868 protein-coding genes, 11 tRNA genes, 2 other RNA genes, 10 pseudogenes and 2 other annotated features (2 of these 893 only partly in view) are annotated in these 905,849 nt (G+C 58.0%); of the genes and pseudogenes, 399 read left to right on the top strand and 492 right to left on the bottom strand.

Annotated features, from left to right (window positions below; translation table 11 throughout):
* The 3 genes in view from ACMGGW_RS10250 to ACMGGW_RS10240 are tightly spaced (at most 42 nt apart) and all read left to right on the top strand, a layout consistent with a single transcriptional unit that may run on beyond the window.
* On the top strand, nt 1-179 hold the 3' portion of the coding sequence (locus tag ACMGGW_RS10250; protein WP_016927848.1) for a hypothetical protein. The gene continues 82 nt to the left of window position 1, outside the view; the window shows 179 of its 261 coding nt (coding positions 83-261); its start codon lies off the left edge, out of view; it ends in the stop codon at nt 177-179.
* Between the two features lie 24 nt (nt 180-203).
* Entirely contained in the window at nt 204-371 is a 168-nt protein-coding gene (locus ACMGGW_RS10245; RefSeq protein ID WP_016927849.1) for a hypothetical protein, read from the top strand.
* A 42-nt stretch (nt 372-413) separates the two neighbouring features.
* Entirely contained in the window at nt 414-701 is a 288-nt protein-coding gene (locus ACMGGW_RS10240; RefSeq protein ID WP_025302730.1) for a hypothetical protein, read from the top strand.
* A 186-nt stretch (nt 702-887) separates the two neighbouring features.
* On the opposite strand, the gene ACMGGW_RS10235 is transcribed toward ACMGGW_RS10240, so the two are convergent.
* The 3 genes from ACMGGW_RS10235 to ACMGGW_RS10225 all read right to left on the bottom strand — a co-directional run bounded on the left by ACMGGW_RS10235 (nt 888) and on the right by ACMGGW_RS10225 (nt 5,618).
* On the bottom strand, nt 888-2,987 hold the full coding sequence (locus tag ACMGGW_RS10235) for a peptidase domain-containing ABC transporter (RefSeq protein WP_016927850.1): 2,100 nt from the start codon (nt 2,985-2,987) through the stop codon (nt 888-890).
* A complete protein-coding gene (locus ACMGGW_RS10230; protein WP_049295529.1) occupies nt 2,980-4,266 on the bottom strand; it encodes an HlyD family secretion protein in 1,287 nt (428 codons plus the stop codon). Before ACMGGW_RS10230 ends, ACMGGW_RS10235 begins: the two co-directional genes overlap by 8 nt.
* 437 nt (nt 4,267-4,703) lie before the next feature.
* Nucleotides 4,704-5,618 carry a LysR family transcriptional regulator gene (locus tag ACMGGW_RS10225; RefSeq protein WP_025302729.1) on the bottom strand — a complete coding sequence of 305 codons (915 nt, stop codon included), beginning with the start codon at nt 5,616-5,618 and terminating at the stop codon, nt 4,704-4,706.
* Between the two features lie 103 nt (nt 5,619-5,721).
* On the opposite strand from ACMGGW_RS10225, the gene ACMGGW_RS10220 reads away from it, so the two are divergent.
* Entirely contained in the window at nt 5,722-6,888 is a 1,167-nt protein-coding gene (locus tag ACMGGW_RS10220; RefSeq protein WP_197831968.1) for an MFS transporter, read from the top strand.
* Here the strand turns inward: ACMGGW_RS10220 and guaD are convergent.
* Nucleotides 6,870-8,186, bottom strand: coding sequence for a guanine deaminase (gene guaD / locus ACMGGW_RS10215; RefSeq protein ID WP_197831967.1), 1,317 nt, complete (start codon nt 8,184-8,186; stop codon nt 6,870-6,872). The two genes, ACMGGW_RS10220 and guaD, sit on opposite strands and share 19 nt — an antisense overlap.
* 187 nt (nt 8,187-8,373) lie before the next feature.
* Here guaD and ACMGGW_RS10210 point away from each other — a divergent pair, with 187 nt between their 5' ends.
* From ACMGGW_RS10210 to ydfG, 6 genes are all read left to right on the top strand, one after another.
* The gene (locus tag ACMGGW_RS10210) at nt 8,374-8,556 is read left to right on the top strand and encodes a hypothetical protein (protein WP_127146125.1); all 183 of its coding nucleotides are present in this window, start codon (nt 8,374-8,376) and stop codon (nt 8,554-8,556) included.
* 58 nt (nt 8,557-8,614) lie between these two features.
* Nucleotides 8,615-9,139, top strand: a complete 525-nt coding sequence (gene fecI / locus ACMGGW_RS10205; protein ID WP_197831966.1) for a ferric citrate uptake sigma factor FecI — start codon at nt 8,615-8,617, stop codon at nt 9,137-9,139.
* Nucleotides 9,136-10,092: a ferric citrate uptake sigma factor regulator FecR gene (gene fecR / locus ACMGGW_RS10200; protein ID WP_060447217.1), complete on the top strand. Its 957-nt coding sequence runs from the start codon at nt 9,136-9,138 to the stop codon at nt 10,090-10,092. The genes fecI and fecR overlap by 4 nt, the downstream gene beginning before the upstream one ends.
* 115 nt (nt 10,093-10,207) lie before the next feature.
* Nucleotides 10,208-12,559, top strand: coding sequence for a TonB-dependent Fe(3+) dicitrate receptor FecA (fecA, locus tag ACMGGW_RS10195; RefSeq protein ID WP_197831965.1), 2,352 nt, complete (start codon nt 10,208-10,210; stop codon nt 12,557-12,559).
* A gap of 199 nt (nt 12,560-12,758) precedes the next feature.
* The gene (locus ACMGGW_RS10190; protein ID WP_025302723.1) at nt 12,759-13,280 is read left to right on the top strand and encodes a GNAT family N-acetyltransferase; all 522 of its coding nucleotides are present in this window, start codon (nt 12,759-12,761) and stop codon (nt 13,278-13,280) included.
* Nucleotides 13,281-13,405: 125 nt separating this feature from the next.
* Entirely contained in the window at nt 13,406-14,155 is a 750-nt protein-coding gene (gene ydfG / locus ACMGGW_RS10185; protein WP_025302722.1) for a bifunctional NADP-dependent 3-hydroxy acid dehydrogenase/3-hydroxypropionate dehydrogenase YdfG, read from the top strand.
* A 36-nt stretch (nt 14,156-14,191) separates the two neighbouring features.
* Here the strand turns inward: ydfG and ACMGGW_RS10180 are convergent, their stop codons facing one another.
* The gene (locus ACMGGW_RS10180) at nt 14,192-14,518 is read right to left on the bottom strand and encodes a YnfA family protein (protein WP_025302721.1); all 327 of its coding nucleotides are present in this window, start codon (nt 14,516-14,518) and stop codon (nt 14,192-14,194) included.
* 148 nt (nt 14,519-14,666) lie between these two features.
* Between ACMGGW_RS10180 and ACMGGW_RS10175 the strand changes: the two genes are divergently transcribed.
* The gene (locus ACMGGW_RS10175; RefSeq protein ID WP_019455910.1) at nt 14,667-15,035 is read left to right on the top strand and encodes a DUF1283 family protein; all 369 of its coding nucleotides are present in this window, start codon (nt 14,667-14,669) and stop codon (nt 15,033-15,035) included.
* A gap of 89 nt (nt 15,036-15,124) precedes the next feature.
* A complete protein-coding gene (locus ACMGGW_RS10170) occupies nt 15,125-15,424 on the top strand; it encodes a DUF1161 domain-containing protein (protein ID WP_060447219.1) in 300 nt (99 codons plus the stop codon).
* A 50-nt stretch (nt 15,425-15,474) separates the two neighbouring features.
* Here the strand turns inward: ACMGGW_RS10170 and ACMGGW_RS10165 are convergent, their stop codons facing one another.
* A complete protein-coding gene (locus ACMGGW_RS10165) occupies nt 15,475-16,962 on the bottom strand; it encodes an MFS transporter (protein WP_197831964.1) in 1,488 nt (495 codons plus the stop codon).
* 509 nt (nt 16,963-17,471) lie between these two features.
* Between ACMGGW_RS10165 and ACMGGW_RS10160 the strand changes: the two genes are divergently transcribed.
* From ACMGGW_RS10160 to clcB, 5 genes are all read left to right on the top strand, one after another.
* Nucleotides 17,472-18,188: an ABC transporter permease gene (locus tag ACMGGW_RS10160; protein ID WP_043143261.1), complete on the top strand. Its 717-nt coding sequence runs from the start codon at nt 17,472-17,474 to the stop codon at nt 18,186-18,188.
* A 64-nt stretch (nt 18,189-18,252) separates the two neighbouring features.
* Nucleotides 18,253-19,110 carry a glycine betaine ABC transporter substrate-binding protein gene (locus ACMGGW_RS10155; protein WP_173888958.1) on the top strand — a complete coding sequence of 286 codons (858 nt, stop codon included), beginning with the start codon at nt 18,253-18,255 and terminating at the stop codon, nt 19,108-19,110.
* 8 nt (nt 19,111-19,118) lie between these two features.
* Nucleotides 19,119-19,769: an osmoprotectant ABC transporter permease OsmW gene (gene osmW, locus ACMGGW_RS10150; RefSeq protein ID WP_015377782.1), complete on the top strand. Its 651-nt coding sequence runs from the start codon at nt 19,119-19,121 to the stop codon at nt 19,767-19,769.
* The gene (gene osmV / locus ACMGGW_RS10145) at nt 19,766-20,905 is read left to right on the top strand and encodes an osmoprotectant ABC transporter ATP-binding protein OsmV (protein WP_016927861.1); all 1,140 of its coding nucleotides are present in this window, start codon (nt 19,766-19,768) and stop codon (nt 20,903-20,905) included. Before osmW ends, osmV begins: the two co-directional genes overlap by 4 nt.
* A 125-nt stretch (nt 20,906-21,030) precedes the next feature.
* On the top strand, nt 21,031-22,332 hold the full coding sequence (gene clcB, locus ACMGGW_RS10140; RefSeq protein WP_025302717.1) for a voltage-gated ClC-type chloride channel ClcB: 1,302 nt from the start codon (nt 21,031-21,033) through the stop codon (nt 22,330-22,332).
* On the opposite strand, the gene ACMGGW_RS10135 is transcribed toward clcB, so the two are convergent.
* The gene (locus tag ACMGGW_RS10135; protein ID WP_043143268.1) at nt 22,329-22,721 is read right to left on the bottom strand and encodes a helix-turn-helix domain-containing protein; all 393 of its coding nucleotides are present in this window, start codon (nt 22,719-22,721) and stop codon (nt 22,329-22,331) included. The genes clcB and ACMGGW_RS10135 overlap by 4 nt on opposite strands.
* A 69-nt stretch (nt 22,722-22,790) precedes the next feature.
* Here ACMGGW_RS10135 and ACMGGW_RS10130 point away from each other — a divergent pair, with 69 nt between their 5' ends.
* Nucleotides 22,791-23,285 carry a DUF2938 family protein gene (locus tag ACMGGW_RS10130; RefSeq protein ID WP_141997966.1) on the top strand — a complete coding sequence of 165 codons (495 nt, stop codon included), beginning with the start codon at nt 22,791-22,793 and terminating at the stop codon, nt 23,283-23,285.
* A 5-nt stretch (nt 23,286-23,290) separates the two neighbouring features.
* Here ACMGGW_RS10130 and bioD read toward each other — a convergent pair whose 3' ends face one another.
* The 3 genes from bioD to ACMGGW_RS10115 all read right to left on the bottom strand — a co-directional run bounded on the left by bioD (nt 23,291) and on the right by ACMGGW_RS10115 (nt 26,368).
* On the bottom strand, nt 23,291-23,956 hold the full coding sequence (bioD, locus tag ACMGGW_RS10125; RefSeq protein ID WP_025302714.1) for a dethiobiotin synthase: 666 nt from the start codon (nt 23,954-23,956) through the stop codon (nt 23,291-23,293).
* Nucleotides 23,957-24,100: 144 nt separating this feature from the next.
* The gene (gene mlc, locus ACMGGW_RS10120; RefSeq protein WP_197831963.1) at nt 24,101-25,318 is read right to left on the bottom strand and encodes an ROK family transcriptional regulator; all 1,218 of its coding nucleotides are present in this window, start codon (nt 25,316-25,318) and stop codon (nt 24,101-24,103) included.
* A gap of 159 nt (nt 25,319-25,477) precedes the next feature.
* Nucleotides 25,478-26,368, bottom strand: coding sequence for a LysR substrate-binding domain-containing protein (locus ACMGGW_RS10115; RefSeq protein ID WP_049203481.1), 891 nt, complete (start codon nt 26,366-26,368; stop codon nt 25,478-25,480).
* A gap of 147 nt (nt 26,369-26,515) precedes the next feature.
* On the opposite strand from ACMGGW_RS10115, the gene ACMGGW_RS10110 reads away from it, so the two are divergent.
* Nucleotides 26,516-27,784, top strand: a complete 1,269-nt coding sequence (locus tag ACMGGW_RS10110; protein ID WP_192974108.1) for an MFS transporter — start codon at nt 26,516-26,518, stop codon at nt 27,782-27,784.
* A gap of 51 nt (nt 27,785-27,835) precedes the next feature.
* Here ACMGGW_RS10110 and ACMGGW_RS10105 read toward each other — a convergent pair whose 3' ends face one another.
* Together ACMGGW_RS10105 and ACMGGW_RS10100 are read right to left on the bottom strand one after the other, a co-directional pair.
* On the bottom strand, nt 27,836-29,122 hold the full coding sequence (locus tag ACMGGW_RS10105; protein ID WP_197764858.1) for a glycoside hydrolase family 10 protein: 1,287 nt from the start codon (nt 29,120-29,122) through the stop codon (nt 27,836-27,838).
* Between the two features lie 126 nt (nt 29,123-29,248).
* Nucleotides 29,249-31,045 carry a glycoside hydrolase family 3 N-terminal domain-containing protein gene (locus tag ACMGGW_RS10100; RefSeq protein ID WP_197831962.1) on the bottom strand — a complete coding sequence of 599 codons (1,797 nt, stop codon included), beginning with the start codon at nt 31,043-31,045 and terminating at the stop codon, nt 29,249-29,251.
* Between the two features lie 366 nt (nt 31,046-31,411).
* Here ACMGGW_RS10100 and tus point away from each other — a divergent pair, with 366 nt between their 5' ends.
* A complete protein-coding gene (gene tus / locus ACMGGW_RS10095; protein ID WP_197831961.1) occupies nt 31,412-32,350 on the top strand; it encodes a DNA replication terminus site-binding protein in 939 nt (312 codons plus the stop codon).
* Here tus and ACMGGW_RS10090 read toward each other — a convergent pair.
* The 3 genes from ACMGGW_RS10090 to ACMGGW_RS10080 form a co-directional block, all read right to left on the bottom strand.
* Nucleotides 32,340-32,708 carry a VOC family protein gene (locus tag ACMGGW_RS10090; protein WP_025302707.1) on the bottom strand — a complete coding sequence of 123 codons (369 nt, stop codon included), beginning with the start codon at nt 32,706-32,708 and terminating at the stop codon, nt 32,340-32,342. The genes tus and ACMGGW_RS10090 overlap by 11 nt on opposite strands.
* Nucleotides 32,709-32,798: 90 nt before the next feature.
* A complete protein-coding gene (locus ACMGGW_RS10085; RefSeq protein ID WP_025302706.1) occupies nt 32,799-33,488 on the bottom strand; it encodes a helix-turn-helix transcriptional regulator in 690 nt (229 codons plus the stop codon).
* Between the two features lies 1 nt (nt 33,489).
* Complete coding sequence (locus ACMGGW_RS10080; RefSeq protein ID WP_197831960.1) at nt 33,490-34,380, bottom strand: LysR family transcriptional regulator; 891 nt, start codon at nt 34,378-34,380, stop codon at nt 33,490-33,492.
* Nucleotides 34,381-34,483: 103 nt separating this feature from the next.
* On the opposite strand from ACMGGW_RS10080, the gene ACMGGW_RS10075 reads away from it, so the two are divergent.
* Nucleotides 34,484-35,149, top strand: a complete 666-nt coding sequence (locus tag ACMGGW_RS10075; RefSeq protein WP_197831959.1) for a redoxin domain-containing protein — start codon at nt 34,484-34,486, stop codon at nt 35,147-35,149.
* A gap of 49 nt (nt 35,150-35,198) precedes the next feature.
* On the opposite strand, the gene fumC is transcribed toward ACMGGW_RS10075, so the two are convergent.
* Together fumC and ACMGGW_RS10065 are read right to left on the bottom strand one after the other, a co-directional pair.
* Nucleotides 35,199-36,596, bottom strand: coding sequence for a class II fumarate hydratase (gene fumC, locus ACMGGW_RS10070; protein ID WP_049203492.1), 1,398 nt, complete (start codon nt 36,594-36,596; stop codon nt 35,199-35,201).
* Between the two features lie 230 nt (nt 36,597-36,826).
* Nucleotides 36,827-37,159 (bottom strand): hypothetical protein, encoded by a 333-nt coding sequence (locus tag ACMGGW_RS10065; protein WP_060447227.1) that lies wholly within the window; start codon nt 37,157-37,159, stop codon nt 36,827-36,829.
* 476 nt (nt 37,160-37,635) lie between these two features.
* On the opposite strand from ACMGGW_RS10065, the gene manA reads away from it, so the two are divergent.
* Together manA and ACMGGW_RS10055 are read left to right on the top strand one after the other, a co-directional pair.
* Nucleotides 37,636-38,814: a mannose-6-phosphate isomerase gene (gene manA / locus ACMGGW_RS10060; RefSeq protein ID WP_025302701.1), complete on the top strand. Its 1,179-nt coding sequence runs from the start codon at nt 37,636-37,638 to the stop codon at nt 38,812-38,814.
* Between the two features lie 140 nt (nt 38,815-38,954).
* Nucleotides 38,955-40,487, top strand: a complete 1,533-nt coding sequence (locus ACMGGW_RS10055; protein ID WP_025302700.1) for a YdgA family protein — start codon at nt 38,955-38,957, stop codon at nt 40,485-40,487.
* Between the two features lie 44 nt (nt 40,488-40,531).
* Here ACMGGW_RS10055 and ACMGGW_RS10050 read toward each other — a convergent pair whose 3' ends face one another.
* Nucleotides 40,532-41,695, bottom strand: a complete 1,164-nt coding sequence (locus tag ACMGGW_RS10050; protein WP_049208133.1) for a serine hydrolase domain-containing protein — start codon at nt 41,693-41,695, stop codon at nt 40,532-40,534.
* A 102-nt stretch (nt 41,696-41,797) separates the two neighbouring features.
* Between ACMGGW_RS10050 and ACMGGW_RS10045 the strand changes: the two genes are divergently transcribed.
* Complete coding sequence (locus ACMGGW_RS10045) at nt 41,798-42,703, top strand: LysR substrate-binding domain-containing protein (RefSeq protein WP_197831958.1); 906 nt, start codon at nt 41,798-41,800, stop codon at nt 42,701-42,703.
* Nucleotides 42,704-42,733: 30 nt separating this feature from the next.
* Here the strand turns inward: ACMGGW_RS10045 and blaSRT are convergent, their stop codons facing one another.
* Entirely contained in the window at nt 42,734-43,870 is a 1,137-nt protein-coding gene (gene blaSRT / locus ACMGGW_RS10040; RefSeq protein WP_197831957.1) for an SRT/SST family class C beta-lactamase, read from the bottom strand.
* A 206-nt stretch (nt 43,871-44,076) separates the two neighbouring features.
* On the opposite strand from blaSRT, the gene ACMGGW_RS10035 reads away from it, so the two are divergent.
* A complete protein-coding gene (locus ACMGGW_RS10035; protein WP_049295503.1) occupies nt 44,077-44,958 on the top strand; it encodes a LysR family transcriptional regulator in 882 nt (293 codons plus the stop codon).
* On the opposite strand, the gene ACMGGW_RS10030 is transcribed toward ACMGGW_RS10035, so the two are convergent.
* Nucleotides 44,955-45,986, bottom strand: a complete 1,032-nt coding sequence (locus tag ACMGGW_RS10030) for a Mal regulon transcriptional regulator MalI (protein WP_049203497.1) — start codon at nt 45,984-45,986, stop codon at nt 44,955-44,957. The two genes, ACMGGW_RS10035 and ACMGGW_RS10030, sit on opposite strands and share 4 nt — an antisense overlap.
* A gap of 223 nt (nt 45,987-46,209) precedes the next feature.
* On the opposite strand from ACMGGW_RS10030, the gene malX reads away from it, so the two are divergent.
* A complete protein-coding gene (gene malX, locus ACMGGW_RS10025; protein ID WP_025302694.1) occupies nt 46,210-47,829 on the top strand; it encodes a maltose/glucose-specific PTS transporter subunit IIBC in 1,620 nt (539 codons plus the stop codon).
* Nucleotides 47,822-49,003, top strand: coding sequence for a MalY/PatB family protein (locus ACMGGW_RS10020; protein ID WP_025302693.1), 1,182 nt, complete (start codon nt 47,822-47,824; stop codon nt 49,001-49,003). Before malX ends, ACMGGW_RS10020 begins: the two co-directional genes overlap by 8 nt.
* A gap of 32 nt (nt 49,004-49,035) precedes the next feature.
* Here the strand turns inward: ACMGGW_RS10020 and ACMGGW_RS10015 are convergent, their stop codons facing one another.
* Both ACMGGW_RS10015 and ACMGGW_RS10010 read right to left on the bottom strand, forming a co-directional pair.
* Nucleotides 49,036-49,404 carry a hypothetical protein gene (locus ACMGGW_RS10015; RefSeq protein ID WP_033640470.1) on the bottom strand — a complete coding sequence of 123 codons (369 nt, stop codon included), beginning with the start codon at nt 49,402-49,404 and terminating at the stop codon, nt 49,036-49,038.
* Nucleotides 49,401-49,997, bottom strand: a complete 597-nt coding sequence (locus tag ACMGGW_RS10010; protein ID WP_025302691.1) for an NUDIX domain-containing protein — start codon at nt 49,995-49,997, stop codon at nt 49,401-49,403. Before ACMGGW_RS10010 ends, ACMGGW_RS10015 begins: the two co-directional genes overlap by 4 nt.
* 97 nt (nt 49,998-50,094) lie before the next feature.
* Between ACMGGW_RS10010 and ACMGGW_RS10005 the strand changes: the two genes are divergently transcribed.
* From ACMGGW_RS10005 to ACMGGW_RS09995, 3 genes are all read left to right on the top strand, one after another.
* On the top strand, nt 50,095-50,850 hold the full coding sequence (locus ACMGGW_RS10005) for a DeoR/GlpR family DNA-binding transcription regulator (protein ID WP_025302690.1): 756 nt from the start codon (nt 50,095-50,097) through the stop codon (nt 50,848-50,850).
* A 135-nt stretch (nt 50,851-50,985) separates the two neighbouring features.
* Nucleotides 50,986-51,984, top strand: a complete 999-nt coding sequence (add, locus tag ACMGGW_RS10000) for an adenosine deaminase (RefSeq protein WP_016927887.1) — start codon at nt 50,986-50,988, stop codon at nt 51,982-51,984.
* Nucleotides 51,985-52,094: 110 nt separating this feature from the next.
* Nucleotides 52,095-52,640 (top strand): AAA family ATPase, encoded by a 546-nt coding sequence (locus ACMGGW_RS09995; RefSeq protein ID WP_197831956.1) that lies wholly within the window; start codon nt 52,095-52,097, stop codon nt 52,638-52,640.
* Nucleotides 52,641-52,651: 11 nt separating this feature from the next.
* Here the strand turns inward: ACMGGW_RS09995 and ACMGGW_RS09990 are convergent, their stop codons facing one another.
* The gene (locus tag ACMGGW_RS09990; RefSeq protein WP_197831955.1) at nt 52,652-53,656 is read right to left on the bottom strand and encodes a bile acid:sodium symporter; all 1,005 of its coding nucleotides are present in this window, start codon (nt 53,654-53,656) and stop codon (nt 52,652-52,654) included.
* 73 nt (nt 53,657-53,729) lie between these two features.
* Nucleotides 53,730-54,770, bottom strand: coding sequence for an oxidoreductase (locus ACMGGW_RS09985; RefSeq protein WP_197831954.1), 1,041 nt, complete (start codon nt 54,768-54,770; stop codon nt 53,730-53,732).
* Nucleotides 54,771-54,992: 222 nt separating this feature from the next.
* Here ACMGGW_RS09985 and ACMGGW_RS09980 point away from each other — a divergent pair, with 222 nt between their 5' ends.
* The 4 genes from ACMGGW_RS09980 to rsxC all read left to right on the top strand — a co-directional run bounded on the left by ACMGGW_RS09980 (nt 54,993) and on the right by rsxC (nt 59,123).
* Nucleotides 54,993-55,433, top strand: coding sequence for a DUF2569 domain-containing protein (locus tag ACMGGW_RS09980; protein ID WP_089180846.1), 441 nt, complete (start codon nt 54,993-54,995; stop codon nt 55,431-55,433).
* A 135-nt stretch (nt 55,434-55,568) separates the two neighbouring features.
* Entirely contained in the window at nt 55,569-56,150 is a 582-nt protein-coding gene (rsxA, locus tag ACMGGW_RS09975; RefSeq protein ID WP_004938443.1) for an electron transport complex subunit RsxA, read from the top strand.
* A complete protein-coding gene (gene rsxB, locus ACMGGW_RS09970) occupies nt 56,150-56,722 on the top strand; it encodes an electron transport complex subunit RsxB (protein WP_004938428.1) in 573 nt (190 codons plus the stop codon). Before rsxA ends, rsxB begins: the two co-directional genes overlap by 1 nt.
* Nucleotides 56,715-59,123 (top strand): electron transport complex subunit RsxC, encoded by a 2,409-nt coding sequence (rsxC, locus tag ACMGGW_RS09965; RefSeq protein WP_197833442.1) that lies wholly within the window; start codon nt 56,715-56,717, stop codon nt 59,121-59,123. The genes rsxB and rsxC overlap by 8 nt, the downstream gene beginning before the upstream one ends.
* 33 nt (nt 59,124-59,156) lie before the next feature.
* On the opposite strand, the gene ACMGGW_RS09960 is transcribed toward rsxC, so the two are convergent.
* A complete protein-coding gene (locus ACMGGW_RS09960) occupies nt 59,157-60,050 on the bottom strand; it encodes a helix-turn-helix domain-containing protein (protein WP_049204303.1) in 894 nt (297 codons plus the stop codon).
* Nucleotides 60,051-60,415: 365 nt separating this feature from the next.
* Between ACMGGW_RS09960 and rsxD the strand changes: the two genes are divergently transcribed.
* The 5 genes from rsxD to dtpA all read left to right on the top strand — a co-directional run bounded on the left by rsxD (nt 60,416) and on the right by dtpA (nt 65,595).
* Nucleotides 60,416-61,501 carry an electron transport complex subunit RsxD gene (gene rsxD / locus ACMGGW_RS09955; RefSeq protein ID WP_420279398.1) on the top strand — a complete coding sequence of 362 codons (1,086 nt, stop codon included), beginning with the start codon at nt 60,416-60,418 and terminating at the stop codon, nt 61,499-61,501.
* 9 nt (nt 61,502-61,510) lie between these two features.
* Nucleotides 61,511-62,140 (top strand): electron transport complex subunit RsxG, encoded by a 630-nt coding sequence (rsxG, locus tag ACMGGW_RS09950; protein WP_025302683.1) that lies wholly within the window; start codon nt 61,511-61,513, stop codon nt 62,138-62,140.
* Nucleotides 62,137-62,835, top strand: a complete 699-nt coding sequence (locus ACMGGW_RS09945; protein WP_060432973.1) for an electron transport complex subunit E — start codon at nt 62,137-62,139, stop codon at nt 62,833-62,835. The genes rsxG and ACMGGW_RS09945 overlap by 4 nt, the downstream gene beginning before the upstream one ends.
* Nucleotides 62,835-63,476 (top strand): endonuclease III, encoded by a 642-nt coding sequence (gene nth / locus ACMGGW_RS09940; RefSeq protein ID WP_019455952.1) that lies wholly within the window; start codon nt 62,835-62,837, stop codon nt 63,474-63,476. Before ACMGGW_RS09945 ends, nth begins: the two co-directional genes overlap by 1 nt.
* A gap of 604 nt (nt 63,477-64,080) precedes the next feature.
* Nucleotides 64,081-65,595: a dipeptide/tripeptide permease DtpA gene (gene dtpA / locus ACMGGW_RS09935; RefSeq protein ID WP_025302681.1), complete on the top strand. Its 1,515-nt coding sequence runs from the start codon at nt 64,081-64,083 to the stop codon at nt 65,593-65,595.
* Nucleotides 65,596-65,671: 76 nt separating this feature from the next.
* Here dtpA and ACMGGW_RS09930 read toward each other — a convergent pair whose 3' ends face one another.
* Entirely contained in the window at nt 65,672-67,765 is a 2,094-nt protein-coding gene (locus ACMGGW_RS09930; RefSeq protein ID WP_197831951.1) for a prolyl oligopeptidase family serine peptidase, read from the bottom strand.
* Nucleotides 67,766-67,959: 194 nt separating this feature from the next.
* The gene (locus ACMGGW_RS09925; RefSeq protein WP_025302679.1) at nt 67,960-68,523 is read right to left on the bottom strand and encodes a helix-turn-helix domain-containing protein; all 564 of its coding nucleotides are present in this window, start codon (nt 68,521-68,523) and stop codon (nt 67,960-67,962) included.
* A gap of 115 nt (nt 68,524-68,638) precedes the next feature.
* Between ACMGGW_RS09925 and ACMGGW_RS09920 the strand changes: the two genes are divergently transcribed.
* A complete protein-coding gene (locus ACMGGW_RS09920; protein WP_025302678.1) occupies nt 68,639-69,826 on the top strand; it encodes a benzoate/H(+) symporter BenE family transporter in 1,188 nt (395 codons plus the stop codon).
* A 100-nt stretch (nt 69,827-69,926) separates the two neighbouring features.
* Nucleotides 69,927-70,430, top strand: a complete 504-nt coding sequence (locus ACMGGW_RS09915) for a cupin domain-containing protein (RefSeq protein WP_197831949.1) — start codon at nt 69,927-69,929, stop codon at nt 70,428-70,430.
* On the opposite strand, the gene ACMGGW_RS09910 is transcribed toward ACMGGW_RS09915, so the two are convergent.
* Entirely contained in the window at nt 70,395-71,249 is an 855-nt protein-coding gene (locus ACMGGW_RS09910; protein ID WP_025302676.1) for an aminoglycoside phosphotransferase family protein, read from the bottom strand. The genes ACMGGW_RS09915 and ACMGGW_RS09910 overlap by 36 nt on opposite strands.
* Before the next feature lie 182 nt (nt 71,250-71,431).
* Between ACMGGW_RS09910 and ACMGGW_RS09905 the strand changes: the two genes are divergently transcribed.
* Nucleotides 71,432-71,812: a RidA family protein gene (locus ACMGGW_RS09905; protein WP_025302675.1), complete on the top strand. Its 381-nt coding sequence runs from the start codon at nt 71,432-71,434 to the stop codon at nt 71,810-71,812.
* 712 nt (nt 71,813-72,524) lie between these two features.
* Here the strand turns inward: ACMGGW_RS09905 and ACMGGW_RS09900 are convergent.
* Nucleotides 72,525-72,905, bottom strand: a complete 381-nt coding sequence (locus ACMGGW_RS09900) for a nuclear transport factor 2 family protein (RefSeq protein ID WP_025302674.1) — start codon at nt 72,903-72,905, stop codon at nt 72,525-72,527.
* 276 nt (nt 72,906-73,181) lie between these two features.
* Between ACMGGW_RS09900 and ACMGGW_RS09895 the strand changes: the two genes are divergently transcribed.
* A complete protein-coding gene (locus tag ACMGGW_RS09895) occupies nt 73,182-73,451 on the top strand; it encodes a hypothetical protein (protein ID WP_004938382.1) in 270 nt (89 codons plus the stop codon).
* On the opposite strand, the gene ACMGGW_RS09890 is transcribed toward ACMGGW_RS09895, so the two are convergent.
* Nucleotides 73,448-73,840, bottom strand: a complete 393-nt coding sequence (locus ACMGGW_RS09890) for a nuclear transport factor 2 family protein (RefSeq protein ID WP_004938379.1) — start codon at nt 73,838-73,840, stop codon at nt 73,448-73,450. The genes ACMGGW_RS09895 and ACMGGW_RS09890 overlap by 4 nt on opposite strands.
* Nucleotides 73,841-74,042: 202 nt before the next feature.
* Between ACMGGW_RS09890 and ACMGGW_RS09885 the strand changes: the two genes are divergently transcribed.
* From ACMGGW_RS09885 to gstA (ACMGGW_RS09870), 4 genes are all read left to right on the top strand, one after another.
* Nucleotides 74,043-74,738, top strand: coding sequence for an HD domain-containing protein (locus ACMGGW_RS09885; protein ID WP_049204298.1), 696 nt, complete (start codon nt 74,043-74,045; stop codon nt 74,736-74,738).
* 95 nt (nt 74,739-74,833) lie between these two features.
* Nucleotides 74,834-75,097, top strand: a complete 264-nt coding sequence (locus ACMGGW_RS09880; protein WP_004938373.1) for a DUF3811 domain-containing protein — start codon at nt 74,834-74,836, stop codon at nt 75,095-75,097.
* Between the two features lie 360 nt (nt 75,098-75,457).
* Nucleotides 75,458-76,342: a 4-hydroxy-tetrahydrodipicolinate synthase gene (gene dapA / locus ACMGGW_RS09875; protein WP_025302672.1), complete on the top strand. Its 885-nt coding sequence runs from the start codon at nt 75,458-75,460 to the stop codon at nt 76,340-76,342.
* 92 nt (nt 76,343-76,434) lie between these two features.
* Nucleotides 76,435-77,040, top strand: coding sequence for a glutathione transferase GstA (gstA, locus tag ACMGGW_RS09870; protein ID WP_025302671.1), 606 nt, complete (start codon nt 76,435-76,437; stop codon nt 77,038-77,040).
* 39 nt (nt 77,041-77,079) lie between these two features.
* On the opposite strand, the gene pdxY is transcribed toward gstA (ACMGGW_RS09870), so the two are convergent.
* The 5 genes from pdxY to anmK all read right to left on the bottom strand — a co-directional run bounded on the left by pdxY (nt 77,080) and on the right by anmK (nt 81,649).
* Nucleotides 77,080-77,940 carry a pyridoxal kinase PdxY gene (gene pdxY / locus ACMGGW_RS09865; protein WP_043141216.1) on the bottom strand — a complete coding sequence of 287 codons (861 nt, stop codon included), beginning with the start codon at nt 77,938-77,940 and terminating at the stop codon, nt 77,080-77,082.
* A gap of 84 nt (nt 77,941-78,024) precedes the next feature.
* Entirely contained in the window at nt 78,025-79,299 is a 1,275-nt protein-coding gene (tyrS, locus tag ACMGGW_RS09860) for a tyrosine--tRNA ligase (protein ID WP_043141190.1), read from the bottom strand.
* Between the two features lie 138 nt (nt 79,300-79,437).
* Entirely contained in the window at nt 79,438-80,091 is a 654-nt protein-coding gene (gene pdxH, locus ACMGGW_RS09855; protein WP_025302668.1) for a pyridoxamine 5'-phosphate oxidase, read from the bottom strand.
* An 88-nt stretch (nt 80,092-80,179) separates the two neighbouring features.
* On the bottom strand, nt 80,180-80,482 hold the full coding sequence (locus ACMGGW_RS09850) for an MliC family protein (RefSeq protein WP_043141183.1): 303 nt from the start codon (nt 80,480-80,482) through the stop codon (nt 80,180-80,182).
* Nucleotides 80,483-80,527: 45 nt separating this feature from the next.
* Nucleotides 80,528-81,649, bottom strand: coding sequence for an anhydro-N-acetylmuramic acid kinase (gene anmK, locus ACMGGW_RS09845; RefSeq protein ID WP_025302667.1), 1,122 nt, complete (start codon nt 81,647-81,649; stop codon nt 80,528-80,530).
* Nucleotides 81,650-82,000: 351 nt separating this feature from the next.
* Between anmK and ACMGGW_RS09840 the strand changes: the two genes are divergently transcribed.
* Complete coding sequence (locus tag ACMGGW_RS09840; RefSeq protein ID WP_025159710.1) at nt 82,001-82,465, top strand: glycine zipper 2TM domain-containing protein; 465 nt, start codon at nt 82,001-82,003, stop codon at nt 82,463-82,465.
* A gap of 92 nt (nt 82,466-82,557) precedes the next feature.
* Here the strand turns inward: ACMGGW_RS09840 and slyA are convergent, their stop codons facing one another.
* Nucleotides 82,558-82,989: a transcriptional regulator SlyA gene (slyA, locus tag ACMGGW_RS09835; RefSeq protein WP_004931301.1), complete on the bottom strand. Its 432-nt coding sequence runs from the start codon at nt 82,987-82,989 to the stop codon at nt 82,558-82,560.
* 180 nt (nt 82,990-83,169) lie between these two features.
* Between slyA and ACMGGW_RS09830 the strand changes: the two genes are divergently transcribed.
* Genes ACMGGW_RS09830 through ACMGGW_RS09820 form a run of 3 tightly spaced genes read left to right on the top strand, consistent with a single transcriptional unit; the run spans nt 83,170 to nt 86,307 of the window.
* Nucleotides 83,170-83,406 (top strand): DUF1656 domain-containing protein, encoded by a 237-nt coding sequence (locus ACMGGW_RS09830; protein ID WP_004931303.1) that lies wholly within the window; start codon nt 83,170-83,172, stop codon nt 83,404-83,406.
* A 3-nt stretch (nt 83,407-83,409) separates the two neighbouring features.
* Nucleotides 83,410-84,273: an HlyD family secretion protein gene (locus ACMGGW_RS09825; protein ID WP_004931305.1), complete on the top strand. Its 864-nt coding sequence runs from the start codon at nt 83,410-83,412 to the stop codon at nt 84,271-84,273.
* Between the two features lie 3 nt (nt 84,274-84,276).
* Nucleotides 84,277-86,307, top strand: coding sequence for an FUSC family protein (locus tag ACMGGW_RS09820; protein ID WP_167324271.1), 2,031 nt, complete (start codon nt 84,277-84,279; stop codon nt 86,305-86,307).
* Here the strand turns inward: ACMGGW_RS09820 and sodC are convergent, their stop codons facing one another.
* Nucleotides 86,308-86,829, bottom strand: coding sequence for a superoxide dismutase family protein (sodC, locus tag ACMGGW_RS09815; RefSeq protein WP_025302665.1), 522 nt, complete (start codon nt 86,827-86,829; stop codon nt 86,308-86,310).
* Between the two features lie 241 nt (nt 86,830-87,070).
* Between sodC and ACMGGW_RS09810 the strand changes: the two genes are divergently transcribed.
* Nucleotides 87,071-88,915, top strand: coding sequence for a polyurethanase (locus ACMGGW_RS09810; RefSeq protein WP_060447238.1), 1,845 nt, complete (start codon nt 87,071-87,073; stop codon nt 88,913-88,915).
* A 61-nt stretch (nt 88,916-88,976) separates the two neighbouring features.
* Here ACMGGW_RS09810 and ACMGGW_RS09805 read toward each other — a convergent pair whose 3' ends face one another.
* The 3 genes from ACMGGW_RS09805 to ACMGGW_RS09795 form a co-directional block, all read right to left on the bottom strand.
* Nucleotides 88,977-89,873 (bottom strand): aldo/keto reductase, encoded by an 897-nt coding sequence (locus tag ACMGGW_RS09805; RefSeq protein WP_025302663.1) that lies wholly within the window; start codon nt 89,871-89,873, stop codon nt 88,977-88,979.
* 99 nt (nt 89,874-89,972) lie between these two features.
* Complete coding sequence (locus tag ACMGGW_RS09800) at nt 89,973-90,212, bottom strand: DUF1289 domain-containing protein (RefSeq protein WP_015377731.1); 240 nt, start codon at nt 90,210-90,212, stop codon at nt 89,973-89,975.
* Between the two features lie 23 nt (nt 90,213-90,235).
* The gene (locus ACMGGW_RS09795) at nt 90,236-91,165 is read right to left on the bottom strand and encodes a LysR substrate-binding domain-containing protein (RefSeq protein ID WP_025302662.1); all 930 of its coding nucleotides are present in this window, start codon (nt 91,163-91,165) and stop codon (nt 90,236-90,238) included.
* Between the two features lie 139 nt (nt 91,166-91,304).
* Here ACMGGW_RS09795 and ACMGGW_RS09790 point away from each other — a divergent pair, with 139 nt between their 5' ends.
* The 6 genes from ACMGGW_RS09790 (at nt 91,305) to rnt (ending at nt 97,144) form a co-directional block, all read left to right on the top strand.
* Nucleotides 91,305-91,946, top strand: a complete 642-nt coding sequence (locus ACMGGW_RS09790; protein WP_043141164.1) for an NAD(P)-dependent oxidoreductase — start codon at nt 91,305-91,307, stop codon at nt 91,944-91,946.
* A 139-nt stretch (nt 91,947-92,085) separates the two neighbouring features.
* A complete protein-coding gene (gene eptA, locus ACMGGW_RS09785) occupies nt 92,086-93,723 on the top strand; it encodes a phosphoethanolamine transferase EptA (RefSeq protein WP_025302660.1) in 1,638 nt (545 codons plus the stop codon).
* A gap of 102 nt (nt 93,724-93,825) precedes the next feature.
* Nucleotides 93,826-94,446 carry a TetR/AcrR family transcriptional regulator gene (locus ACMGGW_RS09780; RefSeq protein WP_025302659.1) on the top strand — a complete coding sequence of 207 codons (621 nt, stop codon included), beginning with the start codon at nt 93,826-93,828 and terminating at the stop codon, nt 94,444-94,446.
* Nucleotides 94,447-94,533: 87 nt separating this feature from the next.
* Nucleotides 94,534-95,637: an N-ethylmaleimide reductase gene (locus ACMGGW_RS09775; protein ID WP_197831947.1), complete on the top strand. Its 1,104-nt coding sequence runs from the start codon at nt 94,534-94,536 to the stop codon at nt 95,635-95,637.
* A gap of 336 nt (nt 95,638-95,973) precedes the next feature.
* A complete protein-coding gene (gene gloA, locus ACMGGW_RS09770; protein WP_004931325.1) occupies nt 95,974-96,381 on the top strand; it encodes a lactoylglutathione lyase in 408 nt (135 codons plus the stop codon).
* Between the two features lie 79 nt (nt 96,382-96,460).
* Nucleotides 96,461-97,144 (top strand): ribonuclease T, encoded by a 684-nt coding sequence (rnt, locus tag ACMGGW_RS09765; protein ID WP_049295485.1) that lies wholly within the window; start codon nt 96,461-96,463, stop codon nt 97,142-97,144.
* A 68-nt stretch (nt 97,145-97,212) separates the two neighbouring features.
* On the opposite strand, the gene ACMGGW_RS09760 is transcribed toward rnt, so the two are convergent.
* Nucleotides 97,213-97,560 (bottom strand): Grx4 family monothiol glutaredoxin, encoded by a 348-nt coding sequence (locus ACMGGW_RS09760; protein ID WP_004931329.1) that lies wholly within the window; start codon nt 97,558-97,560, stop codon nt 97,213-97,215.
* A gap of 416 nt (nt 97,561-97,976) precedes the next feature.
* On the opposite strand from ACMGGW_RS09760, the gene ACMGGW_RS09755 reads away from it, so the two are divergent.
* Together ACMGGW_RS09755 and sodB are read left to right on the top strand one after the other, a co-directional pair.
* Nucleotides 97,977-98,795, top strand: coding sequence for a C40 family peptidase (locus tag ACMGGW_RS09755; RefSeq protein WP_043141154.1), 819 nt, complete (start codon nt 97,977-97,979; stop codon nt 98,793-98,795).
* Between the two features lie 198 nt (nt 98,796-98,993).
* Nucleotides 98,994-99,572, top strand: coding sequence for a superoxide dismutase [Fe] (sodB, locus tag ACMGGW_RS09750; RefSeq protein ID WP_004931333.1), 579 nt, complete (start codon nt 98,994-98,996; stop codon nt 99,570-99,572).
* 61 nt (nt 99,573-99,633) lie between these two features.
* On the opposite strand, the gene ACMGGW_RS09745 is transcribed toward sodB, so the two are convergent.
* On the bottom strand, nt 99,634-99,723 hold the full coding sequence (locus tag ACMGGW_RS09745; protein ID WP_019455989.1) for a YnhF family membrane protein: 90 nt from the start codon (nt 99,721-99,723) through the stop codon (nt 99,634-99,636).
* A gap of 324 nt (nt 99,724-100,047) precedes the next feature.
* Here ACMGGW_RS09745 and purR point away from each other — a divergent pair, with 324 nt between their 5' ends.
* Nucleotides 100,048-101,073: an HTH-type transcriptional repressor PurR gene (gene purR / locus ACMGGW_RS09740; protein WP_025302656.1), complete on the top strand. Its 1,026-nt coding sequence runs from the start codon at nt 100,048-100,050 to the stop codon at nt 101,071-101,073.
* Here purR and punR read toward each other — a convergent pair.
* Complete coding sequence (gene punR / locus ACMGGW_RS09735; RefSeq protein WP_025302655.1) at nt 101,070-102,014, bottom strand: DNA-binding transcriptional activator PunR; 945 nt, start codon at nt 102,012-102,014, stop codon at nt 101,070-101,072. The genes purR and punR overlap by 4 nt on opposite strands.
* 123 nt (nt 102,015-102,137) lie before the next feature.
* Here punR and punC point away from each other — a divergent pair, with 123 nt between their 5' ends.
* Entirely contained in the window at nt 102,138-103,349 is a 1,212-nt protein-coding gene (punC, locus tag ACMGGW_RS09730) for a purine nucleoside transporter PunC (protein WP_049204292.1), read from the top strand.
* A gap of 343 nt (nt 103,350-103,692) precedes the next feature.
* Nucleotides 103,693-104,844 carry a cyclopropane fatty acyl phospholipid synthase gene (cfa, locus tag ACMGGW_RS09725; protein WP_043141148.1) on the top strand — a complete coding sequence of 384 codons (1,152 nt, stop codon included), beginning with the start codon at nt 103,693-103,695 and terminating at the stop codon, nt 104,842-104,844.
* Nucleotides 104,845-104,917: 73 nt separating this feature from the next.
* On the opposite strand, the gene ACMGGW_RS09720 is transcribed toward cfa, so the two are convergent.
* Nucleotides 104,918-105,211, bottom strand: a complete 294-nt coding sequence (locus ACMGGW_RS09720) for an I78 family peptidase inhibitor (protein WP_049207088.1) — start codon at nt 105,209-105,211, stop codon at nt 104,918-104,920.
* A 54-nt stretch (nt 105,212-105,265) separates the two neighbouring features.
* A complete protein-coding gene (locus ACMGGW_RS09715) occupies nt 105,266-105,916 on the bottom strand; it encodes a riboflavin synthase subunit alpha (protein ID WP_197831946.1) in 651 nt (216 codons plus the stop codon).
* Nucleotides 105,917-106,155: 239 nt separating this feature from the next.
* On the opposite strand from ACMGGW_RS09715, the gene ACMGGW_RS09710 reads away from it, so the two are divergent.
* From ACMGGW_RS09710 to ACMGGW_RS09680, 7 genes are all read left to right on the top strand, one after another.
* Nucleotides 106,156-107,532, top strand: a complete 1,377-nt coding sequence (locus tag ACMGGW_RS09710; protein WP_025302651.1) for an MATE family efflux transporter — start codon at nt 106,156-106,158, stop codon at nt 107,530-107,532.
* A 181-nt stretch (nt 107,533-107,713) separates the two neighbouring features.
* Nucleotides 107,714-107,790: transfer RNA gene (locus ACMGGW_RS09705), tRNA-Val, on the top strand.
* Between the two features lie 20 nt (nt 107,791-107,810).
* A tRNA-Val gene (locus ACMGGW_RS09700) sits at nt 107,811-107,887 on the top strand.
* 20 nt (nt 107,888-107,907) lie between these two features.
* A tRNA-Val gene (locus ACMGGW_RS09695) sits at nt 107,908-107,984 on the top strand.
* 121 nt (nt 107,985-108,105) lie between these two features.
* Nucleotides 108,106-108,411, top strand: coding sequence for a cupin domain-containing protein (locus ACMGGW_RS09690; RefSeq protein ID WP_169541218.1), 306 nt, complete (start codon nt 108,106-108,108; stop codon nt 108,409-108,411).
* Between the two features lie 393 nt (nt 108,412-108,804).
* Complete coding sequence (pykF, locus tag ACMGGW_RS09685) at nt 108,805-110,217, top strand: pyruvate kinase PykF (RefSeq protein ID WP_025302649.1); 1,413 nt, start codon at nt 108,805-108,807, stop codon at nt 110,215-110,217.
* 308 nt (nt 110,218-110,525) lie between these two features.
* Entirely contained in the window at nt 110,526-110,762 is a 237-nt protein-coding gene (locus ACMGGW_RS09680) for a major outer membrane lipoprotein (protein WP_004931354.1), read from the top strand.
* A 140-nt stretch (nt 110,763-110,902) separates the two neighbouring features.
* Here ACMGGW_RS09680 and ACMGGW_RS09675 read toward each other — a convergent pair whose 3' ends face one another.
* The 7 genes from ACMGGW_RS09675 to sufA form a co-directional block, all read right to left on the bottom strand.
* Nucleotides 110,903-111,916: a L,D-transpeptidase family protein gene (locus ACMGGW_RS09675; RefSeq protein WP_025302648.1), complete on the bottom strand. Its 1,014-nt coding sequence runs from the start codon at nt 111,914-111,916 to the stop codon at nt 110,903-110,905.
* Between the two features lie 296 nt (nt 111,917-112,212).
* Nucleotides 112,213-112,629 (bottom strand): cysteine desulfuration protein SufE, encoded by a 417-nt coding sequence (gene sufE, locus ACMGGW_RS09670; RefSeq protein WP_025302647.1) that lies wholly within the window; start codon nt 112,627-112,629, stop codon nt 112,213-112,215.
* Nucleotides 112,630-112,665: 36 nt separating this feature from the next.
* Nucleotides 112,666-113,892: a cysteine desulfurase SufS gene (gene sufS, locus ACMGGW_RS09665; RefSeq protein WP_164062547.1), complete on the bottom strand. Its 1,227-nt coding sequence runs from the start codon at nt 113,890-113,892 to the stop codon at nt 112,666-112,668.
* A complete protein-coding gene (sufD, locus tag ACMGGW_RS09660; RefSeq protein ID WP_049205156.1) occupies nt 113,889-115,175 on the bottom strand; it encodes a Fe-S cluster assembly protein SufD in 1,287 nt (428 codons plus the stop codon). The genes sufS and sufD overlap by 4 nt, the downstream gene beginning before the upstream one ends.
* Entirely contained in the window at nt 115,150-115,896 is a 747-nt protein-coding gene (gene sufC, locus ACMGGW_RS09655) for a Fe-S cluster assembly ATPase SufC (RefSeq protein ID WP_197831945.1), read from the bottom strand. Before sufC ends, sufD begins: the two co-directional genes overlap by 26 nt.
* Nucleotides 115,897-115,939: 43 nt before the next feature.
* Nucleotides 115,940-117,436 carry a Fe-S cluster assembly protein SufB gene (sufB, locus tag ACMGGW_RS09650; RefSeq protein ID WP_197831944.1) on the bottom strand — a complete coding sequence of 499 codons (1,497 nt, stop codon included), beginning with the start codon at nt 117,434-117,436 and terminating at the stop codon, nt 115,940-115,942.
* Between the two features lie 14 nt (nt 117,437-117,450).
* Complete coding sequence (gene sufA, locus ACMGGW_RS09645) at nt 117,451-117,822, bottom strand: Fe-S cluster assembly scaffold SufA (RefSeq protein ID WP_004931368.1); 372 nt, start codon at nt 117,820-117,822, stop codon at nt 117,451-117,453.
* A gap of 526 nt (nt 117,823-118,348) precedes the next feature.
* On the opposite strand from sufA, the gene ACMGGW_RS09640 reads away from it, so the two are divergent.
* On the top strand, nt 118,349-118,753 hold the full coding sequence (locus tag ACMGGW_RS09640; RefSeq protein ID WP_004931369.1) for a hypothetical protein: 405 nt from the start codon (nt 118,349-118,351) through the stop codon (nt 118,751-118,753).
* Between the two features lie 45 nt (nt 118,754-118,798).
* Here ACMGGW_RS09640 and menI read toward each other — a convergent pair whose 3' ends face one another.
* Entirely contained in the window at nt 118,799-119,215 is a 417-nt protein-coding gene (menI, locus tag ACMGGW_RS09635; RefSeq protein ID WP_016927938.1) for a 1,4-dihydroxy-2-naphthoyl-CoA hydrolase, read from the bottom strand.
* The gene (locus tag ACMGGW_RS09630; RefSeq protein WP_049205158.1) at nt 119,212-122,268 is read right to left on the bottom strand and encodes an FAD-binding and (Fe-S)-binding domain-containing protein; all 3,057 of its coding nucleotides are present in this window, start codon (nt 122,266-122,268) and stop codon (nt 119,212-119,214) included. The genes menI and ACMGGW_RS09630 overlap by 4 nt, the downstream gene beginning before the upstream one ends.
* A 245-nt stretch (nt 122,269-122,513) precedes the next feature.
* Here ACMGGW_RS09630 and ydiK point away from each other — a divergent pair, with 245 nt between their 5' ends.
* Together ydiK and rprA are read left to right on the top strand one after the other, a co-directional pair.
* Nucleotides 122,514-123,614, top strand: a complete 1,101-nt coding sequence (gene ydiK / locus ACMGGW_RS09625) for an AI-2E family transporter YdiK (RefSeq protein ID WP_025302642.1) — start codon at nt 122,514-122,516, stop codon at nt 123,612-123,614.
* 256 nt (nt 123,615-123,870) lie between these two features.
* Nucleotides 123,871-123,982, top strand: an RNA gene (rprA, locus tag ACMGGW_RS09620) — antisense sRNA RprA.
* Nucleotides 123,983-124,091: 109 nt separating this feature from the next.
* Here the strand turns inward: rprA and ppsA are convergent.
* Nucleotides 124,092-126,470 (bottom strand): phosphoenolpyruvate synthase, encoded by a 2,379-nt coding sequence (gene ppsA, locus ACMGGW_RS09615; protein ID WP_043141130.1) that lies wholly within the window; start codon nt 126,468-126,470, stop codon nt 124,092-124,094.
* 459 nt (nt 126,471-126,929) lie between these two features.
* Here ppsA and ppsR point away from each other — a divergent pair, with 459 nt between their 5' ends.
* The 9 genes from ppsR to ACMGGW_RS09570 all read left to right on the top strand — a co-directional run bounded on the left by ppsR (nt 126,930) and on the right by ACMGGW_RS09570 (nt 135,830).
* On the top strand, nt 126,930-127,790 hold the full coding sequence (gene ppsR, locus ACMGGW_RS09610; RefSeq protein WP_161781785.1) for a pyruvate, water dikinase regulatory protein: 861 nt from the start codon (nt 126,930-126,932) through the stop codon (nt 127,788-127,790).
* Between the two features lie 197 nt (nt 127,791-127,987).
* Nucleotides 127,988-129,034: a 3-deoxy-7-phosphoheptulonate synthase gene (locus tag ACMGGW_RS09605; RefSeq protein ID WP_004931381.1), complete on the top strand. Its 1,047-nt coding sequence runs from the start codon at nt 127,988-127,990 to the stop codon at nt 129,032-129,034.
* Nucleotides 129,035-129,140: 106 nt separating this feature from the next.
* Nucleotides 129,141-129,626, top strand: a complete 486-nt coding sequence (locus ACMGGW_RS09600) for a glutathione peroxidase (protein WP_025302639.1) — start codon at nt 129,141-129,143, stop codon at nt 129,624-129,626.
* A 171-nt stretch (nt 129,627-129,797) separates the two neighbouring features.
* Complete coding sequence (hemP, locus tag ACMGGW_RS09595) at nt 129,798-129,980, top strand: hemin uptake protein HemP (RefSeq protein WP_043141213.1); 183 nt, start codon at nt 129,798-129,800, stop codon at nt 129,978-129,980.
* 94 nt (nt 129,981-130,074) lie between these two features.
* On the top strand, nt 130,075-132,117 hold the full coding sequence (locus ACMGGW_RS09590; protein WP_197833444.1) for a TonB-dependent hemoglobin/transferrin/lactoferrin family receptor: 2,043 nt from the start codon (nt 130,075-130,077) through the stop codon (nt 132,115-132,117).
* A gap of 66 nt (nt 132,118-132,183) precedes the next feature.
* A complete protein-coding gene (locus tag ACMGGW_RS09585; RefSeq protein ID WP_025302636.1) occupies nt 132,184-133,221 on the top strand; it encodes a hemin-degrading factor in 1,038 nt (345 codons plus the stop codon).
* Complete coding sequence (locus ACMGGW_RS09580) at nt 133,218-134,048, top strand: heme/hemin ABC transporter substrate-binding protein (RefSeq protein WP_049205164.1); 831 nt, start codon at nt 133,218-133,220, stop codon at nt 134,046-134,048. Before ACMGGW_RS09585 ends, ACMGGW_RS09580 begins: the two co-directional genes overlap by 4 nt.
* Complete coding sequence (locus tag ACMGGW_RS09575; RefSeq protein WP_089180832.1) at nt 134,048-135,052, top strand: FecCD family ABC transporter permease; 1,005 nt, start codon at nt 134,048-134,050, stop codon at nt 135,050-135,052. The genes ACMGGW_RS09580 and ACMGGW_RS09575 overlap by 1 nt, the downstream gene beginning before the upstream one ends.
* Nucleotides 135,045-135,830 carry a heme ABC transporter ATP-binding protein gene (locus ACMGGW_RS09570; protein WP_025302633.1) on the top strand — a complete coding sequence of 262 codons (786 nt, stop codon included), beginning with the start codon at nt 135,045-135,047 and terminating at the stop codon, nt 135,828-135,830. The genes ACMGGW_RS09575 and ACMGGW_RS09570 overlap by 8 nt, the downstream gene beginning before the upstream one ends.
* An 813-nt stretch (nt 135,831-136,643) precedes the next feature.
* Here the strand turns inward: ACMGGW_RS09570 and ACMGGW_RS09565 are convergent.
* The 25 genes from ACMGGW_RS09565 to ACMGGW_RS09445 form a co-directional block, all read right to left on the bottom strand.
* Nucleotides 136,644-138,086, bottom strand: coding sequence for a protein adenylyltransferase SelO (locus ACMGGW_RS09565; RefSeq protein ID WP_060432953.1), 1,443 nt, complete (start codon nt 138,084-138,086; stop codon nt 136,644-136,646).
* Nucleotides 138,087-138,343: 257 nt separating this feature from the next.
* Complete coding sequence (locus ACMGGW_RS09560; RefSeq protein WP_025302631.1) at nt 138,344-139,075, bottom strand: EAL domain-containing protein; 732 nt, start codon at nt 139,073-139,075, stop codon at nt 138,344-138,346.
* 511 nt (nt 139,076-139,586) lie between these two features.
* Nucleotides 139,587-140,600, bottom strand: a complete 1,014-nt coding sequence (locus ACMGGW_RS09555) for a lipoate--protein ligase A (RefSeq protein ID WP_043143387.1) — start codon at nt 140,598-140,600, stop codon at nt 139,587-139,589.
* A gap of 59 nt (nt 140,601-140,659) precedes the next feature.
* Nucleotides 140,660-141,124, bottom strand: a complete 465-nt coding sequence (locus ACMGGW_RS09550) for an NlpC/P60 family protein (protein WP_016927954.1) — start codon at nt 141,122-141,124, stop codon at nt 140,660-140,662.
* A gap of 176 nt (nt 141,125-141,300) precedes the next feature.
* Complete coding sequence (gene arnF, locus ACMGGW_RS09545; RefSeq protein ID WP_049205166.1) at nt 141,301-141,693, bottom strand: 4-amino-4-deoxy-L-arabinose-phosphoundecaprenol flippase subunit ArnF; 393 nt, start codon at nt 141,691-141,693, stop codon at nt 141,301-141,303.
* Nucleotides 141,690-142,034, bottom strand: a complete 345-nt coding sequence (arnE, locus tag ACMGGW_RS09540; RefSeq protein ID WP_025302628.1) for a 4-amino-4-deoxy-L-arabinose-phosphoundecaprenol flippase subunit ArnE — start codon at nt 142,032-142,034, stop codon at nt 141,690-141,692. The genes arnF and arnE overlap by 4 nt, the downstream gene beginning before the upstream one ends.
* Entirely contained in the window at nt 142,031-143,695 is a 1,665-nt protein-coding gene (arnT, locus tag ACMGGW_RS09535) for a lipid IV(A) 4-amino-4-deoxy-L-arabinosyltransferase (protein WP_025302627.1), read from the bottom strand. Before arnT ends, arnE begins: the two co-directional genes overlap by 4 nt.
* Complete coding sequence (gene arnD / locus ACMGGW_RS09530) at nt 143,692-144,597, bottom strand: 4-deoxy-4-formamido-L-arabinose-phosphoundecaprenol deformylase (protein WP_043143382.1); 906 nt, start codon at nt 144,595-144,597, stop codon at nt 143,692-143,694. The genes arnT and arnD overlap by 4 nt, the downstream gene beginning before the upstream one ends.
* Nucleotides 144,594-146,576 carry a bifunctional UDP-4-amino-4-deoxy-L-arabinose formyltransferase/UDP-glucuronic acid oxidase ArnA gene (arnA, locus tag ACMGGW_RS09525; RefSeq protein WP_049210229.1) on the bottom strand — a complete coding sequence of 661 codons (1,983 nt, stop codon included), beginning with the start codon at nt 146,574-146,576 and terminating at the stop codon, nt 144,594-144,596. The genes arnD and arnA overlap by 4 nt, the downstream gene beginning before the upstream one ends.
* A complete protein-coding gene (gene arnC / locus ACMGGW_RS09520; RefSeq protein ID WP_025302624.1) occupies nt 146,576-147,556 on the bottom strand; it encodes an undecaprenyl-phosphate 4-deoxy-4-formamido-L-arabinose transferase in 981 nt (326 codons plus the stop codon). The genes arnA and arnC overlap by 1 nt, the downstream gene beginning before the upstream one ends.
* A complete protein-coding gene (gene arnB, locus ACMGGW_RS09515; protein ID WP_025302623.1) occupies nt 147,543-148,697 on the bottom strand; it encodes a UDP-4-amino-4-deoxy-L-arabinose aminotransferase in 1,155 nt (384 codons plus the stop codon). Before arnB ends, arnC begins: the two co-directional genes overlap by 14 nt.
* Nucleotides 148,698-149,094: 397 nt before the next feature.
* Nucleotides 149,095-149,850, bottom strand: coding sequence for a vitamin B12 ABC transporter ATP-binding protein BtuD (gene btuD, locus ACMGGW_RS09510; RefSeq protein WP_167324268.1), 756 nt, complete (start codon nt 149,848-149,850; stop codon nt 149,095-149,097).
* A gap of 5 nt (nt 149,851-149,855) precedes the next feature.
* Nucleotides 149,856-150,407 carry a glutathione peroxidase gene (locus ACMGGW_RS09505; RefSeq protein WP_025302621.1) on the bottom strand — a complete coding sequence of 184 codons (552 nt, stop codon included), beginning with the start codon at nt 150,405-150,407 and terminating at the stop codon, nt 149,856-149,858.
* Nucleotides 150,408-150,452: 45 nt separating this feature from the next.
* On the bottom strand, nt 150,453-151,460 hold the full coding sequence (gene btuC / locus ACMGGW_RS09500) for a vitamin B12 ABC transporter permease BtuC (RefSeq protein ID WP_197833445.1): 1,008 nt from the start codon (nt 151,458-151,460) through the stop codon (nt 150,453-150,455).
* A gap of 179 nt (nt 151,461-151,639) precedes the next feature.
* On the bottom strand, nt 151,640-152,056 hold the full coding sequence (locus ACMGGW_RS09495; protein WP_169540718.1) for a DUF2502 domain-containing protein: 417 nt from the start codon (nt 152,054-152,056) through the stop codon (nt 151,640-151,642).
* A gap of 551 nt (nt 152,057-152,607) precedes the next feature.
* Entirely contained in the window at nt 152,608-152,904 is a 297-nt protein-coding gene (gene ihfA / locus ACMGGW_RS09490) for an integration host factor subunit alpha (protein ID WP_004931414.1), read from the bottom strand.
* 4 nt (nt 152,905-152,908) lie between these two features.
* Nucleotides 152,909-155,296, bottom strand: coding sequence for a phenylalanine--tRNA ligase subunit beta (gene pheT, locus ACMGGW_RS09485; RefSeq protein WP_197831941.1), 2,388 nt, complete (start codon nt 155,294-155,296; stop codon nt 152,909-152,911).
* Nucleotides 155,297-155,310: 14 nt separating this feature from the next.
* A complete protein-coding gene (pheS, locus tag ACMGGW_RS09480; protein WP_043143373.1) occupies nt 155,311-156,294 on the bottom strand; it encodes a phenylalanine--tRNA ligase subunit alpha in 984 nt (327 codons plus the stop codon).
* A 187-nt stretch (nt 156,295-156,481) separates the two neighbouring features.
* Nucleotides 156,482-156,604 (bottom strand) — a sequence feature (Phe leader region).
* Entirely contained in the window at nt 156,556-156,600 is a 45-nt protein-coding gene (gene pheM, locus ACMGGW_RS09475; RefSeq protein ID WP_121626058.1) for a pheST operon leader peptide PheM, read from the bottom strand. Its footprint overlaps the feature before it by 45 nt.
* A gap of 113 nt (nt 156,605-156,717) precedes the next feature.
* A complete protein-coding gene (rplT, locus tag ACMGGW_RS09470; RefSeq protein WP_004931417.1) occupies nt 156,718-157,074 on the bottom strand; it encodes a 50S ribosomal protein L20 in 357 nt (118 codons plus the stop codon).
* Between the two features lie 43 nt (nt 157,075-157,117).
* Nucleotides 157,118-157,315 (bottom strand): 50S ribosomal protein L35, encoded by a 198-nt coding sequence (gene rpmI, locus ACMGGW_RS09465; RefSeq protein WP_004931418.1) that lies wholly within the window; start codon nt 157,313-157,315, stop codon nt 157,118-157,120.
* A gap of 98 nt (nt 157,316-157,413) precedes the next feature.
* A complete protein-coding gene (infC, locus tag ACMGGW_RS09460; RefSeq protein WP_048233542.1) occupies nt 157,414-157,965 on the bottom strand; it encodes a translation initiation factor IF-3 in 552 nt (183 codons plus the stop codon).
* Nucleotides 157,966-157,968: 3 nt separating this feature from the next.
* On the bottom strand, nt 157,969-159,897 hold the full coding sequence (thrS, locus tag ACMGGW_RS09455; protein WP_025159696.1) for a threonine--tRNA ligase: 1,929 nt from the start codon (nt 159,895-159,897) through the stop codon (nt 157,969-157,971).
* 218 nt (nt 159,898-160,115) lie between these two features.
* A complete protein-coding gene (locus tag ACMGGW_RS09450) occupies nt 160,116-160,739 on the bottom strand; it encodes a hypothetical protein (RefSeq protein ID WP_197831940.1) in 624 nt (207 codons plus the stop codon).
* Nucleotides 160,740-160,979: 240 nt separating this feature from the next.
* Entirely contained in the window at nt 160,980-162,029 is a 1,050-nt protein-coding gene (locus ACMGGW_RS09445) for a YrzE family protein (RefSeq protein ID WP_025302615.1), read from the bottom strand.
* A gap of 223 nt (nt 162,030-162,252) precedes the next feature.
* Here ACMGGW_RS09445 and ACMGGW_RS09440 point away from each other — a divergent pair, with 223 nt between their 5' ends.
* Nucleotides 162,253-162,480 (top strand): hypothetical protein, encoded by a 228-nt coding sequence (locus ACMGGW_RS09440; RefSeq protein WP_025302614.1) that lies wholly within the window; start codon nt 162,253-162,255, stop codon nt 162,478-162,480.
* 107 nt (nt 162,481-162,587) lie between these two features.
* A complete protein-coding gene (locus ACMGGW_RS09435) occupies nt 162,588-163,274 on the top strand; it encodes a MarC family NAAT transporter (RefSeq protein WP_025302613.1) in 687 nt (228 codons plus the stop codon).
* 36 nt (nt 163,275-163,310) lie between these two features.
* On the opposite strand, the gene ACMGGW_RS09430 is transcribed toward ACMGGW_RS09435, so the two are convergent.
* From ACMGGW_RS09430 to ACMGGW_RS09405, 6 genes are all read right to left on the bottom strand, one after another.
* Nucleotides 163,311-164,444, bottom strand: a complete 1,134-nt coding sequence (locus tag ACMGGW_RS09430; protein ID WP_060447251.1) for an ABC transporter substrate-binding protein — start codon at nt 164,442-164,444, stop codon at nt 163,311-163,313.
* Nucleotides 164,445-164,594: 150 nt separating this feature from the next.
* Complete coding sequence (locus ACMGGW_RS09425) at nt 164,595-165,878, bottom strand: serine/threonine protein kinase (RefSeq protein ID WP_043143391.1); 1,284 nt, start codon at nt 165,876-165,878, stop codon at nt 164,595-164,597.
* A gap of 257 nt (nt 165,879-166,135) precedes the next feature.
* Nucleotides 166,136-167,473: a c-type cytochrome gene (locus ACMGGW_RS09420; protein ID WP_147880685.1), complete on the bottom strand. Its 1,338-nt coding sequence runs from the start codon at nt 167,471-167,473 to the stop codon at nt 166,136-166,138.
* A 12-nt stretch (nt 167,474-167,485) separates the two neighbouring features.
* Nucleotides 167,486-169,267: a GMC family oxidoreductase gene (locus ACMGGW_RS09415; RefSeq protein ID WP_193402484.1), complete on the bottom strand. Its 1,782-nt coding sequence runs from the start codon at nt 169,265-169,267 to the stop codon at nt 167,486-167,488.
* A 2-nt stretch (nt 169,268-169,269) separates the two neighbouring features.
* Nucleotides 169,270-169,995, bottom strand: a complete 726-nt coding sequence (locus tag ACMGGW_RS09410) for a gluconate 2-dehydrogenase subunit 3 family protein (protein ID WP_025302608.1) — start codon at nt 169,993-169,995, stop codon at nt 169,270-169,272.
* Nucleotides 169,996-170,302: 307 nt separating this feature from the next.
* The gene (locus ACMGGW_RS09405; protein WP_025302607.1) at nt 170,303-170,968 is read right to left on the bottom strand and encodes a transglycosylase SLT domain-containing protein; all 666 of its coding nucleotides are present in this window, start codon (nt 170,966-170,968) and stop codon (nt 170,303-170,305) included.
* Nucleotides 170,969-171,077: 109 nt separating this feature from the next.
* Between ACMGGW_RS09405 and ghoS the strand changes: the two genes are divergently transcribed.
* The 6 genes from ghoS to ACMGGW_RS09375 all read left to right on the top strand — a co-directional run bounded on the left by ghoS (nt 171,078) and on the right by ACMGGW_RS09375 (nt 176,161).
* Entirely contained in the window at nt 171,078-171,377 is a 300-nt protein-coding gene (gene ghoS / locus ACMGGW_RS09400; RefSeq protein WP_025302606.1) for a type V toxin-antitoxin system endoribonuclease antitoxin GhoS, read from the top strand.
* Nucleotides 171,378-171,508: 131 nt separating this feature from the next.
* Nucleotides 171,509-172,453, top strand: coding sequence for a metal ABC transporter substrate-binding protein (locus ACMGGW_RS09395; protein WP_025302605.1), 945 nt, complete (start codon nt 171,509-171,511; stop codon nt 172,451-172,453).
* Nucleotides 172,450-173,340, top strand: coding sequence for a manganese/iron ABC transporter ATP-binding protein (locus ACMGGW_RS09390; protein WP_043143367.1), 891 nt, complete (start codon nt 172,450-172,452; stop codon nt 173,338-173,340). Before ACMGGW_RS09395 ends, ACMGGW_RS09390 begins: the two co-directional genes overlap by 4 nt.
* Complete coding sequence (gene yfeC / locus ACMGGW_RS09385; protein ID WP_015377686.1) at nt 173,340-174,200, top strand: iron/manganese ABC transporter permease subunit YfeC; 861 nt, start codon at nt 173,340-173,342, stop codon at nt 174,198-174,200. The genes ACMGGW_RS09390 and yfeC overlap by 1 nt, the downstream gene beginning before the upstream one ends.
* Nucleotides 174,200-175,054 carry a metal ABC transporter permease gene (locus ACMGGW_RS09380; protein ID WP_025302603.1) on the top strand — a complete coding sequence of 285 codons (855 nt, stop codon included), beginning with the start codon at nt 174,200-174,202 and terminating at the stop codon, nt 175,052-175,054. The genes yfeC and ACMGGW_RS09380 overlap by 1 nt, the downstream gene beginning before the upstream one ends.
* A gap of 237 nt (nt 175,055-175,291) precedes the next feature.
* Entirely contained in the window at nt 175,292-176,161 is an 870-nt protein-coding gene (locus tag ACMGGW_RS09375) for a fructosamine kinase family protein (protein ID WP_049295465.1), read from the top strand.
* 35 nt (nt 176,162-176,196) lie between these two features.
* On the opposite strand, the gene ACMGGW_RS09370 is transcribed toward ACMGGW_RS09375, so the two are convergent.
* Complete coding sequence (locus ACMGGW_RS09370; protein ID WP_167324266.1) at nt 176,197-176,757, bottom strand: YniB family protein; 561 nt, start codon at nt 176,755-176,757, stop codon at nt 176,197-176,199.
* Nucleotides 176,758-176,942: 185 nt separating this feature from the next.
* Here ACMGGW_RS09370 and ACMGGW_RS09365 point away from each other — a divergent pair, with 185 nt between their 5' ends.
* The 4 genes from ACMGGW_RS09365 (at nt 176,943) to ACMGGW_RS09350 (ending at nt 181,500) form a co-directional block, all read left to right on the top strand.
* Nucleotides 176,943-178,223 (top strand): HdeD family acid-resistance protein, encoded by a 1,281-nt coding sequence (locus ACMGGW_RS09365; protein WP_025302600.1) that lies wholly within the window; start codon nt 176,943-176,945, stop codon nt 178,221-178,223.
* Nucleotides 178,224-178,287: 64 nt separating this feature from the next.
* Nucleotides 178,288-178,953, top strand: coding sequence for a hexitol phosphatase HxpB (hxpB, locus tag ACMGGW_RS09360; protein WP_141969181.1), 666 nt, complete (start codon nt 178,288-178,290; stop codon nt 178,951-178,953).
* A gap of 425 nt (nt 178,954-179,378) precedes the next feature.
* Complete coding sequence (locus ACMGGW_RS09355) at nt 179,379-179,927, top strand: metal-dependent hydrolase (protein ID WP_004931456.1); 549 nt, start codon at nt 179,379-179,381, stop codon at nt 179,925-179,927.
* 181 nt (nt 179,928-180,108) lie between these two features.
* Nucleotides 180,109-181,500 (top strand): cation:dicarboxylate symporter family transporter, encoded by a 1,392-nt coding sequence (locus ACMGGW_RS09350; RefSeq protein WP_197831939.1) that lies wholly within the window; start codon nt 180,109-180,111, stop codon nt 181,498-181,500.
* A gap of 63 nt (nt 181,501-181,563) precedes the next feature.
* Here ACMGGW_RS09350 and phnX read toward each other — a convergent pair whose 3' ends face one another.
* Together phnX and phnW are read right to left on the bottom strand one after the other, a co-directional pair.
* The gene (gene phnX / locus ACMGGW_RS09345; protein WP_197831938.1) at nt 181,564-182,373 is read right to left on the bottom strand and encodes a phosphonoacetaldehyde hydrolase; all 810 of its coding nucleotides are present in this window, start codon (nt 182,371-182,373) and stop codon (nt 181,564-181,566) included.
* 9 nt (nt 182,374-182,382) lie between these two features.
* Nucleotides 182,383-183,486 (bottom strand): 2-aminoethylphosphonate--pyruvate transaminase, encoded by a 1,104-nt coding sequence (phnW, locus tag ACMGGW_RS09340; protein ID WP_197781813.1) that lies wholly within the window; start codon nt 183,484-183,486, stop codon nt 182,383-182,385.
* 155 nt (nt 183,487-183,641) lie between these two features.
* On the opposite strand from phnW, the gene phnR reads away from it, so the two are divergent.
* The 5 genes from phnR (at nt 183,642) to ACMGGW_RS09315 (ending at nt 188,350) form a co-directional block, all read left to right on the top strand.
* On the top strand, nt 183,642-184,361 hold the full coding sequence (gene phnR / locus ACMGGW_RS09335) for a phosphonate utilization transcriptional regulator PhnR (RefSeq protein ID WP_420279384.1): 720 nt from the start codon (nt 183,642-183,644) through the stop codon (nt 184,359-184,361).
* A 174-nt stretch (nt 184,362-184,535) separates the two neighbouring features.
* A complete protein-coding gene (locus ACMGGW_RS09330; protein ID WP_197790305.1) occupies nt 184,536-185,546 on the top strand; it encodes a 2-aminoethylphosphonate ABC transporter substrate-binding protein in 1,011 nt (336 codons plus the stop codon).
* Between the two features lie 8 nt (nt 185,547-185,554).
* Nucleotides 185,555-186,679 carry a 2-aminoethylphosphonate ABC transport system ATP-binding subunit PhnT gene (gene phnT / locus ACMGGW_RS09325; RefSeq protein ID WP_240275440.1) on the top strand — a complete coding sequence of 375 codons (1,125 nt, stop codon included), beginning with the start codon at nt 185,555-185,557 and terminating at the stop codon, nt 186,677-186,679.
* 1 nt (nt 186,680) lies between these two features.
* A complete protein-coding gene (gene phnU, locus ACMGGW_RS09320; RefSeq protein WP_049295462.1) occupies nt 186,681-187,544 on the top strand; it encodes a 2-aminoethylphosphonate ABC transporter permease subunit in 864 nt (287 codons plus the stop codon).
* 2 nt (nt 187,545-187,546) lie between these two features.
* Nucleotides 187,547-188,350, top strand: coding sequence for an ABC transporter permease (locus ACMGGW_RS09315; protein ID WP_025302592.1), 804 nt, complete (start codon nt 187,547-187,549; stop codon nt 188,348-188,350).
* A gap of 46 nt (nt 188,351-188,396) precedes the next feature.
* Here ACMGGW_RS09315 and kdgR read toward each other — a convergent pair whose 3' ends face one another.
* Nucleotides 188,397-189,188 (bottom strand): DNA-binding transcriptional regulator KdgR, encoded by a 792-nt coding sequence (kdgR, locus tag ACMGGW_RS09310; protein WP_025302591.1) that lies wholly within the window; start codon nt 189,186-189,188, stop codon nt 188,397-188,399.
* A gap of 231 nt (nt 189,189-189,419) precedes the next feature.
* On the opposite strand from kdgR, the gene ACMGGW_RS09305 reads away from it, so the two are divergent.
* Entirely contained in the window at nt 189,420-190,814 is a 1,395-nt protein-coding gene (locus ACMGGW_RS09305; RefSeq protein ID WP_197831936.1) for an MFS transporter, read from the top strand.
* 114 nt (nt 190,815-190,928) lie between these two features.
* On the opposite strand, the gene ACMGGW_RS09300 is transcribed toward ACMGGW_RS09305, so the two are convergent.
* From ACMGGW_RS09300 to ACMGGW_RS09185, 24 genes are all read right to left on the bottom strand, one after another.
* Nucleotides 190,929-191,636 carry a hypothetical protein gene (locus ACMGGW_RS09300; RefSeq protein ID WP_197831935.1) on the bottom strand — a complete coding sequence of 236 codons (708 nt, stop codon included), beginning with the start codon at nt 191,634-191,636 and terminating at the stop codon, nt 190,929-190,931.
* A 336-nt stretch (nt 191,637-191,972) separates the two neighbouring features.
* Nucleotides 191,973-192,857 (bottom strand): protease HtpX, encoded by an 885-nt coding sequence (gene htpX / locus ACMGGW_RS09295; RefSeq protein ID WP_016927998.1) that lies wholly within the window; start codon nt 192,855-192,857, stop codon nt 191,973-191,975.
* Between the two features lie 1,320 nt (nt 192,858-194,177).
* Nucleotides 194,178-195,851 (bottom strand): hypothetical protein, encoded by a 1,674-nt coding sequence (locus ACMGGW_RS09290; protein ID WP_420279383.1) that lies wholly within the window; start codon nt 195,849-195,851, stop codon nt 194,178-194,180.
* The gene (locus ACMGGW_RS09285; protein ID WP_115115959.1) at nt 195,848-196,399 is read right to left on the bottom strand and encodes a hypothetical protein; all 552 of its coding nucleotides are present in this window, start codon (nt 196,397-196,399) and stop codon (nt 195,848-195,850) included. The genes ACMGGW_RS09290 and ACMGGW_RS09285 overlap by 4 nt, the downstream gene beginning before the upstream one ends.
* Nucleotides 196,396-197,100 (bottom strand): hypothetical protein, encoded by a 705-nt coding sequence (locus ACMGGW_RS09280; RefSeq protein WP_420279382.1) that lies wholly within the window; start codon nt 197,098-197,100, stop codon nt 196,396-196,398. Before ACMGGW_RS09280 ends, ACMGGW_RS09285 begins: the two co-directional genes overlap by 4 nt.
* Before the next feature lies 1 nt (nt 197,101).
* Nucleotides 197,102-198,874, bottom strand: a complete 1,773-nt coding sequence (locus ACMGGW_RS09275; RefSeq protein ID WP_420279380.1) for a phage tail protein — start codon at nt 198,872-198,874, stop codon at nt 197,102-197,104.
* 10 nt (nt 198,875-198,884) lie between these two features.
* Complete coding sequence (locus ACMGGW_RS09270) at nt 198,885-199,460, bottom strand: hypothetical protein (RefSeq protein WP_420279379.1); 576 nt, start codon at nt 199,458-199,460, stop codon at nt 198,885-198,887.
* Nucleotides 199,461-199,468: 8 nt separating this feature from the next.
* Complete coding sequence (locus ACMGGW_RS09265; RefSeq protein WP_420279377.1) at nt 199,469-200,719, bottom strand: hypothetical protein; 1,251 nt, start codon at nt 200,717-200,719, stop codon at nt 199,469-199,471.
* A complete protein-coding gene (locus tag ACMGGW_RS09260; protein ID WP_420279375.1) occupies nt 200,712-201,896 on the bottom strand; it encodes a baseplate J/gp47 family protein in 1,185 nt (394 codons plus the stop codon). The genes ACMGGW_RS09265 and ACMGGW_RS09260 overlap by 8 nt, the downstream gene beginning before the upstream one ends.
* Nucleotides 201,880-202,233: a DUF2590 family protein gene (locus tag ACMGGW_RS09255; RefSeq protein ID WP_420279373.1), complete on the bottom strand. Its 354-nt coding sequence runs from the start codon at nt 202,231-202,233 to the stop codon at nt 201,880-201,882. Before ACMGGW_RS09255 ends, ACMGGW_RS09260 begins: the two co-directional genes overlap by 17 nt.
* Entirely contained in the window at nt 202,230-204,314 is a 2,085-nt protein-coding gene (locus ACMGGW_RS09250; protein ID WP_420279371.1) for a phage tail tape measure protein, read from the bottom strand. Before ACMGGW_RS09250 ends, ACMGGW_RS09255 begins: the two co-directional genes overlap by 4 nt.
* Before the next feature lie 5 nt (nt 204,315-204,319).
* Nucleotides 204,320-204,499, bottom strand: a complete 180-nt coding sequence (locus ACMGGW_RS09245; RefSeq protein ID WP_181817230.1) for a DUF6890 family protein — start codon at nt 204,497-204,499, stop codon at nt 204,320-204,322.
* Nucleotides 204,500-204,540: 41 nt separating this feature from the next.
* On the bottom strand, nt 204,541-204,816 hold the full coding sequence (locus tag ACMGGW_RS09240) for a putative phage tail assembly chaperone (protein WP_265261522.1): 276 nt from the start codon (nt 204,814-204,816) through the stop codon (nt 204,541-204,543).
* Between the two features lie 101 nt (nt 204,817-204,917).
* On the bottom strand, nt 204,918-205,295 hold the full coding sequence (locus ACMGGW_RS09235) for a hypothetical protein (RefSeq protein ID WP_420279369.1): 378 nt from the start codon (nt 205,293-205,295) through the stop codon (nt 204,918-204,920).
* Nucleotides 205,295-205,633: a M15 family metallopeptidase gene (locus ACMGGW_RS09230; RefSeq protein WP_313795310.1), complete on the bottom strand. Its 339-nt coding sequence runs from the start codon at nt 205,631-205,633 to the stop codon at nt 205,295-205,297. Before ACMGGW_RS09230 ends, ACMGGW_RS09235 begins: the two co-directional genes overlap by 1 nt.
* Nucleotides 205,630-205,923: a holin gene (locus ACMGGW_RS09225; RefSeq protein ID WP_420279368.1), complete on the bottom strand. Its 294-nt coding sequence runs from the start codon at nt 205,921-205,923 to the stop codon at nt 205,630-205,632. Before ACMGGW_RS09225 ends, ACMGGW_RS09230 begins: the two co-directional genes overlap by 4 nt.
* 3 nt (nt 205,924-205,926) lie before the next feature.
* Nucleotides 205,927-206,382: a phage protein gene (locus ACMGGW_RS09220; RefSeq protein ID WP_156865581.1), complete on the bottom strand. Its 456-nt coding sequence runs from the start codon at nt 206,380-206,382 to the stop codon at nt 205,927-205,929.
* A gap of 2 nt (nt 206,383-206,384) precedes the next feature.
* Complete coding sequence (locus ACMGGW_RS09215; protein WP_420279367.1) at nt 206,385-207,548, bottom strand: DUF2586 domain-containing protein; 1,164 nt, start codon at nt 207,546-207,548, stop codon at nt 206,385-206,387.
* On the bottom strand, nt 207,548-208,255 hold the full coding sequence (locus tag ACMGGW_RS09210; RefSeq protein ID WP_420279366.1) for a phage virion morphogenesis protein: 708 nt from the start codon (nt 208,253-208,255) through the stop codon (nt 207,548-207,550). The genes ACMGGW_RS09215 and ACMGGW_RS09210 overlap by 1 nt, the downstream gene beginning before the upstream one ends.
* Complete coding sequence (locus tag ACMGGW_RS09205; RefSeq protein ID WP_420279365.1) at nt 208,242-208,748, bottom strand: phage tail protein; 507 nt, start codon at nt 208,746-208,748, stop codon at nt 208,242-208,244. The genes ACMGGW_RS09210 and ACMGGW_RS09205 overlap by 14 nt, the downstream gene beginning before the upstream one ends.
* On the bottom strand, nt 208,745-209,218 hold the full coding sequence (locus ACMGGW_RS09200; protein WP_115115973.1) for a head completion/stabilization protein: 474 nt from the start codon (nt 209,216-209,218) through the stop codon (nt 208,745-208,747). Before ACMGGW_RS09200 ends, ACMGGW_RS09205 begins: the two co-directional genes overlap by 4 nt.
* A 102-nt stretch (nt 209,219-209,320) precedes the next feature.
* Entirely contained in the window at nt 209,321-210,025 is a 705-nt protein-coding gene (gene gpM, locus ACMGGW_RS09195; RefSeq protein ID WP_156865578.1) for a phage terminase small subunit, read from the bottom strand.
* Between the two features lie 3 nt (nt 210,026-210,028).
* On the bottom strand, nt 210,029-211,042 hold the full coding sequence (locus ACMGGW_RS09190; protein ID WP_420279363.1) for a phage major capsid protein, P2 family: 1,014 nt from the start codon (nt 211,040-211,042) through the stop codon (nt 210,029-210,031).
* A 34-nt stretch (nt 211,043-211,076) separates the two neighbouring features.
* Nucleotides 211,077-212,150 carry a GPO family capsid scaffolding protein gene (locus ACMGGW_RS09185; RefSeq protein WP_420279361.1) on the bottom strand — a complete coding sequence of 358 codons (1,074 nt, stop codon included), beginning with the start codon at nt 212,148-212,150 and terminating at the stop codon, nt 211,077-211,079.
* A gap of 169 nt (nt 212,151-212,319) precedes the next feature.
* Here ACMGGW_RS09185 and ACMGGW_RS09180 point away from each other — a divergent pair, with 169 nt between their 5' ends.
* The 3 genes from ACMGGW_RS09180 to ACMGGW_RS09170 are packed head-to-tail and all read left to right on the top strand — an operon-like array spanning nt 212,320 to nt 215,512.
* Nucleotides 212,320-214,128 (top strand): terminase large subunit domain-containing protein, encoded by a 1,809-nt coding sequence (locus tag ACMGGW_RS09180; RefSeq protein WP_420279359.1) that lies wholly within the window; start codon nt 212,320-212,322, stop codon nt 214,126-214,128.
* Nucleotides 214,125-215,189, top strand: a complete 1,065-nt coding sequence (locus ACMGGW_RS09175; protein WP_420279357.1) for a phage portal protein — start codon at nt 214,125-214,127, stop codon at nt 215,187-215,189. Before ACMGGW_RS09180 ends, ACMGGW_RS09175 begins: the two co-directional genes overlap by 4 nt.
* Nucleotides 215,186-215,512 carry an ogr/Delta-like zinc finger family protein gene (locus ACMGGW_RS09170; protein ID WP_420279355.1) on the top strand — a complete coding sequence of 109 codons (327 nt, stop codon included), beginning with the start codon at nt 215,186-215,188 and terminating at the stop codon, nt 215,510-215,512. The genes ACMGGW_RS09175 and ACMGGW_RS09170 overlap by 4 nt, the downstream gene beginning before the upstream one ends.
* Nucleotides 215,513-215,609: 97 nt before the next feature.
* Here the strand turns inward: ACMGGW_RS09170 and ACMGGW_RS09165 are convergent, their stop codons facing one another.
* The 6 genes from ACMGGW_RS09165 to ACMGGW_RS09140 form a co-directional block, all read right to left on the bottom strand.
* Nucleotides 215,610-217,868 carry a replication endonuclease gene (locus ACMGGW_RS09165; protein ID WP_420279353.1) on the bottom strand — a complete coding sequence of 753 codons (2,259 nt, stop codon included), beginning with the start codon at nt 217,866-217,868 and terminating at the stop codon, nt 215,610-215,612.
* On the bottom strand, nt 217,865-218,914 hold the full coding sequence (locus tag ACMGGW_RS09160; RefSeq protein ID WP_420279351.1) for a phosphoadenosine phosphosulfate reductase family protein: 1,050 nt from the start codon (nt 218,912-218,914) through the stop codon (nt 217,865-217,867). Before ACMGGW_RS09160 ends, ACMGGW_RS09165 begins: the two co-directional genes overlap by 4 nt.
* Nucleotides 218,908-219,555, bottom strand: coding sequence for a hypothetical protein (locus tag ACMGGW_RS09155; protein WP_420279350.1), 648 nt, complete (start codon nt 219,553-219,555; stop codon nt 218,908-218,910). The genes ACMGGW_RS09160 and ACMGGW_RS09155 overlap by 7 nt, the downstream gene beginning before the upstream one ends.
* A 2-nt stretch (nt 219,556-219,557) precedes the next feature.
* Nucleotides 219,558-219,860, bottom strand: a complete 303-nt coding sequence (locus ACMGGW_RS09150; protein WP_420279348.1) for a hypothetical protein — start codon at nt 219,858-219,860, stop codon at nt 219,558-219,560.
* Nucleotides 219,857-220,078: a hypothetical protein gene (locus ACMGGW_RS09145; protein ID WP_420279347.1), complete on the bottom strand. Its 222-nt coding sequence runs from the start codon at nt 220,076-220,078 to the stop codon at nt 219,857-219,859. Before ACMGGW_RS09145 ends, ACMGGW_RS09150 begins: the two co-directional genes overlap by 4 nt.
* A gap of 73 nt (nt 220,079-220,151) precedes the next feature.
* Entirely contained in the window at nt 220,152-220,484 is a 333-nt protein-coding gene (locus ACMGGW_RS09140) for a DUF5347 family protein (protein WP_115115984.1), read from the bottom strand.
* Nucleotides 220,485-220,599: 115 nt separating this feature from the next.
* On the opposite strand from ACMGGW_RS09140, the gene ACMGGW_RS09135 reads away from it, so the two are divergent.
* Nucleotides 220,600-221,163 (top strand): ECs1072 family phage-associated protein, encoded by a 564-nt coding sequence (locus tag ACMGGW_RS09135; RefSeq protein ID WP_420279344.1) that lies wholly within the window; start codon nt 220,600-220,602, stop codon nt 221,161-221,163.
* A gap of 491 nt (nt 221,164-221,654) precedes the next feature.
* Here the strand turns inward: ACMGGW_RS09135 and ACMGGW_RS09130 are convergent, their stop codons facing one another.
* The 4 genes from ACMGGW_RS09130 to ACMGGW_RS09115 are packed head-to-tail and all read right to left on the bottom strand — an operon-like array spanning nt 221,655 to nt 222,607.
* Nucleotides 221,655-221,876, bottom strand: coding sequence for a phage filamentation protein Fil family protein (locus ACMGGW_RS09130; protein ID WP_115115986.1), 222 nt, complete (start codon nt 221,874-221,876; stop codon nt 221,655-221,657).
* On the bottom strand, nt 221,873-222,127 hold the full coding sequence (locus ACMGGW_RS09125; RefSeq protein WP_261238081.1) for a hypothetical protein: 255 nt from the start codon (nt 222,125-222,127) through the stop codon (nt 221,873-221,875). The genes ACMGGW_RS09130 and ACMGGW_RS09125 overlap by 4 nt, the downstream gene beginning before the upstream one ends.
* On the bottom strand, nt 222,124-222,336 hold the full coding sequence (locus ACMGGW_RS09120) for a hypothetical protein (protein ID WP_420279342.1): 213 nt from the start codon (nt 222,334-222,336) through the stop codon (nt 222,124-222,126). Before ACMGGW_RS09120 ends, ACMGGW_RS09125 begins: the two co-directional genes overlap by 4 nt.
* Nucleotides 222,337-222,346: 10 nt before the next feature.
* Nucleotides 222,347-222,607, bottom strand: a complete 261-nt coding sequence (locus ACMGGW_RS09115; protein WP_075686616.1) for a hypothetical protein — start codon at nt 222,605-222,607, stop codon at nt 222,347-222,349.
* A 98-nt stretch (nt 222,608-222,705) separates the two neighbouring features.
* On the opposite strand from ACMGGW_RS09115, the gene ACMGGW_RS09110 reads away from it, so the two are divergent.
* The 4 genes from ACMGGW_RS09110 (at nt 222,706) to ACMGGW_RS09095 (ending at nt 224,953) form a co-directional block, all read left to right on the top strand.
* Nucleotides 222,706-223,005 (top strand): helix-turn-helix domain-containing protein, encoded by a 300-nt coding sequence (locus ACMGGW_RS09110; protein WP_420279340.1) that lies wholly within the window; start codon nt 222,706-222,708, stop codon nt 223,003-223,005.
* 239 nt (nt 223,006-223,244) lie between these two features.
* Entirely contained in the window at nt 223,245-223,580 is a 336-nt protein-coding gene (locus tag ACMGGW_RS09105) for a hypothetical protein (RefSeq protein WP_420279338.1), read from the top strand.
* A 23-nt stretch (nt 223,581-223,603) separates the two neighbouring features.
* Nucleotides 223,604-224,581, top strand: coding sequence for a phage integrase (locus ACMGGW_RS09100; RefSeq protein ID WP_420279336.1), 978 nt, complete (start codon nt 223,604-223,606; stop codon nt 224,579-224,581).
* A 9-nt stretch (nt 224,582-224,590) separates the two neighbouring features.
* A complete protein-coding gene (locus ACMGGW_RS09095; RefSeq protein WP_313795295.1) occupies nt 224,591-224,953 on the top strand; it encodes a hypothetical protein in 363 nt (120 codons plus the stop codon).
* A 77-nt stretch (nt 224,954-225,030) separates the two neighbouring features.
* Here ACMGGW_RS09095 and ACMGGW_RS09090 read toward each other — a convergent pair whose 3' ends face one another.
* The 4 genes from ACMGGW_RS09090 to ACMGGW_RS09075 form a co-directional block, all read right to left on the bottom strand.
* Nucleotides 225,031-225,660 (bottom strand): hypothetical protein, encoded by a 630-nt coding sequence (locus ACMGGW_RS09090; RefSeq protein WP_313795294.1) that lies wholly within the window; start codon nt 225,658-225,660, stop codon nt 225,031-225,033.
* Between the two features lie 314 nt (nt 225,661-225,974).
* Entirely contained in the window at nt 225,975-228,023 is a 2,049-nt protein-coding gene (gene prc, locus ACMGGW_RS09085) for a carboxy terminal-processing peptidase (RefSeq protein ID WP_016927999.1), read from the bottom strand.
* A 19-nt stretch (nt 228,024-228,042) separates the two neighbouring features.
* Nucleotides 228,043-228,753, bottom strand: a complete 711-nt coding sequence (gene proQ, locus ACMGGW_RS09080; RefSeq protein ID WP_004931497.1) for an RNA chaperone ProQ — start codon at nt 228,751-228,753, stop codon at nt 228,043-228,045.
* A 96-nt stretch (nt 228,754-228,849) separates the two neighbouring features.
* Nucleotides 228,850-229,347 carry a GAF domain-containing protein gene (locus ACMGGW_RS09075; RefSeq protein ID WP_025302587.1) on the bottom strand — a complete coding sequence of 166 codons (498 nt, stop codon included), beginning with the start codon at nt 229,345-229,347 and terminating at the stop codon, nt 228,850-228,852.
* 255 nt (nt 229,348-229,602) lie between these two features.
* Here ACMGGW_RS09075 and yebS point away from each other — a divergent pair, with 255 nt between their 5' ends.
* From yebS to ACMGGW_RS09025, 10 genes are all read left to right on the top strand, one after another.
* Nucleotides 229,603-230,850: a membrane integrity lipid transport subunit YebS gene (yebS, locus tag ACMGGW_RS09070; protein ID WP_025302586.1), complete on the top strand. Its 1,248-nt coding sequence runs from the start codon at nt 229,603-229,605 to the stop codon at nt 230,848-230,850.
* Nucleotides 230,819-233,449 (top strand): PqiB family protein, encoded by a 2,631-nt coding sequence (locus tag ACMGGW_RS09065; RefSeq protein WP_025302585.1) that lies wholly within the window; start codon nt 230,819-230,821, stop codon nt 233,447-233,449. The genes yebS and ACMGGW_RS09065 overlap by 32 nt, the downstream gene beginning before the upstream one ends.
* Before the next feature lie 102 nt (nt 233,450-233,551).
* Nucleotides 233,552-234,988: a 16S rRNA (cytosine(1407)-C(5))-methyltransferase RsmF gene (rsmF, locus tag ACMGGW_RS09060; RefSeq protein WP_167324262.1), complete on the top strand. Its 1,437-nt coding sequence runs from the start codon at nt 233,552-233,554 to the stop codon at nt 234,986-234,988.
* A 276-nt stretch (nt 234,989-235,264) separates the two neighbouring features.
* Complete coding sequence (locus ACMGGW_RS09055; RefSeq protein ID WP_016928005.1) at nt 235,265-235,804, top strand: spore coat U domain-containing protein; 540 nt, start codon at nt 235,265-235,267, stop codon at nt 235,802-235,804.
* 2 nt (nt 235,805-235,806) lie between these two features.
* Entirely contained in the window at nt 235,807-236,310 is a 504-nt protein-coding gene (locus ACMGGW_RS09050) for a spore coat U domain-containing protein (RefSeq protein WP_025302583.1), read from the top strand.
* On the top strand, nt 236,310-236,864 hold the full coding sequence (locus ACMGGW_RS09045) for a spore coat U domain-containing protein (RefSeq protein ID WP_016928007.1): 555 nt from the start codon (nt 236,310-236,312) through the stop codon (nt 236,862-236,864). The genes ACMGGW_RS09050 and ACMGGW_RS09045 overlap by 1 nt, the downstream gene beginning before the upstream one ends.
* Before the next feature lie 24 nt (nt 236,865-236,888).
* Complete coding sequence (locus ACMGGW_RS09040; protein ID WP_025302581.1) at nt 236,889-237,653, top strand: molecular chaperone; 765 nt, start codon at nt 236,889-236,891, stop codon at nt 237,651-237,653.
* A gap of 67 nt (nt 237,654-237,720) precedes the next feature.
* The gene (locus ACMGGW_RS09035) at nt 237,721-240,141 is read left to right on the top strand and encodes a fimbria/pilus outer membrane usher protein (RefSeq protein WP_227255594.1); all 2,421 of its coding nucleotides are present in this window, start codon (nt 237,721-237,723) and stop codon (nt 240,139-240,141) included.
* A gap of 20 nt (nt 240,142-240,161) precedes the next feature.
* Nucleotides 240,162-241,094 (top strand): spore coat U domain-containing protein, encoded by a 933-nt coding sequence (locus tag ACMGGW_RS09030; RefSeq protein WP_025302579.1) that lies wholly within the window; start codon nt 240,162-240,164, stop codon nt 241,092-241,094.
* A 135-nt stretch (nt 241,095-241,229) separates the two neighbouring features.
* The gene (locus ACMGGW_RS09025) at nt 241,230-241,469 is read left to right on the top strand and encodes a DUF1480 family protein (RefSeq protein ID WP_025302578.1); all 240 of its coding nucleotides are present in this window, start codon (nt 241,230-241,232) and stop codon (nt 241,467-241,469) included.
* A gap of 55 nt (nt 241,470-241,524) precedes the next feature.
* On the opposite strand, the gene ACMGGW_RS09020 is transcribed toward ACMGGW_RS09025, so the two are convergent.
* Both ACMGGW_RS09020 and ACMGGW_RS09015 read right to left on the bottom strand, forming a co-directional pair.
* Complete coding sequence (locus ACMGGW_RS09020) at nt 241,525-242,124, bottom strand: C39 family peptidase (protein WP_025302577.1); 600 nt, start codon at nt 242,122-242,124, stop codon at nt 241,525-241,527.
* 4 nt (nt 242,125-242,128) lie between these two features.
* Nucleotides 242,129-242,521, bottom strand: coding sequence for an ASCH domain-containing protein (locus ACMGGW_RS09015; protein WP_049295454.1), 393 nt, complete (start codon nt 242,519-242,521; stop codon nt 242,129-242,131).
* Between the two features lie 338 nt (nt 242,522-242,859).
* Between ACMGGW_RS09015 and yniD the strand changes: the two genes are divergently transcribed.
* Nucleotides 242,860-242,952, top strand: a complete 93-nt coding sequence (gene yniD, locus ACMGGW_RS09010; protein WP_016928013.1) for a small membrane protein YniD — start codon at nt 242,860-242,862, stop codon at nt 242,950-242,952.
* A 38-nt stretch (nt 242,953-242,990) separates the two neighbouring features.
* Here the strand turns inward: yniD and ACMGGW_RS09005 are convergent, their stop codons facing one another.
* The gene (locus ACMGGW_RS09005; RefSeq protein WP_162838012.1) at nt 242,991-243,143 is read right to left on the bottom strand and encodes a hypothetical protein; all 153 of its coding nucleotides are present in this window, start codon (nt 243,141-243,143) and stop codon (nt 242,991-242,993) included.
* A 159-nt stretch (nt 243,144-243,302) separates the two neighbouring features.
* Here ACMGGW_RS09005 and ACMGGW_RS09000 point away from each other — a divergent pair, with 159 nt between their 5' ends.
* Entirely contained in the window at nt 243,303-243,512 is a 210-nt protein-coding gene (locus tag ACMGGW_RS09000; protein ID WP_004931526.1) for a hypothetical protein, read from the top strand.
* Between the two features lie 146 nt (nt 243,513-243,658).
* Here ACMGGW_RS09000 and ACMGGW_RS08995 read toward each other — a convergent pair whose 3' ends face one another.
* Both ACMGGW_RS08995 and ACMGGW_RS08990 read right to left on the bottom strand, forming a co-directional pair.
* Nucleotides 243,659-245,077, bottom strand: coding sequence for a serralysin family metalloprotease (locus ACMGGW_RS08995; protein WP_025302576.1), 1,419 nt, complete (start codon nt 245,075-245,077; stop codon nt 243,659-243,661).
* Nucleotides 245,078-245,409: 332 nt separating this feature from the next.
* On the bottom strand, nt 245,410-246,753 hold the full coding sequence (locus tag ACMGGW_RS08990; RefSeq protein ID WP_016928018.1) for a 2-hydroxycarboxylate transporter family protein: 1,344 nt from the start codon (nt 246,751-246,753) through the stop codon (nt 245,410-245,412).
* A gap of 431 nt (nt 246,754-247,184) precedes the next feature.
* Here ACMGGW_RS08990 and pckA point away from each other — a divergent pair, with 431 nt between their 5' ends.
* Nucleotides 247,185-248,804: a phosphoenolpyruvate carboxykinase (ATP) gene (gene pckA, locus ACMGGW_RS08985; protein WP_197833446.1), complete on the top strand. Its 1,620-nt coding sequence runs from the start codon at nt 247,185-247,187 to the stop codon at nt 248,802-248,804.
* Nucleotides 248,805-248,860: 56 nt separating this feature from the next.
* Here pckA and ACMGGW_RS08980 read toward each other — a convergent pair whose 3' ends face one another.
* A complete protein-coding gene (locus tag ACMGGW_RS08980) occupies nt 248,861-249,505 on the bottom strand; it encodes a TetR/AcrR family transcriptional regulator (protein WP_049204082.1) in 645 nt (214 codons plus the stop codon).
* 93 nt (nt 249,506-249,598) lie between these two features.
* Here ACMGGW_RS08980 and ACMGGW_RS08975 point away from each other — a divergent pair, with 93 nt between their 5' ends.
* The 5 genes from ACMGGW_RS08975 to ACMGGW_RS08955 all read left to right on the top strand — a co-directional run bounded on the left by ACMGGW_RS08975 (nt 249,599) and on the right by ACMGGW_RS08955 (nt 255,028).
* A complete protein-coding gene (locus ACMGGW_RS08975) occupies nt 249,599-250,297 on the top strand; it encodes a DAPG hydrolase family protein (RefSeq protein ID WP_149570172.1) in 699 nt (232 codons plus the stop codon).
* Between the two features lie 82 nt (nt 250,298-250,379).
* Nucleotides 250,380-250,766: a GFA family protein gene (locus ACMGGW_RS08970; RefSeq protein ID WP_025302571.1), complete on the top strand. Its 387-nt coding sequence runs from the start codon at nt 250,380-250,382 to the stop codon at nt 250,764-250,766.
* Nucleotides 250,767-250,856: 90 nt separating this feature from the next.
* Complete coding sequence (locus ACMGGW_RS08965) at nt 250,857-252,161, top strand: MFS transporter (RefSeq protein ID WP_197831931.1); 1,305 nt, start codon at nt 250,857-250,859, stop codon at nt 252,159-252,161.
* A 168-nt stretch (nt 252,162-252,329) separates the two neighbouring features.
* A complete protein-coding gene (locus ACMGGW_RS08960; protein WP_197831930.1) occupies nt 252,330-253,589 on the top strand; it encodes an oligosaccharide MFS transporter in 1,260 nt (419 codons plus the stop codon).
* Nucleotides 253,586-255,028: a sucrose-6-phosphate hydrolase gene (locus ACMGGW_RS08955; RefSeq protein ID WP_197831929.1), complete on the top strand. Its 1,443-nt coding sequence runs from the start codon at nt 253,586-253,588 to the stop codon at nt 255,026-255,028. The genes ACMGGW_RS08960 and ACMGGW_RS08955 overlap by 4 nt, the downstream gene beginning before the upstream one ends.
* Before the next feature lie 41 nt (nt 255,029-255,069).
* Here the strand turns inward: ACMGGW_RS08955 and ACMGGW_RS08950 are convergent, their stop codons facing one another.
* The 3 genes from ACMGGW_RS08950 to ACMGGW_RS08940 all read right to left on the bottom strand — a co-directional run bounded on the left by ACMGGW_RS08950 (nt 255,070) and on the right by ACMGGW_RS08940 (nt 258,068).
* Nucleotides 255,070-256,071, bottom strand: coding sequence for a substrate-binding domain-containing protein (locus ACMGGW_RS08950; RefSeq protein WP_197831928.1), 1,002 nt, complete (start codon nt 256,069-256,071; stop codon nt 255,070-255,072).
* 69 nt (nt 256,072-256,140) lie between these two features.
* Complete coding sequence (locus ACMGGW_RS08945) at nt 256,141-256,698, bottom strand: HutD family protein (RefSeq protein ID WP_197770143.1); 558 nt, start codon at nt 256,696-256,698, stop codon at nt 256,141-256,143.
* Complete coding sequence (locus tag ACMGGW_RS08940; protein ID WP_025302565.1) at nt 256,698-258,068, bottom strand: formimidoylglutamate deiminase; 1,371 nt, start codon at nt 258,066-258,068, stop codon at nt 256,698-256,700. Before ACMGGW_RS08940 ends, ACMGGW_RS08945 begins: the two co-directional genes overlap by 1 nt.
* A 180-nt stretch (nt 258,069-258,248) precedes the next feature.
* On the opposite strand from ACMGGW_RS08940, the gene hutC reads away from it, so the two are divergent.
* From hutC to ACMGGW_RS08920, 4 genes are all read left to right on the top strand, one after another.
* Entirely contained in the window at nt 258,249-259,004 is a 756-nt protein-coding gene (hutC, locus tag ACMGGW_RS08935) for a histidine utilization repressor (protein WP_049204077.1), read from the top strand.
* Between the two features lie 157 nt (nt 259,005-259,161).
* Nucleotides 259,162-260,385 carry an imidazolonepropionase gene (gene hutI / locus ACMGGW_RS08930; protein ID WP_151428455.1) on the top strand — a complete coding sequence of 408 codons (1,224 nt, stop codon included), beginning with the start codon at nt 259,162-259,164 and terminating at the stop codon, nt 260,383-260,385.
* Nucleotides 260,382-261,185, top strand: coding sequence for an N-formylglutamate deformylase (gene hutG, locus ACMGGW_RS08925; RefSeq protein ID WP_025302562.1), 804 nt, complete (start codon nt 260,382-260,384; stop codon nt 261,183-261,185). The genes hutI and hutG overlap by 4 nt, the downstream gene beginning before the upstream one ends.
* A 245-nt stretch (nt 261,186-261,430) precedes the next feature.
* Nucleotides 261,431-262,966: a serine hydrolase domain-containing protein gene (locus tag ACMGGW_RS08920; RefSeq protein ID WP_060432924.1), complete on the top strand. Its 1,536-nt coding sequence runs from the start codon at nt 261,431-261,433 to the stop codon at nt 262,964-262,966.
* Between the two features lie 3 nt (nt 262,967-262,969).
* Here ACMGGW_RS08920 and ACMGGW_RS08915 read toward each other — a convergent pair whose 3' ends face one another.
* A complete protein-coding gene (locus ACMGGW_RS08915) occupies nt 262,970-263,500 on the bottom strand; it encodes a chorismate mutase (RefSeq protein WP_049204074.1) in 531 nt (176 codons plus the stop codon).
* A 115-nt stretch (nt 263,501-263,615) separates the two neighbouring features.
* A complete protein-coding gene (locus ACMGGW_RS08910) occupies nt 263,616-264,101 on the bottom strand; it encodes an anti-virulence regulator CigR family protein (RefSeq protein ID WP_025302560.1) in 486 nt (161 codons plus the stop codon).
* A 442-nt stretch (nt 264,102-264,543) separates the two neighbouring features.
* Here ACMGGW_RS08910 and ACMGGW_RS08905 point away from each other — a divergent pair, with 442 nt between their 5' ends.
* Nucleotides 264,544-264,723, top strand: a complete 180-nt coding sequence (locus tag ACMGGW_RS08905) for a hypothetical protein (RefSeq protein WP_025160261.1) — start codon at nt 264,544-264,546, stop codon at nt 264,721-264,723.
* A 52-nt stretch (nt 264,724-264,775) separates the two neighbouring features.
* Here ACMGGW_RS08905 and ACMGGW_RS08900 read toward each other — a convergent pair whose 3' ends face one another.
* A complete protein-coding gene (locus tag ACMGGW_RS08900; RefSeq protein WP_004941293.1) occupies nt 264,776-265,657 on the bottom strand; it encodes a nucleoside-specific channel-forming protein Tsx in 882 nt (293 codons plus the stop codon).
* Nucleotides 265,658-266,013: 356 nt separating this feature from the next.
* On the bottom strand, nt 266,014-266,655 hold the full coding sequence (locus ACMGGW_RS08895) for an HD domain-containing protein (protein WP_197831927.1): 642 nt from the start codon (nt 266,653-266,655) through the stop codon (nt 266,014-266,016).
* 115 nt (nt 266,656-266,770) lie between these two features.
* On the opposite strand from ACMGGW_RS08895, the gene ACMGGW_RS08890 reads away from it, so the two are divergent.
* Nucleotides 266,771-267,751, top strand: a complete 981-nt coding sequence (locus tag ACMGGW_RS08890) for a GlxA family transcriptional regulator (protein ID WP_089180817.1) — start codon at nt 266,771-266,773, stop codon at nt 267,749-267,751.
* A gap of 2 nt (nt 267,752-267,753) precedes the next feature.
* Here ACMGGW_RS08890 and ACMGGW_RS08885 read toward each other — a convergent pair whose 3' ends face one another.
* From ACMGGW_RS08885 to ACMGGW_RS08870, 4 genes are all read right to left on the bottom strand, one after another.
* Nucleotides 267,754-268,026: a hypothetical protein gene (locus ACMGGW_RS08885; protein WP_025302556.1), complete on the bottom strand. Its 273-nt coding sequence runs from the start codon at nt 268,024-268,026 to the stop codon at nt 267,754-267,756.
* A 73-nt stretch (nt 268,027-268,099) separates the two neighbouring features.
* Nucleotides 268,100-268,993, bottom strand: a complete 894-nt coding sequence (gene yddG / locus ACMGGW_RS08880) for an aromatic amino acid DMT transporter YddG (RefSeq protein WP_025302555.1) — start codon at nt 268,991-268,993, stop codon at nt 268,100-268,102.
* 91 nt (nt 268,994-269,084) lie between these two features.
* The gene (locus tag ACMGGW_RS08875) at nt 269,085-270,455 is read right to left on the bottom strand and encodes an APC family permease (RefSeq protein WP_025302554.1); all 1,371 of its coding nucleotides are present in this window, start codon (nt 270,453-270,455) and stop codon (nt 269,085-269,087) included.
* Nucleotides 270,456-270,763: 308 nt separating this feature from the next.
* Nucleotides 270,764-272,182, bottom strand: a complete 1,419-nt coding sequence (locus ACMGGW_RS08870; RefSeq protein WP_025302553.1) for a glutamine synthetase family protein — start codon at nt 272,180-272,182, stop codon at nt 270,764-270,766.
* Nucleotides 272,183-272,401: 219 nt separating this feature from the next.
* Between ACMGGW_RS08870 and puuD the strand changes: the two genes are divergently transcribed.
* From puuD to ACMGGW_RS08850, 4 genes are read left to right on the top strand one after another with little or no spacing between them, the layout of a single operon-like run.
* A complete protein-coding gene (gene puuD, locus ACMGGW_RS08865; protein ID WP_420279328.1) occupies nt 272,402-273,163 on the top strand; it encodes a gamma-glutamyl-gamma-aminobutyrate hydrolase in 762 nt (253 codons plus the stop codon).
* Nucleotides 273,160-273,717: an HTH-type transcriptional regulator PuuR gene (gene puuR, locus ACMGGW_RS08860; RefSeq protein WP_016928041.1), complete on the top strand. Its 558-nt coding sequence runs from the start codon at nt 273,160-273,162 to the stop codon at nt 273,715-273,717. Before puuD ends, puuR begins: the two co-directional genes overlap by 4 nt.
* Nucleotides 273,718-273,732: 15 nt before the next feature.
* Entirely contained in the window at nt 273,733-275,229 is a 1,497-nt protein-coding gene (puuC, locus tag ACMGGW_RS08855) for an aldehyde dehydrogenase PuuC (protein ID WP_148123359.1), read from the top strand.
* 11 nt (nt 275,230-275,240) lie between these two features.
* Nucleotides 275,241-276,521: an NAD(P)/FAD-dependent oxidoreductase gene (locus ACMGGW_RS08850; RefSeq protein WP_025302550.1), complete on the top strand. Its 1,281-nt coding sequence runs from the start codon at nt 275,241-275,243 to the stop codon at nt 276,519-276,521.
* Nucleotides 276,522-276,565: 44 nt separating this feature from the next.
* Here ACMGGW_RS08850 and ACMGGW_RS08845 read toward each other — a convergent pair whose 3' ends face one another.
* Together ACMGGW_RS08845 and ACMGGW_RS08840 are read right to left on the bottom strand one after the other, a co-directional pair.
* Nucleotides 276,566-277,321, bottom strand: coding sequence for an SDR family NAD(P)-dependent oxidoreductase (locus ACMGGW_RS08845; protein WP_016928044.1), 756 nt, complete (start codon nt 277,319-277,321; stop codon nt 276,566-276,568).
* Between the two features lie 315 nt (nt 277,322-277,636).
* Nucleotides 277,637-278,065: a universal stress protein gene (locus ACMGGW_RS08840; protein WP_025302548.1), complete on the bottom strand. Its 429-nt coding sequence runs from the start codon at nt 278,063-278,065 to the stop codon at nt 277,637-277,639.
* Nucleotides 278,066-278,318: 253 nt separating this feature from the next.
* Here ACMGGW_RS08840 and ACMGGW_RS08835 point away from each other — a divergent pair, with 253 nt between their 5' ends.
* Nucleotides 278,319-278,996, top strand: a complete 678-nt coding sequence (locus ACMGGW_RS08835; RefSeq protein WP_016928046.1) for an isochorismatase family protein — start codon at nt 278,319-278,321, stop codon at nt 278,994-278,996.
* A 213-nt stretch (nt 278,997-279,209) separates the two neighbouring features.
* On the opposite strand, the pseudogene ACMGGW_RS08830 reads toward ACMGGW_RS08835, so the two are convergent.
* A pseudogene (locus ACMGGW_RS08830) lies at nt 279,210-279,287 on the bottom strand.
* A 114-nt stretch (nt 279,288-279,401) separates the two neighbouring features.
* The gene (gene cspE, locus ACMGGW_RS08825) at nt 279,402-279,614 is read right to left on the bottom strand and encodes an RNA chaperone/antiterminator CspA (protein ID WP_025302547.1); all 213 of its coding nucleotides are present in this window, start codon (nt 279,612-279,614) and stop codon (nt 279,402-279,404) included.
* A gap of 376 nt (nt 279,615-279,990) precedes the next feature.
* Between cspE (ACMGGW_RS08825) and ACMGGW_RS08820 the strand changes: the two genes are divergently transcribed.
* Nucleotides 279,991-280,614: a LysE family translocator gene (locus ACMGGW_RS08820; protein WP_049295435.1), complete on the top strand. Its 624-nt coding sequence runs from the start codon at nt 279,991-279,993 to the stop codon at nt 280,612-280,614.
* Here ACMGGW_RS08820 and ACMGGW_RS08815 read toward each other — a convergent pair.
* From ACMGGW_RS08815 to ACMGGW_RS08805, 3 genes are all read right to left on the bottom strand, one after another.
* Nucleotides 280,604-281,248, bottom strand: a complete 645-nt coding sequence (locus ACMGGW_RS08815) for a Qnr family pentapeptide repeat protein (RefSeq protein ID WP_025302545.1) — start codon at nt 281,246-281,248, stop codon at nt 280,604-280,606. The genes ACMGGW_RS08820 and ACMGGW_RS08815 overlap by 11 nt on opposite strands.
* Before the next feature lie 75 nt (nt 281,249-281,323).
* Nucleotides 281,324-282,397, bottom strand: coding sequence for an SMP-30/gluconolactonase/LRE family protein (locus ACMGGW_RS08810; protein ID WP_060447693.1), 1,074 nt, complete (start codon nt 282,395-282,397; stop codon nt 281,324-281,326).
* A 152-nt stretch (nt 282,398-282,549) separates the two neighbouring features.
* Nucleotides 282,550-282,759: a hypothetical protein gene (locus ACMGGW_RS08805; protein WP_004941260.1), complete on the bottom strand. Its 210-nt coding sequence runs from the start codon at nt 282,757-282,759 to the stop codon at nt 282,550-282,552.
* Between the two features lie 141 nt (nt 282,760-282,900).
* Between ACMGGW_RS08805 and ACMGGW_RS08800 the strand changes: the two genes are divergently transcribed.
* The gene (locus ACMGGW_RS08800) at nt 282,901-283,251 is read left to right on the top strand and encodes a GFA family protein (RefSeq protein WP_197831924.1); all 351 of its coding nucleotides are present in this window, start codon (nt 282,901-282,903) and stop codon (nt 283,249-283,251) included.
* A 13-nt stretch (nt 283,252-283,264) separates the two neighbouring features.
* On the opposite strand, the gene ACMGGW_RS08795 is transcribed toward ACMGGW_RS08800, so the two are convergent.
* The 5 genes from ACMGGW_RS08795 to ACMGGW_RS08775 all read right to left on the bottom strand — a co-directional run bounded on the left by ACMGGW_RS08795 (nt 283,265) and on the right by ACMGGW_RS08775 (nt 287,639).
* Nucleotides 283,265-284,437, bottom strand: a complete 1,173-nt coding sequence (locus ACMGGW_RS08795) for a Gfo/Idh/MocA family protein (protein WP_049204205.1) — start codon at nt 284,435-284,437, stop codon at nt 283,265-283,267.
* A gap of 14 nt (nt 284,438-284,451) precedes the next feature.
* A complete protein-coding gene (locus tag ACMGGW_RS08790; RefSeq protein WP_099817339.1) occupies nt 284,452-285,375 on the bottom strand; it encodes a TIM barrel protein in 924 nt (307 codons plus the stop codon).
* Between the two features lie 186 nt (nt 285,376-285,561).
* Nucleotides 285,562-286,593, bottom strand: a complete 1,032-nt coding sequence (locus tag ACMGGW_RS08785; RefSeq protein ID WP_038629231.1) for a LacI family DNA-binding transcriptional regulator — start codon at nt 286,591-286,593, stop codon at nt 285,562-285,564.
* A gap of 72 nt (nt 286,594-286,665) precedes the next feature.
* Nucleotides 286,666-287,082, bottom strand: coding sequence for a DUF2000 domain-containing protein (locus tag ACMGGW_RS08780; protein ID WP_004941246.1), 417 nt, complete (start codon nt 287,080-287,082; stop codon nt 286,666-286,668).
* Nucleotides 287,083-287,180: 98 nt separating this feature from the next.
* On the bottom strand, nt 287,181-287,639 hold the full coding sequence (locus tag ACMGGW_RS08775; protein WP_043141449.1) for a hypothetical protein: 459 nt from the start codon (nt 287,637-287,639) through the stop codon (nt 287,181-287,183).
* A 232-nt stretch (nt 287,640-287,871) separates the two neighbouring features.
* Between ACMGGW_RS08775 and ACMGGW_RS08770 the strand changes: the two genes are divergently transcribed.
* A complete protein-coding gene (locus tag ACMGGW_RS08770) occupies nt 287,872-289,083 on the top strand; it encodes an MFS transporter (RefSeq protein WP_197831923.1) in 1,212 nt (403 codons plus the stop codon).
* Between the two features lie 64 nt (nt 289,084-289,147).
* On the opposite strand, the gene ACMGGW_RS08765 is transcribed toward ACMGGW_RS08770, so the two are convergent.
* Nucleotides 289,148-289,285: a hypothetical protein gene (locus tag ACMGGW_RS08765; protein WP_162837928.1), complete on the bottom strand. Its 138-nt coding sequence runs from the start codon at nt 289,283-289,285 to the stop codon at nt 289,148-289,150.
* 294 nt (nt 289,286-289,579) lie between these two features.
* On the opposite strand from ACMGGW_RS08765, the gene ACMGGW_RS08760 reads away from it, so the two are divergent.
* Entirely contained in the window at nt 289,580-290,698 is a 1,119-nt protein-coding gene (locus ACMGGW_RS08760) for an AI-2E family transporter (protein WP_025302537.1), read from the top strand.
* A gap of 92 nt (nt 290,699-290,790) precedes the next feature.
* Nucleotides 290,791-291,003 carry a hypothetical protein gene (locus tag ACMGGW_RS08755; protein ID WP_049295434.1) on the top strand — a complete coding sequence of 71 codons (213 nt, stop codon included), beginning with the start codon at nt 290,791-290,793 and terminating at the stop codon, nt 291,001-291,003.
* Here ACMGGW_RS08755 and ACMGGW_RS08750 read toward each other — a convergent pair.
* Nucleotides 291,000-291,419: a GNAT family N-acetyltransferase gene (locus tag ACMGGW_RS08750; RefSeq protein ID WP_197764828.1), complete on the bottom strand. Its 420-nt coding sequence runs from the start codon at nt 291,417-291,419 to the stop codon at nt 291,000-291,002. The two genes, ACMGGW_RS08755 and ACMGGW_RS08750, sit on opposite strands and share 4 nt — an antisense overlap.
* A gap of 146 nt (nt 291,420-291,565) precedes the next feature.
* Between ACMGGW_RS08750 and ACMGGW_RS08745 the strand changes: the two genes are divergently transcribed.
* Nucleotides 291,566-291,856: a hypothetical protein gene (locus tag ACMGGW_RS08745; protein WP_025302534.1), complete on the top strand. Its 291-nt coding sequence runs from the start codon at nt 291,566-291,568 to the stop codon at nt 291,854-291,856.
* Between the two features lie 168 nt (nt 291,857-292,024).
* Nucleotides 292,025-292,561, top strand: coding sequence for a GNAT family N-acetyltransferase (locus tag ACMGGW_RS08740; protein WP_043141464.1), 537 nt, complete (start codon nt 292,025-292,027; stop codon nt 292,559-292,561).
* A gap of 116 nt (nt 292,562-292,677) precedes the next feature.
* Here the strand turns inward: ACMGGW_RS08740 and tolA are convergent, their stop codons facing one another.
* Nucleotides 292,678-293,118 carry a cell envelope integrity protein TolA gene (gene tolA, locus ACMGGW_RS08735; protein WP_197831922.1) on the bottom strand — a complete coding sequence of 147 codons (441 nt, stop codon included), beginning with the start codon at nt 293,116-293,118 and terminating at the stop codon, nt 292,678-292,680.
* A 346-nt stretch (nt 293,119-293,464) separates the two neighbouring features.
* On the opposite strand from tolA, the gene ACMGGW_RS08730 reads away from it, so the two are divergent.
* The 3 genes from ACMGGW_RS08730 to uspF all read left to right on the top strand — a co-directional run bounded on the left by ACMGGW_RS08730 (nt 293,465) and on the right by uspF (nt 294,606).
* Entirely contained in the window at nt 293,465-293,698 is a 234-nt protein-coding gene (locus tag ACMGGW_RS08730; protein ID WP_019454814.1) for a YgdI/YgdR family lipoprotein, read from the top strand.
* A 12-nt stretch (nt 293,699-293,710) separates the two neighbouring features.
* The gene (locus tag ACMGGW_RS08725) at nt 293,711-293,938 is read left to right on the top strand and encodes a YgdI/YgdR family lipoprotein (RefSeq protein WP_025302531.1); all 228 of its coding nucleotides are present in this window, start codon (nt 293,711-293,713) and stop codon (nt 293,936-293,938) included.
* A gap of 218 nt (nt 293,939-294,156) precedes the next feature.
* Nucleotides 294,157-294,606, top strand: coding sequence for a universal stress protein UspF (gene uspF / locus ACMGGW_RS08720; protein WP_025302530.1), 450 nt, complete (start codon nt 294,157-294,159; stop codon nt 294,604-294,606).
* A 345-nt stretch (nt 294,607-294,951) separates the two neighbouring features.
* Here the strand turns inward: uspF and ACMGGW_RS08715 are convergent, their stop codons facing one another.
* From ACMGGW_RS08715 to ACMGGW_RS08640, 16 genes and pseudogenes are all read right to left on the bottom strand, one after another.
* Complete coding sequence (locus ACMGGW_RS08715) at nt 294,952-295,851, bottom strand: HNH endonuclease (protein WP_025302529.1); 900 nt, start codon at nt 295,849-295,851, stop codon at nt 294,952-294,954.
* 210 nt (nt 295,852-296,061) lie between these two features.
* Nucleotides 296,062-296,223, bottom strand: a pseudogene (locus ACMGGW_RS08710) (isocitrate/isopropylmalate family dehydrogenase); the annotation flags it as partial.
* A gap of 340 nt (nt 296,224-296,563) precedes the next feature.
* Nucleotides 296,564-297,313 (bottom strand): hypothetical protein, encoded by a 750-nt coding sequence (locus tag ACMGGW_RS08705; protein WP_420279324.1) that lies wholly within the window; start codon nt 297,311-297,313, stop codon nt 296,564-296,566.
* A gap of 213 nt (nt 297,314-297,526) precedes the next feature.
* Nucleotides 297,527-297,844: pseudogene (locus ACMGGW_RS08700) on the bottom strand (DUF4113 domain-containing protein); the annotation flags it as partial.
* On the bottom strand, nt 297,763-299,952 hold the full coding sequence (locus ACMGGW_RS08695; RefSeq protein WP_197832651.1) for a host specificity factor TipJ family phage tail protein: 2,190 nt from the start codon (nt 299,950-299,952) through the stop codon (nt 297,763-297,765). The gene ACMGGW_RS08695 and the pseudogene ACMGGW_RS08700, both read right to left, overlap by 82 nt.
* The gene (locus ACMGGW_RS08690) at nt 299,900-300,331 is read right to left on the bottom strand and encodes an NlpC/P60 family protein (RefSeq protein WP_414483406.1); all 432 of its coding nucleotides are present in this window, start codon (nt 300,329-300,331) and stop codon (nt 299,900-299,902) included. Before ACMGGW_RS08690 ends, ACMGGW_RS08695 begins: the two co-directional genes overlap by 53 nt.
* The gene (locus tag ACMGGW_RS08685) at nt 300,324-300,479 is read right to left on the bottom strand and encodes a hypothetical protein (RefSeq protein WP_414483407.1); all 156 of its coding nucleotides are present in this window, start codon (nt 300,477-300,479) and stop codon (nt 300,324-300,326) included. The genes ACMGGW_RS08690 and ACMGGW_RS08685 overlap by 8 nt, the downstream gene beginning before the upstream one ends.
* Before the next feature lie 72 nt (nt 300,480-300,551).
* Nucleotides 300,552-300,794: a hypothetical protein gene (locus ACMGGW_RS08680; RefSeq protein WP_414483408.1), complete on the bottom strand. Its 243-nt coding sequence runs from the start codon at nt 300,792-300,794 to the stop codon at nt 300,552-300,554.
* Entirely contained in the window at nt 300,795-301,262 is a 468-nt protein-coding gene (locus ACMGGW_RS08675; RefSeq protein ID WP_063990957.1) for a hypothetical protein, read from the bottom strand.
* A 43-nt stretch (nt 301,263-301,305) separates the two neighbouring features.
* The gene (locus ACMGGW_RS08670) at nt 301,306-301,824 is read right to left on the bottom strand and encodes a hypothetical protein (protein WP_197832650.1); all 519 of its coding nucleotides are present in this window, start codon (nt 301,822-301,824) and stop codon (nt 301,306-301,308) included.
* Between the two features lie 57 nt (nt 301,825-301,881).
* Nucleotides 301,882-302,691, bottom strand: a pseudogene (locus ACMGGW_RS08665) (tail protein (tape measure)); the annotation flags it as partial.
* A 1,176-nt stretch (nt 302,692-303,867) separates the two neighbouring features.
* Nucleotides 303,868-304,143 carry an Rz1-like lysis system protein LysC gene (gene lysC, locus ACMGGW_RS08660; RefSeq protein ID WP_420279322.1) on the bottom strand — a complete coding sequence of 92 codons (276 nt, stop codon included), beginning with the start codon at nt 304,141-304,143 and terminating at the stop codon, nt 303,868-303,870.
* On the bottom strand, nt 304,034-304,414 hold the full coding sequence (locus ACMGGW_RS08655) for a hypothetical protein (RefSeq protein ID WP_414483409.1): 381 nt from the start codon (nt 304,412-304,414) through the stop codon (nt 304,034-304,036). The genes lysC and ACMGGW_RS08655 overlap by 110 nt, the downstream gene beginning before the upstream one ends.
* Nucleotides 304,411-304,851, bottom strand: coding sequence for a lysozyme (locus tag ACMGGW_RS08650; protein ID WP_414483410.1), 441 nt, complete (start codon nt 304,849-304,851; stop codon nt 304,411-304,413). The genes ACMGGW_RS08655 and ACMGGW_RS08650 overlap by 4 nt, the downstream gene beginning before the upstream one ends.
* Nucleotides 304,838-305,185, bottom strand: a complete 348-nt coding sequence (locus ACMGGW_RS08645) for a phage holin, lambda family (protein WP_414483411.1) — start codon at nt 305,183-305,185, stop codon at nt 304,838-304,840. The genes ACMGGW_RS08650 and ACMGGW_RS08645 overlap by 14 nt, the downstream gene beginning before the upstream one ends.
* Before the next feature lie 90 nt (nt 305,186-305,275).
* Complete coding sequence (locus tag ACMGGW_RS08640) at nt 305,276-305,707, bottom strand: hypothetical protein (protein ID WP_414483412.1); 432 nt, start codon at nt 305,705-305,707, stop codon at nt 305,276-305,278.
* 381 nt (nt 305,708-306,088) lie between these two features.
* Here ACMGGW_RS08640 and ACMGGW_RS08635 point away from each other — a divergent pair, with 381 nt between their 5' ends.
* Nucleotides 306,089-307,099 (top strand): hypothetical protein, encoded by a 1,011-nt coding sequence (locus ACMGGW_RS08635; protein ID WP_414483413.1) that lies wholly within the window; start codon nt 306,089-306,091, stop codon nt 307,097-307,099.
* A gap of 14 nt (nt 307,100-307,113) precedes the next feature.
* Here the strand turns inward: ACMGGW_RS08635 and ACMGGW_RS08630 are convergent, their stop codons facing one another.
* Nucleotides 307,114-307,476 (bottom strand): antiterminator Q family protein, encoded by a 363-nt coding sequence (locus ACMGGW_RS08630; protein WP_414483414.1) that lies wholly within the window; start codon nt 307,474-307,476, stop codon nt 307,114-307,116.
* Nucleotides 307,473-307,667, bottom strand: a complete 195-nt coding sequence (locus ACMGGW_RS08625) for a hypothetical protein (RefSeq protein WP_414483415.1) — start codon at nt 307,665-307,667, stop codon at nt 307,473-307,475. Before ACMGGW_RS08625 ends, ACMGGW_RS08630 begins: the two co-directional genes overlap by 4 nt.
* A 3-nt stretch (nt 307,668-307,670) precedes the next feature.
* Between ACMGGW_RS08625 and ACMGGW_RS08620 the strand changes: the two are divergent.
* From ACMGGW_RS08620 to ACMGGW_RS08605, 4 genes and pseudogenes are all read left to right on the top strand, one after another.
* Nucleotides 307,671-308,219: pseudogene (locus ACMGGW_RS08620) on the top strand (chromosome partitioning protein ParB); the annotation flags it as partial.
* Nucleotides 308,203-308,700 (top strand): hypothetical protein, encoded by a 498-nt coding sequence (locus ACMGGW_RS08615; protein ID WP_414483416.1) that lies wholly within the window; start codon nt 308,203-308,205, stop codon nt 308,698-308,700. The pseudogene ACMGGW_RS08620 and the gene ACMGGW_RS08615, both read left to right, overlap by 17 nt.
* Nucleotides 308,701-308,882: 182 nt before the next feature.
* Entirely contained in the window at nt 308,883-309,128 is a 246-nt protein-coding gene (locus tag ACMGGW_RS08610) for an excisionase (RefSeq protein ID WP_017892513.1), read from the top strand.
* On the top strand, nt 309,109-310,236 hold the full coding sequence (locus ACMGGW_RS08605; RefSeq protein WP_414483417.1) for a site-specific integrase: 1,128 nt from the start codon (nt 309,109-309,111) through the stop codon (nt 310,234-310,236). Before ACMGGW_RS08610 ends, ACMGGW_RS08605 begins: the two co-directional genes overlap by 20 nt.
* Before the next feature lie 247 nt (nt 310,237-310,483).
* Here the strand turns inward: ACMGGW_RS08605 and ACMGGW_RS08600 are convergent, their stop codons facing one another.
* The 3 genes from ACMGGW_RS08600 to icd form a co-directional block, all read right to left on the bottom strand.
* The gene (locus tag ACMGGW_RS08600) at nt 310,484-311,887 is read right to left on the bottom strand and encodes a HEPN domain-containing protein (protein WP_197832655.1); all 1,404 of its coding nucleotides are present in this window, start codon (nt 311,885-311,887) and stop codon (nt 310,484-310,486) included.
* Nucleotides 311,888-312,083: 196 nt separating this feature from the next.
* Nucleotides 312,084-312,980 (bottom strand): HNH endonuclease, encoded by an 897-nt coding sequence (locus tag ACMGGW_RS08595; protein ID WP_197832654.1) that lies wholly within the window; start codon nt 312,978-312,980, stop codon nt 312,084-312,086.
* A 210-nt stretch (nt 312,981-313,190) separates the two neighbouring features.
* On the bottom strand, nt 313,191-314,444 hold the full coding sequence (icd, locus tag ACMGGW_RS08590) for an NADP-dependent isocitrate dehydrogenase (protein WP_015377612.1): 1,254 nt from the start codon (nt 314,442-314,444) through the stop codon (nt 313,191-313,193).
* A 131-nt stretch (nt 314,445-314,575) separates the two neighbouring features.
* On the opposite strand from icd, the gene rluE reads away from it, so the two are divergent.
* The 4 genes from rluE (at nt 314,576) to mnmA (ending at nt 317,226) form a co-directional block, all read left to right on the top strand.
* Nucleotides 314,576-315,202 carry a 23S rRNA pseudouridine(2457) synthase RluE gene (gene rluE, locus ACMGGW_RS08585; protein ID WP_025302528.1) on the top strand — a complete coding sequence of 209 codons (627 nt, stop codon included), beginning with the start codon at nt 314,576-314,578 and terminating at the stop codon, nt 315,200-315,202.
* Between the two features lie 22 nt (nt 315,203-315,224).
* Nucleotides 315,225-315,563 (top strand): lysozyme inhibitor LprI family protein, encoded by a 339-nt coding sequence (locus ACMGGW_RS08580; protein ID WP_025302527.1) that lies wholly within the window; start codon nt 315,225-315,227, stop codon nt 315,561-315,563.
* 9 nt (nt 315,564-315,572) lie between these two features.
* Nucleotides 315,573-316,019 carry an NUDIX hydrolase gene (locus tag ACMGGW_RS08575; RefSeq protein ID WP_025302526.1) on the top strand — a complete coding sequence of 149 codons (447 nt, stop codon included), beginning with the start codon at nt 315,573-315,575 and terminating at the stop codon, nt 316,017-316,019.
* A gap of 106 nt (nt 316,020-316,125) precedes the next feature.
* On the top strand, nt 316,126-317,226 hold the full coding sequence (gene mnmA / locus ACMGGW_RS08570; RefSeq protein ID WP_025302525.1) for a tRNA 2-thiouridine(34) synthase MnmA: 1,101 nt from the start codon (nt 316,126-316,128) through the stop codon (nt 317,224-317,226).
* A 49-nt stretch (nt 317,227-317,275) separates the two neighbouring features.
* Here mnmA and kup read toward each other — a convergent pair whose 3' ends face one another.
* Nucleotides 317,276-319,144, bottom strand: coding sequence for a low affinity potassium transporter Kup (gene kup, locus ACMGGW_RS08565; RefSeq protein ID WP_025302524.1), 1,869 nt, complete (start codon nt 319,142-319,144; stop codon nt 317,276-317,278).
* A 331-nt stretch (nt 319,145-319,475) separates the two neighbouring features.
* Here kup and hflD point away from each other — a divergent pair, with 331 nt between their 5' ends.
* Entirely contained in the window at nt 319,476-320,102 is a 627-nt protein-coding gene (gene hflD, locus ACMGGW_RS08560) for a high frequency lysogenization protein HflD (protein ID WP_025302523.1), read from the top strand.
* Between the two features lie 22 nt (nt 320,103-320,124).
* Entirely contained in the window at nt 320,125-321,495 is a 1,371-nt protein-coding gene (purB, locus tag ACMGGW_RS08555; RefSeq protein WP_033652066.1) for an adenylosuccinate lyase, read from the top strand.
* Nucleotides 321,496-321,543: 48 nt separating this feature from the next.
* On the opposite strand, the gene ACMGGW_RS08550 is transcribed toward purB, so the two are convergent.
* The 3 genes from ACMGGW_RS08550 to ACMGGW_RS08540 form a co-directional block, all read right to left on the bottom strand.
* A complete protein-coding gene (locus ACMGGW_RS08550; protein WP_025302521.1) occupies nt 321,544-322,248 on the bottom strand; it encodes a GNAT family N-acetyltransferase in 705 nt (234 codons plus the stop codon).
* A 15-nt stretch (nt 322,249-322,263) separates the two neighbouring features.
* Nucleotides 322,264-322,716, bottom strand: a complete 453-nt coding sequence (locus tag ACMGGW_RS08545; protein WP_043141490.1) for a GNAT family N-acetyltransferase — start codon at nt 322,714-322,716, stop codon at nt 322,264-322,266.
* A gap of 115 nt (nt 322,717-322,831) precedes the next feature.
* A complete protein-coding gene (locus ACMGGW_RS08540) occupies nt 322,832-324,346 on the bottom strand; it encodes a PLP-dependent aminotransferase family protein (protein WP_043141493.1) in 1,515 nt (504 codons plus the stop codon).
* Between the two features lie 138 nt (nt 324,347-324,484).
* Between ACMGGW_RS08540 and ACMGGW_RS08535 the strand changes: the two genes are divergently transcribed.
* Nucleotides 324,485-325,249 (top strand): GntR family transcriptional regulator, encoded by a 765-nt coding sequence (locus ACMGGW_RS08535; RefSeq protein ID WP_197770056.1) that lies wholly within the window; start codon nt 324,485-324,487, stop codon nt 325,247-325,249.
* 4 nt (nt 325,250-325,253) lie between these two features.
* Here the strand turns inward: ACMGGW_RS08535 and ACMGGW_RS08530 are convergent, their stop codons facing one another.
* Nucleotides 325,254-326,273: an ADP-ribosylglycohydrolase family protein gene (locus tag ACMGGW_RS08530; RefSeq protein ID WP_025302514.1), complete on the bottom strand. Its 1,020-nt coding sequence runs from the start codon at nt 326,271-326,273 to the stop codon at nt 325,254-325,256.
* 378 nt (nt 326,274-326,651) lie between these two features.
* Between ACMGGW_RS08530 and phoP the strand changes: the two genes are divergently transcribed.
* The 3 genes from phoP to ACMGGW_RS08515 all read left to right on the top strand — a co-directional run bounded on the left by phoP (nt 326,652) and on the right by ACMGGW_RS08515 (nt 329,992).
* Nucleotides 326,652-327,323, top strand: a complete 672-nt coding sequence (gene phoP, locus ACMGGW_RS08525; RefSeq protein ID WP_025302513.1) for a two-component system response regulator PhoP — start codon at nt 326,652-326,654, stop codon at nt 327,321-327,323.
* A 5-nt stretch (nt 327,324-327,328) separates the two neighbouring features.
* Nucleotides 327,329-328,786, top strand: coding sequence for a two-component system sensor histidine kinase PhoQ (gene phoQ / locus ACMGGW_RS08520; RefSeq protein ID WP_025160271.1), 1,458 nt, complete (start codon nt 327,329-327,331; stop codon nt 328,784-328,786).
* A gap of 84 nt (nt 328,787-328,870) precedes the next feature.
* The gene (locus ACMGGW_RS08515; protein WP_004941161.1) at nt 328,871-329,992 is read left to right on the top strand and encodes a cupin domain-containing protein; all 1,122 of its coding nucleotides are present in this window, start codon (nt 328,871-328,873) and stop codon (nt 329,990-329,992) included.
* 41 nt (nt 329,993-330,033) lie between these two features.
* On the opposite strand, the gene ACMGGW_RS08510 is transcribed toward ACMGGW_RS08515, so the two are convergent.
* Together ACMGGW_RS08510 and pepT are read right to left on the bottom strand one after the other, a co-directional pair.
* Nucleotides 330,034-331,122 carry a malate/lactate/ureidoglycolate dehydrogenase gene (locus tag ACMGGW_RS08510; RefSeq protein WP_197832161.1) on the bottom strand — a complete coding sequence of 363 codons (1,089 nt, stop codon included), beginning with the start codon at nt 331,120-331,122 and terminating at the stop codon, nt 330,034-330,036.
* A 90-nt stretch (nt 331,123-331,212) separates the two neighbouring features.
* Complete coding sequence (gene pepT / locus ACMGGW_RS08505) at nt 331,213-332,442, bottom strand: peptidase T (RefSeq protein WP_004941154.1); 1,230 nt, start codon at nt 332,440-332,442, stop codon at nt 331,213-331,215.
* Nucleotides 332,443-332,499: 57 nt separating this feature from the next.
* Here pepT and ACMGGW_RS08500 point away from each other — a divergent pair, with 57 nt between their 5' ends.
* The 6 genes from ACMGGW_RS08500 (at nt 332,500) to ACMGGW_RS08475 (ending at nt 338,723) form a co-directional block, all read left to right on the top strand.
* On the top strand, nt 332,500-332,772 hold the full coding sequence (locus ACMGGW_RS08500) for a hypothetical protein (RefSeq protein ID WP_141997848.1): 273 nt from the start codon (nt 332,500-332,502) through the stop codon (nt 332,770-332,772).
* Between the two features lie 25 nt (nt 332,773-332,797).
* Complete coding sequence (gene potA / locus ACMGGW_RS08495) at nt 332,798-333,913, top strand: spermidine/putrescine ABC transporter ATP-binding protein PotA (protein ID WP_089195790.1); 1,116 nt, start codon at nt 332,798-332,800, stop codon at nt 333,911-333,913.
* A complete protein-coding gene (potB, locus tag ACMGGW_RS08490) occupies nt 333,897-334,757 on the top strand; it encodes a spermidine/putrescine ABC transporter permease PotB (protein WP_025302510.1) in 861 nt (286 codons plus the stop codon). Before potA ends, potB begins: the two co-directional genes overlap by 17 nt.
* Nucleotides 334,754-335,536 (top strand): spermidine/putrescine ABC transporter permease PotC, encoded by a 783-nt coding sequence (gene potC / locus ACMGGW_RS08485; protein WP_025302509.1) that lies wholly within the window; start codon nt 334,754-334,756, stop codon nt 335,534-335,536. The genes potB and potC overlap by 4 nt, the downstream gene beginning before the upstream one ends.
* 217 nt (nt 335,537-335,753) lie before the next feature.
* Entirely contained in the window at nt 335,754-337,313 is a 1,560-nt protein-coding gene (locus tag ACMGGW_RS08480; RefSeq protein ID WP_025302508.1) for a PTS transporter subunit EIIC, read from the top strand.
* A 24-nt stretch (nt 337,314-337,337) separates the two neighbouring features.
* Nucleotides 337,338-338,723 carry a glycoside hydrolase gene (locus tag ACMGGW_RS08475; RefSeq protein ID WP_197819009.1) on the top strand — a complete coding sequence of 462 codons (1,386 nt, stop codon included), beginning with the start codon at nt 337,338-337,340 and terminating at the stop codon, nt 338,721-338,723.
* A gap of 17 nt (nt 338,724-338,740) precedes the next feature.
* On the opposite strand, the gene ACMGGW_RS08470 is transcribed toward ACMGGW_RS08475, so the two are convergent.
* A complete protein-coding gene (locus ACMGGW_RS08470; RefSeq protein WP_025302506.1) occupies nt 338,741-339,451 on the bottom strand; it encodes a MurR/RpiR family transcriptional regulator in 711 nt (236 codons plus the stop codon).
* Nucleotides 339,452-339,687: 236 nt separating this feature from the next.
* On the opposite strand from ACMGGW_RS08470, the gene potD reads away from it, so the two are divergent.
* Nucleotides 339,688-340,731 (top strand): spermidine/putrescine ABC transporter substrate-binding protein PotD, encoded by a 1,044-nt coding sequence (potD, locus tag ACMGGW_RS08465; protein WP_197832162.1) that lies wholly within the window; start codon nt 339,688-339,690, stop codon nt 340,729-340,731.
* 48 nt (nt 340,732-340,779) lie between these two features.
* Here potD and cobB read toward each other — a convergent pair whose 3' ends face one another.
* The 5 genes from cobB to lolC form a co-directional block, all read right to left on the bottom strand.
* Nucleotides 340,780-341,616 carry a Sir2 family NAD+-dependent deacetylase gene (cobB, locus tag ACMGGW_RS08460; RefSeq protein ID WP_016928086.1) on the bottom strand — a complete coding sequence of 279 codons (837 nt, stop codon included), beginning with the start codon at nt 341,614-341,616 and terminating at the stop codon, nt 340,780-340,782.
* Between the two features lie 91 nt (nt 341,617-341,707).
* Nucleotides 341,708-342,625 (bottom strand): N-acetylglucosamine kinase, encoded by a 918-nt coding sequence (gene nagK, locus ACMGGW_RS08455; RefSeq protein WP_197832163.1) that lies wholly within the window; start codon nt 342,623-342,625, stop codon nt 341,708-341,710.
* A gap of 53 nt (nt 342,626-342,678) precedes the next feature.
* Nucleotides 342,679-343,926, bottom strand: coding sequence for a lipoprotein-releasing ABC transporter permease subunit LolE (lolE, locus tag ACMGGW_RS08450; protein WP_025302503.1), 1,248 nt, complete (start codon nt 343,924-343,926; stop codon nt 342,679-342,681).
* A complete protein-coding gene (gene lolD, locus ACMGGW_RS08445) occupies nt 343,926-344,630 on the bottom strand; it encodes a lipoprotein-releasing ABC transporter ATP-binding protein LolD (RefSeq protein WP_004941120.1) in 705 nt (234 codons plus the stop codon). Before lolD ends, lolE begins: the two co-directional genes overlap by 1 nt.
* A complete protein-coding gene (gene lolC, locus ACMGGW_RS08440; protein WP_004941116.1) occupies nt 344,623-345,825 on the bottom strand; it encodes a lipoprotein-releasing ABC transporter permease subunit LolC in 1,203 nt (400 codons plus the stop codon). The genes lolD and lolC overlap by 8 nt, the downstream gene beginning before the upstream one ends.
* A gap of 38 nt (nt 345,826-345,863) precedes the next feature.
* On the opposite strand from lolC, the gene ACMGGW_RS08435 reads away from it, so the two are divergent.
* Nucleotides 345,864-346,124, top strand: coding sequence for a hypothetical protein (locus ACMGGW_RS08435; RefSeq protein WP_016928090.1), 261 nt, complete (start codon nt 345,864-345,866; stop codon nt 346,122-346,124).
* Nucleotides 346,125-346,134: 10 nt separating this feature from the next.
* Nucleotides 346,135-349,608 (top strand): transcription-repair coupling factor, encoded by a 3,474-nt coding sequence (gene mfd, locus ACMGGW_RS08430; protein WP_197832164.1) that lies wholly within the window; start codon nt 346,135-346,137, stop codon nt 349,606-349,608.
* Nucleotides 349,609-349,640: 32 nt separating this feature from the next.
* On the opposite strand, the gene ACMGGW_RS08425 is transcribed toward mfd, so the two are convergent.
* A complete protein-coding gene (locus ACMGGW_RS08425) occupies nt 349,641-350,741 on the bottom strand; it encodes a GGDEF domain-containing protein (protein ID WP_167324246.1) in 1,101 nt (366 codons plus the stop codon).
* A 198-nt stretch (nt 350,742-350,939) separates the two neighbouring features.
* Here ACMGGW_RS08425 and ACMGGW_RS08420 point away from each other — a divergent pair, with 198 nt between their 5' ends.
* Nucleotides 350,940-351,425 carry a heme-degrading domain-containing protein gene (locus ACMGGW_RS08420; RefSeq protein ID WP_141969348.1) on the top strand — a complete coding sequence of 162 codons (486 nt, stop codon included), beginning with the start codon at nt 350,940-350,942 and terminating at the stop codon, nt 351,423-351,425.
* 232 nt (nt 351,426-351,657) lie between these two features.
* Entirely contained in the window at nt 351,658-353,346 is a 1,689-nt protein-coding gene (dauA, locus tag ACMGGW_RS08415; RefSeq protein ID WP_197832165.1) for a C4-dicarboxylic acid transporter DauA, read from the top strand.
* Nucleotides 353,347-353,393: 47 nt separating this feature from the next.
* Here the strand turns inward: dauA and kdsA are convergent, their stop codons facing one another.
* The 6 genes from kdsA to hemA (ACMGGW_RS08385) are packed head-to-tail and all read right to left on the bottom strand — an operon-like array spanning nt 353,394 to nt 358,768.
* Complete coding sequence (gene kdsA, locus ACMGGW_RS08410; protein WP_141997833.1) at nt 353,394-354,248, bottom strand: 3-deoxy-8-phosphooctulonate synthase; 855 nt, start codon at nt 354,246-354,248, stop codon at nt 353,394-353,396.
* Nucleotides 354,249-354,306: 58 nt separating this feature from the next.
* On the bottom strand, nt 354,307-355,116 hold the full coding sequence (sirB1, locus tag ACMGGW_RS08405) for an invasion regulator SirB1 (RefSeq protein ID WP_197826551.1): 810 nt from the start codon (nt 355,114-355,116) through the stop codon (nt 354,307-354,309).
* Complete coding sequence (locus ACMGGW_RS08400; RefSeq protein WP_170310367.1) at nt 355,113-355,514, bottom strand: SirB2 family protein; 402 nt, start codon at nt 355,512-355,514, stop codon at nt 355,113-355,115. Before ACMGGW_RS08400 ends, sirB1 begins: the two co-directional genes overlap by 4 nt.
* Before the next feature lie 41 nt (nt 355,515-355,555).
* Nucleotides 355,556-356,389: a peptide chain release factor N(5)-glutamine methyltransferase gene (gene prmC, locus ACMGGW_RS08395; RefSeq protein ID WP_025302495.1), complete on the bottom strand. Its 834-nt coding sequence runs from the start codon at nt 356,387-356,389 to the stop codon at nt 355,556-355,558.
* Complete coding sequence (gene prfA, locus ACMGGW_RS08390) at nt 356,389-357,474, bottom strand: peptide chain release factor 1 (RefSeq protein ID WP_016928099.1); 1,086 nt, start codon at nt 357,472-357,474, stop codon at nt 356,389-356,391. Before prfA ends, prmC begins: the two co-directional genes overlap by 1 nt.
* Before the next feature lie 31 nt (nt 357,475-357,505).
* Nucleotides 357,506-358,768, bottom strand: coding sequence for a glutamyl-tRNA reductase (gene hemA / locus ACMGGW_RS08385; protein WP_025302494.1), 1,263 nt, complete (start codon nt 358,766-358,768; stop codon nt 357,506-357,508).
* Nucleotides 358,769-359,235: 467 nt separating this feature from the next.
* On the opposite strand from hemA (ACMGGW_RS08385), the gene lolB reads away from it, so the two are divergent.
* The 3 genes from lolB (at nt 359,236) to prs (ending at nt 361,844) form a co-directional block, all read left to right on the top strand.
* Nucleotides 359,236-359,859 (top strand): lipoprotein insertase outer membrane protein LolB, encoded by a 624-nt coding sequence (gene lolB / locus ACMGGW_RS08380; RefSeq protein WP_025302493.1) that lies wholly within the window; start codon nt 359,236-359,238, stop codon nt 359,857-359,859.
* Nucleotides 359,856-360,722 (top strand): 4-(cytidine 5'-diphospho)-2-C-methyl-D-erythritol kinase, encoded by an 867-nt coding sequence (ispE, locus tag ACMGGW_RS08375; RefSeq protein ID WP_049207164.1) that lies wholly within the window; start codon nt 359,856-359,858, stop codon nt 360,720-360,722. Before lolB ends, ispE begins: the two co-directional genes overlap by 4 nt.
* 174 nt (nt 360,723-360,896) lie before the next feature.
* Nucleotides 360,897-361,844, top strand: coding sequence for a ribose-phosphate diphosphokinase (gene prs, locus ACMGGW_RS08370; protein WP_004941061.1), 948 nt, complete (start codon nt 360,897-360,899; stop codon nt 361,842-361,844).
* A gap of 185 nt (nt 361,845-362,029) precedes the next feature.
* Here the strand turns inward: prs and ychH are convergent, their stop codons facing one another.
* On the bottom strand, nt 362,030-362,308 hold the full coding sequence (gene ychH, locus ACMGGW_RS08365; protein ID WP_025302491.1) for a stress-induced protein YchH: 279 nt from the start codon (nt 362,306-362,308) through the stop codon (nt 362,030-362,032).
* A 301-nt stretch (nt 362,309-362,609) separates the two neighbouring features.
* On the opposite strand from ychH, the gene pth reads away from it, so the two are divergent.
* Nucleotides 362,610-363,200, top strand: coding sequence for an aminoacyl-tRNA hydrolase (gene pth / locus ACMGGW_RS08360; protein ID WP_004941053.1), 591 nt, complete (start codon nt 362,610-362,612; stop codon nt 363,198-363,200).
* Between the two features lie 37 nt (nt 363,201-363,237).
* Here the strand turns inward: pth and ACMGGW_RS08355 are convergent, their stop codons facing one another.
* Nucleotides 363,238-364,767 (bottom strand): SulP family inorganic anion transporter, encoded by a 1,530-nt coding sequence (locus ACMGGW_RS08355; RefSeq protein ID WP_025302490.1) that lies wholly within the window; start codon nt 364,765-364,767, stop codon nt 363,238-363,240.
* 334 nt (nt 364,768-365,101) lie between these two features.
* Between ACMGGW_RS08355 and ychF the strand changes: the two genes are divergently transcribed.
* The 4 genes from ychF (at nt 365,102) to ACMGGW_RS08335 (ending at nt 372,498) form a co-directional block, all read left to right on the top strand.
* Nucleotides 365,102-366,193, top strand: a complete 1,092-nt coding sequence (ychF, locus tag ACMGGW_RS08350; protein WP_089191566.1) for a redox-regulated ATPase YchF — start codon at nt 365,102-365,104, stop codon at nt 366,191-366,193.
* Nucleotides 366,194-366,492: 299 nt separating this feature from the next.
* Nucleotides 366,493-367,077: a TetR/AcrR family transcriptional regulator gene (locus ACMGGW_RS08345; protein WP_025302488.1), complete on the top strand. Its 585-nt coding sequence runs from the start codon at nt 366,493-366,495 to the stop codon at nt 367,075-367,077.
* Nucleotides 367,078-367,994: 917 nt separating this feature from the next.
* Entirely contained in the window at nt 367,995-369,161 is a 1,167-nt protein-coding gene (locus ACMGGW_RS08340) for an efflux RND transporter periplasmic adaptor subunit (protein WP_237651454.1), read from the top strand.
* Nucleotides 369,162-369,171: 10 nt separating this feature from the next.
* Nucleotides 369,172-372,498, top strand: a complete 3,327-nt coding sequence (locus ACMGGW_RS08335; protein ID WP_197832166.1) for an efflux RND transporter permease subunit — start codon at nt 369,172-369,174, stop codon at nt 372,496-372,498.
* 54 nt (nt 372,499-372,552) lie between these two features.
* Here the strand turns inward: ACMGGW_RS08335 and ACMGGW_RS08330 are convergent, their stop codons facing one another.
* The gene (locus ACMGGW_RS08330; protein ID WP_197826548.1) at nt 372,553-372,981 is read right to left on the bottom strand and encodes a tautomerase family protein; all 429 of its coding nucleotides are present in this window, start codon (nt 372,979-372,981) and stop codon (nt 372,553-372,555) included.
* A gap of 155 nt (nt 372,982-373,136) precedes the next feature.
* Here ACMGGW_RS08330 and ACMGGW_RS08325 point away from each other — a divergent pair, with 155 nt between their 5' ends.
* The gene (locus ACMGGW_RS08325) at nt 373,137-373,631 is read left to right on the top strand and encodes a winged helix-turn-helix transcriptional regulator (RefSeq protein ID WP_049295414.1); all 495 of its coding nucleotides are present in this window, start codon (nt 373,137-373,139) and stop codon (nt 373,629-373,631) included.
* Between the two features lie 7 nt (nt 373,632-373,638).
* Here the strand turns inward: ACMGGW_RS08325 and ACMGGW_RS08320 are convergent, their stop codons facing one another.
* Complete coding sequence (locus ACMGGW_RS08320) at nt 373,639-374,319, bottom strand: helix-turn-helix domain-containing protein (protein WP_236689678.1); 681 nt, start codon at nt 374,317-374,319, stop codon at nt 373,639-373,641.
* A gap of 375 nt (nt 374,320-374,694) precedes the next feature.
* On the opposite strand from ACMGGW_RS08320, the gene ACMGGW_RS08315 reads away from it, so the two are divergent.
* From ACMGGW_RS08315 to ACMGGW_RS08290, 6 genes are read left to right on the top strand one after another with little or no spacing between them, the layout of a single operon-like run.
* A complete protein-coding gene (locus ACMGGW_RS08315) occupies nt 374,695-375,228 on the top strand; it encodes a fimbrial protein (protein WP_025302482.1) in 534 nt (177 codons plus the stop codon).
* 59 nt (nt 375,229-375,287) lie between these two features.
* Nucleotides 375,288-376,040: a molecular chaperone gene (locus tag ACMGGW_RS08310; protein ID WP_420279314.1), complete on the top strand. Its 753-nt coding sequence runs from the start codon at nt 375,288-375,290 to the stop codon at nt 376,038-376,040.
* Between the two features lie 20 nt (nt 376,041-376,060).
* Nucleotides 376,061-378,592, top strand: a complete 2,532-nt coding sequence (locus ACMGGW_RS08305) for a fimbria/pilus outer membrane usher protein (protein ID WP_025302480.1) — start codon at nt 376,061-376,063, stop codon at nt 378,590-378,592.
* 27 nt (nt 378,593-378,619) lie between these two features.
* A complete protein-coding gene (locus ACMGGW_RS08300; RefSeq protein ID WP_099817297.1) occupies nt 378,620-379,960 on the top strand; it encodes a fimbrial protein in 1,341 nt (446 codons plus the stop codon).
* Nucleotides 379,960-380,709 (top strand): molecular chaperone, encoded by a 750-nt coding sequence (locus tag ACMGGW_RS08295; protein WP_197832167.1) that lies wholly within the window; start codon nt 379,960-379,962, stop codon nt 380,707-380,709. Before ACMGGW_RS08300 ends, ACMGGW_RS08295 begins: the two co-directional genes overlap by 1 nt.
* A 45-nt stretch (nt 380,710-380,754) precedes the next feature.
* Entirely contained in the window at nt 380,755-381,627 is an 873-nt protein-coding gene (locus tag ACMGGW_RS08290; protein ID WP_049209204.1) for a hypothetical protein, read from the top strand.
* A 140-nt stretch (nt 381,628-381,767) separates the two neighbouring features.
* On the opposite strand, the gene hutU is transcribed toward ACMGGW_RS08290, so the two are convergent.
* The 8 genes from hutU to ACMGGW_RS08250 all read right to left on the bottom strand — a co-directional run bounded on the left by hutU (nt 381,768) and on the right by ACMGGW_RS08250 (nt 390,217).
* Complete coding sequence (gene hutU / locus ACMGGW_RS08285; RefSeq protein WP_147823380.1) at nt 381,768-383,462, bottom strand: urocanate hydratase; 1,695 nt, start codon at nt 383,460-383,462, stop codon at nt 381,768-381,770.
* A gap of 79 nt (nt 383,463-383,541) precedes the next feature.
* Nucleotides 383,542-384,078, bottom strand: a complete 537-nt coding sequence (locus ACMGGW_RS08280) for a UbiD family decarboxylase domain-containing protein (RefSeq protein ID WP_197832168.1) — start codon at nt 384,076-384,078, stop codon at nt 383,542-383,544.
* Entirely contained in the window at nt 384,048-384,953 is a 906-nt protein-coding gene (locus ACMGGW_RS08275) for a UbiD family decarboxylase domain-containing protein (protein WP_197832169.1), read from the bottom strand. The genes ACMGGW_RS08280 and ACMGGW_RS08275 overlap by 31 nt, the downstream gene beginning before the upstream one ends.
* 12 nt (nt 384,954-384,965) lie before the next feature.
* Nucleotides 384,966-386,198, bottom strand: a complete 1,233-nt coding sequence (locus ACMGGW_RS08270) for an MFS transporter (protein ID WP_049204159.1) — start codon at nt 386,196-386,198, stop codon at nt 384,966-384,968.
* Nucleotides 386,199-386,215: 17 nt separating this feature from the next.
* Nucleotides 386,216-387,436, bottom strand: a complete 1,221-nt coding sequence (locus ACMGGW_RS08265; protein WP_141997795.1) for a hypothetical protein — start codon at nt 387,434-387,436, stop codon at nt 386,216-386,218.
* Nucleotides 387,396-388,484 (bottom strand): anthranilate phosphoribosyltransferase, encoded by a 1,089-nt coding sequence (gene trpD / locus ACMGGW_RS08260; protein ID WP_197832170.1) that lies wholly within the window; start codon nt 388,482-388,484, stop codon nt 387,396-387,398. The genes ACMGGW_RS08265 and trpD overlap by 41 nt, the downstream gene beginning before the upstream one ends.
* Nucleotides 388,481-389,095, bottom strand: a complete 615-nt coding sequence (locus tag ACMGGW_RS08255; protein ID WP_046686883.1) for a cysteine hydrolase family protein — start codon at nt 389,093-389,095, stop codon at nt 388,481-388,483. The genes trpD and ACMGGW_RS08255 overlap by 4 nt, the downstream gene beginning before the upstream one ends.
* Before the next feature lie 45 nt (nt 389,096-389,140).
* On the bottom strand, nt 389,141-390,217 hold the full coding sequence (locus ACMGGW_RS08250) for an LLM class flavin-dependent oxidoreductase (RefSeq protein ID WP_072271514.1): 1,077 nt from the start codon (nt 390,215-390,217) through the stop codon (nt 389,141-389,143).
* A 621-nt stretch (nt 390,218-390,838) separates the two neighbouring features.
* On the opposite strand from ACMGGW_RS08250, the gene ACMGGW_RS08245 reads away from it, so the two are divergent.
* The gene (locus tag ACMGGW_RS08245; protein ID WP_046686881.1) at nt 390,839-391,255 is read left to right on the top strand and encodes a hypothetical protein; all 417 of its coding nucleotides are present in this window, start codon (nt 390,839-390,841) and stop codon (nt 391,253-391,255) included.
* Between the two features lie 43 nt (nt 391,256-391,298).
* Here the strand turns inward: ACMGGW_RS08245 and ACMGGW_RS08240 are convergent, their stop codons facing one another.
* The 7 genes from ACMGGW_RS08240 to ebgR all read right to left on the bottom strand — a co-directional run bounded on the left by ACMGGW_RS08240 (nt 391,299) and on the right by ebgR (nt 398,930).
* A complete protein-coding gene (locus ACMGGW_RS08240; RefSeq protein WP_060447302.1) occupies nt 391,299-391,892 on the bottom strand; it encodes an ATP-dependent Clp protease proteolytic subunit in 594 nt (197 codons plus the stop codon).
* A 45-nt stretch (nt 391,893-391,937) separates the two neighbouring features.
* A complete protein-coding gene (locus tag ACMGGW_RS08235) occupies nt 391,938-392,267 on the bottom strand; it encodes an SRPBCC family protein (protein ID WP_025302474.1) in 330 nt (109 codons plus the stop codon).
* Entirely contained in the window at nt 392,264-392,578 is a 315-nt protein-coding gene (locus tag ACMGGW_RS08230) for an ArsR/SmtB family transcription factor (protein WP_025302473.1), read from the bottom strand. The genes ACMGGW_RS08235 and ACMGGW_RS08230 overlap by 4 nt, the downstream gene beginning before the upstream one ends.
* 104 nt (nt 392,579-392,682) lie before the next feature.
* Entirely contained in the window at nt 392,683-394,185 is a 1,503-nt protein-coding gene (locus ACMGGW_RS08225) for an amino acid permease (RefSeq protein ID WP_049204167.1), read from the bottom strand.
* A gap of 58 nt (nt 394,186-394,243) precedes the next feature.
* The gene (locus ACMGGW_RS08220; protein ID WP_043141575.1) at nt 394,244-394,696 is read right to left on the bottom strand and encodes a beta-galactosidase subunit beta; all 453 of its coding nucleotides are present in this window, start codon (nt 394,694-394,696) and stop codon (nt 394,244-394,246) included.
* Nucleotides 394,693-397,782, bottom strand: coding sequence for a beta-galactosidase subunit alpha (gene ebgA / locus ACMGGW_RS08215; protein WP_164100191.1), 3,090 nt, complete (start codon nt 397,780-397,782; stop codon nt 394,693-394,695). The genes ACMGGW_RS08220 and ebgA overlap by 4 nt, the downstream gene beginning before the upstream one ends.
* A 167-nt stretch (nt 397,783-397,949) precedes the next feature.
* Nucleotides 397,950-398,930: a transcriptional regulator EbgR gene (ebgR, locus tag ACMGGW_RS08210; RefSeq protein ID WP_089195774.1), complete on the bottom strand. Its 981-nt coding sequence runs from the start codon at nt 398,928-398,930 to the stop codon at nt 397,950-397,952.
* A gap of 337 nt (nt 398,931-399,267) precedes the next feature.
* Here ebgR and ygjJ point away from each other — a divergent pair, with 337 nt between their 5' ends.
* Together ygjJ and ygjK are read left to right on the top strand one after the other, a co-directional pair.
* Complete coding sequence (ygjJ, locus tag ACMGGW_RS08205; RefSeq protein ID WP_127146187.1) at nt 399,268-400,338, top strand: protein YgjJ; 1,071 nt, start codon at nt 399,268-399,270, stop codon at nt 400,336-400,338.
* A gap of 17 nt (nt 400,339-400,355) precedes the next feature.
* On the top strand, nt 400,356-402,719 hold the full coding sequence (gene ygjK, locus ACMGGW_RS08200) for an alpha-glucosidase (protein WP_127146188.1): 2,364 nt from the start codon (nt 400,356-400,358) through the stop codon (nt 402,717-402,719).
* 43 nt (nt 402,720-402,762) lie between these two features.
* On the opposite strand, the gene ACMGGW_RS08195 is transcribed toward ygjK, so the two are convergent.
* Both ACMGGW_RS08195 and ACMGGW_RS08190 read right to left on the bottom strand, forming a co-directional pair.
* Nucleotides 402,763-403,188, bottom strand: a complete 426-nt coding sequence (locus ACMGGW_RS08195) for a universal stress protein (protein WP_025302472.1) — start codon at nt 403,186-403,188, stop codon at nt 402,763-402,765.
* A 146-nt stretch (nt 403,189-403,334) separates the two neighbouring features.
* Nucleotides 403,335-403,853 (bottom strand): hypothetical protein, encoded by a 519-nt coding sequence (locus ACMGGW_RS08190; protein ID WP_025302471.1) that lies wholly within the window; start codon nt 403,851-403,853, stop codon nt 403,335-403,337.
* A 236-nt stretch (nt 403,854-404,089) separates the two neighbouring features.
* Between ACMGGW_RS08190 and metQ the strand changes: the two genes are divergently transcribed.
* Nucleotides 404,090-404,905, top strand: coding sequence for a methionine ABC transporter substrate-binding lipoprotein MetQ (metQ, locus tag ACMGGW_RS08185; protein WP_043141591.1), 816 nt, complete (start codon nt 404,090-404,092; stop codon nt 404,903-404,905).
* Between the two features lie 46 nt (nt 404,906-404,951).
* On the opposite strand, the gene ACMGGW_RS08180 is transcribed toward metQ, so the two are convergent.
* From ACMGGW_RS08180 to ACMGGW_RS08160, 5 genes are all read right to left on the bottom strand, one after another.
* Nucleotides 404,952-405,716 (bottom strand): SDR family oxidoreductase, encoded by a 765-nt coding sequence (locus ACMGGW_RS08180; RefSeq protein WP_197832171.1) that lies wholly within the window; start codon nt 405,714-405,716, stop codon nt 404,952-404,954.
* A gap of 139 nt (nt 405,717-405,855) precedes the next feature.
* Nucleotides 405,856-406,776 carry a sugar ABC transporter substrate-binding protein gene (locus ACMGGW_RS08175; RefSeq protein ID WP_025302468.1) on the bottom strand — a complete coding sequence of 307 codons (921 nt, stop codon included), beginning with the start codon at nt 406,774-406,776 and terminating at the stop codon, nt 405,856-405,858.
* Nucleotides 406,777-406,841: 65 nt separating this feature from the next.
* Nucleotides 406,842-407,882 carry an ABC transporter permease gene (locus ACMGGW_RS08170; RefSeq protein ID WP_049204184.1) on the bottom strand — a complete coding sequence of 347 codons (1,041 nt, stop codon included), beginning with the start codon at nt 407,880-407,882 and terminating at the stop codon, nt 406,842-406,844.
* Nucleotides 407,883-407,897: 15 nt separating this feature from the next.
* On the bottom strand, nt 407,898-409,382 hold the full coding sequence (locus ACMGGW_RS08165; protein WP_025302466.1) for a sugar ABC transporter ATP-binding protein: 1,485 nt from the start codon (nt 409,380-409,382) through the stop codon (nt 407,898-407,900).
* A 75-nt stretch (nt 409,383-409,457) separates the two neighbouring features.
* Nucleotides 409,458-410,387, bottom strand: coding sequence for a sugar ABC transporter substrate-binding protein (locus ACMGGW_RS08160; RefSeq protein ID WP_025302465.1), 930 nt, complete (start codon nt 410,385-410,387; stop codon nt 409,458-409,460).
* Between the two features lie 484 nt (nt 410,388-410,871).
* Between ACMGGW_RS08160 and ACMGGW_RS08155 the strand changes: the two genes are divergently transcribed.
* The 3 genes from ACMGGW_RS08155 to dcuR all read left to right on the top strand — a co-directional run bounded on the left by ACMGGW_RS08155 (nt 410,872) and on the right by dcuR (nt 414,165).
* The gene (locus ACMGGW_RS08155) at nt 410,872-411,714 is read left to right on the top strand and encodes a class I fructose-bisphosphate aldolase (protein WP_049209431.1); all 843 of its coding nucleotides are present in this window, start codon (nt 410,872-410,874) and stop codon (nt 411,712-411,714) included.
* A 125-nt stretch (nt 411,715-411,839) separates the two neighbouring features.
* Nucleotides 411,840-413,453, top strand: coding sequence for a DcuS/MalK family sensor histidine kinase (locus ACMGGW_RS08150; RefSeq protein ID WP_197832172.1), 1,614 nt, complete (start codon nt 411,840-411,842; stop codon nt 413,451-413,453).
* Complete coding sequence (gene dcuR / locus ACMGGW_RS08145; protein ID WP_004940959.1) at nt 413,446-414,165, top strand: two-component system response regulator DcuR; 720 nt, start codon at nt 413,446-413,448, stop codon at nt 414,163-414,165. Before ACMGGW_RS08150 ends, dcuR begins: the two co-directional genes overlap by 8 nt.
* Nucleotides 414,166-414,202: 37 nt before the next feature.
* Here dcuR and ACMGGW_RS08140 read toward each other — a convergent pair whose 3' ends face one another.
* The 7 genes from ACMGGW_RS08140 to fabV all read right to left on the bottom strand — a co-directional run bounded on the left by ACMGGW_RS08140 (nt 414,203) and on the right by fabV (nt 418,139).
* On the bottom strand, nt 414,203-414,538 hold the full coding sequence (locus ACMGGW_RS08140) for a hypothetical protein (protein ID WP_025302462.1): 336 nt from the start codon (nt 414,536-414,538) through the stop codon (nt 414,203-414,205).
* 33 nt (nt 414,539-414,571) lie between these two features.
* Complete coding sequence (locus ACMGGW_RS08135) at nt 414,572-414,997, bottom strand: hypothetical protein (RefSeq protein WP_151428428.1); 426 nt, start codon at nt 414,995-414,997, stop codon at nt 414,572-414,574.
* A 61-nt stretch (nt 414,998-415,058) separates the two neighbouring features.
* The gene (locus ACMGGW_RS08130; RefSeq protein WP_049204177.1) at nt 415,059-415,358 is read right to left on the bottom strand and encodes a hypothetical protein; all 300 of its coding nucleotides are present in this window, start codon (nt 415,356-415,358) and stop codon (nt 415,059-415,061) included.
* A 170-nt stretch (nt 415,359-415,528) separates the two neighbouring features.
* A complete protein-coding gene (locus ACMGGW_RS08125) occupies nt 415,529-415,768 on the bottom strand; it encodes a hypothetical protein (RefSeq protein WP_197770032.1) in 240 nt (79 codons plus the stop codon).
* Between the two features lie 227 nt (nt 415,769-415,995).
* A complete protein-coding gene (locus ACMGGW_RS08120) occupies nt 415,996-416,211 on the bottom strand; it encodes a helix-turn-helix domain-containing protein (RefSeq protein WP_049295399.1) in 216 nt (71 codons plus the stop codon).
* Nucleotides 416,212-416,218: 7 nt separating this feature from the next.
* A complete protein-coding gene (locus ACMGGW_RS08115) occupies nt 416,219-416,782 on the bottom strand; it encodes a DUF2975 domain-containing protein (RefSeq protein WP_025302458.1) in 564 nt (187 codons plus the stop codon).
* Nucleotides 416,783-416,939: 157 nt separating this feature from the next.
* Nucleotides 416,940-418,139 (bottom strand): enoyl-ACP reductase FabV, encoded by a 1,200-nt coding sequence (fabV, locus tag ACMGGW_RS08110; RefSeq protein WP_025302456.1) that lies wholly within the window; start codon nt 418,137-418,139, stop codon nt 416,940-416,942.
* Nucleotides 418,140-418,424: 285 nt separating this feature from the next.
* Between fabV and ACMGGW_RS08105 the strand changes: the two genes are divergently transcribed.
* Nucleotides 418,425-418,727, top strand: a complete 303-nt coding sequence (locus ACMGGW_RS08105) for a hypothetical protein (RefSeq protein ID WP_016928136.1) — start codon at nt 418,425-418,427, stop codon at nt 418,725-418,727.
* A 50-nt stretch (nt 418,728-418,777) separates the two neighbouring features.
* Here the strand turns inward: ACMGGW_RS08105 and ACMGGW_RS08100 are convergent, their stop codons facing one another.
* The 4 genes from ACMGGW_RS08100 to ACMGGW_RS08085 form a co-directional block, all read right to left on the bottom strand.
* Entirely contained in the window at nt 418,778-419,128 is a 351-nt protein-coding gene (locus ACMGGW_RS08100; protein ID WP_025302454.1) for a DUF4377 domain-containing protein, read from the bottom strand.
* A gap of 135 nt (nt 419,129-419,263) precedes the next feature.
* Nucleotides 419,264-419,671, bottom strand: a complete 408-nt coding sequence (locus tag ACMGGW_RS08095) for a hypothetical protein (RefSeq protein WP_197832173.1) — start codon at nt 419,669-419,671, stop codon at nt 419,264-419,266.
* A gap of 366 nt (nt 419,672-420,037) precedes the next feature.
* The gene (locus ACMGGW_RS08090; RefSeq protein WP_197832174.1) at nt 420,038-421,270 is read right to left on the bottom strand and encodes a hypothetical protein; all 1,233 of its coding nucleotides are present in this window, start codon (nt 421,268-421,270) and stop codon (nt 420,038-420,040) included.
* 677 nt (nt 421,271-421,947) lie between these two features.
* Nucleotides 421,948-423,006, bottom strand: a complete 1,059-nt coding sequence (locus ACMGGW_RS08085; protein ID WP_197832175.1) for an acyltransferase family protein — start codon at nt 423,004-423,006, stop codon at nt 421,948-421,950.
* A 77-nt stretch (nt 423,007-423,083) separates the two neighbouring features.
* Between ACMGGW_RS08085 and ACMGGW_RS08080 the strand changes: the two are divergent.
* Nucleotides 423,084-423,275, top strand: a pseudogene (locus tag ACMGGW_RS08080) (tyrosine-type recombinase/integrase); the annotation flags it as partial.
* Between the two features lie 351 nt (nt 423,276-423,626).
* Here the strand turns inward: ACMGGW_RS08080 and ACMGGW_RS08075 are convergent.
* From ACMGGW_RS08075 to ftnA, 4 genes are all read right to left on the bottom strand, one after another.
* On the bottom strand, nt 423,627-423,968 hold the full coding sequence (locus ACMGGW_RS08075; protein WP_025302452.1) for a YebY family protein: 342 nt from the start codon (nt 423,966-423,968) through the stop codon (nt 423,627-423,629).
* Nucleotides 423,969-424,037: 69 nt separating this feature from the next.
* Complete coding sequence (copD, locus tag ACMGGW_RS08070; protein WP_025302451.1) at nt 424,038-424,919, bottom strand: copper homeostasis membrane protein CopD; 882 nt, start codon at nt 424,917-424,919, stop codon at nt 424,038-424,040.
* 2 nt (nt 424,920-424,921) lie between these two features.
* The gene (yobA, locus tag ACMGGW_RS08065; RefSeq protein WP_025302450.1) at nt 424,922-425,305 is read right to left on the bottom strand and encodes a CopC domain-containing protein YobA; all 384 of its coding nucleotides are present in this window, start codon (nt 425,303-425,305) and stop codon (nt 424,922-424,924) included.
* 324 nt (nt 425,306-425,629) lie between these two features.
* Nucleotides 425,630-426,148 carry a non-heme ferritin gene (ftnA, locus tag ACMGGW_RS08060; RefSeq protein ID WP_025302449.1) on the bottom strand — a complete coding sequence of 173 codons (519 nt, stop codon included), beginning with the start codon at nt 426,146-426,148 and terminating at the stop codon, nt 425,630-425,632.
* Between the two features lie 345 nt (nt 426,149-426,493).
* On the opposite strand from ftnA, the gene ACMGGW_RS08055 reads away from it, so the two are divergent.
* A complete protein-coding gene (locus ACMGGW_RS08055; protein WP_025302448.1) occupies nt 426,494-426,724 on the top strand; it encodes a DNA polymerase III subunit theta in 231 nt (76 codons plus the stop codon).
* Nucleotides 426,725-426,754: 30 nt separating this feature from the next.
* Here the strand turns inward: ACMGGW_RS08055 and pip are convergent, their stop codons facing one another.
* Together pip and ACMGGW_RS08045 are read right to left on the bottom strand one after the other, a co-directional pair.
* On the bottom strand, nt 426,755-427,708 hold the full coding sequence (pip, locus tag ACMGGW_RS08050; protein WP_025302447.1) for a prolyl aminopeptidase: 954 nt from the start codon (nt 427,706-427,708) through the stop codon (nt 426,755-426,757).
* 156 nt (nt 427,709-427,864) lie between these two features.
* On the bottom strand, nt 427,865-428,260 hold the full coding sequence (locus tag ACMGGW_RS08045; protein ID WP_049203470.1) for a RidA family protein: 396 nt from the start codon (nt 428,258-428,260) through the stop codon (nt 427,865-427,867).
* Between the two features lie 148 nt (nt 428,261-428,408).
* Here ACMGGW_RS08045 and ACMGGW_RS08040 point away from each other — a divergent pair, with 148 nt between their 5' ends.
* Nucleotides 428,409-429,305, top strand: coding sequence for a LysR family transcriptional regulator (locus ACMGGW_RS08040; RefSeq protein ID WP_043141627.1), 897 nt, complete (start codon nt 428,409-428,411; stop codon nt 429,303-429,305).
* 4 nt (nt 429,306-429,309) lie between these two features.
* Here ACMGGW_RS08040 and dksA read toward each other — a convergent pair whose 3' ends face one another.
* Nucleotides 429,310-429,735 (bottom strand): RNA polymerase-binding protein DksA, encoded by a 426-nt coding sequence (gene dksA / locus ACMGGW_RS08035; RefSeq protein WP_043141630.1) that lies wholly within the window; start codon nt 429,733-429,735, stop codon nt 429,310-429,312.
* A gap of 369 nt (nt 429,736-430,104) precedes the next feature.
* Here dksA and ACMGGW_RS08030 point away from each other — a divergent pair, with 369 nt between their 5' ends.
* Nucleotides 430,105-430,851: a carbon-nitrogen hydrolase family protein gene (locus tag ACMGGW_RS08030; protein ID WP_049209422.1), complete on the top strand. Its 747-nt coding sequence runs from the start codon at nt 430,105-430,107 to the stop codon at nt 430,849-430,851.
* Nucleotides 430,852-430,877: 26 nt separating this feature from the next.
* On the top strand, nt 430,878-431,546 hold the full coding sequence (gene exoX / locus ACMGGW_RS08025; protein WP_004928833.1) for an exodeoxyribonuclease X: 669 nt from the start codon (nt 430,878-430,880) through the stop codon (nt 431,544-431,546).
* Nucleotides 431,547-431,581: 35 nt separating this feature from the next.
* Here the strand turns inward: exoX and ACMGGW_RS08020 are convergent, their stop codons facing one another.
* From ACMGGW_RS08020 to ACMGGW_RS07995, 6 genes are all read right to left on the bottom strand, one after another.
* Nucleotides 431,582-433,615 carry a S9 family peptidase gene (locus ACMGGW_RS08020; RefSeq protein ID WP_049209421.1) on the bottom strand — a complete coding sequence of 678 codons (2,034 nt, stop codon included), beginning with the start codon at nt 433,613-433,615 and terminating at the stop codon, nt 431,582-431,584.
* A 68-nt stretch (nt 433,616-433,683) separates the two neighbouring features.
* Nucleotides 433,684-434,337: a tellurite resistance TerB family protein gene (locus ACMGGW_RS08015; protein ID WP_089196517.1), complete on the bottom strand. Its 654-nt coding sequence runs from the start codon at nt 434,335-434,337 to the stop codon at nt 433,684-433,686.
* A gap of 158 nt (nt 434,338-434,495) precedes the next feature.
* Nucleotides 434,496-435,074 (bottom strand): molecular chaperone TorD family protein, encoded by a 579-nt coding sequence (locus ACMGGW_RS08010; protein ID WP_197832176.1) that lies wholly within the window; start codon nt 435,072-435,074, stop codon nt 434,496-434,498.
* Nucleotides 435,075-435,116: 42 nt separating this feature from the next.
* Nucleotides 435,117-435,854 carry a phosphatase gene (locus ACMGGW_RS08005; protein ID WP_025302439.1) on the bottom strand — a complete coding sequence of 246 codons (738 nt, stop codon included), beginning with the start codon at nt 435,852-435,854 and terminating at the stop codon, nt 435,117-435,119.
* 90 nt (nt 435,855-435,944) lie between these two features.
* Nucleotides 435,945-436,886 (bottom strand): glyoxylate/hydroxypyruvate reductase GhrA, encoded by a 942-nt coding sequence (gene ghrA, locus ACMGGW_RS08000; RefSeq protein ID WP_043141640.1) that lies wholly within the window; start codon nt 436,884-436,886, stop codon nt 435,945-435,947.
* A 126-nt stretch (nt 436,887-437,012) separates the two neighbouring features.
* Complete coding sequence (locus ACMGGW_RS07995) at nt 437,013-438,479, bottom strand: peptide MFS transporter (RefSeq protein ID WP_025302437.1); 1,467 nt, start codon at nt 438,477-438,479, stop codon at nt 437,013-437,015.
* A 447-nt stretch (nt 438,480-438,926) separates the two neighbouring features.
* Between ACMGGW_RS07995 and ACMGGW_RS07990 the strand changes: the two genes are divergently transcribed.
* From ACMGGW_RS07990 to ACMGGW_RS07975, 4 genes are all read left to right on the top strand, one after another.
* A tRNA-Ser gene (locus tag ACMGGW_RS07990) sits at nt 438,927-439,016 on the top strand.
* Nucleotides 439,017-439,304: 288 nt separating this feature from the next.
* A tRNA-Ser gene (locus ACMGGW_RS07985) sits at nt 439,305-439,394 on the top strand.
* 46 nt (nt 439,395-439,440) lie between these two features.
* Nucleotides 439,441-439,560: non-coding RNA, RtT sRNA (locus ACMGGW_RS07980), on the top strand.
* A gap of 194 nt (nt 439,561-439,754) precedes the next feature.
* Nucleotides 439,755-440,396 carry a DUF2971 domain-containing protein gene (locus ACMGGW_RS07975; protein ID WP_071826111.1) on the top strand — a complete coding sequence of 214 codons (642 nt, stop codon included), beginning with the start codon at nt 439,755-439,757 and terminating at the stop codon, nt 440,394-440,396.
* A gap of 164 nt (nt 440,397-440,560) precedes the next feature.
* Here the strand turns inward: ACMGGW_RS07975 and ACMGGW_RS07970 are convergent, their stop codons facing one another.
* Nucleotides 440,561-440,917, bottom strand: coding sequence for a helix-turn-helix domain-containing protein (locus tag ACMGGW_RS07970; protein ID WP_025302436.1), 357 nt, complete (start codon nt 440,915-440,917; stop codon nt 440,561-440,563).
* Nucleotides 440,918-441,216: 299 nt separating this feature from the next.
* Here ACMGGW_RS07970 and sdeA point away from each other — a divergent pair, with 299 nt between their 5' ends.
* Together sdeA and sdeB are read left to right on the top strand one after the other, a co-directional pair.
* On the top strand, nt 441,217-442,404 hold the full coding sequence (gene sdeA / locus ACMGGW_RS07965) for a multidrug efflux RND transporter periplasmic adaptor subunit SdeA (protein WP_043141656.1): 1,188 nt from the start codon (nt 441,217-441,219) through the stop codon (nt 442,402-442,404).
* Between the two features lie 24 nt (nt 442,405-442,428).
* Nucleotides 442,429-445,572: a multidrug efflux RND transporter permease subunit SdeB gene (gene sdeB, locus ACMGGW_RS07960; RefSeq protein WP_043141659.1), complete on the top strand. Its 3,144-nt coding sequence runs from the start codon at nt 442,429-442,431 to the stop codon at nt 445,570-445,572.
* A gap of 64 nt (nt 445,573-445,636) precedes the next feature.
* On the opposite strand, the gene ACMGGW_RS07955 is transcribed toward sdeB, so the two are convergent.
* From ACMGGW_RS07955 to hinT, 9 genes are all read right to left on the bottom strand, one after another.
* Nucleotides 445,637-446,116: an RrF2 family transcriptional regulator gene (locus ACMGGW_RS07955; RefSeq protein WP_025302433.1), complete on the bottom strand. Its 480-nt coding sequence runs from the start codon at nt 446,114-446,116 to the stop codon at nt 445,637-445,639.
* Nucleotides 446,117-446,380: 264 nt separating this feature from the next.
* Nucleotides 446,381-446,917: a glycine zipper 2TM domain-containing protein gene (locus ACMGGW_RS07950; protein ID WP_167325016.1), complete on the bottom strand. Its 537-nt coding sequence runs from the start codon at nt 446,915-446,917 to the stop codon at nt 446,381-446,383.
* Between the two features lie 357 nt (nt 446,918-447,274).
* Nucleotides 447,275-448,579 carry an NAD(P)/FAD-dependent oxidoreductase gene (locus ACMGGW_RS07945; RefSeq protein ID WP_004928794.1) on the bottom strand — a complete coding sequence of 435 codons (1,305 nt, stop codon included), beginning with the start codon at nt 448,577-448,579 and terminating at the stop codon, nt 447,275-447,277.
* Nucleotides 448,580-448,911: 332 nt separating this feature from the next.
* Nucleotides 448,912-449,454 (bottom strand): alpha/beta hydrolase YcfP, encoded by a 543-nt coding sequence (gene ycfP, locus ACMGGW_RS07940; RefSeq protein WP_015377468.1) that lies wholly within the window; start codon nt 449,452-449,454, stop codon nt 448,912-448,914.
* Between the two features lie 79 nt (nt 449,455-449,533).
* Entirely contained in the window at nt 449,534-450,553 is a 1,020-nt protein-coding gene (gene nagZ / locus ACMGGW_RS07935) for a beta-N-acetylhexosaminidase (protein WP_197832177.1), read from the bottom strand.
* 38 nt (nt 450,554-450,591) lie between these two features.
* Entirely contained in the window at nt 450,592-451,458 is an 867-nt protein-coding gene (gene thiK, locus ACMGGW_RS07930) for a thiamine kinase (protein ID WP_043141671.1), read from the bottom strand.
* Nucleotides 451,439-452,029 carry a penicillin-binding protein activator LpoB gene (gene lpoB / locus ACMGGW_RS07925; protein ID WP_197832178.1) on the bottom strand — a complete coding sequence of 197 codons (591 nt, stop codon included), beginning with the start codon at nt 452,027-452,029 and terminating at the stop codon, nt 451,439-451,441. Before lpoB ends, thiK begins: the two co-directional genes overlap by 20 nt.
* Nucleotides 452,030-452,055: 26 nt before the next feature.
* The gene (locus ACMGGW_RS07920) at nt 452,056-452,445 is read right to left on the bottom strand and encodes a YcfL family protein (protein WP_025302428.1); all 390 of its coding nucleotides are present in this window, start codon (nt 452,443-452,445) and stop codon (nt 452,056-452,058) included.
* An 11-nt stretch (nt 452,446-452,456) separates the two neighbouring features.
* Nucleotides 452,457-452,807 (bottom strand): purine nucleoside phosphoramidase, encoded by a 351-nt coding sequence (gene hinT / locus ACMGGW_RS07915; RefSeq protein ID WP_004928776.1) that lies wholly within the window; start codon nt 452,805-452,807, stop codon nt 452,457-452,459.
* Nucleotides 452,808-453,028: 221 nt separating this feature from the next.
* Between hinT and ACMGGW_RS07910 the strand changes: the two genes are divergently transcribed.
* Nucleotides 453,029-453,934 (top strand): transporter substrate-binding domain-containing protein, encoded by a 906-nt coding sequence (locus ACMGGW_RS07910; protein WP_025302427.1) that lies wholly within the window; start codon nt 453,029-453,031, stop codon nt 453,932-453,934.
* Here the strand turns inward: ACMGGW_RS07910 and ACMGGW_RS07905 are convergent.
* Nucleotides 453,931-454,308, bottom strand: a complete 378-nt coding sequence (locus tag ACMGGW_RS07905; protein WP_197832179.1) for a winged helix-turn-helix transcriptional regulator — start codon at nt 454,306-454,308, stop codon at nt 453,931-453,933. The genes ACMGGW_RS07910 and ACMGGW_RS07905 overlap by 4 nt on opposite strands.
* A 99-nt stretch (nt 454,309-454,407) precedes the next feature.
* Here ACMGGW_RS07905 and ACMGGW_RS07900 point away from each other — a divergent pair, with 99 nt between their 5' ends.
* Entirely contained in the window at nt 454,408-455,157 is a 750-nt protein-coding gene (locus tag ACMGGW_RS07900; protein WP_127146653.1) for an SDR family oxidoreductase, read from the top strand.
* Between the two features lie 51 nt (nt 455,158-455,208).
* On the opposite strand, the gene ACMGGW_RS07895 is transcribed toward ACMGGW_RS07900, so the two are convergent.
* Complete coding sequence (locus tag ACMGGW_RS07895) at nt 455,209-455,727, bottom strand: YybH family protein (protein ID WP_060447386.1); 519 nt, start codon at nt 455,725-455,727, stop codon at nt 455,209-455,211.
* Nucleotides 455,728-455,885: 158 nt separating this feature from the next.
* Between ACMGGW_RS07895 and ACMGGW_RS07890 the strand changes: the two genes are divergently transcribed.
* Nucleotides 455,886-456,809 (top strand): LysR family transcriptional regulator, encoded by a 924-nt coding sequence (locus tag ACMGGW_RS07890; protein ID WP_025302423.1) that lies wholly within the window; start codon nt 455,886-455,888, stop codon nt 456,807-456,809.
* Here ACMGGW_RS07890 and ACMGGW_RS07885 read toward each other — a convergent pair.
* Nucleotides 456,801-458,105: an Nramp family divalent metal transporter gene (locus ACMGGW_RS07885; protein WP_033642695.1), complete on the bottom strand. Its 1,305-nt coding sequence runs from the start codon at nt 458,103-458,105 to the stop codon at nt 456,801-456,803. The genes ACMGGW_RS07890 and ACMGGW_RS07885 overlap by 9 nt on opposite strands.
* 230 nt (nt 458,106-458,335) lie before the next feature.
* On the opposite strand from ACMGGW_RS07885, the gene mntR reads away from it, so the two are divergent.
* Both mntR and ACMGGW_RS07875 read left to right on the top strand, forming a co-directional pair.
* Nucleotides 458,336-458,806 carry a manganese-binding transcriptional regulator MntR gene (gene mntR / locus ACMGGW_RS07880; protein ID WP_025302421.1) on the top strand — a complete coding sequence of 157 codons (471 nt, stop codon included), beginning with the start codon at nt 458,336-458,338 and terminating at the stop codon, nt 458,804-458,806.
* A 14-nt stretch (nt 458,807-458,820) separates the two neighbouring features.
* Nucleotides 458,821-459,186: a DUF4180 domain-containing protein gene (locus ACMGGW_RS07875; protein WP_089180771.1), complete on the top strand. Its 366-nt coding sequence runs from the start codon at nt 458,821-458,823 to the stop codon at nt 459,184-459,186.
* A gap of 56 nt (nt 459,187-459,242) precedes the next feature.
* Here ACMGGW_RS07875 and ptsG read toward each other — a convergent pair whose 3' ends face one another.
* The 14 genes from ptsG to yceD form a co-directional block, all read right to left on the bottom strand.
* Complete coding sequence (gene ptsG, locus ACMGGW_RS07870) at nt 459,243-460,676, bottom strand: PTS glucose transporter subunit IIBC (RefSeq protein WP_141997763.1); 1,434 nt, start codon at nt 460,674-460,676, stop codon at nt 459,243-459,245.
* A 343-nt stretch (nt 460,677-461,019) separates the two neighbouring features.
* A complete protein-coding gene (locus tag ACMGGW_RS07865) occupies nt 461,020-461,796 on the bottom strand; it encodes a metal-dependent hydrolase (protein WP_025302417.1) in 777 nt (258 codons plus the stop codon).
* 19 nt (nt 461,797-461,815) lie between these two features.
* Nucleotides 461,816-462,823 carry a DNA polymerase III subunit delta' gene (holB, locus tag ACMGGW_RS07860; protein WP_025302416.1) on the bottom strand — a complete coding sequence of 336 codons (1,008 nt, stop codon included), beginning with the start codon at nt 462,821-462,823 and terminating at the stop codon, nt 461,816-461,818.
* A complete protein-coding gene (gene tmk / locus ACMGGW_RS07855; RefSeq protein ID WP_025302415.1) occupies nt 462,823-463,461 on the bottom strand; it encodes a dTMP kinase in 639 nt (212 codons plus the stop codon). Before tmk ends, holB begins: the two co-directional genes overlap by 1 nt.
* Complete coding sequence (gene mltG / locus ACMGGW_RS07850; protein WP_025302414.1) at nt 463,451-464,476, bottom strand: endolytic transglycosylase MltG; 1,026 nt, start codon at nt 464,474-464,476, stop codon at nt 463,451-463,453. Before mltG ends, tmk begins: the two co-directional genes overlap by 11 nt.
* Nucleotides 464,477-464,489: 13 nt before the next feature.
* Complete coding sequence (pabC, locus tag ACMGGW_RS07845; protein ID WP_025302413.1) at nt 464,490-465,287, bottom strand: aminodeoxychorismate lyase; 798 nt, start codon at nt 465,285-465,287, stop codon at nt 464,490-464,492.
* Between the two features lie 145 nt (nt 465,288-465,432).
* Complete coding sequence (gene fabF / locus ACMGGW_RS07840) at nt 465,433-466,674, bottom strand: beta-ketoacyl-ACP synthase II (protein WP_025302412.1); 1,242 nt, start codon at nt 466,672-466,674, stop codon at nt 465,433-465,435.
* Nucleotides 466,675-466,756: 82 nt separating this feature from the next.
* A complete protein-coding gene (gene acpP, locus ACMGGW_RS07835) occupies nt 466,757-466,993 on the bottom strand; it encodes an acyl carrier protein (RefSeq protein WP_004719003.1) in 237 nt (78 codons plus the stop codon).
* A 154-nt stretch (nt 466,994-467,147) separates the two neighbouring features.
* Nucleotides 467,148-467,882, bottom strand: a complete 735-nt coding sequence (fabG, locus tag ACMGGW_RS07830; RefSeq protein ID WP_016928193.1) for a 3-oxoacyl-ACP reductase FabG — start codon at nt 467,880-467,882, stop codon at nt 467,148-467,150.
* Between the two features lie 11 nt (nt 467,883-467,893).
* Nucleotides 467,894-468,823, bottom strand: coding sequence for an ACP S-malonyltransferase (gene fabD / locus ACMGGW_RS07825; RefSeq protein WP_197832180.1), 930 nt, complete (start codon nt 468,821-468,823; stop codon nt 467,894-467,896).
* A gap of 18 nt (nt 468,824-468,841) precedes the next feature.
* Nucleotides 468,842-469,795, bottom strand: coding sequence for a beta-ketoacyl-ACP synthase III (locus ACMGGW_RS07820; RefSeq protein WP_043141705.1), 954 nt, complete (start codon nt 469,793-469,795; stop codon nt 468,842-468,844).
* A gap of 6 nt (nt 469,796-469,801) precedes the next feature.
* Nucleotides 469,802-470,836, bottom strand: coding sequence for a phosphate acyltransferase PlsX (gene plsX / locus ACMGGW_RS07815; protein WP_197832181.1), 1,035 nt, complete (start codon nt 470,834-470,836; stop codon nt 469,802-469,804).
* An 11-nt stretch (nt 470,837-470,847) separates the two neighbouring features.
* Entirely contained in the window at nt 470,848-471,015 is a 168-nt protein-coding gene (gene rpmF, locus ACMGGW_RS07810) for a 50S ribosomal protein L32 (protein ID WP_004927778.1), read from the bottom strand.
* 16 nt (nt 471,016-471,031) lie between these two features.
* Complete coding sequence (gene yceD / locus ACMGGW_RS07805; protein ID WP_004927780.1) at nt 471,032-471,553, bottom strand: 23S rRNA accumulation protein YceD; 522 nt, start codon at nt 471,551-471,553, stop codon at nt 471,032-471,034.
* 141 nt (nt 471,554-471,694) lie between these two features.
* Here yceD and ACMGGW_RS07800 point away from each other — a divergent pair, with 141 nt between their 5' ends.
* Complete coding sequence (locus tag ACMGGW_RS07800; RefSeq protein WP_050505169.1) at nt 471,695-472,276, top strand: Maf family protein; 582 nt, start codon at nt 471,695-471,697, stop codon at nt 472,274-472,276.
* 6 nt (nt 472,277-472,282) lie between these two features.
* On the opposite strand, the gene rluC is transcribed toward ACMGGW_RS07800, so the two are convergent.
* The gene (rluC, locus tag ACMGGW_RS07795; RefSeq protein ID WP_043141713.1) at nt 472,283-473,242 is read right to left on the bottom strand and encodes a 23S rRNA pseudouridine(955/2504/2580) synthase RluC; all 960 of its coding nucleotides are present in this window, start codon (nt 473,240-473,242) and stop codon (nt 472,283-472,285) included.
* A gap of 552 nt (nt 473,243-473,794) precedes the next feature.
* Between rluC and rne the strand changes: the two genes are divergently transcribed.
* Nucleotides 473,795-477,175, top strand: a complete 3,381-nt coding sequence (gene rne, locus ACMGGW_RS07790; protein ID WP_049295374.1) for a ribonuclease E — start codon at nt 473,795-473,797, stop codon at nt 477,173-477,175.
* A 60-nt stretch (nt 477,176-477,235) separates the two neighbouring features.
* Here rne and ACMGGW_RS07785 read toward each other — a convergent pair whose 3' ends face one another.
* Nucleotides 477,236-477,523: a putative quinol monooxygenase gene (locus ACMGGW_RS07785; RefSeq protein ID WP_025302406.1), complete on the bottom strand. Its 288-nt coding sequence runs from the start codon at nt 477,521-477,523 to the stop codon at nt 477,236-477,238.
* A 213-nt stretch (nt 477,524-477,736) separates the two neighbouring features.
* On the opposite strand from ACMGGW_RS07785, the gene pyrC reads away from it, so the two are divergent.
* The 8 genes from pyrC (at nt 477,737) to ACMGGW_RS07745 (ending at nt 483,309) form a co-directional block, all read left to right on the top strand.
* The gene (gene pyrC / locus ACMGGW_RS07780; RefSeq protein WP_043141719.1) at nt 477,737-478,783 is read left to right on the top strand and encodes a dihydroorotase; all 1,047 of its coding nucleotides are present in this window, start codon (nt 477,737-477,739) and stop codon (nt 478,781-478,783) included.
* A 75-nt stretch (nt 478,784-478,858) separates the two neighbouring features.
* Complete coding sequence (dinI, locus tag ACMGGW_RS07775) at nt 478,859-479,098, top strand: DNA damage-inducible protein I (RefSeq protein WP_043141722.1); 240 nt, start codon at nt 478,859-478,861, stop codon at nt 479,096-479,098.
* Nucleotides 479,099-479,228: 130 nt separating this feature from the next.
* On the top strand, nt 479,229-479,507 hold the full coding sequence (locus ACMGGW_RS07770; protein WP_004927809.1) for a hypothetical protein: 279 nt from the start codon (nt 479,229-479,231) through the stop codon (nt 479,505-479,507).
* 201 nt (nt 479,508-479,708) lie between these two features.
* The gene (gene bssS / locus ACMGGW_RS07765) at nt 479,709-479,963 is read left to right on the top strand and encodes a biofilm formation regulator BssS (RefSeq protein WP_004927812.1); all 255 of its coding nucleotides are present in this window, start codon (nt 479,709-479,711) and stop codon (nt 479,961-479,963) included.
* A gap of 140 nt (nt 479,964-480,103) precedes the next feature.
* Complete coding sequence (gene solA / locus ACMGGW_RS07760) at nt 480,104-481,219, top strand: N-methyl-L-tryptophan oxidase (protein ID WP_049208444.1); 1,116 nt, start codon at nt 480,104-480,106, stop codon at nt 481,217-481,219.
* Nucleotides 481,220-481,435: 216 nt separating this feature from the next.
* Nucleotides 481,436-482,062, top strand: a complete 627-nt coding sequence (locus tag ACMGGW_RS07755) for a LuxR C-terminal-related transcriptional regulator (protein ID WP_025302402.1) — start codon at nt 481,436-481,438, stop codon at nt 482,060-482,062.
* 122 nt (nt 482,063-482,184) lie between these two features.
* Nucleotides 482,185-482,301 (top strand): DUF2770 family protein, encoded by a 117-nt coding sequence (locus ACMGGW_RS07750; protein WP_004927822.1) that lies wholly within the window; start codon nt 482,185-482,187, stop codon nt 482,299-482,301.
* 75 nt (nt 482,302-482,376) lie between these two features.
* Nucleotides 482,377-483,309 (top strand): zinc-dependent alcohol dehydrogenase family protein, encoded by a 933-nt coding sequence (locus ACMGGW_RS07745; RefSeq protein ID WP_420279305.1) that lies wholly within the window; start codon nt 482,377-482,379, stop codon nt 483,307-483,309.
* On the opposite strand, the gene ACMGGW_RS07740 is transcribed toward ACMGGW_RS07745, so the two are convergent.
* The gene (locus tag ACMGGW_RS07740; RefSeq protein WP_197758958.1) at nt 483,257-484,315 is read right to left on the bottom strand and encodes an AI-2E family transporter; all 1,059 of its coding nucleotides are present in this window, start codon (nt 484,313-484,315) and stop codon (nt 483,257-483,259) included. The genes ACMGGW_RS07745 and ACMGGW_RS07740 overlap by 53 nt on opposite strands.
* A 442-nt stretch (nt 484,316-484,757) precedes the next feature.
* Between ACMGGW_RS07740 and ACMGGW_RS07735 the strand changes: the two genes are divergently transcribed.
* Together ACMGGW_RS07735 and ACMGGW_RS07730 are read left to right on the top strand one after the other, a co-directional pair.
* Entirely contained in the window at nt 484,758-485,312 is a 555-nt protein-coding gene (locus tag ACMGGW_RS07735; RefSeq protein ID WP_004927830.1) for a cytochrome b, read from the top strand.
* 23 nt (nt 485,313-485,335) lie between these two features.
* Entirely contained in the window at nt 485,336-485,914 is a 579-nt protein-coding gene (locus tag ACMGGW_RS07730; protein WP_016928208.1) for a YceI family protein, read from the top strand.
* A gap of 47 nt (nt 485,915-485,961) precedes the next feature.
* Here ACMGGW_RS07730 and ACMGGW_RS07725 read toward each other — a convergent pair whose 3' ends face one another.
* Nucleotides 485,962-487,029: a rhodanese-related sulfurtransferase gene (locus tag ACMGGW_RS07725; RefSeq protein WP_025302399.1), complete on the bottom strand. Its 1,068-nt coding sequence runs from the start codon at nt 487,027-487,029 to the stop codon at nt 485,962-485,964.
* A gap of 119 nt (nt 487,030-487,148) precedes the next feature.
* The gene (locus ACMGGW_RS07720) at nt 487,149-487,304 is read right to left on the bottom strand and encodes a histidine kinase (RefSeq protein WP_225735595.1); all 156 of its coding nucleotides are present in this window, start codon (nt 487,302-487,304) and stop codon (nt 487,149-487,151) included.
* Between the two features lie 264 nt (nt 487,305-487,568).
* On the opposite strand from ACMGGW_RS07720, the gene ACMGGW_RS07715 reads away from it, so the two are divergent.
* The 4 genes from ACMGGW_RS07715 to ACMGGW_RS07700 all read left to right on the top strand — a co-directional run bounded on the left by ACMGGW_RS07715 (nt 487,569) and on the right by ACMGGW_RS07700 (nt 492,342).
* A complete protein-coding gene (locus ACMGGW_RS07715; protein ID WP_025302397.1) occupies nt 487,569-488,489 on the top strand; it encodes a Kdo(2)-lipid IV(A) acyltransferase in 921 nt (306 codons plus the stop codon).
* A 101-nt stretch (nt 488,490-488,590) separates the two neighbouring features.
* A complete protein-coding gene (locus ACMGGW_RS07710) occupies nt 488,591-488,875 on the top strand; it encodes a YciI family protein (RefSeq protein ID WP_047026300.1) in 285 nt (94 codons plus the stop codon).
* Between the two features lie 199 nt (nt 488,876-489,074).
* Nucleotides 489,075-490,313 (top strand): multidrug efflux MFS transporter MdtG, encoded by a 1,239-nt coding sequence (mdtG, locus tag ACMGGW_RS07705; RefSeq protein ID WP_025302395.1) that lies wholly within the window; start codon nt 489,075-489,077, stop codon nt 490,311-490,313.
* Between the two features lie 475 nt (nt 490,314-490,788).
* Nucleotides 490,789-492,342, top strand: a complete 1,554-nt coding sequence (locus tag ACMGGW_RS07700) for a peptide MFS transporter (protein ID WP_043141745.1) — start codon at nt 490,789-490,791, stop codon at nt 492,340-492,342.
* Nucleotides 492,343-492,391: 49 nt separating this feature from the next.
* Here the strand turns inward: ACMGGW_RS07700 and ACMGGW_RS07695 are convergent, their stop codons facing one another.
* From ACMGGW_RS07695 to ACMGGW_RS07680, 4 genes are read right to left on the bottom strand one after another with little or no spacing between them, the layout of a single operon-like run.
* Nucleotides 492,392-492,790: a VOC family protein gene (locus tag ACMGGW_RS07695; RefSeq protein ID WP_025302393.1), complete on the bottom strand. Its 399-nt coding sequence runs from the start codon at nt 492,788-492,790 to the stop codon at nt 492,392-492,394.
* On the bottom strand, nt 492,781-493,209 hold the full coding sequence (locus tag ACMGGW_RS07690; protein WP_197832183.1) for a YeeE/YedE family protein: 429 nt from the start codon (nt 493,207-493,209) through the stop codon (nt 492,781-492,783). Before ACMGGW_RS07690 ends, ACMGGW_RS07695 begins: the two co-directional genes overlap by 10 nt.
* Before the next feature lie 2 nt (nt 493,210-493,211).
* Nucleotides 493,212-493,646: a YeeE/YedE family protein gene (locus ACMGGW_RS07685; RefSeq protein WP_043141752.1), complete on the bottom strand. Its 435-nt coding sequence runs from the start codon at nt 493,644-493,646 to the stop codon at nt 493,212-493,214.
* On the bottom strand, nt 493,636-493,953 hold the full coding sequence (locus tag ACMGGW_RS07680) for an ArsR/SmtB family transcription factor (RefSeq protein ID WP_033638023.1): 318 nt from the start codon (nt 493,951-493,953) through the stop codon (nt 493,636-493,638). The genes ACMGGW_RS07685 and ACMGGW_RS07680 overlap by 11 nt, the downstream gene beginning before the upstream one ends.
* 136 nt (nt 493,954-494,089) lie before the next feature.
* Here ACMGGW_RS07680 and ACMGGW_RS07675 point away from each other — a divergent pair, with 136 nt between their 5' ends.
* A complete protein-coding gene (locus tag ACMGGW_RS07675) occupies nt 494,090-494,890 on the top strand; it encodes a helix-turn-helix domain-containing protein (protein WP_197832184.1) in 801 nt (266 codons plus the stop codon).
* Here the strand turns inward: ACMGGW_RS07675 and leuA are convergent.
* Complete coding sequence (gene leuA, locus ACMGGW_RS07670) at nt 494,841-496,529, bottom strand: 2-isopropylmalate synthase (RefSeq protein WP_197832185.1); 1,689 nt, start codon at nt 496,527-496,529, stop codon at nt 494,841-494,843. The two genes, ACMGGW_RS07675 and leuA, sit on opposite strands and share 50 nt — an antisense overlap.
* A gap of 210 nt (nt 496,530-496,739) precedes the next feature.
* Between leuA and ACMGGW_RS07665 the strand changes: the two genes are divergently transcribed.
* Together ACMGGW_RS07665 and ACMGGW_RS07660 are read left to right on the top strand one after the other, a co-directional pair.
* Nucleotides 496,740-497,117: a MysB family protein gene (locus ACMGGW_RS07665; RefSeq protein WP_043141761.1), complete on the top strand. Its 378-nt coding sequence runs from the start codon at nt 496,740-496,742 to the stop codon at nt 497,115-497,117.
* 33 nt (nt 497,118-497,150) lie between these two features.
* Nucleotides 497,151-497,696: a GNAT family N-acetyltransferase gene (locus tag ACMGGW_RS07660; RefSeq protein WP_025302387.1), complete on the top strand. Its 546-nt coding sequence runs from the start codon at nt 497,151-497,153 to the stop codon at nt 497,694-497,696.
* A 6-nt stretch (nt 497,697-497,702) separates the two neighbouring features.
* Here the strand turns inward: ACMGGW_RS07660 and ACMGGW_RS07655 are convergent, their stop codons facing one another.
* The 3 genes from ACMGGW_RS07655 to mdoG form a co-directional block, all read right to left on the bottom strand.
* Nucleotides 497,703-497,900, bottom strand: coding sequence for a YceK/YidQ family lipoprotein (locus ACMGGW_RS07655; protein ID WP_049205154.1), 198 nt, complete (start codon nt 497,898-497,900; stop codon nt 497,703-497,705).
* Between the two features lie 212 nt (nt 497,901-498,112).
* Nucleotides 498,113-500,671: a glucans biosynthesis glucosyltransferase MdoH gene (gene mdoH / locus ACMGGW_RS07650; RefSeq protein ID WP_025302385.1), complete on the bottom strand. Its 2,559-nt coding sequence runs from the start codon at nt 500,669-500,671 to the stop codon at nt 498,113-498,115.
* Nucleotides 500,664-502,232 (bottom strand): glucans biosynthesis protein MdoG, encoded by a 1,569-nt coding sequence (gene mdoG, locus ACMGGW_RS07645; RefSeq protein ID WP_025302384.1) that lies wholly within the window; start codon nt 502,230-502,232, stop codon nt 500,664-500,666. Before mdoG ends, mdoH begins: the two co-directional genes overlap by 8 nt.
* Before the next feature lie 259 nt (nt 502,233-502,491).
* Between mdoG and mdoC the strand changes: the two genes are divergently transcribed.
* From mdoC to ACMGGW_RS07625, 4 genes are all read left to right on the top strand, one after another.
* Nucleotides 502,492-503,622, top strand: a complete 1,131-nt coding sequence (gene mdoC, locus ACMGGW_RS07640) for a glucans biosynthesis protein MdoC (RefSeq protein WP_043141764.1) — start codon at nt 502,492-502,494, stop codon at nt 503,620-503,622.
* Between the two features lie 303 nt (nt 503,623-503,925).
* Nucleotides 503,926-504,150 (top strand): hypothetical protein, encoded by a 225-nt coding sequence (locus ACMGGW_RS07635; protein ID WP_197832187.1) that lies wholly within the window; start codon nt 503,926-503,928, stop codon nt 504,148-504,150.
* Nucleotides 504,151-504,431: 281 nt separating this feature from the next.
* Nucleotides 504,432-506,153, top strand: coding sequence for a potassium/proton antiporter (locus ACMGGW_RS07630; RefSeq protein WP_015377414.1), 1,722 nt, complete (start codon nt 504,432-504,434; stop codon nt 506,151-506,153).
* Nucleotides 506,154-506,401: 248 nt separating this feature from the next.
* Nucleotides 506,402-506,530, top strand: a complete 129-nt coding sequence (locus ACMGGW_RS07625; RefSeq protein ID WP_016928228.1) for a hypothetical protein — start codon at nt 506,402-506,404, stop codon at nt 506,528-506,530.
* A gap of 62 nt (nt 506,531-506,592) precedes the next feature.
* Here the strand turns inward: ACMGGW_RS07625 and ACMGGW_RS07620 are convergent, their stop codons facing one another.
* The 5 genes from ACMGGW_RS07620 to cho form a co-directional block, all read right to left on the bottom strand.
* Complete coding sequence (locus ACMGGW_RS07620) at nt 506,593-506,724, bottom strand: hypothetical protein (RefSeq protein ID WP_256376330.1); 132 nt, start codon at nt 506,722-506,724, stop codon at nt 506,593-506,595.
* Between the two features lie 69 nt (nt 506,725-506,793).
* Complete coding sequence (locus ACMGGW_RS07615; RefSeq protein WP_043141770.1) at nt 506,794-507,297, bottom strand: YlaC family protein; 504 nt, start codon at nt 507,295-507,297, stop codon at nt 506,794-506,796.
* 132 nt (nt 507,298-507,429) lie between these two features.
* Nucleotides 507,430-507,720 carry a sigma-S stabilization anti-adapter protein IraP gene (locus tag ACMGGW_RS07610; protein WP_420279299.1) on the bottom strand — a complete coding sequence of 97 codons (291 nt, stop codon included), beginning with the start codon at nt 507,718-507,720 and terminating at the stop codon, nt 507,430-507,432.
* Nucleotides 507,721-507,904: 184 nt separating this feature from the next.
* Nucleotides 507,905-508,001 (bottom strand) — tRNA-OTHER (locus ACMGGW_RS07605).
* Nucleotides 508,002-508,113: 112 nt separating this feature from the next.
* A complete protein-coding gene (cho, locus tag ACMGGW_RS07600) occupies nt 508,114-508,962 on the bottom strand; it encodes an excinuclease Cho (RefSeq protein WP_049208464.1) in 849 nt (282 codons plus the stop codon).
* A 216-nt stretch (nt 508,963-509,178) separates the two neighbouring features.
* Here cho and ACMGGW_RS07595 point away from each other — a divergent pair, with 216 nt between their 5' ends.
* The 8 genes from ACMGGW_RS07595 to ACMGGW_RS07560 all read left to right on the top strand — a co-directional run bounded on the left by ACMGGW_RS07595 (nt 509,179) and on the right by ACMGGW_RS07560 (nt 519,041).
* Nucleotides 509,179-510,384: an efflux RND transporter periplasmic adaptor subunit gene (locus ACMGGW_RS07595; protein ID WP_080271250.1), complete on the top strand. Its 1,206-nt coding sequence runs from the start codon at nt 509,179-509,181 to the stop codon at nt 510,382-510,384.
* Nucleotides 510,381-512,318, top strand: coding sequence for a MacB family efflux pump subunit (locus ACMGGW_RS07590; RefSeq protein ID WP_043141772.1), 1,938 nt, complete (start codon nt 510,381-510,383; stop codon nt 512,316-512,318). Before ACMGGW_RS07595 ends, ACMGGW_RS07590 begins: the two co-directional genes overlap by 4 nt.
* A gap of 3 nt (nt 512,319-512,321) precedes the next feature.
* Entirely contained in the window at nt 512,322-513,689 is a 1,368-nt protein-coding gene (locus ACMGGW_RS07585) for a TolC family protein (RefSeq protein WP_038629170.1), read from the top strand.
* A 414-nt stretch (nt 513,690-514,103) separates the two neighbouring features.
* Nucleotides 514,104-515,606, top strand: a complete 1,503-nt coding sequence (gene proP / locus ACMGGW_RS07580; RefSeq protein WP_025302375.1) for a glycine betaine/L-proline transporter ProP — start codon at nt 514,104-514,106, stop codon at nt 515,604-515,606.
* A 99-nt stretch (nt 515,607-515,705) separates the two neighbouring features.
* Nucleotides 515,706-516,632 carry a LysR family transcriptional regulator gene (locus ACMGGW_RS07575; RefSeq protein WP_025302374.1) on the top strand — a complete coding sequence of 309 codons (927 nt, stop codon included), beginning with the start codon at nt 515,706-515,708 and terminating at the stop codon, nt 516,630-516,632.
* Nucleotides 516,633-516,742: 110 nt separating this feature from the next.
* Nucleotides 516,743-518,371 carry a GMC family oxidoreductase gene (locus tag ACMGGW_RS07570; protein WP_197770806.1) on the top strand — a complete coding sequence of 543 codons (1,629 nt, stop codon included), beginning with the start codon at nt 516,743-516,745 and terminating at the stop codon, nt 518,369-518,371.
* 169 nt (nt 518,372-518,540) lie between these two features.
* Nucleotides 518,541-518,669, top strand: coding sequence for a hypothetical protein (locus ACMGGW_RS07565; RefSeq protein ID WP_256376329.1), 129 nt, complete (start codon nt 518,541-518,543; stop codon nt 518,667-518,669).
* 102 nt (nt 518,670-518,771) lie between these two features.
* Nucleotides 518,772-519,041 carry a hypothetical protein gene (locus ACMGGW_RS07560; RefSeq protein ID WP_025302371.1) on the top strand — a complete coding sequence of 90 codons (270 nt, stop codon included), beginning with the start codon at nt 518,772-518,774 and terminating at the stop codon, nt 519,039-519,041.
* 67 nt (nt 519,042-519,108) lie between these two features.
* On the opposite strand, the gene ACMGGW_RS07555 is transcribed toward ACMGGW_RS07560, so the two are convergent.
* From ACMGGW_RS07555 to ACMGGW_RS07545, 3 genes are all read right to left on the bottom strand, one after another.
* Nucleotides 519,109-519,660: a hypothetical protein gene (locus ACMGGW_RS07555; protein WP_025302370.1), complete on the bottom strand. Its 552-nt coding sequence runs from the start codon at nt 519,658-519,660 to the stop codon at nt 519,109-519,111.
* Complete coding sequence (locus tag ACMGGW_RS07550) at nt 519,626-519,907, bottom strand: hypothetical protein (protein ID WP_025302369.1); 282 nt, start codon at nt 519,905-519,907, stop codon at nt 519,626-519,628. The genes ACMGGW_RS07555 and ACMGGW_RS07550 overlap by 35 nt, the downstream gene beginning before the upstream one ends.
* A gap of 140 nt (nt 519,908-520,047) precedes the next feature.
* Nucleotides 520,048-520,500, bottom strand: a complete 453-nt coding sequence (locus tag ACMGGW_RS07545) for a PaaI family thioesterase (RefSeq protein WP_025302368.1) — start codon at nt 520,498-520,500, stop codon at nt 520,048-520,050.
* 237 nt (nt 520,501-520,737) lie between these two features.
* Here ACMGGW_RS07545 and ACMGGW_RS07540 point away from each other — a divergent pair, with 237 nt between their 5' ends.
* Nucleotides 520,738-522,078 (top strand): anaerobic C4-dicarboxylate transporter, encoded by a 1,341-nt coding sequence (locus tag ACMGGW_RS07540; RefSeq protein WP_141997742.1) that lies wholly within the window; start codon nt 520,738-520,740, stop codon nt 522,076-522,078.
* 176 nt (nt 522,079-522,254) lie between these two features.
* Here the strand turns inward: ACMGGW_RS07540 and ACMGGW_RS07535 are convergent.
* The 3 genes from ACMGGW_RS07535 to ACMGGW_RS07525 form a co-directional block, all read right to left on the bottom strand.
* Nucleotides 522,255-522,340 (bottom strand) — tRNA-Leu (locus ACMGGW_RS07535).
* 10 nt (nt 522,341-522,350) lie between these two features.
* A tRNA-Cys gene (locus tag ACMGGW_RS07530) sits at nt 522,351-522,424 on the bottom strand.
* Between the two features lie 886 nt (nt 522,425-523,310).
* The gene (locus tag ACMGGW_RS07525; RefSeq protein WP_225735594.1) at nt 523,311-524,717 is read right to left on the bottom strand and encodes a PLP-dependent aminotransferase family protein; all 1,407 of its coding nucleotides are present in this window, start codon (nt 524,715-524,717) and stop codon (nt 523,311-523,313) included.
* 449 nt (nt 524,718-525,166) lie between these two features.
* Between ACMGGW_RS07525 and ACMGGW_RS07520 the strand changes: the two genes are divergently transcribed.
* The 3 genes from ACMGGW_RS07520 to ACMGGW_RS07510 are packed head-to-tail and all read left to right on the top strand — an operon-like array spanning nt 525,167 to nt 527,755.
* Entirely contained in the window at nt 525,167-526,156 is a 990-nt protein-coding gene (locus ACMGGW_RS07520) for a TauD/TfdA family dioxygenase (RefSeq protein WP_197770807.1), read from the top strand.
* Between the two features lie 24 nt (nt 526,157-526,180).
* Nucleotides 526,181-526,966 carry a sulfite exporter TauE/SafE family protein gene (locus ACMGGW_RS07515; RefSeq protein ID WP_197770808.1) on the top strand — a complete coding sequence of 262 codons (786 nt, stop codon included), beginning with the start codon at nt 526,181-526,183 and terminating at the stop codon, nt 526,964-526,966.
* A 36-nt stretch (nt 526,967-527,002) separates the two neighbouring features.
* Nucleotides 527,003-527,755: an SDR family NAD(P)-dependent oxidoreductase gene (locus ACMGGW_RS07510; RefSeq protein WP_197832188.1), complete on the top strand. Its 753-nt coding sequence runs from the start codon at nt 527,003-527,005 to the stop codon at nt 527,753-527,755.
* 618 nt (nt 527,756-528,373) lie between these two features.
* On the opposite strand, the pseudogene ACMGGW_RS07505 reads toward ACMGGW_RS07510, so the two are convergent.
* The 5 genes and pseudogenes from ACMGGW_RS07505 to uvrY all read right to left on the bottom strand — a co-directional run bounded on the left by ACMGGW_RS07505 (nt 528,374) and on the right by uvrY (nt 532,277).
* Nucleotides 528,374-528,732, bottom strand: a pseudogene (locus ACMGGW_RS07505) (Arm DNA-binding domain-containing protein).
* Nucleotides 528,733-528,968: 236 nt separating this feature from the next.
* A tRNA-Gly gene (locus ACMGGW_RS07500) sits at nt 528,969-529,044 on the bottom strand.
* Nucleotides 529,045-529,188: 144 nt separating this feature from the next.
* Nucleotides 529,189-529,737, bottom strand: coding sequence for a CDP-diacylglycerol--glycerol-3-phosphate 3-phosphatidyltransferase (gene pgsA, locus ACMGGW_RS07495; protein ID WP_004927937.1), 549 nt, complete (start codon nt 529,735-529,737; stop codon nt 529,189-529,191).
* 58 nt (nt 529,738-529,795) lie between these two features.
* Nucleotides 529,796-531,628, bottom strand: a complete 1,833-nt coding sequence (gene uvrC / locus ACMGGW_RS07490; RefSeq protein WP_025302361.1) for an excinuclease ABC subunit UvrC — start codon at nt 531,626-531,628, stop codon at nt 529,796-529,798.
* On the bottom strand, nt 531,621-532,277 hold the full coding sequence (gene uvrY, locus ACMGGW_RS07485) for a UvrY/SirA/GacA family response regulator transcription factor (RefSeq protein ID WP_004927947.1): 657 nt from the start codon (nt 532,275-532,277) through the stop codon (nt 531,621-531,623). Before uvrY ends, uvrC begins: the two co-directional genes overlap by 8 nt.
* A 702-nt stretch (nt 532,278-532,979) precedes the next feature.
* Between uvrY and ACMGGW_RS07480 the strand changes: the two genes are divergently transcribed.
* Entirely contained in the window at nt 532,980-533,204 is a 225-nt protein-coding gene (locus ACMGGW_RS07480; protein WP_004927950.1) for a DUF2594 family protein, read from the top strand.
* A gap of 121 nt (nt 533,205-533,325) precedes the next feature.
* Nucleotides 533,326-533,667 carry a GlpM family protein gene (locus tag ACMGGW_RS07475; RefSeq protein WP_025302360.1) on the top strand — a complete coding sequence of 114 codons (342 nt, stop codon included), beginning with the start codon at nt 533,326-533,328 and terminating at the stop codon, nt 533,665-533,667.
* A gap of 17 nt (nt 533,668-533,684) precedes the next feature.
* Here the strand turns inward: ACMGGW_RS07475 and ACMGGW_RS07470 are convergent, their stop codons facing one another.
* Complete coding sequence (locus ACMGGW_RS07470; protein WP_025302359.1) at nt 533,685-534,116, bottom strand: hypothetical protein; 432 nt, start codon at nt 534,114-534,116, stop codon at nt 533,685-533,687.
* 2 nt (nt 534,117-534,118) lie between these two features.
* Here ACMGGW_RS07470 and ACMGGW_RS07465 point away from each other — a divergent pair, with 2 nt between their 5' ends.
* Together ACMGGW_RS07465 and ACMGGW_RS07460 are read left to right on the top strand one after the other, a co-directional pair.
* Nucleotides 534,119-534,388, top strand: coding sequence for a hypothetical protein (locus ACMGGW_RS07465; RefSeq protein WP_161800801.1), 270 nt, complete (start codon nt 534,119-534,121; stop codon nt 534,386-534,388).
* 755 nt (nt 534,389-535,143) lie between these two features.
* Entirely contained in the window at nt 535,144-535,503 is a 360-nt protein-coding gene (locus ACMGGW_RS07460) for a hypothetical protein (RefSeq protein WP_025302358.1), read from the top strand.
* Nucleotides 535,504-535,543: 40 nt separating this feature from the next.
* Here ACMGGW_RS07460 and ACMGGW_RS07455 read toward each other — a convergent pair whose 3' ends face one another.
* From ACMGGW_RS07455 to ACMGGW_RS07440, 4 genes are read right to left on the bottom strand one after another with little or no spacing between them, the layout of a single operon-like run.
* The gene (locus tag ACMGGW_RS07455) at nt 535,544-536,812 is read right to left on the bottom strand and encodes an NAD(P)/FAD-dependent oxidoreductase (protein ID WP_025302357.1); all 1,269 of its coding nucleotides are present in this window, start codon (nt 536,810-536,812) and stop codon (nt 535,544-535,546) included.
* Complete coding sequence (locus ACMGGW_RS07450; RefSeq protein ID WP_025302356.1) at nt 536,805-537,065, bottom strand: (2Fe-2S)-binding protein; 261 nt, start codon at nt 537,063-537,065, stop codon at nt 536,805-536,807. The genes ACMGGW_RS07455 and ACMGGW_RS07450 overlap by 8 nt, the downstream gene beginning before the upstream one ends.
* The gene (locus ACMGGW_RS07445) at nt 537,062-538,186 is read right to left on the bottom strand and encodes an NAD(P)/FAD-dependent oxidoreductase (RefSeq protein WP_025302355.1); all 1,125 of its coding nucleotides are present in this window, start codon (nt 538,184-538,186) and stop codon (nt 537,062-537,064) included. Before ACMGGW_RS07445 ends, ACMGGW_RS07450 begins: the two co-directional genes overlap by 4 nt.
* Complete coding sequence (locus ACMGGW_RS07440; RefSeq protein WP_025302354.1) at nt 538,186-539,133, bottom strand: 4-hydroxyproline epimerase; 948 nt, start codon at nt 539,131-539,133, stop codon at nt 538,186-538,188. Before ACMGGW_RS07440 ends, ACMGGW_RS07445 begins: the two co-directional genes overlap by 1 nt.
* Nucleotides 539,134-539,522: 389 nt before the next feature.
* Between ACMGGW_RS07440 and ACMGGW_RS07435 the strand changes: the two genes are divergently transcribed.
* A complete protein-coding gene (locus ACMGGW_RS07435) occupies nt 539,523-540,377 on the top strand; it encodes an AraC family transcriptional regulator (protein ID WP_025302353.1) in 855 nt (284 codons plus the stop codon).
* Nucleotides 540,378-540,386: 9 nt separating this feature from the next.
* Here ACMGGW_RS07435 and ACMGGW_RS07430 read toward each other — a convergent pair whose 3' ends face one another.
* The gene (locus ACMGGW_RS07430; RefSeq protein ID WP_153266251.1) at nt 540,387-540,557 is read right to left on the bottom strand and encodes a hypothetical protein; all 171 of its coding nucleotides are present in this window, start codon (nt 540,555-540,557) and stop codon (nt 540,387-540,389) included.
* A 29-nt stretch (nt 540,558-540,586) separates the two neighbouring features.
* On the opposite strand from ACMGGW_RS07430, the gene ACMGGW_RS07425 reads away from it, so the two are divergent.
* Genes ACMGGW_RS07425 through ACMGGW_RS07410 form a run of 4 tightly spaced genes read left to right on the top strand, consistent with a single transcriptional unit; the run spans nt 540,587 to nt 545,821 of the window.
* Nucleotides 540,587-541,507: a dihydrodipicolinate synthase family protein gene (locus ACMGGW_RS07425; protein ID WP_197833453.1), complete on the top strand. Its 921-nt coding sequence runs from the start codon at nt 540,587-540,589 to the stop codon at nt 541,505-541,507.
* Nucleotides 541,508-541,561: 54 nt separating this feature from the next.
* Nucleotides 541,562-543,178 (top strand): aldehyde dehydrogenase (NADP(+)), encoded by a 1,617-nt coding sequence (locus tag ACMGGW_RS07420; RefSeq protein WP_197832220.1) that lies wholly within the window; start codon nt 541,562-541,564, stop codon nt 543,176-543,178.
* 44 nt (nt 543,179-543,222) lie between these two features.
* Nucleotides 543,223-544,788, top strand: coding sequence for an APC family permease (locus tag ACMGGW_RS07415; protein ID WP_167324997.1), 1,566 nt, complete (start codon nt 543,223-543,225; stop codon nt 544,786-544,788).
* 19 nt (nt 544,789-544,807) lie between these two features.
* A complete protein-coding gene (locus tag ACMGGW_RS07410) occupies nt 544,808-545,821 on the top strand; it encodes an Ldh family oxidoreductase (protein ID WP_060432849.1) in 1,014 nt (337 codons plus the stop codon).
* Nucleotides 545,822-545,866: 45 nt separating this feature from the next.
* Here ACMGGW_RS07410 and ACMGGW_RS07405 read toward each other — a convergent pair whose 3' ends face one another.
* From ACMGGW_RS07405 to ACMGGW_RS07395, 3 genes are all read right to left on the bottom strand, one after another.
* Complete coding sequence (locus tag ACMGGW_RS07405; RefSeq protein ID WP_197832190.1) at nt 545,867-546,547, bottom strand: hypothetical protein; 681 nt, start codon at nt 546,545-546,547, stop codon at nt 545,867-545,869.
* A 177-nt stretch (nt 546,548-546,724) separates the two neighbouring features.
* A complete protein-coding gene (locus tag ACMGGW_RS07400) occupies nt 546,725-547,153 on the bottom strand; it encodes a universal stress protein (RefSeq protein ID WP_025302347.1) in 429 nt (142 codons plus the stop codon).
* A 180-nt stretch (nt 547,154-547,333) separates the two neighbouring features.
* The gene (locus ACMGGW_RS07395; RefSeq protein ID WP_025302346.1) at nt 547,334-548,050 is read right to left on the bottom strand and encodes a LuxR family transcriptional regulator; all 717 of its coding nucleotides are present in this window, start codon (nt 548,048-548,050) and stop codon (nt 547,334-547,336) included.
* Between the two features lie 334 nt (nt 548,051-548,384).
* Between ACMGGW_RS07395 and ACMGGW_RS07390 the strand changes: the two genes are divergently transcribed.
* The 7 genes from ACMGGW_RS07390 (at nt 548,385) to ACMGGW_RS07360 (ending at nt 555,477) form a co-directional block, all read left to right on the top strand.
* Nucleotides 548,385-549,914, top strand: a complete 1,530-nt coding sequence (locus ACMGGW_RS07390) for a 3-hydroxyacyl-CoA dehydrogenase NAD-binding domain-containing protein (RefSeq protein ID WP_197832191.1) — start codon at nt 548,385-548,387, stop codon at nt 549,912-549,914.
* Nucleotides 549,915-549,923: 9 nt separating this feature from the next.
* Entirely contained in the window at nt 549,924-551,135 is a 1,212-nt protein-coding gene (locus ACMGGW_RS07385; RefSeq protein ID WP_043141853.1) for an acetyl-CoA C-acyltransferase, read from the top strand.
* Nucleotides 551,136-551,150: 15 nt separating this feature from the next.
* A complete protein-coding gene (hemA, locus tag ACMGGW_RS07380; RefSeq protein ID WP_025302343.1) occupies nt 551,151-552,362 on the top strand; it encodes a 5-aminolevulinate synthase in 1,212 nt (403 codons plus the stop codon).
* Nucleotides 552,359-553,531: an MFS transporter gene (locus ACMGGW_RS07375; RefSeq protein WP_164100184.1), complete on the top strand. Its 1,173-nt coding sequence runs from the start codon at nt 552,359-552,361 to the stop codon at nt 553,529-553,531. Before hemA (ACMGGW_RS07380) ends, ACMGGW_RS07375 begins: the two co-directional genes overlap by 4 nt.
* Nucleotides 553,524-554,243: an enoyl-CoA hydratase-related protein gene (locus ACMGGW_RS07370; RefSeq protein WP_025302341.1), complete on the top strand. Its 720-nt coding sequence runs from the start codon at nt 553,524-553,526 to the stop codon at nt 554,241-554,243. Before ACMGGW_RS07375 ends, ACMGGW_RS07370 begins: the two co-directional genes overlap by 8 nt.
* Nucleotides 554,244-554,366: 123 nt before the next feature.
* Nucleotides 554,367-554,933 carry a GNAT family N-acetyltransferase gene (locus ACMGGW_RS07365; protein WP_043141821.1) on the top strand — a complete coding sequence of 189 codons (567 nt, stop codon included), beginning with the start codon at nt 554,367-554,369 and terminating at the stop codon, nt 554,931-554,933.
* Nucleotides 554,917-555,477, top strand: coding sequence for a hypothetical protein (locus tag ACMGGW_RS07360; protein WP_099817378.1), 561 nt, complete (start codon nt 554,917-554,919; stop codon nt 555,475-555,477). The genes ACMGGW_RS07365 and ACMGGW_RS07360 overlap by 17 nt, the downstream gene beginning before the upstream one ends.
* A gap of 111 nt (nt 555,478-555,588) precedes the next feature.
* Here the strand turns inward: ACMGGW_RS07360 and ACMGGW_RS07355 are convergent, their stop codons facing one another.
* A complete protein-coding gene (locus tag ACMGGW_RS07355) occupies nt 555,589-555,891 on the bottom strand; it encodes a putative quinol monooxygenase (protein WP_049204287.1) in 303 nt (100 codons plus the stop codon).
* A 384-nt stretch (nt 555,892-556,275) separates the two neighbouring features.
* Here ACMGGW_RS07355 and ACMGGW_RS07350 point away from each other — a divergent pair, with 384 nt between their 5' ends.
* Nucleotides 556,276-557,589: an MFS transporter gene (locus ACMGGW_RS07350; protein WP_025302337.1), complete on the top strand. Its 1,314-nt coding sequence runs from the start codon at nt 556,276-556,278 to the stop codon at nt 557,587-557,589.
* 74 nt (nt 557,590-557,663) lie between these two features.
* Entirely contained in the window at nt 557,664-558,167 is a 504-nt protein-coding gene (locus ACMGGW_RS07345) for a DedA family protein (RefSeq protein WP_049295357.1), read from the top strand.
* 220 nt (nt 558,168-558,387) lie between these two features.
* Here the strand turns inward: ACMGGW_RS07345 and ACMGGW_RS07340 are convergent.
* Nucleotides 558,388-558,463 (bottom strand) — tRNA-Lys (locus tag ACMGGW_RS07340).
* Nucleotides 558,464-558,812: 349 nt separating this feature from the next.
* Here ACMGGW_RS07340 and cycA point away from each other — a divergent pair.
* The gene (gene cycA / locus ACMGGW_RS07335) at nt 558,813-560,213 is read left to right on the top strand and encodes a D-serine/D-alanine/glycine transporter (protein WP_043141829.1); all 1,401 of its coding nucleotides are present in this window, start codon (nt 558,813-558,815) and stop codon (nt 560,211-560,213) included.
* Between the two features lie 48 nt (nt 560,214-560,261).
* On the opposite strand, the gene ACMGGW_RS07330 is transcribed toward cycA, so the two are convergent.
* Entirely contained in the window at nt 560,262-561,185 is a 924-nt protein-coding gene (locus ACMGGW_RS07330; protein ID WP_142590566.1) for a DMT family transporter, read from the bottom strand.
* Nucleotides 561,186-561,252: 67 nt separating this feature from the next.
* On the opposite strand from ACMGGW_RS07330, the gene ACMGGW_RS07325 reads away from it, so the two are divergent.
* Nucleotides 561,253-561,828: a helix-turn-helix domain-containing protein gene (locus ACMGGW_RS07325; RefSeq protein WP_197832192.1), complete on the top strand. Its 576-nt coding sequence runs from the start codon at nt 561,253-561,255 to the stop codon at nt 561,826-561,828.
* A 128-nt stretch (nt 561,829-561,956) separates the two neighbouring features.
* Complete coding sequence (locus ACMGGW_RS07320; protein ID WP_049204273.1) at nt 561,957-562,424, top strand: helix-turn-helix domain-containing protein; 468 nt, start codon at nt 561,957-561,959, stop codon at nt 562,422-562,424.
* Here ACMGGW_RS07320 and ACMGGW_RS07315 read toward each other — a convergent pair.
* Nucleotides 562,408-563,331 carry a LysR family transcriptional regulator gene (locus ACMGGW_RS07315; protein ID WP_197832193.1) on the bottom strand — a complete coding sequence of 308 codons (924 nt, stop codon included), beginning with the start codon at nt 563,329-563,331 and terminating at the stop codon, nt 562,408-562,410. The two genes, ACMGGW_RS07320 and ACMGGW_RS07315, sit on opposite strands and share 17 nt — an antisense overlap.
* Nucleotides 563,332-563,399: 68 nt before the next feature.
* Here ACMGGW_RS07315 and ACMGGW_RS07310 point away from each other — a divergent pair, with 68 nt between their 5' ends.
* From ACMGGW_RS07310 to ACMGGW_RS07295, 4 genes are all read left to right on the top strand, one after another.
* Nucleotides 563,400-564,017 (top strand): LysE family translocator, encoded by a 618-nt coding sequence (locus ACMGGW_RS07310; protein ID WP_197832194.1) that lies wholly within the window; start codon nt 563,400-563,402, stop codon nt 564,015-564,017.
* Nucleotides 564,018-564,095: 78 nt separating this feature from the next.
* On the top strand, nt 564,096-564,695 hold the full coding sequence (gene wrbA / locus ACMGGW_RS07305; RefSeq protein WP_025302329.1) for an NAD(P)H:quinone oxidoreductase: 600 nt from the start codon (nt 564,096-564,098) through the stop codon (nt 564,693-564,695).
* 236 nt (nt 564,696-564,931) lie between these two features.
* Nucleotides 564,932-565,246: a hypothetical protein gene (locus ACMGGW_RS07300; protein ID WP_016928271.1), complete on the top strand. Its 315-nt coding sequence runs from the start codon at nt 564,932-564,934 to the stop codon at nt 565,244-565,246.
* 191 nt (nt 565,247-565,437) lie between these two features.
* Nucleotides 565,438-566,238 (top strand): DNA/RNA non-specific endonuclease, encoded by an 801-nt coding sequence (locus ACMGGW_RS07295; protein ID WP_015377376.1) that lies wholly within the window; start codon nt 565,438-565,440, stop codon nt 566,236-566,238.
* Nucleotides 566,239-566,287: 49 nt separating this feature from the next.
* Here ACMGGW_RS07295 and ACMGGW_RS07290 read toward each other — a convergent pair whose 3' ends face one another.
* Together ACMGGW_RS07290 and ACMGGW_RS07285 are read right to left on the bottom strand one after the other, a co-directional pair.
* Nucleotides 566,288-569,368, bottom strand: coding sequence for a MexW/MexI family multidrug efflux RND transporter permease subunit (locus ACMGGW_RS07290; protein ID WP_049295354.1), 3,081 nt, complete (start codon nt 569,366-569,368; stop codon nt 566,288-566,290).
* Nucleotides 569,369-569,378: 10 nt separating this feature from the next.
* Nucleotides 569,379-570,464: an efflux RND transporter periplasmic adaptor subunit gene (locus ACMGGW_RS07285; RefSeq protein ID WP_197832195.1), complete on the bottom strand. Its 1,086-nt coding sequence runs from the start codon at nt 570,462-570,464 to the stop codon at nt 569,379-569,381.
* Between the two features lie 145 nt (nt 570,465-570,609).
* Here ACMGGW_RS07285 and soxR point away from each other — a divergent pair, with 145 nt between their 5' ends.
* Nucleotides 570,610-571,083, top strand: coding sequence for a redox-sensitive transcriptional activator SoxR (gene soxR / locus ACMGGW_RS07280; RefSeq protein WP_025302326.1), 474 nt, complete (start codon nt 570,610-570,612; stop codon nt 571,081-571,083).
* Between the two features lie 47 nt (nt 571,084-571,130).
* Here the strand turns inward: soxR and ACMGGW_RS07275 are convergent, their stop codons facing one another.
* The 8 genes from ACMGGW_RS07275 to ACMGGW_RS07240 all read right to left on the bottom strand — a co-directional run bounded on the left by ACMGGW_RS07275 (nt 571,131) and on the right by ACMGGW_RS07240 (nt 578,681).
* A complete protein-coding gene (locus ACMGGW_RS07275) occupies nt 571,131-571,646 on the bottom strand; it encodes a response regulator transcription factor (RefSeq protein ID WP_197538605.1) in 516 nt (171 codons plus the stop codon).
* A gap of 91 nt (nt 571,647-571,737) precedes the next feature.
* On the bottom strand, nt 571,738-572,262 hold the full coding sequence (locus ACMGGW_RS07270; RefSeq protein WP_025302324.1) for a hypothetical protein: 525 nt from the start codon (nt 572,260-572,262) through the stop codon (nt 571,738-571,740).
* A gap of 136 nt (nt 572,263-572,398) precedes the next feature.
* Entirely contained in the window at nt 572,399-573,463 is a 1,065-nt protein-coding gene (locus tag ACMGGW_RS07265; RefSeq protein WP_025302323.1) for a fimbrial protein, read from the bottom strand.
* A gap of 14 nt (nt 573,464-573,477) precedes the next feature.
* Entirely contained in the window at nt 573,478-575,973 is a 2,496-nt protein-coding gene (locus ACMGGW_RS07260; protein WP_049295352.1) for a fimbria/pilus outer membrane usher protein, read from the bottom strand.
* A gap of 14 nt (nt 575,974-575,987) precedes the next feature.
* Nucleotides 575,988-576,683 carry a molecular chaperone gene (locus ACMGGW_RS07255; RefSeq protein WP_025302321.1) on the bottom strand — a complete coding sequence of 232 codons (696 nt, stop codon included), beginning with the start codon at nt 576,681-576,683 and terminating at the stop codon, nt 575,988-575,990.
* A gap of 54 nt (nt 576,684-576,737) precedes the next feature.
* Nucleotides 576,738-577,334, bottom strand: a complete 597-nt coding sequence (locus ACMGGW_RS07250) for a fimbrial protein (RefSeq protein WP_369825806.1) — start codon at nt 577,332-577,334, stop codon at nt 576,738-576,740.
* An 818-nt stretch (nt 577,335-578,152) separates the two neighbouring features.
* Entirely contained in the window at nt 578,153-578,365 is a 213-nt protein-coding gene (locus ACMGGW_RS07245; protein ID WP_025302319.1) for a hypothetical protein, read from the bottom strand.
* A 228-nt stretch (nt 578,366-578,593) separates the two neighbouring features.
* A tRNA-Ser gene (locus tag ACMGGW_RS07240) sits at nt 578,594-578,681 on the bottom strand.
* Between the two features lie 228 nt (nt 578,682-578,909).
* Between ACMGGW_RS07240 and yccA the strand changes: the two genes are divergently transcribed.
* The gene (gene yccA, locus ACMGGW_RS07235) at nt 578,910-579,569 is read left to right on the top strand and encodes an FtsH protease modulator YccA (protein ID WP_004928091.1); all 660 of its coding nucleotides are present in this window, start codon (nt 578,910-578,912) and stop codon (nt 579,567-579,569) included.
* Between the two features lie 111 nt (nt 579,570-579,680).
* A complete protein-coding gene (tusE, locus tag ACMGGW_RS07230) occupies nt 579,681-580,010 on the top strand; it encodes a sulfurtransferase TusE (protein WP_004928095.1) in 330 nt (109 codons plus the stop codon).
* A gap of 25 nt (nt 580,011-580,035) precedes the next feature.
* On the opposite strand, the gene yccX is transcribed toward tusE, so the two are convergent.
* The gene (gene yccX / locus ACMGGW_RS07225) at nt 580,036-580,314 is read right to left on the bottom strand and encodes an acylphosphatase (RefSeq protein WP_060432835.1); all 279 of its coding nucleotides are present in this window, start codon (nt 580,312-580,314) and stop codon (nt 580,036-580,038) included.
* 93 nt (nt 580,315-580,407) lie between these two features.
* Here yccX and rlmI point away from each other — a divergent pair, with 93 nt between their 5' ends.
* Both rlmI and hspQ read left to right on the top strand, forming a co-directional pair.
* On the top strand, nt 580,408-581,598 hold the full coding sequence (gene rlmI, locus ACMGGW_RS07220; RefSeq protein ID WP_197832197.1) for a 23S rRNA (cytosine(1962)-C(5))-methyltransferase RlmI: 1,191 nt from the start codon (nt 580,408-580,410) through the stop codon (nt 581,596-581,598).
* A gap of 60 nt (nt 581,599-581,658) precedes the next feature.
* The gene (gene hspQ / locus ACMGGW_RS07215; RefSeq protein ID WP_004928104.1) at nt 581,659-581,976 is read left to right on the top strand and encodes a heat shock protein HspQ; all 318 of its coding nucleotides are present in this window, start codon (nt 581,659-581,661) and stop codon (nt 581,974-581,976) included.
* Between the two features lie 60 nt (nt 581,977-582,036).
* Here hspQ and ACMGGW_RS07210 read toward each other — a convergent pair whose 3' ends face one another.
* Nucleotides 582,037-582,450, bottom strand: coding sequence for a CoA-binding protein (locus ACMGGW_RS07210; protein ID WP_025302316.1), 414 nt, complete (start codon nt 582,448-582,450; stop codon nt 582,037-582,039).
* 256 nt (nt 582,451-582,706) lie between these two features.
* On the opposite strand from ACMGGW_RS07210, the gene ACMGGW_RS07205 reads away from it, so the two are divergent.
* The gene (locus ACMGGW_RS07205) at nt 582,707-583,372 is read left to right on the top strand and encodes a DUF2057 family protein (RefSeq protein ID WP_025302315.1); all 666 of its coding nucleotides are present in this window, start codon (nt 582,707-582,709) and stop codon (nt 583,370-583,372) included.
* Nucleotides 583,373-583,495: 123 nt separating this feature from the next.
* Entirely contained in the window at nt 583,496-583,954 is a 459-nt protein-coding gene (locus ACMGGW_RS07200; protein ID WP_016928284.1) for a methylglyoxal synthase, read from the top strand.
* 33 nt (nt 583,955-583,987) lie between these two features.
* Here the strand turns inward: ACMGGW_RS07200 and helD are convergent, their stop codons facing one another.
* Nucleotides 583,988-586,042, bottom strand: coding sequence for a DNA helicase IV (helD, locus tag ACMGGW_RS07195; RefSeq protein WP_099817385.1), 2,055 nt, complete (start codon nt 586,040-586,042; stop codon nt 583,988-583,990).
* Nucleotides 586,043-586,208: 166 nt separating this feature from the next.
* Here helD and ACMGGW_RS07190 point away from each other — a divergent pair, with 166 nt between their 5' ends.
* On the top strand, nt 586,209-586,661 hold the full coding sequence (locus ACMGGW_RS07190) for a YccF domain-containing protein (protein ID WP_049204263.1): 453 nt from the start codon (nt 586,209-586,211) through the stop codon (nt 586,659-586,661).
* Nucleotides 586,662-586,687: 26 nt separating this feature from the next.
* Complete coding sequence (gene yccS, locus ACMGGW_RS07185; protein WP_197832198.1) at nt 586,688-588,823, top strand: YccS family putative transporter; 2,136 nt, start codon at nt 586,688-586,690, stop codon at nt 588,821-588,823.
* 4 nt (nt 588,824-588,827) lie between these two features.
* On the opposite strand, the gene ACMGGW_RS07180 is transcribed toward yccS, so the two are convergent.
* The gene (locus ACMGGW_RS07180; protein ID WP_025302311.1) at nt 588,828-589,484 is read right to left on the bottom strand and encodes a TfoX/Sxy family DNA transformation protein; all 657 of its coding nucleotides are present in this window, start codon (nt 589,482-589,484) and stop codon (nt 588,828-588,830) included.
* A 229-nt stretch (nt 589,485-589,713) separates the two neighbouring features.
* Here ACMGGW_RS07180 and sulA point away from each other — a divergent pair, with 229 nt between their 5' ends.
* Nucleotides 589,714-590,220 (top strand): SOS-induced cell division inhibitor SulA, encoded by a 507-nt coding sequence (sulA, locus tag ACMGGW_RS07175; RefSeq protein ID WP_025302310.1) that lies wholly within the window; start codon nt 589,714-589,716, stop codon nt 590,218-590,220.
* A 356-nt stretch (nt 590,221-590,576) separates the two neighbouring features.
* Nucleotides 590,577-591,653, top strand: a complete 1,077-nt coding sequence (ompA, locus tag ACMGGW_RS07170; protein WP_049296036.1) for a porin OmpA — start codon at nt 590,577-590,579, stop codon at nt 591,651-591,653.
* 105 nt (nt 591,654-591,758) lie between these two features.
* Here the strand turns inward: ompA and matP are convergent, their stop codons facing one another.
* The gene (gene matP, locus ACMGGW_RS07165) at nt 591,759-592,217 is read right to left on the bottom strand and encodes a macrodomain Ter protein MatP (protein WP_004928138.1); all 459 of its coding nucleotides are present in this window, start codon (nt 592,215-592,217) and stop codon (nt 591,759-591,761) included.
* Between the two features lie 210 nt (nt 592,218-592,427).
* On the opposite strand from matP, the gene ACMGGW_RS07160 reads away from it, so the two are divergent.
* From ACMGGW_RS07160 to fabF (ACMGGW_RS07145), 4 genes are all read left to right on the top strand, one after another.
* Entirely contained in the window at nt 592,428-594,176 is a 1,749-nt protein-coding gene (locus tag ACMGGW_RS07160; protein WP_162495999.1) for an AAA family ATPase, read from the top strand.
* Nucleotides 594,177-594,244: 68 nt separating this feature from the next.
* A complete protein-coding gene (gene fabA, locus ACMGGW_RS07155) occupies nt 594,245-594,763 on the top strand; it encodes a bifunctional 3-hydroxydecanoyl-ACP dehydratase/trans-2-decenoyl-ACP isomerase (protein ID WP_004928144.1) in 519 nt (172 codons plus the stop codon).
* Between the two features lie 400 nt (nt 594,764-595,163).
* Nucleotides 595,164-595,691, top strand: coding sequence for a winged helix-turn-helix transcriptional regulator (locus ACMGGW_RS07150; RefSeq protein WP_025302308.1), 528 nt, complete (start codon nt 595,164-595,166; stop codon nt 595,689-595,691).
* The gene (gene fabF / locus ACMGGW_RS07145) at nt 595,688-596,965 is read left to right on the top strand and encodes a beta-ketoacyl-ACP synthase II (protein ID WP_025302307.1); all 1,278 of its coding nucleotides are present in this window, start codon (nt 595,688-595,690) and stop codon (nt 596,963-596,965) included. The genes ACMGGW_RS07150 and fabF (ACMGGW_RS07145) overlap by 4 nt, the downstream gene beginning before the upstream one ends.
* Before the next feature lie 64 nt (nt 596,966-597,029).
* Here the strand turns inward: fabF (ACMGGW_RS07145) and rmf are convergent, their stop codons facing one another.
* The 6 genes from rmf to rlmKL form a co-directional block, all read right to left on the bottom strand.
* Complete coding sequence (gene rmf / locus ACMGGW_RS07140; RefSeq protein WP_004928150.1) at nt 597,030-597,200, bottom strand: ribosome modulation factor; 171 nt, start codon at nt 597,198-597,200, stop codon at nt 597,030-597,032.
* 270 nt (nt 597,201-597,470) lie between these two features.
* Nucleotides 597,471-598,031 carry a membrane integrity-associated transporter subunit PqiC gene (gene pqiC / locus ACMGGW_RS07135; protein WP_043137613.1) on the bottom strand — a complete coding sequence of 187 codons (561 nt, stop codon included), beginning with the start codon at nt 598,029-598,031 and terminating at the stop codon, nt 597,471-597,473.
* The gene (pqiB, locus tag ACMGGW_RS07130) at nt 598,028-599,674 is read right to left on the bottom strand and encodes an intermembrane transport protein PqiB (RefSeq protein ID WP_025302305.1); all 1,647 of its coding nucleotides are present in this window, start codon (nt 599,672-599,674) and stop codon (nt 598,028-598,030) included. Before pqiB ends, pqiC begins: the two co-directional genes overlap by 4 nt.
* Complete coding sequence (gene pqiA / locus ACMGGW_RS07125) at nt 599,661-600,974, bottom strand: membrane integrity-associated transporter subunit PqiA (protein ID WP_420279538.1); 1,314 nt, start codon at nt 600,972-600,974, stop codon at nt 599,661-599,663. Before pqiA ends, pqiB begins: the two co-directional genes overlap by 14 nt.
* A 76-nt stretch (nt 600,975-601,050) precedes the next feature.
* Nucleotides 601,051-602,955 (bottom strand): ABC transporter ATP-binding protein, encoded by a 1,905-nt coding sequence (locus ACMGGW_RS07120; protein WP_164062673.1) that lies wholly within the window; start codon nt 602,953-602,955, stop codon nt 601,051-601,053.
* A gap of 5 nt (nt 602,956-602,960) precedes the next feature.
* Entirely contained in the window at nt 602,961-605,087 is a 2,127-nt protein-coding gene (rlmKL, locus tag ACMGGW_RS07115; protein ID WP_025302302.1) for a bifunctional 23S rRNA (guanine(2069)-N(7))-methyltransferase RlmK/23S rRNA (guanine(2445)-N(2))-methyltransferase RlmL, read from the bottom strand.
* A gap of 103 nt (nt 605,088-605,190) precedes the next feature.
* Between rlmKL and ACMGGW_RS07110 the strand changes: the two genes are divergently transcribed.
* The gene (locus ACMGGW_RS07110; RefSeq protein WP_016928298.1) at nt 605,191-606,294 is read left to right on the top strand and encodes a YcbX family protein; all 1,104 of its coding nucleotides are present in this window, start codon (nt 605,191-605,193) and stop codon (nt 606,292-606,294) included.
* 6 nt (nt 606,295-606,300) lie between these two features.
* Here the strand turns inward: ACMGGW_RS07110 and ACMGGW_RS07105 are convergent, their stop codons facing one another.
* Together ACMGGW_RS07105 and pyrD are read right to left on the bottom strand one after the other, a co-directional pair.
* A complete protein-coding gene (locus ACMGGW_RS07105; protein ID WP_004928171.1) occupies nt 606,301-606,849 on the bottom strand; it encodes a cell division protein ZapC in 549 nt (182 codons plus the stop codon).
* A 176-nt stretch (nt 606,850-607,025) separates the two neighbouring features.
* Entirely contained in the window at nt 607,026-608,036 is a 1,011-nt protein-coding gene (gene pyrD, locus ACMGGW_RS07100; RefSeq protein ID WP_019454516.1) for a quinone-dependent dihydroorotate dehydrogenase, read from the bottom strand.
* A 258-nt stretch (nt 608,037-608,294) separates the two neighbouring features.
* Between pyrD and ssuE the strand changes: the two genes are divergently transcribed.
* The 5 genes from ssuE to ssuB are packed head-to-tail and all read left to right on the top strand — an operon-like array spanning nt 608,295 to nt 612,607.
* The gene (gene ssuE / locus ACMGGW_RS07095) at nt 608,295-608,873 is read left to right on the top strand and encodes an NADPH-dependent FMN reductase (RefSeq protein ID WP_043137622.1); all 579 of its coding nucleotides are present in this window, start codon (nt 608,295-608,297) and stop codon (nt 608,871-608,873) included.
* 24 nt (nt 608,874-608,897) lie between these two features.
* Nucleotides 608,898-609,863, top strand: coding sequence for a sulfonate ABC transporter substrate-binding protein (locus ACMGGW_RS07090; RefSeq protein WP_049295343.1), 966 nt, complete (start codon nt 608,898-608,900; stop codon nt 609,861-609,863).
* A 19-nt stretch (nt 609,864-609,882) separates the two neighbouring features.
* The gene (gene ssuD / locus ACMGGW_RS07085; RefSeq protein WP_025302298.1) at nt 609,883-611,031 is read left to right on the top strand and encodes an FMNH2-dependent alkanesulfonate monooxygenase; all 1,149 of its coding nucleotides are present in this window, start codon (nt 609,883-609,885) and stop codon (nt 611,029-611,031) included.
* A gap of 11 nt (nt 611,032-611,042) precedes the next feature.
* Nucleotides 611,043-611,837, top strand: coding sequence for an aliphatic sulfonate ABC transporter permease SsuC (gene ssuC, locus ACMGGW_RS07080; RefSeq protein ID WP_033650683.1), 795 nt, complete (start codon nt 611,043-611,045; stop codon nt 611,835-611,837).
* Nucleotides 611,834-612,607 (top strand): aliphatic sulfonates ABC transporter ATP-binding protein, encoded by a 774-nt coding sequence (gene ssuB, locus ACMGGW_RS07075; RefSeq protein WP_025302296.1) that lies wholly within the window; start codon nt 611,834-611,836, stop codon nt 612,605-612,607. The genes ssuC and ssuB overlap by 4 nt, the downstream gene beginning before the upstream one ends.
* A gap of 52 nt (nt 612,608-612,659) precedes the next feature.
* Here ssuB and pepN read toward each other — a convergent pair whose 3' ends face one another.
* Nucleotides 612,660-615,278 carry an aminopeptidase N gene (gene pepN, locus ACMGGW_RS07070; RefSeq protein ID WP_025302295.1) on the bottom strand — a complete coding sequence of 873 codons (2,619 nt, stop codon included), beginning with the start codon at nt 615,276-615,278 and terminating at the stop codon, nt 612,660-612,662.
* A 337-nt stretch (nt 615,279-615,615) separates the two neighbouring features.
* Between pepN and ACMGGW_RS07065 the strand changes: the two genes are divergently transcribed.
* From ACMGGW_RS07065 to ACMGGW_RS07045, 5 genes are all read left to right on the top strand, one after another.
* Complete coding sequence (locus tag ACMGGW_RS07065) at nt 615,616-617,316, top strand: diguanylate cyclase (protein ID WP_197832200.1); 1,701 nt, start codon at nt 615,616-615,618, stop codon at nt 617,314-617,316.
* A gap of 255 nt (nt 617,317-617,571) precedes the next feature.
* Complete coding sequence (gene pncB / locus ACMGGW_RS07060; RefSeq protein ID WP_043137639.1) at nt 617,572-618,777, top strand: nicotinate phosphoribosyltransferase; 1,206 nt, start codon at nt 617,572-617,574, stop codon at nt 618,775-618,777.
* A 213-nt stretch (nt 618,778-618,990) separates the two neighbouring features.
* Nucleotides 618,991-620,391 (top strand): asparagine--tRNA ligase, encoded by a 1,401-nt coding sequence (asnS, locus tag ACMGGW_RS07055; protein WP_004928205.1) that lies wholly within the window; start codon nt 618,991-618,993, stop codon nt 620,389-620,391.
* Nucleotides 620,392-620,692: 301 nt separating this feature from the next.
* Nucleotides 620,693-621,820 carry a porin OmpC gene (gene ompC, locus ACMGGW_RS07050; protein WP_025302292.1) on the top strand — a complete coding sequence of 376 codons (1,128 nt, stop codon included), beginning with the start codon at nt 620,693-620,695 and terminating at the stop codon, nt 621,818-621,820.
* A gap of 244 nt (nt 621,821-622,064) precedes the next feature.
* Nucleotides 622,065-623,255, top strand: a complete 1,191-nt coding sequence (locus ACMGGW_RS07045; protein ID WP_049204255.1) for an amino acid aminotransferase — start codon at nt 622,065-622,067, stop codon at nt 623,253-623,255.
* 77 nt (nt 623,256-623,332) lie between these two features.
* Here the strand turns inward: ACMGGW_RS07045 and ACMGGW_RS07040 are convergent, their stop codons facing one another.
* From ACMGGW_RS07040 to cmoM, 7 genes are all read right to left on the bottom strand, one after another.
* The gene (locus ACMGGW_RS07040) at nt 623,333-623,980 is read right to left on the bottom strand and encodes an MBL fold metallo-hydrolase (RefSeq protein WP_025302290.1); all 648 of its coding nucleotides are present in this window, start codon (nt 623,978-623,980) and stop codon (nt 623,333-623,335) included.
* A gap of 64 nt (nt 623,981-624,044) precedes the next feature.
* Nucleotides 624,045-624,593, bottom strand: coding sequence for a YcbK family protein (locus ACMGGW_RS07035; protein ID WP_025302289.1), 549 nt, complete (start codon nt 624,591-624,593; stop codon nt 624,045-624,047).
* Between the two features lie 180 nt (nt 624,594-624,773).
* A complete protein-coding gene (ldtD, locus tag ACMGGW_RS07030) occupies nt 624,774-626,582 on the bottom strand; it encodes a L,D-transpeptidase (RefSeq protein WP_025302288.1) in 1,809 nt (602 codons plus the stop codon).
* A 220-nt stretch (nt 626,583-626,802) separates the two neighbouring features.
* The gene (gene mukB / locus ACMGGW_RS07025) at nt 626,803-631,251 is read right to left on the bottom strand and encodes a chromosome partition protein MukB (RefSeq protein ID WP_025302287.1); all 4,449 of its coding nucleotides are present in this window, start codon (nt 631,249-631,251) and stop codon (nt 626,803-626,805) included.
* Nucleotides 631,248-631,976: a chromosome partition protein MukE gene (mukE, locus tag ACMGGW_RS07020; protein ID WP_004928226.1), complete on the bottom strand. Its 729-nt coding sequence runs from the start codon at nt 631,974-631,976 to the stop codon at nt 631,248-631,250. Before mukE ends, mukB begins: the two co-directional genes overlap by 4 nt.
* Nucleotides 631,957-633,279 (bottom strand): chromosome partition protein MukF, encoded by a 1,323-nt coding sequence (gene mukF, locus ACMGGW_RS07015; RefSeq protein ID WP_004928228.1) that lies wholly within the window; start codon nt 633,277-633,279, stop codon nt 631,957-631,959. Before mukF ends, mukE begins: the two co-directional genes overlap by 20 nt.
* A complete protein-coding gene (gene cmoM / locus ACMGGW_RS07010) occupies nt 633,276-634,061 on the bottom strand; it encodes a tRNA uridine 5-oxyacetic acid(34) methyltransferase CmoM (RefSeq protein ID WP_025302286.1) in 786 nt (261 codons plus the stop codon). The genes mukF and cmoM overlap by 4 nt, the downstream gene beginning before the upstream one ends.
* 151 nt (nt 634,062-634,212) lie before the next feature.
* On the opposite strand from cmoM, the gene elyC reads away from it, so the two are divergent.
* Entirely contained in the window at nt 634,213-634,986 is a 774-nt protein-coding gene (gene elyC / locus ACMGGW_RS07005) for an envelope biogenesis factor ElyC (RefSeq protein ID WP_025302285.1), read from the top strand.
* 7 nt (nt 634,987-634,993) lie between these two features.
* Here elyC and ACMGGW_RS07000 read toward each other — a convergent pair whose 3' ends face one another.
* The 6 genes from ACMGGW_RS07000 to cspE (ACMGGW_RS06975) all read right to left on the bottom strand — a co-directional run bounded on the left by ACMGGW_RS07000 (nt 634,994) and on the right by cspE (ACMGGW_RS06975) (nt 639,259).
* Nucleotides 634,994-635,890, bottom strand: coding sequence for a YcbJ family phosphotransferase (locus ACMGGW_RS07000; protein WP_025302284.1), 897 nt, complete (start codon nt 635,888-635,890; stop codon nt 634,994-634,996).
* 150 nt (nt 635,891-636,040) lie between these two features.
* Complete coding sequence (gene kdsB, locus ACMGGW_RS06995) at nt 636,041-636,790, bottom strand: 3-deoxy-manno-octulosonate cytidylyltransferase (RefSeq protein ID WP_025302283.1); 750 nt, start codon at nt 636,788-636,790, stop codon at nt 636,041-636,043.
* Nucleotides 636,787-636,969, bottom strand: coding sequence for a Trm112 family protein (locus ACMGGW_RS06990; RefSeq protein WP_004928237.1), 183 nt, complete (start codon nt 636,967-636,969; stop codon nt 636,787-636,789). Before ACMGGW_RS06990 ends, kdsB (ACMGGW_RS06995) begins: the two co-directional genes overlap by 4 nt.
* Nucleotides 636,970-637,265: 296 nt before the next feature.
* Nucleotides 637,266-638,492 (bottom strand): winged helix-turn-helix domain-containing protein, encoded by a 1,227-nt coding sequence (locus ACMGGW_RS06985; RefSeq protein WP_025302282.1) that lies wholly within the window; start codon nt 638,490-638,492, stop codon nt 637,266-637,268.
* Nucleotides 638,493-638,605: 113 nt separating this feature from the next.
* A complete protein-coding gene (locus ACMGGW_RS06980) occupies nt 638,606-638,827 on the bottom strand; it encodes a cold-shock protein (RefSeq protein WP_004928241.1) in 222 nt (73 codons plus the stop codon).
* 222 nt (nt 638,828-639,049) lie between these two features.
* Nucleotides 639,050-639,259, bottom strand: a complete 210-nt coding sequence (gene cspE, locus ACMGGW_RS06975; RefSeq protein ID WP_004928244.1) for a cold shock domain-containing protein — start codon at nt 639,257-639,259, stop codon at nt 639,050-639,052.
* Between the two features lie 525 nt (nt 639,260-639,784).
* On the opposite strand from cspE (ACMGGW_RS06975), the gene ACMGGW_RS06970 reads away from it, so the two are divergent.
* A complete protein-coding gene (locus ACMGGW_RS06970) occupies nt 639,785-641,191 on the top strand; it encodes a VOC family protein (RefSeq protein ID WP_089180741.1) in 1,407 nt (468 codons plus the stop codon).
* A 2-nt stretch (nt 641,192-641,193) separates the two neighbouring features.
* Here the strand turns inward: ACMGGW_RS06970 and lpxK are convergent, their stop codons facing one another.
* The 9 genes from lpxK to ansB form a co-directional block, all read right to left on the bottom strand.
* Nucleotides 641,194-642,174 carry a tetraacyldisaccharide 4'-kinase gene (gene lpxK / locus ACMGGW_RS06965; protein WP_089180740.1) on the bottom strand — a complete coding sequence of 327 codons (981 nt, stop codon included), beginning with the start codon at nt 642,172-642,174 and terminating at the stop codon, nt 641,194-641,196.
* On the bottom strand, nt 642,174-643,922 hold the full coding sequence (gene msbA / locus ACMGGW_RS06960; RefSeq protein ID WP_025302279.1) for a lipid A ABC transporter ATP-binding protein/permease MsbA: 1,749 nt from the start codon (nt 643,920-643,922) through the stop codon (nt 642,174-642,176). The genes lpxK and msbA overlap by 1 nt, the downstream gene beginning before the upstream one ends.
* 35 nt (nt 643,923-643,957) lie before the next feature.
* A complete protein-coding gene (locus ACMGGW_RS06955) occupies nt 643,958-646,222 on the bottom strand; it encodes a ComEC family protein (RefSeq protein ID WP_169540419.1) in 2,265 nt (754 codons plus the stop codon).
* A gap of 282 nt (nt 646,223-646,504) precedes the next feature.
* Nucleotides 646,505-646,789, bottom strand: a complete 285-nt coding sequence (gene ihfB, locus ACMGGW_RS06950; RefSeq protein WP_004928264.1) for an integration host factor subunit beta — start codon at nt 646,787-646,789, stop codon at nt 646,505-646,507.
* Nucleotides 646,790-646,851: 62 nt separating this feature from the next.
* A complete protein-coding gene (gene rpsA / locus ACMGGW_RS06945; protein ID WP_004928267.1) occupies nt 646,852-648,525 on the bottom strand; it encodes a 30S ribosomal protein S1 in 1,674 nt (557 codons plus the stop codon).
* A 184-nt stretch (nt 648,526-648,709) separates the two neighbouring features.
* On the bottom strand, nt 648,710-649,399 hold the full coding sequence (cmk, locus tag ACMGGW_RS06940; RefSeq protein WP_004928270.1) for a (d)CMP kinase: 690 nt from the start codon (nt 649,397-649,399) through the stop codon (nt 648,710-648,712).
* A 262-nt stretch (nt 649,400-649,661) separates the two neighbouring features.
* Nucleotides 649,662-650,948 carry a 3-phosphoshikimate 1-carboxyvinyltransferase gene (gene aroA / locus ACMGGW_RS06935; protein WP_197832201.1) on the bottom strand — a complete coding sequence of 429 codons (1,287 nt, stop codon included), beginning with the start codon at nt 650,946-650,948 and terminating at the stop codon, nt 649,662-649,664.
* Between the two features lie 114 nt (nt 650,949-651,062).
* The gene (gene serC / locus ACMGGW_RS06930; RefSeq protein WP_033633446.1) at nt 651,063-652,148 is read right to left on the bottom strand and encodes a 3-phosphoserine/phosphohydroxythreonine transaminase; all 1,086 of its coding nucleotides are present in this window, start codon (nt 652,146-652,148) and stop codon (nt 651,063-651,065) included.
* A 302-nt stretch (nt 652,149-652,450) separates the two neighbouring features.
* Nucleotides 652,451-653,497: an L-asparaginase 2 gene (gene ansB, locus ACMGGW_RS06925; protein ID WP_043137688.1), complete on the bottom strand. Its 1,047-nt coding sequence runs from the start codon at nt 653,495-653,497 to the stop codon at nt 652,451-652,453.
* Between the two features lie 148 nt (nt 653,498-653,645).
* Between ansB and ycaO the strand changes: the two genes are divergently transcribed.
* The 4 genes from ycaO (at nt 653,646) to pflA (ending at nt 660,088) form a co-directional block, all read left to right on the top strand.
* Nucleotides 653,646-655,409, top strand: a complete 1,764-nt coding sequence (ycaO, locus tag ACMGGW_RS06920; RefSeq protein WP_197832202.1) for a 30S ribosomal protein S12 methylthiotransferase accessory factor YcaO — start codon at nt 653,646-653,648, stop codon at nt 655,407-655,409.
* A 460-nt stretch (nt 655,410-655,869) separates the two neighbouring features.
* Nucleotides 655,870-656,730 (top strand): formate transporter FocA, encoded by an 861-nt coding sequence (gene focA / locus ACMGGW_RS06915; protein WP_019454548.1) that lies wholly within the window; start codon nt 655,870-655,872, stop codon nt 656,728-656,730.
* A 54-nt stretch (nt 656,731-656,784) separates the two neighbouring features.
* On the top strand, nt 656,785-659,067 hold the full coding sequence (gene pflB / locus ACMGGW_RS06910) for a formate C-acetyltransferase (RefSeq protein WP_025302272.1): 2,283 nt from the start codon (nt 656,785-656,787) through the stop codon (nt 659,065-659,067).
* 280 nt (nt 659,068-659,347) lie between these two features.
* Nucleotides 659,348-660,088, top strand: coding sequence for a pyruvate formate lyase 1-activating protein (gene pflA / locus ACMGGW_RS06905; RefSeq protein ID WP_016928325.1), 741 nt, complete (start codon nt 659,348-659,350; stop codon nt 660,086-660,088).
* Between the two features lie 49 nt (nt 660,089-660,137).
* Here the strand turns inward: pflA and ACMGGW_RS06900 are convergent, their stop codons facing one another.
* Nucleotides 660,138-661,289, bottom strand: a complete 1,152-nt coding sequence (locus ACMGGW_RS06900) for an MFS transporter (protein WP_033637849.1) — start codon at nt 661,287-661,289, stop codon at nt 660,138-660,140.
* 163 nt (nt 661,290-661,452) lie between these two features.
* Between ACMGGW_RS06900 and ACMGGW_RS06895 the strand changes: the two genes are divergently transcribed.
* Nucleotides 661,453-661,818: a DUF1801 domain-containing protein gene (locus tag ACMGGW_RS06895; RefSeq protein WP_197832203.1), complete on the top strand. Its 366-nt coding sequence runs from the start codon at nt 661,453-661,455 to the stop codon at nt 661,816-661,818.
* Nucleotides 661,819-661,869: 51 nt separating this feature from the next.
* On the opposite strand, the gene serS is transcribed toward ACMGGW_RS06895, so the two are convergent.
* The 5 genes from serS to lrp form a co-directional block, all read right to left on the bottom strand.
* On the bottom strand, nt 661,870-663,162 hold the full coding sequence (serS, locus tag ACMGGW_RS06890) for a serine--tRNA ligase (RefSeq protein ID WP_197770825.1): 1,293 nt from the start codon (nt 663,160-663,162) through the stop codon (nt 661,870-661,872).
* 109 nt (nt 663,163-663,271) lie between these two features.
* Entirely contained in the window at nt 663,272-664,558 is a 1,287-nt protein-coding gene (locus tag ACMGGW_RS06885; RefSeq protein ID WP_049204286.1) for a replication-associated recombination protein A, read from the bottom strand.
* A 67-nt stretch (nt 664,559-664,625) separates the two neighbouring features.
* Nucleotides 664,626-665,237 (bottom strand): outer membrane lipoprotein chaperone LolA, encoded by a 612-nt coding sequence (lolA, locus tag ACMGGW_RS06880; protein ID WP_015377319.1) that lies wholly within the window; start codon nt 665,235-665,237, stop codon nt 664,626-664,628.
* Nucleotides 665,238-665,434: 197 nt separating this feature from the next.
* A complete protein-coding gene (locus tag ACMGGW_RS06875) occupies nt 665,435-669,094 on the bottom strand; it encodes a DNA translocase FtsK 4TM domain-containing protein (RefSeq protein WP_197832204.1) in 3,660 nt (1,219 codons plus the stop codon).
* Nucleotides 669,095-669,214: 120 nt separating this feature from the next.
* Complete coding sequence (lrp, locus tag ACMGGW_RS06870) at nt 669,215-669,709, bottom strand: leucine-responsive transcriptional regulator Lrp (protein ID WP_004928318.1); 495 nt, start codon at nt 669,707-669,709, stop codon at nt 669,215-669,217.
* A 654-nt stretch (nt 669,710-670,363) separates the two neighbouring features.
* Between lrp and trxB the strand changes: the two genes are divergently transcribed.
* From trxB to infA, 7 genes and pseudogenes are all read left to right on the top strand, one after another.
* Complete coding sequence (trxB, locus tag ACMGGW_RS06865) at nt 670,364-671,335, top strand: thioredoxin-disulfide reductase (RefSeq protein WP_049204246.1); 972 nt, start codon at nt 670,364-670,366, stop codon at nt 671,333-671,335.
* A 74-nt stretch (nt 671,336-671,409) separates the two neighbouring features.
* Complete coding sequence (locus tag ACMGGW_RS06860) at nt 671,410-672,297, top strand: LysR family transcriptional regulator (protein WP_025302266.1); 888 nt, start codon at nt 671,410-671,412, stop codon at nt 672,295-672,297.
* Between the two features lie 93 nt (nt 672,298-672,390).
* Entirely contained in the window at nt 672,391-673,008 is a 618-nt protein-coding gene (gene gstA, locus ACMGGW_RS06855; protein WP_049204244.1) for a glutathione transferase GstA, read from the top strand.
* Nucleotides 673,009-673,183: 175 nt separating this feature from the next.
* Nucleotides 673,184-674,950: a heme ABC transporter permease/ATP-binding protein CydD gene (gene cydD / locus ACMGGW_RS06850; RefSeq protein WP_060447477.1), complete on the top strand. Its 1,767-nt coding sequence runs from the start codon at nt 673,184-673,186 to the stop codon at nt 674,948-674,950.
* A 2-nt stretch (nt 674,951-674,952) separates the two neighbouring features.
* The gene (gene cydC, locus ACMGGW_RS06845) at nt 674,953-676,692 is read left to right on the top strand and encodes a heme ABC transporter ATP-binding protein/permease CydC (RefSeq protein ID WP_197832205.1); all 1,740 of its coding nucleotides are present in this window, start codon (nt 674,953-674,955) and stop codon (nt 676,690-676,692) included.
* A gap of 29 nt (nt 676,693-676,721) precedes the next feature.
* Nucleotides 676,722-677,446 (top strand): annotated as a pseudogene (aat, locus tag ACMGGW_RS06840) (leucyl/phenylalanyl-tRNA--protein transferase).
* Nucleotides 677,447-677,551: 105 nt separating this feature from the next.
* Complete coding sequence (infA, locus tag ACMGGW_RS06835) at nt 677,552-677,770, top strand: translation initiation factor IF-1 (protein ID WP_002211347.1); 219 nt, start codon at nt 677,552-677,554, stop codon at nt 677,768-677,770.
* 205 nt (nt 677,771-677,975) lie between these two features.
* Here infA and clpA read toward each other — a convergent pair whose 3' ends face one another.
* Complete coding sequence (gene clpA / locus ACMGGW_RS06830; protein ID WP_025302261.1) at nt 677,976-680,255, bottom strand: ATP-dependent Clp protease ATP-binding subunit ClpA; 2,280 nt, start codon at nt 680,253-680,255, stop codon at nt 677,976-677,978.
* 27 nt (nt 680,256-680,282) lie between these two features.
* The gene (clpS, locus tag ACMGGW_RS06825; protein ID WP_004928347.1) at nt 680,283-680,603 is read right to left on the bottom strand and encodes an ATP-dependent Clp protease adapter ClpS; all 321 of its coding nucleotides are present in this window, start codon (nt 680,601-680,603) and stop codon (nt 680,283-680,285) included.
* 355 nt (nt 680,604-680,958) lie between these two features.
* Here clpS and cspD point away from each other — a divergent pair, with 355 nt between their 5' ends.
* Nucleotides 680,959-681,180 carry a cold shock-like protein CspD gene (gene cspD, locus ACMGGW_RS06820; protein WP_004928349.1) on the top strand — a complete coding sequence of 74 codons (222 nt, stop codon included), beginning with the start codon at nt 680,959-680,961 and terminating at the stop codon, nt 681,178-681,180.
* An 87-nt stretch (nt 681,181-681,267) separates the two neighbouring features.
* Here the strand turns inward: cspD and macB are convergent, their stop codons facing one another.
* A complete protein-coding gene (gene macB / locus ACMGGW_RS06815) occupies nt 681,268-683,214 on the bottom strand; it encodes a macrolide ABC transporter ATP-binding protein/permease MacB (RefSeq protein WP_049204241.1) in 1,947 nt (648 codons plus the stop codon).
* Nucleotides 683,214-684,323, bottom strand: a complete 1,110-nt coding sequence (gene macA / locus ACMGGW_RS06810; RefSeq protein ID WP_141997704.1) for a macrolide transporter subunit MacA — start codon at nt 684,321-684,323, stop codon at nt 683,214-683,216. Before macA ends, macB begins: the two co-directional genes overlap by 1 nt.
* 183 nt (nt 684,324-684,506) lie before the next feature.
* Between macA and ACMGGW_RS06805 the strand changes: the two genes are divergently transcribed.
* Nucleotides 684,507-685,484 carry an acyltransferase family protein gene (locus tag ACMGGW_RS06805; protein ID WP_197832206.1) on the top strand — a complete coding sequence of 326 codons (978 nt, stop codon included), beginning with the start codon at nt 684,507-684,509 and terminating at the stop codon, nt 685,482-685,484.
* Nucleotides 685,485-685,714: 230 nt separating this feature from the next.
* The gene (locus tag ACMGGW_RS06800) at nt 685,715-686,668 is read left to right on the top strand and encodes a DUF535 family protein (protein WP_197832207.1); all 954 of its coding nucleotides are present in this window, start codon (nt 685,715-685,717) and stop codon (nt 686,666-686,668) included.
* 14 nt (nt 686,669-686,682) lie between these two features.
* Here the strand turns inward: ACMGGW_RS06800 and ACMGGW_RS06795 are convergent, their stop codons facing one another.
* A complete protein-coding gene (locus ACMGGW_RS06795; protein ID WP_025302257.1) occupies nt 686,683-688,341 on the bottom strand; it encodes an ATP-dependent endonuclease in 1,659 nt (552 codons plus the stop codon).
* 187 nt (nt 688,342-688,528) lie between these two features.
* Here ACMGGW_RS06795 and ACMGGW_RS06790 point away from each other — a divergent pair, with 187 nt between their 5' ends.
* The 5 genes from ACMGGW_RS06790 (at nt 688,529) to ltaE (ending at nt 695,328) form a co-directional block, all read left to right on the top strand.
* Nucleotides 688,529-689,425, top strand: a complete 897-nt coding sequence (locus tag ACMGGW_RS06790; RefSeq protein ID WP_197832208.1) for a LysO family transporter — start codon at nt 688,529-688,531, stop codon at nt 689,423-689,425.
* A gap of 180 nt (nt 689,426-689,605) precedes the next feature.
* A complete protein-coding gene (hcp, locus tag ACMGGW_RS06785) occupies nt 689,606-691,255 on the top strand; it encodes a hydroxylamine reductase (protein WP_197832209.1) in 1,650 nt (549 codons plus the stop codon).
* Between the two features lie 56 nt (nt 691,256-691,311).
* Nucleotides 691,312-692,313 (top strand): NADH oxidoreductase, encoded by a 1,002-nt coding sequence (gene hcr / locus ACMGGW_RS06780; protein ID WP_197832210.1) that lies wholly within the window; start codon nt 691,312-691,314, stop codon nt 692,311-692,313.
* Nucleotides 692,314-692,512: 199 nt separating this feature from the next.
* Nucleotides 692,513-694,234 carry a ubiquinone-dependent pyruvate dehydrogenase gene (gene poxB / locus ACMGGW_RS06775; protein ID WP_025302253.1) on the top strand — a complete coding sequence of 574 codons (1,722 nt, stop codon included), beginning with the start codon at nt 692,513-692,515 and terminating at the stop codon, nt 694,232-694,234.
* A gap of 77 nt (nt 694,235-694,311) precedes the next feature.
* Nucleotides 694,312-695,328, top strand: coding sequence for a low-specificity L-threonine aldolase (ltaE, locus tag ACMGGW_RS06770; RefSeq protein WP_043137739.1), 1,017 nt, complete (start codon nt 694,312-694,314; stop codon nt 695,326-695,328).
* Nucleotides 695,329-695,357: 29 nt separating this feature from the next.
* On the opposite strand, the gene ACMGGW_RS06765 is transcribed toward ltaE, so the two are convergent.
* Both ACMGGW_RS06765 and ACMGGW_RS06760 read right to left on the bottom strand, forming a co-directional pair.
* Nucleotides 695,358-696,053, bottom strand: a complete 696-nt coding sequence (locus tag ACMGGW_RS06765; RefSeq protein ID WP_025302251.1) for an N-acetylmannosamine-6-phosphate 2-epimerase — start codon at nt 696,051-696,053, stop codon at nt 695,358-695,360.
* Nucleotides 696,050-697,606: a PTS transporter subunit EIIC gene (locus tag ACMGGW_RS06760; RefSeq protein WP_043137742.1), complete on the bottom strand. Its 1,557-nt coding sequence runs from the start codon at nt 697,604-697,606 to the stop codon at nt 696,050-696,052. The genes ACMGGW_RS06765 and ACMGGW_RS06760 overlap by 4 nt, the downstream gene beginning before the upstream one ends.
* Before the next feature lie 167 nt (nt 697,607-697,773).
* Between ACMGGW_RS06760 and ACMGGW_RS06755 the strand changes: the two genes are divergently transcribed.
* Nucleotides 697,774-698,601 carry a MurR/RpiR family transcriptional regulator gene (locus ACMGGW_RS06755; protein ID WP_025302249.1) on the top strand — a complete coding sequence of 276 codons (828 nt, stop codon included), beginning with the start codon at nt 697,774-697,776 and terminating at the stop codon, nt 698,599-698,601.
* On the opposite strand, the gene ACMGGW_RS06750 is transcribed toward ACMGGW_RS06755, so the two are convergent.
* Nucleotides 698,602-698,949: a DUF1294 domain-containing protein gene (locus ACMGGW_RS06750; RefSeq protein WP_197832211.1), complete on the bottom strand. Its 348-nt coding sequence runs from the start codon at nt 698,947-698,949 to the stop codon at nt 698,602-698,604.
* A 150-nt stretch (nt 698,950-699,099) separates the two neighbouring features.
* Here ACMGGW_RS06750 and ACMGGW_RS06745 point away from each other — a divergent pair, with 150 nt between their 5' ends.
* Both ACMGGW_RS06745 and ACMGGW_RS06740 read left to right on the top strand, forming a co-directional pair.
* Nucleotides 699,100-700,539 (top strand): DUF2867 domain-containing protein, encoded by a 1,440-nt coding sequence (locus ACMGGW_RS06745; RefSeq protein WP_197832212.1) that lies wholly within the window; start codon nt 699,100-699,102, stop codon nt 700,537-700,539.
* Nucleotides 700,540-700,697: 158 nt separating this feature from the next.
* Nucleotides 700,698-701,708 carry an NAD-dependent epimerase/dehydratase family protein gene (locus ACMGGW_RS06740; protein ID WP_004928393.1) on the top strand — a complete coding sequence of 337 codons (1,011 nt, stop codon included), beginning with the start codon at nt 700,698-700,700 and terminating at the stop codon, nt 701,706-701,708.
* On the opposite strand, the gene ACMGGW_RS06735 is transcribed toward ACMGGW_RS06740, so the two are convergent.
* Complete coding sequence (locus ACMGGW_RS06735; RefSeq protein ID WP_197832213.1) at nt 701,709-702,545, bottom strand: N-acetylmuramoyl-L-alanine amidase; 837 nt, start codon at nt 702,543-702,545, stop codon at nt 701,709-701,711.
* A 185-nt stretch (nt 702,546-702,730) separates the two neighbouring features.
* Between ACMGGW_RS06735 and ACMGGW_RS06730 the strand changes: the two genes are divergently transcribed.
* Complete coding sequence (locus ACMGGW_RS06730) at nt 702,731-704,191, top strand: DUF3300 domain-containing protein (RefSeq protein WP_197832214.1); 1,461 nt, start codon at nt 702,731-702,733, stop codon at nt 704,189-704,191.
* A gap of 49 nt (nt 704,192-704,240) precedes the next feature.
* Here ACMGGW_RS06730 and ACMGGW_RS06725 read toward each other — a convergent pair whose 3' ends face one another.
* Complete coding sequence (locus ACMGGW_RS06725) at nt 704,241-704,564, bottom strand: heavy metal-binding domain-containing protein (RefSeq protein WP_004928400.1); 324 nt, start codon at nt 704,562-704,564, stop codon at nt 704,241-704,243.
* A gap of 159 nt (nt 704,565-704,723) precedes the next feature.
* Between ACMGGW_RS06725 and ACMGGW_RS06720 the strand changes: the two genes are divergently transcribed.
* From ACMGGW_RS06720 to artJ (ACMGGW_RS06695), 6 genes are all read left to right on the top strand, one after another.
* Nucleotides 704,724-705,266, top strand: a complete 543-nt coding sequence (locus ACMGGW_RS06720) for a lipoprotein (RefSeq protein WP_043137760.1) — start codon at nt 704,724-704,726, stop codon at nt 705,264-705,266.
* A gap of 264 nt (nt 705,267-705,530) precedes the next feature.
* Nucleotides 705,531-706,259 (top strand): arginine ABC transporter ATP-binding protein ArtP, encoded by a 729-nt coding sequence (artP, locus tag ACMGGW_RS06715; protein ID WP_142590589.1) that lies wholly within the window; start codon nt 705,531-705,533, stop codon nt 706,257-706,259.
* A gap of 32 nt (nt 706,260-706,291) precedes the next feature.
* Nucleotides 706,292-707,023 (top strand): arginine ABC transporter substrate-binding protein, encoded by a 732-nt coding sequence (artJ, locus tag ACMGGW_RS06710; RefSeq protein ID WP_049205963.1) that lies wholly within the window; start codon nt 706,292-706,294, stop codon nt 707,021-707,023.
* 9 nt (nt 707,024-707,032) lie between these two features.
* Nucleotides 707,033-707,749 (top strand): arginine ABC transporter permease ArtQ, encoded by a 717-nt coding sequence (artQ, locus tag ACMGGW_RS06705; RefSeq protein ID WP_197832215.1) that lies wholly within the window; start codon nt 707,033-707,035, stop codon nt 707,747-707,749.
* The gene (gene artM / locus ACMGGW_RS06700) at nt 707,749-708,417 is read left to right on the top strand and encodes an arginine ABC transporter permease ArtM (protein WP_033637817.1); all 669 of its coding nucleotides are present in this window, start codon (nt 707,749-707,751) and stop codon (nt 708,415-708,417) included. Before artQ ends, artM begins: the two co-directional genes overlap by 1 nt.
* Before the next feature lie 199 nt (nt 708,418-708,616).
* Nucleotides 708,617-709,351 (top strand): arginine ABC transporter substrate-binding protein, encoded by a 735-nt coding sequence (gene artJ / locus ACMGGW_RS06695; RefSeq protein ID WP_015377297.1) that lies wholly within the window; start codon nt 708,617-708,619, stop codon nt 709,349-709,351.
* Between the two features lie 32 nt (nt 709,352-709,383).
* On the opposite strand, the gene rlmC is transcribed toward artJ (ACMGGW_RS06695), so the two are convergent.
* The 9 genes from rlmC to ACMGGW_RS06650 all read right to left on the bottom strand — a co-directional run bounded on the left by rlmC (nt 709,384) and on the right by ACMGGW_RS06650 (nt 717,656).
* Nucleotides 709,384-710,514 carry a 23S rRNA (uracil(747)-C(5))-methyltransferase RlmC gene (rlmC, locus tag ACMGGW_RS06690; protein WP_049207976.1) on the bottom strand — a complete coding sequence of 377 codons (1,131 nt, stop codon included), beginning with the start codon at nt 710,512-710,514 and terminating at the stop codon, nt 709,384-709,386.
* A 69-nt stretch (nt 710,515-710,583) separates the two neighbouring features.
* Nucleotides 710,584-711,063, bottom strand: coding sequence for a YbjO family protein (locus tag ACMGGW_RS06685; protein ID WP_049205956.1), 480 nt, complete (start codon nt 711,061-711,063; stop codon nt 710,584-710,586).
* Between the two features lie 104 nt (nt 711,064-711,167).
* A complete protein-coding gene (gene potI / locus ACMGGW_RS06680; protein ID WP_151428723.1) occupies nt 711,168-712,013 on the bottom strand; it encodes a putrescine ABC transporter permease PotI in 846 nt (281 codons plus the stop codon).
* Nucleotides 712,010-712,972: a putrescine ABC transporter permease PotH gene (gene potH / locus ACMGGW_RS06675; RefSeq protein ID WP_038629107.1), complete on the bottom strand. Its 963-nt coding sequence runs from the start codon at nt 712,970-712,972 to the stop codon at nt 712,010-712,012. Before potH ends, potI begins: the two co-directional genes overlap by 4 nt.
* A gap of 24 nt (nt 712,973-712,996) precedes the next feature.
* Entirely contained in the window at nt 712,997-714,130 is a 1,134-nt protein-coding gene (gene potG / locus ACMGGW_RS06670; protein ID WP_197832216.1) for a putrescine ABC transporter ATP-binding subunit PotG, read from the bottom strand.
* A 122-nt stretch (nt 714,131-714,252) separates the two neighbouring features.
* On the bottom strand, nt 714,253-715,362 hold the full coding sequence (gene potF / locus ACMGGW_RS06665) for a spermidine/putrescine ABC transporter substrate-binding protein PotF (protein WP_025302235.1): 1,110 nt from the start codon (nt 715,360-715,362) through the stop codon (nt 714,253-714,255).
* Nucleotides 715,363-715,768: 406 nt separating this feature from the next.
* Nucleotides 715,769-716,248, bottom strand: a complete 480-nt coding sequence (locus tag ACMGGW_RS06660; protein ID WP_004938666.1) for a YbjN domain-containing protein — start codon at nt 716,246-716,248, stop codon at nt 715,769-715,771.
* Nucleotides 716,249-716,384: 136 nt separating this feature from the next.
* The gene (gene rimK, locus ACMGGW_RS06655) at nt 716,385-717,287 is read right to left on the bottom strand and encodes a 30S ribosomal protein S6--L-glutamate ligase (RefSeq protein ID WP_049295322.1); all 903 of its coding nucleotides are present in this window, start codon (nt 717,285-717,287) and stop codon (nt 716,385-716,387) included.
* A gap of 54 nt (nt 717,288-717,341) precedes the next feature.
* The gene (locus ACMGGW_RS06650) at nt 717,342-717,656 is read right to left on the bottom strand and encodes a YbjC family protein (RefSeq protein WP_025302233.1); all 315 of its coding nucleotides are present in this window, start codon (nt 717,654-717,656) and stop codon (nt 717,342-717,344) included.
* A 230-nt stretch (nt 717,657-717,886) separates the two neighbouring features.
* Here ACMGGW_RS06650 and ACMGGW_RS06645 point away from each other — a divergent pair, with 230 nt between their 5' ends.
* Nucleotides 717,887-718,150: a GrxA family glutaredoxin gene (locus tag ACMGGW_RS06645; RefSeq protein WP_004938676.1), complete on the top strand. Its 264-nt coding sequence runs from the start codon at nt 717,887-717,889 to the stop codon at nt 718,148-718,150.
* Between the two features lie 39 nt (nt 718,151-718,189).
* Here ACMGGW_RS06645 and ACMGGW_RS06640 read toward each other — a convergent pair whose 3' ends face one another.
* Nucleotides 718,190-718,579, bottom strand: coding sequence for an inner membrane protein YbjM (locus ACMGGW_RS06640; RefSeq protein WP_025302232.1), 390 nt, complete (start codon nt 718,577-718,579; stop codon nt 718,190-718,192).
* A gap of 294 nt (nt 718,580-718,873) precedes the next feature.
* Between ACMGGW_RS06640 and ACMGGW_RS06635 the strand changes: the two genes are divergently transcribed.
* Nucleotides 718,874-720,562 (top strand): aspartate:alanine antiporter, encoded by a 1,689-nt coding sequence (locus tag ACMGGW_RS06635; protein WP_025302231.1) that lies wholly within the window; start codon nt 718,874-718,876, stop codon nt 720,560-720,562.
* 476 nt (nt 720,563-721,038) lie between these two features.
* On the opposite strand, the gene ACMGGW_RS06630 is transcribed toward ACMGGW_RS06635, so the two are convergent.
* From ACMGGW_RS06630 to eco, 4 genes are all read right to left on the bottom strand, one after another.
* Nucleotides 721,039-721,782, bottom strand: a complete 744-nt coding sequence (locus tag ACMGGW_RS06630) for an ankyrin repeat domain-containing protein (protein ID WP_197832217.1) — start codon at nt 721,780-721,782, stop codon at nt 721,039-721,041.
* An 89-nt stretch (nt 721,783-721,871) separates the two neighbouring features.
* Nucleotides 721,872-722,645, bottom strand: a complete 774-nt coding sequence (locus ACMGGW_RS06625) for an ankyrin repeat domain-containing protein (RefSeq protein WP_025302229.1) — start codon at nt 722,643-722,645, stop codon at nt 721,872-721,874.
* Nucleotides 722,642-724,123 (bottom strand): phospholipase, encoded by a 1,482-nt coding sequence (locus ACMGGW_RS06620; RefSeq protein WP_089195709.1) that lies wholly within the window; start codon nt 724,121-724,123, stop codon nt 722,642-722,644. The genes ACMGGW_RS06625 and ACMGGW_RS06620 overlap by 4 nt, the downstream gene beginning before the upstream one ends.
* Before the next feature lie 402 nt (nt 724,124-724,525).
* Nucleotides 724,526-725,038 (bottom strand): serine protease inhibitor ecotin, encoded by a 513-nt coding sequence (gene eco / locus ACMGGW_RS06615; RefSeq protein ID WP_033642514.1) that lies wholly within the window; start codon nt 725,036-725,038, stop codon nt 724,526-724,528.
* Nucleotides 725,039-725,329: 291 nt separating this feature from the next.
* On the opposite strand from eco, the gene ACMGGW_RS06610 reads away from it, so the two are divergent.
* Together ACMGGW_RS06610 and ybjG are read left to right on the top strand one after the other, a co-directional pair.
* The gene (locus tag ACMGGW_RS06610) at nt 725,330-726,064 is read left to right on the top strand and encodes a phosphatase PAP2 family protein (protein ID WP_025302226.1); all 735 of its coding nucleotides are present in this window, start codon (nt 725,330-725,332) and stop codon (nt 726,062-726,064) included.
* Between the two features lie 5 nt (nt 726,065-726,069).
* Nucleotides 726,070-726,675, top strand: coding sequence for an undecaprenyl-diphosphate phosphatase (gene ybjG / locus ACMGGW_RS06605; RefSeq protein ID WP_025302225.1), 606 nt, complete (start codon nt 726,070-726,072; stop codon nt 726,673-726,675).
* 36 nt (nt 726,676-726,711) lie between these two features.
* Here the strand turns inward: ybjG and ACMGGW_RS06600 are convergent, their stop codons facing one another.
* A complete protein-coding gene (locus tag ACMGGW_RS06600) occupies nt 726,712-727,548 on the bottom strand; it encodes a hypothetical protein (protein WP_049295313.1) in 837 nt (278 codons plus the stop codon).
* Between the two features lie 213 nt (nt 727,549-727,761).
* Here ACMGGW_RS06600 and deoC point away from each other — a divergent pair, with 213 nt between their 5' ends.
* From deoC to ACMGGW_RS06580, 4 genes are all read left to right on the top strand, one after another.
* The gene (deoC, locus tag ACMGGW_RS06595) at nt 727,762-728,442 is read left to right on the top strand and encodes a deoxyribose-phosphate aldolase (RefSeq protein WP_089195707.1); all 681 of its coding nucleotides are present in this window, start codon (nt 727,762-727,764) and stop codon (nt 728,440-728,442) included.
* A gap of 152 nt (nt 728,443-728,594) precedes the next feature.
* Nucleotides 728,595-729,359: a DNA-binding transcriptional repressor DeoR gene (gene deoR, locus ACMGGW_RS06590; RefSeq protein WP_025302222.1), complete on the top strand. Its 765-nt coding sequence runs from the start codon at nt 728,595-728,597 to the stop codon at nt 729,357-729,359.
* A 979-nt stretch (nt 729,360-730,338) separates the two neighbouring features.
* On the top strand, nt 730,339-731,637 hold the full coding sequence (locus ACMGGW_RS06585; protein ID WP_004938697.1) for an HAAAP family serine/threonine permease: 1,299 nt from the start codon (nt 730,339-730,341) through the stop codon (nt 731,635-731,637).
* 93 nt (nt 731,638-731,730) lie between these two features.
* Nucleotides 731,731-733,098, top strand: a complete 1,368-nt coding sequence (locus ACMGGW_RS06580; RefSeq protein ID WP_025302221.1) for an L-serine ammonia-lyase — start codon at nt 731,731-731,733, stop codon at nt 733,096-733,098.
* Between the two features lie 54 nt (nt 733,099-733,152).
* Here ACMGGW_RS06580 and ACMGGW_RS06575 read toward each other — a convergent pair whose 3' ends face one another.
* The 9 genes from ACMGGW_RS06575 to ACMGGW_RS06535 form a co-directional block, all read right to left on the bottom strand.
* On the bottom strand, nt 733,153-733,818 hold the full coding sequence (locus ACMGGW_RS06575) for a response regulator transcription factor (protein ID WP_049295312.1): 666 nt from the start codon (nt 733,816-733,818) through the stop codon (nt 733,153-733,155).
* Nucleotides 733,815-735,203 carry an FKBP-type peptidyl-prolyl cis-trans isomerase N-terminal domain-containing protein gene (locus tag ACMGGW_RS06570; RefSeq protein WP_167324968.1) on the bottom strand — a complete coding sequence of 463 codons (1,389 nt, stop codon included), beginning with the start codon at nt 735,201-735,203 and terminating at the stop codon, nt 733,815-733,817. Before ACMGGW_RS06570 ends, ACMGGW_RS06575 begins: the two co-directional genes overlap by 4 nt.
* Nucleotides 735,200-735,622, bottom strand: coding sequence for a hypothetical protein (locus ACMGGW_RS06565; protein WP_049205925.1), 423 nt, complete (start codon nt 735,620-735,622; stop codon nt 735,200-735,202). Before ACMGGW_RS06565 ends, ACMGGW_RS06570 begins: the two co-directional genes overlap by 4 nt.
* Before the next feature lie 24 nt (nt 735,623-735,646).
* Nucleotides 735,647-736,201 (bottom strand): fimbrial protein, encoded by a 555-nt coding sequence (locus ACMGGW_RS06560; RefSeq protein WP_060447510.1) that lies wholly within the window; start codon nt 736,199-736,201, stop codon nt 735,647-735,649.
* Nucleotides 736,202-736,251: 50 nt separating this feature from the next.
* A complete protein-coding gene (locus ACMGGW_RS06555; protein WP_038629099.1) occupies nt 736,252-736,890 on the bottom strand; it encodes a fimbrial protein in 639 nt (212 codons plus the stop codon).
* 71 nt (nt 736,891-736,961) lie between these two features.
* Nucleotides 736,962-737,726 carry a fimbria/pilus periplasmic chaperone gene (locus ACMGGW_RS06550; RefSeq protein ID WP_127146384.1) on the bottom strand — a complete coding sequence of 255 codons (765 nt, stop codon included), beginning with the start codon at nt 737,724-737,726 and terminating at the stop codon, nt 736,962-736,964.
* An 81-nt stretch (nt 737,727-737,807) separates the two neighbouring features.
* Nucleotides 737,808-740,342 carry an outer membrane usher protein gene (locus ACMGGW_RS06545; RefSeq protein ID WP_080271247.1) on the bottom strand — a complete coding sequence of 845 codons (2,535 nt, stop codon included), beginning with the start codon at nt 740,340-740,342 and terminating at the stop codon, nt 737,808-737,810.
* A gap of 47 nt (nt 740,343-740,389) precedes the next feature.
* Nucleotides 740,390-740,926 carry a fimbrial protein gene (locus ACMGGW_RS06540; protein WP_025302213.1) on the bottom strand — a complete coding sequence of 179 codons (537 nt, stop codon included), beginning with the start codon at nt 740,924-740,926 and terminating at the stop codon, nt 740,390-740,392.
* 78 nt (nt 740,927-741,004) lie between these two features.
* Nucleotides 741,005-741,526 carry a fimbrial protein gene (locus ACMGGW_RS06535; protein ID WP_025302212.1) on the bottom strand — a complete coding sequence of 174 codons (522 nt, stop codon included), beginning with the start codon at nt 741,524-741,526 and terminating at the stop codon, nt 741,005-741,007.
* Nucleotides 741,527-742,191: 665 nt separating this feature from the next.
* On the opposite strand from ACMGGW_RS06535, the gene ACMGGW_RS06530 reads away from it, so the two are divergent.
* From ACMGGW_RS06530 to ACMGGW_RS06520, 3 genes are all read left to right on the top strand, one after another.
* Nucleotides 742,192-742,524, top strand: coding sequence for a hypothetical protein (locus ACMGGW_RS06530; protein ID WP_025302211.1), 333 nt, complete (start codon nt 742,192-742,194; stop codon nt 742,522-742,524).
* A gap of 232 nt (nt 742,525-742,756) precedes the next feature.
* Nucleotides 742,757-743,575 carry a fimbrial protein gene (locus tag ACMGGW_RS06525; protein WP_038630232.1) on the top strand — a complete coding sequence of 273 codons (819 nt, stop codon included), beginning with the start codon at nt 742,757-742,759 and terminating at the stop codon, nt 743,573-743,575.
* A gap of 19 nt (nt 743,576-743,594) precedes the next feature.
* Nucleotides 743,595-744,086 carry a fimbrial protein gene (locus ACMGGW_RS06520; RefSeq protein WP_225735588.1) on the top strand — a complete coding sequence of 164 codons (492 nt, stop codon included), beginning with the start codon at nt 743,595-743,597 and terminating at the stop codon, nt 744,084-744,086.
* A 97-nt stretch (nt 744,087-744,183) separates the two neighbouring features.
* On the opposite strand, the gene ACMGGW_RS06515 is transcribed toward ACMGGW_RS06520, so the two are convergent.
* Nucleotides 744,184-745,389 (bottom strand): serine hydrolase, encoded by a 1,206-nt coding sequence (locus tag ACMGGW_RS06515; protein WP_025302208.1) that lies wholly within the window; start codon nt 745,387-745,389, stop codon nt 744,184-744,186.
* A gap of 466 nt (nt 745,390-745,855) precedes the next feature.
* On the opposite strand from ACMGGW_RS06515, the gene ACMGGW_RS06510 reads away from it, so the two are divergent.
* Both ACMGGW_RS06510 and ACMGGW_RS06505 read left to right on the top strand, forming a co-directional pair.
* Nucleotides 745,856-747,223: a pyridoxal-phosphate dependent enzyme gene (locus ACMGGW_RS06510; RefSeq protein WP_197832630.1), complete on the top strand. Its 1,368-nt coding sequence runs from the start codon at nt 745,856-745,858 to the stop codon at nt 747,221-747,223.
* Between the two features lie 12 nt (nt 747,224-747,235).
* Nucleotides 747,236-748,381 carry an aminotransferase class I/II-fold pyridoxal phosphate-dependent enzyme gene (locus ACMGGW_RS06505; protein WP_197832629.1) on the top strand — a complete coding sequence of 382 codons (1,146 nt, stop codon included), beginning with the start codon at nt 747,236-747,238 and terminating at the stop codon, nt 748,379-748,381.
* Nucleotides 748,382-748,440: 59 nt separating this feature from the next.
* Here ACMGGW_RS06505 and ACMGGW_RS06500 read toward each other — a convergent pair whose 3' ends face one another.
* A complete protein-coding gene (locus ACMGGW_RS06500; RefSeq protein WP_197832632.1) occupies nt 748,441-749,463 on the bottom strand; it encodes an isopenicillin N synthase family oxygenase in 1,023 nt (340 codons plus the stop codon).
* Nucleotides 749,408-749,644, bottom strand: a complete 237-nt coding sequence (locus tag ACMGGW_RS06495; RefSeq protein ID WP_072008235.1) for a hypothetical protein — start codon at nt 749,642-749,644, stop codon at nt 749,408-749,410. Before ACMGGW_RS06495 ends, ACMGGW_RS06500 begins: the two co-directional genes overlap by 56 nt.
* 107 nt (nt 749,645-749,751) lie before the next feature.
* Between ACMGGW_RS06495 and ACMGGW_RS06490 the strand changes: the two genes are divergently transcribed.
* Nucleotides 749,752-750,408 (top strand): HAD family hydrolase, encoded by a 657-nt coding sequence (locus ACMGGW_RS06490; RefSeq protein ID WP_025302204.1) that lies wholly within the window; start codon nt 749,752-749,754, stop codon nt 750,406-750,408.
* 89 nt (nt 750,409-750,497) lie between these two features.
* On the top strand, nt 750,498-751,118 hold the full coding sequence (locus ACMGGW_RS06485; RefSeq protein ID WP_025302203.1) for a glutathione S-transferase family protein: 621 nt from the start codon (nt 750,498-750,500) through the stop codon (nt 751,116-751,118).
* 13 nt (nt 751,119-751,131) lie between these two features.
* Here ACMGGW_RS06485 and ACMGGW_RS06480 read toward each other — a convergent pair whose 3' ends face one another.
* Nucleotides 751,132-752,232, bottom strand: coding sequence for a PQQ-dependent sugar dehydrogenase (locus ACMGGW_RS06480; protein WP_049207932.1), 1,101 nt, complete (start codon nt 752,230-752,232; stop codon nt 751,132-751,134).
* Between the two features lie 130 nt (nt 752,233-752,362).
* Here ACMGGW_RS06480 and ACMGGW_RS06475 point away from each other — a divergent pair, with 130 nt between their 5' ends.
* The gene (locus tag ACMGGW_RS06475) at nt 752,363-752,782 is read left to right on the top strand and encodes a GNAT family N-acetyltransferase (RefSeq protein ID WP_025302201.1); all 420 of its coding nucleotides are present in this window, start codon (nt 752,363-752,365) and stop codon (nt 752,780-752,782) included.
* Between the two features lie 11 nt (nt 752,783-752,793).
* A complete protein-coding gene (locus ACMGGW_RS06470) occupies nt 752,794-753,777 on the top strand; it encodes a magnesium and cobalt transport protein CorA (protein ID WP_043137840.1) in 984 nt (327 codons plus the stop codon).
* A 74-nt stretch (nt 753,778-753,851) separates the two neighbouring features.
* Here ACMGGW_RS06470 and ACMGGW_RS06465 read toward each other — a convergent pair whose 3' ends face one another.
* From ACMGGW_RS06465 to speB, 4 genes are all read right to left on the bottom strand, one after another.
* Complete coding sequence (locus ACMGGW_RS06465; RefSeq protein ID WP_049295308.1) at nt 753,852-754,664, bottom strand: nitrilase-related carbon-nitrogen hydrolase; 813 nt, start codon at nt 754,662-754,664, stop codon at nt 753,852-753,854.
* Nucleotides 754,661-756,088 (bottom strand): cytosine permease, encoded by a 1,428-nt coding sequence (locus ACMGGW_RS06460; protein WP_197832628.1) that lies wholly within the window; start codon nt 756,086-756,088, stop codon nt 754,661-754,663. Before ACMGGW_RS06460 ends, ACMGGW_RS06465 begins: the two co-directional genes overlap by 4 nt.
* A 16-nt stretch (nt 756,089-756,104) precedes the next feature.
* Nucleotides 756,105-757,490: a sodium:solute symporter gene (locus ACMGGW_RS06455; RefSeq protein WP_142590602.1), complete on the bottom strand. Its 1,386-nt coding sequence runs from the start codon at nt 757,488-757,490 to the stop codon at nt 756,105-756,107.
* 77 nt (nt 757,491-757,567) lie between these two features.
* On the bottom strand, nt 757,568-758,500 hold the full coding sequence (speB, locus tag ACMGGW_RS06450) for an agmatinase (protein WP_049207921.1): 933 nt from the start codon (nt 758,498-758,500) through the stop codon (nt 757,568-757,570).
* A 249-nt stretch (nt 758,501-758,749) separates the two neighbouring features.
* Between speB and ACMGGW_RS06445 the strand changes: the two genes are divergently transcribed.
* On the top strand, nt 758,750-759,655 hold the full coding sequence (locus ACMGGW_RS06445; protein ID WP_025302195.1) for a LysR family transcriptional regulator: 906 nt from the start codon (nt 758,750-758,752) through the stop codon (nt 759,653-759,655).
* Here the strand turns inward: ACMGGW_RS06445 and ACMGGW_RS06440 are convergent.
* Complete coding sequence (locus ACMGGW_RS06440) at nt 759,646-760,836, bottom strand: MFS transporter (RefSeq protein WP_197832627.1); 1,191 nt, start codon at nt 760,834-760,836, stop codon at nt 759,646-759,648. The two genes, ACMGGW_RS06445 and ACMGGW_RS06440, sit on opposite strands and share 10 nt — an antisense overlap.
* 137 nt (nt 760,837-760,973) lie before the next feature.
* Here ACMGGW_RS06440 and ACMGGW_RS06435 point away from each other — a divergent pair, with 137 nt between their 5' ends.
* A complete protein-coding gene (locus ACMGGW_RS06435) occupies nt 760,974-761,858 on the top strand; it encodes a LysR family transcriptional regulator (RefSeq protein ID WP_043137856.1) in 885 nt (294 codons plus the stop codon).
* A gap of 15 nt (nt 761,859-761,873) precedes the next feature.
* Here ACMGGW_RS06435 and ACMGGW_RS06430 read toward each other — a convergent pair whose 3' ends face one another.
* Nucleotides 761,874-762,698, bottom strand: coding sequence for an SDR family oxidoreductase (locus tag ACMGGW_RS06430; RefSeq protein WP_043137858.1), 825 nt, complete (start codon nt 762,696-762,698; stop codon nt 761,874-761,876).
* Between the two features lie 229 nt (nt 762,699-762,927).
* On the opposite strand from ACMGGW_RS06430, the gene hisL reads away from it, so the two are divergent.
* The 9 genes from hisL (at nt 762,928) to hisIE (ending at nt 770,208) form a co-directional block, all read left to right on the top strand.
* Nucleotides 762,928-762,975, top strand: coding sequence for a his operon leader peptide (hisL, locus tag ACMGGW_RS06425; RefSeq protein ID WP_100396937.1), 48 nt, complete (start codon nt 762,928-762,930; stop codon nt 762,973-762,975).
* Nucleotides 762,951-763,077: a sequence feature (His leader region), on the top strand. Its footprint overlaps the gene before it by 25 nt.
* Nucleotides 763,078-763,148: 71 nt before the next feature.
* Nucleotides 763,149-764,048, top strand: a complete 900-nt coding sequence (gene hisG / locus ACMGGW_RS06420) for an ATP phosphoribosyltransferase (protein ID WP_015377256.1) — start codon at nt 763,149-763,151, stop codon at nt 764,046-764,048.
* A gap of 4 nt (nt 764,049-764,052) precedes the next feature.
* A complete protein-coding gene (gene hisD, locus ACMGGW_RS06415) occupies nt 764,053-765,360 on the top strand; it encodes a histidinol dehydrogenase (protein WP_025302191.1) in 1,308 nt (435 codons plus the stop codon).
* Nucleotides 765,357-766,445: a histidinol-phosphate transaminase gene (gene hisC / locus ACMGGW_RS06410; RefSeq protein WP_197826267.1), complete on the top strand. Its 1,089-nt coding sequence runs from the start codon at nt 765,357-765,359 to the stop codon at nt 766,443-766,445. The genes hisD and hisC overlap by 4 nt, the downstream gene beginning before the upstream one ends.
* Complete coding sequence (gene hisB / locus ACMGGW_RS06405) at nt 766,442-767,509, top strand: bifunctional histidinol-phosphatase/imidazoleglycerol-phosphate dehydratase HisB (protein WP_015377254.1); 1,068 nt, start codon at nt 766,442-766,444, stop codon at nt 767,507-767,509. Before hisC ends, hisB begins: the two co-directional genes overlap by 4 nt.
* Nucleotides 767,509-768,099, top strand: a complete 591-nt coding sequence (gene hisH, locus ACMGGW_RS06400; protein ID WP_021504315.1) for an imidazole glycerol phosphate synthase subunit HisH — start codon at nt 767,509-767,511, stop codon at nt 768,097-768,099. Before hisB ends, hisH begins: the two co-directional genes overlap by 1 nt.
* A 5-nt stretch (nt 768,100-768,104) precedes the next feature.
* The gene (gene hisA, locus ACMGGW_RS06395; RefSeq protein ID WP_025302188.1) at nt 768,105-768,842 is read left to right on the top strand and encodes a 1-(5-phosphoribosyl)-5-[(5-phosphoribosylamino)methylideneamino]imidazole-4-carboxamide isomerase; all 738 of its coding nucleotides are present in this window, start codon (nt 768,105-768,107) and stop codon (nt 768,840-768,842) included.
* Nucleotides 768,824-769,600 carry an imidazole glycerol phosphate synthase subunit HisF gene (gene hisF / locus ACMGGW_RS06390; RefSeq protein WP_089195696.1) on the top strand — a complete coding sequence of 259 codons (777 nt, stop codon included), beginning with the start codon at nt 768,824-768,826 and terminating at the stop codon, nt 769,598-769,600. Before hisA ends, hisF begins: the two co-directional genes overlap by 19 nt.
* Nucleotides 769,594-770,208, top strand: a complete 615-nt coding sequence (hisIE, locus tag ACMGGW_RS06385) for a bifunctional phosphoribosyl-AMP cyclohydrolase/phosphoribosyl-ATP diphosphatase HisIE (RefSeq protein ID WP_072627992.1) — start codon at nt 769,594-769,596, stop codon at nt 770,206-770,208. Before hisF ends, hisIE begins: the two co-directional genes overlap by 7 nt.
* Nucleotides 770,209-770,239: 31 nt before the next feature.
* Here hisIE and ACMGGW_RS06380 read toward each other — a convergent pair whose 3' ends face one another.
* Both ACMGGW_RS06380 and ACMGGW_RS06375 read right to left on the bottom strand, forming a co-directional pair.
* Entirely contained in the window at nt 770,240-771,613 is a 1,374-nt protein-coding gene (locus ACMGGW_RS06380) for a phosphomannomutase/phosphoglucomutase (protein ID WP_049207911.1), read from the bottom strand.
* Nucleotides 771,614-771,773: 160 nt separating this feature from the next.
* Complete coding sequence (locus ACMGGW_RS06375) at nt 771,774-772,853, bottom strand: mannose-1-phosphate guanylyltransferase/mannose-6-phosphate isomerase (protein WP_075201350.1); 1,080 nt, start codon at nt 772,851-772,853, stop codon at nt 771,774-771,776.
* Between the two features lie 625 nt (nt 772,854-773,478).
* Here ACMGGW_RS06375 and ACMGGW_RS06370 point away from each other — a divergent pair.
* Nucleotides 773,479-774,702 (top strand): annotated as a pseudogene (locus ACMGGW_RS06370) (ISL3 family transposase).
* Between the two features lie 47 nt (nt 774,703-774,749).
* Here the strand turns inward: ACMGGW_RS06370 and gndA are convergent.
* The 8 genes from gndA to galE form a co-directional block, all read right to left on the bottom strand.
* Nucleotides 774,750-776,156, bottom strand: coding sequence for an NADP-dependent phosphogluconate dehydrogenase (gndA, locus tag ACMGGW_RS06365; protein WP_025302186.1), 1,407 nt, complete (start codon nt 776,154-776,156; stop codon nt 774,750-774,752).
* Nucleotides 776,157-776,377: 221 nt separating this feature from the next.
* Nucleotides 776,378-779,752, bottom strand: coding sequence for a GT99 family glycosyltransferase N-terminal domain-containing protein (locus ACMGGW_RS06360; protein WP_197832626.1), 3,375 nt, complete (start codon nt 779,750-779,752; stop codon nt 776,378-776,380).
* A gap of 8 nt (nt 779,753-779,760) precedes the next feature.
* Nucleotides 779,761-781,077, bottom strand: coding sequence for an ABC transporter ATP-binding protein (locus tag ACMGGW_RS06355; RefSeq protein ID WP_420279269.1), 1,317 nt, complete (start codon nt 781,075-781,077; stop codon nt 779,761-779,763).
* Nucleotides 781,067-781,900: an ABC transporter permease gene (locus ACMGGW_RS06350; RefSeq protein WP_049205867.1), complete on the bottom strand. Its 834-nt coding sequence runs from the start codon at nt 781,898-781,900 to the stop codon at nt 781,067-781,069. The genes ACMGGW_RS06355 and ACMGGW_RS06350 overlap by 11 nt, the downstream gene beginning before the upstream one ends.
* A gap of 121 nt (nt 781,901-782,021) precedes the next feature.
* Nucleotides 782,022-782,864 carry a glycosyltransferase gene (locus ACMGGW_RS06345; RefSeq protein ID WP_072269816.1) on the bottom strand — a complete coding sequence of 281 codons (843 nt, stop codon included), beginning with the start codon at nt 782,862-782,864 and terminating at the stop codon, nt 782,022-782,024.
* A gap of 166 nt (nt 782,865-783,030) precedes the next feature.
* Complete coding sequence (gene rfbD / locus ACMGGW_RS06340; RefSeq protein WP_049205861.1) at nt 783,031-783,891, bottom strand: dTDP-4-dehydrorhamnose reductase; 861 nt, start codon at nt 783,889-783,891, stop codon at nt 783,031-783,033.
* A complete protein-coding gene (gene rfbC, locus ACMGGW_RS06335; RefSeq protein WP_141969905.1) occupies nt 783,891-784,424 on the bottom strand; it encodes a dTDP-4-dehydrorhamnose 3,5-epimerase in 534 nt (177 codons plus the stop codon). The genes rfbD and rfbC overlap by 1 nt, the downstream gene beginning before the upstream one ends.
* A gap of 371 nt (nt 784,425-784,795) precedes the next feature.
* The gene (galE, locus tag ACMGGW_RS06330) at nt 784,796-785,815 is read right to left on the bottom strand and encodes a UDP-glucose 4-epimerase GalE (protein WP_049205858.1); all 1,020 of its coding nucleotides are present in this window, start codon (nt 785,813-785,815) and stop codon (nt 784,796-784,798) included.
* 495 nt (nt 785,816-786,310) lie between these two features.
* On the opposite strand from galE, the pseudogene ACMGGW_RS06325 reads away from it, so the two are divergent.
* A pseudogene (locus ACMGGW_RS06325) lies at nt 786,311-787,427 on the top strand (IS3 family transposase).
* 20 nt (nt 787,428-787,447) lie between these two features.
* On the opposite strand, the gene ACMGGW_RS06320 reads toward ACMGGW_RS06325, so the two are convergent.
* From ACMGGW_RS06320 to galU, 24 genes are all read right to left on the bottom strand, one after another.
* Entirely contained in the window at nt 787,448-788,824 is a 1,377-nt protein-coding gene (locus tag ACMGGW_RS06320) for a TolC family outer membrane protein (protein WP_025302177.1), read from the bottom strand.
* A 2-nt stretch (nt 788,825-788,826) separates the two neighbouring features.
* A complete protein-coding gene (locus ACMGGW_RS06315; RefSeq protein WP_025302176.1) occupies nt 788,827-790,158 on the bottom strand; it encodes an HlyD family type I secretion periplasmic adaptor subunit in 1,332 nt (443 codons plus the stop codon).
* Between the two features lie 52 nt (nt 790,159-790,210).
* Nucleotides 790,211-791,983: a type I secretion system permease/ATPase gene (locus tag ACMGGW_RS06310; protein WP_025302175.1), complete on the bottom strand. Its 1,773-nt coding sequence runs from the start codon at nt 791,981-791,983 to the stop codon at nt 790,211-790,213.
* 390 nt (nt 791,984-792,373) lie between these two features.
* Nucleotides 792,374-795,382: a DUF4214 domain-containing protein gene (locus ACMGGW_RS06305; RefSeq protein ID WP_197832370.1), complete on the bottom strand. Its 3,009-nt coding sequence runs from the start codon at nt 795,380-795,382 to the stop codon at nt 792,374-792,376.
* A gap of 806 nt (nt 795,383-796,188) precedes the next feature.
* Nucleotides 796,189-797,622 carry an undecaprenyl-phosphate galactose phosphotransferase WbaP gene (gene wbaP / locus ACMGGW_RS06300; protein ID WP_141997649.1) on the bottom strand — a complete coding sequence of 478 codons (1,434 nt, stop codon included), beginning with the start codon at nt 797,620-797,622 and terminating at the stop codon, nt 796,189-796,191.
* Nucleotides 797,623-797,695: 73 nt separating this feature from the next.
* Complete coding sequence (locus ACMGGW_RS06295) at nt 797,696-798,853, bottom strand: glycosyltransferase (RefSeq protein ID WP_197832369.1); 1,158 nt, start codon at nt 798,851-798,853, stop codon at nt 797,696-797,698.
* Nucleotides 798,854-798,928: 75 nt separating this feature from the next.
* Nucleotides 798,929-799,990 (bottom strand): glycosyltransferase, encoded by a 1,062-nt coding sequence (locus tag ACMGGW_RS06290; RefSeq protein ID WP_197832368.1) that lies wholly within the window; start codon nt 799,988-799,990, stop codon nt 798,929-798,931.
* Complete coding sequence (locus ACMGGW_RS06285; protein ID WP_197832367.1) at nt 799,987-800,925, bottom strand: ATP-grasp fold amidoligase family protein; 939 nt, start codon at nt 800,923-800,925, stop codon at nt 799,987-799,989. The genes ACMGGW_RS06290 and ACMGGW_RS06285 overlap by 4 nt, the downstream gene beginning before the upstream one ends.
* Nucleotides 800,918-802,384: a hypothetical protein gene (locus tag ACMGGW_RS06280; protein ID WP_197832366.1), complete on the bottom strand. Its 1,467-nt coding sequence runs from the start codon at nt 802,382-802,384 to the stop codon at nt 800,918-800,920. Before ACMGGW_RS06280 ends, ACMGGW_RS06285 begins: the two co-directional genes overlap by 8 nt.
* Nucleotides 802,359-803,516: a glycosyltransferase family 4 protein gene (locus tag ACMGGW_RS06275; protein WP_141997639.1), complete on the bottom strand. Its 1,158-nt coding sequence runs from the start codon at nt 803,514-803,516 to the stop codon at nt 802,359-802,361. Before ACMGGW_RS06275 ends, ACMGGW_RS06280 begins: the two co-directional genes overlap by 26 nt.
* A gap of 19 nt (nt 803,517-803,535) precedes the next feature.
* The gene (locus ACMGGW_RS06270) at nt 803,536-804,783 is read right to left on the bottom strand and encodes an oligosaccharide flippase family protein (protein ID WP_197832365.1); all 1,248 of its coding nucleotides are present in this window, start codon (nt 804,781-804,783) and stop codon (nt 803,536-803,538) included.
* A 120-nt stretch (nt 804,784-804,903) separates the two neighbouring features.
* Entirely contained in the window at nt 804,904-806,439 is a 1,536-nt protein-coding gene (locus ACMGGW_RS06265; protein WP_141997635.1) for a hypothetical protein, read from the bottom strand.
* 77 nt (nt 806,440-806,516) lie between these two features.
* Nucleotides 806,517-807,833: an oligosaccharide flippase family protein gene (locus tag ACMGGW_RS06260; RefSeq protein ID WP_141997633.1), complete on the bottom strand. Its 1,317-nt coding sequence runs from the start codon at nt 807,831-807,833 to the stop codon at nt 806,517-806,519.
* A gap of 26 nt (nt 807,834-807,859) precedes the next feature.
* On the bottom strand, nt 807,860-808,789 hold the full coding sequence (locus ACMGGW_RS06255; protein WP_197832364.1) for a KpsF/GutQ family sugar-phosphate isomerase: 930 nt from the start codon (nt 808,787-808,789) through the stop codon (nt 807,860-807,862).
* Complete coding sequence (gene kdsB / locus ACMGGW_RS06250; protein ID WP_141997629.1) at nt 808,776-809,549, bottom strand: 3-deoxy-manno-octulosonate cytidylyltransferase; 774 nt, start codon at nt 809,547-809,549, stop codon at nt 808,776-808,778. The genes ACMGGW_RS06255 and kdsB (ACMGGW_RS06250) overlap by 14 nt, the downstream gene beginning before the upstream one ends.
* A 112-nt stretch (nt 809,550-809,661) precedes the next feature.
* On the bottom strand, nt 809,662-810,753 hold the full coding sequence (locus ACMGGW_RS06245; protein WP_197832363.1) for a glycosyltransferase: 1,092 nt from the start codon (nt 810,751-810,753) through the stop codon (nt 809,662-809,664).
* Entirely contained in the window at nt 810,750-811,292 is a 543-nt protein-coding gene (locus ACMGGW_RS06240; RefSeq protein ID WP_197832362.1) for an acyltransferase, read from the bottom strand. Before ACMGGW_RS06240 ends, ACMGGW_RS06245 begins: the two co-directional genes overlap by 4 nt.
* Nucleotides 811,285-812,487, bottom strand: a complete 1,203-nt coding sequence (locus tag ACMGGW_RS06235) for a hypothetical protein (protein WP_197832361.1) — start codon at nt 812,485-812,487, stop codon at nt 811,285-811,287. Before ACMGGW_RS06235 ends, ACMGGW_RS06240 begins: the two co-directional genes overlap by 8 nt.
* Nucleotides 812,474-813,622: a hypothetical protein gene (locus ACMGGW_RS06230; protein ID WP_197832360.1), complete on the bottom strand. Its 1,149-nt coding sequence runs from the start codon at nt 813,620-813,622 to the stop codon at nt 812,474-812,476. Before ACMGGW_RS06230 ends, ACMGGW_RS06235 begins: the two co-directional genes overlap by 14 nt.
* A 141-nt stretch (nt 813,623-813,763) precedes the next feature.
* The gene (gene wzc, locus ACMGGW_RS06225) at nt 813,764-815,932 is read right to left on the bottom strand and encodes a tyrosine-protein kinase Wzc (RefSeq protein ID WP_141997621.1); all 2,169 of its coding nucleotides are present in this window, start codon (nt 815,930-815,932) and stop codon (nt 813,764-813,766) included.
* Between the two features lie 16 nt (nt 815,933-815,948).
* Complete coding sequence (locus ACMGGW_RS06220) at nt 815,949-816,383, bottom strand: protein tyrosine phosphatase (protein ID WP_141997619.1); 435 nt, start codon at nt 816,381-816,383, stop codon at nt 815,949-815,951.
* 3 nt (nt 816,384-816,386) lie between these two features.
* Entirely contained in the window at nt 816,387-817,523 is a 1,137-nt protein-coding gene (locus ACMGGW_RS06215) for a polysaccharide export protein (RefSeq protein WP_141997617.1), read from the bottom strand.
* A gap of 295 nt (nt 817,524-817,818) precedes the next feature.
* Nucleotides 817,819-818,712: a sugar phosphate nucleotidyltransferase gene (locus tag ACMGGW_RS06210; RefSeq protein WP_141997616.1), complete on the bottom strand. Its 894-nt coding sequence runs from the start codon at nt 818,710-818,712 to the stop codon at nt 817,819-817,821.
* Between the two features lie 53 nt (nt 818,713-818,765).
* A complete protein-coding gene (gene galU, locus ACMGGW_RS06205; RefSeq protein ID WP_049205978.1) occupies nt 818,766-819,662 on the bottom strand; it encodes a UTP--glucose-1-phosphate uridylyltransferase GalU in 897 nt (298 codons plus the stop codon).
* A 610-nt stretch (nt 819,663-820,272) separates the two neighbouring features.
* Between galU and ACMGGW_RS06200 the strand changes: the two genes are divergently transcribed.
* Nucleotides 820,273-821,856, top strand: a complete 1,584-nt coding sequence (locus ACMGGW_RS06200) for a TerC family protein (protein ID WP_025302162.1) — start codon at nt 820,273-820,275, stop codon at nt 821,854-821,856.
* 31 nt (nt 821,857-821,887) lie between these two features.
* Here ACMGGW_RS06200 and dcuC read toward each other — a convergent pair whose 3' ends face one another.
* The 4 genes from dcuC to udk form a co-directional block, all read right to left on the bottom strand.
* Entirely contained in the window at nt 821,888-823,240 is a 1,353-nt protein-coding gene (gene dcuC / locus ACMGGW_RS06195; RefSeq protein ID WP_025302161.1) for an anaerobic C4-dicarboxylate transporter DcuC, read from the bottom strand.
* A gap of 172 nt (nt 823,241-823,412) precedes the next feature.
* A complete protein-coding gene (asmA, locus tag ACMGGW_RS06190; protein WP_193403083.1) occupies nt 823,413-825,245 on the bottom strand; it encodes an outer membrane assembly protein AsmA in 1,833 nt (610 codons plus the stop codon).
* Between the two features lie 44 nt (nt 825,246-825,289).
* A complete protein-coding gene (gene dcd, locus ACMGGW_RS06185; protein ID WP_019454407.1) occupies nt 825,290-825,871 on the bottom strand; it encodes a dCTP deaminase in 582 nt (193 codons plus the stop codon).
* Between the two features lie 125 nt (nt 825,872-825,996).
* Nucleotides 825,997-826,638 (bottom strand): uridine kinase, encoded by a 642-nt coding sequence (udk, locus tag ACMGGW_RS06180; RefSeq protein WP_004938922.1) that lies wholly within the window; start codon nt 826,636-826,638, stop codon nt 825,997-825,999.
* 232 nt (nt 826,639-826,870) lie between these two features.
* Between udk and ACMGGW_RS06175 the strand changes: the two genes are divergently transcribed.
* On the top strand, nt 826,871-827,500 hold the full coding sequence (locus tag ACMGGW_RS06175; RefSeq protein WP_060447533.1) for a phosphatase PAP2 family protein: 630 nt from the start codon (nt 826,871-826,873) through the stop codon (nt 827,498-827,500).
* Between the two features lie 45 nt (nt 827,501-827,545).
* Here the strand turns inward: ACMGGW_RS06175 and apbC are convergent, their stop codons facing one another.
* Nucleotides 827,546-828,658 (bottom strand): iron-sulfur cluster carrier protein ApbC, encoded by a 1,113-nt coding sequence (gene apbC, locus ACMGGW_RS06170; protein ID WP_043142439.1) that lies wholly within the window; start codon nt 828,656-828,658, stop codon nt 827,546-827,548.
* Between the two features lie 159 nt (nt 828,659-828,817).
* On the opposite strand from apbC, the gene metG reads away from it, so the two are divergent.
* From metG to sanA, 8 genes are all read left to right on the top strand, one after another.
* Nucleotides 828,818-830,845 (top strand): methionine--tRNA ligase, encoded by a 2,028-nt coding sequence (gene metG / locus ACMGGW_RS06165; protein ID WP_025302157.1) that lies wholly within the window; start codon nt 828,818-828,820, stop codon nt 830,843-830,845.
* 221 nt (nt 830,846-831,066) lie between these two features.
* Nucleotides 831,067-832,134: a sugar ABC transporter substrate-binding protein gene (locus tag ACMGGW_RS06160; RefSeq protein ID WP_049205821.1), complete on the top strand. Its 1,068-nt coding sequence runs from the start codon at nt 831,067-831,069 to the stop codon at nt 832,132-832,134.
* A gap of 131 nt (nt 832,135-832,265) precedes the next feature.
* Nucleotides 832,266-833,477, top strand: a complete 1,212-nt coding sequence (locus ACMGGW_RS06155; protein ID WP_049205818.1) for an MFS transporter — start codon at nt 832,266-832,268, stop codon at nt 833,475-833,477.
* Between the two features lie 138 nt (nt 833,478-833,615).
* Entirely contained in the window at nt 833,616-834,023 is a 408-nt protein-coding gene (locus ACMGGW_RS06150) for a CidA/LrgA family protein (protein WP_025302154.1), read from the top strand.
* Complete coding sequence (locus tag ACMGGW_RS06145; RefSeq protein WP_197832359.1) at nt 834,020-834,715, top strand: CidB/LrgB family autolysis modulator; 696 nt, start codon at nt 834,020-834,022, stop codon at nt 834,713-834,715. The genes ACMGGW_RS06150 and ACMGGW_RS06145 overlap by 4 nt, the downstream gene beginning before the upstream one ends.
* Before the next feature lie 137 nt (nt 834,716-834,852).
* Nucleotides 834,853-835,737 carry a cytidine deaminase gene (gene cdd / locus ACMGGW_RS06140; protein ID WP_025302152.1) on the top strand — a complete coding sequence of 295 codons (885 nt, stop codon included), beginning with the start codon at nt 834,853-834,855 and terminating at the stop codon, nt 835,735-835,737.
* 221 nt (nt 835,738-835,958) lie between these two features.
* Nucleotides 835,959-837,656, top strand: coding sequence for an NAD-dependent malic enzyme (locus ACMGGW_RS06135; protein ID WP_025302151.1), 1,698 nt, complete (start codon nt 835,959-835,961; stop codon nt 837,654-837,656).
* Nucleotides 837,657-837,825: 169 nt separating this feature from the next.
* Nucleotides 837,826-838,569: an outer membrane permeability protein SanA gene (gene sanA / locus ACMGGW_RS06130; RefSeq protein ID WP_004938948.1), complete on the top strand. Its 744-nt coding sequence runs from the start codon at nt 837,826-837,828 to the stop codon at nt 838,567-838,569.
* Nucleotides 838,570-838,695: 126 nt separating this feature from the next.
* On the opposite strand, the gene ACMGGW_RS06125 is transcribed toward sanA, so the two are convergent.
* The 8 genes from ACMGGW_RS06125 to ACMGGW_RS06090 all read right to left on the bottom strand — a co-directional run bounded on the left by ACMGGW_RS06125 (nt 838,696) and on the right by ACMGGW_RS06090 (nt 847,693).
* A complete protein-coding gene (locus ACMGGW_RS06125; protein ID WP_043142430.1) occupies nt 838,696-839,088 on the bottom strand; it encodes a tautomerase family protein in 393 nt (130 codons plus the stop codon).
* Between the two features lie 235 nt (nt 839,089-839,323).
* Entirely contained in the window at nt 839,324-840,334 is a 1,011-nt protein-coding gene (gene mglC / locus ACMGGW_RS06120; protein ID WP_004938953.1) for a galactose/methyl galactoside ABC transporter permease MglC, read from the bottom strand.
* 11 nt (nt 840,335-840,345) lie between these two features.
* Entirely contained in the window at nt 840,346-841,854 is a 1,509-nt protein-coding gene (gene mglA / locus ACMGGW_RS06115; RefSeq protein ID WP_004938959.1) for a galactose/methyl galactoside ABC transporter ATP-binding protein MglA, read from the bottom strand.
* A gap of 99 nt (nt 841,855-841,953) precedes the next feature.
* Nucleotides 841,954-842,946, bottom strand: a complete 993-nt coding sequence (gene mglB / locus ACMGGW_RS06110) for a galactose/glucose ABC transporter substrate-binding protein MglB (RefSeq protein ID WP_025302149.1) — start codon at nt 842,944-842,946, stop codon at nt 841,954-841,956.
* A gap of 264 nt (nt 842,947-843,210) precedes the next feature.
* On the bottom strand, nt 843,211-844,248 hold the full coding sequence (gene galS / locus ACMGGW_RS06105) for an HTH-type transcriptional regulator GalS (protein ID WP_025302148.1): 1,038 nt from the start codon (nt 844,246-844,248) through the stop codon (nt 843,211-843,213).
* A gap of 126 nt (nt 844,249-844,374) precedes the next feature.
* Nucleotides 844,375-845,547: a DUF418 domain-containing protein YeiB gene (gene yeiB, locus ACMGGW_RS06100; protein WP_420279258.1), complete on the bottom strand. Its 1,173-nt coding sequence runs from the start codon at nt 845,545-845,547 to the stop codon at nt 844,375-844,377.
* 79 nt (nt 845,548-845,626) lie between these two features.
* A complete protein-coding gene (gene folE / locus ACMGGW_RS06095; protein ID WP_004938969.1) occupies nt 845,627-846,292 on the bottom strand; it encodes a GTP cyclohydrolase I FolE in 666 nt (221 codons plus the stop codon).
* A 243-nt stretch (nt 846,293-846,535) separates the two neighbouring features.
* Nucleotides 846,536-847,693, bottom strand: a complete 1,158-nt coding sequence (locus ACMGGW_RS06090; protein WP_043142422.1) for a YbfB/YjiJ family MFS transporter — start codon at nt 847,691-847,693, stop codon at nt 846,536-846,538.
* Between the two features lie 105 nt (nt 847,694-847,798).
* Between ACMGGW_RS06090 and ptrR the strand changes: the two genes are divergently transcribed.
* From ptrR to fghA, 3 genes are read left to right on the top strand one after another with little or no spacing between them, the layout of a single operon-like run.
* Complete coding sequence (gene ptrR / locus ACMGGW_RS06085; protein WP_049295274.1) at nt 847,799-848,719, top strand: putrescine utilization regulator PtrR; 921 nt, start codon at nt 847,799-847,801, stop codon at nt 848,717-848,719.
* 29 nt (nt 848,720-848,748) lie between these two features.
* Entirely contained in the window at nt 848,749-849,873 is a 1,125-nt protein-coding gene (locus ACMGGW_RS06080) for an S-(hydroxymethyl)glutathione dehydrogenase/class III alcohol dehydrogenase (protein ID WP_016928454.1), read from the top strand.
* A 14-nt stretch (nt 849,874-849,887) separates the two neighbouring features.
* Nucleotides 849,888-850,730 carry an S-formylglutathione hydrolase gene (fghA, locus tag ACMGGW_RS06075; RefSeq protein WP_015377214.1) on the top strand — a complete coding sequence of 281 codons (843 nt, stop codon included), beginning with the start codon at nt 849,888-849,890 and terminating at the stop codon, nt 850,728-850,730.
* 39 nt (nt 850,731-850,769) lie between these two features.
* Here fghA and ACMGGW_RS06070 read toward each other — a convergent pair whose 3' ends face one another.
* The 8 genes from ACMGGW_RS06070 to ACMGGW_RS06035 all read right to left on the bottom strand — a co-directional run bounded on the left by ACMGGW_RS06070 (nt 850,770) and on the right by ACMGGW_RS06035 (nt 858,599).
* Nucleotides 850,770-851,078, bottom strand: coding sequence for a CcdB family protein (locus ACMGGW_RS06070; RefSeq protein WP_025302144.1), 309 nt, complete (start codon nt 851,076-851,078; stop codon nt 850,770-850,772).
* Nucleotides 851,079-851,080: 2 nt separating this feature from the next.
* Complete coding sequence (locus tag ACMGGW_RS06065; RefSeq protein WP_079449478.1) at nt 851,081-851,323, bottom strand: type II toxin-antitoxin system CcdA family antitoxin; 243 nt, start codon at nt 851,321-851,323, stop codon at nt 851,081-851,083.
* A gap of 81 nt (nt 851,324-851,404) precedes the next feature.
* Nucleotides 851,405-852,313 carry a glutathione ABC transporter permease GsiD gene (gene gsiD, locus ACMGGW_RS06060; protein WP_169540348.1) on the bottom strand — a complete coding sequence of 303 codons (909 nt, stop codon included), beginning with the start codon at nt 852,311-852,313 and terminating at the stop codon, nt 851,405-851,407.
* A 9-nt stretch (nt 852,314-852,322) separates the two neighbouring features.
* The gene (gene gsiC, locus ACMGGW_RS06055; RefSeq protein WP_025302141.1) at nt 852,323-853,243 is read right to left on the bottom strand and encodes a glutathione ABC transporter permease GsiC; all 921 of its coding nucleotides are present in this window, start codon (nt 853,241-853,243) and stop codon (nt 852,323-852,325) included.
* A 51-nt stretch (nt 853,244-853,294) separates the two neighbouring features.
* The gene (gene gsiB / locus ACMGGW_RS06050) at nt 853,295-854,830 is read right to left on the bottom strand and encodes a glutathione ABC transporter substrate-binding protein GsiB (RefSeq protein WP_025302140.1); all 1,536 of its coding nucleotides are present in this window, start codon (nt 854,828-854,830) and stop codon (nt 853,295-853,297) included.
* A gap of 23 nt (nt 854,831-854,853) precedes the next feature.
* Nucleotides 854,854-856,728: a dipeptide ABC transporter ATP-binding protein gene (locus ACMGGW_RS06045; RefSeq protein WP_197832357.1), complete on the bottom strand. Its 1,875-nt coding sequence runs from the start codon at nt 856,726-856,728 to the stop codon at nt 854,854-854,856.
* 19 nt (nt 856,729-856,747) lie between these two features.
* Nucleotides 856,748-857,704: an isoaspartyl peptidase/L-asparaginase gene (locus ACMGGW_RS06040; RefSeq protein WP_197832356.1), complete on the bottom strand. Its 957-nt coding sequence runs from the start codon at nt 857,702-857,704 to the stop codon at nt 856,748-856,750.
* Nucleotides 857,705-858,062: 358 nt separating this feature from the next.
* Entirely contained in the window at nt 858,063-858,599 is a 537-nt protein-coding gene (locus ACMGGW_RS06035; RefSeq protein WP_038629078.1) for a DUF924 family protein, read from the bottom strand.
* 157 nt (nt 858,600-858,756) lie between these two features.
* Between ACMGGW_RS06035 and moeA the strand changes: the two genes are divergently transcribed.
* Together moeA and moeB are read left to right on the top strand one after the other, a co-directional pair.
* Entirely contained in the window at nt 858,757-859,995 is a 1,239-nt protein-coding gene (gene moeA / locus ACMGGW_RS06030; RefSeq protein ID WP_197832355.1) for a molybdopterin molybdotransferase MoeA, read from the top strand.
* Between the two features lie 2 nt (nt 859,996-859,997).
* Nucleotides 859,998-860,753: a molybdopterin-synthase adenylyltransferase MoeB gene (gene moeB / locus ACMGGW_RS06025; protein WP_049205798.1), complete on the top strand. Its 756-nt coding sequence runs from the start codon at nt 859,998-860,000 to the stop codon at nt 860,751-860,753.
* Between the two features lie 51 nt (nt 860,754-860,804).
* On the opposite strand, the gene ACMGGW_RS06020 is transcribed toward moeB, so the two are convergent.
* Nucleotides 860,805-862,397, bottom strand: a complete 1,593-nt coding sequence (locus ACMGGW_RS06020) for an ABC-F family ATPase (RefSeq protein ID WP_049276117.1) — start codon at nt 862,395-862,397, stop codon at nt 860,805-860,807.
* Nucleotides 862,398-862,578: 181 nt separating this feature from the next.
* Between ACMGGW_RS06020 and ACMGGW_RS06015 the strand changes: the two genes are divergently transcribed.
* Entirely contained in the window at nt 862,579-862,731 is a 153-nt protein-coding gene (locus ACMGGW_RS06015) for a hypothetical protein (protein ID WP_193389588.1), read from the top strand.
* Nucleotides 862,732-862,814: 83 nt separating this feature from the next.
* Here ACMGGW_RS06015 and ACMGGW_RS06010 read toward each other — a convergent pair whose 3' ends face one another.
* Nucleotides 862,815-865,151 (bottom strand): tetratricopeptide repeat protein, encoded by a 2,337-nt coding sequence (locus ACMGGW_RS06010; RefSeq protein ID WP_049203535.1) that lies wholly within the window; start codon nt 865,149-865,151, stop codon nt 862,815-862,817.
* 404 nt (nt 865,152-865,555) lie between these two features.
* Nucleotides 865,556-866,467: a prolyl oligopeptidase family serine peptidase gene (locus ACMGGW_RS06005; protein WP_197832354.1), complete on the bottom strand. Its 912-nt coding sequence runs from the start codon at nt 866,465-866,467 to the stop codon at nt 865,556-865,558.
* Nucleotides 866,468-866,558: 91 nt separating this feature from the next.
* Here ACMGGW_RS06005 and ACMGGW_RS06000 point away from each other — a divergent pair, with 91 nt between their 5' ends.
* On the top strand, nt 866,559-866,990 hold the full coding sequence (locus tag ACMGGW_RS06000) for a hypothetical protein (RefSeq protein ID WP_043143410.1): 432 nt from the start codon (nt 866,559-866,561) through the stop codon (nt 866,988-866,990).
* On the opposite strand, the gene cynR is transcribed toward ACMGGW_RS06000, so the two are convergent.
* The gene (gene cynR / locus ACMGGW_RS05995; protein WP_043143408.1) at nt 866,914-867,864 is read right to left on the bottom strand and encodes a transcriptional regulator CynR; all 951 of its coding nucleotides are present in this window, start codon (nt 867,862-867,864) and stop codon (nt 866,914-866,916) included. The two genes, ACMGGW_RS06000 and cynR, sit on opposite strands and share 77 nt — an antisense overlap.
* 114 nt (nt 867,865-867,978) lie before the next feature.
* On the opposite strand from cynR, the gene ACMGGW_RS05990 reads away from it, so the two are divergent.
* From ACMGGW_RS05990 to ACMGGW_RS05975, 4 genes are all read left to right on the top strand, one after another.
* Nucleotides 867,979-868,632 carry a carbonic anhydrase gene (locus ACMGGW_RS05990; RefSeq protein WP_049203432.1) on the top strand — a complete coding sequence of 218 codons (654 nt, stop codon included), beginning with the start codon at nt 867,979-867,981 and terminating at the stop codon, nt 868,630-868,632.
* Between the two features lie 19 nt (nt 868,633-868,651).
* Entirely contained in the window at nt 868,652-869,122 is a 471-nt protein-coding gene (gene cynS, locus ACMGGW_RS05985) for a cyanase (RefSeq protein ID WP_025302127.1), read from the top strand.
* 233 nt (nt 869,123-869,355) lie between these two features.
* Nucleotides 869,356-869,613 carry a YjhX family toxin gene (locus tag ACMGGW_RS05980; RefSeq protein ID WP_004939031.1) on the top strand — a complete coding sequence of 86 codons (258 nt, stop codon included), beginning with the start codon at nt 869,356-869,358 and terminating at the stop codon, nt 869,611-869,613.
* 62 nt (nt 869,614-869,675) lie between these two features.
* A complete protein-coding gene (locus ACMGGW_RS05975; RefSeq protein WP_127146402.1) occupies nt 869,676-870,182 on the top strand; it encodes a GNAT family N-acetyltransferase in 507 nt (168 codons plus the stop codon).
* A gap of 32 nt (nt 870,183-870,214) precedes the next feature.
* Here ACMGGW_RS05975 and ACMGGW_RS05970 read toward each other — a convergent pair whose 3' ends face one another.
* Both ACMGGW_RS05970 and ACMGGW_RS05965 read right to left on the bottom strand, forming a co-directional pair.
* On the bottom strand, nt 870,215-870,712 hold the full coding sequence (locus ACMGGW_RS05970; protein WP_049295266.1) for an AAA family ATPase: 498 nt from the start codon (nt 870,710-870,712) through the stop codon (nt 870,215-870,217).
* Between the two features lie 168 nt (nt 870,713-870,880).
* Nucleotides 870,881-871,777 (bottom strand): LysR family transcriptional regulator, encoded by an 897-nt coding sequence (locus tag ACMGGW_RS05965; protein ID WP_025302124.1) that lies wholly within the window; start codon nt 871,775-871,777, stop codon nt 870,881-870,883.
* A 132-nt stretch (nt 871,778-871,909) separates the two neighbouring features.
* On the opposite strand from ACMGGW_RS05965, the gene ACMGGW_RS05960 reads away from it, so the two are divergent.
* Nucleotides 871,910-872,641, top strand: coding sequence for an isochorismatase family protein (locus ACMGGW_RS05960; RefSeq protein WP_025302123.1), 732 nt, complete (start codon nt 871,910-871,912; stop codon nt 872,639-872,641).
* Between the two features lie 32 nt (nt 872,642-872,673).
* Here the strand turns inward: ACMGGW_RS05960 and ACMGGW_RS05955 are convergent, their stop codons facing one another.
* Nucleotides 872,674-873,021, bottom strand: a complete 348-nt coding sequence (locus ACMGGW_RS05955; protein WP_025302122.1) for an antibiotic biosynthesis monooxygenase family protein — start codon at nt 873,019-873,021, stop codon at nt 872,674-872,676.
* Between the two features lie 174 nt (nt 873,022-873,195).
* Here ACMGGW_RS05955 and ACMGGW_RS05950 point away from each other — a divergent pair, with 174 nt between their 5' ends.
* From ACMGGW_RS05950 to ACMGGW_RS05930, 5 genes are all read left to right on the top strand, one after another.
* Entirely contained in the window at nt 873,196-873,879 is a 684-nt protein-coding gene (locus tag ACMGGW_RS05950; protein WP_049208883.1) for an ArsR/SmtB family transcription factor, read from the top strand.
* 74 nt (nt 873,880-873,953) lie between these two features.
* The gene (locus ACMGGW_RS05945; RefSeq protein ID WP_025302120.1) at nt 873,954-874,661 is read left to right on the top strand and encodes a glutathione S-transferase N-terminal domain-containing protein; all 708 of its coding nucleotides are present in this window, start codon (nt 873,954-873,956) and stop codon (nt 874,659-874,661) included.
* 130 nt (nt 874,662-874,791) lie between these two features.
* On the top strand, nt 874,792-876,219 hold the full coding sequence (gene phoA / locus ACMGGW_RS05940) for an alkaline phosphatase (protein WP_049295264.1): 1,428 nt from the start codon (nt 874,792-874,794) through the stop codon (nt 876,217-876,219).
* A gap of 461 nt (nt 876,220-876,680) precedes the next feature.
* Complete coding sequence (gene mqo / locus ACMGGW_RS05935; protein ID WP_025302118.1) at nt 876,681-878,261, top strand: malate dehydrogenase (quinone); 1,581 nt, start codon at nt 876,681-876,683, stop codon at nt 878,259-878,261.
* Nucleotides 878,262-878,466: 205 nt separating this feature from the next.
* Nucleotides 878,467-878,925: a helix-turn-helix domain-containing protein gene (locus tag ACMGGW_RS05930; protein ID WP_025302117.1), complete on the top strand. Its 459-nt coding sequence runs from the start codon at nt 878,467-878,469 to the stop codon at nt 878,923-878,925.
* Nucleotides 878,926-878,983: 58 nt separating this feature from the next.
* On the opposite strand, the gene ACMGGW_RS05925 is transcribed toward ACMGGW_RS05930, so the two are convergent.
* The 4 genes from ACMGGW_RS05925 to ACMGGW_RS05910 form a co-directional block, all read right to left on the bottom strand.
* Nucleotides 878,984-880,021, bottom strand: a complete 1,038-nt coding sequence (locus ACMGGW_RS05925) for a fimbrial protein (RefSeq protein ID WP_025302116.1) — start codon at nt 880,019-880,021, stop codon at nt 878,984-878,986.
* Nucleotides 880,018-882,579 (bottom strand): fimbria/pilus outer membrane usher protein, encoded by a 2,562-nt coding sequence (locus ACMGGW_RS05920; RefSeq protein WP_025302115.1) that lies wholly within the window; start codon nt 882,577-882,579, stop codon nt 880,018-880,020. The genes ACMGGW_RS05925 and ACMGGW_RS05920 overlap by 4 nt, the downstream gene beginning before the upstream one ends.
* A gap of 75 nt (nt 882,580-882,654) precedes the next feature.
* Nucleotides 882,655-883,383 carry a molecular chaperone gene (locus tag ACMGGW_RS05915; RefSeq protein ID WP_025302114.1) on the bottom strand — a complete coding sequence of 243 codons (729 nt, stop codon included), beginning with the start codon at nt 883,381-883,383 and terminating at the stop codon, nt 882,655-882,657.
* An 81-nt stretch (nt 883,384-883,464) separates the two neighbouring features.
* Nucleotides 883,465-884,022 carry a fimbrial protein gene (locus ACMGGW_RS05910; RefSeq protein ID WP_041034152.1) on the bottom strand — a complete coding sequence of 186 codons (558 nt, stop codon included), beginning with the start codon at nt 884,020-884,022 and terminating at the stop codon, nt 883,465-883,467.
* A 472-nt stretch (nt 884,023-884,494) separates the two neighbouring features.
* Here ACMGGW_RS05910 and ACMGGW_RS05905 point away from each other — a divergent pair, with 472 nt between their 5' ends.
* The 3 genes from ACMGGW_RS05905 to ACMGGW_RS05895 all read left to right on the top strand — a co-directional run bounded on the left by ACMGGW_RS05905 (nt 884,495) and on the right by ACMGGW_RS05895 (nt 887,634).
* The gene (locus ACMGGW_RS05905) at nt 884,495-885,211 is read left to right on the top strand and encodes an EAL domain-containing protein (RefSeq protein ID WP_016928483.1); all 717 of its coding nucleotides are present in this window, start codon (nt 884,495-884,497) and stop codon (nt 885,209-885,211) included.
* 21 nt (nt 885,212-885,232) lie between these two features.
* On the top strand, nt 885,233-885,823 hold the full coding sequence (locus ACMGGW_RS05900; protein ID WP_004939094.1) for a LuxR family transcriptional regulator: 591 nt from the start codon (nt 885,233-885,235) through the stop codon (nt 885,821-885,823).
* 185 nt (nt 885,824-886,008) lie between these two features.
* Nucleotides 886,009-887,634 (top strand): FMN-binding glutamate synthase family protein, encoded by a 1,626-nt coding sequence (locus ACMGGW_RS05895; RefSeq protein ID WP_099816784.1) that lies wholly within the window; start codon nt 886,009-886,011, stop codon nt 887,632-887,634.
* Between the two features lie 109 nt (nt 887,635-887,743).
* Here ACMGGW_RS05895 and betA read toward each other — a convergent pair whose 3' ends face one another.
* From betA to betI, 3 genes are all read right to left on the bottom strand, one after another.
* Complete coding sequence (gene betA / locus ACMGGW_RS05890) at nt 887,744-889,411, bottom strand: choline dehydrogenase (RefSeq protein WP_099816783.1); 1,668 nt, start codon at nt 889,409-889,411, stop codon at nt 887,744-887,746.
* Nucleotides 889,412-889,545: 134 nt separating this feature from the next.
* On the bottom strand, nt 889,546-891,018 hold the full coding sequence (gene betB / locus ACMGGW_RS05885; protein WP_049203421.1) for a betaine-aldehyde dehydrogenase: 1,473 nt from the start codon (nt 891,016-891,018) through the stop codon (nt 889,546-889,548).
* A gap of 14 nt (nt 891,019-891,032) precedes the next feature.
* Entirely contained in the window at nt 891,033-891,635 is a 603-nt protein-coding gene (gene betI / locus ACMGGW_RS05880) for a transcriptional regulator BetI (protein WP_025302109.1), read from the bottom strand.
* Between the two features lie 400 nt (nt 891,636-892,035).
* Between betI and ACMGGW_RS05875 the strand changes: the two genes are divergently transcribed.
* Nucleotides 892,036-894,075 carry a choline transporter gene (locus ACMGGW_RS05875; protein WP_004939112.1) on the top strand — a complete coding sequence of 680 codons (2,040 nt, stop codon included), beginning with the start codon at nt 892,036-892,038 and terminating at the stop codon, nt 894,073-894,075.
* 44 nt (nt 894,076-894,119) lie between these two features.
* Here ACMGGW_RS05875 and ACMGGW_RS05870 read toward each other — a convergent pair whose 3' ends face one another.
* From ACMGGW_RS05870 to ACMGGW_RS05855, 4 genes are all read right to left on the bottom strand, one after another.
* Complete coding sequence (locus tag ACMGGW_RS05870) at nt 894,120-894,590, bottom strand: YkgB family protein (protein WP_004939115.1); 471 nt, start codon at nt 894,588-894,590, stop codon at nt 894,120-894,122.
* Between the two features lie 64 nt (nt 894,591-894,654).
* On the bottom strand, nt 894,655-894,945 hold the full coding sequence (locus ACMGGW_RS05865; RefSeq protein WP_049295260.1) for a pentapeptide MXKDX repeat protein: 291 nt from the start codon (nt 894,943-894,945) through the stop codon (nt 894,655-894,657).
* Nucleotides 894,946-895,004: 59 nt separating this feature from the next.
* Nucleotides 895,005-895,781 (bottom strand): molybdopterin-dependent oxidoreductase, encoded by a 777-nt coding sequence (locus ACMGGW_RS05860; RefSeq protein WP_049208887.1) that lies wholly within the window; start codon nt 895,779-895,781, stop codon nt 895,005-895,007.
* A gap of 10 nt (nt 895,782-895,791) precedes the next feature.
* The gene (locus tag ACMGGW_RS05855; protein ID WP_049208888.1) at nt 895,792-896,403 is read right to left on the bottom strand and encodes a cytochrome b/b6 domain-containing protein; all 612 of its coding nucleotides are present in this window, start codon (nt 896,401-896,403) and stop codon (nt 895,792-895,794) included.
* A 150-nt stretch (nt 896,404-896,553) separates the two neighbouring features.
* On the opposite strand from ACMGGW_RS05855, the gene ACMGGW_RS05850 reads away from it, so the two are divergent.
* Together ACMGGW_RS05850 and ACMGGW_RS05845 are read left to right on the top strand one after the other, a co-directional pair.
* Nucleotides 896,554-897,267, top strand: coding sequence for a response regulator transcription factor (locus ACMGGW_RS05850; protein ID WP_043137136.1), 714 nt, complete (start codon nt 896,554-896,556; stop codon nt 897,265-897,267).
* Nucleotides 897,268-897,270: 3 nt separating this feature from the next.
* A complete protein-coding gene (locus tag ACMGGW_RS05845) occupies nt 897,271-898,737 on the top strand; it encodes a sensor histidine kinase (RefSeq protein ID WP_049203413.1) in 1,467 nt (488 codons plus the stop codon).
* A 13-nt stretch (nt 898,738-898,750) separates the two neighbouring features.
* Here ACMGGW_RS05845 and ACMGGW_RS05840 read toward each other — a convergent pair whose 3' ends face one another.
* The gene (locus ACMGGW_RS05840) at nt 898,751-900,169 is read right to left on the bottom strand and encodes a heavy metal sensor histidine kinase (RefSeq protein ID WP_197832353.1); all 1,419 of its coding nucleotides are present in this window, start codon (nt 900,167-900,169) and stop codon (nt 898,751-898,753) included.
* Nucleotides 900,166-900,837 (bottom strand): heavy metal response regulator transcription factor, encoded by a 672-nt coding sequence (locus tag ACMGGW_RS05835; RefSeq protein ID WP_021504273.1) that lies wholly within the window; start codon nt 900,835-900,837, stop codon nt 900,166-900,168. Before ACMGGW_RS05835 ends, ACMGGW_RS05840 begins: the two co-directional genes overlap by 4 nt.
* Before the next feature lie 140 nt (nt 900,838-900,977).
* Between ACMGGW_RS05835 and ACMGGW_RS05830 the strand changes: the two genes are divergently transcribed.
* From ACMGGW_RS05830 to ACMGGW_RS05815, 4 genes are all read left to right on the top strand, one after another.
* On the top strand, nt 900,978-901,604 hold the full coding sequence (locus tag ACMGGW_RS05830) for a hypothetical protein (protein WP_025302101.1): 627 nt from the start codon (nt 900,978-900,980) through the stop codon (nt 901,602-901,604).
* A 13-nt stretch (nt 901,605-901,617) separates the two neighbouring features.
* Nucleotides 901,618-902,223 carry a cytochrome b/b6 domain-containing protein gene (locus ACMGGW_RS05825; protein ID WP_025302100.1) on the top strand — a complete coding sequence of 202 codons (606 nt, stop codon included), beginning with the start codon at nt 901,618-901,620 and terminating at the stop codon, nt 902,221-902,223.
* Nucleotides 902,216-902,983 (top strand): molybdopterin-dependent oxidoreductase, encoded by a 768-nt coding sequence (locus ACMGGW_RS05820; RefSeq protein ID WP_025302099.1) that lies wholly within the window; start codon nt 902,216-902,218, stop codon nt 902,981-902,983. Before ACMGGW_RS05825 ends, ACMGGW_RS05820 begins: the two co-directional genes overlap by 8 nt.
* A 287-nt stretch (nt 902,984-903,270) precedes the next feature.
* A complete protein-coding gene (locus ACMGGW_RS05815; RefSeq protein ID WP_154219752.1) occupies nt 903,271-903,465 on the top strand; it encodes a hypothetical protein in 195 nt (64 codons plus the stop codon).
* 13 nt (nt 903,466-903,478) lie between these two features.
* Here the strand turns inward: ACMGGW_RS05815 and ygbI are convergent, their stop codons facing one another.
* Nucleotides 903,479-904,249: a DNA-binding transcriptional repressor YgbI gene (gene ygbI, locus ACMGGW_RS05810; RefSeq protein WP_197832352.1), complete on the bottom strand. Its 771-nt coding sequence runs from the start codon at nt 904,247-904,249 to the stop codon at nt 903,479-903,481.
* Between the two features lie 283 nt (nt 904,250-904,532).
* Between ygbI and ltnD the strand changes: the two genes are divergently transcribed.
* Both ltnD and otnK read left to right on the top strand, forming a co-directional pair.
* On the top strand, nt 904,533-905,447 hold the full coding sequence (gene ltnD / locus ACMGGW_RS05805; RefSeq protein ID WP_025302097.1) for an L-threonate dehydrogenase: 915 nt from the start codon (nt 904,533-904,535) through the stop codon (nt 905,445-905,447).
* Nucleotides 905,447-905,849, top strand: partial view of a 3-oxo-tetronate kinase gene (gene otnK, locus ACMGGW_RS05800; protein WP_025302096.1) — the start only. The gene runs 857 nt beyond the window's last position; only the first 403 of its 1,260 coding nucleotides appear in the window; it begins with the start codon at nt 905,447-905,449; the stop codon falls past the right edge of the window. Before ltnD ends, otnK begins: the two co-directional genes overlap by 1 nt.

Below are 905,849 nucleotides of genomic sequence, written 5' to 3'. Positions count from 1 at the left end.
CGGCCGGCGCGGTTGGTGGCGCGATGACCGGCGCCATGGCTGGCGGTGTCGGTGCCGGCCCAGGCGCTGTTGCCGGTGCCGTTATCGGTGGTGCCGCCTATACCGCAGGCAAAATGGTGGAATCCATGTTGGGTGGCAATAAACAAACATCGACGAACAATCCTGCCGACAGTAACTAATACAGGAAGATTCGTGTTCATCATATGAAAAAGTCACTTATTGTATTGTTCGCCATTTTAATTGGGCTTGTTGCTGGCACGATTGCGGATTATTTCACCCTCAATCGCTTCTTGAAATACGCCCTTATCGCCGTTGCCGTTATCGGCACGCATAAATTGCTCAATAGCGATCGCGGGCAACGCTCGGCATGATAAACGTGGCTTATTTGAAAATTTAATGATTAAGGAGCAAATATGCGCAATCTTACCTCTGAAGAATGTTCAATCATTTCCGGTGCAGGAGATCGCAGCGGTACATTGACGGTTTCCGCGGAAACGGTCGGCGCAGCGATCGGCGGTGGCATCGGCTCTATCGGTGGCGTGGCGGGCGGCGTTGTCGGCACCATTGTCGGTGGTGCTGTCGGTAACTATGTCACCGGCGATCGTGCCCCCGGCTCTGTTGGCCCATCAGGCATTCCCTGGGGCGGGAGCAACGGCGGCGGTACCATGTGGGGGAACAACAACAATACCGATTCGAACTGATCGGGGCCCTGCAAGCCACACGGCTGACCTCCCCGGTTAACGTTGGCTTCAGCGCCTAAAGCGTCATTTCATGCCAGGGTTATCGTTATGATAACCCTTTTTGTCATGGGCCCACCACAGGGTGAGCAGCGCGGTTGGCGTAGCGAAAATGTCGAGATGAAGAAGCCAGGTGAAGCGAAGCTGACGTTACCCGAGTTGAATGACTCTATCCGCAGAGGCAATCGTCGATGGACGGTGCGCAATAATCACGCGGGTAATGTTCAGTTGTGAAATAGCGCGGTTAATATGTGTTTCATTATCGAGATCCAGGTGGCTGGTCGCTTCGTCCATAAACAGAATGCTGGGGCGACGATAGAGCGCACGGGCTATCAATAAACGCTGTTTCTGTCCGCCAGAAAGGCTTCCCCCCAATTCGCCGATCAATGTTTCGTAGCCCATCGGCATGTTTTGAATATCATCATGCATATTGCAACGCCGTGCGCACGCCTCGATACGTTTCAGATCCATTTCGGCGTCAAATCCTGAAATATTTTCAGCGATAGATCCCGCCAGCAGCTTGTCATCTTGCAGCACGCAAGCGATACATTGGCGATAATTATTAACGCCAATGTTGCTGATATCCATACCATCGACCAGCACGGCCCCTTCATCCGGCGACAGCAACCCACACATTAACTTCATCAATGTGGTTTTACCCACGCCGGAGGGGCCGACAATCGCCACGCTTTCTCCCGCGGCAATGCTGAGATTCAAATCCGTGATAATGGGTTTCGCCAAACGATCATACTGGTAGCGCAGATTCCGCACCTGAAGCTCTGCGGCGTTGCCTTTTGTGAAGAGCTGACGCGCGGGCATTTGCGGTTCCGGTGACGAAAGCACAATGTCCGCCACCCTTTCATTGTGCAAGCTTAACATTCGCAGCTGAAGCATCATGTCGATCAAGCTGCTGGCACGCTCCGAGAACTGCCCACGGTAGGCGTTAAACGCGATAAACATGCCGATCGTCATTTGATTGTCTATGACCAATGCCGCGCCGAGCCAAAGGATGATCACCTGATCGCAGGTGGCAATAAACGCCCCCAAACCGCCAAACATCATGTTTAACTTGGTCAGCTTGATACCCGCATTGATCGTTTCTACGTTTAGATTCAGCCAATACTGTGAACGGGTTTCAGATAACCCCAACGCCTTTAACGTACTGATGCTATATAACGTCTCCATGAAATGAGACCCGGCCCGCGCGCCCTTCACCAACTGCTCTTCCGACAGCTGCCGATAATGTTGATAAGTCGACAACCTGAGAATGACGTATATCGCCGTAAAGCCGAGCACCACCCAAACTAACCAGCCGCCATAGAGCAGCATCATGACAAATACCCCGACAGACATGATGCCATCAATAATGCTGCTGACGATGCTGGTAGTGAAAGTCGCTCTTATCGTATCCAATGAGCCGAAACGGGATTGAATATCACCCAACTTGCGCTTCTCAAAGAAGGAAAGCGGCAATTTCATCAGATGATCAAACACTCCCGCCTTCCATTGCACGTCTATCAACGCGCCCATGACGATAGAGATCCACGAGCGCAACATGGATACGCCGGTGCGGAATAAAATAAAGAACAGCAATCCTATACATATCAGCGCTAAAAGATCATGATCGCCGGCCAAAATCACATGGTCCATGACCAACTGCGTACCAACGGGCAACAGCAGATTAACCGCTTCAATCACGATCGACAGACAGAAGATCTTTAGCAAGGCTCCCTTAAGGCCGCGCACATTGCTCATCAGCTTACGAAAGCGCAATCTGCTTTGCTGTTTGATCGGCTGAAATTCACTGTCTGGCCATAGCTCAAGCGCTACGCCGGTAAAATGCCGCGACAGTTCATGCAACTCCAGCACTTTACGGCCAAAGGCAGGATCATGGATCACCGCCCGCCCTCGGCTGACACTGACAAGCACCACGAAATGCTTCATGTCCCAATGCAGAATACAGGGCATTTTCAACGCTTTAAGCTCATCGATATTCAGCGATAACGCTCTGGATTGCAGCTTGAGGGCGCTCGCGATGTCAATCAACGCGGAGAGCGTCGCCCCGCGTGAAGAAAAGCCGTAGCGGCTGCGCAGATTAAACAGATCGATTTGCAAACCATGGTAATGGCATACCATCGCTAAACTGGCCAGCCCGCATTCCGAGGCTTCAGTTTGCAGGATCTGCGGCACTTTGCGGCGCAGCGACAAATTGAGTTTGCCCTTTAGCGCGTCTAAATAAGATTCAGTCATTGATTGGCCCCATCAGGCTGTTTTTCATATCGTAGAAAGGTGAGAACATCCATTGATATAGAGGCCTTTCTTCCAGAAACAGCGTGGATTGAGCCCGCATGCCGTTAGTGAGCTGCAACGCTTTGCCCTGGTAACTGACATGCGTTTTATCCAGGGAAACGGTCACCTTGTAAAAAGATGCCGTTTGCGCGCTGGGTTGATGCACGGGAGAACTGCTGTAAGTTGACATTTCTTGAATGGAGGCCGGTACATAAGCGATGCTTTCTATTCTGCCGGGAAACTGACCGAACTTCTCATAAGGGAAAGCGTCATAGCGAATGTTAATGCCGTCCCCCGCTGAAACATAAGGCACACTGGTGTTCGGCAACCATAAAACTAGCTGATAAATCGCGCCGTTACGTGGAATAATCTGTACCAAGCTGTCACCGCTATTGACCATCTGACCCGGCGTAACGCTGAGAGACTCAATGCGGCCATCGCTTGGGGCGTTCACGATCAATGCGCCGCTGGCATCGGCTTCCGCTAACTGCCGTTGCAAATCATTGCGCTGAAACTGGTACTGCGAAATTTGGTTATCAAAATCTGCCGCGCGCGTAACGATGTCACTTTCCAAATTCGTAATTTGCAACGACTCCTGAATGTGTTGACTATGCAAGTTTTGGAACAGACTTTGTTGTTGATAAAATGAATAGGTTTGCCCGCTAAGCTGATCTTTGGTAATCAGACCGCGTTGCTGATATTCCTTATAGGAACGCATGTTGTCCTGAGCAAATGCCACCCCCTCTCGTGCATTATCCAACAGCTGTTTGGACTGCATATGCGCCAATTCATACTGTTTTTTTTGCGCGCGTAGATTTTCCAGCGTCATACGCTTGTTGTCTTGCAACTTAAGAATGATGCTGTCGACATGTTTTAACTGGTTTTCAAGCGCCAGGCGCGTATTGGCGCTCACTTTCCCGTTATCCGTCACTCGGCTGACATCAATCTGATAAAGACGCTGGCCTTTTTTAACCACATCCCCCACTTCGACGAAGCGTTCTGAGATAAAACCCTGTTGGGGCGCAAACACGTTGACTGAGCGGGGGAAGGTGGTGATTTCACCATAAACATTAATGCGGCGTGTATAATGACTGAATATAAGAAAAGAGAGGAAAACAAGAATAAATAAAAACGATAAAAGACCAAAGCACCAGGCAGGCAAGCCGTTTATCAATAAAGCCTTACCCGCCCATTTCGCCCGCTGATGATCCGTGGCTTCCTGTCGAAACAAATCACGCATGACATCCCTTTCCAGAAATAAAATTCAAGCCAGCCTTGGCTCGTAAAATGCGGAAGCATATCGAAAAACAGCAGCAGAGATTAAAACAGATCTGTTGTTTTTAATTAGCGATATCGTAAAGATAATTATTCTCATTATGATATCGGGCGTTCCGAATAAATGCAATGTTTTTTACGCACTTACCCAGCCACATAGCCGTATATCACTATGCATATCAATAAAAAACCAATAAAGAGCCTCCTAATCAAATAACTCTATTCATTCTATCTCTCGCCATATGTAATAGGCAGCGGCGTGACCGCCGGATCGAGCAGCAATGTGGATAAACGCATCAAATCGAAACGCCTCCATGTCCACGGAATAAGGTCTCGGGGAATGGCTCCCTCTGAGTCACCTCCTAGCTTAGGGCAGTTGGCAGTTTGAGCAAAAACAAGTGATTAGACGTGAGCCGCCTCGCCGACCTGCTGTATCAGAAAGGTCAGCAGCGCGCGCGTTTTGGCCGGCAGATAGCGGCGACCGGGGTAAACGGCATACAGCTGCAGCGGCGCCGGCGGCAGTGCCAGCGGCACCTCAACCAAACGGCCATCGGCCAGAAACGGCCGGCAGCCGAGCTCGGAGAGCATGGCGAACCCCACGCCGGCCAAGGCCGCCTTCAGCGCCATCTCCCCGCTATTGACGCGATAGCGCGCATTGACCGGGACGGTAACGAAGGTTCCGTCCGGGCGGACGAACTGCCACGGCATGCCCTTCAGCGCATCCACCGTGCTGATGCAGGGCAATTGCGTGAATTGTTCAATCTCCGACAACGGCGACCACTGCGCCAGCAACGCCGGAGCGGCCACCACGATGCAGGGGAAAGACGCCAGCGGCTGCGCGACATAGTCGCTGTCGTCCAGCATGCCCCGGCTGATCATCACCGCCAGATCGACATCGTCGAGCAGCGACGTCATACCCGCCAGGTTAGTCACGCAGCTGATTTCGATCTGCGGATGCTGCAGGGCGAACGCCGCCAGCGGCTCGCCCAACAGGTATGGCCCCACTTCATTGGGCACGCACAGGCGCAGCGGCCCACGCAGCTGTTGCTGCCGTTCGCTGAGGGTTTGCGCGGTGTGTTCCAGCGACGCCAGCAGCGGCTGGGTGCGTTCATGCAACAGTTGGCCGTTCGGCGTCAGCCGCATCGAGCGAGTGCTGCGTTCGAGCAATCGCTGCTCGAGCTGGCGCTCCAGCTGAGAGATATAGCGGCTGACGTTGGAGGTCGGCATCGCCAGCGCCCGCGCCGCCCCGACGAAGCTGCCTTGCTCCACCACCGCCACGAAGATGCGTAACAGGTTTAAATCCAATTTATCGCGCATGATTATCCCTGATTTGATAACAAACCATGCCATTTCTACCATCTAATCCCGATCAACGCCAAGCGCTACACTGCCGGCCTGACTCTGCAACCGATAGATGCTTATGACACCCACGAGAAAGCTGACGGCGATAGCGCTGGTCATCGCCTTTATTCAGTTCACCAACGCACTGGAATACATGGTATTCAACCCGATATTCCTCTACATGGCCGCCGACTTTTCCGTGCCCGTCAGTTACGCCGGCTATGTCAGCGCGGCCTATACGCTGGCGGCGGTGATTTCCGGCATCGGCGCATTTTTCTGGATCGGCGGCGTTGAGAAGCAGCGCTTTCTGATGCTCAATGTCACGCTACTGGGCGTGACCACCTTATTGATCGCCACAACCCAGCAGTTTTACTGGCTGTTAGCGCTGCGGCTGCTGGCCGGGCTGTTGGGCGGCACCACGATGGGCGTCGGGATCGGCTTGCTGCTCAACGCCGCGCCGGCCGCGCTGCACGGCAGAATGCTGGCGACGGTGATCGCGTCTTTTTCGCTGGTGAGCATTGTCGGCATGCCGGGCATGCTGTACCTGTGCGAAGTGGCAAGCTGGCACGTTGCGCTGGCGGCTATCGGCGGGCTGTGTCTGCTGGCGGCGGTGTTGGTGGCGCTGTTCGTTCCCAGGGATGCGCCGCAGCCACAGGCTGCCGCGCCCGTCACGCTCGATCGCCGGTTGTTGCTGTTCGCCGCCGCCGCCGGCCTGACGCAGTTCAGCCCAATGCTGCTGATCCCGGTGCTGGCGCCGCTGCTCACCCAGCGGTTACAGGTGGTAGACGCGCATTTGTCCTGGCTATTTTTCATCGGCGGCGTGGCCGGTTATCTGGCGACCGTGCTGGCAGGCCGCTGGCTGCAACGCTTTGGTGCCGTGACGCTGACGGTGGGCGCCACGCTGTTGCTGCTGGGCAGCCTGTGGCTGGTGGCGCGCGGTGGCGATCGCGGTGAACTGTTCATGGTCGCGTTTCTCGCGGCGGCCTATGCGCGGCTGGTGGCGATCTCTTCCCTGAGCATGCGCTGGCCGGACAATCGGCAACGCGCCGCCTTCGGCGTACTGCAAACCGCCCTGATACACCTGAGCGCCACGGTGGCCTTCTTGCTCTCCTCCACGCTGCTGAGCGGCGGCCTCACCCCGCTCAGTTTGCAACGTCTGTTATGGCTGTGCGCGCTGAGTGCCGTCGCCGTCGCACCGCTCAGCGTTTGGCTGCAGGCGCGGCTGTGTCAGCGCGACGCCTCATAAACCACCTTACCATTCACATAGGTGCGATAAATGTTGCGATCGTCTCCCAGGGTCATCAGCACGAACCCTTGCTCCGCAGACGTGGCGCTGTTGGCGTAGCGCAACTGCTGCAGCGGCGTGACCGCCGGATCGAGCACCACGAAATCCGCCTCTTTGCCGACGTTGAAGTTGCCGATTTTGTCGTCCAGCGACAGCGCGCGGGCACCGCCCAGGGTGGCATGATAGAACGCTTCTACGGCGGCGAGCCGGTAATGCTGCAGTTGGCCGACCTTGTACGCCTCACCCAGCGTGCGTAGCATATTGAAGGTGGTGCCGGCCCCTACGTCGGTGCCGATACCGAGCTTCACCCGCTTGCGCCAGGCCTGCTGCAGGTCAAACAGCCCGCTGCCGAGAAACAGGTTGGAGGTGGGGCAAAAGGCGATTGCCGAGCGGGTCTCGCACAGGCAGTCCCACTCCTGCTCCTCCAGGTGCAGGCAGTGGGCGAACACGCTTTTACCGCCGGTCATGCCGTAGCGATGGTAAACGTCCAGATAGCTTTGGTTCTGCGGGAACAGCGATTTTACCCAGGCCACTTCCTGCGGATTCTCGCTCAGGTGCGTCTGCAGCCAAACGTCGGGGAATTCTTCGCGCAGCCGCTGCACCTGCGCCAGCAACGCCGGCGTACTGGTGGGCGCAAAGCGCGGCGTAATGGCGTAACCGAGGCGGCCTTTGCCGTGCCAGCGTTCGATCAGTTCACGCGTTTGGCGGTAACTCTGCTCCGGCGTTTCCAGCAGCGCCTCCGGCGCATGGCGATCCATCATCACCTTACCGGCGATCAGGCGCATGTTCAGCGCTGCCGCCTGGCTGAACAGCGTATCGACCGACTGCGGATGCACGGTGCCGAACACCAGCGCGGTGGTGGTGCCGTTGCTCAACAACTCCCGCAGAAAGAAGGCCGACATCGCATCGGCGTGCTGCTCGCAGCCGTAACGGCTTTCGGTCGGGAAGGTGTAATTGTTTAACCAGTCCAGCAGTTGATCGCCATAGGCGCCAATCATTTCGGTTTGCGGATAGTGGATATGGGTATCGATAAACCCCGGTACGATCGGTTTGTCGCGATACTCCGTGACCGCGAAGCCCGGTGGCAGCAGCGCCTCGCCCTGCTGCCAGCTGCCGAACCAGACGATGACGCCGTCGTTCAGCAGCAGCAAACCGTCGGGAACATGCCGCAGGCGTTCCTCGAGCTGTTGCGGCGCCTCCACACAGGCGGCGATATCAAAAAAATTGCCACGAATAGCCGTGGTGAATTGCAGTGCCATTATTTTCTTCCTTGTGACGGCCGGCCAAGCCCACCCGCGTAATAACTTGCGATGATGAAACAAGGCCTTTTTTACCCAAACATAAAGACCGGATTAAGCATAGCAAGCCGTGTGCCAACAGGCGGTCATAAAATATATTTTTATTTAAAAACAGATTGATACTAATTCAACCAAAGAAAACCAACCGATGAAAAAGAATAAAACGCGTGGCGGTCTTCAACGGCAGACGAATAGCAACCGTTTGCTTGCCGAAATAACACCGCGCCGCTGCACCTTTATTGGGCAAGCGGATAATTTCGCGGCCGTGACGTTTATTCCAACACGATGCAAAGCGGTCTGGCCCATTCCGCAGGCCACCCGACAAACTTGAAACGATAACCATTCTCAATTATCATCCGCGCATCTTTTTGACCAGCAATGCGAAAACCATGTCCGCCACCGCTTCCGCCCCGCACACCGCGCTGTCGCGCCTTTACGCCACCCATCATGCCTGGTTGCAGGGATGGTTGCGCAGGCGGCTGGGCTGCGCGTTCGACGCGGACGATGTGGTGCAGGACACCTTCATGCGCCTGCTGAAAAGCGACGCCGCGGCGACCCTGCGCGAGCCGAAAGATTTTCTGGTCACCGTCGCCAAGCGGGTGATGGTCGATCTGTTCCGCCGCAGAACGCTGGAACGCGCCTATCTGGAGATGCTGGTGCTGATCCCGGAAGGCTACGCCCCGTCGCCGGAGCAGCGCCAGAGCCTGCTGGAAAGCCTGCAGCAGATCGACGCCATGCTCGATGGCCTGGGGCCGAAGGTAAAACAGGCCTTTCTGTTGTCGCAGCTCGACGGTCTGGGCTATGCGGACATCGCCGCGCGCCTCGGCGTGTCGGTCAGTTCGGTTAAAAAATACATGGCCAAAGCCACCGAGCATTGCCTGCTGTTCAGCCTCGAAAACGACATTTATTCATGAGCAACGCCATCACCCCCGAGCAGCGCCAGGCGCTGAAAATGGCCGCACACTGGTATGCCCTGCTGTGCGATGAGCACGTCACCGAACGCCAGCGCCAACAATGGCAAGCCTGGCACCAGCAGCATGACGATCACCGCTGGGCCTGGCAGCGCGTCGAAGCGCTGCAGAGTCAGTTGCAGGGCGTGCCGGGCAAGTTCAGCTACCGTGCGCTCGATCGCGCCGACCGCCAGTCGGCGATCGATCGCCGCACCCTGCTGAAGAGTCTGCTGTTGCTGCTCGGCGTGGGCGGCGGCGGATTCTTCTACCAGTCGCCGCTCGGCCGGGAGCTGCGCGCCGACTACCGCACCGCTACCGGCGAAATCAAACCCATTGTGTTAAGCGACGGCACCCAGCTGGTGTTGAACACCGCCAGCGCGGTAGACGTGCATTACGACGATCGCCAACGGTTGATCCGCTTGCACGCCGGAGAAATCAGCCTGGTGACCGGACGCGATCCCCGGCCGCTGTGGGTACAAAGCCCGCAGGGGGCGATGCGCGCGCTCGGCACCCGTTTTTTGGTGCGCGAGAGCGACGGCGAAACTCGCCTGGCGGTGCTGGAACACGCGGTCGAGGCGCAGCTGGCGCAAGACGCGCAACAAAAGCGCCGGGTGAACGCCGGAGAACAGATCAGCTTCAGCACCACGGCCTTCAGCGACAAACAACCGGCCACGACGGAGGACGGCTGGCTGCGCGGCGTGTTGAGCGTCAGCCAGTGGCGGCTGGACCGGGTGATCGCCGAACTGGCGCGCTACCGGCGCGGCCACCTGAGCTGCGATCCGGCCGTCGCCGGCCTGCGCGTCAGCGGCAGTTTCCCGCTCAACGATACCGATCGCGCCCTCGCCCTGCTCAGCCAGACCCTGCCGGTGCGCCTGCAGAGCTTTACCCGCTATTGGCTGCAAATCGTCCCTGCCTGAATCTTTTTAAATAAAAATGATAAAAAATCGCATTCTTGATTGTCCCTTTTGCTTCGCTCATCCGACTCCCAGGAAAACACTGCAGCAATAAATAAAAAATGATTCAGGAGAAGGTATGAACAACGCTTGGGGAAAGGTCGCTCCGGCTTCGCTTTGGGGAAAACGGGCCACGCCGCTGGCCGTGGCCATTGGCTTGGTCTTCGCTGCACCGCAGATGGCGAGCGCCGCCAGCGCCGCTGCCGCCTATCACATTCCGGCCGGTGAGCTGGACGGCGCGCTGAACGCGTTCGCCGCGCGCGCCGGCATCGCGCTCTCGGTGGACGGCACGCTGACCGCCGGTAAACGTTCGCCGGGCCTGAGCGGCAGCTACGGCGTCGATGACGGCCTGAACGCCCTGCTGGCGGGCAGCGGCCTGCAGGCTAAAGCGCTCGGCAACAACGGTTACACGCTGGCCAAACTGCCGCAGCCACAGAAGGAAGAGGACATCACCGTGGTCGGCGACTGGTTGGCGGAAGGCCGCCAGATCGACGTGTTCGAACATCCCGGTGCACGCGACGTAGTACGCCGAGAAGACTTCGTCAAAACCGGCACCACCACCGTGCGCGAAGCGTTGAACCGAGTGCCGGGCGTAGTGGCGCCGGAGAACAACGGCACCGGCAGCCATGACATGGCGCTGAACTTCGGCATTCGCGGCCTCAATCCGCGCCTCGCCAGCCGCTCCACCGTGCTGATGGACGGCATCCCAGTGCCCTTCGCCCCTTACGGCCAGCCGCAGCTGTCGCTGGCGCCGATCTCGCTCGGCAATATGGACGCGATTGACGTGGTGCGCGGCGGCGGTGCGGTGCGCTACGGGCCGCAGAGCGTCGGCGGCGTGGTTAACTTCGTCACCCGCGCCATCCCGAAAACCTTCGGCATGGAGGCCGGCATGCAGGGGCAGCTCAGCCCGACCTCGCGCCAGGATCACCCGAAAGGCACCGGCAACCTGATGATCGGCGGCACCGCCGACAACGGCTTCGGCGCGGCGCTGCTCTACTCCGGCACCCGCGGCAGCGACTGGCGCGAGCACAGCGCGACCAAGATTGACGACGTGATGCTGAAAAGCCGCTACGCCCCGAACGAGGTGCACACCTTCAACAGCCTGCTGCAATACTACGAAGGCGAAGCGGACATGCCGGGCGGCCTGAGCCGGGCGGACTACAACGCCAACCCATTCCAGTCGACGCGCCCGTTCGACAAGTTCTGGGGCCGCCGCCAGTTGGCCAACTTCGGCTATCAGTATCAGCCGGATCAACAGCATAAGTTCGACGTGCAGAGCTTCTACACCTATACCCTGCGCAGCGGCTATCTGGATCAGGGTAAAAACCTGACGCTGTCGCCGCGCGAATACTGGGTACGCGGCGTGGAACCGCGCTACAGCCAGAGTTTCCGCTGGGGCGATTCGGCGCATGAGGTCGGCGTCGGCTACCGCTACGTCAGCGAATCCACCCACGAGCTACGCTACACCAGCAAGGCCAGCACCGGCAGGCTGCCGTCCACCGCCAGCCCGTACGATCGCGACACCCAGTCCGGCACCGAGGCGCACGCCTTCTATATCGACGATCGCATCGACATCGGCGACTGGACTATCACGCCGGGCATGCGCTACGAGTACATCAAGTCGTATCAGAACAACTACATCAAGAACAACCGCCTCGACGTTAGCTATAACGCGCCGCTGCCGGCGTTGAACGTGATGTATCACCTGAACGAATACTGGAACCTGTACGCCAACACCGAAGGCTCCTTCGGCACCGTGCAATACAGCCAGATGGGCAAAGCGGTCGACAGCGGCAAGATTGAACCGGAGAAGGCGCGCACCTGGGAGCTGGGCACCCGCTACGCCGGCGATGCGCTGACCGGCGAGATCGGGCTGTTCCTGATCAACTTCAACAACCAGTACGACTCCAACCAGGTGACCGACAGCGTGACCGCGCGCGGCAAAACCCGCCACGCCGGGCTGGAAGGCAGCCTGCGTTACGATCTGTCGCAGCTGACGCCGAAACTGGACGACCTGACCGCCTACGCCAGCTACGCCTACGTCAACGCCACCATCCGCGAAGACGGCGGCTACAAGGGCAACCAGGTGCCGTTCTCGCCGAAGCATAAAGGCACGCTGGGGCTGGACTACACGCCGGGCAACTGGGCGTTTAATCTTAACGGCGAGTTCCAGTCCAGCCAGTTCGCCGACAACGCCAACACCGTGGCGGAAAGCGCCGACGGCAGCACCGGCCGCATTCCCGGCTATATGCTGTGGGGCGTGCGCGCCGCCTATGATTTCGGCCCGGAAATGGCCGGTCTGAATCTGGGCGTCGGGGTGAAAAACCTGTTCAACCACGAGTATTTCACCCGCGCCTATGACGACAACAACAAAGGTCTGTACATCGGCCAGCCGCGCACGATCTATCTGCAAGGTTCGGTGAAGTTCTGATCTTCAGCGGCGGGTGCGGTTAACCGTGCCCGCCGCCTTTCCCATCAACGTGACGATGTCACATAAAACCGCTCCTCCGCGCCGCCGCAACGGCGAAAAATAAGTCGCTTCTGACGCCAATACGCGTAGTATCGACGATCCGCCCCGATTTATGGGCGCGGATTTTTTGCCGTTCTGGCCTGAAAATCGAGGGAATAAGATGAATCATAATGACCTTTCTCAGTGCCGCGTGGACACCGACCGTTTGTTGATTGCCCCCTTTACCGCAGCAGACGCCGACGATGTTTACCAGGCGATCACCCCCACTCTGACGCGCTTTATGACCTTTGAGCCGGAAGCGTCACCGGAAGATTTCGCCAACGTCTGGCAAGGCTGGCTGCCGCTGATGCGCGAAGGCGAAGAAGTGATCTTCGTCGCCCGCCGGCGCGAAGACCGAGAGTTCGTCGGCGTCGGCGGCGCACACAACCTGCGCAGCCACACCCCGGAGCTGGGCATCTGGGTCAAAGAGAGCCTGCATGGCCAGGGTTACGGCCGCGAAATCGTTGAGAGCATCGCGCGTTGGGTCAGCGAACGCTTTCAGCCGCAGCACCTTATCTACCCGGTGGCCGAACAGAATACCGCCAGCCGCCGCCTCGTCGAGTCGCTGGGCGGCGTGCTGGCCGGCCGTTGCGAACGCGTCAAGTATGACGCCGTAGTGTACCACTTACCGCCTCAGCGCTAATCAGCATCGGGCCGCCGGCCCGGTGTGACCTTTTTTGCTTTCCGCCGTGATAACCGCTGCCACTGCCTGCGGGTTTGTGCTAATGATAGAGGCATGTAGGGTAAAAACAGTTGAGGAACAGCAACATGATTATTTTTGTTACCGGCGCCACCTCCGGTTTCGGCGAAGCCATTGCGCGCCGTTTTATCCGTGAAGGCCACCAGGTGATCGCCGCCGGGCGCCGCCTTGAGCGTCTCGAAGAGCTGCAGGACGAATTAGGGCAAGCGCTGCACATCGTGCGGCTCGACGTGCGCAACCGCGCCGCCATTCAACAGGCGATCGAAGCACTGCCGGCCGAGCTGCGTCAGATCGACGTGCTGGTGAACAACGCTGGGCTGGCGCTGGGGCTGGAGCCGGCGCACAAGGCCAACGCCGATGACTGGGAAACCATGATTGACACCAACGCCAAAGGGCTGGTGAACATGACGCGCGCGCTGCTGCCGGCCATGGTCGAACGCAACGTCGGCCATGTGATCAACATCGGCTCCACCGCCGCCAACTGGCCTTACGCCGGCGGCAACGTGTACGGCGCCACCAAGGCGTTCGTCAAACAGTTCAGCCTGGGCCTGCGTGCCGATCTGCACGGCACGCGCATCCGCGTGACCGATATCGAGCCGGGCCTGGTGGGCGGCACCGAGTTTTCCAACGTGCGCTTCAAGGGCGATGACGGCAAGGTCAATAAAACCTACGAAGGCGCCGATGCGCTGACGCCGGAAGACATCGCCGAGTCGGTGTTCTGGGTCGCCACGTTGCCGGCGCGCGTCAACATCAACACGCTGGAAATGATGCCGGTCAGCCAGTCCTTCGCCGGGCTGAACATCCACCGCGGCGCCTGATCCCTGGCGGCGGGAGGCGACTCCCGCCCTGTTTCCTCAGGCCGCGCGCCAGCCGGAAACGATGATCAGCATGCCCACCAGCGCCACCCCGGCGCCCACCCAGTCCAGCGCAGACAGCTTCACCCCATCCACCACCCGCAGCCACAGCAGCGCCGTCGCCACATACACGCCGCCATAGGCCGCGTAGACTCGCCCGCTGGCCGCCGGATGCAGTGTCAACAGCCAGACAAACAGCATCAGGCTTAATGCCGCCGGCAGCAGCAGCCAGGCGCTGCCCTGCTTCTTGAGCCACAGGTAAGGCAGGAAACAGCCGATAATTTCGGCGAGCGCAGTGGCGAAAAACAACAGCGTGGTTTTTAACATCGGTCGCAGTTTTCTCTCGATAAAGTAAACGAATCGGCGCTTGGCTGGTGAATTCCAGGAACGCAGTGGTATATTTGTCACCACGCCTGCGGGCGAGGTAACGCCAGTGCCGCCATCATCAGGCGCACTCACTCATAAGGATGAAACGATGAAAACATTTTCGACCCAACGACTGCTGCGCGGGATGCTGCCGGTCGCCATGCTGGCCGTTATGGGCGCCTGGCAGGCGCCGGCGCTGGCCGCCACCTGCACTCAGGGCAGCACCTGCGTCACCGTCGATGGCAAAGGCAGCGGCGCGATGAGCACCGAAGAAGCGCGCCAGAGCAAAGAGCAGTGGAATGATACCAAAACCCTGCGCCACAAGGTTAACACTCGCGTCGAGAAAGAGTTCGACAAGGCCGATCGCGCCGCGGATGACGAAGACCGTTGCAACGACAGCAACAACGTCAACGCCTACTGGGAACCGGACACCCGTAAATGCCTGGATCGCCAGACCGGCCGTCGGATTAATCCTTAATCCGCCTGCGGCGGGCGGGCAAGCGTGAAACCCGGTCGCCGTTGCTGCTATCCTGTTACAGGAAGTCCATTGTCTAAAAGGATGACGTGATGAAAAAAACGCTGATATTAACCGCTGTGTTGCTGGCCGGCGCCCCGCTGGCGGCACTGGCCTCCTGCGAAAGCGTGAAAGCGGACATTTCGCAAAAAATCGTCAATAACGGCGTACCGGAGTCCGGCTTCAAACTGGAGATCGTGCCCAACGATCAGGCCGATCAAGCGGGTGGCCAGGTGGTCGGCCACTGCGAAAACGACACCCAGAAGATCGTCTATACCCGCCTGAACAACGGCGACGATCGCGGTGACGCGGCGCAGACCGGCTCCAGCCAGGATACCTCCAACACGCAGTAAGCCACACCGGCTATCCCGGGCGCTCTGCAGCAGCGCCCTTTCCTTCTCCCTTACGCCTGCTCCGCCTCTTCTTCTTCGCCCTGCGGCCGACAACGCGCCGGGATCAGCATCGCCGCCGCCAGCGCCAGCAACGACACCAACGCCGACACCAGAAATACCCAATGCAGCGAAGCCGCCACCTGCTGGGTCAAGTGCGCCAGCGCCTCGCTCCCCATGCTCTGGCGCACCGCCGGTTCCATCAGACGCTGCACCGGATCGTCAATCTCCGGCAAACGCCACTGCAGGTTGAGATTCAGCGTCGCGCCCAGAATAGCGGTGCCGATGGCCGAGCCCACCATGCGGGTAAACACCGTACAGGCGGTGGCGATGCCGCGAATGCTGTAATGCGCCGCGTTCTGCACCGAAACCAGAAACGTGGTGTTGCACAACCCCATACCGGCGCCGACCATAAACGCCGCCACCCGGCCCCACAGCAGGCCGCCCGCCGGCTGCAACAGCAGCAATATCAGGCCGCCCGCCACCAACAGCAGCGCCCCCAGCAGCGCCGTGGCGCGATACGAGGTCATCAGCATCAAACGGCCGCTCAGCGTGCTGGCCAGCGGCCAACCGATCGACATCAGGGCCAGCGTGGTGCCCGCCTCCAGCGGCGAGCCGCCCATCACGCCCTGAATGAAGGTGGGCAGGAAAGCGCTGATGCCCATCATCGCCGCACCGATCACCAGCCCGCCGATGTTGCCGGCGACGATCACCCGGCTTTGCCACAGCGCCAGCGGGAACAACGGTTCGACCGCACGCCGCTCCTGGCGGACAAGCAGCGCCAGCGACGCCGCCGCCAGCGCAAACAGCGGCGCCACCCACCATCCCAGACTTTCCATCTGCAACAGCGCCAATAGCAGCGCCGAAACGAACAGCGTCAGCCAGGCGGTGCCCGCCAGATCCAGCGCGTGCCGCCGCAGCTGCTGATGTGCCGGCAGATAGCGCCAGAGGAAGAACATCGCCAGCAAGCCGATCGGCAGGTTAACCCAGAACACCAGCGCCCACGGCAGATGCTGGACGATAAACGCCCCCAACAGTGGGCCGATGATCGCCGACACGCCCCATACGCTCGACAGGTAGCCCATCACCTTCGGCCGCTCGGTGGCGCTGTAGATGTCGCCGATGATGGTGGACGCGATCGGCATGATGGCGCCGGCGCCCAACCCCTGCAACAGACGAAAGCCGATCAGCCAATACATGTCGGGGGCGAAGCCGCACAGCACCGATCCCAGCAGGAACAGCGTGGCGCCGAAGAAGAACACCCGCTTGCGGCCGTAGAGATCCGCCAGCCGCCCGTAGATGGGGATGGTGATCGCCTGCGCCAGCAAATAGACCGCGAATACCCACCCCAGCAGCGAGAAGCCGCCGAGGTCACCGATAATGGTGGGCATGGCGGTGGCGACGATGGTGGCTTCGATCGCCGACATGAACATCGCCAGCATACAGGCGATCAGAATCAGCGGCCGGTGGGCGATGGGTGCGGGTGAAACGTTATTTGTCATGGCGTTATGCAGCTTTCCTGGCGTTTTTATTTTCTCTGAGTATATCAGCAAGCGCCTGCGCCGAGTCTATCCGCCCTCACATCCTGTCTTTGCCGGCGGCGAATCGCACCATTTGGACTCATTGTTACGGCGTAACGTTATGCGGCGGATTTTTTTCACTTTCCATGCATCCCAGCGCTGACGCGGGCTGAGGCGCAGATCGGCGTAAACTCAATCACCTGATTTTGTTCATAAAACTTGGCACGACCAACGACAGGGTGCTATACCTTCCCTAGCCGACGCCTTTGGGCTTCGTGCTTTCTCGGGTTTAAATATCAGTATCTTATGCTGATTAACTCACGTATTGAGCCTACGTTCAGCACGCTGTGCCGAACGCACCCTTCGCTCAATGTCGCTAACCTCATGCGAAACGCCCGTTTTGTACCGCCACGCCCGCCGGGCCGTGGGTAACAATCAGAGCGGAATGCGCCGTCTCGTCGGCCGCTCCGCGCAACGGAGGACGCAACATCATGCACAAGTCAGCGCCATACCGGCGCCTGCTCCTCGGGAGCCTGCTGTTTATCGCCGTCATCGCGCTGCTGGTTTACGGCATCGGTTGGGACACCCTCAAGTCGCGCCGGGAAGATTTGATCTACCTCGGCCAGCAACACATGTTCCTGGTGGCCTGCTCCATGCTGCTGTCGCTGCTGGTCGGCATTCCCAGCGGCATCCTGCTGAGCCGCCCCTTTGCCCGCCGCTGGGCGGAACACGTGATGCAGATCTTCAACGTCGGCAACACCCTGCCGCCGCTGGCGGTGCTGGCGCTGGCGATGGTAATCATCGGCATCGGCGATCGGCCGGCGGTAGTGGCACTGTTCCTCGCCTCGCTGCTGCCCATCGTGCGCAATACCTATGCCGGCCTGCGTTCGGTGCCGCCGGCGCTGGTCGAGGCCGCCAACGGTATTGGCATGACCGCCGGGCAGCGACTGCGGCAGGTTGAACTCCCTAACGCGCTACCGGTGATCTTCGCCGGGGTGCGCATCGCGATGGCGATTAACGTCGGCACCGCGCCGCTGGCGTTTTTGATCGGTGCCAGCAGCTACGGCGAGCTGATCTTCCCCGGCATCTACCTGAACGACTTCCCGACGCTGATCCTCGGCGCCGCCGCCACCGCGCTGATCGCCCTGCTGCTCGATCTGGCGCTGGCCGGTCTCGGCCGCCGGCTCAGCCCGCACACCGCATCCTGATGGGAGAAACGCGATGACTCGATGGTTACAACGACTCCGCCACGCGCTGCTGCTCTCCTTGCTGATGACCGGCGCGGCCGCCTGGGCCGCCCCGCTGACGCTGGCGAGCAAGAACTTTACCGAACAGCGCATTCTGTCGGCAATCACCGTGCAATACCTGCGGGCCAAAGGTTTTCAGGTCGAACCCAAGACCAATCTGGCCACGGTGATCACCCGCAACGCGATGATCAACAAACAGATCGACATGACCTGGGAATACACCGGCACCTCGCTGATCATCTTTAACCACATCAATAAGCGCATGTCGCCGCAGGAAACCTACGACACGGTGAAAAAGCTCGACGCCAAACTCGGGCTGGTTTGGCTGCAGCCGGCGGACATGAACAACACCTACGCCTTCGCCATGCAGCGACAGCGCGCGGAAAAAGAGCAGATCCGAACGATGTCGCAGCTGGTGGCCAAAGTGGAGCAGGTGCGTAAAACCGACCCTAAACACAACTGGCTGCTGGGGCTGGATCTGGAGTTCGCCGGCCGCTCGGACGGCCTGAAGCCGATGCAGGCCCTGTACGACATGCCGCTCGATCGCCCGCAAATCCGCCAGATGGACCCCGGCCTGGTCTACAACGCCATTCGCGACGGCTTCGTCGACGCCGGGCTGGTGTACACCACCGACGGTCGGGTGAAAGGGTTCGATCTGCAGGTGCTGGAAGACGACAAAGGCTATTTCCCGAGTTATGCGGTCACGCCGGTGGTGCGCGCCGACGTGTTGCAAAACACGCCGGGGCTGGAAGCGGCGCTGAACACGCTGTCGAAACAGTTCAATAACCAGGTCATCACCGAGCTTAACGCCAAGGTAGATATCGACTACCAGACGCCGCAACAGGTCGCCGACGCGTTCCTCAAGCAGCGCGGCCTGATTTAGGAGACATGATGAATACCTTACTTTACGCCTGGCAAAACTGGGCCTATATCGCCGGATTGACGCTGGAACACCTGCTGCTGGTCGGCGTCGCCGTCGGCCTGGCGATCCTGATCGGCGTGCCGCTCGGCGTGCTGATTGTCCGCCACAAATGGTTGGCGACGCCGGTGCTGAGCCTGGCCACGCTGGTGCTGACCGTGCCCTCCATCGCCCTGTTCGGGCTGATGATCCCGCTGTTTTCCTTAATCGGCCACGGCATTGGCTACGTACCGGCGATCACCGCGGTGTTCCTCTACTCGCTGCTGCCGATCGTGCGCAATACCCACACCGCGCTCGACAACCTGCCCGGCGGGCTGCGCGAAGCCGGCCGCGGCATCGGCATGACGTTCTGGCAACGCCTGCGCTGGGTAGAGATCCCGGTGGCACTGCCGGTGATTTTCGGCGGCATTCGCACCGCCGTGGTGATGAATATCGGCGTGATGGCGATAGCCGCAGTGATCGGCGCCGGCGGCCTTGGCCTGCTGCTGCTCAACGGCATCAGCAGCAGCGACATCCGCCAGTTGATTACCGGCGCCGTGATGATCAGCCTGCTGGCGATCGTCCTCGATTGGTTATTGCACCGCTTGCAAATTGCGCTAACGCCCAAGGGGATCCGTTCATGATTAAATTGGAAAATCTGACCAAACAGTTCATGCAGAAGAACGGCACACCGTTCAACGCCGTCGACAACATCAATCTGGACGTGCCGGAAGGCGAAATCTGCGTGCTGCTCGGCCCTTCCGGCTGCGGCAAAACCACCACGCTGAAGATGATCAACCGCCTGATCGAACCCACCGGCGGCACCATTCTGATCAACGGCGAGGACACCAGCGCGCTGGATACGGTCAGCCTGCGCCGCAAAATCGGCTACGTCATCCAGCAGATCGGTCTGTTCCCCAACATGACCATCGAGGAGAACATCACCGTAGTGCCGCGCATGCTGGGTTGGGACAAAAAACGCTGCCACGATCGCGCCGAGGAGCTGATGAGCATGGTGGCGCTGGATCCCAAGCGCTTTTTGCACCGCTACCCGAAAGAGATGTCCGGCGGGCAGCAACAGCGCATCGGCGTGATCCGCGCGCTGGCCGCCGATCCGCCGGTGCTGCTGATGGATGAGCCCTTCGGCGCGGTAGACCCGATCAACCGCGAAACCATCCAGAACGAGTTTCTCGACATGCAGCGCCAGCTGAAAAAGACCGTGATGCTGGTCAGCCACGACATCGACGAAGCGCTGAAGCTCGGCGATCGCATCGCGGTGTTCCGTCAGGGCAAAATCGTGCAGAACGCCAGCGCCGATGAGCTGCTGGCGCGCCCGGCGAACGACTTCGTCGCGTCCTTTGTCGGCCAGGATCGCACGCTGAAGCGCCTGCTGTTGGTGCAGGCCGGCGACGTGGCCGATCAACAGGAAACGGTGACGGTGCGCCGGGAGACGCCGCTAGTGGAGGCGTTCGGTCTGATGGACGATATCGACGCCCGCTCGGTGACAGTGGTGGATGCCGACGGCAAACCGTTGGGATACGTCAAACGCCGTGAGGCACGCGGCGCGCCCGGGGTCTGCGCCGACAGCCTGCACCGTTTCCGCGTCACCGCCCGTGCGGAGGAGAACCTGCGCGTGGTGCTGTCGAAACTGTACGAGCACAACACCTCCTGGATGCCGATCGTCGATGAAGACGGCCGCTACAGCGGCGAAATCTCGCAGGATTATATCGCCGACTACCTCAGCTCCGGCCGCACGCGCCGGGTGTTGACGCCGCAATAACCCCCGCCGGGGCGCTCGCCGCCCCGCCTATGCCGCAGTTTGCTAAAGATTCACTGGTCATCGGCCGGAGCGCCAAGCACAATGCGCTGATGACCCTTTGATTTTTCTCACGACGCCGCCCACGCATGAAAAGATTGGTCCACCTGCACCACTATCGCGCCCTGCTGCGCAGCCTGCTTATCGCCGTGTTTATCGGCGTCGCCGCCGCCCTGGCGGTGTGGCTGTTCCACCGTTCGATGATTGGCCTCGAGTGGCTGCTGCTCGGCAATGCCGACGGCAGCCTGGTGGCCGCCGCCGCCGCGCTGCCCGGCTGGCGACGCGCGCTGACGCCCGCGCTGGGCGGTCTGGCGGCGGGCCTACTGCTGTATATTCACCAGCGCTACCGCCACCAGCGTCCGGCGGCGCCCACCGACTATATGGAAGCGATTGAGACCGGCAACGGCAAGCTGGATACCGGCGCCAGTCTGGTGAAGTGTCTGGCGTCGCTGCTGGTGGTGTCGAGCGGCAGCGCCATCGGCCGCGAAGGCGCGATGATCCTGCTGGCGGCGCTGGTGGGCTCGTTGTTTGCCCAGCGCTTTACGCACGAGAAAGAATGGAAACTGTGGGTGGCCTGCGCTGCCGCCGCCGGGATGGCCAGCGCCTATCATGCGCCGCTGGCGGGCAGCCTGTTTATCGCCGAGATCCTGTTCGGCACCCTGATGCTGGCCTCGCTCGGCCCGGTGGTGATCGCCGCAGTGAGCGCCCTGCTGATGACCAACCTGCTCAACGGCGGCCAGGCGCCGCTCTACCTGGTGACGCCGCTATCCGCCCCTCTGCCGACACAATACCTGCTGATGGCGCTGGTCGGCGTGGTGGCCGGCGCCGGCGGGCCGCTGTTTTTATGGCTGATGACCGCCACCGGCCGCGCGTTCCGATCGCTGCGGTTGAAGCCGCCGTTGCAGCTGGCGTTGGGCGGCCTGATCGTCGGGCTGCTTTCGCTGCTGTTCCCACAGGTGTGGGGCAACGGTTACAGCGTGGTACAGGCGCTGCTGATTGCGCCACCGGGGGTGTTGCTGCTGGGGGCGATCCTGGTATGTAAACTGTTGGCAATCCTTGCCAGCAGCGGGTCGGGCGCACCCGGCGGGGTCTTCACCCCGACGCTGTTCGTCGGCGCCGCGCTCGGCTCGATCATCGGTCAGCTGTTTGGCCTGTGGCCGGGCATGGATGCGGCGGTGCCGCTGCTGCTGGCGCTGACCGGCATGGCTACCCTGCTGGCCGCCACCACCCATGCGCCGATCATGGCGGCGCTGATGGTGTTTGAAATGACCGGCGAATACGCGCTGCTGCCCGGCATTCTGCTGGCCTGCGTGATCGCCACCACCGTGTCGCGCGGCCTGCGACCGGTGTCGGTGTACCACACGGCGCCGCCGCCCAAACGCGAGGCTTAGAACTCACCCTGCTGCAATATTTTCCTGAACTGCGGGCACTGCAGGTGCTCGGGTTCAGGACAATCGACCATGTGCCGCAGCCCGTCGCGCACCTGCATCAGGCGCTGGATATGGCGATCAAGCTCATCCGCCCGCGCCGCCAGCAGCCCGCGATCGATCGCGATTTGGCCCCGTTCGTCAAACAAGGCACTCATCTCATCCAACGTAAAGCCGGCCAGGCGCGCGAGCGCAATCAGCCGCAGTTGATCGAGCACCCCGGCGGCGTATTGACGGCGCAAACCGTGGCGGCCTATCGACGCAATCAGCCCCTTTTTCTCGTAATGCCGCAGCGCAGAAGGCGCGACTCCGCTCAGGCGCGCCACCGCGCCGATATCCAGTTCTTTTGCCATTGACTTGAAGCCGACTTTAAGTTGCACACTGTGCGCACATTATCACGTCACTGAGTTAAGGACACCCGTATGACCCCCGATATGTTAGTGCGCATCCTGTTAACCGGCGCCGGCGCCACCCTCTGCATGGATTTGTGGGCGTTGCTGCTGAAGCGGCGCTTCGGCATCCCTTCCCTCGATTACGCGCTGGTGGGCCGCTGGTTTCTCGGCATGTTCGACGGCCGCTGGTTTCACGCCACCATCGTCACGGCGCCGCCGCGCCGGGGTGAGAGAAAAATCGGCTGGATACTGCACTACGCCATCGGCTTGGCGTTCGCCTTTATCCCGCTCGGTTTGGCGGGCATCGAGTGGTATGCGGCGCCGGAACCGCGCATCGCGCTGTTGAGCGGCTGGCTGAGCCTGGCGGCGCCGTTTCTGGTGATGCAGCCCGCGCTGGGCTTTGGCGTGGCGGCGGCGAAAACCGCCAATCCGCGCAGAGCGCGGCTCCTCAGCCTGCTCACCCACACGGTGTATGGGCTGGGCCTGTTGATCGCCGCCCGATTGTTGGCGACGTTCTGTGCCTGAATGGGCTACAGCAACGTGGAAATATCGAGGTAGTGCGCCAGTTCGCGCTGCTCCGCGCGCGGCAGATACGGAATTTCACCCAGCAGCGGCGCGGAAATGCGCTGCTGCAGCGCCGTGATGGTTTCGGCGTAGTGCGCCAACCCCGGATTGATGCGGTTGGCCACCCAGCCCAGCAGCGGCAGGCCGTCGTTGATGATCGACTGCGCGGTCAGCAGCGCGTGGCTGACGCAGCCCAGCTTGATGCCCACCACCAGCACCACCGGCAGTTGCTCCTGCACCACCCATTCGGCGTACGGCCGCAGATCGTTCATCAGCACGCGCCAGCCGCCGCTGCCCTCCACCACCACCGTATCGGCTTTGGCGGACAGATCCCGCAGGCCGCTGCTCATCAGGCCATAGTTGATATCCTCGGTCGCATGCGCGTGAAACACCTCATCCAGACAAGTGATGGGGTTGATCTCCTCGTAGGACAGCGGCAAGGTTGAAGATGCCTGCAACACCAAAGCGTCTTTATTGCGGATGCCCTCGCTGGTTTCCTGGCAGCGCGCGGCGATCGGCTTGTAGCCGGCCACTGAACGGCCTTCGGCGGCCAGAGCCTGCATCAACCCGCGGGAAACCACGGTTTTACCGACGTCGGTATCCGTGCCTGTCACAAATAAACGCTTCAACATGAATAAAATGCCCCAGAATGCCCCGTTAACAATGTGTCGCCGCATCGGCGGCGAAGAAGTCTTTCGGAAAAATTCTAGGGGATGCTGCCACGTAGGGGCTTGAGGTAGCTCAATCTTTTGCGGGATTAATAAGAAGTTCTGATGTTAGCCTTGCAGCAATTGCACCAGCAGCGAACCGTTGTACAGCGCCTCTTTCACCAGCGCGGCGCCGGGCATGGTGCCCTTATTGAAGAACTGCGTGGATTCGACCTTGACCTGCTCGCTGTAGGCCGGCAGCGCCTGCTGGCGAATGCAGGACGCGATGGCCGGGTGCAGGATCTCCGCCGCGCGGTTGAGCGGCGAGCCCACCAGGATCTTCTCCGGATTGAACAGGTTGACCATGATCGCCAGAATGCGCCCCACGCTGTGGCCGACGCCGAGAATGATGTCCCGCGCCAGCTGATCGCCCGCCAGCGCGGCGTCGCACAGCGATTCAACGGTCAGCGGCGCGCCGTGCAGGCTGGAGCTCATCGAACCGTTCAGCCGCTGCTGGGCGATCTCCAGGATGTTCTCGATGCTGGCTACGGTTTCAAGGCAGCCGTGGTTGCCGCAATAGCAGCGTTTGCCGTACGGATCGACCTGGGTGTGGCCGATCTCCACCACGCTGTGGCTGCCGGCGTGCAGCACGTGGCCGCCGGTGATCACCCCGGCGCCGACGTTGTGGTCGATCACCACCTGAATCACGTTCTGGCTGCCGCGCGAGGCGCCATACAGCGCCTCGGCCATGGTCCAGGCGCTGATATCATGCTGCAAGTAAACCGGCAGGCCGGTGCGGGTTTCCAGCGCCGGGCCGAGCGGCATCTCCAGCACGTCGTAAAACGGCATGCGGTGCACCACGCCGGACTGCACGTCGATCATGCCCGGCAGCGTGATGGCGATCGCCGTCAGCCGCTCCAGCTTGCTTTGGTGGCGGATAAAGAATTGGTCGACTTCGGTCAGGATGCGTTTCAGCAGCGGTTCAGGGTGTTCGGCCGCCAGCGGCAGCAACTCTTCCACCACCAGTTTGCTGCTGAGATCGCGCAGCGCCAGCGTGATGCTGCCGCGGCTGATACGGGCGGAAAGGTAATGCCAAGCCTCGGTGTCCAGCACCAGCCCCACCGCCGGGCGGCCCCGGCTGCCGATTTCCTGGTACTCGGTTTCCTTGACCAGATGGGCTTCCAGCAGTTCGCGCACGATCTTGGTGATGCTGGCGGGCGCCAGCTGTGCGCGTTTTGACAGTTCGATACGCGAAATCGGGCCCAGTTGATCGATTAGCCGATAAACCGCCCCCGCATTGGTCTGCTTGATTTGATCGATATGCCCAGGCTGCCCAACCGCAATCACAAACCGGCTCCTACTATTTTTCGCGCTTCTAAATAAAGACTAGGGGTTATGGTGGGGCTTTTGTCATACAGCGTCAACTATTTGATTCGTTATGTGATTTGCTGCACAAATTCCTCGCAATTTCAGCGTGAATTGATTTTTATTTGCCCAACCTCAACGTCATTTCAGCATCAACGCCATCAGCGCCTGCGCCGCAGCGGTCAGCGGCCGGCGGCGGTGATGAACCAGCCAAACTTCGGTGGTGGCGTCCGGCTCCGCCAGCGGCAAATAGCGCACGCCGTCCACCCGCACTCGGGCGAATGACGCTGGCAAAATCGACACCCCCAACCCGGCGGAGACCAGCCCGATGATGGTCATCGCTTCCCCCACTTCCTGGGTGATATAGGGAGTAATGCCGGCCTTGCCGAGCAGCAGCAGAATTTCGTCATACAGCGCGGTGCCCACTTCGCGCGAGAAGAACACGAACGGCTCCTGCGCCAGGTGTTGAAAACGCAGCGCGCCGCCGGGCGTTTCCGCCAGCGGATGCCCCTCCGGCACCACCGCCACCAGCGGTTCGCGCAGCAACAGCTGATAGTGCAGCGCTTCCGGCAGCCGCGTGTTGCGCATCACCCCCAGATCCAGCTCACCGTTCAGCAGCGGTTCGATCTGCTGTTTGGTGTTGATTTCGCGCATTTTGATATGCACCTGCGGGGACTGCTGACGAAAGGTGCGCAGGCTGCGCGCCACCACGCCGATAAAGGGCGCGGAAGAGGTAAAGCCGATGGTCATTTCCCCCAGTTCGCCACGATCCAGACGCGCCGCCTTTTCCGCCGCGCGCCCGACCTGATCGAGCACCTGGTAGGCTTCTTTGAGGAACATTTCCCCGGCCTGGGTCAAACTGACGTTGCGGTTGTTGCGCGCCAGCAGCCGCGCGCCGACCATCTCTTCCAGCGCCTGGATTTGCTGGCTGAGCGGTGGCTGGGAGATCCGCAACCGCTCGGCGGCACGGCCAAAATGCAGCTCTTCCGCCACGGCAATAAAGTAACGCAGGTGTCTCAGCTCGATATTCATATTTAAAACGTCTTAATTTGAATTATTAATATATTAGACAAAAAATTCGCCACTCCCTATCATTTTGTTATCTGCAAAGTGTCTGTTTATCTCCCCGAAGTTCGGTAAGGAAACGCTGTGACAACCCCTGTGCGTTCTGCGGCCGTGATGCCGTCGACGCTGGCCGCCAACGATGACGCGGCCGCTGCGCCAAACGTAAAACGCTCCACCCTCAACAACAAACTCCCCTATATCGAACGCGGCACGCCGCAGTTTATGCGCGTAACGCTGGCGCTGTTTTCCGCCGGGCTGGCAACCTTCGCGCTGCTCTACTGCGTGCAGCCGATCCTGCCGGTGCTGTCGCAAGACTTCGGCGTATCGCCGGCGGAAAGCAGCCTGTCGCTTTCGGTCTCTACCGGCCTGCTGGCGATCGGCCTGATGTTCACCGGGCCGCTGTCAGACGCCATCGGCCGTAAATCGGTGATGGTGGTAGCGCTGCTGCTGGCGGCGGTCTGCACGCTGATCTGCGCCTTTATGACCAGTTGGCACGGCATTTTGCTGATGCGAGCGCTGATCGGCCTGTCGCTGAGCGGCGTGGCGGCGGTCGGCATGACCTATCTCAGCGAAGAGATCCATCCCAGCTTCGTCGCCTTCTCTATGGGGCTGTACATCAGCGGCAACTCGATCGGCGGCATGAGCGGCCGCCTGGTGACCGGGGTATTGACCGACTTCTTCTCCTGGCGCGTATCGCTCGGGGTCATCGGCCTGTTCGCCCTCGCCGCCGCCTGCATGTTCTGGCGTATCCTGCCTGCCTCGCGGCATTTTCGCGCCAGCTCGCTGCGCCCGCGCACCCTGCTGATCAACTTCAAGCTGCATTGGCACGATAAGGGCCTGCCGCTGCTGTTCGCGGAAGGTTTCCTGCTGATGGGCAGCTTCGTCACCCTGTTCAACTATATCGGCTATCGCCTGCTGGCGGATCCTTACCACCTGAGCCAGGCGATTGTCGGCCTGCTGTCGGTGGTGTACCTCACCGGTTCCTACAGCTCGCCCAAGGCCGGCGCGCTCACCTCGCGCTTCGGACGTGGCCCGGTGCTGCTGGCGTCAATCGTGATTATGCTGATCGGGATCCTGATTACCGCGCTGCCGCAGGTGCCGGCGATCTTTATCGGCATGATGCTGTTCACCGCCGGTTTCTTCGCCGCCCACTCGGTGGCCAGCAGCTGGATTGGCCGCCGTGCGCGCCGCGCCAAAGGCCAGGCGTCGTCGCTGTATCTGTTCTGCTATTACGTCGGCTCCAGCGTGGCCGGCACCCTCGGCGGCGTGTTCTGGCACAGCTTCGGCTGGAATGGCGTAGCGGCGTTTATCAGCCTGATGCTGTTGCTGGCGCTGCTGGTGGTGCATTACCTGAAACGCCTGCCGGAAGCCGCTCGTCTTTGAAAAGAAAAAGCCGCGGCGATTTGCCGCGGCTCGTCCTGCCAGTGCCTGTGATTATTGACCGGTTTTCCAGCGGGTGCGCAGGTACTCCACGGCCTTATCCGTTTGCGGCTCGGTCAGATAGCGTTGCCGGAACAGGATGGTTCCCCCCATCCCCGGCAGGCTCTCGTTGAGATCCAACTGCCTTTTCAGCTCGGGAACGCCGCCATCGACGGTCCAGGCCGGCTCGCTGGCCGATGGCGTGCCCACTTTATACAGCGCCACCCCGGCATAGAGCCGAACCGGCGTGCCTTTCACCACCTCGGCCCACCAGTTGGCCAGCACGTCGTAGCGGACAATTTCACGATCAAAAGGCCAATACAGCTGTGGTGCGATATAGTCGAGCAGCCCCAGTTTTACCCACTGGCGCGTATCGGCATAGGCCGTATCGTACGATGGCGCCCCTGCCCGCGTCGCCGAGCCGGCAGGATCGTCCGCTTTGTTTCGCCATACGCCCGCCGGGCTGACGCCAAACGCAACCGCGGGTTTCAACGCTTTGACGGTGGCTGAAACCTGTTTTATCAATTGCAGCGTGTTGTCCCTGCGCCAGGCGGCTTTGTCTGCAAACCCTTTGCCGTAGGCGCGATACGTCTTCCCATCATCCAGCGGCGATTGCGGCGTTTCGTAATAGAAATAATCGTCAAATTGAATGCCATCGACATCATAGTTTTTGACTATTTCAGCCACCACGCCAGTGATCCAGTTGCGCACGTCGGGTAAGCCAGGATCGAGCACGAAGCGGTCGTTGGCCGTGCGGATCCAGTTAGGATGCAGCGCATAGACGCTGGCCGGTGGGGACTGCAACGTCTGATTAAGTGCATCAATCGTTTGCTGTCGGGTATTCATGGAAACCCGATAAGGGTTCAGCCAGGCATGCACTTTGATGCCGCGCCGGTGCGCCTCTTGCAGCATAAAGGCCAGCGGATCATAACCCGGATCCTGGCCCACGGTGCCGGTCAAGACCTCAGACCAAGGCAAGATCTCAGAACGCCACAGGGCCGTTCCGTCCGGTTTAACCTGAAAATACACCGTGTTAATCCCGGTTTTCACCATGTCGTCCAGCGCATCCGTCAGCCCCTGCTGCTGCAGGCGCACCCGCTCTTGCGCCGTTTCCGCTTTCAGGGAGGCCGCCGGCGGCCAGTCCAAGCCAATGACCGTGGCCAGCCAGATGCCTCGCATCGGTGTAACCGGCGGTGTCGGCTGTGCAGGTTTCTCCGGTTCGGGGGGCTTGGCGCATCCGCTCACGCCCAGCATGGCGGCCATCAACAGCCATCCGCCTAGTTTTGTTGCGCCTGTCGGCATAAATATTCTCCTTCCGTGAGTGACGGTTATCCCATGTCGTTTCGTGCAGAGCAAGAAACCGCCCGCTTTCTCAACGCGAGCAAGCTGCCGGCGTCGCCCTTTCTGACGACGCCGGTACTTGTCCCATTACCAGCTCAGCCCGGTCCCGCGAGGGAATGCGATCTTGCCCGTGTTGGTCTTCACATCGTAGTCATGCCAGGTGTTGACCGGCAGTTTTCCGTGCGGTGTGATTTTTCCCGTCAGCACCTGTGCCAGAGATATCATCGAGGGACCGCGCCACACGCCGCTGTCATACCCGTAGTAAGAATAGGTGGCGACGGCCGCCTCCACGTCTGCGGCATAGTTCACGATATCGTAAGGTGCGCGCAGTGAGAGGTGAACGCGCTTTTTCCCCTGTTCGGCGGCGTATTTCAACCAGCCCGGATAAGGGCTGCTGTCATTACTCGCTCCGGTTGCGGAGGTAATGACCCCATCCTGTTCAGCAGGCGTAAAGCGGGTCGAAAGCGTGCCGAGCAGGAACACGTCGCAATCGGCAATATGCGCCCTGACCTGAGCATCGCTCAGTTCCGTTTCCTTCGCGGCAACGACGTTCTGGTAGCCTTCCTGTGCCATCACGTTAGCGATGCCTTTGGCCTGCTCACCCCACGGGGTCAGGATAAAATAGCACAGCGCTTTGTCTTTCAACGGCAGCAGGCTGTGACGGTTGATAACCACGGTAATGGAGCGATCGGCAATGCGCTTTTCCAGCTTGTGTGCTGAGGACGAAACGCTGCTGGAACAAGAGGCTTCGCGATGCCCCATCAGGTGATGGCGTAATTTGAGGCGCAAAATGCGCTCGACCGAGGCATCGATATCAGCCTCGCTGAGATGCCCCGTTTTCACCCTTTCCGCAAGATAACGAATCAGGTCCGGCAGCAGGTTAGCCTGGGCCGGCGAAGCGATGCTGACAGGCATCAGGGCGATATCCACCCCGGCGGCAAAGACGTTTTCAGCCGCCCCCTGTTGGGTGAAGTGCTCAGCAATCGCGCCCATATCCAGCGCGTCTGAAATCGTTACGCCGGCATACCCCAACTCATTGCGCAGAATCTGTGTCTGAATTTCATGCGACATGGTGGCCGGCACCGTGATTTTTTCGCCGCTGCGGGTAGCGATCTGGCGGTTGTCCAGAGCCGGATACTGAATATGCGCGGTCATGACCATGTCCGGCGCCACGCAGCGATCGATAGCTTGCTTATAAGGGGCGATATCGATGGCAAAAGCCTCTTCCCGCGTGCGATCGACGCGCGGCAAACCGGTATGCGAGTCGGTGGAGGTGCTGCCATGGCCAGGGAAGTGTTTGTAAGCGGTGATCAGCCCTTGCTGCCTCATCCCCGCCACTATTTTCTCGGCCAGGCGGGACACGGTGTTCTTATCATCGCTGAAGGCGCGAACGTTAATCACCGGGTTGAACGGGTTGGTGTTGACGTCCACGACCGGGGCAAAGTTGGTATTGATATGCAACGCGCGCATATCCTGGGCCATCAGCTTGCCCTGTTCAACGGCGAGCTGTTTATCCGCACCGCCCTCAATCGCCGCCGCCAGCGCCATATTGCCGGGGAATGAGGCATAGTCGCCGCGCGGCAGCCGGAAAACGTTACCGCCCTCGTTGTCCGTGCCGATAAACAGGCGAATGCCGGCGTGCGTTTTCATCGCGGCATACCAAGCCGTCAACGTTTTGATCTGCTGCTTGTCTTTCAGATTATTGGCGAACAGGATCACCCCGCCCACGTGGTTATCGGCGATCAGCTTGCCAATGGCTTCATCGGGAACGGTCATATCCTGATTGCTGCTACCGTTCCGATCCCAGTAGCGAAAATCCAGCATGATTTTTTGCCCGATCTTCTCTTCCAGCGTCATGTTTTTGACTTTCTGTTTAATATCCACAGTAAACCTCCTGTTAAAGCACCCGTTAATGACAGAAGAAAAGATAACCCCAAGGGCTCATAGCGTCCTGCCATTCTGTTTGTTCCAGCGATTGGACAACGGCAAACGAGAAATGGACTAAACAAAAAATAAACGAGCGGGAAAAAATTCATCCATGAATCAAAACCATAAGAAGACCAGGTTTATTTTCGACAATCACGCTTACCCGCATGTGCGGCAGACGAGCGAGAGAATTCCCCCTGCTACCCGCCCTATTTCCCCCTGGTAAGCCGGGCGGGCAGTTAAGCTGAGTATTTCCCCATCGCCGATGTTGCCCCCAGCCTACTACTCTCCTATAGTATGTTGTAACTAAAATAGGAGCGTACGATGAGCAGATACGATGTGATTGGCCGAATGAATGCCTGCTTTGTCGAGCTAGAGCAGGCGCTGGGCGCATTGCAGCAGCAGATCACCCCGCTGCGCTTGCTGGCAGCGCGAGTGTTCAGCCTGCCGGAGGTTGAAAAAGGCCAGGAACATCAGGCTATCTCGCATATCGCGGTCGAACAGCATGTGGGACAAGCGGCGCGCGATCTGGCGCTGGAGCATTATCAGCGGCTGTTCATCCACCATAACCGGGAGAATGTCAGCAGCAAGGCCGCCGTGCGGCTGCCCGGCGTTATCTGTCTGGCGGTGGAGCAACCGGAGTATCAGGCGCTGCAGGCGCAGCTGGCGCTGATCAACCGCCTGAAGGGCGAACTGGAGCAGATTATCACCGTCGATTCCGGTCTGGCGCCGGAGCAGCGTTTCGAGTTCGTACACACCCATCTGCACGGGCTGATTACCCTCAGCGCCTACCGCACCCTCACCGCCCTGACCAACCCCGACTCGGTGCACTTCGGCTGGGCCAACAAGCACATCATCAAAAACGTCAAGCGGGACGACATCCTGGCGCAGCTGGAGAAAAGCCTGAAAGCCGGCCGCGCGGTGCCGCCGCACAGCCGTGAACAGTGGGCCGCCCTGGTCAGCCGCGAAATAGACGATGTCAGCCGTCTGCCGCAGCACGCGACGCTGAAAATCAAGCGGCCGGTCAAAGTACAACCTATCGCCCGCGTGTGGTATCAGCAGCAGCAAAAGCAGGTGCAGCACCCCTGCCCGCTGCCGCTGATCGCCCTGTGTCAGGTAGAGAGCGGCGCCGCAGTGCCGAAGATTGGCGAGCTGCTCAACTACGACGTCGACGCGGTGAAACACCGTTACAAACCCGACGCCCGACCGCTGCGGCTGCTGGTGCCGCGCTTGCACCTGTATGCCGATGACGCTACTCGCTGAGGGCATATACTCGCAGGCGATGGCCGTCCGGATCCCGCGCGACGAAGGTGTAACCGAATTCCATCTCGGTCGGCGTTTGCTCGATAGGCAGCCCGAGTTCGCGCCACTGGTTATAGCGCGCTTCGACCTCATGCGGATCCTGGCACAAGAAGCCCAGCTCACCGCCGCCGCCGGTCAACGTGGCAGCGGGTTTTACCCCCTGTTTGGCCCACATCCCCAGCTTGAAGCCGTTGTTGAGCACAAACAGGGCGAAGCCGGGAGAAAGCTCTACCGGCGCCTGTCCCAGTAAACGTTGATAAAAGGCGGCACTGTTCAGCGGATTGTCGACGTAAAGCAGGGTCATGCTGGGAAGGGTCATCGGTCTGTCCTCTGGATGATGGGAACCGGCCGGTTCCCGATAGGCACAGACTAAGGCGCGCGACTGACAGTTTATGGCAGCAGCGTGCCGCTATTGCTCCGCAATGCCCTCGCTGAGGCGCCACTCTTTCAGCAGCCGCCGCCGTCCGCGCGGATAGCGCGGTTCCAACGGCGTGGCGGCCTGGATGCGATCGAGGCGAAAATGACGAAAGGCCTGGCGCAACTCGCACCAGGCGACCAACATCTGGAACTGGTCGAAAAAACCCAGTGCAAAGGGCCACAGCAGGCGTTCGCTGCGCTGCCCCGCCAGGTCAAGATAGTCGATATGCAGCTTGCGCTCGCGGCGGATGGTGTCACGGATCAGCACCCGCAGCTCATCCGCCACCGGCGGCGCCTGAACCGGCGCTATCAACAGCGTGTTGGCCTCAAGCTCCTCCCGCAGTGCCGGCGGCAGCACGTCGGCGATCTTGGCCAGCGCCTGGCCCGCCGCACTCGCCAGCTGACTGTCGCCGTGGCGGCTGACCCAGCGCATCCCCAGCACCAGTGCTTCTGTCTCCGCCTGCGAGAACATCAGCGGCGGTAGCATGAAGCCGGGGCGCAGCACATAACCGACGCCCGCCTCGCCGGCGATCTCCGCCCCCTGCTGCTGCAGCGTGGCGATATCGCGGTACAGCGTGCGCATGCTGATGCCCAGCGTCTGCGCCAGCGCATGGCCCGCTACAGGATAACGGTGGCTACGCAACAGCTGCATCAGATCGAGTAAACGTTGTGCGCGCGACATATCACGGCTCCCTGCATAACGCGATTTGGACAAAATCGGCAAAGGCCCGTGCCTTGGCCGAAACGAAATGGCCGCCGGGGAACACCGCCCACAGCGCCAGCGGCGGCAGTTGCCAGTCCGCTAAGGCCGCAATCGCCGCCCCGCTTTGCAGCTCGTTGCGAAACATGCCTTCGCTGGCGACGGTAGCACCGAAGTCCGCCATCACCAGCTCGCGCACGCACTCCGCCGCGTTGACCCGCATGCGCCCTGGCAGCCGCAGCATGCGCTGTTCCTCTCCACGGCTGAAGCGCCACTGCTCGCCGCCGCCACGGTGATGGTAAATCACCATCTCATGCTGCAACAGATCTTCCGGCCGCTGCGGCATACCGGCAGCGGCAAAATAGCCGGGCGTGCCGATCACGCATTGCTTTACCTCACCCAGCTTGCGGGCGGTAAAGCCGGAATCCTCCAATTCGCCAATACACAGGGCAATATCGATGCCCTCTTCAATCAGCGACAAATTGCCGTCATCCAGCAGCAGATCGACGTTCAACCGCGGATTGGCGCGCATAAACGCCGTCAAATCAGGCAAGGGAACGATGCGGGCGAACACCGCCGCCGAAGCGACCCGAAGCCGGCCGCTCAGGGTCTCGCCAGCGCTCTGCACCAGCGCTTCGGTCTCCGCCAGCTCGTTAAGGATACGTCGGGTGCGTTGATACAGCTGCTGTCCCGCATCCGTCGGCTGCAGGCCGTGGGTCGAGCGCAGCATCAGGCGCGTGCCGAGCTGCTGTTCCAGCCGCGCCACCGCTTTTGAGACTGCCGGCTGCCCCACGTGCAGCCGCCGCGCTGCCGCGGTAAAGGAACCGCTCTCGTAAACGCAGGCATAGGTTTCGTAATCGGCAAATTTACCCATGACATTCCTTGATGGAATAACGGTTAGCATTTATTGCAGTCTACACGCGCCATTTAGGAATGGGCAAGATGAGCGCTCCCCCTCATTCCCATCAGGAGAACGCATGACACTGCAAGACAAACTCGATGCCTTCAAAGTGGCATTCGAAACCGACCAACTGCCGTTCAAACTCGCGGCGCAAGATCACGCGCTGATGCGTGAGGCGATCCAGGCGCAGATCGCGTCGGGCATTACCGAACGCGCGCTGACGGCCGGCGACGCCGCGCCCGGCTTTACCCTACCGGACAGCGAAAACCGGCCATGCTCTTCCGCGGCGCTGTTGGCGAAGGGCCCACTGGTCATCAGTTTCTATCGCGGGGTCTGGTGCCCTTACTGTACGCTCGATCTGCAGGCGCTGCAGGCCGCACTCCCCGCCATCACGCATCACGGCGCGCAGCTCGTGGCCATTTCACCGCAGAGCGCGGTGCATAACCGCCAGGCCGCGCGCGATCACGATCTCACCTTTCCGCTACTCAGCGATGCAGGCAACCGCCTGGCGGCTCAATTCGGCCTGCGTTACCGCCTGCCGGACGCGCTGCTCGCCCTCTATCAACAGCGGCTCGGCCTCGATCTGGCGCAGTTCAACCAGGATGACAGCTGGACGCTGCCGCTGCCGGCGCGGTTCGTCATTACTCCCGATGGCCGTATTGCCTATGCCGAAGCGCACGCCGATTACACCCGGCGGCCGGAGCCGCAGGCGCTGTTGTCGGTGCTGGAAGGATTGGCCTGATAAAGACGGGGCGCAAACGCGCCCCGTTAAGAGATGGTGATGAACGCGGTTACTTCTGCATGCTGCCGACCATCGCCTCCGGGCGTACCCATTCATCGAACTGCGCTTCGGTCAGATAGCCGAGCTTCAGCGCCGCGGCTTTCAGCGTCAGCCCTTCCTTGTGCGCTTTCTTGGCGATTTCCGCCGCTTTGTCATAACCGATATGGGTGTTGAGCGCCGTCACCAGCATCAGCGATTCATTCAGCAACTGGGTAATGCGATCGCGGTTCGGTTCGATGCCCACCGCGCAGTGCTCGTTGAAGCCCTGCATACCGTCGGCCAGCAGGCGGATCGACTGCAGGTAGTTGTGGATCACCATCGGGCGGAACACGTTCAGCTCGAAGTTGCCGGAAGCCCCGCCGATGTTCACCGCCACGTCGTTGCCCAGCACCTGCGCGCACAGCATGGTCATCGCCTCACACTGGGTCGGGTTGACTTTGCCCGGCATGATGGAGCTGCCCGGCTCGTTCTCCGGGATCGAGATCTCGCCGATGCCGCAGCGCGGGCCAGACGCCAGCCAGCGCACGTCGTTGGCGATCTTCATCAGCGAAGCCGCCAGCCCTTTCAGCGCGCCATGCCCTTGCACCAGCGCATCGCAGGTCGCCAGCGCTTCGAACTTGTTCGGCGCGGTGACGAACGGCTGATGGGTCAATTCCGCCAGCGCTTTAGCGACGCGCACCGCGTACTCCGGATGGGTATTCAGGCCGGTGCCGACCGCCGTGCCGCCCAGCGCCAGCTCGGCGATGTGCGGAATACTGCCCTCGATGTGTTTCAGATTGTGCGCCAGCATCGCCGCCCAGCCAGAGATTTCCTGCCCCAGGGTCAGCGGCGTGGCGTCCTGCAGGTGGGTGCGGCCGATTTTAACGATGTCGCGGTAGGCTTCGGCCTTGTCGCTCAGCGTCTTGTGCAGCACTTTCAGCTCGGGGATCAGGTGCTCGCGCAGCGCAATCACCGCCGCCACGTGCATCGCGGTGGGAAACACGTCGTTGGAGCTCTGGCTTTTATTGACGTCGTCGTTCGGATGCACCTTGCGCTCTTCACCGCGCACGCCGCCCAGTAGCTCGCTAGCGCGATTGGCCAACACTTCGTTCATGTTCATGTTGGTCTGGGTACCGGAGCCGGTTTGCCAGATGGACAGCGGGAACTGGTCAGCATGACGATCCGCCAGCACTTCGTCGGCGGCGTTGATGATGGCGGCACCCCGCTCGGCCGGCAGCAGCCCCAGATCCACGTTCACCTGCGCGGCGGCGCGCTTGGTCAACGCCAGCGCGTGGATCAGCGCGGTCGGCATCTTTTCGGAGGAAATACGGAAATGTGCCAACGAACGCTGGGTTTGCGCGCCCCACAGCTTGTCGGCCGCGACTTCGATGGGGCCCATAGAGTCTTTTTCGATACGAACGCCTGCCATCATGATCTCCTTAGCATAATTCCTAAAATTGTAGGGTTAGGCCGACGCGCTACCCCCCGTCGGCATGCACTCCCAGTATAGTGACATAATAACTATTCGCATTAAGAGAGTTATCTCACAGCACGTTTCATCTCTTTTACCCATCAATGACGCGGTTATTTTCCGCCGGTTAACCCGCGCCGAAATAAATGGCCGGAAATGAGTCCGGAGAATAAAAGTGTGGGTAGCCATTAACGCGGATGACGCGAATTAAAATTATTGATGCGTTGCGCCTGTAAATGATTGAGCTCATCGATACGTTGTTGCTGCAGATGATTGATCTCGTCATAGGTGTCCTGCCGTTCATTATGCCGATACGCCCCGGTCGCCACCGCGCCGGCGGTAAGTGCCAGCGGGTGCGCCACGGGTGCGATCGCGGTGGGAACCGCTACCGGCGCGGGTGCAACGACGATCGGTGCCGGCGCGATCACCACGGCGCGCGGAGCCGCGTAGGGATAGGCGACAATCACCGCCGCCTGAGCTGCGCCGGTGCAAAAGCCCAACAACAACAACAGTTTTTTCATGCAACAGACCTCTTGTTTCGTTAAATCGACTCGTTGGCCGTTACGGTAAAGGGGTCTGACGCGCCGGTTTAAGCTCGGCGTGTGATCGCCCGGCGCAGCGCGAAAATAATAATAAGGGAATGGCTCAGACGGTAAAAAATAAATTCAGCCGACATAGTTTGACATGTTGAAGAATAAATAATGACGCAGGATAAGCGGGCTATCGGCAATAACCCATTCTCCCAAAGAATAATCTTGCGACGGATTTTCTGGGCCGCGTTGAGACCTGCGCACCAATTGAGACGCCGATCGTTATCACGCTATACTTTGGCCCCGTTGCCGGGCGCGACGTTATCCGGCGATGTTTTGATCGCGCCCATGATTTTTCCTGCCGACGCGAGGGTATGATGGTCGTCGGCATAGATTGAGTTAACCGTATAAAATCAGAAGGTTAATTGCCAATAGTGCGGCAATGACGTAGAAGGACGTTTATCGACATGCAAAAAATGACCAACGCGGTACAGAATTACGCTTGGGGCAGCCACGACGCGCTGACCCGTCTTTACGGCATCGCCAACCCGGATAATCAGCCGATGGCCGAACTGTGGATGGGCGCCCATCCCAAGAGCCCTTCCCGCGTGCCGGGCGCCGACGGTGAACTGCGTTCGCTACGCGATCTGATCGACGAAGACCAGCCAAAACAGCTGGGCGCCAACGTCGCCAGCCGTTTTGGCGAGTTGCCGTTCCTGTTTAAAGTGCTGTGCGCCGATCAGCCGCTGTCGATCCAGGTCCACCCGAGCAAAGCGGCGGCCGAGGTCGGCTTCGCGAAAGAGAACGCCGCCGGCATCCCGCTGAGCGCCGCCGAACGCAACTACAAAGATCCCAATCACAAGCCCGAGCTGGTGTTCGCGCTGACGCCGTTCCTAGCGATGAACGGTTTTCGTGAATTGGCCGATATCGTTTCCCTGCTGCAACCTATCGCCGGCGCGCACCACGATATCGCCGCCTTCCTGCAGCAGCCGGACACCGCCCATCTGTCTACCCTGTTCGCCAGCCTGTTGACGATGAGCGGCGAGCAGAAGTCGCTGGCACTCGGCGTGCTGAAAGCCGCGCTCAACAACCAGCAGGGTGAACCCTGGGATACCGTGCGGTTTATCGCCGGTTTCTATCCGGACGACAGCGGCCTGTTCTCACCGCTGCTGCTGAACGTGGTGCAGCTCGCGCCGGGCGAAGCGATGTTCCTGTATGCCGAAACGCCGCACGCCTACCTGAAAGGCGTGGCGCTGGAAGTGATGGCCAACTCGGATAACGTGCTGCGTGCCGGCCTGACGCCGAAATTTATCGACGTGCCCGAGCTGCTGGCCAACCTGCAGTTTCGCCCGCAGCCGGCTTCCGGCCTGCTGACCCAACCGGAGCGGCGCGGCAACGAGCTGTTCTTCCCGATCCCGGTGGAAGATTTCGCCTTCTCACTGCACGATTTGACCGCCGCGCCGCAGGCGCTGGCACAGCGGAGCGCGGCTATCGTGTTCTGCGTCAGCGGCGAAGCGACGCTGGAAAAATCCGGGCAGCGCCTGACGCTCAAACCGGGTGAATCCTGCTTTATCGGCGCCTTCGAATCCCCGGTCAACGTCAGCGGCAGCGGCCGCATCGCCCGGGTTTATAACCAACTGGCCTAACCGTTGATAAATTTCAGCAAATTGCTTGCTGAAAGCGAGAGCTGCCCCCACAATTGAACGCCTGCGGGCGTTTTTTGGCGGCCCCTATTTGCCCCTCCCACGCAACGGAGGGTGATAAGAAAAAAGGATGAAACAGAGCTATGAAAAAATCGTTAGTCGCTGTCAGCGTCATTGTCGTTCTTGGCGCAGCATGGACCGGGGCATCCTGGTACACCGGGAAACAGATCGAGCAGCACATGGGCGAAGTCGTCGACAACGCCAACGGCCAACTGAAAGCCTACCTGCCGAAAGCCGGCGTCAAGCTGAGCTATGAAAATTACCAGCGCGGCCTGTTCAGCAGTAAAGTGCGTTATGTGCTGCGTTCCGACGGCACGGATACCAGTGAAAACGCGGCGCTGAAAGCCGGTGAAGAAGTGGCGTTCCTGGAAACCATCGATCACGGTCCGTTCCCGTTCGCGCAGCTGAAAAAATTCAACCTGCTGCCGAGCATGGCGTCGGTGCATACCGAGCTGGAAAACACCCCGGCGGTGAAAGGCCTGTTTGAAACCACCAAAGGCAAATCGCTGTTTACCGCCGATTCGCGCATCTCGTACAGCGGCGATACCGCGTCCACCATCGACTTTATCCCACTGGACTACCAGAAGGATAAATCTTCGTTGAAATTCAGCGGCGCCACCATTGACGCCGACGTGTCCCGCGATCTGAAAAAATTCGCGCTGGACGCCAATAGCGACACTATCGTGTTCGCCAGCCCGAACGAATTCGGCCAAAACGAGCAGATCACCTTCCAGGGCTTCAACTTGAAAGGCAACAGCAACGAAAGCAAGTTCGGCGTGAAGCTCGGCGATCAGACGATGACCCTGAAACAGTTCAAACTGACGATCGACGGTAAAGACACCGTAGCGTTGGACGGTTTCAATCTGGTGAGCAAGTTCGGCGAGCAAGGCAGCAGCAACATCGGCGGCCAGATCGATTACACCATGGACGCGCTCAAGGTGCAGGGCAACGACTTCGGCGCCGGTAAACTGACGCTGAAAATCGACAACGTCGACGGCAAGGCGCTGAAAGACTTCTCCGACAGCTACAACCGCCAAACCATGGCGCTGCTGCAGCAGGGCGAGAACCTGGATCCGGACGTCTACGAACAGCAGACCTCCGAGATGCTGCAAAAGAACCTGCCGATGCTGCTGAAAGGCAACCCAAGCCTCAGCATCGCCCCGCTGAGCTGGAAAAACAGCAAGGGTGAGAGCCTCTTCACGCTGGATCTGGCGATGACCGATCCGAGCAAGGCCGCCTCCCCGGCACAGTCGCCGGATCAAGTGATCGCTCAGGCGGTTAAAAAGCTGGATCTCAGCCTGACCATTCCGGAAGCGATGGCCACCGAAGTGACCGCGAAGACCGCTCTGTTGCAGGGTTACAATGAGGAAGACGCGCAGAAACTGGCGCAGCAGCAAGTGCAGGGCCTGGCGGCCATGGGCCAGATGTTCAAGCTGACCACCCAGAAAGACGGCGTGATCGCGAGCAAGTTCCACTACGCTGACAATCAGGTTGACCTGAACGGCAACAAGATGTCGCTGCAGGAGTTCATCGGCCAGTTCGCCATGCTGGGCGCCCCGGCGGAAGACGCTGAACCGGCGCAGGAAGCGGAACCCGCTCCGGCACCGGCGCAGTAATCGCCTGAAAGCCTGACAAGGGCCCCCTGCGGGGCCCTTTTTATTTACCCCTGCAGCGCCGCATACACCGCATCGCGGATCTGCTGCGGATAGCGGCCGCACATGCCCTCAAACGCGGTGTTGGTCAGTATCACCACGCTCAGCTGCGCCTGTGGATCAAAGAACCAGCTGTGGCCATAAACGCCGCCCCAGGTCAGCGTGCCGACATGCTGCGGCGTCTGCGCCGCTTCTGCGTCCACCAGCAGCGCGCCGCCGAAACCAAATCCCCAGCCCGGCCCTTGCGTTTGCGCCTGCGCCCCCACATGCGGACTGCGCAGCAACGCCACCGTGTCCGGCTGCAAGATGCCCTGCCCACCGCTGCGCAACGCTTCCACCAGCTGCAGCACATCGTCGGCATCGCCGACCATGCCCGCGCCGCCGGAAGGATAAGCCTCCGCGTTAAGCGCCCGCGCGGGTGAAAACAGCACCTCGCCCCCCGCCATCTCCTCCGGCAGCGCCACCCGCAGGCCTTCATGCATGCGCTGCGGCCCTTGCGGCGTATTGTAATACGGCGTCGCCAGATTCGCGGCGTCCGTCGTATAAAACGCGGTATTGCCGAGCCCCAGCGGCCGCGCCACCCATTCGACAAACAGCTGCGGCAGCGGCATGCCCGTCACCCGCTCCAACACCGCGCCAAGCACGTCGATAGCCAGCGAATAATTGAAGCGCTCTCCCGGTTGCGACAGCAACGGTGCCTGCGCCAACAGCCGCAGGTTTTGCTCCAGCGTCAGCGTCGACAGCTCCACGCCGTCCTGGATCCCCAACTGATGGTAAACGCCTGCCGGCGGTTGGTTCAGCCGATAGTCCAGCCCGGCGGTATGACTCAGCAAATGACGGATCTTGATCGTCGGGCGCCGGCCATCCGCCAGCGCCGGGGTAAACCACGGCAGCCAGTCGCTGACCGCATCGTCCAGGCTCAGCTTGCCCCGTTCAATCAGGCGCAGCGCCGCCAGCGTGGTATAGGGTTTGGAAACCGACGACAGCCGAAACTGCGTTTCTCGCCGCATCGGCCGCCGCGCTTCGCGATCGGCATAACCGGCCGCGCCGGCGTAACAAATCTCGCCCTGCCGCGCCACCAGCACCACGCTGCCCACGATGCGCCCTTCGGCCATCGCCTGTTGATCGATCGCCGCGATCCGTTCTGTTAACGCCCGTTGTGTTGCCGACATGATTTTTATCTCGCTGAGGGAAAGTAAAACCAGTCTAAAACGTTCGTCATAAATTAAAATAAGGCATAATTTAATGAATCATTAAGCACAGGTTATTAATAGATGAGTTCACTCCTGCAACTGCTGCCCTATTTCGAAGCCGTCGCACGCCTGGGCAACTTTACCCGCGCAGCCAACCAACTGGGCGTCACGCCGCCGGCGGTGTCACAAAACATTCAGGCGCTGGAGAATCAGCTGGGGGTGCGCTTATTTCACCGCACCAGCCGCTCGGTGCGCCTCAGCGAAGAGGGCCGGTTGTTCTATCAGAAGGTCTCGCCGGCCATGAGCCAGATCGACGTGGCGGCAGACGACGTGCGCACCCTGGGCGCACAGCCGGCGGGCCTGCTGCGCATCACGCTGCCGCAACTGGCCGCTTCGCTGCTGGTGATGCCGCACCTGGCGGAATTTCAACGGCGCTATCCCGAAGTACAGCTTGAGCTGTTTACCGAAGACCGCTTTTCCGATCTGGTGCTGGGCAGTTTCGATGCCGGCATTCGCATGCACGCGATGCTGCAAAAGGACATGATCGCCGTGCCAATCGACAACGGCCAGCGCCGGGTGCTGGTCGCCTCGCCCGACTATCTGACGCGCTGCGGCGTACCGGCCACGCCGGACGATCTGCCAGCTCACCACTGCCTGCGCTACCGCTTTCCCGGCAGCGGAAAAATGGAGCCCTGGTATTTCAGCCTGGGCGACGATGAACGCGCGCTGGACGTCAGCGGCAGTTTGATCTTTAACGAGGATCGGTTGATCAAGGATGCGGCATTGGCGGGCCTGGGTATCGCACAGCGTTTTCAGGGCACGGTGGTGCAAGAACTGGCGCAGGGGCAACTGGTGGAAGTGCTGCCGGAGTATGCCAGCGAGGCATCGGGATTTTTCATCTACTTTCCCGCCGGCAGGCATCTGCCGCTCAAGCTGCGCGCCTTTATCGATTTCATGCGCGAGCGGCGAGATCGACAGCACCGGTAACAGGGGCGCCCCGACGGCGCCCCCCCACGATCAGCGCTTATCCAGCGCTTGCACGATGCGGTAAGCCGCCTCGACGCGATCGTCATTCGGGAACCACTTGTTGGCCAACATCACCACGGCGATATTCTTCGCCGGGATAAACACCGCGTAGGTGGAGAAACCGCCGGTAGAGCCGGTTTTGTTATACCAGCCGGCGCGCAATTCCGGCTGCGGCGGCGTGATGGCGGTGGCCGGCGTGCCGTTCATGATCATCCCGGCGTTGTTGCCTTCGATCAAACGCGACAGCTTCACCGGATACGGGTAGCTCTCCCACATCAGATCCTGCGTGAACGCGCCCGCCTTGTAATAACCGACGTGCGTCGCGGCCAGCGCCTCGCGCCACGGCTGCGCCACCTTTACCTGCTGCAGGTTGGCGTCCAGATAGCGAATCAGATCGCGGGCGTTGGACTTGATGCCGTAAGACTCGGCGTCCAGCGGGCCGGGATTGACCCGCACCGGCTTATCGTCTTTGTTGTAACCCTGAGCATAGTTGGCCATCTGCGCCGCCGGCACCTGAACGTAGGTGTGGCTCATGCCCAACGCCGGCAGCATCCCCTGTTCCATCGCCTGGATAAACGGCTGGTCGAGGCTCTTGGCGGCGATCATGCCCAGCATGCCGATGCCGAGGTTGGAATAGACGCGGTAGCTGCCCGCCGGGTGTTTCGGCTGCCAGGCCCGGTAGTACGCCATCAGTTGGGCGTTGTCGGTTACGTCATCCGGCACGAACAGCGGCAAACCGGAGGTATGCGTCGCCAGATTCAGCAGGCTGACGCCGTCGAAGGCGCTGCCGCGCAGCTCGGGCAGGTAGCGGCTGGCCGGGTCTTTAAACGACAGTTTGCCCTGCTGCTGCGCATAGACCGCCAGCGTCGCGGTGAAGGTTTTGCTCAGCGAGCCCACTTCGAACAGCGTCTGCTCGGTGATCGGTTTGCCGGTCTGCTTCGAGGCAACGCCATACGGGTAAATCTGCTGTTTGCCGTCGACCGACACGGCGATCGCCATGCCCGGCACGCCATATTTTTTCATCAGCGGCTGAATAACGGCGTCGATATCCTGCTGCTGCGCGGCGTGCGCGGTCGGCAGGATCAGTGCGGCGATCAGCGCGGCCGCCAGGCGGTTCATTTTCGTCATGATAGAAGCTCTTAGGTTGCAGGGCATCGGCCGCGGCCAAAAGTTTTTGTTGGCGTTATACACGGCGCTTTCCCTGATTGATGATGTCATTCCTTTACGGCTGCCGCGACGCTCTCAGCAGCCGCGCCAAATATCGGATTTTGCCGCCGGGTTGACAAGCGATAATAATTTCAGCCAGCATAAAGAAAAACTTATGGCTATCGACAATGCGCAATCGACTTCCCCTCAACGCCCTGCGGGCGTTCGAATCCTCCGCCCGCCACCTGAACTTCACCCGCGCCGGCCTGGAGCTGCGGGTGACCCAGGCCGCCATCAGCCAGCAGGTACGCATGCTGGAAGAACAGCTGGGCATCCAGCTGTTCCGCCGCCTGCCGCGCGGGCTCGATTTGACCGAAGAGGGTCAGGCGCTGCTGCCGGTGTTGAGCGACGCCTTCGACAGCATTGAGGCGGTGCTGCAGCAGTTCGAAGGCGGGCATTTCCACGAGGTGCTGACGGTGGCGGTGGTCGGCACCTTCGCCGTCGGCTGGCTGATGCCGAGGCTGGCGGCGTTCCGCACGGCGCACCCGTTTATCGATCTGCGGGTGCTAACCCACAACAATCTGGTCAATCTGTCGGCCGACGGTATGGATTTCGCCATCCGCTTCGGCGAAGGCCTCTGGCCCGCCACCTGCAATATTAAGCTGTTCGACGCGCCGCTGACGGTGCTCTGCCCGCCGACGGTCGCCGCGCGCCTGAGCACGCCGCAGGATCTGCAGCACGAGCAGCTGATGCGCACCTACCGCAAGGATGAATGGGAGCGCTGGTTCACGGCGGCGCAGGTGACGCCGTGGCGGATCAACGGCCCGGTGTTCGACTCGTCAAGGCTGATGGTGGAAGGCGCGATCCAGTGCGATGGCGTGGCGCTGGCGCCGGTCAGCATGTTCCGCCGCGAACTGGCCGCCGGCGCGCTGCAAAGGCCGTTTGCCGCCGAGGCCGCGCTCGGCGCCTATTGGCTGACCCATTTGAAGTCGCGGGATCTGACGCCGGCGATGAAAACCTTTATCGGTTGGATCCGCCGGGAGGCGGAAGAGGAGCAGCGGCGGGACTAGGCGGAGCCGCGCCGGATCAGCGTCGGCGGCAGAATGACGTTCTGCGCCGGCAGGTCGGCGTCACCGATACGCTGCAGCAGGCGCGCAGCGGCGCTGCACCCCACTTCCCGCGCCGAGCTGGAGACGAAGGTCAGCGGCGGTTCGGTCAGCTCGGCCTCCGGCACGTCGCCGAAACCGATCAGCGCTACCTGCCGGCCGTAGTAGGCGTCGACCCCGTCCGAGCCGATGCTGCGGCCGCTGCGCGTCAGGCCAAAATAGGCGCCGAGCGCGACCGACGCCTTGTGGCAAACGATGGCGGTAATGTTCGGGTAGTGGCGCAGCAGCTGTTCCGCCGCTTCCGCCGCCTCACGCTGCCGGCAATCACACTCGACGATCCATTCGCTGCGAAACGGCAGACCGTACTGTACCAGCGTGGCGCAAAATCCGCCCAGCCGCTCGGCGCGCGTCAATGAGTCGCTCTGGCCGCCGAGGTAAGCAATTTGGCTGTGGCCGCGTTTGATCAAAAATTCGGTGGCCAGCTTGGCGGCCTGCATATTGTCCGGCCGCACCACGTCCACGCCCTCGAGACCGCTGGAGCGCGCCACGCACACCAGCGGCACGCCCTGCTCGGCCGCCTTTTCCTTCAGGCCCGCCGCCGCGCGGATGCCGCCCGCCAGCACGATGCCGTCAACGCCCTGCGCCAGCAGCGCGTCAAACGCCCGCTGCAAGCCTTGGCCATCGCGCCCGCTCTGGGTTAAAAACAGCAGCTTGTCGTGCGCCTCCAGCGCCTCGCTCAGCCCGGCGGTCATTTCGGCATAGAAGGGTTCGCAGATGTCGCGCAGAATAAGGCCAATCACTCCGGACTCCGCGCCGCGCAGCGTCGCCGCCTGGCGATTGCGCACATAACCTAGCTGCTCTATCGCCTGATTGACCTTCTCGACGGTGGTCGGCGAAATGCGCCCCTTGCCGCTCAACACCAGGGAAACCGTGGTGACCGACACGCCCGCCTGCTGCGCCACATCGGTGATGGTGATTTTTTTGATGCTCATAGTCTCTGCGAACCCGTTCCTGGGCAACCCGCGCCGTAATGATCAAGGGTATACCGAATCCGTTAGCTCAGTAAAACGTTTTACTGCCTGCCGCATTGTCGCCAAAAACCGGGCGGCAGATTTGTGATTGGCGGCGCATTTTTGCTAGGTAAAACGTTTTATCTTCTTTTTACCTAATCAGAAGTCCCCTTTTTGCTCGTCTTTTCGCCAGGAGAAGTCGGTTATGTCAGCAGCCAACAAACCCAAAATCACCCTCTGGGAGTTCTTCCAGAGCCTGGGCAAAACCTTCATGTTGCCCGTCGCCTTGCTCTCTTTCTGCGGCATCATGCTGGGGATCGGCAGCTCGCTGAGCAGCCGCGACGTGATCACCCTGATGCCGTTTATCGGCCACCCGATCTTCCAGCTGATCTTTACCTGGATGAGCAAGGTAGGCTCCTTCGCCTTCAGCTTCCTGCCGGTGATGTTCGCCATCGCCATTCCGCTGGGCATGGCGCGTGAGAACAAGGGCGTCGCCGCCTTCTCCGGCTTCGTCGGCTTCGCCGTGCTGAATCTGGGCACCAACTTCTACCTGACCGCCGCCGGCGTGCTGCCCACCAGCGATCCGCTGGTGCTGAAAGCCAACAATATCCAGAACATCCTCGGCATTCAGTCGATCGATACCGGCATCCTCGGCGCGGTGATCGTCGGCATCATCGTCTATCGCCTGCATGAACGCTTCCACACCATCCGCCTGCCGGACGCACTGGCGTTCTTCGGCGGCACGCGCTTCGTGCCGATCGTCACCACCGTGGTGCTGGGCCTGTGCGGCCTGGTGATCCCGCTGATCTGGCCGTGGTTCGCCGCCGGCATCACCGGGCTGGGCTGGGTGATCAACAGCGCCGGCGCCTTTGGCCCGATGCTGTTCGGCACCGGCGAACGCTTGCTGCTGCCGTTCGGCCTGCAGCACATTCTGGTGGCGCTAATCCGCTTTACCGAGGCGGGCGGTACCATGGAGGTGTGCGGCCACAGCGTCAGCGGTGCCCTGACCATCTTCCAGGCGCAGCTCTCCTGCCCAACCACCACCGGCTTCGCCGAGAGCGCCACCCGCTTCCTGTCGCAGGGTAAAATGCCGGCGTTTCTCGGCGGCCTGCCGGGCGCGGCGCTGGCGATGTACCACTGCGCCAAGCCGGAGAACCGTCATAAAATCAAAGGGCTGTTGATTTCCGGCGTGGTGGCCTGCGTGGTTGGTGGCACCACCGAGCCGATCGAGTTCCTGTTCCTGTTCGTCGCGCCGTTCCTGTATCTAATCCACGCGCTGCTCACCGGGTTGGGCTTTACCGTGATGGCGCTGCTGGGCGTGACCATCGGCAACACCGACGGCAACATCATCGACTTCGTGGTGTTCGGCATTCTGCACGGCACCGCCACCAAGTGGTATCTGGTGCCGGTGGTGGCCGCCGTCTGGTTCGTCGGCTATTACGCCATTTTCCGCTTCGCCATCCAGCGTTTTAACATCAAAACGCCGGGCCGTGAGAGCGACAGCGCCGTCAGTCAAAGCGCGCCGAGCGGCGCGGTGGGCAAATCCGGCTACAACGTGCCGGCGATTCTGGCGGCGCTCGGCGGCCCGGGCAACATTATCACGCTGGACAACTGCATCACCCGCCTGCGCCTGTCGGTCAACGACATGAGTCAGGTGGACGACGCGGCGCTGAAGGCCCACCGCGCCATCGGCGTGGTGCATCTCAACGACCATAATCTGCAGGTGGTGATCGGTCCGCAGGTGCAATCGGTGAAGGATGAATTAGACTCACTGATAGCCACGGCGCAACCTGCCGCGGCGCTGCAGGGAGCCACCCATGTTTGATTTCTCCACCCCGATCGACCGCCACGGCACCTGGTGCACCCAGTGGGACTATATCGCCGATCGTTTCGGCAGCGACGACCTGCTGCCGTTCACCATCTCCGATATGGATTTCGCCACCGCGCCGTGCATTCTCGAGGCGTTGCAGCAACGCCTGCAGCACGGCGTGCTGGGCTACAGCCGCTGGCAGCATGAGGATTTTCTCGGCGCGCTGCGCCACTGGTATCAGCAACGCTTCAACACCGCTATCGACACCGCAACGGCGGTGTACGGCCCTTCCGTTATCTACATGGCGGCGCAGCTGATCCGCCAATGGTCCATACCGGGCGACTATGTGGTGACCCATACCCCGGCCTACGATGCCTTCTATAAGGTGATCCTCGCCAACCAGCGCCAGCTGCTGGCCTGCCCGCTGCACAAGGCCGGCGACGACTGGCGCTGCGACATGGCGCATCTCGAAGCGTTGCTGGCGCGGCCGCAAACCAAGATCCTGCTGCTGTGCAGCCCGCATAACCCCACCGGCAAAGTGTGGCGCCGCGACGAGCTGCAGCAGATGGCCGAACTGTGCGAGCGCCATGACGTGCGCGTGATCAGCGATGAAATCCACATGGACATGGTCTGGGGTGAACACCGCCATACGCCGTGGAGCCAGGTGGCGAGCGGCGCCTGGGCCTTGCTGACCTCCGGCTCCAAGAGTTTCAACATTCCGGCGCTAACCGGCGCCTACGGCTTTATCAGCGACGACGCCAGCCGCGAAGCCTATTTCCAGCAGCTCAAAGCCCGCGATGGCCTCTCCTCGCCGGCGGTGCTGGCGGTGGCGGCGCACGTGGCCGCCTACCGCCACGGCGAACCCTGGCTGGACGCCCTGCGCGACTACCTGCAGGATAATCTGACCTACGTCGCCGAGCGGCTGGAGCAGGCGTTTCCCGCGCTGGGCTGGCGCCCGCCGCAGGCCACCTACCTGGCCTGGATCGATCTGCGGCCGCTGGCCGTGGACGATCGGGCGCTGCAGCAGGTGCTGATCGAGCGTGAAAAGGTGGCGATCATGCCGGGCTTTACCTACGGCGAGGAAGGCCGCGGGTTCCTGCGTCTCAACGTCGGCTGCCCGCGCAGCAAGCTGGAGGCCGGCATGGACAAGCTGATCGCCGGATTGAGGTTGGTGCTGGACGAGCAATAACGCGAGGGGGCGAGCCTCTGCCCGCCCCGACGTTACGCCTGAACAGACGGGATCTCCTCCAGATGACGATAAACCGTCAATCCCCACTCGTTGGCCAGCCGCACGTCGTTATCGGCCCCCGCAGACGCCCCTTCGATGCGATACACCGCCTGACACTGTGCAATCAGCCGATGCGCCACCGGGTAAAGAAACGCCTCGCTCACCGCATCGCCAACCTGAGTGGAACCTGCCGCCGCCGCCAAAGGCAGCGCCAGCCACTCGCCGATCACCGGCACGTGCCCCCGCTGGTAAACCGCCAGCGCGGCCTGTTCCAGGCGCGCCAGATTGGCGGCGATACGCTGCGGATCGCCATCGGTGCCGCTGCGATAAGGGCCGGCAATCAAGATTTGTTGTGCTTTCATCGTTCTTCCTCCAACGTCCGGTTCAAGGCGACAAACTGCAGCAACATGATGGTCTTGGCGTCAACGATCGTGCCCTGGCGAATCGCCTGCAGGGCTTGCGCCAGCGGCAGCTCGAGCACCTCCAGATCTTCCCCCTCCGCCGCCAACCCGCCGCCCTCGTTGATGCGGTCGCCCGCCTGATATTCGCCGACGAAAAAGTGCAGCTTCTCGGTGACCGAGCCTGGGCTCATATAGGCTTCGAATACTTTCTCCACGCTCTGCACGAAATAGCCGGTTTCCTCTTCCGCTTCGGCGCGGATGCGTGCCTCCGGCGACGCGTTGTCCAGCAACCCGGCGGCAGCCTCAATCAACATGCCGTCATGGCCGTTGACGAAGGCCGGAAAGCGGAACTGGCGCGTCAGGATCACCGTTTGCGCCTGCCGGTTGAACAGCAAAATGACCGCGCCATCACCGCGATCGTAGGTCTCGCGACTTTGCCGCTGCCAGACGCCGTCGCGCCGCAGAAAATCAAAGGTGGTTTTTTTCAGCAGGTACCAGTCATCGGACAACACCCGGGTTTCGACAATGCGAACCCTGTCTTTAGTGGCTATCATCGGTTTACTCCGCCAGAGGAAGGAAATTGATACTATCGTGCAGTTTCGTGTATGATCAAGATATTTCGTGCAAACCAAATTTGAGAGGAAAATGGCCATGTTGACCAGCCAGCGCAAGAAAATCATCCTGGAAAAACTGGCTCAGGACGGCCAGGTGTTAGCCAAGCAGCTCAGCGAAATGTTCGGGCTGTCGGAAGATACGGTCCGGCGCGATCTGCGCGAATTGGACGCCGAAGGGTTGCTACAGCGGGTGCATGGCGGCGCCCTGCCGGTTTCTTCCGCCATTGCCAGCTTTGCCGAACGCAATCAGTTGGAATCCGGCGCCAAACGCGCGATCGCCAAAGCGGCAGCGGCGCTGATCGCCCCCGGCCAGGTAGTGATTATCGACGGAGGCACCACCTCTGCAGAGCTGGTCAGGCAACTGCCGGCCAACCTCAACGCTACCATCGTCACCCACAGCCCCAGCGTCGCCGTGGGCCTGGTCGATCACCCCACGGTCGAGGTGATTCTGATCGGTGGCCGGCTGTACAAGCATTCGATCGTCAGCGTCGGCGCCGCCGCGGTGGAAGCGATGTCGCATATTCGCGCCGATCTCTATTTTATGGGCGTGACCGGCGTACACCCCACTGCGGGGCTGAGCACCGGCGATCTGGAGGAGGCTTACATCAAACGCGCGCTGGCGGCCCGCGCGGCGGAAACCGTGGTGCTGGCTTCCGCCGCCAAGCTTAACGCCGCCTCGCAGTATGCGATCGGCGATATTACGCTGGCGCACACCATCATCGTTGAGCGGGCTACCGATGACGCGCTGATCGCGCCGTTGCAGCAGGCGGGCGTCAGCGTGTTGAAAGCCTGATTCACGACGATAATGCGATATATCTCGCATTATTTGTGATTCACGTCACTTTTTTATGCAACGCGATGGCAAGTTTCATCCATTTGTTTTTATACTGTTCTGCACTTTACCTACGATAATTAGCGAGTGCCCAGCATGATCGATCCCCGCCTACCGCTTACCGACATTCACCGCCATCTCGACGGCAACATCCGCGCGCAGACCATTCTCGACCTCGGTCGCCAGTTCAATCTCGCCCTGCCGGCCAATGATTTGGAGAGCCTGCGCCCGCACGTGCAGATCACCCATGCCGAACCGGACCTGGTCAGCTTCCTGCAGAAACTGGACTGGGGCGTGGCGGTGCTGGGCGATCTGGACGCCTGCCGCCGGGTGGCTTACGAAAACGTCGAGGACGCCGCCAACGCCGGCCTGCACTACGCCGAGCTGCGTTTTTCCCCTTACTACATGGCGATGAAGCATCAGCTGCCGGTCGCCGGCGTGGTGGAAGCGGTGATCGACGGGATCCGCTCGGGCTGCCGCGATCGCGACATCGACATTCGCCTGATCGGCATCATGAGCCGCACCTTCGGCGAGGCTGCCTGTCTGCAAGAGCTGGAAGGATTGCTGGCGCACCGCGACGGCATTACCGCGCTGGACTTGGCGGGCGATGAGCTGGGCTTCCCCGGTAGCCTGTTCCTCAGCCACTTCAACCGCGCGCGCGACGCCGGCCTGCGCATCACCGTGCACGCGGGCGAAGCCGCCGGCCCGGAAAGCATCTGGCAGGCGATCCGCGAGCTGGGTGCCGAACGTATCGGCCACGGGGTGAAAGCGGTCGAAGATCCAGCGCTGATGGACTTCCTGGCGGAACACGGCATCGGCATCGAGTCCTGCCTGACCTCCAACATCCAGACCAGCACCGTGCCGTCGCTGGCGCAGCATCCGCTGGCCACTTTCCTGCGCCACGGCGTGCTGGCGTCGATCAACACCGACGATCCGGCGGTTCAGGGCATCGAGATCGAGCATGAATACCGCGTCGCCGCGCCGCAGGCCGGGCTGACGCCGGAAGAAATCCGCACCGCTCAGGAAAATGGCCTGAAGCTGGCTTTCCTCAGCGAACAGGAAAAACAGGCACTGCGCGCCAAAGTGCAGGGCTAAATCTCCCAAGGCGCCAAACGGCGCCTTCTTCTCATCCCCCGTTTTCTTCCGCCTGCTCGTCTTTATCGCTGTTTTCACCCCATCACTCTGTGGCAAGAGAGGAATTCCGTATGTCTGACAAACTACGCCGCATCGTGCTGACCGGCGGCCCGGGTTCGGGCAAAAGCACGCTCATCGACGTTCTTCATCACCGTGGTTACCCGCACTCCTTGGAGGCGGGCCGGGCGATTATTCAGCATCAGGTGAATATGGGGGGTAATGCGCTACCGTGGGGCGATCGTCAGGCTTTCGCCGAGCGGATGCTCGATTGGGAACTGCATTCATGGCGCGAAGCGACGGGTGCAACATGTTGGTTCTTCGATCGCGGCCTGCCGGATATCGCCGGTTACCTGACGCTGTGCGGATTATCGATCCCCGCCCCCTTAACGGCGGCGATCGACGCCTTTCGCTATGCCGATACGGTGTTCATCACCCCACCGTGGCGAGCGATTTATGCGCAGGACAGCGAGAGGAAACAGTCTTTCGCCGAAGCCGAGCAGACCTATCGGGCGATGGTGGCCATCTATCGCCGTTATGGCTATCGGCTGCAAGCGCTGCCGCGCGTTTCACCCGATGAGCGCGCCGACTTTCTGCTCGACGCGCTGAGCCACCGTTAGCGGCCTGCGGCCTATTTGGCCACCAGCGCCTCCGCCTCGGCCCGCTGTCTAGCGGTTTTACGCGCATAGCGCTGCGCCAGCACCGCGCACACCATCAGTTGAACCTGGTGGAAAATCATCAGCGGCAGCACCATGGCGCCCACCGCCGCGGCCGGGAACAGCACGTTGGCCATCGGGATGCCGTTCGCCAGGCTCTTTTTCGAGCCGCAGAAGACGATGGTGATCTCATCGGCGGTGTTGAAGCCCAGCCAGCGCGCCGCATAGGTGTTGATCACCAGCACCACCGTCAGCAGCACCAGCGACATCACCAGGATGGTCAGCAGCGACCAACCGTCGATACGGTGCCAAATCCCTTCCACCACCGCCGCGCTGAATGCGGTATACACCACCAGCAGGATCGATGAACGGTCGGTCAGGTTGATCAACTTGCGATGGCGATCGACCCACTTGCCGATCAATGGCCGCGCCAGGTGACCGACCACAAATGGCACCATCAATTGCAGAATGATCGAACCGATGGCGTGCAGCACGTCGGTATTGCCGCCCTGGGTATGCATCAACGCCCCCACCAGCAGCGGCGACAGGAACACGCCGAGAATGCTCGACGCCGAGGCGCTGCAAATCGCCGCCGCCACGTTACCGCCTGCCGCCGACGTAAAGGCAATGGCCGACTGCACCGTGGCCGGCAGCGCGCACAGATAGAGGAAGCCGAGATAGACCGTCGGCGTCATGATGCCCGGCACCAGCAGGTTCATCGCCAGCCCGAGCAGTGGGAACAGCGCAAAGGTACTGAGGAACACCAGCAGATGCAGCTTCCAGTGACTCATGCCAGCGATGATCGCCTCGCGCGACAGCTTGGCGCCGTGCATAAAGAACAGCAGCGCGATGGCGGCGGTAGTCAGGTGTTCAAAGAAGGTTTTCCAGATGCCTTCGCAGGGGAACAGCGAGGCGACGATCACCACCAAAATCAGAACCAGCAAAAATTTATCAATGCGCAAACGCTGCAACCAGGACATGAAACGGATTTCCTTGCACGTAGAGTCGTAAAAAGGCCCGACGTTGCGCCGGGCCACAGAGAAGTGGGCAGGATCAGAGCACCGGCAGCGCCTGCTGCAGCCGGGCCGATTCCAGCCCCAGTTCGATCAATGCCATCACCGCGATGGCGTCGGCGGCCGGCACCGGATTTTCGCCTATGCCGGCAATCGCGTCGCGCACCGCCGCGTAATAAGCCGGGTAGTTGCCGGGAATATTGAGCAGCGGCTGTTCCGCCAGCAGATCGCCGCGTGACAGCGTCACCACACCCTCGCGCATGTCATAGCCCCAGTCGGCCTGCGGCAAGCGTTCGCCGGCCTTCAGCCGGTCTTCCTGCGGATCCAGGCCGTATTTGACATAGCTGCCGCGAGTGCCGTGCACCACATAGCGCGGGCTCTCCGCCGCCGCCAGCATGCTGGCGTGCAGCACCACACGGCGATCGCCATAGCTCAGCAGCGCGTTGAAATAGTCCACCGCCTGCGCCCCCGGCCGCAGCTCACCCAGATCGACAAACAGCCGCTCGGGTTTGCCGAAGAGTTGCAGCGCCTGATCGAGCAGATGCGGCCCCAAATCGAACCAGATGCCGCTGCCGACGCCGCCCTGTTCGCGCCAGCGCTGACGCACCTGTGGCCGATAACGATCGAAGTGCGACTCGAAGTACACCACCTCGCCCAGCGAACCGTCGTTTAACAGCGCTTTAAGGGTGAGGAAATCGCTGTCCCAGCGGCGGTTGTGGAACACCGACAGCAGTAAACCGCTCTGCTGCGCCTGCTGTTGCAGCGCCTGCGCCTGTGACAATGTCACGGTAAACGGTTTATCCACCACCACGTGCTTGCCGGCGGCCAGCGCCTGCTGCGCCAGCGGGAAATGGGTATCGTTGGGGGTAGGAATTACGATCAGATCGAGGGCCGGATCGGCGAACAGCGCCTGCGCATCGCCCACCACCGCCATCGATGGCCAGTCGGCGTGCACTTTGCCGGCATCGCTGCTGGAGACGGCGGCCAGCTCCAGCCCCGGCGTACCGGCAATCAGCGGCGCATGAAAGGTTTTGCCGGCGTAGCCGTAACCGACCAACCCGACACGAATTTTCTCAGCCATGGGATTTCCTCTTGCTGGCTCACGACAGACCCTTTCGATTTGACACCATGCGGCCGGATGGAACAAGAAGTAAATGAGATGTTAATTCTAAGCGGGGCCGGCGTAGCCAAACGTGCGGCCCGGCGTCGCGATGCCGAGCTATCCGGTTGATAGAGATGACGAAGCCAATATTACCCGCTAAGCTATGCCGCCTGTGATCCCCGTTTCAATCAGGAAGCCTTTATGTCTCAAGCTGAATACACTCGTATCGGCGGTTGGTTGCTGGCCCCGTTGGCCTATCTGATCGTCACCCTGCTCAGCGCCAGCCTGATGCTGCTCCTGTACGCCATGGCGATCTTCATGCCCGAGTCGCGCGACTATCTGTTGACCAACGCCCAGGCATTTACCCTGCAGTGGTATTTTTCGGTGCTGACCACGCTCTTGATGTGGTGCTTCACCCTGTGGCTGGTGTTTTTGTTTTGCCAGCGCTCGCAGCGCTTCCCCAAGCTGTTCTTGTTATGGCTGCTGATCACGGTAATTCTGGCGGTGAAAGCCTTCGCCTTTGCGCCGGTGCCGGATGAAGTGGCGGTGCGCAGCCTCGGCTGGCCGCTGCTGATGGCGGCGCTGCTGGTGCCTTACATCAAGCGTTCGCAGCGGGTCAAAGGGACCTTTACCGAACGTTAAAGGGAGTTGCAGCACGTTTTATTGGGTGATTTGTGTAAATTTTCGCCAAAAAAGGCAATACCCCTGCGATTCATATGTTGTCGTCCGGCCGCCGATTCCCGATAATAGGCGGCTTTTATTTTTTTAGGCATCGCAATGACCGAATACCTGCTCCTGTTTGTCGGCACCGTACTGGTGAACAACTTCGTTCTGGTGAAGTTTCTTGGCCTGTGCCCGTTCCTCGGCGTTTCCAAGAAGCTGGAAAGCGCCATCGGCATGGGAATGGCCACCACCTTCGTCATGACGCTGGCTTCCGTCAGCGCCTGGGTGATCAACACCTTTATTCTGGTTCCGCTGGATCTGGTGTATCTGCGCACGCTCTCCTTCATTCTGGTGATCGCCGTGGTCGTGCAGTTCACCGAGATGGTGGTGCGCAAAACCAGCCCGGCGCTCTACCGCCTGCTGGGCATATTCCTGCCGTTGATCACCACCAACTGTGCGGTGCTGGGCGTAGCGTTGCTCAACGTCAACCTCGGCTATAACTTCCTGCAGTCCGCCGTTTACGGCTTCAGCGCCGCCGCCGGTTTCTCGCTGGTCATGGTGCTGTTCGCCGCCATTCGTGAACGTCTGGCGGTCGCCGACGTCCCGGCGCCGTTCCGCGGCTCCTCAATCGCGCTGATCACCGCCGGGCTGATGTCGCTGGCCTTTATGGGCTTTACCGGGCTGGTGAAATTCTAATGACTGCGTTGTGGATAGCTATCGCGGCTTTAAGCGCGCTCGGGCTGCTGTTCGGACTGGTGCTGGGCTACGCCGCGCGCCGTTTTGAGGTGGAAGAGGATCCGGTCGCCGAGCAGGTCGACGCGATCCTGCCGCAGAGCCAGTGCGGGCAGTGCGGCTACCCCGGCTGTCGCCCCTATGCCGAGGCGGTGGCCAACGGCGAGATGATCAACAAATGCGCGCCGGGCGGCGAACAGGTGATGCTGAAACTGGCGGAGCTGCTCAACGTAGAGCCGCAGCCGCTGGGCAGCGAAGCCGCCGCCGAGCCGGAGCGTAAAGTGGCCTATATCGACGAGGCCAACTGCATCGGCTGCACCAAGTGCATTCAGGCCTGCCCGGTGGACGCCATCGTCGGCGCCACCCGCGCCATGCACACCGTCATCACCGACCTCTGTACCGGCTGCGATCTGTGCGTCGCCCCTTGCCCTACCGACTGTATTGAAATGAGACCGGTCGCCACCACCACCGCCAACTGGAAGTGGGACATGAAGACGATCCCGGTGCAAGTGATCCACGTGGAGCAACATGCTTAATCTGTTCGCCGCCTTTAAAAAAGACCGGATCTGGGATTTCGACGGCGGGATCCATCCACCGGAAATGAAAACGCAGTCCAGCGGTGCGCCGCTGCGTGTCGCGCCCCTGCCCAAGACCTTTATCATTCCGCTGCAGCAGCATTTGGGGCCGGAAGGCGAGCTGTGCGTCAGCGCCGGCGATCGGGTGTTGAAAGGCCAACCGCTGACCGTCGGCCGCGGCCGCACCGTGCCTGTGCATGCCCCGACCTCGGGCACCGTCAGCGCCATTACCCCGCACATCACCGCTCACCCGTCCGGGCTGACGGAGCTGTGCGTGATTATCGAGGCAGACGGGGAAGACCGCTGGTGCGAGCGCGATCCGGTGGCGGACTATCGCCAATCGCCCGCCACGGAACTGATTCAACGTATTCATCAGGCCGGCATCGCCGGCCTGGGCGGCGCCGGTTTCCCGACCGCCAGCAAGCTGCAAGGCGGCATGAGCGGCGTGGAAACGCTGATCCTCAACGCCGCCGAGTGCGAGCCTTACATCACCGCCGACGACCGCCTGATGCAGGAACATGCCGATCAGATCATTGAAGGCACACAGATCCTGCAACACATTCTGCAGCCCAAGGTCACGCTGATCGGCATCGAAGACAACAAGCCGGAGGCAATCGCGGCGCTGAAACTGGCGTTGCGCGGCCAGTCCAGCATTGCGCTGCGCGTCATCCCGACCAAATACCCGTCCGGCGGCGCCAAGCAGCTGACCAAAATTTTGACCGGCAAGGAAGTGCCGCACGGCAAGCACTCCTCCGCTATCGGCGTATTGATGCAAAACGTCGGCACCGCCTTCGCCATCAAGCGAGCGATCGTCGACGGCGAACCGCTGATTGAGCGCGTAGTGACCCTGACCGGCGAGGCGATCGAGCGCCCCGGCAACCTGTGGGCGCGCATTGGCACGCCGGTGCAGCACCTGCTTGACTTCACCGGTTTCCGCCCGCAGGCGCAGCAGATGGTGGTCATGGGCGGCCCACTGATGGGCTTCACCCTGCCCGCGCTGAACGTGCCGATCGTCAAGATCAGCAACTGCATTCTGGCGCCGACGGTCGATGAAATGACGCCGCAGGAACCGGAGCAGTCCTGCATCCGCTGCGGCCTGTGCGTAGACGCTTGCCCTGCCGGGCTGCTGCCGCAACAGCTGTACTGGTTCAGCCGCGGGCAGGAGCACGACAAAGCGCGCAACCATAACCTGTTCGACTGCATCGAATGCGGCGCCTGCGCGTTCGTCTGCCCCAGCAACATTCCGCTGGTGCAGTACTACCGGCAGGAAAAGGCCGAAATCAAGGCTATCGATCTGGAGGCGGCGCGCACCGCCGAGGCCAAGGCCCGTTTCGAAGCCAAACAGGCCCGTCTGGAGCGCGAGAAACTGGCGCGCGAAGAGCGACATAAAAAGGCCGCCGTGAAACTGACCGACGACGATCAGGGCGCGGTGCAGGCCGCGCTGGCGCGCGTACGCAGCAAGAATGCCGAAGCGGCGGTTACGCCGGTCGACGGCCAGCAGCCGGACAACAGCGAGATGATCGCTGCCCGCGAAGCACGTAAAGCGCAGGCGCGCGAACGACGTGCCCAGCTGGCTGCCGAGGTGGAAACGAAAGCACCGCCGGCGGCCACCGGCGATGACGCGCGTAAAGCCGCCGTGGCCGCGGCGCTGGCCCGCGTGAAAGCGCGTAAAGAAGCGCCGGCCGCAACAGAGGACGATCCGCGGAAAGCGGCCGTTGCTGCCGCCTTGGCGCGCGTGAAGGCCAAAAAAGCGGAGCAACAATCTGACGCCCCTGCAGCGGCGGAACCGGCTCCGGCAACCGCCGAGGAAGATCCGCGCAAGGCCGCGGTGGCAGCGGCTATCGCCCGCGCCAAAGCCAAAAAAGCCGCGCAGCAGGCCGATGCCCCTGCAGCGGCGGAACCGGCTCCGGCTGCCGCCGAGGAAGACCCGCGCAAAGCAGCGGTTGCCGCGGCACTGGCACGTGTAAAAGCCAAGAAAGCCGCGCAACAGGCGGATGCTCCTGCAGCGGCGGAACCGGCTCCGGCAATCGCCGAGGAAGATCCGCGCAAGGCCGCGGTGGCAGCGGCTATCGCCCGCGCCAAAGCCAAAAAAGCCGCGCAGCAGGCCGATGCCCCTGCAGCGGCGGAACCGGCTCCGGCTGCCGTCGAGGAAGACCCGCGCAAAGCAGCGGTTGCCGCGGCACTGGCACGTGTAAAAGCCAAGAAAGCCGCGCAGCAGGCGGATGCTCCTGCAGCGGCGGAACCGACGCCGGTTGCCGCCGAGGAAGATCCGCGCAAAGCGGCGGTCGCGGCGGCTATCGCCCGCGCCAAAGCAAAAAAAACCGCCAGGGAATCGCTGGCGGCGGAAACGGAAGACAAATGATGACAGCGGCGCCTGGCCGAGGCCGGGCGCCGTTTAATCGATAGAAATCAGGTAGGTGTAATCCACTTCAATCTGGCGCAGTTTGGATTCCGGATTCCACTCTTTGGTTTGAATGATCTCCATTTCCATACTGCCGCGCACTTCATCCTTCAGCCCCGGCATCACATGCGAAATCAGGTAGCCGAAAAACTGCAAACACTCTTTCGCCGTCCCCTTATGGTTGATGGAGATAAACTCGCGGCCCGGCAGATGGAAGGTGTCGATCTGATGGTTGGAAAGAATATCCTTTTTGTGTTCAGGGTCGACCGCCATCACCAACGTGGATGAAAGCTCGTCGCCCTCCCCGGCATGGGGGGAATAAATGCTGTAAATTCGCCGACAGTCGACGTGCAACCCCTTGAAGAAGTCATTGAAAATCTCGTCCTTCATCGCCATGCAGGAAGAATATTCCAGCGCCTGTTCGGAGGCGAAATCCAGCCGGCGCGTGAAGCCGACCAGCTGCATGTCGGGCAGCGTCAACCGCTTCACTTCCGGATAATAACCGGCACCGTAGCTGGCTTCGAAGTTAAAGCGCGGCATCAGGTTTTTCACGTCCCAGTGCGCCATCGAGCGGTAGCGATTAGGCGTGGTGCCGAAGCGCTGCTTGAACATGCGGGTGAAGGTTTGCTGTGAATCGAAGCCCAGCTCATCGGAGATGTCGATGATGGAGCGGCGAGTAATGCGCAGCGCCACCGCGGCGCGCGTCAGGATGCGCGAACGGATATAGGTGGCGAGTTGAATGCCGGTAATACGCTTGAATTTACGCTGCAGATGCCACTTGGAATAGCCCGAAATACGCGCGACTTCATCCAGGTTTGGCCGTTTCTCCAGATGTATCTCCACCCACTCAATTAGCTCTTCAATAAAAAAAATGTCTTCATTTGTCATTATTATGGATTCACTGACTCAATAATGTTCGCGATAGTAACCTACACGGATTATGTGAAAGTTGTTATTTTGTGCGGAAATCTGGAGAAAAATGATATCTCATTCAGACGCTTACCCCATTTCCTGCGGTCGATGGCGGTACAAGTTCCACTGACAATTCCTCACGTTAGCCCATTTACCGACCAAAAAAAAATCAAATCGCGCCGTCCCGATCGCCAGATGTGCGGAAAGCCGAATACCCCTATCATTAAGGCGTATTACCCTCGCATCGAATCAGGTAGAATGCTCGGCTATCATTTTTGCCGCGCCCGCAATATGGCGCATCGAAACTGCCGCAGGCGCGGCGCAGAAGGTATCGTTACTCTATGAAGTTCAGGCCGGTATCACCCACAGCCGCCAAAGGCTTACACATCGCCAGCTCGCCTTTCACCCACAACCAGCAAAGCACCAGCCGCATCATGCTGTGGGTGATGTTGGCGTGCATTCCCGGCATCGCGGCGCAGATTTGGTTTTTCGGCTACGGCGTGCTGATCCAGGTGGCGCTGGCGGCGATCGTCGCGCTGGCCGCGGAAGGCGCGATCCTCAGGCTGCGCAAGCTGCCGGTGCGCAGCCGACTGGCGGATAACTCCGCCCTGCTGACCGCGCTGCTGCTCGGCATCAGCCTGCCGCCGCTCGCGCCGTGGTGGATGATCGTCATCGGCACCTTCTTCGCCATCGTTATCGCCAAACAGCTGTATGGCGGCCTTGGGCAAAACCCGTTCAACCCGGCGATGGTCGGTTACGTGGTGCTGCTGATCTCCTTCCCGGTGCAGATGACCAGCTGGCTGCCGCCGGATGAGCTGCGCGCCACTGCGCTGTCGCTCCACGACACGCTGCTGACCATTTTCAGTGGCCATACCTCGCAAGGCGCGACGCTGCACGAACTGCAGATAGGCGTGGACGGCATCAGCCAGGCCACGCCGCTCGACGGCTTCAAAACCGGCCTGCGCAGCGGCCACAGCGTGGAACAGGTGTTGCAGCAGCCGCTGTTCGGCGGCGCCCTGGCCGGCATCGGCTGGCAGTGGGTCAACCTCGGCTTCCTGGCCGGCGGCCTGTTTATGCTGGCGCGCCGCCTGATCCACTGGCAGATCCCGTTCAGCATGTTGGCCGCCATCGCCTTCTGTTCCGGCCTGGCCTGGTGGATCGATCCGGCGCATCAGGCTTCGCCGCTGATCCACCTGTTCTCCGGCGCCAGCATGCTGGGCGCGTTCTTTATCGCCACCGATCCGGTCAGCGCCTCGACCACGCCGAAGGGCCGTTTGATCTACGGCGCGCTGATCGGCGTGCTGGTGTGGCTGATCCGCGTCTATGGCGGATACCCTGACGGCGTGGCCTTCGCCGTGCTGCTCGCCAACATCACCGTCCCGTTAATCGACCACTACACGCAGCCGCGCGTGTACGGCCATCGCTAAGGAGCCGCCATGCTGAATTCCATGAGAAAGCACGGCACCACGCTGGCGGTGTTTGCGGCGGTCACCACCGGCCTGACCGCCGTGGTCTACGCCCTGACGAAAACCACCATCGCCCATCAGGCGGCGCTGCAGCAAAAAGCGCTGCTCGATCAGGTGGTGCCACCGGAAAACTACGACAACATCATGCAGAACGAATGCTTCCTGGTCAGCGATCCGGCGCTGGGCGACGGCGCGCCGCACCGTTTGTACCTGGCGCGCAAAAACGGGCAGCCGACCGCCGCCGCGCTGGAAACCACCGCGCCGGACGGCTACTCCGGCGCTATCAAACTGCTGGTCGGCGCCGATTTCAACGGCACGGTGCTCGGCACCCGGGTGATTGAACACCACGAAACCCCGGGGCTGGGTGACAAAATTGAACTGCGCATTTCCGACTGGATTTCTTTCTTCAGCGGCAAGAAAATCGAAGGCCCGGACGATAAGCGCTGGGCGGTGAAGAAAGACGGCGGTATGTTCGACCAGTTCACCGGCGCGACCATCACCCCGCGTGCGGTGGTCAATGCGGTGCGCCGCACGGCGTTGTATATGGAAACGCTGCCGCCTAAACTTGAAAGCTTACCTGCGTGTGGAGCCAGCGAATGAGTGAAGCCAAAGAATTGATCGTCCAGGGGTTGTGGAAAAACAACTCCGCCCTGGTGCAGTTGCTGGGCATGTGTCCGTTGCTGGCGGTGACCTCCACCGTCACCAACGCGCTGGGCCTGGGGCTGGCCACCACGCTGGTGCTGACGCTGACCAACGCCTCCATCTCCGCGGTGCGCCGCTGGGTGCCGAGCGAGGTGCGTATTCCTATCTACGTGATGATCATCGCCGCGGTGGTGAGCATCGTGCAGATGCTGATCAACGCCTATGCCTTCGGCCTGTATCAGTCGCTCGGCATCTTTATTCCATTGATCGTGACCAACTGCATCGTGGTGGGCCGCGCCGAAGCGGTGGCCGCCAAGAAGCCGGTCGGCCTCTCGGCGCTGGACGGCATGGCCATCGGCCTCGGTGCCACTGGCGTGATGGTGACGCTGGGCTCGATGCGCGAACTGTTGGGCAACGGCACGCTGTTCGACGGCGCCGATCAGCTGCTGGGCGGCTGGGCCAAGTCGCTGCGCATCGAAGTGGTGCATTTCGACAGCCCGTTCCTGCTGGCGATGCTGCCGCCGGGTGCCTTTATCGGCCTGGGGCTGCTGCTGGCGGTCAAATATCTGATCGACGAAAAAATGAAGGCGCGCAAAGCCCGCGCCGTGGCGGTGGAACCGCTGCTGGGACAAGGACGTGCTGAGAAGGCCTGATGAACAAGCAGAAGCGACTGGAAATTCTGACCCGGCTGCGCGACAACAACCCGCATCCGACCACCGAGCTGGTGTACACCACGCCGTTTGAGCTGCTGATTGCGGTGCTGCTGTCTGCACAGGCCACCGACGTGAGCGTCAACAAGGCGACCGCCAAGCTTTATCCAGTCGCCAACACCCCTGCCGCCATGCTGGCGCTGGGGGTTGATGGCGTCAAGGAGTACATCAAGACCATCGGCCTGTTCAACAGCAAGGCCGAAAACGTGATCAAAACCTGCCGCATGCTGCTGGAGCTGCACGGTGGCGAAGTGCCGGAGGATCGCGCCGCGCTGGAAGCGCTGCCGGGCGTCGGACGCAAGACCGCCAACGTGGTGCTCAATACCGCTTTCGGCTGGGCGACCATCGCCGTGGACACCCACATCTTCCGGGTGTGCAACCGCACCCACTTCGCGCCGGGCAAGAACGTCGATCAGGTGGAAGAGAAGCTGTTGAAGGTCGTGCCCGCCGAATTCAAGGTCGATTGCCACCACTGGCTGATCCTGCATGGGCGCTACACCTGCATCGCGCGTAAACCGCGCTGCGGTTCCTGCATTATCGAAGACCTGTGCGAGTATAAAGAAAAGGTTTATCCGGAATCCTGAGCCTGTTGGGTGCGGCAAACCGCACCCGTCGCTTCATCTCTCCCCGCCAGCGCCTCTTTTTTATCGGAAATGTGATATCGCGCAGCAGTAACCCCGGTGTTATCGCGGTTTTCAGTGAAAAACTCAGTGCCGTGTTATTTTCAAGCGAAAAATTAGTCGAAAATTGCGGTGAACGTCACGCTTTCAGGATCACAAGGCGTTCACAAATGCCAGCCCCGTTTTCTTAAATTTCTATAATTTTACAAAATGCGTCATATGCACAACATTCCAATGGATTAATAACCACACATACACTGATGCGCTAAAAAATAGCAATTCAGCAGAATATATCCCTGTTTAAAATCCGTATAGCTTTTAATCAAAACAAAAAATCGGCAAATCATTAAAACCCGAAAGTTAATACTGCATAACATTTGCAACATCGCAGCATAATCCTGCGAGCGTTAAATGTAACCGAATATGACAAACTGCTTGCCACGTTGACAAAGATAGTGAACATTAACCGCCGTCCCCATCCTATAACAACGCAAAAGGATGCCGTTCCGCATCAACTTTTGTACTTTCCCGTCCTCCAAAGACGGGCTGCGAAAAAACAGAGGTACCAGTGTCAACAGCAAACAACCAACACCCGGAGAGCGTTAGCCTTAACGCGTTCAAACAACCGAAAGCGTTCTATCTGATCTTCTCGATCGAACTGTGGGAGCGTTTCGGCTATTACGGCCTGCAGGGCATCATGGCGGTTTATCTGGTCAAGATGCTCGGCATGAGCGAAGCCGACTCCATCACCCTGTTCTCTTCCTTCAGCGCCCTGGTATACGGCTTCGTCGCCATCGGCGGCTGGCTGGGCGACAAGGTGCTGGGTGCCAAACGCGTGATCGTGCTCGGCGCACTGGTGCTGGCCGCCGGTTACGCCATGGTGGCCTACTCCGGCCACGACATCTTCTGGGTCTACATGGGTATGGCGACCATCGCCGTGGGCAGCGGCCTGTTCAAGGCTAACCCGTCCTCCCTGCTGTCCACCTGCTATGAGAAAGACGATCCGCGTCTCGACGGCGCCTTCACCATGTACTACATGTCGGTGAACATCGGTTCCTTCTTCTCCATGCTGGCCACCCCGTGGCTGGCAGCGAAATACGGCTGGAGCGTGGCGTTCTCCCTGAGCGTGGTCGGCATGCTGATCACCCTGGTCAACTTTATGATGTGCCACAAGTGGGTGAAGGAAAACGGCTCCAAGCCTGACTTCAAGCCGCTGCATCTGCCGAAACTGCTGATGGTGCTGGTCGGCATCGTGGCGTTGATCGCCGTGTCCAGCTGGCTGCTGCACAACCAGGTGATCGCGCGCTGGGCGCTGGCCCTCGTTTCCGCCGGCATCGTGCTGGTGTTCGCCAAGGAAACCTTCGCCCTGCACGGCGCCGCACGCCGTAAGATGATCGTCGCCTTCCTGTTGATGCTGGAAGCGGTGGTGTTCTTCGTGCTGTACAGCCAAATGCCAACCTCACTGAACTTCTTCGCCATCCACAACGTGGAACACAGCATCTTCGGCATCGCCTTCGAGCCTGAGCAGTATCAGGCGCTGAACCCATTCTGGATCATGCTCGCCAGCCCGATTCTGGCCGCGCTGTATAACAAAATGGGCGATCGCCTGCCGATGCCGCACAAGTTCGCTTTCGGTATGATCCTGTGCTCCTGCGCCTTCCTGGTGCTGCCATGGGGCGCCAGCTTCGCCAACGAACAGGGCATTGTGTCGGTCAACTGGCTGATCCTGAGCTACGCGCTGCAGAGCATCGGTGAGCTGATGATTTCCGGCCTGGGTCTGGCGATGGTGGCACAGCTGGTGCCGCAGCGTCTGATGGGCTTCATCATGGGTTCCTGGTTCCTGACCACCGCCGCCGCCGCGCTGATCGCCGGTAAGGTTGCCGGTCTGACCGCCGTCCCAAGCGACATCAACGACGCGCACGCTTCGCTGGCCATCTACAGCCATGTGTTTATGCAAATCGGCATCGTCACCGCCGTCATTGCTATCCTGATGATGCTGACCGCGCCGAAACTGTACCGCATGACGCTGGATACCACCGAAGACGCCAATCAGAAAGCGCAGGAAGCCACCGCGGCTCACTGATCGTCGGTAGATTGGGCGTAAATAAAAACACCGAGGTTAACGCCCCGGTGTTTTTTTATGCCCGCAATAAACGGGTTTACGCTAATTTGGGTTTATCGCTCAGGTTGGCCCACATGAATTCGCTTACCAGTGCGCTGTGGAATGCCGCCTGTTGCTTGTCGGCGGCGGCGCTGTGCCCGCCTTCGGTATTTTCATAGAAATAAGCCTGCTGATATCCCATCGCCTGCATGCGCGCCGCCATTTTGCGCGCGTGGGCCGGGTTGACCCGATCGTCGCTGGTCGCGGTATAGAACAACACCGGCGGATAGGCCGTCTGCGTCTGAATGTTGTGGTACGGCGAGAAGGTCTTGATGTAGGCCCACTCCTCCGGCTTGCTCGGGTCACCGTATTCGGCGATCCACGACGCGCCGGCAGAAAGCTGCGTATAGCGCTGCATGTCCAGCAGCGGCACTTCGCAAACGATGCAGCCGAACAGCTGCGGATACAACGTCAGCATATTGCCCACTAACAGGCCGCCGTTGCTGCCGCCGCGCGCGCCCAGATGCGGTGCCGAGGTCACCTTGCGTGCGATGAGATCTTCGGCCACGGCGGCGAAATCCTCGTAGGCGCGATGGCGGTTCTGCTTGAGCGCCGCCTGATGCCAGGCCGGGCCGTATTCGCCGCCGCCGCGGATGTTGGCCACCACGTATACCCCACCGCGTTCCAGCCAGGCCGGCGCCTTGCCGCCGAGATAGCCCGGCAGCAGCGGCACTTCAAACCCGCCGTAGCCATACAGCAGCGTCGGCGTGCTGCCGTCCGGTTTGAGATCTTTGGCGGCAATCTGGAAATACGGCACGCGGGTGCCGTCCTTGGAACGCGCAAAATGCTGGCTCACTTGGTAGCCTGACGCGTCAAAATCCTGCGGCGCCTGTTTCAGCAGCGTCGCCTCACCGCCATCGAGGTTGCCCATATACAGCGAGGTCGGTTGCAGGAATCCGCTGACCGTCAGGAAATAGGCGTTGCTCTCTTCGTCGATGCCGCCGGCGGAAAGGGTGCTGATGGCGCCGGGGTTGCCCAGCGGACGACGTTGCCAGCTGCCGCCCTGCGGCGTCAGCACTTCCAGACGGTTGACCACGTTATCCATGATACTGAGGATCAGATGATCGCGGGTGCCGCTGTAGCCGCTCAGCGCCTGCTCCGCCGTTGGGGTAAACAGCAGTTGCAGCTCGCGCTTACCCGCCAGATAGTCATCGAAGTTGGCCGCCAGCAGCGCGCCGGACGGATAGCGCTTGCCGCCCACCTCCCAGTCGCTGCTCGGTTTGATCAGCAGCCATTCCCGATGCGTATCCAGCTCGGCGTCGGCCGGAATATCGATTTTTTTCTGCCGGCCGTCCTGCATCAGCAAGAAATAGTCGCGGCGGTAGAAGTCCAGGCTGCGGCCGACGAAATCGCGCTCAAAACCCGGCGTGCGGTCGTGATAGGCGAAGACCGCCATGTCCTCGGGCTGCGCTTCGTACAGCGTTTCGGCGGCGCTCAGCGGCGTGCCGCGCCGCCAGCGCTTGGCGATGCGCGCGTAGCCGGACTGGGTCATCGAGCCGGGGCCGAAATCGGTGGCGATGAACAGCGTATCCCGATCGACCCAGGAGACCCGACTTTTCGCCACCGGTACATTAAAACCGTCTTTGACGAAGCGTTTGGCCACCAGATCGAATTCGCGGATCTCGGTGGCGTCACCGCCGTCCGGCGACAGCTGCATCAGGCAATAGCGGTATTCCGGCGCCAGCGGCTGCGAGCCCTGATAGATCCAATCCTTGCCCTCCGCTTTGCCCAACGCATCGATATCCAGCACCGTCTCCCAGGCCGGTTTGGCCTTGCGGTACTCGTCCAGCGTGGTGCGCCGCAGCAGGCCGCGCGGGTTGGCCCGATCCTGCCAGAAGTTGTAATAGTACTCGCCGCGTTTGCTCACCCACGGGATTTGGGTGTCTTTATTAAGGATATCCAGGACTTCGCGCTCAATGCGCTGAAAGTCTTCACCCTGGCCGAAACGCGCCACGGTGCGCTGATTTTCCTGCTGCACCCATTGCAGCGCTTTTTTACCCTGCAGCTCCTCCAGCCACAGGAAGTCATCGCCGGCGGCCGCGCCGCCCTCCGCCGCCATCGCCAGGCGGATACTGTTAGGTAATGAAGTCATCGCGAATACGGCTCCTGCGGTTTGCGCACTGAGTTTAATGAACTGACGTCGATTGGTGACCGGCAAAATCAAGCTCCTTTTGAGTCGGCTGCAACGCCGCCCCGTCATGGGCGACAGCCTGTGAAATAAGAGTCATTTTCAACAAGGTAGGCGTTTGGCGGCGCGGAGTCAAAGCCCGCGGGCACCGCGTTGAGTCAGGATTGAGGATAGTGGATCAGATCGTGGATGCGCACCGTTTGTGAACTGGCGTTGCGGTAGGCGTGCGGCCGATCGGCCTGAAAGCGCATCGCTTCGCCGGCCGCCAGGCTGTGCCATTCGCCGTCGATCGCCAATTCTAGTCGGCCGCTGATCACGATCACATGCTCGATCACGCCCGGCTCATGGGGCGACGATTCGCTGAGCGCGCCCGGTGCGAGATCGATGACGAACATATCGAAACCCAGCTGGCGGTCGTAGGGAAACAGCGGCACCACGCGCATATCAGCATTGTCCTGATCGTACACCGGCAGTTCACCGTAGCGGTGCAGCGTCGCCTGTTGCTGAGCGGGCGACGCCTCAAGAAAGGCGGAGAACGCCACGTTGAAGCCGGTGGCGATCTTCCACAGCGTCGCCACCGTCGGGCTGGATTCACCGCGTTCAATCTGCCCGAGCATCGCTTTGCTGACGCCGGTGTATTCCGCCGCCTGCGTCAGGCTCCAGCCGCGCTGTGTGCGCAGCGTGCGAAGGGTGTGCGCCAAATGGCCGGCAAGTTCCTGCATCCTGTTCTCCTCTGCGTATCGTGCCCGATTATACCCGCTTGTGCGCTATAGCGCACGGTGCTATGCTGATTTCTTGTCGTGCGTTATAACGCACAATTACCGATTGGAGCTCCTCATGCGCCCAGCCCTCTCCCTGCGCCATCTGACCCTGCCCGCCATCATGGCCGGCTTTGTCGCCGTTCTGGTGGGTTACACCAGCTCTGCCGCGATCATTTTCCAGGCCGCCGCCGCCGCAGGCGCCACGCCGGCGCAGATCGGCGGCTGGCTGAGCGCACTGGGGATCGCGATGGGTGTCACCTCGCTCGGGCTCTCGCTTTACTACCGCACCCCGATCCTCACCGCCTGGTCGACGCCCGGCGCGGCGCTGCTGGTCACCAGCCTGCCCGGCACGCCGATCAACGAGGCGATCGGCGTGTTTATCTTCGCTTCCGGTCTGATCCTGCTGTGCGGCGTCACCGGGCTGTTCGCCCGCCTGATGGACTACATCCCGCAGGCGATTTCTGCGGCGATGCTGGCGGGGATCTTGCTGCGTTTCGGGCTGGACGCCTTCGCTTCGCTGCAGCTCAATTTCCCCCTCAGCGCCGGCATGGGGCTGGCCTATCTGCTCAGCCGCCGTTATCAACCGCGCTACGCCATCGTGCTGACGCTGGCGGTTGGGCTGGCGATCGCCGCGCTGCAGGGCAATATCCAGCTGACGCAGCAAGCGCCGGCGTTCGCCATGCCGGAATTTATCGCGCCGCATTTCAATTGGCCGACGCTGCTCGGCATCGGCGTGCCCTTCTTCGTGGTCACCATGGCTTCGCAAAACGCCCCCGGCATCGCCACGTTGCAGGCGGCGGGCTACCGCGTCCCCACCTCACCGCTGATCGCCTGGACGGCGCTGACCGCACTGCTGCTGGCGCCGTTCGGCGGCTTCTCGGTGTGCATCGCCGCCATTACCGCCGCCATCTGCATGGGGCCGGACGTGCATCCCGATCCGCAGCGGCGCTATATGGGCGCGGTGGCCGCCGGCGGCTTCTACCTGCTGGCCGGGTTGTTCGGCGGCGCCATCGGCCTGCTGTTCAGCGCGTTGCCGGTCGCCTTGATCCACACCATTGCCGGGCTGGCGTTGCTCGGCACCATCGGCGGCAGCCTGCAACGTGCGCTGCATGATGAAAAACAGCGCGACGCGGCGCTGATCGCCTTCCTCATCACCGCCTCCGGCGTCACGCTGCTCGGCATCGGTTCGGCCTTCTGGGGCATTGTCGGCGGCGCTATCGCCCATCTGCTGCTGTCGCTGCCGCGGCGAGCCTCCGAGGCGTAACGGGCGGTCTACATTGACAAGCGGCGCCGTGGCACCTTCACTTTCTCTGTCGTCTGAATGTCAATCCACCTAATAAGTGACGCTGTCACCAAGGAAGCTTATGACCGAGAAAGCCGCGCTGTTGGCCCAGCGCCTGATACGCAATGTCAAACAGGTAGAGATGAAGCATGACCGGCGGCCGCCGCTGTATGACAGCGTCGGCGCTCGCCTCGGCACCGGCACCGCCGCCGACAAGCTGGGCGCTTCTTTCGATTGTGTGGCGCCGGGCATGCGCTCCTGCCCCTACCATTTTCACTACGCTCAGGAGGAAATGTTCATCATTTTGGAAGGCAGCGGTACGCTGCGCGTGGCCGGAGAAATGCTGCCGATCGTCAGCGGGGATGTCATTTTCATTCCGCCTGGCCCGGAATACCCGCACCAGATCATCAACACCTCCGATGCGCCGCTGAAGTACCTGTCCGTCAGCACGCGCGAACAGCCGGAAGTGGTGATGTATCCGGACTCAGGCAAATACCAGGCGATGGCGCGCGGCAATAACGGCGAACAGGTGCGTTATCTGCAACGCCCTTCAGCCTCGCTCGATTACTGGCAGGATGAACCCTGAATCGCCGGCCGGCAACGGGAGATCCAACGCGCGCGCCGCCAGCTCGGCCACGCGGAAGTCGATATCCGCCGCCTGCCCGTCTTCCATAAACCAGGCGGCGGAGAGCCCCGCCCAGGCCAGGATCCATTGCAGCAAGCGCCGGCGTTCCAGCCCGGCCAAGCGACAGACCTGTTCCACGCGCCGCTGGAAAATGGCCGGGTCGGTGGCGATGCCGTAGTTGGGATTACAGAAGATATTGGCGTAATCGAAGCCCCGTTCGCCGTACAAACGCTTGGGATCGATCGCCAGCCAGCCGCGTTCGCCGAAGTCCAGCACGTTGTCATGGTGGATATCACCGTGCAGCACGCTTTCATCTCGCGGGCTACTCAGCAATTCCGCCGCCGTCGTGGCGCTGAGACGCAGCATGCCGCCGTGCGCCTGCGCCGCCGGCCACAGCGAGCTGAACCACTCTTGCAACGGGATCAATTCGGGCAGCGGTGCCGCGCGCGGCGCATGCAAGGCGGCGATCGCCCGGCACAGGATCGCCGTGGCCTGCTCATCGTCGCCGTCACGCACCAGCTGCGCCAACGAGCTTTCGCCCTGTGCGCGCTCCAGCAGAATGCCGTCTTCGTGCCACGCCAACACCTGCGCGGCGCCTTCCCCGCGCCACCAGCACATCAGCTGGCCGCCGAAGCGCTCCTCCTGCTCGCGGGCGATCTTCAGCATGGCGGCCTCGCCCCGGTAACGCACCGGCATCAGCAGGCTGCTGTGGGTTTCGAAGGCTTTACCGTCCTGTTCCAGTTGCCAGCGTTGCAGGTAGGGAGTAAAAAGCGGGTTCATCGTCTCATGCGTCCTTGTGGCCGATCTGCGCCGCACTGTCACATTCGGGTGAGAGACGACGTATAAAATAAAGAGGGATGATACGCTCATATATCATCGGTGTGCGGCGTCTGGCCGCCGTTTCCTCAGTATCCTAACCAAGTTTGTCGCTTTTATTAACCGGTCTTGCGCGGGGTTTGATCATGACATCATTAAAACGCACGAATTATCCGCAGTTGCCTACGCCGGGCGGCCCCTATGTGCATGCGGTGCGCCACGGCGATCGCCTGTATGTGTCGGGCTTGACGGCCTTCGCCACCGACGCGCAAGGCTTGAACGCGCCGGAACAGACGCAGGAGATCCTCGAGCAATTGGCGACCATCGCCGCCAGCGAAGGCGTGAATCTCAAGGCCTTGATTAAAATCAGCGTGTTCCTGACCGACATCGCCGATCTGGCGGGCGTGCGCCCGGTGCTGTTTGACTATTTCGACGGCGCGCTGCCGGCCTGTTCACTGATGGCGGTCAGCGCGTTGTTCTCACCGCAGGTGTGCGTAGAGATAGAGGCGGTGATGGCGTTGCAATAAGGCGCGGCTAGAGCACAATGCTGATTCAGTTAAGCGTTTTTCTGCAGGCGTTCGTGACATTTTCGGTCGATAAAAGTGAGATGCCTCATGTGGCTCACTCACCTCGACCGAGCCAGGGGCCGAAGGCGCGGCCCCTGGCAACCCGCGCCTTTGCCCTATCAGACGGTTGGCTTTGCCAACTGCCCTCTCTCCGCCATAGCACATTGAGGCCGGTTGCGACAGGCGTCCCTGCCTGTCTCACCTGAAACCGCCGTCCATGGCGGTTTCTCCTAATGCGCTATGCCTGCGTTCGGCGTCTTCAAGGGCGCCCAACACCGCGCTCATCTCCAACTTCTCTGCCATAACCTCATCAGCGGCAGATTTCCCGGTAGCTGCCAGCTCGGGTGTTGACCTTTAACGCGCATCACCGGCTGCCGAGCAAGGCGGCGTTGTCAGGGGCAACCGGCCAGGGAAGGCCGGTTGAGGCGAGACTAACAGGGACGTTTGTCGCAGCCGACCCGCCCGACAATGCAGACACGGCGAGGGTATCCGCGCAGCGGACAGGCGGTGTTAAGCAAAGGCGCGGGTGTAGGGGCCGCGCCATCGGCCCCTACAATTGCCGTTCATGTTGGCCACAAAGAAATGCGGAACATTGACGGCAATTCCCCTGCACAGAACGCCCAGAGGCTGGATAAGAAAAATGCCACTCAGGCTTAAGTGAGCGGCATTGCGGCTAGAGCGCGCCTTCATCCGGCATGCAGGGGCCGATCTTGAACCAGGCTTTGGCGATCTGCCCCTGTTCCACTTCGTAAATGGCGATGACATCCATTTTGCCGCGCCCCTGCGGGAAGTTGCGCGTCACCACTTCCTGATCGACCACCATATTCCCCACCGCCATGCGTTTTATCCGTTCGCCATACAGACTCGGCTCCTGGAAACGCACAAGATGCCGTTCACGGATCGCCGCCTTGCCGCTGGCCAGCAGCGTGTCGGGATGCTCGTAATACTGCGCGTCGTCCGCCCAGCAGGCCATAAAGGCCTCGATGTCGCGGGCGTTATAGGCGTCAAGCTGTTGTTGAACCACATCCTGCGGGCGTGCCGTTTTATCGTTCATCACATCCTCCTGCCGAAGTTAACCGCCGCATACGTCGAACCCATCACGTTAACCGCCCAGTGCTGCAGCTTGATGACACGGCGAGTTTTGAATAAAAAACCAAAAATAGCGAATAAATAACCTATCACGCCCGATGGGTAATTCAAGCGCCCGCGCATAAATTTTCTGCGCCGCGCCAGGGGCGATGAAAACCGCATAACGCCACGCGTTAATTTTTGCGGCGGTTAGGGAAATTCTGCTAATTTAGCGTGAACAGCCTGATGATAACGAAATGCTATGCAGCAAAAACCGGTGTTGGACGAAGCCAGACAGTTAAAACGACTCAACGCCGCCACGCGGCGCCAATCCCATATGTACAAATGGATCGCGCTGATTGCGGCGCTAGATGCGCTGTTGGTGTTTTGGTATGACCGGGATATGCGCAACGTCACCTTCTCGGGAGCGGTTGCGCTGGTGTGCGGCTATTTGTGGATCCGCGATCGCAACAAGGCCCGGGGTTACCGGCGCGAGTTCGACCGCAAATTCGGCAAGCGCAGCGGCGATTAAGGCTGCATTGCTTCCAGCACTTTAGCGCTGTCGACGATCTGCACGAACTTCACGATTTTTCCGGCGCGAAGCGTATAAATATGCGCAAAGGAGGCGCTGAAGGATTTGCCGGTGGCCCGGTAAGTGCCGTGATAAAAACCCTGAGCGATCACGTTGTCGCCGGCATCGTAAAAGTGATCGACGTCGGCGCGGTAACCTTGCCATTCGCTGCCCAGGCGCTGATGCACGTTCTTGATGATGTTCTCCGGGCCGATATAGGTACCGGCGTAAGGGAAACCCGCGGCTTCGGTCCACTCTGCATCGGGGGCCAGCGCCGCCAGCAGATTGCGGCCGTTTTCTTCGGAGCTGCCTTCATAGGTTGCGCGCACTATTTCAAGAGGGGTTGGCATGTCTCTTCTCCAAATGGCTGATGAGGATATTCCGGCCATCCCCGCGGACACAGGCTCTCACCAAGCGGAGACGGCGGAATGCGGCTATTCTAGGTTGCTTGTTTCGCTGCAAAAACCGCAGTTATGACAATAGTGGGTTGCACTTTAGTAAACAATAACCATTTTTCTGTCATTTTCCCGGCATCCGACACGGCTATGCTGATTGACCGATTTTCCCCAACAGGAGCTGAACGTGTCTTTACCCTCGCTGACGCAAGAGTTGTTACAACCGTTTTCCCCCTACCAAACGCTGGCGCAAACGCTGTTGCCGCTCACCCTCGAGTCGGACGACGGTTCGCATGACGTGGCGCACCTGCATCGAGTCTGGAAGAACTGCCGCCACATCAGCAAGCTGGAAGGCGGCGACCGGCGCATTCTCTGCGCGGCGGTGCTGCTGCATGACGCCGTGGCGGTGGAAAAAAACTCGCCGCAGCGCCATCTGGCCTCGCGCATGGCGGCGGAGCAAGCCACGCTGACGCTGACCCGGCTGGAATGGGCGCCGGCGGACATCGCGGCGGTAGCCCACGCCATTGAAGCGCACAGTTTTTCCGCTGGCATCCCCCCGCAAACGCTGGAGGCAAAGATCCTGCAGGACGCCGATCGTCTCGACGCCATTGGCCTGATTGGCGTGGCGCGCTGCTTCTATATCGGCGGCCGCATGCGCAGTGCGCTGTATGACGCCGCCGACCCGCGGGCCGAACATCGCCAATACGACGACAAACGTTTCAGCCTGGATCACTTCGAAACCAAGCTGTTCAAACTGCAAGACGGCTTCCAGACTGCCGCCGGGCGGCACATGGCCGAGCTTCGTACCGAACGCATGCGGCGTTTTGTCGATGATCTGCTGGAAGAGGTGTAATGCCGGCCTACGGGGCATTTTCGTTATGCCCATAACATTTTCGGTCACATAACACCGTTAAACTGAAAGCCAACTTCACCGAACGGGCGGCACAGATGAAAAAGTTGACGTTGAAAGAGATGACGGAAAGCGAGCAACGGGAAGTCAAAACCGAGCTGGACAAAGCGCGTAAAAGCCACGGCCGGCCGCTGACCAACGCCGAACAGCACAAGGTCAAGGATGAAGTGGTGGCGCGCATCATGGCCGCCAGAGCAAAGCTCGCTAAGGCAGAGCGTGCAGAACGCAAAGCCAACCGCTACCGGCCAAGCGGCGACACCTTCAGTTGGTCTGCCACTATCGGCTCCCGCCCGCCGCGCTGAGCCAGTCAAACCCTCCCCGCCGCGGCGGGGATTTTATTTATTAGCCAAACTCATCCCTGCTGATGAATCATGAATAACAATGTTATCAATCTGTTGTAAATTGACAGCCTGATGAAGAATATTCATTATCACCCCACTTCCCCTTTTCACGAGACTGCCATGGCCTACCCACGCAACGCTGATATTCTGATGACACCTGCGTTGTCCGTTGGCGGTTTGGCGGCGGTTAAATCGAAGAAACAGACGCTCATTTGACCGGGGCGAGCTGTCCCGTCAGATGAGCTGACTGGATGGCCTGCAACGCCCCGCCTTCAATTTTCTCATCTGGCTTCTCTGTCGGTCACACAGAAGGAATATTTTATGGCCTCATTTTCGGGTATTTGGGTGGCGATGGTTACCCCTTTCAATCAAGATGCCGTCGATCTGCCGGCGGTTAAACGCCTGGCGCGGCACCTGCTCGACGCCGGCATCGACGGCCTGGTGGTCTGCGGCTCTACCGGTGAAGCCGCCGCGCTGAGCAAGGAAGAACAGCTGGCGGTGCTCGACGCCGTGCTGGAGGTGGCGCCCGCCCATCAGGTGGTGATGGGCCTTTCCGGCAATAACATGGCCGCCACGCTGCAGATGCAGCAGGCCATTCAGCTGCGCGACATCGCCGGCGTGCTGATCCCGGCGCCTTACTACATCCGCCCTTCGCAATGCGGCCTGATCGACTATTTCACCCAGTTGGCCGACGCCTCCACCGTGCCGGTGATCCTGTACAACATTCCGCAGCGCACCGGCATCGCCATGGAGCTGGCCACGCTGCGCCGGCTCGCACGTCACCCGCGCATCACCGCCATCAAGGACTGCGGCGGCAACCCTGACGCTACCATGGCGCTGATCGCCGACGGCGAAATCGATGTGATGACCGGGGAGGACAATCTGATCCTCACCACGCTGTGCCTCGGCGGCACCGGTGCCATTTCCGCCGCCGCGCATGTTCACCCGGAACGTTTCGTCCAGCTGGTACAGCAAGTCGCCACCGGCGATCTGGCCGCTGCGCGCAGCAACTTCTATGAGCTGCTGCCGATGATCCACCAGATGTTCAGCTTCCCGAATCCGGCGCCGGTCAAGACGGTACTGGCCCAACAGGGGCTGATCGCCAATGAGTTACGTTCGCCCATGCAGGTGGCGCCGCAGGCGCTGCAACAGCAGATCGCCGCAACGCTGGCGCAGTTGCAGACAGCCGAGGCGCTCATCGGTTAAATTTGTAAGCTAAGCCGCTGTAATTTTGGCGCTATGGGACTACGATGAGAGGTTAAGCATGCCCGTCATTCGTCATCAACAAGGAGCTTCCGATGAAACTGTTCTATAAAGCCGGCGCCTGTTCGCTGTCCCCGCATATCGTGCTGCGCGAGGCAGGGCTGGATTTTACGGCGGAGAAGGTCGATCTGGCGCAGAAGAAAACCGAGAGCGGCGCCGATTACCTCGCCATCAATCCCAAGGGACAGGTCCCGGCGCTGCTGCTGGACGATGGCAGCCTGCTGACCGAAGGCGTGGCGATCGTACAATACCTGGCGGACCGCGTGCCTGACCGCAACCTGATCCCGGCGGCGGGCACCCTGTCGCGCTACCACGCGATCGAATGGCTGAACTACATCGCCACCGAACTGCACAAAGGGTTCAGCCCGCTGTTCAACCCGAAGACGCCCGAGGAATACAAAACCATCGCGCGCGCCAGGCTGGAGCAGCAGTTCAGCTATCTGGATTCGGTGCTGGCGAAGCAGCACTTCCTGTTGGGGAGCCGTTTCAGCGTGGCTGACGCCTACCTGTTCACCGTGCTGCGCTGGGCATTCGCCCTGCAGTTTGACGTGCGCAAGCACGCCCATCTGGCGGCCTGGTTCGATCGCGTTGCGGCGCGCCCGGCGGTAGATGCGGCGCTGAACGCCGAAGGATTGAAGTAAACACTCGGCCCCGGTGGCTATCGCCGGGGCCCGTTGCACTTACAGTTTTACCGCTTTGAATTCGCTGCGCGGCTGCACGATCCGATCCTGCGCCGCCACTACCTGCAGCTCGTATTCCCCCATCTCCTGAGTCGTCAGCATCACCTCATACACGGCGGCGGTCACGTGCTCCAGCGCTTTATCCAGCGCCTCGCCCTTCAGCAGATCCACCAGCAGCAGACCGCTGGTCAAATCGCCGACGCCGACCGGCTGACGCGCGCCGAAGTCCACCAGCGGCCGGCTGATGTGCCAGGCCTCGTCCGCTGTCACCAGCAGCATTTCGAAACAGTCGGCGTGATAGCCGGCGCGGGCCAGGTGCTTGACCAGCACCAGCCGCGGCCCTTTGGCGATCAGCACGCGGGCGGCCTGCACCGCATCGGCCACGTTGGCGACGGCCATCTGGCTCAGCATTTCCAGCTCCAGCAGGTTCGGAGCCACCATGTCGCTGCACGGCAACGCCTGGCGGCAGTGAAACTCGGCCACGCCCGGCGCCACGATGCAGCCTTTTTCCGGATGCCCCATCACCGGATCGCAAAAATACCAGGCGTTCGGGTTCGCCTGCTTAACCTGACGCACGATCTCCAGAATATGGTCACCCTGCTCCGGCGAACCGATATAACCGCTCAGCACCGCATCACAGCGCTTCAGTTGATCGATATTGGCGATACCCTGCGCGATCTCAGTCAGGTGGCTGGCCGGCATGACGCAGCCGGTCCACTGGCCGTATTGCGTATGGTTGGAGAACTGCACCGTGTTCAGCGGCCAGACGTTGACGCCCATGCGGCGCATCGGAAACTCAGCCGCACTGTTGCCGGCGTGACCAAACACCACGTGCGACTGGATAGAAAGAATGTTTTTCATCGACAGAACTCGTTCGGAATACGGCAGCCGGGCGGCTGCGCAAAAATAAAGGGGCCGCCAGGGCCCCTTACCGTCATTATTCGCTTACTGCCAATCCACCAGGCAGTAGTGTTTCTTGCCGCGACGCAGCAGCGTGTAGCGGCCGAACAGACGATCTGAATCGCTGAAGCGGTATTCGGCATCGGACTGTTTCTCACCGTTGATGGTCACCGCGTTGGAGCCGATCATGGTGCGCGCCTGGCCGCGTGACGGCACCAGTTCGGCATTCACCAACGCCTGCTGCAGATCGGCGTCGCCATCCAGTTTGATGGTCGGCATACCGTCCTGCGCCAGCTGGGCGAAGTCCGCTTCGGTCATGTCGTGCAGCGCACCGGAGAACAGGCTCTGGGTGATGCGCTTGGCGGCCGCCAGGCCTTCCGCACCGTGCACCATGCCGGTCACTTCCTCCGCCAGCACGTACTGGGCGCGCGGCGCCTTGCCGCTGTTTTTGTCTTCTTCTTCCAGCGCGTTGATGTCTTCCAGGCTCATGAAGGTGAAGAATTTCAGGAAGCGGTAAACGTCGGCGTCGGCGGTGTTGATCCAGAACTGGTAGAACTTGTACGGGCTGGTTTTTTCCGGCGCCAGCCAGACCGCGCCGCCTTCGGTTTTACCGAACTTGGTGCCGTCTGCTTTGGTGATCAACGGCACGGTCAGGCCGAACACCTGCTTCTGGTGCTGACGACGCGTTAGATCGATACCCGAGGTGATGTTGCCCCACTGGTCGGAACCACCGATCTGCAGCTCCACCTGGTGGCGGTTGTACAGCTCGGAGAAATCGTAGCCCTGCAGCAGGTTATAGGAGAACTCGGTGAAGGAGATGCCGGAGTCGTCGCGATTCAGGCGCTGCTTGACCGCTTCCTTGTTGATCATCTGGTTGACGGAGAAGTGCTTGCCGATGTCACGCAGGAAGGTCAGCACGTTCATGCCGCCGAACCAGTCGTAGTTGTTGGCCGCGATGGCGCTGTTGCTGCCGCAGTCGAAATCGAGGAATGGGGAAACCTGTTTGCGGATCTTCTCGACCCACTCGTTCACCGTATCGGTGGTGTTCAGCTTGCGCTCCGCCGCTTTGAAGCTCGGATCGCCGATGAGGCCAGTGGCGCCGCCCACCAACGCTACCGGCTTGTGGCCGGCCAGTTGGAAGCGCTTCAGGCACAACAGAGGAACCAGATGGCCCAAATGCAAGCTGTCAGCGGTCGGATCGAAACCGCAATACAGTGCAATTGGCCCTTGCGCCAGTCGCTCCGCTAACGCTTCCTCATCCGTAACCTGGGCAACGAGGCCCCGCTCTTGCAGTTGTTTAATCAAGTTGCTGCTTGCCATCAATGACTCCATGTATAAACGAATGCACCTTTGCCGGTACACGGCCTTTCGCCCAGTGGCGAAATAAAAATTCAGGGTAGCGCATAGAATAAAGCGCCGGCGGCGTCAGCACCAGCGCTTAGAGGGGATTTTACGTCTTCAAGGTGCCAGTCGGTCAATTTTCCAGTCATTCCCGTCCCGCTGATACAGGAAACGGTCATGCAGGCGATGGGCGCCGCCTTGCCAGAACTCGACGGAGTCAAATTTCACGCGGAATCCGCCCCAGAAACTCGGCAACGGCACTTCGCCCTGCTGGAACTTTTGCTTCAACTCGAGGAATTTGCTTTCCAGCACGCCGCGCGCGGAAATGCGCGACGACTGCTGCGACACCCAGGCGCCGATCTGGCTGTCCTTCGGCCGGCTGTTGAAGTACTTCAGCACGTCGAGGGTCGACAGGCGCTCCACCTGCCCCAGGAAAATCACCTGACGGTCGAGCATGTGCCAGGGGAACAGCAGGCTGATATGCGGGTTTTGCGCCAGCTGCTGTGCCTTGCGGCTGCCGAGGTTGGTGTAGAACACCAGCCCCTGCTCATCGAAATGCTTGAGCAGCACGATGCGCTGATACGGCTGGCCGTGTTCGTCGACGGTGGCGACGCACATGGCGGTAGGATCGGCCAGGCGCGCGTCGCAGGCCTGTTTCAACCAGCGCTCGAACAGTTCGAGCGGGTTGGCGGTCAGATCGTTGCGGCGCAGGCCGCCTCGGGTATATTCACGGCGCAGGTCCGCAACATCAAACTCATTCTTTTCAATCATCTGGTTTATCGACCAACTGAAAAAATCCGTCGTTACATTCTGCGCCTGCGGCGTCAGGAACTCAATCGCTCCGACGCCGCCGTGACCGTCACTCCGTCAACACGCAGTCGCTCATGACTACCTTGCCGTTGCGCTCAAGATAGGCGTTACGATCTTTCGACCAAAAAGTGTATTTACCGTCGCTGTATTTGGCACCGGTCAGCGCCAGCACCTGCTTAAGATGCAGTTGCTCGCCGTCCATCAGCAGGCTGACTTCGCTCGCCTTGCCGTCGAGCCCCACCGTCAGCGGCGTAGTGCCGCACTGGTAGTGCATCGTCTGGCTGCTCTGCGGCAGGATGTAGCTGCAGCCGGACAACGCCAGCGCGCCGGCGACGAAAATGACTTTTTTCATGCTGTTGCTCCTTAGAGAAATCCTTCACAGGTTATCCTAACAGAGCTAACGGCCCCTCAACGGCAAAACCGGATAAATCCCACCCAGCACCGTTTCACGGCTGGCGCCGGTGACCGAAGGCAGGTTGCCGGCCTGGCCGGACAGCGTGCGAAACGCCAGCCAGGCAAAGGCCAGCGCCTCCATGTCGTCTCCGCTGACGCCGCAATCGTCGGTCAGCCCGACCTCCGTGCCCGGCAACAGCGCCGACAGGCGCGCCATCAGCAGCGTGTTGCGCGCTCCGCCACCGCAGACCAGCAGGCGCTCGCACCCGCCGGCCAGTTGTACCTGTTCGCTGATGCTGACGGCGGTCAGCTCTGTCAGCGTGGCCTGCACGTCGACCGGCGCGATCGCCGGCAATCCGGCCAGCTGCCGCTCCAGCCAGGCGATATTGAAATACTCGCGGCCGGTGCTTTTCGGCGCCGGTAGCGCAAAGTAAGGATCCGCCAGCATTTGCTGCAACAGCGGCAAGCAGACTCGCCCCTGCATCGCCCAGCCGCCGTCCTGATCGTAAGGTTGCGCGCGGTGACGCCAGACCCAGGCATCCATCAGCATATTGCCCGGCCCGGTATCGAAACCGCGCACCGGCGCACCGGGCAACAGCAGAGAAAGGTTGGCAATGCCGCCGACGTTCAGCACCATACGCCGCTCGACGGGATGCCCCAGCAGCGCCTGATGAAACGCAGGCACCAGCGGCGCGCCCTGCCCGCCGTAGGCCATATCGCGCCGGCGGAAATCGCCGACGGTGGTGATATTGGTCAGCGCGGCGATGCGGTTGTTGTCGCCGAGCTGCATCGAGAAACGCGCGTCGCCTTCCGGTTCGTGCCACACCGTCTGGCCGTGGCAACCGATGGCGGTGATCTGCTCGGCGTCGATGCCGGTTTGCTTCAGCAGGCCAAGCACCGCCTCGCCAAACAGCGTGCCCAGCTGTGCGTCCAATCGGCCGACGGCGGCCAGCGTGGTCTGCTGCCCCTGGCACATCCCCAGGATCTCTTTTTTCAGCGCGATCGGCATCGGATGGCTATAGCTGGCCTGCTGCGCCACCATGCGATCGTCGATCGCGGCCAATACCACATCGATTCCGTCCAGACTGGTGCCGGACATGACGCCTATATAGCGGCCTGACTTCATAGCAACATCCTCTAACCCGCGCGGTAAGCAAATTTTATCCTGACAAATAAACCAGAATTGCCGGATTAACGCCATGAATTATGATGCTTTTTTTACACGCCGTGAGCCAGGTGCGCCGCGGTGGCACATTTCATGTGTTAAACCGTGCGTTAACCGGCAACGGAATGTCGGTGAGGCTGTCATAAAGGTAAACCGCGGTTTATTATTGGTTGAACAGAGAAAAGTTAAGCTGCGTGCAGCGATGAGGCATGGCGCTGTATCAACTTTCAGCCATACTTTGTCTATCATTTTCACTGAATCTTGCCTGGTGAGCATTGCCAGGTTATGGACTACTACCATCAGGAGTTTTATATGATCAAGCGTCTTCTCGTCGTTGCCGTCGCCGCCGTTACGTTGGCTGGGTGTGCCAATGAATCCATGTCCGGCGATGTCTACTCGTCCTCGCAGGCCAAACAGGTGCAGAACGTCACCTACGGGACGCTGGTTTCCGTGCGTCCGGTGAAAATTCAGGGCGGGGAAGGTTCCAACGCCTTGGGGATGATCGGCGGCGCAGTGATTGGCGGGCTGTTGGGTAACACCGTTGGCGGCGGTACCGGTCGTACGCTGGCTACCGCGGCGGGCGCTATCGCCGGCGGCGCAGCGGGCAACAGCATCGGTGAAGTGGCCGGTCGTACCTCAGGCTACGAGCTGGAAATCAAAACCGACCAGAAAGAGAACATCGTCGTGGTGCAGAAAGCGGGCGACACCAAGTTCAGCCCGGGCCAGCGCGTGCGCATGGCGCGCATGGGCGACACCATCACCGTCTCTCCGCTGTAAGTCAGCCGGCGGCACACGGCAAACCGGAGGCAATCGCCTCCGGTTTTATTTCTGATGCTGTGAAACTGTAATCGTAGAAAATAAGAATATTATTATTTGTTCTGCAGTTCGGTGATATTTTGTTCTAACTTGCCAATCAGCCCTACCAACAGATGCACTTCGTCGGCGGTAATGCCGCTTAAAATCTCACTGCGCGTAGACGTGATCACACTATCGACTTCTCTGATGATCGGATCGGCCGCTTCGGTCAACTTGATGCGCTTCGCGCGACGATCGTTGGCACAGGTGTGACGCGTGATAAGCCCCTTCTCCTCCAGTTGGTCCAGCGTGCGAACCAGTGACGGTTGCTCGATACCGATCGCCTTGGCCAGCTGGATTTGCGACTGCTCCGGCGGCAAGCGATTGATATTGTGCAACGTAACCCAATGCGTTTGGGTCAGCTCCAACGGCTTGAGCCGGTGATCGATGAGCGCTCGCCAAACACGAACCAATCGTGCTAAATCTGAACCTAATGTTGACTCCACTTACCCCTCCTTATAATTAGCATGCTAACATTACCTCCCAGAGCTTAGACTATTTTGGGTAACTCACATTAAAAACACAAATGTATATAATGTATATTGTGGAAATAACCACTATTTTTAGCCGCTATTGTTTAATCGTTATGCAAATATTCAACATATTCACCCTTAGGGATTGTTAATGTGAATACATCATGGTTACACACCTCATCCCCCTTACCCGATTTGGTCCTGGGGGCATCGCTTTATTTTCCACCTATATTTAAAGCTTTTTTACTAGGACTGGTCTTATGGCTGCTGATTCATCAGCTGCTGAGAGACTGGATGTATTCCGGTGAAATCTGGCATCCCATGTTGATGGACCTGTCCATTTTCGTTCTGACCGTCAGCGGTTCCTTATGGATTTTAGCGAGTTGGTAACCCATGCAGCATAAAACATTAAAATACTTCTCTACGGTGATCGTCTGCGCCATTGCCGTCTGCGCCGGTTGGTGGCTCTGGAATTATTATATGCAATCCCCATGGACCCGTGACGGAAAAGTGCGCGCAGAACTCGTCAATATCACCCCTGAAGTCTCTGGAAGATTAGAGAAAATAAGCGCGAATGACAATCAGTTCGTACCTGCGGGAAGTCTGATTTTTACCCTCGACCCGGTGCCCTACCAGATTGCGCTGGACAATGCCGAGGCCGCGGTGGCAAAAGCGCAATCCGATCTGGCCAAAGCGGACCATGAGGCTGCCCGCCGCCGCGGTTTACCGCGTAACGTTATTTCCGCTGAAGACTTGGACGAGTCCAATTTAGCCGCTCAGGCAATGAAGGCCGCCTATAAAGCGGCCCTGGCCAACCTGGAACAGGCCAAATGGAATTTGAGCAAAACCAAAATTTATGCGCCAACCGACGGTTATATCACCAACCTGCAGGCACGCGTCGGAAACTACGCCAACGCCGGCACGCCCCTGGTGGCGTTGGTGGATGTGCATTCGTTTTATGTGCTCGGATATTTCGAAGAAACCAAGCTGAAGCATATAAAAGAAGGCAATAAAGCGGACATCGTTTTATATAACGGCAACACGCCGCTGCAGGGGGAAGTAGAGAGCATCGGACGCGCCATTTACGATCAGAGCGTCGACAGCAGCAACGATCTATTAATGGACGTTAAGCCCAATGTTCCTTGGGTACGTTTGGCCCAGCGTGTGCCGGTGCGGATAAAATTGCTCAACGTGCCCGCCGATTTGACGCTGGTCGCCGGTACCACCTGCACCATTTCGATTCATCAGCGGAACTAAAGTGTGAACCTGCCTTTTCTGGAGTGGAGCCGTACCCCCTGGGGTAAGGCGACCGGCGGCCAATGGCGCTATGCGCTGCGCAACTCGCTGGCGATGTGTCTGGCGTTGTGGGTGGCGTTCGTGCTCGAGCTCGACGAACCCTATTGGGCGCTCACCTCCGCCGCGGTGGTGAGTTTCCCCACCATCGGCGGCGTGATCAGCAAAAGCATCGGCCGCATCTTCGGCAGCCTGGTGGGCGCCGCCGCCTCGGTAGCGATCGCCGGCCACTGCCTGAACGATCCCTGGCTGTTTACGCTGTTCATCGCCGCCTGGATCGGGCTGTGCACCTACGTCTCGAATCATTACCAAAACAACGTCTCTTACGCCTTCGCGCTGGCGGGCTATACCGCCGCCATCATCGCCTTCGGTACGGTCAACGTCACCGATACCCAGCAGATATTCGATATCGCTCAGGCGCGGGTTTGCGAAGTGATCACCGGTATTCTGTGCGGCGGGTTGATGATGATGATCCTGCCCAGCACCTCCGACGGCGAAGCCTTGCTGACCTCGCTGCGGCGCATGCAGCTACGCCTGCTGGAGCACGCCGCCATGCTGTGGCAGCCGAAGGTCACCGCGCAGATGCGCACCTCGCACGAGGGGGTCATCGGCCAGATCCTGACCATGAACCTGCTGCGCATTCAGGCATTCTGGAGCCACTACCGGCTGCGGCGGCAAAATAACCTGCTCAACTATCTGCTGCACCAGCAGCTGCGCATTACCAGCGTCATTTCCAGCCTGCGCCGCATGCTGCTGAACTGGCCGGATCGCCCTGCTAATCTGATGCCGGTGCTGACACAGCTGCTGGACGAGCTGCGCGATCCCGCCACCGATAAATATCGCTTGGCGCGTCTGCTCCAGCAGATCGCCCCGCAAGATGCGACGGACTACCGCCATCGCGCCTTCTGGCTGCGGTTGCGCGATTTCTGTTGGCTTTACCTGCGCTGCAACCGCTGGCTGCTGCGGTTGGAAAGCGCCACGGCGGTCAGCGATCTCCAGCCGCCGCACGTCACCTCACTGGCGCGCCACACCGACAGCTACGAAGCCGCCTATAACGGCCTGCGCACCTTTTTATGCATCGTGATCGGCTGCGCCTACTGGATCAACACGCAGTGGGACGCCGGCAGCGCGGCGCTAACGCTCACCGCCATCAGCTGCGTGCTCTACTCCTCCACGCCTTCGCCGATCAACAGCGTCAGCACCTTGCTCAAGGCGGTGCTGCTGCTCTCGGTCGCCTGCTTCGTGGTGAAATTCGGTTTGATGATCCAGATTGACGACTTCTGGGTGTTCTGCGCCTTCCTGTTCCCTATTCTGGTGACCATGCAAATGCTCAAGCTGCAGAATCCGCCTTATGCCGCGCTCTGGGGGCAGCTGATCGTCTTCATGGGCTCGTTTCTGACCGTCAGCAACCCGCCGAGCTATGACTACCAGTCCTTTATCAATGACAACATCGGTAAAATCGTCGGTGTATTGCTGGCCGGGTTGGCGTTTCAGATCCTACGCCCCAGTTCGGACAAGCGAAAGAGCCGCCGTATTATCCGCGCGCTGCGGCGCGATTTTATCGATCAGTTGAGCAAAAAGCCGCAGCAGAGCGAAAGCCAGTTCGAATCGCTGATCTACCATCGCATCAGCCAACTCAATCAGAGTCAGGATCAGGAGGCCCGCACCTGGCTGCTGCGCTGGGGCGTGGTGCTGCTCAACTGCAGCCATATCGTCTGGCAGCTGCGCGACTGGCAGACCCGTTCCGATCCGCTGTCGGCGGTGCGCAACGTCTGTATCCACTGCCTGCGCGGCATTATGACGGAGAAAGGCGTGCAGCACAGTTCGCTGGACGCCACGCTGCAGGAGCTGCTGCGCATGAGCAACGCGTTGGCGCACCACCCGGAACAGGCGGCGCGCGATCTGGCCGGCCTGATCTGGCGGCTCTACTGCTCACTGCAGCAATTGCAACAGGCGATGGGGCAGCCCGCCGCCGCACCGGCCGTTAGCGGCGGATGATCACTTGACCACGCCGCAGGCGAAGCGTTCGCCGCCGCCGCCGAGCGGCTGTGGATGATCCGAATGGTTATCGCCGCCGGCGTGCACCATCAGCGCCTTGCCCTCTATTTCGCTGATTTTTTTCAGCCGCGGTGCCAGCACCGGGTAGTTTGCCATGCCGTCGGCGGTCACATAGATGGCCGGCAGATCGCCCAGGTGCCCGTCGGCGTACGGCCCGAGGTGTTTCCCGGTCTTTTGCGGGTCGAAATGTCCGCCGGCCGCCAGCGCCGCCACCGCTTTACCTTCCTTCATGCCCGGCTCGCAGCTGCCTTTTTCATGCACGTGGAAACCGTGTACTCCGGCCGGCAACGCTTTCAGGCTCGGCGTGAACAGTAAGCCATACGGCGTTTCGCTGATGACTACCTTGCCGATATCCTGACCGATACCCTGCCCGGTCACCAGATGCATCTCAACGTCAGCTGTCGCCGCCTGAGCCGCGCCACACGCCATCAAGCCGAGCGCCGCATACCAATAACGTTTCATCAATCAGTCTCCTTAATGACTACATCGAGCTATCAGTATAGGAGAGCCTGCGTCGGCACTGTTAACCAACGCACAATCTCGCTAATTTGATTCGCAGGCCTAATATTTAGCACTAATAATAATTCTACCGATGTTGGTCCTCTGACCAGCTGTCGTTCGGCTAACGTTGTTTCCCTGTTTCCACCGCCGACGCATGAGAGTTCACTCCCCGGCCAGGCGGCATACTTCATAAGGAACTGATATGGGCATCTTTAGCTATAAGGATCTGGACGAAAATGCGTCGAAGGCGCTGTTTTCCGACGCCTTGGCCATCTCTACCTACGCTTACCATAATATCGATAACGGCTTCGATGAAGGCTATCACCAGACCGGTTTCGGCCTCGGTCTGCCGCTGACGCTGGTCACTGCGCTGATCGGCAGTACCCAGTCGCAGGGTGGCCTGCCTGGCCTCCCTTGGAACCCCGACTCCGAACAGGCCGCGCAGGAGGCGGTAAACAATGCCGGCTGGTCGGTGATCAGCGCCGCGCAGCTCGGTTACGCCGGCAAAACCGATGCGCGCGGCACCTACTACGGCGAGACAGCCGGTTACACCACCGCGCAGGCCGAAGTACTGGGCAAATATGACAGCGAAGGCAATCTCACCGCCATTGGCATCTCATTTCGCGGCACCAGCGGCCCGCGCGAGTCGTTGATCGGCGATACCATCGGCGATGTGATTAACGATCTGCTGGCCGGGTTCGGGCCGAAAGGCTATGCCGACGGCTATACGCTGAAGGCCTTCGGCAATTTGCTGGGCGACGTGGCGAAATTCGCTAAGGCCCACGGGCTGAGCGGTGAAGACGTGGTGGTCAGCGGCCACAGCCTCGGCGGGCTGGCGGTCAATAGCATGGCGGCGCAGAGCGACGCCAACTGGGGCGGCTTCTACGCGCAGTCCAACTATGTCGCCTTCGCCTCGCCGACCCAGTACGAAGCCGGCGGTAAGGTGATCAACATCGGCTACGAGAACGACCCGGTGTTCCGCGCGCTCGACGGCACCTCACTGACCCTGCCGTCACTGGGCGTACACGATGCGCCGCACGCCTCCGCCACCAACAATATCGTCAACTTCAACGACCACTACGCGTCGGACGCCTGGAACCTGCTGCCGTTTTCCATTCTCAACATTCCGACCTGGCTGTCGCACCTGCCGTTCTTTTATCAGGACGGCCTGATGCGGGTGCTGAACTCCGAGTTTTATTCGCTGACCGACAAGGACTCGACCATCATCGTCTCCAACCTGTCGAACGTGACGCGCGGCAATACCTGGGTGGAAGACCTGAACCGCAACGCGGAAACGCACAGCGGACCGACGTTTATCATCGGCAGCGACGGCAATGATTTGATCAAGGGCGGCAAAGGCAACGACTATCTCGAGGGCCGCGACGGCGACGATATCTTCCGCGACGCCGGCGGCTATAACCTGATCGCCGGCGGCAAAGGCCACAATATCTTCGATACCCAGCAGGCGTTGAAAAACACCGAGATCGCCTACGACGGCAACACGCTTTACCTGCGCGATGCCAAGGGCGGCATTACGCTGGCGGACGACATCAGCACCCTGCGCAGCAAAGAAACCTCCTGGCTGATTTTCAGCAAAGAGGTGGATCACCAGGTGACAGCGGCCGGATTGAAATCGGATGCGGGCCTCAAAGCCTATGCCGCCACTACCACCGGCGGCGACGGCGATGATGTCCTGCAGGCTCGCGGCCACGACGCCTGGCTGTTCGGCAACGCCGGCAACGACACGCTGATCGGCCACGCCGGCGGCAACCTGACCTTCGTCGGCGGCAGCGGCAATGACATCCTGAAGGGCGTCGGCAACGGAAATACCTTCCTGTTCAGCGGGGATTTTGGCCGCGACCAGCTGTATGGCTTCAACGCCACCGATAAACTGGTGTTTATCGGTACCGAAGGCGCCAGCGGGAATATTCGCGACTACGCCACGCAGCAAAACGACGATCTGGTGCTGGCCTTCGGGCACAGCCAGGTCACGCTGATCGGCGTCTCGCTCGATCACTTCAATACCGATCAGGTGGTGTTGGCCTAAGGATCGGCATAAAAAAAAGCCGGGCGCTTTCGCCGCCCGGCTTTTCTCTTTCTGCTCCGCCTTAGGGCACGTCATACCCCAGCGCCGCCTTGCGAATGCGGAACCACTGCTGGCGGTTCAACACCAGTTTCTGCGCCTTCAGCGCCGAGCGCACCCGCTCAATCTTGCCGGAGCCGATAATCGGCAGCGGCGAAGACGGCAGGCGCATCACCCAGGCGTACACCACCTGCTCGATGGTCTCGGCGCCGATCTCTTGCGCCACCCGCTGCAGCTCGTCGCGCAGCGGCTGGAACTCAGCATCGTTGAACAAGCGGCCGCCGCCCAGGCAGGACCAGGCCATCGGCTTGATGCGCAGCTGCTGGCACTGGTCGAGCGTGCCGTCCAGGATCGCCGGTTGGTGAATCGGCGAGATCTCCACCTGATTGGTGACCAGCGAGAACGGCAGGCGCGACTGCAGCAGTTGGAACTGCGCAGGCGTAAAGTTGGAGACGCCAAAATGGCGCACCTTGCCGCTTTTGTGCAGCGCGACAAAGGCTTCGGCCACGTCGTCAGCGTCCATCAACGGATCCGGGCGGTGGATCAGCAACAGGTCCAGGTAGTCGGTATGCAGATGGCGCAGCGACTGTTCCGCGCTCTGTACGATATGATCGCGGTCGGTGATGTAGTGGCCGATCGGGTTGCCGGGCTTGGCGGTGGTGGCGATGCCGCACTTGGTCACCAATTCCAGCGACTGGCGCAGCGCCGGCTTCAGGCGCAGCGCATCGCCGAACGCCTGTTCGCAGGCATAGCCACCGTAGATATCGGCGTGATCGGCGGTGGTGACGCCCAGTTCGACATGCTGTTCGATGAACGTCAGCAGCTGCTGCGGCGACATGCCCCACTCCATCAACCGCCAGTAACCGCAAATCATACGGGAAAATTCAGGCCCCTGCGGCGCGAGACGAATACGTTCTACCATTGCGAAAACCTCATGACATTAGTTGTCAGTCAGCATACACAAGCCGGTGAGGCACAGGGAAGCGGTAAGCCACACGAACGTGCGGCAGATCAGGAAAGGTTAAAACAGCGACGGCTGCTCCGGCAGCGGCTCGTCGGGCGCTTTATTGGCACGCTGCAGCCGCAGGAAGCGTTGACGGCACAGGCGCAGCACCTCGCGCTTTTGCGCGTCGCTCATGTTCATCCAGCCGAAACGCTCCTCGCGGCTGCGTAGGCAGCCACGGCAGAATCCGCGATCGTCAGCCTGGCAAATGCCGCGACACGGGCTGGGAATGTCGAAAAACTCAAGCTGCTGCGCCACGGGGCTCCTCCTGCGTTCTCTTGCTAATTGAAGACGCCATCGCCGCCGCTGGCAAGTCCCTTTTCGCCATTGCGGCGAAAATAGTCGCGCAAATAGCGCAGCGCCTGGCGGCTTTTCTCCGGCATAGTGCGTTCGAGCGTCAGCGCGTTCAGCCGCAGCGGCGCCGGCCGCCACTCCGGCAACAGCAGCAACAGCTCGCCGCGCTGCAGCTCATCGCCAATTTCATACAGCGGCTGAACGGAAATGCCCAGCCCGGCACGGGTAAAGGCGCGCATTACGTTCATGCTCTCACTGACGATCTGCCCTTCCGCCAGCCGCAGCTTAACCTGCTGGCCGGACTGATGCAGCAAGTCCAGATGGGCCCCGCTGTAGCCGCTGGAGATCCAGCGGTGCTGCACCAAATCCTGCGGTTTTTCCGGCACCCCATGCTGGCTGAGATAACGCGGCGCGGCGCACAGCACCATCGGCCACGCCGTCAGCGGATGCGCGATCATATTGGCGTCCGCCAGTTGACGGTTGGCCCGCAGCGCGATGTCGACCCGCTGTTCTATCATGTCGACGATGCGATCGTCCGCCAGCACCCGCAGCGTCAGCTTGGGGTGCGCCTGCAGCAGCGGCGACAATGCTTCCGCCAACGAACGGCCGCCGATGCCGACCGGGGTGGCGATGCGCAGCTCGCCCACCAGCGTATCCCGCAGCTCCGCCAGCCGCTGCTCCGCCTGCTTCGCCTGTTGCAGCATCGCCTCGCAGCCGGGATAGAACGCGGCTCCCGCCTCGGTCAGCGCCAGACGGCGGGTGGAACGATGCAGCAATGGCACCCCGAGCGCCTTCTCCAGCGAGCGCATATGCTGACTGACCGCCGAAGGCGTCATGCCCAGACGCCGCGCCGCGCCGGCCAGAGATCCCTCCGCCACCACGGTGGCGAATACCGCCATTCGATTGAGTTTATCCACGATTATGAAGTTTTACTTAATCAAGAAAGCATGAATATGGCACTAATCACGGCTATTGTTAAGGACTAGAGTAGACACCACGCAGCAGGCACATCGGCCTGCCTTACGATACTGAACCTATCCCCGAAGGAGCATACAGATGAAAGTAGCCATTATTGGAGCAACCGGTTTTGTTGGCCGCCGCGTGGTAGATGAAGCGCTGGCTCGCGGTATTCAGGTAACGGCAATCGCCCGCCAGAAAAAAGATTTGCCGGAGCACGCCAATCTGACCATCGCACTGGGCGACGTCGCCGACACCGCCTGGCTGGCGGGGCAGTTGCACGGTCAGGATGCGGTGATCAGCGCCTACAATCCCGGCTGGGGCGAAGACAACCTGTATGAGAAGACTACGAGCGGGGCCCAGCAGATCCTTACCGCTGTCGGGCAGGCAGGCGTCAAGCGCCTGTTGGTGGTGGGCGGCGCAGGCAGCCTGGAAGTGGCGCCGGGCGTTGAACTGGTGGATACGCCGCAGTTCCCGGAAAATATCCGCCCCGGCGCGCAGGCGGTGCGCGATCTGCGCAATAAACTGCGCAACGAATCAGCACTCGACTGGACCTATCTCTCGCCGGCCGCCCTGCTGGAGCCGGGCAAACGCACCGGCCAGTTCCGCCTCGGCACCACGCAACTGCTGATGAACGGCGACGCGCCGGCCAGCATTTCGGTGGAAGATCTGGCGGTCGCTATCGTTGATGAGATTGAAAAACCTCAGTTTATTCGCGCGCAATTCACCGCCGCCTACTAAACTGCCCCACCGCCAGGCCATAAGGCCTGGCGGTTTTCACGTATTCTCCGTCGCCAGTATTCTGAATTTCTAAGGTTTTCTTAAGTTTCATCCGGTAGATTTCACGACATTATCTACTTTCAGGATCCCGACATTGGCAATGTGGTTACGTCAACGCTTACAGTGCAACAGCCTCGGTTTTACCCTCGCCACCGCCCTGTTCTTCACTCTATTTCAAAACGCGTTATTCCTGCATCGCGCCTGGTCGTATATCACCTTCGATAGCGTCCACAGCGTGATTTTCGCGGCGAGCATGCCGGTGGTGATCTTCTGTGCGCTGAATATTATCTTCAGCGTGTTGACCGTGCCCTACCTGCGTAAGCCGTTGATCATCTTTTTCTTGCTCGGCAGCGCCGCAGCCAACTATTTCATGTTCAGCTATGGTGTGGTGATCGACGGCAACATGATGCAAAACGCCTTCGAAACCAACCCGCAGGAGGCGACCGCGCTGCTGACGCCGCGCATGGGATTGTGGCTGGCGCTGCTCGGCATTCTGCCGGCGGTAGCGGTCTGCTTCACCCAAATTCGCCAGACTCGCCCCTGGTGGTACATGGTCGGGCTGCGCGCCGCTAACGTCATGCTGTCGTTGGTGGTGATCCTGATCGTCGCCGCGCTGTTCTACAAAGACTACGCTTCGCTGATCCGCAACAATAAAAGCGTGGTGAAGATGTTGACGCCTTCCAACTTCGTGGCCGGCACCATCAAGTTTACCGAACAGCGTTACTTCACCCGCAATCTGCCGCTGGTCAAGATCGGTGAAGACGCGCGTAAAGGGCCGCTGATCGCCAAGCAGACCAAGAAAACGCTGGTGATCCTGGTGGTGGGCGAAACCGCCCGCGCCGAAAACTTCTCCCTCGGAGGTTACGGGCGCGAAACCAACCCGCGCCTGAAGCAGGACGACGTGGTCTACTTCAAGAACGCCAGTTCCTGCGGCACCGAAACGGCGATCTCCGTCCCCTGCATGTTCTCCAACATGCCCCGCAAGGAGTACGACGCGACTCAGGCAACGCATCAAGAAGGCATGCTCGACGTGCTGGCGCATGCCGGCGTCAATGTGCTGTGGCGCGATAATGACGGCGGCTGCAAAGGTGCCTGTGACCGGGTGCCGCACGTGGACATGACCAAGCTGAAACTGCCGCAGGACTGTGACGGTGAGGTTTGCATGGACAACGTGCTGCTGTACAAGCTGAACGACTATATCAATAGTCTGAATGACGACGGCGTGATCGTGCTGCACCAGATGGGCAGCCACGGCCCGGCTTACTACCGCCGCAGCACACCAGAATTCCAGACGTTTTCGCCAACCTGCAACAGCAATCAGATCCAGGATTGCAGCCATGAACAGCTGGTGAACACCTACGACAACTCAATCCTGTATACCGACGCAATGCTCGATGCCACCATCAAGCTGCTGCGGCAGTATGACGATCGGTTCAATACCGCACTGGTCTATTTATCCGATCACGGCGAATCGCTGGGGGAAAACGGCATGTATCTGCACGGCACGCCTTATGTCTTCGCGCCGAGTCAGCAAACGCACGTGCCTTTCCTGATGTGGATGTCTGCCGACTATCAGCGCAATTTCGGCATTGATCGCCAGTGCCTGAACACGCTGGCGGAAAAGGACGACGTGTCGCAGGACAACCTGTTCCACACCCTGTTGGGCATGCTGAACGTACAGACCCGCGAATATCAATCCCAGTTGGATATCCTGCAGCGTTGCCGCAACGCGGCGTAGCGCTTAACTTCCGCGTGCCGCTGGGGCACAATAGTTTGCAGACAACCGGCGTTTTGTGCGCCGGTTTTTTTATTCCCATTGACCTAGACCAATCGGTCTATTATGCTCGGCGCCATGATGACCAAATCAACGCATTGCAACGTGGATACACGTGAACATCTGCTCGCCACCGGCGAAACCCTCAGCCTGCGCCTGGGCTTTACCGGCATGGGGCTGAGCGAACTGCTGGCTACCGCGGGCGTGCCGAAAGGCTCGTTCTACCACTATTTTCGCTCGAAGGAAGCCTTCGGCGAAGCGATGCTGCAACGCTATTTCACGCATTATGACGCACAGATGCAGGCGCTGTTTGCCGACAGACGCGGCGATGCCCGCCACCAGCTGCTCGGCTATTACGCCCAGGCTATCAGCTATCACTGCCGCAGCGAATGCCATAACGCCTGCCTGGCGGTGAAGCTTTCGGCCGAGGTGAGCGATCTGTCGGAACCGATGCGCCATGCGCTGGAAACGGGCACCGCTCGCGTGATCGGCCACTTGCAGGAGGCCATCGAGCGCGGTATCGCAGAGGGCTCGCTGTCGGTGGCCATGAGCCCCGCGGCGACCGCAGAAACGCTGTATTCACTGTGGCTCGGCGCCTCGTTGCGCGCCAAGATCCGTCACTCGCTGGCGCCGTTAACCAGCGCGCTGGAAAGCATCGAGTTGCTGCTGCGCCCGCCGCAGCCGTAACACCACCGTCTTTTTTCGTGAAAATGCAGTTCGTGTTTTTTTATCGCCCATGACTAGACGACCGGTCTATTAAATACAGGATGCACTATGAAGACTGAAAAATTGCTCTCTCCGCTGAAGGTTGGCGCCGTCACCCTGCCCAACCGCGTGTTTATGGCTCCGCTGACGCGTCTGCGCAGCATCGAACCGGGCGATATTCCTACGCCACTGATGGCGGAATATTATGCGCAGCGCGCCAGCGCCGGCCTGATCGTGACCGAAGCGACGCAGATCTCCTTCCAGGCGAAAGGCTACGCCGGTGCGCCAGGCCTGCATACCCCGGAACAGATCGCCGCGTGGAAACACATCACGCAGGCGGTACACGACAAAAACGGCCACATCGCCGTACAGTTGTGGCATGTAGGCCGCATCTCCCACGCCAGCCTGCAGCCGGGCGGGCAAGCGCCGGTCGCGCCTTCGGCCATCAACGCCGACACCCGCACCACCGTGCGTGATGAAACCGGCGCCTGGGTACGCGTACCGACCTCTACGCCGCGCGCGCTGGAAACCAGCGAGATCCCGGGCATCGTTAACGATTTCCGCCAGGCGGCCGCCAACGCGCGTGACGCCGGCTTCGACTTCATCGAACTGCATGCGGCCCACGGCTATCTGCTGCACCAGTTCATGTCACCGGCTTCCAACCAACGTACCGATCAATACGGTGGCAGCATTGAGAACCGCACCCGCCTGACGCTGGAAGTGGTCGATGCCACCATTGCCGAATGGGGTTCCGAGCACATCGGTATTCGTATCTCTCCGCTGGGGCCGTTCAATGGGCTGGACAACGGTGAAGATCAGGAAGAAGCGGCGCTGTATTTGGTGGAAGAGCTGAATAAGCGCAACATCGCTTACCTGCACATCTCCGAACCGGACTGGGCCGGTGGCAAGCCGTATTCCGACGCCTTCCGCGACTCGGTGCGCGCCCACTTTAAAGGGGTGATCGTCGGCGCTGGCGCCTACACCGCCGAAAAAGCCGAAGCGTTAATCGAAAAAGGCTTCATCGACGCGGTGGCCTTCGGCCGCAGCTATATCGCCAACCCGGATCTGGTCGAGCGTTTCCGTCAGCACGCCCCGCTGAACGAACCTAAGCCAGAAACCTTCTACGGCGGCGGTGCCGAAGGCTATACCGACTATCCGTTTCTGGCGAAGTAACCCGTCCTGACCCCAACGGCCACGCAATCGCATGGCCGTTTTTTTATGCGTCGCGCGCAAAAAGGCCCGCACAAGGCGGGCCGGGGTTCCCTGGTGTTGTTTATGCTGCAGTTCAATTTCTACACGGTTATGTGGGGAATTGATAATTGATTGTGCAGATCAATTACTTCGTATCGATCGGTAAGCTCGATCAATATTTAAACACCACCGCTCCAAACCCGACAGGTGACATTGTCACTCATTCGTCACATTGAATTCCCTTGTAGGACAAGGCTATACTCGCTTGTGCTTCAATCCACCCGCCGTCTGCCACGGCACAGTCAATTCAGAGGAATTATGCGCTTACTCCATACCATGATCCGCGTCGGTGACCTGCAACGTGCCATCGACTTTTACACCAAGGTATTAGGCATGCGTCTGCTGCGCACCAGCGAAAACCCGGAGTACAAATACTCCCTGGCTTTCGTCGGCTATACGGAAGAGAGCGAAGGCGCGGTTATCGAACTGACCTATAACTGGGGCACCGACAGCTACGACATGGGCACCGCCTTCGGTCACCTGGCGTTGGGTGTAGACGACGTTGCCGCCACCTGCGACAGCATCCGTCGCGCAGGCGGCAAGGTCACCCGCGAAGCCGGCCCGGTGAAAGGCGGCACCACGGTGATCGCCTTCGTCGAAGATCCGGACGGCTACAAAATTGAGCTGATCGAAAACAAACACGCCGGTCAGGGCCTCGGCCATTAAGCCCCCCCTTCAGGGCGCGCTGGCGCCCTGCTGATTCTCCGCGCGATAGCGCCTGCAACCGGGCGCAAAATTTGCCATAATGCGCGCTGCATTCGATGAAGATAAGAAACTGATGGCCGAAAAAAGTGATCTTAACGCCCTGAGTGGTCGTTTTCGTGGGTTTTATCCCGTAGTAATAGATGTTGAAACCGCCGGCTTCAACGCCAATACCGATGCGTTGCTGGAGATCGCCGCCGTGACGCTGAAAATGGATGAAGATGGCTGGCTGCAGCAGGACGAGACTCTGCACTTCCACGTGGAGCCTTTCGAGGGCGCCAACCTGCAGCCGGAAGCGCTGGCGTTTAACGGCATCGACCCGCACAACCCGTTGCGCGGCGCGGTCAGCGAATACGACGCGCTGCACGCCATTTTCAAAGCGGTGCGCAAAGGGCTCAAGGAGCGCGGGTGCAACCGGGCCATTATCGTGGCGCACAACGCCAACTTCGATCACAGCTTCCTGATGGCCGCGGCCGAACGTGCCGGCCTGAAGCGCAATCCGTTCCATCCGTTCGCCACCTTCGACACCGCTGCGCTGAGCGGCCTAGTGCTGGGCCAAACGGTGTTGGCGAAAGCCTGCATCGCCGCCGGTATGCCGTTCGACAGCAGCCAGGCGCACTCTGCGCTGTACGACACCGAGCAAACCGCCCTGCTGTTTTGCGAGCTGGTTAACCGCTGGAAACGTCTCGGCGGCTGGCCGCTGCCCGCCGGCGATCTCGCTGAATAAGCCCAACAAAAAAGGCGGCCCAGTTTGCACTGGCGCCGCCCGTTACGCGATAACCACAAGCCTGTCGATTAAGACTGCTGGTCTTCCTGCGCTTTATACTTTTCTGCCGTTTCTTTGATCAGCTGCTGCAGTTCGCCGCGCTGATACATTTCGATGATGATATCGCAACCGCCGACCAGCTCACCGTCTACCCACAGCTGCGGGAACGTCGGCCAGTTGGCGTATTTTGGCAATTCGGCGCGGATGTCCGGGTTTTGCAGAATATCCACGTAGGCGAAACGCTCGCCGCAGGCGGACAGCGCTTGCACTGCCTGCGCGGAGAAGCCACAACTCGGCAGCTTTGGCGAACCTTTCATGTACAGCAGAATCGGGTTTTCAGCGATCTGGTGCTGAATTTTTTCAAGTGTCGTCGTCATTTATTGCTTCCTCAAGCCACATTTCATGGCTACAACATGCATCACGCGGGCTATTGTAGCGGCTGGAACAGTCGCAAGAAAACGCCATCTTTTGCAAGGATATTCGCCCGCCGCCGATCGCGTTTCACCGGCCACGTCATTCCGGTCAAAACATACGTTGAGAATAACATTTTTAATCCGACCATTTCACTAATATATTGCGCCGCGATGACGGCGCGACTTAATTACATCCGCCACCGCCGACTGGCGCTTTTTTATACACCAACAGGCTGATTTTGAAACAAAAAAAATGTCATTAACGTTTTCTCACAATATGGATTATTATTTATGAGTTCTTCGCTGTTTTATATGGCGAAATTCGGGAATACTGTAACTCTTTCGATATCCGCTTCGGGGCCAAGGTTGGTGACGTCGACATGCGTTTAATTCTTACGCTCTTTGCGCTGCTGTTTACGCAGCTCTTCTTCAATTTGGCGCACGCTGCGCCACAGGCGCGTGTTGCCGCCGAGCAGCGTAAAAGCCATGCTAATGAAGCGCGGCCCGATGACCGCAGAAAAAAGAAAGCGGACAAAGCCGCTAAAAAAGCCAAAGTGACGGCCCCCGCGAAAAAAACCAAGACCGCCAAGGCGAAAAGCGAGAAAAGCGCGAAAAAGATCGCCAGCGCAAAACCCAAGGCCAAAGCGCAGAAAACTGCCAAGATTAAAGTCACCCCGCCGAAGAAGGGCTATAAAAAAGGCTATGGTCGCCACCGCGAAGCCGGTATGGCCACCGCTAAACTGGTGCGTGACGAGAAGCCGTTAAAACTTAGCCCGGCGCACAAAAAACGCTACCAACACGCCAAGCAGACCGCGATGGCCAAGCTGATGGATCAGATGGGCAAGCCTTATCGCTGGGGCGGCAGTTCGCCGCGCACCGGCTTCGACTGCAGCGGCCTTATCTATTACGCCTATAAAGACGTGGTGAAAATCAAAATGCCGCGCACCGCCAACGAGATGTATCACCTGCGCGACGCGGCGCCGATCAAGAAAAGCGAACTGGAAAGCGGCGATCTGGTGTTCTTCCGCATCAACAACCGCGGCGTGGCGGACCATGTTGGCGTCTACCTCGGCAACGGCAAATTCATCCAGTCACCGCGCACCGGTGAAGAGATCCGCATCAGCCAGCTCGACAACGACTATTGGCAGAACCACTACATCGGCGCACGCCGCGTAGTAACGCCGAAAACTATCCGTTAATTCCCTGCTCTGTGCGGTTGCGGCCCCGGTCGCAACCGCCTGCTCAAGCTATCGCCCATCGCACCTCCCCACGCGCATTTCTCGCTTTTCTTCCTGTTTTTTATGATGAAAATTGTTAAGATTGAATGACCACAATAAAAAACGGCCCATATGACTCTCGCCCGGCGAGAGGCGAATGGCGCTGTAAAGGAGGAAGCAATGTCGTTTGAATTACCTGCATTACCGTATGAGAAAAACGCGCTCGAGCCGCACATCTCCGCCGAGACCCTGGAATACCACTACGGCAAGCACCACAACACCTACGTGGTTAACCTGAACAACCTGGTGAAAGGCAGCGAGTTCGAGGGCAAATCGCTCGAAGAGATCATCAAGACCTCTAACGGCGGCGTCTTCAACAACGCCGCGCAGGTGTGGAACCACACCTTCTACTGGCACTGCCTGTCACCACAGGGCGGCGGTGAACCGCAGGGCGAACTGGCGGCAGCGATCGTCAAATCCTTCGGCTCTTTCGCTGCGTTCAAAGAGCAGTTCACCGATGCCGCAGTGAAAAACTTCGGTGCCGGCTGGACCTGGCTGGTGAAAAAACCGGACGGCGCGCTGGCGATCGTCAACACCTCCAACGCGGCCACCCCGCTGACCGGTGAAGACAAACCGCTGCTGACCGTTGACGTGTGGGAACATGCGTATTACATCGATTACCGCAATGCGCGTCCAAAATACCTGGAAAACTTCTGGGCGTTGGTCAACTGGACCTTCGCAGCGGAAAACCTGGCGTAAGCGCAGGTTCTGAGGTGATGAGGCGCAGCCTGGCTGCGCCTTTTTTATAACCGGGGGTAAATCAGTTCAACGCGGCAACGAAGCTGAAAGCGATAATGACCGCCAGCGCGCAGACGGTAGTGAACAGCGACATCTTCAATTCGGTATCCATGACAACTCCTTTAAAATGGGCTTTCCTAAGGATAAAAGGCGCACAATTAGTACGTCAAATCATTTTCCCACAGTTCGCCGATAAAATCTTGTTATCATTTCCCGGTTTATAATCTCGATTACCTCTTCCACTTTTGTTCAATATGCGACAAAATTCGCAGTTCACAACTGCGTACCGGCATTCATGCCCCTCCTGATTAAGCGCTGAAGACTTCAACACACTAAAAACTCAGTTTTCGCTTCTCTGGAGAAGGATCTACGTAGGCAAACGATTAACATCACACTTACATGCTGTAAACATGTGAGTTCAGGAGTCATTCCTTACATGGCAACGATTAAAGATGTGGCCAAACGCGCGGGCGTTTCCACCACCACCGTTTCGCACGTCATCAATAAGACTCGTTTCGTCGCCGAAGAGACCAAAGCGGCCGTGTGGGCCGCCATTAAAGAGCTGCACTACTCGCCGAGCGCCGTGGCGCGCAGCCTGAAAGTCAATCACACCAAGTCGATCGGCCTGCTGGCCACCTCGAGCGAAGCCCCCTACTTTGCCGAAGTGATCGAGGCGGTGGAAAACAGCTGCTACAGCAAAGGCTACACCCTGATCCTGTGCAACTCGCACAATAATCTCGACAAGCAGCGCGCCTACCTGGCGATGCTGGCGCAAAAGCGCGTCGACGGCCTGCTGGTCATGTGCTCCGAGTATCCGGATCAGCTGCTGGGCATGCTGGAAGACTACCGTAACATCCCGATGGTGGTGATGGACTGGGGCGCCGCGCGCGGCGACTTCACCGATACCATCATCGATAACGCGTTCGAAGGCGGCTATCTGGCCGGCCGTTACCTGATCGAGCGCGGCCACCGCGATATCGGCGCCATTCCCGGCCAACTGTCACGCAACACCGGCGGTGGCCGTCACCAGGGCTTTATGAAGGCGCTACAGGAAGCGAATATCGACATTCGCGAAGAGTGGATCGTCCAGGGTGACTTCGAGCCGGAGTCCGGCTATAAGGCGATGCACCAAATCCTGTCGCAAAAACAGCGACCGACCGCGGTATTCTGCGGCGGTGATATCATGGCGATGGGGGCCATCTGCGCCGCCGACGAGCTGGGCCTGCGCGTGCCGCAGGATATTTCCGTGATCGGCTACGACAATGTGCGCAACGCCCGCTACTTCACCCCGGCGCTGACCACCATTCACCAGCCGAAAGAGCGCCTGGGCGAAATGGCCTTCACCATGCTGCTAGATCGCATCATCAGCAAGCGCGAAGAGTCGCAGGTGATCGAAGTGCATCCGAAGCTGATCGAACGCCGCTCGGTCGCCGACGGCCCGTTCATCGACTACCGCCGCTAATCCCCCGCGCCGGAAGCCTGCGCAGCTTCCGGCTCCACCTCACTCAGCCACTCCTGATTCAACGTCTCTCCATCACCCAGATACGCCAGCAGCCAGCTCATCGCCGGTGACGGTTTATCCTGCTGCCAGGTCAGGCAGCACGGGCTGGCGGGAAACGGCTGCTGCAGCTGCAACGCCTTCAACTCACCGCGCTGCACCCGCGGCAGCGCCAGATGCGCCGGCATCATACCGACGCACAGCCCGGCGCACAGACAGTCGAACGCCGAGGTCCAGTCCGGCACCACCAGCCGCCGCTGGTTATCCAGCGTCCAAGTGACACGCTTGGGCAGATTGCGCGAAGTGTCCTCCAGACAAAGCGCAGGGTACGGCCTAAGCCGATCGTCATTCAACGCCCCTGCCAATTGCGCCAGCGGGTGCTGCGGGCTGACCACGCACAGCCAGTTCATATCCCCCATGTCGCGAAAGGCGAAGCCGCCGCCGACCGGCACCGCGCGGGTGGCGCCAATCGCCATATCCGCCCTGCCGTCCACCAACGCATCCCACACGCCGTTAAACACCTCGGGTTGCAACATCAGTTCAACGTCGGGGAAATGGCGGTAGAAATCCAGCACCAGTTGGCGGCTGCGCTGCGGTTTGACGATGATGTCCACGGCGATATTCAGCTGACCGCGCCACCCGTTAGCCACCTGCTGACAATGGCGGCGTGTGTCGAGCATTTTTTTGATAACAGCTCGCGCATCCTTGATAAATAACGCGCCGGCCGGTGTCAGCTCCACATCACGGTGACGCCGCTCAAACAGCGGCACCGCCAGCCATTGTTCCAACTGCCGCACGGTGTAGCTCACCGCCGACGGCACCCGGTGCAGCTCCTGCGCCGCCGCGCTGAAACTGCCGGTGCGCGCCACCGCGTCAACCACTTCAAGAGAATATTCAGACCACATCGCTTTGCCTTCAATTTTTTTAACAGCACTTTGCAAATATTACCGTTTCACAAGCAGAGATCCAGCCGGATACACTGGCCGGCGCTAAAAACCTGCGACACTAAAATATTAACGAGAAATACCATGCGAAACTCCTTTGGTTTTATGTTCTATCTCGCCGGCCTGAGCATGCTGGGTTATCTGGCGACCGATATGTACCTGCCCGCCTTTGGCGCCATGCGGGAGGAACTGCAAATATCCGCCGGCGCGGTCAGCGCCAGCCTGAGCATATTTCTGGCCGGCTTCGCCTTCGCGCAGCTGCTGTGGGGGCCGCTCTCCGACCGGCTGGGCCGCAAACCGGTATTATTGATTGGCCTGACGCTGTTCGCGTTCGGCTGCCTGGGCATGCTGTGGGTGGAAAATGCCGTGCAGCTCTGGATACTGCGCTTTATTCAGGCCGTCGGCGTCTGTTCCGCCGCCGCCATCTGGCAAGCGCTGGTGGTCGACCGCTATCGCGAAGGCCAGGCCAATCGCGTATTCGCCACCATCATGCCGCTGGTCGCGCTGTCGCCGGCGCTGGCGCCGCTGCTTGGCGCCTGGCTGCTTAACCACGCCAGCTGGCGTGCGATCTTCGCCGTGTTGCTGGCTATCACCGCCCTGCTGCTGCTGCCGACGTTGCTGCTCAAAGATCGCGCCAAAACTCAACCCGCCGCCGATGCGCCAAAAAGCAGCGTCAGTTTTTGGCAATTATTGAAATCCCCGGTGTTCAGCGGCAACGTCGCCATGTACGCCGCCTGCTCGGCCGGCTTCTTTGCCTGGTTGACCGGCTCGCCGTTCATCCTTGGTGATATGGGCTATGGCCCGAGCGACATTGGTCTGAGCTATGTGCCGCAGACGCTGGCTTTCCTGCTGGGGGGCTATGGCTGCCGCGCCGCGCTCAAACGCATCAATGGCAAAACCCTGCTGCCGTGGCTGCTGGTAGCTTATGGTGTCAGCATGGTGGCGCTGTATCTGGTGGCGACCGTAACCACTCCGACGCTCACCACGCTGCTGATCCCGTTCTGCGTGATGGCGCTGGTCAACGGCGCGGGCTACCCGATCATGGTGGCGAATGCGCTGATGCCGTTCCCGGAAAGCAGCGGCAAAGCCGCCGCGCTGCAAAATACGCTGCAGTTGGGGCTGTGTTTTGTGGCGAGCATGCTGGTGTCGGCGTTTATTGCCCAGCCGCTGCTGGCGACGGTGACGGTGATGGTGTCTACGGTGATCCTCGCCGCGCTGGGCTATTTCCTCCAGCGGGGAAAAGCGGGCGATGCGCAGCAAAAGGCGCAGCGGAAACATGCTAACTCAGCGTCATAATTGCCAAGCTTAATAATCACTTAAAGAATATGCGCGCCGAGTGCGATTTACAGTTGAGTCAACGCCTCGGCACGCCTATACTCAAAAACAACTTTATAAAGTAACACCTTATAATCTCTATATCTCAATTAGCTCTTGTGTACGCGTCTTGCGTCACACTCTTTTTTAAAGAGGCGTTTATCCTGCGCCATTTGCGTCGGGTCGTTTCTTTAAATTTCCTCTGTTCATAGTCGGATATCAGACGCCGCGGGCTTATTTCCCGTCGGTATACGTATGCACCCGCAGAAATTGTCTAAGCTGTTTCCTAACGGGTCATCAGTCAGAAGAAGGTGATGGAGAAGCTATGAGTTCATCGTGTATAGAAGATCTGAGCATCCAGGATAACCAGTGGTATCGCATCGCGCACGAAATGCTCGGTCTGGCCGGTATCGAAATCAATGGATCGCGCCCTTTCGATATTCAGGTTAAAAATCCCGAATTCTTTAAACGCGTTTTGCAACAAGGGTCACTGGGCCTCGGCGAAAGTTATATGGACGGTTGGTGGGAGTGCGAACGGCTGGATATATTCTTCCAGCGCGTGGTCAGCGCCGGGCTGGAGAAGAAACTTCCCCACCACCTGAAAGATACCCTGCGGATCGCCGCCGCGCGCCTGACCAACCTGCAATCGAAAAAGCGCGCCTGGATCGTCGGCAAAGAACATTACGATCTCGGCAACGATCTGTTTACCCTGATGCTCGATCCTTACATGCAGTATTCCTGTGGCTATTGGAAAGACGCCACCACGCTGGAGGAAGCGCAGGAAGCGAAGCTGCGGATGATCTGCGAAAAACTGCAGCTGCAGCCAGGCATGCGCTTACTGGACATCGGCTGCGGCTGGGGCGGCCTCTCCGCCTATGCGGCGAAGCATTACGGCGTGTCGGTGGTCGGCGTGACCATTTCCGCCGAACAACAGAAGCTGGCCCAGGCTCGCTGCGCCGGGCTGGATGTGCAGATCCTGCTGCAGGATTATCGCGATCTTCATCAGCAGTTTGATCGCATTGTCTCGGTCGGCATGTTCGAGCACGTCGGGCCGAAAAACTACCGCACCTATTTCAATGTGGTAGAGCGCAATTTAGCGCCGCACGGCCTGTTCCTGCTGCACACCATCGGTTCCAACAAAACCGACATGAACGTCGATCCGTGGATCAACAAATATATCTTCCCGAACGGCTGCCTGCCTTCAGTGAGCCATATCGCCGAAGCCAGCGAAGGCCATTTCGTGATGGAAGACTGGCACAACATCGGCGCCGACTACGATCGCACGCTGATGGCCTGGTTCGAGCGCTTCAAACAGGCGTGGCCGCAGCTTGCCCCGCGCTACTCCGAACGCTTCGAGCGGATGTTCAGCTATTACCTGAACGCCTGCGCCGGCGCGTTCCGGGCGCGCGATCTGCAACTGTGGCAGGTGGTATTCAGCCCGAAAGGCGTTGAAGGCGGCATCCGCGTCGCCCGCTAAGCCACTTGCCCGACAAAAAAGGCCCCGGTAGTCACATCGCCGGGGCCTTTTTTGCTCGTTCGAAGCGTACGGCTTAGCCGCAGTAAACGCGGATGATTTTATCGTCGCTGTCGCCAAGGAAGTTCAGGCGGCGCAGGTTGAAATCCATGGTGACGGCAGAGTTGTACGGAATGGCTCGCACCTTGGCGTCGATCCGTACGCCTTCCAGCGAGCTCATCGGTTTGCCGACGAAGTTTTGATACTGTGATGCGCCACAGGTATCGTCCGCATCGGCCATTTGCGCGCCCGCGCCCTGCTCAGGCGAACTGCTGCAGGCGCTCAGCGCCAGCAACGCGGTTAACAACAACGTTTTCCCATAAAACTTCACGCGTTTCTCCTCTCTGCTTATGATTCGATTCCGGCGGCAACGCCCGAATCGCTGTCAGTCTTTGTGCGCCGGCGCCACCGCCGCCGCCAGCGTCGCTTCCCGGTTGGCCAGCACGCGCTCGACGGTGTCCACCACCGCCTGCGTTTGCGGATCGATCTCGATGTTCACCTTGTCGCCGAGGCGTTTTTTACCCAGCGTGGTGCGCTCCAGCGTTTCCGGGATCAGGTGCACGCAGAAACGGTTATTCACCACTTCGCCGATGGTCAGGCTAATGCCGTCGATGCCGATGAAACCTTTGTGCAGCACATATTTCATCAATTCCGCATCCGGCATGCGCAGCCATACCTGGCGGTTATTTTCCGAGGTATAAATCTTGGCCACCTCCGCCGTGCAGATAATATGGCCGGACATCAAATGGCCGCCAATTTCATCATTGAACTTCGCCGCGCGCTCGATATTGACGATGTCGCCCAGCGCCAGATCGCCGAGGTTGGTCAGGCGCAACGTTTCTTTGATCAAATCGAAGCTGACGCGGTTGCCTTCCACCGCGGTGACGGTCAGGCAGCAGCCGTTATGGGCCACCGACGCGCCCAGCTCCAGCCCCGGCAGCAGCTCGGTAGGCATTTCGATCACGTGGGTGCGGAAATTGGGTTTCTCATCAATGGCGACCAGCGGCGCGGTGCCTTGTACGATACCGGTGAACATATGTGCCTCTTCTTGCTAAATAGGTTAAAACGCTACCGGCAGTTTGCCCCAGTTGGCGCTGAAAACCAAATCCGCGACGGTAAAAAAGGAATGGCTGCGCATTTAATAACTATTTATCTGCGGCGTTTGCTTAACGACGCCGAGCAGGTACAATCTTTTTGACAAAATTCCGCTATTTTAATTGTTGTCCTCTCGCGGCAGCCCTCCCTCCCACATATATAAATAGAAAAGGTGTATGCGTGCAGAAGTACTTAATTGAAGCGCGTAGTTTATTGGCTCTCGCTATCCCGGTCATTATCGCGCAAATATCGCAAACCGCTATGGGCGTGGTGGATACCATCATGGCCGGCGCTTACAGTGCCACCGACATGGCGGCGGTGGCGGTCGGCACCTCAATCTGGCTGCCGGCCATCCTGTTCGGCCACGGTCTGCTGCTGGCGTTGACCCCGGTTATCGCTCAGCTCAACGGTGCCGGCCGCCGCGATCGTATCGGCCATCAGGTGCGCCAGGGTTTTTGGCTGGCCTCCGGCGTCTCCGTACTGCTGATCGTCGTGCTGTATAACTGCAAGTTCGTCATCGACATGATGCACAACATCGATCCGCAGCTGGCGGATAAAGCCGTCGGCTACCTGCACGCCATCATGTGGGGGGCGCCGGGCTACCTGTTCTTCCAGGTGATGCGCAACCAGTGCGAGGGGTTGTCTAAAACCAAGCCCGGCATGGTGATCGGCTTCCTCGGCCTGCTGGTGAATATCCCGATCAACTACATCTTCATCTACGGCAAGTTCGGCATGCCGGAACTCGGCGGCGTCGGCTGCGGCGTCGCCACCGGCAGCGTCTACTGGATCATGTTCCTGATGATGCGCTGGTACGTGAAGCGCGCGCCGTCGCAGCGTGACATCAAACGCCAGGCCGGCGATCTCGGCGGCCCGGACTGGACGGCGCTGAAGCGCCTGATCGGCATCGGCATGCCGGTGGCGCTGGCGCTGTTCTTCGAAGTTACGCTGTTCGCCGTGGTGGCGTTGCTGGTTTCGCCGCTCGGGATCGTCGCGGTCGCCGGCCACCAGATCGCGCTTAACTTCAGCGCGCTGATGTTCGTGCTGCCGCTGTCGCTGGGCGTCGGCGCCACCATCCGCGTCGGTTATCGTCTGGGGGAAGGCTCGGTCGAAGGCGCGCGCGTCGCCGCCTATTCCGCCATCGGCGTCGGCATCACCATGGCCGTCTGCACCGCGCTGTTTACCGCCACCTTGCGCGAACCGATCGCCCTGCTGTACAACGACAGCCCGGCGGTGGTGGCTATGGCCTCGCAGCTGATGCTGTTGGCGGCGCTGTACCAAATTTCGGACTCGATCCAGGTGATCGGCAGCGGCGTGCTACGTGGTTATAAAGACACCCGAGCGATCTTCTTCATCACCTTTATCGCTTATTGGGTATTGGGCCTGCCGAGCGGCTATCTGCTGGCGTTAACCGACGTGGTGGTGCCGGCAATGGGGCCAAGCGGCTTCTGGATCGGCTTTATCATTGGCCTGACCTTCGCCGCCATCATGATGGCGCTGCGTATGCGCTGGCTGCAGAAACAGCCGACCGCCGTCATCCTGCAGCGATCCACGCGCTGAATCCGCTCCCGGCCGGTTTCATCCCCGGCCGGGCTGCGGTTTGCGGAAAAAAACGCCGGACTGCGCACAACCTCAGCAATCGCGTGAAATACCGAATAAAATTGCGCTTTTCCCCTTGCCAGCGCGCAGGTAGCTCGTTAATATTCGTCCCCGCTGTCAGCCATGACAGACAGGAAAAGATGCGTCCGTAGCTCAGTTGGTTAGAGCACCACCTTGACATGGTGGGGGTCGGTGGTTCGAGTCCACTCGGACGCACCAAATTCCAGAAGCAGTACAGTGCGTCCGTAGCTCAGTTGGTTAGAGCACCACCTTGACATGGTGGGGGTCGGTGGTTCGAGTCCACTCGGACGCACCAAATTCCAGAAGCAGTGCAGTGCGTCCGTAGCTCAGTTGGTTAGAGCACCACCTTGACATGGTGGGGGTCGGTGGTTCGAGTCCACTCGGACGCACCATATTGCTGATTTATCTCTCCCCCTATCGCGTTATACTTCCCGTTGTTTCGTCTCTGCTCGACCGCTCGATTTCTCATGTCGATTGCGCCGAACTACCGCCATCCACCATCAGGAACGCCACATGACCACCTTCACCGCCAAAACCGCCTTTTTACCGCTCGACAATGGCCTTGCCCGCCGTGAAGGGGTGATGAGCGACGGTTCGCCGGCGGCGGAAGTGCGTTTCGAGGCCGGCGCCTTTGGCCAACTGCAAAAGTCCCCGCATGCGCTGCAAACCCGGGTGATATCGGGTGAATTCGAGTTCACCCTCGGCGGCGATACGCGGATAGTACGGGCCGGCGAGAGCCTGATCCTGCCGGCCAACGTCGCCAGCGGCTGCTTCTGCCTGAGCGCCGGCGTGCTGCTGGAAATCCCGCAAACGCGCTAAGCCGTATTTACAGCAAGGTTATTTGCGCAACAAGCTGTACGCAACGCGTTGCATTTGCGCCACATTTGCCCCCGTTTTGACATATCCGCCACACCGCTGCGGTTTTTTATTTTGTTTCCCGCCGCTTAGCCTTTATAATGCGCAACGTCTATCAGTTGAATGGTTTCAGCCCTTGATCTGCGAAAACGCAATAACAACACGATTTCATCTCACCCCGTTGCGCAGCATCTCCGCGCCCCCGCGCGGGCTGAATTTTTCCGCCCCACTTCAACTGTCGTCACCTATCCTTAACTATGTTTTTCACCACCAGGCACGGCTCAAATTCCCTATCGGCGTAAATAGCGCCGGTCAAATTCGTTTTTTTATCCATCACAACTTGTAGAAAACTCCGCCATGAAAAAGACCAAAATTGTTTGTACCATCGGTCCAAAAACCGAATCGGAAGAAATGCTGACCAACCTGCTCAATGCGGGCATGAACGTGATGCGTCTCAACTTCTCTCACGGCGACTATGAAGAGCACGGCAACCGCATCAAGAACATGCGCGCCGTGATGGCGAAAACCGGTATCAACGCCGGCATCCTGCTGGATACCAAAGGCCCGGAAATTCGCACCATGAAATTGGAAGGCGGTAAAGACGCCTCGCTGGTCGCCGGCCAAACCTTCACCTTCACCACCGACCAGAGTGTGATCGGCAACAGCGATCGCGTAGCGGTCACCTACGCCGGCTTCGCCGCCGACCTGAAGATCGGTAACACCGTGCTGGTTGACGACGGCCTGATCGGCATGGAAGTCACCAACGTGACCGAGAACGAAGTCGTTTGTAAGGTGCTGAACAACGGCGATCTGGGCGAGAACAAAGGCGTCAACCTGCCGGGCGTGTCCATCCAGCTGCCTGCGCTGGCCGAAAAAGACAAACGCGACCTGATCTTCGGCTGCGAGCAAGGCGTCGACTTCGTGGCGGCGTCCTTCATCCGTAAACGTTCCGACGTGCTGGAGATCCGCGAGCACCTGAAAGCGCACGGCGGCGAGCAGATCCAGATCATCTCCAAGATCGAGAACCAGGAAGGCCTGAACAACTTCGACGAAATCCTCGAAGCATCCGACGGCATCATGGTTGCCCGCGGCGATCTGGGCGTGGAGATCCCGGTCGAAGAAGTGATCTTCGCCCAGAAGATGATGATCGAAAAATGCAACCGTGCGCGTAAAGTGGTGATCACCGCCACCCAGATGCTCGATTCCATGATCAAAAACCCGCGCCCTACCCGTGCGGAAGCCGGCGACGTTGCCAACGCCATCCTGGACGGCACCGATGCTGTCATGCTGTCCGGCGAGAGCGCCAAGGGCAAATATCCGCTGGAAGCGGTCAACATCATGGCGACCATCTGCGAGCGCACCGATCGCGTGATGCCAAGCCGCATCGACTCCCTGAACGATCGCCGCAAGCTGCGCATCACCGAAGCGGTGTGCCGTGGCGCGGTTGAAACCGCCGAGAAACTGGACGCGCCGCTGATCGTCGTCGCCACCAGCGGCGGCAAGTCAGCGAAATCCGTGCGTAAATACTTCCCGAACGCGGTGATCCTGGCGCTGACCACCAATGAGACTACCGCGCATCAGCTGGTGCTGAGCAAAGGCGTCATCCCGCAGATGGTCAAGGAAATCGCTTCTACCGACGACTTCTACCGCATCGGTAAAGAAGCCGCGCTGGCCAGCGGCCTGGCGCAAAAAGGCGACGTCGTGGTGATGGTTTCCGGCGCGCTGGTGCCGAGCGGCACCACCAACACTGCCTCGGTACACGTGCTGTAATATAAAACGTGACATAATTGCCTTGATCAAAACGCCGCTTTGCGGCGTTTTTTTTATCAGCAGTAACCTATTTTTCTCAAAACGCAACCGCGGACCGCTCATTATTTAGCTAATAAAGAATCGGAGTAGTCCCATGGAAGCCGGCTGTTTTCCCTCGTTTTTTTAACTAATTTGTAAAACCAGATGCAAGTTTGAGCGAACGATCAAAATAAAGCACCTCAACACTAAAAAATTATTCTCTTTCGAAAAAAGTTTGTGTAATACTTGTAACGCTACATGGAGATTAACTCAATCTAGAGGGTGTTATAATGAATCGTACTAAACTGGTACTGGGCGCGGTAATCCTGGGTTCCACTCTGCTGGCTGGCTGCTCTAGCAACGCTAAAATCGATCAACTGTCTTCTGACGTTCAGACTCTGAACGCTAAAGTTGATCAGCTGAGCAACGACGTGAACGCAATGCGTTCTGACGTTCAAGCTGCTAAAGACGACGCAGCACGCGCTAACCAGCGTCTGGACAACCAAGCTCACGCTTACAAAAAGTAAGATAGCTTTGGTTATTGAAAACGGCGCACATTGTGCGCCGTTTTTTTTCGCCTGTATCCTGGACTGATTTTTCCTGCATAGCGGGCAAAAAAAGAGGTTCAGCACGCTGAACCCCTCTTCGACCGCTCAATCTTGCAAACTTAGTTCACCGAACTGATTGGCGCTGCCTTGAATGGGCTCTTATTCGCCGCAGGCGCCGCTGCAGGCGTTAAACTCACCTCAGACGGACTCTCCCCTACGTTGACCAGCACCGGCATGCCAGAACGGCGTACAACCGCGCTATCGAACACGGCGCGATCGGTCTGACCATCCGCAGCAAAGGCTTTCTCCGCTTTAGACAACGCGATCGGCATGGTCTGCGGATCGTCGCTTTCTACCCGCGACAGCGGCTGGTGCACTTCCACATAGCGTTTGCCGTCCGGCTCAACCGAAATCTTCACCGGATCGTTGATCACCTGCACCCGTGTACCACGCGGCACCTGATTGAACAGCGCTTCGATGTCCGTCGGACGCAGGCGAATGCAGCCGGAGCTGACACGCATGCCGATACCGAAGTTGGCGTTGGTGCCGTGGATCAGGTATTCACCGCGCCCCATCGCCAGACGCAGGGCGAACAGCCCCATCGGGTTCTCAGGCCCGGCCGGCACCACTGCAGGCAGCGTCACGCCCTGGGACTGATAGCGCTTGCGGATGTTGGCGGTGGGCGTCCAGGTCGGGTTAGGGATCTTCTGGCTGATGGAGGTCACTTCCAGCGGCGTGTGCATCCCGGTCTGGCCGATGCCGATCGGATAGACGATCACTTTGTTCTCGCCTTTCGGGTAGTAGTAAAGACGCAGCTCGGCCAGATTGACGATAATCCCTTCACGCTTAGTGTCAGGCAGCAGCATTTGGGTCGGAATGGTCAGCACCGTGCCTGGCTTGGGCAGGAACGGGTCGGTGCCAGGGTTGGCTTCCAGCATGCCCAGCAGGCCAATCTTGTAGTCGGCGGCGATCGCCTCCAGCGGACGGCCGTCGTTTGGTACGGTATAAGTGGTGTTTTCACCGATCAGACGGCTGTCTGGCGGCGGCAGCGGGTACTCGGTCGCACTGGCGGCCTGCGTGCCGGCCAGTACGGTGGCGAAGACCATGCCCATTAAACTCAACGCACGTTTCATTATCATCCCTATATTTTTTATGACGGTTCGCCCCCAAGGCTAACGAGCGCCCGACGGTGGGTAAATCAGACAATACCTGATTAATACTAGCAACGCTGGCATCAAAGGCAATAAGTTCTCTAAAAATCAACACGTTATAACGTAATCACCATCGTTGATTGTCAACGAAACGTCAATAGGTAAGCTGCTGAAATATCACTGAATTGGGGGATGGTTCCTGGGGAAAACAACGGATTGTAAAGACTCATTGACAAAGCGAATATATCAATGAGCCTTGAGGAGAAAGGCGTTAAGGATCAGGCCAGCTGCGCCGCTTTACTGCGAATGGCACGGATCATCGCCTCCAGCCCCTGCGAGCGTGAAGGCGTCAGATGTTGGCTGAGCGCCAGTTCGCCGAAAAACGGCCGCACATCGAGATCGACGATCTGTTGTGGCGTTAATTGACGATAAAGAATAAACACCACCGCCAGCAGCCCTTTGACGATCGCCGCATCGCTGTCGCCGTGAAACTCGACCTGCCCCTGCTCATCGAGACGCATCACGATCCACACCTGGCTCTGACAGCCGGAAATCAGGTTGCCGGCCTGCCGCTCGGCCTCGTCCAGCGGCGGCAACTTGGCGCCAAGTTCAATCACGTACAGGTATTTCTCCTCCCAGTTCAGACAGCGGGAGAAATTACGCACCAATTTATCTTTGTCCGGCAAATTCGCCATGGGGATCCTTTTGTACCGCCGGGGACGCGCCCCGGCCTAACCTAATAGCTGATGAATGCGTTGCAGCCCGGCCACCAGCCGGTCCACCTCTTCGCGGGTATTATATAACGCCAGCGAAGCGCGGCACATGCTCGGCACCTGATAAAACGCCATCAGTGGCATGGCGCAGTGATGGCCGGTGCGAATGGCGATGCCATACTGATCGAGGAAGCTGCCGACGTCATAGGCGTGGTGTTCTCCCAAATTAAAGGCGATCACCCCGGCCCGATGTGCCGGACCATAGATTTTCAGCGTCGGCACCTGCGTGAGCGCCTCGAGCGCGTAGTGCATCAGCGACTGTTCATAATCGTGGATCGCATTCAGACCCAGGGCTTCGACGTAATCGAACGCCGCCCCCAGCCCCATGATGCCGGCGGTGTTCGGCGAACCCGCCTCGAAGCGCCACGGCGGATCGGCGAAGGTGGTGCCCGCCGTCAGGCTGACCTGGCGGATCATCGAGCCGCCCCCTTCCCACGGTGGCATCTGCTGCAGCAGCGCCTGGCGGCCATACAGCATGCCGATACCGGAAGGGCCGTACAGCTTGTGGCCGGAAAACACGTAAAAATCGCAGTCTAGCGCCTGGACATCGACGCGCTGGTGCATCACCGCCTGCGCGCCGTCCACCAGCACCGTCAGATCCGGCGCCAGGCCTCTGGCGCGGGCGATGATGTCGCGCACCGGGTTGACGGTGCCCAGCACATTGGAGACCTCGGTCAGCGCCAGCAGTTTGCAGGACGCGTCGACCAGCTCCGGCAACCGCGCCAAATCCAGCGTGCCGTCGGGCTGCAGCGGCCAAACCCGCAGCTGCAACCCACGCTCCTGCGCCAGCATCTGCCAGGGCACGATGTTGGCGTGGTGTTCCATCTCGGTGATGAGAATCGCATCGCCCGGCTGCAGCAGGTGGCGGCCAAAGCTGTTGGCCACCAGGTTGATGCCTTCGGTGGTGCCCTTGACGAACACCATCTCTTCCGCCGAGGCGGCGTTGATAAAGCGCGCCGCCTGTTCCCGCACCGCTTCCATCTGCTGAGTCGCCTCAGCGCTCAAGGTGTGAATGCCGCGATGCACCGCGGCATAGCCGTGGCGATAGAAATCCAGCTCGCGGTCGATCACCACCTGCGGTTTCTGCGCGCTGGCGGCGCTGTCGAGATAGGCCAGCGGTTGGCCGTTCACCTCACGCGCCAGCAGCGGGAAATCGCCGCGCACGCGTTCAATCGGATAACTCATGCAGCCTCCCCCGGCAGGCGCTGGGCGATGCGTGCCAGCACCCGCTCCCGGATGATGTCGTTGGCGATGCCTTCGGTCAGCTCAGCGGCGAAGGCGAAGATGATCATCTGCTGTGCCGCGTGCTTGTCGATACCGCGCGACTGCAGATAAAACAGCTGTTCTTCATCGATACGCCCCACGGTGGCGCCGTGGCTGCACTTGACGTCGTCAGCGTAGATCTCCAGCTGCGGCTTGGTGTCCACTTCCGCCACCTTACCCAACAGCAGGTTATGGTTGGTCATCTGGCCGTCGGTTTTAATCGCGTGCTTGGCCACTTTGATCATGCCGTTAAACACCGCCTTGCCGCGATCGCTGACCACGGTTTTATGCAGCTGGCGGCTTTCGCAATAGCCCTTGTTGTGCTCCAGATAGGTACGGGTATCGCAGATCTCTTTACCCACCGGCAGCACCAGGCTGTTGATCACCAGGTTCGCGCCTTCGCCGTTCAGCTGCGCGCTGGTGTTATGCCGCGTCAAGCCGGCGCCCAGCAGGAAGCTGTCGCTTTTCACCCGCGCGTCGCGGCCAATGACCAAATCGTTATGGGCAAAGTGGTAGCTTGGCTGGCTCTCAAACGCCAGCTTGCAATGCAACAGTCCGGCGTTGTCCGCCACGTTGGCGGTCAGGCGTGCGCCGGTGAAGTGCGCGGCCTCGCCCAGGCTGACGTAGTGTTCGATCACTTCCGCCTCGGCCCCGCGCCCAATATCCAAATGATGGCGGTGATGCACGGTGTTCACTTCCCCGCTGGCGCCGCGTCCGCTGCTGATATGCAGCAGGTACAGCGGACGAGCCGGGGCCTTGCCGGCCGGCAGGCGAATCAGGCTGGTTTCCTGCGCCAGGCTTTCGGTCAGGTGCAGGAAAATTTCCGGTTGGATCGCCTCCGGCAGCGCCTGTGGCGTGCCGTAGGCGGTCAACTCGAACTGGTAATCACCCAGATCGTCATCGCTCAGCGCGGCGCTGTAGCGGCCGTCGATAAACACCAGCCGGCAGGCATCGATGCCGAGCGCCAGCGCCTCGAGCTGCTCTGCGCTCACCAATGCGGGCTGCGGCTCGAGGAACTGCTGCTCCAGCAGGCTCTCCAGCGGCGTGTATTTCCAGTTTTCATGCTTGCGCGTCGGCCAGCCGAGGCGCAGCGCCTGCTGCCAGTGCGCCAGCGCATGCGGCGAACGCTCGCCACCGCGGCCTTCGAACAGGCGATACAGCTGCTGCAGCGCGTTTGAATTACTGTTGGTCGGTAAGCCAGCCATAGCCCTGCTCCTCCAACTGTTTTACCAGCGAGAAATCGCCGGATTTGACGATGCGCCCCTGGGACAGCACGTGTACGTAATCCGGCTGGATGTAGTCCAGAATGCGCTGGTAGTGGGTGACGATGATAAAGGCGCGCTTGCCGTCCCGCAGCGAATTGACGCCGTTGGCGACGATCTTGAGCGCATCAATGTCCAGACCGGAGTCGGTTTCATCGAGAATGCACAGATCCGGCTCCAGCGCCGCCATCTGCAGAATGTCGTTGCGCTTTTTCTCACCGCCGGAAAAGCCGACGTTGACCGAACGGGTCAGCAGGTCGGCCGGCATGTCCAGCAGCGCGATTTTCTCTTCGATGAAATCGGCGAAGTCAAAGCGATCCAGCGGCTCCTGCTCGCGGTATTTGCGCACCGCGTTGACCGAGGTCTGCAGGAAGAAGTGGTTGCTGACGCCGGGGATCGCCACCGGGTACTGGAAGGCCAGAAACACGCCCTCGCCGGCGCGGTCTTCCGGATCAAGCTCCAGCAGATCCTTGCCCTTGAAGGTGACTTCCCCTTCGGTCACTTCGTACTCTTCACGCCCGGCCAGCGTGGCGGACAGCGTGCTCTTGCCCGAGCCGTTCGGCCCCATGATGGCATGCACTTCGCCCGGTTTGATCTCCAGATCCAATCCCTTGAGGATCTCGTTGCCTTCCACGCTGACTTTCAAATTCTTGATGCTTAACATGCTGTGTCCTCAGATAGCGCCGACGGCGCTAAAAATGCGGCGATTAACCCACGCTGTGTTCCAGGCTGATGGCCAGAAGTTTCTGCGCCTCGACGGCGAACTCCAGCGGCAGCTCGGAGAAAACGTCCTTGCAGAAACCGTTGACGATCATCGAAATGGCGTCATCCTCGCTGATGCCGCGCTGCAGGCAGTAGAACAGCTGGTCGTCGCCGATCTTCGAGGTGGTGGCTTCGTGCTCCAGCTGAGCGCTGTTGTTGCGCGCTTCAACGTAAGGGAACGTGTGGGCACCGCTGTCCGGCCCGATCAGCATCGAGTCGCACTGGGTAAAGTTACGGGCGTTTTCCGCCCCCGGCAGGATTTTCACCAGGCCGCGATAGGTGTTCTCGCTGTGGCCGGCGGAAATGCCTTTGGCGATGATGGTCGACTTGGTGTTTTTGCCGATGTGGATCATCTTGGTGCCGGTGTCCGCCTGCTGATGGCCGCTGGTCAGCGCCACCGAGAAGAATTCGCCGATCGAGTTGTCGCCCTGCAGGATCACGCTCGGGTATTTCCAGGTGATGGCCGAGCCGGTTTCCGACTGGGTCCAGGACATTTTCGAGCCGGCGCCTTCGCACAGCGCGCGCTTGGTGACGAAGTTGAGGATACCGCCCTTGCTCTCACCGCCGGAGAACCAGTTCTGCACCGTCGAGTATTTCACTTCGGCGTCTTTATGCAGGATCACTTCCACCACCGCCGCGTGCAGCTGATAGCTGTCGCGCATCGGGGCAGAACAGCCTTCGATATAGCTGACATAGCTGCCTTCGTCGGCGATCAGGATGGTGCGCTCGAACTGGCCGGTTTTGGCGGCGTTGATACGGAAATAGGTCGACAGCTCCATCGGGCAGCGCACGCCTTTCGGCACATAGACGAAGGTGCCGTCAGAGGCCACCGCGGCGTTCAGCGCAGCGAAGAAGTTATCGTTGGACGGCACTACGCGCCCCAGGTACTGACGCACCAGATCCGGGTATTCCTGAATCGCTTCGCCGAACGAGCAGAAGATCACCCCGCTCTCCGCCAGTTTTTCACGGTAAGTGGTAGCGACCGATACTGAGTCAAAGATGGCGTCCACCGCCACTTCGCTGCCCTCGCGCACCGGCACGCCGAGCTGATTGAACGCCAGCTCCACTTCGCTGGTCAGGTAATCTTTTTCCGTCGCCGCGCCCGGTTGCTGCTCGGCGCCGGGTTGCGAACCGCAGGCATCGTCGCAGCTGCCGCAGGACGGCGCCGAATAGTAACTGTAGTCCTGGTAGTTAAGGCGTTCGTAATTGGCCTTCAGCCAGTGCGGCTCTTCCATCTGCAGCCAGGCGCGGTAGGCCTCGAGGCGGAATTCCAGCATCCACTCGGGTTCGTTGCGCTTGGCCGAGATGGCGCGAACCACCTCTTCGTTGATGCCTTTGGCCAACTCATCGGTTGCCAGCTGGGTGAAGAAACCTTCTTTGTAGCGACCTTCGCTGACCCAAGCCTGCACTTCATTAGGCATTTCTACATTGCTTCGTGTCATGTTGATTGCATCGCTCAAACGCCAAAGCTCTCGCCGCACCCGCAGGCATGCTGAGCTTTAGGGTTGTTGAATTTGAATATCTGATTCAGCCCTTCGCGGACGTAATCTACCGTGGTGCCATCGATGAACGGCATGGCCTTCAGCGGCACATAGAGTTTGGCACCGTCGCGCTCAAACAGCAGATCGTCATCGGCGGGTTCGCGGGTCAGATCCAGCACATAGGCAAAGCCGGCGCAGCCGGATTGTTTCACCCCTAGCTGCAGCCCTTTCACCTGCGGATCCTGCTGCATCAGTTTCGTTATTTGTCGTACGGCGCTGTCGCTGAGCGAAATGCCTTGCCAGACATTTTCATCCAGAGAAAAGGTGCCGACATTTTCCGTTTGCATAGGGTCTACCTCACACTCGTGTTTGGCCACAGCCAATCTGGGTTGCTTATATGTTAGTGATAACGATTATCACTTCAACCGTTTGTTTTGCGGGGGTATCCACCGCGAGCGCGGTTTTTCGCTGCGGCGTGCGGCAAGCCAGCGGGACATTCGTGGTGGCTTGCGGCATCTGGCGGCAAGGTGTGCATGCTATCCCTATGAATTTGTTCTTTATCCTGCATCACCGTACCGCACTCCCCGGTGGCCCGTCAGCGTTACAGTGCCGCGGTACACTGCCGATCTAAACATTCATAGAAAATACCTATTTCTGCATTCTGTCTGTCGTAAATGTGCGTTTATCGGCATTTCGTGGCGCGGCACCAGCGCGCGCCCCTCAGGTTAAAGTTTAGTCGCTCAGGATTAAATTGGGTCGTCGGCGGCCTTTTACACCCCCACGATGAAAAAACGCCGCGCCGGGGATTGATCGGCAACGCGGCAATTTATATGATAATGATTATCATTCAATTTGAATTTGAGCGCGAAGCCAATGACTCTTTCGATCAACGCATGGTTGCTGGGCAAGATTGATGACTACAAATTCAGCGTGCGCGACGCTACGGTGGACTTTTATATGGCCGAAGCGGCGCTGCGGCGCCCGGAATGCAATATCGACCACCTGAAGCGGTACAACAGCGTCAGCCTCACCATGGCCAATCTGTGCCTGGAGAACGGCGATGACGACAGCTACCTGCACGCGCTCAGCAAACTGCATAATCGGCTGATCGTCGAGATCAACAATCCGCAGCGCTGCCAGCTGTTTCGGGTGCAAAGCTACCACTTCGCCCGCCACACGCTGACGCTGATCTGCCAAAAATATGCAATGGAAGGCACCTGGGAGAAGGCGAACGCGTTTCAGAAGGACTTCGTCAAACGCGTACCGTTTCAGCTGTAAAGCGAAAGGCTCCGCAGGCCGGCAGCCTGCGGAAACCGGCGGGGATCAGTCGATGACCGCCGTGGTCAGACGCGAGGTGCAGCACAGCCGATCGCGCGCGTCGAAGATCTCGATTTGCCACACCTGATGGCGACGGCCGACGTGCAGTGCGCGACATACCCCGCGCACCTGGCCATCGAACACCGCGCGCAGGTGGTTGGCGTTGATCTCCAGCCCCACCACTTTCTGCTCGCCCTCACTGCACAGGTAACCGGCCATCGATCCCATCGATTCCGCCAGCACCACCGACGCCCCGCCGTGCAACAGCCCGAACGGCTGGCGGGTACGGCCATCGACCGGCATGGTGGCCTCGAGGAAATCCTCACCCAATTGGGTAAACTCGATGCCCACATGGCTGACCATGCAGCCGTCGCCGGCGCGGTTCAGCTGCTCCAGCGATGTTTCACGTTTCCACAATTTCACTCAATCATCTCCAGAAGTGCCTGTAATGGGTGGCGCACGCCATTGCCCTCGATGCGTTTCACCTGACTGCGGCAGGAATAACCGGTCGCCAGGCAGCGCTGCCGCGGCAAACGCTGTAGCGTCGGGTGCCATGATAGCTCATAAATGCCGAGCGAGTTTTGCAGGTTCTTAGCTTCATGGCCGTAAGTCCCCGCCATGCCGCAGCAGCCGACGCTGACATTCTCCAGTTTGGCGCCGAAACGGGCGAAGATCGCCGCCCACTGTTGGCCGCTGGCCGGCAGCGCGGTGGTTTCGGTGCAGTGACCGAACAGATACCAGGGCTCGCCGGTCGCCGGCTGTTCGGCGCGATCCGCGATCCGCTGCTGCAACCATTCATGCACCAGCTGCACCTGGAAATCGCCGCGCTCGGCGCCGAGGATCTCGCGGTATTCGTCGCGATAGCACAGCACCAGCGCCGGATCGACACCCACCAGCGGCATGCCGAGCTGCGCCACGCGGTTGAGGAAATCGGCGGTTTTGCGCGCGGTGCGGGCGAACCGCGTCAGGAAGCCCTTCACATGCTGCGCCTTGCCGTTCGGCGAGAACGGCAGCAGCACCGGTTTATAGCCGAGCTTTTCCACCAGCCGAACGAAATCCGCCACCACTTTGGCGTCGTAATAGCTGGTGAACGGATCCTGAACAATCAGCACGTGTTCTTCGCGTTGCTCGGCGTTCAACCCTTCCAACTGTTCCAGCGTCAGCGTGGTCGCGCGGTGGCCGGACAGCTGCTGACGCAGCGTCGGGCTGGACAACAGCGGCAGATCGACCATGCCGACGGCGTTGCGGCTCATCTCCCGCAGCCACGGCTGGCGGAAGAAGAAGTTGAACACCTTCGGCGCGCGGGCCATCAACGGGGTATAGCTCTCCACGCCGGCGACCATGTAGTCGCTCACCGGGCGCAGGTAGCGGGTATGGTAAAGCTGCAGGAAGCGCGAACGGAACCCCGGCACGTCAATTTTGATCGGGCACTGGGTGGAACAGGCCTTGCAGGCCAGACAGCCGGACATCGCCTCTTTCACTTCGTGCGAAAAGTCGTACTCCCCCTTGCCGGCATGCCAGCTGTTGCGGGTCTTTTCGATCAGGCCACGCAAGCTGAGGCGCTGCTGCGGCAGCTGTTTCTCCAGCGCCAACGGATCGACGCCCTGCTCGGCCAACAGACGCAGCCACTCGCGCACCAGCGTCGCCCGCCCTTTCGGCGAATGGATGCGGTTGCCGCTGATCTTCATCGACGGGCACATCGGGCTGCGCACGTCGAAGTTGAAGCACAGACCGTTGCCGTTACACTCCAGCGCGCCGCGGAACGAGGTGCGCACCTCGACCGGGATCTGACGATCGAAGGTGCCGCGTTTGACCGCGTCTACCTCCATCATCGGTGCATCTACCGCCAGTGGCGAACAGATCTTGCCCGGGTTCAAACGGTTATCCGGATCAAACGCCGCCTTGATGCGGCGTAGCTCTTCATACAGCGTTTCCCCGAAGAACTCAGGGCTGTACTCGGCACGGAAGCCCTTGCCGTGCTCCCCCCACAACAGACCGCCGTATTTGGCGGTCAGCGCCACCACCCGATCGGAGATCTGCTTCATCAGCACTTCCTGCTGCGGGTCGCACATGTCGAGCGCCGGGCGCACGTGCAACACCCCGGCGTCGACGTGGCCGAACATGCCGTAGCTCAGGTTGTGGTCGTCAAGCAGTTGACGGAATTCGACGATATAGTCCGCCAGGTGTTGCGGCGGCACACAGGTATCCTCGGCAAACGGAATCGGCTTGGCGCGCCCCTTGGCGTTGCCCAGCAGCCCGACCGCCTTCTTGCGCATGTTGTAAATGCGCTCGATGCCAGCCAGATCGCCGCAGATCTGGTACCCGATCACGCCGCCCTGCCGCTGCGCGATCAGTTCATCCAGCCGTTGGCACAGAGCCTCCATCTGGCCGTCGATCAGCGCCCGATCGTCGCCGGCGAACTCGACGATGTTCAGCCCGAGCATTTCTTTATCCGGCACGTCGGCGATCAGTTCGTTCACCGAGTGCCAAACAATGTCTTCACGCGCCAGATTCAGCACCTTGGAATCGATGGTTTCCACCGACAGCGCCTTGGCCTCGACCATAAAGGGCGCATTGCGCAGCGCCGAGTCGAAGGAGTCGTACTTCACGTTGACCAGGCGGCGCACTTTCGGCAGCGGCGTGATATCCAGCCGCGCCTCGGTGATAAACGCCAGCGTGCCTTCGGCGCCGGTCAGGATGCGCGTCAGATCGAAGGTTTGCAGATCGTCGCTCAGCACGTGGCGCAGATCGTAACCGGTGAGGAAGCGGTTGAGCTTGGGAAATTTCTCCAGGATCAATGCGCGCTGCTCACGGCAGCGATTGAGCACCGTGCGGTAGATGCGCCCTTCCGCGGTCTCTTCCAGAGCAATCGTTTCCGCCAGCGCCGTCGGCATGGCGCGGGTATCGATCATCTCGCCGCCCAGCAGCACCGCCCGCAGGCCCAACACGTGATCGGAGGTTTTGCCGTATACCAGCGAACCTTGGCCGGAGGCGTCGGTGTTGATCATGCCGCCCAGCGTGGCGCGGTTGCTGGTGGACAGTTCCGGCGAGAAGAAGTAGCCGAACGGCCGCAGGTATTGATTTAGCTGATCCTTGATCACGCCGGCTTCGACTTTCACCCAGCCTTGTTCGACGTTGATCTCCAGAATGCGGTTCATATGGCGCGACATATCGACCACGATGCCGGTATTGAGCGACTGGCCGTTGGTGCCAGTGCCGCCGCCGCGCGGGCTGAAGGTCAGCGTATTGAATCGCTCTTCCCCGGCCAGACGCGCAATCAGCGCCACGTCAGCGGTGGAACGGGGGAACACCACCGCATCGGGCAACAGCTGATAGATACTGTTGTCGGTGGCCATCGTCAGGCGGTCGGCGTAGCTGGTGGCGGTATCGCCGTTGAATCCGTTTTGCTTCAGTGCTTCCAAAAAGTCGAGCACCCGTTGAACGAGGCCGGGCGCCTGAGAAATCTGTGGGATCATTCGCTTTTTTGACCCTGTCCGTCTATTTTTTATGCGCTGATGTACGCTGAATCGGGCCTTTAATTCAGACCCACCCTATTTTTTAGTGACACTAAAAACTAACATACTCGTTTAGTGAAGGCATTCACATTATTACCGCCCTGCGAGCGCCGCCACAGGCGGCCGCCCGGCGGCGATAAACCGACCGACAGGCACCCCGATTCGCCGGTGCCAGGGATTTAATTGACCAGGATGAGAAGCCACTGATGCCACTCCCGCAATCGCGTTACGACTTACCGCGAATTATTTTCGGCGTGCTGTTTATCGCCATCATGATCGTTGCCTGTTTTTGGGTGATCCAACCGTTTATTCTCGGCTTCGCCTGGGCGGGCATGGTGGTAATCGCCACCTGGCCGTTGCTGCTCAAACTGCAAAAGCTGCTGTGGGGCCGTCGCTCGCTGGCGGTGTTGGTCATGACCCTGCTGCTGATCCTGCTGTTCATTCTGCCGATTTCCCTGCTGATCAGCAGCGTGGTGGATAACAGCGCGCCGCTGATCGCCTGGGCCAGTTCACCCGGCAAGCTGCACATTCCCGATCTCGCCTGGCTGCAGTCCGTGCCGATGATCGGCGACAGGCTCTATACCAGCTACCACACATTGGTTAACGCCGGCGGCGCTGCGCTGCTGGCGAAGGTTCAGCCGTACTTCGGTCAAACCGCCACCTGGTTCGTGGCGCAGGCGGCGCATATCGGCCGTCTGCTGCTGCACTGCGCGCTGATGCTGCTGTTCAGCGCCTTGTTGTATGCGCGCGGCGAGCAGGTGGCGCTGGGTATCCGTCACTTTGCGGTACGCCTCGGTTCCAAACGCGGTGATGCGGCGGTGCTACTGGGCGGCCAGGCGATCCGCGCCGTCGCGCTGGGCGTGGTGGTGACGGCGTTGGTGCAGTCGGTGCTGGGCGGCATCGGTCTGGCGGTGAGCGGCATACCAGCCGCCACCCTGCTGACGATGCTGATCTTTATCTGCTGCGTGGCACAATTGGGGCCGCTGTTGGTGCTGGTGCCGGCCATCATCTGGCTGTACTGGCACGGCGACACCACCTGGGGCACCGTACTGCTGGTCTGGAGCTGCGTGGTAGCCACGCTGGATAACGTGCTGCGCCCGGTGCTGATCCGCATGGGCGCCGACCTGCCGCTGCTGCTGATCCTGTCCGGCGTTATCGGCGGTTTGCTGGCCTTCGGTATGATTGGCCTGTTCATCGGCCCGGTGGTATTGGCGGTATCTTATCGCCTGCTGACCGCCTGGATGGATGAAGCGCCAGAGCCGACCACCGCGCCGGAGCAAGTCATCGAAGATCTGGAAAAACGCTAATCCCCCCCTTCCGCCCGCATCGTCGGGCGGAACATTTCACTCAGGTCATTATTCCTACCTCATTCGAGTAATATCTCCGCCAAATATAATGCCGCCCTATATTGATTACGGTACAGCGAATGAAAGGTGCAATGTAAATCCCTGTTTGTTGCAAGCGGCAAAAAGAGATAACTCCCACAAATAAAATGTGATGGCGCTATCGATTAAGATGATTCTTAATGACTAGTCGTGTTCAAAAATCTAGTATTATGGCCATCTATTGCTTCAAATCACTGATTTTAAAGCAACCTTTCTGAACAATGTAATGCCATACATGTGAATTGCTGTGTGTAGTCTTTGCCCATCTCCTACGGTGGGCTTTTTTTTATTCTTTTTTCGTCGAATTGATTATTTTACGCGCCGTTATTTACATTCGGAAATAAAAAGGCCGCAGCGTTAACTGCGGCCCGGCGTTAACGCCTCAGCGAGGCCGAGACATTATTTCTTTTTCGACAAATTGATCCAGGTCTGCACCACGGTGTCTGGGTTGAGCGACAGGCTGTCGATGCCCTGCTCCATCAGCCACTCGGCGAAGTCTTCATGGTCAGACGGGCCCTGGCCGCAGATGCCGACGTATTTGCCGTGGCGTTTGGCCGCCTGAATCGCCATCGACAGCAGCGCTTTCACCGCCTCGTTGCGCTCGTCGAACAGTTCCGACACCACGCCGGAGTCACGATCCAGCCCCAGCGCCAGCTGGGTCATGTCGTTGGAACCGATAGAGAAGCCGTCGAAGTGCTCGAGGAACTGATCCGCCAACAGCGCATTGGACGGGATCTCGCACATCATGATCACTTTCAGCCCGTTTTCACCGCGCTTCAGCCCCTGACGCGCCAGCTCCGCCACCACCGCTTCCGCCTGGGCCACGGTGCGCACGAACGGCACCATGATTTCGACGTTGGTCAGCCCCATTTCGTTACGCACGCGTTTCACCGCCTCGCACTCCAGCGCGAAGCAATCGCGGAAGCTGTCGGCCACGTAACGGCCGGCGCCGCGGAAGCCCAGCATCGGGTTCTCTTCGTGCGGTTCATACTTATCGCCGCCCACCAGGTTGGCGTACTCGTTGGATTTGAAGTCGGACAGGCGCACGATCACACGCTTCGGCCAGAAGGCGGCACCCAGCGTCGCGATCCCTTCTGTCAGGCGGCCAACGTAGAACTCGACCGGGTGGTCGTAACCCTGCATTAACGCGCGAATTTCGTTTTGCAGCGCCGGCGTCTGCTGATCGAACTCCAGCAGCGCGCGCGGGTGCACACCGATCATGCGGTTGATGATAAATTCCAGCCGCGCCAGGCCCACGCCTTCATTTGGCAAACGCGCAAAGTCGAAAGCGCGATCCGGGTTGCCGACGTTCATCATGATCTTCAGCGGCAGATCCGGCAGCTCGGTCACTTCGGAGCTCTGCACGCTGAAATCCAGCATGTCGCTGTAAACGAAGCCGGTGTCGCCTTCCGCACAGGAAACGGTGACTTTCTGGCCGTCTTTCAGCACATCGGTGGCGTGGCCGCAGCCTACCACCGCCGGGATGCCCAACTCACGGGCGATGATCGCCGCGTGACAGGTGCGCCCGCCGCGGTTGGTGACGATCGCGGCGGCCTTCTTCATGATCGGCTCCCAGTCCGGGTCGGTCATGTCGGTCACCAGCACGTCGCCCGGCAGGATGCGATCCATTTCGCTGATGTCGTGGATCACTTTCACCGGACCGGCGCCGATGCGATGACCGATGGCGCGGCCTTCCACCAGCACCGGGCTAGTGCCATTCAGCTGGTAGCGCTCCATGGTTTGTTCGTTGGAGCGAACGGTTTCCGGACGCGCCTGCACGATCAGCAGCTTGCCGGAATGGCCGTCTTTCGCCCATTCGATATCCATCGGGCGGCCGTAATGTTTTTCGATCAGGATCGCCTGCTGCGCCAGCGCCTGCACTTCGTCATCCGTCAGCGAGAAACGGCTGCGCTGCGCTTCAGGCACGTCTTCGATGCGCACCTGTTTGCCGTGATCCTGCGACGGTGCGTACACCATGCGGATCTTTTTCGAGCCCAGGTTGCGGCGCACGATCGCCGGCTTGCCTTTTTGCAGCGTCGGTTTGTGCACGTAGAACTCATCCGGGTTCACCGCGCCCTGCACCACCATTTCACCCAGACCGAAGGCGGAGGTGATGAACACCACCTGATCAAAGCCGGACTCGGTATCGATGGTGAACATCACGCCCGAGGAGGCCAGATCCGAGCGCACCATGCGCTGTACGCCCGCCGACAGCGCCACGCCGCGGTGGTCATAGCCCTGGTGCACGCGATAAGAGATAGCGCGGTCGTTGAACAGCGAGGCGAACACGTGCTTGATCGCCACCATTACGGCGTCGATGCCCTGCACGTTGAGGAAGGTTTCCTGCTGGCCGGCGAAGGACGCGTCCGGCATGTCTTCCGCCGTGGCGGAGGAGCGCACCGCAAAGGAGGCTTCCGGTTCGCCGTCGGCGAGCTGTTGGTAAGCCTGATGAATTTCACGCTCGAACTCGGCGTGGAACGGCGTGTCGATCACCCATTGGCGGATCTGGGCGCCGGCCTTGGCCAGTTGGGCAACGTCGTCAACGTCGGTCTGATCCAGTAGCTGATAGATGCGCTGGTTAACACCGCTTTGTTCGAGGAAATCGTTAAACGCCTGTGCGGTGGTGGCAAAACCGTTCGGCACGGCCACGCCCAAATCGGAAAGATTGGTGATCATTTCACCGAGGGAGGCGTTTTTGCCGCCGACACGGTCAACGTCGTGCATGCCAAGCTGGTTGTACCAAAGCACATTACGCAAGTCTGGGCCATTGTTGGACATCGAGACAATCCTTATTGCTATCAGTAGGGTAAAGACGGATTTAATTCGCTTGCTTTACGGCGCCGCTAACACGGAGCCGAATCAGACTAGCACACTGATCTGAGGAAAATGGAAAGGTGAATCGATCAACCCACTGAAGAAAGTGGTTTTTAAGAGAATGTCCTAACCGGCTGATTTGGCAGGGAACCGTTCCCAATCGCACGAAAAGCTTAGTTCTCAACAAATTACGTTCTTTTTAAACTTCTGTTTTAATGACCGCGCAAACGCTACCGTTTTTGGTGAAAATAACGGCAAATTTACGTTTCGGGTCGAAAAACCTCGTTGCGCCACAATTTTTACCGCCGGCAAAACGCGCTTTTCTTCACGCGCCGGCGCAAAGCGCTTTACCGTCCCGCCGTCACAATTTTTTCCCTCCCCCCTTTACCGACGGATCGTCCGCGGCCCATGATATTGACAGTGATGACAGCAGGAACACCGTTTTCAGGTAAGGAGCCTCGGGTGGAAAGAAGCGTTTTTTATATTTCGGATGGTACGGCGATCACCGCCGAAGTGTTGGGGCACGCGGTGCTGTCGCAGTTTCCGGTCACGGCGACCACCTTTACCCTACCGTTCGTCGAAACCGAGGCGCGCGCGCGCGCAGTTCGCCAGCAAATCGATGATATTTATAATCAAACCGGCGTGCGGCCACTGGTGTTTTACTCCATCATCTCGCCGGAAGTGCGCGATGTGATCGTGCAGAGCCAGGGCTTCTGCCAGGATATCGTGCAGGCGCTGGTCGGCCCGCTGCAGGGCGAGCTGGAAGTGGAACCGACGCCGGTGCCGAACCGCACCCACGGCCTGACCGCCAGCAACCTCGGCAAGTACGACGCGCGCATTGCCGCCATCGACTATACCCTGGCGCATGACGACGGCATTTCGCTGCGCAACCTCGATCAGGCGCAGGTGATCCTGCTCGGCGTGTCGCGCTGCGGCAAAACCCCCACCAGCCTTTATCTGGCGATGCAGTTCGGCATTCGCGCCGCCAACTATCCGTTTATCGCCGACGATATGGATAATTTGCACCTGCCGGCCTCGCTGAAACCGTTTCAGCATAAATTATTCGGCCTGACCATCGATCCGGAACGCCTGGCGGCGATCCGTGAAGAGCGGCGTGAAAACAGCCGTTACGCTTCATTACGCCAGTGCCGCATGGAGATCGCCGAGGTCGAGGCGCTGTTCCGCAAAAATCAGATCCGCTACCTCAATACCACCAATTATTCTGTCGAAGAGATTTCCACCAAAATCCTCGACATCCTCGGTATGAGTCGCCGCATGTTCTGATCATTTTCTCGCGGGGCCGCCGTGCCCCGCCGCCTGCCGTTTATTTCAACAGCAGCTGATTTTTTTGTGCTTTTTTTCGCGGTTTTGATCAACAGAACACAATCTCTACGGTTGAATTCAGCGCTTTTTGCGTTATTGTGATCGCCATCACTTCCCGGCACTCCTGCCGCAGAGAAGAACAGTTTCCAGGGAACAACATGCACAAAACAGATGAACTGCGGACCGCGCGCATCGACAGCCTCGTCACGCCGCAAGCGTTGGCAGACAAGCTGCCGATCTCGGCGGCCGTCGCCGACAACGTGACAGCGTCACGAAAACGCATTGAAAAAATCCTCACCGGTGAAGACCGCCGCCTGCTGGTGGTGATCGGCCCCTGCTCCATCCACGATCTCGACGCCGCCGTCGATTACGCTGGCCGGTTAAACGCCCTGCGCGAACGCTACCAGGATCGTCTGGAAATCGTGATGCGTACCTACTTCGAAAAACCGCGTACCGTCGTCGGCTGGAAAGGCCTGATCTCCGATCCGGCGCTGGACGGCACCTTCCAGGTCAACCGCGGCATCGAAATGGCGCGCCGCCTGCTGCTGGAAGTGAACCAGCTCGGCCTGCCGACCGCCACCGAATTCCTGGACATGGTCGTCGGCCAATACATCGCCGATCTGATCAGCTGGGGCGCCATCGGTGCGCGCACCACCGAAAGCCAGATCCACCGTGAAATGGCCTCGGCGCTCTCCTGCCCGGTCGGCTTCAAAAACGGCACCGACGGCAACACCCGCATCGCCATCGACGCCATTCGCGCGGCGCGCGCCGGGCACATGTTCCTGTCGCCGGACAAACATGGCCAGATGACCATTTACCAGACCAGCGGCAACCCGTACGGCCACATCATCATGCGCGGCGGAAAAACGCCGAACTACCACGCCAGCGACATCGCCGCCGCCTGTGACAGCCTGCGCGAGTTCGATCTGCCTGAACACCTGGTGATCGACTTCAGCCACGGCAACTGCCAGAAAATGCACCGTCGCCAGCTGGAAGTGGCCGACAACGTCTGCCAGCAGATCCGCGCCGGCTCCGCCGCCATCACCGGCGTGATGGCGGAAAGCTTCCTGGTGGAAGGCACGCAGAAAATCGTCGCCGGCCAGCCGCTGACCTATGGCCAGTCGATCACCGATCCTTGCCTGAGCTGGTCCGACAGCGAGCAGCTGCTGGCGATGCTGGCGGATGCGGTTGATAGCCGTTTCTAACCCAGTAGAGGCCGGGGCCACGCCCCCGGCTTTATTCCTTCTGCCCCACTCATCTATACTGATTGCAACGCTTTAGCGCCCGCCGAAACGCACTGGGAGCCCCGGCATGATTCACTCTCTGTTATCCATCCCCTGCGTCACGCTGCAGGGCGAGCAAAAAACGCTGGGCGATTTCCCGGCGCGCGCTTACCTGGTGGTCAACACCGCCAGCAAGTGCGGCTTCACCCCGCAATACCGTGGGCTGGAAAATTTGTGGCAATACTATCGCGAACGCGGCCTGGTGGTGCTCGGCTTCCCCTGCAACCAGTTTGGTTCTCAGGAGCCGGGCAGTCCGCTGGAGATCGCCAACTTTTGCAGCCTCAACTACGGCGTCAGTTTCCCGCTGTTCAGCAAGATAGACGTTAACGGTCCCGGCGCGCACCCGCTGTTCAATGAGCTGAAACGCCTGGCACCCGGCATTCTGGGCAGCCGCCGCATCAAGTGGAATTTCACCAAATTCCTGCTCACCGCCGACGGCCAGCGTATCACGCGCTTTGCGCCGATCACTAAGCCCGAGCGTTTGTTTGACCGCATCGAAACCCTGCTGAAATAACGCCCCTTTTTTACGGGCCGAGTGCGCTCGGCCCGCCGCCGGATGTCCGTTCGACAAAAAGGTTCCATCGGTAAGAAAATTTTCCTTGATGTAACCTTTCCTTCACATGATAATGATTCTCAGTTTGATATTAATTACCATTTAATGGTCTGTTTTATAAGCACAATGATGATGGATACTGCCAACACGCCTACCCCCGCCGCCGCGGCCCCGACCGAGCACAGCGCAAACGCGCCGCCCAGCTACGACAGCGCACAGCTGCTCGGCACCGACGGCATCGCGTTCATTACCCATCAGGGCCAGCGCTATCAGCTGCGGCAAACCAAAGCCGGGAAATTGATCCTGACCAAATAACCATAGAACCCTCAAACGCCAGCCACCCCGATCGGTTGATCCAGGCAGCCAGCAAATCTATTGATATGTTTTATTACATACGGAGAGTTGCACCATGCCTCTGACATTTTCCACCCGGCTGCGTTTTTCCGCTTTGAGTCTGGCGATTGCCTGCGCTCTGCCTACGGTGGCCTTGGCACAAAACACCAGCACAACATCCTCTTCCAACGCGGCGCCGGCTAAAAAAGCCAAAGCCGCCGACGAGACCATGACGGTGGTCGCCACCGGTAACCAACGCAGCAGCTTTGAAGCGCCGATGATGGTCACGGTCATCGAAGGCAACTCGCCAGAAAGCCAGACCGCCACCTCGGCCGCCGATATGCTGCGCCGCGTGCCGGGCATCACCGTGAACGGCACCGGGCGCAGCAACGGTCAGGACGTAACGATGCGCGGCTACGGCAAAAACGGCGTGCTGACGCTGGTCGACGGCATCCGCCAGGGGACCGATACCGGCCACATCGGCGGCACCTTCCTCGATCCGGCGCTGGTCAAGCGCATTGAAATCGTGCGCGGTCCCTCTGCGTTGCTGTATGGCAGCGGCGCGCTGGGCGGCGTCATCGCCTACGAGACCGTCGATGCCGCCGATCTGCTGCTGCCGGGCCACGATACCGGGTTCCGCGTCTACGGCACCGCCGGCAGCGGCGATCACAGCCTGGGCATGGGCGCCAGCGCCTACGGCAAGACCGATAACCTCGACGGTTTGCTGTCGTTCGGTACCCGCGACGTCGGTAATCTGCGTCAGGGCAACGGCTTCGATGCGCCTAACGACGAAACCATCAGCAACGTGCTGGCAAAAGGCACCTGGAAAATCGACGACAATCAGTCATTGAGCGGCGATCTGCGCTACTACAACAACAGCGCCCAGGAGCCGAAAAACCCGCAGACGCCGGGCAGCTCGAGCGGCAACCCGATGACCAACCGCTCCACCCTCCAGCGTGATGCCGCTCTGAGCTATAAGCTCAAGCCGGTCGGCCAGGATTGGCTGGACGCCACCGCGAAACTGTACACCTCGGAAGTCAAAATCAATGCGCACAACGCCGGTGCGACCGACGAATTCCGCAAGCAGACCACCAACGGCGGCAAGCTGGAAAACCGCACACGTCTGTTCGCCGACAGCTTTGCGTCACACCTGCTGACCTACGGCTCCGAAGTGTATGAACAGAAACAGCAGCCGGGCGGCGCCACTACCAGTTTCCCGCAGGCCAAGATCAACTTCGCCTCCGGCTGGCTGCAGGATGAAATCACGCTGCGCGACATTCCGATCACCGTGCTGGCCGGCACGCGCTACGACGATTACAAAGGCAGCAGCCAGGGCCACGAAGACGTCAAGGCCGACAAATGGTCGTCCCGCGGGGCCCTGAGCTACTCGCCGACCGACTGGCTGATGCTGTTCGGCTCCTATTCCCAGGCCTTCCGCGCCCCGACCATGGGCGAGATGTACAACGATTCGCGTCACTTCCCCGGCAACTATTGGGTGCCTAATCCGAATCTGCGGCCGGAAACCACCAGCACCACCGAAGCCGGTTTCGGCTTGCGCTTCGACGATCTGCTGCTGGCGGATGACAGCCTGCAATTCAAGGCCAGTTACTTCGATACCGACGCCAAAGACTACATCTTCATGTATGTCACTCGCACGCAGACCGCCTCAGCGAATATCTCTCGCGCCAAGATTTGGGGTTGGGACACCTCGCTGAACTACCAGACCAAGTGGTTTAACTGGGATCTGGCTTACAACCGCACACGCGGCAAGGACAAGTCTCGCAATGGCGAATTGAACGCGAAAAGCGGCGATTGGCTGGCCGACATCAGCCCGGATACCGTCACCAGTTCGCTGGACGTGCCGCTGGGCGAAACCGGTTTGTCCGCCGGCTGGGTCACCACCTTCGCCGAACGCGCCACCCGTGTCCAAACGGGGACGCCGGAACAAGGCGGCTATGGCGTCAACGACTTCTATCTGAGCTACAAGGGCCGCGATCGGCTGCAGGGCGTAACCACCACCGTGGTGCTGGGCAACGCCTTCGACAAAGAATATTACTCGCCGCAGGGCGTCCCGCAGGATGGCCGCAACGCCAAACTGCTGGTCAGCTACCAGTGGTAATCATTTGACTATCTGGCGGACAACCCGGTTGTCCGCCGTTCGCATTACAGCGCAGGAGAATCCCGCATGAGCAACACCCTATACGAACGCTACCAACAGGCTAAAATCGACCACCCCGGCAAATACGCCCGCGATCTGGCGGCGATCCTTGGCGTCAGCGAAGCGGAGCTGACGCACGCCCGCGTCGGCCACGACACTCGCCGCCTGCAGGCCGACGCGCGCACCCTGCTGACCGAGCTTGAGCAGGTCGGCGTCACCAAGTCCATCACCCGCAACAGCTATGCGGTGCATGAGCAGATGGGCCGCTACCGCAACCAGCACCTCAACGGCCACGCCGGGCTGATCCTCAACCCGCGCGAGCTGGATCTGCGCCTGTTCCTCAACCACTGGACCAGCGTTTTCGCTATGAGCGAAACCAACAAGCGCGGCGTGCGCCATAGCATCCAGTTCTTCGACCAACAGGGCGATGCGCTGCACAAGGTCTACACCACCGAAGAGACCGATCTGCCGGCCTGGATGGCGCTGGTGGAGCGCCACCTGAGCGAAGAAAACCCGGCGCTGGCGCTGCAACCCGCCGAGGTGAGCACCGCGGATGAAACGACGCAGGATCATGCCAAAATCGACGGTGAATGGCGCGCGATGACCGACGTTCATCAGTTCTTCCAGCTGCTGAGCCGCAATAAGCTCACGCGCCAGCAGGCCTTCCGCGCCGTCGGCGACGATCTGGCCTATCAGGTAGACAACAGCGCGCTCTCGCAGCTGCTGCAAGCGGCGCAGCAGCAGCAAAACGAGATCATGATCTTCGTCGGCAACCGCGGTTGCGTGCAGATCTTCACCGGCCAGATCGAACGTTTGATGCCGCAGGAAGGCTGGATCAACGTGTTCAACCGCCGTTTCACGCTGCACCTGATTGAAGGCGCCATCGCCGAAAGCTGGATCACCCGCAAACCGACCAAGGACGGCATCGTCACCAGCCTGGAGCTGTTCGCCGCCGACGGCACGCAGATCGCGCAGCTGTATGGCCAGCGTACCGAAGGCCAGCCGGAACAAACCCAGTGGCGCGAGCAGGTTGCCGCGCTCGCCGCCAAGGACATCGCCGCATGAAATCTTCCTTGATCCGCCGCCTGACGCTGATGATGACGCTGGCGCTGCCGCTCACCGCCGCGGCGGCGCAGCGCATCGTCTCGATCGGCGGCGACGTGACGGAAATCGCCTTCGCACTCGGCGCCGGCGACGACGTGATCGCCCGTGACAGCACCAGCTTGCACCCGGCGGCGGTGAAAAAGCTGCCGGACGTCGGCTACATGCGCCAGCTGAATGCCGAAGGCATTTTGGCGCTGAAACCGACGCTGGTGCTGACGACCGAGCTGGCGCAGCCGGCGCTGGTGCTCAAACAGTTGGCGGACAGCGGCGTCAACGTGGTCAGCGTGCCGGGTGACACCACCCTGCAGGCGGTGCCGCAGAAAATCGCTACGATCGCCGCCGCGTTGCAACGCGTTGAGCAAGGCAAACAGCTGAGCGAGCGCTATCAACAGCAGCTGGCGGCGGTCGATACCTCTCCGCTGCCGGTCAAGGTGCTGTTCGTGATGAGCCACGGCGGCATTACGCCGATGGCTGCCGGGCAACACACCGCCGCCGACGCGGTGATCGCCGCCGCCGGACTGAAAAACGCCATGCAGGGCTTTGACCGCTACCGTCCGCTGTCGCAGGAAGGCGTCATCGCCAGCGCGCCGGATCTGTTGCTGGTCACCACCGACGGCGTGCGCACCCTCGGCGGCGAACAGCAGCTGTGGACGCTGCCGGGCCTGGCGTTGACGCCGGCGGGTAAGCAGCGCCGCGTACTGATCGTCGATGACATGGCGCTGCTGGGCTTCGGTCTGGAAACGCCGGCGGCGCTGGCCAAACTGCGCCACGCGGCGGAGCAAAAGTAATGCGCAGTCGCACCTCGCCTCAGTTGGCCATCATCGGCCTGCTGGTGCTGCTGACGTTGCTGGCGCTGGTCGCCGCCAACCTGGGCGCGCTGACGCTGTCGTTTCGCACCCTGTGGCGCGAACCCTTCAGCGACGCCGCCTGGCACATCTGGCTGAACATTCGTCTGCCGCGCGTGCTGCTGGCAGTAGTGATCGGCTGCGCATTGGCAGTGTCCGGCGCGGTGATGCAGGGGCTGTTCCGCAACCCGCTGGCGGATCCGAGCCTTCTGGGCATCAGCAGCGGCGGCGCGCTGTTTGTCGCCCTGTTCATCGTGATGCCGCTGGCGTTGCCGGTGACGATCGCGCTATACGGCCATATGCTGGCGGCGTTCCTCGGCAGCCTGCTGGTATCGCTTTTGATCTACGGCATCAGCCGCAGCGGGCACGGCAATCTGTCGCGGCTGCTGCTGGCGGGCATCGCCATCAACGCCCTGTGCATGGCGGCCATCGGCGTGCTCTCCTACATCAGCAGCGATCAACAGCTGCGCCAGTTCTCGCTGTGGATGATGGGCAGCCTCAGCCAGTCGCAGTGGCCGACGCTGGCCGTTTCCGCCTCGCTGATCCTGCCTACGGCGCTGCTGACGCTGTTGCAGGCGCGCCGGCTGAATCTGTTGCAGCTGGGGGACGAAGAGGCCCACTACCTCGGGGTGAACGTCCAGCGCGCCAAGCTGCAGCTGCTGTTGCTGAGCGCCCTGCTGATCGGCGCGGCGGTAGCGATGAGCGGCGTGATCGGCTTCGTCGGTCTGGTGGTGCCACATCTGGTGCGCATGCGCCTTGGCGGCGATCACCGCTGGCTACTGCCCTGCTCCGCGCTGGGCGGCGCCTGCCTGCTGCTGGTCAGCGATACGCTGGCGCGCACACTGGTGGCGCCGGCCGAAATGCCGGTAGGCTTGATGACCAGCCTGATCGGCGGTCCTTACTTCTTGTGGCTGGTGATGCGCCAGCGGGAGCGAACCGGTGGATAACGCCGCCTGCCTGACAGCCCGAGAGCTGCGTTACAGCCTCGGTACGCGCCGCTTGATCAACGACGTTTCGCTCAGCCTCGCCAGCGGTGAGATGGTGGCGATTATCGGCCCTAACGGCGCCGGCAAATCGACGCTGTTGCGCTTGCTGACCGGCTATCTGACGCCGGATTGCGGCGAATGCCGGCTGCTCGACCGACCGCTGGAACACTGGGCGCCGCAACAGTTGGCCAAAGTCCGAGCCGTGATGCGCCAGTACAGCGATCTGGCGTTTCCCTTCAGCGTGGAAGAAGTGGTCAGCATGGGGCGATCGCCGCACGGCAAACGCGACGAGCATCAGGCGATCCAACAGGTGATGGAACAAACCGACTGCCTGGCGCTGGCGCAGCGCGATTACCGCCGGTTGTCCGGTGGCGAACAGCAGCGGGTGCAGTTGGCGCGGGTATTGGCGCAGCTGTGGCAACCGCAACCGTCTCCCGCCTGGCTGTTTCTCGACGAGCCGACCTCGGCGCTGGATCTGTATCACCAGCAGCACACCCTGCGCCTGCTGCGCTCGCTGACACGTCAACAGCCGCTGGGCGTCTGCTGCGTGCTGCACGATCTCAATCTGGCGGCGCTGTATGCCGATCGGATCCTGCTGTTGCATCAGGGACGTCTGGTGGCGAGCGGCACGCCGCAAGAGGTCCTGCAGACGGAGATCCTCACCCGCTGGTATCAGGCCGATCTCGGCGTGGTGCATCATCCCGAAGTGTCTCTGCCGCAGGTCTATCTGCGACAATGAAACGTTCAAGGGCGCCATGAGGCGTAATGCCGCTCAGTTAATCCTGAGTGGCATTTTTTTATCCAGCCTCTGGGCGTTCTGTGCTGGGGAATTGCCGTAAATGTCCGCATTTCTCTGTGGCCAATATGAACGGCAATTGGAGGGGCCGATGGCGCGACCCCTCCACCCGCACCTTCGCTTAACACCATCTGTCCGCTACGCGGAAATTACTCGCCCCATCCTGGGCCTCGCCCCTTCGGGGCCGCTGCAAGCAGCGTTCAAATCTGCTCCCGGCAGATTTGTCCTCGCCGCGTCTGCGTTGTCGGGCGGGTCTGCTGCGACAAACGTCCCTGTTAGTCTCGCCTCAACTGGCCTTCCCTGGCCGGTTGACCCTGACAACGCCGTCTTGCTCGGCAGCCGGTGATGCGCGCCCAAGGTCAACACCTGAGCTGGCTGCTACCGGGAAATCTGTCGCTTATGAGGTTCTGGTAGAGAAGTTGGAGATGAGCGCGGTGTTGGGCGCCCTTGAAGACGCCGAACGCAGGCATAGCGCATTAGGCGAAACCGCCATGGACGGCGGTTTCAGGTGAGACAGGCAGGGACGCCTGTCGCAACCGGCCTCAATGCGGTATGGCGGAGAGAGGGGAGTTGGCAAAGCCAACCGTCTGATAGGGCAAAGGCGCGGGTTGCCAGGGGCCGCGCCTTCGGCCCCTGGCTCGGTCGAGGTGTGGGAGCCACATGGGGCATCTCACTTTTATCGACCGAAAATTTCACGAACGCCTGCATAAAAACGCTAACTGACCAGCATTACGCCATGAGGCGCCCTTTTTCATCTCAACTGGAGCAGGAAATCTCCAGATGTTTGCCCCAATCCGGCGGCAGCGCAGCAAGATCGTCATACTCCGGCGCATCGTCGAACGGCCTCAGCAGAGCCTGATGCAACCGCCGCAAACGGCCCACGTCGTCTTTCTCCGCATCCTCAATCGCCTGCTGCGCCAGATAGTTGCGCAGGATCAGGCGCGGGTTCACCGCCTTCATCGCCCGTTGCCGTTCCGCATCGCTGACCTGTTCCTGTTGCAAGCGCTGACGATACTGCTGATACCAGGCGTCGAACGCCGCACGGTCGATAAACTCGTCGCGCAGCGGCGACTGCGCCTGCTGCTGTTCGGTCTCGCTCAACAAGCGGAACGTGCGGGTATAGTCCCGCCCTTCCTGCGCCATCAGGCTCAACAGACCGGTGAGCACGTCATTATCCTGCGCCGTCGGCGTGAAGAAGCCGAGTTTGGCGCGCATCTGTTCACCGTAGGCGCGCATCAGCGCCGGCTCATACGCCGACAGCGCCTGCTGCAGCTGCTCGGTGGTCATCAACCCAGACAGGGTTTGTGCCAGGCGATGCAGGTTCCACAGCGCCACCGCCGGCTGATTGTCGAAGGCGTAACGCCCCTGGTGATCGGAGTGGTTGCAGATATAGCCGGGCTGGTAGTCGTCCAGGAAGCCATAAGGGCCGTAATCGATGGTGATACCGAGAATCGACATATTGTCGGTGTTCATCACGCCGTGGGCGAAACCGACGGTTTGCCAATGGGCGATCAAACGCGCCGTGCGTTCGACCACGTCGGTAAACCACAGCAGGTAACGCTCAGCCAGATCCTGCAACTGTGGCCAGTGACGGGCGATGACGAAATCCGCCAGCTGCCGCACTTGCTCCGGCTGTTTACGGTAATAAAAGTGTTCGAAGTGGCCGAAGCGCACATGGCTTTCCGCCACCCGCATCAGCATGGCGCCGCGTTCTGGCTGCTCGCGATATACCGGTTGCTGGCTGGTGACGATAGTCAACGCTCGGGTGGTGGGGATCCCCAGATGGTGCAGCGCCTCAGAGGCAAGAAACTCGCGGATAACCGAACGCAGCACCGCGCGGCCATCCCCCATGCGTGAATATGGCGTTAGCCCGGCCCCCTTCAAGTGCCAATCGCGGTGGCTGCCATCCGCCATGACCTGTTCGCCCAGCAAAATGCCGCGGCCATCACCCAGTTGCCCGGCCCACACGCCGAACTGGTGGCCGCTGTACACCTGTGCCAGCGGCTGCATGCCGGGCAGCAGCGATTCTCCCGCCCAAATGGGGGTTTTATCCTGGGTAAACCAGCTTTCATCCAGCCCCAGCTCGCGTGCCAGCGGCTCGCTGTGGTACAGCAGGCGTGCATCCTTGAGCGGTGTCGGGTTCAGGGCGGTGTAGAAACCGGGTAACTGTTGGTAGTAAGCGTTATCGAACTGCGGCATAGGCCCTCCGTTTCAGCGTAGTGTAGAGCCTGAACGGGCGGATTAACACCGAAGGAATGCAGGGAGAACGCATCCGCCTGTCACCAGGGCGGATGCGGGGAGTTTGGCGTTGCCCCTCAGCTGAGGAAACGCGCTTTAACGTCGGCTGACAAACGCAGTTATCAGCATAAAGCGATGGCGAATAACGGCGACGGGATCACAGTAACCTCACCCCGTGCATTATTTACCTCATTGTGTGTAGTTTTTTATATCACTTCTTAATTATTGAACTCGCTGGGCCTCGCCAGCAAAGCTTGCAGATTATCCACACCAACGCTGGGCCATAAAAAACCTTGCAGGCCTAAAACACCGGCGTATCTGAGTTTATTAAAGTACTCTTTTTTCTCTATTCCTCCGACGATTACGCCTTTACATAACAGGTTGATATTCTTTAACAACGAGTCGATGACCACGTCATATCCCTGATGGGTAAACAGCTGCCAGTAAAAACGCTTGTCTATCTTTACATAGTCAAACAAACCATCGTACAGCGCGGTCAACGTGGCTTTACCGGAACCGAAATCATCGAGCCACAGCGAAAACATTTCGCTTAATCGCCGCACGCTCGGGTTGTTCTTCCCGGCCGAAAGATTCGGAAAACTCTCACTGATTTCAAATGCAATAAAAGGATATTGCCCGATCCGTTGACATAACGCCGAATCAGAAAGAATAAGTTCGACGATGGTTTCTTCGATATTGATGGTCAACTGCACGTTGTTACCGGTAAACCAAGCCGAATGCTGCTCCGCAAGTTTCAATTGCTCATTAAATAACTCAATCCTTTGTTCAGACGTCAATAAATTAATCCCAATTTCGGCCGGCATGGCTAAATCACCGTCGAGACTGTTGAAACGGCTCAACATTTCAACCGCCAACAGCCCGCCCTCCATTGAGTAAACAGGTTGCAAAACATAGCTACTAATAAAGTCAGCTTCGAGTTGGATGTTCATTTTAATGCCACAGGATGAATGGCTAGCGTATCATCGTATATCAATATATTTTATCGATCAATCCCTCTGGGATTAATCGGAAATATCAATGTAAATACCCATGAAATATCATTTAATTGATAGATTAAAGCTATACGACAATCGTGAAAGGCGCAAAGAAAAGCAACCTGACTTATGCCATAGCGACCGCCAAACGCGTTATGTGGAAAGGTATTTGGCTTAAGTTGAATGGATTGGCGGCTAAATTTGACTTATCTCCCTTGTTTTATTTAAGAAAAATCTTAAATAAAGTAAAATAATCTTTCCTCCTTAACGCGGATTTTTCCTACCGTTAACGACGACTGATTAAATTTAATAACGCATCAATTCCGCCCGTTATTCTCGGCATTGAAAATGTAAAAAAGTGCCCATCTTGATTTTCAGAAAATCTGCGCTACGCCCCTGCTAAACGCCGATTTCAGCGATAAAAAAAGGATGAGCACGCTCATCCCCTTCACCATTCCCACTCCGGCTAACGGATCGTTTCGCTCAGCCATTGCCGCAACTCGGCTAATTCGGCCGCCTGTTGAGGATACTCCGCCATCAGTCGGTCACAGCAGGCGGCGACGGGCTCACTGCGGTACGCGCAGCCCACCAGCATGTCCGCCAACCGCTGCAGCGGAGCGGGATTCAGGCTATCGGTGAACACCTGCGCGCGAACAATCGCCCCCTTCTCCACATCGAAGAACAAGTCTACGCCGCCCCAGACGAAACGCTCGTTAAGCAAGTGGCTGAACGCCGGCGCCTTGCCAAAATTCCATTCCCAACTGCTCTGTTTGGCGAACTGCGCGGCAAAATCGGGCAGATCGGGGAACACGTCCGGCGAAATAATCTCCGGCTCGACCGTCTCGCCATAGTGGGCGAAGAAGGCCTGTACGATGGCGTCGCATACCTGCGCATGGCTGATACCCGGCAAAAACTCCGCCAGATTGGCGACGCGCGAACGCACCGAGGTAATCCCCTTGGCCTGCAGCTTTTTGGGATCCGGATTGAGATAGTCCGCCAACCGTTCCAGATCGGCATTCAGCAGCAGCGTACCGTGATGGAAACCGCGATCCTGCGTTTCTCGATAGGCCGAGCCGGATATTTTGCGCGGCCCGTCGGCGGTTTCCATCACCAGATCGTTACGCCCCGATGCGCTGGCCGCCACGCCCAGCTCCCGCAGCGCTTGCAGAATGATGTCGGTCGAGACGCTCTTGTCGTAGCCCGGCTTGCCGGCCATAAAGGTGAAGCAGGTATTGCCCAGGTCGTGAAATACCGCCCCGCCGCCGCTGCTGCGCCGCGCCAGCCGAATGCCATCCTGCTCCATGCGCCGGGTATTGCACTCTTTCCAGGGGTTCTGCGACTGACCAATCACCACCGTTTCGGCATTGCGCCACAGGAAGAGAATTTTTTGCGTGGTCATTTCGCGGAAGATGCACTCTTCCACTGCCAGGTTGAACCAGGGATCGTAGGAGTCGGAGATCAGTAAACGCAGGCTGTTCATGGCAGGCACCGTTCAAAACACGAGATGCCGCCATGATACACCAAATCAACGGGTTAAGGTTAAATGCGTCGCGCCTGCCAGTACACACGCTTCCAATAGACGTTATCGAGCGAGGAGCGGATCACCCCGCGGCTGGTCGAAGCGTGGATAAACTGGTCATTGGTATCGTAAATGCCGACATGCAGGCCGTTCTCACCGCCGCCGGTTTTGAAAAACACCAGATCGCCCGGCATCAACTCATCGCGTGAGACCTTGGTACCCAGTGAGGTCTGTTCTTCGGTCGAACGCGGCAGTTGCATGTCGAAGCGATCGCGGAACGTGCGGTAAACAAAGCCGGAGCAATCTACGCCGCCGCGATCCAGGCCGCCGTAACGGTATGGCGTACCGTACCACTGGCGCAGTTGTTCATTGAGTTGGGCCACCACCACGATAGAATCCGCCAGGCGGCCGCTGGGCGGCGGCGCATGGCTGCTGCAACCGGCGAGGATCAAACTGGCTAATAAAAACCACACACGCATCCGCATAATATCCCTTCATTGAACACGTTGCCGCATTATGCCATCCGGTACACCACCACACCGCCTGCGAGGCAAAGCCGGCACCACGTAAGGAGAGCGCTATTTGGCGTTAATTTATCTCCCGCACGGGGAAAAAGGCAAGCGCCATGAGGGAGATAATAGCAGGATCGCCGGTTTAGCCCCTATTCCGGCGATTTTGTCTCGGATTTGCTGTTAATCAGCCCGACGCCGAACAGAATAAACAGCGTGCCCAACGTTTTCAGCAGCGTAGCGGACTCGTTAAACCACGGCAGGATCACCGCCGCCAGGTAGACCAGCGCGTAGCTAACGCTCAACAGAGGATAAGCACGATTTAACGGCAGATGGCGCAGCGCGAAAAACCAACACAGCATCGACAGCGCATAGCCGAAGATGCCGCCGCCCACCGCCAGCAGCGGTAGCCAGTAATTGCCGATCAACGCCAACGAGACATCGGCGAACGACATCAGCGGGATCTGCACCATGCCCCACTTCATCAGCAACTGCGCCAGCGTCACCAGCAGTACGCTGGCGGCGCCCCAGGCATAGCCCTTCATGAATGCACGCTCATCAGCAGGATCCCCAGCATAATCGACGCCACGCCGCACCAGTGGCGAGCGGTCGTCGGCTCATGAAACAGCCAGCGCGCCGCCAGCGTCACCATCACGAAGTTAAGGCTGAGCATCGGGTAAGCCAGGCTGAGCGGCAGACGTTGCAGCACATTGAGCCACACCGCCATGCCCAGCCCCAGCAGCAGCACCGCCAGCGCCAGCCAGCGCAGCGTCTGTTTCAGCCGCGCCTCGCCCGCCCGTTCCCAACAGTGCGCCGCCTGTTTCTGGCACAGCTGCCCACCACAGGTGAGCAGACTGACCACTATCACCAACAGAAAACCGATCATGGTTGCTGTTTATACCACATCAGCACCAGGCGGTTCATGCGATCCACCTTGTCTGCGGCAGGCAGTTCCTGCGGCAGCGCTTCGCCACGTGACAGTTGCAGCACCAACGATACGTTCCCCTGCTTACGCGCCTGCGCCAGCCACTGCGGGAAATCGGCATCGCTGATCAGGTGGCCTTTGGCGTCCGGATACTCCAGACCATAGGCCACCTCGCCTTTCTGGCTGTACATCAGCACGTCGCTGCGCTTCAGCTCCCAGGCCAGGCCGGCCGCCAGCCCAACGCTGTCGCTTAGCACGTAACGACTGTCGCCCAGCTCGGCCATCGTGGCGCGGGCGAAGTTTTGCGGCAGTTTGGAATCGGTCACCTGTTGCGGAATGGCGTAACCGATCACCAGGCACAGCAGCACCGGGCAAGCCGCCGCCCAGCGCCATTGGCGGCCGTTATCGCGTGCGGAAACCAATGCGAACAGCAGCCAACCACCGAAGGCGATCAGGCCGAGCACCACTTTCGGCCACTCTTGGGGAGTAAACAGATGCGCTTTCGGCAGCAGACCGGAGCTCAACACCACCAGCGCCACGATGCCAATCAGCCCGAACAGGCCGTTCAACCAGGCATTGGCCTTGAACAGCTTGGCGCGCAGCGTGGCGGCATAGTCTTCCGCATAGGCGGTCATCAGCAGCGCCAGCGGCGCCATGCACGGCAGAATGTAGGTCGGCAGCTTGCCTTTGGCGATGCTGAAGAAGATCAACGGCATCATCGCCCAACTCAGCAGGAAGAACAGCTCCGGGCGCTGCACGCGCTCGCGCCAGCCTTTGAGCAGCGCGCCGGGCAGCAGCGCCAGCCAAGGCAGCACCGCCGCCAACAGAACCGGCAGGTAATACCAGAACGGCGCCTTGTGTTGAGCATTATCTTCGGCGAAACGCTGAATATGCTCGACCCAGAAGAAATAATTCCAGAAGTCGGGTTCGCGTTGCGCGATCGCCAGCGCCCACGGCAGGCTGAGCAGCGTCGCGGTCACGATCGCCACCGGGCCATAGCACAGCAGATCCTTGATGCGGCGTTGCTGGATAACGATCGGGATCACCGCGATCACCGGCACCGCCAGTGCCAGGAAGCCCTTGGTCATAAAGCCCATGCCGCAGGCCAAGCCCAGCAGTGCGTAAGCGCCCAGTTTTCCCTTGACCGAGGAGGCCTTCAGCGTCAGGTAATAACTGACCATCGCCGCCGCCAGCCACAGCGAGATCATCGGATCCAGCACGCTGTAGGTGCCGATGCTGAACACCAGCACCATCGACAGGAACATCAGCGCCGCCAGGCTGGCGCGGCGCGCATTGCGCCACATCAGCATCGCCAGCGCGAACACCAGCAGCGCGGTCATGCCGGTGCTGAACACCGAGCCGAAACGCACCGCAAAGTTGTTTTCGCCAAACAGCCACTGGCTGATGTTATTGAACCAGTAACCCGCTACCGGCTTTTCGAAATAACGCAGCCCCAGCAGGTGTGGCACCACCCAATCGCCGCGCTGCAGCATTTCACGACTGATCTCGGCATAACGCGTCTCATCCGGCTGCCACAGCAGGCGGCCGTTAAGCGGGATCAGGTAAACCAGAGCAAAAAAAACGGCCAGCAGAATGGCCCAGGATCCTTTTAGCGCCTTCATGTAACGTCCTTCACATCGGTTTGACAGCCCAGCCAACCTTCGCGGCCGGGGAAAGGAGCACGCTTGATGCGGCCCAACGGCAGTGACGCCAAATCTTGTGGTAACAGCGCGCTAAGCGGACAGAATTCGATGCCCTGCTGCCGTGCGCGTTGCAATAACTGTTCGAACATCGCCGCTTGCGACATGCCTTCCACTTCGGTGTGAATGGTGTACACCGGCACGCCGCGATCGTTCTCGATGGCGCGCAGAATGTAGTCGTTGAAGTCGGCCATGCTGACTTCGCTGCCGATCACTTCGTCGAAGGTCGGCAACGTCACCGGGATCTGCACCGTGCCGTGGCGCCCGTCGCTCAGCACCGGACGGAACGGATGGGTGCCGCGGCAATCGCTGTTGTAATGAAAGCCGAAGCGCTGCTTGACCTCCAGCACGCGCGTATCGGCACGCCAGCCCGCCACGGCGGAGCATTTCACCGGCTGGCCGGTGCTGGCGCTCAGGGCGTCGACGCCCCGCTGCACCTGTTCGGTCAGCTGCGCTTCGCTCCACTTGCCAACCTTGGCCTGCCACCCTTGGTGATCCCAGGCGTGCAGCCCGACTTCGTGGCCGGCTTCGGCGGTGCGCTTCATCAGCGGCCCCAGCGCACGTGAAATATTGCGCCCCGGCCAGGCGGTACCGGCCAGCAGAATATCCAGCCCATACAGCGAGGCGGCGTTCGAACGCAGCATTTTCCACAGAAATTTCGGACGCAAAAGGCGCCAAAGATGGCGCCCCATGTTGTCCGGTCCCACGCTGAAGAAGAAGCTGGCCTGAATGTCGTACTTGTCGAACAGGTCCAGCAACTGCGGCACCCCTTCACGGGTGCCGCTGAAGGTATCTACATCAACCCGCAGACCGACTTTCTTCATGCACCGTTCCCTTCCTGAACGGTAGTGCGCAAGAAGTAGTCCAGCGTATCGGCGACGGTTTGCTTCATCTCGATGGTTGGCTGCCAGCCCAGCAGGCGGTGAGCGTTCTTGATGCTCGGCGTGCGGTGCTCGACGTCCTGGTAACCTTTACCGTAGTAGCTGCTGCTCTCCACGTCCTTGAAGCCGGCAAACGGCGGGAAGCGGTCGCGCAGCGGGTGGTTGTTGAAGCTTTCCAGCAGCATTTCCGCCAGCTCGCGAATGCTCGCTTCGTTGGTCGGGTTGCCGATGTTGACGATCTGGCCATCGCACAGGCCATCACGGTTCTCAATGATGCGGAACAGCGCTTCGATGCCGTCGTTGATGTCGGTGAAGCAACGTTTCTGTGCACCGCCGTCCATCAGTTTGATCGGCGAACCCTCCACCAGGTTGAGGATCAGTTGGGTGATGGCGCGGGAAGACCCGATGCGCGCGGCGTCCAGGTTATCCAGACGCGGCCCCATCCAGTTGAACGGACGGAACAGCGTGAACTTCAGGCCTTCTTTGGCGCCGTAAGCCCAGATCACCCGATCCAGCAGCTGTTTGGAGACCGAGTAGATCCAGCGTTGTTTGTTGATTGGCCCGACGATCAGACGCGAATGGTCTTCGTCGAACTCTTTGTCGTCGCACATGCCGTACACTTCTGAGGTGGACGGGAAGATGATGCGCTTGTTGTATTTCACGCAGTCGCGAACGATCTTCAGGTTCTCTTCGAAGTCAAGCTCGAACACGCGCAGCGGGTTACGGGTGTATTCGATCGGCGTCGCGATCGCCACCAGCGGCAGCACCACGTCGCATTTCTTGATGTGATACTCGATCCACTCGGAGTGGATGCTGATGTCGCCTTCCACGAAGTGGAAACGCGGGTTGTCGAGGAAGCGGCTGATGGCGTCAGAGCCGATATCCAGGCCGTAGATGTCGTAGCGATCGTCACGCAGCAGGCGTTCGGTCAGGTGGTTACCGATGAAGCCGTTAACCCCGAGGATCAGCACGCGAGTGCGGCGTTTCATTACGGCATTCGGCTTGGCGGCCAGGCGCACGTCGGTGACGATGCCCATTTCTTGCGCCAGGCGGCTGCCCTGCACGTACAGACCGCTGTCGTTCTGGCCGGCGACGATCTCCAGCGCGCCTTCGCCACAGGCGATGACCAGCGGCGAGGTGCTCAGCACGGTGCCCGGTTGTTTATCATGTTGGGTATCCAGCACGCGGGAGCGCCAGACGATCAGCTTGCGCTGGCCGAGGTAGCTGAATGCGCCCGGGTACGGTTCGGTGACGGCGCGTACCAGGTTGTTGATCTCTTTGGCGGACTTGTGCCACAGGATCTCGCCGTCCGCTGCGGTGCGGCGGCCGAAGTAGCTGGCCTGAGACTCATCCTGCTTGGTGAAGGTGGCGGTGCCGTTCTTCAGCTTCGGCAGCTGCTCTTGCAACACGACCTGCGCGGCTTCCAGCACTTTTTTGTGCAGCGTCAGCGCGGTGTCGTTGTCTGCGATGGTCACTTTCTGCTGACCGACGATGTCGCCGGCATCCGGGCGTTTCACCATCTTGTGCAGCGTGGCGCCGGTTTCGGTTTCGCCATTCACCAGCGCCCAGTTCACCGGGGCGCGGCCACGGTAGTGCGGCAGCAACGAACCGTGCAGGTTGAAACCGCCCTGCGGCGCCAGCGACAAGATCTCGTCGCTCAGCATGTGGCGGTAGTAGAACGAGAAGATCACGTCCGGCTGCAGTGCGCGGATGCGGTCAACCCATAGCGGGTGATTTACGTCTTCCGGCGCATAGACCGGCAGATCCAATTCGGCGCCCAAACGGGCCACGGAGGAGAAGAAATTGTTCTCACCAGGGTCGTCGGTGTGCGTGAATACGGCCTGCACGTCATAACCCGCCTCAGTCAGCGCTTTCAGACCTGCGCAGCCAATATCGTGGTAAGCAAATACAATAGCTTTCATCATTCTTCTTCCTGAGTATTGTGGTCCTGCTGTGCACCGACCACTTTCTGAACAAAATAGCGAGGACGCGCACGCACGTCGGTATAGATGCGGCCGATGTATTCACCCAGTAGCCCCATGCCAACAAACTGGGCGCCGATAAAGGTGAACAGCACGGCGAAGAGGGTGAACACGCCGCCGGCGGCCCATTCAGGGCCGAGCAGCAGACGCAGCGCAATCAGCACCAGCGCCAGCACAAACCCGGACAGCGCCACGATGCTGCCGACCACGCTGAGCAAACGCAGCGGCGTAGTGGTCAGGCAGGTGATCAGGTCGTACATCAGGTTGATCAGCTTCATCAGGCTGTACTTGGAATCGCCAAACTCGCGCTCGGCGTGACGCACGTCGATCTCGGTCGTGCGACGGGCGAAGGTGTTCGCCAGAATCGGGATAAAGGTGCTGCGCTCGTGGCAGTGCAGCATCGCCTCAACGATATGACGACGGTAGGCACGCAGCATGCAGCCATAGTCCCCCATCGACTTGCCGGTGGCGCGTTGAATCATCATATTGATCACGCGCGAGGCGCTTTTGCGGAACCAGGAGTCTTGACGGTTGGCGCGAACGGTGCCCACCACGTCATAGCCCTCTTCCGCCACGCTGACCAGACGAGGGATCTCCTCCGGCGGGTTCTGCAGATCGGCGTCCAGCGTAATCACCAAATCGCCGGTCACCTGATTGAAACCGGCCATAATGGCCGAGTGCTGGCCATAGTTGCGGTTCAGCAAGACAGCGACCACGTTGCTGTCCGGCTTTTCCGCCGCCGCAGTCAGCATGTCGGCGGAATTGTCGCTGCTGCCATCGTCGACGAGGATGATTTCATAGGGTTGAGATAACTGCTTACAGGCGGCAGTAGTGCGTTCCAGCAACGCCGGCAGGCTTTCCTGCTCGTTGTATACCGGGATGACTATCGACACTTTTTTAATCGGTTCAACGCGAGACACGTAAAGACTCCACAACAGAAGACAAGGCATTGACCACGCGATCCACGTCGGCGTCGGTCATATCAGGGAATAGCGGTAAGGTGCACAGCCGCGCCGAGTTCCACTCGGTATTCGGCAAAGAAAGCTGCGGATAGCGCTCACGGTAGAATTTCTGGGTGTGCGCGGCACGGAAATGCAGCCCGGTGCCGATGCCAACCTCTTTCAGGCGCTCCATCAGTTGGTCGCGATCGAGGCCGCAGCGCTCGGGATCGACGCGCACCATAAACAGGTGCCAGGCGTGGTCATGCGGATAATCCGGCACGCCCAACGGTTGGAACGGCGAGCCTTCCAGCGCGCTCAGGTAGCGCTGCGCCAGCGCCTTGCGACGCGCGTTCAGCTCGGCGAAGCGCGACAGTTGCACCACGGCGATCGCCGCGTGAATGTCTGACAGGTTGTATTTGTACCCCGGCTCCACCACTTCGGCCTGCGGTTTGCGGCCCAGCTGCTGGCGATCGAAGGCATCGACGGCCAGACCGTGGAACTTCAGGCAACGCAGGCGATCCGCCAGCGCATCGTCGTCGGTGGCGATCAGGCCGCCTTCGGCGCAGGTCACGTTTTTGATCGCATGGAAAGAGAAAATCGCCGTGCCGCGCGCGCCGACCCATTCGCCGTTGTAGCGCGTGCCGACCGCGTGGGCGGCGTCTTCGATCAGCGGCAGACCATGGCGTTCGGCCACGGCGCGCAGCGCATCCATCTGCAGGGGGGCACCGGCGTAATGCACCGGAACAATCGCTTTGGTATTCGGGGTGATGGCAGCCTCGACGTCGGCGGCGCTGACCATCAACGTATCGCGGTCAACATCGATCATCACCGGCGTGGCGCCCAGCAGCTCGATCATGTTGAGGGTGGAGACCCAGGTTTGCGAAGGGGTGATGACTTCGTCGCCAGGGCCGACGCCAAGCGCCATCAACGTGATGTGCATGCCCGCCGTGGCGGAACTGACGGCGATCGCATGTTTACAGCCGAAGGTGGAACAGAAGTCGCTTTCCAGCTGCTGGTTTTGCGGCCCGGTGGTGATCCAACCGGAACGCAACACTTTCTCTACCGCGGCGATTTCTTCATCGCCGATGGCCGGACGAGAGAAAGGCAAAAATTGATCCATAGTTAACCCCAAACGTATCGAACTGCTTTTGATGACACTGTAAATCCCTTTCGTTTAACGGATATTAAACGCCAGAGAAGAATCGTTTCCGTGGATTAACTGCCAATGTAAGGCCGCAAGCTTAACTAAACCTTAAGACGAGACTTGTCATCAGTGGGTCAACTGATTGGTGGGTGTCGCCATCATCTATTTAAAATTATTATGAAAATCAATTTCTTATATTTATTAATAATTATTTACGTATTTTATTTTTGCCGAATCAAGCGTAGCACGTCATCGACGTTTTTCAAGAAAATCGATAAGAAAGTGAGAGGCAGCCCAATATTAACCGATGATTACCCGGCTATTTATATTCACTGCGTTTAGTTTTCGTTTACATTTATGCCGCCGGGGCGAGTTAAGCCGTACGGGTCATGATCCAACGCTGGTCCCCCACCCATTGCAGGTGGAAATCCACTTCATAGATCTGCGACAACAGCCCGGGCGCCATCACCTCACGGGTGATGCCCTGCGCGACCAACTGCCCAGCGTGCAACAACCAAACCCGATCGGCCTGCTGTAAGGTATGATTCAAATCGTGCGCGCACACCAGCGCGCTGCGCCCGCTTTGGCAGAACTCACGCAGCAGGCGATCCAACGCGACTTTCTGCGCCACGTCCAGACTGTTGGTCGGCTCATCCAGCAACAACAGCCGGCTGTGCGGATTGACGCTGGGCCACACCTGCAGCAATACCGCCGCCAGTCGCACCCGTTGCCATTCGCCACCGGAGAGCTGCGTCAGCATGCGTGACAGCTTATCCACCAGCTTCAGCCGCTGGCACAGATAGAGAATGGCTTGCTCCACCTCGGTTTGCACCGCGCCGGCAGGCCGGTGCAACGCCAAATACTGAAACACCGGCATGAGCGACACCGGCGGCTGTTGCTGGCTGAGATAACCGCGTCGGTGCGCCAGCTCGTCGCCCGAATAACAGGACAGCGCGCGTCCGTCCAGGCAGACTTCGCCCTGCCCCGGCAGCATGCCTGCCGCCCGGGCCAGCAAGGTGCTCTTCCCTGCGCCATTTGGGCCGATCAGGTGAACCTGCAATCCGCCGTCAATCTGTGCCGTAAAAGGCGCCAGGCGCCCCGCCACCCCAACCTCAACGAGTTGCAGCATCCGTATTATCCCGCCAGCGCTTGTTTCACCGCCGCCACCAGCGCCGGATCCTCTGGCGTGGTGTCAGGCGAGAAGCGCTGGATCACCGTGCCGTCGCGTGCGATAAGGAATTTCTCGAAGTTCCACAGAATATCGCCGGTGTGCTTCGGCGCACGCCCTTTGCTGGTCATCCGCGCCAGGAACTCGCTGCCTTCCGGGGCGACAGCTTCCGGCTGGGCGGCAATCAACGCCTGATACAGCGGATGACGGCCTTCGCCGTTCACCTCAATCTTGGCGAACATCGGGAATTGCACGCCGAAGGTTCCGCGGCAAAACGCCAGGATCTCTTCGTTGCTGCCCGGCTCCTGACCCAGAAATTCATTGGACGGGAACCCCAGAACTTCCAGCCCCCGATCGCGATAGGTTTCGTACAGCGCTTCCAGCCCTTCGTACTGCTTGGTCAGGCCGCACTCCGAGGCTACGTTGACCACCAGCAGCACCTTGTCCTGATAGCTCCCCAGCGTGGTGGCCTGATTTTCGATGGTCTGTAACGGCAGATTGTAGATTGGCTTACTCATCGGTTGTCATCCTTTGGTTTTTTAATGGCAGGTGAATAAAGAAAACTACCTTACGCCCTTTGTCCGGGTCAGTAACCAGATAAATAGCGGCGCCCCCAGCGTGGCGGTCACCACGCCGATCGGCAGCTCGGCCGCCAGCAGCGCAACGCGGGCCGCCACATCGGCCACCAGCAACACGCCGGCCCCCGCCAGCGCGCAGGCCGGCAACAGATAGCGCTGGTCAGTCAGGCCCGTGAGCCGCAAAATATGCGGGATCACCAGGCCGACGAAGCCGATCACCCCGGCCAGCGCTACGCTGACACCGACCAGCCAGCCGATCGCCAGCACCAGCAGATTGCGCCACAGATGCAGCGACAGCCCGAGCTGTCGCGCCTGCACCTCGCCCAGCGCCATCAGATTGAGCACCCGCCCCTGGCCACACAGCCACAGCAACACCGGCAGCAGCGCCAGCACCAGCCACTTTTGGCGCCAGTCTACGCCGCCGAAGCCGCCCATCATCCAGTACATCAGCTGCCGCAGATCGAGACTGGTACTGAAATAAACGGCCCAGGTCATCAGCGCGCTACACACGATGCCCAGCGCCACGCCGACCAGCAACAACCGCGCATTGGTCAAGCGTCGCCGGCGAGCAAAGCCCAACAGCAAGAAAGTCATCGCCAGCGCACCGACTATCGCGGCGGCGCTCAACAGCGCCACCGGCAACAAACCGTGCCCCAACAACACCGTCAGCACCAGCGCGACACCGGCGCCGTTAGCGACGCCCAGCAGACCGGGCTCCGCCAGCGGGTTTTCAAACAGCGCCTGCATCACCGCGCCCGCCACCGCCAGGGCAGCGCCGACCAGCATCACCGCCAGCGCGCGCGGCAAGCGCAGTTGCCAAACGAACAGTTGCGCCCGTTCGCTGAACCATTCTGACGGCCATATCCATTGGTCGCCGGCGCAAAGGCTGAACAGTAAAGCCACCGCCACGCCCAGCGCCAACAGACTGACCTGGCGTTTATCGCAGTAACGTTGATGTTGCAACAGTAAGGTGAAGGTACGGCTGGTTGGCATGGCGCGGCGATTCCCTGCCGGCCGCTGTCGTGGCCGGATAATTGACGTCTGAGTCGAATATTAGGAGGTTAACGCCGCAAGGGGAAGCCTTGCGTAGGCGATGGCGCAGGAAAGCAGCGGCTGGCCCTGCCCGTCATCGCCAGGATGATGGCAAAACCAGCCGCCGATAAACTCAGGGATTAACGATGCGGGCCGGCGTTGCCCGGTGGATAAGGCTGACCGCGGCCGTCATCGCGCCGGTCATGGTCGCCGCGATCGTCATGGCGGCCATCATGATCACGATTATCGCGATCGCCGTGGAAAGGATTGCCGCTGCGCACCGGCTGGCGATGCTCATAGCCGCGCGGCGGCGAAGGCTGCCAGCGCCCGCCGTCCCAGTACAGGCCGCGCGCATTGCGCTCCCCCAAACCGCGGCCCTGGTGTGCATGCCACCATTGCGGGGGACGCCAGTCGTAGCCATCCCAGTAGTAACCACGGCGGTCCTGATCCCCCAAATGCAGGGAAACGCCCGGCACGTTGATATCGACGGAGACATCGGCCTGTGCCGCCAGCGGCAGCAACAGAGGGAAACACACCAGCAACAGGATCTTTTTCATTTTGCCTTCTCACTCTATTTTTCTTGCTGCAGTGGTTATATCAGCGCATTTATTTAACGACTATCTCATCGATGCCTATTTTCAGATCGTTTTCGACGACCTTACACAATCCCTACACTGTTTGCCGCCGCCTTTAATTATCATAGCCACTGACAAGGCTTAATGAATTGCTGACATCGCTTAAGCGACGCGACAATTATAATTAACCGGATTCCCATCGGAGGATAATAAAATGATTAAACGTATAGGTAGGTTGTTAGCCGTTGTAGCCTTGGCCTCAAGCCTCAGCGCCTGCTGCTGGGGCCCTCACTGGGGCGGCGGCCACCGCAGCGATGGCCCTGGCCATTATTATGGCCGTTACTGAGGAGAGAAATAGATTCACTCATCAACAATAATAAGATATAAGAATATTCCGCAACTGAGGTTAAATTAATCCCCCATACCGACTTAACGAACAAATTTAATAGTCGCCTTGAGAATTAGGAATAAACTGAATTTTGTCCCAGAAAAGAAAAAGGCCGCGCAAGCGGCCTTTTTTGATGTCACGTCACTCACCCTTTCGGGCTGGCGTTTTCTACCCGGCTTTTCAGCTTCTGCCCCGGACGGAAGGTCACCACGCGGCGCGCCGTAATCGGAATGTCTTCGCCGGTCTTCGGGTTACGCCCCGGACGTTGGTTCTTGTCACGCAGATCAAAGTTGCCAAAACCCGACAGTTTTACCTGTTCGCCATTCTCAAGGGCCCGACGGACCTCTTCAAAGAACAGTTCCACCAGGTCTTTGGCGTCCCGTTTGCTAAGCCCAAGCTTCTCAAACAGGTGTTCTGACATTTCAGCTTTAGTAAGCGCCATAGGTTCAATCCCTCAAGGATGCTTGGAATCGCTGTTTTAGAGCCTCTACGCATTTTGCAACGGTAGCGGCTATCTCCTCTTCTTCCAGTGTACGAGCGGTATCCTGCAATACCAGACTGATAGCCAGGCTCTTGTCACCTTCTGCCACGCCCTTGCCACGGTACACGTCAAACAAGTTTACGCCAACTACCTGATTTGCGCCAACTTTCTTACACTCGGCCAAAATATCTTCTGCGGGGACGTTTTCAGCCACCACAACAGCGATATCACGGCGGTTTGCCGGGAAGCGCGAAATCTCCCGCGCCTGAGGCACGGCGCGGCTCGCAAGCTTGTTCCACTCCAGTTCAAACACCACGGTGCGGCCGTTAAGATCCAGTTTACGTTCAAGTTCCGGGTGAACCACACCGATGAAACCAACGCGTTCGCCGTGCAAATAAATCGCCGCACTTTGCCCTGGATGCAGGGCCGGATTGGCTTCCGCCCGGAACTGAATTTCGGATAATTTACCGGTCAGCTCGAGGACAGACTCCAGATCCCCTTTTAAATCATAGAAGTCGACGGGCTTGCGCGCCAGATCCCAATGTTCATCGTGCGTATGGCCGGCGATCACGCCTGCCAGCATGACGTCCTGACGGATACCCAGATTTGCCGCACTATCAGGCACAAAGCGCAGGCCGCTTTCGAACAGGCGCAGACGCGTCTGCTGGCGGTTCTGGTTGTACACTACCGCGGACAGCAGGCCGGTCCACAGCGACAGACGCATGGCCGACATTTCGACCGAAATCGGGCTCGGCAGGATCAGCGCTTCTTCATTCGGATGCAGCAACGCCTGCACTTTCGGATCGACGAAGCTATAGGTGATCGCTTCCTGATAACCGTGATCGACCAGCATGGTCTTCACGCGCTTGAGCGTCAGATCGGCTTCGCGATGCTGGGTCATCACCAGATCGGCACGCACCGGCACATCCGGGATGTTGTCGTAGCCGTAAACGCGCGCCACTTCTTCCACCAGATCCTCTTCGATCTCCATATCGAAACGCCAGCTCGGCGCGATCGCTTGCCAGCTGTCGCCCTGCTCGGTCACCTGACAACCCAGGCGGCGCAGAATGTCGCTGACCTGCTCGCTCGGCACCACGTGGCCGATCAGGCGATCCAACTTCTCGCGGCGCAGCGTGATGGTGGCGCGCTTCGGCAATTCGTTTTCATCGGTCACGTCAATAACCGGGCCGGCCTGGCCGCCACAGATGTCGAGCAGCAGGCGCGTGGCGCGCTCCATCGCTTTGTACTGCAGCGCCGGATCGACACCGCGCTCATAGCGATGAGAAGCATCGGTGTGCAGGCCGTGACGGCGTGCACGGCCGGTGATCGATAGCGGGCTGAAGAAAGCGCACTCCAGCAGCACGTCCTGGGTTTCCCCGTTGACGCCGGAATGCTCGCCGCCGAAGATGCCGCCCATCGCCAACGCTTTTTGATGATCGGCGATCACTAAGGTGTCGGCGTTCAGTTTGGCTTCGTTACCGTCCAGCAGCGTCAAGGTTTCCCCTTCTTCCGCCATGCGCACCACGATGCCGCCGTCGATGCGGCTCAGATCGAAGGCGTGCATCGGCTGGCCAAGTTCCAACAGCACATAGTTGGTGACGTCGACGACGGCATCGATAGAACGGATACCGCAACGACGCAGTTTTTCACGCATCCACAGCGGGCTTGGCGCCTTGACGTCGATGCCTTTCACCACGCGGCCCAGATAACGCGGGCACGCCTGCGGCGCGTCAACGCGGATCGGCAGCGTGGCGTCGATAGTGGCAGCCACCGGGCTCATATCCGGCTCGGTCAGCGCAACCTGGTTCAGTACGCCCACGTCACGCGCAACGCCGATGATGCCCAGGCAGTCGGCGCGGTTCGGTGTGACGCTGATCTCGATGGTGCTGTCGTTCAGTTTCAGATAGTCGCGGATGTCGGTGCCGATCGGCGCATCCAGCGGCAGCTCAATGATGCCGTCATGATCGTCGGAAATGCCCAGCTCGGAGAATGAGCACAGCATGCCTTCCGAAGGCTCGCCGCGCAGCTTGGCGGCCTTGATTTTGAAGTCGCCCGGCAGCACCGCGCCCACGGTGGCAACCGCCACTTTCAGGCCGGTACGGCAGTTCGGCGCACCGCAGACGATGTCGAGCAAGCGATCGCCGCCCACGTTAACTTTAGTGACGCGCAGTTTATCGGCGTTCGGGTGCTGACCGCACTCGACCACTTCACCCACCACGACGCCGTTAAACGCGCCGGCAACCGGATCCACGCCGTCCACTTCCAAACCGGCCATGGTGATTTGATCGGATAATGCTTCGCTGCTGATGGCCGGGTTTACCCACTCGCGCAACCAGAGTTCACTGAATTTCATGTGATATTCCCGCCTTACTTAAACTGTTTGAGGAAACGCAGATCGTTTTCGAAGAATGCGCGCAGGTCGGTGACGCCGTAACGCAGCATCGTCAGGCGCTCCATGCCCATACCGAAGGCGAAGCCGGAGTAAACTTCCGGATCGATGCCCACGTTGCGCAGCACGTTCGGATGCACCATGCCGCAGCCCAGCACTTCCAGCCATTTGCCGTTCTTGCCCATCACGTCCACTTCAGCGGACGGTTCGGTGAACGGGAAGTAGGACGGACGGAAACGAACCTGCAGGTCTTCTTCAAAGAAGTTATTCAGGAAATCGTGCAGCGTGCCCTTCAAGTTGGTGAAGCTGATGTCTTTATCGACGATCAGCCCTTCCATCTGGTGGAACATCGGGGTGTGGGTCTGATCGTAGTCATTACGATAAACGCGGCCCGGCGCAATGATGCGGATCGGCGGCTGCTGGTTCTTCATGGTGCGGATCTGCACGCCGGAGGTCTGAGTGCGCAGCAGGCGCGTGGCGTCGAACCAGAAGGTATCGTGGTCGGCGCGCGCCGGGTGATGCCCTGGAATATTCAGCGCGTCGAAGTTATGGTAATCGTCTTCAATCTCCGGGCCGGTGGCAACGGAGAAGCCCAGCTCGCCGAAGAAGGTTTCGATACGGTCGATGGTGCGGGTCACCGGATGCAAACCGCCGTTTTCCATGCGACGGCCCGGCAGGGAGACGTCGATGGTTTCAGCCGCCAGGCGCGCGTTCAGCGCGGCGCTTTCCAGCGCGTTCTTGCGCGCGTTCAGGGCGTCTTGCACCTCTTGCTTGGCCTGGTTGATCACCGCGCCGGCCGCCGGGCGGTCTTCCGCCGGTACGTCGCGCAGAGACTGCATCTGCAAGGTGAAATGACCTTTCTTGCCAAAATATTCGACGCGTACCAAATCTAACGCGGCAACATCCTGGGCATCTTCTACGGCTGCCTTGGCACTGGCAACCAGCTCTGCGAGATGTGGCATTGCTTTCCTCTTCCTCTGGCCGGGATGGCCCTAAGTAATTGTTATCTATTATTCGAACACGCCTTTGAGCAATCTTCAAAGACTTTTCAATGCGTTGTCGGCCGGATGGCTCACCTGCGCGGCACAGGGCCGGCTGAGTACCCGCCGTTCTCACCGCAACGCTTTGCAAGGCGAGCCGATGGCCAAAAACAAAAAAGCCTCCACGAGGGAGGCTTAGGCGCTACTTTTCGTTTCTTTTCTTACGCGCAAAGCCTCCTGAAATCAGGCGCTAAAGTAAAAAAAGAAACGAAAAATAGCTGCGTGCATGATTGCGGTACCTTGTCGATGATTGACCACCAGTGATATAGCGGCGGGCAATGAAAGTCAATATTTGTCGCTGAAAACAAAGATTAAAAGAGGGAGCAAGCTCCCTCTTCTACTGACTTACGCCAGAGCTGCTTTCGCTTTCTCAACCAGTGCGCCGAAGGCCACTTTGTCGAAGACTGCGATGTCAGCCAGGATCTTACGGTCAATTTCGATCGACGCTTTTTTCAAGCCGTTGATGAACTTGCTGTAAGACAGACCGTTCTGACGAGCAGCTGCGTTGATACGTGCAATCCACAGCTGACGGAACTGACGCTTACGTTGACGACGGTCACGGTAAGCATACTGGCCTGCTTTGATTACTGCCTGGAAGGCAACACGATATACGCGCGAACGGGCACCGTAGTAACCTTTCGCCTGCTTCATAATTTTCTTGTGACGTGCGCGTGCAATTACACCACGTTTTACGCGAGCCATATGCTCTCTCCTAAAGTCTTATTCTAAATTCAAAAAAAATGGCTTATGCGTACGGCAGGCACGCGGTAACCAGGACCAGATCGTTTTTAGACACCATGCCTTTCGGACGCAGGTGACGTTTACGCTTGGTTGCTTTTTTGGTCAGAATATGACGCAGGTTGGCATGTTTACGCTTAAAACCACCGCTGCCGGTTTTTTTGAAGCGCTTGGCTGCACCACGTACAGTTTTAATCTTTGGCATTTTAATTAAATCCACTTCGCATTGTTAAACAACGAATCAGTTGGGCGAATAAAACCCACACAGCGCAAGCGCCGCGCGGGTTCCATTACTTGTAAGCCTTACTGTTTCTTCTTAGGAGCGAGCACCATAATCATCTGGCGGCCTTCGATCTTCGTAGGGAAGGATTCGACCACTGCCAGATCCATATCTTCACACAGGTCTTTACGGACGCGGTTAAGCACTTCCATACCGATCTGCTGGTGCGCCATCTCACGCCCACGGAAACGCAGGGTGATTTTGGCTTTATCGCCATCTTCCAGAAAGCGAATCAGGTTGCGTAGTTTGACCTGATAGTCGCCATCATCGGTGCCAGGACGGAATTTGATTTCCTTAACCTGGATAACTTTTTGCTTCTTCTTCTGTTCTTTCGTCGACTTGCTCTTCTCGTAGAGGAATTTGCCGTAATCCATGATTCGGCAAACTGGCGGTTCGGCATTTGGGCTGATTTCTACTAAATCAACGCCCGCTTCCTCAGCTTTTTCAAGAGCTTCATTCAGACTGACAATACCAATCTGCTCGCCATCGACGCCGGTTAGGCGAACTTCTTGCGCGCGAATTTCTCTGTTAATGCGATTAGGACGCGCCGGTTGAACTCGTTTTCCGCCTTTAATACTTTATTCCTCCAGTTGATGAAGACTACGGCTGCGAATCTCTTTCAGCAGCTTGTCTACGACTTCGTTTACGTCCAGGCTTCCCAAGTCTTTGCCACGGCGGGTACGAACGGCAACTTTGCCTGCTTCGACCTCTTTGTCACCGCACACCAACATGTAAGGGACTCGACGTAAAGTATGTTCGCGAATTTTAAAGCCAATCTTCTCATTTCTCAAGTCCGCTTTCACGCGAATACCTGCATCCTGCAGTTTTTTGGTCAATTGCTGGACGTAATCAGACTGGCTATCGGTGATATTCATCACCACCACCTGCACCGGAGCGATCCAGGTCGGGTAGAACCCGGCGTATTCTTCGGTAAGGATACCGATGAAACGTTCCATGGAGCCCAAAATGGCGCGGTGAATCATTACCGGCACGACGCGATCGTTGTTTTCGCCAACGTACGATGCGCCTAAACGGCCCGGCAAGAAGAAATCGAGCTGCACGGTACCACATTGCCATGCGCGATCCAAACAATCATGCAGGGTAAATTCAATTTTCGGTCCGTAGAAGGCGCCCTCACCCGGCTGATATTCAAACGGAATGCCGTTCTCGGTCAGCGCGGCGGCCAGGTCTTCTTCCGCACGGGTCCACATGTCGTCGGTGCCGATGCGTTTTTCCGGACGCGTGGACAGCTTGACGGCAATCTTGTCGAAGCCGAAAGTGCCGTACACGTCATACACCATGCGGATACATTCGTTCACTTCGGCGCGCACCTGCTCTTCGGTACAGAAGATGTGGGCGTCATCCTGCGTGAAGCCGCGCACGCGCATCAAGCCGTGCAGTGAACCCGAAGGCTCGTTGCGGTGGCAGCTGCCGAATTCCCCCATGCGCAGCGGCAAATCACGGTACGACTTCAGGCCCTGGTTGAAGATCTGCACGTGACCCGGGCAGTTCATCGGCTTGATGCAGTATTCGCGGTTTTCCGACGCGGTGGTGAACATGGCGTCTTTGTAGTTTTCCCAGTGGCCGGTTTTTTCCCACAGCACGCGGTCCATCATGAACGGACCTTTCACTTCCTGGTACTGATACTCTTTGAGCTTCATGCGCACGAAGGCTTCCAGCTCGCGGAAGATAGTCCAACCGTCGTTGTGCCAGAACACCATACCCGGCGCTTCTTCCTGCATGTGATACAGGTCGAGCTGTTTGCCGATCTTGCGGTGATCGCGCTTGGCCGCTTCTTCCAGACGCTGCAGGTAGGCGTTCAGCTGCTTCTTGTCTGCCCAGGCGGTACCGTAGATACGCTGCAGCATTTTGTTTTTGCTGTCGCCACGCCAGTAAGCGCCGGAGGTTTTCTGCAGTTTGAAATGGTGGCAGAAACGCATGTTCGGCACGTGCGGGCCGCGGCACATGTCGACGTATTCTTCGTGGTGATACAGGCCCGGACGATCGTCATGGCTGATGTTCTCATCCAGGATCGCCACTTTATAGATTTCGCCGCGCTCAGCGAAAGTGTCACGGGCTTCTTGCCAGCTGACCTTCTTCTTGATGACGTCGTAATCCTTATCGGCCAACTCGTGCATCCGCTTTTCCAGCAGATCCAGGTCTTCCTGCGTCAGGGTGCGGTCGATGTCCACGTCATAATAAAAACCGTTGTCGATCACCGGACCGATCGCCATTTTGGTATCCGGCCACAGCTGCTTGATCGCATGACCCAGCAGGTGCGCGCAGGAGTGGCGCATGATTTCCAGACCGTCTTCATCTTTGATGGTGATGATGGCCAGCTGCGCATCTGATTCGATCAGATCGCCGGCGTCAACCAGCTCGCCGTTGACGCGGCCGGCGATACAGGCTTTCGCCAGGCCAGGGCCGATATCGCGCGCGACATCCATCGGGGAAACGGGGTGGTCGAAATGACGCTGACTTCCGTCAGGAAGGGTAATAACAGGCATTAATAATTCCTTATCTACAGTGGTGACCCACACGACAGATCACATGCAGTACGAAAATTGGATTTTGGGTTTGGTCAGCCAGGTTTCAGATCTCGCCCACAATTGCCAGATTGAAACCTCACTGGGTATACAGAATGGAACGCATACCTTCTCAGCCGCATTCGGCTAAGCGAATAGTATCACTAAAATTGTTCCGGATAAATAAAGTGCCACCGCCCTCACACTTTCGCCTCATTCGATGCCAAAACGCCTTTCAGATAGCTGAGGGTAGCCAACAGACACAGGCCGTAGCCCAACAGTTCGCACCCCTCTTCCACCATGTTTTTCACCACTCGGTTGTAGCCGTCCAGCATCAGCGTTTGCCACAGCGCGCTCATGCCGAACAGGCGTGAAAAAACCAGAATGCACAGCAGGCCGGCGCACATCATGCCGTAGCCAGGGTGCGACACGACATAGGCCAGACCGCGCACCGTGGCCGCAATATGCCGTGCCGCATGCCACAGGCAGGCCAAGGCGACCGCCAGTGCGAACCACACCCAGGCGCCATGCCACAACGCATCGAACGCGAAGTCCATCTCGCGGATCAGCATGCAGAGAAAGAAGCCGCCAACCAGCAGCCAGGCGGAACGCCGTTCAGCCTGTCGCCGGGCCGCGGCGAAAAAACCGCCGGAGATGGCGAGCAGCAACAGTTCCTGTGCCGCTTCGGTCAGCGAGGTTTCATGAACGAAGTTATGCAGCCAGTGCACATCGATAAACACCAGGCCGACCAATGCCGCCATGAAGGCGGCGGAAAGCGCGAATGCGCCGATTTTCCCCAGTAAAAGATGCAGTTCTTGTTTCATAATCACACTCATTATTATTTACAGCGCATCTATGGTATCCACCTGTTCTCAGGGATCGTGGCAATTGGTGCCTAATGCCCTGAGCCACGCGAAAGGTGGTCGTTAATTACGCCGAAACAATAAAAAAACCCCGGCACCTGGGCCGGGGTGGGGCCAGTCTTTCCTGGCTGTCACTTCATCGTCGTCAGTATTCCAGGCTCTCATCCCTCTATCATCGAGACGCGCAAAGGAGCCCGAAGATTACGCCTGCGCAGGTGATACCGCGATACGGCGGGCATTGGTGTTAACGCCCCACAAGCCTGCCAACGCACTGACCACTGCGCCAATCAACAGCGCAAAGAATGACCATAATGCGGCCCGCGACAATTCGTCTGCAGCAGCGGCAGCCTGTTCGCGCGCCTTCTGTTTCAGCTCCACATACTCCTGTTTTGCCTGATTGATTTTTGCTTCGGCGTCATCCAAACGCTGATTAACCAGCTGTGCAGTTTTATTTTTGGCTTCGACCAAATTCTTCACCGTCTGGTCCACTTCCTGCGGCGTCATATCGGTATTTTCTGCCAAGGCCTTTTTCAGGGCGTCTTGATCCACATCTTGCGAGATGACCTCACCCTGTTTTTTAAGCTTGGCGACCAGTTGATTAATAATGGCGTCGCTATTGTCAGGCTGAAGTGCCAGGGCTTTTACTGCGTCCGCCAAATCAGTTTTGGCCGCATTCAACTGCTGTTGCATGAATTCAGGCTGCAATGACGGGATACCGCTTTTTTTAAGCGCCGTAACCACATCGCCTTGCAGCTGTTCAGGTTCCAAGGTTGTGTCAATGCCCAACTTGTCAAACACTTTACCGCCGGCGTCCGCCAATCCGGATGCCCCTTTGCCAATCGCTGAACCGGCGCCGGAGAGCAAGCTGCCGGAGGTCGAAGCGATAGCGCCCAGCGCATTGCCGGTCGCCTTCACTGCAGACCCGACCAGCATCCCACCCAGCACCGCCGCCACAATCAGTGACGTAGCCCAGACCAGGAAGCCATGAATAAGTCCGTCATTAGCAGCCAAACGCCCAGCAATAAAAGCGCCGGCGGCCAAACTAATAATGATTGAAACAGCGGACCAAATCACTACGGTGGTACCGGCGCCGTTTATCGGATCGTCTGATGTCGGATCCACGATGGAGAATCCAAGACTGGTGCCTAACGTCGACAGCAGCAGTGAAACAGCCAATACGGTGATCACGCCGCCGATGACGCTGCCCCAGGAGATTTTTTTCGCCGCTACCCATTCTTTTGCCACTTCCATAGTAAAACTCCTTTTAAGTTTTCGATTATAAAGAAATGCCAGAAAGCCTTACCATTATAGACTCGCTTCATCAATCAGGCGGTTAAAGGGTGAAAACAGTTAAAAATAATTAATGATAATAACATCAAGAGTGCGTCTACTCTCAGCGGCGATACGCTGACAGACCGTCTTAGCATCACTATTCTTACGCTATCCACCAGTGAACAGGGTCTTAGCGCAAAACATGAACCGGTTACTCGCAGCCCTCATCGTGGCGTGCGCGGCATTGGCGACGTTATATGGGCTGGTGCATTTTGGCGCACGTTCGGTGCCGCGCGCGATTGCGGTCAACGAGGCGCCGCTGGGGTGTGAGGATGAACCTGAGCTCGCCGGCGAGTGCGGCGATGACGATGAGGCTCCCGCCGACGAATTTCGCCGGCCGGCGACGCTGAACGCCCGGGCCGACGGTTAATTAACGTTACGAGCTATCCCCATTGCCGCCAGGCGTACGGCAGGCTAGGCTGTTCAGCTCATGGGCCGCCGTTTGGCGGCTTGAACGTTGCACAGGGAGTCTATTTTATGACGGGTATTTTGCAGTTATTCCAGGCCATCGGACTGGGTTTGGTGCTGCTGTTGCCGCTGGCCAACCCGCTGACCACGGTGGCGTTGCTGCTCGGGTTGTCCGGCAATATGACGCGCGAAGAGCGTAATCAGCAGTCGCTGATGGCCTCGGTTTATGTGTTCTGCATCATGACGGTGGCGTTTTACGCCGGGCAGGTGGTGATGAACACCTTCGGCATTTCGATCCCCGGCCTGCGCATCGCCGGCGGCCTGATCGTCGCCTTCATCGGTTTTCGCATGCTGTTCCCGCAGCAGAGCCCCGAAGACGCGCCGGAGGTGGAGAGCAAGTCGCACGAGCTGCGCCACAAAACGTCGGCCAACATCGCCTTCGTGCCGCTGGCCATGCCGAGCACCGCCGGGCCGGGCACCATCGCGATGATCATCAGCTCGGCATCGAGCGTCAAAGCGAACTCGCTGGGCTTTGAACCCTGGGTGTTGGCCGTGGCGCCGGTCGCCATCTTCCTGACGGTCGCGGTGATCCTGTGGGCCTGCCTGCTCAGTTCCGGCGCCATCATGCGGTTGGTGGGGAAAAGCGGCATCGAGGCGATCTCGCGCCTGATGGGGTTCCTGCTGGTGTGCATGGGCGTTCAGTTCATCATCAACGGCGTGCTGGAGATCATCTCCACCTATACACCGACCGCCTGATCATACAAAACGGGCGCGACATCGCGCCCGTTGCCGTTATTTCCCCGCCGGCGCCTGCGCGCCCAAAATGCCCTTGCCTTCCGGCACTTCGGTAAAGCGACTGAGGATCTCGCTGTAGGTCTTGGCCGGATCCAAATCCGGGAACTGCGCCGGATAGATAAACTTCGCCAGATACTCCAGCCCGACGATGTTGTACGGGTGGTTGTAGAAGTTATGGTAGATGCCGTAGAACCGCCCTTCCTTCACCGCCGACACCTGCGAGAACCCTGGGCGCTGCTTCATGCGGTTGAAGGCCTCATCCACCTGCTGCTGCGTCACGCCATAGCCGAACGGCACCGCGGCATTGGTCTTGCTGGCCCACTGCGAGCCGGAAACGATATACGCATCCGGTTTCATACTGATCACTTTTTCCAGCGCCACGTCGCCGGTCGCACCCGGCAGCAGCGCAGAACCGATGTTACGCGCGCCGACCGCCTCGACCAGTGCCCCCCAGCCGACGTGCGCATGGGTGAAGCAGCAAGATTCCAGGCCATTCAGGCCGGCCTTGGCTTCGAAGAACACCAACGGTTTGGGTTCCACCGACTGCGTTTTGGCCAGAATGGCCTGATAATGCTGCTGATAATAATCGGTATATTGCTTGGCTTCGCTTTCACGGTTGAGGGTTTCCCCCAACAGCGTCACGCTTTTCGGCGTGTTTTCCACCGGCTTGAGCATAGTATCGATAAACAGCACCGGCACGTTCAGCGCCTTCAGCTTATCCAGCACGCCGGTTTGGCTCAGCGAAGGCTTGGAGCGCAGCTGGGCGATCATCAGATCGGGGCGCTTGGCGATCACGCTCTCCAGATTCACCTCGCCTTTATCGCTGAATCCCATGTCGATGATGTTTTTCGCCGCCGGCCATTTGCTCTGCAAGATTTCCCAGGTCGCCGCGTCGCTTTTCTTCAGCAGGTTATTCCAGGCCACCAGCCGGCCGAACGGGTTGGCGCGATCGAGCAGCGCCAGCGTGAGAATGTCGCGCCCGTCCTGCACCACGATGCGTTTCGGCTCCTGCGGGAGGGTGACCGTCTGGCCGGAGGTGTCGGTCAGGGTCAACGGATAGGTAGTGGCCATCGCCGGAGAGGCGAGTAAGGCGGCGCAAACCAGCGCCGGCAAAGTGATTCGACGGTGCACGAAAGACTCCTTAGTCATGAATACATTCAGGAAATACTAATGAGAATGGCTTGCATTATCAAAGATAACGCCCAGCATGCCGGCGATTAATTGCAAAGGGATGTGTAAAGGAAGGATAAGAGGCGCGCCGGAGCCGGCGCGCCCAGGGGATCACATCAGGCCGTAGATCAGCGCCGACAGCGCAATCAAGCCCATCACCAGCACGAAGACGTTGCTCGCCGCGCGATATTGGCGCATGGCCGGCACCGCACGCACCGCGTACATCGGCAGGATGAACAGGATCGCCGCAATCAGCGGGCCGCTGATGGTTTCGATGATGTGCAGCGCGCTGGGGTTCCACACCGTCGCCGCCCAGGTGAGCAGGAACAGTGCCACCGCCGAGATGCGGTGCGTCATGCGCGAACTGAGCGGCTTGCCGACCGCGCGCGTGACGCCATCGATCAGGCTGGTCGCCCCTTCCGTCACCCCCAGCGAGGTGCCGAGATAGGATTTAGCCATTGCCAGCATTGCCATCACCGGGCCGAGATAGGCGATCAGCGGGTTGGAAAACTTGTTGGCCAGCGTGGTCAGCACCGTGATGTTCTGATCTTTCGCCTGCTGCATGTCTTCATGGGACAGGCTCAGCACGCAGCTGAACACGAAAAACAGCACGGTAACGCAGATCAGCACATAGCTGTAGCGCATGATGCGCGCGCAGCGGCGCTCCGCCTTGTCGCCATACAGGCTCTTCTGGGTCGAGGCGAAGGAGGAAATGATCGGCGCATGGCTGAAGGAAAACACCATCACCGGCACCGCCAGCCACAGTGAATGCCACAGCCCCGGCGTGTCGAAGCGGGTGGTGGCCAGGCCGTGCACGAAGTTGGCGGTATTCCAGCTCGGCATCAGGTACAGCGAAATACCCATCAGGAACACCAGCAGCGGGAACACCAGCATGCCCATCGCCGCCACGATGCTGTCTTTGCCACGCAGCAGCACCAGATTGAGCACTACGACCACCGCCAGACTCAGCCAGATACGCGGCAGCGGCGCCACGTGGAACTGGTGGATCAGGAAGCTGTCCAGCGCGTTGGTGATCGAAATGCTGTACACCAGCACGATCGGGAAGAACGCCATCAGATACAGCATCATGATGATTTTTCCGGCCAGCACGCCGAAGTGTTCCACTACCACATCGTGAATATTGCCGTCGCGGCTGGAGCCAGAAAGCACGAAGCGGCTGAGCGCGCGGTGCGGCAAATAGGTCAACGGGAAAGCGAACAGCGCCATCAACAGCAGCACCAGCGGGCCGTTCAAACCGGCGTTGATCGGCAAGAACAATGTGCCGGCGCCCACCGCGGTGGCATAAAGACCGAACATCCAGACGGTGTCGGTTTTGTTCCATTTGGCAGGCTGAGCGGCCGTCAGCGTGCCTGAATCGGGAGAAATCGTACTCATGAGACAGTCTACCTTAATCTGCAGCGCCAACGATTGCGCCTAACGGGATATCCTTCTCCGCGAATTTTTTAATAGTAATCAGTGAATTAAAGCGATATTTCATACTTACGCCTGATGAAAGGACGGCAAAGGATAATGAAAAATCCGCTGCGGGTCTATGTTTTATCGGCTGAACGGATGATTTGCGAACAGAAAATGCTGAAAAAACCGGCACGGGCAGGAAAAACTAAGGGCTCCTTGCGGAGCCCTTAAGCGGTTTACTTCTTCGCGTCCGGATGATCCGGCACCTCGGCGCTGCCCATCTCCTTCTCATCGCGGATCATCGAGCGGTCTTTACGCACGTCAGCCACGTCGGAGGCGCTCACCGGTTTGGCGCTGTTGCCCCAGCTGGAGCGGATGAAGTTCACCACGTCCGCCACCTGCTGGTCGTTCAAACGCCAGCCAAACGGCGGCATGGTGATGTTGGACACCGCGCCCTGCACCGCCGGCGTGGTGTTGCCGGTCAGCACGATGTGGATCAGCGAGGTCGCGTCCTCGGTCTGCACCACCGGATTGCCCTTCAGCGACGGGAAGGCGCGCTTGTAGCCCACGCCGTCGGTGCGGTGGCAGGCCGCGCAGTTATCAACATACAGGGCCGCGCCGGGCTTGCTGTCATTCCCGCGCCACAGATCCTTGGCCACGCTGTCTTCGACCGGCGCCGCCTGCTGCTTGCCGTCTTTCGGCGGCAGCGATTTCAGGTAGCGCGCGATGGCGGTCAGATCGTCGTCGCTCAGGTATTGCAGGCTGTGCTCCACGACGTCGCTCATGCCGCCGAACACGATGGCTTTGTCGTTACGGCCGGTTTTCAGGAACTCGGTCAGCTCGGCTTCGCTCCAGCTGCCCAGGCCGTCCTTGCGGTCGCCGCGCAGGCTGGAAGCCACCCACCCATCGATCGGCGCGTTGCTCCCGGACAGGTAGTCGTCGCTTTCGCTGTTGCTCAACGCTTTCTCCTGCATGGTGATGCTGCGCGGGGTATGGCAGGCACCGCAGTGGCCCAGGCCTTCCACCAGGTAGCGGCCGCGCTCAATCACCGGATCGGCCTTGGCGTCAGCGACAAAATCCGCCGGCGACGGCGCGAACATGCCGCGCCAGATGCTCAGCGGCCAGCGCATCGACAGCGGCCACGGGATGTCGGAGTCCTTGTTGGCCTGCTCCACCGGCTGCACGCCGTGCATGAAATAGGCATACATGGCGCGCATGTCGTCCTCTTTCACCAGCGCGAACGACGGGTACGGCATCGCCGGGTACAGGGTGCTGCCGTTTTTGGCTACGCCCTTACGCACCGCGTTGTCGAAATCCTCGAAGCTGTAATCGCCGATGCCGGTTTTCTTGTCCGGCGTAATGTTGGTGGAGTAGATGGTGCCGATCGGCGTCTCCATCGCCAGACCGCCGGCGAAGGTTTTGCCGCTCTTGCCGTCGGTGTGGCAAGCCACGCAGTCGCCGGCGCGCGCCAGGTATTCACCGCGCTTGATCAGCTCGCTGCTGACGGTGGCGTCCTGCGCCCAAACGGAAAAACTCACTGCACTGAGAACCAGTGCCGGTACAAATGCTTTCATCGTTCGCCGTCCTTATGCCTGCACCAATGGGCCTGGGTTTTTCAGATACTGCTCGCGAATGGCGCGGGCAGACCAGTAAGCCAGCGCCGCCACGGTGCCGGTCGGGTTGTAGCCCAGCCCTTGCGGGAAGGCCGATGCGCCGATCGAGAACACGTTGTGCACGTCCCAGCTCTGCAGATAGCGGTTGACCGCGCTGGTCTTCGGATCTTCCCCCATTACCGCGCCGCCGTTCATATGGGTGGTCTGGTAGCTGGTGGTGTCGAAGTGGCTGTTGGCGTTTTTCGGGCTGCCGGCGATCAGTTTCGGGTTCATCGCCTTGGCGATCGGCGCCATCTTGTCGTACATGAACTGCGCCATCTTGATGTCGTTTTCCTGCCAGTCGAACGTCATGCGCAGCAGCGGCTGGCCAAAGATGTTCTTGTAGTTGGGATCGAGATCCAGATAGTTGTTGCGGTACGACTGGTGCGCGCCGTGGGCGTCCATCGAAACGTGGTGGGTGTAGGCATCCGCCACCGCCGCTTTCCATTTGCTGCCCCAGGCCGGGGTGCCCGGAGGCGTCGGCAGGCCGGAGATCGGCTTGGTGCCAGCCTGGTTGACCCAGAACGGCGAACCGCCGACGAAGCCTTCTTTGGCATGGTCGAAGTTATCGGCGTTGAAGTCGTCCACGCCCACGCCGTTGCCGCCGGCGCCGATGAACGGGTTGGTGAACACGTCTTTATCGAAGAACGCCTTGATGGTGGTCATGTTCTGGTAGGCGAAGTTGCGCCCGACCACGCCTTCGCCGGTCACCGGATCGTAAGGCTTGCCGATGCCGGACAGCAGCATCAGGTGCACGTTGTGGAACTGGAACGCGCCCAGGATCACCAGATCGGCCGGCTGTTCAATCTCGCGGCCCTGCGCATCGACGTAGTTCACGCCGGTGGCGCGGGATTTGTCGTCGGTCAGGTTGACCTTCAGCACGTTGGCGTTGGTGCGCAGCTCGAAACGTTTCTCCATGCGCAGCGCCGGCAAGATGTTGACGTTCGGCGAGGCCTTGGAATACATGTAGCAGGCGTAGCCGCTGCAGAAACCGCAGAAGTTGCACGGGCCCATCTGCGCGCCGTACGGGTTGGTGTAAGAGTCCGAGGTGTTGGCGGACGGCAGGTTGTAAGGGTGATAACCCACCTCCAGCGCCGCTTTCTCGAACAGCTGGGCGGAGTAGGTATTTTTCTGCGCCGGCAGCGGGAAGTCGCTGGAACGATCCGCCGCAAAGCGGTTGCCGCCCTTCTGCGCCACTTTCTGCCCTTTGATGGTCCAGGCGGTGCCGGAGGTGCCGAACACTTTCTCCGCTTTATCGAAGAACGGTTCCAGCTCGTCGTAGGTCACGCCGAAGTCCTGGATGGTCATGTCCTTCGGAATGAAGTTTTTGCCGTAGCGCTCTTCATAGTGGCTGCGCATGCGCAGTTCGATCGGATCGACGCGAAAATGCACGCCCGACCAGTGCAGGCCGGCACCGCCAACGCCGGTGCCCGGCAGGAACGCCGCCAGCTGGCGGTAAGGCACCGCGGTCTGGCTGCTGTTGTGGCGAATGGTGACGGTGCTTTTCGACAGATCCTGGAACAGTTTGCGGCGGATGTTATAGGTCAGCTCGTCGATCACCTGCGGATAAGAACCGTCCGGATAGGTGTCGCGCATCGGGCCACGCTCCAACGCCACCACGTTGAGGCCGGCCTCGGTCAGCTCTTTGGCCATGATCGCGCCCACCCAGCCGAAACCGACGATCACCGCATCTACTTTTTTCATTACCGTTGCCATGATCAGCCCCTCTCCCCACGAATCGAGACCGGCGGGAAGGGATAACGCTCCCCTCGCTCAACCCAGTCCATAAAATCGGCGCGCGCGCCCGGAAAATTAATCAGCTTCCAGCCCACCATGTCTTTGTTGCCGCCATGGATAGGATCGCTGAAGAAACCTTCGCGGGTGTTTTGCAACAGATAGGAGAAGAACAGTTTCGACGGCAGCTGCTGGAACTCCGCCTCGCCGGACTCGAACTTTTGCAGCATGGCGTCTTGCTGTGCGCCATCCAGTTCGGCGAAGGGCTTGCCGGCGGTTTTCTTGCTGTAGGCGTCGGCGTCACTGATGCCGAGGTTGTAGATTTGCTTGGGCACCAGCGGCAGCTGATAACCCATCTCCTTCGGCACATCGGGGTTGAATGGCCCCTGCATGTACCAGATGGAGCCGGTGGCGTATGGGGTATTCATCTGGCGATCGATAAACTCCGGCACGCCGGCTTCCAGTGCGCCAGGGCCGCGTTCGTCGGCCGGGATCAGGCGCGCGACGGCGGCCCTGATGAAGGCCCACTCTTCCGGGGTGAAAAAGGTCGGTTGGTAATCGTTCTGCGTTGAAGTGTTCGGGGCCGCGACCGCTGGTGCCGGTGCCGTCAGCGCGCCAACGCCACTGCCACCAATTACCGCCGCAGGAATTAAGGTCATCGATTTCAACAAGAAATCGCGCCGCGAATTGTTGGTTTTATGATTCGACATGTCACATTCCATCCAAAGATAGTCACAACTATTTAACCGCAACCTTGCGATCGATACGGGTTTTTAAAATAATTTGTTACTTATTTGTCTATTTATTGAAGGTCAGAATGCGAGCAAATGCAAAAATGTTACCGGTAACTTATTGAATGAACGTAAAGATTTATCTGCTAACGTAAATTTAACTTTTTGTGCGGTTTTTCTGATAACCGGCGAGGAAATAACGAAAAATGAGAGGTGCGTCGTGCTCTTAAGCGGCGCCATAAACAAAATCGGCCGCGTTCAGCGGCCGATTCGACAAAAGAGAGGGTTACTGCGACATCGCCTGGTAGGCGGTGGTCACCTTCCACAAATAGCGCGGCGCCTGCGGTGCCGGGTGCTTTTTCTGGATGTGCTGATAAAACTCGTCCGGACTCATCTGATTGATGCGATTCACCGCCACACGCTTGTCCGAGGAGAAGGTGCGTAACATGGCACCCGCCCCGTTCACGTACGAAACGATGGTGGCATAACGCAGAGTCTGAGGGTTGTTGATCCCGGCTAGCTGCTGGCTTTGAAGAATATTGATATAGGCCGTTCCCAGATCAATATTGACCGCCGGATCTTTCAGCTCACGCGAGCTGGGTTGCCCGTTTCGTCCTTTCATGCGATAGGCGTCGCGGCCGGCGGTAGAAGCCTTAAGCTGCATCAATCCCACTGCGTTCGAGGTGCTGACCACGTTCGGGTTAAACCCGGACTCCACCTGAATAATCGCTTTAATCAGCGTTTCGTCAACGCCGTAGTTGCTGGCGGCCTGACGAATGTAATCGTTATAAGCAACCGGGGTGCCTGTGCGGTTTACCGGTGCCTGCGGAGGGGGTTTTAACCAACCGCCGCGCGTTGTGCCACTGCCTGAAATATTGCTTGCCGTTTGTGGGTCTTTGGCGCACCCCGACAAAAGCAAAATTGCCGTAAGGCAACCTATTTTTGTTTTCACAGAATCCCTCACTCCTTTCAATGAGTTGCGTAGCATATACAACTTGTAAGGACACCTGCAGTAATTTTTTGGGCTAATCTCAAGCTATCCATATACCAAGAGGTGATTTATGAGTCAATCTGCAACAAACTGCTTTGTGGTGACTTTTCGCTATCAGGAAGCGGGATTAACCGACCTGGCGAAGCTGACCGGGCAATTGACGCGCGAAGGTTTTGTCACGTCGGTGACAGACGAAAATGGCGTTCACCATGAGCTCGGCAGCAACAGTTTCGCGTTCATAACCGTGCTGGATCAAGAGGATGTACTGCGCCTGGCGCAGGGGTTCGGGCAGTTGGCATTGGGAAAACAGCCGGAGGTGACGATATGCGCCTGTGAGGACTACCTTCAGCGGTTACATACTGATACATAAAATGCTATAACTCCCCGGACGGTATTATTTTTTCAGTTGGAGAAATACCCCGCCGGCGGTGGGCAAGTGACGCTTGACTTCGCTTCAATTGATATTGATAATCATTTTCATTTGAACCAGGAGACGTCATCATGCCATTGATAAGTTGCGCTTTTCGTCGCAGTCGCCCTTCCCGCGCTGCCGCACTGTTACGCCCTTTTACGCTCGCCTGCCTACTGCTCGGCACCGCCTTGGTCAGTCAACACGCGCTGGCGGATAAAAAGCTGCGCGTGGTGACGACCTTTACCATCATTCAGGACATTGCCCAGAACGTGGCCGGTGACGCCGCCGTGGTGGAATCCATCACCAAGCCGGGCGCCGAGATCCACGACTATCAACCGACTCCGCGCGACATCGTCAAAGCGCAGCACGCCGACCTGATCCTGTGGAACGGCATGAACCTGGAACGTTGGTTCCAGCGCTTCTTCGAAAACATCAAACAGGTGCCGGCGGCGGTTGTGACCGAAGGCATCACTCCGCTGCCGATCCGCGAAGGGCCGTATAACGGCAACCCGAACCCGCATGCCTGGATGTCGCCAAGCAACGCGCTGGTGTACATCGAGAACATTCGCAAAGCCCTGGTGGAGCACGATCCGGCACATGCGGAAACCTATAACCGCAACGCCAAAGCCTACGCAGAGAAAATCGGCGCACTGGACGCCCCACTGCGCGAACGCCTGGCGCGCATTCCGACCGCACAGCGTTGGCTGGTGACCAGCGAAGGCGCTTTCAGCTACCTGGCGCAGGACTATCAGCTGAAAGAAGTCTATCTGTGGCCGATCAACGCCGATGAGCAAGGTTCGCCGCAGCAGGTGCGCCGGGTAATCGACGCGGTGCGCGCCCACCATATTCCGGTGGTGTTCAGCGAAAGCACCATTTCCGACAAGCCGGCCAAGCAGGTAGCGAAAGAAACCGGCGCCAAATACGGCGGCGTGCTGTACGTGGATTCGCTGTCCACCCGCGACGGCCCGGTGCCGACCTATATCGACCTGCTTAACACCACCGTGCAAACCATCGCCAAAGGATTCGATCAATGACCCATGAACCGTTTGTCCGCCCTGAATTGAACGTGGACGACGTCACCGTGACCTACAACAACGGACACACCGCCATTCACAACGCCAGCTTTACCCTGAGCGGCGGTTCGATCTGCGCACTGGTCGGCGTCAACGGCAGCGGTAAATCGACGTTGTTCAAAAGCATCATGGGCCTGGTCAGGCCCACCAGCGGCCGGGTGTCGCTCAGCGACAAACCGGTAGCGGACGCGCTGAAAAAGAACCTGATCGCCTACGTGCCGCAGACCGAGGACGTCGACTGGAACTTCCCGGTGCTGGTGGAAGACGTGGTGATGATGGGCCGCTACGGCAAGATGAATTTCCTGCGCATTCCGTCGCGAGAGGACCGGTTGCGGGTTGACAAGGCGCTGGAGCGGGTCGGCCTCAGCGAGCTGCGCGGTCGGCAGATCGGCGAGCTGTCCGGCGGCCAGAAAAAGCGCGTGTTTCTGGCGCGCGCGCTGGCGCAACAGGGCACCGTGCTGCTGCTGGATGAACCGTTCACCGGCGTGGATGTGAAAACCGAGAATGCCATTATCGAGCTGCTGCGCGCATTGCGCGACGAGGGGCATCTGATCCTGGTCTCCACCCACAACCTCGGCAGCGTGCCGGAGTTTTGCGATCGGGTGATCCTCATCAACCGCACGGTGCTGGCCGCCGGCCCAACCGAAACCACCTTCACGCAGAGCAACCTGGAGCAGGCATTCGGCGGCGTGCTGCGCCATATCAACCTCTCAGGCCCGGACCTGCACGACGACAACGATCCGCGCACCGTTACGGTGTTGACCGACGATGAGCGCCCGGCGGTGTTCTACGGCCACACCAAGAGCGATCCGCCGGCCAACAGCCAGGCCAGGGAGAAACAATCCTGATGCTGGACCTTCTGCTGCAACCTTTCAGTTATAACTACATGGTGAAAGCCATCTGGGTCAGCGCCATCGTCGGCGCCGCCTGCGCGTTCCTGTCCGCCTATCTGATGCTGAAGGGATGGTCGTTGATGGGCGATGCGCTGTCGCACTCGGTGGTGCCCGGCGTGGCCGGCGCCTACGCCCTCGGCCTGCCCTACGCCGCCGGCGCCTTCTTTACCGGCATGCTGGCGGCGCTGGCGATGACGCTGGTGCGCCACATCACCCGCCTGCGCGAAGACGCCATCATCGGCTTCATCTTCTCCACCTTCTTCGCCGTCGGCCTGCTGATCGTGTCGCTCAACCCCACCTCGGTCAACGTACAGTCGATCATCTTCGGCAATATCCTCGGCATCGCCGACGAAGACGTGCTGCAGGTGGAAATCATCATCGGCGTTTCGCTGCTGATCCTGTGTCTGGTGTGGAAAGACCTGCTGGCGGTGTTCTTCGACGAAAGCCACGCGGTATCGATTGGCCTGTCGCCGCTGAAGCTGAAGATCCTGTTCTTCACCCTGCTCAGCGCCTGCACCGTCGCCGCGCTGCAAACCGTCGGCGCCATTTTGGTGATCGCCATGGTGATCACGCCGGGCGCCACCGCCTATCTGCTGACCGACCGCTTCAGCCGGCTGGTGATCATCGCCATCATCATCGGCGCATTGACCAGCGGCATCGGCGCCTACCTGAGTTTCTTCCTCGATGGCGCCACCGGCGGGGTGATCGTCACCCTGCAAACGCTGGTGTTCCTGGCGGCGTTCTTCTTCGCGCCGAAACACGGCCTGCTGGCGTCCCGGCGCCGTGTGGCGCATTCGCAAACCGGAGGCCGCTGATGGACACCCTGTATCAACTGCTCAGCGAACCCTTCGCCTACCCGTTCATGCAGCGGGCGATCGTCGCCGCCATCGTCACCGGCGTAGTGTGCGCCGTGCTCTCCTGCTATCTGGTGCTCAAAGGCTGGTCGCTGATGGGCGACGCCATCTCGCACGCGGTACTGCCCGGCATCGTGGTGGCGTTCGTGGTCGGCATCCCGCTGGCGATCGGCGCCTTCCTCTCCGGCATCTTTTGCGCGGTGGCCACCGGCTACCTGAAAGAGAACAGCCGGGTGAAAGAAGACACGGTGATGGGCATCGTCTTTTCCGGCATGTTCGCCTTCGGCCTGGTGCTGTTCTCGCGCATCGACACCGACCAACACCTAAGCCACATTCTGTTCGGCAACATGCTGGGCATCACCGACGGCGAGCTCAAGCAAACCCTGCTGATTGCCGGCATCACCCTGGCGGTGGTGTTGCTCAAGCGCAAAGACTTCATGCTGTACTGTTTCGACCCGCACCACGCCCGGGTGATTGGCCTGCCGGTCAAGCTGCTGCACTACGGGCTGCTTTGCCTGCTGGCGATGACCATCGTCGCCTCGCTGCAGGCCGTGGGGGTGATCCTGGTGATCGCCATGCTGATCGCCCCCGGCATCATCGCCTTTATGCTGTGCCGCCGGTTTGATCGCATGCTGATGGTGGCAACGGTGGTGTCGGTGTTCTCTTGCGTGCTCGGCACCCTGATCAGCTTCCACATCGACGGCGCCACCGGGCCCTGTATCGTCATCGTGCAGGCCGTGCTGTTCGTTGTCGCCTTGTTGTACAGCAAGCTGCGCCCGTTACAGGGTAACCAAAACGCCCCGATGGGCAGTTAAACGCCCCTCTGATGCGGCGGTGTGCCCCGCCGCATCCTATTCCTCCGCTGGCTTATTCGTTGTCATCAAGTTGCAATCGGTATTGCGCTTAAATTAATCAATAGGGTATATACTTTGAGCTGGCGAGGCGCTGAAAAAATCGCCGCCTTTGACGCCGGCTGTGCGCCGCGTCGTGTTTTCACCACGGGAAAGACGCTAACCTAATGAATTATCAGGCAGCACAGAGGGGGAAATACCATGTGGCAAGCCGTTAGCCGTCTGTTAAGTGAACATCTTGGCAGCGCAGAGATACGCGAAAGGATTGAACTGCCCGGGGGCGACATTCACCCGGCGTGGCGCGTGAGTTACGGTGACAACGAGGTGTTCGTGAAATGCGACGCCCGTGAACAACTGCCGATATTCACCGCCGAGGCCGATCAGCTGGCGTTGCTGGCGCGCAGCAAAAGCGTGCGGGTACCGGAAGTGTATGGCGTCGGCAGCGATCGCGACTACAGCTTCCTGCTGCTGGAGTATCAGCAGTTGAAACCCCTCGACGCCCACGGCGCCTACTGTCTGGGCCAGCAGTTGGCGCACCTGCATCAGTGGAGCGAGCAACCGCAGTTCGGTCTCGACTTCGACAGCGATCTGACCACTACCCCGCAACCCAACGCCTGGCAGCGCCGCTGGTCGGAGTTTTTCGCCGAACAGCGCATCGGCTGGCAGCTGCAGCTGGCGGCGGAAAAAGGCATGACCTTCGGCGACATCGACGACATTGTCGATCGGGTGTATCTGCGCTTGCAGCACCACCAGCCGCAGCCTTCGCTGCTGCATGGCAACCTGTGGCCGGGCAACTGCGCGATGACCGCCAACGGGCCGATCCTGTTCGATCCGGCCAGCTACTGGGGCGACCGAGAGTGCGACTTGGCGATGCTGCCGCTGCATCCGGAGCTGCCGCCGCAGATCTACGACGGCTATCAGAGCGTGTGGCCGCTGGGGGCCGGATTTATCGAACGCCAGCCGCTGTATCAGCTGTACTACCTGCTCAACCGCAGCAACCTGTTCGGCGGCCAGCATTTGGTGGCTGCCCAACGCGCGGTGGAGGCGCTGCTGCAGCCCGAGGCGTCGTAACGTACCGGGGCGCCGTGCGGCGCCCCGATCATGGTTCAGGCCGCGCCGGCCAACTGCCCCAACAGGCGGATCACGAACCAGGCGATCACCGCAATCACGATAGGCAGGATGTACAGCGGGAAGTATTGCAGGAAGATGGTGTGGTGCGGCAGCGTAATGCGCTCCTCAAGCTGTTGGCGCGTGTGCCCTTCGCTGCCCTTGGCCTGCTCCAGGATCATCTGGTCTTCCAACCCTTCGCGGATGAACTTGACCTGACGCGACATGCGCGCGCCGGAGGCCTGCAGCGCCAGCCCGACGAAGATCATAATATAGATGATGATGAACATCAGATTGGCGCCGCTGAACAGGCTTTTATCCACGTCAGGCACCGGTGAGTTGTACCAGAAAAGGTTCAGGAACGGCGTGTTGAAACGCACCATGTCCACCATCACGTGGACAAAATCCAGCATCACTGCGTTGATGCCCTTGGTTTTTTCACTGTGCTGATAGATAAAGCCCAGCACGGAAATCAGCGTCGACAGCAACGCCGGGATAAAAACCACCCATCCGAGAATGCGTTTCAAAATGGCGAGACGCCCGGCCTGTTGATACGTCATGTGTTCCCCTTGTTAGCGACGTAACCGAATCGGCTAAGTCTACCTGCTGTTGGCGAAACTCGCCCACCGTTTTCTTCACTCCCTCTGTGCTACAAGCTTAGCCGAATTCGTCGAAATCAAAAACTTAACGGCGCCGGCACACTATCATTGAAGGGGTAACGTTATCCATTCGGACAGAGGCCGCCATGATTCGACTGATTATCTTATTGCTGGGCGCCCAGGCGCTGCACGGCCAGCGCCGCCTGCTGGTGCTGTTCGGTTGGCTGTGGATAGCCGCAGGGGCGCTGATGTTGTTCGACATACTGCAGGATGGCCGGTCGGTGCTGGCGCTGGATGCGCTGGCGGTCATCCTGGCGCTGGAGGGGCTGGTGGCGATATCCGCTGCGCTGGTGATCGGCTCTTCGGCCAGCAGGCCGGTGTTGCTGAAGGGATTGGGTTTCGTGTTTATGGCCTTTTTAATGCTGGACGTGCCCGCAGACGATAACATCGTCGCCACCGTGGTGTTTGGCAGCGCGCTGCTGCTTGACGGCGCCGTGCGCATCGCCTCCTCCACGGTGATTCAACACAGTCGATGGAAAGGCGTGGCGCTGGCGGGCGGCGGCGAGATCCTGCTTTCGTTGATGATTTTTGTCGGCTGGCCGGCACCGCATCGGATGACGGTGCCCTTTTGCCTCGGCGTGATGATGGTGCTTTCCGGCTGGGCCTTATTGCGTATCGCCCGGAGACTGACAAGCTTCTCTCTGAATCAGCACCCCGCGCGGCAGCCACCGCACCCGGAGGATGAGACTGCGCCACTCACGGTGTACGTCTGGACACCGATTGGTGCGGCTAAAGATCCACGCCGACGTTACATCGTCGACCGATACATCGCGGCGGTCGACGGCGGCGGCAATATCTCCACCGGTCATGCCGCCCTGGCGCTCGCGCCGGATGTGTATATCAGTCACTACCCGCTCAACGACATCAGCCATTCCGTTCAGGATTTCCGCCAGTTGTTGCATGCCGGCGAGCAGAACAACGTCGACGGGCGTTTCCTGCCCGACCTGCCGGGTGAGATCGCCGCCTGGTGCCCACCGGACAAGAAAATTCAATTCTACCGCTATAACCCGGCGGCGCTGCGCGCATTCTGGCTGCGTTATCGGCAAGACGCCACCTACAATCTGACCCGACGCAACTGTTCCACCACGGTCATCGGCGCGCTCGACAGCGCGTTGGAAGGCGTACTGGGCGATAAACACCTGTGGCGCCGCTTTCTGTTGCTGGTGTTGGATCCCAATCTGTGGATGCTGGCGGTACTGCGCAGCCGCGGCGAAAGCATGACCTGGACGCCGGGTTTGGTGCTGGACTACGCACGCATGTTGCAACAGGTCACCGAGCGTCAACATCAGCGCTGGTGGCTAAAATTGCGCGAGGCGTGGAATATCCTGCGTTTTGGCAAAAGCCAAACGCGCAGGCAAAGGTTTTAGTCTCGTCACCGGCGATGATAAAGTGTCGGGCACATTCACCCGCGCCGGCAGGAGTTAACCGTTAATGGCTTATTCGCAACGCATTGAAACCGCAATTTTTGATATGGACGGCTTGTTGATCGACTCGGAACCGCTGTGGCTGCAGGCCGAGCTGGATATCTTCGGCGCGCTGGGTTTGGATCTGTCCGACCGTCACAAGCTGCCGGACACGCTGGGGTTGCGCATCGATCTGGTGGTGAAGATGTGGTACCAGGCGATGCCGTGGCAAGGGGTTTCGCTCGATGAGGTGTCGGCGCGGATTATCGAGCGCGCCATCGAGCTGGTGCACGAGACGCGCCCGCTGCTGCCGGGCGTTCGGCAGGCGCTGGAGCTGTGCCGCAGTCAGGGGCTGAACATCGGTCTCGCCTCCGCCTCACCGCTGCACATGCAGCAGCAGGTGCTGAAGATGTTCGATCTTGAAGGTTACTTCGATCAATTGGTTTCCGCCGAATACCTGCCGTACAGCAAACCGCACCCCGAGGTCTACCTGATTGCCGCCGAACGTCTGGGCAGCGATCCGCTGCGCTGCATCACGCTGGAAGACTCCTTTAACGGCATGATTGCCACCAAGGCCGCGCGCATGCGTTCCATCGTGATCCCGGCCGCCGAATACCGCCACGATCCGCGTTGGGCGCTGGCGGACCACAAGCTGGACACCCTGGAACAGCTCACCCCCGCCCACTTTGCCTGACCTGCGGCGCCGGCCACCGGCGCCCTGACTTTTCCGTTCTGCGTCATAAAAGGGATCCGTGCCGCAAAACAAACGAAACAGCGTTTCATTATTATTGAATCGGCATGCTGTTGTTATTATGCTGGGTGGCAGGGAAAGCGACGGTCCGCGAAACGTTGTCACTGCCACGCAGCGCTCTTCGCGGCCGCCGCTTCCTCCCGCCGCTGCGTACTGAAAACCGCCCTTATTTCTCTCCGTTCCGCACAGCCCATTGCCCGCTTTTTGTTCACGCCCGTCAAAAGCGATGATTTGTTACGTATTGCCGTAACAAGCCGTTGTAAAACCGGGAAAAATAAACAATTGGTTACAGGGTAACTGCTTCCACTACTGGGAATTTTCCCATATACTGGATAAATTAACAGTTTACCAGCCGGAATCGCAACAGCATGACTGCGGAAGGACATCTCATTTTCTCTGTCGCTTGCGCGATCTTCGCCAAGAAGGCGGAAGTCACGCCAGAGCTGGCTACCGGCGACTGGTGGCACATCATACCCGCCGCGCTGCTGACCTCGCTGCTGCCGGACATCGATCATCCCAAGTCGGTACTGGGCCAGCGTCTGCGCTGGATTGCCCTGCCCATCGCCCGCGCCTTCGGCCACCGCGGCTTCACCCACAGCCTGCTGGCGATCGCCGGCGGCATGGCGCTGTTCCAGCTGGACGTGCCGCGCAGCTGGCCGATCCCGGCCGACGCGCTGCACGCCATGATCATCGGTTACTTCAGCCATCTGCTGGCCGATATGCTCACTCCCGCCGGCGTTCCGCTGCTGTGGCCGTGTCGCTGGCGTTTTCGCCTGCCGCTGCTCAACTCGCAAAAAGGCAACCAGCTGGAGCGCGTGCTGTGCCTGTGCCTGGTGGCGTTTGCCATCTGTTGGCAAGGTGATTTCACCCTGCCGGTGCAATCCTATGTCGAGCAAATCAGAAATATCAGACTCTGATCACAAAAACCCGCTCAACCCATCACCTTCATGTATATAAAACAAACAAAAACACACAAAAAGCTATATCAAATTCCATTTGGATATAAGTAGGCCACTCGGCAAACTGTTACGATATTTACATCGCGACATACGTGATGCGTTGTCGTTTTTATAAGAAAGATTATTGGAGACATTGGGGATGAATCTTCCGCTCGTGATTAACGTGCTGGTGTTTGTCGCGCTCCTGTTGCTGTTGGCGCAAACCCGCCACAAGCAATGGAGCCTGGCGAAAAAAGTGCTGGTCGGCCTGGTGGTCGGCGTGGTGTTCGGCCTGGGCCTGCAGCTGGTGTACGGCTCCGACAACCCGGTGCTGAAAGAATCCATCAGCTGGTTCAACATCGTCGGCAACGGCTATGTGCAACTGCTGCAAATGATCGTCATGCCGCTGGTGTTCGCCTCGATCCTGAGCGCGGTGGCCAAGCTGCATAACGCCTCTTCTCTGGGCAAAATCAGCGTCCTGACTATCGGCACGCTGCTGTTCACCACGCTGATCTCGGCGCTGGTGGGCGTGCTGGTCACCAACCTGTTCGGCCTGACCGCCGAAGGCCTGGTGCAGGGCGCGCAGGAAAGCGCGCGTCTGACGGCGATCCAGACCAACTACGTGGGTAAACTGGCCGATCTGACCGTGCCGCAGATGGTGCTGTCGTTCATCCCGAAAAACCCGTTCGCCGATCTGACCGGCGCCAGCCCGACGTCTATCATTAGCGTGGTGATTTTCGCCACCTTCCTCGGCGTGGCGTCGCTGCAGCTGCTGAAAGACGACAAGCCGAAAGGCGAACGCGTGCTGGTGGCTATCGACACCCTGCAGGCCTGGGTAATGAAGCTGGTGCGTCTGGTCATGAAGCTGACGCCTTACGGCGTGCTGGCGCTGATGACCAAAGTGGTCGCTGGTTCCAACGTTCACGACATCGTCAAGCTTGGCAGCTTCGTGGTGGCCTCGTACATCGGCCTGGCCATCATGTTCGTGGTACACGCGGTCCTGCTGGCCTTCACCGGCGTTAACCCGATGAAGTTCTTCCGCAAAGTGTGGCCGGTGATCACCTTCGCCTTCACCAGCCGCTCCAGCGCCGCCAGCATTCCATTGAACGTGGAAGCGCAGACCCGTCGTCTGGGCGTGCCGGAATCCATCGCCAGCTTCTCGGCGTCGTTCGGTGCCACCATCGGCCAGAACGGCTGTGCGGGCCTCTACCCGGCGATGCTGGCGGTGATGGTTGCGCCGACCGTCGGCATCAACCCGCTGGACCCGGTGTGGATCGCCACCCTGGTTGGCATCGTCACCATCAGCTCCGCCGGTGTGGCGGGCGTGGGCGGCGGCGCCACCTTCGCCGCGCTGATCGTACTGCCGGCGATGGGCCTGCCGGTGACGCTGGTCGCGCTGCTGATCTCGGTCGAACCCCTGATCGACATGGGCCGTACCGCGCTGAACGTCAACGGCTCCATGGCAGCAGGCACCATCACCAGCCAGCTGATGAAGCAAACCGACAAAGCCGTGATGGACAGCGAAGACGAAGTCGAATTGGCTCACCGCTAACGCCGTCTCAGAACGAAAAAACCGGGGATTATCCCCGGTTTTTTTATGCCCCGCGTTCGGTCGTTACGGCCGCTCGCCGTTCGCCAGCCGCCGGTTGATATCGGCGATCACGCCCGGCAATTGCGCCAGTGTGTCTATCACATAATGCGCGCCCGCCGCGTACAGCTTATCGGCGGCCGCCGTGCGGCGCTGCTCTATTTCTCCTGCCGCCATTTGATGGTACTCCGACCAGGTAGCGCCGAACTCGTTGCCGGACAGCGCCAGCCCGATGCTCCACATCCCGGCGTTCAGCCCTTCGGCAATGCCCGGCACCGCGTCATCCACCTTCACGCAGTGCGCCACCGCATCGATGCCCAGCGCGATGACGTTCTGCAATGCCATCCACGGCCCCGGTCGGCCGCCGGCCGCAAGATCGTCAGTGGCGACCCAATAATCCGGCGCATAGCCGCGCTGCGCGGCGGCAGGCACCAGCACCTCCATCACCGCACGCGGATAGCCGGAGCAGGAACCGATTTTGATGCCCTGTTCACGCAGAGCGGCGATCGCCTGCGGCACGCCCTCAATGGGATCGGCGAAATCGATCACTTTGGCGATTTGCAGCGGCATAAACGCCTGATACAGCGCGTCGATGTCTTGATGGCTCATCGAGCGGCCCAGCTTCTGCCGCCAGCGTGCGTCGACCGCCGGCAGTTTGCCCAGCGCCTCGATGTGCTGCCATTTGCCGAGCCCCATCGGAATGCGCGCCTCCGCCAGGCTGATGTCGATATCGAAGGTTTGCTTGAACGCCTCGACGAAAATCTGCGTTGGCGCAAAAGAGCCGAAGTCCACCGTGGTGCCGGCCCAGTCGAGGATCACTGCGTTGATCTGTTTCATGGTCAATCCTTATTGATTCCAGTACATCGCCTGCCCGACGGCCGCCAGCAAGCGTTCGATATCCTGCGGATAAATTTCCCCGATGTTGCCGATGCGGAAGCAGTCGCTCTGCGACACTTTGCCGGGATAGATCACAAACCCTTGCTGCTTCAGGCGCTGATAAAACTCGGCGAAGCGATAAGTGTCGGCCTCAGGCGAATAGAACGCGGTGATGATCGGCGAATGTAGCGCATCGTCCAGCAGGGTCTCAAAGCCCAGCTCGCGCATACCCGCCACCAGCCGACGCTGATTGGTCTGATAACGGTGGTGGCGCGCGGCGATACCGCCCTCTTGTTCCAGCTCTTTCAGCGCCTGCGCGAAGGCCAGCACGGTGTGGGTCGGCGACGTAAAGCGCCATTTACCGGCCTGGTCTTCCATACAGCGCCACTGGGCATACAGATCCAGCGACAGCGAGCGTGAACGGCCGGCACATTTCTCCAGCTCGCTGCGGCGGGCGATGACGAAAGCGAAGCCCGGCACGCCCTGAATGCATTTATTGGCGGAGCTGATCAGAAAATCGATGCCCAGCGCATCCACATCCAATGGGATGCCGCCGAAGCTGCTCATGGCATCGACGATGAAGGTCTTGCCGTTGCGCGCCGCCAGGCCGGCGACTTTCTGCAGCGGGTTGAGCATGCCGGTGGTGGTTTCGCAGTGCACCATGGCGATATGGCTGATGCGCGCATCGCTTTTCAGCACCGCCTCCATTGCCGCCACGTCCGGCTCATTGACCTCGCCGCAGTCGAAAGCGTGGTGGTCAATATCCATCAGCCGCGCCATTTCGATCATCCGCGCCCCGTAGGCGCCGTTGTTGACGATCAGCAGCTTGTCCTGCGGGCCGATGACCGTGCCCAGCACGCCTTCCACCGCAAAACTGCCGCTGCCTTGCAGCAGCACAGAGGTGTACCCGGCGGACGGTGTCGCCAGCGCCACCAACCGTTGGCGGATGCGCTGCACCACGCCCAGGTTGTAATCTTCATCCCAGGTGCAGCTGTCGAACAGCATCGCCTCTTTTACCGTTTTCGACGTGGTCAACGGGCCGGGGGTCAACAGCAGGTAGTTACGATCGGACATGTCATTCACCTATTTGGTCTATACCAGATTGCAGGCATTGTGGCGGCAAATTCCTTCCCCGGTCAAACGACAAAGCGCGGTGAAACAAAAAATTCATCTGGCTATGTATAATAAGCGCGTGCCGGAATGTCGGGCCGATGCCATAGCGAGATGAAATGAAAGAACATCAGGGCGATATGCCCCATTACCTGCAGATCAAGGGTCAGCTTCAGGCGCGCATCACCCGCGGCGCGCTGCAGGCGGGCGACAAGCTGCCTTCGGAGCGCGAGCTGTGCGCCATCTTCTCCACCACCCGCGTTACCATTCGCGAGAGCCTGGCGCAGCTGGAGGCCACCGGCGCCATCTACCGCGCCGATCGCCGCGGCTGGTTCGTCACGCCGGAACGGCTGTGGTTGGATCCGACGCAGAACACCAACTTCCACCGCCTCTGCCAGGAGCAGGGCCGCGCGCCGCGCACCGCGCTGCTGTCCGGCGAAAAAACCACGGTGCCGCTCGACGTGATGCAGCCGCTGGCGCTTGAGCCGTTCGATCAGGTGTATCTGCTGCGCCGCGTGCGCTATGCCGACGGCCGCGCCATCTGCTATTGCGAGAACCACTGTCTGCCGCAGCGGGTACCGGAACTGCTCCGCCACGATCTCAACGGCAGCTTGACCGAGGTTTATCAGCAGCATTACGATTTGATTTACAGCAACATGCACCTGTCGTTCTACCCGACCGCCCTGCCTTACCGCGCCGCCAACGCGCTCGGCGCCATGGTCGGTCTGCCCGCCTTATTGCTGCGCCGCTTGAATTACGATCAGCACGGCCGCATTCTCGATTTCGATATCGAATACTGGCGCCACGACAGCCTGCGCATCGAGGTCGATACGCTTTAACCCCCAGCATGACGGGGCTGTGCCTGCCGCCCCCGTTTCTCTCCCACGCCCAATCCCCGTTGCCGGCAAATATATTTTGCCGCTTTCATTTGTTTGTCATATTCGCCGATTAGCTTGGCCGCATATCTGGTGTATACCAGTTTCGCATTAACCCGCAACAGTGAGGCTGAAGCTATGAAACTTTCTCGTCTGGTCGTGATGACTGCCATCGCACTCGGCGCCGCGCCGGCCTGGGCCGCCGACGCGGTGGTGACCGTCTACTCCGCCGATGGCCTGCACGACGGCGATCACAGCTGGTATCAAACCCAGTTCGACGCCTTCACTCAGGCAACCGGGGTCAAGGTGCAGTACGTCGAAGGCGGTTCCGGCGCCATCGTCGAGCGGCTGTCGAAAGAGCGCAGCAACCCGCAGGCCGACGTGCTGGTGACGCTGCCGCCGTTCATCCAGCGCGCCGCCGCGGAAAAACTGCTGCAGGATTTCACCCCGCAGGATGCGGCGCAGATCGCCGGCGCCCAGCCGCAGTTCGTGCCGCTGGTGAACAACTACCTGAGCTTCATCTATAACGCCAAACTGTTGCCGCAGGCGCCCGCCAGCTATCAACAGCTGCTGGACGCGCAGTTCCGCAACAAGCTGCAGTACTCCACGCCGGGCCAGGCGGGTGACGGCACCGCGGTGATGCTGCAGGCGTTTCACAGCTTCGGCAGCAAAGACGCCGGTTTCGACTACCTCGGCAAGCTGCAGAGCAACAACGTCGGCCCTTCCGCTTCCACCGGCAAGCTGACCGCGCTGGTCAATAAAGGCGAGCTGCTGGTGGCCAACGGCGATCTGCAGATGAACCTGGCGCAGATGCGCAGCAACCCGAACGTGAAGGTGTTCTGGCCGGCCGGGCCGGACGGCAAGCGCAGCACGCTGGTGCTGCCTTACTATGTCGGCCTGGTGCAAGGCGCGCCGCAAAGCGCCAATGGCAAAAAGCTGATCGACTTCCTGCTGAGCAAAGAAGCGCAGAGCAGCGTCAGCGCCATTTCCTACGGCATGCCGGTGCGTAAGGACGTCACCCCGACCGACGATAACTTCAAGCAGTCGCAGGCGGCGCTGAAAGGCGTGGACATCTGGGCGCCGGACTGGAATCAGGTGGTGAGCAGCCTGTCCGCCGATATCTCCCGCTGGCACCAGGTGACCGAATGACGCTGACGATGCCTTCTACCCTCTCTTCCCGCGCCGAGGCGCGGGATAGTAGCCAAGACATCGCCGGGCCGTCGGGCATTCAGCTCGATCGCGTCAGCGTGTCGTATCGCGGCACCGAGGTGCTGAAACCCTTGACGCTCACCATCGCCCCCGGCGAAGTGCTGGCGCTGATCGGCCCCTCCGGTTCGGGCAAAACCACCGTGCTGCGGGCGATCGCCGGATTCGTGCAGCCGTCCGCCGGGCGTATTGCCATCGGTGACGTCGATGTCACCGACGTGCCGCCTTATGAGCGCGGCCTGGGCATGGTGGTACAGAACTACGCGCTGTTTCCGCATATGCGCGTCGAAGACAATGTGGCGTTCGGCCTGCGCGCCCAGGGCAAGCCGCGCGGCCTCACCGCCGAGCGCGTCGAAGAGGCGTTGGCCATCGTCGGCATGTCCGCCTACGCCAAGCGCTATCCCAGCCAGCTTTCCGGCGGCCAGCAGCAGCGGGTGGCTATCGCTCGCGCCATCGCGGTGCGCCCCAAAGTGCTGTTACTGGATGAGCCGCTGTCGGCGCTGGACGCGCAAATTCGCCACAGCATGGTGGAAGAGATCGCCCGCCTGCACCGCGAGCTGCCTGACCTGACCATCCTGTACGTCACCCACGATCAGGGCGAAGCGCTGACGCTGGCGGACAAGATCGGCATCATGCGCGACGGCCACCTGATCGCCCACGGCGAGACCCGCGCGCTTTACCATCATCCCACGAACCGCTTCGCCGCCGAGTTCCTCGGCCGCGCCAACCTGCTGCCGGCCACCGCGCTGGAGACCACTACCGGGCAAGGCATGACCACCGTCAGCTGCGCCGGCAAAGTGATCGGCTGTTTCACCTACGGCGCACAACGCGGCTTCGACAAGCTGCTGTGCATCCGGCCGCAGCATATTGCGCTCGATGCCGACGCCCAGCGCAGCAACAACCTCATCGGCACGCTGCGCGATATTCACTGGCAGGGGGAACTGACGCACCTGCAGTTCGACGTTCAAGGCCATCCTCTGCGCGTGGTCACCACCCATCGCAGCCGGATGCCGCAGATCGGCGAACGCGTGCCGCTCTATTTCGCCCCCGACGATGCGGTACTGATCGAGGACTGACATGATCGACTCTACGCTTATTCGCCCGGCCCTGCGGCTGCGTTTCCCGCGCCGCCTGTGGATCCTGCTGCCGCTGCTGGTGCTGGCGACGCTGTTTTTCTACCCGTTGGCGCTGATCGTCAAACAGGCATTTACCGACGATCAGGGGCTGTTCAGCGCCGCCGCGCTGCAACAGGTGTTCGAATCCCGCCGCTTTGTCGGCGCCCTGCTCAACACGCTGCAGATTGCGCTGCTGGCGACGCTGGGCTGCCTGGTGCTCGGCACCCTGCTGTCGCTGCTGCTGGTGTTCACGCCGTTCCCCGGCAGCCGACCGATCGCCCGGGTGATCGATACCTTTATCGCCATGCCGACCTTCCTGATCACGCTGGCCTTCACCTTTATCTACGGCTCCGCCGGCCTGCTGAACGGCACGCTGATGGCGACCTTCGGTTTCACCCTGCCGCCGGTAGACTTTCTTTACTCCATCTGGGGGGTGATCCTGGCGGAAATCACCGTATTTACGCCGCTGGTGATGCGCCCGCTGATGGCGGCATTGTCGCAGATCGATCGCAGCCAGCTCGAGGCCGCCAGCATCCTCGGCGCCCGGCCGGGGCGCGTGGTGCGCCAGGTGATTTTGCCGGCCGCGCTGCCGGCCTTGCTGGCCGGCGGCAGCCTGTGCCTGTTGTTGACCACCAATGAGTTCGGCATCGTGCTGTTTATCGGCGCCAAGGGCGTCACCACGCTGCCGATGATGGTCTACTCCAAAGCGATTCTGGAGTCGGATTACGCCGTCGCCTGCACGATCGCCGTCGTGAATATCGCGCTGTCGCTTGGGCTGTTCTCCCTTTACCGCTACGCCGCGGCGCGCGCCGGGCTGAGGAACTGACAATGTTGATTTGGTCCCGCACCGGACGCACCCTGACCTGCACGTTGACGATCACGCTGTTCGCCCTGTTCTTCTGCCTGCCGCTGGCGGTGATCCTGATGTCCAGCCTCAGTGAGCAGTGGAACGGCGTGCTGCCGAGCGGTTTCACCCTCAACCACTTCCGCCAAGCGTTCAGCGGCGCCTCCTGGGACGCGCTGGTCGCCAGCCTGGCTATCGGTTTCAGCGCCAGCCTGTTCGCGCTGCTGTGCGGTACCTGGGCGGCGCTGGCGCTGCGCCACGTGCCTGAACGCGGCCGACAGCTGCTGGGCACGCTGTTTTTCATTCCCAGCGCGGTGCCTTCGGTCTCTATCGGTTTGGGGATGCTGGTGGCGTTCAGCCAGGGGCCGCTGCAGATGAACGGCACCTTCCTGATCGTGCCCGCCGCTCACTTCGTGCTGATTTCCGCCTTTACCTTCGGCAACGTGATGGCCGGGCTAACCCGGCTACCTGGCGACTACGAGAACGTCGCCGCCAGCCTGGGCGCGTCGCCGCTGTTTCGCCTGCGCCACGTCACCCTACCGATGATCGCCCCCTATATGATCTCCGCCTTCGCGCTCAGCCTGTCGCTGTCGATGGGGGAGCTGGGCGCGACCATGATGATCTACCCGCCGAGTTGGGCAACGCTGCCGGTCACCATTTTTAGCCTGACCGATCGCGGCAGCATCGCCAACGGCGCGACGCTGACCATGATCCTGGTGGCGGCCACGCTGTTGCTGATGTTAGTACTGGAGCGGATTGCTCAGCGGCTGACGCCGGGCGCAAAATAGCAACAAGGCGCTGCCATGGCGGCGCCTTGTTCTTCGAAGCGAAGGGTCAGAACGGGTAGTCGTGATAGCCCTGCTGTTCGGAAATGCGTCGGGCGGCGACGTGCAGCAACGCCACATACTCCTCCCGCGCCGCTTCGGAAAAGCGCAGCGTCGGGAAAGAGATGCTCAGCCCGGCGATCGCTACCCCGAACCTGTCAAAGACCGGTACCGCGATGCAGCGGATCCCCGCTTCTTGCTCTTCGGCATCTTCGCCGTATCCCTGCGCTCGAACCCGATCCAGCACCGGCAACAGTTCGGCGGCGCTGGCCAACGTATGTTCGGTGCTGCGGGTAAACTCAATCTGCGACAGGATCTGCGCCACCTCATCCCGCTCGCGCCAGGCCAGCAGCACTTTACCGATGGCGGTGCTGTGCAGCGGGTTGCGGCGACCGATGCGCGAATACATACGCAGGTTATACATCGCGTCGATCTTGTGGATGTAGACGATGCCATCTTCGTCCAGAGCGCCGAGGTGGATGGTCTCGCGGGTAAGATTCGACAATTCGCGCATCTGCACGTCGGCGCTGCGGATCAGATCGACGTTCTGCAACGATTTGGCGCCTAGCTCGAACAGCTTGAGCGTCAGCGCATACTTTTCCGTCTCGCCCTCCTGTGAAACGTAGCCCAGCGCTTTCATGGTCTGCAGAAAACGGTAGACAGTGCTTTTAGACATCATCACCCGCTGGGACAGTTCGGTAATGCCAATCTCGCGCTCATCGCCGAGCGCCTGCAAAATGCCGAACACTTTCATCACGGATGAGACGGCATCCGGTTGCTTGTCTGAATCTGCGTTAGCCATGGTGCATACCCTACTTAACGGTTTTGTTTCAGGAAATTTAAACAAGGGTTTCAGTATAATCGGAACAGATCGCAGCGCGCAACGCAGCTGAGCGCTAAGCAATTGAAGCCAAATGGATAACCGTTGGCCCGCTCACCGCCGTTTACAATTAAGCGGACAAGGGGCATGCAATCACGGGCGAATATGATTAGCATGATAATACTCCCCTGAATAAATACCGCTGAGACCAACATGCGTCCTTGTTCCGACGGCCTCCCCGTCCCGCAACGCTATGGGGCGATCCTCGCCATCGCCCTCGGCATTACCGTATCCGTGCTCGACGGCGCGATAGCCAACGTGGCGCTGCCCACCATCGCTCGCGATCTCAACGCCAGCCCGGCCAGTTCCATTTGGGTGGTCAACGCCTATCAGTTGGCGATCACCGTCTCTCTGCTGTCGCTGGCGTCGCTCGGCGATCTGGTCGGCTACCGCCGTATCTACCAGGCCGGGTTGCTGGTGTTCAGCATCACCTCACTGTTCTGCGCCCTGTCCGACTCGCTGCTCACGCTGACCATCGCCCGCGTGCTGCAAGGCTTTGGCGCCGCCGCTATCATGAGCGTCAACACCGCGCTGATCCGCATCATCTATCCGCAGCGTTTTCTCGGCCGCGGCATGGGCATCAACTCGTTGATCGTCGCCTGCTCCTCGGCGGCCGGGCCAACGGTGGCGGCGGCGATCCTGTCGGTCGCATCCTGGCAATGGCTGTTCGCCATCAACCTGCCGATCGGCATCGTCGCGCTGCTGCTGGGGATGAAATTCCTGCCGGCCAACGGCCAAAAAAGCGATAACCGCCGTTTCGATCCCACCAGCGCCGTGCTGAACGCGTTGACCTTCGGCCTGCTGATCACCGCCATCAGCGGTTTCGCCCAGGGCCAAAGCCTGACGCTGATCTTCAGCGAGATCGCGGCGCTGCTGGCGATTGGCGCGGTGTTCGTGCGCCGTCAGCTGCGCCAGGAATTCCCGCTGCTGCCGGTCGACCTGCTGCGCATCCCGATCTTCGCCCTGTCGATGGGCACCTCAATCTGCTCGTTTGCTGCGCAAATGCTGGCGATGGTGTCGCTGCCGTTCTTCCTGCAAAGCGCATTGGGTCGTGACGAAGTGGCAACCGGGTTGCTGCTGACGCCGTGGCCACTGGCGATCGTGGTGATGGCGCCGATCGCCGGCCGGCTGGTGGAGCGCGTGCACGCCGGCCTGCTGGGCTGTATTGGGCTGGCGGTGTTCGCGCTCGGGCTGTTCTCGCTGGCGCTGCTGCCCGCGGCACCGTCGGATGGGGACATTATCTGGCGCATGGTGCTGTGCGGCGCCGGCTTCGGCCTGTTCCAGTCGCCCAACAACCACACCATCATCTCCGCCGCGCCGCGCAACCGCAGCGGCGGCGCCAGCGGCATGCTGGGCACCGCGCGCCTGCTGGGGCAAACCTCGGGGGCCGCGCTGGTGGCGCTGATGTTCAACCTGTTCCCCACCTCCGGCACCCACGCTTCGCTGATCCTGGCCGGCGTGTTCGCCACCCTGGCGGCGGCGGTCAGCAGCCTGCGCATCACCCAATCGACGGCGCAAACGGCGCAGCCAAGCCGCGAGGTGAAATAGCGGGCATAAACGAGCCGGGCTCCCATCGATTGTAAAACCGACGGGGCCAGCACTGACGGCCGGCCTGAGCCGGGCCGCGTCGGATGCAATGCCGTGAGCATTGCAGGCCAGGCGTCAGTCTCCGTGCCTCAAGGGGCTTCGGCCTTGTCGTAAACAGGCTAAATAGGCGTCGTCATCCGGATACCAGCCAACAATGCGTTGGCCGTCGTGATCCATCCCCTCGAAGGCTTTCAGTAGGCCGGGGGTGAACATGCGCTTTATCAGATCTTCGGACTGCGCGCTGTCGATTCGACAGTCACAGCGCGTCTCTCCGTCAACCTGAACGAAGTTCTGCAACGACGCGAGACATCGCGCGTCGAGGTCGCCATGGACATGGATAAACTCCCCCGTTTCTACCAGGGTGAGCACGGTCAGGTCTCCCCCCACCACGAACGCGCTGTCGTTTCCTGAGCTGCAATAGGCATGGCGTATGCGGACATCGTCACGCACGACCAGTCCGCCCCAGCAAATCAGCGTATCCGCCTGCAGCCGCCCCAGCACGACAATGCCGCCGTCCTCTCGCTGCGGTGACACCGCCAGGCATCCCTCCACGATCACATCGCCGTCCACGATCAGGTAATCGTAATCGTGGCCGTCGTGCTCGTCGGGGAAAAACGCCGGCAGGCGCAGATCGCCTGAATGCCAGCGAATAGCCGGCGGTTCATCATCGTCATCATGCCGGTTCAACAATTCCGCAACCGCATCGGCGACACCGCCAGCCAATGCGGCCAGGCGCGCCGACACCTCATCATCGTTGAGTAAGGGAAGGTGGTTGATTTTCATAGGGCCTCAGGGACAAATGTCATTGCGCCAAAGCATATAACATGCGCATCCAAAGCCAAACAGGCGGTCGTGACCGAGCCCGATGCGGCTTGCCCTCTCACCGGGTGGACTGGCACCGTGCCGGCCCAGACCGAGAGGCCGAAAGACGCTGTTTGCAGGTGGGCTTCAGGGACTTCGGACGCTGCTGCACCGCGTTAACGCCCGTAAATTCTGGTAAAGCGCTTTACCCCATTCATCGCCGAATTTCATTGCTGAATCCGCCGCCGCTGAAAAAGCGGTTCAGGCATGCCATAAAAAAACCCCGGCAAGCCGAGGTTTTTCCTTTCATTCAGCCGATTACTTCAGGTACTGGCCGGAACGCAGCGCTTCGATACGCTTGTCGAGCGGCGGGTGCGACATGAACAGCTCGCTGAACGACTTGGATTTGCCGTTGATGCAGAACGCCATCATGCTGCCCGCTTCCTGCGGTTCGTAGCTGGTTTTCAGGCGCTGCAAGGCGGCGATCATCTTCTCGCGGCCTACCAGTTTGGCAGAGCCTGCGTCGGCATAGAACTCGCGGTGACGCGAGAACCACATGGTGATGATGCTCGCCAGGATGCCGAACACCAGTTCCAGCACCATCGACACGGCGAAGTAAATCATCGGGTTGCCGTTGCCTTCCCCTTCGCCATCACCGTCGCGGTTGCCGAGGAAACCGGCGGCGACCTGCGCGATCAGGCGTGAAATGAAGATGACAAAGGTGTTCACGATGCCCTGAATCAGGGTCATGGTCACCATATCGCCGTTGGCGACGTGGCTGATTTCGTGCGCGATGACCGCTTCCGCTTCGTCGCGGCTCATGCTCTGCAGCAGGCCGGTGCTGACGGCGACCAGCGAAGCGTCGCGGCGTGCGCCGGTAGCGAAGGCGTTGATGTCCGGCGCGTGGTAGATAGCGACCTGCGGCATGGCGATGCCCGCCTGCTGCGACTGACGGCGTACCGTTTCCAGCAGCCAGTTTTCTGTTTCGTTACGCGGTTGTTCAATCACTTCCCCGCCGACGGAGCGCAGCGCCATCCACTTGGACATCAGCAACGACACGAAAGCGCCGCCGAAGCCGAACAGACCGGCCATGATCATCAGGCCCTGAACGCTACTGGATTGGATTCCTGTCAGGCTGAGCACCAGCCCGAAAACCAACATCACCGCCAGGTTGGTGAGCAGGAACAGAGCTATACGCATCATAAATTGTTTACTTCCTCATAAATGTTAACAAAACGCTGTCTAAGATACCCTAGATCGTATGGGCATCCGTCACAGTTTCAAGAGTCGCGCGTCATTAACCTACTAAAAATACGAAACTTTACAAAAACGGCGCGCGACCGGGATTTGGCAAATTGTAAACGATTGTTGCGTAAGGCGTAGGGTTTTTTACCCTAAATTTGTCAGGCGATGCATCAGCCCACCTCCCTTCACCCTGCTGGGAAGCCGGCTTTCGCGTCGCCATAAAAAAACGCACCCGAAGGTGCGTTATATATCAATCTATCTAATTGATATTAGATGATTAAATAAATTTAAATGCCACATATTGCCCACATAGTTTTGTGGGCATGAAAAAACCCGCGCGCGGCGGGTTTGGGTTTTCCCTGGTGTTAGGGTTAGTTCTTTTTGCTGCTGAAGGTGGCCCGGATGAGCCTTATAATTTTGTTTGCGGCCCGGCGTATAACGCCCGGAGGCCTGCACTTGTCGCAATAATCAGACCCTGAATCACCACCATCAGACAGGTGGTAAAGCCATAGCCCGCACGTCTTACAAAAAATCATATCTATTCCTTGATACGAGGTCGCCAGGGTAATGGCGTAGAGTCTGTACGGTTTTTATCCTACTGAGATATCCCTTCACCATCCAATTGATTGCATAGATCAATAACATACAAATTGATCGCTCAAACCGATCGACTCGCTAATTATATCTGGCTGACGTAATCGCCCGCCCAGTCATTCCGCGGCCCTGCCCCCATGTCCCTGCGCGCCATTCTCGGCGCGATCCTGCCGAGATCTTTTCCGCAATAAATTGCAAAGTTCATGCTTGCTGGCAATTCGGCCACAACCCGCGCCACGCCTAGCGCGGACGACGATCACCCCACGCGGCGCAGGCCAGCGCCACGGCCGAAAGGATCCACGCGGAAAGCTACGGGATCCTTTTATAAACATGATGTTATCCAATCGGTTAGCCGGACGGCCCGCCCGCATTTTTGCAAAAGTCTGCAAAACCTTGCGCAGTTTGCAAAACCATTAACCCGCCAGAACCCCAGACAGGGCGCGGGCTGGCGCGGTGGTTTGCGGCGAAATTCTTTTGCAAAATTTTTATGATCCAAATTGTGCAGGCGGGTGCGGTGTAGCGCCGTTTCCGTCTGGTATGCGCTTCCGTATGCCTGCTGTGGATTCCGTGGCGGGGTGTGGTAATGCGAACGGGTTCAGCGCCATGCTGTGGCGTGGCGCAAGGTGAAAACGGCTTAGAGCGCGATACAGGCGGAATTATGGGAAGAATGCCCGGCCGGGGAGGTCAGGCAATGAAAGGGGCGTACTTTTTGCGGAGATCGTTAGTTTTCTCGCCGGTGGCGGCGATGGCTTCGCTGTTGGTCGGCGTGCCGGTGTTGCTGTGGGTATGCTGGGCCATCTGCTCGGCCAACTGGCTGAGCACGTCCAGGGTATCGGTCAGCAGGCTTAACACGTTCACTTCTTCGCTACCCAGCCGGATAGTGGGTGCAAGCAGTTCCTGCGCCGCGGCCACACTGCGCCGGATGCCCTGGATTTGCTCGGTGAGCGTGCCGCCTACCTTCAGGCTGTCATTCCGGCCAACATCGCCGATTCTGTCTTTGCTGCAGCGGCTGACCAGGTTTCCCGATGCGCCGACCGTGTAATCGCCGTCCGCCAGCTGCACCGCGGCCCCGGCCAGCAATTTGGCGGTACCCAGCACCGTGGTGGTGTCGTTAGCCTGCACCAGCGTGGTGCGCGCGGTCGTGGTGCGGTTCTCCTGATCGCTGGTGACACTTCGCTGGCTGCTGGATTCCTCGATCGCCTGATCGGTTTCCCGCTGCCAGGTGCCCGCCTGCGTCACGCGCTGGCTCACCCCGGCGCGCTGCTGCTGCAGCTGCTCACCGGGTTTGATATCCGGCAGCGCCTGGCCGTCCGCCAGGGTTTGGCGGATCAGCGGTTTATCCGGCCTGCCTTCGGCAAACCCGACCTCGACCAGCGCCCCTTCGGGCGGATACTGGAACAATCCCCCTTCGGCCCCGGCCATCGGTACCGGCAGCGGTACCGCGTTGTATACCGGGGTATCCGCTGCCGCTGCGCCGTTCTCGTCCAGTAGCTGCAGGTTTACCGCATAGCGTGGCCGGAACGGGTCGGACTGATCACCCAAAGCGGCGCTGTCAGTCGGCCCCATCACCCGCGCCAGGCGGGGCAGGTGCAGCCCGGCGCTGAGCTCGGGGTAAACCCTATCGATCTGCCGTTGCTCCGGGCTTTTCTGCGCCGGTTTTCCCTGGCTGTTGAGCGGTGTCCAGGTCAGCGTCATTTCGTCATCCTGGATCCGCACCTGCGTGACGCGCTGGCCGTTGACGATCACGCCGGGGCGAATCGCCGGGATAGCGGGCAGCGTGATGCTGTTACCACCGGCCGCGCTCTGAATAAATTCGGTGGGGATATCGACCGGCGCGCCAGCAAAGCGGGAATGGGCATAGCTGCCCACATAGACAGTGCCGTCAGGCAGCTGAAACCAGGTGTAATCCGCGATGCCAAAGGCACGGCCCAGATTCGCCAGCAGTTGGTAACCGCTGCCGCTGTGGGTGAAATGCGGGATCGGCTTGTCGGTATAATCGGCGTTATCCGGCAGCGAAAACACCATATCGGTATGCCGGGCAACGTCGGCAACCACATCGCGCAATGTCGGGTGCTGCAGCGATACCGGCCAATGACCATCAAACACGCCGACCAGCTCGCGCACAAAAATACGCTGTGCGCCGTTCTCTGCCGGGCTGCTGCGTTCAACAAACCCCGTAAACCAGCGGTAAACCGTCTCGTCATACCCCATATCGAGGCGCACCAGTTGGCCGGTGGTGTCGGCAGTGGTCAACGCGGTGATAAAGCCGCGGCCGCACCCGGCCAGCTCAAGCAAAACATGCTGTGAGGCTACCGGCACGGCATCGGTGCCGATGCGCAGCGTGATAACCGGTTTCACTGTTCACCCCCTGCCGGGCCTATGGCCGTATCAATTTTTTTGAGCACGCCCTCAAACCATGACAGCTTTTCGGGGGATTCCTCGGCGCTGCCTGTGCCGCCCGCCGTCTGCGCGGTCGCCTTGCCGCCGCCAGCGGCCGCGGCCTGCATCGCCTTGCGTTCGGCGACGCTGAAATATTCTTTCAGGGTGAAATTCACCAGCCAGGCCATGCGGTCAGTTTGCGGCGCGGCGTCCACGTTGCCGGAAAAAGTCGCCTCACGAAACTTTATAGCCTGCGCGACTTCGTGGGCCACACGGTAACGTTTCATGCCGCCGCTGGCGTTCTTGGCCTCCGCCAGCGCAAACAGGCGCGTTAGCTGCGCCTTGTCCTCGAACGGTATCAGCCCGGATACGCGCAGCTCCTTGCCTTTTACCCCCTGCTCAGCATTGGCGGTGCTGCTGGCCTGCCCGGACTGGTCTTTGTCCTGGATCTGCATCGACGGCGTGACAAGGATGTTTTTCATCAAAATGGCTTCGCCATCCAGCGCCAGGACGATAATTTGCGTCATAACTCCCCCAACATTGCACGCAATGGCGCGAGATCGTCACCGACGAACATCAGCGCCAGCGTAAACACCCGATCGGCCTCCGGCACATCTTCACGCATCATCCTGGCGGCCTTCTGCGTGTCGCCGACGGCGGAAACCGCCCACACGTCCACGCTTCCGGCCTGCAGCTGCGCCAGCCCCTCTTTTGCCGCCTCCAACAACGTGGCGCGGCTCTGGGCAAACTCAGCCAAGGCGGCGGTGATGCCTTCCGGGGTGCTGGGTGCCGCAGCGTCTGCAATCGCCTGGATCAGCGACTGCGCGCCAGTGGCCTGGCGGGTGGTGCTGACCGACAGCGATACGGCGGGCGGCAGTCCAGCGGCGACCGCAGGCAACTGCATACGGCTGGTTGCCAGACTGATCGCCGCCGTGGCCCGGCGCTGTACCTGCGTCAACGGGGCAATCGGGAACACTTCGGCGGCGGTGGCCAGCAATGTGACAAATGCCGCCAGCGTCGGCGCTGTCAGCATAATTACGGTCACATCCTGGCGCACTGATGCACCGGCCAGTCGGCTGACCAGGTAGTTAACAGCATTCGGCGGGCTCAGGTAAAAACCGGAGTCCTCTTCCTGGCCCAGCCCAAACACCCACGGATGCGCCACCACAGTGGAACAGGTAACCCCCTGCAGGTTTTCCGGGATATGCAGGCGTTTTTTCTCCCACATATCAGGCAACCCGCATCCAGCCACGCACATGGACATAGGCGTTTTGAACAGAAAACGCCTCAGTGCCGCCGTCTCTCCCTGTAACCAATCCCTGGCTGACAACCCCTTGGCTGGCGTCAACGCTATAGCGGTTCGATGTGCCACCATCCAGTGCAGTGTTAGACGGGTACGCCTTCAGACCATGATCGTGAGGTGGGATATGCTGCGCCCCCAAGGTCACCTCGTTGTTACCGCCGGTGCCCAGAAGGTCATAACCCAGTGCCAGCACGCGGCCGTCAAAGGTACCGGTGATATCCTGCCAATCCGTGCCAGGGTAATCCGCGCGCGGATCGGCGTCATTGCCCAGCAACATCACATAGCCCACCGGGAACGGGCAGTAGACTTTTACCCATTCTTGTGTTGCAAATGTGCCTGCTTTGCTGCGGATACTGCCGTTATAGGGGTTGAAGTCCCATGCGCAATCTACATCGCTATCACCACGAGCATGGATAGTTGGGTGCGCGTGTTCGTTATTTGCAGGCATCAGGTAACCGTAGCTGACCGCCGTCGGGTAGCCTTGCGCCTTGCGTGTTGATGTTCCCTTGGCAATAGGAACAAAAATACCGCCGATATTCACCGGCCATTGCCAATTAGGCTGGAAGAAAGGGGCCTGAGTGCTTAACTGGTCAGCATACGAGCCCGCGCCGGTCGGCATGGCTTCCGGCGTACTAGCAAACGACGGGGAAATAAGTTGACCGGTGGCCGTGTCACCCGCTTTTTGTAAAAAATGCTGATCCGACTCTTCGTTACTGCGAATGTCCAAATTTTTACGGGCGGCATCCTGCGCCTCAACGCCTGCAGCCGCAATTTCAGACAGATTATTGTCCACCTGCAGGAATCGGGTGTCGGCTTCATCTTTGGTGTAAACGTCCAGCTCTTCCACTTCTTTTTCCAGCGCATCCAGCGGGAACGGCTTCCGCTCGTCGGTCACGGTGGTGCTGTCACGTCGCGCAATGCGGGTGACATGGTGCTGGTAGCCCTGGGCATCAACGTAGTTTTCCAGCGTGTCGGCCGCGCGCAGGGTGAAACCATTGGCCCAGGCTCCAGTTACTGTGCCTTGCCAACTGATATCAACCCACACCCCTGTTTTCGACGTCACATCGAGCACCTGGGCTTTTTCCAGCACGGCGCGCAGGCCAGCCACATACCCCAGACCAGGGGCCACGGTGGCCGTGGTACCGGTCACGCTGACCTTGAAACCGTCGCCACGGAAAGCGGCGTCACCGTAATAATCCACGTTCGCCAGGCGACGGGATTCGTCCATGCTCTGCAGCCGGGCGCTGTAGTCGATCTGCCAAGTTTCCGGGGTGACGGTGATCTGCGTCGCCGCTGCCGCCCCATCGAACTGCATCGACAGGTTGCGGATCAGGCTGTTGCCCTGCTGGCCGTTCTCGGTCTTGGTTTTCGACTGGGTGGCCGTATGCACAATCATCAGCACCGTGCCGGTGGCGCTGTCGACCAGGCCCACCCAATTGTATTCCCAGTTGCCGATCGTGGTATCCAGCACCACGGAATACACTACGGCGTTTTCATTCAGCGCGCCAAACTGGGTAATGTCCGTCTTAGACTTAATTTGCCCGGCCTCGGGCATACCCTCGTCACGGTCGATCTCCGCGTTTTCATCCTGGCCGGGGATGAGGGCAAAAATCATCTGATCAGGCCGCGCAGGCTCACCCGCAACGGTCTTATCGATCAGCCAACGCTCAAATGCCTTTGTAACAATGCTTTGCGACATATTCGGCCCCTTAATACCAGTACGTCAGTGAGTATTTAGGTTCATATTGAATACCCTCAACCAACCCAAGCGGACTATATTTGCCTGAGTCCAAATCAAGTACCTGTGCAGCTTCACCAAAGACCAATAACACGATGATGACTTGCGGGGCCGTTCTGGAAGACTTGTACTGCACATGCAGGTTAAACGGCAGCATTTCCCCACCCGCAGAGCAAGGCACCGCCTGCAATACACAATTGAAAGGCGGGCGGCTATCCTTCGCCGCTTTGTCTAGTTCAAGGGTAGTTTTCCAATACTCACAGATGCCCATATGACCGTGAGCACTTGCGGCCCCCAGATCAGGGCCGTAGTTAGATGACCAGTTACCACCCTTTACGGCCCAGTTTGCCAACCCGTTTACGCCATCTTTGCCGTCGGTACCATCCTTGCCGGGTGGCCCTGGCGGCATCATTGCAGCAAACTGCTGTACCGTCGCGCTCAGGCTTTCCATCTCACCATTACTTTGTTTTTGGCTGATCGCTAAAATATCGTCGGCCTTTAACTCTGTTGCCTGTGTTAGGCCGCTAAAGCTAATTTCTTCGCTCATGTCATACCTTACTTTTTCCGCTGGCTAGCGCGCTCAGCTATCAATCGCATCCCTTTTTCAGTGATGAACCTCTCTCCCTGCTCAGTCAAAAAACCAACACCAGGTGTGAGATCAATTACCGCCGAGGTGCAATATCTATCGGGATTTGTAATACCCAGATTTTGGCCTTTCCCGAACTGTAAACTGATAGCTATATGAGTTTCCTCAGGGTGAGGCCAGCCAGGGGTATCCGTTACATACAAATGACGGGTAGTGTTATCTTGCAGCCATCCATATACCCCCATGTCACCCCACTCATTCCACAGTGCACCGTTGCCTCGTGGGGCATACTCATTGCTTTTTAGTGACAACTCCGTTGCATGTGGCCAACGCCCATTATTTGCAGCCAAAAACGCGGGCATGTCGGTTTGATACATACGCTCAGGAGTTGGTATAAGGAAAATATTGGGGCGGATATCATGGGTAACTACACGCCCCAAACCGTCGATCCCCGTAACACTAACGGGGCCAATTCCGGTTATCGTTACCAGGCATCCCTTAGCAATTGGCGCACTCACCAAATTGTCCAAAGCGACAACGGTTGCATGGCCTCCAACAGACCACGTCACCCCGCCAACAGCCCCTTGCGCTTCAATCACATAATTTGCGTTTGTAAAGCTGGTCACTGGCCTGAAATCGCTTGTCATCCAGCCATTAATATGAAAGCGGACGATCTCGAACGTCGGCGCAAAAACAGCACTGTGATAACCAGCGTCCAGGTCAAACCGACCAGGCCGCACGCTAACAGTGTTCTGGTTGAGCACGTCGAAGAAATACCGGCGACAGGTGCGGCCGTACTGGCGCACCAGGTTCATCATCAGCACGTTATCGCGGCTCAACTGCTCATCGTTGATGCGCAGTAAGATGACGTCCCAATCAAACCATAGCTGGCGCTCCAGCTGCTGCACCTGGCCGATCTCGAGCCGCTCGAATATCCGCGCAAATCCTGCCAGGCTCCCGGCGTCCAGGGCGTTGACAAAAGCGTGTTTCACCCGCAGGCGGAACAGCGCCAGCGACTCGCCGGGGAATCGGTTGATATCACGCTGGTACGCCAGCAAGCTCAGTAACTGCTCGTCGCAGGTATCAACGTCGATTTGCGCAAGCGGGAACGTCAGCCACCCGTATACCCGCTCCCACCAAATTTTTGAGGCGTGCGCCAGGGTGAGCGGCTCGCCCTTGTTCATCCAGACCGGCAGGTTGATATCAGGAAATTTACTCATCCACAGGAACCATGCTTAGTGTGCGCAGTCGCGGCACGTCCAACCCGCTGAGAATGTCCCCCAGGGAAAACTCAAGGGATTCGATATCGGGGAAGGCGTCGTGTAACTCTTCGCCCAGGCGCGACATAGAGAAGCGGCTGAACGGCCAGGTCTTCGCGACGTCATAATCGGTATTTTCGCGGAATGCGCAGCGCACCAGGTTACCGGCATTGCGCAACAACGTAGCCGTCTGCTCGTCGGTCAGATGACTGCTGGCGTACAGATGCACTGTGATCGTGAGGTCGTGCGAGGTTTCCGGTAGCGGCAGGCACAACACATCATCGCCGTGGCCGTGGTTGCCCTGCGTCATGACGTAATCATTCACCATGTCAATAAACGGCTGACTGGCTATGCCGGAGTCCAGCAGCAGGTAAACGTTGGCCGTGCCCGGCCCACGCGGCGCGTCGTGTTCAAAGAAAATGCGGTCGGTGTTGAGCCCAGCCAGGCCGGAGATCATGCCGCGATACACCGCATCAATGTGATATTGCCCGACGAGATTAAACTGGTTTTTCACCCGGTCGCGCAGGTCGTCGTCAGACTCCGTATCAGCGCCCGGTTGGGTTAACCAATCGTCCTCATTCACGGCGCTGGCGATGCCGTCGACTGCCACCGGCAAAATTCGGTAGTACCCCGGTGCCAGGTTAAACCCGCTGCCCTCCAGTTCGGCCACCACCGGCGCCAGCGCGCTGGCCGTTCCTGGGGCGATGGTGACGTCGGCAGTGGTCAGCAGCCGGTAAATGGTGCCGTTGATGCGCTCGGTCTGGATAACGGTACCCACCGGCACCGTGATTTCCCGCCCGGCATCCGCTTTGGTGAAGCGGATGGCTCCGACAGCGGCGGTGGCGTCCTTTCGCGCCAGGTTGACCGCCCAGGCGAACAGGTCAACGAACGTGCCCCCGGCGGTCGCCAGGAACAGGTTTTTCATCACCGTATTAACCAGGGCGTCCTTGAGCCAAAGCACCGGCGCGGTAACAATGGCCGTAATCAGACGCCAGAACGGCGACATACGCGAGGTATTCGTGATTAGACCTTCTACGCGCACGATGGCGTTAAACTCATCGCGAATCTGGGCCTCCGTCGTCGGCATGCCCTGATCGGCCAAAATGGCTTCATAGTCTGGATTAGGCTTGCTGTTCATCTGTCCCCAATTTATCCATCAGTGATATCGGCCCGAAATCGTAGGTGTCGGCCGCAATGAAGTAGTCACCGTTGCGGCCGTCGGCGATGCTGACGGTACCCGGTACAATCCGATCGTCGGATTCAACCAGTAATTCCATCTGCATCATGATGTCGGCACGCAGCACCGGGCTGCGCTCGGCGATCAGCTCTTTGACGATGCCGGACTCAATAATCATGTGAACCACGTCCTGCGCGATGCTGACGCGGTTGTTGCAAAGCTTCGGCTCGTTGCCTGAGTCCAGCGTAAAATTACGATCGGTGATCAGCAGGTCGATGTATTTCGGTTCGGTGTTCATCCGGCTGCCAGCTCCCGCGACTCCATCAGCGCGTCAAAGGTTTCCCCGTTCTGCGGGTAGATATTCACCTGTCCAATCTTCCGGCTGTTGTCCGTGACTTTGCTCTGGCCACCGCTGGTAATGGTCTTGCTAATGCCGCCGCGTTCCAGCTGCGGCGCATTCAACCCGGCCGGGCCAGCCAGCCCCAACACGTCCGGCGCGGCGTCGCCGACCGGTTTAAGGTCGATATCAACGCCGGGGATCATGTTCAACTTGCTGACAATCCAGTTGTAGGTCTTGCCGAATGACTGGATCAGCCAATCCCACAGGCCGCTGAACACTTTGCCGATGGCGTCGACAAACCCCAGAAATGCCTCAACCGGCGACGTCCCGCCAAAATAATCGACCACTTTTCCCCAGCCGACCTTAATCAGCCGCCAGACAGCACCGAACACGGCCCCCACTACGGTGGCAATCTGCATCACCCATTGAAACGCCTGGGTGTCCATCAGCGCCGCTTTGAGCTCGTCCCAGTGCTGCACGGCATACCAGATGCCCGCCGCCAGCGCGGCCACGGCCACAATCACCAGGGTGATCGGGCTCATCAGGATTTGCATGCCGACGGCGGCAAACATCGTCGCTATACCATAAGCACGCATGGCGACAGATGCCGCCATCAGCCCGGCACGCTGCAGCAGCGCCGCCGCGGTAGACACACGCCAGGCCATCGTCACCGCCAGCAGCGTGACGCGCAGCACCCGCATGGTGGCGCTGTACGCAATCGCGGCAATGCGCGCAATCTGCAGCGCACGGGCCTTCAGGTTGATAACCCACCACAACGCCCGCGCGGCAATGGTCGCGGCTTTCCAGATGCCGGTCAGCCCCATCCAGACAAATTTTGATACCCCAACCACTATATTCGCGGCAGCACCTGCCGCCCCCAGCGCCAGGGTGACCAGCGTGATGTAACCAATCCAGCGGGCAATATTCGGGAACATGTCCAGCCACTTGGCAAACTGGGTACCGGCATTGATGGCGTAATCGATCATCGGTTGAATTGCGGGGATCAGGCGCATGCCGATAGACACGCGGACGCGCTCCCAGACTTTATCCACCCGTTCCCAGATGTTCGCCATCTTCGCCGCCATTTCCGTGGCCTTGTCCAGCCCCTGGGTGTTGCCCATGTCGCGCATGTGTTTGCGCAGGGCGTCCGCCTGGCCCCAAGCGGCGGTCAGTGCCTGGGCACCCTCGCCAAATGCTTTATTGAGCGTGGCCTGGGCTTTTACGTTGCCTTCGATGGTGTCGCCAAATTTGGCCTGCAGCTTCTGCAGAATGTCAGGGAACTGCAGCAACTTGCCCTGAGCGTCGGTAAAGCCCATGCCCAGCTGTTTGCCCCCCTCAACGGCGCTTTTCAGGAATGAATCGTAGATGCCTCCGGCCTCGGTGCCCTGGGTCTTGCTCAACAGCCCCAGCACGGCCAATTGTTCGTCCATGCCCGCGCCATATTGGGTGCCAGTGCCCTTGCTGGACTTCACCAGCTCGCGGATCTCGTCCAGGCTGGTGCCGAAATTCTTCACCATGTATGCGCCTTTCGACGCCATCATGTCGGCAAACGGCACGTTACCCATCGCGCGCACGGTCGATCGGTAGTTGTTCGCCATCTCGCTCATGTACCCCGCCGCTTGTTCAGCGCTGGATTTACTCGCCACCGCAAGGGTGTTGATCGCCATCGCGGCGCGAGGTAACTCACTGTCGGCCAGCCCGGCCAGCTCACTCTTGATGATGGTACCGGAGGCGATAAACTCCGCCGCCGACTTGCCGTAAGCGGTGCTGAAGCGCTGGGCCGATTTGTACATTTTTTCCAGGGAGTCTTCGCCGACGCCGCGGGTGGAGAGCTCGTTAAGCGCCTGCTGCACCTCGTTGGCCGGGCCCAGCAGCCCCTTAACACCCTGGACAACACCCCACAAACCGGCCGCGCCGGTCGCAACCTGTTTAAAGGCGTCGCCGGACTTTTTGGCGAAACTCTCAACCGACTTTTGCGCCTGCCCTAACGGGGCGCTCAGGTTGTTTTTGAGGCTCAACAAAAAGGCCAATTCTTTCATGTGGGTTATGTCCTGCTGCCGCTGAAGGCAAAGGCGATGCCCGCCGCGACGCTGTTAATATTACTTTCGTGGAAATACTCGGCCAGCCAGAGGGCGCGGGCCAGGTTCATGCTGCTATCGCCCCGATCGGCCTCGTCGTCGTGGTCTGACGGTGAGGGCAGATAATGACGCCGTAGCGTCACCATCTGTTCGTAGTTACTGGCCCGAATGTGCTCGACTAACTGGCCTATTCCTTTACTTCAATCTCGACCGTCGGCGCGAATACCTTATTAATCTTCTCGGCGATTTGTGCGCCAAGGCCAGGCGTAAGCAACAGCGTTGCCAGCGCGTCGCGGTACTCAGGTACAACGATGCGTTTCAGGTAGGTGGCAACAGCCCCCACGACGTCTTCGGCGCGCGCCGACTCATTCAGGCATTTGTTGTACGCCTGCAGCGTCGGGGCAAATTTCACATCAACGCCGCCGATGCCCAGGGTAATGATGCCGCTATTTTCTTTGCTCATGGGTTACATCCCTTCTTTGTTGAATTTCAGTCACTAACTGGTTATGCCTGGCAGCGCAGAACACATACAGGCTGCTGTACTGCCGCAGCGCCTGGTCAAAATCACTTCCCGTTGGCCCCGCCAGGCGCGGCAGGTTTTCCGGGCAGCGTGCCGTCAGGTTTGCCTGATAGGGTTCGCTCGGCCTGGCCAACACTGTTGTTGAACAGCCGCACATACTCGTCAGTAGCGCAAACGTTGCGAAACACCGGCTTAATGGTTTCGGTATGAATGACGCGCTCCGTGTGGATTTCATTGCCGTGCAATTCCTGTAATTTGGCCTCCAGCCGCTGGGCCGACTCAGAGGAAACACCCTGGATCAGCCCGCGCAGCTCGTCGCGGAACTCGGCCCGGCGCTCTTCCTCCTCGCCCGTGGTGACCGTCACAAACCAGCCCCCGGCGGCAATGCCGCTCAGAAACACCCCAACCAGGCGCGAGATCATTACCTAACCCCTTCATGCTCAAGGCTGAAGTGATTGCCGTCCGGGCGAGAAAACCGCCCGCCCCAGGAGCCGCCGAGGGATTCCCAATACTCGCCCAGCGGCAGGTATGCGGCGCTGTCGGTCTGGTACACCCCATCAATAAACAGGTTGAAGTCAACGGCCAGGCGTAGGGTGTGCAGGCTGTTGCGGATGCCGGTACCCTTCTTGGCATTCAGCGCGGCTTGCTCCGGCGTGCGGTACGCTTCGCCAAATGTCAGCCGCATACCGTGGTCACCGGCAAAAGTGATCAGTTGGGCAATCAGTTGGGTGAACAGCTGTTGTTTTTCGCTCAATTTCATGATTTATCAGCCCCTTTCGTTTTCGACTCGATATAGCGTTTGAGCATTGACTCAATCACCGTGTGCCCCAAAATCCCCAACGCCGCCGACACGGCCACCAGGGCCAGCTCGTCAATATCGGGAAATCGGATCAGGATCACCCCTGCAATCAGCGATACAGCGGAGCCCAGCACCATGCGGCCCAGCACCAGCCGGAGGGTCAGCCTGGCGTCATCGACCAGCACCTTGCCCAACCCGATGACGGCCCCGAGCAGCAGCAGCTTTAAAAACGTGCTTTCTCCGTTCGGCATAGCTCACCCAATCAGATCGCGGACGTCGTTTTCCGACAGGATCGGCACGCCATCGACGTGAACAAAGTCCGGGCTGGTGACCAAATATTTCACCTTGTGGCTGGCCGTCTCGCCGCCTTTCGGGTCAAACCCCACCGGCGAGGTGATGATCAGCTTGCAGCCGAACGCCTCGACGGTCAGCTCTTCGTCCCCGGTGTTGGCATAGAACAAAATATCGGTCGGCGGGATAGCGCGGTAACTGCCCGCCGCGCGCGCCACGGCCCCAATCTTTTTAAAGTTCTTGGTGTCCATCTCCATTTCACCTTCGGCCGCGACGTCGCCAGCAACGTGGCCGTCAGGCACGCCGCGCGTTTGCGCCGCGGCCGTGTTGTCGGTGATATCCAAAGAGATGGTTTTCACATGGATAATTTCGGTACCCAGGGTGATATCAAAATCCATGCCCCCGATGCGTGATGACATAGTTACGCCTCCAGTGACGTGTCCAGCATGATGCTGGCGGTGATCGATTTCGGACTGCCATACGGGCGCACAACTAAGAAAATTTGCACCGTCTCGGCGTCAGCCCAGCTAATTTCCACATCGCCCGCCCGCGGCGGCTTCACTTCGCCGGGGAACGTCACGCCGTTGATCTGCGTGCTGCGGGACATTTCGCGCAGCGTTCGGCTGAAATAGGTTTTGTGGCTGGCGATGCTCGCCGGGGTACTGTTCAGCGAGCGATCGCCGATTTTGGCAATCGCCTGGATGCGCACCCGGCGCGCCGCTTTATCGACAATACGCAGGTATTCGATCACCGGATAATCGCCGCCCTTCACGTCCAACGTGAGGCCGTCGGCCCAGTAAATCCCCTCGTAATCGGCGTACCACATCGGCACCGAATAACGCAGGTCATGCATCGCACGCAGCTGCGCTAACTCCAGCTCCATTCCGGCGCTGTCAACCGGCAGATCGCTGCTGCCGATGCCCAGCCCCACGATCGCGCCGGTTTTCACCCGTGCCGGGCTGTCAGCGATGGTGACGCTGCGGTTGCATAGCCGCCCGCCCAGCGCCCCGGCCTCGTTGCCCCAGAGGGCGGGCACCAGCTGCACCGCATGCGCGGCAATATCCTTGGCGAGCTCTGCCTGGAACTTCAGATAATCGGCCCAGGTCACCCCGGCCTTTCCGCCTTCACCCGGTAGCGCCAGCGGCCCGGCGACGGTCAACGCGAACCACACCCAGCGGCCCAGCTTGCTGACCAGGGTTTCACGCAGGGCGGAATACGCCTCAATCGCGGTGCGGCCCTCTTTCACGTCGACCAGCTGCGTGACGGCAACCACGCCCTCAACCGAAATCAGGTCTTGCACGTTCTCGATTGCTGCCGGCCACGTCGCCGGCTCGGCGTCTTTTTTTACCAACAGCGCATAAGCCTGCCAGTTTTGCCCGGCGTTAACCTTTGCCACGCGCACCACTTCGCGCAGCACTTCGCTGGCAGCGGTCAGCGCCGTGTCAATATCGGACTGGGAGTTAAGCGCCACCAGATCGCCATCACCGGATTCCGCCGGGCCGACGTACAAAACGGTGCGCTCGACCTCGTTGATCCTGCCCTGGCGCTGGTTCAGCTGATTAATCGTTACATTGGGCCATGTCATTACTGTTTCCCCTTGATATCCTGCGCGTTAACGTTCCAGCCAAAGCCAATGGCCTGCAGCTGACGGGCAAGAATATTGTTAAATTCGGTATCACTGACGCCCAGGAACACGCGGGCGGGAATATCAATTTTCCAGGTCGATTTCGTCGGCTTGCCCCTGAGTTTTTTAATCAGTAGCCCGGCCTGCGCCATGCTCATGGTTTCCATGATTTGGCGTGACGTCGCCTTGACGTACCGCTTGCCCTTCCACACCTTGTACCCCAGCGCCCGCAGCCGTTTGGCCTGGCTCAGCAGCGCGGGCCTGCCGCGCTGGTCTGGCCGCGGCATCTTGTCCGCGCTCATCGGGATGGAGGCACCATCCTGGTGCACCGCCCCGATCAACCCCGCCGAAACCGGCCCGCTGTTGTTGCGGTAATTCCCGCCTTTCAGGTAAATGCGCACGGCCTCTCTTTCCGGCATTTCCCGCACATGCAGCAATTTGGGCAGTTGGCGCAGCATCTTGCCCTTGCCGCGCTTGCGCTTCGGCCAGGGCTGGCCGTCCGGCGTCGCCTGCTCGCGCTGGTGACGCTTGGCGGCAACGATGATCCCCAGCTTGGCGATGCGCCATAACAAGCGCTGGCGCTGCCGGGGTTTCAGGTCTGCCGCTGTCAGCGTCTGCCGTAGCTGTTTCAGCTGGCGTTTATCCAGCCCGCCTTCAACCCTTGCCATCACCACCACCACCCAGCGGCGCGCCGTTCTCTGCCGCCGCGTACAAATAGCCGGATGTTGCGGTGTGGATTTCCGGGTAAGACAGTCGCCAGCGCTTCCCGGCAAGCGGGATTTCGCCCGCCTCGTCCGGCGTTATCGTTATCTCGTCGGCCAGCTCCAGGGTGATCGACAACGTGCCGGTCTTCTCTTCGTCAAACTCGATATCAACCGCGGGCTCACCCAGGGCCAGCTCGTCATACAGGTTGTTTCGGCTCGCATCTATCCAGGCGAACACCAGCGCGTACACCAGCGCAGGCGGGCAAAGGCGGTATGGGAACCTGTCCCAACTGAGCCGGGCGGTATAGCGGAATACGCCTAAGCGCCGCTGGCCCAGCCCCAACGCCTTGACCGAATACACCAGGGTCGCGTCCTCCATCGCGCTTTCAAAAAACTGCATCGCGCGCGTCGGCATGTACTGTTCCAAAAAAACGGTCAGGCTCTCTATTTGGCTCATACCTGATAAATCCCTACACGCCGGTAACCCTGCATGTTGCGGATCACCAGCGCCGCCTCAGCAAGCAGCGTTTCGCGCGTTTCGGCACTTTCCTGGCCGGGGTGCGTTTCACGCCGCCCGATGGTCGGAAACTCGCCGAGCAAATCCGCCTTAGCACGGGCATAAATCGCCTTCTTGTACTGCGCGGTAAGCTGGTTCTCTTCGCCCATCTTTGCACCGGGTACATCGCGCGCCGTGGCATGCCCTGCGCCCTGGTGTCGGCTGACGACTCCGGCCAGATCGTCGTTAACTTCGGCAATCGCCGCGAGCACGGCCAACCCGGCGGTATCCGGCGGCAAATCCGGCGGAATAGAGCGAGATTGCTGGAACTCTTTGAGATTGAGATCAGGCCAGAACGCCACGCCGTTAATGATCGGGATATCACTGTAGCCAATCGTTCGGCCGCTAAATCCCAGTGTTGGTGATGGCATCAATCCCCCTGAAAGAGAAGCGGGCTAACCAGTTTCCACGGCCTTGAAAGCCTTACGAGCTCTCTGCCTCCACTGTGCCCGCCCCGGCTTGCGGTAGTCGGTTTACTCTGCGGTCAACGCCCGGATGCGCGCGGTGATGCGCTCGCGGGCCGTTTTAACCCCAGCGTTTTTATCAAAGGCCTCGGCCTGTGCCAGCAGGCTGTCAGCCAGCTGCAACACCTCCACGTCCGCGATCGCGGTGGCGCGGGGTTTCCCCTTATCGTCGCGCAGCAGGTAGAGCCCGGCGAACTTGAACCATTTGGCGTTGATCTCTTCATGGAGCCGCCATTTCTCGCGGATGTTGGTAAACGTCCGGCCGAAATACGGTTCAATGCTGTGACCATTTGCCGCCTGGTCTTCCGCCCATTCCAGCACCGTGTCAGCCACGAACGCCGCAAATGAGCTCTTGAAGTTGTCAGGGGTCTGTTGCCCCTGCTCAACGGCAATGTCGGCCCAGTCCAGCGCCTGGTCAAAGCTGCCCACATCGAACAGCCAGATCGTGCAGTAGGCAAACACCGGATTGCTGAACACCTTGCCGTCACTGAGATAACGTTCAGCCACCGGCAACCACTTGGGCAGCAGTTGGTCACGCTTCATCTCGATGCGGTCGGCAATTCTCGGCAGCTCACGCAACAGCTCAACGTCACGGTTAAGCTCGCTGATTTGCACATGCAGACTGACCGGGCTATCGCAAATCGGCTCGCGGTTCTTGAGCGCCTTCTCTGCCCGGATACGGGCGCGGTGGCGCTGGCAAGGTGTCATTTTCATGCGTTAGCCCCCGTTGCCTGGGTCTTCAACCTTCATGGTCAGCTTGTCGTAACCCGCGTACAGCTCGTCATATTCCACGGCATAGCCTTCCATGCGCAGATAGTTGTTCTCAAACCGCTTGCGGTCATCTACCCATTCAGCCTTACGCTGGCCCGTTCCGCGCTGGGAATACAAATGCAGGTTTGACAACGTGGTCACGATCAGACGGCCTTCCGGCATGAACGGCGGGCTGTAGACCTTGCGCCCGGCGATTTCGCGGTTAATCAGCTGCGCCGCCACTTTCTCGGTCGGTTTGTCGATGCGGTTCATCATGCTGGTTGCATCGCCGCCGATCAGGTCAGCCGATACCAGCACAACCAGGCGCGGGTCTTGGCGGTACGGTTCGAAAATATTGGTGTGGATCAGGTCAGTGACTGCCGCATCCAACCCCATGAAATCGGCATTTGCCCCGCCGATTGTGACGTCGCCGGTAACAATTTGCTCCGGGCTGCGCTCTTTGACGATGGTATGCCAGCCACGGTTAACGTCGTCGCCCAGAGGGTACTTGTCCGGGTCGGTATCTTCGGCAACATGGGTACCGTTGAACGCGATGCGCAGAATATCCAGCGCGAAAGATTCATTGCTGAACGCCTGAATGCGCTGGAAAAACTCGTCTTCGCTGCCCGCGTTCGCCCAGGTCACCAGCGTGACGTAGTCCAGGTACGAACCGGAATCCGTTTCGGCGAGTTCGTATTTGTTCCCGCTGTTGTCCATCCGGCGCGAGAATCGCCCGGATTTCTTACGGCCGGTAAACAGTCCAGGGTTACCGGTGGCGACCACCTGCCCCTGTACCTGTTCCACGGTTTGGGTGTTGATCAGCTGCAGAAATTCAGACTGCTGCAGCAAGGCATTGCGCAGCTGGATATCGCGCGGATCGGTCAGCGCGAAAAACTTGGATGTATCCGGCACGCCGTAGGATTTCGCCAGGCCCGCGGTGTACTTGCGGAGCAGCTTTTCAGCTTGTGGAGTCAATAACATGTGCTTTATTCCGTATCAGAAAGTGACTGGCCGCTTACAGGAATTCGAACGGTTCTTCAGAGCCGCCCGGAGCCTTGCCCGGTACCTTGGTTGCCGATTTACCGGCCAGCGCGTTGAACTGCTTGAGGATCTCGTTCATGTCGTCCTTCAAGCCAGCCAATCCGCCGTCTTTGCCGCCCTTTTGCTTCGCAGCCAGGTTAGTGGTGCGCTTGCCCTGACGGCGACCGGCGCGGCTACCGCGGCGCGTGCTTTTTTCCGTGGTACCCTGGGTGCTGAATCGCTTGGTCAGCGCAGCCATTTTTGCCCTGGCGGCGCTGAACTCTTCGGCCAGGACTTCGTCTTCCGGGTTTTCGGCGACTTCATCCGCAAGCTCCGCCACTTCGTCGGCCACTTCGGCGATTTCTTCCGCCAGATCGCCCACTTCGGCCGCTGCCGCTTCCGGGTCTTCGACGGTTTCACCGGTGGCGGCATCTTCCAACGCTTTAATGCGATTCAGCATTTTTTCAATCAGATCGCGTAATTCTTCCATCTTGGTTTCATCCTCGCCCTGTTGGGTGTTGTCTGTCGCAAAGGTTTTATTCTTGCGAGTTGAAAATAAGCGCCCCCACATGGACGGCTTATTGGTTTTCATTTTTCCCAGGCTGAAAGTTTCAATATTGCCGCGTGCGCCGTTATATTGTTCACCGTCAAATACAAGCGTGATCTTTTCAGTCCCCAGGCTGGCGGGAATATCCGTTACAGCAAGGCCAAATAGATACTCTCGCCCGCTCCCGCCGAAGTCTTCCCAGAACTCCGCCGAGGTAAATAACTTTTGCCCCATGCGGTTGGCTTCAATCAGGAATTGGTTGGGCACTAATTTGGCATAGAGTTTTGTTTTATCGTCTACCTCTTCGACTCTCAGCTCATCGACTTCACCCAGGTTGCACGTAAACTCACGCTCGCCCAGCTCATACATAGGGTGGTGAGGCCAAATCATGGCGGTATAGGTGTTGCGGCTGTAAGTTTCCGCCGCATCGTGCAACCATTGGGCCTCGATAGTGCGACCGTCAACGGTCGGCCCGGCGGTAGCAATACAAATCCAATCGGTTGTAATTTTCGCTTGCGGCATAACTCGGCCTTTAGATAGGGATTCTGTTTTATTTGGATTTTCAGTATTGCCATTTTTTTAATTATCTTCACCCGCTTTAATTTTGATGCATTCGGTTATACAGCCTTAACCTAACACAACCGATATTTAGTTATGATTATTCACTAATGCGCTCTGCATAATAGCCTTCATGGCTAAATACTCCGACGAAACAAAAGACGCGGCCCGCGCACTATTTATTAAACGCTGGACGCCGAAAGATATTGCGCGAGAATTATCAATTCCAGAGCGCACAATTTACCATTGGTCTGATAAAGGTCAGTGGGCATCCCTCATGCCGTTGGAGTCGGTAGAAGAATCGCTGGCCCGGCGTATCGATCAGCTCTCGCGCCGCGAGAAGAAAACCGCGCTTGAACTGGAAGAGATGCGCGACCTGGTGGTGCAGCACGTCAAGCTGATGGCCCAGCGCAATAAACACGCCGAGAAGATGGCGGAAATCCAGGCGCGCAACGTGGCGACGTTCCAGGGCGGCGGCGGCGCTGACGCAGAACCCGGCGAGGGCGGCAAGCGCCGCTACAAGAAAAACGACGTGTCGGGCATTACAGCCGAAATGCTGGACACCGCCGCGCGCGAGCACCTGTTTGACTATCAATTGCATTGCAGGGCCAACAAGGGGCAGGACTTCCGCTTCCTGTTGAAAAGTCGCCAGGTCGGCTTCACCTATTATTGCGCCTGGGAAGCCTTCGAAGACGCCGTTTTAACCGGCGATAATCAGGTGTTCTTTTCCGCGTCCCGCGCCCAGGCCGAGATTTTCCGCGAATACATCGTGCAGATCGCCCAGAAGCATTTCGGGGTAACGCTTACCGGTAAGGATATCCGCCTGAGCAACGGCGCGGTGCTGCGCTTCTTGTCCACCAACGCCAACACCTCGCAGGGCTTTAACGGCCATCTGTACGGCGATGAGGTGTTTTGGATCCCGAAATTCACCCGGCTGCATGAAGTCGCCTCCGCGATGGCGACACACAACAAATTCCGCACCACCTACCTGTCAACGCCCAGCGCCAAAACGCACCAGGCGTACCCGGTATGGACGGGCGATGCCTGGCGCGGCGACGACCCCAAACGCAAGGCCGTTGTATTCCCGAAATTCAGCGAACTGCGCGACGGTGGCCGACTCTGCCCGGATGGCATTTGGCGCTATGTCATCACGATGGAAGACGCGATCGCGGGCGGGCTGGGTGTGCTGGTCGATATCGAACGGCTACGCAACAAGTACAGCGCGACCGCGTTCGCCATGCTCTATATGTGCGAGTTTGTCGACAGCAAGGACGCCGTTTTCAAGTTCTCGGAGCTCAGCCGCTGCGAAGTTGAGGCGGGGATCTGGCAGGACTTTGACCCCACCGCAGCGCGCCCATTCGGCAACCGCGAGGTCTGGGGCGGCTTTGACCCATCCCGCTCCGGCGACAACTCCACGTTTGTGATAGTGGCCCCGCCGATGTACGAAGGCGAGCGCTTCCGGGTGCTGGCCGTCTATCACTGGCAAGGGCTTAACTTCAGCTGGCAGGCCGAGCAGATCAAGCAGCTGATGCGCCGCTACAACATGACCTATGTCGGCATTGACGTGACCGGCATCGGCCGTGGCGTCTATGACCTGGTGACCAAATTCGCCCCACGGGAAGCCACGCCGATACTGTATAGCGTGGAAAGCAAGTCACGCCTGGTACTGAAGATGATCGACACCGTGGAGCGCCAGCGCATCGAATGGAGCAAAGACGCCCAGGACGAGGTCAGCAAAGAACGCGCCGAGATTATCCCCAGCTTTATGGCCATTCGCCGCACCACGACCGCCAGCGGTAACGCAATGACGTTTGTCGCCGAACGCTCGGAAACCACCGGCCATGCCGATGTTTTCTTTGCCATCGCGCACGCAGTGATCAACGAACCCCTCGACTACGAATATGAGCGCCCCAGCACCTGGGCCTTTGGAAAAGCCGCATGAAAAAGAATCGACGCAACAAACAGCAGAAGCGCCCGCAGCAGGCCACGGACAAGAACTTCACACCGACACCGGGGCGCGGTAGCGTGATCACCTTCGGCGAGCCGGAGCCGATCCTTACCACCGGCACCGACTATCACAACATCTGGTATGACAACGAAAGCGACCATTGGCGGCTACCCATCGACCGGCTGGCCCTCTCACAGCTGCCCAACCTAAACGGCCAGCATGGCGGCGTTCTCTACGCACGCCGCAACATGGTAGTCAGCGGCTATCTGGGCGGAGGATTGTCGACCGATGAACTGGAAGCGGCGACGTTTGATTATCTGCTGTTCGGCGACGTGGCGTTACTGAAGGTGCGCAACGTCTTTGGCATGGTGATCGACCTGATGCCACTGCCGTCGCTCTACCTGCGCCGACGCAAAAACGATGATTTTGTGATTCTGCAGGAGGGCGAGCCGCTGGTTTACTCCCCGGAGGATATCGTTTTTCTCAAGATGTACGACCCGCGCCAGCAGGTTTACGGCCTGCCGGACTACATCGGCGGCATTCATTCGGTATTGCTCAACAGTGAAGCAACCATTTTCCGCCGCCGCTACTACCACAACGGCGCGCACATGGGCTTTATTCTCTACGCCAATGACCCGAACATCACCAGCGAAGTGGAGCAGGAGATCAAGGAAAAAATTGAGCAGTCCAAAGGCGTCGGCAACTTCACCAACATGTTTATCAGCATCCCGAAGGGCAACCCAGAGGGGGTGAAACTCATCCCGATCGGTGAGGTTGCCGCGAAAGATGAGTTTGCCAACGTGAAAAGCATCACCGCCCAGGACATTCTCACTGCCCACCGCTTCCCCGCGGGCCTGGCGGGCATCATTCCCACCAACGGCGCGGTCATGGGGAGCCCGGAAACGGCGCGAACAACCTACGGTAAGGACGAGGTTACCCCGCTGCAGCGCAAAATCATGAACGCCGTCAACAACGACCCGGAGATCCCCGAGCGCCTGCATTTGGGGTTTGACCTGGAAGAATCCGGCAACGGTAATGAAAAGGGCGAAAAATGAGCACAAATACGCTAAAATCCGCTAAATACGTGGCATTGGCATGCGGGGTAGTAAACATGCGCATTTTTAAAATTCATTGCCCGGAGTGCGGCGCTCCGGCGATTATCCGTAAGACGGAATGGAAGAATAAGCAGTTGGCCGATTTGTATTGCGCCTGCACCGAAGTGGAATGCGGCCATACCTTTGTTTTTAACGCTACCTTTTCCCACTCGCTCAGCCCCAGCGGCCTGACCGGCAACAATCTGGTCAAAGCCCTGCTGGAAAGGCTCAAGCCCGACGAGCGCCAGTTTGCGTTAGACCTGCTGCAAGGTCAGGCCGGATAACAGAAGCCCCGCGATTGCGGGGTTTTCTTTTGCTGGCCGCAGGGCCAACCCACCAACCCATTAAGCCGATAACTTAATAAGTTAGTAGGTTATGATTTTAATGCACACGCCCCACCGGTAACAGTCGATCACCGTCCAATCGGAAGGCGTGACCATCGCCAAAATTCACCACCGCCCCGGATAACAGCGCCCTGAATTCGCTGGGCTCAGGCTCCAGGCCGATGGAATGGAGGAACGCCAGCAATTCGCGGGCGATATCGTCCATCCCGGCCACCATTTCCGGCGTGACAATGCGCGGTTTATCCGGCAGATCACCGCTGCGGCTTCGTTTCGGCACCGTGGCGCGCAGTCTTTCGAGCAATTCCCGCCGTTCCTGGCGTGTCATCCGGTCAAAATCAACCGGTATCCGGCTGGTATCCTCATCTATGAGGGCACCAGCCAGCCCCGATCCCTGGGCCGTACTGTCGGCGACGGGTACAGTTATTGACAGAACTCCAAGGGGGCGCGGTGCGCCCTGAACGTCAACGGCCAAACCCTCGTCGGCCTTGGCTTTGGGCACGATTTTGTAAGTGGCGGTGCGGGTAAAAACGACCGACTCCGGCCCCGATGCCGGGGCATAGACGCCGGTAATGCGGCTGACGTCATCGCCGTAGGCGTTGCCGTCCGGCGTGACTTCATAGTTCAGGCGCACCCGGATGCAATCGCGGGCGACCAGCGGCCCGCCCTGGGCCATCGTGTACCCGCCCCAGTCGCCGACGGTGGCGGCTTCGTGGGCCGGGGCGATCTCCGGGTGTAAACGCAGCTCGCGGCCGTGCATGCGGCGCAACTCGCGATAGACGGTAACGGGTGCGCCGCCGATCTGCTGAAACTGACGGATGCGCCAGCGTGATGCCCAGGCGCTGACGCGCCGCGCGGTATCCTGCAGCGGTAACCCGGTGTCGTCATCCAACTGGCCGTCCAGGGCGAATCCGTCGATGTTCTTGCTGATATATTTGGCGATGTAGCCGGTAGCTGAGCCTTTCTCTTTGTCGATTGGCTCCACATAAAAGCGGGCTTCCAGGGCTTTGATGCTCTGCAGTTCTTCCGAGTCTTCCCACCGGGCATACCGGCAAAAAATATCGCGCGCCTCGTCAATATCCTCGGGGCGCATGAATAGCAACAGGTGCCAATGGGGCGTTTCGTCGTGGTGCGGTTCGACAACGCGAAAACCGAACGCGCGAATGTCTGCCCTCTTCCACGCAGCGCGAACACGCGCCCAGATGCGGCATAAGTATTTCTGCGTTTGCCGCGGGCTGGCCCCGTTCCATTTGTCGTTACGCTTGCCGGTGCTGTGCATAGCGTGGTACTTGGACGGCGCGGTCAGCGTGTAGAAGTCGCCAACCATCTGCATATCGTCGGCGATGTTTTCAAAGTGCCTCATGCGAGTCATCAACTCGCGGCGGCGGTTGGCCGGATTGGCGACGCTACCGGCCACCTTCTCGATCAGGGATATCCGCTCGCCGGTATCTTGGTCTTCCAGCTCCATCGCCTTGAGATATTCAACGTTGGCTTTCTTCTGGGCCTTCCATTCTTTCAACGCCGGATCGCTGCAATACGGGGTTGTTTTCTTGCTGACGTATCCGGCGGCGATCATCAGGTGTTCACGCCACTGGTCATGCATGCGTTTCAGCCTGCGCAGCCACCAGGCTGGCGACTCCAGGCGCGCCATACAGCGTAGGGCGTCGACGTCGCTCAGCTCCATCTCGCAGTAGCTGCGCCAGCCCGGCGCGAACATGTTCAGATGCGATACCACCCAACCGGCGCGGCCGTAGGCATAGAGCGCGGCAAAGGAAACATCGCCGTGCTCATCAACCTGCCCTTGGTAGTAGTTCATAAACTCGGCGGTGATGCAGTCGGCCAGCCGGTGCGCCAGCCTCTTGAGCTCGCGTTTGCCGTACCACGGCAGGCGGGCAAAATCATCCTGGAAGCCGATCAGCACACCGGGGACAACGCCCAGGCGATACCGATCGTTGACGCCATCAATGCGGGGTAGGACGTGTTTTTCAAACGTATTGATTAAGTATTTATTGGCTCGCGTTGTGCCGTGCTGCGCTTCGATGCTGTCGGCGCGCTGGGCGTAGTAACGCCGGATGAAGTGAGGCAGCGACGCCAGACGGCGGCGCACCCGGCGCGCGCGCGGCATCGGCTCGGCATGCAGCCCCTGGCGAAACGCCCACTCTTCGATCGGCGGGTTCGCCGCTTCGGTGCTGACGGCCTCGCGGGGGCGGTTCCAAGCGAAAACCCCGGCGGGCGTTTCAGCGCTGCCGGGGTACGGTTTTGGCGGGGTCGGTGCGTAGCGGCCGCGGGTGTCACTCACTCACACACCCCAGCATAAACGCTACTGCATGTTGAGTGATCGCTCATCGCGGCGATCAGGTCAAATTGCTGGCCTCCCCGCGTCGTCAATGCCCAATCGCGATAGGTTTCAATGCCGTGGGAATCGACGGTAATACATTTAATCCGCCGTTCCGCTTTTCTTGGGTCTTGCGTGGCGGGGAAAAATGTTGAATTACCATACCGCGAACACAGGGCAACCAGCCGTTCCCAGCGAGCAACACGGGCAATCTCTTCCGGCCAGCGTTGGAAAATCTCACCCAGTTCCGCCTTGTTTACGTTAATGCATGGCATGCAACCGACGCGCCCACATCCTTGCAAGTAAAGCGGGTTAGGTTTGATGCCGTGATGTTTAGCGATAGCAAAAACATCCTCATGTTTCCAATCCAGGATCGGCCGGTAGATGCTTAACCCTGGTGTGCTGTCTGCATCATTTTCCCACACAGGCAGGTTTGCCCGGCCCGGTGATTCTTCCGCACGCACCCCCTGCCAGCTGATCACCTCGTCATACTCATCCAGCAGCGGGGCGACTACCTGATCACGAATGGGAGCGTGCTTTAGTTCAAAGGTACAAAACCGCGCCTTAGTCGAGGGAAATCGGCCTTTCCACATGCACAAGTCAAGGAACGGTATGCCCGTTGGGTGAAGAGTTTCCAAGGCCACTTTGATAATTTCAGCGGCTTGATCATTGGAAAAACCGCATTCAGTCACCAGAGTAATCGGCCAGCGCTCTGCGATAAACTTACGCTTTCCGGCCATGCGCTCGGTGAAGTCAGCTCTAACGCGGCGGATTGGCCCCAGTTTATTTTCCAGGTAGTCCAAATAATCCATTGTCTGCGGGTGCTCATGCCCGGTGTCAGCGAATACGGGCAGGATTCGCGCGCCAGCGGCTAAGGCAATCAGCCACTGCGCCAGGCTGTCTTTACCGCCGGAAACGGAGATCACGTTAAAGGCATCTGCCGCCAGGACTCGCTTGTCTATTAAAACCGCACCGGCCGAATATGAGATAACACGCGAAGGCATCAGCATTTAGGCGTTTCCCCTGGTGCTGCTGCCAACATAGCGGCATAGATATTGCCGAAGTTAACGCAAAAGGTTTCGTCGTCGTTGAATTGCACATCGTCGCAGTTCATCGCGGCGGCGATCATTTCCGGCGTTGGCTCAACCGGTACCAACTGAAGCCCGGAAGGCGCAGGCAGGGAAATTAATGCCCTCAGCTTTTCCAATCGAGCGTCATTTTCAGCTCGTTGCTCTGGGGTCATAGACTCCAGTTCGGCCTCATAATCTTCACGCCTGTTGAGAGCATTCAGCATGCTTTCCGTGGGAACGCCCTTTCCAAAAAGCAGACCAGGCATGAGGCGCACAGGGCACGGTAGCCGCTCTGGATAGACCGACGCAGGTGGGGAGGTGTAGAACTTCGTGCCAACAGGGAAAAGGCTCCCCTGCTGCCCGAGCCACTCAACATCAGGCCGCTGACAGCAACCGCAAAAATCATCAACCAGTCGCACCTCAGCGACCGGCTGCGAAAGGTCTTCTCTAATGGCGGCTGCTTCACATGCTGATTTTATTTTTTCCAGATCAGCGGCCAAACTGACATTAAGGCCCGTTTGTTTAAGGGCAATAACCGCCTCACTTAAAAGGCAGGTTAATTTGTTAAAATTGACATTCATAATCAAACCTTTGAATTGAGATAATAAGAAGCGGCACCGCAAGAAATGCCGAGTGATTTAGCAATCTCGGTTAACGTCTTACCGTCCCGTTTTAATTGCTGACACACTGGCGCATATTTTTTCCGTGCATGGCATTTAAGTGACACGTCCAGGAATTGCGCGCGGCAATACACCGCACGACGCGAACGATTCACAGCCTCGCCAATTTCGGCCGTCGAATACTTCCCCGCCATATCAATGACGGTGTTGTCCTCGCGTTCAGTCCATTGGCGATAGACGCCCAGATTCCACAGTTGAATGCTCATCGTGCAAACTCCCGCTTGAATTCTTTCCTGCTCATCAAACACCAATCGGCCCCACTATTGCGGCTCATGAGCCGCCAGTTAGGGCCGACATTAATTTTTAAAACAGTGGTGTCTTTGGCTGACTTAGCCAATTTATTCTTGCGTTGAAAACCGCGTATTATATTCACGGCGTTGCGGTAAACTTCTGGCGGGGCTGCGTGGTTAGATATATTAATCACTTTCGAAACTCCGTATTCAGACAATAGAAAGCCCGGCGCAATATATAAAAGCGCCAGTTAACCCAGTTGCTAATTACTCGCTTACACTTAACACACTATCGACATTGCTTAATCGCTGCGGGAATGAGCCTACCAACTCCCGCAACTCTCGCATCGCCTCGATAACGGCAAGCCGTTCCCTCTCGGTCAGATGCTCAAATTTCAATTTGTGCCTCGCTCTTGGAATTTCGGCAGTGAAATAAATTAGCCCCCGGTGCCGTGAGTGCAAAGAATTGATAAATTCTTGCGTTTCATTACCGGCATTCTTCGCGGCTGCAATCATCTGCATGCACTTATATGAATGCACCAGCCCGGCTTTAACCTGGCTTGGCGTTGGCGCTACGCCAATATCACTTATCGAATTCATATAACTACCCTCCACACCACCTATATGGGAGAGCACCCCGTTGACGCCCCGCACCAAAGGTTAACGGGCGGGATGCACTCCCATATAGGTGCCGGGTTTTAGCCATGCCCGGCGCATGGTTTTGTGGTATCGTTGCTACGCCTGTTGCTATCCACTCTCAAAAGGACTCAGGCGTAACCCCACCAACCACAAAGGAATGAAAATGGAAGAACGATATAAAAACCTCTTCGACACAATCATTGAGCACGTTGCTAAAATCCACCATATTGAAAAGGAACCAACTCAATATGATAAATTACGCCTTGCACATAGGGCATTTTTCTACTTTAAATTAGAAGTAATGCTGCATTCTTACCGCAATACCCTATCAGACGAATGGGGCCTATTAAATGGCATCAATGCGGCTTACCATTTAATCTCAGTCAAATTGAACACCCCGCTCACATCAGTTGTTAATCTTTCACCACAGCAAGTTATGTTTATTCTCGCCGACGAGGTGCAAAGTTTTAAACTGCCTCAAAAAGCAATTGAGGAAATTACTTACCCTTACCTGGCTCGTCTTCAAGGGCAGGAGATTCAGCAGCCCCCATTAGATTGGAACCTTGATGGGGAATGGCCTCTCGGAGCGGCTGAGAAAGCACTGTATTCAGAAAAGAAACAGTTTCGGATTGTACCTTAGCATTATCAGACAACTGTTTATTAAGCATTCTTGAAACACCGGGGCATTGTTCCAGTTGATTAATCGCCCCGGTAACCTTACCCAGCCACTCGAAAAGTTCATCCTTAGTTAAATTGCCCGGATGAATAAAAGGAGCATCACCAAACGCTTTAGCAGGGTTGGCACTTTGTCGGTTTTCAACGCCGTCATGCAAAACCATGTCACACGCAATAACTTCCGGTGAACCATAAACATTTACACGAACCCGCTCGCTAATTCTAAATAACATAGCCTCAGCGATTTTCAGGTCATCACATTCACAATCAGCAGAATCCCCGATGTAATATACATAACCGGCATGACAACCATTCGTTTCATAGCGACGGCGGAAAAGTGTTGCACCTTCCGGTTTTAATTTATGGATGAAAATATTTTTGAACTGCATTAGCTCTACTCCTTATTACGTTTACAAAGTGCTTTCCGAAACTTCACTTTAGAAAGGACTCTGCCTTTTAAGCGAAAATCCCCATCAACTTGGCAAACCAGCGGGCCTTATTCCGAGGGCGCGCCATGAATGGAGTGCGGCACCCCTTCACGAATTGCACTTCGCTGGCCTTCGGCTGGAAGTGGCGACCGTCCGGGGCTTCAATCCAGCCGCGGGTATGGCGGCGGTGTGTGACCTGCTGGCCGTTGATCAGCATGGCGGCCAGTGATGGACATTGCGCGGTTGTCATTGCTCGGCTTCCTCTAAAATGAACAGCTCGGGGATTTTCTCGTTTGCGATCCAGCTATCTACCGCATTACGAATCGCGACGGCTTCTTTGCTACCGGCGTAGGCTGCAGCCAAAGAGAGGCCCTCAAGAATTGCACATGCCCAAAAAATCTCAGAATCTGAATGCGCCGGAGCCAGAGCGCTGTCCCGTTCCTGGCGCAAGGCGTACATGGTCAGCACCTTGTTGGCTGCTTCATAGAATGGCTGGCTCATACCTTCCCCTCGCTCTGTTCATAAAGTCCGTCGATGTACCCGGTGGCCTCGGCCTGCGCGTCGAACTTGCCGTAAGACTGCTCGCCCTGGCTGACGTGGTACCGGGTAACCGGATTCAACGCCTTCCGGGGCAACCGGGTGATGCTGAAACCTCGGTAAAGGTTGGTATGCTCGCTGACCTTGATCAACGCATGCGCCTGCTGGTTCATGCCGAGCCCCTCAAACCTTCATCCGTAGCGCTTCCTGCGCCTCTTCGTAGGCTTCCAGGAACTCGTAAACCATGTTCACTTCGCGTTCCCTGCCCTTTTTCTTCTTGGTCAGCGTCAACTTGTTTTCGTTGGCCTGCTGCTGAACCGTGCGGACGGTTTGCCCGGTGACCTCCGCGTAGGCGGAAAGCGTCAGTTTCGGGTATGGCAAACAAAAAACTACCGGGCAATCAGGCATTTTCACCATAGCGGGCTTGGGTCTTTTGACTGTCATCGTTTATCCTTCCAGATCACGCACCGGATTCAACCGGACTTACTTGGACTGTGTAGCAATTGCTACCGATGACGAGAGAATAGGGAGCAATTGCTACCATGTCAACCGATCTAGGAAAAAAATTGAGAGACGTCCGGGAGGCTGAAGGCCTCTCCCGCTCGCAATTTGCTGAACTAACTGGGGTTCCTGAAGGTGCCCAAAAATTTTATGAGACTGGGCGGCGGGCTCCGGGGTCTGAAACTCTGCTGAAGATCACGCAGCATCCCCAGTTCGAAAAATACACGTTGTGGTTAATGACTGATAAGACGTCAGAAGCAGCGGGGCAAATCTCTCCGCCTCTCTCCCCTAATGGGCACGACAGCACATCCGACCCCCAAAAAGGCCAGAAGGCTGGTTAACTGCTTTAAAGATAATGGAAAATTGGAAAACCGGCGGGATTTGCTACGAGCGGAATTATTGGGATGTGTGTTAGCTCTTACGGCCCGTTAAAGCCTCAGAGATCTGACCTAAGTCATTTAGCTCCGAGTCTTTCTGATAAGAAAGATGAGCAGAAATTTGCTGTGAAAATAGCACCGATAAAGCTGCTTTTATCAAAGTTACGAAAATGGACAACTTACTTGAGGGAGTTTTACCGCGCATGACTAATAACAACATTGTCAATCTCCAGATTGTAGCTCGTGGTCAAATTATAGACCGACTCGGCAAGGAACTCTATAGCCCTGAGATAGTGACAAAAAGAGGGCCAAGGTTCTACGGCATTAACAGCACGCAAGAATGGGTCAATGTTGCGACCGTGACAACCGCAGGGTTGTCATTCTTAGCCGCCGTAATCGTGGCCTACATCAACAATCAAAAAAATAAAAGGGTGCGGGTTGTTTTCAATGACGGGCCTGTTAAGGAAATTGAAGCCCCCAACCAAAAAGAGTTGATGGAATTATTGCAGAAAATTAAGGGGTTAGAACTTGGCGACTAATTTAATTAGGGGTTCTAAAGGCCATGAGCATTTCTAAACAGGATAACGGGCAATACCTGGTAGACGTTCGACCGCAGGGCCGGAAGGGAAAACGCATCCGCAAGCGCTTTGACACCAAGGGCGAGGCACAGAAGTATGAGCGCTGGGTAATCGCTACGCAGAATAGCAAAGACTGGATCGAGAAGCCGCCAGACCGCCGCCCTCTGACCGAACTGATAGAACTATGGTGGAAGCATTACGGGTGTACGCAGAAATCTGGCGAGAATAACCGGAATGAATTGCTGAACATTGCCAGTGACCTGGGCTCGCCACGCGCCGACCAGGTCAGCATTGCGACGTTCTCAAACTATCGGGCCGAACGCCTGGAAGCCGGTTTAAAAATCGGCTCCATCAATCGGCGGCACATGATGCTGAGCGGCGTGTTTACCAGGCTGATAAAACTGGGGCACTTCCACAACCCCCACCCGCTGAAAGGCCTGGCAAAGCTGAAAGACAACACCCCGGAAATGGCCTGGTTGGACAAGCCCCGAATTGCTATTTTTCTGGAACACCTGACCGGCGACAACCTGAAGGTAGTCAAACTGTGCCTCGCCACCGGCGCGCGCTGGGGTGAAGCGGCCGACCTTACGCGTGATGCCGTGATTAAATTTAAATGCACGTTCACAGACACAAAGAACGGCAAGGACAGGACTGTCCCGATCTCAGAAGAAATCCACGCGATGATCACAGAGGGCGACAGCCGTCAGCTGTTTCCCGATGTGAATTACAACACCGTGCGCAATCTGTTGAAAACGCTTTTCCCTGACCTGCCGGACGGCCAGGCAACGCACGTTATGCGCCACTCGTTCGCCAGCCACTTTATGATGAACGGGGGGAACATCCTCACGCTGCAGAAAATTTTAGGGCACGCGACCATCAACCAAACGATGGTTTACGCCCACTTTGCGCCGGACTATCTGAATGATGCGGTTCGGCTTAATCCATTGAACAACAACCTATAAAGGGATTTTATGAGCCAAGTTGAGAAAGTTAACATTATCAAAATTTATTGCGATAAAACCTATAAAGAAGAAATATCAGCCCTCTTTACAGAGTCGGATCTTGAAGTTGGCGTTATTCACTGCTTTTCAGAAAATGCCCCCGACCTTCTCGCAATCTCATTCAAGATTGGTAGTATGGCAGTAGAAAGGTTGAAAAAGGTGCTTACTATGTTTGTAAAAAAAGACAAAGAAGTGCATATCGCAGTGGTTAACAATGATGGTTCTAGCCTCACCGTAAACTTTAAAAATGTTCCAGAACCTGAACAGGCGGCACTGTTAGAACGCGCTCACGCAATGGCAATCAACACCCTCAAAACGGAACAAGCTGATTAAGGTATAGGCCATCAATCCCTTGTTCTGAAAACAAAAAAACCACCTAAAAAGGTGGTTTTTTGTTTTTCTATCGCCTGTTAACTTAACGGCAAAGCCTGTTTGGAGATGATTGCTAATCTATTCTGATAGTGCTCTGGCTCGCCCCAGAGCCATTGCTCATAGCGACCAACGTCATCATCCGTTTTAATTTCATGCAAATCGCATGTCATCATGTCATATGCATAAACTTTAAGCCCAAAAGCTAAAGCGTCATACATGCGGGCTTGCCAGAAAGACATACCATCATGTGTTTGATTCATATCTGACACAATAACATCATATTTTTCAAGCAGATAACTTAAGAAAATGGAGCCAGCAAAATCATGCAGCTCTTTCCTGTGCTCACGCTTTTGAGTTCTCCATACCAGAACCTGTGTTACCGGACGGCAATTGAGGAAACAATCAGGTTGGATCACCACCCGGTTGTAGTATGCGACATCTTCGGAAACATCGTTAATCAGCGCCAGCTCGAAGTGTGCTTGATTGATCTTGTCTTTTAGACGATCGTCAACACGTACGATTCGATAACCAGGCGAAACAGTGATGCCCTCGATGCTGATCTCTTGCCCATTGGCTAGCACAGAATAAAGGGCGCGGTTATCCTGGCTTTCGTTCAAATGAGCGAAAACTTCGTTAACCTTAATAGCATTTACCAATTTTCCTGGCATAGCTGCCCCCTTCTAGATAGTAGAAAACTACTGCTGCATGCAGTGTACAACTACGGTTGTATATAATCAATTTTTGATTATCCAATCGGACTTGCACGGACTGATGCGGACTAACTAAACAAGAGAAAGATACAATAACATCACCATTGCCAGTGTTCACAGATGATCCACATATTGCCCAAAACACTCGGATTAATGCGGACTTATTCGGATTTTAAACGCGCCCAACCCTTTGTTTTATATGGCAAGTTGTTGATTTTACCCCATAAAAAAACGCACCCGAGGGTGCGTTTTTCATCCTGCCGTACGCGGCCTTATTTGGCCGGCGTTGGCTGCTGAGCGGGCTGATCTTTTTCCAGATGAGCCAGGTCCAGCGCGATATGCACGGATTCATCCAGGTACGGATCCGGCTCCTGGTAATCCTTCGGCAGATCGTCGAGCGATTTCAGCGGCTTCTTGCCCGCGCGTTCCAGACGCTCGTTGATGCGTTTCAGACGGGTCGCGTCGTCATCGTGGTTCTCTTTCTCGCGCACCGCCAGATTGAGGGACACGATGTTGCGTTTATCCTTCAGCGCCTTGTAATGCGCGATATCCTGCGCGATGTACTGGAACTCTGGATTTTGCGCAATGCGCTGCTGGTGATCTTTCAGCAGCTCCGGCTCGAACGGCGTCATATCGCCTGTCTTGCTGTAGGTCGCCGCATTGATGCTGTCCCACGGCATAGCGTTGTCTTCAAACGCTTCGCCGGTTTCCGCCGGATCGACGCCGGTCGGCATCAGAATGTCCGGCGTCACGCCCTTGCGCTGGGTACTGCCGCCATTGACGCGGTAGAACTTCTGAATGGTGTACTGCACCGAGCCAAGCGCTGGCCACTCAGGGCGCAGCATCTGGTCGTAGATGCGGTTCAGAGAACGGTACTGCTGCACGGTGCCTTTACCGAAGGTCGGTTCGCCGACAATCAGCGCGCGGCCGTAATCCTGCATTGCCGCCGCGAAGATCTCGGAGGCGGAGGCGCTGAAGCGATCGACCAGTACCACCAGCGGGCCTTTGTAGTAGGTCACGCCGTCGGTGTCGGCGTCTTCACGCACTTTGCCGTTGTTGTCGCGCACCTGCACCACCGGGCCGCTCGGAATGAACAGGCCGGACAGCGACACCGCTTCAGTCAGCGCGCCGCCGCCGTTGGTGCGCAGATCGATGATCACGCTCTTGACGTTCTGCTTGGCCATCTTCTGCAGCTGCACTTTCACGTCATCGGTCAGACCGACGTAGAAGCCAGGGATGTCGAACACCGCCACCTTCTCTTTGCCGACGGTCTTGATGGTCATTTTCACCGCGCGGTCTTCCAGGCGAATACGCTCGCGGGTCAAGGTGACCACGCGGGTTTTGGTGCCCTTGCCGGCCGGCAGGACTTCCAGACGCACCTTGCTGCCCTTCGGCCCTTTGATCAACGACACCACGTCGTCCAGACGCCAACCGATCACGTCCACCATCGGTTTGCCGGCCTGGCCGACGCCGACGATGCGATCGCCTACGGTGATCGCCTTGCTCTTCGCCGCCGGTCCGCCCGGCACCATCGAGTTGATCAGGGTGTAGTCGTCATCCATCTGCAGCACTGCGCCGATGCCTTCCAGCGACAGGCTCATCTCGGTGTTGAACTGCTCGGTGTTGCGCGGAGACAGATAGTTGGTGTGCGGGTCGATTTCATGCGCAAAGGCATTCATCGCCAGTTGGAAGACGTCTTCGCTGTTGCTTTGCGTCAGGCGCTTGATGGCGAACTGATAACGCTTGGTCAGCGTGTCGCGGATTTCTTTGTCGGTCTTGCCGGTCAGCTTGAGGTTCAGCTCGTCATACGTGACTTTCGCATCCCACAGGCTATCCAGCTCGGCCTTGTCTTTCGGCCACGGCGCTTTGCTGCGGTCGAGATCGATAGTGCCGTTGCCGGTGAAGTTCATCGGCTTGTCCAGCAACGACAACGCATAGGTGTAACGCTCAAAGCGGCGTTTCTGCGCCAGATTGAACAGCGCGTAGAAGGTGTCCAGCTTGCCGGTTTTCAGCTCTTCGCCAACCTGATTGCGTTTGCCGGCGAACTGCGCCACGTCGGAGGCCAGCAGCACGTTATGGTTGTAGTCCAGCATGTTCAGGTAGCGATCGAAGATCTTGCCTGAAAACTCCGCATCGAGGGCGAACTGGCGGTAATGAGAGCGAGTGAAGCGCGAGGTGACGCGCTCACTCACCGTAGCGTGCTGGGGTTCCTGTTGCAGTTGGGGCAGTTGGCCGATGCGGATGTTGGCTGTTTCCGCGCCGTAACTGACACCCGCCCACAGCAGCCCTGCAATCGCTGTTAATCTGACGAATTTGTTCATGCCTGGGTTGGCCTCCGTATCAGAACTGCAAGTGTTCTGCGCGCACAATCATCGCCAGACCGGAAGAGAGCTGCACACGTACGCCATCTTTAGCGATTTCGAGTACGGTAGCATCCATCGCGCTCTTGCCTGCTCTGACTTTGATTTCCTGGCCAATTTGCAGTTTAGAGATATCCGTGACTGGCGCATAACGCGGCTGGCTTTCCTCTTTGGCTGCACGAGGTTGGCGAGCGGGCTGTGGGCGAGTTTGTGGGCGCGGCTTGCGGTTTTCCGGCGCGGCTCCGCCTTCGCGACGTGCAGCGGGTTTTTTACCGGCTGGACGCGGACGGCGCGGAGCGGCATCGGCAGATTCGCCGGCGGCTTCACGTTTTTTGGCGTTTTGTTCGGCACGCTGTGCCTGAACGCGCGCTTTGGCTTCTTCAAGCTGCTGGCGAGCATGATCGACATGCTGCTGCTCAAGTTCACCGCACGGATTGCCGTCCAGATCGACGCGCTGTGCGCCAACCTTGACACCGTACAGATAACGCCAGCTTGAGGTATATAGGCGCAGGGCAGAACGCAATTGCGTTTTGCTGAGATTTTCTTCCCCCTGCACGCGCTCTACCAAATCCTGAAAAATACCGATTTTCAGCGGACGAGCTTCGCCTTCGGCGCTAAAGCAGAGCGGAAAACGCTCGGCAAGAAAAGCAATGACTTCTTTACTAGAGTTCAACTTAGGTTGATTTTCCATGAAATTTCCTGATTACAACGGTATTGCCAACAAGCCACAGGCATGAACAGGCGTCATTATAATGACGCCATCGGTAATTGCCACGTTAACCGTCGATCAACTTGCCGCTACAGTCACATATTTCGCACTGTCACACTGTTCCAGTTGCTCACAAAGCCCCGCCACCACTGCTTTCAGGCCCACTTCATCCTGTTCGTCGAAGCGTTGATAAACCGTGCTGTCGATATCCAAAACGCCGATCGCTCGGCCGCCAACCGCCAGCGGCAGCACGATTTCCGCGTTGCTGGCCGCATCGCAGGCGATATGGCCCGGAAACGCATGCACGTCACCGACGCGCTGCACGCGATTTTCCGCCACCGCCGTGCCGCATACGCCCTTGCCCACCGGAATGCGCACGCAGGCGATCTTGCCCTGGAACGGCCCCAGCACCAGCTGGTCGCCCTCCATCAGATAGAAACCGACCCAGTTCACGTCATCCAGACGCTCGTTGAGCAACGCGCTGGCGTTGGACAGCGCCGCGATAAAGTTGGTTTCCCCGCCGAGCAACGCGCTCAGGTCACGTTTTAATTCCGCGTAGAATTGTTCTTTTGTCATGTGTTAACCATTGAAACAGTGAAGATGGCCAGAAGCCCAAAGCTTAGGCCCTATAAAATAAGCATTAAATGCGTATAGCCACAAGGTTAATCATCTGTTGCTTCACAAAACCCCGTCGCTCGGGGTATGTTTGCCGCTCAGAATCCCGGTTTACCTCGTTTTACCGTCCGGCGCCCGATCGCCGGTGACGCGGCCGGTTTATTTTTCAGCTACGCTGACACTTCCGGCGGGCTCAAGGGCAGCTACTTGTCAAAAATGAAAATACACGCGATCACCGCTCCCCTTTCCAAAGCGCGTCACCAGCGCTGCTGCGAGTGCGACCTGCTGTTCGTGCTGCCGCCGCTCAGCGGCAATCAAGCCGCCTATTGCCCGCGCTGCAACGCCAAGGTGGTGAACGGCCGCGACTGGTCGATGACGCGTCTGACCGCCATGGCGATCGCCATGCTGCTGCTGATGCCGTTCGCCTTCACCGAACCGCTGATCAGCATTCGTCTGCTCGGCACGCGCATCGACGCCAGTTTGCTGGAGGGCATCTGGCAGATGAGCCGCCAGGGCGATCCGCTCACCGCCAGCATGGTGGCGTTTTGCACCCTCGGCGCCCCGCTGACGCTGGTGCTGTCGCTGCTGTACCTGCGCGTCGGCCATGCGCTCGGCATGAACCTGCGCCCGGTGCTGCTGATGCTGGAGCGGCTCAAAGAGTGGGTAATGCTGGACATTTATCTGATCGGCATGGCGGTGGCGGCGATCAAAGTGCAGGATTACGCCGACATCCAGCCCGGCAGCGCGCTGATCGCTTACCTGTCGCTCACGGTGCTGAGCATCCTGACGCTGATCCACGTCAACCTGGAGCAGCTGTGGGAGCGCTACTATCCGCAGGAACAGCCGGAAGGCCCGCCGACGGCGCTGCACATCTGTCTGTCCTGCCACTATACCGGCTATCCCGACGCGCGCGGCCGCTGCCCGCGTTGCCATGTGCCGATGTGCCATCGCCAGCCCTACAGCCTGCAGAAAACCTGGGCGGCGCTGATCGCCGCGATGATCCTGCTGATACCGGCCAACCTGCTGCCGATTTCCATCATTTACGCCAACGGCACGCGGCTGGAAGACACCATTTTCTCCGGCGTGGTCTCATTGGCCACCTCCGGCAACGTGCCGATCGCCGCTATCGTGTTCATCGCCAGCGTGCTGGTGCCCTTCACCAAGGTGATCGTGCTGATCATGCTGTTGCTGAGCATCCACTTCAAAACCTCGCACAGCCTGAAAACGCGCATTCGTCTGCTGCGCCTGGTCACCTGGATCGGCCGTTGGTCGATGCTCGATCTGTTCGTTATCGCCTTGATGATGTCGCTGGTAAATCGCGATCAACTGTTATCTTTTACTATGGGACCGGCCGCGTTTTACTTTGGCTCGGCGGTCATTTTGACTATTCTTGCCGTTGAATGGCTCGATAGCCGATTGATTTGGGATGCACATGCAACAGGAAACGCCGACTACACCGACTGAAGCGCGGGTCAAGAACAAACGCCGCATTTCACCGTTCTGGTTACTGCCGTTCATCGCCCTGCTGATCGCCGGGTGGCTGGTCTATAACAATTTCCAGGAGCGCGGCACCACCGTCACCATCGATTTCCAATCAGCGGCAGGCATCGTCGCCGGCCGCACGCCGGTGCGCTACCAGGGCGTTGAGGTCGGCACGGTGCAAAAAATCAGCCTGAGCAAAGATTTACGCAGCATCGTGGTGGAAGCCAGCATCAAAAGCGATCTGGAAGACTCGCTGCGCGAAGGCACCCAGTTCTGGCTAGTGACGCCCAAGGCCTCGCTGGCCGGGGTATCCGGGCTCGATGCGCTGGTCGGCGGTAACTATATCGGCATGATGCCCGGCAGCGGCAAGGAGCAAACCCACTTCACCGCGCTCGATACCCAGCCGAAGTACCGCCTGAACACCGGCGAACTGATGATTCACCTGCATGCCGACGACCTGGGTTCGCTCAACAGCGGCTCGCTGGTCTATTACCGTAAAATCCCGGTCGGCAAGGTGTATGACTACACCATCAGCGAAGGCAACAAGGGCGTGACCATCGACGTGCTGATCGACCGCCGCTTCGCCAACCTGGTGAAGAGCAACAGCCGCTTCTGGAATGTCTCCGGCTTCAAGGGCGATTTCAGCCTGTCCGGCGCCACGGTGCAAATGGAGAGCCTGGCGGCGCTGGTCAACGGCGCCATCGCCTTCGATTCGCCGGCCGATGGCCAGCAGGCCAAGGGCGATCAAAGCTATACCCTGTATCCGGATCTGGCCCACAGCCAGCGCGGCGTCAATATTTTGCTGGATCTGCCGAGCGGCAACAGCCTGAGTGAAAACCGCACGCCGCTGATGTACCAGGGACTGCAGGTCGGCACCCTGACCAAGCTGACGTTGCAACAGGACAGCAAAGTCATCGGTGAACTGACCATCGATCCTTCGGTGGTCGATCTGATGCGCAGCGGCACCCGCATCGTGATGCGCAGCCCGCGCATCAGCCTCAACGACGCCAAGCTCAGCCAACTGCTGACCGGCACCACGCTGGAACTGGTGCCGGGTGAAGGCGAACCGCAGCAGCGCTTCAACGTGCTGGACAGCAGCGAAACGCTGTTGCAACAGCCGGGTGTGCTGACCGTCACGCTGAATGCGCCGCAAAGCTACGGCATTGACGTCGGGCAGCCGCTGGTGGTGCACGGCGTGAAAGTCGGCCAAATCCTGAGCCGCACCTTGACCGCCGGCGGCGTGGTGTTCACCGCCGCCATCGACGCGCAGTACCGCGGCCTGCTGCATAAAGACAGCAAATTCGTGGTCAACAGCCGTCTCGACGTTAAGCTCGGGATAGACGGCATGGAAGTGCTCGGCGCCAGCGCCCAGGAATGGGTGGACGGCGGCGTGCGCATTATCCCCGGCAGCAAAGGGGAACCAGGCGGCCAGTACCCGCTGTACGCCAACAGCGAAAAAGCCGAGGAAGGCATCGTCGGCAACGCCCCTTCTACCACCCTGACCCTCAGCGCCACCAGCCTGCCGGACGTGCAGGCCGGCTCGGTAGTGCTGTACCGCAAATTCCAGGTGGGCGAGATCGTCAACGTCCGGCCGAAGGCCAACGAGTTTGAGGTGGACGTCTACATCAGCCCGGAATACCGCAAGTTGCTGACTCGCGAAAGCATCTTCTGGGCCGAAGGCGGCGCCAAAGTGCAGCTCAACGGCAGCGGCCTGACGGTGCAGGCCTCCCCGCTCAACCGCGCGCTGAAAGGCGCCATCAGCTTCGACAACCTGCAGGGCGTGACGCTGAACAAAGGCGCCAACCGCGTGCTCTACGCCAGCGAAACTGCCGCTCGCGCGGTGGGCAGCCAAATCACGCTGAAAACCTACGACGCCAGCAAGCTGTCGGCGGGCATGCCGCTGCGTTACCTCGGCATCGACGTCGGCCAGGTGGAGTCGCTGCAGCTGGCGCCGGAGCGCAACGAAGTGTTGGCTAAAGCGGTGCTGTATCCGGAATACGTGCAGACCTTCGCGCGCCTCGGCAGCCGCTTCTCGATCGTGTCGCCGGAGATCTCCGCCGCCGGCGTCAGCAACCTCGATACCCTGCTCCAGCCTTATATCAACGTGGAGCCGGGGCGCGGCCGCGAGCTGCGCACTTTCGAACTGCAGCAGGCCAGCATCACCGACTCGCGCTATCTCGACGGCCTGAGCGTCGTGCTCGACGCCGCCGAAACCGGCTCGCTGCAGATCGGCACGCCGGTGCTGTTCCGCGGCGTAGAGGTCGGCACCATCACCGGTTTCTACCTTGGCGCCATGTCCGACCGGGTGCACGTTGCGCTGCGCATCAGCAAGAAGTATCAACATCTGGTGCGCAACAACAGCGTGTTCTGGCTGGCGTCGGGTTACAACCTGCAGTTCGGCCTGACCGGCGGCGTGATCAAGAGCGGCACCTTCCAGCAGTTCATTCGCGGCGGTATCGCCTTCGCCACCCCGCCGACTATTCCGCTGGCGCCGAAAGCGACGCCGAACAAGCACTTCCTGCTGAATCCGGAAGAGCCGAAGGACTGGAAAACCTGGGGCACCGCCATTCCGCGCGATTAACTTTCGCGTTTTCCTCAGGGCCCGGCAATGCCGGGCCCTGTTTTTTTCCGCTTTGTGATAAACTCTCGCCCTTGTCTTTATTGCACCCTGAGAGTTCGCCCCGTGGCCAAATCCACCGCCGTTTTTCTGCCCCCCGCTTTCCTCGACGCCACCCGCGCCATCATGCCCGCCGAGCTGGCGATGGACGATTTTATCGCCGCTTGCCAGCGCCCCCTGCGCCGCAGTCTGCGCGTCAACACGCTGAAAATCAGCGTCGCCGACTTCCTGGCGCTGGTGCAGGATTACGACTGGCGTTTGGAGCCCATTCCCTGGTGCGCGGAAGGGTTCTGGATCGAGCGCGACGATGAAGAGCTGCGATTAGGCAGCGCCGCCGAACACCTGAGCGGTCTGTTCTATATTCAGGAGGCCAGCTCGATGTTGCCGGTCAGCGCGCTGTTCTCGGGCGACGCGGCGCCTACTCGAGTGCTGGACGTGGCGGCGGCGCCGGGCTCCAAAACCACCCAGATCGCCGCGTTGATGGGCAACCAGGGCGGCATCGTCGCCAACGAATACTCCGCCAGCCGGGTGAAAGTGCTGCACGCCAATATCAGCCGCTGCGGCGTGAAGAACACCGCGCTGACCCACTTCGATGGCCGGGTGTTCGGCGCTGCATTGCCGGAGAGTTTCGACGCCATTCTGCTCGACGCCCCCTGTTCCGGCGAAGGTGTGGTGCGCAAGGATCCGGACGCCATGAGCAACTGGTCGCCGGACAGCGTCGCCGAGATCGCCGCCACCCAGCGCGAGCTGATCGACAGCGCGTTTCATGCGCTGGCACCGAGCGGCGTGATGGTTTATTCCACCTGCACGCTCAATGCTCAGGAAAATCAGCAGGTGGTGCGCTGGCTGCTGGATACCTATGGCGACGCAGTCAGCGTCGAGCCGCTGGGTGAGCTGTTCCCCGGCGCCGACAAGGCGTTGACCGCCGAAGGCTTCCTGCACGTCTTCCCGCAGATTTACGACAGCGAAGGGTTTTTCGTCGCCCGCCTGCGTAAAAAACACGCCGTGGCGCCGTTGGTGAAGCCGACCTATAAAGTCGGTAAATTCCCGTTCAGCCCGCTATCCGGCAAAGAGGCGGCGCTGGTCGCCCAAGCCGCCGCCGCATCCGGCTTAACCTGGGGCGATGACAGCCGGCTGTGGGAGCGCGACAAGGAAATCTGGCTCTTCCCGGCCGAGCTGGAGCCGCTGTTTGGCAAAGTGCGCTTCTCGCGTATCGGCCTCAAGCTGGCGGAGCGCTTCCCGAAAGGTTTCCGTTGGCAGCACGAAGCGGCGATCGCCCTCGCGGGTGCCGGCGGCAAACAGCATTTCGAGCTGGACGCCGCGCTGGCCCAGGAGTGGTATCACGGCCGCGATCTCTACCCTGAGCAGCCGCCGGCGGGCGACGAGTGCATCGTCACCTATCAGGGGCAACCGCTGGGCATCGCCAAACGCATCGGCAGCCGCATAAAGAATAACCTGCCGCGCGAACTGGTGCGCGACGGCGTGCTGGATTTCCACCTGTAAACGATACCGCGCCGGGGAATGAAATTCCCCGGCAATAAAATAACGCTAATAATATTCCCATCGCCGTTCGTTATTATTCTAATCATTTCACTTTATCGGTATACCTCGCCTACAAGCCCCGTCAACCGGGGGGAATGAGAATAAAAAGTTTCTCGTTTTCATCAAGACAATTCCCGATTCTTATTCTATTAATTAAAGTGCAGCTAAATGAATACGTTCAACTCACCTCTGGGTGGCGTCTTTGCGGGCTTTCTCTCATACGGCAAGGAATATAAGATGAAAAAAACTCTGATGGCATTGACCTCGGTAGCAACCCTGCTGTGCGCCAACGGCGCGGCTAACGCAGCAGGCACCATTCAAGGCACGTTAGGCGTGACGCTGACCATCGGCGCCGGTTGCGTCGTGGGGGGCGGCAGCAGCAGCGGTTCCGTCAACGACTTCGGCTCCATCAGCTTCGGTACTTACTCTTCACTGGCCAACATCATCGACGCCAGCGCCACCGGCGCAGGGGGGGCCGGTACGCTGTCATTGACCTGCACTACCGGCACAGACTACACGGTGGCGCTGGACAACGGGCTCCATGTCACTTCAGGCACCCAACGCCGCATGGCCAGCACGGCAGGCGCCTTCATCAGCTATAACCTGTACCAGGATGCCGCACGCACTACCGCCTGGGGCAGCGGCGCCAACGCGCGGACCGGCACCGGCACCGGCGCCGCCGTTCCGCTGATCGTGTATGGCCGCGTCCCGGCGGCCGGTTCTACCCCGGCGGCAGACACCTATAACGACACCGTCACGATGACGGTCACCTGGTAACGGTGCGGCGCGCGCTTTGCTGCTGCGGATTATGGGCGTGCAGCCTGTTGGCGCAGGCCGACAGTAAAACCGCGACCCTCGGCGTCAGCGCGACCTTGCTCAGCGCCTGTGAGGCCGGCAGCAGCTCAGGCGGCAATGTCAGCTTCGGCACGCTGAATTTCGGCACGTTGTATTTTCTCAGCACCGCAACCAGCGTCGCCGGGCAACAAAACGCCGGCGCCATTCGGGTGAAATGCACCAACGGCACCAGCTACAGCGTTCTGCTTGGCGGCGGGCAAAGCGGCAATACCGCTGCCCGCTACCTGCAAAGCGCGGCCGGCCAACGGGTGAATTACAACCTGTATACCAACGCCGCCCACAGCACCATTTGGGATAATCTGACGGGCGTGTCACAAACCGCCAACGGTTCGGACAACTGGCTGCCGGTCTATGGCATGATTCCGGCGCAATCCACACCCCCGACAGGCAGCTACACCGATACGGTACAGGTCACGATCAATTGGTAATGACGATGCGCGCTTCAATTTGCGGTTTGCTGTTCTGCCTGCCGCTTTCCCCGGCCCAAAGCGATACCGGCGTCAACGACTTGACCAAAAGCCAGCCGTTCACCGTCAATGCAACCGTGGTTAAAGGCTGCGTATTGGGCAGCGGCGTCAGTGACGTGACCACCTTCGGCACCCTGAACTTCGGCCAGTTGTCCTCACTGAGCAACGCAGTCAGCGTCGTCTCCAGCAGCGGCGCCGGTTCGGTGCTGTTTCGCTGCAACCCGGGGCTGAGCGTCACGCTGGCCCTCGGCGTCGGCAATCACGTGACCGGATCCATCGCCGGCGGCAGAAAATTACAAAACGCCGTCACGTCGGAAACGCTGCTGTATCAACTTTATCAAGACAGCAACTACGCCACCCTTTGGGGCGATGGCGCTAACGGCGGCGCGGCGCAGACCGTCGCCGCCACCGGCAGCACGCAAGAAATCAAGGTTTACGCCCGTCTGTTTTCGACCAGTACCCTGCCCACCAGTGGCGTTTACAGCGATACGGTCTTGTTGACGGTCACTTATTAAGTTTTTTGCAATAAGGATTGAGTTATGCGCATACCCTTCCGTCTGCCGTTAACGGCAGCCTTGCTCCTGGCAAGCCAGCAGCACGCCCTGGCCGCGGCTTCCATTCTCATTTGGCCGATCGATCCGGTGATTGAAGATCAACAACAGGCCACCGCGCTGTGGCTTGAAAATCGCGACAGCAAACCGGTCTATATGCAAATTCGCGTGTTGGGTTGGAAGCAAACCGCCGGCAAAGACGATTACAGCAACCAAAGCGACGTGATCGCCAGTCCGCCGGTGGCGTCGATCGCGCCAGGCAAACGCCAGCTGATACGCCTGATCAAACAGTCGGCGCCGGCGGCGGGACAGGAGCGCGCCTATCGCATTTTGGTCGATGAAGTGCCGGTGAAAGAACAATCATCGGATGCCGCCCCCGGCGGTGCAGAGATGGGGCTGAAATTCCAGATGCGCTACTCGGTGCCGCTGTTCGTCAGCGGCAAGGGGATTTGGACCAAACAGGACAGCGAAAAACCGCGCGATTACGCGACCGCCAGCCAACCCAAGCTCAGCTATCGTTTACAGCAGCAAAGCAGCGAACGCTGGCTGGAGGTGCGAAATCAAGGCGCAGTGCATGCCCGAATCTCGAAAGTGACGCTGCAAGGGCGCAGCCTAAATCCCGGCCTGATGGGATACGTGCTGCCCGGTTCACAGATGCGCTTCGCTTTGCCGCCCGCCGGCGGTTTCAGCAGCGGCAAGCTGATGGCCACGGTCAATGACAACAAACAGCCCGTAGCCATTCCGTCTTATTGAGGCCCAGGTGCAGCCGATAGAGAGGCTATCGACGCGGCGTTTCAACCTCAAGCCGCTGGCGTTTGCCATGCTGAGCATGGCGGCCGGCGGCTGGCTGCCGTTTGCGTTCGGCGACGATCTGCCCCCACCGCCCAGTGCCGTCAGCATGCCGGACACCACGCTGTATCTGGAGCCGGTCGTCAACGGGCGCCAAACCGGCAACGTCGTGCCAGTCAACTATCGCGGCGGCCATTACTACATGACGCCCCAGCAACTGCTCGACGCCGGGCTGCCGGTAGCGGATAAACAGGCGAAAGACATCGCCGTCGATCGGCTGGAGAAGGTGGATGTCAGCTACAGCGGCGAGAGCCAGCAGTTGCTGATCAACGTGCCCAACGACTGGTTGCCGCAGCAAACCATCGGCGCCCATTCACCGCTGCAACGCTTGCCGGCGCAAAGCAGCCTGGGTTTGCTGTTTAACTACGACATCTATGCCAGCCAAAGCAACGGCAATGGCCGACCAGGCTACCTGTCGGCGTGGAGCGAACAGCGGCTGTTCGACGGTTTCGGCGTCATCGCCAACACCGGCATCTACCGCAGCGGGTTTAACGGCGGGCCAAACGACGATGGCGGCCGCTATATTCGATACGACAGCTACTGGCGCTTCAACGATGACCAGCGGATGCTGAGTGTGATCGCCGGTGACCTAACCACCGGCTCGCTCCCCTGGAGCAGCGCCGTGCGCATCGGCGGCTTGCAATTGGCGCGCAATTTCGCGGTACGCCCGGATCTTATCACCTATCCGCTACCGCAATTTTCCGGCCAGGCAGCATTGCCCAGCAGCGTCGATTTATACATCAACAGCTATAAAAACAGCACCACCAACATCAATCCCGGGCCGTTCACCCTCAACAGCGTGCCCTACATTAACGGTGCGGGTCAGGCCACGGTCGTCACCACCGACGCCCTCGGCCGTCAGGTCAGCACCACGGTACCGTTCTACGTGGCCAGCAACCTGCTGCAGACCGGCATGAGCGATTTCAGCGTTTCCACCGGTTTGCTGCGGCGCAACTACGGGTTGAATTCTGCCGATTACGGGCAATGGGTTGGTAGCGCCAGTTTACGTTACGGCGTCACTGATTGGTTAACCCTGGAAGGACGCGCCGAAGGCGCAGCCGAATTGGCGGTCGGCGGCGGCGGCGCCGACATTCGCGTCGGGCAATGGGGGGTTTTCAACGCGTCCTACAGCGTCAGCCAGGCCGGCGACGAAGCGTTTAACGGTGGCCGGCCGATACAATCCCCCACGTATTATGACCCGCTGACCGGCAGGCCGTTGCAACAGCCGGATCCCCAGCCCGTCTATCGCTACACCGGCAACCACGGCGATCAGAGCAGTTTTGGCTACACCTACAGCAACTCACGCTTCAGCCTCAACGCGCAACGTATCCTGCGCAGCGCCGATTTTGGCGACATTTCCGTGTATAAAAGCGACTACCGTCTGAGCCGCCGCACCGATCAATTGACCGGCAGCGTCAGCCTGGGCCGGCTCGGCAGCCTCGGCGCCGGTTATTTTGACGTACGCGACGCCATCGCCCAACGAACTCGCCTGATGAACCTGTCCTACAGTGTGTCGCTTTGGCGCAACAGCAGCCTGTACGCCTCGCTGAACCGGGAAATCGGCAGCAGCGGTTACAGTGCCCAACTGCAGCTCTCCATTCCGTTCGACAGTTGGGGTACCGCCAGCTTCAGCGCCGCGCGCGACAACAACAACCGCTGGAGCGAACGCGTCAGCTACAGCCGCGCCGCGCCGACTGATGGCGGTTTCGGTTGGAATCTGGCCTACGCCAATAACCCGAGCGGCGGCGATTACCGCCAGGCGGATCTGACCTGGCGCACCCGCAGGCTCGAAGCCCGAGCGGGCGTATACGGTACCCGTGATGAAACCAACCACTGGGGAGAAATCAGCGGTTCGCTGGTGGCGATGAACGGCGGCGTGTATGCCACCAACACCATCAACGATGCCTTTGCGCTGGTGTCCACGCAAGGATACGCCGACATTCCGGTGAGCTATGAGAACCAGCCGATCGGCAAGACCGATGCCCAGGGCTATTTACTGGTGCCGACCGTCACCTCTTACTACCATGCGAAATTCCAGATTGATCCGCTCAGCCTGCCCGCCGACGTCGCGCTGCCGACGGTGGAAAAAACCGTCGCCATTCGCGATCACAGCGGTTTTCTGGTCGAGTTCCCCATCCAACCCATCTCCGCCGCCGACGTCGAACTGGTTGACGAGCAAGGCAAACCGCTGGCCAACGGCAGCCAGGTGGCGGTGGTTGGCGGCCATCAGCAAAGCTATGTCGGTTGGGATGGCATGACCTATATCGACCCGGTGCAACAACACAATCGCCTGAGCGTGATCCCGGCCGACGGCGGCCCGCCGTGCCAGGCGGAATTCAGTCTGGCGAAGCCTCAGGGCATCCAGCGCGTCGGCCCGGTTGTCTGCCGCTAATTCAACGACGGAGAGTCACTATGTTTCGGGGATTGAAAGCCTTATTGTTAACCCTTTCGCTGCTGCTCTGTCAGCGCGCATTCGCCGACTGCGCCACCACCAACGGCACCGTCACCTTACCGGGGAGCAGCTCTTTCGTGGTCTACAATGGGCAGATCAACGCCCAGGGCACCGCCGGCCTCAACTGCACCGGCCTCGGCCTCAATTTGCTCACGCAAAACACCGTCACGGTCAAGATCGCCTCCACCACCAACAATATGGCGGTTGCCAACACCGACGGTTCCGGCGATAAAATCGCTTACCTGATCTACCCCGACGCCAACTACCAATATCCTTACAGCATCGGCCAAACCATCGACTACAGCTCGCTGAACCTGCTGTCGCTGATCCTGATTTCCTCCAACGTCAACTTTCCGCTGTATATCAAAACCACCGCCGGCGCCAACGTGCGCGCAGGCACCTATACCGACAGCATCAACCTGATCTGGAATTACCATATTTGCGGCCTGGGCGTGCTCGGCCTGTGCGTTTGGTGGGACGGCGTCGACAAACCCAGCACGGTCAGCGTCAGCGTCACCATCACCAAAGACTGCCTGATCGGCACCGCGCCCAACGTCAACTTCGGCAGCATGGCGTTGGTCGGGCAGTTCAATCCTGTCAATCAGAGCATCACCCTGACCTGCACCAAAACCGAGGGATACAACACCTATTTCACCAACGGCAATAACCCGGTTTCCGGTTGGCGACGCATGAAAAGCGGTACCAGTAATTTCATGCAGTACCAGATTTACTTGCCTAATACGACGACCGTTTGGGATAGCACCAACAAACAGAGCGGCGCCGGCACCGGCCTGGCGCAAAGCATCCCGTATAAGGCGGCGGTCAATGCGGCGCAGACGGAAGTGGCGGTCGGCAGCTATCAGGACACGCTCAGTTTTGTGGTGGAGTACTAGGCGTTGTGTTTTGCCGGCGTGGAAATTGTTTCCAAAATGTAATTTTTATGTGGCATTTTTTGCTCATTTGGCTATGCTCTTACCAATGGCCAAACTGGTCTAACCTCCTACCACACCATTGAGCAAGGAGTTCCCATGAGCAAAACCGTCGTAAAAATTGGCAGCTTCGAGGTCGATGACGCGCATCTTCACGCCGGCGCCGACCGCACCGGCACCCTGAGCATTCCCTGCAAGTCCGATCCGGATCTGTGCATGCAGCTGGACGGCTGGGATGAACATACCAGCATCCCGGCCATCCTCGACGGCAAACAGTCGCTGCTGTACAAGCAACACTACGATCGGCAAGCGGACGCCTGGGTGATGCGGCTGGCATGAAAATGCATCAGAACTGCTGACGACGCGCTGTTTTCATCGGAAACAGCGCGTTTTTTTATGCGATGGCGATGCCGCGGCCGGCAAAGAAAGGGGCGAAGCGGCTGAGCGGCAGGTGCACCCGCTCCCGCGTCGCCGGGCTGTCGCCCGAAGGATTGTGGAAGATCACGCTTTGCGCATCGGCGGCGGTGATCAGCACCAGATGCCCGCCCCGCTGCGGCGGCGTACTCTCCGGCCGGCGAATGGAGGGATGCACCGAGGCGATAAAGTAGCGGCATTCATGAAGCAGCGCCGGCACCTCGGCGGCCTCTAGCCCCACCTTCACCTCCGCTTGCAGCGCGAACTGCTCGCGCACATACTCGACGAACGGCGCATAAATCAGCCCCTTTATCCGCTCACCTTCGCGTACATAGGCGCCGTAGGGCAGGCTGCGGCGCGCCAGCTCCAGCAGCGGCGGCGCTTCGCCGTCGCGGTGGCCCAGCACCATTTTCAGGCAGGCCATGCCGCACACGTGGTTGGCCCACTCGACGTACTCTGCCCGATCGCGGGCGCCGCTGCGCGCCCAATTTTCGTCTTGCGCCAGCGTCGCGCGGCCGGCGATCAGATCGGCGGCCAGCTCCGGGCTCGCCCACTGGCACTCGTAGGGAACGGCGCGCATAAGATTAAAATTTGTCGACGACGTTGAAATTCATCAGCACCAGCGTCATGTCCGGCGAGAACAGGTCATACTCTTCGAAGAAGCGCTGCAGCTCTTTGCGCCAGTGCGCCAGCGAGCGATCGCCCTCGCCTTCGGCAAAGGCGTGCGCTTCATCAACCTGATCGTAAGTTTTCATTTCCACCGCGGTCAACTCGACTGCGCAAACCGGCTCACCCTTGCCGTCCACCACCAGGAACAGATCGCCGGCCTGTGGGATCCCTTCGCCGTCCAGGTTAGAACAGGTGGCCGTTTTGGTGCCATTGAGGATCAATTGCACGACTTCATCGGCCTGCTGCTCGGTATCGCCGAACGCCCAGCGCTCAAGGTGCTCGTATTTCTGTGGAATTGCCGTCGCCATGATTATACCTTTAGGAAAAATGCATCAATGCAGACAGGATAGTACAACGTATTGCCGGCCGTCTGCATCCGTCGCAAGCGCGACTGCGCGTTTTGCCAGCGCCACTTTTACGCGTTTTTACCTTTCTTCGCTGTGCCTGCCGCGCTGCCGGGCGCATACTGTGAACATTATTCACCCAATGGCGACTGCCAGGCGGTAACATGCAGCAAAATGACATCGATGCTGACGATACCTTCAGCGATTTACTCAACGGCGTCGCGTTAGTGACGCTTGTCCTCATCACCCTCGCCGGCGGGTGGTATTTCAGCTAAAAGGGGCGCAACGTGGCAACAAAACGCATGGGCAACAAGCTCAGTAAAATGGTCGTGGTGCTGCTGCTGATCTGCCTGGCTTTGCTGCTGTTGCGTTGGGCGGCGATCGCCTTCGGTTAATGCCGCGAGACGACGCCGGCCGAACGCCGGCGCCCTGTTCATCGCCGCCGTGGCGCGGTCGGCTCCAGCAACTCCTGCAAATAGGCCAAACGCGCCTCCCCCTGAAGCAACCAGCGGCGACACAGCCAATGCTGCGTTTCACCCGTGCGGCTCAGGCGGTAGTACTCCGCCAAGGTTACGACCCAGTTCATGATGTTTTCTCCTGCTTTTCGACACCGTCAGTATTGAGCGTAAAAACCAGAAGAAATACTGATGGCTTGTTTTTTATGCTTCCTGTTTTAGGCGGCGGGTAGCGAAGCCGCAGTTCAGCTGTTACATTGGGCAAAAATCAACCCACCGAGGTGTAGACCATGACGTTCTCGGAACAGGAGATTAAACCCGTATGGGATGAGGTCGCACGCCTGATCGGCGACGGCGTGATGCAGCTGCGCCATCGCGGTGAAGCGCTGTCGGTGGAAACGTTGGAAAAACATCTGGCGCGGCAGTTGGCGGACAGCAACGATATCGAACGGCGCATCCTACTCGGCGCCGCCATCAACATGCTGAAAGGCGGAAAATGAATCGCCAACCGAAAAGGTTGGCGATTCGACAGAAGCCCGAGGTATGCAAGCCCGGCCTTCTGCGCGCTACTATGTCACGCTAATATGACGTAATTAATAGGAATTGTCGGGTTTTTGCCCAAAACGCCCTATTTTTGTTGCCTGCATTACGCCAACACGAAATCGCCGGCATCCAGCGGCTGCCCCACCACTTTCACCAGGAAGTCGTTGCCGTCAAAGGCGCCGCCCAGGTTGATCGCCACATCGCTGACGTGATTTTGCTCATCGTAGCTCAGCTTCGCCTCGCCCGCCTTGCCGCTGAACTGATCGACGAAGCGGATGCCGTCGGCGCTGCCGGTGTTGAACAGCGTCAGATCGATCTTGTCCTCGCCGCGCACGAAGTCGCGGATCCAATCCGGCGCCGCCGCCGTCGACTCATCCGCCGCAAAGTAGACGAAGGTGTCCTTGCCGGCACCGCCCCACAGCTGATCCGCCCCTTTGCCGCCGTACAGCACGTCATCGCCCGCGCCGCCCTTGAGCACGTTATCGGCGGCGTTCCCGACCAGCACATCGTTACCCGACCCGCCGATGGCATTTTCAATCGTCACGCCTGCGGCGATAGACACATTGCCTTTCAGGCCACCAACGTCCGAGAACGCCTTTTCATTCAGGTTGATGCGCTGATTTTGACCGAAGCCGGAGAAGTCGAAGGTGTCGTTGCCGCCGGCATCCCAAGCGGTGAAAATTATCTTGTCCTGCGCGCCGGTGGCGGTGAGGAAGTCGCGATCGGTGTTGGAATTGAATCCGTAAACCGTATCGCCGGTGCGGGTGTTCATGTTGGCACCGTAGAAATGCTGGATCGCCGTGATGTCGTTGAGCAACGGCCCGGAAGAGTACGCGCCTTTAAAGTCCTGCCCGGTGTTACTTTCGCTGAAATAGCTCATCAGGCTGTGCGCGCGGCTGTCCTCAAAGTAGGTCGCGTCTTTAGCGTAGGTGATGCTGACGCCCGGCGCGGCGTTATAGTCGCCCGGATGCTGCAACCCCAGCGCATGGCCGATTTCATGGGTGAAGGTCTGGCGACCGTACTCGTTCTCATGGATCTGGTTGTTGACGAAGGTATGGTTCTTGGCGTTATACCAGGTTTGCCCGGCGACCGAAGGCGAGGTGTCCGGGTTATACGCAAAGGCATAGGAGCCGCGCGAGCTGTAGTCGAACAGGCCGAATTTGATGTTGGCAGCGGCGGTGTTGCTGGTTTCGGTGAAGGTGATGTTAGCCACGTCTGACCATGACTGCAGCGACAGTTTAGCCTGCTCGCGCTGTTCGGCATTAAAGCTGCTGAAGCCGCTGATGCCCATGCTCGACATGTTGCCCGGCGCCTTTTCCCAGAAGCTGTAGGTCAGAGAGACCGGCGTGTCGGTCACGCCCTTGTCGTGCCAACTGCGATCGCCGCGCACCAGCTCCAGGCCGGCGTTTTCGAACGTTTTCGACGGATGAAGCACGGTAATGGTGTCGTCTTCATCGGGTTTATAAGCGCCCAACAGGGCTAATACGCCTTCGGCCTTAACGGAAGCATTGCTTGATGACATAACCTTATCTCCATATTCGTCAATTCAATCGGGGGGATGCCCCAACTGGCGGATTGCCTGAACGGCAGCGGCCCGGTGTTGAATCAATACGGGGATATCGGTAATGCGGTGGCGCCTTCCCTCGGCACTCTGAATGAGAACGATAATCCCTTAAGAGAAAAGAATAGACACATTTTCGTCGAGTACAGAATTTTCTCAGATAAAGTCCGACTATGCATTTGCGCCATACGAATGATTTTCAAGATAATCATCAGCATTATCACGATGAGCGGAAAAAACGCATAAAAAAACCGGGGCAATCCAACCCCGGTTATCCATAAGAAACTCTGGACTCAGACTAACCAACCGAGCAGCAGCGTCGCGCCAATGACCGTGGAAGCGCCGCCAATGCGCGTGGCGATTTGGGCGAATGGCATCAGCCCCATACGGTTCGACGCCGACAGGATCGCCACGTCGCCGGTGCCGCCCAGGCCACTGTGACAACAGGTGACGATTGCCGCCTCCACCGGGAACATCTTCAGGTAAGGCGCAATCAGGAAACTGACCAGCCCCATCGACAGCACCACCGAGCCGCAGACCACCACATAACCGACCGAGAACACTGCCACCACGCTTTCCAGCGGCACGTACAGCATGCCCAGACCGATCATCAGCGGCCACACCAGCGCCGTGGAGACGAACTTGTAGAAACTGTGCGCGCCGGTTTCCATCGAGGCCGGGATCACCCGGCAGTACTTGCACAGCACCGCGAACAGGATCATCAGCACCGGGCCGGGAATATGCACGATGTGTTCGAACAGGCCGCCGACGATAAAGAAGGCGCAGATCACCAGCAGCCCGCCGCCCATCAGTTGGAAATCGACGTTGCCGCTTTGCTCCTTGATGGCGAACATCGCGTTCTCCTGCGCCGAACGGATCAGCATGCCGTCGCCGCTCAGCGCCTTGCGCTGCATGCCGATACGCGCCAACACCCCGGCGGTCACGATGGCGAAGATGTTACCCAGCACCGCCGCCGGCGCCAGCTGCGCGACGTAGACGTCCGGCGTCGAGCCCAGGATCGCCGAATAGGCCAGCGACAGCGGTAAAATCCCCTCGCCGATGCCGCCACCGATGATTGGCACGATGATGAAGAAGAAGGTGTGATAGAAGGTAAAGCCGAACAGCTTGCCCACCAGCAGCCCGGTGATCACCGCCGTGATCGTACCCACCACCAGCGGCACGAACATGCGAATCATCCCCTGGATCAGGATCACCCGGTTCATGCCGAGAATGCTGCCGACCACCAGACTGGCGATGACGAAATAAAGCAGGTTGGCGTCTTTCATCAGCAGATGGACCGTGCCCATAACGTTGGGCTGGAAGACATTGAAATAGACCAGCACCGAGGGCACCATCAAACACAGAATGGCCGGCCCGCCGATATCGCGCAGCACGGGAATGCTTTTTCCCAACTGAGCCAGCGCAAAGCCCAGCGTCATTATCACTGCCAGGCCGCCGATCATATTTTTCGGCAGGAAGTTGGCATAGGCGGAAATCGCCACGATGGCGCAAATCGTGATAAACAACGCGATCGGTACCGCGCCGATATCTATTTGACGAAGTTGATTAATTAATCCTGAGGATTCGGACGATGCCGTATTTTTATCACAGGCCAGTTCTGCATTTATCTGTTTCATTATTCACCCTGCTGACAAGCGTACAGTACGGTTAGATTCACCTGGCGCAACATCCCGCCATTGCCAAGCAAAAACAAATGATTACGAAAAATCCTATTGTGGATTTCGCTTTTTCTAATAAGAAATAAAACAGTAGACAGCCCTGAAGATATGATAAAAAATAAAAATGCAAAACTAAATTACACCGACGGAATTCAATATTGTGACCCTCCGCCAAGGTTGGTTTTAATTAATTATCGTCAGCATTTTGTAATTAAAGTAAGCAGGTTTAAATTCGCTGCTATGCTATAGGAGGGCGAAAAAGCCCCCTGTTTTATTAATAAAGAACCGGAAACGCAGTAGCTGAATCCGGTCAGCTTGATCCGAACCTTAATCCTGCGCGCGGCACCGCTCGGGAAAGAGGCATAATATGACTCATAAGGAAGTAGAATATGTCTTCACGCGCTGTTACCCCACAAACTCTCGCTCGCTACGGCATCCATCAGGCCGCCGATATCGTCTATAACCCCAGCTATGAATTGCTGTTCGCCGAAGAGACCCGCGCCGACCTGCCGCCGCTGGAACGCGGCACCCTCACCCAACTGGGTGCGGTCAACGTCGCGACCGGTGAGTTCACCGGCCGTTCGCCGAAGGACAAATACATCGTGCGCGACGACACCACGCGCGATACCGTCTGGTGGTCGGACAACGGCACCGGCAAGAACGACAACCAGCCGCTCTCGCCGGGAGTCTGGCAGCATCTGAAGACGCTGGTGGGCAACCAGCTCTCCGGCAAGCGTTTGTTCGTGGTGGACGCGTTCTGCGGCGCCAACGCCGACACGCGCCTGAAAGTGCGCTTCATTACCGAGGTGGCCTGGCAGGCGCACTTCGTGAAAAACATGTTTATTCGCCCGAGCGACGCCGAACTGGCGGACTTCGAGCCGGACTTCGTGGTAATGAACGGCGCCAAATGCACCAACCCGGACTGGCAGCAGCAAGGGCTGCATTCGGAGAACTTCGTCGCCTTCAACCTGACGGAACGCATGCAGCTGATCGGCGGCACCTGGTACGGCGGCGAAATGAAAAAAGGCCTGTTCTCGATCATGAACTACCTGCTGCCGCTGAAGGGCATCGCCTCGATGCACTGCTCGGCCAACGTCGGCGAGCAAGGCGACGTGGCGGTGTTCTTCGGGCTGTCCGGCACCGGCAAAACCACCCTCTCCACCGATCCGAAACGCCAGCTTATCGGCGATGACGAGCACGGCTGGGACGACGACGGCGTGTTCAACTTCGAAGGCGGCTGCTACGCCAAGACCATCAAGCTGTCGCCGCAGGCGGAGCCGGAAATCTATCAGGCGATCCGCCGCGATGCGCTGCTGGAAAACGTCACCGTGCTGGCCGACGGCAGCATCGACTTCGACGATGCCAGCAAAACCGAGAACACCCGCGTCTCCTATCCGATTTATCACATCGAGAACATCGTCAAACCGGTGTCCAAAGCCGGCCATGCGCGCAAGATCATCTTCCTGACCGCCGACGCCTTCGGCGTACTGCCGCCGGTATCGCGCCTGACGCCTGAGCAAACCCAGTACCACTTCCTGTCCGGCTTCACCGCCAAGCTGGCCGGCACCGAGCGCGGCATCACCGCCCCGACGCCGACCTTCTCCGCCTGCTTCGGCGCCGCGTTCCTGACGCTGCACCCGACGCAATACGCCGAAGTGCTGGTGAAACGCATGGAGGCCGCCGGCGCCCAGGCTTACCTGGTCAACACCGGCTGGAACGGCAGCGGCAAACGTATTTCTATCAAAGATACGCGCGGCATTATCGACGCTATTCTGAATGGCGACATTGAGCAGGCCGAGACCTTCACGCTGCCGATCTTCGGGCTGGCAGTGCCGACCGCGCTGCCGGGCGTCGATCCGTCGATTCTCGATCCGCGCAAAACCTACGCCGACGAATCGCTGTGGCAGGAGAAAGCGCAGGATCTGGCCCAGCGCTTTATCGATAACTTCGCCAAATATACCGTCACCCCGGCGGGCGAAAAGCTGGTGAACGCCGGGCCGAAGCTGTAACGCAGACGTTTTGCATCCTGTTGTTCAAGGGCCGATTCGTCGGCCCTTTTTTGTATTCACGCTTCCGCCAGCAAACCCGGCATCACCAGCGCCACCGCCGCCGCGATGCGCTCGTCGATCGCGCTGCCCGGCGGCAACAGTCCCAGCGTCATCTGCCGTAGCGGTTCGGCGATGGTCATCGCCAACAGCAGGTCGCTGGTTTGCGCCCAGTCACGCGCACGCAGCCAGCCGCACTGCTGCTGGCGCTGCAGCCAGTCCGCCACCGTAGCCCGGCCGCGCTGAATGCCGTTGCGCTGATAGCTGTCCAGCAGCGCCTCGCGCCCCGGAAACTCGCTTTGCAGCAGCCGAAACATCCCTACCGCCTCGGCGCTCAATACCTGCTGCGCGATGGCCTTCAGCCCCTTTTCCAACAGCGGCGCCACCGCCTCCCACCGCCCGGCATCCTGGGCGAAGGCCGGCTGAAACGCCTCGGTCCAGCCGCTCACCGCCTGCGCGACCAGTTCGTCGCGATTGGCCGCAAAGCGATACAGGGTTTTTTTAGCCACCCCGGCGCGTTTCGCCACCGCGTCCACCGTTGCTGCGGCATAGCCGCCGTCGAGCAGCAACGCCAGCGTCGCTTGCGCCAGCGCGGCGCGCAGCGCCGTTTCCGGCGTGGCCGGCCGGCCGCGAGCGCGCGGCGGTTCTTCATTCGGGTTCGCCATATTTATTCCTCACAAGCATTGACAGACTCAGCATACCGGCATAGTTTTATTTTGGAAACACAATTCGTTTCCAAAATAAAACAGGAACCCATTATGACACATCCTTCCCTGCTGGCGCCGTGGGGCGTTAACGATATCAACGAGTTGCTCAAACCTGAACCGCTGCGGCTGGAGATGGGGCTGAGTCGCAGCGCCGACGGTTTGCTGACCGTCGCGGTCCGTACCGATATGCACGGCTGCAAGGGGCGCATGCTGGACTGGTGGTTCACCTTCTTTGAGAACACGCAGCACATCAACTGGTGGCACCCACACGATCACGTCGAACATCGCGGCTGGGACCGCCATTGGAAAAAAGGGGAAAGCTACGTCGGCGCCAGCATCGAAGCGGTCGAATGGCTGGCGGAACTGCCGCCGATCGCGGCACGCCTCAAGTTTCACGCCGCCGAGGACTTCTTCGCGCCGCAGCCGCTGCGCCAGGCGCGTGATGCGCAGGCGCTCTCCGCCGCCGTGTGTGCGCGCATCGGCTTCGGCGATCAGGTGGCGTTGGATGACAACGGCGATCCCTGCGACGGCGAGATGCTGCATCTGGCGCGCGATACGCCGTACGGGTGCGTGCTGCGCAGCCGTTTCCTGCTGGGTAAAGCCTGCGCCAACGCCCACGACGAACTCTCGGACGACATCGGGTTTAACCTGATGCGCCACTGCTACAACGAGTTCAGCTATCTAGCACAGTTCCTGCCGTCGCTGTACTACGCCGAAAACGGCCGCGAGCCGGCGCCGTTACTCTGGTAAGCCACCGGCGGGGCCTGTTATTTTTTCGCGATGCCGCTATAGTGATTTTCATCGCCATTCCCGCGTTTATGACGGAGAACTCATGGAAAATCCAGGCTATAGCGGCGGCTGCCTGTGCGGACATATTCGCTTTCAGGTGCACGGCCTGCCCGGTAACCCACACAGCTGTTCCTGCGAATTTTGCCGGCGCCACTCCGGTGCACCGACGCTCTGCTGGGTCGAATTTCCGCGTCAGGCCGTCGAGTGGAACGGCCCGGGCGGCATGCCCACGCTCTACCGCTCTTCCCCCTATTCCAGCCGCGCCTTTTGCCCGCGCTGCGGCAGCACGCTGGGGGCGATCGACGACGAGCCGACGGTGGCGTTGAGCACCGGCAGCTTCGATCGGGCCGATCTGCCGGAGCTGCGCCCGGTCTCGCACGCGTTCGCCGATGTTTGCCCCGAATGGTGGCATATCGACGGCATGCGCTGAGCGCCTCACAGTTCCCGCTGAAATCAATTGATTGTTTTGTCGTATAAATTTAGAACTGACGAACAATAATTCAAATGTATGGGAACGGGGATGAATCAACAGACTCTCGACGCGCGCCGTTCGCGTCAGGCGTTGCTAGCCGGCTCGGTTGGCAACTTTATCGAATGGTATGAGTTCGGGGTGTACGGGTTCCTGGCTACCGTCATCGCCGCCAATTTTTTCACGCTGCAGGGTGAAAATGAAGTCACCAGCCTGATCCTCACCTACGCCGCCTTCGCGCTGGCGTTTTTCTGCCGGCCGATCGGCGCGGTGATCTTCGGCCGCATCGGCGATCGCATCGGCCGTCGCCCGACGCTGATTGCGGTTCTGTTGTTGATGACGCTGGCCACCGCACTGATCGGCGTCATGCCGACCTATGCCTCGATCGGCATCGCCGCCCCGCTGCTGCTGACGCTGCTGCGCATGTTTCAGGGGCTGTTCGCCGGCGGCGAATTCGGCGGCGCCGTATCACTGATGACCGAATTCGCCCCGAAGGGCAAACGCGGGCTGTTCGGCGCCTGGCAATCGTTGACCGTCGCGCTCGGCCTGCTGGCCGGGGCCGGGCTGGTGGCGCTGCTGGCCGCGCTGCTCAGCGTGCAGCAGCTGCATGACTGGGGCTGGCGCATTCCCTTCCTGCTGGCGCTGCCGATGGGCGCTGTGGCGCTGTGGCTGCGGCTCAAGCTCGAAGAGACGCCCACGTTTACCCAGGCGCAACAGGCCGCGGAACACAGCGCCGCACCGCAGGAGGCGAGCTTGGGCGGCGTGGCGAAAACCATATTGATCGGCATCGGCCGCATGATGGGCTGGTCGGCCGCCGGCTATACCTTCCTGGTGGTGATGCCTTCCTATTTGCAAACCTCGTTGCACGCCACCTTCCAGCAGGCGCTGGTGGCGACGGTGCTGGCCAACGTCGGCTTCGCCCTGACCATTCTGCCGGCGGGCATCATCAGCGACAAACTGGGGCGTAAAACGGTGATGCTGACGGCGGTGGCGGCGGTGATCCTGTTCACCTTCCCGCTGCTGCACCTGTTGCAGGATGCGCAGAGTTCACTGTGGGCCAAAGGGCTGGCAGTGATGGTCGCCGGCGCCGTAGTCGGCCTGCTGGCCGGCCCCGGCCCGGCGATGCTGGCGGAAATGTTCCCGACCCGGGTGCGTTATACCGGCTTGGGGCTGGCTTACTCGCTGTCCAATGCGGTGTTTTCCGGCTCGGCCGGGCTGATTATCACCGGCCTCATCAAACAGACCGGCAATATCGACATTCCCGCCTACTACGTGGTCGCCACCTCGGTGGTCAGCCTGTTTGCGCTGATGACGCTGCGCCGCGACGATCATCTGCGCTCGCTGAACGAACGTTAATCCTCCGGGGGCACATCGCCCCCTTGCCAACTCGTGACCTCGATCACAAGGCACAAATGTTAACGTTAACTTTTGTGATTAACATCTCATGCGTGATATCTGGCCGCTTCATCCCTTCGCGAGTTAACGTTAACAATAGAGCTAACTTCACTCACCGGGGCCCTACCCATGAACCGCGAAACTAAAAAATATTACGTGCTGCTCAGCGGCCTGCTGTTCTTCTTTTTCTTCACCTGGTCTTCCAGCTTTTCGCTGATCTCGCTGTGGCTGAATCAGAAGATCGGCCTGAAAGGCGCCGAGACCGGCCTGATCTTCTCCGCTATCTCGTTGGTGGCGCTGTGCGCCCAGCCGCTGTACGGGTTTATTCAGGATAAACTTGGGCTGCGCAAACACCTGCTGCAGTTTCTCGGCGTGATGCTGCTGCTGACCGGCCCGTTCTTTATCTACGTTTACGCCCCGCTGCTGGCGAGCAGCCTGCCGCTCGGCGCTTTGGTCGGCGGGGTGTTCATCGGCGCGACCTTCTTCGCCGGTATCGGCGCGCTGGAATCTTATACCGAGCGAGTCAGCCGCATCAGCGGTTTCGAATTCGGCCGCGCCCGCATGTGGGGCTCGCTCGGCTGGGCCAGCGCCACCTTTGTGGCCGGTTTTATCTTCAATATCAATCCGAACATCAATTTCTGGCTGGCCTCCGCCGCCGCCGTGGTGTTCCTGGTGCTGCTCAGCCAGGTACGCGAGCTGAAGCCGAACGCCATGACCGGCCTGGCGTTCGGCAAACCGGAAAACCTGCGGCTGCAGGACGCGCTGGCGCTGCTGCGCATGCCCGGCTTCTGGGCACTGGTGGTGTTTGTGCTGGGGATCAGCGTATACAACGTTTTCGATCAGCAATTTTCGGTCTACTTCGCTTCACAGTTCGCTTCTCGCGCACAGGGCAACGAGATGTACGGTTTTCTCAACTCGCTGCAGGTCTTCCTCGAGGCCGGCGGCATGTTCCTGGCGCCGCTGCTGGTGAACCGCATCGGCGCCAAACAGGGGCTGTTGCTGGCCGGTGGCGTGATGGCGCTGCGCATGTTCGGTTCCGGCTTAGTCAGCGGCGCCCTGATGATCTCCGCCATGAAACTGCTGCACGCCGTAGAATTGCCAATCCTGCTGATCGCTATCTTCAAATACATCGCGAGCCGCTTTGACAGCCGACTCTCCTCCACACTGTACCTGGTAGGCTTCCAGTTCATCACCCAGGTGATGGCCAGCTTCCTGTCGCCGCTGGCGGGCTACGGTTATGACCGCATCGGCTTTGCCGACACCTATCTGCTGATGGGCTGCGCGGTCGCCGCCACGACGCTTGTCTCCTGTTTCCTGCTGCGCGGCGAACGTTCCGCCAGCGTAGCCCCCTTTCAATCCGCCATTAAATCAAGTGAGTCTGTCCAATGAACACTGCCTTAGCTCAAGCCGACCATGCGGTCGAAGCCCTGCGTGCAGAGCGCCGAGACGATTACTACCCGCAGTTCCATCTCGCGCCGCCCGCCGGCTGGTTCAACGATCCCAACGGCCTGATCTGTATTGACGGCGTCTATCATGCCTTCTTCCAGCATCACCCCTATAGCGAACACTGGGGCCCCATGCACTGGGGGCACGCGACCAGCCGCGACCTGATACGCTGGCAGCATCAGCCCATCGCCCTGGCACCCGATGCGCCCTATGACAAAGACGGTTGCTTTTCCGGCTGCGCCGTAGATGACAACGGTGTGCTGACGCTGATTTACACCGGCCACGTGTGGCTGGGCGAATCCGGTGACGACAGCCAGGTGCGGGAAGTGCAATGTCTGGCCACCAGCGAAGACGGCATACGCTTCATCAAACACGGGCCGGTACTGGCCCCGCCGGACGGCATTCAGCATTTTCGCGATCCGAAAGTCTGGTGCGAAAACGGCGAATGGTGGCTGGTGGTCGGCGCCAAAGAAAACGGCCTGGGCCAGGTGCGCCTGTACCGCTCTGCCGACCTGCGCGCCTGGCGCTTCGATCGGGTGCTGGCCGGCGCGCAAACGGCGCATCAGGGTTATATGTGGGAATGCCCGGATTTCTTCCCGCTGGGGGAGCAACACCTGCTGCTGTTTTCGCCGCAGGGGGTGGCGGCGCAGGGCTACCGCTATCGCAATCGCTTCCAGAGCGGCTATCTGCTCGGCCACTGGCGGCCGGACGGCGACTTTACGGTGACCCAGCCCTTCTGTGAGCTGGATGCCGGCCACGATTTCTATGCGCCGCAAACCTTCACCGCCGCCGACGGCCGTCGGCTGCTGTTTGCCTGGATGGATATGTGGGAATCCCCAATGCCCAGCAAAGCGCATCGCTGGGCCGGCGCCCTCACCCTGCCGCGCGAACTGACGCTGGCCGCCGACGGCAGCGTCCGCATGAACCCGGCGCGTGAACTGGCGGCGCTGCGCCGAGAGCCACACACGTTTTTGGCGCAGACGCTGACCAATCAGCATCTGCCGCTGACGAACGACGTGCAGGAACTCACCCTGACGTTGAGGCCGGCCGACAACGACGCCGAGCGTTACGGGCTGGCTATCGGGAGTGCGGCGCGCCTGTTTGTCGACAATCAGGCGCACCGACTGGTGCTGGAGCGTTTTCATGAAAACCCCGCCCTGTGCACCTGCCGCAGTGTGCCGCTGCCGGAGGGTGACATCCTGTCGCTGCGGATCTTTATCGATCGCTCATCGCTGGAAATCTTCGTGAATCAGGGAGAGGCCTGCCTGACCAGCCGCTTCTATCCGACGGCGGGCGATCGCCGTCTCCGCCTGTTCGCCGAAGGCGGCCGGGCGCAGTTCGAGCCCATCACGGGATGGCAGTTGGCGAGCATCTGGGGGTAATGGGAATGAGCGCCGGGCGCGCAGCGGCGCGCCCGGTGTGGCTACAGCGAACCACGCTCCAACAGCGGGCAAGGCACTTTCACCGTATCACGCTGTTCCCGCCGCTCAATCACATGCAGCGCCGCAAGACGGCCCAACTCGTAATGCGGCAGCTGCACCGTCGTCAATGCCGGCAGGAACAGCTCACCGGTGCCGACCATATTGTCGTAGCCCAGCACCGCCACCTGTTGCGGTATCCGCCATCCTTGCGCCAGCAATATCTGATACACCAGAAACGCTATCCGATCGTTTCCGCACACCACGACATCGCAATCGCGCCGTTCTGCTGAGAAATGCCGCTCCAGCAACGCGACGCAGTCGCGATAGCTTTGATCGCCGGCGCTCAGATCGAGATGATACTGCCGCAGCTGTTCAACATCGCGCCCCGCTTCGCGCCAGGCGCGTTCCAGACCGCGGCGGCGCAAGCCCGCCGCCAGCGTATCCGCCGGTAAATGAATGCACAATGGCGCGCGATAGCCTTTGGCGATCAGCGCGCGCGTGGCGTCATACTGCCCTTGCTCATCATCAGGAATGTAGCTGGCGATCGCATGCGCCGGGCTGACGCAGTTGGCCAGCACCAGCTTTTTGTCCAGCAGTTTGGCCGGTAGCGTCACCTCACGCAGCCCCATCGTGGTGAATATCACTCCATCCGGTCGATGCGCCAACAGCAGATCGACGGTCTGTTCGGCGTTGTCGTCGGCAAACAGGTTGACGACGAAACTGTTCCAGCCGCGCTCACGCGCGGTTTTTTCAATCGACAGGATCATTTCCACCGAGAACGGCGTCGTGGCGGTGTCCAGCGCCAGCACGCCGAGCGTCTGCACGCGATTTCCGTCACCGCGAATACGCCGCGCCGACAGATCCGGCACGTAGTCTAACTGGTCGATCGCCTGTTTGACGCGGTGATAGGTTTCCGGCCGCAGCTTGCCGGGTTCATTGATGGCGCGAGACACCGTCATCAACGAGACTCCGGCAAGTTTTGCGACGTCTTTCAGCGAAGCCATGCGCCCTTCTTTATGATTAATGGGGAAAAGTGAATAATCCCATAACCGGGCGCAGGACTCTACTCTGCGTTAGCAGGCTGTGATGTTCGCCCACAGGATCGCGCCGTCGGCCGTCAGCGGCGCCACTTCGCCGCCCGCCGCCGTCCACCAGACACCCTCGCGCGCCCGCAGTTCGCCGCCCTCCGGCAGCGACCAAACGCCGCTCAGCACATACAGCACGCCCGCCCGGTTGGGTGACAGGGTGACGGGCGCCGTGCTGCGCCGCACCTCGGCCGCCTGCCGGCCGCGGCGTGTCATGATGTTGAAATCCTGACTGGCGCCGCCCAGCAGCGTCGCTTCCAGCGCCACGTCGCCGGAAAAGGCGAACGGCTCCCCGATACGCGCCAACTGATGGTCGACATGCCCGGCGCTGAACAGCCGCACGCCGTCGCCTTCCAGCAACGTTATCGAACGATCGATGCCCGCAAAGGCGGAAAACGGCCCGTCCTGCGCGATGGTGGCGATACTGGCGCGCCAGTCGAAATCCGGCTCGCCCGGCGGCCAGCTGACGATTTCACGGGTTTCCCCACCGCCGTTGCGCCACGGGCTGACCGGCAGCGCGGCGAAGTTAAAACGGGTCAGGCTCATTACGCCTCCTGCTGAAAGGTTTTCAGCACCTGCAGGAACTCTGCGCTGCTCTGCTGTTGCAGCGCGTGCCGCCCCTGCTCGATCACCTGCCGGCCACCGACGAACACGTCGCGAATTTGCTCCTTGCCGCCGGCGAACAGCCAGCGATTGAGGATCGAGGCATCCGGCGCCGCCGCCAAATACGGATCGTCGCCGTCCAGCACCAGCCAGTCGGCGCGATAGCCGCTCTGCAACCGGCCGATCGGCGCGCCGCACGCCTGCGCGCCGCCCTGCAGCGCCTGCAGGTACAGCACATCGCCCACCGCCGACTGTTCCGGTGTCGTCAGGCGATTACGACGCTGATCGCGCAGCCGCTGGCCGTATTCAAACCAGCGCAGCTCTTCCACCACGTTGAGCGAAACGTGGCTGTCGGAACCGATGCCCCAGCGCCCCTGCTGCTGCAGGTAAGCGTCGCCAGGGAAAATGCCGTCGCCGAGGTTGGCTTCGGTGGTCAGGCACAGGCCGGCCACCGCGCGGCTGCGCGCCAGCGCTTCCAGCTCGTCGCGATCCAGATGGGTGGCGTGCACCAGACACCAGCGCTGATCGACCGGCAGGTGGTCATACAGCCAGGCCACCGGGCGCTGTCCGCTCCACGCCAGACAGTCGTTCACCTCTTTTTGCTGCTCGGCGATATGAATATGCACCGGCAAGGTGCGATCCGACGCGGCCAAAATCTGCTGCATCTGCCCCAGCTCCACCGCACGCAGCGAGTGGAAGCACAGCCCCTGGTTCTGCAACGGGCGATCCGCCAGCTGACGGGCAATCACCTGCTGCTGATGCAGATAGCTTTCGGCATCCTGGATAAACCGTTTCTGCCCCGGCTGGGCCGGCTGGGCGCCAAAACCGGCGTAGCTGTACAGCACTGGCAGCATAGTCATGCCGATGCCGGCCTGATGCGCGGCCTCGCTGAGGCGGCCGGTCATCTCACCGCGATCGGCGTAAGGCTTGCCGTCGGCGTCGTGATGCAGGTAGTGGAATTCGGCCACCTGGGTATATCCGCCCTTGAGCATTTCGATATACAGTTGACGGGCGACTACCTCCACCTGCTCCGGCGTCAGGCGCTGCACCAGGCGGTACATCAGATCGCGCCAGGTCCAGAAGCTGTCCTGCGGGTTGCCCGCCACTTCCGCCAACCCGGCCATCGCGCGCTGAAAGGCGTGGGAGTGCAGGTTCGGCATGCCCGGCACCGCATCGCCATGCAGCCGAATGCAGCCTTGCGGCTCAGCGTTGGCGGTAACTTGAGTCAGATAACCTTGCGCATCGACGTCCAGCCGGACGTTATGCGCCCAGCCCTCAGGGAGCAAAGCGCGTGGGGCAAAATAAGCAGGCATGGCAGTATTCCACGGTTAATGTAACGGCGAATAAGGCGCGGCGATGGCGCGTCTTCAGGAATTTTTGGCGGTCGCCGGCAAGTTTCTGGCGCGACGGCCACTAGTTGTATATACATATACATACGCCGACATCAACAGTAAACTGGTGTTATTATTTTTTTATTTGACGAGGTTAACATCGTGGCTGAACAACAGACCGTGTTACAACTGGCGGCTGCAATGAGCGATGCCCCCGCCCCGATCTACCAACGGGTCAAACAGGCGATCGTGAATCAAATCCGTGCGGGGCACTGGCAACCGCACCAGCGCGTGCCCTCCGAAAGTGAACTGGTGGCGGAACTGGGCGTCAGCCGCATGACCATCAACCGCGCGCTGCGCGAGCTGACCAGCGAAGGTTTTTTGATTCGCATGCAGGGCGTCGGCACCTTCGTCGCCGAAGCCAAGGCGCACACCGCGCTGCTGGAAGTGCACAACATCGCCGATGAGATCGCCGCGCGCGGTCATCGCCACAGCAGCAAGATCCTCGAGCTGAAGGCCCGCCCGGCCAGCGAGGAAGAGGCGGCGGCGCTCGGCATCCAGCCCGGCCAACGGCTGTTCTACTCCCAGATCGTGCATTACGAAAACGACGTGCCGGTGCAGGTGGAAGACCGCTGCGTCAATCCGCTGGTGGCGCCGGATTACCTGAAGCAGGATTTCGACCGCGTCACGCCCTACGCCTATCTGACGCAGGCCGCGCCGCTGACCGCCGGCGAACACATCGTCGAAGCGGTGATCCCCACCCGGCGCGAACGCGAGCTGCTGCAGCTGGAGGACCACGAACCCGGCCTGCTGATCCATCGCCGCACCTGGTCCGGCAAAACCGTGGTGACCTCGGCCCGGCTGCTGTACCCCGGCAGCCGTTATCAACTGTTCGGCCGCTTCACCAGCGAAGTCTGATCCCCGGCGGGCGCGCCCTGCGCCCGCATCTCCGCGGTCGATCACATCCTGATAACAAAATCTCTCCCGCCTCTTGTGACATCCCGGTGAATGCGTTAGGTTGTTTTTAATTGTATATACAACCATGTGGGAGCTGCGGCTCCGGCGGAGGAAAGCAATGACGTCTGAGATTCACTGCGACAGCCTGTGGCACGGCGCCGATATCGTCACCATGCGCGACGGCAACTATCACACCCTGACCGACGGCGCGATCGCCGTACGCGACGGCAAGATCGTCTGGATTGGCGAACATGCGGCGCTGCCGCCCGGCCTGATCGCGGACGAAACGGTGAAATTCGACGGCGGCATCATCACCCCCGGCTTTGTTGATTGCCACACGCACCTGGTGTTCGGCGGCAACCGCAGCGGCGAGTTCGAACAGCGGCTGAACGGCGTAAGCTACGCCGACATCGCCGCACAGGGCGGTGGCATTATCTCCACCGTGAAAGCCACCCGCGAGGCCGACGAAGCGCTGCTGCTGGAGCAGGCGCTGTTCCGCCTGCGTCCGCTGCTGGCGGAAGGCGTCACCTGCGTGGAGATCAAATCCGGCTATGGCCTCAGCCCGGAAAGCGAGCTGAAAATGCTGCGGGTGGCGCGCAAGTTGGGCGAGCGGCTGCCGGTCGAGGTGAAAACCACCTGTCTGGCGGCCCATGCGCTGCCGCCGGAATACGCAAACCGCGCCGACGACTACATCAATCTGGTCTGCGATACCATCATCCCTCAGGCCGCCGCCGCCGGCCTGGCGGATGCGGTTGACGCCTTCTGCGAACACCTGGCGTTCTCACCGGCGCAGGTGGAGCGAGTCTTCGCCGCCGCCGAAGCCGCCGGTTTGCCGGTCAAACTGCACGCCGAGCAACTCTCCGCCCTCGGCGGCAGCACGCTGGCGGCTCGCCATCACGCGCTCTCCGCCGACCATCTCGAATACGCCACCGAGCAAGATGCCCGCGCCATGGGCGACGCCGGCACCGTGGCGGTGCTGCTGCCGGGCGCCTACTACCTGCTGCGCGAAACCCAGTGCCCGCCGGTAGAGCTGTTCCGCAAGCACCACGTGGCGATGGCGATCGCCAGCGACGCCAACCCTGGCACGTCGCCGGCGCTGTCGCTGCGTCTGATGATCAACATGGCCTGCACGCTGTTCCGCCTGACGCCGGAAGAAGCGCTGGCGGGCGTTACCACCCACGCCGCCAAAGCGCTGGGGCTGCAACACAGCCACGGCACGCTGGAAACCGGCAAGGTGGCGGACTTTGTTCACTGGCCCCTGTCGCGGCCGGCGGAACTGGCTTATTGGTTGGGCGGCCAGCTGCCCTGTACGGTGATTTTCCGAGGAGAAGTACGTCAATGACCATTCGCGATCCTTTTAGCTTCCAGACCGGCAGCCTGCCGCTGCTGATCAGCATCCCACACGCCGGCACGCAACTGACGCCGGCGGTCGAGGCCGGGCTGACCGACGATGCCCGCCCGCTGCCCGATACCGACTGGCACATTCCACAGCTGTACGACTTCGCCCGGGCGATGGGCGCCAGCGTACTGGTCGGCAACTATTCGCGCTTCGTCATCGACCTGAATCGCCCGGCGGACGACAAGCCGCTGTACACCACCGCCACCACCGGTCTGTATCCCGATGTGCTGTTCGACGGCCGCCCAAGCTTCCTGCCGGGCAAAGCGCCGACGGACGAAGAACGCGCCGGCTATCTGCAGCAAATTTGGCAACCTTATCATCAGCAGCTGCAGGACGAGTTGGCACGCCTCAAAGCGCGGCACGGCTATGCGCTGCTGTTCGACGCGCACTCCATCGCCTCGGTGATCCCGCGGCTGTTCGACGGCAAACTGCCGGATCTCAACCTCGGCACCAACGGCGGTGAAAGCTGCGCCCAGGCGCTGAGCGATCGGCTGGTCGCCTGCTGCGAGCAGCAACAGCAGTACACCCACGTGCTGAACGGCCGCTTCAAGGGCGGTTACATCACCCGCGCCTACGGCCAACCGCAGCAGCAACAGCATGCGATCCAGCTCGAGCTGGCGCAGGTCAACTACATGTCCGAACAGTATCCTTTCGCGTTCGAACCGCAGCGCGCCGCCTCGCTGCAGCGCCTGCTCAAGCAGATGATTGAAGGCCTGTTGGACAGCGCCGCCAGACTGAACTGATCCCCTTTACAGGCGCCGCCGGGCGCCTGTTCCTCTCCCTGTCCTTAACCGTAACGTCAGCCGCAATCTGCGCGCTATATCAAAGTTTCGCGTGATTCCCTACTGACTGGTCTAAACAGCGCACAAAACAGCGGCCGACGAAAAACGCGCTGCGCCACAATCAGCCGAAAAGCCCGCGCTCATCGTCAGCGCTGGGCGGCGTGTGGCCGAGCTGGCCCGTTTCGAACCATCACTCTGGAGGCCCTATGTCTGTAACACCGTTAAACTGGCGCGCTGCCGGCGCCCTCGCCGAACAATTGCTGGCCGGCTGGCAACGGCGTGGCGAACCCGGCGGCGCCATCACCCTGTTTGACGCCGAACAACTCCGCGCCACCGCCAGTGCCGGCTTGGCCGATCTGGCGCAGAATACCCCCTTCACCGCCGACAGCGTGGTGCGCTACGCCTCAGTGACCAAGCACATCTTCGCCGCGTTGGCGCTGAACGCCACCGATCGCGCCATTCGACTCGAACAACGCCTGGGCGAACTGCTGCCCACCCTGCAGCCCGCGTTGGCGGACGTTACCGTCGGCCAGGCGCTGGACATGACCGGCGGTCTGCCTGACGTGCGCGAGACGCTCGGTCTGCTGGGCATATCGCTGCATGCCGTCAGCGAGGCGCAGCCGGTGATGCAGTTTGTCGAGGGGCTGGAAAGATTGAACTATGAAGCCGGCAGCGAGATCGCCTACAGCAATACCGGCTATCGGCTGCTGGAGGCCGCGCTGCGCAGCAAAGGGTATGATTTCGACCAACTGGTGCAACAGCACATTGTCCGGCCGCTGCAGGTGCAGATGCAAGCGCCGGAAAGCTGGTTCGACGTGGTGCCAGGGTTGGTGCCGGGTTACTGGCGTGCGGCGCGGGGCTGGCAACACGCCAGCGCCGGTCTGCACCTTTCCGCCTCCGGCAGCCTGACCGGCAGCCTCAACGCCCTCACCCGCTGGCTGCAAACGCTGCTGGCCGACCAGGGCCCCGGCCAGGGCGTGCTGGCGCAACTCGGCGCACCGCGCCGCCTCAATCAGGGTCAGCTCAGCGCCTATGGACTGGGGCTGGCGCAGACGCCGCTAGGCCGCCGCCGCTTGCTCGGCCACGGTGGTTCCCACGCCGGTTACAAAACCTATTTCCTGCTGGCGCCCGATCGCCAGGTCGGCGTTGCGCTGGTGGCCAACCGCGAAGACTGCGACAGTTTCGGGATGGCTTTGCAGGTGATGGCAGCGCTGCTGGGCGAACCTTTGCCGCAGCGCAGCACGGCGATCCCCGACGGTCTCTACGCCACGCTGGCGGAGCCGCACTGGCTGGAGGTCAAAGACGGCAACCTGGCCTATCTGGGCAGCGATGAACCGCTGTATCAGGGCGAAGACGGCTACGCGGTGTCGCTGTCCGCCCATATGCCAATCAAATTGAAGTGGACCGGCGAAGCGGTCGAGGGTGAAGTCGGGCATGTGGCGCGCCGTTTCCTGCCGGTCACGGCCAACGGCGACTGCCTGAAGCATGTGCAGGGGTTGTGGTATCACCCGCACTATCGCACCGCCTTTGAAATTCGCGGCAATCGGGTGCATATTGGCGTCGGCCCGGCGGCGCAGACCGGCACGCTCAGCCCGCTCGGCCAGGGCCGCATGCTGGTGGAGTGCCAGGACGGCCCATGGTTGAAACGCTTTTGCCTCTATTTCCGCGGTTACAACGTGGATCTCATCGCCAACCGCAGCCGGATGCTGACCTTCCGCCGCAGCACCGTCGGCCGCGACTGACGCTCAGCGTGCGCTGCCGGTTCTGACCGCCAGCAGCGCATCCGCCAGCCGCCGCTTGTCGGCGGCGCTGAGATTCACCTGATCCACAGACGCCATAAACGCCGCCTGATCCGCCTCGCCGAGCGGGCCGGTACGCAGTCGCTCCGCCAGCCGTTGCAATATCTGGCTGCTCAGCTGCGCGATCTGTGGGCGCACCTGCGCCAACGGGCGTGGCTGCCAGCCGGGCTCCGGGCTCGCCAGCCAGTCGGCGCGATAGCGGTACTGAATCGCCTTGGCGGCGTCCATCTGCGCGGCGATAAAAGGCCGCACCGACGCCGGCTCCAGCCCCAAACGCCCCGCCTCCGCCTGCGCGCTGGCCAACACCTTCGCCTCCTGCGCCAGGTCTTCGATCGGCAAATGCTGCTGCGCCTTGTAACCGGCAACGTCTTTCATCAACGACAGCCGTTGGTTCACCAGTTCGCCGATGGCGGCAGCGCCGTCTGCCAACGCTGGAAAACTGGTCAAACAGCAGGCTATCAATAACGCCCTGAACATGGCGCCTCCCTTATGATGCAGTGAAAAGGTCAGGCGCCAAGTTCACCACGTCAGCCCTGCGCCGGCAAATAAAAAAGGCCCCGCCGCAGCGAGGCCCGATGAGACCCAACCGGCGTTAGTCGAACACGCCGTTGATGACGGAGGCCACAATCGCGGTGCTGAGTGCGACCAGCACCAGATCGTCGCCGGCGATACGCCACTCATAACCCGGGTACTGCGGCAACTCACGCAGCATCGAGTAAGGCACCACTTTTTTGGCGATGCCCGGCGGCAGCGGTTTACCACGCGCCAGATTCTTGGCGATGCCCGGTGGCAGCGAGCTATAGCCGGTCAGGCCGTAGTTGTGCGCCAGCGAACGGGCGCGGTCGCGCGAAAGGCTGACGGAGACCAGATTATCGTCGTTCCTATAGCCGCCTTTATCTTTATTGCCTTTGTTGCCGTGATTACCGTTGTTGCCATGGTTACCGTTATTGCCGCTGTTGCCATGGCCGTTCCCGTTGCCGTTACCATTGCCGCCTTTGTCGGCCAAGGCCGGGGCGGATGACAACCCCAGCGATGCAATCAGCGCTAACACCGTGAGAGTCGTACGACGTTTGTTCATGTTGTGTATTCCTGCGTGGGTAACTCTGTTGACTATAGCTAGCCTTTTCCAGACAAAGTATAAGGAAAACTCCGAGATAACGGCGCGCTTTTACGGCATTCGCTTTCAAACCTTGTCTCAACGCAAAACGCCTCGAAAATGCCGATGCTTGTCTCAGATTTTTCTTGAAGAAAAATAAGCCTTACGCTAGCGTGGGAAGGTAACAAAAAAGAGTTAGCGTGCTCTTTTTCGTCGCACCTCAAATCTTATTCTTATCATCCATAATGATAATAGCGAACACTTCCCGCCTCTCCGTGCGGGATTCTTTTTCCCGCCGCCGTCGCCCCAATCTGGTGCTTTATGTTGAGATTTGGTTGCCGATAATTTACATTCGCTGTCTGAGAAACCTCAACCTCCCGCGGTGGCCAGGCTGGCAACGGGTGGGCGTTCAGGAGCAAAAGACGTGCAAATGACCCTCATGGAATACATCACTCGACACTTTAACGGCGATCTTCATCGTTACGCGCAGTCGGAAGGCGTCAGCCGTGAACAAATCATTAGTTGGATAAATAATGAATGTCACGTGATCAAAGGCAGGCTGTTTATGCCGGTGAAGCATCTCCCGGTTGAACAAGCACAGTGATGACAAAAAAACCCCGCCAGGCGGGGTTTTCTGTTTCTGATAGCACGGAAAATCAGAAGTTATAGCCGACCACGAGGTAATAACCCCAACCGGTAGACTTGATCGGGCCCTGCGGGGTACCGATATCCGCGCCATCCTGCCACTGGCCGCCGTTATGGAAATAACGCGCCACGAAAGAATAGTGCCAGTGATCGTAGTTCAGCGCCAAAATGTGGCTGGAGGCGATAGAGTTGCTGGTGCGCACCTGTTTGCCGGTGCCGTCAACCCAATGGCTGTCCTTGCCCAAATCGGAACCGAAATCGAAGTTGGTGAAGCCGATATAGCTCAGGTTGCCGCCCCACACCTGGGTCAGCGGCACGAAGTATTTCACCTTGAAGCGGTAACCGTCCCAGCTGTTCTCGTTGGCAGCCTGGTAGTTTTCCCACTGGTATTTGGCATAGATGTTCATCGACAGGCTCATCGGCAGGCCGGTGTCGATATCGGTGCCCAGACCCATGTACCAGGTGTTTTGACGACCGTCGGCGTTGTGGCCCAGGTCATAGATGTAGTTGTTGGCGAAGTACCACTCTTTGAACGGACCGAAGCTCAGATCGGTGCCGGTCAGCTTGTCGATGGAGAAGCGCGGTTCAATCTCCATAAACAGCGGGGAGCCTTTGTCCCAGATGCCGCGATCCGGGGTATTGCCCACGCCGAAGAACTTCGGCACGTCAACGTAACCGTAGAAGTCGAACCAGTCTTTCTTGGCGAAGGCTTCGTATTCGAGATACACGTCGTTATTCAGCTGCGGTCCGAAACGGGTGTGGTAGCTGCCCACCACGTTAACGCTCTGGTGCCACCAGTCGGAGACATATTGACTGTCTTTGCTATCAGCCATTGATGATGCACTGTAAGACGCTGCGAGCAGTACACCTGCTGCGAGAGCTATTTTTTTCATTTTATTACCACATGCTTAAAGGGCCATTTCCTGCCCGTTTAGAAAAGATGACAATGAGTCTGCCGACACCTGGCGTTGTCTTCACACAGAAACTCGGATGACGCGCGCATTATAGAAACCACTGACTGTAAGAATCTGTGATCCAGTTACGCATTTCGCGAATAGGTAATCGATTGCGTTCACATTTGTCAAATTATGTTTCATTCAAATTCACATTCGCTGTGATTTTTGTCATGCACATCGATTTTTAGCGCAGTTTTTGAGCCAACTGTCATCAACCGGCAATGAAGAGGAGTACGGCATTCAAGCGGGAAATGCCGGCGAAAACTCGCCGGCGAGAGAGAAGCGGCAGCCGATCACGCTGGCCACATCGAACGACGAATGAGGCTGCAAAAATTACCGCGAACAAAGCTCGGTTCCTTATCCGCCAGCACGTCCGCTTTGACGTTGCCGAAGGTGCTGTCCGGCTTATGTCGAATCCCGTCGTAAAACGACTGAATAATCGCTTCCTTGAAGTTTGCCCCGCGGGGATGCAACTCCACTACCCGCTCTCGCAGCGTCGCGTCATAGCCCTGGTAATTGATCCCTAACACATCCATCTCTACCCCCGCGGTCACCAGCGCAATCAGCGGGTGCATGTATTCCGGGATCCCCGGCGTGGTGTGTAACGCGATCGCCGTCCATACCCGATCGATATCCTGACGGCTGACCCCGTGCCCGCGTAAAAACTCGGCCGCCGCATCGGCGCCATCCACTTCGAAACGTTTGTCGCAGCTGCAGTGATCGTGCGTCAGTCCCATATCGTGAAACAGGCAGCCGACGTACAGCAGTTCAGGATCGTAAGCCAGCTTGCGCTGCTGCCCCGCCAGCGCCGCCCAGTAATACACCCGGCTGGAGTGGTGAAACAGCAGATCTGATTCGGTGTCGCGCACTAACTCGGTCGCCTGACGCGCCATCGCGCTATCCGGCACGCTGATGCCGTTGATGGTTAAACTCATAACTTGATTCTCCCGTTGTCTGGAACCCGGTTAGATTAGGCGTTACACTGAATGTCCTCAATTGCCATTAATCAACGATTAGGGACATCCCCCATCCATCGGGATATCGCATGCCATGAGTAAAACCATCGCTATTCTCGCCGTGCCACAGGTGCAGCTGCTGGACGTTTCCGGTCCGCTGGATGTTTTCGCCGAGGCCAATCTGCAAGCCGGCTATGCCGCCTATCATCTGCAGGTAGTCGGAAAGACGCTGGCGCCGATCGTGTCCTCATCCGGCGTCAAACTCGTGCCGGATCTCGCCATCACCCAATGGCGTGAACAGGCGCTCGACACGTTGCTCATCGCCGGTGCACCGGGTATCGCCGACGGCGAAAGCGAAACACGCACGCTGGACTGGCTACGCAGAGTGGTACCCCGCACTCGCCGCTACGGCTCGGTGTGCAGCGGCGCTTTTCTGCTGGCGGAGGCCGGCCTGTTGGATGGGCGGCAAATCACCACCCACTGGGCGGTAGCCGATCAATTGTGTCGCCGCTATCCTCAGGTCACGGTGGATAAAGACGCCATTTATGTGCGTGACGGGCGCCTGCAGACTGCCGCTGGCGTGACCTCAGGGCTGGATCTGGCGCTGATAATGGTGGAAGACGATTTAGGGCGTGAGATCGCGCAGCGGGTCGCGGCCCAGCTGGTGATGTTTTTCCGCCGTCCCGGCGGGCAGATGCAATTCAGCTATCGGGAACAGGCGACCCTGGCCGGGCGCTCAATGCTGCAGGAAGTGCAACGCTGGGCGATAGACAATATCGGGTTACCGCACAACGTAGCCAGCCTGGCGGAACGCGCCGGCGTCACCCCGCGGCATTTCAGCAGGCTGTTCGGCAACGAGGTCGGCACCTCTCCCGCTAAATGGCTCGAGGAAGCCCGCATCGCCGAAGCGCGCAGGTTATTGGAGCTCGGCGTATTGGCGCCAAAACAGGTGGCGGCGCATTGCGGTTTTTCCAGTGCAGAGCTGATGCGGCGGGCATTTATCCGCCGGCTGGGGGTAACGCCGGCGGACTATCGAAAAATGTTTCTCGGTAAACAACTGCGGCGCGAAAGCTGAGATCAGTTTACCGCCGGCACCGCCTTGGCGATGTTTTCCTGGCGGAACGCCACCTCTTCGCCGTTTTTCACCTCCCAGTTGGCAACCGGAATGTCGGTCTTGGGCGCCGCCGCGACGACCGAACCGTAAATCAGCTTGTCGTCGCGGCGCAAAATATAAACGTCGAGCTGATATTCGTGCCGCAGATTCGCCGTGGTCAGGCGCACGGTATCGCCGCGCTCATAGTGATGCACGTCGATTTCAGGCTGTTGAATAAATTGAATGTCGCTTCTCATCGTCGTCGTTCCTTCAGGCAACATGGCTAGTTAAATTCTAGTTCAACATTGCGCCGACGGCGGATAATTTCCGTTAATTTCCGCGAGTTGCCCGCCAACAGATCAGCGAGCCAAGCGTGACCATCGCTACGCCCTGCCAGAAATTGGCGGTCAGCGAGGTATGCAACACCAGCGCGGCGAACACCGCCGACAGCACCGGGGTGAAATAAGAGACGGTGGCCAGCAGCGTCATGTTGCCGTGCAAAATGCCAACGTTCCAGGCGGCATACCCCGCCCCCATCGCCACTCCGGCGCACAGCAGCGTTACGGTCACGCCAGCGCTGAACTGCATGCCGCTTTCTGCGCTGAAGGCATACTTCAACCACAGCGCCAGCGCGGTCAGCACGATGAACAGCACCACACCGTTGCTGCCCTGGGCGATCTTCTTGGTCAGGTTGCAATACAGCGCCCAGATCACTGCGCCACTGAACGCCAGCGTATAGCTGAGCGGATTGCTGCGCACGTTGGCCAGCATCTGCGCCGGTGACCAGCCGCCCTCGCCGCTCATGATCCAGCCGATGCCGAACAGCGACAGCAGCAGTCCCGGCAGCAGCCACCATTTCGCCTTTTGGCCGTTGAGCGCCAGCGCCATCAGCACGGTGAAACAGGGCCACAGGTAGTTGATCATGCCCACTTCTATCGCCTGCAGGCGGGTATTGGCGTAGCCGAGCGACAGCGACAGGCAGATCTCGTAGCTGACGAACAGCAGGCTGCCGACGATCAGATAAGGCCGCGGAAAGCTGCGCCATTTCGGCACGCCGAGCGCCACCAGCAAAAACACCGCGCTGACGCTGTAGATCATCGCCGCGCCGCCGATCGGCCCCAGCCCTTCGCTGACGCTGCGAATAAGGCCAACCACGCTGCTCCACAGCACAATGGCCAACAAACCGAACAACGTGGCGCGGGTACGCGAGGGCAAAGCGGGCATAAGACAGGTCCAATGGGTTATTTTTTATCAGGTTTTTCACTCTACTGCCGCACGTGCCAAAAAGAAAGGCGGGATACTCCCGCCTGTGAATTTATTGCTGCGGTTGCCGCTCCAACTGCGGCGGCGGCTGGCGAAAGCGTCGGGTCAGCCAGGCCAAATAGCCGAAGCCCAGTGTCGCCCAGATCAGCCCCATGGTCAGCGAGCTTTTCTCCAGGTTCAGCCACAGCACCCCCACCGTCAGCGCCCCCACCAACGGCAGGAACAGGAAGTTGAAGCGATCCTTCCAGCTTTTGTTGCGCCCTTCGCGAATGAAGAAGTGGCTGATCACCGACAGGTTAACGAAGGTAAAGGCTACCAGCGCACCAAAGTTGATCAGCGCCGTGGCGGTCACCAGATCGAACGACAGCGCTGACAGCGCCACCAGCCCGACCATCAGCACGTTCAGCGCCGGGGTGCGCCATTTGGGGTGGATATAGCCGAAGAATTTCTCCGGGAACACGTTGTCACGCCCCATCACGTACAGCAGGCGCGATACGCTGGCGTGCGACGCCAGGCCGGAGGCCAGCGTGTTGATGAAGGTCACGCACAGGAAGATCGACTGGAACAGCTTGCCGCCGACGTACAGCGCGATCTCCGGCAGCGCGGCGTCGGGCTGGTGAAAGCGTTGAATGGACGGGAAAAACAGCTGAATGAAGAACGAGACGCTGATAAAGATCACCCCGCCGTACAGCGCGGTCAGGAAGATGGCGCGCGGGATCACCTTGGCGGCGTCGGGCGTCTCTTCACACAGCGTGGTGACCGCGTCAAAACCGAGGAACGAGAAGCACAGAATAGTCGCGCCGGTAATGATCGGCAGCAGATGCGCATTCTCGCTGAGGAACGGCCGCAGGCTCCACACCGTGCCCATCCCCTCGCCGTTGTGCAGGCCGCGCACCACCAGATAGATGAACACCAGAATGATCGCCACCTGCGCCAATACGAACAGGGTATTGAAGTTGGCCACCAAATTGACGCTTTTCAGGTTGATGGCGGTGATAAGGATAACGAAGCCCACGACCCACACCCAGGGCGGCACTTCCGGGAACAGCGCGGTCAGGTAAATCTTCGCCAGCAGCGTATTGATCATCGGCAGGAACAGATAATCAAGCAGCGATGACCACCCCACCAGAAAACCGACGTGCGGGTTGATCGCCTTCTGCGCATAGGTATAAGCAGAGCCGGCGGTGGGAAACTGGCGCACCAGTTTGCCATAGCTGATGGCGGTGAACAGCACGCCGGCCAGCGCCAGCAGATAGGAGGTCGGCACATGGCCGTCGGTGAGGCCGGAGACGATCCCGAAGGTGTCAAACACCGTCATCGGCGTCAGATAGGCCAGGCCCATCATCACCACCTGCCACAGCTTGAGGGATTTGCGCAGCTGCGGTTTGCCCGCCGGGCCGCCGTCGATGGCTTTAATCGTCATGGCATTTCCCCTCTTGGTCCTCTGCTGTCAACCGTGCAACGTCATTCAGAGAGGCCGCAGGGAAACTGCTGCTCAGGCGGCGGTAAAAACGGGTTGGTATCGCTGTCGGGCGGCCGGCGACCGGCCCGTAGGCACTGCGGCACAGACAAACGTCTGCGCAGGGGGCTGACTGAGTCATGGTTATTTCCTCGTCGGCGTCCTGTACGCCGTGATAGAAGAAATTCTGTACCGCAGCGCGCAGCCTCGCCGGCCACAGGAGAGCCGATGAAATGCGCCGGACGCGCGCGGTAGTCGCAGGGTGAGCGGTATCAGGCGTTTTTCAACATCCACTCGATTTCGGTTTCGGTGATCAGGCGCTCGAACTGCACCAGCTCATCAGTTTTGCAGGCCAGATAGACGTGGCTGAAGCGTTCGCCCAACAATGCATTGAGCACCGGCTGATGTTCGAACTCGTACAGCGCGTCACTCTGGCGGATCGGGAACGGCAGCCCGTCCTGCTCCAGACCGTTGCCGGTCACCGGCTCAGGCAGCGGCAATGCGGTTTCCAGGCCATAAACGATGCCGGCCAGAATGGTCGCCATCACCAGATAAGGATTGGCGTCGGCGCCCGCCACGCGATACTCCACGCGGTGGTTGTCGCGATCGCCGCAGGGAATGCGCAGCGCCACGGTGCGGTTGTTATGCCCCCAGGAAGCCTGGGTCGGCACATACATGCCAGGCTGGAAGCGGCGGTAGGCGTTGACGTTCGGCGCCAGCAGCGCCATCGAAGACGGCATCAGGGCGATCATGCCCGCCAGCGCCTGTTTCAGCAGCGCCGAATCTTCGCCGTCATCGTCGGCGAACACGTTGTTGCCCTGCGCGTTCAGCATGCTGATGTGCACGTGCATGCCGCTGCCGGCGTGCTCCTCATACGGTTTGGCCATAAAGGTCGCCTGCATGTTGTGGTTCTCGGCCACCATGCGCACCAGCCGCTTCAGCGCCAGCGCGTGATCGCAGGCCTGCAGCACATCATCAGTATGATGCAGGTTGACCTCGAACTGCCCCGGCGACGCCTCCGCCACCGCGCCGTCCGCCGGAATGCCCTGCAAACGCGCCAGTTCGTCGATCTCGCTCAGCACGTCGGCGAAATGGTTGAGGTTATCGACGGAGTACACCTGGCTTTGGGTGTTGCGCTCTTGCGTGCCCGGCGCGCACGGCGGCTGCAGATAGCCTTCCGCGTCACGTTGACGATCGATGAGATAGAACTCCAACTCTACCGCTACCACGGGGGAAAGCCCGCGCTGACGCAAACGCTGCCACACTCGGTTCAGCACATTGCGCGGTTCAACGTCAAAGGGAGTGCCATCTTCATCCAACATGGTGAGCAGCACCTGCGCGATATATTGCGGGTCCGCCGCCGACGGCGTCAGCGTGCCCGGTACCGGCACGCACACGTGATCCGGCTCGCCCAACTCCTGCCCCAACCCGGCCTCTTCCACCACGTTGCCGAGAATATCCATCGCAAATACCGACGCCGGGAAGTAACAGCCCTTCTCCAGTTTGTTCAGGCCGCCGACCGGGATGCGTTTGCCGCGGAAGCTGCCGTTCAGGTCGGTCAACAGTACGTCGACATGTTGGGTTAACGGATAACGTTCCAGATACTTCTTCACTTCGCGCTGGAACGCGCTACTTCGTCTCTCTTCACTGTGCTGAACAAAGTTTTCCACTTCTACGATGTTGGTCTGCATGGTTCACCCGCCGTTTGTGTTTTGCTGTCGTCGATGTTTATTGACCGTCTTGTTCAATATAATGCCCACAAATGAAACGTAGATGAAACAAATTTGTTTTGCAAGTGTTACTTTTGGTTTGAATATTGCCCAATCGACTGCTAGATTTATAGAATATTGAACGAAATCGGCGGTGGAGAAGCTTATCGTTCATAATTTCGAACGTACCAAGGGGATAGCATGGACAATATATTTAACAGACCAGTCATTGGCGTCGTCATGTGCAGGTATAGGTTAAACGGGCACCTCACACAGACCTTGCAAGAAAAGTACCTGAATGCCGTTATCACCGCCGGCGGCTTGCCGATCGCCCTGCCGCACGCGCTGGCGGAGCCGGAAATGCTGGCGGAGCTGCTGCCGCGCCTCGACGGCATTTTGCTGCCGGGCAGCCCCAGTAATGTGCAGCCGCACCTTTATGGTGAAAACGGCGATGAGCCTGACGCCGATCCTGGCCGAGACGCGTTGAGCCTGGCGCTGATCCGCCAGGCATTCGACAGGCGCATTCCCCTTTTCGCCATTTGCCGCGGCATGCAGGAAATGGTGGTCGCCACTCAAGGCACCCTGCATCGCCGCCTGTACGAACTGCCCGAGCTGCTGGAGCATCGTGAAGATCACGACCTGCCGCTGGAACAGCAATACGCCCCCGCCCACGAAGTCATCGTTCAGGAAGGGGGGCTGCTTTCGCAACTGATACCGGATTGCAACAGATTCTGGGTGAACTCGCTGCACGGCCAGGGTGCCAAAACCCTGGGCGCGAGCGTTCACATCGAGGCGCACGCCGCTGACGGGCTGGTGGAGGCGATCAGCGTGCGCGATCAGCCTTTCGCGCTCGGCGTGCAGTGGCACCCCGAGTGGAACAGCGACGAGTATGCCCTGTCGCGCCTGTTGTTTGATGGTTTCATCACCGCCTGTCGGAACTATCAAAAGGAAAAACGCCCATGAGCGACGTCAGCTTGGCACCGGGAAAACGTCTGTCGCAGATCCGTCAACAATTGGGGTTGTCGCAGCGCCGGGTCGCCGAACTGTCTGGGTTAACCCACAGCGCCATCAGTACTATCGAGCAAGATAAGGTCAGCCCGGCCATCAGCACGCTGCAAAAGTTGCTGACGGTGTACGGTCTGTCGCTGTCGGCGTTTTTCGCCGAGCCGGAAAAACCGGCTGAGCCGCAGATCGTGATAGACAGCGACGACCTGATCGAAATCGGCAGCCAGGGCGTTTCGATGAAGCTGATCCACAACGGCGACCCGAATCGTACGCTGGCAATGATGATCGAGACCTACGAACCGGGCACCACCACCGGCGAGCGCATCAAACACCAAGGGGAAGAGATCGGCACGCTGCTGGAAGGCGAAGTGGTGCTGCAGGTCAACGGCCAGAGCTATCACCTGCTGGCCGGGCAGAGCTACGCCATCAATACCGGCATCCCCCACAGTTTCAGCAACACGTCGGCGCGCATTTGCCGGATTATCAGCGCCCATACGCCGACGACATTCTGATCAACGGAGCCAGGCATGAACTTTCACCACTTGCAGTATTGGCAACAACGGGCGCAGGCCCTGAAGATTGAGCACCAGCTGTTTATCGACGGCCGCTACCAGCCGGCCGCCGCGGGGAAATGTTTCGCCGTGGAAGATCCCGCCGGCCGCCGTGAGCTGGCGCAGGTCGCGCGCGGCGAAGCCGCCGACATCGATCGGGCAGTCAGCGCGGCGCGCGCCGCCTTTGAGCGTGGCGACTGGGCGCAGGCCGCCCCGGCGCAGCGCAAAGCCACGCTGCTGCGTTTCGCCGATCTGATGGAGCAGCATCACGAAGAGCTGGCGCTGCTGGAAACGCTGGACACCGGCAAACCCATCCGCCACAGCCTGCGCGACGACGTGCCGGGCGCCATCCGCTGCATCCGCTGGTACGCCGAAGCGATCGATAAGGTCTACGGCGAAATCGCCCCCACCGGCCGCGAGGCGCTGGCGCTGATCGAGCGCGAGCCGATCGGCGTGGTCGGCGCCATCGTGCCCTGGAACTTCCCGCTGCTGCTGGCCTGCTGGAAACTCGGTCCGGCGCTGGCCGCCGGCAACAGCGTGGTACTCAAACCCTCCGAAAAATCGCCGCTGAGCGCCATCCTGCTCGGCAAACTGGCGCAGCAGGCCGGGTTGCCGGACGGCGTGCTGAACGTGGTGCCCGGCTATGGCCACGACGCCGGCAAGGCGCTGGCGCTGCACCGCGACGTCGATGCCCTCACCTTCACCGGCTCCACCCTGGTGGCGAAACAGCTGATGATTTACGCCGGCGAATCGAATATGAAGCGTGTCTGGCTCGAGGCCGGTGGCAAAAGCGCCAACATCGTCTTTGCCGACTGCCCGGATCTGGATCAAGCCGCCCGCAGCGCCGCCGCCGGCATCTTCTACAATCAGGGGCAGGTGTGCATCGCCGGCACTCGCCTGCTGGTCGAAGCGAGCATTGAGCAAGCGTTCCTGCAGGCGCTGCGCAAACACGCGGCGGCCTTCGTGCCCGGCGATCCGCTCGATCCCGACACGGCGATGGGCACGCTGATCGACAGCGGCCACTGCGAGAAAGTGGCCGGCTATATCGATCGGGGGCTGAGCCAGGGCGCCGCGCTGTTCCTCGACGGGCGCGACCATCCGCAGGGCGACCACGCCGGCTATCTGGGGCCGACCATCCTCACCCGGGTGGACAATGCCATGAGCGTGGCGCGCGATGAAATCTTCGGCCCGGTGCTGGCGGTGACCACCTTCGACGACGAGCAACAGGCGCTGCAGCTGGCCAACGACAGCGACTACGGCCTCGGCGCCGCGGTCTGGACCCGCGATCTGGCGCGCGCGCACCGCATGGCGCGCCAACTGAAGGCCGGCACGGTGTTCGTCAACAACTACAACGACGGCGACATGACCGTGCCGTTCGGCGGCTACAAGCAGAGCGGCAACGGCCGCGACAAATCGCTGCACGCGCTGGACAAATTCACCGAATTGAAAACCACCTGGATCTCGCTGGAATAAGGGCTTATCTCATGACTGAACACGTAAAAAGCTACTATGCGGCCACGGCCAACGCACATCAGCCCTATCCGCAACTGAATGAATCGATCGAATGCGACGTCTGCGTGATCGGCGGCGGCTATACTGGCCTCTCCTCCGCGCTGTTCCTGGTGGAAGCCGGCTATAACGTGGTGGTGCTGGAAGCGGCGCGCATCGGTTTCGGCGCCAGCGGCCGCAACGGCGGCCAGTTGGTCAACTCTTACAGCCGCGACATCGATGTGATTGAAGAGCGTTACGGCGCGGAAAGCGCCCGCCTGCTAGGCAGCATGATGTTCGAAGGCGCGGAGATCATTCGCAGCCGCATCAGCCGCTACGCCATCGACTGCGACTACCGCCCCGGCGGCATCTTCGCCGCCCTGAACAACAAGCAGTTCCATGCGCTGATCGAGCAAAAGCGCAACTGGGAGCGCTACGGCAATACCCAGCTCGAGCTGCTCGATGCGGATCGGGTGCGTCAGGAGGTCGCCAGCGATCGCTACGTCGGCGCGCTGCTCGATCACAGCGGCGGCCACATCCATCCGCTCAATCTGGCGCTGGGCGAGGCCGAGGCGATCCGCCTGCAGGGTGGGCGCATCTTCGAGCAATCGGCGGTGACGAACATTCGCCACGGTGAACCGGCGCTCATCAGCACCGCCAACGGCCAGGTGAAGGCGCGCTTCGTCATCGTCGCCGGCAACGCCTACCTGGGCGATAAGCTGGAGCCGCGGCTGGCCAAGCGCAGCATGCCGTGTGGTACCCAGGTGGTGACCACCGAACCGCTGGCGCCGGAGATAGCGCAGGCGCTGATCCCGCAGAATTACTGCGTGGAGGACTGCAACTACCTGCTGGATTACTACCGCATCACCGCCGATCATCGTCTGCTGTACGGCGGCGGCGTGGTGTACGGCGCGCGCGATCCGGACGACATCGATAACCTGATCCGGCCGAAGCTGCTGAAGACCTTCCCGCAGTTGAAAGGCGTGCGTATCGACTATCGCTGGACCGGCAACTTCCTGCTGACGCTGTCGCGCATGCCGCAGTTCGGTCGGCTGGAGAATAACGTGTACTACATGCAAGGATACAGCGGCCACGGCGTGACCTGCACCCATCTGGCGGGCAAGCTGATCGCCGAGCTGATGCGCGGCGACGCCGAACGCTTCGACGCCTTCGCCAAGCTGCCGCACCTGCCGTTCTTCGGTGGACGCAATCTGCAGATCCCGTTCACCGCCATCGGCGCGGCCTACTACACGCTGCGCGACCGCATCGGCGTCTAAAAACAACAGGCCCGGTCATCCTGGCCGGGCCGGTAGGTTAACGCTTAGACGATCTTCGGTTGGCCGTCCGAGGCGGTCGCCCCGCCATCGACCGGAATGTTGGCGCCATTGATAAAGCTGGCGTCGTCGCTGGCCAGAAACGCCATCACCGCCGCCACTTCTTCCGGCTCTGCCGCACGCCCCAGCGCGATGCGCTCATTGAACTTGTCGCGGATCTCCTGCGGCCAACCGTTGGTCATGTTGGTTTTGACCAGGCTAGGGCAGACCGAGTTGATGCGCACGCCGTCACCGCCGTGATCCAGCGCCATGGCGCGCGTCAGGTTAACCACCGCGCCTTTCGCCGCGCAGTAATAGGCCGCGCCCCAGTCACCGCCCAGGCCGGACACCGACGCGGTATTGACGATGCAGCCTTTGGTTTTCAGCAGGTGCGGCAAGGCGAATTTGGAACAGAACACCACGCCGTCGATATCGACCCCGGCGATGCGACGCCAGTCGTCGATGCTGGTTTCCAGCACGCTGCCCGCCACGTGTACGCCGGCGTTGTTCAGCAGGACGTCGATGCGGCCCAGTTTTTCCGCCACCTCGTTCATCATTTTTTCAACCGCAACGTGATCGGAAACGTCGATATGCACCGCCATCGCGCGGCCCTTCGGCAGCGAAGCGGCGACCTTGTCTACCGCTTCCTTGGCCCAGTCGGCCAGCACCACAATGGCGCCCTCGGCGGAGAAACGCCGCGCTGCCGCTTCCCCCATGCCATTGCCCGCACCGGTGATAACCACGACTTTATTGTCAAAACGCATGAGACCTCCTCCATGTGAACGTATTTATATAAGTCATACAAATCTCATTACCCCGAGGATAAGACGCCCCTCCCCTGAGAGCCAGTCAAAACGTGCGGTTTATTAATCAAAAGGAGGTATGTCAGTGATTTCAATGCGCTGGATTAACCTTTATCGGATTTTGGCCAACATATTGATGGATAAAATAAAATCACGGTGAGTCACTATTCGTCAGGCGGATTGTCAGCTAGCGGGATTATTGCGGGTAGGCGGTTATGGCTGCTCAGAGATAAGCAATACGAATGAAAAAAGGCCGCCGCCCGCAGGCGGCGGCGACTATTTTTTCTCGATGGGGACAACCAGCAGATCGACGTTCAACTCATTGATCGCCTGACGCGCCGAAGAAACCAGCCGGCTCCAGACATCGTGGTGATGGCCGAAGATCACCAGATCGAACCCTTTCTCTTTCGCAACCCGGTTCAGCTCTTCCGTCAACGCGCCACGGCTGACAATCACCTCTTCGACCGGGTAGGACGACTGCCCTTTGATCGCATTGAGCATATTCTTCACCCGCTCCGAAAAGGTGCGATCGGTGTAGTTGTAATCTCCCACGCCCAGATCGACGTAATAGCCGGCGCGGTGGATGTCGATATAGATCAGGGAAAGTTTGGCATGGAGCGCGGCAGCCAGCCTGGCGCCCTTGCCCAGCAGAAACTCGGCGTCTTCGCTGAGATCCGTGGCGACAACGATATGCTGATAAGCCATGACGGTGGCCCTCCGCGTCAAACCCATGAACAGGATGGCGTTCCTTGCCGCATGTTTCTTATGCACCTTAAGTTTAGCCCAGCGCCGAGCCCTTCGCCTGCGTCAAAATCGTTCCATTTATGGAACGATGTATCCCGACTTCAGGCTCTACCGGATTTCTCTCTTCTCCCTACACTATAGGCAAGTGCTGAGTTTCAGCCTTATCAATCAAAGAAGATACCCACTGACCTCACGACGAGAAAAGGAAAACACCATGAGCACTCCAGCCAACTTCAACGGCCAGCGTCCTGTTATTGATGCCAATGACGCAGTCATGCTCCTGATCGACCACCAGAGCGGCCTGTTCCAGACCGTCGCCGATATGCCGATGACCGAGCTGCGCGCCCGCGCCGCCGCCCTCGCCAGCATCGCTACCCTCAGCAAACTGCCGGTGATCACCACCGCCTCGGTGCCGCAGGGCCCCAACGGCCCGCTGATCCCGGAAATTCACCAGAATGCGCCGCACGCGCAGTACGTCGCCCGTAAAGGGGAAATCAACGCCTGGGACAACCCTGACTTCGTAGCGGCGGTCAAGGCCACCGGCCGCAAGACCCTGATCATCGCCGGCACCATCACCAGCGTCTGCATGGCCTTTCCGTCCATCAGCGCGGTGGCCGAAGGCTATAAAGTGTTCGCGGTGATCGACGCCTCCGGCACCTACTCGAAAATGGCGCAGGAAATCACCCTGGCGCGCGTGGTGCAGGCCGGCGTGGTGCCGATCGACACCGCCGGCGTCGCCTCCGAGCTGCAGGGTAGTTGGAATCGTGCCGACGCTCAGCAGTGGGCCGAGGTTTACACCAAAATCTTCCCGGCCTATCAGCTGTTGATCGAGAGCTACCTCAAGGCGCAGGACGTGGTGAAAAACAACGAACTGCTGGACTCGCAGCGTTAAAATCGCGGGCATAAAAAACCCCGGCTAAGGCCGGGGCTATTGATCATGTGCCGGTGGCTTTCCCGGCTGTCATGTTATGGCGTAAGCGTCCATCCAACACTCCAACATTACGCAGCCTAAGCACAACTTTTTCACAACAGAAAAAAAGACTGAAAAGTGGCATTATTATTTATGCGATAATCTGTTTTTCTGTTGCCAATAATAATTAATTATTGGAACATCATCGAGGAATCGAACCCCAGTCCGCCAACGAATATTTCGCTGCCGCTCTTCCTGCTGAGCTAATGACGTATCGATAAAGACTCCGGGCGAACCCGGAGTTTATTCAGGCTAAAGGTGTTATTTCTTAACTGCTCCGGCTTAAACCCTCATCGCTGTCGTAAGAAACCGCACCTCGACCGAAAATTACAACGCGACCACGTTGCCGGCAGAAGGACCCTTCATACCCTTTTCGATAGTGAACTCAACCTGTTGGCCTTCGTCCAGCGTTTTGAAATCGTTGCTCTGGATAGCAGAGAAGTGTACGAACACGTCTTTGCCGCCGTCTGCCGGGGTGATAAAGCCGAAGCCTTTCCCTGCATCAAACCATTTTACCAAACCCGTCATTTTAGTAGACATAGAGATATTTCCTTTCTATTTTTGCGACGCCATAGGGCGATAGAGGTCTGTTTTTATTGGAAACTTATGGGGCACTAGAGAAGAAAATTCGCGGAAGAAGAGGTATCTGGGGGATATCACTAACACTGAGAACTGCTTTACTAAAACTGCTTTCATAAGGTCTGTATGACAAACCGATGACGCTATTTACACACAGCTAATTTATTTAAGCAAGATATATTTTAAATTATATTCATATGGCTCATAAATTTATTATCGCAAAAGGCCGCTGACGCCTGTCGCTACGGGCCGGTAAAAAAAGGTTTCACCCTGCTGGATTATATCGGCGATTCATTATAAAACTAAGGCTAACTCGCTGCTTACAGGCCGTTAACCGATGATCGATATGCCAGCCGTGCTCGCCGTTTTCACCGTCTATATCGTTGGCGTGGTGATCCCCGGCCCCAATTTTGTCGCCGTCGCCCACAAAGCCGTTTCCGCGCGCCGCAGCGAGGCTTTCGCTCTGGTGGCGGGCATTGTCTTGGTCAACCTGTTCTGGGCGAGCAGCGCCCTGCTCGGCGTCGGTATAATTTTCGCCTTGTTCCCCTGGTTGGCGCTAGCGGTAAAAGTGGCCGGCGCAGGTTATTTGATTTGGTTCGGTTATCGGCTGATCGCCCATGCAGCTCCCGGCTCAGGGGTTATCGGCGCGGCGGGTGGGGTGAACTCCGGCTTCAGATCGGCATTCTTGCAAGGGGTCGCCACCAACATCGCCAACCCCAAATCCGTCGCCTTTTACGCCGCGGTGTTTTCGTCGGCGGCGCCTGCCCATGTCTCCATGCCCACCTTCGCCGCCATGCTGCTGGAGGTCGCGGTAGTCGCTAGCCTGTGGTATGGCCTGGTGGCGCTGGTGCTGTCGCACGCGCCGATCGCCAGCGCCTACCGCCGCAGCAAGGCTTGGATCGATCGTGCCTGCGGCACGTTGATCATCGTACTGGGGCTGCGGCAGCTGCTCAGCCGATGATCGCGATCCCGAGCCGCTCCAACAGCTGCGCGGCCTGGTGGCTGTCCATTTTGACGCCCTGCAGATCGGTAGTGCGCAAATCCAACTCGCCCAGTTCCGCGTTGCTCAAATCACACTGGGTGACGTCGGCGGCACGCCAGTCGAAACCGGAGAATTCGCCGCCGGACAGATCGGAGCCGCTGAAGCTGGCGCCGAGCACCTGTGCGCCGTGCCAGCGGTTTTCCCACAGCTCGCATTTCTCCAGCACCACCTTGGCGAAGTTGGCATAGCTCAGGTTGCTTTTGGTGATATAGGCGCTGCAAAACCAGGTGCGGCTGGTGATCATGTTCATAAAGCTGGTGCCGCGAAAATCGGCGCCCTGCGCGCGGCATTCGCGGATCTCGATGCCCAACGCGTTGGCATGACGAAAATCGGCCATCGATAAATCACAGCTTTTAAAACTCGCGTCTTTCAGTATCGCGCGGCTGAAGTTGCCGCCCTGTCGGCTGTCGCGATCGTAGAATTGGCAGCCGATAAATTCGGTGCCGGTCAGATCGGCACCCGAAAAATCACACAGCATAAAGCTGCCGTTTTCAATCTTCTCGCCGGTAAAGCGGTTACGTTCGATCTTCTCACCCTTCAGCGCCAGGCTCATTGCAACACCCCTGTTTATTTATACAGTCAGGGCAGCATTTAATCCTATTCCGACAAGGTTGGCAACCGTCGTCGATCAGCGTGCCTCAGCTGCAGGCCGTGCTAACGCCACCTTGACGATGCTGAACGTCCTGATGCTCTCCGCCTGAGCGACGTCAGCAAACAGTTTGGGGTAACGGGAGTTGACCACCCACACCTCGCCATCGCGCAACGCGGCGCCGGTCGGCCCATCCAATCCCGGCGGCGTGGCGACCGCGGCGACATGGGCGCTGGCCCAGCCGTCGGCCGAGGCGAGCAGCGTCACGTCGCCGGACATGCTCCCCTTTTCAGCCGGAAAAGACTGTACGATCACCAATTCGTTGGCGTTTTTGAGCCGCAGCCCGTCCGGCCCTTTCAGCCGATGCGGCAGCCTGATTTCACTTATCGCAGGCGTGTTATCCAGCGTCACCTTCCACAGCAGCCCGCGGGTGTAGTCCGACGCAATCAGGTAGCCATCCGGGTGATACACGATGCCGTTGAGATAAGGCTGTGTGCCCTGCGCAGCGGCGGGTGCGTCGGCGGGCAGCAGAAGCGATGAGCGCACCAGGATCGACACGTGGCGCGTTGCCCGGTCGATCTTGTAAATCTGCGGCTGGAAGCTGTCGGTTACGTAGATATTTCCCTGCGCATCGAGCGTCAGATCGTTGGCCAGCGTCGGCCCACGGCTTAACGATGAGAGATCGTACGTCTGCTGCAGCGCGCCGGTATCGAGATTGAACTCCAGCACCTGCGCCACGCGATTGCGCGTGCCAGGGGCTGAATGGAGGGAGACGCCCACGTCTTCGTTGCATACCAGCACCCGGTTGCGCTCGGTGTCCACCAGCATGCCGGAGGTGGTAATCAGTCCCTTGTCGGTGGAAAACCGCCGATAGCGGCCATCCGGGTAGACCAGGCCCAGCTGGCCACCGCGCAGGGAGGAGATCAGGAACGCACCGGCGCGCGGCTCCCAGGCGATGCCCTCAGGGTAGGCGCCGGCGGGATCCGGCGAAAACTCGATGCGTTGCGTGGCCTGCGCCTGCATAACGACGCCGAGAAGCAGTGTGGCGCCGGCCAGCTGGGTGACGCGCCGGCGGCGCAACAATAAGAAAGACAAGAGACTGAAGCGGAACATGAGCATGACCCTGATGAGGACTCGGATCGCTAGAGTAGGATCGCGCCGCTTACGGCACCAGCCGGGAAAAAGGCAATGCGCCACTAAAAAAATCGCAGTAATCAGCGCAAAAAAAACCGCCCGATGCGGGCGGTTGAGGTGACGGCGAACCGTTACTTCAGAGCTTCCTGAATGGCGTCGGCCATTGGGCCGATGTGCTTTTCCGCCGCTTTCAGCTGGAAGTCCACGCCGTTGCCGTCGTTGGTATCCGACAGCGTGGCCTTGATCAGTTCCAGCGCCGCCTGTACCGCCACCAGCCGTTTGTGCTGTTCGTCCGTGACCGGTTCGGCGCCCATATTGGCCGGATAGTAATGTTCTAACATCGCGATCTCCTTTTGATGACGTTAACCTCTAACCTACCAGAAAACCGCGCATTTACTAAGGAAACCAAGCCGGGCGAGGCCGAGTGACGATAAATTGCACTATACTGGGCAAACACTCCCCCCTGATACAGGATCATCGCCATGTCATTCCAGGGAAACTGCCACTGTGGCGCCGTCACCTTCTCCGTAGACGCCGAACTGCCCACTGAAGCCCTCAGCTGCAACTGTTCTATTTGCCGCCGCAAAGGGCTGCTGCTGTCGTTCTTCCCCATCAGCGCTTTCACGCTCAACAGCGGTCAGGACCAGCTCAGCACTTACACTTTCAATCACCACAGGATCCGCCATCAGTTCTGCCGGACCTGCGGTGCCCAGCCCTTCGCCTACGGTACCGCGCCGGACGGCGCCGCGATGTGCGCCGTTAACCTGCGCTGCGTGCCTGACGTCGCGCTGGATGCGTTACAGATCCACCGCTACGACGGGGCCAGCGTCTGAGCGAATCGCGCACTCAGTCGAAGGCAACCCAGCCGGCGTCGGTTTCAGCGGATTGCACGCAGCGCGCCACCCACTTCACGCCCAGTGCGCCAGCCTGCACGTCCGGGTACCAGAAGTCGGCCAGGAAGGCCGCGTCGCGCCGATCGGTGGCGTCCATCGCCAGCGCGAAGCGGCGGTAGAGATTCGACCAGGCTTCAAACAACCCCTCCGCATGACCGCCGCCGATGCGATCGTCCGCCAACGCCGGCGCATCGAGATACGGCATGCCGCGCTCCAGGATCCGCACCGGCTCGCCCTGCACTTCGAAGCGTAGCTGATTGGGTTGTTCATCCCACCACTCCAGGCTAGCCTTTTCACCGACGATGCGCACCTTTTGACCGTGCATCGAACCGCAGTTGACCGCCGAACACCACACGGAGCCGACGGCGCCGTTGTGATACTCCATCAGCACATAGGCGTTGTCCTCCAACGGCGCGCGCGACGGCACAAAGCTTTGCCGGCTGCAGATCAACCGCCGGATCTTCAGCTGCGGCGCCATGGTTTCCGCCAGAAACAGCGTGTGGGTCGCCAGATCGCCCAGCACATAGCTGGGGCCGACAAAGCGCGGATCGACCCGCCAGCGAGTGCTGGGATTATCCTGCTCCACCGGCGCGGCGTGAAAGCCGTGAGCGAACTGCATATTCACCAGCCGGATTTCCCCCAGACGGCCATCGGCAATCATCTGCCGGGCCTGTAAAATCATCTGGTGCCCGGCATAGCCGTAGGTCACGCCGATGACTTTGCGCTGCCGCTCGCACAACGCCGCCAGCGCCTGCGCCTCATCGACGCTGAAACACAGCGGCTTCTCGCACACCACGTGCAATCCCGCCTCCAGCGCCGCCCGGCAAATGGCGTAATGGGTGTTGTTCGGCGTGGCGATCGAGACCGCTTCAATGCCGTCCGCCCGCGCGGCTTCGGCGCGGAACATCTCGGCATAATCCGCATAACAGCGCTCCGCCGCCACGCCCAGACTCCGGCCAAAATCACGCCCGCGTTCGGCGTCAATGTCGAACGCGCCGGCCAACAGAGTAAACGCACCGTCGCGCAAGGCCGCCGAACGATGGATGTAACCGATCTGGCTGGTGCCGCCGCCGCCGACCATGCCCCAGCGCAACGATCTGGCCAAAGGTTTGCTGCCGTTGATCATCGTGTTTCTCCTGATTAAAAGCCGAGGCCGCGCAAGTAGCGCAAGCTGGCGGTGACGTCCTGCAGGCTGCCCTGCACATTGCGCGGATCGCGTTCCTGCTCGATAGTGATCCAGCCCCGGTATCCGCGCTCGGCCAACAGCGCGCGCAGCTGCGGATAATCGATCGCCCCGCTGCCCAACGGGCACATGACGCCCTCGGCGCAGGCGGTGAAAAAATCGACGCCGCGCGCCAGCACCTCGCGGAACACCTGCGGATCGACGTCTTTGAAGTGCAGATAATCGAGACGTTCAAAGTGCTTGCTCAACCAAGCAGCCGGGTCCAGCCCGGCGTAATACAGATGGCCGGTATCCAGGCACAATCCGGCGGTGTGATGCGGAATGTCAGCCGCCAACCGGTCGATTTCGTCGGCAAACTCGATGCAGCCACCGGCGTGCGGATGCACTACCGGCCGCACACCGTATTCCCGCCAGGCCAATTCGCTGATGCGCGTAATGTGCCCGATCATCCTCTGCCACTCTGCCTGCGACAAACGCGGCGCTAAATCTGAACGCCCGGCGAACCTGGCGCGTTGCGGATTGCCGAAATCGATAATCACCAAGAACGGCGGCGCGGCGCGATCGCCCTCGGTCGGCTCCGCCCTGGGCGCCCGCGAGAGGTTGCGGCATATCCGATGAGTCAGGGCCAGCAGGCGCTCAATGTTCGCCTCGCTGACCAGATCGTCAAAAATCGTGCCGGCCACCAGCGACAGACGATGCTGCTCCAGCGCGGCGCACAGCGCCTCGCTCTGCGTCGGCAAATAGCCCCACGGCCCCAGCTCGATGCTGCGGTAGCCGGCCGCCGACGCTTCTTGCAGAACCGTGGCGTAGGGCGGCAAATGGGGATTGTTTGGGTCATCCACGCCCCAACTGCAGGGCGCATTGGCGATAGGCAAAGTCATGGCGACGGCTCCTTTCTTGCGGGGAATGCCGGCAGTATCAAACAAAAATTCCAAAACCATCAATAATGAAAATTTTATTTTTTGATAGAGATCGCGCTATTTTTGATAAATTATTTGATAGTTTTTAATCAAATTGAGGCGACGCCTGACTGCGCCATGACCTCGGCAAACACCACTCAGCGGCCGTCAGAGGTTTTCTTTGGTGATCACATCGAAGCGATTAATGATGTGGCGTAATCCCGGTTGTTCATCGGCAGCGAGCAGCGTCTCGACAATCGTGGCGGCCAACTCAGAAATGCGGTGACACAGCAACAGATCCACCGTGCCGTCGAGCAGCGCCATTTCACCGCCCTGCACCGGGCCGTGGCACACCAGCGTGATGTCGCGCTGCCGGCCGCTCTCTCGTAACGCCTGAATAATGCCCTCTACACCGCCGCTCGGCGCGTACAGCGCCGCCAGCTCCGGGTGGTTCGCCAGCAGTTCACGCGTGACCCGGCGCGCCGTTTCCGCGTCCTCGAGGCTGCGCACCGGTTCCAGCACACGCTGGCCGCTCATCTGCTCACGCAGGTAGGAGCGAAAACCGATCTCGCAGGCTTCCTGGCAAGTAAAACGGTTGTCGCCGATGATCACGCCAACATCTCCCTGACGCCGGCACAGACGGTCCACCGCCCAACCGGCGGTGCGGCCCGCTTTTTGATTATCCAGACCGATGTAGCCGGCGCGGCTGGGCACCGATAAATCCGACAGCAGCGCGAAAACGTTGATGCCCGCCTGCGTGGCTTCTTCTACGGCATAGTGGATCAGGGGGTGATCCAGCGCCAACACGCCGATCGCGTCCACCTGGCGGCTCAATTGGCTAATGGCGGCGGCGGTATCGCCGATGGCATTGAGAGAGTGGAAGATGAACTGCGGCGGCTGCCCCGGCTCATGATACGGCGCCGCTTGCACCATCAGTTCATCAGCCAGTTGCGCATAGAAAGAGTGTTCGCGCCGCAGTAGGATGAACCCCATTCTCAGGCGGCGTTCCGGCCTGCCCAGCACCGCCGACAGGCAGTGGGACTTTTCCAACGCGAACCCCAACTTTTTCGCCGCCTCAATCACCCGGCGCTGGGTGGCGGGCCGCACCGACGCGCGTTGGTTGATCACCCGATCGACGGTGGCGATGCCGACCCGCGCCTCTCTGGCGATGGCCGCCATGGTGGTTTTCTTGCCGCTCATGTTCATCTCCATCAACGATTTGATGGAAAAATATCATAGACGTTGCCGCCCCTGATGTGATGCCGTTCGCGATTAACGGTAGACGGAGAACTTCTTGGTAAGCGGCTTAAGCTGTTCAGTGTCGCCGTAGAGCGCCACCGCCACGAAGTCCAACTGCTCGTAGGGGGTATTGGCGGTGTCGGCGATCTGCTGCTCGGCGGAGTGCGACAGCATGGTGGTGGTGAAGAAGTTGGACAGCACGCCCTCCTCCTTGCACTTGAGGATCAGGTTGCTGAGCTGGCTGCTGTTCTTGGCCTGCAGGATGACGATCGGGTAGTGGCTCATATTGGCGCTGACGCCGTCGAGGCTGCTCGGGTAGTGGTGAAACTCGCGCTGCTCGATAAGATCGGTGATGCCCGCCGTCAGATGGCAGGAGGCGTTAAACAGAGTGGCCGGTTCGTGGTTGCGGTTGAGGATGATGTAGAATTTTTTCTCGTTGTCGCTGTACATACTCTTCTCCTTGAATAGACAACCCTTTTTACCCAAGCCAAGGGCGGTTTTCAAGGCGAGATAAGGGCCGCGTCCGGCCCCGTGATGACGTTTCAGCCTCAGATCCCGCCTTCGCCCGGGCCCAGCGGCTGCGCCACCTGATGCAGCACGGTGATGTTCTGCAGGATAGTGCCGCCGTCAATCGGTTTCATCTGGCCGTCGCGATCTTTATAGTGCGTCGGTTTGGCGCCGTGGAAAAACAGGCCAGCGTTAACCTGCACGCCCAGATAGCCTGCGCTGGCCGGCAGGCGCTGCACGTCGGTCCAGGGGTTGGAAACCGGCACGTACTGGAAGCCCTCGCCCGTCTTGGCGTATAGCGGGCGCAGCAGCGTGACAAAGGCCATCATCGGCGACAGCGCTTCTTTAAAGATCTGCACCGGCCGATCGACCGTCATCAAGAAACCCTGCGGTTGCTCCTCAACCGTGTCGAGGCTCAGGCTGCTGCTGATATCATCACCCCGGCCGCCATAGCTCCACTCCATCACCGGCGCTCCATTTTCATTCATCATCTCTGACATACACTGCTCCTTATAAATAAAATTGATCGGGCACGCTCGCTGCGTGCCGGAACAGTAAACCGCTGAACGGACACCCGCGTCCACGCAGGGTGGTACGCTGGCGAACCAAACAACGAGGCGCGCAAAATAAAGCTCGAAATGAATAATTTCCCCGCGTGACAGCGCAGCATTTGAACGACGTCTGTCATGGCGCAGACGCATAGTGAGGGCGTTACCGCCTCAGGAGAGTGTTATGACCGCGATTAAACCGGACGCCATCGACCGCGTCCTTCCCGCCGCTACGCCCTGGCTAGCCGTCATCAACGTGCTGTTCGCCGGCATCGCCGCGGCGCTGCACGTAGGTAAGGCCACCATCGCGCTACCGGCGCTGCAGGCCGAATTCGGCCGTTCGCTCGAAACGCTGAGCTGGGTCATCTCGGCCTTTCCTTTCGTCGGGGTGTTCGGCGGCATCGCCGCCGGGCTGCTGGTGCGCCGCTGGGGCGATCGGCGCCTGCTGGCGGCGGGGTTACTGATCGTCAGCACCGCCAGCTTTACCGGCGCCACGCTGCACGACTTCAACGGATTGATCGTCAGCCGCTTTGTCGAAGGCCTCGGCTTCGTGATCGTGGTGGTCGCCTCGCCGGCGGTGCTGAACCGCATCGTCGCCCCGGCGCAGCGCAGCCTGGTGTTCGGCATCTGGAGCACCTTCATGCCGGCGGGCATCGCCATTTCATTGTTTTTCGGCCCCCATCTCGCCGGCTGGCAACAGAGTTGGCAGGCCGGTGCGGCGTTGACGCTGCTGGCCGCCCTGCTGCTGCCGCTGACCACGCCCCGACGCGCTGCCAAGACGCGCGTTCCGCCGTTGCAGCTGCGGCATGCGCTGGGCGCGATGCTGCGGGCACGCCAACCGCTGTTGCTGGCGCTGATGTTCACCACTTACAACCTGCAGTTTTTCTCGGTGATGACCTTTCTGCCGATCTTCCTGATGCAGCGCATCGGCCTGTCGCTAGCGGCCGCCGGCGGCATCAGCGCAGCGGCGGTGGCGGCGAACATCATCGGCAACCTCGCCGCCGGGTTCTTGCTGTCGCGCGGTCTGCGGGCCGGTAGCCTGCTCGCGGCTAGCAGCCTGGTCATCGGCATCTTCGGCATCGGCATTTTCCTGCCGATGACGCCCAACGGCCTGCTGATCCCACTGTGTTTCCTGTTCTGCGCCATCGCTGGCATGCTGCCCGCCACCATTCTGGCCGCCACGCCGGCGGCGACGCCGGAGCCCACGCTGTTGCCGCTGAGCCTGGGGCTGGTGATGCAAGGGAACTATCTCGGCCAGGTGATCGGCCCGGTCGCGCTGAGCGCCATCGTGGCCGCAGCCGGTTGGGCGGCGCCGGCGTGGCTGGTGCTGGCGGCGGCCCTGTTGGGGGCACTGTTGGCGCTGGCTTTTCTCAGCAGGCGGCATAATGCAGGGTGATAAGCAGAAAAGTCGTTCTGTTTGTTATAAGCGGTGCTGAATTTTCCCTGGTGCAGGTGCCTGCCTATCGCGAAGGATAAGGCCAATGATGATCGAGACCCGACAATGACAAGGCGCCAGTGGCCGCGAAATACACCAGCAGGCCGGCAAAGGCGATCAGTAGCGTTTTCTCGATGACACCGAGTCGTTTGTGTTCAGTCATTTGCATACTCCTTCGTGATATCGGACGAAAGGCCGCCCTCCTAAAAACTAGGAAAGCCTGGCGCAGGCGGCAAGCGCGGCTCACAAAATGAAACACAATCGATAAATTTTGTTAATTATTTAGCCCTCTTTCTTTTCTCGCGCCGCCGCCTGTTCACCCTGCAGCGCCCGCCTTTCCCTTAGTAACCCTATGGTATACGCCGTTAAAAATCCCCTACCGGTTAAGTAAAGGTGATGATAGTGTTGTTTTCATTCAGTTCATCTATGCTGAAAATTCATCTTTTGAGGGACGACTATGATGTCTAAAGGCATTTCCAAGGGATTCTTTATTCTGATCCTGTTCATCGTTACCGCCGCCTTTCTCGACGTGCTGGGGCCTTATTACTCCTCAGTGCTGTGGGCGGTTATTCTGGCGGTGATTTTCCATCCGGTGAAAAAGAAGTTGAAGCAGTACGTCGGCGAACGCAACGGCGTAGTGTCGCTGCTGACGGTGGCGCTGATCTGTCTGATCGTGTTCACGCCGTTGGCGATCATCGCCTCATCGCTGGCGATGGAATTCAACGTGATCTACACCAAGCTGCAAACCAACAACAGCCAATTGCCGACCATGCTGGCGGACTTTATGCGTCACCTGCCCGGCTGGGCGCAGCGCTTCCTGGCGGAGCATAACCTCAACAGCGCCGCCGAGATCCAAAAGCAGCTTTCCGACGTGGCGCTCAAGGGCGGGCAATATCTGGCGGGCAGCGTCTTCCTGATCGGCAAAGGCACCTTCAACTTCGTCGTCGGCTTCGGCGTGATGCTCTACCTGCTGTTCTTCCTGCTGAAAGACGGCCCCTATCTGGTGAACCTGGCGCTCGAAGCGCTGCCGCTCTCCCAGCACGTGAAGCACCACCTGTTCGTGAAGTTCGCCGCCGTCTCCCGCGCCACCGTCAAGGGCACGGTGGTGGTCGCCGTGGTGCAAGGTGCGCTCGGCGGGCTGGCATTTTACTTTACCGGCATCGACGGCAGCCTGCTGTGGGGCGCGCTGATGGCGTTCCTGTCGATCATCCCGGCCGTGGGCTCCGCCATCATCTGGGTACCGGCGGTGATCTACTTCTTCGCCACCGGCATGCTGTGGAAAGCCATTTTCCTGGTGGTATTCTTCGTGGTGGTGATCGGCCTGGTGGACAACATTCTGCGCCCACTGCTGGTAGGCAAAGACACCAAAATGCCGGACTACCTGATCCTGATCTCCACCCTGGGCGGCATGGAGATTTACGGCATCAACGGCTTCGTCATCGGGCCCTTGATCGCCGCGCTGTTCATCGCCTGCTGGAACATCCTGTCCGGCCGCGACAGCGAGGAGAACATCGAAGAGATCGACGAAGAATTCATCGAGGAAGGCAAAAATCATCCCGACGCGGCGGCGGAGTAACCCTCTCGCAGCGAATCACACAGGGGCCCAATTGGGCCCCTTTTTTGTCTGTGGTATCCTTGCCCGGCTCACAAGGAAGAACGGGTTTCATTATGCTTATTGTTTACGCCACGTTGGCCATCGCCTTCACTCTGCTGTGCCTGTTAGCCTTTATCTATTGCGCCTATCAGCTGTCAAAACACGGTGACGTCAGGTTTTTGGCCTCGCTTTCGGTGCTGATCTTCGCGCTGCTGGCCTTCTATGCCGCTTATGGTTACGTCAGCACCTGGCTGCAACAGCAGGCGGTCGATGTCCGGCTGTATTAGCGCAGCGGGATGAAAAAGACCTGCTCCGGGTCGCCGTCATCGAGATTGTCAATTTGGCCGCTGGCGACAAACCCGGCGTTCAACAGCAGCCGCTGCATCGGCAGGTTGGAACGATTGGTGGAGGTGAACAGCTTCGGGTGCCGACACTGGGACTTCAACGCCGCAATCAGCGCCTGCCCGACGCCCCGGCGGCGATAGCGCTCGCCGACCATCAGCATCTCGACAAAGCCGCAGCCGAAGAAGTGATAGTGCAGCACAGCGTAGCCCATCGCCATGCCCTGTTCCTCGGCAAGATAGCAGACACTCTGTGCGCACCAGGAGCGGATCTGCGCCGCGCGCTGCGGCTCGTCTTCGGCGACGCTGTCGAGGGCGATCAGGGCTGCGGCATCGGTTTCAGTGGCAAGACGAACAAACATGTTTACCCCTTCATTCTGATGGGTGACGGCGACACCGCTTCAACGAAACGGCAACCGAAGCGGGATAACTTTTACATCCCCGCCGAATTTTGTAATCCTATTATAGAGTTACTAAAACACACGCCAAGGAAGGAAAGCTTTTCCCGATGAGAATACCGCAAATCTCCGCCGCCCTGCTGTTTACCCTGCTGCTGGCGGGCTGCCAGTTCCACAAAACCGTGTTCCCGCCGCCGTATATCGGCACCCCGCAAGAGATCAGCACCTACGAAGTGAAAGGGCTGACGTTCGTCACCACCGTCACCTTCAGCGGCCTGTTCGCCGAAGATCTGGTGCGCGAATACGCACAGAAACATCACTATCGCTACTATGTGGTAACGATGCGCAGCAACGGTTTTAAAGATCGGGCCGAGCGCGTGAGCGCGATGATGTATCGGTAATACCAAACAAGTAGCCGGCGCGTTAAACCCAATGATAAAGTGATTTGCGACAAAGAGCTTGCCCGCACCTTAGCCGTAACCTTGTCATCTGCGCGCCAAGACGGGAAATTATCGCTCGTTCTCTCAGGGTAACAATACGATACGCTGCAACGCAGAAAAGGAACCGTTATGCCTTTACTCCCTGCCGTGCACATCGAAACCGAACGGTTGATATTACGTCCTCACAACCTGGCCGATTTCGATGCCTGGTATGCCATGTTTACAGATAAGGAACTGTTCAAATTTATCAGCGCCCCCACTCTTTCACCTGAAGACGGTTGGAATAGACTACTGCGCTATATTGGCCACTGGTCGGTTTTCGGCTATGGGCTGTTCGCCATATTTCGCAAAGTGGACGGACAGTTCCTGGGCGAGACCGGGTTGGCGGATTTTCATCGGGGTCTGGGCAATGACTTCGATGGGAGCCCTGAAGCCGCATGGATTATTGCCCGGGAGGCCCAAGGTCAGGGAGTCGCGCAAGAAGCGGCTGCCGCAGCGCATCAATGGATTGACAGCACGTTATCACCCGCTCAAACAGTTTGCCTTATCGGTGAAAACAATCGGCCTTCCGTTAAAATAGCTCAACATCTGGGTTACCAAATATTTGGCCAATGCGAATACAAAGGAGCATCTTGCTTAAAACTAAGACGGACAATAAAGACTTAAATCTAAATCCACCAGCCGCACAGGCTGGTGGAAGTCACGTGAACACCTAAATTTTTTACTAAAAGATCCCGCTGCAAAACACTGCGTTATCCCAACCCCTTATTTCATCTAGCTGCTTAAGGACGCAGTTGCAACGTGATAATTTGGAACGCATTATGGGCCTCTGCCGTCGGCGGCTTAGGGAAGCGCGAATCGGCAATTGCCTTCATGGCGGCGCGGCAAAGATCCGGATCGCCTCCTTCAGTTCGAACACCGATTGGCATACCGTCCGGCGCCAGCGTGATACGCAATGTGCAACGCTTGCCCGAGTAGGCTTCGGCATCTTTCAAATGGCTTTGAATCACGGCCTGCAACTGGGCGATATAGCGTTCTTTCTCTTTTCCCGGTGCCGGCGCCTTTGGGTCGCCAAAATTGGCGAAAAGATCGTCAACCTTTTTATTTTCCGGATTGCTTTGGCTGGGGGCAGTACTCTTGGCACACCCCGTTAATGCCAGTGCGAACATTCCCGCCAATAATATGGCGGCGCCGGTTTTGTAGCCTGAATGCGTAATTTTCATATCCCTGTCCTTATGGATGATTATCAGCCAAATCAACGTGGTATTTGACAAGACCCCCGGTCAATACTTATACAGAATTCACGTAAAACCGCCAATGACATCAAGCTCTGGCGCGCGGAAAATCGTGAGTAGATGATGATATGAAACTCTAACCCCATCGGCGGGCCGTACGCCTGAAGGCCATGACTTATCGACACCCCTCGAATGGGCAATCACTCCATCAATAAATTAAGAAATTCTTAATTTTTTATCGCATTAAAAGCACTTTTAACGCTAGCAATCTGGAGATTCTGCCTATACTTACTTTCCTGCCATTAAATTCATTTAAGTAACCAGGATGGTAAGTATGAAAAGTAAACGACTCTTTGCCGCGCTTCTTACTGCGACCACGGTGATGTTCATGGCGGGCTGCGCTTCCAATCAGGCGATTAAAACAACGGATGGCAAGACTATTGTCACCGACGGCAAGCCTCAAGTCGATAAAGATACCGGGTTAGTCTCCTACCGAAATGCAGAAACGGGCAAAACGGAACAGATCAATCGAGACCAGATTGCAAACATGAGTGAGTTGGATAACTAAAAGGAGCTTCAAATGAAAAAAGCGCTTGTTCTTCCCGCGATCGCCCTGGTTGCTATCGCCACACTGTCAGGCTGCACACGCACCAGCTACGCTATTCATACCCACGATGGCCGAACGCTCATCAGTGACGGTAAACCGAAAGAAACCTCTGCCGGTTTGCTCGGTTATACCGATGCCAATGGCGTTAAACAGCAAATCAACAAGACGGAAGTCAAAGAGGTTTCAGAGATCCCTCATTAAGGTTCCGATAATCTTAGCCCGCTAAAACCTAGGGAGCCCATGGCTCCCTCCCAACTCAAACACCAACCGTGCCTGCCCGCGTTTAATGAGAACGTCGATAACCACCTGACATTTCAGCAGACAACGCTCTCAGGTTTGCCATACGGATCTCCCCTTTCCCGGCGTCGAACGGCTATAATCCAAGAAGTGGAGTTATTTGATAACGATAAGGAGGGAGTATGTACAAAACTATTTTGGTTCCCGTGGATATTACCGAGCCGGAATTAACACAGCAGGTCATCCCGCATGTCAATGCGCTCGCCAGGCTCGAAGACTCCCACGTCCATTTCCTGGCGGTGATCCCGTCGCGCGCCACCTACGCGGCCTTCGGCTTTGCCGCCACCGCGGCGGTGGAAACCAAAGATGAAACTATTGCGGTAGCGACCGAGGGGCTGGCAAAAGCGGCGAAACAATTCAGCGTTCCCGAGGATAGAGTGACCACCCATGTGGCCGTCGGCGATCCCAAAGATCAGATCCTGGAACTCGCTGATGCGCTTAACGCGGAGATTATTGTGATGGGTTCCAACCGCCCTTCTGCAATGACTTACCTCCTCGGCTCGAATGCCACCGCCGTCGTCCGCCACGCCAATTGCCCGGTGCTGGTCGTGCGTGAATCGGCTAACGCTTGATATCTCTTACTCATTTGAACAATAAAAAACGGGAGCCCTAAGGCTCCCGCTCCCATTCAAGCGCCAAACACGCTTACATGTGTTTAATGATAGCATCGCAAGATTACTAGGCAGCGTTTGAATCTAGAGTGTATGACCAGCGATTTTCAACATTACTGATAACAACATCGATACATGGTCAATGCGATACTATCGGCCATAATCATAGTGACATGCCCCCATGGATTAATACAGTTCGCACTCTAACGAAAGTCCGCTTCTGGCAGAGAACTGCCCATCAGATTGGGATTGGTTCTGTACCGTATCAGGTCTGAACTAATACACTTGAGGGTCCCCCTCAAGCTTTTACTCTTTCTCGAACCCAAACGTCACGCGGTGCCGTTTTAAGTATTTTTTATTCTCCCCAAACAGCCCATCAATTTTTGAGTCCAAGGGAATTTTTAAATCATGAAGCAAACCTGCATATTCTTTCTTGTGCAATAAGCGTCCATTATCATCAAAACTGATCATGCCCCGGTCGAACAATCTGTCCAGGTTAGGAATCAGGGGGAATCCGTTGTAAGGGTCAACTTTCTCTTTGTCATTTGAGATAGACCACGAAACAATATGAGAAGCGGTTAGCATTGACTCAAGCGCAATGCCGGTGACCGCACATTTTCCGCCCCACTTCTTAAATAATTTATCGCGGTAGGGGCCGTGACCAACGCGAGCCTGAATGACGGCTGCTTTAGTGCTTCCTCTCGCCTCTTTTACCGTGGCCGTCTGTTTATTGAAGTCTATTGAAACGTTATCGTTAATAAAACTTGCTATCATTTTTGCTGCAGCCTCGGGTATTTCGCACATGTAAGTCTGCGTACAAAACCCGTTTTCAGCAAAAACTGTTGGCCGACTTAACTCATTAAACACAGTCAGAAATATGTCACTGAACTGCAAAACATCGATCGGGTGCTCTAAAACGGTCAAATCTACTTCTACTCGGGTACCTTCACGCTCCCACTTATCAAAAGATCGATTAGGTGGCCGCGGTGCATCATCAGCATCGGCTGTAGCAGTCGCTACATAGACAATCTCTCGATCCTTATTACAAAAGATGACGTCACCTGCTTTTACATCCTTCACTGTCTCCCAGGAGGCATTACTAAACTTTTTCCCGTGCTTATTCATGCCATATTGTGGAGCCCAGAGGAAATTTTGTTCTTTAACCTCATTAAAACTGCTACCAATATTCACCCAGAAAAAGCTCATTAACACTCCTTGTAGAATTTTATCTCATGCAAAAAAATGCGGCTGCAGGTAGTTTATCGTCCATTTCATTGCAAAGTTTAGACGCAGCTCAACCTTTAGATCTATACGCTCTAAAGCGCCAAAATGGCCGAGTTTTGATAACCGTTGCAGTTTGAATAATAAAAAACGGGAACCATCAGGCTCCCGTTATCATTTAACGCTAAAACACCATTACATGTGTTTAACGATAGCGTCGCCAAACTCTGAACATTTCAGCAGTTTAGCGCCTTCCATCAGGCGTTCGAAGTCGTAGGTCACGGTCTTGGCGGCGATAGCGCCTTCCATGCCTTTAACAATCAGGTCAGCCGCTTCGAACCAGCCCATGTGGCGCAACTTAGCTTGCACGATACGCACTAACATGCTGATTGTTATGATAATAAAACCATTCTTAGTATTACTATCGATTAGTTTTGTTAGTTTGTAACTTATTGAATTTGCTGTATCAACATCAGGTTTTGATAACTAACTAGTTAGTACAGACATGACCTAGCACAGTACCAAACCTATTTTTCCTAATAAGAATTACCGAATATCATAGAATGATAAGGCGAGCTTTGACCATTCGGCCCTTGATTTTCTAACATGATAATATGGTCAACTGATTCTATCTTGTCAATATAACTCACCTTATTTTCGGTTAATGTATAAGAGCTTTTGTTTTTCTGAATTATGATTATTTTTTTGTATATTCATCCGGAAAAAAGACATGATCTACTCGGGAAGCAATTTGAATGATCTCCATTATGCTACTACATGGATATTCATTGGCATCTTTTCCCCGTGCGCCATTAAATAACGCCTTATTTAACTGTTTAATTATATTAAATAGATGCAGGACTATCTTACTAATGAAACTATTATAAGAAAAAGCAGTCATATCGCCCTTGTATTTCTTATGAACAACCGAATTTGGTGTAAAAACGCCATCCTTGATGACCCCGAAAAAGAAGCCATAAACAACTTTACCTGAAAGAGCGGTCATATTTAAAAAACCAACACGAACATCATCATGTTTTTTTAAATTCGCAGTAAGTCGAATCCAGTTATGGTCCTTATCGATTGCCCCTTTCAGCCTTTCATATTTTATTTTCTCATTTTTTTTAACCCACTCGATAGCGTTTGCAAGAGATTTATCTGCAACAACTTTAGATACGTTTCTTACTATCAAATATGCTATATCATACAATTTATCCATTGACTCAACGAAGTCTAATAATGCATCACGATAATTATTATCTATATCCCACTGTTTGCCTGAGAACTCTACTTTTTTCTGCAAGCCATCAAGAATAGAAAGCTGCTTTGCTAAAGTGGTTAACTGTCGATCAAATGTTAAAAATGGATGAAAACAATCACTATTCACATTGTTTACATTCTTTAAGTTGGAATAAAGCGGGAAACTACCATTTAAACTCACGTTCACTTTTCACTCCTTTTTAAATCACATTTTCATAAAAAATTCACATTAACGCGGAAGGTTTGCGTAATATTTTTCACTCTTAGCAAAAGACAAATCACTCTGTCCATAAAAATTGAAGTATTGCCAAAAATAACAGATACCACTAATACAACGATTATACAACTGTAAAGAAAAAAGTCACATCACATGTTGATTCTTAACCTACCACCTGCTGATTTAATACACCCGAGCGCGTGGCAGATCACTTAGCCGTGTTGTATATGCCGGTGATAGTAGCTCACGCTTCATCGACCATGACTGATGTGCCCCTTGCCCAGCGAACCATAGCTGGGCCCTGCCCGAATTATTGATACGGTCAAGCACGCCCATCAGTTGTTCACTGTTGTGCCGTGGCTGATATTCATCGAATAGGCCAAGCTGGGCCACGCCCTGGCTGAAAAAGTCCTGCAGCATCACTCCACCTTTCTGATACCGATGACCGGATTGCCAAATCGCGTCAAGACAGCGCATCGCGGCGGCAATAATATCTCGGGTACCTGCACCATCTGCCCGACGTTCACCCATTCACCATCGGCCAGCGCGCGGATAGCCATCGTTTGGCGTGAATACAGCAGCCGGCGAACTTCTTTCAATGCCCTATCCCGCGCCTGGAACGAATTGCGGATAAACAGCATGTCGAACTTCTTCGCCTTTACCGGCTCACCTTCCTCTATCGAGTTACCGACGATCCTGTAGCGGATGAATGCCTGTTTATTCGTGACCGGGTTTCGATACTTGATCTCTACCCCATCAAAACCACCGGGTAGCGTCATGTCGTAGGAAAGGCTGTAATCCTCCGCTTTCATGTTGGCGCGGTTGAAAACCGTTGTTGCACTTGGCTTCCGTTCATCACGAGTGAAAGACAACACCCCGCCATCCCAAAATGCGGTCACCGTCGCCGCATCACAGATCGTCTGAATCCGAGAGCCCAGCGAGATATCTTCGTCATCGAAGGTGTAATCGAAATAGCCCAGGCGCTGATCCGGCAACGATGCCGCGATAGAGTAAAGCTCGTAGATGTCGATACTCGACTCTGGCTGACCGCCCACCTTTAGCCAGGTGTGCAATACCGCGTCTGCAAACGAGCGTGACGGCCTTTCTGTGTAATCGACTGTCTGTGTAGCCAGGTTATAGCTGATGACTCGACGGGTGATTAGCGCGTTATATTTTCGCTCACGCGCGCTGGTAGCCCTCTCTGTAGCGGTAACAGTGACGGTTACTAGCGTGTCATTCGGGTAAGCAACGTTGGTACGAGTCCTGACGACATGAATCGCTTCGACTTTCAGGATTGAGTGATCATTGCTCCCGTTCGTCCTCTTAAACTGGACGGCATACCGGCCATAGCCGGCAGCGGGCGTAAATTTAAACGAGCCATACTTCGTGTCACTCAACCCAGAATAGTTATCAAGCCCATGGTTGTGCGTCTCCGTAGTTCCCGGTATTTGCACGTTGTCATCATCAACTTTCCAAAATGTGATGTCGCAATATGCGTAATCTTTATCCCCTAACTGTGCCTGCAGATGTACCCATAATTGCTCTCCAGAAACGGGAGAAAATGACGGGCCGATGACTAATGGTTCATTATCATTAATCGTGAATATTGACGTGTTAACCACTGCATCAGCAGGGATCTCACTGATATCTCTGCCACTCAGATTTGAGAATGTAAAATTATAGAAATACTGGGGATCTACCGGCGCGCCATCGTCAGTTGTTGTTGCGCTTATCAGGTCGGCATATACAGTAATATCTCGCGTTACCGGCCCTGACACTGTGCTGTAGGTGACGTTGACAACGAACGACACTGAATGAGGCTTAGACAGGTCACAGAAGTAATCAAAGTCGCTATTTTGCTTAATTTTGACGAGTGCCTGACCTGCGATGAATTCACCCGAAACCATGTCGGTGGTTGTTGTCGCTGTCTCTGCAGGAAAATCACCGCTCTCGTTCGGCCCCGGCAACTCTTGACCGTCGATGTCGTCGAAAGCGAACCCCTCATTGATCAGCGGGATGTTCTCGCCTGGCTGGTAGATGCGGTATGAGGCGCCGGCCAGTGCGCCGAGGTTCGATTCTGAATACCTCACTGACGTGACGTCATACCGGCCCAGCCCGAAGTTCATCCACTCTGTGACTTTCTTGATGTTGTTGTCGTACTCGAACAGCGACTCCTGAATCAGGTCAGGGTACGCGCGCACTTGGCCGTAGTTGTCAGGCTTAGCCTCGCCGTCGCGCGCAATATTGGTTTGCCCTTTCAGGCTGTTATTAGGTGATGTCTTTGCGTTGCTGCTTGTCGCCACGCCCGCGCTTGGCTGGCCGAGCAATGACGTCAGGATTTTTTGAACAAACTTGATCGGAGCGAAAATAGGACTTAGCACTTTACCGATGGTGCCGCTTTTCGGCTGGTCGAACACGCTGATCACGTCGCCGTCGTTGAGCGGGAAATTCAACTCATCATCGGGCTGCAGCTTTACGCCGTTACGCAGAATTTCAACATCACAGTGAAGGTTGGCCGATTTAAGCCAGGGATAGAACATGCTGCCGGCGGGAAGGTTATGACGTTCTTTGGGTAACCCCGGCACGCGCTGAACTTCGATCAACGGCATAGTCGTAAAACTCCAATTTGGTGAAAACTCGCTCCAGCGTCCGCAGTTTGTCAAAGCGCACATGCCCCGCTTCGCCGCGGCTATGGAATGCTTGCCCATCGATGACTAAACCAACGTGGGCTGGCTGACCGCCGTAATACGCGATAAAAATGCTACTGTCGGCCGCTTTCTCGGCCTGATGCCAGAACACGACATCACCGGAAAAACACGTCAGGAAGTCGCTGCCAGCTTCGTAGTCCGGCGTTTGGTGTATCTCTATGCCGAGCACATGCCGGTAATACAGCACCACCAGCCCCCAGCAATCAGCCGCGTCGAACGAGCACGCTCGATCGCGCCATGGCTTACCCTCCATGGCGTGAATGAAGTCAGGTTTATGCATTGGCGAGCCCTGGAAATTCCGTGGTGTTGTAGAGAAAGCCGATGTTGTTGTTTAGCGGGTTCTGCAGCGTGAGTGAGCACGTTACGTCAGCCTCATCGAGAGAGGCGTCTTTAACAAAGAGCGTCCAAGACTTCAGCGGCGTGTTCATGTCCGCCGCATCGAAACGCTGATACGTGGCAGAGATAGGCGTTATGCGTGAGTGCGCGCGCCACAGCTTCAGCTACTGCTTGAAGTCCTGTGCCAAGCGCCCGAATTTCACCGTTGAGTTGATCACCGGCGTGCTGCTCTGCTGACTCTCTGCGACCTCCATCCGGCAAGCTGAAAACACCTGGCCGGCGAACGTCTTTGGGTATATCTGTTTTGCCACCAGCCGAATAGCGCCAAACGCCGGATGACTGAATGTCATCGTGTCGTAGATGATCCGGTTGGGCCGCTGTGACTGAAATTCTCGTAAGGTAGGCATTCAATACTCCGGCATGTCGCGGTTGACCACTTCATCAATGATCCCCCACTGATACGGCGGCAGCTCAACAATGACGTCTGAGAACTCGTCATCCGGGTTGTAGACCTTCCGGGTGATTACGCTCGCCGTCCACGTCGTCGTGTTGCCGTTAATGCTCGTTTGAACCGGTGGCGCCACGAAATGCAGTTCCTGCATTTGCAGGCCAGAGCCGCCCAGATTGCAAAGCATCGTGAACCACTGATTGCCGTTATCCAGGTAACGAGGGCTGCGATACCACTGCTCGAATGCCCGATCTTCTTGCAGCGTGAAAATCCACGTCAGCGACCAGGTGGTTTTGAGGTCATCTGTCAGGCGCTGGAAAATAGGCGCGCCCACTGCCGGCTGATCGGTGCGGAACCCGGCATCAATCGTGCGGCTCTTGTTGGCCTTCTGGGGAAGTGATAGCCAGTCGGGATAAGGTATTGCCACGGTTTTCTCCCGGTAATAAAAAACCCGCCGAAGCGGGTTGTTGTCACAGTGGTTTAACCACCTCAGCCTGTATCTTTAGAGCCATCATCTGACTGGCGAAAAATACGTTAAACTCTTGCCTTGGCGTAGGTGGGGTGTCAAATTTATCCAGAATCGCCGAGTGAACTTCCTCTGCTGATTTGAAGATTGCTCGCAACCTATCTTTCACATCAGTTTCAGTGAACGACGCCTTATATATATTGTGAGCAAATTCATTTCTCATTTTTCTGAATTTGTTTAATAACTCCCTGATACCATCGTTTATAACCCCCAACCTATAGGCCATTTCAATTTTTGCTCCAAAAGTTGAAAGCGGAGCTCCCTCACTGCCAAATAGAGGATCTTTGTTAGTAAATGACGGGAATAGACGTTTTGAGATTATCTCTTGAAGCGCCTCTTCAAAAAGGCCAGATGCAATAAGCACTGCACCTCTGTCACTTTCTTCTTCAAGCATTTTGTAGTATCTAGCAAACAAATCAGAGCCAAAACCATTCCCCATTAGCTCATTGAATTTTTCGTCCATTATTTCCCTCTGCTGTTATCTCGCTGCAACCAGTCAATCCATAGCTCACCTATTCTACTATGAATCGGTCGCCTTTCTTGGTGCGTGATGATTGCGGGTGAAAGCTTGGTCTATCGGGCCGCCACTGTTAATGTCAGCAATGATGGTTTCTATCGTCAATGACCCATCAGGATTCTGCGTGGTCTGTGAATCAACCATCGCGCTGCTGTAGTTCTGAATGTTGTTGTAAACGACAATCCCACAACCACCTTGCATGTCCTTGTTGCTGATCACCTTGCCGCCATTGTCACCAGGCAGGAGGTAATTTCGTCCATTGCTGGACTGAAGCACTTCCGGCACTCCCCCCTCACCAATCCTGTACATGCTTCCTGCGGAAACTGGGCCGCCATTCTTGCGCGCGCCTGCCAGGGCAAGACCACCAGCCAACCCCACGGTTGAGGTTATCCCTGCTGCCGCTGGAGCTGCGTTAGCGCCAAGAGTTGCCAGTGATGCCATTGCAGCCGCCGGCGCCCAGGCTGAAGCCGTTGTTGCAGCCATACCCACAGATGACGCCACGGAGGCGGCGCCAAGCGTCTGGCCGAGAATGTAGTTTTTCAACGCCTCCACACCCACCTGAACGATGCTGTTTATCACGCTGTTCAGGATGGTGTTGCCAAGCGACCGCATCGCCTCTTGTGCTGACATGGTGCCGGTAAGCAGCCCTGTAATAGCGTTTGAGGCATTACCCGAGAAAGCATCAACAGCGCTCGTCAACATGTTGTAACCAAGGCTTTGCTGGCTCAACAGCTGCCATTGTGCCTCTGTCCTTTGCTGCTCATACTGGCGATCCGCAGCCGTTCGCAACGCTAAGGCCTGGTCATGCGCTACCGGTTTCGATGTATGCCTGACAGAAAGCCTCTTGCTTTGGTGTCAGACCTGCCATATTCGCTCCAATAAAAAACCCGCCGGAGCGGGTTCAGTCATTTCTTGCCGTTGGCCTCAGCAGATGGCTGATAGCGCGGGTCGTTTGGCCCTGGGAACTTGTGGCTCTAACTGCGGTAATGCTGCAGGCGCTCGCGGAGTCTACTCGGAGTAGACTGTCGGCATTCCACCCGTTTCCTTAACGGTAAATGGCGCGCCACGGTGGCGCTGAAAGACCCAATCACCGGCAAGCGCCCCGGCCTGCAATACCCGTCTGAACGGCCAAAAACCGGAAGCGCTACGTGAAACCCGAGAATTACCCAAGGCTACCGGGCAGCAGATTTTAAAATTCATTTCTGATTCTAATCGCCGACACAATAGATAATCAGCATAACCATCCGGCTAAGCCTGATTAGTTACCCTTATAGCAACTACACGTTCCAACTAGCCAAGGAGGCCTTATGAACTATCCACCTGAGTTTTATGTCGCCATATCATCCGCTTTTGTCTTTCTAACCGCATTGGCCAAAATCGCACTTCACTTCTCTCAATACCTGTTCCCAGTCAGTTAATCACCCGTCTATCAAATCGCAGTATCAGCCACACCTCGCGGGGTTGCCTCGCCACTTCCGTCTTTCCGGCTGCCAAGACGTGATCACCTACTGCAGGGCTTCACCGTCTCACTCCTTGTCGGGGGAATTCTTCATCACGCAGCAGCCTCGTAAAGCTGCTCTGTGATAGGCAATAAAAAACCGCCCGTAGGCGGTTGGTGTAGGTGAAAGGCAGGCCAAGCTAATTGCGGATTACCGTCATTCCAAATTATCCCTACTGACACCGTGGCCAGCATGGGGTTCGAGAATGGCAGCGTCACCTGAGCCCCTTGGCTTTTCATGTATTAACCCTATCGCGCGACCAACAAGGCGGAAGACTCCAGCGTCCCAGACGCGGGTGGTAATGCTCTCAAGATGGTTACCCACCTTGGCCGATCTCCCTGCTCACTATCCTCTCGGTTCTGTTACCCCTGGCTCAGGAACCCTGATGTCGCGATCAGCGGTTGCTTAAGGGGACGTTCAAAAGTTTGGTCAAAATGACCTCCTAAGAACATTCCGTGGGCTAACAGTTAGATAATATCTAAAATACGTTTTACTTCAAGCGTTCGCCATTGTGGATAACTTGCCTCCACTTTTGAAGTATTTCTACCTGCCCAGCGCAGATGCCGAGCGCTGTTTGTAGTCTCAGCGTGTAGCTAACCGCGTATCCCCAGGTGTCACCTTCCAGATTTGGCCGCTCGCATGATTTGAAAACTGATTCAGGGGGTAACAGGACGATTTGCAGAGGTGCCGGCGGCGTTCTGCTGCAGGAGCTCAACAACAGCGGCAGGCATAGGACTAATCCCACATTTACTGCCTTTAAGTGCATCACGCAATTTCCTCTGGTAGGTTTCTTCGCGCTGGCGTAGTTGCTGCTCTCTTTGTTGTTGCTCCGCAGCCAAGGCTCTGTTCTTCCGGTCTTGTGCTTGCAGGGTTGAGATCAGTCCTGACTGCTGCGCCAGCGTCTTTTCCTGCTGCTTAACCTGCTCCGCAGCCTTTACTGCGTTGCTGTGAAAGCAGAACGCCAGTCTGCCGGCAACAATCAGCGCCACCAGCAACAGGCCTATCGCCATCGTGCGGAAGCTGAATGAGGTGTTCATGACAAAAACATCTCGCGCTCTGCTGCACGGCGTGCAACCAGACCATCAAGCCGTTTACCGCCAGCATTTACCCACCGACCGAATTGGTCGGCAGCGCCTTGAGTGTCGCCAGCGTTCAGCTTTTGCAACAGCGTGGATGTGCTCAGCGACCGCAGGCCGAGGTTATATGCAAAGCTCACCAGCGCATCGAATTGGCCCTGGGTGATTTTCACCTTCACCAGTTGATTAACGCCCTGCTCGACATGCTCAACGCCGCATTTCAGCAGCCGATCGGCAGTCGCCTGATCAATCTGCATTCCGGGGCCGACTTTTTTACCGTCAACAGGCTGTGTCCATCCGTAACCGATCGTCCAGACGCCAACCGAATCCTGATAGGCTTTCAACCGCAGACCTTCGAAGCGCTTAATCAGCTCAATTCCGTCTTTACTTATCTGCATTCTGATTGCCCCCGCCGAAGCGATTACCCACGTAACCGGACAAAAACGAGCTGAGCTTCTTCACGCCGACAAAGCCAATAAATCCGCCGATGCCAACCGTTAAGGCTTTCGGCACGTCGAAGTAATCCAGGGCTGAGTAAGTCGTCAGCGCGACTGCCCCGCACATCAGCCCCTCAAATAACGTCTCTCTCAAGCTGCTGCCTGAGTAGGCCATCCGCAAAACGGCCATAACAACGGCCATGATGACGCCACCAATCGGCACGTCACCGCGCCACCAGGCCGCAAGAATGTCGCTGAGCTCTGCCCAGTGGTGAGGATTGTTTGGCATCTTCATGACTCCACCTCCCGCTTATCGGGCTGTGCTGTAGACTTAAAATAAAAAAGGCCGTGCATTAGCACAGCCCTGAATGATTGAGAGGCTCTATCACTCTCTGAAAGGTTTACACACAAATTCCAATGTGATTTTTGGATTGTAGATGTTCAAAAAAACAGGGTTACTATCCATTTGAATAAATATCAAGCTTGTCTCTCCGTCGACCTTTCTACCGAATACTAGGCTTTCCCCACCTTCGGTAGCATCCACCCTGTCAATGAAACGGAATACTGCTCCGCTTATAGTCACCGTTTGCGATGTTCCATGCATCAGCGCAGAAATTCTCGTGCCAGCCTTCGTGCTGCACTCCAACCTGAGCATCGGATTAATGTTTTCCTTCTCAGCAGATGGAGCGCGATAACTTTCCTCCGCCTCAGCTGCATATTTTGCCTTTGCTTTGGCGATACGCTGTTCTGTACTTTCCTGCACACACCCACTCACAGAAGTAATTGCAAGTAAAACAAATAAAAGCCTATTAATCACGTAATGTTTCTCTATTATTCAATCAATTCAGTATTTTGGCACATTACTCGGTGTTGATATAGGGTTTTACAGGTCATCCTGTGAGATATCAGCCACCAGCCGTAAACGATGCCGGTAAGAGGGTGCCGTGTGTGTCGCCCGTTGGCTGGGGCTGAAAACGAGAAAACCCCGCCGAAGCGAGGTTTTGAAAGTTGATAAGCTACGTCACTGCGTAACCACTCTTATCACGTTACAACAACTTTTGCGTACGCGTTAATGATTTTTGCTTAATTTTCGTTTATGTTTTGAAACACACAGCAATAAAAAGAAAGGTGCGATGTTGGCCCTGTCAAAACTGACACCACAGACGCAGCTAATCTTACTGAATTTGAGGATGTATCTTTGGCTAATGCTGAGCTTTTAATCAACTCGGAAGAAGAGGCTTTTGCACTCATCGAGAACTATCTTTCTGGCTATCCGCTTCCTGAGCACATATCATTTGATGGGTGGCCTAGCCTTTCATTTAGGTTAGAGGGCGAAAATTTCCAGCAGAGCATCACACCTTCAGTTATGAAGGGTTTTATCGAGATGCAGGCTCAGATCAACAAATCTTTCGCTTTAGCTAAATATGGAGTGCCCGACCCCCGTAGGCTGACAAAAGACGAGCGTGAAGATCTTGAAATAAAAGTCAAAGTTGAAAAAGGGTCGTCGGTTTTCAATGTAGATATAGATGGTTTTTTGACCAAGCTTGGTCAGGAGTTAGTCGGAAAAATGAGTCCTCAGGAGATCATGGTAACTTTACTGGGCGCAGCCTTGATATGGGGCGGCGTCTCCATATTTAGACGTTTTCTCGACAACAGAAAAGAAGTACGGCTTTCTGAGATCAGTAAGGATGGTGATAAGGAACACTTGAAAACCATGCAGTCTATGTCTCAAGAAGAAACCAAGCGGATGGAGTTATTGACTAAATTCATTAACAAAACGCCTCTTCTGGATAACATGGAAAGGATGTCTCATGACGCTAAAACTGAAATGGTTAAATCCTTTGTCCGCGCAGACGTTGCTGAGATTGACGGTATCACTCTAGATGCCGAAATGGCAAAAGAACTGACTACTAATGCTCGAAGAAGGTCTACAGAAATGCGGATAGACGGCGTTTATCGCATAGAAGAAGTTAACAATACTGATCCTGAAGCATTTAAAGTAAAAGCCAGAAATATACATACAAATCAACGTCTAACCTGCTTAGTCCAAGATGTGTTTTTGGATGAGTCGGGAAATAAAGATGCCTTAGTAAGAGCTGAGTGGGAACGAAAACCTGTCCACTTAAGTATCAATGCTAAACATGTCGATGGTGAAATAAAATCTGCCATTATTTTGTATGTTCGTGATGTTGAAGAAAAGCCCGAGTAATCGGGCTCTAATATTTATATATCCATAGTTAAACTAACATCGAGCATCGCCAGGCAGCCGCCAATAAATCCCTCGACTGTCTGCATTTCCTTCCTAATGGTTCCATCTGAGCACTTGCGCTTTCTAGCTATCTTGCGTAGGGATATGCCATAAACATGGTGTGCTATTACAAGGTCATGCTCTTCAGGTTTATACTTCTTTAGCCTGCTAACGCAACCGTCTATCACCAATCCATCGTCATCGCAGCATGATAGCTTTCCGCTCGATGTAGGCGGCAGCAACCCTTTGAATCCAGCTGCAATTGGTGAGTAATCGATACCACTGTCCTCACGCGCCCACACGCCCCAGCGCTCCAAGATTTCGTACATATCTCTCATGCTTTTTCTCCCACGGCTTCCTGAAGTTGCTGGCGAATTTTTTGTAATAGCTTGCTGGCTTGGCGATGAACTCTTTCCGATCGCTTGTCAGCGGTTGAGAGCAGCAAAAACTGCTCGTTCAGATTGGCTGTGTTCAGCAGCGCGTCGCAGACGTTCCGGTACTGCTGGCGTGTTATGGTTACTTCTTTCATGCGATAGCCATCCTACCGTTCACTGGTAGCGACGTGGAGCGCATAGCGCGCATCATGAATAGTAATAGCCAGCTGGCGCTTACCCCATACGAGCAATCGCAGGTGGTAAAAGAGCTCGCAGGCTTCAACCTGTCACCAGATGAGATCGCCGCGCTGGTCGGCAAGAGCCGCGCCACAGTCGATAAGCTGCTTGCCCTCACCCAGGCAAATCACGATGTTCAGACACTTGTCAAAGATGGCGCCGTTGCCGTTGATGCCGCTGTTGAGCGAGTGAAAGAGCATGGCGAGCAAGCCGGAAAGGTGCTGGCTGGTGACGTCGAAAAGGCCAAAGCCGCGGGCAAGAAGAAGGTCACAAAATCCTTTATCGCGCCCCAATTTAGTGCGCCAAAGTCCTGCAAGCTCGTCACGCTCTTGGCTCAGGCCGAAGTCCGCGAAATCGACGGCCAAACCGCTTACATCCTTCCCGCCGGCACTCAGCTTGATGTGCTCGCCATTCTCGATGAATACCGCTCCACCAACAGCAAGGAGAATCCCGATGGTTCAGAGATATAACCCTGATTACGTCATGCATGCGGCGCGCTTTGCGCCGTTTGCACGCGAAGCAGAGCACGGTGAATTCGTTAAATTCTCCGAGTATGAAGCTTTGGTGTCAGAACTCGCCAGCAGCAGGCAGATCAACGCCCAAACGCTGCAGGTAAAGCTGACAATGGCTGAAACCATCAAAGAACTGACTGTTCGAGTTAATGCGCTGGCTGTGGAGAATGCGGCACTGAAGTCATCGGTTGACCTTATCGTCTCGGCCTATACCGAAGGTGAACCAGCTGGATTCGAAATCGACAGAGCTCGCAATATTGAAATCCCATCCACCTCCGCCGCTCTTGCAGCTATCGAAGCGCGTGGAGTGGAAAAGTTTGCTGATGACCTTCATAAAACTGCCATGGCTTTGTGCTCGGTCAAGCCAGACAACACTGCACCTGGCGCTTACGCGGGACTGGCCCGCTCATTTGCTGCAGAGCTGCGGGAGGCAAAATGAAAGAGCACCCAGTGATGCCAGCAAATGAAATGAAGCAACCAGGAGCCCCACTAGATTGTTATTTCCTTGAAAACTATGCGTGCTGGCAACCCTACGGATGGCATGAAACCAAATTAAGAGTGTGTGACATGTCACGATTGAGTTAATGCCCGAATGCGGCGGGTGATGTGTGGAGGTACTTAATGTTACAGATGTTGACACTTGAAGAATGGGCTGCGGAGCGATACCGCAGCAAACCGCCCTCTCTTAATACCTTGCGGCGTTGCGCTAAAGAGGGCCACTTCGCCCCGCCCGCACGTAAAGAAGGCAAGTTATGGCGCGTGCGAGAAGATGCTGAGCTAGTTGGCCCACTCACCACTCCGGTCATAAAGCACAACGACAATCCGAAGCTTCGAAGGATATTGAACGATGGCAGCCCGACCGCGTAAGAACAATGTTGATATTCCTAACCTGTATCCCCTATTTAGCCGCAAGGCCAATAAGGTCTACTGGCGATACCGGCATCCGGTTACAGGGAAGTACCACGCTCTTGGTGACAATGAGCGGGAAGCTCGTGAGATTGCGATCGAAGCCAATAGCCGACTAGCGGAGCAACGTAGCCGGCAGATCCTGGCTCTTAGCGATCGAGTGGCACAAATTAAGGGTAAGGATATAACTGTTAGTACCTGGCTCGACCGCTATTGGAAAATACAGGAGGAACGCCTGAGCACCGGTGATATCAAACCCAATACGTTTAAACAAAAACGTAAGCCTGTGGACCTTCTACGCCAAAAATTTGCAATGAAATCCTTGCCCGAGGTTGATGCCAAAGATATCGCTTCGTTGCTAGACGATTACACAGGTGCCGGACAGCCACGTATGGGCCAGGTTGTTCGCTCAGTGCTGATCGATGTGTTTAAAGAGGCTCAACATGTTGGTGAGGTTCCGTCTGGCTACAATCCCGCGCTTGCAACGAAGCAACCTCGCAGGAAGATCACGAGGCAGCGCTTGAATTTAGAGGAGTGGCAGAAGATTTTCGATATTGCTGATAAACAGCATCGGTACATGGGCAATGCGATGCTATTGGCCGTAGTTACAGGACAGCGCTTAGGTGACATCTCATCAATGAAATTCAGCGATATCTGGGATGATCACTTACATGTTACTCAGGAGAAAACTGGTGCAAAGTTGGCATTACCTCTTTCTCTTCGATGTGGTGCTTTGAACACAAGTTTACGCGAGGTTATCTCACGATGCCGAGATTATGCTGTCAGTAAATATCTTGTTCAATACTTCCATTCGACATCAATGGCCCAACGTGGTGCAAAAGTGCCAGGAAATACACTGACAACCAACTTTAGCAAAGCCAGGGATAAAACTGATATTGATTGGGGTGACGGCACACCGGCAACGTTTCATGAGCAACGTTCACTAGCTGAAAGATTATATAAGTCTCAAGGTATAAACACGCAGATACTTCTTGGACACAAAACGCAATTTCAGACGGATCGCTATCATGATGACAGAGGAAAAGAGTGGATCAAACTGAGTTGCTAGGTTTACGTGTTCCTTAACTGTTAATTAAACCTACATTTACTTAATAATACATCACCAACCCATAAATAATTCAAATAACACTTTACTGAAATTATGCACACCATGATTTTCAATGCAAAAGCACTTGTCGAATTAGAACCTAGCCGCATTGCGTCAGAATAACACTCCCCATTTATTTCACATGGGGAACCTGTGTTACACTCCATGTGAAATAGTAACTCAAAACACTCAGCAGTACCTACGCGACTTATTCTGAAAGTGCATATTTTAAATTCCTAGACAATAAACCATTTCTCATTGAACATATTTTTTCGATGAGTTCGTTATTAAAACCAATTTCTTTAAAAAAGAGAAGCATGAAAAGACACTCCATAAAGATCACCATTTTATATAATTTAATCCCAGACAAAGCAGCCTTCTCATTACTATCACTATAGTGCGTCTTATAATTTCTTGTCGTTGTTATTTTCCTCGTCAATTTATTTATGGTTTTTTCGTCTCCAACAATTGAACCAAACTGTGATACGAGTCTTAACAAGCGTGTGTTTAAATTAATTTCATTCCCATGCTTCAGCCTCCCATCCAACCACTTAATATGCTCCTCTGGACAATGCTTTAATATATCACCAACTAACTCATGAAATTTTTCCTCGTCGATATATTTTTCATCACTAATCCTACGGTGAAACGTTTCAAGCCCTTGAGCAAGAGATAGAAATCTCGCTTCGACTAAGGGACTCCGCCCCGAAAACGAAGAGAAATATAGCTCTACAGCCGGCTTCAGTCTATCATATATATTAATCCAAGAGTTAATATAGGCTGAGATATCACAATGAACCCTATCAAAATTAAAGTTCATTTCATTTAATAGAATATTCTTTTTATCACAATAAACAGCACTCTGATAGAATATTTTAATCTGATTACTTTCTGGATAAAAGCTTACACTTTCACCTACTGTATTATCGGACAACTTACCAGTGAGTTCCGACAAAACTAACGGACAACCGACTCCCAAAGAAATAAATTTCACAATCTTATAAGCTAAACTTTCAAACTCTGAAATCTTCAAAGGAACTTCCGAGTTCAATTTTAAATAAGTATTTTGAGTAAATTTAGCTTCGGTAATAGATTTAAAACCGGACATCCCATAAGAAAAAATTACAGATAGATTGATACGATCACCTAACTTAATTAATATATTTTCAGGGGCTTTATAATAAATTGCATGAGGCTCATCACCTTTAGCTCTTTTAACATCTATTCCAGAGATGCCAATCCAATCATCTAGGTGGTCACAGCTAAATGTTATCGAATCAAATAAACACTCATCTGGACTTGCTAAAAATGCACCAGAATATACTTGATTTACTAATAACTTTGCACTGCTAGTACCATAACCGCCAAAATTTAAATTTGTATTGATATAAAAACTATTACTCAGTGTTATTGAATTTAGTTTTTCCACATATCCAAAAATCACTCCAAACTCTGATTCTGAAGAATCACCTAGTTCTTCTTTAAATATCCCTTTTAACTCAAGGTATATTTTTTCGTTCTCTTTAATAAAAATTGTTCCTGGTATTTTTTTATCTTCATTTTCTGGCAACCAAAAAAGACCGTCGCATATAATATCATTTTTAATTCTCATCTCACCCTCTCATATCCAACATCATTCTAATAAACAAACTGTAATGTGAATGCCTAATTTTTAAACTTATAAATACCATTCCAAACCGACCACGAATTATTTATTTTCCCTATAGCACCAAACCCTTCCTTTAAAATAAATTTAAATCCTATATAAATTATATGCGATGCGTTATGTGCGGTTTTATAGTTAAATATTAGTTTTCCAAGCCAAAAATAATTCGATGCCGTTTCAAGTACTTTACATTCCCTTCAAAAACCATTTTTAACTTTGAATTTAGAGGAACTCCCAGATCGTTCAGTAATTGTTCCAAACCTTCACGATATATTAAATTACCGCAATCCGTGAAACTGATCATACCTCTATCGAACAATTTATCCAAATTCGGGATAAGTGGCAACCCGTTGAAAGGATCTACTTTTTCTATCTCATCACAAATAGACCAAGCCACTATGTGGGAAGCTGTTAATATTGACTCAACAGCAACACCAGTTACCGCACATTTTCCGCCCCACTTCTTAAATAATTTATCTCGATATGGTCCGTGACCGACACGAGCTTGAACGATCACTTCTTTCGTTCTTCCCGTTGGCTCTTTAACTTTTAAGCTTTCATTTCTGAAATCTATTGAAATGTTGTCGTTAATGAAACTTGCTATCATTTTTGCTGCGACCTCAGGTATTTTACACATATATGTTTGTGTGCAAAAACCGTTCTCTGCAAAAACACTTGGCTCACTCTGTTCATTGAACTTTGCTATAAATATCTCACTAAATAGCGAAACATCGATCGGGTGCTCCAAAACAGTCAAATCGACATCTACTCGAGTGCCCTCACGCTCCCACTTATCAAAAGATCGATTTTGAGGCCGCGGTGCTGGTTTAGCATCGGATGCGGCAGTTGCTATGTAGACAATTTCTCTGTCCTTGTTACAGAAGATGATGTCTCCCGCTTTTACATCTTTCACTGTTTCCCAAGAAGTAGGGTTAAACATTTTCCCATTCTTATTCACCCCATATTGTGGAGCCCAGAGGAAATTTTGTTCTTTAACCTCATTAAAACTGCTACCAATATTCACCCAGAAAAAGCTCATTAACACTCCTTGTAGAATTTTATCTCATGCAAAAAAATGCGGCTGCAGGTAGTTTATCGTCCATTTCATTGCAAAGTTTAGACGCAGCTCAACCTTTAGATCTATACGCTCTAAAGCGCCAAAATGGCCGAGTTTTGATAACCGTTGCAGTTTGAATAATAAAAAACGGGAACCATCAGGCTCCCGTTATCATTTAACGCTAAAACACCATTACATGTGTTTAACGATAGCGTCGCCAAACTCTGAACATTTCAGCAGTTTAGCGCCTTCCATCAGGCGTTCGAAGTCGTAGGTCACGGTCTTGGCTGCGATAGCGCCTTCCATGCCTTTAACAATCAGGTCAGCCGCTTCGAACCAGCCCATGTGACGCAACATCATCTCTGCGGACAGGATGATGGAGCCTGGGTTCACTTTGTCCTGGCCGGCGTACTTCGGCGCGGTGCCGTGAGTCGCTTCGAACAGCGCGCAGTCGGAGCCGATGTTGGCGCCCGGCGCGATACCGATGCCGCCAACCTGGGCCGCCAGGGCGTCGGAGATGTAGTCGCCGTTCAGGTTCATACAGGCGATCACGTCGTATTCCGCCGGGCGCAGCAGGATTTGCTGCAGGAAGGCGTCGGCGATCACGTCTTTAACCACGATCTCTTTGCCGGTGTTCGGGTTCTTGATCTTCAGCCATGGGCCGCCGTCGATCAGCTCGCCGCCGAACTCTTCGCGCGCCAGCTCATAGCCCCAATCCTTGAAGGCACCTTCGGTGAACTTCATGATGTTGCCTTTGTGAACCAGGGTCACGGAGTCGCGGTCGTTGGTGATGGCGTATTCGATCGCCGCACGCACCAGACGCTTGGTCCCTTCTTCGGAGCATGGCTTCACGCCGATACCGCACTGCTCTGGGAAGCGGATTTTCTTCACGCCCATTTCGTCGCGCAGGAATTTGATCACTTTGTCCGCTTCGGCGGAGCCGGCTTTCCACTCGATGCCGGCGTAGATGTCTTCGGCGTTTTCGCGGAAGATCACCATGTCGGTCAGCTCAGGCTGTTTCACCGGGCTTGGAGTGCCCTGGTAGTAACGCACCGGGCGCAGGCACACGTACAGGTCCAGCTGCTGGCGCAGGGCCACGTTCAGAGAACGGATGCCGCCGCCGACCGGGGTGGTCAGGGGGCCTTTGATGGCGACGCGGTAGTCGCGGATCAGGTCCAGAGTTTCGTCCGGCAGCCACACGTCTTTACCGTAAACGTGGGTAGATTTTTCGCCGGTGTAGATTTCCATCCAGGAGATTTTACGTTCGCCGTGGTAAGCCTTTTTAACGGCCGCATCAACCACGTGGATCATGGCAGGAGTCACGTCAACGCCAATGCCGTCGCCTTCGATGAACGGGATGATCGGGTTATGAGGAACAACCAGTTTACCCTGGGCGTCAACCGTGATTTTTTTACCTTCTGCCGGAACAACTACTTTGCTTTCCATCAACCTCTCCTTCAAGCGCAATTTTGTTAATGCTTTGTAAGATGCGTGTAGATACTACTTGAATATTCGGTCCGCGCCAATCCGAAACGGATTCGGTTATAATGCGCTTATCATCCGTAATCTCAACTGTTATGAAAAAATTCTCTGTTAGAAATCACAACGTTAAACGATTCAGCAAGCCGAATGCCGCCAAACCCGCCGCGCCGAAGGGGCCGCGTCGAATTGTGTTATTCAACAAGCCCTTCGACGTGCTGCCGCAGTTCACCGATGAAGCCGGCCGCGCCACGCTGAAAGAGTACATCCCCTTCCCCGACGTTTACGCCGCCGGGCGTCTGGATCGCGATAGCGAAGGGCTGCTGGTGCTGACCAACGACGGACAGCTGCAGGCGCAGCTCACCCAGCCGGGCAAGCGCACCGGCAAAATCTATTATGTGCAGGTCGAGGGCACGCCGCAGGAGAGCGATCTGGCGCCATTGCGCAGCGGCGTCACGCTGAAAGACGGCCCGACGCTACCCGCCGGTGTTGAGTTGGTGGCCGAGCCTCAGTGGCTATGGCCGCGCAACCCGCCGATCCGCGAGCGTAAATCCATCCCCACCAGTTGGCTGAAAATCACCCTGTTCGAAGGGCGAAACCGCCAGGTGCGTCGCATGACGGCGCATATCGGGTTCCCTACCCTGCGCCTGATTCGCTACAGTATGGGTAATCTTTCGCTGGGTTCACTGCAGCCTGGTGAATGGAAAAGCATCGATTCCCTGTAGACCGATAACTGATGGAGGCGCCATGAAATCCACGCCGATCGCGCTGCTGCTCGCCGCTCTGGCGGCCCCGTTCGCGGCCCAGGCCGCCAGCTTCGACTGCGCCAAGGCAGCAAACCGCGATGAGCAAGCCATCTGCGCCAACCGCACGCTGAACGATTTGGATGTGCAAATGGCCACCAAGTACCAATTCCTGCGCGGCCTGTTCGCCATGGGCGCGCGTGGCGCGATGCAGGACAGCCAGCAGGCCTGGCTGGCAAAACGCCAGCGGTGCGGCGGCGATACCGCCTGCCTGCTGCAAAGTTATCGCACCCGCATCGCCGAGCTGGACGACATCTACCGGCGCATCGACAAACCGCTGTAAGGAGACCGCATGTTCAAACCGCACGTCACTGTGGCCTGCGTGGTACACGCCGCCGGCAAATTTTTGGTGGTCGAAGAGACCATCAACGGCAAAGCGCTGTGGAATCAGCCGGCCGGCCACCTGGAGGCCGACGAGACGCTGGTGCAGGCCGCCGAGCGCGAGCTGTGGGAAGAGACCGGCATCCGCGCCACGCCGCAGGCGTTCCTGCGCCTGCACCAGTGGATAGCGCCGGATCGCACGCCGTTTCTGCGTTTTTGCTTCGTTATCGAGCTGGAACAGCCGCTGCCGACCGAGCCGCACGACAGCGACATCGATCGCTGCCTGTGGCTGAGCGCCGACGAGATTTTGCAGGCGCCCAACCTGCGTTCCGCGCTGGTGGCGGAGAGCATTCGCAGCTACCAGCAGCCGGAGCGCTATCCGCTGTCGCTGGTCGGCAGCTTCGCCTGGCCGTTTTAAGGGCGCCGAGCAGCACAAGATGACCAGTGCGCCGGCGCGGCCAACGTGGTAAAATCCTGCGCTTGTTTTTATCAGCACGGTTCGTGTTCAAGTTCGTGAGATCCCCATGTCAGACAACAGCCAGAAAAAAGTAATCGTCGGTATGTCCGGCGGCGTCGACTCCTCCGTTACCGCCTATCTGTTACAGCAACAGGGCTATCAGGTCGCTGGGCTGTTCATGAAAAACTGGGAAGAAGACGACGACGAAGAGTACTGCTCCGCCGCGACCGATCTGGCCGACGCGCAAGCGGTCTGCGACAAGCTGGGCATCGAACTGCACACGGTGAACTTCGCGGCGGAATACTGGGACAACGTGTTTGAGCTGTTCCTGGAAGAGTACAAGGCCGGCCGCACGCCGAACCCGGACATCCTGTGCAATAAAGAGATCAAATTCAAAGCCTTCCTGGAGTTTGCCGCCGAAGATCTTGGGGCCGATTTTATCGCCACCGGCCACTACGTGCGTCGCCAGGACGTGGACGGCAAGAGCCGCCTGCTGCGCGGCGTCGACGGCAACAAAGATCAGAGCTACTTCCTCTATACCCTGAGCCACGAGCAGGTGGCGCAAAGCCTGTTCCCGGTCGGGGAGTTGGAGAAGCCGGAGGTGCGCCGCATCGCCGAGCAACTGGAGCTGGTCACCGCCAAGAAGAAAGACTCCACCGGTATCTGCTTTATCGGCGAACGTAAATTCCGCGACTTCCTCGGCCGCTACCTGCCGGCGCAGCCGGGCCCGATCGTCAGCGTCGACGGCCAGACCGTCGGCGAACACCAGGGCCTGATGTATCACACCCTGGGCCAGCGCAAAGGGCTGGGCATCGGCGGTATGAAAGACAGCAGCGAAGATCCGTGGTACGTGGTGGATAAAGACGTGGCCAACAACGTGCTGGTGGTCGCGCAGGGGCACGATCACCCGCGCCTGATGTCCGTCGGCCTTATCGCGCAGCAGTTGCACTGGGTTGATCGTCTGCCGCTGACCGGCCCGTTCCGCTGCACGGTGAAGACCCGCTATCGCCAGCAGGACATCCCTTGCACCGTGACCCCACTCGACAGCGAACGCATCGAAGTGCGTTTCGACGAGCCGGTCTCCGCCGTCACCCCCGGCCAGTCGGCGGTGTTCTACCAGGGCGAAATCTGCCTCGGCGGCGGCATTATCGAACAGCGCCTGGCATAATTCGTCTGTCGCAAGAAAAACGCTGCGTTTACCGCAGCGTTTTTTTTATTCAAAATTCCACCTGTGCCCCCAGTTCAATCACCCGATTCGGCGGGATTTCGAACAGATCCGGCGCCCTCAGCGCGTTGCGCTGCAACAGCTGGAATACCTTGCCACGCACGCGCAGATACCAGGGGCGCTTGCCTAATACCAGCGTATCGCGCGACATGAAGAACGAGGTCTCGTTCATGGTGAAGCTCATCCCCTCCAGCCCGCAGCGATAAAGGATGTCCGTCACGTTGGGCGTCTCGCGCCAGCCGTAGCTTGCCACCACCCGCCAAAAGCTCGCCGACAGCTGTTCAATCGCCACCCGCTGCACGTTGTGCACGTACGGCATGTCGGTGGTGACGATGGTCAGCAGCACCACACGCTCATGCAACACCTTGTTGTGCTTCAGGTTGTGCAACAATACCAGCGGCACCGCATGCGGTGTGCGCTCCATAAACACCGCGGTGCCCGGCACCCGCTTCGGCGGCGCTTTCTCCAGCGACTCGATCAGCGCGCTCAGCCCTTCCTGATTGTCGCGCAACCGGCGGATCAGGCGCGAACGCTCGGTCTTCCAGGTCAGCATGATCAGCAGAATCGTCAGCCCAAGCGCCACCGGCAGCCAACCGCCGGTCGCCAGCTTGATCAGGTTGGCACCGAACAGCGGTACGTCGATGCACAGCATGACCAGCAGCATCAGCCCGCCCAACGCGCGCGGCCAGCCCCAGTTTTTCACCGCCACAATGCTCAGCAAAATCGACGACAGCAGCATGGTGCCGGTCACCACGATGCCATAAGCCGACGCCAGGTTGCTGGAGTGTTTGAAACTGATAATCACGATCAGCACCGCTGCGAACAGCAGCCAGTTCACCACCGGAATGTAAATCTGCCCGGATTCCTGATCGGAGGTATAGATGATACGCATCGGCGGCAGGTAGCCCAGCCGCACCGCCTGGCGCGTCAGCGAGAACACGCCGGAGATCACCGCCTGCGAGGCGATCACCGTCGCCAGCGTGGCAATCACCAGCAGCGGGAGCAGCGCCCAGGTCGGCGCCAGCAGGAAAAACGGGTTGTTGATCGCCGCCGGATTGGCCAGCAACAGCGCTCCCTGGCCGAAGTAGTTCAACACCAGCGCCGGCGCCACCAGCGTAAACCACGCCAGACGAATCGGCTTTTTACCGAAGTGGCCCATATCGGCGTACAGCGCTTCGGCACCGGTGACCGACAGCACCACCATGCCCAGCGCAAAGAATGACACCGCCTTGTATTCGAGGAAGAAATTCACCGCCCAGTAAGGGTTCAGCGCCCGCAGCACGCCGGGGTGATGCAGAATGCCGCCGATGCCCAGCAGCGCGAGTGTCAGGAACCAGATAACCATCGCCGGGGCGAACAATTTGCCGACGCTGCCGGTACCGCGCTTTTGGATCGCGAACAACGCGGTTAGCACCAGCAGCGACAGCGGCACGATAAAGCTGTCCAGCTCGGGGGCGATAATCTGCAGCCCCTCGATGGCCGAGAGCACCGAAATGGCCGGAGTGATCACCCCGTCGCCGTAAAAGAAGCTGCCGCCCACCAGCCCGATCAGCACCGCCGCCGGTACCCAGCGTGCATCCAGCTTGCGGATCGCCAGCGACATCAGTGTCAGAATGCCTCCCTCGCCGTCGTTGTCGGCACGCATCACAAAACAAATGTACTTAATTGACACCACCAGCGTCAGCAGCCAGAAAATCAGCGACAAAAAGCCGTAAATCGAGGCCGGCGTCAGGGTGATGCCCTCCTCCGCCGTCAGGCATTCGCGCAAGGTATACAGCGGGCTGGTACCGATATCGCCGTACACCACGCCGATGGCCGCCAGCGTTACCGCCGGCAGTGGCTGCTTGTTTTTTACGTGCATATAGAGGTCTTTATTTAAGGGTTCACGTTGGCAGTATAGATGCAGCCACCGCACTTTATTTGTCGCCGCAACAATAAGTTCGCACCGCCGCGCCGGCGATTTTCGCCGCCTATTTGCGCAGTTCTGCGCCGCACGGCGCATCCGCCTTGCCGCAGGCGTATTAGACGCTGGGTTTACCCTCGATTTTGTGGCATGATCCGCGGCATTCGTTGTCATCGTTGTTACAGCCACGCCCGATCGTTCCCGTTCGCGGCCGCCGCCGTTACCCTGGCGATACACACAACCTTATGCAGTAAGCCATGTACCGTTCACAGCGTTTACAGGAGTATTCGTGGCGAAGAATTATTATGACATCACGCTGGCCATGGCGGGCATCAGCCAGGCGGCGCGTTTGGTTCAGCAGCTGGCCCACGAAGGGCAATGCAATCGCGAAGCCTTTCAGACCTCGCTGAAAAGCCTGCTGCAGATGGACCCGCCCTCCACGCTGGCGGTGTTCGGCGGCGAGGAGCGCAATTTGATGGTCGGCCTCGAAACCCTGATGGGCGTGCTTAACGCCAACAACAAAGGGCCGGGCGCGGAACTGACCCGCTACACCATCAGCCTGATGGTGCTGGAGCGCAAGCTCAACGCCAACAAACAGGCGATGAACACGCTCGGTGAACGCCTCGGCCAACTCGAACGCCAGCTGGCGCACTTCGATCTTGAGTCAGACACCATCATCAGCGCGCTGGCCGGCATTTACGTCGACGTGGTCAGCCCGCTCGGGCCGCGTATCCAGGTAACCGGCTCGCCGGCTATCTTGCAGAACCCGCAGGTGCAGGCCAAGGTTCGCGCCACGCTGCTGGCCGGCATTCGCGCCGCCGTGCTGTGGCAACAGGTTGGCGGCAGCCGCCTGCAGTTAATGTTTTCCCGTAATCGTCTGTTCAAGCAGGCGCAAAATATCGTTGCTCATTGTTAATCGATCCCAGGAGTTGCTACCGATGGAATTATCCTCACTGACCGCCGTTTCCCCCGTTGATGGACGCTACGGTGATAAAGTCAGCGCACTGCGCCCCATTTTCAGCGAATACGGTCTGCTGAAATTCCGCGTACAGGTTGAAGTACGTTGGCTGCAAAAACTGGCCGCCTGCGCAGAAATCAAGGAAGTTCCCGCTTTTGACGCCGACGCAAACGCTTTCCTCGACAAAATCGTCGCTGAATTCAACGAAGAAGACGCTCAGCGTATCAAAACCATCGAGCGCACCACCAACCACGACGTGAAAGCGGTCGAGTATTTCCTGAAGGAAAAAGTGGCGGCGGTGCCTGCGCTGCACGCGGTGTCCGAGTTCATCCACTTCGCCTGCACCTCCGAAGACATCAACAACCTGTCGCACGCGCTGATGCTGCAAAGCGCCCGTCAGGACGTGGTGCTGCCTTACTGGCGTAAAATCATCGATGCGCTGAAAGGGCTGGCGCTGGAATACCGCGATATCCCGCTGCTGTCGCGCACCCATGGCCAGCCGGCGACCCCGTCGACCGTCGGCAAAGAGTTCGCCAACGTGGCTTACCGCATGGAGCGCCAATACCGCCAGCTGGAGCGCGTGGAGATCATGGGTAAAATCAACGGCGCGGTCGGCAACTACAACGCCCACATCGTCGCTTACCCGGAAGTGGACTGGCATCAGTTCAGCGAAGCGTTCGTGACCTCGCTCGGCATCACCTGGAACCCGTACACCACCCAGATCGAGCCGCATGACTACATCGCCGAGCTGTTCGACTGCGTAGCGCGTTTCAACACCATTCTGATCGACTTCGACCGCGACATCTGGGGCTACATCGCCCTGAACCACTTCAAGCAGAAGACCATCGCCGGCGAAATCGGTTCTTCCACCATGCCGCACAAGGTCAACCCGATCGACTTCGAAAACTCCGAAGGCAACCTGGGCCTGGCCAACGCCGTGCTGGGCCACCTGGCGGGCAAACTGCCGGTCTCCCGTTGGCAGCGCGACCTGACCGATTCCACCGTGCTGCGTAACCTGGGCGTGGGCCTGGGCTATGCGCTGATCGCCTACCAGGCCACCCTGAAAGGCATCAGCAAGCTGGAAGTGAATCAGGCACACCTGCTGGACGAACTGGATCACAACTGGGAAGTGCTGGCCGAGCCGATCCAGACCGTGATGCGCCGCTACGGCATCGAGAAGCCTTACGAGAAGTTGAAAGAGCTGACCCGCGGCAAGCGCGTGGACGCTGCCGGCATGCAGGCGTTCATCGATGGCCTGGCGCTGCCGGAAGAAGAGAAAACCCGTCTGAAGGCGATGACCCCTGCCAACTACATCGGCCGCGCCACCACCCTGGTCGACGAGCTGAAGTAAGCGCTTTAGCCCGATAAAAAGGCGGCCCGCGGGCCGCCTTTTTGCTTATTATTCGCCGCGCAACACCTGCAGCCGAGCTATCTGCCGCCCCTGCGCATCGAAGTTGTCCGCGCTCAGCCAGCGCGCCAGCGCCTGTCGTACCGTCGGCCACCGGTCGGCGGTGATGGCGAACCAGTCGGTATCCCGGCTGCGCCCCTTGACGATCACCGCATAGCGGAAGTTACCCTCGTAGCGAAAGCCAAAGCGCAGCGCAGCCTGGCGGGAGGGCGCGTTATGGCTGTCGCACTTCCACTCGCAGCGGCGGTAGCCCAGCGTGTCGAAGGCATAGCGCAGCAGCAGCGCGATAGCCTCGGTGGCGCTGGAGCGCTGTTTCATCAACGGCGACCAGCTGACGTGGCCGATCTCCAGCACGCCATTGGCCTCGTCGATGCGCATCAGCGCCACCGTGCCCACCGGCGCGTCGCTGGCGGCGTCGAACACCGTCAGATTAACCAGCGTCGGGTTGGCCTGCAGCGTTTCCAGATGCTGCAGCATCGCCGCCGGCGTATCGGGCCGCTCGATAGACAGATAGGTCCAGTCGCGGCCGTCCGGCGCCAGTTGAAACGCCTCGAACAGCGCGGCGTAATCCCGCTGCGGCTCGAGCGGCGCCAGCGAGCAGAAACGCCCGCCGAGCGTCGCGCCGCCCGGACGGCGAGCCGGCTGCCAATCCGGCATCGGTTCGCCAATCGGCTGACCATAACGATTCATTGCCATACACGCCTCCTGCGGTTAACGGGTATAAACGATAAACGAGCTTCTTCTGCCGATTTTGTCGTACAGCGAGCGCGCCGGCGCGTTGTACTCCTGGGTCATCCAGTAGACCCGATCGCTGCCGCGCGTCTCTGCCAATCGGTACGCCTGTTCGAACAGCTTTTCCGACACCTTATGGCCACGCGCCTGCGGCGACACATAGAGATCTTCGATATAACAATAGCCGACTGCGCTCCAGGTGGACGGGTGGAACACCAGGTTCATCAGCCCCAGTAGCTGGCCGTCGGCATCCTCCGCCACCAGCCCGTACACCTGTTCATCCTGCCCCAGGCGTTCGAAGGTGCGATCGGTCACCTGCGGCGCCACATCGGCGCGGTAAAAGTCGAGATAGCCCTGCCAGAGCGCCAGCCATTGCGCTTTGTCGTCGCCATTGATTCTGCGGATAGTCACTTCAGGGTTTGATGGGTTCATAGCGCCTCACGGTGTAAGATATTATTTCCATTAGGGAAATAATCGGATAGCGGCAGAATACACCGCATGGCGGCGGTACAATACGGACCAATTCAAAACGCCGAGCAGACCAATTTTAGCCATCGCTTTCCACCGGCAGCGCGTTGAACACCTGCGCCAGCGTGGCGATAAAGCGCACGATCTCATCCGGCGTATAGGCCGAGAAGCCGAGCACCAACGCCCCGCGCTGCGGTGTGCCGGTGTAGAAGTCCGCCAGGCCGTACAGCCGTATCCCCCTTTCGGCGGCCGCCACTACCAGCCGCCGCTCCGTCGCCGCATCCGCCAACGGGCAAACCAGCTGCAGCCCGCCCTGCGGCAGCGCCGGACGCGTCCAGGCAGCAAGGTGACGATGCACCGCGTCGTACAGCACGTCCAGCCGCGCTTTGTACAGCGTGCGCATATTGCGCAGATGCTCAGCGTAGCCGCCCTCGTGCAGGAAGTGGAACAGCGTCATCTGCGCCAGCGCCGACGTGTAGCCGTCCTGAAACTGCCTGGCGGCGACCAATGGCCGCACCAACTGAGGCGGCGCGATCATGAAACCGATGCGCAGCCCCGGAAACAGCGTCTTGCTGAAGGTGCCGATGTACAGCGTACGCCCGCCGCTGTCCAGTCCCTGCAGCGCCGCCTTGGTTTGCCGGTCGTAGTTGAACTCGGCGTCGTAGTCGTCTTCGATGATCCAGGCCCGGCAGCGCTGCGCCCACTGCAACAGCGCCAGCCGCCGCTCGAGGCTCAGCGAATACCCCAGCGGGTAATGATGGGACGGCGTGATGTAAACGCCCCGCCCGCCGCCCGAAGCCTGCATCAACTGCCCGACGTCCAGCCCTTGTTCATCGATGCCGATCGGCCGCGCCTGCAGCCCCGCCGACTGCACCAGTTTTTTTGCCCCCTGGTAACCCGGCTCTTCGACGAATACCGCATCGCCGGGATCGAACAGCACCTGCGTACACAGCGCCAACGCCTGCTGAGAGCTGGTGACCACGATCACCTGTTCCGCCGTCGCCTTGACGCCCCGCTCCCGCTGCAGATAGTGCGCGATCTCCGCGCGCAGCTCCGGCAGCCCTTGCGGATCGGCATACCCCAATAATCGCTCGCCGTGCCGCCGCAGCGCCTGCTTTTCCTGCTGCAGCCATTGCTCGATGGGGAACGCCCGCAGGTCCGCCAGCGAAGGCGTCAGCGAAGCCTGGCGGCAGGTGTGCGGCGTATGGCTGACCGCCAGCAGCGCCCGGCCGCGATCGCTCAGCTCGCGCTCCGCCAGCCGCGCCTCTTGCCCCGTCGCCGTCGTCAGCAGTTCACGGCCGAGCAGCGTGTCACTACGATAACGCACAAAGCTGCCGCGCCCCACCGTTCGGCTGATGAACCCCTCAGCCTCCAGCCGCGCGTAGGTCTGTTCCACCGTGTCGCGCGCCACCGTCAGCCGGGCAGCCAACGCACGGCTCGGCGGCAGCTTCGCCCGCCAGGGCAGTTCTCCGGCGGCAATCAGTTGCAACAGAGCCTGATGCAGCGCCGAGCGCCGGGTCAGGCCTTGTTGCCGCTGCTGCGCGAAGGCGGCCAGGATTGCCGCGTCATCCGCGTAGGGTGGGTGATCACTCATGGGCAGTCTGTTTCTCCGAGCTTAAGGCGATTGCACACTACTCTACCCCATTTCCCCTCTTGGCGGCGGCAGTTGCGCTGCCCGGCGAAATCCCCTTAAATAAGCCATCGCAATGCGGCTACAGGATTTCCGTCGGCTATGAGCAAGGAGACCAACCAGCGTCTGCTGGACAAACTGCAGCAGGATCTGGCCAGCGCGGGCGCGATGCCGCTGTATTTGTGCTTCAACGCCTCGGTGCGCCAGGCTATCGATCAAGGATTGCTGAATGCGGGGGATTTTTTGCCCAGCGAGCGCCTGTTCACCGAACGGCTCGGCATCTCGCGCATCACGGTACGCAAAGCGTTGGCCTGCCTCGAGCAGGACGGCCTCATCGGCCGTTCACGCGGTTACGGCACCTTTATCCAACTGCAACGGCCCGAACCGAAGCTGTTCTATTCTTTGGCAGACGTCAAAGGATTCTCGAGCGAGGTGTTACAGCAGGGGCGCCGGCCAGATACGCAATGGATCAGCCGCGAGCGGGTACCCGCCAGCGCTGAACTGGCGGAAAAGCTGCAGCTGGCGGCCGGAACGCCGATCTACACACTCAAACGCATTCACTTGATCGATCGGCGGCCGATGTCGGTGGCGGTGTCCTACGTGGTGGTGGCGGCGATTGCCAACGTCGACGAGATCGGCATCTCGCTGTACGACTACTTCCGGCGCAATAACGTCGAAATGGGATCGCTGCGCAGCCAGGTCAGCGCGGCGATGGCCGACGACGACATCCGCCGGGCGCTGCAATTATCAGAACCGATGCCGCTGCTGATCGTGCGTCAAACGCTGTTCGACCACAGCAAGAAGCCGATCGAATACAGCGAAAGCTTCTGCCGCAGCGACATGTACGAGTTTACCAGCGAAAGCTGATCCGTTATGCCTCGCCCTGCCGGCGGCGGCGAAAGCGCACGAACGCCTGAACGTAAGCCTCGATATCCAGCGGATTCATCCGTTTTAACTCCGCCAGCAACCCGGCTTCGATCGCTTCAGCGCCATGCAGCGCGCCGCAAATCGCAGTGGCCATCGCACCGATGGTGTCGGTATCGCCGCCCAGGTTGGCGCACAGCACGGCGCACCGGGTAGGGTCGGTTTGCGCCAGCTGCACCATCGCCAGCGCCGCCGGCACCGACTCGATGGTGCTGACCCCGGCGCCGATCAGTTGATACACCCGCTCGGAGGCCTGCTCGGGATCGCTGGCTTCATCCACCACCTGAAACGCCAGCTCGATACGCGCCGCCAACGAGGGGCTGAACGTCGTCTCCTGACGGCGCTGGGCATACTCCGCCACGCCCGGCAGCGCCAGGCGAATCGAGGCCCAGTCCGCGCCCTCCACCGCCCGCGCAACCGCCCAAGCGATCGCGACGGCCCCGGCGACGGCGATGTCAGATTTGTGCGTCGGGCTGGAGGCCAGCCACACCTGCTGACAGAACTCCTCCAGCGGCGCAGACGGCAGCACGCAGCCCAAAGGCGAAATGCGCATCGCCGCACCGTTGGTGATGCCGTTGTTTTCCAACTCGGCGATCGGCGTTCCCGCTTTCTGCTCGCTCAGCGCCAGTTTGGAACTGGGGCCGAGAATGTTCTTGTTGAAGGCGTCAAAACTGTCCACCCAGCGGATCACATTGCGGGCGATCAACTCTGGCACCACCTCGCCTTTCGCTTCCCGCAGCGCATCGGCCAGCGCTAACGCCATCGCGGTATCGTCGGTATATTGCCCGGCCTTGAAGTAGCAGGCGGCCGAGTTCTCCGCCGGCCCATCAAGGAAACCGTCTATCCAACCGAAATGGCGCTTAACCCGCTCGCGCGGCCACAGCTCGGAAGGCATGCCGAGCGCGTCGCCCAGCATCTGTCCGTAAAGTGCGCCCGCTATGCGTTCTGCCTGGGTTAACTGCTTCATCCGTCGCTCCTGAGAAAATATGCCGATACCTCGATAATACCTTATTAGTACCTTTAAAGCTTATCAAGCGCCCCGGTTCACATTTTGCTTTCGCGACAATGCCTGGCGCGTTTAAGTTGCGTTTAACGTTGCCCCGTCGCTGTTTATCCGACGTTTATCAGAAGTTGTCGATAATGTCGGCGAACAAATTGATAACGCTTATTTTAATACATTGCTTCGGTTCTCTTGCGAGCCGGGCGGGTTATACCTACCATAGCCTCAGCACTTTTTGTCAAAATGGTTCAGGTGGCCGCGTTATCCCCTGACACGCCGCAGAGCGTGTTCCCTTTTATCGCGTGGGTGACAGGACGTTCACCCGCACAGTCACAGGAGTTCGCCATGCGAGTACTGGTTGTTGAAGATAATGGTTTGCTGCGCCACCACCTTTCCGTTCAGATGCGCGAGATGGGCCATCAGGTCGACGCGGCCGAAGACGCCAAGGAAGCCGATTATTTCCTGCAGGAACACGCGCCGGATATTGCCATCGTCGATCTCGGCCTGCCGGGCGAAGACGGCCTGAGCCTGATCCGCCGTTGGCGCGCGCACCAGACCAAACTGCCGATCCTGGTGCTGACCGCCCGCGAAAGCTGGCAGGACAAAGTGGCGGTGCTGGAAGCCGGCGCCGACGACTATGTCACCAAGCCGTTCCACCTGGAAGAAGTGATCGCCCGCATGCAGGCGCTGATGCGCCGCAACAGCGGCCTGGCTTCGCAGGTGATCGTGCTGCCCCCGTTCCAGATCGATCTGTCGCGCCGCGAACTGAGCGTCAACGATCGGCAGATCAAGCTGACCGCTTTTGAATACACCATCATCGAGACCCTGATCCGCAACGCCGGCAAGGTGGTGAGCAAGGATTCGTTGATGCTGCAGCTCTACCCGGACGCCGAACTGCGCGAAAGCCACACCATCGACGTGCTGATGGGACGTTTGCGTAAAAAGGTGCAGGCGGAATACCCGCATGAAGTGATCACCACGGTACGTGGCCAGGGTTATCGTTTTGACGCGAAGTGAACATGATGTTCAACAAGAATAAAAAACCGTTTTCGCTGCGCGCCCGCTTCCTGATGGCGACCGCCGGGGTGATCCTGGCGCTGTCGCTCTCTTACGGTTTGGTGGCGGTCGTCGGCTACATCGTCAGCTTCGACAAGACCGCCTTCCGCCTGCTGCGCGGCGAGAGCAACCTGTTCTTCAGCCTGGCGCAGTGGAAAGACAACAAGCTCACCATCGCCATCCCCCCCGATATCGATCTCAACTTCCCGACGCTGGTCTTTATCTACGACGATAAGGGCAACCTGCTCTGGAGCCAGCGCAAAGTGCCGGAGCTGGAGAAGCTGATCAACAAGGAATGGCTGGAAGAGTCCGGCTTCTACGAAATTGACACCGATACCCGCATCAGTAGCGAAGTGCTGGGGGATAACCCCAAGGCACAGGATCAGCTGAAGAATTATGACGATACCGATCAGAACGCGCTGACGCACTCGGTGGCGGTCAACACCTATGCCGCCACGGCGCGGCTGCCGGCGTTGACCATCGTGGTGGTCGACAGCATTCCGCAGGAGCTGCAGCGCTCAGACGTGGTGTGGGAGTGGTTCAGCTACGTGCTGCTGGCCAACCTGCTGCTGGTGGTGCCGCTGCTGTGGCTGGCGGCCTACTGGAGCCTACGGCCAATCAAGGCGCTGGTCAATCAGGTGGGCGAACTGGAGAACGGCGAACGCGATCAGTTGGATGAGAACCCGCCCAGCGAACTGCGCGGCCTGGTGCGCAATCTGAACATTCTGGTGCGCAACGAGCGCCAGCGCTACACCAAATATCGCACCACCCTGTCGGATCTGACCCACAGCCTGAAAACACCGCTGGCGGTGCTGCAAAGCACCCTGCGCTCGCTGCGCAGCGGCAAGCAGACCACCATCGAAGAAGCCGAGCCGATCATGCTGGATCAGATCGGGCGCATCTCTCAGCAAATCGGTTACTACCTGCACCGGGCCAGCATCAACTCCGGCCAGACGGTGCTGACGCGCGAGATCCACTCGGTGCCGGCGCTGCTCGACAGCCTGGTGGTGGCGCTGAACAAGGTTTACCAGCGCAAAGGGGTGGTGATCACGCTGGATATCTCGCCGGAAGTGACCTTTATGGGCGAGAAGAACGACTTTATGGAAGTGATGGGCAACGTGTTGGAAAACGCCTGCAAATACTGCCTGGAGTTCGTGGAAATCACCTCGCTGCACTCAGAGAAAAATCTCACCATCGTCATCGACGACGACGGCCCGGGCATCCCGGAAAGCAAGCGCCAGCTGATCTTCCAGCGCGGCCAGCGGGTGGATACCCTGCGCCCCGGCCAGGGCCTTGGCCTGTCGGTGGCGGCGGAGATCATCGAGCAATACGACGGCGAAATCGTCATCAGCGACAGTCCGCTCGGCGGCGCGCGCATGCAGGTCACCTTCGCCCGCCAGCACGACACCCACCACAACGAGTAAATTATGCCGCTGCGGCCCCGATCCACGGGGCCAAACTTCCGTTATAATCGCACTCAGGCTCACTCCTCTATCCTGGAATAGAACATGGATTATCAATTAGATCTGGACTGGAACGATTTTTTGCAACGCTATTGGCAAAAGCGTCCGGTGATTCTGAAGCGCGGCTTCAAAAACTTTATCGATCCGATCTCCCCGGATGAGCTGGCCGGGCTGGCGATGGAAAACGAAGTGGACAGCCGCCTGGTCAGCCACCAGGACGGCCGTTGGCAGGTTGCGCACGGCCCCTTCGAGAGCTTCGATCACCTGAGCGAAAACAACTGGTCGCTGCTGGTGCAGGCGGTGGACCACTGGCATGAGCCTTCCGCCGCGCTGATGCGCCCGTTCCGCCAGTTGCCGGACTGGCGGATGGATGACCTGATGATCTCCTTCTCGGTGCCGGGTGGCGGCGTCGGCCCGCACCTCGATCAGTACGACGTGTTCATCATTCAGGGCACTGGCCGCCGCCGCTGGCGCGTCGGGGAAAAAACGCCGCTGAAACAGCACTGCCCGCACCCGGATCTGCTGCAGGTCGAACCGTTCGACGCCATCATCGACGAAGAGATGGAGCCGGGCGACATTCTCTACATTCCGCCGGGCTTCCCGCATGAAGGCTACGCGCTGGAAAACGCGCTCAATTACTCGGTGGGCTTCCGCGCGCCGAACGGCCGCGAGCTAGTGAGCGGCTTCGCCGATTACGTGCTGGCGCGCGAGCTGGGCAGCAAACGCTACGGCGATCCGGACGTTAAACTGCGCGAACACCCGGCGGAGATCCTGCCGCAGGAAGTGGACGCCTTACGGCAGATGATGCTGGATCTGGTGCAACAGCCGGAACACTTCCAGCACTGGTTCGGCGAGTTCATCTCCCAGTCGCGCCACGAGCTGGATCTGGCGCCGCCGGAGCCGCCGTATCAGGCCGGGGAAATCTACGAACTGCTGCAACAGGGTGAAGCGCTGCAGCGCCTGGGCGGGTTGCGCGTGCTGCGGGTCGGCGATCGCTGCTTCGTCAACGGCGAACTGATCGACACCGACCAGCTGCAGGCCGCAGATGCCCTGTGCCAGCACTTCAGCGTCGACGCCGCCCTGCTCGGCGACGCGGTGGACGACCCGTCATTCCTGGCGCTGCTGACCGCGCTGGTCAACAGCGGCTATTGGTACTTTAACGACTGATTGCGAGTACGCGAACAAGCCGCCCTATCGGGTGGCTTTTTTTATGCCTGCCGCGCCTGCGCGCGAAAGCCGGCCAGCGCTTCATTCGCCATGCCCGCCTGCTCCGCCGCCGCGCAAATCTGCCGCCAGGTATTGGCGTCTATCGGTATGCCCTGCTCCAGCCGCGCCGCGCGGTTGGCCTCTTCCCATTCTCCCGGCACCGCGATCGGCTGTTCGCCGCTCGGCGGCGACGCCTTCACCCAGCCGATAAACGCTTCGGCCTCGGCCTGCATTTGCGGGGCGTCGAAGGCCTGAGGATCGAGGATCAGGGTCGTCATGCAGTTGAAGATGGCGTCGCTGTCGGCTTTCAGCGTGGCGTCGTGGGTGGTGCGGCCGCCGGAGAGCGCGCCGCCGAGGATCTCGCACATCGCCGCCAGCGCATAACCTTTGTGCAAGCCGAACGGCAGCAGCGACCCGAACGGCGCTTCATGCATCACTTTCGGTTCGGTAGTCGACTGCCCGTGTTCGTCGATCAGATAGCCCGGCGCCACCGACAAGCCTTTGTTATAGGCCACCCGAGTCTTGCCGAAGGCGATGCCGCTGGTGGCGAAATCCAACAGCAGCGGCGTGCGGCCCGGCCGCGGGAAAATGGCGCAGAACGGGTTGGTGCCGAAGCGGCGATCGCTGCCGCCGAACGGCGCCACCATCGGATCGCCCACCACGTTGACGAAGTGAATCGAGATAAAACCGGCGCGGGCGCACTGCTCCGCCCAATGGCCGATGCGGCCGATATGGTGCGCATTATGCAACGCCACCGCTGCCAGGCCCAGCTTGCCGGCGCGTTCAATGCCCAGCGCCATCGCTTCGCTGGCCACCACCTGGCCGAAGCCGCGCGCGCCGTCGAGCGTCAGCACCGCGCCAGCGTCGCGCACCACTTCGGCGTGCTGATTGAGCTGTAATTGCCCCTGCGCCAACGACGCCATGTAGCTGGGGATCATGCCGACGCCGTGCGAATCGTGCCCGGCCAGATTGGCCTGCACCAGATGATCGGCCACCAGCTCGGCTTCGCGCGCCGTACTGCCGGCCTGGCGCCAAATCGCCTGAACGAACTGCGCCAAATGCGGGCTGGCGATACGGTATTCGGTGCTCATCATGCGGTCCTTATGCGTGGGGAATGTACCTCCACACTATGAGCAACGCCTTGTTGCGGCAAGCGATTATGCCGATCGCAAGCGTCCCGTTTACCGCGCCCGCTCGGCGGCCAGCGCCGCGATGCGCATGATCACCGCCACCGCTTGCTCCATACCTTCCAGCGTCACGAACTCGTGCTTGCCGTGGTAGTTGTAGCCACCGGTGAACAGGTTCGGGCACGGCAGGCCGCGAAACGACAGCTGCGCGCCGTCGGTGCCGCCGCGGATTGGTTTCATCACCGGTTCGATGTCGCAGTCGCGCATCGCCTGCTGCGCCAGCGCAATCACGTGCGGGTGCTCCGCCACCTGTTCGCGCATGTTGTAATAGCTGTCTTCGATGCTCACTTCGATATAGCAATCGCGGGGCAGGCCTTTGCCGACCTCGCGAGCGATGTCCACCATCTTGCGCTTACGCGCCTCAAACCCCTCACGCTCGAAGTCGCGCAGGATATAGTGCATTTCGGCGCGCTCCACGCTGCCCTTGATGCTGCTGAGGTGATAAAAGCCCTGGTAGCCTTCGGTGGTCTCCGGCGCTTCGTCCGCCGGCAGTGCCTGATGAATGCGGGTCGCCAGCGACAGCGCGTTGACCATCACGCCCTTGGCGCTGCCGGGGTGCACGCTGTTACCGAGGATTTTGATCGTCACCGAGGCGGCGTTGAAGTTCTCGCACTCCAACTCGCCGACGCCGCCGCCGTCCACGGTGTAAGCCCATTCGGCATTGAAGGCCGCCACGTCGAACAGCTGCGCCCCTTTGCCCACCTCCTCGTCCGGGGTGAAGGCCACGCGGATGTCGCCGTGCGGGATTTTGCGCGCGCGCAGGCGCACCATGGCGGTGAGGATCTCGGCGATGCCGGCCTTGTCGTCGGCGCCCAGCAGCGTTTTGCCATCGGTGGTGATCAGCGTCTGCCCCAGCATCTGGTGCAGGATCGGGAACATCACCGGCGACAGCACTTCATCACCGATGCCGAGCGCAATGTCGCCGCCGCGATAGTTCTCGACGATCTGCGGATTGACGTGTTTGCCGCTGAAATCCGGCGAAGTATCCAGATGGGCGATAAAACCGACCGCCGGCACCGGCCAGGCGACGTTACCCGGCCAGGTGCCCATCACGCAGCCGTGTTCGCTGAGCGACACCCGCTCGAAGCCGAGCGCGATCATTTCCTGCTGCAACGCACGCGCCAGCTTCAACTGCCCGTCGGTGCTCGGCACATGCTTTACGTTCGCTTTGGACTGGGTGTCGAAAGAGACGTAGTTGAAAAAGCGGTCAAGTAATTTGTCCATGGTAGCGGCCCCTCAGAATATCGCGTTTCATTATGCGGAACCGATCAGGATCAAATATTGCGTCAGGTCATTTTTAACCAGAATTCGCCAATATCATTAATCTTTGTGATGATTTCTGAGAGGAATAATGCTGTCATCACAGGGTCATTTGTCGCTATCATGATGAAAAACGCGGCATCTGGGCCGGATCGGCTTTCAATTCCGGCATTCAGCGTCTATCATGCGCGCTCGAAAAATTTCCATTGGCGTAACTGGTTTGAGCTTCATTTGATCAGCGGGCATCCCGCAAGCTCCGGCAGTCTTTTCCAGTTGCGGTTCTATCTGCATTAGCCCACGGGATAGAGTAATACGATAAATGACTGAGACATCCTCTCCGACTCCCCTTGTTGAACTGCATGCCCTGAGCAAAGCGTTCGATGGCAAAACCATCATTGCCGATCTGGATCTGACGATTAATCACGGCGAATTCCTCACCATTCTCGGCCCCTCCGGCTGTGGCAAAACCACGGTGCTGCGCCTGATCGCCGGTCTGGAAGACGCCGATCGGGGCCGCATCGCGCTCGACGGCCAGGACATCACCGCCATTCCGGCCGAACATCGCCACGTCAACACCGTGTTTCAGAGCTACGCTCTGTTTCCGCACATGTCAGTGTTCGACAACGTCGCCTTCGGCCTGCGCATGCAAAAGGTGCCAGCGGCGGAACTGACGCCGCGCGTCGAAGAGGCGCTGCGCATGGTGCAGCTGGATACGTTCGCCAAGCGCCGGCCGGGCCAGCTCTCCGGTGGCCAACAGCAGCGCGTGGCCATCGCCCGCGCGGTGGTCAACAAGCCGAAAGTGCTGCTGCTGGACGAATCGCTGTCGGCGCTGGACTACAAGCTGCGCAAGCAGATGCAGAACGAGCTGAAGGCGCTGCAGCGCAAGCTGGGCATCACCTTCGTGTTCGTCACCCACGATCAGGAAGAAGCGCTGACCATGTCGGACCGCATCGTGGTGATGCGCGAAGGCCGCATCGAGCAGGACGGCACGCCGCGTGAGATCTACGAAGAGCCGAAGAATCTGTTCGTCGCCAGCTTCATCGGCGAGATTAACATCTTCGACGCGGTGGTTTTGGAACGCCTCGATTCACAGCGGGTGCGCGCCAACGTCGAAGGCCGCGAGTGCGACATCTATGCCGATCTGCCGGTGGAGCCGGGCCAAAAGCTGAAGGTGCTGCTGCGCCCGGAAGATCTGCGGGTGGAAGAAGTGAACGACAGCGCGCAGCACGACGGGCTGATCGGTTACGTGCGTGAGCGCAACTACAAAGGCATGACGCTGGAGTCGGTGGTCGAGCTGGAGAACGGCAAAACGGTGATGGTCAGCGAGTTCTTCAACGAAGACGATCCGGACGTCGATCACTCGCTCAACCAGAAGATGGCGGTGACCTGGGTCGAAAGCTGGGAGGTGGTGCTGGCCGATGAAGAAATCGCGTAAAGTCTTCCAGAATGTGGTGATCGTCGGCGTCGTCGCCTGGCTGCTGTTGTTCGTGTTCATGCCGAACCTGATGATCATCGGCACCAGCTTCCTGACCCGCGACGACGCCAATCTGGTGCAGATGGTGTTCACGCTGGATAACTACCGGCGCTTGTTCGACCCGTTGTACGCCCAGGTGCTGCTGCACTCGCTGAACATGGCGCTGATCGCCACCCTGTGCTGCCTGGTGATCGGCTATCCGTTCGCCTTTATCCTGGCGCGCTTGCCGCAGAAGGTGCGGCCGCTGCTGCTGTTTCTGCTGATCGTGCCCTTCTGGACCAACTCGCTGATCCGCATCTACGGCCTGAAGCTGTTTCTCAGCACCCGCGGCTATCTCAACGACGCGCTGCTGTGGATCGGCGTCATCGACAAGCCGCTGCGCATCATGTACACCTCGGAAGCGGTGATCCTCGGCCTGGTGTATATTCTGCTGCCGTTTATGGTGATGCCGCTCTACTCCAGCATCGAAAAGCTCGATAAATCCTGCCTGGAGGCGGCGCGCGATCTCGGCGCCAGCAAGCTGCAGACCTTTATCCGCATCATCGTGCCGCTGACCATGCCGGGCATTATCGCCGGCTGCCTGCTGGTGGTGCTGCCGGCGATGGGGCTGTTCTTCGTCGCCGATCTGATGGGCGGCGCCAAGAATCTATTGATCGGCAACGTGATTAAAAGCCAGTTCCTCAATATCCGCGACTGGCCGTTCGGCGCGGCCACCAGCATCTGCCTGACGCTGGTGATGGGGCTGTTGCTGCTGGTCTATTACCGGGCCGCCCGCCTGCTGAACAAGAAGGAGGATCTGGCATGATCGGACGTCTGCTACGCGGCGGCTTTATGACGCTGGTATACGCCTATCTGTATATCCCGATCGTCATCCTGATCGTCAACTCCTTCAACGCTTCGCGCTTTGGCATCAACTGGCAAGGATTCACCACCAAGTGGTACGCCACGCTGCTGAATAACGACAGCCTGCTGCAGGCCGCGGGGCACTCGCTGACCATGGCGGTGCTTTCCGCTACCTTCGCCACCCTGATCGGCTCGCTGACCGCGGTGGCGCTGTACCGCTACCGCTTCCGCGGCAAGCCGTTCGTCGGCGGCATGCTGTTCGTGGTGATGATGTCGCCGGACATCGTAATGGCCATCTCGCTGCTGGTGCTGTTCATGCTGCTGGGCATTTCGCTCGGCTTCTGGTCGCTGCTGTTCTCGCACATCACCTTCTGCCTGCCGTTCGTGGTAGTGACCGTCTACGCGCGCCTGAAAGGCTTCGACGTGAAGATGCTGGAAGCCGCGCGCGATCTCGGCGCAAGCGAGTTCACCATCCTGCGCAAAATCATCCTGCCGCTGGCGATGCCGGCGGTGGCGGCAGGTTGGCTGCTGAGCTTTACCCTGTCGATGGACGACGTGGTCGTCTCCTCCTTTGTCACCGGGCCGAGCTACGAGATTTTGCCGCTGAAGATCTACTCGATGGTGAAAGTCGGCGTCTCACCGGAGGTCAACGCGCTGGCCACCATTTTGCTGCTGCTGTCGCTGACGCTGGTGATCGCCAGCCAGTGGGTGATGCGCGATCGCTCGCCCAAGGCAGAATAATCCTTCCCGCCGGGCGCTGCCGCGCCCGGTTGTGATCCCCTTCACAACCGGCACCGGTTGTCACTCAGTGACCATCGGTGCCTATTTCCGCCCCGCCGATTGCAGCGGCGAAAACTTCCCCCTATAACTGAATCCAGGCAAGGTGCCTTATTTTTCTCGCTTTCAGGGAGTTTATTCAGCAACGTCGTCATCCATTAAAATATAAAAAGGAACTGCCATGAAAGGTATTATCGATAATATCTTAAACAAGCTGCAGCTTTTCTCCAAAGCCATGATGGGGCCGATATTTTTCCTGCCGGTAATCGGTCTGATTCTGGCGCTCAGTTCTATTCTTACCAATGCCACATTAATCAATGAACATTCCGCCGTCTTCTCTATCGGTAAAATGATCGGCGATACCTTCTGGCCGTTATTCGGCAATCTCGGGCTGATTTTCTGTATCGGTATTACCTACGGCCTGGCCAAAGACAAGAAAAGCGAAGCGGCGCTGGTCGCGGTGATGTGCTTTATCATGTTCCTCGGCGCCAATTCGTCTTATCTGCAATTCAGCGGCCACGTCGCGGCCAAGATCAACGGTGAGTATTACGGCACCGGGCAAACGGAACTGCTGGGATTTACCGTGGTAGATATGGGCATTTTCCTCGGTCTTATCCTCGGCGTCACGATTGCCTGGGTGCATAACCGCCTGTGCAACGTCGAACTCAACGGCGTGTTCTCGGTCTACGGCGGCGCCAAGCTGGTGCTGATTGCCATGACGCCGATCATCATGCTGTACGCCGTCGCCTTCAGCTACCTGTGGCCGGCTATCTCACAGGGCCTGATCGCGCTTACCGGCTTTATGAAAAGCGCCGGCTCGCTCGGGGTATTCGTCTACGGCTTCTTCGAGAAATTTCTGATCCCCACCGGGCTGCACCACTTTATCTGGTCGCCGTTCCAGCTCACCAGTATCGGCGGTTCGATCGTACAAGACGGCCAGACCGTCTCCGGCTCGCAGGCGATTTTCCTGGCCTACATGCGCGACCCAAGCATCTCGCCGCTGATGAACGAGGCGCTGCGTTTCTCGCAGCAAGGGATGGTGACCATCTTCGGCCTGTCGGGCGCGGCATTGGCTTTCTATCACACCGCCAAACCGGAAAAGAAAATGCTGGCCAAGGCGATTCTGATCCCGGCCATAACCACCTCGATCCTGGTCGGCATCACCGAGCCGATAGAGTTCACCTTCCTGTTTATCTCTCCGCTGTTGTGGGTGATCCACGCCGTGTTGACCGCGCTCTCGCAGGTAGCCTGCAACCTGTTCCAGGTGCGCCCCTGGGGCGCCAGCGGGCTGGTCGAGTTCCTGGCCTACAACCTGCCGCTGCCGGTCTCTCTCACCCGCTGGCCGCTGTATGTGGTCATCGGGCTGGTGCAGTTTGCGGTGTATTACCTGGTGTTCAAAACGCTGGTGCTGAAGCTCAATCTGAAAACGCCGGGCCGTGAAGATGATCAGGACGTCAAACTCTATTCCAAACAGGATTACCGGAACCGTAAAAATACCCCGGACGAGCCAAGCGGCATCATTATTCGCGCGCTGGGTGGCAAGGAAAACATTATTTCCGTCGATAACTGCTTTACCCGGCTGCGGGTGGAATTAAAGGATATGGCGCGGGTGGATGAGGCCGCGTTGAAAAGTACCGGCGCCAAAGGCGTGGTGAAGAATCGCCGTGAAGTGCAGGTGATTTACGGCGTCACGGTCGGCAAGGTCAAAAATCAGGTAGAGAAATATTTAGCGGCACTCTGACGCTTTATTAATGGGAGATATCGAATGAAATTAACCGTTCTCGGCGGCGGCGGCGTGCGTTCCCCGTTCCTCGCCAAATCCATCGCCTATAACGCCCATCGCATCGGCATTACCGAAGTGGTGTTTATGGATACCGATGAGCGCCATCTGGCGATCTACGGCGCCCTCGCGCAGGGCGTATTCCAGCGCATTCGCGGCGACATTGCTTTCAGCCTCAGCAGCGATCCGCGCCAGGCGCTGCAAGACGCCGATTACATCATCACCACCCTGCGCATCGGCGGCGAGGAAGGCCGCATCCATGACGAGCGCATCGCGCTCAATCACCAGTTGCTCGGGCAAGAAACCACCGGCGCCGGCGGCTTCGCCATGGCGATGCGTTCAATTCCGGCGATCCTCGACTATTGCCGCCTGATCGAGCAGGTTTCCTCGCCGGACGCGGTCCTGTTCAACTTCACCAATCCTTCCGGCATGGTGACCGAGGCGATCATCAAATCCGGCTTCCAGCGCCGGGTCTACGGCATCTGCGACGCCCCCAGCGAGTTTATCCGCGAACTGGCCGAGCTGCTGGACTGCCGCGAAGACCAACTGAGCGTCGACTGCTTCGGCCTCAACCATCTTTCCTGGTTCCGCAATGCGCGCGTCAACGGCGAGCCGGTCACGGAACAGTTGCTGGCGGATCCGCGCCTGTATCGCGATACCTGCATGAAATACTTCTCGCCGGAGCTGGTGGCGCTGTCGGACAATTTGATGCTCAACGAGTATCTCTACTATTACTACTACCGTGAGCAGGCGATCGCCGCCATCGTCGCGGGCGGCGAGACCCGCGGCGAACAAATCGCGGCGATCAACCGCCAAATGCTGTCAGAGTTAGGCGAGCTGGACATCCCCCACCAGTTGGAACACGCCTTCTCTGTCTACTTCAGCCATTATCTGCAGCGCGAAAACTCCTACATGCAGCGCGAGTCCAACCAGGGCAAGGTGAAAAAACGTGAGATGCTGACGCTGCAACAGTTTATCGAGCAGCCGGACAGCGGCGGCTATGCCGGGGTGGCGATCGACATTCTGGAGGCGGTCAACAGCGGCCGGCAAAAACGCGTGGTGGTATCGATGCAAAACCGCGACTCGCTCGATTTTCTGCACCCGGAAGACGTGATCGAAATCAGCTGCGAATTGAGCAGCGCCGGCATTCAGCCGGTCAAAATGCGCGATATTCCCGACACCCAGAAAAACCTGATTTCGCAGGTGAAAGAGTACGAACGGCTGGCGGTGGCGGCGATCCTGACCGGCAACCGCCAACTGGCCATCAAGGCGCTGATGGTGCACCCGCTGGTCAACTCCTACTCGCTGGCGAAAACGCTAGTGGAGGAGTACCTGCTGGCCCACCGTCAGTATGTCAGGCACTGGCGCTAAACGGTGCGATGCGGCCGTCAGCGGCCGCGTCGTTCAAACCAGGCGGTGATCACATTCTCGAATCCCAACAGACAGTGGCCGAAAAATGGGTTGGGGTAGTAGATATCGTGATCGTATTTTTGCCGATCCTCAAACAGAAAGGTCATATCGGCCTGCTGCGCCAGCGGGCTGTCGCCGTCGCCGCAGAAGGCCGCCAGCAGAATGTGATTACGCTTCACCGCCTCGCTCCAGCTCAGCGCCGAGCCGCTGTTGCCCGACTTTGAAATCACGATCACCATGTCGAAGCGAAAGCGCGTCTCGCGGTCAAGAATGTCGAAATCCGGCCACAGCGACAGGTAACTGTCTACGCCCAGCGTCATAAACTTGTTGTACATATACTGCGCCACCAGCTGTGAAAAACCGCTGCCGTGGATCAGGATCTTGCCGCTGTCGAGCAGATCGAGAAACTGCGCCTGCTGGGCCGGCGGTGCCGCCGACGTAGGGCGTTCCACCTGGTAGGCCGGCGCCATCGTCAGGTTGAACTTGATGAAATAGACCAGTTCGAGATAGCCGCGAAAGCCCAGCTTTTTAGCCAGCCGCACCAGCGTCGAGGGGGAACTGTAGCAGCGTGCGGACACCGCGCGGATGCCGTCGTCGATGCAGGCGTCCGGGTTGTCGAGAATGCAGTGCAAAATCGTCAGATCCGTCTTGCTGAGCTCCGCCTGGCTGAAGACCTGTTTGAAATTCATCGCCGCCCTCGTTTATTCGCCAAAATTATTGTTTCGCACGCGCTTCACCGCCTGTCCAGCGCGAGACACACAAATTGTGATGCGCTTTAAGCCGCCGAACCCCTTGATTTGCCAACGGGATAACCGCCTTTACCCACCCCGCCCCGGCCCCTATAATGGCCCCTTTCTGGGGTATGGCGCGGCCGAAAACGGCAGCCCATACGGGTTCGGCTCACTACTGCTGAAGGATACGCTGCATGAAAAAGTGGTCACATCTGCTCGCAGCCGGGATGATGGCGCTGAGTTTCTGCTCTGCAAACGCCTCTGACGGCAAGACACTGTACTTCTATAACTGGACTGAATACGTCCCGCCGGGGCTGCTGGAGCAGTTCACCAAGGAAACCGGCATCAAGGTGATCTATTCCACCTATGAATCCAACGAAAGCATGTACGCCAAGCTGAAAACCTACAAAGACGGCACGTACGATCTGGTGGTGCCTTCCACTTACTTCATCGCCAAGATGAGCAAGGAAGGCATGCTGCAAAAAATCGACAAGAGCAAGCTCAGCCACTTCAAGGATCTCGATCCCACCCTGCTGAACAAGCCGTTCGATCCCAACAACGACTATTCCATTCCTTACATCTGGGGCGCTACTGCCATCGGCGTTAACAGCGACGCGCAAGATCCCTCTACCGTTACCGCCTGGGCCGATCTGTGGCAACCGCAGTACAAGGGCCGCCTGCTGTTGACTGACGACGCACGCGAAGTGTTCCAAATGGCGCTGCTCAAGCTGGGCTATTCCGGTAACACCACCGATCCGAAGGAGATCGAAGCTGCCTACCACGAACTGCAAAAATTGATGCCAAACGTGCTGGCCTTCAACTCCGACAACCCGGGCAACCCGTTTATGGAAGGGGAAGTCAACGTCGGCATGGTGTGGAACGGTTCGGCCTTTGTGGCGCGCCAGGCCGGCACGCCGCTGGAGATCGTCTGGCCGAAGGAAGGCGGGATCTTCTGGATGGACAGCCTGGCCATTCCGGCCAACGCGCGCAACGTCGAAGGGGCGCTGAAGCTGATCGACTTCCTGCTGCGGCCGGAAATCGCGGTGCAGGTGGCGGAGACCATCGGTTACCCGACGCCGAACCTGGCGGCGAAGAAGCTGCTGTCGCCGGAGATCGCCAACGACCCGTCACTCTATCCGGATAAGGCGGTGATTGAGCACGGCGAGTGGCAAAACGACGTCGGCGACGCCAGCACGCTGTACGAAAGCTACTTCCAAAAGTTGAAAGCCGGGCGCTAATACGCCCCGCCATCCCATCAGGGCGCGCAGTGCGCCCTGATGCCTTTCTCAGGGCCTGTCGGCCCGCGCCACCTTGCCCACCAGAAACTTGTGCACAAAACGCGGCACCACTTCACTGGCCAGACCGTAGTGTTTCTCGTCAAACTGGCTTTCCACCTGACTCGGCTCCAGGTTCAGCTCCATCGCATAGGCGCCGCCCAGCCGCGCCTCATGCACGAACCCGGCCGCCGGATAGACGTGGCCGGAAGTGCCGATGGCGACGAAGAAATCGGCCTTGCTCAGCGCCTGGTAGATGTCGTCCATGCCCAGCGGCATCTCGCCGAACCACACCACGTGCGGCCGCAGCGGCGCCGGGAACTGGCAGCAATGGCAACGATCGTCGACGCTGAGATCGCCGGGCCATTCGAACACCTGCCCCGACTGGGTGCAGCGCACCTTCAGCAATTCGCCGTGCATATGCAACACCCGCTTGCTGCCGGCGCGCTCATGCAGGTTATCGATGTTTTGCGTGACCAGCAGGAAGTTGTCTCCCAGCCACTCTTCCAGATCCGCCAGCGCGCGGTGCGCGGCGTTCGGGACGATCTCCTCCGTCTGCAGCTGACGGCGGCGTTCGTTGTAAAACGCCTGCACCAGCGCCGGATCGCGCTGGAAACCTTCCGGCGTGGCGACGTCCTCCACCCGGTGCTCTTCCCACAGCCCATCCGCGGCGCGGAAGGTGCGAATGCCCGACTCGGCCGAAATGCCGGCCCCGGTCAACACCACCACAAACGGCTTTTTCAGCTCTGCCGCCGCCATGGTGTCACGGTGAAAAATACGTGAACGAAAGCGCTGATGCAGCACATGCTTACTCTTGCGAAACTGACACAGCCGATGGCGAGTGTGCATTAACTCTCTCCTTACTTTTCCCTGTTTACCCTTCTTACTGGACGTTGCGGCGTTGTTGGCTGCATATATTCACGCCTGGCCGCAACGCCCATTACGTTGGGCGAGCCAAATTGAGAAACGCTGCGCCGCGCACGCCGCCGGCGTCGCCATAGCGCGCTTTCTCGATGCGCGGTAGCCGGGCCACCCGCAGCAGGTGAGCCGGCAGCCGCTGCGGCAACGCCTGATAAATGGCGTCGAAGTTCGACAACCCGCCACCGATCACCACCAGATGCGGATCCAGCACCGTCAGCAGGTTGCCCAGGCAGATCGCCAGCACGTCCATAAAGCGGTCGACGTGGGCCATCGCCTGCGGCTCACCCGCCTGATAATGCGCAATGATCTCGGTGGCAGGCAAGCGCCGGCCATAGAAATGGGCGTACATCCATTCGAAACCGCGGCCCGATATGTAATTTTCGATGCAACCCTGATGGCCGCACCCGCAGGCAACGCGAGGCACATCACGCCCCAGCACCTCGAGCGCGTCCACCGGCAGGCGCAAATGGCCGAACTCGCCGGCGATATAGTTGCGCCCAGGCACCGTCTTGCCGTCGACGATCAGGCCGCCGCCTACGCCGGTGCCGAGGATGATGCCCAGCACCGTCGGGTAGCGGCGGAACTCGTCGTCCCAGGCTTCCGACAGCGTAAAGCAGTTGGCGTCGTTATCGACCCGCACCTCGCGCCCGATCAGCGCCGCCAGATCGCGCGGCAGCGGACGCCCCATCGCCGCCGGCACGTTGGCGGTAAACAGCGTGCCGTCATCGTCGTTGGGCAGGCCCGGAATACCGATGCCGACGCTGCCGCGCCGGCCGCAAAACGCATCCGCCTCCAGGGTCAGATCGCACAGCGTGGCCAGCAGTTGCCGATAATCGTCGCGCGGCGTCGGCACCCGCTTTTGCCAAATGCGCCGCAGGTTGTCGTCGAACACCCCCAGCTCAATCTTGGTGCCGCCCATATCGAAACCGTAGTACATAACCCATCCCCAGGCTAAAAAAACGGGGCGGCATCGCTGCCTCCCCGTGGGTTTTATTGTCCGCTCAGCACCCGCGCCGGATCGATGCGGCTGGCGCGCCTCGCCGGATACCAACTGGCCAGCAGGCTCAGCACGATGGCGGTCGCCAGCACGATCAGCACATCCAGCCAGTGCAGCTCGGAAGGCAGGAAGTCGATGAAGTAGATATCGCCCGACAGGAAGGAATGGCCGACCAGTTTCTCGATGCCCCGGATGATGTTGGTCAGCTGCAGCGAGGCGATCACCCCGATCACCACGCCGCTCAGGCTGCCCAGCAGCCCGGCCAGCAGCCCGTACCAGATGAAGATGGCGCGGATAAAACCGTCTTTGGCGCCCAGGGTGCGCAGCACCGCGATATCGGCGCTTTTGTCTTTCACCGCCATCACCAGCGTGGAGACAATATTGAAGCAGGCTACGCCGATCACCAGCACCATCGCCAGGTACATGATGGCGCGGATCATCTGGATGTCGCGATACATATAGCCGTACTTGCCGATCCAGCTTTTGATGTAGATATAAGAATTGGTCACTTCGCCGGCGTCGCGCACCAATTTGTTGGCGGCGAACACGTCGTTCATCTTGAGCGCGATACCCGTGACGCTGTCACCCATGTCGAGATACTGCTGCGCATCGGCCAGCGGCACCAGCGCCAGGCTGTGATCGAGCTGGCCGCTGAGCTGCAAAATGCCGGTCACATGCAGGCGAATGCGCTTCGGCTGCAGCAGCTTCATTTCCGGGTCGCTGTTGGGGATCATCACCGTGACATAGGCGCCCTGCTTGACGCCCAGCGCGTCGGCCACGCCCTTGCCGAGGATCACCTGCTGCTCGCCGGGCTTGAAGTTGGCCCAGGCGTCGCCCTGCACATACTGCGGCAGCGCGCTCAGCCGGCTCTCCTGCTGCGGATCAACGCCTTTGACTTCCACCGCGCGCAGCTGCGCGCCGTTTTCCATCAGGCCGGTAAAGTTGATGTACGGTGCGGCGGCCACAATGCCCGGCACCTTTTCCACCCGTTGCAGAATCGACGGCCAGCCGCTGAACGGCTGATTGACCGGTTCGAGTTCGCCATGCGGCACCACCGCCAGAATGCGGTTCTTCAGCTCGCGCTCAAAGCCGTTCATCGCGCTCAGGCCGACGATCAGCACCGCCACCCCCAACGCAATGCCGATGGTGGAGATAACCGAGATCAGCGACACCATGCCGCCGCGTTTACGGCCGCGGCTGAAACGCAGGGCCGTCAGGAAGGACAGTGAGGCTCCCGCCATTACTCGGCCCCCATCAGGGTCAGCTGCGCCTGCAGGTGGCCGTCGGCCATTTCCAGCTGGCGGCTCAGACGCTTGGCCAGTTGCAGATCGTGCGTCACCACCAGGAACGCGGTGCCCTGACGCACATTCAGCTCGCCCAGCAGATCGAAGATGCTGTCCGCGGTGCGTTTATCCAGGTTACCGGTCGGTTCGTCCGCCAGCACCAGCGCCGGGTTGTTGACCAGCGCGCGGGCGATCGCTACGCGCTGACGCTCGCCGCCGGAAAGCTCGGACGGACGGTGTTTGCTGCGCTTTTCCAGCCCGACCGCCGCCAGCATCTCCCGCGCTTTCTCCTGCGCCTGCGCCGGTTTGGCGCCGCCGATCAGCAGCGGCATGGCGGCGTTTTCCAGCGCGGTGAAGTCCGGCAACAGGTGGTGGAACTGATAGATGAAGCCCAACTGGCGGTTGCGCAGCTCAGCCTTGGCCGCCGAAGACATGGCGTTCAGCGATTCGCCCTTGAAAATCACCTCGCCGGAGGTCGGTGAGTCCAACCCGCCCAGCAGGTGCAACAGGGTGCTCTTGCCGGAACCCGAGCTGCCGACGATCGCCATCATTTCGCCCTGCTGCATAGCAAAGCTGACGTTGCGCAGCACGTCGGTGTGCAGGTTGCCTTCCTGATAGGTCTTGCACAGGTTGTCACACTGCAACAAAAGATGGTTACTCATAACGTAAAGCCTCAGCGGGTTGTACGGCGGCAGCGCGCCATGAAGGATAAAGCGTGGACAATAGGGAAACCGCCATCGCCACCACGGCGATGATCGTCACCTGCAGCGGATCGACCGCCACCGGCAGCGAAGCGCCGTCGATCAAGGCGCCGAGGATCGGCATCAGGTTATTCAGGTTGGTGGCCAGCAGCACGCCGAGCAGCGTGCCGAGCAGCGAACCGATGATGCCGGCGCTGGCGCCCTGCACCATGAATACCGACATGATCTGGCGGCGGGTCAGCCCCTGGGTCTGCAGAATGGCAACCTCGCCCTGCTTCTCCATCACCAGCAGGCCGAGCGACGTAATGATGTTAAACGCCGCCACCGCCACGATCAGGCTGAGCAGCAGCCCCATCATGTTCTTCTCCATGCGCACCGCCTGGAACAGCTCGCCCTTGCGATCGCGCCAGTCTTTCCAGACGGTGCCCGCCGGCAGCGCCTGTTGGCTGAGGGTATCGACCGTCAGCGGCTGTTGCAGGAACAGGCGCCAGCCGGTGATGTTGCCGGCCGGGTAACGCATCAGGCGCGAGGCATCCTGTTGGTTGACCAACAGCTGATAGCCGTCCACCTCGCTATTGGCATGGAAGGTGCCGATGAGGGTGAACAGGCGCTGGCTGGGGATGCGGCCCATCGGTGTGAACTGGCTGGCGCTCGGCACCATCACGCGCAGCGAATCGCCGCGCTTGACGCCCAGTTGCCCCGCCAGCTGTTCGCCGATGATGATGTTGTATTGGCCCGGCTGCAGCTGTTGCTGCTTGACGTTGACCAGATAGGGGGTTAGCGGATCGGCCTCGTCGGGATTGACGCCAAGCATCACCCCAACCGCCACGCTGCGGGCGCTTTGCAGCACCACGTCACCGGTGGTCAGCGGCGCAACGCGCGTGACGCCCTGCAGCTTCTGCACCTCGGAGGCCGGCAGCTGCTGCGGGTTGACCGATCCCTGTGGACTGGTGACCAACGCCTGCGGCATCAGGCCGAGGATGTTGTTCTCCAGATCCTTTTCGAAACCGTTCATCACCGACAGCACGGTGACCAACGCCATCACCCCCAGCGTAATGCCGATGGTGGAAAGCCAGGAAACAAACCGCCCGAAGCGGTCTGAGGCTCGCCCGCGCATGTAGCGCAGGCCAATGAATAACGCGACAGGTTGATACATGAAATCCGTTTGATAGCCGTGGCTTAAGCAAAGTGATCATGGATAATAAAGGCTCTCCCTCGTTTAGGGAACACCCGACGGCCTTTTATTGCGTGGCGGCGAAGAGGGAGACGGCGGCAGCTTCGCGCGTTATTTATCCTCAGCCGCAAAAAACAGACGGTATTAACCGGTTAAATAACCGGCAGAAAATTGATGAGCAGCGCTTTTTGCTGTGTCAGTTTGCCGGCCGCTGGGCTACTATAAACAGCATAAAGGCGCTGGGTTATCCGTGCCGGGACGCCATCCAACACATTGATTAAAGATACCTGAATGAGCACTTCCGATAGCCGTAACCGTTCTTCATCCCCTCGTTATTCTCTGCCCGATCGCGCGGGCGATCTGCGCCAACTGGGGCAACTGACCGGCGCGGCCTGTGCCGTGGAATGCGCCGAGATCGTAGAACGCCACCCTGGCCCGGTGATGCTGATCGCGCCGGATATGCAAAACGCCCTGCGGCTGCGCGACGAGATCCAGCAGTTCACTGACCAGATGGTGACCACGCTGTCCGACTGGGAAACCCTGCCGTACGACAGCTTCTCGCCGCACCAGGAAATCATCTCAGATCGTTTGTCGAGCCTGTATCACCTGCCGACCATGGCGCGTGGTGTGATCATTCTGCCGGTCAACACCCTGATGCAGCGCGTCTGCCCGCACGAATTCCTGCACGGCCACGCGCTGGTGATGAAGAAAGGCCAGCGCCTGTCGCGCGACAAGCTGCGCGCGCAGTTGGAACAGGCCGGCTACCGCAGCGTCGATCAGGTGATGGAGCACGGCGAATTCGCCACCCGCGGCGCGCTGCTCGATCTTTACCCGATGGGCAGCGATGAGCCTTATCGCATCGACTTTTTCGATGACGAAATCGACAGTCTGCGTATCTTCGACGTCGATACCCAGCGTACGCTGAGCGAAGTCGAGGCCATCAATCTGTTGCCGGCCCACGAGTTCCCCACCGACAAGAACGCCATCGAGCTGTTCCGCAGCCAGTGGCGCGAGCAGTTTGAGGTGCGTCGCGATGCCGAACACATCTATCAGCAGGTCAGCAAAAGCGCCTGGCCCGCCGGTATCGAATACTGGCAGCCGCTGTTCTTCAGCCAGCCGCTGCCGTCGCTGTTCAGCTACCTGCCAGGCAATACGCTGATCGTCAACATCGGCGATCTGGAGGGCGCCGCCGAGCGCTTCTGGCAGGACGTCAACCAGCGTTACGAAAGCCGCCGCGTCGATCCGATGCGCCCGCTGCTGGCGCCGGATACGCTGTGGCTGCGCGTCGACGCACTGTTCGGCGAGCTGAAGGCCTGGCCGCGCATCGCGCTGAAAACCGATGAGCTGCCGGCCAAGGCCGGCAATACCAATCTGGACTACCATACCCTGCCCGATCTGGCGGTGCAGGCGCAGCATAAATCCCCGCTGGATAATCTGCGGCGCTTTATCGAAGGCTTCGACGGCAGCGTGATTTTCTCCGTCGAGAGCGAGGGGCGGCGTGAAACGCTGCAGGATCTGCTCGGCCGCATCAAGCTGGCGCCGGCGCTGATTCAGCGCCTCGATCAGGCGGAAACGGCGGGCCGTTACATGATGGTCGGCGCCGCCGAACACGGCTTCCTCGACGGCCTGAGCCGGCGGGCGCTGATCTGCGAAAGCGATCTGCTCGGCGAGCGCGTCAGCCGCCGCCGGCAGGACAACCGGCGCACCATCAACACCGATACCCTGATCCGCAACCTGGCGGAGCTGCATCCCGGCCAGCCGGTGGTGCACCTGGAACACGGCGTCGGCCGCTACGTCGGCCTGACCACGCTGGAGGCCGGCGGCATCAAGGCCGAGTACCTGATCCTCTCCTACGCCGGTGAGGACAAGCTGTACGTGCCGGTGTCATCGCTGCATCTGATCAGCCGCTACGCCGGCGGCGCGGACGAAAACGCCCCGCTGCACAAACTGGGCGGCGACGCCTGGACGCGCGCGCGGCAGAAAGCCGCCGAGCGGGTGCGCGACGTGGCGGCCGAGCTGCTGGATATTTACGCCCAGCGCGCCGCCAAGGCCGGTTTCGCCTTCAAACACAACCGCGAGCAGTACCAGCTGTTCTGCCAGAGCTTCCCGTTCGAAACCACGCCGGATCAGGAACAGGCGATCAACGCGGTGCTGAGCGACATGTGCCAGCCGCTGGCGATGGACCGCCTGGTGTGCGGCGACGTCGGCTTCGGCAAAACCGAAGTGGCGATGCGCGCCGCCTTCCTGGCGGTGGAAAACGGCAAGCAGGTGGCGGTGCTGGTGCCGACGACGCTGCTGGCGCAGCAGCACTTCGACAACTTCCGCGATCGCTTCGCCACCTGGCCGATCCGCATCGAGATGATGTCGCGCTTCCGCAGCGCCAAAGAGCAGCAACAGGTGCTGGACGACGCGGCCGAAGGCAAAGTGGACATCATCATCGGCACCCACAAACTGCTGCAGAGCGATCTGCGCTGGAAGGATTTGGGGCTGCTGATCGTCGATGAAGAGCACCGTTTTGGCGTGCGCCACAAGGAGCGCATCAAGGCGATGCGCGCCGATGTCGATATCCTGACGCTGACCGCCACGCCAATCCCGCGGACGCTGAACATGGCGATGAGCGGCATGCGCGATCTGTCGATCATCGCCACTCCGCCGGCGCGCCGCTTGGCGGTGAAGACCTTCGTGCGCGAATACGACAGCCTGGTGGTGCGCGAGGCGATCCTGCGCGAAGTGCTGCGCGGCGGCCAGGTTTACTACCTTTACAACGACGTGGAAAACATCGAGAAAGCGGCGCAGCGCCTGGCTGAGCTGGTGCCTGAAGCGCGCATCGCCATCGGCCACGGCCAGATGCGTGAACGCGATCTGGAGCGGGTGATGAACGATTTCCACCACCAGCGCTTCAACGTGCTGGTGTGCACCACCATCATCGAAACCGGCATCGATATCCCCAGCGCCAACACCATCATCATCGAGCGGGCCGATCGCTTCGGCCTGGCGCAGCTGCATCAATTGCGCGGCCGCGTCGGGCGGTCGCACCACCAGGCTTACGCCTATCTGCTGACGCCAAACCCGAAAGCCATGGGCACCGACGCCCATAAACGGCTCGAGGCCATCGCGTCGCTGGAAGATCTCGGCGCCGGGTTCGCGCTGGCAACCCACGATCTGGAGATCCGCGGCGCCGGTGAACTGCTGGGTGAAGACCAGAGCGGCCAAATGACCACCGTCGGTTTCTCGCTCTATATGGAACTGCTGGAAAGCGCCGTCGACGCGTTGAAAAACGGTCGCGAACCGTCGTTGGAAGATCTCACCAGCAGCCAGACGGAGGTAGAACTGCGCATGCCGACGCTGCTGCCGGAAGACTTCATTCCCGACGTCAATACCCGTCTGTCGCTGTATAAGCGTATCGCCAGCGCGAAGAACGACGGTGAGCTTGACGAGTTGAAGGTCGAACTGATCGACCGCTTCGGCCAACTGCCGGATGCGGCGCGCAACCTGTTGCAATGCGCGGCGCTGCGCCTGCATGCGCAGAGGCTGGGGATCAAACGCATCGAGAGCAACGAGCGCGGCGGCTTTATCGAGTTCGGCGACAACAACCGCGTTGACCCGGGTTATCTGATCGGCCTGTTGCAGGGCAATCCGCAGGTTTACCGCCTGGACGGCCCGAGTAAGCTGAAGTTCACGCTCGATCTGGCCGATCGCCAGAAACGCCTGACGTTCACCGAAGAGCTGCTGAACGCCTTCCGCGAACACACGCTGGCGGCCTAAGGCAACGCCCCCGTCGCTACAACGGGGGCGGCTTATCCGCGCGGAAAACCGGCGCCCAGCGGCGCCAGCTGCATCACGCGGCTGGTCACCACCCGGTTTTTGCCGCTGCGCTTCGCCTCGTACAACGCTTCGTCGGTCATGGCGATTGCCTTGTCCAACGTCATACCGGGCAGATACAGCGACACGCCGATGGACATCGTGATGTGCGCTTCGTCGTGTGCATTCAGCAAGAACGTCGAACTTTCCACCGCGCTGCGAATGCGCTCCGCCACCCCGCCGATGACCTGCGGATCGTAGCTGGCGGTGATCACTATAAACTCCTCGCCACCGTAGCGCCCGACGAAGTCCTCGTTACGCACGCTGTTTTGCAGCAGCCGACCGACGCTGGCCAGCAGCACGTCACCGGCCGGATGACCGTAGGTATCGTTGATGCTTTTAAAGTTATCCAAATCGAGGATCATCAACCCGCACGGGCGACGCTCGGCACGCTGCAGCATCAGCTGATAATCGACGCTGGCGCGGTTGTTGATGTGGGTCACACTGTCGGTCGTGGCACGCGCACGCATCGCGAAATAGGCGTAGATGTGGCGCTCTTTGAAATTCAGCGCATGATAGCAAATCGCCAGACAGAGCGCGGAGACCGCCTGGTACAGCAACACATCCGGCCACAGCCCGCTCATGTCCACCAGCAGCCACACCACCGCGATGCGATACAGCGCGATAATGCCGATCGTCAGGTAAAACGTCCGGTGGGATTTTTTCAGCCACACCTGCGACAGCAGCAGCGGCGCGATGATCGAGGCGATGAACAGGTTATCGACGGTGAAACCGCCGGTCAGCGCCATGGCGAACAGAAAACTCACCAGTCCGCTGACGCCGCCGCCGAAGAACGTCACCAGTATCATCGGGATCATCGCAAAGCTGTAATGTACCTTATCGGTCAACACCAGCCGATCCTGACTCAAATACAGCACCGCCACCCCGGCCAGCAGGCCGAACACGACGCGCTTCCACAGTGCGGAACGGTAGGAAAACGGGGCATTCTTGCTGAGAACGAAATAGCTTACCGACAGCGTGGCATAGGTGATGCAAGCGTCGCTGTAAAGGGTGGAAATGGACGCAATGTAAGTCATAGATAGTCAGCGCGCTCCTCGGGATCGCCAGGGGTAATGTACAGACGTTGAATAACGCATCCCTGTCGTCTCCGCTTCAGCGGCGGCCATTTTACACGGTCTATTAATAGAGTAGCAGTTCTATCTTATCGCCAAGCCGTCTATCTCACGACGCTCGCTTCAGGCTACTCTGTCCTTTGTATATCGGGGGAGAAACGCATGAATATCGACGATGAACTGCAGGCGCTCAGCGAACAGGAAGCGACGCTGGCCTTTACCCATTTTGACGCCACCACCGCCTGGGAGCTGGGCGCGGCGCTGAAAACCGCCGCCGAGCGACGCGGCCTGAGCATCGCCATCGAAATCCAACTGGCCGGGCAAACGCTGTTTTATTACGCCCTGCCGGGCGCCACGCCGGACATTGCCGACTGGGTGCGGCGCAAGCGCAATCTGGTGAACCATTTTCACAAAAGTTCGTACGCCATCGGCCTGCGTCTGCAGCAGCGGCAAACGTCGCTGGAGGAGCGCTACGGGCTGAGCGTGCGCGACTATTCGGTGCACGGTGGCGCCTTCCCGCTCACCCTGACCGGCCTCGGCTGCGTCGGCAGCATCAGCATTTCCGGCGCGCCGCAGAAGGAAGATCACCAGCTGTTGGTAAGCACTTTAGCCCACTTTCTCGGCTTATCCCTACCCGCTCTGCACTAACCGCCAAAACCTTGATTATTCCTTTCTTTTTCAGCCGCAGAATCTGCGGCTTACTTACCTCTTAACGGCATTTAGCGCCGGATAAAACGACGACTCTCTGATTTCCTGTGCCAAATTGACGCAGGTCTGGTAATCCGCTGAACAAAAGGCGTATGGTATCTGTCACGTGACAAGACGGACCTCATCGGGCCCGCCATTCCTTTCACTTTTGAAGATTTGGTACGCACCGTAGATGAAAACGCATGAAATAAACAAAATTCGCCCCTTCAGCGCGCTGATAGATGCCTGCTGGCGGGAACCTTATAGCCTGGCGCGGTTGCTGAAAGACGCCATCGCCGGGGTGACGGTCGGTATTATCGCCATTCCGCTGGCGATGGCGCTGGCGATCGCCAGCGGCGTGCCGCCGCAGTACGGCCTGTATACCGCCGCCATCGCCGGCATCGTCATCGCCGTCAGCGGCGGTTCGCGCTACAGCGTCTCCGGCCCCACCGCCGCCTTCGTGGTGATCCTCTATCCGGTCTCGCAGCAGTTTGGCCTGGCCGGCCTGCTGGTCGCCACGCTGATCTCCGGGGTATTTCTGCTGCTGATGGGGCTGGCGCGCTTTGGCCGGCTGATCGAATACATTCCGCTGCCGGTGACGCTGGGCTTTACCTCCGGCATTGCCATCACCATCGCCACCATGCAGATCAAGGACTTTTTCGGCCTGCAGCTGGCGCACACGCCGGAAAATTACGTTGGCAAGCTGTACGCCCTGCTGCAGGCGCTGCCAACGCTGGATCTCGGCGATACCCTGATCGGCGCCGTGACGCTGCTGATTCTGATCTTCTGGCCCAAGCTCGGCCTGCGGGTGCCCGGCCACCTGCCGGCGCTGCTGGCGGGCACCGCGCTGATGGGGCTGCTGACGCTGTTTGACCACCCGGTGGCGACCATCGGTTCCCGCTTCAGCTACCTGCTGGCCGATGGCAGCAGCGGCCAGGGCATTCCGCCGATCCTGCCGCAGCAGCTGCTGCCCTGGGATCTGCCGGGCGGCGGCGGGCAGCCGTTCACCCTGAGCTGGCAAACCGTTTCCGCCCTGTTGCCGGCGGCATTTTCGATGGCAATGCTCGGCGCGATCGAGTCGCTGCTGTGCGCAGTGGTGCTCGACGGCATGACCGGTAAGAAGCATAACTCGAACAGCGAACTGATCGGCCAAGGCGCGGGCAACATCATCGCGCCGTTCTTCGGCGGCATCACCGCGACCGCCGCAATTGCCCGTTCAGCGGCCAACGTGCGCGCCGGCGCCACCTCGCCGGTGTCCGCCATCATCCACGCGCTGCTGGTGCTGTTGGCGCTGCTGGTGCTGGCACCGTGGCTCTCTTATCTGCCGCTGGCGGCGATGGCGGCGCTGCTGTTGATGGTCGCCTGGAACATGAGCGAGGCCCACAAGGTGGTTTACCTGCTGCGCCGGGCGCCGAAGGACGACATTCTGGTACTGCTGCTGTGCATGTCGCTGACGGTGCTGTTCGACATGGTGATCGCCATTACCGTGGGCATCGTGTTGGCGTCGCTGCTGTTTATGCGCCGCATCGCCCGCATGACGCGGCTAAGCGAACTGAGCGCCGATGACGGCCGCCTGGTGCTGCGAGTGAATGGCCCGCTGTTCTTCGCCGCCGCCGAGCGCATCTTTACCGAACTGCTGACGCGCAGCGAAAGTTATCGCACGATCGTGCTGCAATGGGATGCGGTGCCGGTACTCGACGCCGGCGGTCTGAGCGCCCTGCGACGCTTTATCGACGTGTTGCCGGCGGACAAGAAACTGGTGATCACCGACGTGCCGTTCCAGCCGCTGAAAACCCTGGCGCGTGCGCGGGTGCAGCCGATCGAGGGCCGCTTGCAGTTCTATCCGACCCTGCCGGAAGCGCTGGCGGCCACCGGCGCCTAAACGTAAAAAAGCCCGACGAGTCGGGCTTTTTTTATGGCGACGAGCGCTTAGTTGCTGGTATCCAGCTCCGGGAAGCTCTTCACCAGGTCGTCGATGGCTTTCATCTGCGCCAGGAACGGCTCCAGCTTGTCCAACGGCAGCGCGGAAGGACCGTCGCACTTGGCGTTTTTCGGATCCGGGTGCGCTTCGAGGAACAGGCCGGCCAGGCCAACTGCCATACCGGCGCGCGCCAACTCGGCCACCTGAGCGCGGCGGCCGCCGGACGCGGCGCCGAACGGGTCGCGAGTCTGCAGCGCGTGAGTCACGTCGAAGATCACCGGATGGCCGCCGGTCACGTTCTTCATCACGTTGATGCCCAGCATGTCGACCACCAGGTTGTCATAGCCAAAGTTGCTGCCGCGATCGCACAGGATCACCTGGTCGTTGCCGCCTTCTTTGAACTTGTCGACGATGTTGCCCATCTGCCCCGGGCTGACGAACTGCGGTTTCTTGACGTTGATTACCGCGCCGGTTTTCGCCATCGCTTCCACCAGATCGGTCTGACGCGCCAGGAAGGCCGGCAGTTGGATCACGTCAACCACTTCGGAAACCGGCTGCGCCTGCGCCACTTCATGCACGTCGGTGATGATTTTCACGCCGAAGGTTTTCTTCAGCTCTTCGAAGATCTTCATCCCTTCTTCCAGGCCCGGACCGCGGTACGAGTGGATGGAAGAACGGTTGGCTTTGTCGAAAGAGGCTTTAAATACGTAAGGAATACCCAGTTTTTGCGTCACGGTGACGTAGTGCTCGCAGATGCTCATCGCCAGATCGCGCGATTCCAGCACGTTCATACCGCCAAACAGCACAAACGGCAGGTCGTTTGCTACGTCGATATCGCCAATGCTAACCACTTTCTGTTTCATGCTTTCGCCTTTGTTAAGGTTGTAACCGTCCCCTTGCAAACTGCACGGAGTCATTGAATTAATGCAGCGTCACTTGTTTCGGCTCAATCGAGTGGATCTGTACTTTGATCACTTCGCTGACCGGGTCTTCAGGACACTGCTCGACAAAATAGTTGAGATCGGAAATCGCGATGTGGTTGCACTCCAGCTGGGCATAAATCAGCCCGCGGTCGCGGATCTCGTAAGGATCTTCCGGATCGAAGCACAGCACCGTTTCGCTGGTGCGCAGCGCCATTTCCAACTGCTTTTCTTCCATCAGGGCGGCCTTCAGCGTATCCAACATCTTGCGCACCACCATGATGTTCTCCGACTCGTCGAGGTCGTCGTCTTCCAGTTCGGCGCCCAGCCCCAGGTTGCCCTTGATCCACACTTCCAGCTGGTGCTCGCTCAGGGTTTCGCCGTTCAGCGGGTTGATCAGCCACAGCTCTTCGTCCAGCCAATCGGCGCGCAGGATCAGCTGAGTGGGGAAAATCACCGGCAACAGAGGCAGATCCAGCGCGTTGGCGATGTGCAGGAAAATGGTGCCTAGCGAGACCGGCGTGCCCTGCCGCCCTTCCAGCACCTTGTCCAGCCAGATGGCGTCCGACAGGCGGTAAACGCCGCTGGCGCCGCCGAATCCCCAGGTTTTGTAGAACAGTTCGATGAGCACATCCAGTTGCTGCTCCTGAGTGATATCGACCGGCACCGCCGCACGCGCTTCATCCACCAGCTGTTGCAGCTTGCGCTCCACGTCGGCAGCGGGAAAATCGCGCCGCACCGACTGCGACACCAGGATCACCCCTTCGCTCAGCGGCGAGGTGTTAAATTCAAAATCAGCAATGCTACTCATAGGTATCCCATCAGAAACGGTATTTTCGTCGTGGCAAGTTTAATTATCAGATACAGACAGCCCAACGCCAGCACGAACGCCACGGTTCGCAGCCGCTGACTTTTGGTCTTCTTGCCCAATGCGACGTAGCCAAGCAGGATATAGATAATAACGCCAAACAGCTTCTCGGTCAGCCATGAGTCCATACCCAGCAGCGGATAAAACCCGAACGTCACCACCAGCGCGATGCCGCTGACGAACAGCAGCGTGTCGTTCAGGTGCGGCGCTACCTTGACCCAGCGGCGCCCCATGATCGGCGAGCGGCGCCACTGCCAAAAGAAACGCAGCACAAACAAGGTAATACTGATGGCGACCGTCAGCAAATGGAAATGTTTCAACGCAGTGTATGCAGTCATGATGCTCCCTTAAATGGCCCGGGCGTCGTTATTATGAGTGGCGCTTATCCCGGCCATTGGCCGAGCGTCACGCGGTCGTTGTCGCCGTAATCACGGTGGGTGGCGACAGCGGAAAATCCGGCGGCCTGCAGCAGCGCGCGCACGCTCTCGCCCTGCTGCCAACCATGTTCCAACAGCAGCCAGCCCTGCGGCTGCAAATAATGCGGCGCCTGGCGCACGATGGCGGCCAGATCCGCCAGCCCGTGCTCGGCGGCAACCAGCGCGCTACCGGGTTCAAAGCGCACGTCGCCCTGCGACAAATGCGGATCGGCGGCGTCGATATAGGGCGGATTGCTGGCGATCAGCGCGAAGCGTTGCCCCGCCACCGGCGCAAACCAGCTGCCCTGTAGAAATCGGACGTTGTCGATCTTCAGCTTGTGCGCATTGTGCTGCGCCAGCGCAACCGCCTCCGGCTGCACATCGATGCCGATAGCCGAACAATCCGGGCGCTCACTGGCCAGCGCCAGCGCGATGGCGCCGGTGCCGGTGCCGAGATCGAGGAAATGGCAGGGTTGCGGCGGCAGGCGCGCCAGCGCCAGTTCCACCAGGCATTCGGTATCCGGGCGTGGGATCAGCGTCGCCGGCGAGACCGACAGCGGCAGCGACCAAAACTCGCGCTCGCCCACCAGATAGGCCACCGGCTCACCGCGTTCGCGGCGCGCCAGCAGCGTCTCCAGCTGCTGTTGCTGCGGCGGCGTCAGCAGGGTTTCCCCGAACGCCATCAGGAAGGTTCTGGCCTTGCCGGTCACGAAACCCAACAGGATTTCCGCGTCGCGCCGGGCGCTGTCGCTGTGGGTCAAACGCGCGGCGGCGGCTTTCAGCCAGTATTGATAATCCATCACTCTTGCTCGGCGGACAGCGCAGCCAGCTGATCGGCCTGATACTCCTGCACGATCGGCTGGATCAGCATGTCCAGTTTGCCTTCCATCACTTCGTCCAGACGGTAGAGCGTCAGGTTGATGCGGTGGTCGGTTACCCGCCCCTGCGGGAAGTTGTAGGTGCGGTTGCGGTCGGAACGATCGCCGCTGCCCAGCAGGTTGCGGCGAGTGGACGCCTCGGCCTGCTGGCGCTTGGCCATCTCGGCGGCGCGAATGCGCGCGCCCAGCACCGACATCGCCTTGGCTTTGTTTTTGTGCTGCGAACGTTCGTCCTGGCACTCCACCACGATGCCGGTCGGCAGGTGGGTGATGCGGATCGCCGAGTCGGTGGTGTTAACGTGCTGGCCGCCGGCGCCGGAGGAGCGGAAGGTGTCGATTTTCAGATCGCCCGGGTTGATGTCCGGCAACTCGGCTTCCGGCACTTCCGGCATCACCGCCACGGTACAGGCGGAGGTGTGGATGCGCCCCTGGGATTCGGTTTCCGGCACGCGCTGCACGCGGTGCCCGCCGGATTCAAACTTCAGCTGACCGTACACGCCATCGCCGGAAACTTTGGCAATCACTTCTTTGAAACCGCCGTGTTCGCCTTCGTTGGCGCTCATCACCTCGACACGCCAGCGGCGGCTTTCCGCATAGCGGCTGTACATGCGGAACAGATCGCCGGCAAAGATCGCCGCCTCATCGCCGCCGGTGCCGGCGCGCACTTCGAGGAAGCAGCTGCGCTCATCGTCCGGATCTTTCGGCAGCAGCAACACCTGCAGCTGCTGCTCCAGCGCTTCGCTGGTCGCCCGCGCCTGTTTCAGCTCTTCCTGCGCCATCTCGCGCATTTCCGGATCGTCCAGCATCATTTCCGCCGTCTCCAGATCCTCCTGCACCTGACGCCATTCCAGGAAGCAGCGGCTGACGTCGGTCAGCTGCGCGTATTCTCGCGACAGCGCGCGGAACCGGTCTTGCTCGGCGATGACGCCGGCATCGCCGAGCAGCGCCTGCACTTCTTCATGGCGCTCTTGTAACGCTTCCAGTTTGGCAACAATAGAAGGCTTCATGCGTGGTAATAAACCCTGTTAATAGAGAAAACTAATGCTGATCCAGCCCGAGGCTGTCGCGTAATAACTGCAACCGCTCCACGTCGCCGTCGCCGGCGGCCTGCTGGAGGGATTTGGTAGGGGCATGAATAAGACGGTTGGTCAGTTTATGGGCCAGCTCGTGAATAACCTGCTCCACGTTGGCGCCCTGCGCGATGGCGGCCAGCGCTTTGGCCTCCATTTCCGCGCGAATTTGGTCAGCCTGCGAACGGTAGTCGCGGATGGTTTCCACCGCGCCCTGCGAACGCAGCCAGGCCATGAAGTTGATGCTTTCCTGCTGCACGATCGACTCCGCCTGCACCGCCGCCGCTTTGCGCTGCGCCAGGTTGCTTTGAATGATGGCGTGCAGATCGTCCACGCTGTACAGATAAGCGTTGGCCAGTTTGCCGACTTCCGGCTCGATATCGCGCGGTACGGCGATATCCACCAGCAGCATCGGCTGGTTGCGGCGCGCCTTAAGCGCGCGCTCCACCATCCCCTTACCGATGATCGGCAGCGGGCTGGCGGTGGAGCTGATGATGATGTCGGCGTCCGCCAGGCGTTCGTCGATCTCCGGCAGGGTGATCACTTCTGCGCCCACCTCGTCCGCCAGCAGCTGCGCGCGCTCGCGGGTGCGGTTGGCGATGATCATGTGCCGCACTTTGTGTTCGCGCAGGTGGCGCGCCACCAGCTCGATGGTTTCACCGGCGCCCACCAGCAAGACGTTGAGATCGGCCAGCGATTCGAAGATCTGCCGCGCTAGGGTACAGGCAGCAAACGCTACGGAGACCGCGCTGGCGCCGATTTCGGTTTCGGTGCGCACGCGCTTGGCGACGGAGAAGGATTTCTGGAACAGACGCTCCAGCTCGCCGGACAGCGACTGGCCGCGTTGCGACTCGGCGAAGGCCTTTTTCACCTGGCCGAGGATCTGCGGTTCGCCCAATACCAGTGAGTCCAACCCGCTGGCCACCCGCATCAGATGGCTGACCGCGTCGTTGCCCTGATGCCAGTACAGGCTTTTCTTCACCTCTTCCGGGCGCAGGTTGTGATATGCGCACAGCCAGGCGACCAGCTGCTCGTGCATGTGTTCCTGTTGCTCTACGCTGAGGTACAGCTCGGTGCGGTTGCAGGTGGACAACACGACACCGCCCTGCACCAACGGTTGTTGGAGCAAGCTGGTCAGCGCCTCATCGATGGACTCTGGCGAGAAGGTCACCCTTTCACGCAGAGAAACCGGAGCGGTTTTGTGATTTATACCTAACGCCAGCAGGGTCATTGCTTCGAGTAATACTTATCTTGGTACGGGTTCTCGTTGAACGGCATTCTACTTGATGCGCGGGATCAATAAAAGTAACAACCGCATCTTCCGTTCAATCGCTGTCATAGATGACATCAATTAATGAATAAGCAATAAATACAGCGGGATAAATAGTCATAGGCTAGGTTGATTGCTTAAATTTTAGCGCAGTTTGCGATAACGCGCACGCTATTCGGCGTACGCAACGGCGGCGTTTGCGCAACTCCGGCACCGCTTATCGGGCGCGCCTCCCCGCCTTTAGGCGATTGTGTTACGCTTAATGGCGACCCCGACGCGCGTACCGGGTTGGCATTGCGCCGGCAAAAGCGGAAAGATTCAACGCGATGCAGCAAAAAATTGACGCGCCGCCGCCGCCCCGTTAGCGTGAGCGCTGAATCCGGGTTTCGTCGCGCATGCCCGCAAGGACAAAAGGACAAGAGAAAGTTATGCCAATACGCAAAGTTAGTTTGCTCCGTCTGATCCCGCTGGCCAGCCTGGTGCTGGCCGCCTGTACCACCACCAAGCCGACCGGCCCGGCCACCAGCCCAACCTCACCGCAGTGGCGCGCCCATGAGCAGGCGGTGCAACAGCTCAGCACCTATCAGACCCGCGGCTCCTTCGCCTACTTGTCTGATCAGAAAAAAGTCTACGCCCGCTTCTTCTGGCAGCAGTTCTCGCCGGAGCGCTACCGCCTGCTGCTGACCAACCCGCTGGGCAGCACGGAAATGGATCTCAACGTGCAGAAAAACGTGGTGCAGCTGACCGACAACCAGGGCAAACGCTACGTCAGCGACAACCCGGAAGAGATGATCCGCAAGCTGACCGGCATGGCGATCCCGCTGAACAACCTGCGCCAGTGGATGCTCGGCCTGCCGGGCGAAGCCAGCGATTTTGCGCTGGATGACCAATATCGCCTGAGCAAACTGACCTACCAGCAAGGCGGCCAGACCTGGAAAGTGGATTACCAGGGCTACAGCAACGAGGTGCAGCCGACGCTGCCGAACCGCCTGGAGCTGCAGCAGGGCGACCAGCGCATCAAGCTGAAGATGGATAACTGGACGCTCAAATGATCCGCCAGTGGCCCTCCCCCGCGAAACTCAACCTGTTTTTGTACATCACCGGCCGTCGTGAAGACGGCTATCACCTGCTGCAGACGCTGTTCCAGTTTCTGGACTACGGCGATACCCTGACCATCGACCCTCGCCAGGACGACCGCATTCATCTGCTGACGCCGGTCGACGGCGTTCCAGACGAGCAGAACCTGATCGTGCGCGCCGCCCGCCTGCTGCAGCGCTATTGCGATGAACGCGGCCTGCAAACCGCGCCGCGCGGCGCCGACATCAGCATCGACAAGCGCCTGCCGATGGGCGGCGGTTTGGGCGGCGGTTCCTCCAACGCCGCCACCGTGCTGGTGGCGCTGAACGAACTGTGGCGCTGCGGTCTTGGCGACGACCAACTGGCAGCGCTGGGGCTCAGCCTCGGCGCCGACGTGCCGGTGTTCGTGCGCGGCCACGCCGCCTTCGCCGAAGGCATCGGCGAGCGCCTGCAGCCGGCCGAGCCGCAGGAAAAATGGTATCTGGTGGCGCATCCTGGCGTCGGCATCCCGACGCCGGTTATCTTCGGCGACCCCGAATTAAAAAGAAACACCCCGGTTCGCTCCTTAAGTGAGCTGTTGCAGGCGCCGTACGCAAATGATTGCGAACCGATCGCAAGAAAACGTTTTCGCGAGGTTGAACAGCTTCTTTCATGGCTGTTAGAATACGCCCCGTCACGCCTGACTGGCACAGGTGCTTGTGTGTTTGCTGAATTCGACACAGAAATCGCCGCCCGTCAGGTGTTAAATCAAGCCCCGGAGTGGTTGTGTGGTTTTGTAGCGCGCGGCGTTAACGTCTCCCCACTACATCGCATTCGTTCCGGGCGGTTTGAGTCGTAGCTCAACGTTTCGCTGCGCAGGGTCATGCACACCTGGCCCTGTTATCCCTGCGCTGCCTGCGGTCTCAATTTTAGTTTTACATACCCGTATGTATATTGCGCCGGCGTCGCCAACTGCCCCTTGGCGATGTCGTATGACAATATCTTCTCTGGACGCAAGCCTGAGGTTCTTCTCGTGCCTGATATGAAGCTTTTTGCTGGTAACGCCACCCCGGAACTAGCACAACGTATTGCCAACCGTTTGTACACCAGCCTTGGTGACGCCGCTGTAGGTCGTTTTAGCGACGGCGAAGTGAGCGTGCAAATCAACGAAAATGTACGCGGCGGTGATATTTTCATCATCCAGTCCACCTGTGCCCCGACCAACGACAACCTGATGGAACTGGTTGTGATGGTCGACGCCCTGCGTCGCGCCTCCGCAGGTCGTATTACCGCCGTTATCCCTTACTTCGGCTATGCCCGCCAGGATCGCCGCGTGCGTTCCGCGCGTGTACCCATCACCGCCAAGGTGGTTGCCGATTTCCTCTCCAGCGTAGGGGTTGACCGCGTTCTGACGGTGGATCTGCATGCTGAGCAGATTCAAGGCTTCTTCGACGTACCGGTAGACAACGTGTTCGGCAGCCCGATCCTGCTGGAAGACATGCTGCAGCAGAATCTGGAAAACCCGATCGTGGTTTCCCCGGACATCGGCGGCGTAGTGCGTGCTCGCGCCATCGCCAAACTGCTGAACGACACCGACATGGCCATCATCGACAAACGCCGCCCGCGCGCGAACGTTTCTCAGGTGATGCACATCATCGGTGACGTGGCAGGCCGCGACTGCGTGCTGGTCGACGACATGATCGACACCGGCGGTACCTTGTGTAAAGCGGCTGAAGCGTTGAAAGAACGCGGTGCCAAGCGCGTATTCGCCTACGCGACGCACCCGATCTTCTCCGGCAACGCCGTGGACAACATCAAGAACTCGGTGATTGATGAAGTGATCGTCTGCGACACCATTCCGCTGTCGCCGGAAATCAAGGCACTGAAAAACGTTCGCACTCTGACCCTGTCCGGCATGCTGGCTGAAGCCATCCGCCGCATCAGCAACGAAGAGTCGATCTCTGCGATGTTCGAGCATTGATTCGTCGTCTTTCCGGTGCGGCGCCCACCGTGCCGGAAAGATAGCGAGCCCGACAGCAGAAAAAGAAAAACCCGTTGGTGCGTGAGCAACAACGGGTTTTCTACTCGTAGTCCAACATGACCTCAGACCTTAATGCACGGCAGATATTCCCTTGCCCTGCTCTTGCTTCCCTTCTGATTTTTTAATCAATGCGACGAACGATGTTGGTCGTTACGGCACCGTTTATCAAAGTGTTTTACCCACCAGTAGCGATCCGCCACCTGCTCGCGGCCGCCTATACGCGCGCCCACCAGCCATAACAGCGCGCCGACGAAGATACTCATGATGGCGCCGTGGGCGAAAAATTGCGGTAAATTGAACTGGGAAACTTCAGCAATAATGGAGTATCCAACGCCGCCGATCATCACGACCAGCCCCAGCCCCATAAAAAAGTTGCCCATTCTGTCCGCGCTTCTACGTTTCATATGCCACCTCCATGATTGCCATGTGCCAACCGGGATAACGCTGCAACTTGTTAACCCACTTTGATAAGTTAAGTATAGTCCTTGTTATGGCAAGGGGATTGCGGAGGCGATCACAAATGGTAAAGAATTATTGACACTTCTTAACACGCCACTGAAAATTAGCAGACAAATTGAATGATTCAGCTAATGAATCATTCGTCTTTCTTACCAACGCCGAAGGCAGAGATCGGATTTTGTCATTCACCGCCCCGACAGGTAGACTAAGGCCCTTTCCATTACCCTGATCATAGTGAATCTCCCAGTGAGCAGTATTAAATTGATAGTCGGCCTGGCCAACCCGGGCGCGGAATACGCCCAGACACGCCACAACGCCGGCGCCTGGTACGTCGATCTGCTGGCACAGCGCCACAATCAGCAGTTGAAAGAAGAGAGCAAGTTCTTCGGCTACACCGCCCGTTTGAATCTGGCGGGCAACGACGTGCGCCTGCTGGTGCCGACCACCTTCATGAACCTGAGCGGCAAAGCGGTGCTGGCGATGGCCAATTTCTACCGCATCGAACCCAACGAGATCCTGGTGGCGCACGACGAGCTGGATCTGCCGCCCGGCGTGGCAAAAATCAAGCTCGGCGGCGGCAACGGCGGCCACAACGGCCTGAAAGACATCCAAAACAAGTTCGGCAATAACCCGAACTTCTACCGCCTACGCATCGGCATCGGCCATCCGGGCGACAAGAACAAGGTGGTGGGCTTCGTGCTCGGCAAGCCGCCGGCCAGCGAGCAGAAGATGATTGACGAAGCGATCGACGAGTCGCTGCGCTGCACCGAGATGCTGATGAAGGACGGGCTGGAAAAAACCGTTCAGCGCCTGCACAGCTTCAAGGCGCAGGCCTGAACCTTACCGCAGCGGGCGCCCTGCCCGCTGCCGGCTTTTAGCCGCGCGGGTTGAAGGTCTCCTCGCCCACGCGGCGGTCATCGGCGGCGAACCCCTCCTCCGCCACGTAATACTGCGGATCGTCCAGTTCATGGCTGCAGAACGGCCCGGCGCGCTTGAGCAGGCGCACGCAGTCACCGCTCAGGTGGCGCAGACGAATGCTTTTCCCCGCCGCCAGATAACGCGCCGTCAGCTTATCGATCGCTTCTACGCCGCTGGAATCCATCACCCGGGTGCCGGCAAAGTCCAGCACCACGTTCTGCGGATCGCCTTGCGGCTCGAACAGCTCGGCAAAAGCCGCGGCCGAGCCGAAGAACAGCGGACCATCGAGCCGATACACCGCCACGTCGCCCGTCACCTGCCGCTGGCGCACGCGGATGCGTGCCTGCTGCCAGGCGAACACCAGCGCCGAGATAATCACCCCGCTGATCACCGCCACCGCCAGATCGGTAAAGATGGTGATCAACGTGACGGCGATCATCACCAGCGCGTCCGCCTTCGGCATACGACGCAAACGGCGCAGCGAACTCCACTCGAAAGTGTTGTAACACACCACCAGCATCACCCCGGCCAGCGCCGCCACTGGCAGCAGGCCGATATAGCGCGACAGGCTAACCACAAATAAAATCAGCAGGATAGCGCCCACCGTGCCGGAGATGCGCCCGCGCCCGCCCGAGGTGAAGTTGATGATCGACTGGCCGATCATCGCACAACCGGCGAAGCAGCCGAACAGGCCGCACACCGCGTTACCGGCGCCCTGCGCGATACTCTCGCGGTTGCCGTTCCCCTTCTTGCCGCCCATTTCATCCAGCACCGTCATGGTCAGCAGCGATTCAATCAAACCGACCAGGGCAATCACTACTGCATAGGGTAGCACCACCCGCACCATCTCCAGGGTAAACGGCGCCGTCGGCAGGCTGAAGTGCGGCAGCGCGCCGGAAATGTCCGCCAGATCGCCCACCCGCAGCGTATGCAGATTGAGGCCGATCGCCAACGCCGAGACCACCAGCAGCGCCGCCAGCGAAGACGGAATGGCTTTGGTCAGGCGCGGGAACAGCACCACCACCGCAATCGCCAGCGCCACCAGGCCGTACATCAGCGGGCCCTGCCCGGCGATCATCTTCAACTGCGCCAGCATGATGACGATCGCCAGACCGTTGACGAAGCCGTGGATCGCCGGCAGCGGCACCAGACGAATGAACTTGCCCAGCCGAAAGGCGCCGATCAGGATTTGAATCCCCCCGGCAAACAGCGTGGCCCACAGTACGTAACCCATGCCGTACTGCGCCGCCAGGCTCATCAGCACCACCACAATGGAACCTGCGGCGCCGGAAACCATGCCCGGCTTGCCGCCGAACAGCGCCGTGACCAGGCCGATAATAAACGCGGTATGCAAACCGACGATCGGCGAAAGACCGGCGACCAGCGAAAAGCCGACCGCCTCGGGGATCATCGAAACCGCCACCACAAAGCCCGCCAGGACTTCATTTTTAACGTCCGCGATCCTGACGTTACTCAGGTTAAACATGCATTATTCACTTATGACAGATGACATCATCTCCCCGCGTAGCGGGTATGGGGTACCGCAAGGGGCGGCAGACTGCTGGCGGGCACAGCTCAGGGTGGCGTAGGCAAGAAATACATCCGGCGCGTTTCCTGTCGGTTAATCGGAACGGCCAGTATGGGTAAATGTGATCCAAATCTCAATCAAAAACCGGTCGCCCGCGCTGCACTCGCCCCAGCCAAGCAAGTCTGATCGAGATAAACGCCCATTACGTGTATAATGGCGGCATTATTTTGCCCTTTATGCAGTTGGTTAAATATAACCGACTGATAGTTAAGATATTTAAGGTGATTACAACATGGGATTCAAATGCGGTATCGTCGGCCTGCCTAACGTAGGCAAATCCACCCTGTTCAACGCGTTGACCAAAGCGGGCATTGAAGCAGCCAACTTCCCGTTCTGCACCATTGAACCGAACACCGGTGTGGTGCCGATGCCCGATCCGCGTCTGGATAAGCTGGCCGAGATCGTCAAGCCGCAGCGCATTCTGCCGACCACCATGGAATTCGTCGACATCGCCGGCCTGGTGAAAGGCGCGTCCAAAGGTGAAGGCCTGGGCAACCAGTTCCTGACCAACATCCGCGAAACCGAAGCCATCGGCCACGTGGTGCGCTGCTTCGAGAACGACAACATCATCCACGTCAACAACAAGGTCGATCCGGCCGAAGACATCGACGTGATCAACACCGAGCTGGCGCTGTCTGACCTGGACACCTGCGAGCGCGCCATCCACCGCGTGCAGAAGAAAGCCAAAGGCGGCGACAAAGACGCCAAAGCCGAGCTGGCGGCGCTGGAGAAATGTCTGCCGCACCTGGAAAACGCCGGCATGCTGCGCGCACTGGATCTGACCGATGAAGACAAGGCGGCGATCAAATACCTGAGCTTCCTGACGCTGAAGCCGACCATGTACATCGCCAACGTCAACGAAGACGGCTTCGAGAACAACCCGTACCTGGACACCGTGCGTAAAATCGCCGACGCCGAAGGCTCCGTGGTGGTTGCCGTGTGCGCCGCCGTGGAATCCGACATCGCCGAGCTGGAAGACGAAGATCGCGACGAGTTCATGGCAGAACTGGGCCTGGAAGAGCCGGGCCTGAACCGCGTGATCCGCGCCGGTTATGAACTGCTGAACCTGCAAACCTACTTCACCGCCGGCGTGAAAGAAGTGCGCGCCTGGACCATCCCGGTGGGCGCCACCGCCCCGCAGGCGGCCGGCAAGATCCACACCGACTTCGAGAAAGGCTTTATCCGCGCCCAAACCATCTCCTATGACGATTTCATCACCTACAAGGGTGAGCAAGGCGCCAAAGAAGCCGGCAAAATGCGCTCCGAAGGTAAAGACTACATCGTCAAAGACGGCGACGTAATGAACTTCTTGTTTAACGTCTAAGCCTCTCTCCGCAGCGCTTTTCTGCGCTGCCGGAAACGGAAAAATCCACGCTTCGGCGTGGATTTTTTTTGTCTCCAGGGCCTGCGTTTTGGCAACCAGGACGCTGTCTCACCCTCCCGGTTCTTTCCCACTGAACGATCTTCGCCGTACGTTTTATTGCGCCCTTCATGACGGCATTATCCGCATCGCTGCACGAAAAATGGCTCTCGTGTTGATACTTTGTCCTACAGGAAAAAGCTTGTCATCTTCCGTTGCAGTCTTATAATGAGTGTTTACTCACTTATTAAAGGAACCTCAAAGTGGCCCGTCCCCGCAGTGAAGAAAAGCAGCAGGCGCTCTTGCAGGCCGCCACCGACATTTTTGCCGAACAAGGATTAGCGGCGCCCACATCGGCCATCGCCAGGAAGGCTGGCGTCTCGGAGGGTACGCTGTTCCGCTACTTTGAAAATAAGGACGTACTGCTGAGCGCAGTCTGCGACTACCTGCTTGATGAAATGGAGTGCCTGCTGACGCAAAGCTTACAGGGCGTTTTGCCGGGTAAAGATCACATGCAGGCCGCCTGGGATGCCTACATTGACTGGGCGCTCGCCAATCCCGCCGCGTATGCGACAGGAAACAAATTGATGGTCTCCGGCAAGTTATCCAGCGCGCAGAGGGAAAGAAGCGTACGGTTCGGTGATATTTCCCAACTGGGTATTCCGTTGGTCCAGGGGCTGGATTTACCGCAGTCGAGCGAGTTTCAGGGCATGATCTGCACGGTAATGGCCAATGGCGTTATCGATATGGCCGTTCAAAAACCTCACCTGCTGGATATTTACAAACGCGCAGGTTATGAAGCCATGATGCGAGCCATTGAGCTTCCTGACGTTCATACAGCCATCTAGCTTCTTTTTTTAATTATATAATGAGTACGTACTCACGCATTAAAAAGACACGACAATCATGCCACCCGTTTCAAAACTAAAAATGCTGCGAACACGGGCCTATCCAAGGCTCCGCCGACTCATATTCGTTTCTCTGTTTCTCAGCGTGTCTTTGATCCTCTGCGCTTGCGCAACCGCACCTGCATCAGACCGTTTGTCAGGAACCCAGCATGTTCCAACAACATGGCGGGCCTCCCTGCCTGGCTCAGCGCACGTGTCTGTGTGGAATGCATGGCCCCCCGCCCGAAATGAATCCGGCGCCCGGCGCTTGCGCGCTCCGGCCGGCAAGCCCAGTCACGTAGAGAATGAGCGCGCAGCAAAAACGCCAGTTGCGCGCGCAAATTTGGAGTGCGTTCAAGCGTTATGGAATGACGCCCGCAAACTGGTTGCGACAGAGGCTGCGGCCCTCTATTACGCCTCGCGTACCTGCCGGCGACAACACGCGTTCTCTACCCAAAGCGCGCCATTGCCTGAATCCTTCGAATGGGCGATACAAACGCCCCCTCGCCGGGCGTCTCAATCTGCTCAGAAGGAAGTCGCCGGTCGTGGCAAGACCGCTGCCGATGGAAGCGGGATCAACCGCCACACAACCAAGCATTCGGTTCCCTGGACGTTGGATCTATCGCGCGTGGATACCGATCCCGGTGAAAGTGTGGCGGGTTGGCAGGCTGAACCGCATGAGCATCATAGCCGCGTGCGATCGACAGTGCGGAAGTGGATACGGCGTCTGTTCACTTCGTCAGAGCGAGCAATGCTTCAACGCCAGGCTGAACCGCTGCAGGACAGCGCCGTATTCGTTTGAAATTCAATACAGAGCAATACATCGCCGCGCCGCTGGCGACAGGTTCGACAAATCATTCACCTTATGGGTTCTCCCGATGACACAACTGATAGCTAAAAACACGCGTCCCCGCTTTTGGTCTTTGCGGACCCTGCATGCAGCCGTGCTGGCGATGCCGATTGCCGCCGCCTTATCGGCCTGCGATACGCCGGCGGACAAGGTTGCCCCACCGGCAGATAAACCGACGCTGACAGTGACCCTGACAACGCCGGCAAGACAGTCCCTTTCCCGCACCGTCACGGCCAATGGCTCTGTTGCGGCCTGGCAAGAGGCGATCATCAGCCCGGAAGCCAATGGGCTGCGCGTGCAAAAACTGTTGGTGCAGGAAGGGGATGTGGTGCGCCAGGGCCAACCGCTGGCGGAATTTACACGCGACTCCGTGATGAATGACTGGCTGCTGGCGAAAGCCGATCTCAACGAAGCGAAAGCAGTCGCGTTGAATGCGCAAGCGGATGGAAAACGCGCGCGATTGCTGCGCGGTGTCGGCAGCCTGAGTGAACAGGATATCCAAAAACTGTTAACCCAGGAAAAGACGGCGCAGGCGCGTCTGGAGTCGGCGAAAGCACGCATGGCGGCCCAGCAGTTGCGACTGGACCAGACGATATTGCGCGCCCCCGACGACGGCATCATCTCCGCGCGATCGGCCACGATCGGTTCAGTTCCTATGCAAAGCACTGAAATGTTCCGCCTGATCCGCCAGGGAAAATTTGAATGGCGAGCGGAATTGTCGGCGCAGCAGCTGGAACAAATCCAACCGGGGCAAAAAGCGCAGATCGCTTCACCTGGCGGTAACACCTGGGAAGGCGTCGTACGCCTGGCCGCCCCCACCGTCAATTCAACCTCGCGCCGTGGGATTGCCTATGTGGACATCCTCCCATCGACAGCGAAGAACGCCTCTCCCATTCGGCCCGGCACGTATGCCAGCGGTCTGATTACGGTCGGCGATCGGCAAGGGCTGACCGTGCCGCAATCCGCCGTCGTGGCGCGCGACGGTTTTCACCTGGTGTTCACCGTAGATGACGAGATGCGTGCACATCCGCTTAAAGTCGCGGTAGGCCGTCTGGTGAATGACCAGCAGGAGATCCTGTCCGGTCTTCAAGGCGCGGAACGCATCGTCGCCAGCGGCGGCGTATTCCTCAATGAGGGCGATAAAGTCCAATTGGCCAACACCACCGATGCTTCCCACTCATCGGAAGCGCGCTAAGAGGCCCATCATGAATATCTCTACCTGGTCCATTCGCAACCCCATTCCGTCTATCTTGCTCTTTGTCATCTTGAGCGTTGCCGGCTTTTATTCTTTCAAATTGATGAAGATCCAGAGCTTCCCGGACATGGATGTGCCTACGGTGACCGTGTCCGCTTCTCTTCCGGGCGCTGCGCCGCCCCAGCTCGAAACGGAGGTGGCGCGCAAGCTGGAGGACACCGTCTCTTCGGTGCAGGGATTGAAGAACTTGCGTACCACGATCCAGGACGGGCTGGTCGATATCTCAGCGGAGTTTCGTCTGGAAAAACCCGTTCAGGAAGCGGTGGATGAAGTCCGGTCAGCCGTGCAAAGCATTCGCACCGAGTTGCCGACGGATTTACGTGATCCTATCGTTCGCAAGCTCAACATCACGGGCAAACCTATCCTGGCCTTTTCCATCAGCGCCAGCAAGATGGATGAGAATGAGCTGTCCTGGTTCGTGGACAATACCCTGTCGCGGCGTCTGAGAGGCGTCGCCGGCGTAGGGTCGGTCACCCGTGTGGGCGGCGTGAACCGCGAGATCCAAGTCGAACTCGATCCGGTCAAACTGGAGGCGATTGGCGCCACCGCTGCCGAGGTTTCCCGCCAGTTACGCGATGTACAGATGGACGCGACGGGCGGGCGAGTCGATCTGGGGCGGGGAAAACAACCGCTGCGTTTGGTCGCCCGCGTCAAGAACGTGGATGAACTAGCCGCGGTGGAACTGTCGATGCCCGGCGGACGACGTTTTCGCCTGGACGACGTGGCGACGCTGAAAGACACCATTGCGGAACGCAGTTCACTTGCGCTCCTCAACGGCAAGAAGGTGGTGGGCTTTGAGATCACGCGCGCCAAAGGCGCCGGTGAAGTCGAGGTCGGCGACAAGGTGGAGAAAGTTCTGGCGCAGTTGCGCACGGAGCGGCCTGATTTGCACATCACGCAGGTCTTCGACTTTGTCCGGCCTGTGCAGGAGGAGTTCGACGCCTCCATGCACATGATCTATGAAGGCGCCATTCTCGCCATCCTGGTGGTCTTCATGTTTCTGCGCGATATCCGGGCGACGCTGATCTCGGCGGCGGCGTTGCCCCTGTCGATTTTACCGGCCTTCATCGGTATGGACATGATGGGCTTTTCGCTCAGTATCGTCACGCTGCTGGCGCTGTCGCTGGTGATTGGCCTATTGGTGGATGATGCCATCGTCGAAGTGGAGAACATTGAGCGCCACATCGGCATGGGTAAACCGCCGTTCCAGGCCGCGATGGATGCCGCCTCGGAAATCGGCCTGGCCGTCGTCGCCACGACATTTGCCTTGATCGCCGTTTTCCTGCCGACGGCCTTCATGTCCGGCGTTGCCGGAAGATTCTTCACGCAGTTTGGATGGACGGCGGCGCTGGCGGTGTTTGCCTCGCTGGTTGTGGCGCGCTTGCTGACGCCAATGATGGCCGCCTACCTGATGAAGCCGCATACGCGCCCTCAGCGCGATCCTTTCTGGATGGCGCTCTACCTGCGCGCCTGCCGGTGGACGCTGCGGCACCGCGGGCTCACCCTGGCGCTGGCCGGCGGGTTCTTTATTGGCTCTCTGATGCTTATCCCTCTGCTGCCCCAGGGCTTCTTCCCTGCAGATGACAACTCCCAGACGCAGGTGACGTTGGAGCTGCCGCCAGGGAGCACGCTGGAACAAACCCAGGCCATGGCAGAACTCGCTCGGCATCGCCTGGCGCCCATCCCGCATATCCGTAACATCTATACCACCATCGGTGGCGGTGCAACGGGCGGCGATGTCATGGCTTCCGATGGGAAAACCGATGTTCGCATGGCAACGCTGACGGTGTTGTTGGATGCGCGTCAAGCGCGCCCGAAGAAGCAGGTCATCGAAGGCGAGATACGCACGGCAATGGCAGCACTTCCGGGGGTGCGCAGCAAAGTGGGGTTTGGCGGCTCAGGTGAAAAATACCAGTTGGTGTTGGCCGGCGATGATCCCCAGCTGCTGGCTAAGGCGGCCGATGCCGTATTAAGCGATCTGCGGCAGCTCCCCGGCCTCGGTAACATTACCTCCAGTGCCGGGCTGGCGCGCAGCGAAATCCTCCTGCAACCCAATTTCGCCAAAGCGGCCGATCTTGGGGTATCGGGCGTCGCGATTGCCGATACTTTGCGTATTGCGACCGTAGGCGACTACGATCAGTTCCTGTCAAAATTCAACGTGGAGCAGCGCCAGATCCCGATCGTCGTCAAGCTGTCAAAAGACATCCGTGAGGATATGGGATTACTTGAACGTTTGACCGTACCCGGTGCCAGAGGCCCGGTGCTGCTCAATCAGATCGTCAACATTGAGCAAGGCAGTGGACCGGCGCAGATCAGTCGCATCAATCGCACGCGCAGCGTGACCCTTGACGTAGAACTGTCGGGCACCCAACTCGGGGATCTGGCCGCTCAGGTGGCGAAGCTGCCGTCAATCCAGAATCTGCCGGTCGGCGTACACCAGGTTGTGCAGGGTGATGACGAAATGATGAAGGAACTGTTTGCCGGTTTCGGCACGGCTATGGTCGCCGGGATCCTGGCCATCTATATCGTGCTGGTTCTGCTGTTCAAAGACTTCTTCCAACCGATCACCATCCTGGCTGCGCTCCCGCTGTCATTGGGCGGTGCATTCGTCGGGTTACTGCTGGCGGGCCAGTCGTTCACGATGTCATCCCTGATCGGGTTAATCATGTTGATGGGGATTGCGACCAAAAACTCGATACTGCTGGTCGATTATGCGATCGAGTCACGTCGCGGCCATTACGGTCCGAATGGCGAAGTGCTCAATAAACCCATGAGCCGAACGGAAGCGCTGATTGATGCCTGCCACAAACGTTCCCGCCCCGTCATCATGACCACGTTAGCGATGGGGGCAGGTATGTTGCCTGTGGCTCTGGGTTTCGGCAGTGCCGACCCCAGCTTCCGCAGCCCGATGGCGGTGGCCGTCATCGGAGGATTGATTACATCCACCGTGCTGAGCCTGCTGGTTATCCCTGTCGTTTATACCCTGATTGACGATCTTGAAAACTGGCTGCGCAAGTTGCCTAGCCTGCTGGCACGCAGCAAGAATCTGAGTGGTAGGAAAAAAGCCGGGTTTTCCATGCTTTTCGTGGTTCTGCTGTATTGGCTTGCCTTCCCTGTCATTCCGTTCCTCGACATCCCCTACAAGATTGTCGTTATCTCTACGCTTGTTGTGGTCGGTGAAACCTTGTTTGTCATTGCCATCGCCCTGCTGGGCAAAGAGTATTGGGGCCAGATCAAACACTGGTTACGGCAGAAGGTCTTTAAGCGAAAAGGCTAAGCGCTGATAACGGTTCGCGGTGGCGAAAAGCGTTTTGCCGCCGCCGCTCCCCCATCAACTTCCCTCCCACGCCGAAGGCCGATTCTCGCTGCGCCACTTCTCGCCTGCCGCCGTCCCCGGCGCCGGCGGTTTTAATCCGTCAATCGTCCACAGCGAGAACGGCGTTTCGTCCACGTGCAGTTCCCAGCGCAACCCGCGGGCGGCGATGTAGGGTTGCAGGATGCGGGAGCAGGCCGCCAGGAATTGCTGCTGCTCTGCGTCGTTGTCCATGGCGCGCGCGATATGATCGATGGTCACCCGCACGAAATCATCGGCCGGTTCGCCGCCGAGATAGGCCGAACCAGACGGCAGCGCATGGAAGAAGACGTTGACGTAAAAGCGCGGCAAAAAGTCCTGGTACAGGGCGGTGACCTTCTGCGCAATCGCGCGTTTATCGGCGGCGCTGAAGGCCGGCTCCGGGTGGTAAATCTGCCACAGTGGCATCGCGTTGTCTCCTAGGGTTTCCGGCCGGCGCTCAGGCCATCAGCCGCTGTTAATGATAAACTCCAATAATAAGAGTAATAACTCCAATTATTGAAGTTATCAAGCCGTGGCGATAGCATTCTCGGCAATCAGGCGGCAAGCGGAGGTTAAGCAACGTGAAAGCAAAAGGGTTTGAAGGCATGACGTGCTCGGTGGCGCACGTGCTGTCGGCATTGGGCGATCGCTGGGGCGCTATTCTCATGCGCGATCTGCTGCTGGGGCTCTCGCGCTATGACGATCTGCGCCACTCGACCGGCATCACCAACAATACGCTGGCCGATCGGCTCAAGGCCCTGGAAAGCCACGGCCTTATCGAAAAGCGGCAATACCAAACGCGCCCCGCTCGTTATGAGTATCTGCCGACGGAGAAGGGAAAAGATCTCGGGCTGCTGGTGATGGCGATGATTCAGATTGGCGACAAATGGAATCTGTCCGAGCTGGCCGGGCCGCCGCTGCGCGTGGTTGACCGCGTAACCGGCCAGCCTGCCACCCTGCGCGCGGTGGATGCCGTGACCGGCGAATCGCTGCCGGCGCAAAACCTGGCGCTGGCGGCCGGGCCGGGCGCCGACGAAATGACGCAATGGCGGCTGGCCGTCGGCAAAACCCGCTAACGGTGCGCTACAACAGCGCTATCATCTTCAGTAGTTCAACCCGATTGCGGATGCCGAACTTTTTGCCGGCGTTATTGAGGTGCGAATAAACGGTTTTCGGGTGCAGGTTAAGCCGCCGAGCGGTCAGGCGGATATCTTCGGTGCGGGCGGTTTCACACAGCACCGCCGCTTCGCCAGGCGTGATCGCCGCCGCCCGCTGCCGGTTCACCACGTGCCGTTCGCTCGTCTCCTGGCGGGCCAGCGTTGCGCAGGTCTCTCGCACCACCTGTAGCGCTTCCCGTTTGTGCAAAATCGCATCCGGCTGCGCCGCCGCGATAAATGCCAGGATCAGCGGCGAAGTCTTATCGACGAAGAACAATATCCGGACATTTTTATATTCAGCGCGGCAAAGGTGAATAAACGTCAAATAGGCTTCGAATCGATAAATTTCATGGGGAAAATCCATGATAATTAAATCAGGCACCGGGCTTATATTTTTAACGATGTTAATATTGGGCGAAGATAAGGTTATCACCCCACCGCCTAATAATGTTTTCATGCCCAACCGGCACAGCGGCGAACCGTCGATATAAATCACTCTCACTTTAATTCTCCTTATCAGCATGGACGCATGCTTCCACACCTCAGGCGGCTTGTCGCTGCTCTTTTTTGGGGTAATTTGTCTGCAAAGCACACCGATATAAAACATCTTGATAACATGTTTTTCAAATAATCACGCAACAGCCAGCGCGTTGATTAATACGCAAAAAAGGCATGAATGTTTCAAATTATTTCATCCACAAAAACTGACAACCCAATTAAAACGCAACGTAATGATATAGATCTATTTTCTATTTCTCAGGACATAAGCATAAATGAAAGAAAATGTAACAATCAACACCTTCGCCTTATTGTCTTATTCAAAACATCTATAGGGAAAATTCTTAGTTTGCTAGGATGAAAATCCATGTTTGCCGACGCGTTTAAAAAACAATTGCGCAACATGATTAACCAACAACCGCACGACAGTAATTTATTACTGCCAGGAAAGCTTTTCTCCAAAGTAAATTAAAGGGCATTTCACATGAATGTTAAATTAGTCGCATTATCCATGCTGGCTCTCTCCGGCGCCTGTGCGGCCGCTTCGTCCAATACGGTGCAATTTAAAGGCGAAGTCAGCACGCAAACCTGTTCGGTGAATATTAACGGCAATCAATCCAACCCGGTTGTTCTGCTGCCGACCATCGCCGCCAGCCAGCTCGCCACCAAAGGCGCCACCGCCGGCGACACCACCTTTACCGTTAACGTCACGGGCTGTGCGGCGGCAACCAGCGATACGGCGATCAAAACCGTGCTGGCGGGCAACAACCCGACAGTTAACGGCAACCTGGGCAACGCGGGCGATGCGGCCAAAGTGTCCATTCAACTGCTGGACAGCGACGCCACCACGCCGCTGTCGTTCGCCAGCGGTTCGACCGTCACTACCTCTGCGATGACGCTGGCGAAAGACGCCACCTCCACCTCGCAGAACCTGGTGGCCCGCTACTACGCGGAAGACACCGGTGTGGCGGCCGGTTCGGTGATCGCCACCGCACAGTTCGCCATTAGCTATAAATAAGCCGGCGTCAGGCGCCATACCTGTTGATGCCAGCGCCGCCCTTAGCCGGGCGGCGCTGAATGACTCGCTCCCTTTATCGGTTCACGTTTATGCCGCAGATAACCCGCTCCGCCCGCCGATGGGCCGCCCTGTCGCTTTGCCTGATAAATTTTGCCGCTACCCACGCGTCGGCCAGCGTGACGCTGCTCGGCAACCGCGTGATCTACCCCGCCGAGGCACGGGAAAAAACGCTGCAGTTCACCAACGACGACGGCACCCCGGCGCTGATGCAAATCTGGCTCGACATCAATAACCCCAAATCCACGCCGGAAAACGCCGATGCGCCCTTTGTCGCCTCGCCGCAAATCTTCCGCATGAATCCGCACAGCGGGCAGATGGTGCGGCTGTCGTTCGTCGGCCAGCCGCTGCCGCGCGATCGCGAATCGCTGTTCTACCTCAACTTCCTGCAGGTGCCCGCGGTGCGCCAGACGGACAGCGACAAGAACAAACTGCTGCTGGTGGTCACCAATCGGCTGAAGGTGTTCTATCGCCCCGCCGGGCTGGCCGGTGACGCCAACCACGTTATCGATCGGCTCAGCCTGCGCCAGGCCGGCAACGCGCTGCACGTCGACAACCCGACCGGCTACTACGCCAACGTCAGCCAGGCCGCGATCCTCAGCGGCGCGAAACGCACCGTGATCCCGCAGGCGGATCTGATCCCGCCGTTTTCGCAGGCCAGCTGGCCGGTGAACGGGGAGGTGCGGCAGGTCGCACTGCGCGTCATCAATGACTATGGGGTGGAAATCACACGCACCCTGAACGTCGCGCGCTGAAACCAGACAGGGAGGTTTTCATGTTCGATGCTCGCAAGGCGACGCCGCTGCCCGCACGCTGGTATTGCGCGCTGCTGGCGCTGCCGCTGGGCTGCGCCGCCGCCGATGGCTACACCTTCGATCCCGCGCTGCTACGCGGCAGCGTGCTGAGCAACAGCGCCCTGAGTCAATTCAACCAACAGGACGCCGTCGCCCCCGGCAGCTATCAGATCGATCTGTACCTCAACGGCCAGTTTCTCGAGCGCGATCAAATTCGCTTCGTGCGTGAAGGCAAGCAGGTACTACCCTGTTTCGATCGGCCGCAGCTGACGCGCTTCGGGCTGAAAAATCCGCCGATGCCCCAAACAGCATGCCTGCTACCCGGCCGGGATTTGAAGGACATTACGGTGAACGCCGATATCTCGCGGCTGCGGCTGGATCTGAGCATTCCGCAGGCGCTGTTGAACGGCCAGCCGCGCGGCAGCGTCAATCCCGCCAGCCTGGACAGCGGCGAATCGATGGCCTTCGTCAATTACAACCTCAACCAGTACCACGTCAGCTACCGACAGGGGCAAACCCGCGATCTCGACTCGACCTACGCCAACCTGAACGGCGGGTTCAACCTCGGGCTATGGCGCTACCGCCAGCAGTCCAGCTACCGCTACGATCGGGAGTTCGGCGGCCACCTGGACACCAGCCGCCGCTACGTGCAGCGCGCGATCTTGCCCTGGCGCAGCGAAATGCTGTTGGGCGAAGGCTTTACCGACGGGCACTTCTTCTCCGGCCTGGGCTTTCGCGGCATTCAGCTCAGTTCGGACGACCGCATGCTGCCGGATTCACAGCGCGGCTATGCGCCGGTGGTGCGCGGCGTGGCAAAAAGTAATGCGCGAGTGACGGTGCTGCAGGGCAAAAGCACGCTGTATGAAACCACCGTCGCGCCGGGGCCGTTCGCCATCAACGATCTGTACGCCACCAACTACGCCGGCGATCTCACCGTGGTGGTGACCGAAGCCGACGGCAGCGTCAGCACCTTCACCGTGCCGTTCGCCGCGGTGCCGGAATCCATCCGCCCCGGCCAGTCTCGCTACTCCGCGATCGTCGGCCGTTCCCGCTACGTCGGCGACAACGATCTGTTCAGCGAAGTGACCTGGCAGCACGGCCTGACCAACGCCCTGACCTTCAACTTCGGCAACCAGCTGGCGGACGGCTACCAAGCGATGATGCTGGGCGGCGTGTACAGCAGCTGGCTGGGCGCCTTCGGCATGGATACCACCTATTCCCACGCCAGCCTGCCGGACGGCGGCGCCTCCGGCTGGATGCTGCACCTCTCATACAGCCGAACCTTCAGCCCGACGGACACCACCTTATCCATCGCCGGCTACCGCTACTCTACCGAAGGCTTTCGCGATCTCAGCGACGTGCTCGGCGTACGTCGCGCCGCCACTACCGGCCAAAACTGGCAGTCCGACTCCTACCGCCAACGTTCGCGTTTCGAGGTCGCCGTCAATCAGGGGATGGGGGCATTCGGCAGCCTGACGATGTCCGGCTCGACCCAGGACTACCGCGATCAGCGCGGCCGCGATAATCAGCTCCAACTGGGCTGGGGAAAAACCTTCGGCAACGGCGTGGCGCTTAACCTCTCCGTCACGCGCACCCGCAGCCTGGGCGACAGCAACGGCGACTACCGCGGCTACGGGCCGCTGGACAACGTCTACAGTGCGCCGCTGGCGCAGAACACGCAGACCGTCACCGCCCTGTCGCTGAGCTTCCCGCTCGGACGTTCATCATCCGCCCCCAGCGTCTCGCTGTTGGCCAACCACAGCCAGGGTCAGGGCGGCAACTATCAGGCTGCTCTGTCGGGCAGCGTCGGCGACGAGCAGCCGGTCAGCTACGGCCTGAACTTCACCACCGACGACGATCGTCAACAAAGCATCTGGGGCGGCAACCTGCAAACCCGCCTGCCTTACGCCAACGTCACCGGCTCGTTCTCCACCGCGCGCCAGTACCGACAAGGCTCACTGTCGCTGCAGGGCGCCGTGGTAGCGCACCGCGGCGGCGTGACATTAGGGCCGTATGTCGGCGATACCTTCGCCCTGATCGAGGCGCCCGGCGCCAGCGGCGCACGGGTGATGGACGGCCAAGGGGCGCGTGTCGATCGCTTCGGCTACGCCCTGGCGCCGTCGCTAGTGCCCTATCACTACAACACCGTCGCGCTGAACCCCGAGGGCATGAACGACAAAGCGGAACTGGAAGACGGCCAGCGCCGCGTGGCCCCGTACGCCGGCGCCACGGTGCGCCTGCGCTTCAACACCGTGCGCGGCCAGGCGCTGCTGATCACCGCGCAGCGGCCCGATAACGCACCGATCCCGATGGGCGCCAACGTCCTTGACGCGGCAGGCAACAGCGTGGGCATGGTCGGCCAGGCCAATCAGGTGTATCTGCGCAGCGACCGGAATGCCGGTGTGCTGACGCTGAACTGGGGCGACGCGCCCAGCCAACAGTGCATGCTGCATTACCGCTTGCCCGCCGGGGAAGACGGACCGATTCAGCGGCTCAGCGCTCCGTGCCGCTAACCCGTTTAACTTATCTCAGGAGAGACGATGAAACGCATTTCTTATCTGGTCGCCGCCCCGGCGCTGTTCGCCCTGTCGCTGTTCGGCGCGCCCGCGGCGCTGGCGCAATGCACGCGCGTCGCCCCCTGGATCGACTCTGGCTGCGATCCTTGCGGGGTGGGCACGGCGCTGGGTCGGGTCAACCTGACCAGCACCTATCTGCAGCCCGTCGGCACGCCGCTGGGCACCAGCGTGTTCGATCTGACCTCCGGCACCCGCTATCCCGACCCAAACAAGGTGCTGTATGAATGCGATGCCGGCGATGTTGGGCAAATTTATGAAGTCTTCGCCACCAACGGCGACGATCGCGTCGGCGGCTATTACGATCTGGGCGCCAGGGACGGCAACCCCAACTACTACGCCACCTATTTCCCCTACGTCGGCATCCGTCTGACCCACCTGGATTCCGGCAAGGTTTTTACCCGCTACTGGCAGTCGGCGCCGATTACCCGCTACGCCACCGTCGGCAGCAAAATTCAGATCCGGGTGAAAGACTTCAGCGCCATCCGTGCCGACTTGATCCGCATCAGTTCGCTGCCGGGTGCGGGCGCCAGCAACTACTGTGGCTACAGCGCCGGCAACCCGCTAGTGGGCATGGCCTCGACCACCGGCAATTCGAACTATACCTGCACGCAGCCGAACGGCTATGTCACCTTTCAGGGGCCCGGCATCGCCTCGGATCCTATCGGCAGCGACTCCGCCACCAACTACGCCACCTGGGGCACCGGGCGCTGGAACGCGATGGGCATGGGCACCGCACCGATCTCCTCATTGACCTATACCGCCACCTGCGTGGCGCGCAACGTCACGCCGCTGGTGATCCTGCCGACCCTCTCCGTCAGCCAGCTGACCGCCGGGCAAACCTCACAGGCGCAGTTCACTCTCAATATCGAATGTGACAACGCCGCCGTGTCCGGCGTCAGCAGCAACAATACCGCCCTCGGCCTGCAGGTGCCGTATGAAAGCTATGTCGCGGCGCAGCGGCTCGGGTTAGTCAGCGCCAACGGCGGCGTGAGCTACCTGCTCTCCAGCGGCTACGGCACCGACAGCAGCGTCGCCACCGGCGTGGGTATCGCGCTCGCCAACGCCGGCAACGGCGCGCCGATGAACTTCGTCGGCTGGGCGCGCTGCAGCGCCGGGCAATGCCCGCAAGGTAATGACGCCGGCTGGTACCCAGTGCTTAACGGCGCCAGCGGCGGGGGCAGCACCGCGGCGGGGTTTACCCACTACACCACCCAACTCACTGCCACGCTCGCCCGGCTGCCCGGGCAGACCGTCACCGCGGGCAAAGTGGACGCCAGGGCCTACGTCTGGGTTAAGGTGCAATGATGAGAAAGAAATATCTGACGATGGGATGCGCCCTGTTGCTGACGCTGGCGACCATGGGCGCGCAGGCGGGCATCATCGCCTCCGCCACGCGGGTGATCTTTCACGAGGGCGAGACGGAAAAAACCCTGATGCTGCTCAACACCAACGGCTATCCGATCGTAGCGCAAACCTGGGTCGATAACGGCGACGTCAACGCCGCCCCCGAACTGTCCCGTGCGCCGTTTGTCACCCTGCCCAGCGTATTCGCCCTGCCGCCTTCCGCGCTGAAAGGGCTGCGGATCCTGTTTGCCGGCGCGAGCCTGCCCACCGACAGGGAGTCGGTGTTCTGGCTTAACCTGTATGAGATCCCGCCCAGCCGGCCGATCACGCCGCCGCAGGCGTCGCGCGTGACGATGGCGATGAACACGCAGATGAAAATCTTCTACCGCCCCAAAGCGCTGAAGGGTAACGCCGACAACGCGGCCGAGGCCGTTTCGTTCACGCTGCAAAAATCACCGCGTGGCTATCTGCTGCGCTGTCACAACCGGTCGGCGTTTTATCTCTCCTTCGCTCGCATCGCCGTGCAAACCGACAGGCGCGATGCCCCGGTGCGGCAAGAAAGCGACATGATGACCGCGCCATTCAGCACGCGGGATTATCACCTCGACGGCGTTGCGGCGTCGGGGCTCCCCTCTCAGATCACCGTTCAGGCCACCCTCATCAACGACCAAGGCCAACAGATCGTCAAGTCATACACAGCAAACCCATAACGATAAAAAGCAGCACATTTTTTTTAAGTACAGGAAATAGGGAAAATGAGTCTAAGCAGATTCCAGCTACAGTTTCACCTGGAGAAACAGGCCAACATCATCAGGCAGTCACCGGCGTTTCACGCCGCCATCGTCAAACACGGGGAGTTATTAAAAGAGACCTACAAGAAACATCCGCTGTTTTATAAAATCATCTTCAGGAACAGCCGGTTCATCATTTGCTCCACTATCCTGTCCATTTATTACCACCAGCCCGCCGCCGGGCTGAAAGACATCAAAGCCTTTTTTAAAGGGAAAAATTTGATCAGCGAGAACTCCCTGGACTCCTTTCTGTTTTTTTTGCGGGTCGGCCGTAGACTGGAGGTCAAACCCTGCGAACATGACAAACGCCAGCTGCGCTATAAACCTACGCCGCACGCGCTGGCGGAAACCCAGGCGCTGATCGCCTCAATGGCGTTGCCCTATCAGGCGCTGGCGCCACAGATGCCCATCGCGACGCTGCTGGCGGCGCCCGACTTTCTGCCCACCTTTTTCGCCGCCTACGGGCAGCTGATGCTCAAGGAGATCTACCTGATCGATCTGGTGCCGCAATCCGGACTGTTTATCAGCAAGGACGCCGGCCACATGGTGCTGCTGATGCTGCATATCGAAAGCATCCGGCAGGACTCCCCCTTTCTGCTGCTCTCCTCGGCGAAAATCGCCAAGTCGTGCTCCGTCTCACGCGCGCACGTGAATCGCATTCTGCAGGCGGCGGAAAAATCCGGCCTGCTGACCACCACCAATAACGTGGTGATCGAACTCAACAGCTCGTTCTTTATCATGGCGGAGCGCTACTTCAGCCTCTATTTCGCGATGGTCGAATGCGGGCTTGAATGGGTTTGGCAAAACTGGCAAGAAGGCCAGACAGCAAAACCGTAAGTTGACGCCAAGACTAAATCGTCACATGCCAAGAGGTGAAATACTCACAAGACAGGCAATACAGTGTAAAAATCATCCTATAGAGAAATAGCGGTTCTACCTTATAAGAACCGCTATAAAGCCTCAATATGCTCTTATTCTCAAAGCATCGGCAGTTTCAATCCAAACCTTTTCGCGGCAGCAACGGCTTGCTCATAGCCAGCATCGGCATGGCGCATCACGCCGGAACCGCAGTCGTTGACCAACACCCGAGCAAGCCGCCGGTCAGCCTCCTCACTGCCATCGCACACGATCACCATTCCCGAATGCTGCGAATATCCCATCCCCACACCGCCACCATGATGCAAACTCACCCAGGTAGCGCCGCCCGCAGTATTGAGCAATGCATTCAGCAACGGCCAATCGGAAACGGCATCGGTTCCATCCTTCATGCTTTCGGTTTCACGATTGGGGCTGGCGACGGAGCCAGTATCCAGATGATCTCGGCCGATAACAACCGGCGCGCTAAGCTCCCCTCTACGCACCATCTCGTTGAAAGCCAGGCCTGCCAGATGACGCTCGCCCAACCCCAACCAACAGATACGCGCCGGCAATCCCTGGAAAGCAATGCGCTCACGCGCCATATCCAGCCAACGATGGATATGCTGGTTTTCAGGAAACAGCGCTTTAACCTTGGCGTCCGTTTTGTAGATATCTTCCGGATCGCCAGATAACGCCACCCAGCGAAACGGCCCTTTGCCCTCGCAAAACAGGGGGCGAATATAAGCCGGTACGAAGCCAGGAAAATCGAAAGCATTTTCCACGCCCATATCGCGTGCGACCTGGCGAATATTGTTACCGTAATCAACAGCCGGCACACCCATGTCAACGAAATCAAGCATTGCCTGCACATGAATGGCGCAGCTAGCGGCTGCGGCGTCAGCCAACCTGGCATGCTGCCCCGGATCGCGTTGCGCTGCTTTCCACTGCGCCACGCTCCATCCCACCGGCAAATAACCGTGGATCAGGTCGTGCGCAGACGTCTGATCGGTAACCAGATCGGGTCGGATACCGCCTGCATGCGCGCGTTTGACCAGTTCAGGTAACACCTCTGCGGCATTGCCTAGCAGGCCTATAGAAACCGCCTGTCCGGCCGCCGTGTGCTCCTTGATCAAGGCGATAGCTTCATCCAGATCTTTTGCCTGTTTATCGAGATAGCGCGTACGCAAACGAAAATCCAGGCTACTCTGCTGACACTCTATATTCAACGAAACCGCGCCGGCCAATGTCGCTGCTAACGGTTGCGCCCCGCCCATCCCCCCCAGCCCGGCGGTGAGGATCCAGCGTCCGGTCAGATCCCCGCCATAGTGCTGGCGGCCCGCTTCGGCAAACGTTTCAAACGTACCCTGCACAATGCCCTGGCTACCGATGTAGATCCAACTACCGGCAGTCATTTGCCCGTACATGAACAATCCCTTGCGATCAAGCTCGCTGAAGTGTTCCCAATTGGCCCACTGTGGAACCAAATTAGAATTGGCGATTAACACTCGGGGAGCATCAGTATGGGTGCGGAATACTCCAACCGGTTTTCCGGATTGAACCAACAGAGTTTCGTCTTCATTGAGCTCTTTAAGTGAGGCCAAAATCTGATCGTAACATTGCCAATTGCGCGCAGCGCGACCGATACCGCCATACACAACCAGCCCTTGCGGGTTTTCGGCGACGTCGGGATCCAGATTATTTTGAATCATGCGATAGGCCGCCTCGGTCAGCCAATTTTTGCAGGTCAATTCGTTGCCCCTAGGGGCACAAATATTCCGGGTGGAATCGAAACGAGGATCGAGAGTATTCGTCATGGTTTGTCTCCTTCAACATGACAGACATCATGGTTCGCCAGCCTGGTCAGGCAGGCTACAGAAAGGCGTACCGCTCACATTAAAACGCCCGTTGAAAACGCCGCCGAGAGCTAAAAGGAACCGTACAATCAACGACGCATTTATTGACGAGCCCATTCGCATCACTCCCGCCATAAAGCGGCAATTGCGAGGGGTCAAGGGAAGTGCCGGGCAGCAAAGCGCAGACGTGAATATCGTGTTCAAGTCGGGCGCGCGTACTCATAGCCCAGAGGACATCACGCTCCGAATAAGGGTCAACATCCTCATCCACCAGTAACACATTTTTGAGTGATGGCACCTCGCCGAGCAATCTCTTAGCTGCGTCGATAACGCGCAGGTCATCACCGCAAGCGCGTTTAGCGACTTGCAATACGGTAAACAAGTGACCGCCGCCGGAAGGCAGAGCCGCGACGCGACAAAACAGCCTCTCAAGTCCCTCTGTTTTTAGTCGGGCGAGCAGCGAACACTCTTGGCCTAAACCAAGTAAAATGGATTGCTCCACACCAGGACCCGACAGCGTCTGATATATCGCCCCGGCGCGGTGACTTACCGCCTGAACCTCCAGTGTTGTGGCCATACCACATGGCGAGCGATAACCCAGATACTCAGTAAGGTAAAACCGGCCACCTCCGCTGTCTCCGGTTCTTTTTCCGCACCCAACATCCCTTCTATAACGATCTCGGCATGGTCGATATATCGCCCCGTATTGGCGTAACATGGCGCAACCTCCACCGCATTGCTGCGCAGAGCCCCCGCAACGCCTAACTCGTCGCTACCGTAAGAAAGACAAGGCCGAGTCAATACCGAAGCCAGATAAATGGCAGGATCAAGCCCGATATTGACGGAAATAGGCAGTTGCTCTCCGCGCGCCAGATGTGTCGAAAGCATACGTTGCAAGTGACCACGAGAGTCAATCGCCACCACTACCGAATCCTCTTTGAAGGTAATTCGGTGGTAAGAACAATTCGCGGCTCCGGTTCGATTATCGCGTGCATAGATCAACCCCAACGTCACCGTCGGCCCAGGATCATCTTGCAGATAACGTAGGATCGGCAACAAAGCCAGGATTTCAGCAGGCTTACGCACGTTGTGAAAGTTGCGTTCCTCCCCGCCCAGTAATCTGGGCGCTATCGGCCTACTCGCCGCCTGCAGCAACAACTGAGCATTTGATATGTCTGCGGAATAACGTCCGAAGGGATCCAAAAACAACCTACAACGGCGACGATTGCCAAACATCCCCATCAAAACGGGAAACTCGCCCCGTGTAGGTCGTCGATAAAGCCGTAACGGTTGCTCATCGGCAAACCAGGAACCGCCAGGCTGGCGATAGGCATCGAGAAAATCTTCAATCATCTCCACCTCGGGAGAAATCGATCTCTCCACCGGGGTAATCTCATCCCCTGCTTGCCGCAACAACGCCAAGGCAGAGCGCAAGTCATTAGGCAATAGCATTTGACTCCTCCCTCATCCCATCCGGGAAGTACAGCGAGAAGCCAAGACGATCCCCAACGCAGACAGCAGCGCCGCCATGCCAGCCAACGCAATAGACAACGTGTAACTCTGATACAGGTCATACAGCCAACCGGCGGCGCTACCCCCGCCAACGGCGGCGATCCCCACGGCGATATACAATGCCCCCAGAATGGCGCCCAGATTGGCGGTGCCGAACCATGTACTGGCCACTGCCGGGTACAGCGCAATACAGCCGCCGTTGGCCGCGCCGAACAGCAGCGCGAAAATCGCCAGCGCGGTAAAGCTGTGCGCCACACTCCAAAAACCGCATAACAGGGCCAAACTCAACGTGACGATAACCAAAAAACGCCGCGCGCCCATACGGTCGCCTATCCGCCCCAAAACCAGACGGCCGCCGATATTGCCCACGCCGATCAAACCGATGAGCAGATTGGCCTGCGTTGCATTTAGCCCCTGTTGTTGTGCATAAGGATTAATATGAACCAACGCCAGGAACAGTCCGATAGAGCCGAAAAATATCGCGATAAAAAACCACCAAAACTGAGCCTGTCTCGCCGCTTCTCGCAACGTAACGCTACCGTTAAACGCGGAACCCGGTATTGATGCCACCTCTACGGGACGAAGCCCATCGGGATATTCTCCCACGTCCTCTGGCCTGCCTCGCAAGACGAAGGCGGCAGATAATCCCAGCGCAGCGATAGCGACGGCGTAAACTTGTAGGGTGCTTTGCCAGGACAAATGCTGCATCAACCCACCAGCCACCATCGGCCCCACCAGCGTTCCCAAACCGGTGCCAGCCAGCGCTAAGCCGGAAGCCGAACTTCGATGAACGACGAACCAGCGTTGAATGGTTGAAACCGCCGGCACGTAAACCAACCCGACTCCCCCGCCAACCAACAGGCAAAACGTGAACAAAAACGCCGTCAGTGTCGACGCCAGCAGGCTACTGCCCAAAAAGCCTAGGGAAAGCAGTAAAATACCGATGCCGGTTACCGTCCTTACTGAAGTACGATCGCTCCAGGCACCGGAAAATACGCCGACGACGTAGTAAATTAACGCCGTCAACGAGAATATTGAGGCGGTAGAGAAACGCCCCGCGTCAAAATTCGCCTGTAATGCAGTAAAAAATGCGCCAAATGAATAGGCCGCACCGAAAATAACCGCCAGCAAAAGATGAACGGCGCCTACCATGTACCAACCGCGGAATTTCCTTTCCTTGATCATCACAGCCTCCTTTTTATTTAATAATTGACGCCGACAACGACCGAATGCTCGCCGCTCACATCCACTTCAATAAGCGATTGCACCGAGATCCCCGTCGCCTCGAACACGCGCCTGGCTCCACCATAATTGCGTTTTTCCACCACGCATAAGATGCCTGATACATCAGCCCCTGCTTTCCGCACTGCACAAACCAACCCCACCAATGTTCCGCCAGTGCTGATGAGATCGTCCACGATATAAACGTTATCGCCGGGCTCCACGCCGTTCAAAAAGAGGCTGCCGCCGGTATATTCGCAATCGAAATCAACCTGAACCTGTCCTTCAAGACCGGATGGGTACCAGCGGGCAATGCCGTATGGCAGGCCTGAAAGCAGCGAAACGGCAGCCAATAAACCGCCTCCTTTGTCTTCTTCCCCCACCAACTTGGTACCAGGTGGAAATTGCGCCGCATCGCAGACTCGCCTGGCTGCTTCACGCAAGAGTTCAGCCGGGGTTGCCGGGATCTGTTCCGTCAGAGCATTCAGCAGAAATCGCCGCCCTTGAATCTCCACCAAAGGCTGCCGATCAAAAGACGCCTTGAGGATGTCCTCTTGCCCACTCTCAGCCGGCACCTGCACGCGAAGGCGATCGGCATCGGCGACAGCGTCAAAAAAGGTTTGGAGTCGCACAGGGTCCTTACGGCGCGCGGACCGGGAGACGCCAGAACAGACATCAATGGCCGTGGGGAAGCAGTGCTGAATCAGATGGCTGACATTGCCGGTATGCAGTCCGCCCGCAACAATTACCGGCCGCACAAATGTTTTGTTTTTCAACAAACTCCAATCGAATGGCTTTCCAGAACCGCCGCTCAGCCCCTCGACCTGTGTGTCCAATAGGTATGCACTAACCTGATAGTCGTTTATCCTGTCCAGAGCCAAAGTGCTTTCGAGATGGAAACTTTTAATGACCGGGACATCAAATGCCTGGCAATACTCATTCGTTTCGTCACCCTGAAGCTGAATCGCTGCCAGGCCGCAATAACATATAATGTTTTGCACCCATTCCCTGGGTTCATTGACAAACACGCCGACCACCTGAGTAAAAGGCGGCAATCGTTCAATGATCGAACGGGCTTCGTCGGGCGAAACCTGGCGTGGACTTTGTGAAAAAATGAACCCCAATGCATTGGCCCCCGCGTTTAATGCCGCCAGAGCATCCTCATGGTGTGTGATGCCGCAGACTTTTACTCTCGTTCTCATTCATCGTCTCCTTGAATCGTTTAAGAACCTGATACGCCCGCCCGTTATCCAATACTTGCCGTACGAGTTTCGCCGCCTCGCCAAAGGAGTGCGTTTTTCCAGCCAACACCAGCGCCGTCGCTGCGCTCACTATAGTCGCGTTGCGATGGGCACCCCGCTCGCCGTTAAGCACTGCCAGGCAGATTTTCGCGTTACGCTCCGCAGACCCCCCTCGCAGCGCCCGTAATTCACAGGCTGGAACTTCAAAATCATCCGGTTGCACAGAAAACCGACTTACGCATCCATCACTTACACACAGGACCTGGGTTTCTCCCAGGCAGCTGACTTCATCCAAATCTCCTGCACCATGTACGATAAAAGCCGTCACCCCGCCCAACCTCACCAGCGCCTCAGCCATGGGATACAAAAGCGAAGCATGCGCAACGCCTATCAGTTGGTGCGTCACGTTAACGGGATGAACCAGCGGCCCACTCAGATTAAACAGGCTACGAACCCCCAAAGCTCGCCGTACGACAGTCAGCCGTTCAGGAAACGCATACCAAGACGAAGTAGAGAGAAACGCGAAGTTGCTCGTTGCCAACGACCGCCGCAGCCATGCTTCATCACCCTTGCGCGAAACATCAATTCCCAATGCCGACATCATATCGCTGCTGCCGCTGACGCTGGTTACGCGACTATTTCCATGCTTGATCACTGGCACACCGGCCGCGGCCACAACCAAGGCTGCCGTGGTGGAAATATTGAAGGTCCCGCTCCGGTCTCCTCCGGTACCACCGATATTCAACGTAAGCGGCAAACCGCTTACCAATGGCCGGCAACGTGCCGCTATTGCGTCAACCGCACCGGCGATCTCATCAGCGGACTCGCCCTTTTGTGCCATAGCGACGAGCAACGCGCCGATCTGCATATCATCCAATTGCTGTCCCAGCATGGCCTGGACCAGATCTCGGGTCTGTTCCCGGCTCAAGCTAAGCCGTTTTTCAACCAAGATTTGCAAGACGTTTCTGAATCTCTCTTCCAGCGGTTTTATCGACAGCGTTGCGTTCATGTTTCCTCCAATCCCACCCGCAAGAGATTCATAACCTCAGTCAAACTCTGAATACTGCCAAATACATAACCGATGTTCTCAAGCGCCGCCTCATGTCGCACTTGACGCGTCCCCGCGACGCACTCGCGCGGCACTATGACGCGATAATCTAATTGCATGGCGTCCTGAGCAGTCGCACGAACACAAACATCCGTGGCAACACCGGTCAGAACGACGGTATCTACCCCCATTCCACGCAGCAGAAGATCCAGGTCGGTGGCGAAGAACGCACTGTAACGGCGTTTGATTAATACCTGATCGCCAACCTGTGGGGATAAGTCTGCGATGATCTCAACGCCACGACTCCCTTCGAGGCAATGAAGTGTCTCGCCGTAGTCAAGCTCCCGGCCGAAGTCCACACGGTTGACGCGGTGACTTTCCTGGGTATAGATCACCGGGATGCCCGCACCGCGCGCAAAGCTCAACAAAACTTGAAGCGACGCGATAATCTCCCGCCCTCCTTCGCAAGGAACAGGACCATCTTCATCCAGAAAGTCGTATTGCATGTCGATCACCAAAACGGCAAATCGACGTGTCCGATTGGGGGGCTGAGTTGCTTTTTGACGTTGCATCTTTCTCTCCATGAATGACCGCACGGTGCCGATATTCGGTCTGGGTCAGGCGAAATACGTCGTGACGATCTCTTGCAATGCGCGATGGCTTTCACGTACGGGTTTCAATTCATCCAAATGATCGAACCCCATGACATGCAACACACCGAATCCGCCAGACAGCGATTGCATTTCTTCTATGCGTTCACGTACCGTCTCCGGCGATCCAAGGAGCCAGCAATGCTTGGCGCAATACTCGACGGTGACTTCACTGTCGGGTACATCCGGGTGATGTTTGAACAAACCAAGCGCCTTGTTGCCGGCGATCATCGGCAAGTAATCCTCACGAAAGTAACGTCCCATTTCGCCTTCGACAGCAAGCCGCCATGCTTGCGCATCTGTGTCGGCGATCAGAATAGGACGACTGACACGCCATGTATCCCTGGCCGGAGGAACCCTTCCATTCAATGCGGCGCCCTCTTCAACAACTTGCCAATGGGTATGGAGATACTGCGGCGTAAAACAAAAGCTGATAGGGATCCAGCCATTACGACCGGCAATCTTCAACGTCGAGGATGAAGGTGAAAGGCCGGTCACGCCTACTGGCGGATGGGGTGATTGATAGGGCTTGAGGTGATAACCGGAGGTTTTATCCCACTGATCCGCCGGCCGACGCGCTGTCCAATACTTACCTTTAAATTCGAATGGCCCATCGCTATTCCAAAATCGCATCATGATCGCTATCGATTCTGCCGTCATCTCCCGATGCACACCCGACTTATGATCTATGTCGAACATGTCGAGATCCAACGTGGTACCGCTGGCGCCAATTCCCACCATTAATCGCCCCTTCGATATATGATCCAGCCAACAAATGCGATGAGCCAACTCGGCTGGATGATGAAACGGCAGCATAAAGGCGCCCGGCGCCAATTTTATGCGCTCAGTCTGCAAAATGGCTTGAGCGATGAGCAAATCTGGAGAAGGGCACGGTTCAGCCGGCATCGTATAATGCTCGCCAATCCAGGCCTCATCAAAACCGATTTTGTCCAAAAACCTCAAGGTATCAAGATCGTGGTAATGCCCATCGTGCAACGAGCGATAACGCGGATGTGCCGGCATTAAAAATGCGCCAAGTTTCATGTTCGATTATCTCCTTGAAGCGTAAAATCCCGATTAGCACGTGATATACGGCAAATTGACATTCAACCCATCAATTTCATTCAAATTAAAAATGAATTAATACTTAGACATTATTAAGTCGTAAAATTAAACACCTGAAAAAGTTAACCACGAAAAGTTAAGATGATTATTGAACATTACTTTCCCCTTAAGTATATAGTTGTATAGACAAGGCAATGGCAACACGAAATTGCTTAATTTGTGATCAATAACAAATTCATAACAATTAGCCATGAAGAAAAAAAGACATTACTGGTTCAAAAAAAGAGGCAACGTGAAGTGTGCAAAAGTGAGACAAAAAATGGCTAACCTTACTGTTAAATAAAGAAAAAACAAACATCCCCGCGTGAATGATTGTGAGAAAGATGAAACATTTCTCCCAACTTGGTTTATTAACATAAGGAAACAACCAAATACAATAATTAGAATGACACGCATTTGTAGTTATATTCCAAGTGAATAATTAAACATAAATGCATTTTTAAATATGATGGATTATATTTTTATTTACGCTTTACTCATTTTATTGAGAAAGGTATATTTACCAAACATCAATATAATAAATATCTCTGGAGAAATATCTTGCAAAATAAACTCACCATCCTCGCGGGCATAGCCACAATTATCGGCACCCTCTTCGCTGGTTATTCTGCCTTTTCATCTTCAACGGAAACACGCAGTCAGTTCGTTAATGGCAGCGCGAATACGACGATTGGTAGTAATAGCGGAAATATCACCATCACTAACACACCGGGTGAAAAGGCGCCTCAGCTAGTGCTGAAGCGGCCGATGCCTTTAATTGCTCAACCCAATATGGGTAACTTGTTGGAACCCACCAAACATATTTGCCAGCTCATCGCCGGCACACAGGTCGCATTGACAGGTAAAAGCGCTGCAATGGACATCGGCAATGCGGAATGGAAAGAAATCTCCATCATTACCGGCGAATGTGCCGGTCAGCGTGGCTGGATCACCTCAACGGCGCTCACCTACCAATAATCGAGTGATATTGCCCCCTTCATTCCGCTATCGGAGCCGACACTCACCGCGCCCGCAATACCCGATCGATCAATCCCCAGGCCGCCGCCTCGTCGGCGGTCATAAAGCGATCGCGATCCAGCGCCCGCTCCACCGCTTCATCACTCAGGCCGCAATGTTGGGCATACAGCCGGATCACCCGCACTTTGGTGCGCTTCATCTCTTCGGCGTGGATCAAGATGTCGGACGCCTGCCCCTGAAAGCCGCCCAGCGGCTGGTGCACGTGCAGGCTGGCGTTGGGCAGAGCCATGCGGTGCCCCGGTTCGCCGGCCATCAGCAGGAATGAGCCCATCGAACGCGCGGTGCCCATGCACAGCGTATGCACCGGCGCGCGGATATACTGCATGGTGTCGTAAATCGCCAGCCCGCTGGTGATCGCCCCACCCGGCGAGTTGATGTACAGGTGGATCGGTTTTTCCGGGTTTTCCGCCTCCAGAAACAGCAACTGGGCACACAGCATTTCGGCCACGTCGTCATTGACCTCACCGTTAAGGAACACGATCCGGTCGCGCAGCAGGCGCGAATAAATATCAAAGGAACGTTCTCCCCGGCTGGTCTGCTCCACCACCATCGGGACGAGCATCATCTTCTCACGCATCGGTGAACTCCTGGGTTGGCAACAAAGAGAAATGTGTTTAACGCGTCAGGCGGCGCGCATCATCATCGTCGGGCCGTCGTTGACGGCGTCGAGCCGGTGGATCACCCGCAACAGGCTGCCGCCGCCGGCATCCGGCACGATCTGCAGGGTGACGACGCTTTCGAGAAACGGCGGCTGGTCGTCGCGCAGGCGATAGCTCACGGCTTCGCCCGGCGTAGTGGCCAACGGCTCGGCCTGCGCCAGATCCCCCGGCGGCAGCCACTGCTCGCGCAGTTCGGGAATACTGAGCGCCCGCCACACTTTTTCCGGCGGCGCCTCGAGCGCATACTCCAATACCAGCCGATCGCGCGGCGGCGGCTCAACCCGTTTATTCATTGATCCATGTCCTTCAGCAAGGTTTGCAGCGCGTCGATGCGCGCTGGCCAGTAGGCGCGGTACTTCGCCAGCCACTGGGCGATCTGCGCCAGCCCGTCCGGGTCGACCTGGTAATTAACGCAGCGCCCCTGCTTCGCCTCACGTATCAGCCCGGCATTGCGCAGCACCGCCAGGTGTTGCGACATCGCCGACTGGCTGATGGTCAGCCCTTCGCGCAGCGCGCTGGCGTTCATGCTGCCGGCGGCAAGTTTGTCGAAGATACCGCGGCGGGTCGGATCGGCCAACGCCTTGAAGATGTCATTTTCGTTCATACAAACACATTAGTATTCACTTATGTATTATGCAAACGCCGGGGCAGGAATTTTTTCCGTGAAACGAGACTCCGCGCCGGAACGCGGAGCCGATAGAAGAGAGATTACAGCGGCTTATTGCAAGCGGGCGTGGTCAACGTGGGTTGCCCGGCCGGCGCCCCTTCCTGCGCTTCCAGCGCGAGGCGCGCCAGCGGCATGTCTTCGTGGTAGCGCGCCTCGGCGTTCAGGGTCTTCGAGTAGCGATTGTACTTCCACCAGGCGTAGCCCAGAAACACCACCAACCCGCCGACATTATAGAACACGATGGTCATGATGCTGGCGCCGGTCGGGAACGTCGAGGCGAAGAAACCGACGGTGAAGATGGCGATCAGCACGCTGACGATGGCGATGCCCTGCAGGCGCGAGCCCATTTTGAAATCGCGCGCCACCCGGTCGTACTTCAGCCGCAGATTCAGGTAGGCCAGCATGATGAACAGCGGCGGCAACATCGAGGCGGCAGCGGTCATGTTGATCAGCGTGTTCATCAAGTCCTGCACGCTGCTGGAACCCAACGTCGGGATCAGCATCAGCGGGATAACGATGAAGAACTGGATCCAGGCCGCGCGCGTCGGCACGCCGTGCCGGTTCAGGCGAATGGTTTTCTCGCCGAAAATGCCCTTCGGGATTTCGGTGAAGAAAATCTTCACCGGCGCCGCCGTCCACATCAACAGCGAACCGAACATGGCGGTGAAGGAAACAATGCCGACAAAGCGGTTCATCAGCACCGTCGGCAGGCCGAAGTGCGCCGACAGGCCTTCGAACACCTGTACCGTACCGCCGGTAAAGTGCAGGTCGGTGCGGTGCACGAACACGTTGATCAGCAGCGAAGACACCGAGTACAGCACGCCGATGAACAGCCCGGAAACGATGATCACCTTAACAAAAGCGCGGCTGCCGCCTTTCACATCGTTCACGTACACCGCCACGGATTCCGCCCCGCCCGCCGCCTGGAAGATCCAGGCGGTAATGCCGAGGAACGCCCAGTTGAAGTTCGGGGTCATCGCCTGCACGTTGATCGGGTCGGCCGGCTCGATGCCGCCCAACACCGCCGCGCCCGCCAAGATGATGTAGGAAAACGTCAGCAGCAGCATCAGCGACGAGGTCACCGAGGTCATCGGCCCCAGCAGTTTTGCGCCGCTGTTAGAGATGTAGGTCGAGAAGGCGAACAGGAAGATGCTGATGATCGCCGTGGTCAGCGGCGTAAATACGTAGTCATAGCCTAAAAACGCGTAAGAGGCGTAGGCGATGACGCGCGGCAGCAGCGCGGTGAAAAAGAACAGGTTCACGAACCAATAGGTGTAGGCGGTGATAAACGCCCAGCGCCCGCCGAGCGCGCTTTTCACCCAGGCATAGACGCCGGCCTCGGAATTGCGGTTGAGCGAGACGAATTCGGCGATGATCAGGCAAAAGGGAATGAAGTAAATGATCGTCGCCACCAGGAACACCGGCGACGAGGCGACCCCGAGCTGAATATTGTTGTTAATCACGTTGTTGAAACTGAACACTGCCGCAAACGTCATCGACAGCAAGCCAAACTTGCCGATGGTGTTTCTGTTCGACGCAGCCATAGAGATTCTCCGAATGGTGTAGGGGACTTCGGTTTGTTGTTATTGTTCGGCGGGCGCGCTATTTATTGACGAAATAGCTGTCTTCCACCGTCACTTTTAAAATGACTTTTTTTATCTTGCCGCTTTCTGTGAAGCGGTGAGCCTGGTGGTTTTCGAAAATCACCACGTTGCCTTTACCGACCCGGCGCCGCTCGCCTTCGCCGCTGAAAAACTCGCGGTCGGTTTCGTCCTGATAGGGCGCCACCGTCGTCAGCGCCCGCTTGTCGGCGACCTCGACGGTCTCTTCCCCGTCGAGGTAATAGTGCACGTCGAAGTAACGGCGGTTGCCCTCCAGCCAGCCGTGCTGCCGGCCGGCGCCGACGCTCAGCCGATACGTCAGCGAGTCGCCGATCGAATGGCATACGTTCGGACTGATGCGATCGACATTGGCGATCGCCTCCATGCAGCGCAGCCACTTCTTGCCGCTGTGATAAATGCGCTGAAATTCCACCAGGGATTCGAGAATGATCATGCGTTTTCCTCCGCAGACTGCGGGTGGTGATGAGCGGGCGTGAAGTCATAACCAGCGAGCGTGGCGCCCTGCGTTTGCCGACCGTCGAACGGCACCAGCGTGAAACCGTAGCTGAACGGCGCCAGATAAACCCGGTGGGTATCCAGCACTTCGGAGCCCCAGGAGTTGGAGCCAAGGCCGAGGATCTGGTCGTCCAGGTTCAGCGTCAGGCAGTCGCTCGGTTCCAGCTCGTTGATGTGTTGGGCCTGGTGCAGCCTCTCGGCGCTGTAGGGCCACAGGCTGAAGTTGATCGGCCGCCGCGGCTGGATGAAGATCCCCTTGCCCGCCGCGTCCTGCAGGCTCAGCCAGCGCACATCCTGCCGGTTGCCGTTGTCCTGCGGGAACGGATAGTGTTCGAACAGCGCGTCGGCGCGCTGCCGGTAGTGGCCGATGAGGTTGGCCCGGCAGCTGTCGCGGTAGTTCTCGCCCGGCCCGCGGCCGTAGTACTCCACCTGCTCGAAACGGCGGCTGATGCCGAAATCGAGACCGATTTTCGGGATAATCTGCCGGAAATCGCCGTAAGGCTCACCGGACAGATCCAGGCTGACGTAGCCCTGCGGTGAGATGCGCCAGCGGTAGGTGCAGCGCATGCCGAAGTCGAACACCGGCGGCGCGATCAGGCTGTGCACCTCGAGCAGCAGATCTTCGCCCTGCCATTGCCGGCTGAGGCGGCGGAAGTGCTGCTGCATGATGGGGAAATGTTGCGGCAGCCAAATCCCCTCATATTCTTGTTTATGGTTATCGATCACCGGTTTGAAGAAGGTGATGTGCGGCGCGCGCCCCACCACGTCTTCACCGTCTACCCGCCACGACAGCAGTTCGCCGCTCAGCAGCGAGAACGCCAGCTGGAACCGGCCGCCGCTGACGATCAGCTGATGATTGTCCTCGCGGCATTGCAGCGCCGGCGCATCGGCCAGCGGCGGAGCCGGCTGCCGCGTCGCCGCCTGGCGCAGATGCTGATAATGCCCCAGCCGCTGGCCGCTCTCGCTGTAACGGGTGGCGCTGTCCTTATGCACCGCCACGTCGATCAGCGTTTCCCCTTGCCCCAGCGCCAACACCGGCAGATGCATGTCTTCGCTCTCGCCCGGCTGCAGATGCGGCAGCTTGAATTCGTAACTTGCCACCTGGCGGCCGTCGGTCTTGACGCTGACCTTCAGCGTGATGTCCGCCAGCGAGCTGAACCAATAGCGGTTTTTCACCCGCAGCACGTCGCCTGCGCCCTCTTCCGCCGTCACCTCCACCGGGCACAGCACCTGCTGGTATTCACGCAGGCCGGGGCCGGGGCGCTGATCCGGGTAGATCAGGCCGTCCATGCAGAAGTTGTAGTTGTTCGGGTAGTCGCCGTAATCGCCGCCGTACTGGTAGCGCTCGCGCCCCTGCTCGTCGTGGCTCAGCAGGCCATGATCGCACCACTCCCAGATGTAGTGCCCCTGCAAACTGGCGTGGCGGTTGAACACCGACTGGTATTCGAACAGCCCGCCGGGGCCATTGCCCATGGCATGGGCGTATTCGCACAGGATGCGCGGTTTGGGGTACGGGTATTCGCCGAAGGCGTTCATCATCGCCACGCGGGAATACATGGTACTGATCACGTCGGTCACTTCGGCGTCGCGATCTTCTTCATAGTGGATCAGGCGAGTCGGATCGAGCGCCTTGCAGCGCCGGGCCATGGCGCGAATGTTGCAGCCGTAGCCGGACTCGTTGCCCAGCGACCAGATGATGATCGACGGGTGGTTTTTCTGCGCCGCCACGTGGCGCTCGATGCGCTCGACGTAGGCGCTCTCCCAGCGCGGATCGTCGGTGATGCGGCTCAGATCGCCGACGTTGGCGAAGCCGTGGCTTTCCAGATCGGTCTCCGCCATCACGAACAGGCCATAGAGATCGCACAGCTCGTAAAAGCGCGGATCGTTGGGGTAATGGGCGGTGCGCACCGAGTTGATGTTGTGCTGCTTCATCAGCACGATATCGCGCTCCACCCGCGCCATATCGACGGCGCGCCCTTTAAGGTGATCGTGATCGTGGCGGTTGACGCCGTGCAGTTTGAAGTAGCGCCCGTTGACGTACATCAGCCCGTCGCGCACCGCGATCTCGCGGAAGCCCACCCGCTGAGGCACCACGCCCAACAGGTTGCCGGCGCCGTCATACAGGCTGAGCAGCAGTTGATACAGGTAGGGATTTTCCGCATTCCACTGCTGCGGGCGGCTGACCGGCAGTTCGAAACGGCAGCTTAGCGCTTGCTCGATGCGCAAATCGTCGCGCCACTGCTCCGCCACGCAGCGATCGCCGTCGAACAGCTGTGCCTGCAGGCGGCAGCCCTCGGCGGCCTGCGATCCGAGATGATGCAGTTCGGCATCGATCGCCAACTGCGCGTCGCAATAGCGCTCATCAAAGGTGGTGACCAACGTCAGGTCGTGAATGTGGGTGGCGCTCTGGCCAATCAGATAGACGTCGCGGAAGATGCCGGCCATCCACCACATGTCCTGATCTTCGATGTAGGTGGAATCGGCCCACTGCATCACCCGCACCGACAGCAAGTTCTCGCCCTGCCGTACATAGGGGCTGATATCGAACTCGGCGCACAGCCGGCTGCCCTTGCTGAAGCCGACATAATGGCCGTTGACGTACACCTCGAAGTAGGTTTCCACGCCGTCGAATTTGATCAGCACTTGCTGATCTTGCCAGCCGGCATCGAGCGTAAAATGGCGCTGATAGGCGCCGGTCGGGTTATTGGTCGGCACGTAAGGCACGTCGATCGGGAACGGGAAGCCCTCGTCGGTGTACTGCAGGTGGCCATGCCCTTCCAGTTGCCACATGCCCGGCACCGCCATATCGCCCCAGTCACTCATCGGCTCGCGGTAAAACGCCGCCGGCACCTGCGCCGGATGCTCGAAGAAGCGAAAGCGCCAGCGGCCGCTCAGCAGCTGGAAGCGTCGGCTGGCGTTGCGATCAAAGCTCAGCGCCTGCCCGGCATCCGCATAGCTGAAGAAGCTCGCGCGCGGCGGCAACCGGTGCTCCGACTGTTTTCCAATGTTTTCCCAATTATTCACGTCACGTCTCCCGACACCTGTGCAATGCGGAAACGATAGTAAATATTTAGTAAAAACTACAGTTGATATTTACCAAATGACGACAGGATCACAATAAATCTCAAATATCTTTTTTTATCATGACGTTAATTTTGGGCGCCAACGCCCCCCGCCGAGGCGGGGACCGGTCAGGCGAGGGTGGTGTCGCGCAGCTGCAACGAGCTGGGAACGAAGATCGACAGCGGGACGGCGCGCTCATCGCGCAGCCGCTCCGCCAGCAGGTTGACGGCCTGTGCGCCCATGGTTTCCGAAGGGATGCGCACCGTGGACAAGGCGGGGAAAATAAAGCGGGCAGTGGGAATGTCGTTGACGCTGATGAGCGCGATCTGCCCCGGCACCTGAATGCCGTGTTCGTGCAGCGCGCGCAGCACGCCGATCGCGATCGAATCGGTCGCCACCAGCAGCGCCGGCGGATAGCCATTCTTGCTCTGCAACATCGCTTTCGCGCACTGATAGCCCGACTGGCTGCTGAAATCGCCGTGGTAGATATCCTGCGCCCGTACCACATTTTGCTGCCGGCCATACTCGACGAACGCCTGCTCGCGCTGGTCGATGCCGGCCGGAGCGTCGCGCCCGCCGATAAAGCCGATGCGCTGATAGCCGCGGCCGATGAAGTAGTCGATCACCTTGCGGCTGATCTTGTACAGGTCGACATTGACGCAGTCGAAACGCTCGTCGTCCACCACGCCGTCGATGAACACCACCGGCGTTTCCTGCTGCCTGATCTGCTCATACAGCGCGGGCTGCGGCCGGCCGATCACCAGCAGGCCGTCGGCCGCCGGCAGCGCCTTGTCGCCGTTGAAGTCGTAACCGGCGCTCAGCGCCACGCCCAGCTTTTCGCACTGCGTTTCGATGCCGTAACGCATCGCCAGGTAATAGGGATCGTTGATCTCCACGCCCTGCGTATAGGTGAACAGCGCGGCGAATTGCAGGCGTTGCCCGCTCTGCCGTTTGGAAGGCGCAATCTTGTATTCGAGGCGCTCCGCCGCTTCCAGGATCTTCTGGCGGGTTTGCGCCTTCACGCTCAGGGTGGGATCGTCATTCAACACGCGCGAAACGGTGGCGACGGACACATTAGCAGCTTCAGCAATTTCCTTCAGTGTGGCCATAGAGTCCCAATGCACAGACGAAAAACGGTAGCTTAATCGGATAGCGCCGCGGCGTACAGCGCCGCCCGCGCCCTCTCCTTCCCAAATCGGGCCAGAGCACGCTCATGCCAGCCGTTGCCGGGCGCCTGCAGCGAAAGATACCCATTTCGTCCGCTGTGATCAAGTTAACGCTTTACTGATTAAAGTGTATTTTTTACTAAATATTTTACTAATATACCTGCCGTTTACCGCTCTCTACGATCGGACTTTTTCTCTTCTCCCAGGGATCCGGGAGCGACCTCGCGTGAGCCGCCGCTCGGCTGACGTTCCGTTCCATCCAACACCAGGCCTATGCCCCATGAAATCACTAAATCATCACGCCCTGTTGCCCTGGTTGCTGCTCGTTAGCGCGCCCGTCTGGGCGGAGCAAGAACCTGTCACCCCGGCGGAGCGCAATCAGCTGCCGCCGCCGTCGTTGCCCGAAACCGCCGCGACCGCCCTGCGCTTTTACGGCGAGCTCGGCATCGGCGGCAGCGTCTATTTGAACGGCGAACATCAGCATCAATACAGCGACGGCACCTATATCGAAGGCGGCCTGGAGATCAAACAGGGCCACTGGTTCGGCCTGATTTACGGCGAAGGCTGGACCGTGCAGGCGGACAGCCAGGGCCATGCCTGGACGCCGGGCCACGGCTGGGGCGGCTTCGAGGGTGGGTTAAACCGCTTTTACGGCGGTTACCGCACCGACGACGGCACCGAGATGATGCTTAGCGTACGCAACGACTCGTCGCTCGACGATCTGCAATGGTGGGGGGACTTCACGCCGGAGTACGGCTACGTGATCCCCAACACCCGCGATCTCAGCTACGCCGCCAAGCTGCAAAATCTGACCGGACGCTTCCGCTACAGTGTGACAGCGGCGCCGGAAAGTCGTATCGACGAGAGCAAGGCGCTGTTGCACTTCGGCAAATACGATCGCTATTCCGACAAGTACACCTACCGGGCGATGATCAACGGTTACACCCAATACGATCTGCAGGACAGTCTGACGTTGCTGAACGGCCTGGAAGTGACGGACGGCCTGGGGCAGCTGTTTTTGCTGGGGCTGCGCGGCAAACACCTGGCCGGCCGCGTCTGGCACCACACCGGCAAAGGCGACAGCGGTGGCCACCCCGGCAGCGAGTCGGGCCTGATGCTCAGCGCGATGACGGAAACCGCCAAAGGGCTGTATCTCTCCACCGCCTACAGCTACGCCCGCCACCGGTTTGATAACGCAGCGGATACCGCCACCTCATACGCCCAGTTTGGCGTCTGGTACGAATACGCCGGCGGCAAACTGGCCACCGCGCTGGACAGCAAGTTCTTTATGCGCAATGACAGCACCGGCGCCAGCAACTCGGTGTTTCTGATGCAATATTTCTATTGGTAACCGTTGAGGCTCCTACGATGAACATGACTCCCCTGACCCCGCTGGCCACTGCCCTCGTGCTGATGCTGACGGGCTGCGCGCCGAAAATGCCCGACGCCCCGCTGGCCGAGCGCTACCCAAACGTGATCGATCGCCACGGTGCGCCGCATTCTATGCTCGACTACGACTTCGACGATCACCAGCGCTTCAACCCATTCTTCGATCTCGGCGCCTGGCACGGCCACCTGTTGCCGAGCGGCCCTGAAGGCATGGGTGGCTTCCCCGGCCCGGCGCTGCTGACCGAAGAGTACATCAACTTTATGGCCAACAATTTCGATCGGCTCAGCGTCTATCGGGACGGTAAACCGGTGCATTTCACCATGACGGCCTACAGCCTGCCCGGCGCCCTGGTGCAGCGGCTCAGCGCGCCGGGCGTGACCGTCAACCTGACGCTGCGCTTCGCCGCCGCGCGCACCTCGTTGCTGGAAACCCAGATCCTGACCGACGCGCCGCTGGAGCTGGTGTGGGACGGCGAATTGCTGGAGCGCTACGCCGCCAAAGAGCAAAAGCCGCAGCCGCCGGCCACCGTCGAGCAGGCGTTCCCGAACTACATGCGCCGCATTGTGCCGACGGCGGACGGCCTGCGCGTCACCTTCGGCAAGGTGCGTGCGCCGTCGCAGCTGATGACCTCCGGGCAGTCCGAGTATCAGATCCATAAATCGCTGCCGCAGCGCACCACGGTCGATGGCCACCGCTTCCGCGCCACGGCGCGCATCGCCGGCTCCACCACGCTCTATACCACCTACTCGCACCTGCTCACCGCCGAAGAGGCGCAGCGTGAACAACGCACTATCGCCGACATCCTCGCTCACCCGCAGCGCTATATGGTCGCGTCGGCCCAACGCTGGGAACGCTATCTCGCCGACGGGCTCAGCAACCCGCACGCCACGGCGGAACAAACGCGCGTAGCGGTCAAAGCGATAGAAACGCTGAACGGCAACTGGCGCGGCGCAGCTGGGGCGATGAAGTTCGACTCGGTCACGCCATCGGTCACCGGGCGCTGGTTCTCCGGCAATCAGACCTGGCCGTGGGACACCTGGAAACAGGCCTACGCCATGGCGCACTTCAACCCGGACGTGGCCAAGGACAACATTCGCGCAGTATTCGCCTACCAGATCCGGCCGGGCGATGCCCTGCGCCCGTGGGATGCCGGTTTTCTGCCTGACCTTATCGCCTACAACCCCAGCCCGGAGCGCGGCGGCGACGGCGGCAACTGGAACGAGCGCAACACCAAGCCGAGCCTGGCGGCCTGGGCGGTGATGGAGGTCTATCGCGTCACCGGCGATAAGGGCTGGCTGGCGGAGATGTACCCGAAGCTGATGGCCTACCATGACTGGTGGCTGCGCAACCGTGACCACAACGGCAACGGCGTGCCGGAGTATGGCGCCACCCGCGACAAAGCGCACAATACCCCCGACGGGCGCATGTTGTTCACCGTCAAGCGCGGGCAGCGCGAGCAAACGTTGGCCGGCCTCGACAATTACGATCGCATCGTGCGCGAGGGGCGGTACGACAGCATCGAGATCCCGGCTCAGACCGCCGCCTCCTGGGAATCGGGCCGCGACGACGCGGCGGTATTCGGCTTTATCGATCCGGATCAATTGGCGCGCTATGTAGCGCAGGGCGGCAAACGCGAAGACTGGCAGGTGAAATTCGCCGAAAACCGCGCGCCGGACGGCACGCTGCTTGGTTACTCACTGCTGCAGGAATCGGTGGATCAGGCCAGCTACATGTACAGCGACAACCGCTACCTGGCGGAGATGGCCGATATTCTGGGCCGAGGCGCCGAAGCCGCCGCCTTCCGCGCCAAAGCCGACCGGCTGGCGGCCTACATCAACACCTGCATGTTCGACAAGCAAAGCGGTTTCTTCTATGACATCCGCATCGAAGGCCGGGCGTTGGCCAATGGCTGCGCCGGCAAACCGATCGTCGAGCGCGGCAAAGGGCCGGAGGGCTGGTCGCCGCTGTTCAACGGCGCCGCCAGCCAGACGCACGCCGATGCGGTGGTCAGGGTGATGAAGGATCCGCGCGAGTTCAATACCTACGTGCCGCTCGGCACCGCGGCGCTGACCAACCCGGCGTTCGGCGCGGATATCTACTGGCGCGGCCGCGTGTGGGTCGATCAGCTGTATTTCGGTCTCAAGGGCATGGAACGCTACGGCTATCGCGATGACGCGGTGGCGATGGCGCAGGCCTTCTTTCGCCACGCCGACGGTCTGATCGCCGACGGGCCGATCCGCGAGAACTACAACCCGCTCACCGGCAAGCAGCAAGGCGCGCCGAACTTTTCCTGGAGCGCGGCGCACCTGTACATGCTGTATAACGACTTCTTCACGCAATAAGCCGCAGCGGCCACCGCCATCGTTGCCCGGCGGTGGCCCGCGTTTATGAGCGGATCGGGATCACCAGCACGTCGATATTCAGCTGGTTGATGGCGTTGCGGGTGGAAGAAAACAGATTGCTCCACAGATCGTGGTGATGGCCGAACACCAGCAGATCGATGTTCTTATCCACGACTGCCGTGCGCAGTTCGTCAACGAAGCCGCCGCGCCCAATAATCACTTCCGCGATCGGGTAATTGACGTTTTGCGTGGTGGGCTCCAGCTCTTTGCGGATCTTCTCTTCGAACGGCACGCCGTTATCGCTGCGCTCCGAAAAACCGATCGCCGCGTGGTAGGTGTCGTAGTGAACGTCGACATAGATCAGCGAGAGTTTGGCCTGCAGCGCCTCCGCCAGCCGCGCCCCCTTTTCGACCAACCGTTTGCCGTCATCGCTCAGATCGGTGGCGATGACAATATGGTGATAACACATAGCGCCTCCTGTCATGGACTCGGTAGAGCCGAGGCTCCGATATCACGTCAGGGCATATCGTTATGGTTAATTTTAGTTCAGAAATGGCGCGTACGACGGGTGGCGATGCGGTGGGAAAGCCCCGTTGCCGGGGCTGAAGGTAAAAATTACTTCTCGCGCTGCGCCTCAAACCAGACGTTGCACAACGACAGGATCAGCGTGTTGGCGTCTTTCACCAGCACGTTATCGCCGGGCACCCCATCGGTGCCCTGATCGGTGATGCCTTTGATGGTAGTATCCGCATGCTGAATGACCACGCGTTCGACCGACGGCGTGCTGATGCCCAGCATCGGGAAATCGATGTAGGAGCTGCTGCCGGAATTGTCCTCGACAAACTCCTGCGCTTCTACGGTGCTGACGGTGGCCCCTTCGCTTTTCAGCGCCGTGCCGTTCCAGCTGAATGCATCCGCCTTATAGCTGATTTTGCCGCCGATCAGGCTCTGCGCCTGCTGTTGATCCCAGCAGCCGGTGGTCTGGGTCGGCACGATCTTGCTGACGCGCCAGTTGCCCAGCAGCTGTTTAGGGATCGGTCCGGTATCGCTCTCCGCCGCCCGAACCTGAGTCGCCGAGACGCAGGCCAACACCACCAGCGGCAACAGCGCCTTGCTCCAAGTGTTCAATCGCATTGTCTATTCCTTCGTTTCAGTACCCAGTCTGCCCTTGCGGGCCAACGGCTATCATAATAAGCCCGCCGATTCGCCGTCAAAACAATCCGCACCGTGCCGGGCAGCGGCCGCTCATAGCTAATCGCTATGAGTCATAGTGAATCAGTATTTTGTTTTAGCCCAGCGATTACCTACAGTCACTGCCACTATTCTGCCTGCAAAAATTAGCAGGCAATGTTGACAAGGACCCTGGGAAAATGACATTTACGCTGAAAAACCTCACCCTGGCGCTGGCCGCCGCCGGCACGCTGCTGCTGACCGCCTGCGGCCCGACCGCACAGGACGATCACCACATCAAGGTCGGCATCAGCGCCGGCATCGATCAGTCGCTGTGGGCGGTGGTGCAGAAAGTGGCCAAGCAGAAATACGATCTGGACGTGGAGGTGGTGACCTTCAACGATTACGTGCTGCCGAACGAAGCGCTGAACAACGGCGATCTGGACGTCAACGCCTTTCAACACAAACCGTATCTGGACAAACAGATGCAGGAGCGCGGCTACAAGCTGGCGGCGGTAGGCAACACCTTCGTCTACCCGATCGCCGGCTATTCGAAGAAGATAACCGCACTCAGCCAACTGCCGGACGGCGCGCAGGTGGCGGTGCCGAACGATCCGACCAACCTGGGCCGCTCGCTGCTGCTGTTGCAAAAACAGGGGCTGATTACTCTGAAAGACGGCGTCGGCCTGCTGCCGACCGCGCTGGACATCGTCAGCAACCCGAAAAAGCTGAAGATCGTCGAGATTGAAGCGCCGCAGCTGCCGCGCGCGCTGGACGACCAACAGGTGACGCTGGCGATCATCAACACCAACTATTCCAGCCAGATTGGCCTGTCGCCTGCCAAGGACGGACTGTTTGTCGAGGACAAAAACTCGCCGTACGTCAACATCTTCGCCAGCCGCATCGACAACAAAGACAGCGAGAAAGTGAAGGATCTGGTCAAGGCCTATCAGACCGATGAAGTGGCGGCCAGCGCCACCGAAATCTACAAGGGCGACGCCGTCAAAGGCTGGTAATGCCTCGCGTAGGGCCCGTGGCGCCCGGCCACGGGCCCTGCCAACCTCAGCCGCGCTGGATGGAAACGCCGCCGTCCACCAGCATCGCGGTGCCGGTGACGAATGAGGAGGCGTCAGACGCCAGATACAGCGCCGCCTGTGCGATCTCCTCCGGCATCGCCAGCCGCTTCAGCGCGTGCAGTTCGGCCACCTGCGCCAGCGCTTCCGGGGTATTGCTCATCTGCCGCCCCATCGCCGTGTCGGTGCCCCCCGGCAGCAGCGCGTTCACCCGAATGCCGCGCCCGCCGAACTCCACCGCCAGCGCCTGCGTCAGGCCGATCAGCCCCGATTTGCTGGCCGCATAGGCCGCCGTACCGGGAAACGCCGCGGTGTGGCCGACGAACGTGGAGGTGAAGATCACCGAGCCTGCGCCGCGCGCCAGCATGGCGGGGATTTGATATTTGGCGCTGTAGTAAGCGCTGGACAGGTTGGTTTCCAGCACGTCGCGCCATTCTGACGTGCTGTGCGCCAGCGACGGCCCCAGCGGCCCCAACGTGCCGGCGTTGTTGAAGGCGATATCCAGCCCGCCGAACTCATCGACGGCCGTCGCCGTCAACCGTTCGGCGAAGGCTTCGTCGCGCACGTCACCGGCTACCGCCAACGCCCGGCCGCCCTCGCGTCGAATGTCCTCTACCAGCTCGGCCAACAGCGGCTCGCGCCGCGCGCCCAACACCAGCGCTGCGCCCTGCCGGGCGAATAGCAGCGCCGCCGCTTTGCCGATCCCCGAACTGGCGCCGCCGATCACCGCCACCTTGCCGTTTAATGCGTTCATCGCTCATCCTCACGCGGTTTAAAGATCCTCAGTGTGAGGCAAGATTCGGCGCCGCGCTGGCCGCAAGCGGACATGTAACTGACGCCAATAAGAAAGGCGCTGCAAGCAGCGCCCCGGCAACGCGAACCTGGCGGTTAACTTACGGCCTGGCCGCATATTTCCCCTGATTGGCCGGCGTCACCAGCTCGAACGGGATCCAGTAATACGGCTCGAGTTTTTCACCGTTGATCATGCGCTGCGCCACATCGACCGAGGCCTTGCCCTGGCCGACCGCGTCCTGGAACACCGTGACCTGCATCTTGCCGGAGGCCAGCGCCTTGAGGCCGTCCGGCGTGGCGTCGATGCCGCCGATCAGCACTTTCTTGTCCGCCTTGCCCGCCTGCTGCAGCGCCATGATCGCGCCGATCGCCATCTCGTCATTGTTGGCAGCGACGATGTCGATCGCTTCGCCGTTGGTCAGCCAGTTCATCATCAGATCCATGCCTTCACTGCGTGAATAGTTGGCGCTCTGTTTCTGCACCACCTTCATTTTCGGGTATTTGGCCACCACCTGCTCCACGTCTTTGGTGCGCTGCAGCGCGCCGGCGTCGGTCAGGTTGCCGATCATTACGGCCACGTTGCCCTGATAGTTGGCCAGCCGCGCCAGCTCTTCCATCTGCAGCGTGCCGGACTCCCGCTCGTCGGAGCCGACGAACACCACGCCCTGCGGCAGTTTGGCGTCGCCCGGCGTGCGGTTCACGTACACCAGCGGCACGCCGGCGGCCTGGACCATTTTGGTCATCACCGGGGTGCTGGCCGAGTTGACCGGATCGACGATAATCGCGTCCACCCCGGCGCTGATAAAGCTCTGCACCTGATCGGTCTGGCGGCCGACGTCGCCGCGCGCGTCTTCGAACTGTACGGTAATGCCGCGCGCTTTGGCCTCCTTGTCGATCGCCTGGCGGATAATGGTGAGGAAGTTCTGGTCGAAATAGGCCATCGATACGCCGATGGTTTGCGCCCATGCCGGCGCGGAAGCGCACAGCGCCGCCGCCAGCCACAGCCCTTTCAGAAAGTTCATGATGTGTCCCCCCGGGTAAAAAAACGCCGCCGGCCCACCTTGGCGCCGGCGGCAATTCACGGCAATCAGTGTTTTTTGCGGTTGCGACGCATGTCGATCGACACGGCGGCGACGATAATCACGCCTTTGATGATGTCCTGAATGTAAGAATCGACGCCGATAAAGGTGAAGCCGCTTTTGATAAGGCCGAGGATCACCGCGCCGATCAGCGTGCCGGTAATGCGCCCGACACCGCCCATCAAGCTGCTGCCGCCGATCACCGCCGCGGCGATGGCGTCCAGCTCGTACGACATCCCCATGCTCGACTGGCCGCTGCTGACGCGCGCCGCCAGCACCACGCCCGCCAACCCCGCCAGGCCGCCGGCGATGGTGTAAACCGTCACCAGGTACTTATTGACGTTGATGCCGGAGACCCGCGCCGAGGTCATGTTGCCGCCGATGGCGTAGATGTATTTGCCGTAGCGGGTGTGTTTGAGCGCGATATGGAAGATCACCGCAATCACCAGGAAGATGATCACCGGCATCGCGCCCTGGCCGATTGACGTGAAGCCGTCCGACAGGAAGCTGACTGGGTTCCCCTTGGTGTAGTACTGCGCCAGGCCGCGCGCCGATACCATCATCCCCAGCGTGGCGATGAACGGCGGAATGCCGGTGCGGGTGATCAGGAAGCCGTTGATAAAGCCACAGACGATGCCCACCCCAATCCCGGCGCCGATCGGGATCGCCGCCGGCAGATCGAGCAGCCCCGGGTACATCGGCGAGATGCTGTCCGAGGTCTGCGCCAGGCTGGCCGCCACCACCGCGGTCAGCGCAATCAGCGAGCCGGAGGAGAGATCGATGCCGGTGGTGATGATCACCTGGGTGACGCCCACCGCGATGATGCCGATGATCGCCACCTGCAGCACGATCAGCAGCAGGCGGTTCGGGTTCAGCAGGAACGACTGATCGCGCATGTACCAGCCGAGGATTTCGAAGATCAGCGCGATGCCGATCATCACGATGAAGATACCGGTGTCTTTCGGCATTTTGCCGCTCAGCCCGGAGAACAGCCCTCCCTTGCCCGTTGAATCGGCGGAGAGCGGCTTCTCAATCTTTACGTTACTCATGATGTTCACCCTTCGTTATTCTGAGGCCAGCGCCAGGATCTTCTCCTGGTCCGCGTCGTCTTTGTCCAAAATGCCGGTGATGCGGCCGCCGTGCATCACCATCACCCGGTCGCTCATGCCGAGGATCTCCGGCAGCTCGGAGGAGACCAGAATGATGGCGACGCCGCGGTTGGCCAGCTCGCTGATCAGGCGGTAGATTTCCGCTTTCGCCCCCACGTCGATGCCGCGCGTCGGTTCGTCGAGGATCAGGATTTTCGGCTGCGCCAACAGCCAACGCGCGATCAGCACCTTCTGCTGGTTGCCGCCGCTGAGGTTATTGATGATCTGATCCATGGTCGGCGTTTTGATGTTGAGCTTTTTGATCTGATCCATGCAGTCTTTGGCCATCTGCACATGGCTGACGAAACCGTTCTTGCCGATGTATTCCGACAGGTTGACGATGCTCATGTTCTCGACCACCGACAGCACCAGAAACAGGCCGGATTTCTTGCGGTCTTCGGTGAGAAACGCCAGCCCGCTCTCGATCGCCTTCGCCGGGGAATCCACCTTCACCGCCTGGCCTTCGATAAAGATCTCGCCGCCGTCCGCCGGGTGCATGCCGAACAGGCTTTCCATCACTTCGCTGCGCCCGGCGCCCACCAGCCCGGCGACGCCGAGGATCTCGCCGCGTTTGACGCTGAACGAGACGTCATGAAACCAGCCGCTGCGGCGCAGCCCCGCCACCCGCAGCACTTCCTCGCCGATATTGTTGTTGAATTTGGGGAACATCTGCGTCAGTTCGCGCCCCACCATCATGGTGATCAGCGACTGTTTGGTCAGGTTTTCGGTTTTGTCGCAGGCGATGAAGGTGCCGTCACGGAAAATGCTCACTTCGTCGGTGATGGCGAAGATCTCGTCCATCTTGTGGCTGATATAGATGATGCCTTTGCCCTGCTCGCGCAGTTCACGGATGATGGCGAACAGGTGCACCACTTCGCCTTCGGTCAGCGCCGAGGTCGGTTCATCCATGATCAGCACGTCTGCGTTGTAGGACACCGCCTTGGCGATCTCCACCATCTGCTGATTGGCGATGCTCAACTCGCCCACCAGCGTATCCGGCTGCAGTTTGATGTTCAGCCGCGCCAGCAGCTCGCGGGTCTGTTCGTTCAGCTGCTCGTGGTTGACGAACCCCAGCCGCGCCGGCTCGCGCCCCAACCAGATGTTTTCCGCGACCGTCATGTCAGGCACCAGGTTCAGCTCCTGGTGGATCATGGAAATGCCCGAATGCAGCGCCTGCAGCGTATCGCTGAAGGTGACCGGCCGGCCTTTGATTTTGATCGAGCCTTCGTCCGGGTGGTAGATGCCGATCAGGCATTTCATCAGCGTCGATTTGCCCGCGCCGTTTTCCCCCATCAGCGCGTGCACGCTGCCGGGTTTGATTTTAATCGAGACCTTATCCAGCGCTTTGACGCCGGGGAACTGCTTACTGATGCCTTCGGCCTCAAGAACATAAGGGTACATACCGCTTACCTCCGCACTGACCCACGTTTTCCGCCGCGATCGCCCCACACCGGCGCCCGCGGCGGGCTTCAAGGCTTATTTCTTGTTTTTATCGGCGAATTGCTGGTAATTGGCCTGGGTGATCAGCTGGTAAGGGATCAGCACGTTGCTCTCCACTTTCTCGCCTTTCACCAGCTGAACGGCGGTTTGCACCGCGCCCTCGCCCTGGCCTTTGGCGTCCTGGAACACGCTCAACGCCAGATCGCCCTTCTTGATGAACTCCAGCGCGTCCGGCGTGCCGTCAACGCCGGCCACCAGCACGCCGGATTTCTTGGCTTGCTTCAGCGCCAAAATAGCGCCGATGGCCATTTCGTCGTTGTTGGAGGCGATGGCGTCAATCTGCTGGCCGGACAAAATCCAGTCGGTGGTGACGTCCACGGCCTCTTTACGGAAGAACTTAGCGGTTTGTTTGTCGACTATTTTGATACCGGGGTAGTTGGCCGCCACCTCTTCCACGCCGCGAGTGCGGTCGCGCGTGGCTTCGCTCGACAGCTCGCCCATCAGGATCATCACGTTGCCCTTGCCGTTCATCAGCTTGGCCAGCTCTTCCATCTGGAGCTTGCCGGCCAGCTTGGAATCGGAGCCGACGTAGGCCATGCCGGCCGGCAGCGCCACTTCCGGCTTGCGGTTGACGAACACCAGCGGGATCTTGGCCTTCTCGGCCAGCTTGATCATCGGCTTGACGCCCTGGGTATCCACTGGGTTGAGGATGATGGCGTCGACGCCCTGGCTGACGAAGTTTTCGATTTGTTGAATTTGCTGCGCGATGTCGCCCTTGGCGTCTTCGAACTGGCCGCTGACGTTGCCGTCGGCCTTCATTTTGCTTTGCATCGACTGGCGCAGAATGGTGAGGAAGTTGTCATCGAAGTAAGCCATGGAAACGCCGATCTTGATGTCTTTCGCCAACACGCTGGCCGGCAGCATACACATCAGTACCGAGGCGGCGATCAGTTTCTTCAGCTTCATGTTCGTTACCCTTTAATCGTTAGAATGAAGAGGTCTGTTGGTTGACAGCTAATGAAAAATATTTTTTACATTCAAACAACAATACGGTCGGTGTTATCCCTTTGATACGGCGAAATTACCGCGTTATCGCCGTATTAAGGCCGTGAAAAAAATGGTGATCGATATCTCAAAACAGATTAAAAACAATCAATTGAAATAAACCCCTGGCACAGCAAACGGCGTCTTTATCGCGTTTTTAAATGTTTATTTCATAATTTAGATTATTGAAACTTTTTAACCCAAACAAGCGAAACATGCATTTTGGAATGGCTTATTAACAAAAACATGACACGGATCTAACAAATGAAATGAAAGCCACCGGCGAGCGTTCCCCTTTCGTGCGCCGGCAAAAACTGCGAGCGGCTACGCAGTTTGCGGTTTCCGCGTTTCCCGACCATTCTTACTCGGCAATAATGGACATATCCCTATCTCAGGAGGACCTGACATGCAGCTCAGCAGTAAGGTGCGGATGAACCGCCTGTTCAACAACGGCAAGTGCCTGGATGTGGCGATCGATCACGGCATCGCCAACGAACCGGATTTTTTAATCGGCCTGGAAGATATCGAACGGGTGATGGGCAACCTGATCGCCGCGCGCCCCGACGCCATTCAGGTCAACTACGGCCAGGCGGAGCTGCTGCAGCGCGCGCCGCAGCGCGAAAAGCCGGCGCTGGTGATGCGCACCGACGTCGGCAACGCCTATAACGCCGCGCGCCACCGTGAGATGTGGGCGGTGTTGCACAACCCGGAAGCGCCGATCCTCGCCGCGCTGCAAATGGACGCCGCCGCGGTGGTGGTCAATCTGTATATGATCCCGGATGAACCCGGCATTTTCCGCCAATGCGTGGAGAACATCGGCCGCCTGCGCCACGCCTGCGATCGCTACGCCATGCCGCTGATGATCGAACCGCTGGTAATGGCGCCAGCCGGCCAGGGCGCCGCCTACGGATCGCTGGGTGACGTGGAGAAGATCGTGCCGCTGGTGCGGCTGGCGCGCGAGCTGGGTGCCGACATCATCAAGGCCGATCCGACCGATCGGGTGGAGGATTTTCACCGCGTGGTGGAAGCGGCGCGCTGCCCGACGCTGGTGCGTGGCGGCGGCAAGGGGGAGCTGGGGCCGGTGCTGGAAAAATCCGCCGCGCTGATGGCCCAGGGCGCTTCCGGCATGGTCTATGGCCGCAACGTTTACCAACACAGCAATCCGTCGCAGGTGGTGCGCGCCCTGATGGCGATCATCCATCAAGGTGCCAGCGGCCAACAGGCGCTGGAGCTCTACCACCAGCAATGACCCGCTTTTGTAACTAAAATAACCCCTCCGCACCCCGGCAGCATGCTATAACCTGCTGCCGGTAACTGCAGCTTGCCTCATTCCTCGCTAGAATATGCCGTGAAATCGCCATTCGGAGAACCGCCATGCCAAAACAACGGGTGCCGCTCAAGCTGAGCACCTCCATCACGCTGATGGTGTCCGCCATCATCGCTTCGGTGCTGCTGGTGGTATTCGCGCTGTTTTTCGTGCAGATGAGCCGCGAAGGGCAAGATCAGCTGCAGCAAAAAGCCATCGCCGTCGCCAACACGCTGGCGCTCTCCAACACCGTGATCGACGGCTTGCAGCGGCGCGATCAAAGCGGCGCCATTCAGCACTTCGCCGAGCAGGTGCGCCATCAAAACGAGCTACTGTTCGTGGTGGTGGTGGATATGCAGGGCATCCGCTATTCGCACCCTAAACCCTGGCTGATCGGCAAGCATTTTATCGGCGACGATCTGGCGCCCGCGTTGCAAGGCAACGTCAACAGCGCCATCAACCGCGGCACGCTGGCCCCGGCGCTGCGGGTGTTCGTGCCGGTGTATGACGATCAGAAAAAACAAATCGGCGTGGTGGCGCTCGGCATCGCGCTGGACACCGTGCAGCGGGTGGTGGCGGAGAGCCGCTGGATCATCTATTGGACCATCGCCTTCGCCGCGTTGGTCGGCAGCCTGGGCACCTTCTTCCTGGTCTCCGCGCTCAAACGCATCATGCTGGGTTTCGAGCCTTACGAAATCTCCAACCTGTTCGAACAGCGCAACGCCATGCTGCAGTCGATTAAAGAAGGCGTGATCGCGGTCGATAATGAATCCCGCATCACCATCGTCAATGACGAAGCCAAGCGCCTGCTGCGCCAGAGCGGGCCGGTGGAAAACCTGCTGCTGGAAGCCGCCAGCAAGCATTGGCCGGCGCAGCTGCATCTGGCGGAGGTGCTGGCCAGCGGCGAACCGCTGCGCGATCGGCAGATCAGCTTCAACGGCAGCGAACTGCTGACCAATACCGTGCCGGTGATCGTCAACGGCCAGGTGACCGGCGCCATCGCCACCTTCCGCGACAAAACCGAGGTCAGCCGCTTGCTGCAGCGCCTGAGCGGCATGGCACACTACGCCGACGCCCTGCGGGTGCAGTCGCACGAATTTATGAACAAGCTGCATGTGATACTCGGCATGCTGCACATGAAGGCCTATCAGCAGTTGGAAAACTACATCATCAACACCGCCAGCAACTACCAGGAAGAGATCGGCGCGTTGCTGCGCAAGATCCATTCGCCGGAAGTGGCGGGCTTCTTCATCGGCAAGATCAGCCGCGCCCATGAGGCCGGCATCGAACTGACCATCGAGGAAACCAGCCTGCTGCCAGAAACCGACGATGCGGAGACCACCCATGTGCTGATCAGCGTGCTCGGCAACCTGATCGAAAACGCCATCGACGCCATCGACGGCGTTGAGGGACACGAGATCGGCCTGAGCTTCCATCACCACGACGATCAATTACACTGTATCGTCAGCGACGACGGCCCCGGCATCGATCCGGCGATCGCCGCGCGCATCTTCGAACACGGATTTTCCACCAAGGGAACGGGACGCGGCATCGGCCTAGCGCTGATCCGCAGCCATCTGGAGAAACTGGGCGGCAGCATCGATTTCGAATTCGAACCGGGCGAGCTGACCCAATTTTTCGTGCACCTTCCCTATCAGGCCAAGAGCAGAGCCCATGATTAACGTACTGATTGTCGACGACGACCCGATGGTGGCGGAGCTGAACAAATACTACCTGAGCCAGGTCGGCGGTTTTCACTGCCAAGCGACGGTCGCCACTCTGAGCCAGGCGCGCGCCCTGCTGGCCGATGCCAGCGTCAGCATCGATCTGGTGTTGTTGGATATCTACATGCAGCAGGAGAACGGGCTGGATCTGCTGCCCGGCCTGCGCGAACTCGGCGAGAAGACCGATGTGATCATCATCTCCTCCGCCAGCGACGTGAACACGGTGCAAAAAGCGCTGCACTACGGCGTGGTGGATTACCTGATCAAGCCGTTCCAGTTCAGCCGCTTCAAGGAGGCGCTGAGCCACTACCGGCAACAGTCGCAGCTTTTGGCGCAGCGCGAGTTTTCGCAGGCCGACGTCGACAGCCTGCTACGCCGCCAGCCCGGCGGCCAGGAGAGCAAGAAGCTGCCGAAAGGGCTAACCAGCATCACCCTGAGCACGGTGTGCGAGTGGATCGAACAGCAGCACGACAGCGAATTTTCCACCGACAACCTGGCCAACGCCATCGGCATTTCGCGGGTGTCCTGCCGCAAGTACCTCATCTATCTGGCGGAGAGCGGCATTCTCGGCACCCGTATTCTGTACGGCGCCACTGGCCGACCGGTCTATCTGTATCAGTTGAAACCTGATGCGATCGCCATGCTGAAAGAGCATTGCCGCCCGGCCTAAACGACGCCGGGCGCAGCAAGCGCCCGGACGTTAAAGGCTAGAAGTTGTGCATGTAACACTTCGCCTCGGGGTGAGGATCTTTCGAATGTCTGCGCAGGCAACGCTGCTTTTTCTCCTGCTGTTCCAGGTTCCGCTGCTGCCGCTCGGCGGCCTCTGCTGCCTCGCGCTGCTGTTCCCGTGCAATCGCCTGCTCGTTGACCAGCGTCAGGTTATCGACATTCCACACCTTGTGACGCAATGCATCACGCTTTTTCTGGTATTCCTCGGTGATCTTACTGTCCTTCGGCGCCGCCGCATGGTATTCCAGATCCACCCGCGCCTGCGCGAAGCTGGCGCAACACAAGGCCACGCCGGTCAACACTATCATTTTCATCGATAAACTCCTGACAAGTCCCTGTTCTCATCTTTAGCAATTCAGCGGCCGACCATTCAGCCAGGCCCGGCAATATGCGCCGACAAACGGCCGATGCGGCCCCATCAGGGACGTCCGGCGCAGACGCAGCGACAGGCAGCGAACAATATCGGCTCCCTGTTCGCAGGCCGATCGGGCGCTCTGGTGCCCCTGCGCAGAACGTCTCGCCGTTTTCTGTGTTTGCAACCACATTTCCAACGCTTCCCGCTCCGCACGCAGCCGCGCCAGCTGCATGCGCTCCGCCTGAATCTGTTCAGCCAACCAAATATGCTGCAACAAGCCATCCAGCCGCGCCGGGCATCCCGCCGCAGAGGGACTTTCCGTCGAGGCGCCGGGCGAGGAATGGCGATCGATGAACGCCTGACTGCAAAATGAGGCCAGCAGCGCCAGCGCCGCAGTGATTAACGAGGGTATTTTCAATACACAAGCTCCATGAATAAGCCGACTGGGGCGCGCCACGAAAAATGACGCAGAGAACCGTTCAACAGCCATTGAGTGAAGACATATGAGGCTCTGCGGGATCGGGCGCATGTTGCCCTCCCGTCGCCGGCGTTTTCGCGTTTTCGCCATCGCATTCCGCCAGACGCGCCAAGGTTTCAGCCTCGTTCTCCGTGGGTGGTGTCGGCACCGCCATCTCTTGTCGCAGGCCATGCGCCAGCTCTTTCAATTTCTTCTGAAACAGCACGGGAGAAACTCCCTCGCATTGCCGATCGTAACGGGCCGCATTTGCTTGCAGACTCAACAACGACATTATCAACATGGCGACAATACGCTTTGCCATTGAAAACTCCTGTAATGATGTCTAGGTATGTCGATATAAATTCAACAAGCAGAGATTCATCGTTTAAAGATAAATAACGCATCGGAAAAACAGAGTAGCGAATTAATAATAAACCGCTCCATAATATCTCTGAGATAACGTCTGGCGCCACGCTGAATAAAGAGTGGCGATTAGCGCCCCCCTATTTTCGACCAGTCCAGCGTACCGCCGATACCGACCCGGCCTTCATTCAGCACGGAAGCGGCGGATTCACCGGCGATAATACGCTGTTTTTGTTCTCGCGTTGCGGGCTGCGGTGCTCCCCAATTCCCCCAGTGAGTGGAGGAGGATGAGGATGAAACAGTGGGGTAAATGGCACTGCATCCGTTTAATACCAGACACAATGCCAGAAGATAATTACGCCATGTCATACTATTCCCCTTAAAATAACGCCATTGGTAGTGACGGTAAATGAAAAATGAGTTTATTTAGTTTAATAACGTTCGCCGCATGCCATCGCCAGCGACAAAAAGAATACGCAAGTGTTAATCACCCGTTATTTTAATTAACCTGAATAAAACAAATATCGCTCAATAAGATAACGCTAATCGCAGAAATGGGCCAGCAGGTTCAGCGCACTTCCGAGTGCGCTGGGATCTTACTCTTCGCCGTCCGGCTGCCAGGTCAACAGATCGCCAGGCTGGCAGTCGAGAATGCGGCAGATCTTGTCCAGCGTTTCCAGCCTGACTCCCTTGACCTTGCCGTTTTTCAACAGAGACAGGTTTTGCTCAGTGATCCCCACCTGCTCCGCCAGCTCCTTTGAACGCATCTTCCTTTTGGCCAACATGACATCAAGACTTACGATTATTGCCACTCTATTCTCACACGAAAGAAAGCTGTTCTTCATTCAGCCGCAACGCTTCCAGAAATACCCGGCTAAATACCAGGATTGCGCAGCCTACGATCAGCGAGCGCACCGACTCGCTATTGACGCCATAATAAAGGATAAACAGCATTTTTTCATCGGCGGTCAATACCATCACCTGCAGCAGACCGGCTAACGACGGGAACAACACATCGACGATCAGCAAGATGCCGATGATCTGCAACAGCACCATATTGTTGCGATGCCACACGTTGCCGCGGAAAAATTGATAAAACAGCCCGGCGCCGCACAGCAGCGCGCTGTAATAGGGCAAATAACCGAGCATGTCGATAAGCAGCGTGGCGAACAGCGCCCAGCGTTGCTGCGGGATCGCGTAGGCAAGCAGCTCCGGGTAATATTCCCGGTAAGAGGCGACGATATCGCGATAGGCTACGCCCTGCAGCCAATCCCGCACAATGATGAACATCTCAACGCCGGTGCTGACGATCAGCATCGCCATAATGAGCAAACACAGACAACGCACGTACAGCGGCAGATGGATCCTTGGCGCAGCGCCCATAATTTTCTATCCCTTAATCAACAGCAATAAATTATCGTAAAACGATAATTTATTGCTGTCAATGATCAAGTGGACTGATGAGTCAGACGGTGGGCGCCAATGCGCGGGCAATAAAAAAGGCCGGGCTAACCCGACCTTGTTTGACTGCTCGCCGCGCTTAGACCAGTTCGATCACGTCGAAGTTGGCTTCGCCGCTCAGATCGGCATCGTAATCAACGCCCTGCAGACCGAAGCCGAACAGGCGCAGGAATTCCGCCTTGTAGCCCTGGTAATCGGTCAGTTCGTTGATGTTATTGTCGTTCAGCTGCTGCCAGATTTCACGGCAGGTTTCCTGCACGGCATCGCGCAGTTCCCAGTCATCCAGGCGCAGACGGTGTTTCTCGTCGGTGTCCGGCGCCGCACCGCTGTACAGCTTGGTCGCGAACAGACGCTGGATCTGCTCGATGCAGCCTTCGTGAATGCCCTGCTCCTTCATGATTTTGAACACGATGGAGATATACAGCGGCATCACCGGAATGGCGGAGGAGGCCTGAGTTACCACCGACTTGAGCACCGCAACGTAAGCCGCGCCGCCTTTGGCCTGCAGCTTCTGGTTGATGGCCTGCGCCGCGCGATCCAGATCTTCTTTCGCCTTGCCCAGCGTACCGTGCCAGTAGATTGGCCAGGTCAGATCGGTACCAATGTAGGAGTAAGCGACAGACTGCGCGTTATCCGCCAGCACGCCCGCTTCGTCCAGCGCGTCCATCCACAGCTGCCAGTCCTGGCCGCCCATCACCTTCACGGTGTCGGCGATTTCTTGCTCGTTGGCCGGCTCGACCACGGCTTCAACCAGCACGTCTTTGTTGGTGTCCAGCGCAACGGATTTGTACGGCTCGCCGATCGGCTTCAGTGCGGAACGCACCACTTCGCCGGTTTCCGGCATTTTACGCACCGGCGAAGCCAGCGAGTAAACCACCAGGTCAACCTGACCCAGGTCTTTTTTGATCAGATCGATCACGGTTTGACGGCACTCGTTGGAGAATGCGTCGCCGTTGATGCTTTTCGCGTACAGGCCTTCTTCTTTAGCTGCCTTGTCGAAACCGGCGGAGTTGTACCAACCGGCGGAACCGGTTTTGCCTTCGCTGCCAGGCTTCTCGAAAAATACGCCGATGGTGGCCGCACCGCTGCCGAAAGCGGCATTGATGCGCGAGGCCAGACCGTAACCGGTGGATGCACCAATGACCAGCACCTTTTTAGGCCCGTTTTTCAGTTCGCCGCGCGACTTAACGTAGGCGATTTGCTCACGGACGTTGGCTTCACAGCCTGCCGGGTGAGCGGTGGTGCAGATAAAACCACGAATTTTAGGTTTGATAATCATAGTAATTTTTTCTTGGTAGCTAAAAACCGAAGGACAATATACCTGATTTTCTCGATATACTTAAGAAAGTGCGAAAACAAGCGCAGTGAACAGACCAGTTTAGTCGAGGGATCAGGGTTGCCCAACTCCGCATCGTGATGCCTCCACGCGCCACGCTTCGCACCCTCAGCGCGTTCAAGCCTTCCCTCTTAAATCAGCAAAAGTTGATCATGCTTCTGGCGTTGCGTTATGGTGTGGCTGTTTTTCGGTCGAATATCAGGGAAGATAAAATCACCAGGAACAGTGATGGAACCAACTTTATATTATATTCTTTCTACTCTCGCTGCCGCGGCCTGTCTGGCCGTGAAATACGGCTTCAGGCCGCCTCTGGGTTCCAAGGGTTATGTCGTTCTGGTTACGATATGTTTTTTAATACTTTGCTGGCAATTTACCCTTTTTGCCAACGGCAACGCGATGTTTATTGCTGACTCTGAAACATGGACCAAAGAAAATTGGCCTCTACGCTACTGTGCGTTGGGGTTTGCTCTTGCACATGCCTTCGCCACTTTCGAATCCTCCAGAAGAAAGAAAAAAGACAAACTTTCCTGAAGTCGTCACCACCAAATGAAACGCCATTTGGTGGTGACAAGGTAGATCCATTACGCCTTGTTCTTTTCCAGCTGCTCAATCAGCGTATAACGCAGCGATGAGGCATCGGCCGGCACGTTCTCCACCGGGGTAACAAGCACTTTCAGCCGATACTGATAACCCGGTTCGAAGGTGAAACCCTCGATGCCGGTATAGAACAACTCCCACGGCTGCTGCGCGGAGCGACGCACCTGCATGCACTTCATCGGGCCGACGCCCACGCAGTCCACCAGCGCGCTGTTCACCAGCAACACTTCCGTTTGGCCGCCTTTCTCATTTGCGGGCTGATTCATCGAGGTTCCCTCCTGGCTGCAGCCGGCCAATGCGGCCAACGCAACAAATAACAACGCTTTGATTTTCAATGTACTGCACCAATAGTCATGTAGGTCAGACGATCCTAACAAATTGACTGGATGAATTGAACCTTGCTCCGTATCACAGGGGCGACATTATTCGCTCGCGCTTATTCTCCAAACTCATGCGTTACAGGACAGAGGTCATGACGGTACGCTGTCGTTTTTATCATCGGTATCAATGAGAAAACCGGCATCACGAATCGCCGCCCTCACCTGCCTGGCGTCCATCACCGCCGTTTTCACATAGCCAAAGAATGCCACCCGCGCGCCGGGCAAACGGACTGGCGTCGCCAGTTGGGCCCTGAACTCACGATTGCGCTGCGCCATCTGCTCGGCACGCGCCCGCCAAAACGCGGCGGGCTCGGTTGGGGTTTCAGTCGCGGTTTCGAACAACGACGCCAATTCGCTTAGCGCCTCCCACTCCGCCAACAGGGCGGCAACCACTTCGGGGTTGGCCATCTGCCCCCAGTCAGAGGGTAAAGCCCCCTCACGCCACGCCTCGAGATAGCCAGGCAACGCCCTCTTCAACCGACTCAGCCGATCGTTCAACGCAGGTTTCCTTTTACAACGCCTAATATCTTGATATTCCCCATAACGCCACCCTCGTTTAACCGGTGATGGGTGCAATGACCGGAGCTTACCAGCGCCATAGATGACGTAATGACTTTTAGTGCGGCTAAATTAGCGATATGTGCGGGTGGGGATGGAGATCGGGTTGGTGGCTGTGATTCGAAAGAGGAGCGGGGATTGTTGCTGGCGTCTCAAGTAGAATTTTATTCTAAATCAATCACAAACAAAAACTGAATACGATACCTATATGTACAAAAGAATGAACACATCTCTATAAAAATACAAAAAACCCCGGATTCTCCGGGGTGAATGATTAAATCAATAGTAAATTAATAGGAGGGAAGGTTATTTTATGGATTCTTTTATCCCATACATGTTCCGATCGCTATCCATCGAAATCCCACCGGGGAACTGCTGAACAGCGTTGGGCCCAGACGTTGCCACATAGTCAGTATTTGAGGGTCTCCCCTCGAAGTACCTCTGGCTAGAGTCATTAGGAAATACAACAGCATTAATCATATTATGGCCTGCGTTATTCCCCCATTTGAGTTGTGCTATTTTATTGTTATGGAGTTGAAGATTCAGGTTATTAACACCAGAATAAGACTCATCATCACCTATTTGAACACCATAAGTTCTGTTGGCATAAAATGTTCCTTGTACGATAGAATCATTAGAACGCAGCAGCAAACCTACACCTTTATTTGCCTCACTTTCAATCCCATAAGCAAGAATATTTGCCCCTGACTCAGTCCTCATGCCATTACCGTTAGCATACAGATGGGTATTAGTAAGCATTAGACCTCCGCCGCTATAAAAGCCCTCCTTATGCAGAACATCAATCCCCCACCCTCCATTGTTAGCAGCAATCATCCCAGAAACGATCGAATCATGCGGTCCTCGCATCGTCCATCCATTACCTTTATTGCTAATTAATTTTACTCGAGTAAAGTAAGACTCCATTGCATCATTTTCATCTGGATGAACAGAACCGCTTGGAATAAATTGAGTAACTAATGCATCTCCAGAGAACCGCTCGATTGATACATCTTCAAGCCAGAACCATAAACCATATATTTCAACACCATTAACGCTGGCTTTTTTTCCATCACCACCATCAATAGTAATGTCTTTTATTTTTATGTATTTAACACCAGGGAGGCTTTTTCTATCACCATCTAATGGCGATGCAATTTTCAATGCATTTTTTTCGCTCAGGCTTGATAGTTTTTCATAGTCAGCACTTTGAATAATAGGCCCAGAAGAAGCCGAGGATAATTTCAACTGAGTGCGATAGATTCCAGAACCGATAACTTGGGATGCATTATCAATTACAATGCAAGGTGACGCACTGCAAGTCCACACGCCTGGCGAAAACTCAATTACTTGCCCAACACCAAGCTTTATTGTAGATTTAATCTCACCCGGTTCATTGGCTTTGATAGTAATTTGCTTGCCATTGGCGGCAATTATCTCTTTATTAATAATGTCGCCAACATCTGCCGTAGAAAATGCACATGCATAATTAGCCACCATAAACGGAATAATTGATAAAAAAGACACATACCCCTTTGTCATTGTTAGACATCCTTTTAACTTAAATTTGAGAGCCAATAATTTAATGATAGATAACAAAATGTCAACTTCAAAATACTTCAAGCGTCACATTTATCGAGGTGTTAGCAACACATCACCATTACTAGCATGGCCTGTCTATCCGAAGTTCGCTCGTCCCCAAATACACCATTACGAGAATTATTTCCTGGTGATGTGATGCTAAGGTTCCTGTGCATCCGTGGTTACAGTTGACCGTCCCCATTGTCGTACTAGTCCTAATGCGGGTTCCTGATAACCATTGACCCTATCCCAAAATCAGTGCAGTGCTAAATCAGAGAGGAGCTCAAAAGTAGGTATTGGCGTCCGCGATGTTCTTAGCAATTTTGCGCCCCCCTCAGCGCGATCTGCATCGTCAGATACTCCCACTGCTACTACTTTCGCCTCACGACTAAACTTAAACGCGGCATCAGTCGACTGAGCTGCGCTATCTGCAGACTAGCTACTCTTTGCTTCGTCTGTTGCTTGTTGCGTACAGCGGGCTCCCAGCATAATGTTTTTGCCAACGACGCCATCCACGGGCAATCCTTCAGATGACATAGATGGCCCCCCGAAATAATTCAGATTATGAAATGGTTGTTATAATTGGGACGCGGATAAAAAAGCCCCGAATTACCCAGGGCTTACATTGATTTTTTTATTTATTGCACTGCAAATTTAACCTCTGCCTTTCTTATGGTTTTTTTTCTTAATTTCTCTGATTGCCTTTCAACGGCTAGATACATTAAGATGCCAAATCCTATCACGAAAGCAAAAGCCATAAACAACTTAACCGGGGTTAAGTCGGTTCTGTCTAGCGCCCAGAAAATATAGTTATACAAATAAATAGAAAACGAGCACTTCCCTACAAATGCTACACTGCGCACAACGTGCGGCACACGCTTTCCTGAGAACCGATTAATAAGTGATACCATTAACAATGCAAAAACCGATGAAATCAACATTTCATACAGTTTAATCTTGTTATTAAAGCCATGCCCTTTGTAGAAAAGAAGCAATACAAATAACGCGATCAATGTCCATTGAGCTTTCAATTTTCTTATAAATGAACCTATTCTGTTTTGATATATGGCGCAAAGCCACCCCAAAACGAAAAGTGAAAGGTAAGATGGAATGCCCCATGTTAACAATTGATTCTCACTGTAAACATTAATCAAAATACTAACAGCAAACACACTGACCAACAAAAAAACCCTTCCCAAAACAGTGGTAAATAAAACAACCAGAGCAGGGAGAATTAAATAAAACTGCATCTCAACAGCGAGCGACCAATAAACCCCACTAATTGAGAAAAATGTCTTTTCTGAAAAATTGTGAATAAATAAAGCATGGGATATTACATCAAAGACCCCTGTAGGTTTTGTTGCAATGCCAAAACCTCGAATTAGAACAAACCAAACCGCGATTGATATGTAAAATGGAATAGCTATCCGCAAGTATCTTTTTAAAAAATAGATGCCATACTTCTTTGCTGAAAAGCCACTTGAAAATGCTTTTCCACTTGACCCAGCCATACAATAGCCTGAAATTACAAAAAACATTCCAACGCCGATCCACCCGTTACCAAAAAGCCCCATCACATCGAAGCCGAATGGTAGCGGTCGGCCTAAAGAACCGGACCATAGGAAAAGGTGAAAGGCGGTAACGAGCATAACCGCTACACCTCTAAAAAAGTCAATAATATCATTGCGCTGAGACATGTCATTTCCTTTAGTTATTGACGCAATGATAAGCCACCTACCAGCAGATTACCAACCTATCGGAACATAGGAGTAACTCAATCCATCCCAACGGGCTAACGGAAAAGTTTATCGCCGCGCGGAAAGCATCAGGTTTGGAATTTCAGGCAAGCCCGCCGACGTTCCACGAGATCCGAAACCTGTCCGGCCGCCTGTACGAAAAGCAGAACGACAAGGCATTTGCCCAAAAGCTGCTGGGGCATACAACGGAAATGAAGACGCTGAAATAGCTTAAAACGAGGGGGAAGGAGTACGTGATGCTGTAAAAAACCGAATATCAAAATTCGAGTAAATTTCGAGTAATTCCGATTTTTTCAAAAAAAGACTTATAAATCAATCACACAAAAAAAGACCGAATACGATTCCTATATTCGGTCTAGGGAAATGGCTCTTGGGAGAGAGCCGTGCGCTAAAAGTTGGCATTTAATGCAGGGCTTGTTCAGCCGTGCACTTTAAGAGTAGCCTACCGCGCCAGTTTTGCCAGCCGCCCGGCGGCCGCGTGATAGTTTCGTGACGAAATAACTATGCGGCAAATGCGCATCAATCCGCGCACGTTGGGCAAGGCGTTGACAAACAAGCGGTTAGTCAGCGCACAGCTTCTCGGCGCGTTCAATGAACGGCGCCAGACTCATTTTTTTCCCCGGTTCGGCAGGGTCGTCCAGCAGGAGCACCTCCAGCGGCTGCGCACGCTGATGGCCCTTCTTCACCTGCTGCTCCGCTGCATCGTTGAGCGGGTATTGCATCAAGGTGCTGTTGTTGAGCACGAACAGCGCGCCGCCGCTGCGGCATTGCAGCGTCACTTCTTCCTTGGTGAACGCCCACTGTTTGCCGTACTCCAGTTTAGTGATGTTCACCAGTTTGTCTGCCGCCAGCGCGCCGGTCGCGGTTGCCAGCAGCGTAATGCCGAGTAATACCGATTTCATGTGTTGGCCTTAAGGTTGCTATTCGCGTCGATTTTCCCGCAGCTTGCCGGCCTGCGGCAAGCTGAAATGTCATACCGGCGCATAGGTTGCAAATAAACTGACCAGCAGCAGCACCGCCATCCCCAGCCCGACTTCGAGCCAGCAGGCCAGCACCACGCCGCGCTGCGCCAGCGCCGGCACGCGGCTCATTGCCGGCACGATAGCGTAGCGATTGGCCAGCGCCACCATCACCATCAGCGCCACCAGTGCGGTTTTAATCAGCAGCAGGCGCTGATAAGGCGAGCTGAGGTTAAGCGGCCAACCACCGAGAATGATCAGGCTGTTGACGATGCCGGTGACGATCACCGCCGCCACCGCCAGGTGCCCCCAGCGCGAGAAACGGATCAGCGTGGTGATGGCGTCGCTGCGCCACTGCGGCGGCTGCAGGTAGCGCAGGCAAACCAGCAGCGGCACCAGGCTGCCGAACCAGTAACCGGCGGCCAGCAGGTGTATCGCATGGTTGGCGCGGTGCAGCGCGCCCAACGTGCCTTCGTGCATCGCCGCGTGGCCGATAAACGCCAGGCTCACCAGCAGCAGCGCCGAACACAGCGCCAACGCCTGCGCGCGCGGCCGCTCCGGCAGCAGCAGGCTCAGGATCGCCAGCAGCGACAGGCCCAGATGCCAGCGCCACACTTCGCCGAAGGTGGTGCCGAGCACCGCCCACCAAATCTCCAGCCGCCAAGCGTCTTGCCAACCGTCGCCCATCTGCCCGGCCTGAATAGCCAGCAGCGCCACGGCGGAAAGCCCGGCAGCCCAGGTGCCGGCAAGCAGCAGCGGGCGCACATCGCGGGAGAGGATCGGGGAGAGGCGCTGCGGTGACAATAAGGCGGTGAACAGACTGATGCCGAACATCAGCATCACCGCCGCAAAGTGCACCAAGCGACACAGAACGAACAGGGTCGCCAGAGTCACGATCAGTTTACGGTGAAGCTGTACTGGCCTTTGGTTTTATGCCCGTCGACCGACACCACATGCCAGCTGACGTTGTATTTGCCCGCGCTCAGCTCGCCGTCGATCGGCACGTTGACCTGGGTGTTATTGTTCGGATCGAGCTGCAGCTTGCCGGTTTTCACCACGGCGTTGTCCGGGCCGGTGATTTTCACGCCGCTGAAGTTCGGCTCGATGCCTTCGGAGAAGCTGAGAGTCAGCGCCTTCGGCGCCGGGCTGACGCTGGCGTCGGCCTTCGGCGTTTCCACTTTCAGGTGAGCGTGCGCCAAGGCTTGCTGTGAAGAAAGGCCAACGAACAGGACGAAAACGGTGGAAAGCAAGCGACAGGAGGAACGAATTTTACCGATCACAGTGGTATCCCTTAACAGTAAAAGAGGGTCATAAGGGTTAAGGCCACAGCCAAGGCGATGTATCAGCGGCCCCAACCCACCGCAAGTGATTGCGCCACGGGTAAACAGAAAAACGGGTTATATCGGCTAACCCGCTGTTTTGACTCTACCATCCCTGTAGCGTATCGCGGTAAATCATAACGACCACGCCTCAGCAAGTCGAGCGCATCACTGGCATTTTGCGATCCGGCAGCACGTATCGCCGCATAACCGCGATAAACGCAGGGTAAAAAAAACCGCGCGTCAGGCTCGCCCGCGCGCGGTTTTTCGATGTTCTGGTGCAGATTAAGCCTGGCCGTTGCCGCCCTGGCCCATCGCGCCCATTTTCTTCAGATCTTTGTCGATGAAGAACAAGCCTTTGCCGCTGGTGCCCACCAGCGCCAGCTTATCCAGCACGGATTTGAACAGTTTCTCTTCTTCATGCTGCTCCGCCACGTACCACTGCAGGAAGTTGAAGGTGGAGTAATCGTGTGCGGTCATGGCGGCGTGCGCCAGTTCGTTGATCTGCCGGGTGATCAGCTGTTCGTGTTCGTAGGTCTGCTGGAACACGTCCGCCAGCGATTCGAACGCCACCGGCGGCGCGGCGATGCTGCCCAGCAGCGGCAGAGAGCCGGTGTCGCTCAGGTAGTCGAACAGGCGTTGCATATGCTGCATCTCTTCCTGAGAGTGCTCTTTAAGAAATGCGGCGGCGCCTTCAAAGCCTTTATCGCTGCACCATGCGCTCATCTGCAGGTACAGGTTGGCGGAGTAGAACTCCAGATTCAGTTGCTCATTCAGCTTTTGAGTCATTTCTTGCGTCAGCATAATGATTCCTTTTATTTTGCAGGTCATGAATTTAATTTCCGCGCATTATGCCCTGCTGCCGTAAAAATAAAAACACCTTATTTACACTCAAATCACATTAATTATAAAAACCATAAATATCAATAAATTAAAATACCCACCAATACATCGAGAATTAACATGATAATTATTTTCATCTTTTATTTTAATCATAAGGCGAATCATTCTTATTTAAAAGAATAAATAGATTGCATTACTGCTGGATAAATATCGCCCGCGACGGCGGCGCAACGGGCTTGCCAAGCGCCGCCGGGTGGATTACCTTCTGCGCAGATTCAATGCGGCAAAGTAAGTAAGGAGCATAGCGTGGGTTACAATCTGGCCGAGTTGTCCAAAGAAGAGATGGACAGGGTGAACGTGGATCTCGCCGCCTCAGGCGTGGCGTACAAAGAGCGCTACAACATGCCGGTGATCCCGGAAGTGGTAGAGCGCGAGCAGCCGGAGCTGCTGCGCGACTATTTTCGCGAGCGCGTGGCGCACTACCGCGCGGAATCCCACCGATTTTCGCGCCTGCCGTACGAGCCGAAGGTCAAATAACAAAACCCGCCATTACGGCGGGTTTTTGCGTCACTTGCCGGCGAACCGGTCGGTGGCGATCATCAGCTGGTGCAAAATACCCGGCTCATCATACGAATGCCCCGCCCCTTCCACGATATGCAGCTCCGCCTCCGGCCAGGCCTTGGCCAGATCCCAGGCGTTCTGCACCTGGCAGGCCATGTCATAGCGGCCGTGGACAATCACCGCCGGAATATGGCGGATCAGCGGCACGTTACGCAGCAGCTGGTCGTCGCTCTCCAGGAAGCCCAGATGCGTGAAGTAGTGGTTTTCAATACGGGCGAACGCCAGCGCGAAATCATCCTCGCCAAACGAAGCAGATTCACGGCTCGGCAACAGCGTGACCGTCTCCCCTTCCCACACGCTCCACAGCTTGGCCGCTTCAAGCTGCACCTGCGGATCGGCCGAGGTCAGCCGCTGCCGGTAGGCGGCGATCACGTCTTGACGCTCGTCATCCGATAGGATGGACAGCACGCGCTCCCATTTGTCCGGGAAGAAGCGCGAAGCGCCGTCCTGGTAATACCAATGCAGCTCCTGCTTGCGCAGGGTGAAGATGCCGCGCAGCACCATTTCACTGACATGCTCCGGGTGGGTCTGCGCATAGGCGAGCGCCAGCGTAGACCCCCAGGAGCCGCCGAACACCAGCCACTGCTCGACGCCGGCCATTTCGCGCAACCGCTCGATATCGGCCACCAAGTGCCAGGTGGTATTGTTGTCCAGGCTGGCGTGCGGGCGGGAACGGCCGCAACCGCGCTGATCGAACAGCAGCACCTTGTAGCGTTCGGGATCGAACAGTTGACGATGATGCGGGGAGATACCGCCACCCGGTCCACCGTGAATGAAGACCGCCGGTTTACCGTTCGGGTTACCGCTCAGCTCCCAGTAGATCCGGTGGCCATCCCCAGTGTCCAGCCAACCGCTGTCGTATGCCGCTAACGGCGGGTACAAACCTCGTAATTGTTCCATGGCGCTTTCCGTCTCTCTGTGAGTCATGCTTTCATCAAAGCGGAAGCCGCCCGGCAGGTCAACGGTAAAACCCGAAAACTCGAACGCGCGCCGAGAACTCGGCGCGCGTTTGCTCAAAATCACATCGACCTGGCTGCAAAACGCCCACAGGCCCGATCAGTTAAGGTGCGCGATCGCACTGATCTCCACCAATTGCTCGGGCGAAGCCAGCCCGGTGACGCCGATCAGCGAACCGGCGGGCCGGTGATCGCCGACATAGCGCTTGAACAACGCAACGCACGGTTCAAAGTGCGCCAGTACATCGGTCAGGTAGATCTCCACATACGCCAGGTTCGAACGTTCGGCACCGAATCCCGCCAATACCCGATCCAGATTGTCCAACGTCTGTTGGGTTTGCCGTTCGATATCGCCCGCACCGACAAACTCCCCCTGCATATCATGGGAAAACTGCCCAGAGATGTAGAGGGTATCCTTGACGCGATAGCCTTGGGACACGCCATTCTCCTCTTCCCAAATGACCCCGTGGTGGTAGTGCGTAATGCCATTTTTCATGCTGTTTCTCCAACCGTTTATCGTTTCCATGACGACTATAATCGTTTGATTGGCGAATGGATGTCGTCACTGAAACGACGTTGACAATGCATTTAATATATTGAATATGTTAAATTTATTGTCTTTTCACCGGTTCTCGGAGGGCAGCATGCTACGGGCGAATCTCAATGACATTCAGGTTTTCATGGCCGTCGTCGACGCCGGCAGTTTTGTCGCCGGCGGACAGACGATGGGGCTATCGCGTTCGGCGGCGGGCAAGGCCATCGCGCGTCTGGAGCAGCGGCTGAGCGTGCGGCTGTTGCATCGCACCACGCGTTCGCTTGGCCTGACCGACGAGGGACGAGAGTTTTATCGACGTGGCCTGCAGATCCTCGCTTCGGTCGACGATGCCGAGGCCAGCGTGGCCGGCGACAAGGGCACCGCACGCGGAGTGCTGCGGTTGACCGCCCCTTCCGCCTTCGGCAGACGGATCCTGTTGCCGCTGGTGCCGAAATTTCTCGTCGCCTGGCCTGAGGTGCAGGTGGAGATCAGTTTTTCCGATCGCCTGGCGGATGTCGTGGAAGAAGGATTTGATTTGGCAGTACGGATCGGCGTCACGGCGCCGGATACCCGGCTGGTGTCCAGAACCCTCGCCAGGTATCGCGCCCTGCTGTGCGCCTCCCCCGCCTACCTCGCCGCCCGTGGCGAACCGCATACCGTCGAGTCGCTCGCCGGGCACGAGGCTCTGCTGTTCAGCAGCCGCAACCAAAAACAGCCCTGGCGGCTGCGTGACGAGCGCGGCGAATGGGTCAAGGCCCCAGTTCGCGGCCGCCTGCGGCTGGACAGCGGAGAAGCGCTGCACGATGCGGCCTTGGCCGGGTTGGGCATCGCGTATCTGCCGGAGTTTATGATTGCGGAGGATTTGGCCGCCGGTCGTCTGCAGCAGGTGCTGCGCGCCGTGGAGGGTGAAGAAGTCAGGATTGTGGCGCTCTATCCGAATAAGCGCCTGCTGGAACCCCGCGTCAGGCGCTTTCTCGATCTCTTGGTGGATACGCTCGGCGGCTGAAACCTTACCCGCCTTTGCGCATATGCGGCTCGCGCATCTCCTGCGCGGTTTTCGCCTCGATGCTCAGCTCCGCCGTCGGGCGCAGCAACAGACGCGCCAGCCCGATAGGTTCGCCGGTTTCCCGGCAGTAGCCGTACTCGCCGTTCTGCAACCGCGCCAGCGCCGCATCGATTTTCGGCAGCAGGCGGCTTTCGCGATCCAACTGGCGGAACAACAGGCGCAGCTCTTCTTCGCGCGCCGCCTTGTCGGCTTCATCGCCCGTCGCTTCGCCGCTGTCGATCGCCTTCTTCAGCTCATCGATGTGCAGCAGCAGTTTTTGCCGCTCATCCTGCAGCAGCTGGCGGAAAAAAGCCCGTTGAACCGAGTTCATGTAATCAGAATCCGGCATGGCCAGCAGTTGCTGCGCATCCGGTAATGTCATCACTGTCATTGCGTTCTCCGAACCCTAAAAGTGTAATATTATAACATAATAATTATTTTAAGCACCCGGTCATCCAAAAACAAAATTTCACGTGCAAACAGCCAGTTACACACTACTGGCACTTTGTCGCTTGCATCCTGTCGGCTTTAGGCGGTTAATGGCTGAGCAAGCCACCCAATCATAGGTAACGAGAGGCCATCATGAGTAAGGGAATGGATAGCAAAAAAAATGCGAAGAAGAAGCCGTTGAAAACCCCAGCAGAGAAACGTGCGGAGAAACGCGCCAAAAAAGCGCATCCGTCTGGTGAGTAAGCGTCCTTCCATCCGTCATTAAACCCGCCAAGGCGGGTTTTTTATTGCCTCACTGGAGAGATGGCCAATGCCCTGCTTTACCCTCGCCGCAGCCCAATACCCCGCCGCTGCGGCCAATATCGCCTGCAACCTTGAACGTCACCTTGAATTTGTCGCGCAGGCAGCCGAACAGCAGGTGCAACTGCTGGTTTTTCCCGAACTGTCGCTAAGCGGCTATGAGCTGGCCGATGCTGCCGAACTGGCGCTGACGCTGGGCGATCCGCGTCTGCAACCGCTCGCTGCGGCGGCGCAATCGCATCAGATGACGATCATCGTCGGCGCGCCCTTGCGCAGCGGCCAGGCGCTGCATATCGCCGCCTTGATCTTTCACCCCAACGGCGCGGTGGCCGCCTATACCAAGCAACATCTGCACGGCGCGGAACAACAACGGTTCTTGCCCGGTAATGGCGGCACGCTGCTGGAAATACATCGGCAACGCATCGCGCTGGCTATCTGCGCCGACACCTCGCAAGCCGGCCACGCAAGCGCCGCCGCGCTGGCGGGTGCGCAGATTTATGCCGCCGGCGTGCTGGTATCTGAAGCCGGTTACGCGAAAGACAGCGCCGCGCTGGCAGGCTATGCCCGTCGTTATGGCATGGTCACGCTGATGGCCAACCATGCGGCGCCGACCGGAGGCTGGATCCCGGCAGGCCGCAGCGCCATCTGGGATGAAACGGGAGCGCTTTTGGTTGCCGCACCGGATGACGCCCCTGGTCTTATCATCGCCGACAAGACCCGCGACGGTTGGCACGGCCGCCTGTGCCGGTTAAGCTGAAGCCTGACGGCAACGCGGAGGAAAACATGACGTTACGCGTAATAGATACCGAGACCTGCGGGCTGGACGGCGGCGTGGTGGAAGTGGCCTCCCTCGATCTGCTCGACGGCCAGTTAACCAACCCGATGAGCGATCTGGTCAGCCCGGATCGCCCCATCAGCCTCGACGCGATGGCGATTCATCACATCACCGAACAGATGGTGGAAGGCAAACCGCGCATTGCGGTGGCGATCGGCCGCTATCAGGGCAGCCCCTACTATGTGGCGCACAACGCCGCCTTCGATCGCGGGGTGTTGCCGGAGATGAACGGCGCCTGGATCTGCACCCTCAAGCTGGCGCGCACGCTGTATCCAGACATCAAGTACGGCAACCAGTATCTGCGCTACGCGCTGAATCTGGACGTGCAGCTGCCGGCAGACGCCACGCTGTACCCGCACCGCGCGCTGTATGACTGCTACGTCACCGCCGCGCTGCTGCAACGCATCATCAAGGATTCGGGCTGGACGCCGGAGCAAATGGTGCAGATCACCGAACAGCCGGTGCTGCTGAAGAAGTTCAAGTTCGGCAAGTATCGCGGGCAGGAGATTGATCGCATCGCCCAGGAAGATCCTGGCTATCTGCGCTGGATGCTGAAATCCATCGACGATCTGAGCCCGGACATGAAGCACACGCTGAAATACTATCTGATCGGCTAACACGGCGGGCGGCGCAGGCCGCCCGCCGAATGCCGTTACTCCGCCAGCGCCAGAATGAAGGCGTACTCCAGTGCAATATCCTCATAGGCCTTGAAACGGCCGGATTTTCCGCCGTGGCCGGCATCCATGTCGGTATACAACAGCAGCTGCCGATCGTCGGTTTTCAGCTCGCGCAGCTTGGCCACCCACTTGGCCGGCTCCCAATACTGCACCTGCGAATCGTGCAGACCGGTGGTCACCAGCAGATGCGGGTACTCCTGCGCCTTCACCTGATCGTACGGGCTGTACTGTTTGATGTAGTCGTAATAGGCCTGCTCGTTCGGGTTGCCCCACTCGTCGTATTCGCCGGTGGTCAGCGGGATGGACTCATCCAGCATGGTGGTCACCACGTCGACGAACGGCACCTGCGCCACCACGCCGTGGAACAACTGCGGCGCTTGGTTGATCACCGCGCCCATCAGCAGACCGCCGGCGCTGCCGCCCATCGCGAACACCCGCTTACCGTCGCCGTACCCCTGGGCGATCAGCGTTTCGGTCACGTCGATAAAATCGTTGAAGGTGTTCTGCTTGTTGAACAGTTTACCGTCTTCATACCACAGCTGCCCCAGCTCACCGCCGCCGCGAATGTGCGCCAGCGCGAACACGACACCGCGATCCAGCAGGCTCAGGCGGCTGGCGCTGAACGCCGGATCCATACTGCTGCCGTAAGATCCGTAGCCATACACCATCAGCGGGTTGGTGCCGCGCTGGAAGCTGTCCTGGCGATACACCAGCGAGACCGGCACTTCGACGCCGTCGCGCGCCTTCACCCACACCCGCTCGCTGCGGTAGTTTTCTGGCGTGAAGTTCTTCACTTCCTGCTGTTTGAGCATCGTCCGCTCGCCGCTGTCCATGTTCAGCTCGTACAGCGTGGTCGGGGTGGTCATCGACGAATAGCCGTAGCGCAGCAGCGCGGTCTCCGGATCCGGGTTATACGCCAGCCAGGTGGTGTAGGTCGGATCGTCGAAGGCGATGCGCTTCTCTTCGCCGCTTTGCCAGTGGATCTGGCGCAGCAGCGTCAGGCCGGCATTACGCTCTTCCACCACCAACCAATCACGGAACAGGCTGAAGCCCTCCAGCATGACGTCGCCGCGCGGGGCGATCAGCGTCTGCCACTGCGCTTCATCCGCCTGTTCGCTTTGGTACAGGCCGAAGTTCTTGCCGTCCTTGTTGGAGCGAATATAGAAATGCTGGTGATAGTGATCGATGGCGTACTCGTGATCCTTGCGGCGCGGCACGAACAGCTGCGGCTTGGCGTCCGCGCGATCGGCATCCAGCAGCAGGATCTCCGAGGTGGTGGTGCTGCTCAGGTGGATCAGGATAAAGCGCTCGGAGGTGGTCTTCTCCAGCCCGACGTAAAAGGTATCGTCCCGCTCTTCGTAGATCAGCTCGTCCTGCTGCGGATCGCTGCCCACCACGTGGCGATAGACCTGATACGGCAGCAGCGTCTTGGCGTGCTTGCGCACGTAGTAGACCGTCGAGGAGTCGTTGGCCCACTCGAAGCTGCCGGAGGTGTTTTCCAGCACTTCGTCGGCCCAGCTGCCGTCGGCCAGGTTCTTGAAGCGAATGTCATACTGGCGGCGCGACAGGAAATCCTCCGCCACCCCCAGCCGCTGGTTGTCTGGGCTGACGTCCAGCCCGCCCAGGGTATAAAACTCGTGATTCTCGGCGCGCTGGTTGCCGTCAATAAGCACCTCCCAGTGCTCACTCTCGGCCTGAGGCTGGCGCACGGAAATCGCGTATTCGTTGCCCGGCTCGTAGCGCGTCTGATAGCGATAGCCGTGGCGCACATAAGGCACCGAATGTTCCTGCTGCGGGATACGCGCCACCATCTCTTCGTACAGGGTTTCACGCAGCGCCTGCTGTGGCTTCAGCATCGCATCGGTATAGGCGTTCTCCGCCTGCAGGTAGTCCAGCACCTGGCGGTCTGCGCGCTCATCGTCGCGCAGCCAGTAGTAGTCATCCACGCGCGTGTCGCCGTGGATAGTGATGGGATAAGGACGTTTTTCCGCTTTCGGTGGGGTCATCATTGCTAAATCATCCGCTTACATAGATTGCGGCAAGAGTGACACGATTCCCCCCGGCTTGCCAAGCGGCGCTACGCCAGCTCGCGCTTTTTCTCGTTGACGTCGCTCTCGATGCCCTGCTTGACGTCCGCCGGGATCTTCAGCGCCTGTGCCAACGCATCGAGATAGCCGCGCTCCATAAAATGATCGACGTCGATCACCAGACAGCTCAGGTAATAAACCTCCAGCGCCTCGTCTTCGTTTTGCACGCTGCGGGCGATCAATTCCGGGTTGAGCGGCTGATCGAGCGCTTCCTGTACCCAACCCTGCGCCTCTTCCCCCACCTGCAACTGCGCCAGGCTGTGATCGATGGCACGCTGCTCGTCGGCATCGATATGGCCGTCGCTCTTGGCGGCAAACACCAGCGCCTGCACCAGGCGTTTGGCGCGCAGATCCACCGGCGTGGTTTGCAAACCGAACTGCGGTTCGTCCTGATGGGTCTCTTTCACCCGCTGTTTGTACTTGTTCCACAGCACTGCGCCCACCGCCGCGCTGCCACCGATAATCAGCGCATTCTTGCCGAACTTGCCCACCAGCTTGCGCGAGGACTTGTTGGCCAACAGCACGCCGACCAGGCCGCCCAGCGCCGTGGGCGCCAGCAGCTTGCCGATGCCTTCCGCCCCGCCTATCGCGCCGGCCTTCTGCCCGATCAACGTTTGAATCTGCTGCATCCAGTTACTTTTCATCATCTACCCCTTGCGTGAAAAAACGCGGCGCGCAGGCGCGGCCGAACCGACGGTAAACCGCCAGATTAGGGGATCTTTTGTCAATTTACGTCTGGGGGATGCAAACCTGTGTTTAGCGGATCGGCGGGCCGGACGGCCCGCCGGGATAAGCTGCGGCGTTACGCGTCTTCGTCGCCCGCTTCGTCGTCCTGCTCGTACTCCGCCAGCTCGTCGCGCATCGCCTGGATGGCGTCACGAGTCATCAGCGCCAGCGTGCGGTAGAAACCGGTGGTGGCGTGCGCTTCCACTTTACCGAGGAAACGGCCGCACCACGGCAACAGGAACTCGTCGAACAGCGCGATCTGCGTCTGTGCTTCATCTTCCTGCGACTGATCTTCCAGCCAGGACGCCGCCAGCAACAGCTGGCCGAAATGGTCGGCCGGTGCCTCCGCCAGCGGCATGCCGCGCTGCTGCAAGAAGGTGCGCACTTCCGCTTCGCTGGCGCCTTCGACGTAGTCGGAGCGGAACGGCGACACGCTGCACTCGCTGCCGACGAACATCGCGTTGAAGTCGGTCGCCAGTTGGTTGACATCGCAGCCCTGCTGCAGGCGCTTCAGCAGGTCATCCTGCTCCAGCGGCCAGTGCTGCTGCAGCTTGCCCTCTTTGATCAGCGCAAACAGCGGCACCAGCAGCGGATCCTGCGGCTGGCGGTAGAACAGCGTACCCAGCACGCGGCAGACAATCGAAAACTCATTCATGATAAAGCCTTATTCAATACGGAAAATTTTGCCGGGACGATGTCACAAATCGGCCAATTCCGCAATCGCCGGCTTGCCGCGCCGTTCGAGAAAATCCAGCAGCCGGCGCGGGCTGACGTTGAGAATGCGCTCCTGCGGGAAGCCCACCTCGTCGATGATGCGCTCGCAGTGCTCAAAGTTACCCAGCGAAAAGGCAACGTGCGAATCCGAACCCAGCGCCAACCAACCGCCGGCATCGCGCACGGCGGCGGCGATCGCCCGGCAGTTGGCCTCGCTGCCCTTGCGGGAGTGGGTGAACGACGAGTTATTCAGCTCCAGCGCCACCTCGTATTTGGCCGCCGCCGCCGCGACGGCGGGAATGTCGATCGGATAACGTGGGTTGCCGGGGTGGCTGATGATATGCACGTCCCCCTGCGCCATCGCGGCGATCATCGCTTCAGTATTGGACGCTTTATCCTGCGGCGCAAACACCGGCTCGTGGAAACCGGCGATGATCACGTCGGTGGCGGTCAACATCGGGCCGGTGCAGTCGATGTCGCCCTGTAGGTTTTTGATGTTGGCTTCGATACCGCGCAAGATGCCCACGCCGTTCACCCGGCGCGGCCAGACGTGCATGTTCATAAAGTGCCAGTAGTGCGGCGCATCGGCCATGTCCGGGCCGTGATCGGTGATGGCGAACAGCTTGATGCCCTTCTGCTGGGCTTCGGCGATGTAATCGTGCAGCGTGCTGTAAGCGTGGGTGCTGGCGACGGTGTGCATGTGCAAATCAACGGGGTACATTGTTTCTCCTTCCAGAGGGCCCGCCCGCAAAGGTACGGGCAGGCGCGATGACGATAACAGCTTATCAGTTACCGAACGGCGGCTGAAGGATCAGTAACCCCGCTGCCTGTCGACCACGCCGGCCGGGGTGTGCCCCGCCTCCAGCGCGCGGATGTTGGCGGCGATCTGATCCATCGCCTGCTGCGGCAACGTGATGGCAGCAATATGCGGGGTTATGGTGACACGCGGATGACGCCAGAACGGGTGATCCTGCGGCAGCGGCTCGCGGGTGAACACGTCCAGCGTGGCGGCGGCCAGCTGCCCCTGCTCGAGCGCCGCCAGCAGATCGGCCTCCACCAGGTGTGCGCCGCGCGCGATGTTGATGAGATAGGCGCCCGTGCTCAACTGCGCGAACAGCTCGCGGTTGAGGATGCCGACGGTCTCCGGCGTATTGGGCAGCAGGTTGATCAGCAGTTTGACGCCGTCGAGGAAGGCCGCGCGCTGCGCCTCCCCGGCGAAACTTTGCACGCCGTCGATCTGTTTGGCGCTGCGGCTCCAGCAGCGCACGCGAAAGCCAAACTCGGTCAGCTTGCGCGCCACGCTCTGCCCCAGCACGCCGGCGCCGAGGATGCCGATGGTGAAATCATCCAGCGAGTGAGGATCGAGCGGCTGCCATTCCTGCCGCTGCTGCAGCGCCTGATACTCGTCGAAACGGCGGAAATAGCGCAGTACATAGCTCAGCGCATATTCCTGCATCTGCTGCGCCATGCCGGTATCCTCCAGCCGCAGCAGCGGCACGCCGGCGGGCAGCGTGCCGGGGTGTTTGCGCTCCTGATCAAGAATGGCATCGACGCCGGCGCCGAGGGCGAACACCGCTTTCAGATCGCGGCGGTTGGCCAGCATTTCGTGCGGCGGGCGCCACACCAGCGCGTAATCGGCTGGCCGCTCGTCGCCGCGCTGCCACTCGCGGATCTCGGCCTGCGGTAGGCGTTGCTTGATGCCGGCCAGCCATTCCTGGGCGTTAAACAAGGGGTGGTAATAAATGATGTTCATACTGCGGGCTCCCGTTTGTTTTTATTGGTTTTCCTCCAGCCTTCCGCGATTCGCCGCCGGATGCAAGCGTTAAAGCCCAAAATAAAAACAGCCCCGACCAGTGGGGCTGTTGCGCATACTCGCCAATCAGGCGGCAGACGGGCCGTCGCGCCGGATAAGGCGCCGCAGCAGCGGAATGAGAATCAGCATCGCCACGCCGACGCCCGTCGCCCCCCAGCCCAGCGCGCTGAAGATTTCGCTGTAGCCGGGATTGGTTTGCAGCGGCGTGTTGCCGCTGTTTTCCGGCATCAGGCCGGAGACGTAGCCCGCCAACACCGAAGCGACGCCGGTCACCATCATCCAGCAGCCCATCATCACGCCCTGATAGCGCGGCGGCGCCAGCTTGCCGATCATCGCGTAACCGATCGGCGAGATCATCAATTCGCCAACGCTTTGCAGCACATAGCTGATGACGATCCATTTAAACGCCACCAGCCCGTCGCCGCCCACCATGCTGATGCCCAGCGGCAGCACCAGCATGCCGAGCCCGATACAGAACAGCGATCCGGAGAACTGCAGCGGAATGTCGATGTTGCAACCGCGAGCGCGCAGGCGATTGAACCACCAGGCCAGCAGCGGGCCGCCCACCACGATCACCAGCGTGTTGATGTTCTGGATCCACTGCGGCGCCACCTGAATGCCGTAAACGTTCAGATTGATGTTGTGCTCGGAGAACAGCATCAGCCCCATCGGCGCCAGCTGGTACAGCGCCCAGAACACCAGCGAGCCCAGCGCCAGGATCAGATAAGCCGCCATTCTGCGGCGCTCATCGCGCGGATGGTGGCGCAGCGTCACGACGCACAGCATCAGGAAGATCAGCGCGCCGAGCACAATCACGAAATGGCCGCTGAACTCGGCGTGGGTCAGCATCACGCGGATGATCGGCACCAGCGCTACCAGCACCGCCAGCCCGACCAGCATGCGCCAACGGTATTGGCTGCGGCTGGCATCGTGCAGCGGCGTATTGAGATCGGCCAGAATGCGCCAACGGCAGACGGCGACGATAATCGCCGCCGCGTTGCCCAGCGTGGCAAACAGGAACAGCGCGCGGTAGTTTTCCGTCAGTTGGAAATAACCGGCGACGGTAAAGCCGACGAAGAACCCGAGGTTCATGCCGGCGTAGTTCCACAGGAAGGCCGATTCGCGCCGATCATCGTCCGGCTTGAAACGCTGCGTCAGCATCATATTAATGCAGGTCACGTTAAGGCCGCTGCCGGTCAGGAACATCGCCAGCCCCCAGTACAGCCCCCACACGCCCGCGACGGCAATCAGCGCGCAGCCGATCACCTGCAGCACCATGCCGAGCACGAACAGGTTGCGGTTGCTGAGGAAACGGCCGCCGAGATAGCCGCCGAACATGTGCAGGCCATAGTTGAAGGCGCCGAACACGCCCATCATGGCGTTGGCGCTGCTTTCGTTGAAGCCCAGCCGCTTGGTGGCGTACAGCACCAGCGTGGAATAGAGTACGGCGAAACCCAGCGTGGCGAAGATCTGGATGAAGAACAGCGCCCCCGCACCGGGGGGAATGGCATGGCGCGCTTGCGGCGCCGGCATGGCATCTGAAGGAGTCAAAACGAACCTCTACTGCATTATTATGTAATGAGTCTGTCCCTGTCTGCGATATCGCCGGCCTGTCACCCGGCAATCTGCGCGGCGTTGTGATGTTCCTTGCCAAAAACGCCGCGCCGACACAATTCCATTTAGCGACACATCTGACTAATAATCCAGTATTAATGCATATAACAGCAGACAACCTAACGTCAGTGGCGATATATTGAGCTACCTGTACAGAAAAAGGTCAAACAATCGTCTTTTATGGATTCCGACTGCGGTCTACCCTGCCCACGTGTGGCCACGAGTGGGAATATCGTTCGGTAAATCAGCAAATTGCTGCAAGTTTGGCTAAACAGTCATGAGAATGAAATAAGAGGGTTGACGCTGAGATCAGATTCTCCTACATTAGCGCCCGTCGACAGCGCAAAGCGTTATCGACAACAAAACGGTGAGGTGTCTGAGTGGCTGAAGGAGCACGCCTGGAAAGTGTGTATACGCGAAAGTGTATCGAGGGTTCGAACCCCTCTCTCACCGCCAAATTTAAAGAGAAAGCCTGGATTCGCGTCCAGGCTTTTTTTTTGCATGGCGCTCTGCGCATCTCCCCCCCTCAGCAACCGTGTTTCCCATTTCCGCCGGTTATCCACGAGCCTTACTTCTGATTTTCTCACCCTTTCATGGCTTCTGCCCTACCGTTCGCCGCAGTTTTCAGCAAAGTGCACACGGCTTGAGCGGACGAACAAAAACACAGAAATTATTCTTGACCGGATCGGCCCCACTCCCTATAGTAGCGCCCCGTTGCAGCGATGATTTCGCAACAAAAAATATGGTGAGGTGTCCGAGTGGCTGAAGGAGCACGCCTGGAAAGTGTGTATACGCGAAAGTGTATCGAGGGTTCGAATCCCTCCCTCACCGCCATATTCTACGAAGAAGCCTGAACTCACGTTTAGGCTTTTTTGTTTGCATAGCGCACCGACCGGGAGGGTGAGAATCCTCGACAGGGTTCGACAAAACGCCCGCGTTTTGGACCGCCAACGGCGGCCCGCAGGGTGAGCGCAGCGAATCTATCCCTCCCTCACCGCCATATTCTAACGAGAAAGCCTGAGCGAAAGCTCAGACTTTTTTGTTTATGATTGTATACTAATCGCCAGATAGAAAATTGGTGTTCAAACAGAGTCATGCGCAACTAGTATAAATTACCGCAATACGTAGCGACAAGAACAAGCTGCAACCATTCAAAATTTCCGCAAAACACGGTATAAGGTTATAAATAAAAATATGATTGTTTATTACTTCACATCAGCAAAGTATGGAATTGATAATCTCAAGCATAAACGATTAAAGATATCAAACTTTTTAAATGTCAATGATCCATTTGAGCTACTAGGTGTCGAATTAGGTGATAAAAAAGTACGGAATGCTGCAAATTTTGAGAAAAATAAAATATCCGAAGAATATGGGTTAATATGCTTTAGTGAAGATAAATATAACCCAGTTCAGTGGGCCCATTACGGCGATAATCACAAAGGTGTTTGTCTCGGGTTCGAGATCCAAGAAGAACTCCTCCAAAAAGTCAAATATGTTTCCGAACGCCTATTGAAAAAAACAATAGAAGAATCAGAATTTAACAAAAAGATACTCACTACTAAATTTAGCCACTGGAATTACGAGAAAGAAAGAAGATTAATAATTAAGAATTGTAATTTCCCTGAAGATAGTAACGGCATAAGATTTAAAGAGTTTGACACTGACATCGTACTTAAAGAGATTTATATCGGCTGTAAATCTAAGCTAACATATCAAGATATTACTTCTTCATATAGCAGTGCAAACAAGAGTGTTGTCGTAAAGATGACAAGGCCAGCATTTAAAACCTTCCGTATTGTCTGGGATAAAAGGAATAAAAGCACGCGTACTTAGCATTATATACAACCCCTACAATAGATAAATAGAAGCATTGTAAATAAAACACAGAATAGAAAAACTCAATAGAACTATTGAATAGCTTTAATAGATAGAATCCTGTCACTGACAAAAAAGCCCGAACGCAAATTCAGGCTTTTTTATCCCCACTGCCCAACCGATCAGTGGTGCGTGCATCTCACCGACGTTGGCTGCGCCAACGCACGGCGCCAGTCACCCGGCGTTTGGCCGAACTGGCGCTTGAAGCTGCGGTTGAACGACTGCTGTGAGTCGAAGCCGAGCGAGATCGCCACGCTGACAATCGGTTCACCGCTGTTGGCCAAACGCTCCGCCGACACCTTCAATTTTTGCATACGGATATACTCCCCCAACGCGTAGCCGGTCTGGCGCTTGAACATGCGCTGCAGATGCCATTTGGAGTAGCCCGCGCGGTCCGCTACGGTGTTGATATCCAGTTTTTCTTCCAGATTGTTGTCGATCCACGTCTTCAAATCGGTAATGAAACCCGTCGTGTTCATGCTGATGCTCCCATCATTCGGCAGGGTCCCCCTCTGCCCGATGCACATACGTTGCAACAGTTTCGCTTTAAATGCAATTTTTATTATTGCATTTACCAGAAAGCCGCCTCTATACTCCACCCAATTAATGTAACCGATATTGATACATTAATGTGACACCAATATGTTTCAAAACCTAACGTTGGGCCATAACAAGGCACAACGCCCCTTCCGCCGAACGCAGGCATACATGAAGGGAAAGCCCGGAAAACAGGGCTGGGTATGGGGCCAGACAGCGCTTACTTATCGGAATAAAAATAATGGCAAATCAACCAAACTCATCGTTCAACGCCGGCGGCCGCACGCGCGCCTTCGCTCTGGGCCAGCGGCTCTCCGGGGTGGCGCTGCTGGCCGCCCTGCTCGCCGGGTGTGACAACAGCGTCGCGCACAACGCCCCGCCACCGCCGCCGGTGGTCAGCGCCGCCAGCGTGGTGGTCAAACCGATCAGCCAGTGGGATGCGTTCAATGGCCGGGTCGAAGCAGTGCAAAGCGTACAGCTGCGCCCGCGAGTTTCCGGCTACATCGAGCGGGTCAACTACACCGAAGGCGACGAGGTGAAGAAAGGCCAGGTGCTGTTCACCATTGACGATCGCACCTACCGCGCCGCGCGCGAACAGGCGCAGGCCGAGCTGGTGCGAGCGCGCAATCAGGCAACCCTGGCGCGCAGCGAATCTTCGCGCACCGAGAAGCTGATCGGCACCCAGGCCATCTCGCAAGAGGTGTGGGAACAGCGTCGTTCGTCCGCCGCACAGGCGCAAAGCAACGTGCTGGCGGCGCAGGCTCAGCTCGATATGGCGCAGCTTAATCTCGACTTTACTCGCGTCACCGCGCCGATCGATGGACGCGCCAGCCGCGCGATGATCACCGCCGGCAACCTGGTCACCGCTGGCGACAGCGCCAGCGTGCTGACGACGCTGGTGTCGCTCGATAAGGTTTACGTCTATTTCGACGTGGATGAAGCCACCTTCCTGCGCTATCAGCAGCAGGGCCGGCACGATGCCCGCCTGCCGGTGAAAGTTGGCCTGGTGGGTGAAGACGGCACCCCGCATCAGGGGCTGGTGGATTTCACCGATAACCAACTGAACGCCGGTACCGGCACCATCCGCATGCGCGCCCTGCTCGACAACCGCGATCGTCGCTTCACGCCGGGGCTTTTCGCCCGCGTGCAGATGCCCGGCAGCGCCGAGTTCAACGCCATGCTGATCGACGATAAAGCGGTGATGACCGACCAAAACCGCAAGTTCGTTTACATCGTCGATAAAGACGGTAAGGCACAGCGCCGCGACATCGACGTGGGCCGCATGGCCGAAGGATTGCGCATCGTGCAGAAAGGGTTGGCAAACGGCGATCGGGTGATCGTCGACGGCATGCAGAAAGTGTTTATGCCGGGCATGCCGGTCGACGCGAAAAGCGTCGCGATGACCACTACCGCTTCCGCACTTAACTAAGCTCCCAGCCGAGACTTCTGACCCATGGACTTTTCCCGTTTTTTCATCGACCGGCCGATCTTTGCCGCGGTGCTGTCGATACTGATTTTTGTCGCCGGGGCGATCGCCATCCCGCTGTTGCCGATCAGCGAATACCCGGATGTGGTGCCGCCCAGCGTGCAGGTGCGCGCAGAATACCCGGGCGCCAACCCGAAAGAGATCGCTGAAACGGTGGCCACGCCGCTGGAAGAAGCGATCAACGGCGTCGAAAACATGATGTACATGAAATCGGTCGCCGGCTCCGACGGCGTGCTGGTGACCACCGTCACCTTCCGCCCCGGCACCGATCCCGATCAAGCGCAGGTGCAGGTGCAAAACCGCGTGGCGCAGGCCGAAGCGCGCCTGCCGGAAGACGTACGCCGCCAGGGCATCACCACTCAGAAACAGTCTCCGGCGCTGACGCTGGTGGTGCATCTGGTCTCGCCTTCCGGCAAGTACGATTCGCTCTACCTGCGCAACTACGCCACCCTGAAGGTCAAGGACGAGCTGGCCCGTCTGCCGGGCGTCGGCCAGGTGCAGATCTTCGGCGCCGGTGAATACGCGATGCGCATCTGGCTCGATCCGAACAAGGTTGCCGCGCGCGGGCTGACCGCCTCCGACGTGGTGAGCGCCATGCAGGAGCAGAACGTGCAGGTCTCCGCCGGCCAGCTGGGCGCGGAACCGATGCCGACGCGCAGCGACTATCTGCTGTCTATCAACGCCCAGGGCCGCCTGCAAACCGAAGAAGAGTTCGGCAACATCATCCTCAAAAGCGGCGACAACGGCGAGATTGTGCGGCTGCGCGACGTGGCGCGCATCGAAATGGGTTCCGGCAGCTACGCGCTGCGCGCCCAGCTCAATAACAAGGATGCGGTTGGTATCGGCATCTTCCAGTCGCCGGGCGCCAACGCCATCGAGCTGTCGGACGCGGTGCGCGGCAAGATGGCCGAGCTGGCAACCCGCTTCCCGGACGGCATGAGCTGGAAAGCGCCGTACGATCCGACGGTGTTCGTGCGCGATTCGATCCGCGCGGTGGTGGATACCCTGCTGGAAGCGGTGATCCTGGTGGTGCTGGTGGTCATTCTGTTCCTGCAGACCTGGCGCGCGTCGATCATTCCGCTGTTGGCGGTGCCGATCTCCGTGGTCGGCACCTTCGCCGCACTGTATCTGCTCGGCTTCTCGCTCAACACCCTCAGCCTGTTCGGGCTGGTGCTGGCGATCGGTATTGTGGTGGATGACGCCATCGTGGTGGTGGAGAACGTCGAGCGCAATATCGAAGAGGGGCTGTCGCCGCTGGCGGCGGCGCACCAAGCGATGCGCGAGGTCTCCGGCCCGATCATCGCCATCGCCGTGGTGCTGTGCGCGGTGTTCGTACCGATGGCGTTCCTTTCCGGCGTCACCGGCCAGTTCTACAAGCAGTTCGCCGTCACCATCGCCATCTCGACGGTGATCTCCGCCATCAACTCGCTGACCCTGTCGCCGGCGCTGGCGGCGCGCTTGCTGAAACCGCACGGCGCGCCGAAAGATATGCCGTCGCGCCTGATCGACCGGCTGTTCGGCTGGCTGTTCCGGCCGTTCAACCGCTTCTTCGCCAGCGGTTCGCAGCGTTACCAGCACGGGGTGTCCCGCGTGCTGGGCCGACGCGGCGCGGTGTTCGTCGTTTACCTGCTGCTGCTGGCCGCCGCCGGGGTGATGTTTAAGACCGTGCCCGGCGGCTTTATCCCGACGCAGGACAAGCTGTATCTGATTGGCGGCGTGAAGATGCCGGAAGGCGCCTCGCTGGAGCGCACCGATGCGGTGATCCGCAAGATGAGCGCCATCGGTATGAGCGTGGACGGCGTCACCGATGCGGTGGCCTTCCCCGGCCTGAACGCGCTGCAGTTCACCAATACGCCGAATACCGGCACGGTATTCTTCGCGCTGGAGTCATTGAGCACCCGTACTCGCACCGCGGCGCAGATCAACGCCGAGATCAACGCGCGCATTTCGCAGATCCAGGAAGGTTTCGCCTTCTCGATCATGCCGCCGCCGATCCTCGGCATCGGCCAGGGTTCCGGCTATTCGCTGTACGTGCAAGATCGCGGCGGACTGGGTTACGGCGCGCTGCAGACGGCGATCAACACGATGTCCGGCGCCATTATGCAAACGCCGGGCATGGGGTTCCCGATCTCCTCCTATCAGGCTAACGTGCCGCAGCTGGACGCCAAAATCGATCGCGACAAGGCCAAGGCGCAGGGGGTGCCGCTCAATGCGCTGTTCAGCACGCTGCAAACCTACCTCGGTTCGTCTTACATCAATGACTTCAACCGCTATGGCCGCACCTGGAAGGTGATGGCGCAGGCCGACGGCCAGTTCCGCGACAGCGTGGAAGACATCGCCAACCTGCGTACCCGCAACGACAAGGGCGAAATGGTGCCGATCGGCAGCATGGTCAGCATCGGCACCACCTACGGCCCGGATCCGGTGATCCGTTATAACGGCTTCCCGGCGGCGGACCTGATCGGCGATGCCGACCCGCGCGTGCTCTCCTCTACCCAGGCGATGGGTGCGCTGACGCAGATGGCCGATAAGCTGTTGCCGAACGGCATGAACATTCAGTGGACCGATCTGAGCTATCAGCAATCGACCCAGGGCAACGCCGCGCTGGTGGTGTTCCCGGTAGCGGTGCTGCTGGCGTTCCTCGCGCTGGCGGCGCTGTATGAAAGCTGGACGCTGCCGCTGGCGGTGATCCTGATCGTGCCGATGACCATGCTGTCGGCGCTGTTCGGCGTATGGTTGACCGGTGGCGACAACAACGTGTTCGTGCAGGTCGGGTTGGTCGTTCTGATGGGGCTGGCCTGTAAGAACGCCATTCTTATCGTCGAGTTCGCCCGCGAGCTGGAAATGCAGGGCAAAGGCATCGTCGAAGCGGCGCTGGAAGCCTGTCGCCTGCGGTTGCGCCCGATCGTGATGACCTCCATCGCCTTCATCGCCGGCACCATCCCGCTGATCCTCGGCCACGGCGCCGGCGCCGAAGTGCGCGGCGTCACCGGCATCACGGTGTTCTCCGGCATGCTGGGGGTCACGCTGTTCGGGCTGTTCCTGACGCCGGTGTTCTACGTCACCCTGCGCCGCCTGGTGGCACGCAAGGCACAGCCGCAGACGGCGTAATCATCGTCTTAACATGCAAAAAGGTCGGGCATTGCCCGACTTTTTTTATGCATGCGAACCGCGATTATTTATCGGCGGTTTCAGCCTCTTGCGCAGCGGCGTACTCCGCACAGGCGCGCTTGTCGCCCCGCTCCAGTTCGGCCAGCGAATCGGCCACGGTGTGGCGCGCCAGCACCGCAAGCGAAGCCTGTTCGGCCTCGTTTACCACCGACTTGAAATACCAGCAGGCGTTGGCGCTCACCAGGCAGCGAGCCGGCACTTCAGGACGGGAAGCCCAGATGCGCTTGTCGTCGATCACCGCCAGGTAGATGTCCCGCAGGGTGATCTCTTCCGCCGGGCGGCCGAGGTGGATAGAGCCGTTTCGGCCCAGGGTGGAAACGATGATGCCGTCTTTGGTCAGCGGGACCATCAGTTTGCGGATAAAGCTGGGGTTGGCTTCCAGAGCGGCGGCGAGGGTGGCGCTTGTCGAACGCATGCCCTGCTTTTCAGCTACGGCGACGCTAAGGACCATTTGCAACGCTGTCGGAAAGCGAAAATCTAACATGTCGTTATCTCTGCGAGACGAAATACTCGGGTTTGACCGGTGTGGCGATTGGCGCCGATAACACCGCTTAATTGCACAATAATATAACAAACGCGGGGGCTTTTTTGAAGTTTTGCCCAGTGATATCGCACGCAGACATTAGAACGATCGCAAATTCTTAGACAGGCAAAAAACAGAAACCCGCGTCAATGTTAACGCCACTCGCTTAACCGGGTTAAACGATCAGAACTAACACTGCCCGCGGGTTTAATTCGAATGTGGCGATCAGGCTCTGTTCAGCACCAGCTGGCCGTTTTTATCCAACGGGATTTGCGTGCCCGGATCGTGATCCATGCGGATCTTGCCCTGCTGATTGCCGATCTTGTAGGTCACGTCATAGCCCAGCATTTTCTGGGACTTGTCGTAGACCGTTTTGCAACGCTGCTGAACGCTGGTGCTGACGTCGTTGTTCTGCATCGCCCCTTGCACCTGGTTACCGGCATAGCCGCCACCCAGTGCGCCTACCACGGTCGCCACGTCGCGCCCGCGACCGCCGCCGAACTGGTGGCCGATCACGCCGCCCGCCACTGCGCCCAACACAGAACCGGCGATGCGGTTTTCATCCTGCACCGGTGCACGGTGCGTCACGGTGACGTTGCGGCATTCCTGACGCGGCGTTTTGATGGTTTCTTTTATCGGCGTTGCGGCGAGCACCTGCGCATATTGCGGACCGGCAGAAAAGACGTCGAGGCTGGCTACCGCGGCAATCCCCAGAGCGGCAGCGACACCAATTCCAACACCGGCTAACATTGACTTGTTCACAGGAAACCTCCTGAAAGTGTTACCACGCATTTTTTCCGGGGTCTGTTACCGGCATGGCACCGCGCTTATTATTTTGCGCATGGGCGGCTTGCGGTATCCCGGTTTACGGCGTGCGCGACGCGCCGTCTGTAAACGAGATAAAGTCTGCACAATGATCTGAGGACCCGCAATAAGACAAGGGGACCAAAAATGCGGGAAAACGGCTGTTTTCCCGTTGTTTAGGAGGAATCTTAAGAATTTTACCCATATCGGCGACAGCTTATGCTGAAGAATCAAGCAACCGCCGCCGCTCGCCTCGCGCTGCCATAAAAAAACCCGCGCGGGCGAACCGGCGCGGGTTGGTCGACAAAGGCGGGATCAGTGCATCTTCAGACGCGGACGGATCACCCGGTTAATGCCGCCCACCAGCATCATCAGGCCGGTTTTGATGTAGCCATGCAGCGCCACCTGGTGCATGCGGTACAGCGAGATGTAAACGAAGCGCGCGATGCGCCCTTCCACCATCATCGAGCCGCGCATCAGGTTGCCCATCAGGCTGCCGACGGTGCTGAAGCGCGACAGCGACACCAGCGAACCGTGGTCTTTGTACACGTAAGGCTTCAGCGTCTGGCCGTTCATCAGCGCCAGGATATTGGTGGCGCAGCGCGAGGCCATCTGGTGCGCCGACTGGGCGCGCGGCGGCACGAAACCGCCGCCCTCTTTCGGGCAGGAGGCGCAGTCGCCGATGGCGAAGATGTTCGGATCGCGCGTGGTCTGCAGCGTCGGCTCCACCACCAGTTGGTTGATGCGGTTGGTTTCCAGGCCGCCGATATCCTTCATGAAGTCCGGCGCCTTGATGCCGGCCGCCCACACCATCAGATCGGCGTCGATAAACTCGCCGCCCTTGGTGTTCAGGCCTTTGGCGTCCGCGCTGGTCACCATGGTGTTGGTCAGCACGCGCACGCCCAGTTTGATCAGTTCCTGGTGCGCAGCAGCGGAAATGCGCGGCGGCAGCGCCGGCAGAATGCGCTCGCCGGCTTCCACCAGCGTCACGTTGAGCGCGCTGTTGTCCAGGCCTTCGAAACCGTAGCTGTGCAGCTGCTTCACCGCGTTGTGCAGTTCGGCGGACAGCTCAACGCCGGTGGCGCCGCCGCCGACGATAGCGATGTTGACCCGCTCTTTTTGCCCCGGCTGCGCCGAGAACTTCAGGAACAGGTTGAGCATTTCGTTGTGGAAACGACGTGCCTGATGTGGGTTATCCAGGAAGATGCAGTGCTCTTTCACGCCCGGCGTACCGAAATCGTTCGAGGTGCTGCCCAGCGCCATCACCAGGATGTCGTACGGCAATTCGCGCGCCGGCACCAGCTCGCCGCCCTGCTCGTCGCAGATCTGCGCCAGCTGCAGCGTTTGCGTTTCGCGGTTGATGTTGGTCAACGACCCCAGCTGGAAGCTGAAATGGTGATTGCGCGCGTGCGCCAGGTAGCTGAGCGCATCCACGCCGTCATCGAGGGAACCGGTTGCCACTTCGTGCAACAGCGGTTTCCACAAATGGCTGTGGTTGCGATCCACCAGCGTGATCTCCGCTTTGTTCTTGCGGCCAAGTTTATGGCCCAGGCTGGTCGCCAGCTCCAGACCACCGGCGCCGCCGCCAACAATAACGATTTTCTTCTTTGGCGTTGTCAAAATAACCCCCTAAATGTGAACCATTTGTTATCCCAGGGTAAATAAATAATATCCTTAGAATACATAGGGTTCGCGTAAAATAAATCGGCTCTCTGAAGCCAGAATAGCATGTGAGGTTATTTGGTCATACCAAAATTGACGTACATCAATTTTTTTTGGTTAAAGGCTGGACGAGGGGATTTTTTGGGGATTGTGATTCAAATAGTTAGCGCTGAGTCACAGTTTTAAATTTTGCCGATTGCCACGCCAAATCTGGCTTTGTCGCACAAAAAAGCCGCACTTTCCGTCGGTGAAAAACGGGGAGAGCGGCTCGCGGCAGCGTTATGAAACTGTTAACCCAGCGCCTTGAACGCCTTGAGCCGCTGCAGATGCGGCGAGATGTTTTTGAACTTGTGCGTCTGCTGTTCATCCCAGACGATTTCGTAGTAGTGATGCAGCAATTCGGCACTGCGCCGGTTATCCAGCACCTCGTCGTGACGCGACAGCACCACCAGACAGCGATCGCGATTTTTCTCGCGGAAATCCTCCACGCACTTGGTGGCGATATCGCGATACTCTTCCGGCCGGTCTATCTTGCCGTGCATGTGTTCTTCCGGGTACAGATTGGGATTGAACATCGCCTGGCGAATGCCGCACAGGAAGCCGATGCGCTCTGCCCAGAAACCGCCGAGGCCGACCCCGCAGATCAACGGATGCGCGTCGCCGCCCTGCTGCACCGCCTTGTCCACCTCTTTCAACAGATGCTGCATGTCGTGACGCGGATGCAGCGTGCTGTAGCTGATAAAGCGCACGTCCGGATCGATAAACTGCAGCTGTAACACCTTTTCATGATTGCCGGGGCTGGTGGAATCGAAGCCGTGCAAATAGATAATCATGTGGATCCTCGCAACAAGCCAAGGGCCGCGGGCGCGGCCCTCATCATTTCCGCTCTGCGCCGCGGTGCGGCACCTGGATTCACCCTTGCGAACGCTGCTTGTGCTCCTCCCAGCGTTCGCTCAGCGCGCTGAGCGCCTTGTGCGCCTGCTGCCAGCGCTCGGAGTCGCGCAGTTCCTGACGGGTGAACTGACCGCGATGATATAACCGCTTCACCTTCTCTGCTTTGACCGGGGACAGGTTATCCAACACGCTGACCGCGCCTTCGCGGTGGTTGCACACCAGGATCATGTCGCAACCGGCATCCAGCGCCGCCTGGCCGCGTTCGGCATAGCTGCCCATGATGGCGGCACCTTCCATCGACAGATCGTCGGAGAAAATCACGCCGTCGAAGCCCAGCTCCTGACGCAGGATCTGCTGCAGCCAGTAAGGCGAGCCGCTGGCCGGACGCGGGTCCGCTTCAGTATAGATGACGTGAGCCGGCATGACGGCGTCCAACAGCTGACGGTTGATCAGCTCGCGGAAGATCGCCATGTCGTGCTCGCGGATCTGCGCCAGCGGCCGCAGATCGCGCGGCGTTTCCTTGTGCGAATCGGCGCTGACGGCGCCGTGCCCCGGGAAGTGTTTACCGGTGGTTTTCATGCCGGCGCTGTGCATGCCGAGGATGAAGCGTTCCGCCATCGCCAACGCCTGCTGCGGATCGCTGTGGAACGAACGTTCGCCGATCGCCGCGCTGCCGTGGCCGATGTCCAGCACCGGCGCAAAGCTGATGTCGATATCCTGCGCGATCATTTCCGCCGCCATCAGCCAGCCGGCCTCCTGCGCCAGACGGCCGCCTTCCTGCGCATTGTGCAACGCGGCAAACGACTGCGCCGCCGGCAGACGGGTGAAGCCCTCGCGGAAGCGCTGCACGCGCCCGCCTTCCTGATCTACCGCCACCACCAGCCGATCGTGCGATTCGGCGCGGATCTGGCGCACCAGCTCACGCAGCTGCTCCGCATCGTGGAAGTTGCGGGTAAACAAGATCAATCCACCAACCAGCGGATGTTTCAAAATCTCGCGTTCTTCTGCATCCAGCTCGTAGCCGGCGACATCTAGCATTACTGGGCCCACGGGCACCTCACTTCATTATTGTTCATTCAGAATTCGGATGATGATAAACAGAATCGCCGGCGCAGCGCCGCGCCCCAGCGCAAAAATTCGGCGTCGCCGCTCTGCTGCCAGCGCACTTCAAACCACAGCAGCATCAGATAATCCACCCACGGCAGCCAGCGCTGCACCTGCGCCTGCAGCCGGGCGACGTCGTGATAGCCCTGACGCGCGTAGTGCTGCAAAAAGCGCTGCTGCGCCTCCGCCGCCCAGCCGTTGCCGCGAAACAGCGCGGCGATATCCAACGCCACATCGCCGTCGGCGGCATACTCCCAGTCGATCAGCCGCAGCCCCTCGCCGGTCGCGAGCAAATTGCCCGGATGGATGTCCATGTGTAGCGGCGCCAGGCGTAATGGCCGCGGCGGCGCGCAGCGTAAGAAATGACGCTGCCAACTCAGCCAGGCGGGGGTTAAACGCCGCGTATCCAGCTGCTGCCAGTAGCGGCGGAACTGCCGCCGCAGATCCAACCGGTAACCACTGAGCGGCCGCCGGTGCAGCGTCGCCGCCATCGCCGCCAGCTCGCCGCGCTGATTCAGCCTGTCAAACTCAGCTTCTGTGACGACGTCACCTTCGAGCCATTCGAGGACAAGCCACTGATTATTCTGCGCGAAAACCCGTGGCCCCAGCCCCGGCGCGCAGCGCCTCAGGACCTGCGCCTCCCGCCGCCTGCTCACGCCCAGCGCGCGTTTCTCCGCGCTGTTTTGTCGCGCCAGCAGCGTGATGCCCGAACCGTCGATACGCCAGCTCTCGCCGGTCAGCCCCTGCACCGGGCTGAAATGACAACCGGCGGTATTCACCGCCGGCAGTCTGGTTTCCATCAATCGTCGCAGCGCGGCCTCAGCGTTTAACGGCGCCATTGCCCGACCAGACGATCTCGCCGGTTTGCACCAGCATCAGCTGCATATCCAACGCCGGCGACTTCACGTCGCCGCTGACGTCGCTGTACAGCACGTACTGCGCACCGACGATGCGCGCCAGGCCAATCGCCTTGCTGCGCGAGCCGAAGCTGTCATCCGCCGACAGGCCCAGCATTTGTCTGGCGCTGGTCAGCTTCGCTTCCGGCACCACGCTGAAGGTGGAGTTCGACGCCAGCGCCTTATACAGCGCCGCGGTGGCTTTGCCCATCTGCAGCGAGCCGTTGGTGTTGTTCTTGACGCTGTCCAGCAGCAGCACGCTGCCGGCCGTGACGCCATCGGCCTTCAACATCTGATTCACCAGCGGCTGAACGCTGCCCAGCCAGTCGAGCTGCTGGATTTTCGGCGGCTGCGGCACCGGCTCGGTAGTTGGCGGCTGCGGCTGCTCGACCGGCGGCGTCGGCTGTTCTGGTTCGACGGTGACCGGCGGCAACGGCTGATCCGGCTCAGGCGGACGCGACAGACAGCCGCTCAGGGTGAATGCGGCCAGCGCCACTAAGACGTACTTTTTCATGCTTTTTCTCCAAACCTGGCAAGCGCTTACAGGTACAGATACAGACGCGCGCTTTTAGCTTCCAGATTACCGTTAATCGAGTAGATTTTGGCGTCCGAGTTAGGCGCCACGACGATCTCACGCGGTTTCTCGAAGGGGCGAATATCCAGCCCCTGCGCGTCGTACCAATAGAAACGATAATGCACGGTGACCGGCGTCGGTTGGCTGTTATTGAGCACCGAAGTCGCCATCACCCGGCCGGAAGCGTTCGAGACAGAGGGCGTATCGGCAAAAATGCCGGCGGTCAGCACCGAAGGATCCATCACCACCGTTTGCCCCCGGTTAACCGCGATGCCGGATGGCGAACTGCACCCCATCAGCAACGCGGCGGGCAGCGCCAACGCCATCAGACAACGCAGAGTTTTTTTACCGCGCATGATTTCCTCGCTTAACGTGACAGCAGCGGCCCCAGCGAGCGGCCACCGACCAGGTGCATATGAATATGATAGACCTCCTGACCGGCGTGGCGGTTACAGTTGACGATCAGGCGGTAGCCGTCCTCGGCGATGCCTTCCTGTTCGGCGATCTTCGCCGCGGCGGTGATCATGCGGCCCAGCGCGGCTTCGTGCTCGACGGTCACGTCGTTGACGGTTGGGATCAGCACGTTGGGAACGATCAGCACATGGGTAGGCGCCTGGGGGGAGATGTCACGGAAAGCGGTGACCAGTTCATCCTGGTAAACCACATCAGCAGGGATTTCGCGGCGGATAATTTTACTGAAAATCGTTTCTTCGGCCATCTGGCGTTCCTTGTTTTACACAATTAGCTGTACGCAGTATGAGTGACAAATTCTACTGCTTTCAACCTGATTGCGCACTTTCCACGTCGAGTGCTGCAGATTCGCGCAGGCCGTCGCCCCGCTTGTGCATCTTTTCACTTTGGTTATTCACTATTGTTGCTTTACTTGCCCCGCGCCGCCGCCAATAGTAACCCCATGATTAACAAAGGATAGAGGGCACTATGCCACTGAAGATTGCGGCGCTGTGCGCGCTGTTGCTGAGCGCTGCCGTGCAGGCGGCCACGACGGGCGGTATCGACCTGCAGGCTAACCGAGAGCCGATACGCACGGAGAAAAACCCGGCGGCTATCGCGCTGATCCCGGCGAACTTTCACTTCGCGGTGCCCGGCAAGCTGACGGTGGCGGTAGCATTCGAGAACTCCCCGCCGCTGGCGCTGTTCGCCGAAGACAATAAAACGCTGATCGGCAGCGATCCGGACATCGCCCGCCTGGTGGCCGACAGCCTCGGGCTGGAGCTGAATCTGGTGCCCACCTCCTGGGAAGATTGGCCCTTGGGCATCAGCGCGGGCAAATACGATGCGGCGATCTTCAACATCGCCGTCACCAAACAGCGTAAAACCAAATTCGACTTCGCCACCTACCGGGTGGACACGCTGGGCTTTTACGTCAAATCCACCAGCCATATCACCTCGATCAATCGCCCGCAGGACGTAGCCGGGCTGCGGATCATCGTCGGATCCGGCACCAATCAGGAAAACATTCTGCTGGGATGGGATAAGCAGAATCGCGCCGCCGGGCTGCCGCCGGTACAGCCGATCTACGTGACCGACGACGCCGCCACCAACCTCAGCATTCAGTCCGGGCGCGCCGATGCGTTCTTCGGCCCCCACTCCACCGGCGCCTACAAGGCGGCGCTGACCGGCAAAACCAAAATGGTCGGCATCGGCCCCAACGTGGCCTACGTCGCGGTCACCACCAAAAAAGGCAACGGGTTGGTGAACGCCGTCAACGCCGCGATCAATGGCGCGATCGTCAGCGGCGAATATGCGCAGGTGCTGGAACGCTGGGGCGAAGGCGACGAAAAGGTCGAGCGCTCAACCATCAACCCGCCGGGCATCGGCGACTAGCTACCGATCAGCTGCGGGGCATGTCGGCGCATCCACTCGGCCAGCGAGTCCAGCGTCGGCCGCAGCGATTTGCCGAGCGTGGTGACCTGGTACTCCACCCGCGGCGGCACTTCGGGATACACCTGCCGCGTCACAAGACCGCGCTGCTCGAACAGCCGCAGCTGGCGCGTCAGCTCTTTTTGCGCAATGGGCGCCACCGCCCGCTGCAGCTCGCTGAATCGCACCGGGCCATCGATCATAATCAGCCGGTACAGGATGGGTATCGCCCATTTGCCCGACACCAGATTGACGAAGTCCACCATCGGGCAGGATTCGCCCGCCGTCGGCAACGCCGACAAATTATTTTTCGCCGCTGAGGGCGCGCGCGCCGTCATTTCATCCCACCTCGTCCTTTAGTATCCAAAAGGTGCCTACTATGCAAAAGGAACCATAGCGCAAATAATGCCGTAACAGACATTAAAGAGGAATCGGTTATGTCACGACTGCAAGGCAAATACGCATTGATCACCGGCGGCACCAGCGGCATCGGGCTGGAAACCGCCCGCCAATTCATCGCAGAGGGCGCAACGGTGGCGATCACCGGCCGCAGCCAACGTGCCCTGGACGCGGCGGGCCAGGCATTGGCGGGCAACGCGCTGTTGCTGCTGAGCGACGCCGGCGACATCCCACAGCAACGTGCGCTGGCGCAGCAGTTGGAGCAACGGTGGCCGCGGCTGGACGTGCTGTACGTTAACGCCGGCGACGTCACGCACCGCCCGCTGCAGGAGTGGGATGAGCAGAGCTACCAGCGGCTGATGGACATCAACCTGAAGGGGCCGTTCTTTCTGATCCAGGCGCTGCTACCGCTGCTGGCCACCCCTTCCTCGGTGATCCTGTGTGGTTCGGTCAGCGCCCATATCGGTCTGCCGCAAAGCAGCGCCTACGCCGCCAGCAAAGCCGGTTTGTTATCTCTGGCCAGAACGCTCTCCGGCGAGCTGCACGCGCGCGGCATTCGCGTCAACGGCCTCAGCCCCGGCCCGACCGAAACCCCGGCGCTGGGAAAATTGGGGCTGACGGAAGCGGATGAACGGGCATTGCGCGACGATATCCGCGCGCTAGTGCCGATCGGCCGCATGGGCAGCGCACTGGAGCTGGCCAAAGCGGCGGTGTTTCTGGCGGCGGATGAGTCGGCGTTTATGGTCGGCGCGGAGCTGCAGATGGATGGCGGCGTGGGGAACCTGTAACCGCGCGCGACACCCTAAGAAGGCCGCTTGCGCGGCCTTTATCTGTCCCTCTCAGCTCACCCCTTGAATCGGGTTGGTATTAAAGGTGTAGACCACGATCTTCCATTGGCCCTGCTGTTTCTCCAATACAAATACTTCACGGTTTAAATCGATCAGGGTAGCACCGTCGCTTATTCGGGTAACCGTTGCGCCGCGATGATGGTGCGTGCGCACATAGGCCATATTCCCGTTCACGTTGACGCTGTCATAAGCAAACTCTGTTTCAAATTTCTCGTTTTTAAATAAGTCATCATATTGTTGGCGGCGCTTTTCATTGCTGTCCGCCGTCGGTTTTTCGTTCCATTGTGAGTAACTTTCTGGCGCAAAAAGTGACAAAATCGTTTGCGTATCGCCGGCGTTAAGCGCTGTCTGGTAGCGGTTTATCAGCTCATACACCGCCTTCTGTTCGGCCGCGACGCCCGCTTCTGCGGAAACCCTGTAACTTTGCGATGCGGCCTCGCTGCTTGCGGCATAAGTTTGGCCGCACAAGCCCGCGCCCGCCAATAACAATACGGCAGTTAATTTTTTCATATAAATATCCTCTTCGGCATTATTTCATTATGGCAATACAGGATGCGATTTCAGATAAATAAAAACGCTGAAAATAAATTATCCAATGCTGCGTCAAATTGACAGCCGGCATATTTAAAAATACTCTTTTAATAATTTAAATAATGGAAGCCGTTAACATGAATGAACTGCACGCGCTGCGCGTATTCTGCCAGGTGGTGGAAATGGAGGGGTTCAGCCAGGCGGCAACCAAAATGGGGCTCTCCCCGGCCAGCGTCACATACAGCATCAATCAGCTTGAAAAACAGTTCGGGCAACCCCTGTTCAAGCGTTCAACCCGGCGCTTCTCGCTGACCAGCGCCGGGGAGCGTTGCTATCGCACCGCACAAGACATCCTGCAGCAGTTTGACCGGCTGAAAAACGACATGTCGGGCGATTTTGAACAACCGCGAGGACCGCTGCGGGTCGAGATAGCCACGATGCTCAGCAGCATGCATATCGCTCCGGCGCTCCCGGCTTTTTTGGCGCAATACCCGGAATTGCAGCTCAGCGTGTCGGTTAGCGATCGCCTGGTCAATCCGGCGGAAGATCGCGCCGACGTATTTATTCGCATCGGCGCCGGCCACATACCCGAGATGGTCAGCCGTCAATTGCTGCAACCACGCTATTTGTGCTGTGCGTCTCCCGATTATTTTGCGCGCCATGGCCGGCCGGAACACCCGGAACAGCTGCAACAGCATCAGCGGCTGGGATTTATCCGTTCAGGCGCGGCGGCGGCGGACGACTGGCAGTTCATTCGTGGTGACGAGCGCTACCGTCTGGCGCCCAGCCCGCTGCTGAGTTTCAACCATTCACAATCGCTGTGCGAGGTGGCCAGGAACCACCTCGGCCTGGTTTACTTGCTGGACTGCACGCTGGAAAACTATCTGAAGGCAGGCGAACTGGAACCGATACTGCAGGAGTGGGCGCCCACAGGGGCACCGATCAATATTCTCTATCCGCGCCTGCGGGATCGCAGCCATAAAATTCGGGTTTTCGTCGACTTCATCAGCGAACTGTTCGCCAACAAATTCGCCGGGCCCCGATCCCGCGTCTCACCCTAACCCAGGGATATCGACGCCGAAAGTCTGCAACAGCAACACCACGTTAAGCAGCACGATCACCACCGTGCCGACCACTGCCGCCAGGCTGGTCCAGCGGCCGTTGGCAAACTCGCCCATGATGTCACGGCGACGGGTGAACATCACCAGCGCGATCATCGGCGCCGGCAGCGCCAGGCTCAGCACCACCTGGCTGTAGACCAGCGCGTCGGTGGCGTTGACGCCCATCGCCACCACGATAAACGCCGGCACCATGGTGACCAGGCGGCGCACCCACACCGGAATACGGAAACCGACGAAGCCCTGCATGATCATTTGCCCGGCCATGGTGCCCACCACCGAACTGGAAATGCCAGAGGCGATCAGCGACGCCAGGAAGATACCGGCGGCGGCCGCGCCGAACAGCGGCGTCAGCGTATGGTAGGCGGTGCCAATTTCGGCCACGTCGCTGTTACCGGCGTGGAAAGCGCTCGAGGCCATGATCACCATCGCGATATTCACCAGCCCGGCGAGCGCCAGCGCGATCACCACCTCAATATTGGAGAAACGCAGCAGCTTGCGCCGCTCGCCGTTGTCGCTGGCCGGGCTGCGGTGCTGGGTCAGCCCCGAGTGCAGGAAAATGGCGTGCGGCATCACGGTGGCGCCGATAATGCCGACGGCGATGGTCAGCGCCTGGGCATCCGGCAGTTGCGGCGTCACCATGCCGATCCCGGCCGCCTGCCAGTCCACCGGCACAATGAACATCTCCACCAGGTAGCACAGCGCGATGATGCCTACCAGGCCGCCGATCATCAGCTCGACCGGCCGGAAACCTTTCTTTTCCACCATCAACAGCGCATAGGTGATCACCGCCGTCACCCCCATCCCCGCCAGCAGCGGCATGTGGAACAGCAGCGCCAGCGCGATCGCACCGCCGAGAAACTCCGCCAGATCGGTGGCCATCGCCGCCACTTCGCTAAGCAGCCACATGCCGATCACTACCGGCCGCGAAAACTGATCGCGGCACATCTCCGCCAGATTGCGGTTGGTGACGATGCCGAGCTTGGCCGACAGCGCCTGGAACAGCATGGCGATCAGGTTGGCCATCACCACCACCCACAGCAGGCTGTAGCCGTATTTCGCCCCGGCCTGGATGTTGGTGGCGAAGTTACCGGGGTCCATATAGGCAATAGAGGCAATCACCGCCGGGCCGGCGAACAGCAGCGGCGTAAAAGCGCCGCGCTTGCGCCCGGCAAGGGCGGCACCAATCGCAATGTTGGTCCGTTCGGTTAACGATGAGGGAGTTGCCGCGTCTCGCATGAAGTACCCTTAATCTTTTGCTGGTTATTTTTCCACCGATCATGCTGACAATGTAGCATCGGCTACACTTTATGCAACAGGCGAAATTAATGGGCTTTGTGTAGAGATATTTCTAACTACCACAATGCGTGGCATCGAATTGATAATGTGTGCTATTTGGACTAACTTAGGGCAACCCTCCCCGCATTGCCGGGAGACGCCATTTTTATGCTTACAGGACGCCCCACGCTATGGTTACCCGCGCGCCAGATAACGCCGACCGCCCCGCCCAGACCGACATGCCGGACGAGGCCGAGCACGCCCTGCGTTTTAGCCGCGCCCGCGAAGCGCAGTCCAATGCGCTGATCGAAGATTACGTTGAGCTGATCGCCGATTTGCTGCAAAGCACCCGTGAAGCCAGAACCACCGATATCGCGCGCCGCTTCGGCGTCTCTCACCCGACGGCGATCAAAAATATCGCGCGGCTCAAAAGCGCCGGGCTGGTGGAATCGCGCCCTTATCGCGGGGTGTTTTTAACCGAGGAAGGCGAGCAGCTGGCGCAGAAGGTGCGCCGCCGTCACCGCATTGTGGTCGATCTGCTGATGTGCCTCGGGGTGCCGAGCGAAACTGCCGAGCTGGACAGCGAAGGGATTGAACACCATATCTCGGACGAAACGCTGGCGGTGTTCGAGCATTACTTGCAGCAACACGTCAAACCCTGACTCCCGGGGCGCCGATGAGCTACGCCGTGCAGCACGTTCATGGCCTGCGCCTGGTGGTTTTCGCCGAAGCCGGGCCGCTGTTGAAAGACGAAAACGACGTCAGCCTGTTTATCGCGCCCGCTTTTGAACACGAGGCCGGGATGATTGCCCTCCCCGTCAACCGCCTCGACGCCGCCTTCTTCCAGCTAAGAAGCGGCGTGGCCGGCGCCGTATTGCAGAAATTCATCAACTACCGCCTGCGCGTGACGCTGCTGGGTGATATCACCCCCTGGCTGGCGCAAAGCTGCGCGCTGCAAGATTTTGTGCGTGAAGCCAATCGCGGCGAACAGATCTGGTTCCTTCCTTCTCTCGCCGAGCTCGAACAGCGGCTTGGTACCTGACGGCAGGCAATAAAAAAGGGAGGCTTTCGCCTCCCTTGATAACTCCCCTGCCTGAATCAGTGATTACGGATGTATTCGTCCATATCGGTTTTCAGGTTGTCGGACTTGGTGCCGAAGATGGCCTGCACGCCGGAGCCAGCGACGACTACGCCGGCTGCGCCCAGTTTCTTCAGGCCCGCCTGGTCAACTTTGGACACGTCGGCCACGCTGACGCGCAGACGGGTGATGCAAGCATCCAGGTTAGTGATGTTTTCTTTACCGCCGAAGGCCTGAACCAGTGCCGCGGACATTTCGGAACCGCCCTGCGCAGTCTGCTCGGCAGCGCTGTCTTCACGGCCAGGGGTTTTCAGATCCAGTTTGGCGATCAGCACGCGGAAGATGGTGTAGTACACCAGACCGTAGACGATGCCGACGATTGGGAACAGCCAGATTTTGCTGCTGTTGCCGCTCAGTACGATAAAGTCGATCAGGCCGTGCGAGAAGCTGGTGCCGTCACGCATGCCCAACAGGATACAGATTGGGAACGCCAGGCCGGCCAGGATAGCGTGGATCACGTACAGGATCGGCGCGACGAACATGAAGGAGAACTCGATCGGCTCGGTGATACCGGTCAGGAACGAGGTCAGCGCGGCGGAGATCATGATGCCGCCGACTTTCGCGCGGTTTTCCGGCTTGGCCGAGTGCCAGATGGCGATGGCCGCAGCAGGCAGACCGTACATTTTGAACAGGAAGCCGCCGGACAGTTTACCCGCGGTTGGGTCACCCGCCATGTAGCGAGGGATATCACCGTGGAATACCTGGCCCGCCGCGTTGGTGAACTCACCAATTTGCATTTGGAATGGTACGTTCCAGATGTGGTGCAGACCGAACGGCACCAGAGCACGCTCAACCACGCCGTAAATGCCGAAGGCCACGACCGGGTTCTGATAAGCCGCCCACTGCGAGAAGGTCTGTATAGCCGTACCAATCGGTGGCCAGATGAAGGACAGCACTACGCCCAGAACGATCGCCGCCAGACCGGAAATGATCGGCACGAAGCGCTTACCGGCAAAGAAGCCCAGGTATTCCGGCAGTTGAATGCGGAAGAAGCGGTTGAACATATAGGCCGCGATGGCACCGGAGATAATCCCCCCGAGCACACCGGTATCCGCCAGGTGTTTGGCCGCAATCTCTTCAGCCGGCAGGTGCAGCACCAGCGGCGCAACCACCGCCATGGTTTTCACCATGATGCCGTAAGCCACCACCGCCGCCAGCGCGGAAACGCCGTCGTTGTTGGTGAAGCCCAAGGCGACGCCGATGGCGAAAATCAGCGGCATGTTGGCGAAGACCGAACCGCCCGCTTCCGCCATCACGTGGGAGACTACCGCAGGTAGCCAGCTAAAGTTGGCGGAACCGACGCCCAGCAGGATACCTGCGATAGGCAACACGGACACCGGCAGCATTAGCGATTTACCTACTTTTTGCAGGTTTGCAAATGCGTTCTTGAACATAGTTGAGTGTGCTCCTGAGTAATAATGCTTTGCTACTTCTTGTCGCGATTGGTCGCGCTGCAAGGGGGGGAGAAAAACCCCTGCAATTCAGGGTGTCTGAGCACCCCTTGAATTTATTACGCAGAGTAAAATAAATAGCCTGCGCAATGTTTGATGACAATCACGTTTCGATGATCGAGCCGCGGCAACTTTGCATAAACCGGCCGTTTTTTGGCAAAGCCGGCCAAAAAACACGCACCAATCCCCCTGAAACGGGAGGGAACCTTACCCGTTTCAGTGATTAATTACGAGCTTAAAAAAAATTACGCAGACAATGACCTACAGCTATAGCCTAGGTCAAAGATCACAGATCGAGGTGAAATAAGCGTGAAAAGTTGGCGGTGGTGGCTTCGGCCAGCTGTTCCAGGTTGACGCCCTTCAATACCGCCATGTATTCAGCCACATCGCGCACATAGGCGGGTTGGTTTTCTTTACCGCGATGCGGCACCGGCGCCAGATAAGGCGAGTCGGTTTCCACCAGAATGCGATCCAGCGGCACGTAGCGCGCCACTTCACGCAGCTGTTCGGCGTTGCGGAAGGTGACGATGCCGGAGAAGGAGATGTAGAAGCCCAGATCCAGCAAGGCTTCGGCCGTGGTCAAATCTTCAGTGAAGCAGTGCAGCACGCCGCCGCAGTCTTGTGCGTTCTCTTCACGCAGGATCGCCAGCGTGTCCGCGCGCGCATCGCGGGTATGGACGATCACCGGCTTGTTCAGATCCCGGCCAATGCGGATATGTTCGCGGAAAGAGTCCTGCTGCAGCTCAAGATTGTCTTTCTGGTAGAAGTAATCGAGCCCGGTCTCTCCCAGCGCTACCACCTGCTCCGCCGCCGCCAGGCGACGCAGCTCGGCGTAATCATACCCCTCTTCCAGATTGAGCGGATGCACCCCGCAGGAGAAAGCCACATCGTTGCGCTCGCCGATCAGCTCGGTCATGGAACGGTAGCCCGGCAGCGTGGTGGCGACCGCCAGCACATAGCCGACGTCGCGCGCTTTGGCTTTGGCCAGCGCATCGTCCACATTCTGATGCAGCGTTTGATAATCCAGACTGTCAAGGTGGCAATGAGAATCGACTAACAACATAATTTTTAACTCTTTTACTTTACAGCGAATGAGGGTGGGAATAGCCGGCGGCGCCAAGCATCTGTTCCCAGCGAAGTAACTGTTCGGTCAGCAGCAGCTCGCGATTGACACCCACCACGCTGAGCAGCTGATGGCGGCAGGTCAGCCACTGCTGCACGATCTGCTGCAGCGAGGCGCTGCTCAGCACGCTGGCCAGCTGATGCACCAGTGGTTGCTGATCCTGATTCAATACATAGTGATGCGCGCCCTGCTGCCACTTCATCGCGTCCACCAACAGCGCGCACAACCAGTGCAGGCGCTCGGCGACATCTTCATGGTTCAGCACCGGCAACAGCGACAGCATATCGCGCTGCGGCAGCGCGGCGCTCAACGCGGTGCACAGGGCGCTGCGCTGTTGCCACTGCTGCGGCTGTAACAGCTGTTCGGCGGCCAGCGGCGCGCCGTCGTGCAGGCGCAGCGCCGTGAGGCGGTCTGTCTGAGAACCGGCCGCCTGCCGGCCCAGCCACTGCAGGCTGAGCTGCTCATCCGGGCTGGCCAAATGCCAATAAAGACAGCGGCTGCGCAGCGTCGCCATCAGCCGCGACGGCTCACGGCAACCCAGCAGAAAATAGGTTTTCTCCGGCGGCTCTTCCAGCGTTTTAAGCAGTGCGTTGGCCGCCGCCTCGGTCAACTGTTCCGCCTGCGGCAGCCAAATCACCTTGGCGCCGCCCTGCTGCGCGTGGGCGTACAGCGTTTCAATCACCTGGCGGATCGGTTCGATACCCAGGTTGCTCTTGCCCTTTTCCGGCGCCAGCACGTGATAATCCGGGTGATTCCCCGCCAGCATCAGCCGGCAGCTGTGGCACTCGCCGCAGCTTTTTTCGCCGTTGCGCTGTTGGCAGATCAACCAACGGCTCAGGCCGTAGGCCAGCGCATCGTCACCATTGCCCGCCGCCGCATGCAGCAGCAGCGCATGGTGGCCGCGACCGTCGGCGTACTGCCCAATCAGCTGGCGATAAGGGCCATTCAGCCACGGGTACCAGTTCATTATGCGCCTTCCTGCTGCCGCAGCCAGTGGCCGACGCAGTCGCGGATCGCCGCGGTCACCTGTTCCAGCGGCTGGGCGGCGTCAACGGTAACGATCGTTTCATCCTGCGCCGCCAGCTCAAGATAGCGAGCGCGGGTGCGTTCGAAGAACGGCAGCGCCTCCTGTTCGATGCGATCCAGCTGGCCGCGCGCCTGTGCGCGTTGCAAGCCGACCAGCGGAGGCAGATCGAGATAAACCGTCAAATCCGGGCGGAAATCCCCCAGTACGGTGTCGCGCAGCGAGCTCATCAGCTGTGGGTCCACACCGCGGCCGCCGCCCTGGTAAGCCTGTGAAGAGAGATCGTGGCGGTCGCCCACCACCCAGGCACCACGCGCGAGGGCGGGTTTGATCACGGTTTCCACCAGCTGCACGCGCGCAGCGTACAGCATCAAGACTTCGGCCTTGATGGTCGGCAATTCGCCGTCGATGCCGCGTTTGAACAGTTCGCGCAGCTTCTCCGCCAGCGGTGTGCCGCCCGGTTCGCGGGTGAAAACGATGTCGTTGATGCCATGTTCGCGCAGCACATTGACTACCGTGTCACGCGCTGTGGTTTTGCCCGCGCCTTCCAGCCCTTCGATTACAACGAATTTACTTTTCATTCTTTTCCTTTAACGCCTGACGGTACACGCGCACCGCCTGGTTATGGCTCGCCAGATTGGTGGTGAAGGTATGCCCACCCTTGCCGTCGGCGACAAAATAGAGATATGGCGTTTTGGCCGGATTGGCGGCCGCTTGCAACGAGGCCTCGCCCGGCATGGCGATCGGCGTTGGCGGCAGGCCGGCGATCACATAGGTGTTGTAAGGCGTCGGCGTCTCCAGATCCTTGCGCGTGATGTTGCCATTATAGCTTTCGCCCATGCCGTAGATCACCGTCGGATCGGTCTGCAGGCGCATGCCGATGCGCAAACGGTTGACGAACACCGACGCCACCTTGCTACGCTCTTCCGGCACCGCGGTCTCTTTCTCGACGATCGAGGCCATGGTCAGCAACTCTTCCGGCGTTTTATACGGCAGGCTGGTGTCGCGGCCGGCCCAGGCGGCCTGCAGCGCTTTATTCATGCGCACGTGCGCGCGTTTGAGCAGCGCGATGTCGCTCATGCCGGCGGTATACTGATAGGTATCCGGGTACAAATGCCCTTCCGGGGTTTCTCCTGCCGCAATACCGAGCGCTGTGGCGATCTCCGCGTCGCTCTTGCCCGCCAGGGTGTGTTTCAGGTATTTGGACTGCTGCAGCACCTGCTGCCAATCACGCAGTCGTGAGCCTTCAATAAAGCGTGCGGTGAACTGCGCCTCTTTGCCACTGGCCAACAGTTTCAGCATCTGGCGCACCGTCATGCCCGGCGTGAACCGGTAGGTACCGGCTTTAAACTCCGCCAGCTCCGGCTCCAGTTTCAGCAGCCACTGGAACCAGCGGCCGTTGCGCACCAGTTTATCGCGCACCAGTAATCCTTCCAGCGCCACCCGGCCGGTGCCGGCAGGCAGTTTGAAGATGGTTTCTTGCTGGATAGCCAGCGGCGTATCGGCAAAGCGTTCGATCTTCTGGTAGCCCCAAAACAGCAGCGCCAATACCAGAACAACAATAACAGACAGGACCTTCAGCTTTCTTTTCTTCATCAATCAGCCATGGTTAACAGTGTGGACGCAAAAAATCATACAGCTGGCGCGAATGATAACGCCATGATTGAGCAACGTTTACCGGCAGCAGCGGCATCAGCGCGTTGCTCACCAGGACTTCGTCGGCATCGGCCAGCGTCTCCAGCGGTTCGCTGACGCAGTGCAGACGGTATTCCGAGCCCGCCAGCAGCGCGATCACCCGCCGCCGCATCAGGCCCGCGACGCCCGCCTGGCTCAGGTCCGGGGTAAACACCGCTTTTCCCTTACGCCAGAACAAATTAGCCGCACAGCATTCCACCAGCATACCGGCAGTGTCAAGCACCAGTGCCTCGTCGGCGGCCGTCTGGTCAAGATGCGCGCGGATCAGCACCTGCTCCAGGCGGTTCAAATGCTTCAACCCCGCCAGCAGCGGATTGCGCGCCAGCGCCACCGGGCTGAGCGCAAGCGTGATGCCCTGCTCGCGCCACTGCAAATAATGCGCAGGGTAGCTGCTGCGGGCGACGATGCGCGTTGGATTTTCGCACCCCGTCGGGCTGTAGCCCCGCCCGCCGCTGCCGCGCGTCAGTATCGCTTTGACCACGCCGAGCGGAATTGATTCGGCCGCCTGAGCCATCTCGCGCTCGAAAGCGGCCCAATCGGTAGTGGGCAGCATCAGCCTCTGTGCCGCTTGCTGCAGCCGCTCCAGATGCCAGGGCAGCAGCTCGATTTTACCGTCGATAACCCGGGCGGTAGTAAAGCAGCCATCGCCGAACTGCAGGCCACGATCGCTCGGCGCCAGCGCATCGTGGCGTTGTCCGTTAATCCAGTACATGCTTCCTCCTGTTGCCGGGTGATTTCATTACGCTCGCAGAATAGCAGGCGACGAGGCAATACGCAGCCCTGCTGACGGCCGGACGCCAGGCGTAAAAAAGCCCGGTTAAAAAACCGGGCTTTTCATCAGCGAACAACCGCGCGAGTTACACTCGGCGGAAGATCAGCGAGCCATTGGTGCCGCCGAAGCCGAAGGAGTTGCACAGGGTGAACTCCATATCGCTGACCTGGCGCGCTTCGTGAGGCACGAAGTCCAGATCGCAACCTTCATCCGGGTTATCCAGGTTGATGGTTGGCGGTACCGCCTGATCGCGCAGCGCCAGCACGGTGAAGATGGACTCGATCGCGCCCGCCGCACCCAACAGGTGGCCGGTCATCGATTTGGTCGAGCTCACCAGCACGCGCTGGGCATCAGCGCCGAAGACGGATTTCACCGCCTGCGCTTCCGCCTGGTCGCCCGCCGGCGTAGAGGTGCCGTGCGCGTTGATGTAACCGATTTGTGACGGGGTCACACCGGCGTCAAGCAGGGCATTTTCCATCGCCAGCGCAGCGCCTGCGCCGTTTTCCGGTGGTGACGTCATGTGATAAGCATCGCTGCTCATCCCAAAGCCAACCACTTCGGCATAGATTTTCGCGCCGCGTTTTTTCGCGTGTTCGTACTCTTCCAGCACCATCATGCCGGCGCCGTCGCCCAGCACGAAGCCGTCGCGGTCTTTATCCCACGGACGGCTCGCCGCCTGCGGGTTGTCATTACGGGTGGACAGGGCGCGCGCTGCGCCAAAGCCGCCGACGCCCAATGGGGTGCTGGCTTTCTCTGCCCCACCGGCCAGCATCACGTCAGCATCATTGTAAGCAATGATACGCGCTGCATGGCCGATGTTGTGCACACCTGAAGTACAGGCGGTGGCGATGGAAATGCTTGGGCCACGCATGCCGTACATGATTGTCAGGTGGCCTGCAATCATATTCACGATGGTGGAGGGCACGAAGAACGGACTGATTTTCCGTGGGCCACCGTTAACCAGTGAACTGTGGTTTTCTTCGATCAAACCCAGGCCGCCGATGCCGGAACCGATCGCGGCTCCAATACGGCTGGCGTTAGCCTCGGTGATGTCCAGACCTGCATCCTGCATGGCTTGCATGCCGGCAGCGATACCGTACTGGATAAAGGCATCCATCTTGCGCGCATCTTTGCGGGAGATGAAATCCTCAGAATTAAAATTCTTTACCAGGCCAGCAAACTTGGTCGCATAGGCAGTGGTATCGAAATGGTCGATCAGGCTGATGCCACTCTGACCGGCAAGAAGAGCGTTCCACGTGGACTCTACCGTATTGCCGACAGGAGACAACATGCCCAGTCCGGTCACAACTACTCGACGCTTAGACACGTTTGTCCTCCAGGGAGGGAAAAATATGACACTAGGGATAGAAAAAACTTAGGCGGTCGAACGACCGCCTAGATATGTTCTCTTACTGCTGGCTGGCGTTGATGAAATCAATAGCTGCCTGAACAGTAGTGATCTTCTCAGCTTCTTCGTCTGGAATCTCGGTGTCGAATTCTTCTTCCAGTGCCATTACCAGCTCAACGGTGTCAAGAGAATCAGCGCCCAGATCTTCAACGAAAGAAGCGTTGTTCAAAACTTCTTCCTGTTTAACACCCAGTTGCTCAACAATGATTTTCTTAACGCGTTCTTCGATAGTGCTCATACTCTTAAATTTCCTATCAAAACTCGCTTTCGCGATGGTTTTCGTAGTGTATAAAATGCTGAAAAAGATGCAACTAAATCCCGGCTGGTCAAACCACGATTTTACGCTATTTTGCGGTTTTTGCCTCAAATAACGCAAATGGTTTTCACATTTTTTAAATCATGTACATGCCGCCATTGACATGTAACGTTTCACCGGTGATGTAGCCGGCCTCATCAGAGGCCAAAAATGCAACAGCGCTGGCGATTTCTTTAGCATCGCCCAGCCGGTTGGCTGGAACTGATGACAAAATGCCTGCGCGTTGATCATCTGTCAACGCCCGTGTCATGTCCGTCTCAATAAAGCCAGGTGCCACGACGTTGACCGTAATGCCACGTGAAGCAACTTCACGTGCCAAAGATTTGCTAAAACCAATCAGGCCGGCTTTAGCCGCCGCGTAGTTCGCCTGCCCTGCGTTCCCCATGGTGCCGACGACGGAACCGATGGTGATGATACGGCCAAACCGCTTTTTCATCATAGCGCGCATTACCGCTTTTGACAGGCGGAATACGGAAGTCAGGTTGGTGTCGAGGATATCCTCCCACTCGTCATCCTTCATACGCATCAGCAGGTTATCACGCGTAATGCCGGCATTATTCACTAAAATGTCGATTTCGCCAAATTCGGCGCGAATCGATGCCAGCACGCTGTCGATAGATTGCGCATCAACAACGTTCAACATAAACCCTTTGCCGTTTGCACCCAGGTAGCTGCTGATCGCTTCAGCGCCGCTCTCGCTGGTCGCGGTACCGATCACTTTGGCGCCGCGTGCCACAAACGTTTCTGCAATAGCTCGGCCAATACCGCGGCTTGCGCCGGTGACCAGAACGATTTTACCTTCGAAGCTCATCATTTTCCTCTTTATTGTTCAAGCGCCGCCGACAGGCTGGCGGTGTCGTTCACCGCCGCAGCCGTCAGGGTGTCAACAATACGTTTAGTCAGACCGGTCAGCACTTTGCCCGGCCCCACTTCCAGCAGCGACGTCACTCCCTGTGCTGCGATAAACCCTACGCTTTCGGTCCAACGCACCGGGCTGTACAGCTGACGCACCAGCGCGCTGCGGATCGCTTCCGGATCGTTTTCGGTGCGCACGTCGACGTTGTTCACCACCGGCACCTGCGGCGCGTTGAAGGTGATGTCCTGCAGCGCCACGGCCAGCTTGTCGGCGGCCGGCTTCATCAGCGCACAGTGCGAAGGCACGCTCACCGGCAGCGGCAGCGCACGTTTGGCGCCGGCAGCTTTACAGGCGGCGCCTGCGCGTTCAACCGCTTCTTTGTTGCCGGCGATGACCACCTGGCCCGGCGAGTTGAAGTTGACCGGAGAAACCACCTGCCCCTGCGCGGATTCTTCGCACGCCTTAGCGATCGCGTCGTTGTCCAGACCGATGATGGCGTACATCGCGCCGGTACCTTCCGGCACTGCTTCCTGCATCAGCTTGCCGCGCAGCTCGACCAGACGGATCGCCGCCTTGAAGTCCAGCACGCCGGCGCAGACCAGCGCCGAGTATTCGCCCAGGCTGTGACCCGCCATCAGCGCAGGCGCTTTACCGCCCTGCTGCTGCCAAACGCGGAAAATCGCCACCGAGGCAGCCAGCAGAGCCGGTTGGGTCTGCCAGGTTTTGTTCAGTTCTTCCACCGGGCCTTGCTGCACCAGCTGCCACAGGTCGTAACCCAGGGCGGAAGAAGCCTCGCCAAAGGTTTCTTCGACGATCGGGAACTGTGCGGCCAACTCGGCCAGCATGCCAACGGTCTGCGACCCCTGGCCCGGGAAAACAAAAGCAAATTGCGTCATTTTTTCTTCCTGTCCAAATCAGAAACGAACCAGCGCCGAGCCCCAGGTAAAGCCGCCGCCAAAGGCTTCCAGCAGCACCAGTTGGCCACGCTGAATTCGCCCGTCACGCACCGCTTCGTCCAGTGCGGAAGGCACCGAGGCGGCAGACGTGTTGCCGTGACGATCGAGCGTCACCACCACTTTGTCCATCCCCATGCCCAGCTTTTTCGCCGTTGCGCTGATGATGCGCAGGTTGGCCTGGTGCGGCACCAGCCAATCCAGCTCGCTACGGTCCATGTTGTTGGCCTGCAGCGTCTCGTCGACGATGCGCGCCAGTTCGGTAACCGCAACCTTGAAGACTTCGTTGCCCGCCATGGTGACATAGGCCGGCTTGTCTTGATTCTGACGATCCTTGTACGGCAGCGTCAGCAGGCTGCCGTAGCTGCCGTCGGCATGCAGATGGGTAGACAGAATGCCCGGCGCTTCAGACGCCCCCAGCACCACCGCACCCGCGCCATCGCCAAACAGAATGATGGTGCCGCGATCTTCAGGATCCAGCGTGCGCGACAAGACGTCCGCGCCGATAACCAGCGCATGTTTGACCGCGCCGTTTTTCACGTACTGATCGGCCACGCTGAGCGCATAAGTAAAGCCGGCGCAGGCCGCAGCCAGATCGAACGCCGCGCAGTCTTTGATGCCCAGCATTTGCTGCACCAGGCACGCCGCGCTCGGGAATGCGTGAGTCGTGGTGGTGGTCGCCACGACGATAAGCCCAATGTCTTCTTTAGCCACACCTGCCATTTCCAGCGCTTTCTCAGCGGCCTGGAAGCTCATCGTCGCGACGGTTTCATCCGCAGCGGCGATGCGACGTTCGCGGATACCGGTACGCGTGACGATCCATTCGTCAGAGGTATCCACCATTTTTTCCAAATCAGCATTGGTGCGCACTTGTACGGGCAAATAACTCCCCGTACCGAGAATCTTTGTATACATGTACGATCAGTCACTCTTAGGTAATACAGCCTCAAGGCGCGCAGCAATCCTTTCCGGGACTTGCCGCTGCACCGCCTGCACAGCCTGTTCGATTGCGACTGCAAACGCGTGAGGGTTCGCAGCGCCGTGGCTCTTGACTACGGTGCTGCGCAATCCTAACAGACATGCGCCATTATACTGGTCGGGGTTCAGGTGGCCGAACCGCTTAACCACCCGTTTTTGCAACCAACGGCCCAACAATTTCAGCCACCACGCTTGCTTGTTTCCGTCGCCGGACGATTTCAGCAGCGATAAGAATACCCTGACCACCCCTTCCATGGTTTTCAGGGTGACGTTGCCCACGAAGCCATCGCAGACCAACACGTCGGTCTTGCCGGTGAGCAGTTCGTTTCCTTCCAGGTAACCAATATAGTTGATTGCCGGAGTATTTTTTAGCACAGCGGCCGCTTCGCGGATATTATCCAGGCCTTTGGTCTCTTCTTCGCCAATATTCAGCAGCGCCACCCGCGGTTGCGCAATGCCGATCACCTCTTCCGCCATCACCGCGCCCATCACGGCAAACTGCACCAGCATGGTGCTGTCGCACTCGACGTTGGCGCCCAGATCCAGCACCACGGTTTTGCTGCGCTGCTGGTTCGGGATCGCCGTCATCAGCGCCGGGCGCTCAATGCCCTCCAACGGCTTGACCAACAGCTTCGCCAATCCCATCAGCGCGCCGGTATTGCCGGCGCTGACGCAGCCCTGCGCGTTGCCGATGCTGAGCTGTTCGAGCGCAATGCGCATCGACGTGCCGCGGCTGGCGCGTATCGCTTGTGAAGGTTTTGCGTCGCCGGCGATCACAGACTCGGCGGGCACGACTTGCAGACGCTCCAGAAGAACCGGATCGGCATGGGCAAGCAAAGGGGAGATAGCGTCGGGATTGCCGACCAGCAGGAGATGAAGCTGTAAATTAGAGGCCAGTGCCTGCAACGAAGCAGGCACTGTGACGCAGGGACCGAAGTCCCCGCCCATTGCATCTAACGCCAGGGTTAGACGAGTCAAGGTATCGCTACTTAGCCGATAACCTTGCGACCGCGGTAGAAACCGTCGGCAGTGATGTGGTGACGACGGTGAGTTTCACCGGATACTTTGTCTACAGACAGAGTAGTCGTGGTCAGAGCATCGTGCGAACGACGCATGCCACGCTTGGAACGGGTTGGTTTATTCTGTTGTACGGCCATGGACCTTACTCCTCAATTACTTACGCTTTAAACTGGCTAATACGGCAAACGGATTCGGTTTCTCCGCCTCGGGAGGCAGTTGGCCAAATACCATGTCCGCTTCGGACACTTCACAGTGTTCAGATTCATGTACCGGAACGACAGGCAGTGAAAGAATAATTTCGTCTTCAATCATTGCCAACAGATCGACTTCGCCAAACTCGTCAACTTCGATCGGTTCGTACGCTTCCGGTAATGCCTCAGCCTGCTCATCATTGACGACCGGGCTAAAACAATATGTTGTGTGAACCTGATGTTCGAACGGGACTCCACAGCGTTGGCACATCAACGTTACCGTGACGTCCGCATGCCCTGTTATCACCGCGAGGCGTTGATTGTCGATATTAAACGACAACGACACCTCAACATCACTGTCCACACTGACCACGGAGTCGGCAACACGAGTAACCTGCTCAGGCGCATAGACACCAGCATAGTCCAGGCGTTTCTGAGCGGTACGTACCGCATCAATGGTCAAGGGTAATTTTACCTTTTGCATAGGGCGCGCATATTAACTTTGTAACGACATAGAGTCAAAGAAAAAGGCCGTAAAACGGCTCCTTTCACCAATATTCGCTTCCACAGCGGCCGACAGTTTAAAATGCCGTACCTATTTACGCTACGGTTTGCGAAAAAAATTATGCAGAGATTGCTTTTAGCCTCCACCTCCCCCTATCGAAAAATGCTGCTGGAGAAGCTGCAGCTGCCGTTCGACTGCGCCGCGCCGCAGGTGGATGAAACCCCATTGCCGGGCGAAAGCGCCGAAGCGCTGGTGCTGCGCCTGGCGGCAGCGAAGGCTCAGGCGCTGGCCCTCGCCTACCCCGAGCATCTGATCATCGGTTCCGATCAGGTCTGCGTGATCGATGGCAACATCACCGGCAAGCCCCATACCGAGGAAAACGCCCGCGCGCAGCTGCGCCAGGCAAGCGGCCAGGCCGTGACCTTTTATACCGGCCTGGCGCTGTACAACGGCCGCAGCAAGCAACTGCAGGCCCTGTGCGAGCCGTTCCACGTGCATTTTCGCGCGCTGAGCGAAGCGGAGATCGCCGCCTATGTACGTCTGGAGCAACCGCTGAACTGCGCGGGCAGTTTCAAGAGCGAGGGATTGGGGATCGCGCTGTTCGACAGGCTGGAAGGCCGGGACCCGAACACCCTGATCGGCCTGCCGTTGATCGCGCTGTTGGAGATGTTGCGGGCTGAAGGCATCAACCCGCTGGTCTGACACGGATTATTTGGTCGCCTGCTGGCGCAGCACCTGCAGGCAGTGACGCAGTTCTTCATCCATCGGCGCTTCGATGCGCATCGTTTCGCCGGTGGACGGATGCTCGAAGCGCAGCGCCGCAGCGTGCAGGAACAGCCGCTTCAGGCCGGTACCCGCCAGCTGACGATCGAACTCGCGGTCGCCATAGCGATCGTCAAAAGCGATCGGATGCCCGGCATGCAGCGTGTGCACGCGGATCTGGTGAGTACGCCCGGTTATCGGGCTGGCCTTCACCAGGGTGGCGAATTCGTAGCGCTCCTCCACCTTGAAGCGGGTTTCCGAAGGCTTGCCTTCGCTGTTGACGCGCACGATACGTTCGCCGCTTTGCAGAATGTTTTTCAGCAGCGGCGCCTGTACGGCCTTGCAGTGGGACTGCCATTGGCCGCGCACCAGCGCCAGATAATCTTTCTGCATGCCTTTCAACCGCAGCTGTTCATGCAGCGAACGCAGCGCCGAACGCTTCTTGGCGACCAGCAGCACGCCGGAGGTGTCGCGATCCAGGCGATGCACCAGCTCCAGGAAGCGGGCTTCCGGGCGCAGCGCGCGCAGCCCTTCAATCACGCCGAAGCTCAGGCCGCTGCCGCCGTGCACCGCGGTGCCGGAAGGTTTGTTGAGGATCAGCAGGTGGTCGTCTTCATACAGGATGCAGTCTGCCAATGCGGCCACTTTATCCAGCTTCGCCGACACCGGCGCCTCTTCGCGCTCGGCTACGCGCACCGGTGGTACGCGCACCACGTCGCCGGCCGCCAATTTGTATTCGACCTTGATGCGCCCTTTGTTAACCCGCACCTCGCCTTTACGCACGATGCGATAAATCATGCTCTTCGGCACGCCTTTCAGGCGAGCGAGCAGAAAGTTGTCGATTCTCTGACCGGCTTCGTCGTCGGAAATCGTGATGAATTGTACTGCTGGATTGTTCGTTTTCATGGTGCGGGATTCTAAATAGAGCGCGTGAATAGCGCCACATCTTTTTCTGTGCTTAACTGTCTCTCTGACGGCGGGCGAAACCCCAGCGGACAATAAGGCAGCAAGCCGATTTGAACGTTTGCGATTTCTTCCGCAGTTAAGGAAAAGTCACCTTGCTATAACGGCATCAGCAGTGGAATAATGCAGTCACTTTCCGCGTTGATTCTCGTTAAACAGGGAAAACGGTGGAATTATAAAATTTGTCTGATTGCGCAAAAACGCAGCAATGGCGTAAGACGTAATGCGAAATCAAACAATTAGCGGGCTGCGGGTTGCAGCTTGGCCGGCAAATGGAATCAGATCTGTCGACGTAAATCAGAGGCTATTCCCCTAGTAAAAGTGCTGTCTTTCACAAAGAAAAGCAGGCTTACCGAGATAATGCGCCCCTATGCAGGCGACAACCGTGAGGTTGACGGCTTTGCGAGAAGACACGGGGCTTTCGGTTTAACTCCGGCCATGAGGTTATTTTGCCCGCAGCTTTGTCGATAATGTAAAAATAACGAGTAAGTTAAGATGAAAAGAATGTTGATTAACGCAACTCAGCAGGAAGAGTTGCGTGTTGCCCTCGTAGATGGACAGCGGCTGTATGATTTGGATATCGAAAGTCCGGGTCATGAGCAGAAAAAAGCGAATATTTACAAAGGCAAAATCACCCGCATTGAACCAAGTCTTGAAGCAGCGTTCGTGGACTACGGCGCAGAACGACATGGTTTCCTCCCTCTTAAAGAAATCGCCCGCGAATACTTCCCTAGCAATTACTCTTCCCATGGCCGCCCGAACATCAAAGATGTGCTGCGCGAAGGCCAGGAAGTCATCGTTCAGGTAGACAAAGAAGAACGTGGCAACAAAGGCGCCGCCTTGACCACCTTCATCAGCCTGGCGGGCAGCTATCTGGTGCTGATGCCGAACAACCCGCGCGCCGGCGGTATTTCTCGCCGCATCGAGGGTGACGATCGTACCGAGCTGAAAGAAGCGCTCTCTTCGCTGCAACTGCCAGACGGCATGGGCCTGATCGTTCGCACCGCGGGCGTAGGCAAATCCGCCGACGCGCTGCAGTGGGATCTCTCCTTCCGTCTGAAGCACTGGGAAGCGATTAAAAAAGCCGCCGAAGGCCGCCCTGCACCGTTCCTGATCCACCAGGAAAGCAACGTTATCGTGCGTGCCTTCCGCGATTACCTGCGCCCGGACATCGGCGAAATCCTGATCGACAACCCGAAAATTCTCGATCTGGCCAAAGAGCACATCGCTGCGCTGGGCCGCCCGGATTTCAGCAGCAAAATCAAACTGTACAGCGGTGAAATTCCTCTGTTCAGCCACTATCAGATCGAATCGCAGATCGAATCCGCCTTCCAGCGCGAAGTGCGCCTGCCGTCCGGCGGCTCGATCGTCATCGACAGTACCGAAGCGCTGACCGCCATCGACATCAACTCCGCACGCGCAACCCGCGGCGGCGATATCGAAGAGACGGCGTTCAACACCAACCTGGAAGCGGCGGACGAGATCGCTCGCCAGCTGCGCCTGCGCGACCTCGGCGGCCTGATCGTCATCGACTTCATCGACATGACGCCGGTACGCCACCAGCGCGAAGTGGAAAACCGCTTGCGCGACGCCGTGCGTCAAGACCGCGCGCGCATCCAAATCGGCCGCATCTCCCGCTTCGGCCTGCTGGAAATGTCACGCCAGCGCCTCAGCCCGTCGCTGGGTGAGTCCAGCCACCACGTGTGCCCACGCTGTAACGGCACCGGTACCATCCGCGACAACGAATCGCTGGCGCTGTCCATCCTGCGCCTGATCGAAGAAGAAGCGCTGAAGGAAAACACCAAAGAAGTTCACGCTATCGTGCCGGTTCAGGTCGCTTCGTACCTGCTGAACGAAAAGCGCGAATCCGTCAGCGCGATCGAAAAACGTCAGGGTGGCGTGAAAGCCGTCATCGTGCCGAACGATGAAATGCAAACCCCGCACTACTCGGTGCTGCGCGTGCGCAAGGGCGAGGAAACCTCTACCCTCAGCTACCTGCTGCCGAAACTGCACGAAGAAGACATGGAGCGTCCGCTGGAAGATGCGCCGATGGAACGCAAGCGTCCGGAGCAACCGGCCCTGGCTTCCTTCTCCCTGTCCGCCGATGTGCCGCCGCCGGCTGAAGAACCCGTCGCCGTTGCCAAACCTGTCGCTGCAGCCGCCAAGACTAAAGCCGCAGCGCCGGCCGCCGCTAAACCGGGCTTCCTGGGCCGCCTGTTCGGTGGTCTGAAGAACTTGTTCGCCGGTGAAGAACAACCTGCCGTCGAAGAAGCCAAACCGGCCGAAACGCCGAAGGCGGAAGGCAACGGTGAGAACCGTCGTCAGGATCGTCGCGGTCAGCGCCGTCAAGGCACCGGCCGTAAAGAGCGCGGTGAGCGTAGCGACCGTGGCGATCGCCCGGAACGCGGCGAGCGTAAAGAGCGCGGTGAAGGCCGTGACAATCGCGAGCGCGATAACCGTGAACCGCGTGAGAACCGTGAAGGCCGTGAATCGCGTGAATCCCGCGATGAACAGCGCCGTAACCGCCGCAACCAGCAGCAGAACACGCCGGTAGCGGAGGAAACCGCTTCGGAAGAAGGTGCTAAAGCGCCGCGCGAAGATCAGCAGCAACGCCGTGAGCAGCGTGCTGAACGCCAGCGTCGTCGTCAGGAAGAGAAACGTCAGGCTCAGCAGGAAGTGAAAGCGCTGGAAAGCGTTGACGCAGTCGAGAGTACCGACGAAGAGCAGGAAGAGCGCCAGCAGCAGAACATGCAGCGCCGTCAGCGCCGCCCTCTGTCGCAGAAAGTGCGTATCCTGTCTGCGGAAGAAGAGCTGCAGCGTGCAGCGGAAGAGCTGTTGGCGCCGAAAGCGCCGGTAGCGAAAGCCGAAGACGCGCAGCCGACCGCCGACGATAGCGTCAAGCTGTTGCCGGAAACCGTTGCCGCACAGCAGGAAGACGATGCCCAGGGCGAAAGCCGCGGCAACGGCGAAGGCATGCCGCGTCGTTCCCGTCGTTCACCGCGTCACCTGCGCGTCAGCGGCCAGCGTCGCCGTCGTTACCGCGATGAGCGTTACCCGCTGCAATCCCCAATGCCGTTGGCGGGCGCGTTCGCTTCGCCGGAAATGGCATCAGGCAAAGTATGGGTAAGCTACCCGGTCGCTCAGGTTGAAGAAGCCGAAGTGCAAACCGAAGCCGTAGAGCAGGCGCCGGTTGTCGCCGCAGCGGTTGAACAGCACAGCGTTACCGTGGAAGACACTCAGACCGCGGCCAGCGTCAACGGACCGGCACCCGAAGCCGCCGTTGAAACTGCTAGCGTTACCGTAACGGGAGAAGCTGCAGTCGTAGCACCGGTTGTAGCCACTCCGGCCGAGGAAATCCCGGCGCCGGTGGAAACCGCCCCGGCAACTGTTGCAGTTGAACAGCCGAAAGTGGAAGAGACTGCCCCTGCAGTGGAAGCCGAGCCGGTAGCTGAAACCATAGCTGTAGAGCCAGTGGTTGAACCTGTGCCAACGGAAGACGAGCCTGTGGTCGAAGTTGCACCGGTGGTAGAAGCCACGCCAGCGGAAGAAACGCCAGTGGTAGAAGCCGCACCTGCGGCAGCCTCCGTGGAAGTTGCTCCGGTCGAAAAAGCCCCAGCGCCAATCGCCGCAGAACCTGCACCTGCAGTTGCGCAGCAGCCGGCGCCGGTGAAAGCCGTGCAGGACGCGCTGTACAAACACATCGCCACTGCGCCGATGACTAAAGCGCCTGCGCCAGCCTACGTGCCGGAAGAACGCAAGCACAGCAACTGGCAGCGCCCTTCCTTCAACTTTGAAGGCAAAGGTTCAGCCGGTGGTCACTCGGCAGTGAGCCAGGCCACCGCGCCTGCCACAAAGCCGCAGCCGGTTAACGAATAAGTTAATCTGCAACCCTAAAAAAACCCGCCATCGGCGGGTTTTTTCTTGCCTGTAAAAAGCTCAGGCGATCTTTTTCAGTTTCTTGATGTCCAGAACATCCAACTTGCCGTCAAGTCGACTGACGAACTGCTGAAAATGCGCCGTCTCATTATGCTTATCCAGCGCTTCGCTGCTGGCCCAACGCTCAAAGAACACGAAGGTGCCCGGCTTTTCCAGATCGCGATGCAAATCATATTGCAGGTTGCCCAGCTCCTGGCGGCTCGGCTCGAGAATGTCGTGCACCGCTTCACTGACTGCGGCCTCAAATCCCGCTTTCGCTTGCAGGGTGGCGATAACGCGTACTTCCATTGTTTTCTCCCTTTCCACTTGATGAAAGTCGACGGTATTGGCGTCGGCATCGTTGAAATCCTTGTCACTATGCGCCTGCTGCGCCGTTGATTTCAACTTGTCGCCAACAAACAGATGCATCTGCGGCACTTTCCGCTTATCCTTACACCCCGGCGTGAATAAACCCATTATTCGCTTTTCATTAGACGTATTTGACCGCCGGAGCCTAGCTAGATGACCGCACAACCTCAAGTTCTGAAAATCCGCCGCCCAGACGACTGGCATATCCACCTGCGTGACGATGAGATGCTGAAAACGGTGGTGCCCTATACCAGCCAGGTATTTGGCCGGGCGATCGTGATGCCGAACCTGGTTCCGCCCGTGACGACCGTGGCCGCCGCACGCGCCTACCGCGATCGCATTCTGGCGGCGGTGCCGCAGGGTCACAACTTCACTCCGCTGATGACCTGTTACCTGACCAACTCTCTGGCGGCCAGTGAACTGGTCAGCGGTTTCGAGCAAGGGGTGTTTACCGCCGCCAAGCTGTATCCGGCCAACGCCACCACCAACTCCAGCCACGGCGTCAGCGACGTGACCGGCATTTACCCACTGTTCGAGCAAATGCAAAAAATCGGCATGCCTTTGCTTATCCACGGCGAAGTGACCGATCCTGCCGTGGATATCTTCGACCGCGAGGCGCGCTTTATCGAACAGGTGATGGAGCCTATCCGCCGTCACTTCCCGGAACTGAAAATCGTCTTCGAGCACATCACCACCAAAGAAGCGGCACAGTACGTGCAGGCAGGCAACCGTTTCCTCGGCGCCACCATCACGCCGCAACACCTGATGTTCAACCGCAACCACATGCTGGTCGGCGGCATTCGCCCACACCTGTTCTGCCTACCGATCCTCAAGCGCAACGTCCATCAGGAAGCGCTGCGTCAGGCGGTTGCCAGCGGCTCGGACCGTTTCTTCCTCGGCACCGACTCCGCGCCGCACCTCAAGCATCGCAAAGAGTCCAGCTGCGGCTGTGCCGGCTGCTTCAATGCGCCGAATGCCATCCCGGCTTACGCAGCGGTCTTCGAACAGCTCGGCGCACTGGAGCACTTCGAGGCTTTCTGCTCGCTCAACGGCCCACGCTTCTATGGCCTGCCGCTCAACGAAGACTTCATCGAACTGCAGCGCGTGCCAACCACCCAGCCGGAAGAGATTACCCTCGGCAATGAATCCGTGATCCCCTTCCTGGCGGGTGAAACCCTGAACTGGTCGCTGAAAGACTGATATTTTTGCATCGCCCTCTTGCCCTCGCACTCGGTTAACTGTATAAATAAACAGTAAATCGCTTCGGGGGCAATTATGCGTGTTGAAGTCACTCTAGATAAAACCCGGCCGCTGCCGTCGGGCGCCATTGAGGCGCTGACCGGTGAACTGGGCAAACGGGTCAATCGCCAGTTTCCAGACGCCGTCGTTCATGTACGTTATGCCGGCGCCAACGGGCTCTCCGTGCTGGGGGGCGCCAAAACCGATCGGGATCTGATCGAGGAAATCCTTCAGGAAACCTGGGAAAGCGCGGACGAATGGTTTAGCGCAGAATAACACTGCAATGCTGTTTTTGCCGGGGGTCGCTCTCCGGCTTTTTTGTTTCTGGCGCCCTGCCCATTCATCGCTTACCCTTACTCTGAAACAAAATCTGCCTCAGCGCTGTATTTAACGCAAAGGAGTAAGCATGGCCCCGGACAAGGTGAAATCCGAAGACGCAATGACGTTTGGCGAACTGCTGGCGCTGATTGCCGATCAGAAAAGGCGCTTGAACGTACTGGAAGTAGCTTTCTCTTATCTGGCCTTCAGCCTGGATGACAAAGCCAACCAACGGCTGATCCACAGCCTGAAGCTGGAATCGCACAGCCAGAATCGTGATGCCGAAACGCAAAAGCATTTCGCCCATTTGGCCGAAGAGCTGGAAAAATGTCTGCATGGTGCATCGCCACCTGCCGACGCGGAATAACGCGCTGCGCTTGACTCGTCCACTGCTGCACCTGCAAATTTGTAGAATAATTGTTCAAATAAATATTTATTTTGCAAATTTCGGTGACAACCCCCTCCACCGATGAAAGCGGATGCGTATACTGTAATTGCTCTCATGATGATGAGCCGCATTGATCCTCGTTAGTCACTCACGGTAGTTACTACTCAATAAGGGGTCTTTATGGACAGAAATGATGAAGTAATTCAGACGCACCCGCTTGTCGGTTGGGATATCAGTACTGTCGACGTTTACGACGCCATGATGATACGCCTTCATTACCTGTCTTCACTAGACCAAACGCCCGAAGAAGCCCAAGTAGACCGAACGCTTTGGCTGACTACAGATGTCGCCCGTCAATTAATCAATATCTTAGAAGCCGGCATCGCCAAGATTGAAGCTACGGATTACCAGGATCTTGATCGCAGAAAACATTGATTTATCGTCTCCTAACCTCTAAGGCGCCGTGACCATTCCCGGCGCCTTTTTCTTTGCCTTTCATCGTTCAATCAGTGCATTGCGCCCGCCAACCTTTTATCATGGGGCGATAAGAAATCGCTATCAGAGAGGGTGGGTACGTGGAATATGATTTGATTGTGGTGGGCAGCGGTTCCGTCGGCGCAGCGGCAGGCTATTACGCCACGCGGGCCGGCTTGAAAGTGCTGATGATCGACAGCGCCATTCCCCCGCACCGCACCGGCAGCCATCACGGCGATACCCGCATCATCCGTCACGCTTACGGCGAAGGTGAAAAGTACGTGCCGCTGGTGCTGCGCGCCCAGGCGTTGTGGAATGCGCTGATTCAACAATCCGGCGAGGAACTGTTCCAGTCGTGCGGCGTCCTCAATTTGGGGCCGCAGCACTCCGACTTCATTCGCAATGCTCAGCAGAGCGCGCAAACATTCCGCCTGAACGCGCAAACCCTCAGCGCCGAACAGATCGCTCAACGCTGGCCGGAATTCCGGGCCCCGGAAGGTTATGTCGGCGTGTTCGAGCCCGACGCCGGCTTCCTGCATGCTGAGCTGGCGATAGCCACTCTGATCAAGCTGGCAAAAGAAGCCGGCTGCAGCCAGTTGTTCAACTGCCCGGTCAGCGCGGTGGAGCCTATCGAGGGCGGCGTTGAGGTCATCACCGGCGAAGGGCGTTTCACGGCGCGAAAAGCGGTGATCACCGCCGGTACCTGGGTCAAAGCGCTGTTGCCGCAGTTACCCGTCGCGCCACTGCGCAAAGTCTTCTCCTGGCATCAGGCAGATGGCCGCTACAGCGTGAACAATCGTTTCCCGGCCTTTACCGTCGAAGCGCAAGACGGCACGCACTATTACGGTTTCCCGGCGGATAACGACGGCCTGAAAGTAGGCAAGCACGACGGCGGCCAGCCGATGGATGCCCCCGAGCAGCGCAAACCCTTCGGCAGCTACGCCAGCGACGGCACGGAAGTTTTCTCCTTCCTGCGGCAATTTTTACCGGGTGTAGGCGTATGTTTACACGGCGAAGCCTGCAGTTATGATATGAGCCCCGACGAAGACTTTATTATCGATACGCTGCCGGATTGCGATCGCCTGATGGTCATCAGCGGATTGAGCGGCCACGGCTTCAAGTTCGCCAGCGCGTTGGGTGAGATTGCCGCGCTGTTCGCGCAGGACAAAGCGCCGCCGGTCGACGTCTCCAGCTTTGGTCTGAAACGATTTAGCTAAGCGAAGGATTTCTCTGTCCAGGTTGCCGTCGTGCCCTGGACAGAGAAATTTAGCGGTTACAATTTATTAACCTGCTAACTCTTTTAAATACCAAGTAAAAATCCTGATAACGGAAATTTCTTATATTCAGCATTTGAATTTCCGAATTGAACACTTGCAGTGTAAGTCCTATTTTACAGAAGATATGCTCCATCGGCTTTCAACAAGGACGTCACCATGAAACTACTTGTCGTGGACGAATGCTGCTTCACCCGGGTCGGTATAGCCAGCTACTTTGCTGATAGTGGGATTACGACGATCAAGTGCTGCCACAGCATTGAATACGCTACGCCGCTGTTGGCCAGCTTTCAGCCGAGCCACATTCTGGTGAACCTCAGCAACCAGTGCCGTTATAACGAAGCAGACGCGCAGCTGCTGGCGTTTATGGAAGCCAGCCAGTCTGCCTTGCTGTTTATCTATCTCGATACGCCTTACCCTTACAGCGAAACGCCAATGCGCATCGCCGATAACGCCTTTCTGTTCAATAAAAGCATTCTGCCACTCACTTTACGCACGCTGCGCGAAAATCCGCTGGCACTGGCCGATGACGGCGAAGAGCGTTCCTTGTTCAGTCCGCAGGAACTGACGGTGATGAAATATTGGATGGCGGAGATGCCCAACTACCGCATCGCGAAAAAGCTGCAAATCAGCTCGCATACGGTGTACGTGCACAAGCGTCACATCACGGAGAAGATCAACGCGCGCAACCGGCTGGAGTTCTACTCGCTGTATAACGTGCTGCGCTATTTCTACCCGCCGAGCACGCCAACAAATTCGACGCCGCTGGCGCTGCTGGCCGTGTAACCTCAAGCCTGCGATAACGCAGGCTTTTTTATCGCCTCTCTTCCCGCACTCACGCGCGGCGCGCTGTAAAAGACGCCGAGAAAAGGACTATAATCAAAGGTCCCTTTCTTCAGGCAGCTGAAATGTTAAACCGAATACTGGCGGCTATCGTCAACAACGTGCGTGAGCACCTGGTGCTGTACCTGTGTCTGTGGCTAGTGCTGCTGGCGTTGGATGTCTATTTCTTCTTCGTCATGTAATCCATGCCGCCGTTATTTCCCCGATTGAGCTTCAACCGCTTCGGCGATCCCGCCCAGGTGCTAGAATTGCAGCAGATGAGCAGACCGCTGCTGCGCCCCGGACAGCGGTTATTGCAGATGCGCTATGCCCCGATCAACCCTTCCGATCTGATCCCGATCCACGGCCAATACGCGCACCGCATCGCCCTTCCTCAGGTGCCGGGATATGAAGGCGTGGGCGTCGTCGTCAACCCGCAGAATGGGCATTCAACGGGCCGCCGCGCGCTGGCGGTAGCGGGTAACGGCAGTTGGCAAACGTTCGTCACGCTGCCTGAAGATCGGGTGATCTGGGTGCCGGACGACATCGACGACGCCTGCGCAGCGCAAATCTATATCAACCCGCTCACCTGTTGGGTGCTGTTGACGCAATGGCTGCCGCTCAACGCCGGCGACTTACTGCTGCTCAACGGCGGCGGTTCCGCCGTTAGCCTGCTGTTGGCGCAGATGACGGCGCTGCGCGGCATTCGTCTGGCGGTCGTGGTGCGCAACACCGCTCATCGCCAGGCGTTACTGGCCGCCGGCGCCTGTCGCGTTATCGAAGCACCGCAGCTGGTGGAAATGACGAATTTTGGCGCCCGTGCGGCCATCGACTGCATCGGCGGCGAAGACGGATTGCAGTTGGCGCGGGCGGTCCGCACCGGCGGCGATTTTGTGGCGCTGGGCCTGCTTAGCGGCCGCCAGGTAGACTGGCGGCGCGTGGTGGACGAGTTAAAGCTGCGGGCTTCGCTGTTCCACTTGCGCAAATGGAACGCACAGGCGGCACCGGCGCAATGGCAGACGGCGTTTTATCAGTTATTCCAGCTGTTGCGACGCGGCCAGCTGGCGCTGCGCCCACCCGCCGCGATTTATCCTTTGCGTCAGTACGCAGCGGCGCTGTACCACGCCGCCCAGCCCGGCGTGAATGGCAAAATATTCCTCACTCCGGCGCCGCCGGAGGCTGGCGCGGCGGGCGACCGTCCCCCAGGATAACCGCCAGCCGATAGCCGCCTTCGGTAGTCTCCAGCGCGATGCGCGCCACGATCGTCAGCGGCACCGACAGCAGCATGCCTACCGGGCCGAGCAGCCAGCCCCAGAAGATCAGCGACAGGAACACCACCAGCGTCGACAGCCCCAGCCCGCGCCCCATCACGCGCGGCTCGAGGATATTGCCGATCACCATGTTGACAGCGATAAAGCCACCCGCCACCACCAGCGCATCACCCAATCCGTTGAACAACAGCGCCTGAATCAGCGGCGGAATGGCGGCCAATACCGAGCCAATGTTGGGTATGTAGTTAAGCAGAAACGCCAGCAGCGCCCAGATAAAGGCAAAACGCACGCCGACCGCCGCCAGGAAGATCCAGACGATCACCCCGGTGGCCAGGCTGATGATGGTTTTAATCACCAGATAACGCGTCACGCCGTCCAGCGCCCGCCGCACCGCGGCGAGCCCCTCGTTCGGCTTATCCAGCGCCTGCTGCAGCTTATACGGCAGCAGCTGCACTTCGAACAGCATAAACACCACGGTCATCAGCAGCAGGAAGACATTGGTCATGGCGCCAGACAGGTGCCCCAGCATGCGGGTGACCAGATTCATCGCCGCGCTGGGATCGACATACTGCAGCATCGCTTCGCTGGAGAGACTGATATTGAAGCGATCGGCGTAATGCTGCAGCTCGCGCAGCTTCTCGATCATCATGCCGCGGTACTGGGGCAGCGAGCGGGCGAACTCGTTCAGCGAAGCACCCAGCATGCCGATAAACAGCATCACGACCACGATCACCGCCGTCACCAGCAGCGTCACCCCGACGATACGCGGCACTCGTCGGCGTTCCAGCATCGCCACCAGCGGGTTCAGCACCATGGCGAGGAACACCGCCAGCAAAAACGGCACCACGATGTCGGCGGCGGCTTTCACCCCGGCCAAAATGATCACCAACATCGCCAGCAGGACGGCCAGACGCAGGCTACTGTCGGTCACACGGGTTCGGCCCATGACGTTTCCTTGTTATTTCACTGGGTTAACCGGCCACCAAGAGCCGACTCTTGGCGCTAATGGTAGCAAAGTCCACCGTCACGCCGCAGAGGATTTCGCCTAACCGTTCGAAAAAATTAATCTTTCCGCCCTGCTCTTTGCCGCAAGAAATAGGCATAACGTTTGCCAACAAATAATTCCACCGAGCAACTCATGGACGATTTACGTAAAATGACAAAAGCTGACATTAATAGATAATAAGCCTAATTTTCAACAACTAGCACGACCGCCCCATGAGGGAAATAATATCATCTTCAACGATTTATCTGATGAAGCCCGAACATCTCAAACAAATTCACTGACTAATATTTCTAAGAAGTAACATAGTTAAATTTATTATTGATTTTATGTTTCCTAAAGTTTAATTATTGCAGCCAGCCAATCGGTAATCGAAGGAAACAGGATGCTCTGGAAAAATACCGCCGATCGTTTCGGCCATGTGTCAGTGTTAATCCACTGGCTGGTGGCGCTGACGGTGTACGGCATGTTCGCACTCGGTCTGTGGATGGTTACGCTGGGCTATTACGACGTCTGGTACCATCAGGCGCCGGAGATCCACAAAAGCATCGGCACGCTGCTGTTCATCGTGATGGTGATCCGCGTGATCTGGCGCTTTGTCTCGCCGCCACCCAAGCCGCTGGCCAGCTATGGTCGCCTCACTCGCGTCAGCGCTATTCTCGCGCATCTGGCGCTGTATGCCGTGCTGTTCGGCATTCTGATCAGCGGCTATCTGATCTCGACCGCCGACGGCCAACCGATCAGCGTATTCGGCTGGTTCGACGTGCCCGCCACCGTCACCGGCATGGCGGAACAGGCCGACACCGCCGGCGCCATACACCTTTACCTGGCCTGGGCCGTGGTAGTGCTTTCGGTACTGCACGGGCTGGCCGCGCTTAAACATCACTTTATCGATCGTGATGTCACTTTGAAACGGATGCTGGGTAGCAGCGCCGATTAACCTTTGGATTTATGGAGATTGCTATGTTGAAAAAGACCGTATTGGGCCTGACCGCAGGCGCCCTGCTGCTGAGCGCCGGTTCCGCACTGGCGGCGGACTACAAGATCGACAAACAGGGCCAGCACGCCTTTATCGAGTTCCGCATCCAGCACCTGGGCTACAGCTGGCTGTATGGCAGCTTTAAAGACTTCGATGGCGGCTTCACCTTCGACGAAAAAGATCCGTCCAAGGACAAGGTCAACGTGACCATCAATACCGCCAGCGTCGACACCAACCACGCCGAGCGCGACAAGCACCTGCGCAGCGCCGAGTTCCTCAACGTGGAGAAGAACAAGCAAGCCAAGTTTGAATCCACCGAAGTGAAGAAAAGCGGCGACGGTTATGCGGTGGTCGGCAACCTGACGCTGAACGGCGTGACCAAGCCCGTTACGCTGGACGCCAAACTGATTGGCCAGGGCAACGATCCGTGGGGCGGCTACCGCGCCGGCTTTGAGGCCAACGGTAAGATCAAGCTGAAAGATTTCGGCATCACCACCGATCTGGGCCCGGCGTCGCAAGACGTTGAGCTGATCATCTCCGTAGAAGGCGTACGCGAGAAATAAATAAAAAAAAGCCCGGGTTGGCGGCCGGGCTTCTCATTTCCTCAGGCTCAGCGGGCTGGGCCTTCTTCTTCCGGTGCCGGAATGTGCATCGTAGTCTGCAACAAGCCTTTTGACTTATTGAAGATCTTGACGCCGTTTTCACGGCCGGCACGGCGCGCGCGTTGCTCTTCGCGCGGCAGCTTCAGCTCTTCGCGGCAAATCTCGCTACAGCACCCTTCAAATTTGGCGGCGCAGCTCGGGCACTGAATGAACAGCAGATGGCAACCGTCGTTCTTGCAGTTGGTATGGGTGTCGCACGGCGCTCCACACTGGTGGCAGTTGGCGATCACATCGTCGGAGATGCGCTCACCCATACGCTCATCGAACACGAAGTTTTTGCCGATAAACTTCAGCGGCAACCCCTGTTCTTTCGCTTTGCGGGTGTACTCGATAATCCCGCCTTCCACGTGGTAGATGTTTTTAAAGCCTTTGTGCAGCATATAGGCGCTGGCTTTTTCACAGCGAATGCCGCCGGTGCAATACATGACAATATTCTTGTCTTTACTGTCCTGCAGCATCTCCACCGCCATCGGCAGCTGATCGCGGAAGGTATCCGACGGCACCTCAATGGCGTTTTCGAAATGGCCGACTTCGTACTCATAGTGGTTGCGCATATCGACGAATACCGTATTCGGATCGTCTATCATCTGATTGACGCGATCGGCCTGCAGATACTCGCCGACGTTGCTTGGGTCGAAGCTCTCGTCATCGATGCCGTCGGCCACGATGCGCTCACGCACCTTGAGGCGTAGTACCCAGAAGGATTTGCCATCGTCTTCGAGCGCAATATTCAGGCGTACCTGATCCAGCGCCGGGTGCGAGGCGAACAGCGCGGCTTTGAACGCGTCGAAGTGATGCTGCGGTACGCTGATCTGCGCGTTGATGCCCTCTTTGGCCACATAGATGCGGCCAAACACCTTCAGTTTCTCAAACTGAACGTACAGGCTGTCGCGAAACGCTTTAGGATCGTCGATAGAGAAGTATTTGTAAAAAGAAACTGTGGTGCGCGGCTCGGTTTCCGCCAGCATGCGCGCCTTCAGTTCCTCATTAGAAATTCGGTTATGTAACACTGGCATGGTGTACTTTCCTGTCTTTCGGGAGGTGACTGATTATCGCGCGCCGCCTGCCGGCCCGCGCGCGGCGCATATCATACCCGAAAAACCGCCGCCGCGCAGCCCTGGCGCCAGCGCCCCGTTCAGTGTCCGTCGCCTTCGGTAAACGCAGAAGCCACTATGCCGAGCGCCATCATCACGCCGGCGAGCGCCAATATCGCGTTCACCTGCAGATGCGCGCCAACGCTGCCGACCGTCGCGCCCAAAACCAGCAGCCCCGCACTGATCCATGGTGCCAAAATATTTACCCTCTGAATAATTACCAGTAATAATATCGCCATTATCTTTGGCAGGAAAGATTGTGGAAAAATTCGGCATTCGATGCATATTTAACGCCCAAAGAGGGATTTTAATGCGTTGTGTTTTCCCGGATCGCCAGAAAAATGCCACAATAGTCGCAAACAAACGGCAGAAACGAACCTTGCCGCCGAGCTCACCCGGCTGCCAGACCATGCGATGACTCTGTCATTACACTTAAACAACCGTATTCAAACAGAGAACCCATGACTCAAGTTCCTACTTTCAATCGTTCCTTATTGCATCCGCGCTATTGGCTGACCTGGGTCGGCATCGGCTTGCTGTACCTGCTGGTGTTGCTGCCTTACCCCGTCATCTACTGGCTCGGCACCTCGATTGGGCGATTTTCCATGCGCTTTCTCAAGCGACGCGTCGCTATCGCCCAACGCAACCTCGAGCTCTGTTTTCCCGACATGCCGCAGGCCGAACGCGATGCGCTGGTGGTAAAGAATTTCGAATCGGTCGGCATGGGGCTGTTTGAAACCGGCATGGCGTGGTTCTGGCCCAACTGGCGCATCGAGCGCTGGTTCAAGGTCAGTGGCCTGGAGCACATCCAACAAGCGCGCGACAACCAGCAGGGCGTGTTGCTGATTGGCCTGCACTTTTTGACGCTGGAGCTGGGCGCGCGCATCTTCGGCATTCACAACCCGGGCATCGGCGTTTACCGCCCGCACGACAACAAGCTGATGGACTGGCTGCAAACCTGGGGCCGCATGCGTTCCAACAAATCGATGCTGGACCGCAAAGACATCAAAGGCATGATCCGCGCCCTGAAACAGGGTGATATCATCTGGTATGCGCCGGATCACGACTACGGCCCGCGCAGCAGCGTTTTCGTGCCGCTGTTCGCGGTGGACAAAGCCGCCACCACCACCGGCAGCTACGTGCTGGTGCGGATGGGCAAACCGGCGATCGTTCCGTTCACCCCGCGCCGCCTGCCGGACGGCAAAGGGTATGAGCTGATCATGCAACCGGCGGTGGAAAACTTCCCGCTGGATAACGAACTCGAGGCCGCCGCCTTCATGAATAAGGTGGTGGAAAAAGAGATCCTGATGGCGCCGGACCAATATATGTGGCTGCATCGCCGCTTCAAGACCCGCCCGGAAGGCGAGCCTTCGCTCTACTGATCAAGCCAACCCGCCACCGGCGGGTTTTTTATTGCGCGCCTCTTGAGAATCGACGGCGAGGGTGGGATGGTAAAGCCTTTGCCGCCCACCCTGGAGCCGTTATGTACATTGTCAGCCTGACCTACCATCGCCCGATCGCCGACGTCGACAGCCACCTTGACGGGCACATCGCCTGGCTTAAGAAATATTTTCAGGATGGCACCTTCGTCGCCTCCGGCCGCAAGAATCCCCGCACCGGCGGCGTGATCCTGGCCAAGGGCATTGAGCGTGCTCGGTTGGACGCCATCCTGGCCGAAGATCCCTTCAACGCCGTAGCCCACTACGAGGTCACCGACTTTAGCGCCACCACCACCGCCGCCGGTTTCGAGGCGCTGACCGGACTATAAAACGCTGTAAATTCCGCGCGCTAAGCGCGGAATAAGGTTTAAACGTCATTTTTAAAACTTTATTTCATTTTTCGCCCAATCTTTGTCCCCTCGTTTGCCGTCGCCGCGCTTGCGGCGCATACTTACCAGGCTAACTTTCACGTTTTGCCCCTTCATCTTGCCGCTGGCAAAACGCGTCACCTTTCGGCAGTGGACATTTATGGCTTCGGCAGCAGAACCCGTTAACTGGAAACGCAACCTTTTCGTCGCCTGGCTGGGATGTTTTCTCACCGGCGCCGCCTTCAGCCTGGTGATGCCGTTTCTGCCGCTGTACGTAGAGACGCTGGGCGTTACCGGCCATCAGGCGCTCAACATGTGGTCCGGTCTGCTGTTCAGCATCACCTTCCTGTTTTCCGCTATCGCCGCGCCGTTCTGGGGCGCCCTGGCAGACCGACGCGGCCGCAAACTGATGCTGCTGCGTTCAGCGCTCGGTATGGCGATCGTCATGGCGCTGATGGGCATGGCGCAAACGGTCTGGGAGTTTCTCGCGCTGCGTGCGGTGCTGGGGCTGCTCGGCGGGTTCATTCCCAACGCCAACGCGCTGATCGCCACCCAGGTGCCGCGCAACCGCAGCGGCTGGGCGCTCGGCACCCTGTCTACCGGCGGCGTCGGCGGTGCGCTGATAGGCCCATTGATCGGCGGTTTGTTAGCCGATCTGTACGGCCTGCGCCCGGTGTTTTATATCACCGCCGCAGTGTTATTCGTCTGCTTCGTACTGACGCTGCTGTATGTCAAAGAACAATTTACCCCGGTGCAAAAACGCGACATGTTGCACGCAAAACAGGTGTTCGCCTCGCTGAAGAACCCGAAACTGGTGCTCAGCCTGTTTGTCACCACCATGATCATCCAGATCGCCACCGGCTCGATTGCGCCGATCCTGACGCTGTATGTGCGCGATCTGGCCGGCGCCACCCACAATCTGGCGTTTATCAGCGGGCTTATCGCCTCAGTGCCCGGCGTCGCGGCATTGATGAGCGCCCCGCGGCTGGGCAAGCTGGGCGATCGCATTGGCCCGGAACGCATTCTGGTATTTATGCTGATCGTCTCGGTGCTGTTACTGATCCCGATGGCGTTCGTGCAGACGCCGTGGCAGCTCGGGGTACTGCGTTTTCTGCTGGGGGCGGCCGACGGCGCGTTGCTGCCGGCGGTACAGACGTTGTTGATTTACAACTGCACCAATCAGGTGGCCGGCCGTATTTTCAGCTACAACCAGTCGTTCCGCGATGTTGGCAACGTCAGCGGCCCGCTGCTCGGCGCCGCAATCTCCGCCGGCTACGGTTTTCGCGCGGTCTTCGCGGTCACCGCGCTGGTGGTGCTGTTCAACGCCGGTTATTCCTGGTGGTGTCTGCGGCGACGGCCGGGCTATAGGCGGGAAGACACGCTGCAGGAAGAGTCATAGCTGCATTTATCGCCACTTTCCGCCGTTGGTCAGATCAACGGCGCGTTTCCCCTACTTTTAATAATGCTTCCTTCAGGCCTGTGAACTTTCGCCCCGCTCAGAACATTCTTATCTCAACATCTTGTTTATCAACAATTAATTAACTTTCAGCGCATAAAACCCGCTGTCAATCATATTCCTGTCATAACCAACAGAAAAACCAGAAAAGGAGATGCTTGTCGACTTTTCGTCTAAAAAATGGGATACAGGTACTAGACAAAACCAACGACCAGTTATCAAATGGTTAAATAATATCACGCCAGATGTGAAGCATCGGCCAAGTGAAGAAAAGGTCAGCACGCTTTCCACGGTTTATCAGCGTTGCAGCCGCGGTGTTTGTCGGGTAATCCGCATTGGGCGGATCGCCTTCATTAAATACACATACATACCACAGTACGGGCTGCAGCCTTGCAGCGCCTTTTATTGGGAAATCGTTATGCAATCCTCTGTCAATAAGTCAGAAAGCCGGACCTTCTTCGGCCATCCCTATCCACTGGGTTCTTTGTTCTTCACCGAAATGTGGGAGCGCTTCTCGTTCTACGGCATCCGTCCGCTGCTGATCCTGTTTATGGCTGCCACCGTGTACGACGGCGGTCTGGGTCTGGCGCGTGAGAACGCGTCGGCGATCGTCGGCATCTTCGCCGGCAGCATGTACCTGGCGGCGCTGCCGGGCGGCTGGCTGGCAGATAACTGGCTCGGCCAACGCAAGGCCGTCTGGTACGGTTCGATCCTGATCGCGCTCGGCCACCTGTCGATCGCCCTGTCCGCAGTGATGGGCACCAACCTGTTCTTCATCGGTCTGATGTTCATCGTGCTCGGTTCAGGCCTGTTCAAGACCTGTATCTCGGTGATGGTCGGCACGCTGTACAAGAAAGGCGATGCACGTCGCGACGGCGGCTTCTCGCTGTTCTACATGGGCATCAACATCGGTTCGTTCATCGCCCCGCTGATCTCCGGCTGGCTGATCAAGTCACACGGCTGGCATTGGGGCTTCGGCATCGGCGGTATCGGGATGCTGGTGGCGCTGGTGATCTTCCGGGTGTTCGCCGTCCCAGCAATGAAACGCTATGATCGCGAAGTGGGTCTGGACTCCACCTGGAACAGCCCGGTCGCGAAGAAAAAAGGCGTCGGTGCCTGGTTGCTGGCGTTGGCGGCCATCCTGGTGGCGGCCATCGTGCTGATCGCTCAGGGCACGATCGTTATCAACCCGGTCGAGGTGGCCAGCGTGCTAGTGTACGTCATCGCCGCCTCGGTCACCCTGTACTTCATCTATCTGTTCGCCTTTGCCGGCCTGAGCCGCAAAGAGCGCGCACGCCTGCTGGTGTGCTTCATCCTGCTGATCTCCGCCGCGTTCTTCTGGTCAGCGTTTGAACAGAAACCGACCTCGTTTAACCTGTTCGCCAACGATTACACCAATCGCATGATCGGCGACTTCGAGATCCCGGCGGTGTGGTTCCAGTCGATCAACGCCCTGTTCATCATCCTGCTGGCACCGGTCTTCAGCTGGGCCTGGCCTGCGCTGGCGCGCAATAACGTGCGTCCGAGCAGCATCACCAAGTTCGTGATCGGCATCCTGTGCGCCGCCGGTGGTTTTGGCCTGATGATGTTGGCCGCGCAGAATGTGCTGAGCAACGGCGGCGCCGGCGTATCGCCGATGTGGCTGGTAGGCAGTATCCTGATGCTGACGCTGGGTGAGCTGTGCCTGAGCCCGATCGGGCTGGCCACCATGACGCTGCTGGCGCCGGAGAGAATGCGCGGTCAGATGATGGGGCTGTGGTTCTGCGCCAGCGCGTTGGGCAACCTGGCGGCCGGTCTGATCGGCGGTCACGTCAAGGCCGACCAACTGGATATGCTGCCGAATCTGTTCGCTCGCTGCTCCATCGCGCTGCTGATCTGCGCCGCCGTGCTTATTGTGCTGATCGTGCCGATTCGCCGCATGCTGGAAAATACCCAGTCCAAGAGCGCGCAAAAACCGGCGACCAACGTCTGACGGATACCCCGTTTTATCTCGCAAACCGGCGCTCGATGCGCCGGTTTTTTTATGCCTGCCAAGCCTGATGTTGCAATACCACCCGATAGCCATCAGGATCTTCAAAGGTTTGCCCCGCCCGATCCCAATAGGGATTATAGGCGGCGACCGATAAAAACCCTGCCGCCTGCATCCGCTCACACGCAGCCCGCCATTCGTTCTCATCCGGCAGATAAAATACCAGCAGATGATCCTGCGTCGGCGCCTGCCCGACCCGCACCCCACGATGCTGCGTGAACTCCAGATGGTAGGCATGCTGCGGATGCCCAATCATCATGCCGTCAAACCCCTGATGATCGACAAACTCACCCAGCTTTTCGAAACCCAGCCCGCGGCAATACAGCGTAGCAATCTCTTGCAACCGATCGGTCGGGCGCGCGATGCGCAACACCGCTTTGGCTATCGACACGTACTCCTCCTCCTCATGATAACGTCATACAGCGCCATACCCGCCAGCATCGCCAGCAGGAACGGCCATACCCGGCTTATCTCCGCCCCGGCCAACACCCAGGCGGGGCCAGGGCAAATGCCCGCAATGCCCCAACCGATGCCGAACAGCGCGCTGCCCGCCAGCAAACGACGATCCAGACGCCCGGCGGCCGGGATCTGCAGCGGTTCCCCCAACAGGCTACGCTCGCGTCGCCTCGCCCACAGGAAGGCCGGCGCCGCCACCGCGATCGCACCCGCCATCACCAACGCCAGCGAGGGATCCCACACGCCGGTAACGTCGAGAAACGCCAACACTTTGGCCGGATTGGCCATGCCGGCGACGATCAGCCCCAGACCGAAAATGATGCCGCTCAGCAGCGCCAACAGCGTTTTAAGCATTCTCAACCTCCCGCCAGGTAGCGCATCAACCACACGGTCATAAAGCCCAGCAGCATAAACACCGCCGTGGCGGCCAGCGAACGCGGCGCCAACCGTGCGACGCCGCATACGCCGTGCCCGCTGGTGCAACCGCTGCCCAATCGAGTGCCCAATCCCACCAACAGCCCTGCGGCCGCCAGCCCGCCGTTGCCGACCGCGATCTCACCGGACGGCAAAGCCGCAGCGGCAGCATACAGCCAGGGCGAGAGCAGCAACCCGCCAATAAATGCGGCGCGCCAGCCCCGCTCCCAGCCAGCGGCACTCAAGACACCGCCGGTAATGCCGCTGATGCCAGCGATCCGGCCGTTGAAAAGCAGCAGCAGCGCCACCGCGCCGCCGATAATGGCCCCACCCGCCAGCGCGGAATAAGGCGTGAAGTGTGGCCAGTCAATGGTCATCGCGGTTCTCCGGTTGCGGGCAATAAAGTTGATACAGGGTGTGGAGCAGCGCCAACGCTTTAGCATCGGCCACCGCATAGTAAATCTGCTTGCCGGCGCGCCGGGTGGACACCAACCCTTCCTCCCGCAGTACGCCAAGCTGCTGGGACAGCGTCGGCTGGCGGATATCCAGCGCCTGCGCGAGCTCGCTCACCGCCATCTCGCCCTGACTGAGCCGGCACAGCAGCAGCAGCCGATCTTCGTTGCCCAGAGTGCGCAGCATCGCGCCGGCCTGCGCCGCCGCCTTGCGCATCGCGTCAATATCCATTGCCCCTCCATCAATATATAAAATTATATAATATCATTTTATAAACTATTTTGCCGTACCACGCCACAGACTGGTGTGAAACAGCGCCGCATGGCATCCTGTCATTTCCCCTTTTGCCGTGCGGAGACTGCTTACAATGCTGTTGTTTCACGACGTTCTGCCGCCCGATCAGCCCATCCGGCCGTTAGCCAGGGATTATCGCCACGGCGACAGCGAGCCGGAGCACTACCATAACTGCGCGCAGCTGATCCACAGCCTGAGCGGCGTGGTGCAGGTCACCACCCGGCTCGGCAGTTGGGTGGTGCCACCCGGCCGCGGCGTCTGGGTACCGGCGAAAGTGGTGCACAGCCTGCGCATCACCGGCCAGGTGGCGGCCAGGACGCTGTTTGTCGATCCGCTGGCGCGCGCCGATCTGCCGGCTCAGTGCCAGGTGGTGCAGGTGTCGCCGCTGCTGCGCGAGCTGATTATCAGCGCGATGGAGATTACGTCCGGCTATCCCAGCGGCGGGCGCGATGAGCGCGTGATGGAACTGATCCTGGATGAGTTGCGAATGCTGCCGAGCCTGCCGCTGCACTTGCCCGAACCGCGTGAGGCCTCACTGCTTGCCCTGTGCCGCCATATTCAGGCCACGCTGGCGCAGCCCTGGACGCTGGAACAGGCGGCCGCTCAGCTCAGCGTCAGCGGACGCACCCTGTCGCGGCGCTTCCAGCGAGAAACCGGGCTGCATTTTGCCGATTGGGTGCGACGCGCCCGTTTGCTGGCGGCGCTGAACGCGCTGGCGACCGGCCGCTCGGTGTTGGAAGTGGCGCTGGATCTCGGCTATGACAGCCCCAGCGCGTTCAGCGCCATGTTTCGCCGAGTGCTGGGGGTCGCGCCCAGCGACTATTTCAGCCGGGCCGCGCCGACGTTGACACCAGATAGCGCCCGGCAACGTTGAACAGCGCCTGCAGCGAAGCGCTGGCGGAGTCGACGTCGATGCCAACGCCGTAGCTCGCCTCACCGTGCGGCAGCGCACAGCGGATATAGGCCACCGCTCGACTGTCGCTCTGATGCCCCAACGTGTGCTCGTGGTAATCCTCGATCGCCAACGGCAAGCCGAAGCGTTGGCGCAGCGCATCCACCGCGCTGGAAAGCAGGCCGTTGCCGGCTCCCTGCAACCGCAGTGTCTCCCCCTGCCAGGCGACTCTCGCGTTGAAACTGTAGGCCTCTACCCCGTGACTTTCCGTCTGGTAGCTCAACAGCTGCAAGCACGGCTGCTCCACCAGCCCGTAAGTGTCGCGGAATAAGCGCCACAGCTGCGCGACGCTCATTTCCTTACCGCTGCCGTCGGTCGCCCGCTGGACCACCTGGCTGAAATCAATCTGCAAACCGCGCGGCAACGCCAGCCCATGGTTCTGCTCCAACAGCCAGGCGGCGCCGCTTTTGCCGGACTGGCTGTTAACCCGGATCACCGCCTCATAGCTGCAGCCGACATCGGCGGGATCGAGCGGCAGGTAAGGCACCTGCCACCAGCCATCTTGTCGCTGGCGTTGCGCGGCGAAACCTTTCTTGATCGCATCCTGATGCGAACCGGAGAAGGCGGTAAACACCAATTCGCCGGCATAAGGATGGCGAGGATGCACCGGCAGCTGATTGCACTGTTCCACCACCTCCACCACCTGTTTCAGGCGGCTGAAGTCCAGGCCCGGCGCCACGCCCTGGGTATAAAGATTCAACGCCAGCGTAACCAGATCGACGTTGCCGGTACGCTCTCCGTTGCCCAACAGGCAGCCTTCGACCCGGTCGGCGCCGGCCAACAGCGCCAGCTCCGCGCAGGCCACGCCGGTACCGCGATCGTTATGCGGATGCACGCTGATCGCCACATCGGCGCGACGGCTGAAATGGCGGCAGAACCATTCAATCTGATCGGCATACACGTTGGGCGTACTCACTTCCACCGTCGCCGGCAGGTTGATAATCATCGGCCGCTGCGGCCCCGGTTGCCACACCTCCGCCACCGCTTCGCAGATCTCCAGCGCGAACTCTAATTCCGTAAAACAAAAGGTTTCCGGCGAATACTCGAAGCACCAGGCGGTATCGGGCTGAGCCTCACAATGCCGGCGAATGCGCCGCGCGCCGTTCACCGCCAGCGCCACGGTAGCGGCCTTATCCTGGCGGAACACGATGTCGCGAAACATCGGCGCCGTGGCGTTGTACAGATGCACGATAGCCCGTGGCGCCCCCTGCAGCGCCTCGAAGGTACGATCGATCAGATCGTCGCGCGACTGCGTCAGCACCTGAATCGTGACGTCGTGCGGGATCAGTTGCTCGTCGATCAGCGTGCGCACAAAATCGAAATCCGTTTGCGACGCCGAAGGGAAAGCCACCTCAATCTCTTTGAAACCGCACTGCAACAACAATTGATAGAATTCGCGCTTGCGCGCGTTATCCATCGGCTCCGCCAGCGCCTGGTTGCCGTCGCGCAGATCGCTGGAGCACCAGCGCGGCGCCTGCCGCAGCGTGCGCGCAGGCCACTGGCGATCCGGTAACGTAACCGGCGGGAACGGTCGGTATTTGCTTGAAGGGTCGATTAACATGGGCTTCTCCTGATGCCTGAGTGAACGATACCGTCATTATTTCCCGTCTCCGCGCCTGCTTCTCCCGCTTTGCGGACAACCGTCGTCGCAGAGCGGACAACAAAAAAATTTGCATCCTGCGCCAGTGAGACAACAATTAGTTTTGACGTTTTTCCCCACCGCGCCGGCAGCACGCCGGACGCTTTATTCTCATTGTCAACGGAGGCGAACATGAGCCTGTATGCAACCCTGGAAGAAGCCATCGAGGCCGCACGCGAAGAGTTTCTCGACACCGCCGAAGGCGGCAGCGGTGACGAACCGCCGGTGCCGCAGCAGTTCAATCTGCAAAAGTACGTGATGCAGGATGGCGACACGATGTGGCAGGCGGAGTTCTTCGAAGAAGAGGGTGAAGCGGTGGAATGCCTGACGCTGCGCAGCGGTGCGGCGGCACAGGCGATCTTCGACGGGGACTACGACGAGGTGGAAATTACCGCCGAGTGGATAGACGAAAATACCCTGTATGAATGGGAAGAAGGCGACTTCCAGCTCGAACCGCCGCTGGATACCGAAGAAGGCCAGGCCGCGGCCGATGAGTGGGATGAACGTTAACCCGTACCACGTTTTTATCGCCAAGGAGGCAGCATGATTATCCGCCGGGCCCGCTCTACCGACTACCCCGCCATTTTGCAGCTGCAGGGGGAAAACGTGCCGGAAGCGCTCGACGAGCGCCAAAAACGGCAGGGATTTATCGTATCGCGCATGAATGAGGCGCAGCTGACGGCGATCAACCGCGGCATCGGCATACTAGTGGCCGAACAGGAGAACCAACTGGCAGGGTTCGTTTGCCTGATGCCTGCCGACGTGCAACCGCGGCCGCCGGTGGTGGATGCGATGCTGGCGACGCTCGCCACGCAGTCCTTCGCCGGGCGGGCGCTGAGTGAGCAGCGGGTGTTTCTCTACGGCCCGGTTTGCCTCGACGCCGCCTGGCGCGGCAAAGGCGTGCTGAAACGCCTCTACGCCGCCGTCAAAGCGCACACCAGTCATGACTACGACGTGGGCGCGCTGTTTATCGACGACGACAATCCGCATTCGTTGGCCGCTCACGTGCAAGGGTTGGGCATGACGGCGCTGGCACCTTTCCACTGTGGGCAGAAAGGCTATCAGCTGGTGGTGTTCGCCACCCGCTGAGCAGGTTTATTCATAGGGGCCGTGCTGCGCATCGAACGGCAGCATAAAGGTGTCCACCACCATCGACAACGGCACATCTATCACCGTGACGTAACGCCAGGGCGTATCGCGCAAATCCCACTGCACGCCGGGATAGTACTGGTGGCCATGCCCCGCGCCGGGCATGGTGCGGCTGATGATGCTGCCGCAACCGGTTAAGACCATCACGCCGGCCGCCACGCAGGCCAGCCGAAGGTAGGAAGAGAGCTTCACGACATTGACTCTGAGCAAAGGGTTGTTTCGCGAGTGAACAACGCATCGGCCGCAGTCTATCACAGTTCCCTTTCTCCACCGGCATCGGCGCGCGTAAGCAAAAGGTAAAAAAAAACGGGGAACGCGCCATGCGCATTCCCCGTTTGAGCGTTGCCGTTCAGCGATTAACGCCGGCCCGTTGGGTGCGCCAGCGGGTTATGCGGCAACTGCTGATAGTGCTCACGCCAGGCGGCGCCTTCCGGCAACAGCCAAACGCGCTGGTGCAAACGAGCCAACGTAACCGGATCGCTCAGCAGCTCCAGACGTTTGCCCTTCACCAGTTTCTCCGGCCCCAGCTGCAGCGCTTCGTTCACCCGCTCCTCGCGGTTGCGATCGAGCGTCGCACGCAGATGGTGACGCGCCGTCGCCAACGCCGTCGCCAGCGCGTTGAAGGATGGGTTGACCACCGCATGCATAAAGCCGTTGGTCAGCGCGCGGTTGCGGTTGAGATGCAGATATTCTTCCGTCGCCAGCAACTCGCGCGGCGGGTTGTACTCTTCCGGGATCAGGAACAGCTTGGCGCGTTTGCTCTTCATGCCCAGCGTTGCGCGGCTCGACAGCACCGACACGAACGGTGACAGGATCAGCGAGAACACGATCGGCGCTAACCACCACAGGAAGCGCAGATCCAGCCACGCCATGCCGCCGGCCCACACCAGGCCCAGCAACATCTGCGAGCCATGGCGGCGGAACGCTTCACCCCAAGGCGTATCGTCATCGTCACGCTGCGGAGAATTCCACACCACTTCCCAACCGAGGAAGGCGCTCACTACGAACACGGTATGGAACAGCATGCGCACCGGCGCCAGCAGCACCGAGAACAGCATTTCCATCAGCATCGAAATGAACAGGCGGAACGCCCCACCGTACTCTTTCGCGCCCTTGGCCCAGATCAGCACAATACTGAGCAACTTCGGCAGGAACAGCAGCACCAGCGTGGTGGAGAACAGTGCAATCGCCAGCTCGGGCCGCCACTGTGGCCAGACCGGGAACAGCTGCCGCGGCTGCAGGAAGTATTGCGGTTCCATCAGCGTATGCACCACCTGCAATGCGGTGGAGAGCGCCAGGAACATGAACCACAGCGGCGCCGACAGGTAAGACATCACGCCGGTCAGGAACACCGCACGGTGCACCGGGTGCATCCCCTTCACCAGGAACAGGCGGAAGTTCATCAGGTTGCCGTGGCACCAGCGGCGGTCGCGTTTCAGCTCGTCCAGCAGGTTTGGTGGCAGCTCTTCGTAACTGCCCGGCAGATCGTAAGCGATCCACACGCCCCAGCCGGCGCGGCGCATCAGCGCCGCTTCAACGAAGTCGTGCGACAAGATTGAACCGGCGAAGGAGCCCTCGCCCGGCAACGGCGCCAGCGCACAATGCTCGATAAACGGCTTCACGCGGATGATGGCATTATGGCCCCAGTAGTGCGACTCGCCCAACTGCCAAAAATGCAGGCCGGCGGTGAACAACGGCCCGTAAACGCGGGTGGCGAACTGCTGCACGCGCGCATACAGGGTATCCATACCGGACGCCTTCGGCGCCGACTGGATGATGCCGGCGTTCGGGTTGGCTTCCATCAAACGCACCAGCCCGGTGAGGCATTCGCCGCTCATTACGCTGTCGGCATCCAGGATCACCATGTAACTGTACTCACCGCCCCAACGACGGCAGAAGTCGTCGATGTTGCCGCTCTTGCGTTTTACGCGGCGGCGGCGGCGGCGATAGAAGATGCGGCCGTGGCCGTCGACATCGCGGCACAGCTCCATCCACGCCTTTTGCTCCGCCACGCAGATGTCCGGATCGTAGCTGTCGCTCAGCACGTAGATATCGAAGTGTTCCAGCTGACCGGTCGCGGCGACGGACTCATAGGTCGCACGCAGGCCGGCGAACACGCGTTCGACGTCTTCGTTGCAGATCGGCATGATCAGCGCGGTGCGGTGCGCCGGGTTGATCGGCTCATCGCCCTTGATGGTAGAGGAAATACTGTATTTGTCCTTGCCGATCAGCAACTGCAGGAAGCCCATCAGCGCGGTCCAGAAACCGGCCGAGACCCAGCAGAACAGCACGGCGAACAGGATCAGAATGCCGGTTTGCAGCACATACGGCAGCAGCTGCAGCACCGACTGCATCAGATCCTGATCCAACATGGCGATAGGATCGATCAGCGCCCAGCCCTGATAAGGCAAGATGGTTTTCATGTACCAGGTGGCGATGCCGGTCTGCACCAGCATCAGCACCAGCAGCACATAGCGGCGCATGGAGCCGACGACACGCCAGCGGTTTTCGGCCGCGGCTTCCTCTTTGGTGGCGTGCCGATTGTGCGGTGAACGCCCCAGCAGAGAATCCCAGAAGCGCGCCACCGGGTTGGTGCGCCAGGCTTCCGGGAACATGGTGGTGCGTTTGATCGGCGGCGTCGCCTTCAGAATGGCACGCCCTTCGGCGTCGGTATCGAAGTCGTCATCGCTGACCGCATCCGGCCAGGCGTTTTCGATACGCGGTTTGACCGAGGCCAGCGCCACGTCATCCGCCGACAGGCTATTGACGTTGGCGTCGGCGGCGCCCATCTGCCGATGGAGCGCCTCCAGAGCCTGAGCGTCATCCGCCGTTTGAGGGTTGAGCGCCTCTGACCGCTCAGCGGTCAGAGGCAACGCCGCAAGATAATCCTGGGCGGGTTGAGTAGGCTTATTCATTGGCAGGTAGCTGATAGCTCCAGGTTTCCGACAGAGTCTTATCGCCATTGACCAGCGCCGCACGCATTTCTACCGGCTTCTTGTCGTCTTTCACTTTCAGACGCACCGTCAGGCGCCAGCCTTTGGTCACTGGGTTATAGCGGACGTTGTTTTCTACCATTTCACCATTGTCGCCGATGCTGATCTGAGAGGCGACCGGGGTATTGGCATCCAGTCCTTTCAGCACCGGGCCAACGAAGTCGACCAGGAAAGCCACGCTGCCGTCTGGCTCGCGAATCAGGTTGGACTGCTTCACGTCACCGGTCGAACGCATGGTCCGCGCCACATAGGCGATGTCTTGCGAATGCAGCTTGTCTTCATCGCGGGTGAAGTTCAGGCGGTAGCTCAGCGTCAGCGGCTTTTTGGCTTCCGGCAAGGTATCCGGCGTCCAGAACGCGACGATGTTGTCGTTGGTTTCATCCGCCGTCGGGATCTCCACCAGCTCGACCTTGCCTTTGCCCCAGTCGCCCTTCGGTTCGATCCAGGCGCTCGGACGCAGATCGTAACGATCGTCCAGATCTTCATATTCTTTGAAGTTGCGACCGCGCTGCAGCAGACCGAAGCCTTTCGGATTCTCAACGGTATAGGTGCTGACGGACAGGTGTTTAGGATTGTTCAGCGGACGCCAGATCCACTCGCCGTTGCCGGCATGGATAGACAGACCGTTGGAATCGTGCAACGCCGGGCGGTAGTTCAGCGTCGGTGACGGCTGGTTCGGCCCGAACAGGTACATGCTGGTCAGCGGCGCCAGGCCCAGTTTGCCCACCTTGTCGCGCAGGAACACTTTAGACTCGACGTCCACGGTGGTGTCGCGGCCCGGGATCACCGTGAAGCGGTAAGCGCCGGTGGCACGCGGGGAATCCAGCAGCGCGTAGATCACCAGGTGCTTGTCGCCCTGCTTCGGACGTTCAACCCAGAATTCGCGAAAACGCGGGAACTCTTCGCCGGACGGCAAAGCGGTGTCGATAGCCAGGCCGCGAGCGGAAAGCCCGTAAACCTGCCCTTTACCCACCACGCGGAAATAGCTCGCGCCCAGCAGGCTCATGATCTCATCGTTTTTATCGGCGCTGTTGATCGGATAAAGCACCTTGAAGCCGGCAAAACCGAGATTTTTCACCGATTCAGGGTCGTGTTTGACCGAACCGAAGTTGAAGTAATCTGGGCTGTACTTGATCTGTTTTACGCTGGTGGAGGTGACTTCGTTGATTTTCACCGGCGTATCGAAGTACATCCCCTGATGATAAAACTCAAGCTTGAAAGGGGTTTTCAGCTTGCTCCAATAGGCTTTATCGTGATTGAACTGAATCTGCTGATAGTCTGCGAACTTCATCTCGCGGAACTGAGAAGGAAGGTTGCTCTTCGGGGCTTCGAAACCTTTCGCCGCCAGATCCTGCGCCTGCTTGGCGACATCATCAATAGAAAAGGCCCATGCCGGCGAACTGAACAGCGTGAACAATACGGTAGCACCTAACCAACGAACGCTCGCGGCGCGTGGTTGTCCGGATAATATATTAACTAGCACATCCCCCCCTATTCGTGTGCTCAAATCATTTAAATCCATATTAATGGATTACTCAGCTTTCCGACAACATGATAAATGGATGGTTCATGTTTACGGCTCATTGTTTAAGCAGCTGATGGAACACCAGCGTAGCAAGCCGCGCAACAAGACGCTATGGAAAAATGCGGGGGGCTATAGTAGGGTTCCGGATAACAATTTAACGTTTGACGACTTATTAAGCGTGTTAATGAACTCTCGATTAAATCACCAGCGGTAATCTATGACTAAAGGCAGCAAACAGCGCGAGTTTTTCCTCGATTCGATCCGAGCCTATTTGATGTTGCTCGGCATTCCGTTTCACCTCTCCCTGATTTATTCCAGCCACGCCTGGGCGGTGAACAGCGCGTCGCCCTCCTTCTCGCTCACGGTGCTGAACGACTTCATCCACGCTTTCCGCATGCAGGTGTTCTTCGTGATCTCCGGCTACTTCTCCTACATGCTCTACGAGCGCTACGAGCGCCATCAGTGGTTGAAGGTCAGGCTGGAGCGGGTGGCGATCCCGCTGTTGAGCTCCATCCCGCTAATTACGGTGCCGCAATTTTTCATGCTGAAATATTTCACCGATAAATTAAACGGCTGGGACGAGTTTTCTCTCTATCAGAAAATAAATGTAACAGTTTGGGAATTGGTGTCTCATCTGTGGTTCTTATTGACCCTGTCATTGTTGACCTTCGCCTGCTTTTATCTGTTCCGCAAAATCAAGCGTCAAACCCGCGATCCTATTCCACCGTTAATAAACAGAATGCGTGGATTAGGAAATGTCTCACTGTGTTTCTTTATTTATGCGGTATGCTATTCGGCCGCGCACCGTATTATTTTAATTTTCGCGCCGCAGCTATTATCCAATGGCTTGTTCAATTTCGTGGTGATGGAGACGATGTTCTACCTGCCGTTCTTCATCCTCGGCGCCTATGCGTTTAAGTATGTGTGGCTTAAAGAGATTTTTCTGCGTCGTTCGCCGCTGGCGCTGCTCGGCTCGCTGCTGCTGTTTATCGCATATATGCTGAACCAGAAACTGTTGGCGCACAGCAGCTATATGTTCGAGCTGGAAGTGGTGATCAAAACCCTAATGGGGATCCTGATGACCAATGTGGTGTTCTCTTTCGGGCATAACCTGCTGAATTATCACTCGCCGCGCATCACCTATCTGGTCAACGCCTCGCTGTTTATATATCTGGTGCACCACCCGTTGACCCTGATATATGGCGCTTTCGTGACGCCGTATATCGGCAATAACCTGTTGGGATTTTTGCTGGGCCTGCTGTTTGTGTTCTCGCTGGCCTTCGCGTTATATGAGCTGCACAAGCGCATTCCGGTGCTGCGTTTCCTGTTCTCCGGCAAGCCGCAATAACCTTGTCCCCTGTAAACCTGACCGTTCGCAGGGGTTTTCTGTCATATTAACGCCGCGCAGAAAGCCTATACTGGTCGTTTGCATACAGAGCACACATTGCTCAGCCTGGCGTCGCCCGTTAGGGCACAGTGATACGGCAGCATAGATTACCTAGTCGTTATAACTGCAATGCATAAGTAAAAATCCATATCCCTGCCTTACGGTAGTGATTGGGCTCGACACCCCCGAAGGGCTGCGCGATCGTTTAATTCATTCGATGGCGTTAGCTGCATCTCCCTTCCGTCACGACAGAGAGGATTTTGAATGACCGATAAGAACACCCCGGCTCAGGAAGCCGTAGCGGAAAACGCTACCCTGCTGAAGATCCTCGGCAGGCTGCTGTCCGCGCTGGACGCCTCAATCAGCGGCAAAGAACGCAGCGTTTTGGTCGCTGAGCTCTCCAACTTTAATCTCGACGGCATTTCTGAAGCAGAAAGCAAGCTGGCCACCGAGCTGATCAAACGGGCGCTGGAATCGCTCGACCGCTAACCCTACCGCGCCTGCAAACCATTAAGCCTGCCTGCGCGGGCTTAATGGTTTTTCCTCCGAGCCGCTCGATCATTGTTGCCACAGCAAAAATACAGCAGCCTGATAATGTTGGATAAAAGGCAGAATTTCCCCTCTTCTCCTCACTTTCTTAGTTTAATCGTACCAAAGGGCAATAATTGATCGATTGTTTTCACAATCAGCCTTGGCGTTTTACCCACTAAACACGTTATCATCGGCATACGCGCAGTGCCCCCTATCCCCAGCCTCAGGAGAGCGAAATTTTGGATGCCAGCACCATTAACAGCTTGTTCGTCATCGGTGCCGTGCTGGTGGGGGCAAGCATTTTGCTCAGCTCATTTTCTTCCCGACTCGGCATTCCGATCCTGGTGATCTTCCTGGCGATCGGCATGCTGGCCGGCGTCGACGGCCCCGGCGGCATCGTCTTCAGCAATTACCCGGTCGCTTATCTGGTCAGTAACCTCGCGTTGGCGGTGATCCTGCTCGACGGCGGCATGCGCACCCGGGTTAGTTCGTTCCGCGTGGCACTGTGGCCAGCACTGTCTCTCGCCACCGTCGGCGTGGTGATCACCGCCGGCCTAACCGGCATGGCCGCCGCCTGGCTGTTCAACCTCGATCTGCTGCAGGGCTTGCTGATCGGTGCCATCATCGGTTCCACCGACGCCGCCGCAGTCTTCTCGTTGCTGGGCGGCAAAGGGTTGAACGAACGCGTCAGCGCTACGCTGGAGATCGAATCCGGCAGCAACGATCCGATGGCGGTATTTCTCACCATCACGCTGATTGCGATGATCGCCGCCGGGGAAACCGCGCTAAGCTGGACCTTCCCGCTGCATCTGATGCAGCAGTTCGGCATGGGCATCGTCTTCGGTCTCGGCGGCGGCTGGCTGCTGCTGACGCTGATCAACCACATCAAGCTGGCGGACGGTCTCTACCCGCTGCTGGCGGTGAGCGGCGGCATTCTTATTTTCGCGCTGACTACCGCGCTGGACGGCAGCGGCATTCTGGCGGTGTACCTGTGCGGTCTGCTGCTGGGCAACCGTCCAATCCGCAACCGTCACGGCATCGTGCAAACCTTCGATGGCCTGGCCTGGCTCAGCCAGATCGGCATGTTCCTGGTACTCGGCCTGCTGCTCAACCCGCATGAGCTGCTGCCGATCGCCATCCCTGCCCTGCTGCTGTCGCTGTGGATGATCCTGTTCGCGCGCCCGCTGTCGGTGTTTATCGGTTTGCTGCCGTTCCGCAGCTTTACCCTGCGCGAACGCGGCTTTATTTCCTGGGTTGGCCTGCGCGGCGCGGTGCCGGTGATCCTAGCGGTGTTCCCGATGATGGCCGGGCTGCCCAACGCCCAACTGTTCTTTAACGTGGCGTTCTTCGTGGTGCTGGTTTCCCTGCTACTGCAAGGCACCACGCTGTCATTCGCCGCCAAAAAGGCCAAGGTGATCGTGCCGCCGGCGCTGACGCCGATCTCCCGCGTTGGGCTGGACGTACACCCGGAAAACCAGTGGGAACAATTCGTTTATCAGCTTTCGGCGGAAAACTGGTGCGTCGGTGCTGCGCTGCGTGAACTGAAAATGCCGCCTAATACCCGCATCGCCGCCCTGTTCCGCGGCAAAGAGCTGTTGCACCCTAGCGGCAGTACCCGGCTGCGCGAGAACGATATTTTGTGCGTCATCGGCCATGAGCACGACCTGCCGATCCTCGGCAAGCTCTTTAGCCAGGCACCGGCAGTGACGCTCGACGAGCGCTTCTTCGGCGACTTTATCCTGCAATCCGACGCCCGTTTGAGCGACATCTCACAGGTTTATGGCCTCAACCTGCAAGACGACGTGGACGAGCAGCAGACGCTGGGGCAGTTCGTCATTCAGCTGATCGGCGGCGAACCGGTGATCGGCGACCAGGTGGAGTGGGACGGCCTGACCTGGACCATTGCAGAAATGGACGGCAATCAAGTCAGCAAGATAGGCGTCAGGATCGTGACCGACTGACGCTGCCGCACAGCGGCGCTATCAGATGAGGGAACTTCTGGCCTTAAGAACGTTCTTAATCACTATCACGATGTATGCGATTCGGCGCCGCTGAATTATATCCCTTTGATATAAAAACTTAACAGCGGCGCCCACAGGGATTAAGGGTGTGAACGGCAAGACTCGATTTCTTTCGGTGATGATGCTAATGGCGCTGGGTGTAGCGGCAGCCGATCTCAGCATCGCCGGTTTGGTCCATAGACTTTTAATTGGATAATTTTAACGTGACGCAGCAGGAACAAGAAAAAGACATTCTGGGGAAAATACTGGTGACGGTGTCCGCGCTTTGCCTGATTCTGGTGGCGGCGTTCCTGATCTGGGGATTCGTGCTGGATTGATGCCACGCGACGCTCAGACATAAAAAAAACCGCCGCGGCGGTTTTTTTTATGGGTCAGGCGATCAGATCTTGCAACCTTCGCAGTCCGCTTCGTCTTCGAGGATTTCAGGGACCTCTTTTACCTTCTGCGCCGCTTTTTCTTCGGCTTTCGCCAGTTCGGCATCGATATCAAAATCGAAAATATCATCACTCATCGCTTGGTCCTTATTCTGCTTCATGTTCAAACGCTGAGTATAATCGACATGCCGCCGGCCGGAAACCTTTCAGTTTGCCGCCGCCAGCTGCGGTGGCTCATCCTGCGGCTTTTTTCCGTATGCCATATCGTACACGTCGTAGAAGTCGATTTCGCCCTTGTTGCCGATGATGACTCGCATCTTCTGTTTCAGCGCGGCGCCGATGGAGGGCTCATCCAGCAATTGCTGCACCGCATAAGGCGACAGCGCGCGGGTGAAGTACCATTCGCCATTGTAGCAAACCCGCAGATCCAGCACCCCGATGTCCTCGAAACGGTACACCGGCCGGATCTCGATCAGCAGCATGGCGAACATGAACAGCACGAAGGCGGTGAAGCCCAGGAAGGCATACACTCCCATGTACGGCACCTGATACATCACGGCGATCACCGCGAAGTAACCGGCGAACATGGCAAGGCACAAATAGCGGTGAGTACGGGCGAATTCGCTGTTGAAGCGCGGCTTGCCGTCACGCCCTTCGCGCCGATTGATCTGCTCAATCTCTTTAACCAAGATGCTTTTAATCGCGTCCATCGTTACAACCTTAAGCTGGAAACAGCATTGCCATCAAATCTCGCTGCTAAAAGTAACACAAGTACAGTTTTGCCGGGTAGATCAGTTAGCCAACTTAATGACGGCAACTGTTATAGTTCGGCTTCAGCGCGGCTAAGCGGCCTTGCCTTGCGCAAACATGAACATGCGCTGGGCCACATCGTCGGCCTGCTTGATTTTCTGCTTTTGCGGTTCGTTGCTGCGCTGAATGGCGCGGGCGTAGGCGATTTCATGGGCCTGATCGATCATCGCGATGATCCGATCACGTTCGGTCTTCTCCATATTGCCTAACATGGTGGTGATAATCGCCTGATAAGCGTTGGACGCGGCGGTCAGCGCTTTCTCTCTCGCCTCGAGGGCGGCGACGCGTTGCAAGAGTTCCTGCAGTTGATCGGAGTGAGACATATCGACCTCCTGTTGCCGGGCAGCAAGCCTGCCTGATTACAGTTTAGCAAAGGATCGAAAGAGAAAGAGGAAGGAAAGCCAGCGGTTACGGTAAAGCACACCCGAAAATCCCAACGAGGAGCCGATAGTGCAAATCAACCCGGGTGCGCTTTACGGTAAGCGCGATGAGACGAAGGAAGAAAGCTGGCGCGCTATGCAGGACTCGAACCCGCGTCTATCAATTTTCAAGCCAAAACAAGCCATTATAAAACCAATCACTCTGCCAACTGAGTTAATAGCGCGTTCCTTCGCTTCGGGGCGCCATTATCCATAACAACATTATGGATTCAAGCTTTTTTAGCATAATGCCCTGACTTTACGGATAAATCTTAGGTTATCACCAGCATGATGGCCTTACGGCAGCTCAATAATCGGGTAATCGCCGGCGATGAGCGGCTTGCACAAAATCTTGTAGCCATCGCTGTCGAAATGGCTGGCCGCGCTCTGTAGCCGCTCCGCCTGCGCCAGATCGCCGACCGAGCCCAGATAAAACCAATTGTGGATCACATGGTACTGACGCAGCGTCTCGCCCTGCTCCTCCAGCGCCACGCGCCCGGCGAACGGCCAACAGGCGATGCGCAACTGCTCAAGCGCCGCGCCGAGCCGCAGCGCATGCTCCTGCGCCGACTCCACGCCACAGCAGGCGCCCGCGCACTTGCGCAGGCTGTAGCGGAAACAGGCTCGCCCTGCCGGCAGCTTGTCGATCCCCAGCTTGCCGTAACATAAACGATGCTCGTCGGCGATGGCGCGCAGCTTTTCCAGCGCGGCGTGGCGATTGGCAAACAGCCCGTAGAGGTGGGGCGTGACGGCGAAGTCGATCTCTTTGGCGTGAGCAATCGTCACCGCATCTGCCTGCAAGCGCAGCGCGCACAGCTGTTTCGAACGCCGCAGACGTTTGTTGAACAGCGGCTGTTGCTGTTTGATCAATTGCGCCTCCAGCAGCAATGCCCCCAACTCGCCTGCGGTCTCGATAAAGCTGATGCGCCGGGTTTGGCGCAGCATTTTAGCCTCGTCCTGCGCGCGGAAGTGCGCCATCACCCGGCTGCGTATATTGACGCTTTTACCGATGTAAAGCGGCAGGCTCTCGCTTTGACCGTGAAACACATACACGCCCGGCCCTTTGGGCAACGGCGCCAGGCAGGCGCGCAGGTGCTCCGGGTATTGGTAAATGTCGAGTTCTGGCTCGAGGCGGTTTGGCATCATGGCGGTGGTGTTATCCTGCTGATGAATGAATACTGGTTTTTTACCCAGTATAACGCCCAACGCAGCCGGTTGCACACGTGGTGGATAATAACTCGCCGTGATCTTTAGCGGGAAAGCCTTTACTATCCCCTTTCCAGCGGGAAAGCGCCTCACGTTTAGCGCCAGTTCAAGCTGGCGCTGCCATGATGGCAGACTGGAACCGCCGCTTTTATCGTTATGGAAAACCTGGGTATGTCATCACTGAAACTCCCCTCCCGCCGTCTGGCGTTGATCGCCGCCATCGTTTTCATCGCCGTCGCCGTCGCGCTGGCCATTTTTTGGCAACGCCCGCCTCAGCAGGATTACGTTACCGCGCCGGCCCGCCTGGGCGATATCGAAAACGCCGTGCTGGCCACCGGGCGGCTGGATGCCATCGAACGCGTCAACGTCGGCGCCCGCGTCTCCGGCGAAGTCAAATCGCTGAAGGTCAAGCTGGGCGATCGCGTCACCAAAGGGCAACCGATCGCCGACATCGACGATCTGCAACAGCGCAACGATCTGCGCAACGCCGAGGCGGCGCTGAACGTAGTCAAAGCCAATATGTTAGCCAAACAGGCCTTGCTGAAACAGGCGGAGTCGCGTTTTAAACGCCAGCGCCGCATGCTGAACGACGAAGCCAGTTCGCGGGAAGACTTCGAGACCGCCGAAGCCTCGCTCGCCACCACTCGCGCCGATCTGCAGGCGCTCAATGCGCAGTTGGTGCAATCGCAGATCGAAGTCGAAAAGAAAAAAATCGATCTGGGCTATACCCGCGTGGTTGCGCCGATGGACGGCATTGTTATCGCCGTGGTCACGCAGCAGGGACAAACGGTCAACTCCAGCCAAAGTGCACCGACCATCGTCAAGCTGGCGCGGCTGGATATGATGACCATCAAGGCGCAGATCTCCGAAGCCGACATCACCCGCATTTCGCCGGGACAAAAGGCGTACTTCACTATTTTCTCCGATCCGGATAAGCGGTACGACGCCACGCTGCGCACCATCGAGCTGGCACCGGAATCGGTGATGAAAGACGACTCGCTCGCCGGGACCAGCTCTGCTTCCGGCTCCGGCACCTCGAACGCCTCGGTCTATTACAACGCGCTGCTGGACGTGCCCAACCCGGAAAACCGCCTGCGCATCGCCATGACCGCGCAGGTGTCCTTGCTGCTCGGCGACGCGAAGAACACCCTGCTGGTGCCGATCCAGGCGGTGCATAAAATCGATGGCCAAGAGCAGCAGGTGCAGGTGCTGACCCAAGACCAGCGGCTGGAAACGCGCAAAGTGACCACCGGCATCACCAACAACGTCGACATTCAGATCCTCAGCGGCCTGAAAGCCGGTGAAACCGTGGTGCTGTCGCAGCCCGCCGCCAAATCGGCTGAGGATGGCATCTTCCTGTGAACGCGATCATCGAACTAAAAGGCATCAGCCGAACCTACACCAACGGCGGCCAGGCGCTGACGGTATTGAAAGACATCGATCTGACCATCGCCGCCGGCGAGCTGGTGGCGATCATCGGCGCCTCCGGTTCCGGAAAATCGACGCTGATGAACATCATGGGCTGCCTCGACGTGCCGGATCGCGGCGACTACTACATCAGCGGCCAGAACGCCGCCCACCTGTCGCCGGACGAACTGGCCCGCCTGCGCCGCGAGCATATCGGCTTTATTTTCCAGCGTTACCACCTGATGCCCGATCTCAGCGCGCTGGGCAATGTCGAAATCCCGGCTATCTACGCCAACGCCCGGCGCGATCAGCGGCGGCAGCGGGCGGCGCAATTGCTGGCGCGGTTGGGGCTTGAGGGACGCGAAGACCACAAACCCGGCCAGCTTTCCGGCGGCCAGCAGCAGCGCGTCAGCATCGCCCGTTCGCTGATCAACGGCGGTGAGATCATCCTGGCGGACGAACCGACCGGCGCGCTGGACACCCAATCCGGCCAGGAAGTGCTGGCGATCCTGAGCGAACTGAATCAGCGCGGCCACACCGTGGTGATCGTCACCCACGATATGAAAGTGGCGCAACATGCGCAGCGCGTCATCGAACTGCAAGACGGCAAGATCATCGCTGACAGTGGCCGCAAGTCGGCGCCCGGCGCATCGCTGCCGCCGCCGAACCGCAGCCGGCAAAGCGGCTGGCAACGCCTGATCGACCGCACTCGCGAATCGCTGCACATGGCGTTGAAGGCGATGAACGCTCATCGTCTGCGCACCGCGCTGACCATGACCGGCATCATCTTCGGCATCGCCGCCGTGGTCACGGTAGTGGCGCTGGGCGAAGGCGCCAAACAGCGCACGCTGGAAAACCTCAAAGATCTCGGCACGAATGTGGTAAGCATCTATCCGGGCCGCGATTTCTTCGACGACGCCATCGACAGCATCCGCACCCTGGTGCCGGCCGATGCCGACGCGCTGGCACAGCAAAGCTTCGTCGACAGCGTCAGCCCGGAAGTAGACGCCTCCGACAGCATCCGTTTTCGCAGCAAATCCGCCACTGCCTCGATCACCGGCGTCGGGCGCGACTATTTCCGCGTTAACGGCGTCGAGCTGTTACAAGGCGTGACTTTCCGCGACGATCGTAATGCGCTGCAGGAAGTGATCATCGACGACAATGCGCGCCAGGCGCTGTTCGGCGATTTCGGCGTCGAGCCGCTCGGCCAGATCGTGTTTCTCGGCTCGGTGCCGGCCCGGGTGATCGGTGTGGCTAAAAGCAATCGCAATTACGCGCCCAATCGCATCACTGTATGGATGCCCTACAGCACTGTCATGTATCGCATGGTAGGCAAACCGACGCTCAGCGGCATCACCGTTCGCCTAAAGGACAATGTCGCCAGCGAATCGGCCGTCACCGCTATCACACAGCTGTTGACCCAGCGCCACGGCGTAAAAGATTTCCGTTTGTACAACTTCGATAAAATCCGAAAGTCCATCGAACGCACGTCAATGACTTTTAGCCTGCTGATCCTGATGGTGGCATCAATCGCGCTGGTGATCGGCAGCCTGGGCGTGATGAACATCATGCTGGTCTCGGTGACCGAACGCACCCACGAAATCGGCGTGCGTATGGCGGTCGGCGCGCGGCGCAGCGACATCATGCAACAGTTCATGATAGAGGCGGTGCTGGTCTGTCTGATCGGCGGCGCATTGGGCATCGCGCTGTCGTTCGCCGCCGGGTCGCTGTTCACCTCGCTGGCGGGCGGTATGTTCACCGCCATCTATTCCTGGCAAGCTGCCGCGACGGCGTTTTTCTGTTCAACTTTAATCGGCATGATCTTCGGTTATCTCCCCGCCCGTAAAGCGGCAAGGATGGATCCGGTCGTTTCATTGGCCAGCGAGTAACCCATGAAAATTTTATCTCCCCTGGCGCTAAGCCTCGTCGCCTTGCTCACCGCCGGCTGCGGCAACGCCCTGAAAAGCGACTACCGGGCGCCGCAGGTCAACTATCCGACGAGCTGGCAGCACGACGCCCACAACGCCGCGCCCACGCCGTTCGACTGGCGCGATTTCCACGATCCTGAGCTCGATCGCTGGCTGCAACAGGTGATGGCGAGCAATAACGATCTGGCCGCCGCCGTACTGCGCGTTTACCGCGCGCAGCTCGAGGCGGAACGCGTCGGCATCAGCACCGCGCCCGGCATCAGCGCCTCATTAGGCAGCGGTATCAATCGCCCGCTGTCCGAGTCCTCCGCGTGGAATAAAACCAGCAACGCGTCGCTCACCACCAGCTATGAAGTCGATCTGTGGGGCAAGCTGGCGCGCCAGCGCGACGCCGCCGAGTGGAGCAGCCAGGCTTCCGTGCAGGATCTGCAGGCGGCGCGCCTGAAACTGTTGGCCGACGCCGCCACCAACTACTGGCGCATCGGTTTTCTCAATCAACAAATCAGCGTCAGCCAGGCGAGCATCGCCTATGCCAAAACGACGCTGCGGCTGGCCAACGCCCGTTATCAGGCCGGCAGCATCTCGGCGCTGGACGTAGTGAACGCGGAACAAAACTTGCTGGCGCAGGAACGCAGCCTGCTGGCGTTACAACACGATCGTCAACAGGCGCTGAACGAGCAGGCGGTGCTGCTGGGCGCGCCATCAGGCCAGGCCACCATCGCGCCCGTGCGCCTGCCGACGACGGCGATGCCGCAGATCAACACCGGCATTCCCGCTAGCGTCCTGAGCCGTCGCCCGGATCTCAGCGCTCAAGAGCTGCGGTTGCGCGCCGCCCTGGCCAACGTCGATGAAAAACGTCTGCAATACTATCCTGCGTTCAGCCTGACCGGTTCACTGGGCGCCAGCAGCGGCGCGCTGCTGGAATTCCTGCGCAACCCGACGGGCAGCCTCGGCGCCGGCCTGACGCTGCCGTTCCTGCAGTGGCGGCAAATGGGCGTGGAGATCAAGATCGCCCGCAACGATTATGAACAGCAAGTTCTGGCCTTCAAGCAGGCGCTGTACAAAGCGATGGGCGATGTGAACAACGCGCTGTCACTGCGCACGCAGCTGCTGGCGCAGGAGACGCAGTTGCGCGCCTCATTGGCGTTGGCGCGTAAATCGGAACGGCTGAACGAGGTGCGTTACCGACAGGGCGCCGTCACCATTACCGACTGGCTGAATGCTCAGGAACAACGCCGTCAGGCGGAACTGTCGGTGGATGAAAACCGCTTCGCGCAGTACCAGAATCTGGCGAAAATCTATCTCGAATTCGGCGGTTCATCGGTACCTTAATCCAAACTGCCTGGCCAGTGGGTCAGGCGTTTTTTTGACGGCAAACACATCAATTTTTCCTGTTTTATCTCCCGTACTCTCTATACTTAAAACATGACCAATTAGACGAAAAATCGTCAAATCGCACATTTATTAGACCATTCTCGCACCAAATCGGTGCAAACACTTAAGTTAAACTGCTGGATTTGATCGCCGCAAGATATAACGTTAAGCTATAGATGCAAAATAATTAGTCACCTAAATGACATAACCTCGGCATAAACGACGGTATTTTGTGATCCACATCCCAACTTAAATGTGGATAATGAATCGTCTTGAACCGCGATTCGATTAGCCGATTTGATAACTCGAAAACAACAGTGAACGGAGATTACGCTTTCACGAACAACGAATAATTCATTAAGGGATGATTATATGAAGTTAAGAAAAAAACGACATAAACCGATGCACATTAACGACATCACCATCATCGATGACAGCAAACTCAAGAAGGCGATCACCGCGGCGGCCCTGGGTAACGCGATGGAGTGGTTCGACTTCGGCGTATACGGCTTTGTCGCCTATGCGCTTGGCCAGGTCTTCTTCCCCGGCGCCTCTCCCGGCGTGCAAATGATCGCCGCACTGGCAACCTTCTCCGTGCCCTTCCTGGTGCGTCCACTCGGCGGTCTGTTCTTTGGTGCCATGGGCGATAAGTTCGGTCGCCAGAAGGTTCTCTCGGTCACCATTATCATTATGGCGGTCAGCACCTTCTGTATCGGCCTGATCCCGTCCTATGCATCGATCGGCATCTGGGCCCCGATCCTGCTGCTGCTGGCCAAACTGGCGCAGGGCTTCTCCGTCGGCGGTGAATATTCCGGTGCGGCGATCTTCGTCGCCGAATACTCGCCGGACCGCAAACGCGGCTTTATGGGTAGCTGGCTGGACTTCGGCTCCATCGCCGGCTTTGTGATGGGCGCAGGCGTAGTGGTGCTGATCTCCAGCATCGTCGGCGAAGCCAACTTCCTCGACTGGGGCTGGCGTATCCCGTTCTTCATCGCCGCGCCGCTCGGCCTGATCGGCCTCTACCTGCGCCATGCGCTGGAAGAAACCCCGGCGTTCCAGCAGCACGTGGACAAGATGGAGAAAGAGGATCGCAACGCCATCGAAAATCCGCCAAAGACCTCGTTCAAAGAGATCGCGGCCAAACACTGGAAAAGTTTGCTGGTGTGTGTCGGTATCGTGATTTCCACCAACGTGACCTATTACATGCTGCTGACTTACATGCCGAGCTACCTGTCGCATAACCTGCACTACTCGGAAGATCACGGCGTTCTGATCATCATCGCCATCATGATCGGCATGCTGTTCGTGCAACCGGTGATCGGCCTGACCAGTGACCGCATCGGCCGTAAGCCGTTCATTATCGGTGGCAGCATCGGCCTGTTGGCGTTGGCGATCCCGTGCTTCATTCTGATCAACAGCAACGTCATCGGCCTGATTTTCGTCGGCCTGCTGGTGCTGGCGGTGCTGCTCAACTCCTTCACTGGGGTGATGGCCTCCATCCTGCCGGCGATGTTCCCGACGCACATCCGTTACAGCGCGCTGGCGATTTCGTTCAACATTTCGGTACTGATCGCCGGTGCGACGCCGACCGTTGCCGCCTGGCTGGTGGAAGCGACCGGCAACCTGTACATGCCGGCCTACTACCTGATGGTCGTTGCAGTGATCGGTCTTATCACCGGTCTGTACATGAAAGAAACCGCCAACAAGCCGCTGCGCGGCGCGACGCCGGCCGCCTCTGACCGCTCCGAGGCAAAAGAGCTGCTGCAGGAAACCTACGACAACATCGAACAGAAAGTCGAGGACATCAACGCGCAGATCGCCGAACTGGAAAAGAAAAAACAGATCCTGATCGACCAGCACCCCAAACTGGACTGATTCGCTCTGACAAGCAAAAAACCACCCATCCGGGTGGTTTTTTTTGCCTGCCGTGCAGAGAGTGGTAACTTGACCCGGCGGATGCCGAAGGAGAGATGAATGAATCAGTTTCAGGAGATGGCGACCTATATCGCCGTGGTCGAGGCCGCCAACATCAGCGCCGCCGCCCGCCGCTTGGGCACCACCAAGTCGGTGGTCAGCAGACGCATCCAGCAGTTGGAGACGCGCCTTGGGACTGTGCTGTTCGAACGCGGGAAAACGCTTGGGCTGACCGACGCCGGCCACCTGTTCTATCAGCGCGCCGTTCTCATATTAAGCGAAGTGAGCGATGCCGAAGAGTCGGTGCGAACACTGCACGGCCAACTGCAGGGCCCGCTGCGGTTAACCGCGCCGATGGCGTTCAGCATCCGCTATCTGGCACCGCTGTTATCCACCTTTATGGCACAGTACCCGAGCCTCAATCTGGACGTGGAGTACAGCGATCGCCTGGCCAATCTGAATCAGGAGAATTTCGATGTCGCCATCCGTATCGGCCCCTTGGCGGATTCCGACCTGATCGCGCAGCGCATCTGCGCCAACCGCCATTTGATTTGCGCCAGCCCAGCCTATCTTGCCCAGAAAGGCACGCCGATGCACCCGCAACACCTGCAACAGCACCAGGGGTTGCTGTATATTCAGCGCGAACCGACCGGCATGCTGCAGCTCCCCATCGAGGGCGAAATCCGGTCGTTTCGTATCGGTAAACGGCTGCGCACCGATAACGCTTTTCACCTGTTGGCGGCGGCTAAAGCCGGTTTGGGCCTCGCCATCCTGCCCGCATTTATCGCCGCCGACGCGATACGCGCAGGGGAACTGCGCATTGTGTTGGCCGCCTATTCACCCGACGGCGGCGACATTTCCGCCGTCTATCGCCGTTCAAAACGCGCATCCCCCAAGATCAAGGCGCTGGTGGACTTTCTGAGTGAACACATTGGCCATACGCCCAGTTGGGAAACCGCACTCTCCTCTTTCCTGACGTCAACCTGAAAGGTTCGCAGAACGCGAACCCGAGGTTCGAATTTCGCCTGCTTGTTGCTTGTGCTTCAGGGTTTTAGTCTGCAGAACACACACTTTCTGCCCGCTCTGGAGACTCTGCCATGAAAGACTTATCACGCCGTCAGCTGATATCAAAAACGCTTGTCGCTTCAGCCGCCGCCACGCTCGGCGCTTCCACATCGGTTTCCGCATTATCGGCGCAATCACAACCGGCCCAACGGACCAGAGAGACATCCCCTACTTTCGACGTAGTCATCGTCGGCGGCGGCTCCGCCGGCGCAGTGATGGCGGCTCGCCTCAGCGAAAACCCTGCGCGCCGGGTCCTGCTGTTAGAAGCCGGGCACAGTTATGCACCCTACGATTATCCGCGCCTCATCGCGGACAGCGACGTCCTCGGCGCCAATGGCAACCCGGAGTTCGAATGGGGATACCGGACAGAACCCGGCTATGTCAGCCACGCGATCGGCGCTATCCGCGGTAAAGTCCTGGGTGGCAGTTCAGGCGTCAACGGTGCCGTGGCGATCCGCGCCCGTCCGGAAGATTTCAACCGCTGGGATCTGCCGGGATGGGGCTATCAGGACCTGCTGCCCGCCTTCAAAAAACTGGAGACTCGTCATGGCCTGCACGACCGCGCAATCCATGGCGATAGCGGCCCTTTTCCCGTCGTGCAACTCACATTGGATGACATCACGCCAATGCAACGCGCTTTCGTCGCCGCCACGCGCGCCAACGGCTATGACGCGATTGACGATTTTGATGGCCCTTCAGCCAATGGCGTCGGCCCCTACCCGATGAATATCGTCAACGGCGTACGCGTTAACACCGGCATGGCCTATCTGGATGAGAAAACCCGCGCCAGAGACAATCTTACCCTCCGTGCAGATACGCTGGTCGACCGCGTGATATTTGACGGGCAGCACGCGATCGGCGTCCGCCTGGCCAGCGGCGAAGAAATCCATGCCGCTGAAGTGATCCTGAGCGCGGGAACCTACGGTAGCGCCGCCGTTTTGATGCGATCCGGCATCGCGCCTGCGCAACAGTCGAAGCGTCTGGGGATCCCCGTCGTCGCCGATCTCCCCGTCGGCGAAAACCTGGTCGATCACCCCTTTTATTACAATGCCTACGCCGCCCGCCCCGATGTCATCGGCAGCCAATCGCCGGTTATCGGTGCCAAGCTGTGGACCCACAGCAGCCAGGCGGAACCGGGAGAGCTCGATCTGCACATTACCGCGACGCATCTGTTTCCTCATGACCAAAGCCCTACCGGCGTCGGTTTTGTCTTGGCGGTGGCGCTGACTCGGCCACAATCCACCGGACGAGTCTGGCTGGAAAGCCGCGATCCAGCGGCAGCCCCGCACATTGATCTTAACTTCCTGGCGCAAGAGAACGACCGCGTTCGCTTGTTGGAAGGGGTCAAACTGGCGCGTAAAATAGGGCAAACCGCCCCGCTGTCTACGCTTATCCACAGCGAGCTTGCGCCCGCTGCAGACAGCGACGAGGCCATTCTTGCCTCGATGGTGGCGACGTTGGATACCTATCATCACCCGACCTCTTCCGCGCCGATGGGAAATGCCGGCGAACCGAAGGCGGTCGTTGACCTTCAGGGCCGCGTACACGGCGTATACGGGCTTCGGGTCGTCGACGCATCCATCTTCCCCGACGTTCCCTCCGTCGCCACTAATGTGACGACGATCGCCACCGCCGAGCATATCGCCCGACACTACGCCTGACCGTTTGGCGGCAAGATAGGCTGTTGAAACCCGGCCGGTCATCCTGATGGCCGGCCTTCGCCATTCCGCAGCGGCACAATCGAAATAACGGCGGCACATTTTATCCTGCCGGGAAACGATGTTACCCTTGTGGCCACCGTCACCTCTGCAAAACATTCTCATGGGCAAAATGGATCTTCCCGTCATCATCGGCATCCTGGTTATGCTAACCCTATGGCTCGGCGCGCTCTTCAACATCGGCGATCTCAGCCTCACCATTTCGCGCCTGTTTCACTGGTTCGAAAGCCAACGTGGATAACCTGGGTTCGCGATAACGCAGGCAGCGAGCAAACATCGGCTATGATTGAAAGACGTTACGTCATTTTCCGAGACTGTCGCTCGCGATAAAGAGGACCGCATCATGACCGACTATGGGTTCTACAATCAAATCCTGACCCGGCTGGCCGCCAATCACCCCGGCACGCTGGATGAGAAAACCTACGAACTGTGGAAGCAGGACGCCACCAGCCCGCACGCCTTCGCCGATCCCTTCGCCTATCTCAAAACCAAGGGGCTGATACAGGCTTATGTGATGAGCGACATCGACGAGAACAACTATGATATCGACCCGCATCAAACGCGGATCACCGCCGCCGGCCTTGAATTCATTCGCAACGGCGGGTTTAAATAAGGGGGATTCGCGCCAACAAAAAACCGCCAGACGGCGGTTTTTTTACTCTAAAAGCATCCGGACCGGCTCAGGCGGGGAAAGGCCGATAAAAAATGCGCAGCACTTCGTTATCACCCTGGCGTAAAAAACCGCCTTCCGGCTGCCAGCGCAGATCGCGCGCCAGATTGAGATTTTCCCAGCCGACCGCGCCCCCCACGCCGATGCAAAGATTTTTATTGCCTGCGGCAAATCCCGCACCGGTACCGATCATGGCATGCAGCAAACGGGGCGCAGCCGCGTCGCGCAGGGAGAATATGCCGATAAAACATCCCTGCGGCGCGCGCAGCATATCGGCCATAGTGCGGATCTCGGTATCATCCGGGCTAACGAAATGTTTGTATTGCTTATCGAACACCGTCTGCCACAACTGCTTGTATTTCGCCTTGCTGAGCGCGCCAGAACGGTGGGCACAAAGCACCACCGCATCCCAGCACATCTCCCCGCTGAGCGAAAGATACTCTTCCGTATCGGTTTGCGGCTTATCGGCGTAATGCCGTGCAAATTCGGCCGCATTCAAATGCGGCGGCACGGCCTGTTTGGCAACGTCACTCTTGTAGCGCTTGAAATTCAACCAATGCATGGGGACTGTCCTCTTCACCCTCTAGATTAATGAACCTGAAGCCGTGGATGAGACGAGCCATCAAATCCAGAGCGTCGTCGGCGATGGCGGTTTCGTCGTCATTCAGCCCCTGTTCCACCGAGCGCTCAATCGCGTTCATCACCGCCGGAGCGCTGGTTTCTTCCCCCTGCGCCACCACGTCTAATACGGCTTTGCCGATCGCCAGACAAAGCTCATGATCAAACTCAACCTCTTTATACGGCTGCATAACCACCCCGATAAATTTTTACCCAAGAATACTAGACCACAATGGCGTATCGCGCCTGTCATCGTAGCGCAGCAAGGTATGCAGCCGAAGAGAAATGCATCAGGCCCCGGGTTGATAGCCCGAAGCCCGATAAAGGCAGGTTATTGCGGGGCTTGATCGGTAGGACGAATGATAAAACACGTGGCGGTTGCCGAGGCCAGCAGCTTCCCTTCCGCCGTTTTGAGCGTGCCTTCGGCGAAAGCGACATTTTTCGACGCATAGACCAGACGCCCCTCGGCGATCAGATCACTCTCCTTTGGCACCGGGCGCAACATTTTAACCTGCAGATCGACGGTGCCATAACCAATCCCTGCGCCCAGCGTACTGTGCACCGCGCAACCGGTCACCGAGTCCAATACCGTAGCGGCGAAACCGCCATGTACGCCCCCCAACGGATTCAGATGGCGCCCGTCTGCTCGCGCCACAATACGGATATACCCCTCTTCAACCGCGTCCGGTTTCATGGGCACCGTTTCAGCGATTGAAGCCGGTGGAATTTTGCCGGCCATCGCAGCCTGTAATAACGCCAACCCCGTCATTTTTGTCGGATCCATTGCTCTCTCCTCTGGTGGTGAACCGGTTATATAGGAGAGGTCTGACCTCTTGACTTGCTTTTTCGTGCTGATGTCGTCAGCCGCCTGCTCTTCAGATTCTCTGAACGTGACCGCCATCACTCTTTAGAGTTAATAACCACAATTTTTTAGCGCCTTTAGATTTAAAACAACTTTCTGCTGTAAACGCCGCCGGAAACTGAACGCAGTTAAGTTCAACATTATTAAGGCGTATCTATCATGGATTTCTTTCTGCAATTAGCGGTTATATTGGCATGCTTGCTGTATGGGGCGCGTAAGGGCGGCATTGCGCTGGGGTTACTGGGCGGTATCGGTTTGATGATCCTGGTGTTCGGCTTTCACCTGCAGCCCGGCAAACCGCCGGTAGACGTGATGCTGGTGATCATCGCGGTGGTGGCGGCCTCCGCCACCCTGCAGGCCTCAGGCGGGTTGGACGTCATGCTCCAGATCGCCGAGCGGATGCTGCGGCGCAACCCGCGTTATGTCTCGATCATCGCACCGTTCGTCACCTGCATTCTCACGATCCTGTGTGGCACCGGCCATGTGGTCTACACCATCTTGCCAATCATCTATGACGTGGCGATCAAAAATAACATCCGCCCGGAACGGCCGATGGCGGCCAGCTCGATCGGCGCGCAGATGGGCATTATCGCCAGCCCAGTCTCAGTGGCGGTCGTTTCACTGGTGGCGATGCTCAGTAGCTACACCTTCAATGGCCGCCATCTGGAATTCCTCGATCTGCTGTCTATCACCATACCTTCCACCCTGTGCGGCATTCTGGCGATCGGCATCTTCAGTTGGTTCCGCGGCAAAGACCTGGACAAAGATCCCGAGTTCCAGAAATTCATCTCGGTGCCGGAGAACCATCGCTACGTCTATGGCGACGCCGCCACCCTGCTGGACCGGGTATTACCGCGCAGCAACTGGATCGCCATGTGGATTTTCCTCGCCACTATCGCCCTGGTGGCGGTGCTGGGAGCCTTTTCCGACCTGCGGCCCAGCTTCGGTGGCAAGCCGCTCTCCATGGTCCTGGTGATCCAGATGTGTATGCTGATGGCCGGGGCGCTGATCGTCATCATTACCCGCACCAACCCGGCGTCTATCTCTAAAAACGAGGTGTTCCGTTCCGGCATGATCGCCATCGTGGCGGTGTATGGCGTCGCCTGGATGGCGGAAACCATGTTCGGCGCGCACCTGGCGCAGATAGAAGCCACGCTGGGCGTGCTGGTGAAAGAGTACCCTTGGGCCTATGCGCTGATCCTGCTGCTGGTGTCGAAATTCGTCAATTCGCAGGCCGCCGCACTGGCGGCGTTGGTGCCGGTGGCGTTGGCAATCGGCATCAACCCGGCCTATATCGTCGCTTCGGCGCCGGCCTGCTATGGCTACTATATTTTGCCAACCTACCCCAGCGATCTGGCGGCGATCCAGTTCGACCGCTCCGGCACCACCCGCATCGGCCGCTTCGTGATCAACCACAGCTTTATTCTGCCCGGCCTGATCGGCGTCAGCGTCTCCTGCGTCTTCGGTTGGATCCTCGCCGCGGCGTTCGGTTTCTTATGAGTTGTACTTCGGAGCCCTGCGGGGCTCCCTGCAAGCAGGATGACAATCCAAGGGGATGGGTATGATAAGAAAGGAAAAATGCAGGTGTAATACGAATTTCAAGCACAAAAAAACCGCCTCTCGGCGGTCTACGACATTACTACTTATTGCTTTGATTATTCGGTATTTTTATTCCCTGGTACCCGGGGCGGGACTTGAACCCGCACAGCCATAAGCCGAGGGATTTTAAATCCCTTGTGTCTACCGATTTCACCACCCGGGCTCGGGAAAGTTGGAGGCGCGTTCCGGAGTCGAACCGGACTGGACGGATTTGCAATCCGCTACATAACCGCTTTGTTAACGCGCCTTTATTCTGTTTGCCTTTTCAGGCCAAAGCCGGTGATTCACCCACTTCGTTTTGTTCTTTTGGTTGGCGATGTTGAAATCGCTTATCCTAATCATCTGATTCTTAAGTAATTTATTTCGTTACCGCCGAATCGATGGACTGCATTATGGACTAAACCCCCCACCTTGGCAACCCCCCGAAATAGCAAAAAGTTCTCTAACGCTTTCAACTGCTTATTTTGTGGGCGCACTGTTCACAATGCCGACGGAAAGGCAAGCGGAATGTTGATTTTATATGCGTCGGCTCGGGAATTCACGGGCAAATCGGATCTTTTTTTCTCTACAGGAATCGCTTACCTCCCCCCTCTCCGGCTTTTCACCTGCTTATGATGATGAGATATCATGCAAAACATCATCATGGGGACATCGCGCAATCTCCAGCGCCGCAGCCCTGAACGGCCAAAGCAACTGCAGAGCTGGGGACTTACGCCAGGTTGTCCAACGCACGATGGGTCGGCATCAATCCCCCTGCAGAGCACCGGCACGATGTCCAATCAAATGTGCCTGTTTTCGCCGTTCAACGGGGGCATCCTACGGTATGAAAACGACTGGAGATATAGGGACATATGAAGTTGTTCTATCACTCTACCGTGCCAGCTCAATGCCCTGACAGCAGCGTTACTGATTGGGTGCAGCTTGGCTTATCATTCGATGACAAGCTTGCCCACTTAGAAGGACGGAGGGTCTGCTGAGTTAGTGCAAGTTACTTTTAGTGGAAAAGCTGTAGAACCAGTCGCAGAGCCCCTTAAATGCCCAAAGATTGATTCAGGCTAAGGATCGAAGCTCCATTGGACACGGCCTCCCCCGACGAACTGTCGCCTGACGGCTACTTATATGTATGCGCTGCTTTAGTAAAACAAGCGTGGTTCGGGAGAGGCTAGCAAGCTGGCCAGCGTGGTTAACGCAAACTTCAGTTCGGCGCGACTCGGTGACATCAAGGCAATTCGCACGCCATTAGAGGCGATAGTACGCTGTGCTAGGAACTGGCTGCCGCTAACGACCATTACCCCATGAGCACGGGCCAAGTTGGCAAACTCATCGCAAGTCCATGGTTCGGGCAATTCCAACCAAACGTGGAAGCTGTTGGGCTGGCTGCAAATTCGATAACTGCCAAGAACTTCCTTGACCAGTCTCTGCCGTGCAGCGGCCTCATCTTGCTGCGCTTTGACTAATCGCTCACCCATACCGCTGCAGATCACGTTGCTGGCCAACTGTGCCATCATCGGCGAAGGCATCCATACGCTGCTACGGACCATGGATGACAAGCGTGAGAGAGTCTCAGGAGGCGCGTACAGGTAGCCAATACGTAACGCGGGAAGAATGCTCTTTGAAAGGCTCGTCAAATAGATGGATCGCTCAGGTGCATAGGCCGAAATCGGTTTACTCGCTGGCTGGACCTCCAGAAAACCGTAAATATCATCGTCAATAATGAATACATCATGCTCGCGGGCAATCTGCGCGATTGCCTCGCGACGCTCCGGGGGCATGATTGAATTAGTTGGATTTTGGTGGGTGGTTACGCAAATTAGTAACGCTGGGCGGTGCTCAACGCAAGCGGCGCGGAAGGCCTCAGGGAGTAGCCCGAATTCATCTATCTGTACGCCCTGCAGTCGCCGATCGAGGCTATGAGCAAGAGAGATGATTCCAGGATAGCAATGCTCTTCGCACAAAATCACATCATTGGTTTTCGATAGGCTACTGATCGCCACTAGCAAGCCATGCTGCGCTCCGGAAGTGAGGACGATCTGCTGCCACGTTGCATCTGGCAGACTGCGTTGCACCCAACGAGCCCCCGCTTGCTTGTGTACTGCGTGCCCACCATCGCTGGTGTAGTCCATCACACGGCCCAAATCCGCTGAGTGCGCGAGTTCAATAATTGACTGCCGCAACCAACCGTCTATGTCGGCGTCACTAGGCTTAATTATTGAAAGATCAATCTGTGCATTGTCTTCGGGGGAGCGCTCGCCTATCGCGCGTGGCGCAGCCTTGGTTTGGGCAGGCAGGACAAAGGTCCCGCGACCGACCTCACCGATCACTAGCCCACGTTTGGCCGCTTCGTCATAGGCACGGCCAATGGTCCCAGGAGTGACTTTCAAAGTTCCAGCGAGATCCTTGAGCGTTGGCAGCCGCTCGTCAGGCTGCAGGCGCCCGGAATTGATGTCCTGCTCCAGGGCATCGGCAATCATCAGGTAAACCGGTTTCTCATGATCGCTGTATTGAGGGACCCACATAGGTAAAGCACCAGATATCTTCATGAATGCCAAATCCTAGCATAAAAGTATATGCAAGCGTTATGGGTGTAATCGAGGAACCCGTTAAAGGTTATCGAGCTATTTTCAGAATATTTCCTTGATTTCATTTCTTAGCCCACCCTAATTCTCGCAAAAACCGCAGGTAGCCAGAGAATTAAAATAAATAGTTTAAAATCAAAAAATTAATACCAAAGCAGGTGTTAGTTAAATCATTGTGACAGAAATTAATTGAATTTCCACAATCGATTCAATTACAGTAATTGAATCGATGCAATTAGGTTGAATTGATCGATTCATTAATGGCGTCTGCTTGAGACAAAGCAAAAAAACGTGATTTAAATCACAAAAAACAACAACAGGGAGTGCTGTCCGCAAATCAAGCGAGTCGAGCACCGAAATATGGAAACTTAGTTGAAATGGAATGCACACAGCACAATCAGGACACCGAGTCTGTGACAACGTTGGAGATCCGCCTGCCATGGGTCACCTCCAGCGCATGGCAAACGGTGTTAAGCCAGACTCCGCTGGATTTTGAATCCACCAAGGATATTTATTTTCAGCTTAAGGAGCAGGCCCAGGACATAATTGGAGCCGAACTAACTCGCCAGATCCGTACATTCGTTGAAGACCCGACGATTACTGCAATGGTGATAAGGAATTGCCCACGAGATCGTGATACTCCGCCGACACCGTACTCTGGCGTGTTGAGTCCGGAGAGCACCCCCATTGCCTGCCTCGTGAACCTCTCGCTGCAAAGCCTGTTAGGTATTCACCCCATCGTATACGAAGGTGAAAATGACGGTCGTTTATTTCGGCATGTGATTCCTTCACGAGCATCAGCTAGTCAGAAAAGTTCTCACGGTTCCCGTCTTCGGTTTTCCTACCACGTAGACAACCCAGATTTGCCGTTGTCGTCTGAGGCTGTCGGCGATATTTCGTGCTGCCCGGAATACTTGTCGTTCGTCGGCATACGCTGCGACCCACGAATCAACACCACACTAGTCAATCTTGATGAAGTCCTCAACAGCCTTCCGGATTCTATTGTGCATGAACTGAGTTTGCCGAATTTTGAAGTGCGACGCCCGGATTCTTTCGCCAGTAATCGTCGCTCGACGCCTAACCTGGCTGTGTTGGTCCGAGGGTTGGGCAACGAGTGGTTGTGTCGTTTCGATAGTGAAAACACGTACGGCACAAATACCCCTGCCGCACACGCGCTTGATGTCCTGCGAACGATGCTTGAAACCCGTAAGTTCGATAAGCCGCATCTCTTGCTACCTGGGGACTTCATGATCTTCAAGAACCAGCGGGTACTCCACGCTCGTGATGCTTTCGAGCCGCAGAATGACGGTGCAGATCGTTGGCTAATTCGTTTGTTCGCGGTCAATAGCCTGAGCCGAGTGCGCTTGGCGCGTGCAGATCATCTTTACGAAGTCCTTTCCTGAATTTTTTCTTATAGAGGTATTACCATGGAACTACTAGGAGCCTATTGGGCTGAGCATTGGATATTTGCGATTATTTTGCTGGGTACTATTGCGTTTATAGCTGGCTTTGTCGACAGCATCGCAGGTGGTGGAGGCTTGTTCTTGGTGCCGGGCTTTTTGCTCGTTGGCCTGCCGCCGCAAATCGCACTGGGCCAGGAAAAATTAGTCAGTACCTTGGGAACTCTTGCGGCGATAAGGAATTTTCTGGTCAATAGCAAGATGGTCTGGAAGGTGGCTCTTGTAGGCGTCCCATTTTCGCTATTGGGCGCGTATCTGGGGGCGAACCTGATTGTTTCAATTCCACAGGAAACTGTCGGTAAGATCATTCTTGCTTTGATCCCCTTTGGTATTCTGATTTTTCTTACACCAAAAGATCGGCCAGTACAGGAACATGTCTTGTCTCATGGAATGCTGTTTACTGTGGTGCCACTGACATGCTTGGTTATTGGCTTCTATGATGGTTTCTTCGGGCCAGGCACAGGAAGCATGTTTATTATTGCCTTTCACTACCTGCTCAAAATGGACCTGGTTTCCAGCTCCGCAAACTCCAAGACATTCAACTTTGCCTCAAACATCGGGGCGCTGGTGGCATTTGTTATTGCCGGCAAGGTGATTTATTTGCTTGCTTTGCCGTTGGTGGCCTGCAACATCCTTGGCAACCATCTGGGCAGTGCCTTGGCAATTCGTAAGGGCAATGACGTCGTGCGTAAAGCTCTAGTATTTTCGATGCTCTGCTTGTTCGCCAGTCTTGGCGTGAAGTATCTGGCCTGAGTTTCCAACGATATTTCTAACAAAGGTAGGAATAGTATGCGAACTGCATTAGTCACCGGGGCTTCAGCCGGCTTTGGTAAAGCAATCTGTCATCGGCTGATTGCCAAAGGCTATCGGGTCATAGGCGCTGCACGCCGCATGGAGAAGCTCTTGCTCCTGCGGCAGGAGCTTGGCGAACAGTTCATCCCGCTGCCGCTGGATGTCACTGATCCGCTGTCCCTCGACAAGGCGTTCGAGCAGGTGAGTGAGGCCCCGTTTTCCATTGATATACTGGTGAATAATGCTGGGCTGGCGTTGGGCATTGAGCGTGCACAGCAGAGCAATGTACAAAATTGGGAGCGCATGATCGCCACTAACATCACCGGTCTTGCCCTCGTCACTCATCGAGTTCTGCCAGGGATGGTTGAGGCTAACAGCGGACTGATCATCAACATTGGATCGATCGCCGGGACCTACCCATATCCGGGAGGTAATGTATATGGAGCCAGCAAGGCTTTCGTTAAACAATTCAGTTTGAATCTGCGCGCCGATTTGGCTGGTACCCATGTGAGAGTTACCAATATCGAGCCCGGCCTGTGTTCTGGGACTGAATTCTCGGTGGTACGACTCAATGGCAATATGGAAGCGGTCGAAGCTCTGTACAAAGATGTAAAAGCTATTGGTCCTGAGGACATCGCCAACACTGTATTCTGGATCATCCAGCAGCCGGAGCATCTGAATATCAACACGATAGAAATAATGCCGGTGGCCCAGAGCAGTGCGGCTCTCAATGTCGTACGCAACCTGTAGTGGGGTACTCGGATCAGTTGTGATCGGTATGGGATCGGAGTGGCACCCGAATCCCAGGTCGCGCTCTACTGCCAGGCTGACTACCGCATTGCCCAGCGTGAACAGCGCCATCGCCATCAACAACAGACGCTTATCCGATGATTGTTTGCCGTCCCTGTTCATATCCAGCTGCAGTTGCTTGACGATCTCCGGAGGGATGATCCAGAAACCTTGATCCAAGTGAAACTGATCAGGCGTCGCCAAGCGAAGTTCGCCCGTGCGCACACCAGTCAACATCAACAACCGTAGCACCAGCTGAGTTTGCAACTGTCCCCTGTAGGCACGGAGCTTCTGCAACAATTCAGGCAGTCCGCCCATATGCAGAAAGGGGGTTGTGTCGAACGAGGGATTTGGGCGCGGCCACTACATCAAGGTCAGACGCCGGATTCTGCTCCAGGTCCGGAACCTTAACCAGGGCATAGCGGTACATCGGGTGACGGCCGTTGTGAAAGCCCCACGGCGTTCAATGCTCTCGAGGATATCCAACAAGTCCGTACGCTTGATCTCATAGACAGATTGAGGGCCGAGGGTCAGGAGAATATCTCTGAGGAAGATTCGCTGGATCTGCTCCTGTGTGCTTTAACGGCCCGCCTTCAGACTCTTCTTGCGAAACTCGAACCATTGCTCGAACACCTTCTGGAAGGTGTGATTCTCAGCGAGAAAGGCGTGTCTGCGGTCCTGGTTTCTTTGCTTGCAGGGGTTGATGCCGCGGGCAACCAATTCACAAGCGATGTCGCGACGAGTGCGGGCTTCTTTGAGGGAGATTCCAGGGTAGTACCCAGAGACAACCATTTCTGCTTGCTGTTCCAGGAATACCGAAAGTGCCAGCTTTTGTTGCCTTCGGGTGACACGGCCAACGCGAGGCCATCAGTGTCGCCGAGTGTGCATGCCTTGGCAACGGCTTTTGCCTGCCGAATGGTGGTATCGGAAAGTGCCATGTCCAACTCCTCTGTGCCTGGTTCAGGAACAGATGGTCGGTATATCGCCCAGTGCCATACAGCAACAATGCGCACAAGCTCGCGTCCGTATTGATGGACTAAAAAATGGACTAAAAAGTGTTGGCTGGCGCTGGATTCCAGGGAAAACCTCTGGAATAAAAAAAGGGGCTTTCGCCCCTTTTTTCAATGACTTACAGACCTCAATGGAATTCCAAAGAACTCTGCAGATCAAAATTTGGAGCGGGAAACGAGGCTCGAACTCGCGACCTCAACCTTGGCAAGGTTGCGCTCTACCAACTGAGCTATTCCCGCATTACCAGAACTGACTGATTTCTTTGCTATCTTTCGGCAATTCATCGTTGTCGTCTGATGCGATGCATTCTACTTACCTGACGTGATGAGTCAATAAAATTGTTGGCGCATCACGATCGTTTGCCGATTTTTGCAGCGTATCGATCACGGTTCCAGCAGATCGTTGCGTGCCGCGTTCAAATATTGGAACATCGACCAGAAAGTCAGCACCGCCGCGATATATAGCAAACCAATCGCCACATACTCTACGGAGCGATCCGGCCGCCACAGCAGGCCCACCAGCGACATCATCTGCGCCATGGTTTTCACTTTGCCAATCCAGGACACCGCCACGCTGCTGCGTTTGCCAATTTCCGCCATCCACTCACGCAGCGACGAAATGATGATTTCACGGGCGATCATGGTGGCCGCCGGCAGCGTGATCCACCAGCTGTGGTAGTGCTCCGCCACCAGCACCAGCGCCACCGCCACCATCACTTTGTCAGCGACCGGATCCAAAAACGCCCCGAAGCGCGTTGTTTGTTTCCAGCGGCGTGCCAGGAAGCCGTCAAACCAGTCGGTGACGGCGGCAAACACAAAGATAACGGCGCAAACCATCGGAGCCCAGTTGAACGGCAGATAAAACGCCAGCACAAAGAATGGGATCAGAACTACGCGAAACAGGGTAAGCCAAGTCGGTATATTCAATTGCATAATGCTACGGTAACTATCTGGCTAGAGTGGAAATTAAGAGTATGTTGCTACATTGCCCTCAGTGTTTCAATGCATTGTAGATCTTTTCTGCCAATGCTTGTGAAATACCCGGCACTTTTGCAATTTCCTCCACGCTGGCGTTCAACAAAGGTTGCAGTCCGCCCATATACTTCAACAGCACCTGGCGCCGTTTCGGCCCTACGCCTTCAATCAGCTCCAATGCGCTGGTATTTCTGACTTTCGCCCTTCTCTGCCGGTGACCGGTAATCGCATGATTGTGCGAATCGTCGCGGATGTGTTGGATCACATGCAGCGCCGGCGAATCCGGCGGCAGAGAAATTCCCTCGCCTTCCGGGACGAAGAACAACGTTTCTAACCCGGCCTTGCGGTCGGCGCCTTTGGCAATGCCGATCAGCAATGGCTTATTCTTGTCCCAGGTGACGTTCAGCGATTTGAATACCTCGATCGCCATGCCGAGTTGCCCTTTACCGCCGTCGATGAAGATGACATCCGGGATCTTTTTCTCTTCCAGCGCCTTGCCGTAACGGCGCTTCAGCACCTGCGTCATCGCCGCGTAGTCATCGCCAGGCGTGATGCCGCTGATATTATAGCGCCGATACTCCGCTCGCACGGGGCCGTTACCGTCGAACACCACGCACGAAGCCACGGTCTGCTCGCCCATGGTATGGCTGATATCAAAGCACTCCATACGGTTGATTTCCGTCAGGTTCAGCACCTTGGCCAATTCCGCCAGCCGCTGATGAATAGTCGACTGCTGCGACAGCTTGGTCGTCAACGCCGTTGCCGCATTGGTGCGCGCCAGCTTCAGATAACGGGCGCGATCGCCGCGCGGTTTGCTTTGAATTTGGATCTTGCGCCCCGCCAACTCGGAGAGCGATTCCGCAAGCAGATCTTTTTCCGGCAGGCTGAAATCCAGTAAGATCTCGCCGGGCAGCGTGCGCGCCTGGCTGCCTTGCAGATAGAACTGGCCAACAAAGGTCTGCACCACCTCGCTCATCTCCGTACCACCCGGCACTTTAGGGAAATAGCTGCGGCTGCCCAGCACCTTGCCCTGTCGGATGAACAGCACGTGCAGGCACGCCATACCGGCATCGAACGCCACGCCAATCACGTCCAGATCGTCGCTGTCGCCCGACACGAACTGCCGCTCCGTGACGCGGCGTACGGCCTGAATTTGATCGCGAATGCGCGCCGCCTCTTCGAAATTAAGCAGTTTGCTGGCTTCTTCCATGCGCGCAATCAGCTGGTGCAATACCTGTTGATCTTTGCCTGAAAGGAACAGCCGCACGTAGTCCACCTGCTGCCGATATTCTTCTTCACTCACCAGGCCGGCGACGCAAGGCCCCAGACAGCGGCCGATCTGATACTGCAGACACGGACGTGAACGGTTGCGATACACGCTGTTTTCACACTGGCGGATCGGGAACAGCTTCTGCAGCAGCGCCAGCGTTTCGCGTACGGCGTAAGAGTTGGGAAAAGGCCCGAAATATTCGCCCTTGGCGTGTTTGGCGCCGCGATGCACCGCCAAACGGGGATGGGTATCCGCGCTGAGAAAAATCAGCGGATAAGATTTATCGTCTCGCAAAAGAACATTATATCGCGGTTGGTACAATTTAATGTAGTTATGTTCCAACAACAGCGCTTCCGTTTCGGTATGGGTAACCGTTACGTCTATTTGCGCGATATTTTTAACCAGCGTCTCGGTCTTACGGCTGCTGACCTGCTGCCGAAAGTAGCTGGCGAGACGCTTTTTCAGGTCTTTGGCTTTACCGACGTAGATCACCGTCCCCGTGGCGTCGTACATACGATAGACGCCGGGTTGGCTGGTGACGGTACTCAGGAAGGCTTTGGCATCAAAACGATCATTCACTGCTTAACAACGTCTCCGCATTGAACAATCCATGTCGGATGGCCAGGTGAGTCAATTCGACGTCGCCGCTGATATTCAGTTTGCTGAACATGCGGTAACGGTAGCTGTTCACCGTTTTTGGGCTGAGACTCAGTTGCTCCGAGATCTCATTCACTTTTTTGCCTTTGGTGATCATCAACATGATCTGTAACTCGCGTTCAGACAGGCAGCTGAACGGCGTTTCAGCCTGCGGTTCCAGCTGACTCAAGGCCATCTGCTGAGCGATGTCAGACGCGATATAGCGCTGCCCCGCATGCACGGAACGCAAGGCGTTAATCACTTCTTGCGGCGCGGCGCCCTTGCTCAGGTAACCGGCGGCCCCCGCCTGCATCACCTTCGCGGGCAAAGGATTTTCAGTATGGATGGTCAACATGATGACTTTGACGTCGGGCGCATAACGCACAATCTTGCGCGTGGCTTCCAGCCCGCCAATGCCCGGCATATTCATGTCCATCAGCACGATATCGACAGCGTTGCCACGGCACCATTTTACGGCGTCTTCACCGCACTGGGCCTCACCGACAACTTTTATACCTTTGATATCTTCAAGAATGCGTCGTATCCCTGCGCGCACCAGTTCGTGGTCATCAACAAGAAGAACGCTAATCAAGGAAAAATCTCCAAAAAAAGGGAGTAACGCAATCGGCCTCTGTTTTCGCCAGAGATATTACTTGTTTTTCAGACAAGAATGAACACAGATTAATACATACTTTCGAATAACTTTGCGGAGCAGAGCTGATTTTTCAATTTTAGCCGTCTATGCCGCCGATAAATCGTCACGTCGGAAAACATCAGGCGACGAAAATAATTCCGCGGCGCTGTACCCGACACAGGATAGCGCGACAATCATGCTGCGAGTGAGAAATCTGTGTAAGCAATCACGACATGAATAATATTAACACGGCTATTGGCTATTTGTAATCATTTGATATTTAAAGGCGTAGCAAAATCCGCTGCCAACGCGGGTCTGGCAACCCACGGTCGAAACTATTATTCCCGGCAAACGCCGCTAAAATCGGTGTACTACGCTCCAAATAATTATAATAACCCCATCGTTCAACAATAACGTGCCGGACAAATACTTGTTAACCACCTCGAAATAACTTGCCGATAGAGGATGATTCGGACAAGCAATGAGCGAACGTTGCCCACCCGCGTGACCGGAGCAAGCCCGGTGCAGATGATGGACGCATGCTATGCTATACTCCGCGCCCAGTTAAATTCGCCACCGCGCGCGACAACTGTTTAGCCCACGCGCGGTGCGCCAAAGCAGCTTGTATCAGGCTACGGCCTCAAAAAATCAGGAGAGAAAATGAGCAACGTTGATTTCACTACGTCTGCAAACCCGGAAATCTTGGCGACCGAGGTTGCCTGCCTCAAAGCTACGCTGACGCTGATCCTGAAGTCGATCGGCCAGGCCGACGCCGGGAAAGTCATCATCAACATGGAACGTTTCATTGCCCAGATTGAAGATCCGACTCAGGCGGAAATCTTCAAGAACAGCATTCAGCAAATCAAGCACGCTTACCGCCAGTAAACGTTGCCTCTCAGACCCGCGTTTCATGCGGGTCTGTTTTTCCCCGCGCTACGCAACACGCCATTGATCTTGCACAGACTTTCGGGCAGTGTGTTGACTTTCCCCCACACCCGAGACCGTTATGGGCATCCTTGTCAAAGCGCTGATCGGCGCGCTGGTCGTGGTTCTGATTGGCCTGTTGGCCAAAACGCGCAACTATTATATCGCCGGTTTAGTCCCGCTCTTCCCCACTTTTGCTTTGATTGCGCATTATGTTGTCGGCAGCGAACGTTCAATAGCGGCGCTAAAAACGACGCTGATTTTCGGCATGTGGGCGGTGTTGCCCTACCTGGTGTATTTGATTTCGCTGTATTTCCTGATTAACAGTCTGCGGCTGTCGTTAGCGCTGGGCGCGGCGGTACTGTGCTGGATTGCAGCGGCGTGGCTACTCATTACGCTGTGGGGATGGTGGCAAGGGCGTTAACGCCCTTGCCGGAAATGTTACGGCCGCCCTGCCTGCAAAACGAAGCCTCTCTGCCGATCGCCCGCGATACGCAGATAGCGGCTTTCACCGGCGCGCAGCGTCATCGGTACACTGCCGCCGGTCTCACGCCAAATACACAGATTATTCTCGATCATATCTTGCCCGATACTGACCGTAATATTGCCTGGCGGCACGCGAAATTCTGCTTTCTCTTTCGACCCCAGTGAAGCGGCGAACTCCCCATTCACATAGACGCCGGTGCGACAGCTCCCCGCTAGCATTCCGCTGTCGCGCACCACCACTACCGTAGCGTAAGGCGTATCCGGGATATTCTGATAGAGCATCAGACGGCTTGGGGGCGGCAATTCAGCCTGTTGCGGCGGTACGACTTGAGTCGCACATCCCGTCAACAGTGCAGAGGCAAATAACAACGCGGCGTAATGCTTCATCCTTGGCTCCTGAAGAAAATAATGCTTATCGTAACAAGAGAATAGCTGTCTCCAGTAGCATTCATACTGCAGAGACGAAAAAATCGGATAACTTCCCACTCACCCACAAACCGGCAGGAATAAGAAGATTCTGCATTAAAGCTATTGAAATAAAGGCGATTCTTGCAGATTTAAAACTTGACCATGCCACGTTGGATATCTGCCGCAAAAGCACCACTGACGTAACTGAAACCATCCTGCGTGACGTAAACTCGGGTATGACCGGTCTCTGATAACACCGCCACCATATATCCCAGGCTGATCATTTCATGTGATGGAACGTTCATTGGGGTTAGAAATCCGCGTCCGCGGCACCACTGATAAAAGCGAGTTCGCCCATATCCCAACACGGCCCCCACATCGGAGAGGTGCTTGAAAGTATCATAATCCTCTGATGGTGAAGGTAAACCGTCATGACTTTCAGGCGTTTTCTTTATCCCAGACAAAATAAACTCCTTTTTTGACGCTGTCGCGTACGATTACCCTTCCTCTAAAATGAATTTAAAAAATCCAAATTTAAAATGCAAATGAATTCCCTGTAACTAAAAGCCTTCCCCAGAAAAAACCCGGAAATAAAACCCCAATAAAAAAACAGAAATAAAAAAATAGAGTATTAATACCGAGTATTAAATCCTTGGCATGGGTAAATATCCTAAATAAAAATAATAGTCAGGCAAGATAAGAATATACTTAGCATGCGTATTATTTCACTCATCAAAACGATGCAATTGCGCTCGGATCATTACGGCATAAAAAGAATGAATAAAACCAGCACCACATCGACCCACCTTTGTCGTGTGGTCGCAGATCCCTACAGACTTCCCCAATGTGCCACATCCTCTCTCAACGCGGCACTTCCTCAATCATACCTAAACAATAACCATTATCATTTCCAATTATTCCGCCAGTTTATTACACTTTCCTACCTCGCCAGTTAGGAACATTCCTAGTCGGAGAGCCTCAGGACAGAGAAAGAGTTAGGGACACCATGAAGAATTACCGTTGTTTGATTGTTTTGCCGCTTTTGATGATGACCGCCTGCACCCAATGGGAAAGGCCCGGCGCGGTCGAGAGTACCCGGGATGCCGAATATGCCGAATGCCGCAGCCGCGGCTACGATCGTTTTCCGCCGGACGTGGTGCGAGACGTGGAGTTCAGCTACGAAAACAAATACATCCCTTGCGAGAAAAATAAGAAAGATTGCCCATCGGGATACCGCTATGACAAAGAGCCGTCGATTAAGACGGTGCAGACCGACCGCAATCAGTCCGCCCGAAACGCCACCATCGAAGCCTGTATGTACAGCAAAGGTTGGCGAGAGAAAACCTACTATTGGCCGCAATGGTGATGTGGCGGCGTTTGCCTAGGGTGACATGCCGCTAATCCATTCAGCCGTCGTCATCACTTCGGTTCAGCCCCAGCGCAACCAGTGTTTCCGCCCTGACCGGCGTTAAAGGCACACGCGGCGGTGGCAAAGGCCAGCCCAAAAGCTGCCTCGCCGCCGCCGCGCAGACTTTACCCTGGCATGCCCCCATGCCACAGCGGCTACTTAGCTTAGCCGTGTTCCAATCCGGCTGATGGCGGACCTGTTCCAGCGCGACGTCTTCGCAGCGGCACAGCAGCGTCTGCGGTTTGGCCAGAGAATTCATGCGTTCATCGAGCGTAAAAGCGGCCGCTGTCGCCGTGGCGAAACGCCGCCACCGCTGCCGCTGCGCCATCATAAAATCGGCTTTTTCCTTCTGACCGGTGGCGGCATAACCGGCGATGGCGCCTTCGGTGAGCGCCAATTCACTGCCGCCGATGCCGGTACATTCCCCGGCGGCATAAATTTGCGCCTGGCTGGTTTGCTGACAATGATCCACCGCTACGGCACCGTGTTCTATCCGACACCCCAGCAGCATGGCCAACTCAATGTTCGCCACCAATCCAAAACCGCAGGCTAACCTGTCGCAGGCGATCGTTCTTTGCCGCCCACCGTTATTGACGTGCACCGAGGTTAAACGGTCTTGCCCCAACGCCGCCAGCACCCGGCTACCGGCACGATAACGATGCGGCATCAGAGAAAACGCCTGATGCAGCTTGGCTGGCCAGCGCCACAAGCCGCCCGCAAACGCCGCCAACCGCCAAAGCGGTGCCTGCTCAGCCACCAGCACCACCTCGCCGCCGGCCTGTTTTACGCTGTTCGCCACCGCCAACAGCAGTGGACCACTGCCTGCTATCACTACTCGCTCACCGCGGATTGTCAGCCCTTGCTTGATTTGCGCCTGTAGACCACCGGCGCCGGTCACCCCCGGCAGCGTCCAGCCGGGAAACGGCAACAGGAGTTCACGAGCGCCATTGCATAAAATCAACTTTTGATAGCGAATCACGCCGCAGCCTTCGGCATCTTCATATGCCAATCGGTTAGCGCCACACTGCGCCACCAGCTTGCAGCCGGACTGCAGCGCAATATTTTCCTTCGTCACCACCGCCTGCCGATAGCGGTTCGCCATTTCAGGCAATGCCACCTGCGGTCCATCGCGCCAGATTTGTCCGCCTGGATGTGGATTATCATCAATCATTCGTACCTGACCACCACTTTCCGCAGCGGCCAGCGCCGCCGCCATGCCGGCCGGCCCAGCGCCGACGATCAGCACCTCACAGTCGAAGTTACTCATCATCGCTCCTCTCGATGCGCATGCCGGCTTGGCACAGCGTCTGGCACGCCAGGCGACGCAGACCGTTAATGGTCACCCGGCACTCCTGACAAATGCCCATGCCGCAAAAGGGGGCCCGTGGTTGGTGTGAAATCGACAACCGGCAACGATCGTCACCGCACAGGCTGAGTGCCGCAGCAACGCTGAGGCCAACCGGCACCCGCCGGTGCTCTCCATCGATACTCAACGAGAGCGTATTTTGTCTTTCATTCATACAGGCAGCTCCTCGACGGCAAACGCGCGCGCCGCCAAATAGGGGGAATCATCAATCTCCGGCGTTTGCCTGCCGATCTGCGCAGTAATCAGCGCGGCACTACCAAGGGCGGTTGTGACACCCAATCCCTCGTGCCCCAGCGCCAACCACAGCCAGGAATGCCGCGGATGTGCGCCCAACAACGGCAGCCCGTCGGCAGAGGCGGCGCGCAGCCCGGTCCAGCAGCGAATGATGTTCATCTGCGCCAGTGCGGGCAAGAAATGCTGCGCACGCTTGAGCATCGCCGCCAACACTGGCATGTCCAACGCCGAATCGACGGCGTCAAACTGGCGGGAAGAGCCGATCAGCCATTGTCCGGTGGGCCGTGCCTGCACATTGAATGCCACCGACGTACCGTCGCTGGCATGCGCGCTGGCGCCATATCCCAACTCCACCAGTTGATGCCGCACCCGCGGCGGGTAGCGATCGGTGATCGCCAGATGGCCCTTCTTGGCGTGCAGCAAAGCCTGCGGCAATAGGCTATTGGCCCTGAGGCCACAGGCCAGGACTACCAGTGGCGCAGCCAGGCGCCTGCCATCCGCCAGCCTCACTGCCCCTTCCTCCAATGCTGTCGCTTCGCCATGTACCACGTCGATCGCTGCACTACCGTCGTCCAACAGCCAGCGAGCCACGAGCGGCGCATACACAATGCCGTCGGCCGGCACCCGCAGCCCACCGGCCAGGCCGTGCCGCAGCATCGGCTCCACGGCGGCGATCTGCTCCGCCGTCAGCAGTTCCGCAGTCACACCCTGCTCCGCCAGCCGCGCCCGCTTTTGTTCGGCAATGCCCATTTCATCCGTTTTATCCGCCAGCCATAGCGTTCCGCAGCCGCGCCAGGCACACGCTTGCGGCATCCGCCCCGTCACTTCACGCCATAACCGCAGCGAATAAGCGCTCAACGCCAGCTCAGCCGGATTATCGTCCATGCATACCAGATGCCCCATGCCGGCGGCGGTCGCACCGGCGCGACGATCGTCCACTACCGAGACACGATACCCTTCCCGCGCCAACCGCCAGGCACAGGCAGCGCCGATGATGCCGGCGCCGATCACGATGACATCGGCTTTCTGTCCGGTGCCCATCAGCGTATTCCCCAGACAAAGGGATCGCGTTCGTCGAGCAGCAGTTGGCTATCGGCACACACATAGGCCTGCCCGCGAATAAAAGGAGTAATACGTTCGCCATTCCAGCGGTAATAGGCCTGGAATTCGCTACCGATCACGCTGACCTGCCGCCACTGCGTTTCCGGTGGCAGTTTGCCGTCCGCCGCCAGACACGCCAGTTTGGCGCTGGTACCGGTACCGCACGGAGAACGATCATAGGCTTTGCCGGGGCACAACACGAAGCTTCGGCTGTCGGCCTGCGGATCGTCACCGAACAGTTCGATATGGTCTATCACTCCGCCGTCTTCACCGCAGATGCCCGCCTGTTCCAATGTCTGCCGCACCGCCCAGGTGAACGCGGTCAATGCCTCCAGATTTTGTCTATCGATAGGTAACGGCGACTCGCCGATCAGGAAGAACCAGTTACCGCCCCAGGCGATATCCCCCGTCACCGGCCCGTATCCCCCAACCTCAAGCCGCACCTGGCGACGGTAACGATAAGCCGCCACGTTCTCCACCGTGACGCTGCCGTCGTCATGCAGCGTGGCGTTTACCGTGCCGACCGGGGTCTCGATGAGATGGCACCCGGCGTGGATGCGCCCTAGGTGCGCCAGCGAAGCGATCAGCCCGATAGTGCCGTGCCCGCACATACCCAGATAGCCGTTGTTGTTAAAGAAGATCACCCCAGCGGTGGCCTGCGGCGAGCAGGGGCGACACAGCAGCGCCCCCACCAGCACGTCATTGCCGCGCGGTTCGAGCATCACCGCGCAGCGCCAATCGTCATAATGTTGCGCGAAACGCGCCCGCCGTTCCGCCATGCTGCCCTCGCCGAGATCGGGAAACCCTTCCACGATCAGACGTGTCGGCTCTCCGCCGGTATGAGAATCGATCGCCCGCAAAGCGGTGATATGCGCAGAAAGTGCCATCGGCGTCTCCTGAGTTAATGAGATGTTACCAATGGCATTAGCCTGAACGAATGTGAGCATGGCGGCTTGATGCGTTTCGGCGCGGCGAATGAAGAAATCAGCACAGTGATAAAAGTCAGGTCTGACGCGGCGCGGGTATACGCTTAACGAATGCCATAATAATGACTTATTTATCATACTGTTATTTCCATGCTAAACCTTTATGTAGCGAGAAACACCGCAGTTTTCAAGCAACTGCCAAACTCCGCCCGGCAAAAGTATGCGGCAATCCGCATATTTAGCAGCCGGCCGGAAATAGCGCTTGCTTCGTTACAGAAAAGTTAATATTGATGCGAAAGTGCCAACCTGGCCCGCCTGTTTTTCCGGCTAACGACCGAAAAGGGACTGTTATGCGATCCACTTCAGACTATCAGCCTCCGGTTTCTCTCTCGCCGCCTTCGCTTGTTGGGTTGCCGGAGCAGGAGGACGTTTTTGCCGTCGAACATCTGTCGCGTCTGTGCGACGGACTGGCGCAACAGCGCCCGAACAACCTGCGCGATCTGCTGAATACGCTGGCGCTGATCGCGCCGTTGCTGAACGCGATCCCGAACGTGGTGTTCTTTATCAAAGACGCCCAGGCTCGCTACCTGCTGGCCAACCTCACGCTGGCCAAGCGCTGCGGTTTCAAAACCGTCACGCCGCTGCTGGGCAAGACCTCCGCCGACGTTTTTCCCGCTCAGCTCGGATCCGGCTACACCGAGCAGGATCTGCGGGTATTGCGCCACGGCGTGCTGATCCAGGATCAACTGGAGATGCACCTGTACAATGGCCGAGAAACCGGCTGGTGCCTGACGCAAAAGCTGGCGCTGTATGACGCGCAGGGAAGAATCATCGGTATGGCGGGTATTTCTCACGACCTGCAGGAGGCCAGGGCCAATCACCCGGCCTACCAACGGCTGGCGGCGATCGATGTGCATATCCGCCGCCACTACGCGCGACCGATCGCGCTTGAAGAGCTGACGGCGCTGACCGGGTTGTCGGTGGCGCAGATTGAACGCTACTGCAAACGTATCTTCCACCTCACCCCGCGCCAGATGATCCATAAAGTGCGGCTGGAAAAGGCCACGGAACTGCTGGCCGGCGATCTGCCAATCACCGACATCGCGCTACAGTGCGGCTATACCGATCACAGCGCCTTCAGCCGTCAGTTCAAAGCGATGACCGGCTCCACGCCGCGCGATTTCCGCCTGACGCTTTCCGCTTAACGCGCTGATTTACCTGGTTACCTCCCTCTCCTCACGGCGCACCGGCGCCTGGTTTTTTTCATGCCCGCTTTCCGCCGCCATTGTGCCAATTTCGTCGCGGCAATCGGCGAAAAGCGTCAAGCCTCCCTGCGCAATACCGGTCAATCTGTCGGTGAGCCTTACTAAAGATTCACTTTTCATTAACACTTTCGGACGACAGGACAAACACTATGAGCCATAAAGCCATAAGCTGGAGCGGCGTATTCCCGGCGGTGACGACCCAGTTCCGCAACGATTTCTCTCTGGACCTCGACGCCACCCATACGGTGATCAAAAACCTGGTGCGCGACGGCGTCTCCGGTCTGGTGGTGTGTGGCACCGTCGGTGAAAACACCTCGATGACGATGCAGGAAAAGCTGGCGGTGATCGAAGTGGCGAGAGACGCCGCCGACGGCAAAGTGCCGGTGATCGCCGGCATCGCCGAGTTCACCACCGCCTTCGCGCAGAACATGGCGCGTGAAGCGCAAAAGGCCGGTGTCGATGGCATTATGGTGATGCCGGCGCTGGTTTATTCCGCCAAGCCGCACGAAACCGCCGCACACTTCCGCAGCGTCGCCGGCGCGACCGATCTGCCGATCATGGTCTACAACAACCCCCCCATTTACAAAAATGACGTCACACCCGACATCCTGACCTCGCTGGTCGACTGCGAGAACATCGTGTGTTTCAAAGACTCCTCGGGCGATACGCGCCGCTTTATCGACCTACGCAACGAAGTCGGCGATCGCTTCGTGCTGTTCGCCGGGTTGGACGATGTGGTGCTGGAAAGCATCGCCGTCGGCGCGCAAGGCTGGATCTCCGGCATGTCCAATGCTTTCCCGCGCGAAGGGGAAACCCTGTTCCGTCTGGCTAAGGAAAAGCGCTATGAGGAAGCATTGGCGCTGTACAGCTGGTTCATGCCGCTGCTGCACCTCGATGCCCGTCCCGATCTGGTGCAATGCATCAAGCTCTGCGAACAGCGGGTTGGCCGCGGCAGCGCCGTCACTCGCCCACCGCGCCTGGCGCTGCAGGGGGAAACGCTCACCGAGATCAATGCCGTGATCGATAAAGCGCTGGCCACTCGTCCTGCGCTGCCGAACGTCGACCTGTAACGCCTTCACCGCCCGGCCAGGCCGGGCGTCGCTCTTTATTTACCGGGGGAACCCATGCCCAACGAACGCCACGTCGCCATCAGCGGCCAACAATTTATCGGCGGCCAGCGCCGCGCCGCAGGGGAAGCTGCGCTGCTCAGCCTGCGCGCCGACGACGGTCAGCCGACCGGCTACCGCTTCCACCAGGCCACGGCAGCAGAAACCGCCGCCGCCGCCGAAGCCGCCGCCGCGGCCTTTGTGCCCTATTCGCAACTCAGCGCCGAGCAACGCGCGAACTTTTTGGACACCATCGCCGAGGAGCTAGAGGCCTTGGACGAAACCTTCTTCGCCCTCGCCACACAGGAAACGGCCCTGCCGGCGGCGCGCTTGAGCGGCGAACGCGCCAGAACCAGCGGTCAGATGCGGCTGTTCGCCACGCTGCTGCGGCGCGGCGATGTCGAAGGCGTGCGCATCGACTGCGCGCTGCCGCAGCGTTCCCCCCTGCCGCGCCCCGATCTGCGTCAATACCGCACGGCGCTCGGCCCGGTGGCGGTATTCGGCGCCAGCAACTTCCCGCTGGCGTTCTCCACCGCGGGCGGTGATACCGCCGCCGCGCTCGCCGCCGGCTGCCCGGTCGTGTTCAAAGCGCACAGTGGCCATATGATTACCGCCGAGCTAACCGCTCAGGCGATCGAGCGCGCACGGGAACGCACGGGGATGCCCGCCGGCGTCTTCAACATGATCTTCGGCAACCGCGTAGGGGCCGATTTGGTAAAACACCCGGCGATTCAGGCGGTGGGATTCACCGGCTCGCTGCAAGGCGGCCGGGCGCTGTTCGATCTGGCGATGCAACGTCCCCAACCTATTCCGGTCTTCGCCGAAATGTCGAGCATCAACCCGGTAATGATCCTGCCCAAGGCGCTGGCGCGGCGCGGGCAGCACATCGCGCAGGAACTGGTCTCTTCCTTCACGCTCGGCTGCGGTCAGTTCTGCACCAAGCCCGGCGTGATCGTCGCGCTGCGCGGCGCCGCCTTCGATCGGTTAACCGAAACGATGAGCGCCCTGGTCAACGCCGCCGAGCCGCAGCCGATGCTGAATGCCGGCACCCTGGAGCACTACCGTCACGGGCTGGCGGCCCTCGATGCCCACCCGGGTATGCGGCGGTTGGCAGGCCGAAGCGAAACGCCTGCTCTTCGGGCGGCGGCGCAGCTTTATCAGGCGGAGGGGGCGCTGTTGCTGCAGGCCGACCCGCTGCTGCAACAGGAGGTCTTCGGCCCGGCCAGCATCCTGGTGGCGATGGATAACGAAGCGCAGCTGCATGCGGCGCTAACGGCATTGCAAGGCCAGTTGACCGCCACGCTGCTGGCGGACGACGACGATCTCGATATGGCCGCCGGGCTAACGGCACTGTTGGCGCGCAAAGCCGGTCGGGTGCTATTCAACGGGTACCCGACCGGGGTGGAAGTGTGCGACGCCATGGTGCACGGCGGCCCTTACCCGGCCACCAGCGACGCACGCGGCACCTCGGTAGGCACGCTGGCGATCGAGCGTTTCCTGCGGCCAGTTTGTTTGCAAAACACCCCTGCAGCGCTGTTGCCGCCGGCGCTGCAGGACGCCAACCCGCTCAACCTGCTGCGACTGGTTAACGGCGCTTACACCCGAGATCCCCTGGTTTCACCTGCCCAACATTAGCCCGGCCGCATCTGCCTGCCACTCAATAACAAAAGGGTAATACCATGACAACCCAAGGCAAATTCAAGAAGCAGCTTACGCTCACCGATCTGACGTTCATCGGTCTGGGCGCCATCTTCGGCTCCGGTTGGCTGTTCGCCGCCAGCCACGTCTCCTCCATCGCCGGCCCGGCCGGCATCTATTCCTGGCTGATCGGTGGCCTGGCGGTGCTGCTGCTCGGCATCGTCTACTGCGAGTTGGGCGCCGCTCTGCCGCGCGCCGGCGGCATCATTCGCTATCCGGTATTCTCGCACGGTGAACTAATGGGTTACCTGCTGGGGTTTATCACGCTGATCGCCTTCTCCAGCCTGATCGCCATCGAAGTCGTCGCCGCCCGGCAGTACGCTGCCGCCTGGTTCCCGTTCCTCAGCCAGCCGGGGTCCGGCGATCCAACAGCGATCGGCTGGCTGGTGCAGCTGGCGCTGCTGTGTTTTTTCTTCGCGCTCAACTACTACAGCGTCAAAACCTTCGCCAAATCCAATAACCTGATCAGCGTGCTGAAGTTTCTGGTGCCCCTGCTGGTGATCGTGGTGTTGTTCAGCTTTTTCAAACCGGAAAACCTGCACAGCCAGGGCTTTGCCCCTTTCGGTTCCGCCGGGGTTGAGGCCGCCATTTCCGCCGGCGGCATCATCTTCGCCTACCTCGGCCTGACGCCGATCATTTCGGTCGCCAGCGAGGTGCAAAGGCCGCAGCGCACCATTCCTATCGCGCTGATCCTGTCGGTGGTGCTGTCCACCATCATCTATGTGCTGCTGCAGATAGCGTTTCTCGGCAGTATCCCTAGCGAGATGCTAAGCGGTGGCTGGGCCGGCATCAGCCAACAGTTCTCCCTGCCGTTCCGCGACATCGCCATCACGCTGGGCATGGGATGGCTGGCGTTTCTGGTAGTCAGCGACGCGATCGTTTCGCCGAGCGGCACCGGCAACATCTATATGAACGCCACGCCTCGCGTGATCTACGGTTGGGCGCGCGCCGGCACCTTCTTCAAACTGTTCACCCGGGTGGATAGCGAGTCCGGTATCCCGCGTCCGGCGCTGTGGTTGACCTTCGCTCTCTCGGTATTCTGGACGCTGCCATTCCCGTCCTGGGAAAAGCTGATCGGCGTAGTGTCCGCCGCACTGGTGTTGAGCTACGCCATCGCCCCGGTCACCGCCGCCGGGCTGCGGCGCAATGCGCCCGATATGCCGCGTCCGTTCCGGGTGCGCGCTTTCTGCGTGCTCGGCCCGCTGTCGTTTATCATTTCGGCGTTGATCGTCTTCTGGTCCGGCTGGGACACCGTCTCCTGGCTGCTCGGCTTGCAGATCCTGATGTTCTTCATCTATATCCTGTTCAAAAATCAGGTGCCGACCCACGCCGTTAGCCTTCGGCAGCAAATTTGGTCCTCGCTGTGGCTGATCGTCTTCTATGCGCTGGTGATCGCACTCTCCTACCTCAGCAGCTTCGGTGGCATCGGTGCCATTGCCCATCCGTGGGACACCTTCACCATGGCGGTGATTGCGCTGGCGATTTACTACTGGGGCGCCTATACCTGTTTACCCCAGGCCAATTTTATCGGCGATGAAGAAGAATGAACCCAGGGGAGACATCGAGATGACATCCATGCACGTTCTGTCGTTGGAACAGGCTTATCAACTGGCGCTGCGTACGCTGCGCAGCAACGGTTTCAATCAGGCACATGCCGAAGCGGTGGCGCAAAATGTCACCCAGGGCGAACGCGACGGCTGCGCTTCTCACGGCTTATACCGGCTGTTGGGCTGCGTGCGATCGCTGCGGGTAGGCAAGGTCTCTGCCGATGCGGTACCCAAGTTATTCGACCAGGCGCCGGCCATCTTGCGTGCCGACGCCGGCGGCGCGTTTTCCCTGCTGGCCTACCGCACCGCTCTGCCGGCCTTTATCGGTAAGGTGCGCGCCAATGGCATCGCCGCGCTGGCGATCAACCGCTGCGTGCATTTCTCCGCGCTGTGGGCCGACATAGAACCGCTGACCGAACAGGGGTTGGTGGCCTTAGCCTGCACACCCAGCCACGCGTGGGTGACGCCGGCCGGCGGTTCGCGTCCGCTGTTTGGCACCAACCCCATCGCCTTCGGCTGGCCACGCCCGGATCGGCCGCCGTTTTTATTCGACATGGCCACCAGCGCGGCGGCGCGCGGCGAAATCGAACTGCACCGCCGCGCTGGCACCCCGCTGCCTGAAGGCTGGGGCATTGATAAGGCAGGCAATCCGTCCACCGATGCCGCCAGCGTGCTGGAGGGCGCGATGCTGACCTTCGGTGGGCATAAGGGCTCGGCGCTGGCGGCGATGGTTGAATTGCTGGCAGGGCCGCTGATCGGCGATATGACCAGCAAGGAATCGCTGGCCTATGACAACGGCACCGGTTCGTCGCCTTACGGCGGTGAGTTGATCATCGCGTTGGATCCCGAGCGTTTTCTCGGTGCGGATAAGGCGAAATATTTCGCCGGAGCAGAAGCGATGTTTGCCGACATGCAGGCGCAAGGCGCACGCATCCCCGGCGAGCGGCGTTATCGACAGCGGCGGCAGAGCGAGCAATACGGCGTGGAAATTCCCAGGACATTGTACGACGAAATAATGGCGCTGTGCGATTAGCGCCGGATTGATGCCCCGCGCCGGCAACCCGGCGCGGGGAAAGGCTTATCCAGCCTGAGCCAAATCGCTGTGCAGGCGCTTGCGCCACACCGGTTTGGTGTCCCAACGGGCGAAGTGTTTCGCCTCTTTACCCGGCTGCACCTGATGCCACATGTCTTCTTGCCACCGGATCGGTTCCTTTCCTCGCAACGTTGGACGGGTCTGTTTAATCGTCCGTTGCAAGACGCTCGCTTCTTCCGCAGAAATGTTCGGCGCCTGTTTGGCGGCGTCCAGCGCACGGCTTCCCAGCGGCGCCATCACCTGATACAACACGTTGACCTGCTGCAGCGTCGCTTGCTGATTAGTGCTCATCCCCTTACCCGACCAACCGTCGAAGTTTTCACCGGGATCGTCCCCCTGCGCACGATACTCATTACCAGGCCCCTCGACGATGTTCCATCCTTGCCAGGTCACCAGAGTGTGTAATCCATCGCGATCCTGCAGGTTTTTATTCTTGATCTGTGTGATCACCTCGGCACGGTTTGGCACACCGATCAGGTTCATAAACTCGTCCAGCGCGTTCCAATGCTGCCCCGCCACCAGACCATTCCAGACATTACGCAAACAGTTCCAAGGAATGGTGTGATGCCAGGTCAGCGTGATAAGCGGTTTGGTTGACGCATGTTGCCAACGGCTCGGTTCACTGCCCCGATCGCCTCTAATGATCCCATCGACTTCTAATGGCATAGCTGCCCCTCTTCTGGCTGAGATGAAGAATATGCGCAAGGCCGGTGACCCGGGTGGCATAAAAACGTCAGCTAAAATCGTAGCAGCTCACACTGAGATGGCAATAAAACGCAAGGCACGCTCTGCCGCAGACCGGCAACCGCAGAGCGCGCCCGAAAACGGTGGGCTTAAGAGGGATTATCTGACCACCATCACCGAAATATTGGCATGGCGAACGATGGCGGCGGCGTTAGATCCCAGCAGATAGGTTTTCACGCTCGGGCGCCGTGAACCGATAATGATCAGGTCGGCGTCGATCTCTTCCGCCAGTTCCAACACCTGATCGCGCGCAGAACCGAAGCTGACGGTGTAATTAAGGCGATCCAACGGCAGATCGATTTCCGACATGATTTTCTTCAGTTTGTCCACCGCCTTCACCTCCGCCTGATTCTCAAATTCCTTGAGACCGAACGAATAGGCAGTAACAAAAGCCGAGGCATCCGGCAGGGCATGGAAGAAATGCACTTTAGCGCCGGACATCTTCGCCAAATATTCCACATGCTTCAGCGCATGCTCGGTCAACAGATCCTCTTCAATATCGATCGGCACTAAAATAGTCTTGTACATATCACATCCTTTCTATATAAACCGGGTGCCAACAGAATACTGCCGCGTACGGGCGCGGTGAATCGCTTTATCACGCTTTTGTGATCGGGGGGTAAATACTGATAAGGATAGCTTTTAATTTAACAAAATATAAACATCACACCGATAACGGATAGGCGATTAATTATTTATTTCTCGAGATTAAATCAGCTGTAAATAAACCGCTTTGGCGGTGGCGGCGGTCTTATTGGCGACAGAAAGTTTTTTAATCGAGTTGCCTATGTGGAAATTGATCGTGCGCTCGCTCACCCCCATCAACAGCGCGATCTCTTCCGCCGTTTTCCCTTCGCTGCACCAGCGTAAAATGTCTTTTTCGCGCAGCGTCAGCACATCTTTTATCGCGTCGTCGTTCACCGATATCAAGGCTTCACGCAGCGTTTTATGGGCGGTTTGCGCCAGCCAAAGGAAAAAGGTTTCATTTGCCGCACGCGCTTGTGGCGTTTGCTCCGGTAGCGCTGTGCCGGCAAACGTCAGGATCCCCAGCCTGCCATAGCAATCCTTGACCGACTGCGACCAACCGGCGCACAGGCCAAACTGCGCCATACGTCGCCAAAGCGTCGGCCGATCGTGATAAAAACGTTCGTCCCACTGGAACTGCAGCGTGGAATGGTGAGCGCGCTCAATGACCGGATCCTGCAAATACACCCGCTGCCGCCGATAATCTTCGAGATACTCTGCTGAAAAATTACCTTCGATCAGCATCTTGGGGCGGCTGGCCGGATAACAGGAAAACACGATGTAGGAGAAATAATCAAACCCCAACGCCTCGGCGCAGGGCCCCAGTTGCGTCAGAAAGCATTCGCGATCGGCCAGGCTGCCAATCACCTCCGCCATGAGCCGTTGAGTGCGGGTATCCATAACGCAGGTTCTCCAGATAGCGATGCCGATTATCGATAGGTCAGACTCACTATAGAATATCGCCGCCCGGCGCCAGTAGCCGTTTCATATAATAAAAAATACCAACGCTATAACGAAAACAGCTATTCCCCTTAAAATAAGCCTTTTTATTGCGCCGAACAGGAAAACTACGCGAATAGCATAATCCCTTCAGGACGTAAACCTGTCATTTCTACCGTTAGACAGCCAGGACACCGCCAATTACTTTCCAAACAGGCACCCGGTGCCGCCGTAAATCCAAAGAGATAATAAGCATTTGCGAATTTCGCATGGCATACAGTGACGGGGATTTTCTATGGCAGAAAGTAATGCGGCAATTCAATCGGCTGCGATTATCGGCGCGGGAACGATGGGCAGAGGTATCGCTTATCTTTTCGCGCAAAAAGGCATTCGTACGGTGCTTTATAATCGCAACGGCAATACCCTCAATCAGGCTCGCGAATATATCGCGCAAGACCTGAACAAGAAAGTCGAACAGGGCAAGATCGCGCTGCAGGATAAAAGCTCAGTGCTGGCCAATCTGGTGTTCTCGACGGCGCTTGTGGCTATCGCCGACAGCGAGTTGGTGATAGAAACCATCGCCGAGCATGAACAAACCAAACTTGAGGTGTTGGCGGCCATCGCCGCGGTGGTCAAGCCCGATACGCTGATCGCCACCAATACCTCCTCACTGTCGCTTAACAAGCTGGCAACCGCGGTGACGCACAGCGAGCGGTTTATCGGTTTGCACTTTTTCAACCCTGCGCCGCTGATGAAACTGATTGAAATCATCCCGGCCTACTTTACCGCACACGCCACCACGGAACGTTGCCGTCAACTGGTGGCCGCGTTGGGGAAACGCGATGTCGTCTGTCAGGCCACGCCGGGGTTTATCGTTAACCGCATGGCCCGCCCCTACTACCTGGAAGGGTTCCGCCTGTTGGAAGAACACGTGGCGCGCGCGCCGCAGATCGACCGTGCCCTCAAGGCCGGCGGACACTTCCGCATGGGGCCGCTCGAGCTGACCGATTTCATCGGCCAGGACATCAACTATCAGGTCAGTCGGCAAATCTGGCAGGACATGCAATACGACCCGCGCTATACCCCCGGCCATCTGCAGCGTTCGCTGGTCGATGCCGGTCTGTTGGGGAAAAAGAACGGCCGTTCCTATTTTACCGCCGAAGAAACCGCCCCGCCGGTGACGGCTGCCATCGGTGCAGACGTCGAGACGCTGCGCATTTACGGCGAACATCCTTTTTTTACCCTGTTGCAACAGCGGGCCGCACTTCAGTGGCCACAGCTGCGCGTGGAACAACGGCCGGCCTTACCAGGCGTGGGGCCGGCCGTCCAGATCAATGACGCATTCACCGTCAGCATCACCGACGGCCGTACGGCGAGCCAGTTAGCCGAGCAGACGACGGCTGACGCTTTTGTGGTCGATATCGCCCTGAACTACGCCGACACGGCGTACCTGGTTGCGGCGCACAATCGCCACGCCTCTGCGGCCAATAAGGCGCTGTTTTTACGCCTGTTGCACACCGCAATTCCGCAGGTTGAATTTATCAAAGACTCCCCGGCGCTGATCGTCGCTCGCGTCCTCAGCAGCCTGATCAATGAGTCGGTGATCATGGTGGAAAGCGGCGTTTGCAGCCGGGAAGACATTGATGTCGCCGCCGTCGCGGGCGTTAACTACGCCGGCGGCATTTTCGACTGGCTCAGCAAGCTGGGGGAGAAAAACGTCAGGACGACGCTGAGCAATCTGGCGCAGTTGCTGCACGCGGCGCGTTATGCGCCGCATTACACCCTTCTGCACGCCGCGCAACCGGCGCTGACGACCACGCCTTGAGGATCCATGATGAACATTAACGATGACGGCGTTTATCTGATCGACGGCACGCGCACGGCGATCGGCGCCTATGGCGGCAGCCTGGCGCATACCCGCCCCGACGACATGGCGGCGACGATCATTCGCGGCCTGCTGCAGCGCCATCCGGCGGCGGAAGCGAATCTGGACGAAGTGGTTCTGGGCTGCGCCAATCAGTCCGGCGAAGACAACCGCAACGTCGCTCGCATGGCAACGCTGCTTTCCGGGTTGGACCCGTCGGTGCCGGCCATCACCCTCAACCGCCTTTGCGCATCCGGGTTGGATGCGGTGATCTACGCCGCGGCGAAAATCCGCAGCGGTCTTAGCGAACTGGTTTTGGCCGGCGGTGTGGAAAGCATGAGCCGCGCACCCTATGTGCTGAGCAAGGGCGAAACGCCGTTCGACAAAGGCGTGAAGCTGTATGACACCACGTTGGGATGGCGCTTCGTCAATCCGCGGCTGGCGGAGCGCTACGGCAGCGACCCGCTGGGCATCACGGCGGAAAACGTGGCCCAACGGCAACATATCTCACGCGAGGAACAGGATCTGTTCGCGCTGGGCTCGCAGCAAAAGGCCCGCCGGGCGATCGACAGCGGCCGGCTGGCGCGGGAAATCACGCCCGTGGACGTGCCGGCGGATCGTAAAAACACCCGCACATTCGCGCAGGATGAATTTCCCCGGCTCAGCACGTTGCAACAGCTGCAGGCGCTGAAACCGGCGTTCTCCGCCGGCGGTTCGGTCACGGCGGGCAACGCTTCCGGCATCAACGACGGCGCCGCCGCGCTGCTATTGGCTTCCGGTCGCTACGTGAAACGCCAGGGCTGGCAACCGCTGGCGGAGATCGGCGACAGCGCGGCCGCCGGCGTTGAACCGGCGCTGATGGGGCTGGGGCCGATCGCCTCCACCGAGCGCTTACTGCAGCGCGGCGGGTTCACCTTGAACGACTTCGACATCATCGAGATTAACGAAGCGTTCGCCTCACAGGTTCTGGCGGCGCTGAAACACTGGCGCATCGACGCCAACGACGCGCGGGTCAACCCGAACGGCGGCGCCATCGCGCTCGGTCATCCGCTGGGGATGTCCGGTGCGCGCCTGGTGCTGTCGGCGGCGCTGGAATTACGCGACCGACAAGCAAGCAACGCATTGGTGACGATGTGCGTCGGCGTCGGTCAAGGCCTGTCATTAAACCTTAAAGCCGTTTAACACAAGGAACATACGATGAGCGTACTGAACATTCTTGAAGAAAAGCTGGCGGAAACCAAAAAACAGGGGCGTTTTCGCGAGTTTCTCAACCTTGAACGCGGCGTGCAGGACAAACCCTGGGCCACCAGCCACGGGCACCACGGCGAGCGCCGTCTCAACGTCTGGTGCTCGAACGACTATCTGGCAATGAGCCACCACCCCAAAGTGCTGCTGGCCACCACCGACGCGGTTAACCGGGTCGGGCTGGGCACCTGCGGCGCCCGCAGCATTTCCGGCACCTCGGTCTACCACAGCGAGCTGGAAACGCTGCTGGCCAGCGCCTACGGCAAAGAGTCGGCGCTGCTGTTCACCACCGGTTTCGGCGCCAACGACGCCACCTTATCCACCCTGTGCGACGCCATTCCCGATCTGATCGTGTTCTCCGACGAACTGAATCACGCCTCGATGATTTACGGGATTCGCTACAGTAAAGCGGAGAAAAAAATCTTCCGCCACAATGATGTAGCACACCTCGCCGAGCTGCTGCAGGCCGCCGATCCGGCGCGGCCAAAGCTGATTGCCTTCGAGTCGCTGTATTCCATGGACGGTGACTTTGCCCCCCTGGCGCAGATCGTGGCGCTGGCGGAACAGTATCAGGCGCTGACCTATCTCGACGAAATTCATTCGGCCGGCGTGTATGGCGAACGGGGATTGGGCTATGCCGAACAGCTGGGCCTGTTGGATAAAATCACTATTATCCAAGGCGGATTCGGCAAGTCTTACGGTGCGGCGGGTGGCTATATCGCCGCGCCCCGCTCGGTGGTGGAGGCAGTGCGCAGTTGGGCCCCAGCATTCGTCTTCAGCACCTCGTCACCGGCGCCGGTGGTGGCCGCCGCGTTGGCCAGTTTTAGATACAACCTCGAGCATGACACCCAGCGCAAGCACCTGCTGGCGATCGTCGATCACCTGAAAACCGGCCTGCGCGCCGCCGGCATCCCGCTGGTGTCGGCAGACAGCCATATCCTGCCGCTGCTGGTCGGCGATCCGCACCGCAACAAACACATCAGTAAAGTGCTGCTCGATGAGCATGATATTTACGTGCAACCGGTCAATGCCCCGACGGTGCCCGCAGGCAGCGAGCGACTGCGGGTAACGCCGACCTCGGCACATTCCCATGCCGACGTGGAGACCTTCCTGGCGGCACTAGGCCGGGTCTGGGCAGCGAACGATCTGCGGAGGGCAGGATGAAGTTAGCGGATTATAACGGCCATCTGATCACGCTCTGCCTGATGGCGACCGGTACCTTCGCCATCGGCACCGACGCTTTTATCGTCGCCGGCGTACTCAGCGATATTTCCGACACCTTTGCCGTCAGCCCCGCGCAAGCGGGGCAGTTGATATCGGTATTCGCGCTGGCCTATATGCTGTTCGCCCCCCTCACCGCCTGGCTGCTGGGCAACGTCAACCGCAAGCATATCCTGCAGTTGGCGCTGGTGCTGTTCATCGCCGGCAACCTGGCCTGCGCCTGGGCCACCAGCTATCTGCAGATCGCGTTCGGCAGAGTGCTGGCGGCATTGGGGGCGGCCTGTTACACGCCGCAGGCCGCCGCCGCCGCGGTGGAGCTGGTGGCGGAAAAACGCCGCGGCCTGGCTATTTCCATCGTCTATGGCGGCATGACGTTGGCTATTGCGCTCGGCATTCCGTTCGGTACCTTTCTCGCCAAACTGATCGGCTGGCGTGAAATCTTTCTGTTCATCGCCCTGCTGGGGGCGATTGCGCTGCTGGGCCTGTCGTTGGCGCTGCGCGCCATTGCGCCATCGGGCAAGCATTCGCTGAAAGAGCGGCTCGCCCCGCTGCGGCAAAAGGCGGTGCTGACTACGCTGCTGATCACCTTTTTTGCCGTTTGCTCGGAACACATCGTCTACAGCTACGTCAGCGTGTTGCTGAAAAACACCCAGTTCGGCCCTGAGGCGATCCTGCCCCTCGCGCTGCTGGTGTTCGGCATTGGCGCGGTGATCGGCAATTTTGCCTCCGGCGCGTTAACCGATGCCCTCGGCAGCAAGTTCGTGCTGCTGTTTTCCGTGGCGATCCAGACGCTGTCTCTGTTTTTGCTGGCCTTTTATGTCACCTCGCCCTGGTGGGTACTGGCCATCTTCCTCGTCTGGGGCATTACCGGCTGGATGTACCTGGTGCCGATCCAACATCACCTGTTGTCGCTATCGAAACGCTTTGGCGCGCTGACCGTGTCGCTCAACAGCTCGGTGTTGTACGCCGGCATCGCGGCGGGCGGGATGCTGGGCGGCCTGACGCTCTACGCGCTGCCGGCCTATTACCTGCCGCTGTTTTCGCTGCCGCTCGGCGCCATCGCCCTGCTGCTGACGCTGTTGTTTTTCCGGGGAGAAGCCAGCGATGAGTGAAGTTCTTCCGGTGCTTTATGAGCGCCATGGCGCGCAGGTTGCGGTCATCACCCTTAATCGGCAGGAAAAAAAGAACGCCATCAACCTGCAGATGGCCGAGTTGATCCGCACCTACCTGCGGCAGGCGGATAACGATGACTCGGTGCGAGCGATCGTGCTGGCCGGCCAACCGGCGGTATTTTCCGCCGGCATGGATATCAACGCCTTTCATCAGGGTGAACTGCCCATCGTCACGCCGGAGGGGTTTGGCGGGCTGATCCATGCACAGATTGCCAAGGTGATCATCGCCGCCGTTGACGGCATCGCGTACGGAGGCGGATTTGAGCTGGCGCTGGCGTGCGATCTGATCGTCGCCGGCCAGAACGCACGCTTCAGCTTCCCCGAAACCGGGCTCGGGTTAGTCGCCGCACAAGGTGGGTGCGCGCGCTTGCCGACGCGTATCTCCCCCTATGTCGCGCTCGACTGGCTGCTGACCGGCAGAACCGTCGGCGCACAGGAGGCGCTGTCACACGGCGCCATTTCCCGTATCAGCGAGGGGACGGCCCGGGAAGAAGCGCTGCGCATCGCCGAACAGATCGCCGGAAAAGATCTTGCTGCCAGCCAAGCGGTGAAGGCCATCGTGCGCCAGGGGCTGGCACGGCAAGAAGCCCCCTCATTCGATTTTCAACAAGGCCCGGTCGAGCGCCTGCGTCAGGCCGCCGCCCGCCGATAATGCCCCTGCCGGTTCGTCTGAACCGGCATTTCCCGTTTGTCCTCCACCGCTCATTTTACGCAGCCCGCTTCTCGGCGCTGGGTTACACTGCCGGTAGTCCTAATGCGCTGATAAGGAAAAATAATGCGCCTTTTGCCTCTGCAGACCCCCAGACTGATCCTGCGCCCGTTCACGGCCGACGATCTGCCCCACTTTACCGCCTACCGCAGTCACCCTGACGTGGCGCGCTATCAAAGCTGGAGCGACTACAGCGCCACCGATGCGCAGGCCTTTTTCGAACGGCAACGGCAGCTCGCGTTCAACCGTGACGACAGCTGGTTCCAGCTGGCGGTTGAGCGCCGTGAGGACGGCGCGTTGCTCGGCGATGTCGCGGTGCATTTCTTCGATGAGGGGCGCCAGGCTGAACTGGGCGTGACCTTCGCGCCCAGCCACCAGCGGCAAGGGCTGGCGCGCGAGGCGCTGAGCGCCGTCATCGCTCTGCTGTTCGGGCCGCTGGCGAAGCACCGTATTACTGCGGTGGTGGACACGCGTAATCTTGGCGCCGCCACGCTGTTCGGCAAGTTGGGTTTTCGCCGCGAGGCCTATTGGCGGCAAAACGTGTTTTTCAAAGGCGCATGGGGTGACGAATTCGGCTTTGCCCTGCTGCAAAGCGAATGGCGGGAGAATGCAAGGCATGACGCTGCTGAATAAATACCTTGGGCAATACCAGTTCTCGGAACGGCATGCGATCGCCATCGCCGCGCCGCAGGCGCGGATCCTGGCGGCCGTGGCCGCCTACGATCCCAAGCACGATCGTTTCTTCCGCAGCATGATAGCGCTGCGCGAATTGCCCGCGCGGCTGATGCCACGCGATAAGCCCAGCCCGCCGCCGTTTGGCCTGCATAACTTTTGCCTGCTTGAGCAAGATGACAGCGCGTTGGTCTATGGCCTGATCGGCCGCTTTTGGCAGGCTGAATACGGTCTGGAGCAGGTCGCTGACGGGGCGGGCTTTCTCGCCTTCGCTCAGCCCGGCGTTGCCAAACTGGCGCTGGGGTATGCCGCGAGCCCGCTGGAGGGCGGGCGCTGCCGCCTGGTAACGGAAACGCGCATCTTCTGCCCCGACAGCGCCAGCCGGCGGCGGTTTACCCCCTACTGGTATGCGATTCGCCTGGTGAGTGGGTTGATAAGGCGCCGCATGCTGCGCGCCATTAAAACCGCCAGCGAAAAGCAGACGGCGAATCATTCACCTGATTGATTAATTTAAGAGCATTCCTAGAGAATGAAAATCATTATCAGCCTATTTTTTAATCACAACAAGATAGTGTTGAGAAGCCATTAACCCCGCCCCCTGCGGGGATTTTTTCGCCTATTTATCGCCTGTTTCAGGAAACACCTGCATAAACAAGAAGGTGCAAGGCTTGCGCTGATACTGATTGATCTGCGGCACCAGCCGGGTGAAATGCTCGGTCTGACAATGCACGTCCAGGGCGGCGCGGTCCGGCCAGCTTTCGATAAAAATAAAGTGCCCGGGATCCTGCTGGTCGATGCACAGTTCATAACTGATGCACAGCGGCTCTTGACGGGTTTTCGCCACCAGCTCGCGATACCATGGCATAACGGTGTCAATGTGTTCCGGATGGATAAAATCTTCAGCGATGACCTTCAGCATGTTGCGCTCCTGCATTCTGTTTTGCCGTGCTTCACCTTATCGTCCTCACTCCCGAGATGAAAGCGCCCTACTCCAGGTCTATCACCGGGTTGCCAATTCGGTGATAACGCACACAGATCTCGATCAAAACGCTTGAACGCGCCATAGCCCTGTGTGAACGTTTGATTAACAAAAAAGCAACACACCATTCACTATGGTGATGTCTGCATCAACCTGCCGACCCGATACGCGGCATTTTTTTCGCCCTTAAAGGCCTGACCATTAGTCCTTTAGACCTTTATATCTCACGAAGAAAATCCGCTGTGACCGTCGTGTTGAGGGCAACGGCGCCAGGACGGTCCTTATGACCGACGCTTGTCATTCTCAGAAGAGAGGTTATCGCCAGTGAATCACGCCACCTATGCCGTTCCAGCGCTCAACGCCGCCATCCGCAAAACCTGGCGCAGACTGGTGCCCTTGATGTTCGCCATGTACTTCATCGCGTTTATCGACAGGGTTAACGTCGGCTTTGCCAAGGACGCGATGGCTATCGACATCGCGCTGTCGCAATCCGCCTTCGCATTGGGCGCCGGGATATTTTTTGCCGCCTATGCGCTGTTCGGCATCCCGGCCAATCTGCTGATGAACCGCTGGGGCGCCAAACGCTGGCTTAGCGCCACCACCGCACTGTGGGGGGCGCTGTCGGCCTGTACCGGGCTGGTGACCAACGAACAGCAATTTATCATCCTGCGGTTTCTGCTGGGGATCGCCGAAGCCGGCTTTTACCCTGGCATCCTGTTGCTGGCGTCGATCTATTTTCCCAATAAGGTGCGCGCCTCGGTCATTGGCATTTTCGTGCTCGGCGTGCCGGCGGCCCTGACGCTCGGCTCACCGCTGTCGGGGGCATTGCTGGAGATGCACGGCGTGTTGGGTAAACCCGGCTGGTTCTGGATGTTCGTGCTGGAAGGGCTGCCGGCCGTCGCCCTCGGCGTCTTCGCCTTTTTCTATCTCGACGATAACCCTCGGCAGGCTCGCTTTTTGACCGAGGAAGAACGCACGGCATTGGTCACACAGTTGGCTGACGAACAGCAGCAGACCGAAACCAGCAGCGTCAAAGCGGCAATGAGAAGCGGCACCGTTTGGCATCTGGCGTTGATCTACGGCACCCTGCAAATCGGCGTGTACGGCCTGATGTTTTTCCTGCCGTCGCAGGTCGCCTCGCTGATGGGCACCCATCTCGGTTTCAAGGCCTCGCTGGTGGCCGCCATTCCCTGGGCGTTCTCCGCGCTGGGCGTCTATTTCCTGCCGCGCTATGCCGACAGAAAAACCGCCAGAAGATTACCGATCGCCGTGGGGTGCATGGTCGCGGCAGCGCTGGGGTTGGTCGTTTCTTCCTATGCCGGCCCTCTGCTCGCTATCGTCGCCCTGAGCTGCTGCGCAGTCAGTTTCCTGGCGGTACAGCCGATTTTCTGGACGTTTCCCGCGCAGGTGCTCACCGGCCCGGCGCTGGCGGCCGGCATCGGTTTTTGCACCACGCTCGGCGCCGCATTCAGCTTCTTAGCCCCGCTGATCCGCACGGAGGCGGAACAGCGTTTTCACAGCCCGCATGCCGGGCCGCTGGTGCTGGCCGCCTTTTCACTGCTGTGCGCCACGCTGTTGTGGGCGCTCAGAAACCGGCGCGCCGACGTGAGCAAGCAAGACGCAGAGATTGCCGGATAGCGGCGCGTTATTTAGCCATTATTGAACCTGCGGATGGGACACTGGCACTCAGCCCTCTCCCCCGCAGGTATTAAATGGATGAATTGACGCACATTATCGCTAAATACAGCCCGGAACCGGAGATGTTGCTGCTGCTGATTTTCCTGTTCGCGCTGGGAAAATCCGTGATCGTGGTGTCTTCCGCCTTGCCGCCCGCCTCGGTGACGCTGCTGGTAGGCATCCTTGCAGGCAAACACACGCTGCCCCTCGGTGCCGTTTGGGCGGCCATCGCCCTCGGCGCCACGTTGGGATCGATCTTGTCGTTCCACGGCGGCGCGCTGCTGTGCCGCCACGATCTTGGCCGCCGGCTGCCGGCACGCTTTCACACTCCGCTGCACAAAGCGCAACGTTCCTTGCAAAAGCGCGGGCTACCGCTGCTGTTCGCCTCGCGTTTCCTGGCGGTGATGCGCTACACCATGCCGCTGATGGCCGGCATGCTGCAACTGCCGGCGAGGCACGTCTATGCCACCGCCGCGCTCTCAGCCGCCGTTTGGGCACTCCTCTTGATGTCGGCCGCGCATTTATTCCCCGCTTCTTGACCTGAAAGATTCTTGGGCAAATGCCCCATCCCTGCGCCGACGTTGCGCCAGCGCACAGCCTCCCTTGCCGTATAAAGTACGGTGCAACATCGCAGTTTGCGCCAGATCACCTTTCTGAACATCAGTCGAAAAATGCGAATTTTTTTGCAGAATGCGCGCTTAAAACGGCGCCATGAGGGAAAAAACAGAGAAAAGTCTGTGCGTAACACGCTGATTTGGTTGGTGGGTCGTACAGGGTTCGAACCTGTGACCAATTGATTAAGAGTCAACTGCTCTACCGACTGAGCTAACGACCCAACGCGATAAATTGTCCTCCTCGCCAGTGCCGCTGTCAAACGCTTCCACTCATTACTTTTTCTCATGCGAGTTTTACAACTCTTTGTTTAATCAACGAGATAAGCCGCATAAGGTCTGTTAATCCCACCTTTTGAAGAGTAATCTTCCGCTCCCTGAACGTCCGATTTGCCTCCTCCGTGTAAAGATTGATCGACTTTTATCCCACGTATAAATGTTGTAAACATGTTGCACAAAGGTGGCGTTATTGCACTACCTTACTAAAGCCGGACCAACCGGATAAATGTATAAAAAAGAGCCACTTCAGAGCTCACGACTTCACTAATGACAGGTAAAACAGGACATCATCAGATGGTAGATCACTCTAAAATAGCGACTGACGCGACGCCCGCTTCAGAAGATCATCTACGGCGAAACCTTACTAACCGACATATTCAACTGATCGCCATCGGCGGCGCCATCGGCACCGGTCTGTTTATGGGCTCCGGTAAAACCATCAGCCTGGCCGGCCCTTCGATCATCTTCGTGTACATGATCATCGGCTTTATGCTGTTCTTCGTGATGCGCGCCATGGGTGAGCTGCTGCTGTCTAACCTGGAATACAAATCGTTCAGCGATTTCGCCGCGGATCTGCTCGGCCCGTGGGCGGGTTTCTTCACCGGCTGGACCTACTGGTTCTGCTGGGTGGTCACCGGCATCGCCGACGTTGTGGCGATCACAGCCTACGCCCAGTTCTGGTTCCCCGGACTGTCACAGTGGATTGCTTCACTGCTGTGCGTGCTGTTGCTGCTCGGCCTTAATCTGGCGACGGTGAAAATGTTCGGCGAAATGGAGTTTTGGTTTGCGATGATCAAAATCGTCGCCATCGTCGGGCTGATCGTCGCCGGGCTGGTGATGATCGCCATGCAGTTCCAATCGCCGACCGGCACCGTGGCCTCATTCACCCATCTGTGGAATGACGGCGGCATGTTCCCGAAAGGCATCAGCGGTTTCTTCGCCGGCTTCCAGATCGCAGTATTCGCCTTCGTCGGCATTGAGCTGGTGGGCACTACCGCCGCGGAAACCAAGGATCCGGAGAAGTCATTGCCGCGCGCCATCAACTCGATTCCGATCCGCATCATCATGTTCTACGTGTTCGCTCTGATCGTCATCATGTCGGTGACGCCGTGGAACTCCGTGGTGCCGGACAAGAGCCCGTTCGTTGAACTGTTCGTGCTGATTGGCCTGCCGGCCGCGGCCAGCGTGATCAACTTCGTGGTGCTAACCTCCGCCGCCTCCTCCGCCAACAGTGGGGTGTTCTCCACCAGCCGCATGCTGTTCGGGCTGGCGCAGGAAGGCGACGCGCCGAAATCGTTCGCCAACCTGTCCAAGCGCGCGGTGCCGGCCAACGGCCTCACCTTCTCCTGCATCTGCCTGCTGGGCGGCGTGGTGCTGATTTACCTGATCCCGAACGTGATGACGGTCTTCACCCTGGTGACCACCGTATCGGCGATTCTGTTCATGTTCGTCTGGACCATCATCCTGTGCTCGTATCTGGTTTACCGCAAACAGCGCCCGGCGCTGCACCAGAAATCGATCTACAAGATGCCTGCCGGCAAGCTGATGTGCTGGGTATGCATGGCGTTCTTCGTGTTCGTGCTGGTGCTGCTGTCGCTGCGCGAAGACACCCGCCAGGCACTGATCGTCACCCCGCTGTGGTTCATCGTGCTCGGCCTGTCTTACGTGTTCTTGCGCAAGAAGAAAACCGCGTGATGCAAAAAGGGGCGGATCTCTCCGCCCCTTTCTTTCTACGCCTCTGCGCTAATCCGCTTCCGTCGCCACCGCTGCTTTCCCCTTGCGCCGTATGCGCAGCTCGCTGACTACCACCCCAATCACGATCAACGCGCCCCCCAACAACGCCACGCCCGGTAAACGTTCACCGGCGAGCCGCCCGACAATGCCCGCCCAGACCGGTTCGCCGGCGTAAATCACCGTGGCCCGCGTCGGCGAAACGCTGCGCTGCGCCCAGTTCATAGTCAGCTGAATCAAGGCGCTGGCCAGCCCCAGCCCAATGGCGCTGTACAGCAGGTAATCCGAATACGGCGGCGGCGACTCGCCGGTCGGCGCCATCATCAAAAAGGAGGCCAGTGAGGCGGTCGCCAGCTGCACAATGGTCACCCGGCGGATATTCACCTTGCCGGCAAAGGCACCGATCAGAATGATCTCTGCCGCCATGCCCAGCGTGCCGGCCAGCGTCAGCATTTCGCCAAGGCTCAGCGTCATGTCCGTGCTGCTCGGTGCCGCCAGCAGCATCAGGCCGGTAAAGGCCAGCAGAATACCGATCCACGACATGATGCCGGGGAACCGCCCCAGTACCAGCCATTGCAATAGCGGCACGATCGGCACGTACATGGCGGTGATGAACGCCGATTGGCTGCTGGTAATCGTCTGCAGACCGACGGTTTGCATGCTGTAGCCGAACATGATCGCCAGCCCGATCAGTACGCCCGCCTTCAGTTCATACAGGGTCAGGTCGCGCAGCACGCGCAGCGAAAACAGCGTCAACGCCAGCGTGGCGGTGGCGAAACGCAGACCGACGAAAAAGAACGGCCCGCTGACTTGCATCGCGTGATGCACCGCCAAAAAGGTGCCGCCCCAGATCATGGTGATGAAAATCAACACCGCTTCCGGCAACCTGATTTGCGGAACCACGGCGGAAATAAAGGATTTTTTTGCTGCTGACACCGGCTTGCCCTTCCTGCTGAGTGCAATATAATGCACAGATCCTGCCAGTATGAGATAAAGTCCGGCGATGAGCAATACGGCGCATAACGCGAAAACCGATCCCCCCAAGGTGCTGCAGTACCTGAGCAGCAATCTGCGCGGCTACCGCCAACAGGCGGGCCTGAGCCAGATGGCGCTGGCCGAACTTTCCGGCGTCAGCCGCCGCATGCTGGCGGGCATCGAGGCCGGCGATCGCAACGTCAGCCTGGCGGTGCTCGACAAGATCGCCGCTGCCCTGAAGATTTCGTTCACCGATCTGATCCAGGCGCCGGAAGCGCGCGGCGACCATCTGGTGGGGGAACTGGCCTGGCAAGGCGCGCAACCGGGCAGCCAGGCGCTGTTCGCCGCCAGCGTGCCGGCGCGCCAACGGGCCGAGCTGTGGGAATGGACGCTGATGCCGGGCGAGCGCTATGACTCGGCGCCGGACGCCGAAGGCTGGAGCGAGATGATCTACGTGATTGCCGGTACCCTGACGCTGGAGTTGGAACAAGGCACGCTGACGCTCAGCGCGGGCGCCGCACAAACCTTCAACAGCGATCAACGCTACGCCTACGCCAACCACGGCGATCTCCCGCTGCGCTTTATCCGCAACGTCGCCTTCTGACTGCTCGCCAGCCCGCGCCGGCGGCGGATGTCATTTCGCTGTCGCGCCCCTGTCGTGCCCCTGTCGTGGCGCCGCTCCCCCGCGCCTCCTACACTGGATGACAGTGACAGCGAACTCGGGAGTGCACCATGCAAAAGTACCGCATCAGACCATTACGCCTTGAAAAAGGCTGGTCGCAGGAGCAGTTGGCGACCGTCGCCGGCCTCAGCACCCGCACCGTACAGCGGATTGAAAACGGCGAACAGGCCAGCCTGGAAACCTTGACCGCGATCGCCGCCGCGCTGGGCGTGCAGGTCAGCGATCTCAACGCGCCGCCGCAGGCACCGCAGGAGGAGACACCTGAGGCGCAGCGCCTTCGTCGCCAGGTTGCGGCAGAGGGCAAACTGCTGAGCATGGCGGTGCGTTTCGCCGTCATCGGCGCGATATTGCTCGCTGTCAACGTCTTTACCCACCCGCACTATCTCTGGTCGCTGTGGGCGATCGGCGGCATGAGCCTCGCGCTGGTCATGCGGGCGGTGCGCACTCTGCTGCTGCGCAACGTCTTCAGCCGCTGGCAGGAACAGCGGCTGGCGCAAAAACTCAGGCGTCTGCCGTGAGCGTTAGCCACTCGGCCAGCCGAGCCAGTGCGCTGCCCGGTACGATAGGCTGCGGCGACAGCAGGTAATAGCCGCTGCCGTCGGGCATAAAACCGAACGGCGCGCTCAACAAGCCGGCGGCCAGATCGTCTCGCACTTGCAGCCACGGGCCCATCGCAATGCCAAGACCGGCGACCGCCGCCTGCAGGCTGAAATAGAAATGATCAAAGCGCTGCTCTGGATGCCCCACCAAGGCCATCCCCTGTTGCTGCGCCCAATGCCACCAGGCATCCGGCCGGGTGGCGGCATGCAGCAGCTTCGCGCCGGGCCGCAAACCCCGCAGGCTGCCCTCAGCGATCGTCATCCTTGCCAATGCCCCGGGTTGGCACACCGGCCCAACCTTTTCACTGAACAGCGCCAGGCTATGCACCTGCTTTCCCCAATCGAAGTCATTGCGCCTGATCGCCGCCGTAATGCCGTCATGGAACGAAAACGGCCCGCCGCCGGCCACCAGCTGTAAGTTGATGTCCGGGTGCGCCTGTTGAAAAGCCGGCAGACGCGGGATCAGCCAACGCATCAATAAGGTCGGTTCACAAGACAAGACCAGCGGCGCGTCGAGCGCCTGCTGACGCAGTTCCAGCGCGGTATGATCCAGAATGCCGAAGGCCTGCTGCGTCGCCTGAAACAGCTTGCGCCCCGCCGCCGTGAGCAGTACCCGCCGATGGCGGCGCTCAAACAACGCCACGCCCAGTTCCTCTTCCAGCGCCCGCACCGCCCGGCTGACGGCGCCATGCGTCAAATTCAGCCCCTGCGCCGCCTGCGTAAAACTTTCCAGCCGCGCGGCGGCCTCGAAGCAGCGCAGTCCGCCCAACGGCAACGGCCTGCCGGTTTTGCGTGAGTTTTTCTCACCGATATTGTCACTATTCATCGTTTGTCACCGAGAAAAATTACTCTTATAAATCAGTCACTCTATTGTTAAACATCGCAAGGATAACTATGACTGAACTCATCGCTGTCGTCACCATTACTTTACTCGCCGTGATAAGCCCAGGGCCGGACTTCGCCATGGTCTCGCGCAACAGTCTGCTGCTCTCACGCCGCGCCGGCATATTGACCGCCTGTGGCATCGGCGCCGGCGTACTGGTTCATGTCAGCTATACGCTGATTGGCGTCGGCGTGTTGATTCAACAATCGCCCTGGTTGTTTAACCTGCTCAAAGGCATCGGCGCCGCTTATCTGATCTATCTCGGCTTTACGCTGCTGCGCAACGCGGCGCATCAGGATGCCACGCCCAGCACCGCGTCGGCCGCCATCAGCGATTTCGGCGCGCTGAAAACCGGCTTTTTCACCAACGCGTTAAACCCGAAAACCACCATTTTCATCGTCAGCCTATTCATGCAGGTCGTCTCTCCGCACACCCCGCTCGGTGTACAAATCGGCTATGGCCTCTTTATTGCCGCCGTCCATGTGTTCTGGTTCGCTGCCGTTGCGTTGCTGTTTTCCGCGCCTGGCGTCAATGCGCGCTTTTTGCGTTTACGCCGCGGCATCGACCGCACCTTTGGCGGGCTGCTGATTGTCTTTGGCGCCCTGTTGGCGATCGCCGGCATCAGGTAACGCCACGACGCCAAGTTCGTCATTCGCTTCTATGCTTATCAGGGGTTTTTGTTAATCATCTGAGCGGGAGTATGAAACATGACGAAACTGTTGGTGCTTTATTACTCAATGTACGGCCATATCGAACGCCTGGCGCAGGCGGTGGCTGAAGGGGCGAACCGTGTCAACGACGTGGACGTGACGATTAAACGCGTGCCGGAAACCATGACGCCGGAGGCCTTCGCCAAAGCCGGGGGCAAGCAACACCAGCAGGCGCCGGTCGCCAGCCCGCAAGAACTGGCGGACTATGACGGCATTATCTTCGGCACGCCAACCCGCTTCGGCAATATGGCCGGGCAAATGCGCACCTTCCTCGATCAAACCGGCGGGCTGTGGGCTTCCGGCGCGCTGTACGGCAAGGTAGGCAGCGTCTTCTCCTCCACCGGCACCGGCGGCGGCCAGGAACACACCATCAGTTCGACCTGGACCACGCTGGCGCACCACGGTTTCATCATCGTACCGATCGGCTATGCGACGCAGGAGCTGTTTGACGTTTCGCAGGTGCGCGGCGGCACCCCGTATGGCGCCACCACCATCGCCGGCGCCGACGGTTCGCGGCAGCCGAGTAACGAAGAGCTGACCATTGCCCGTTATCAGGGCGAACACGTGGCTAAAATCACCGCCAAGCTGAAAAGTTAAGCACCCTCCAGCCCCCGTGATCCAAAGGGCCGCGCATTCGCACGGCCCCATCTTGTTGCCAACCCGCCGCAAGGTTAGAATGCCCCTCCCCCGGCCATTCAGCGTCTGAAGGCCAGGCCCGAATTCGTTCTGCCCGTCGCTCATCCGCTTTCAGCCCGAGGACGGGCGTTCTGTTTTTTGCGCACAGCGAAGGGAATAAGTCAGTGTCTAAAGATTTTGATGAACTAATAAGAGACATGGATCTTATTATTGAAAATGTAGACAGCTTCAAGGCTCTGGCTCCGCGCGCGCCCGAGCCGGCTCCGGCCCCGCCGCCGCCGGTTCATCACTACGACTCGTTCTGCGAAAACATCGCGCTGAAAGTCGTCTTGAAGGTGCTGCTGTCTTCGGTGGACAAGATAGTCAAAGTACAGATCGCCAACAAGGTCGAGCAGGAAATCGCGCAGATCGAACAGCAGGTGGTGCGCGCCGGCGGCGGTCCGGTATCACCGGACGATCTGGCGCAGATGACGCATTACGTTCGCCGCACGGTCAACGACCTGCTGGAGTAATCCTCCCCCCTTTGGAACGGCGTCTGTTGGACGCCGTTTTCATTTCTGCCGCATTTCACGTGCGGCTTGGCTGTACCATGACTGACACATTCACAACATGAATATGTTGCATTGTTGTATTCGTTTCACTGCGATAAGTTTAATTTACTGTAAATATATACAGTGTTTTTTAACTTATTGAGGATATGAATATGCGCTTTAACAACAAGATGTTGGCCCTGGCCGCCCTGCTGTTCGCCGCACAGGCGTCGGCCGACACGCTCGAATCCATCGACAACTGCGCGGTCGGCTGCCCGACCGGTGGCAGCAGCAACGTGTCTATCGTGCGTCATGCTTATACGTTGAACAACAACAGCACCACCAAGTTCGCCAACTGGGTGGCCTATCACATCACCAAAGACACACCGGCCAGCGGCAAGACGCGCAACTGGAAAACCGATCCGGCGCTCAACCCGGCGGACACGTTAGCGCCCGCCGATTACACCGGCGCCAATGCGGCGCTGAAGGTCGATCGCGGTCATCAGGCGCCGCTGGCTTCGCTGGCGGGCGTTTCCGACTGGGAATCGCTGAACTACCTGTCCAACATCACGCCGCAAAAGTCCGATCTTAACCAGGGCGCCTGGGCGCGGCTGGAAGATCAGGAACGCAAGCTGATCGATCGCGCCGATATCTCCTCGGTCTATACCGTGACCGGGCCGCTGTATGAACGCGATATGGGCAAACTGCCGGGCACCCAGAAAGCGCATACCATCCCCAGCGCCTACTGGAAGGTGATTTTCATCAACAACAGCCCGGCGGTGAACCACTATGCCGCCTTCCTGTTCGATCAGAACACGCCGAAGGGCGCCGATTTCTGCCAGTTCCGCGTGACGGTGGACGAGATCGAGAAGCGTACCGGCCTGATCATCTGGGCCGGTCTGCCGGACGACGTGCAGGCTTCGCTGAAGAGCAAGCCCGGCGTCCTGCCGGAGTTGATGGGCTGCAAAAACTGACGAAAAAACCCGCCGAGGCGGGTTTATTTTTCATACGGGCGCCGGCGGTTTATTCCGTCAGCGCCTTTTGCGCGGCGGCCAACTCACGCTGCCGGGGCGACGCCACCGCATGATCGCGCGCCAACAGCGTGTACACCGTCGGCAGCACGAACAGGGTAAACAGCGTGCCCACCAGCATGCCGGAGACGATCACCAGCCCCAGCCCGAAGCGGCTGGCGGCACCGGCGCCGCTGGCGAACAGCAGCGGGATCAAACCGAACACCATCGCCCCGGTGGTCATCAGCACCGGCCGCAGGCGAATTTGCGCCGCCTGCAAAATCGCGTCGCGCCGCGTCAGCCCCTGATGCATCTGCAGTTCGTTGGCGAACTCCACCATCAAAATACCGTGCTTGCTAATCAGCCCGATCAGGGTCACCAGCCCGACCTGGGTATAGATATTCATCGTGGCGTAACCCAACGCCAGCGGCAGCAAGGCGCCGCAGATCGACAGCGGCACGGTGATGAGGATGATCAGCGGATCTTTCAGGCTCTCGTACTGCGCCGCCAGTACCAGGTAAATGATCACCAACGCCGCCAGGAACGCGAACGCCAGCGCGCTGCCTTCCTGGGTATATTGGCGCGAATCCCCCTGCCAGTCATGGCTAAAGTCGGCCGGCAACGCATTCGCCTGCCGTTCGAGGAAGGCCACCGCTTCGCCCATCGAAACGCCGGGGGCGGGAATGGCCTGCAGGGTGGCGGCGTTCTGCTGGTTAAACTGAGTCAGCTTGTTCGGTTCGACCTTAACGGCCACCGATACTACGGTGGAGAGCGGCACCAGCGTATTGTCCTGGGTGCGGACGTACTGCCGCGCCAGCGCCTGCGGCGTCAGCCGCTGTTCGCGCAGACTTTGCGGGATCACGTCATAGGCGCGCCCGTCCATGCCGAAGCGATTGAGGTAGTTCTCCCCCACCAGCACCGCCAGCGATTCGCCGATGTCGCTCATGCGGATCCCCAGGCTGTTAGCCTTGGCGCGATCGATATGCACCTCCGCCAGCGGGTTGTTGTAGTCCAAATCGCTGTCCACCACCATAAATAGGCCGCTGTTTCTGGCGTTCTGCTTCACCTCTTCCAGGGTGCGGTACAACTGCGGGTAGTCCTGCGGCGTGCGCAGCACCATCTGCACCGGCAGCCCCCCGGTGGAACCCGGCAAGGCGGGCAGTTGGAAGGCGAAAATGCTGGTGCCTTCGACATCGTTCACCGCCCGTTGCAGATCGGCCTGCACCACCGACGCCGAGCGCTGGCGCGCCTGCCACAGCGTCAGGTTGATACCGCCAATGCCGGACGCCGTGCCGTCGCTGCCGTTGATGATCCAGCGGCTTTCGGTTTCCGGCATGCGGTTGTAGACCTCATCCAGCTTGTAAGCAAAGCGTTCGACATAGTTCAGGTTGGCGTGCTGCGGCGCCTTGATGGCGGTCAGTACGATGGCCTGATCCTCGGTCGGCGCCAGCTCGCGCTGCGGCATCAGGTACAACAGCGGCAGGCTGATCATCACCAACAGCGCCAGCGTCCCAGTCAACCAACGGTGGTGCAGCGAGAAGTCCAGCGCGCGCGCATAACGCCGCGTCAGGCCGCCGAAGAACCACTCGGCGGCGTGCGCCACGCGCCCTTCGCTCTGTTTGGCCGGCAGCAGGAGCGAGCTCATCACCGGCGACAGCGTCAGCGCCACCACGCCGGACACCACCACCGCCCCGGCCAGCGTCAGCGCGAACTCGCGAAACAGCGCGCCGGTCAGCCCGCCCATCAGGCCGATCGGCGCATAGACCGCCGCCAGCGTCAGCGTCATGGCGATCACCGGCCCCGCCACCTCGCGTGCGCCGATCATCGCCGCCGCCAGCGGCGTTTTCCCCTCTTCGATATGGCGATGTACGTTCTCCACCACCACAATGGCGTCGTCCACCACCAAACCGATCGCCAGAACCATCGCCAGCAGCGTCAGCAAATTGACGCTGAAGCCGAAGGCCAGCATCAGCCCTGCAGCGCCAAGGATCGACAGAGGAATGGTCACCACCGGGATCAACACGGTGCGCAGCGACCCCAGACACAGATAGATCACCGCCACCACGATCGCCAGCGCTTCGAGCAGGGTATGCACCACTTCATCGATCGAGGCCTGAATAAAGCGCGCGGTCTCGAACGCCAGCGCCATCTTCACGCCCGGCGGCTGCATCTTGTCGATCGCCGGCATCAGGTGACGAATGCCGTCGACGATCACCAGCGGGTTGCCGGTCGGCGTAGGGAAGACGCCGAGGAACACCGCTGGTTCGCCATCCATCAGGGCACTGGTTTCGGTGGCCGCGGCGCCTAGCTCCACGGTGCCAACGTCTTTCAAGCGCACCAGGCCGTTGCCGTCGTTGCGCACCACCAGATTGCGGAACTCTTCCACGCTGGTGAGATCGGTATTCACCCGCACGTTGGCAACCACGTACTGCCCTTTTACCTTGCCCGGCGCCGCCTGGTAGTTGTTGCGCCGCACCGCGTCGGCCACGTCGGCGGCAGTCAGGCCGCGGCCGGCCAGCCGATCGCTGTCCAGCCACAGGCGCATCGCCATTTTTTGCCCGCCAAACACTTCCACCTTGGCGACGCCGTCGATGGTGGTGAACATCGGCTCCACCACCCGCGTCAGGTATTCGCTCAGCGCCGGTGTGGACAGCGTTTTACTGGAGAAACCGACATAGGCCACGGCAGTAGCTTCACCCGCGGACCGCTCAATCACCGGATCGTAAGCCTGCTCCGGCAGCTTGTAGCGCACCTGGTTGACCTTGGCCATCACTTCGGTCAGCGCCTGGGTGGAGTCGCGGTTCAGCGCCATACGCACCGTCACCACGCTGCGCCCCTGAACCGACGAGGAAGAAAGGTAGTCAACGCCCTCGACGGACGACACCGCCTGGGCGATTGGCTGCGTGACAAAGCCCTGCATCAGCTCGGACGACGCGCCAGGATAGTCGGTGCTGATGGTAATGGTAGAGTTTTCCAGCAGCGGGTATTGGCGGATCGGCAGTTTGCTGAGCGCCAGCGCGCCGAACAGCAGGATCAGGGTGCTGACCACCAGCGCCAGCACCGGCCGGCGCACGAACAGATCGGTAAATGTCATCGGTCTCTCCTCAGGAACCGGCCGGGGCGGCGTTCAGGGTATCCTGCGCCACCGGCTCGGCCGCCATGCCGTCGCTCAGCTTGAGCTGGCCCGAAGTCACCACCCGATCGCCTTCCTGCAGGCCGCTGACTATCTCGACGCGCCCGTCGTTGCGCTCACCCACGGTGACCGAGGCGCGCTTGACCGTCATGCCCTTTTCACCCTGCTGCGCCAGAAACACGGTATCGCCGTACGCCGTATAGGTCAGTGCCGTTTCCGGCACCGTCAGCACCGCCACGCGTTGCCGCTGCGTGACGCGAATGCCCGCGTACATGCCCGCCTTCAGCAATCCCTCACGGTTGCTCAACGTCGCCTGTACCTGCACGGTGCGGGATTTGCCGATCATCGGGTCGATAGCGGTAATGGCGGCGGGGAAAGCGCGATCGGGATACGCCCCAACCTGCACCGACACCGCCTGCCCCAACGCCAGCCCGGCGCTGCTTTGTTCGTCCAGCGAGAAATTGACGCGCAGCGTATCGGCGTCCACCAGGTTCGCCACCGCCTCGGCGGCGTTGAGGTATTGCCCTTCATGCACGCGGCGAATGCCGATGGTGCCGGAGAACGGCGCTCGGACCGCCTTTTGCGCAATTTTGGCCTGCGTTTCCTGCACCGCACCGAACGCCATATCCCGCTCGGCCAGCGCGTCGTCCAGCTGTTGCCGCGCGGTAGCGTTGAGGTTCATCAGCTTGCGCATGCGCGCCAGCAAGAGATCGGCATTGCGCAATTGCGCCTGCAGGCGCACCAGCTCAGCCTGTTCAACCGCATCGTTAAGCTGCACCAGCAGTTGCCCCTGCCGCACCGGTTGGCCGGATTCGAACAGAATGCGCGTGATGCGGCCGCTGGTCTCTGCCGCCACTTCCACCTGGCTGGCCGCCTCCAGCTCGCCCACGCCGGCATAGCTGCGTGCCGCCTGCTCACGCAGGGCGGGCGCCAGCGCCACTTTAACCGGCGGATAGGCCGGTGCGCCTTCGCTTTGTCGCGCGGTGGAACGCATCGCAACGGCGGCGACGGCGAGTGCCGCCAGCAGTGCGGCAATAATGAGGTATCGTTTCATCATGTAACGGTTTCTTCCTGATTTTACAGCCAAAGCCATCCTTCCCCCGACGCAGCGCAGGGAGGTGACGAGAGATACCGGTTGCCAAGCCCGGCTGGCTGCACTATAAAACCTCAGGTTAACTTGAGGTCAAGTTGAGGAAGACAAAATGGCAAGAAATGAACCGATTGACGCCAATCGGCTATTGACCGTTGGGGAAGTGGCGAAACGCAGCGGCGTGGCGGTATCCGCGCTGCACTTTTACGAAAGCAAGGGGCTAATTCAGGCGATGCGCAACGCCGGTAACCAGCGCCGCTACACGCCGGTGGTGTTGCGCTACATCGCGGTGATCAAGATCGCGCAAAGCGCGGGCATTCCGCTGGAGGAGATCCGCGCAACGCTGGGGCGTTTTCCCACCGGCAGCAAGCTAACCGCCGAACAATGGGGAATTTTGTCCTCCTCCTGGCGCAAAACGCTGGATGAACGCATACAGCGGCTGACGGTGCTGCGCGATCATCTCGACAGCTGTATCGGCTGCGGCTGCCTGTCCCTCGCCGACTGCCCGCTGCGCAACCCAAACGATATTTGGGGCCAACAGGGTGCCGGTGCGCATATTTTCGAACGCCCGGCCGATCATGGGTGAGCAGACGCTCTCCCTGCGGGCCAACGCACCCGCCTGTGGAATAGCGATTACACTCGCTCATCCGCTGCCAAAATGAACTGATGAAAACGTTGAATCTCCAGCTTACGCATGGCGTTCATTTTATGCTGGCTGACGGTTTTCTCGGAAATACCCAACGCCTTAGCGACGCCGGTATTCGGTTTTCCCGCCAGCAGCATGGCCAACACCGAAAGCTCGCGCGGCGACAGGCTCTGCCCTTTGCAGCTCGCGGTGAACATTTTTATCGCCTCAACGAACGTCGTAAGACCGATGTTTTTTTTCAGACAGTTAAAATTCGCCAGGCGCGGCGTTTCCACGCCGGTTAAGACGATCGTATTGTCAGGCCTGTCGATAATATGCGATAAGAAATTCATAACCCGACAGATAGACGAGAAAGAGACGATGACCACTTCTGCATGACAAGACATGGCATGTAATCCACGGCGTGCAGATGAATGCAGACCAATAACTTCAACGCCCTCCAACGACTTCAAGATCTGCGATATGCCATAGAATAAATAGTAATCATCAGAAAATATAGCCACTCGCACAGGATCACCCCATTGCTATTTGTCATGGGCGCGTTTTTAACAACGCCCCCATGGCAGTCATGCCAATTAACTTTATTGGTTCGACTTACTTAAGTGAAGAACATAATGAGATCAGCAATGCAGACAGCGATGAAAGATATTTTTCATCCAAATTCATAATGCCATCTTCACTGTACTTTACGTTATTATCTAGAATTTCATGAATACTCTCGACCGCGCATACGGCATCCTTCCAAATTACACGCCGCCCGAAAGGCGAAGCGCCGAGATATTGCGCGCTTTGGCGAAAAGCAACGATAAAATCGCGCAGTATATCGAGCACAATCAATACTTCCTCCCTGCTGACACACCGCTTCATTTGCACTTTATCCAAGAAAACGCTGAGCGTGCTTTGTAAGGAAAACAGGCTCTTGAACAACCCGCCGGCGATATCCTTCGGTGTTTTCACGCTGGTTGATATGACAAAAGGGAGCTCTCCATGCTGTGAAATATATTGATAAAGCCCATTTATCGCCGTCGTCGGCTTAATATCCAAACCGCGAAGAATGACGTCAACCTCATCTTTTAGCGATTTTTCCACTTTGACACCGATCTGGATTTGTTCCGTCATACAATTCATCCTCAACATAGAGATCCGGATTAAACACCAATATTATTCAAGTAAATAATATTCGCCACCAATTACCATGTTAAGATTTTTCTTATATGTGGCAACCTGTTTTTTATTATTAAAAATAACAAAAGAATCATTTATATATAATGTTAAGCATGGCCGATGTATTAATTCCCCCACTGCTCATTGTGGTGGGGCTGTAAGGATAATAATAGGCCGCCATACCGATGGAAAATTGCGCATCCAAGGCATTGCCGGTTCCCACATGAAATAATGAAGTCGCCGCACCTGGTGCCACGCTGGAAAGCGACAGCGTGACGGGATTATTAGGCGAAGCCGTCTTGACCAGCCGGATGCCAATGCCTTTTGCCGCCTCAGGGCTTTTATCTATCAAAACCGTATTATCCGAAGCCAACAGATTATTGCTGGATAAAAACATATTGATATCCCGATCGGCCGTGCCGCCGCTTTGCCGATTCTGACAGCTGAAATTCAGTGTAAAGGGCGTCAGGCCATTTTGCGCCCCCTGAGTAATCTGCGATATCCCCAACGTCGGCAACTTCACTGCCAGGCCGGCATTGTCGAAAGTGCAGGTCGTCATCTTGGGCGCATACTTGATGGTCATCGGCTGTCCGTACATGTCGCGCTGATCGTAAGGCCAATTGAAGCCGTTGAGCAGCCAGGTCAAGATCTTCACCAACTGCTTGGCGGGCCACAAAATGATCTCCAGCAAAGACATCCCGCTCAGATCGGTCACGAACATCACGTCCTTAAGGCTAACCGTGTCGCCGGGTATCGATGTGCCCGTCTTGCTGACCAGACTGAAACGGATATTCATCGGCTGATTCAATTCCGAAGCGGAGTGCGATCCCCAACCGCTAAGCTTTTTGTTGGCGATGTCGTTGGTTATTTCCGCGCGTATCCAATATTTACCGCTGTTGAATCCCAGAATGGTCGCCTTCGTGCTGTCGGTTGACAGGATACGCGTATAGCCGAATTCGCTGCTCGAGGTTGAACAGCTAAATGAACCGCTGTATTGCGTATAAAAACTGCCTTCCCAGACCGGTGTCTTATCGCTGAGCTTATCCGACAAATCGACGTAGATCGGCGGCGCATATTGGATGCCATTGCCGTAGCATGAAGCGTAACTGTAACCGCTGAACAATAGGGACAGCGTCAGTGCGAGTATCCTGAGCATGGTGTAATTATCCTTTATCGACATGTGTTGGCTGCGCTGTCCATCGATATTTTCGGGCGTTCAATCTTGCAGACACCGTCATTCAGCCTGACTTCCAGCGACGTTGGCTGCTGTTCAACCCGTAGATACAGGACGCTGGCCTGCCCGACGAAGCCAATGGCATTCCCACTTTGATCCGCCACCTCCGCACCAAATGGCAGGGGTTTATTGCCGCGCTTAAAGGCGCGCAGCGTATAAGGCCGACGCTGATCGGTTTCAAATCTCAAATAGTTGACGGCGCCGGCATAGGGCACACTGTTGGCGATATTGCCGACGATCTCGGCGCCGGAGCTGTTGCCGGTATCCGACAATGTCACGGAGTTTTGCCGGTAAGGCGTGGCGTAAGGCACCAAAGCCAGCCCTTCGTCGTTAGTGACGATGCTCTCGTCGCCGTTCACCATCAGCCCTTTGGCCTTGGGCGCGTCCACCACCATCATGGTGTTGCCCATTTCGTTGGACGCTAGCAAATGCCAAGGGATCGCCACCAGGCTGCCGCGGGCACTCATGCCCAACTGTCGATAGTCTGATGATTCACTGTAGGAGCCGCCGACAGTCGTCGCGTTGGCGCGATAGGCGGCATTCACGCTCGCCATGCTGTTGCCGCCGCTTTGGTTGCTGCCGGCAAGCGCATAACTCAGACGGTTTGATTCCAGCGCATTGCCGCTCAGGCTCAGCGAGCTTTGCTGATAGTGCGAATCGGTGGCGGATAAGCTGGTGCTGAGATAGGCATTGTTGTCGAACATCGACAGCGGCACGCTCAGAGAGAGATAAAACCGCGTCTCTTCTTTGCGATCGGAATTTCTCACGCGACTCGCGGAAATGTTGTAACTGACGCGCGAGAAGGCGTTTGAATACCCGAGCTGGTATTCCCGGCTTTTATTCGTATCCGACCAATAATCGCGTTGGGTGCCGGAGAAATAGAGCGTGCCCCACCCGTCTGCGAGCCTCTGGTTCAGGTTCAAATTGAAGGTATTGCGTGGACGAGCGGCGCGAACGGCGTCCCAGGTATTCAAATCCAACGGGGCAAGCTCATCGTCATCCCGATCGTTCCAATAATCGTGAAAACGCTTGTCACGCTCGCGGTAACCTTGATGGGTGTAGATGGCATCGTTAAAGCTGTAATAACCTTTGGTCGAATAACGGTATGCCGCCAGCGTGAAGTTTGTTGCGGTAGCGTCCAAAAACTTGCTGTAGGCGATCCGAAAACTTTGCCCATTTTCATTGCGATCCTGCAAATGCGTCGAGGCCTGAGTCACATCGACGGATACCGCGCCGAACGGCAGATTCCAGCCACTGCCCAGCAGCCAGGCGCGATAGTCCTCGCTGAGGATCGTACCGACGTAACCGGTGACCAGGTTATTGAAGCCATACTGCAGCGTGCCCTGCGCGAAAGCGGGCGCATAGTCGGTATCCGCCTGATTGACCTTACCGGCCACCAGGCCGTATTTGCTGACCCCCTGCTTCAACATGTTGGGAACGGCGGAAAACGGTACGGTAAAGGATTGTTCCCGCCCGTCGGCTTCCTTGACCACGACCAACAGATCCCCCGCAGAGCCGGTCGGCAATATGTTATCCAGCGTAAAGGAGCCCGGCGGCACATTCTCCTGATAGATGAGGTTGCCGTTTTGCAATACTTTCACCAGGGCATTGCTCTGCGCCACGCCCCGCACTATCGGCGAAAAACCCTGCTGCGAATTGGGCCGCATGTTGATATCCGAGGCTAAAGCGCCGCCCCGCACCCGAATCGAGTCGAACAAGTCCCCCGGCGAATAGAAATCGCCCATCGTCAGGTTCGATTTGATGGCGGCGAAGCCACGCTGCACATAGCGAGTATTATTTTGCCAATCGCTGCCCTGTCGCGAACTGCTGCGGAAATTGCTGCTGTCTCTGAATTGCCAACCCGCCAGATTGATCCCCGATTCCAAACCGGTATAGAAATCGTCGTTTGACGCCTTGTCGCCCTGCAACGACTGCACGTGGTAATAGGTGGCGTTATAGGCCAGCAGCAGCGCAGGCACGCCGCGATCCCAAAATTTGGCGTCAACATAGCCGGCCTCTGCGCGAATCACTCGCGACTGAGGCACCGTCAGCTTAAGGCTCAACGTCCCCACGTCGAAGTCGGCCCTTCCTCCTTGCACCAACGTTTGGACGGGGATCGGTTCCTTGTCCCCCCCGATGGACAAACTACTCATATCGATGCCCAACAGGGCGGCGTCACGATGGGCGATGCGAATATCGCCTTTATGTTCGCCGAACTGCAACGAGAACCGCCCTTTCCAACTCTGGTTGACATACACGTCGACCGTTTGCGTGCCTGCCGGCATGTCATTATTGAGGTAAAAACGCGACAGGTCGGATTCGCTGGACGCGCCGGCCAATAGAGAAGTGTCGAATTTCATCGCCGAGGCTTTATTTAACGGAATGAATACAGATGCGGTCAGTATCGAAAGCAATTTTAGTTTAAGCTTCATGGCCGTTCTTCACGTTAGCGGGCTGTAATGGCTTTAGATTTATAAGCCCCCAGGTCGTCGATATAGAGCAGGGTGTAGGGAATGTTCCGGCTCACACCAACTTTGGTCGGAACAAAGAGGCTGGAATATGGCCCGACCATCACTGAGTCAATCAACAGATTCTTTTTGCCTTTCTGATCAACATTGGCCAACGTAAAAAAGTAAGGACCTTTGTTGATAACCTTAAATCCCTTCCCTGCCGCCTGGAGTTCAATGAAGTCGGTGATGTTATTTGCGCTGCCGGTTAACCCTGCCGGGCGATAAAATAGCTTGATGCGCGATTTGATGGCTAATTGCAGCGTATTGACCCCTTGCAAATTTTCCGGCGTAGGCGGGATATCCAGCACATTCAAATAAAATACCGACTCACGACCGCCGGGGAGCGCCGCGCCCATTTTTTGTATGCGTAATTGCTGGCCATTATTTCCGGCAACTTTTACAACCGGCGGGGATAACAAGAACGGCACGTTTGCCGTTTCAGGCGTCGAGTTGATATCACCATCATCAATCCATGCCTGCACCAGTGCCGGATCGTCACCATTGTTGACTAACTGAACGATAACATCCTTGTTTTTTTCCGGATAAATAACGCGCGTTCCATTAATTACAATATTGGCATCGGCGCAAAAGCTGCTGAGAAACAATCCAGCAAAGATTAAGCACTGTTTCATAGTCACCCCAGATGCCAGGCCTTTGCCTTGGGCACAGGCCTGGCTTAATTGCAATTACAGGTAAGAAATGGTGTACGTCACGTTGGAACTCAATTCCCCCACTTTTGCTTCCAACGCATTGGTCTTGTAGTAATAGGCATCCAGCGTCAGCGTTTCGGCATCTGGCGCCGTTTTATCGCCTTTGATCTTGGTGACATAAGGCACGTTCAACGGAATCGGCGTGGATGAACCCGGCTCGGCCAGAGAAAAACCGACGTTTTTCGCTACGGCGGCGTCGCTTTCATTCACGGAGCTGTTCAGCAGATATTTTCCGTCGGTAGAGATATTATTCGCCGAAGAGAAGTAGATCTTCAGCGGCGTACCGGCCGTTCCCGCCGCCGGCGTGCAGCCGGAGAACGTCAGCGAGAAAGATTTCTTGTTTTTGGTGATGGGACCGACAACGGTGCCCGCATCCGTCACGGAAATCGGGCTGAGCGCAACGGTAAAATCGGCGCTTTTCCCGCCATTGATGGTACAAGTGGTATCCGTAACGGCACCGCTAAACGAAATAACGCCACCGGCGGAATTATCTGCCGCCGTTGCGCCCACAGATGTTAACGCGGCAGCCAATACCGCCAAAGAGATGCCTTGCTTAATCATAATAAACCCCATTACTTTCTTCGCTGAGAGAGCATATATAAAATGACCTACACCATTAAACCGTTTAGAGGCTAACGAAGCTTAGGCAATAGCAGAGTATTGACAGCATCCTGCCATCTAAAAGTTTATATGTGGCGGTATATATTTATATATATCCAAGTGTATTCTAAAAGATATCCGGCAATGGGAAAAATCTCATTCACCGCCAGATGCAGAACATATTAATTCCAAAGACAAAAAAAATGCAACATCGAATCAAATAATTTTCATGACCATAAAAAAACGAATCGCGCAATGAGCGGAAAGATACGCGCCTTAAAAGAGTGAGTACGACAGGATACTTGCTGCGCAGGTTAAATAAATGTCGCCGTTTCCTCATAAAGCGCTTGTGGCATAAAAACAAAAAACCATTGAAATAAAAAGAAAAAAACACATAAAGAAAAATCTTAGATTCCTTCCCCCCTTATCCTCCCACGTAAAGTTTAGTTTTCCTCTACCTTAAAAATTTTCCGACCCACCGCTATAGGAGCAGCCCGAAAATGCGACACTCTTTGCATATCAATATCCAGACACACAAAAAACAGCGCCCACACTTTTCTTCGTTCAGTCGATAAGGCTGAATTCTTTCAGAGAAAAATATACCCTCCCATATAAATATAAATCCCACTTTTAAAGTACATTTAAAAATATACCGAAAGGTAATTCATTTAAATAAATCGCCGTAAGGGTAAAACAAGATAGGGGAAAAGGGATGCATCTCAAGTAACGGCAGGAATAAAAAAACCCGAGCGCCACAGGCTCGGGTTTATAGCAAAACACACATTTGACGATCAGAGCGGCTTTTCAGTCCGTACAATGCCATGATTCTTCATCACTTCTTCCATCGTAAGGCTATCGTCATACGGCGTCTCATCCACCACGACGTCTTGCGGACGCACATAAGGTTTGGTCGCACGTTTGAACATCCACCACCACACGAATACTAGGAAAGCGCCGGACTTCAGAAAGATCATGGTCCATAAGGCGACTTGATACCAGTTCATCTCTGTCTCCATAGAGCATTAAGCGAAAATAGATAAGGCGGCGTTGATTATCGCGCCGGTCACGCCTGACACGAGCAGGCACCCGAGCAGCCGACCTTGATAAACGCATAATCTCACCGATGCGTAGCCCTTATCAATAGCCGATCGCGTTTCCTGGAAAGGCTTGCCGTTTTCTCCGCACGCAAAAGCAAAAAACCCCGTGCTCAGAGAGCACGGGGTCAGAATGTATGGCGGAGGAGCAGAGATTCGAACTCTGGAACGGTTTCCCGTCGACGGTTTTCAAGACCGTTGCCTTCAGCCACTCGGCCACCCCTCCGCAACGACGCGCACTATAAACAGACCTTATTCGCTTGTAAAGCCCGGGCGCGTTCAACCGCGCGAAAAATCAGCGAAGGCGCGGCAAACGGCGAACAAACACGCGTCCGCATCCCCGCTGTTGCCGTAATGATAACTAAGGGTAAAGATTGGTAAACAAACTTTAATCAACCGCTTGCGCTGCCTATTATCGGGATTATTTTGTGATGGCTTGATAAGAGAGAGCATTATGGACCGCATTGTCGTCTCATCTTCTTCGCGCGACTCGCTGCTCAGCACGCATAAAGTCCTGCGCAACACCTATTTCCTGTTATCCCTGACCCTGGCCTTCTCAGCCCTGACCGCCACCGCCAGCACGATGCTGGGGCTGCCGGCGCCGGGCTTGCTGCTGATGCTGGTTGGCTTCTACGGCCTGATGTTCCTGACCCATAAACTGGCCAACAGCCCAGCGGGCATCTTGGCGGCGTTCGCGCTGACCGGTTTCATGGGATATGCCCTCGGCCCAATCCTCAGCTCGTTCCTGAACGCCGGCGCGGGCGACCTGATCATGCTGGCACTGGGCGGCACCGCAGCGGTGTTCTTCTGCTGCTCGGCGTATGTGCTGACCACCCGTAAAGACATGTCGTTCCTGTCTGGCATGATGATGGCCGGTTTTGTGGTGCTGCTGGTGGCGGTGATCGCCAACCTGTTCCTGCAGATCCCTGCCCTGCACCTGGCCATCAGCGCGCTGTTCATCCTGTTCTCCGCCGGCGCGATCCTGTGGGAAACCAGCAACATCATTCACGGCGGCGAGACCAATTACATTCGCGCCACCGTTAGCCTGTACGTGTCGCTCTACAACATGTTCATCAGCCTGTTGAGCATTCTGGGCTTCGCCCGCAGCAACTGATCGCGTGTTACACCTGCCTTCCAGGCCCCGCTCCGGCGGGGCTTTGTTTTTTGCGGCTGAAAAAATTTGCTAAACTGGCGGCCGTTCCGAATTATCCGTTATCGAGGCAGTATGTTGGAGTTTGAAGGTCAGGTTATTGACACTGACGCGCAGGGCTATCTGAAAAACAGCGCCGACTGGCATGAAGGCCTGGCGCCGCTGCTGGCCGCGCAGGAAGAGATCGTGCTCACCGAAGCACACTGGGAAGTGGTGCGCTTCGTGCGCGACTTCTATCAGGAATTTAATACCTCACCGGCTATTCGCATGCTGGTCAAAGCGATGGCACAGAAATACGGCGAAGAAAAAGGCAACAGCCGCTATCTGTATCGCCTGTTCCCGAAAGGGCCGGCCAAACAAGCCACCAAGATCGCCGGGTTGCCCAAACCGGTAAAATGCATCTGACCGCAGCGCCGCTGCAGGCGAGCGTTTAATAGCGAATGCCGAACCCATCGTAGTCAGCCACGCCCTGCGGCTCCACCAGCACGCGTTCGACGCGCGCGCTGCGCGGGCCGCCCTGTTTCAACCACTCCACCAGCCTATCCACCTGCGCCTGTGTGCCGCAGGCCACCACCTGGACACTGCCGTCATCAAGGTTGCGCGCATAGCCGGCCACCCCCAACGCCTCGGCCTGCCGCTGAGTGGAATAGCGAAACCCCACCCCCTGCACCACGCCATACACATACGCAGCAATGCAAACTTGTGTCATAATCGCCCCCTTAATTAAGTTTTCGTTATGGCATTGCCGTGCCTTTGCACCGCCGTGTCACTCTTTCTATCCTAGCTGGCAGCATTATTAATTATGACCGTACGCCTGTTTCTCGCCAAAGGACGTGAAAAGTCCTTACTCCGCCGTCACCCTTGGGTGTTCTCCGGTGCCGTTCAACGCGTTGAGGGCAAAGCCCACTCCGGTGAAACCATCGATATTCTCGACAGCCAGGGCAAATGGCTGGCTCGCGGCGCCTATTCGCCCGAGTCGCAGATCCGCGCACGCGTCTGGACTTTCCAGCAGGATGAAGAGATTAACATCGATTTCTTCATTCGCCGCCTGCAGCAAGCGCAAAGCTGGCGCGATTGGGTCGCACAGCGCGACGGTCTGGACGGATACCGTCTGATCGCCGGCGAATCCGACGGCCTGCCGGGCATCACTATCGATCGCTTCCAGAATTTCCTGGTGCTGCAGCTGCTGTCCGCCGGTGCCGAATACCAGCGCCCGGCCCTGCTTTCCGCCCTGCAGCATTGCTACCCGGAATGTTCGATTTACGATCGCTCCGACGTTGCGGTGCGTAAAAAAGAAGGCCTGCCGCTGGCGCAGGGCCCGGTGCTGGGCGATCTGCCGCCGGAACTGCTGCCTATCACCGAGCACGGCATGAAGCTGCTGGTGGACATTCAGCAAGGGCACAAGACCGGTTTCTACCTCGACCAGCGCGACAGTCGCCTGGCGGTGCGGAACTACTCTGCCGGCCGCCGGGTGCTGAACTGCTTCTCCTACACCGGCGCCTTCGCCGTTTCCGCTCTGATGGGCGGCTGCGCACAGGTGATCAGCGTGGATACCTCGCAGGCAGCGCTGGACATCGCCAAACAGAACGTCGAGCTCAATAAGCTCGATCTGAACAAGGCGGAGTTCGTTCGTGATGACGTGTTCCAACTGCTGCGCAACTACCGCGCTCAAGGCGAAAAATTCGATCTGATCATCATGGATCCGCCTAAATTCGTCGAGAACAAGAATCAGCTGGCCAGCGCCTGCCGCGGTTACAAGGACATCAACATGCTGGCGCTGCAGTTGCTGAATCCAGGCGGCATTCTGCTCAGCTTCTCCTGCTCCGGCCTGATGCCGACCGACCTGTTCCAGAAAATTTTGGCCGATGCCGCTGTAGATGCCGGACGTGATGTACAATTTATAGAACAGTTCCGCCAGGCTGCCGATCACCCGGTGATCGCCACGTATCCTGAGGGGCTGTATCTGAAAGGCTTCGCTTGTCGGGTGATGTAACTTGAAATGCGCTGCCTTGCCCCCATATATGAGCAAGGCATTGTTTCTCAGGAGGTCATCATGATTGCCAGCAAATTCGGTATCGGACAACAGGTTAGGCATAAACTGCTGGGGTATTTGGGCGTCGTGATCGATATCGACCCGGAATACTCTTTAGAACAACCCAAAGCTGACGAGATAGCGGCGAACGACGAACTGCGTTCCGCCCCTTGGTACCACGTGGTGATGGAGGACGAGGAAGGCCAACCGGTGCACACCTATCTGGCGGAAGCGCAGCTGGATGGCGAGCCCCAGGAAGCGCACCCCGAGCAACCATCGCTGGATGAACTGGCGGAATCCATCCGTCACCAGTTACAGGCGCCACGTTTGCGCAATTGACCGCGCCAAGACCTGAGAAACCCCGAGAGGGCCCGGCATCGCGCCAGGCCCTTTTTTTATTTAGCGCTCCAGCCCTAAACGCGGGATTTCGATTTTCGGGCAGCGATCCATCACCACCTGCAGCCCGGCCTGTTGCGCCAGCTCCGCCGCCTGATCGTTAATCACGCCGATCTGTAGCCACAGCGCCTTGGCGCCGATCGCTATCGCCTCTTGCGCCACGCCGTAAGCCGCCTCCGAATTGCGAAACACATCAACCATATCCACCGGCTGTGGGATAGCGGCCAGCGTGGCATAAACCGGCTGCCCCAGCAGCGTCTGCCCCGCCAGTTTTGGGCTGACCGGGATCACTTGATACCCTTGCGCCAACAGATACGCCATCACCCCATAGCTGGGCCGCGACGGGTTATCGCTGGCGCCCACCAGCGCGATGGTTTTCACCTGCTGCAACAGCTCAACAATCTCTTGATCTTGCATCTTCAACTCCCGTTTATCACTGCGTCACTTTCCATTTCGAGTGTAACCGATCGGCATTCGCTCGGTTAAACGCTAATGCGAAGGAAACTTCACCGCAATCTTATGGTCAGAGGCTGTCGCGGTTCAGCTGCGCACGGTCGTGTCTAAACGCGATAAAATATGTAAAAATGTAAACAAAATACCCGATTGAAAAATTTTGACACAACCTATGCCGTGTTCAACACTTAGAGCTACGTCACTTTATAAGGAGATAATGATGAAATTTGGTCTGGTGGTTGCGGCGTTGCTCAGCATCAGTATGCCTGCCGCGGCTACGACCCTGAAACTCTCCCCGGACATCGACCTGCTGGTGGTCGACGGCAAGAAAATGACAGGTTCGTTGTTAAAAGGCGCCGACAGCCTTGAACTGGACGGCGGGCAGCACCAGCTGCTGTTTAAAGTGACCAAAACCGTACGTTCCGGCCAGCATACACAGGCCTATACGTCCCTGCCGCTGGTTGCCACCTTCAATACGCAAAAGATTAGCCAAGTGGCGATCGAACTGCCGCGCATCGAGAACGATCGTGATGCGCAACGCTTTGACAGAACGTTGAATTATCTGGTGGTCGATAAAGACGGCAACGCCCTGCCGTTCCGACATGATGCGCTGCATCCCGACAGCGTCACCTTCAATACCGATTTGGAAAAGGTGATGACCGATTACAACCGCCAGAACCGCCCGGCCTCCGTTCCGGCCTTTGTTCAGGCGAACGCAGGCAATCCCTCAGCCCTCGCGTTGGCCGGCGCGCCGCTGAACGCCCCGACGGTAACGTTGAAAGGTGAAAACGTGTCGGAACAGATGTTGCAATACTGGTTCCAACAGGCCGACAAGGAAACACAGAAACGTTTTCTACGCTGGGCCAATAAACAACCGATTCGCTGATCCCTTCCGGCGTCTTTCCCCGTAAAGGCGCCTTTTCTTCGCATTTTCAGGCGCAAACGCTAGGCAGTGAAAAACAGTTTCAGTAATCTGTCGCACATCCCCCGATGAGCGAAGGACACCGAGATGGAATTGACTACCCGCACTATCGCCGCGCGCAAACACATTGCGCTGGTGGCGCACGATCACCGCAAACAGGCCCTATTGGAGTGGGTAGAAAGCCACAAGACTATTCTGGCGCAGCACCAGCTGTACGCCACCGGCACCACCGGTAATCTGATCCAGCGCGCCAGCGGCATTCCCGTCACCAGCATGCTGAGTGGCCCGATGGGCGGCGATCAGCAGGTTGGCGCACTGATTGCGGAAGGCAAGATAGACATGCTGATCTTCTTCTGGGACCCGCTGAACGCGGTGCCGCACGATCCGGACGTGAAGGCGCTACTGCGGCTGGCGACAGTATGGAATATTCCGGTGGCCACCAACCGCTCGACCGCCGATTTTCTGATCGACTCTCCGCTGTTCAAAAACGAGGTGGAGATCGCCATCCCCGACTATCAGCGCTACCTGCAAGACCGCCTGAAATAATCCTCACGGCCTGGCTGGCGCCAGGCCTGATGCCTACGGTTTTTTCTGCACCGGTACGCCAAGATCCTGCAGGTGTTCGACGAACACCGAAGGGCGTTCACGATCCTGCAACAGCCATACCTGATGTTTGGCGCGCGTCAACGCGACATACAATAGACGGCGCTCTTCGGCATCCGGGAAATCCTCCGGCTGCGGCAGTAGCACCTCTTCCAACACCGACTCGCGCGCCACGGCGGGGAAGCCGTCACGCCCCTCATGTAAACCGGCAATGATGACGTATTCCGCCTGCTGCCCTTTGCTGGCGTGGATGGTCATAAACTCCAGATCCAGCTTGGGCCAGCGGGTGCCCGCCTTCGCCAGCGCTTCCGGTTTCAGATGATGGTAACGCGCCAGCACCAGGATGCGCTCATCCGGCTTGGCGTAGCCGCTCAGTTTATCCAGCAAGGGCTCCAGCTGCTCGTGCGGCAGGATCGCCACCGACTTTTTATTGCCCTTGCTCAAGCTGTTGAGCGGTTTTTTCAGCTGGTGCGGGTTTTGCTGCACGAACCGGTTGGCCACCTCGCCGATACGTTCATTGAAGCGATAGGTGGTATCCAGCGCGCACTGCGCGCCTTCGCCGAAGTTCGTGGCAAAGGCCGTGGTTAACGTCAATTCTGCGCCGCTGAAGCGATAAATCGCCTGCCAGTCATCCCCCACCGCAAACAGGCAGGTCTGCTTGTTCTGTCGGCGCAATGCCGCCAGCAACAGCGCACGCTGCGGTGAGATATCCTGAAACTCGTCGACCAGAATATGTTTCCACGGGCTGACGAAGCGCCCCTTGTCGAGAATGTTGACCGCCTGATGGATAAGGCCGGAGAAGTCCACCGCCCCTTCCTCTTTCAAGGCGCTTTTCCAGGCTTTCAGCAGCGGCGCCATCAGCCGGATACGTTTTGAGAACAGATCGCGGATGTCTTCATCCGCCTGCTCAATCATTTCCGACTGGCTGCCGCCGTGCATGCGCATCAGCCCCAACCAGCGTTCCAACCGGCTTGCAAGGCGATCCGCCAGGCGCTTATCCTGCCAGAAGTCGCCTTCCGGCACTTCCCATTCCAGCTCTTCGGTCAACCATTGACGCCACCCCTTGGCCTGCGCTTTCTTCTCCGCGCACTGTTGGCGCCAATGGGTAATCAGCAGCTCTTTGCGCGCTTTGGCATCGGTTTCCAACCGGCTGATGGCCGGGGCCTTGCGGCTGCCTTGTTGAATGATTTGCAGCGCCAAGGCATGGAAGGTCTTGGCCTGAATGCCGACATCACCCAAACGTTCTTTGATGCGGTCGTTCATCTCGCCAGCGGCCTGGCGGCCGAAAGCCAACAGCAAGATTTGGCCCGGCTGCGCCTCCTGACGGCGCAGCAGCCAGCCGGCGCGCGCCACCAGCACCGACGTTTTGCCGCTGCCGGCCCCCGCCAATACCAGAACGGAATCCTCGCCGTTGACCACCGCGCGACTCTGGGAATCATTGAGCGGTGAGCTTTCGACTGTCTGGAAGAAGTCGTGATGTTGCTCCAGCATGCGATCGGTCCACTGCCGGTTGCGTTGTTCGACGCTGTGTAGCCCCTGCTGCAGCCATTGCAGACACAGTTGGTAATCGGCCCGGCAGTTATCGAATTCCTCCAGACGCGTCACCGGCATCGGCAACGCGGAGAAAGCCTCACGGATTTGCTGTTGCAGCTTGCCCAGCTCAGACTTTTTGAACCATTTATCTTGCTGCTCTATGCGCTGAATCTGTGCCACCTGCTGTTGCAACACGCCGGCACTGACCTCACTCATTTCGGCGCTCCACTGCTGCCACGCCTGCTGCAGATAGTGATAAAAACGTTGCGTTTCCTGCCATTCGGTGCCGTGCAGCCGCACCACTTTTTCGTCCGGCAATTCAAATTCCAGCTCGCCCCAGACGATGCCGCGCTTGCACCTGACCTGAATCAGTTGATTGAAGGGGATCAGGTATTCATGTTTTTCCCCGCTCACCTCAACGCCGGCGTGCAGCAACCGCACGCGGTTATAAGGGTGCTGAGCCAGGTGTTTCCCCAGCGATGTCGCTTTAAGTTCCATATCGTCGCGCCATGACTATGTTGAGATTAAATAACGGATATCTGCCAGTTTACCTGCGATAAGCAGTGGCACTCTAGCGCTAAAAAAAGGGTAGAATAGATTTTGCGTTTTTATCGTGAATACGCCCGCATCGCGGTTTGGCTATCATTAGAGCAGAATGACGTCTATGCGTACTGTACTGAATATTCTTAATTTTGTGTTGGGCGGTTTCTTCACCACGCTAGGCTGGCTTATTGCTACGGTGTTCAGCGTGCTGCTTGTCATCACACTGCCGCTTACCCGCTCCTGTTGGGAAATCACCAAGCTGTCGCTGGTGCCGTTCGGCAACGAAGCGATGCACGTCGATGAACTGTATCCGGAAAAAAGCAATGCGCTGCTCTCCGCCGGCGGCTCGCTGCTCAACATTATTTGGCTGGTGCTGTTCGGCTGGTGGCTGTGCCTGTCACACATCGCCGCCGGTATCGTGCAATGCGTTTCAATCATCGGCATTCCGGTCGGCATCGCCAATTTCAAAATAGCCGCCATCGCGCTGTGGCCGGTGGGACGCCGCGTCGTCTCGGTAGAAATGGCTCAGCAAGCCCGTATTGAGAATGCTCGCCGCCACTATCAACAGCGTTAATTTTTTCTCCGTTTGAGGAGTTTTTCGTGCGCTCTTTTGCACCCGCAGTTCGTCGTTATACTTACAACAGCAACCTGCTGTATCACTTGCGCATCCTCATTGCGCTGATCGGCACCACCGCCGTTCCCTGGTGGCTCGGCATTCCCAAGCTGACTATCCCGTTAACGCTGGGCGTGGTGGCAGCCGCCCTGACCGATTTGGATGACCGCCTGGCCGGCAGGTTACGCAACCTGCTGATCACGCTGGTGTGCTTCTTTGTTGCCTCCGCCTCGATCGAGCTGCTGTTCCCTTATCCCTGGTTGTTCGCCCTTGGCTTAACCACGTCGACCTGCGGTTTTATCCTGCTCGGCGCCTTGGGGCAGCGTTATGCCACCATCGCCTTCGGCGCGCTGCTGATCGCGGTTTACACCATGCTCGGCACCTCGATGTACGATGCCTGGTATCAGCAACCGCTGCTGCTGGTGATCGGCGCGCTGTGGTACAACCTGCTGACGTTGGCAGGCCACCTGCTGTTCCCGATCCGGCCGCTGCAAGAGAACCTGGCGCGCTGTTACGATCAACTGGCCAACTATCTGGATGCCAAAGCCAATCTGTTCGATCCCGACGCCGAACGCGACGCCGACCTGCCATGGATGGATGTCGCCATGGCCAACAGCGCCTTGGTCGCGTTGCTTAACCAAACCAAAGCCTCGCTGCTGACGCGCCTGAAAGGCGATCGTGGCCAGCGCGGCACCCGCCGCACCTTGCACTACTATTTTGTCGCGCAGGATATCCACGAGCGTGCCAGCTCTTCCCACGTTCAGTACCACGCGCTCAGCCGGCAATTTCGTCACAGCGACATTTTGTTCCGCTTCCAGCGTCTGCTGAGCATGCAGGCACGCGCCTGCCGCCAATTGGCACAATCGATCCTGCTGCGGCAAAAGTACCAGCACAATCCGCGCTTTGAACCGACTTTCAGCCGCATTCAGGAGGCGTTGGCGCGCATCGCCGAAACCCAGGGCAATAACGAGCAGACCAAGGCGCTGGCGCATCTGTTGAAAAACCTGCATGCGATCGATGCGCAGCTGGCCAATATCGAATCAGAGCAGACGCTGGCCAGCGGGCAAGCGGAAGAGAACAGCCTGGCCGACGACCGCTTAACCGGCTGGAGCGATATTCGGCTGCGCATCAGCCGCCATTTGACGCCTCAGTCGGCCCTGTTCCGCCACGCGATCCGCATGTCGGTGGTACTGTGCGTGGGTTACGCCTTCATCCAGTTCACGGGTATGCAGCACGGTTACTGGATCCTGTTGACCAGCCTGTTCGTCTGTCAACCGAACTACAACGCTACCCGCCGACGCCTGGCGCTACGCATCATCGGTACCCTGGCCGGTATCCTGATCGGCCTGCCAATCCTCTATTTCGTGCCGTCATTGGAAGGGCAACTGGTGTTGATCGTCATCACCGGCGTTCTGTTCTTCGCTTTCCGCACCGTACAATATGCCCACGCGACGATGTTCATCACGCTGCTGGTGCTGTTGTGTTTTAACCTGTTGGGCGAAGGATTCGAAGTGGCAGCCCCGCGCGTTTACGATACCTTGCTGGGCTGTGCCATCGCCTGGGCGGCAGTCAGCTTTATCTGGCCGGACTGGAAGTTCCGCCAACTGCCGGCGGTGGTGGATAAAACGCTGAATGCCAACTGCCGTTATCTGGACGCCATTCTGGTGCAATACCACCAGGGTAAGGATAACGGCCTCGCTTACCGCATCGCGCGACGTGATGCCCACAACAGCGATGCCGAACTGGCTTCGGTCATCTCCAACATGTCCGCCGATCCCAAAGCCGACAAAGCGCTGCAGGAAGCCGCCTTCCGCTTGCTCTGTCTGAACCACACGCTCCTGAGCTATATCTCCGCATTGGGGGCGCACCGCGAGCGGCTGAACACCCCGGCCACGCTCGATCTGCTCAATGACGCCGTGTGTTACGTGGACGGCGCCTTGCATCAGGAAGAACGGAACAGCCAGCGCATTGCGCAGGCGTTGGAACAGCTGGCGGAGCGCATCAGCAAAGCCGTTCCGGAACCTGAAAGCAAAGAACAATTGGTCTTGCAGCAGGTGGGATTGGTGCTCGAGCTGCTGCCAGAGCTCACCGCGCTGCATGCCCAAATCAATAAGGCAGCCTAACTATTCAGGGCCCGTTCGATGGGCCCTGAATAACCGGCTCATGCCCATGGCGGCGCATCGCCATCGTATGATCGAACCAACGCACTAGCTCGCTGCGTAATTCGGCCGGCAACGCCGCCTGATGATAACCGGCTATCGCCCCGCCCAGCGACAGCAGCACTCGTAGCCCCAAATTAGTCTGCTGTTTCAATAAACGGAGATAGCTGCGTTTGGCGCCATGCAGCCGCAGGTCATAAGCGTTGCGAATGCCCGCTCGCCACAGCAGACGTTCCATATTAACGTCAATATTCGGCAATGCCTTCAGTCGGCCGTGATCGCCAGCCTTAAGCCGCTGCTCCCGGCGCGCCTCCCTGACAGCCTGCCAGGCCAGCCCCACCAGCTCGTTGCGTTCCCGCCACAGTGACTCGTCAACCCAGTAATAACGCAAAGTGATGGGCGCTCCACGCTTGGAGTAGACCATATTGACCATCCCTCTGGCACGAAAGGCCGGTTCCATGCTCGCCGTAGCCCGCAAGTACAGCTCGCCGTCCGCTATCACCGCAAACATTACCCCCTCGGCCAGCAGGCCGTAGCCACCAAACTGTGACCGTGTTGTGATGGCTCCCAGCGCCGCAAAGCAATTTTTAGCCTGCGCGATTCTTCTCGTCGACATCCTTTTCATAGCGTTCCTCCTTTTTAGGTTCTGGCCGTATTATTTCTCTCATCAATGAAAAAAGTAACGTGAACAACTAATTAGAAAAATACGCACTATCCGCCCGCCTGCCAATCACAAAAATCATCAGTACAAAAAATGATCGCAATTATGCGAGCCGCTACGAAAATTTGGGTTGATCTTATCCTAAATCAGGGATACTGTATAAACATACAGTAACACGACGGGCGGGAACTTTATGCGTACTCAATCACTCTACCAACCTCATTTCGGCCATGGCTCTTATACAGCGCGCAATGTTGCGAAGAACACAGATGTCGGCAAAGAAAATGGCTTGATCAGTGAACTTGTTTACAACGAGCGCCAGCCCGCAGTGGCCCAATTGCTGTTGCCCCTGCTGCAACAACTGGGCAAACAGTCTCGCTGGCTTCTGTGGCTGACGCCGCAGCAAAAATTAAGCAAACAATGGCTGCAGCAATCCGGCCTGCCTGTAGATAAGATGATGCAATTGAGCCAGATCAGCCCGGTGAATACGGTCGAGGCAATGGAAAAAGCGCTGCAAACGGGAAATTACAGCGTGGTTCTCGGCTGGTTGCCTGAGCTAACGGAGGAGGATCGTCTAAAATTAAGACGTGCGGCAGAATTGGGTAATGCCTATGGGTTTATCATGCGGCCTCAACGTGACATTAACCCGACTCACGGACACTGTTCCACCCTAAAAATTCACTCTTCTTTGTATCATTAAGTAAATTTAGGATTTTTCCCATCATTTTCGCACCCCCTAAGCGGAACCTTTGCGTGGGAAGGCACAAAGCTAGTCCGGCTGCGGTTTGGCAAGCAAAAATGCTCGATGAATCGCCGTTTTTTTAGGCAAAGAACGTTAGCAAATATGTACGATTCCGCGTTTTTTTTTAGAGCCTTATCACATCACACTTGTAACTTTCGCGCCACGTTGTAGACTTTACATCGCCAAGGTTGCTCTATAACGTCAGAAAAACTGGCGAGTAACAAACGAGGGCTTAAACCTTGGCGAAGGAATTTAACCAAGGGCTTAAACAGCTTTAAAGCTCATTGCCTATTTGGATGATAACGAGGCGCAAAATGAAAAAGACAGCTATCGCATTAGCAGTGGCACTGGCAGGTTTCGCTACCGTAGCGCAAGCCGCTCCAAAAGATAACACCTGGTACACCGGTGCTAAACTGGGCTGGTCCCAGTACCACGACACTGGTTTCTACGGTAACGGTTACCAGAACGGTATCGGCAACGGCCCAACCCACAAAGATCAGCTGGGTGCCGGCGCGTTCCTGGGCTACCAGGCAAACCAATACCTGGGCTTCGAGCTGGGCTATGACTGGCTCGGCCGCATGCCTTACAAAGGCAGCGTGAACAACGGTGCTTTCAAAGCGCAGGGCGTTCAACTGGCCGCTAAACTGAGCTACCCAATTGCTGACGATCTGGACATCTACACTCGTCTGGGTGGTATGGTATGGCGTGCAGACTCCAAAGCTAACTACGGCAACGGCACTCGCCTGAGCGACCACGACACCGGCGTTTCTCCGCTGGCTGCTGTTGGTGTTGAATACGCACTGACCAAAAACTGGGCTACTCGCCTGGATTACCAGTTCGTAAGCAACATCGGTGACGCAGGTACCGTTGGCGCACGTCCAGACAACACCATGCTGAGCCTGGGCGTTTCTTACCGCTTCGGTCAGGATGACGTAGTTGCTCCAGCACCAGCTCCAGCTCCGGCTCCAGTTGTTGAAACCAAGCGTTTCACTCTGAAGTCTGACGTGCTGTTCAACTTCAACAAGTCTACTCTGAAAGCAGAAGGCCAGCAGGCTCTGGATCAGCTGTACACCCAGCTGAGCTCCATGGATCCTAAAGACGGTTCTGTAGTTGTTCTGGGTTACACCGACGCCGTTGGTTCTGACCAGTACAACCAGAAACTGTCCGAACAGCGCGCACAAAGCGTTGTTGACTACCTGGTCTCCAAAGGCATCCCGTCAGACAAAATCTCTGCACGTGGTATGGGTGAAGCAGATGCAGTTACTGGCAACACCTGTGGCTACAAATCTGGCCGCGCTACCAAAGCTCAGATCGCTTGCCTGGCACCAGATCGTCGCGTAGAGATCGAAGTTAAAGGTATCAAAGACGTTGTAACTCAGCCTCAGGGCTAAGTTTACTCGCCTAATAAAAAACCCCGCCTAGCGGGGTTTTTTTTCGTCCTATTGTTGTTGCCACAACCCTTCAAGGCCAAACGCCACAAAGGCGCTCTCACGCACTTACTTGGGATCTTTGCCAAGAATCGCCTTCAAGTCTTCTTTCAACGATGACATCTGGTTTGCATACTTTTCTTTGCGTTCAGCGTCTTCGATAAGTTGCACGACGGTTTCCGAAAGCGTAACGCCACGGCGGCGCGCCAGGGCAGCTAATCGTTGCCAAACCAAAAACTCCAGATCGATAGATTTTTTACGCGTATGCTGATGTTCTGCGTTAAAATGACGTTTGCGGCGGGCGCGGATTGTTTGCTTCATCCGGTTATCCAGTTCCGGATTCATATGAGCGGCAATCCATGCAAGTACCTTTACCGGCTCATTTTCCAGCTTCAGCAGCTCGTTAACCGCTTCCTGAGCAGCGCTGTTTTCAATGTAGCGGGTAATAAGCTCCCCTTCCCGGTGCTTCTTCACCAGGTACTTCCATTTCCAACCGCTCTCTAGATTTTCCAGTTGCTGATATTTCATCTTGAGCTCTTCAGTGACCGCGTAACTTCAAATAAGCATAACAGCTTTGCGCCGAATTTCCCCGGCAATTAAGCCGTCTTTTAGACTGTTTTTTGCACAGTCACCGCGTGATGTCAAACTCCCTGATGCCAACTGGCACTCCGCATGTATCAAGCCGCCGTTATTCTTGTATAATCGCCCTTTCCCTTTTTAACGATTGCATCTAACACTTTGACCAATAACCGACTTGAATGGCAATCTTTATTGCCGGACGTAACGCCTTATCAGGCGATATTTGATACCGCCGCTCAGTTGGCACCCGTGCCCTTTTCCGCCATTCAGCCTCGGCTGGAAAATGCCCTGACGCTATTTTGTCACCCCCAATCGCCACCGCGATTCATGCTGTTGAAAGCGCAAGAAACGCGAGAATACCTGGAACTGATCGCTAACGCCGTCAAACCGCTGCTGCCGCAAAACACGGCATGCCGCGGCAGCCACTATGTCATTCAGGATGGCAAGGTCAGCGTAGAGCCTGCCAGCCATGGCGATGAACCTTTCGCTGCCGGCGGTGCTTGCGTGTTCCAAGAGTGGATTGAACCGGAGCAGCTGTTTGGTTGCGTGCGGATCCACAATGGCGACATCACTCTGCAGCCCGGCCTGGTGCACCAGGCCAACGGCGGTATTCTGATCCTGTCAGCCCGGGCGCTGCTGGCCCAGCCGTTGCTATGGCTGCGGTTGAAGCAAATGATCGGCCAGCGTCAGTTCCATTGGGTTTCGCCTGACGAAACCCGCCCGCTGCCGGTTGCTATTCCGCCGATGCCGCTGGATCTGCGGCTGATTGTGGTCGGCGACCGCCACGGCCTGGCCGATTTCCACGATATCGAGCCAGAACTGAGTGAACAAGCGGTCTATGGCGAATATGAAGACGATCTGCAACTGACTGAAGTTGATGATATGGCGCAGTGGTGCGGCTACGTCAACGGTGTGATCGCCGAGCGGCAGTTACCGATGTTGGCGGCCGATGCCTGGCTGCCGCTGATCGTTCAGGCGGTGCGTTATAGTGGCGATCAGGGCATCCTGCCACTCTCGCCGGTTTGGCTTGGGCAGCAGTTGTCCGAAGCTGCACTGTACGCCGAAGAAGACCGCATTACGGCCAAAGCGTTTGAAGCGGCATTGAATGCCCGCGAATGGCGTGAAAGCTATCTGGCCGAGCGTATGCAGGATGAGATCGAGCTGGGTCAGATCCTGATTGAGACCGAGGGCGAAGTGGTCGGGCAGATCAACGGTCTGTCAGTCCTGGATTATCCGGGCCATCCACGCAGCTTTGGTGAACCGTCGCGCATCAGTTGCGTTGTGCATCTCGGCGACGGCGAGTTCACCGACGTCGAGCGCAAAGCCGAACTGGGCGGCAACCTGCATGCTAAAGGCATGATGATCATGCAGGCGTTCCTGATCGCCGAACTGGATCTTGATCAGCAACTGCCCTTCTCCGCTTCCATCGTCTTTGAGCAATCTTATGGTGAAGTGGACGGTGACAGCGCCTCGCTGGCTGAGCTGTGCGCATTGATCAGCGCCCTGTCACAGCAACCGATCACCCAACAGATCGCCGTCACCGGCTCCGTCGACCAATTTGGCAACGTACAGCCGATAGGTGGCGTTAACGAAAAGATCGAAGGTTTCTTCGAGGTTTGTTTACGCCGCGGCCTGACGGGCAAACAGGGTGTCGTCTTGCCCGCAACCAACGTGCGCCACCTGTGCTTGCGCCAGGATATCGTCGACGCGGTACGCGAAGGGCAATTCCATCTGTGGGCGGTAGAGAGCGCGGCGGAAGCCTTGCCTTTACTCACAGGTTGCCTCTACTCTGACGAACAACAGCCGAATTTGTTGGCGGCCATTCAGGAACGGATTGCGCAGGTGAGCCTGCAGGAACGCCGCCGTCCGTGGCCGCTACGCTGGCTCAACTGGTTCAACCACGGCTGATCGGACTTGTTCAGCGTACACGTGTTAGCTAACCTGCGTCCTTCATTAAAATAAGGCTTACTGAGAACATGGTAGATAAACGCGATTCCTATACGAAAGAAGACCTCGAAGCATCCGGTCGTGGCGAGCTGTTCGGCGCCGGTGGCCCACCGTTGCCGGCGGGTAACATGTTGATGATGGACCGCGTGGTCAAAATGACCGAAGACGGCGGGACTCACAACAAAGGTTATGTGGAAGCGGAGCTGGATATTAATCCGGACCTATGGTTCTTCGGTTGCCACTTTATCGGCGATCCGGTCATGCCTGGCTGCCTGGGCCTGGATGCGATGTGGCAGCTGGTCGGTTTCTACCTCGGTTGGCTGGGTGGCGAAGGCAAAGGCCGCGCGCTGGGCGTCGGTGAAGTCAAGTTCACCGGCCAGGTGCTGCCAACCGCGAAGAAGGTAACCTATCGTATTAACTTCAAACGCGTCATTACCCGCAAGCTGATCATGGGCGTCGCCGATGGCGAAGTGCTGGTTGACGGTGAAGTGATCTATACCGCCACCGATCTGAAAGTGGGCCTGTTCAAAGATACCACCGCATTCTAATCACGCTGGCGGGAAGGCGGCCACTGCCTTCTCTTCTAACGCTCTTCGCATGCCATCACGTCGAAACGTGATGGCATTTCTTTCTCTTACTTCCCGACTTTCAAAGACCATCCGCATCTTCTTTTAGCCGCCGTCGGCGTTATGGAATATCTCATCACGTTGGCATTGATGCTGGGTGTACCTTATTTCATCGCCCTTCACCGAAATGTCTTCCCCCATAGGTCTTTACCCTATTCTTACCCGAAGCGGCCAAAGCAATAGGCAGCCTGAAAGGCGGCCTCCCTCACTACCCGCATCAGTGCAATAGCGCTTTTTTTGCATCCGGTTATTCTCTTGCCCCTCAAGATCCTCTAACATGACTAGCATAGTAACTACAATTATTGTACTTAGTGAGAAAGGTATGCAAAAAACCCGCTTTAGCGATGCACCTTGCCCCGTCGCGCGTTCATTAGATCGCGTCGGGGAATGGTGGAGCATTCTGATCCTGCGTGATGCCTTTCAGGGGTTGTCCAAATTCGACGAATTCCAACAAAGTCTGGGTATGTCACCCACGCTACTGGCGCGTCGCCTGAAGGATTTGGTGGCCCACGGCATTCTGTATAAAGAACGTTATCAAACGCGGCCGGTGCGCTATCACTACCTGCTTACTGAGCGCGGCAACGATTTTCTCCCGGTGTTGGCGGCGCTCTCACAATGGGGCAACAATCATCTGACCGACGGGGACGTCAGCGCCCTGTTGGTCGACGGACGCAACGATCGGCCGATCCAAGTCCAGTTGGTCAATCGTGATACCCAACAGCCGGTGCCGCCGCAGTTCATTACGCTGGCGCCAGGGCCGGCGGCAAGCGATGGCATATATCAACGCGCCGAACTGATGCGGCAGCGGCGCCTCGCCGATTTACCCGAATTTACCAAGGAGCCATCATGAGCAATTGTCGTATCGTCATTACCGGCATGGGCGCCGTTTCACCGCTAGGGTGCGGTATTGAAGCCATCTGGCAACGTTTGTTAAAAGGAGAATCCGGCATTCGAGCGTTGCCTGACGAGATCGTTGCAGATTTACCGGTCAAGGTCGGAGGACAAGTCCCGGCGCTGGCGCAAGATGCTGAAGCGGGCTTCAACCCCGACGCCTCCGTCGCCCCCAAGGACCAAAAGAAAATGGACCGCTTTATCCTGTTTGCTATGGCGGCGGCGGATGAAGCCATTCGTCAGGCCGGCTGGATAGCCGATACGGACGAAAAACAAGAGCGCACAGCCACCGTCATTGCCTCGGGTATTGGCGGTTTCCCGGCGATTGCCCAGGCGGTGCGCACAACCGACAGCCGCGGAGCCAAACGGCTGTCGCCGTTCACCATCCCCTCATTCCTGGTCAATCTGGCGGCCGGCCACGTTTCAATCAAACACCACTTCAAGGGGCCGATTGGCGCGCCGGTCACCGCCTGTGCCGCCGGCGTGCAAGCCATTGGCGACGCAGTGCGTATGATCCGCAATGATGAAGCCGATATCGCCGTGTGCGGCGGTACCGAAGCCGCTATAGATACCGTCAGCCTGGGCGGGTTCGCCGCCGCGCGCGCCATGTCCACCGCTCCGGCCGAATTGGCGCAACAGGCCTCTCGGCCCTTCGACAGCGCCCGGGACGGATTTGTCATGGGGGAAGGCGCCGGCATGCTGGTGATTGAAACGCTGGAACACGCGCTGGCGCGCGGCGCCACCCCGCTCGCGGAAATCGTCGGCTATGGCACCAGCGCCGACGCCTACCACATGACATCCGGCGCTGAAGACGGCAACGGCGCCTATCGGGCGATGAAAATCGCGTTGAAGCAGGCGAACGTCGTTCCCGAGGAGGTACAGCATTTAAATGCGCACGCGACATCGACACCCGTAGGGGATTTGGGCGAAATCAACGCCATCAAACACCTGTTTGGCACGGCCGGGACTGTCGCCGTAACCTCAACAAAATCAGCGACGGGGCACCTGCTGGGCGCCGCCGGCGGGCTGGAAACCATCTTTACCGCCTTGGCTCTGCGCGATCAGATAGCCCCTGCCACGCTAAATCTGGATAACCCCGATCCGGCGGCGGCAGGCTTGCATCTGGTCGCGAAACAGGCGGAATCGATGAATATGACCTACGCCTTATCAAACGGCTTCGGCTTTGGCGGCGTGAATGCGAGTATTTTGCTGAAGCGCTGGCAGGATAAATAAACGCCTGAAACAAAAACCTCCGCCAAAGGGCGGAGGTTATTCCTTTTATTTGACAGGGAGCCGCTTAAGCGGTCACAGCCCTGTCTTCCATGGCTTCTCGCCAACCTCCCAGCCATTGAGACCGGGCGTCCACCGATGATTGGTAGGGACAATGTTCCCTGGAACGCCCTAAAATACCTGCCTGATACCCTCTCGAATGCGCCCTTTCCAGACGATCGCGTTTCTGTCTCTTCATGCCTCGTTTCCCTCATTTTGGTCTGGTGGAAAGAAAACAATGGCTGCTTTTTGCGCAGCCACGAGTAATCAATAGCGCTAAAAGAAGAGAAGATCAATGCGCAAAATTCACGCCAATGTCATATTTGTGAGCTACGCCCGAGGAAAGTGCTAAGTGGCTGATCTGCCGGGGAAGGAGTTAACCAATTGAAATGAAATAGAAATCCCTGCCAGCGAGAAAAAACGAATTTCCACGGCGACAGGGATTAGACGATTTTAGACCAAATTATGACTAAATGCCGCCCATCTGTGCGGCGATAGCCTGGGCTTCCTGCTGCCACCCCTGCGCCAGAGTGCGCACCAGGGCATCATAGCCGTCTTCACCCTGTTTCAGCTCCAGGCTGAAAGGCCGTTTGATCAAGCGCCCCTGGCGGTTCAGCACCCACTCGCCGCGAATGATCGCCTTGCCGTCAAAACGGCCGTGGAAGCCGCTGATGGTCACGTTCAGCACATCCTGATCGCTGCTCATCGGCTGCGAAGAGACCACCCAACCCGGCAGCGCGCTGCTCAGGTTGGTGACCAGCGTTTGCTGCAGCTGCTGGTCGAGCGGGCTGGCCCACAGGTTGTTCTGGGCTATCACATACTGCACGTCGTTGGTCTGATACACCACGCCGCTCTGCGCCAGATAATCCGCCACGCTCACGTGCTCCAGCCACAGCTGGCGCGTGGAGGCGCCGCTGCTGCTGGCCGCGGCCGGCGCGCCCAGCGCCGGCAACTGATAGTAAGTCTTCTGTGGCGAACTGCTGCAGGCGCTGAGCAACAGCGCCAGGGCTACCGGGATCCATTTCATCATTTCGTGGCCTTCTTCGGCTGAGGGTCATTACTGCCGGCGGCTTCAAACACCAGCGCGTTACTCTTCTCATTCAGGGTGCGCAACACCGGTTGCAGCTCACGCAAGACCTGATCGAGGCGCTGCATGTCGCCCACCATCTTGTTGTAAGCCGGCGAACCTGGCTGGAACCCTTTCATGCTGCGGTTCAACTCCAGCAGCGTTTTCTGCATGTCCTGCGGCAGCGCCTGCATCTCTTTGCTGGCGATGATGTCGTTCAACGACTTCATGGTCTGCTGCGTCGACTTCATGGTTTTCTGACTTTCCGCCAGCGTCTTGGTCGCCTCGTTGATCATCGGATTGATCGGCATCGCGTTGATCTTGTCCAGCGTCTGCATCAGTTTCTGCTGGATCTGCGCCAGACCGCCGCTGGTGGTTGGCATCAGCGGATAACCAAACAGCTCGCGCGGCCCTTTCCACGGTTTCTCCTGCGGATAGAAGTCGAGATCGATATACAGCGAACCGGTCAGCAGGTTGGCGGACTTCATCGAGGCGCGCATGCCGCGGGACTCGGCGTCTTTCAAGTGCCCTTCGATATCGAAGTTGCCGCCCAGCTGTTTCTGGAAGCGATCCGGCTCGATGCGGATCAGCACCGGAATGCGGTAATCGTTATCCAGACGCTGCGCCATGCCGTCTTTATAGAACGGTACCTGCGCCACCGTACCCAGACGGATGCCGCGGAACTCGACTGGCGCGCCCGGCTGCAGGCCGCGTACCGAGTCGGAGAAGAACAGCAGGTAATCCTTATGCACGGTATACAGCGAATCCTGCGTGCTGCGCTGGTTGTCGAACAGCTGGTACTCCGCCTTCTCTTTCGCCAGTTCGCCGCGATCCCAGCCGTCCGGCACGTCGAAGCTGACGCCGCCGCTGAACAGCGTGGTCAATGATCCCATCTCTACCCGCATGCCCTGCGCCGACATGTCAAACGCCACGCCGCTGTCTTTCCAGAAGCGCACGTTGGTGGTGACCAACTGATCGTAAGGCGCGGTGATGAACAGCTGATAGCGCATGGCGCGCGCTTTGGGATCGAAATAGCTGGTTTCCACCGACCCGACGCGATAACCGCGGAACAGCACCGGATCGCCGGCGTTAAGCTGGCCTGATTTCTCGCTGTCCAGCACGATACGCAGCCCTTTGGCATCCGGAGAGGCCAGCGGCGGCGCGTCGAGCAGCTGGTAGTTGTCTTTACCGTCTTTGCCCTTGTTGCCCGGCTGCAGTTCGATATAGGCGCCGGAGAGCAGCGTCCCCAACCCGGAAACGCCTTCACGGCCGATCTGCGGCTTCACCACCCAGAAGGCGGAATCCTGGCGCAGCAATTTCTCCATGCCGGAATTAAGACGCGCCTGCACCATCACCTTGCTCAGGTCATCGCTCAACGTGACAGTTTCCACCACGCCGACGTCAACGCTGCGGCTTTTGATTTTGGTTTTACCCGCTTCCAGCCCTTCCGCCGTCGTAGTCACCAGCGTCACTACCGGCCCCTGATGGCTAAAGTGGTAAAACAGGATCCAGGCGCCGATCAGCGCGGTCACGATGGGAATGATCCACACCGGCGACCAGCGTTTGATCTTCTCGACGTCCGCGACGCTATGATTATTTTCCGTCACCTTGCGGCTCCTTGTTGATTGTTTCACTTGCGCGATCCCAGGTCAGCCGGGGATCAAATGTCATGGCGGCGAACATGGTGAGGATCACCACCAGCGCGAACAGCACGGCGCCCGTCGCGGGATAAATGCTCATCAACTGCCCCATTCGCACCAACGCCGACAACACGGCGATCACAAACACGTCGATCATTGACCAGCGGCCAACGAACTCGACCACTTCATAAATCAGGTGCATGCGCTCGCTGTCGGCGCGCGGTTTCTTCCTGCCGTTCGCATCCCAGCACAGCCAGCCGATCGCCAACATTTTCAGCGACGGCACCATGATACTGGCGATGAAAATCACCATCGCTACCGGATAAGAGCCGTCCCCCCACAGCAGGATCACCCCCGCCATGATGGTGGAGTTCATTTTGTTACCCAGCGCCTCGGTCACCATGATGGGCATCAGGTTGGCCGGAATATACAGCATGATGGAGGTCACCAGCAGCGCCAGCGTCCACTGCAGGCTGTGGCGGCGACGCACGCAGCCCTTGGTGTGGCAGCGCGGGCAACTCACCTGATCGGCCGGCAGGATCGCCGTGCAGCACGCGCAGGAGCGCACGCCCTGGCGCATGCCGGTGCGTCCTACCGTCAGCGGGCGATCGAGACGCGGTGCCGGTTCGATGTCCTGCCACAGCCAGCGCCGATCCACGCATTGGAAAGCGCGCACCTGCAGCAGGCAGAACAGACAGTAAGGCACGAAGCTGCTGCCGATACCGATATCGCCATAGGCCATCAGCTTGACGAAGCTGACCAGCACCCCGGCGAGGAAAATCTCCACCATGCACCAGGTTTTGAACTGGAACAGCACCCGGGCCATCCACTCTTTCAGTCCCAGCGGCAAACGCACTTTGGCGCACAGCAGGATGATCGCCACCATGCAAAATGCCGGGATCAGCTGCACGAACACCATAAACAAGGTGGCCATGCTGGCGTAGTCTTCCGCCACCATGACTTCCGGGATTTGGATCAGCCGGATTTCGTTGCCGAGGCCGGCGACGCGCATGTTGATAAACGGGAAAATGTTGGCCAGCACCAGCATGAACAAGGCGCTGAGCGCGTAACCGATCGGCCGCTTGCGCGGTTCGTCCCAGCGGGCGCTGAGCGTGGTTTTGCAGCGCGGGCATACCGCTTTGCTGCCATAGGCCAGCGGCGGCAGCGCCACCAGCATGTCGCACTGCGGGCACAGCATCAGGTTATCCTGCTGCGCCGCCGAAGGTGCGGAATGACTATGCTGCTGATGATTGTTGTGGGAACACACCATATTCCTCCTCAATAACGTTGCTCACCGGCACGTCGATACCGCCCGCAGCAGCGCGCGGGCGGTATCGCAACGGTCAGCCGTTTTTCATCGCTTCCAGCTCTTCCCAACGGGCGAAGGCCTGCTCGAGCGCCTGCTCGGCGTTAGCCAACGCCGTCAGCACTTCTTGCGTTTCGCTGTGCGGCCGCGTGAAGAAGTCGGCATCGCTCATCTGCGCCTGCAGCGCTTCGATTTCCGCTTCCAGCTGTTCGAGCCGCTGCGGCAGCTGTTCCAGCTCACGCAGCAGGTTGTAACTCAGCTTGGCCGCCGCTTTCTTCGGCTGTTCGGCCTTTTTCTCCGCCGCCGGTTTGCTCGCGCTCGGCGCCGCCTGACGAATCGGTTTCGCCGTCGCACGCTGATGATGCGCATCGTAGTAACCGCCGACGAAGGCCTTGATCACGCCATTGCCTTCGAAAATCCAGCACTCGGTCACCGAGTTGTCGACGAACTGACGATCGTGGCTGACCAGCAGCACGGTACCCTGATAGCCGTCGATCAGCTCTTCCAGCAGCTCCAGCGTTTCGACGTCGAGATCGTTGGTTGGTTCATCGAGGATCAGCAGATTGCTCGGTTTCAGAAACAGCTTAGCCAACAGCAGGCGGTTACGCTCACCGCCCGACAGCGCCTTCACCGGCGTCATCGCACGCTTCGGGTGGAACAGGAAGTCCTGCAGGTAGCCCAAGACGTGGCGAGGGCGGCCGTTGACCATTACTTCCTGTTTACCTTCCGCCAGGTTGTCCATCACCGTGCGATCCGGATCGAGATCGGCGCGGTGCTGGTCGAAATAAGCCACTTCCAGCTTGGTGCCGCAGTGCACGCGGCCGCTGTCGGCTTTCAGCTGACCGAGCATCAGTTTCAGCAGCGTGGTTTTGCCACAGCCGTTCGGCCCCACCAGCGCAATCTTGTCGCCGCGCTGCACCTGAGCGGAGAAACCGCGCACCAGCACTTTTTCGCCAACCTGATAATTGACGTCTTCCAGCTCGAATACGATTTTGCCGGAGCGGGTCGCCTCTTCCACCTGCATCTTGGCGGTGCCCATCACTTCACGGCGTTCTGAACGCTCGACGCGCAGCGCCTTCAGCGCGCGTACGCGGCCCTCGTTACGGGTACGGCGCGCTTTGATGCCCTGACGGATCCAGACCTCTTCCTGCGCCAGCTTGCGATCGAACTCGGCGTTTTGCAGCTCTTCCACCCGCAGCGCTTCTTCTTTGCTCTGCAGGTACAGATCGTAGTTGCCCGGCCAGGAAACTAGCTTACCGCGATCCAGATCGACGATGCGCGTCGCCATGTTGCGGATAAACGAACGGTCGTGCGAGATGAAGACGATGCTGCCGTCGAACTCTTTCAGGAAACCTTCCAGCCAGTCGATGGTTTCGATATCCAGGTGGTTGGTCGGTTCGTCGAGCAACAATACGCGCGGCGAGCTCACCAGAGCACGGCCCAGCGCCGCTTTACGCAGCCAGCCGCCGGACAGCGAGGAAAGTTCTGCGTCGCCGTTCAACCCCAGCTGCAGCAGCACTTCGCTGATGCGACTGTCGAGCTGCCAGAGTCCCTGGTGATCGAGGATCTCCATGATTTGCGCCATGCGCGCCAGGTTTTTCTCGCTCGGATCGCTTTCCACCAGGTGGGAAATCGCATGATACGCCTTCAGGTGTTCTGCCTGCTCCGCAACGCCTTCCGCCACGAAGTCGAACACGCTGCCGCCGATATTGCGCGGCGGATCCTGTTGCAGGCGCGCCACAATCAGATCCTGTTCGTAGATCACCCGGCCGTCATCCAGCGGGATCTCTTTGCCGAGGATCTTCAGCAGCGTAGATTTACCGGCGCCGTTGCGCCCGACCAGACACACGCGCTCGTTGTCTTCGATATGAATTTCGGTGTTGTCTAACAGTGGCGCATCGCTGAAAGAAAGCCAGGCGCCGGACATGCTGATTAACGACATAGTAATTATTTTCCTTCGCCGGCGTGAGTCACCAGCCAGCAGTTGTGGATCTGACGGTTACGGGCAAAGTCCTGCGACAGCGTCTTGGCGGTGATCTCTTTCGCCTCCAGGCCCAGCGCACTCAGCCCTGCCATATCCATTTGGAAACCGCGCTTGTTATTCGAGAACATGATGGTCCCGTTGCGGCGCAGCAACCGTTTCAAATCTTTCATCAGCGCCAGGTGATCGCGCTGCACGTCAAAGGTGTTCTCCATCCGCTTGGAGTTGGAGAAGGTCGGCGGATCGATGAAGATCACGTCGAACTGTTCGTTGGCGTTGCTCAACCACGACAGGCAGTCGGCCTGGATCAATCGATGCTGACGGCCGGTCAGGCCGTTGGCGCGCAGGTTCTTCTCCGCCCATTCCAGATAGGTGCGCGACATGTCCACCGTGGTGGTGCTGCGCGCGCCGCCCAGCCCGGCATGCACGCTGGCGGTGCCGGTATAGGCGAACAGGTTGAGGAAGTCCTTGCCATTGCTCATCTCGCCCAGCATACGGCGCGCGATGCGGTGATCGAGGAACAAGCCGGTATCGAGATAGTCGGTCAGGTTGACCCACAGCTTGGCGTTATACTCTTCCACCAGCAGGAACTCGCCCTTCTGCGCCAGTTTCTCGTACTGGTTTTTGCCCTTCTGCCGCTCGCGCGTTTTCAGGATCAGCTGATTCGACGGCAGCTCCAGCACCGCCAGCGTCGCGTTGATCACATCGAACAGGCGCTGACGCGCTTTCTGTGCATCGACGGTTTTCGGCGGCGCATACTCCTGCACCACCACCTTGCTGCCGTAGCGGTCCACCGCGACGTTGTATTCTGGCAGATCGGCATCGTACAGGCGGTAGCATTCAATGCCTTGTTGCTTCGCCCACTTGTCGAGCTTCTTCAAATTCTTGCGCAGACGGTTGGCGAAATCTTCCGCCACCTGCACGCCGCCGGTAGCGGCACCGGCCGGGCTTGCCGCCAGCTGATAATTTTTCTGCACGCACTCCAGCGGGCCGTTCTTCGCCTTAAACTGGCGCTCGGCGCGCAGCTGCAGGCAGCTCAACAGCTCCGGCGAGGCGCTGAACAGCGACAGCTGCCAACCGCCGAAGGCGCTTTTCATCACGCGGCCCAGCATGTTGTGCAGCGCGATCAGCGCCGGTTCGCTTTCCAGACGCTCGCCATACGGCGGATTGCTGATCACGGTACCGTGCGGGCCTTCCGGCAGCGGGTTGGTCAACCGCGCGACGTCGCCGACGTTGAAGGTGATCAGTTCGGCGACGCCGGCGCGGCGGGCGTTGCCGCGCGCCATCTCAATCACCCGGCGATCGATATCGGAACCGAAGAAGCGAGAGGCGGTTTCCTGCAGACCGCGGCGGGCACGAACCTGTGCTTCGGTGGTGACCTCACGCCACAGTTCGGCGTTGTGACCATTCCAGGCGCTGAAGCCCCAGTGTTGACGGTGAAGACCCGGCGCGCGATCGGCGGCGATCATCGCCGCTTCGATCAACAGCGTGCCGGAGCCGCACATCGGATCGAGCATCGGCGTGCCCGGCTGCCAGCCGGAGCGCAGCACGATGGCGGCCGCCAGGTTTTCCTTCAGCGGCGCCTGGCCGGTGAGATCGCGGTAGCCGCGCTGGTGCAGGCCTTCGCCGCTCAGATCGAGCGCCACGCTGGCCATATCGCGTTGCAGGAAGACGTTAACGCGAATATCCGGCTGCTGCTTGGCAACCGTCGGGCGTTGGTCAAGTTTACGGGTGAAGCTGTCGACGATGGCGTCTTTCACCTTCAGCGCGCCATATTGGCTGTTGCGGATCTCTTCGTTCACGCCGCTGAAATGCACGGCAAAAGTTTTATCCACGCCAAAAATGCTCGGCCAGTCGATCGCCTGCACCCCAAGGTACAGATCCAGGTCGCTGTGCACGCGGAATTCGTTCAGCGGCAACAGAATGCGCGAAGCCAGGCGGCTCCACAGCAGGCTTTGGTACAGAAGACGATCGTCACCCTGAAAATGTACCCCGCCCTGCACCACTTTGCAGTCGTGAGCGCCAAGCGCTTCCAGCTCGCTTTTTAACAGTTCTTCCAATCCACGCGCCGTGCTGGCAAACAGAGAGTTCATATCGTACTTATCACCAAAAAGAAAATTGTTGCGCATTATAGCTAATCCGCACCGCTTGTCATAAAGTTGCTCCCTTCTATTTAATCATCGCACGGAGATAAGGGTGATCACGCTTTCCAAACTCTACGTCCATCCGGTTAAATCACTGCGCGGCCTGCAGCTTTCTTACGCCCAGGTCGGCAGCAGCGGTCTGGCCTTCGACCGCAACTTTATGATCACCGAGCCGGACGGCACCTTTATTACCGCGCGCCAATATCCGCAGATGGTGTTGTTCACGCCGGCGCTGTTGCCGGATGGGCTGTTTCTGACCGCGCCGGACGGTGAAAGCGCCGCCATTCGCTTCAGCGACTTCGCCGCCGCGCCGCAGCCGACCGAGGTATGGGGCAACCATTTCACCGCGCTGACTGCGCCAGATGAGATCAACCGCTGGCTGAGCGGCTATTTCCAGCGCGACGTGCAGCTGCGCTGGCTGGGGCCGGAGCTGACCCGCCGGGTCAAGAAACACCCTGAAATCCCGCTGACGTTTGCCGACGGCTACCCTTATCTGCTGATTAACCAGGCTTCGTTCAACGATCTGCAACAGCGCTGCCCCGGCAGCATCAAGCTAGAGCAGTTCCGCCCCAATCTGGTGGTGAGCGGCGCCACCGCCTGGGCCGAAGACGGCTGGCAGGTGATCCGCGTCGGTGACGTGATGTTCGATCTGGTGAAACCCTGCAGCCGCTGCGTGCTTACCACCGTCAGCACCGAGCGTGGCCGCAAGCACCCGAGCGGCGAACCGCTCAGCACGCTGCAAAAATTCCGCTCCGCCGACAACGGCGACATCGATTTTGGCCAGAATATGATCGCGCGCAACAGCGGCATCATTCGCGTGGGCGATACGGTGGAAGTGCTGTCGACCAAGCCGCCGCGCCCTTATGGCGCCGGGAAAGTGGTAGAGAGCGTGCAGGCGCCACAAGACAGCGCGCACAGCGTCACGATCGAATATGAAGGCAAGGTGTTTACCGGCAACAACCAGCAGATTTTGCTCGAACAGCTGGAGCAGCAAGGCATCCGCGTGCCTTACTCGTGCCGCGCCGGGATTTGCGGCAGTTGCCGCATTACGTTGCTGAGCGGTGAAGTCGCGCCCCTGAAGAAAAGCGCGCTGGGCGACAACGGCACCATCCTGTGCTGCAGCTGCATCCCGAAAAGTGATTTGACGTTGGCGTAATCCGCCTTATACCGCCCTGTCGTAAGCCGGGGCGGCGCTTTCATCCTGCGCGCAGGGTTTCAGCCGATCGTGCATCACCTTGATGGCGTCACCCAATACCATGGTACGGCCAGCGACCGTCAGCTGATTTTGCGCCAGCAGGCACAGGCTGGCGTTATCCCCGGCCTCCACCACCAGCAAGCGCGCTTCCGCGCCGCTCTCCATCACTTTCACCGCCGCCAGCTCGCCATTTTTCGGCTGCAGCGGGTAATGCTGCTGCGAGAAATGCCAGCTCTTTGGCATCAGCGGTTTCAGGAAGCGATAGGCGACCAGCGCATTCAACACCAGCTCGGCGCGCTGTTCATGGCTCAGCTTGACCTGCTTGCACTGTTCTTCATAGGTGAAATAAAGGGCGGCGTCATCCACGCAAAAAGCGCATTCATCAAAGGCGTCCGGCGTTAACATTTTGGCCGGGAAACGTGAGCGAAAGATCATACCATTAGCTAAATCCAGCATTAGCCGATCGTGTTCGGCATCAAAATACCAACGCCAATTATCGTCAGGTTTTATCTTCATTTCGTATCCTTCTCGCTGCCTATGCCAATGCCGCACTCACCCTAAAAGGCGATTTTATCACCGATAAAATAGCTTAAACATCGGATAATTCCGCGAACGATATTTATGCTAACGAACAAAATATAGACGAGCCGGGGGCAGAAATAAACCCCCGGAATAAAATGAGAGGAAAAATATTAGATATGGGTAACGATATCTTTAATCAAACGCGGGCCGTGATAGATAAATCCGGAATAAATTTGCAGCAGGCTCGCGCCGGCCTCCATTTTTTCGCGCGCCGCCGTCAGCGAATCAATGCCGCCTACGCCGATAATCGGCAGGCGCCCCTGCAGTTCGGTGGAGAGACGACGGATCACTTCGGTGCTGCGTGATTGCAACGGACGCCCGCTTAACCCGCCCGCTTGTTCGCAGTAATTCAACCCCTGGATCAATTTTCGATCCAACGTGGTATTGGTGGCGATCACGCCATCGATATTATGCCGCACCAGGCTATCGGCAATTTGGATCAATTCTTCTTCTGAAAGATCCGGCGCGATCTTTACCGCCACCGGCACATATTTGTGATGCCGCGCATGTAATTCCTGCTGCTTATTTTTAATCGCAGCCAAAAGATCGTCCAGCGCTTCGCCATACTGTAAGGATCGTAACCCCGGCGTATTCGGTGAAGAGATGTTAATCGCGATATATCCGGCATACGGATAAACTTTATCCATGCAGATCAAATAATCGTCTTTTCCCTGCTCGACCGGCGTGTCTTTATTCTTGCCGATATTGATCCCAAGAATGCCGCCGAAATGGGATTTCTTAACGTTTTCAACCAGATTGTCCACGCCATGGTTATTGAACCCCATACGGTTAATCAGGCCTTCCGCCTCAACCACGCGGAACAAGCGCGGCTTGTCGTTGCCCGGTTGCGGACGCGGCGTCACGGTGCCGACTTCCACATGGCCGAAGCCCATCGCGCCGAACGCATCGATGCATTCGCCGTTTTTATCCAGACCGGCGGCCAATCCCAGCGGGTTTTTAAACGACAGCCCCATGCAGCTGACCGGTTTGGTCGGCACGGACTGACGGACAAGAAACGCTAATGGGGTGCCGGTAATACGGCTGAGCTGACGAAAGGTCACTTCGTGCGCGCGCTCCGGATCGAGCTGGAACAACGCTTTCCTGATGAGGGGGTAGTACATGGACTCTCCTGATTTCCCGGTTGCAAACCGGGGGCGTATTATCCGGTATCCCCCGCCTAATTGGAATTGATTAAAGGCAAAAAAAGCCGTTTTTACGCAATCGTTTTCCCACTTCACCGCCAAATCGGCGCCAATCCGCTTTTGCGCATATCCAAATCACAAAATGAGATTTAAACAACGCGCCCGGTTGCTGGTAGGTTTAAAACACTTCCCATTGATTTTCTAATTAAACCTAACTTTTAGTTATAAGGAGTGGCAATGCGCGTTATATCACTGGCCGGTAGCCCACGTATCCCATCACGTTCCGCCGCGCTGCTCTCGCTGAGTCAGAACTGGCTGCGGCAGCAAGGGGTGGAAGTGACGGCCTATACCCTGCACGACTTTGACGCCGAAGACCTGCTGTACGCCAACTTCAACAGTCCGGCGATCAAGGCGTTTGCCGAGCAGCTGGCGCAGGCCGACGGCCTGCTGATTTCCACGCCGGTTTATAAAGCGTCGTTCTCCGGCGCGCTGAAAACCCTGCTGGACCTGCTGCCGGAACGCGCGCTGGATCATAAGGTGGTGCTGCCGCTGGCGACCGGCGGTTCCGTCGGCCACATGCTGGCGGTGGACTATGCGCTGAAACCGGTGCTGGCGGCGCTGAAAGCGCAAGAGGTGCTGCACGGCGTGTTCGCCGACGACAGCCAGATCCAACTGACCGGCGAAAGCGCCACGCTCACCGACGCCGTGGCCGCCCGGTTGGAAGAGGCGCTCGCCAGTTTCTATTTGGCGCTTGGCCGCCGCAAACCGCCCGCGCTGCGCGTCGCCTCGCCGCTGACGGCGCGTCAAACCGCCTGACATGCCTGGAAAAGGAGGGCCTGAATGAAACAACGCAACGCTTTGCGACGTTGGCTGAGCGCCGCGGCCTTCACCGGCCTGCTGTCGCTGGTCTGGGCCAACGCCGCCGTCGCGCAGGATCCGGCGCAATTTCGCATCGGTTACCAGAAAGGATCGGTGAGTCTGGTGCTGGCGAAAAGCCACCGGCTGCTGGAGGAACGCTTCCCCGCCACCCGCATCAGTTGGATTGAATTTCCCGCCGGCCCGCAGATGCTGGAGGCCTTGAACGTCGGCAGCATCGATCTGGGCAGCACCGGTGATATTCCGCCGATCTTTGCGCAGGCCGCCGGCGCGGATCTGCTGTATGTCGGCGTTGAGCCGCCCAAACCGAAGGCCGAAGTAATCCTGGTGCCGGAAAATAGCCCGATCAAAACCGTCGCCGATCTGAAAGGCCATAAGGTCGCGTTCCAGAAAGGATCCAGCTCACATAACCTGCTGCTGCGATCGCTGCAAAAGGCCGGACTGAAATTTACGGATATCCAGCCCGCCTATTTGACGCCCGCCGATGCGCGCGCCGCATTCCAGCAGGGCAACGTCGATGCCTGGGCTATCTGGGATCCTTATTATTCCGCCGCGCTGCTGCAGGGCGGCGTGCGGGTGCTCGGCGACGGCACCGATCTGAACCAGACCGGTTCCTTCTATCTGGCGGCGCGCCCCTATGTCGAAGCCAATGGCGCCTTTATCAGCCAGGTCCTGACGGTGCTAACCCAGGCCGATGCACTCACCCGCAGCGACCGGGCGCAAAGCGTGACCCTGCTGGCCAACGCCATGGGGCTGCCGGAACCGGTGATCGCCAGCTATCTGGATCACCGCCCCCCGACCGCCATCACACCGCTAGATGCGCATACGATCGCCGCGCAGCAGCAAACCGCCGACCTGTTTTACGCCAACCGGTTGGTGCCGGTGAAGGTCGACATCTCGCAACGCATCTGGCGCCCAAGCGCGCAATAAATACGGGGGAACATTGACGATGAGCCTGAACGTTTTCTGGTTTTTACCCACCCATGGCGACGGCCACTATCTTGGCAGCGCTCAGGGCGCTCGCAGCGTCGATCACGGTTACTTGCAGCAGATCGCCCAGGCGGCGGATCGGCTGGGATTCGGCGGTGTGCTGATCCCCACCGGTCGCTCTTGCGAAGACTCTTGGCTGGTGGCCGCCTCGCTGATCCCGGTCACCCAGCGGCTGAAATTTTTGGTTGCGTTGCGGCCGGGCATCATCTCCCCTACGCTGGCGGCGCGTCAGGCGGCGACGCTGGATCGCCTGTCCAACGGGCGCGCGCTGTTCAATCTGGTCACCGGCGGCGATCCGGAAGAGCTGGCGGCGGAGGGGTTACATCTCAGTCATGAAGAGCGTTACGAGGCCTCGACCGAGTTCACTCATATCTGGCGCCGGGTACTGGAAGGCGAAACCGTCGATTTCGACGGCAAGCATATTCAGGTGAAAGGGGCCAAGCTGCTGTTCCCGCCGGTGCAGCAACCGCGCCCGCCGCTCTATTTCGGCGGATCCTCCGCCGCCGCGCAGGATCTGGCCGCCGAACAGGTAGAAATGTACCTCACCTGGGGAGAGCCGCCGGCGCAGGTCAAAGAGAAGATCGAGGAAGTACGCGCCAAAGCGGCGGCGAAGGGCCGACAGGTGCGTTTCGGCATCCGTCTGCATGTCATCGTGCGGGAAACCACCGAAGAGGCCTGGCGCGCCGCCGATCGGCTGATCGCCCACCTCGATGAGGAAACCATCGCCAACGCGCAGCAGGCCTTTGCGCGCTTCGACTCCGTCGGCCAACGGCGCATGGCGGCGCTGCACGGCGGCAAGAAGGACAACCTGGAGATCAGCCCGAACCTGTGGGCCGGCATCGGCCTGGTGCGCGGCGGCGCCGGCACCGCGCTGGTGGGCGATGGCCCGACGGTCGCCGCACGCATGCAGGAATACGCCGATCTGGGCATCGACACCTTTATTCTCTCCGGCTATCCACATCTGGAAGAGGCCTACCGCGTCGGCGAACTGCTGTTCCCTCACCTCGATCTGGCGCAGGAAGAAACGCCTGCGCGCCTTCAGCCGGTGCGCCCGCAGGGCGAAGTGGTGGCCAACATTTATGTTCCGCAAAAAGTGTCGCAGAGCTGAGGAGCGCCCCGATGGCAAAGAACGCGCAACGCATCCTTTACCGGCTGGCCCCTTGGGCGCTGCCGCTGGCGCTGGTGATCATCTGGCAAGTCGCCGTCGAAACCGGCTGGCTGTCCAACCGCATTTTGCCGGCGCCGAGTGCGGTGCTGGCCGCCTTCTGGCGCCTGAGCCAAAGCGGCGAACTGTGGCAGCACCTGAGCATCAGCAGCCAGCGCGCGTTGATCGGCTTTGGCATCGGCGGCAGCATCGGACTGATCCTCGGCTTTATTACCGGGCTGTCGCGCTGGGGTGAACGCCTGTTGGACAGTTCGGTGCAAATGATCCGCAACGTGCCGCACCTGGCGCTAATCCCACTGGTGATCCTGTGGTTCGGCATCGATGAATCCGCCAAGATCTTTCTGGTGGCGCTCGGCACGTTGTTCCCGATTTATCTCAATACCTATCACGGCATCAAAAACATCGATCGCGGCCTGCTGGAGATGGCGCGCAGCTACGGTCTGAGCGGTTTTCGCCTGTTCACGCAGGTGGTGCTGCCGGGCGCATTGCCGTCGATTATGGTCGGCGTGCGTTTCGCCCTCGGGTTCATGTGGCTGACGCTGATTGTCGCCGAAACCATCTCGGCCAATTCGGGCATCGGCTACCTGGCGATGAACGCGCGTGAATTTCTGCAAACCGACGTGGTGGTGGTGGCGATCGTGCTGTACGCCCTGCTCGGCAAACTGGCGGACGTGGGCGCGCAGCTGCTTGAGCGCGTCTGGTTGCGCTGGCATCCGGCCTATCAACTGAAACAGGGAGAAGCGCTATGACCCTTCCCGCTCGCCTTGCACAAGGCACGCCGGTGACGCTGGAGTCCATCGGCAAACGTTACGGCAACCGCACGGTGCTGGACAATATTCAGCTGCGCATTTCCGCCGGGCAGTTCGTGGCGGTGGTCGGCCGCAGCGGCTGCGGCAAGAGCACCCTGCTGCGCCTGTTAGCCGGCCTGGAACAGGCCAGCAGCGGCGCGCTGCTCAGCGGCAACGCGCCGCTTGCCGCCGCCAAAGAGGATACCCGGTTGATGTTTCAGGATGCGCGCCTGCTGCCGTGGAAAACGGTGATCGACAACGTGGGCCTGGGGCTGCGCGGCCACTGGCACGACGCGGCGCTGCAGGCACTGGACGCGGTCGGTTTGGCGGATCGCGCCCGCGACTGGCCGGCGGCGCTGTCCGGTGGACAAAAGCAGCGGGTCGCCCTGGCGCGCGCGCTGATCCACCGCCCCCGCCTGCTGCTGCTGGACGAACCGCTCGGGGCTCTGGATGCCCTGACGCGCATCGAGATGCAAGGGCTGATAGAGACACTGTGGCAACAGCACGGTTTTACCGTACTACTGGTGACGCACGACGTCAGCGAAGCCATCACGCTGGCGGATCGGGTGATCCTGATTGAAGAGGGCCACATCGGACTGGATCTGAGCATCGATCTGCCGCGGCCACGCCGCAAAGGTTCGGCCAGGCTGGCGGAACTGGAAGCTGAAGTGCTGGAGCGGGTATTATCACCGCCGGTCACCGCGGCCAGCTCACGCCAGGCGGCGAATTGAACGAAAAAAGGGACGGCGCAGGCCGTCCCTTATCTATATCAGCGTGAAAAGATCAGGCGTCGAGCGCCTTACTGATCTTCTCGTACAGATCGCCGGACAGGTTTTCCAACCCTTTCAACTGTTCCAGCGCCTTGCGCATCAGCGCCTGACGGCCCGCGTCGTAACGCTTCAGGCGAATCAGCGGTTCAATCAGGCGCGCGGCGATCTGCGGGTTGCGCTGGTTGAGATCGCTGAGGATCTCCGCCAGGAACTGATAGCCGCTGCCGTCCGCGGCATGGAACGCCGCCGGGTTGCCGGAAGCGAAGCCGCCGATCAGCGAACGGGTGCGGTTCGGGTTGCTCAGGCTGAACGAGCGGTGTTGCAGCAGCGCGCGCACCTTGCTCAACACGTCTGCCGATGGGCTGCTGCCCTGCAGCACGAACCATTTGTCCATCACCAGGCCATCCTGATGCCAGCGCTCGTCGAACGCCGCCAGCAGCGCATCGCGGCACGGCAGCTGGGCCGCGACCGCAGCAGACAGCGCCGCCAGCGAGTCGGTCATGTTGTCCGCCTGGCGATACTGTTCGCTCACCAGCTGGTCCGCCAGCACCACATCTTCGCCGAACGCCAGATAGCCCAGGCACACATTACGCAAGGCGCGCTTGGCGATCTCGCCATGCTCCACGCGGTAGCCGTCGGTCTTGTTGGCGTGATACACCGCCAGCCACTCATCGGCCAACTCCCGCGCCAGGCAGCGTACGATCGCTTCGTGCACCGCGGCGATCGCTTCTGGATCGATAGTGGCGAACAGCTCGGCGATTTCGTTCTCCGACGGCAAGGTCAGGATCTGCGCCGCCAGCGCCGGATCCAGTTTTTCGTCCAGCAGCACCGCGCGGAACGCATCGGCCACGTGCAGCGGCAGCGACAACGGCTGCTTCTGCTGGTGCCGCGCCACGTTCAGTTTGATGTAGGTCGCCAGCAGGCTCTGTGCCGCATCCCAACGCGCAAATTCATTGCGTGCGTGCTGCATCAGGAAGGTCAGTTGCTGATCGCTGTACGGATAGTCCAGTTTCACCGGTGCGGAGAACTCGCGCAGCAGCGAGGGCACCGGCTTGTGCGCCACGCCGTCGAACACGAAAGTCTGCTCCGCTTCGGTGACGTTCAGCACATTGTTGACCGGCAGCCCCCCCTTTTGTAAGGGGATGACGTTGCCTTCACTGTCGTACAGTTCGATATCCAGCGGGATATGCAGCGGCAATTTCTCCGGCTGATCGGCGGTCGGCGCGGTTTTCTGACTGACATGCAGGCGATATTGCTGGGTTTCCGCATCGTACTCGTCGCGCACCGTCAACAGCGGTGTGCCGGACTGGCTATACCAACGGCGGAAGCGCGACAGATCCACGTTGGACGCGTCTTCCATCGCCTGCACGAAGTCATCGCAGGTGGCGGCGCTGCCGTCATGGCGTTCGAAATAGAGCTGCATTCCTTTCTGGAAGTTCGCTTCCCCCAGCAGGGTGTGCATCATGCGGATCACTTCAGAACCTTTTTCATACACCGTCAGGGTGTAGAAGTTGTTCATCTCGATCACTTTGTCCGGGCGGATGGCGTGCGCCATCGGGCTGGCGTCTTCGGCGAACTGCGCGCCGCGCATTACGCGCACGTTATCGATGCGGTTGACCGAGCGCGATCCCAGATCGGAACTGAACTCCTGATCGCGGAACACCGTCAGCCCCTCTTTCAGGCTGAGCTGGAACCAGTCTCGGCAGGTCACGCGGTTACCGGTCCAGTTGTGGAAGTATTCGTGGCCAATCACCGCTTCGATGTTCAGGTAATCCTTGTCGGTGGCGGTTTCCGCCTTCGCCAGCACATATTTGGAGTTAAAGATATTTAACCCTTTGTTCTCCATCGCGCCCATATTGAAGAAATCGACCGCCACGATCATATAAATGTCGAGATCGTATTCCAGACCGAAGCGGGTCTCGTCCCACTTCATCGAGTTCTTCAGCGACGTCATCGCCCAGTCGGCGCGATCCAGATTGCCGCGATCGACGAACAGCTCCAGTGCGACCTTACGGCCGGAACGGGTGGTGAAGCTGTCGCGCAGCACGTCGAAGTCCCCCGCCACCAGCGCGAACAGGTAGCAAGGTTTCGGGAACGGATCCTGCCATTGCACCCAGTGGCGGCCATCGGCCAATTCACCCTGGCCAATGCGGTTGCCGTTTGACAGCAGGAACGGATAGCGCGCCTTGTCGGCCACGATGCGGGTGGTAAAGCGCGCCAGCACGTCCGGGCGATCCTGGTAATAGGTAATGTGGTGGAAGCCTTCGGCTTCGCATTGCGTGCACAGCGCATCGCCGGACAGGTACAGCCCTTCCAGCGCGGTGTTTTTCGCCGGGTGAATGTCGTTGACGATGGTAAGAGTGAATTGTGCCGGCAACTCATCGATGATCAGCTGGTTATCCTGCTGACGGTAGGCGCTCCACGGTTGGCCGTCGACCTGAATGCTCACCAGCGTCAGATCTTCACCATCCAGCACCAGCGGTGCACCGGCCGTGCCCTGACGTTTGATTTTACTGACGGCGGTCACGCGCGTGGTTTCCGCGTCCAGACTGAAGTCCAAATCGATATCGGTCGTGGTGTAATCGGGCGCGCGATAGTCGTGGCGGTATTTTGCCTGTGGCTGTTGTGTCATAAAAACCCTTAAACATCTCAGTGAGTTATAGGTGCCAGGCCGCTCTTCCCCTTCGTACCGCAACCGGTGTGTTTCCCGGCAGCGCGCGGCGGGCCTGAATTGTGAATAAACTGTATCACAGCTGGCCGAAAAGCCCAGAGCCGCCGGGCGACCACGATAGAGAAATCAGAGGCAAATCATAAATCGTCCGTCTGGCGGCAGTGCGGGTGACCAATGGCCAAATAAAAATCAGCATTTAATGCTAAAAAACCACCATCGGGGGGCGCCGGCATAGTTGAGGCGGCTCAGGCGGCATGGTGGTATAATTGCGGCATCAGGCCCAGGGATGACTCGCACTATGAAAATCAAATACGCAATCTATTTTTTTACCCTGTGCCTGATGACCTCCTTCTCTCTGTTCATCGTCGATGAGCTGCTTGAAGCCCATACCGATTACCGCGACAACCAACTCAACCTGTACAAAATTGATCGCGCCAAAGAAATCTCCGAAGCCTTCCAGGCGGCGCTGCAGGCTCACCGTCTCAAACGATTGAGCCTGATCGATCCTCAGATCACCCGCGCGCAATGTTTGGCCGCCGATCGGGTGGCGCGCGAGAGAATCACCCGGATCCGCGAACATCTGAACGATGAGGTCGCCAGACAGCTCGGGGTTCGGCAAAAAATTGCCGCGCTGTCGATGATCGGCCTGATGGAACAGTTGCTGGATAATGACAACCTGCAGCTTTCGCAGATCAATAACACCAACGCTAATCTGTTCAACATCAACAGCGCCTATTACATCTCGCAAACCAGCAAGAGCTATTACCGTTATACCTACGATACCCGGATGGTGGATACCGACTCCTTTATGTTTCTCGAGGCCATCCGTCTCAATAACCGGCTGAATATGTCACTGACGGAATTGAGCGATCAGATTATCGACGTCAATGTAAGCCCGCTGGTTCGCAAAGACGCCTATCTGAAGTCCATTCAACTGACCGGCGTGCTGAACGCCCTGAGCACCCGATTGATCTTCATGAAGATCAACTACGACGATGGACAAATCACCGACATCGTCAATGCGTTACTCGCCCAGGTGTCCGCTGAACGCCTTCAACAGATTACCGATGGGCTGTACACCGCTATCGATACCCACAAGCCCTATCCCACAGCGCTTATCTCGCGCTATGTCGACGATGTGAGCGGGCTTTCGCAGGCGCTGTATCAGCGCAGCTTCGAATTGGAAACCCTCGCCTCGCGCCACAAGATTTACGACAGCCAGACGACCATTTACGGCATGATCGCACTTGCCGGCCTGGTGGTATTGCTGTTCATTTTGCCGGCGCTGGTGTTCTGCACCAGCATCAACCGTTGGCTGACCAAGACCCACAACAATATCGTACGGCTGTCGCGCGGTGAGATGAATATCGATCGCAACGACGCCTTCTACAGCCAGGAACTGATCGCCATCAGCGACGCCATTCAGCAGCTCAGGCAATACCAGTTGGACAAGGTCTCGCTGGAGAGCGAGAAACAACTGCTGATTAAAGAGCTCGAGGCCTCTTCCTTCCTCGATCCGCTCACCAATATCTACAACCGTCGTAAATTCTTCCTTGAATCTCAGCTGCTGGGCGACGGCAGCTACCCGCAGGCCTTTTGCCTGATCGATATCGACAACTTCAAACAGCTCAACGACAGCTACGGCCACGACGTGGGCGACCGGGCGCTGGTGGCATTCGGACACCTGCTGCAACGCGCGTTCCGTGCCAGCGACATTTTCTGCCGCTACGGCGGCGAAGAGTTTGCGGTGCTGCTGGGTAACTGTTCGTTGGACAACGCGCGGGACATCATGGAGCAATTGCGCGCCCGCACTCATCGCCTGACGCTACACCTGGCCGACGGACGGCAAGTGCATTTCACCACCAGCTGCGGCATCGCGCCGGTCAACGCGTTCACCGCACTGCAGGCGGCGATCAAACAGGCGGACGAAGCGCTCTATTTTTGCAAAAAGAGCGGCAAGGATCGGGTCAGCGTGCATACCGAAGCCGGCTTTATCTGATTCGCTGTTTAAAATAATTAACATTATAATTTTTATGACTAATTAGGGTAAGTCATTCACCTTACAGGCATATCTGGCTTTTTTTTCTCCCCGTCGCCGCCAGGCCGTCATAAAGGCACGTTTAATCCTCGACCCGCTTTGGTGATTTATGGTGTGATGCAGCTTCAATAACAGGATAATCCGGGTATACTCCAACCCCACTTTTATGATTATCCGGATTTGGACACGCGCCTGACGAGGATGCTGTAACGCGCTATGACTCAATACGCTTCCCCGATTTTGACATCACTGCTTGATACCGATGCTTATAAGCTTCATATGCAGCAAGCAGTGTTCCATCGCTATCCCGCGATCAGCGTGGCGGCGGAATTCCGCTGCCGCGGCGACGAACTGTTGGGCGAATATGCCGACGAGATCCGCGCGCAGGTGGCGCTGATGAGCCGGCTGGCGCTGACCGACGCCGAATTCGCTTATCTTTCGGGTCTGCCCTTCTTCCGTCAGGATTACCTGAACTGGCTGCGCACGTTCCGCTACGATCCGCAGCAGGTCACCATCGACAACCGCGACGGCAAACTGCACATCCGCATCGCCGGCCCCTGGCGTGAAGTGATCATGTGGGAAGTGCCGTTGCTGGCGGTGATCAGTGAAGTGGTGCACCGCCGGCGCTCGCCGCTGGCGACGCCGGAACAGGCGGTGGCGCATCTGCAAACTAAGCTGGCGCAGTTCAAGGCGCTGGCGGGCGATCTCGACCTTTCGCGCTTCAAGCTGATGGACTTCGGTACCCGTCGCCGTTTCTCTCAGGGCGTGCAGCAGGCCATCGTCAGCACCTTGCAGGCCGAATTCCCGTACCTGTCGGGCACCAGCAATTACGATCTGGCTCATCAGCTCGGCCTGGCGCCGGTCGGCACGCAGGCGCATGAATGGTTCCAGGCGCATCAGCAGATAAGCCCGGTGCTGGCCAACAGCCAGCGCGCCGCATTGCAGGCCTGGCTGGATGAATACCCGGATCAGCTCGGCATCGCGCTCACCGACTGCATTACCATGGATGCCTTCCTGCGCGACTTCGGCCCGCAGTTCGCCGAGCGTTATCAGGGTCTGCGCCACGATTCTGGCGATCCCGTCGAGTGGGGTGAGAAAGCCATTGCCCACTATCAGAAACTGGGCATCGATCCGATGAGCAAAACGCTGGTGTTCTCGGACAACCTGGATCTGGAAAAAGCGCTGGCGCTCTATCGCCACTTCTATCAGCGCATCAATCTCAGCTTCGGTATCGGCACGCGCCTGACCTGCGATATTCCGGGCGTTAAGCCATTGAATATCGTGATCAAGCTGGTCGAATGCAAAGGCAAGCCGGTGGCTAAACTCTCCGACAGCCCCGGCAAGACCATCTGCCAGGACCAGGCCTTCGTCAGGGCCCTGCGCAAAGCCTTCGATCTGCCGCTGGTGAAGAAAGCCAGCTGAACCGCCTCTATATAGAAAGAAAGCCGGCCTGGTTCACGCGCCGGCTTTTTTGTTTTTATCCCGACCGCCCTCTTTTCAGTCAGCCGCAATAAATGTTGCGCCAATCCGATGATTTCTGCTTGTGCTCTGCACCGCGGCAAGTAACATAGCCATTACCCCCATATTCTTGGGTTGTAAGCTATTTCTAAACCAAATTATTAAAGAGAGAAATCTATGAGCGTAGTGCCTGTAGTCGACGTACTGCAAGGTCGTGCTGCGGTTGACAGTGAAGTCACCGTACGCGGCTGGGTACGTACCCGGAGAGATTCAAAAGCTGGTATCTCCTTCCTGGCCGTCTATGACGGTTCCTGCTTTGATCCGTTACAGGCCGTCGTTAATAATTCTCTGCCGAATTATCAGGATGAAGTGCTGCATCTGACTACCGGTTGTTCGGTTGAAGTCACCGGCAAAGTCGTCGCTTCACCGGGCGAAGGCCAGAGCTTCGAACTGCAGGCTACCGCGATCAAAGTGGTCGGCTGGGTCGACGATCCGGACACTTACCCGATGGCGGCCAAACGTCACAGCATCGAATACCTGCGCGAAGTGGCTCACCTGCGCCCGCGTACCAACCTGATCGGCGCCGTGGCGCGCGTGCGTCATACGCTGGCGCAGGCGATTCACCGCTTCTTCCATGAAAATGGCTATTTCTGGGTGTCCACCCCGCTGATCACCGCCTCCGATACCGAAGGCGCCGGCGAGATGTTCCGCGTGTCCACGCTGGACCTGGAAAACCTGCCGCGCACCGACAAGGGCGCCGTCGACTTCAGCGAAGACTTCTTCGGTAAGGAAGCCTTCCTTACCGTTTCCGGCCAGCTGAACGGCGAAACCTACGCTTGCGCGCTGTCGAAGGTTTACACCTTCGGCCCAACCTTCCGCGCCGAAAACTCCAACACCAGCCGCCACCTGGCGGAATTCTGGATGATCGAGCCGGAAGTGGCCTTCGCGACGCTGGACGACGTTGCCGGCCTGGCCGAAAGCATGCTGAAGTATGTGTTCCAGGCGGTGCTGGATGAACGCGCCGACGATCTGAAATTCTTCGCCGAGCGCGTGGATAAAGACGCTATCGCTCGTCTGGAGCGTTTCGTTTCTTCCGATTTCGCCCAGGTGGACTACACCGACGCCATTGAGATCCTGCTGGCCTCGGGCCAAACCTTCGAAAACCCGGTTTCCTGGGGTATCGATCTCTCTTCCGAACATGAACGTTACCTGGCTGAGAAACACTTCCAAGCGCCGGTGGTGGTGAAAAACTACCCGAAAGACATCAAAGCGTTCTATATGCGCATGAACGAAGACGGCAAAACCGTTGCGGCCATGGACGTGCTGGCACCCGGCATCGGCGAAATCATCGGCGGCTCGCAGCGTGAAGAACGCCTCGACGTGCTCGATCAGCGTCTGGAAGAGATGGGTCTGAATAAAGAAGACTACTGGTGGTATCGCGATCTGCGCCGCTACGGCACCGTGCCGCATTCCGGTTTCGGCCTGGGCTTTGAACGTTTAATCGCCTATGTCACCGGCGTGCAAAACGTGCGCGATGTGATTCCATTCCCACGCACGCCACGTAACGCAAGCTTCTAATTTATACGATCACTCGTTTTTTAAACGATTTCGTTACAAAACAAAGGCCAGCCTCGCTGGCCTTTCGCATTTTTTAATATTGACGCACGTCACAAAGTTCCCGAAAAATTACATTTGGTTACACATACTTTCCTTTTGCAACCTGATTGGGACATTGGTATCATTTTCGTCCTAGATTAACCCGCCTGTGAATGGAACACTGCGTTCAGACACAGGACGACACCAATCTATCAACAATAGTTCCCAAAGAATTATTGGCGGCAGTGGCAAAGGTGTCCGAATAACACCAATGAGGGTAATAATGATGAAGCGCAACATTCTTGCAGTGGTTATCCCGGCTCTGTTGGCTGCTGGTGCAGCAAACGCAGCTGAAATCTACAACAAAGACGGCAACAAGCTGGATCTGTACGGCAAAGTTGACGGTCTGCACTACTTCTCCGACGACAAAGGTAACGACGGCGATCAGACCTATGTTCGTTTCGGCTTCAAAGGTGAAACTCAGATTACTGACCAACTGACCGGTTACGGCCAGTGGGAATACAACGTCCAGGCTAACCACTCCGAATCTCAGGGCACCGAAGGCACCAAAACCCGTCTGGGCTTCGCCGGTCTGAAATTCGCTGACTACGGCTCCTTCGACTACGGCCGTAACTACGGCGTACTGTACGACGTGGAAGGCTGGACCGATATGCTGCCAGAGTTCGGTGGCGACACCTACACCTACACCGACAACTTCATGACCGGCCGTACCAACGGCGTTGCGACCTATCGTAACAACAACTTCTTCGGTCTGGTTGACGGTCTGAACTTCGCTCTGCAATACCAGGGCAAAAACCAGAACGACGGTCGTAACGTCAAGAAACAAAACGGCGACGGCTGGGGTATCTCCTCTACTTATGACATCGGCGAAGGCGTAAGCTTCGGCGCTGCATACGCTTCCTCCAACCGTACCGACGATCAGAAACTGCGTTCCAACGAGCGTGGCGACAAGGCTGATGCATGGACCGTGGGTGCGAAATACGACGCCAACAACGTTTACCTGGCGGCGATGTACGCAGAAACCCGTAACATGACCCCGTTCGGCGGCGGTAACTTCGGTCCAGGCTGTGCAGCTACCGATGACAAGTGCGGTGGCTTCGCGAGCAAAACTCAGAACTTCGAAGTGACTGCTCAGTACCAGTTCGACTTCGGTCTGCGTCCAGAAGTGTCTTACCTGCAGTCTAAAGGTAAAAACCTGAACGTCCCAGGCGTAGGTTCTGACCAAGATCTGGTTAAATATGTTTCTGTTGGTACCACTTACTACTTCAACAAAAACATGTCCACCTACGTTGATTACAAAATCAACCTGCTGGATGACAACGAGTTCACCAAAGCAACCGGCACCGCTACCGACGATATCGTAGCTGTTGGTCTGGTGTACCAGTTCTAAGTTGTCTCGCTTAACGGCGGTTTACCGTCGGCTAAGTTAAAAAACAGGGCTTCGGCCCTGTTTTTATTTGTGTCTTCCGGTAACGTTTTATCCTGCAGATTTCCCCTTCCCCATCATTTTTTCTGTCGAATCCTTCCCGTTCACAAGATCGCGGTGTTTTTATCGCAAACGGTTGGCAAAGCCGATAACTGGCGCTACCCTGATGCTTCTGTCTGCTTAACTCCGAGATTTGGAAGCACCTGACATGTTTGAAAAAATCACCGCCGCACCTGCCGACCCGATCCTGGGCCTGACCGACATTTTCCGCGCCGACGCCCGCCCGAATAAAATCAATTTAGGGATTGGCGTTTATAAAGACGAAACCGGTAAAACCCCGGTGTTAACCAGCGTAAAGAAAGCTGAACAGTATCTGCTGGAAAATGAGACCACCAAAAACTATCTCGGCATTGAAGGCATCCCGGCGTTTGCCAGCTGCACGCAAGTGCTGCTGTTCGGTAAAGAGAGCCCGATCGTCGCCGATCGTCGCGCACGTACCGCACAGACGCCAGGTGGCACCGGTGGCCTGCGCGTGGCGGCAGACTTTATCGCCAACCAGACCAGCGCCAAGCGCATCTGGATCAGCAACCCAAGCTGGCCGAACCACAAGAACGTCTTTAGCGCCGTGGGCCTGGAAGTCCTGGAGTACGCCTACTACGACGCCGCCAACCACGCATTGGATTTCGACGGCCTGCTGAACAGCCTGAAACAGGCCCAGGCCGGTGATGTGGTGCTGTTTCACGGCTGCTGCCATAACCCGACCGGTATCGATCCAACGGCGGAACAGTGGGCACAGCTGGCTGAGCTTTCCGTGGCCAATGGCTGGCTGCCTCTGTTCGACTTCGCCTACCAGGGCTTCGCCAAGGGTCTGGAAGAGGATGCGCAGGGCCTGCGTATTTTCGCCGCCAAACATCAAGAGCTGATTGTCGCCAGCTCCTACTCAAAAAACTTCGGTCTGTACAATGAGCGCGTCGGCGCTTGCACCATTGTAGCTGCCGATGCCGAAACCGCCGATCGCGCCTTCAGCCAGGTAAAAGCGGCTATTCGCGCCAACTACTCCAACCCGCCGTCACACGGCGCCGCCGTTGTCGCCACCATTTTGGGTAACGATGCGCTGCGCGCGATGTGGGAGCAGGAGCTGACCGACATGCGCCAGCGCATTCACCGCATGCGTCAGCTGTTCGTGAACACCCTGCAGGAAAAAGGCGCCCAACAGGACTTCAGCTTCATCATCCAGCAGAATGGCATGTTCTCCTTCAGCGGTCTGACCAAAGAACAGGTGCTGCGTCTGCGCGAAGAGTTTGGCGTCTACGCCGTGAACTCAGGCCGGGTGAACGTGGCCGGCATGACGCCGGACAACATGGCACCGCTGTGTGAAGCCATCGTCGCCGTGCTCTAAATGCATCGACACAGGTCATAAATCATAAAAAAAGGGCGCTCTATGCGCCCTTGATTATTTCTGCCGGGAAATAATCGCTACCACACTGCCGGCTCTTCGCGCAGGAACGGGTTGGTCTGGCGCTCGTGGCCAAAGGTCGACATCGGGCCGTGGCCAGGAATAAAGCGCATATCGTCGCCCAATGGCAGCAGCTTGGTGCGAATAGAGGCGATCAGCGCCTGATGGTCACCGCGCGGGAAGTCGCTGCGCCCTACGCCACCGTTAAACAGCACGTCGCCCACCAGCGCCAAACGCGCTTGCTCATTGATAAAGACGATGTGGCCCGGCGTATGCCCGGGGCAGTGCAGCACCTTGAGCGTCATTTCGCCCACCTGCATCTCATCACCTTCTGACAGCCAGCGAGTCGGCGTCAGCGGCGCACACTCTTCCAGCCCGAACATCCGGCTCTGCGCCGGCAAACCATCCAGCCAAAAAGCGTCTTCTTTATCCGGGCCGTAAATCGGCACCTGATAATGGTCCGCCAGCTCCGCCGCCGCACCAACATGATCCAAATGGCCGTGAGTCAGCAAGATCTGAGTGATCATCACCCCCTGCTGCGCGACTTCCGCTTTGATTTTTTCCGCTTCACCGCCGGGATCGACCAACGCCGCTTGCTGCGTGTTTTCACACCAAATCAGGCTGCAGTTCTGGCTAAAAGCGGTAACGGGAATAAGATGGTATTTCATAAGGCTCCAACGACAATAACGCCGCTTCCGCAAGGGGCGGCGTTATTCACTGACGGCACAGCGGTTACCAGGTCCGAACCGGGCCGGTATCGATGTGTACGAAGTTGCTACGTGGGTAATATCCTACACCACCGGCGCGCATTTTTAACGCCGCTTTACGGATATTACTCAATTGGATACCTTCGATATGGAAATCCATCGCCTGGCCCTTGGTGTGGTAGCTGTGCTTGGCCACGCCGCGGCTGTGTGCGCGCAATTCGTTGTTGGTATCTACGGAACGGTATCCGGAGATCAGCTGCACCGGCTTGCTGGTGCCCAGCAGCCCCTGCAGACGATAAAGGTGATCAAACAAGCGGGGATCGATCGATTTAACCTTGTTGGCGCGATAATCGCGGAACAGATGATTTAACCGCACCAACTCTTCTTTATTGTAACCTTTGCCGTCAAAGAACTCGGCTTTAATAGATTCACCGGTATTCAGGTTATTCAGCACTAAAATACGCGGTCGAGCGGTGGAAAGACTGGCAAACGCCTGCCCTGGAAGCAGCGCTATGCCCATAGCAGCGCCACCTAGCGCCAGCCATTTACGGCGGTGATGATCAATTTTGTCCATGACTCTGTTAAACCCGGCAAGAATGTCAAAATAAATGCACAAAGCAGCGCACTGTCCGAACCATAACCGCCTGCGTATGCTGAGTCAACCCGCGATACGCCTAGGTTTACAGGCCCCCGGCTACGGGGGCCCGCGGTATAGCCAAACATTCTGACCGTTATTTATTTATAATTACTGCATTTACTGCATTAATTTTTTGGCCTGAGCCAAAATTTGTGCGCCCGATCGCACCGTATTATCATAATTGTAAATATCTGTACGGAATTGCGGTTGGCCGTCATCCGAAACCCAGGCGGTCAGATAATACAGTTTTACGGGAATACGTTGGCGAATATTCACATAAGTGGTATTCCCCTCTTTCAGCGTGGAAGACACGCGGCTGTTGTTCCAGCCGGCGTCCTGCAGCAGCATATTCGCCAAATCGGACGCCTTGTTCACCCTCACGCAGCCGGAGCTGAGCGCGCGGATGTCTTTCTGGAACAGGCTGTGGTTCGGGGTATCGTGCAAATAGATAGCGTCCGAGCTCGGCATATTGAACTTGAAGCGCCCCAGCGAGTTGGTCGCTCCCGGCGCCTGACGGACGCGATACGGGAAGTTACGCGCAGAGACCATGCTCCAGTCGATCATAGACGGGTTGATCACTTCTGCATCGTTGCTCCAGCCCGACAGCACGGTATAGCCGTGTTTCTGGAAATAGTTACCGTCGCGCATCGCCTTCGGCACGATATCCTCACGCACCAACGTGGTCGGCACGTTCCAAGGCGGGTTGACCACCACGTTGTTCAACGCGCTGCTCATCAGCGGCGTCTTGCGGCTCGGCCGCCCGACGATAACGCGGGAGGACAACACTTCGTTGCCGTTCTGATAGTAGGTCAGCGAGTAATTGGGAATGTTCACCATAATGCCGGTGCCGACATGCCCCGGTAAAATTCGCAGACGTTGGATATTCAACGCCAACAGCGCGGCACGGGTTTTCGGTGACACGTTGAGCCACTCGCGAGTGCGCACGCCGATCACGCCGTCCGCCGTCAGCCCCTGCCATTTCTGGAAGCGCTTGACGCCCTCCGCCAGCTCGTCGGTATAGAGATTGTCGCTCACCACGCTGCCGATCTGCGGCGGCGTCTGTTCCGCGGTCAGCTCCGTCACCGGCGCCGCCGATGGGCTGACCGTCACGCGGCTTTTCTCTTCGTCTACCGTCAGCCCGCCGTCGTCGGGCTCATTGCTCTTCGCCGAGACCACCGCCGGTTCCGCTTCCGCTTCCGGCGCCGAGGTGGCCAGCATACCGGTGCGCGTCAGGATCTCACGCAGCGCCGGGATATCATTGCTCATTTGGCCTGGGCGCAGGCTCGGGCCACTGCCCACCTGGGGCCAAGGGCGATTGTCCGCCAGCAAGTCGCGCAGCGCCTGATGCATCTTGGCGTATTGCGGATGTTGCGGCGCGAGCGAATTCACGTAGCTCAGGGTACGCGCCTGGCGCACCGCCAGCTGCCACTGATTAATCACTGCGGTGGGCGGCAAGCCAAGCTTGTAGGGAATATTGCTGTACAGCCAGTTGTTGCCGTTGGCGCCGATCGCGGACACGAACTGCAAATAGCCCAGCATCGCATCGGACAACACCACATCGCGGCCCACTTCATTGAGCGCCGGATCGGTCAACATCTTCACCCACTGGGTGAACTGCGGCTGCACGCCGGACATCGCCAGCTCGGCCAGCTGCTGCTGAAACTGCTGAACGGCTTCGCGATCCTGCCACATCGGCTGCATATGGTTCGCCGCATACAGCGGCGCCAGCGTGGACAGGTAGTGCAAATCCATGCCGCGCGGCAACGCAGCCAGCAGTTCAGAACGGCTCTGCGCAACGGACATGCCTGCTGATGCCACTGGTAACGCCGCTACGGTGGCCGATGCGGAAAACGACGACACAAGACTACAGGCGATAGCGCCACTCAGCGCCAAACGTCGTAGAGAGTTTCCCTTTTTAAGCAACATCCCTTGCCCCCTGTATGCTCACAAAAAAAACGTCAAAAACTGCATATAGTTTCAGTATACAAACAGAAAGGCCGTTTCGCCCTGCGGGCGTCGAATTACTGTTTATCTGATTAAACTAACCGCTTTTCAACGGATAAAAAAGCAGGACTATCATCCACGCGTACAAAAAAATAGCCACCCTACGGCGGCTATTTTCGGATTTTTAGGGCGTTTTTCTGCCTTACTGCGTTTCAACCGACGCAGTACCCAGCGCCGGCGGCTCGCCGGCAAAACCGCGCAGCCCCACCACGTGCACATGCTCGTGGTTCTGGAACACCTTACGCACCAGTTTATAGGTGGTGCCCTTCTCTGGACTGATGTTTTCCGGCGCCGCGATGATGAGCTGCATCTCCAGACGGTCGCACAGTTCGAACAGCGTGGCGATCGACTTGGCATCCAGACGCGCCGCTTCATCGAGGAACAGCAGGCGACACGGCGAGATGTCTTTGCCGCGCAGACGGCGGGACTCTTCTTCCCAGCTCTGTACCACCATCACCAGAATTGACATCCCGGTACCGATGGCTTCACCGGTCGACAACGCGCCGCTTTCCGCACGCAGCCAGCCGTCGGAGCCACGGTACACTTCCACTTCCATCTCCAGATAGTTGCGGTAGTCCAGCAACTCCTCGCCGATGGTCTGTGGCGTGCGCTGCCCCATGTCGATCTGCGGATTCAGGCGCTGGTAAAGCTTGGCCAACGCTTCGGAGAAGGTCAGGCGGTTACTGTTAAACAGATCCTGATGTTGTTCCTGTTGCTCAGAGAGCACGTCCAACAGGGTGGCGTGCGCTTCTCGCACATTGACGTTCAGGCGCACGCTCTTCACCTGGCCGAAGGAAACGGCCTGCAGCCCCTGGTTCAGCATGCGAATACGGTTCTGTTCGCGCTGAATGGTTTTGCGAATGATGTTGGCCACGCTTTTCGAACTGATCGCCAGCTTCTGCTCGCGCGCGGTCAGCTCTTCGGTTAGACGGCCCAGCTCGATCTCCATCTGCTCGATGGCCTCGACCGGATCGTCGGTGCGAATGATGTCCTGACGGATACGCTCGCGCAGGTGTTGGTACACCGCGATATAGAACTGAATCTTGCGCTCCGGCCGCTTCGGATCTTCCGACAGGCGCAGCACGTCTCGCAGGTGTTCGTTGTCCGCCACGGCCAGACGCAGCGCACCGAGCGCCTTATCCGACATCGAACGCAGCTCGTCGCCATCCATATACGCCAGCTCGCGGCGATGCAGGCGGCGTTCCACGCCATTGTCTTTCACCAGACGCATCACCGCGCACCAGCCCGCCTTGGCGGTCACCACCTGCTCGCGCAGCTGATGATAGTCGCGTTCCAGCTTGCGCAGTTTCTTCTGCAGGCCATCCATTTCGGCTTCGCAGAAGGTCAGCTGTTTCTCCAACTGATTGCGACGAGCACGGTTGTTGCTCAACGCCGTATGCAGCTCGTCGCGGCGCTGGCGCGCACGCGCTTCGGCGTTGGCGTCGGCCTGCACGCCGATATCCACCAGCTCCTGGCTCAGCTCTTTCAGCATGTCGCGCTTGGCGTCATACGAACTTTTCAGCGAGGCCAGCACCTGGCTGTACTGGGTGAACTGGGTTTGATACTGACGCAGCTGTTCACGGGCACGGGCGCGTTCGGCTTCCGCCTGCTCCAGGCGCTGACGCAGCTTGTCGTTGAGATCGTTGTTGGCATTCTGCATGCCGGCGGAGTCGGTATAGCTGAAATGCGCGCGGCGCTGCACCACTTCCGTCAGCGCGAACGCCTGCTGTTTGGCCTGGCGCTGCACGCTTTGCGCCTGCGCGTAGTCCTGCTGCAGCTGTTCATGCTGCTGCGGATCGCTCTGCAGCACCGACAGCAGCGGCTCCAGCTTGGTCAGCGACACGCCGTGCTGCTGAATATGACGCGCGGCGTCCTGCGCCTCTTCCAGCTCTTCGCGGATCTCGTCGACGCGATCCTGCAGCGTTTCATCGTTCAGCAACGATACCAGCGGCATCAGGCGGTTGAGCGCGGAAATGCCCTCTTTGGCCTGATCGTACTGCTGACGCTGCTGCTGGTTCTGCGCTTCGTGATTGTTCAGCGCGCGTTCGATTTCGCCACGGCGGGCGCTCAAACCGCGGATCTCCGCTTCCGGATCAGCGTCGAACGCCACCGCCAGATGGGTGCCGATAAAGCGGCTGAAGGCCTGGTGTGAACGCTGGGTTTTCTGCACGTCGAACGACAGCGTGGCGTAACGCTCCGCCAGCGTTTCACGCTCGGCATGCAGCACTTCCAGACGGTTTTCGCGCGCCGCGCGGCCGAACAACGGCACTTCCGGATAACGAGAATAACGCCACTGGCGATCGGCGATCTTCACCACCACCGCTTTGTCCTGCTCTTCGACGGCGAACACGCTGTCATCGAACGACTGCGGATCCCCTTCGATCAGGTAAAGATCTTCCGGGCAATCTTCCAGCCCTTCCAGCATCTCGCGCACCAGCGACAGATCCGGCACCACGATGGCGTGGCGCGAAGGGCCGTACAGCGCCGAGAAGTAAGGCGCGTCGTCGATGGTGACATCATCGTAAATTTCCGACAGCAGCACGCCGCCGAAACGTTCGGCCAGCGTGACCAGGCGTTGATCTTCCGCGCCGCCCGGCTGGCTGAGACGTTCGATCTGCGCTTCCACTTCACGTTTGCGGGCCGCCACTTCGTCGCGCTCGACGGTGGTTTCCCGCTCGCGCTCCAGCAGCTGCTGCATGTATTCGGTCACCTGCTGGCTGTTTTCCAGTGGCTCTCCGCTCTGATCGCTGAGCTGGCCCAGGGCGTCCTGCGCCGCCAGCCACACCGGGGCACGCGCCGTCAGCTCACGGATGCGCTGCTGGATCTGCTCCAGTTCCTGGCGCATCTCCATACGGCGTTCACCGGCTTCGCTGACATTCTGCGACAGCGCTTCCAGGCGCTCTTCCAGCTCCTGTTGCAGCATGTCGAGATCGTCCGGCTGGTACTCTTGGCCATGGCGTTTGCAAAATTCGTTCAGCAGGCGTTCGGCGTCCTGCTGCGAGCGCAGGCGCTGTTCCAGTTCGCTCAGGCGCAAACGCAGCGGCTGAACGCGCTCGGCGAGGTGTTGCTGCGAAGGCCAGTCGCGCAGCAATTCACGCGCGCACTGCCAGGCTTCGCTGCGGCTGACCTGACCGGCAATTTTACCCACCAGCTGATAGGCCTGTTCGAACTGGCCGTGTGCGGCGTCGGCCACGCTCAGCTTCTGTTCCAGCATCAGCAACGCTTCGGTCGCTTCCTGCTCGCGGGCCTGGAAGGTGTCCAGCCACTGTTCGGCGTTGTCGGCGGTCAGGTTCGGCAGTTGGCACAGCGCGCGCGCGCGCTCCAATGCCTGCAGCGCCTGTTGGTACTGAATGGCACGGGTCTGCTGCACGTCGAGCGCCTGCTGGTAGTCGGCCAACTGGCTCTTCAGTTCGTCCACTTCCAGCTCGGCCGCTTCGGCGCGCGCCTCGTTTTCGGCCTGCTGCTCGCTCGCCTCGGCCACCACTTCGTTCTGCTCTTCCAGACGGTAGGTCAGCTCTTCCAGATCGGCTTCATAGCGTTCGATCTTCTCCTGCTGACGCATCGCCGTCTGCACCAGATTCAGGTGGTCGCTGGCGGCCTGGTAATCGGTTTCCAGATCGGATTCGGCGCCGCTCTGTTCGCTCAGCTCGCGCGCCATTTCCACATGGCGATACTGTTCGGCGGCCAGTTGCTTGCGGCTGCCCAACAGATCGCTGCGCAGCGCCAACGCGCCGTCCAGATGGATGCGGCGTTCGTTGGCGTGGCGCATATAGTCCGCCGCCACATAGGAGGTGGCCTCGGAGATCAAATGCTTGAACAGGTCGCGATCCGACTGGGTGACGCGGATCGCTTCCAGCGTCATGCGGTTTTCGCGCAGCGCCGCTTCCATGTCCTGGAACGCCTTGCGCACGCCGCTGTTTTCCGGCAGCAGGTAATCGCGCAGCGAGCGGGTGATGGCGCTGGAGATACCACCGTACAGCGACGCTTCAATCAGACGGTAGAATTTGCTGCGATCGGCGGACGAACGCAGGCGTTTCGGGATCACGCCCAGATCGAACATCAGCGAGTGGTAATCGGTGATGGAGTTGAACTGCTTGAACTGCACGCCCTCCATCTCTTCCACGCGCTCTTTCAGCTCTTGCAGCGACAGCACGCGCGCCTGTCGATCGCCTACGGTCTGGGTCAGCAGTTCGGTCGGCTGTACCGCGGTCGGCAGGCCCTGGATGGTGAAAGGTTTGATGTCGACCTTACGATCGCGCCCTGCCACCTGCTGCAGGCGCACACCGACCACCACGCGCTGGTGGCGCGAGTTGACGACGTCGAGGGTGGAGTAACACACGCCGGCACGCAGCTTGCCGTGCAAGCCTTTGTCGCGCGAACCGCTGGTGGCGCCCGCTTCGGTGGTGTTACGGAAGTGCAGCAGCGTCAGGTCGGGGATCAGTGCGGTGACGAAGGCCGCCATGGTGGTGGACTTCCCCGCCCCGTTACCGCCGGACAGCGTGGTCACCAGCTCATCCAGATCAAAGGTACGGGCGAAGAAACCGTTCCAGTTAACCAGCGTCAGCGAGCGAAATTTACCGCGTTCAATCATTCCTGTTCATCCTCTGCACCGTCAGGAGCGTTATCAACCTGCTGATCCTCAGCGTCATTCTCATCGTTCAGCGACAGGCTGGTTTCAACCGGCATCGCCTCGCCGTCGCGAATCATGCGCAGCTGCGCTTCACGCGGATCGTCGCCGCTGCGCACGTCGGCGCCGAAGCGGAACACCGCCTCGGTAATGCGGAACTTGCTACTGTCATTGCCCATGAAATAGACCATGCCGAGGCGGCGCAGGCGGTTCAGCGAGGTGCGCACCTTCTCGTGCAGCTTCTGCCGATCGAGATCCGAACCGGTGGAACGCTGGTTGACGAACTTCAGCAGCTTGTTCTCATCCGCCAGGCTCAGCAGCTCGTCGTACAGCTCCTGATGGCTGAAAATGCCTTCGTGCGCCAGGCGCTCGGGGCTGAGATACAGGTAGCACAAGATCTTGCCGACCATCATATCCAGCTCGGACAGCACCGAACGCGGGATCAGCGTGGTGGAGCGCGGGCGCAAATAGAAGAAACCTTCCGGCGCCCGAATCAGCTCGACGCTGTAACGGTTGTAAAATTCTTCCAGCTCATCCTGGAAATCCATTAAAAAGGCGTGGTTGTCCAGCTCATCGATACCGATGTGACGACCCGCGCGCAGTTGGCTATCCAGAGCCGGGAACAGCGAGTTGGACAGCGCCTTGGCCAGCTTGACTGGCATTACTTGTTCAATATTTGTCGATGACATGGGCCTGGACCTTGGCTCCGTAATCATTGATTGCCTGCCATTCCGCCGGCAACCCTGAGAAATCTGCTTCAGCCACACCGAGGCGCACTGCCTGGTCGACCACTAAACGTGCCACGTCGAAATGACGCGCACGCGGATATTGCGCCAGGTAATCGCGCATCACCGCTGCAAGATTGAGCGGCATCTGCTGTTCCTGGTACACCTTCAGCGCCTCTTCGATCATCGCCGCCAGCTGTTCGCGAATTTCGCTGAACTCTTCGAACTCCAGATCCGGCGGCAGTTCCCCGGTCACTTCCTCGCTGCGCAGCGCCAGTTCTTCGTCGCGCATGTCCAGCAGACGATCGGCATTGGCATGGGTCAGCGCCCAAGGGTGGTCGAAATAGGTTTGCACCGACTGGCGCAAGCGTTGGGCGAACACGCGGTTTTTATCCATATCGATAGCGGTACGGATAAATTTATGTACGTGGCGATCGTAGCCGATCCACAGGTCGATCGCCTGCTGACCCCAGCTGATGATGCGATCCAGCTTGCTCTGCAGATCGAACACCAGCTTGTCGACGAAGCCGAGCTCCACGTTGCCGAGGGTTGCGTCCTGGATGCGCAGCAGATTGGCCTGCAGCTTGTCGCCCGCCGCATCCAGCGTATCCTGCAGTTCGCGCAGGGTGCCCGAGGTTTCCGACAGCAGCATTTCGCAGCTGGAGATCGCCGCCCGCCAGTCTTTGCTCAGCAGCGCCGCGATGTCGTTTTTCACGCTCTGCTGCTGCTCGTCCATCACACGTTGCGTCATGTCGATGCTGTCGAAGATTTCCGCCACCGAATATTTCAATGGCGCGAACACGTTGCGATGCCAATGGAAATCGTCGCCGCCCTCGTCGGCGGCATCGGCGGCGCGTTTGAGTTCCTGCGCCACGATCGACAGCTGCATCGACAGGCGCAGCGTGGAGAATTCGCGTTGGCGAATATAGTAATCGGTAATGCCGATACCCAGCGGCGTCAGGCGGTAAATCGCGTTGCCGTCCGCCAGTTCGCTGGTAAAGCGGTTCAACAGGCGCTGGCGCACCATGTCGTTGATCGCATTGTTGGCGCGCATCGCCACCGTTTCATGCGTCTGTTCAAAACCCTTGCTGACATGGCGAAATGCATCAACCAGCTCACCTTCGCTCATCTCGCCGTCCAGCCGTTCGCCATTCAGGGTGGCGATAGCGAGCAGAAATGCGAGACGCTCCGTAGGGAGCGAAATAGAGAAATCATTTTTCCGTGCCCAGGCGACCAGTTCGGGTACTGTCTGGGAAAATTCACTCATAGTTCGTCCTTCAGGTTTGGTTTATGCGCCATGACGTGAATATAGCGCCCCAAACTCACGTACGGCTCCTGCCGGCAATAGTGCTGTTCAAGCGCCAGTAACTCTTCAAATTTTTGTGTTTGCAGCTGTCTGCTCTGCAGGTAGTCGTGAAACACCCGCACGCCGGTTTTGCCGCTGATGCGCATGCCCAGCTGTTCCAGCCAGCCGTAGACCAATAGCGGATCGTGCGGATATTGTGGCGACAGCGAACGCTTGCGGCGCCGTCTGACTTCGGGATCCACCAGTTGGAAGTTACCCAACACCACGTTACGCATCAAGAGACCGTTAGCGTTGAAGAACATCAGCGACAGCGCGCCACCCGGCGTCAGACAGTCGCACAATGCCTGCAGTGCCGCTTCGGGTTCTGCGATCCATTCAAGCACTGCATGAAACAATATCAGATCAACCGGCTGTTCCAAATGTTGAGCGATATCCTGCGCAGAACTTTGTACGAATTGCATGTTCTGGCTCACACCTTTCTGCTCCGCCAGCTGCGCGGCGCGCTGGATCATCTCACCAGAAAGATCGCACAACAACACCTGATGTCCTAATTCTGCCAGTTGGCAGGCCATATGGCCTTCCCCGCCCCCGGCGTCAAGGATGCGCAGCGGCCGCTGCGGCAACTGCGCCAGCAGCCCGGTCAGATCCTGCCAAACCACCGCCTGGCGGATTTTTCCTTTCGTGGTGCCGTAAATATTACGCGCAAATTTTTCAGCAATATCGTCAAAATTGCGATCCTGCATGGACAACGGCTCCGCTGATCTCATTCTTGCGGCGGCAAAGCGCACGCCCATTCAAACCTGCTATTTTGGCACAGACTGGCTTAGAATGTATCTTCTTGCGGCCTGTTTATGCCTGGATGCCGCTTTTTCACCCAAAAGGATCTGATTTTCGATGCTGTTCAACCTGAAAAAGTTCTTTGGCGCCCTGCTGATGCCGCTACCGCTGTTGATGCTGCTGATGGGGCTGGCGTTGTTACTGCTGTGGTTCACCCGTTGGCAAAAAAGCGGTAAGACGATTTTCACGCTGAGCTGGCTGTTTTTACTGCTTTTCAGCCTGCAACCGGTGGCCGACCGACTGCTGCGGCCGATCGAAGCCGAATACCAGACTTATCGCGGCAACGATCCGGTCAGCTACATCGTGGTGTTGGGCGGGGGCTATACCTACAATCCCGACTGGGCACCTAGCTCGAACCTGCTCGGCAACAGTCTGCCGCGCGTGACGGAAGGCGTGCGGCTCTACCTTGCGCATCCCGGCGCCAGGATGGTATTTACCGGCGCGTCCGCCGGACGCATGCAAAGCAACGCCGCCACGGCGGCGCTGGTAGCCGAAAGCCTGGGCGTGCCGCGCAGCGATATGGTGATTTTGAGGGAACCGCGCGATACCGAGGAAGAAGCCGCTCAGGTCGCCAAGTTGGTCGGCGAGCAACCGTTCATTCTGGTAACCTCCGCCAACCATCTGCCGCGTGCCATGCGTTTCTTCAAGGCTAAAGGCCTGCACCCGATCCCAGCACCGGCCAACCAGTTGGCGATCGACTCGCCGCTGAATATCTGGGATCGCGCCACACCGTCGTCGATGTTCCTCGGCCATACCGAACGTGCCTGGTATGAAACGCTGGGCAGCCTGTGGCAGTGGCTGAAAGGCGCGGATAGCGCCGGCGCCGAGTAAAACCCGTTCAACCGGCCAGCCAGGGCAGCAGCTGTTGCGACGCATAGTCGAACGGCCGCCGCTCCAGCTTGCCGGTATGGATCAAACGCCCTACCGCTTCCCACACCACGTATAGCCAGCGCCGCGCAAGGAAAGCGTCGGCGACCGGCGCCCGCTGCAGATAGCTGAACAGCAGTTGGCTGGGCATGCCCGGCTCGCAAAGGCGGAAAAGATCGTATTCGCGCGGCGCCCACAGCACCACACCGGGATTGAGCATCGCCAGCAGTTGATCGCTTTTGGGATCTTTCAGCATACTGCGCAGCGACAGGTTGCCGTGCACCAGGACGCAGGGATCGTCGAAGCCGACGAAGAAATGAGTCAGCGCTTCGCGCGTGCGATACAGCAAACGCCGATCCGCCATGGTCAGCTGCGGGGTAGTGAGATTGACCACCGTCGCCCACAGCACTTCAACCCGCTGTTGATACCAACAAAACCAGTCGTTCTCCTGCGTGCTGTCAACGCTGCCGACGCTGCCGTGACTGTCGATGCGGTGCCAGGCCAATACCCCGTCGACGATCTGCTCCATCAACATGTTCCAGCGATCCGGCGAACGCGTTGGCGCTTCGGCCGACACGCCGCGCAGGCGTTCGATCAGCAGGATTTCCGTATACGGCGCCTGGTGGGTACACACCACGCCGTACACTGTCGGCAGGCGAATATCCCCGTCGCGCGCCAACATCGACAACTTATACGCCTCCTGTTGGGCAATACCCTGACAGATAAAACTTTTCGCCATCAGCGGGATGGCGTTGCCCTGCCGATCGTACAGCGAATACATATGCGCATAAGGCTGCTCGCTCACCCGCTCCAGCCGGCTGATGGACTCACCCAGCACAATGCTCAGTTCTGCGCGTAACTGCTCCATAAGGCATTCACCTCAGGCTAATATGGGGGGATGCGTAACATCATCGAACGGTGAGCGGAAAAATTCTTCAACGCAGATCAACAAAACGGGGATCAATATGGGAGGTATTACATCGTCGGCGCGTTGCGCGCCGCGCCGACGAAATCAGGCTCAGGGTTGAATGCTGTCGCGCACGCGCTGGAGATCTTCCGGCGTATCGACCCCCACGCTCGGGATCGCTTTCGCGACCGCCACGTGGATTTTTTCACCGTACCACAGCACGCGCAGCTGTTCCAACAGCTCGATCTGTTCCAGTTGGCTCGGCGCCCAGCTGACGTAGCGGCGCACGAAACCGGCACGGTACGCATAGATGCCGATGTGACGCAGCAGGCTGTCGCCGATGCTCTCTTTCGACGCAGCGAAACGTTCGCGATCCCACGGAATGGTGGCGCGTGAGAAATAGAGTGCGTAGCCCTGTGCGTCCATTACGACCTTCACCGCGTTGGGGTTGAAAGCCTCTTCCGCGCTCTCGATCGGCACTGCCAACGTCGCCATGCCGGCCTGGCTGCCCGCCAGATTCTCTGCGACCTGACGCACGATCACCGGTGGGATCAGCGGTTCGTCGCCCTGCACGTTAACGATGATCTGGTCGTCGGCAAAGCCGTAGTGCGCGATCACTTCCGCCAGACGCTCGGTGCCGGAATGGTGATCCGGGCTGGTCATGCACACTTCGCCGCCGGCGGCTTCCACCGCTTTGGCGACCTCAAGGTGATCGGTCGCCACGATGACGCGGCTGGCGCCGGACTCACGGGCACGCTCCATCACGTGCACCACCATCGGCTTACCGTGAATATCGGCCAGCGGTTTGCCAGGCAAACGGGTTGAGGCGTAGCGGGCGGGAATAATAGCGATAAAACTCATGCGTGCTTCTCGTCCAGCGACAGCGCACGCGCTTCATTTTCCAACAGCACCGGGATGCCGTCGCGCAGCGGGTAAGCCAACCCGTCCGCTTTGCACACCAGCTCCTGGTTTTCTTTATTGAAATAGAGTTTGCCGTTGCATACCGGGCAGGCAACGATTTCGAGTAAACGGTGGTCCATGCATCCTCCGCAAGGGGATTGGTCATCTGGGAAAGGCAGTGAGGATAGCATAACGCCCGGCCTCAGGTTAATCATCGGCGGCACCAACCCGCCGATATTTCCTCACCGCGCCGGCGCAACAGCTTGAACTGCGGCGCATCCCGGCGTAGAATTTTGTGATACAAATCACAAAAAGGTAGTAATACGTGATCAAACGTCTGCATAAAATCATCGCTCTGTTCGCTAACTTCAGCCACTGAGCCCCTTTGTAACGAGCGACGCTTAACTTCGTTTTACCCCACCGACGGCGTCGCTCGTTATCCCACTTCCCAGCCGGCACCCCATTCAGCGGCCAACACCGCCGGAATGTCGCCCAGCGCGACGCGTTGTGCACCGTGCCATTTGGCCGTGCGCGCGATGGCCTGTCGGATATCTTGCGTTCGCTGTTTGCCGAAGCGCACCTGCGGCTCCGCATGGAAACTGATGATCTCGAAGATGCCCTGGCGACGGTGCGCCTTGGCGTCAATCCGCCCCACCAGCTCGCCACGATGCAGCACCGGCAAGGTGAAGTAGCCATAGCGACGTTTTTCTTTCGGCGTGTAACACTCTAGCCGATAGTCAAAGTTGAACAGCTCGAGCGCCCGACGGCGATCCCACACCACCGGGTCAAAAGGCGAAAGCAGGCTGGTGACCGTCGATTTGAGTTTGCCCTGCTCCGCCAGCGGCAGCAATTCCGCCAGTGATTCATGCACATAGAATTGTCCTTCCAGCCCCTCTACCTGCACCGGCGTAATCTCGCCCTGTTCCTGCAGCGCTGCCAGCAAGGCTTTTGGCGCCACGCGCTTCAGCCGATAGTAATCCGCCAACCACTCGGCGCGGAAAATGCCCAGATAGCGGCAGGTGCGGCACAGCATCTGCCGGCGCGCCTGCTCCACAGGCAGCGTATGGCGCGCATCGTCCCAGGCCGGCAGCAGCCTTTCGGTCAGATCGTAAACCCGGTGGAAGTTGCGACGTTCGGCCACCATCAGCTTGCCGGCGGTAAACAGGATTTCCAGATGACGTTTCTCCGGTTTCCAGTCCCACCACCCGCTGTTGCCCTTCTTCTCGGCGCTGAAATCGGCGGAGCGCACCGGCCCCTGTTGTTCGATGTGCCGCAGCAGGTTGTCCATCGCGGCCTGGTGCTGCTGCACCCAGTCGGCGGAGTATTTCCAGCCCATATCATGCGGCGCCAGCATGCGGTGGCGCAGCAGGCCAAAATCTTCGATCGGCAGGAAACAGGCCTCGTGCGCCCAATACTCGAACAGCTTCCGGCCGGCGAGCGCCTGCTCAAGCCACTCCGGCTGATAGGCTCCCAAACGGCTGAACAGCACCAGATACGGGCTGCGAGCAACGACGCTAATGGTATCGATTTGTAACAACCCCATGCGCTGGATCGCACTCAAGACGTCATCGGGCCGAGCCTGGCGTTTAAGCGGAGAAAGCAGCCCCTGGGCGGCAAGGTGCAGCGCGCGAGCGGCGGTAAGGGAAAGGGTCGGGATGGTCATCCTGATATCCGTGGCGAGTAGGCAATGGCCTGATAATAGTGGATATCGCGGGATTTATCTTCGCCAGTGCTTGCGGGTGGCGACACCGGCACTGGCGAGGAAGGTGGGTGCGATCAGAACGCGATAACGTCTGCCGCGGACAGCCCATGCGAGCTGCGATAGATCGAGAACTCAACGTTCTGACCTTCGTTCAACGACTTATTTTTGGTGTTGGCGATAGCGTTGCGATTGACATAGATTTCGTCGCTGCCATCTACCGGTGAAATAAAACCATAGCCTTCGGCCTGATTAAACCATTTCACACGGCCCATTTTTAACACAGTATTTTTAAACATAACTTATATCCTTTTACTTGAGCATCCTTGACAACGTCATTTTTTATATTGTCTGGACGCTACCAGCCCATCCTAAAGTTTTTCGTAACAAACCTCTCGTGAGCAAAAAATTAAAAAACCCGCACGAAGGCGGGCTTGTTGAACTTAATATCTTCCGCATGATTCAGCGCTGAGGCATCACCATGGTTGTATTAAGATCTCTTATACGCGTTCCCTGTCTTCTTACAGAGCAACTACGTTAGCGGCAGCCGGCCCGCGCGGGCTGTCCTGGATGGTGTACTCGACGCGCTGGCCTTCAGCCAGGGTCTTGAAACCGTCGGTCATGATAGCGGAGAAGTGTACGAATACATCTTTGCCGCCGTCGTGCTGCTCAATGAAACCAAAACCTTTGCTTTCGTTGAACCACTTAACTTGACCCGTCTTCTTAGACATTACTTTTACCTTTAAATATATTTACAAAACCTGCCATAAGAGGCAATTGTGGCCATGTCAGAAACATTACTTATGGGAGGTACTTAGAAGGTTCGTCTTTGAAGCGGAATCGGATGATAACGTTTTTGGAGGAACTGCTTAACTCTAAACTCGAACATAAATAGGTCTGGATTACAGGCCGACTTGCATTTACTCATAAAAATGATGAATGCACAAGAGGTTTATTGCCTTTAATTCATAAATACGCCGAATTTATTTTTATCCCCATGAATATACATGACTTAATTTAACGCTCGCCGCGGCCGATCCACCGCGTTCTTCTCCTCACCGGGGCATCGTTTGCCCGTCCGTGCGCTACAAATGAGAGCTAACGCATAAAACTCTAATATGCTTGCCACGTCTATAACAAATCCCAAATCAGATGGCTAAACTTGAGGGGAAAACAAGGCAGACGGCTTTTTCGCCAGCACTTTTGCCGCTAAAAACACGATTTTTCAGATTATGCTGAATCAAGGAGCTATGCGCATGACCGCCCAGCAGTTCGTTTCACCTAATGAAATCCGCGCCAGATTCTCTCACGCGATGTCGGACATGTACCAAAAGGAGGTACCGCTGTACGGCGATCTGCTGGAGCTGGTGGCGGAAACCAACCGACAGGTTCTGCGCGAAGATGCCGCACTGGCTCATCAACTGCAAATCACCGGCGAGATCGAACGCCTCGCGATGGAGCGCCACGGCGCGATCCGGGTCGGCACTGCTGGCGAACTGGCCACCCTGCGCCGTCTGTTCCGGGTGATGGGCATGGCGCCGGTCGGTTACTATGATCTGTCTGTGGCGGGCGTTCCCGTGCACTCGACCGCCTTTCGCGCCGTACACGAAGACGCGCTGCAGGTCAGTCCGTTCCGCGTATTTACCTCCTTGCTTCGCCTGGAGCTGATAGAAGACCCCGCGCTGCGTGAGCTGGCTGAGCGCTTGCTGGCGCGCCGCCGTATCTTTACCGATCGCGCGTTGGAACTGATCGCGCTGCAGGAAGCGCAAGGCGGGCTGAATGAGGTGCAGGCGCAAGAATTTGTCGAACAAGCGCTGGAAACCTTCCGCTGGCACAACCAGGCGACGGTCAGCGCCGAAGAATACCGGCAGCTACACGATCAGCATCGCCTGATCGCCGACGTGGTGGCGTTTAAAGGGCCGCATATCAATCATCTGACACCGCGCACGCTGGATATCGATCGCGTTCAACAGGCGATGCCCGCCCGCGGTATTACGCCCAAAGCGGTCATCGAGGGCCCGCCGCGCCGCCGTCGCGCGATCCTGCTGCGCCAGACCAGCTTCAAGGCGTTAGAAGAACGCGTCGATTTCGTTGAGCGCGACGGCCACGCTATCGCCGGTCATCATACCGCGCGGTTCGGCGAGATCGAACAGCGTGGTGTGGCGCTGACGACGAAAGGACGCGAACTTTACGATCGTCTTCTGCAGGCCACCAACGATGCGCTGCAGGCGCCGCCGAGCGAGAAAAATGCCGAACGCTATTATCAGCTGCTGGAAGAAAACTTCCGGGCGTTTCCGGATGATTACGCCACGCTGCGCGAGCAACAGCTGGCCTGGTTCCGCTATTTCCCGACCGAATGCGGCCTGGCGGCCAAAGAATCGCTGGATAAGCACAGCACCCTGGAGCAACTGATCGAGAAAGAACACGTTCGCTTCCAGCCACTGGTGTATGAAGATTTTCTGCCGGTCAGCGCGGCGGGGATTTTCCAGTCGAATCTGGGGGACAGCCGCCACGCGCAGTACAACGCCGCTTCCAGCCGGGCAGCGTTTGAACACGCGTTGGGCAGTGAGGTGATCGACGAGCTGGCGCTGTATCAACAAACCCAGCAGCGTTCGCTGGAAGCCTGCGCGCAAGCCCTGGGGCTTGTCACGCTGGCGTCCTGAGGTTACTTAGCCAGTAGAGATTCGATATCCTGCAGCAGTTGCTCAGCCTGAGCGGAAGGTAGCACCGCATCAACCGGTAAATACCACCAATTAGGCTGGGCAAAGGCGCGGCATTTTACCGCATCCTTCTCCGTCATCAGCAGCGTTTGCTCTGCGGTAACCAACGCCGCCAGCTGTGCCTGCTGATATTCCTGATGATCGGCAAACGCCACTTCCTGCACCACCTCGACGTTCAGCTTTTCCAACGTCGCGAAGAAACGCGGCGGATGGCCGATACCCGCCATCGCCACCACGCGCGGCAGCTCGGCCGCCGGACGACGTTCACCGCTCAGCAGGTTCACTGCGTCACGCGCCTGCAGACGCATAGCAATTTCTCCGGCCTGCGCCACGCCGCCATTGGCGACACGCGCATCGACGCTGCCAAGCCGCGCAGCACGCTCACGCATCGGTCCGGCTGGTAACCACCAGCCGTTACCGAACCGACGCACACCGTCGATGACCACCAGCTCGAAGTCACGCTGTAAAGCATAGTGCTGCAAGCCGTCGTCGGTGATGATCACATCCAGCGGCTGTTGTTGCAGCAGAGCCTGCACCGCCTCGGCGCGCTTGGGCGCGATCGCCACGGGCGCCCCGGTACGCTGATAAATCAGCACCGGCTCATCCCCCGCCTCGCGGGTCGATGTATTCTGACCCAGCACCAGAGGATAGACCGCCGACTTGCCGCCGTAGCCGCGCGACACCACCCCAACGCGGTAGCCCCGCTGCTGCAGGTGTTCCACCAGCCAGATCACCATCGGCGTTTTGCCGTTGCCGCCGGCGGTGAGATTACCCACCACCACCACCGGCACCGGCGAACGCCAACTTTTACGCAGGCCGCAGCGGTAACTGAGGCGGATCAGCCAGCTGAACAGGCCATACAGCCAGGAGAGCGGCAGCAGCGCCAGATAAAGCAACGAACCGCCGGACCAGATGCGCTCAATCATTATTGACCAAACTGCATGCGGTGCAGTTGCGCATAGGCGCCCTGCCGTTCAAGCAACTCGGTGTGTTCGCCGCGTTCAACAATGCGACCATCTTCCACCACCAGGATCTCGTCCGCCTTCTCAATCGTCGACAGGCGGTGCGCGATCACTAATGAAGTACGGTCTTTCTGCAACTCGTCCAGCGCAGCCTGAATGGCCCGCTCGGACTCGGTATCCAGCGCAGAGGTCGCCTCATCCAGGATCAGGATCGGGCAGTCGCGCAGCAACGCACGCGCGATGGCGATACGCTGACGTTGGCCGCCGGACAGCATTACGCCGTTCTCACCGATCACCGTATCCAGGCCGTTCTCCATCTTGTTGATGAAGTCCATTGCGTACGCCATTTCGGCCGCTTTCTCAATCTGCTCGCGGCTGTATTCACTCTCGCGTGCATAGGCAATGTTGTTGGCGATGGTGTCGTTGAACAGGTGCACGTTTTGCGAGACCAGCGCTACCTGATTGCGCAGCGAGGCCAGGGTATATTCGCGCAAATCGTGGCCATCCATCAGGATTTCGCCTTCTTGGATATCGTAGAAACGCGTCAACAGGTTGGCGATGGTGGATTTACCCGAACCGGAACGGCCCACCAAGGCGACGGTCTTGCCTTCGGCGATTTTCAGGTTGATATCACGCAGCGCCGGCGTTTCCTTGGATGGGTAGTAGAAAGTGACGTTGCGGAATTCGATATCGCCTTTCGCACGCTTCACTTCGCGGGTGCCGGTGTCTTTTTCCTGTTCCATATCCAAAATGGAGAACAGCGTCTGGCATGCCGCCATCCCGCGTTGGAACTGGGCATTGACGTTGGTCAGCGACTTCAGCGGGCGCATCAGCGCGATCATCGATGAGAACACCACGGTAATGGTACCGGCGGTCAGGGTTGCCATCACGCTTGGGAAGCTGGCGGCAAACAGCACGAACGCCAGCGCCAGCGAAGCGATCAGCTGAATGATCGGATCGGAAATCGAAGACGCGGAAACCAGTTTCATGCCCTGTTGACGCATGCGGTTGCTGACCGAGTTAAAGCGCTCGGTTTCCACCTGCTGGCCACCGAAGATCAGCACTTCTTTATGGCCTTTCAGCATCTGTTCGGCGCTGGTGGTCACCTGCCCCATCGTGTTCTGCATGTTCTTGCTGATGTTGCGGAAACGCTTGGAGACCAGGCGAATAGCGATGGAGACGATCGGCGCCAGCACGATCAGGATCACCGACAGCTGCCAGCTGTAGTAGAACATCATGATGAACAGGCCAATGATCGAAGCCCCTTCACGCACCACGGTCACCAGCGCGCTGGACGAGGAGGAAGCTACCTGCTCGGAATCATAGGTAATGCGCGACAGCAAAGTCCCGGTGGACTGCTGATCGAAGAAGGCCACCGGCATTCTCATCATGTGGCCAAACAGGCGGCGACGCATCTGCATCACCACCATGCCGGAAACCCAGGAAATGCAGTAGCTTGAAACAAAGCTGGTTACACCGCGCATCAGCATCAGCGCGATGACGGCCAACGGCATCCACACCAGCACGCTGCTGTCGGTTTTTCCAAACCCATCGTCCAATAGCGGTTTAAGCAGAGACAGCATCAGCGTGTCCCCCGCTGCGTTCATAATCAACGCAATGGCGGCCACAATCAGCCCGGTCTTAAAAGGAGTGATCATCGGCCAGAGTCGACGGAATGTCTGCCAGGTCGAGAGATCTTTATCATTCATCATGCAAATACCAGCATCGGAAGAAATAGCGGCCTATTTTACTCATTATCACCCTCTACGCCAAACCGCTGATGGTACCAACGGGGCATTAATTGTTCGCGAAAGCCTTTAATTTGCCAATCATTGTCGAAAAAAAGTACCGATAACTGGCCGGAGCGCGTCGTATCGCGCCATATAATGCCATTTGCCCGGTATCTGGCGACCACTTTGCGCGCCGGCAAACGCCATTTGTTGTAACGAGATGCTGACGCCAATGCCGCCTGAGGATTGATCGCGCGCAGAAACGGCGGCGTGGAGGAGGTTCTGCTGCCATGGTGCCCCACCTGCAACACCGTAGCCGCCAAGCGATCGCGCCGTAACCGGAGCAGCTGCGCCTCCGCTTTTTTTTCCGCATCGCCGGTGAGCAACAGACTGTATTTCCCGTCGTCGATACGGATCACGCAAGAGTCGTCATTGCCCGGCTTTTTACGCGTTTTCGGCGGCCACAGCACCTCGAATTGCAACGCCTGCCAGCGCCAGCGCTCACCGGCGACGCAGGGCAAGTGCCCCTCCCCGCGCATCGGGCTGCGCACCGTAGCCTGTGGAAACACCCGCCGCACAGCAGGTGCCCCACCGGTATGATCGAGGTGGTCATGGCTGATAATGATCTGTTCCAGTTCAATACCCCGCCAGTTCAGCATTGGCAAAATATGCCGCTCGGCGGCACTGCCACCCGGCCAACGATCGCCGGTATCATACAGTACTCCCTTACCGTTTTGTTCAATGACCACCGCCAAACCGTGCCCGACATCAAGCATATCGACTCGCCAGCGGTAAGTCGGTTCTTTTTCCCGCCACAGCACGCAGCATATCGCTATCGTCGCCAGTCCCGACGCATAACGCCACCACCAATGAAAGCGCCAACAGACGACGATGAGCCATCCCGCCGCGCTGGCCAACAGCGAAGCCGCCCCCAAATCCACCCAACCACGTTGCAGGTAATTCAGAGGTACAAATACCCACTGCAGCGTGAAGTCCGCCAGCCACCATAGTCCGTAGCTTAACGAGGGGAAGAAACCGAACATCACCGCCAGCAAAATCAGCGGCACCGTCACCAATGAGACAATCGGTACCGCCCACAAATTGGCCGGCAGCGAGGTCAGCGTCAGGCCCAGAAACAGCGCGGCCTGCATCGGCACCAGCAGCAACGTCATACCGAGCTGAATATGCAGCCAACGCACCGGTGCCCAATACCAGGCCGATCGAAATCGCTCGCCGAGCGGTGCCCATTCGAACCAAAAAATCAGGCACCCCACCGCCAGTACCGACAGCCAGAAACTGTCTGACAAGACCGCCAGCGGATCGCACAGTAAAATAAGCCCGACACACCACAGCCACACTTGCCAAGAAGAACAATGGACGCCGCGCAAGCGCAGCAGCATCCACAGCGTCATCGCCAACGCGGTGCGCACCGCCGGCGGCTGGGCGCCTACCAACCAGACATAGATCAGCGTCGCCACCCAGCCCGCGACCAGCGGAAAGCGATAGCCAATTAGATGAGAAGGAAGAAAAAGCTGCAGCGCACGCAATGTAACCCAGAACAAGATGGCGACCATCGCCACATGCAACCCTGAGATTGCCATCAAGTGCGCGATGCCGGTTTTCAACATCAGCATGCGTAAAGCCTGCTCCAGTGCGGTTCGCTCCCCAAATGCTAACGCCAGCAATACTGCCTTGTAACGCAGCTCGCCGATATTGGTTTCCGCATGGCTGATTATGCGCTGGCGTAGGCCGCAATCGCCATCCAGCAAACGAGTCTGCCTGACCTGGCCAGTTAACGGCTGGCGCTGCGCGATCGCCCAACGTTGGCTGTCGAAGCCGCCTTCATTGAGTTTGCCATGCACCGGCCGCAAACGCAGTTTCAATTGCCAACGCTGCCCGGCGCACAGGCGCTGCTGCTCAGGGGCCCATAGCGTGGTAAACGTCAATGCAGGTACCAACCAATGACCATCTATCCGCTCGATGCGCATCAGCGCCTGTTTACTGGCGGCGGGCTTCAGCGCGATGCTGCTAACCTGCACCACCGCCGTCACATCCGGCCCGCGACTTAAGCGCTCCACTTGCCCAATCAGGCTTCCGGCGTTGAAAACCGCCCACGCGAACCCCAATCCCAGGCAGGCCAAATAACGGCAAAACGGCCAACGGATGCGCAGCAGTAAACCGGCAACAAGCAGCATCGGCCACAGCTGCCATTGCTCAGGCAACTGCGGTAAAACCAGCAGCGGCAGGATGCCGCAGATAACGGCGAATATCGCCAGATCCAGCGAAATTTTGATCGCTCTTCTCCCATCGGCTCCGCCATGAGCAAAAGCGCGTCATGGCAAGCAAGCAGGATCATTCAGCCGACATGTCACCGCCAGCGGGCTTTAATGAAGATGCGGTGAACATGGCAGGATAAGAGAGATCTATGCAGGAGCCACATCGTAAATGCGGCGCGGTGCGCAATTCCTAAGCGGAGCAGGGAGAACCGCAGGCGAAAAAAAACGGCGCCTTAAAGGCACCGTTTTATATTCTTTTCAAGCAACAACGCTATGAGCAGTCAGCGACTAGCCATAGATATTGGCGCGGTCACGCAACTCTTTGCCTGGTTTGAAGTGAGGAACGTACTTGCCGTCCAGCTCAACTTTGTCACCGGTTTTCGGGTTGCGACCTACACGCGGGGCACGGTAGTGAAGAGAAAAACTGCCGAATCCGCGGATCTCAATGCGTTCGCCCTCGGCCAGCGTAGCGGCCATGTGCTCAAGCATCTCTTTCACTGCATCCTCAACGGCCTTCGCCGGAATATGAGATTGCTGGCCAGCAAGTCTTTCAATAAGTTCAGACTTGGTCATAGTACCTCCAAGCTTTGCAGCTAAACTACCGTATCGGGGCGGTCAGAAACCGCCCCCCGTCATTACTCGCCTTTAGCCGCTTTGAAAGCTTCAGCCATTGCGTTAGAGAAGTTGCCTTCTTCCTGTTTGTTGTTAACAGTTGCGATGGCGTCTTTCTCGTCAGCTTCGTCCTTAGCACGTACGGACAGGCTTACAACGCGGTTCTTACGGTCAACGCCGGTGAATTTAGCTTCAACTTCGTCACCTACGTTCAGAACCAGAGTTGCATCTTCAATGCGGTCGCGAGAGGCTTCAGATGCACGCAGGTAACCTTCTACGCCGCCTGCCAATTCAACTGTAGCACCTTTGGCGTCAACTGCAGTGACTTTACCAGTAACAATAGCACCTTTCTTGTTCATAGACAGGTAGTTATTGAACGGGTCTTCAGCCAGCTGCTTCACGCCCAGGGAGATACGCTCGCGCTCTGCGTCAACTTGCAGAACAACCGCAGCGATTTCGTCGCCTTTCTTGTATTCACGTACTGCTTCTTCGCCTGCAACGTTCCAGGAGATGTCAGACAGGTGAACCAGGCCGTCGATGCCGCCGTCCAGGCCGATGAAGATACCGAAGTCAGTGATAGACTTGATTTTACCTTCAACGCGGTCGCCCTTGTTGTGGGTCTCTGCGAACTGCTGCCATGGGTTGGATTTGCACTGCTTCAGGCCCAGGGAGATACGACGACGTTCTTCATCGATGTCCAGAACCATCACTTCCACTACGTCGCCCACGTTAACAACTTTGGACGGATGGATGTTTTTGTTGGTCCAATCCATTTCAGAAACGTGTACCAGACCTTCAACGCCTTCTTCGATTTCTACGAAGCAGCCGTAATCAGTCAGGTTGGTTACACGACCAGTCAGCTTGGTGCCTTCTGGGTAACGTTTCGCGATAGCAACCCATGGATCTTCGCCCAGCTGTTTCAGGCCCAGGGAGACACGAGTACGCTCGCGGTCGAACTTCAGCACTTTAACAGTGATTTCATCGCCAACATTGACGATTTCGCTTGGGTGCTTAACGCGTTTCCAAGCCATGTCAGTGATGTGCAGCAGGCCGTCTACGCCGCCCAGATCAACGAATGCACCGTAGTCAGTGAGGTTCTTAACGATACCTTTGACTTCCATGCCTTCCTGCAGGTTTTCCAGCAGTTGATCGCGCTCAGCGCTGTTCTCGGATTCGATAACCGCACGGCGAGAAACGACAACGTTGTTGCGCTTCTGATCCAGCTTGATGACTTTGAACTCAAGCTCTTTGCCTTCCAGGTGCAGAGTGTCACGTACCGGACGCACGTCAACCAGGGAACCTGGCAGGAACGCGCGGATGCCGTTCAGCTCGACGGTGAAGCCACCCTTCACTTTGCCGTTGATAACACCGGTTACAGTCTCAGCTTCTTCGTAGGCTTTTTCCAGCGTGATCCAAGCTTCGTGACGCTTAGCTTTCTCACGGGACAGCAGGGTTTCACCGAAGCCGTCTTCAACAGCATCCAGAGCAACGTCAACTTCGTCACCAACCTGGATTTCCAGCTCGCCCTGGGCGTTTTTGAATTGCTCAGCCGGAATGGCAGACTCAGATTTCAGACCGGCGTCAACCAGTACGATATCTTTGTCGATAGCAACAACGACGCCACGAACGATGGAACCCGGGCGGGTTTCGATTTCTTTTAAGGATTCTTCAAAGAGTTGAGCGAAAGATTCAGTCATGTTGTTAATCTTCAGGGTTCTTTAGTTTAACGTCCATTTAGCGTCCCGCCGAATGGGGTTGTTTCACATACCCCGCCATTGGCTCCATGCCGACAGGGTTTAAGGTTACAGGGGTAAAATTTTACCCGATATATTGCGATACTGCTATGACAAATATGACAAAAAGCCAATAGCGCCGCCGCGCTTATTGCTGCGGCAACGCCAACACTTTCTGTGCATACGTCAGCGCCTGCCGGATCACTTCTTCGATCGACATGCTAGTAGAATCCAGCACGAGGGCGTCAGAAGCGGGCACCAGAGGCGCGATAGGCCGATTACGGTCACGGTCGTCCCGCTCCTTTATCTCGGCTAAAAGACGTTCAAAGTTAACATTAAAGCCCTTCTCCTGCAACTGCAGCATGCGGCGGTGTGCGCGCTCCTCCGAGCTGGCGTCGAGGAAAATCTTGACCGGCGCGTCCGGGAACACCACCGTGCCCATGTCGCGACCGTCGGCAATCAGGCCGGGCGCTTCGCGGAATGCGCGCTGGCGGCGCAGCAACGCCTCGCGCACGCGAGGAAACGCCGCCGCTTGCGACGCGGTGTTGCCGACGGTTTCGGTGCGGATCTCATTGCTGACGTCCTCACCTTCCAAAATCACCTGCAGCTTGCCGTCCTGGGCAACGAAGCGAACATCGAGATGTGCGGCCAGCGGAACCAGCGCTTCCTCAGAAGTGATATCCACCTGATGATGCAACGCCGCCAGCGCCAGCACGCGATAGATCGCGCCGGAATCCAGCAAACGCCAACCAAGGGACTCGGCCAACGCTTTACACAGCGTGCCTTTACCTGCGCCACTTGGTCCATCAACGGTTATCACCGGGGCTGTAGCCGTCATTTCTCTCTCCTTCAGGTAGAAAACCTCACAGAGACACGGCGCGCTTCGACTCGAAGCCCGTGCGCTCTGCCACCTGCCCAATCAGGGGCAAATACGGTGGCGTATTATACGCTGCCCTACGGCAATCTGTTACCCTGGAACTGTCCGGTTGTTGAAAATAAGCGCACAACCGCGAAAAAGTATAGAAGAAACGCCGGTCGCCGAAGGTTAAAAACGATAAAGGCCCACAAAGGGGCCTTAAAATAAACGATTTGACGGGTTACTACGCCGGCTGGCTGATGCGCGCCAACTGCTCGAAATAATCCGGGAAGGTTTTCGCGGTGCATTTCGGTTCGAGAATGGTGACCGGGGTATCCGACAGCGCCACCAGCGAGAAGCACATCGCCATGCGGTGATCGTTGTAGGTACCGATCTCGGCAAACTGCAGTTTGGCCGGCGGTACGACGTGAATGTAGTCTTCGCCCTCGTCCACTTCCGCCCCCACTTTACGCAGTTCGGTGGCCATCGCCGCCAGACGGTCGGTCTCCTTCACCCGCCAGTTGTAGATATTGCGGATGGTGGTCGGCCCCTCGGCGAACAACGCCGCGGTGGCGATAGTCATCGCCGCGTCCGGAATGTGGTTCATGTCCATGTCGATGCCGCGCAGTTCACCGCGGCTGCACTCGATGAAATCGTCGCCCCAGGTGATGCGCGCGCCCATTTTCTCCAGCACATCGGCGAACTTGGTGTCGCCCTGCACGCTTTTGCGGCCGATGCCGGTCACGCGCACGGTGCCGCCTTTGATCGCCGCCGCCGCCAGGAAGTAGGAGGCGGAAGAAGCGTCGCCCTCAACCAGGTAATCGCCCGGCGCGATATACCTCTGGCGCCCCTGGATATGGAACACCCGGTAGTTGTCGTGGCTCACCGATACCCCGAAGGCACGCATCAGATGCAGCGTGATGTCGATGTACGGCTTGGAAACCAACTCGCCCTTGATGTGGATCTGCGTATCCTGCGGCGCCAGCGGCGCGGTCATCAGCAACGCGGTCAGGAACTGGCTGGAGACGCTGCCGTCAACGGTGACGTCGCCGCCCTGGAAGCCGCCGCGCAGGCGAATCGGCGGATAATCGGTCTGTTCGAGGTAATCAATCTGCGCCCCGCCCTGGCGCAACGCGTCCACCAAATGGCCGATCGGACGTTCTTTCATGCGCGGTTCCCCGGTCAGCACCACGTCGCCTTCGCCGAGGCACAGCGCCGCCGCCAATGGGCGCATCGCGGTGCCGGCGTTGCCGAGGAACAGTTCCAGCGGCTGGTCGGCCACCAGCGGCCCGGCCACGCCGGTCACTTCGCACACGGTACGATCGGCGGAAAGTTGATAGTCCACACCCAACGCCTGCAACGCGTTCAGCATATGACGCACGTCGTCGCTGTCCAGCAGGTTAGTCAGCCGGGTCGTGCCTTTCGCCAGCGCCGCCAGCAGCAGAGCGCGGTTAGAAACGCTCTTCGAGCCGGGTAAGTTGACGGTGCCATTGACCAGGGCGACCGGTTGTAACGTCAGGGAATCCACCATGTGAACAAAACTCTCCAATTCTGATAAACGAAACGGCTCCGGAATAATGCCGGAGCCGCTTTAATGCAAAAGGACAACAGCCTGAGGCAGCCCGCGCCTGGCGGGCTGACGGAATCAACCGTGACGACGTTCGAAGTCGGCCATGAAGTCGGTCAGCGCCTGCACGCCGGCCAGCGGCATCGCATTGTAAATAGAAGCGCGCATGCCGCCAACTACCCGGTGGCCTTTCAGCGCCTGCAGGCCGATGGCCTCGGCTTCGCTGAGGAACACTTTGTCCAGCGCCGCATCGGCCAGTTGGAACGGCACGTTCATCCACGAGCGGTTGGCGATGGCCACCTGGCTGCGGTAGAAGTCGGATTTATCGATGGTCGCGTACAGCAGCTCGGCCTTGGCCTGATTGCGTTTTTGCATCTCCACCAGGCCGCCCTGCTCTTTCAGCCATTTGAACACCAGCCCGGACAGGTACCAGGCGAAGGTCGGCGGGGTGTTGAACATCGAATCGTTCTCGGCCAGCACGGTGTAGTCGAGGATCGACGGCACTTCTTTGCGCGCCTTGCCCAGCAGATCGTCACGCACGATCACCAGCGTCAGGCCGGCCGGGCCGATATTTTTCTGCGCGCCGGCGTAAATCACGCCGAAGCGGCTGACGTCGAGCGGGCGGGACAGGATGGTCGAGGAGTAATCGCCGATCACCACTTTGTCGCCGAAGTCCGGCGTTTCATCGATGGCCACGCCGTCGATGGTCTCATTCGGGCAATAGTGCACATAAGCCGCGTCGGCGCTGAGTTGCCACTCTTTCATCGGCTTGATGCCGCTCAGGCCGTCGATGCGGGTTTTCACGTCGATGACGTTGGGAGCGCAATACTTTTCCGCTTCCTTGATGGCGCTGTGCGCCCAATAGCCGCCGTCGATATAGTCGGCGGTAGCCTTGTCGCCCAGCAGGTTCAGCGGCAGAGCGGCAAATTGTGCGCGGGCGCCGCCGTGGCAAAACAGCACCTTATAGTTGGAGGGGACTTTCAGCAGATCGCGCAGATCCTGTTCCGCCTGCTCGGCAACGGCGATGAATTCTTTGCTGCGGTGACTGATCTCCATCACTGACGTGCCCAGGCCGTGCCAGTTGCACAGTTCCTGTTCCGCACGACGCAACACTTCCACCGGCAGCATCGCCGGGCCAGAGCTAAAATTATAAACCTGAGTCATTTCCCCTCACCACATTCACTGTTCGCCGCAGAAAAGCGACCTGTCGAAAAGATGCCCGAAGTTAACGCTCGCGTTAACCAACCCATCGGTTTTATCACTCACGCCCCATGGCTGCAACGCTTATTCGCCCGCCGGCGGCAAACGCTCGCGCCGGGTGATGACAGGCTCTGCGGCCATCGCGATTGTTTGGACGATAAAACCCTGCGACATGGGGAAATTCAGCGGGTTAACGCGGTGCTTTATGCTGTATTCAGCCGAGATGGCTGCGGGAACCCGGTCGGCCCCCGCAGGAGAGAAAACGATCAGTACTGATTGAACATCTGCTGGATTTGCTTCGCGTCTTTGGCTTGCGTCAGCGCGAGCTGCAGCAAAATGCGCGCTTTTTGCGGATTCAGCGTGCCGGCGGCCACGAAGCCGTACTTGGCGTCGTCCACTTCCGCATCTTCGGTAGTGGCGCCGGTCGGTACGCGCGAAGAACGCACCACCGCCACGCCGTTGTGTGCCGCCGTCGCCAGTGTGTCGAACACCGTTTTATACAGGTTGCCGTTGCCGACCCCGGCGCTGACGATGCCCTGGTACCCTTCGGCGATCAGCGCCTTGACCGGCGCATCGGAGGCGTTGGCGTAGTTGTAGACGATGCCGACCTTCGGCAGTTCGTTCAGCTTGCTGACGTCGAACGGCGTATCACGGGTATGCTTGCGCTGCGGTGAGCGCTGGTAATCGACCTTGCCGTTGTGGATATACCCGAGCGGGCCAAAGTTCGGCGACTGGAAGGTCTGCACGGCGGTGGTATTGGTCTTGGTGACGTCGCGCGCGTCCAGCACGGTGTCGTTCATCGCCACCAGCACCCCGCGGTTGGCCGATTGCGGATCTGCCGCCGTCACCACCGCATTATACAGGTTGAACGGGCCATCGGCGCTCATCGCCGTCGCCGGCCGCATCGCCCCGACAAGCACCACCGGCTTGTCGCACTTCACCGTCAGATCGAGGAAATAGGCCGTCTCTTCCAGCGTATCGGTGCCGTGGGTGATGACGAAGCCGTCGGTTTTGCCGCAGTCGGCGTCAATTTTCTTCACCAGCGTCAGCCAGACCTGATCGTTCATGTCCTGCGAGCCGATGTTCACCACCTGCTCCCCCTGCACGTTGGCGATATCTTTCAGCGCCGGCACCGCATCGACCAGCGCCTCGACACCCAGCTTGCCCGCGGTATAGTTAGATTTCGTCGCCGAATCGCCGCCACCGGCGATGGTGCCGCCTGTCGCCAGCAGGGTGATGTTGGGCAGCGCCAGCGCCGAGGCGCTGACGCCGGTCAACAAGAGGGTTAACACGCTGAGTTTCACTGATTTCATTAGATTTCTCCGTGACAGATAACTCGCTGAATTATGGCCTTTATCCTTAAAAAAACTGTGACTTTGCCACCGCTTTAGGAATACGTGGAGCTCCAGCGTAAAACCCCGTATCATTGCGCGTTTTTAGTACGCGCAAAAAGTGAAGACAATGACGCAAACTTTTATCCCCGGTAAAGACGCCGCTCTGGAAGACTCCATCGCCCGTTTCCAGCAGAAACTGAGCGACCTCGGTTTCAACATCGAAGAAGCCTCCTGGCTGAATCCAGTGCCGCACGTGTGGTCGGTGCACATTCGCGATCGCGATTGCCCGCTGTGCTTCACCAACGGCAAAGGCGCCAGCAAAAAAGCCGCGCTGGCCTCCGCGCTGGGTGAATATTTCGAGCGCCTGTCCACCAACTACTTCTTCGCCGATTTCTATCTGGGCCGGCAGATCGCCGAAGGCGACTTCGTGCACTACCCGAATGAGAAATGGTTCCCGATCCCGGCGGACGATACGCTGCCGGCCGGCATCCTCGACGAGCGTCTGCACGCCTTCTACGATCCGCAGCAAGAGCTGAGCGCCAGCGATCTTGTCGATCTGCAGTCCGGTAATGCCGATCGCGGCGTGTGTGCGCTGCCGTTTACCCGTCAGTCCGACCAGCAAACCGTGTTCATTCCGATGAATATCATCGGCAACCTGTATGTTTCCAACGGTATGTCCGCCGGCAACACCGCCAACGAAGCGCGGGTGCAGGGCCTGTCGGAAGTGTTCGAGCGCTATGTGAAAAACCGCATCATCGCCGAATCCATCAGCCTGCCGGCGATCCCGGACGAAGTGCTGAACCGCTACCCGGGCGTGGTGGAAGCCATCGCCAAGCTGGAAGAGGAAGGTTTCCCGATCCTCTCCTACGACGCCTCGCTGGGCGGCAACTACCCGGTGATCTGCGTGGTGCTGTTCAACCCGACCAACGGCACCTGCTTCGCCTCGTTCGGCGCGCACCCGGACTTCGGCGTGGCGCTGGAGCGCACGGTAACCGAGCTGCTGCAGGGCCGCAGCCTGAAAGATCTCGACGTGTTCACCGCACCGACCTTCGATGACGAAGAAGTGGCGGAACACACCAACCTGGAAACGCACTTCATCGACTCCAGCGGCCTGATCTCCTGGGATCTGTTCAAGCAGGATGCGGACTATCCGTTCGTTGACTGGAGCTTCAGCGGCAGCACGCAGGAAGAGTTCGCCACCCTGATGAGCATCTTCGACAAAGAAGACGCGGAAGTGTACATCGCCGACTACGAGCACCTGGGCGTCTACGCTTGCCGCATCATCGTGCCGGGCATGTCCGATATCTACCCGGCAGAAGACCTGCTGCTGGCCAACAACAGCATGGGCGCGCACCTGCGCGATACGCTGCTGGCGCTGCCGGGCAGCGAGTGGGAGCCGGAAGAATACCTGGCGCTGATCGAGCAGTTGGACGATGAAGGGCTGGACGATTTCACCCGCGTACGCGAACTGCTGGGTATTGCCAGCGGCAAAGACAACGCCTGGCATACCCTGCGCGTGGGCGAGCTGAAGTCGATGCTGGCACTGGCGGGCGGCGATCTGGATCAGGCGCTGATTTGGACCGAATGGACGCAGGACTTCAACGCCTCGGTGCTGAGCCCGGCGCGCAGCAACTACTACCGTTGCCTGCAAACGCTGTTGCTGCTGGCGCAGGAGCCTGAGCGCGAAGCGGCGCAATACTACACCGCGTTCGTGAAAATGTACGGCCAGGAAGCGGTGGACGCGGCCTCGGCCGCCATCAGCGGTGAAGAGCGCTTCAACGGGCTGTTCGCCGTCGATGCCGATCTGAAGGCGTTGCCGGCCCATCAGGCGCTGCTGGCGGCCTACGAGAAGCTGCAGGCGGCCAAGCGCCGCCACTGGGCCAAGGCCTAATCGCCATTGGGGGTACCGCCACTTTTGGGGTACCCTCCCCGGTCAAACGCCGCACTCCGCTGCGGCGTTTTCATTTTGCGGTTTATTTCAACGCATTCTGTTTTATTTTCCCGCAGGAAAATAGGCGGTTAAACGAGCATAAGAATAAATAAACCGGCGATTGTTGCCGGACGGTGAAATAATAATTAACCGATAATTAAACTTTCAGCGACGAACGGCGACAAAACGCCTAAAAATTTAACTTTGACACCCTCGGCACATCGGGTGAATTCAAAAAAAATTGCAAACATTAAAAAATTGTTTTTTGTTTAAATTCAATAAATTAACCATAAAAACCACACAGAAAACATGCCATTTTGACGCTCTACTTCCCCGCCTTATGATCCAAATCAAATTTTCCCCTATACTGCTTTGCTAGTATCTCATTGCGTTGTTTTAACCCTTAAGAGCGAGAGTTAGTTTGAAAACTGACAGCCCATTCGATCTGATTTTACCTGCGGCAACGGCGAAAATCGCTGAAGATGCCGGCGTGTATAAAGCCACCAAACATCCGCTGAAAACGTTTTATTTGGCGATCACCGCCGGTGTCTTCATTTCCATCGCCTTCGTTTTCTACATCACGGCGACCACCGGCACCGCCGGCGTGCCTTTCGGGCTGGCGAAACTGGTCGGCGGCATCTGCTTCTCTCTCGGGTTAATGCTGGTGGTGGTATCGGGCGCCGACCTGTTCACCTCTACCGTACTTATCGTCATCGCCAAGGCCAGCGGCCGCATCAGCTGGGGCCAACTGGGCGCCAACTGGCTGAACGTTTATCTCGGCAACCTGGTCGGCGCGCTGTTCTTCGTGGCGCTGATCTGGTTCTCCGGCGAGTATATGGTCGCCAACGGCCAGTGGGGCCTGAATGTTCTGCAAACCGCAGACCACAAGCTGCATCACACCTTTATCGAAGCCGTCTGCCTCGGCATTCTGGCTAACCTGATGGTCTGCCTGGCGGTCTGGATGAGCTACTCCGGCCGTACCCTGACCGACAAGATGCTCGCCATGGTGCTGCCGGTCGGTATGTTTGTCGCCAGCGGCTTCGAACACAGCATCGCCAACATGTTTATGATCCCTATGGGCATCGTGGTCAAACACTTCGCCACGCCGGAGTTCTGGCAAGCCGTAGGGGCGGTACCTGAGCAATTCGCTCATCTGACAGTAAGCAACTTCATCATCGACAACCTGATTCCGGTCACCATCGGCAACATCATCGGCGGCGGCCTGTTGGTTGGGTTGACTTACTGGGTAATTTATCTGCGCGGGGGTCGCGAACAGCACTAAGCTGTGAGTTACCGCGTGCAGAGTTAGAAATCCACAATCAAAGGTAGGTGTACAATGACCGAACTTAACGAGAAATTAGCCAACGCTTGGGAAGGTTTCAGCAAGGGTGACTGGCAGAATGAAGTCAACGTTCGTGACTTCATCCAGAAAAACTACACGCCTTATGAAGGTGACGAATCCTTCCTGGCTGGCGCAACTCAAGCCACCACCACCTTGTGGGACAAGGTTATGGAAGGGATCAAACTGGAAAACCGCACTCACGCGCCGGTTGATTTCGACACCAACGTTGCTGCAACCATCACTTCTCACGACGCGGGTTACATCGCCAAAGAGCTGGAAACCATCGTAGGTCTGCAGACCGACGCGCCTCTGAAACGCGCGCTGATCCCGTTCGGCGGCATCAAAATGGTCGAAGGTTCGTGCAAAGTGTACGGCCGCGAACTGGATCCGCAGCTGAAAAAAGTGTTCACCGAATACCGTAAAACCCACAACCAGGGCGTATTCGACGTTTACACCAAAGACATCCTGAATTGCCGTAAATCCGGCGTGCTGACCGGTCTGCCAGATGCCTACGGCCGCGGCCGCATCATCGGCGACTACCGCCGCGTGGCGCTGTACGGTATCGACTTCCTGATGGCCGACAAACTGAACCAGTTCAAATCGCTGCAGGAAAAACTGGAAAACGGCGAAGATCTGGAAATGACCATCCAGCTGCGCGAAGAGATCGCTGAACAGCACCGCGCTCTGGCTCAGATCAAAGAGATGGCCGCCAAATACGGTTACGACATTTCCGGCCCGGCCACTAACGCGCAACAAGCGGTACAGTGGACCTACTTCGGCTACCTGGCCGCGGTGAAATCCCAGAACGGCGCCGCCATGTCCTTCGGCCGCGTGTCCACCTTCCTCGACGTGTTCATCGAGCGCGACATCAAGGCGGGCAAACTGACCGAAGAGCAAGCGCAGGAACTGATCGACCACCTGGTGATGAAACTGCGTATGGTGCGCTTCCTGCGTACTCCTGAGTACGATGAGCTGTTCTCCGGCGACCCAATCTGGGCGACTGAATCCCTGGCCGGCATGGGCGTCGACGGCCGTACCCTGGTCACCAAAAACAGCTTCCGCTTCCTGAACACCCTGTACACCATGGGGCCGTCTCCGGAGCCGAACATGACCATCCTGTGGTCTGAGAAGCTGCCGCTGAACTTCAAGAAATTCGCGGCGAAAGTGTCCATCGACACCTCTTCCGTACAGTACGAAAACGACGACCTGATGCGTCCTGACTTCAACAACGATGACTACGCCATCGCCTGTTGCGTCAGCCCGATGATCGTCGGTAAGCAAATGCAGTTCTTCGGCGCCCGCGCCAACCTGGCGAAAACCATGCTTTACGCCATCAACGGCGGCGTTGACGAGAAACTGAAAATGCAGGTCGGCCCGAAAGAAGCGCCGATGATGGACGAAGTGCTGGACTATGACAAAGTCATGGCCCGCATGGACCACTTTATGGATTGGCTGGCCAAGCAGTACGTGACCGCGCTGAACATCATTCACTACATGCACGACAAGTACAGCTACGAAGCTGCACTGATGGCGCTGCATGACCGTGACGTTTATCGCACCATGGCTTGCGGCATCGCCGGTCTGTCCGTTGCGGCCGACTCCCTGTCCGCCATCAAGTACGCGAAAGTCACCACCATTCGCGACGAAGACGGCCTGGCTATCGACTTTAAAGTGGAAGGCGAGTATCCACAGTTCGGTAACAACGACGCCCGCGTCGATGACATCGCCTGTGACCTGGTGGAACGTTTCATGAAGAAAATTCAGAAACTGCGCACCTACCGCAACGCGGTACCGACTCAGTCCGTACTGACCATCACCTCCAACGTGGTATACGGTAAGAAAACCGGTAACACCCCGGATGGCCGCCGCGCCGGTGCACCGTTCGGCCCAGGCGCCAACCCGATGCACGGCCGTGACCAGAAAGGCGCAGTAGCCTCCCTGACCTCGGTAGCCAAACTGCCGTTTGCCTACGCGAAAGACGGGATCTCCTACACCTTCTCTATCGTGCCTAACGCGCTGGGTAAAGACGACGATGTGCGGAAAGCCAACCTGGCGGGCCTGATGGATGGTTACTTCCATCATGAAGCCTCCATCGAAGGCGGTCAGCACCTGAACGTCAACGTAATGAACCGTGAAATGCTGCTGGACGCGATGGAAAACCCTGAGAAATACCCTCAGCTGACCATCCGCGTCTCCGGTTACGCCGTGCGCTTCAACTCGCTGACCAAAGAGCAACAGCAGGACGTCATTACTCGTACCTTCACTCAAACGATGTAATACGCCAACCGGGCGGGAAACCGCCCGGTGCCAACGACAGGGCCGGTTCTGCCGGCCCTTTTCTCCCACCGCTCTCCCCTGACTCTGTGCGAGTCTGTTTTGCCGGACATCTATACTGAATGGATAGCCGGCAAAACAGTTATCCGGCAACTGACCGGCCGACAGGCATCATTACCCCCGGTGGCGGCTCCACCCGCTGCTGCATCGCAGATACCTGGCCGGCGGCCACGCGCCTATTTTTAGACTGCGTTTGACAGTCAATATTGGAGAAAACCCCGCAATGTCAGTAACTGGTCGCATCCACTCCTTCGAATCCTGCGGCACCGTCGATGGGCCCGGGATCCGCTTTATCGTCTTCTTCCAGGGCTGCCTGATGCGCTGCCTCTATTGCCATAACCGCGACACCTGGGACACCCACGGCGGCAAAGAAGTGACCGTCGAAGAGCTGATGAAAGACGCGGTGGCCTACCGCCACTTCATGAACGCTTCCGGTGGCGGCGTGACCGCGTCCGGCGGCGAGGCGATCCTGCAGGCTGAATTCGTGCGCGACTGGTTCCGCGCCTGCCATGCCGAAGGCATCAATACCTGCCTGGACACCAATGGCTTCGTGCGCCGCTACGATCCGGTGATCGACGAGTTGCTGGACACCACCGATCTGGTGATGCTGGATCTGAAACAGATGAACGACGATATCCACCAGAATCTGGTCGGCGTCTCCAACCACCGCACGTTGGAATTCGCCCGCTACCTGGCGAAACGTAACCAACGCACCTGGATCCGTTACGTGGTGGTGCCGGGCTGGTCAGATGATGACAAATCGGCACACCTGCTGGGCGAGTTCACCAAAGACATGACCAACATCGAGAAAATCGAGCTGCTGCCTTACCACGAGCTGGGCAAGCACAAATGGATAGCGATGGGGGAAGAGTACAAACTGGACGGCGTGCATCCGCCGAAGGCCGAGACCATGGATCGCGTCAAAGGCATCCTGGAAAGCTACGGTCACAAAGTGATTTACTGATTGGCGCACGCCAAAAGAAAAAACCGGCTCATGGCCGGTTTTTTTATGCTCAGGCGGCGGCGAACGGCGTGTGGTGGTGATCCGGCTTCTGCTTTTTCAGCAGCATCAGCAGGTAAACCAGCGCTACGGCGGCGATCATCACGAACAGCACACGGTCGGAGTAGTTTTGCATCAGCAGCGCCGTCATCGACGGGCCCAGCAGGCTGCCGATGGTGTAACTCATCAACAGCGCCTGGTTCATCGCCACCAACTCATGCGGCAGCGCCTTCTCGCAGGCCCAGGACATCGCCACCGGGTAAAGGGTAAAGCCGGCGCAGCCGAGGATGAACAGCGAGGGCGCCATGGCGTAGTTGCCGAGCATCGCCACGCTGGCGAGGATCACCACGAACACCTGAATGCGCAGCACCAGCAGGCGCCCGTAACGATCCGCCAAGCGCCCGACCGGCCATTGCCCGACGATGCCGGAGCTGACCAGCAGCGCCATCCAGTAACCGACGTTGGCGTCGCTCATACCCTGATGGGAGAGGTACAGCGGCATCAGACCATACAGAGAACCGAGCACGATGCCGGAAATGATGCAGCCGTTGATGCCGAGGCGTGCGCTGCGACGTCTTAACATTGTCCACACCGCCGCCTGCTGCGGCTCGTCTTCATGGCGGTTGACCCGCGCGAACAACATCGGCAGCATGGCGCTGATCACGATCGCGGTCACCCACGGCACCACGTGCAGCAATTCGGTCGAGGTCATGCTCAACAGCAATTGCCCGGTCACCGTACCGAGGTAATAGACAATCATATAGGCCGCCAGCAGCTGGCCGCGGTTGCTCAAATTGCCGCTGCGCAACAGCGCGCTCTCCACGATCACCCAGATCCAGGCGCAGCCGACGCCGGCGAAGAAACGCCAGCCCAGCCAGCTCCAAAAATCGATCGACAGCACCATGCCGGCGGTCGCGGCGGCGAACACCAGGCAAGAAAGATGATAGCTGCGGGTAAAACCGACGCGCTGGATCAGTTTGCCCGCCACCAACGTGCCCAACAGGTTACCGCTGAAATAAGAGGAGCTGACCATTCCCACCTGCCAGGTTGACAGCTGAGCATGGGTTAACCAAAGCGGCACTAACGTATTCAAAACGGCAATGGATACCGTGAGCAGCAAAAGGCCGCAGAGCAATAGGAGCACTGGGCGGGAGTATGCGGACATAGTGAAATTGTGACCGAACGCGCAATGAGAGTGCGCGCATCATGCCACTGGCGATAAAAAAGTCAATCGCCTCTTATCATTCCACCGCACGATTTGTTTCCGGCTAACCGGCTGAAAAAGCGCTATGCTCAGCGCAGAGCGGATTTAACGATGAGGAGGCAAGATGGAACACGCAAATGATGCGGCGGTAGAGGCCCTGCTGGCGGATATCGGCAGCACGCACGGCGAGCTGCTGGCCATTGTGCAGCAGGTGCGGCGGATTGCTGCGGCGAGCGGCAACGGCGTAACCGAATCGGTCAAATACGGCGGCATCATGTTCTCGCATAGCCAATTTTTCTGCGGCGTTTTCGCCTATCGCCACCACGTCACGGTGGAGTTCGGCCACGGCTACCGGATGGCAGACAGCCATCATCAGCTCGAAGGCAACGGCCAGTATCGGCGGCACATCAAGCTCCACTCGTCCGGCGAGGTGAAAAGCAAACATCTTGCGGACTACATTCAACAGGCTTACGCGCTGACGACAGACTGAATTCTCAACATAAAAAAAGCGCCCGCAGGCGCTTTTTTCGTGGTTTGCCGTTTAGCCGATATATTCCAGGCCGCCCATATAAGGACGCAACACTTCAGGCACCTGAATGCGACCGTCGGCCTGCTGGTAGTTTTCCAGCACCGCCACCAGCGTACGACCGACCGCCAGGCCGGAACCGTTCAGCGTGTGGACCAGACGCGGCTTCTTGTCGGCCTTGCTGCGGCAGCGAGCCTGCATGCGGCGCGCCTGGAAGTCCCACATGTTGGAGCAGGACGAGATCTCGCGGTAGGTGTTCTGCGCAGGCAGCCACACTTCCAGATCGTAGGTCTTGCAGGCGCCGAAGCCCATGTCGCCGGTGCACAGCAGCACCTTGCGGTAAGGCAGGTTCAGCAACTGCAGCACTTTTTCCGCGTGGCCGGTCAGCTCTTCCAGGGCATCCATCGAATCTTCCGGACGGACGATCTGCACCATTTCGACCTTGTCGAACTGGTGCATGCGGATCAAACCGCGGGTGTCACGGCCGTAAGAACCGGCTTCCGCACGGAAGCATGGCGTGTGCGCGGTCATCTTCAGCGGCAGAGATTCCTCTTCCACGATCTCGTCGCGCACCAGGTTGGTCAGCGGCACTTCCGCCGTTGGGATCAGCGCGTAGTTGCTGCTGTCGGCTTCTTCTTCCAGCGGACGGGTATGGAACAGGTCTTCGCCGAACTTCGGCAGTTGGCCGGTACCGTACAGCGTGGCGTGGTTGACCAGGTAAGGCACGTAGGCCTCCAGGTAGCCGTGCTGCTCGGTGTGCAGATCCAGCATGAACTGGGACAGCGCGCGGTGCATGCGGGCGATTTGCCCCTTCATGACCACGAAGCGCGAACCGGTCAGCTTAACCGCGGCGGCAAAATCCAGCCCGCCGGCCATTTCGCCCAGATCGACGTGATCGCGCACCGCGAAGTCGTACTGGCGCGGTTCGCCCCAGCGGGTGACTTCCAGGTTTTCACTGTCGTCTTTACCATCCGGCACGGCGTCGTCCGGCAGGTTAGGCAGCGTCAAGGCGTAATCGCGGATCTCGCTCTGCAGCGTGTCCAGCTCTGCCTTGGCGGCATCCAGCTTGTCACCCAGCTCGTTCACTTCGCGACGCAGCGGCTCGATGTCTTCCCCACGCGCTTTGGCCGCGCCGATGGATTTCGATCGGGAGTTTCGTTCCGCTTGCAGCGTTTCAGTTTCTACCTGCAGAACTTTGCGACGTTCTTCCTGCGAACGCAGCAGATCCAGATCGAGTTTAAAGCCTCGGCGAGCCAGTTTGACGGCGACTGCGTCTAGCTCATTACGCAGCAGATTGGGATCGAGCATGCTAATCCTGTGCTTGTTGTTATTGAAAGAAGTGTTGTTGTTCTATGCGGCTGATTTATAGCCGCATAAAAGAAGAGTGATACCCGCTAACCTTACCGCAACGGCCTCGCTAGCGGTAGCGTTTTGTCGGGCTATTTTGATCCTGCTCAGCCAGCCATGCCAACTTTTCGCCGATTTTCCCTTCAAGCCCACGCGAGGTCGGTTGATAGTAGCGTGTCTTGGCCATTTCGGGCGGGAAATAGTTCTCGCCGGCGGCGTAGGCGTTGGGTTCGTCGTGGGCGTAACGGTACTCCGCCCCCAGCCCCATCTCCTTCATCAGCTTGGTCGGCGCGTTGCGCAGGTGCTCCGGCACGTCATAATCGGCCTGCTCTTTGGCGTCGCGCATGGCGGCCTTGAACGCGGTGTAAACCGCGTTGCTCTTCGGCGCACAGGCCAGGTAAACAATCGCCTGCGCGATGGCGCGCTCGCCCTCTGCTGGCCCCACGCGGGTGAAACAATCCCAGGCGGCGATCGCCACCTGCATGCCGCGCGGATCGGCGTTGCCCACGTCTTCAGAGGCAATCGCCAACAGACGGCGCGCCACATAGAGCGGATCGCCGCCGGCGGTAATGATACGCGCATACCAGTACAGCGCGGCGTCCGGCGCCGAACCGCGCACTGATTTATGCAACGCGGAAATCAGGTCGTAATAACGGTCGCCCTTGTTGTCGAAGCGCGCACTGCGCTCGCCCGACACCTCCTTGAGCAGCTCCGGCGTCAGCACCCGCACGCCTTTGGCGTCGAGCTCCGCCATGTCTGCCATCATTTCCAGGCTGTTCAGCGCCCGGCGCGCATCGCCGCCCACCAACTCCGACAGCAGGCGGCGCGTTTCCGCGGGCAGCTCGACGTTCTGATTGCCAAAGCCGCGCGCCTTATCGCTCATCGCCTGATCCAGCACCTGGCCGATATCTTCGGCGGTCAGCGCCTTCAGCAGGTAAACGCGGGCGCGGGACAACAGCGCCGAGTTCAGCTCGAACGACGGATTTTCGGTAGTGGCGCCGATAAAGGTGATGGTGCCGTCTTCGATGTGCGGCAGGAAAGCGTCCTGCTGGCTCTTATTGAAGCGGTGCACTTCGTCGACGAACAGGATGGTGCGGCGGCCGGCGTCGCGATTTTGCCGCGCCCGCTCGATCGCCTCGCGGATCTCCTTGATACCGGAGGTCACGGCGGAGATCCGTTCGACATCCGCCTGACCGTAACGGCCGATCAGCTCTGCCAGCGTCGTCTTCCCGGTGCCCGGCGGCCCCCATAAAATCATCGAGTGCAGCTGCCCGGCCTCGATGGCGCGCGGCAGCGGCTTGCCGGCGGCCAGCAGGTGCTGCTGGCCGATATACTGCGCCAGCGTGGTCGGGCGCATACGCGCGGCCAGCGGCTGGAACTCGTTCTGGGAAAAATCGAGCGACAGATTATTACTCACTTGCACCTCACTGGCGCTGGTCGTCCAGCGTCACCCCCTTCGGCGGGGTAAATTTGAATTTGGCCGGATCGGCGGCAACGTTCTGCTGGCTTTTCAGCGTATAAGCACTACGCTGGCCATCCTGCTCCACCGCGGCAAAGCTGCGGATGGTGCCGCTGTTGGTCACGCTGATGGCGAATTGCTTCAGGTTGCCGCTGGCGGATTTTGGCGTCAATTCGAAATCATCGCCCTTTTGCTTCACGTTGTACTGCTTCCAGTCGCTGGCGTTATTGCGGGTGATCAGCATAAACGGCGTATTGCCGGTGGCGTTCTTCAGCCAGGTCGCCGTCACCTGCTCGACGAACGGGTTGTAGAACCACAGGGTCTGGCCATCGGAAACCAGCACGCTCTCATCGGGTGACGTCATGTGCCAGTTGAACAGGTTCGGCCGCTTCACCCACAGCTCGCCTTCACCCTGTTGCACCGCGGCGCCTTCAGCGCTGGTCACGGTTTGCGAGAAGCTGGCGTGGAAACTGTTCACCTTCGCCAGGCGACTTTGTAGATCCTGTGCGGCATCGGCCAGCACGGAGGTAGAAGCGAATCCCGAAAGCAGACAGCAGGCAACTAACAGTTTTTTCATTATTCCAGATACCTTATGAAATGCGTTAACCGCAGGGCGACGCCGTGCGGGTCAATCAACCCTTTACTCCGTTACTTTACCTGAAGCCGGCGATCGGCCGGTAGGCCAATGTTCCGAGAAGAAACGGGTTTACGCTTCTTTGCACAAGGGCCGCTTAAGCGGCCCTTTCTTATTGAATTACAATGGCTAAGCGAGCATCAATCGTGCCGCGGCGGCGCCAGCACCTCGCGGTTGCCGTTGTGCCCCTGCTCGCTGACGATGCCCTGCGCCTCCATCTGTTCGATGATGCGCGCGGCGCGGTTATAGCCGATGCGGAACTGGCGCTGTACGCCGGAGATGGAGGCGCGGCGTTTATCCACCACGAAATCCACCGCCTGGTCAAACAACGGATCCAGCTCTTCGTCGCCGTCCATCCCGCCACCGGCACCGCCCTCGCCATCTTCGCCGCCGCTGAGAATGCCCTCTTTATATTGGGGCCGCTCGCGCGCTTTCCAATCCTTGACCACCGCGTGCACTTCCTGATCGCGCACGAATGCGCCATGTACACGCACCGGGATCGAGGAGTTCGGCGCCAGATAGAGCATGTCACCCATACCCAGCAAGGACTCGGCGCCCCCCTGATCGAGGATGGTGCGGGAGTCGATCTTGCTCGACACGGTAAAGGCGATACGCGTCGGAATGTTGGCCTTGATAAGACCTGTGATCACATCCACCGAAGGACGCTGGGTCGCCAGCACCAGGTGGATACCCGCCGCACGCGCTTTTTGCGCCAGGCGAGCGATCAACTCTTCAACCTTCTTGCCAACCGTCATGATCAGGTCGGCGAATTCGTCGACCATCACCACGATGTACGGCTCTTTCTCCAACACCGGCGGCGTGATGTCCATGCTGTCGGTCGGTTTCCAGAACGGATCCGGGATCGGACGCCCCATCGCTTCGGCCTGATCGACACGCTCGTTGTAGCCGGCCAGGTTACGCACGCCCAGGGCAGACATCAGTTTGTAGCGGCGTTCCATCTCACCCACGCACCAGCGCAGCGCGTTGGCGGCGTCTTTCATGTCGGTGACCACATCGGTCAACAGGTGCGGAATACCTTCGTAAACCGACAGCTCCAGCATTTTCGGGTCGATCATGATAAAGCGCACTTCTTTCGGCGTGGCTTTATACAGGATGCTCAGGATCATGGCGTTGACCCCGACCGACTTACCGGAACCGGTGGTACCGGCGACCAGCAAGTGCGGCATTTTGCCCAGATCGGCCACCACCGGTTCGCCGGAGATGTCCTTACCCAATACGATGGACAGCGGCGACGGGTTGTCGCGGAAGGCCGGGCAGTCCAGCACTTCGCGCAGGTACACCGTTTGACGCTTGGCGTTCGGCAGCTCCAGACCGACGTAAGGCTTACCGGGGATCACTTCCACCACGCGCACCGCCGAAGTCGACAGCGAGCGCGCCAGATCGCGCGACAGGTTGGAAATGCGCGCCGCTTTAACGCCCGGCGCCAGATCCAGCTCGAAGCGGGTGATGACCGGCCCCGGCAGGATATCCACCACGTCGGCTTTTACGCGGTAATCGGCCAAACTGGCCTCCACCAAGCGCGCTTTCTGTTCCAGCGCGAAGGAGTCGACCGGCTCCACCTCTTTCGGCGCTTCGGTCAGCAGATCCAGCGTCGGCAGTGGCGTGGTCGGCTTCTGCAGCGGCTGATCGTTGCGCATCAGGAACGGGTGAATCAGGCTGTCCATCGCCGGGTGCGGCTCAGCCGGAGCTTGCTGAGGCTGCTGCTGCACCGGTTGCTGTGGCTGCTGATATTGCTGCTGCGACGGCTGTTGATACTGCTGTTGTTGCTGCGGCTGCTGATAAGATTGCTGCTGCGGCTGTTGGTATTGTTGCGGCTGCGCATGCGGTTGCTGGGCAGCCGGCGCCGCAGGCTCAAACTGGCCAAACGGCACGTCGTCCTCTTGCTCGCTTTGCTGTTCAATGCGCTCTTCAAGCTGTGGGGACAGCGTGAACATCGGCTCGCTCGGGCCATCGTCCACTAAATCCGCCATCGGCGAGAAGCTGAAAGCATTACGGGTATCGACCGGGCTGGCGGCCGGCGCCTGCGGGGCAGTCTCTTGCTGACCATAACGCGCCTGCTGCTGCTCGGCGAAAGCCTGACGCAGCGCAGCCTCTTGCCGCGCCTCTTCATCGTCCTGTTGGACTTCACCGTAACGTTGGTTCTGTTGTTCGGCGAACGCTTTACTCAGCTCGGCTTCCTGCTGAGCCTGTTCATCATCCTGCTCCGGCGCGTAGCTTTCGCCATAGCGCTGGCTTTGCTGTTCGGCGAACGCCTGGCGCAGCGCGGCTTCTTGCTGCGCCTCTTCTTCCTGCGGATTTATCGCCGTCGGCTGTTGAGGCTCCGCCTGGCGCTGTTCCTGTTCGGCAGCACGCTGCGAAGGCAGCTTGATGCCGTAGGAAGCCAGCTCACGACGGGTCGGAATACGCACCGGATTCGGCCGCGGCAACTCAGGGCCGATACCCTGTTTAACCTGAGAATTGCCGTCGCTGGTCGCCGTGAAGGCCGGCATAAAGGTCGCCGCCGCGGCGCCCGCAGCGGCAGCGGCTGCCGTATCCAGTTGTGGCTTGGCGCCGGTGGCGCTGAAACCACCTGCTCCGCTGACGTCGGCACTGTCGCGCTGCGCGGCGGTAAAATCAAAGGGAGAACGCGCTGTCGGCTGCGGGGCCGGCTCTTGCCAATTGCCCAGGCGCGGCTCATCGTCATCCTGATAAGGATCGACAGGGCGCGTCGCCTTAGGCGCTGGTGTTTCTTCCGGGATTTCGAAGGAATACAGCGGCGGCGTGGCGTCTTGCGCCGGGGTGCTCACCGGGTGCTGATTGACCGAGGCCGGCGCGGCCGGCGCCACCGTTACCGACGGCGCCTGTGTGGCGATCGGCGCGGCAACGGGCTCGTGGATCTCTGCCTTCACCGCTGGTGCAGGCGAAGCCGCCGGCGCGATTGGCGCGGCGTCGGCTTCAACCTCACTATCGTCGGCTCGCAGGCCGCTGAGCAACGGATCGGCGGCGTCTTCCCCCGCCTCTTTGGCGCTTTCGGTGACCGAGGGTGCGGAGAACAGCACGTCGTCATCGGCAGCCGCGGCTCCGGCGGCGGTCGCCGCAACCGCTGCAGCGGCGCCCTTCCCTGCCTGCTCAGGCTCGTCGTCAACGTAACGCTCGTCATCCTCGAAATAGCGATCTTCGCGGCGTGAGCGATTGGTCATCACCGTCGCGACGCCCAACACCGCACCGCCGATCTTCTCGGCGATCACCAGCCAGGACCAGCCGGTAAACAGCGTCAGCCCCGCCGCCCACACGCACAGCAGCGCCAGCGTAGCGCCGATGCCGTTGAACCACGGCAACATGGCGTTGCTCAGCAGGCTGCCGATCACGCCGCCGGAAGCGAAGTAATAGAGATCGTCAACGTTCAGCGCCGCCAACCCGCAGGAGGTAAGCACTAACGCCAAGGTACCGATCAGGCGCAGGGAGAGCGCGAAATAGTCGACGTAGTCTTTGTTGCCGCGTTGGCGATAGGCTGCCCAGCACAGGATCAGCATGATCGGCGGTATCGCGTAGGCGAGCACCCCGAAGGTGAAGAACAGCGTGTCGGCCAACCAGGCCCCAACACCGCCGCCCAAATTGTGAATCGGCTCATGCCACGCGGTCTGCGACCAGCTTGGGTCAGACGGATTGAAACTGACCAACGCAGCCATGAGGTAAACGGCAAAAATCGCTACCACGATAAGCGCAGCCTCCAGCAAACGCCGGCCACTGCTGAGTCTTTTCAGGGTAACTTCTTTATCTTCTGTATATTCCTGGCTCAAGAAAGGCTCTCCAGGTTCCTGTTAGCTGACATAGCAACAGCGCCGAGAAGCTTCCCCGGCGCCGAAACTGTATGAATAAACAGGAGTGTAACCAATTTAATCAGGTTTTGCACCTGCACCTTACCGTGTTTTGATAACCAGACGGTTACTCTGTTTCACTTCTTCCATCACTACGTAGGTACGGGTGTCGTTAACCCCCGGCAAACGCAGCAAGGTTTCGCCCAGCAGTTTGCGGTACGCCGACATGTCCGGTACGCGGGTTTTCAACAGGTAGTCGAAATCACCGGAAACCAGATGACACTCCTGAATCTCTTCAAGCTTCTGCACTGCCGAGTTGAATTGCTCAAACACATCCGGCGCGCCACGGTTCAGCGTGATCTCCACGAAAACCAGCAGGGACGCATCCAGATAATGCGGGTTAAGCAATGCGGTATAGCCATGAATGAAACCCTGGCGCTCGAGACGGCGCACGCGTTCTAAACATGGTGTCGGGGATAACCCCACGCGCTTCGAAAGCTCGACGTTCGAAATACGCCCATCCTTCTGCAGCTCATTCAGGATGTTGCGGTCGATACGGTCGAGATCTTTACCCGGGCGTTTCTTGTTGTCTGCCATTATTATTGTCTCTCTTATTTTCTTCCGTGCACTTGCCACACCCTAGCCAACGTCAATGTGTAAGGGTTCGTTCCAAGCGAAGACCCGATGCCTGTCATATGCTTCTTCACTACCATCATTCCACGCCGCGCAGCCTGTCTGTCCAACCCCGCGCGACGCCGGCAACGACGTTTAGGTCGAGAAAAAATCAGCAAACGCTTGCGCGCCCTGCTCCGCACATCCACCGCGCATTGCCGCCTCGCGGCGCAAATACGTACGATTTGCTGGTGTTACGGGGATAATTTCTTCTTCCTATGATGTTTTCGCAAATGCGCAGCGGATTGTCAAAGTAAAAGAAGCAAAATCAGAACAACGTACCGTCATGAAAAGTCTGCATCCCATTTTTGGTTATGAATCGCTGGCAGATAAACCCCGGTAGGGAGCGGCTGAAGTCGCAGAATGCGCCGTTTTTGCGCGGTTGGCGATTCGGTAGCCGAATGCGGCTTTGATAAGGTAAATTTCTGCGTTCGGCGTACGATTTGCCGACAGCGGGCGCATTAATAGGCGACAACTATCATACAAATCGTTAACAACGTCGCCCGGCGCTTTTTTTACTGCGCCATTTTCCCTACAATCGGCTTCATTGTCCGCCATTGTGGAATAAAGAGGTTATTCATGGGCACGGCTAAACATAGCAAATTACTGATTCTGGGCTCCGGCCCGGCCGGTTACACCGCCGCCGTCTACGCGGCGCGCGCCAACCTGAGCCCGGTGCTGATCACCGGTCTGGAGCAAGGCGGCCAGCTGACCACCACTACCGAAGTGGAAAACTGGCCGGGCGACGCCGAAGGCCTGACCGGTCCGGCGCTGATGGAGCGCATGCGCGAACACGCGGAGAAGTTCCAGACTGAGATCGTCTTCGATCATATCAACAGCGTCGATCTGCAGCAGCGCCCGTTTCGCCTGTTCGGCGACAGCGGCGAATACAGCTGCGACGCGCTGATCATTGCGACCGGTGCCTCCGCCCGCTACCTTGGCCTGCCTTCCGAAGACGCCTTCAAGGGCAAAGGCGTTTCCGCCTGTGCGACCTGCGACGGTTTCTTCTACCGTAACCAGAAAGTCGCCGTGGTCGGCGGCGGCAACACTGCCGTTGAAGAAGCGCTGTACCTGTCCAACATCGCCGCCGAGGTTCACCTGATCCACCGCCGCGACAGCTTCCGTTCAGAGAAGATCCTGATCGACCGGCTGATGGAAAAAGTGAAAAGCGGCAACATCGTGCTGCACACCGACCATACGCTGGACGAAGTGCTGGGCGATGAAATGGGCGTGACCGGCGTGCGTATCCGCAGCACCAAAGCGGAAAACGAAACCCGTGAACTGGAACTGGCCGGCGTGTTCATCGCCATCGGCCACAGCCCGAACACCGGCATCTTCGGCGGCCAACTGGAGCTGGAAAACGGCTACATCAAGGTGCAGTCCGGCATTCACGGCAATGCGACCCAAACCACCATCCCCGGCGTCTTCGCCGCTGGCGACGTGATGGATCACATCTACCGTCAGGCAATCACCTCCGCCGGCACCGGCTGTATGGCGGCGCTGGACGCAGAGCGTTACCTGGACGGCATCGCCGGCGCAGAAGTCTGCTAAGACGTTCTCTTCATCAGCAAAAAGCGGCTCTCGAGCCGCTTTTTTTGTCTTCAGCCCCAGGAGGATGCACGCCGATGCATAATCTTCTTCACTGGCGCCTGCTGGTTGCCGTCGCCGACAACGGCACCATCACTCAGGCTGCGGCGCTCTGCGGCATGACGCAGTCTGCCGCCAGCCAGGCCATCGCTCAACTGGAGACGATGCTGAGCACCCGGCTTTTGGTGCGCCAGCCACACAATGTCGTCCTGACCCAAAGCGGCCTACAGATCGTCGCCCATGCCCGCACGATGTTGGAAGGACTGCGGGCCATTCAACAATGCGCGCAGCAAGCCGGTAACGCGCACGCGGGCAAAATACGCCTGGCCAGTTTCCCGTCGGCATTTAGCACGCTGTTGCCGCCGCTGCTGCGCAAGTTTCGTCGTCTGTATCCCGACATTGAGCTGATTACGCTCGAGGGCACCGACCACGAAGTGGAGAGCTGGTTAACATCGGCAACGGCAGACATCGGCGTGGTGCTCAATCCGGCACCGGAGCGGCTGTGTTTCCCTTTGGGGGAAGACACCTGGTTGGCGGTCGTGCCCAGCGCGCACCCGCTGGCGCGAGCGCGGCGGCCGGTGGCGCTGGATGCCCTGTTCCGGCTGCCTTTCATCCTGGCGACCGGCGGATGTGATGTGAATGCGCAAAGTTTGGCGCAGCAGTCGGGCCTGGCACTGGCCGATATCCGCGCCACTGTCAGCGATTGGCAAACGGCGTTGACGCTGGTCAGAGAAGGCACGGGCGTTGCGCTGATGCCCGCGTCGGTGATCCCGCCCGATGCGCTCGGAGTTTGCGCTCTACCGCTCGTTGCGCCGGTTTATCGTCGTTTCGGCCTGGCCTGCTCATCCGAGGCGGCGGCCCTACCGCCCGTCCAAACCCTGCTGAATTATCTGCGCGAACAGGAGCAAACCCTGGCCAGTCGCTGAGCTAATAGCGGCTTTCTGAAATTTCCATTTTCCCGCCGACATCCGCGTCGGCATGCTGTGGCAAGCGTTCTCATTGACCCACAAGGAAATAGCATGAAGCTGTATTTTGCTCCCGATGCCTGCTCGCTGGCCCCACATATCGTCCTGCGGGAATTAGCGATCCCTTTCACCCTGGTCAGGGTAAACAATCGCAGCAAGCGCTGCGCCGACGGTGAGGATTTCTATCGCATCAACCCAAAAGGTTACGTCGCCGCCCTGCAGCTGGACGACGGCAACGTGATCACCGAAGGCCCCGCCATCGTTCAATACCTCGCCGACCAGCGCCCAGAGAGCCGGCTGGCACCGCCACCGACGGCCTTTGAGCGGGTAAGGCTGCAGGAATGGCTTAATTTCATCACCAGCGAGATCCATGCCGGTGCCGCCCCCTTGTTCAATGATGCCCTGCCCGAAGATGCCAAGGCGTTGCTGCGCGACAAGTTGAGACGGCGATTGGGTTATCTCGCGCAAGCGTTGGCACAACAAACTTACCTATTGGGAACGTATTTCAGCGTCGCTGACGCTTATCTGTTTACCGTGTTGCGCTGGATGGCGCGCTTCGAGATTTCGCTGAGCGAGTGGCCACCGCTCCAGCATTATGTGACGCGGATCGCAGAGCGAGCGTCGGTGCGCGCCGCTCTGGAAGCCGAGGCCACGAGTGAGCAAGTCAAATAGTCGGTAACGCGTCTGTTATAGCCACATTTGGCCGCTTTATTATTTTCAGTCTGCCGGGTGACGAGGTAACATGGGACCTCGCTTGTTTGTCGCCGATTGCGCCAAACACTATTATTTAACAGTACGTTAACCCAGCCTGTAACAAACGGGCACCGGCGACGCAGACGCATATCTGATGAAAAAAAACAGACAGCAACAGTTAACCCGTTGGCTTAAAACCCAGAGTTCGTTGGCGCAGCGTTGGCTGCGCCTTTCCATGCTGTTGGGGCTGTTCAGCGGCCTGCTGATCGTGGCGCAGGCGTGGCTGTTGGCCAGCCTGCTGCACGCCCTGATCATCGAACATACCCCGCGCGAACAGCTGATCCCTTCGTTTATCTGGCTGGCCGTCGCGTTCGCATTGCGGGCGCTGTTGAGCTGGCTGCGGGAACGGGTCGGTTTCCTGTGTGGCCAGGTGATCCGTCAGCGCATGCGCCAGCAGGTGCTGGATAAACTGCAGCAGCTCGGCCCGGCCTGGATCCAGGGCAAACCGGCGGGCAGTTGGGCCAGCATCATCGTCGAGCAGATCGAGGATATGCAGGACTATTACTCGCGCTATCTGCCGCAGATGTATCTGGCAGTCTTCATCCCGCTGCTGATCCTGATCGCCGTCTTCCCGATCAATTGGGCCGCAGGCATCATTTTGCTGGCGACCGCGCCGCTGATCCCGCTGTTCATGGCGCTGGTCGGCATGGGAGCCGCCGATGCCAACCGCCGCAACTTCGTGGCGCTGGCGCGATTGAGCGGCAACTTCCTCGACCGCCTGCGCGGCCTGGACACCCTGCGGTTGTTCGACCGCGCGCAGGCCGAAACGGCGCAGATCGCCAAATCCTCCGAAGACTTCCGCAGCCGCACCATGGAAGTGCTGCGTATGGCCTTCCTCTCTTCCGGCGTGCTGGAGTTCTTCGCTTCGATTTCCATCGCCGTGGTGGCGGTGTACTTCGGCTTTTCTTACCTCGGCGAACTCAACTTCGGCAGCTACGGCCTCGGCGTAACGCTGTTTTCCGGTTTTCTGGTGCTGATTCTGGCGCCGGAGTTTTTCCAACCGCTGCGCGATCTCGGCACCTTCTACCATGCCAAGGCGCAGGCGGTCGGCGCGGCGGAAGCGCTGGAAACCTTCCTCAGCGCCGAAGGCGAGCAGATGGGCAACGGCACGCGGCAACTGCCCGCCGATCAACCGCTGACGCTGCAGGCGAACGCATTGGAAATCCTGTCGCCGAACGGCGTACTGCTGGCCGGGCCGCTGAGTTTCACCCTGCTACCGCAGCAGCGCGTAGCGCTGGTCGGGCTGAGCGGCGCCGGCAAAAGCTCGCTGCTCAATCTGCTGCTCGGCTTCCTGCCCTACCGCGGCTCGTTGACCGTCAACGGCATCGAGCTGCGTGAACTGTCCGCAGAAAACTGGAGGCAACAGCTGAGCTGGGTCGGTCAGAACCCGCACCTGCCGGCGCAAACCTTGCGCGCCAATATCCTGCTGGGCTGCCCGCAGGCCGACGAAGCGCAGCTGCAGCAGGCGGTGGAACTCGCCTACGTCAGCGAACTGTTGCCGTATCTGCCGCAGGGGCTCGACACCGAAGTGGGCGACAACGCCGCCCGCCTGTCGGTCGGCCAGGCGCAGCGCGTGGCGGTCGCCCGGGCGCTGATCGGCCCGCGCCGCTTGCTGCTGCTGGATGAACCGGCCGCCAGTCTCGATGCCCACAGCGAACAACGGGTGATGCAGGCGTTGAATGCCGCTTCGCATCAGCAAACCACCCTACTGGTCACGCACCAGTTGGAAGACACCGAAGACTACGATCAGATCTGGGTGATGGATAACGGGCGCATCGTGCAACAGGGCGATTACGCCACCCTCAGCGCCCAGCCGGGCCTGTTCGCCACTCTGATCGCCCATCGCCGCGGGGAGCTTTAATCATGCGCGTTTTGCTGCCGTTTTTGGCGTTGTATCGCCGCCATAGCCTGCTGATTAGCCTGGGCATCCTTTTGGCGATCGTCACCCTGCTGGCCAGCATCGGCCTGCTGGCGCTTTCCGGCTGGTTCCTGGCCGCCTCTTCGCTGGCCGGATTGGCGGGCCTGCTGACCTTCAACTACATGCTGCCGGCCGCCGGCGTGCGCGGCGCGGCGATCTTCCGCACCGCCGGGCGCTACGCCGAGCGCGTGGTCAGCCACGACGCCACCTTCCGCGTGCTGTCGCACTTGCGAGTGTTCACCTTCAGCAAGATCCTGCCGTTGGCGCCGGGCGGCATCGCTCGCTTTCGCCAGGCCGACCTGCTCAACCGCCTGGTGGCGGACGTGGACACGCTGGATCACCTTTATCTGCGGGTGATCTCGCCGCTGATCAGCGCGGCGGTGGTGATCCTGGTGGTCACCTACGGCCTGAGCTGGCTGGATCCTGCGCTCGCCCTGACGTTGGGTGGCATTCTGTTGCTGCTGTTGCTGCTGGTGCCGCCGGTGTTCTACCGCGCCGGCAAACCGATCGGCGGCCAACTCACCGCGCTGCGCGGCCAATACCGTACCGACCTAACCGCCTGGCTGCAGGGGCAGGCAGAGCTGGTGGTGTTCGGTGCCGTCAACGACTTCCGCCAGACGCTGAACGCCACCGAACAGCGGTGGCAACGCCGCCAGTGGCAGCAGGCCTCGCTGAGCGGCAAGGCGCAGGCGCTGATGATTCTCGCCAGCGGTCTGACGGTGACGCTGCTGCTGTGGCTGACCGCCGCCGGCATCGGCGGCGATACCCAGCCCGGAGCCCTGATCGCGCTGTTTGTCTTCGCCGCACTGGCGTCGTTCGAAGCGCTGATGCCGGTCGCCGGTGCCTTCCAGCACCTCGGCCAGGTGATCGCCTCCGCCACGCGGGTCAAACAGATCATCGATCGTCAGCCGGAGGTCACCTTCCCTGCCGTCGGCCCGGCCGCGGCCGATCGCGCTCAGCTCAGCCTGCAGCAGCTGAGTTTCACCTATCCCGATCAGCCGCAGCCGGTGCTGCGCGACGTCACGCTCGAGGTCGCGGCCGGCGAACACATCGCCTTGCTCGGCCGCACCGGCTGCGGCAAGTCCACCCTGCTGCAGCTGCTGACCCGCGCCTGGCGCACCGACGGCGGCAAAATTCTGCTCAACGGCGAACCGCTGGAGGATTATGATGAAACCACGCTGCGTCGGATGACCACGGTCGTCAGCCAGCGAGTGCATATCTTCAGCGATACGCTGCGGGAAAACCTGCGGTTGGCCGCACCGAATGCCGACGACGCTCGCCTGAGTGACGTACTGCAGCAGGTTGGGCTGGGCAAATTGCTGGACAGCGACGGCGGGCTGAACGCCTGGTTGGGCGAAGGCGGCCGGCAGCTGTCCGGCGGCGAACAGCGCCGACTGGGTATCGCCCGCGCGCTGCTGCATTCGGCCCCGCTGCTGCTGCTTGACGAACCGACCGAAGGGCTGGACGCCGAAACCGAACAGCAGATCCTGGCGCTGCTGCGCCGGCATTGTCAGGGCAAGACGCTGATCCTGGTGACGCACCGTTTGTACGGCCTGGAACATCTCGACCGCATTTGCGTAATGGATGACGGCCAAATTGTCGAACAGGGCGATCACGCCACCCTGATGCGCCAGCAGGGCCGCTATGCACGCTTTCGCAACCGTATCAGCAACCTGGCGCCGTAATCGGCCCGTAGAGGACGCAGAGACCTTGTATGCGCATCGTTAAGCTTTCCCCCAGTCGCTGGCGTTTCCCTCGCCTGAGGGCGCCCTGCGCGATCCCAACGGCCTGCTGGCGATCGGCGGCGACCTCACGGCGCCGCGACTGTTGGCAGCCTACGAGCGCGGCATCTTCCCCTGGTACTCGCCGGGGGAAGCGATTCTGTGGTGGTCACCCGATCCGCGTGCGGTGCTGTTCCCTGCCGAGTTTCATCTCAACCGCAGTCTGAAACGCTTTTTGCGCCACGATCCGTTTCGCATCACGCTCAATCACGATTTCGCCGCGGTGATCGCCGCCTGCGCCCACCGGCCGGATGAAGGCACCTGGATCGGCCCGGAGGTACAGCGTGCCTATCAGCATCTGCATCGCCTCGGCTACGCACACTCGGTGGAAGTATGGCAGGATGATCAACTGGTCGGCGGCATGTACGGCGTGGCGCAGGGCGCGTTGTTCTGCGGCGAATCGATGTTCAGCCGCGTCACCAACGCCTCAAAATGCGCATTGATGGCCTTTTGCCGCCATTTTGCCGCTTATGGCGGGGAATTGATTGACTGCCAGGTGCTGAACGCTCACACTGCCCGCCTTGGCGCGCGTGAAATTCCGCGCCGTCAATTTTTGCAGCAGCTCAGCACCCTTCAACGGCGGCCTTTGACGTCGGCGTGCTGGGCGCCGCAAGTCATATCCCCACAGCCGGTTGAACCGCCCTCTCCAGTAAACTAATTGATGGAAACGGTGCAATGTTCACCGACACATCTTTACATAATGGGGGTTTTTCGGCATTATCTTGCCGGTTAAAAACTAAGGTAGTTAGACCTAGAGGATTCGATGGCCAAAGAAGACAATATTGAAATGCAGGGCACCGTTCTTGATACGCTGCCGAACACCATGTTCCGCGTTGAATTGGAAAACGGGCACGTGGTAACCGCACACATCTCCGGTAAAATGCGTAAAAACTATATCCGCATCCTGACGGGCGACAAAGTCACTGTAGAGCTGACCCCGTACGACCTGAGCAAAGGCCGCATTGTCTTCCGTAGCCGTTAATCGGCTCACCGCGCGCCACATGCTGGCGGCATCGAGGATGTAATCCCTCGGGAGCCCTTTCCGTTTACCCCCGCAGCGACGTTACACAACGGGTTGCAGGTGCGCAGGTAAACTGAGAGGGCTCACTCGTTTCTGTTGTACGGTGAATCTCACCCATAAAAAAAAGCGATGCCGAAGCATCGCTTTTTCTTTGCCTGAAGCGGCCTTAATGCACCGCACCCTCGTCCGCCTTGCGCTTGGCGGCACTGAGGAAGTGGTAGGTCAGCTGTTTCTTGTCCTTGTCCAGCTCGACCTTCACGGAACCGCCGTCCACCAGCGAACCGAACAGCAGCTCGTTGGCCAACGGTTTCTTCAGGTTTTCCTGCATGACGCGCGCCATCGGACGAGCGCCCATCGCACGGTCGTAGCCCTTCACCGACAGCCAGTCGCGTGCTTCGTCGCTCACTTCCAGCGAGACGCCCTTCGCATCCAGCTGCGCCTGCAGTTCGACGATAAACTTGTCGACCACCTGCTGGATCACCTCGGTAGACAGATGGTTGAACCAGATGATGTTGTCCAGACGGTTGCGGAACTCTGGCGTAAACACCTTCTTGATCTCTTCCATCGCGTCGGTGCTGTTGTCCTGCTGCACCAGGCCGATCGATTTGCGTTCGGTTTCCCGCACCCCGGCGTTGGTGGTCATCACCAGGATCACATTGCGGAAGTCCGCCTTGCGGCCGTTGTTGTCGGTCAGCGTGCCGTTGTCCATCACCTGCAGCAGCAGGTTGAACACGTCCGGGTGCGCCTTCTCGATCTCATCGAGCAGCACTACCGCATGCGGATGCTTGATCACCGCATCGGTCAGCAGCCCGCCCTGATCGTAACCGACATAGCCCGGAGGCGCGCCGATCAGACGGCTGACGGTATGCCGCTCCATGTACTCGGACATGTCGAAACGCAGCAGCTCGATATCCATCGCCTTGGCCAGCTGTACGGTGACCTCGGTTTTCCCGACCCCGGTCGGCCCGGCGAACAGGAAGGAACCGACCGGCTTGCGTTCGTGGCCCAGACCGGCGCGGCTCATCTTGATGGCTTCCGTCAGCGCTTCGATCGCCTGATCCTGACCGAATACCAGCATCTTCAAGCGATCGCCCAGGTTTCTCAGCACGTCGCGATCGCTGGCCGACACGGTTTTCTCCGGGATACGAGCGATGCGCGCCACCACGGATTCGATATCGGCCACGTTGACGGTTTTCTTGCGCTTGCTGGCCGGCATCAGTCGGCTGCGGGCGCCCGCCTCGTCGATCACGTCGATCGCTTTGTCCGGCAGATGACGATCGTTGATGTATTTCACCGACAGCTCCACCGCGGCGCGGATCGCCTTGGCGGTATAACGCACGTCGTGATGCGCTTCATATTTGGTCTTCAGGCCGTTGATGATCTGAACGGTCTCTTCCGCCGTCGGTTCGGTGATATCGATCTTCTGGAAACGGCGCGCCAAAGCGCGATCCTTTTCGAAGATGTTGCTGAACTCCTGGTAGGTGGTCGAGCCGATCACCCGGATCTTGCCGCTCGACAGCAGCGGTTTGATCAGGTTGGCGGCATCCACTTGCCCGCCGGAAGCCGCACCGGCACCGATGATGGTGTGAATTTCATCGATGAACAGGATGCTGTTCTGATCCTGTTCCAGCTGCTTGAGCAGCGCCTTGAAGCGTTTCTCGAAGTCGCCGCGGTATTTGGTGCCGGCCAGCAGTGAACCGATATCCAGCGAATACAGCGTGCAGTCCGCCATCACTTCCGGCACGTCGCCCTGCACGATACGCCAGGCCAGGCCTTCGGCGATGGCGGTCTTGCCCACGCCGGATTCGCCGACCAACAGCGGGTTGTTTTTACGACGGCGGCACAGCACCTGAATCGCGCGCTCCAGCTCACGATCGCGGCCGATCAACGGATCGATGCCGCCCACACGGGCCAACTGATTGAGGTTGGTGGTGAAGTTTTCCATACGGTCTTCCCCTCCGGACTGCTCTTCGTTCACCGGGTTTTCCGCATTCGGCGCTTGGCCCGGCTCGTCTTTACGCGTGCCATGTGAAATGAAGTTCACCACGTCGAGACGGCTGACGTCGTGTTTGCGCAGCAGATAGGCCGCCTGCGACTCCTGCTCGCTGAAGATGGCCACCAACACGTTGGCGCCGGACACTTCGCTGCGGCCGGAAGATTGCACATGGAAGACCGCGCGCTGCAGCACGCGCTGGAAGCTGAGCGTCGGCTGAGTGTCGCGCTCTTCTTCGCCGGCGGGCAGCGTCGGTGTGGTTTGTTCGATGAAGGCTTCCAGCTCCTGGCGCAACGCGGCCAGATCCACCGTACATGCCTCAAGCGCTTCTCGCGCGGCAGGGTTGCTCAGCAACGCCAGCAACAGGTGCTCCACGGTCATAAACTCGTGTCTGTGCTCACGCGCCCTGGCGAAAGCCATGTTGAGACTGAGTTCCAGTTCTTGATTGAGCATAAGCACCTCCCCAATAGATTGCCTTATTCAGGCTTTTTCCAGCGTACAAAGCAACGGATGCTCGTTCTCCCTTGCGTACCGGTTCACATGGACGACTTTGGTTTCCGCCACCTCGGCGGTAAAAACACCACAGATCGCCTTGCCTTGATAGTGGACCGTGAGCATCAGTTGCGTTGCGCGTTCAATATCATAAGAAAAGAACTTTTGCAGAACGTCAATCACAAATTCCATCGGTGTGTAATCGTCGTTGTTAAGTATAACTTTATACATAGACGGCGGTTTTACCGCATCGATTTGTTTTTCTTCGGCCAAGTGTTCAAAATTTAGCCAGTCGTTGTTATTGCCCATCGCTGCTCATCTTCTCTGCTCTGCCCTCTGATATGGGGGCAGGTTTCGGTTATTCAAAGTGGGGATAGTTACTATTTTATCATCTTCGGCATCGTCCCGCCGCACTGTAACGTGCGCAAAAAAACGGGCCAATTGTGACTGAATCGTGGCAATAGCGTTACCTGCTTCAAACTTTGGTGAACTGCTCCCCGCCGACAAAAGCCGATCCCTTGACGCCCCGATCATTTGCTCTAGAGTGTAAATTCGTGGCTGGTGGTCTTTTAACCACCCCTTGTCCACCCTGCTACCCGCCTACGGCGGGTGCGAATTCAGTTATTCATCTCACTTAAAATAGCGTTGCGAGGGATGTAAAAGCATGGAGACGGGTACTGTTAAATGGTTTAACAACGCCAAAGGCTTTGGCTTCATCTGCCCAGCCGGCGGTGGCGAAGATATTTTCGCGCATTACTCCACCATCAAGATGGATGGTTACAGAACGTTGAAGGCAGGCCAGCAGGTCAGCTTCGACGTGCATCAAGGGCCAAAAGGGAACCATGCCAGTCTTATTGTGCCGGTGGAAAGCGAGGCGCTGTCCTAAACGCTTCCGGCAGCGTCGCGCTGCATTGACCCTGACTGCGATAAAAATGCCAGCCGCCGTGTGACTGGCATTTTTTATGCCTTTTACTTACTCGCGCGCCAGCGCATCGATCGGATTCAGCCGCGCGGCATTGCGCGCCGGCAGATAGCCGAACACCACGCCGATACCGGTGGAACAGAGGAACGCGCTCAGCAACGCCGCCGGCGGGAAGCTGATCTGCCAGCCCGGCAATACCAGCTGCACCGCCAGGCCGATGGCGAACGACAGCGTAATCCCCAGCGCGCCCCCCACCAGGCAGACCAACACCGCCTCGATCAAGAACTGTTGCAACACGTCGCCGGAACGGGCGCCCACCGCCATGCGGATGCCAATCTCGCGCGTGCGCTCGGTCACCGACACCAGCATGATGTTCATCACGCCGATGCCGCCGACCACCAGCGAAATCACCGCCACCAGCGTCAGGAACAGCTGCAGCGTGCGGGTGGTTTTCTCTGCGGTTTGCACCAGGCTGTCCATGTTATAGGTGAAGAAGTCCTTTTTGCCGTGGCGCAGCGTCAACAGGCGTGACAGCTGCTGTTCCGCTTCCTTGCTGTCGTAGCCGTCGCGAATGCGCACGGTGATCGAGTCGAAATAATTGTTGCCCATCAGCCGGTTGGCCATGGTGCTGTAAGGCACCCACACGTTCAGCGTCTTGCTGCTGCCGAACATCGACTGCTTCTCTTTAGCCACGCCGACCACCGTCGCCGGCATGTTGCCCACCAGGATCACCTCGCCCACCACGTTTTTCTGGTGAGGGAACAGCCGCCGTTGGGTATTGGCGTCGATCACCACCGTCTGCGCCTGTGACTGCACCTGCATCGGATCGATGCCGACGCCCTGGGTAAAGCTCATACCGTACACGCGGAAGAACTGTTCGCTGACGCCGTTGACATTGGCCGCCGCGTCGACGTTACCCAGCCGCAGCCGCATGCTGCTGCTGATGCTCGGCGACAGCGCGCTGATATACGGCTGTTCGCGCAGCGCATCGAGATCGCCGTATTTCAGCGATTGCCTGTAGGTTGGATCGTCGTCGCCGAAGTCCTTGCCGGGGTAAATGTCGACGGTGTTGGTGCCGATCGATTTGATGTCCGCCAGCACCATCTGCTTGGCGGCGTCGCCGATCACCAGGATCGATACCACCGAGGCGATGCCGATAATGATGCCGAGCATGGTCAGCGCGGTGCGCATCTTGTTGGCCGCCATCGCACGCCAGGCCATCACCAACGCTTCGCGAAAGCGGCCGCCCATCTGCCGCCAGGAAGGCGCCGCGGCGGCCAGCGCCAGCGGCTTGGCCTGGGTATCCTCCGGCGGCGCCGGACGCGAGTCGGCAATGATTTCGCCGTCGCGGATCTCGATGATCCGTTCAGCCTGGCGCGCCACCGCTGGATCGTGGGTCACCAGGATCACCGTGTGGCCCTGGGCGCACAGCTGTTTGAGGATCGCCATCACCTCTTCGCCGGAGTGGCTGTCGAGCGCGCCGGTCGGTTCATCCGCCAGGATCACCTGCCCGCCGTTCATCAACGCGCGGGCGATACTGACGCGCTGCTGCTGGCCGCCGGAAAGCTGGCTCGGCCGGTAGTTAACGCGCTCCCCCAGCCCCAGGCGCCGCAACAGCGCCTCCGCCCGTTCGCGCCGCGCCGCTTTGCCCAGCCCCGCGTACACCGCCGGCACCTCGACGTTATGCGCCGCACTCAGGTGCGGCAGCAGATGATAACGCTGGAAAATAAAGCCAAAATGTTCGCGCCGCAGCTGCGCCAGCGCATCGTCGCTCAGCGTCGCCACATCCTGTCCGGCCACCCGATAGACCCCGGCGCTCGGCTTGTCCAGACAGCCCAGAATGTTCATCAGCGTCGATTTGCCGGAGCCGGAGGCCCCCATGATCGCCACCATTTCCCCGGCGTCGATGCTCAGACTGATCCCCTTCAGCACCTCCACCGTCTGCTCGCCGGAACGGTAGCTGCGGCGAATGCCGCTCAGCTGTAACAGCGCCGCCATCAGCCGGCCTCCACGCCGCCGCGGCTGACAATCACCTCATCGCCCGCCTCAAGCCCGCTGAGGATTTGCACATCGATATTGTTGCGCAGACCGATAGCCACCTCACGCTTCTCTTCCTTGCCCTGTTTCAGCACCGAGACGTGGTAGCGATTGTCGGCGATCTGGTCACCCAACGCCGCCAGCGGGATCACCAGCGCCTGCTCGACGCCGGCCAGCTGAATATGCACCTGCGCCGTCATTTGCAAGCGCAGCAGCCTTTCCGGGTTGGGCACTTCGAAACGCGCATAATAGAAGATGGCATTATTGACCTTTTCCGGCGTCGGCTGAATGTCTTTCAGCACGCCGTCGAAGCGCCGAGTCGGATCGCCCAGCACCGTGAACCAGGCCTTCTGACCCGGCTTGAGGTTAATGACGTCAGCCTCCGAGACCTGCGCCTTCACCAGCATGGTGCCGAGATCCGCCAACGTCAGAATGTTCGGCGCCTGTTGCGCCGCGATCACCGTCTGGCCCTGCAGCGTGGTGATCTGCACCACGTCGCCATCCATCGGGGCTTCGATGCGGGTGTAGGCCAGGTTGATCTTGGCGGTATCCAGGCTGGCCTGGTTGCGGGCGATCTGCGCATTGATGGTGCCCACCTGCGCTTTCTTCACCGCCAGCTGCGTCGCTGCCTGATCCAGATCCTGACGCGATACCGCCTGCAGTTTGGCCAGTGCCTGGTTGCGCTGCAGCGTGACCGCCGCCAATTGCTGCTCGGCCTGTGCCTGCAGCAGCTGCGCATGCAGCTCGCGCAGCGTCGCCTCGCCTTCGCGAATGCTGTTCTGCGCCTGTTGCGGATCGATAACCCCCAGCAACTGGCCTTTTTTCACCTTGTCGCCGATCTCGACATACAACTTTTCCAACTGCCCGCTGACCTGCGCGCCGACGTCAACCTTGCGCACCGCGTCCAGCTGGCCGGTCGCCAACACGTTCTGCTGCAGATCGCGCTTGGTGACCTTTACCGTTTTGAAATCGGTTGGCGCCGGATGGCGGAAGTGCCAAACGGCCGCCGCGGCAACAAGCAGCAACACACAAGTCAAGACTCTGTATACCTTGTTTACAACACGCCCCATATGCCCCCAACGAATTGAAATTTAAACAAAAAAAGAAAGAAGATCGTCAAAAGAGATATTATTATCTCTGTTCTCAACATACTTACAACAAACTTCTGTTTTAAGGACTAAAATTTGTAGCGCGAATTTAGAAAGTTACTTTATCATTGGACTTACAATATAGTGTTAACTGAGGGGTAATACATGCGAGATGAATCACTCGATTCAATCAGAGGGCTGGCGATAATTTTTGTTGTCTTAGGCCATGTAAGTAATTTGCCAGATGAAATTAAAAAAGCCATCTATTTATTCCATATGCCACTTTTCTTCATTGTTTCGGGATATCTTTTTAGCATAAAAAAATCACGCGATAACCTCCCAGGATATATAAAGTCGAAGTTTCGAAGACTGGTCATTCCTGCATGGTTCATGGGAGCTATTTGCGGCTTACCCTTTATTGTACTGTTAGCGCTGGGTAAAATACAATTCAGTGAATTTTTATTTAAAGCCCAAGGAACATTTTTAGGATACCCTACCGCCGATCATACATTCAATTGCACTCCAATTTGGTTTTTGTTTTCTATATTTATAACAGAACTGATATCGGCTTTTTTTTCAAAGACAAATGTGTCATTCATTTATCTATCCATCCTATCGCTCGCTTTCATTATAATAACATCAAATAGTTTTACGTTCATACCGTTTAACGCCTTTGTCTCCATATCATCATTGTTTTTCTTTTGCATTGGAATTTTAATTAAAGGAAGTATTTACAATGTTATTAAATCGAAGAAGCCATTAGCAATCCCATTATTTATCGCTTTCATCATGTGCTTCTCACTGAGCAGTCAGGCTGTTGACATGTCAGCAAACCAATATGGAGAAGGCTACACAATCATATTAAATATCCTTGGCTCTTTAGCAGGAGCCACATTTATCATATCTATTTCCGGGTTTATAACCAACAAGGTATTAATCTGGTTTGGTAAAAATACTTTACCTATAGTGGGCTTTAATTATTTTGCCAACTCCATAGTTACTAAAGCGTTAGAAAAAATCAGTGTAAATAATTTCATTTTCAGCTTTGTCATTCAAGTTATCTTGCTAGTTGCTGTTATACACGTTGTAAAGAAATTAAAATACACATCCTTTGTCATTTACCCTAAAAAAACAAACAGTTAGATTCCTCCCCCCATGTTTGAGATATCATTTAGAACTCTCACAGCATGGGGACGCTCACAACTTATCTTTCAACCACACAGCCATCAGGAATGCTACGGCTAACTGCTGCATATAACTAAACCTTAGCTCAACACAATGTGGAGACACGCCTGGTTACAGTTCAGCATTGAACTCTCGTTTAGTGAAGCCTTGATGAAATAGCGCCATTCAACACAGCCAAGGATTTCATCATGTCACAGCTCAGCTACCCACTCACCTCCGCCCGGCCGCTTAACGGCTGGCAACTGATGACGGCGCTGATCAATGGCGAAAAGGCGCCAAGCAACGCCTGGAAAAAAACCTCGTTTCGCCTGAAGTTTCTCGGCCGCTCGCTGCTCAACTGGCGCACCACCAGCGGCCTGCTCAGCACCCTGGCCAGCAACCCGCTGCTGGAGGAGATCCTGAGCGCGCAGCCGAACCTGCCGTGCAAGCTGCATCGCCCCTACCTGGCAGCCAACATGAGCAAGATCGAATGCCTGTTCGCCCTGCGCGATCATTACGATCTCATCGTGCAGCGCATGCCGCTAAAGATGCGTCTCGGCCACCTCGGCCCACAGCCTTTCGTGCTGGCCCGCGCGATGGGCAAAAACGAAGCGCCGATCACGCTGGAATTGGCGGCGATCGACAAACTGAATAAGGAAGGGGAAGCCACGCTGCTGCTGCGCAACGCCAACGGCGTGATGCTGGCGGAGATCACCTTTGCGCTGATGCATTATCAGCAGCAGCCGACGCTGTTCATCGGCGGCCTGCAGGGCGCGAACCATGAGGTGCCGCACGCCGAGATCCAGCACACCACCAAAGAGTGCCACGGTCTGTTCCCCAAACGGCTGGTGCTGGAAGGCATTTGCACGCTGGCGCGGCACCTCGGCATCCGCCAGATCGTAGCCGTCGGCAATGCCACCCATATCTATCAAAACTGGCGTTACCAGAGTAAGAAGAAGGACAAGCTGCACGCCGATTACGATCAGTTCTGGCTGTCGATGGGCGCCAAACCGCTCGACAGCGGCTATTTCCTGCTGCCCGAACGCATCGCCCGCAAGCCGATCGAAGAGATCGCCAGCAAGAAGCGCGCCGAGTATCGCCGTCGCTATCAGTTGCTGGACGAGCTGGAACAGGGATTGGCGGCGCATTTCTGCGCCCGATAACGCCCGGCGGGCCGTCAGTCCGCCCGGCCGCGCGCCAGCCAGATCACCCGTGAGAACATTTTCTTCAGCAGCGGCGGCACCGAGTCCGTGCCCCATTCGCCGGCCTGCATCGCGACCTCGATCGCCAGATCCGGCTTCGACGAGTGGTGGACCGCTTTCAGGATCACCTTGCGCACCGGCATCTGCGCGTTGATCGGCACCGACGCCATTCGGTGATAGACCGGGGCGAACCCTTCGCGGAACATGAAGTGTTCCATGTCCGGCGCCGGCAGCGCGGTCAGCCGATCGCGTTCGTTGTCTTCATGATTGTCCAGCAGGCTGCGTACGGTGTTGGCGTACTTTTTGCCCGCCTCATCGCCGTCCACCAGCGCATGCCACTCGATGCCCATGCGGCGGGCGAAGCGCAGCAGCGGCTTCAGGCCGCACTGAGCGAACTCGATGACCCTCACCCCTTCTGCCTCGAAATGGTAGCCGCACTGGCGCGCCAGCTCGTTAAGCAGCCACACTTCGGTTTCGCCCTCCACCAGCAGCCAGCAGCGGGCGAACAGCGACGACGGCCGGTTGAAACGGATGTGAAACGCGATGCGCCGCCCGTCTTCGGCGCTCAGCCCGCGCGGCCCGAGACGGTAGGTCGCGACCCGGCCCGACTCGCGCACCAGCCGGCAGACGTGCTCCACCGGCACCAGCGACACCAATTCGCTGGAGTTGGTGGTGGTGATGCGCTGCAATGGCAGCTGATTGAGCAGCCCCCAGGCCACCGACAGCATGATCGGGTGCAGGCGAGTTTCCGGGTCTTCCACCAGCAGCAGCGGCCGGGCATGGGGATCCAGCTTGACGTCGCCCTTGGCCTGCAACAGGGTGGAAAACATCCCGAGCAGGATCAGGCGCATGCTGCGGCTGTTCGGTTCGGCCACCATGCGGTTGATGCCGTCCAGCGCACGCCAGGCGTCCTGCTCCGGTTCACCGCCGCGGCGGCGTGGCCGCGCCACCTGCGAACTCTGCTCGGCAAAATAGTGCTCCAGCAGCTGCTGCATCGCCGCCAGCCCCTGACGCAGCTCGCCGTTGGTCAGCTTCTGCGGATTGCGCACCAGCTCGCGCGTCAGCTGATCCAGCTGCTGCGCCAACGCCTGGGTATCGGGTTTGCGTTCATCGCCGAGGCTGCTGGGGCGCAGGCGGCGAATAAAGCGCGCGTCGCGCAGGCGCAGTACCGGATGAATGCGGATGATGGCGTGGGCCAGCTGTTCGATATGGTGCAATTGAAAGGCATTGCCGTCGGCGTCGAGAAAACCGCGCCAGGTGCACACCGTGCCGTCGTCGGCCAGCTCGCCCTCGCAGCGGTAATGAATGCGGCTCAGGCCATCCTCGCCCTTGACCCACAGCGGCGTCAGGTGGCGATAACGCGGTAGGTGCGCATGGCCGATGTCTTTTTCGCAGAAGGTGAACACCACCTGCAGGTGGCGCTCTTTGGCCGACTCTTCACCGGGGGGGAAATGGAAATCGTGCGCTTCAAACCGATACAGCTTCTGCTCCGGCGCCAGCAGCAGCGTCAGCGCATCCAGCAGGCTGGATTTACCCCAGGCGTTTTCGCCGAGCAACAGCGTGTTGTCGTCCAGCATCAGGGACAGCCGATTAATGCCGCGAAAACCTACAATTTCGATACGCTCCAAGAACATCCGCCGCCTCCCGTGCGCGCCGTCGCCTCTTCAATGAGGCGACCTTCACAGAGCATGGTCAAAAAACCCCTTGCAGGTCAAGCGGCCAGCGTCAAATCTGCCGCTTTACTCCGGCCGGGCTTTTGGTTAGCGTGTGCTCCTCGCCGCCGTTCGGCGCGCATCAAAACTCAAGGACACTCGTTGCACCATGTACTCAGGACTGTTGATTATTCTGTTACCGCTGATTGTCGGTTACCTCATTCCCTTACGCCATCGCCCGCTGCTGGTGCTGATCAACCGGCTGCTCAGCTGGATGGTGTACGTGATCCTGTTTTTCATGGGCATCAGCCTGGCGTTTATGGAAGATCTCAGCAGTAACCTGGTGCTGATCTTCCAGTACAGCGCGGTGTTCTTCTTCTGCATTCTCTGCGCCGATCTGCTGTTGCTGGCGCTGCTGGAGCGGCGCATGCCGTGGCGCAGCAGCCATAAACAGGAAAAGCTGCCCTCGCGCGTGCATATGGCGCTGGAGTCGCTCAAGCTGTGCGGCGTGGTGCTCGGCGGCTTCCTGCTCGGCCTGACGCAGTGGCAATGGCTGCAGTTCGCCCATAAAGGCAGCGAATATGCGCTGATCTTCCTGCTGTTGCTGGTCGGCATTCAGCTGCGCAACAGCGGCATGACGCTGCGCCAGATCGTGCTCAACCGCCGCGGCACGCTGGTGGCGTTGGTGGTGACCGTCGCGTCGCTGGCCGGCGGCGCGCTGGCGGCGCAGCTGCTGGGGTTGCCGATCAAGGCTGGGCTGGCGATGGCCTCCGGTTTCGGCTGGTACTCGCTGTCCGGCATTCTGATCACCGACGCCTACGGCCCGGTGATGGGCAGCGCCGCGTTCTTCAACGATCTGGCGCGCGAGCTGGTGGCGATCATGCTGATCCCGACGCTGGTGCGCCGCAGCCGCTCCACCGCCCTCGGCCTGTGCGGCGCCACCTCGATGGACTTCACCCTGCCGGTGCTGCAGCGCAGCGGCGGGCTGGACATGGTGCCCCCCGCCATCGTGCACGGCTTCCTGCTGAGCCTGCTGGCGCCGGTGCTGATCGCCCTGTTCTCCTGATCCTTTCCCCTGGGGGCCGGCCGGCCCCCAAAGCGTAATCATTCCCATCCGCACGGCAAAATTGCGCTAAATCAAACTTGCCCGCAGTAGTCGCACAAAAGCCTTTTGCAACCCCGATCGCCGATCTATGCTTTTAAACAAGCATTATAAATGCAACTTTAAAAATAAAAGGAAGCGACTATGTTCTGTGTGCAATGTGAACAAACCATCCGTACCCCGGCAGGCAACGGCTGCTCGTATGCTCAGGGCATGTGCGGCAAAACGGCGGAAACCTCCGATCTGCAGGATCTGCTGGTGGCGGCGCTGCAGGGGCTCTCCGCCTGGGCGCTGCAGGCGCGTTCGCTGGGCATCGTCGACCACGAGATCGACAGCTTCGCCCCGCGCGCCTTCTTCTCCACCCTGACCAACGTCAACTTCGACTCCCAGCGCATCATCGGCTACGCGCGCGAAACCTTGCTGCTGCGCGATTCGCTGGCCGCCCGTTGCCGGCTGCTGGACGCCGGCGTACGCGTCGATCACCCGATGGCGGCGCTGCAGCTGGCCGGTGACGATATGCCTGCGCTGCTGCAGCAGGCAGCGCAGTTTGCCCTCAACAGCGACAAGGCCGAGGTAGGTGACGACGTACACGGTTTGCGCATGCTGTGCCTGTACGGCCTGAAAGGCGCGGCGGCCTATATGGAACACGCGCACGTGCTCGGCCAGTTCGACGAGCAACTCTATGCCGACTACCACGCCTTTATGGCCTGGCTCGGCACCCAGCCGCGCGACGTCGACACCCTGCTGAACAACGCCATGGGCATCGGCAAGATGAACTTCAACGTGATGGCGATCCTCGATCGCGGTGAAACCCAGGCCTACGGCGATCCGCAGCCCAGCGCAGTCAACGTGCGCCCGGTGGCCGGGAAAGCCATTCTGATTTCCGGCCACGATCTGAAAGATCTGCGCATGCTGCTCGAACAAACCGAAGGGCAAAACGTCAACGTCTACACCCACGGTGAAATGCTGCCGGCGCACGGCTATCCGGAACTGAAAAAATTCAAACATCTGGTGGGCAACTACGGCAGCGGTTGGCAGAACCAGCAGACGGAATTCGCCAAATTCCCCGGCCCGATCGTGATGACCTCCAACTGTATCATCGATCCTAACGTCGGCAACTACGGCGATCGCATCTGGACCCGCAGTATCGTCGGCTGGCCGGGCGTCAACCATCTGGAAGGCGACGACTTCGGCGCCGTGATCCGCCAGGCTCAGGGCATGAACGGCTTCCCTTACACCGAGATTGAGCACCTGATCACCGTTGGCTTCGGCCGCCAGACGCTGCTGAACGCCGCCGACACGGTCATCGACCTAGTGTCGCAGAAAAAACTGCGCCACGTCTTCCTGGTGGGCGGCTGCGACGGCAGCCGCGACGAGCGCAGCTACTTCACCGACTTCGCCCGCAGCGTGCCGCAAGACTGCCTGATCATGACGCTGGCCTGCGGCAAGTACCGTTTCAACAAGCTGGACTTCGGCACGCTAGAAGGGTTGCCGCGCCTGCTGGACGTCGGCCAGTGCAACGACGCCTACTCCGCCATCATGCTGGCGGTCAAGCTGGCGGATACGCTCGGCTGCAGCGTCAACGAGCTGCCGCTCAGCCTGGTGCTGTCGTGGTTTGAACAGAAGGCGATCGTCATTCTGCTGACTCTGCTGTCGCTGGGGGTGAAAAACATCGTCACCGGCCCGACCGCGCCGGGCTTCCTGACCGACAACCTGATGGCGATCCTCAACGAGAAATTCGGCCTGCGTCCGATCACCACCGTCGAGCAGGATATTGCAGCGCTGCTCGCCTGATGCCGTTACGTTATGGGGCCGCCTGCGCCGGCCCCTTTGTTTTTTGAGGTGCCCCGATGACTCAACCCACTCCGCTTTGCCCGAACCGCATGCAGGTGCATTCCATCCAGCGTGAAACCGCCGACGTCTGGACGCTGAACCTGATCTGCGACGTTTTCTACCCTTACCAGGCTGGCCAGTTCGCGCTGGTCAGCATTCGCAACAGCGAGGAGACGTTGCGCGCCTATACGCTCTCCTCCTCGCCCGGCCAGAGCCGCTTTCTCAGCATCAGCGTGCGCTGCCTGCCGGACGGCATCGGGTCGCGCTGGCTGACGCAAGAGGTCAAGCCCGGCAACACGCTGTGGCTGTCCGACGCGCAGGGCGAATTCAGCTGCGAGCGCCACCCGGCCGATCGTTATCTGATGCTGGCCGCCGGCTGCGGCGTGACGCCGATCGTCTCGATGTGCCGCTGGCTGACCGCTAACCGTCCGGCCTGCGATATCGCCGTGATCTTTAACGTACGCACCCCCGCCGACACGATTTTCGCCGATCAATGGCGCGCGCTGTGTGCCGCCCATCCGCAGCTGCGCCTGACGCTGATGGCCGAGCAGGATCTGCAATCCGGCTACCTCAGCGGCCGTATCGATGAACAGACGCTGCGGCAGGCGGCGCCGGATATCGCCGAACGCACGGTGATGACCTGCGGCCCTGCGCCCTACATGGATCAGGTGGAGCAGCTTTGTCGCCGGCTCGGCGTGCCGGCCGAGCATTTCCATAAAGAGCAGTTCCACACGCCGACGGCGCAGGCCGACGCCACCGAAGGACTGACGCTGCGCGCCGCGCGCCCGCTGCGCGAATTCCGCGTGCCGGTCGGCAGCACGCTGCTGGCGGCGATGGAGGCCAATGCCCTGCCGGTCAACGCCGCCTGCCGCGCCGGGGTGTGCGGCTCGTGCAAAACTCGCATCCTCGAGGGCGACTACATCACCACCAGCACCATGACGCTGAGCGCGGAAGAGATAGCGCAAGGCTACGTGCTGGCCTGCAGTTGCCAGTTGCAGGGTGACGTCACGCTGGCGTGATCCCCTGGCCCCATCGCCGCGATGGGGCATTTATCGGCAAGTTCCCCGTGGCCAGCCCAGTTACACTGCTTCCCGTCCTACGCTCTTTACCCTTCCTGACCGCATCTCGTCCACAGCCGGTAAGCTATGCTTGCAGTTGTTCTGCTGACACTCACCGGATCGAGTCCACATCGTTTTTCAAACCATGTTTGGGGGAACCATGAAGCAAACCGTAGCCACACTGATCGCCAAAACGCTGGATCAAGCCGGCGTAAAACGCATTTGGGGCGTAACCGGCGATTCGCTCAACGGCCTGAGCGACAGCCTGCACCGCATGGGCACCATCGAATGGCTGGGCACCCGCCATGAAGAGGTGGCCGCCTTCGCCGCCGGTGCCGAAGCCCAGCTCACCGGCCAGTTGGCGGTGTGCGCCGGTTCCTGCGGCCCCGGCAACCTGCATCTGATCAACGGCCTGTTCGACTGTCACCGCAACCATGTGCCAGTGCTGGCGATCGCCGCACACATCCCTTCCAGCGAAATCGGCAGCGGCTACTTCCAGGAAACCCATCCGCAGGAGCTGTTCCGCGAATGCAGCCACTATTGCGAACTGGTCTCCAACCCGGAACAGCTGCCGCGCGTACTGGAGATCGCCATGCGCAAGGCGATCCTCAATCGCGGCGTCTCGGTGGTCGTCTTGCCGGGCGACGTGGCGCTTCGCATGGCGCCGGAAGACGCGACCCTGACCTGGCATACCCCGGCGCTGCCGCTGGTGCAGCCGCCGATGAGCGAGTTGAACAAGCTGGCGGAAACGCTGAACAAGGCGAAGAACATCACCCTGATGTGCGGCAGCGGCTGCGCCGGCGCGCACGATGAAGTGGTCAAGCTGGCCGAACTGCTGCAGGCGCCGGTGGTGCACGCGCTGCGCGGTAAAGAGCATATCGAATGGGACAACCCCTACAGCGTCGGCATGACCGGGCTGATCGGTTTCTCTTCCGGCTACCACGCGATGATGAACGCCGACACGCTGGTGCTGCTCGGCACCCAGTTCCCCTATCGCGCGTTCTACCCCACCAACGCCAACATCATTCAGATCGACATCAACCCCGGCAGCATCGGCGCGCACTGCCCGGTCAATATGGCGCTGGTGGGCGATATCCACACCACCCTCACCGCCCTGCTGCCGCAGCTGGAGCCCAAGCGCGACCGGGCGTTCCTCGACAAGGCGCTGGAGCATTATCGCAATGCACGCAAGGATCTCGACGGGCTGGCGACCGCCAACGACGACCAGCCGATCCACCCACAATATCTGGCGCAGCAGCTCAGCCAGTACGCCAGCGACGACGCCATCTTCACCTGCGACGTCGGCACGCCGACGGTGTGGGCCGCCCGTTACGTGAAAATGAACGGCAAGCGTCGCCTGCTCGGTTCGTTCAACCACGGTTCGATGGCCAACGCCATGCCGCAGGCGATCGGCGCCCAGGCCACCGCGCCGGATAAACAGGTGATCGCCATGTGCGGCGACGGCGGCTTCACCATGCTGATGGGTGATTTCCTGTCGCTGGCGCAGCTCAAATTGCCGGTGAAAATCGTGGTGTTCAACAACAGCGTGCTGGGGTTCGTGGCGATGGAGATGAAGGCCGGCGGCTACCTGACCGACGGCACCGATCTGCATAATCCGGACTTCGCGGCGATCGCCAACGCCGCCGGCATCAAGGGCATCCGCGTGGAAAAAGCGTCGGATCTGGACGGCGCGCTGCAGGAGATGTTGGCGCATCCCGGTCCGGCGCTGCTGGACGTGGTCACCGCCAAGCAAGAGCTGGCGATGCCGCCGCAGATCAAGTTCGAACAGGCGAAAGGCTTCAGCCTGTACATGCTGCGCGCCATCATCAACGGCCGCGGCGACGAAGTGGTCGAGCTGGCGAAAACCAACTGGCTGCGCTAAGCCAGCTGCCCCGGTGAAATAAAGGGTATATGATGCCATGTACCCTTTTCCTCTCCCTTATATTCTCCAGGAACCCTATGCTTATCGATCTACGCAGCGACACCGTCACCCGCCCCAGCGCCGCCATGCGCCAGGCGATGGCTCAGGCAGAGGTCGGCGACGACGTCTACGGCGATGACCCGACGGTCAACGCGCTGGAGGCCGAGGCGGTGCGCCTATCGGGCAAAGAGGCGGCGCTGTTTTTGCCCAGCGGCACCCAGGCCAACCTGGTGGCGCTGCTGAGCCACTGCCAGCGCGGCGACGAGTATCTGGTCGGCCAACAGGCGCACAACTATAAATACGAGGCCGGCGGCGCAGCGGTGCTGGGCAGCATTCAGCCACAGCCGATCGAGGCTGACGCGGACGGCACGCTGCCGCTGGACAAGCTCGCCGCCGCCATCAAACCCGACGATATCCACTTCGCCCGCACTCGGCTACTGAGCCTGGAAAACACCATCAGCGGCAGAGTCTTGCCGCAGACCTACCTGCAGCAGGCGTGGCAATTTACCCGCGAGCGGCAGTTGGCGCTGCATATCGACGGCGCGCGCATCTTCAACGCCGCCGTGGCGCTGAACCTGCCGCTAAAAGAGATCGTGCAATACTGCGACACCTTCACCATTTGCTTGTCGAAAGGACTGGGTGCGCCGGTCGGATCGCTGCTGTGCGGCAGCGAGGCTTTCATCCAACGCGCGCTGCGCTGGCGCAAGATGACCGGCGGCGGGCTGCGCCAGGCCGGCATTTTGGCGGCGGCCGGTCTTTACGCTTTGGAGCATAACGTCGCGCGGCTGCGCGAAGACCATGACAACGCGGTCTGGCTGGAGCAACAGCTGCGGCAGATCGGCGTAGAGATCGCCGATCCCGGTGCGCAGACCAACGTGCTGTACCTGCGCCAACCGCCGGCGCTGGCGGCCAAACTCGGTCCGTGGATGCGCGAACGTGGCGTGCTGATCAGCAGCGGCCCGCTGACACGCATTCTGACCCACCTCGACGTCAGCCGTCAGGATCTGCAGCGGGTGGTCGAGCTGTGGCGGGAGTTTCTTCAGCAGCACGCCTGATTTCCCTCCCCGGTGCGCCGAGGAGCCTCTTATCGCCCGCCGATGGCGTCGACAAAGCGGCGGGTGATCTGTTGCGGGCGGGTAATGGCGCCCCCTACCACCACCGCATGCGCCCCCAGCGACAGGCAGCGCGCGGCCATCGCCGGCGTTTCGACATTGCCTTCGGCGATGACCGGCACCGATACCGCCGCCAGCACCGCACGCAGAAAGCCGAAATCGTTATCCGCCAGTCGGGCGCCCCGGCTTTCGGCGGTATAGCCATACAGCGTGGTGCCCACGCAGTCGAAGCCCAATCTGGCGGCCCCTTGCGCCTCCTCCAGGGTGGCGATGTCCGCCATCAGCAACAGCCGGGGATACCTGGCACGGATCGCGGCGACCAATGCCGCCAGCTGCAGCGACCCCGGCCGCGGGTGGCCGGTGGCGTCCAGCGCGATCATCTGCGGCGCCGCCGCCATCAACTCATCGATTTCACGCAGGGTCGGCGTGATATACACGTCGCTGCCCGCATAATCGCGCTTTATGATGCCGATGACCGGCAGCGCCACCGTGCGCATGATAGCGTTGACGTCTTCGACGCCGTTGGCGCGGATCGCCGCCGCGCCGCCTTGCTCGGCCGCCAGCGCCATGCGCGACATGATAAAATCGCTGTGCAGCGGCTCGTCGTCCAGCGCCTGGCAAGACACCACCAGGCGCCCCTCAATCTGCTGCAAAATGGAAAGCGTCATAAATCCAACAACTCCTCGACTTCGTTTTTAATGATGGTGACGTGCGGGCCGTAGATCACCTGAACACCGTTGCCGCGAACGATAACCGCCCGTGCGCCGCTGGCCTTCAGCCCGCTTTCGTCCAGCAACCGGCTCTGCTTCACCGTCACGCGCAACCGCGTGGCGCAACAATCCAGTTCGACGATATTCTCTTTGCCGCCCAGCGCCGCCAGCACCTGCTGCGAGCGTTCGGTGCCCGTCATCACCGCTTCCGGCGCAGTTTCCGCCTCGCGCCCCGGCGTTTTAAAGTTGAAGCGCAGGATCAGGAAACGGAACGTGAAGTAGTACAGGAAGAACCAAGGCACACCGACCAGCGGGACGTACATCCAGTGGGTTTTCGCTTCACCCTGCAGCACGCCGAACAGCATGAAATCGATAAAGCCGCCGGAGAACGTCTGGCCGATGGTGATATGCAGGATGTGAGCGATCATGAACGCCAGGCCGTCGAACAGCGCGTGCACCACGTACAGCGCCGGCGCGACAAACAGGAAAGAGAATTCGATAGGTTCGGTGATGCCGGTCAGAAACGAGGTCAGCGCCGCCGACAGCAACAGTCCGCCGACGCGTTTGCGGTTCTCGGGACGCGCACTCTGGTACATCGCCAGGCAGGCGCCGACCAGGCCGAACATCATGGTGATAAAACGGCCGGACATGAAACGCGCCGTGCCAATGTAGAACTGCTGAGTATTCGGGTCGGCCAACTGGGCGAAGAAAATGCGTTGTGTGCCTTCCACCAGCTGTCCGTTGATCACTTCGCTGCCGCCAAGCGCGGTGGTCCAAAACGGTAGATAGAAGATGTGATGCAGGCCGAACGGCCCGAGCATGCGCAATACGAAGCCGTAGATAAAGGTCCCGAGATAGCCGCTGGCGTCTACCAGACCGCCCATGCCGAAGATCAACTGTTGGAAATGCGGCCACACCACCGTCATCAGGGCACCGACCGCCATCGCCGCCAGCGAGCTGACGATCGGCACAAAGCGCGAGCCACCAAAAAAACCCAGGAACGGTGGCAGCGCTATCTTGTTATAGCGGCCGTGCAGATACCAGGTCACCAAACCGATGACCACTCCGCCGAACACCCCGGTCTCCAACGTCTGGATCCCGAGAATCGTTCCCTGCCCCACCGCGCCCGCGTTCTGCGTGGCCAGCGTACCGTTGATTTTCAACAGCGCATTGATGGTGGCGTTCATTACCAGATAGGCGATCAGCGAAGCCAGCCCCGCCGTGCCCTTGTCGCTTTTGGCCAGCCCCACCGCCACGCCGACCGCGAACAAGACCGCCAGGTTGGCGAACACGATAGCACCGGCACTGGCCATCACGGTAAATATACTTTGCAACCAGCCGACATCGAGGAAGGGATACGCCTCGACGGTATTGGGATTGGACAGCGCACCGCCGATCCCCAACAGCAGGCCGGCCGCCGGCAGCACGGCGATCGGCAGCATGAACGACTTGCCGAACAGCTGGGCTTTTTCGAACCAGCCGCCGGAGCGCGGCAATTCTGGTGTTGACATAAATTTTCCCCCGACATCATTTTTATGATGAAAATTTTTACCACATTAAAATTAATTTAATGAAAATTTTATTCATAACGATGATCGGCTTCACAATCCGTCGATTTCACTGGCGAGCCGCGGCGTCTTTCCGCCACAATAGAAACGGGAATACTCAGAAAGGTAACGTGATGAATACAGGCAACTTGTTATTGCGGCTGCGGCAGGATTTGGCGGGGTACAGCCCCACGCTGCAAAAGCTCGGCAACTATCTTCTTGCGGAGCCTTCCCGCGCCGTTTACCTGACCATCACCGAACTGGCGCGTGAAAGCGCCACCAGCGAAGCCAGCGTCACACGGCTGTGCCGCCATCTCGGCTGCAAAGGCTATACCGAATTTAAAATGGCGCTGGCCCTCAGCTTGCAACAAAGCCAGCCGGAAGCGGCGACGCGCCAAAGCGCGGCGGAAAATTTGGTGGAAGAGAGCGTACAGGCGCTGCGGGATACCGGCGCGCTGTTGGATCCGCAGGCGCTGCAACAGGCGGCGGATAGCCTGCAACGTTGTGCTTCGGTGCAGATTTACGGCGTCGCCGCCAGCGCCATCATCGGCGACTTCCTGCACTACAAGCTGTTGCGCCTCGGCAAACCGGCGCAGCTGTTCAGCGACATGCACCGGGCGGCGATGAATGCAGCCTCGCTGAGTGAGCGGGATCTGCTGATCGTCATCTCCAGCTCCGGCTCAACCAAGGACGTGCTGCATGCGGTGACGTTGGCCAAAGGGCGCGGCGCACGCGTGATCGCCGTCAGCAATACCCAACGCAGCCCGCTGGCCAAGATGGCGGATACGCTGCTGGTGGCGGCTAAACCGGAAGGGCCGCTGACCGCTGGCGCCCTGCCGGCCAAGGTCGGCGCCATGCTGCTGGTGGAGTTGATGATCGCCGAACTGACTCAGCGCGATCCCGCCTACGCTCAGGCGATGCAGGCCACCGCCAGCGCGACTCTGCCGCTGCTGCTGTAGTCAGAAGATCCAGCGGCCGTAAACCCAGTACCACAGCCCCAGCACCGCCGCCAGATTGAGCGCCACGCTGAGGATGAACCAGGTTTTAAACGGCTGCTTCTGGGTTTTGTGGCGAAACAGCTGCTGTGCCGCCAGTGCGCCCAACCAGCCGCCCAGCGCGCCGAACAGCAACAGCGTCGCCTCCGGCACCCGTCGCCACCCTTTGCGCGCCGCCAGCTTATCGCCGCCGTAGATCAGAAACGTCAGCAGGTTGGCCAGCACCAACCACATCCACACCGGATGCGGCGAGAACAAACTGGCGATCAGCGTCAGACCCAGCAGGGCGTAACAAATCACATTGAGCTTCATGGCATCCGGTTTTTCGTGCGATAAGGGGCGCGTAGTGTGAACCTGCGCCAGGATGGATGCAACCGACTTATACCCATACAAAATGTGCATTTAAACCCTGAATTTGGCATCCTGTCGTTCTGCCAATCCTCTACCGCACAAGGCGGCCCGATGACACCCCAACGCGTACTGGTTCTTGGAGCCAGCGGCTATATAGGCCAGAACCTGATCCCGCGCCTGATCGAACAGGGGCACCAGATTACCGCCGCCGCGCGGCGCATCGAGTGGCTGCAGGAGCAGAACTGGCCGCAGGTCAACTGCCTGTATGTCGATCTGTACCGCCCGGAAACTCTGAGCGCGGCGCTGTGGGAAATCGATACGCTTTACTATCTGGTGCACGCGATGGGCGACGGCGACGACTTTATCGAGAAGGAACGCCAGGCGGCGGAAAACCTGCGCGACGCGCTACGCAATGCCGGCGTCAAACAGGTGATCTTTCTCGGCGCGCTGCAGCCGAACGACGACAGTTCGCCGCACCTGGCGGCCCGCCGCCTGACCGGCGAGATCCTGCGCCAGAGCGGTGTGCCGGTGACCGAGCTGCGCGCCGGCATCATCGTCGGCCCCGGTTCGGCGGCGTTCGAAGTGATGCGCGACATGGTCTATAACCTGCCGGTGCTGACGCCGCCGCGCTGGGTGCGCTCGAAGTCCTCGCCGGTGGCGCTGGAGAACCTGCTGGTTTACCTTGCCGATCTGCTGGCGCACCCGGCGGAGGAACACCGCATCTTCGACGTCGCCGGGCCTGAATACCTCAGCTATCAGGATATGTTCAAACGCTTTATCGCCATCAGCGGCAAGCGGCGCTGGCTGATCCCGATCCCCTTGCCGACGCGACTGATTTCAGTGTGGTTCATCAGCCTGATCACCTCGGTGCCGACGCCGATCGCGCGCGCGCTGATCCAGGGCCTGAAGCACGATCTGCCCGCCGACGGCAAACCGTTGCAGGCCCTGATCCCGCAACGTCTGCACACCTTCGATCAGGCGGTCACCGCCACGCTGCAGCGCGAACTGGAGGTGGTCGATTCCGCCGACTGGGGCTACGATCCGGCGGCGCGGGCCCGCTGGCGCCCCGGCTACGGCTATTACCCGAAACAGGCGGGATGTTCGCTCGACACCGCCGCTTCCAGCCAGGCGCTGTGGCAAACGGTGCAGCAGTTGGGGGGCGAGGAAGGCTATTTCTACGCCAATATCCTGTGGCGGATCCGCGCCCGCATGGACGACATGATCGGCAACGGCGTGGTCTATGGCCGCCCGGCGCGCGCGACCCTGGCGCTGGGTGACGAGATTGACGGTTGGAAAGTCATCACGCTGAAACCGCTGCGGCAACTGGCGCTGTTGTTCGGCATGAAGGCGCCGGGGCTGGGGCGGCTGAGCTTCACCATTACCGATCGCGGCGATCGCCGCACGCTGGACGTGCGCGCCTGGTGGCATCCGGCCGGCTTCAGCGGGCTGCTGTATTGGTTCGCCATGATGCCCGCACACCTGTTCATTTTTCGCGGCATGGCGAAGCGCATCGCGACGTTGGCCGAGAACCTGGACCGCCAACAGCGCTGAATGCCGTTCATTTGTCGATCAACCGCACAGTTTGCCGCTGTGCTTCGGGGCTTTCCGATTGCATAGCGCACGAAATCACGGAAGAATGGCATCTTATTTGCTGGGAGCGCCGCAAGCGCCCGCCGGTATTCCGATTTTGGGTGAGAATAGAGTCCGTTATGAAGGTATTGGTCACCGGTGCAACCAGTGGGTTAGGCCGTAACGCCGTTGAATATCTGCGCCGCCAGGGCATCAAAGTGCGCGCCACTGGCCGCAACCAGGCGATGGGCGGCCTGCTGGAAAAAATGGGCGCTGAGTTCATTCATGCCGATCTCACCAACCTGATCTCTTCGCAGGCCAAAGCGATGCTAGCGGACGTCGATGTGCTGTGGCACTGCTCCAGCTTTACCTCGCCCTGGGGCACCGAAGAAGCCTTCGAACTGGCCAACGTCCGCGCTACCCGCCGCCTCGGCGAATGGGCGGCGGCCTATGGCGTGGCGCAGTTCATTCACATCTCTTCCCCGGCGATCTATTTCGACTACCACCATCACCGCAACGTAACCGAAGACTTTCGCCCGCAGCGTTACGCCAACGAGTTCGCGCGCAGCAAGGCCGCCGGCGAGCAGGTGATCCAGCAATTGGCGCTGTCCAATCCGCAGACCCATTTCACCATTTTGCGCCCGCAGGGCCTGTTCGGGCCGCACGACAAGGTGATGCTGCCGCGGTTGCTGCAGATGATCAAACGCTACGGCAACCTGCTGCTGCCGCGCGGCGGCGCGGCGATGGTGGACATGACCTATCTGGAGAACGCGGTGCACGCCATGTGGCTGGCGACGCTAAAAGAAGATACGCCGTCCGGCCGCGCCTACAACATCACCAACCAGCAGCCGCGTCCGCTGCGCACCGTGGTGCAGCAGTTGATCGACGATTTGGGCATGAAGTGCCGCATCCGCTCCGTCCCCTACCCGATGCTCGACATGATGGCGCGCGGCATGGAGCGCCTGGGCAGCAAAAGCGAAAAGGAGCCGGTGCTGACCCATTACGGCGTCGCCAAACTCAACTTCGACCTCACGCTCGATACCACCCGCGCGCAGCAAGAGCTGGGCTATCAGCCGATCGTCTCGCTGGAAGAAGGCATCGCGCGCACCGCCCGCTGGCTGAAAGATCACGGCAAACTGCACGGCCTGTAATCAACGCGCCGCGCCGTACTTCACCAGCAGCGCATCGATAATCGCCTCACTCTCTGCATCCGGCTTACCGCGAACATCGTCAGGCCGGAAATGCATCTGAAATGCCGCCAGCACATTGCGCTGCTGCCGCGCATCCCACCACGGGTCGATCGCGTAGCCGTAACGCGCCAGCTTTTCGAGCAGCGGCGCCATCGGTACCGGCGCATGGCGATCGCGCCCCGCCAGCAACCGCTGCACGTCCCGTTCATCCGGCCAGGCGCCGATGCCGGCCTGCGCCAGCTGCCGCCAGGGGAACAGCGGGCCGGGATCCTGTTTGCGCTGCGGCGCGATGTCGCTGTGCCCCACCACGTCCTGCGGCTGAATGCCATAGCGTTGGATGATGTCGCGGCTCAACGGGATCAGCACGGCGATCTGCTCCGCCGTATAAGGCTGCCAATGGGTGAACAGCATGCTGCGGGTGAATCCCTTGTTGACGATTTCGATGCCGATCGAGGTGTCGTTGAGGTTGCTGCGGCCGCGCCAGGCGCTGGCGCCGGCATGCCAGGCGCGCATCGCTTCCGGCACCAGCCGGTACACCGTCGGTTTGCCGTGTTCGCGCTGCGGGTGCGCCGGCAACAGGTAGTGTGCGCTGACGTGTTCATCGGTCAGCGTTTTCAGCGATGAATGAAAGTCTTCCGCCGTATAGTGCATCACCAGAAACCGAATGCGCTGATCGGCGCCCTGCGCCTGATGCAAGGTTTCGAGCTGGTAAGCGCCACGATCGACGAGCGTGTCCTGCTGCGGATTTTGGCATCCCGCCAACAGCGCGGCGGCGATGATCCCTGGCCAAATTTTCACTTATCCTCCTGATTGACGTCCGTGAGATGTAACGCGACGCGATTGACCTGTATCCAATCATCACGTTCGTCGAGAAATGATGACAGACAACGCCGATGTGCAAGCGAGTGTTGCTCCCGACTGGCGGCCTTTCCCGCCCATGATAGTCTCAAAGTATCATCTGCGCCGAAAGAGCGGAGTCGAACATGTTGACGCCACGCTATCTGTCCTGGTTGCTCTGTGCCGCCATGCTGCCGCTCAGCGGCTGCGATCGGCAAAAAGTCGCTGACGCGATGGGGGCAAGCGCACCGTCCCCGGCCGCGCCCATCGCGAGTGCCAGTACGCCGGCCTATACGCCGCTGACTGCCGACCAGCTGTACCAGTTGGTCAGCCCGGTGGCGCTGTTCCCCGACAAGCTGCTGGCGCAGGTGTTGGCCGGCGCGGGTTATCCTGACCAAATCAACGCCGCGGATGCCTGGCTGGCGCAAAACCGCGGGTTGCAACCGGCGGCGCTCAGCTCGGCGGCCGACGCTCAGCCCTGGGATCCCAGCGTGCGCGGCCTGGTGCAATTCCCCGACGTGCTCGATCAAATGGCGAAAAACATCCCCTGGACCACCGCCCTGGGCAGCGCCTACCTGAACGATCCCACCGACGTGATGAACGCCATTCAGGTGATGCGTCAACGGGCGGCCAGCCAAGGCACGCTGAAAAACACCCCGCAGCAGCGCATCGTCGTGGCCCCCACCACCCGTTACGTTGAGCAGCAGCCCGATCGCCAGCGCGTGGTAGCGGCGCCGGGCGAAACCATCGTCATCGAACCGAGCCAGCCGGATACGGTTTACGTCCCACATTACGATCCCTGGGTGGCCTACGGCACGCCGATCCCAGCCTATCCGAGCTATCGGTATCAACCTTCGGGCTACAGCGGCGGCGACATGTTGGCGGCCGGCGTGATCAGCTTCGGTGTCGGCATTGCGGTCGCCTCATTGTTCAATCAGCACAACAGCGGCTGGCACAACTGGGATATGCGCTGGGACGATCGACGCCAACCGGTGGTCTACCGCGATGCGCCCTACGTATCGCATTCCACCACCGTGGTGAATCGCGTCACCAACATCAATCAATATAACAACGTGAACAATGTGAATCGCAGCACCCATACAGTGAATAACTACAACAATACGACCGCCGCACCGACGCCGCATTTCAACCCGCCGACGCCTAACGCGCAGCCGCGCGTCGCGCCTGCGGCCCATGCGCCGATGACCCTGCCGACCTTTGCGCACACCCAGCCGGTAGCGGCCGCGCCGCACGTGCAACAATCGGTCAACGCGCCCCATGTACAGCAGCCGATGAGCATGCCAACGTTCACGCATGCCGCGCCGGCAGCGCCTCACACGCAGCAACCGATGGCCGTGCATGCGGCTCCGGTACAGACGCATCCGATGCAGGCCGTCGCGCCGGTGCATCCATCCGCCGTGCGGCCACAGGTTCAGGTCGCGCCGCACGCTGCGCCGCCGGTAGTTCGTGAACCGGCAGCGCCACAGCATCCGACGATAGAACGCCCGTTGGCAGTGCCGCAAGCGCGCATCATGCCGCATCCTGCCCCGGCGCCGGTGAAACCGCAGGAACACCGCCCGATCGTCGAGCAGCACAAGGTGGGATGAACCTACAGGATGTCGCCCCGGCGGAACGGCCGGGGCGCGGGGAATGGCGTTAGCGGCTGACTTTCACCGCGGTGCCGCTGACGGTCACCATCAGCATGCTGCCGTCTTTACCTACGGTTTCATAATCGATATCAATGCCGACCACCGCGTTGGCGCCCAGCTCTTTTGCCTGATCTTCCAGCTCTTCGAACGCAATCAAGCGCGCCTTGCGCAGCTCTTTCTCATAAGCGCCCGAGCGGCCACCGACGATATCGCGCACGCCGGCGAAGAAATCACGAAAAATGTTGGCGCCGAGGATCGCTTCGCCGGTGACGACGCCGCAGTATTCGGTGATGGTGAACCCTTCCAGGGTCGGGGTAGTTGAAAGCTGCATCAGAACTCCTTGTTTGATTAATTCAACGTATCTATGACCAGAAGATTGGCGTTATGTTCGCTTAATCAATGGCACGCAGTACGAATGCAAGGCCAAAAAACGCATTTATACTGTAAGCTATCGGTCTTCATGGTAGAGACTTTCACATAAGGTAATAAGATGAAAACAAAAACGATTGCGGCTGTTTTACCCTTAGCGCTGTTGCTGAGTGCCTGTACCACGGTGGAACCGGCATACAAGGATATCGGCACCCGCAGCGGCAGCTGTGTGGAAGGCGGCCCGGATACGGTCGCGCAAAAGTTCTATGACCTGCACATCCAGCAGGGCGCCGGCCTGCCGGACAGTAACCGCCTGGCGCAGCTGCAGCCCTATCTGAGCAAAGTGCTGTATCAGGATCTGGTCAGCGCCGGCCAGAACCCGGGCAAGCACCGGATAACCGGCGATCTGTTCTCCGGCAATGCGCAAGGGCCAAGCAGCGCCTCCGTCGCCAGCGCCTCGACCATTCCTAACACCGATGCGAAAAACATTCCGCTGCGCGTCGACTTAAGCTATCAAAAAGACGCCAACAGCACCGTGAACTGGCAGGACGAAGTGCTGATGGTGCGCGAAGGTACCTGCTGGGTGGTTGATGATATTCGCTACCTGAATGTTCCAGCACACGCCACCAACGGCAGCGTGCGCCAGGTGCTGGAAAACCAGTAACCCGCGATACCCCGGCCGACGCGGGCTTGCCGCGTCGGTCATCCCCGCCGTCAGTCAACAGCTCAAATTTCGTCCAATAGAAAAAATTTCGCTACCGATATCACAGCCTGCGCCACAAATCCCCTCCCTCGGCCTGAGTCGCGGTATCTTGTGCTAATCTTTTACTTTCCCGCCGCACACTCATAAATTTTAACGCACAAAGATTGCATAAGTATTCTGTGGAAGTTAACATTTGCGGCATCAATGTCTATTCAATTCTGGCGCATGAGTATTCAACTTAACGGTATCAATTGCTATTACGGCGCTCACCAGGCGCTGTTTGACATCACGCTGGATTGTCCAGCTGGGGAAACCCTGGTGCTGCTTGGCCCAAGCGGCGCCGGGAAAAGCTCATTGCTGCGGGTGCTAAACCTGCTGGAAATGCCGCGTTCGGGCCAACTGCAGATCGCCGGCAACCAATTCGACTTCAAACAGGCGCCGGGCGAGAAAGCCATTCGCGAACTGCGTCAAAACGTCGGCATGGTTTTCCAGCAATACAACCTGTGGCCTCACCTCACCGTGGTCCAGAACCTGATCGAGGCGCCTTGCCGCGTACTGGGTCTGACCAAGGCTCAGGCGATGGAGCGCGCCGACAAGCTGCTCAAGCGTCTGCGCCTGACCGACTTCGCCGATCGCTTCCCGCTGCACCTTTCCGGCGGCCAGCAGCAGCGCGTGGCGATCGCCCGCGCCCTGATGATGGAACCGCAGGTGCTGCTGTTCGATGAACCGACTGCGGCGCTGGATCCGGAAATCACCGCTCAGATCGTTAGCATCATTCGCGAACTGGCCGGCACCGGCATCACGCAGGTGATCGTCACCCACGAAGTGGAAGTGGCGCGCAAGACCGCCAGCCGCGTGGTGTACATGGAAAACGGCCACGTTGTGGAGCAAGGCGACAGCAGCCACTTTGCGCAGCCACAGACCACCGAGTTTGCCAACTACTTATCACACTAACAATTAACTTGCTGTAATTTGGGGATTTTGCGATGAAAAAACTAATAATCGCCGCCGTTCTGGCCGGCATCAGCGTTTCCGCCTCCGCAGCCGAAACCATCCGTTTCGCTACCGAAGCCTCCTATCCTCCATTTGAATTTATTGACGCCAGCAACAAGATTCAGGGTTTTGATGTCGATCTGGCCAACGCACTGTGCAAAGAGATGCAGGCCGAGTGCACCTTCACCAACCAGGCGTTCGACAGCCTGATCCCTAGCCTGAAGTTCAAGCGTTTCGATGCGGTCATGGCCGGCATGGACATTACGCCAGAACGTGAAAAGCAGGTGCTGTTCACTAAGCCGTACTACGATAACTCGGCGCTGTTCATCGCGCAGAAAGGCAAAATCGCCGACGTGACGGCGCTGAAAGGCAAGAAGGTGGGCGTGCAAAACGGCACCACCCACCAGAAATACCTGACCGACAAGCACCCGGAAATCACCACCGTGCCTTACGACAGCTACCAGAACGCCATTTTGGATCTGAAGAATGGCCGCGTTGATGCGGTGTTCGGCGATACCGCGGTGGTCAACGAGTGGCTGAAGCAGAATGACGCGCTGGCGGCAGTGGGCGCCAAAGTGACGGATAAAGACTACTTCGGCACCGGCCTCGGCATCGCGGTGCGCCAAAAGAATACCGATCTGCAGGGCAAGTTCAATGCCGCTCTGGACAAGATTAAGCAGGATGGGACCTATGAAACCATCTACAAAAAATGGTTCCAGCAGTAATACGCCCCGATGAATGAATTACAACCTTTAGCAAGCGCCGCCGGCATGACCGTCGGCCTTGCCGTTTGCGCCCTGATCCTCGGGCTGATTCTGGCGATGCTGTTCGCCGTATGGGAATCGTCCCACTGGAAAGCGGTCAGCTGGCTCGGCACCGCCTGGGTGACCGTGCTGCGCGGCCTGCCGGAAATCCTGGTGGTGCTGTTTATCTATTTCGGCTCGTCGCAGCTGCTGCTGATGCTCTCCGACGGCTTTACCCTCAACCTCGGTCTGTTCCAGTTGCCGATCCAGTTGGCGATCGACAATTTCGAAGTCAGTCCGTTCCTGTGCGGGGTGATCGCTCTGGCCCTGCTCTATTCCGCCTACGCTTCGCAGACGCTGCGCGGCGCACTCAAAGCGGTGCCACAGGGGCAGTGGGAATCCGGCCAGGCGCTGGGACTGGGTAAGGCGGCGATCTTCTTTCGCCTGATCATGCCGCAGATGTGGCGCCACGCCCTGCCCGGCCTCGGCAACCAGTGGCTGGTGTTGCTGAAAGACACCGCGCTGGTGTCGCTGATCAGCGTCAACGATCTGATGCTGCAAACCAAGAGCATCGCCACCCGCACCCAGGAGCCTTTTACCTGGTATGTGATCGCGGCGGCCATCTACCTGCTGGTGACGCTGTTCAGCCAATACGTCATCAAACGCATTGAGCTGCGCGCCACGCGCTTTGAGCGGGGGCCGGTCTGATGATTGAGTATTTACCGGAAATCCTCAAAGGGCTGCATACCAGCCTAACCCTGACCGTCGCCGCGCTGATCGTCGCGCTGGTGCTGTCGCTGCTGCTGACGGTGATCCTGACGCTGAAAACGCCGATCCTGACGCCGCTGGTCAAGATCTACGTGACGCTGTTCACCGGCACGCCGCTGCTGGTGCAGATCTTCCTGATCTACTATGGCCCCGGCCAGTTCCCGGCGATCCGCGACTACCCGTGGCTGTGGAACCTGCTGTCGCAGCCCTGGCTGTGCGCGATGATTGCGCTGGCGCTGAACAGCGCGGCCTACACCACGCAGCTGTTCTACGGTGCGGTGCGCGCCATTCCCGCCGGGCAGTGGCAGTCGTGCGAAGCGCTGGGCATGTCGCGCCGGCAAACGCTGCGCATCCTGTTGCCGTTCGCCTTCAAACGTGCGCTATCGTCTTATTCCAACGAAGTGGTGCTGGTGTTCAAAAGCACCTCGCTGGCCTACACCATCACGCTGATGGAAGTTATGGGCTACAGCCAGCTGATGTATGGCCGCACCTACGACGTCATGGTGTTCGGCGCCGCGGGCCTGGTGTACCTGTGCGTCAACGGCCTGCTGACGCTGCTGATGCGGCTGGTGGAGCGCCGCGCGCTGGCGTTTGAGCGCCGCAACTGAGACCGCCTCTCCCCATGAGCCCCGCCATCGTGCGGGGCTTTTTTTATCTCTGCGGCAATATTTAATCATTTATATTGCATTTTAATTCACTCAATGGCAGGGTTATCAGCAGGCGCACACGCAAAAAACTCTGGCGATTACCAGTAAAAACAAACGATAGCGAATAATCACTTTCAGGATCCAGACAGGAGCTCTACGCATGAAAAAACTGCTGCTTGCCGCGACGATGTTGGCCGGGATGACCTTTAACGCCACCGCGGCCGAGACCATCCGCTTCGCCGCCTCCGCCACCTACCCGCCGTTCGAATCGCTGGACGCCAACAACCAGATCGTCGGCTTCGATATCGATCTGGCCAACGCGCTGTGCAAACAGATGCAGGCGCAGTGCACCTTCACCAACCAGGCGTTCGACAGCCTGATCGCCGCGCTGAAATTCAAGAAATACGATGCGGTGATTTCCGGTATGGACATCACGCCGGAACGCAGCAAACAGGTCGCTTTCACCCAGCCTTACTACGCCAACTCGGCGATCGTGATCGCGCAAAAAGGCAAGTTCAGCTCGCTGGCGGATCTGAAAGGCAAAAAGCTCGGCATGGAAAACGGCACCACCCACCAGAAATACATGCAGGACAAGCACCCGGAGATTAACACCGTCTCTTACGACAGCTACCAGAACGCCATTCTGGAGCTGAAAAACGGCCGTATCGACGGCGTGTTCGGCGACACCGCCGTGGTGAACGAGTGGCTGAAAACCAACCCGCAGCTGGCGCCGGTCGGCGAGCACATCACCGATGCACAATACTTCGGCACCGGCCTCGGCATCGCGGTGCGCCCCGACAACCAGGCGCTGCTGGCCAAGCTGAACGCCGCGCTGGACGCCATCAAGGCCGACGGCACCTACAAGGCCATCAACGACAAGTGGTTCCCGCAATAAGCAATAAGGCCCGGATAACCAGGCCTTATGTTTTATAAACGCCGCACCAGCAGCGTCAACACTTCGTAGTGCGCGGTATGCGGGAACATGTCGAACAGCTGCACCCGTTCGATGCGGTACCCCGGCAACGTCTCGATATCTTTCGCCATGCTCTCGGCGTTGCAGCTGGAATAGAGAATATAGTCCGGCGCCATCCGGCTCAGGTAGTCGCACAGCGCCTGGCCAATGCCGCGCCGCGGCGGGTTAACCAGCACCAGCTGTGGCACCTGGCCTTCGGCGGTGGCGAAGCGGGTGGAGTCGAGCGCCTGAAAATCTACGTGCAACAACCCTAACCGCTGCGCCGACTGGCGCGCGCAGGCGATCGCTTCCGCGCTGATTTCGATGCCGGTCAGCCGCGTTTGCGGCTGCGCACAGTGCAGGCCGAAACCGCCGACGCCGCAGAACAGATCCCACATGCTGTCGATACCCAGCGCGCGCACCCAGTCGCGGGCGGTGGCGTACAGATCGGCGGCCACCTGCGGGTTGGTTTGGAAGAAGCTTTGCGGGCGGATGAACAACGGCACCTGATTGAACTGTTCCTCGAGCGCCTGCTGTTCGGTCAGCGCGATCTCGCGCTCCCCTTCCATGATCGCCATGTGCACCGGCTGAATATTGGCGGAGATCACCTTGAGCTGCGGCAGCTGCTGCTGCAGCCACGGCAGCGCAGCGCGCAGCTGCGCCAGCTTGGTTTCCGAGCGCAGCACGAAACGCAGCATCACGCCGCCGTCGAGCGTGCTTTCGGTCAGCAGCAGGTATTTCAACTCGCCGCGTTTGCGCGCCACGTTATACGGCGTCAGGCCGGCGCGGGCGATGAAGCTTTTCAGCACCGCAAACATCGGCGCAAAGCCGGCGGGATACAGCGGGCAGTCGCTCAGATCGACCGGCGTGCCGTCGCGGTGCAGCATGCCGAGCAGGGGACGCTCCACGCTGCCGCTGACCACCATCTTGGCTTTATTGCGAAATGCGCTCAGCTCCCCCGCCATCGGCTGCAGCCACTGCGCGACGTCGCGCCCGGCCAGCAGCGAGTGCAGGTGATGCTGTTTGTCAGCCAGTTGCTGCGGATAGGGCTTTTCCAGCCACTGACAGGAACGGCAGGTACCCGCCGTATACAAAGCGCAATGCATGAAGATTACCGTGAAGTTCAGGATGACGAATTAAGGGCGCAGAGTTTACCACTCCGCACGCCTAAAATCTCACTTGCGCACGGTGAAGAAGCGGCGGCTGGCGGCAGGAACGAACAGCAACGCCAGGATCACCGCGTCGGGGATCTTTTGCAGGATCAGAACGTGCAGGATTTGGCCGCTGGTTTCCCCCTCCACGGTGAACACCTCGGGGAAGACGCTGCCAATGGTGGCCAACAGCAGGTAAAGCACCACGATGCACTGGCAGACCACATAGCCCCAGCGTCCCCAGTTGCGGCCGCGCATCACCGCAAAGCCACAGCTGATTTGCAGGCACAGCAGCATCAGGCCGGCCAGAAAGATAAAGGTAGAATCCCACGCCTGCGCGCTGGTGTTAACGAACTCCTGTGCGCCGTCGACGCCCAGTTCGCCCAACAACAACACCACGCTGATACACTTGATCGCCACCATGGCGGTGCCCGCCACCATCACCGGCACCGGCGCATCCGAAGTCGATCTCATTCCCTGCCCGCTTTTCAGCATGTCTGACATATCCGTGTTCCGCTACGACGCGCCACCAATACAGATGGCGCATGTAAAGTCAGGTAGTTAGTTGCAATACTTATTGATTGCAAAAATAGCAGGTTTGTTACGATTCAGCTACGGGCCGCCCGCTGTAATTCACGCGATCGTTGTTTTTCCGAACGCGCCATAAACCACCAGGCGATCAGGCCGAGAATGCCCACCACCAGCAGGATCAGGCTGGCCAGCGCATTGATTTCCGGATTCACCCCCATACGCACGCTGGAGAACACCAGCATCGGCAGCGTAGTGGCGCCCGGGCCGGAGACGAAGCTGGCAATCACCAGATCATCCAGCGACAGGGTAAACGCCAGCATCCAGCCAGAGATCAGCGCCGGCGCAATCATCGGCATGGTAATAACGAAGAACACTTTCAGCGGCGGCGCCCCCAGATCCATTGCCGCCTCTTCAATCGAGCGATCCACCTCGCGCAGACGCGAGCTGATCACCACCGCCACATAAGCGGTACAGAAGGTGACGTGCGCCAGCCAGATGGTGAACATGCCGCGCTCCGACGGCCAGCCGAAAGCGTGCCCCATCGCTACGAACAGCAGCAGCAGCGACAGGCCGGTGATCACGTCCGGCATCACCAGCGGCGCAGTCAGCATAAACGCAAAGCCGGTCGAACCGCGAAAGCGGCCGAACCGTACCATCACCACGGCGGCGATGGCGCCCAGCACCACCGCGGCGGTGGCGGAGGCGGCGGCGATGGTCAGGCTGAGCCCCACCGCGCTGATCATCGCCGAGTCGTGAAACAGTTCGGTATACCAGCGCGTGGACCAGCCGGCCCACACCGTCACCAGCTTGGAACTATTAAAGGAGTAGATCACCAACATCAGCATCGGCGCATACAGGAAGGTAAAGCCGACCGTCAGGATGGCGATGCGCCACGGTGAACGCACTACCGGCAAGTTGTTCATTCCTGCCCCCCCATTTCCTTGTTCTGGTGTTTGTGAAACCACAAAATTGGCACGATCAGCAACAGCAGCATGATGGTGGCGACCGCCGAAGCCACCGGCCAGTCGCGGTTATTGAAGAACTCCTGCCACAGCACGCGGCCGATCATGATGCTGTCTGGCCCACCGAGCAGCTCCGGGATCACGAACTCCCCTACCGCCGGAATGAATACCAGCATCGAACCGGCGATGATGCCGCCGCGCGTCAGCGGCACGATGACGCTGAAGAAGGTTTTCAGCGGCCGGGCGCCCAGATCCAGCGACGCCTCCACCAGCGAGTAATCCAGCCGGATCAGCGCCGTGTAGATAGGCAGCACCATAAACGGCAGGTAGGAATAAACGATGCCGATATACACCGCCAGGTTGGTGTGCAGGATCACCAACGGTTGGTCGATCACCCCCAGCCACATCAGAAAGTTATTCAGAATGCCGTTGTTTTTCAGGATCCCCATCCAGGCATAGACGCGGATCAGGAACGAGGTCCAGGAAGGCAGGATCACCAGCAGCAGCAGAATGTTGCGGGTCGACGCCTTGCTGTGGGCCACCGCCCAGGCCAGCGGATAGCCGATGATCAGGCAGCACAGCGTCGAGACCGCCGCCACGCGCAGCGACTGCAGATAGGCGTCGATATACAGCGGATCGTCGGTCAGTTGCAGGTAGTTGGCGAAGTTGAGCGCGATGTTCAGCTTGCCGTCCACCCAGCTCATCAACTCGGTGTAAGGCGGCACCGCCAACGCCAGCTCCGCCAGGCTGATCTTGAACACGATCAGGAACGGCAGCATGAACAGCAGCGTCAGCCATAAATACGGCAATGCGATCACCAGCTTGCGGCCGTGAGCCATCAGCAGGCGGTGGAACAGCGCCTTGAGGGTGCCGGGCGTTTTGGCCGGCGGCTCCGGCGTGCGTTCAGAAAGCAGGGTCATATGGGTTACTCCTCAGCGGCTCCGCTACACCGTCAACACGACACAGCCGTCGGTTTCCCAGCACAGACGCACTTCATCGCCCCAGGTGGGCATCCCCTTGCGGAAACGGTGGCCGTTTTGCAGCTGGGCGCTGATAATCTGCCCGCTGTGCAGCTTCACGTGATAAATAGACAGATCGCCCAGGTAGGCAATGTGCGCCACTTCCCCTACCGCGAAGTTGCAGCCGTCTTCCGGCACCTGTTCGCACAGCAGGATCTTTTCCGGCCGCAGCGCGACCTGGATCGGCACGCCGTCCACCACCGAGGCGTCCGGATCTACTTTGATCGCATGGCGTAATCCGGGGCTTTGCAGGATCAGCGCATCGTCGTGGCGCTCCTGCAATACGCAGTCGAAGACGTTGACCGAACCGATAAATTCGGCGCTGAAGCGGCTATTCGGATGCTCGTAGATCTCTTCCGGCTCGCCGATCTGCACGAACTTGCCACGGTTCATGATGGCGATGCGCCCCGCCATGGTCATCGCCTCTTCCTGATCGTGCGTCACCATCACGCAGGTGACGCCGACGCGCTCGAGAATATCGGTCACTTCCAACTGCATGCGATCGCGCAGCTTCTTGTCCAGCGCGCCCATTGGCTCATCCAGCAGCAGCAGCTTGGGCCGCTTGGCCAGGCTGCGCGCCAGCGCCACCCGCTGCCGCTGGCCGCCGGAAAGCTGGTGCGGTTTGCGTTTGGCGTACTCCTGCATGTGCACCAGCGCCAGCATTTCCGCCACCCGCTCGGCGATTTCTGCCCGCGGCATTTTGTCCTGCTTCAGGCCGAAGGCGATGTTCTGCTCTACCGTCATGTGCGGGAACAGCGCGTAAGACTGAAACATCATGTTGATCGGCCGCTGGTACGGCGGCACGTGCGACATATCCTGCCCGTCGAGCACGATCTGCCCTTCCGTCGGCTGTTCAAAGCCGGCCAACATGCGCAGTAAGGTTGACTTGCCGCAGCCAGACGGCCCAAGCAGCGCAAAGATCTCGCCCTTGTAGATGGTGAGGCTGACGTCTTCGACCGCATTCTGCCCGTCGAAGGTTTTGGTGAGGTTACGGATTTCCAGCAGAGGGGTGAAGACCTTCTGCGACTTGGCTTGAGGACGAGGGATGGCGTCGTTCAATCGGGGTGCTCTCCGGCGTAAAGCGGCACAAAACCACGGCGAGTGCCGTGGCCCAAAACGGCAGTGCAGGCGGGGAGCGCCCGCCTGCCGGTTTACCGACGATCGGGGGTATCCCCCCATCATCACTTCCCGCTTTTAACTTTAGTCCATGCGCGGGTAATGACACGATCCAGCTTCGGCGACTGCACGTTGAGCGTGAACAGCTTGGCGCGCAGATCGGCCGGCGGATAGACGTTCGGGTTCTCGCGCACCTCGGCCTTCACCAGCGGCGTGGAATCTTTCACCGCATTGGCGTAATAGACATAGTTGCTGATGCCCGCCATCACGTCAGGTTTCATCAGGAAGTTCAGGAACTGGTACGCGGCGTCTTTGTTCTTGGCGTCCGCCGGCATGGCGAACATGTCGAAGTAGGTCAGCGCCCCTTCTTTCGGGATCGCATAGGCCACGTTCACGCCGTTCTTCGCCTCTTTGGCGCGGTTGGCCGCCTGCATCACGTCGCCGGACCAGCCGATCGCCACGCAGATATCGCCGTTAGCCAAATCGTTGATGTACTGTGAAGAGTGGAAGTAACGAATGCTCGGCCGCAGCTTCAGCAGCAGATCGTTGGCCGCGCCGGTATAGTCCGCCGCATTGGTGCTGTTGGGATCCTTGCCCAGGTAGTGCAGCACGGTGGCGTAAACCTCACTCGGCGCATCGAGGAAGGAGACGCCGCAGCTTTTCAGCTTCTCGAGGTTTTCCGGCTTGAGGATCAGATCCCAGCTGTCGACCGGCGCGTCTTTGCCTAATGCCGCCTTCACCTTGTCGACATTGTAGCCGATGCCGGTGGTCACCATCAGGTATGGGATGCCGTATTTGTTGTCTTTGTCATTATGTGCAACCAGCTTCAGCATCTCGGGATCGAGATTCTTGTAGTTGGGCATTTTGCTCTTGTCGAGCGGCTCGAAGATGCCGGCCTGCGACTGGCGCTCGAGGAAGTTGGATGAAGGAACCACCAGATCATAACCGGTGCTGCCCGCCATCAGTTTGCCTTCCAACACTTCGTTGGAGTCAAAGACGTCGTACACCACTTTGATGCCGGTTTCTTTCTGGAATTTGGCCAGGGTATCCGGCGCGATATAGTCGGACCAGTTATACACGTGCAGCGTTTTCTCTTCGGCTGACGCCGTGACGGACGCGGCCATCACCAGACCGGCAACCACACCCGATAACCACTTTTTACGTTGGGTGACCATCCGTAACTTCCTCCAAAACAGGGTAAATCATAGAATTGAACTTGTATCTGCAGCGATACAAAACCTTTCCTGATTGAGCGCAATCGTTGCAACCGCGAAATGAATGGCTATGCATATGATTGCATGCGCCTTTTTGCACTGCCCTGCTCGCGTGGTTACAAGGGAAATCGCAAGCCCTTTGCAGAATCAGCAGCATAGCCGCTGCCATCGCAACCCGCCAGCCCCCAGGGTAAAAAACGCCATTTATCGATTTTTTATGCAGTTTTTCTCTATGTGATACGCCATTAACGGCACAAAAGACGAGAAAGATCGGGCGGCAAAGGCCAAAGTGCAGAATATTTTATTGCGGAGGGGAATAACGGCAGCATGCCGCCGGAGCGACGGCATGCTTAAGGTACGGCGAGGATCAGTGCAGCATCGGCTGACGAACGGCGCCAGCGGGGATCTCTTCTTCGTCACCCATAAACAGCAGATCGTTCGCCCGCGCCTCGAGGATCACCATCGAGACCTGCTCTTCGCCCTGCTGCATGAAATGAGTGAACTGCTCGTAGGTGATGCCCACCGCCACGCTCAACGACTGGCAGACGATCAGCTTCGGCAGGTTGTCGTCCTGAATGTCGACAAAGGCCTTGATGGTCAGCGAACTGGCGTTGATCTGGCTCAGGTCCGCCACCAGCGGGATCAGCGCGGTCGGTTTCACCTCGGCCAGCGCGGAGAACAGGATGACGTTGTCCACCAGATCTATCTTGGCGTCGAACACGCCGTCGAAGTTCTGCATGTGCGGCAGGTGCAGCGCCTGGCAGGAATCGCACTCAAAGAAAGAAATGCCCGACTGATCCAGCCAGCGCCGCAACAGCGCCAAATCGGGGACAATGAGTGAATCCATAATAACCAGCCTCACAATATTCAAAACGCGAAAAGGCGCATAGCTTACGGAATATTCACCCGATACGCCACGATCAATGCGGCTTAATTCACTAATTAAGATATTGCTCGGCGGGAAAAGCGCGCCGACCGCCCCGTCAACCACCGGATTTCAGGCGGAACCCCGGCCGGCCGCGCTGCTCGATGTATTCGATCATCATGCCGGCAATGTCCAACCCGGTGGTGGTCTCCACCCCTTCCAGCCCCGGCGACGCGTTGACCTCCATCACCAGCGGGCCGCGCTCGGCGCGCAGGATATCCACCCCGGCGACGTCCAGCCCCAGCGTGTTCGCCGCTTTGACCGCAATCGCCCGCTCCCTGGCGGTGATGGTCACTTTGCGGGCGGTGCCGCCGCGATGCAGGTTGGAGCGAAACTCGCCGGGCTTCGCCTGCCGCTCGATGGCGGCCACCACCCGGCCGCCCACCACCAGGCAGCGCACGTCGCGCCCCTGCGCCTCGCGCACGTATTCCTGCACCAGGATATGGGCATTCAACCCGCGAAAGGCGTCGATCACGCTTTCCGCCGCCTGGCGGGTTTCCGCCAGCACCACCCCGATACCCTGCGTGCCTTCCACCAGCTTGACCACCAGCGGCGCGCCGCCGACCAGCTCGATCAGGTCGCCAGTGTCGTCCGGCGAATGGGCAAAGCCGGTGATCGGCAGATCGATGCCCTGCCGCGCCAGCAGTTGCAGCGAACGCAGCTTATCGCGAGCTCGGGTAATGGCCACGGATTCGTTGAGCGGGTAGCTGCCAAGCAGCTCGAACTGGCGCAGCACCGCGGTGCCGTAAAAGGTGATGGCGGAGCCGATACGCGGGATCACCGCGTCATAACGCTCCAGCTGGCAGCCGCGATAATGAATGGTCGGCGCCGCCGGGTTGATGTTCATATAACAGGAAAGCGGATCGATGATATCGATGCTGTGCCCGCGATCTTCCGCCGCTTCACGCAGCCGCTTGCACGAATAGAGCGTTCCGTCGCGAGAAAGAATGGCAATTTTCACTCGTCACCCCAAAAGCCAACGCCTGCCCGGCAGGCGGGTTAGCGGCCGCGGCACTCAGGCGCGCGGATCGCGGTCCTGATTATCTTTCGATGCATCCGCATCTCGCGGTTTGCGGCGATCGTTTTCCGGCGGCAACCCGCCGCGCATCAGCGGGCCAAAGCCCTGCACCACGCGCCACACCAGAAATGCCGCCGCCGGCACCATCAACGCCACGCCGAGGAAAATCATGCCGACCGCCGCCTGCTGCGATGCCAGCCAGCCAGGCAGCTGCAGGTGGCCGTGAATGCTGAGGTAGGCCAGCACCAACATCACGATACCCAGCCCTTCCAACACCAGCACCGGGCGTGGTAAGTCACCGAATGAACGCATATTTTTCTTCTCCAGAAGGTCTGCCCCCAGTGTAGTGAATTCCCGCCGACGGCGACAGCCCCGGCTGACTAATTGGTTACATGAATCAGATTAACAGGTAATTCCTGCTTTTTTTTCATGGCCTCAACGGGCATAGTAGGCGCCATCTGACGCAGGTAATGACTTTTTCGGTGACGGGATGTCGTTGCAAGAGCGAACCATTTATTGAAAATCCAATTAAGGAGCGTTGCATGTTTGCAGTAATCTTCGGGCGTCCTGGCTGTCCTTATTGTGTCCGCGCTAAAGAACTGGCGGAAAAACTGACTGAAGAACGCGACGATTTCAACTTCCGTTACGTTGACATCCACGCGGAAGGCATCACCAAGGCCGATCTGGAAAAAACCGTCGGCAAACCGGTTGAAACCGTGCCGCAGATCTTCCTGGATGAGAAGCACATCGGCGGTTGCACCGATTTCGAAGCTTACGCCAAAGAACACCTGAACCTGTTCCAGTAAGTTTTTGAACGACAAAAAAGGCGCTTAACGCGCCTTTTTTTATTGCCGCTGCCGCCGGTGCAGCTGCTGCAGCGTCTGCAACAGGCCGAGGGCGAACAGCATCAGCATCGCGCCGAACACGCACCAGAACACCGCGCTGGTGGCATAAGCCAACTCCTGCCAGAATGAATAGGACGGCGTCAGCCAGAAGTGGCGGATCAGCAGGCACAGCGGCAGCGCATACAGCGCGCCAAGCAACGGGCAAAGCAGCCGCTTGCGGCTCGACAGATAGCTGGCGATCGCACCGGGGACAACGAACAGCAGCAGGCCGGTTTCCCCGTGGTGCTCATGATCCGTGCTGCCGAACAGGCCGGTTTGCTGGCCGAGAAACACCAGGCTGAACAACAGAAAACAGCTGAGAATGCCCAGCCAATATCGATAACTCGTCATGCGAATTCTCCCCCGCCCAATTACCGCATCAATAGAAATCGGTCCGGCCCCCCGTGAGGTGACGCTGAACCGAATTTTTTCCTTGGTCAAAAGAGAGTTAAATGCGCACGGCGGCGCAGGAAATCAGCTTTCTGTGCTGGCTGTCATCGGTCATAGCGTCTAGAATGAACGCCGCCGAACGATGGTTCGCTTCGCTTTCTGCTGGTGGTGATTTATGACGTCGTTTTAAGGCTGAATTTATCTCTTATAGTTATCTATATCAAGCACTTACTGGTAAACAATAAGTTATTCTCCGTGAACATAAACGTCGCTAGTTTGTTAAACGGTAACTACATTCTGTTACTGTTCGTGGTACTCGCACTGGGGCTGTGCCTCGGTAAACTCCGTCTGGGCTCCGTCCAACTCGGTAATTCCATTGGCGTTTTGGTGGTTTCCCTGCTGCTCGGCCAGCAACACTTCGCCATTAACACCGAGGCGCTGAATCTCGGCTTCATGCTGTTTATTTTCTGCGTCGGCGTAGAAGCCGGGCCCAACTTTTTCTCGATTTTCTTCCGCGACGGCAAAAACTACCTGATGCTGGCGTTGGTGATGGTCGGCTCGGCGATGGTGCTCGCCATCGGTCTCGGCAAGCTGTTCCACTGGGACATCGGCCTGACCGCCGGCATGCTGGCCGGCTCGATGACCTCCACGCCGGTGCTGGTGGGCGCCGGCGACACGCTACGCAACACCATCGTCAACGGCCCGGCGCTACTGGCGGCGCAGGATCATCTGAGCCTGGGCTACGCCCTCACCTACCTGATCGGTCTGGTCAGCCTGATCTTCGGCGCGCGCTACCTGCCGAAGCTGCAACACCAGGACCTGTCCACCTCTGCCCAGCAGATCGCCCGCGAACGCGGCCTGGACACCGACAGCCAGCGCAAGGTCTACCTGCCGGTGATCCGCGCCTACCGCGTCGGCCCCGAGCTGGTGGCCTGGGCCGACGGCAAGAACCTGCGTGAACTGGGCATCTACCGCCAGACCGGCTGTTACATCGAACGCATCCGCCGCAACGGCATTTTGGCCAACCCGGACGGTGACGCGGTGCTGCAGGTGGGCGACGAGATTTCGCTGGTCGGCTACCCGGACGCCCACGCGCGGCTGGACCCGAGCTTCCGCAACGGCAAGGAAGTGTTCGATCGCGATCTGCTCGACATGCGCATCGTCACCGAAGAGATCGTGGTGAAGAACAGCAACGCGGTGAACAAACGCCTGAGCCAGCTAAAGCTGACCGACCACGGCTGCTTCCTCAACCGCGTGATCCGCAGCCAGATCGAAATGCCGATCGACGACAGCATCGTGCTCAACAAAGGCGACGTGTTGCAGGTGAGCGGCGACGCGCGCCGGGTGAAGAGCGTGGCGGAGAAAATTGGCTTTATCTCGATTCACAGCCAGGTGACCGATCTGCTGGCGTTCTGCGCCTTCTTCATCATCGGCCTTTTGATCGGCCAGATCACCATACAGTTCAGCAACTTCTCGTTCGGCATCGGCAACGCCGCCGGCCTGCTGATGTCCGGCATCATGCTCGGCTTCCTGCGCGCCAACCACCCGACCTTCGGCTACATTCCGCAGGGCGCGCTGAACATGGTGAAAGAATTCGGCCTGATGGTGTTTATGGCGGGCGTAGGCCTGAGCGCCGGCGCCGGCATCGGCCACAGCCTGGGTGCAGTCGGCGGCCAGATGCTGATCGCCGGGCTGATCGTCAGCCTGGTGCCGGTGATTATCTGCTTCCTGTTCGGCGCCTATGTGCTGCGCATGAACCGCGCCCTGCTGTTCGGCGCCATCATGGGCGCCCGCACCTGCGCGCCGGCGATGGAAATCATCAGCGATACCGCACGCAGCAACATCCCGGCATTGGGCTACGCCGGCACCTACGCCATCGCTAACGTGCTGTTAACGCTGGCGGGTTCACTCATCGTGGTGCTATGGCCGGGCATACTCGGCTGATCGATTAGCGGGAGAGATGGATCGGCGATAAAAATATTTTGATTTTTTTGTCGCCGGCCAGAACTTTCGTTGGGGGCCGCAGTCTGAATTAGTGCCACTGCTTTTCTTTGATGTCCCCATTTTGTGGAGCCCGATAATCCCGCCTTTTAGGTTCAAGATTATCGGGTTTTTTGTTGCCTGAAACGGCCCGAAACACCCGTTGTCGCTGCCTCGTCGTCAGGCATAAAGCATCCTACCTCTGAGTGTCGCTTACGCCAGCGTCCCATCAATGTGCAGGTTTCAACATAGAAACGCTGCTTGTGGGTTTGCCACTGTTCAAAGAGATGGCGTCACAAACGGTACTTAACAACAGCACTCTCGTCGCTGTCGGCTGGGTGCTCTTTGGTGGCTCATCCCGTCATCTTCCTGTATGTCATCACGTCATGGTACTGCACCGGAAGAAGACCTGCATTGTCCCCCATGAGAGCCGAGGCGAACTAATTCACCTGTTTTATTTTTTCTTTAATTTTAATTAGCTTTTTTATATACGCATTGCTCTTATCCCCTTTATCTATCTCCGCAGAAATCAAAGAAAGGAAGTTGTCATTAAAATCATCTTTGGCTAAGGGGTTAGCGCCATGAGCCAAAAGAACCTCAATGTGTTCTGGGCAACTGTTATACAGCGCATTAATTAATGGCGTTCTGTTCATAGCCCCTTTGATATTAACATCAGCTTGGTATGCAATTAACATCTTTAATGTTTCGGTGTTCGCCGCATCAAAACTTTCAAATATAATGGGTTGATTATGAACCTTATCTCTGGCATTTGGAGAGAGCCCGCCCTCTAACATAGCTTGTATCCATACGCCTTTATTCGCCTTCATAACAAATTCAGCGGGGCTACTCCCCCCCTCAGCTCTTGGCTGCAGTGGGTCTGCTCCCGCCTTGACCAGATCCGTAATGATCTTGAGCCGCTCGGGCGTGTTCTTGTCAAAGATAGCGTTATTTATCGCCCAGAATAATAACGTCATCTCCGCCTTGGCCGGCCGATTTAACGTTTCTTTGCTTACCGTCGGTAAAACCTTATCCAGCTTTTGCCTGTCACCCTCGTAGATGACGTTGGCGATGTCCAGCTGCTTCCCTTCAAAGTAATCCTGTGGTTGTAGATCCCTACCTTGTTCGCATCCCTGCATCATGAGCATCGACAGCAACATGATAATGATAAGAGCGCTGTGCCTCATGCCATCTCCATTTTTAACATAACCACGGCCCAACTTTGCTTTATTACCGTATCAGTATCCCTCTACCCCCTTGGGATACTGAGAACGGCCTATTGACTGACAGGAGCAGGCGGCCATTTCCCGCCACGCTTAATTAGCTCGTCTCTGATGCGCTCAAGAGACTCTTTCGCCTCACTGCCGTCCTGACTCCTATTAATCAGCCGTTGAAGTTGATTGCCCATCGTCCAACCCGAGTTGCCTCTTATATCGCTATCGGCGCCTTTTTCTAATAAAAGAATGACGTGGTCATAGGAGTGATAGTCTAAAGCATCGATGAGCAGCGTATCACCCAGTGAATTTCTTATATTTATATCAGCACCATGCTCCAACATGACCTCTAATGTTTCTGTGTTTTTTGCAAAGATGCTATTAAATATAATGGGTTGATTATGAACCTTATCCCTAGCATTTGGAGAAAGTCCGCCCTCTAACATAGCCTGTATCCAGATGCCTTTATCCGCTTTCATAACAAATTCAGCTGGGCTACCTGGCGTGTTGGGTTGAGGCTGTAAAGGATCTGCGCCGGCTTTTACCAAATCAGTGATAATTTTCAGCCTTTCAGGTGTGGTTTTATCATAGATGGCATTGTTTATTGCCCAGAACAATAAGGTCATTTCTTCCTTAGCTGGACGATTTAAGATCTCTTTGTTTACTGATGATAACTGTTTATCCAACTGCGGCCTATCACCATCATAAATGGCTTTGGCAATGTCCAATTGCTGACCGTCAAAATAATCCTGCGGTTGTAAATCCATACCTTTTTCGCACCCTTGCATGATGAGCGTAGACACTACCATCGTGATAATGAGAATAAGTTTTTTCATATTCTTCCCTTGATTGTGGCAATGTCATCGTCTTTTTCATTTTCAATGCATTGTATCGCCTGGTCTATACCGTGCTTATCCAGCAGTGAGCCTGTTCCACCGGAAAGCGTGTGTTTTACTCCCACGGCGTCAGGCGCCAACAGGGACAACCGTTCTTTCGCCATCACCGCCGGCGGATAAAATTTGAGGTCTTTGGCATCCTCCCACAAATCAACCTCCTGCAGCTTGGTCAACAGTTCCCCTTTTACGCGATACGCCTGAATATTATCGACACTGCCTATTATAGAGCCGCCGTATTTTTCTACGGTTCCTGCATGCAATCCAGCGGCATTAAACGTCCAAGCTGGCTTGCCGCTGGCCATGGAGGCAGCAGACGCCATGCCACCGCCTAATGAGTGACCTGCAACGTCGATATTGGATACCTTTGAAATTTTATCGCCAATACCAACCGCTTTTTTGTAGTATTCAGAATTAAGCCCTATTCCCTGAGCACCGTTGTTTTTCCAGTCACTGAGATTTTTAATGCCTGATAAGTCACCCCTTATTAAGGCTTTTTGGGTTGCGCGGCTTATTCCCTCCGGGAATTCTGGTGCCCGCGATCCGCGGAATACCACCGTCGGGTTCATCGCCTTGCCAAAGACACTTTCGTCTGGCTGATAAACTCGGGCTAAAAAGTCAGGATTCATTGGTTTGTCATAAAGCATGTTACTGCTCAAACCAAGCCGGCCCAGCGCCCCATCATTGTTACTGATATCCTTCCAGCCTTCAGGGATGTCTATCGTGTCCTTGAGCGGGTTAGTGGTCTTATAGACATTCTCAGCCAACTTCGCCTTTTCGACCGCAACGTTGTTCTCCGCCAGGCGCTGTGCAGCTATGCGCGCATCCGGGTAAATGCTGCGGTTGCCTCGCCCTATCAGGTACTGGCGTTCTTGCCAGCGTTCTGCCTTGGTCAGCGGACGGATGGCCTGCACCGTGGCGGCAACGGTTGCTACTGCGGTCGCGATGGCTTGCTGCAGAGGGGGATTCCGGGACGTATTCTGCCTCGCCGGCAGCACCGTCGGTTTTGCCCGGTGGCCATAGCGGCTAACCATTTCTTCATAGCGGGCGATCACGCGCCCGATAGGATAAAAGGCGGGAAGAGAGCTGCCTGGGTAGCGCTGTAATCGGCCTTCCGCGTCGACGTAAAAAGCATATTTCGTCGGCGTCCAGGTGCCCATTCCCTGATCAATCGCCAGCAAGCCGCCCCGGTTGATCTCATCGAGCACGCTGCGCTTCACAGCCACGTCCTCACGATAACCGGTGACGCCAATCCCGGATTGAGTATTGCGGGTAATCGGATACCGGCTGCTTATCGATATGCCGGCTGCGCCGCCGAACAGATAATGCCGTTCCAGCTCATACCGCGCTGCTGTAGGGTTAAGTATCCTGGAAAAGCTTTCCGGCGCCGTGTGTTCAGAGGAGAAATGAATCAGTTTCATACGGCGCCAGCCCACTCGTAAGGTTCCGTGGTCGGCACAGACGCGCCATCACAGTGCAGCTCGCCAGATGGGCGACTTTTTCTGGTTTCGTCGAGCGTTAGCGAACGATAACGCATTGGATATCCTTATCTTCTGTGTCACGCCTAAATAGGGTATGGGCAAAATTATCACAATTCAGTAAAGATTTCTTTGCTCTATTTCTATACGCGCGCATCCTCTCCCATCCATGCAGCTGCGTGCTTCCTGTGCCATGTGAAGAGCGTATTTCGTTGCCATGTTGCGGCTAAAAGCCACGTCCGAAAGCAATCAGTCGAGTGTCAAAGATGCGGGAATGATAAGGAGACAGGAAGGAGAAAGGCTCCGCCAACCGGGAATGGCCAGCGGAGCGGCGTCAGGCGGCGGTTATTTCTGCTCAGCCTGGCTTACGGTATCTTCGGCTTTCCAGATGCGGTATTTCACTTCCGCGTCTTTCGGCGCATACACCACGATCGGCAGGCGGCTGTTGTAGCGCTGCATCGCGGCGTCGCCCAGGTTAGCGGCGATGAATTTCTTGGTCTTGGTATTGTCCGGGCAGGCCATCATGGTCGAGGCCGGTTCAGACAGCTTCTCCAGCACCAGGTAATCATAACCCCAGCCGGACAGGGTTTTGGTCTCCAGCGTGCCGCCAATCATATGGCGGTTGCAGTCCACTTCCAGCGTCTTGCCGATCAGCAGTTCTACCTTGTAGTTCTCTTCGTGCTCTTGCTTCGGCAGGTAGATCACCTGGCGATTCATGCCCTTCTCGGCTTTCGGGTAAGGCGCGACTTTTTCCAGCGGCTGTTTGCTCATGTCTGCGTCATCGCCAGAGGTCGCCGCCATAGCGCCGGCGGAAACGGCCATCAGCAGGCCGGAAAATACAACGGATGCCTTGTTCATGTTTTATCCCTACACTTTGTCAAATAATCCGTCTATAAACTAATACACTACCGCTAAGCTCGCCACAGGTTTAATCTTCTTTACAATAGGCAATCAATAGTGACAATCGCCTAATATAAACCGTTAACTGGAGCAATTAGCCAGCGCACCCTCGGGTTAAGACGAGAAAAACCAGCGATTACCTTCGTACAAGCAAGTGTATCAGATAGGGTTTTCTTACCGGCGGACTAAGGTTTTCTTAAGACAGAATTATTACAGTAACGTCATTCAATCCTGTCACTGAGCCTGCGCGTGAATCCAGAATCGTCATTAAATCAATCCTCAACGACACCGCAAATTAAGACAACCGCCCTTTACTCCCTGTCGGCATCCTTTTACCGTTGGCAAGTTTTTGGCCTGCTGATCAGCGGTTTGGTGTTTCTATGGCTCTCCCGTAACGAACAGCTGGACTGGGCGATCAGCAATTATTGGTACGATGCCGCCAGCGGGCATTTCCCGTGGCAAAACAATTATTGGCTGGATCTGATCAATCACCGCCTGTTGAAGCAGATAGTGATCGTAGGGGCGGTGCTGACACTGTTTTGGGGCCTCTATCGCCGCAGCGCGCGCCTGATCGTAACCATGCTGCTGATTGGTATCGGCCCGCTGGTGGTGGGCATTCTCAAAGCCACCAGCGCGCACTCCTGTCCGTGGGATCTGATTGAGTACGGCGGCAAGGCGATGTCCTTCCCGCTGTTCGGCACGGTACCGGCGCTGCCGGGCCCCGGTCGCTGTTTCCCCGGCGGGCACGCCTCGAGCGGTTTCGCGGTGATGGCGTTGTTTTTCCTGTTTTATCCGCAGCGTCCGCGCCTGGCCTGGTGGTGCTGGTGCGGCGGCATTGCGCTCGGCATGTTGATGGGCTTTGGTCAGATCATGCGTGGCGCACATTTTCTTACCCATAACCTGTGGGCGGGTTGGTGGGTTTGGTTAAGCCAGTTGGCTATTTATTGGATGATTAGCGGCTATTGGCGCCGCAAGATGAGGTAACGGTTATGGAGCAGCTAAACCATGTTCTTTTCGCCTGGATCAATGCGACCCCGGCGTCTCCCGAATGGATGATCGATTTCGCCACCTTTTTGGCGCGCGATCTTATCATTATCGTGCCGCTGCTGATCGTCGGCCTGTGGCTGTGGGGGCCGCAAAGCCAGCTGGTTTCACAGCGCGAAGTGGTGGCGAAAACCACGATCGCGCTGTTGTTCGCCATGCTTGCCGCCTCCGCTATCGGCGCGCTGCTGCCGCATGAGCGTCCGTTCGTCGCCGGCGTCGGCTATACCTTCCTGGCGCACGCGCCGGACAGCTCGTTCCCCAGCGATCACGGCACCGCCATCTTTACCTTTGCGCTGGCATTCCTGTTCTGGCACCGGGTCTGGTCCGGCGCGCTGCTGATGATTGTCGCCGCCGGCATCGCCTGGTCACGCGTGTACCTCGGCGTGCACTGGCCGCTGGATATGGTCGGCGGTTTCCTGCTCGGCCTGGTCGGCTGCCTGTTCGCGCAGCTGGTATGGAATCTGTTCGGTGATGTCCTCGCCGACAAGCTGTCGCGCCTGTATCGCTTCCTGTTTGCCTTCGCCATTCGCCGTGGCTGGGTGAAAGAGTAACCGCACAACATGACAGGGGCGTTACCGCCCCTGCTTTCACACCACGCCAGTAGTCACACAGAACGTCCGCGTTTTCCCCGCTCCCAGCATCACTCCTTCCTCCCCTTCTGGCGCATTCGGGCGGCAGTTCGCCGGCTGGATAAAAGCCAGAAGCCGCCTGTTGCCCTGAACGGCGATGCGCCGGAAACCATAGTTGAATTGTTCGGTGGCAAAACGCGTCACATAACGCCGGCCCTGCGGCGCCAGCATAAAGAATTCGGCCTGATCCACGTAGCGCGTCAGATCGTCGGAGCACAACAGTTCCTGCCCGATCGTATCCCCTAACAAAGCCGGCGTCGGCAGGTTCTGGCGGAATACCGCATCAGGAATGCAGTCATAGTTGAGGCTGCAAACATAGCGCAGCGGCTGCGGCCGCTCGGCCTGATTGGTGACCTTCATCTCTATGGCGAACTGCGCGCTCTGGGCCGCCAGACGCAGCGCCGGGCCGATGCGCCAACGCCCGCCCGCCCGCTCCCCCTCGCCGTGCAACGTCAGCTCATCGCCCGCCAGCTGGATCCACACGCGTTGCATCTGCAGCGGCTCACCGTCCTGATGCGGCCAGGCGGGATAGAACGCAGCGTCGTCAGCGCGCTTTCTGCCGGCGCCCCGCACGCTGCGGCGGCCCGACTTCAGCGAGTAACCGTCAAACTCAGCGTCCCAGATCGCGAGGCCCTGATACGGTAAAACCGTCAGCGCGCCACGGCAGTTCGCCAGCGTTAACATCGGCCCACGTTCTGCGCAGCGATGCGCGCTCACCGCAAAATCCGCATTGCGGAACAGTTCCTGCCGATGCGCCCCGAAAGCTTCAGGAGCCAGATCGATGTTGATCTTCATCTTTTTTCCCTCGACGTTTCGCCCGCGCAGGCCGCGAGCCACAAAATGTTATTTAAATAACAAATGAAACGCCTTTAAGCTATACCTATAACAGCATTATAGCGACGATCGGATCGACATTTTTTAAACAGCACTAGGTTTATCGGCATCGGAATGTTATTATTTTCACATTCCTCACTCCGTTTACTGTCTTAACCTCACTAAGGAACCGCGATGACCACCGAAAACATCGATTACGCCAGCTATATCGACCACACCCTGCTGGCCATGGACGCCACCGAAATGCAGATCGCCAAACTGTGCGAAGAAGCACAGCAGCACAACTTCTATGCGGTATGCGTCAACTCCGGCTACGTGCCACTGGCGGCCCAGCTGCTGCAAGAAAGCACCGTGAAAGTCTGCTCGGTGATCGGTTTCCCGCTGGGTGCCGGCCTGACCGTCGCCAAGGCCTTTGAAGCCAAAGCGGCGATCGCCGCCGGGGCGCAAGAGATCGATATGGTGATCAACGTCGGCTGGTTGAAAAGCGGCCTGCTGGACGAAGTGAAAGCCGATATCGCCGCCGTGCGCGAGGTTTGCGCGGCGATCCCGTTGAAGGTAATATTGGAAACCTGCCTGCTCAGCGATGCGCAGATCGTCCAGGTTTGTGAAATGTGTCGCGAACTCGATGTCGCCTTCGTGAAAACCTCCACCGGCTTCAGCACCGGCGGCGCTCGGGAAGAGCACGTCAAACTGATGCGTGAGACTGTGGGCAGCGAAATGGGCGTGAAAGCTTCCGGCGCCGTGCGCGATCGCGCCACCGCCGAGAAGATGATTAAAGCCGGCGCCACGCGCATCGGCACCAGCTCCGGCGTCGCCATCGTATCCGGCGCCCAGCCGGCGGCGGGCAGCTACTGATCGTCGGCTTGCCCTGACGGGCATGGCCATACACTCCGATGCGGGACAATACGGGCGGCTGATGCGGCCCGATATTGCCCCGCATTGTTGTGTTTAGCGCCGGAAATGCCGGCACGCCCCTTTACCTCTACTACCTGTGGGAAGACGGATCTATGGAAACGCGGCGCGAAGAACGTATCAACCGGTTAGTTCAGGCGTTAAAACGCGCTGACAAGATCCACCTGAAAGAAGCCGCCGCGCTGCTGGGGGTCTCGGAGATGACCATTCGCCGCGATCTGAGCGCCGAACCGGCGGCCGTGGTGTTGCTCGGCGGCTACGTGGTGACCGATCCGCGCAGCAACGGCGTGACCAACTACTTCGTTTCCGATCAAAAAGCCAAACAGGTCACGGAGAAACGGCGCATCGGCCTGCTGGCAGCGCCGCTGATCAATGAAAACGACACGGTGTTTTTTGACTGTGGCACCACCACCCCGGCGATCATCGACGCCATCGCCGACGAACTGACCTTCACCGCCGTGTGCCATTCGCTGAACACCTTCCTGGCGCTGCAGGACAAACCGAACTGCAAAGTGGTCCTGTGCGGCGGTGAGTTCAAGCCGAACAACTACATCTTTTCCAGCGTCAGCGGCCGTAACGAGCTCGATCATATCTGCCCGAATATCGCCTTTATCTCCGCCGCCGGCCTCAGTCTGCAGCACGGCGCCACCTGCTTCAACTTCGACGAACTGGAGATGAAGCATCGCGCGATGGCGATGGCGCAGCAAAAGATCCTGGTGGCAGACCACAGCAAATTCGGCAAAACCAAACCGGCCTGCATCGGCCCCCTGACACAATTCGATCGGGTGATCACCGACCGCCAACCGGCCGCCGACTTCCTGGCATTCTTCAACGACAACGCCATCGCTATCCGCTATTAATCCGCCTTCAGCGCCGTCATAACCGACGGCGCACCGTTTCGATATCCCTCTTTCCTTACCCAAAAATGAACAAATAATGCGCAATCAATTCGCGTTTTTCGCTTATCCGCACGCAACATCAGGTTAATAAAATGCAACAGCTCACCCGCGTGATTATTTTTTCGCAGGCTAAACACGCGGTCGGCTGGGTGAATTAACGGCTATTTATGGCTTTTATATGATAAATCGTACCAAAGGCCAGGAAGTTTAAATAAACGGCGGTTTACGCGATTGCAGCAAATCTCACCAATACCTGTTAGCTATCTGTTATTTATATGATGAATGGTTACGCATTTTTATCCGCTAACCACGTAAGTAATTTCCCTTCGTTACTAGCGGTGAATTTTAAATAAAAATCATTAAAAACAAAAAGATAAATTAAATTTACCTTAAAAACATAATGTGATCCACATCACTAAAACTGCTTAATCCGGGTTTTTCGCTAGATCCAAAACCACGCATAAAATATATTGCTCGGCTTGCTGCTGAGCACAGCGCTTTATCCGGCTAATTATTGTACAAGCCGCATAATCGCAGAAAATTTTATGAGAGCGTTCTCAGCACAAAATCTTACACAAATGTGCAACAAATGCGCGAAAAATCGATAAAAAAGCAGATAACTGCACATATTACGCATTTGAGAGCAGGATCACGGTTGTTTCTACTGTAAATCGTTATCTTGCCGCCAACAAAAATCGACAGGCAATGACCTGTCGGCAGCGGTAACGACTTTTATCCCCCGTGACGGTGGAAAGTCTTTAGTGAATTACCCGGCGCTGTGCCTTGGTAATGAACACAATAAACAACCAGGGGGACGCCAAAACATCCCCGCAAGCAACACCTGATTCTTACCGCAAGCGTTGCCTGAATAGGACGTTTGACGGTTTAACCTTAAGTTTTGCCTTTTAATTTTAAATTCGTGTTCACTTCGGAGATATTTATGGACACTACACAGACCGGCACAATTGCCTCTGCGGCCTCGGGCTCCAGCAGTACCTGGCGTAAAACGGATACCATGTGGATGTTGGGCCTGTACGGCACCGCCATCGGCGCAGGCGTCCTGTTCTTGCCCATCAACGCCGGCATCGGCGGTTTGATTCCTCTGATCATCATGGCCATCATCGCTTTCCCGATGACCTTCTTTGCCCACCGCGGCCTGTGCCGTTTCGTGCTGTCCGGCAAAAATCCCGGTGAAGACATCACCGCTGTAGTGGAAGAGCATTTCGGCATCACCGCCGGTAAACTGATTACCCTGCTGTACTTCTTCGCCATCTACCCGATTCTGTTGGTTTACAGCGTGGCGATCACCAACACCGTCGACAGCTTCATTACCCACCAGTTGGGCATGACGTCGCCGCCGCGCGCCATTCTGTCACTGATCCTGATCGTCGGCCTAATGACCATCGTGCGTTTCGGTGAGCAGGCCATCGTGAAAACCATGAGCATTCTGGTCTTCCCGTTCGTGGCGGTGCTGATGCTGCTGGCGGTATACCTGATCCCTAACTGGACCGGCGCCATCTTCGAAAACGTGTCGCTGTCCGGCAGCGGTACCGGCATGGGCCACGGCCTGATCATGACCCTGTGGCTGGCAATCCCGGTAATGGTGTTCTCCTTTAACCACTCGCCGATCATCTCCGCTTTCGCCGTCGCCAAACGCGAAGAGTACGGCGCAGACGCCGAGAAGAAATGCTCCCGCATTCTGGCTTATGCACACATCATGATGGTGCTGACCGTGATGTTCTTCGTATTCAGCTGCGTGCTGAGCCTGACGCCGGAAAACCTGGCGGAAGCCAAGGCGCAGAACATCTCGATTCTGTCTTACCTGGCTAACCACTTTAACAACCCGATGATCGAGTACATCGCGCCGGTTATCGCCTTCGTCGCCATTACCAAATCGTTCCTGGGCCACTACCTCGGCGCTCGTGAAGGTTTCAACGGTCTGGTTGCCAAATCGATGAAGAGCCGTGGCAAAACCGTCAGCACCGCCAAGTTGAACCGCATGACCGCTATCTTCATGCTGGTGACCACCTGGATCGTCGCCACCCTGAACCCAAGCATCCTGGGCATGATCGAAACCCTGGGTGGCCCAATCATCGCCATGCTGCTGTTCCTGATGCCGATGTACGCCATTCGTAAAGTGCCTGCCATGCGCAAGTACAGCGGCCACATCAGCAACGTGTTCGTGGTTGTGATGGGTCTGATCGCCATCTCTGCTATCGTGTTCAGCCTGCTCGGCTAATCACGCCCGGCCGGCGCCGCTTGCGCGCCGGCCCTCCCGCACTCCCCCATTTCCCGTATTCACCGCCTGAAACCTGAAGAAGGAGGCGAGACCATGGTCAGCGTTTTCGATATTTTCAAAATTGGCATCGGCCCATCCAGTTCCCACACCGTTGGCCCGATGAAGGCCGGCAAACAGTTCGTCGACGATCTGATCGCCCACCAGCAGTTGCAGGACACCACCCGCGTGGTGGTCGACGTCTACGGTTCGCTGTCGTTGACCGGTAAAGGTCACCACACCGACATCGCCATCATCATGGGCCTGGCCGGCAACCTGCCGCACGACGTGGACATCGACAGCATCCCGGGCTTTATCCGCGACGTGGAACAGCGCGGCCGCCTGCCGCTGGCCAACGGCCACCACGAGGTGGATTTTCCGCTGCACGGCGGCATGAATTTCCACAGCGACAACCTGCCGCTGCACGAAAACGGCATGCGCATCCGTGCCTTCGCCGGTGAACGCCTGCTGCACAGCAAAACCTATTACTCGATCGGCGGCGGTTTCATCGTCGACGAAGAACACTTCGGCCAGTCCGCCGAGGGCGCCACGCCGGTGCCCTACCCGTTCAAATCAGCGCACGATCTGCAGCAGCATTGCAAAGACACCGGGCTGTCGTTGTCCGGCCTGGTGATGCAGAACGAGCTGGCGCTGCGCAGCAAGGCGGACATCGACGCGCATTTCGCCGACGTCTGGCAGGTGATGAGCGCCGGTATCGAGCGCGGCATCAACACCGAAGGCCTGCTGCCTGGCCCGATGAAAGTGCCGCGCCGCGCCGCCGCGCTGCGACGCATTCTGGTGACCGGCGACAAGAACAATATCGATCCGATGAACGTGGTCGATTGGATCAACATGTTCGCGCTGGCCGTCAACGAAGAGAACGCCGCCGGTGGCCGCGTGGTCACCGCGCCGACCAACGGCGCGTGTGGCATTATCCCTGCGGTACTGGCCTACTACGACAAGTTCATCCGCCCGGTGAACGCCAACTCCTACACACGCTACTTCCTGGCGTCCGGCGTGATTGGCGCGCTGTACAAGATGAACGCCTCGATCTCCGGCGCCGAAGTGGGTTGCCAGGGGGAAGTGGGCGTGGCCTGTTCGATGGCGGCGGCCGGGTTGACCGAGCTGCTCGGCGGCAGCCCGGCGCAGGTGTGCATCGCGGCGGAGATCGCCATGGAGCACCATTTGGGACTGACCTGCGATCCGCTCGCCGGCCAGGTTCAGGTGCCCTGCATCGAACGCAACGCCATTTCCGCCGTTAAGGCGGTCAACGCCGCACGCATGGCGATGCGCCGGACCAGCGAACCGCGGGTTTGTCTGGATAAGGTGATCGAAACCATGTACGAGACCGGCAAAGACATGAACGCCAAATACCGCGAAACCTCACAGGGCGGGCTGGCGATCAAGGTCGTGGCCTGCAACTGATCGCCACGGCGAGGTACTTAAGGCGCCAGCCGGTGTGACTTGGCCGGCGCCGTTTCAATAGCGATCCTTTCCTGCCGCAACGCCGGGCTGAATACCCGCGCGAAGCCCCACAGCCCCGGGACGAGCGCTGTGCCGCAGCCAGCCGTAAAGTTCGGCATTACGCCGGAATCCCATTTTGCGCATGACGCTCATCTTGTGATTGCTGACCGTCTTCACGCTAATGTCCAGCATCCGGGCGATTTGCGTGACTCCCATCTCCCGCGTCATGCAGCGCATGATCTCTTGTTCGCGCAGCGTCAGGCCCCGGTGTTGGCATACGCAGCTCCTGCCACAGCGCAGTCTGCCCGGCCATTTGCTGCGCCGCTCCAGCTCGGCGCTCACCTGATACAGCGCCGAAACCAACGGCATATCGTGGTAGATGACGCCAGCCTCCAGCGAGCAGCGGTTACCGACGGTGCGTTTATGCCGTCCCTCCGGCGTTCGCAACGAGAAATACAGCGTTTTACGCCCCGCGGGCTGCGCCTCAGAGAGGTGACAAAAACAGCTTTGCACGCCGGGAGGAAAATAGCAGAACACCAAATCGGCTTCGTGAACCTGCCGCGCATCCACTAACAGCGTGCGCTTGCCGTAAGTGCTGAAATGCAGCGCCAGGGCCTCTTGCCAACCGGCGCTGAAGTATCGATTCTCATCAAATAGCGCGATTTTTATCATCGTGTTCATCCCTGTTCTCCCGCCGTGTCGGCTTCCCGTTTAACCGCCTGGACGCCCTTCGCCGGCGCCTGGCTGTTGTCGATGCGCAATTCATAAACCATGGTGGCGTTGGGCGGCACCTTCGGCGGGTAGCCGGTTTCACCGTAGGCCAGCGCCGGCGGCACGACCATCGTCAACGAGCCGTGGTTGTGCAGATGACCTATCGCCTCCCGGAACAGCGGCGGGTATTCGGACAGCGGTTGCGACAGCACCTTGCCGCTCAGATCCATATCCTGGATCACCGTGCCGTCGGTCAGCTTCTCTTTCACCACGACATCGACCACCGCCGTTGGCGCCAGCGCGCCCTCCCCGGCGTAATCCACCCGATACCAGAAGCCCATCGCCGACTGCTTTACGCCCTTTTGTTGACTGAACTGCGTCAGGTAATCGTCATCGCGCCGCCGCTGCTGGTTAACGCGTTTCTCACGCGCGGCCACGGCGGCGGCATCCGCCTGCGCCGTCAGCGTATTCAGTTCATCCGGCGGCAGCTGCAAACGCCCCGCCACGCTGTCGATAACGCCCGCCAACAGGCTGTCGCGGTCCACCGATACGCCCCAGCTTTGACGCTCCGCCATCAACCCCTGAATATCCCGCCCCAGCGCACTGCCCGCCGCATAGGACAACCGCTTGCGTTCATCCTTCAACTGCTCCGGCGTCATCTCCCATTGCAGCCGCTTACGCAACGCCAGCAGGTCTTCGCGCGCCTGCTGAGTCGCCTTCTGCTCACCGGCCCGCTTCTGCTCGCTTTCTTCCAACACGGCGCGCAGAGCGTGCAACGCCTCCTGGTGCTCGCGTTGGCGTTGTGCAAGCGTCTGTGCCGATGCCTGCGCGGCAGACTCAAGTTCGGTGACGCGCCGTTCAGCCTGCGCCGCCGTCGTTCTGCTTTTGGCGGTTTCCTGCGTCGCCTGACGCAACAGCGCCTCGGTGCGCTGCGCGTCGGGCGAACCTCGCCAGGCAGCGCCCAGCCCGGCAATCCACTGTTGAAGCGTCGACGAGTCCGGCAACGCTGCGACGGGTGGCGCCGCTTTCTCCGCCCGCAGCGCAGTAAGTTCCTGGCGCAACATCGTCAGTTCCATTCGCTGGCGTGCCAGCTGTTGGTCACGCGTCAATAATTCCTGGCTCAGCGTAAAAGCTTTGGCCGATGAAGCAGGCTGGTGGGTGTCCGGCGGACGCTTTGCCGGCTCACGCTTTTTTTGCCCCGCCTCGCGGTCGGCGGGCGCCGTGTTTTCGCTCTTCGGCGCGGTGTTCTGCCGTTGATACTGCTCGGCAAACTGCAGCAGCGCCGGCACGCCGTCGTCCGCCTGCGCGACGCCGGTGAACAGCAGAGCCGCACAGCCCAGCAGGCGCAGCCTCATTTAACCTGCTCCCCGCGATCCGCCAAGCCGGTCAACACCGCCTGATTCACCCCGGCGCACAGATAGTTGACCTTGTAGCGATACAGCGCATCCACCGTCTCCTGCGTGTCGCCGTTTACCCTGGCGCGCAGGTTGGCGTACTGCGAAGCGCCGCTCATCAGGCTGTCGAAGGCCTGTTTGTAGCGCTGATACTGTTTCTCGTCGATCGTGCGCAATGCACCCAGTTGCTGCTGGCACTGCCGCAGCTGCTCGGCCTCACGCTGCTTGCGCAAAGCCTCTTCTGACGGAGCTTGCACAGCCTGATTTTTGGTGTTCACGGCGGGCTTGCCCGACTTTTGGTTTTGACAGGCGGCGGCGCTCAACGCCAACAGGCACAGCAGGCCCATGCGCAGGGCGCGATTGAGGGGCTTTATCATCATTGCGTTTTTTGTCCTTGTAGACGCTTATTCGTATTCCAACGTAAAGGTGGCCACCGCGCTGAAGGTGCCGCGGCCGATGGACTTCGTTTGGATGGCCTCCGGCTCCCCCTGCACATAGGCCTGCAGCGTGAGCGTGGTGTTGCCGGCATTCAGGCGGAATTTATCGCTGGCGCGATTGAGCGGCAGCGCCTTGCCGGTGCTGTCCTCCAGCCCGATGCCGATCCCCGAGGCCAGGCTGCCGGCATCCAGCGCCAACAGGCCGGGCAGTTTGGCGTTCTCGGTGCCGGTAAACGTAATGGCCACCGTATTGCCCAGGCTGAGATCGCATTCAGTCAGGTGCAACGCGAAGGTTTGGCTGTGGGTGCGGGTGTTCAGGTACAGGTATTTGTCGACGATGGTGCCGAAATCCAGTTGGATGTCCTCATCCCCCGGCTGAATGACGCACGGCTCGGCCACCAGCGTACCGTGAAAGCGCATGTTTTCCGCCGCAGCCGCCGGCTGCGCCATCATGCCGGCCGCCATGACCATGCCTGCCCCCAACAGCGCGCTTCGGCGCCGGTTCGTCTCTGTTGCGCGCATGACGCCACTCCCTTTGGTTGTGCTTGCGCCGATCCGGCGCAAGCGGCGTATTAGTCGTAATAAAGGCGGAAATCGATCGCCGCGCGGTAAGCGCCGGCGCTCAGCGTCGCCGGAGTGCGCACCGGCGTCACCGTATACGTCAGGGTGTTTTGCCCCGGCGTCAGCAAGATCGGTTTGTTGCGCGCGCCGAGGCGGACCGGCAGACCGCGGGCATCCGCCAACTGCAACCCCAATCCGGTGACGCCGGCCACCCTGACCAGACCCGGCGCGTCGTCATCCGTCGGCGCGGAAAACGCGACGGACACCGCAGGCTGGCTGCCGCTCCAGGCCAGAACCCCAGTCCAGGCGTCGCGGTTGCTCGCCGGCGCCCGCAGACAGTCTTTCAGCGTCAGCTCGAAGGCGACCGGCGTGCCGCGATCGCCCGGACGCTGGAAGTGCGCCGTTCCGGTCTCCCCCAGCCAAACCTCCTGACGAGCGGTGGTCATTTCCAGGCTGCAGGCGCTTTCCGTTAACGCGCCGTAGACGTGGAGCGTGCCATTCGCGCCCTCCACGTCCCAGTTGTCCACCGCGCGGGCCGGCGGCATCAGCATCAGCATCGTGCCTGCCGTCAGCGGTACCATCAGCGCGGCCAACACCGTCAGGCCGATAGTGCGTCGCTGATGACGTTCATAGGCCTTTCCCAACAGCATGGGGATCTTTCGTTGCATGATTCGTTCACTCCGCTGTGTTCACTCTGTCTTCCCTGCTTGCGCGCGGATCGTCATTTGGCGACCGGTACGACCTGGCAGGCATTGCCGCCGCAGCGGAAGTTCAACTGCGGCCGACCACCGTAATCGTTGATGTACGCCAGCGACGGGCCGCTACCGAGGCTCGCGGCGGAGACGTTCAGCGGGGCGCTGGCCTTCGGCGCCACCATCAACGGTTCAAAGCCGGCGGCCCCTTTCCCGCCCTTGCCGGCGCTCGCCTCAACGATCGTCACGTAATAAGGGGTCGGGTTGTTCACCACGTACTTGTCGCCCTGCCGGGTCAGCGTCAGCTGCTCCTGCCACGGTGCGGCGTTCTTTTTCGGGGCGAGCGCCGCCGGGCGATAAAACATTTTGATGCGCGTCTGCAACGCTATCTGCAGCGTGTTCGGCTTATTGCTGCGCGGCGGGATCTCGCGCAGATTGAAGTAATACAGCGTCTCCCTGTCCTGCGGCAGCTGACGTGCTGCCGGCAGCGACTGGATCTTCACCTGGCTCGGTTTGCCCGGCTCCACCCGCTGCACCGGCGGCAGCACGGTGAAAGGGTTTTGGATTTTGTTGCCGCGATCGTCTTCGATCCATCCCTGCGCCAGATAAGGCAACTGTTTGTTCTGGTTACTGATGTTGAGACTGACCGTTTTCAGGTCGCCGTCGAAAATCACACGCGTGCGATCCAGCGCAATGGCCGCATGAGCGGGCAGGCTGACCGCGCCGATCGTCAACGCGGCGGCGAGCGGGCCCACAAGGAAAACGGTCTTTCTGGTCATAGTCAGATTCATCATGTCTTCACGGTTCCAGTCGGCCGGGAGCGGACGAGCCCGCCCCGGCGGTTTAGCGGCGGAGCGAGCTCCGCCGGGTGTATGTCAGTTGGCGTCAGCCGCCGGCTTGTTGCCGGCAAGCGGGCGGCAAGGCAGCAGCAACGTGTTCATCAACATTTCGGCCGGCAGCGGCGCCGGCAGCTGGATTTCACACTGCGCCGCGCCGTTCCAGTGCACGCTCATGCGCTCGCCGGGGTTGAGGCCGGACAGGTAAACGCTGCCGCCGTCGTTGATGATGCCGGTCTCCTGTTTGCGGGCATTCAGCACCGTGGCACCGAACGGCGGCTCGCTGCCGTCCGCCAGCTTGACGATCGCCATCGCCTTCTCGCCGGCAATCACCTCGAACTTGCGGTAGCCGATGGCCCCCTCGGTCAACGTGGCCTGCACCACCGAACGCGTCGCCTCGACGTTGTCGCTCAGGCTGTTGAGATCGATGCTGGCCTTATTGCGGTAGTAGCTGTTCACATCCGCCACCACCGCCTTGCCGTAACGGTTGGTCAGCACCGTACTGCCATAGCCACGTACCGGTACACCGGCGACGCCTTCGGTATCGAGCAGCAAGCGCGTGCCGCCCGGCGTATTGACGCGGTGCAGCACCGCTCCTTCCGCCGCCATCGTCAGGCCGCCCTGCGCGCCGATGCCGACGGCGCTGTACCGGCCGGCCTGGTAGCTGGCGTTGGCATTGATCTGCGCCATATCGCCCTGATGGCTGTAATACCCGCTGGCCGTCGCCCCACTGCGCGCGGCGCCTGCGCTGATCTGATAGTTGTTGTGTTCATCAACCCGGTTGTAGTACCCGACCCGATGGGCGTTCTCTTCGCGATCGAGCGTCATGTTGTAACTGAGCGTCCCGGCGCTGCCCCAGGGCAGCGACAGCGACAGGTACATCCCGTCGTCGTTGCGCTCGTTGTAACGGTTGCGATAGGCCGACAGCGAAACGCTGACGTTCTTGAAATCGCCGATATCGAAGTAGCGCGATACCATCAGGTTGTAACGATCGTTCGGCGCCCGATCCCAGTAGGTTTGGTGGCTGTAGTTGAGATAGGTGCTGAGCCCCAGATCGCGGAACTGTTTGTTGAAGGTGATGGTGTACATCTCCTTGCTCTTGCCGCTGCGCCCCCCTTCGTAACGCGCATCGAGGTAGTCCCCCATGCTCATAAAATCTTCCTGGGAGAAGCGGTAACCGGCAAAGGTGACCTGGCTGTCGTATTCATCGAAGTTCTTCGAATAGCTCAGCCGGTACGAACCGCCGGTCAGCGTGCCATCCTGCGGCAAACGCGCACGCGACTGCGTGGCATCGAACGACAGCGCCCCCAGCGCCATCAGATCGCGCCCGATCCCCAGCGACAGCGCGTTATAATCGCCGCCGGCGATGCCCCCACCGTACAACGACCAGCCGTTGCTGATCCCCCAGGAGAACTCGCCGGTGCCAAACATCGGCCCGCGCAGATGGTGCCCCCACTCCGACGGTTTGCCCGTCGCCAGCTTGTAACGCACCGTACCCGGGCGCGTCAGATAAGGGATGTTGGCGGTGTTCATCTTGAACTCCTGCACGCTGCCGTCTTGCTCTTCGACGCGCACGTCCAGCTCGCCGGAAACGGCGTCATTGATGTCCTGAATGCGGAACGGCCCCGCCGCCACCTGCGTTTCATACAGCACGCGCCCCTGCTGGCTGACCACCACCTTAGCGTTGGTTTTCGCCACGCCGGTCACTTCCGGCGCATAGCCGCGCAGGTTGGGCGGCAACATGCTGTCGTCGGATCGCAGACTGACACCGGTAAAGCGCAGACTGTCGAAAATGTCGGAGTTCAGGTAATCCTCACCCATCGTCAACCGCGAACGCAGCGCCGGGATCGCCCGGTAGGCGTAATAGCGGCTCCAGTCGAACTGTTTATCGGTAGGCTGAGAAGAACCGGTCTGATGGTTGAGGTTGGCCTGCCAGTCGGCGCGCAGACGCCAGGCGCCCAGGTTGGCGCCGCCGGTGCCGTTGCCGCTCAGGCTGTAACTGCTGCCGCCTTTCTGGTGTTTTTGCGTTTGGGCGTTAACGTTATAGTCAAACAGCAGCCCAGGAATACCGTCATCCCAGCGCGAAGGCGGGTCCCAGTTTTCCGAGCTGTATTCCAGATAGGCCTGAGGAATGTTGAGATACAACGAGGAGCTGGCAAGATCGCCGCGGGCTTCCATCCCCGCCAGACTCGAGGCGTCAAGGCAACGGCCGCCGTGCGTCCAGTTCAGCGTGCTTAACAGTTTTTCTTTCAGCCCCAGTTGGTTGACCAATTCCGGCGAAAGACAGGCTTCGCTGCCTTTAGGATCGTTCTCAGGTGCCAAAAACGTCACCGGCTGTTCCGGCAGGTCGTTCTTATTGACGTGCACCACCATGGTATAAACGCCCGGCATGATGTAGCCGCTGCGCGTAAATTGGCTCAGATCGATATTTTTACGATCGTTGATGTCTAATACGTCAGTATTGAATTGAATAACGTCGGCGGCATAGACCAACGCGATCGGATTTCCCAGAGAAAGGGCAACACAGAGCCCCAAAGCTTGAAGACGAAATAACTTCCCTGCCGGTGAAAGCATAATAAAAGTCCTTTCAATAACGAATTAACCGTCAGTACGAGAAAAAATCAAAAATAATCCAGCTTAAAACGCACTGTGGAAAAATACGCTCCCGCCTTCAACGGCTGATGATTCGGCATCAACGTCATGGAATAATTCAGCACTCTATTTCCCGGTATTATTCCTTCCATCGGTAAGGGTTTCCCTGGAATAACCGGCGTGCCGTTGCTGTCTTTTATCTTCAATGCGACGCCGCGCGCCTCGCCCTGTACGCCAAACAGAGCGCCTTCCGCATAACCATCAAACGTGACCTGAAAGAATTTCCAATCAGGTTTGTTTTCCGGCCGTTCCAAAATGCAGTTGACCAATTCAATACTGAAAGGTTTGGTCATCCCCTGGCCGTCACGAATGATCTGCCCGAGAGGAAGAGTGTCCATATCGATCGTCTGATCGCGGCTGCCGGCGGCAATGGCGCAGGCGGTGTCGATAATGGCGCCGTGCATGTTGACTTTGCCCCACCCCTGCGCGGCGGAAGTTGCATAGCCGGGCGCAAACGCCAACGACGCCAAAAGAACGGCACCCGCTCGATTCCTTGGTAAAAACATCGCGACATTCCTTTGACAGGGAGATTCACCAGGCATGTGGCGAGCCCCATGCCTGGTTGATTAAGCCTTCGGACTCACTTACTGATAAGCCAGGGTGAAATCGGCTACGGCGGTGAAGTCGCCCGGAACGATGGCGGCGGAAGCGCCTTCGCCCTGCAGGTAGGCGGCGAAATGCAGGGTGTTGTTGCCGGTGTTCAGAGTCTGCGCGGTAGTCGCTTCACCCAGTTTGATCGGCTGGCCGTTGTAAGAGATAGCTACGCCGGCGCCGCTGGCGGTGCCCGCGATGCCCAGCAGATCCTTATCGGTAGACGATGCTACGCCGCTAAAGGTGGTTTTAACGGTTTTCAGGGTGGTGATGTCGCACTGCTCCAGCTTGATTTCAAACGGACGCGGGTTGGATTTGCCGCCGTTTTTCAACGCCACGTTGGACACCTGGCCCAGATCTACGGTCTGATCGATCGACTCAGGCGCAATAGAGCATGGCGCATCAATAATAGAGCCCGTGAAGGTGACCTTACCGTGTCCCTGATCGGCTGCCTGTGCAAAAGAACTTGCGCCAAATGCAATCACTGCAGCCATCATGATTTTGTTAAGTTTCATAGAACCTATATTCCTTATAAGAAAAAATGCATATTCCAATCAAGAAAAAGAGCCACAGGAAACCTGCTCGCGCTTATATGTGCGCAGCCCTAATTCTTTAGCATCTTGCTAGTTGGTTAACTGCCAAACCCCAAAGGCACCGACAATAAAAAAGTCGATAACGGCAAGTCTGCAGCGGCCCGCCCATTAATGAATTCGCCCTATAAAAATAAACGAAATCACAACGAGCAGGGGCCAATACTTTCTAATCCGCCCTTCTTGTTCGGCGATGAATATTCTGGCAAATGCCTCTCAGCAAAAAAAGGCTTTTTTTGATCAAGGCGAACATTCGCAATTTATTTCCTAATTGAAGTTAATTTACTGTTATTTTTAGGCTCATAGATCGTAAAAAATACTTTTATAGAGCAATATCCTGTTTTTGCGAGATTCACAAGTAATCAGATCGCAAAGTGGCGCTTTGTGAATATAATAAACCAAAATTTTAGGTTTCTGCGTGACGCCACCCCTGCCTGAACATAGGTAAAAACGGGGCGGGCAACGCCTTTTTTTTCAATCCTGATAAATAGATAGGAATTTTCTTTGTTCGCGTTTTACCTCGTTGTTGGTAGGCGGCGAATGTTTGTTTTTTCTTAGGAATACGGCAATCGGAATACAGAGGAAGTGCTATGGAAGCGTTATCTCCGAAACAAAAGGAAATACGGCAATTGCAGCACGATCTGCTGCAAACATTATTCGCGCAATCGCCCCGTCAATGTCCCGTCGCCGGGCCGCCGCCACAGCAGCAGTGGCTCTCGACGCGGCAACTGGCCAATGCCGTCAACGTCGGTGTTTACCGGGCTCGACGGCTGTTATTGGATCTTGTCGCCCGACAAGAAGTGATTGTGACGGACGGCTCCATCAACAACTCGTTGAGGTGGTATCCCACCGCGTTGCTGGACGGTGGTGATAACAACGGCATACCCAACAAAGATGCATCTCACTCTCCTTTAACGGAATAAATAGGGCCAGCCGGCCTGATTGGCAATATTTCATTGCGGAGTAACGCCGCACACCATTTATATATATCGGGATATTATCGTGAGAAAAACAGCCCTGCTATTTTTACGTTGCTGCCTGGCACTCTCTTTCTTCCTGCTGCTTGGCAACGCCAACGCATTTACCTGCCGCACGTCCGATGGCGGACTGATTCCACCCGGGGGCTCGACCACGCCGGTTGACGTCCGGGTTCGCATCGGGCCGCAGCTTTCTTATGGCAAAAACGAAATCGTCAACGTCAGCCAGGTCACCTGTAAAAACGACGTCGCGAGCTGGTATGACTATCTCAAAACCGACAGTCCGGCGCTGTCGATGAACAGTGCGATTTTTGGCGCCATCGGCAGCGGTACCACCATCAACGGCAGCGACTATAACTCCCCGGTGCCTGCCGGCATCAGCGTACTCAGCCTCACCGGCTTGCAGACCCAGTCTGTCGCCATCCGGGTCTATATCGTGTTGAACCGTTTCCCAACGCCGGACATCAAGGTGAACAAGGGCGACGTCATCGGCCAAATCAACTTTATTCAGACCAACGATCAGCCGGGTTGTCCGCAGTGCGGCGTTTATCGCTGGCGCCTGATCGCCGACAACGACGCCTACTTCGTCACCACCAGTTGCACCATTAACAACGGCCAGCAGATTAATGTCGACTTCGGCCAGATCCGTCAGGACTTTCTGACTCAAAGCGCCAGCGATGCCCAGATCAAACAGGACAAAGCGCTCAGCTACCAATGCGACGACCAGAGTGCGACGCAGGATATTCTGATCCGCATGGTCAGCGACGCCAGCGGCTTCTCCAGCGATTTTATCAAGACCACCAATCCTAACGTCGGCGTGGCGATGGTGTATAACGGCGCGGTGGTGAAACCCAACAATGCCTTCAGAACACGCATCGTCAACGGTCTGGGTAACGATACCGTGACCTTTGTGCCGGTGAAGAACAATGTCCCTTACACCAGCATCGCCACCGGTCCGCTGTCGGGCTCGGCCACGCTGATCTTCAGCGCACCTTGAGACGGGAGCCAGAATGAACATGACGATAAAAACGGGCTGCGCCCTGCTGTTGGCGCTGGAATTGATTAGCTCGGCCGCTCAGGCCGCCGATCAGGGCACCAAAGTCAACATCACCGCCACCGTAGTGGCGCCTCCGCCTTGCGTGATCAACGACGGGCGCACCATCGATATCGACTTCGGCAAGGTCGGCATCAAGCGCATCGACGGCAACCGCTATATGCAACGCATCGATTACAGCATCAAATGCGAGTTTCTGGATAACAGCCGCCAGCTGAAAATGAAGATCATGGGCGGCGCGGCGGCCTTCGACGGCAGCGTGTTAACCAGCAGCGTCAATGGATTGGGCATCAAGCTGTTGGCCAACGGCAAGGCCTTCGCCATCAATACGCCGCTGGACATCGACTACGCCAATCCGCCGACGCTTGATGCGGTGCCGGTAAAAAACAGCGCCGTCACCCTGGCGGAAGGCGATTTCACCAGCGGCGCCACCATGCTGGTGGACTACTTTTAATCACCGCGCCGCAGAAACTCGCGAAAAAAAGCCGCAACGTCTCCGTTGCGGCTTGGTCGAGGATGGTGCGCCCGGGGCGCTCCTTACATCAGGCTATTCAGCCGAAGATCCCGCCGAACCACTGGCTCAGCTTCATCATCACCATATCCCAGATGCGGCTGAAGAAGTTGCCCTCTTTCACCTCTTGCATCACCACCAGCGGGTGCTGTTCGATGGTTTTGCCGTCCAGCTGGAAATCGATGGTGCCGACCACCTGGTTTTTCGCCAGCGGCGCTTCCAGCGTCGGTTGGGTCAGCTTGTAGCTGGCCTTCAGGTTTTTCATCTGCCCTTTCGGAATGGTGACCGAGGCGTCTTTCGCCACGCCAAGCGGCACTTCGCTGACGTCGCCGAACCACACTTTCTGGGTGACGAACGGTTTATCGGCCTTGATCGGCGTCGCGGTTTCATAGAAGCGGAAGCCCCAGGTCAGCAGCTTTTCGCTTTCGCTAAAGCGCACGCGATCGCTCGGCGCGCCTAAAACCACCGAGATCAGACGCATCGGTCCGTCGGTAGCGGACGCCACCAGGTTGTGGCCGGCGCCGCTGGTGTAACCGGTCTTGATACCGTCGACGTTCAGGTTGCTGCTCCACAGCAGACGGTTGCGGTTAATCTGGCGGATCTTGTTGAAGGTGAACTCTTTCTCTTTATGCAGCGCGTATTCGTCCGGCACGTCGCGGATCAGCGCCTGACTCAACAGCGCCATGTCACGCGCGGTGCTGTACTGCCCTTCCGCATCCAGGCCGTGCACCGTCAGGAAGTGGGTATTCTGCAGGCCCAGGGATTTGGCATAGTTGTTCATCAGGCCAACGAACGAATCCTGGCTGCCCGCCACGTAGTCTGCCAGCGCGATGCTGGCATCGTTACCCGACTGGATCACGATGCCCTTATTCAGTTCCAGCACCGGCACCTGATCGCCCGGCTTGATGAACATCAGCGAAGAGCCGCGCAGCGCCGGGTTACCGGGCGCCCAGGCGTCTTTGCCGACGGTGACCATGTCTTCCGGCTTGATCTTGCCGGCCTTGATCGCCTGGCCGATCACGTAGCTGGACATGATCTTGGTCAGGCTGGCGGGATCGAGACGGGTGTCGGCATTGCCTTCGGTCAGCACCTTGCCGCTGTTGTAATCCATCAGAATGTAGGCCTTGGCGTCTACCTGCGGCGGCGCCGGCGGCTCAGCCGCGTGCACGGCCGGGGCAGCCAGCAACAGGATGCCTACGCTGAAGGTCAGTTTTTTCAGGGAAGTGGATAAGTTTTTTTTCATCATGACGTCGCCAGAGTGTCCATTCAAACCATTGAAATAGCGTTAACTTTCAAACATGTTCACGTTTTAAGCCAACCAGCGAGAGTGGCCCGGTGCGCGCATGCCGGCCGCAACCCCCTGCGGCGCCCATAGCGGGTAACACAACGCACCGAAAATGCCCTTGCTGTGAGTTTATGTGATTTATCTTATTTTTGCAGGGTTTAGCGTGAATTTTCAGCATTTTTACATAACTGTACGCAGCCCCCCACTTATCGTTCAAAAAAGCATCGAGGCGCGCATTTTTACACCCACCCACGGCTAAACGGCCAAGCATCTGCACCGCTAAACATCTGCGCTTCCATACGTCCAAAAAAGATTAATATATTCCATAATGGCATATAGAACCGTTATTTGTTCTTTTTAAAGCGCTTATCCTCAGCGCTATCATCCGCACAACGACTTTTATACCGAATAATCCTGGAGATGAGTCATGGCGATCCCCCATTCCGTCATCGAGATGATTGGCAATACCCCGATGATGGAACTGACCCAGTTTGATACCGGCCCGTGCCGGCTGTTCGTCAAGCTGGAGAACCAAAACCCCGGCGGTTCGATCAAAGACCGCGTCGCGCTGTCGATGATCGAGCAGGCCGAGCGCGACGGCAAACTGCAGCCGGGCGGCACCATCATCGAAGCCACCGCCGGCAATACCGGCCTGGGGTTGGCGCTGGTGGCGGCGCTGAAAGGCTATAAGCTGCTGCTGGTGGTGCCGGACAAGATGAGCCGCGAAAAGATCTTCCACCTGCGCGCACTGGGCGTGGAAGTGCTGCTGACCCGTTCGGACGTCGGCAAAGGGCATCCGGCTTACTATCAGGATTACGCCAAACGCCTCGCTGGAGAGATCCCCGGCGCCTTTTATATCGATCAGTTCAACAACCCGGCCAATCCGGCGGCCCATACGACCACCACCGCGCCCGAACTGTGGCAGCAGATGGAGCATGACGTGGACGCTATCGTCGTCGGTGTCGGCTCCGGCGGCACGCTGGGCGGGCTGAGCCACTATTTCGCCGACGTTTCGCCGCAGACGGAATTTGTGCTCGCCGACCCTGCCGGCTCTATCTTGGCGGACTATCTCGACAACGGCCACATCGGCGAAGCGGGCAGTTGGTTAGTTGAGGGCATCGGCGAAGACTTCGTCCCACCGCTCAGCGACTTTGACCAGGTCCGCAACGCTTACCGCATCGGCGACGCGGAGGCCTTCACCACCGCGCGCGATCTGCTGCGCAAGGAAGGCGTGCTGGCGGGATCGTCCACCGGCACCCTGCTGGCCGCCGCTCTGCGTTACTGCCGCGCGCAAACCGAACCCAAGCGGGTCGTGACCTTCGTTTGCGACAGCGGCAACAAATACCTGTCTAAAATGTATAACGACCACTGGATGCTGGAGCAGGGCCTGCTGAGCAAACCGCAGCACGGCGATCTGCGCGATCTGATCGCCTATCGCCACGACGAAGGCGCCGCCGTTTCCGCCGCGCCGGACGACACGCTGGCGATCGTGCACGCCCGCATGCGGCTGTACGACATCTCGCAGCTACCGGTGCTGGAAGGCGATCGGGTCGTCGGATTGATCGATGAGTGGGATCTGCTGAACGCCGTCCAGGCCGACGCCGCCCACTTCAGCCTGCCGGCCGGCAGCGCGATGACCAAGCAGGTCCAGACGCTGCAAAAGGAAGCCGGCTACGAGGAATTACAGGCCACCTTCAACCATGGCCACGTCGCGGTGGTGCTCGACGGCGAGCGCTTCCTCGGCCTGATTACCCGCACAGACGTGCTTAACGCCTGGCGCCAAAAATTACGTTAATAAGGACCCATTATGGCCAAGTTTGATACGTTGACCGTTCACGCCGGTTACACCCCGGACGCGACCGGCGCAGTGATGCCGGCGATTTACGCCACCTCCACCTACGCCCAACCGGCACCGGGCGAGCATACCGGCTACGAATACTCCCGCAGCGCCAACCCGACGCGCACCGCGCTGGAAAGCGCCATCGCCGAACTGGAAGGCGGCAGCCGCGGCTACGCCTTCGCCTCCGGTCTGGCGGCCTGCTCCACGGTGCTGGAGCTGCTCGATAAAGACAGCCACCTGATCGCGGTAGACGACCTGTACGGCGGCACCTATCGCCTGCTGGAAAAAGTGCGCAGCCGCACCGCCGGCCTGCGCGTGACTTACGTGTCGCCGGCGGATCTCGCCGGGCTGGAACAGGCGATCGAACCGGATACCAAAATGATCTGGGTCGAAACGCCGACCAACCCGCTGCTCAAGCTGGCGGATCTGAGCGCCATCGCCGCGATCGCCAAAAAGCATCAGCTCATCAGCGTGGCGGACAACACCTTCGCCTCGCCGTATCTGCAACGTCCGCTGGATCTGGGCTTTGACGTGGTGGTGCACTCCGCCACCAAATACCTCAACGGCCACTCCGACGTGGTGGCGGGCGTCGCGGCGGTGGGGGATAACCCGGCGCTGGCGGAGCAGCTCGGCTTCCTGCAAAACGCGGTCGGCGGCATTCTCGATCCGTTTAGCAGCTTCCTGACGCTGCGCGGCATTCGCACCCTGGCCCTGCGCATGCAGCGCCACAGCGACAGCGCGCTGCGCATCGCCCAGTGGCTGGAGAGCCAGCCGCAGGTGGAAAACGTCTATTACCCTGGCCTGCCGAGCCATCCGCAGCATGAGCTGGCGGCACGCCAGATGACGCGCTTCGGCGGCATGATCTCGGTACGGCTGAAAGGCGACGACGCCTATGCGCGTCGGGTCATCCAGCGTTCGCGCCTGTTCACCCTGGCGGAAAGCCTGGGCGGCGTGGAAAGCCTGATTAGCCAGCCGTTCAGCATGACGCACGCCTCCATTCCGCTGGAACAGCGCCTGGCAACCGGCATCACGCCGCAGCTGGTGCGCCTGTCGGTAGGGATTGAGGATGTGAAAGATCTGATCGCCGATCTGCAGCAGGCGCTGGCGGAATAATCGCCTGAATCAATCGTCATCAGCCCGGCCGGCGCGCCGGGCTTTTTTGTGCCTGATGTTCAGACGCCGATGACGTCCCGATAAAAGCGCTGTGCCACATCGGGGTGGGAACGAATGCGGCCTTTCAGGTAGTTATACCCCACGTCGCGCAGCAGCGGGTTGAGCGGATCGCTGGCCGGGCCCCGAGCCTGCGCCGCCAACGGCGGCGGCAGTTGATACAGCGGCACCACCGCGTCCAGCCGTGCGCCGAGGAAGAACGCGATCGACAACCTGTCGCGCCCCGCCGGCGGCGTCTCCACCCGGTGCACCGTGGCGCGCAGATAGCCGTTGGTCGCCAGCTCCAGCAGCTCGCCGATGTTCACCACGAAAGTGTCTTCACGCGGCCGCGCGTCTATCCACCGCCCTTCGCTCACCTCCACCTGCAGCCCTTTTTGCGCGTCCTGCAGCAGGAAGCTGAGAAACCCGGAGTCCTTGTGTGCGCCAACGCCCTGTGCGCTGCCGGTAGCCTCCCGCCCCGGATAGCGGATCAGTTTGATGTGCTCGTTGGGCTTCTCGCCGTACAAGCGATCGAACGCCTGCTCCGGCAGCGACAGCGCCAAAGCGAAAGCGCGCAGCAGCCGCAGCGACATGGCGGTCATCGCCTGTTGCCACTGCAGCAGCAGCGGTTTCAACGTCGGTAGCGCTGCCGGCCACTGGTTTGGCCCCTGCAGGCGCGCCCAGCGTGGCGTGTCGTCAGACAACGTCAGCGCCGGGCGTTCGGCGCCGATATCGAACTGCTCGCGCCAGTCAGGCTGCCCGCGCGTGAGCTCCGCCGCCGCCCGGTTGTAACCGCGAAAATGCGGCGAATGCACCATCTGCACCGCCAGCTTGTCGGCTTCCGGCAGGGCGAAAAATTGCCGCGCGGCGTGCTGCAGTCGCGCATTCAACACGCCGTCTACGCCGTGCCCACGCAGATAGAAAAAACCGACATCGCGGGCCGCCGCGCGCAAATCGTCGAGAAAGGCGCGCCGCTGGCGCGCATCACCGTCAAGCTGCGAAAGATCCAGCAGCGGCAGCGTCTTCAGCGTCGTCAGATGCGTCATCATGCGGTTCCTCTTCTTCCCCGATCACGATCGGGCTGCCATACAGACGAATAATCAACATTGTCACTCCCCAGCGGGTAGCTGCATTTGCCCCATAGTTATCACCGCGCTCGCCGGAGCGGCCAATATTGTTGCGTTCTAAGTTATGCAAACGTTCAACAAACTGTCGCAAAACCGTCATCAATGTTTCTTATGCTCTGCGCAATTTCGCCGACGCCGCTGGCTGGCGATGGGCGCTATCCGCTATCCTGTAAACGACCTCATACCCTGCCTGCCGGAGAAATACTGATGGATTTAGCCTTATTCGACCTGGATGAAACCCTGATTGACGATGACAGCGCCAGCCTGTGGATCCGCTGGCTGGTCGGCCAGGGCTTCGCGCCGGCGGAGCTGGAACTGCAGGAGCAGCAGCTGATGCAGCTCTATTATCAGGGCAAGCTGTCGATGGAGGACTACATGCAGGCCACGCTGGCGCCGCTGACCGGCCTGAGCGTGCAAACCGTGGCCGGCTGGGTGCAACGCTACATTCGCCGCGATATCCTGCCGCGCGTCTATCCCGCCGCCCGTGAGCGCCTGCAGTGGCACCGCGAACGCGGCGACTGCATCCTGGTGATCTCCGCCACCGGCGAGCACCTGGTGGCGCCGATCGCCGAACAGCTCGGCGCCGACGATGCGCTGGCGATCGGCGTGGAAATCAGCGACGGTCGCTTCACCGGCCACACCTACGGCACCATGACCTACCAACAGGGCAAGGTGATCCGCCTGCAGCACTGGCTTGCGCAGCATCCGCACCTAAAGTTCGAGCACAGCCACGGCTACAGTGACTCCCTCAACGACAAGGCGATGCTGCAATTCGTCGACAGCGCCACGGTGATCAACCCCGACAGCGAGTTGAGCGCGCTAGCGGCGGAGCACGGCTGGGAAGTGTGCCGCTGGGAGCGTTGATCGGCAGACAAAAAATGCCCTGCGGTGTGACAAAAAGCGCATTGTGGCGTAGGTATTAAGGGTCTTTAATCCGCTAACGGAGTTATCCCATGCTGACCATTTGGGGTCGTGAGAATTCGAACAACGTCAGGAAGGTGCTGTGGTGCGCCGCCGAACTGGGGCTGAGCTATACCCACATCAACGCCGGCGGCGCGTTCGGCAAGGTCAACGAAGAGAGTTACCGCGCGTTGAACCCGAACGGCCTGGTGCCGCTGCTGCAGGACGATGACTTCGTGCTGTGGGAGTCCAACACCATCGTGCGCTACCTGGCGGCGAAATTCGGCGACGCGACGTTCTATCCGCAAGATCTGCAGGCGCGCGCCGCCGCCGAGAAATGGATGGACTGGACCACCTCAACCATCGTTCCGGCCTTCACCATCGTCTTTTGGGGCCTGATCCGCACCGCGCCGGAGCTGCGCGACATGGCGAAAATAGAAGCGGCGATCGCCACGCTGGAAAAACACTTCGATATCATTGAACAGACGTTGGCGCACCAGCCTTACCTCTCCGGCGACGCGTTCGGCTTCGGCGATATCCCGCTCGGCAGCTTCGCCTACGGCTGGTTCGAGATGCCGATCGCCCGCCGCCCACGGCCGAACATGGAGCGCTGGTATCAGCAACTGCGCGCTCGCCCGGCCTATCAGCGCGGCGTGATGAGCGAGCTCACCTGATGCGTGCGGGGCGTTACGACGCCCCGACCTTCAGCAGCTTGCCGTCCCGTTCGTCCGTCAACAGATACAGGTAGCCATCCGGCCCGCTGCGCACCTCACGAATGCGTTCGCCGCGATCGCCCAGCAGCCGCTCTTCCGCCACCACTTTGTCACCCTCCAGCGTCAGGCGAATCAGTTCCTTTTGCGCCAGCGCGCCGATGAACAGCGAGTGACGCCAGGCAGGGAAGCGCTGCCCGTCATAGAACGCCATGCCGCTGAGGCCGGGCGAGACTCGCCAATAGTGCAGCGGTTGTTCGGTGCCGGGCACCCGCTCTCCTTTCGCCTCCGGGATCGGCTGGCCGGAATAGTTGATGCCGTAGGTGGCCAGCGGCCAGCCGTAGTTTTTACCCGGCAGCGGGATGTTGAGCTCATCGCCGCCGCGCGGGCCGTGCTCGTGTTCCCAGATCGCGCCGCTCCGCGGGTTCAATGCCAGCCCTTGCGGATTGCGGTGGCCGTAAGACCAGACCTCCGGGCGTTTACCTGCCTGGCCGACCCAGGGATTATCTGGTGGTATCGCGCCCTCGGCGGTCAGCCGCACCAGCTTGCCCTGCAGTTTGTCGGTTTCCTGCGCCGTCGGCCGCTGGTTGTTTTCACCCAGCGCGATAAACAGGTAGCCTTGCCTGTCGAACGCCAGCTTGCCGCCGAAGTGATTGCCGACCGACAGCTTGGGCTGCTGACGGAAGATCACCTTAAAGTTCTCCAGCCGCGCGCCATCGTCGCTCAGGCGGCCATAGCCGACCGCCGTGCCGGCTTTGCCGCCCTCGCCCGGTTCGGCGAAGCTGAGGTATACCCGGCGGCTGGCGGCGAAGTCGGGGGCCGGCAACACCTCCAGCAGGCCGCCCTGCCCCTCGGCGTAGACCTGCGGCACGCCGGCGATCGGTGCCGACAGGCCTTTGCCCGGCTGCCACAGCCGCAGCCGGCCGGGCCGTTCGGTGATAAGCAGGCCTTGATCCGCCGGCAAGAAGGCCAGCGACCAGGGGTGTTCCAGGCCATCCTGCAGTTGGCTGACCGTCGGCGCGGCGTGCAGCAGGCCGCTGCACAGCAGCAAACCGGCCAGCAGAGTCAATCGGGGCATGGTGTCCTCCTGGGGTGAAATGACCCGTTTAGTGTAGCCCACTCAGCGGATGTGGTCGTTTGCATTACATTTCAATAGGTTGCCTTTTGGCCGTAGTGTGCTTAAGTTAACGCATCACCCAGGAGGAAAAATGGACATTACCGTTACCGACGCGATTGACGAACAAACCCTCGATGCGATCAGGCAAGGGCTGCGCGCTTACAACCTGCCGCATATCGACGCCAGCCACCGCAAGCCGCTCAGCGTCTATGCGCGCGACGAAGCCGGTACGGTGATCGGCGGCCTGACCGCCGAAACCTGGGGCAACTGGCTGAGCGTCGAGTGGCTGTGGGTGGCGGATACCCAGCGCGGCAGCGGCCTCGGCGGCCGGTTGATGCGCGCCGCCGAACGCGAGGCGCAGGCGCGCGGCTGCCGCTACGCTCGCCTGGATACCTTCAGCTTCCAGGCGCGGCCGTTCTACGAAAAACTCGGCTATCAGTTGCAAATGACGCTGAAAGATTATCCGGTGGAACATGAGTGTTATTTTCTCACCAAAACCCTGACTGATTAATGGATGGACGGATGGACAGCAAAAGCATGGTGGTGAACTGTGTGGCGTACAAAGCCGGCCAACGGCTGGGCGAAGTGACCATCGACGATATCAGCGAGGTGGTCAAACAGCCGGACACCTTCGTCTGGCTGGGGCTGCGGCAGCCGGAGCCGGCGTTTATGCGCAAGGTGCAGGAGGAGTTTGGCCTGCACGATCTGGCGATCGAAGACGCGCTGTGCGCGCATCAGCGGCCGAAGCTGGAAACCTACGGCGACTCGCTGTTCATCGTGGTGAAAACCGCGCAGTGGGGCGAACACGACGAAATCGAATACGGCGAAACCCACTTCTTCGTCGGCAAAAACTTTCTGGTGACGGTGCGCCACGGCGCCTCGCCCAGCTACGCGCCGATCCGCGCCAAGGCGGAAGAGAACCACAAGCAGATGTGCCACGGGCCGGGCTTTGCCCTCTATTCGGTGTTGGACTTCGTGGTGGATAACTACCGCAGCGTGGTGACGCGCTTCGAGAGCACCATCGAGAACATCGAAGCCAACATGTTCCAGTCGGAGTTCGATCAGGCGGCGATCGAGAACGTCTATACCCTGCGCCGCCACCTGTTGGCGCTGCGCAACGCCGCGCTGCCGATGGATGAAATCTGCAATCAGCTGATCCGCCTGCACGAAGAGGTGATCCCGAAGGAGCTGCGCGCCTACGTGCGCGACGTGCAGGATCACGCGCATCAGGTGGTCAGCAACATCGACGACATGCGCGAAATGCTGACCAACGCCATGCACGTCAACCTGGCGCTGGTGACGGTCAAACAGAACGAAGTGGTGAAACGGCTGGCGGGCTGGGGGGCGATTTTGGCCATCCCGACGGTGGTCTTCAGCCTGTATGGCATGAACTTCGCCGACATGCCGGAACTGAAATTCCCGTGGGCCTATCACGCCACGCTGGGAGTGACCGCCGTCGGCTGCATTTTCCTGTATCAGAAGCTGAAGAAATCGGGCTGGCTGTAGCGCCCAAACGGCGGCTTTTCCCGCCGGCAAAGACGCTCTGCGGGGCAGCCGGGTCCACCGACCGCCCCGCCGCTTTAATACAGCATCGGCCGCCGATCGCGATGCACGTGATTGTGGCGGCCAATGTGCTTGTCATCGGCTACGCCGATATCCATCGATGCCAGCACCATGCCTTCACCCTCCAGGCTCTGCGTCAACGGATAACCATCGGCGTCGACGATCACCGATCCGCCGATCCACGCAACGCCGCGCTCCGTTTCGCAGCGATCGCACACCGCGATGAACAGCCGATTGACGGCGGCGTTGGCCTGCGCCTTCACCATCTCCGCCGGCCGTTCACCCTGCGGGCGCGGCGCCAGCGGCCAGTTGACCGGCGCGCACAGCAGTTGAGCGCCGGCCAACGCCGGCAGCCGCACCCACTCAGGGAATTCGAGATCGTAACAGATCATCACCGCCAATCGGCCAAAGCGGGTCTCGACGACCGGCGGTGGCCGATCGCCGGCGGTAAAGATCGTGCTCTCTTCATGCCACAGGTGGGCCTTGCGATAAATCGCCCTCACCCCCTGCGCATCGATCAATGCCGCGCTGTTGGCCACCTCACCCTCGGGCAGGCGCTCGCAGAAACCGGCGACGATCGCCACATCCAGCTCACGCGCCAGTCCCCGCCACAGGCTGAGGCTAGGCCCGTCTTCGGCCTCGGCCAACGCCAGCGCCTCCGCCTTATCGCGCAGCACGTAGCCGCTGTTCACCAACTCCGGCAACACGATGACGTTGGCGCCGTGCTGCGCCGCCCGGCGGATAGCCTGGGCGGACAGCGCCCGATTGTGCTCCGCTTCCCCTACCCGCAACGCTAACTGGCAGCATGCGACGCTGATTTTTTCCTTCACTCCGGTTCTCCTTCCAATAACCCCTCGCAGCGCAACGCCACCCGCCGTTCGGCTTCAAGATCGAGCTTACGGCACATTACGACATAAACGCTCCCGGCCACCAGCAGGCCGATCAGAAAAGCGATATCCGCGCCGCCCAGTAAAACAGCAAAGGGACCGGTGTAAAAGCCCAACGTCATGAACGGCACCATCGCCAGCAGACCGACCGCGTAAGCCGTCAGACCGGAGCCGCCCCAGCGGCCGTAGATCCCCGACGGGTTGAAGATTTCACCTATCGCGTAATGCCCGCCGCGCACCACGTAAAAGTCCATCAGGTTCACCGCCGTCCAGGGCACCAGAAAATACAGCATCAGCAGTACGAAGGTATTGAAGCTGGCGAGATAGCTCGCCGGGATGGCCAACGCCACCGCAAACACCGTCATAGCGACGACGCCAATGCCGGCCATGCGTAATTTCAACGTTGGCGTCACTTTACGGAACGCGTCAATCGCACTGAGGCTGGTCAGCATTGCGCCATAACAGTTGACCGCCATGATACCGACCAGCGAAGGCACAGCGATCAACACGGCCAGCGTGCCGAACCCCGGATAGATGCCATTCCCCACCGCCTGTACGCTGCCGATCGCATCGGGAGCCGGTAAGGCTGAGGCCAGAAACGTGCCCAGCGACATCAGCCAAAGCGCCGATCCGGCCGCCCCCAGATAAGTCCAAAAGATCACGTTGGCCGACGGCGTTTCATGCGGCAAATAGCGCGAGTAGTCGGAGACATACACCGCGTAGCTGATTTGATAACCGGCGGCCGCCGACAGCTGAATCAAAAAAGCCGCCCACGAAAAATGCCCGGCGCCGACGACAGCGTCCATCCGCAGCGACAGCACGGCACCGATCGTCAGCACGCCGAACACCGCCATCATCACATAGGTCAGCCAGCGCTGCACCGCATGCAGCATATCGTGGCCGACGATCGCCAACAGCACGGCCACCGCGATCAGCAACGCATACCAAGGCAGACGGTGGCCCGGCAGCACCGTGTTGATCGCATCGGTCGCGAGAATAACGTTGAACACATTGAAGCCGATGTAAACAAACACCACGGCGGCAAAGGGAACGATGGCCCCACGCAGGCCGAATTGGGCCCGCGACTGGATCATCTGCGGCAGCCCCATGCGCGGCCCCTGATTGGCATGACACGCCATGAAGAACGTGCCGACCCCCACGCCGACGGCAATGGCCAGCATCGAATAAAGCGCGCCCAACCCCAACGCCGGGCCGGTGAAACCGACCACCATCGTCGTCAAAACGAAATTACCGGTAAACCAAAATGGCGCCTGATGCCAAACCTTGCCATGCCGCTCGTGACGGGGCACATAGTCTATCGAGCGCACTTCAATTTTTGGGCGTGACGCCACATTGCGATTGTTCATGTCCCACCTCGTCGTTTCAACGCTCGGTTTGCGGCTGCAGCTGCGCTGCCGAGCGGCTCAACAGGCTGCCCAACACGAAGGCGACGCCGCCGCCCAGCAGACCGCCGTAGATCGGGCTGTTGGCATCGATGCCGTGCCAGATCATCAGCCCCACCACACACAGGCTGCCGGTCAGCATGCTGGCAATCGCGCCGGCGCTGGTGGCGCGCGGCCAGAAGATCGCCCCCACCAACGGGATCAACATGCCCCCCACCAACAGGTTGTAAGCCAGCGTCAGCGCCGCCAGCACGTCGCGCACCACAAACGCCAGCCCCAGCATGACCACGCCCATGAAAAGCGTGGTGAAGCGCCCGGCGGCCAGCCCGCCGGAAGGTTTGCGGCGGATGGCCGGCAATACGTCCTCCAGCGCGATGGTGGAAGACGCCAGCAGGCAGGCGCTGGCGGTAGACATCAGCGCCGCCAACGCCGCGGCGGCCACCAGCCCGCTGACGCCGACCGGCAACACCGCCTGCGCGATAGCGGCGAAGGCGCCGTCGGTGTTGCTGAGCGACGGCAGCACGATCTTGCCGGCCATGCCGATCAGCGCGCCGGTCACGCCGTACAGCACGCAATAGACGCCCGCGCCCAGCCCGGCGAAGCGCGCCACGTTGGCGCTGCGGGCGGTGAACACCCGCTGCCAGATGTCCTGGCCGATCAGAATGCCGAAGAAGTAGATCAGGAAGAACACCAGAATGGTGTCCAGCCCGATCGACGACAGCTGGTAGTAACCGGCGGGCAGCAGGCTGGTGAACGCCTCCCAGCCGCCGGCCTTGACGATGCTCATCGGCATCAGCACCAGCATCATGCCGACGGTCATGATGATGAACTGAATGATGTCGGTCAGCGTCAGCGACCACATGCCCCCCAGCGTTGAATACAGCACCACCAGCCCGCCGCCAAGCAGGATAGACGCGCTGAACGACAGGCCGAACATCACCTGCATCACGCTGCCGATGGCGATGATCGAGGTCACCGCCACCATCAGGTCATACGCCAGCATGATCGCGCCGCTGGTGACCCGCGCGGCCGGGTGATAACGCCGCGACAGCACCTGGCTGACGGTATACAGCTTCAGTTTGAGCAGCGGCTTGGCCAGCGCCAGGCTCAACACCACGATGCCCAGCCCGAGCGCGCCGCACAGCCAGACACCGGAGATGCCGTAGGTGTAGCCGAGCTTGACGCTGCCGATGGTCGACGCGCCGCCGAGCACCACCGCCGACAGCGTGCCCAGATACAGCCCCGGCCCCAGGTTGCGCCCGGCCACCAGATACGCCTCTTTGGAATTGGCGCGGTGAATGCCCATCCATCCCACCGCGCCTATCACCAGAAAGTAAATCACCACAACCAGCAGATCGAGATTCATGGGTACCTCCACTCCGTTGTTATTGTTATCAGGGGGCCCGACGCAACCGCTCCGCCGGTAGGATCAGTACGCCGGCCTCAGCGGGCCGGCAGCACGCACAACATTTCAAACAGCAGGTTGGCGGCCAGCAGCGCCGTGTTACCGGAGCGATCGTAAGGCGGCGACACTTCCACCACATCGCCGCCCACCAGGTTCAGCCCGCGGCAACCGCGCACGATCTCCAGCCCCTGCCAAACCGACAGCCCGCCGACCTCCGGCGTGCCGGTGCCCGGCGCGAAGGCCGGATCCAACCCGTCAATATCGAAGCTGAGGTAAACCGGCGCATCGCCTATCTGTTCGCGGATCTCCGCCATCAGCGGCGTCAGCGACCGATGCCAGCAGGCCTCGGCCGGCACCACGCGGAAGCCTTGACGCCGTGACCAATCGAAGTCATCCGCCGCATAGCCGCTACCGCGCAGGCCAATCTGCACCACCTTTTCGGGCGCCAGCAGCCCCTCCTCAAACGCGCGGCGGAAGGTGGTGCCGTGCGCCAGCTGTTCGCCGAACATCTCCTCATTGGTATCGGAATGCGCATCGACGTGGATCAGCCCGACCGGGCCATGTCGGCGGGCGACGGCGCGCAGCACCGGCAGCGTCAGGGTGTGATCGCCGCCGAGCGTCAACGGCATGCAGCCGTGTGCCAGGATCTCGTGATAAGCCGCCTCGATGCGCTGCACGCTGTCCGCCAGGCTGTAAGGGTTGATGGCGACATCCCCCAGATCGGCCACCTGCAGCCGTTCGAACGGGGCGGAACCGGTGCCCATGTTGTAGGGGCGGATCATCACCGATTCCTGGCGGATCTGGCGCGGGCCATAGCGGGTGCCACTGCGGTTGGAGGTGCCGATATCCAGCGGAATGCCGACAAAGGCGGCGTCCAGACCGTGCGCCTGTTCGGCGGCGGGCAGGCGCATCATGGTGGGAATACCGGCAAAGCGCGGCATGTCGTTACCGCTTTGGGGTTGGTTCAGCATGGCGTATCCTTGTCTTGATCTGCGATGAATTGAAACATTTGAGCAACATTCGCAGACTACCCCGTTGGCCGCCTCGGCTACCATTCCCGCTTTTGCATGTAAACATCGGAAAACGCGATGCAACTAACCTATTGAAGTATTGATTTTTATTTCAAATTCATGCCATAAGGAAGACCATATCTTCAGCGCCGCACCTATTTCTTCGATGTTAAAAATGGGTTAACCGGCCGACGTTCTGCGGAGGGGGCGATGCTCACCAACCTAAGCGATATCGATCTGAAACTGCTGCGGGTGTTCGTCGCGGTGGCGGAAGCCCAGGGCGTCAGCGCCGCACAGGAAGCGCTGTTGATGAACCAATCCACCATCAGCACCCACCTGGCCTCGCTGGAAACCCGGCTGGGTTTTCGCCTGTGTCAACGCGGCCGCTCCGGCTTCCGGCTGACGCCCAAGGGCGAACGCATGCTGATCGCCTGCCGCTCGCTGTTCAACGCCGCCCGCGACTTCACCCGGGTCAGCCAGTCGCTGAACGGCCTGCTGACCGGCGATCTGCAGATCGGTCTGGTGGATAATCTGGTTTCGCTGCCGGGCAATCCGTTCAGTCAGGCCATCCAACACTTCCAACGCCGACATCAGGACGTGCAATTGCAGTGCCGCATCTGTTCGCCGAACGAGATTGAACAAGGGTTGCTGCACCGGCAGCTCGATCTGGGCATCGGCTACTTCGGCCAGCAGCTGGAGGCGTTGCGTTATCAGCCGTGGCTGGAGGAGACGCAGGCGATCTACTGCAGTAGGGATCACCCGCTGTTCGCGGTAGAAGAACCGGGGCGCGAGCAGATTGAAAACGCGCGCTGGGTCAAGCGCGGCTACCTGCTGGCACAGCAGCTGTGCCCGATCGCGCCGCCGCATCTGGCCGCGGTGGCCCACCATATGGAAAGCGTCGCCCATCTGGTGCTGAGCGGCACCTGTCTCGGCTATTTGCCCACCCACTACGCGGCGCGTTGGGTGGAACAGGGGCTGCTTCGGCAGTTGGGCGGTACGGCGCTCTCATACCGCGCCACGCTCAGCCTGGTCAGCCGCCCCGTCCAGCCCGACGAGGCGCTGAACGCGCTGCTGGAGGATTTGGCGCGCGCCGCACGCCCATCACCTCATCGCTGAGAGGCCAGCGCCCGATTCATGGCAAACAGCGTGCCGGTTAAAGACAGGACGAGTAATCCGATGATGGCCCAGGCGAAAGAGGGCGCCCCGCCCTTGTCGAGCAACATGCCGCCGACCGCGCCACCGGCTGCCACGGCGGTATTCCAGCCCGTCGTATACATGGACTGCGCCACGTCGGCCGCGCGACCGGAAAGGCGTGACAATGCCGTCTGCGTGAGGGTGGCGAAACCGCCGAAAGCCAAGCCCCAACAAGCCACGGAGAGATAGACCATCGGGATCATCCGTCCCCCACTCCCCAGCAGCACGGCAGCGAGAGCAAAGATGACGATACTCATCACCGTAAGAGATTGGACTCGCCGATCGACCAGCATCCCGGCGACGCCCAATCCGGCAATCGCGCCCAGCCCGAAGATAAACAGAACGATATCGACCCGCTCGGACAACCCCGACGGCCTGAGAAAAGGCTCCAGGTAGATATACAGAATGTTATGGGCAACGATAAAGGTGAACACCACGAACAGCACGGCGCGGATCCCCCGTTGCAAGAATACGCCGCTCAGAGACGGCCGATGCGCCTTAGCCTGGCCGGGGAAATCCGGCACGATGGCGATGATCCACACCACGAGCACCAGCGCCATCAACGTCATCAGACCAAAGGCGCCCTGCCAGCCGATGGCTCGGCCAAGCAACGTGCCGAGCGGTACGCCAAGCACCAACGCCAAAGTGGCGCCGGCGCCGGAGATCGCAATAGCGCGGCCGCCAAGGTGGGCCGGTGACATGCGCACCGCATAACCGGCCAGCAAGGACCAAACGATACCGCCGAAAACGCCGGCGAAGAAACGCGTCGCCAATGAGACGTGATAATCGTTCGACAGCGCCGTGACGAGGTTAACGATGGCAAAACCGCCGATCGCACTCAAGAGCAAGGGGCGGCGCCGCATGCCCTGCGTCAATGCGGTGAGCGGAATAGCGGCGACCAACGCGCCCACCGCATAGGCGGTGATGAACTGCCCCGCCAGGCTTTCAGATACGTTCAAATCGCCCGCGATCGAAGACAGCACGCCCGCCGGCATGATCTCGGTCAGCAGCGTGATGAAAGCGGCCATTGCCAACGCCAGCAGGCCGCCCAGCGGCAACCGATCGATGCCCTCGGCAGGCGCAGATATCGTCGTTTGATTCATTAATCACTCCCCATTCAAAGATGTTTCCGCCCATCGCGGATGACGTTTGCATCATGCTGCCCACTCGCTGATAAAAGAAAAACAGGCTAAAGTGAACAACACTCATGACATAAAGTTCATCAATAGAATGGAAGCCTATGGAAAGTCTGGGTTCTCTCGACGTTTTCGTGCGGGTCAGTGAAAGCCGCAGTTTCACGGCGGCCGGGCAACAGCTGGGGATCTCCGCCTCGGCGGTCAGCAAGACCATCGCCCGGCTGGAGGAACGGCTCAGCGTGCGCCTGTTTCACCGTTCTACCCGCACGGTCAACCTGACACCGGAAGGGGCCTTGTTTCTGGAAAGGTGCCGACGCATTTTGAGTGAGGTGAAAGAGGCGGAAGCCGAACTGTTGCAAACGCGGGGAACACCTCAGGGCAAGCTGCGCATCAGCCTCCCGTCGCTGGGCACGCTTTTCATGCCAAAACTGGGGGACTTCAAGCGCCGCTATCCTGAGATCGAGCTGGATATTGATTATTCGGATCGGCTGGTTGACGTGATTGAGGAAGGTTTCGATGCCGTTATCCGCAGCGGAACCCCGAGCGATTCACGGCTGGTTGCCCGCCGGCTGGGTACCTGCCGCAAGGTTTTCGTTGGCGCACCGGGTTATTTCAGCAAAGTGGGTATGCCGCGCAAGCCCGAGGATCTGACAAGCCATGCCCGTTTGCATTATCGCTTTCCCAGCACCGGCAAACTGGATGTCTGGCCGCTGGGAGACAAGACGGAGATGATCCCCGAACGGCCGGCCAGCATGGTGACAAATACCCTCGATCCGCAGGTATGCTTCGCCGAACAAGGGCTGGGCATCGCTTATTTGCCGGAGATCGCCGTGCGCAGACAGCTGGAACAGGGCAGCCTGGTGACGGTTTTGGATGACTACGACCGCGAGAACATGGTTTTTCATGTCCTCTGGCCGTCGGGCCGCCACCTGTCAGTCAAAATCAGGCTGTTCGTCGACTTTGTGACGAGCCACCTTTTCCCGCTTTAAACAACATATGCCGCCTTAACTGACCGGCATACGCGCCGGATCGGGATACTGGTACTCAAAACCCAGCTCGTTGCAGATGCGGTTGCCGTCCACCAGCCGCTCATCCTGATCCGCTTCGTCGGCGAACTGCGGCGGCGCCAGGTGCAGCTGTTCGGCCAGCGCAGGATAAAATTCGCGTTTGGCCGGATGATGCGGCGCGCACAGGTTGTACACGTGACCGCCCCTCGGCAGCTTCAGCAGCAGTTGGATGGCGGCGATGACGTCGTCCTGGTGCACCAAATTCACCCCCTGCGACCCGCCCTTCACGTCGAGTTTGCCCGCCAGGAAGCGGCCGGGGTGACGATCGGCGCCCACCAGCCCCGCCAGCCGCAGAATGTCCACCGAGGTGTTCGGCAATTCATGCAGCCAGCGCTCCAGCTCGGCCAACACCCGGCCCGACGGCGAGACCGGCCGCAGCGGCGATTCTTCGCGCAGCGTGCCGGCGGTTTCGCCGTACACCGAGGTGGAACTGGTAAAGATCACCCGCGGCACGCCAAAGGCCATCGCGCTGTCCACCAGCATGCGCACCGCATTGAAATAGTTCTCGCTGCCTTCGACGGTACGGCGAGCGGGCAGCGTCACCACCAGCGCATCCACGCGCAGCAGCGATTCCAGATCGTCCGGATCGCACACCAGCTCCGGCGTCAGCTCCAGTTGATAGCATTCAATGCCGCTCATGCGCGCGGCCTCGACGCCGTCCGGCGTGGTTTTGCTGCCGACCACATCATACCCGCGGCCCATCAGCGATAACGCCAACGGCATGCCCAGCCAACCTAAACCAATAATGGCTACCTTTTTCATCCTCTTCCTCTCCTGAAGATCGCAGCGCCCTGCCCCTAAGGCTACGCCACTGTACACGGCGATACAATCTGCCCGGCTTAAGGTTAGGTAAAGCCGTGTGTGGCTAATAACTCAACCTGTTTCAATAAATTAAATTTATGACGTTAAAAAAGGGTTGCGCGGTGGACAGCGGATAGTTTAGCTTAATTGGCATACGGTTTTTACCGGCTTTTGATTAGAGAAAAACACCATGACACGCGTTCAGTTCAACCACCATCATCACCATCACCCTGACTAGTCTTTCAGGCGATGTGTGCTGGAAGACGGTTTGTTAATCTTCCAGTGGCGCGCAGAACGCAAAAGAGAGCCCTCGGAAGATTTCTTCCGAGGGTTTTTTTTTGGCTCCGGACAGACAGAAAAGAAAGTTTTTTACAATAAATTCATAAAATTACAGATTAAACAGAGGTTACCATGCTGGACAAGACACGTTTACGGATCGCAATGCAGAAGTCGGGCCGCCTGAGCGATGAATCCCAGGAACTGCTGGCACGCTGCGGCATCAAGATCAACCTGCAGCAGCAGCGTCTGATCGCCTTCGCCGAAAACATGCCGATCGATATCCTGCGCGTGCGCGACGACGACATCCCGGGCCTGGTGATGGACGGCGTGGTCGATCTCGGCATCATCGGCGAGAACGTGTTGGAAGAAGAGCTGCTCAGCCGCCGCGCCCAGGGTGAAGACCCGCGTTACTTCACCCTGCGCCGCCTCGATTTCGGCGGCTGCCGCCTGTCGTTGGCCACCCCACTCGACGCCGAATACGCCGGCCCGCAAAGCCTGCAGGACGCCCGCATCGCCACCTCTTATCCGCACCTGCTGAAGCAATACCTCGACAAACAAGGCGTGCGCTTCAAATCTTGCCTGCTGAACGGCTCGGTGGAAGTGGCGCCGCGCGCCGGCCTGGCCGACGCCATCTGCGATCTGGTCTCTACCGGCGCCACGCTGGAGGCCAACGGCCTGCGCGAAGTGGAGGTGATCTACCGCTCCAAAGCTTGCTTGATCCAGCGCGACGGCGAAATGCCTGAAGCCAAACAGCAGCTGATTGACCGCCTGATGACCCGCATTCAGGGCGTGATCCAGGCGCGCGAATCCAAATACATCATGCTGCACGCGCCGAGCGAGAAGCTGGACGAGATCGTCGCGCTGCTGCCGGGCGCCGAACGCCCGACCATTCTGCCGCTGGCCGGCGCGCAGAATCGCGTGGCGATGCACATGGTCAGCAGCGAAACCCTGTTCTGGGAAACCATGGAAAAACTGAAAGCGCTCGGCGCCAGCTCGATTCTGGTGCTGCCGATTGAAAAGATGATGGAGTAACGCCATGTCGACCTTCAACACGCCGATCGATTGGGCAACGTGCAGCGCCGAACGCCAGGCCGAGCTGCTGATGCGCCCGGCAATCGCCGCCTCCGACAGCATCACCCGCACGGTGAGTGAGATCCTCGACAACGTGAAGGCCAATGGCGATCGGGCGCTGCGCGACTACAGCGCCCGTTTCGACAAGGCGGAAGTCTCGGCGCTGCGCGTCAGCGCCGAGCAGATCGCCGCCGCCGCCGCGCGGTTGGGTGATGACATCAAACAGGCGATGGCGGTGGCCGTCGCCAACGTGGAAACCTTCCACAACGCGCAGCGACTGCCGCCGGTGGACGTCGAAACGCAGCCGGGCGTGCGCTGCCAGCAGGTGACCCGCCCAATCGACTCGGTGGGCCTGTATATTCCCGGCGGGTCAGCGCCGCTGTTCTCCACCGTACTGATGCTGGCGACGCCGGCGCGCATCGCCGGTTGCCGCCGGGTGGTGCTGTGCTCACCGCCGCCGATCGCCGATGAGATCCTGTATGCGGCGCAGCTGTGCGGCGTGCAGGAAGTGTTTCAGGTCGGGGGCGCGCAGGCGATCGCCGCCCTGGCGTTCGGCACCGAAAGCGTGCCGCGCGTGGCGAAGATCTTCGGGCCGGGCAACGCCTTCGTGACCGAAGCTAAGCGGCAGGTCAGCCAGCGCCTCGACGGCGCGGCCATCGACATGCCGGCCGGCCCTTCTGAAGTGCTGGTGATCGCCGACGCCGGCGCCACCCCGGCGTTCGTCGCTTCCGATCTGCTGTCGCAGGCCGAACACGGCCCGGATTCGCAGGTGATCCTGCTGACGCCGGACGCGGCGATGGCGCAGGCGGTGGCCGAAGCGGTGGAAAGCCAGCTGGCCGAGCTGCCGCGCGCCGACACCGCACGCCAGGCGCTGGCGAGCAGCCGCCTGATCGTAGCGCGCGATCTGACTGAGTGCGTGGCGATCAGCAACCGCTACGGCCCGGAGCACCTGATTATTCAGACCCGTAATGCGCGCGAACTGGTGGACGGCATCACCAGCGCCGGTTCGGTGTTCCTCGGCGACTGGTCGCCGGAGTCCGCCGGCGATTACGCCTCCGGCACCAACCACGTGCTGCCGACCTACGGCTACACCGCCACCTGCTCCAGCCTCGGGCTGGCCGATTTTCAAAAACGCATGACGGTGCAGGAGCTGACGCCGCAGGGCTTCAGCAACCTGGCCGCCACCATCGAGACGCTGGCTGCCGCCGAGCAGCTGATCGCCCACAAGAACGCCGTGACCCTGCGCGTCGCCGCCCTGAAGGAGCAAGCATGAGCATCGAAAAACTGGCGCGCGCCAACGTTCGCGAGCTGACCCCTTATCAATCGGCGCGCCGCCTCGGCGGTAAGGGCGACGTGTGGCTGAACGCCAACGAATACCCGATCGCGCCCGAGTTCCAGCTGACCGCGCAAACCTTCAACCGCTATCCGGAGTGCCAGCCGGCGCAGGTGATCGAACGCTACGCCGCCTACGCCGGGGTGAAGAAAGAGCAGGTGCTGGTCAGCCGCGGCGCCGATGAAGGCATCGAGCTGCTGATCCGCGCCTTCTGCGAGCCGGGCAAAGACGCCATTCTGTTCTGCCCGCCGACCTACGGCATGTACGCCGTCAGCGCCGAAACCTTCGGCGTGGAGCGCCGCACCGTAGCCGCCAAAGAGGACTGGCAGCTGGATCTGCCGGCCATCGCGGACAGCCTGGACAACGTAAAGCTGATCTACGTCTGCAGCCCGAACAACCCAACCGGTAACCTGATTGACCCGGACTCTCTACGCAGCCTGCTGGAGATGGCCAAAGGCAAAGCGATCGTCGCGGTGGACGAAGCCTATATCGAGTTTTGCCCGCAGGCCTCGGTGGCCGGCTGGCTGAGCGACTATCCGCACCTGGCTATCCTGCGCACGCTGTCGAAGGCCTTTGCGCTGGCCGGCCTGCGCTGCGGCTTTACGCTCGCCAACGAAGATCTGATTGCCCTGCTGCTGAAGGTGATCGCACCTTACCCGCTCTCGACGCCGGTGGCGGATATCGCCGCGCAGGCGCTGAGCGAAGAAGGCATCCGCGCCATGCGTCAGCGCGTCACCGACATCGCCGCCACCCGCAGCTGGCTGCAGCAACAGCTGGAGAAATGCGCCTGCGTCGAGCAGGTTTTCGCCAGCGACAGCAATTACCTGCTGGCCCGCTTCACCGCCTCAAGTAATGTGTTTAAAAGCTTGTGGGATCAGGGCATTATCTTACGAGACCAAAACAAACAGCCCGGATTGTCCGGCTGCCTGCGCATCACCATAGGCACCCGCGACGAATGTCAACGCGTGGTGGACGCCTTGTCCGCCCTGCCCGGCGCCAACCAGACTCGCCAGGAGCCAATGTGAGCCAAAAAATCCTCTTTATCGATCGTGACGGCACGCTGATCGCCGAGCCACCGGAAGATTTCCAGGTCGATCGCCTGGACAAGCTGGCGCTCGAGCCGGACGTGATCCCTTCCCTGCTGGCGCTGCAACAGGCGGGGTATCAGCTGGTGATGATCACCAATCAGGATGGGCTCGGCACCGCCAGTTTCCCGCAGGAAACCTTCGATCCGCCGCACAACCTGATGATGCAGATCCTCAGCTCGCAGGGCATTCAGTTCGCCGATGTGTTGATCTGCCCGCACCTGCCGGCGGACAACTGCGACTGCCGCAAGCCGAAGACCGCGCTGGTGAAGGGTTACCTCGAACCCGGCGTGCTCGATACCGCCCACAGCTACGTGATCGGCGATCGGCCGACCGACGTGCAGCTGGCAGAAAACATGGGCATTCAGGGGCTGCGCTACCAGCGCGGCGTGCTGGGCTGGAAAGAGATCGTGCGCCAGCTGACCCTGCGCGACCGTCATGCGCGGGTTAACCGCGTGACCAAAGAGACGCAGATCGATGTCAACGTCTGGCTGGATCGCGAAGGCGGCAGCAAAATCAAAACCGGCGTCGGCTTCTTCGACCACATGCTGGATCAGATCGCCACCCACGGCGGCTTCCGCATGGAGATCGACGTCAAAGGCGACCTGTATATCGACGATCACCACACCGTAGAGGACACCGGCCTGGCGCTGGGTGAAGCGTTGAACAAGGCACTGGGCGACAAGCGCGGTATTGCCCGCTTCGGCTTCGTGTTACCGATGGACGAATGCCTGGCGCGCTGCGCGCTGGATATCTCCGGCCGCCCGCACCTGGAGTACAAGGCCGAGTTCAACTATCAGCGCGTCGGCGATCTCAGCACTGAAATGGTCGAGCACTTCTTCCGCTCGCTCTCCTACACCATGGGCTGCACGCTGCACCTGAAGACCAAAGGCAAAAACGACCACCACCGGGTCGAGAGCCTGTTCAAAGTGTTTGGCCGCACGCTGCGCCAGGCGATCCGCGTCGAAGGCAATACCCTGCCGAGCTCGAAAGGAGTGCTGTGATGAACGTGGTGATTTTGGATACCGGCTGCGCCAACCTGGCCTCCGTCACCTACGCGGTGCGGCGCCTGGGCTATCAGCCGGAAGTGAGCCGCGATCCGGAGATCGTGCTGCGCGCCGACAAGCTGTTCCTGCCGGGCGTCGGCACCGCGCAGGCGGCGATGGATCAGCTGCGCGAACGCGATCTGATCGAACTGATCAGGGCCTGCACTCAGCCGGTGCTGGGCATCTGCCTCGGCATGCAGCTGCTGGCGGCCAGCAGCGAAGAGAACGGCGGCATAACGACGCTCGGCCTCATCGATACGCCAGTAAAGCAGATGACCGACTTCGGCCTGCCGCTGCCGCACATGGGTTGGAACCAGGTGTCCGCGCAAGCGGGCCACCATCTGTTCCGCGGCATCGATGACGGCGCCTACTTCTATTTCGTACACAGCTATGCGATGCCGATATGCCCCAGCACCATCGCTCAGGCGAACTACGGCGAGCCCTTCACCGCCGCCGTGCAAAAAGACAACTTCTTCGGCGTGCAGTTTCATCCAGAACGATCTGGAGCGGCCGGCGCGCAACTGTTGAAAAACTTTCTGGAGATGTAGGCAGCATGATTATTCCGGCTTTGGATTTGATCGACGGCAACGTGGTGCGCTTGCATCAGGGCGATTACGGCCAGCAGCGCGACTACGGCAACGATCCGCTGCTGCGTCTGCAGGACTATCAACAACAGGGCGCGCAGGTACTGCACCTGGTCGATTTGACCGGCGCCAAGGATCCGGCCGCACGCCAGATCCCGCTGCTGCGCAAGCTGTTGGCGGGGGTTAACGTGCCGGTGCAGGTCGGCGGCGGCATCCGCAACGAGCAAGACGTCAGCGCCCTGCTGGAGGCCGGCGCCACACGCGTGGTGATCGGCTCTACCGCGGTGAAACAACCGCAGTTGGTGCAGAGCTGGTTCGAGCGCTACGGCGCCGACGCGCTGGTGCTGGCGCTGGACGTGCGTATCGACCCGCAGGGCGTGAAACGCGTGGCCATCAGCGGCTGGCAGGAAGATTCCGACGCCACGCTGGAACAGGTGGTGGAGCAGTTCCTGCCCTACGGGCTCAAACACGTGCTGTGCACCGATATTTCGCGCGACGGTACGCTGGCCGGTTCCAACGTGGCGCTGTATCAGGCGATCAGCCGCCGCTATCCGCAGGTGGCCTTCCAGGCCTCGGGCGGCATCGGCAATCTGGACGACATCGCCCAGCTGCGTGGCAGCGGCGTTGCCGGCGTGATCGTAGGGCGCGCCCTGCTGGAAGGTAAATTTAGCGTTGAGGAGGCGATCGCATGCTGGCAAAACGGATAATCCCGTGCCTGGATGTTAAAGACGGGCAAGTGGTAAAAGGCGTGCAGTTCCGCAACCACGAAATCATCGGCGATATCGTGCCGCTGGCGCAGCGCTATGCGCAAGAAGGTGCGGACGAGCTGGTGTTTTACGATATCACCGCCTCGAGCGACGGCCGGGTGGTGGACAAAAGCTGGGTATCGCGCGTGGCGGAGGTGATTGATATTCCGTTCTGCGTCGCCGGCGGCATTAAAAGCGCCGAGGATGCCAGCCAGATCCTGTCTTTCGGCGCCGACAAGATTTCGGTCAACTCGCCGGCGCTGGCCGATCCTGAGTTGATTAGCCGCCTGGCGGAACGCTTCGGCGTGCAGTGCATCGTGGTGGGCATCGATACCTGGTTCGACAGTGAAACCGGCAAGTATCACGTCAACCAATATACCGGCGACGAGAGCCGCACCCGCATCACCCAGTGGGAAACCCTCGACTGGGTACAGGAAGTGCAGCGCCGCGGCGCCGGTGAGATCGTGCTGAACATGATGAACCAGGACGGCGTGCGCAACGGTTACGATCTGCAGCAGCTGCGCTGGGTGCGCGAGGCCTGCAAGGTGCCGCTGATCGCCTCCGGCGGCGCGGGCACCATGGAGCATTTCCTGGAAGCGTTCCGCGATGCGGACGTCGACGGCGCGCTGGCGGCGTCGGTGTTCCACAAACAAATCATCAATATCGGCGAACTGAAAAGGTTCCTGGTCGAACAAGGCGTGGAGATTCGCGTGTGCTGACAGAACAACAGAGAAACCAGCTGGACTGGGAAAAAACCGACGGCCTGATGCCGGCCATCGTGCAGCACGCCGTATCCGGCGAAGTGCTGATGCTGGGTTACATGACGCCGGAAGCGCTGGCGACCACCGAGCAGAGCGGTAACGTCACCTTCTTCTCGCGCACCAAGCAACGCCTGTGGACCAAAGGCGAAAGTTCCGGCCACTTCCTCAAGGTGGTCAGCATCACGCCGGACTGCGATAACGACACGCTGCTGGTATTGGCCAACCCGATCGGCCCGACCTGCCACCTCGGCAACAGCAGCTGCTTCCACCCGGCCGCCAGCGACTGGACGTTCCTCTATCAGCTGGAGCAGCTGTTGGCGGAGCGCAAGCACGCCAGCCCGGACAGCTCGTACACCGCCAGCCTGTACGCCAGCGGCACCAAGCGCATCGCGCAGAAGGTCGGGGAAGAAGGTGTGGAAACCGCGCTGGCCGCCACGGTCAACGATCGCGAAGAGCTGACCAACGAAGCCTCGGACCTGATCTATCACCTGCTGGTGCTGCTGCAGGACCAGGATCTGGATCTGAGCGCGGTGATCGGCCGGCTGCGCGAAAGGCATCAGAAATAATGCACACAGGCTTCCCTGATAATGGGAAGCCTTATAGTCGGCTGTTTACCAGCACAAGAATTTCCTCTGTTTTCCGCTCCATTAAGTCGCGGTTACCTCGCGATTCAACGTTAAGGCGGAGCAAAGGTTCCGTGTTTGACGCTCGCAAATTGAACCGCCAATCGGCAAAGGTCATGCTGACACCATCCGTCTTATCAACCTCTAAGGCCTGATCTCGATAATGGCGCTCGATCATATCGAGCGCGGATATTGCAGGAACGCGGACAATGTTAATTTCACCCGAAGAAGGATAGGCGCGGATGCGTTCCTCAACCAGCTGTTCCAACGAGCGATCTTTCAGAGACATGATCTCGGCGACCATTAGCCAGGGGATCATGCCGCTATCGCAGTAATAGAAGTCGCGGAAATAGTGGTGGGCACTCATCTCGCCACCATAGACTGCATCTTCAGCCCGCATTCGTTCTTTGATGAAAGCGTGTCCGGTTTTCGACATCACGGGAATACCGCCGGCTTTTTCAACGATATCCACGGTATTCCAACTCAATCGCGGATCGTGGACAACCTTCTCTCCTGTCCCCTTAGCCAGGAACGCCTCAGCCAACAAACCGACGATATAGTAGCCCTCGATAAAATGGCCTTGACTATCAAACAGGAAACAGCGATCCGCATCGCCATCGAAGGCGATCCCCATATCCGCGCCATAATGCCGCACCGCGTCCGCTGTGTCCTGACGACGCTCGGGCAACAGCGGATTCGGTACGCCATGAGGAAAGGTGCCGTCGGGCTCATGCTGAATCTTGATGAATTCCAGCGGTACCCGATGCTGCTGAAAGCGCCGCTCGATGGCGTCAATAACCCGCCCGGCAGTGCCGTGTCCGGAGTTCACCAACAGTTTCAGCGGTTTGAAATGCGTGAAGTCAACGAAGGACAGGATATGATCGACATACTCGTTCAAGGTATCGGCCTGAAGGTAGCCGCCGCGTGAACATGCAGCGCGCTCGATGTGCTTTTTCTCCGCGAGCGCTTTGATTTCCTTCAATCCAGAGTCGCTACTGATCGGCCTCGCATCCCTGCACACCAGTTTCATGCCGTTATAATTTTCAGGATTGTGACTGCCCGTGACTTCGATTCCGCCGTCCGCAGCCAGAAAAGCCGTGGCAAAGTAGAGCTCCTCCGCCCCACACAACCCGATGTCAATCACACTGGCACCGGCATCCTGAAGCCCTTTGGCCAGTGAGTGTTTCAGGCTTTCACTACTCAAACGGGCGTCATTGCCCAAAACTACGGCTTTAGGGAGCAAATATTCACCGAAAGCCCTGCCGATCCGATAAGCGATTTCATCATTCAGCTCACTCCCCAATCGGCCACGAATGTCGTAAGCCTTAAAACAAGTCAACTCAGTCATGTCACATTCTTCTGTTATTTGTACCTTTGCGCTCTGTCGCTATCCTGGGGAATTCATGCGATGGAGTCGCAATCACCGGTACGGTCTTCCTTACATTTATCACTATCTCGCTGCTCTGGAAATCTTTAGCATGATTCTGACGCAAATTTTTCCATGCGCCTCAACACGGCAGCTTGCGCGCCTTCAGTTCGCCTACTAATTGTTTCACATCCTGAACCGCGTCTCGCGCGGCAATCAGTAGCGCATCGCCAGTCTGTACGATCACCAGATCGTTGATGCCAAGCGTGGCCACCAGCTTGTCGCCAGCGTAAACATAGTTGTTCAATGAGTCGATAGCGATAACATTGCCGCGGAGCACATTGCCTTGGGCGTCCTTTTCGGCCACCTCCCACACGGCGGCCCACGACCCGACATCGCTCCAGCCAATATCGATCGGCATCACTACTGTATCCGCGGTGTTTTCCATCACAGCGTAATCGATGGACTCGCAGGGGCAACGGAGAAAGGTTTCTTCATCAATGTAAATGAAGTTGAGCTCGCGCCGACTGGTTTCCATCGCCAACAGCGTTTTGTGATAGATATCGGGGCGAAAGCGCGCCAGTTCATGCAGATACTTTTTCGCCGTGAACATGAACATGCCGCTGTTCCAGCTGTAGTCACCGCTTTCCAGATAGGCTTGCGCCTTTTGATAACAGGGTTTTTCGACGAAACGCTCGACGTCAAAACAATGAGGTGACAGCTGCGCTCCGCGTTTGATGTAGCCATAGCCCGTTTCAGGATGCTGGGGAATGATGCCGAAGGTCACCAAACAGTCGCGCAAAGAAAATTCGATAGCCTTGCGCAACGCATCATGAAACGCGTCTATCTGCGTGATCAAATGATCAGCGGCCAGAACCAACAGCACGCTATCAGGATCGTCTTTGAGAACGTGGTGTGCAGCCAGCGCGACTGCCGGCGCCGTATTACGCCCTGCGGGCTCCAGAATAATGTGAGGATTCGAACAGTCGATTTCTCGTAGCTGTTCCGTCACCAAAAAACGGTGCTCTTCGTTGCAAATGACGATCGGCGCCGCGATATCTCCTCCCCCACGCAGACCTTCCAGGCGCAACAGCGTCTGCTGCAGCAAACTGCGCCCGCTACCATCGACCGTCAGAAATTGTTTAGGAAATGCTTCTCTTGATAAGGGCCACAAGCGGCTACCGTTGCCCCCGGCCAAAATGACTGGAATTAATCTCACCATAAACCCCGCATTACCCCAAAACAGATGCATTGCTCAGGGCAATTAGGCTAATCACCCAATACCTATCGCTTGCTGATTGCTAAAGAGACTTTTCTTGCTTTTTAATATGTGAAATGAAATAAAGATTTCCCACTACTTCAGTAATTTCGCATAAAAATAAAAAAAATAATAACCGGGCACATTCCTAAAATCTCCGCCGACGCCGTCAAACAGCCTCACTGAAACCGGAAAAGAAAAAAAAATCCATTTTCACCTCGTACAGGGAAGCCGCACCAACGGAAGGTAAGAGCGGTGACAGCGAAAACCATTCGCTGAATTAGGAATTATATTAGCAGATGTGCATTGTTAGGCAAGAAGATGAAAAGAAAATACGGCTAACATGCTGAATAATAAGATGCAGATCTTATTATTAAAAAAAAATAAAAATTAAGAATAATGCCAGGTTGGCATGTAGAAAAGATACGGGAATCGCCGGTTCAGACGTGTTCCATGCTTTCTCCAGGCGCTTAAAACGTTGCAAATAAGGTTCATCGCGTCTTAGCGTGAACCAATAGAAAACGGCAGTAAGAACGTTTAGGTTTGTATTCGCCAAAACACACCCTAAACTTTCAAAACTGCCGTCACTATGAATGCTAACCTTTGCTCCCTGTTCTGGGAAGGCTTTGTCGTCAATTCCTTCTCGCATCCTTCTGCCAACACCCTGCTTTTCCAGCTCCAGCCTGACGCTGCCGTCATGCCCTGTTGTCGTCGTTGTGGGCGACGGGTGCCTGTTGTGCATGATGTCTCCTTCCGTCGGGTGCGTGAACGCCAGCTACTCGACTGGGTGGTCTGGCTCAGCGTCCCCGTCCGGCGTCTGTGTTGCCCTCATTGTGGGGTCACCACCGAGAAAATCAGCTGGTTGCCTGAACGCCAGAGATATACCACGGCGCTATCCGTATGGGTTGAGGCACTGGCCCGTTTACTGCCAATTAAACATGTTGCTCAACTCACCGGATTACACTGGCATACGGTCAAGAATATCGACTACCGGCGTCTGCTGCGGGAACGAACAGAGCCGCAGCGCCATACCCTCCGCCGTCTGGTGATGGATGAGTTCGCGCTGTTCAAAGGACATCGCTATGCCACCGTGGTGATGGATGCGGATACGCAGCAAGTGCTGTGGGTGGGAGAAGGCCTCAGCAGAGCAGCTCTACGCCCCTTTTTTACCTGGCTGGGGCCTGAAGGCTGTGCCGCTATCCAGTCTGTCGCCATGGATATGAATACGGCGTTAGACCTGGAAGTCAGGCATCACTGCCCGTAGGCGGAAGTGGTCTATGACTTGTTCCATCGTGGTGGCGAAGTATGGCCGGGAGGTTATCGACCGGGTGCGGGTGGACCAGGCTAATCAGCTACGCGCTAACCCAAAATCACGTCAGGTCATCAAACGTAGCCGCTGGCTGCTGCTGCGCAACCCGGAAAATCTACCCGCAGGGCATGACGTAAAACTCACGGAGTTGCTGGAAGCGAATCAGCCGTTGAATGTGGTATGGCTGATGAAGACAGCGCTGAAAGAACTGTGGTACGCCCCGAGCGAGCAAGAGGCGCAAAGACGCTGGGCAAGCTGGTACAGGCAGTCTCAGGAAAGCGGAATAAAGCGGAATAAAGGCGTTGCAACACTTTGCCGAGAAGCTGAAAGGGTATGCCGGGGGCATCATCGCGAGTGCCAGGCACTGGTTGAATACCAGCGTACTGGAAGGGATGAACAATAAGATAAAGGTGATGAAGCGGATGGCGTATGGCGTATGGATACCGGGATAACGCTTACTTCTTCCTGAAAATCAAAGCAGCGTTCCCCGGTAAAGCGCGATGAACCCAAAAAAAGCCGCCTTTGCGGCGGCTTGATGACAGGTAAAGCGCTTATTCCATCCATTCGGTATGGAACACGCCTTCCTTGTCGATACGTTTGTAGGTGTGCGCACCGAAGTAGTCGCGCTGCGCCTGGATCAGGTTCGCCGGCAGCACCGCAGAACGGTAGCTGTCGTAGTAGGCGATCGCGGCGGAGAAGGTTGGCGTAGGGATACCGTTCTGCACGGCGTAAGCCACCACGTCACGCAGCGCCTGCTGGTACTCGTCAGCGATTTGCTTGAAGTATGGCGCCAGCAGCAGGTTGGCGATATCGGCATCCGCCGCGTAAGCGTCGGTGATCTTCTGCAGGAACTGGGCGCGGATGATGCAGCCGGCGCGGAAGATCTTGGCGATTTCGCCGTAGTGCAGATCCCAGTTATTTTCTTTAGAAGCGGCTTTCAGCTGTGAGAAGCCCTGTGCGTAGGACACGATCTTACCCAGATACAGCGCGCGACGCACTTTCTCGATGAATTCGGCTTTGTCGCCGCTGAACGGCGCCACTTTCGGGCCAGTCAGCACTTTAGACGCGGCAACGCGCTGGTCCTTCAGCGAGGACAGGTAGCGTGCGAACACCGACTCGGTGATCAGCGACAGCGGTTCGCCCAGATCCAGCGAGCTCTGGCTGGTCCACTTGCCGGTGCCTTTGTTGGCGGCTTCGTCCAGGATCACATCGACCAGGTATTTACCCTCTTCGTCTTTCTTGGTGAAGATGTCTTTGGTGATGTCGATCAGGTAGCTGTTCAGTTCGCCCTTGTTCCATTCGGCGAAGGTTTCGGCCAGCTGCTCGTTGCTCAGGTTCAGCGCCTGCTTCAGCAGGGAATAGGCTTCGGCAATCAGCTGCATGTCGCCGTATTCGATGCCGTTGTGCACCATCTTCACATAGTGGCCGGCACCGTCAGCGCCGATATAAGTCACGCAAGGCTCGCCTTCCGCGACCGCAGCGATTTTCTCCAGGATCGGTGCCACCAGCTCGTAAGCTTCTTTCTGGCCGCCAGGCATGATGGAAGGCCCTTTCAGCGCGCCCTCTTCACCGCCGGAAACGCCGGTGCCGATGAAATTAAAGCCCTGGTCGGACAGTTCGCGGTTACGACGGATGGTGTCCTGATAGTAGGTGTTGCCGCCATCGATCAGGATATCGCCCTTGTCCAGGTGCGGAGTCAACGAGGCAATGGTTTTATCCGTCGCTTCGCCCGCTTTCACCATCAGCAGGATGCGGCGCGGTTTTTCCAGCGATTCGACAAACTCTTCTACGGTGTAATACGGCGCCAGATTCTTGCCCGGGTTCTCAGCGATCACTTCGTCAGTTTTGTCGCCAGAACGGTTGAAAATGGAAACGGTGTAACCACGGCTCTCGATGTTCAGCGCGAGGTTGCGGCCCATTACCGCCATGCCGACAACGCCGATTTGTTGCTTGGACATTTAGGAACTCCTGTCTGAGGATGACCCTGCCGGCAACGTCGGCCAGCAGGTTTTGTGATGTGGCACACATGTTAACTCAGGATTGAGCCGCGTGGGTAGTGATTGGTGCGATAGGTCACATGATGTCGCAATATATTCATATCCTCCCCACAAAAAACCACGGCACCCTAAGGTGCCGTGGTCTGCGGTTCAGTCAATCAGTACGAAACGAGGGGCTTGAGTCACCGCACCTGGGCCGCCTTGAACGCGTCTACTTTTTCCTTCAATAAACGCTCACTTTCACTGATCATATCCAGATATTGAGTATTTACGAACCCCCACAACGTGGAGGTTTGATCCTCAGCATGCCCAACCTGGAAAGGTAGAGTGGTCACCACAACCAGATTTGGCACTGACTCCAAATAGCGATCTATGGTATTGGTTTGAGCATCAACGTTACGTTCATCCCAGTGGCTAACTGCCTCTATCCCACGACGTGAGTAAATATTCATCACCGTGCTTGTCATGCGATTGATATAAATATACTCAATGCCATCGACCTCCTCGACAGCCAGAATCTCCGTATCTTCATTCAAATGCGCAATAATGCCCGAGAAAATGTGCCAATCCCAATTGCTGCGTTCCAGATAAGCAACAATCTTCTCAAGTTTAATGTCAAAGTCGTCAGGGAATAACGCATCGTCCTCGCAGATCATAGCCATTTCGGTATTACGATCGGCAAGCACAGACAGCATGTATTTATAACTCATGCCACATCCGATCCAGCCAATACGGTGTCTAACCCCCTCAATGACCTTGAAACCATGGGTAGGCTTACTGAGGAAATCTTGCTTCCGTACCGGTGTTTCCGTCAGTGAGAGGCAGAGTTTTGGAATATCCGCCTCTATCGCAGGGATAAAATCAACGCCATTTTTATAAGTTTCGAAATCAATCAAATCATTCGCCAAAAGATAGCGTTTGAAATAGCCTTCAAAGTTGTTGTCGCTATGAGTAAACAACGCAATATTTTTCTTACGGCTAGCATGATAATCTTGATCGTTCAAGAGACGATCAATTTTTTTCGCCATTGCGTCAATATCGCCAATAGGAGCAAAATCAATAACATCAATGAGAGACGTATGCTCCGCGATATCCACACTTTCTTCACTAACAATTGGCGTTCCCAACGATAGCACTTCGTAAATACGTGTGGTCTCAAGCAACGCATTCTCATAGTAATGCAGGTTAATAACCAGTTTGGCATTTTTCACCAGCCGGGTCAGCTCATCGCCGAATACACCAGAGGCAATATGAATATTAAAACGTTGTCCCAATTGTTCAAGATAATGACGACGACGCTCACAATTCGTATCACCATAGAAGAGAACGTCAATTTGCTCCTCATTGCCGTTCAACTTATGACCTTTCTGGGTCAATTTTGAGCTGTAGTCTGCAAAAGAAGCAATTGGGAGGTAGAACAATTTTTGATAAGGGATACCATGTTCTAATAAGTAATTAATGTTAGTCAGGGAATAGTCAAATATAGCCATTGCACGTTCGAGAATCGCAAAATACTCTGGCGTAAACCAACGTGGGTTAATAGATTGTTCCATTTGGAACGCAACAAAGTTTTGCGGCAGCTCAGCAAAAATTTGAGGGCAAATAACAATATGCAGTTGCCCACTGTCCGCCGGCGCTGAGTATGCTTCAATTATGGTAACGCCGCGCCCCACCTCTACAAGCGTTTTCTCAAGCAAATGGGCCACAAACAGTGTATGCCTAGTAGTGAGAATAACAATATGGTCGGTATCTATATTAACTAGCGGCATCGGCGTATTAGCGGTATTTTTCGCCACACGTAGAAGACTGCTACGCAACTCACCGAAACGGCCGGTTAGCAATAGTTTGCCTGCCACTTTAGTTTTGCGAAGCAAAGCCTTATAAGGATGCGGACTTGCACGAAACGCTTGCCAACTTTTCCCAACCAAAGAGGTCGATTTTGTCCCTTTACGCTGTCGCATGTAGTGTCTGGATATATCCCTGATTACCCCAAACTCACCGCGAATGGCCCGACCAAGCATACGAACAGGTACCGTTAGTCGCCACGACAGACTTTTTCGCATATTGTTCATGTCGGACTGACTTTCACTAAGTTGTTGACTCAGTGTTTCAATCTTTAATTTAAGAGGTTCGTCTTCAACATAATTATTATTTAAAAGAAGAACTTCTTTTTGCGCATTCTCCAACAATTGCTGAGTAACCAGCTGTTGCTCTCGCTGTTGTATAAGCGTTTCCTGAAGCAACAGCAATTGCTCTTGCATAGAAGAAATCATTGCCTGCTTTTCTTCGTTATCGATCATCAGATGATGCTCAGCAACACGAATTTTTTGTTGCATATCATCCTGCTTTTCATTTTCTTGCTTAACCTGTTTTGATAGCAACTCACCCAGAGTCAACCCCTGCATTTTTAAAAATCCTTCCTTCTCAGTAGAATAATATTCAATATGGCGACTGACTATCGCCTGTTCACTTGGCCGAGATAAACGGAATCGCAGATAATCAATATCGAAAATCAATTCGAATGGAACTAAGTATGAAAATAGATAAAATGCCAAACGATTAGCTCTTTCTTGTTCATCGTCTGCCAAGGTTATATATTTATATGAACTGTCACCAACGACTGTCGTTGGTATACCAGCGAAAATTCCTTCTAATCCCACACTAGAATTAATCGTTAAAATCTCTCGACAACGCTGGACGAAAGACAAACTGGTCGGTGAACTGTCGATCTCATACTCACCCTCCTTGAGCTGGAACTGACTACCAGGATGAGTGCGAATTAATAATTTTTTCTCTGGAAAACGTGTACGCGCATAGGAAAGCAACGTCAGATTAGTGAATTCTTCACCATAAGCAACGAGATTTGAATCGTCTTCAACCTGTAATGCGATCCCCAGATCGGCATCACACTGCTGCTCAAGAGTATTTGGCACACGCAGGAAGTAACGATGCAACTCCTCTATGGAAAGATCGACCTGGCACTGTTCCTGAACCGCCAAATAGCGCTTCTCTGCCTCTGTGTGACCGTTAACACCTGAGAAATCCAAATACCCTGTACTATAATAAGAGGGCATTCTCAACGGCCCTACTTCAAAGTGCATGACAGGAATAGATAAGGACTCGGCAACGGCCTCCAGAGAAGGGCAATTGCAAATTGACAATATCCCCTCTATTTTTCCAGACTCATCGCCTTGGAGATGGTTTAGCAGCTCAGCTTCCAGCTCGGGGATTCGCTGGGTCAGCATTTTCTTGAACGCCAACATCGGATTGTAGTTTGAAGAGTCTAATAAACTCTCAAATACACTCTCTCTCAAATGGTAATAATCATGACTGGCCAATAGCTCATCAGACGGAATGCTGTAACCCAAATTATTCATTGTAGGTACATCAAATTCCCAACGTTCTGACTTGCGCCACTCTTCCGGAGACAACAAGTAATCATTACCGGCGATAAAAAGTGAACGCTGCTGCAATGAGTTAAGCAGGCGATAAAATATCCATAAATAGGGAGCTTTCACTCCCCTAAACGGATATGGCGGTAAGAATACAGCAATCATTGCTCTAATTACTCCTCGCTTAAAACACTGATAGGGGCATAAACAACCCCCCCGAGTTCACGAGAGGACCAAAACTTCAATCTCATCATTGGTCTGCGTTGATCCAACTCTTCTCGCTCGCCGCCTTGCAGCGATGCCAAGCCGCAATGAACCAGGTAATCTCCTGAGTTAATTGGCAATTTAACCTTATAAATCACATGCTGCTCACCAGCCTTGAGGATTAAAGGTTTGCCGGCTCCAATGTTGCTGTCCCCCCAAATATCTCCCCCCTGCGCTTTAGAAATGGAGATTCCCAAGGCAACATCTCGAATCTCTTCTGAAGCAAGGATAGTAAAATCCAAGGTCAGTTCATCACCAGAACGTACCAAAGGCTTATCGGAGAGTGAAGTGCCATCCGATTTTATCACTTCGAGATTTTGAATAATCGCTCGAGCACTGCCAAAGCGCTTTTCTCCCACTTCGGTATTCAACTGCCCCTGTTGAAAACCCTGCAAGTCAGATTGATTCATCACAACAGACGAGGAGATCTTGCCCGTATTCTCTCGTTTCACTGCTTGCGACAACAGCATTCCTTTCTCATAAGCCAGAACAGCAGCCAGTACGTCATAGGTGTCGCCCACTAACTCCCCATTGTTCATAACCAAACAACGGTCAGCGTATTCCAGAATACTACCGGTAGAGTGGGTCACCATGATAATAGTGACCCCCTTAGCACGAAGAGCCTCCATGCGTTTATAGCATTTATATTGAAAACCGATATCGCCTACGGCTAACGCCTCGTCCACGATAAGGATTTCAGGTTCGACACAGGCTTGGACAGCAAAAGCCAGACGAATATACATCCCGCTTGAGTATGTTTTAACGGGTTGATCGATAAACTCGCCAATATCTGCGAAGTCAGTAATCTCCTGAAAACGCTCATCGATCTGTTCACGGGAAAAACCTAGAACAGAGCCATTAAGATAGACATTATCACGCCCCGTGAACTCAGGATTGAACCCTGCGCCTAACTCAAGTAGGGCCGCAATACGGCCATTGACTTGTATTTCTCCCTGAGTTGGAGTCAGCGTACCGCATATCATCTGTAATAACGTTGACTTACCTGCACCATTTCGTCCGATAATACCTACGGTCTCACCTTTCTTAATAGAGAATGAGACATCGCGAAGTGCCCAAAACTCGCGGAAATAGCGGCGAGACTCACGTCGTACTACACGTTGTAACCTCGGAGCAAAAAACTGTTTTAAACGATCTCGTGGACGATCATAAATTTGATAACATTTGCTCAATGCAGTCACTTGGATCGCGATTTCATTAGAGGACATCAGCAAACCCCTTTCTGGTTTTCTGGAAGAATACAAAACCGAACCATGCAACTAATGATGCCGCCAGGGTGTAAACAGCTAAACCTTGCCATTCAGGCAAACGCCCCCAAATTAAGACATTCCGTGATTGCTCAATAATAAATGTTAGGGGATTAAGCATTATCCAAATGCGATATTTTTCCGGTAACGACGTGATAGGGAAAAATACTGGTGACAAAAACATCATAACCGTTGTGATAATGACAGTCGTCTGACCAACATCGCGTATAAAAACACCCAGGGATGCCAATATCCATGCCAATCCAAGGCAAAAAACGACCAGCGGCAAGAAAACTAACGGTATAAAAACGACGGTCCAGTGCAGAAAACCGTTGAATAAAAAGAATGCACATAGCAGTACAACCAAGCTGATCAGGGTATGGAACAACGCAGCGCATAACCCAATCACTGGCAACGTTTCCAAAGGGAAAACCACTTTCTTCACATAGTTGGTATTCCCTAGGATAATTTGCGGTGCCCGATTAACCACCTCGGCAAAAAAACCATGCACAATCATGCCAACAAAGAGGATTACAGCAAACTGCGTACGGCTTTCATCGCCACCGACGGACCAACGTGCTTTAAAAACAACCGAAAAAACAAATGTATAGACCGTCAACATAAACAAAGGATTGAGGAACGACCATGCCAGTCCCATAGTGGAACCCTTGTATCGCCCAACAACCTCACGTTTTGTCATTTGCAAGATCAGCGATTTGAACCCCCAAATGTTACGGATCAGAGCTAGGGGTGACAGAGGCTGCGATTTATGAGGATTACTCATTACCCCACCCCGCTGCCATACCAACATTTTGCGCTTCGAAATTGCATCCAGTCATAACAAACATAATCAATACCTTAGATGTAATTGAACTCATAAAACATAGACATCATCTTCAATCATGTTACCGCTTGATTTCAGGAGAAGTCATGGGAATAGTCTTCAAACAGGTAGTATTCACCTTGGATCTCTGTGGATCGTGCCACCATCCCCATTTATTGAAATATAAGACAACTGATTTCATGTGATAAATGAATAAATTAAGGTTTTTATAAGAACCTTTACCAAAAACATGGATGATAGTAGCACCAGGGAAGTAGACAATATCGCTCATTGACAAAGCCCGGCGGCACAAATCCACATCTTCTAAATACATAAAATACCGTTCATCAAATCCTCCCAAGTTCGCTAACAACGTGGATTCAACCAGCATAAAACAACCAGAAACTGAAGGAACTGCGAAGGATTTAGTGTAATCAGCACGCTGGATTTCATAAGTGGCATCCAGCTTAGCTCCCCATTTAGGGAAAAAGCGCCGAAGAAACAAATTGGCAGGTGTAGGCAGTAAGCGGCAACTGTATTGGAATCGCCCATCGCTATATTGAATGCGAGGAGAAACAAAGCGGTGTTTTTGGTTCCGCGCAAAATTGTAGAGACTCTCGAGCGCCCCCGAGGTAAAACTGATATCAGGGTTACAAATCAAAAAATATTCACATTCATTCAGATAACGCTTCATTGCCAGATTATGGCCGTAGCCAAAACCGTTATTGGCTTCCGCACAAATATAACTAATGCGATGATTATCTAGTTTTGCAGCCCATTCAGAACCACCGTTATCAACCAAAACTATTTTTTGAACACATTTTTCGCTAAGCAAAGAAAGTAACGTGTCTTCTAGTTGGGCATAGCTATGGTTATACAATACGATTGAAGCAACAATTTGGTATTGTTTTTGTTTTGAAAACATGCCGTATGAAGTTCCTAACCAATAATCATTTAAAAACAATCAGTTACAAGAGTGCGATGGCTGATGTATTATCACTCGTCTATTGGAACGCAAACCGTCACCAATAAACAAAAACATCAAAGGGGATAAAATTATCCCCTTTTATTCCATGCAAACCAAGATCCACCTACTGCAACAGTTTGCGAATCACAGCATGTAACTGCTGGCGCCAAGCGCTAGGTTTAAGATTCAACGCGCAGATCTTATCAGTGTTAAGAACAGAGTATACAGGCCGGGACGCAGGTGTAGGATACTCTTGCGTAGTAATCGGATTCACGATGACCTGATGTGGGTATAGCCCACTTTCAGTAGCCTGTTGGAAAATTATCTGCGCAAACTCATACCAAGAAACCATTGAATCACCACAAAAGTGATAGACACCGTATTCACCTGGTTCTTGCAGCATGGAGATTATGGCATCAGCGATATCACCGGCATAAGTCGGGCAGCCTTGCTGATCGCTTACCACGCCAAGTTCCCCCCTTTGTGACCCGACGCGCAACATCGTTTTAACAAAATTATTGCCGTACTCGCTAAACACCCAAGCCGTTCTTATTACAATAGTTTTTGGATTAGCCTTCAGCGCAGCAATCTCACCTTCAAGCTTGGTTTTACCATAAATGTTTTGTGGCGAGCAGGGAGCATCTTCGCAGTAGGGTTCTTCCGAACGGCCATCAAAAACATAGTCGGTTGATACGTGTACAAAAGGAATATTTCGTGCAGCAGCAGCTGCTGCCAGGTAGCCAGGCCCGTAGGTATTGATTGCTTTAGCTACATCTGGTTCAGATTCAGCCTTATCAACAGCAGTATAAGCGGCGGCGTTTACGATAACATCGGGCTCAAATTCCGTCACCGCTTGCTCAATCGCATCAGAATCACAGATGTCAAGTTGCTTGCTGTCCAGTGCTAGCAGGCTCCAATCGGTAGGAAACCTATCGCTGAAACAGCGTCCCAGTTGCCCCATAGAACCTGTCAAAAGTACACGCATTAAAAAAGCTCTCTAAGTAATTTACCTTGTAGATCCTTTGGCGATAGCAATGGCTCATCGACTGGCCAATCAATGCCAATTTCAGGATCATTCCAAAGCAAGCATGCTTCGCTAGCAGGATCATAGTACTCTGTGCACTTGTATTCGAAATCAGCAATGTCTGAAATCACTAAGAAACCATGTGCGAGACCTGGCGGAACCCAAAGTTGGTGGTGGTTATCTTCCGACAAGTGAACACCAACCCATTTTTTGTACGTCGGCGAATCGACCCTGATATCCACTACAACATCATAGACCTCCCCACGTACAACTCGGACTAGCTTGCCTTGGGGTTTGATTCGCTGGAAATGCAAACCACGCAATACTCCTTTAGAAGAACGCGAATGGTTGTCCTGAACAAAATCCACATCAATATCTAACATTTCTTGATAGCGGTTTTTTTGAAACGTTTCGACGAAAAAACCACGATGATCACCGAACACTTTCGGCTCAATCAACTTCACACCTGCGACTGGTGTCTCAATCACTTTCATTAGGTAACCTGCTAACTAATACGCTCACCTCAGAGGCCCAAAGGATGGCCGCCTGAACATGCATCCCCAGCAGTCTATCACTACCCACTCGCCCAGTTTTCGAACAGAAACTAAACGAGAATAAATTTTGGATAGCTCAATGAACGCACCGTAGACGAAGGTATCGGAGATTAGCACAATTAATCAAAATATCCGACACTCATCCACAAAAAATAGTCAAAATTTATGTGGCTCATTGAAGGATGAATCATGATATCTCATTGTTATTAAACATATTTTAATTGCAACCAACATAGAAATGGTCAATCGAGCCCTCGTTGGTTACAATTAATTTACATTATGCCATATTTTGTCATTAACGAACTTCGCTATCAACCGGGACGATAACCCCGAGGATTGTTCTTCTGCCAATTCCACGCATCACGCATCATGGCATCCAAATCACGGGTAGCCTTCCATCCCAATTCTTTGAACGCCAATTCTGGAGCGGACCAGCATTCTGCAATGTCGCCCTCTCGACGTGGTACAATTTGGTAAGCTACATTGCGACCTGAAGCCTTTTCAAAAGCATGGAGCATCTCTAACACCGAATACCCTACCCCAGTCCCCAGATTATAGACCGTAAAACCTTGGTGTTCATCGATGTGTTCAATCGCCTTGAGATGACCTTCAGCCAAATCCATGACATGAATGTAATCTCTGACACCCGTGCCATCCTGTGTCGGATAGTCGTCACCAAAAATTGACAGTTTCTCCAGTTTTCCGATTGCCACCTGAGCAATATAAGGCATCAGATTGTTAGGAATACCATTTGGATCTTCACCGATCATGCCAGATTCGTGCGCACCGACCGGGTTGAAGTAACGTAAGGCGGTAATGGAGAATTGCGGTTCGGCTTTAGCGAAATCTTGCAGAATTTGTTCTACCATCAACTTCGACGTGCCGTAAGGATTCGTCGTACCGCCAACGCGTGACGTCTCAGTCAAAGGAACTTGCTCTGGAGTACCGTACACCGTGGCAGAAGAACTGAAGATAAACTTATGCACACCCGCACGACGCATTTCCTCCAACAATACCAACGTGCCAGTGACATTGTTCTGATAATACTCTAGCGGCTTGCGCGTCGACTCTCCGACAGCCTTTAGCCCAGCAAAATGGATCACGGCCGAAATGGCGTGAGCCTCGAAGATACGGTGCAGACACTCAGCATCCAAGATATCGCCTTGGTAGAATTGAGCACTTCTGCCCGCGAGTTTCTCAACGCGACGCAGAGACTCATCGGAAGAGTTCGATAAATTATCTAACACTACGACATCTTCGCCATGTTCCAACAAAGCCAGAACAGTGTGAGAACCGATATAACCGGCCCCACCGGTGACTAAAACCGCCATAAAAACTCCTTACTCGCGCCACTGGCGCTCAAGATGAACTGTCTTCTTTAAGCAATCAATTGATTTTAAACGAAGCTTGGACTCACGCACGCCTTTTCGATCATAATTGACCATCCATATGTCCCCAGAGTTCCCTTGGTACGATTGGCTTTGAAAACTTACAAACGAAAAGAGCTGTCTTAGACAGCCCCAGAATATTCCCTTTTGCGCACAACATGCTGATGTAGCCTGAATAACTGGGTTCATCAACCTAAGTCAATTTCAGCCAATTGTTACGTTTTTGCTAACAATATCTGCTATCTCTCGCCACGCGCCTCTTAACAAGATTATGTATGAAAATAGAACAGACCAGCGAAAGAATGAAAGGAACCACCAGCCGATAACATAACGTATTAACGCCAAAAAGAGCAGCATAGTACTACTCTTTCAGACTAATGCTCATGACCCGTCCTGAATAGCGTTGACACATTTTACTCACGCACAGAGGAAAATGTGATGAACCAGTATATTAAACGCACACAACGCGATTACTCTCTATCCTTTAAACTGGCTGTCGTCGAACAGGTCGAAAAAGGCGAGATGACATACCGCCAGGCGCAAGATCGCTACGGTATCCAGGGCAGCCAGACTGTTATGAACTGGCTGCGCAAATACGGTCAACTTGACTGGCGAACTTCTCCTTCCACCAGAACGTGCGGAGACAACATGCCCAAACTCCCCCTGACGCCCGAACAGCGTATTAAAGAACTTGAGCAGCAACTGGCTGAATCTGAAGTCAAAGCCCAGTTCTTCGAAGCTGTCGTCAAAGTGATGAACACCGACTTTGGCGCCACGCTGACAAAAAAGCAGCTAACCGCCTTATCGCGCAAACACAAGTACCGGGACTCACAGTAACGCGGGCCTGCCGATGGATGGGCATCAGCCGACAAGCGTGGTATCAGTCCCTGCAGCGTGAAGCAGGTAAAGAGGAGCAGGCCCGGCATCTCGTCGAACAGGTGACGGCCATCCGCTTGCACCAACCCCGACTGGGGACACGTAAGCTGCATCACCTGTTGCGGCAACACCCCGAACCGGCGTTGCATGTGGGCCGTGACCGGCTGTTCAGTATCCTGCGCTGCGCGCGGTTACTGGTGATGCCTAAACGGGCATATCACAAGACGACGCACAGCCATCATCGTTTTTATCGCCATCCCAACCTGCTGAAAGCGGGAGACAATCAAGTAATAGCCAGCCGTCCGGAACAGGTATGGGTGGCGGATATCACCTACCTGCCGCTGAGAACGGGGACGGCGTATGTCAGCCTGGTAACGGATGCCTGGTCGAGAAAAATCGTGGGATATCACGTGCATGACAGTCTGCATACCCGGCATGTCGCCTGCGCGTTCAAAATGGCACTGGCCGGCAGACGCACGGCGTTGCCGTTGGTGCATCACTCGGACAGGGAATACCTGCTCGGCAAGACAGAAGATATCGCGCAGGCAAGAAAGATGGTCAGGGAGTCGGTGGCCCTCTACAACACACGGCGGCCGCACCTGTCGAGAAAATACAAAACGCCCGATGAGGTTCATCGGGCGCTATCTGGCTGAAAAGTGTCAACCTATATCAGGACTAGTCATCATAGTGAATATATTGCTAACGACTGCGGGCAAAATACTGCGCCACGCGCAGCACATCCTTCTCGTCCAACGTCCCTGAGTCGCTCAGCAAGGTAATCCAGGACTTGATGTAGGCGTACTTGGCGGAGGCCAGATCGCGCTGAGCGCTATAGAGCTGCTGTTCGGCGTTGAGCACGTCAACGTTGACACGTTGCCCGGCCAGCACGCTTTGCCGGGTCGCCGTCACCTGTGTGGTGGCAGACTGTACCGCCAGCTCATAGGCCGCCACCTTGGCGCGGCTGCTGATGCACAGATTGTACTGCTTGCGCAGATCGTTGAGCGTGGTGCCAGTCTGCGCATCCATTTCATACATCGCCTGGCCATAGCGCGCCGCCGCCTGCCGGGTCGACGCCGAAACGCCGCCGCCGGAATAAATAGGCATACTGACCTGCACGCCGATACTGTCGGTACGGTATTTCTGGTTAACCGTGTTATCGCTGCTGGAATCGTTTTCCGAATGCGAAGCATACAGCTGAACCTGCGGCATAAAGCCCGCCCGATTCCTTTCGACGTCATACTTAGCGGCATCCACGCCATGACGCGAGGCGGCTAGCACCGGGTTGTTCTCCAGCGCGATCTTTTGCCACTCTTCAAATTTGGACGGGATCAGCGGCGCCACCTTAAACTTGCCCGGTCGCAAAACCTGCAATTCATCTAGTTGGTTCAGCGGTATGCCGATAATCACTTCCAATTCGCGCTGGGCGGCATCCAGCGCATCGCGCGCTTCGATTACCTGCGCTTCGGCCAGGCTGTAGCGCGCCTGGGTTTCCGATACGTCGGTAATGGTGCCTTCACCGGCGCTCATCAGGCGATCGTTCAAGGTCAACTGTTCCTTGTAAGCCGCCTTTTGCGCTTCGGCCAACGCGATTTGATCCTTGGAATAGGCCACTTCGACATAGGCGTTAATCACCCTAACCGCAAGATCCAGCAACTTACTGCGATAGCGCTCGTCCGACATCATCGTCTGCGCTACGCCGGCTTTGTAACGCGCGTACGCTTCATAATCGAACAGCGGCTGTGTCAGCGTGATCGAACTGGAATAACTACGATATTGTTGCCGCCGGGTGACCTCCGAAACATTGCCGAAAAAGTCGCTCTGCGGGTATTTTTGCGTCTGCCAATTGCGCGGCGAATTCTGATAGTTCAACGACACTTTCGGCAGCAGCCCCGCCCTGCCGATGTTTTCGTTCTCATCTCCCGCTTCTTTCTCTTTTATAGCCGCCCGGAAGGTCGGGTCCTTTTCTAATGCCAGCGAATATGCGTCTAAAATCCCTATCGAATAAACCGGCGCAGATATCGCAAACAAAAGGGTGCCGATAACCAGACCGGCAGCCTGTCGTTTTGATTGAATCAAAATTATTCCTCGGTTAATGAAGTATGAGCGCGATCCAAAATAGGTTTAAACAGATAGCTCAGCAGTGAGCGCGACCCCGTTTTCACGAACACCTCTACCGGCATCCCCGGCTTGATGTCCTCGCCACTGAGCATCTTCATACCCTCCGGTGAGACCGTAACCTGCATCTGGTAGTAAGGCTCACCGTTGGCTTTGTCGACCAGACGGTCGGCGGAAACCAATGTGACCGTTCCCGGAATTTTCGGGGTTTTGTTTTGGTTGAAGGCGGTAAACATCAGATCCACCGGCAACCCGTTGTACACCTTATCGATCAGATCGACTTTCAGGCGAGAATCCACCACCAGCGTCGCCTGGCTGGGTACAACGTCCATCAGGTGGTCACCCGCTCCCACGACGCCCCCCTGAGTGAAGATATTCAATCCGACCACGGTGCCGTCCACCGGTGAGGTGATGGCGGTGTTGCCCAGATCGAAATCGGCCATTTGCAGCTTATTGCGAAACTCACTGGCGTCCATTTGGGTTTGTGCCAGTTGCGTTCTGACCTCGCGTTGATAGTCGGCGAAACGTTGATCGATACGCTGCTGAGATTCTTGCAGCTGCTTTTGCAATTGGCCAATCCGCCCGACAGTTTCATCGATGCTGCTATTCACTTCGGCGAACTGACGCTGAACTTCCAGATAGCGATTGCGTGGCAGGTAGCCGTCCGCAGCCAGCTGCTTCATGCTGTTCATCTGTTCACGCAGGCTGGAAAGTTGGATCTGCTTGTTGACGCGTGAATCCTGCAGGCCTTTCAATTGGAAACGAATCCCGTCCATCGACTGCTTATAACCGTCAATTTCACTTTGCAGCCCCTGGCGGCGGGAAGCGAACAGCTGCGTTTGCAACGCGATAATTTCAGCCACACGCGGCTGATCCTTGATCTGGGTAAAAATGGGAGAAAAAGTGACGCTGCTCAAACCATCGCGTTCGGCGAGTAAACGCCCTTCGGTGGCCAGCGTGGTGTAGTACTGGTCGCGCAGGGAATCGACCTGCGCCTGTGCCTGCACCTGGCTCAACTGCACCAGGACTTCACCGGCTTTCACCTTGTCGCCCTCTTTCACCGCGATATTTTTGATGATGCCGCTGGCCGGAGCCTGCACCGTTTTGCGGTTGCCGGAAACGGTTACCGATCCCGGTGATGCCACCCCTTTATCCAGGGGCGCGAACGCTGCCCAAGCCAAAAATCCGAACAGACCAATTCCCACCACCAGCCAGCCCATCCGGGTAAACCGCCGTTCATCCTGTGGGATCTCTTCAATATACGAGTCTTGCGGCTCGCCAATGTGCGTCGACATACCAACTCCTTTAAACTGCGGACGGCAATAAAGCCATCAAGCGATTCACGGCTTAATTAATTTGCGTTTTTGGGATATTGCCTTCATCTGGCTCAGAATTTACCGCCCTCACCGCTTGCTGAGGCTGTTGCGTCTGCGCTTTTTGCGCATTGGCTAACGCCTGAAGCACTTGTTGAGTCGGGCCGAACGCGTTGACGTTGCCATTCACCAAGAGCAACAGCTTGCTGGTCATCGACAGCAAATTGGTGCGATGGGTAATCAGAACCACCGTTTTATTACGTTGTTTGAGGAACATAATGGCCTGGTTCAACGCTTTCTCGCCTGCATCATCCAGATTGGAGTTAGGCTCATCCAAAACCACCAGCGAAGGGTCGCCGTACAGTGCGCGCGCCAGGCCGATACGCTGTTTCTGCCCACCGGACAGCCCAGCGCCACCGTTGCCGAGCACCGAATCGTAGCCGTTCGGGAAACGCAGGATCAGTTCGTGCACACCGGCCAACTTAGCGGCTTCAATGACCTTCTCTGAGTCGATCTCGTTAAAGCGAGCGATATTCTCGGCGATAGTCCCGGCAAACAGCTCAATGTCCTGCGGCAGATAGCCGATATACGGCCCCAACTCATCCTTGTTCCACTGATAGATGTCAGCATTATCCAACCGAACAATCCCTTCACTGACCGGCCAAATGCCGACCAGCAAACGAGCCAGCGTCGATTTCCCCGATGCGCTCGGGCCAATGATCCCCAGCACGTCACCAGGCTGAATGGCAAAACTCACGTTATGCAATACCGCATCGCCTTTGGATCCCGGCGGCGTGGCGGTGACGCCTTCTACGGCAAGCACCCCTTCCGGACGCGGCAAGGACATACCGGTACCACGTTGCGGGTGCGTTTCCAGCAGCTTAACCAACCGGCCATAAGAAAGCTTCGCCGCGCTGTAGCTCTTCCAGACGTTAATAACCTGCTCAATCGGCGCCAGCGTTCGCCCCATCAGAATGGAGCCGGCAATCATCATACCGGGCGTGATGTGCCCATCGATAGCCAGCCACCCCCCCAGCCCCAACACCAGTGATTGCAGCGACATGCGCACAAACTTGGTGATCGACGTGACCCGCGATGCGCGTTCGCTGGCGATGCGTTGGCTGTTCAAGAATCGCTGGTGCAGACCGAACCACCGGCGTTTCAGGTTAGGCAACATCCCTAAAGCCTCGATCACTTCGGCATTTCGCAGATTGGTGCTGGCCAACGTACCGGACATAATCGACAGCTTGCTGGCTTCCGCCAGCGGCTTTTTCGACACCATTTCGTTGATCACCGCCAATGCGATCAACAACAGTGCACCGACCAGGGCGAACAGCCCCAACCAAGGGTTAAAGAGGAATATCACCAACAGATAGATCGGAAACCACGGTGCATCAAAGAAGGCGAACAGCGCGCTGCCGGTGAGGAATTGGCGCAGATTGGTCAAGTCGCTCAGCATCTGGCCGGCGTCAGAAGAACCGTTTTTCAGATTCGCCTCGTAGGCCGCAGTGTAGACTCGCGTGTTGAGACGCATATCCAGCTGACTGCCGATACGGATCACCACCATGCTGCGCACGTATTCCAACAGCGACATCATGCCGAACATGCCCAGCATGATCAGCGTCAGCATCAACAGCGTGATTTCATTACGCGAAGGAAGCACCCGGTCGTAAACCTGGAGCATATAGATAGAAGGAACTAGCATTAATAAATTAATAAATGCGGTAAATATGCCAACGGTCCAAAAAACCTTACTGCGAGTCCGTATAACATCCGCAATTTCATTGCGCGGTATAAATTGATTCACTTTCTGCCCTTACATCATGTGCACTGTCAGTCAAAATCCGCATTGGACTCTTATAAGGAAAATCCTAAAAAGGGAAAAATAAAATAAATCCTAAAGAACCCCCACCCCAGACATGCTCGAGACTGCAGATACTTTTTCTAACTATAGGTAGAGAAAGCGGATATCAGCAAGGCCGTAAGCAAAAAAAATCGCCTCACGAACTACAGAAAAAAACAAATGAAAACAGTGAGGTAAATAGTAGACAGGGCAACGCGAGTTTAGTACGAAAGGGAATAAATTAGAGATAATGACGTAGTTCACAATTTTCAAAGAATACGGGGTGTTTACACACCCCGTATTATTGATTGACTAACAGTTTCAATGGGCATTATAACCCACTGGAATTCATCCTTACGCGTAGTGCAGAGTATCCACCAATTGCTGGTGGTTTTGCCCTGTCAGGTATACCACGGTATCGTTGAGGTCCAGCGTGTGGTTATCGTTGTTGTCGATAATTACATACGAGCTTGCAGTGTTGCCGCCACCGCTGAATACAACGGATGCCACACCCACTTTCGCCGTCAGCGAGTTGCTGCTATCCAGACCCAAGATACCACCCAACAGGCCGATAACGCCGTTGGTCAAACCGCCCACCAGTGTCCCCAACAACGCATCCAACGTGTCGGCAGAGCGCGTACCGTAGTTCGCTACCGCAGTGCCGCTGGCGTCATCGGAAATAGTCAGGCCGCCATGGTTCACGTCGACAATCGAGTCCTTGAGGCTATTAAAGTCCTTGATAGTCACACCCGCCTGCGTGTTACTCGCCTTGATGTCATAGGTGTTGGCACCTGCGCCACCGGTCAGCGTGGTGTTGCCAATCACGCCCAGGGTATCGGCAGCACTGGAGCCTTCTACGGTCATCTGGTAACCGTTCAGGCCCAACGCCGTCAACACCGGCGCCAACAGGTTGGTGGTAATGACGCTCAGCGGCAGAATGTTCAGCAATTGAACGATGATACCGTCACCGGTACCGCCATGGCTGGAGTCGAGATTCAGACCCCCGGTGTTGGTGGACGCATTGATATCACGCACGTTGCTGAAACCGCTGCCCAACGTCAGATCCAGCGCGTGATCACCGGTCACGTTGATGGTCTGAACCTGCGCATTGGTGCCGGCCAGTGACAGAATGTTGTCAAAGCTGCCGGTACCGCCTGAGGCCACGTTCACCGTGGTCAGAGCGGTGCCCAACAAGGCGCTGCTGCTGCTGTTAAGGGTAATGGCGCCGGCATTCACATTGGAAGAACTCACCGCATCAAAGTTGATATTGAAATGATCGGTGGCGTTCTGCACGAAGGTGAAGTTCAGCGTACTGGCGGAAGTCGCGTCCCCTTTCACTTCCAACTGCGCGGCGTTGCCGCCGGCGGCGTTAATGACGTTGACGTTAGCCAGACCGGAGATCACAAAACCTTGTGAGCCCAGGTTGGTGGCCGCCGCGTTCTGCGTAACCGTGCCGCCCGTGGTGCCTTCCACCGTAGATGTGCCGTTGGTCAGGCCAAAGTCAAAGGTGTGGGTCGGCGTTGTGACGCTGGTGGTGGTCGGTGAACCGATTAGCGGAGTCGTAATCAGCGTACCGACGGACTTGCCGATATAGCCGGTCAGGTCAATTTTCTCAAAGTTCGAGAAGTTGTTGGCGTTGCTGGTCACGGTACTGGTGCGAACGCCCAGGGCGTTTTGGTTGGTTACTACAGTTTTGGTGATGAAGTTGGCGGAGATGGAGTCCGTACCCGCACCACCATCAGCCTTAACCGTGTTCGCGACAGTGTTCGCCCCACCGGAAACCCCGTTGCCCACCCAGTGCAGGCTATCGTTGCCGGCGCCGAGGTTGAACTGTGCGGTACCGGTCGCGATGTTGGCCGTCGATGTGACAACTACGTCATCCGCACCCGAACTGGCGTTCAGGATGACGTTGCCGTTATTCACGGTGATATCTACACCTGGATTAACACCATTGTCAGACAAGTTGACCGTTGCTGCGCTGGTGCCGTTGATGGTCAGATTCGCCAGATGGTCGGCGAACTTCAGGTTCACGATGCTAGCGGCATTGGCGTTCAGTTGAACATTCGTCAGTACCGCTGTTTCGGCGTTGCTGATTTGATGGGATGTGCCGGTGTTGACGGTGCCGGTTGCGTTACCGCCGGCGGCTGTTGCCGTCAGAGACGCAGCGGTTTTGTACAGTAGGCTGGTACCGATGTCGTATTCAAAGCCATGCTGCTGGGTTACAGTCGTGGCATCAGTGGCCGTTGAGTTGCGCAGGTCGTTGATAATAGCCTGAGTAATCAGTGCCTTATCCGTCCCAAGCGAGCTATACGCCAAAAGCTGTGCGGCTGTCGCAGCGACACCGTGTACCCCAGTGTAGACATGTTGAATGAAATCCGTGCCGGTCAATTGAGCCCCTTTCTTCTGGAACTCAACCGAGGTCAGCAATTTTGTAGTCAATGAAGTAAAGGTGTTTCCATGTTTGCCCAGATAATTACTCCAGTCATCCAAGCCTTGTGCATCAACGTCACGCTGGGGCACAGCCAAGTAGATTGAGGCAACCTGCTCACGAGCAGCCAACCCGGCCAATTGACCAGCACTATCGGGCTGTGTCTCATTCAAGAAGAATTGCTGCGCCCCAGTATCACCGGAGCCCACTGAGCCACGCAATCCAGTAATGATAGTGACCAACACATCACCTTTAGTCCCTCCCCCGCTGAGAATTGCACTCAGAGTGGAGAACTCACTGTTGCTTGGAGCGCGTTCGTAGGCTTCATTAAACACCTTATTGATGAAATCTGTGTTTGATAACGAATTGAGCGCTGCTCGATCGGTAACAAATTTATTGGCTACTTGTGAGAAGGATTGCGTGGAAGTATTTATCTGTGTAGCCAGTGTAATAACAGTACTGGTGACAGGATCGATGCCAGCCAGATAATAGAGTGCCAATGCATCCGACACACCAGGACCAGAACCAGCGGCACTGGTGCCCGGGAATAGCACGTTATTGAGTTGCACATCGAAGTTACTCTGAGACGCAAGCGTGCCGCTATCAAAACCACTGTAATTCAGCAAAGAATTAACGGCGTCTGATATTGCATCGTTCAAGGTGCTCCCCGCGAGAATCGCCTGCAGCTGCGCTGTTGTCGGTGAGTTGCCATAGGCCGCTGTGTAGATACTCTGTAAAATTTCAACGTCTGTTTTTGATGCATAGAGTGCCTGTCCAGCACTGGAGGATAACAGACTGGAGATGTATGCCTGGGCGGTAGTTTGCCCTTTCTCTATTTGATTACCAACAGTGTCAAACACGCTTGGCGATGCATTTTGTCCAAGCACAGCTAAAAGAAGCGCTGCCGCCTCTTTCTGGTACACTAGAGAAGCCATAATCGTATCCTTAAAAAATAAAATGGTTTTAGCTAGGCAAAATCAAAACCTGATTTAAAACCTAGCGTTAGCGATAAATTGTTACCGCATAATTGAATAGCGTGCGAAAACCCCCTTACTTCGCATATAAAGAAAAGTTCAAAAACACGAAGCTGTCAAGGGAATAAGAATTTTATTACAAACCAGATAAACAATAATAAAAACAAGAAGTTAAATAAATAACAAAAACTATAAATAAAATCAGTTAACATTAGGGCGCGAACAATTATCATCTCAACATAAAAGTTTTATTAATGCAAAACCACGCGTAGAATATAGAGCATATCCAAATATCAACAGAGCATCAGCCCCCCTCTACTCTTAAGATAGCAGTACAAACTTCGTAACCAATTGAAAATACAAAGAGCTACAATCCATCAGAAGGGATGGACCGCCTCCCCCCAAGAAACCTTACCAAGTGGAGAAAGGTTTATTTTTATAAATTAAACAACTCTAAAAGTTACAGATAAAGAGATAGCGAATAAAAACTTAAAGAGGAAAAATGAATAAAATTCATCATATCGAATAGCAGGAGAATCAAGAAATGATATGGGGAATAAAATAAGGTAGGAAAACAAACATCGGAGAAAGGATATGGGAAATAAGATAGGGAATAAACATCATAGAAAGGAGGTCGCAACGTTATATATTCAAACGTCGCGCCAAATGAACTCAAGTAAAACTACAACATGATTAGAGCCAGCCTTAACGGAGAAAATTTTAAAGCTGGCCTTCTTCAGGCATAAATAAAATGAAAAAGAAATTAATTAGTAAGCACCATCACGCTTCAAAACCACGCCTATAGTCTTAAAGAGAATAGCAATATCATTCCATAATGCCCAATTTTTCACATACCAAGCATCGAAATAAACTCTCGTATCATAATCAATATCATTACGTCCGCTAACCTGCCAAAGCCCTGTCATACCAGGTTTTGCCATTAAGTAGTAATCTACGTCACCAGCGTAACGTTCAAGCTCTGCTTCAATAACCGGTCGTGGGCCAACTAAGCTCATTTCTCCCTTTAACACATTCCACAACTGCGGTAACTCATCCAGACTTGTCTTTCTAATAAAATGGCCTATTTTTGTAATTCTAGGATCATTTTTTAGTTTGAAATCTTTTTCCCATTCAGCGCGAGCATCTACATCATTTTCTAAGAGATTTTTCAAAACCTCCTGAGAATTCACGACCATGGATCTAAACTTCAAGCATTTAAATTTAACACCATTCTGTCCAATACGCTCATGCCCATAAATAGCCTTACCACCATCTCGAGATACTTTATAAGCAAGAAAAACTAAAACTGGTGATAATGCAAGAATAATAGAAAATGAACCCACTATATCAAATAGGCGCTTAACGATTCTTGATGAACGTTTGGCAAGGTTATTATTAACACGCAAAATCATAACTTCATGGCTAAAAATAAATGACATGTCAGTCCCATATAATGGCACACCTCTCAAAGTAGGGATAACCGATACAGAACGGCAATTGTGTTTAACAAGATTCTTCAACCACCAATCGCGAAGCGTATTCTGTTCATATTCAAGTGCGACAATGAATTGCGTATTTTCAACATCAGCAATCTCCCACAACCGCTCTTCCGTTTCAATTACAGGGACATTTGCCGAAATATTATTGCGCGAAACATCAGTACAATAAAAAGCAGTTACATCAAAACCAAGTACCTCTTCACTTTGCAATGCAGCATAAGCCTCCATCGCATTCCTTCCAGAACCTATAATAATAGTATTCTTTTTCCATAAGTTGAGTTTATTCAACACGTGCTTAGTTATGATTCGACCTAACGGCACAAGAAAAATAATCAGTAACCAAGTAGACATCCAAATGTAACGCGAGAAATTCCACTTAGAAAAAGCAACCAATGAAAGATCCAAAACTGCAAAGATGAGCAACGTACGAACAGTTTCTTTCAATTCAAACCAAAAAGGCTTTCTGTAGGTATAGTGCCGTAACCTAGTGAGAAACCAAAAAATACAAATCAGAGAGAGAATAAAATGCACCAGGACTCTAACGCCATACCCATCAGATAAAAGATAAATACCCGGATCATCTAAAAACCTATCGATAAGAAAATAAGATATATATATCGATATATTAAAAAATACCAGATCAGATAAAATCAATGCAAACTTAGAAATAAAACCTTTGACATTCCCATGGCTATTTGACATTGGGTTTTCCATCCATAACTAATTTGAACAACAATCTTATTCACTATTAATAAGAATACTTAACTAAAAACCATTAATAAAAAATCGTTTTATTTTCATTGAATAACAGCCATTTTTCTCTGACATATTCACTAAACTCTTTATCAAACCTCTCAGAAGAAAACTTCAGCGCATTATTATAACAATCGGAAGGTAGAATTTTATCTTGAATTTTTTCAAAGCGATGAACACTCTCTATTAATGATTTAACATCTTGTCGCTCAAAGAATAGCCCTGTTGCCTTTCCGGTACCATGAGGTCTAACGGTTTCCAGAGCGCCTCCCCTTCCAAATGCGATAACAGGGGTTCCGCAACCTTGAGCCTCAACAGGAACAATACCAAAGTCCTCTTCTGCTGCAAATATAAATGCTTTGGCATGTGACATATAGTCGATAAGAACCGACTTATCTTTGTAGCCCAATATATGGACATTAGAAGACGCCTTCATCTTAATTTTTTTGATTTCAGGACCATCACCAATGACAACTAGTTTCTTAGTTGGCATTAACGAGAAAGCATCTACAATTAAATCTATCCGTTTATAAGGGACAAGTCGAGAGGCCGTCATGTAATAATCGTCTTTTGACTCTCTAAAAACAAATTGAGAGATATCAACAGGCGGGTAAATTACGTCAGCATTTCGACCATATACTTTCTTTATCCTTCTTGCGATGAAATGTGAATTGGCAATAAAATGATCTACGGTATTAGAAGTTCTGCAATCCCAGAGTCTCATTTTATGCAAAAACCATTTAATCAACACTCCCCTCAACCCGGAATCATAGCCGGACTCTTTTAGATATTGATGTTGCAAGTCCCATGCATAGCGCATTGGTGAATGAACATAGCTAATATGCAATTGATCAGGACCAGATAAAACACCTTTAGAAACAGCATGACTGCTCGATATGATAATATCATGTTCCTTCATATTTAGCTGTTCAATTGCATAAGGCATTAATGGAAGATATGATTGATAGAGCTTCTTTGCAAAAGGCAACTGCTGTATAAATGTGGTTTTCGCAGATCTATCAAATAATTCAGCACGATCTCGTTCATTTAAAAAATCAACTACAGCGTAAAGAGTTGATTCAGGGAAAACATTAAGAATTTGTTTAATAACACTCTCTGAACCAGCATATGTAACTAACCAATCTGCTACAACACCAATATTAACATTGCTATATGACATTGTTGACCTCTAGGGATATTTTCATTTCTAAAAACACCCCATATAAGTCTATAGGGAAGAAAAGCGTGAAATTAATCAAATTATGCTATCCAAAAGAGAGTTTAACTTTTCTGCAGATTTACTCCAAGAAAATCTTCTTGCGTTCTCTCGCCCACTCGCAACTAGCTCTTCCCTTAAATTTTTATCCAACATTAGCAGTTCCATAGCAGAATATAGCTCGGCGTTACTCTCTGGCGAGAAAAAAAAGGCACTGTCTTGTAACACCTCAGGCATAGAGGCTGCATTCGAAGAAATTACTGGACAGCCGCAGGCCTGAGCCTCAATAGGTGGAATGCCGAATCCTTCATAGAGAGATGGAAACACAAACGCCACTGCATTTCGATACAATTCTGATAAAGAATTATCATCGACTCTTCCTAAAAATTTCACACGACTTGCATTTAGCTCGTCAAATTTATCACTGTCAAACGAAAGGTTAGCATGGTTTCTATCACCAACAACTCTCAACTCAACATCGTACTTTTTCGAGAAGGCTAAAAAAACATCAATTAGAAAACGTAAGTTTTTGTGATAAAGAGGCGACGATAAAGCCAGAAAGTACTTCACTTCTGTTTTAGAAACGGTTTCGCTATTGTAAATAAAACTTCTCGACACAGCATTATAAACAACATCCACATCGTCGGCATTACATGAGAAATTATTAATCAATTCATTCTTAGAGAAGTTGCTCACTGTCACAACTTTCTTGCATGAACGAATCAAAAAAGGAGTCACGAAATTATAAATACTTCGGAATTGCCATTTATAACTCTTTGGAAACCGCTTATAAGTAATATCATGGAGTGTAATAACTTTATTTTTGTAAAAAACCGGCGCTAGATTACAAAGATTCACAAGTAAAGGACTTCCCAGCGTCTCCAGGTACCGCGGTAGATCATACTGTTCCCACAGATAACCAGTATTACGACCTACAATTCTAATAGTTGCAGACTCAGCGAACTCCTGAAAAACAATGTTCTTAGGAACAAGAAAAATAATATCATCTCTGAGCAACATCAACGCTAAAGAGATCTCTTTGGCGTAACGCTGAACCCCTGTGAGTTCCTGAGTGAGAAATCTTGCATTAATGTAAATCAATTATAGCGCTCCAATCCAGCTGTGGAGACTCGTAATTGATCCAATGAACTCATAGACCAAAAGCGCCCCATCACATAGTCTAATTCATCACCGAAGCCTGTACCAAATCCTGCAGCAGGCGTAAATGTCATTTCACCAAAGTACAAACTTCCTGAATGAATATACCAATCAACCCTGACATAATCAAATTTAGCGGCCAACTTTAAGCTTTTACTCAATGCACAAGCAAGTAGCTTGCTACAAACAGCTATTCCACCCGCCCCATCTTCTTTACAAAACACAGTTTCCAAACTATTTACATAAAATGATCTACGAATCTTACCGGAGAATCTATCATCGATTACCTGTAACACGTAATTTACCCGACCATTAGTATCATTGAATATATGGAACTTGTAATCAACAGGAGCCTGTACTCCGTCACCCAATAGCTTTTCAATCAGTATTTTAGGGGGTATTTTACTGTAGTGTCTCTCTCTCTGGACTTGTGAGAAATCTATAGAAAGCCACTTATTTACCTCATTACAGATTTTATTAATAAAAAAATCATCTGCTATTTCAGGCACGATCACATAAAGCCCAGCACAGTGATTTGGTTTTATAATTACATCGCATCCGAATTTTAAATCAGAAGGTTTCACAGGATGTTCTGAATGAAAAATAAGAGGCACAAGAAACTCCGCCCCTATTGTATCACTGATATACTGTCTGACCTTATATTTATCAGCCAATATAGTAAAAGCGCTCAATTCAAACTGCCTATTTTTTCTATACAGCACTTTCTCATTGAAGCCTATCGGGTTTCTCAATCTAGGGAAACGTCTAAAATAATAAAGAAAAACCAAACAATCTTGAACCCACCAAGGAGCGAAACGGATTATTCTTTTTATCAGTCGGAATAAATATTTCTTTGCGAAAAAAAACCAACTATTCATGAAAATTCTCGGTAATGGGTTGCCGCTTTCCGGACTCATCTTTAAAGTGAATAAGCAAAACAGCCAAAATCAAAAGCTTGAAAAAGGAAAGCGAAGGCATTGGATATGGCTGAATAACGATGCTAGTACTAGCCGCCAACCATAGAATATTAAAGAAAATCGCTGTTGAAAAAATTGTTATATTTTTCATAACATTCTGATGAATAATGAGATGAATGAATACGAGAGCCATAACCAACATAAAAGAAAGACCAATAGCTCCACTATTCTTAATCTGAGTTAACATCGGCATCTGAATACTTTTTTTATAGACAACTTCCCCTTCAGGATACTGATCGATCTTTTTTGTCTCTCCTTTATCAGCAACCCCTGTCGGTGAAATATATTTCCCACCATAACCTATGCCAATAAGGTTTGCCGGGAAGTAATGTCCTGTATACTCCCAATAATCATTTAATTGACTAGAGCGAGTTCCCATCGACTTGCTGACTAGCAAAGGTGCTGTTGCTGGCAATGTTAATGCTATAACAAGTGCACTCAGCGCTATTTTTAATTTATACTTTCCGCCTGAAAACGCAGAAATTAAAATGTCATAGAATAAAAAAATAGCAGCAATGGCAAAAATAAATTTATATATATTTAAAAACATGAAGAGACCGATAATCAGTACTCCCCAGTGAATAAATTTTACTGGTTTGCTAAAGGAAAAAGTCATTGCGACAAAAATCAACACGTACATTGTAAAGTAATTATATATTTTGTCTTGATCTATAATAGTAACTTTTATCCCATATCGTTCCCATAAGAAATCATAGTAGATACCGCATGAAATTAAACCTGAAATAAAATTAATTATATCAATTACAATGAATAACTTTAAAATATCATAAAAATTATAGTTTTTTAACTCAGGATATATTTTAAAGAACAAAATTAAAATCGTCAGGAAATAAATGACACCTCGGATGTAGACAGCATGATCTTTGAAACTAACCACTCCACCTTGTGTTAAGTGCACATAATAACCAAAAGAAGAAATAACAGCAATGAAAACTGCTTGAAGAACAATCAATGCCAGTATTTTAATTATGAATGGGTTAACATTAAAGTAATCTGCCTTTAAGATTACGACTCGAGACAGCACAAAAAATAAGAACACAATAGAAACTATGTCTAAAGGTGATAATATTGAGTAAAGTTTATAATGATAGATAAAGTTACGCGCAATTGGAATATTAAAATCATGTATTGGCATAACCATTATGTTATATGATGAAAATGAACAAATTATATAACATAGCAGAAAGAAAAAAAGATATCGGCTAAAACCACGACCTTTAGAAAACGAATACAAATAGAAGAGTGCGAAAAACAACCCAACTAAAAAAACGAAAGAATCGATTGAGATCAACTCACCAGGCACTTCTTTAAGCTCAAGTTCTGCTGCAGACTCTTTCATATATTTTCTTATACTCGTTAGTTGTTTTTTCAATACTAAATACAATCACATCGCGCGTATCAGGGAAAGCAACATTCGGAATTAAAATCTCTCGCTCAACATCCTTTAATACCAATGGCTTTACATTGGGCAATAGAGACATCAATTCAACAATTCCGCCAATAGGATTCGTAAATACAGGTTTATTGGCTAAAGCGCTCTCAACAATAGTCCGTCCGAATGGTTCTCTCCACTTTGTAGGCAAAATAACCACATCAATTTTTGAAAGAAATTCTTGGATATCCTTATACTCACTGATTCTAACATTCGCTGCATCTGCCAAGACTTCGAAAGCATTACTATTTTTAGAGTTATTTGCTCTCCCAGCGGCTAATGCTTCTATGCTAATATTTTTATTTCGCAAGAAAATAATGGCTGAACAGAAGTCATCAAAACCTTTCTCTTCACTAAGCCGACCTATATAGCCTATCTTAACAGTATCATCTCTTTCTCTTTGTGCCTGGTTAATAGACACAGCATTGTAAATAGTTATACCATCTCTGGAGGAAAAAAAACCATTTACAGTATGGAAGTTTTTTATATAATCACTTATCCCAACAAAAAGACTAACCTTTCGTGACTTTAACTTTTTTAGAAAAGAAAAGATCAGTACGCTAACGCTACGCTCATTAGTATTTCTTCCCTTTTTATACAGCGTTGAGTTTGGATGGAAAAGATAGTAGTCTCTGGCGGTATGAATTATCTTTACACCGCACTTATGTGCTGCATCCCATACAGCAACAGAAAATCCACACAAATTGTTGGTGTGAACAATGTCAGGTGAAAACAACAAGATCTCTGATGAAATTAATTCTTTCATCATGGGATTATAATTATCTATAAAATGCCAGACTAGTCTTTCTACATATCTTCTGGGTAAATTATCGAATGGCCAGTAGACGTTTCTTAACGGCAAATAAACAACCTCAACTCCATTTATAACTGCGCACTCGCGAGTTGACCTCTTATGCAACGAGATAACACGCACATCGTCTCCATTTTTAACCAACTCTTCACTTAGAAGCTGTACTGAGCGTTCAGCACCGCCGACAAAATTGGGGGCATAAAGGGTATTAATAATGAGAACTCGCATTACACCACCTTTTAAAAAATTATTTATTTAGTGAAAACATTGACAGGTGCATTTTCCCAATTTCGCCACGCCTAAAGAAATAATTAAAAAAAGTTAAAGACGCAAACTCAGTTAATAAAATGCTATAAGCTGCGCCTATACTCCCATGACCAGGAACAAAAAAGATAGCCGATATAATGCTGGTGATAGTAACCATCAGTGCTTTGATAGATAAGTAATGATACCCAGATTTTTTTATAATATAGCGGTATGACACAACCCCCATAACTGAGAATAGTGATGCGACAGTTAGAAGCACTAACGTATAGTAAGCTGATAAATATGCATTGCCAAACAAAAAGGACAAGACTTCCCTTCCTGTTAGTAAAACACCAACGACCGCTAATATAGATATTGAGAATGCGATCTTGTTAGCTTGTAGGACGTAATGTTCGATATTTTCTTTTGCTTTTTCTTTATAAATAATAGAAAAGTAAGAGGTAACAATTGATAATGGAATGAAAGCCCAAGAGGTAGCGATCGTACTTGCCGCTGAGAAAACACCCAATTCACTATCGCCATAATAATAGATAAGAACAAACTGCGAAAATCGTGTGTAAATAGTAACCGAGATGCCTGAAATTGCCAGAGGCACGCCAACAACCAGAGTATAGTATATATATCTTCGTCTTTGAAATTCGGAAATAATAACTATTTTGTGCTGAAGTCGGTAATTCCACTTTCTAATCAAATAAGGTATCAATGAAACGAGGATGATCGGAGCTGCTAGCCATGCCGGATCAAGACTTAATACGGCTATAACATATCGAAAAAAAATGGCAACAACCAAACCGACTAGATTTGCCAGTGTATTTTTCTTGGAGTTTAATGTCGCCTCATTGAAAACTCTTAACACATCCTGAGTTACAAAATAGACAGAGATACATGAAGCTAAAAGAAAAATAAATGTCAGATAATCAGAGTTAAAGTAGAACCAAATCAGTGCAAGCGCAGAGAGTGAGAGATGAATAAATGCACGTAATCTCTTAACTGCGCTCATTAACTTGAAGCACGAATTTTTATTAGCACATGCTCTCTTAAAAATGATACTATCAGTCCCTAACAAAGAAATTGACTGAATAACTGCAAAAATAGTTGTAGAAAATGCTAGCTTGCCAAAATTTTCCGGCCCAATATATTTAGCAACATATGAGGTAACAAAAATCAAGCCAAGTACTGTCACTATTTTTTCTGCAGAGATCCAGTACGAATTTTTTAAAATATTCAAGTTGGCATCTCTAATATGAAATCAGCTATCAAGGCATACCCAGATTTTACATGAAAAAAATCACATTCCCATATCAGCGCTTTTATCTGAGTAATATACCACCAAGCTTAGTTGAACTTATTATTCTTGCAACTCGATAAGAACTGGATTGACTGGGATCGGCAAATTATGCACAACTTTATGACTACCCACAGTAGTTGTATTATACTCCACTTTGGTGCCAGTAAGCATATTCGTCACAGCAATACCTTTAACGGACATAGGTAAAGTTAAGTTTGAAAGCCTAGGCGGCTTTTGACTATATTTTTCCATCGACCAAGCAGCTATGTATCTCGTATTGCTATTTTCATTTTTAAATTGGTAAGATATCACTCGATCAGGTGCGTAAAGCAAGGTACCATCAAAAGCTTTAGCAGGCGAATCATCTGGTCTGGCTGATTCTTGTTGAATAATGTAACTGACATCATTAGCAGGTATCAAGTTGACTGATAACGAAGCCAAACGCTGTACTGCATAATATGAAGGTTTGGGGGTCCCATCCGACCGCAACAAGCCGAAGTTATCTTCGCTGTTGACCTGACTTGCAATACCAGTGTCATTCTTGTCATCCATGAAAGAATAAACGATGCTTGTTTTAATTCCAACGCCCAAAGACTCCATGAAGCGCCGTTGTATATACACTGCTTGCTCATCCTCACTAACACCAACAAAATTTCCTCTTGAGATTGGAAAGTTCTTTTTAGTCGTCCATCCCCACTCAGTTAACCAGATGCTTTTCGGCCCACCATTCTCAATGGAGAAATTAAGCATTCTATTAATAAGTGCAGAAAAACTCCCGTCTTTGTCAGAGATAAAAGTATTTCCGTTTTTCTTGAAACTTGCTTTTGAGTCAGGATACGGCATTATTTCAGGTGTGGTTGCATAGCTATATGGATGCAATGTAATGCCATCAACATTCTTGCTGAGCCCATACCTTATCATGCGCCAGTTCATTGCAGGAAATCCACCAAGACCTATGACCTTTATCCCTTTAGTCGTTGCCTTAATCTTGTCAGCTGATTCGTTTAATAGCTGAACATAGTTGCGCATCCAGCTTTCGATTGTACCATCCTTGGCCGTACCATAAATTGTTCCTGCATTCCTTGTCCCCTGGGCGAACGAGTTTGCATACCAATTGAATGGTTCATTCAACACTTCAATAGCATCTATTTTTCCTTGTAATTGTTGGGCAACATATGCAATTGCATTGGAGTAGGCATCAGGAGGAAATTGATTATCGCTGTATATATTCGGATTATTACCATTAAATGTAATAATGATTTTTATACCATATTTATTAGCAATATTAATCCATTCGAGATCTTCTTTAGGGATGGAATAGACACCTTTTTCCTTCTCTACCTTATCCCACATGATTTCATCTCGAATCCAGCCGACATTCATAGCAGCGATTACTGGGATATACTTCTCGGGATCCCAGTGGGCCATGCTTCGCATTTTTCTTACAAAATGAGTGGCAACTCCGAAGTGATAGTTCATTTGCTGTGCAGTATTGGCTGGCTCGACATTACCTTCACTCTTCGCTACCATTTCTGCCGATAGCGCTGTCGAAGATAGTCCAAACATTGAAATCAATAAAATAAGCTTTCTCATCATTACCTCTCTATAAGTCAACAAAGAGCATGTTGAACAAAACTATTAACCAGCCTAAAAAATTGAGTGATTGATCAAGTTTACTTGAACTCTAATGAGTAGAATCCGAGTCTTCGCTTAACGAAAAAAACTGTAATTAAACTTTGAACCGAAATAGTTATTGATGTTGCCCACGCTGTCCCAACAATCCCCCAGATAGGGGTTAACGTCATTATAAGTATGAATATTAAAGGGGCCGAAAACAAAAAAACTTTCTGCACGTCTTTTTCGTGTCCAGACATCATCAGCAGGTAGCCAGCAGATCCTGTTAGCACACTAACCAATTGCCCAATTGTTAATATTTTCAATAAACTGGCGCCTTCAATGAAGTCTTTCCCAAAAAAACTCATAATCAAATCTGGGAAAAAAAATACAGCAATAACCATTGGCGCAGCACCGACAACTACCAATCGAGTCGACATTATAGCAAGCCGCCTTAGCTCGACAAGCTTACCCGAATGATAGAATGCAGCGAATCTGGGAGCTACAACCAAATTTACTGCCATTAAGGCGAAACTTGTCAGCATCGATGTACGCTGTGCGACAGCGAAACGTGCGATATCATCAGCAGGTACATAGCCGCCACTCAAAAATTGCCCAGACCACTGGACAAACTGACTCAGAACGATAACTGTCCACAGGGGTATAGCTGAAGTAAGCACAGTTCCCCATCCTATGTCTGTCTGCTCCAGTACCACCGTTAAATTAGCCTCTTTGCTTTTGCGCTGAATCGAAAGATATATAAGCCCACCAAGAATAGCAGTAATCAACGCAGAAGCAGAAAAGGCAAGCGAGGCGTCAGTACTTGAATGCATTACCCCGCTAAGAGCAATAAGAATAAAAATAATGTTTACACTAATGTTAAGAATAAATACAGAAAGAATTATTCTTCGAAGCCCCTGCAGAGCCATTGCCAACAAGGTAAAGAGAGAAACACCTACTAATCCTGGCGAAATTGATAACAAAGTGAGATCCAGTTCTGGCTTTGAAAAAAAGCTTACCGAAATAGTCTTTGAGAAAATTGCCAATATTAGTGCTAGTGCCACTGAAATAACAAAACAGCCTAACAAGGTTTTTTTTAAGATCTGGCTAGATATCAGTGTGGTATTTTGCCCTGAAGAAATTCCTGAGAACCTAAGAACTAAGTTGTCAAAACCGCACCGTCCTACTGTCGAAAGGAATGTAATAATACTTAGTGCCAAGAGAAAATAACCCGCCCCTTCAACACCCAGTACCCTAGCCACCGTCAAATTCATCAAAAAGGCTGAGAGTACACTTAGAACCCTTACGAAAAGTGAAATAATGGAGTGTACTATAACCTCCTTACTCTCACTACTTTTAAAAATTTTAATAGCCATCTCCTGCAACCTATTTCTAGTACGACTTACTTTTTAAGGACACCCAGAATTTCTTCATTATCAGTCACGATTAATGATGTAATGTTGAGAGATTCCATTTTGTCATAGGCCTTACTAATCGAAATATTTTGCGAAATGGTATGTGGCTTAGTTTTTACTATGTCCAAAACGCGCAGGTCGAATATTTCTTTTGAATGTTTATCAAGTGCACGCCTCAAGTCACCATCAGTAATGATCCCGAACAACTTTTTGGCGTCACATACAATAACCAATCCCAAGTTCCCTGAGCTGATAGCTTTTATTGCATCAATGATACTTGAGCTCAAATCAATTATGGGTAAGTTAGAGCTAACCATTTCATCTCGCACTTTCCTCAGTAATTTCCTTCCCAAGGACCCCCCTGGATGAAATCTCGCGAAATTCTCTGGACGAAAATTACGTAATTCCATCAGAGCAATAGTTAGAGCATCCCCCATAACCAACGCAGCGGTAGTAGAAGATGTTGGGGCTAATTGGTGTGGACATGCCTCTTCAGGAACCCACACATTCAGGTGATAATCTGCGCTTCTGGCTAGTGTTGATTGCTCACTGCCGGTAATTGATATGATTTTATTCTTATTATCTTCCAGGAATGGAAGCAACTTTAGCATCTCATCGGTTTCCCCTGAGTTAGATATAGCAATAAATATATCTTCTTCTTTTATCATGCCCAAGTCGCCATGGAATGCTTCACCGGGATGCATATAGAAACTCGGGGTACCTGTACTCGCTAAAGATGCAGCAATTTTCCTACCAATCAGTCCTGACTTTCCCATTCCGCTAATAATAACTCTCCCTGTCGACTGCAAGATAAGCTCAACTGAGTCCGAGAAATTTTCATCTAAAAGCTCTAACACACTCTCCAACCCACGGATTTCTGTATTAATAACTTTCTTAGCAACTTCAATTGCCTTCATTCTCTATTACCCTTTTGATATTGTTATAGTCATCAACTGTATCGATTCCATGATGTACATCTCCATCAAAGTACATCATGCCTATTTTCATTCCATTTTCTAATGCTCTTAATTGCTCAAGTTTCTCCAAAGATTCCAGTGTTCCTGTAGGCAATGAACAAAAAGCAGTTAAGCTATTTGCGCTGTAGGCATAAATACCTATATGTTTGACACATGAGCTGATATCTAGAGGCTTATCTCGATTAAAAGGAATACGAGAGCGACTAAAATAAACAGCGTTTCCTCTCTCACCAATTGCGACTTTTACCATATTATTATTTTCTGCATCTTCAAGATTAGTTATCTTCGAGTAGGCTGAGAAAATGTCAAATTGCTTGTTCTTGAGAGAGAAATCGATGAGCTCTCTGATTAGTCGTGGCGGAATTAACGGCTCATCTCCTTGAACATTAACAACTAAAGTATCATTCGGCCAGTGGCAAAGTTCAACAACTTCACTCACTCTGTCAGTTCCAGACATATGTTGACTACCAGTCATGATAGCCTGAATACCTTCATCAACTGCTTTTTTATATATTTTATCGCTATCAGTTGCTAAATATATATCTTGGTGTTCGATGCCAGCCTCGATACAGCGTCTATATACGTGCCAAAATACAGCATGTCCTTGCAGCATGAGCAACGCTTTTTCTGGTAATCGACTAGAGGATAGACGTGCTGGGATGACAATCTTAACTTTTCTATTTTCTGGAAAAACACTCATCAGTCTTACCTACTTATACTAAAAAACTTGCCGTCTTTTGAATTCATAAAACCAGTTTGCTGCATTCAAAAAACCCAATTAACAATTATGGTTTAATCATATTAACGAGTGGTTAATTGAACGTATCCAAGCGACGCTCATACAAACATTGCATCTTGTCAACATAACCTGTCCGAGAGTACTCTCTTTTTATGTCCTCGAGAGCAGTCAATATAATACTTCTTCTTATTTCATCATTCTCGATTAGCTGTTGAATAGCCGCGATCGCCTCATCCAACTCATCAAACAAATAACCATTTTTTCTATTTTCGATTAAATCGTTATTTCCGGCACAATTCTTCGCTACCACCGGGACTCCGGATGCCATTGCCTCCAATATAGAAATAGGCATACCTTCCCACTTAGCCGTGGATACATATATATCGGATCTCCTTACTAGCTTCATCACTTCCGTTTTAGGTAGCCATCCTGTAACGCTCACCCCAGCTTCCTGCAGAAGGCGCTTTAAATTATCTTCGCCATCTCCCACCCAAGTAAAATTAACCGGCTTATTAGTTAAACTTTTTGCTAAAAGCGAAAATGAAGTAGGGTCTTTTTGGTTTCTTATTCCACCAACAGTGATTATCTCTACTTTCTTTTTGTTTTTAAGACCCAAATCAGAAACTGAAAACTCAAAAGAAGCTTCGCCATCGTAGGCATTATTTATAACTTCTATATTCTTTATGGAAAGGTTAGTTTTTATTGACTCGTATTCACTTTTTGAGCAAGCAACATAGGTCGAAGGAATGAAATTCGCAACTCTCTCTAATGTTTTAAAAACATACTCCTTTACCTTTCCAATGTCTTTCCTCATGAAAGAGATACAATGTGGGCTGTAAATAACTCTATTTTTTTTATTTCCTATATTAGCCAACCGCCCAACAAAACCAGCTAGAGACGAATGCAGATGAATAATATTAGGATTTTTTTCTGCTATTGTTTTTCTTAGTAGGATGCATGATGCAGGGAATTTTCGCATAGCCATATCAATCTCCACCAGTTCAATTCTTGGATCGAACAGTGTGGCTATGTTTTCTGGTGTGTCGGATCGCCGCGAATAGATCACATATACATCATTATTATTTTTTATCTGACTATTGGCGAGCATCGTCACTACAGATAAAGTGCCAGTCGCTGAAGACTCAATAATATGCATTATTTTCATTTTATTTTCTTCAACCCTCCATTACTGCTTATGTACACTCCAGGCTCAAAAATACTTTTTGTAACGACGCTACCAGCTCCAATTATGACATTGTCAGCAAGTTTTACCCCTTTCAAAATCGTAACATTTGAGCCGAGCCAGCAATTACGGCCTATAATTACATCTGAGACATCAAACTCAATTTTGGATACAACATAGCTATTTCCGATGCGATGATTATGGTCGTATATTTTCACACCTTCGCCAAAAAGTGTATTTTCGCCAATTTCAATCCTACCCTTTGCATTGAATGAGCAATCATTATTTATGAAGCAACCGTCTGAAATTGAAATTTTGCCTCCATCAGAAAATATTCTACAACCATTTCTAAATTTCACATTTCCAATGTATATTCGTCCATTGACTCTACATCTAATATGTGGAAGGTCTGTAGTGAAAAATATTTTCTTTGTTGAAAACTGTCGTCTAAAAATAAGCTTACTTAGTAGAACTCGACAACCAGAATACGCTACCTTTAATGCAACTATATATTTATCCATCATTTCGCCTTGAATAAACACTATCAATGAGATTAGGTGTTATAGTAAAGTTTTCATCGAAGAAGTCTATGTCTACAAGGTAATTATGTAAGTATTTTTTTAATTCAGCGGTTCCCATATTTGAATATACAGAACGCCCCATAAATACGACACTTTTATCAAATAACATCGATTCCATTCCAACTGTGGAATTTATCGTATATACACACTTTGCGTTTTTAATTAGCTCGTAAGTATTCTTCTGCGAGATAAATAATCTACCTTGGTTCTCATTTTTAATCTTGTATATATAGTCAAAGTTCGATTCAGCAGGATGAGGCTTAGTTACGATAGGTAAAATCTCTTTTTCAATGAGATGATTTAGCACATCAACATTGTCAACATCGCTATTTAGAACTATCTGGGTATCTGTCGACACCTGCATGGGGAAAAAAATGTACTCATCAGGAATAACCTTATCGTCATTAATTTCATGTGTTCTTTTTTTTCTAATCCTATTGCTTATCGAGCTCTTAGGGAATGTTTGAAAACCCCAGAATTTTGTATAGACAAAATCAATTAGATGCCTAAGAGTTATCTCTTTACCTTTAGATGCTTGGGGTAGTAGTTTATTCCCTTTTTTTTCTTCAAAAAAATCTTTCAGCCAAACGTCATGAATACCTTCATCAACAGATGGAATATTCTGCAATACTTCAGGTTTTAAATACACACTTGATGCAGCATTTACCCCCTCAGGATCAACAAATATCTTTCCTTTTAGATTTGATAATTCAAAAAAAAGTAGGCTAACCGTATTGTCTGCTTGTTTAGCTTGACGCATTACAGCACCTATTACGTTATCACCATTCCATGTCAGTAAATTTACCTTCTTGTTTTTATTTTTATCCAATATTTTTCTTATTGAAGATTGTAATATGGAGGCGAACTCCATTGCATTTTCATGCTGAAGAATATTTAAGCCAAGCTCCCTCACTCTGTTGACAGGAAGACTAGTAACTTTATCTTTTTCTTGTACTTTGCTTACTTTCGATATTAAGTAAGCTTCATGTTTTTTTCGCGCTGCCAAATATGTACTTAACAGTGTGGATACAAAAATGTACTCTCTATCTTTGTCTGAGGCTGCTAAACGCAAGAAGAAACTTCCGGCTAACGCATAATCTATAACACAGATACTTATTTCTTTATGTGATGTCATGTTCATCCTCTAAATTTGAACGATTTTTTCTTCTTTCAGCAACCAACGCTTTGCAGAACACGATAAATATCCAAAAGAAAGAAGATAATATATTGAATTTAAATAGCAGCGTAATTATAACTCCATAGAGGATGTCAAGATTCTTCAGACCCAGCCGTGACAAAAAGAATAATAATAAAAGCAGGCCAAATATACCACCGGAGAAATAAATATAGGGATAGAACGATGAATCGCGAGTATGATATCCTTTTAACCCAATTTTACCAATCGGCTCATCCTCGGCCCAAAAAAATCCACTGCCAACTATATCGTTGATAAAATCGCGTGCTTCGAACTCTTTAAGGATTAAAAGCCTCGATGATATAGCATCATAATCAGAATCATCGGTTATTCTTTTTGTGTAAAAATCACCTAAATAAGGAGCCGAAAGTACAATAGCAGCGATAACCGCGCCTTTTAATAAATAGTTTTTCTTTAATCTAAAGAAAAGAATAATCATTGCCAATGCAACAATAGCCAATGATGCTATAGATAAACTCAATGCGCAACTAAACAACCCCAGTAGAACATATTTATTTATTTTCTTATTTAACAACATGAGAATCATCGTAGGACAGAAAACGCTCATGCTATAGAACGAAGGTTCTGAATACAAACCGGTAGCTCTTATCGAAAGTATGAAACCACTCAAGGCTCTCGATGCATACAGCGTCGTACTCTCCTGTTCCCTTACCATATTGTTAAAATCGATAAAGTGGCCAAATGCTTGATATGCAATTAGCTGAATAAGGAAAAATGTGAGATTGACAATGATTAAAGATTTGCAATAGAACTCAATATCAGAAATTTTAATTATGTTGCTTGTGTACATCACATAGAGAGTTGATGCAAAAAATATCATCCCCAAAAACTTGACATAGTATATCCAGTAGATATTTTGCAGTAGCGAACATGCAATAACTGAGATATTTATAAGCAAAAAATAAAAAATATCTCTACGTTTTACTACCAACGTATTTTTCCAAAATGGGGCGATAGACAGAAAAAGAAAAAAATATCCAAGAGCTGCTGCCCTATAACTAAATGTACTTAATGAAAAAAAGAATACTGCAAGAAAAGAAATTATTTTGAACATTTTAAATCACCTCACGAGAGCAGTTTATTAATTCACTATTCATTTATTCCCGCTCAAGTTTTATCCTTCATGTTCATCAGAAAATATAAAAATTTAAACACCACCCGGTATTTTAAACCGGGTGGTCGGCATAGTTGCTAATCAGTTTTTCGATGATTTATAACTGTAATCATAATAATCATACCCATAACTATAATAGTTAGATGATTTTCTGACAACAGCATTGAGTATAACACCTTTTATTTCTACGCCATTTTGGTTGAGACGTTTTATACTGATCTCAACTTCTTTGGCAGTGTTTTGCTCAAACTTTGCAACCATTAATGACGTGCCCGCCTGTTTACCAACAATAGCTGCATCGGTTACTGCCAGAATAGGGGGGGTATCAACAACAACGAGATCATAATGCTTTGATGCCCATGTAAGAAGCTCAGGGAAACGATTGTGCATCAGCAGCTCAGATGGATTTGGAGGAACGATTCCCCGAGCTATGAAGTCAAAATTATTCGCTTTTTTGATGATACTATCGACGGTCAATTTACCAGATAGAACATCTGACAACCCATTTTTTCCATCAATCCCCAACAACTCGTGCGCATACCCTTTACGCATATCACAGTCAATGAAAAGCACTCTTGTTCCAGTCTGAGCGACAACAGCCGCCAGGTTTGCGCTTATAAATGTCTTACCAATCCCAGGGCTTGCACCTGAGATCATAAGTATATTATTTTTAGCCTCCATCATTGCAAAATGCAGGCTAGTTCTCAGACTCCGAATAGCTTCAATTGCTAAATCAGCTGGATTACCAAATGCTAGCAACGTATTTGAGTCTGCATTTCTATTTTTATTTTTTGCCGTAAACTCTTGATCTCGCTTACGCTGCCACTCTGAAAGAGGTACACTTGCATAAACGTTAACACCAATACTCTCCAACTCCTCTGGATTTTCAATACCGCGGTGTAAATAGGCTCTGATCAACACATAGAAGACTGAAAGAATAATACCGAAGAAGAAACTTAGGAAAAGTATAACTGCCTTCTGTGGTTTCACAGGATCTTCTTGAGTAATTGCTGAATCTATAATCCTTACATTCCCGACTTTGCTGGCTTTTGAAATATTCAGCTCTTGCTCTTTGTTCAGTAATTGCATGTAAACTTCTTGCCCTGATTTAACATCACGGCTAAGGCGCAATATTTCCTGCTGTGTTTGCGGCATTCCATTGATTCGCTTATTGAGTTTATCCTTCTCAATCTCCAGAGTCTTGCGTTTCTCCAGTAATGCCCTATATGATGGATGTTCTTTGGTATATAGCTTAGAGATCTCAGCTTCTTTAAATGTCAGCTCGTTTAGTTGTGTATCGACTGAGACAATCGAATCTAAGACTGACTTCGCCTCAAGAGAAAGGTCAACAGATTCATTCTTCTGTCTGAATTTATTTAATTTATCTTCGGCAGTATCAAGAGAGACTCGTACTTTAGGCAGCTGCACTCGTAGAAAATCTAAACTTTTCGCATCTTCTTCTGACTTTCTCTGAACATTCTGATAAACATAGTTCTGCAGAATACTATTTAGTGTTGCTTCAACTTTGGCGGGGTCACTCCCTGTTAAAGTTAGACCAAGTACCCCGGTGTCTTTACCTTTGTCGACAACATTGTATCTGTCCAAAAGCCCACTGAATGCTTTTTGTTCAGATTGTTTTGTTATAGAAAATACTGTATCCGGCTTAGCGTCAATACGGTTGACTAAAATGGTATTACCATCGATCGTTAGTACGTTCCCCACCTTTCCCTGTACAGACTTCCCATCTCCCAAAGACACGGTAAAATCATTTTTATTCAATACGACAAGTTCTAAATGAGAATCGCTATTCCACGAATCTGATGGAATAAACTCTGCCACATCTAAGTTTGATACCGGCTGCCCCGTCAGGCGGGCTATGCCTTTCCCTATAAACGGAAAATGCTTTTCTTTAACGATTGTTCTCAAGTTCAGATCATCAATCGTTTTGTTCAAAATCATTCTCGATTTAAGCAACTCAATTTCTGGAGCGGCTTCAGGTTGCCCATTAGGCAAGATTTGCGAGATATTACTCAGTAAAGAGCTACCCACATTTCGCTCTACTTGCACTATTGCATCAGCCCGATAAATCGGAGTTGCGAATAGACTATAAGTAATACCAAGTGCGATAAACACGGAGGTAACGCCTATAATGAGCCAGCGGTTATCTAACAGCTCCCCAAATAGACGCCCCAGATCAATTTCTTCGGTTTTATCACTTCCTGAAAGATTCACACGGTTCTTTTCTGACATTGGAAATCCTGGCTATCTATCGATTTAGTGCTTGCGCCCATTTTTGGGCGGACTCATCGAGAATATCATACACAAACTCAAATGCTTCTCGGCTTTTTCGGTAAGGATCGGCTATTTCTTTCTGATTTAACCAGTGGCCGAATAGCATTGTCTTTCCCCTGACTTCGGGGGCTAAGCGGCATACGGCATCAATGTGTGCCTTTTCCATGACCAAAATAAGATCATACTCTTTACACATAGAACTAGTTAATTGCTTACCTAGATGATCTTTCAAGCTTAGGCCATGCTTTTGCGCTACAATTTCAGCACTTTCATCTGCGGGTTTGTCTACTAGCGCCCCAATACCTGCCGATGAAATTTTTCTATCCGGTAAGAGCTGTTTTAGTAAACGCTCTCCAGTTGGAGAGCGACAGATATTTCCTACACAAACCACCAAGATTGAATCAAACATTTGTTAATTCCACTGTTTGATAAACCGTACAGTTTCGGTCATATCGTGAACACCAGTTATTGTCGGTACCAATTGCATTACCACGCGATTCCAGCGTACTACAGGTGCCGTTGTCACATAGACGATATCGTAGGGTTGCAACTGGAACTCTGTGCCCATAACAAGTGCAGAAGCATCAGAGGCGTTCAATTGATAAATATTAGCAATCTTCTTCCCTTCACTTCCACGTAGAGGTCGAATAACGAAGACACCCGTTGCATCAGACATTGCCTGATCCATCCCCTCCGCATTACCCAATGCTTCGGTTAAGGTCATCCCGCTCCGATCCATGCGTAGTGTCGACTGCTTTTTCACTTCACCCATGACGAATACTTTCAGATCGTCATTGCGTGGAATATACAGAATATCGCCCGGGTACAGTAAATGGTTCTGCGTGAGGTCACCCTTCTGCATTAATGCCTGCAGGGATATACGGTGCTCTTTGCCATTATGCGTTAATACCACGTTTCGCCAGTCCGCGTTAGCACTCAGCCCCCCCGCAGCATTCACTGCGTCCATAATCGTCAATGGGACGTTAGTGATTGGTTGCTGACCAGATTTCTCGACCTCACCAGTTACATAAACTTTCTGTGAACGGAAAGCGGCGATGCTAACGTCAACTTGCGGGCTCTCGATATACTGAGCGAGACGGCCGGCAATGTCACTACGCACCTGACTGACGGTCTTTCCTGCAACTTTCACTTTGCCAATGTACGGGTAGAAAATAGTCCCGTCTGAGTTGACCCAGTTACCGGTATCACTAGCACTGCGGTATTGTCCCGCCGGCGTCGTCAGCTCCGGGTGATCCCATACGGTTACCATCAGCACATCACCGACGCCAATACGATACTCGTAGTTTTGCAACTCGCGTTCTAACGAAGAATTAGGCTGCGCAACCACTGGTTTCGCTCGTAGTTTATCGATTAGACCAGGCGTCATTGGGTAAATATTGACCAACTTATCAAGATCAAAATCACTATCTTGCTGTTTTACGACGTCTTTACCACTGGTTGAAAGATGAGAGCCCGGCACGATAGTACAGCCGCTAACTACACTGATAGATACCAGAAGCGGTATCAGTTTCCATTGTTTTTTTGCCATCGAGTTATCATCACTTTCAAAGTAAAAAATGCATGTAATGCCAAGCCCCGAGCCAACCATGGCACCTACTGCGGCACTCAGCAAAATGTGTTATCAATGTTCGCGCGAAGACATCCTAAAACGCACTTTCATTGAGCAAGCGTTGAATTCAGATTTGGTAGACTCAATTCCTTGGAGCATTATTGCATAGTTCCTAAAGAAAAAAGAGCAGCCAAAGCTCTGTCGTTTTGGCCTGAACTTAGCAGCAACTGGCTGAGTATTGTTCCAAATCTGTCTTAAAGAAAATTGATGAACTTTACAGGGAAAGCTGCTCTGCCCATTCACGGAAAGCTTTACCCTGCGTAGGATGGCGCAATCCGTAAGTCACGAATGCCCGCAGATAGCCCATCTTCTCACCGCAATTGAACGACTCACCAACCAATTCAGTGGCCTCTACTATTTGCTGCTGAGTCAGCTCAGCAATAGCATCTGTCAGCTGAATGCGTCCCCAAGCGCCCGGCTCAATTTTCTCGAGAATAGGCCAAATATCCGCAGATAGCACATATCGCCCAACGGCTGAGTAGTTTGATTTTAGCGGAACATCGCGGCCCGGCTTCTCGATTATTGAACTGATACGTGAAGAATCGCCAGGTTGCAGTGCGTTATTCTCACATTCGACAACAGAATACTCACGCAGAGTATGCTCGTCGACCGTTTGAACCAGTATCTGGCTATGGCCCGTTTCTTCGAAACGAGAAATAAGATGCGGCAAATTATCTTTTCTCAGGTCAGCCTTGGCATCGTCAAGCAAAACATCTGGCAACAGAACAACAAATGGCGAATCACCGACCAACGGTTTAGCGCAGAGAACGGCATGTCCCAGTCCTTTTGGTTGCCCCTGGCGAATGTGCATCAGCGTCACGCCTTTTGGCGTTATCGACTGCACTTCATCCAACAGCTGCCGCTTCACACGGGCCTCCAGCATCGCCTCCAGCTCGAATGAGGTATCGAAATGGTTTTCGATGGCGTTCTTGGAAGAATGCGTCACCAGGATGATCTCTTTGATCCCTGCCGCGACGCATTCGTTGACAATGTATTGAATCAACGGTTTATCAACGATTGGCAACATCTCTTTCGGAATCGCTTTGGTCGCCGGCAGCATGCGCATGCCCAATCCGGCAACGGGAATAACCGCTTTCAACTTCGTCATGGTAAACCTCATTCATTCTCGTGTTCGCTCTCAGCCGCGGTGGCGACAACCTGTTACTTTCCCAACGTCTGCTTCAACCAGTGGCTGAAATTCTCACCTTCCGAACCGTGACGCAGACCATATTGCACAAACGCCTTCATATAACCAAGCTTGTCACCGCAATCATGGGATTTACCGCTCATATGGAACGCTTCCACCGTTTGCTCTTTCATCAACATCGCGATCGCGTCGGTCAGTTGAATCTCGTCGCCTGCGCCAGGAGCGGTCTTTTCAAGCAGCGGCCAAATTTCTGCTGAAAGTACATACCGGCCGACAACCGCTAAATTGGAAGGTGCATCCTCACGGGCCGGCTTCTCAACCACCGCCGTCATCGGTGCGCTTTCTCCAGCAGCTATCGTCGCGCCTGCGCAATCTACCACACCATATTTGGACACATCTTGTTCCGGCACCGGTTCAACCATGATTTGGCTATAACCCGTATCATCAAAACGTTGAATCATTTTAGCCAGATTTTCTTTACGCAAATCCGCCGTAGAATCATCCAATAAAACATCGGGTAACAGCACAACGAAAGGAGAATCACCCACCATTGGTTTGGCGCAAAGCACCGCATGCCCCAACCCTTTCGCCTGTCCCTGACGCACCTGCATCACGGTAACATCCGGCGGACAAATACTTTGCACTTCACTCAGGAGCTGACGCTTTACGCGCGCTTCGAGCATGGCCTCCAGCTCAAAAGAAGTGTCAAAATGGTTTTCAATCGCGTTTTTCGATGAATGCGTGACCAATACGATATCTTTAATCCCCGCCGCGACGCATTCAGCAACAATGTACTGGATTAAGGGCTTATCGACCACGGGCAACATTTCTTTAGGAATAGCCTTGGTCGCTGGCAACATACGGGTTCCCAAGCCCGCAACGGGGATCACTGCCTTAAGTCTTGTTTGCATTTTCATTCCAATTCATCGTAGCGCTGCACGCACCTGTGCAGCGTGAACAAGGGGGATTCAATCAGGCACGCTACCGCCCTTGGCTTGCAGCTACCAAAGTACTGTATTGACGCATCCAACCACGTCATTGTATGAGCCAGTAATTTTTATGCAAAACGGCACTCATTCTTCGTTTGAACTGTCATGCTGTTCACAAAAAAATAAAAAAATCGGTGCCTTTATAACCAAACGATGCTAGTTACTGCCGTTATATGACTAAGATTCTTATACTAATGCCTAAGTGATACAAGCCTTAGATCCCCCCAGTCAGCCGTTTTCAGAATAAGACTACTCATGCCACATACCGATAAGAATCATAGTTGAAGAAAATTGTTTTAATATTTTGATTTAAATATATTTAATAAGACGTTTCTTTTCTGAGCGCATGACATCCCGGCAGATATTTGCTCCCTCGGCCCTTGATTCCTTGGGCCACTCGGCGCCGATCGATGTTTACGGCAATACGCCTGTGCTGATCCACGTCCTCCCGATTAAAGTTGAATTTTGCCGCCTCAACGCCCATCATTCCCGTGCGGCATAAGCCGTAGAACTTACAGGTGAAATTGGGCGTATGGAATGGATCGCTGATCCAACAATTTGGGCCGGCCTGGCCACTTTGGTCGTGCTGGAAATCGTGCTGGGTATAGACAACCTTGTCTTCATCGCCATTCTGGCGGACAAACTACCGAAACAACAACGAGATAAGGCCCGTGTCGTCGGTCTGTTGCTGGCGCTGGTCATGCGTCTGGCTTTGCTCGCCTCCATATCGTGGCTGGCGACGCTGACCAAACCGATGTTCATCGTCGCGGAGCACCCCTTCAGCGGCCGCGATCTGATCATGCTGGTCGGCGGGATATTCCTGCTGTTCAAAGCCACCATGGAGCTCAATGAGCGGCTGGAAGGCAAGGATGAAGAGCAGCATGGCGCGCGCAAAGGCGCACGTTTCTGGCCGGTCGTGGCGCAGATCGTGGTGCTGGACGCCGTCTTCTCGCTCGACTCGGTGATCACCGCGGTCGGCATGGTCGATCATCTGGCAGTGATGATGATCGCGGTCTGCATCGCCATCGGTCTGATGCTGCTGGCCAGCAAGCCGTTGACACGCTTCGTCAACGCTCACCCGACTATCGTTATCCTGTGCCTGAGCTTCCTGCTGATGATTGGCTTTAGCCTGGTGGCGGAGGGCTTCGGCTATCATATTCCGAAAGGCTACCTCTACGCAGCGATCGGCTTCTCGGTAATGATCGAGGCGCTGAACCAGCTGGCGCAGTTCAACCGCCGTCGCTTCCTGTCAAAAGTGCGGCCACTGCGCGAACGCACCGCCGAGGCGGTGTTGCGTATGCTGAGCGGCAAACATGAAGAAGCAGAAGTCGACAGCCACTCCGCCAACCTGCTGGCCGATAGCGACAGCGAAAGCGGCGAGATCTTCAATCAGCAGGAACGACGCATGATCGAACGCGTACTCGGCATGGCGCAGCGCACGGTCAGCAGCATCATGACCTCGCGTCACGACGTCGAATACCTTGAACTGAACGATCCGCAGGAGAAGCTGACGCAGTTGCTGGAACGTAATCAGCACACGCGCATCGTGGTGGTGGAAAGCAGCGCCAGCGACGAACCGCTGGGCGTTATCCATACTATCGACGTCCTCAAACAGCAATTGGCGCAGGCGCCGCTGGATCTGCGCGCGCTGATACGTCAACCGCTGATCTTCCCGGAGCAGCTCACGCTGTTAAGCGCCCTGGAACAATTCCGTCAGGCGCAGACGCACTTTGCCTTTGTGGTTGATGAGTTCGGCTCCGTCGAAGGCATCGTCACCCTGACGGACGTGATGGAAACCATCGCCGGTAACCTGCCGGAGGCCGGCGAAGAGGTGGACGCACGCCACGACATTCAGCAAAACGAGGACGGCAGCTGGATCGCCAACGGCTATATGCCGCTGGAAGATCTGGTGCTGTACCTGCCGATGCCGCTGGAAGAAAAGCGCGAATACCACACGCTGGCGGGGCTGCTGATGGAGCACAGCCAGCGTGTGCCGCAAGAAGGCGAGCAAATCAGAATCGGTGACTACCTGTTCGAACCGCTGGAGGTCAACAGCCACCGTATCCTGAAGGTGAAGATCACCCCGCCGCCTCCACCGGAGGACTACGAGGTTTAGCATTGAGGCCGGGCATCCCCCGGCCTTTCTTTTACTGGGGAACCAGCAGTTCCGTCGCCACGATCACCACCACCAGCCCGACAATCACTGGCACCGAAGTACGTTTTACCACGTCGAACGGCGAGATTTTCGCCATGCCGGAAACCGCTACCACCACACCGGAGACCGGTGACAGCGTGCGGCCGAGGTTAGACGCCTGCAGCATCGGGATCACCAGATAGGCCGGATTCACGCCCATCTGCGCCGCCAGTTTCGGGATCAGTTCGACAAACGCATAGAACGGCGCATTGCCGGAACCGGTGGTCATGGCCGCCAGCATGGTGATCACCACCAGCACCAGCATCATGATCAAACCGCCGGTGCCAAACGACTGCGCAAGGCCAATCAGCCCGCTGATAAAGCCGACGGTACTCAGCCCCTGCGCGAAGACACCCGCGGCCACCAGCAACATCACCACGCTGGCAAAAGCATCCGCCATGCCGCGATAGGCTACCTCCAGGCCGCTGAACACCTGTTTGGCACTGAAGCTGCGCACAAACTCGATCACGGCCGCCAGCAACATGCACCCTACCAGCACGGTAATGATGTGCAGCTCCGGCCCCCATTTTCCGTCGAAGATCAGCACGCCAAGGATCGGCGTAAACGGCAATATCGCGTAGAACCCCGGCGCATGCGTTTTGATTTCGCTGACGTCCATGATGTGATGCTGTTCATTGTTCTTTTTGTCGAGATAGCGCTGCCAGAAAAAGTGCGCAACGGCCATACAGACGATGGCGGCAATCGAGATAGGCAGCGTGGTTTTGAACGCAAAGTCCACCAGCGGCATCTCCGCCGCCTTGGCTGCCAGCACCACGTCGCCGGAGGTCGGTGCCAGAATAATCGCCGCCGGCGAAGCACAAATGGCCGCCGCCGCCCCGCGGCTAATGCCGACGTTCACCATCAATGGGAACAGCGTCGCCATCAGTAACACACCGAGGCCAGTAGCGGAAGAGACCGCCAATGACATCAGGCAAGCGACAAAATAGGCCGCCACCATCAGCAGATAAGGCGAGTTGATCATCTGCAACGGGCGCGAGGCCAGCTTGACCACCACGTCGTTGGCGCCGATATGCGTCATGTACGCGGCAAAGCCGCACAGCATCATGATCATCATACCCAGATCGCCGCCACGGCTCATCAGCAAAATCTTGACGTATTCGATCATGTCGGTCGCGCGCCAGCCGGTTGAGGTGGCGCCGGACGGCAACAGCGTTTTCCCCATCAGGGCACTGATGCCGAGCAGCAGCAGCCCCCCCACCAACAAAACGCCGGTAGCGGAATATCCCTTGATGATGTAACGGCCCACGCCCGCCGCGACTGCGGCGCCAATAAGAAGCTCTATCATGTTTCCTCAACTCGTCATGTTTTCGCGCTCAGGCGCATAGTCATAGCAGAACAGCCCTTACTCTGCACAAACTGCGCGCGAGCCTTCATGACCTTCATCAAGGTAACGGAGAGAAATTACCGCGGGAATCTCGATATTGACGCGGGCCACAATGTGGTCCGCGTCGTAGGGATTACAGCTTGTCGAGCAGCTTCTTCAGATCCTGGCCTTCGCGCGAATCCTTGTTCTTTTCAGCCCACTTGTTCAACGCATCCTTGGCCCGATCCTGCAGCGTTTTTCGCAGCACTTGATCGACTTGCAGTTGATAATTCAGCCGTTGCCAAGGCCCGTAAACCCGCAGCGGAATCGGCGTTTTTTGCAGTTGTTCGATCAGCTCGCCGCGCCCTTGCCATCCGCCGGTAACGCGCACGTTAAGCGCCATATCGCACCGCTTACCCGGCATATCGATGCTGCCGGCGCCGGTCAGCGCCAGCAAAGGAGAATCCGCCGTCAGACCGCTGAGCTTGACCGTGCCTTGATTCAGGCTGGCCTGCGCAGAGACGCTTTTGACCTCGGTATAGCGCTGATAGCTGTCTTGCCCGCGCACGCTGTTATCGTTGCGCGCCACCGCCTGTTGGATCAGTTGCTGAATGTTCAGGCCGTGCAACTGCGCATCCTGCATCGCCAGCTGCGCCGTACCGCGCCAGCGGTGCTCAAATGACTGTGAAGAAAGACGATCGCCGGTCAGATCCCCTTTCATGCTGAATTTGCCGGTCAGCATCTGCGGCATGTCGAAGGCTTTGAGCACCGTGCCGAGTTCAACCTGGTTCAACGTCGGCTGCACGTTGATCACCGGTTTATTACCGCGCGCGTCCAGCGAGCCCGGCAAGGAGAAATCACCGCCGGCCAATTGCCCGACAAGTTTATGCAGAGTCAGTAGGCCGCGTTGATTATCCGCCGCGACGGCTAACTGGGTAACATTCATACCGCGGTAGGTCAACTGCGCCGCCTGCAGATTCAACTGTGCATTGAAATTGCGCAGCGCTTCCAGGTTCTGCTGCCGATCGTCAACCTGGCTGGCGATCACCGGCGCGGCGGTCACGGCGGACTGCTCGGCGGTATTAGTGCTGGATTGCCAACCGGAAAGCGCGTCGAGATCGAGATTAGCCGAATTCAGATTCACCACATAGCCAGGCACCGTCCCGAGGCTGGCGCTGATATCGCCGGCCAATTGGCTGTTATTGGCACTGACGTTCAGTTGGCTGATGGCAATCTGCGCTGGCGTCTGCTGATAGACCACCTGTGCATTGCCCTCTCCCTGAATACCGCCATTAAGAATATCCGCGCCCACCAGTTGGTAATTGAACTGAGTCACTTTGGCGCCGATCTGGCGTGGGAACTGCTGTAGATCGACATCGGCCGCCATGCTGAAGGTCAGGTCACGCTGATCGCGGTTAACCCGACTGGAAAGTTCCAGCTGCGCCTGCCGTTTCTCCGTTTGTTGCAGAGTGAGATTGATATCCCGGACATTGATTTGCTCGTTGTCGGCGCGCTGCCAAACCAGCAGGCTGTCCACGACCCGTAGGTTGTCGATATCGAACTTCCAGGCCGCGTCTGCCGCGTCAGTACCGCTACCGGCGGGTGCGATCGGGGCGTCCACCTGAGAGTGCTCTTCACTGTCGGGCGTGAGGCGAATGACGGCATTTTTCAGCATCACCTGTTTAACAAACAGCTGATGCGACAATAGAGGCAATAGTTTGACATCGAGGCGCATGTTTTCCGCGCTCACTACCGGCGCCTTGGCACCCGGCGCGGTCAGCGTCATGCGCCCGGCCAGAATGCTGAGCTGTGGCCAGATATGCCAACGTAGGTCGCCTTCGAGCGTCAGTTGGTAGCCGCTCTTCTGTTCGACCTTTTTGACCATGTAACCGCGAAAATCATTCGGATTGACCAGCAGTACCAGCGCGGACATCCCCGCCACCACGACCACCAATAAAATCGCCAATGTCGTCAGTAATCTTCTCATGCCACCCTCTTGTCAGCGCCACACCGACGGTGCATCCCGCGCCGTTAGTCCTTGTCGATTCGACTGGCTACTGCGCCCTGCTGATCGCGATATTTTGCGTCCTGCCGGCTGTTATAAGGCCGGGCCGCCGGGCCGGACAACGGCTCAAAGCTCAAGGCGCCAATCAGCATCCCCGGCCGCAGCGCCAGCGGCAGCTTGCCGGAGTTGTAAAACTCCAGCACGATGCGCCCATGCCAGCCCGGATCGATACGGTGCGCAGTGACGTGTACCATCAGCCCCAGGCGCGCCAGAGAAGAACGGCCGTCGAGCCACCCCACGAGATCGTCCGGCAACGTCACGGATTCGAACGTCACCGCCAGGGCCAGCTCGCCGGGATGAAGGAAGAACGCTTCGCCTTCCGGCAGGACAATCTCGTCGCTCATCACGCGATCCAACGCGGCGCTGACTTCGTCTTTCGGTCCGCTAAGATCGATAAAAGGCGCGGTATGGCCACTGAACACGCGGAACTGATTGCCCAAGCGGACATCTACTGTGGCCCCGTTGATGCGTTCGAGCGGCGGGCGCGGGGAAATCACCAGTTTCTCGCTATCCAGCCAGGCTTCTATATCGCGGTCACACAGTCTCATGTCTCTCTTCTCCATCAAAACGCATAACTAAACAAAAATTGCCACACAACGGGCGAAAGGTCTACGCCGGGGTGCAAATAGTTGGCCGCCGGCCGGAAATGCACATTTCCGGCCATTAAGGGGCATTATTCAAAGAATTGGCTGATTTTGGCTTTCAGAATATCGATCGCGATGCGGTTTTTGCCACCGCGCGGGACGATGATATCGGCGTATTGTTTGGAAGGTTCGATAAATTGCAGGAACATCGGGCGCACGGTCTTCTGGTATTGCGCCATCACCGAATCCATCGAGCGGCCGCGCTCGTTGACGTCGCGCTTCATGCGGCGCATCAGGCAGATATCCAGTGGCGTGTCGACAAAGATCGAGAAGTTCATTTCCTGGCGCAGGCGGATATCCGTCAGCAGCAAGATCCCTTCCAGAATAATGACTTTTTTAGGTTCCAGGTGGACAGTTTCTTTCTTGCGCGTGTGTTCGGTGTAGCTGTACAGCGGCAGCTCGATCGCCTTACCGGCCTTCAGCATCTGCAGATGCTGGAACAGCAGGTTGTGATCCATGGCGCTCGGGTGGTCGTAGTTGGTTTTGACCCGTTCTTCCATGGTCAGGTGAGTCTGGTCTTTATAGTAACTGTCTTCTGGAATAACGCCGATGTGCTCATCGCCGACCTGCTCGCGGAGTTCGCGGTACAACGTGCTGGCGATAAGGCTTTTTCCGGAGGCAGATGCGCCAGCTATACCAATAATGACGCACTGATGCGGATTGTCAGTCATAAAATTAAAGACCTGATTTCATAGTGTGAAGGGGGGAACTAAAACGCGACAATTATAGGGAGTCGCCGGGGTTTGCGCCACTGTATATTGCGCGACGGCGGGCGAATTCGGGCTATCTCGTCTTATCGGTACTGCCGTATTTTAAGAATCTCACGGCTAGGGCAACGCGCGCTAACAAGATACACTCCTGCGCTGACTTATGCTCCCCCATTCCCCTTCATCGGAGATTGATGTGCTGGATTGGTATTTTCTGACTTTTTTCGGCGACAGCATGCTGCTGCTGCCCTGCGCGCTGATTCTGTTTTTGTTGCTGATCGCGTATCCCGCCACTCGCGCGGCAGGCTGGCAATGGGCGCTGATCTTCGGTTTCACCGGCGGGCTGGTCTGCCTGTCCAAACTGGCCTTTATGGGCTGGGGCATTGGTAGCGCAAGTTATGACTTCACCGGATTCAGCGGCCATTCAGCCCTCGCGGCAAGCATCTGGCCGCCATTGCTTTGGACGTTGACCGGTCGCTTTTCCCACCCCATACGTAGCATCGCTTTACTGACCGGGTGGATATTACCTTTCGCCATCGGCGTTTCGCGGCTGGAAATTCGCGTGCACTCGGTATCCGAGGTGATCAGCGGGCTGATTTTAGGCTACCTGGCCAGCGCACTGTTCCTGTGGTTGCAGCGGAGCAAAACGCGCCCGCATCTCTCTTGGCCGCACTTCGCCATCGCGCTGGCCTTGCCATTGGCGCTGATGGGACAGCGGCAGCCGGCTCCCACCCAGGGATTGCTGGAGCATATCGCCAAAACGCTGGCACAGATCGAACGTCCTTATACCCGGGCAGATTTGCACAACCCTGCCCGCATCCTATAAAAAAACCCGGCGTTTAAGCCGGGTTCTTGCATTGCGATAGGCTGATTACAGCGCGCGGAACGCAATCTCTGTCGGGATCGCCTCGCCCTGCCAATACATCTGCGCAGCCACACGGCCGGCCAATTGACGATACATGTCGGCGAATTCGCTGTCCGGTCGGCTGATCACCGTCGGCGTACCGCGATCCAGATCTTCACGCAGCGAAATATGCAACGGCATCTGCCCCAGCAGACGACTGTTGTATTTCTGCACCAGCTTCTCGGCGCCACCGGTGCCGAAAATCGGCTCATGGTGACCGCAGTTGCTGCAGATATGCACGCTCATGTTCTCCACGATGCCCAGCACCGGCACATGCACTTTCTCGAACATCACGATGCCCTTGGCGGCATCCAGCAAAGCGATATCCTGCGGGGTGGTAACCACCAGTGCGCCGGTCACCGGAATGTTCTGCGACAGCGTCAGCTGAATGTCGCCGGTACCCGGCGGCATGTCCAGCACCAGATAATCCAGATCCGGCCACAGCGTATCCTGCAACAGCTGCATCAGCGCCTTACTGGCCATCGGTCCGCGCCACACCATAGCATTGTCGTCGGTCACCAGATAGCCGATAGAGTTGGTCGCCAGGCCGTGCGCCATGATTGGTGCCATATGTTGACCGTCCGGCGAAGTCGGCCGCTCGTGTTCGGTGCCCAGCATATTGGGGATCGACGGGCCGTATATGTCGGCGTCCAGAATGCCGACCTTGGCCCCTTCGGCGACCAGCGCCAGCGCCAGGTTGACGGCGGTGGTGGATTTCCCCACCCCGCCTTTACCGGAGCTGACGGCGATGATATTGCGCACGCCTTTGATACCGGCCTGGCCGTTGGCACGCTTCAGCGTCGTGATATCGTGTTTAAGCTTCCAATCGATGGCGCTGGCGCCGGTCACGCGCAGCAGCTCGGGGCCAACGCTTGCCTGCAGCGCTTCAAAGCCGCTCAGCCAGGCAAACGGCATCGTCAGTTCGATATGCAGCACATCGTCCAGCAACGCGCAGTGATGGATAGCCTTCAATGCGGTCAGGTTGTTTTTCAACGTCGGGTGTTCAAAGGCGGCCAGTACACCGGTCACCAGGGCGCGCAGAACTTCGGGGTTGGTCTGCTCAGGGGATTTTGCGTTCATCCCGGCTCCTTGATTTTGAATGGGTAGCTTCCGGCTAAGCATATCAGAACTGCCCGGCGGCTGGCGCGTATAACCTGCAAGAAACCGCCCTAGCAGCGAAGGGCGCGATCGGTTAACATCGAAGGCCCTTTTATTCATTACAGAAAGCAAGTTCTCACTATGGCTCAAGTCGCGAAAAAATTATTGGTGACGTGCGCGCTACCGTACGCAAATGGTTCCATCCATCTCGGCCACATGCTCGAGCACATCCAGGCGGATATCTGGGTGCGTTACCAACGAATGCGCGGCCACGAAGTGCATTTCATTTGCGCGGACGACGCGCACGGCACGCCGATCATGCTGAAAGCGCAGCAGCTGGGCGTAAAACCGGAAGAAATGATCGCGGAGATGAGCCAGGAGCACCAACAGGATTTCGCCGGCTTTGGCATCAGCTATGACAACTATCACTCGACCCATAGCGATGAAAACCGTGAGCTGTCCACCCTGATTTACAGCCGCCTGAAAGAAAACGGTTTTATCAAGAACCGCACCATTTCTCAGCTGTACGATCCGGAGAAAGGCATGTTCCTGCCGGACCGTTTCGTGAAGGGCACCTGCCCGAAATGCAAATCGCCGGACCAATACGGCGACAACTGCGAAGTGTGTGGCGCCACCTACAGCCCGACGGAACTGATCGATCCGAAGTCCGTGGTTTCCGGCGCGACGCCGGTAATGCGCGACTCCGAGCACTTCTTCTTCGATCTGCCGGCCTTCAGCGAAATGCTGCAGGCGTGGACGCGCTCCGGCGCGCTGCAAGAGCAAGTGGCGAACAAGATGCAGGAGTGGTTCGAATCCGGCCTGCAGCAGTGGGACATCTCCCGCGATGCGCCTTACTTCGGCTTCGAAATTCCGGATGCGCCGGGCAAATACTTCTACGTCTGGCTGGACGCACCGATCGGCTACATGGGTTCCTTCAAGAACCTGTGCGACAAACGCGGCGATCTGGACTTCGACGAGTTCTGGCGCAAAGACGCCACCACTGAGCTCTATCACTTCATCGGCAAGGACATCGTCTACTTCCACAGCCTGTTCTGGCCGGCGATGCTGGAAGGCAGCAACTTCCGCAAACCGACCAACCTGTTCGTGCACGGTTACGTGACGGTGAACGGCGCCAAGATGTCCAAGTCGCGCGGCACCTTCATCAAGGCCGGCACCTACCTGCAGCACCTCGACGCCGACTGCCTGCGCTATTACTACGCCGCCAAGCTCTCTTCACGCATTGATGACATCGATCTCAATCTGGAAGACTTCGTGCAGCGCGTGAATGCCGACATTGTCAACAAGGTGGTGAACCTCGCTTCGCGCAACGCCGGCTTTATCAACAAGCGCTTCGGCGGCAAGCTGGCCGACAGCCTGGCCGATCCGGCGTTGTACCAGACCTTCGTCGACGCGGCGCAGAGCATCGCCGAAGCTTATGCCAGCCGCGAGTTCAGCCGCGCGATCCGCGAAATCATGGCGCTGGCCGATCTGGCCAACCGTTACGTGGATGAGCAGGCACCTTGGGTGGTGGCGAAGGAAGAAGGCCGCGACGCCGATCTGCAGGCCATCTGCTCGATGGGCATCAACCTGTTCCGCGTGCTGATGACTTACCTGAAGCCGGTACTGCCTTCACTGACCGAACGCGCCGAAGCGTTCCTCAACGCCGAGCTGAGCTGGGACGCAATCCCGCAACCGCTGCTGGGCCACCAGGTGAACGCATTCAAAGCGCTGTTCAACCGTATCGATCTGGATAAGGTCAGCGAGATGGTCAACGCCTCGAAGGAAGACATGGCCGCCGCCAAACCGGTGACCGGTCCATTGGCCGATGATCCTATTCAGGAAACCATCACCTTCGACGACTTCGCCAAGGTAGACATGCGCATCGCTCTGATCAAGAGCGCCGACTTTGTCGAAGGCTCCGACAAGCTGCTGAAACTACAGCTGGATCTGGGCGGCGAACTGCGCCAGATCTTCTCCGGCATTCGCTCCGCTTACCCGGATCCGAAAACGCTGGAAGGCCGTCTGACCATCATGGTCGCCAACCTGGCGCCGCGCAAAATGCGTTTCGGCGTTTCGGAAGGCATGGTGATGGCGGCGGGCCCTGGCGGGAAAGAGATCTTCCTGCTGAGCCCGGACAGCGGCGCGCAGCCTGGTATGCAGGTCAAATAACCGCACCGGTGCGTAACATCGAGGGTCGAGCTTGCTCGGCCCTTTTTTAATGTCTCAAACCCGACGTTATAAGCAGTAAGAAAAAGTCATAACCGCTCTGATTCCCTCGCCTGCCGCATCTCGCTATGATGCTCCGCAACAACAAATAGACGTCCAGACAGAAAGACTGCTATAACAGACCTTCACCGGGATCGTTTCCCTGCTTTTTGGAGCCTATAATAATGAAAAACGTCAAGACTTCGCTGCTCGCCCTCAGCCTGCTGGCTGCCCTGCCGCTGCAGGCAGCGGAAAACGCCGCCGTGCCAGCTGCCATCGCTCAGCATCAGGGGCCGGTGCGCATCGCGGTGATCCGCAACCTCGGTTCCGACGACAACACCACGCAATTTTTGGCGGGTGCCATCCAGGAAGGACGCAAGCTGGGCTTCAAGGTGGACACCTTCCTCAGCAACGGCGACGACGCGCGCTTCCAGGACTTCGTCAACCAGGCTATCAGCCAGAAATATGACGGCATCATTCTCTCACAGGGGCGAGCCCCCTATTCCACCGAGCTGGTCAAACGCATCGCGGCGGCCGGCATCGCCGTCGCGGCGTTCGATACCGACGTCAGTGGCAGCGTTCCCGGCGTCACCGTCTCGCAGCAGGACGACGCTTCGCTGGCCAATGCCTCCTTCGGCCAGCTGGTGAAGGATTTCAACGGCCAGGCCAACATCATCAAACTCTGGGTAGCCGGCTTCCCACCGATGGAACGCCGCCAGGCCGCCTATCAGCAGCTGCTGAAACAGCATCCGGGCATTCACGAGCTGGAATCGATTGGCGCGGTTTCATCCGACGTGCAGGGCGATACCGCCAACAAGGTGGGCGCGGTGCTGGCGAAATACCCGAAAGGCAAGATCGACGCCATCTGGGGCACCTGGGACGCCTTCACTCAGGGCGCTTACAAAGCGTTGAAAGAGAACGGCCGCACCGAGATCAAGCTGTACAGCATCGATATCTCCAACCAGGACTTGCAGCTGATGCGCGAAGCCGGCAGCCCGTGGCAGGTCAGCGTGGCGGTGGATCCGAAGCTTATCGGCGCAGTCAACGTGCGCCTGGTGGCCAACAAGATCGCCGGGGAAAGCACGCCGGACAGCTATCAGTTCAAAGCGACGGTCATTCCGCAGGCGCTGCTGCTGGCGCAGCCGGGGCCGGTCAACGTCGCCGGGCTGGCGAAGATCATCCCCGGCTGGGGCAGCAGCAGCGACTTCGTGCAACCGTGGTTCGCCACGCTGCAGGCCGAACACGGTAAATAATGCTGTTTTTGACGAGGCTGCCGACGCAGCCTCTGTTTTTAAACTAATTTTCGGCTTCCCCCTTCCGTCCTCGCCAAAATACGCTATGTTATCTGCATCGCCCAATAACTGTATGCATAAACAGGCTTCGAATGAAGGGATTCCCCTCGCTGATTAACATGCTGCTGGCCAGTTCGCTGGTGTTGACCATCGGCCGCGGCGTGACGCTGCCGTTCATTACCATCTACCTCACCGAGCATTTCCATCTGCTGCCGAAGAGCGTGGGCGTGATCCTGGGCGTCAGCCTGACCCTCGGCATCCTTGCCAGCCTGTACGGCGGCTATCTAGTGGACAAATTCAGCAAGAACCGCCTGATCCTGCTGTCGATTGTATTGTTTGCGCTGAGCTTCTTCGCCATTCCCTGGATCCCGCGCCCCGGCGGCGTGATCGTGGTGCTGGCCATCTTGCATACCTGTTATTCGGTGCTGAGCATCACCATTAAGGCCTGCTTCGCCGACGGGTTGCCGGTTGAGCAGCGCATCAAGGCTTTTTCAATCAACTACACGCTGGTCAACGTCGGCTGGGCGATCGGTTCTGCGCTCGGCGTTCTGGTGGCCGGGCTTAGCCCGCTGCTGCCGTTTTACCTGTCGGGCGGGTTGGCGCTGGCGACGGTGGCGGCGCTAAGCCTGCGCTTGCGCGGTCGGCAACAGCGCGCAACGCCAGCCGCCGCACCGGCCGCGCTCCCCAACTTCCGCCAGACGCTGACAATCCTGCGGAGCGATCGGCGGCTTATCTACTTCACCCTCGGCAGCACCCTGGGCGCCGTGGTGTTCGGTCAGTTCACCGGCTATCTGTCGCAGTATCTGATCACCGTCTCCAGCGCCGAGTTCGCCTACAAAATCATCGGGCTGGTGATGATCGTCAACGCCAGCATCGTTATCGCCCTGCAATACCTGCTCAGCCGCGGTATGCGCCAGGAAAACATGCTGCGCTGGCTGGTGCTGGGCACGCTGTTTTTCATCGTCGGGCTGCTCGGTTTCATGGCGGCCGGCCAGGCGGTCTGGCTGTGGCTGGCGGCGATGGCGGTGTTTACCCTCGGCGAAATCATCGTGATCCCGGTGGAATACATGTTCATCGACTTTATCGCGCCCCCGCACCTGAAAGGCAGCTACTATGGAGTACAGAATCTCAGCGCGCTGGGCGGCGCCATCAACCCGGTACTGTGCGGGGTGCTGCTCAGCTATGCCGCGCCGCCGCTGATGTTCGTGATGCTGATCGTCGCCGCGCTGCTCAGCCTGCTGTTTTTCTTCCTCGGCCACCGGCTGGCAGAACACGCGGCGGCAGCGGCCGAAGACACGCGCTGAACCCGCGCGTGGTAGCCATTGCAGGCTGTCAACCCGCCGATCGGGTATGGCACCCATAGCGATAATTCATGGTGCGATCTGTGGCATGGCTCACAGTTTAATTGTATGATGAATGCAGCAATTAAACGGGGAAAGACAATGGCCAACGTGCTCACACTGTGCTGGAAATACCTGAGAGCCCTGCTCCTCATCTACCTGTGTCTGTTCGTCGGCAATGCAGTGGCGGCGCTGCTGCCGTTCGCCATTCCCGGCAGCATTCTCGGCATGCTGTTGCTGTTCGCCCTGCTCTCGACCCAGATTATGCCGGCCAAATGGGTTAAACCCGGCTGCCATTTGCTGATCCGCTATATGGTGCTGCTGTTCGTGCCTATCGGCGTCGGGGTGATGAAATACTACGATCAGATCGTCGCGCATCTGGGCCCGCTGGTCATCTCTTGCCTCATCAGCACGCTGATGGTGCTGGTGGTGGTCGGCTATACCTCACACTATTTTCACCGCGAGCGCCGCATCGCCGGTAAGCCCGACGACACGGAGGGCAACCCATGATCCATGAAATCTGGTGGTCGCTGCCGCTGACGCTGGCGGTCTATTTCGCCGCGCGCTGGCTGGCGCGCAAGCTGAACATGCCGCTGCTCAATCCGCTGCTGGTTTCCATGGCGGTGATCATCCCGCTGCTGCTGCTCACCAGCATCCCCTATGAGCGCTACTTTCAGGGCAGCAAAATCCTCAACGATCTGCTGCAGCCGGCGGTTGTCGCACTGGCCTTCCCGCTGTATGAACAGCTGCACCAGATCCGCGCGCGCTGGAAGTCGATTATCGCGGTGTGCTTCATCGGAAGCCTGACCGCCATGATCAGCGGCGGCGCCATCGCCCTGTGGCTGGGCGCCACGCCGGAAATCGCCGCCTCTATCCTGCCGAAATCGGTCACTACGCCAATCGCCATGGCCGTCGCGGACTCGCTCGGCGGTATTCCGGCGATCAGCGCGGTCTGCGTCATTTTCGTCGGTATCCTCGGCGCCGTGTTCGGCCATACGCTGTTCAACCTGTTGAAAATCACCACCCACTCTGCGCGCGGCCTGGCGATGGGCACCGCATCCCACGCGCTGGGCACCGCACGCTGCGCGGAGATGGACTACCAGGAAGGCGCATTCGGCTCGCTGGCGCTGGTGATCTGCGGCATCATCACCTCACTGCTGGCGCCGTTCCTGTTCCCGGTGCTGCTGCATCTGTTCGGCTGAATACGGCGAAACTTGCGATACATCTCGCATTTATTTATTTCATTGCACTAATTTCACCAATTAAGAGACATTAGTCACACTTTAATGTCTCTGGCCTGCCTAGAATGTTACCCCGTTAACTCGTAGAGAGACCTTCTATGCATCCGCGTTTTCACACCGCTTTCAGCGCACTGCCCGCGACACTGCAATCCGCCCTGCGGCCCTATCTGGACGCGCCTGACTTTCCGGCGATGTTCACGGCCGAGCAAGCGGCGGCGATCCGCACAGGTTGCGGGCTGGACGATGATGCGCTGGCATTCGCGCTGCTGCCGCTGGCGGCGGCCTGCTCGTTAACCCCGATATCGCATTTCCACGTCGGCGCCATCGCGCGCGGGCAAAGTGGCAACCTCTATTTCGGCGCCAATATGGAATTCAGCGGCGCACCGCTGCAGCAAACCGTGCATGCGGAGCAGTGCGCGGTTACCCATGCCTGGCTGCGCGGTGAATCGGCGCTGGCCTCGGTCACCGTCAATTACACGCCGTGCGGTCATTGCCGCCAGTTTATGAATGAGCTGAACAGCGGCGGCGAACTGCAGATCCGTCTGCCGGGCCGCGCGCCGGCTACGCTGGCGGACTATCTGCCGGACGCCTTCGGCCCGAAAGATCTGGATATCGCTTCGCTGCTGATGGACAAGGTCGATCACGGTCACCAGCTGGCGCTGGACGACGCACTGACACAGGCGGCACTGGCGGCGGCCAATCAGAGTCACGCACCGTACAGCAACGCCCACAGCGGCGTGGCGCTGGAAACGACAGACGGCATTATCTATGCCGGCCGTTATGCGGAAAACGCCGCCTTCAACCCTAGCCTGCCGCCGCTGCAGGCCGCGCTGATCCTGCTGAACCTCTCCGGCGGCGATTGCCTGAACATTCGCCGCGCCGTACTGGTCGAGCCGCAGGAGGCGATCCTCAGCCAGTGGGACGCCACCCGCGCCACCCTGGCGGCGCTAGGCTGCCAGAACGTCAGCCGCGCCACTTTCTAAGCGCACCACGGCGGGGCCATCCGGTTCCGCCGTTAACAGCCCCGCCCGCCAAATACAATGCCCCGACGCCGCAAGAAACACTTTCTTTAGTTAAAAAATCATTTGATTGTCGATAATTACGCCAACCTGGTTCATCATCTGGCAACAAATGCTGTACATCTTCTCTTTATCTCTTAGGATCGTCGGCAATAAAGTTATCTGATACGTGAAGAGTAAAACTGATGGAACTAGAATACGAAAGCAAACGCCCGCTCTATATCCCTTACGCCGGCCCGATTCTGCTGGAATTTCCGCTGCTGAACAAAGGCAGCGCTTTCACCGAGGAAGAACGTAGCCACTTCAACCTGCACGGCCTGCTGCCGGAGGCGGTGGAAACCATCGAAGAACAGGTGGAACGCGCCTACCGTCAGTATCAGGATTTCAAGAACGATAACGACAAGCACATCTACCTGCGCAACATCCAGGACACCAACGAAACCCTGTTCTACCGCCTGCTGGACTCGCACCTGAGCGAGATGATGCCGATCATTTACACCCCGACCGTCGGCGAGGCCTGCGAACACTTCTCCGATATCTATCGCCGCGCGCGCGGGCTGTTCATCTCCTACCCGAACCGCGATCGCATCGATGACATGCTGCAAAACGCCACCAAGCAGAACGTCAAGGTGATCGTGGTCACCGACGGCGAGCGTATCCTCGGCCTGGGCGACCAGGGCATCGGCGGCATGGGCATTCCCATCGGCAAGCTGTCGCTGTATACCGCCTGCGGCGGCATCAGCCCGGCCTATACCCTGCCGGTGGTGCTGGACGTCGGCACCAACAACCCGCAGCGCCTCAACGATCCGCTGTACATGGGCTGGCGCCATCCGCGCATCTCCGGCGAGGAGTACCACGCCTTCGTCGAAGAGTTTATTCAGGCGGTCAAACGCCGCTGGCCGAACGTACTGCTGCAGTTCGAAGACTTCGCACAGAACAACGCCACCCCGTTGTTGAACCGCTATCGCGACGAGATCTGCTGCTTCAACGATGACATTCAGGGCACTGCCGCGGTGACCCTCGGCAGCCTGATCGCCGCCAGCCGCGCCGCCGGCAGCCAGCTGCGCGATCAGACCGTCACCTTCCTCGGTGCCGGTTCCGCCGGCTGTGGCATCGCCGAGCAGATCATCGCGCAGATGAAGTCCGAAGGGTTGAGCGAAGACGAAGCGCGCGCCCGCGTATTCATGGTCGACCGCTTCGGCCTGCTGACCGACAAACTGCCGAACCTGCTCGATTTCCAGAGCAAGCTGGTACAGAAGAGCGACAACCTGACCGGTTGGGAAACCGCCAGCGACGCCATCTCGCTACTGGACGTGGTGCGCAACGCCAAGCCGACCATTCTGATCGGCGTTTCCGGCCAGCCGGGGCTGTTTACCGAAGAGCTGATCCGCGAAATGCACAAACACTGCGAACGCCCTATCGTGATGCCGCTGTCCAACCCGACCTCGCGCGTGGAAGCCCGCCCAGAAGACATCATCAACTGGACCGACGGCGCCGCCCTGGTCGCGACCGGCAGCCCGTTCGCACCGGTGAGCTATAAAGAGCAGCTGTACCCGATCGCCCAGTGCAACAACTCCTACATCTTCCCGGGGATTGGCCTCGGCGTGCTGGCCTCCGGCGCCACCCGCGTCACCGACGCTATGCTGATGGCCGCCAGCCGCGCGCTGGCGGACTGTTCGCCGCTGGCCACCGACGGCCACGGCGCACTGCTGCCGAATATCGACGATATTCAGGGCGTGTCGAAGTGCATCGCCATGGAAGTGGGTAAAGCGGCGCAGCTGCAGGGTGTGGCGATCGTTACCTCCGAAGACGCGCTGTCGAAAGCCATCGAGCACAACTTCTGGCGGCCGCAGTACCGCAGCTACAAGCGCACTTCGTTCTGATTGACGCGCTGAAATGACCCAGCCCGGCTCCGCCGGGCTTTTTTGTGCGGCAAAACCGCCGAAAAATGCGGCGTTGCGCGTGCTTCAGGCGGTTCGCGTCTTGCGTCGATCGGTCAGGTAAAGTAGCCTTGATCCATCTTTTTCAGCCCGGCGCGCGTAAGGCAACAACATGTGGAAACGCCTGATCATCAGCCTGTTCATCATCATTGCGGTGTTGATGGGTTCGGCTATTGCGCTCGATCGCTGGATCAGCTGGAAAACCGCGCCTTACGTCTATGACGAACTGCAGGAGCTGCCGCACCGCCAGGTTGGCGTGGTGCTCGGCACGGCCAAGTATTACCGCACTGGGGTGATCAACCAGTACTACCGTTACCGCATTCAAGGGGCGATCAACGCCTATAACAGCGGCAAGGTGAAATACCTGCTGCTGAGCGGCGACAATGCCCAGCAAAGCTACAACGAACCGATGACCATGCGTCGCGATCTGATCGCCGCCGGCGTGGCGCCGAGCGATATCGTGCTGGACTACGCCGGCTTCCGCACTCTAGACTCCATCGTGCGCACCCGCAAGGTGTTCGACACCAACGATTTCATCATCATCACCCAGCGCTTCCACTGCGAGCGCGCGCTGTTCATCGCCTTGCACATGGGCATTCAGGCGCAGTGCTACGCGGTGCCGTCGCCGAAGGACATGATGACGGTGCGCGCCCGCGAGATCTTCGCTCGCCTGGGCGCGCTGACCGATCTGTACATCCTCAAGCGCGAGCCGCGCTTCCTCGGCCCGCTGATCCCGATCTCCGCCATGCACACCGTGCCGGAAGACGCCCAGGGTTATCCCGCCGTGTCACCGGAACAGTTGGTTGAGCTGGAGCACAAGCTGAAAGAAGAGAAGCAGAAAGCCAAACAGCCTTAATCATCCGGCAGAGGGTTTTACACGCGTCCCCAGCAATACGCTAAAAGGGCGTATTATCCGAGAAATACGCAGTGTTAACGAATACCGGATGATTTGCGTAAAGCACTCTCTACGTACGTTGACAGCTTATTGCGACATAGAAAGCGGCGATGCCCTTCTGCCGCCGCCGAATGAACTATTCAAACGATCCAGTTCAATGAAAAGGACCATCAGATCATTGCTGTCCAGTCCAATCAGGGCGAGTTCCTGTACCAGTGATTGCAAGAGCAATTGTTTGCGGGCATCAGGGGAACCAGAGGAAAGCATGGCTTCAATCAACACGAAGTTAGCGCTGCGGGGGGATTCCAGATCGGGATAAGTGGGGTCCACATATAAATCGTCTTCCCCAAGACGGATAAAGCGCTGGAATTGATCGTTCGCAGGATAGCCGGTTTTTACTACCGCCGCGTGAATAGCTGATGAAATTCTTTTCTTATCAAGCGTATTACGACTTTTCAGCGTAATGGTAAATACAGGCATAGTTTGCTCCCTGAGAACGGTAGATAAAAGCAGTTTACTGGCTTCATGTCATGTGGGTAGCCCGAAAACTGTGTCACGCTGTAACCAACCCAACCTTAAGATCGGGCAATTCCCTTACCCGAAACAACCCAGCCAGCCATTGCCAAATAATGCCTTACTGTTTTACTGCGCCCTGCCTCCTAGAATGCAACAAGGCCGGCAATAGGCCGGCCTTGTTGTCTGTGCTGCAGGAAATCTACTTCTTCTTGGCGTATTTCAACGAGTCCAACGCCACGGCGAAGATGATGATGCTGCCCTTGATGATGTACTGCCAGTACGGGTTGATGCCGATATAGGTCAGGCCGTAGTTGATGACGGTAAAGATGATCACCCCGGTCACCACGCCCCACACCGTACCCACCCCGCCGGCAAATGAGACGCCCCCCACCACGCAGGCGGCGATGGCATCCAGCTCATACATAAAGCCGAGGTTATTGGTGGCGCTGCCGATGCGCCCCGCTTCCAGCAAGCCGCCGAAGGCGTAGAACACGCCGGACAGCGCATAGATCATGATCAGGTTCAACGGCACGTTGACGCCGGACACCTTAGCCGCTTCCGGGTTGCCGCCGATGGCGAAGATGTTCTTGCCGAAGCGGGTCTTGGTCCACAGGATCCAGACGAATATGATGGCGATCAGCGCGTAAAAGGTAATGTACGACAGCTTAAAGTCGCCGAAGCGCAAGAAGCCCTGGGCAAAGGTGGAAAACTTCGGATCGAAACCCGCGACCGGCGACGCGCCGACCGAATCGTAATACAGCGAGTTGATGCCGTAGACGATGATCATGGTGCCCAAGGTGGTGATGAACGGCGTCACGTTGAGATAGGCGATAATCAGGCCGTTAACCAGGCCGATCACCGCGCCGACCGCACACACCAGCAAGATGACCAGGGGAATCGACCAGGTTTCCATGTGCGGGAATACCTTGTTGACGTTATCCATCGACTGCAGCAGCGTGGCCGCCACCACCGCCGCCAGCCCCACCTGCCGCCCGGCGGACAGGTCGGTGCCCTGAGTCACGATCAATCCCGCCACGCCCAGCGCGATGATGATGCGCACCGAAGACTGCGTCAGGATGTTGCTCAGGTTCATCAGGCTAAGGAAGGTAGGATCCTGAATGATGATGATGGCCAACAGCACCAGCAACACCACGTAAATGCCGCCTTCCTTGAAATAGGTAAATAAGGTTTTTTTATTTAGCGCGTTCATAATTCCGATCCTTAAAGGTGCAGGGAGGCGAGACGTAAGATTTCATTTTGCGAGGTCTGTTTGGTGTTAACGATGCCCGCAACCTGACCGTTGCTCATCACCAAAATACGGTCGGTGATCCCCAAAAGCTCCGGCATTTCGGACGAGACGATAATGATCCCCTTGCCCTTCTTCGCCAGTTCGGTCATCAGCTGATAAATCTCGAACTTGGCGCCCACGTCGATGCCGCGCGTCGGTTCATCCAGCATCAGGATCTCCGGCTGCGTCAGCAGCCAGCGGCCGATGATCACCTTCTGCTGGTTGCCGCCGGACAGCGAGCCGATATGGGTGTGATGCCCCGGCGTTTTCACCCGCATGGCGTCGATCACCCACTGGGTGTCGCTCTTCATCCGCGCGTTATCCAGCAGGCCGAGCTTGTTTTTATAATTGCGGATATTGGAGATCAACGAGTTGAAACCCACATCGAGGTAAGCGTAAATCCCGGTGGATCGGCGCTCTTCGGTCACCAACGCAAACCCGTGGTTGATCGCTTCGTTGGCACTGTGGTTGTCGATCGCCTTGCCGTGCAGCTTTATAGTGCCCGCCACCTTTTCACGAATGCCGAACAGCGTCTCGACGATGTCGGTGCGCTTGGCGCCCACCAGCCCGGCGATGCCGAGGATCTCGCCCTGGTGCAGATCGAAGGAAACATCGCGGATCGAAGGCTGGCGCAGCGATGTCAGGTTCTTCACCTCAAGGATCACCTCACCCGGCGTGTTCTGCCTGTCCGGGAAGCGCTGGCTCAGCGAGCGGCCGACCATCATGGCGATGATCTTGTCCATATCCAGCCCTTCCAGCGGCTGGGTGGCGATCCACTGGCCGTCGCGCAGCACCGTTATCTCGTCGCACAGCTGGAAGATCTCTTCCATCTTGTGCGAGATATAGACGATGCCGCAGCCGCGTTCTTTCAGCTTGCGGATGATGGTGAACAGATGATTGACCTCTTTCTCCGTCAGCGAAGAGGTCGGTTCATCCATGATGACGATCTTGGCGTCGTAGGAAAACGCCTTGGCGATCTCGATCATCTGCATCTGCGACACCGACAGGTTGCCCACCTTTTCGCGCGGGTTGATGTCGATATCCAGCTCGTCAAAGATCGCCTGGGTGTCTTTGAACATCTTGTCCTGATCGACGAACAGGCCTTTGGTCGGATAGCGCCCCAGCCACATGTTGTCCATCACGGTGCGTTGCAGCACCAGGTTCAGCTCCTGATGCACCATCGAAACGCCGTGTTCCAACGCTTCCTTCGAGCTCTTGAAATCGATTTCCCGACCCTGAAACACAATGCTGCCGCTGTCTTTTTTATAAATGCCGAACAGGCATTTCAGCAACGTCGATTTCCCCGCCCCGTTCTCCCCCATCAGGGCGTGAATCGAGTGCGGACGGACGCGTAAATTGACATTGTCCAAAGCTTTGACGCCGGGAAATGACTTACAGATATCCGTCATTTCCAGCAAAAATTCGCGTGAGCTATCGGCCATAAATACACCTGGCTTAACGATCTTGCAGTCGTAAACATCCCCGCCGGCGGTATCCCTGGTGTTGGCGCCGCAGGCGGGGTCTTAGCGGGATCTCAATTCTTATTTAACGAACTGAGACAGGTTGTCTTTATCTACGCCGACGTAAGGGATACGCACGACTTTATTTTCGACTTTATATTGGGTGCCTTCGGTGGCCGGTTTGCCTGCCGCCAGGTTTTTCGCGAGCTCGAAGGTGGCTTTCGCCTGGTTGTCGGCGTCGTTCAGCACCGTGCCCGCCATCGCGCCGGATTTCACCAGCGCCAGCGCTTCAGGCAGCGCATCGACGCCGAACACCGGGATACTGGTCTTGTTGTGCGCTTTCAGCGCTTCCACCGCGCCCATTGCCATAGCGTCGTTGTTGGCGATCACCACTTCAATCTTGTTGGCATTCGGGCCGGAGAGCCAGGCGTCCATCTTGTCTTTCGCCTGCGCGGTATCCCACATCGCGGTATCCATCTGCAGCTGCTGGGTCTTGATGCCTTTTTCGTTCAGCGTCTTCACCACGTAGGTAGTGCGCGCTTCGGCATCCGGGTGGCCCGGTTCGCCCTTCAACAGCACGAACTGGATCTGGCCGTCTTTGTTCAGATCCCAGGCCGGGTTGGCTTGCCAGTGTTTGGCGATCAGCTCGCCCTGGATCACGCCGGACTCTTTGGAGTCGGTGCCGACGTAATATGCCTTGTCATAGCTGTCCAACGCCTTGCGGGAAGGTTCTTTGTTGTAGAACACCACCGGGATATCGTTTGCGCGCGCCTTATCGATAACCACCGGTGCCGCGGCCGGGTCGACCAGGTTGATCGCCAGCGCTTTCACGCCCTTGGCCAGCAGCACGTCGATCTGATCGTTCTGTTTGGACTGGTCGTTCTGCGAATCATTCATCAACAGGGTAACGTCCGGTGAAGCCTTGGCGTCTTTCTCGATCGCCTTGCGCACCACCGACATGAAGTTGTCGTCGTATTTATAAATCGTGACGCCAATACGGGTATCAGCATGGGCTGCGGCGCCAAACATCATGGCTGCGGCCATGGCGGCCAGGGTGAAAACCTTCTTATTCATTGTCAGTCTCCGGTTCTGTGTAGGGTATTACTCGTCTTTGAGCCAATGGTCACCGGCAGTGCGCACACCCCAGGCCAGGCGATTTCCACTCAACACCTGTCGTCCGTGGATCTTATTATTTCCGAGAAATGCTGTGTCAGCGCGAGATAAAGGTTGCAGCGGCAAGGGCCTTTGCGCCGGAAAACGCCTAGAGCATAGACGGCGTGATGTTAATATTCTGTGAATTTTCTCACAGATTGAAAACGGTTACACAGGATTAAATCGTCAGAGAGTGACCGTCGCCTCACTTTGCCAGGGGGCGACAGAATGGCGCCGCACCAGCGTCGGCATGAACAGATGAGCGGCCTGCGGCTCCGCCAGGCCTGCTGCGCCCTGCAATGCTAGCTCGGTGGCCAGCGTGGCCATCGAGACGATCGGGTAACGCACCGTGGTGAGTTTGGGGCTGGTGTAACGCGCGATGGGAATGTCGTCGAAGCCGATCAGCGAGAAATGCTGCGGTACCGTGATACCGTTTTCTTTCAGCACCGCCATGGCGCCGGCGGCCATGGCGTCGTTGTAAGCGAACACCGCGCTCAGCTGTAGATTACGCCCCAGCAGTTCCACCATCGCCGCCTCGCCGCCCTGCAGATCCGGCGAACCGTAGGCGCGCCAGTTGTCCGGCGTGGCCAGCCCGGCGGCGGCCATCGCCTGCGCATAGCCCCGCTGGCGCAGCGGTCCGTCTTCGATCGGGTGATTGGAGCCCAGGTAGCCGATGCGCCGATGGCCCTGCGACAGCAAAAGACGCATCGCCATTTCCGCGCCGCAGACGTTATCCAGCCCGACGCAGCGTGGCTCATAGCCGGGGATAATCCGATTGATCAGCACCATGCCCGGCACCTGCTCCAGAAAGCCGATCAGCTCGGCGTCGCTCAGGGCTTTGGCGTGAACAATCAGGGCATTACAGCGCTGACGGATCAGCACTTCGATCGCATGGCGCTCTTTGTCCGCCTGATGATAGCTGTTGCCGATCAGCAGGTATTTGTGGTGTTTCTGCGCCACCGTGTCAACCGCTTTCACCAGCGCGCCGAAGAACGGATCGGAGACGTCCATCACCACCACGCCCAGGGTATCGCTGCTTTGGGTCGCCAGCGCCTGCGCGTTGGCGTTGGGGCGATAGCCCAGATCCGCCACCGCCTGCAGCACCTGCTCGCGCGTCTCCTTGCTGGTCAGCGCGCTGTGGTTCAACACGCGGGAGACGGTCGCCACGGAGACCCCGGCGCGTTTCGCCACGTCGCGAATGGTGATCGGATGAACTGGAGGCATGCGGGATCCTGAAATCGGGGTAGTGGCCGGTGGCGCTATCCTACCCCGATTGGCCCGCTGCTCGCGTGAATTACGTCACAGGAAAGAAAACGTTTACATACATTTTTTTAACCTGCCGATGGGCACTCATTTCAGCGTTTTGGGCTCCGCTTCGCCGGCGGCCAGCTGCGTCAGCTTGCGCCACAGCCACTCCATCGGCCCCTGAGCGAAATAACGCAGCCACAGTACGGAAAACGCCAGGTTGGCCAGCCAGACCAGCGGCACGAACGCCAACAGCTGCAGCCGGTCGAACTGCTCATAGAGACCGAAGCGATAAAACAACGTGGTGCAGATCAGCGTTTGCAGCAGGTAGTTGCTCAGCGCCATGCGCCCCACCTGGCTCAGCCAGTGGGCGATGCGCAGGCGCGACAGTGCGGGCCAGAAACCGTAACACAGCGCCAGATAGCCCATCGCCTGCAGCGGGGCGCCCAGCTCACGCGGCACCTGCAGCAGGAAACCGCTCCAGCGATAGTCCCACTGCACCTGCCATTGCAGCGCCACCACCGGCAGCTGGATCAGCACCGAAAGCGGCAGCAGCCACGCCGCCTGCCTCAGGTAATAGCCGGATGAGTAGCTGCCGCGCAGCCAGCCGCTGCGCATCAGCCCAGCGCCGAACAGCATCAGCCCCGCCAGCTCCCAGCCATACTGCGCGCCGATGGCCAGCAGGCTGGACGAGAGCAGATCGGCGCGGCTGCGCCAGGCTTCGAAACCGCCCTGCAGCTTCCAGAACTTCTCGTACTGCAACTCCGCCACGCCCGGCTGCCAGAAGCTGCCCGGTTCACCGTGCGAGATAAAACCGAGCAGCAGCAGCACCGCCACGCCGATCAGGTAGAGCACCACGCCGGTTTTCAGCAGCTGGAAAGTTTCTTTGGCCTCGCGGATCATGCGCCAGCACACCAGGCCGATCAGCCCGTAGGCCAGCAGAATATCGCCGTCCCACAGGAAGATGGCGTGCGCGAGGCCGAACAGCACCAACCACGACAGCCGCGCGCGGATCCAGCTTTTGCCGCGCCGCAGCAGCATGTGCAACCCGGCGCCGAACAACAGCGCGAACATCGCCAGGAACTTGGCCTGGGCGAAGAGATCCAGCAGCGCCCAGGTCCAGGCATCGCGCGACGACGGCATCCCCAAATAGGCCGGGTTGAGATAGGCGGCCTTCGGCAAGCCGAAGGCGCTGATGTTCAGCAATAAGATGCCGAGGATGGCGATGCCGCGCACGCAGTCCAGCGTAGCGATGCGCGGCAGAGGATGACTGTTCATTTTTTATCGCTGTCTTCCGCTCATGAAAAAGGCGCCCGCAGGCGCCTGTTATGCTATTGCGAGTCGCCCCGCAACGCCATCACCCCTGGTGATGACGCACCGCGCGCAGGAACTCCTGGCGGGTATTCTGGCTGGACTTGAACAGCCCCCCCAACGAGGTGGTGGTGGTGGCGCTGGTCGCGTCGCGAATGCCGCGCGCCTTGACACAATAATGGACCGCGTCGATCGATACCGCCACGTTATTGGTACCGAGCAGGGTCTGCAGCGCGACCAGGATCTGCTGGGTCAGACGCTCTTGCACCTGCGGACGCTGGGAGAAGAACTGCACGATGCGGTTGATCTTCGACAGACCGATCACCGAGTCTTTCGGGATATAGGCCACGGTAGCCTTGCCGTCGATGGTGACGAAGTGGTGCTCGCAGGTGCTGGTCAGCGTGATATCGCGCACCGTCACCATCTCATCCACTTTCATCTTGTTCTCGATGACGGTGATTTTCGGGAAGTTGGCGTAGTCCAGCCCGGAGAAGATCTCGTCGACATACATTTTGGCGATGCGATGCGGCGTTTCCGCCAGGCTGTCGTCAGACAGATCGAGATTCAGCAGCTGCATGATTTCAGTCATGTGCTCTTTGATGCGACGCTTGCGCGTTTCGCGATCCAGCACTTCCCCGCGCAGCGGTGTCTCCAGACCACGCTCTTCCAGTGCCGCATGCACCAGCGCGGCTTCTTTACTTAATGATGTCATGTATTTGTTCTCCTGCGGACGGAACCCGCCGGCGGCCTGGTAGGGCGTGCGGCCGGCGAATTGCTTGCTCTCGTGACGGCAGAGTTTTCGTGATGGATAACGTGAACCCGGTCAAGATTTTGCCCCACTGTAGATGAGAGCGCGGCGATTATCCAGTGATTGTGCTTCATCCGCAGGTGAAATATTCGCATTTAGCACAATCAGACCGGCTGCGGGATCCCGCTTTTTTTGTATGGATTTTAATCAGCGCATCGCCGTTTTTTGCGCCAATCGCCGCGCCGGGGTATTCACTACCAGCGCACCGGCCACCAACAGCGCCGCCACCGCCACGTACAGCGCCGGCTCCAGCCGATGAGTCATGGCGGTCGACAGCGCCGACAGCATCGGCCCGACCAGTTGGCCGATCGCATAACCGGTGGTCAGCAATCCAGCCATGTAGCGCGCATGGCGCGGCGCCAGTTCACGGCCGTGCTGAAGGGCGAGCTGCACCACGCAGAGGAAGCCGCCGCCGGTCAGCACCGCCCCGAGCGCCAGGCCGGCCACGCCCGGCACCGCTTCGGCGCTCAGCACGCCCAACGCCTGTATCCACAGCGTGATCGCCAACCGGGTCTGGGTAGTTAGCCGATGGCGGGTCAGAATGCCGATGACAATCCCCAGCACCGCCGCACCACCGAACACCGGCCAGACAAACTGCGCGAACAGGCTGGCGGGAAAGCGCGCCGCCGCCATCTGCGACAAAAAGGTCGCCGGCAGGATGTAGCCGAAGCCGGCCAGGCTATAGCTCCACACCAGGCGTTTGAGCGCCGGCGTCAGCAGCAGCGGCTCCGGGGCCACGTCCGGGCGATGCAGCTCGCCGCTGCGCGGCAGAAAGGCGCTAATCCCCCCGACCAGCACCAGCGCCAGCCCGCCATACACCAGCCAGGCCTGCGCCGCCGTCAGCCCCAGCGCGTTGATGCCCACCGCAAGCATGCCGCTAAGGAAGATGCCGGCGCCCGGCCCGGCGAATACCGCCGCGCTCAGCGCCGGCCGGCCGTAGTGCGCCAACCGCTCGTTGGTCCAGGCCGCCACCAGCACCATCGCCCAGCCGCTGGCCCAGCCGATGACGAAGCGCAGCGCGCCGTGCGTCCATGCATCCTGCGCCAGCGCCGACAGCAGCGTCAGCGCCATCGCGCCCCATACGCCCAGCCACAGGCGCCGCTCGACGTGGCGCGTGGCGCGCATCGCGTCGTAGGCGCCGCACAGGTAGCCCAAATAGTTGATCGCCGCCACCAGCCCGGCGCCGGTGAGGCTGAACTGATGTTCCGCGATCATCAGCGGCACCTGCGGGGTGAAAGCGAAGCGGCCAATGCCCATCGCGACGATCAGCGCGGCAAAACCGCTCAAGGCAATACGTAAAGCCATACCGGTATCCAAAAGGTTAAAAGAAAGTTGCCAGTATCATGCCGCAGTATTAAACTCACAAAAACTGAATAATAGTTATCAAGTTCATCACGAAACGAGAATATTATGGATCTGACCCAGCTTCGCATGTTCTGCTGCGTAGCGGAAACCGGCTCGGTCGCCCGCGCCGCCGAGCAGCTGCACCGCGTGCCGTCGAACCTGACCACCCGGCTGCGCCAGCTTGAGCAGGAGCTGGGCGCCGATCTGTTTATCCGCGAAAAACAGCGCCTGCGCCTGTCGCCGATGGGCCATAACTTTCTGTGCTACGCCAACCGCATCCTGGCGCTGAGCGACGAGGCGATGAGCATCACCCACGCCGGCGAACCGGCGGGCAACTTCGCCCTCGGCTCGATGGAGAGCACCGCCGCCACCCGCCTGCCCTCGCTGCTGGCGGCTTACCACCAGCGTTTCTCGCAGGTGTCTCTGTCGCTGACTACCGGCACCTCCGGCGAAATCGCCGATCGGGTGCGCGCCGGCACGCTGGCGGCGGCGCTGGTCGACGGCCCAGTGTCCTATGACGAGCTGAACGGCTGCATCGCCTATCCTGAACATATGGTAGTGATCTCCTGTCTCGATCACGCGCCGATCCACAGCGCCAAAGACGCCAACGGCGAAACGCTGTTCGCCTTTCGCGCCAGCTGCTCCTATCGCCTGCGGCTGGAGGCCTGGTTCAAGCGCGAAGGCGCGCGGCCGGGGCAGATCATGGAGATCCAGTCCTATCACGCCATGCTGGCCTGCGTCGCCAGCGGCGCCGGGCTGGCGATGATCCCGCATTCGGTGCTCAGCCTGCTGCCGGGCCATGAGCGGGTCCGGGTTCACACCCTGCCGCCGGACGTGGCCGACACCGCCACCTGGCTGCTGTGGCGCCGCGACGCGTTCGGGCCGAACGTGCGCGCGCTGAAAGAATTGATTATTGAACAGACGGAAATCGCCGCTGTTGATGAAAGCACCCCCAACGATTTATCAGACGTTATCGATATCGCCTGATTTAAAAGAAAGCCACTGAGGAGACTATGATGGAGATGATCAAAACCCGCGCCGCCGTTGCCTGGGGCCCGAACCAGCCGCTGAAGATCGAAGAAGTCGAGCTGATGCCACCGCAAAAAGGCGAAGTGCTGGTGCGGATCGTCGCTACCGGCGTTTGTCACACCGACGCCTACACCCTGTCCGGCAAAGATCCGGAAGGCGTGTTCCCGGCAATCCTCGGCCACGAGGGCGGCGGCGTGGTGGAAGCGGTCGGTGAAGGCGTCACCAGCGTGGCGGTCGGTGACCACGTGATCCCGCTCTACACCCCGGAGTGCGGCGAGTGCAAATTCTGTAAATCCGGCAAGACCAACCTGTGCCAGGCGATCCGCGCCACCCAGGGTAAAGGCCTGATGCCGGACGGCACCACCCGCTTCTTCAAGGACGGCAAGCCGATCTTCCACTACATGGGCACTTCCACCTTCTCCGAATACACCGTGGTGCCGGAGATTTCACTGGCGAAAATCAACAAGGAAGCGCCGCTGGAAGAAGTGTGCCTGCTGGGCTGTGGCGTCACCACCGGCATGGGCGCGGTGATGAACACCGCCAAAGTGCAGCCGGGCGACACCGTGGCGATCTTCGGCCTGGGCGGCATCGGCCTGTCGGCGATCATCGGCGCGCAGATGGCCGGCGCGGGCCGCATCATCGGCATCGACATCAACACCAGCAAGTTCGATCTGGCGCGCAAGCTGGGCGCTACCGATCTGATCAACCCGAAAGACTATGACAAACCGATTCAGGAGGTGATCGTCGAGCTGACCGACGGCGGCGTCGACTTCTCCTTCGAGTGCATCGGCAACGTCAACGTGATGCGTTCCGCGCTGGAGTGCTGCCACAAGGGCTGGGGTGAATCGGTGATCATCGGCGTCGCGGGCGCCGGCGAAGAAATCTCGACCCGGCCGTTCCAGCTGGTCACCGGCCGCGTCTGGCGCGGCTCGGCATTCGGCGGCGTCAAGGGCCGTTCGCAGCTGCCGGGCATCGTCGAGCGCTATCTGGACGGCGAATTCGCGCTGAACGACTTTATCACCCACACCATGGGGCTGGAGCAGATCAACGAAGCGTTCGATTTGATGCACGAAGGCAAATCGATCCGTTCCGTCATCCACTTCGACAAATAAGCCAGGAGGCAGAGATGACGCTGTCATTGGAACTTCTCGAAGAGCACCGCATGTTCGGCGGCTGGCAACAGCGTTATCGCCACGCGGCGCAGAGCCTGAATTGCAACATGACATTCAGCATCTACCTGCCGCCGCCGCGCGATGACAACCCGCCGCCGGTGCTGTACTGGCTGTCGGGGCTGACCTGCAACGACGAGAACTTCACGTTGAAAGCCGGCGCGCAGCGCATCGCCGCCGAGCTGGGCCTGGTGCTGGTGATGCCGGATACCAGCCCGCGCGGTGACGAGGTGCCGAACGACGAAGGTTACGATCTGGGCCAGGGCGCCGGGTTCTACCTGAACGCCACCCAGGCGCCGTGGGATCGCCACTTCCGCATGTACGACTACATCAGCGCCGAACTGCCGGCGCTGATCGAACAGCACTTCAGCGTCAGCGATCGTCAGTCGATCTTCGGCCACTCGATGGGCGGCCACGGCGCGCTGATGATGGCATTTCGCAATCCGCAGCGCTTCCGCTCGGTATCGGCGTTCGCGCCGATCGTCAACCCGTGCCAGGTGCCGTGGGGCCGCAAGGCGTTCACCGCCTATCTGGGCAGCGACGAGAGCCAGTGGCTGCAGTACGACAGCTGCCATCTGCTGGCCAGCGGCGCGGAAAAAATGCCGGTCCTGATCGACCAGGGCGATGACGACCAGTTCCTGGCCGATCAGCTGCAGCCGGCGCGGCTGGCCGAGCTGGCGCGCCAGCGCGACTGGCCGCTGACGCTGCGCATTCAGCCGGGGTACGATCACAGCTACTTCACCATCGCCACCTTCGTGGAAGATCACCTGCGCTTCCACGCCGAGCACCTGTTCCGCTAATAAAAAAATCCGGGCGGTTATTAACCCGTCCGGATTTATTCAAAAGCCATCAATCAGAAAATCGATAGCGGCTTTAATTTGATTCCTGTGCTCATTGACATTACCAACGGCCTTCCCAATCTGCGAAATACGTACGGCAGCCATCTCATGCGTCATAACAAGAAACTTTTCGCCGTTGACCTCAATCTCCGGGCATAAACGTGCAGAAATTTTAACCCTGACGTTATCCAAAGCATAAAGGGGGATCATTAACCGGGTCGAGAGGACATCAATAAGATCGCTTTGAACGTCCAGTAAGTAGGGATAGGCTGATGCCGGATACGTATTGTCATATACGGTAAATTGCATATTTAAAATGTCCGATATTCATCAGACAACAAACCATTTTCTTCAGTGATACGATTAAGTTCTTCTAACGCCGCGCGATTTTGCTCGCGCCACTGTTGAATCTCAATATCCCTGACGCGGACGCTCAATGCGTCCGTCAATACGGATGACACATTGACGCCCAGGGATTTTGCGCGCTGGAAAAGATCGCGATCGATGGTTACGTTGACTGTCTTTTTCGTCACATTGCTATTTGCCATATCCATACCTCATCCCTGTAATATACACGGGTCAAATTTTCATCAATTATACTCGTAAAACAGGGGTATGCCAATTCAGCGATGCCCTCACCCCTTCAATTTGGGATCGAGCGCGTCGCGCAATCCGTCGCCCAACAGGTTGAACGCCAGCACGGTGATGAATATCGCCAGGCTGGGGAAGATCGCCACGTGCGGCGCGATCACCATATCGGCGCGCGCTTCGTTGAGCATCGCCCCCCACTCCGGCGTCGGCGGCTGGGCGCCCAGGCCCAAAAACGACAGGCTGGCGGCGGTGATGATCGAGGTGCCGATGCGCAGGGTGAAATAGACCACGATCGAAGACAGGGTGCCTGGCAGGATGTGCCGCAGGATGATGGTCCAGTCCGAGGCGCCGATGCTGCGCGCCGACTCGATATAGGTCAGGTGCTTCAGCACCAGCGTATTGCCGCGCACCAGGCGGGCGAAGGCCGGAATGCTAAAGATCGCCACCGCGACGATCACGTTGGCCATGCCGCTGCCCATGATCGCCACCACGCCGATCGCCAGCAAAATGCCGGGAAACGCGAACAGCACGTCGCAGACGCGCATGGTGAGGCGATCCCACCAGCCTTCATAGTAACCGGCCAGCAGCCCCAGCAGGGTGCCGATCGCCCCGCCCGCCAGCACCGAGAACACCCCGGCCGCCAGCGAAATGCGCGCGCCCATCAGGATGCGGCTGAAAATATCGCGTCCGAGGGAATCCACCCCCAGCCAGTGCATCAGCGAAGGCCCTTCGTTCAGCCGGTCGTAATCGAAATAGTTTTCCGCATCGAACGGCGCCAGATAAGGCGCCAGCAGCGCCGCCGCAATCAGCAGCAGCACCAACAGGCCGGCGACCAGCGCCGCCCGCTGGCGGCGAAAACGCCGCCAAAACTCGCCCCACGGCGTGCGTACCGCGTTGGGGTCGATAAGCGGCATCGCCTTCAGTGCGGCGTTACGCCGCCAATGCTTAATCATGCCGCCTCCTCATTGGTAACGAATCGCCGGGTTGATCGCCGCGTACAACATATCCACCAGCAGGTTGATCAGGATGAACTCCAGCGAGAACAGCAGCACCTCGGCCTGGATCACCGGGTAATCGCGCATCTCCACCGAGTCCACCAGCAAGCGCCCCAGCCCCGGCCAGTTGAACACCTTCTCCACCACGATCGAACCGCCGAGCAGGAAGCCGAACTGCAGCCCCATCATGGTCACTACCGGGATCATCGCGTTGCGCAGGCCGTGCTTCATCACCACCACGCTTTCCCGCACGCCCTTGGCGCGCGCGGTGCGCATGTAGTCCTCCTGCAACACCTCGACGAACGAAGCGCGGGTAAAACGCGCCATCACCGCCGCCACCGCCGCCCCCAAGGTGATAGAAGGCAGAATGTAGTGCCGCCAGCTGTCGGCGCCCACCGTCGGCAGCCACCCCAGCTCGACCGAGAACACCTGCATCAGCAGCATGCCGAGCGCAAAGGCCGGGAACGAGATCCCCGATACCGCCAGCGTCATGCCGAGACGATCCGGCCAACGGTTACGCCACACCGCCGACACCACGCCGATCGCCAGGCCGAACGCTACCGCCCACAGCATGCTGGCGACGGTCAGCCAGAAGGTCGGCATAAAGCGCGAGGCGATCTCTTCGCTCACCGGGCGCTTGGACACCATCGAGATGCCGAAGTCGCCCCGCAGCGCGTTGACGAAAAAGTGCGCGAACTGCTGCGGCAGCGGCTTATCCAACCCCAGATCCTTGCGCACCAGCTGCACCACCGCCTCGTCGGCCTCCGGCCCCGCCGCCAGCCGCGCCGGATCGCCCGGCAGCAGGTGGACGAACAGGAACACCAGCACCGCCACGATCAGCAGCGTCGGGATCAGGCCCAGCAGTCGTTTCAGAAAATAATTGAGCATCTCATTCCTCCCCCACCTGCCGCCGTCTGGCCGCAGGCGGGGATGGGCGCCTTATTTCAGATCGGCGTTATCAAAGTTGAACGAGGTATCCGGCATCACGTAGAAGCCGCTCAGCTGTTTGCTGTTGGCCGACAACAGACGTTCGGTCGCCAGGAAGATCCAGGGCGCGTCGGCCCAGATGCGATCCTGTGCGTCCTGATACAGTTTCTGCTTCTCGGCGCGATCGGTGGTCGCCAGCGCGTCGGTCAGATCCTTGTCCACCTGCGGGTTGCTGTAGAACGCGGTGTTGAACTGCTTCGGCGGCGCCGCCTGGGTGGAGAACAGCGGCGACAGCGCCCAGTCCGCTTCCCCGGTCGAGGCCGACCAGCCGGTGTAGAACAGCCGCACGCCGGTGTCTTTCACCCCGACGCTCTCCACCTGCGCCGCGCGCTGCCCGGCATCCATCGCCGTCACCGTCACTTTCACCCCCACCTGCGCCAGCTGCTGTTGGGTGAACTGCAGCACTTTCTGCGCGGTGCTGTGGTTGTGGGACGACCACAGCGTGGTGGTGAAGCCGTTCGGGTAGCCGGCCTCTTTCAACAGCTCGCGCGCCTTGGCCGGATCGTACGGCCACGGCTTGTAGCGGGCGGCGAAATCGATGGCCGGGGGCACAGGCCCTTCCGCCGGCACCGCATAACCGGCGAACGCCACCTTGATCAGCGCGTCCTTGTTAATCGCGTAGTTGAGCGCCTGGCGCACCTTCGGGTTGTCGAACGGCTTTTGAGTGACGTTCATGCTGATGTAACGCTGCAGGATCGATGGCGCAGCCACCACGTCCAGCTTGGCGTTGCCCTCCAGCACCTTGGCCTGCTCGTAAGGGATCGGGAAGGCGAAGGTCGCCTCGCCGGTCTGCAGCATCGCCGCGCGGGTGTTGTTATCCACCACCGGGCGCCAGGTGATGCTGTCGAGCTTCGGCAGCCCCGGCTGCCAGTAGCCGTCGAACTTCTTCACCTTGACGAAATCGGTCTGGTTCCAGGTCACGAACTGATACGGCCCGGTGCCGACCGGGTGGAAACCGATCTCTTTGCCGTATTGCTTCAGCGCCGCCGGGGAGATGATCGCCGCCGCCGGGTGCGCCAGATTGTTGACGAACGCCGAGAACGGCGCCTTCAGCACGATCTTCACCGTATTGGCGTCCACCGCCTCGGTTTTGTCGATCATCTTGAACAGGTTGTAGCGCTTGAGGTGGCTGTCCGGGTTACTGGCGCGATCGAGGTTGGCCTTCACCGCCTCGGCGTTGAACGCGGTGCCGTCGTGGAATTTAATGCCCTGACGCAGTTTGACGGTATAGGTCAGGCCGTCTTTGCTGACCTCATAGCTGTCCGCCAGCACGTTCACCAGCTTCATGTCCTTGTCGAAGCCGAACAACCCCTGATAGAAAGACTTGGCCACCGCCTGCGACAGCGTGTCGTTGGCGTCGTAAGGATCAAGAGTGGTGAAATTGGACGCCACGGCAATCACCGCGTCCTTCGCCGCCCAAACCGGGCCGGTTCCCGCCGCCAGCAGTATGGCGGCCAACAGCGCATTGCGTTTGAATGTGTGCTTCATGTCGCTTGTCTCTCCTGAGGTCTTTAAAAAGCACCGGCGATCGGGTGGCGGGCGACAAAGTGCCCGGCGCCAACCTGCACCAGCGGTGCGGTAACGGGTTCATCGCCCAGTGCGCGCACTGGGCTCGGGATCTCATCGGCCGGCAGCGGCTGCCGTTTGTGGGCATGAGCGGGATCGGCTACCGGCACCGCCGCCATCAACTTGCGGGTATAGGGGTGCTGCGGATTGTCGAATACCGCCTGCCGCGGGCCGATCTCGACAATTTGTCCGAGGTACATCACCGCCACCCGGTGGCTGATACGCTCCACCACCGCCATGTCGTGTGAAATGAACAGAAAAGCAATGCCGAACTCGCGCTGCAGATCGAGCAGCAGATTGACGATCTGCGCCTGAATCGACACGTCCAGCGCCGAGACCGCTTCATCAGCGATCACCACTTTCGGGTTCAGCGCCAGCGCGCGCGCGATGCAGATGCGTTGGCGCTGGCCGCCGGAAAATTCGTGCGGATAGCGGCGCGCATGCTCCGGCTGCAGACCGACGCGTTCCAGCAGCCAAGCCACCCGCCGTTCCGCCTCACGGCCGCGCATCACGTTGTGCACCAACAGCGGCTCCATGATGGAGAAACCGACCGTCAGGCGCGGATCGAGCGAGGCGTAAGGATCTTGAAAGATGAACTGAATATCGCGCCGCAGATGCTGCAGCGCCGGCCCCTTCAATTGGTCTATCCGCCGCCCGGCGAAGGTGATGGTGCCGCTCTGGCTGTCCACCAGCTTCAGCAAAGCGCGCCCGGTGGTGGACTTACCGCAGCCGGACTCGCCCACCAGCCCCAGCGTCTCGCCAGGGTAAAGATCGAAACTGACGTTTTCTACCGCGTGCACCCGGCGAGTGACCCGATTGAACAACCCGCCGCGCAGATCAAAACGCGTGACCAGATGCTCCACCCGCAGGATCGGCGCAGCGTCTGGCGGCACGGTATCCTGCGGCGCCGTATCCCCCTCGCCATCCGCCAGCGGAAACTTCGCCGGCAGCGGCCGATCGGCCATCTCCCCCAGCTTCGGCACCGCCGCCAGCAGCGCCCGGGTATAGGCCTGTTGCGGCGCGGCGAATAATTCACTCACTCGATTCTGTTCCACCTGCTCGCCGCGGCGCATCACCAGCACCCGGTCGGCTATCTCTGCCACCACGCCCATGTCGTGAGTGATGAAGATCACCCCCATCTGCATCTCCTGTTGCAGCACGCGGATCAGCTGCAGGATCTGCGCCTGAATGGTGACGTCGAGGGCGGTAGTGGGTTCATCGGCAATCAGCAACGCCGGCTTGCAAGAGAGCGCCATAGCGATCATCACCCGCTGGCGCATGCCGCCGGAAAGCTGATGCGGGTAGCGCCCCAGCACCTCTTTGGCCTCCGGAATGCGCACCAGATCGAGCATGCGCAGCGCCTCCTGACGCGCGCTGCGGTGGTCCATGCCCTGATGCAGGCGCAGCGATTCGGCGATCTGCTCGCCGACCGGAAATACCGGGTTGAGCGAGGTCATCGGCTCCTGGAAGATCATCGCCATGTCGGCGCCGCGCACCGTGCGCAGCGTGCTCTGCGAGGCATGCGCCAGCTCGAGCAACGCGCCGTCGCGCCGGCGCAGCGTCATGGCGCCGCTGACGATGCGCCCACCGCCCTGCTCCACCAGCCGCATCAGTCCCAGTGAAGTCACCGATTTGCCAGAGCCGGACTCACCGACGATCGCCAGCGTCTCGCCGCGATCGAGATCGAACGACAGGTTGCGCACCGCTTCCACGGCGCCGTCCGCTTGAGGAAAACGGATGCTCAGATCGCGCACCGTCAGCACCCGCTGCGGCGGCAATGACAACCCGTCGCCGGCGGGCCGGAATAAAACGTCGGTCATACACCCTCCCGGTGAACGCTTAGCGATAAATCCCGACGGACGGCGCATCGCCGACATAACCAAAACCGCGATACATCCCCTCGCAGTTAAACGGCAGCGCGACATTGCCGTGGCGATCGACGGCGATCATGCCGCCGCTGCCGCCCAGTGCAGGCAGCTTCTCCATCACCACCCGATCGCTGGCCGCCTGCAGGCTGAGGCCACCGTATTCGATCAGGGCGGAGAGGTCATAGGCCGCCACGCCGCGCATGAAGATCTCGCCGGTGCCGGTGCTGGAGACCGCCACGGTGGCATTGTTGGCATAGCAACCGGCGCCGATGATCGGCGTGTCGCCCACCCGCCCGGCCTGCTTGTTGGTCATGCCGCCGGTGGAGGTGGCGGCGGCGAGGTTGCCCAGCGCATCCAGAGCCACTGCGCCGACGGTGCCGAATTTGCGATCGGGATCGAGCGGATCGCCGGCCTGTGCCGCGCCGTCGTGATCGAGCAATACCCGGCCCTGCTCCGCCTGGGCGCGGTGCAGCTGATCAAAGCGTTCTTGGGTAAAGAAGAAGTCGGGGGCAACCATTTCCAGGCCGTGGGCGGCGGCAAACTTCTCGGCGCCTTCGGCGGCAAACAGCACGTGTTCGCTGTTTTCCAGCACCGCGCGCGCCGCCAGCACCGGGTTGCGGACGCGGCTGACGCCGGCGACGGCACCGGCATCGCAGGTGCGGCCGTCCATCACGCAGGCATCCAGTTCGTGGGTGCCCTGATGGGTAAACACCGAGCCTTTGCCGGCGTTGAACAGCGGGCACTCTTCGAGCAGCCGCACCGCTTCGGTCACCGCGTCCAGCGCGCTGCCACCCTGTGCCAATATCGCCTGCCCGGCAGCCACGATCTCGGACAGCGCCTGGATATACTGCCGTTCTTTTTCCGCACTCAGCGCCGCCCGGGTAATTGCGCCCGCGCCGCCATGAATGGCAATCACTGGTTTGCTCATTTGCCTGACACCCTGTGTTAATCCCGCCGTTGCACAGCGAATAAGCTGAGCGCGGTATCATTATTATTCAGTCTTTTTCGACTCTATTTAGTCCTACAGTGGAAGTACAGCATAACGTCCACGCCCCGCTTTTAGCGTAGCGCGCTTAGACCGTTTCGCACCTTAAAATAGCTTATTGGAATAAAAACAGCAGGTTATAAAAAGCAGCAAACCGCTGACAGTGCGGCCGGGATTATTGGTAATTTCGCGGGAGGAAATAGCGGTAGAGCGTAATGAAATAAACGTTCGCGCTGAGTCATGCTTATTGTGGCGCCCGGCCTGCGTTTTTTCCTCCAGCCGGGCGCAGATGATCCAACGATTAAAAACCCGATCCAGGCTGCTGCAAAAAGGCCTCTTCTTCCGGCGTGCTGGTGCGCCCCAATATCGCATTGCGATGCGGGTAGCGGCCGAAACGATCGATGATCGCCTTATGCCGCAGCTCGAACTCCAACTGGTCACCGTTATTGAGCTCGGTATACAGCACCAGCGCCTGCTGGTGGATCAGCGGCGATTCCGAATGCATGAACGGTAGATAGAGAAAACCTCGCTGCTCGCGGCTCAGCCGTTCGCACTCGCCGCTGCGGATCGCCTCCTGCGCCAGGACCAGCGCCATGCCGTCGCAGGCAAACGACTGCGGCGTGCCGCGGAACAGGTTGCGGCTGAACTGATCGAGCACGATCACCTCCGCCAGGCGTCCTTCGATGGTGTCGCGCCAGTGCGCCAGCTCCCCCGCCGCCGCCGCCCGCCAGATTTCGCCGAAACGGCTGTGCAGCAGACGATCGAAATCGTCGTCCTTTTTGAACCACATCACCGGTTCGATCTCGTCGAACCAGAACTCGATAACCTGTTTATGCATCATGATCCTCCTCTGTTTTACCCAGTTTATACCCGTTCGCGCTTCCGGCGCAGTGCGAAAGATGGCGGGCATAACCCGTTCTCCCCCCCGGCGTTCTCTGCCATAATACCCGCACTTTGTCGCTATCAATGCGCACCCTGATTACGGAGTTCCCCTTATGGATCATTGCCATACTTCCGATCTCATCTCCCTGGAGCAAGCGCTGGAAAAAATGCTCGGGCAGATCGCCCCGCTGCAGCAGACCGAATCCGTCGCCCTGACCGCCGCCGCCGGCCGCATCACCGCCGCGCCGGTGGTCTCGCCGCTCGACGTGCCGCCGTTCGCCAACTCGGCGATGGATGGCTATGCGGTGCGCCTCGCCGATCTGGTGGCCAATGCGCCGCTGCCGGTCGCCGGGAAAGCCTTCGCCGGCGCGCCGTTCGACGGCCAATGGCCGGCCAACAGCTGCGTGCGCATCATGACCGGCGCGCCGATCCCGGCCGGGGCGGACGCGGTGGTCATGCAGGAACAGGCCGAAGTGAGCGACCAGGGCGTGCGTTTTACCGCCCCGGTAGAAGCCGGCCAGAATATCCGTTTGGCGGGTGAAGACATTCGCCAAGGCGCCAGCGTGTTGCCGGCCGGCGTGAAGCTGGGCGCCGCGCAGCTGCCGCTGCTGGCCTCGCTCGGGGTCGCCGAAGTGCAGGTGATGCGTAAGCTGAAGGTCGCGGTGTTCTCCACCGGCGACGAACTGCAGCCGGTCGGCCAGCCCCTGCAGGCGGGCCAGATCTATGATACCAACCGCTTCGCGGTACGCCTGATGCTGGAGCAACTGGGCTGCGACGTGCTCGATCTCGGCATTATCCGCGACGATCGCGATGCGCTGCGCGCCGCCTTCGAACAAGCGGACAGCCAGGCCGACGTAGTGATCAGCAGCGGCGGCGTCTCGGTCGGCGAAGCCGACTACACCAAACAGATGCTCGACGAGCTGGGCCAGGTCAGCTTCTGGAAGCTGGCGATCAAACCCGGCAAACCGTTCGCCTTCGGCAAACTGGGCCACGCCTGGTTCTGCGGCCTGCCGGGCAACCCGGTTTCCGCCGCCCTGACCTTCTACCAACTGGTGCAACCGCTGCTGGCGAAGCTGGCCGGTCACAGTGACTGGCGCCTGCCGCCGCGCCTGCGCGCACGGGCGCTAACCCCGCTGAAGAAATCGCCGGGCCGCCTCGATTTTCAGCGCGGCGTGTTCAGCAGCAACGCCGCGGGTGAACTGGAGGTCAGCACTACCGGCCACCAGGGCTCGCACGTCTTCAGCTCCTACAGCCAGGGCAACTGTTTCATCGTGCTGGAACGCGAACGCGGTTCGGTGGCGGTGGGTGAAACGGTGGAGATCGAGCCGTTCAACGCCCTGCTGAGGAGCTGAACATGCTGCCGGAATTGACCGACGCCGAAGCGCTGCGCTACAACCGCCAGATCGTGCTGCGCGGCTTTGACTTCGACGGCCAGGAGAAGCTGAAGGCCGCCCGCGTGCTGATCGCCGGGCTGGGCGGGCTGGGCTGCGCCGCCGCACCTTATCTGGCGGCGGCCGGCGTCGGCCATCTGGTGCTGGTGGATTTCGACACCGTCTCGCTCTCCAACCTGCAGCGCCAAATCCTGCACCGCGACAATCGCATCGGCCAGAGTAAAGTCAGCTCCGCCAGGCAGGAACTGAGCGCCATCAATCCGCATATTCGCATCGACGCCATCGACGGCCGTCTGGAAGATGACGCGATCGCGGCAGAGATCGCCGCCTGCGATCTGGTGCTGGACTGCACCGACAACGTGGCGGCGCGCGACGCCCTGAATCGCCTGTGCCACGCGCAGCGCAAGCCGCTGGTTTCCGGCGCGGCGATCCGCATGGAAGGCCAGCTCAGCGTGTTCACCTATCAGCCGGGCGAACCCTGCTACCGCTGCCTGAGCCGGCTGTTCGGCGACAGCGCCCTCACCTGCGTGGAAGCGGGCGTGATGGCGCCGCTGGTCGGCACCATCGGCACCCTGCAGGCGATGGAAGCCATCAAGCTGCTGGCCGACTATGGTCAGCCGCTGCGCGGCAAGCTGTTGATGTTCGATGCGATGAGCATGCAGTTCCGCGAGATGAAGCTGCCGAAGGATCCGCACTGCGAAGTGTGCGGCGGGGCGTGACGGATAAAAAAAGGGCGGGATAATTCCCGCCCTGATGCGTTACCGCGAGGGTTACACGATGCCCTGGCTGCGCAGATAGTCTTCGTAGTTGCCGGTAAAGTCGATCACCTTGTTCGGGGTGATTTCCAGAATCCGGGTCGCCAGCGAGCTGACGAACTCACGGTCGTGGGAGACGAAGATCAGCGTGCCTTCGTACATCTCCAGCGCCATGTTCAGCGATTCGATGGATTCCATATCCAGGTGGTTGGTCGGTTCGTCCATCACCAGAATATTCGGGCGCTGCATCATCAGCTTGCCGAACAGCATGCGGCCCTTCTCACCACCGGATAGCACCTTCACGCGCTTCTTGATGTCGTCCTGGCTGAACAGCAAACGGCCCAGCACACTGCGCACCGCCTGCTCGTCGTCTTTTTCCTGCTTCCACTGGCTCATCCAGTCGAACACGGTCAGGGTGTCGTCGAACTCGTATTCGTGATCCTGCGCGTAATAACCGATACGGGCATTTTCCGACCACTTCACGGTGCCGCTGTCCGGCTGCGCGTCGCCCACCAGCGTTTTCAGCAGGGTGGTTTTACCGATGCCGTTGGCACCCAGCACCGCGACCTTCTCGCCCACTTCCACCATCAGGTTCAGCTTGTTGAACAGCGGGCCTTCGTCGAAGCCCTTGGTGAGCGTTTCCACTTCCAATGCGTTACGGAACAGCTTCTTGTCCTGCTCGAAACGGATGAACGGGTTCTGGCGGCTGGAGGCTTTCACCTCTTCCAGCTGGATCTTGTCAATCTGGCGGGCGCGCGAGGTGGCCTGCTTGGATTTGGAGGCGTTGGCGCTAAAGCGGCTGACGAACGACTGCAGCTCGCTGATCTGCGCTTTCTTCTTGGCGTTGTCCGCCATCAGACGCTCACGCGCCTGGGTGGCGGCGGTCATGTATTCGTCGTAGTTGCCCGGGTAGACGCGCAGCTCGCCGTAGTCCAGATCCGCCATGTGGGTGCAGACCATGTTCAGGAAGTGACGGTCGTGCGAGATGATGATCATGGTGCTATTGCGTTCGTTCAGCACCTGCTCCAGCCAACGAATGGTGTCGATGTCCAGGTTGTTGGTTGGTTCGTCGAGCAACAGGATTTCCGGATCGGAGAACAGCGCCTGCGCCAGCAACACGCGCAGCTTGAAGCCCGGCGCGATTTCGCTCATCGGGCCATAGTGCTGTTCCACCGGAATGCCCACGCCAAGCAGCAGTTCGCCGGCACGCGCTTCGGCGGTATAACCGTCCATTTCGCCGTAGGCCACTTCCAGGTCGGCTACTTTATAGCCGTCTTCTTCGCTCATCTCCGCCAATGCGTAGATGCGGTCGCGCTCTTCCTTCACCGCCCACAGTTCGGTGTGACCCATGATCACGGTGTCCAGCACGCTGTACTGCTCGAAGGCGAACTGATCCTGACGCAGTTTACCCAGGCGCTCGTTCGGATCGAGGAACACGTTGCCGCCGCTCGGCACCAGATCGCCGCCGAGGATTTTCATAAAGGTGGACTTGCCGCAGCCGTTGGCGCCGATCAGGCCGTAACGGTTGCCGCCGCCGAATTTAACAGAGATGTTTTCAAACAACGGCTTACTGCCGAACTGCATGGTGATGTTGTTAGTGCTTAACACAGCGCTCGCTCTTTATACATAGGGAATGTGATTTGGCGCGCATTATGCCACAACGGGGTGCAGAGATCGCGGGAAGTTTCGGTGACATTTTGAGCGTCAGGCTGGTGCCGTTTGCCGGTGGGCATTGGCTTGCGTACAAAAAGTCTGCTAGATTCGGCGGTTCATATTGAAAAGGATTTCTATGAAAAGCGCAAAGCAGATAGCCAACGACATGGCGGATGCCGTAAACATTGACAGCAATTTAGTGCGCGGGTTTGCACAAGGTTTTATCAGCGTACCGGTCGATTTCTACTACCTTGCTACGACTATATTGATACTGAAAACAGATGGTTAAACTCGCAAGATAAAGAGCGATTTATCAGGAGCATTAAGTTACTGGTTTATAGCCGTAGTTTAACTCGACTATAAACCATTAATTTATAATAAAGCCGTTTCCTGCTGAATCCAATCTCTAAAATTCTCCACTTGCAATTTTATTGCTGGATCGGTGCAGCTTTTTGTTATCTTATTTAGTGTAAACTCGCACTTTAATAGCTTCCGTCGGATATATCTGTCTTTAAATTTTTCAGGGAGGCTATTAAATGCAAATTTCATTTTCTCAAGAGATTCAAGCGATTTTTCGAAACTCCCATTTTGAGAAAAATTATCTGCCATGCGATAGAATATTTGAATATCAGTATCAAGGTATACTTTATATTGATGATCCCCCGCAGTCTCAATTATAGGTTCTAATTTATTGAGAATTTTGCTACACATATCAAAGTTATGTTGGAATAAATAAGCCCGAGCAAGATCAAGAGATACTTCAATCGACTCATCATCAATCTCATGAGCAATTTCAAATTGTGCAATCGCATCATCGATATTCTCTTCTTCGTGTAATAAGAACCTTCCAAACCAATAATGTAATTGAGGTGTATCAGGAGCTAATACAATAGCCAATTCATATTGAGACCTAGCATCACTCAAATTGCCACTTTTCTGGTGAAAATATGCCATGACTCGAGCAACCTCAAAATAATCTGGTGCTAACCTATGTGCCTCAACCAAGATTTCATATGCCTTATCATGTGAGCTATTCCTTATATTCGCTTGTGCATCAGAAAGCATTTTTGCAATCACACGGTCAGACTTATCTCTAAACTTTATATTATTTACATCATATTTATTTCTTGTTCTAACCGACATTTGCTGCTCAAATATGGAATTTAGTTTGTTTCTCTTCTCTCTGATGTTTTTCTGGAAAGATTGTGATGGTTTATGATGTTTCCCCAAGTATGATCTTGCTAACTCAGAAAGTTCATAAGTTGTTTTAACACTAGCCCCTTTGATTTTTGATGACTGAGAAAGCATATTTGTAGACATTAACTGTTGTATTGCCCGTTGAGCGTGTAATGAGTCGAAATCAGTCAAATAAGCCAACTCAGGGATATCTTTAAGCCCTGGAGCACATTGCATAGCTGCGGTAAGATGCTGAGCTTCCTTTGATAGAAACTCATAAACATTTGACATACAAAACTCAAGAAAGATAGTCGAATTCTGCAATACACTTTCAGGTGAAAGACCTGTTTGAACAGAACTAACAAACCATTTTATATAGCTAGGGTTCCTATGCATTCTATTAACATACCCTCGTAAAACTTTTTCATCCAGTTTAGAGAGGCAGTCAACGCCCCTTAGTTTAGCAAGCATTCTTAACAATTGGGATGCATATGACTCATCAATCCCTTGCAATTTAACAGGATACTCATAGGCACCTAATCCAATCCTTGAAGTAATAATTATTTTACTTCCTGGGGGCAATGAGCCAACAAAATTTTTTATATTATCATCAAGGATTGTTTCTAAGTTATCTATGAACAACGCTATTTTAAAAGTCGCAAGGTACTCTATTATCTCTTCTAACCTTATTGGCTCAGGACTTTGACCTACCACTTGATTGGATATTTCCTGAATAACCCCCAATGAGTCATATATAGCTCCTTTGATATCTTTTATTTCATTAACTGTTATTTGTGTAGTCTTTGATGACACCCATACTATAGCATCAAAAGGAGACGTTGGATCCTCCAAGAGTTCATAAGCAACTTTTAATGCCAATGCCGTTTTCCCAACCCCGCCCTCACCGACAATTGATATGACGGGAAAACCACCTAAACATAGCTGTTTTACTTTCTTCACATCCTCGCTTCTACCGATCAATCCTGTTTCGTCAAAATCAGGCAAAGGTAAGTTGTGGTTGTAATCATCCTCTTCGAGGCATTTTATATCTAAAGATAATACAAAACTTGGATTATGATCTATTTTTTCAAATGTTTCTTTAGTATTTTTCCATATACTTTCATCTTCCTCAACTAGCTTCAATGCTAAAGATGAAACAGAAGGAAAATCCTCTACGTCCAAAGGACGAATATGCATCACTCTATTTCTTATAGGAACTATAGCATCAAGTTTTTTTGTATTTTTCTTCACCATACTTGAAATGTGAGCAGGGAAAAATGATGAATTAGCGTTTATTGTTTGATATGTATCACCAAGATCAAAGTAGTCAACAAGATCGCTAAAGTCTATTTCATTCAAATACTCACCAATATCTCTTTCTACTCTCCCTCTAGCCCTCAACTCTAACTCTATGTTTATCAATCTAAAAGGGTTGTCTACGCTAACTAAGTTATCTTTTATTATAGCGCGGAGGTCTTCTTCAAGAGCACTAATTAAAGCATAGACTGTCATTCTAGTAAGATTAAAAGCCATTATTTTCACCCTAACTATTTTAGAGTTTTTATAATACAAAAAATCAACATTAGATTCATCAAAAATAAGAATAGAAAGAGAAAAAATATGATAAAAAAACAATAATTAGCAAAGTTAATAATGTCCACAACTTACTATTTAAATAGTAAATGCTAATCTCAATCAATTTTTCGTAAGTTGAAAATAAAAACACATTACACAGCGCTCGCTCTTTATACATAGGGAATGTGATTTGGCGCGCATTATGCCACAACGGGGTGCAGAGATCGCGGGAAGTTTCGGTGACATTTTGAGCGGTTGCGGGCAAATCCGCCCGCAGGCGATTTAGCGGAAAATACCCAGGCGAAACGCCCCAACGAGCGCACCGCCTGATTAGCAAGAATATTTGTGAGTGGAATGGACACTCAGCGCAGCTGCTTCTCCAGCCACGCGCGCATATCCGCCACCACCCGCGTCATTTCACTCTCGCCATTTTCGCGCCGCATCACATGGTCTAAAGCCGGATAATTCAGGTAAGTGATATTCGTTTTGCCGTCGGCCCGCAGCTCGGCGATCATTTTCCCGACCGCCCCCGGCGAAACGGCGCGATCCTGGTCACCCTGCACGATCAGCACCGGCGTCTTGATGCTGCGCAGGGAGGCAAGCTGATCGATGTTCAGCATGCCATGCCACCAGGCATAGCCATGATCGCTGGCGTTCAGGGGGAACGGCGGCGCCGTCAGCACCTGCTGTAAAAATGCGTTCAGCCCGGCTTTCTCTTCTTTTGGCGCGTCGGCCACGCTGTGGCGCACATCGTCAATAAACCAGCGTCCGCCGCCGCTGAACGCCAGGGTGGCGTCAACCAGGCCCGAGGAGGCCGTCACCAGATTGGCGATCACCGCCCCTTCGCTGCCCCCCAGCACCGCGACCTTTTGATAGCCGTTGCGCGCACTCACCGCCTGCAGCACCTGGGTGACATCGCTCACCCGCCGCTGCGGCGTATCATGCTGCACGAAAGCGTCCGGGCAATCCTGCCGCGGCACCTCTTCGCGGTACGGCAAGGTGTCGTCGATGCCGTATTTCTCCACCGTCAGCAGGTCTGCGGCGGGTAACACCTGCCGCATCGGCGTGACCAGGCGGATATGCCGCACGCTGTTGCAATCCGAACCTTGCAGGATCACCAACAGCGCCGCCGACGATTGCCCGGGCACCGCAGCGTCCAGATAGTAATGAATACTCGAACCATCCTCCCGCGGCAGCGTCAGCGCTGCAGATTGCGCCATCGCCAGCCCGCTCCACAGCGCCAATACGCTCAGCATGCCTGTCGCCACTCTCATCACTTGCTCCTCTTCCCTGTTGCGTTCGGTTAATTCGTCTTTTCTGGTCTACGCTTCATGCCAATCACGTTTCTGACAGGGAAGCCTTACCGTGCCACACCTCTATAACACCGCACTGCTGATCGGCGCCGCGCTGAGCACCATCGCCGCCCTGCTGCATATTTGGGTGATCGCCGCCGGGCCGCGCGGCTATCGGCTGTGCGGCGCCGGCGATCGCTTCATTAAGGCGGCGGAAGCGGGTAAAAAGTTCCCGGCCGTCGTCACCGCCGGTATCGCGCTGGTTCTGTTTATTTGGGCGCTGTACGCGCTGTCCGGCGCGGGCCTGATCGCGCCGCTGCCGCTGCTGCGGCCCGCGCTGTTTATCATCACCTTTATCTACCTGCTGCGCGGCGTCGCCGGCCCTTTCGCCCTGCGTGATACTGGCCGCAGCCAGCGTTTTATCGTCGTCAGCTCGCTGATTTGCCTCGGCTTCGGGCTGGTGCATCTGCTGGGGATGACGCAGCGCTGGAGTGCGTTGGCGTAACGCCCTGTTGCTGCAAAACGGCGATAAACGCCTGCGCGGCGGCGCTGCGGTAAGCGCCTTTGCGCTGCAGCCATACCGCCTGTCGCACCGGCATGGCGTTGGCCAACGCCACTTTTTTCAACTGCCGGTTCTCGCGCGCAATGGCGGCTGGCAGCAGCGTGGCAAGCTGCCCGCGCCGCACGATCTCGACGATGGCGCCCAGCGCATTGGCCTCCACCGCCACCTGCGGCCGAAATCCCAACTGTGTGCAGTAGCGATCGATAAACTGCCGCGTGGCGAAGTCGCCACTCAGCAAAGCCAGCGGCAGATGTTGCCACTCCGCCAGCCTCAGCGGACGGCGATGCGCCGCCAGGGGATGATCGGCGCCGACCATCAGCTCCAGCGTCTCGCTGAACAACGGCGTGGCTTCTACCTCCGCCGACTGCGCCATCTCGAAGGCGATCCCCAGGTCCAGCCGATCCTGCGCCAGCAGCGCCTCGATCCGCTCTTGCGCCATCTCCTCAATGCTCAGGGTAATCCCCGGGTAGCGGCGATAGAACGCATCGATCGTCGGCCCCACCAGATAGGCGGTGAAGGTTGGCGTCATCGCCAGCCGCAAATGGCCGCGCGCCAGCGTCGCCACGTCATGGATCGCCCGCGCGCCGGCGTCCAAATCCTGCAGCGCCAGCCGCGCATAGCGCATCCACGCCTCACCGGCGTCGGTCAGGCGCACGGCTCTGCCACTGCGATCGAACAACGGCGCTCCCAGTGCGTCTTCCAACTGCTTGATCTGCTGGGACAACGTCGGTTGCGAGACGTGCAACGCTTCGGCGGCGCGGGTGAAGTTGCCCTGTTCGGCAACGGCCAGAAAATAACGGATGTGTCGCAGCAGCATAGCGCCCCAGCTATTAGTAAAACCTATAGCCAGCATTATAAATGGGTCTTAGACCCTATAGCCAGAAGCGTTCATCATGCCGCCATCGCATAACGACACCCAATGGAGAAACGGATGAAAGAGGTGATTGAAGGCTTCCTGAAGTTCCAGCGCGAAGCCTTTGTTGAACGCACGGCGCTGTTTCAGCAGTTGGCGACCCGCCAAAACCCGCGCACCCTGTTTATCTCATGTTCCGACAGCCGCCTGGTGCCGGAGCTGGTCACCCAGCGCGAGCCGGGCGATCTGTTCGTGATCCGCAACGCCGGTAACATCGTGCCTTCTTTTGGCCCCGAACCCGGCGGGGTGACCGCCTCGGTCGAGTACGCCGTCGCTGCGCTGGGCGTAGAAGACATCGTGATCTGCGGCCATTCCGACTGCGGCGCGATGACCGCCATCGCCACCTGCCAGTGTCTGGATCACCTGCCGACGGTCGCCGGCTGGCTGCGTTACGCCGATTCCGCCAAGGCGGTCAACCAGGCTTATCCGCACGCCTCCGACGCAGCCCGGGTCGCATCGATGGTGCGCGAAAACGTCATCGCCCAGCTCAACAACATCAAAACGCACCCTTCCGTCGCCCTGGCGCTGGATCAGGGCCGCCTGGCGCTGCACGGCTGGGTCTATGACATCGCCAGCGGCGCTATCGAGGCGCTGGACGGCGAAACCCGCCGCTTCGTGCCGCTCGCCACCCATCCCGAGGTGACCGCCACCCCGGCGATCGCCCGTTTTTAAGCCCACAAAAGGAGTCAACATGACACACTCTCTGCACAACGCCGCCCCGCGCGAAGCGCTCACCGACACCATCATGGCCGCCAAGATCCGCCATAATCTGACGTTCGAAGCGCTGGCCGAGGGCACCGGTCTCAGCCTGGCGTTTGTCACCGCCGCCCTGCTGGGGCAGCATGCGCTGCCGGAACCGGCGGCGCGCACGGTAGCGGCCAAGCTGGGGCTGGACGAAGAAGCGGTGCTGCTGCTGCAAACCATCCCGCTGCGCGGCAGCATTCCCGGCGGCGTGCCAACCGATCCGACCATTTATCGCTTCTATGAAATGCTGCAGGTTTACGGTTCCACGCTGAAAGCGCTGGTGCACGAGCAGTTTGGCGACGGCATCATCAGCGCCATCAACTTCAAGCTGGATATCAAGAAGGTCGCCGATCCGGACGGCGGCGAACGCGCGGTGATCACCCTGGACGGCAAATACCTGCCAACCAAGCCTTTCTAATTGGCCTTTCGCCGGCGGCCCGCGCTGCCGGCAAATTGACAGCCAACCGGCCATTGGCTACATTAACTGCGCTTAAACGCCGCCCTGGCGTTTTTCACTGCCCGAGGCCTGTATGTTGGAGATTGTAACCACCCGATAGTCGCTTCCTTGCCGTATGGCGAGGGACTCTGACGTATCCGACGCGCGTTTGCGCGGGGATGCGCGTATCTGGGGTTATTACAGGATCTCCCAACATGAACATTTCCAAAGCGGAACAACGCGTGCTGCACGTGTTGGCCAAAGGCGGCTATATCGCCTTCACCCGCAACGACGCCGGTCGCGTCACCCACGTCGAATGCTACACCCGCGAAGGGCTCGGCCTGGCCGACTGCTCGCTGGCCGTCTTCACCAAGCTCAAAACCAAACGCCTGATCCTCTCTCGCCAGGGGCGCCCTTATCGCGTCACCTTTGCCGGGCTCAAGGCCGTGCGGGCGCAGCTGGATAACCGTTAATCATCGATACCGGCCGGGCAGGCAGCCCGGTCGGCACAGCCTTATTTAATCAGGATACAACCATGAACATCACGTTACGCCACGAAACGCCGGCCGACGTCGGCGCCATCGCCACCCTGACCGCCGCCGCATTCTTGCATGCCGAGCACAGCAGCCACACCGAGCAGTTTATCGTCAATGCGCTGCGCGCGGCGGGAGCTCTCACCCTGTCGCTGGTCGCCGAGCAAAATGGCACACCGATCGGGCACGCGTCCATCTCGCCGGTCGTACTCAGCAACGGCGCCGCCGGGTGGTACGGGCTGGCGCCGGTGTCGGTGCTGCCGGCCTGTCAGAACCAGGGGATCGGCAGCCGGCTGATCCGCCGGCTGCTGGCCGAGCTGCAGGAACGCGGCGCCGCAGGCTGCGTAGTGCTGGGCGATCCGAACTATTACGGCCGTTTCGGCTTCCAGGCGCAGTGCGCGCTGGCCCTGCCGGGCGTGCCGCAAGACTACTTCCGCGCCATCGCCTTCCAGGGCGCGCTGCCGTGCGCGGAGGTCACCTTCCACAACGCGTTTAACGCCGAAGCCTAACCCTGTTGCCGGCGCCGTCATGGCGCCGGTTTTCAGTCCCGTTCGCCATAACGCAAGACGGTCATCCCTTCCTCTTCCGCCGGGGGAACAAAGTACTGCGCCAGGCGCTCAAACTCCGCTTCGCTCAGGGCAAACGGGTGCTCGCCGCGCGCATTTCTCAGCGTTATCCGGCTCAGGCACTGCGCATGGCTGACATCGAGAAAGTGCAGGCAGTGTGCGACGCCGGCCTCCTCCGCCAAGGCTTTGGCCCAGCGCCGCCTGTCCGGCGTATTCATCGGAAAATCGAGCGCCACGGACCAACCGCCGCGCAGCAGCTGAACGAGGTGCCCGCCCAGCGCCCGCCGCAACCGGTCGGAACAGCGCGCGTAGTCTTGCAGACTGGCCATCTCCTGTTCATACAGCGTCGCCAGCCACGCATCTTCGCTCAGCAACAGCGTTTGCGGTTGTTGCGCCAAACTCTGCGCCAGCGTCGATTTGCCTGCGCCGGCCTTGCCGCACATCAGGTGTAAAACTGCAGGGTAGGTTTGCATGACGTTCTCCGGTCGTTGCCGGAAGGGGATAAAAAAACCCGCCTGCCGGCGGGTTTTTATTGGCGACACACGCGCTATCCCACCCTCTGGAGAAGGGTGATAATAATTTGCGCGAATGGGCGGTAGGATTTTTTCATAGCTAATGAATATGACAACCGTGCACCGTTGTCAATTCGCCGTCATCAATCCCTGTTCTCGCACAAACTCGGTGAATAAACTCACTTTCTGCTGCACATGCCGGCGCGTCGGGTAAACCGCGAAGACCTGATGCACGTCGGCAATCTGTTCAGGGAACAGCTGCACCAGTCTGCCGGCAGCAATCTCGGGATCCGCCACAAACGACGGCAGCGAACCGATGCCCAGTCCCGCCACCAGCATATCTCGCAGCATCAGGCTGTTGTTGGCGATCAGCCGGGGAGTGAACGTCACGCTCAGGCTCTCCTCGCCGGCGGTGAACTGCCACTGCCCCGGTTTTTCCGCCAGGGAATAGGCCAGACAGCTGTGCCGCGGCAATTCATTGGGCGTTTGCGGCACGCCGTGCTGCGCCAAATAGCCGGGCGCGGCGCAAATTCGCTGGTGCACGTCACCCAGCGCCCGGGCGCTGAGGGAAGAATCCGGCAGTCGGCGGCGAATGCGCAAGGAAATATCGAAACCGGCCGCCACCACGTCCAATACCCTGTCGTCCAGCGTCAGTTCCACCTGCAGCTGCGGATAACGTTGCATAAACGGCGGCAGCAGCGGCGACAGCACCGTCAGGCCGAACGAGAGCGGCGCATTGACCCGCAGCGTGCCGGAGACCTGCTGCGCGCTGGCGGCAACCGTCTGCTCCAGCGCGTCGAACTCGCCAAGCAACCGGCAGGCTTCCTGGTAATAGAGCTGCCCGGCTTCGGTCAGGCTCATGCTGCGGGTGGTGCGCACCAGCAACAGCGTCCCCAACCGACTTTCCAACTGCTTAATCTGCTTGCTCAACGCCGCCGGCGTGATCGCCAGATCCTCCGCCGCCTTATAGAAACTGTTGCGCTCAACCACGCGGCGAAAGGCGCGCATCGTCAGTAGCACGTCCATATTACGTCCTTCAGGTTAATTATTAATTCAATAAACCATAGATTATTAACCAAATAAATATCAGTAGACTTCATTCAACCGCTTCCCTGAGTGGGACGTGAATTTAATCTACTGATAATCATGGAGTTAATAATGAAAAAGACCCTAATCGCCCTGATGCTCGGCCTGAGCGCCGCCACCGCCCCCGTCGCCGCGCTGGCGCAATCCCCCGCCGCCGATAGCCGCCAGGCGGGTTATGTGCAACCGCTGACCGCCGACAACAGCCTGTTGCTGCTGGTCGATCTGCAGGACATGTTCGGCATGACCATTTCCTCTATCGATCAAACCAACCTGGTGAATAACGCCGCCGGCATCGCCAAGGCCGCCAAGGTGTTCAACGTGCCGACCATTCTGGCCTCGGCCAACGCCAAAAGCTTCGCCGGGCCGGTATTCCAGCAGGTGACGCAGGCACGCCCGGATCTGCAGGTGTACGATCGCACCGCCATCAACGTCTGGCAGGATCGGCGCGTGGTGGATCTGATCAAACAATCCGGCCGCAAGAAAATCATCATCGGCGGGCTGTGGACCGCCAGCTGCGTGATGCTGCCGGCGCTGTCCGCTCTGGGCGAGGGGTATGAGGTCTACATATTGTCGGACGTCACCGGCGACATTACGCCAGATAGTCAAAACAACGCCATGCAGCGCCTGGTACAAGCAGGCGCCACCCCTATCAACTGGGTGGCGTTGATGCTGGAATGGCAGCAGGACTGGAGCCGCAAGGCCACGGCGGGGGGCGTATTGCAGATCGCCCGCGACCACGGCGCCGCCTGGGGAATGGGCGCCCGCTACGCCGGGGCGATGAAGGTGGGCAGCGAAGCGAAATAAACGGGTGAAAGCCCGCCGTCAGCGGGCTTTTTTCAGGTGCGGTGATAGCAACGGCTATCCTGCGGCGCCTGGTCGCGTCTCTCCAGCCCGTAATCCCGCACCACCTCCGCCACCCGCAACCGGTACTGCGCCAGCACCTCGCCACGGCCGCGCGCCTGTGCCGCGCGATGCTGCTCGAGATTGCGCCACTGCTGCACCGCCGCCTCGTCGCGCCAGAAGGAGAGCGACAGCAGGCGCGCAGGATCGGCCAGGCTTTGAAAGCGCTCGATGGAAATGAATCCGTCGATCTGCGCCAGCAGCGGCTTCAGCTCCGCCGCCAGCGCCAGATAGGTATCACGCTGCCCATCAGCGGCCTGCAGTTCAAAAATCACGGCGATCATTATCGTCTCCTCTCACGGTAAAATTCCGGTACGCGCGCATGGTAAGAATGGCGCCACCGCACCGATTCCAACGCCCGCTCATCAATATCCAGCGAACGCAGACGCACTGCACCAGAGTGCGATAACCACAGGTTAGCGATGGACGCGCAGTCATACTTCGTCTAACCTCGAAGTATGCATAACATCGACATTGAAGATCGTTTAGCGGCGCTGAGCGCCGCCATCGCCGACCGCACCCGGGCGCGCATGCTGTGCCTGTTGATGGACGGGCGCGCCTACACCGCCACCGAGCTCAGCGCGGCGGTCGAGGTTGCCCCGTCCACCGCCAGCGCGCATCTGGCGAAACTGCTGGAGCAGCGGCTGATCGCCTGCGTCAAACAGGGGCGCTACCGCTATTTCCGGCTGGCCGGGCAACCGGTGGCCGACGCGCTGGAAGGCCTGATGGCGCTGGCGGGCGTACCGCGCCCGTCGGTGAAAAGCAGCACGCCCACCACGCTGCAATATGCTCGCACCTGCTACGACCATATGGCGGGCGAGGTAGCGGTGAAGCTGCACGATCGGCTGCATGCGCTGAACTGGCTGGCCGGTGAAGAAGACTACCGATTAAGCGACGCCGGTCAGGCCGCGCTGACGCGGCTGGGCGTCGATTGCTCTCCCGCGCCCACTCGCCGCCGCTTCGCCTGCGGCTGTCTGGACTGGAGCGAGCGCCGATCTCACCTCGGCGGCGCGCTGGGCGCCGCGCTGTTGGCCGCCTTTATCCAACGCGGCTGGATCCTTCGCCGGCTCGACAGCCGCGAGCTGCAGCTGACCCCCGCCGGTAAAAAAGCGCTGGCCGCACATTTTGACCTCACGGTGTAACCCGGCGACAGGGTAGTTTTACTGCAATACTCTAGGGGTACGCTTAAGCGACCCCGCCAACCCGAGGAGTTTCCATGCTCGATTCCACCCAATTCCCGATCGTCAAACGCTGGCCGGCTCAGCATCCGGAATGGCTGCAGCTCTACTCTCTGCCGACGCCGAACGGCGTCAAAGTCTCCATCATGCTGGAAGAGATCGGCCTGCCTTATGAAGCGCACCTAATCGACATCGGCAACAATGAAACCTGGACGCCGGAATTCCTGGCGCTGAATCCGAACGGCAAGATCCCGGCGATCATCGATCCCGACGGCCCCGGCGGCCGGCCGCTGCCGCTGTTCGAATCCGGCGCCATTCTGCTCTACCTGGCGGAAAAGAGCGGCCGCTTCCTGCCGCAGGATCCAGCCCAGCGTTATGAAACCATTCAGTGGGTGTTCTTCCAGATGGCCGCCGTCGGCCCGATGTTCGGCCAGCTCGGTTTCTTCCATAAATTCGCCGGGCGCGAATATGAAGACAAGCGGCCGCTGGAGCGTTACAAAAACGAATCGAAACGCCTGCTTGGTGTGTTGGAAACGCGCCTGGAGGGCCGTGACTGGATCATGGGCGCAGACTACACCATCGCCGATATCTCGCTGCTGGGCTGGGTGCGTAACCTGATCGGCTTCTATGAGGCGCGCGATCTGGTGGAGTTCGACAGCTTCCCGCGCGTCGCGCAGTGGCTGGAGCGCGGTTTAGCGCGGCCGGCGGTGCAGCGTGGGCTCGCTATCCCGGCGCGCGCGGCCTGATCGTCACACGGGATGGCCATCGGACCGTCCCGTCTTTCATTGTCATAAAATTGTCATCCCCCTGCTCTACTCTCCTTTCATAACAATTTGATGTTATTTACATTGTTGTATTACGACAAGGAGCTTACCCATGCAACCTGCTGTATCCCTGATCGCCGGCGCCGTGCTGTCCGCCCTGCTCTGTTCCTCCACCATCGCGGCGGAAACCTCGGCCAATGCCGATGGCCTGACCGAGCGCGCCGCGCGCGGTACCCTCACCGAGCCGGGCGGCGCCCGTCGCCTGGCCGGCGATCAGACCGCCGCGCTGAAGGCGTCGCTGTCGGACAAAACGGTGAAAAACGTGATCCTGCTGATCGGCGACGGCATGGGGGATTCCGAGATCACCGCCGCGCGCAACTACGCTGAAGGCGCAGGCGGTTACTTCAAGGGCATCGACGCCCTGCCGCTGACCGGGCAATACACCCACTACTCGCTGGACAAGAAAACCCACAAGCCGGATTACGTGACCGACTCCGCCGCCTCGGCCACCGCCTGGGCCACCGGGGTGAAAACCTATAACGGTGCGCTCGGCGTGGACGTGAACGGCAAAGACCAGCCAACGCTGCTGGAGATCGCCAAGGCGGCCGGCAAGGCCACCGGCAACGTCTCCACCGCCGAACTGCAGGACGCCACGCCGGCGGCGCTGGTGTCGCACGTCACCTCGCGCAAATGCTACGGCCCGGAAGAAACCAGCGAGAAATGTGCCGCTAACGCGCTGGAAAACGGCGGCCGCGGCTCGATCACCGAGCAACTGCTGAAAACCCGTGCCGACGTCACGCTGGGAGGCGGTGCGAAGTCCTTCAACCAGCTGGCGAAAAGCGGCGAATGGCAAGGAAAATCGCTGAAGGACCAGGCGGCGGCACAGGGTTATCAGTGGGTGAGCAACGCAGATGAACTGCAGGCCGTTACCCTGGCCAATCAGCAAAAACCGCTGCTGGGCCTGTTCGCCGACGGCAACATGCCGGTGCGCTGGCTGGGGCCGAAAGCCAGCTATCACGGCAACCTCGACAAGCCGGCGGTAACCTGTGAAAACAACCCGGCGCGCACCGCGGCCACGCCAACGCTGGCGGCGATGACCGACAAAGCGATCGCGCTGCTGAAAGACAACCCGAACGGCTTCTTCCTGCAGGTCGAGGGGGCGTCGATCGATAAGCAGGATCACGCCGCCAATCCGTGCGGGCAGATTGGTGAAACCGTCGATCTGGACGAAGCGGTGCAAAAAGCGCTGGCCTTCGCTCGCGCCGACGGCAACACGCTGGTGATCGTCACCGCCGACCACGCGCACTCCAGCCAGATCGTCGCCGCCGACGCCAAAGCGCCGGGCCTGACCCAGATACTGACCACCAAAGACGGTGCGCCGATGACCCTCAGCTACGGCAACTCGGAAGAAGAGTCGCAGGGGCATACCGGCACTCAGTTGCGCGTCGCGGCCTACGGCCCGCACGCCGCCAACGTGGTGGGATTGACCGATCAGACCGATCTGTTCTTCACCATGCGCGATGCGATGGGCATCAAGTAACCGCCAGCTGAACGATGGCCGCTCGCAACGGCGGCCATTTATGATTGGTTACCGATAGGTATTTGCAATTTAACCGCAATTATTGTGTGATAACGAAATAACGTTTAATTGCGTGACAATTAACCCCTTAAAATAACGCGGTTATACAGCCTTTCTTCCCTCTCTGTTTATTCCTGCGACAGCAACCGCCCTATTTTTGCTTATATTCATTTTTTTTAGTTACAAAAGTAGTTTTTAACATTCTCGCAAACAATAATACCCCGCCAGTAACGTGAACCGATCAATTTGCATCCGGACGGCCTGCAATAGTTCACTTTTCGTTAAATACCCTATTAACAAAAAGGCATTATCGCTGCCTATCGGCTCACGCCGGGCGGTCGGCTTCATTATTTTCCAGGGTAACTCCCGCTAAATTCTTTCACCTGCAATGAGTAGAATTTACACACAAGAGATTTAATTCAATGAGAAAATTACTCGTCCTGATTTTCAGTCTCAGCCTGTTTAGCGTTACGCAGCAGGCGGCGGCTGAAGAGAAGAATAAAACCGTCGACGTGGTGTTGATCGGCGGCGGCATCATGAGCGCCACCTTGGGTACCTATCTGCATGAGCTGGAGCCGACCTGGACCATCGACATGTACGAGCGCATGAACGGCGTGGCGGAAGAGAGCTCCAACGGCTGGAACAACGCCGGTACCGGCCACTCCGCCTTTAGCGAAATGAACTACACGCCGGAAAAAGCCGATGGCACCATCGACATCAGCAAGGCGGTGAAGGTCAACGAGTCTTTCGAAATCTCTCGCCAATTCTGGTCTTATCAGGTGAAAAACGCTGTCCTGAAAGATCCGAAATCCTTCATTAACAGCGTGCCGCACATGAGCTTCGTGTGGGGTGACGACAACGTCAACTTCCTGCGTAAACGCTACGCGGCGCTGCAGCACAGCACCCTGTTCCGCGGCATGGAATATTCCGAAGACCCTGCGCAAATCAAGCAGTGGGCGCCGCTGGTGATGAACGGCCGCGATCCGGCGCAGAAAATCGCCGCGACCCGCATGCCGCTGGGTACCGACGTCAACTTCGGCGTGATCACCCACCAGTTGGTTGACGCGCTGAGCGCCAGCGACAAGTTCAAGCTGAACCTGAGCCACGAAGTGCGCGACATTAAGCGCAACGCCGACCAAACCTGGAGCGTGACCGTTGCCGATCTGAACCGCGACGGTAAAGAAACCACCGTTAACGCCAAGTTCGTGTTCATCGGCGCAGGCGGCGCGTCCCTGACCCTGCTGCAGAAATCCGGCATCCCAGAAGCCGACGGCTACGGCGGCTTCCCGGTCGGCGGCCAGTTCCTGGTCACTACCAACCCGGCGATCGCCAACCAGCACCTGGCCAAAGTGTATGGCCTGGCCAGCGTAGGTTCGCCGCCGATGTCCGTGCCGCACCTGGATACCCGCATGCTGGACGGCAAGCGCGTGCTGCTGTTCGGGCCGTTCGCCACCTTCTCCAGCAAGTTCCTGAAGAACGGTTCGCTGTTCGATCTGATGCACTCGCTGAGCACCTCGAACCTGATGCCGATGACCCACGTCGGTCTGGATAACTTCGATCTGGTGAAATACCTGGTCGGCCAGCTGATGATGAACGACGACGATCGCTTCGCCGCGTTGAAAGAGTACTTCCCGGACGCCAAGCAGGCAGACTGGAAGCTGTGGACCGCAGGCCAGCGCGTACAGATCATCAAGAAAGACGCGGATAAAGGCGGCGTGCTGCAGTTCGGCACCGAAGTCGTCAGCTCTGAAGACGGCAGCATCGCCGCTCTGCTGGGTGCTTCGCCGGGCGCTTCTACCGCTGCGCCGATCATGCTGCATCTGATGGAAACCGTGTTCAAAGACAAAGTGGCGACGCCGGAATGGCAGAGCAAGCTGAAAGAGATCATCCCGTCTTACGGCCACAAGCTGAACGGCGATATCGAGATGACCAACAAGATCCGCGGTTACACCAGCAGCGTGCTGGGTCTGAACTACATTGAAGTGAAACCGGAAACTAACTGATTTTCCATCGCTTCCTACTGATAAGGCCGCTTTATGCGGCCTTTCTTTTATCCCCCTGCCGTTCAAAGAGCATTTTTGGCCACCTTTTTACCCCCGGTTTACCCTTGCGTAACGGCGCACTCACGCCTATTATCAAAGTATATTCTTGGATAATTAAGCTAAGTCACTGTGACCTGAATGTCGTTTTTGCGGGAGAACTAAAACCATGGATCGCGTCAATATCATTCACGATTTACTAGACTGGATTGAAACTCATCTGGACCAACCGCTGCTGCTGGATAACGTCGCCGCCAAGTCGGGCTACTCCAAATGGCACCTGCAGCGCATGTTCCGCAGCACCACCGGCCACGCGCTCGGCAGCTATATCCGCGAGCGGCGCCTGTCGCAGGCGGCGCAGGCGCTGCGCTCCACCCCGCGTCCGATCCTGGATATCGCCCTGCAATACCATTTCGATTCTCAGCCTTCGTTCTCACGCGCCTTCAAGAAACAGTTCGGTAAAACCCCGGCGGTGTATCGCCGTACCACCCGCTGGGATGTTGCGGAGTGGCCGGCACAGCCGATAGAGGCGCAGGCTGAATCGCACCATGATGCCCCCACGCTGCCACGCTGGTACGCCGGCAAACCGCCGGAAGGCGTTTGCACCAGCTGGATGGGGCTGCGTTAATCGATAACGCAAAAAAGCCAATGGATAAAACCCATTGGCTTTTTCGTCGGAACGCGACTTAGTTGTACTCGATGGTAAAGGTGGCGGTCGACTTGATATTGCCGCCTTTGATCGTCGAACCGGTGCGATAGTAGCGTGCCTTCAGCGGCAGCGTTAAGGTATTGGCCTGGTTGGGAATGGTACGTCCGGCATTGACCGCATCGCCATTTTTGATCGGCTGGGTCGTATTGCCGGTCAACAGCTGGACGGCAACACCGGATGCTGTGTTGGCGCCAGGCTCGGATTTGATCACCCCAGGTGCATTGGAAGCATCCTGCGTATAGTCAAAACGCACATTGACGATCCCTTGTCCCGCACTGCCTGGCAACAGATCCTCACCAACGCCGCCAACGCAATTGATATTGATATCAAATGCTTTTTCACCCTGCGTTGAACCTACGCCGCCAAACGAGGCTGCAGTGACAGTATCCAGATTAACCACCTTGTTCTTGGAACCGCTGTCCACGTTGCAAGTCGACGTCACGATCGTCAGGCTGTTGGCATCGACGATCGATTCCAGCATCGGCAATCCCTGACCGGAACCATCCATATAGTAAGTCGTGTACTTGCCTGGGACCAGTTGGCCGGTGCCGGTTTGCGCGGCGGTTTTCACAATGTCGATCTTAAAGTAACCGCCATTCAGGTTGACGGTTGTATTACCCCGTAATGCCAACGTGTGGGGATAATAAGTACTTATTGTCCCCGCTTCACGGTATAAACGAATCCCGATACCTGGAATATTGGTGCTCCATACATTGCTGAAGCTCGTCCGGCTGCCCTGGAGGATCTGCCCAATCGCGCTACCGCCGTTATAACAACGACCATAACCGGAGACCGGGTTAATCGCGAACTGACCGGTGACCAAGGTGTCTCCAACCTGGCTGCTTGGCGTAACCAGCACGCGCCCAAGCTTCATGTTGATCACCTGCGCCTTGTAACCATTATTAACGTAACAGGCGGCGTAAGCGCTCTGGCCGCCCGCCATCAGCAGTCCGAGCAGCATCAGGCATTTCGCTGGCGCTTTATTCAGCGGTGGAACACGCGTAAACTTTATCATTTGCAACTCGCTTCAATAATTTCGTAGTCAGGATTATTGCTTTGCGCCTTGGCGCTATAGCTGACAGAGCACTGCTGCGTTGGCTGTGTGCCCCACTTAATCTGCAACAAACCTTTCTTAGCTTCGGTACGCAAGTAGATGCGACTGCCCTGCCCAACAATGCCGACCACCTGATTACGGGTATCCAGCACTTCAGCGCCAAACGGCAGCGCGTTGCCATCAGGGCCGAGCGCATGAATGATCAATGCCTGGCCTTTCGTTGTTTTGAATTCCAACCGGGCAACCGCGCCGGCATATGGCGCAACCTGTTGGCTGCTGCTTTCCAATTCAACATCGCGTGACATGCCGCTCGGATCGAGCGTTACGCTCGTCATGCGATATGGTGCAACATAAGGAACCACAGCATAACCGTTGTCATCGATACGAACGCCTGGCGAGTTGGTCACAATCGCGCCAGCGGCGTCTGGCGCTTCCACCAGCACCATGGTCTGTCCGCGTTGCGGTGTCAGCGTGACGCCGCCGCTATGGGCAACCACGCTGCCCGATGCACCGATCGACGACTGACGGTAATCTTTACCATAGCTGTAGGACCCGTTCATCGTGGCGAAACGGCTACGGTATTCACCGCTCACGCTGCTGTTGGTGCCGCCTGAACGATCGTTGGCTAACGTAGCGCTATAGCTGATGTTGTTGTCTTCGCCGGTTGAACCATTCATGCCCACACGGCTGCTGTCGTAACCGTTGTCGGTGTAGCCCAGTGAACTGTTCAGGCTCAGGGTTTGCGAACCGACGCTGAATGGAATCGACAGTGTCAGGTAATAACGAGTCTCATCTCGGTTATACATATCCGAGGTGCGCATGGCGGAAAGGCCATAGGTCACGCGACCATAATAGTTGTTATAGCCCACCTGGTACTGCTTGGTGCTCCCGCCACGGTTCCAGTAGTCGCGTACCGAACCGGTGATGTACAAGGAACCGTAATTGTCGCCCAGCCCTTGGTTCAGCGTCAGCTGGTATTCGCTACGCTGGCGGTTAACCGCATCTGCGCTTAAACCCTTGCGCTCATTGTCACGGGAGTAGACGGCATCCTGCAAAGAGAGGTAGCCGGAAGTCGAATAGCGATAAGCAGCGATCGTGAAGTTGGTGTTGGTTTCGGTCATCAACTTGCTATAGCTGAGCTTATAGCTCTGGCCTGATTGGTCGCCCTGCTTCAAGCGGGTATTGGACTGCGTGACGTCCAGCGCAAATGCGCCAACCGGTGTCGCGACCGCGCTGCCCACCAGCACTGCACCATAGCCATCGCTGACGATCCCGCCTGTGTATCCCGTAAGAATGTTGGTAAAACCGCGCTGATAAGTCGCCTGGAACATGTCGGGTTCCTTGCTTAAATTATCATCGCGTACTCGACCCGCAGTGATGGCATAACGCTGAATACCTGGACGAAGCATCTGCGCTACCGAAGCATAGGGAACGCTGAACTGGCGTTTGCTGCCGTCGGCCTCGTTAATGGTGACATTCAGATCGCCGCCGTAACCCGTAGGGTAGAGATCGTTGATGATGAACTCGCCCGGAGCGACGGTAGTTTGGTAGATCAGCTGGTTATTCTGACGTACTTCCACCAGGGCGTTGCTTTGCGCGACCCCACGCACAACCGGCGCATACCCGTTCAATGAATCAGGCAGCATGCGATCGTCCGTGGCGATCTGCACGCCGCGAAAACCGATGGAGTTGAAGAAATCACCGCTGGTGTAACTGTCGCCCAACGTCAGCATGCCGCGGATAGACGGCATTGCCCGCTGCGCGTAAGTCGCGGTGTTTTGCCAATGGGTGCTGTCGTTAGAACGCCAGTTCACGTTGGAATCGTGACGCAGCTGCCAACCCGCCACGTTTAACCCGGCATTCAACGTTAAATATGCATTAGTTGAATCGGAGTTGCTGCCGTTGGCAGAGCTGTGGGTATTGAACGCATTGAAATTATACGACAGGCTGCCGGCGGTAATACCGCGATCCCAGAAGCGCGGATCGACATAACCGCGAGCGCTGCGGCGCAGCGCCGCCTGAGGGATGCTGATATCCATGCGCAGCGTACTGGTGTCCAAGCGGTAATAGGCTTCCGGTACCCATTGAGTCAGCGTTTTGCACGTCTCGGTATTAACGGCAGGATCCCCGCTCATTGTGGCGGTATCCACACCGAACTCATCCAACGACAGTAAGCTAAAACAGGTATCGGCGCTGTTTTTCCCCGGCACGTTTTTAAAGTCGATACTTTTTTTGCCTTTCCACTCGCCGTTCACATACACGTCGAGCGAATATTTTCCCGCCAAGATCGGGTTACCATCACGGAAGCGTGAAAGATCCACGCCCTGCGCTTCCCCAATCAGGAAGCTGCTGTTAAAAGTCGCTTCAACCGGTGCTGCCGGCTTTTTGCTATCGGCAACCCCCTCCGCCCAAGACGTCGCAGGGGCCGCCAGACAGAGCGCGCTACCGGTTAACAGCAGAATCGATTTATAATTGGACAGCGCCATTTTAACAGCTGCAGAGATAGGTAACTCTTTCATATAAAGCATTCCTTTACCAAATTAAGCTCGCCCTCTGAAATAAATTGCTCTGGGCCTGAGGCTCTGTTCCAAGAGTTACTTTTGCTTATTCTTAGTACGGGACACGCGTCCGCCAAAATCATTAATAGTGGTGTAGGCAATGTCAGCAATGCGCGCGCTGTCGCCGGAGAACGACAATGTCTTTTCCTGTCCGGGTGCCAGCATGTCGCCGTGCGGGGCCAACGGCACACGTTTTTGGTTCACGACAGCATTAATCTCGGTAAATGACACATAGTACGGCGTTGGGTTTTTCACGCTGACGCCCCCAGCGCTGAAGCTCCACTGCAGTTTTTCCGGCGCATCATTCGCTTCTCCCGCCAGACCGGTCGGCCGATACAGCAGTTTTACGCGGGTACGGAATGCCACCTGTAAAAAGTTTTCAGGTGCGCCATTGTTTGCCCCGGTTGGTGCTGGCGGGATCTCCAGTACGTTCAACCAAAACAAGGATTCTTTGTCTTGCGGCAAACTCGCCGTGGTCAATGAAACGCGCAGCGCTTGGCCGGTAGCCGGTTCAACACGGCTGATTGGCGGTGAAACGATAAATGGCGCTTTGCTGTTTTCTGGTGTGGTTTTTGCGTCGCCTTCATCAATCCAAGACTGAATAAGTGCCGGTGAAGCACCATTATTTGATAATTGGACGGTAACTTCCCGTTGCTTTCCCGGATAAATAATACGAGTACCGTTAATAATGACACTGGAAAAAACGCTGCTACTGAAAAGCATGGCGCTCAGCAATATGCTGTATTTTTTAAATGAGTTCTTCATTATCTTATCGCTACGGTAAGGGAAAACGGTGGGGGCATAACTCCCCCACCCGAATAAGAATATTACTTAAAGAAATATTACTTACTGGTAAATGATGGTGTACTGAACGCTAGAAGTCACATCACCAGCGCCGGCAGCGTTGGTAGCGTAATATTCAGCGTAGTAGTTCAGGTCAGCAGAGTCGCCTTCGTTAGCAACGGTAACCCACTGGGAGTTATTCTGCGCACCATTAGCACCAGCAGCCAGGATAGGCAGGAATTGGTTGTTGCTGCCCAGAAGCTGGATCTGCACGTTAGTTGCAGCATCAGTCTGCGCCTGGTTGTTCAGACGGCCAGTATTGAAATCAACAGTAGCGCCCGGTTCGAAATAAGTAGCTACCTGGCCTTTAGAGCATTTGGTCAGGTTGATCGCGAACGGAGTACGGCCAGCAGTTGCGCTCTGAGTTGCCAGAGTAGAAGCAGAAACAGTTGGCAGAGTTACGGTGAAATCTTTACCGCCTGGGGTGCTGATAGTACAAGTTTGGTCAGTCACTTTACCGTTGAAAGTAATAGTCCCGTCAGCAGCTTGAGCAGAGAAAGAAGAAATAGCAGCAGTGCTTACAGCCAATGCCAATACAGCAGACAGTTTAGAGATTTTCATATTTAGACTCTCGATGAATTAATACGCTTATAAAGTACATTCAGCGATGCTACTCCTTGTCAGGAATGAAGCCCGATGAATCCATTGCCGGACGAAATATAGACTAAGCATATTCTTAATGTTAAATCGTTTAAAACATTCATAAGGCCCCTCTTGATAGGAATAAACTATCGGAGGGTACCTATCGATCGATGTTGACGATTCATATGAATAGGAATAATCTGTGTTTGGGAAAGCTTCAGAGTTCAAGATTTTGCATTAAGGCCTGAAAATCAGAATATTATCCCAAATATTTACATTTAGTAACATATTGCGACGTTTGGAATTTGGCACGAATTACGCGCTCAATGGTCTGTCGACACGCTTCGGCCATCCTGACGTTTTAAATAAGAAATTTACCAATAAACTTGGAGTAACTTTCTTTTTAAGCATTTAAAATCAACAAGTTAAATATCAATCCAAGGATTGGGAAATGAGCGGTTCTTTCAGAGAGAAAAATAACGGCATTAATTATGTTTTTCAGCCAATGTTCGCGAAATCGGGACAATTGCTGGCCGTTGAATGTCTGTCTCGCTTTACGTTTAATAGCGAATACGCCCATTTTTCTCCTGAACAGTTCTTTCGTCACGCCGACAGCGCAACCCGGATTGAGATTTTGATGGATCAGATCAATCTGATCGATAAATACAAACACTGGTTTCATGAAAACCAAGTGATAGCCACTTTGAATGTTGACGATTATTCCCTGCAATCGCTGGCGAATACTCACTTTGCCGAAAGAATTAATGCCCTGCGCTGTATTCATTTTGAGATCAGCGAGAATTCAACCCGGCTGGTGAAAGATCGCGTGCACGGCGATCCGTCATTGAATAGTTATTCATTTTGGCTCGATGATTTTGGTTCTGGCTATGCGGGTTTTTCCGCGTTGTACAACAGCCAGTTCCGCTTCGTTAAGCTCGACCGTTTTCTGCTTTGGGACTTCATGAAAAAGTCCGGCGGCGAGGGCTTGATGCGCGCGTTACTGCGCTTTTTTTACCTTAATCATTACAAGGTAATTATCGAAGGAGTTGAAACTCCCGAACACAAGAAATGGCTGGATGAAATGCCATATTACGCACTGCAGGGAAAGCTGTGGAAGGAATCCAGCATCAAGGATTTGAACTCGCTTCTTACAGCTGAATACTTTTAACTCGGTATTGGTGTTTGCCCTATGTCTAAAAACAACGTTCTTGTGATTAGTGAGTGTAAGTACAGCTATGTTGGCCTGTCGGTGCTGCTAAAGAAACACTACGGCGCGTACGATATCCGCCTGTTTTCCGATTTCATGCACGGCGGCGCCAAAGCAGAGAAGATCACCAAGCACGATATTGCGCTGATTTTCACCTCGCAAAACCTGGAACAGAGCGTCAATGTGATCGAAAGCCTGGTGTCCCTGCATCAGCAGTACAACAGCAAGACGCGCCTGCTGGTGTTTTATGACGACGAGCGGGTAGTGAAACTGTTGTCGATCCTGGGGATTTCCGTCGAGTTGGTCTCCACCCGCATTCCGCTTTATTCGCTGCAGGAAAAAATCCAGCGGCTGCTGGAAAGCAAGGAACCGGGCGGTATCCGGGTGCAGAAAACCCGCGAGCTCAGTCCGGCGGAAAGCGACGTGATCTTCAACCTGCTGCGTGGCGACAGCCTGCTACACATTGCGGAAAAGCGCGGCACGCACCCGAAAACCATCTTCTCGCAGAAATACAGCGCGATGAAAAAACTGCGGCTGCGCAGCATGAGCACCATCTTCGTCGCCGGCAAATAAATACCCAGGCTTGTTGCGCGGTTCGCCGCGCGGCAACCCGCCCCCCCTTCCGTACGTTAAATTAATGTAACAACTGGCGACAAAGCAGCAACAGACACACAACATCCCCTCCTGTTGGTTACGATTTGCACACGGATTATCCGTGAGTCATGTCGTGTGGATTAAAATAAACATCAGGAGATGTTATGAAGTCGTCCTTATTCAGCCGCTATACCTGCTTTGTGCTGAGCATCTTGCTCACCCTGGTTTTCTTGATCATGATGCACAATCATCCGTGGTTCTGGCTGCCGGCCCTGGCCTGCGGTTGCCTGATGGTGCTGGGTATCTACGATCTCACGCAGCAACGCCACGCCATTTGCCGCAACTACCCGATCATCGGCCGCCTGCGCTTCTTCTTCGAGTTCATCCGCCCGGAACTGCGCCAGTATTTCCTCGAGCAGGACAATGAAGAAATCCCGTTTTCGCGCACCCAGCGCACGCTGGTGTATCGCCGGGCGAAAAACGAGATGGGCGACAAGCCGTTCGGCACCCTGCTGGATGTGTACCAAACCGGCTATGAGTGCATCGGCCATTCCATGCGGCCGGTGGAAGCCGCCGACCCGACCAGTTTTCGCGTCACCATCGGCGGCGCCGACTGCCGCCAGCCCTACTCCGCGTCAATCTTCAACATTTCGGCGATGAGCTTCGGCGCGCTCTCCGCCAACGCCATCCGCGCGCTCAACCTCGGCGCGGCCAAAGGCAACTTCTACCACGACACCGGCGAGGGCAGCATCAGCCGCTATCACCGCGAAAACAACGGCGATCTGGTGTGGGAGCTGGGCAGCGGCTATTTCGGCTGCCGCACCGCCGACGGCCATTTCGATCCGCGCCGCTTTGCCGAACAGGCGCAAAGCCCGCAGGTGAAAATGATTGAAATCAAGCTCAGCCAGGGCGCCAAACCGGGCCACGGCGGCATTCTGCCGGCGAAGAAGGTGGATGCGGAAATCGCCGCCACCCGCGGCGTGCCGGAAGGCGTCGATTGCATCTCGCCGGCTTCGCACAGCGCCTTCACCACCCCGCTGGAAATGATGCATTTCATCCAGCAGTTGCGCGAGCTGTCAGGCGGCAAACCGGTCGGTTTCAAGCTGTGCATCGGCCACCCGTGGGAGTTCGTCGCCATCGTCAAGGCGATGCTGCACACCCGCATTCTGCCGGACTTTATCGTGGTGGACGGCAAGGAAGGCGGCACCGGCGCCGCGCCGCTCGAACTCTCCAACTATATGGGTATGCCGCTGCGCGAAGGGCTGCTGTTCGTGCATAACACGCTGGTGGGCTGCGGCCTGCGCGACCAAATCAAGATTGGCGCCAGCGGCAAGATCATCAGCGCCTTTGACATCGCCAGCGTACTGGTGCTCGGCGCCGACTGGGTGAACTCGGCGCGCGGCTTTATGTTCGCCGTCGGCTGCATCCAGTCGCAAAGCTGCCACACCAACCACTGCCCGACCGGCGTCGCGACGCAAGATCCGCTGCGTCAGAAGGCGTTGGTGGTGCCGAACAAGGCGGAGCGCGTCTATCACTTCCATCAAAATACGGTGAAAGCGCTGGCGGACATGCTGGCGGCGGCCGGCGTCAGCCGCCCGGAGCAGCTGACCTCGCACCATATGCTGCGCCGCATCACGCCGACCGAGATCAAGGTGTATGCCGATATCTATTACTACCTGGAGCCGGGCGCGCTGCTGCAGCCGGAGATCAAAAGCGAGTTCTACGCCCGCATGTGGCGCATGGCGACGCCCAACAGTTTCGATCAGGCGATCTCGCTGCCGGCGGCATGATGGGATAAGGGATAAAAAGAGAGTTGCCCCCTCGCCTTGGGGAAGAGCATATGGAGAGGGGTTGCTTGCTACGGCGGCCCTCCCCCTCAACGGCGAGAGGGCGTGTCGGTTACTGCTTGCGCACCGGCGCATCGCCGGCGACGTAGTAGTCGGCGGTGCTACGCGGCAGCGGCGCACGCTGGCGAATGCGATCGGCGATCTTCTCGGCGATCATGATGGTGGTGGCGTTCAGGTTGCCGGTGATGATCAGCGGCATAATCGACGCATCCACCACCCGCAATCCTTCCATGCCGTGCACCCGGCCCTGGCCGTCGACCACCGCCATCTCGTCCTCGCCCATCTTGCACGAGCAGGACGGGTGGAAGGCGGTTTCGGCGTGCTCGCGCACGAAGGCGTCCAGCTGCTCGTCGGTCTGCACCTCTGGCCCTGGGCTTATCTCGCGGCCGCGGTATTCGTCCAGGGCCGGCTGCGCCATGATTTCGCGCGTGATGCGGATAGCGTCGCGGAACTCCTGCCAATCCTGTTCAGTCGCCATGTAGTTGAACAGAATGCTCGGGTGCTGACGCGGATCTTTCGATTTCACCTGCACCCGGCCGCGGCTCGGCGAACGCATCGAGCCGACGTGCGCCTGGAAGCCGTGCTCTTTCACCGCGTTGCTGCCGTTATAGTTAATCGCCACCGGCAGGAAGTGATACTGAATGTTCGGCCAGGCGAACTCTGCGCGGCTGCGGATGAAGCCGCCGGCCTCGAACTGGTTGCTGGCGCCGACGCCGGTGCCGTTGAACAGCCACTCCGCACCGATCTTCGGCTGGTTAAACCATTGCAGCGCCGGGTACAGCGACACCGGTTTCTTGCAGGCGTATTGCAGGTACATCTCCAGGTGGTCCTGCAGGTTTTCCCCGACGCCCGGCAGATCGTGCACCACGTTGATGTCCAGGCTTTTCAGCAGCGCCGCCGGGCCGACGCCCGAACGCTGCAGAATTTGCGGCGAGGCGATGGCGCCGGCGCACAGCAGCACTTCGCGGCGCGCTTTGGCATAGGTCAGCTGATTGCTGTCGCCCTGCAGATAGTTGACGCCCACTGCGCGCTTGCCGTCGAACACGATATGGTCGGTCAGCGCATGGGTGACGATCTTCAGGTTCGGCCGCGAACGCGCCTGATCCAGATAACCGCGGGCGGTGCTGGCGCGGCGCCCTTTCGGGGTCACGGTGCGATCCATCGGGCCGAAGCCTTCCTGCTGGTAACCGTTCAGATCGTCGGTGCGCGGATAGCCCGCCTGCACGCCGGCTTCCACCATCGCGTGGAACAGTTCGTTGTTACCGGCCTTCGGCGTGGTGACGCTCACCGGGCCATCGCCGCCGTGGTAATCGTTCGGGCCGATATCGCGCGTTTCCGCCTTGCGGAAATACGGCAGGCAGTCCAGATAGGTCCAGTCTTCCAGACCCGGCGCCTTGGCCCAGTTGTCGAAATCCATCGCGTTGCCGCGAATATAACACATGCCGTTGATCAGGGACGAACCGCCCAGCCCTTTGCCGCGGCCGCATTCCATCCGGCGGTTGTTCATGTGCGGCTCAGGATCGGTTTCATACGCCCAGTTATAGCGGCGGCCCTGCAGCGGAAACGCCAGCGCAGCCGGCATCTGAGTACGGAAATCCATCCGGTAATCGGGGCCGCCGGCTTCCAGCAGCAGCACGCTGACGTCGGCGTCCTCGGTCAATCGGGTGGCTAACACGTTGCCGGCGGAACCGGCACCGATAATGATGTAGTCAAATTCCATTCATTATCTCCTTACTTTATAGGCCTGCACGATGCGAAAACGCGAAGCGCTGATCCGCAGCAGGCGGTGTATTTGGCTCTCGAGGAGTGTCGGCCGCAGCCAACGCGGCTGCGGCTCGAAAGGCGACGGGAAGATCAGAATACCGAGGCGTATTCGCCCAGCTCGACCTGCACCGATTTGATCTGGGTGTAGTGCTCCAGCGTGGTCAGGCCGTTTTCGCGGCCGACGCCGGACTGCTTATAGCCGCCGACCGGCATTTCCGCCGCCGACTCGCCCCAGGTGTTGATCCAGCAAATGCCGGCTTCCAACTGGTGGATCACGCGGTGTGCGCGGGCCAGATCGTGGGTCACCACGCCCGCGGCCAGGCCGAAGGTGGTATCATTGGCGCGGCGCACCACTTCCTCTTCACTCTGGTAGCTGAGAATGCTCATCACCGGCCCGAAGATCTCCTCGCGCACGATTTCCATCTCGTCGAGGCAGTCGCTGAATACCGTCGGCGCCACATAAGCGCCCTTGCCGAATTCGCCATGGGTGACGCGTTCGCCGCCGCACAGCAGGCGCGCGCCGCTGTTCTTACCGCTTTCGATAAAGCGCAGCACCGACTCCATGTGCGCGAAGCTGACCAGCGGCCCGAAGTTGGTCTGCGGATCGGTCGGATCGCCGAGGCGAATGCGCTTCACGCGTTCGAGGATCTTCGCCTCAAACTGCGCCTGCAGCGCCGCCGGCACAAAGACGCGGGTGCCGTTGGTGCACACCTGGCCGGAGCTGTAGAAGTTGGCCATCATGGCGATATCGGCGGCGCGATCCAGATCGGCGTCGTCGAAGATAATCAGCGGCGACTTGCCGCCCAGCTCCATGGTGACTTCCTTCAGCGTCGAACCCGAGGCGTTGGCCATCACCTTCTTGCCGGTTTTCACCCCGCCGGTGAAAGAGACTTTGGCGATGCCCGGATGGTCGGTCAGGTACTGCCCCACCTCCGCACCGCTGCCGGTCACCACGTTGAACACGCCGTCCGGCAGGCCGGCTTCGGTGTAGATTTCCGCCAGCTTCAACGCCGTCAACGACGTAACTTCACTCGGCTTGAAGATCATCGCGTTGCCCGCCGCCAGCGCCGGCGCGGACTTCCACAGCGCGATTTGAATCGGGTAGTTCCAGGCGCCGATGCCGGCCACCACGCCCAGCGGTTCGCGGCGGGTGTAAACGAACGAAGTGTCGCGCAGCGGGATCTGCTCGCCTTCAATGGCCGGGATCAGGCCGGCATAATACTCCAGCACGTCAGCGCCGGTGACGATATCCACCGCGGTGGTTTCCGACATCGCTTTGCCGGTATCCAGCGTTTCCAGCGCCGCCAGTTCATCGTTGCGCTCGCGCAGAATATCCACCGCGCGACGCAGGATGCGCGAACGCGCCATCGCCGTCATCGCCGCCCACACCTTCTGCCCGCTGGCCGCGCTGGCCACCGCACGATCGACGTCTTCAGCGCCGGCGGACTGGACTTCAGCCAGAACTTCGCCGTTCGCCGGGTTAATGGCGTTGAAGGTTTTTCCAGCGGTGCTGTCTACATAGGCGCCATGAATATAGAGCTTCTGCAAGCCAAAACGGGACATAGGATCTCCTTGAGTTAACCTCCGGGCGGCGTTTGCCCCCGGAGTTGGAACGTGATGTATTCGGTCGTGAGCGTCAACGCCTGCGACTGATTGAACGCCGAGCCGCGCAGCGCGCTGCGCAGCCACAGCCCATCGATCAGTGCCGCCAGCCCCTTGGCCGCCAACCGCGCCTGCGGCTGCGGCATAACGCGGCGAAACTCGGCGCACAGGTTGGAATAAAGCCGGCGGCCGTTCACCTGTTGCAGCCGGTTGAGCTGCGGCTGGTGCAGGCTGCTGGCCCAAAAGGCCAGCCAGGTCTTCATCGCCGCGCTGTTGATCTGGCTGTCGTCGAAGTTGCCGGCGACGATCGCCTGCAGCCGCGCCGCCGGGCTGTTATCGGTCAGCGCCTGCAACCGCAGCTTCACCGCCTCGCCCAGATGGCTGATCAGATAGCGCATCGTGGCTTCCAGCAGGCCGTTCTTGTCCTTGAAATAATGGCTGATGATGCCGTTGGAAACGCCGGCCCGCCGCGCGATCTGCGCGATGGTGGCGTCATGCATTCCCACTTCGTTTACCGCGGCGAGCGTGGCATCAATCAACTGCTGCCTTCTGATTGGCTGCATTCCTACCTTTGGCATATTTCGACTCTCACAAAACCGACTTCGGCCTTATCTCAGCGGGCAAATTTCACTGCCGTTTCGCCCGTGATTCAGGTCATCATGAGGACTATTAAACTTTTTTTTGATTGAACGTTCAATAAAAATTGCATATATTTTATTGCCGCCTGGTTAAAAATTTGTACTATCTGGTTGTGGAACTGGCTGATTTTTGTGAGGTAATTAACGAATCTGACCAAAATCAGTGGCTGTAAGCGGTTCCCACCACGAAGCGCTCCGGTGCTTCAGCAACAGGCGAAAGCGGCGTTTTTCAGGCCATTCCCATGGGGATGGTCGCCGCCTTCATTCGCCCGTTTTCCGGCGGCGCCAACGCGCCCCGAAATGCGGAGCGGCACGATTTTACTCAGTTCAGAGGATGACGATGACAACACGCGAAACCTCCTCCAAACCGCAGCAGGACCGCCTCAACCCTGTGGTTTTCTTCACCTCGGCGGGGCTGATCCTGGCCTTCTCGCTGATGACCATCTTTTTCACCGACTTCTCCGGGCAGTGGATCACCCGCACGCTGAATTGGGTGTCGACCACCTTCGGTTGGTACTACCTGCTGGCGGCGACGCTGTACATCGTGTTCGTGGTGTTTATCGCCGCCTCGCGCTTCGGTTCCATCAAGCTCGGGCCGGAACAGTCCAAACCGGAGTTCAGCCTGATGAGCTGGGCGGCGATGCTGTTCGCCGCCGGCATCGGCATCGACCTGATGTTCTTCTCGGTCGCCGAGCCGGTGACCCAGTACATGATGCCGCCGGAAGGCGACGCGCAAACGCTGGAGGCCGCGCGCCAGGCAATGGTCTGGACGCTGTTCCACTATGGCCTGACCGGCTGGTCGATGTATGCGCTGATGGGCATCGCCCTCGGCTACTTCAGCTATCGCTACAATCTGCCGCTGACCATCCGCTCGGCGCTGTACCCGATCTTCGGTAAGCGCATCAACGGCCCGATCGGCCACAGCGTGGACATCGCCGCGGTGCTCGGCACCATCTTCGGCATCGCCACCACGCTGGGCATCGGCGTGGTGCAGCTCAACTACGGCCTTAAGGTGTTGTTCGAGATCCCAGAAAACCTGACGGTGCAGGGCTCGCTGATCCTGCTGTCGGTGATTATGGCCACCATCTCGGTGACTTCCGGCGTCAACAAGGGCATCCGCATCCTGTCCGAGCTAAACGTGCTGCTGGCGCTGGGCCTGATCCTATTCGTGCTGTTCTTCGGCGACACCGAGTTCCTGCTCAACGCGCTGGTGCTCAACGTCGGCGATTACGTCAACCGCTTTATGGGCATGACGCTCAACAGCTTCGCCTTCGATCGGCCGGTGGAGTGGATGAACAACTGGACGCTGTTCTTCTGGGCCTGGTGGGTGGCGTGGTCGCCGTTCGTCGGCCTGTTCCTGGCGCGCATCTCGCGCGGGCGCACCATTCGTCAGTTCGTGGTCGGCACGCTGATCATACCGTTCGTGTTTACCCTGCTGTGGCTGTCTATCTTCGGCAACAGCGCGCTGTACCAGATCATCCACGGCAACGCCGAGTTTGCTCAGGAAGTGATGCAGTTCCCGGAACGCGGCTTCTACAGCCTGCTGGCGCAATACCCCGGCTTCACCTTCAGCGCCTCGGTGGCCACCATCACCGGCCTGCTGTTCTACGTCACCTCGGCGGACTCTGGCTCGCTGGTGCTGGGTAACTTCACCTCGCGCCTGGCCGATATCAATAATGATGCACCGAACTGGCTGCGGATTTTCTGGTCGGTGGCCATCGGCCTGCTGACCATCGGCATGCTGATGACCGACGGCGTACCGGCGCTGCAGAAAACCACGGTGATCATGGGCCTGCCGTTCAGCTTCGTGATCTTCTTCGTGATGGCCGGGCTGTATAAATCGCTGCGGGTGGAAGACTACCGCAAGGCCAGCGCGCTCAGCACCCTGGCGCCGGTGCCGGTCTCCAGCCACGATGTGCTCAATTGGAAACAGCGTCTGTCGCGGGTGATGAACTACCCGGGCACGCAGTACACGCAGAAAATGCTGGATAAGGTTTGCCGCCCGGCGATGCAGGACGTGGCGCGCGAGCTGGAGTTGCGCGGCGCGAAAGTGGAGTTCAGTGAAGTGCCGCCGACCGAAGACGAGCGCCTGAACCACCTGGAACTGCTGGTGCACCTGGGCGAGGAACAGAACTTCATCTATCAGATCTGGCCGATGCGCTACTCGGTGCCGGGCTTCACCTACCGCGCCCGCTCCGGTAAATCGCACTACTACCGGCTGGAAACCTTCCTGATGGAAGGCACCCAGGGCAACGACCTGATGGACTACAGCAAGGAACAGGTGATTGGTGACATTCTCGACCAGTACGAGAAGCACCTGAACTTCCTGCACATTCATCGCGAGGCGCCGGGGGGCACCCTGACCTTCCCGGATATGTGATGGCCGAGAAATAACCACAGGGCGTAGCCAGGCTACGCCCTTTTTTATGCCTGCTCGGCCGGTAAATCGGCCTTCAGCAGCACCAGGGAACCGGCCAGCAACACCAGATCCTTAATTAAAAAACTGGTGGCCCCGGCCATGGCGGGAAAACCGCCGGCGGAGGGCTCCCAGGCACCCGGCGTGGAAAAGATCAGCGTCAGCGTGGTCAGGTAGGTCACCGTCGATCCGATCGCCCCCAGCAAACCCAGCCGCCGCGACCAGAACCCCGCCAGCAACAGTAAACCGAAGCTCCATTCGGCGACGCCCAATGCATAACTGGCGCCGCGAATGCCGAACGCCTGATGCATCCAGCTCAGCAGCGGGCTGTTACCGATCAGAGGCACTAACCCCTGCGCTTCGTAATCAAACCATTTGGCGTAGCCGAAGGCGGCGAAGATCACCACCAACGCCGCACGCATAAAGATAACATCCCCGTTCGAGCGCCGAAAGCGCCGCAGCCATGTCGCCAGCATCATCCTCTCTCCTTATGTTGCCCGCGGCCGCCGCGGTTTGCCGCTTGCGACCGCGGGGTGCGGCGGCTTACTGCCCCATCGCGTCCTTTTTCATCTCGTCTTTCTTCATGCCATCTTTGGCCATACCGTCTTTCGCCATGCCATCCTTTTTCATGGCGTCTTTCCCCATCTTGTCTTTCTTCATGCACGCCTTGCCCATGCACTCTTTCTTCATCCCATCTTTCGCCATGCCGTCGTGCGACATCTGGCTCATGCCGTCCTTTTTCATCGCGTCTTTGCTCATGCCGTCCGCGGCGTTGGCGCCGGCCACACCCAGCATCAGCGCGCTGCACATCATCATTGCGAATAACTTTTTCATGGTATTTCCTTCCGTCATGTCAAAGGCACCGGAGTGCCGGAGAATGGCCGGCGGCCGCCTCAGCTGCCGCCAAACCAGTTGTAACCCTGATCTTCCCAGTAACCGCCCGGGAAGCGGTTGGTGACCTCGATCACCTGAATGTGCTTCGGATTCTTGTAGCCCAGCTTGGTCGGCATGCGCAGCTTCATCGGATAGCCGTACTTGCGCGGCAAGATCTGGCCGTCGTAGGTCAGCGCGATAATCGTCTGCGGATGCAGCGCGGTGGCCATGTCGATGCTGGTGTAGTAGTCATCGGCGCATTTGAAGCTGACGTAGCGGGCGCTCAGATCCGCGCCGATCGCCTTGAGAAAGGTGGCGAACGGCACACCGCCCCACTTGCCGATGGCGCTCCAACCCTCAACGCAAATATGGCGCGTCACCTGGCTGACCTGCGCCATCCGATGCAGCTGCGGCAGGCTCCAGGCGCGCTTGTCCTGCACCAACCCCGCCACTTCCAGCCGATAGTCGTCGCCGTTGATGTCCGGCGCGTCCTCCTCGGCGTAAAAGGCGTTGAACGGGAACGGCCGGGTGATCATCGATTCCGGGTAGACCGGCGCCAGGCGATCGCCGTTGAACAGCCAGCCCTGCACCCGATCATTGAGGCGCGAAATGCGGCTTAGCGCCTGCTCGACGTTGGCGTTGTCGCTGAGATCGCAGCCGGTGAGCATGGCGATGCCGCCCAGCGTCAGGCCATTGCGCAAAAAGCGGCGGCGCGAAGGCGCGCTCAACAGCCGCTGCGCTTCTTTGACGATCGCCTGCCCTTCGCCGATCGTCATGATCTGTTTATCCTTTTTCATCGTGAACTCCTTAACGCCCGCGCAGCATGGCCAGCAGCGTCCGCGGCACCAGCGCCACCATCACCAGGTGGATCGCGACGAAGGCCACCAGCGCCGACATGGCGAAAAAGTGGATATAACGCGCCGCCTCATAGCCACCGAGCAGCGTGCGCAGCAGCGGAAACTGCACCGATTTCCACAGCACCAGCCCGGACAGCGCGCTCAGCACGCCGAGGATCATCACCGACAGATAGGCCACGCGCTGCACCATGTTGTAGTGGCGCAGATCGGCATGCTGCAGCCTGCCGCGCAGCGCCGCGCCTATATCGGCGAGAAACTGTTTCGGACTGAGCGGCCAATACTTGCGTTTGAAGCGCCCGCTGGTGAGGTTCAGCAGCAGGTAGCACAGCCCGTTGATGCCAAACAGCCACATGCCGGCAAAGTGCCACTGCAGCGCGCCGCCCAACCAGCCCCCGAGCGTCAGCTCGTTGAAAAAGCTGAAGTTGAACAGCGGCGAAGCGTTGTAGATGCGCCAGCCGCTGGTCACCATGATCAGCATCGCCAGCGCATTCAGCCAATGCGTCAACCGCAGCCACAGCGGATGTACGGTCTGTCGTTGTTCCGGAGTGAGAGTGAGGCTCATAACGATTCCTGCCAGCTAACGATGCGATGAGTCGAGTATTCCCCGGATTTGTTCCCCAAGACCTCACGCAAAGTTAAATAAAATGTGATAACTCCACCGGTGGGGGTTGTGTAGACTTCAGAGAGGATCGGGCAATCAGCGGTAATGAGAATGGACAAGCCAAAACGAATTTTGATCGTCGAGGACGACGGCGACATCGCCGAGCTGCTGCAGCTGCATCTGCGTGACGAGGGTTACGCCATCAGCCACGCCGCCGACGGCAATCAGGGCATGGCGATGCTGGAACAGGGCGGCTGGGATGCCCTCATCCTCGATCTGATGCTGCCGGGCGTGGACGGATTGGAGATTTGCCGCCGGGCGCGCACCATGACGCGCTACACGCCGATCATCATCACCAGCGCGCGCTCCAGCGAGGTGCACCGCGTGTTGGGGCTGGAACTGGGTGCCGATGACTATCTGGCCAAACCCTTCTCCATGCTGGAGCTGGTGGCACGAGTCAAGGCGCTGTTTCGCCGCCAGGAGGCGATGAGCCGCAACCTGCGCATGGACGCCGGCGTGCTCAGCTTCAACGATCTGACCATCGACCCCATCGCCCGCGAAGTGCACCTGCATCAGCAGCCGGTCGAGCTGACGCCGCGCGAATTCGACCTGCTGTACTTTTTCGCCCGCCATCCGGGCCAGGTGTTCTCGCGCCTCAGCCTGTTGAATCAGGTCTGGGGCTATCAGCACGAAGGGTATGAGCACACCGTCAACACCCATATCAACCGGCTGCGCATCAAGATCGAGCGCAACCCGGCGGAACCCGAGCGCATCCTCACGGTGTGGGGCATGGGCTATAAATTCGCGGCCACGCCGCATGAGTGAGCCATGAAAAACCTTACGTTAGCGCAACGCCTCACGCTGATCTTCACGCTGCTGATCGTCATCGGCTGCGCCTTTTCCGGCTGGATGCAGGTACGCAGCAGCACCCAGTACAGCCAGGCAGTGATCCAGCGCCTGTCAGGCAACCTGGCGCAGCATATCGCCGACAGCAATCCGCTGCTGGGAGTGAACGGGCCGGATCCGCAGGCGGTGCATACCCTGTTCGACCAGCTGATGGCGGTGAACCCCAGCGTGGAGGTTTACCTGCTCGACAAACAGGGCGCGATTATCGGCAATGCCGCGCCGGCCGGGCATCTGAAGCGGCAGCGGGTCGCGCTGGCGCCGCTGCAGGCGCTGCTCGAGGGCGCGCAGATGCCGGTGTATGGCGACGATCCGCGCAGCGCGGACGGGCGCAAGGTGTTCAGCGTCGCGCCGCTGAAGGTCGACGGCCGGGTCGAAGGCTATCTGTACGTGGTCTTGCTCGGCGAAGAGTACACGGCGCTGGCCAGCAACGCCCAGTTCAACTCGGCGGTCAGGATGGCGCTGTGGACTTCTGGGTTGATGGTGCTGTTCAGCCTGCTGGCCGGCGGTTTCGCGTTTTATTGGGTAACGCGCCCGATCCGTCGCCTGACCCGGCAGGTCAGTGCGCTGGACAGCGGCGGCATCGAAGCGGTGCAGGCCTACGCGGCGCTGCCGGCGGTACGGGCCGGGCGCGACGAAGTCAGCCAGCTGCAACAGGCCTTCCACCGCATGGCGCAGCGCCTGGCCGAACAGTGGCAAACGCTGGCGCAGCAGGATCGGCTGCGGCGTGAATTCATCGCCAACGTCTCGCACGATCTGCGCACCCCGCTCACTTCGCTGCATGGCTATCTGGAGACGCTGTCGGTTAAGGCCGCCACCCTGAGCGAAGCCGATCGGCGGCGCTATCTGGAGATCGCGCTGGCGCAAAGCCGCAAGGTGGGCAAGCTGGCGCAGGAGCTGTTCGAGCTGGCTCGATTAGAGTATGGCGTGGTGAAGCCGCAGAAAGAGCCCTTCTCCCTCAGCGAGCTGTTGCAGGACGTGTTCCAGAAGTTCGAGCTGGCGGCAGAGGCGCGCAACCAGCGGCTGCACGCCGACATCGCTCCCGGCATTCCGCCGGTGTTCGCCGATCTCAGCATGATTGAGCGGGTGCTGACCAACCTGTTGGACAACGCCATTCGCCATACGCCGCCCGGCGGCGACATCGGCGTGCGGCTGTGGCGGCAGGACGATCGGGTCATGGTCCAGGTCAGCGACAGCGGCCCCGGCATTCCGCAGACGCTGCGCGCCGATCTGTTCGTGCGCCCGTCTGTCCTGAGCGGCGCCCGGCGCCCTTCCGGCGGACTGGGGTTGATGATCGTGCGGCGTATTCTGCAGCTGCACGACAGCGATATTCAGCTGATCGAACAAGCGCAAAGCGGCGCCTGCTTCCGCTTCGCCATTCCGCCGCGTTAACACGGCACAACGGTTATTGTGCGATCGGGAACCGCAGGCTGAAGAGGATGTTGGCGACAGGCGCGCGCCCGATACATTCGGCGCGCACCTCACCGCCGTGCAGCGTCATGATGGCGCGCACGATAGACAGCCCCAGCCCACTGGCATGATTGCCGGCGCTGCGTGCGGGATCGGCGCGATAGAAACGATCGAACAATTTTTCCAACTGTGCCGGCGCGATCGGCTTCCCCTGATTGATGACCTGCACCCACCAGGCATCGGCGCGCCGTTCAGCCCGCAGGACGATCAGGCTGTTTTCGTCGGCATAACGCACCGCGTTGGCCACCAGGTTGCTCAGCGCCCGCTGGAACAACATCGCGTCCGCCTCCAGCGCGCCTTCCCCTTCGCAGCTCAACGCAATGCCGCGTTCTTCCGCCAGCCCTTCGAAATAATCCGCCACCCGCCGCAGCTCCAGCGCCACCTCCAGGCGGCTGTAGTTCAGCGCAGACTGCGCCTCGCCGGCGCGCGCCAGAAACAGAATGTTTTCCACCATGCGGGAAATGCGCTCCAGCTCATCCATATTGTTCGACAGCAGGGTTTCGTACTCCTCCACGCTGCGGGGCTGGTAAAGCGCCACCTGGCACTGGCCCATCAACGCCCCTACCGGCGTGCGGATCTCATGGGCCAGATCGGCGGAAAATTGCGTCAGCCGCTGATAGCCTTCATTCAACCGATCGAGCATCGCATTGAACGAACGGGTCAGCTGCTGCAACTCCTTCGGCGCCCCCTGCTCGCTGAGGCGTGTCGACAGCGTGTTGGGCGCAATCTGCGACGCCTGCGCCGCCATGCGCCATAACGGCTTCAATCCCCGCCGCATGACCCCATAGCCCAGCAGCGCAATCAGCAGGAAAGCCACCGCGACCGCCGCGACGATGCGCCACAGGTAACGCGCCAGCATCTTCTGCTCGTTGGCCATCACATGCGCGGCGGAGATCTGCAACAGGCTGCCGTCTTCCAGACGCACCATCGCCGAAGCGGCGCGCAGCGGCACCCCCTGCGCCGTTTCTCCGCCACGCACGGCGGCCAGCGTCTGCGCCTGTTCAGGCGGCGTCGGCGCGATCGGCGGCAGGGCCACCCTGGCGGGGTTCACGTTGATGAGCGGTTTTTGCCCCGGGATTTGGAAAATCAGCACGTCCTGTTCATTGCCCAGCATGTTTTCAAACAGGCCGTTATTGGCGGTCAGGCGCGCCAAAGGAAAGCGCTGCCCCAGTAAATGACGGAAATACTCTACGCGCCCGGTCACCTGCAGATCGCTGCGCAGCGTCATTTCCTGGCGCATGGCGCTAAACAGATACCCGCCTGTCCCGCTCACCACCAACGCGGCCACCAGCGCGAACAGCGTAGCGGTGCGCAGCGTCAGCGACACCGGCCGACGTGACGTGCGCCCGCTCACGAGCGTGGCTCGCAGACATAGCCGATGCCGCGCACGCTGTGGATCAGCTTGACGTCGAACGGCCGGTCGATTTTGGCGCGCAGGCGTTTGATCGCCACGTCAACCACATTGGTGTCGCTGTCAAAATTCATGTCCCACACCTGAGAGGCGATCTGCGTACGCGACAGCACTTCGCCCTCGCGCCGCACCAGCAGGTGCAGCAGCATGAATTCCTTGTTGGTCAACGGGATCACCTGATCCTGGCGCACCGCCCGACGGCGCAGCACGTCCAGCTGCAGATCGGCGATAGCGTAATGATCGGCTTCGCGCGCCGGCCCGCGGCGCAGCAAGGTGCGTAAACGCAGCACCAACTCGGTAAAGGAAAACGGCTTGATAAGATAGTCGTCCGCGCCCAGCTCCAGGCCGTGGATGCGATCCTGCACGCCATCACGGGCGGTGAGAAACAGGATCGGCACGTCGCTTTTCTTGCGCAATACCTCGATGATCTGCCAACCGTCCAGCCCCGGCAGCATCACATCGAGCACGATCGCATCGTAGTCCTGCTCCAACGCGCGAAACAGCCCGTCGGTGCCGGTGCGCGCCAAATCGACGCCGTAGCCCGCTTCCCCCAGCCCTTTCTTCAGGTAATCCCCTGTGCCGATATCGTCTTCAACTACCAGTATTCGCATGCTCACCACCTCGTTACGTCTGCAAAAATACTAGCAGCTTCGGCGGACAAACTTGATGACATTAATGTCATCAAACGGCCATGGCGCTGACCCAGTAGGTCAACCATGCTTAACCGGCAAACTCATTTCAGGAGAACGTTATGATTACCCGTCATCGTATAGCCGGTTTACTGTTGTCCACGTTACTGCTTTCCAGCGGATTGGCCGCCGCCGCCCAACCGCCGGGCAAGGTGATTGCGCCGCTGCGCGGCACCATCACGCAGGTTGCCGACGGCAATCTGCAGCTGACCGACCGCAAGGGCGAGACACTCAGCGTCAAGCTGAACGATCAGACCAAAGTGCTCAGCGTTTCCAAAGCCACGCTGGACGATATCAAACCGGACAGCTTTATCGGCACCGCCGCCGTGCCGCAGCCGGACGGCACGCTCAAAGCGCTGGAAGTGCACGTGTTCGCCGCCAGCCTGCGCGGCACCGGCGAAGGGCACTCGGCCTGGGAATCCGCCGACGGCAAAGTGGACACCATGACCAACGGCACCGTCGGTAAACTGGTGAAATCCAACGGCCGCACCCTGACCGTCACCTACGGCAACCAGCAGAAAACCGTCGTCGTGCCGGAAGACGTGCCGATCGTGACGCTGGATCCGGGCGATCTGAGCCTGCTGAAACCGGGCGTGCACATCGTGCTGTTCTCCGCCGCCGACGATAAGGGCGAACGCATCGCCACCCGCATTTCCGCCGGCAAAGACGGCACTGTGCCGCCGATGTAACCGGAGGAAAGCCATGAAGACCAACGCGTCGCCGCCGGTGCATCGCTGGCCGGTTCGAATCACTCATTGGATCAACCTGTTCGCCATGGTGTGCATGTTCATGAGCGGTTGGGAAATCTACAACGCCTCGCCGCTGTTCGATTTCCGCTTTCCGCCGCAGATGACGCTGGGCGGTTGGCTGGGCGGCGCGATTGGTTGGCATTTGGCGGTGATGTGGCTATTGGCGCTCAACGCCGTCTGCTATCTGTTGTGGAGCCTGTTCAGCGGTCATTTTCGCCGCGATCTGTTGCCGCTTCGCCTCGGCGCGCTGCGGCAGGATATCTGGCTGGCGTTGACGCTGCGCCTGCGCCACCGGCATGGCCGCTATAACGCCATTCAGAAACTGATGTACCTCGGCGTACTGGCGCTGGGGCTATTACTGGTGCTGTCCGGCCTGGTGATTTGGAAGCCGGTTCAGCTGCAGGGATTGGTCGCCCTGTTTGGCGGCTTCGATTTCGCGCGCTACGTGCATTTCTTCGCCATGGCCGGCATTGGCCTGTTTGTGGCGATCCACGTCTTTATGGTGGCTGTCGTGCCCAAAACCCTGTGGGCGATGATAACGGGTGGCAAACATGAATGAGAAAAAACCGCGGGCAACCGCGCCAAAACTGGAACCGGACCAAAAAAAGCAGCTGGTCAATCTGCAGCGCCGCCTGATGTTGCGCTCCGGGTTGACACTGGGCGGCATCGCCATGCTCACCGGTTGCAACCTGCAAGACGGCGATCGGGTGGATAAGGTGCTGTGGGCCATGTCACGCTGGAACGACCGGGTGCAGGCCTGGCTGTTCAGCGGCCAGCGGCTGGCGCAAACTTACCGGCCGGACCAGATCACCCACCCTTTCCCCTTCAACGCGTTTTACCCGGAATACAACGTCCCCGAGATCGATCTCGCCGGCTACCGGCTTGAAGTCGCGGGGAAGGTGGAGAAAAAAGCCCCCTGGACGCTGGAACAGCTGCAGCGGCTGCCGCAGCAAAGCCAGATCACGCGTCTGATCTGCATTGAGGGCTGGAGCGCCATTGGTCAATGGGGAGGCGTGCCGCTGCGCACCTTTCTGCAGCACGTCGGCGCGGATCTGAATGCCGGTTACGTCGGCTTCAAATGCGCCGATCGTTACTACGCCAGCCTCGACATGGCCACCGCGCTGCACCCGCAGACCATCTTGGCGCTGGATTTCGGCGGCAAGGCGCTGCCGGCTGACTATGGCTACCCGTTGCGGCTGCGCGTGCCGACCAAACTGGGGTTCAAAAACGCCAAACATATCGCCGCGATCTTCGTCAGCGACGTCAATCCAGGCGGGTATTGGGAAGATCAGGGCTACAACTGGTTCAGCGGCATTTAGTTTTGCGCGGTGCTGCGCACAACTTTCATCGGCGGCTGGAGGATCGTCTCCGCCGCGGTTAATAATCTGTTCGTCACAAAGGGGATAACTATAGGAAAAATAATAGTAAAATGGATTTTATCATGGATATTGATGTGAGGGAGATCAATGCGCGACCTGTCACGGAGGATTGGTTTTCAGCGTACCGCTCAGGCCAGCGCTAGCCAGAATTTACGGCTCGCTCTTGAAAAAACACGCGCATCGCGTACATTATTTGTACAACCAAGCGCTTATTGAGGACGGATTATATGTCATCGAAATCCCGCCTGTTAACGGCAGAATCCCACCCAATCCCTATGAGCATGAAGGAACGGCACCAAAAAGAGATGCAAGCCTTCCACGAAGAATGGGCTGAACAAAGGCGCCGCGAATGGCGTGAACGCGGCGGCGTTGAAGCCAGTGAACCGCCCGCACGTAGCATCGATACCGAACTTTCATCCTGATTCCGGTTCGTCCTTATTCTTCTTCTCCCGCCGTCAGCAATGCAATCCCCGCTTGCTCAATGGCCTCCCGCGCGGCGGCGGGCACCCCCTCGTCGGTAATGACAGCGTCAAAGGCAGCAATCGGCAGCGCCAGGTAGGTCGCGACCTTGCCGTATTTGGACGTATCGCTGAGCAGAATGCGGCGGCGGCTGGCCTCGACGATGGCCTTCTTCACCATCACCTTGTCTTCGTTCGGCGTCGACAGGCCGCGCATGCTCCACGAAGAGGCGGAGATAAACGCCAGATCGATAAACAGACCGCGCAGCGCCTGCGCCGCCGCTTCGCCAACGCAGGAACGGTTTTCCCGGCACACGGTGCCGCCGGTGTGGATGATTCGGCACTGGCTATGCTCTATCAGGAACCCGGCGATGACAAAGTCGTTGGTCACCACCGTCAAATCTTCACGTTCACCGATCTGTTTCGCCAGCGCCAGCGTGGTGGTACCGGCATCCAGATAAATACAGCTGTTGGCGGGAATTTGCCGCGCCGCCAGCCGGCCAATGGCGATTTTCTGCCGGCTGAACATCCCTTCTTTGGCCTGGTGCGAAGGTTCGCTTGCCACCCGCTCAGGCGCCTGCACGCCGCCCGAGACCGACTGCACCGCGCCCTGTTCCTCCAGCTTTTGCAAATCGCGGCGGATCGTCATGTGCGACACCCCCAGCCGTTCGGTCAGCTCGGCAATGCTGACGACGCCGCGTTCGGATACCAGCGCAAGAATTTGTTGATGGCGTTCTACAGGTATCACGGTTCCCTCTCGTTGCTGCGGTGATAATAATTGTGATTTTACGTCAATTTTCGTTCGCCGATAGCCCTAATTTTTCGCGGCGTGACGGCGCGCGCAGTTAGGTCAGGTAAACATAAACTTATTTAAAAACATAATAGTAATGTTGATACGGACCAGAAATCACCCGAAAAATTCGTTTCACACATTGTTAATTATTGTGATATCGATCGCGGATAAACGGCCACTAAGCGCTTACATTTAACACAACAAAACAAATTATCACTAAAATTAACAGGAGTGCAGTATGACACACCCAGGGAATTATGCCGTTTGCGTCATCGGGCTGGGGGCGATGGGCATGGGCGCGGCGCGCTCGTGCCTCCGCGCCGGATTGACCACCTACGGGGCGGACCTGAATCCGCAGGCGCTGGCGGCGCTGCAACAGGCCGGCGCGAAGCAAACGTCCCCCAGCGCGTGCGACTTCGCCGCCGAGTTGGACGCCGTGCTGCTGCTGGTGGTGAACGCCGCCCAGGTGAAGCAGATCCTGTTCGGCGAACAAGGCCTGGCGCCAAAGCTCAAGCCAGGCACCGCGGTGATGGTCTGTTCGACCATTTCCGCTGATGACGCCAAACAGATCGAGCAACGGCTGCTGGACTACGGGCTGCCGATGCTGGATGCGCCGGTTTCCGGCGGAGCGGCCAAGGCAGAGGAAGGCCAGATGACGGTGATGGCCGCCGGCGCAGACGCCACCTTCGCGCGCCTGCAACCCGTGCTGGACGCCATCGCCGGCAAGGTTTACCGCATCGGCGAAACGATCGGCCTGGGCGCGACGGTAAAAATCATCCACCAGCTGTTGGCTGGCGTACACATCGCCGCCGGTGCGGAAGCCATGGCGCTGGCCGCCCGCGCCGGCATCCCGCTGGACGTGATGTACGACGTGGTCACCCACGCCGCCGGCAACTCCTGGATGTTCGAAAATCGCATGCGCCACGTGGTCGACGGCGACTATACGCCCAAATCGGCGGTGGATATCTTCGTCAAGGATCTGGGGCTGGTGGCGGATACCGCCAAGGCGCTGCATTTCCCGCTGCCGCTGGCCTCCACCGCCTTCACCATGTTTACCGCCGCCAGCAACGCCGGCTACGGTAAAGAAGACGACAGTGCGGTGATCAAAATCTTTGCCGGCATCGATTTGCCGCAAAAAAAGGAGGCGCTCTGATGCTGCTTGGCGTAATCGCGGATGACTTTACCGGCGCGACCGACATCGCCAGTTTTCTGGTGCAAAATGGCCTGCCGACGGTGCAGCTGAATGGCGTGCCGCAAGACGAAACGCAAATAAACGCACAGGCGGCGGTCATTAGCCTGAAATCGCGTTCCTGCCCGGCAGAGCAGGCGGTCGAACAGTCGTTGCAGGCGCTGGCCTGGCTGCAAGAACAGGGCTGCCGTCACTTCTACTTCAAGTACTGCTCCACCTTCGACAGCACCGCACAGGGCAATATCGGCCCGGTGACCGATGCTCTGCTCGCCGCGCTGGGAGAAAATTTCACGGTTGTCTCACCGGCGTTGCCGGTAAACGGCCGCACGGTCTATCAGGGCTACCTGTTCGTCGGGGAACAGCTGC

Origin of the sequence: Serratia sp. BNK-4, from assembly GCF_048685115.1 — a bacterium.
In the GTDB taxonomy this organism is placed as follows: domain Bacteria; phylum Pseudomonadota; class Gammaproteobacteria; order Enterobacterales; family Enterobacteriaceae; genus Serratia; species Serratia bockelmannii.
Note: the sequence above shows the minus strand (reverse complement) of the source record. Positions and strands in the feature narration are given on the sequence as shown.

What these genes read in the sequence shown, in the direction of transcription:
- ACMGGW_RS10245 (WP_016927849.1), top strand. Translation starts at nt 204, where the DNA reads ATGAAAAAGTCACTTATTGTATTGTTCGCCATTTTAATTGGGCTTGTT.
- ACMGGW_RS10240 (WP_025302730.1), top strand. Translation starts at nt 414, where the DNA reads ATGCGCAATCTTACCTCTGAAGAATGTTCAATCATTTCCGGTGCAGGA.
- ACMGGW_RS10235 (WP_016927850.1), bottom strand. Translation starts at nt 2,987, where the DNA reads ATGACTGAATCTTATTTAGACGCGCTAAAGGGCAAACTCAATTTGTCG.
- ACMGGW_RS10230 (WP_049295529.1), bottom strand. Translation starts at nt 4,266, where the DNA reads ATGCGTGATTTGTTTCGACAGGAAGCCACGGATCATCAGCGGGCGAAA.
- ACMGGW_RS10225 (WP_025302729.1), bottom strand. Translation starts at nt 5,618, where the DNA reads ATGCGCGATAAATTGGATTTAAACCTGTTACGCATCTTCGTGGCGGTG.
- ACMGGW_RS10220 (WP_197831968.1), top strand. Translation starts at nt 5,722, where the DNA reads ATGACACCCACGAGAAAGCTGACGGCGATAGCGCTGGTCATCGCCTTT.
- guaD (WP_197831967.1), bottom strand. Translation starts at nt 8,186, where the DNA reads ATGGCACTGCAATTCACCACGGCTATTCGTGGCAATTTTTTTGATATC.
- ACMGGW_RS10210 (WP_127146125.1), top strand. Translation starts at nt 8,374, where the DNA reads ATGAAAAAGAATAAAACGCGTGGCGGTCTTCAACGGCAGACGAATAGC.
- fecI (WP_197831966.1), top strand. Translation starts at nt 8,615, where the DNA reads ATGTCCGCCACCGCTTCCGCCCCGCACACCGCGCTGTCGCGCCTTTAC.
- fecR (WP_060447217.1), top strand. Translation starts at nt 9,136, where the DNA reads ATGAGCAACGCCATCACCCCCGAGCAGCGCCAGGCGCTGAAAATGGCC.
- fecA (WP_197831965.1), top strand. Translation starts at nt 10,208, where the DNA reads ATGAACAACGCTTGGGGAAAGGTCGCTCCGGCTTCGCTTTGGGGAAAA.
- ACMGGW_RS10190 (WP_025302723.1), top strand. Translation starts at nt 12,759, where the DNA reads ATGAATCATAATGACCTTTCTCAGTGCCGCGTGGACACCGACCGTTTG.
- ydfG (WP_025302722.1), top strand. Translation starts at nt 13,406, where the DNA reads ATGATTATTTTTGTTACCGGCGCCACCTCCGGTTTCGGCGAAGCCATT.
- ACMGGW_RS10180 (WP_025302721.1), bottom strand. Translation starts at nt 14,518, where the DNA reads ATGTTAAAAACCACGCTGTTGTTTTTCGCCACTGCGCTCGCCGAAATT.
- ACMGGW_RS10175 (WP_019455910.1), top strand. Translation starts at nt 14,667, where the DNA reads ATGAAAACATTTTCGACCCAACGACTGCTGCGCGGGATGCTGCCGGTC.
- ACMGGW_RS10170 (WP_060447219.1), top strand. Translation starts at nt 15,125, where the DNA reads ATGAAAAAAACGCTGATATTAACCGCTGTGTTGCTGGCCGGCGCCCCG.
- ACMGGW_RS10165 (WP_197831964.1), bottom strand. Translation starts at nt 16,962, where the DNA reads ATGACAAATAACGTTTCACCCGCACCCATCGCCCACCGGCCGCTGATT.
- ACMGGW_RS10160 (WP_043143261.1), top strand. Translation starts at nt 17,472, where the DNA reads ATGCACAAGTCAGCGCCATACCGGCGCCTGCTCCTCGGGAGCCTGCTG.
- ACMGGW_RS10155 (WP_173888958.1), top strand. Translation starts at nt 18,253, where the DNA reads ATGACCGGCGCGGCCGCCTGGGCCGCCCCGCTGACGCTGGCGAGCAAG.
- osmW (WP_015377782.1), top strand. Translation starts at nt 19,119, where the DNA reads ATGAATACCTTACTTTACGCCTGGCAAAACTGGGCCTATATCGCCGGA.
- osmV (WP_016927861.1), top strand. Translation starts at nt 19,766, where the DNA reads ATGATTAAATTGGAAAATCTGACCAAACAGTTCATGCAGAAGAACGGC.
- clcB (WP_025302717.1), top strand. Translation starts at nt 21,031, where the DNA reads ATGAAAAGATTGGTCCACCTGCACCACTATCGCGCCCTGCTGCGCAGC.
- ACMGGW_RS10135 (WP_043143268.1), bottom strand. Translation starts at nt 22,721, where the DNA reads ATGGCAAAAGAACTGGATATCGGCGCGGTGGCGCGCCTGAGCGGAGTC.
- ACMGGW_RS10130 (WP_141997966.1), top strand. Translation starts at nt 22,791, where the DNA reads ATGACCCCCGATATGTTAGTGCGCATCCTGTTAACCGGCGCCGGCGCC.
- bioD (WP_025302714.1), bottom strand. Translation starts at nt 23,956, where the DNA reads ATGTTGAAGCGTTTATTTGTGACAGGCACGGATACCGACGTCGGTAAA.
- ACMGGW_RS10115 (WP_049203481.1), bottom strand. Translation starts at nt 26,368, where the DNA reads ATGAATATCGAGCTGAGACACCTGCGTTACTTTATTGCCGTGGCGGAA.
- ACMGGW_RS10110 (WP_192974108.1), top strand. Translation starts at nt 26,516, where the DNA reads ATGCCGTCGACGCTGGCCGCCAACGATGACGCGGCCGCTGCGCCAAAC.
- ACMGGW_RS10105 (WP_197764858.1), bottom strand. Translation starts at nt 29,122, where the DNA reads ATGCCGACAGGCGCAACAAAACTAGGCGGATGGCTGTTGATGGCCGCC.
- tus (WP_197831961.1), top strand. Translation starts at nt 31,412, where the DNA reads ATGAGCAGATACGATGTGATTGGCCGAATGAATGCCTGCTTTGTCGAG.
- ACMGGW_RS10090 (WP_025302707.1), bottom strand. Translation starts at nt 32,708, where the DNA reads ATGACCCTTCCCAGCATGACCCTGCTTTACGTCGACAATCCGCTGAAC.
- ACMGGW_RS10085 (WP_025302706.1), bottom strand. Translation starts at nt 33,488, where the DNA reads ATGTCGCGCGCACAACGTTTACTCGATCTGATGCAGCTGTTGCGTAGC.
- ACMGGW_RS10080 (WP_197831960.1), bottom strand. Translation starts at nt 34,380, where the DNA reads ATGGGTAAATTTGCCGATTACGAAACCTATGCCTGCGTTTACGAGAGC.
- ACMGGW_RS10075 (WP_197831959.1), top strand. Translation starts at nt 34,484, where the DNA reads ATGACACTGCAAGACAAACTCGATGCCTTCAAAGTGGCATTCGAAACC.
- fumC (WP_049203492.1), bottom strand. Translation starts at nt 36,596, where the DNA reads ATGGCAGGCGTTCGTATCGAAAAAGACTCTATGGGCCCCATCGAAGTC.
- ACMGGW_RS10065 (WP_060447227.1), bottom strand. Translation starts at nt 37,159, where the DNA reads ATGAAAAAACTGTTGTTGTTGTTGGGCTTTTGCACCGGCGCAGCTCAG.
- manA (WP_025302701.1), top strand. Translation starts at nt 37,636, where the DNA reads ATGCAAAAAATGACCAACGCGGTACAGAATTACGCTTGGGGCAGCCAC.
- ACMGGW_RS10055 (WP_025302700.1), top strand. Translation starts at nt 38,955, where the DNA reads ATGAAAAAATCGTTAGTCGCTGTCAGCGTCATTGTCGTTCTTGGCGCA.
- ACMGGW_RS10050 (WP_049208133.1), bottom strand. Translation starts at nt 41,695, where the DNA reads ATGTCGGCAACACAACGGGCGTTAACAGAACGGATCGCGGCGATCGAT.
- ACMGGW_RS10045 (WP_197831958.1), top strand. Translation starts at nt 41,798, where the DNA reads ATGAGTTCACTCCTGCAACTGCTGCCCTATTTCGAAGCCGTCGCACGC.
- blaSRT (WP_197831957.1), bottom strand. Translation starts at nt 43,870, where the DNA reads ATGACGAAAATGAACCGCCTGGCGGCCGCGCTGATCGCCGCACTGATC.
- ACMGGW_RS10035 (WP_049295503.1), top strand. Translation starts at nt 44,077, where the DNA reads ATGCGCAATCGACTTCCCCTCAACGCCCTGCGGGCGTTCGAATCCTCC.
- ACMGGW_RS10030 (WP_049203497.1), bottom strand. Translation starts at nt 45,986, where the DNA reads ATGAGCATCAAAAAAATCACCATCACCGATGTGGCGCAGCAGGCGGGC.
- malX (WP_025302694.1), top strand. Translation starts at nt 46,210, where the DNA reads ATGTCAGCAGCCAACAAACCCAAAATCACCCTCTGGGAGTTCTTCCAG.
- ACMGGW_RS10020 (WP_025302693.1), top strand. Translation starts at nt 47,822, where the DNA reads ATGTTTGATTTCTCCACCCCGATCGACCGCCACGGCACCTGGTGCACC.
- ACMGGW_RS10015 (WP_033640470.1), bottom strand. Translation starts at nt 49,404, where the DNA reads ATGAAAGCACAACAAATCTTGATTGCCGGCCCTTATCGCAGCGGCACC.
- ACMGGW_RS10010 (WP_025302691.1), bottom strand. Translation starts at nt 49,997, where the DNA reads ATGATAGCCACTAAAGACAGGGTTCGCATTGTCGAAACCCGGGTGTTG.
- ACMGGW_RS10005 (WP_025302690.1), top strand. Translation starts at nt 50,095, where the DNA reads ATGTTGACCAGCCAGCGCAAGAAAATCATCCTGGAAAAACTGGCTCAG.
- add (WP_016927887.1), top strand. Translation starts at nt 50,986, where the DNA reads ATGATCGATCCCCGCCTACCGCTTACCGACATTCACCGCCATCTCGAC.
- ACMGGW_RS09995 (WP_197831956.1), top strand. Translation starts at nt 52,095, where the DNA reads ATGTCTGACAAACTACGCCGCATCGTGCTGACCGGCGGCCCGGGTTCG.
- ACMGGW_RS09990 (WP_197831955.1), bottom strand. Translation starts at nt 53,656, where the DNA reads ATGTCCTGGTTGCAGCGTTTGCGCATTGATAAATTTTTGCTGGTTCTG.
- ACMGGW_RS09985 (WP_197831954.1), bottom strand. Translation starts at nt 54,770, where the DNA reads ATGGCTGAGAAAATTCGTGTCGGGTTGGTCGGTTACGGCTACGCCGGC.
- ACMGGW_RS09980 (WP_089180846.1), top strand. Translation starts at nt 54,993, where the DNA reads ATGTCTCAAGCTGAATACACTCGTATCGGCGGTTGGTTGCTGGCCCCG.
- rsxA (WP_004938443.1), top strand. Translation starts at nt 55,569, where the DNA reads ATGACCGAATACCTGCTCCTGTTTGTCGGCACCGTACTGGTGAACAAC.
- rsxB (WP_004938428.1), top strand. Translation starts at nt 56,150, where the DNA reads ATGACTGCGTTGTGGATAGCTATCGCGGCTTTAAGCGCGCTCGGGCTG.
- rsxC (WP_197833442.1), top strand. Translation starts at nt 56,715, where the DNA reads ATGCTTAATCTGTTCGCCGCCTTTAAAAAAGACCGGATCTGGGATTTC.
- ACMGGW_RS09960 (WP_049204303.1), bottom strand. Translation starts at nt 60,050, where the DNA reads ATGACAAATGAAGACATTTTTTTTATTGAAGAGCTAATTGAGTGGGTG.
- rsxD (WP_420279398.1), top strand. Translation starts at nt 60,416, where the DNA reads ATGAAGTTCAGGCCGGTATCACCCACAGCCGCCAAAGGCTTACACATC.
- rsxG (WP_025302683.1), top strand. Translation starts at nt 61,511, where the DNA reads ATGCTGAATTCCATGAGAAAGCACGGCACCACGCTGGCGGTGTTTGCG.
- ACMGGW_RS09945 (WP_060432973.1), top strand. Translation starts at nt 62,137, where the DNA reads ATGAGTGAAGCCAAAGAATTGATCGTCCAGGGGTTGTGGAAAAACAAC.
- nth (WP_019455952.1), top strand. Translation starts at nt 62,835, where the DNA reads ATGAACAAGCAGAAGCGACTGGAAATTCTGACCCGGCTGCGCGACAAC.
- ACMGGW_RS09930 (WP_197831951.1), bottom strand. Translation starts at nt 67,765, where the DNA reads ATGACTTCATTACCTAACAGTATCCGCCTGGCGATGGCGGCGGAGGGC.
- ACMGGW_RS09925 (WP_025302679.1), bottom strand. Translation starts at nt 68,523, where the DNA reads ATGCAGGAACTTGCCGGCCATTTGGCGCACACCCTTCGCACGCTGCGC.
- ACMGGW_RS09920 (WP_025302678.1), top strand. Translation starts at nt 68,639, where the DNA reads ATGCGCCCAGCCCTCTCCCTGCGCCATCTGACCCTGCCCGCCATCATG.
- ACMGGW_RS09915 (WP_197831949.1), top strand. Translation starts at nt 69,927, where the DNA reads ATGACCGAGAAAGCCGCGCTGTTGGCCCAGCGCCTGATACGCAATGTC.
- ACMGGW_RS09910 (WP_025302676.1), bottom strand. Translation starts at nt 71,249, where the DNA reads ATGAACCCGCTTTTTACTCCCTACCTGCAACGCTGGCAACTGGAACAG.
- ACMGGW_RS09905 (WP_025302675.1), top strand. Translation starts at nt 71,432, where the DNA reads ATGACATCATTAAAACGCACGAATTATCCGCAGTTGCCTACGCCGGGC.
- ACMGGW_RS09900 (WP_025302674.1), bottom strand. Translation starts at nt 72,905, where the DNA reads ATGAACGATAAAACGGCACGCCCGCAGGATGTGGTTCAACAACAGCTT.
- ACMGGW_RS09895 (WP_004938382.1), top strand. Translation starts at nt 73,182, where the DNA reads ATGCAGCAAAAACCGGTGTTGGACGAAGCCAGACAGTTAAAACGACTC.
- ACMGGW_RS09890 (WP_004938379.1), bottom strand. Translation starts at nt 73,840, where the DNA reads ATGCCAACCCCTCTTGAAATAGTGCGCGCAACCTATGAAGGCAGCTCC.
- ACMGGW_RS09880 (WP_004938373.1), top strand. Translation starts at nt 74,834, where the DNA reads ATGAAAAAGTTGACGTTGAAAGAGATGACGGAAAGCGAGCAACGGGAA.
- dapA (WP_025302672.1), top strand. Translation starts at nt 75,458, where the DNA reads ATGGCCTCATTTTCGGGTATTTGGGTGGCGATGGTTACCCCTTTCAAT.
- gstA (WP_025302671.1), top strand. Translation starts at nt 76,435, where the DNA reads ATGAAACTGTTCTATAAAGCCGGCGCCTGTTCGCTGTCCCCGCATATC.
- pdxY (WP_043141216.1), bottom strand. Translation starts at nt 77,940, where the DNA reads ATGAAAAACATTCTTTCTATCCAGTCGCACGTGGTGTTTGGTCACGCC.
- tyrS (WP_043141190.1), bottom strand. Translation starts at nt 79,299, where the DNA reads ATGGCAAGCAGCAACTTGATTAAACAACTGCAAGAGCGGGGCCTCGTT.
- pdxH (WP_025302668.1), bottom strand. Translation starts at nt 80,091, where the DNA reads ATGATTGAAAAGAATGAGTTTGATGTTGCGGACCTGCGCCGTGAATAT.
- ACMGGW_RS09850 (WP_043141183.1), bottom strand. Translation starts at nt 80,482, where the DNA reads ATGAAAAAAGTCATTTTCGTCGCCGGCGCGCTGGCGTTGTCCGGCTGC.
- anmK (WP_025302667.1), bottom strand. Translation starts at nt 81,649, where the DNA reads ATGAAGTCAGGCCGCTATATAGGCGTCATGTCCGGCACCAGTCTGGAC.
- ACMGGW_RS09840 (WP_025159710.1), top strand. Translation starts at nt 82,001, where the DNA reads ATGATCAAGCGTCTTCTCGTCGTTGCCGTCGCCGCCGTTACGTTGGCT.
- ACMGGW_RS09825 (WP_004931305.1), top strand. Translation starts at nt 83,410, where the DNA reads ATGCAGCATAAAACATTAAAATACTTCTCTACGGTGATCGTCTGCGCC.
- sodC (WP_025302665.1), bottom strand. Translation starts at nt 86,829, where the DNA reads ATGAAACGTTATTGGTATGCGGCGCTCGGCTTGATGGCGTGTGGCGCG.
- ACMGGW_RS09810 (WP_060447238.1), top strand. Translation starts at nt 87,071, where the DNA reads ATGGGCATCTTTAGCTATAAGGATCTGGACGAAAATGCGTCGAAGGCG.
- ACMGGW_RS09805 (WP_025302663.1), bottom strand. Translation starts at nt 89,873, where the DNA reads ATGGTAGAACGTATTCGTCTCGCGCCGCAGGGGCCTGAATTTTCCCGT.
- ACMGGW_RS09790 (WP_043141164.1), top strand. Translation starts at nt 91,305, where the DNA reads ATGAAAGTAGCCATTATTGGAGCAACCGGTTTTGTTGGCCGCCGCGTG.
- eptA (WP_025302660.1), top strand. Translation starts at nt 92,086, where the DNA reads ATGTGGTTACGTCAACGCTTACAGTGCAACAGCCTCGGTTTTACCCTC.
- ACMGGW_RS09780 (WP_025302659.1), top strand. Translation starts at nt 93,826, where the DNA reads ATGCTCGGCGCCATGATGACCAAATCAACGCATTGCAACGTGGATACA.
- ACMGGW_RS09775 (WP_197831947.1), top strand. Translation starts at nt 94,534, where the DNA reads ATGAAGACTGAAAAATTGCTCTCTCCGCTGAAGGTTGGCGCCGTCACC.
- gloA (WP_004931325.1), top strand. Translation starts at nt 95,974, where the DNA reads ATGCGCTTACTCCATACCATGATCCGCGTCGGTGACCTGCAACGTGCC.
- rnt (WP_049295485.1), top strand. Translation starts at nt 96,461, where the DNA reads ATGCGCGCTGCATTCGATGAAGATAAGAAACTGATGGCCGAAAAAAGT.
- ACMGGW_RS09760 (WP_004931329.1), bottom strand. Translation starts at nt 97,560, where the DNA reads ATGACGACGACACTTGAAAAAATTCAGCACCAGATCGCTGAAAACCCG.
- ACMGGW_RS09755 (WP_043141154.1), top strand. Translation starts at nt 97,977, where the DNA reads ATGCGTTTAATTCTTACGCTCTTTGCGCTGCTGTTTACGCAGCTCTTC.
- sodB (WP_004931333.1), top strand. Translation starts at nt 98,994, where the DNA reads ATGTCGTTTGAATTACCTGCATTACCGTATGAGAAAAACGCGCTCGAG.
- ACMGGW_RS09745 (WP_019455989.1), bottom strand. Translation starts at nt 99,723, where the DNA reads ATGGATACCGAATTGAAGATGTCGCTGTTCACTACCGTCTGCGCGCTG.
- purR (WP_025302656.1), top strand. Translation starts at nt 100,048, where the DNA reads ATGGCAACGATTAAAGATGTGGCCAAACGCGCGGGCGTTTCCACCACC.
- punR (WP_025302655.1), bottom strand. Translation starts at nt 102,014, where the DNA reads ATGTGGTCTGAATATTCTCTTGAAGTGGTTGACGCGGTGGCGCGCACC.
- punC (WP_049204292.1), top strand. Translation starts at nt 102,138, where the DNA reads ATGCGAAACTCCTTTGGTTTTATGTTCTATCTCGCCGGCCTGAGCATG.
- cfa (WP_043141148.1), top strand. Translation starts at nt 103,693, where the DNA reads ATGAGTTCATCGTGTATAGAAGATCTGAGCATCCAGGATAACCAGTGG.
- ACMGGW_RS09715 (WP_197831946.1), bottom strand. Translation starts at nt 105,916, where the DNA reads ATGTTCACCGGTATCGTACAAGGCACCGCGCCGCTGGTCGCCATTGAT.
- ACMGGW_RS09690 (WP_169541218.1), top strand. Translation starts at nt 108,106, where the DNA reads ATGACCACCTTCACCGCCAAAACCGCCTTTTTACCGCTCGACAATGGC.
- pykF (WP_025302649.1), top strand. Translation starts at nt 108,805, where the DNA reads ATGAAAAAGACCAAAATTGTTTGTACCATCGGTCCAAAAACCGAATCG.
- ACMGGW_RS09680 (WP_004931354.1), top strand. Translation starts at nt 110,526, where the DNA reads ATGAATCGTACTAAACTGGTACTGGGCGCGGTAATCCTGGGTTCCACT.
- ACMGGW_RS09675 (WP_025302648.1), bottom strand. Translation starts at nt 111,916, where the DNA reads ATGAAACGTGCGTTGAGTTTAATGGGCATGGTCTTCGCCACCGTACTG.
- sufE (WP_025302647.1), bottom strand. Translation starts at nt 112,629, where the DNA reads ATGGCGAATTTGCCGGACAAAGATAAATTGGTGCGTAATTTCTCCCGC.
- sufS (WP_164062547.1), bottom strand. Translation starts at nt 113,892, where the DNA reads ATGAGTTATCCGATTGAACGCGTGCGCGGCGATTTCCCGCTGCTGGCG.
- sufD (WP_049205156.1), bottom strand. Translation starts at nt 115,175, where the DNA reads ATGGCTGGCTTACCGACCAACAGTAATTCAAACGCGCTGCAGCAGCTG.
- sufC (WP_197831945.1), bottom strand. Translation starts at nt 115,896, where the DNA reads ATGTTAAGCATCAAGAATTTGAAAGTCAGCGTGGAAGGCAACGAGATC.
- sufB (WP_197831944.1), bottom strand. Translation starts at nt 117,436, where the DNA reads ATGACACGAAGCAATGTAGAAATGCCTAATGAAGTGCAGGCTTGGGTC.
- sufA (WP_004931368.1), bottom strand. Translation starts at nt 117,822, where the DNA reads ATGCAAACGGAAAATGTCGGCACCTTTTCTCTGGATGAAAATGTCTGG.
- ACMGGW_RS09640 (WP_004931369.1), top strand. Translation starts at nt 118,349, where the DNA reads ATGACTCTTTCGATCAACGCATGGTTGCTGGGCAAGATTGATGACTAC.
- ACMGGW_RS09630 (WP_049205158.1), bottom strand. Translation starts at nt 122,268, where the DNA reads ATGATCCCACAGATTTCTCAGGCGCCCGGCCTCGTTCAACGGGTGCTC.
- ydiK (WP_025302642.1), top strand. Translation starts at nt 122,514, where the DNA reads ATGCCACTCCCGCAATCGCGTTACGACTTACCGCGAATTATTTTCGGC.
- ppsA (WP_043141130.1), bottom strand. Translation starts at nt 126,470, where the DNA reads ATGTCCAACAATGGCCCAGACTTGCGTAATGTGCTTTGGTACAACCAG.
- ppsR (WP_161781785.1), top strand. Translation starts at nt 126,930, where the DNA reads ATGACAGCAGGAACACCGTTTTCAGGTAAGGAGCCTCGGGTGGAAAGA.
- ACMGGW_RS09605 (WP_004931381.1), top strand. Translation starts at nt 127,988, where the DNA reads ATGCACAAAACAGATGAACTGCGGACCGCGCGCATCGACAGCCTCGTC.
- ACMGGW_RS09600 (WP_025302639.1), top strand. Translation starts at nt 129,141, where the DNA reads ATGATTCACTCTCTGTTATCCATCCCCTGCGTCACGCTGCAGGGCGAG.
- hemP (WP_043141213.1), top strand. Translation starts at nt 129,798, where the DNA reads ATGGATACTGCCAACACGCCTACCCCCGCCGCCGCGGCCCCGACCGAG.
- ACMGGW_RS09590 (WP_197833444.1), top strand. Translation starts at nt 130,075, where the DNA reads ATGCCTCTGACATTTTCCACCCGGCTGCGTTTTTCCGCTTTGAGTCTG.
- ACMGGW_RS09585 (WP_025302636.1), top strand. Translation starts at nt 132,184, where the DNA reads ATGAGCAACACCCTATACGAACGCTACCAACAGGCTAAAATCGACCAC.
- ACMGGW_RS09580 (WP_049205164.1), top strand. Translation starts at nt 133,218, where the DNA reads ATGAAATCTTCCTTGATCCGCCGCCTGACGCTGATGATGACGCTGGCG.
- ACMGGW_RS09575 (WP_089180832.1), top strand. Translation starts at nt 134,048, where the DNA reads ATGCGCAGTCGCACCTCGCCTCAGTTGGCCATCATCGGCCTGCTGGTG.
- ACMGGW_RS09565 (WP_060432953.1), bottom strand. Translation starts at nt 138,086, where the DNA reads ATGCCGCAGTTCGATAACGCTTACTACCAACAGTTACCCGGTTTCTAC.
- ACMGGW_RS09560 (WP_025302631.1), bottom strand. Translation starts at nt 139,075, where the DNA reads ATGAACATCCAACTCGAAGCTGACTTTATTAGTAGCTATGTTTTGCAA.
- ACMGGW_RS09555 (WP_043143387.1), bottom strand. Translation starts at nt 140,600, where the DNA reads ATGAACAGCCTGCGTTTACTGATCTCCGACTCCTACGATCCCTGGTTC.
- ACMGGW_RS09550 (WP_016927954.1), bottom strand. Translation starts at nt 141,124, where the DNA reads ATGCGGATGCGTGTGTGGTTTTTATTAGCCAGTTTGATCCTCGCCGGT.
- arnF (WP_049205166.1), bottom strand. Translation starts at nt 141,693, where the DNA reads ATGAAGGGCTATGCCTGGGGCGCCGCCAGCGTACTGCTGGTGACGCTG.
- arnE (WP_025302628.1), bottom strand. Translation starts at nt 142,034, where the DNA reads ATGATCGGTTTTCTGTTGGTGATAGTGGTCAGTCTGCTCACCTGTGGT.
- arnT (WP_025302627.1), bottom strand. Translation starts at nt 143,695, where the DNA reads ATGAAGGCGCTAAAAGGATCCTGGGCCATTCTGCTGGCCGTTTTTTTT.
- arnD (WP_043143382.1), bottom strand. Translation starts at nt 144,597, where the DNA reads ATGAAGAAAGTCGGTCTGCGGGTTGATGTAGATACCTTCAGCGGCACC.
- arnA (WP_049210229.1), bottom strand. Translation starts at nt 146,576, where the DNA reads ATGAAAGCTATTGTATTTGCTTACCACGATATTGGCTGCGCAGGTCTG.
- arnB (WP_025302623.1), bottom strand. Translation starts at nt 148,697, where the DNA reads ATGGATCAATTTTTGCCTTTCTCTCGTCCGGCCATCGGCGATGAAGAA.
- btuD (WP_167324268.1), bottom strand. Translation starts at nt 149,850, where the DNA reads ATGCTGCAACTCGTTGAGGTTGGGGTGGCGGGGCGCCTGGCGCCTTTT.
- ACMGGW_RS09505 (WP_025302621.1), bottom strand. Translation starts at nt 150,407, where the DNA reads ATGAGTAAGCCAATCTACAATCTGCCGTTACAGACCATCGAAAATCAG.
- btuC (WP_197833445.1), bottom strand. Translation starts at nt 151,460, where the DNA reads ATGCCAACCAGCCGTACCTTCACCTTACTGTTGCAACATCAACGTTAC.
- ACMGGW_RS09495 (WP_169540718.1), bottom strand. Translation starts at nt 152,056, where the DNA reads ATGAAAAAGATCCTGTTGCTGGTGTGTTTCCCTCTGTTGCTGCCGCTG.
- ihfA (WP_004931414.1), bottom strand. Translation starts at nt 152,904, where the DNA reads ATGGCGCTTACTAAAGCTGAAATGTCAGAACACCTGTTTGAGAAGCTT.
- pheT (WP_197831941.1), bottom strand. Translation starts at nt 155,296, where the DNA reads ATGAAATTCAGTGAACTCTGGTTGCGCGAGTGGGTAAACCCGGCCATC.
- pheS (WP_043143373.1), bottom strand. Translation starts at nt 156,294, where the DNA reads ATGCCACATCTCGCAGAGCTGGTTGCCAGTGCCAAGGCAGCCGTAGAA.
- rplT (WP_004931417.1), bottom strand. Translation starts at nt 157,074, where the DNA reads ATGGCTCGCGTAAAACGTGGTGTAATTGCACGCGCACGTCACAAGAAA.
- rpmI (WP_004931418.1), bottom strand. Translation starts at nt 157,315, where the DNA reads ATGCCAAAGATTAAAACTGTACGTGGTGCAGCCAAGCGCTTCAAAAAA.
- thrS (WP_025159696.1), bottom strand. Translation starts at nt 159,897, where the DNA reads ATGCCTGTTATTACCCTTCCTGACGGAAGTCAGCGTCATTTCGACCAC.
- ACMGGW_RS09450 (WP_197831940.1), bottom strand. Translation starts at nt 160,739, where the DNA reads ATGAAACAAGAACTGCATCTTTTACTGGGGAAAATCGGCGCATTCGCG.
- ACMGGW_RS09445 (WP_025302615.1), bottom strand. Translation starts at nt 162,029, where the DNA reads ATGGAAGTGGCAAAAGAATGGGTAGCGGCGAAAAAAATCTCCTGGGGC.
- ACMGGW_RS09440 (WP_025302614.1), top strand. Translation starts at nt 162,253, where the DNA reads ATGAACCGGTTACTCGCAGCCCTCATCGTGGCGTGCGCGGCATTGGCG.
- ACMGGW_RS09435 (WP_025302613.1), top strand. Translation starts at nt 162,588, where the DNA reads ATGACGGGTATTTTGCAGTTATTCCAGGCCATCGGACTGGGTTTGGTG.
- ACMGGW_RS09425 (WP_043143391.1), bottom strand. Translation starts at nt 165,878, where the DNA reads ATGAGTACGATTTCTCCCGATTCAGGCACGCTGACGGCCGCTCAGCCT.
- ACMGGW_RS09420 (WP_147880685.1), bottom strand. Translation starts at nt 167,473, where the DNA reads ATGAAAGCATTTGTACCGGCACTGGTTCTCAGTGCAGTGAGTTTTTCC.
- ACMGGW_RS09415 (WP_193402484.1), bottom strand. Translation starts at nt 169,267, where the DNA reads ATGGCAACGGTAATGAAAAAAGTAGATGCGGTGATCGTCGGTTTCGGC.
- ACMGGW_RS09410 (WP_025302608.1), bottom strand. Translation starts at nt 169,995, where the DNA reads ATGTCGAATCATAAAACCAACAATTCGCGGCGCGATTTCTTGTTGAAA.
- ghoS (WP_025302606.1), top strand. Translation starts at nt 171,078, where the DNA reads ATGAGTCAATCTGCAACAAACTGCTTTGTGGTGACTTTTCGCTATCAG.
- ACMGGW_RS09395 (WP_025302605.1), top strand. Translation starts at nt 171,509, where the DNA reads ATGCCATTGATAAGTTGCGCTTTTCGTCGCAGTCGCCCTTCCCGCGCT.
- ACMGGW_RS09390 (WP_043143367.1), top strand. Translation starts at nt 172,450, where the DNA reads ATGACCCATGAACCGTTTGTCCGCCCTGAATTGAACGTGGACGACGTC.
- yfeC (WP_015377686.1), top strand. Translation starts at nt 173,340, where the DNA reads ATGCTGGACCTTCTGCTGCAACCTTTCAGTTATAACTACATGGTGAAA.
- ACMGGW_RS09380 (WP_025302603.1), top strand. Translation starts at nt 174,200, where the DNA reads ATGGACACCCTGTATCAACTGCTCAGCGAACCCTTCGCCTACCCGTTC.
- ACMGGW_RS09375 (WP_049295465.1), top strand. Translation starts at nt 175,292, where the DNA reads ATGTGGCAAGCCGTTAGCCGTCTGTTAAGTGAACATCTTGGCAGCGCA.
- ACMGGW_RS09370 (WP_167324266.1), bottom strand. Translation starts at nt 176,757, where the DNA reads ATGACGTATCAACAGGCCGGGCGTCTCGCCATTTTGAAACGCATTCTC.
- ACMGGW_RS09365 (WP_025302600.1), top strand. Translation starts at nt 176,943, where the DNA reads ATGATTCGACTGATTATCTTATTGCTGGGCGCCCAGGCGCTGCACGGC.
- hxpB (WP_141969181.1), top strand. Translation starts at nt 178,288, where the DNA reads ATGGCTTATTCGCAACGCATTGAAACCGCAATTTTTGATATGGACGGC.
- ACMGGW_RS09355 (WP_004931456.1), top strand. Translation starts at nt 179,379, where the DNA reads ATGACTGCGGAAGGACATCTCATTTTCTCTGTCGCTTGCGCGATCTTC.
- ACMGGW_RS09350 (WP_197831939.1), top strand. Translation starts at nt 180,109, where the DNA reads ATGAATCTTCCGCTCGTGATTAACGTGCTGGTGTTTGTCGCGCTCCTG.
- phnX (WP_197831938.1), bottom strand. Translation starts at nt 182,373, where the DNA reads ATGAAACAGATCAACGCAGTGATCCTCGACTGGGCCGGCACCACGGTG.
- phnW (WP_197781813.1), bottom strand. Translation starts at nt 183,486, where the DNA reads ATGTCCGATCGTAACTACCTGCTGTTGACCCCCGGCCCGTTGACCACG.
- phnR (WP_420279384.1), top strand. Translation starts at nt 183,642, where the DNA reads ATGAAAGAACATCAGGGCGATATGCCCCATTACCTGCAGATCAAGGGT.
- ACMGGW_RS09330 (WP_197790305.1), top strand. Translation starts at nt 184,536, where the DNA reads ATGAAACTTTCTCGTCTGGTCGTGATGACTGCCATCGCACTCGGCGCC.
- phnT (WP_240275440.1), top strand. Translation starts at nt 185,555, where the DNA reads ATGCCTTCTACCCTCTCTTCCCGCGCCGAGGCGCGGGATAGTAGCCAA.
- phnU (WP_049295462.1), top strand. Translation starts at nt 186,681, where the DNA reads ATGATCGACTCTACGCTTATTCGCCCGGCCCTGCGGCTGCGTTTCCCG.
- ACMGGW_RS09315 (WP_025302592.1), top strand. Translation starts at nt 187,547, where the DNA reads ATGTTGATTTGGTCCCGCACCGGACGCACCCTGACCTGCACGTTGACG.
- kdgR (WP_025302591.1), bottom strand. Translation starts at nt 189,188, where the DNA reads ATGGCTAACGCAGATTCAGACAAGCAACCGGATGCCGTCTCATCCGTG.
- ACMGGW_RS09305 (WP_197831936.1), top strand. Translation starts at nt 189,420, where the DNA reads ATGCGTCCTTGTTCCGACGGCCTCCCCGTCCCGCAACGCTATGGGGCG.
- ACMGGW_RS09300 (WP_197831935.1), bottom strand. Translation starts at nt 191,636, where the DNA reads ATGAAAATCAACCACCTTCCCTTACTCAACGATGATGAGGTGTCGGCG.
- htpX (WP_016927998.1), bottom strand. Translation starts at nt 192,857, where the DNA reads ATGATGCGTATAGCTCTGTTCCTGCTCACCAACCTGGCGGTGATGTTG.
- ACMGGW_RS09285 (WP_115115959.1), bottom strand. Translation starts at nt 196,399, where the DNA reads ATGACGCAAATTATCGTCCTGGCGCTGGATGGCGAAGCCATTTTGATG.
- ACMGGW_RS09280 (WP_420279382.1), bottom strand. Translation starts at nt 197,100, where the DNA reads ATGTGGGAGAAAAAACGCCTGCATATCCCGGAAAACCTGCAGGGGGTT.
- ACMGGW_RS09275 (WP_420279380.1), bottom strand. Translation starts at nt 198,874, where the DNA reads ATGTCGCAAAGCATTGTTACAAAGGCATTTGAGCGTTGGCTGATCGAT.
- ACMGGW_RS09270 (WP_420279379.1), bottom strand. Translation starts at nt 199,460, where the DNA reads ATGAGCGAAGAAATTAGCTTTAGCGGCCTAACACAGGCAACAGAGTTA.
- ACMGGW_RS09265 (WP_420279377.1), bottom strand. Translation starts at nt 200,719, where the DNA reads ATGAGTAAATTTCCTGATATCAACCTGCCGGTCTGGATGAACAAGGGC.
- ACMGGW_RS09260 (WP_420279375.1), bottom strand. Translation starts at nt 201,896, where the DNA reads ATGAACAGCAAGCCTAATCCAGACTATGAAGCCATTTTGGCCGATCAG.
- ACMGGW_RS09255 (WP_420279373.1), bottom strand. Translation starts at nt 202,233, where the DNA reads ATGAACACCGAACCGAAATACATCGACCTGCTGATCACCGATCGTAAT.
- ACMGGW_RS09250 (WP_420279371.1), bottom strand. Translation starts at nt 204,314, where the DNA reads ATGAAAGAATTGGCCTTTTTGTTGAGCCTCAAAAACAACCTGAGCGCC.
- ACMGGW_RS09245 (WP_181817230.1), bottom strand. Translation starts at nt 204,499, where the DNA reads ATGGTGACGCTACGGCGTCATTATCTGCCCTCACCGTCAGACCACGAC.
- ACMGGW_RS09240 (WP_265261522.1), bottom strand. Translation starts at nt 204,816, where the DNA reads ATGAGCAAAGAAAATAGCGGCATCATTACCCTGGGCATCGGCGGCGTT.
- ACMGGW_RS09235 (WP_420279369.1), bottom strand. Translation starts at nt 205,295, where the DNA reads ATGATCTCGCGCCTGGTTGGGGTGTTTCTGAGCGGCATTGCCGCCGGG.
- ACMGGW_RS09230 (WP_313795310.1), bottom strand. Translation starts at nt 205,633, where the DNA reads ATGAAATTGAGCGAAAAACAACAGCTGTTCACCCAACTGATTGCCCAA.
- ACMGGW_RS09225 (WP_420279368.1), bottom strand. Translation starts at nt 205,923, where the DNA reads ATGCCGAACGGAGAAAGCACGTTTTTAAAGCTGCTGCTGCTCGGGGCC.
- ACMGGW_RS09220 (WP_156865581.1), bottom strand. Translation starts at nt 206,382, where the DNA reads ATGTCATCACGCATCGGGGGCATGGATTTTGATATCACCCTGGGTACC.
- ACMGGW_RS09215 (WP_420279367.1), bottom strand. Translation starts at nt 207,548, where the DNA reads ATGACATGGCCCAATGTAACGATTAATCAGCTGAACCAGCGCCAGGGC.
- ACMGGW_RS09210 (WP_420279366.1), bottom strand. Translation starts at nt 208,255, where the DNA reads ATGGCAAGGGTTGAAGGCGGGCTGGATAAACGCCAGCTGAAACAGCTA.
- ACMGGW_RS09205 (WP_420279365.1), bottom strand. Translation starts at nt 208,748, where the DNA reads ATGAGCCAAATAGAGAGCCTGACCGTTTTTTTGGAACAGTACATGCCG.
- ACMGGW_RS09200 (WP_115115973.1), bottom strand. Translation starts at nt 209,218, where the DNA reads ATGCCATCACCAACACTGGGATTTAGCGGCCGAACGATTGGCTACAGT.
- gpM (WP_156865578.1), bottom strand. Translation starts at nt 210,025, where the DNA reads ATGAAAATGACACCTTGCCAGCGCCACCGCGCCCGTATCCGGGCAGAG.
- ACMGGW_RS09190 (WP_420279363.1), bottom strand. Translation starts at nt 211,042, where the DNA reads ATGTTATTGACTCCACAAGCTGAAAAGCTGCTCCGCAAGTACACCGCG.
- ACMGGW_RS09185 (WP_420279361.1), bottom strand. Translation starts at nt 212,150, where the DNA reads ATGCCGCAAGCGAAAATTACAACCGATTGGATTTGTATTGCTACCGCC.
- ACMGGW_RS09180 (WP_420279359.1), top strand. Translation starts at nt 212,320, where the DNA reads ATGGCTAAATACTCCGACGAAACAAAAGACGCGGCCCGCGCACTATTT.
- ACMGGW_RS09175 (WP_420279357.1), top strand. Translation starts at nt 214,125, where the DNA reads ATGAAAAAGAATCGACGCAACAAACAGCAGAAGCGCCCGCAGCAGGCC.
- ACMGGW_RS09170 (WP_420279355.1), top strand. Translation starts at nt 215,186, where the DNA reads ATGAGCACAAATACGCTAAAATCCGCTAAATACGTGGCATTGGCATGC.
- ACMGGW_RS09160 (WP_420279351.1), bottom strand. Translation starts at nt 218,914, where the DNA reads ATGCTGATGCCTTCGCGTGTTATCTCATATTCGGCCGGTGCGGTTTTA.
- ACMGGW_RS09155 (WP_420279350.1), bottom strand. Translation starts at nt 219,555, where the DNA reads ATGAATGTCAATTTTAACAAATTAACCTGCCTTTTAAGTGAGGCGGTT.
- ACMGGW_RS09150 (WP_420279348.1), bottom strand. Translation starts at nt 219,860, where the DNA reads ATGAGCATTCAACTGTGGAATCTGGGCGTCTATCGCCAATGGACTGAA.
- ACMGGW_RS09140 (WP_115115984.1), bottom strand. Translation starts at nt 220,484, where the DNA reads ATGAATTCGATAAGTGATATTGGCGTAGCGCCAACGCCAAGCCAGGTT.
- ACMGGW_RS09135 (WP_420279344.1), top strand. Translation starts at nt 220,600, where the DNA reads ATGGTTTTGTGGTATCGTTGCTACGCCTGTTGCTATCCACTCTCAAAA.
- ACMGGW_RS09130 (WP_115115986.1), bottom strand. Translation starts at nt 221,876, where the DNA reads ATGACAACCGCGCAATGTCCATCACTGGCCGCCATGCTGATCAACGGC.
- ACMGGW_RS09125 (WP_261238081.1), bottom strand. Translation starts at nt 222,127, where the DNA reads ATGAGCCAGCCATTCTATGAAGCAGCCAACAAGGTGCTGACCATGTAC.
- ACMGGW_RS09120 (WP_420279342.1), bottom strand. Translation starts at nt 222,336, where the DNA reads ATGAACCAGCAGGCGCATGCGTTGATCAAGGTCAGCGAGCATACCAAC.
- ACMGGW_RS09115 (WP_075686616.1), bottom strand. Translation starts at nt 222,607, where the DNA reads ATGACAGTCAAAAGACCCAAGCCCGCTATGGTGAAAATGCCTGATTGC.
- ACMGGW_RS09110 (WP_420279340.1), top strand. Translation starts at nt 222,706, where the DNA reads ATGTCAACCGATCTAGGAAAAAAATTGAGAGACGTCCGGGAGGCTGAA.
- ACMGGW_RS09105 (WP_420279338.1), top strand. Translation starts at nt 223,245, where the DNA reads ATGACTAATAACAACATTGTCAATCTCCAGATTGTAGCTCGTGGTCAA.
- ACMGGW_RS09100 (WP_420279336.1), top strand. Translation starts at nt 223,604, where the DNA reads ATGAGCATTTCTAAACAGGATAACGGGCAATACCTGGTAGACGTTCGA.
- ACMGGW_RS09095 (WP_313795295.1), top strand. Translation starts at nt 224,591, where the DNA reads ATGAGCCAAGTTGAGAAAGTTAACATTATCAAAATTTATTGCGATAAA.
- ACMGGW_RS09090 (WP_313795294.1), bottom strand. Translation starts at nt 225,660, where the DNA reads ATGCCAGGAAAATTGGTAAATGCTATTAAGGTTAACGAAGTTTTCGCT.
- prc (WP_016927999.1), bottom strand. Translation starts at nt 228,023, where the DNA reads ATGAACAAATTCGTCAGATTAACAGCGATTGCAGGGCTGCTGTGGGCG.
- proQ (WP_004931497.1), bottom strand. Translation starts at nt 228,753, where the DNA reads ATGGAAAATCAACCTAAGTTGAACTCTAGTAAAGAAGTCATTGCTTTT.
- ACMGGW_RS09075 (WP_025302587.1), bottom strand. Translation starts at nt 229,347, where the DNA reads ATGACAAAAGAACAATTCTACGCGGAATTAAAACGTGACCTGAGCGCG.
- yebS (WP_025302586.1), top strand. Translation starts at nt 229,603, where the DNA reads ATGAAAATACACGCGATCACCGCTCCCCTTTCCAAAGCGCGTCACCAG.
- ACMGGW_RS09065 (WP_025302585.1), top strand. Translation starts at nt 230,819, where the DNA reads ATGCAACAGGAAACGCCGACTACACCGACTGAAGCGCGGGTCAAGAAC.
- ACMGGW_RS09055 (WP_016928005.1), top strand. Translation starts at nt 235,265, where the DNA reads ATGAAAAAAACTCTGATGGCATTGACCTCGGTAGCAACCCTGCTGTGC.
- ACMGGW_RS09045 (WP_016928007.1), top strand. Translation starts at nt 236,310, where the DNA reads ATGACGATGCGCGCTTCAATTTGCGGTTTGCTGTTCTGCCTGCCGCTT.
- ACMGGW_RS09040 (WP_025302581.1), top strand. Translation starts at nt 236,889, where the DNA reads ATGCGCATACCCTTCCGTCTGCCGTTAACGGCAGCCTTGCTCCTGGCA.
- ACMGGW_RS09035 (WP_227255594.1), top strand. Translation starts at nt 237,721, where the DNA reads ATGCTGAGCATGGCGGCCGGCGGCTGGCTGCCGTTTGCGTTCGGCGAC.
- ACMGGW_RS09030 (WP_025302579.1), top strand. Translation starts at nt 240,162, where the DNA reads ATGTTTCGGGGATTGAAAGCCTTATTGTTAACCCTTTCGCTGCTGCTC.
- ACMGGW_RS09025 (WP_025302578.1), top strand. Translation starts at nt 241,230, where the DNA reads ATGAGCAAAACCGTCGTAAAAATTGGCAGCTTCGAGGTCGATGACGCG.
- ACMGGW_RS09020 (WP_025302577.1), bottom strand. Translation starts at nt 242,124, where the DNA reads ATGCGCGCCGTTCCCTACGAGTGCCAGTGGGCGAGCCCGGAGCTGGCC.
- ACMGGW_RS09015 (WP_049295454.1), bottom strand. Translation starts at nt 242,521, where the DNA reads ATGGCGACGGCAATTCCACAGAAATACGAGCACCTTGAGCGCTGGGCG.
- yniD (WP_016928013.1), top strand. Translation starts at nt 242,860, where the DNA reads ATGGGCAACAAGCTCAGTAAAATGGTCGTGGTGCTGCTGCTGATCTGC.
- ACMGGW_RS09005 (WP_162838012.1), bottom strand. Translation starts at nt 243,143, where the DNA reads ATGAACTGGGTCGTAACCTTGGCGGAGTACTACCGCCTGAGCCGCACG.
- ACMGGW_RS09000 (WP_004931526.1), top strand. Translation starts at nt 243,303, where the DNA reads ATGACGTTCTCGGAACAGGAGATTAAACCCGTATGGGATGAGGTCGCA.
- ACMGGW_RS08995 (WP_025302576.1), bottom strand. Translation starts at nt 245,077, where the DNA reads ATGTCATCAAGCAATGCTTCCGTTAAGGCCGAAGGCGTATTAGCCCTG.
- ACMGGW_RS08990 (WP_016928018.1), bottom strand. Translation starts at nt 246,753, where the DNA reads ATGAAACAGATAAATGCAGAACTGGCCTGTGATAAAAATACGGCATCG.
- pckA (WP_197833446.1), top strand. Translation starts at nt 247,185, where the DNA reads ATGTCTTCACGCGCTGTTACCCCACAAACTCTCGCTCGCTACGGCATC.
- ACMGGW_RS08980 (WP_049204082.1), bottom strand. Translation starts at nt 249,505, where the DNA reads ATGGCGAACCCGAATGAAGAACCGCCGCGCGCTCGCGGCCGGCCGGCC.
- ACMGGW_RS08975 (WP_149570172.1), top strand. Translation starts at nt 249,599, where the DNA reads ATGACACATCCTTCCCTGCTGGCGCCGTGGGGCGTTAACGATATCAAC.
- ACMGGW_RS08970 (WP_025302571.1), top strand. Translation starts at nt 250,380, where the DNA reads ATGGAAAATCCAGGCTATAGCGGCGGCTGCCTGTGCGGACATATTCGC.
- ACMGGW_RS08965 (WP_197831931.1), top strand. Translation starts at nt 250,857, where the DNA reads ATGAATCAACAGACTCTCGACGCGCGCCGTTCGCGTCAGGCGTTGCTA.
- ACMGGW_RS08960 (WP_197831930.1), top strand. Translation starts at nt 252,330, where the DNA reads ATGAACCGCGAAACTAAAAAATATTACGTGCTGCTCAGCGGCCTGCTG.
- ACMGGW_RS08955 (WP_197831929.1), top strand. Translation starts at nt 253,586, where the DNA reads ATGAACACTGCCTTAGCTCAAGCCGACCATGCGGTCGAAGCCCTGCGT.
- ACMGGW_RS08950 (WP_197831928.1), bottom strand. Translation starts at nt 256,071, where the DNA reads ATGGCTTCGCTGAAAGACGTCGCAAAACTTGCCGGAGTCTCGTTGATG.
- ACMGGW_RS08945 (WP_197770143.1), bottom strand. Translation starts at nt 256,698, where the DNA reads ATGAGCCTGACCCGTTTTAACTTCGCCGCGCTGCCGGTCAGCCCGTGG.
- ACMGGW_RS08940 (WP_025302565.1), bottom strand. Translation starts at nt 258,068, where the DNA reads ATGCCTGCTTATTTTGCCCCACGCGCTTTGCTCCCTGAGGGCTGGGCG.
- hutI (WP_151428455.1), top strand. Translation starts at nt 259,162, where the DNA reads ATGACGTCTGAGATTCACTGCGACAGCCTGTGGCACGGCGCCGATATC.
- hutG (WP_025302562.1), top strand. Translation starts at nt 260,382, where the DNA reads ATGACCATTCGCGATCCTTTTAGCTTCCAGACCGGCAGCCTGCCGCTG.
- ACMGGW_RS08920 (WP_060432924.1), top strand. Translation starts at nt 261,431, where the DNA reads ATGTCTGTAACACCGTTAAACTGGCGCGCTGCCGGCGCCCTCGCCGAA.
- ACMGGW_RS08915 (WP_049204074.1), bottom strand. Translation starts at nt 263,500, where the DNA reads ATGTTCAGGGCGTTATTGATAGCCTGCTGTTTGACCAGTTTTCCAGCG.
- ACMGGW_RS08910 (WP_025302560.1), bottom strand. Translation starts at nt 264,101, where the DNA reads ATGAACAAACGTCGTACGACTCTCACGGTGTTAGCGCTGATTGCATCG.
- ACMGGW_RS08900 (WP_004941293.1), bottom strand. Translation starts at nt 265,657, where the DNA reads ATGAAAAAAATAGCTCTCGCAGCAGGTGTACTGCTCGCAGCGTCTTAC.
- ACMGGW_RS08895 (WP_197831927.1), bottom strand. Translation starts at nt 266,655, where the DNA reads ATGAGTTTAACCATCAACGGCATCAGCGTGCCGGATAGCGCGATGGCG.
- ACMGGW_RS08890 (WP_089180817.1), top strand. Translation starts at nt 266,771, where the DNA reads ATGAGTAAAACCATCGCTATTCTCGCCGTGCCACAGGTGCAGCTGCTG.
- ACMGGW_RS08885 (WP_025302556.1), bottom strand. Translation starts at nt 268,026, where the DNA reads ATGAGAAGCGACATTCAATTTATTCAACAGCCTGAAATCGACGTGCAT.
- yddG (WP_025302555.1), bottom strand. Translation starts at nt 268,993, where the DNA reads ATGCCCGCTTTGCCCTCGCGTACCCGCGCCACGTTGTTCGGTTTGTTG.
- ACMGGW_RS08875 (WP_025302554.1), bottom strand. Translation starts at nt 270,455, where the DNA reads ATGACGATTAAAGCCATCGACGGCGGCCCGGCGGGCAAACCGCAGCTG.
- ACMGGW_RS08870 (WP_025302553.1), bottom strand. Translation starts at nt 272,182, where the DNA reads ATGCAGACCAACATCGTAGAAGTGGAAAACTTTGTTCAGCACAGTGAA.
- puuD (WP_420279328.1), top strand. Translation starts at nt 272,402, where the DNA reads ATGGACAATATATTTAACAGACCAGTCATTGGCGTCGTCATGTGCAGG.
- puuR (WP_016928041.1), top strand. Translation starts at nt 273,160, where the DNA reads ATGAGCGACGTCAGCTTGGCACCGGGAAAACGTCTGTCGCAGATCCGT.
- puuC (WP_148123359.1), top strand. Translation starts at nt 273,733, where the DNA reads ATGAACTTTCACCACTTGCAGTATTGGCAACAACGGGCGCAGGCCCTG.
- ACMGGW_RS08850 (WP_025302550.1), top strand. Translation starts at nt 275,241, where the DNA reads ATGACTGAACACGTAAAAAGCTACTATGCGGCCACGGCCAACGCACAT.
- ACMGGW_RS08845 (WP_016928044.1), bottom strand. Translation starts at nt 277,321, where the DNA reads ATGCGTTTTGACAATAAAGTCGTGGTTATCACCGGTGCGGGCAATGGC.
- ACMGGW_RS08840 (WP_025302548.1), bottom strand. Translation starts at nt 278,065, where the DNA reads ATGGCTTATCAGCATATCGTTGTCGCCACGGATCTCAGCGAAGACGCC.
- ACMGGW_RS08835 (WP_016928046.1), top strand. Translation starts at nt 278,319, where the DNA reads ATGAGCACTCCAGCCAACTTCAACGGCCAGCGTCCTGTTATTGATGCC.
- cspE (WP_025302547.1), bottom strand. Translation starts at nt 279,614, where the DNA reads ATGTCTACTAAAATGACGGGTTTGGTAAAATGGTTTGATGCAGGGAAA.
- ACMGGW_RS08820 (WP_049295435.1), top strand. Translation starts at nt 279,991, where the DNA reads ATGATCGATATGCCAGCCGTGCTCGCCGTTTTCACCGTCTATATCGTT.
- ACMGGW_RS08815 (WP_025302545.1), bottom strand. Translation starts at nt 281,248, where the DNA reads ATGAGCCTGGCGCTGAAGGGTGAGAAGATCGAACGTAACCGCTTTACC.
- ACMGGW_RS08810 (WP_060447693.1), bottom strand. Translation starts at nt 282,397, where the DNA reads ATGTTCCGCTTCAGTCTCTTGTCTTTCTTATTGTTGCGCCGCCGGCGC.
- ACMGGW_RS08805 (WP_004941260.1), bottom strand. Translation starts at nt 282,759, where the DNA reads ATGTTAGAACATTACTATCCGGCCAATATGGGCGCCGAACCGGTCACG.
- ACMGGW_RS08800 (WP_197831924.1), top strand. Translation starts at nt 282,901, where the DNA reads ATGTCATTCCAGGGAAACTGCCACTGTGGCGCCGTCACCTTCTCCGTA.
- ACMGGW_RS08795 (WP_049204205.1), bottom strand. Translation starts at nt 284,437, where the DNA reads ATGATCAACGGCAGCAAACCTTTGGCCAGATCGTTGCGCTGGGGCATG.
- ACMGGW_RS08790 (WP_099817339.1), bottom strand. Translation starts at nt 285,375, where the DNA reads ATGACTTTGCCTATCGCCAATGCGCCCTGCAGTTGGGGCGTGGATGAC.
- ACMGGW_RS08785 (WP_038629231.1), bottom strand. Translation starts at nt 286,593, where the DNA reads ATGAGCGGCAAGAAAACCACCATGGCGGCCATCGCCAGAGAGGCGCGG.
- ACMGGW_RS08780 (WP_004941246.1), bottom strand. Translation starts at nt 287,082, where the DNA reads ATGTACAGCGACAACGAGAAAAAATTCTACATCATCCTCAACCGCAAC.
- ACMGGW_RS08775 (WP_043141449.1), bottom strand. Translation starts at nt 287,639, where the DNA reads ATGTCAGAGATGATGAATGAAAATGGAGCGCCGGTGATGGAGTGGAGC.
- ACMGGW_RS08770 (WP_197831923.1), top strand. Translation starts at nt 287,872, where the DNA reads ATGACCGCGATTAAACCGGACGCCATCGACCGCGTCCTTCCCGCCGCT.
- ACMGGW_RS08765 (WP_162837928.1), bottom strand. Translation starts at nt 289,285, where the DNA reads ATGACTGAACACAAACGACTCGGTGTCATCGAGAAAACGCTACTGATC.
- ACMGGW_RS08760 (WP_025302537.1), top strand. Translation starts at nt 289,580, where the DNA reads ATGATGTCTAAAGGCATTTCCAAGGGATTCTTTATTCTGATCCTGTTC.
- ACMGGW_RS08755 (WP_049295434.1), top strand. Translation starts at nt 290,791, where the DNA reads ATGCTTATTGTTTACGCCACGTTGGCCATCGCCTTCACTCTGCTGTGC.
- ACMGGW_RS08750 (WP_197764828.1), bottom strand. Translation starts at nt 291,419, where the DNA reads ATGTTTGTTCGTCTTGCCACTGAAACCGATGCCGCAGCCCTGATCGCC.
- ACMGGW_RS08745 (WP_025302534.1), top strand. Translation starts at nt 291,566, where the DNA reads ATGAGAATACCGCAAATCTCCGCCGCCCTGCTGTTTACCCTGCTGCTG.
- ACMGGW_RS08740 (WP_043141464.1), top strand. Translation starts at nt 292,025, where the DNA reads ATGCCTTTACTCCCTGCCGTGCACATCGAAACCGAACGGTTGATATTA.
- tolA (WP_197831922.1), bottom strand. Translation starts at nt 293,118, where the DNA reads ATGAAAATTACGCATTCAGGCTACAAAACCGGCGCCGCCATATTATTG.
- ACMGGW_RS08730 (WP_019454814.1), top strand. Translation starts at nt 293,465, where the DNA reads ATGAAAAGTAAACGACTCTTTGCCGCGCTTCTTACTGCGACCACGGTG.
- ACMGGW_RS08725 (WP_025302531.1), top strand. Translation starts at nt 293,711, where the DNA reads ATGAAAAAAGCGCTTGTTCTTCCCGCGATCGCCCTGGTTGCTATCGCC.
- uspF (WP_025302530.1), top strand. Translation starts at nt 294,157, where the DNA reads ATGTACAAAACTATTTTGGTTCCCGTGGATATTACCGAGCCGGAATTA.
- ACMGGW_RS08715 (WP_025302529.1), bottom strand. Translation starts at nt 295,851, where the DNA reads ATGAGCTTTTTCTGGGTGAATATTGGTAGCAGTTTTAATGAGGTTAAA.
- ACMGGW_RS08695 (WP_197832651.1), bottom strand. Translation starts at nt 299,952, where the DNA reads ATGCCGTTGATCGAAGTTCAGCGCGTGCCGGGGTTACCCAAAGAACGT.
- ACMGGW_RS08690 (WP_414483406.1), bottom strand. Translation starts at nt 300,331, where the DNA reads ATGCATAAACCTGACTTCATTCACGCCATGGAGGGTAAGCCATGGCGC.
- ACMGGW_RS08685 (WP_414483407.1), bottom strand. Translation starts at nt 300,479, where the DNA reads ATGAACACGCCGCTGAAGTCTTGGACGCTCTTTGTTAAAGACGCCTCT.
- ACMGGW_RS08680 (WP_414483408.1), bottom strand. Translation starts at nt 300,794, where the DNA reads ATGCCTACCTTACGAGAATTTCAGTCACAGCGGCCCAACCGGATCATC.
- ACMGGW_RS08670 (WP_197832650.1), bottom strand. Translation starts at nt 301,824, where the DNA reads ATGGACGAAAAATTCAATGAGCTAATGGGGAATGGTTTTGGCTCTGAT.
- lysC (WP_420279322.1), bottom strand. Translation starts at nt 304,143, where the DNA reads ATGCACTTAAAGGCAGTAAATGTGGGATTAGTCCTATGCCTGCCGCTG.
- ACMGGW_RS08655 (WP_414483409.1), bottom strand. Translation starts at nt 304,414, where the DNA reads ATGAACACCTCATTCAGCTTCCGCACGATGGCGATAGGCCTGTTGCTG.
- ACMGGW_RS08650 (WP_414483410.1), bottom strand. Translation starts at nt 304,851, where the DNA reads ATGCAGATAAGTAAAGACGGAATTGAGCTGATTAAGCGCTTCGAAGGT.
- ACMGGW_RS08645 (WP_414483411.1), bottom strand. Translation starts at nt 305,185, where the DNA reads ATGAAGATGCCAAACAATCCTCACCACTGGGCAGAGCTCAGCGACATT.
- ACMGGW_RS08630 (WP_414483414.1), bottom strand. Translation starts at nt 307,476, where the DNA reads ATGAGAGATATGTACGAAATCTTGGAGCGCTGGGGCGTGTGGGCGCGT.
- ACMGGW_RS08625 (WP_414483415.1), bottom strand. Translation starts at nt 307,667, where the DNA reads ATGAAAGAAGTAACCATAACACGCCAGCAGTACCGGAACGTCTGCGAC.
- ACMGGW_RS08615 (WP_414483416.1), top strand. Translation starts at nt 308,203, where the DNA reads ATGGTTCAGAGATATAACCCTGATTACGTCATGCATGCGGCGCGCTTT.
- ACMGGW_RS08610 (WP_017892513.1), top strand. Translation starts at nt 308,883, where the DNA reads ATGTTACAGATGTTGACACTTGAAGAATGGGCTGCGGAGCGATACCGC.
- ACMGGW_RS08605 (WP_414483417.1), top strand. Translation starts at nt 309,109, where the DNA reads ATGGCAGCCCGACCGCGTAAGAACAATGTTGATATTCCTAACCTGTAT.
- ACMGGW_RS08600 (WP_197832655.1), bottom strand. Translation starts at nt 311,887, where the DNA reads ATGAGAATTAAAAATGATATTATATGCGACGGTCTTTTTTGGTTGCCA.
- ACMGGW_RS08595 (WP_197832654.1), bottom strand. Translation starts at nt 312,980, where the DNA reads ATGAGCTTTTTCTGGGTGAATATTGGTAGCAGTTTTAATGAGGTTAAA.
- icd (WP_015377612.1), bottom strand. Translation starts at nt 314,444, where the DNA reads ATGGAAAGCAAAGTAGTTGTTCCGGCAGAAGGTAAAAAAATCACGGTT.
- rluE (WP_025302528.1), top strand. Translation starts at nt 314,576, where the DNA reads ATGAAAAAATTCTCTGTTAGAAATCACAACGTTAAACGATTCAGCAAG.
- ACMGGW_RS08580 (WP_025302527.1), top strand. Translation starts at nt 315,225, where the DNA reads ATGAAATCCACGCCGATCGCGCTGCTGCTCGCCGCTCTGGCGGCCCCG.
- ACMGGW_RS08575 (WP_025302526.1), top strand. Translation starts at nt 315,573, where the DNA reads ATGTTCAAACCGCACGTCACTGTGGCCTGCGTGGTACACGCCGCCGGC.
- mnmA (WP_025302525.1), top strand. Translation starts at nt 316,126, where the DNA reads ATGTCAGACAACAGCCAGAAAAAAGTAATCGTCGGTATGTCCGGCGGC.
- kup (WP_025302524.1), bottom strand. Translation starts at nt 319,144, where the DNA reads ATGCACGTAAAAAACAAGCAGCCACTGCCGGCGGTAACGCTGGCGGCC.
- purB (WP_033652066.1), top strand. Translation starts at nt 320,125, where the DNA reads ATGGAATTATCCTCACTGACCGCCGTTTCCCCCGTTGATGGACGCTAC.
- ACMGGW_RS08550 (WP_025302521.1), bottom strand. Translation starts at nt 322,248, where the DNA reads ATGGCAATGAATCGTTATGGTCAGCCGATTGGCGAACCGATGCCGGAT.
- ACMGGW_RS08545 (WP_043141490.1), bottom strand. Translation starts at nt 322,716, where the DNA reads ATGAACCCATCAAACCCTGAAGTGACTATCCGCAGAATCAATGGCGAC.
- ACMGGW_RS08540 (WP_043141493.1), bottom strand. Translation starts at nt 324,346, where the DNA reads ATGAGTGATCACCCACCCTACGCGGATGACGCGGCAATCCTGGCCGCC.
- ACMGGW_RS08535 (WP_197770056.1), top strand. Translation starts at nt 324,485, where the DNA reads ATGAGCAAGGAGACCAACCAGCGTCTGCTGGACAAACTGCAGCAGGAT.
- ACMGGW_RS08530 (WP_025302514.1), bottom strand. Translation starts at nt 326,273, where the DNA reads ATGAAGCAGTTAACCCAGGCAGAACGCATAGCGGGCGCACTTTACGGA.
- phoP (WP_025302513.1), top strand. Translation starts at nt 326,652, where the DNA reads ATGCGAGTACTGGTTGTTGAAGATAATGGTTTGCTGCGCCACCACCTT.
- phoQ (WP_025160271.1), top strand. Translation starts at nt 327,329, where the DNA reads ATGTTCAACAAGAATAAAAAACCGTTTTCGCTGCGCGCCCGCTTCCTG.
- ACMGGW_RS08515 (WP_004941161.1), top strand. Translation starts at nt 328,871, where the DNA reads ATGGATTATCAATTAGATCTGGACTGGAACGATTTTTTGCAACGCTAT.
- ACMGGW_RS08510 (WP_197832161.1), bottom strand. Translation starts at nt 331,122, where the DNA reads ATGAGCACCGAATACCGTATCGCCAGCCCGCATTTGGCGCAGTTCGTT.
- pepT (WP_004941154.1), bottom strand. Translation starts at nt 332,442, where the DNA reads ATGGACAAATTACTTGACCGCTTTTTCAACTACGTCTCTTTCGACACC.
- potA (WP_089195790.1), top strand. Translation starts at nt 332,798, where the DNA reads ATGACTGAGACATCCTCTCCGACTCCCCTTGTTGAACTGCATGCCCTG.
- potB (WP_025302510.1), top strand. Translation starts at nt 333,897, where the DNA reads ATGAAGAAATCGCGTAAAGTCTTCCAGAATGTGGTGATCGTCGGCGTC.
- potC (WP_025302509.1), top strand. Translation starts at nt 334,754, where the DNA reads ATGATCGGACGTCTGCTACGCGGCGGCTTTATGACGCTGGTATACGCC.
- ACMGGW_RS08480 (WP_025302508.1), top strand. Translation starts at nt 335,754, where the DNA reads ATGAAAGGTATTATCGATAATATCTTAAACAAGCTGCAGCTTTTCTCC.
- ACMGGW_RS08475 (WP_197819009.1), top strand. Translation starts at nt 337,338, where the DNA reads ATGAAATTAACCGTTCTCGGCGGCGGCGGCGTGCGTTCCCCGTTCCTC.
- ACMGGW_RS08470 (WP_025302506.1), bottom strand. Translation starts at nt 339,451, where the DNA reads ATGAATTTCAAACAGGTCTTCAGCCAGGCGGAGCTCAGCAAGACGGAT.
- potD (WP_197832162.1), top strand. Translation starts at nt 339,688, where the DNA reads ATGAAAAAGTGGTCACATCTGCTCGCAGCCGGGATGATGGCGCTGAGT.
- cobB (WP_016928086.1), bottom strand. Translation starts at nt 341,616, where the DNA reads ATGCACACTCGCCATCGGCTGTGTCAGTTTCGCAAGAGTAAGCATGTG.
- nagK (WP_197832163.1), bottom strand. Translation starts at nt 342,625, where the DNA reads ATGTACTACGGTTTCGATATGGGCGGCACCAAGATTGAGCTGGGGGTG.
- lolE (WP_025302503.1), bottom strand. Translation starts at nt 343,926, where the DNA reads ATGGCGGGAGCCTCACTGTCCTTCCTGACGGCCCTGCGTTTCAGCCGC.
- lolD (WP_004941120.1), bottom strand. Translation starts at nt 344,630, where the DNA reads ATGAGTAACCATCTTTTGTTGCAGTGTGACAACCTGTGCAAGACCTAT.
- lolC (WP_004941116.1), bottom strand. Translation starts at nt 345,825, where the DNA reads ATGTATCAACCTGTCGCGTTATTCATTGGCCTGCGCTACATGCGCGGG.
- ACMGGW_RS08435 (WP_016928090.1), top strand. Translation starts at nt 345,864, where the DNA reads ATGGATAATAAAGGCTCTCCCTCGTTTAGGGAACACCCGACGGCCTTT.
- mfd (WP_197832164.1), top strand. Translation starts at nt 346,135, where the DNA reads ATGAGCACTTCCGATAGCCGTAACCGTTCTTCATCCCCTCGTTATTCT.
- ACMGGW_RS08425 (WP_167324246.1), bottom strand. Translation starts at nt 350,741, where the DNA reads ATGACTTACATTGCGTCCATTTCCACCCTTTACAGCGACGCTTGCATC.
- ACMGGW_RS08420 (WP_141969348.1), top strand. Translation starts at nt 350,940, where the DNA reads ATGAATATCGACGATGAACTGCAGGCGCTCAGCGAACAGGAAGCGACG.
- dauA (WP_197832165.1), top strand. Translation starts at nt 351,658, where the DNA reads ATGAAAACGCATGAAATAAACAAAATTCGCCCCTTCAGCGCGCTGATA.
- kdsA (WP_141997833.1), bottom strand. Translation starts at nt 354,248, where the DNA reads ATGAAACAGAAAGTGGTTAGCATTGGCGATATCGACGTAGCAAACGAC.
- sirB1 (WP_197826551.1), bottom strand. Translation starts at nt 355,116, where the DNA reads ATGAGTAGCATTGCTGATTTTGAATTTAACACCTCGCCGCTGAGCGAA.
- prmC (WP_025302495.1), bottom strand. Translation starts at nt 356,389, where the DNA reads ATGGATTATCAATACTGGCTGAAAGCCGCCGCCGCGCGTTTGACCCAC.
- prfA (WP_016928099.1), bottom strand. Translation starts at nt 357,474, where the DNA reads ATGAAGCCTTCTATTGTTGCCAAACTGGAAGCGTTACAAGAGCGCCAT.
- hemA (WP_025302494.1), bottom strand. Translation starts at nt 358,768, where the DNA reads ATGACCCTGCTGGCGTTAGGTATAAATCACAAAACCGCTCCGGTTTCT.
- lolB (WP_025302493.1), top strand. Translation starts at nt 359,236, where the DNA reads ATGCCAATACGCAAAGTTAGTTTGCTCCGTCTGATCCCGCTGGCCAGC.
- ispE (WP_049207164.1), top strand. Translation starts at nt 359,856, where the DNA reads ATGATCCGCCAGTGGCCCTCCCCCGCGAAACTCAACCTGTTTTTGTAC.
- ychH (WP_025302491.1), bottom strand. Translation starts at nt 362,308, where the DNA reads ATGAAACGTAGAAGCGCGGACAGAATGGGCAACTTTTTTATGGGGCTG.
- ACMGGW_RS08355 (WP_025302490.1), bottom strand. Translation starts at nt 364,767, where the DNA reads ATGTTTAACCTGAGTAACGTCAGGATCGCGGACGTTAAAAATGAAGTC.
- ychF (WP_089191566.1), top strand. Translation starts at nt 365,102, where the DNA reads ATGGGATTCAAATGCGGTATCGTCGGCCTGCCTAACGTAGGCAAATCC.
- ACMGGW_RS08340 (WP_237651454.1), top strand. Translation starts at nt 367,995, where the DNA reads ATGACACAACTGATAGCTAAAAACACGCGTCCCCGCTTTTGGTCTTTG.
- ACMGGW_RS08335 (WP_197832166.1), top strand. Translation starts at nt 369,172, where the DNA reads ATGAATATCTCTACCTGGTCCATTCGCAACCCCATTCCGTCTATCTTG.
- ACMGGW_RS08330 (WP_197826548.1), bottom strand. Translation starts at nt 372,981, where the DNA reads ATGCCACTGTGGCAGATTTACCACCCGGAGCCGGCCTTCAGCGCCGCC.
- ACMGGW_RS08320 (WP_236689678.1), bottom strand. Translation starts at nt 374,319, where the DNA reads ATGTTTTATATCGGTGTGCTTTGCAGACAAATTACCCCAAAAAAGAGC.
- ACMGGW_RS08315 (WP_025302482.1), top strand. Translation starts at nt 374,695, where the DNA reads ATGAATGTTAAATTAGTCGCATTATCCATGCTGGCTCTCTCCGGCGCC.
- ACMGGW_RS08310 (WP_420279314.1), top strand. Translation starts at nt 375,288, where the DNA reads ATGACTCGCTCCCTTTATCGGTTCACGTTTATGCCGCAGATAACCCGC.
- ACMGGW_RS08305 (WP_025302480.1), top strand. Translation starts at nt 376,061, where the DNA reads ATGTTCGATGCTCGCAAGGCGACGCCGCTGCCCGCACGCTGGTATTGC.
- ACMGGW_RS08300 (WP_099817297.1), top strand. Translation starts at nt 378,620, where the DNA reads ATGAAACGCATTTCTTATCTGGTCGCCGCCCCGGCGCTGTTCGCCCTG.
- ACMGGW_RS08295 (WP_197832167.1), top strand. Translation starts at nt 379,960, where the DNA reads ATGAGAAAGAAATATCTGACGATGGGATGCGCCCTGTTGCTGACGCTG.
- ACMGGW_RS08290 (WP_049209204.1), top strand. Translation starts at nt 380,755, where the DNA reads ATGAGTCTAAGCAGATTCCAGCTACAGTTTCACCTGGAGAAACAGGCC.
- hutU (WP_147823380.1), bottom strand. Translation starts at nt 383,462, where the DNA reads ATGACGAATACTCTCGATCCTCGTTTCGATTCCACCCGGAATATTTGT.
- ACMGGW_RS08280 (WP_197832168.1), bottom strand. Translation starts at nt 384,078, where the DNA reads ATGGCCACAACACTGGAGGTTCAGGCGGTAAGTCACCGCGCCGGGGCG.
- ACMGGW_RS08275 (WP_197832169.1), bottom strand. Translation starts at nt 384,953, where the DNA reads ATGCTATTGCCTAATGACTTGCGCTCTGCCTTGGCGTTGTTGCGGCAA.
- ACMGGW_RS08270 (WP_049204159.1), bottom strand. Translation starts at nt 386,198, where the DNA reads ATGATCAAGGAAAGGAAATTCCGCGGTTGGTACATGGTAGGCGCCGTT.
- ACMGGW_RS08265 (WP_141997795.1), bottom strand. Translation starts at nt 387,436, where the DNA reads ATGAGAACGAGAGTAAAAGTCTGCGGCATCACACACCATGAGGATGCT.
- trpD (WP_197832170.1), bottom strand. Translation starts at nt 388,484, where the DNA reads ATGAACGCAACGCTGTCGATAAAACCGCTGGAAGAGAGATTCAGAAAC.
- ACMGGW_RS08255 (WP_046686883.1), bottom strand. Translation starts at nt 389,095, where the DNA reads ATGCAACGTCAAAAAGCAACTCAGCCCCCCAATCGGACACGTCGATTT.
- ACMGGW_RS08250 (WP_072271514.1), bottom strand. Translation starts at nt 390,217, where the DNA reads ATGAAACTTGGCGCATTTTTAATGCCGGCACATCCGCGTTATCGCTCG.
- ACMGGW_RS08240 (WP_060447302.1), bottom strand. Translation starts at nt 391,892, where the DNA reads ATGCGTGAGAAGATGATGCTCGTCCCGATGGTGGTGGAGCAGACCAGC.
- ACMGGW_RS08235 (WP_025302474.1), bottom strand. Translation starts at nt 392,267, where the DNA reads ATGAATAAACGGGTTGAGCCGCCGCCGCGCGATCGGCTGGTATTGGAG.
- ACMGGW_RS08230 (WP_025302473.1), bottom strand. Translation starts at nt 392,578, where the DNA reads ATGAACGAAAATGACATCTTCAAGGCGTTGGCCGATCCGACCCGCCGC.
- ACMGGW_RS08225 (WP_049204167.1), bottom strand. Translation starts at nt 394,185, where the DNA reads ATGGCTGCGTCGAACAGAAACACCATCGGCAAGTTTGGCTTGCTGTCG.
- ACMGGW_RS08220 (WP_043141575.1), bottom strand. Translation starts at nt 394,696, where the DNA reads ATGATCATTCTCGAATCCCTGGTGGAATTTCAGCGCATTTATCACAGC.
- ebgR (WP_089195774.1), bottom strand. Translation starts at nt 398,930, where the DNA reads ATGGCCACACTGAAGGAAATTGCTGAAGCTGCTAATGTGTCCGTCGCC.
- ygjJ (WP_127146187.1), top strand. Translation starts at nt 399,268, where the DNA reads ATGAAATCACTAAATCATCACGCCCTGTTGCCCTGGTTGCTGCTCGTT.
- ygjK (WP_127146188.1), top strand. Translation starts at nt 400,356, where the DNA reads ATGAACATGACTCCCCTGACCCCGCTGGCCACTGCCCTCGTGCTGATG.
- ACMGGW_RS08195 (WP_025302472.1), bottom strand. Translation starts at nt 403,188, where the DNA reads ATGTGTTATCACCATATTGTCATCGCCACCGATCTGAGCGATGACGGC.
- ACMGGW_RS08190 (WP_025302471.1), bottom strand. Translation starts at nt 403,853, where the DNA reads ATGCGATTGAACACTTGGAGCAAGGCGCTGTTGCCGCTGGTGGTGTTG.
- metQ (WP_043141591.1), top strand. Translation starts at nt 404,090, where the DNA reads ATGACATTTACGCTGAAAAACCTCACCCTGGCGCTGGCCGCCGCCGGC.
- ACMGGW_RS08180 (WP_197832171.1), bottom strand. Translation starts at nt 405,716, where the DNA reads ATGAACGCATTAAACGGCAAGGTGGCGGTGATCGGCGGCGCCAGTTCG.
- ACMGGW_RS08175 (WP_025302468.1), bottom strand. Translation starts at nt 406,776, where the DNA reads ATGAACTTTCTGAAAGGGCTGTGGCTGGCGGCGGCGCTGTGCGCTTCC.
- ACMGGW_RS08170 (WP_049204184.1), bottom strand. Translation starts at nt 407,882, where the DNA reads ATGAGTAACGTAAAGATTGAGAAGCCGCTCTCCGCCGATTCAACGGGC.
- ACMGGW_RS08165 (WP_025302466.1), bottom strand. Translation starts at nt 409,382, where the DNA reads ATGTACCCTTATGTTCTTGAGGCCGAAGGCATCAGTAAGCAGTTCCCC.
- ACMGGW_RS08160 (WP_025302465.1), bottom strand. Translation starts at nt 410,387, where the DNA reads ATGAAGCTGAAGAAACTGATCGCCGCCTCGGTACTGATGTGTATGCTG.
- ACMGGW_RS08155 (WP_049209431.1), top strand. Translation starts at nt 410,872, where the DNA reads ATGCAGCTCAGCAGTAAGGTGCGGATGAACCGCCTGTTCAACAACGGC.
- ACMGGW_RS08150 (WP_197832172.1), top strand. Translation starts at nt 411,840, where the DNA reads ATGCCAAAACAACGGGTGCCGCTCAAGCTGAGCACCTCCATCACGCTG.
- dcuR (WP_004940959.1), top strand. Translation starts at nt 413,446, where the DNA reads ATGATTAACGTACTGATTGTCGACGACGACCCGATGGTGGCGGAGCTG.
- ACMGGW_RS08140 (WP_025302462.1), bottom strand. Translation starts at nt 414,538, where the DNA reads ATGAAAATGATAGTGTTGACCGGCGTGGCCTTGTGTTGCGCCAGCTTC.
- ACMGGW_RS08130 (WP_049204177.1), bottom strand. Translation starts at nt 415,358, where the DNA reads ATGGCAAAGCGTATTGTCGCCATGTTGATAATGTCGTTGTTGAGTCTG.
- ACMGGW_RS08125 (WP_197770032.1), bottom strand. Translation starts at nt 415,768, where the DNA reads ATGACATGGCGTAATTATCTTCTGGCATTGTGTCTGGTATTAAACGGA.
- ACMGGW_RS08115 (WP_025302458.1), bottom strand. Translation starts at nt 416,782, where the DNA reads ATGGGCGCTGCGCCAAGGATCCATCTGCCGCTGTACGTGCGTTGTCTG.
- fabV (WP_025302456.1), bottom strand. Translation starts at nt 418,139, where the DNA reads ATGATTATCAAACCTAAAATTCGTGGTTTTATCTGCACCACCGCTCAC.
- ACMGGW_RS08105 (WP_016928136.1), top strand. Translation starts at nt 418,425, where the DNA reads ATGGAACCAACTTTATATTATATTCTTTCTACTCTCGCTGCCGCGGCC.
- ACMGGW_RS08090 (WP_197832174.1), bottom strand. Translation starts at nt 421,270, where the DNA reads ATGACAAAGGGGTATGTGTCTTTTTTATCAATTATTCCGTTTATGGTG.
- ACMGGW_RS08085 (WP_197832175.1), bottom strand. Translation starts at nt 423,006, where the DNA reads ATGTCTCAGCGCAATGATATTATTGACTTTTTTAGAGGTGTAGCGGTT.
- ACMGGW_RS08075 (WP_025302452.1), bottom strand. Translation starts at nt 423,968, where the DNA reads ATGAAATCGGTATTACTCGGCATTACGCTGCTGGCAACCGCGACCGGC.
- ftnA (WP_025302449.1), bottom strand. Translation starts at nt 426,148, where the DNA reads ATGCTGACGCAAGAAATGACTCAAAAGCTGAATGAGCAACTGAATCTG.
- pip (WP_025302447.1), bottom strand. Translation starts at nt 427,708, where the DNA reads ATGGAACAATTACGAGGTTTGTACCCGCCGTTAGCGGCATACGACAGC.
- ACMGGW_RS08045 (WP_049203470.1), bottom strand. Translation starts at nt 428,260, where the DNA reads ATGAAAAATGGCATTACGCACTACCACCACGGGGTCATTTGGGAAGAG.
- ACMGGW_RS08040 (WP_043141627.1), top strand. Translation starts at nt 428,409, where the DNA reads ATGCTACGGGCGAATCTCAATGACATTCAGGTTTTCATGGCCGTCGTC.
- dksA (WP_043141630.1), bottom strand. Translation starts at nt 429,735, where the DNA reads ATGACAGTGATGACATTACCGGATGCGCAGCAACTGCTGGCCATGCCG.
- ACMGGW_RS08030 (WP_049209422.1), top strand. Translation starts at nt 430,105, where the DNA reads ATGCCCTGCTTTACCCTCGCCGCAGCCCAATACCCCGCCGCTGCGGCC.
- exoX (WP_004928833.1), top strand. Translation starts at nt 430,878, where the DNA reads ATGACGTTACGCGTAATAGATACCGAGACCTGCGGGCTGGACGGCGGC.
- ACMGGW_RS08020 (WP_049209421.1), bottom strand. Translation starts at nt 433,615, where the DNA reads ATGATGACCCCACCGAAAGCGGAAAAACGTCCTTATCCCATCACTATC.
- ACMGGW_RS08015 (WP_089196517.1), bottom strand. Translation starts at nt 434,337, where the DNA reads ATGAAAAGTAACTGGATGCAGCAGATTCAAACGTTGATCGGGCAGAAG.
- ACMGGW_RS08010 (WP_197832176.1), bottom strand. Translation starts at nt 435,074, where the DNA reads ATGAATGAGTTTTCGATTGTCTGCCGCGTGCTGGGTACGCTGTTCTAC.
- ACMGGW_RS08005 (WP_025302439.1), bottom strand. Translation starts at nt 435,854, where the DNA reads ATGTACCCCGTTGATTTGCACATGCACACCGTCGCCAGCACCCACGCT.
- ghrA (WP_043141640.1), bottom strand. Translation starts at nt 436,886, where the DNA reads ATGAACATCATTTATTACCACCCCTTGTTTAACGCCCAGGAATGGCTG.
- ACMGGW_RS07995 (WP_025302437.1), bottom strand. Translation starts at nt 438,479, where the DNA reads ATGCCGGCGCCGCAAGCGCGCCATGCCATTCCCCCCGGTGCGGGGGCG.
- ACMGGW_RS07975 (WP_071826111.1), top strand. Translation starts at nt 439,755, where the DNA reads ATGATTGTTTATTACTTCACATCAGCAAAGTATGGAATTGATAATCTC.
- ACMGGW_RS07970 (WP_025302436.1), bottom strand. Translation starts at nt 440,917, where the DNA reads ATGAACACGACGGGTTTCATTACCGATTTGAAGACGTGGATCGACAAC.
- sdeA (WP_043141656.1), top strand. Translation starts at nt 441,217, where the DNA reads ATGGCAAATCAACCAAACTCATCGTTCAACGCCGGCGGCCGCACGCGC.
- sdeB (WP_043141659.1), top strand. Translation starts at nt 442,429, where the DNA reads ATGGACTTTTCCCGTTTTTTCATCGACCGGCCGATCTTTGCCGCGGTG.
- ACMGGW_RS07955 (WP_025302433.1), bottom strand. Translation starts at nt 446,116, where the DNA reads ATGTTAGATTTTCGCTTTCCGACAGCGTTGCAAATGGTCCTTAGCGTC.
- ycfP (WP_015377468.1), bottom strand. Translation starts at nt 449,454, where the DNA reads ATGATTATCTATTTGCACGGCTTCGATTCCACCAGCCCCGGCAATCAT.
- nagZ (WP_197832177.1), bottom strand. Translation starts at nt 450,553, where the DNA reads ATGCTAGATGTCGCCGGCTACGAGCTGGATGCAGAAGAACGCGAGATT.
- thiK (WP_043141671.1), bottom strand. Translation starts at nt 451,458, where the DNA reads ATGGCGCCGTTAAACGCTGAGGCCGCGCTGCGACGATTGATGGAAACC.
- lpoB (WP_197832178.1), bottom strand. Translation starts at nt 452,029, where the DNA reads ATGAAAAAGTACGTCTTAGTGGCGCTGGCCGCATTCACCCTGAGCGGC.
- ACMGGW_RS07920 (WP_025302428.1), bottom strand. Translation starts at nt 452,445, where the DNA reads ATGCGCGGTAAAAAAACTCTGCGTTGTCTGATGGCGTTGGCGCTGCCC.
- hinT (WP_004928776.1), bottom strand. Translation starts at nt 452,807, where the DNA reads ATGGCCGAAGAAACGATTTTCAGTAAAATTATCCGCCGCGAAATCCCT.
- ACMGGW_RS07910 (WP_025302427.1), top strand. Translation starts at nt 453,029, where the DNA reads ATGCCACTGAAGATTGCGGCGCTGTGCGCGCTGTTGCTGAGCGCTGCC.
- ACMGGW_RS07905 (WP_197832179.1), bottom strand. Translation starts at nt 454,308, where the DNA reads ATGACGGCGCGCGCGCCCTCAGCGGCGAAAAATAATTTGTCGGCGTTG.
- ACMGGW_RS07900 (WP_127146653.1), top strand. Translation starts at nt 454,408, where the DNA reads ATGTCACGACTGCAAGGCAAATACGCATTGATCACCGGCGGCACCAGC.
- ACMGGW_RS07895 (WP_060447386.1), bottom strand. Translation starts at nt 455,727, where the DNA reads ATGAAAAAATTAACTGCCGTATTGTTATTGGCGGGCGCGGGCTTGTGC.
- ACMGGW_RS07890 (WP_025302423.1), top strand. Translation starts at nt 455,886, where the DNA reads ATGAATGAACTGCACGCGCTGCGCGTATTCTGCCAGGTGGTGGAAATG.
- ACMGGW_RS07885 (WP_033642695.1), bottom strand. Translation starts at nt 458,105, where the DNA reads ATGCGAGACGCGGCAACTCCCTCATCGTTAACCGAACGGACCAACATT.
- mntR (WP_025302421.1), top strand. Translation starts at nt 458,336, where the DNA reads ATGGTTACCCGCGCGCCAGATAACGCCGACCGCCCCGCCCAGACCGAC.
- ACMGGW_RS07875 (WP_089180771.1), top strand. Translation starts at nt 458,821, where the DNA reads ATGAGCTACGCCGTGCAGCACGTTCATGGCCTGCGCCTGGTGGTTTTC.
- ptsG (WP_141997763.1), bottom strand. Translation starts at nt 460,676, where the DNA reads ATGTTCAAGAACGCATTTGCAAACCTGCAAAAAGTAGGTAAATCGCTA.
- ACMGGW_RS07865 (WP_025302417.1), bottom strand. Translation starts at nt 461,796, where the DNA reads ATGTTGTTAGTCGATTCTCATTGCCACCTTGACAGTCTGGATTATCAA.
- holB (WP_025302416.1), bottom strand. Translation starts at nt 462,823, where the DNA reads ATGAACTGGTACCCGTGGCTGAATGGCCCTTATCGCCAGCTGATTGGG.
- tmk (WP_025302415.1), bottom strand. Translation starts at nt 463,461, where the DNA reads ATGAAAAGTAAATTCGTTGTAATCGAAGGGCTGGAAGGCGCGGGCAAA.
- mltG (WP_025302414.1), bottom strand. Translation starts at nt 464,476, where the DNA reads ATGAAGAAAAGAAAGCTGAAGGTCCTGTCTGTTATTGTTGTTCTGGTA.
- pabC (WP_025302413.1), bottom strand. Translation starts at nt 465,287, where the DNA reads ATGTACTGGATTAACGGACAACGCCACGATGCGCTGGCGCCGAGCGAT.
- acpP (WP_004719003.1), bottom strand. Translation starts at nt 466,993, where the DNA reads ATGAGCACTATCGAAGAACGCGTTAAGAAAATCATTGTTGAGCAACTG.
- fabG (WP_016928193.1), bottom strand. Translation starts at nt 467,882, where the DNA reads ATGAGCTTCGAAGGTAAAATCGTTCTGGTCACCGGCGCAAGCCGCGGT.
- fabD (WP_197832180.1), bottom strand. Translation starts at nt 468,823, where the DNA reads ATGACGCAATTTGCTTTTGTTTTCCCGGGCCAGGGGTCGCAGACCGTT.
- ACMGGW_RS07820 (WP_043141705.1), bottom strand. Translation starts at nt 469,795, where the DNA reads ATGTATACAAAGATTCTCGGTACGGGGAGTTATTTGCCCGTACAAGTG.
- rpmF (WP_004927778.1), bottom strand. Translation starts at nt 471,015, where the DNA reads ATGGCCGTACAACAGAATAAACCAACCCGTTCCAAGCGTGGCATGCGT.
- yceD (WP_004927780.1), bottom strand. Translation starts at nt 471,553, where the DNA reads ATGCAAAAGGTAAAATTACCCTTGACCATTGATGCGGTACGTACCGCT.
- ACMGGW_RS07800 (WP_050505169.1), top strand. Translation starts at nt 471,695, where the DNA reads ATGCAGAGATTGCTTTTAGCCTCCACCTCCCCCTATCGAAAAATGCTG.
- rluC (WP_043141713.1), bottom strand. Translation starts at nt 473,242, where the DNA reads ATGAAAACGAACAATCCAGCAGTACAATTCATCACGATTTCCGACGAC.
- rne (WP_049295374.1), top strand. Translation starts at nt 473,795, where the DNA reads ATGAAAAGAATGTTGATTAACGCAACTCAGCAGGAAGAGTTGCGTGTT.
- ACMGGW_RS07785 (WP_025302406.1), bottom strand. Translation starts at nt 477,523, where the DNA reads ATGGAAGTACGCGTTATCGCCACCCTGCAAGCGAAAGCGGGATTTGAG.
- pyrC (WP_043141719.1), top strand. Translation starts at nt 477,737, where the DNA reads ATGACCGCACAACCTCAAGTTCTGAAAATCCGCCGCCCAGACGACTGG.
- dinI (WP_043141722.1), top strand. Translation starts at nt 478,859, where the DNA reads ATGCGTGTTGAAGTCACTCTAGATAAAACCCGGCCGCTGCCGTCGGGC.
- ACMGGW_RS07770 (WP_004927809.1), top strand. Translation starts at nt 479,229, where the DNA reads ATGGCCCCGGACAAGGTGAAATCCGAAGACGCAATGACGTTTGGCGAA.
- bssS (WP_004927812.1), top strand. Translation starts at nt 479,709, where the DNA reads ATGGACAGAAATGATGAAGTAATTCAGACGCACCCGCTTGTCGGTTGG.
- ACMGGW_RS07755 (WP_025302402.1), top strand. Translation starts at nt 481,436, where the DNA reads ATGAAACTACTTGTCGTGGACGAATGCTGCTTCACCCGGGTCGGTATA.
- ACMGGW_RS07750 (WP_004927822.1), top strand. Translation starts at nt 482,185, where the DNA reads ATGTTAAACCGAATACTGGCGGCTATCGTCAACAACGTGCGTGAGCAC.
- ACMGGW_RS07745 (WP_420279305.1), top strand. Translation starts at nt 482,377, where the DNA reads ATGAGCAGACCGCTGCTGCGCCCCGGACAGCGGTTATTGCAGATGCGC.
- ACMGGW_RS07740 (WP_197758958.1), bottom strand. Translation starts at nt 484,315, where the DNA reads ATGGGCCGAACCCGTGTGACCGACAGTAGCCTGCGTCTGGCCGTCCTG.
- ACMGGW_RS07735 (WP_004927830.1), top strand. Translation starts at nt 484,758, where the DNA reads ATGCTCTGGAAAAATACCGCCGATCGTTTCGGCCATGTGTCAGTGTTA.
- ACMGGW_RS07730 (WP_016928208.1), top strand. Translation starts at nt 485,336, where the DNA reads ATGTTGAAAAAGACCGTATTGGGCCTGACCGCAGGCGCCCTGCTGCTG.
- ACMGGW_RS07725 (WP_025302399.1), bottom strand. Translation starts at nt 487,029, where the DNA reads ATGCCAGTGTTACATAACCGAATTTCTAATGAGGAACTGAAGGCGCGC.
- ACMGGW_RS07715 (WP_025302397.1), top strand. Translation starts at nt 487,569, where the DNA reads ATGACTCAAGTTCCTACTTTCAATCGTTCCTTATTGCATCCGCGCTAT.
- ACMGGW_RS07710 (WP_047026300.1), top strand. Translation starts at nt 488,591, where the DNA reads ATGTACATTGTCAGCCTGACCTACCATCGCCCGATCGCCGACGTCGAC.
- mdtG (WP_025302395.1), top strand. Translation starts at nt 489,075, where the DNA reads ATGGCTTCGGCAGCAGAACCCGTTAACTGGAAACGCAACCTTTTCGTC.
- ACMGGW_RS07700 (WP_043141745.1), top strand. Translation starts at nt 490,789, where the DNA reads ATGCAATCCTCTGTCAATAAGTCAGAAAGCCGGACCTTCTTCGGCCAT.
- ACMGGW_RS07690 (WP_197832183.1), bottom strand. Translation starts at nt 493,209, where the DNA reads ATGCTTAAAACGCTGTTGGCGCTGCTGAGCGGCATCATTTTCGGTCTG.
- ACMGGW_RS07685 (WP_043141752.1), bottom strand. Translation starts at nt 493,646, where the DNA reads ATGACCATTGACTGGCCACACTTCACGCCTTATTCCGCGCTGGCGGGT.
- ACMGGW_RS07680 (WP_033638023.1), bottom strand. Translation starts at nt 493,953, where the DNA reads ATGGATATTGACGCGATGCGCAAGGCGGCGGCGCAGGCCGGCGCGATG.
- ACMGGW_RS07675 (WP_197832184.1), top strand. Translation starts at nt 494,090, where the DNA reads ATGCTGTTGTTTCACGACGTTCTGCCGCCCGATCAGCCCATCCGGCCG.
- leuA (WP_197832185.1), bottom strand. Translation starts at nt 496,529, where the DNA reads ATGTTAATCGACCCTTCAAGCAAATACCGACCGTTCCCGCCGGTTACG.
- ACMGGW_RS07665 (WP_043141761.1), top strand. Translation starts at nt 496,740, where the DNA reads ATGAGCCTGTATGCAACCCTGGAAGAAGCCATCGAGGCCGCACGCGAA.
- ACMGGW_RS07660 (WP_025302387.1), top strand. Translation starts at nt 497,151, where the DNA reads ATGATTATCCGCCGGGCCCGCTCTACCGACTACCCCGCCATTTTGCAG.
- ACMGGW_RS07655 (WP_049205154.1), bottom strand. Translation starts at nt 497,900, where the DNA reads ATGGTCTTAACCGGTTGCGGCAGCATCATCAGCCGCACCATGCCCGGC.
- mdoH (WP_025302385.1), bottom strand. Translation starts at nt 500,671, where the DNA reads ATGAATAAGCCTACTCAACCCGCCCAGGATTATCTTGCGGCGTTGCCT.
- mdoC (WP_043141764.1), top strand. Translation starts at nt 502,492, where the DNA reads ATGACTAAAGGCAGCAAACAGCGCGAGTTTTTCCTCGATTCGATCCGA.
- ACMGGW_RS07635 (WP_197832187.1), top strand. Translation starts at nt 503,926, where the DNA reads ATGACCGATAAGAACACCCCGGCTCAGGAAGCCGTAGCGGAAAACGCT.
- ACMGGW_RS07620 (WP_256376330.1), bottom strand. Translation starts at nt 506,724, where the DNA reads ATGAGTGATGATATTTTCGATTTTGATATCGATGCCGAACTGGCGAAA.
- ACMGGW_RS07615 (WP_043141770.1), bottom strand. Translation starts at nt 507,297, where the DNA reads ATGGACGCGATTAAAAGCATCTTGGTTAAAGAGATTGAGCAGATCAAT.
- ACMGGW_RS07610 (WP_420279299.1), bottom strand. Translation starts at nt 507,720, where the DNA reads ATGTCTCACTCCGATCAACTGCAGGAACTCTTGCAACGCGTCGCCGCC.
- cho (WP_049208464.1), bottom strand. Translation starts at nt 508,962, where the DNA reads ATGATGCCAAACCGCCTCGAGCCAGAACTCGACATTTACCAATACCCG.
- ACMGGW_RS07595 (WP_080271250.1), top strand. Translation starts at nt 509,179, where the DNA reads ATGGAAAACCTGGGTATGTCATCACTGAAACTCCCCTCCCGCCGTCTG.
- ACMGGW_RS07585 (WP_038629170.1), top strand. Translation starts at nt 512,322, where the DNA reads ATGAAAATTTTATCTCCCCTGGCGCTAAGCCTCGTCGCCTTGCTCACC.
- proP (WP_025302375.1), top strand. Translation starts at nt 514,104, where the DNA reads ATGAAGTTAAGAAAAAAACGACATAAACCGATGCACATTAACGACATC.
- ACMGGW_RS07575 (WP_025302374.1), top strand. Translation starts at nt 515,706, where the DNA reads ATGAATCAGTTTCAGGAGATGGCGACCTATATCGCCGTGGTCGAGGCC.
- ACMGGW_RS07570 (WP_197770806.1), top strand. Translation starts at nt 516,743, where the DNA reads ATGAAAGACTTATCACGCCGTCAGCTGATATCAAAAACGCTTGTCGCT.
- ACMGGW_RS07565 (WP_256376329.1), top strand. Translation starts at nt 518,541, where the DNA reads ATGGATCTTCCCGTCATCATCGGCATCCTGGTTATGCTAACCCTATGG.
- ACMGGW_RS07560 (WP_025302371.1), top strand. Translation starts at nt 518,772, where the DNA reads ATGACCGACTATGGGTTCTACAATCAAATCCTGACCCGGCTGGCCGCC.
- ACMGGW_RS07555 (WP_025302370.1), bottom strand. Translation starts at nt 519,660, where the DNA reads ATGCATTGGTTGAATTTCAAGCGCTACAAGAGTGACGTTGCCAAACAG.
- ACMGGW_RS07550 (WP_025302369.1), bottom strand. Translation starts at nt 519,907, where the DNA reads ATGCAGCCGTATAAAGAGGTTGAGTTTGATCATGAGCTTTGTCTGGCG.
- ACMGGW_RS07545 (WP_025302368.1), bottom strand. Translation starts at nt 520,500, where the DNA reads ATGGATCCGACAAAAATGACGGGGTTGGCGTTATTACAGGCTGCGATG.
- ACMGGW_RS07540 (WP_141997742.1), top strand. Translation starts at nt 520,738, where the DNA reads ATGGATTTCTTTCTGCAATTAGCGGTTATATTGGCATGCTTGCTGTAT.
- ACMGGW_RS07525 (WP_225735594.1), bottom strand. Translation starts at nt 524,717, where the DNA reads ATGAAGATATCTGGTGCTTTACCTATGTGGGTCCCTCAATACAGCGAT.
- ACMGGW_RS07515 (WP_197770808.1), top strand. Translation starts at nt 526,181, where the DNA reads ATGGAACTACTAGGAGCCTATTGGGCTGAGCATTGGATATTTGCGATT.
- ACMGGW_RS07510 (WP_197832188.1), top strand. Translation starts at nt 527,003, where the DNA reads ATGCGAACTGCATTAGTCACCGGGGCTTCAGCCGGCTTTGGTAAAGCA.
- pgsA (WP_004927937.1), bottom strand. Translation starts at nt 529,737, where the DNA reads ATGCAATTGAATATACCGACTTGGCTTACCCTGTTTCGCGTAGTTCTG.
- ACMGGW_RS07480 (WP_004927950.1), top strand. Translation starts at nt 532,980, where the DNA reads ATGAGCAACGTTGATTTCACTACGTCTGCAAACCCGGAAATCTTGGCG.
- ACMGGW_RS07475 (WP_025302360.1), top strand. Translation starts at nt 533,326, where the DNA reads ATGGGCATCCTTGTCAAAGCGCTGATCGGCGCGCTGGTCGTGGTTCTG.
- ACMGGW_RS07470 (WP_025302359.1), bottom strand. Translation starts at nt 534,116, where the DNA reads ATGAAGCATTACGCCGCGTTGTTATTTGCCTCTGCACTGTTGACGGGA.
- ACMGGW_RS07460 (WP_025302358.1), top strand. Translation starts at nt 535,144, where the DNA reads ATGAAGAATTACCGTTGTTTGATTGTTTTGCCGCTTTTGATGATGACC.
- ACMGGW_RS07455 (WP_025302357.1), bottom strand. Translation starts at nt 536,812, where the DNA reads ATGAGTAACTTCGACTGTGAGGTGCTGATCGTCGGCGCTGGGCCGGCC.
- ACMGGW_RS07450 (WP_025302356.1), bottom strand. Translation starts at nt 537,065, where the DNA reads ATGAATGAAAGACAAAATACGCTCTCGTTGAGTATCGATGGAGAGCAC.
- ACMGGW_RS07445 (WP_025302355.1), bottom strand. Translation starts at nt 538,186, where the DNA reads ATGGGCACCGGACAGAAAGCCGATGTCATCGTGATCGGCGCCGGCATC.
- ACMGGW_RS07440 (WP_025302354.1), bottom strand. Translation starts at nt 539,133, where the DNA reads ATGGCACTTTCTGCGCATATCACCGCTTTGCGGGCGATCGATTCTCAT.
- ACMGGW_RS07435 (WP_025302353.1), top strand. Translation starts at nt 539,523, where the DNA reads ATGCGATCCACTTCAGACTATCAGCCTCCGGTTTCTCTCTCGCCGCCT.
- ACMGGW_RS07430 (WP_153266251.1), bottom strand. Translation starts at nt 540,557, where the DNA reads ATGAAAAGTGAATCTTTAGTAAGGCTCACCGACAGATTGACCGGTATT.
- ACMGGW_RS07425 (WP_197833453.1), top strand. Translation starts at nt 540,587, where the DNA reads ATGAGCCATAAAGCCATAAGCTGGAGCGGCGTATTCCCGGCGGTGACG.
- ACMGGW_RS07420 (WP_197832220.1), top strand. Translation starts at nt 541,562, where the DNA reads ATGCCCAACGAACGCCACGTCGCCATCAGCGGCCAACAATTTATCGGC.
- ACMGGW_RS07415 (WP_167324997.1), top strand. Translation starts at nt 543,223, where the DNA reads ATGACAACCCAAGGCAAATTCAAGAAGCAGCTTACGCTCACCGATCTG.
- ACMGGW_RS07410 (WP_060432849.1), top strand. Translation starts at nt 544,808, where the DNA reads ATGACATCCATGCACGTTCTGTCGTTGGAACAGGCTTATCAACTGGCG.
- ACMGGW_RS07405 (WP_197832190.1), bottom strand. Translation starts at nt 546,547, where the DNA reads ATGCCATTAGAAGTCGATGGGATCATTAGAGGCGATCGGGGCAGTGAA.
- ACMGGW_RS07400 (WP_025302347.1), bottom strand. Translation starts at nt 547,153, where the DNA reads ATGTACAAGACTATTTTAGTGCCGATCGATATTGAAGAGGATCTGTTG.
- ACMGGW_RS07395 (WP_025302346.1), bottom strand. Translation starts at nt 548,050, where the DNA reads ATGGATACCCGCACTCAACGGCTCATGGCGGAGGTGATTGGCAGCCTG.
- ACMGGW_RS07390 (WP_197832191.1), top strand. Translation starts at nt 548,385, where the DNA reads ATGGCAGAAAGTAATGCGGCAATTCAATCGGCTGCGATTATCGGCGCG.
- ACMGGW_RS07385 (WP_043141853.1), top strand. Translation starts at nt 549,924, where the DNA reads ATGAACATTAACGATGACGGCGTTTATCTGATCGACGGCACGCGCACG.
- hemA (WP_025302343.1), top strand. Translation starts at nt 551,151, where the DNA reads ATGAGCGTACTGAACATTCTTGAAGAAAAGCTGGCGGAAACCAAAAAA.
- ACMGGW_RS07375 (WP_164100184.1), top strand. Translation starts at nt 552,359, where the DNA reads ATGAAGTTAGCGGATTATAACGGCCATCTGATCACGCTCTGCCTGATG.
- ACMGGW_RS07370 (WP_025302341.1), top strand. Translation starts at nt 553,524, where the DNA reads ATGAGTGAAGTTCTTCCGGTGCTTTATGAGCGCCATGGCGCGCAGGTT.
- ACMGGW_RS07365 (WP_043141821.1), top strand. Translation starts at nt 554,367, where the DNA reads ATGCGCCTTTTGCCTCTGCAGACCCCCAGACTGATCCTGCGCCCGTTC.
- ACMGGW_RS07360 (WP_099817378.1), top strand. Translation starts at nt 554,917, where the DNA reads ATGACGCTGCTGAATAAATACCTTGGGCAATACCAGTTCTCGGAACGG.
- ACMGGW_RS07355 (WP_049204287.1), bottom strand. Translation starts at nt 555,891, where the DNA reads ATGCTGAAGGTCATCGCTGAAGATTTTATCCATCCGGAACACATTGAC.
- ACMGGW_RS07345 (WP_049295357.1), top strand. Translation starts at nt 557,664, where the DNA reads ATGGATGAATTGACGCACATTATCGCTAAATACAGCCCGGAACCGGAG.
- cycA (WP_043141829.1), top strand. Translation starts at nt 558,813, where the DNA reads ATGGTAGATCACTCTAAAATAGCGACTGACGCGACGCCCGCTTCAGAA.
- ACMGGW_RS07325 (WP_197832192.1), top strand. Translation starts at nt 561,253, where the DNA reads ATGAGCAATACGGCGCATAACGCGAAAACCGATCCCCCCAAGGTGCTG.
- ACMGGW_RS07320 (WP_049204273.1), top strand. Translation starts at nt 561,957, where the DNA reads ATGCAAAAGTACCGCATCAGACCATTACGCCTTGAAAAAGGCTGGTCG.
- ACMGGW_RS07315 (WP_197832193.1), bottom strand. Translation starts at nt 563,331, where the DNA reads ATGAATAGTGACAATATCGGTGAGAAAAACTCACGCAAAACCGGCAGG.
- ACMGGW_RS07310 (WP_197832194.1), top strand. Translation starts at nt 563,400, where the DNA reads ATGACTGAACTCATCGCTGTCGTCACCATTACTTTACTCGCCGTGATA.
- wrbA (WP_025302329.1), top strand. Translation starts at nt 564,096, where the DNA reads ATGACGAAACTGTTGGTGCTTTATTACTCAATGTACGGCCATATCGAA.
- ACMGGW_RS07300 (WP_016928271.1), top strand. Translation starts at nt 564,932, where the DNA reads ATGGATCTTATTATTGAAAATGTAGACAGCTTCAAGGCTCTGGCTCCG.
- ACMGGW_RS07295 (WP_015377376.1), top strand. Translation starts at nt 565,438, where the DNA reads ATGCGCTTTAACAACAAGATGTTGGCCCTGGCCGCCCTGCTGTTCGCC.
- ACMGGW_RS07290 (WP_049295354.1), bottom strand. Translation starts at nt 569,368, where the DNA reads ATGACATTTACCGATCTGTTCGTGCGCCGGCCGGTGCTGGCGCTGGTG.
- ACMGGW_RS07285 (WP_197832195.1), bottom strand. Translation starts at nt 570,464, where the DNA reads ATGATGAAACGATACCTCATTATTGCCGCACTGCTGGCGGCACTCGCC.
- soxR (WP_025302326.1), top strand. Translation starts at nt 570,610, where the DNA reads ATGGCAAGAAATGAACCGATTGACGCCAATCGGCTATTGACCGTTGGG.
- ACMGGW_RS07270 (WP_025302324.1), bottom strand. Translation starts at nt 572,262, where the DNA reads ATGACGGAACAAATCCAGATCGGTGTCAAAGTGGAAAAATCGCTAAAA.
- ACMGGW_RS07265 (WP_025302323.1), bottom strand. Translation starts at nt 573,463, where the DNA reads ATGCTCAGGATACTCGCACTGACGCTGTCCCTATTGTTCAGCGGTTAC.
- ACMGGW_RS07260 (WP_049295352.1), bottom strand. Translation starts at nt 575,973, where the DNA reads ATGAAGCTTAAACTAAAATTGCTTTCGATACTGACCGCATCTGTATTC.
- ACMGGW_RS07255 (WP_025302321.1), bottom strand. Translation starts at nt 576,683, where the DNA reads ATGAAACAGTGCTTAATCTTTGCTGGATTGTTTCTCAGCAGCTTTTGC.
- ACMGGW_RS07250 (WP_369825806.1), bottom strand. Translation starts at nt 577,334, where the DNA reads ATGGGGTTTATTATGATTAAGCAAGGCATCTCTTTGGCGGTATTGGCT.
- ACMGGW_RS07245 (WP_025302319.1), bottom strand. Translation starts at nt 578,365, where the DNA reads ATGAACTGGTATCAAGTCGCCTTATGGACCATGATCTTTCTGAAGTCC.
- yccA (WP_004928091.1), top strand. Translation starts at nt 578,910, where the DNA reads ATGGACCGCATTGTCGTCTCATCTTCTTCGCGCGACTCGCTGCTCAGC.
- tusE (WP_004928095.1), top strand. Translation starts at nt 579,681, where the DNA reads ATGTTGGAGTTTGAAGGTCAGGTTATTGACACTGACGCGCAGGGCTAT.
- yccX (WP_060432835.1), bottom strand. Translation starts at nt 580,314, where the DNA reads ATGACACAAGTTTGCATTGCTGCGTATGTGTATGGCGTGGTGCAGGGG.
- rlmI (WP_197832197.1), top strand. Translation starts at nt 580,408, where the DNA reads ATGACCGTACGCCTGTTTCTCGCCAAAGGACGTGAAAAGTCCTTACTC.
- hspQ (WP_004928104.1), top strand. Translation starts at nt 581,659, where the DNA reads ATGATTGCCAGCAAATTCGGTATCGGACAACAGGTTAGGCATAAACTG.
- ACMGGW_RS07210 (WP_025302316.1), bottom strand. Translation starts at nt 582,450, where the DNA reads ATGCAAGATCAAGAGATTGTTGAGCTGTTGCAGCAGGTGAAAACCATC.
- ACMGGW_RS07205 (WP_025302315.1), top strand. Translation starts at nt 582,707, where the DNA reads ATGAAATTTGGTCTGGTGGTTGCGGCGTTGCTCAGCATCAGTATGCCT.
- ACMGGW_RS07200 (WP_016928284.1), top strand. Translation starts at nt 583,496, where the DNA reads ATGGAATTGACTACCCGCACTATCGCCGCGCGCAAACACATTGCGCTG.
- helD (WP_099817385.1), bottom strand. Translation starts at nt 586,042, where the DNA reads ATGGAACTTAAAGCGACATCGCTGGGGAAACACCTGGCTCAGCACCCT.
- ACMGGW_RS07190 (WP_049204263.1), top strand. Translation starts at nt 586,209, where the DNA reads ATGCGTACTGTACTGAATATTCTTAATTTTGTGTTGGGCGGTTTCTTC.
- ACMGGW_RS07180 (WP_025302311.1), bottom strand. Translation starts at nt 589,484, where the DNA reads ATGAAAAGGATGTCGACGAGAAGAATCGCGCAGGCTAAAAATTGCTTT.
- sulA (WP_025302310.1), top strand. Translation starts at nt 589,714, where the DNA reads ATGCGTACTCAATCACTCTACCAACCTCATTTCGGCCATGGCTCTTAT.
- ompA (WP_049296036.1), top strand. Translation starts at nt 590,577, where the DNA reads ATGAAAAAGACAGCTATCGCATTAGCAGTGGCACTGGCAGGTTTCGCT.
- matP (WP_004928138.1), bottom strand. Translation starts at nt 592,217, where the DNA reads ATGAAATATCAGCAACTGGAAAATCTAGAGAGCGGTTGGAAATGGAAG.
- fabA (WP_004928144.1), top strand. Translation starts at nt 594,245, where the DNA reads ATGGTAGATAAACGCGATTCCTATACGAAAGAAGACCTCGAAGCATCC.
- ACMGGW_RS07150 (WP_025302308.1), top strand. Translation starts at nt 595,164, where the DNA reads ATGCAAAAAACCCGCTTTAGCGATGCACCTTGCCCCGTCGCGCGTTCA.
- fabF (WP_025302307.1), top strand. Translation starts at nt 595,688, where the DNA reads ATGAGCAATTGTCGTATCGTCATTACCGGCATGGGCGCCGTTTCACCG.
- rmf (WP_004928150.1), bottom strand. Translation starts at nt 597,200, where the DNA reads ATGAAGAGACAGAAACGCGATCGTCTGGAAAGGGCGCATTCGAGAGGG.
- pqiC (WP_043137613.1), bottom strand. Translation starts at nt 598,031, where the DNA reads ATGATGAAATGGATCCCGGTAGCCCTGGCGCTGTTGCTCAGCGCCTGC.
- ACMGGW_RS07120 (WP_164062673.1), bottom strand. Translation starts at nt 602,955, where the DNA reads ATGTCGTTAATCAGCATGTCCGGCGCCTGGCTTTCTTTCAGCGATGCG.
- rlmKL (WP_025302302.1), bottom strand. Translation starts at nt 605,087, where the DNA reads ATGAACTCTCTGTTTGCCAGCACGGCGCGTGGATTGGAAGAACTGTTA.
- ACMGGW_RS07105 (WP_004928171.1), bottom strand. Translation starts at nt 606,849, where the DNA reads ATGAAGATAAAACCTGACGATAATTGGCGTTGGTATTTTGATGCCGAA.
- pyrD (WP_019454516.1), bottom strand. Translation starts at nt 608,036, where the DNA reads ATGTACTACCCCCTCATCAGGAAAGCGTTGTTCCAGCTCGATCCGGAG.
- ssuE (WP_043137622.1), top strand. Translation starts at nt 608,295, where the DNA reads ATGCGCGTTATATCACTGGCCGGTAGCCCACGTATCCCATCACGTTCC.
- ACMGGW_RS07090 (WP_049295343.1), top strand. Translation starts at nt 608,898, where the DNA reads ATGAAACAACGCAACGCTTTGCGACGTTGGCTGAGCGCCGCGGCCTTC.
- ssuD (WP_025302298.1), top strand. Translation starts at nt 609,883, where the DNA reads ATGAGCCTGAACGTTTTCTGGTTTTTACCCACCCATGGCGACGGCCAC.
- ssuC (WP_033650683.1), top strand. Translation starts at nt 611,043, where the DNA reads ATGGCAAAGAACGCGCAACGCATCCTTTACCGGCTGGCCCCTTGGGCG.
- ssuB (WP_025302296.1), top strand. Translation starts at nt 611,834, where the DNA reads ATGACCCTTCCCGCTCGCCTTGCACAAGGCACGCCGGTGACGCTGGAG.
- pepN (WP_025302295.1), bottom strand. Translation starts at nt 615,278, where the DNA reads ATGACACAACAGCCACAGGCAAAATACCGCCACGACTATCGCGCGCCC.
- ACMGGW_RS07065 (WP_197832200.1), top strand. Translation starts at nt 615,616, where the DNA reads ATGAAAATCAAATACGCAATCTATTTTTTTACCCTGTGCCTGATGACC.
- pncB (WP_043137639.1), top strand. Translation starts at nt 617,572, where the DNA reads ATGACTCAATACGCTTCCCCGATTTTGACATCACTGCTTGATACCGAT.
- asnS (WP_004928205.1), top strand. Translation starts at nt 618,991, where the DNA reads ATGAGCGTAGTGCCTGTAGTCGACGTACTGCAAGGTCGTGCTGCGGTT.
- ompC (WP_025302292.1), top strand. Translation starts at nt 620,693, where the DNA reads ATGATGAAGCGCAACATTCTTGCAGTGGTTATCCCGGCTCTGTTGGCT.
- ACMGGW_RS07045 (WP_049204255.1), top strand. Translation starts at nt 622,065, where the DNA reads ATGTTTGAAAAAATCACCGCCGCACCTGCCGACCCGATCCTGGGCCTG.
- ACMGGW_RS07040 (WP_025302290.1), bottom strand. Translation starts at nt 623,980, where the DNA reads ATGAAATACCATCTTATTCCCGTTACCGCTTTTAGCCAGAACTGCAGC.
- ACMGGW_RS07035 (WP_025302289.1), bottom strand. Translation starts at nt 624,593, where the DNA reads ATGGACAAAATTGATCATCACCGCCGTAAATGGCTGGCGCTAGGTGGC.
- ldtD (WP_025302288.1), bottom strand. Translation starts at nt 626,582, where the DNA reads ATGTTGCTTAAAAAGGGAAACTCTCTACGACGTTTGGCGCTGAGTGGC.
- mukB (WP_025302287.1), bottom strand. Translation starts at nt 631,251, where the DNA reads ATGATTGAACGCGGTAAATTTCGCTCGCTGACGCTGGTTAACTGGAAC.
- mukE (WP_004928226.1), bottom strand. Translation starts at nt 631,976, where the DNA reads ATGTCATCGACAAATATTGAACAAGTAATGCCAGTCAAGCTGGCCAAG.
- mukF (WP_004928228.1), bottom strand. Translation starts at nt 633,279, where the DNA reads ATGAGTGAATTTTCCCAGACAGTACCCGAACTGGTCGCCTGGGCACGG.
- cmoM (WP_025302286.1), bottom strand. Translation starts at nt 634,061, where the DNA reads ATGCAGGATCGCAATTTTGACGATATTGCTGAAAAATTTGCGCGTAAT.
- elyC (WP_025302285.1), top strand. Translation starts at nt 634,213, where the DNA reads ATGCTGTTCAACCTGAAAAAGTTCTTTGGCGCCCTGCTGATGCCGCTA.
- ACMGGW_RS07000 (WP_025302284.1), bottom strand. Translation starts at nt 635,890, where the DNA reads ATGGAGCAGTTACGCGCAGAACTGAGCATTGTGCTGGGTGAGTCCATC.
- kdsB (WP_025302283.1), bottom strand. Translation starts at nt 636,790, where the DNA reads ATGAGTTTTATCGCTATTATTCCCGCCCGCTACGCCTCAACCCGTTTG.
- ACMGGW_RS06990 (WP_004928237.1), bottom strand. Translation starts at nt 636,969, where the DNA reads ATGGACCACCGTTTACTCGAAATCGTTGCCTGCCCGGTATGCAACGGC.
- ACMGGW_RS06985 (WP_025302282.1), bottom strand. Translation starts at nt 638,492, where the DNA reads ATGACCATCCCGACCCTTTCCCTTACCGCCGCTCGCGCGCTGCACCTT.
- ACMGGW_RS06980 (WP_004928241.1), bottom strand. Translation starts at nt 638,827, where the DNA reads ATGTTTAAAAATACTGTGTTAAAAATGGGCCGTGTGAAATGGTTTAAT.
- cspE (WP_004928244.1), bottom strand. Translation starts at nt 639,259, where the DNA reads ATGTCTAAGAAGACGGGTCAAGTTAAGTGGTTCAACGAAAGCAAAGGT.
- ACMGGW_RS06970 (WP_089180741.1), top strand. Translation starts at nt 639,785, where the DNA reads ATGACCGCCCAGCAGTTCGTTTCACCTAATGAAATCCGCGCCAGATTC.
- lpxK (WP_089180740.1), bottom strand. Translation starts at nt 642,174, where the DNA reads ATGATTGAGCGCATCTGGTCCGGCGGTTCGTTGCTTTATCTGGCGCTG.
- msbA (WP_025302279.1), bottom strand. Translation starts at nt 643,922, where the DNA reads ATGATGAATGATAAAGATCTCTCGACCTGGCAGACATTCCGTCGACTC.
- ihfB (WP_004928264.1), bottom strand. Translation starts at nt 646,789, where the DNA reads ATGACCAAGTCTGAACTTATTGAAAGACTTGCTGGCCAGCAATCTCAT.
- rpsA (WP_004928267.1), bottom strand. Translation starts at nt 648,525, where the DNA reads ATGACTGAATCTTTCGCTCAACTCTTTGAAGAATCCTTAAAAGAAATC.
- cmk (WP_004928270.1), bottom strand. Translation starts at nt 649,399, where the DNA reads ATGACGGCTACAGCCCCGGTGATAACCGTTGATGGACCAAGTGGCGCA.
- aroA (WP_197832201.1), bottom strand. Translation starts at nt 650,948, where the DNA reads ATGGTGGATTCCCTGACGTTACAACCGGTCGCCCTGGTCAATGGCACC.
- serC (WP_033633446.1), bottom strand. Translation starts at nt 652,148, where the DNA reads ATGACTCAGGTTTATAATTTTAGCTCTGGCCCGGCGATGCTGCCGGTG.
- ansB (WP_043137688.1), bottom strand. Translation starts at nt 653,497, where the DNA reads ATGAAATCAGTGAAACTCAGCGTGTTAACCCTCTTGTTGACCGGCGTC.
- ycaO (WP_197832202.1), top strand. Translation starts at nt 653,646, where the DNA reads ATGACGCAAACTTTTATCCCCGGTAAAGACGCCGCTCTGGAAGACTCC.
- pflB (WP_025302272.1), top strand. Translation starts at nt 656,785, where the DNA reads ATGACCGAACTTAACGAGAAATTAGCCAACGCTTGGGAAGGTTTCAGC.
- pflA (WP_016928325.1), top strand. Translation starts at nt 659,348, where the DNA reads ATGTCAGTAACTGGTCGCATCCACTCCTTCGAATCCTGCGGCACCGTC.
- ACMGGW_RS06900 (WP_033637849.1), bottom strand. Translation starts at nt 661,289, where the DNA reads ATGTCCGCATACTCCCGCCCAGTGCTCCTATTGCTCTGCGGCCTTTTG.
- ACMGGW_RS06895 (WP_197832203.1), top strand. Translation starts at nt 661,453, where the DNA reads ATGGAACACGCAAATGATGCGGCGGTAGAGGCCCTGCTGGCGGATATC.
- serS (WP_197770825.1), bottom strand. Translation starts at nt 663,162, where the DNA reads ATGCTCGATCCCAATCTGCTGCGTAATGAGCTAGACGCAGTCGCCGTC.
- ACMGGW_RS06885 (WP_049204286.1), bottom strand. Translation starts at nt 664,558, where the DNA reads ATGCGCCCGACCACGCTGGCGCAGTATATCGGCCAGCAGCACCTGCTG.
- lolA (WP_015377319.1), bottom strand. Translation starts at nt 665,237, where the DNA reads ATGAAAAAACTGTTAGTTGCCTGCTGTCTGCTTTCGGGATTCGCTTCT.
- lrp (WP_004928318.1), bottom strand. Translation starts at nt 669,709, where the DNA reads ATGGCAGACAACAAGAAACGCCCGGGTAAAGATCTCGACCGTATCGAC.
- trxB (WP_049204246.1), top strand. Translation starts at nt 670,364, where the DNA reads ATGGGCACGGCTAAACATAGCAAATTACTGATTCTGGGCTCCGGCCCG.
- ACMGGW_RS06860 (WP_025302266.1), top strand. Translation starts at nt 671,410, where the DNA reads ATGCATAATCTTCTTCACTGGCGCCTGCTGGTTGCCGTCGCCGACAAC.
- gstA (WP_049204244.1), top strand. Translation starts at nt 672,391, where the DNA reads ATGAAGCTGTATTTTGCTCCCGATGCCTGCTCGCTGGCCCCACATATC.
- cydD (WP_060447477.1), top strand. Translation starts at nt 673,184, where the DNA reads ATGAAAAAAAACAGACAGCAACAGTTAACCCGTTGGCTTAAAACCCAG.
- cydC (WP_197832205.1), top strand. Translation starts at nt 674,953, where the DNA reads ATGCGCGTTTTGCTGCCGTTTTTGGCGTTGTATCGCCGCCATAGCCTG.
- infA (WP_002211347.1), top strand. Translation starts at nt 677,552, where the DNA reads ATGGCCAAAGAAGACAATATTGAAATGCAGGGCACCGTTCTTGATACG.
- clpA (WP_025302261.1), bottom strand. Translation starts at nt 680,255, where the DNA reads ATGCTCAATCAAGAACTGGAACTCAGTCTCAACATGGCTTTCGCCAGG.
- clpS (WP_004928347.1), bottom strand. Translation starts at nt 680,603, where the DNA reads ATGGGCAATAACAACGACTGGCTAAATTTTGAACACTTGGCCGAAGAA.
- cspD (WP_004928349.1), top strand. Translation starts at nt 680,959, where the DNA reads ATGGAGACGGGTACTGTTAAATGGTTTAACAACGCCAAAGGCTTTGGC.
- macB (WP_049204241.1), bottom strand. Translation starts at nt 683,214, where the DNA reads ATGGCGGCGCTGTTACAGCTGAGCGGCATTCGCCGCAGCTACCGTTCC.
- macA (WP_141997704.1), bottom strand. Translation starts at nt 684,323, where the DNA reads ATGGGGCGTGTTGTAAACAAGGTATACAGAGTCTTGACTTGTGTGTTG.
- ACMGGW_RS06805 (WP_197832206.1), top strand. Translation starts at nt 684,507, where the DNA reads ATGCGAGATGAATCACTCGATTCAATCAGAGGGCTGGCGATAATTTTT.
- ACMGGW_RS06800 (WP_197832207.1), top strand. Translation starts at nt 685,715, where the DNA reads ATGTCACAGCTCAGCTACCCACTCACCTCCGCCCGGCCGCTTAACGGC.
- ACMGGW_RS06795 (WP_025302257.1), bottom strand. Translation starts at nt 688,341, where the DNA reads ATGTTCTTGGAGCGTATCGAAATTGTAGGTTTTCGCGGCATTAATCGG.
- ACMGGW_RS06790 (WP_197832208.1), top strand. Translation starts at nt 688,529, where the DNA reads ATGTACTCAGGACTGTTGATTATTCTGTTACCGCTGATTGTCGGTTAC.
- hcp (WP_197832209.1), top strand. Translation starts at nt 689,606, where the DNA reads ATGTTCTGTGTGCAATGTGAACAAACCATCCGTACCCCGGCAGGCAAC.
- hcr (WP_197832210.1), top strand. Translation starts at nt 691,312, where the DNA reads ATGACTCAACCCACTCCGCTTTGCCCGAACCGCATGCAGGTGCATTCC.
- poxB (WP_025302253.1), top strand. Translation starts at nt 692,513, where the DNA reads ATGAAGCAAACCGTAGCCACACTGATCGCCAAAACGCTGGATCAAGCC.
- ltaE (WP_043137739.1), top strand. Translation starts at nt 694,312, where the DNA reads ATGCTTATCGATCTACGCAGCGACACCGTCACCCGCCCCAGCGCCGCC.
- ACMGGW_RS06765 (WP_025302251.1), bottom strand. Translation starts at nt 696,053, where the DNA reads ATGACGCTTTCCATTTTGCAGCAGATTGAGGGGCGCCTGGTGGTGTCT.
- ACMGGW_RS06760 (WP_043137742.1), bottom strand. Translation starts at nt 697,606, where the DNA reads ATGTCAACACCAGAATTGCCGCGCTCCGGCGGCTGGTTCGAAAAAGCC.
- ACMGGW_RS06750 (WP_197832211.1), bottom strand. Translation starts at nt 698,949, where the DNA reads ATGAAGCTCAATGTGATTTGTTACGCCCTGCTGGGTCTGACGCTGATC.
- ACMGGW_RS06745 (WP_197832212.1), top strand. Translation starts at nt 699,100, where the DNA reads ATGACACCCCAACGCGTACTGGTTCTTGGAGCCAGCGGCTATATAGGC.
- ACMGGW_RS06740 (WP_004928393.1), top strand. Translation starts at nt 700,698, where the DNA reads ATGAAGGTATTGGTCACCGGTGCAACCAGTGGGTTAGGCCGTAACGCC.
- ACMGGW_RS06730 (WP_197832214.1), top strand. Translation starts at nt 702,731, where the DNA reads ATGTTGACGCCACGCTATCTGTCCTGGTTGCTCTGTGCCGCCATGCTG.
- ACMGGW_RS06725 (WP_004928400.1), bottom strand. Translation starts at nt 704,564, where the DNA reads ATGCAGCTTTCAACTACCCCGACCCTGGAAGGGTTCACCATCACCGAA.
- ACMGGW_RS06720 (WP_043137760.1), top strand. Translation starts at nt 704,724, where the DNA reads ATGAAAACAAAAACGATTGCGGCTGTTTTACCCTTAGCGCTGTTGCTG.
- artP (WP_142590589.1), top strand. Translation starts at nt 705,531, where the DNA reads ATGAGTATTCAACTTAACGGTATCAATTGCTATTACGGCGCTCACCAG.
- artJ (WP_049205963.1), top strand. Translation starts at nt 706,292, where the DNA reads ATGAAAAAACTAATAATCGCCGCCGTTCTGGCCGGCATCAGCGTTTCC.
- artQ (WP_197832215.1), top strand. Translation starts at nt 707,033, where the DNA reads ATGAATGAATTACAACCTTTAGCAAGCGCCGCCGGCATGACCGTCGGC.
- artM (WP_033637817.1), top strand. Translation starts at nt 707,749, where the DNA reads ATGATTGAGTATTTACCGGAAATCCTCAAAGGGCTGCATACCAGCCTA.
- artJ (WP_015377297.1), top strand. Translation starts at nt 708,617, where the DNA reads ATGAAAAAACTGCTGCTTGCCGCGACGATGTTGGCCGGGATGACCTTT.
- rlmC (WP_049207976.1), bottom strand. Translation starts at nt 710,514, where the DNA reads ATGCATTGCGCTTTGTATACGGCGGGTACCTGCCGTTCCTGTCAGTGG.
- ACMGGW_RS06685 (WP_049205956.1), bottom strand. Translation starts at nt 711,063, where the DNA reads ATGTCAGACATGCTGAAAAGCGGGCAGGGAATGAGATCGACTTCGGAT.
- potI (WP_151428723.1), bottom strand. Translation starts at nt 712,013, where the DNA reads ATGAACAACTTGCCGGTAGTGCGTTCACCGTGGCGCATCGCCATCCTG.
- potH (WP_038629107.1), bottom strand. Translation starts at nt 712,972, where the DNA reads ATGACCCTGCTTTCTGAACGCACGCCGGAGCCGCCGGCCAAAACGCCC.
- potF (WP_025302235.1), bottom strand. Translation starts at nt 715,362, where the DNA reads ATGGTCACCCAACGTAAAAAGTGGTTATCGGGTGTGGTTGCCGGTCTG.
- ACMGGW_RS06660 (WP_004938666.1), bottom strand. Translation starts at nt 716,248, where the DNA reads ATGGATTCACTCATTGTCCCCGATTTGGCGCTGTTGCGGCGCTGGCTG.
- ACMGGW_RS06650 (WP_025302233.1), bottom strand. Translation starts at nt 717,656, where the DNA reads ATGCGTTCATTCGGTGACTTACCACGCCCGGTGCTGGTGTTGGAAGGG.
- ACMGGW_RS06645 (WP_004938676.1), top strand. Translation starts at nt 717,887, where the DNA reads ATGTTTGCAGTAATCTTCGGGCGTCCTGGCTGTCCTTATTGTGTCCGC.
- ACMGGW_RS06640 (WP_025302232.1), bottom strand. Translation starts at nt 718,579, where the DNA reads ATGACGAGTTATCGATATTGGCTGGGCATTCTCAGCTGTTTTCTGTTG.
- ACMGGW_RS06630 (WP_197832217.1), bottom strand. Translation starts at nt 721,782, where the DNA reads ATGAGGCACAGCGCTCTTATCATTATCATGTTGCTGTCGATGCTCATG.
- ACMGGW_RS06625 (WP_025302229.1), bottom strand. Translation starts at nt 722,645, where the DNA reads ATGAAAAAACTTATTCTCATTATCACGATGGTAGTGTCTACGCTCATC.
- ACMGGW_RS06620 (WP_089195709.1), bottom strand. Translation starts at nt 724,123, where the DNA reads ATGAAACTGATTCATTTCTCCTCTGAACACACGGCGCCGGAAAGCTTT.
- eco (WP_033642514.1), bottom strand. Translation starts at nt 725,038, where the DNA reads ATGAACAAGGCATCCGTTGTATTTTCCGGCCTGCTGATGGCCGTTTCC.
- ybjG (WP_025302225.1), top strand. Translation starts at nt 726,070, where the DNA reads ATGGAGCAGCTAAACCATGTTCTTTTCGCCTGGATCAATGCGACCCCG.
- ACMGGW_RS06600 (WP_049295313.1), bottom strand. Translation starts at nt 727,548, where the DNA reads ATGAAGATCAACATCGATCTGGCTCCTGAAGCTTTCGGGGCGCATCGG.
- deoC (WP_089195707.1), top strand. Translation starts at nt 727,762, where the DNA reads ATGACCACCGAAAACATCGATTACGCCAGCTATATCGACCACACCCTG.
- deoR (WP_025302222.1), top strand. Translation starts at nt 728,595, where the DNA reads ATGGAAACGCGGCGCGAAGAACGTATCAACCGGTTAGTTCAGGCGTTA.
- ACMGGW_RS06585 (WP_004938697.1), top strand. Translation starts at nt 730,339, where the DNA reads ATGGACACTACACAGACCGGCACAATTGCCTCTGCGGCCTCGGGCTCC.
- ACMGGW_RS06580 (WP_025302221.1), top strand. Translation starts at nt 731,731, where the DNA reads ATGGTCAGCGTTTTCGATATTTTCAAAATTGGCATCGGCCCATCCAGT.
- ACMGGW_RS06575 (WP_049295312.1), bottom strand. Translation starts at nt 733,818, where the DNA reads ATGAACACGATGATAAAAATCGCGCTATTTGATGAGAATCGATACTTC.
- ACMGGW_RS06570 (WP_167324968.1), bottom strand. Translation starts at nt 735,203, where the DNA reads ATGAGGCTGCGCCTGCTGGGCTGTGCGGCTCTGCTGTTCACCGGCGTC.
- ACMGGW_RS06565 (WP_049205925.1), bottom strand. Translation starts at nt 735,622, where the DNA reads ATGATGATAAAGCCCCTCAATCGCGCCCTGCGCATGGGCCTGCTGTGC.
- ACMGGW_RS06560 (WP_060447510.1), bottom strand. Translation starts at nt 736,201, where the DNA reads ATGCGCGCAACAGAGACGAACCGGCGCCGAAGCGCGCTGTTGGGGGCA.
- ACMGGW_RS06555 (WP_038629099.1), bottom strand. Translation starts at nt 736,890, where the DNA reads ATGCTGTTGGGAAAGGCCTATGAACGTCATCAGCGACGCACTATCGGC.
- ACMGGW_RS06550 (WP_127146384.1), bottom strand. Translation starts at nt 737,726, where the DNA reads ATGATGAATCTGACTATGACCAGAAAGACCGTTTTCCTTGTGGGCCCG.
- ACMGGW_RS06545 (WP_080271247.1), bottom strand. Translation starts at nt 740,342, where the DNA reads ATGCTTTCACCGGCAGGGAAGTTATTTCGTCTTCAAGCTTTGGGGCTC.
- ACMGGW_RS06540 (WP_025302213.1), bottom strand. Translation starts at nt 740,926, where the DNA reads ATGTTTTTACCAAGGAATCGAGCGGGTGCCGTTCTTTTGGCGTCGTTG.
- ACMGGW_RS06535 (WP_025302212.1), bottom strand. Translation starts at nt 741,526, where the DNA reads ATGAAACTTAACAAAATCATGATGGCTGCAGTGATTGCATTTGGCGCA.
- ACMGGW_RS06530 (WP_025302211.1), top strand. Translation starts at nt 742,192, where the DNA reads ATGGAAGCGTTATCTCCGAAACAAAAGGAAATACGGCAATTGCAGCAC.
- ACMGGW_RS06520 (WP_225735588.1), top strand. Translation starts at nt 743,595, where the DNA reads ATGACGATAAAAACGGGCTGCGCCCTGCTGTTGGCGCTGGAATTGATT.
- ACMGGW_RS06515 (WP_025302208.1), bottom strand. Translation starts at nt 745,389, where the DNA reads ATGATGAAAAAAAACTTATCCACTTCCCTGAAAAAACTGACCTTCAGC.
- ACMGGW_RS06510 (WP_197832630.1), top strand. Translation starts at nt 745,856, where the DNA reads ATGGCGATCCCCCATTCCGTCATCGAGATGATTGGCAATACCCCGATG.
- ACMGGW_RS06505 (WP_197832629.1), top strand. Translation starts at nt 747,236, where the DNA reads ATGGCCAAGTTTGATACGTTGACCGTTCACGCCGGTTACACCCCGGAC.
- ACMGGW_RS06500 (WP_197832632.1), bottom strand. Translation starts at nt 749,463, where the DNA reads ATGACGCATCTGACGACGCTGAAGACGCTGCCGCTGCTGGATCTTTCG.
- ACMGGW_RS06495 (WP_072008235.1), bottom strand. Translation starts at nt 749,644, where the DNA reads ATGACGGTTTTGCGACAGTTTGTTGAACGTTTGCATAACTTAGAACGC.
- ACMGGW_RS06490 (WP_025302204.1), top strand. Translation starts at nt 749,752, where the DNA reads ATGGATTTAGCCTTATTCGACCTGGATGAAACCCTGATTGACGATGAC.
- ACMGGW_RS06485 (WP_025302203.1), top strand. Translation starts at nt 750,498, where the DNA reads ATGCTGACCATTTGGGGTCGTGAGAATTCGAACAACGTCAGGAAGGTG.
- ACMGGW_RS06480 (WP_049207932.1), bottom strand. Translation starts at nt 752,232, where the DNA reads ATGCCCCGATTGACTCTGCTGGCCGGTTTGCTGCTGTGCAGCGGCCTG.
- ACMGGW_RS06475 (WP_025302201.1), top strand. Translation starts at nt 752,363, where the DNA reads ATGGACATTACCGTTACCGACGCGATTGACGAACAAACCCTCGATGCG.
- ACMGGW_RS06470 (WP_043137840.1), top strand. Translation starts at nt 752,794, where the DNA reads ATGGACAGCAAAAGCATGGTGGTGAACTGTGTGGCGTACAAAGCCGGC.
- ACMGGW_RS06460 (WP_197832628.1), bottom strand. Translation starts at nt 756,088, where the DNA reads ATGAACAATCGCAATGTGGCGTCACGCCCAAAAATTGAAGTGCGCTCG.
- ACMGGW_RS06455 (WP_142590602.1), bottom strand. Translation starts at nt 757,490, where the DNA reads ATGAATCTCGATCTGCTGGTTGTGGTGATTTACTTTCTGGTGATAGGC.
- speB (WP_049207921.1), bottom strand. Translation starts at nt 758,500, where the DNA reads ATGCTGAACCAACCCCAAAGCGGTAACGACATGCCGCGCTTTGCCGGT.
- ACMGGW_RS06445 (WP_025302195.1), top strand. Translation starts at nt 758,750, where the DNA reads ATGCTCACCAACCTAAGCGATATCGATCTGAAACTGCTGCGGGTGTTC.
- ACMGGW_RS06440 (WP_197832627.1), bottom strand. Translation starts at nt 760,836, where the DNA reads ATGAATCAAACGACGATATCTGCGCCTGCCGAGGGCATCGATCGGTTG.
- ACMGGW_RS06435 (WP_043137856.1), top strand. Translation starts at nt 760,974, where the DNA reads ATGGAAAGTCTGGGTTCTCTCGACGTTTTCGTGCGGGTCAGTGAAAGC.
- ACMGGW_RS06430 (WP_043137858.1), bottom strand. Translation starts at nt 762,698, where the DNA reads ATGAAAAAGGTAGCCATTATTGGTTTAGGTTGGCTGGGCATGCCGTTG.
- hisG (WP_015377256.1), top strand. Translation starts at nt 763,149, where the DNA reads ATGCTGGACAAGACACGTTTACGGATCGCAATGCAGAAGTCGGGCCGC.
- hisD (WP_025302191.1), top strand. Translation starts at nt 764,053, where the DNA reads ATGTCGACCTTCAACACGCCGATCGATTGGGCAACGTGCAGCGCCGAA.
- hisC (WP_197826267.1), top strand. Translation starts at nt 765,357, where the DNA reads ATGAGCATCGAAAAACTGGCGCGCGCCAACGTTCGCGAGCTGACCCCT.
- hisH (WP_021504315.1), top strand. Translation starts at nt 767,509, where the DNA reads ATGAACGTGGTGATTTTGGATACCGGCTGCGCCAACCTGGCCTCCGTC.
- hisA (WP_025302188.1), top strand. Translation starts at nt 768,105, where the DNA reads ATGATTATTCCGGCTTTGGATTTGATCGACGGCAACGTGGTGCGCTTG.
- hisF (WP_089195696.1), top strand. Translation starts at nt 768,824, where the DNA reads ATGCTGGCAAAACGGATAATCCCGTGCCTGGATGTTAAAGACGGGCAA.
- ACMGGW_RS06380 (WP_049207911.1), bottom strand. Translation starts at nt 771,613, where the DNA reads ATGACTGAGTTGACTTGTTTTAAGGCTTACGACATTCGTGGCCGATTG.
- ACMGGW_RS06375 (WP_075201350.1), bottom strand. Translation starts at nt 772,853, where the DNA reads ATGGTGAGATTAATTCCAGTCATTTTGGCCGGGGGCAACGGTAGCCGC.
- gndA (WP_025302186.1), bottom strand. Translation starts at nt 776,156, where the DNA reads ATGTCCAAGCAACAAATCGGCGTTGTCGGCATGGCGGTAATGGGCCGC.
- ACMGGW_RS06360 (WP_197832626.1), bottom strand. Translation starts at nt 779,752, where the DNA reads ATGATTGCTGTATTCTTACCGCCATATCCGTTTAGGGGAGTGAAAGCT.
- ACMGGW_RS06355 (WP_420279269.1), bottom strand. Translation starts at nt 781,077, where the DNA reads ATGTCCTCTAATGAAATCGCGATCCAAGTGACTGCATTGAGCAAATGT.
- ACMGGW_RS06350 (WP_049205867.1), bottom strand. Translation starts at nt 781,900, where the DNA reads ATGAGTAATCCTCATAAATCGCAGCCTCTGTCACCCCTAGCTCTGATC.
- ACMGGW_RS06345 (WP_072269816.1), bottom strand. Translation starts at nt 782,864, where the DNA reads ATGTTTTCAAAACAAAAACAATACCAAATTGTTGCTTCAATCGTATTG.
- rfbD (WP_049205861.1), bottom strand. Translation starts at nt 783,891, where the DNA reads ATGCGTGTACTTTTGACAGGTTCTATGGGGCAACTGGGACGCTGTTTC.
- rfbC (WP_141969905.1), bottom strand. Translation starts at nt 784,424, where the DNA reads ATGAAAGTGATTGAGACACCAGTCGCAGGTGTGAAGTTGATTGAGCCG.
- galE (WP_049205858.1), bottom strand. Translation starts at nt 785,815, where the DNA reads ATGGCGGTTTTAGTCACCGGTGGGGCCGGTTATATCGGTTCTCACACT.
- ACMGGW_RS06315 (WP_025302176.1), bottom strand. Translation starts at nt 790,158, where the DNA reads ATGTCGACGCACATTGGCGAGCCGCAAGACTCGTATATTGAAGAGATC.
- ACMGGW_RS06305 (WP_197832370.1), bottom strand. Translation starts at nt 795,382, where the DNA reads ATGGCTTCTCTAGTGTACCAGAAAGAGGCGGCAGCGCTTCTTTTAGCT.
- wbaP (WP_141997649.1), bottom strand. Translation starts at nt 797,622, where the DNA reads ATGTCAAATAGCCATGGGAATGTCAAAGGTTTTATTTCTAAGTTTGCA.
- ACMGGW_RS06295 (WP_197832369.1), bottom strand. Translation starts at nt 798,853, where the DNA reads ATGTCATATAGCAATGTTAATATTGGTGTTGTAGCAGATTGGTTAGTT.
- ACMGGW_RS06285 (WP_197832367.1), bottom strand. Translation starts at nt 800,925, where the DNA reads ATGAATAGTTGGTTTTTTTTCGCAAAGAAATATTTATTCCGACTGATA.
- ACMGGW_RS06280 (WP_197832366.1), bottom strand. Translation starts at nt 802,384, where the DNA reads ATGAAAGAGTCTGCAGCAGAACTTGAGCTTAAAGAAGTGCCTGGTGAG.
- ACMGGW_RS06275 (WP_141997639.1), bottom strand. Translation starts at nt 803,516, where the DNA reads ATGCGAGTTCTCATTATTAATACCCTTTATGCCCCCAATTTTGTCGGC.
- ACMGGW_RS06265 (WP_141997635.1), bottom strand. Translation starts at nt 806,439, where the DNA reads ATGATGAGAAAGCTTATTTTATTGATTTCAATGTTTGGACTATCTTCG.
- ACMGGW_RS06260 (WP_141997633.1), bottom strand. Translation starts at nt 807,833, where the DNA reads ATGGCTATTAAAATTTTTAAAAGTAGTGAGAGTAAGGAGGTTATAGTA.
- ACMGGW_RS06255 (WP_197832364.1), bottom strand. Translation starts at nt 808,789, where the DNA reads ATGAAGGCAATTGAAGTTGCTAAGAAAGTTATTAATACAGAAATCCGT.
- kdsB (WP_141997629.1), bottom strand. Translation starts at nt 809,549, where the DNA reads ATGAGTGTTTTTCCAGAAAATAGAAAAGTTAAGATTGTCATCCCAGCA.
- ACMGGW_RS06245 (WP_197832363.1), bottom strand. Translation starts at nt 810,753, where the DNA reads ATGAAAATAATGCATATTATTGAGTCTTCAGCGACTGGCACTTTATCT.
- ACMGGW_RS06240 (WP_197832362.1), bottom strand. Translation starts at nt 811,292, where the DNA reads ATGGATAAATATATAGTTGCATTAAAGGTAGCGTATTCTGGTTGTCGA.
- ACMGGW_RS06235 (WP_197832361.1), bottom strand. Translation starts at nt 812,487, where the DNA reads ATGACATCACATAAAGAAATAAGTATCTGTGTTATAGATTATGCGTTA.
- ACMGGW_RS06230 (WP_197832360.1), bottom strand. Translation starts at nt 813,622, where the DNA reads ATGTTCAAAATAATTTCTTTTCTTGCAGTATTCTTTTTTTCATTAAGT.
- wzc (WP_141997621.1), bottom strand. Translation starts at nt 815,932, where the DNA reads ATGTCAGAAAAGAACCGTGTGAATCTTTCAGGAAGTGATAAAACCGAA.
- ACMGGW_RS06220 (WP_141997619.1), bottom strand. Translation starts at nt 816,383, where the DNA reads ATGTTTGATTCAATCTTGGTGGTTTGTGTAGGAAATATCTGTCGCTCT.
- ACMGGW_RS06215 (WP_141997617.1), bottom strand. Translation starts at nt 817,523, where the DNA reads ATGGCAAAAAAACAATGGAAACTGATACCGCTTCTGGTATCTATCAGT.
- ACMGGW_RS06210 (WP_141997616.1), bottom strand. Translation starts at nt 818,712, where the DNA reads ATGACGAAGTTGAAAGCGGTTATTCCCGTTGCCGGATTGGGCATGCGC.
- galU (WP_049205978.1), bottom strand. Translation starts at nt 819,662, where the DNA reads ATGCAAACAAGACTTAAGGCAGTGATCCCCGTTGCGGGCTTGGGAACC.
- ACMGGW_RS06200 (WP_025302162.1), top strand. Translation starts at nt 820,273, where the DNA reads ATGGAATGGATCGCTGATCCAACAATTTGGGCCGGCCTGGCCACTTTG.
- dcuC (WP_025302161.1), bottom strand. Translation starts at nt 823,240, where the DNA reads ATGATAGAGCTTCTTATTGGCGCCGCAGTCGCGGCGGGCGTGGGCCGT.
- asmA (WP_193403083.1), bottom strand. Translation starts at nt 825,245, where the DNA reads ATGAGAAGATTACTGACGACATTGGCGATTTTATTGGTGGTCGTGGTG.
- dcd (WP_019454407.1), bottom strand. Translation starts at nt 825,871, where the DNA reads ATGAGACTGTGTGACCGCGATATAGAAGCCTGGCTGGATAGCGAGAAA.
- udk (WP_004938922.1), bottom strand. Translation starts at nt 826,638, where the DNA reads ATGACTGACAATCCGCATCAGTGCGTCATTATTGGTATAGCTGGCGCA.
- apbC (WP_043142439.1), bottom strand. Translation starts at nt 828,658, where the DNA reads ATGAACGCAAAATCCCCTGAGCAGACCAACCCCGAAGTTCTGCGCGCC.
- metG (WP_025302157.1), top strand. Translation starts at nt 828,818, where the DNA reads ATGGCTCAAGTCGCGAAAAAATTATTGGTGACGTGCGCGCTACCGTAC.
- ACMGGW_RS06160 (WP_049205821.1), top strand. Translation starts at nt 831,067, where the DNA reads ATGAAAAACGTCAAGACTTCGCTGCTCGCCCTCAGCCTGCTGGCTGCC.
- ACMGGW_RS06155 (WP_049205818.1), top strand. Translation starts at nt 832,266, where the DNA reads ATGAAGGGATTCCCCTCGCTGATTAACATGCTGCTGGCCAGTTCGCTG.
- ACMGGW_RS06150 (WP_025302154.1), top strand. Translation starts at nt 833,616, where the DNA reads ATGGCCAACGTGCTCACACTGTGCTGGAAATACCTGAGAGCCCTGCTC.
- ACMGGW_RS06145 (WP_197832359.1), top strand. Translation starts at nt 834,020, where the DNA reads ATGATCCATGAAATCTGGTGGTCGCTGCCGCTGACGCTGGCGGTCTAT.
- cdd (WP_025302152.1), top strand. Translation starts at nt 834,853, where the DNA reads ATGCATCCGCGTTTTCACACCGCTTTCAGCGCACTGCCCGCGACACTG.
- ACMGGW_RS06135 (WP_025302151.1), top strand. Translation starts at nt 835,959, where the DNA reads ATGGAACTAGAATACGAAAGCAAACGCCCGCTCTATATCCCTTACGCC.
- sanA (WP_004938948.1), top strand. Translation starts at nt 837,826, where the DNA reads ATGTGGAAACGCCTGATCATCAGCCTGTTCATCATCATTGCGGTGTTG.
- ACMGGW_RS06125 (WP_043142430.1), bottom strand. Translation starts at nt 839,088, where the DNA reads ATGCCTGTATTTACCATTACGCTGAAAAGTCGTAATACGCTTGATAAG.
- mglC (WP_004938953.1), bottom strand. Translation starts at nt 840,334, where the DNA reads ATGAACGCGCTAAATAAAAAAACCTTATTTACCTATTTCAAGGAAGGC.
- mglA (WP_004938959.1), bottom strand. Translation starts at nt 841,854, where the DNA reads ATGGCCGATAGCTCACGCGAATTTTTGCTGGAAATGACGGATATCTGT.
- mglB (WP_025302149.1), bottom strand. Translation starts at nt 842,946, where the DNA reads ATGAATAAGAAGGTTTTCACCCTGGCCGCCATGGCCGCAGCCATGATG.
- galS (WP_025302148.1), bottom strand. Translation starts at nt 844,248, where the DNA reads ATGCCTCCAGTTCATCCGATCACCATTCGCGACGTGGCGAAACGCGCC.
- yeiB (WP_420279258.1), bottom strand. Translation starts at nt 845,547, where the DNA reads ATGAACAGTCATCCTCTGCCGCGCATCGCTACGCTGGACTGCGTGCGC.
- folE (WP_004938969.1), bottom strand. Translation starts at nt 846,292, where the DNA reads ATGACATCATTAAGTAAAGAAGCCGCGCTGGTGCATGCGGCACTGGAA.
- ACMGGW_RS06090 (WP_043142422.1), bottom strand. Translation starts at nt 847,693, where the DNA reads ATGGCTTTACGTATTGCCTTGAGCGGTTTTGCCGCGCTGATCGTCGCG.
- ptrR (WP_049295274.1), top strand. Translation starts at nt 847,799, where the DNA reads ATGGATCTGACCCAGCTTCGCATGTTCTGCTGCGTAGCGGAAACCGGC.
- ACMGGW_RS06080 (WP_016928454.1), top strand. Translation starts at nt 848,749, where the DNA reads ATGGAGATGATCAAAACCCGCGCCGCCGTTGCCTGGGGCCCGAACCAG.
- fghA (WP_015377214.1), top strand. Translation starts at nt 849,888, where the DNA reads ATGACGCTGTCATTGGAACTTCTCGAAGAGCACCGCATGTTCGGCGGC.
- ACMGGW_RS06070 (WP_025302144.1), bottom strand. Translation starts at nt 851,078, where the DNA reads ATGCAATTTACCGTATATGACAATACGTATCCGGCATCAGCCTATCCC.
- ACMGGW_RS06065 (WP_079449478.1), bottom strand. Translation starts at nt 851,323, where the DNA reads ATGGATATGGCAAATAGCAATGTGACGAAAAAGACAGTCAACGTAACC.
- gsiD (WP_169540348.1), bottom strand. Translation starts at nt 852,313, where the DNA reads ATGATTAAGCATTGGCGGCGTAACGCCGCACTGAAGGCGATGCCGCTT.
- gsiC (WP_025302141.1), bottom strand. Translation starts at nt 853,243, where the DNA reads ATGCTCAATTATTTTCTGAAACGACTGCTGGGCCTGATCCCGACGCTG.
- gsiB (WP_025302140.1), bottom strand. Translation starts at nt 854,830, where the DNA reads ATGAAGCACACATTCAAACGCAATGCGCTGTTGGCCGCCATACTGCTG.
- ACMGGW_RS06045 (WP_197832357.1), bottom strand. Translation starts at nt 856,728, where the DNA reads ATGACCGACGTTTTATTCCGGCCCGCCGGCGACGGGTTGTCATTGCCG.
- ACMGGW_RS06040 (WP_197832356.1), bottom strand. Translation starts at nt 857,704, where the DNA reads ATGAGCAAACCAGTGATTGCCATTCATGGCGGCGCGGGCGCAATTACC.
- ACMGGW_RS06035 (WP_038629078.1), bottom strand. Translation starts at nt 858,599, where the DNA reads ATGCATAAACAGGTTATCGAGTTCTGGTTCGACGAGATCGAACCGGTG.
- moeA (WP_197832355.1), top strand. Translation starts at nt 858,757, where the DNA reads ATGGATCATTGCCATACTTCCGATCTCATCTCCCTGGAGCAAGCGCTG.
- moeB (WP_049205798.1), top strand. Translation starts at nt 859,998, where the DNA reads ATGCTGCCGGAATTGACCGACGCCGAAGCGCTGCGCTACAACCGCCAG.
- ACMGGW_RS06015 (WP_193389588.1), top strand. Translation starts at nt 862,579, where the DNA reads ATGAAAAGCGCAAAGCAGATAGCCAACGACATGGCGGATGCCGTAAAC.
- ACMGGW_RS06010 (WP_049203535.1), bottom strand. Translation starts at nt 865,151, where the DNA reads ATGGCTTTTAATCTTACTAGAATGACAGTCTATGCTTTAATTAGTGCT.
- ACMGGW_RS06005 (WP_197832354.1), bottom strand. Translation starts at nt 866,467, where the DNA reads ATGAGAGTGGCGACAGGCATGCTGAGCGTATTGGCGCTGTGGAGCGGG.
- cynR (WP_043143408.1), bottom strand. Translation starts at nt 867,864, where the DNA reads ATGCTGCTGCGACACATCCGTTATTTTCTGGCCGTTGCCGAACAGGGC.
- ACMGGW_RS05990 (WP_049203432.1), top strand. Translation starts at nt 867,979, where the DNA reads ATGAAAGAGGTGATTGAAGGCTTCCTGAAGTTCCAGCGCGAAGCCTTT.
- cynS (WP_025302127.1), top strand. Translation starts at nt 868,652, where the DNA reads ATGACACACTCTCTGCACAACGCCGCCCCGCGCGAAGCGCTCACCGAC.
- ACMGGW_RS05980 (WP_004939031.1), top strand. Translation starts at nt 869,356, where the DNA reads ATGAACATTTCCAAAGCGGAACAACGCGTGCTGCACGTGTTGGCCAAA.
- ACMGGW_RS05975 (WP_127146402.1), top strand. Translation starts at nt 869,676, where the DNA reads ATGAACATCACGTTACGCCACGAAACGCCGGCCGACGTCGGCGCCATC.
- ACMGGW_RS05970 (WP_049295266.1), bottom strand. Translation starts at nt 870,712, where the DNA reads ATGCAAACCTACCCTGCAGTTTTACACCTGATGTGCGGCAAGGCCGGC.
- ACMGGW_RS05965 (WP_025302124.1), bottom strand. Translation starts at nt 871,777, where the DNA reads ATGGACGTGCTACTGACGATGCGCGCCTTTCGCCGCGTGGTTGAGCGC.
- ACMGGW_RS05960 (WP_025302123.1), top strand. Translation starts at nt 871,910, where the DNA reads ATGAAAAAGACCCTAATCGCCCTGATGCTCGGCCTGAGCGCCGCCACC.
- ACMGGW_RS05955 (WP_025302122.1), bottom strand. Translation starts at nt 873,021, where the DNA reads ATGATCGCCGTGATTTTTGAACTGCAGGCCGCTGATGGGCAGCGTGAT.
- ACMGGW_RS05950 (WP_049208883.1), top strand. Translation starts at nt 873,196, where the DNA reads ATGCATAACATCGACATTGAAGATCGTTTAGCGGCGCTGAGCGCCGCC.
- ACMGGW_RS05945 (WP_025302120.1), top strand. Translation starts at nt 873,954, where the DNA reads ATGCTCGATTCCACCCAATTCCCGATCGTCAAACGCTGGCCGGCTCAG.
- phoA (WP_049295264.1), top strand. Translation starts at nt 874,792, where the DNA reads ATGCAACCTGCTGTATCCCTGATCGCCGGCGCCGTGCTGTCCGCCCTG.
- mqo (WP_025302118.1), top strand. Translation starts at nt 876,681, where the DNA reads ATGAGAAAATTACTCGTCCTGATTTTCAGTCTCAGCCTGTTTAGCGTT.
- ACMGGW_RS05930 (WP_025302117.1), top strand. Translation starts at nt 878,467, where the DNA reads ATGGATCGCGTCAATATCATTCACGATTTACTAGACTGGATTGAAACT.
- ACMGGW_RS05925 (WP_025302116.1), bottom strand. Translation starts at nt 880,021, where the DNA reads ATGATAAAGTTTACGCGTGTTCCACCGCTGAATAAAGCGCCAGCGAAA.
- ACMGGW_RS05920 (WP_025302115.1), bottom strand. Translation starts at nt 882,579, where the DNA reads ATGAAAGAGTTACCTATCTCTGCAGCTGTTAAAATGGCGCTGTCCAAT.
- ACMGGW_RS05915 (WP_025302114.1), bottom strand. Translation starts at nt 883,383, where the DNA reads ATGAAGAACTCATTTAAAAAATACAGCATATTGCTGAGCGCCATGCTT.
- ACMGGW_RS05910 (WP_041034152.1), bottom strand. Translation starts at nt 884,022, where the DNA reads ATGAAAATCTCTAAACTGTCTGCTGTATTGGCATTGGCTGTAAGCACT.
- ACMGGW_RS05905 (WP_016928483.1), top strand. Translation starts at nt 884,495, where the DNA reads ATGAGCGGTTCTTTCAGAGAGAAAAATAACGGCATTAATTATGTTTTT.
- ACMGGW_RS05900 (WP_004939094.1), top strand. Translation starts at nt 885,233, where the DNA reads ATGTCTAAAAACAACGTTCTTGTGATTAGTGAGTGTAAGTACAGCTAT.
- ACMGGW_RS05895 (WP_099816784.1), top strand. Translation starts at nt 886,009, where the DNA reads ATGAAGTCGTCCTTATTCAGCCGCTATACCTGCTTTGTGCTGAGCATC.
- betA (WP_099816783.1), bottom strand. Translation starts at nt 889,411, where the DNA reads ATGGAATTTGACTACATCATTATCGGTGCCGGTTCCGCCGGCAACGTG.
- betB (WP_049203421.1), bottom strand. Translation starts at nt 891,018, where the DNA reads ATGTCCCGTTTTGGCTTGCAGAAGCTCTATATTCATGGCGCCTATGTA.
- betI (WP_025302109.1), bottom strand. Translation starts at nt 891,635, where the DNA reads ATGCCAAAGGTAGGAATGCAGCCAATCAGAAGGCAGCAGTTGATTGAT.
- ACMGGW_RS05875 (WP_004939112.1), top strand. Translation starts at nt 892,036, where the DNA reads ATGACAACACGCGAAACCTCCTCCAAACCGCAGCAGGACCGCCTCAAC.
- ACMGGW_RS05870 (WP_004939115.1), bottom strand. Translation starts at nt 894,590, where the DNA reads ATGATGCTGGCGACATGGCTGCGGCGCTTTCGGCGCTCGAACGGGGAT.
- ACMGGW_RS05865 (WP_049295260.1), bottom strand. Translation starts at nt 894,945, where the DNA reads ATGAAAAAGTTATTCGCAATGATGATGTGCAGCGCGCTGATGCTGGGT.
- ACMGGW_RS05860 (WP_049208887.1), bottom strand. Translation starts at nt 895,781, where the DNA reads ATGAAAAAGGATAAACAGATCATGACGATCGGCGAAGGGCAGGCGATC.
- ACMGGW_RS05855 (WP_049208888.1), bottom strand. Translation starts at nt 896,403, where the DNA reads ATGAGCCTCACTCTCACTCCGGAACAACGACAGACCGTACATCCGCTG.
- ACMGGW_RS05850 (WP_043137136.1), top strand. Translation starts at nt 896,554, where the DNA reads ATGGACAAGCCAAAACGAATTTTGATCGTCGAGGACGACGGCGACATC.
- ACMGGW_RS05845 (WP_049203413.1), top strand. Translation starts at nt 897,271, where the DNA reads ATGAAAAACCTTACGTTAGCGCAACGCCTCACGCTGATCTTCACGCTG.
- ACMGGW_RS05835 (WP_021504273.1), bottom strand. Translation starts at nt 900,837, where the DNA reads ATGCGAATACTGGTAGTTGAAGACGATATCGGCACAGGGGATTACCTG.
- ACMGGW_RS05830 (WP_025302101.1), top strand. Translation starts at nt 900,978, where the DNA reads ATGATTACCCGTCATCGTATAGCCGGTTTACTGTTGTCCACGTTACTG.
- ACMGGW_RS05825 (WP_025302100.1), top strand. Translation starts at nt 901,618, where the DNA reads ATGAAGACCAACGCGTCGCCGCCGGTGCATCGCTGGCCGGTTCGAATC.
- ACMGGW_RS05820 (WP_025302099.1), top strand. Translation starts at nt 902,216, where the DNA reads ATGAATGAGAAAAAACCGCGGGCAACCGCGCCAAAACTGGAACCGGAC.
- ACMGGW_RS05815 (WP_154219752.1), top strand. Translation starts at nt 903,271, where the DNA reads ATGTCATCGAAATCCCGCCTGTTAACGGCAGAATCCCACCCAATCCCT.
- ltnD (WP_025302097.1), top strand. Translation starts at nt 904,533, where the DNA reads ATGACACACCCAGGGAATTATGCCGTTTGCGTCATCGGGCTGGGGGCG.